This is a genomic window from Bdellovibrio bacteriovorus, from assembly GCF_041888015.1.
Classification (GTDB): Bacteria; Bdellovibrionota; Bdellovibrionia; order Bdellovibrionales; family Bdellovibrionaceae; genus Bdellovibrio.
Genome location: NZ_CP168968.1, coordinates 1,537,063 through 2,459,808 on the forward strand (window position 1 = coordinate 1,537,063; position 922,746 = coordinate 2,459,808).

Annotated in this window: 860 protein-coding genes, 9 tRNA genes, 3 rRNA genes, 8 pseudogenes and 4 riboswitches (1 of these 884 only partly in view); of the genes and pseudogenes, 427 read left to right on the top strand and 453 right to left on the bottom strand. The window is 48.4% G+C overall.

Features of this window, described 5'->3' with window-relative positions:
• The 7 genes in view from ACES2G_RS07410 to ACES2G_RS07440 are tightly spaced (at most 2 nt apart) and all read left to right on the top strand, a layout consistent with a single transcriptional unit that may run on beyond the window.
• On the top strand, window positions 1-1,021 hold the 3' portion of the coding sequence (locus ACES2G_RS07410) for a glycosyltransferase family 2 protein (RefSeq protein ID WP_374001705.1). It extends 272 nt beyond the left edge of the window; 1,021 of the gene's 1,293 nt are visible here — the last part of the coding sequence; its start codon lies off the left edge, out of view; its stop codon occupies window positions 1,019-1,021.
• Complete coding sequence (locus ACES2G_RS07415; RefSeq protein ID WP_374001706.1) at window positions 1,011-2,600, top strand: class I SAM-dependent methyltransferase; 1,590 nt, start codon at window positions 1,011-1,013, stop codon at window positions 2,598-2,600. The genes ACES2G_RS07410 and ACES2G_RS07415 overlap by 11 nt, the downstream gene beginning before the upstream one ends.
• Window positions 2,600-3,661, top strand: a complete 1,062-nt coding sequence (locus ACES2G_RS07420; RefSeq protein ID WP_374001707.1) for a glycosyltransferase family 4 protein — start codon at window positions 2,600-2,602, stop codon at window positions 3,659-3,661. Before ACES2G_RS07415 ends, ACES2G_RS07420 begins: the two co-directional genes overlap by 1 nt.
• On the top strand, window positions 3,654-4,427 hold the full coding sequence (locus tag ACES2G_RS07425; RefSeq protein WP_374001709.1) for a glycosyltransferase family 2 protein: 774 nt from the start codon (window positions 3,654-3,656) through the stop codon (window positions 4,425-4,427). Before ACES2G_RS07420 ends, ACES2G_RS07425 begins: the two co-directional genes overlap by 8 nt.
• Window positions 4,424-5,251: a glycosyltransferase family 2 protein gene (locus ACES2G_RS07430; protein WP_374001710.1), complete on the top strand. Its 828-nt coding sequence runs from the start codon at window positions 4,424-4,426 to the stop codon at window positions 5,249-5,251. Before ACES2G_RS07425 ends, ACES2G_RS07430 begins: the two co-directional genes overlap by 4 nt.
• Complete coding sequence (locus ACES2G_RS07435; protein WP_374001711.1) at window positions 5,248-6,612, top strand: glycosyltransferase; 1,365 nt, start codon at window positions 5,248-5,250, stop codon at window positions 6,610-6,612. The genes ACES2G_RS07430 and ACES2G_RS07435 overlap by 4 nt, the downstream gene beginning before the upstream one ends.
• Before the next feature lie 2 nt (window positions 6,613-6,614).
• Window positions 6,615-7,703 carry a glycosyltransferase family 4 protein gene (locus tag ACES2G_RS07440; RefSeq protein ID WP_374001712.1) on the top strand — a complete coding sequence of 363 codons (1,089 nt, stop codon included), beginning with the start codon at window positions 6,615-6,617 and terminating at the stop codon, window positions 7,701-7,703.
• 14 nt (window positions 7,704-7,717) lie between these two features.
• Here the strand turns inward: ACES2G_RS07440 and ACES2G_RS07445 are convergent, their stop codons facing one another.
• Together ACES2G_RS07445 and ACES2G_RS07450 are read right to left on the bottom strand one after the other, a co-directional pair.
• Window positions 7,718-8,755: a glycosyltransferase gene (locus ACES2G_RS07445; protein WP_374001714.1), complete on the bottom strand. Its 1,038-nt coding sequence runs from the start codon at window positions 8,753-8,755 to the stop codon at window positions 7,718-7,720.
• Window positions 8,755-9,363 (bottom strand): histidine phosphatase family protein, encoded by a 609-nt coding sequence (locus ACES2G_RS07450; protein ID WP_374001715.1) that lies wholly within the window; start codon window positions 9,361-9,363, stop codon window positions 8,755-8,757. The genes ACES2G_RS07445 and ACES2G_RS07450 overlap by 1 nt, the downstream gene beginning before the upstream one ends.
• 120 nt (window positions 9,364-9,483) lie before the next feature.
• Here ACES2G_RS07450 and ACES2G_RS07455 point away from each other — a divergent pair, with 120 nt between their 5' ends.
• From ACES2G_RS07455 to ACES2G_RS07470, 4 genes are read left to right on the top strand one after another with little or no spacing between them, the layout of a single operon-like run.
• Window positions 9,484-10,977, top strand: coding sequence for a hypothetical protein (locus ACES2G_RS07455; protein ID WP_374001716.1), 1,494 nt, complete (start codon window positions 9,484-9,486; stop codon window positions 10,975-10,977).
• Window positions 10,967-12,205 (top strand): glycosyltransferase, encoded by a 1,239-nt coding sequence (locus ACES2G_RS07460; protein WP_374001717.1) that lies wholly within the window; start codon window positions 10,967-10,969, stop codon window positions 12,203-12,205. Before ACES2G_RS07455 ends, ACES2G_RS07460 begins: the two co-directional genes overlap by 11 nt.
• Window positions 12,199-13,584 carry an undecaprenyl-phosphate glucose phosphotransferase gene (locus ACES2G_RS07465; RefSeq protein ID WP_374001719.1) on the top strand — a complete coding sequence of 462 codons (1,386 nt, stop codon included), beginning with the start codon at window positions 12,199-12,201 and terminating at the stop codon, window positions 13,582-13,584. The genes ACES2G_RS07460 and ACES2G_RS07465 overlap by 7 nt, the downstream gene beginning before the upstream one ends.
• A gap of 15 nt (window positions 13,585-13,599) precedes the next feature.
• Window positions 13,600-14,307, top strand: coding sequence for an SAM-dependent methyltransferase (locus ACES2G_RS07470; RefSeq protein WP_374001720.1), 708 nt, complete (start codon window positions 13,600-13,602; stop codon window positions 14,305-14,307).
• A gap of 42 nt (window positions 14,308-14,349) precedes the next feature.
• Here ACES2G_RS07470 and rfbA (ACES2G_RS07475) read toward each other — a convergent pair whose 3' ends face one another.
• The 3 genes from rfbA (ACES2G_RS07475) to rfbD all read right to left on the bottom strand — a co-directional run bounded on the left by rfbA (ACES2G_RS07475) (window position 14,350) and on the right by rfbD (window position 17,151).
• A complete protein-coding gene (rfbA, locus tag ACES2G_RS07475; protein WP_374001721.1) occupies window positions 14,350-15,225 on the bottom strand; it encodes a glucose-1-phosphate thymidylyltransferase RfbA in 876 nt (291 codons plus the stop codon).
• Complete coding sequence (rfbB, locus tag ACES2G_RS07480; protein ID WP_374001722.1) at window positions 15,225-16,259, bottom strand: dTDP-glucose 4,6-dehydratase; 1,035 nt, start codon at window positions 16,257-16,259, stop codon at window positions 15,225-15,227. The genes rfbA (ACES2G_RS07475) and rfbB (ACES2G_RS07480) overlap by 1 nt, the downstream gene beginning before the upstream one ends.
• A 79-nt stretch (window positions 16,260-16,338) precedes the next feature.
• On the bottom strand, window positions 16,339-17,151 hold the full coding sequence (rfbD, locus tag ACES2G_RS07485) for a dTDP-4-dehydrorhamnose reductase (protein WP_374001723.1): 813 nt from the start codon (window positions 17,149-17,151) through the stop codon (window positions 16,339-16,341).
• A gap of 155 nt (window positions 17,152-17,306) precedes the next feature.
• On the opposite strand from rfbD, the gene galE (ACES2G_RS07490) reads away from it, so the two are divergent.
• From galE (ACES2G_RS07490) to ACES2G_RS07550, 13 genes are all read left to right on the top strand, one after another.
• Window positions 17,307-18,284 (top strand): UDP-glucose 4-epimerase GalE, encoded by a 978-nt coding sequence (gene galE / locus ACES2G_RS07490; RefSeq protein ID WP_374001724.1) that lies wholly within the window; start codon window positions 17,307-17,309, stop codon window positions 18,282-18,284.
• 7 nt (window positions 18,285-18,291) lie between these two features.
• A complete protein-coding gene (locus ACES2G_RS07495) occupies window positions 18,292-18,567 on the top strand; it encodes a hypothetical protein (RefSeq protein ID WP_374001725.1) in 276 nt (91 codons plus the stop codon).
• 26 nt (window positions 18,568-18,593) lie between these two features.
• The gene (locus tag ACES2G_RS07500) at window positions 18,594-19,160 is read left to right on the top strand and encodes a hypothetical protein (protein ID WP_374001726.1); all 567 of its coding nucleotides are present in this window, start codon (window positions 18,594-18,596) and stop codon (window positions 19,158-19,160) included.
• Window positions 19,161-19,388: 228 nt separating this feature from the next.
• On the top strand, window positions 19,389-19,721 hold the full coding sequence (locus ACES2G_RS07505; protein WP_374001727.1) for a hypothetical protein: 333 nt from the start codon (window positions 19,389-19,391) through the stop codon (window positions 19,719-19,721).
• A 10-nt stretch (window positions 19,722-19,731) separates the two neighbouring features.
• Window positions 19,732-20,142 (top strand): helix-turn-helix domain-containing protein, encoded by a 411-nt coding sequence (locus tag ACES2G_RS07510; protein ID WP_374001728.1) that lies wholly within the window; start codon window positions 19,732-19,734, stop codon window positions 20,140-20,142.
• Between the two features lie 129 nt (window positions 20,143-20,271).
• Window positions 20,272-21,249: a UDP-glucose 4-epimerase GalE gene (gene galE / locus ACES2G_RS07515; protein ID WP_374001729.1), complete on the top strand. Its 978-nt coding sequence runs from the start codon at window positions 20,272-20,274 to the stop codon at window positions 21,247-21,249.
• Window positions 21,250-21,622: 373 nt separating this feature from the next.
• Complete coding sequence (locus ACES2G_RS07520; protein WP_374001730.1) at window positions 21,623-21,943, top strand: hypothetical protein; 321 nt, start codon at window positions 21,623-21,625, stop codon at window positions 21,941-21,943.
• A gap of 231 nt (window positions 21,944-22,174) precedes the next feature.
• Window positions 22,175-22,399, top strand: coding sequence for a hypothetical protein (locus tag ACES2G_RS07525; RefSeq protein ID WP_347359020.1), 225 nt, complete (start codon window positions 22,175-22,177; stop codon window positions 22,397-22,399).
• The gene (locus tag ACES2G_RS07530; protein ID WP_347359021.1) at window positions 22,392-22,745 is read left to right on the top strand and encodes a type II toxin-antitoxin system PemK/MazF family toxin; all 354 of its coding nucleotides are present in this window, start codon (window positions 22,392-22,394) and stop codon (window positions 22,743-22,745) included. Before ACES2G_RS07525 ends, ACES2G_RS07530 begins: the two co-directional genes overlap by 8 nt.
• A 225-nt stretch (window positions 22,746-22,970) precedes the next feature.
• Window positions 22,971-23,300: a hypothetical protein gene (locus ACES2G_RS07535; RefSeq protein ID WP_347359022.1), complete on the top strand. Its 330-nt coding sequence runs from the start codon at window positions 22,971-22,973 to the stop codon at window positions 23,298-23,300.
• A gap of 165 nt (window positions 23,301-23,465) precedes the next feature.
• Window positions 23,466-23,690 carry a helix-turn-helix transcriptional regulator gene (locus ACES2G_RS07540; protein WP_347359023.1) on the top strand — a complete coding sequence of 75 codons (225 nt, stop codon included), beginning with the start codon at window positions 23,466-23,468 and terminating at the stop codon, window positions 23,688-23,690.
• Window positions 23,687-24,943: a type II toxin-antitoxin system HipA family toxin gene (locus ACES2G_RS07545; protein WP_374001731.1), complete on the top strand. Its 1,257-nt coding sequence runs from the start codon at window positions 23,687-23,689 to the stop codon at window positions 24,941-24,943. The genes ACES2G_RS07540 and ACES2G_RS07545 overlap by 4 nt, the downstream gene beginning before the upstream one ends.
• 437 nt (window positions 24,944-25,380) lie before the next feature.
• Window positions 25,381-25,962 (top strand): hypothetical protein, encoded by a 582-nt coding sequence (locus ACES2G_RS07550; RefSeq protein ID WP_347359025.1) that lies wholly within the window; start codon window positions 25,381-25,383, stop codon window positions 25,960-25,962.
• A gap of 49 nt (window positions 25,963-26,011) precedes the next feature.
• On the opposite strand, the gene ACES2G_RS07555 is transcribed toward ACES2G_RS07550, so the two are convergent.
• A complete protein-coding gene (locus ACES2G_RS07555; RefSeq protein ID WP_374001732.1) occupies window positions 26,012-27,286 on the bottom strand; it encodes a hypothetical protein in 1,275 nt (424 codons plus the stop codon).
• 337 nt (window positions 27,287-27,623) lie between these two features.
• Between ACES2G_RS07555 and ACES2G_RS07560 the strand changes: the two genes are divergently transcribed.
• From ACES2G_RS07560 to ACES2G_RS07570, 3 genes are all read left to right on the top strand, one after another.
• Complete coding sequence (locus tag ACES2G_RS07560; RefSeq protein WP_374001733.1) at window positions 27,624-28,889, top strand: hypothetical protein; 1,266 nt, start codon at window positions 27,624-27,626, stop codon at window positions 28,887-28,889.
• Between the two features lie 381 nt (window positions 28,890-29,270).
• Window positions 29,271-29,570, top strand: a complete 300-nt coding sequence (locus ACES2G_RS07565) for a type II toxin-antitoxin system Phd/YefM family antitoxin (protein WP_374001734.1) — start codon at window positions 29,271-29,273, stop codon at window positions 29,568-29,570.
• Entirely contained in the window at window positions 29,567-29,923 is a 357-nt protein-coding gene (locus ACES2G_RS07570; protein ID WP_374001735.1) for a hypothetical protein, read from the top strand. The genes ACES2G_RS07565 and ACES2G_RS07570 overlap by 4 nt, the downstream gene beginning before the upstream one ends.
• Window positions 29,924-29,975: 52 nt before the next feature.
• Here ACES2G_RS07570 and ACES2G_RS07575 read toward each other — a convergent pair whose 3' ends face one another.
• The gene (locus ACES2G_RS07575) at window positions 29,976-31,454 is read right to left on the bottom strand and encodes a nitronate monooxygenase (RefSeq protein WP_374001736.1); all 1,479 of its coding nucleotides are present in this window, start codon (window positions 31,452-31,454) and stop codon (window positions 29,976-29,978) included.
• Between the two features lie 221 nt (window positions 31,455-31,675).
• Here ACES2G_RS07575 and ACES2G_RS07580 point away from each other — a divergent pair, with 221 nt between their 5' ends.
• The gene (locus ACES2G_RS07580) at window positions 31,676-31,915 is read left to right on the top strand and encodes a toxin (protein WP_374001737.1); all 240 of its coding nucleotides are present in this window, start codon (window positions 31,676-31,678) and stop codon (window positions 31,913-31,915) included.
• Complete coding sequence (locus ACES2G_RS07585; RefSeq protein ID WP_374001738.1) at window positions 31,912-32,232, top strand: hypothetical protein; 321 nt, start codon at window positions 31,912-31,914, stop codon at window positions 32,230-32,232. The genes ACES2G_RS07580 and ACES2G_RS07585 overlap by 4 nt, the downstream gene beginning before the upstream one ends.
• On the opposite strand, the gene ACES2G_RS07590 is transcribed toward ACES2G_RS07585, so the two are convergent.
• The 3 genes from ACES2G_RS07590 to ACES2G_RS07600 all read right to left on the bottom strand — a co-directional run bounded on the left by ACES2G_RS07590 (window position 32,233) and on the right by ACES2G_RS07600 (window position 33,594).
• Window positions 32,233-32,688 (bottom strand): hypothetical protein, encoded by a 456-nt coding sequence (locus ACES2G_RS07590; protein ID WP_374001739.1) that lies wholly within the window; start codon window positions 32,686-32,688, stop codon window positions 32,233-32,235.
• A 119-nt stretch (window positions 32,689-32,807) separates the two neighbouring features.
• Window positions 32,808-32,960 (bottom strand): CopG family antitoxin, encoded by a 153-nt coding sequence (locus tag ACES2G_RS07595; RefSeq protein WP_347359034.1) that lies wholly within the window; start codon window positions 32,958-32,960, stop codon window positions 32,808-32,810.
• 208 nt (window positions 32,961-33,168) lie between these two features.
• Window positions 33,169-33,594, bottom strand: coding sequence for a PPC domain-containing DNA-binding protein (locus tag ACES2G_RS07600; RefSeq protein WP_347359035.1), 426 nt, complete (start codon window positions 33,592-33,594; stop codon window positions 33,169-33,171).
• Window positions 33,595-33,713: 119 nt separating this feature from the next.
• On the opposite strand from ACES2G_RS07600, the gene cysK reads away from it, so the two are divergent.
• Window positions 33,714-34,703 (top strand): cysteine synthase A, encoded by a 990-nt coding sequence (gene cysK / locus ACES2G_RS07605; RefSeq protein WP_374001740.1) that lies wholly within the window; start codon window positions 33,714-33,716, stop codon window positions 34,701-34,703.
• Between the two features lie 5 nt (window positions 34,704-34,708).
• Window positions 34,709-35,467 (top strand): endonuclease/exonuclease/phosphatase family protein, encoded by a 759-nt coding sequence (locus tag ACES2G_RS07610; protein ID WP_347359037.1) that lies wholly within the window; start codon window positions 34,709-34,711, stop codon window positions 35,465-35,467.
• A gap of 19 nt (window positions 35,468-35,486) precedes the next feature.
• Here the strand turns inward: ACES2G_RS07610 and ACES2G_RS07615 are convergent, their stop codons facing one another.
• From ACES2G_RS07615 to ACES2G_RS07625, 3 genes are all read right to left on the bottom strand, one after another.
• Window positions 35,487-36,695, bottom strand: a complete 1,209-nt coding sequence (locus tag ACES2G_RS07615) for a hypothetical protein (protein ID WP_374001741.1) — start codon at window positions 36,693-36,695, stop codon at window positions 35,487-35,489.
• A 162-nt stretch (window positions 36,696-36,857) separates the two neighbouring features.
• Window positions 36,858-37,379 carry a hypothetical protein gene (locus tag ACES2G_RS07620; protein ID WP_374001742.1) on the bottom strand — a complete coding sequence of 174 codons (522 nt, stop codon included), beginning with the start codon at window positions 37,377-37,379 and terminating at the stop codon, window positions 36,858-36,860.
• Window positions 37,376-38,032, bottom strand: coding sequence for a sigma-70 family RNA polymerase sigma factor (locus tag ACES2G_RS07625; RefSeq protein WP_347359040.1), 657 nt, complete (start codon window positions 38,030-38,032; stop codon window positions 37,376-37,378). Before ACES2G_RS07625 ends, ACES2G_RS07620 begins: the two co-directional genes overlap by 4 nt.
• 96 nt (window positions 38,033-38,128) lie before the next feature.
• On the opposite strand from ACES2G_RS07625, the gene ACES2G_RS07630 reads away from it, so the two are divergent.
• The gene (locus ACES2G_RS07630; RefSeq protein WP_374001743.1) at window positions 38,129-40,195 is read left to right on the top strand and encodes a sodium-translocating pyrophosphatase; all 2,067 of its coding nucleotides are present in this window, start codon (window positions 38,129-38,131) and stop codon (window positions 40,193-40,195) included.
• 177 nt (window positions 40,196-40,372) lie between these two features.
• On the top strand, window positions 40,373-40,903 hold the full coding sequence (locus ACES2G_RS07635; protein WP_374001744.1) for a hypothetical protein: 531 nt from the start codon (window positions 40,373-40,375) through the stop codon (window positions 40,901-40,903).
• On the opposite strand, the gene ACES2G_RS07640 is transcribed toward ACES2G_RS07635, so the two are convergent.
• Entirely contained in the window at window positions 40,900-41,172 is a 273-nt protein-coding gene (locus tag ACES2G_RS07640) for a TMEM165/GDT1 family protein (RefSeq protein WP_374001745.1), read from the bottom strand. The genes ACES2G_RS07635 and ACES2G_RS07640 overlap by 4 nt on opposite strands.
• 53 nt (window positions 41,173-41,225) lie before the next feature.
• Here ACES2G_RS07640 and ACES2G_RS07645 point away from each other — a divergent pair, with 53 nt between their 5' ends.
• The 3 genes from ACES2G_RS07645 to ACES2G_RS07655 all read left to right on the top strand — a co-directional run bounded on the left by ACES2G_RS07645 (window position 41,226) and on the right by ACES2G_RS07655 (window position 43,568).
• Window positions 41,226-41,822, top strand: coding sequence for an exopolysaccharide biosynthesis protein (locus ACES2G_RS07645; protein WP_374001746.1), 597 nt, complete (start codon window positions 41,226-41,228; stop codon window positions 41,820-41,822).
• Between the two features lie 100 nt (window positions 41,823-41,922).
• A complete protein-coding gene (locus ACES2G_RS07650) occupies window positions 41,923-42,300 on the top strand; it encodes a cysteine rich repeat-containing protein (protein ID WP_374001747.1) in 378 nt (125 codons plus the stop codon).
• 8 nt (window positions 42,301-42,308) lie between these two features.
• The gene (locus ACES2G_RS07655) at window positions 42,309-43,568 is read left to right on the top strand and encodes an MFS transporter (RefSeq protein ID WP_374001748.1); all 1,260 of its coding nucleotides are present in this window, start codon (window positions 42,309-42,311) and stop codon (window positions 43,566-43,568) included.
• Here the strand turns inward: ACES2G_RS07655 and tsaA (ACES2G_RS07660) are convergent.
• From tsaA (ACES2G_RS07660) to ACES2G_RS07675, 4 genes are read right to left on the bottom strand one after another with little or no spacing between them, the layout of a single operon-like run.
• Window positions 43,540-44,316 (bottom strand): tRNA (N6-threonylcarbamoyladenosine(37)-N6)-methyltransferase TrmO, encoded by a 777-nt coding sequence (tsaA, locus tag ACES2G_RS07660; RefSeq protein WP_374001749.1) that lies wholly within the window; start codon window positions 44,314-44,316, stop codon window positions 43,540-43,542. The genes ACES2G_RS07655 and tsaA (ACES2G_RS07660) overlap by 29 nt on opposite strands.
• Window positions 44,301-45,080: an RNA methyltransferase gene (locus ACES2G_RS07665; protein WP_374001750.1), complete on the bottom strand. Its 780-nt coding sequence runs from the start codon at window positions 45,078-45,080 to the stop codon at window positions 44,301-44,303. Before ACES2G_RS07665 ends, tsaA (ACES2G_RS07660) begins: the two co-directional genes overlap by 16 nt.
• On the bottom strand, window positions 45,080-47,140 hold the full coding sequence (gene metG, locus ACES2G_RS07670) for a methionine--tRNA ligase (RefSeq protein ID WP_374001751.1): 2,061 nt from the start codon (window positions 47,138-47,140) through the stop codon (window positions 45,080-45,082). Before metG ends, ACES2G_RS07665 begins: the two co-directional genes overlap by 1 nt.
• Window positions 47,141-47,890: a carbonic anhydrase gene (locus ACES2G_RS07675; RefSeq protein ID WP_347359674.1), complete on the bottom strand. Its 750-nt coding sequence runs from the start codon at window positions 47,888-47,890 to the stop codon at window positions 47,141-47,143. It lies immediately after the preceding gene.
• A gap of 127 nt (window positions 47,891-48,017) precedes the next feature.
• Here ACES2G_RS07675 and ACES2G_RS07680 point away from each other — a divergent pair, with 127 nt between their 5' ends.
• Window positions 48,018-48,992, top strand: coding sequence for an aminotransferase class IV (locus ACES2G_RS07680; RefSeq protein ID WP_374001752.1), 975 nt, complete (start codon window positions 48,018-48,020; stop codon window positions 48,990-48,992).
• Here the strand turns inward: ACES2G_RS07680 and ACES2G_RS07685 are convergent.
• Together ACES2G_RS07685 and ACES2G_RS07690 are read right to left on the bottom strand one after the other, a co-directional pair.
• A complete protein-coding gene (locus ACES2G_RS07685; RefSeq protein ID WP_347359480.1) occupies window positions 48,989-50,032 on the bottom strand; it encodes a rod shape-determining protein in 1,044 nt (347 codons plus the stop codon). The genes ACES2G_RS07680 and ACES2G_RS07685 overlap by 4 nt on opposite strands.
• Window position 50,033: 1 nt before the next feature.
• Window positions 50,034-50,648, bottom strand: coding sequence for a hypothetical protein (locus ACES2G_RS07690; protein WP_347359481.1), 615 nt, complete (start codon window positions 50,646-50,648; stop codon window positions 50,034-50,036).
• 82 nt (window positions 50,649-50,730) lie between these two features.
• Between ACES2G_RS07690 and ACES2G_RS07695 the strand changes: the two genes are divergently transcribed.
• The 4 genes from ACES2G_RS07695 to ACES2G_RS07710 all read left to right on the top strand — a co-directional run bounded on the left by ACES2G_RS07695 (window position 50,731) and on the right by ACES2G_RS07710 (window position 54,775).
• Window positions 50,731-51,498, top strand: coding sequence for a glycosyltransferase family 2 protein (locus ACES2G_RS07695; RefSeq protein ID WP_347359482.1), 768 nt, complete (start codon window positions 50,731-50,733; stop codon window positions 51,496-51,498).
• Window positions 51,473-52,453, top strand: coding sequence for a hypothetical protein (locus tag ACES2G_RS07700; RefSeq protein ID WP_347359483.1), 981 nt, complete (start codon window positions 51,473-51,475; stop codon window positions 52,451-52,453). Before ACES2G_RS07695 ends, ACES2G_RS07700 begins: the two co-directional genes overlap by 26 nt.
• Window positions 52,454-52,536: 83 nt before the next feature.
• A tRNA-His gene (locus ACES2G_RS07705) sits at window positions 52,537-52,612 on the top strand.
• Between the two features lie 363 nt (window positions 52,613-52,975).
• Window positions 52,976-54,775, top strand: coding sequence for a methyl-accepting chemotaxis protein (locus tag ACES2G_RS07710; RefSeq protein ID WP_374001753.1), 1,800 nt, complete (start codon window positions 52,976-52,978; stop codon window positions 54,773-54,775).
• Between the two features lie 21 nt (window positions 54,776-54,796).
• Here the strand turns inward: ACES2G_RS07710 and ACES2G_RS07715 are convergent, their stop codons facing one another.
• From ACES2G_RS07715 to ACES2G_RS07730, 4 genes are all read right to left on the bottom strand, one after another.
• Complete coding sequence (locus tag ACES2G_RS07715) at window positions 54,797-58,411, bottom strand: hemagglutinin (RefSeq protein WP_374001754.1); 3,615 nt, start codon at window positions 58,409-58,411, stop codon at window positions 54,797-54,799.
• Between the two features lie 120 nt (window positions 58,412-58,531).
• Complete coding sequence (locus tag ACES2G_RS07720) at window positions 58,532-59,230, bottom strand: RluA family pseudouridine synthase (RefSeq protein WP_374001755.1); 699 nt, start codon at window positions 59,228-59,230, stop codon at window positions 58,532-58,534.
• A 113-nt stretch (window positions 59,231-59,343) separates the two neighbouring features.
• Entirely contained in the window at window positions 59,344-60,306 is a 963-nt protein-coding gene (locus tag ACES2G_RS07725) for a cysteine synthase A (protein ID WP_374001756.1), read from the bottom strand.
• Between the two features lie 69 nt (window positions 60,307-60,375).
• A complete protein-coding gene (locus tag ACES2G_RS07730; protein ID WP_374001757.1) occupies window positions 60,376-61,227 on the bottom strand; it encodes an SDR family oxidoreductase in 852 nt (283 codons plus the stop codon).
• A gap of 102 nt (window positions 61,228-61,329) precedes the next feature.
• Here ACES2G_RS07730 and ACES2G_RS07735 point away from each other — a divergent pair, with 102 nt between their 5' ends.
• Window positions 61,330-62,220 (top strand): LysR family transcriptional regulator, encoded by an 891-nt coding sequence (locus ACES2G_RS07735; protein WP_374001758.1) that lies wholly within the window; start codon window positions 61,330-61,332, stop codon window positions 62,218-62,220.
• Between the two features lie 60 nt (window positions 62,221-62,280).
• A complete protein-coding gene (locus ACES2G_RS07740) occupies window positions 62,281-63,084 on the top strand; it encodes a hypothetical protein (protein WP_374001759.1) in 804 nt (267 codons plus the stop codon).
• On the opposite strand, the gene ACES2G_RS07745 is transcribed toward ACES2G_RS07740, so the two are convergent.
• On the bottom strand, window positions 63,081-63,698 hold the full coding sequence (locus tag ACES2G_RS07745; RefSeq protein ID WP_374001760.1) for a hypothetical protein: 618 nt from the start codon (window positions 63,696-63,698) through the stop codon (window positions 63,081-63,083). The genes ACES2G_RS07740 and ACES2G_RS07745 overlap by 4 nt on opposite strands.
• Window positions 63,699-63,914: 216 nt before the next feature.
• On the opposite strand from ACES2G_RS07745, the gene ACES2G_RS07750 reads away from it, so the two are divergent.
• Window positions 63,915-64,679 carry a DUF4423 domain-containing protein gene (locus ACES2G_RS07750; RefSeq protein WP_374001761.1) on the top strand — a complete coding sequence of 255 codons (765 nt, stop codon included), beginning with the start codon at window positions 63,915-63,917 and terminating at the stop codon, window positions 64,677-64,679.
• A 9-nt stretch (window positions 64,680-64,688) separates the two neighbouring features.
• Window positions 64,689-65,804 (top strand): hypothetical protein, encoded by a 1,116-nt coding sequence (locus tag ACES2G_RS07755; RefSeq protein ID WP_374001762.1) that lies wholly within the window; start codon window positions 64,689-64,691, stop codon window positions 65,802-65,804.
• 39 nt (window positions 65,805-65,843) lie between these two features.
• On the opposite strand, the gene ACES2G_RS07760 is transcribed toward ACES2G_RS07755, so the two are convergent.
• A complete protein-coding gene (locus ACES2G_RS07760; RefSeq protein ID WP_374001763.1) occupies window positions 65,844-66,311 on the bottom strand; it encodes a hypothetical protein in 468 nt (155 codons plus the stop codon).
• A gap of 1,050 nt (window positions 66,312-67,361) precedes the next feature.
• Between ACES2G_RS07760 and ACES2G_RS07765 the strand changes: the two genes are divergently transcribed.
• The 5 genes from ACES2G_RS07765 (at window position 67,362) to ACES2G_RS07785 (ending at window position 73,589) form a co-directional block, all read left to right on the top strand.
• Window positions 67,362-68,875: ribosomal RNA gene (locus ACES2G_RS07765) — 16S ribosomal RNA — on the top strand.
• 143 nt (window positions 68,876-69,018) lie between these two features.
• Window positions 69,019-69,095: transfer RNA gene (locus ACES2G_RS07770), tRNA-Ile, on the top strand.
• Between the two features lie 111 nt (window positions 69,096-69,206).
• Window positions 69,207-72,147, top strand: a 23S ribosomal RNA gene (locus ACES2G_RS07775).
• A 251-nt stretch (window positions 72,148-72,398) separates the two neighbouring features.
• Window positions 72,399-72,515, top strand: a 5S ribosomal RNA gene (gene rrf, locus ACES2G_RS07780).
• The 16S, 23S and 5S rRNA genes sit together here with 1 tRNA gene alongside, the layout of an rRNA operon.
• Window positions 72,516-73,166: 651 nt before the next feature.
• A complete protein-coding gene (locus tag ACES2G_RS07785) occupies window positions 73,167-73,589 on the top strand; it encodes a multidrug efflux SMR transporter (protein WP_347359362.1) in 423 nt (140 codons plus the stop codon).
• A gap of 73 nt (window positions 73,590-73,662) precedes the next feature.
• On the opposite strand, the gene ACES2G_RS07790 is transcribed toward ACES2G_RS07785, so the two are convergent.
• On the bottom strand, window positions 73,663-74,271 hold the full coding sequence (locus ACES2G_RS07790) for an NAD(P)H-dependent oxidoreductase (RefSeq protein WP_347359363.1): 609 nt from the start codon (window positions 74,269-74,271) through the stop codon (window positions 73,663-73,665).
• Window positions 74,272-74,457: 186 nt separating this feature from the next.
• Here ACES2G_RS07790 and kdpA point away from each other — a divergent pair, with 186 nt between their 5' ends.
• Genes kdpA through ACES2G_RS07815 form a run of 5 tightly spaced genes read left to right on the top strand, consistent with a single transcriptional unit; the run spans window position 74,458 to window position 82,119 of the window.
• Window positions 74,458-76,149, top strand: a complete 1,692-nt coding sequence (gene kdpA / locus ACES2G_RS07795; RefSeq protein WP_374001764.1) for a potassium-transporting ATPase subunit KdpA — start codon at window positions 74,458-74,460, stop codon at window positions 76,147-76,149.
• A 9-nt stretch (window positions 76,150-76,158) separates the two neighbouring features.
• Window positions 76,159-78,210: a potassium-transporting ATPase subunit KdpB gene (gene kdpB / locus ACES2G_RS07800; protein WP_374001765.1), complete on the top strand. Its 2,052-nt coding sequence runs from the start codon at window positions 76,159-76,161 to the stop codon at window positions 78,208-78,210.
• A 2-nt stretch (window positions 78,211-78,212) separates the two neighbouring features.
• Window positions 78,213-78,752: a potassium-transporting ATPase subunit KdpC gene (gene kdpC, locus ACES2G_RS07805; RefSeq protein ID WP_347359366.1), complete on the top strand. Its 540-nt coding sequence runs from the start codon at window positions 78,213-78,215 to the stop codon at window positions 78,750-78,752.
• Window positions 78,749-81,427, top strand: coding sequence for an ATP-binding protein (locus ACES2G_RS07810; protein ID WP_374001766.1), 2,679 nt, complete (start codon window positions 78,749-78,751; stop codon window positions 81,425-81,427). The genes kdpC and ACES2G_RS07810 overlap by 4 nt, the downstream gene beginning before the upstream one ends.
• 2 nt (window positions 81,428-81,429) lie before the next feature.
• Window positions 81,430-82,119 carry a response regulator gene (locus ACES2G_RS07815; RefSeq protein ID WP_347359368.1) on the top strand — a complete coding sequence of 230 codons (690 nt, stop codon included), beginning with the start codon at window positions 81,430-81,432 and terminating at the stop codon, window positions 82,117-82,119.
• Window positions 82,120-82,148: 29 nt separating this feature from the next.
• Here ACES2G_RS07815 and ACES2G_RS07820 read toward each other — a convergent pair whose 3' ends face one another.
• Entirely contained in the window at window positions 82,149-82,790 is a 642-nt protein-coding gene (locus tag ACES2G_RS07820; protein ID WP_347359369.1) for a chalcone isomerase family protein, read from the bottom strand.
• 114 nt (window positions 82,791-82,904) lie between these two features.
• Here ACES2G_RS07820 and ACES2G_RS07825 point away from each other — a divergent pair, with 114 nt between their 5' ends.
• On the top strand, window positions 82,905-84,287 hold the full coding sequence (locus ACES2G_RS07825; RefSeq protein WP_347359370.1) for an HD domain-containing phosphohydrolase: 1,383 nt from the start codon (window positions 82,905-82,907) through the stop codon (window positions 84,285-84,287).
• Here ACES2G_RS07825 and ACES2G_RS07830 read toward each other — a convergent pair.
• Complete coding sequence (locus ACES2G_RS07830; protein WP_347359371.1) at window positions 84,284-84,916, bottom strand: L,D-transpeptidase family protein; 633 nt, start codon at window positions 84,914-84,916, stop codon at window positions 84,284-84,286. The genes ACES2G_RS07825 and ACES2G_RS07830 overlap by 4 nt on opposite strands.
• Before the next feature lie 158 nt (window positions 84,917-85,074).
• On the opposite strand from ACES2G_RS07830, the gene ACES2G_RS07835 reads away from it, so the two are divergent.
• From ACES2G_RS07835 to ACES2G_RS07870, 8 genes are all read left to right on the top strand, one after another.
• Window positions 85,075-85,563 carry an organic solvent tolerance protein gene (locus ACES2G_RS07835; RefSeq protein ID WP_374001767.1) on the top strand — a complete coding sequence of 163 codons (489 nt, stop codon included), beginning with the start codon at window positions 85,075-85,077 and terminating at the stop codon, window positions 85,561-85,563.
• A 21-nt stretch (window positions 85,564-85,584) separates the two neighbouring features.
• Window positions 85,585-85,962: a RidA family protein gene (locus ACES2G_RS07840; protein WP_347359099.1), complete on the top strand. Its 378-nt coding sequence runs from the start codon at window positions 85,585-85,587 to the stop codon at window positions 85,960-85,962.
• Window positions 85,949-86,524 carry a YdcF family protein gene (locus ACES2G_RS07845; protein WP_347359100.1) on the top strand — a complete coding sequence of 192 codons (576 nt, stop codon included), beginning with the start codon at window positions 85,949-85,951 and terminating at the stop codon, window positions 86,522-86,524. The genes ACES2G_RS07840 and ACES2G_RS07845 overlap by 14 nt, the downstream gene beginning before the upstream one ends.
• Window positions 86,525-86,596: 72 nt before the next feature.
• Window positions 86,597-87,421, top strand: coding sequence for an ABC transporter permease (locus tag ACES2G_RS07850; protein ID WP_347359101.1), 825 nt, complete (start codon window positions 86,597-86,599; stop codon window positions 87,419-87,421).
• Window positions 87,421-88,131: a cell division ATP-binding protein FtsE gene (locus ACES2G_RS07855; RefSeq protein WP_374001768.1), complete on the top strand. Its 711-nt coding sequence runs from the start codon at window positions 87,421-87,423 to the stop codon at window positions 88,129-88,131. The genes ACES2G_RS07850 and ACES2G_RS07855 overlap by 1 nt, the downstream gene beginning before the upstream one ends.
• Window positions 88,128-89,078, top strand: a complete 951-nt coding sequence (locus ACES2G_RS07860) for an MlaD family protein (RefSeq protein ID WP_374001769.1) — start codon at window positions 88,128-88,130, stop codon at window positions 89,076-89,078. Before ACES2G_RS07855 ends, ACES2G_RS07860 begins: the two co-directional genes overlap by 4 nt.
• A 220-nt stretch (window positions 89,079-89,298) precedes the next feature.
• Entirely contained in the window at window positions 89,299-90,024 is a 726-nt protein-coding gene (locus tag ACES2G_RS07865; protein WP_347359104.1) for a transporter substrate-binding domain-containing protein, read from the top strand.
• A gap of 41 nt (window positions 90,025-90,065) precedes the next feature.
• Window positions 90,066-91,316 carry an FtsX-like permease family protein gene (locus tag ACES2G_RS07870; RefSeq protein WP_347359105.1) on the top strand — a complete coding sequence of 417 codons (1,251 nt, stop codon included), beginning with the start codon at window positions 90,066-90,068 and terminating at the stop codon, window positions 91,314-91,316.
• A gap of 12 nt (window positions 91,317-91,328) precedes the next feature.
• Here the strand turns inward: ACES2G_RS07870 and ACES2G_RS07875 are convergent, their stop codons facing one another.
• The 3 genes from ACES2G_RS07875 to ACES2G_RS07885 are packed head-to-tail and all read right to left on the bottom strand — an operon-like array spanning window position 91,329 to window position 95,413.
• Window positions 91,329-92,150: a 2,3,4,5-tetrahydropyridine-2,6-dicarboxylate N-succinyltransferase gene (locus ACES2G_RS07875; protein WP_347359106.1), complete on the bottom strand. Its 822-nt coding sequence runs from the start codon at window positions 92,148-92,150 to the stop codon at window positions 91,329-91,331.
• Window positions 92,151-92,174: 24 nt separating this feature from the next.
• Window positions 92,175-92,822 carry a succinylglutamate desuccinylase/aspartoacylase family protein gene (locus ACES2G_RS07880; RefSeq protein WP_347359107.1) on the bottom strand — a complete coding sequence of 216 codons (648 nt, stop codon included), beginning with the start codon at window positions 92,820-92,822 and terminating at the stop codon, window positions 92,175-92,177.
• A 35-nt stretch (window positions 92,823-92,857) separates the two neighbouring features.
• Entirely contained in the window at window positions 92,858-95,413 is a 2,556-nt protein-coding gene (locus tag ACES2G_RS07885; protein WP_374001770.1) for a LamG domain-containing protein, read from the bottom strand.
• A gap of 197 nt (window positions 95,414-95,610) precedes the next feature.
• Between ACES2G_RS07885 and lysA the strand changes: the two genes are divergently transcribed.
• Window positions 95,611-96,750, top strand: a complete 1,140-nt coding sequence (gene lysA / locus ACES2G_RS07890; protein WP_374001771.1) for a diaminopimelate decarboxylase — start codon at window positions 95,611-95,613, stop codon at window positions 96,748-96,750.
• A gap of 10 nt (window positions 96,751-96,760) precedes the next feature.
• Here lysA and murI read toward each other — a convergent pair whose 3' ends face one another.
• From murI to ACES2G_RS07905, 3 genes are read right to left on the bottom strand one after another with little or no spacing between them, the layout of a single operon-like run.
• Window positions 96,761-97,567, bottom strand: coding sequence for a glutamate racemase (gene murI / locus ACES2G_RS07895; RefSeq protein WP_374001772.1), 807 nt, complete (start codon window positions 97,565-97,567; stop codon window positions 96,761-96,763).
• A 4-nt stretch (window positions 97,568-97,571) separates the two neighbouring features.
• Window positions 97,572-98,621: a guanosine monophosphate reductase gene (locus ACES2G_RS07900; RefSeq protein WP_347359111.1), complete on the bottom strand. Its 1,050-nt coding sequence runs from the start codon at window positions 98,619-98,621 to the stop codon at window positions 97,572-97,574.
• Window positions 98,605-99,285, bottom strand: coding sequence for a hypothetical protein (locus ACES2G_RS07905; protein WP_347359112.1), 681 nt, complete (start codon window positions 99,283-99,285; stop codon window positions 98,605-98,607). Before ACES2G_RS07905 ends, ACES2G_RS07900 begins: the two co-directional genes overlap by 17 nt.
• A 104-nt stretch (window positions 99,286-99,389) precedes the next feature.
• Between ACES2G_RS07905 and ACES2G_RS07910 the strand changes: the two genes are divergently transcribed.
• A complete protein-coding gene (locus ACES2G_RS07910; RefSeq protein ID WP_347359113.1) occupies window positions 99,390-100,271 on the top strand; it encodes an SDR family oxidoreductase in 882 nt (293 codons plus the stop codon).
• Here ACES2G_RS07910 and ACES2G_RS07915 read toward each other — a convergent pair.
• The 3 genes from ACES2G_RS07915 to ACES2G_RS07925 form a co-directional block, all read right to left on the bottom strand.
• Entirely contained in the window at window positions 100,263-100,520 is a 258-nt protein-coding gene (locus ACES2G_RS07915; protein WP_347359114.1) for a hypothetical protein, read from the bottom strand. The genes ACES2G_RS07910 and ACES2G_RS07915 overlap by 9 nt on opposite strands.
• A gap of 90 nt (window positions 100,521-100,610) precedes the next feature.
• Complete coding sequence (locus ACES2G_RS07920) at window positions 100,611-101,039, bottom strand: SRPBCC domain-containing protein (protein ID WP_347359115.1); 429 nt, start codon at window positions 101,037-101,039, stop codon at window positions 100,611-100,613.
• A gap of 9 nt (window positions 101,040-101,048) precedes the next feature.
• Window positions 101,049-102,011 carry a hypothetical protein gene (locus tag ACES2G_RS07925; protein WP_347359116.1) on the bottom strand — a complete coding sequence of 321 codons (963 nt, stop codon included), beginning with the start codon at window positions 102,009-102,011 and terminating at the stop codon, window positions 101,049-101,051.
• 206 nt (window positions 102,012-102,217) lie between these two features.
• On the opposite strand from ACES2G_RS07925, the gene ACES2G_RS07930 reads away from it, so the two are divergent.
• Together ACES2G_RS07930 and ACES2G_RS07935 are read left to right on the top strand one after the other, a co-directional pair.
• Entirely contained in the window at window positions 102,218-102,631 is a 414-nt protein-coding gene (locus tag ACES2G_RS07930) for a hypothetical protein (protein ID WP_347359117.1), read from the top strand.
• Between the two features lie 155 nt (window positions 102,632-102,786).
• Complete coding sequence (locus ACES2G_RS07935) at window positions 102,787-102,972, top strand: hypothetical protein (protein ID WP_347359118.1); 186 nt, start codon at window positions 102,787-102,789, stop codon at window positions 102,970-102,972.
• Window positions 102,973-102,994: 22 nt separating this feature from the next.
• Here the strand turns inward: ACES2G_RS07935 and ACES2G_RS07940 are convergent, their stop codons facing one another.
• Window positions 102,995-103,417: a hypothetical protein gene (locus ACES2G_RS07940; protein ID WP_347359119.1), complete on the bottom strand. Its 423-nt coding sequence runs from the start codon at window positions 103,415-103,417 to the stop codon at window positions 102,995-102,997.
• A 307-nt stretch (window positions 103,418-103,724) separates the two neighbouring features.
• Between ACES2G_RS07940 and ACES2G_RS07945 the strand changes: the two genes are divergently transcribed.
• A complete protein-coding gene (locus ACES2G_RS07945; RefSeq protein ID WP_347359120.1) occupies window positions 103,725-104,117 on the top strand; it encodes a hypothetical protein in 393 nt (130 codons plus the stop codon).
• An 89-nt stretch (window positions 104,118-104,206) separates the two neighbouring features.
• A tRNA-Leu gene (locus tag ACES2G_RS07950) sits at window positions 104,207-104,298 on the top strand.
• A gap of 58 nt (window positions 104,299-104,356) precedes the next feature.
• Here ACES2G_RS07950 and ACES2G_RS07955 read toward each other — a convergent pair.
• From ACES2G_RS07955 to ACES2G_RS07965, 3 genes are read right to left on the bottom strand one after another with little or no spacing between them, the layout of a single operon-like run.
• A complete protein-coding gene (locus ACES2G_RS07955) occupies window positions 104,357-104,665 on the bottom strand; it encodes a DUF2834 domain-containing protein (RefSeq protein ID WP_374001773.1) in 309 nt (102 codons plus the stop codon).
• 15 nt (window positions 104,666-104,680) lie between these two features.
• Window positions 104,681-105,367: an RluA family pseudouridine synthase gene (locus tag ACES2G_RS07960; protein WP_374001774.1), complete on the bottom strand. Its 687-nt coding sequence runs from the start codon at window positions 105,365-105,367 to the stop codon at window positions 104,681-104,683.
• Window positions 105,364-106,218, bottom strand: a complete 855-nt coding sequence (locus ACES2G_RS07965; protein WP_374001775.1) for an HNH endonuclease family protein — start codon at window positions 106,216-106,218, stop codon at window positions 105,364-105,366. Before ACES2G_RS07965 ends, ACES2G_RS07960 begins: the two co-directional genes overlap by 4 nt.
• A 349-nt stretch (window positions 106,219-106,567) precedes the next feature.
• Between ACES2G_RS07965 and ACES2G_RS07970 the strand changes: the two genes are divergently transcribed.
• From ACES2G_RS07970 to ACES2G_RS07980, 3 genes are all read left to right on the top strand, one after another.
• Window positions 106,568-106,753: a hypothetical protein gene (locus ACES2G_RS07970; RefSeq protein WP_347358818.1), complete on the top strand. Its 186-nt coding sequence runs from the start codon at window positions 106,568-106,570 to the stop codon at window positions 106,751-106,753.
• A 160-nt stretch (window positions 106,754-106,913) separates the two neighbouring features.
• Entirely contained in the window at window positions 106,914-108,362 is a 1,449-nt protein-coding gene (locus tag ACES2G_RS07975; RefSeq protein ID WP_347358819.1) for a TolC family protein, read from the top strand.
• A 2-nt stretch (window positions 108,363-108,364) separates the two neighbouring features.
• Window positions 108,365-111,466 carry an efflux RND transporter permease subunit gene (locus ACES2G_RS07980; RefSeq protein WP_347358820.1) on the top strand — a complete coding sequence of 1,034 codons (3,102 nt, stop codon included), beginning with the start codon at window positions 108,365-108,367 and terminating at the stop codon, window positions 111,464-111,466.
• Here ACES2G_RS07980 and ACES2G_RS07985 read toward each other — a convergent pair.
• Window positions 111,457-112,866, bottom strand: a complete 1,410-nt coding sequence (locus ACES2G_RS07985; protein WP_374001776.1) for a protein adenylyltransferase SelO family protein — start codon at window positions 112,864-112,866, stop codon at window positions 111,457-111,459. The two genes, ACES2G_RS07980 and ACES2G_RS07985, sit on opposite strands and share 10 nt — an antisense overlap.
• Before the next feature lie 101 nt (window positions 112,867-112,967).
• Here ACES2G_RS07985 and ACES2G_RS07990 point away from each other — a divergent pair, with 101 nt between their 5' ends.
• Together ACES2G_RS07990 and ACES2G_RS07995 are read left to right on the top strand one after the other, a co-directional pair.
• Window positions 112,968-113,450 (top strand): MerC domain-containing protein, encoded by a 483-nt coding sequence (locus ACES2G_RS07990; RefSeq protein ID WP_374001777.1) that lies wholly within the window; start codon window positions 112,968-112,970, stop codon window positions 113,448-113,450.
• 175 nt (window positions 113,451-113,625) lie between these two features.
• Window positions 113,626-114,012: a high-potential iron-sulfur protein gene (locus tag ACES2G_RS07995; protein ID WP_347358823.1), complete on the top strand. Its 387-nt coding sequence runs from the start codon at window positions 113,626-113,628 to the stop codon at window positions 114,010-114,012.
• Between the two features lie 79 nt (window positions 114,013-114,091).
• Here ACES2G_RS07995 and ACES2G_RS08000 read toward each other — a convergent pair whose 3' ends face one another.
• The gene (locus ACES2G_RS08000) at window positions 114,092-115,756 is read right to left on the bottom strand and encodes an AMP-binding protein (protein ID WP_347358824.1); all 1,665 of its coding nucleotides are present in this window, start codon (window positions 115,754-115,756) and stop codon (window positions 114,092-114,094) included.
• A gap of 114 nt (window positions 115,757-115,870) precedes the next feature.
• Here ACES2G_RS08000 and ACES2G_RS08005 point away from each other — a divergent pair, with 114 nt between their 5' ends.
• Both ACES2G_RS08005 and ACES2G_RS08010 read left to right on the top strand, forming a co-directional pair.
• Window positions 115,871-116,995, top strand: a complete 1,125-nt coding sequence (locus tag ACES2G_RS08005; RefSeq protein WP_374001778.1) for a hypothetical protein — start codon at window positions 115,871-115,873, stop codon at window positions 116,993-116,995.
• Window positions 116,985-117,455, top strand: a complete 471-nt coding sequence (locus tag ACES2G_RS08010; RefSeq protein ID WP_374001779.1) for a peroxiredoxin — start codon at window positions 116,985-116,987, stop codon at window positions 117,453-117,455. Before ACES2G_RS08005 ends, ACES2G_RS08010 begins: the two co-directional genes overlap by 11 nt.
• Before the next feature lie 22 nt (window positions 117,456-117,477).
• On the opposite strand, the gene ACES2G_RS08015 is transcribed toward ACES2G_RS08010, so the two are convergent.
• Both ACES2G_RS08015 and htpG read right to left on the bottom strand, forming a co-directional pair.
• Window positions 117,478-118,107 carry a hypothetical protein gene (locus tag ACES2G_RS08015; RefSeq protein WP_374001780.1) on the bottom strand — a complete coding sequence of 210 codons (630 nt, stop codon included), beginning with the start codon at window positions 118,105-118,107 and terminating at the stop codon, window positions 117,478-117,480.
• Between the two features lie 201 nt (window positions 118,108-118,308).
• Entirely contained in the window at window positions 118,309-120,186 is a 1,878-nt protein-coding gene (gene htpG / locus ACES2G_RS08020) for a molecular chaperone HtpG (RefSeq protein WP_374001781.1), read from the bottom strand.
• A 308-nt stretch (window positions 120,187-120,494) separates the two neighbouring features.
• Here htpG and thrS point away from each other — a divergent pair, with 308 nt between their 5' ends.
• A complete protein-coding gene (thrS, locus tag ACES2G_RS08025; RefSeq protein WP_374001782.1) occupies window positions 120,495-121,742 on the top strand; it encodes a threonine--tRNA ligase in 1,248 nt (415 codons plus the stop codon).
• A 13-nt stretch (window positions 121,743-121,755) separates the two neighbouring features.
• Here thrS and ACES2G_RS08030 read toward each other — a convergent pair whose 3' ends face one another.
• The 4 genes from ACES2G_RS08030 to ACES2G_RS08045 are packed head-to-tail and all read right to left on the bottom strand — an operon-like array spanning window position 121,756 to window position 125,404.
• On the bottom strand, window positions 121,756-122,835 hold the full coding sequence (locus tag ACES2G_RS08030) for a tryptophan 2,3-dioxygenase family protein (protein WP_374001783.1): 1,080 nt from the start codon (window positions 122,833-122,835) through the stop codon (window positions 121,756-121,758).
• Window positions 122,832-123,857 (bottom strand): low specificity L-threonine aldolase, encoded by a 1,026-nt coding sequence (locus ACES2G_RS08035; protein WP_374001784.1) that lies wholly within the window; start codon window positions 123,855-123,857, stop codon window positions 122,832-122,834. The genes ACES2G_RS08030 and ACES2G_RS08035 overlap by 4 nt, the downstream gene beginning before the upstream one ends.
• A 3-nt stretch (window positions 123,858-123,860) precedes the next feature.
• Entirely contained in the window at window positions 123,861-124,820 is a 960-nt protein-coding gene (locus ACES2G_RS08040) for a formimidoylglutamase (RefSeq protein WP_374001785.1), read from the bottom strand.
• Entirely contained in the window at window positions 124,820-125,404 is a 585-nt protein-coding gene (locus ACES2G_RS08045) for a hypothetical protein (RefSeq protein ID WP_347358833.1), read from the bottom strand. Before ACES2G_RS08045 ends, ACES2G_RS08040 begins: the two co-directional genes overlap by 1 nt.
• A 165-nt stretch (window positions 125,405-125,569) precedes the next feature.
• Between ACES2G_RS08045 and ACES2G_RS08050 the strand changes: the two genes are divergently transcribed.
• Together ACES2G_RS08050 and ACES2G_RS08055 are read left to right on the top strand one after the other, a co-directional pair.
• The gene (locus ACES2G_RS08050) at window positions 125,570-126,418 is read left to right on the top strand and encodes a hypothetical protein (RefSeq protein ID WP_347358834.1); all 849 of its coding nucleotides are present in this window, start codon (window positions 125,570-125,572) and stop codon (window positions 126,416-126,418) included.
• A gap of 19 nt (window positions 126,419-126,437) precedes the next feature.
• Window positions 126,438-126,977, top strand: coding sequence for a hypothetical protein (locus ACES2G_RS08055; RefSeq protein WP_347358835.1), 540 nt, complete (start codon window positions 126,438-126,440; stop codon window positions 126,975-126,977).
• A 50-nt stretch (window positions 126,978-127,027) separates the two neighbouring features.
• On the opposite strand, the gene ACES2G_RS08060 is transcribed toward ACES2G_RS08055, so the two are convergent.
• Window positions 127,028-128,347, bottom strand: a complete 1,320-nt coding sequence (locus tag ACES2G_RS08060) for a chloride channel protein (protein ID WP_347358836.1) — start codon at window positions 128,345-128,347, stop codon at window positions 127,028-127,030.
• 53 nt (window positions 128,348-128,400) lie between these two features.
• Window positions 128,401-129,327: an HD domain-containing phosphohydrolase gene (locus ACES2G_RS08065; RefSeq protein ID WP_347358837.1), complete on the bottom strand. Its 927-nt coding sequence runs from the start codon at window positions 129,325-129,327 to the stop codon at window positions 128,401-128,403.
• A 68-nt stretch (window positions 129,328-129,395) separates the two neighbouring features.
• Here ACES2G_RS08065 and ACES2G_RS08070 point away from each other — a divergent pair, with 68 nt between their 5' ends.
• Window positions 129,396-129,878, top strand: a complete 483-nt coding sequence (locus ACES2G_RS08070) for a hypothetical protein (RefSeq protein WP_347358838.1) — start codon at window positions 129,396-129,398, stop codon at window positions 129,876-129,878.
• On the opposite strand, the gene queG is transcribed toward ACES2G_RS08070, so the two are convergent.
• On the bottom strand, window positions 129,875-130,924 hold the full coding sequence (queG, locus tag ACES2G_RS08075) for a tRNA epoxyqueuosine(34) reductase QueG (protein ID WP_374001786.1): 1,050 nt from the start codon (window positions 130,922-130,924) through the stop codon (window positions 129,875-129,877). The two genes, ACES2G_RS08070 and queG, sit on opposite strands and share 4 nt — an antisense overlap.
• Window positions 130,925-130,978: 54 nt before the next feature.
• Between queG and ACES2G_RS08080 the strand changes: the two genes are divergently transcribed.
• Together ACES2G_RS08080 and ACES2G_RS08085 are read left to right on the top strand one after the other, a co-directional pair.
• Entirely contained in the window at window positions 130,979-132,169 is a 1,191-nt protein-coding gene (locus tag ACES2G_RS08080) for a CCA tRNA nucleotidyltransferase (RefSeq protein WP_374001787.1), read from the top strand.
• Entirely contained in the window at window positions 132,136-132,768 is a 633-nt protein-coding gene (locus ACES2G_RS08085) for an RDD family protein (protein ID WP_374001788.1), read from the top strand. The genes ACES2G_RS08080 and ACES2G_RS08085 overlap by 34 nt, the downstream gene beginning before the upstream one ends.
• On the opposite strand, the gene ACES2G_RS08090 is transcribed toward ACES2G_RS08085, so the two are convergent.
• From ACES2G_RS08090 to ACES2G_RS08105, 4 genes are all read right to left on the bottom strand, one after another.
• Window positions 132,769-133,227 carry a DUF421 domain-containing protein gene (locus ACES2G_RS08090; RefSeq protein ID WP_374001789.1) on the bottom strand — a complete coding sequence of 153 codons (459 nt, stop codon included), beginning with the start codon at window positions 133,225-133,227 and terminating at the stop codon, window positions 132,769-132,771.
• Between the two features lie 62 nt (window positions 133,228-133,289).
• Complete coding sequence (locus tag ACES2G_RS08095; RefSeq protein ID WP_374001790.1) at window positions 133,290-134,681, bottom strand: HD-GYP domain-containing protein; 1,392 nt, start codon at window positions 134,679-134,681, stop codon at window positions 133,290-133,292.
• Window positions 134,678-135,181 carry a chemotaxis protein CheX gene (locus ACES2G_RS08100; RefSeq protein WP_347359352.1) on the bottom strand — a complete coding sequence of 168 codons (504 nt, stop codon included), beginning with the start codon at window positions 135,179-135,181 and terminating at the stop codon, window positions 134,678-134,680. The genes ACES2G_RS08095 and ACES2G_RS08100 overlap by 4 nt, the downstream gene beginning before the upstream one ends.
• Window positions 135,182-135,202: 21 nt before the next feature.
• Window positions 135,203-135,628, bottom strand: a complete 426-nt coding sequence (locus tag ACES2G_RS08105) for a response regulator (protein ID WP_347359353.1) — start codon at window positions 135,626-135,628, stop codon at window positions 135,203-135,205.
• 209 nt (window positions 135,629-135,837) lie between these two features.
• Here ACES2G_RS08105 and ACES2G_RS08110 point away from each other — a divergent pair, with 209 nt between their 5' ends.
• The 3 genes from ACES2G_RS08110 (at window position 135,838) to ACES2G_RS08120 (ending at window position 138,995) form a co-directional block, all read left to right on the top strand.
• Window positions 135,838-136,230: a LuxR C-terminal-related transcriptional regulator gene (locus ACES2G_RS08110; RefSeq protein ID WP_374001791.1), complete on the top strand. Its 393-nt coding sequence runs from the start codon at window positions 135,838-135,840 to the stop codon at window positions 136,228-136,230.
• Window positions 136,231-136,351: 121 nt separating this feature from the next.
• On the top strand, window positions 136,352-136,783 hold the full coding sequence (locus tag ACES2G_RS08115) for an acyl-CoA thioesterase (protein ID WP_374001890.1): 432 nt from the start codon (window positions 136,352-136,354) through the stop codon (window positions 136,781-136,783).
• A gap of 127 nt (window positions 136,784-136,910) precedes the next feature.
• Window positions 136,911-138,995, top strand: coding sequence for a response regulator (locus tag ACES2G_RS08120; protein ID WP_374001792.1), 2,085 nt, complete (start codon window positions 136,911-136,913; stop codon window positions 138,993-138,995).
• Between the two features lie 20 nt (window positions 138,996-139,015).
• On the opposite strand, the gene ACES2G_RS08125 is transcribed toward ACES2G_RS08120, so the two are convergent.
• The 5 genes from ACES2G_RS08125 to ACES2G_RS08145 all read right to left on the bottom strand — a co-directional run bounded on the left by ACES2G_RS08125 (window position 139,016) and on the right by ACES2G_RS08145 (window position 145,320).
• On the bottom strand, window positions 139,016-139,438 hold the full coding sequence (locus ACES2G_RS08125) for a hypothetical protein (protein ID WP_374001793.1): 423 nt from the start codon (window positions 139,436-139,438) through the stop codon (window positions 139,016-139,018).
• Window positions 139,426-140,556 carry a hypothetical protein gene (locus ACES2G_RS08130; RefSeq protein ID WP_374001794.1) on the bottom strand — a complete coding sequence of 377 codons (1,131 nt, stop codon included), beginning with the start codon at window positions 140,554-140,556 and terminating at the stop codon, window positions 139,426-139,428. Before ACES2G_RS08130 ends, ACES2G_RS08125 begins: the two co-directional genes overlap by 13 nt.
• A gap of 75 nt (window positions 140,557-140,631) precedes the next feature.
• Window positions 140,632-141,897 (bottom strand): GTPase HflX, encoded by a 1,266-nt coding sequence (gene hflX / locus ACES2G_RS08135; protein ID WP_347359358.1) that lies wholly within the window; start codon window positions 141,895-141,897, stop codon window positions 140,632-140,634.
• A gap of 47 nt (window positions 141,898-141,944) precedes the next feature.
• The gene (chrA, locus tag ACES2G_RS08140) at window positions 141,945-143,072 is read right to left on the bottom strand and encodes a chromate efflux transporter (RefSeq protein ID WP_374001795.1); all 1,128 of its coding nucleotides are present in this window, start codon (window positions 143,070-143,072) and stop codon (window positions 141,945-141,947) included.
• On the bottom strand, window positions 143,059-145,320 hold the full coding sequence (locus ACES2G_RS08145; RefSeq protein ID WP_374001891.1) for an NADP-dependent malic enzyme: 2,262 nt from the start codon (window positions 145,318-145,320) through the stop codon (window positions 143,059-143,061). The genes chrA and ACES2G_RS08145 overlap by 14 nt, the downstream gene beginning before the upstream one ends.
• Before the next feature lie 456 nt (window positions 145,321-145,776).
• Here ACES2G_RS08145 and ACES2G_RS08150 point away from each other — a divergent pair, with 456 nt between their 5' ends.
• Both ACES2G_RS08150 and ACES2G_RS08155 read left to right on the top strand, forming a co-directional pair.
• Window positions 145,777-147,120: an acetyl-CoA C-acyltransferase gene (locus tag ACES2G_RS08150; RefSeq protein WP_374001796.1), complete on the top strand. Its 1,344-nt coding sequence runs from the start codon at window positions 145,777-145,779 to the stop codon at window positions 147,118-147,120.
• Between the two features lie 242 nt (window positions 147,121-147,362).
• Entirely contained in the window at window positions 147,363-149,516 is a 2,154-nt protein-coding gene (locus ACES2G_RS08155; protein ID WP_374001797.1) for a 3-hydroxyacyl-CoA dehydrogenase NAD-binding domain-containing protein, read from the top strand.
• Window positions 149,517-149,571: 55 nt separating this feature from the next.
• Here ACES2G_RS08155 and ACES2G_RS08160 read toward each other — a convergent pair whose 3' ends face one another.
• Together ACES2G_RS08160 and ACES2G_RS08165 are read right to left on the bottom strand one after the other, a co-directional pair.
• Entirely contained in the window at window positions 149,572-149,775 is a 204-nt protein-coding gene (locus tag ACES2G_RS08160; protein WP_374001798.1) for a CPXCG motif-containing cysteine-rich protein, read from the bottom strand.
• A 75-nt stretch (window positions 149,776-149,850) separates the two neighbouring features.
• Window positions 149,851-151,212, bottom strand: a complete 1,362-nt coding sequence (locus ACES2G_RS08165) for a peptide MFS transporter (protein ID WP_374001799.1) — start codon at window positions 151,210-151,212, stop codon at window positions 149,851-149,853.
• Between the two features lie 122 nt (window positions 151,213-151,334).
• Between ACES2G_RS08165 and ACES2G_RS08170 the strand changes: the two genes are divergently transcribed.
• The 4 genes from ACES2G_RS08170 to ACES2G_RS08185 all read left to right on the top strand — a co-directional run bounded on the left by ACES2G_RS08170 (window position 151,335) and on the right by ACES2G_RS08185 (window position 156,764).
• On the top strand, window positions 151,335-154,004 hold the full coding sequence (locus tag ACES2G_RS08170; RefSeq protein ID WP_374001800.1) for a zinc-dependent metalloprotease: 2,670 nt from the start codon (window positions 151,335-151,337) through the stop codon (window positions 154,002-154,004).
• A gap of 202 nt (window positions 154,005-154,206) precedes the next feature.
• Window positions 154,207-154,881, top strand: a complete 675-nt coding sequence (locus ACES2G_RS08175; RefSeq protein WP_347358909.1) for a hypothetical protein — start codon at window positions 154,207-154,209, stop codon at window positions 154,879-154,881.
• Window positions 154,882-154,926: 45 nt separating this feature from the next.
• Window positions 154,927-156,024, top strand: a complete 1,098-nt coding sequence (locus ACES2G_RS08180) for a TIGR04552 family protein (RefSeq protein WP_347358908.1) — start codon at window positions 154,927-154,929, stop codon at window positions 156,022-156,024.
• 2 nt (window positions 156,025-156,026) lie between these two features.
• Window positions 156,027-156,764: a lysophospholipid acyltransferase family protein gene (locus ACES2G_RS08185; RefSeq protein WP_347358907.1), complete on the top strand. Its 738-nt coding sequence runs from the start codon at window positions 156,027-156,029 to the stop codon at window positions 156,762-156,764.
• 55 nt (window positions 156,765-156,819) lie between these two features.
• Here the strand turns inward: ACES2G_RS08185 and ACES2G_RS08190 are convergent, their stop codons facing one another.
• Window positions 156,820-158,193, bottom strand: coding sequence for an SH3 domain-containing protein (locus ACES2G_RS08190; RefSeq protein WP_347358906.1), 1,374 nt, complete (start codon window positions 158,191-158,193; stop codon window positions 156,820-156,822).
• 142 nt (window positions 158,194-158,335) lie between these two features.
• Here ACES2G_RS08190 and ACES2G_RS08195 point away from each other — a divergent pair, with 142 nt between their 5' ends.
• From ACES2G_RS08195 to icmF, 3 genes are read left to right on the top strand one after another with little or no spacing between them, the layout of a single operon-like run.
• Window positions 158,336-159,196 carry a 3-hydroxybutyryl-CoA dehydrogenase gene (locus ACES2G_RS08195; RefSeq protein WP_347358905.1) on the top strand — a complete coding sequence of 287 codons (861 nt, stop codon included), beginning with the start codon at window positions 158,336-158,338 and terminating at the stop codon, window positions 159,194-159,196.
• Window positions 159,197-159,217: 21 nt separating this feature from the next.
• On the top strand, window positions 159,218-160,015 hold the full coding sequence (locus ACES2G_RS08200; RefSeq protein WP_347358904.1) for an enoyl-CoA hydratase-related protein: 798 nt from the start codon (window positions 159,218-159,220) through the stop codon (window positions 160,013-160,015).
• 5 nt (window positions 160,016-160,020) lie between these two features.
• A complete protein-coding gene (gene icmF / locus ACES2G_RS08205) occupies window positions 160,021-163,263 on the top strand; it encodes a fused isobutyryl-CoA mutase/GTPase IcmF (protein WP_374001801.1) in 3,243 nt (1,080 codons plus the stop codon).
• 165 nt (window positions 163,264-163,428) lie between these two features.
• On the opposite strand, the gene ACES2G_RS08210 is transcribed toward icmF, so the two are convergent.
• The 3 genes from ACES2G_RS08210 to ACES2G_RS08220 all read right to left on the bottom strand — a co-directional run bounded on the left by ACES2G_RS08210 (window position 163,429) and on the right by ACES2G_RS08220 (window position 168,553).
• The gene (locus ACES2G_RS08210; protein WP_374001802.1) at window positions 163,429-164,931 is read right to left on the bottom strand and encodes an ATP-binding protein; all 1,503 of its coding nucleotides are present in this window, start codon (window positions 164,929-164,931) and stop codon (window positions 163,429-163,431) included.
• Between the two features lie 189 nt (window positions 164,932-165,120).
• Window positions 165,121-166,806 (bottom strand): hypothetical protein, encoded by a 1,686-nt coding sequence (locus ACES2G_RS08215; protein WP_374001803.1) that lies wholly within the window; start codon window positions 166,804-166,806, stop codon window positions 165,121-165,123.
• A 202-nt stretch (window positions 166,807-167,008) separates the two neighbouring features.
• A complete protein-coding gene (locus ACES2G_RS08220; RefSeq protein WP_347358900.1) occupies window positions 167,009-168,553 on the bottom strand; it encodes an FAD-dependent oxidoreductase in 1,545 nt (514 codons plus the stop codon).
• Between the two features lie 113 nt (window positions 168,554-168,666).
• Here ACES2G_RS08220 and asd point away from each other — a divergent pair, with 113 nt between their 5' ends.
• Entirely contained in the window at window positions 168,667-169,494 is an 828-nt protein-coding gene (gene asd, locus ACES2G_RS08225; protein WP_374001804.1) for an archaetidylserine decarboxylase, read from the top strand.
• 3 nt (window positions 169,495-169,497) lie between these two features.
• Here asd and queD read toward each other — a convergent pair whose 3' ends face one another.
• Window positions 169,498-169,857 (bottom strand): 6-carboxytetrahydropterin synthase QueD, encoded by a 360-nt coding sequence (queD, locus tag ACES2G_RS08230; protein ID WP_347358898.1) that lies wholly within the window; start codon window positions 169,855-169,857, stop codon window positions 169,498-169,500.
• Between the two features lie 29 nt (window positions 169,858-169,886).
• On the opposite strand from queD, the gene ACES2G_RS08235 reads away from it, so the two are divergent.
• Window positions 169,887-170,381, top strand: a complete 495-nt coding sequence (locus tag ACES2G_RS08235; protein WP_374001805.1) for a 6-pyruvoyl tetrahydropterin synthase family protein — start codon at window positions 169,887-169,889, stop codon at window positions 170,379-170,381.
• Here the strand turns inward: ACES2G_RS08235 and ACES2G_RS08240 are convergent.
• Complete coding sequence (locus tag ACES2G_RS08240) at window positions 170,371-171,429, bottom strand: hypothetical protein (protein WP_374001806.1); 1,059 nt, start codon at window positions 171,427-171,429, stop codon at window positions 170,371-170,373. The two genes, ACES2G_RS08235 and ACES2G_RS08240, sit on opposite strands and share 11 nt — an antisense overlap.
• A 189-nt stretch (window positions 171,430-171,618) precedes the next feature.
• Here ACES2G_RS08240 and ACES2G_RS08245 point away from each other — a divergent pair, with 189 nt between their 5' ends.
• Complete coding sequence (locus ACES2G_RS08245; protein ID WP_347358895.1) at window positions 171,619-171,849, top strand: FeoA family protein; 231 nt, start codon at window positions 171,619-171,621, stop codon at window positions 171,847-171,849.
• Complete coding sequence (locus tag ACES2G_RS08250; RefSeq protein WP_347358894.1) at window positions 171,825-173,741, top strand: ferrous iron transporter B; 1,917 nt, start codon at window positions 171,825-171,827, stop codon at window positions 173,739-173,741. The genes ACES2G_RS08245 and ACES2G_RS08250 overlap by 25 nt, the downstream gene beginning before the upstream one ends.
• A gap of 52 nt (window positions 173,742-173,793) precedes the next feature.
• On the opposite strand, the gene ACES2G_RS08255 is transcribed toward ACES2G_RS08250, so the two are convergent.
• The 6 genes from ACES2G_RS08255 to ACES2G_RS08280 are packed head-to-tail and all read right to left on the bottom strand — an operon-like array spanning window position 173,794 to window position 180,391.
• The gene (locus ACES2G_RS08255; protein ID WP_347358893.1) at window positions 173,794-174,624 is read right to left on the bottom strand and encodes a hypothetical protein; all 831 of its coding nucleotides are present in this window, start codon (window positions 174,622-174,624) and stop codon (window positions 173,794-173,796) included.
• 2 nt (window positions 174,625-174,626) lie between these two features.
• The gene (locus ACES2G_RS08260; protein ID WP_374001807.1) at window positions 174,627-175,787 is read right to left on the bottom strand and encodes a glycosyltransferase family 4 protein; all 1,161 of its coding nucleotides are present in this window, start codon (window positions 175,785-175,787) and stop codon (window positions 174,627-174,629) included.
• A complete protein-coding gene (gene rfbB, locus ACES2G_RS08265; protein WP_347359410.1) occupies window positions 175,775-176,761 on the bottom strand; it encodes a dTDP-glucose 4,6-dehydratase in 987 nt (328 codons plus the stop codon). The genes ACES2G_RS08260 and rfbB (ACES2G_RS08265) overlap by 13 nt, the downstream gene beginning before the upstream one ends.
• A complete protein-coding gene (gene rfbA, locus ACES2G_RS08270) occupies window positions 176,758-177,645 on the bottom strand; it encodes a glucose-1-phosphate thymidylyltransferase RfbA (protein ID WP_347359409.1) in 888 nt (295 codons plus the stop codon). The genes rfbB (ACES2G_RS08265) and rfbA (ACES2G_RS08270) overlap by 4 nt, the downstream gene beginning before the upstream one ends.
• Window positions 177,642-178,781 (bottom strand): dTDP-4-amino-4,6-dideoxygalactose transaminase, encoded by a 1,140-nt coding sequence (gene rffA, locus ACES2G_RS08275; RefSeq protein WP_347359408.1) that lies wholly within the window; start codon window positions 178,779-178,781, stop codon window positions 177,642-177,644. The genes rfbA (ACES2G_RS08270) and rffA overlap by 4 nt, the downstream gene beginning before the upstream one ends.
• A gap of 41 nt (window positions 178,782-178,822) precedes the next feature.
• Window positions 178,823-180,391, bottom strand: a complete 1,569-nt coding sequence (locus ACES2G_RS08280; RefSeq protein ID WP_374001808.1) for a methyl-accepting chemotaxis protein — start codon at window positions 180,389-180,391, stop codon at window positions 178,823-178,825.
• Between the two features lie 310 nt (window positions 180,392-180,701).
• On the opposite strand from ACES2G_RS08280, the gene ACES2G_RS08285 reads away from it, so the two are divergent.
• The 7 genes from ACES2G_RS08285 to ACES2G_RS08315 all read left to right on the top strand — a co-directional run bounded on the left by ACES2G_RS08285 (window position 180,702) and on the right by ACES2G_RS08315 (window position 186,110).
• On the top strand, window positions 180,702-181,427 hold the full coding sequence (locus ACES2G_RS08285; RefSeq protein WP_374001809.1) for a hypothetical protein: 726 nt from the start codon (window positions 180,702-180,704) through the stop codon (window positions 181,425-181,427).
• Window positions 181,414-181,599: a hypothetical protein gene (locus tag ACES2G_RS08290; RefSeq protein WP_374001810.1), complete on the top strand. Its 186-nt coding sequence runs from the start codon at window positions 181,414-181,416 to the stop codon at window positions 181,597-181,599. The genes ACES2G_RS08285 and ACES2G_RS08290 overlap by 14 nt, the downstream gene beginning before the upstream one ends.
• 117 nt (window positions 181,600-181,716) lie before the next feature.
• Entirely contained in the window at window positions 181,717-182,454 is a 738-nt protein-coding gene (locus tag ACES2G_RS08295) for an efflux RND transporter periplasmic adaptor subunit (RefSeq protein ID WP_347359405.1), read from the top strand.
• The gene (locus tag ACES2G_RS08300) at window positions 182,451-183,197 is read left to right on the top strand and encodes an ABC transporter ATP-binding protein (RefSeq protein ID WP_347359404.1); all 747 of its coding nucleotides are present in this window, start codon (window positions 182,451-182,453) and stop codon (window positions 183,195-183,197) included. The genes ACES2G_RS08295 and ACES2G_RS08300 overlap by 4 nt, the downstream gene beginning before the upstream one ends.
• Window positions 183,194-183,934 carry an ABC transporter ATP-binding protein gene (locus ACES2G_RS08305; protein WP_347359403.1) on the top strand — a complete coding sequence of 247 codons (741 nt, stop codon included), beginning with the start codon at window positions 183,194-183,196 and terminating at the stop codon, window positions 183,932-183,934. Before ACES2G_RS08300 ends, ACES2G_RS08305 begins: the two co-directional genes overlap by 4 nt.
• Window positions 183,931-185,037, top strand: a complete 1,107-nt coding sequence (locus tag ACES2G_RS08310) for an ABC transporter permease (protein WP_347359402.1) — start codon at window positions 183,931-183,933, stop codon at window positions 185,035-185,037. The genes ACES2G_RS08305 and ACES2G_RS08310 overlap by 4 nt, the downstream gene beginning before the upstream one ends.
• Window positions 185,034-186,110, top strand: a complete 1,077-nt coding sequence (locus ACES2G_RS08315) for an ABC transporter permease (protein ID WP_347359401.1) — start codon at window positions 185,034-185,036, stop codon at window positions 186,108-186,110. Before ACES2G_RS08310 ends, ACES2G_RS08315 begins: the two co-directional genes overlap by 4 nt.
• Here the strand turns inward: ACES2G_RS08315 and ACES2G_RS08320 are convergent.
• Window positions 186,107-186,550 (bottom strand): hypothetical protein, encoded by a 444-nt coding sequence (locus ACES2G_RS08320; protein ID WP_347359400.1) that lies wholly within the window; start codon window positions 186,548-186,550, stop codon window positions 186,107-186,109. The two genes, ACES2G_RS08315 and ACES2G_RS08320, sit on opposite strands and share 4 nt — an antisense overlap.
• A 306-nt stretch (window positions 186,551-186,856) precedes the next feature.
• Between ACES2G_RS08320 and ACES2G_RS08325 the strand changes: the two genes are divergently transcribed.
• Together ACES2G_RS08325 and ACES2G_RS08330 are read left to right on the top strand one after the other, a co-directional pair.
• Window positions 186,857-186,932: transfer RNA gene (locus ACES2G_RS08325), tRNA-Gly, on the top strand.
• A gap of 148 nt (window positions 186,933-187,080) precedes the next feature.
• The gene (locus ACES2G_RS08330) at window positions 187,081-188,805 is read left to right on the top strand and encodes an ATP-binding protein (RefSeq protein ID WP_374001811.1); all 1,725 of its coding nucleotides are present in this window, start codon (window positions 187,081-187,083) and stop codon (window positions 188,803-188,805) included.
• A gap of 36 nt (window positions 188,806-188,841) precedes the next feature.
• Here the strand turns inward: ACES2G_RS08330 and ACES2G_RS08335 are convergent, their stop codons facing one another.
• Complete coding sequence (locus tag ACES2G_RS08335) at window positions 188,842-189,645, bottom strand: TIGR02147 family protein (protein ID WP_347359628.1); 804 nt, start codon at window positions 189,643-189,645, stop codon at window positions 188,842-188,844.
• A gap of 329 nt (window positions 189,646-189,974) precedes the next feature.
• On the opposite strand from ACES2G_RS08335, the gene ACES2G_RS08340 reads away from it, so the two are divergent.
• From ACES2G_RS08340 to ACES2G_RS08360, 5 genes are all read left to right on the top strand, one after another.
• Window positions 189,975-191,441: an anion permease gene (locus tag ACES2G_RS08340; protein ID WP_374001812.1), complete on the top strand. Its 1,467-nt coding sequence runs from the start codon at window positions 189,975-189,977 to the stop codon at window positions 191,439-191,441.
• 106 nt (window positions 191,442-191,547) lie between these two features.
• Window positions 191,548-191,634 (top strand) — tRNA-Leu (locus tag ACES2G_RS08345).
• A gap of 220 nt (window positions 191,635-191,854) precedes the next feature.
• On the top strand, window positions 191,855-192,310 hold the full coding sequence (locus ACES2G_RS08350) for a GNAT family N-acetyltransferase (RefSeq protein ID WP_374001813.1): 456 nt from the start codon (window positions 191,855-191,857) through the stop codon (window positions 192,308-192,310).
• A gap of 263 nt (window positions 192,311-192,573) precedes the next feature.
• Window positions 192,574-192,900, top strand: a complete 327-nt coding sequence (locus ACES2G_RS08355; RefSeq protein ID WP_347359625.1) for a hypothetical protein — start codon at window positions 192,574-192,576, stop codon at window positions 192,898-192,900.
• Between the two features lie 12 nt (window positions 192,901-192,912).
• The gene (locus ACES2G_RS08360) at window positions 192,913-193,266 is read left to right on the top strand and encodes a DUF3703 domain-containing protein (RefSeq protein WP_374001814.1); all 354 of its coding nucleotides are present in this window, start codon (window positions 192,913-192,915) and stop codon (window positions 193,264-193,266) included.
• A gap of 3 nt (window positions 193,267-193,269) precedes the next feature.
• Here ACES2G_RS08360 and ACES2G_RS08365 read toward each other — a convergent pair whose 3' ends face one another.
• Window positions 193,270-194,007, bottom strand: coding sequence for a substrate-binding domain-containing protein (locus tag ACES2G_RS08365; protein ID WP_374001815.1), 738 nt, complete (start codon window positions 194,005-194,007; stop codon window positions 193,270-193,272).
• Window positions 194,008-194,114: 107 nt separating this feature from the next.
• Here ACES2G_RS08365 and dacB point away from each other — a divergent pair, with 107 nt between their 5' ends.
• From dacB to ACES2G_RS08390, 5 genes are all read left to right on the top strand, one after another.
• Window positions 194,115-195,548, top strand: coding sequence for a D-alanyl-D-alanine carboxypeptidase/D-alanyl-D-alanine-endopeptidase (gene dacB, locus ACES2G_RS08370; RefSeq protein ID WP_347357193.1), 1,434 nt, complete (start codon window positions 194,115-194,117; stop codon window positions 195,546-195,548).
• A 3-nt stretch (window positions 195,549-195,551) separates the two neighbouring features.
• Window positions 195,552-196,103, top strand: a complete 552-nt coding sequence (locus ACES2G_RS08375) for a dihydrofolate reductase family protein (protein ID WP_347357192.1) — start codon at window positions 195,552-195,554, stop codon at window positions 196,101-196,103.
• A gap of 42 nt (window positions 196,104-196,145) precedes the next feature.
• A complete protein-coding gene (locus tag ACES2G_RS08380) occupies window positions 196,146-196,490 on the top strand; it encodes an FKBP-type peptidyl-prolyl cis-trans isomerase (RefSeq protein ID WP_347357190.1) in 345 nt (114 codons plus the stop codon).
• A 2-nt stretch (window positions 196,491-196,492) separates the two neighbouring features.
• The gene (locus ACES2G_RS08385; protein WP_347357188.1) at window positions 196,493-196,801 is read left to right on the top strand and encodes a terminase small subunit; all 309 of its coding nucleotides are present in this window, start codon (window positions 196,493-196,495) and stop codon (window positions 196,799-196,801) included.
• A gap of 378 nt (window positions 196,802-197,179) precedes the next feature.
• Window positions 197,180-197,818, top strand: a complete 639-nt coding sequence (locus ACES2G_RS08390; RefSeq protein ID WP_347357187.1) for a carbonic anhydrase — start codon at window positions 197,180-197,182, stop codon at window positions 197,816-197,818.
• A gap of 28 nt (window positions 197,819-197,846) precedes the next feature.
• On the opposite strand, the gene ACES2G_RS08395 is transcribed toward ACES2G_RS08390, so the two are convergent.
• Window positions 197,847-198,224, bottom strand: coding sequence for a hypothetical protein (locus ACES2G_RS08395; protein ID WP_347357185.1), 378 nt, complete (start codon window positions 198,222-198,224; stop codon window positions 197,847-197,849).
• Window positions 198,225-198,377: 153 nt separating this feature from the next.
• Here ACES2G_RS08395 and ACES2G_RS08400 point away from each other — a divergent pair, with 153 nt between their 5' ends.
• The 3 genes from ACES2G_RS08400 (at window position 198,378) to ACES2G_RS08410 (ending at window position 199,969) form a co-directional block, all read left to right on the top strand.
• The gene (locus ACES2G_RS08400; protein WP_347357183.1) at window positions 198,378-198,725 is read left to right on the top strand and encodes an antibiotic biosynthesis monooxygenase; all 348 of its coding nucleotides are present in this window, start codon (window positions 198,378-198,380) and stop codon (window positions 198,723-198,725) included.
• Window positions 198,726-198,734: 9 nt separating this feature from the next.
• On the top strand, window positions 198,735-199,400 hold the full coding sequence (locus tag ACES2G_RS08405; protein WP_347357182.1) for a hypothetical protein: 666 nt from the start codon (window positions 198,735-198,737) through the stop codon (window positions 199,398-199,400).
• Window positions 199,401-199,501: 101 nt separating this feature from the next.
• Window positions 199,502-199,969: a DUF4442 domain-containing protein gene (locus ACES2G_RS08410; RefSeq protein ID WP_374001816.1), complete on the top strand. Its 468-nt coding sequence runs from the start codon at window positions 199,502-199,504 to the stop codon at window positions 199,967-199,969.
• On the opposite strand, the gene ACES2G_RS08415 is transcribed toward ACES2G_RS08410, so the two are convergent.
• Window positions 199,959-200,429, bottom strand: a complete 471-nt coding sequence (locus tag ACES2G_RS08415; RefSeq protein ID WP_374001817.1) for a nucleoside deaminase — start codon at window positions 200,427-200,429, stop codon at window positions 199,959-199,961. The two genes, ACES2G_RS08410 and ACES2G_RS08415, sit on opposite strands and share 11 nt — an antisense overlap.
• Before the next feature lie 151 nt (window positions 200,430-200,580).
• On the opposite strand from ACES2G_RS08415, the gene ACES2G_RS08420 reads away from it, so the two are divergent.
• Entirely contained in the window at window positions 200,581-201,897 is a 1,317-nt protein-coding gene (locus ACES2G_RS08420) for a TolC family protein (protein WP_374001818.1), read from the top strand.
• Window positions 201,898-202,047: 150 nt separating this feature from the next.
• On the opposite strand, the gene pgsA is transcribed toward ACES2G_RS08420, so the two are convergent.
• Window positions 202,048-202,611 (bottom strand): CDP-diacylglycerol--glycerol-3-phosphate 3-phosphatidyltransferase, encoded by a 564-nt coding sequence (gene pgsA / locus ACES2G_RS08425; protein WP_347357176.1) that lies wholly within the window; start codon window positions 202,609-202,611, stop codon window positions 202,048-202,050.
• A gap of 60 nt (window positions 202,612-202,671) precedes the next feature.
• On the opposite strand from pgsA, the gene ACES2G_RS08430 reads away from it, so the two are divergent.
• The 15 genes from ACES2G_RS08430 to tsaE all read left to right on the top strand — a co-directional run bounded on the left by ACES2G_RS08430 (window position 202,672) and on the right by tsaE (window position 214,322).
• Entirely contained in the window at window positions 202,672-203,094 is a 423-nt protein-coding gene (locus tag ACES2G_RS08430; protein WP_347357175.1) for an acyl-CoA thioesterase, read from the top strand.
• Complete coding sequence (gene glpX, locus ACES2G_RS08435) at window positions 203,073-204,038, top strand: class II fructose-bisphosphatase (protein ID WP_347357173.1); 966 nt, start codon at window positions 203,073-203,075, stop codon at window positions 204,036-204,038. The genes ACES2G_RS08430 and glpX overlap by 22 nt, the downstream gene beginning before the upstream one ends.
• A 2-nt stretch (window positions 204,039-204,040) precedes the next feature.
• Complete coding sequence (locus ACES2G_RS08440; RefSeq protein WP_374001819.1) at window positions 204,041-204,334, top strand: hypothetical protein; 294 nt, start codon at window positions 204,041-204,043, stop codon at window positions 204,332-204,334.
• A gap of 39 nt (window positions 204,335-204,373) precedes the next feature.
• Window positions 204,374-204,850, top strand: coding sequence for a hypothetical protein (locus tag ACES2G_RS08445; RefSeq protein WP_347357170.1), 477 nt, complete (start codon window positions 204,374-204,376; stop codon window positions 204,848-204,850).
• Window positions 204,851-204,925: 75 nt separating this feature from the next.
• The gene (locus ACES2G_RS08450) at window positions 204,926-205,357 is read left to right on the top strand and encodes an SRPBCC family protein (protein WP_347357168.1); all 432 of its coding nucleotides are present in this window, start codon (window positions 204,926-204,928) and stop codon (window positions 205,355-205,357) included.
• The gene (locus tag ACES2G_RS08455; RefSeq protein WP_347357167.1) at window positions 205,347-205,715 is read left to right on the top strand and encodes a hypothetical protein; all 369 of its coding nucleotides are present in this window, start codon (window positions 205,347-205,349) and stop codon (window positions 205,713-205,715) included. Before ACES2G_RS08450 ends, ACES2G_RS08455 begins: the two co-directional genes overlap by 11 nt.
• A gap of 61 nt (window positions 205,716-205,776) precedes the next feature.
• Window positions 205,777-206,007, top strand: a complete 231-nt coding sequence (locus ACES2G_RS08460; RefSeq protein WP_347357165.1) for a hypothetical protein — start codon at window positions 205,777-205,779, stop codon at window positions 206,005-206,007.
• Window positions 206,008-206,079: 72 nt separating this feature from the next.
• A complete protein-coding gene (locus ACES2G_RS08465) occupies window positions 206,080-207,429 on the top strand; it encodes an NAD-dependent succinate-semialdehyde dehydrogenase (RefSeq protein ID WP_347357164.1) in 1,350 nt (449 codons plus the stop codon).
• Entirely contained in the window at window positions 207,430-208,380 is a 951-nt protein-coding gene (tilS, locus tag ACES2G_RS08470) for a tRNA lysidine(34) synthetase TilS (protein ID WP_347357162.1), read from the top strand.
• A gap of 99 nt (window positions 208,381-208,479) precedes the next feature.
• Window positions 208,480-210,420, top strand: a complete 1,941-nt coding sequence (ftsH, locus tag ACES2G_RS08475; RefSeq protein WP_347357160.1) for an ATP-dependent zinc metalloprotease FtsH — start codon at window positions 208,480-208,482, stop codon at window positions 210,418-210,420.
• Window positions 210,421-210,498: 78 nt separating this feature from the next.
• Window positions 210,499-211,308 (top strand): diadenylate cyclase CdaA, encoded by an 810-nt coding sequence (cdaA, locus tag ACES2G_RS08480; RefSeq protein WP_347357159.1) that lies wholly within the window; start codon window positions 210,499-210,501, stop codon window positions 211,306-211,308.
• The gene (locus ACES2G_RS08485) at window positions 211,308-211,730 is read left to right on the top strand and encodes a CdaR family protein (RefSeq protein ID WP_347357157.1); all 423 of its coding nucleotides are present in this window, start codon (window positions 211,308-211,310) and stop codon (window positions 211,728-211,730) included. Before cdaA ends, ACES2G_RS08485 begins: the two co-directional genes overlap by 1 nt.
• A 1-nt stretch (window position 211,731) precedes the next feature.
• The gene (glmM, locus tag ACES2G_RS08490; RefSeq protein ID WP_347357196.1) at window positions 211,732-213,105 is read left to right on the top strand and encodes a phosphoglucosamine mutase; all 1,374 of its coding nucleotides are present in this window, start codon (window positions 211,732-211,734) and stop codon (window positions 213,103-213,105) included.
• 43 nt (window positions 213,106-213,148) lie between these two features.
• The gene (locus tag ACES2G_RS08495) at window positions 213,149-213,874 is read left to right on the top strand and encodes a pyridoxine 5'-phosphate synthase (protein WP_347357155.1); all 726 of its coding nucleotides are present in this window, start codon (window positions 213,149-213,151) and stop codon (window positions 213,872-213,874) included.
• 1 nt (window position 213,875) lies between these two features.
• Window positions 213,876-214,322: a tRNA (adenosine(37)-N6)-threonylcarbamoyltransferase complex ATPase subunit type 1 TsaE gene (gene tsaE, locus ACES2G_RS08500; RefSeq protein WP_347357153.1), complete on the top strand. Its 447-nt coding sequence runs from the start codon at window positions 213,876-213,878 to the stop codon at window positions 214,320-214,322.
• Here the strand turns inward: tsaE and ACES2G_RS08505 are convergent.
• The 4 genes from ACES2G_RS08505 to ACES2G_RS08520 all read right to left on the bottom strand — a co-directional run bounded on the left by ACES2G_RS08505 (window position 214,319) and on the right by ACES2G_RS08520 (window position 218,684).
• Entirely contained in the window at window positions 214,319-214,969 is a 651-nt protein-coding gene (locus tag ACES2G_RS08505) for a thermonuclease family protein (RefSeq protein ID WP_374001820.1), read from the bottom strand. The genes tsaE and ACES2G_RS08505 overlap by 4 nt on opposite strands.
• 90 nt (window positions 214,970-215,059) lie before the next feature.
• A complete protein-coding gene (locus tag ACES2G_RS08510) occupies window positions 215,060-215,560 on the bottom strand; it encodes a hypothetical protein (protein WP_347357149.1) in 501 nt (166 codons plus the stop codon).
• Entirely contained in the window at window positions 215,557-217,245 is a 1,689-nt protein-coding gene (locus ACES2G_RS08515; RefSeq protein ID WP_347357148.1) for a protein-arginine deiminase family protein, read from the bottom strand. Before ACES2G_RS08515 ends, ACES2G_RS08510 begins: the two co-directional genes overlap by 4 nt.
• A 2-nt stretch (window positions 217,246-217,247) precedes the next feature.
• Window positions 217,248-218,684 carry a hypothetical protein gene (locus tag ACES2G_RS08520; protein ID WP_347357195.1) on the bottom strand — a complete coding sequence of 479 codons (1,437 nt, stop codon included), beginning with the start codon at window positions 218,682-218,684 and terminating at the stop codon, window positions 217,248-217,250.
• A gap of 187 nt (window positions 218,685-218,871) precedes the next feature.
• Between ACES2G_RS08520 and ACES2G_RS08525 the strand changes: the two genes are divergently transcribed.
• The 7 genes from ACES2G_RS08525 to ACES2G_RS08555 are packed head-to-tail and all read left to right on the top strand — an operon-like array spanning window position 218,872 to window position 226,797.
• Window positions 218,872-220,077: a cysteine desulfurase family protein gene (locus tag ACES2G_RS08525; RefSeq protein WP_347357146.1), complete on the top strand. Its 1,206-nt coding sequence runs from the start codon at window positions 218,872-218,874 to the stop codon at window positions 220,075-220,077.
• Window positions 220,070-221,152: a tRNA 2-thiouridine(34) synthase MnmA gene (gene mnmA, locus ACES2G_RS08530; protein ID WP_347357144.1), complete on the top strand. Its 1,083-nt coding sequence runs from the start codon at window positions 220,070-220,072 to the stop codon at window positions 221,150-221,152. The genes ACES2G_RS08525 and mnmA overlap by 8 nt, the downstream gene beginning before the upstream one ends.
• Window positions 221,149-222,480, top strand: coding sequence for a tRNA (N(6)-L-threonylcarbamoyladenosine(37)-C(2))-methylthiotransferase MtaB (gene mtaB, locus ACES2G_RS08535; RefSeq protein ID WP_374001821.1), 1,332 nt, complete (start codon window positions 221,149-221,151; stop codon window positions 222,478-222,480). The genes mnmA and mtaB overlap by 4 nt, the downstream gene beginning before the upstream one ends.
• Window positions 222,477-223,181: a ribonuclease III gene (rnc, locus tag ACES2G_RS08540; protein WP_347357142.1), complete on the top strand. Its 705-nt coding sequence runs from the start codon at window positions 222,477-222,479 to the stop codon at window positions 223,179-223,181. Before mtaB ends, rnc begins: the two co-directional genes overlap by 4 nt.
• Before the next feature lies 1 nt (window position 223,182).
• On the top strand, window positions 223,183-224,094 hold the full coding sequence (era, locus tag ACES2G_RS08545) for a GTPase Era (RefSeq protein WP_347357141.1): 912 nt from the start codon (window positions 223,183-223,185) through the stop codon (window positions 224,092-224,094).
• Complete coding sequence (der, locus tag ACES2G_RS08550) at window positions 224,072-225,424, top strand: ribosome biogenesis GTPase Der (protein WP_347357140.1); 1,353 nt, start codon at window positions 224,072-224,074, stop codon at window positions 225,422-225,424. Before era ends, der begins: the two co-directional genes overlap by 23 nt.
• Window positions 225,424-226,797, top strand: a complete 1,374-nt coding sequence (locus ACES2G_RS08555; protein WP_374001822.1) for a sodium-dependent transporter — start codon at window positions 225,424-225,426, stop codon at window positions 226,795-226,797. Before der ends, ACES2G_RS08555 begins: the two co-directional genes overlap by 1 nt.
• A gap of 57 nt (window positions 226,798-226,854) precedes the next feature.
• Here ACES2G_RS08555 and ACES2G_RS08560 read toward each other — a convergent pair whose 3' ends face one another.
• Together ACES2G_RS08560 and ACES2G_RS08565 are read right to left on the bottom strand one after the other, a co-directional pair.
• A complete protein-coding gene (locus ACES2G_RS08560) occupies window positions 226,855-227,628 on the bottom strand; it encodes an outer membrane beta-barrel protein (RefSeq protein WP_347357136.1) in 774 nt (257 codons plus the stop codon).
• Window positions 227,629-227,740: 112 nt separating this feature from the next.
• Window positions 227,741-228,301, bottom strand: coding sequence for a glutathione peroxidase (locus ACES2G_RS08565; protein WP_347357135.1), 561 nt, complete (start codon window positions 228,299-228,301; stop codon window positions 227,741-227,743).
• A gap of 172 nt (window positions 228,302-228,473) precedes the next feature.
• Between ACES2G_RS08565 and ACES2G_RS08570 the strand changes: the two genes are divergently transcribed.
• From ACES2G_RS08570 to ACES2G_RS08605, 8 genes are all read left to right on the top strand, one after another.
• A complete protein-coding gene (locus ACES2G_RS08570) occupies window positions 228,474-229,778 on the top strand; it encodes a hypothetical protein (protein WP_347357134.1) in 1,305 nt (434 codons plus the stop codon).
• Window positions 229,775-231,058 (top strand): adenylosuccinate lyase, encoded by a 1,284-nt coding sequence (gene purB, locus ACES2G_RS08575; RefSeq protein WP_374001823.1) that lies wholly within the window; start codon window positions 229,775-229,777, stop codon window positions 231,056-231,058. The genes ACES2G_RS08570 and purB overlap by 4 nt, the downstream gene beginning before the upstream one ends.
• 3 nt (window positions 231,059-231,061) lie before the next feature.
• Entirely contained in the window at window positions 231,062-232,000 is a 939-nt protein-coding gene (locus ACES2G_RS08580) for an LD-carboxypeptidase (protein WP_347357131.1), read from the top strand.
• Window positions 232,000-233,061, top strand: a complete 1,062-nt coding sequence (locus tag ACES2G_RS08585; protein ID WP_374001824.1) for a serine hydrolase domain-containing protein — start codon at window positions 232,000-232,002, stop codon at window positions 233,059-233,061. The genes ACES2G_RS08580 and ACES2G_RS08585 overlap by 1 nt, the downstream gene beginning before the upstream one ends.
• A gap of 1 nt (window position 233,062) precedes the next feature.
• Window positions 233,063-234,472: a UDP-N-acetylmuramate:L-alanyl-gamma-D-glutamyl-meso-diaminopimelate ligase gene (gene mpl / locus ACES2G_RS08590; protein WP_347357128.1), complete on the top strand. Its 1,410-nt coding sequence runs from the start codon at window positions 233,063-233,065 to the stop codon at window positions 234,470-234,472.
• 621 nt (window positions 234,473-235,093) lie between these two features.
• Entirely contained in the window at window positions 235,094-237,592 is a 2,499-nt protein-coding gene (gene mutS, locus ACES2G_RS08595; RefSeq protein ID WP_347357126.1) for a DNA mismatch repair protein MutS, read from the top strand.
• A 61-nt stretch (window positions 237,593-237,653) separates the two neighbouring features.
• Window positions 237,654-239,948, top strand: coding sequence for an ACT domain-containing protein (locus tag ACES2G_RS08600; protein ID WP_347357124.1), 2,295 nt, complete (start codon window positions 237,654-237,656; stop codon window positions 239,946-239,948).
• Between the two features lie 80 nt (window positions 239,949-240,028).
• Window positions 240,029-241,477, top strand: coding sequence for a methyl-accepting chemotaxis protein (locus tag ACES2G_RS08605; protein WP_347357123.1), 1,449 nt, complete (start codon window positions 240,029-240,031; stop codon window positions 241,475-241,477).
• 52 nt (window positions 241,478-241,529) lie between these two features.
• On the opposite strand, the gene ACES2G_RS08610 is transcribed toward ACES2G_RS08605, so the two are convergent.
• A complete protein-coding gene (locus tag ACES2G_RS08610; RefSeq protein WP_347357122.1) occupies window positions 241,530-241,724 on the bottom strand; it encodes a hypothetical protein in 195 nt (64 codons plus the stop codon).
• 101 nt (window positions 241,725-241,825) lie between these two features.
• Window positions 241,826-242,089, bottom strand: coding sequence for a hypothetical protein (locus ACES2G_RS08615; protein WP_347357120.1), 264 nt, complete (start codon window positions 242,087-242,089; stop codon window positions 241,826-241,828).
• Window positions 242,090-242,339: 250 nt separating this feature from the next.
• On the opposite strand from ACES2G_RS08615, the gene ACES2G_RS08620 reads away from it, so the two are divergent.
• The 5 genes from ACES2G_RS08620 (at window position 242,340) to ACES2G_RS08640 (ending at window position 245,901) form a co-directional block, all read left to right on the top strand.
• Window positions 242,340-242,810, top strand: coding sequence for a hypothetical protein (locus ACES2G_RS08620; protein ID WP_347357118.1), 471 nt, complete (start codon window positions 242,340-242,342; stop codon window positions 242,808-242,810).
• An 81-nt stretch (window positions 242,811-242,891) separates the two neighbouring features.
• A complete protein-coding gene (locus ACES2G_RS08625) occupies window positions 242,892-243,695 on the top strand; it encodes a phosphatase domain-containing protein (RefSeq protein WP_347357116.1) in 804 nt (267 codons plus the stop codon).
• A gap of 9 nt (window positions 243,696-243,704) precedes the next feature.
• A complete protein-coding gene (locus ACES2G_RS08630) occupies window positions 243,705-244,517 on the top strand; it encodes a hypothetical protein (RefSeq protein WP_347357114.1) in 813 nt (270 codons plus the stop codon).
• A 7-nt stretch (window positions 244,518-244,524) separates the two neighbouring features.
• Window positions 244,525-244,959, top strand: a complete 435-nt coding sequence (locus tag ACES2G_RS08635; protein WP_374001825.1) for a SufE family protein — start codon at window positions 244,525-244,527, stop codon at window positions 244,957-244,959.
• Between the two features lie 72 nt (window positions 244,960-245,031).
• Window positions 245,032-245,901, top strand: a complete 870-nt coding sequence (locus ACES2G_RS08640; RefSeq protein WP_347357111.1) for a serine protease — start codon at window positions 245,032-245,034, stop codon at window positions 245,899-245,901.
• A 65-nt stretch (window positions 245,902-245,966) separates the two neighbouring features.
• Here the strand turns inward: ACES2G_RS08640 and ACES2G_RS08645 are convergent, their stop codons facing one another.
• Together ACES2G_RS08645 and ACES2G_RS08650 are read right to left on the bottom strand one after the other, a co-directional pair.
• Window positions 245,967-246,287 carry a hypothetical protein gene (locus ACES2G_RS08645; RefSeq protein WP_374001826.1) on the bottom strand — a complete coding sequence of 107 codons (321 nt, stop codon included), beginning with the start codon at window positions 246,285-246,287 and terminating at the stop codon, window positions 245,967-245,969.
• 172 nt (window positions 246,288-246,459) lie between these two features.
• Window positions 246,460-247,158 (bottom strand): YebC/PmpR family DNA-binding transcriptional regulator, encoded by a 699-nt coding sequence (locus ACES2G_RS08650; RefSeq protein ID WP_347357107.1) that lies wholly within the window; start codon window positions 247,156-247,158, stop codon window positions 246,460-246,462.
• A gap of 85 nt (window positions 247,159-247,243) precedes the next feature.
• Here ACES2G_RS08650 and ACES2G_RS08655 point away from each other — a divergent pair, with 85 nt between their 5' ends.
• Complete coding sequence (locus tag ACES2G_RS08655) at window positions 247,244-248,029, top strand: DUF455 family protein (protein WP_374001827.1); 786 nt, start codon at window positions 247,244-247,246, stop codon at window positions 248,027-248,029.
• 85 nt (window positions 248,030-248,114) lie between these two features.
• Entirely contained in the window at window positions 248,115-248,930 is an 816-nt protein-coding gene (locus tag ACES2G_RS08660) for a hypothetical protein (RefSeq protein ID WP_374001828.1), read from the top strand.
• 10 nt (window positions 248,931-248,940) lie between these two features.
• On the opposite strand, the gene ACES2G_RS08665 is transcribed toward ACES2G_RS08660, so the two are convergent.
• The 6 genes from ACES2G_RS08665 to ACES2G_RS08690 form a co-directional block, all read right to left on the bottom strand.
• Window positions 248,941-249,678 (bottom strand): pseudouridine synthase, encoded by a 738-nt coding sequence (locus ACES2G_RS08665; RefSeq protein WP_347357103.1) that lies wholly within the window; start codon window positions 249,676-249,678, stop codon window positions 248,941-248,943.
• Entirely contained in the window at window positions 249,675-250,064 is a 390-nt protein-coding gene (locus tag ACES2G_RS08670; RefSeq protein WP_347357101.1) for a 6-carboxytetrahydropterin synthase, read from the bottom strand. The genes ACES2G_RS08665 and ACES2G_RS08670 overlap by 4 nt, the downstream gene beginning before the upstream one ends.
• The gene (locus tag ACES2G_RS08675) at window positions 250,061-250,804 is read right to left on the bottom strand and encodes an SDR family oxidoreductase (protein WP_347357099.1); all 744 of its coding nucleotides are present in this window, start codon (window positions 250,802-250,804) and stop codon (window positions 250,061-250,063) included. Before ACES2G_RS08675 ends, ACES2G_RS08670 begins: the two co-directional genes overlap by 4 nt.
• Window positions 250,805-251,024: 220 nt before the next feature.
• Window positions 251,025-251,246 carry a hypothetical protein gene (locus tag ACES2G_RS08680; protein ID WP_347357097.1) on the bottom strand — a complete coding sequence of 74 codons (222 nt, stop codon included), beginning with the start codon at window positions 251,244-251,246 and terminating at the stop codon, window positions 251,025-251,027.
• 181 nt (window positions 251,247-251,427) lie between these two features.
• A complete protein-coding gene (locus ACES2G_RS08685) occupies window positions 251,428-252,624 on the bottom strand; it encodes an EAL domain-containing protein (RefSeq protein ID WP_347357095.1) in 1,197 nt (398 codons plus the stop codon).
• A 20-nt stretch (window positions 252,625-252,644) separates the two neighbouring features.
• Window positions 252,645-254,099, bottom strand: a complete 1,455-nt coding sequence (locus ACES2G_RS08690; protein WP_347357093.1) for a peptide ABC transporter substrate-binding protein — start codon at window positions 254,097-254,099, stop codon at window positions 252,645-252,647.
• Between the two features lie 127 nt (window positions 254,100-254,226).
• On the opposite strand from ACES2G_RS08690, the gene ACES2G_RS08695 reads away from it, so the two are divergent.
• Window positions 254,227-255,177 carry a PDZ domain-containing protein gene (locus ACES2G_RS08695; RefSeq protein ID WP_374001829.1) on the top strand — a complete coding sequence of 317 codons (951 nt, stop codon included), beginning with the start codon at window positions 254,227-254,229 and terminating at the stop codon, window positions 255,175-255,177.
• Here ACES2G_RS08695 and ACES2G_RS08700 read toward each other — a convergent pair whose 3' ends face one another.
• Together ACES2G_RS08700 and ACES2G_RS08705 are read right to left on the bottom strand one after the other, a co-directional pair.
• On the bottom strand, window positions 255,178-255,618 hold the full coding sequence (locus ACES2G_RS08700; RefSeq protein ID WP_374001830.1) for a hypothetical protein: 441 nt from the start codon (window positions 255,616-255,618) through the stop codon (window positions 255,178-255,180).
• Window positions 255,619-255,795: 177 nt separating this feature from the next.
• On the bottom strand, window positions 255,796-256,962 hold the full coding sequence (locus ACES2G_RS08705; RefSeq protein WP_347357089.1) for an acyl-CoA dehydrogenase: 1,167 nt from the start codon (window positions 256,960-256,962) through the stop codon (window positions 255,796-255,798).
• 331 nt (window positions 256,963-257,293) lie between these two features.
• Between ACES2G_RS08705 and ACES2G_RS08710 the strand changes: the two genes are divergently transcribed.
• The 8 genes from ACES2G_RS08710 to ACES2G_RS08745 all read left to right on the top strand — a co-directional run bounded on the left by ACES2G_RS08710 (window position 257,294) and on the right by ACES2G_RS08745 (window position 265,123).
• The gene (locus ACES2G_RS08710) at window positions 257,294-257,956 is read left to right on the top strand and encodes a site-2 protease family protein (RefSeq protein ID WP_347357088.1); all 663 of its coding nucleotides are present in this window, start codon (window positions 257,294-257,296) and stop codon (window positions 257,954-257,956) included.
• A 111-nt stretch (window positions 257,957-258,067) separates the two neighbouring features.
• Window positions 258,068-259,072, top strand: a complete 1,005-nt coding sequence (locus tag ACES2G_RS08715; protein WP_347357087.1) for a segregation/condensation protein A — start codon at window positions 258,068-258,070, stop codon at window positions 259,070-259,072.
• Window positions 259,073-259,081: 9 nt separating this feature from the next.
• Window positions 259,082-260,527: an SMC-Scp complex subunit ScpB gene (gene scpB, locus ACES2G_RS08720; RefSeq protein WP_374001831.1), complete on the top strand. Its 1,446-nt coding sequence runs from the start codon at window positions 259,082-259,084 to the stop codon at window positions 260,525-260,527.
• Window positions 260,502-261,080: a hypothetical protein gene (locus ACES2G_RS08725; protein ID WP_347357083.1), complete on the top strand. Its 579-nt coding sequence runs from the start codon at window positions 260,502-260,504 to the stop codon at window positions 261,078-261,080. Before scpB ends, ACES2G_RS08725 begins: the two co-directional genes overlap by 26 nt.
• The gene (locus ACES2G_RS08730; protein WP_347357081.1) at window positions 261,077-261,997 is read left to right on the top strand and encodes an HTTM domain-containing protein; all 921 of its coding nucleotides are present in this window, start codon (window positions 261,077-261,079) and stop codon (window positions 261,995-261,997) included. The genes ACES2G_RS08725 and ACES2G_RS08730 overlap by 4 nt, the downstream gene beginning before the upstream one ends.
• A 123-nt stretch (window positions 261,998-262,120) precedes the next feature.
• Entirely contained in the window at window positions 262,121-262,609 is a 489-nt protein-coding gene (locus tag ACES2G_RS08735; protein WP_347357079.1) for a hypothetical protein, read from the top strand.
• A gap of 163 nt (window positions 262,610-262,772) precedes the next feature.
• Entirely contained in the window at window positions 262,773-264,107 is a 1,335-nt protein-coding gene (locus ACES2G_RS08740; RefSeq protein WP_374001832.1) for a hypothetical protein, read from the top strand.
• Complete coding sequence (locus ACES2G_RS08745) at window positions 264,083-265,123, top strand: alpha/beta hydrolase (protein WP_374001833.1); 1,041 nt, start codon at window positions 264,083-264,085, stop codon at window positions 265,121-265,123. Before ACES2G_RS08740 ends, ACES2G_RS08745 begins: the two co-directional genes overlap by 25 nt.
• On the opposite strand, the gene ACES2G_RS08750 is transcribed toward ACES2G_RS08745, so the two are convergent.
• Window positions 265,120-265,848 (bottom strand): patatin-like phospholipase family protein, encoded by a 729-nt coding sequence (locus ACES2G_RS08750; RefSeq protein ID WP_374001834.1) that lies wholly within the window; start codon window positions 265,846-265,848, stop codon window positions 265,120-265,122. The two genes, ACES2G_RS08745 and ACES2G_RS08750, sit on opposite strands and share 4 nt — an antisense overlap.
• Window positions 265,849-266,015: 167 nt before the next feature.
• On the opposite strand from ACES2G_RS08750, the gene ACES2G_RS08755 reads away from it, so the two are divergent.
• Window positions 266,016-267,980 (top strand): hypothetical protein, encoded by a 1,965-nt coding sequence (locus ACES2G_RS08755; RefSeq protein WP_374001835.1) that lies wholly within the window; start codon window positions 266,016-266,018, stop codon window positions 267,978-267,980.
• Window positions 267,981-268,006: 26 nt separating this feature from the next.
• Here ACES2G_RS08755 and ACES2G_RS08760 read toward each other — a convergent pair whose 3' ends face one another.
• From ACES2G_RS08760 to ACES2G_RS08775, 4 genes are all read right to left on the bottom strand, one after another.
• On the bottom strand, window positions 268,007-268,927 hold the full coding sequence (locus ACES2G_RS08760) for a hypothetical protein (RefSeq protein WP_347356448.1): 921 nt from the start codon (window positions 268,925-268,927) through the stop codon (window positions 268,007-268,009).
• Between the two features lie 51 nt (window positions 268,928-268,978).
• Window positions 268,979-269,977, bottom strand: a complete 999-nt coding sequence (locus ACES2G_RS08765; protein ID WP_374001836.1) for a ribonucleotide-diphosphate reductase subunit beta — start codon at window positions 269,975-269,977, stop codon at window positions 268,979-268,981.
• Between the two features lie 134 nt (window positions 269,978-270,111).
• The gene (locus ACES2G_RS08770; protein ID WP_374001837.1) at window positions 270,112-272,517 is read right to left on the bottom strand and encodes a ribonucleoside-diphosphate reductase subunit alpha; all 2,406 of its coding nucleotides are present in this window, start codon (window positions 272,515-272,517) and stop codon (window positions 270,112-270,114) included.
• A gap of 490 nt (window positions 272,518-273,007) precedes the next feature.
• Window positions 273,008-274,015, bottom strand: coding sequence for a TIGR01212 family radical SAM protein (locus tag ACES2G_RS08775; RefSeq protein ID WP_347356441.1), 1,008 nt, complete (start codon window positions 274,013-274,015; stop codon window positions 273,008-273,010).
• Window positions 274,016-274,054: 39 nt separating this feature from the next.
• On the opposite strand from ACES2G_RS08775, the gene ACES2G_RS08780 reads away from it, so the two are divergent.
• Complete coding sequence (locus ACES2G_RS08780; RefSeq protein ID WP_347356439.1) at window positions 274,055-274,810, top strand: MnmC family methyltransferase; 756 nt, start codon at window positions 274,055-274,057, stop codon at window positions 274,808-274,810.
• A 91-nt stretch (window positions 274,811-274,901) separates the two neighbouring features.
• Window positions 274,902-275,588 (top strand): transporter substrate-binding domain-containing protein, encoded by a 687-nt coding sequence (locus ACES2G_RS08785; RefSeq protein WP_347356437.1) that lies wholly within the window; start codon window positions 274,902-274,904, stop codon window positions 275,586-275,588.
• 1 nt (window position 275,589) lies between these two features.
• Here the strand turns inward: ACES2G_RS08785 and ACES2G_RS08790 are convergent, their stop codons facing one another.
• From ACES2G_RS08790 to ACES2G_RS08800, 3 genes are read right to left on the bottom strand one after another with little or no spacing between them, the layout of a single operon-like run.
• Entirely contained in the window at window positions 275,590-277,575 is a 1,986-nt protein-coding gene (locus tag ACES2G_RS08790) for a C45 family autoproteolytic acyltransferase/hydolase (RefSeq protein WP_374001838.1), read from the bottom strand.
• A complete protein-coding gene (locus tag ACES2G_RS08795) occupies window positions 277,572-278,144 on the bottom strand; it encodes a LysE family transporter (RefSeq protein WP_347356434.1) in 573 nt (190 codons plus the stop codon). The genes ACES2G_RS08790 and ACES2G_RS08795 overlap by 4 nt, the downstream gene beginning before the upstream one ends.
• Window positions 278,141-279,661, bottom strand: coding sequence for a GH3 auxin-responsive promoter family protein (locus ACES2G_RS08800; RefSeq protein WP_347356432.1), 1,521 nt, complete (start codon window positions 279,659-279,661; stop codon window positions 278,141-278,143). The genes ACES2G_RS08795 and ACES2G_RS08800 overlap by 4 nt, the downstream gene beginning before the upstream one ends.
• Window positions 279,662-279,805: 144 nt before the next feature.
• On the opposite strand from ACES2G_RS08800, the gene ACES2G_RS08805 reads away from it, so the two are divergent.
• Window positions 279,806-280,315: a TetR/AcrR family transcriptional regulator gene (locus ACES2G_RS08805; protein ID WP_347356430.1), complete on the top strand. Its 510-nt coding sequence runs from the start codon at window positions 279,806-279,808 to the stop codon at window positions 280,313-280,315.
• Here the strand turns inward: ACES2G_RS08805 and ACES2G_RS08810 are convergent.
• Window positions 280,312-283,353, bottom strand: coding sequence for an outer membrane lipoprotein-sorting protein (locus tag ACES2G_RS08810; RefSeq protein WP_347356428.1), 3,042 nt, complete (start codon window positions 283,351-283,353; stop codon window positions 280,312-280,314). The two genes, ACES2G_RS08805 and ACES2G_RS08810, sit on opposite strands and share 4 nt — an antisense overlap.
• A 252-nt stretch (window positions 283,354-283,605) precedes the next feature.
• Here ACES2G_RS08810 and ACES2G_RS08815 point away from each other — a divergent pair, with 252 nt between their 5' ends.
• On the top strand, window positions 283,606-284,961 hold the full coding sequence (locus ACES2G_RS08815; RefSeq protein WP_374001839.1) for a hypothetical protein: 1,356 nt from the start codon (window positions 283,606-283,608) through the stop codon (window positions 284,959-284,961).
• Here the strand turns inward: ACES2G_RS08815 and ACES2G_RS08820 are convergent.
• Together ACES2G_RS08820 and ACES2G_RS08825 are read right to left on the bottom strand one after the other, a co-directional pair.
• Complete coding sequence (locus tag ACES2G_RS08820; protein WP_347356424.1) at window positions 284,958-286,262, bottom strand: hypothetical protein; 1,305 nt, start codon at window positions 286,260-286,262, stop codon at window positions 284,958-284,960. The genes ACES2G_RS08815 and ACES2G_RS08820 overlap by 4 nt on opposite strands.
• Window positions 286,263-286,341: 79 nt before the next feature.
• On the bottom strand, window positions 286,342-287,025 hold the full coding sequence (locus ACES2G_RS08825) for a PilZ domain-containing protein (RefSeq protein ID WP_347356422.1): 684 nt from the start codon (window positions 287,023-287,025) through the stop codon (window positions 286,342-286,344).
• A gap of 70 nt (window positions 287,026-287,095) precedes the next feature.
• On the opposite strand from ACES2G_RS08825, the gene ACES2G_RS08830 reads away from it, so the two are divergent.
• Both ACES2G_RS08830 and ACES2G_RS08835 read left to right on the top strand, forming a co-directional pair.
• The gene (locus ACES2G_RS08830) at window positions 287,096-287,677 is read left to right on the top strand and encodes an NAD(P)H-dependent oxidoreductase (protein WP_347356420.1); all 582 of its coding nucleotides are present in this window, start codon (window positions 287,096-287,098) and stop codon (window positions 287,675-287,677) included.
• 235 nt (window positions 287,678-287,912) lie between these two features.
• Window positions 287,913-289,820 (top strand): potassium transporter Kup, encoded by a 1,908-nt coding sequence (locus tag ACES2G_RS08835; protein WP_347356419.1) that lies wholly within the window; start codon window positions 287,913-287,915, stop codon window positions 289,818-289,820.
• Here the strand turns inward: ACES2G_RS08835 and ACES2G_RS08840 are convergent.
• Window positions 289,817-290,956, bottom strand: coding sequence for a patatin-like phospholipase family protein (locus tag ACES2G_RS08840; protein ID WP_347356418.1), 1,140 nt, complete (start codon window positions 290,954-290,956; stop codon window positions 289,817-289,819). The genes ACES2G_RS08835 and ACES2G_RS08840 overlap by 4 nt on opposite strands.
• A gap of 396 nt (window positions 290,957-291,352) precedes the next feature.
• Between ACES2G_RS08840 and ACES2G_RS08845 the strand changes: the two genes are divergently transcribed.
• Window positions 291,353-291,943, top strand: coding sequence for a YceI family protein (locus tag ACES2G_RS08845; protein WP_374001840.1), 591 nt, complete (start codon window positions 291,353-291,355; stop codon window positions 291,941-291,943).
• 222 nt (window positions 291,944-292,165) lie between these two features.
• Window positions 292,166-292,771 (top strand): hypothetical protein, encoded by a 606-nt coding sequence (locus ACES2G_RS08850; RefSeq protein WP_347356414.1) that lies wholly within the window; start codon window positions 292,166-292,168, stop codon window positions 292,769-292,771.
• Window positions 292,772-292,790: 19 nt separating this feature from the next.
• On the opposite strand, the gene ACES2G_RS08855 is transcribed toward ACES2G_RS08850, so the two are convergent.
• Complete coding sequence (locus ACES2G_RS08855; RefSeq protein WP_347356413.1) at window positions 292,791-293,087, bottom strand: hypothetical protein; 297 nt, start codon at window positions 293,085-293,087, stop codon at window positions 292,791-292,793.
• 413 nt (window positions 293,088-293,500) lie between these two features.
• On the opposite strand from ACES2G_RS08855, the gene ACES2G_RS08860 reads away from it, so the two are divergent.
• Window positions 293,501-294,472 carry a hypothetical protein gene (locus ACES2G_RS08860; protein WP_347356411.1) on the top strand — a complete coding sequence of 324 codons (972 nt, stop codon included), beginning with the start codon at window positions 293,501-293,503 and terminating at the stop codon, window positions 294,470-294,472.
• Between the two features lie 121 nt (window positions 294,473-294,593).
• Here the strand turns inward: ACES2G_RS08860 and ACES2G_RS08865 are convergent, their stop codons facing one another.
• The 10 genes from ACES2G_RS08865 to ACES2G_RS08910 all read right to left on the bottom strand — a co-directional run bounded on the left by ACES2G_RS08865 (window position 294,594) and on the right by ACES2G_RS08910 (window position 302,457).
• The gene (locus ACES2G_RS08865) at window positions 294,594-295,118 is read right to left on the bottom strand and encodes a M23 family metallopeptidase (protein ID WP_347356410.1); all 525 of its coding nucleotides are present in this window, start codon (window positions 295,116-295,118) and stop codon (window positions 294,594-294,596) included.
• Window positions 295,119-295,346: 228 nt separating this feature from the next.
• A complete protein-coding gene (glyA, locus tag ACES2G_RS08870) occupies window positions 295,347-296,594 on the bottom strand; it encodes a serine hydroxymethyltransferase (protein WP_374001841.1) in 1,248 nt (415 codons plus the stop codon).
• Between the two features lie 108 nt (window positions 296,595-296,702).
• Window positions 296,703-297,179 carry an RpiB/LacA/LacB family sugar-phosphate isomerase gene (locus tag ACES2G_RS08875; protein ID WP_347356407.1) on the bottom strand — a complete coding sequence of 159 codons (477 nt, stop codon included), beginning with the start codon at window positions 297,177-297,179 and terminating at the stop codon, window positions 296,703-296,705.
• A gap of 3 nt (window positions 297,180-297,182) precedes the next feature.
• Window positions 297,183-298,454, bottom strand: a complete 1,272-nt coding sequence (gene fabF, locus ACES2G_RS08880) for a beta-ketoacyl-ACP synthase II (RefSeq protein ID WP_374001842.1) — start codon at window positions 298,452-298,454, stop codon at window positions 297,183-297,185.
• A 6-nt stretch (window positions 298,455-298,460) separates the two neighbouring features.
• Window positions 298,461-298,697, bottom strand: a complete 237-nt coding sequence (gene acpP / locus ACES2G_RS08885; protein ID WP_041871683.1) for an acyl carrier protein — start codon at window positions 298,695-298,697, stop codon at window positions 298,461-298,463.
• 114 nt (window positions 298,698-298,811) lie between these two features.
• Window positions 298,812-299,561, bottom strand: a complete 750-nt coding sequence (gene fabG, locus ACES2G_RS08890; protein WP_374001843.1) for a 3-oxoacyl-[acyl-carrier-protein] reductase — start codon at window positions 299,559-299,561, stop codon at window positions 298,812-298,814.
• Between the two features lie 80 nt (window positions 299,562-299,641).
• The gene (fabD, locus tag ACES2G_RS08895) at window positions 299,642-300,616 is read right to left on the bottom strand and encodes an ACP S-malonyltransferase (protein ID WP_374001844.1); all 975 of its coding nucleotides are present in this window, start codon (window positions 300,614-300,616) and stop codon (window positions 299,642-299,644) included.
• A 3-nt stretch (window positions 300,617-300,619) separates the two neighbouring features.
• A complete protein-coding gene (locus tag ACES2G_RS08900; protein WP_347356400.1) occupies window positions 300,620-301,615 on the bottom strand; it encodes a beta-ketoacyl-ACP synthase III in 996 nt (331 codons plus the stop codon).
• A gap of 29 nt (window positions 301,616-301,644) precedes the next feature.
• The gene (rpmF, locus tag ACES2G_RS08905; protein WP_262552089.1) at window positions 301,645-301,830 is read right to left on the bottom strand and encodes a 50S ribosomal protein L32; all 186 of its coding nucleotides are present in this window, start codon (window positions 301,828-301,830) and stop codon (window positions 301,645-301,647) included.
• Between the two features lie 72 nt (window positions 301,831-301,902).
• Entirely contained in the window at window positions 301,903-302,457 is a 555-nt protein-coding gene (locus ACES2G_RS08910; RefSeq protein WP_374001845.1) for a DUF177 domain-containing protein, read from the bottom strand.
• Between the two features lie 154 nt (window positions 302,458-302,611).
• Between ACES2G_RS08910 and ACES2G_RS08915 the strand changes: the two genes are divergently transcribed.
• Entirely contained in the window at window positions 302,612-303,475 is an 864-nt protein-coding gene (locus ACES2G_RS08915; protein ID WP_374001846.1) for an alpha/beta fold hydrolase, read from the top strand.
• Between the two features lie 35 nt (window positions 303,476-303,510).
• Here ACES2G_RS08915 and ACES2G_RS08920 read toward each other — a convergent pair whose 3' ends face one another.
• On the bottom strand, window positions 303,511-303,771 hold the full coding sequence (locus tag ACES2G_RS08920; protein WP_347356394.1) for a metal-sensing transcriptional repressor: 261 nt from the start codon (window positions 303,769-303,771) through the stop codon (window positions 303,511-303,513).
• A gap of 41 nt (window positions 303,772-303,812) precedes the next feature.
• Here ACES2G_RS08920 and ACES2G_RS08925 point away from each other — a divergent pair, with 41 nt between their 5' ends.
• From ACES2G_RS08925 to ACES2G_RS08935, 3 genes are all read left to right on the top strand, one after another.
• Entirely contained in the window at window positions 303,813-305,123 is a 1,311-nt protein-coding gene (locus tag ACES2G_RS08925) for an ABC transporter substrate-binding protein (RefSeq protein ID WP_374001848.1), read from the top strand.
• An 86-nt stretch (window positions 305,124-305,209) separates the two neighbouring features.
• On the top strand, window positions 305,210-307,921 hold the full coding sequence (locus ACES2G_RS08930; RefSeq protein WP_374001849.1) for a WD40/YVTN/BNR-like repeat-containing protein: 2,712 nt from the start codon (window positions 305,210-305,212) through the stop codon (window positions 307,919-307,921).
• Window position 307,922: 1 nt separating this feature from the next.
• Window positions 307,923-311,783 (top strand): RCC1 domain-containing protein, encoded by a 3,861-nt coding sequence (locus tag ACES2G_RS08935; RefSeq protein WP_374001850.1) that lies wholly within the window; start codon window positions 307,923-307,925, stop codon window positions 311,781-311,783.
• Window positions 311,784-311,813: 30 nt separating this feature from the next.
• Here the strand turns inward: ACES2G_RS08935 and ACES2G_RS08940 are convergent, their stop codons facing one another.
• The 4 genes from ACES2G_RS08940 to ACES2G_RS08955 are packed head-to-tail and all read right to left on the bottom strand — an operon-like array spanning window position 311,814 to window position 314,880.
• On the bottom strand, window positions 311,814-312,743 hold the full coding sequence (locus ACES2G_RS08940) for an ABC transporter substrate-binding protein (protein ID WP_374001851.1): 930 nt from the start codon (window positions 312,741-312,743) through the stop codon (window positions 311,814-311,816).
• A gap of 9 nt (window positions 312,744-312,752) precedes the next feature.
• Window positions 312,753-313,508, bottom strand: coding sequence for an ABC transporter permease (locus ACES2G_RS08945; protein ID WP_374001852.1), 756 nt, complete (start codon window positions 313,506-313,508; stop codon window positions 312,753-312,755).
• Window positions 313,505-314,257 (bottom strand): ABC transporter ATP-binding protein, encoded by a 753-nt coding sequence (locus ACES2G_RS08950; protein ID WP_374001853.1) that lies wholly within the window; start codon window positions 314,255-314,257, stop codon window positions 313,505-313,507. The genes ACES2G_RS08945 and ACES2G_RS08950 overlap by 4 nt, the downstream gene beginning before the upstream one ends.
• Window positions 314,257-314,880: a 2OG-Fe(II) oxygenase family protein gene (locus ACES2G_RS08955; RefSeq protein ID WP_347356385.1), complete on the bottom strand. Its 624-nt coding sequence runs from the start codon at window positions 314,878-314,880 to the stop codon at window positions 314,257-314,259. Before ACES2G_RS08955 ends, ACES2G_RS08950 begins: the two co-directional genes overlap by 1 nt.
• Before the next feature lie 184 nt (window positions 314,881-315,064).
• Here ACES2G_RS08955 and ACES2G_RS08960 point away from each other — a divergent pair, with 184 nt between their 5' ends.
• Complete coding sequence (locus ACES2G_RS08960; RefSeq protein WP_347356383.1) at window positions 315,065-315,400, top strand: hypothetical protein; 336 nt, start codon at window positions 315,065-315,067, stop codon at window positions 315,398-315,400.
• On the opposite strand, the gene ACES2G_RS08965 is transcribed toward ACES2G_RS08960, so the two are convergent.
• The gene (locus ACES2G_RS08965; protein WP_262552077.1) at window positions 315,401-315,934 is read right to left on the bottom strand and encodes a site-specific integrase; all 534 of its coding nucleotides are present in this window, start codon (window positions 315,932-315,934) and stop codon (window positions 315,401-315,403) included.
• A 381-nt stretch (window positions 315,935-316,315) separates the two neighbouring features.
• Between ACES2G_RS08965 and ACES2G_RS08970 the strand changes: the two genes are divergently transcribed.
• The 6 genes from ACES2G_RS08970 (at window position 316,316) to ACES2G_RS08995 (ending at window position 322,417) form a co-directional block, all read left to right on the top strand.
• Window positions 316,316-316,906 (top strand): hypothetical protein, encoded by a 591-nt coding sequence (locus tag ACES2G_RS08970; protein ID WP_374001854.1) that lies wholly within the window; start codon window positions 316,316-316,318, stop codon window positions 316,904-316,906.
• A complete protein-coding gene (argS, locus tag ACES2G_RS08975) occupies window positions 316,903-318,681 on the top strand; it encodes an arginine--tRNA ligase (protein ID WP_374001855.1) in 1,779 nt (592 codons plus the stop codon). Before ACES2G_RS08970 ends, argS begins: the two co-directional genes overlap by 4 nt.
• Window positions 318,682-318,793: 112 nt before the next feature.
• Window positions 318,794-319,924, top strand: a complete 1,131-nt coding sequence (locus ACES2G_RS08980; RefSeq protein ID WP_347356377.1) for a Glu/Leu/Phe/Val dehydrogenase — start codon at window positions 318,794-318,796, stop codon at window positions 319,922-319,924.
• A gap of 128 nt (window positions 319,925-320,052) precedes the next feature.
• Window positions 320,053-320,859 (top strand): tol-pal system YbgF family protein, encoded by an 807-nt coding sequence (locus ACES2G_RS08985; protein WP_374001856.1) that lies wholly within the window; start codon window positions 320,053-320,055, stop codon window positions 320,857-320,859.
• Window positions 320,860-320,878: 19 nt separating this feature from the next.
• The gene (locus ACES2G_RS08990; RefSeq protein ID WP_347356374.1) at window positions 320,879-322,027 is read left to right on the top strand and encodes a PQQ-binding-like beta-propeller repeat protein; all 1,149 of its coding nucleotides are present in this window, start codon (window positions 320,879-320,881) and stop codon (window positions 322,025-322,027) included.
• A gap of 9 nt (window positions 322,028-322,036) precedes the next feature.
• A complete protein-coding gene (locus ACES2G_RS08995) occupies window positions 322,037-322,417 on the top strand; it encodes a hypothetical protein (RefSeq protein WP_347356373.1) in 381 nt (126 codons plus the stop codon).
• Here ACES2G_RS08995 and ACES2G_RS09000 read toward each other — a convergent pair.
• The 3 genes from ACES2G_RS09000 to ACES2G_RS09010 all read right to left on the bottom strand — a co-directional run bounded on the left by ACES2G_RS09000 (window position 322,395) and on the right by ACES2G_RS09010 (window position 326,834).
• Window positions 322,395-324,707 (bottom strand): Fic family protein, encoded by a 2,313-nt coding sequence (locus ACES2G_RS09000; RefSeq protein WP_347356372.1) that lies wholly within the window; start codon window positions 324,705-324,707, stop codon window positions 322,395-322,397. The two genes, ACES2G_RS08995 and ACES2G_RS09000, sit on opposite strands and share 23 nt — an antisense overlap.
• Window positions 324,708-324,884: 177 nt before the next feature.
• Window positions 324,885-326,054, bottom strand: a complete 1,170-nt coding sequence (locus ACES2G_RS09005; RefSeq protein WP_374001858.1) for an aminotransferase class V-fold PLP-dependent enzyme — start codon at window positions 326,052-326,054, stop codon at window positions 324,885-324,887.
• A gap of 3 nt (window positions 326,055-326,057) precedes the next feature.
• Entirely contained in the window at window positions 326,058-326,834 is a 777-nt protein-coding gene (locus ACES2G_RS09010; RefSeq protein ID WP_347356369.1) for an NADAR family protein, read from the bottom strand.
• 137 nt (window positions 326,835-326,971) lie between these two features.
• Between ACES2G_RS09010 and ACES2G_RS09015 the strand changes: the two genes are divergently transcribed.
• Window positions 326,972-328,330: an MBL fold metallo-hydrolase RNA specificity domain-containing protein gene (locus ACES2G_RS09015; RefSeq protein WP_374001859.1), complete on the top strand. Its 1,359-nt coding sequence runs from the start codon at window positions 326,972-326,974 to the stop codon at window positions 328,328-328,330.
• 105 nt (window positions 328,331-328,435) lie between these two features.
• On the opposite strand, the gene ACES2G_RS09020 is transcribed toward ACES2G_RS09015, so the two are convergent.
• From ACES2G_RS09020 to ACES2G_RS09055, 8 genes are all read right to left on the bottom strand, one after another.
• A complete protein-coding gene (locus ACES2G_RS09020) occupies window positions 328,436-328,909 on the bottom strand; it encodes a hypothetical protein (RefSeq protein ID WP_374001860.1) in 474 nt (157 codons plus the stop codon).
• 115 nt (window positions 328,910-329,024) lie between these two features.
• Window positions 329,025-329,738: a substrate-binding periplasmic protein gene (locus tag ACES2G_RS09025; protein ID WP_374001861.1), complete on the bottom strand. Its 714-nt coding sequence runs from the start codon at window positions 329,736-329,738 to the stop codon at window positions 329,025-329,027.
• Window positions 329,739-329,769: 31 nt separating this feature from the next.
• Complete coding sequence (locus ACES2G_RS09030) at window positions 329,770-330,459, bottom strand: YjjG family noncanonical pyrimidine nucleotidase (protein ID WP_374001862.1); 690 nt, start codon at window positions 330,457-330,459, stop codon at window positions 329,770-329,772.
• A gap of 32 nt (window positions 330,460-330,491) precedes the next feature.
• Window positions 330,492-331,313: a D-alanyl-D-alanine carboxypeptidase family protein gene (locus ACES2G_RS09035; RefSeq protein WP_374001863.1), complete on the bottom strand. Its 822-nt coding sequence runs from the start codon at window positions 331,311-331,313 to the stop codon at window positions 330,492-330,494.
• 64 nt (window positions 331,314-331,377) lie between these two features.
• Window positions 331,378-332,343, bottom strand: a complete 966-nt coding sequence (locus tag ACES2G_RS09040; protein ID WP_347356360.1) for a phosphotransferase — start codon at window positions 332,341-332,343, stop codon at window positions 331,378-331,380.
• Between the two features lie 120 nt (window positions 332,344-332,463).
• Window positions 332,464-332,775 (bottom strand): KH domain-containing protein, encoded by a 312-nt coding sequence (locus ACES2G_RS09045; protein ID WP_347356358.1) that lies wholly within the window; start codon window positions 332,773-332,775, stop codon window positions 332,464-332,466.
• 5 nt (window positions 332,776-332,780) lie between these two features.
• A complete protein-coding gene (locus ACES2G_RS09050; RefSeq protein ID WP_347356356.1) occupies window positions 332,781-333,665 on the bottom strand; it encodes an alpha/beta hydrolase in 885 nt (294 codons plus the stop codon).
• Between the two features lie 50 nt (window positions 333,666-333,715).
• Window positions 333,716-334,114 carry a hypothetical protein gene (locus ACES2G_RS09055; RefSeq protein ID WP_347356354.1) on the bottom strand — a complete coding sequence of 133 codons (399 nt, stop codon included), beginning with the start codon at window positions 334,112-334,114 and terminating at the stop codon, window positions 333,716-333,718.
• A 149-nt stretch (window positions 334,115-334,263) separates the two neighbouring features.
• Here ACES2G_RS09055 and ACES2G_RS09060 point away from each other — a divergent pair, with 149 nt between their 5' ends.
• Window positions 334,264-334,965: a hypothetical protein gene (locus ACES2G_RS09060; protein WP_347356351.1), complete on the top strand. Its 702-nt coding sequence runs from the start codon at window positions 334,264-334,266 to the stop codon at window positions 334,963-334,965.
• A 79-nt stretch (window positions 334,966-335,044) separates the two neighbouring features.
• Here ACES2G_RS09060 and ACES2G_RS09065 read toward each other — a convergent pair whose 3' ends face one another.
• Entirely contained in the window at window positions 335,045-337,963 is a 2,919-nt protein-coding gene (locus ACES2G_RS09065) for a M28 family peptidase (RefSeq protein ID WP_374001864.1), read from the bottom strand.
• Between the two features lie 62 nt (window positions 337,964-338,025).
• On the opposite strand from ACES2G_RS09065, the gene ACES2G_RS09070 reads away from it, so the two are divergent.
• Window positions 338,026-338,664 (top strand): hypothetical protein, encoded by a 639-nt coding sequence (locus ACES2G_RS09070; protein WP_374001865.1) that lies wholly within the window; start codon window positions 338,026-338,028, stop codon window positions 338,662-338,664.
• On the opposite strand, the gene ACES2G_RS09075 is transcribed toward ACES2G_RS09070, so the two are convergent.
• Window positions 338,661-339,101 (bottom strand): hypothetical protein, encoded by a 441-nt coding sequence (locus ACES2G_RS09075; protein ID WP_347356346.1) that lies wholly within the window; start codon window positions 339,099-339,101, stop codon window positions 338,661-338,663. The two genes, ACES2G_RS09070 and ACES2G_RS09075, sit on opposite strands and share 4 nt — an antisense overlap.
• Before the next feature lie 64 nt (window positions 339,102-339,165).
• Between ACES2G_RS09075 and ACES2G_RS09080 the strand changes: the two genes are divergently transcribed.
• Complete coding sequence (locus tag ACES2G_RS09080) at window positions 339,166-340,332, top strand: RNA methyltransferase (RefSeq protein ID WP_374001867.1); 1,167 nt, start codon at window positions 339,166-339,168, stop codon at window positions 340,330-340,332.
• Here ACES2G_RS09080 and ACES2G_RS09085 read toward each other — a convergent pair.
• The 3 genes from ACES2G_RS09085 to ACES2G_RS09095 all read right to left on the bottom strand — a co-directional run bounded on the left by ACES2G_RS09085 (window position 340,309) and on the right by ACES2G_RS09095 (window position 343,598).
• On the bottom strand, window positions 340,309-340,947 hold the full coding sequence (locus ACES2G_RS09085) for an RDD family protein (protein ID WP_374001869.1): 639 nt from the start codon (window positions 340,945-340,947) through the stop codon (window positions 340,309-340,311). The two genes, ACES2G_RS09080 and ACES2G_RS09085, sit on opposite strands and share 24 nt — an antisense overlap.
• 14 nt (window positions 340,948-340,961) lie before the next feature.
• Entirely contained in the window at window positions 340,962-342,794 is a 1,833-nt protein-coding gene (locus ACES2G_RS09090) for a hypothetical protein (RefSeq protein ID WP_374001870.1), read from the bottom strand.
• Window positions 342,795-342,857: 63 nt separating this feature from the next.
• A complete protein-coding gene (locus tag ACES2G_RS09095) occupies window positions 342,858-343,598 on the bottom strand; it encodes a PilZ domain-containing protein (RefSeq protein WP_374001871.1) in 741 nt (246 codons plus the stop codon).
• Window positions 343,599-343,819: 221 nt separating this feature from the next.
• Between ACES2G_RS09095 and ACES2G_RS09100 the strand changes: the two genes are divergently transcribed.
• A complete protein-coding gene (locus tag ACES2G_RS09100) occupies window positions 343,820-344,227 on the top strand; it encodes a hypothetical protein (protein ID WP_374001872.1) in 408 nt (135 codons plus the stop codon).
• An 83-nt stretch (window positions 344,228-344,310) separates the two neighbouring features.
• On the opposite strand, the gene ACES2G_RS09105 is transcribed toward ACES2G_RS09100, so the two are convergent.
• Window positions 344,311-345,018 carry a murein L,D-transpeptidase family protein gene (locus ACES2G_RS09105; protein WP_374001874.1) on the bottom strand — a complete coding sequence of 236 codons (708 nt, stop codon included), beginning with the start codon at window positions 345,016-345,018 and terminating at the stop codon, window positions 344,311-344,313.
• Window positions 345,019-345,328: 310 nt separating this feature from the next.
• Between ACES2G_RS09105 and ACES2G_RS09110 the strand changes: the two genes are divergently transcribed.
• Window positions 345,329-345,811, top strand: coding sequence for a hypothetical protein (locus tag ACES2G_RS09110; protein WP_374001875.1), 483 nt, complete (start codon window positions 345,329-345,331; stop codon window positions 345,809-345,811).
• A gap of 80 nt (window positions 345,812-345,891) precedes the next feature.
• Here the strand turns inward: ACES2G_RS09110 and ACES2G_RS09115 are convergent, their stop codons facing one another.
• A complete protein-coding gene (locus ACES2G_RS09115) occupies window positions 345,892-347,469 on the bottom strand; it encodes a hypothetical protein (RefSeq protein WP_374001876.1) in 1,578 nt (525 codons plus the stop codon).
• 110 nt (window positions 347,470-347,579) lie between these two features.
• On the opposite strand from ACES2G_RS09115, the gene ACES2G_RS09120 reads away from it, so the two are divergent.
• Window positions 347,580-348,644, top strand: coding sequence for a mechanosensitive ion channel family protein (locus tag ACES2G_RS09120; RefSeq protein ID WP_347356330.1), 1,065 nt, complete (start codon window positions 347,580-347,582; stop codon window positions 348,642-348,644).
• Window positions 348,619-349,401, top strand: coding sequence for a tRNA 2-thiocytidine(32) synthetase TtcA (gene ttcA / locus ACES2G_RS09125; protein ID WP_347356328.1), 783 nt, complete (start codon window positions 348,619-348,621; stop codon window positions 349,399-349,401). Before ACES2G_RS09120 ends, ttcA begins: the two co-directional genes overlap by 26 nt.
• Here the strand turns inward: ttcA and ACES2G_RS09130 are convergent.
• On the bottom strand, window positions 349,398-350,009 hold the full coding sequence (locus ACES2G_RS09130; RefSeq protein WP_373999986.1) for a glutathione S-transferase family protein: 612 nt from the start codon (window positions 350,007-350,009) through the stop codon (window positions 349,398-349,400). The two genes, ttcA and ACES2G_RS09130, sit on opposite strands and share 4 nt — an antisense overlap.
• A 121-nt stretch (window positions 350,010-350,130) precedes the next feature.
• Here ACES2G_RS09130 and ACES2G_RS09135 point away from each other — a divergent pair.
• Window positions 350,131-350,206, top strand: a tRNA-Val gene (locus ACES2G_RS09135).
• A gap of 40 nt (window positions 350,207-350,246) precedes the next feature.
• Here ACES2G_RS09135 and ACES2G_RS09140 read toward each other — a convergent pair.
• The 4 genes from ACES2G_RS09140 to ACES2G_RS09155 all read right to left on the bottom strand — a co-directional run bounded on the left by ACES2G_RS09140 (window position 350,247) and on the right by ACES2G_RS09155 (window position 353,580).
• Window positions 350,247-350,798: an N-acetyltransferase family protein gene (locus tag ACES2G_RS09140; RefSeq protein WP_373999987.1), complete on the bottom strand. Its 552-nt coding sequence runs from the start codon at window positions 350,796-350,798 to the stop codon at window positions 350,247-350,249.
• Window positions 350,799-350,926: 128 nt separating this feature from the next.
• A complete protein-coding gene (locus ACES2G_RS09145; protein ID WP_347356322.1) occupies window positions 350,927-351,328 on the bottom strand; it encodes a hypothetical protein in 402 nt (133 codons plus the stop codon).
• A gap of 137 nt (window positions 351,329-351,465) precedes the next feature.
• Window positions 351,466-352,293, bottom strand: coding sequence for an alpha/beta hydrolase (locus ACES2G_RS09150; RefSeq protein ID WP_373999988.1), 828 nt, complete (start codon window positions 352,291-352,293; stop codon window positions 351,466-351,468).
• 3 nt (window positions 352,294-352,296) lie between these two features.
• Window positions 352,297-353,580, bottom strand: coding sequence for an acetyl-CoA C-acetyltransferase (locus ACES2G_RS09155; RefSeq protein WP_373999989.1), 1,284 nt, complete (start codon window positions 353,578-353,580; stop codon window positions 352,297-352,299).
• Between the two features lie 82 nt (window positions 353,581-353,662).
• On the opposite strand from ACES2G_RS09155, the gene ACES2G_RS09160 reads away from it, so the two are divergent.
• From ACES2G_RS09160 to ACES2G_RS09175, 4 genes are all read left to right on the top strand, one after another.
• Window positions 353,663-354,223 carry a TetR/AcrR family transcriptional regulator gene (locus ACES2G_RS09160; protein ID WP_347356316.1) on the top strand — a complete coding sequence of 187 codons (561 nt, stop codon included), beginning with the start codon at window positions 353,663-353,665 and terminating at the stop codon, window positions 354,221-354,223.
• Between the two features lie 196 nt (window positions 354,224-354,419).
• Window positions 354,420-356,318, top strand: a complete 1,899-nt coding sequence (locus tag ACES2G_RS09165) for a DUF4105 domain-containing protein (RefSeq protein WP_373999990.1) — start codon at window positions 354,420-354,422, stop codon at window positions 356,316-356,318.
• Window positions 356,318-356,707, top strand: a complete 390-nt coding sequence (locus ACES2G_RS09170; RefSeq protein WP_373999991.1) for a hypothetical protein — start codon at window positions 356,318-356,320, stop codon at window positions 356,705-356,707. The genes ACES2G_RS09165 and ACES2G_RS09170 overlap by 1 nt, the downstream gene beginning before the upstream one ends.
• 127 nt (window positions 356,708-356,834) lie before the next feature.
• Window positions 356,835-357,845: an LLM class flavin-dependent oxidoreductase gene (locus tag ACES2G_RS09175; protein WP_373999992.1), complete on the top strand. Its 1,011-nt coding sequence runs from the start codon at window positions 356,835-356,837 to the stop codon at window positions 357,843-357,845.
• Here ACES2G_RS09175 and ACES2G_RS09180 read toward each other — a convergent pair.
• From ACES2G_RS09180 to miaB, 12 genes are all read right to left on the bottom strand, one after another.
• On the bottom strand, window positions 357,842-359,506 hold the full coding sequence (locus ACES2G_RS09180; protein WP_347356309.1) for a substrate-binding domain-containing protein: 1,665 nt from the start codon (window positions 359,504-359,506) through the stop codon (window positions 357,842-357,844). The genes ACES2G_RS09175 and ACES2G_RS09180 overlap by 4 nt on opposite strands.
• 213 nt (window positions 359,507-359,719) lie before the next feature.
• Window positions 359,720-360,646, bottom strand: coding sequence for a hypothetical protein (locus tag ACES2G_RS09185; RefSeq protein WP_347356307.1), 927 nt, complete (start codon window positions 360,644-360,646; stop codon window positions 359,720-359,722).
• A 13-nt stretch (window positions 360,647-360,659) separates the two neighbouring features.
• Complete coding sequence (locus ACES2G_RS09190; RefSeq protein ID WP_347356305.1) at window positions 360,660-361,835, bottom strand: hypothetical protein; 1,176 nt, start codon at window positions 361,833-361,835, stop codon at window positions 360,660-360,662.
• 2 nt (window positions 361,836-361,837) lie between these two features.
• Complete coding sequence (gene dnaE, locus ACES2G_RS09195; RefSeq protein ID WP_347356303.1) at window positions 361,838-365,377, bottom strand: DNA polymerase III subunit alpha; 3,540 nt, start codon at window positions 365,375-365,377, stop codon at window positions 361,838-361,840.
• A 71-nt stretch (window positions 365,378-365,448) separates the two neighbouring features.
• Window positions 365,449-366,417 (bottom strand): hypothetical protein, encoded by a 969-nt coding sequence (locus ACES2G_RS09200; protein WP_373999993.1) that lies wholly within the window; start codon window positions 366,415-366,417, stop codon window positions 365,449-365,451.
• 138 nt (window positions 366,418-366,555) lie between these two features.
• On the bottom strand, window positions 366,556-368,076 hold the full coding sequence (guaA, locus tag ACES2G_RS09205; protein WP_373999994.1) for a glutamine-hydrolyzing GMP synthase: 1,521 nt from the start codon (window positions 368,074-368,076) through the stop codon (window positions 366,556-366,558).
• Window positions 368,077-368,079: 3 nt separating this feature from the next.
• Complete coding sequence (gene guaB / locus ACES2G_RS09210) at window positions 368,080-369,543, bottom strand: IMP dehydrogenase (RefSeq protein ID WP_373999995.1); 1,464 nt, start codon at window positions 369,541-369,543, stop codon at window positions 368,080-368,082.
• 77 nt (window positions 369,544-369,620) lie between these two features.
• On the bottom strand, window positions 369,621-370,133 hold the full coding sequence (locus ACES2G_RS09215; RefSeq protein WP_347356296.1) for a gamma carbonic anhydrase family protein: 513 nt from the start codon (window positions 370,131-370,133) through the stop codon (window positions 369,621-369,623).
• Between the two features lie 51 nt (window positions 370,134-370,184).
• The gene (locus ACES2G_RS09220; RefSeq protein ID WP_347356294.1) at window positions 370,185-371,360 is read right to left on the bottom strand and encodes a patatin-like phospholipase family protein; all 1,176 of its coding nucleotides are present in this window, start codon (window positions 371,358-371,360) and stop codon (window positions 370,185-370,187) included.
• A 57-nt stretch (window positions 371,361-371,417) separates the two neighbouring features.
• Entirely contained in the window at window positions 371,418-373,655 is a 2,238-nt protein-coding gene (locus ACES2G_RS09225; protein ID WP_373999996.1) for a cation:proton antiporter, read from the bottom strand.
• A gap of 18 nt (window positions 373,656-373,673) precedes the next feature.
• Window positions 373,674-374,231, bottom strand: coding sequence for a hypothetical protein (locus ACES2G_RS09230; RefSeq protein WP_373999997.1), 558 nt, complete (start codon window positions 374,229-374,231; stop codon window positions 373,674-373,676).
• A 3-nt stretch (window positions 374,232-374,234) separates the two neighbouring features.
• A complete protein-coding gene (miaB, locus tag ACES2G_RS09235; RefSeq protein ID WP_373999998.1) occupies window positions 374,235-375,596 on the bottom strand; it encodes a tRNA (N6-isopentenyl adenosine(37)-C2)-methylthiotransferase MiaB in 1,362 nt (453 codons plus the stop codon).
• Window positions 375,597-375,686: 90 nt separating this feature from the next.
• Between miaB and ACES2G_RS09240 the strand changes: the two genes are divergently transcribed.
• The gene (locus tag ACES2G_RS09240; RefSeq protein WP_373999999.1) at window positions 375,687-376,313 is read left to right on the top strand and encodes a hypothetical protein; all 627 of its coding nucleotides are present in this window, start codon (window positions 375,687-375,689) and stop codon (window positions 376,311-376,313) included.
• Window positions 376,314-376,415: 102 nt separating this feature from the next.
• A complete protein-coding gene (locus tag ACES2G_RS09245) occupies window positions 376,416-377,177 on the top strand; it encodes a transporter substrate-binding domain-containing protein (RefSeq protein WP_347356286.1) in 762 nt (253 codons plus the stop codon).
• A gap of 65 nt (window positions 377,178-377,242) precedes the next feature.
• On the opposite strand, the gene ACES2G_RS09250 is transcribed toward ACES2G_RS09245, so the two are convergent.
• From ACES2G_RS09250 to ACES2G_RS09260, 3 genes are all read right to left on the bottom strand, one after another.
• The gene (locus ACES2G_RS09250; protein WP_347356284.1) at window positions 377,243-377,722 is read right to left on the bottom strand and encodes a hypothetical protein; all 480 of its coding nucleotides are present in this window, start codon (window positions 377,720-377,722) and stop codon (window positions 377,243-377,245) included.
• Window positions 377,715-377,812, bottom strand: a riboswitch (purine riboswitch). Its footprint overlaps the gene before it by 8 nt.
• Before the next feature lie 267 nt (window positions 377,813-378,079).
• Window positions 378,080-378,976, bottom strand: coding sequence for a hypothetical protein (locus tag ACES2G_RS09255; protein WP_347356283.1), 897 nt, complete (start codon window positions 378,974-378,976; stop codon window positions 378,080-378,082).
• Window positions 378,977-379,041: 65 nt separating this feature from the next.
• The gene (locus ACES2G_RS09260) at window positions 379,042-380,022 is read right to left on the bottom strand and encodes a hypothetical protein (protein WP_374000000.1); all 981 of its coding nucleotides are present in this window, start codon (window positions 380,020-380,022) and stop codon (window positions 379,042-379,044) included.
• Window positions 380,023-380,143: 121 nt separating this feature from the next.
• On the opposite strand from ACES2G_RS09260, the gene ACES2G_RS09265 reads away from it, so the two are divergent.
• From ACES2G_RS09265 to ACES2G_RS09285, 5 genes are all read left to right on the top strand, one after another.
• Entirely contained in the window at window positions 380,144-381,319 is a 1,176-nt protein-coding gene (locus tag ACES2G_RS09265; protein ID WP_374000001.1) for an acetyl-CoA C-acyltransferase, read from the top strand.
• A gap of 2 nt (window positions 381,320-381,321) precedes the next feature.
• Entirely contained in the window at window positions 381,322-382,020 is a 699-nt protein-coding gene (locus ACES2G_RS09270) for a CoA transferase subunit A (RefSeq protein ID WP_347356278.1), read from the top strand.
• 8 nt (window positions 382,021-382,028) lie between these two features.
• Window positions 382,029-382,685, top strand: a complete 657-nt coding sequence (locus tag ACES2G_RS09275; protein WP_347356276.1) for a CoA transferase subunit B — start codon at window positions 382,029-382,031, stop codon at window positions 382,683-382,685.
• 165 nt (window positions 382,686-382,850) lie between these two features.
• Window positions 382,851-383,162 (top strand): cyclic nucleotide-binding domain-containing protein, encoded by a 312-nt coding sequence (locus ACES2G_RS09280; RefSeq protein ID WP_374000002.1) that lies wholly within the window; start codon window positions 382,851-382,853, stop codon window positions 383,160-383,162.
• The gene (locus tag ACES2G_RS09285) at window positions 383,113-383,835 is read left to right on the top strand and encodes a porin (RefSeq protein ID WP_374000003.1); all 723 of its coding nucleotides are present in this window, start codon (window positions 383,113-383,115) and stop codon (window positions 383,833-383,835) included. Before ACES2G_RS09280 ends, ACES2G_RS09285 begins: the two co-directional genes overlap by 50 nt.
• A gap of 63 nt (window positions 383,836-383,898) precedes the next feature.
• Here ACES2G_RS09285 and pyk read toward each other — a convergent pair whose 3' ends face one another.
• The 5 genes from pyk to ACES2G_RS09310 form a co-directional block, all read right to left on the bottom strand.
• Complete coding sequence (pyk, locus tag ACES2G_RS09290; RefSeq protein ID WP_374000004.1) at window positions 383,899-385,296, bottom strand: pyruvate kinase; 1,398 nt, start codon at window positions 385,294-385,296, stop codon at window positions 383,899-383,901.
• 94 nt (window positions 385,297-385,390) lie between these two features.
• A complete protein-coding gene (locus tag ACES2G_RS09295) occupies window positions 385,391-387,067 on the bottom strand; it encodes a hypothetical protein (RefSeq protein ID WP_374000005.1) in 1,677 nt (558 codons plus the stop codon).
• Between the two features lie 86 nt (window positions 387,068-387,153).
• Window positions 387,154-387,891, bottom strand: a complete 738-nt coding sequence (locus ACES2G_RS09300; RefSeq protein ID WP_374000006.1) for a hypothetical protein — start codon at window positions 387,889-387,891, stop codon at window positions 387,154-387,156.
• Between the two features lie 2 nt (window positions 387,892-387,893).
• The gene (locus tag ACES2G_RS09305; protein WP_347356267.1) at window positions 387,894-388,568 is read right to left on the bottom strand and encodes an outer membrane protein assembly factor BamD; all 675 of its coding nucleotides are present in this window, start codon (window positions 388,566-388,568) and stop codon (window positions 387,894-387,896) included.
• A 41-nt stretch (window positions 388,569-388,609) separates the two neighbouring features.
• Window positions 388,610-389,323, bottom strand: coding sequence for a hypothetical protein (locus tag ACES2G_RS09310; RefSeq protein WP_347356266.1), 714 nt, complete (start codon window positions 389,321-389,323; stop codon window positions 388,610-388,612).
• A gap of 174 nt (window positions 389,324-389,497) precedes the next feature.
• On the opposite strand from ACES2G_RS09310, the gene ACES2G_RS09315 reads away from it, so the two are divergent.
• Window positions 389,498-389,770 carry an HU family DNA-binding protein gene (locus tag ACES2G_RS09315; protein WP_347356264.1) on the top strand — a complete coding sequence of 91 codons (273 nt, stop codon included), beginning with the start codon at window positions 389,498-389,500 and terminating at the stop codon, window positions 389,768-389,770.
• Here the strand turns inward: ACES2G_RS09315 and ACES2G_RS09320 are convergent.
• Window positions 389,763-390,173 (bottom strand): GYF domain-containing protein, encoded by a 411-nt coding sequence (locus tag ACES2G_RS09320; RefSeq protein ID WP_347356262.1) that lies wholly within the window; start codon window positions 390,171-390,173, stop codon window positions 389,763-389,765. The genes ACES2G_RS09315 and ACES2G_RS09320 overlap by 8 nt on opposite strands.
• The gene (locus tag ACES2G_RS09325) at window positions 390,170-391,798 is read right to left on the bottom strand and encodes a ChaN family lipoprotein (protein WP_374000007.1); all 1,629 of its coding nucleotides are present in this window, start codon (window positions 391,796-391,798) and stop codon (window positions 390,170-390,172) included. The genes ACES2G_RS09320 and ACES2G_RS09325 overlap by 4 nt, the downstream gene beginning before the upstream one ends.
• An 81-nt stretch (window positions 391,799-391,879) precedes the next feature.
• On the opposite strand from ACES2G_RS09325, the gene ACES2G_RS09330 reads away from it, so the two are divergent.
• Window positions 391,880-393,085: a DsbA family protein gene (locus ACES2G_RS09330; RefSeq protein ID WP_347356259.1), complete on the top strand. Its 1,206-nt coding sequence runs from the start codon at window positions 391,880-391,882 to the stop codon at window positions 393,083-393,085.
• 75 nt (window positions 393,086-393,160) lie between these two features.
• Here ACES2G_RS09330 and ACES2G_RS09335 read toward each other — a convergent pair whose 3' ends face one another.
• Window positions 393,161-393,751, bottom strand: coding sequence for a hypothetical protein (locus tag ACES2G_RS09335; RefSeq protein WP_374000008.1), 591 nt, complete (start codon window positions 393,749-393,751; stop codon window positions 393,161-393,163).
• 142 nt (window positions 393,752-393,893) lie between these two features.
• On the opposite strand from ACES2G_RS09335, the gene ACES2G_RS09340 reads away from it, so the two are divergent.
• Window positions 393,894-395,024, top strand: a complete 1,131-nt coding sequence (locus ACES2G_RS09340) for a hypothetical protein (RefSeq protein WP_374000009.1) — start codon at window positions 393,894-393,896, stop codon at window positions 395,022-395,024.
• On the opposite strand, the gene ACES2G_RS09345 is transcribed toward ACES2G_RS09340, so the two are convergent.
• Window positions 395,021-395,347 carry an STAS domain-containing protein gene (locus ACES2G_RS09345; protein WP_347356254.1) on the bottom strand — a complete coding sequence of 109 codons (327 nt, stop codon included), beginning with the start codon at window positions 395,345-395,347 and terminating at the stop codon, window positions 395,021-395,023. The genes ACES2G_RS09340 and ACES2G_RS09345 overlap by 4 nt on opposite strands.
• A 123-nt stretch (window positions 395,348-395,470) precedes the next feature.
• Between ACES2G_RS09345 and ACES2G_RS09350 the strand changes: the two genes are divergently transcribed.
• Window positions 395,471-397,879 (top strand): putative LPS assembly protein LptD, encoded by a 2,409-nt coding sequence (locus tag ACES2G_RS09350; RefSeq protein ID WP_347356253.1) that lies wholly within the window; start codon window positions 395,471-395,473, stop codon window positions 397,877-397,879.
• Here ACES2G_RS09350 and ACES2G_RS09355 read toward each other — a convergent pair.
• The 10 genes from ACES2G_RS09355 to ffh form a co-directional block, all read right to left on the bottom strand.
• Complete coding sequence (locus ACES2G_RS09355; RefSeq protein WP_347356252.1) at window positions 397,876-398,214, bottom strand: hypothetical protein; 339 nt, start codon at window positions 398,212-398,214, stop codon at window positions 397,876-397,878. The two genes, ACES2G_RS09350 and ACES2G_RS09355, sit on opposite strands and share 4 nt — an antisense overlap.
• Window positions 398,215-398,246: 32 nt before the next feature.
• Complete coding sequence (locus tag ACES2G_RS09360; protein ID WP_374000010.1) at window positions 398,247-398,492, bottom strand: hypothetical protein; 246 nt, start codon at window positions 398,490-398,492, stop codon at window positions 398,247-398,249.
• 106 nt (window positions 398,493-398,598) lie between these two features.
• The gene (locus ACES2G_RS09365; RefSeq protein ID WP_374000011.1) at window positions 398,599-399,219 is read right to left on the bottom strand and encodes a ribonuclease HII; all 621 of its coding nucleotides are present in this window, start codon (window positions 399,217-399,219) and stop codon (window positions 398,599-398,601) included.
• A gap of 241 nt (window positions 399,220-399,460) precedes the next feature.
• Window positions 399,461-399,832 carry a 50S ribosomal protein L19 gene (rplS, locus tag ACES2G_RS09370; RefSeq protein WP_374000012.1) on the bottom strand — a complete coding sequence of 124 codons (372 nt, stop codon included), beginning with the start codon at window positions 399,830-399,832 and terminating at the stop codon, window positions 399,461-399,463.
• Between the two features lie 48 nt (window positions 399,833-399,880).
• Window positions 399,881-400,480, bottom strand: coding sequence for an RNA methyltransferase (locus ACES2G_RS09375; RefSeq protein ID WP_347356248.1), 600 nt, complete (start codon window positions 400,478-400,480; stop codon window positions 399,881-399,883).
• Window positions 400,458-401,285, bottom strand: a complete 828-nt coding sequence (trmD, locus tag ACES2G_RS09380; RefSeq protein ID WP_347356246.1) for a tRNA (guanosine(37)-N1)-methyltransferase TrmD — start codon at window positions 401,283-401,285, stop codon at window positions 400,458-400,460. The genes ACES2G_RS09375 and trmD overlap by 23 nt, the downstream gene beginning before the upstream one ends.
• Window positions 401,278-401,799 carry a ribosome maturation factor RimM gene (gene rimM, locus ACES2G_RS09385; protein ID WP_374000013.1) on the bottom strand — a complete coding sequence of 174 codons (522 nt, stop codon included), beginning with the start codon at window positions 401,797-401,799 and terminating at the stop codon, window positions 401,278-401,280. Before rimM ends, trmD begins: the two co-directional genes overlap by 8 nt.
• A gap of 79 nt (window positions 401,800-401,878) precedes the next feature.
• Entirely contained in the window at window positions 401,879-402,118 is a 240-nt protein-coding gene (locus ACES2G_RS09390) for a KH domain-containing protein (protein WP_038446499.1), read from the bottom strand.
• A gap of 63 nt (window positions 402,119-402,181) precedes the next feature.
• Window positions 402,182-402,430: a 30S ribosomal protein S16 gene (gene rpsP / locus ACES2G_RS09395; RefSeq protein ID WP_041875524.1), complete on the bottom strand. Its 249-nt coding sequence runs from the start codon at window positions 402,428-402,430 to the stop codon at window positions 402,182-402,184.
• A gap of 68 nt (window positions 402,431-402,498) precedes the next feature.
• The gene (ffh, locus tag ACES2G_RS09400) at window positions 402,499-403,830 is read right to left on the bottom strand and encodes a signal recognition particle protein (RefSeq protein WP_347356242.1); all 1,332 of its coding nucleotides are present in this window, start codon (window positions 403,828-403,830) and stop codon (window positions 402,499-402,501) included.
• Between the two features lie 144 nt (window positions 403,831-403,974).
• Here ffh and ACES2G_RS09405 point away from each other — a divergent pair, with 144 nt between their 5' ends.
• Window positions 403,975-404,247, top strand: a complete 273-nt coding sequence (locus ACES2G_RS09405; RefSeq protein WP_374000014.1) for a hypothetical protein — start codon at window positions 403,975-403,977, stop codon at window positions 404,245-404,247.
• A 251-nt stretch (window positions 404,248-404,498) separates the two neighbouring features.
• On the top strand, window positions 404,499-404,741 hold the full coding sequence (locus ACES2G_RS09410) for a hypothetical protein (protein ID WP_347359229.1): 243 nt from the start codon (window positions 404,499-404,501) through the stop codon (window positions 404,739-404,741).
• Window positions 404,742-404,780: 39 nt separating this feature from the next.
• On the opposite strand, the gene ACES2G_RS09415 is transcribed toward ACES2G_RS09410, so the two are convergent.
• The 4 genes and pseudogenes from ACES2G_RS09415 to ACES2G_RS09430 all read right to left on the bottom strand — a co-directional run bounded on the left by ACES2G_RS09415 (window position 404,781) and on the right by ACES2G_RS09430 (window position 408,880).
• Window positions 404,781-405,554 carry an ABC transporter permease gene (locus tag ACES2G_RS09415; protein ID WP_347359228.1) on the bottom strand — a complete coding sequence of 258 codons (774 nt, stop codon included), beginning with the start codon at window positions 405,552-405,554 and terminating at the stop codon, window positions 404,781-404,783.
• A complete protein-coding gene (locus ACES2G_RS09420) occupies window positions 405,551-406,468 on the bottom strand; it encodes an ABC transporter ATP-binding protein (protein WP_347359227.1) in 918 nt (305 codons plus the stop codon). Before ACES2G_RS09420 ends, ACES2G_RS09415 begins: the two co-directional genes overlap by 4 nt.
• A gap of 115 nt (window positions 406,469-406,583) precedes the next feature.
• Window positions 406,584-408,190, bottom strand: a pseudogene (locus tag ACES2G_RS09425) (peptide chain release factor 3).
• A gap of 72 nt (window positions 408,191-408,262) precedes the next feature.
• On the bottom strand, window positions 408,263-408,880 hold the full coding sequence (locus tag ACES2G_RS09430; RefSeq protein ID WP_374000015.1) for a hypothetical protein: 618 nt from the start codon (window positions 408,878-408,880) through the stop codon (window positions 408,263-408,265).
• Window positions 408,881-409,035: 155 nt separating this feature from the next.
• Here ACES2G_RS09430 and ACES2G_RS09435 point away from each other — a divergent pair, with 155 nt between their 5' ends.
• From ACES2G_RS09435 to ACES2G_RS09445, 3 genes are all read left to right on the top strand, one after another.
• Window positions 409,036-410,085, top strand: a complete 1,050-nt coding sequence (locus tag ACES2G_RS09435; RefSeq protein ID WP_374001892.1) for a rhodanese-related sulfurtransferase — start codon at window positions 409,036-409,038, stop codon at window positions 410,083-410,085.
• Between the two features lie 12 nt (window positions 410,086-410,097).
• Complete coding sequence (locus ACES2G_RS09440; protein ID WP_374000016.1) at window positions 410,098-410,373, top strand: hypothetical protein; 276 nt, start codon at window positions 410,098-410,100, stop codon at window positions 410,371-410,373.
• A gap of 97 nt (window positions 410,374-410,470) precedes the next feature.
• Window positions 410,471-411,088 carry a hypothetical protein gene (locus ACES2G_RS09445; protein ID WP_374000017.1) on the top strand — a complete coding sequence of 206 codons (618 nt, stop codon included), beginning with the start codon at window positions 410,471-410,473 and terminating at the stop codon, window positions 411,086-411,088.
• 71 nt (window positions 411,089-411,159) lie between these two features.
• Here the strand turns inward: ACES2G_RS09445 and ACES2G_RS09450 are convergent, their stop codons facing one another.
• Together ACES2G_RS09450 and ACES2G_RS09455 are read right to left on the bottom strand one after the other, a co-directional pair.
• Complete coding sequence (locus ACES2G_RS09450; RefSeq protein WP_374000018.1) at window positions 411,160-413,109, bottom strand: methionine--tRNA ligase; 1,950 nt, start codon at window positions 413,107-413,109, stop codon at window positions 411,160-411,162.
• A 136-nt stretch (window positions 413,110-413,245) separates the two neighbouring features.
• The gene (locus tag ACES2G_RS09455; protein ID WP_374000019.1) at window positions 413,246-414,361 is read right to left on the bottom strand and encodes a calcium:proton antiporter; all 1,116 of its coding nucleotides are present in this window, start codon (window positions 414,359-414,361) and stop codon (window positions 413,246-413,248) included.
• 108 nt (window positions 414,362-414,469) lie between these two features.
• Here ACES2G_RS09455 and ACES2G_RS09460 point away from each other — a divergent pair, with 108 nt between their 5' ends.
• The 4 genes and pseudogenes from ACES2G_RS09460 to ACES2G_RS09475 form a co-directional block, all read left to right on the top strand.
• Window positions 414,470-414,976 carry a recombinase family protein gene (locus tag ACES2G_RS09460; RefSeq protein ID WP_374000020.1) on the top strand — a complete coding sequence of 169 codons (507 nt, stop codon included), beginning with the start codon at window positions 414,470-414,472 and terminating at the stop codon, window positions 414,974-414,976.
• A 1,099-nt stretch (window positions 414,977-416,075) separates the two neighbouring features.
• On the top strand, window positions 416,076-417,041 hold the full coding sequence (locus tag ACES2G_RS09465; protein ID WP_374000021.1) for a TniQ family protein: 966 nt from the start codon (window positions 416,076-416,078) through the stop codon (window positions 417,039-417,041).
• Window positions 417,042-417,354: 313 nt separating this feature from the next.
• Window positions 417,355-418,194, top strand: a complete 840-nt coding sequence (gene sul1, locus ACES2G_RS09470) for a sulfonamide-resistant dihydropteroate synthase Sul1 (protein WP_000259031.1) — start codon at window positions 417,355-417,357, stop codon at window positions 418,192-418,194.
• 127 nt (window positions 418,195-418,321) lie between these two features.
• Window positions 418,322-418,621: pseudogene (locus ACES2G_RS09475) on the top strand (GNAT family N-acetyltransferase); the annotation flags it as partial.
• A 183-nt stretch (window positions 418,622-418,804) separates the two neighbouring features.
• Here ACES2G_RS09475 and ACES2G_RS09480 read toward each other — a convergent pair.
• A pseudogene (locus ACES2G_RS09480) lies at window positions 418,805-419,209 on the bottom strand (LysR family transcriptional regulator); the annotation flags it as partial.
• 21 nt (window positions 419,210-419,230) lie between these two features.
• The gene (gene tet(G), locus ACES2G_RS09485; protein WP_043619026.1) at window positions 419,231-420,406 is read right to left on the bottom strand and encodes a tetracycline efflux MFS transporter Tet(G); all 1,176 of its coding nucleotides are present in this window, start codon (window positions 420,404-420,406) and stop codon (window positions 419,231-419,233) included.
• 105 nt (window positions 420,407-420,511) lie between these two features.
• Here tet(G) and tetR point away from each other — a divergent pair, with 105 nt between their 5' ends.
• On the top strand, window positions 420,512-421,138 hold the full coding sequence (gene tetR, locus ACES2G_RS09490; protein ID WP_043619023.1) for a tetracycline resistance transcriptional repressor TetR: 627 nt from the start codon (window positions 420,512-420,514) through the stop codon (window positions 421,136-421,138).
• A gap of 235 nt (window positions 421,139-421,373) precedes the next feature.
• Here the strand turns inward: tetR and ACES2G_RS09495 are convergent, their stop codons facing one another.
• The 5 genes from ACES2G_RS09495 to cml all read right to left on the bottom strand — a co-directional run bounded on the left by ACES2G_RS09495 (window position 421,374) and on the right by cml (window position 425,842).
• Window positions 421,374-421,922, bottom strand: a complete 549-nt coding sequence (locus ACES2G_RS09495) for a TetR/AcrR family transcriptional regulator (RefSeq protein WP_374000022.1) — start codon at window positions 421,920-421,922, stop codon at window positions 421,374-421,376.
• 227 nt (window positions 421,923-422,149) lie between these two features.
• Window positions 422,150-422,722, bottom strand: coding sequence for a transposase (locus ACES2G_RS09500; protein WP_374000023.1), 573 nt, complete (start codon window positions 422,720-422,722; stop codon window positions 422,150-422,152).
• Between the two features lie 242 nt (window positions 422,723-422,964).
• Window positions 422,965-423,840 carry a macrolide 2'-phosphotransferase gene (locus ACES2G_RS09505; RefSeq protein ID WP_374000024.1) on the bottom strand — a complete coding sequence of 292 codons (876 nt, stop codon included), beginning with the start codon at window positions 423,838-423,840 and terminating at the stop codon, window positions 422,965-422,967.
• 478 nt (window positions 423,841-424,318) lie between these two features.
• Entirely contained in the window at window positions 424,319-424,525 is a 207-nt protein-coding gene (locus ACES2G_RS09510) for a hypothetical protein (RefSeq protein WP_374000025.1), read from the bottom strand.
• Between the two features lie 117 nt (window positions 424,526-424,642).
• Window positions 424,643-425,842: a CmlA/FloR family chloramphenicol efflux MFS transporter gene (gene cml, locus ACES2G_RS09515; RefSeq protein ID WP_374000026.1), complete on the bottom strand. Its 1,200-nt coding sequence runs from the start codon at window positions 425,840-425,842 to the stop codon at window positions 424,643-424,645.
• A 718-nt stretch (window positions 425,843-426,560) separates the two neighbouring features.
• Here cml and ACES2G_RS09520 point away from each other — a divergent pair.
• Window positions 426,561-427,346, top strand: a complete 786-nt coding sequence (locus ACES2G_RS09520; RefSeq protein WP_374000027.1) for an aminoglycoside 6-adenylyltransferase — start codon at window positions 426,561-426,563, stop codon at window positions 427,344-427,346.
• A 408-nt stretch (window positions 427,347-427,754) separates the two neighbouring features.
• Here the strand turns inward: ACES2G_RS09520 and ACES2G_RS09525 are convergent, their stop codons facing one another.
• The gene (locus ACES2G_RS09525) at window positions 427,755-429,143 is read right to left on the bottom strand and encodes a transposase (RefSeq protein WP_374000028.1); all 1,389 of its coding nucleotides are present in this window, start codon (window positions 429,141-429,143) and stop codon (window positions 427,755-427,757) included.
• Between the two features lie 411 nt (window positions 429,144-429,554).
• Here ACES2G_RS09525 and ACES2G_RS09530 point away from each other — a divergent pair, with 411 nt between their 5' ends.
• On the top strand, window positions 429,555-430,100 hold the full coding sequence (locus ACES2G_RS09530; protein WP_374000029.1) for an aminoglycoside adenylyltransferase family protein: 546 nt from the start codon (window positions 429,555-429,557) through the stop codon (window positions 430,098-430,100).
• Window positions 430,101-430,113: 13 nt separating this feature from the next.
• A complete protein-coding gene (locus tag ACES2G_RS09535; protein WP_374000030.1) occupies window positions 430,114-430,452 on the top strand; it encodes an aminoglycoside adenylyltransferase domain-containing protein in 339 nt (112 codons plus the stop codon).
• A gap of 83 nt (window positions 430,453-430,535) precedes the next feature.
• Here the strand turns inward: ACES2G_RS09535 and ACES2G_RS09540 are convergent, their stop codons facing one another.
• From ACES2G_RS09540 to ACES2G_RS09560, 5 genes are read right to left on the bottom strand one after another with little or no spacing between them, the layout of a single operon-like run.
• Window positions 430,536-431,255: a recombinase family protein gene (locus ACES2G_RS09540; RefSeq protein WP_374000031.1), complete on the bottom strand. Its 720-nt coding sequence runs from the start codon at window positions 431,253-431,255 to the stop codon at window positions 430,536-430,538.
• 50 nt (window positions 431,256-431,305) lie between these two features.
• Window positions 431,306-431,833 carry an isoprenylcysteine carboxylmethyltransferase family protein gene (locus ACES2G_RS09545; protein ID WP_374000032.1) on the bottom strand — a complete coding sequence of 176 codons (528 nt, stop codon included), beginning with the start codon at window positions 431,831-431,833 and terminating at the stop codon, window positions 431,306-431,308.
• 1 nt (window position 431,834) lies between these two features.
• Entirely contained in the window at window positions 431,835-432,191 is a 357-nt protein-coding gene (locus ACES2G_RS09550; protein WP_374000033.1) for a hypothetical protein, read from the bottom strand.
• Between the two features lie 10 nt (window positions 432,192-432,201).
• A complete protein-coding gene (locus tag ACES2G_RS09555; protein WP_374000034.1) occupies window positions 432,202-432,978 on the bottom strand; it encodes an alpha/beta fold hydrolase in 777 nt (258 codons plus the stop codon).
• The gene (locus tag ACES2G_RS09560) at window positions 432,975-434,342 is read right to left on the bottom strand and encodes a sigma-54-dependent transcriptional regulator (RefSeq protein WP_374000035.1); all 1,368 of its coding nucleotides are present in this window, start codon (window positions 434,340-434,342) and stop codon (window positions 432,975-432,977) included. Before ACES2G_RS09560 ends, ACES2G_RS09555 begins: the two co-directional genes overlap by 4 nt.
• Before the next feature lie 176 nt (window positions 434,343-434,518).
• Here ACES2G_RS09560 and ACES2G_RS09565 point away from each other — a divergent pair, with 176 nt between their 5' ends.
• The 8 genes from ACES2G_RS09565 (at window position 434,519) to ACES2G_RS09600 (ending at window position 439,179) form a co-directional block, all read left to right on the top strand.
• Complete coding sequence (locus ACES2G_RS09565) at window positions 434,519-434,902, top strand: hypothetical protein (RefSeq protein WP_374000036.1); 384 nt, start codon at window positions 434,519-434,521, stop codon at window positions 434,900-434,902.
• Between the two features lie 16 nt (window positions 434,903-434,918).
• Window positions 434,919-435,362 carry a hypothetical protein gene (locus ACES2G_RS09570; protein WP_374000037.1) on the top strand — a complete coding sequence of 148 codons (444 nt, stop codon included), beginning with the start codon at window positions 434,919-434,921 and terminating at the stop codon, window positions 435,360-435,362.
• Window positions 435,362-436,111 (top strand): hypothetical protein, encoded by a 750-nt coding sequence (locus ACES2G_RS09575; protein ID WP_374000038.1) that lies wholly within the window; start codon window positions 435,362-435,364, stop codon window positions 436,109-436,111. The genes ACES2G_RS09570 and ACES2G_RS09575 overlap by 1 nt, the downstream gene beginning before the upstream one ends.
• A 232-nt stretch (window positions 436,112-436,343) precedes the next feature.
• Window positions 436,344-436,757: a hypothetical protein gene (locus tag ACES2G_RS09580; protein ID WP_374000039.1), complete on the top strand. Its 414-nt coding sequence runs from the start codon at window positions 436,344-436,346 to the stop codon at window positions 436,755-436,757.
• A gap of 49 nt (window positions 436,758-436,806) precedes the next feature.
• Entirely contained in the window at window positions 436,807-436,989 is a 183-nt protein-coding gene (locus tag ACES2G_RS09585) for a hypothetical protein (protein ID WP_374000040.1), read from the top strand.
• Complete coding sequence (locus tag ACES2G_RS09590) at window positions 436,986-437,210, top strand: helix-turn-helix domain-containing protein (RefSeq protein WP_374000041.1); 225 nt, start codon at window positions 436,986-436,988, stop codon at window positions 437,208-437,210. The genes ACES2G_RS09585 and ACES2G_RS09590 overlap by 4 nt, the downstream gene beginning before the upstream one ends.
• 24 nt (window positions 437,211-437,234) lie before the next feature.
• Window positions 437,235-437,438, top strand: a complete 204-nt coding sequence (locus tag ACES2G_RS09595; RefSeq protein ID WP_374000042.1) for a hypothetical protein — start codon at window positions 437,235-437,237, stop codon at window positions 437,436-437,438.
• Window positions 437,428-439,179, top strand: coding sequence for a recombinase family protein (locus tag ACES2G_RS09600; RefSeq protein ID WP_374000043.1), 1,752 nt, complete (start codon window positions 437,428-437,430; stop codon window positions 439,177-439,179). The genes ACES2G_RS09595 and ACES2G_RS09600 overlap by 11 nt, the downstream gene beginning before the upstream one ends.
• Here ACES2G_RS09600 and ACES2G_RS09605 read toward each other — a convergent pair.
• Window positions 439,158-439,234 (bottom strand) — tRNA-Met (locus ACES2G_RS09605). The two genes, ACES2G_RS09600 and ACES2G_RS09605, sit on opposite strands and share 22 nt — an antisense overlap.
• 136 nt (window positions 439,235-439,370) lie before the next feature.
• On the opposite strand from ACES2G_RS09605, the gene ACES2G_RS09610 reads away from it, so the two are divergent.
• Complete coding sequence (locus ACES2G_RS09610) at window positions 439,371-440,258, top strand: hypothetical protein (RefSeq protein WP_374000044.1); 888 nt, start codon at window positions 439,371-439,373, stop codon at window positions 440,256-440,258.
• Between the two features lie 12 nt (window positions 440,259-440,270).
• On the top strand, window positions 440,271-440,774 hold the full coding sequence (locus ACES2G_RS09615; RefSeq protein ID WP_374000045.1) for a hypothetical protein: 504 nt from the start codon (window positions 440,271-440,273) through the stop codon (window positions 440,772-440,774).
• 3 nt (window positions 440,775-440,777) lie between these two features.
• On the opposite strand, the gene ACES2G_RS09620 is transcribed toward ACES2G_RS09615, so the two are convergent.
• Window positions 440,778-441,443 (bottom strand): hypothetical protein, encoded by a 666-nt coding sequence (locus tag ACES2G_RS09620; RefSeq protein ID WP_374000046.1) that lies wholly within the window; start codon window positions 441,441-441,443, stop codon window positions 440,778-440,780.
• A gap of 68 nt (window positions 441,444-441,511) precedes the next feature.
• Here ACES2G_RS09620 and ACES2G_RS09625 point away from each other — a divergent pair, with 68 nt between their 5' ends.
• Window positions 441,512-441,718 carry a SlyX family protein gene (locus ACES2G_RS09625; RefSeq protein ID WP_347358867.1) on the top strand — a complete coding sequence of 69 codons (207 nt, stop codon included), beginning with the start codon at window positions 441,512-441,514 and terminating at the stop codon, window positions 441,716-441,718.
• Here the strand turns inward: ACES2G_RS09625 and ACES2G_RS09630 are convergent.
• Window positions 441,715-442,467, bottom strand: coding sequence for a YoaK family protein (locus ACES2G_RS09630; protein ID WP_347358868.1), 753 nt, complete (start codon window positions 442,465-442,467; stop codon window positions 441,715-441,717). The genes ACES2G_RS09625 and ACES2G_RS09630 overlap by 4 nt on opposite strands.
• Window positions 442,468-442,500: 33 nt before the next feature.
• Window positions 442,501-442,998 (bottom strand): transposase, encoded by a 498-nt coding sequence (locus tag ACES2G_RS09635; protein ID WP_347358869.1) that lies wholly within the window; start codon window positions 442,996-442,998, stop codon window positions 442,501-442,503.
• A gap of 165 nt (window positions 442,999-443,163) precedes the next feature.
• Here ACES2G_RS09635 and ACES2G_RS09640 point away from each other — a divergent pair, with 165 nt between their 5' ends.
• The 4 genes from ACES2G_RS09640 to lon all read left to right on the top strand — a co-directional run bounded on the left by ACES2G_RS09640 (window position 443,164) and on the right by lon (window position 448,341).
• Window positions 443,164-444,051: a 3'-5' exonuclease gene (locus tag ACES2G_RS09640; RefSeq protein ID WP_374000047.1), complete on the top strand. Its 888-nt coding sequence runs from the start codon at window positions 443,164-443,166 to the stop codon at window positions 444,049-444,051.
• Window positions 444,052-444,155: 104 nt separating this feature from the next.
• Complete coding sequence (locus ACES2G_RS09645) at window positions 444,156-445,493, top strand: ATP-binding protein (protein ID WP_374000048.1); 1,338 nt, start codon at window positions 444,156-444,158, stop codon at window positions 445,491-445,493.
• Window positions 445,490-445,897 (top strand): response regulator, encoded by a 408-nt coding sequence (locus ACES2G_RS09650; RefSeq protein WP_374000049.1) that lies wholly within the window; start codon window positions 445,490-445,492, stop codon window positions 445,895-445,897. Before ACES2G_RS09645 ends, ACES2G_RS09650 begins: the two co-directional genes overlap by 4 nt.
• 62 nt (window positions 445,898-445,959) lie before the next feature.
• A complete protein-coding gene (gene lon, locus ACES2G_RS09655) occupies window positions 445,960-448,341 on the top strand; it encodes an endopeptidase La (protein WP_374000050.1) in 2,382 nt (793 codons plus the stop codon).
• On the opposite strand, the gene ACES2G_RS09660 is transcribed toward lon, so the two are convergent.
• On the bottom strand, window positions 448,316-450,106 hold the full coding sequence (locus ACES2G_RS09660) for an SLC13 family permease (protein WP_374000051.1): 1,791 nt from the start codon (window positions 450,104-450,106) through the stop codon (window positions 448,316-448,318). The genes lon and ACES2G_RS09660 overlap by 26 nt on opposite strands.
• A 337-nt stretch (window positions 450,107-450,443) precedes the next feature.
• Between ACES2G_RS09660 and ACES2G_RS09665 the strand changes: the two genes are divergently transcribed.
• Genes ACES2G_RS09665 through ACES2G_RS09680 form a run of 4 tightly spaced genes read left to right on the top strand, consistent with a single transcriptional unit; the run spans window position 450,444 to window position 453,305 of the window.
• Window positions 450,444-451,106 carry a PilZ domain-containing protein gene (locus tag ACES2G_RS09665; protein WP_374000052.1) on the top strand — a complete coding sequence of 221 codons (663 nt, stop codon included), beginning with the start codon at window positions 450,444-450,446 and terminating at the stop codon, window positions 451,104-451,106.
• 55 nt (window positions 451,107-451,161) lie between these two features.
• A complete protein-coding gene (locus ACES2G_RS09670; RefSeq protein ID WP_374000053.1) occupies window positions 451,162-451,494 on the top strand; it encodes a hypothetical protein in 333 nt (110 codons plus the stop codon).
• Window positions 451,495-451,499: 5 nt separating this feature from the next.
• The gene (locus tag ACES2G_RS09675) at window positions 451,500-452,270 is read left to right on the top strand and encodes a nitroreductase family protein (protein WP_374000054.1); all 771 of its coding nucleotides are present in this window, start codon (window positions 451,500-451,502) and stop codon (window positions 452,268-452,270) included.
• A gap of 6 nt (window positions 452,271-452,276) precedes the next feature.
• Window positions 452,277-453,305: an AI-2E family transporter gene (locus tag ACES2G_RS09680; protein WP_374000055.1), complete on the top strand. Its 1,029-nt coding sequence runs from the start codon at window positions 452,277-452,279 to the stop codon at window positions 453,303-453,305.
• A 61-nt stretch (window positions 453,306-453,366) separates the two neighbouring features.
• Here the strand turns inward: ACES2G_RS09680 and ACES2G_RS09685 are convergent.
• Window positions 453,367-454,984: pseudogene (locus tag ACES2G_RS09685) on the bottom strand (fumarate hydratase).
• A 477-nt stretch (window positions 454,985-455,461) separates the two neighbouring features.
• Between ACES2G_RS09685 and ACES2G_RS09690 the strand changes: the two are divergent.
• Both ACES2G_RS09690 and ACES2G_RS09695 read left to right on the top strand, forming a co-directional pair.
• Complete coding sequence (locus ACES2G_RS09690; RefSeq protein WP_347358879.1) at window positions 455,462-457,012, top strand: MFS transporter; 1,551 nt, start codon at window positions 455,462-455,464, stop codon at window positions 457,010-457,012.
• Window positions 457,013-457,167: 155 nt separating this feature from the next.
• Window positions 457,168-458,139, top strand: a complete 972-nt coding sequence (locus tag ACES2G_RS09695; protein WP_374000056.1) for a universal stress protein — start codon at window positions 457,168-457,170, stop codon at window positions 458,137-458,139.
• A 3-nt stretch (window positions 458,140-458,142) separates the two neighbouring features.
• Here ACES2G_RS09695 and ACES2G_RS09700 read toward each other — a convergent pair whose 3' ends face one another.
• Complete coding sequence (locus ACES2G_RS09700) at window positions 458,143-458,658, bottom strand: helix-turn-helix transcriptional regulator (RefSeq protein WP_347358881.1); 516 nt, start codon at window positions 458,656-458,658, stop codon at window positions 458,143-458,145.
• A 589-nt stretch (window positions 458,659-459,247) separates the two neighbouring features.
• Here ACES2G_RS09700 and ACES2G_RS09705 point away from each other — a divergent pair.
• Entirely contained in the window at window positions 459,248-459,874 is a 627-nt protein-coding gene (locus ACES2G_RS09705; RefSeq protein WP_347358882.1) for a TetR/AcrR family transcriptional regulator, read from the top strand.
• Window positions 459,875-459,934: 60 nt separating this feature from the next.
• Window positions 459,935-460,933: a nitronate monooxygenase gene (locus ACES2G_RS09710; protein ID WP_347358883.1), complete on the top strand. Its 999-nt coding sequence runs from the start codon at window positions 459,935-459,937 to the stop codon at window positions 460,931-460,933.
• Here ACES2G_RS09710 and ACES2G_RS09715 read toward each other — a convergent pair.
• Window positions 460,919-461,404, bottom strand: coding sequence for a DUF4442 domain-containing protein (locus ACES2G_RS09715; RefSeq protein ID WP_347358884.1), 486 nt, complete (start codon window positions 461,402-461,404; stop codon window positions 460,919-460,921). The two genes, ACES2G_RS09710 and ACES2G_RS09715, sit on opposite strands and share 15 nt — an antisense overlap.
• 232 nt (window positions 461,405-461,636) lie before the next feature.
• Here ACES2G_RS09715 and ACES2G_RS09720 point away from each other — a divergent pair, with 232 nt between their 5' ends.
• A complete protein-coding gene (locus tag ACES2G_RS09720; protein ID WP_347358885.1) occupies window positions 461,637-461,849 on the top strand; it encodes a hypothetical protein in 213 nt (70 codons plus the stop codon).
• Between the two features lie 10 nt (window positions 461,850-461,859).
• Here ACES2G_RS09720 and ACES2G_RS09725 read toward each other — a convergent pair whose 3' ends face one another.
• From ACES2G_RS09725 to ACES2G_RS09735, 3 genes are read right to left on the bottom strand one after another with little or no spacing between them, the layout of a single operon-like run.
• Window positions 461,860-462,243 (bottom strand): DUF1634 domain-containing protein, encoded by a 384-nt coding sequence (locus ACES2G_RS09725; protein ID WP_347358886.1) that lies wholly within the window; start codon window positions 462,241-462,243, stop codon window positions 461,860-461,862.
• Window positions 462,240-463,055, bottom strand: a complete 816-nt coding sequence (locus tag ACES2G_RS09730; RefSeq protein ID WP_347358887.1) for a sulfite exporter TauE/SafE family protein — start codon at window positions 463,053-463,055, stop codon at window positions 462,240-462,242. The genes ACES2G_RS09725 and ACES2G_RS09730 overlap by 4 nt, the downstream gene beginning before the upstream one ends.
• Before the next feature lie 18 nt (window positions 463,056-463,073).
• Window positions 463,074-463,463, bottom strand: a complete 390-nt coding sequence (locus tag ACES2G_RS09735) for a hypothetical protein (RefSeq protein WP_347358888.1) — start codon at window positions 463,461-463,463, stop codon at window positions 463,074-463,076.
• 52 nt (window positions 463,464-463,515) lie between these two features.
• On the opposite strand from ACES2G_RS09735, the gene ACES2G_RS09740 reads away from it, so the two are divergent.
• Window positions 463,516-464,751, top strand: coding sequence for an MFS transporter (locus ACES2G_RS09740; RefSeq protein ID WP_347358889.1), 1,236 nt, complete (start codon window positions 463,516-463,518; stop codon window positions 464,749-464,751).
• Here the strand turns inward: ACES2G_RS09740 and arfB are convergent.
• Window positions 464,748-465,152: an alternative ribosome rescue aminoacyl-tRNA hydrolase ArfB gene (arfB, locus tag ACES2G_RS09745; protein WP_347358890.1), complete on the bottom strand. Its 405-nt coding sequence runs from the start codon at window positions 465,150-465,152 to the stop codon at window positions 464,748-464,750. The two genes, ACES2G_RS09740 and arfB, sit on opposite strands and share 4 nt — an antisense overlap.
• Entirely contained in the window at window positions 465,149-465,613 is a 465-nt protein-coding gene (locus tag ACES2G_RS09750) for an OsmC family protein (protein WP_374000057.1), read from the bottom strand. The genes arfB and ACES2G_RS09750 overlap by 4 nt, the downstream gene beginning before the upstream one ends.
• A 131-nt stretch (window positions 465,614-465,744) precedes the next feature.
• Between ACES2G_RS09750 and ACES2G_RS09755 the strand changes: the two genes are divergently transcribed.
• Together ACES2G_RS09755 and ACES2G_RS09760 are read left to right on the top strand one after the other, a co-directional pair.
• Window positions 465,745-467,328, top strand: coding sequence for an Rnase Y domain-containing protein (locus ACES2G_RS09755; protein ID WP_374000058.1), 1,584 nt, complete (start codon window positions 465,745-465,747; stop codon window positions 467,326-467,328).
• A gap of 171 nt (window positions 467,329-467,499) precedes the next feature.
• On the top strand, window positions 467,500-467,925 hold the full coding sequence (locus tag ACES2G_RS09760; RefSeq protein ID WP_262551933.1) for a response regulator: 426 nt from the start codon (window positions 467,500-467,502) through the stop codon (window positions 467,923-467,925).
• A gap of 70 nt (window positions 467,926-467,995) precedes the next feature.
• On the opposite strand, the gene ACES2G_RS09765 is transcribed toward ACES2G_RS09760, so the two are convergent.
• Window positions 467,996-468,571: a hypothetical protein gene (locus ACES2G_RS09765; protein ID WP_347356575.1), complete on the bottom strand. Its 576-nt coding sequence runs from the start codon at window positions 468,569-468,571 to the stop codon at window positions 467,996-467,998.
• Window positions 468,564-468,661: riboswitch (purine riboswitch) on the bottom strand. (Overlaps the previous gene by 8 nt.)
• 202 nt (window positions 468,662-468,863) lie before the next feature.
• Between ACES2G_RS09765 and ACES2G_RS09770 the strand changes: the two genes are divergently transcribed.
• Entirely contained in the window at window positions 468,864-469,898 is a 1,035-nt protein-coding gene (locus tag ACES2G_RS09770; RefSeq protein WP_347356577.1) for a hemolysin family protein, read from the top strand.
• On the opposite strand, the gene ACES2G_RS09775 is transcribed toward ACES2G_RS09770, so the two are convergent.
• Together ACES2G_RS09775 and ACES2G_RS09780 are read right to left on the bottom strand one after the other, a co-directional pair.
• Entirely contained in the window at window positions 469,895-471,142 is a 1,248-nt protein-coding gene (locus ACES2G_RS09775; RefSeq protein WP_347356578.1) for a HAMP domain-containing sensor histidine kinase, read from the bottom strand. The two genes, ACES2G_RS09770 and ACES2G_RS09775, sit on opposite strands and share 4 nt — an antisense overlap.
• 94 nt (window positions 471,143-471,236) lie before the next feature.
• The gene (locus ACES2G_RS09780) at window positions 471,237-471,866 is read right to left on the bottom strand and encodes a response regulator transcription factor (protein ID WP_347356580.1); all 630 of its coding nucleotides are present in this window, start codon (window positions 471,864-471,866) and stop codon (window positions 471,237-471,239) included.
• Between the two features lie 8 nt (window positions 471,867-471,874).
• Between ACES2G_RS09780 and ACES2G_RS09785 the strand changes: the two genes are divergently transcribed.
• A complete protein-coding gene (locus ACES2G_RS09785) occupies window positions 471,875-472,234 on the top strand; it encodes a hypothetical protein (protein ID WP_347356582.1) in 360 nt (119 codons plus the stop codon).
• Between the two features lie 91 nt (window positions 472,235-472,325).
• Here ACES2G_RS09785 and ACES2G_RS09790 read toward each other — a convergent pair whose 3' ends face one another.
• The 5 genes from ACES2G_RS09790 to mutM all read right to left on the bottom strand — a co-directional run bounded on the left by ACES2G_RS09790 (window position 472,326) and on the right by mutM (window position 478,662).
• On the bottom strand, window positions 472,326-473,555 hold the full coding sequence (locus ACES2G_RS09790; RefSeq protein ID WP_374000059.1) for a chloride channel protein: 1,230 nt from the start codon (window positions 473,553-473,555) through the stop codon (window positions 472,326-472,328).
• Complete coding sequence (locus tag ACES2G_RS09795; RefSeq protein WP_347356586.1) at window positions 473,555-474,700, bottom strand: DUF2252 family protein; 1,146 nt, start codon at window positions 474,698-474,700, stop codon at window positions 473,555-473,557. Before ACES2G_RS09795 ends, ACES2G_RS09790 begins: the two co-directional genes overlap by 1 nt.
• A gap of 124 nt (window positions 474,701-474,824) precedes the next feature.
• Window positions 474,825-477,275 carry an acyl-CoA dehydrogenase gene (locus ACES2G_RS09800; RefSeq protein WP_347356588.1) on the bottom strand — a complete coding sequence of 817 codons (2,451 nt, stop codon included), beginning with the start codon at window positions 477,273-477,275 and terminating at the stop codon, window positions 474,825-474,827.
• A gap of 224 nt (window positions 477,276-477,499) precedes the next feature.
• The gene (locus tag ACES2G_RS09805; protein ID WP_347356590.1) at window positions 477,500-477,712 is read right to left on the bottom strand and encodes an acylneuraminate cytidylyltransferase; all 213 of its coding nucleotides are present in this window, start codon (window positions 477,710-477,712) and stop codon (window positions 477,500-477,502) included.
• A 137-nt stretch (window positions 477,713-477,849) separates the two neighbouring features.
• Window positions 477,850-478,662, bottom strand: a complete 813-nt coding sequence (gene mutM, locus ACES2G_RS09810; RefSeq protein WP_347356592.1) for a bifunctional DNA-formamidopyrimidine glycosylase/DNA-(apurinic or apyrimidinic site) lyase — start codon at window positions 478,660-478,662, stop codon at window positions 477,850-477,852.
• A gap of 255 nt (window positions 478,663-478,917) precedes the next feature.
• Between mutM and ACES2G_RS09815 the strand changes: the two genes are divergently transcribed.
• The 6 genes from ACES2G_RS09815 (at window position 478,918) to ACES2G_RS09840 (ending at window position 484,150) form a co-directional block, all read left to right on the top strand.
• A complete protein-coding gene (locus ACES2G_RS09815; RefSeq protein WP_374000060.1) occupies window positions 478,918-479,805 on the top strand; it encodes a hypothetical protein in 888 nt (295 codons plus the stop codon).
• Window positions 479,805-480,428 carry a hypothetical protein gene (locus ACES2G_RS09820; RefSeq protein WP_347356595.1) on the top strand — a complete coding sequence of 208 codons (624 nt, stop codon included), beginning with the start codon at window positions 479,805-479,807 and terminating at the stop codon, window positions 480,426-480,428. The genes ACES2G_RS09815 and ACES2G_RS09820 overlap by 1 nt, the downstream gene beginning before the upstream one ends.
• On the top strand, window positions 480,425-481,831 hold the full coding sequence (locus ACES2G_RS09825) for a pre-toxin TG domain-containing protein (protein WP_347356596.1): 1,407 nt from the start codon (window positions 480,425-480,427) through the stop codon (window positions 481,829-481,831). The genes ACES2G_RS09820 and ACES2G_RS09825 overlap by 4 nt, the downstream gene beginning before the upstream one ends.
• Window positions 481,828-482,217: a hypothetical protein gene (locus ACES2G_RS09830; protein ID WP_347356597.1), complete on the top strand. Its 390-nt coding sequence runs from the start codon at window positions 481,828-481,830 to the stop codon at window positions 482,215-482,217. The genes ACES2G_RS09825 and ACES2G_RS09830 overlap by 4 nt, the downstream gene beginning before the upstream one ends.
• Window positions 482,218-482,369: 152 nt before the next feature.
• Window positions 482,370-483,014 carry a hypothetical protein gene (locus ACES2G_RS09835; RefSeq protein WP_347356599.1) on the top strand — a complete coding sequence of 215 codons (645 nt, stop codon included), beginning with the start codon at window positions 482,370-482,372 and terminating at the stop codon, window positions 483,012-483,014.
• Window positions 483,011-484,150 carry a hypothetical protein gene (locus ACES2G_RS09840; protein ID WP_374000061.1) on the top strand — a complete coding sequence of 380 codons (1,140 nt, stop codon included), beginning with the start codon at window positions 483,011-483,013 and terminating at the stop codon, window positions 484,148-484,150. The genes ACES2G_RS09835 and ACES2G_RS09840 overlap by 4 nt, the downstream gene beginning before the upstream one ends.
• On the opposite strand, the gene ACES2G_RS09845 is transcribed toward ACES2G_RS09840, so the two are convergent.
• Window positions 484,122-485,837, bottom strand: coding sequence for an ATP-binding protein (locus ACES2G_RS09845; protein ID WP_374000062.1), 1,716 nt, complete (start codon window positions 485,835-485,837; stop codon window positions 484,122-484,124). The two genes, ACES2G_RS09840 and ACES2G_RS09845, sit on opposite strands and share 29 nt — an antisense overlap.
• 95 nt (window positions 485,838-485,932) lie before the next feature.
• On the opposite strand from ACES2G_RS09845, the gene ACES2G_RS09850 reads away from it, so the two are divergent.
• Complete coding sequence (locus ACES2G_RS09850; RefSeq protein WP_347356602.1) at window positions 485,933-486,643, top strand: VC0807 family protein; 711 nt, start codon at window positions 485,933-485,935, stop codon at window positions 486,641-486,643.
• Here ACES2G_RS09850 and ACES2G_RS09855 read toward each other — a convergent pair.
• Window positions 486,640-487,377, bottom strand: coding sequence for a hypothetical protein (locus tag ACES2G_RS09855; protein ID WP_347356603.1), 738 nt, complete (start codon window positions 487,375-487,377; stop codon window positions 486,640-486,642). The two genes, ACES2G_RS09850 and ACES2G_RS09855, sit on opposite strands and share 4 nt — an antisense overlap.
• A 108-nt stretch (window positions 487,378-487,485) precedes the next feature.
• Here ACES2G_RS09855 and sohB point away from each other — a divergent pair, with 108 nt between their 5' ends.
• Genes sohB through ACES2G_RS09885 form a run of 6 tightly spaced genes read left to right on the top strand, consistent with a single transcriptional unit; the run spans window position 487,486 to window position 494,429 of the window.
• On the top strand, window positions 487,486-488,505 hold the full coding sequence (gene sohB, locus ACES2G_RS09860) for a protease SohB (RefSeq protein WP_347356605.1): 1,020 nt from the start codon (window positions 487,486-487,488) through the stop codon (window positions 488,503-488,505).
• Window positions 488,506-488,518: 13 nt separating this feature from the next.
• Complete coding sequence (locus ACES2G_RS09865; RefSeq protein ID WP_347356607.1) at window positions 488,519-489,487, top strand: ABC transporter ATP-binding protein; 969 nt, start codon at window positions 488,519-488,521, stop codon at window positions 489,485-489,487.
• 17 nt (window positions 489,488-489,504) lie between these two features.
• Window positions 489,505-490,482, top strand: coding sequence for a dipeptide ABC transporter ATP-binding protein (locus ACES2G_RS09870; protein ID WP_347356608.1), 978 nt, complete (start codon window positions 489,505-489,507; stop codon window positions 490,480-490,482).
• 30 nt (window positions 490,483-490,512) lie between these two features.
• On the top strand, window positions 490,513-492,204 hold the full coding sequence (locus ACES2G_RS09875) for a peptide ABC transporter substrate-binding protein (RefSeq protein WP_347356610.1): 1,692 nt from the start codon (window positions 490,513-490,515) through the stop codon (window positions 492,202-492,204).
• Between the two features lie 26 nt (window positions 492,205-492,230).
• Window positions 492,231-493,202, top strand: a complete 972-nt coding sequence (locus ACES2G_RS09880; protein WP_347356611.1) for an ABC transporter permease — start codon at window positions 492,231-492,233, stop codon at window positions 493,200-493,202.
• Window positions 493,203-493,214: 12 nt separating this feature from the next.
• Complete coding sequence (locus tag ACES2G_RS09885) at window positions 493,215-494,429, top strand: ABC transporter permease (RefSeq protein ID WP_347356613.1); 1,215 nt, start codon at window positions 493,215-493,217, stop codon at window positions 494,427-494,429.
• Here ACES2G_RS09885 and ACES2G_RS09890 read toward each other — a convergent pair.
• Window positions 494,401-495,246, bottom strand: coding sequence for a TIGR02285 family protein (locus ACES2G_RS09890; protein WP_374001894.1), 846 nt, complete (start codon window positions 495,244-495,246; stop codon window positions 494,401-494,403). The genes ACES2G_RS09885 and ACES2G_RS09890 overlap by 29 nt on opposite strands.
• Window positions 495,247-495,540: 294 nt before the next feature.
• On the opposite strand from ACES2G_RS09890, the gene ACES2G_RS09895 reads away from it, so the two are divergent.
• Both ACES2G_RS09895 and ACES2G_RS09900 read left to right on the top strand, forming a co-directional pair.
• The gene (locus ACES2G_RS09895) at window positions 495,541-496,020 is read left to right on the top strand and encodes a hypothetical protein (protein WP_347356615.1); all 480 of its coding nucleotides are present in this window, start codon (window positions 495,541-495,543) and stop codon (window positions 496,018-496,020) included.
• A gap of 74 nt (window positions 496,021-496,094) precedes the next feature.
• Window positions 496,095-496,334: a twin-arginine translocase TatA/TatE family subunit gene (locus tag ACES2G_RS09900; RefSeq protein WP_347356616.1), complete on the top strand. Its 240-nt coding sequence runs from the start codon at window positions 496,095-496,097 to the stop codon at window positions 496,332-496,334.
• Between the two features lie 82 nt (window positions 496,335-496,416).
• Here the strand turns inward: ACES2G_RS09900 and ACES2G_RS09905 are convergent, their stop codons facing one another.
• Genes ACES2G_RS09905 through greA form a run of 3 tightly spaced genes read right to left on the bottom strand, consistent with a single transcriptional unit; the run spans window position 496,417 to window position 499,684 of the window.
• Window positions 496,417-497,211 carry a glycerophosphodiester phosphodiesterase gene (locus ACES2G_RS09905; RefSeq protein ID WP_347356618.1) on the bottom strand — a complete coding sequence of 265 codons (795 nt, stop codon included), beginning with the start codon at window positions 497,209-497,211 and terminating at the stop codon, window positions 496,417-496,419.
• Window positions 497,208-499,157, bottom strand: coding sequence for a hypothetical protein (locus ACES2G_RS09910; protein WP_374000063.1), 1,950 nt, complete (start codon window positions 499,155-499,157; stop codon window positions 497,208-497,210). The genes ACES2G_RS09905 and ACES2G_RS09910 overlap by 4 nt, the downstream gene beginning before the upstream one ends.
• 38 nt (window positions 499,158-499,195) lie before the next feature.
• The gene (greA, locus tag ACES2G_RS09915; protein ID WP_347356621.1) at window positions 499,196-499,684 is read right to left on the bottom strand and encodes a transcription elongation factor GreA; all 489 of its coding nucleotides are present in this window, start codon (window positions 499,682-499,684) and stop codon (window positions 499,196-499,198) included.
• Between the two features lie 128 nt (window positions 499,685-499,812).
• Here greA and ACES2G_RS09920 point away from each other — a divergent pair, with 128 nt between their 5' ends.
• A complete protein-coding gene (locus ACES2G_RS09920; protein ID WP_347356623.1) occupies window positions 499,813-500,073 on the top strand; it encodes a (2Fe-2S)-binding protein in 261 nt (86 codons plus the stop codon).
• A gap of 3 nt (window positions 500,074-500,076) precedes the next feature.
• On the opposite strand, the gene ACES2G_RS09925 is transcribed toward ACES2G_RS09920, so the two are convergent.
• Window positions 500,077-500,514 carry a bacterioferritin-associated ferredoxin gene (locus tag ACES2G_RS09925; RefSeq protein WP_374000064.1) on the bottom strand — a complete coding sequence of 146 codons (438 nt, stop codon included), beginning with the start codon at window positions 500,512-500,514 and terminating at the stop codon, window positions 500,077-500,079.
• 125 nt (window positions 500,515-500,639) lie between these two features.
• Here ACES2G_RS09925 and gloB point away from each other — a divergent pair, with 125 nt between their 5' ends.
• Window positions 500,640-501,395, top strand: a complete 756-nt coding sequence (gene gloB / locus ACES2G_RS09930; RefSeq protein ID WP_374000065.1) for a hydroxyacylglutathione hydrolase — start codon at window positions 500,640-500,642, stop codon at window positions 501,393-501,395.
• A gap of 13 nt (window positions 501,396-501,408) precedes the next feature.
• On the opposite strand, the gene ACES2G_RS09935 is transcribed toward gloB, so the two are convergent.
• Both ACES2G_RS09935 and ACES2G_RS09940 read right to left on the bottom strand, forming a co-directional pair.
• Window positions 501,409-502,773 (bottom strand): TIGR01777 family oxidoreductase, encoded by a 1,365-nt coding sequence (locus tag ACES2G_RS09935; protein ID WP_374000066.1) that lies wholly within the window; start codon window positions 502,771-502,773, stop codon window positions 501,409-501,411.
• Between the two features lie 8 nt (window positions 502,774-502,781).
• Complete coding sequence (locus tag ACES2G_RS09940) at window positions 502,782-504,089, bottom strand: deoxyribodipyrimidine photo-lyase (protein WP_374000067.1); 1,308 nt, start codon at window positions 504,087-504,089, stop codon at window positions 502,782-502,784.
• 48 nt (window positions 504,090-504,137) lie between these two features.
• Here ACES2G_RS09940 and ACES2G_RS09945 point away from each other — a divergent pair, with 48 nt between their 5' ends.
• Entirely contained in the window at window positions 504,138-505,538 is a 1,401-nt protein-coding gene (locus ACES2G_RS09945) for an ABC1 kinase family protein (protein ID WP_374000068.1), read from the top strand.
• A gap of 4 nt (window positions 505,539-505,542) precedes the next feature.
• Window positions 505,543-506,034 carry a TlpA disulfide reductase family protein gene (locus tag ACES2G_RS09950; RefSeq protein ID WP_347356632.1) on the top strand — a complete coding sequence of 164 codons (492 nt, stop codon included), beginning with the start codon at window positions 505,543-505,545 and terminating at the stop codon, window positions 506,032-506,034.
• A 3-nt stretch (window positions 506,035-506,037) separates the two neighbouring features.
• On the opposite strand, the gene ACES2G_RS09955 is transcribed toward ACES2G_RS09950, so the two are convergent.
• From ACES2G_RS09955 to ACES2G_RS09975, 5 genes are all read right to left on the bottom strand, one after another.
• Window positions 506,038-507,279 carry an EF-hand domain-containing protein gene (locus ACES2G_RS09955; protein WP_347356634.1) on the bottom strand — a complete coding sequence of 414 codons (1,242 nt, stop codon included), beginning with the start codon at window positions 507,277-507,279 and terminating at the stop codon, window positions 506,038-506,040.
• A gap of 21 nt (window positions 507,280-507,300) precedes the next feature.
• Window positions 507,301-508,329 carry a hypothetical protein gene (locus tag ACES2G_RS09960; protein WP_347356636.1) on the bottom strand — a complete coding sequence of 343 codons (1,029 nt, stop codon included), beginning with the start codon at window positions 508,327-508,329 and terminating at the stop codon, window positions 507,301-507,303.
• On the bottom strand, window positions 508,326-508,790 hold the full coding sequence (locus ACES2G_RS09965; protein ID WP_347356637.1) for a type II secretion system protein: 465 nt from the start codon (window positions 508,788-508,790) through the stop codon (window positions 508,326-508,328). Before ACES2G_RS09965 ends, ACES2G_RS09960 begins: the two co-directional genes overlap by 4 nt.
• Window positions 508,787-511,711 (bottom strand): hypothetical protein, encoded by a 2,925-nt coding sequence (locus ACES2G_RS09970; RefSeq protein WP_347356638.1) that lies wholly within the window; start codon window positions 511,709-511,711, stop codon window positions 508,787-508,789. The genes ACES2G_RS09965 and ACES2G_RS09970 overlap by 4 nt, the downstream gene beginning before the upstream one ends.
• Window positions 511,712-511,953: 242 nt before the next feature.
• A complete protein-coding gene (locus ACES2G_RS09975; RefSeq protein WP_347356640.1) occupies window positions 511,954-512,886 on the bottom strand; it encodes a cation diffusion facilitator family transporter in 933 nt (310 codons plus the stop codon).
• A 169-nt stretch (window positions 512,887-513,055) separates the two neighbouring features.
• Here ACES2G_RS09975 and ACES2G_RS09980 point away from each other — a divergent pair, with 169 nt between their 5' ends.
• Window positions 513,056-513,883 (top strand): heme A synthase, encoded by an 828-nt coding sequence (locus tag ACES2G_RS09980; RefSeq protein WP_374000069.1) that lies wholly within the window; start codon window positions 513,056-513,058, stop codon window positions 513,881-513,883.
• Window positions 513,884-513,889: 6 nt separating this feature from the next.
• On the opposite strand, the gene ACES2G_RS09985 is transcribed toward ACES2G_RS09980, so the two are convergent.
• Window positions 513,890-514,507, bottom strand: coding sequence for an LON peptidase substrate-binding domain-containing protein (locus tag ACES2G_RS09985; protein WP_347356642.1), 618 nt, complete (start codon window positions 514,505-514,507; stop codon window positions 513,890-513,892).
• Window positions 514,508-514,564: 57 nt separating this feature from the next.
• Between ACES2G_RS09985 and ACES2G_RS09990 the strand changes: the two genes are divergently transcribed.
• Window positions 514,565-514,975, top strand: coding sequence for a thiol-disulfide oxidoreductase DCC family protein (locus ACES2G_RS09990; protein ID WP_347356644.1), 411 nt, complete (start codon window positions 514,565-514,567; stop codon window positions 514,973-514,975).
• Here the strand turns inward: ACES2G_RS09990 and ACES2G_RS09995 are convergent.
• Window positions 514,972-515,388, bottom strand: a complete 417-nt coding sequence (locus ACES2G_RS09995) for a (deoxy)nucleoside triphosphate pyrophosphohydrolase (RefSeq protein WP_374000070.1) — start codon at window positions 515,386-515,388, stop codon at window positions 514,972-514,974. The genes ACES2G_RS09990 and ACES2G_RS09995 overlap by 4 nt on opposite strands.
• 174 nt (window positions 515,389-515,562) lie before the next feature.
• On the opposite strand from ACES2G_RS09995, the gene ACES2G_RS10000 reads away from it, so the two are divergent.
• From ACES2G_RS10000 to ACES2G_RS10010, 3 genes are read left to right on the top strand one after another with little or no spacing between them, the layout of a single operon-like run.
• Window positions 515,563-517,170: a Na/Pi cotransporter family protein gene (locus ACES2G_RS10000; protein WP_374000071.1), complete on the top strand. Its 1,608-nt coding sequence runs from the start codon at window positions 515,563-515,565 to the stop codon at window positions 517,168-517,170.
• On the top strand, window positions 517,167-517,514 hold the full coding sequence (locus ACES2G_RS10005) for a DMT family protein (protein ID WP_374000072.1): 348 nt from the start codon (window positions 517,167-517,169) through the stop codon (window positions 517,512-517,514). The genes ACES2G_RS10000 and ACES2G_RS10005 overlap by 4 nt, the downstream gene beginning before the upstream one ends.
• Window positions 517,515-517,559: 45 nt before the next feature.
• Complete coding sequence (locus tag ACES2G_RS10010) at window positions 517,560-519,149, top strand: hypothetical protein (protein WP_347356647.1); 1,590 nt, start codon at window positions 517,560-517,562, stop codon at window positions 519,147-519,149.
• Here the strand turns inward: ACES2G_RS10010 and ACES2G_RS10015 are convergent.
• Window positions 519,146-521,323, bottom strand: a complete 2,178-nt coding sequence (locus ACES2G_RS10015) for a heavy metal translocating P-type ATPase (protein ID WP_374000073.1) — start codon at window positions 521,321-521,323, stop codon at window positions 519,146-519,148. The two genes, ACES2G_RS10010 and ACES2G_RS10015, sit on opposite strands and share 4 nt — an antisense overlap.
• Window positions 521,324-521,332: 9 nt before the next feature.
• Entirely contained in the window at window positions 521,333-521,524 is a 192-nt protein-coding gene (locus ACES2G_RS10020) for a metal-sensitive transcriptional regulator (protein WP_374001895.1), read from the bottom strand.
• A gap of 226 nt (window positions 521,525-521,750) precedes the next feature.
• Between ACES2G_RS10020 and ACES2G_RS10025 the strand changes: the two genes are divergently transcribed.
• From ACES2G_RS10025 to ACES2G_RS10040, 4 genes are read left to right on the top strand one after another with little or no spacing between them, the layout of a single operon-like run.
• Window positions 521,751-524,876, top strand: coding sequence for an efflux RND transporter permease subunit (locus ACES2G_RS10025; RefSeq protein WP_347356652.1), 3,126 nt, complete (start codon window positions 521,751-521,753; stop codon window positions 524,874-524,876).
• The gene (locus ACES2G_RS10030) at window positions 524,873-525,271 is read left to right on the top strand and encodes a hypothetical protein (protein ID WP_347356654.1); all 399 of its coding nucleotides are present in this window, start codon (window positions 524,873-524,875) and stop codon (window positions 525,269-525,271) included. The genes ACES2G_RS10025 and ACES2G_RS10030 overlap by 4 nt, the downstream gene beginning before the upstream one ends.
• A gap of 9 nt (window positions 525,272-525,280) precedes the next feature.
• A complete protein-coding gene (locus ACES2G_RS10035; RefSeq protein ID WP_347356656.1) occupies window positions 525,281-526,507 on the top strand; it encodes a TolC family protein in 1,227 nt (408 codons plus the stop codon).
• 10 nt (window positions 526,508-526,517) lie between these two features.
• Window positions 526,518-526,937, top strand: a complete 420-nt coding sequence (locus ACES2G_RS10040; RefSeq protein ID WP_347356657.1) for a hypothetical protein — start codon at window positions 526,518-526,520, stop codon at window positions 526,935-526,937.
• Here the strand turns inward: ACES2G_RS10040 and ACES2G_RS10045 are convergent.
• From ACES2G_RS10045 to queA, 8 genes are all read right to left on the bottom strand, one after another.
• Window positions 526,934-527,503 carry a DUF366 family protein gene (locus tag ACES2G_RS10045; protein WP_347356659.1) on the bottom strand — a complete coding sequence of 190 codons (570 nt, stop codon included), beginning with the start codon at window positions 527,501-527,503 and terminating at the stop codon, window positions 526,934-526,936. The genes ACES2G_RS10040 and ACES2G_RS10045 overlap by 4 nt on opposite strands.
• A complete protein-coding gene (queC, locus tag ACES2G_RS10050) occupies window positions 527,503-528,201 on the bottom strand; it encodes a 7-cyano-7-deazaguanine synthase QueC (RefSeq protein ID WP_374000074.1) in 699 nt (232 codons plus the stop codon). The genes ACES2G_RS10045 and queC overlap by 1 nt, the downstream gene beginning before the upstream one ends.
• Window positions 528,198-529,925 (bottom strand): single-stranded-DNA-specific exonuclease RecJ, encoded by a 1,728-nt coding sequence (gene recJ / locus ACES2G_RS10055; protein ID WP_347356663.1) that lies wholly within the window; start codon window positions 529,923-529,925, stop codon window positions 528,198-528,200. Before recJ ends, queC begins: the two co-directional genes overlap by 4 nt.
• A 9-nt stretch (window positions 529,926-529,934) precedes the next feature.
• A complete protein-coding gene (gene secF / locus ACES2G_RS10060; protein ID WP_374000075.1) occupies window positions 529,935-530,873 on the bottom strand; it encodes a protein translocase subunit SecF in 939 nt (312 codons plus the stop codon).
• A gap of 9 nt (window positions 530,874-530,882) precedes the next feature.
• Window positions 530,883-532,577 (bottom strand): protein translocase subunit SecD, encoded by a 1,695-nt coding sequence (secD, locus tag ACES2G_RS10065; protein ID WP_374000076.1) that lies wholly within the window; start codon window positions 532,575-532,577, stop codon window positions 530,883-530,885.
• Window positions 532,577-532,921, bottom strand: a complete 345-nt coding sequence (gene yajC / locus ACES2G_RS10070; RefSeq protein ID WP_347356666.1) for a preprotein translocase subunit YajC — start codon at window positions 532,919-532,921, stop codon at window positions 532,577-532,579. The genes secD and yajC overlap by 1 nt, the downstream gene beginning before the upstream one ends.
• Before the next feature lie 200 nt (window positions 532,922-533,121).
• Entirely contained in the window at window positions 533,122-534,294 is a 1,173-nt protein-coding gene (tgt, locus tag ACES2G_RS10075; RefSeq protein WP_374000077.1) for a tRNA guanosine(34) transglycosylase Tgt, read from the bottom strand.
• A 17-nt stretch (window positions 534,295-534,311) separates the two neighbouring features.
• Window positions 534,312-535,352 (bottom strand): tRNA preQ1(34) S-adenosylmethionine ribosyltransferase-isomerase QueA, encoded by a 1,041-nt coding sequence (gene queA, locus ACES2G_RS10080; RefSeq protein ID WP_347356671.1) that lies wholly within the window; start codon window positions 535,350-535,352, stop codon window positions 534,312-534,314.
• Window positions 535,353-535,433: 81 nt separating this feature from the next.
• Here queA and ACES2G_RS10085 point away from each other — a divergent pair, with 81 nt between their 5' ends.
• Together ACES2G_RS10085 and ACES2G_RS10090 are read left to right on the top strand one after the other, a co-directional pair.
• Window positions 535,434-536,282: an EamA family transporter gene (locus tag ACES2G_RS10085; RefSeq protein ID WP_374000078.1), complete on the top strand. Its 849-nt coding sequence runs from the start codon at window positions 535,434-535,436 to the stop codon at window positions 536,280-536,282.
• A 69-nt stretch (window positions 536,283-536,351) separates the two neighbouring features.
• Entirely contained in the window at window positions 536,352-536,774 is a 423-nt protein-coding gene (locus ACES2G_RS10090; protein ID WP_347356674.1) for a hypothetical protein, read from the top strand.
• A 54-nt stretch (window positions 536,775-536,828) separates the two neighbouring features.
• Here the strand turns inward: ACES2G_RS10090 and ACES2G_RS10095 are convergent, their stop codons facing one another.
• Window positions 536,829-538,331, bottom strand: coding sequence for an FMN-binding glutamate synthase family protein (locus ACES2G_RS10095; RefSeq protein WP_347356676.1), 1,503 nt, complete (start codon window positions 538,329-538,331; stop codon window positions 536,829-536,831).
• 221 nt (window positions 538,332-538,552) lie between these two features.
• Between ACES2G_RS10095 and ACES2G_RS10100 the strand changes: the two genes are divergently transcribed.
• From ACES2G_RS10100 to ACES2G_RS10130, 7 genes are all read left to right on the top strand, one after another.
• Window positions 538,553-538,726, top strand: a complete 174-nt coding sequence (locus tag ACES2G_RS10100) for a hypothetical protein (protein WP_374000079.1) — start codon at window positions 538,553-538,555, stop codon at window positions 538,724-538,726.
• 78 nt (window positions 538,727-538,804) lie between these two features.
• Window positions 538,805-539,659 carry a YihY/virulence factor BrkB family protein gene (locus ACES2G_RS10105; RefSeq protein ID WP_374000080.1) on the top strand — a complete coding sequence of 285 codons (855 nt, stop codon included), beginning with the start codon at window positions 538,805-538,807 and terminating at the stop codon, window positions 539,657-539,659.
• The gene (locus tag ACES2G_RS10110) at window positions 539,637-541,244 is read left to right on the top strand and encodes an FAD-dependent oxidoreductase (protein ID WP_374000081.1); all 1,608 of its coding nucleotides are present in this window, start codon (window positions 539,637-539,639) and stop codon (window positions 541,242-541,244) included. Before ACES2G_RS10105 ends, ACES2G_RS10110 begins: the two co-directional genes overlap by 23 nt.
• On the top strand, window positions 541,210-541,644 hold the full coding sequence (locus ACES2G_RS10115; protein WP_374000082.1) for a BON domain-containing protein: 435 nt from the start codon (window positions 541,210-541,212) through the stop codon (window positions 541,642-541,644). The genes ACES2G_RS10110 and ACES2G_RS10115 overlap by 35 nt, the downstream gene beginning before the upstream one ends.
• Before the next feature lie 116 nt (window positions 541,645-541,760).
• A complete protein-coding gene (locus ACES2G_RS10120; protein WP_374000083.1) occupies window positions 541,761-541,982 on the top strand; it encodes a hypothetical protein in 222 nt (73 codons plus the stop codon).
• Window positions 541,983-542,004: 22 nt separating this feature from the next.
• Window positions 542,005-542,274: a hypothetical protein gene (locus ACES2G_RS10125; protein WP_374000084.1), complete on the top strand. Its 270-nt coding sequence runs from the start codon at window positions 542,005-542,007 to the stop codon at window positions 542,272-542,274.
• A 217-nt stretch (window positions 542,275-542,491) separates the two neighbouring features.
• Entirely contained in the window at window positions 542,492-543,610 is a 1,119-nt protein-coding gene (locus tag ACES2G_RS10130; RefSeq protein ID WP_347356686.1) for an aminotransferase class I/II-fold pyridoxal phosphate-dependent enzyme, read from the top strand.
• On the opposite strand, the gene ligD is transcribed toward ACES2G_RS10130, so the two are convergent.
• Together ligD and ACES2G_RS10140 are read right to left on the bottom strand one after the other, a co-directional pair.
• Window positions 543,607-545,901, bottom strand: a complete 2,295-nt coding sequence (ligD, locus tag ACES2G_RS10135) for a DNA ligase D (protein WP_374000085.1) — start codon at window positions 545,899-545,901, stop codon at window positions 543,607-543,609. The genes ACES2G_RS10130 and ligD overlap by 4 nt on opposite strands.
• Before the next feature lie 2 nt (window positions 545,902-545,903).
• Window positions 545,904-546,731, bottom strand: coding sequence for a Ku protein (locus tag ACES2G_RS10140; RefSeq protein WP_374000086.1), 828 nt, complete (start codon window positions 546,729-546,731; stop codon window positions 545,904-545,906).
• A gap of 183 nt (window positions 546,732-546,914) precedes the next feature.
• Between ACES2G_RS10140 and kdsA the strand changes: the two genes are divergently transcribed.
• Complete coding sequence (gene kdsA / locus ACES2G_RS10145; protein ID WP_374000087.1) at window positions 546,915-547,769, top strand: 3-deoxy-8-phosphooctulonate synthase; 855 nt, start codon at window positions 546,915-546,917, stop codon at window positions 547,767-547,769.
• A 57-nt stretch (window positions 547,770-547,826) separates the two neighbouring features.
• On the opposite strand, the gene ACES2G_RS10150 is transcribed toward kdsA, so the two are convergent.
• The 3 genes from ACES2G_RS10150 to ileS form a co-directional block, all read right to left on the bottom strand.
• On the bottom strand, window positions 547,827-548,711 hold the full coding sequence (locus ACES2G_RS10150) for a serine protease (protein ID WP_347356690.1): 885 nt from the start codon (window positions 548,709-548,711) through the stop codon (window positions 547,827-547,829).
• 105 nt (window positions 548,712-548,816) lie between these two features.
• On the bottom strand, window positions 548,817-549,563 hold the full coding sequence (gene tsaA, locus ACES2G_RS10155) for a tRNA (N6-threonylcarbamoyladenosine(37)-N6)-methyltransferase TrmO (RefSeq protein ID WP_374000088.1): 747 nt from the start codon (window positions 549,561-549,563) through the stop codon (window positions 548,817-548,819).
• A complete protein-coding gene (gene ileS, locus ACES2G_RS10160) occupies window positions 549,560-552,736 on the bottom strand; it encodes an isoleucine--tRNA ligase (protein ID WP_347356694.1) in 3,177 nt (1,058 codons plus the stop codon). The genes tsaA (ACES2G_RS10155) and ileS overlap by 4 nt, the downstream gene beginning before the upstream one ends.
• 244 nt (window positions 552,737-552,980) lie before the next feature.
• Between ileS and ACES2G_RS10165 the strand changes: the two genes are divergently transcribed.
• The 3 genes from ACES2G_RS10165 (at window position 552,981) to ACES2G_RS10175 (ending at window position 555,089) form a co-directional block, all read left to right on the top strand.
• The gene (locus ACES2G_RS10165) at window positions 552,981-553,703 is read left to right on the top strand and encodes a hypothetical protein (RefSeq protein ID WP_374000089.1); all 723 of its coding nucleotides are present in this window, start codon (window positions 552,981-552,983) and stop codon (window positions 553,701-553,703) included.
• A 152-nt stretch (window positions 553,704-553,855) separates the two neighbouring features.
• Window positions 553,856-554,332, top strand: coding sequence for a VOC family protein (locus tag ACES2G_RS10170; protein ID WP_347356697.1), 477 nt, complete (start codon window positions 553,856-553,858; stop codon window positions 554,330-554,332).
• 166 nt (window positions 554,333-554,498) lie between these two features.
• The gene (locus ACES2G_RS10175; RefSeq protein ID WP_347356698.1) at window positions 554,499-555,089 is read left to right on the top strand and encodes a hypothetical protein; all 591 of its coding nucleotides are present in this window, start codon (window positions 554,499-554,501) and stop codon (window positions 555,087-555,089) included.
• A 23-nt stretch (window positions 555,090-555,112) separates the two neighbouring features.
• On the opposite strand, the gene ACES2G_RS10180 is transcribed toward ACES2G_RS10175, so the two are convergent.
• Window positions 555,113-555,988, bottom strand: coding sequence for a LysR family transcriptional regulator (locus tag ACES2G_RS10180; RefSeq protein ID WP_374000090.1), 876 nt, complete (start codon window positions 555,986-555,988; stop codon window positions 555,113-555,115).
• 65 nt (window positions 555,989-556,053) lie between these two features.
• Here ACES2G_RS10180 and ACES2G_RS10185 point away from each other — a divergent pair, with 65 nt between their 5' ends.
• On the top strand, window positions 556,054-557,223 hold the full coding sequence (locus ACES2G_RS10185; protein ID WP_347356702.1) for a VOC family protein: 1,170 nt from the start codon (window positions 556,054-556,056) through the stop codon (window positions 557,221-557,223).
• 118 nt (window positions 557,224-557,341) lie between these two features.
• On the opposite strand, the gene ACES2G_RS10190 is transcribed toward ACES2G_RS10185, so the two are convergent.
• Entirely contained in the window at window positions 557,342-558,205 is an 864-nt protein-coding gene (locus tag ACES2G_RS10190) for a hypothetical protein (protein WP_347356703.1), read from the bottom strand.
• Between the two features lie 324 nt (window positions 558,206-558,529).
• Between ACES2G_RS10190 and ACES2G_RS10195 the strand changes: the two genes are divergently transcribed.
• Window positions 558,530-558,991, top strand: a complete 462-nt coding sequence (locus tag ACES2G_RS10195) for an ASCH domain-containing protein (protein WP_374000091.1) — start codon at window positions 558,530-558,532, stop codon at window positions 558,989-558,991.
• A gap of 25 nt (window positions 558,992-559,016) precedes the next feature.
• Here the strand turns inward: ACES2G_RS10195 and ACES2G_RS10200 are convergent.
• Window positions 559,017-559,099 (bottom strand) — tRNA-Leu (locus tag ACES2G_RS10200).
• Between the two features lie 562 nt (window positions 559,100-559,661).
• Between ACES2G_RS10200 and ACES2G_RS10205 the strand changes: the two genes are divergently transcribed.
• From ACES2G_RS10205 to ACES2G_RS10220, 4 genes are all read left to right on the top strand, one after another.
• Window positions 559,662-560,798 carry a YbdK family carboxylate-amine ligase gene (locus tag ACES2G_RS10205; protein ID WP_347359019.1) on the top strand — a complete coding sequence of 379 codons (1,137 nt, stop codon included), beginning with the start codon at window positions 559,662-559,664 and terminating at the stop codon, window positions 560,796-560,798.
• Between the two features lie 140 nt (window positions 560,799-560,938).
• Window positions 560,939-562,012 carry a hypothetical protein gene (locus ACES2G_RS10210; RefSeq protein ID WP_347359018.1) on the top strand — a complete coding sequence of 358 codons (1,074 nt, stop codon included), beginning with the start codon at window positions 560,939-560,941 and terminating at the stop codon, window positions 562,010-562,012.
• Between the two features lie 3 nt (window positions 562,013-562,015).
• Entirely contained in the window at window positions 562,016-563,038 is a 1,023-nt protein-coding gene (locus tag ACES2G_RS10215; RefSeq protein WP_374000092.1) for a gamma-glutamyl-gamma-aminobutyrate hydrolase family protein, read from the top strand.
• Between the two features lie 83 nt (window positions 563,039-563,121).
• Window positions 563,122-564,525, top strand: a complete 1,404-nt coding sequence (locus ACES2G_RS10220; protein WP_374000093.1) for an aldehyde dehydrogenase family protein — start codon at window positions 563,122-563,124, stop codon at window positions 564,523-564,525.
• Here ACES2G_RS10220 and ACES2G_RS10225 read toward each other — a convergent pair.
• The 5 genes from ACES2G_RS10225 to ACES2G_RS10245 all read right to left on the bottom strand — a co-directional run bounded on the left by ACES2G_RS10225 (window position 564,522) and on the right by ACES2G_RS10245 (window position 571,685).
• Window positions 564,522-566,738 carry a cation:proton antiporter gene (locus ACES2G_RS10225; RefSeq protein ID WP_374000094.1) on the bottom strand — a complete coding sequence of 739 codons (2,217 nt, stop codon included), beginning with the start codon at window positions 566,736-566,738 and terminating at the stop codon, window positions 564,522-564,524. The genes ACES2G_RS10220 and ACES2G_RS10225 overlap by 4 nt on opposite strands.
• Before the next feature lie 178 nt (window positions 566,739-566,916).
• A complete protein-coding gene (locus ACES2G_RS10230) occupies window positions 566,917-567,594 on the bottom strand; it encodes a PA domain-containing protein (RefSeq protein ID WP_374000095.1) in 678 nt (225 codons plus the stop codon).
• The gene (locus tag ACES2G_RS10235; RefSeq protein ID WP_374000096.1) at window positions 567,585-568,532 is read right to left on the bottom strand and encodes a S8 family serine peptidase; all 948 of its coding nucleotides are present in this window, start codon (window positions 568,530-568,532) and stop codon (window positions 567,585-567,587) included. The genes ACES2G_RS10230 and ACES2G_RS10235 overlap by 10 nt, the downstream gene beginning before the upstream one ends.
• A 334-nt stretch (window positions 568,533-568,866) precedes the next feature.
• Entirely contained in the window at window positions 568,867-569,595 is a 729-nt protein-coding gene (locus tag ACES2G_RS10240) for a glycosyltransferase (RefSeq protein WP_347359013.1), read from the bottom strand.
• Window positions 569,595-571,685 carry a site-specific recombinase gene (locus ACES2G_RS10245; RefSeq protein WP_347359012.1) on the bottom strand — a complete coding sequence of 697 codons (2,091 nt, stop codon included), beginning with the start codon at window positions 571,683-571,685 and terminating at the stop codon, window positions 569,595-569,597. Before ACES2G_RS10245 ends, ACES2G_RS10240 begins: the two co-directional genes overlap by 1 nt.
• 138 nt (window positions 571,686-571,823) lie before the next feature.
• Between ACES2G_RS10245 and ACES2G_RS10250 the strand changes: the two genes are divergently transcribed.
• The 3 genes from ACES2G_RS10250 to ACES2G_RS10260 are packed head-to-tail and all read left to right on the top strand — an operon-like array spanning window position 571,824 to window position 573,705.
• The gene (locus ACES2G_RS10250; protein ID WP_347359011.1) at window positions 571,824-572,381 is read left to right on the top strand and encodes a thioredoxin-like domain-containing protein; all 558 of its coding nucleotides are present in this window, start codon (window positions 571,824-571,826) and stop codon (window positions 572,379-572,381) included.
• Window positions 572,378-572,806, top strand: a complete 429-nt coding sequence (locus ACES2G_RS10255) for a FixH family protein (protein ID WP_347359010.1) — start codon at window positions 572,378-572,380, stop codon at window positions 572,804-572,806. Before ACES2G_RS10250 ends, ACES2G_RS10255 begins: the two co-directional genes overlap by 4 nt.
• Window positions 572,803-573,705, top strand: a complete 903-nt coding sequence (locus tag ACES2G_RS10260) for a serine protease spb1 (RefSeq protein WP_347359009.1) — start codon at window positions 572,803-572,805, stop codon at window positions 573,703-573,705. Before ACES2G_RS10255 ends, ACES2G_RS10260 begins: the two co-directional genes overlap by 4 nt.
• Before the next feature lie 10 nt (window positions 573,706-573,715).
• Here ACES2G_RS10260 and ACES2G_RS10265 read toward each other — a convergent pair whose 3' ends face one another.
• The gene (locus tag ACES2G_RS10265) at window positions 573,716-574,045 is read right to left on the bottom strand and encodes a KH domain-containing protein (RefSeq protein ID WP_347359008.1); all 330 of its coding nucleotides are present in this window, start codon (window positions 574,043-574,045) and stop codon (window positions 573,716-573,718) included.
• Window positions 574,046-574,223: 178 nt separating this feature from the next.
• On the opposite strand from ACES2G_RS10265, the gene ACES2G_RS10270 reads away from it, so the two are divergent.
• Complete coding sequence (locus ACES2G_RS10270) at window positions 574,224-574,790, top strand: HutD family protein (protein ID WP_347359007.1); 567 nt, start codon at window positions 574,224-574,226, stop codon at window positions 574,788-574,790.
• A gap of 41 nt (window positions 574,791-574,831) precedes the next feature.
• Here ACES2G_RS10270 and ACES2G_RS10275 read toward each other — a convergent pair whose 3' ends face one another.
• The 8 genes from ACES2G_RS10275 to ACES2G_RS10310 form a co-directional block, all read right to left on the bottom strand.
• Window positions 574,832-575,155: a monovalent cation/H(+) antiporter subunit G gene (locus ACES2G_RS10275; protein WP_347359006.1), complete on the bottom strand. Its 324-nt coding sequence runs from the start codon at window positions 575,153-575,155 to the stop codon at window positions 574,832-574,834.
• Window positions 575,155-575,409, bottom strand: a complete 255-nt coding sequence (locus ACES2G_RS10280; RefSeq protein WP_347359005.1) for a monovalent cation/H+ antiporter complex subunit F — start codon at window positions 575,407-575,409, stop codon at window positions 575,155-575,157. Before ACES2G_RS10280 ends, ACES2G_RS10275 begins: the two co-directional genes overlap by 1 nt.
• Complete coding sequence (locus ACES2G_RS10285; protein WP_347359004.1) at window positions 575,406-575,750, bottom strand: Na+/H+ antiporter subunit E; 345 nt, start codon at window positions 575,748-575,750, stop codon at window positions 575,406-575,408. The genes ACES2G_RS10280 and ACES2G_RS10285 overlap by 4 nt, the downstream gene beginning before the upstream one ends.
• Window positions 575,747-577,207: a complex I subunit 5 family protein gene (locus ACES2G_RS10290; RefSeq protein WP_374000097.1), complete on the bottom strand. Its 1,461-nt coding sequence runs from the start codon at window positions 577,205-577,207 to the stop codon at window positions 575,747-575,749. Before ACES2G_RS10290 ends, ACES2G_RS10285 begins: the two co-directional genes overlap by 4 nt.
• On the bottom strand, window positions 577,204-577,500 hold the full coding sequence (locus ACES2G_RS10295; RefSeq protein ID WP_347359002.1) for an NADH-quinone oxidoreductase subunit K: 297 nt from the start codon (window positions 577,498-577,500) through the stop codon (window positions 577,204-577,206). Before ACES2G_RS10295 ends, ACES2G_RS10290 begins: the two co-directional genes overlap by 4 nt.
• Window positions 577,497-580,115 carry a hydrogen gas-evolving membrane-bound hydrogenase subunit E gene (gene mbhE / locus ACES2G_RS10300; RefSeq protein ID WP_374000098.1) on the bottom strand — a complete coding sequence of 873 codons (2,619 nt, stop codon included), beginning with the start codon at window positions 580,113-580,115 and terminating at the stop codon, window positions 577,497-577,499. Before mbhE ends, ACES2G_RS10295 begins: the two co-directional genes overlap by 4 nt.
• 146 nt (window positions 580,116-580,261) lie before the next feature.
• Complete coding sequence (locus ACES2G_RS10305; RefSeq protein WP_374000099.1) at window positions 580,262-580,567, bottom strand: hypothetical protein; 306 nt, start codon at window positions 580,565-580,567, stop codon at window positions 580,262-580,264.
• A gap of 2 nt (window positions 580,568-580,569) precedes the next feature.
• Entirely contained in the window at window positions 580,570-582,144 is a 1,575-nt protein-coding gene (locus ACES2G_RS10310) for a murein L,D-transpeptidase (protein ID WP_374000100.1), read from the bottom strand.
• Between the two features lie 225 nt (window positions 582,145-582,369).
• On the opposite strand from ACES2G_RS10310, the gene ACES2G_RS10315 reads away from it, so the two are divergent.
• The gene (locus tag ACES2G_RS10315) at window positions 582,370-583,224 is read left to right on the top strand and encodes a trypsin-like serine protease (protein WP_374000101.1); all 855 of its coding nucleotides are present in this window, start codon (window positions 582,370-582,372) and stop codon (window positions 583,222-583,224) included.
• A 54-nt stretch (window positions 583,225-583,278) separates the two neighbouring features.
• On the opposite strand, the gene ACES2G_RS10320 is transcribed toward ACES2G_RS10315, so the two are convergent.
• The 12 genes from ACES2G_RS10320 to ACES2G_RS10375 all read right to left on the bottom strand — a co-directional run bounded on the left by ACES2G_RS10320 (window position 583,279) and on the right by ACES2G_RS10375 (window position 593,212).
• A complete protein-coding gene (locus tag ACES2G_RS10320; protein ID WP_374000102.1) occupies window positions 583,279-583,884 on the bottom strand; it encodes an outer membrane beta-barrel protein in 606 nt (201 codons plus the stop codon).
• A gap of 302 nt (window positions 583,885-584,186) precedes the next feature.
• Window positions 584,187-584,260, bottom strand: a tRNA-Cys gene (locus ACES2G_RS10325).
• Between the two features lie 60 nt (window positions 584,261-584,320).
• Window positions 584,321-584,587 (bottom strand): BrnA antitoxin family protein, encoded by a 267-nt coding sequence (locus ACES2G_RS10330; RefSeq protein ID WP_374000103.1) that lies wholly within the window; start codon window positions 584,585-584,587, stop codon window positions 584,321-584,323.
• The gene (locus ACES2G_RS10335) at window positions 584,568-584,828 is read right to left on the bottom strand and encodes a hypothetical protein (protein WP_374000104.1); all 261 of its coding nucleotides are present in this window, start codon (window positions 584,826-584,828) and stop codon (window positions 584,568-584,570) included. Before ACES2G_RS10335 ends, ACES2G_RS10330 begins: the two co-directional genes overlap by 20 nt.
• Before the next feature lie 48 nt (window positions 584,829-584,876).
• Complete coding sequence (locus ACES2G_RS10340) at window positions 584,877-586,328, bottom strand: ATP-binding protein (protein WP_347357818.1); 1,452 nt, start codon at window positions 586,326-586,328, stop codon at window positions 584,877-584,879.
• Between the two features lie 87 nt (window positions 586,329-586,415).
• A complete protein-coding gene (locus tag ACES2G_RS10345) occupies window positions 586,416-587,294 on the bottom strand; it encodes a site-specific tyrosine recombinase (RefSeq protein ID WP_347357817.1) in 879 nt (292 codons plus the stop codon).
• 92 nt (window positions 587,295-587,386) lie between these two features.
• Complete coding sequence (locus tag ACES2G_RS10350) at window positions 587,387-588,013, bottom strand: hypothetical protein (protein WP_347357816.1); 627 nt, start codon at window positions 588,011-588,013, stop codon at window positions 587,387-587,389.
• A gap of 104 nt (window positions 588,014-588,117) precedes the next feature.
• Window positions 588,118-588,888, bottom strand: coding sequence for a hypothetical protein (locus tag ACES2G_RS10355; RefSeq protein ID WP_347357815.1), 771 nt, complete (start codon window positions 588,886-588,888; stop codon window positions 588,118-588,120).
• 528 nt (window positions 588,889-589,416) lie between these two features.
• Window positions 589,417-590,580 (bottom strand): SpoIID/LytB domain-containing protein, encoded by a 1,164-nt coding sequence (locus tag ACES2G_RS10360; protein ID WP_347357814.1) that lies wholly within the window; start codon window positions 590,578-590,580, stop codon window positions 589,417-589,419.
• Window positions 590,581-590,677: 97 nt separating this feature from the next.
• Entirely contained in the window at window positions 590,678-591,430 is a 753-nt protein-coding gene (locus ACES2G_RS10365) for a slipin family protein (RefSeq protein WP_347357813.1), read from the bottom strand.
• A 10-nt stretch (window positions 591,431-591,440) separates the two neighbouring features.
• A complete protein-coding gene (locus tag ACES2G_RS10370) occupies window positions 591,441-592,715 on the bottom strand; it encodes a nodulation protein NfeD (RefSeq protein ID WP_347357812.1) in 1,275 nt (424 codons plus the stop codon).
• Window positions 592,712-593,212: a hypothetical protein gene (locus ACES2G_RS10375; RefSeq protein ID WP_347357811.1), complete on the bottom strand. Its 501-nt coding sequence runs from the start codon at window positions 593,210-593,212 to the stop codon at window positions 592,712-592,714. Before ACES2G_RS10375 ends, ACES2G_RS10370 begins: the two co-directional genes overlap by 4 nt.
• A gap of 157 nt (window positions 593,213-593,369) precedes the next feature.
• On the opposite strand from ACES2G_RS10375, the gene ACES2G_RS10380 reads away from it, so the two are divergent.
• Window positions 593,370-593,576: a hypothetical protein gene (locus tag ACES2G_RS10380; RefSeq protein WP_347357810.1), complete on the top strand. Its 207-nt coding sequence runs from the start codon at window positions 593,370-593,372 to the stop codon at window positions 593,574-593,576.
• Between the two features lie 21 nt (window positions 593,577-593,597).
• Here the strand turns inward: ACES2G_RS10380 and ACES2G_RS10385 are convergent, their stop codons facing one another.
• From ACES2G_RS10385 to uvrB, 8 genes and pseudogenes are all read right to left on the bottom strand, one after another.
• Window positions 593,598-594,656, bottom strand: a complete 1,059-nt coding sequence (locus ACES2G_RS10385; RefSeq protein ID WP_374000105.1) for a hypothetical protein — start codon at window positions 594,654-594,656, stop codon at window positions 593,598-593,600.
• Between the two features lie 153 nt (window positions 594,657-594,809).
• Entirely contained in the window at window positions 594,810-596,009 is a 1,200-nt protein-coding gene (locus ACES2G_RS10390; protein WP_374000106.1) for an MFS transporter, read from the bottom strand.
• Window positions 596,010-596,053: 44 nt separating this feature from the next.
• Window positions 596,054-597,478 carry a GMC family oxidoreductase N-terminal domain-containing protein gene (locus tag ACES2G_RS10395; protein WP_374001896.1) on the bottom strand — a complete coding sequence of 475 codons (1,425 nt, stop codon included), beginning with the start codon at window positions 597,476-597,478 and terminating at the stop codon, window positions 596,054-596,056.
• Window positions 597,479-597,589: 111 nt separating this feature from the next.
• Window positions 597,590-597,670 (bottom strand): annotated as a pseudogene (locus ACES2G_RS10400) (hypothetical protein); the annotation flags it as partial.
• The gene (locus ACES2G_RS10405) at window positions 597,671-598,627 is read right to left on the bottom strand and encodes an alpha/beta hydrolase (RefSeq protein WP_374000107.1); all 957 of its coding nucleotides are present in this window, start codon (window positions 598,625-598,627) and stop codon (window positions 597,671-597,673) included. It abuts the pseudogene before it with no gap.
• 47 nt (window positions 598,628-598,674) lie between these two features.
• Complete coding sequence (murJ, locus tag ACES2G_RS10410; protein WP_374000108.1) at window positions 598,675-600,237, bottom strand: murein biosynthesis integral membrane protein MurJ; 1,563 nt, start codon at window positions 600,235-600,237, stop codon at window positions 598,675-598,677.
• Window positions 600,234-602,132 carry an excinuclease ABC subunit UvrC gene (gene uvrC / locus ACES2G_RS10415; protein WP_347357804.1) on the bottom strand — a complete coding sequence of 633 codons (1,899 nt, stop codon included), beginning with the start codon at window positions 602,130-602,132 and terminating at the stop codon, window positions 600,234-600,236. The genes murJ and uvrC overlap by 4 nt, the downstream gene beginning before the upstream one ends.
• Complete coding sequence (uvrB, locus tag ACES2G_RS10420) at window positions 602,119-604,194, bottom strand: excinuclease ABC subunit UvrB (protein ID WP_374000109.1); 2,076 nt, start codon at window positions 604,192-604,194, stop codon at window positions 602,119-602,121. The genes uvrC and uvrB overlap by 14 nt, the downstream gene beginning before the upstream one ends.
• A gap of 122 nt (window positions 604,195-604,316) precedes the next feature.
• Between uvrB and ACES2G_RS10425 the strand changes: the two genes are divergently transcribed.
• From ACES2G_RS10425 to ACES2G_RS10435, 3 genes are all read left to right on the top strand, one after another.
• Window positions 604,317-606,620 (top strand): penicillin acylase family protein, encoded by a 2,304-nt coding sequence (locus ACES2G_RS10425; protein ID WP_374000110.1) that lies wholly within the window; start codon window positions 604,317-604,319, stop codon window positions 606,618-606,620.
• Window positions 606,621-606,678: 58 nt separating this feature from the next.
• Window positions 606,679-607,197, top strand: a complete 519-nt coding sequence (locus ACES2G_RS10430; protein ID WP_347357801.1) for a DUF3617 domain-containing protein — start codon at window positions 606,679-606,681, stop codon at window positions 607,195-607,197.
• Window positions 607,198-607,264: 67 nt separating this feature from the next.
• Window positions 607,265-607,759, top strand: coding sequence for a hypothetical protein (locus ACES2G_RS10435; protein WP_347357800.1), 495 nt, complete (start codon window positions 607,265-607,267; stop codon window positions 607,757-607,759).
• 22 nt (window positions 607,760-607,781) lie between these two features.
• Here ACES2G_RS10435 and ACES2G_RS10440 read toward each other — a convergent pair whose 3' ends face one another.
• The 10 genes from ACES2G_RS10440 to recG all read right to left on the bottom strand — a co-directional run bounded on the left by ACES2G_RS10440 (window position 607,782) and on the right by recG (window position 623,046).
• Window positions 607,782-608,342 carry a pentapeptide repeat-containing protein gene (locus ACES2G_RS10440; RefSeq protein WP_347357799.1) on the bottom strand — a complete coding sequence of 187 codons (561 nt, stop codon included), beginning with the start codon at window positions 608,340-608,342 and terminating at the stop codon, window positions 607,782-607,784.
• 309 nt (window positions 608,343-608,651) lie between these two features.
• Window positions 608,652-610,103 (bottom strand): cysteine--tRNA ligase, encoded by a 1,452-nt coding sequence (gene cysS / locus ACES2G_RS10445; protein ID WP_374000111.1) that lies wholly within the window; start codon window positions 610,101-610,103, stop codon window positions 608,652-608,654.
• Between the two features lie 10 nt (window positions 610,104-610,113).
• Window positions 610,114-611,595, bottom strand: a complete 1,482-nt coding sequence (gene gltX, locus ACES2G_RS10450; RefSeq protein WP_374000112.1) for a glutamate--tRNA ligase — start codon at window positions 611,593-611,595, stop codon at window positions 610,114-610,116.
• 92 nt (window positions 611,596-611,687) lie between these two features.
• Window positions 611,688-612,182 (bottom strand): CarD family transcriptional regulator, encoded by a 495-nt coding sequence (locus tag ACES2G_RS10455; protein ID WP_374000113.1) that lies wholly within the window; start codon window positions 612,180-612,182, stop codon window positions 611,688-611,690.
• Window positions 612,183-612,415: 233 nt separating this feature from the next.
• Window positions 612,416-614,545: a S8 family serine peptidase gene (locus ACES2G_RS10460; RefSeq protein WP_374000114.1), complete on the bottom strand. Its 2,130-nt coding sequence runs from the start codon at window positions 614,543-614,545 to the stop codon at window positions 612,416-612,418.
• A gap of 81 nt (window positions 614,546-614,626) precedes the next feature.
• Complete coding sequence (locus ACES2G_RS10465; RefSeq protein WP_347357794.1) at window positions 614,627-615,028, bottom strand: hypothetical protein; 402 nt, start codon at window positions 615,026-615,028, stop codon at window positions 614,627-614,629.
• A 64-nt stretch (window positions 615,029-615,092) separates the two neighbouring features.
• A complete protein-coding gene (locus ACES2G_RS10470; protein ID WP_374000115.1) occupies window positions 615,093-616,883 on the bottom strand; it encodes a WD40/YVTN/BNR-like repeat-containing protein in 1,791 nt (596 codons plus the stop codon).
• The gene (locus tag ACES2G_RS10475; protein WP_374000116.1) at window positions 616,829-617,509 is read right to left on the bottom strand and encodes a hypothetical protein; all 681 of its coding nucleotides are present in this window, start codon (window positions 617,507-617,509) and stop codon (window positions 616,829-616,831) included. Before ACES2G_RS10475 ends, ACES2G_RS10470 begins: the two co-directional genes overlap by 55 nt.
• Window positions 617,510-617,678: 169 nt before the next feature.
• Window positions 617,679-620,876 (bottom strand): hypothetical protein, encoded by a 3,198-nt coding sequence (locus ACES2G_RS10480; RefSeq protein WP_347357791.1) that lies wholly within the window; start codon window positions 620,874-620,876, stop codon window positions 617,679-617,681.
• A gap of 82 nt (window positions 620,877-620,958) precedes the next feature.
• The gene (gene recG / locus ACES2G_RS10485) at window positions 620,959-623,046 is read right to left on the bottom strand and encodes an ATP-dependent DNA helicase RecG (protein ID WP_347357790.1); all 2,088 of its coding nucleotides are present in this window, start codon (window positions 623,044-623,046) and stop codon (window positions 620,959-620,961) included.
• A 188-nt stretch (window positions 623,047-623,234) separates the two neighbouring features.
• On the opposite strand from recG, the gene ACES2G_RS10490 reads away from it, so the two are divergent.
• The 3 genes from ACES2G_RS10490 to ACES2G_RS10500 all read left to right on the top strand — a co-directional run bounded on the left by ACES2G_RS10490 (window position 623,235) and on the right by ACES2G_RS10500 (window position 625,416).
• The gene (locus ACES2G_RS10490; protein ID WP_347357789.1) at window positions 623,235-624,179 is read left to right on the top strand and encodes an HD-GYP domain-containing protein; all 945 of its coding nucleotides are present in this window, start codon (window positions 623,235-623,237) and stop codon (window positions 624,177-624,179) included.
• Complete coding sequence (locus ACES2G_RS10495) at window positions 624,180-624,569, top strand: hypothetical protein (protein WP_347357788.1); 390 nt, start codon at window positions 624,180-624,182, stop codon at window positions 624,567-624,569.
• 112 nt (window positions 624,570-624,681) lie between these two features.
• Complete coding sequence (locus ACES2G_RS10500) at window positions 624,682-625,416, top strand: hypothetical protein (RefSeq protein ID WP_374000117.1); 735 nt, start codon at window positions 624,682-624,684, stop codon at window positions 625,414-625,416.
• 2 nt (window positions 625,417-625,418) lie between these two features.
• Here the strand turns inward: ACES2G_RS10500 and ACES2G_RS10505 are convergent, their stop codons facing one another.
• From ACES2G_RS10505 to ACES2G_RS10525, 5 genes are all read right to left on the bottom strand, one after another.
• Entirely contained in the window at window positions 625,419-626,228 is an 810-nt protein-coding gene (locus tag ACES2G_RS10505) for a trypsin-like serine protease (RefSeq protein ID WP_374000118.1), read from the bottom strand.
• A gap of 135 nt (window positions 626,229-626,363) precedes the next feature.
• On the bottom strand, window positions 626,364-626,864 hold the full coding sequence (locus ACES2G_RS10510; protein ID WP_374000119.1) for a hypothetical protein: 501 nt from the start codon (window positions 626,862-626,864) through the stop codon (window positions 626,364-626,366).
• Entirely contained in the window at window positions 626,855-627,604 is a 750-nt protein-coding gene (locus tag ACES2G_RS10515; protein WP_374000120.1) for a ParA family protein, read from the bottom strand. Before ACES2G_RS10515 ends, ACES2G_RS10510 begins: the two co-directional genes overlap by 10 nt.
• Window positions 627,605-627,716: 112 nt before the next feature.
• Entirely contained in the window at window positions 627,717-629,036 is a 1,320-nt protein-coding gene (locus ACES2G_RS10520) for an alkaline phosphatase D family protein (protein WP_374000121.1), read from the bottom strand.
• A 129-nt stretch (window positions 629,037-629,165) separates the two neighbouring features.
• On the bottom strand, window positions 629,166-631,121 hold the full coding sequence (locus tag ACES2G_RS10525) for a TonB-dependent receptor domain-containing protein (protein ID WP_374000122.1): 1,956 nt from the start codon (window positions 631,119-631,121) through the stop codon (window positions 629,166-629,168).
• A 217-nt stretch (window positions 631,122-631,338) separates the two neighbouring features.
• On the opposite strand from ACES2G_RS10525, the gene ACES2G_RS10530 reads away from it, so the two are divergent.
• Genes ACES2G_RS10530 through ACES2G_RS10540 form a run of 3 tightly spaced genes read left to right on the top strand, consistent with a single transcriptional unit; the run spans window position 631,339 to window position 634,913 of the window.
• Window positions 631,339-631,818 (top strand): hypothetical protein, encoded by a 480-nt coding sequence (locus ACES2G_RS10530; RefSeq protein ID WP_347357781.1) that lies wholly within the window; start codon window positions 631,339-631,341, stop codon window positions 631,816-631,818.
• Between the two features lies 1 nt (window position 631,819).
• The gene (locus tag ACES2G_RS10535; RefSeq protein WP_347357780.1) at window positions 631,820-632,716 is read left to right on the top strand and encodes a S1 family peptidase; all 897 of its coding nucleotides are present in this window, start codon (window positions 631,820-631,822) and stop codon (window positions 632,714-632,716) included.
• A 55-nt stretch (window positions 632,717-632,771) separates the two neighbouring features.
• A complete protein-coding gene (locus ACES2G_RS10540; protein WP_374000123.1) occupies window positions 632,772-634,913 on the top strand; it encodes an ATP-binding protein in 2,142 nt (713 codons plus the stop codon).
• On the opposite strand, the gene ACES2G_RS10545 is transcribed toward ACES2G_RS10540, so the two are convergent.
• From ACES2G_RS10545 to ACES2G_RS10560, 4 genes are all read right to left on the bottom strand, one after another.
• A complete protein-coding gene (locus ACES2G_RS10545; protein WP_374000124.1) occupies window positions 634,847-635,299 on the bottom strand; it encodes a YiiD C-terminal domain-containing protein in 453 nt (150 codons plus the stop codon). The genes ACES2G_RS10540 and ACES2G_RS10545 overlap by 67 nt on opposite strands.
• On the bottom strand, window positions 635,290-636,138 hold the full coding sequence (locus ACES2G_RS10550) for a sulfurtransferase (RefSeq protein ID WP_374000125.1): 849 nt from the start codon (window positions 636,136-636,138) through the stop codon (window positions 635,290-635,292). Before ACES2G_RS10550 ends, ACES2G_RS10545 begins: the two co-directional genes overlap by 10 nt.
• Before the next feature lie 179 nt (window positions 636,139-636,317).
• A complete protein-coding gene (gene lysS, locus ACES2G_RS10555; protein ID WP_374000126.1) occupies window positions 636,318-637,796 on the bottom strand; it encodes a lysine--tRNA ligase in 1,479 nt (492 codons plus the stop codon).
• Window positions 637,793-638,716 carry a class I fructose-bisphosphate aldolase gene (locus tag ACES2G_RS10560; protein ID WP_374000127.1) on the bottom strand — a complete coding sequence of 308 codons (924 nt, stop codon included), beginning with the start codon at window positions 638,714-638,716 and terminating at the stop codon, window positions 637,793-637,795. Before ACES2G_RS10560 ends, lysS begins: the two co-directional genes overlap by 4 nt.
• A 179-nt stretch (window positions 638,717-638,895) precedes the next feature.
• Between ACES2G_RS10560 and ACES2G_RS10565 the strand changes: the two genes are divergently transcribed.
• Together ACES2G_RS10565 and ACES2G_RS10570 are read left to right on the top strand one after the other, a co-directional pair.
• Window positions 638,896-639,456, top strand: a complete 561-nt coding sequence (locus ACES2G_RS10565) for a NifU family protein (RefSeq protein WP_347359416.1) — start codon at window positions 638,896-638,898, stop codon at window positions 639,454-639,456.
• Window positions 639,443-640,786: an MATE family efflux transporter gene (locus ACES2G_RS10570; RefSeq protein ID WP_347359415.1), complete on the top strand. Its 1,344-nt coding sequence runs from the start codon at window positions 639,443-639,445 to the stop codon at window positions 640,784-640,786. Before ACES2G_RS10565 ends, ACES2G_RS10570 begins: the two co-directional genes overlap by 14 nt.
• Here ACES2G_RS10570 and ACES2G_RS10575 read toward each other — a convergent pair.
• The 4 genes from ACES2G_RS10575 to ACES2G_RS10590 form a co-directional block, all read right to left on the bottom strand.
• Window positions 640,783-643,572: a hypothetical protein gene (locus tag ACES2G_RS10575; RefSeq protein WP_374000128.1), complete on the bottom strand. Its 2,790-nt coding sequence runs from the start codon at window positions 643,570-643,572 to the stop codon at window positions 640,783-640,785. The two genes, ACES2G_RS10570 and ACES2G_RS10575, sit on opposite strands and share 4 nt — an antisense overlap.
• A gap of 122 nt (window positions 643,573-643,694) precedes the next feature.
• Window positions 643,695-645,059, bottom strand: coding sequence for an MFS transporter (locus tag ACES2G_RS10580; RefSeq protein WP_347359413.1), 1,365 nt, complete (start codon window positions 645,057-645,059; stop codon window positions 643,695-643,697).
• Between the two features lie 105 nt (window positions 645,060-645,164).
• Window positions 645,165-647,276 (bottom strand): AarF/ABC1/UbiB kinase family protein, encoded by a 2,112-nt coding sequence (locus tag ACES2G_RS10585; RefSeq protein WP_374000129.1) that lies wholly within the window; start codon window positions 647,274-647,276, stop codon window positions 645,165-645,167.
• 59 nt (window positions 647,277-647,335) lie between these two features.
• Window positions 647,336-648,127: an MOSC domain-containing protein gene (locus tag ACES2G_RS10590; RefSeq protein WP_374000130.1), complete on the bottom strand. Its 792-nt coding sequence runs from the start codon at window positions 648,125-648,127 to the stop codon at window positions 647,336-647,338.
• 158 nt (window positions 648,128-648,285) lie between these two features.
• Here ACES2G_RS10590 and ACES2G_RS10595 point away from each other — a divergent pair, with 158 nt between their 5' ends.
• Window positions 648,286-648,618 (top strand): DUF4242 domain-containing protein, encoded by a 333-nt coding sequence (locus tag ACES2G_RS10595; RefSeq protein WP_374000131.1) that lies wholly within the window; start codon window positions 648,286-648,288, stop codon window positions 648,616-648,618.
• A 69-nt stretch (window positions 648,619-648,687) separates the two neighbouring features.
• On the opposite strand, the pseudogene ACES2G_RS10600 reads toward ACES2G_RS10595, so the two are convergent.
• Both ACES2G_RS10600 and ACES2G_RS10605 read right to left on the bottom strand, forming a co-directional pair.
• A pseudogene (locus tag ACES2G_RS10600) lies at window positions 648,688-649,658 on the bottom strand (deoxyhypusine synthase family protein).
• A 212-nt stretch (window positions 649,659-649,870) separates the two neighbouring features.
• Window positions 649,871-650,923, bottom strand: a complete 1,053-nt coding sequence (locus ACES2G_RS10605) for a class I SAM-dependent methyltransferase (protein ID WP_374000132.1) — start codon at window positions 650,921-650,923, stop codon at window positions 649,871-649,873.
• Window positions 650,924-651,052: 129 nt separating this feature from the next.
• Between ACES2G_RS10605 and ACES2G_RS10610 the strand changes: the two genes are divergently transcribed.
• Together ACES2G_RS10610 and ACES2G_RS10615 are read left to right on the top strand one after the other, a co-directional pair.
• Window positions 651,053-651,895: a hypothetical protein gene (locus ACES2G_RS10610; RefSeq protein WP_374000133.1), complete on the top strand. Its 843-nt coding sequence runs from the start codon at window positions 651,053-651,055 to the stop codon at window positions 651,893-651,895.
• A 139-nt stretch (window positions 651,896-652,034) separates the two neighbouring features.
• Window positions 652,035-652,808 (top strand): hypothetical protein, encoded by a 774-nt coding sequence (locus ACES2G_RS10615; protein WP_374000134.1) that lies wholly within the window; start codon window positions 652,035-652,037, stop codon window positions 652,806-652,808.
• Window positions 652,809-652,819: 11 nt separating this feature from the next.
• On the opposite strand, the gene ACES2G_RS10620 is transcribed toward ACES2G_RS10615, so the two are convergent.
• Genes ACES2G_RS10620 through ACES2G_RS10630 form a run of 3 tightly spaced genes read right to left on the bottom strand, consistent with a single transcriptional unit; the run spans window position 652,820 to window position 654,607 of the window.
• The gene (locus ACES2G_RS10620) at window positions 652,820-652,969 is read right to left on the bottom strand and encodes a hypothetical protein (RefSeq protein ID WP_374000135.1); all 150 of its coding nucleotides are present in this window, start codon (window positions 652,967-652,969) and stop codon (window positions 652,820-652,822) included.
• Window positions 652,966-653,823, bottom strand: a complete 858-nt coding sequence (locus tag ACES2G_RS10625; RefSeq protein ID WP_374000136.1) for a ThiF family adenylyltransferase — start codon at window positions 653,821-653,823, stop codon at window positions 652,966-652,968. The genes ACES2G_RS10620 and ACES2G_RS10625 overlap by 4 nt, the downstream gene beginning before the upstream one ends.
• Window positions 653,804-654,607 (bottom strand): TatD family hydrolase, encoded by an 804-nt coding sequence (locus ACES2G_RS10630; protein WP_374000137.1) that lies wholly within the window; start codon window positions 654,605-654,607, stop codon window positions 653,804-653,806. Before ACES2G_RS10630 ends, ACES2G_RS10625 begins: the two co-directional genes overlap by 20 nt.
• Window positions 654,608-654,686: 79 nt before the next feature.
• Between ACES2G_RS10630 and ACES2G_RS10635 the strand changes: the two genes are divergently transcribed.
• On the top strand, window positions 654,687-655,742 hold the full coding sequence (locus ACES2G_RS10635; RefSeq protein ID WP_374000138.1) for a hypothetical protein: 1,056 nt from the start codon (window positions 654,687-654,689) through the stop codon (window positions 655,740-655,742).
• Between the two features lie 162 nt (window positions 655,743-655,904).
• On the opposite strand, the gene ACES2G_RS10640 is transcribed toward ACES2G_RS10635, so the two are convergent.
• Entirely contained in the window at window positions 655,905-656,576 is a 672-nt protein-coding gene (locus tag ACES2G_RS10640; RefSeq protein ID WP_374000139.1) for a DedA family protein, read from the bottom strand.
• A 98-nt stretch (window positions 656,577-656,674) separates the two neighbouring features.
• On the opposite strand from ACES2G_RS10640, the gene ACES2G_RS10645 reads away from it, so the two are divergent.
• A complete protein-coding gene (locus tag ACES2G_RS10645) occupies window positions 656,675-657,526 on the top strand; it encodes an RluA family pseudouridine synthase (protein ID WP_374000140.1) in 852 nt (283 codons plus the stop codon).
• A gap of 1 nt (window position 657,527) precedes the next feature.
• Here ACES2G_RS10645 and ACES2G_RS10650 read toward each other — a convergent pair whose 3' ends face one another.
• Window positions 657,528-658,451: a hypothetical protein gene (locus ACES2G_RS10650; protein ID WP_347357490.1), complete on the bottom strand. Its 924-nt coding sequence runs from the start codon at window positions 658,449-658,451 to the stop codon at window positions 657,528-657,530.
• Window positions 658,452-658,598: 147 nt separating this feature from the next.
• Between ACES2G_RS10650 and ACES2G_RS10655 the strand changes: the two genes are divergently transcribed.
• The 3 genes from ACES2G_RS10655 to ACES2G_RS10665 all read left to right on the top strand — a co-directional run bounded on the left by ACES2G_RS10655 (window position 658,599) and on the right by ACES2G_RS10665 (window position 660,475).
• Window positions 658,599-659,783, top strand: a complete 1,185-nt coding sequence (locus ACES2G_RS10655) for an endonuclease/exonuclease/phosphatase family protein (RefSeq protein WP_347357489.1) — start codon at window positions 658,599-658,601, stop codon at window positions 659,781-659,783.
• 151 nt (window positions 659,784-659,934) lie between these two features.
• Entirely contained in the window at window positions 659,935-660,240 is a 306-nt protein-coding gene (locus ACES2G_RS10660; RefSeq protein WP_374000141.1) for a BrnT family toxin, read from the top strand.
• Window positions 660,224-660,475 carry a hypothetical protein gene (locus ACES2G_RS10665; protein ID WP_347357487.1) on the top strand — a complete coding sequence of 84 codons (252 nt, stop codon included), beginning with the start codon at window positions 660,224-660,226 and terminating at the stop codon, window positions 660,473-660,475. The genes ACES2G_RS10660 and ACES2G_RS10665 overlap by 17 nt, the downstream gene beginning before the upstream one ends.
• Before the next feature lie 67 nt (window positions 660,476-660,542).
• Here ACES2G_RS10665 and ACES2G_RS10670 read toward each other — a convergent pair whose 3' ends face one another.
• The 6 genes from ACES2G_RS10670 to ACES2G_RS10695 form a co-directional block, all read right to left on the bottom strand.
• A complete protein-coding gene (locus ACES2G_RS10670) occupies window positions 660,543-660,776 on the bottom strand; it encodes a hypothetical protein (RefSeq protein ID WP_347357486.1) in 234 nt (77 codons plus the stop codon).
• A gap of 196 nt (window positions 660,777-660,972) precedes the next feature.
• Complete coding sequence (locus tag ACES2G_RS10675; protein ID WP_374000142.1) at window positions 660,973-661,923, bottom strand: hypothetical protein; 951 nt, start codon at window positions 661,921-661,923, stop codon at window positions 660,973-660,975.
• Between the two features lie 83 nt (window positions 661,924-662,006).
• Entirely contained in the window at window positions 662,007-663,191 is a 1,185-nt protein-coding gene (locus ACES2G_RS10680; RefSeq protein WP_347357484.1) for an RNA methyltransferase, read from the bottom strand.
• Window positions 663,192-663,419: 228 nt separating this feature from the next.
• Window positions 663,420-664,487: a hypothetical protein gene (locus tag ACES2G_RS10685; RefSeq protein WP_347357483.1), complete on the bottom strand. Its 1,068-nt coding sequence runs from the start codon at window positions 664,485-664,487 to the stop codon at window positions 663,420-663,422.
• A gap of 15 nt (window positions 664,488-664,502) precedes the next feature.
• On the bottom strand, window positions 664,503-666,857 hold the full coding sequence (locus ACES2G_RS10690; RefSeq protein WP_374000143.1) for a hypothetical protein: 2,355 nt from the start codon (window positions 666,855-666,857) through the stop codon (window positions 664,503-664,505).
• Window positions 666,847-668,106, bottom strand: a complete 1,260-nt coding sequence (locus ACES2G_RS10695; protein WP_347357481.1) for a hypothetical protein — start codon at window positions 668,104-668,106, stop codon at window positions 666,847-666,849. Before ACES2G_RS10695 ends, ACES2G_RS10690 begins: the two co-directional genes overlap by 11 nt.
• Window positions 668,107-668,337: 231 nt before the next feature.
• Between ACES2G_RS10695 and ACES2G_RS10700 the strand changes: the two genes are divergently transcribed.
• From ACES2G_RS10700 to ACES2G_RS10730, 7 genes are all read left to right on the top strand, one after another.
• Window positions 668,338-669,384, top strand: coding sequence for a glycosyltransferase family 9 protein (locus ACES2G_RS10700; RefSeq protein ID WP_347357480.1), 1,047 nt, complete (start codon window positions 668,338-668,340; stop codon window positions 669,382-669,384).
• Window positions 669,381-670,679 (top strand): 3-deoxy-D-manno-octulosonic acid transferase, encoded by a 1,299-nt coding sequence (locus tag ACES2G_RS10705; protein WP_374000144.1) that lies wholly within the window; start codon window positions 669,381-669,383, stop codon window positions 670,677-670,679. Before ACES2G_RS10700 ends, ACES2G_RS10705 begins: the two co-directional genes overlap by 4 nt.
• 107 nt (window positions 670,680-670,786) lie before the next feature.
• Window positions 670,787-672,115, top strand: a complete 1,329-nt coding sequence (locus ACES2G_RS10710) for a chloride channel protein (protein WP_374000145.1) — start codon at window positions 670,787-670,789, stop codon at window positions 672,113-672,115.
• Window positions 672,112-672,483, top strand: coding sequence for a hypothetical protein (locus ACES2G_RS10715; protein ID WP_347357477.1), 372 nt, complete (start codon window positions 672,112-672,114; stop codon window positions 672,481-672,483). The genes ACES2G_RS10710 and ACES2G_RS10715 overlap by 4 nt, the downstream gene beginning before the upstream one ends.
• 81 nt (window positions 672,484-672,564) lie before the next feature.
• Window positions 672,565-673,035 (top strand): hypothetical protein, encoded by a 471-nt coding sequence (locus ACES2G_RS10720; RefSeq protein ID WP_347357476.1) that lies wholly within the window; start codon window positions 672,565-672,567, stop codon window positions 673,033-673,035.
• A gap of 149 nt (window positions 673,036-673,184) precedes the next feature.
• The gene (locus tag ACES2G_RS10725) at window positions 673,185-674,318 is read left to right on the top strand and encodes a hypothetical protein (RefSeq protein WP_374000147.1); all 1,134 of its coding nucleotides are present in this window, start codon (window positions 673,185-673,187) and stop codon (window positions 674,316-674,318) included.
• A complete protein-coding gene (locus tag ACES2G_RS10730) occupies window positions 674,305-677,607 on the top strand; it encodes a hypothetical protein (protein WP_374000148.1) in 3,303 nt (1,100 codons plus the stop codon). The genes ACES2G_RS10725 and ACES2G_RS10730 overlap by 14 nt, the downstream gene beginning before the upstream one ends.
• Window positions 677,608-677,641: 34 nt before the next feature.
• Here ACES2G_RS10730 and ACES2G_RS10735 read toward each other — a convergent pair whose 3' ends face one another.
• Both ACES2G_RS10735 and ACES2G_RS10740 read right to left on the bottom strand, forming a co-directional pair.
• The gene (locus tag ACES2G_RS10735; protein WP_374000149.1) at window positions 677,642-678,745 is read right to left on the bottom strand and encodes an alkaline phosphatase D family protein; all 1,104 of its coding nucleotides are present in this window, start codon (window positions 678,743-678,745) and stop codon (window positions 677,642-677,644) included.
• Between the two features lie 76 nt (window positions 678,746-678,821).
• Window positions 678,822-679,565 (bottom strand): helical backbone metal receptor, encoded by a 744-nt coding sequence (locus tag ACES2G_RS10740; RefSeq protein WP_374000150.1) that lies wholly within the window; start codon window positions 679,563-679,565, stop codon window positions 678,822-678,824.
• Window positions 679,566-679,726: 161 nt separating this feature from the next.
• Here ACES2G_RS10740 and ACES2G_RS10745 point away from each other — a divergent pair, with 161 nt between their 5' ends.
• Both ACES2G_RS10745 and ACES2G_RS10750 read left to right on the top strand, forming a co-directional pair.
• On the top strand, window positions 679,727-681,019 hold the full coding sequence (locus ACES2G_RS10745) for a hypothetical protein (RefSeq protein ID WP_347357467.1): 1,293 nt from the start codon (window positions 679,727-679,729) through the stop codon (window positions 681,017-681,019).
• Window positions 681,020-681,021: 2 nt separating this feature from the next.
• Window positions 681,022-681,864: an MBL fold metallo-hydrolase gene (locus ACES2G_RS10750; RefSeq protein ID WP_374000151.1), complete on the top strand. Its 843-nt coding sequence runs from the start codon at window positions 681,022-681,024 to the stop codon at window positions 681,862-681,864.
• 3 nt (window positions 681,865-681,867) lie between these two features.
• Here the strand turns inward: ACES2G_RS10750 and ACES2G_RS10755 are convergent, their stop codons facing one another.
• The gene (locus tag ACES2G_RS10755) at window positions 681,868-682,584 is read right to left on the bottom strand and encodes a hypothetical protein (protein ID WP_374000152.1); all 717 of its coding nucleotides are present in this window, start codon (window positions 682,582-682,584) and stop codon (window positions 681,868-681,870) included.
• 67 nt (window positions 682,585-682,651) lie between these two features.
• Between ACES2G_RS10755 and ACES2G_RS10760 the strand changes: the two genes are divergently transcribed.
• The 4 genes from ACES2G_RS10760 to ACES2G_RS10775 are packed head-to-tail and all read left to right on the top strand — an operon-like array spanning window position 682,652 to window position 686,976.
• Window positions 682,652-683,794: a phosphatidylserine/phosphatidylglycerophosphate/cardiolipin synthase family protein gene (locus ACES2G_RS10760; protein WP_374000153.1), complete on the top strand. Its 1,143-nt coding sequence runs from the start codon at window positions 682,652-682,654 to the stop codon at window positions 683,792-683,794.
• A gap of 50 nt (window positions 683,795-683,844) precedes the next feature.
• Window positions 683,845-684,450: an ATP-binding protein gene (locus ACES2G_RS10765; RefSeq protein ID WP_347357459.1), complete on the top strand. Its 606-nt coding sequence runs from the start codon at window positions 683,845-683,847 to the stop codon at window positions 684,448-684,450.
• Window positions 684,450-686,228: a hypothetical protein gene (locus tag ACES2G_RS10770; RefSeq protein WP_374000154.1), complete on the top strand. Its 1,779-nt coding sequence runs from the start codon at window positions 684,450-684,452 to the stop codon at window positions 686,226-686,228. The genes ACES2G_RS10765 and ACES2G_RS10770 overlap by 1 nt, the downstream gene beginning before the upstream one ends.
• Before the next feature lie 4 nt (window positions 686,229-686,232).
• Window positions 686,233-686,976, top strand: coding sequence for an SGNH/GDSL hydrolase family protein (locus ACES2G_RS10775; protein ID WP_374001897.1), 744 nt, complete (start codon window positions 686,233-686,235; stop codon window positions 686,974-686,976).
• Window positions 686,977-686,979: 3 nt separating this feature from the next.
• On the opposite strand, the gene ACES2G_RS10780 is transcribed toward ACES2G_RS10775, so the two are convergent.
• The 5 genes from ACES2G_RS10780 to ACES2G_RS10800 form a co-directional block, all read right to left on the bottom strand.
• Entirely contained in the window at window positions 686,980-687,699 is a 720-nt protein-coding gene (locus ACES2G_RS10780; RefSeq protein WP_347357453.1) for a hypothetical protein, read from the bottom strand.
• Window positions 687,696-690,437, bottom strand: a complete 2,742-nt coding sequence (locus ACES2G_RS10785; protein ID WP_347357451.1) for a PKD domain-containing protein — start codon at window positions 690,435-690,437, stop codon at window positions 687,696-687,698. Before ACES2G_RS10785 ends, ACES2G_RS10780 begins: the two co-directional genes overlap by 4 nt.
• A gap of 245 nt (window positions 690,438-690,682) precedes the next feature.
• Window positions 690,683-692,611, bottom strand: coding sequence for a response regulator (locus tag ACES2G_RS10790; RefSeq protein ID WP_347357449.1), 1,929 nt, complete (start codon window positions 692,609-692,611; stop codon window positions 690,683-690,685).
• Between the two features lie 104 nt (window positions 692,612-692,715).
• Window positions 692,716-693,186 carry a hypothetical protein gene (locus tag ACES2G_RS10795; protein ID WP_347357447.1) on the bottom strand — a complete coding sequence of 157 codons (471 nt, stop codon included), beginning with the start codon at window positions 693,184-693,186 and terminating at the stop codon, window positions 692,716-692,718.
• Between the two features lie 31 nt (window positions 693,187-693,217).
• Entirely contained in the window at window positions 693,218-694,978 is a 1,761-nt protein-coding gene (locus ACES2G_RS10800) for a SpoIIE family protein phosphatase (RefSeq protein ID WP_374000155.1), read from the bottom strand.
• 187 nt (window positions 694,979-695,165) lie between these two features.
• Between ACES2G_RS10800 and ACES2G_RS10805 the strand changes: the two genes are divergently transcribed.
• The 3 genes from ACES2G_RS10805 to ACES2G_RS10815 all read left to right on the top strand — a co-directional run bounded on the left by ACES2G_RS10805 (window position 695,166) and on the right by ACES2G_RS10815 (window position 700,037).
• A complete protein-coding gene (locus tag ACES2G_RS10805) occupies window positions 695,166-697,337 on the top strand; it encodes a FecR domain-containing protein (protein ID WP_374000156.1) in 2,172 nt (723 codons plus the stop codon).
• Window positions 697,334-699,283, top strand: coding sequence for an ATP-binding protein (locus ACES2G_RS10810; protein ID WP_374000157.1), 1,950 nt, complete (start codon window positions 697,334-697,336; stop codon window positions 699,281-699,283). Before ACES2G_RS10805 ends, ACES2G_RS10810 begins: the two co-directional genes overlap by 4 nt.
• 172 nt (window positions 699,284-699,455) lie before the next feature.
• Window positions 699,456-700,037, top strand: a complete 582-nt coding sequence (locus ACES2G_RS10815; RefSeq protein ID WP_374000158.1) for a superoxide dismutase — start codon at window positions 699,456-699,458, stop codon at window positions 700,035-700,037.
• Here the strand turns inward: ACES2G_RS10815 and ACES2G_RS10820 are convergent.
• The 3 genes from ACES2G_RS10820 to ACES2G_RS10830 all read right to left on the bottom strand — a co-directional run bounded on the left by ACES2G_RS10820 (window position 700,034) and on the right by ACES2G_RS10830 (window position 702,023).
• On the bottom strand, window positions 700,034-700,603 hold the full coding sequence (locus ACES2G_RS10820) for an XRE family transcriptional regulator (RefSeq protein ID WP_347357437.1): 570 nt from the start codon (window positions 700,601-700,603) through the stop codon (window positions 700,034-700,036). The two genes, ACES2G_RS10815 and ACES2G_RS10820, sit on opposite strands and share 4 nt — an antisense overlap.
• A 75-nt stretch (window positions 700,604-700,678) precedes the next feature.
• Window positions 700,679-701,083, bottom strand: a complete 405-nt coding sequence (locus ACES2G_RS10825; RefSeq protein ID WP_347357435.1) for a response regulator — start codon at window positions 701,081-701,083, stop codon at window positions 700,679-700,681.
• Window positions 701,084-701,144: 61 nt separating this feature from the next.
• Window positions 701,145-702,023 carry a ChaN family lipoprotein gene (locus tag ACES2G_RS10830; protein ID WP_374000159.1) on the bottom strand — a complete coding sequence of 293 codons (879 nt, stop codon included), beginning with the start codon at window positions 702,021-702,023 and terminating at the stop codon, window positions 701,145-701,147.
• A gap of 137 nt (window positions 702,024-702,160) precedes the next feature.
• Here ACES2G_RS10830 and rpmG point away from each other — a divergent pair, with 137 nt between their 5' ends.
• From rpmG to ACES2G_RS10845, 3 genes are read left to right on the top strand one after another with little or no spacing between them, the layout of a single operon-like run.
• Window positions 702,161-702,340, top strand: coding sequence for a 50S ribosomal protein L33 (gene rpmG, locus ACES2G_RS10835; RefSeq protein WP_041873421.1), 180 nt, complete (start codon window positions 702,161-702,163; stop codon window positions 702,338-702,340).
• Window positions 702,340-702,876, top strand: coding sequence for a dCTP deaminase (gene dcd, locus ACES2G_RS10840; RefSeq protein WP_374000160.1), 537 nt, complete (start codon window positions 702,340-702,342; stop codon window positions 702,874-702,876). Before rpmG ends, dcd begins: the two co-directional genes overlap by 1 nt.
• The gene (locus ACES2G_RS10845) at window positions 702,858-703,490 is read left to right on the top strand and encodes a hypothetical protein (RefSeq protein ID WP_347357429.1); all 633 of its coding nucleotides are present in this window, start codon (window positions 702,858-702,860) and stop codon (window positions 703,488-703,490) included. Before dcd ends, ACES2G_RS10845 begins: the two co-directional genes overlap by 19 nt.
• 78 nt (window positions 703,491-703,568) lie before the next feature.
• Here ACES2G_RS10845 and ACES2G_RS10850 read toward each other — a convergent pair whose 3' ends face one another.
• The 4 genes from ACES2G_RS10850 to ACES2G_RS10865 form a co-directional block, all read right to left on the bottom strand.
• Window positions 703,569-706,613, bottom strand: coding sequence for a hypothetical protein (locus ACES2G_RS10850; RefSeq protein ID WP_374000161.1), 3,045 nt, complete (start codon window positions 706,611-706,613; stop codon window positions 703,569-703,571).
• The gene (locus tag ACES2G_RS10855) at window positions 706,603-708,036 is read right to left on the bottom strand and encodes a transposase (RefSeq protein ID WP_374000162.1); all 1,434 of its coding nucleotides are present in this window, start codon (window positions 708,034-708,036) and stop codon (window positions 706,603-706,605) included. The genes ACES2G_RS10850 and ACES2G_RS10855 overlap by 11 nt, the downstream gene beginning before the upstream one ends.
• A 168-nt stretch (window positions 708,037-708,204) precedes the next feature.
• On the bottom strand, window positions 708,205-708,945 hold the full coding sequence (locus ACES2G_RS10860; protein ID WP_347357423.1) for an alpha/beta hydrolase: 741 nt from the start codon (window positions 708,943-708,945) through the stop codon (window positions 708,205-708,207).
• A complete protein-coding gene (locus ACES2G_RS10865) occupies window positions 708,932-709,948 on the bottom strand; it encodes a DUF2817 domain-containing protein (RefSeq protein ID WP_347357421.1) in 1,017 nt (338 codons plus the stop codon). Before ACES2G_RS10865 ends, ACES2G_RS10860 begins: the two co-directional genes overlap by 14 nt.
• A 130-nt stretch (window positions 709,949-710,078) precedes the next feature.
• Between ACES2G_RS10865 and ACES2G_RS10870 the strand changes: the two genes are divergently transcribed.
• A complete protein-coding gene (locus ACES2G_RS10870; RefSeq protein ID WP_347357419.1) occupies window positions 710,079-710,879 on the top strand; it encodes a DUF1338 domain-containing protein in 801 nt (266 codons plus the stop codon).
• Window positions 710,880-710,916: 37 nt separating this feature from the next.
• On the opposite strand, the gene ACES2G_RS10875 is transcribed toward ACES2G_RS10870, so the two are convergent.
• Window positions 710,917-711,564 (bottom strand): HD-GYP domain-containing protein, encoded by a 648-nt coding sequence (locus ACES2G_RS10875; protein WP_347359184.1) that lies wholly within the window; start codon window positions 711,562-711,564, stop codon window positions 710,917-710,919.
• 162 nt (window positions 711,565-711,726) lie between these two features.
• On the opposite strand from ACES2G_RS10875, the gene ACES2G_RS10880 reads away from it, so the two are divergent.
• Complete coding sequence (locus ACES2G_RS10880; protein WP_347359183.1) at window positions 711,727-712,389, top strand: hypothetical protein; 663 nt, start codon at window positions 711,727-711,729, stop codon at window positions 712,387-712,389.
• 6 nt (window positions 712,390-712,395) lie between these two features.
• Here the strand turns inward: ACES2G_RS10880 and ACES2G_RS10885 are convergent, their stop codons facing one another.
• Complete coding sequence (locus ACES2G_RS10885; protein ID WP_374000163.1) at window positions 712,396-714,399, bottom strand: DUF3943 domain-containing protein; 2,004 nt, start codon at window positions 714,397-714,399, stop codon at window positions 712,396-712,398.
• Window positions 714,400-714,665: 266 nt separating this feature from the next.
• Between ACES2G_RS10885 and ACES2G_RS10890 the strand changes: the two genes are divergently transcribed.
• Window positions 714,666-715,058: a hypothetical protein gene (locus ACES2G_RS10890; RefSeq protein ID WP_374000164.1), complete on the top strand. Its 393-nt coding sequence runs from the start codon at window positions 714,666-714,668 to the stop codon at window positions 715,056-715,058.
• Window positions 715,059-715,114: 56 nt separating this feature from the next.
• Window positions 715,115-715,840 (top strand): rhomboid family intramembrane serine protease, encoded by a 726-nt coding sequence (locus tag ACES2G_RS10895; RefSeq protein ID WP_347359180.1) that lies wholly within the window; start codon window positions 715,115-715,117, stop codon window positions 715,838-715,840.
• Between the two features lie 64 nt (window positions 715,841-715,904).
• Here the strand turns inward: ACES2G_RS10895 and ACES2G_RS10900 are convergent, their stop codons facing one another.
• The 8 genes from ACES2G_RS10900 to ACES2G_RS10935 all read right to left on the bottom strand — a co-directional run bounded on the left by ACES2G_RS10900 (window position 715,905) and on the right by ACES2G_RS10935 (window position 728,976).
• Window positions 715,905-716,810 carry a hypothetical protein gene (locus ACES2G_RS10900; RefSeq protein ID WP_347359179.1) on the bottom strand — a complete coding sequence of 302 codons (906 nt, stop codon included), beginning with the start codon at window positions 716,808-716,810 and terminating at the stop codon, window positions 715,905-715,907.
• 56 nt (window positions 716,811-716,866) lie between these two features.
• A complete protein-coding gene (locus tag ACES2G_RS10905; RefSeq protein ID WP_347359178.1) occupies window positions 716,867-719,959 on the bottom strand; it encodes a S8 family serine peptidase in 3,093 nt (1,030 codons plus the stop codon).
• Window positions 719,956-723,318, bottom strand: coding sequence for a hypothetical protein (locus tag ACES2G_RS10910; RefSeq protein ID WP_374000165.1), 3,363 nt, complete (start codon window positions 723,316-723,318; stop codon window positions 719,956-719,958). The genes ACES2G_RS10905 and ACES2G_RS10910 overlap by 4 nt, the downstream gene beginning before the upstream one ends.
• A 226-nt stretch (window positions 723,319-723,544) precedes the next feature.
• A complete protein-coding gene (locus tag ACES2G_RS10915) occupies window positions 723,545-724,615 on the bottom strand; it encodes a hypothetical protein (protein ID WP_347359176.1) in 1,071 nt (356 codons plus the stop codon).
• Between the two features lie 120 nt (window positions 724,616-724,735).
• Entirely contained in the window at window positions 724,736-725,467 is a 732-nt protein-coding gene (locus tag ACES2G_RS10920; RefSeq protein ID WP_374000166.1) for a phosphatase PAP2 family protein, read from the bottom strand.
• 14 nt (window positions 725,468-725,481) lie between these two features.
• Complete coding sequence (locus tag ACES2G_RS10925; RefSeq protein ID WP_347359174.1) at window positions 725,482-726,141, bottom strand: hypothetical protein; 660 nt, start codon at window positions 726,139-726,141, stop codon at window positions 725,482-725,484.
• A gap of 1 nt (window position 726,142) precedes the next feature.
• Window positions 726,143-726,772 (bottom strand): DUF3943 domain-containing protein, encoded by a 630-nt coding sequence (locus tag ACES2G_RS10930; protein WP_347359173.1) that lies wholly within the window; start codon window positions 726,770-726,772, stop codon window positions 726,143-726,145.
• Window positions 726,773-726,897: 125 nt separating this feature from the next.
• Window positions 726,898-728,976, bottom strand: coding sequence for a hypothetical protein (locus ACES2G_RS10935; protein WP_374000167.1), 2,079 nt, complete (start codon window positions 728,974-728,976; stop codon window positions 726,898-726,900).
• A gap of 119 nt (window positions 728,977-729,095) precedes the next feature.
• On the opposite strand from ACES2G_RS10935, the gene ACES2G_RS10940 reads away from it, so the two are divergent.
• Both ACES2G_RS10940 and ACES2G_RS10945 read left to right on the top strand, forming a co-directional pair.
• Window positions 729,096-729,818 carry an FAD-binding oxidoreductase gene (locus tag ACES2G_RS10940; protein WP_347359245.1) on the top strand — a complete coding sequence of 241 codons (723 nt, stop codon included), beginning with the start codon at window positions 729,096-729,098 and terminating at the stop codon, window positions 729,816-729,818.
• Window positions 729,811-730,689, top strand: a complete 879-nt coding sequence (locus ACES2G_RS10945; protein ID WP_347359244.1) for a DMT family transporter — start codon at window positions 729,811-729,813, stop codon at window positions 730,687-730,689. The genes ACES2G_RS10940 and ACES2G_RS10945 overlap by 8 nt, the downstream gene beginning before the upstream one ends.
• 39 nt (window positions 730,690-730,728) lie before the next feature.
• Here the strand turns inward: ACES2G_RS10945 and ACES2G_RS10950 are convergent, their stop codons facing one another.
• The 5 genes from ACES2G_RS10950 to folE2 all read right to left on the bottom strand — a co-directional run bounded on the left by ACES2G_RS10950 (window position 730,729) and on the right by folE2 (window position 737,657).
• Window positions 730,729-731,760 carry a DUF475 domain-containing protein gene (locus ACES2G_RS10950; RefSeq protein WP_347359243.1) on the bottom strand — a complete coding sequence of 344 codons (1,032 nt, stop codon included), beginning with the start codon at window positions 731,758-731,760 and terminating at the stop codon, window positions 730,729-730,731.
• A gap of 79 nt (window positions 731,761-731,839) precedes the next feature.
• Window positions 731,840-734,440 carry an excinuclease ABC subunit UvrA gene (gene uvrA / locus ACES2G_RS10955; RefSeq protein WP_374000168.1) on the bottom strand — a complete coding sequence of 867 codons (2,601 nt, stop codon included), beginning with the start codon at window positions 734,438-734,440 and terminating at the stop codon, window positions 731,840-731,842.
• A gap of 180 nt (window positions 734,441-734,620) precedes the next feature.
• Window positions 734,621-735,916: a hypothetical protein gene (locus ACES2G_RS10960; RefSeq protein ID WP_374000169.1), complete on the bottom strand. Its 1,296-nt coding sequence runs from the start codon at window positions 735,914-735,916 to the stop codon at window positions 734,621-734,623.
• 230 nt (window positions 735,917-736,146) lie between these two features.
• The gene (locus tag ACES2G_RS10965; RefSeq protein WP_347359240.1) at window positions 736,147-736,644 is read right to left on the bottom strand and encodes a Fur family transcriptional regulator; all 498 of its coding nucleotides are present in this window, start codon (window positions 736,642-736,644) and stop codon (window positions 736,147-736,149) included.
• A 98-nt stretch (window positions 736,645-736,742) separates the two neighbouring features.
• Window positions 736,743-737,657: a GTP cyclohydrolase FolE2 gene (gene folE2 / locus ACES2G_RS10970; RefSeq protein WP_347359239.1), complete on the bottom strand. Its 915-nt coding sequence runs from the start codon at window positions 737,655-737,657 to the stop codon at window positions 736,743-736,745.
• 150 nt (window positions 737,658-737,807) lie between these two features.
• On the opposite strand from folE2, the gene ACES2G_RS10975 reads away from it, so the two are divergent.
• The 3 genes from ACES2G_RS10975 to ACES2G_RS10985 are packed head-to-tail and all read left to right on the top strand — an operon-like array spanning window position 737,808 to window position 739,488.
• Window positions 737,808-738,377: a nucleoside triphosphate pyrophosphatase gene (locus ACES2G_RS10975; protein WP_347359238.1), complete on the top strand. Its 570-nt coding sequence runs from the start codon at window positions 737,808-737,810 to the stop codon at window positions 738,375-738,377.
• Window positions 738,374-738,778, top strand: a complete 405-nt coding sequence (locus ACES2G_RS10980; protein ID WP_347359237.1) for a cytidine deaminase — start codon at window positions 738,374-738,376, stop codon at window positions 738,776-738,778. The genes ACES2G_RS10975 and ACES2G_RS10980 overlap by 4 nt, the downstream gene beginning before the upstream one ends.
• A gap of 20 nt (window positions 738,779-738,798) precedes the next feature.
• Complete coding sequence (locus tag ACES2G_RS10985) at window positions 738,799-739,488, top strand: substrate-binding periplasmic protein (protein WP_374000170.1); 690 nt, start codon at window positions 738,799-738,801, stop codon at window positions 739,486-739,488.
• Here the strand turns inward: ACES2G_RS10985 and ACES2G_RS10990 are convergent.
• On the bottom strand, window positions 739,485-740,564 hold the full coding sequence (locus ACES2G_RS10990) for an endonuclease/exonuclease/phosphatase family protein (protein ID WP_374000172.1): 1,080 nt from the start codon (window positions 740,562-740,564) through the stop codon (window positions 739,485-739,487). The two genes, ACES2G_RS10985 and ACES2G_RS10990, sit on opposite strands and share 4 nt — an antisense overlap.
• A 230-nt stretch (window positions 740,565-740,794) precedes the next feature.
• Between ACES2G_RS10990 and ACES2G_RS10995 the strand changes: the two genes are divergently transcribed.
• Window positions 740,795-741,442, top strand: a complete 648-nt coding sequence (locus ACES2G_RS10995) for a hypothetical protein (protein WP_347359234.1) — start codon at window positions 740,795-740,797, stop codon at window positions 741,440-741,442.
• Here the strand turns inward: ACES2G_RS10995 and ACES2G_RS11000 are convergent.
• Together ACES2G_RS11000 and ACES2G_RS11005 are read right to left on the bottom strand one after the other, a co-directional pair.
• On the bottom strand, window positions 741,357-741,980 hold the full coding sequence (locus tag ACES2G_RS11000; RefSeq protein WP_374000173.1) for a hypothetical protein: 624 nt from the start codon (window positions 741,978-741,980) through the stop codon (window positions 741,357-741,359). The two genes, ACES2G_RS10995 and ACES2G_RS11000, sit on opposite strands and share 86 nt — an antisense overlap.
• On the bottom strand, window positions 741,980-743,020 hold the full coding sequence (locus tag ACES2G_RS11005; RefSeq protein WP_374000174.1) for a SurA N-terminal domain-containing protein: 1,041 nt from the start codon (window positions 743,018-743,020) through the stop codon (window positions 741,980-741,982). Before ACES2G_RS11005 ends, ACES2G_RS11000 begins: the two co-directional genes overlap by 1 nt.
• Window positions 743,021-743,197: 177 nt before the next feature.
• On the opposite strand from ACES2G_RS11005, the gene mreC reads away from it, so the two are divergent.
• The 6 genes from mreC (at window position 743,198) to ACES2G_RS11035 (ending at window position 749,650) form a co-directional block, all read left to right on the top strand.
• A complete protein-coding gene (gene mreC / locus ACES2G_RS11010) occupies window positions 743,198-744,163 on the top strand; it encodes a rod shape-determining protein MreC (protein ID WP_374000175.1) in 966 nt (321 codons plus the stop codon).
• The gene (locus ACES2G_RS11015) at window positions 744,160-744,696 is read left to right on the top strand and encodes a hypothetical protein (RefSeq protein ID WP_374000176.1); all 537 of its coding nucleotides are present in this window, start codon (window positions 744,160-744,162) and stop codon (window positions 744,694-744,696) included. Before mreC ends, ACES2G_RS11015 begins: the two co-directional genes overlap by 4 nt.
• Window positions 744,693-746,681: a penicillin-binding protein 2 gene (gene mrdA, locus ACES2G_RS11020; RefSeq protein WP_374000177.1), complete on the top strand. Its 1,989-nt coding sequence runs from the start codon at window positions 744,693-744,695 to the stop codon at window positions 746,679-746,681. Before ACES2G_RS11015 ends, mrdA begins: the two co-directional genes overlap by 4 nt.
• A gap of 2 nt (window positions 746,682-746,683) precedes the next feature.
• Window positions 746,684-747,808, top strand: coding sequence for a rod shape-determining protein RodA (rodA, locus tag ACES2G_RS11025; RefSeq protein WP_347358328.1), 1,125 nt, complete (start codon window positions 746,684-746,686; stop codon window positions 747,806-747,808).
• A gap of 314 nt (window positions 747,809-748,122) precedes the next feature.
• Window positions 748,123-748,845: a lytic transglycosylase domain-containing protein gene (locus ACES2G_RS11030; RefSeq protein WP_347358327.1), complete on the top strand. Its 723-nt coding sequence runs from the start codon at window positions 748,123-748,125 to the stop codon at window positions 748,843-748,845.
• Window positions 748,846-749,092: 247 nt separating this feature from the next.
• Window positions 749,093-749,650, top strand: a complete 558-nt coding sequence (locus ACES2G_RS11035) for a hypothetical protein (RefSeq protein WP_347358326.1) — start codon at window positions 749,093-749,095, stop codon at window positions 749,648-749,650.
• A 57-nt stretch (window positions 749,651-749,707) separates the two neighbouring features.
• Here the strand turns inward: ACES2G_RS11035 and ACES2G_RS11040 are convergent, their stop codons facing one another.
• From ACES2G_RS11040 to ACES2G_RS11065, 6 genes are all read right to left on the bottom strand, one after another.
• Window positions 749,708-751,942 carry a hypothetical protein gene (locus tag ACES2G_RS11040; protein WP_347358325.1) on the bottom strand — a complete coding sequence of 745 codons (2,235 nt, stop codon included), beginning with the start codon at window positions 751,940-751,942 and terminating at the stop codon, window positions 749,708-749,710.
• 673 nt (window positions 751,943-752,615) lie between these two features.
• Window positions 752,616-753,257, bottom strand: a complete 642-nt coding sequence (locus ACES2G_RS11045) for an iron-containing redox enzyme family protein (RefSeq protein WP_347358324.1) — start codon at window positions 753,255-753,257, stop codon at window positions 752,616-752,618.
• Between the two features lie 20 nt (window positions 753,258-753,277).
• Window positions 753,278-753,964 (bottom strand): hypothetical protein, encoded by a 687-nt coding sequence (locus ACES2G_RS11050; RefSeq protein ID WP_347358323.1) that lies wholly within the window; start codon window positions 753,962-753,964, stop codon window positions 753,278-753,280.
• Window positions 753,965-754,072: 108 nt separating this feature from the next.
• Window positions 754,073-754,744: a hypothetical protein gene (locus ACES2G_RS11055; protein ID WP_374000178.1), complete on the bottom strand. Its 672-nt coding sequence runs from the start codon at window positions 754,742-754,744 to the stop codon at window positions 754,073-754,075.
• Window positions 754,745-754,953: 209 nt separating this feature from the next.
• Entirely contained in the window at window positions 754,954-755,280 is a 327-nt protein-coding gene (gene trxA / locus ACES2G_RS11060) for a thioredoxin (protein WP_262551650.1), read from the bottom strand.
• Between the two features lie 68 nt (window positions 755,281-755,348).
• Complete coding sequence (locus ACES2G_RS11065; protein ID WP_347358321.1) at window positions 755,349-756,383, bottom strand: hypothetical protein; 1,035 nt, start codon at window positions 756,381-756,383, stop codon at window positions 755,349-755,351.
• Window positions 756,384-756,496: 113 nt separating this feature from the next.
• On the opposite strand from ACES2G_RS11065, the gene lptF reads away from it, so the two are divergent.
• Window positions 756,497-757,600: an LPS export ABC transporter permease LptF gene (gene lptF / locus ACES2G_RS11070; protein ID WP_347358320.1), complete on the top strand. Its 1,104-nt coding sequence runs from the start codon at window positions 756,497-756,499 to the stop codon at window positions 757,598-757,600.
• Between the two features lie 202 nt (window positions 757,601-757,802).
• Here the strand turns inward: lptF and ACES2G_RS11075 are convergent, their stop codons facing one another.
• From ACES2G_RS11075 to ACES2G_RS11085, 3 genes are read right to left on the bottom strand one after another with little or no spacing between them, the layout of a single operon-like run.
• The gene (locus ACES2G_RS11075; protein WP_347358319.1) at window positions 757,803-758,729 is read right to left on the bottom strand and encodes a DNA-processing protein DprA; all 927 of its coding nucleotides are present in this window, start codon (window positions 758,727-758,729) and stop codon (window positions 757,803-757,805) included.
• A gap of 42 nt (window positions 758,730-758,771) precedes the next feature.
• Window positions 758,772-760,400, bottom strand: coding sequence for a LysM peptidoglycan-binding domain-containing protein (locus tag ACES2G_RS11080; protein WP_374000180.1), 1,629 nt, complete (start codon window positions 760,398-760,400; stop codon window positions 758,772-758,774).
• 46 nt (window positions 760,401-760,446) lie between these two features.
• A complete protein-coding gene (locus ACES2G_RS11085) occupies window positions 760,447-760,974 on the bottom strand; it encodes a tetratricopeptide repeat protein (protein ID WP_347358317.1) in 528 nt (175 codons plus the stop codon).
• Between the two features lie 498 nt (window positions 760,975-761,472).
• On the opposite strand from ACES2G_RS11085, the gene ACES2G_RS11090 reads away from it, so the two are divergent.
• Window positions 761,473-762,192: a ComEC/Rec2 family competence protein gene (locus ACES2G_RS11090; RefSeq protein ID WP_374000182.1), complete on the top strand. Its 720-nt coding sequence runs from the start codon at window positions 761,473-761,475 to the stop codon at window positions 762,190-762,192.
• A complete protein-coding gene (locus ACES2G_RS11095; protein ID WP_374000183.1) occupies window positions 762,189-762,920 on the top strand; it encodes a ComEC/Rec2 family competence protein in 732 nt (243 codons plus the stop codon). Before ACES2G_RS11090 ends, ACES2G_RS11095 begins: the two co-directional genes overlap by 4 nt.
• An 87-nt stretch (window positions 762,921-763,007) precedes the next feature.
• Here ACES2G_RS11095 and ald read toward each other — a convergent pair whose 3' ends face one another.
• Complete coding sequence (ald, locus tag ACES2G_RS11100) at window positions 763,008-764,114, bottom strand: alanine dehydrogenase (protein ID WP_374000184.1); 1,107 nt, start codon at window positions 764,112-764,114, stop codon at window positions 763,008-763,010.
• Between the two features lie 253 nt (window positions 764,115-764,367).
• Here ald and ACES2G_RS11105 point away from each other — a divergent pair, with 253 nt between their 5' ends.
• Window positions 764,368-766,020: a hypothetical protein gene (locus tag ACES2G_RS11105; RefSeq protein ID WP_374000185.1), complete on the top strand. Its 1,653-nt coding sequence runs from the start codon at window positions 764,368-764,370 to the stop codon at window positions 766,018-766,020.
• 58 nt (window positions 766,021-766,078) lie between these two features.
• On the opposite strand, the gene ACES2G_RS11110 is transcribed toward ACES2G_RS11105, so the two are convergent.
• From ACES2G_RS11110 to ruvC, 7 genes are all read right to left on the bottom strand, one after another.
• The gene (locus ACES2G_RS11110; RefSeq protein WP_347358312.1) at window positions 766,079-766,819 is read right to left on the bottom strand and encodes a hypothetical protein; all 741 of its coding nucleotides are present in this window, start codon (window positions 766,817-766,819) and stop codon (window positions 766,079-766,081) included.
• A gap of 97 nt (window positions 766,820-766,916) precedes the next feature.
• On the bottom strand, window positions 766,917-768,425 hold the full coding sequence (locus ACES2G_RS11115; protein WP_374000186.1) for a hypothetical protein: 1,509 nt from the start codon (window positions 768,423-768,425) through the stop codon (window positions 766,917-766,919).
• A gap of 108 nt (window positions 768,426-768,533) precedes the next feature.
• Window positions 768,534-769,442 carry a UDP-3-O-acyl-N-acetylglucosamine deacetylase gene (gene lpxC, locus ACES2G_RS11120; protein ID WP_347358310.1) on the bottom strand — a complete coding sequence of 303 codons (909 nt, stop codon included), beginning with the start codon at window positions 769,440-769,442 and terminating at the stop codon, window positions 768,534-768,536.
• Window positions 769,443-769,466: 24 nt separating this feature from the next.
• Complete coding sequence (locus tag ACES2G_RS11125; RefSeq protein WP_347358309.1) at window positions 769,467-770,468, bottom strand: asparaginase; 1,002 nt, start codon at window positions 770,466-770,468, stop codon at window positions 769,467-769,469.
• Window positions 770,469-770,701: 233 nt separating this feature from the next.
• Window positions 770,702-771,691: a Holliday junction branch migration DNA helicase RuvB gene (ruvB, locus tag ACES2G_RS11130; RefSeq protein WP_347358308.1), complete on the bottom strand. Its 990-nt coding sequence runs from the start codon at window positions 771,689-771,691 to the stop codon at window positions 770,702-770,704.
• Window positions 771,688-772,275 (bottom strand): Holliday junction branch migration protein RuvA, encoded by a 588-nt coding sequence (gene ruvA / locus ACES2G_RS11135; RefSeq protein ID WP_347358307.1) that lies wholly within the window; start codon window positions 772,273-772,275, stop codon window positions 771,688-771,690. The genes ruvB and ruvA overlap by 4 nt, the downstream gene beginning before the upstream one ends.
• Window positions 772,272-772,772, bottom strand: a complete 501-nt coding sequence (ruvC, locus tag ACES2G_RS11140) for a crossover junction endodeoxyribonuclease RuvC (protein ID WP_347358306.1) — start codon at window positions 772,770-772,772, stop codon at window positions 772,272-772,274. The genes ruvA and ruvC overlap by 4 nt, the downstream gene beginning before the upstream one ends.
• 77 nt (window positions 772,773-772,849) lie before the next feature.
• Between ruvC and ACES2G_RS11145 the strand changes: the two genes are divergently transcribed.
• From ACES2G_RS11145 to ACES2G_RS11165, 5 genes are all read left to right on the top strand, one after another.
• The gene (locus ACES2G_RS11145; RefSeq protein ID WP_374000187.1) at window positions 772,850-773,677 is read left to right on the top strand and encodes a tetratricopeptide repeat protein; all 828 of its coding nucleotides are present in this window, start codon (window positions 772,850-772,852) and stop codon (window positions 773,675-773,677) included.
• A gap of 142 nt (window positions 773,678-773,819) precedes the next feature.
• Entirely contained in the window at window positions 773,820-774,386 is a 567-nt protein-coding gene (gene efp / locus ACES2G_RS11150) for an elongation factor P (protein ID WP_374000189.1), read from the top strand.
• Window positions 774,387-774,462: 76 nt separating this feature from the next.
• Complete coding sequence (locus tag ACES2G_RS11155; protein ID WP_347358303.1) at window positions 774,463-775,518, top strand: hypothetical protein; 1,056 nt, start codon at window positions 774,463-774,465, stop codon at window positions 775,516-775,518.
• The gene (locus ACES2G_RS11160; RefSeq protein ID WP_347358302.1) at window positions 775,515-779,486 is read left to right on the top strand and encodes a translocation/assembly module TamB; all 3,972 of its coding nucleotides are present in this window, start codon (window positions 775,515-775,517) and stop codon (window positions 779,484-779,486) included. The genes ACES2G_RS11155 and ACES2G_RS11160 overlap by 4 nt, the downstream gene beginning before the upstream one ends.
• A complete protein-coding gene (locus ACES2G_RS11165; protein ID WP_347358301.1) occupies window positions 779,483-782,284 on the top strand; it encodes a POTRA domain-containing protein in 2,802 nt (933 codons plus the stop codon). Before ACES2G_RS11160 ends, ACES2G_RS11165 begins: the two co-directional genes overlap by 4 nt.
• On the opposite strand, the gene ACES2G_RS11170 is transcribed toward ACES2G_RS11165, so the two are convergent.
• Window positions 782,281-782,934 (bottom strand): hypothetical protein, encoded by a 654-nt coding sequence (locus ACES2G_RS11170; protein WP_347358300.1) that lies wholly within the window; start codon window positions 782,932-782,934, stop codon window positions 782,281-782,283. The two genes, ACES2G_RS11165 and ACES2G_RS11170, sit on opposite strands and share 4 nt — an antisense overlap.
• A gap of 106 nt (window positions 782,935-783,040) precedes the next feature.
• Window positions 783,041-783,319 (bottom strand): helix-turn-helix domain-containing protein, encoded by a 279-nt coding sequence (locus ACES2G_RS11175; protein ID WP_262551616.1) that lies wholly within the window; start codon window positions 783,317-783,319, stop codon window positions 783,041-783,043.
• A 208-nt stretch (window positions 783,320-783,527) separates the two neighbouring features.
• On the opposite strand from ACES2G_RS11175, the gene ACES2G_RS11180 reads away from it, so the two are divergent.
• The 5 genes from ACES2G_RS11180 to ACES2G_RS11200 all read left to right on the top strand — a co-directional run bounded on the left by ACES2G_RS11180 (window position 783,528) and on the right by ACES2G_RS11200 (window position 789,645).
• Window positions 783,528-784,301 (top strand): acyl-ACP thioesterase domain-containing protein, encoded by a 774-nt coding sequence (locus ACES2G_RS11180; RefSeq protein ID WP_347358299.1) that lies wholly within the window; start codon window positions 783,528-783,530, stop codon window positions 784,299-784,301.
• Window positions 784,298-784,831, top strand: a complete 534-nt coding sequence (locus tag ACES2G_RS11185) for a DOMON-like domain-containing protein (protein ID WP_347358298.1) — start codon at window positions 784,298-784,300, stop codon at window positions 784,829-784,831. The genes ACES2G_RS11180 and ACES2G_RS11185 overlap by 4 nt, the downstream gene beginning before the upstream one ends.
• A 97-nt stretch (window positions 784,832-784,928) precedes the next feature.
• Window positions 784,929-786,437 (top strand): MmgE/PrpD family protein, encoded by a 1,509-nt coding sequence (locus tag ACES2G_RS11190; RefSeq protein ID WP_374000190.1) that lies wholly within the window; start codon window positions 784,929-784,931, stop codon window positions 786,435-786,437.
• 277 nt (window positions 786,438-786,714) lie between these two features.
• On the top strand, window positions 786,715-787,614 hold the full coding sequence (prpB, locus tag ACES2G_RS11195; RefSeq protein ID WP_374000191.1) for a methylisocitrate lyase: 900 nt from the start codon (window positions 786,715-786,717) through the stop codon (window positions 787,612-787,614).
• Window positions 787,615-787,830: 216 nt separating this feature from the next.
• Window positions 787,831-789,645: a methyl-accepting chemotaxis protein gene (locus tag ACES2G_RS11200; protein WP_374000192.1), complete on the top strand. Its 1,815-nt coding sequence runs from the start codon at window positions 787,831-787,833 to the stop codon at window positions 789,643-789,645.
• On the opposite strand, the gene ACES2G_RS11205 is transcribed toward ACES2G_RS11200, so the two are convergent.
• Window positions 789,642-791,447, bottom strand: a complete 1,806-nt coding sequence (locus ACES2G_RS11205) for a methyl-accepting chemotaxis protein (protein WP_374000193.1) — start codon at window positions 791,445-791,447, stop codon at window positions 789,642-789,644. The genes ACES2G_RS11200 and ACES2G_RS11205 overlap by 4 nt on opposite strands.
• A 132-nt stretch (window positions 791,448-791,579) precedes the next feature.
• Window positions 791,580-791,915: a quaternary ammonium compound efflux SMR transporter SugE gene (gene sugE / locus ACES2G_RS11210; RefSeq protein WP_347359497.1), complete on the bottom strand. Its 336-nt coding sequence runs from the start codon at window positions 791,913-791,915 to the stop codon at window positions 791,580-791,582.
• A gap of 23 nt (window positions 791,916-791,938) precedes the next feature.
• A riboswitch (guanidine-III (ykkC-III) riboswitch) is annotated at window positions 791,939-792,008 on the bottom strand.
• A 167-nt stretch (window positions 792,009-792,175) separates the two neighbouring features.
• On the opposite strand from sugE, the gene ACES2G_RS11215 reads away from it, so the two are divergent.
• The 3 genes from ACES2G_RS11215 (at window position 792,176) to ACES2G_RS11225 (ending at window position 796,275) form a co-directional block, all read left to right on the top strand.
• A complete protein-coding gene (locus ACES2G_RS11215; protein WP_347359496.1) occupies window positions 792,176-793,195 on the top strand; it encodes a lipoate--protein ligase in 1,020 nt (339 codons plus the stop codon).
• Window positions 793,196-793,402: 207 nt separating this feature from the next.
• Window positions 793,403-794,548, top strand: coding sequence for a metallophosphoesterase (locus tag ACES2G_RS11220; RefSeq protein WP_374000194.1), 1,146 nt, complete (start codon window positions 793,403-793,405; stop codon window positions 794,546-794,548).
• Window positions 794,549-794,625: 77 nt separating this feature from the next.
• A complete protein-coding gene (locus tag ACES2G_RS11225) occupies window positions 794,626-796,275 on the top strand; it encodes a hypothetical protein (protein ID WP_374000195.1) in 1,650 nt (549 codons plus the stop codon).
• On the opposite strand, the gene ACES2G_RS11230 is transcribed toward ACES2G_RS11225, so the two are convergent.
• The gene (locus ACES2G_RS11230; protein WP_347359493.1) at window positions 796,272-796,640 is read right to left on the bottom strand and encodes a DUF1304 domain-containing protein; all 369 of its coding nucleotides are present in this window, start codon (window positions 796,638-796,640) and stop codon (window positions 796,272-796,274) included. The genes ACES2G_RS11225 and ACES2G_RS11230 overlap by 4 nt on opposite strands.
• A gap of 175 nt (window positions 796,641-796,815) precedes the next feature.
• On the opposite strand from ACES2G_RS11230, the gene ACES2G_RS11235 reads away from it, so the two are divergent.
• On the top strand, window positions 796,816-797,982 hold the full coding sequence (locus ACES2G_RS11235; protein ID WP_374000196.1) for a bifunctional 2-methylcitrate synthase/citrate synthase: 1,167 nt from the start codon (window positions 796,816-796,818) through the stop codon (window positions 797,980-797,982).
• A gap of 63 nt (window positions 797,983-798,045) precedes the next feature.
• Here the strand turns inward: ACES2G_RS11235 and ACES2G_RS11240 are convergent, their stop codons facing one another.
• Window positions 798,046-798,522, bottom strand: coding sequence for a hypothetical protein (locus ACES2G_RS11240; RefSeq protein WP_374000197.1), 477 nt, complete (start codon window positions 798,520-798,522; stop codon window positions 798,046-798,048).
• 222 nt (window positions 798,523-798,744) lie between these two features.
• Between ACES2G_RS11240 and ACES2G_RS11245 the strand changes: the two genes are divergently transcribed.
• Complete coding sequence (locus ACES2G_RS11245) at window positions 798,745-799,824, top strand: alkaline phosphatase D family protein (RefSeq protein WP_374000198.1); 1,080 nt, start codon at window positions 798,745-798,747, stop codon at window positions 799,822-799,824.
• Here the strand turns inward: ACES2G_RS11245 and ACES2G_RS11250 are convergent, their stop codons facing one another.
• From ACES2G_RS11250 to ACES2G_RS11345, 20 genes are all read right to left on the bottom strand, one after another.
• Window positions 799,825-800,403, bottom strand: a complete 579-nt coding sequence (locus ACES2G_RS11250; RefSeq protein ID WP_347357565.1) for an alpha/beta hydrolase — start codon at window positions 800,401-800,403, stop codon at window positions 799,825-799,827.
• Window positions 800,404-800,537: 134 nt separating this feature from the next.
• On the bottom strand, window positions 800,538-800,918 hold the full coding sequence (locus tag ACES2G_RS11255) for a group III truncated hemoglobin (RefSeq protein ID WP_347357564.1): 381 nt from the start codon (window positions 800,916-800,918) through the stop codon (window positions 800,538-800,540).
• Window positions 800,919-800,977: 59 nt separating this feature from the next.
• Entirely contained in the window at window positions 800,978-802,051 is a 1,074-nt protein-coding gene (locus tag ACES2G_RS11260) for a HesA/MoeB/ThiF family protein (protein WP_347357563.1), read from the bottom strand.
• Window positions 802,051-802,356, bottom strand: coding sequence for a hypothetical protein (locus ACES2G_RS11265; protein WP_347357562.1), 306 nt, complete (start codon window positions 802,354-802,356; stop codon window positions 802,051-802,053). Before ACES2G_RS11265 ends, ACES2G_RS11260 begins: the two co-directional genes overlap by 1 nt.
• On the bottom strand, window positions 802,353-802,913 hold the full coding sequence (locus ACES2G_RS11270) for a molybdenum cofactor guanylyltransferase (RefSeq protein WP_347357561.1): 561 nt from the start codon (window positions 802,911-802,913) through the stop codon (window positions 802,353-802,355). Before ACES2G_RS11270 ends, ACES2G_RS11265 begins: the two co-directional genes overlap by 4 nt.
• Complete coding sequence (locus ACES2G_RS11275; RefSeq protein ID WP_347357560.1) at window positions 802,906-803,343, bottom strand: molybdenum cofactor biosynthesis protein MoaE; 438 nt, start codon at window positions 803,341-803,343, stop codon at window positions 802,906-802,908. Before ACES2G_RS11275 ends, ACES2G_RS11270 begins: the two co-directional genes overlap by 8 nt.
• Window positions 803,344-803,346: 3 nt before the next feature.
• Window positions 803,347-803,601: a hypothetical protein gene (locus ACES2G_RS11280; protein ID WP_347357559.1), complete on the bottom strand. Its 255-nt coding sequence runs from the start codon at window positions 803,599-803,601 to the stop codon at window positions 803,347-803,349.
• Window positions 803,598-804,854 carry a molybdopterin molybdotransferase MoeA gene (locus ACES2G_RS11285; protein ID WP_374000200.1) on the bottom strand — a complete coding sequence of 419 codons (1,257 nt, stop codon included), beginning with the start codon at window positions 804,852-804,854 and terminating at the stop codon, window positions 803,598-803,600. Before ACES2G_RS11285 ends, ACES2G_RS11280 begins: the two co-directional genes overlap by 4 nt.
• Window positions 804,823-805,824: a bifunctional molybdenum cofactor biosynthesis protein MoaC/MoaB gene (gene moaCB, locus ACES2G_RS11290; protein ID WP_347357557.1), complete on the bottom strand. Its 1,002-nt coding sequence runs from the start codon at window positions 805,822-805,824 to the stop codon at window positions 804,823-804,825. Before moaCB ends, ACES2G_RS11285 begins: the two co-directional genes overlap by 32 nt.
• A 1-nt stretch (window position 805,825) precedes the next feature.
• Complete coding sequence (gene moaA / locus ACES2G_RS11295; protein ID WP_347357556.1) at window positions 805,826-806,803, bottom strand: GTP 3',8-cyclase MoaA; 978 nt, start codon at window positions 806,801-806,803, stop codon at window positions 805,826-805,828.
• Window positions 806,792-806,908: riboswitch (molybdenum cofactor riboswitch) on the bottom strand. Its footprint overlaps the gene before it by 12 nt.
• A complete protein-coding gene (locus ACES2G_RS11300) occupies window positions 806,903-807,580 on the bottom strand; it encodes a molecular chaperone TorD family protein (RefSeq protein ID WP_347357555.1) in 678 nt (225 codons plus the stop codon). It overlaps the preceding riboswitch by 6 nt.
• Before the next feature lies 1 nt (window position 807,581).
• Window positions 807,582-808,430: an ethylbenzene dehydrogenase-related protein gene (locus ACES2G_RS11305; RefSeq protein WP_347357554.1), complete on the bottom strand. Its 849-nt coding sequence runs from the start codon at window positions 808,428-808,430 to the stop codon at window positions 807,582-807,584.
• Between the two features lie 10 nt (window positions 808,431-808,440).
• Complete coding sequence (locus ACES2G_RS11310; protein WP_347357553.1) at window positions 808,441-809,571, bottom strand: 4Fe-4S dicluster domain-containing protein; 1,131 nt, start codon at window positions 809,569-809,571, stop codon at window positions 808,441-808,443.
• A gap of 3 nt (window positions 809,572-809,574) precedes the next feature.
• Window positions 809,575-813,048 carry a molybdopterin-dependent oxidoreductase gene (locus tag ACES2G_RS11315; RefSeq protein WP_374000201.1) on the bottom strand — a complete coding sequence of 1,158 codons (3,474 nt, stop codon included), beginning with the start codon at window positions 813,046-813,048 and terminating at the stop codon, window positions 809,575-809,577.
• A gap of 22 nt (window positions 813,049-813,070) precedes the next feature.
• Window positions 813,071-813,844: a hypothetical protein gene (locus tag ACES2G_RS11320; protein WP_374000202.1), complete on the bottom strand. Its 774-nt coding sequence runs from the start codon at window positions 813,842-813,844 to the stop codon at window positions 813,071-813,073.
• A 165-nt stretch (window positions 813,845-814,009) separates the two neighbouring features.
• Window positions 814,010-814,759, bottom strand: coding sequence for a Crp/Fnr family transcriptional regulator (locus ACES2G_RS11325; RefSeq protein ID WP_374000203.1), 750 nt, complete (start codon window positions 814,757-814,759; stop codon window positions 814,010-814,012).
• The gene (locus tag ACES2G_RS11330; RefSeq protein ID WP_347357549.1) at window positions 814,756-815,484 is read right to left on the bottom strand and encodes an ATP-binding cassette domain-containing protein; all 729 of its coding nucleotides are present in this window, start codon (window positions 815,482-815,484) and stop codon (window positions 814,756-814,758) included. The genes ACES2G_RS11325 and ACES2G_RS11330 overlap by 4 nt, the downstream gene beginning before the upstream one ends.
• Entirely contained in the window at window positions 815,472-816,140 is a 669-nt protein-coding gene (gene modB / locus ACES2G_RS11335; RefSeq protein WP_347357548.1) for a molybdate ABC transporter permease subunit, read from the bottom strand. Before modB ends, ACES2G_RS11330 begins: the two co-directional genes overlap by 13 nt.
• 8 nt (window positions 816,141-816,148) lie before the next feature.
• Complete coding sequence (gene modA / locus ACES2G_RS11340; RefSeq protein WP_347357547.1) at window positions 816,149-816,880, bottom strand: molybdate ABC transporter substrate-binding protein; 732 nt, start codon at window positions 816,878-816,880, stop codon at window positions 816,149-816,151.
• Window positions 816,881-816,996: 116 nt separating this feature from the next.
• Window positions 816,997-817,959 (bottom strand): LysR substrate-binding domain-containing protein, encoded by a 963-nt coding sequence (locus ACES2G_RS11345; protein ID WP_347357546.1) that lies wholly within the window; start codon window positions 817,957-817,959, stop codon window positions 816,997-816,999.
• Window positions 817,960-818,109: 150 nt separating this feature from the next.
• On the opposite strand from ACES2G_RS11345, the gene ahpC reads away from it, so the two are divergent.
• The 3 genes from ahpC (at window position 818,110) to ACES2G_RS11360 (ending at window position 822,555) form a co-directional block, all read left to right on the top strand.
• Entirely contained in the window at window positions 818,110-818,676 is a 567-nt protein-coding gene (gene ahpC / locus ACES2G_RS11350; protein ID WP_347357545.1) for an alkyl hydroperoxide reductase subunit C, read from the top strand.
• Window positions 818,677-818,864: 188 nt separating this feature from the next.
• A complete protein-coding gene (gene ahpF, locus ACES2G_RS11355; protein ID WP_347357544.1) occupies window positions 818,865-820,427 on the top strand; it encodes an alkyl hydroperoxide reductase subunit F in 1,563 nt (520 codons plus the stop codon).
• Window positions 820,428-820,575: 148 nt separating this feature from the next.
• Window positions 820,576-822,555: an alpha/beta fold hydrolase gene (locus ACES2G_RS11360; protein ID WP_374000204.1), complete on the top strand. Its 1,980-nt coding sequence runs from the start codon at window positions 820,576-820,578 to the stop codon at window positions 822,553-822,555.
• 42 nt (window positions 822,556-822,597) lie between these two features.
• On the opposite strand, the gene ACES2G_RS11365 is transcribed toward ACES2G_RS11360, so the two are convergent.
• On the bottom strand, window positions 822,598-822,954 hold the full coding sequence (locus ACES2G_RS11365) for a VOC family protein (RefSeq protein WP_374000205.1): 357 nt from the start codon (window positions 822,952-822,954) through the stop codon (window positions 822,598-822,600).
• Window positions 822,955-822,980: 26 nt separating this feature from the next.
• Here ACES2G_RS11365 and pepN point away from each other — a divergent pair, with 26 nt between their 5' ends.
• Window positions 822,981-825,602 (top strand): aminopeptidase N, encoded by a 2,622-nt coding sequence (pepN, locus tag ACES2G_RS11370; RefSeq protein WP_374000206.1) that lies wholly within the window; start codon window positions 822,981-822,983, stop codon window positions 825,600-825,602.
• Between the two features lie 77 nt (window positions 825,603-825,679).
• On the opposite strand, the gene folE is transcribed toward pepN, so the two are convergent.
• Both folE and ACES2G_RS11380 read right to left on the bottom strand, forming a co-directional pair.
• On the bottom strand, window positions 825,680-826,402 hold the full coding sequence (gene folE / locus ACES2G_RS11375) for a GTP cyclohydrolase I FolE (RefSeq protein ID WP_347357541.1): 723 nt from the start codon (window positions 826,400-826,402) through the stop codon (window positions 825,680-825,682).
• Between the two features lie 62 nt (window positions 826,403-826,464).
• Entirely contained in the window at window positions 826,465-827,139 is a 675-nt protein-coding gene (locus ACES2G_RS11380; RefSeq protein ID WP_347357540.1) for a PilZ domain-containing protein, read from the bottom strand.
• A gap of 79 nt (window positions 827,140-827,218) precedes the next feature.
• Here ACES2G_RS11380 and ACES2G_RS11385 point away from each other — a divergent pair, with 79 nt between their 5' ends.
• Window positions 827,219-828,382 carry a hypothetical protein gene (locus ACES2G_RS11385; RefSeq protein ID WP_347357539.1) on the top strand — a complete coding sequence of 388 codons (1,164 nt, stop codon included), beginning with the start codon at window positions 827,219-827,221 and terminating at the stop codon, window positions 828,380-828,382.
• Between the two features lie 8 nt (window positions 828,383-828,390).
• Window positions 828,391-829,023, top strand: coding sequence for a hypothetical protein (locus tag ACES2G_RS11390; RefSeq protein WP_347357538.1), 633 nt, complete (start codon window positions 828,391-828,393; stop codon window positions 829,021-829,023).
• Here the strand turns inward: ACES2G_RS11390 and ACES2G_RS11395 are convergent.
• From ACES2G_RS11395 to ACES2G_RS11420, 6 genes are all read right to left on the bottom strand, one after another.
• Window positions 829,020-829,502: a YceI family protein gene (locus ACES2G_RS11395; RefSeq protein ID WP_374000207.1), complete on the bottom strand. Its 483-nt coding sequence runs from the start codon at window positions 829,500-829,502 to the stop codon at window positions 829,020-829,022. The genes ACES2G_RS11390 and ACES2G_RS11395 overlap by 4 nt on opposite strands.
• 53 nt (window positions 829,503-829,555) lie before the next feature.
• Window positions 829,556-830,566 carry a cytochrome c gene (locus ACES2G_RS11400; protein WP_347357536.1) on the bottom strand — a complete coding sequence of 337 codons (1,011 nt, stop codon included), beginning with the start codon at window positions 830,564-830,566 and terminating at the stop codon, window positions 829,556-829,558.
• Window positions 830,567-830,655: 89 nt separating this feature from the next.
• Entirely contained in the window at window positions 830,656-831,921 is a 1,266-nt protein-coding gene (locus ACES2G_RS11405) for a hypothetical protein (protein ID WP_347357535.1), read from the bottom strand.
• A gap of 10 nt (window positions 831,922-831,931) precedes the next feature.
• Complete coding sequence (locus ACES2G_RS11410) at window positions 831,932-833,347, bottom strand: hypothetical protein (RefSeq protein WP_374000208.1); 1,416 nt, start codon at window positions 833,345-833,347, stop codon at window positions 831,932-831,934.
• A 32-nt stretch (window positions 833,348-833,379) separates the two neighbouring features.
• Complete coding sequence (locus ACES2G_RS11415) at window positions 833,380-834,057, bottom strand: hypothetical protein (RefSeq protein ID WP_347357533.1); 678 nt, start codon at window positions 834,055-834,057, stop codon at window positions 833,380-833,382.
• A gap of 3 nt (window positions 834,058-834,060) precedes the next feature.
• Complete coding sequence (locus ACES2G_RS11420; protein ID WP_347357532.1) at window positions 834,061-835,923, bottom strand: hypothetical protein; 1,863 nt, start codon at window positions 835,921-835,923, stop codon at window positions 834,061-834,063.
• Window positions 835,924-836,321: 398 nt separating this feature from the next.
• Here ACES2G_RS11420 and ACES2G_RS11425 point away from each other — a divergent pair, with 398 nt between their 5' ends.
• Both ACES2G_RS11425 and ACES2G_RS11430 read left to right on the top strand, forming a co-directional pair.
• Window positions 836,322-837,170: a hypothetical protein gene (locus ACES2G_RS11425; protein ID WP_347357531.1), complete on the top strand. Its 849-nt coding sequence runs from the start codon at window positions 836,322-836,324 to the stop codon at window positions 837,168-837,170.
• A gap of 21 nt (window positions 837,171-837,191) precedes the next feature.
• Window positions 837,192-838,850, top strand: coding sequence for a BNR-4 repeat-containing protein (locus tag ACES2G_RS11430; RefSeq protein ID WP_347357530.1), 1,659 nt, complete (start codon window positions 837,192-837,194; stop codon window positions 838,848-838,850).
• A gap of 51 nt (window positions 838,851-838,901) precedes the next feature.
• Here the strand turns inward: ACES2G_RS11430 and ACES2G_RS11435 are convergent, their stop codons facing one another.
• Window positions 838,902-839,708, bottom strand: coding sequence for a serine protease (locus tag ACES2G_RS11435; protein WP_347357529.1), 807 nt, complete (start codon window positions 839,706-839,708; stop codon window positions 838,902-838,904).
• 258 nt (window positions 839,709-839,966) lie between these two features.
• Between ACES2G_RS11435 and ACES2G_RS11440 the strand changes: the two genes are divergently transcribed.
• The gene (locus ACES2G_RS11440) at window positions 839,967-841,682 is read left to right on the top strand and encodes a DUF2785 domain-containing protein (RefSeq protein WP_347357528.1); all 1,716 of its coding nucleotides are present in this window, start codon (window positions 839,967-839,969) and stop codon (window positions 841,680-841,682) included.
• Between the two features lies 1 nt (window position 841,683).
• Window positions 841,684-842,199, top strand: coding sequence for a hypothetical protein (locus ACES2G_RS11445; RefSeq protein ID WP_347357527.1), 516 nt, complete (start codon window positions 841,684-841,686; stop codon window positions 842,197-842,199).
• 64 nt (window positions 842,200-842,263) lie between these two features.
• On the opposite strand, the gene ACES2G_RS11450 is transcribed toward ACES2G_RS11445, so the two are convergent.
• A complete protein-coding gene (locus tag ACES2G_RS11450; RefSeq protein ID WP_374000209.1) occupies window positions 842,264-843,769 on the bottom strand; it encodes an FAD-dependent oxidoreductase in 1,506 nt (501 codons plus the stop codon).
• Window positions 843,770-843,801: 32 nt separating this feature from the next.
• Here ACES2G_RS11450 and ACES2G_RS11455 point away from each other — a divergent pair, with 32 nt between their 5' ends.
• From ACES2G_RS11455 to ACES2G_RS11475, 5 genes are all read left to right on the top strand, one after another.
• The gene (locus ACES2G_RS11455) at window positions 843,802-844,431 is read left to right on the top strand and encodes a 2OG-Fe(II) oxygenase (protein WP_347357525.1); all 630 of its coding nucleotides are present in this window, start codon (window positions 843,802-843,804) and stop codon (window positions 844,429-844,431) included.
• Complete coding sequence (locus ACES2G_RS11460) at window positions 844,428-846,209, top strand: ABC transporter ATP-binding protein (RefSeq protein ID WP_347357524.1); 1,782 nt, start codon at window positions 844,428-844,430, stop codon at window positions 846,207-846,209. The genes ACES2G_RS11455 and ACES2G_RS11460 overlap by 4 nt, the downstream gene beginning before the upstream one ends.
• Entirely contained in the window at window positions 846,202-848,064 is a 1,863-nt protein-coding gene (locus tag ACES2G_RS11465; protein WP_347357523.1) for an ABC transporter transmembrane domain-containing protein, read from the top strand. The genes ACES2G_RS11460 and ACES2G_RS11465 overlap by 8 nt, the downstream gene beginning before the upstream one ends.
• Window positions 848,065-848,142: 78 nt before the next feature.
• Window positions 848,143-849,486 (top strand): magnesium transporter, encoded by a 1,344-nt coding sequence (mgtE, locus tag ACES2G_RS11470; RefSeq protein WP_347357522.1) that lies wholly within the window; start codon window positions 848,143-848,145, stop codon window positions 849,484-849,486.
• A 12-nt stretch (window positions 849,487-849,498) separates the two neighbouring features.
• On the top strand, window positions 849,499-850,413 hold the full coding sequence (locus tag ACES2G_RS11475) for a hypothetical protein (protein ID WP_347357521.1): 915 nt from the start codon (window positions 849,499-849,501) through the stop codon (window positions 850,411-850,413).
• Between the two features lie 25 nt (window positions 850,414-850,438).
• Here the strand turns inward: ACES2G_RS11475 and ACES2G_RS11480 are convergent, their stop codons facing one another.
• Window positions 850,439-850,762: a hypothetical protein gene (locus ACES2G_RS11480; protein ID WP_347357520.1), complete on the bottom strand. Its 324-nt coding sequence runs from the start codon at window positions 850,760-850,762 to the stop codon at window positions 850,439-850,441.
• A gap of 174 nt (window positions 850,763-850,936) precedes the next feature.
• Window positions 850,937-852,796: a S8 family serine peptidase gene (locus ACES2G_RS11485; RefSeq protein WP_374000210.1), complete on the bottom strand. Its 1,860-nt coding sequence runs from the start codon at window positions 852,794-852,796 to the stop codon at window positions 850,937-850,939.
• Window positions 852,797-852,966: 170 nt separating this feature from the next.
• Between ACES2G_RS11485 and ACES2G_RS11490 the strand changes: the two genes are divergently transcribed.
• Window positions 852,967-853,578: a DUF502 domain-containing protein gene (locus ACES2G_RS11490; protein WP_262551554.1), complete on the top strand. Its 612-nt coding sequence runs from the start codon at window positions 852,967-852,969 to the stop codon at window positions 853,576-853,578.
• The gene (locus tag ACES2G_RS11495; RefSeq protein ID WP_374000211.1) at window positions 853,578-854,984 is read left to right on the top strand and encodes a hypothetical protein; all 1,407 of its coding nucleotides are present in this window, start codon (window positions 853,578-853,580) and stop codon (window positions 854,982-854,984) included. The genes ACES2G_RS11490 and ACES2G_RS11495 overlap by 1 nt, the downstream gene beginning before the upstream one ends.
• 36 nt (window positions 854,985-855,020) lie before the next feature.
• Here the strand turns inward: ACES2G_RS11495 and ACES2G_RS11500 are convergent, their stop codons facing one another.
• The 5 genes from ACES2G_RS11500 to ACES2G_RS11520 all read right to left on the bottom strand — a co-directional run bounded on the left by ACES2G_RS11500 (window position 855,021) and on the right by ACES2G_RS11520 (window position 863,093).
• A complete protein-coding gene (locus ACES2G_RS11500) occupies window positions 855,021-855,962 on the bottom strand; it encodes a YeiH family protein (protein ID WP_374000212.1) in 942 nt (313 codons plus the stop codon).
• A gap of 106 nt (window positions 855,963-856,068) precedes the next feature.
• Window positions 856,069-856,614 (bottom strand): hypothetical protein, encoded by a 546-nt coding sequence (locus tag ACES2G_RS11505; protein ID WP_374000213.1) that lies wholly within the window; start codon window positions 856,612-856,614, stop codon window positions 856,069-856,071.
• Window positions 856,615-856,710: 96 nt separating this feature from the next.
• On the bottom strand, window positions 856,711-861,291 hold the full coding sequence (locus ACES2G_RS11510; RefSeq protein ID WP_374000214.1) for an Ig-like domain-containing protein: 4,581 nt from the start codon (window positions 861,289-861,291) through the stop codon (window positions 856,711-856,713).
• A 256-nt stretch (window positions 861,292-861,547) separates the two neighbouring features.
• The gene (locus ACES2G_RS11515; protein WP_374000215.1) at window positions 861,548-862,171 is read right to left on the bottom strand and encodes a hypothetical protein; all 624 of its coding nucleotides are present in this window, start codon (window positions 862,169-862,171) and stop codon (window positions 861,548-861,550) included.
• Window positions 862,062-863,093, bottom strand: a complete 1,032-nt coding sequence (locus ACES2G_RS11520; RefSeq protein ID WP_374000216.1) for a hypothetical protein — start codon at window positions 863,091-863,093, stop codon at window positions 862,062-862,064. The genes ACES2G_RS11515 and ACES2G_RS11520 overlap by 110 nt, the downstream gene beginning before the upstream one ends.
• 185 nt (window positions 863,094-863,278) lie before the next feature.
• Here ACES2G_RS11520 and ACES2G_RS11525 point away from each other — a divergent pair, with 185 nt between their 5' ends.
• The 4 genes from ACES2G_RS11525 to ACES2G_RS11540 all read left to right on the top strand — a co-directional run bounded on the left by ACES2G_RS11525 (window position 863,279) and on the right by ACES2G_RS11540 (window position 865,701).
• Window positions 863,279-864,247, top strand: a complete 969-nt coding sequence (locus ACES2G_RS11525) for an endonuclease/exonuclease/phosphatase family protein (RefSeq protein ID WP_374000217.1) — start codon at window positions 863,279-863,281, stop codon at window positions 864,245-864,247.
• Window positions 864,248-864,346: 99 nt separating this feature from the next.
• Window positions 864,347-864,736, top strand: coding sequence for a Co2+/Mg2+ efflux protein ApaG (gene apaG / locus ACES2G_RS11530; protein ID WP_374000218.1), 390 nt, complete (start codon window positions 864,347-864,349; stop codon window positions 864,734-864,736).
• A gap of 115 nt (window positions 864,737-864,851) precedes the next feature.
• Window positions 864,852-865,160 (top strand): hypothetical protein, encoded by a 309-nt coding sequence (locus ACES2G_RS11535; protein ID WP_374000219.1) that lies wholly within the window; start codon window positions 864,852-864,854, stop codon window positions 865,158-865,160.
• Entirely contained in the window at window positions 865,132-865,701 is a 570-nt protein-coding gene (locus ACES2G_RS11540) for a GNAT family N-acetyltransferase (protein WP_374000220.1), read from the top strand. Before ACES2G_RS11535 ends, ACES2G_RS11540 begins: the two co-directional genes overlap by 29 nt.
• On the opposite strand, the pseudogene pdxH reads toward ACES2G_RS11540, so the two are convergent.
• The 5 genes and pseudogenes from pdxH to ACES2G_RS11565 all read right to left on the bottom strand — a co-directional run bounded on the left by pdxH (window position 865,698) and on the right by ACES2G_RS11565 (window position 869,548).
• Window positions 865,698-866,287, bottom strand: a pseudogene (gene pdxH, locus ACES2G_RS11545) (pyridoxamine 5'-phosphate oxidase). The gene ACES2G_RS11540 and the pseudogene pdxH sit on opposite strands and share 4 nt — an antisense overlap.
• The gene (locus ACES2G_RS11550; protein ID WP_374000221.1) at window positions 866,287-866,982 is read right to left on the bottom strand and encodes an FKBP-type peptidyl-prolyl cis-trans isomerase; all 696 of its coding nucleotides are present in this window, start codon (window positions 866,980-866,982) and stop codon (window positions 866,287-866,289) included. The pseudogene pdxH and the gene ACES2G_RS11550 overlap by 1 nt, the downstream one beginning before the upstream one ends.
• Window positions 866,983-867,112: 130 nt before the next feature.
• Entirely contained in the window at window positions 867,113-868,261 is a 1,149-nt protein-coding gene (mnmH, locus tag ACES2G_RS11555; protein WP_374000223.1) for a tRNA 2-selenouridine(34) synthase MnmH, read from the bottom strand.
• On the bottom strand, window positions 868,251-869,303 hold the full coding sequence (gene selD, locus ACES2G_RS11560) for a selenide, water dikinase SelD (RefSeq protein WP_347359056.1): 1,053 nt from the start codon (window positions 869,301-869,303) through the stop codon (window positions 868,251-868,253). Before selD ends, mnmH begins: the two co-directional genes overlap by 11 nt.
• Window positions 869,300-869,548: a twin-arginine translocase TatA/TatE family subunit gene (locus ACES2G_RS11565; protein WP_347359055.1), complete on the bottom strand. Its 249-nt coding sequence runs from the start codon at window positions 869,546-869,548 to the stop codon at window positions 869,300-869,302. The genes selD and ACES2G_RS11565 overlap by 4 nt, the downstream gene beginning before the upstream one ends.
• Window positions 869,549-869,640: 92 nt before the next feature.
• Here ACES2G_RS11565 and ACES2G_RS11570 point away from each other — a divergent pair, with 92 nt between their 5' ends.
• The 5 genes from ACES2G_RS11570 to ACES2G_RS11590 all read left to right on the top strand — a co-directional run bounded on the left by ACES2G_RS11570 (window position 869,641) and on the right by ACES2G_RS11590 (window position 874,600).
• Complete coding sequence (locus ACES2G_RS11570) at window positions 869,641-870,042, top strand: hypothetical protein (RefSeq protein ID WP_347359054.1); 402 nt, start codon at window positions 869,641-869,643, stop codon at window positions 870,040-870,042.
• Between the two features lie 35 nt (window positions 870,043-870,077).
• Entirely contained in the window at window positions 870,078-872,195 is a 2,118-nt protein-coding gene (locus tag ACES2G_RS11575) for a sulfatase-like hydrolase/transferase (protein ID WP_347359053.1), read from the top strand.
• Window positions 872,176-872,862 carry a response regulator transcription factor gene (locus ACES2G_RS11580; protein WP_347359052.1) on the top strand — a complete coding sequence of 229 codons (687 nt, stop codon included), beginning with the start codon at window positions 872,176-872,178 and terminating at the stop codon, window positions 872,860-872,862. The genes ACES2G_RS11575 and ACES2G_RS11580 overlap by 20 nt, the downstream gene beginning before the upstream one ends.
• The gene (locus ACES2G_RS11585) at window positions 872,840-874,297 is read left to right on the top strand and encodes a sensor histidine kinase (protein WP_374000224.1); all 1,458 of its coding nucleotides are present in this window, start codon (window positions 872,840-872,842) and stop codon (window positions 874,295-874,297) included. Before ACES2G_RS11580 ends, ACES2G_RS11585 begins: the two co-directional genes overlap by 23 nt.
• Before the next feature lie 87 nt (window positions 874,298-874,384).
• Window positions 874,385-874,600 (top strand): hypothetical protein, encoded by a 216-nt coding sequence (locus tag ACES2G_RS11590; RefSeq protein WP_262555890.1) that lies wholly within the window; start codon window positions 874,385-874,387, stop codon window positions 874,598-874,600.
• 75 nt (window positions 874,601-874,675) lie between these two features.
• Here the strand turns inward: ACES2G_RS11590 and ACES2G_RS11595 are convergent, their stop codons facing one another.
• The 9 genes from ACES2G_RS11595 to ACES2G_RS11635 form a co-directional block, all read right to left on the bottom strand.
• Window positions 874,676-876,139: a fibrinogen-like YCDxxxxGGGW domain-containing protein gene (locus ACES2G_RS11595; RefSeq protein WP_374000226.1), complete on the bottom strand. Its 1,464-nt coding sequence runs from the start codon at window positions 876,137-876,139 to the stop codon at window positions 874,676-874,678.
• Window positions 876,140-876,159: 20 nt separating this feature from the next.
• On the bottom strand, window positions 876,160-877,581 hold the full coding sequence (locus tag ACES2G_RS11600) for a fibrinogen-like YCDxxxxGGGW domain-containing protein (protein ID WP_374000227.1): 1,422 nt from the start codon (window positions 877,579-877,581) through the stop codon (window positions 876,160-876,162).
• 4 nt (window positions 877,582-877,585) lie between these two features.
• Window positions 877,586-881,734 carry a tail fiber domain-containing protein gene (locus ACES2G_RS11605; protein WP_374000229.1) on the bottom strand — a complete coding sequence of 1,383 codons (4,149 nt, stop codon included), beginning with the start codon at window positions 881,732-881,734 and terminating at the stop codon, window positions 877,586-877,588.
• 155 nt (window positions 881,735-881,889) lie between these two features.
• Window positions 881,890-885,576 carry an ABC transporter transmembrane domain-containing protein gene (locus ACES2G_RS11610; RefSeq protein WP_374000230.1) on the bottom strand — a complete coding sequence of 1,229 codons (3,687 nt, stop codon included), beginning with the start codon at window positions 885,574-885,576 and terminating at the stop codon, window positions 881,890-881,892.
• 300 nt (window positions 885,577-885,876) lie between these two features.
• Window positions 885,877-887,166, bottom strand: coding sequence for a putative Na+/H+ antiporter (locus tag ACES2G_RS11615; protein ID WP_374000231.1), 1,290 nt, complete (start codon window positions 887,164-887,166; stop codon window positions 885,877-885,879).
• An 84-nt stretch (window positions 887,167-887,250) separates the two neighbouring features.
• Window positions 887,251-887,547, bottom strand: a complete 297-nt coding sequence (locus ACES2G_RS11620) for a hypothetical protein (protein WP_374000232.1) — start codon at window positions 887,545-887,547, stop codon at window positions 887,251-887,253.
• A complete protein-coding gene (locus ACES2G_RS11625) occupies window positions 887,544-888,281 on the bottom strand; it encodes a hypothetical protein (protein ID WP_374000233.1) in 738 nt (245 codons plus the stop codon). The genes ACES2G_RS11620 and ACES2G_RS11625 overlap by 4 nt, the downstream gene beginning before the upstream one ends.
• Before the next feature lie 66 nt (window positions 888,282-888,347).
• Window positions 888,348-889,199: an HNH endonuclease family protein gene (locus tag ACES2G_RS11630; protein WP_374000234.1), complete on the bottom strand. Its 852-nt coding sequence runs from the start codon at window positions 889,197-889,199 to the stop codon at window positions 888,348-888,350.
• A 139-nt stretch (window positions 889,200-889,338) separates the two neighbouring features.
• The gene (locus tag ACES2G_RS11635) at window positions 889,339-890,103 is read right to left on the bottom strand and encodes a hypothetical protein (protein ID WP_347358707.1); all 765 of its coding nucleotides are present in this window, start codon (window positions 890,101-890,103) and stop codon (window positions 889,339-889,341) included.
• Between the two features lie 189 nt (window positions 890,104-890,292).
• Between ACES2G_RS11635 and ACES2G_RS11640 the strand changes: the two genes are divergently transcribed.
• Together ACES2G_RS11640 and ACES2G_RS11645 are read left to right on the top strand one after the other, a co-directional pair.
• A complete protein-coding gene (locus tag ACES2G_RS11640; protein WP_347358706.1) occupies window positions 890,293-891,309 on the top strand; it encodes a hypothetical protein in 1,017 nt (338 codons plus the stop codon).
• An 11-nt stretch (window positions 891,310-891,320) separates the two neighbouring features.
• Window positions 891,321-892,025 carry a Crp/Fnr family transcriptional regulator gene (locus ACES2G_RS11645; protein ID WP_347358705.1) on the top strand — a complete coding sequence of 235 codons (705 nt, stop codon included), beginning with the start codon at window positions 891,321-891,323 and terminating at the stop codon, window positions 892,023-892,025.
• 34 nt (window positions 892,026-892,059) lie between these two features.
• On the opposite strand, the gene ACES2G_RS11650 is transcribed toward ACES2G_RS11645, so the two are convergent.
• Window positions 892,060-893,334 (bottom strand): acetyl-CoA hydrolase/transferase C-terminal domain-containing protein, encoded by a 1,275-nt coding sequence (locus ACES2G_RS11650; RefSeq protein ID WP_347358704.1) that lies wholly within the window; start codon window positions 893,332-893,334, stop codon window positions 892,060-892,062.
• A gap of 106 nt (window positions 893,335-893,440) precedes the next feature.
• On the opposite strand from ACES2G_RS11650, the gene ACES2G_RS11655 reads away from it, so the two are divergent.
• The 3 genes from ACES2G_RS11655 to nrdD all read left to right on the top strand — a co-directional run bounded on the left by ACES2G_RS11655 (window position 893,441) and on the right by nrdD (window position 896,544).
• Window positions 893,441-894,085, top strand: coding sequence for a Crp/Fnr family transcriptional regulator (locus tag ACES2G_RS11655; RefSeq protein ID WP_347358703.1), 645 nt, complete (start codon window positions 893,441-893,443; stop codon window positions 894,083-894,085).
• 96 nt (window positions 894,086-894,181) lie between these two features.
• Window positions 894,182-894,649 (top strand): anaerobic ribonucleoside-triphosphate reductase activating protein, encoded by a 468-nt coding sequence (nrdG, locus tag ACES2G_RS11660; RefSeq protein WP_347358702.1) that lies wholly within the window; start codon window positions 894,182-894,184, stop codon window positions 894,647-894,649.
• Complete coding sequence (nrdD, locus tag ACES2G_RS11665; RefSeq protein ID WP_347358701.1) at window positions 894,646-896,544, top strand: anaerobic ribonucleoside-triphosphate reductase; 1,899 nt, start codon at window positions 894,646-894,648, stop codon at window positions 896,542-896,544. Before nrdG ends, nrdD begins: the two co-directional genes overlap by 4 nt.
• Here nrdD and ACES2G_RS11670 read toward each other — a convergent pair.
• The 8 genes and pseudogenes from ACES2G_RS11670 to ACES2G_RS11705 all read right to left on the bottom strand — a co-directional run.
• A pseudogene (locus tag ACES2G_RS11670) lies at window positions 896,486-897,550 on the bottom strand (NnrS family protein); the annotation flags it as partial. The gene nrdD and the pseudogene ACES2G_RS11670 overlap by 59 nt on opposite strands.
• Before the next feature lie 102 nt (window positions 897,551-897,652).
• Window positions 897,653-897,790 (bottom strand): hypothetical protein, encoded by a 138-nt coding sequence (locus ACES2G_RS11675; protein WP_374000235.1) that lies wholly within the window; start codon window positions 897,788-897,790, stop codon window positions 897,653-897,655.
• 111 nt (window positions 897,791-897,901) lie between these two features.
• A complete protein-coding gene (locus ACES2G_RS11680; protein ID WP_374000236.1) occupies window positions 897,902-899,353 on the bottom strand; it encodes a methyl-accepting chemotaxis protein in 1,452 nt (483 codons plus the stop codon).
• Window positions 899,354-899,409: 56 nt separating this feature from the next.
• On the bottom strand, window positions 899,410-900,024 hold the full coding sequence (locus ACES2G_RS11685) for a hypothetical protein (RefSeq protein WP_374000237.1): 615 nt from the start codon (window positions 900,022-900,024) through the stop codon (window positions 899,410-899,412).
• A 120-nt stretch (window positions 900,025-900,144) separates the two neighbouring features.
• Window positions 900,145-901,971: a nitric oxide reductase activation protein NorD gene (locus tag ACES2G_RS11690; protein WP_374000238.1), complete on the bottom strand. Its 1,827-nt coding sequence runs from the start codon at window positions 901,969-901,971 to the stop codon at window positions 900,145-900,147.
• A 4-nt stretch (window positions 901,972-901,975) separates the two neighbouring features.
• Entirely contained in the window at window positions 901,976-902,746 is a 771-nt protein-coding gene (locus tag ACES2G_RS11695; RefSeq protein WP_347358696.1) for a CbbQ/NirQ/NorQ/GpvN family protein, read from the bottom strand.
• The gene (locus ACES2G_RS11700; RefSeq protein ID WP_374000240.1) at window positions 902,746-904,071 is read right to left on the bottom strand and encodes a cbb3-type cytochrome c oxidase subunit I; all 1,326 of its coding nucleotides are present in this window, start codon (window positions 904,069-904,071) and stop codon (window positions 902,746-902,748) included. Before ACES2G_RS11700 ends, ACES2G_RS11695 begins: the two co-directional genes overlap by 1 nt.
• Window positions 904,072-904,078: 7 nt before the next feature.
• Window positions 904,079-904,762, bottom strand: a complete 684-nt coding sequence (locus tag ACES2G_RS11705) for a c-type cytochrome (protein ID WP_347358694.1) — start codon at window positions 904,760-904,762, stop codon at window positions 904,079-904,081.
• A 158-nt stretch (window positions 904,763-904,920) separates the two neighbouring features.
• On the opposite strand from ACES2G_RS11705, the gene ACES2G_RS11710 reads away from it, so the two are divergent.
• The gene (locus ACES2G_RS11710) at window positions 904,921-905,649 is read left to right on the top strand and encodes a Crp/Fnr family transcriptional regulator (protein ID WP_347358693.1); all 729 of its coding nucleotides are present in this window, start codon (window positions 904,921-904,923) and stop codon (window positions 905,647-905,649) included.
• Window positions 905,591-906,106, top strand: coding sequence for a hypothetical protein (locus ACES2G_RS11715; RefSeq protein WP_347358692.1), 516 nt, complete (start codon window positions 905,591-905,593; stop codon window positions 906,104-906,106). The genes ACES2G_RS11710 and ACES2G_RS11715 overlap by 59 nt, the downstream gene beginning before the upstream one ends.
• Before the next feature lie 57 nt (window positions 906,107-906,163).
• Here ACES2G_RS11715 and ACES2G_RS11720 read toward each other — a convergent pair whose 3' ends face one another.
• The 4 genes from ACES2G_RS11720 to nirK form a co-directional block, all read right to left on the bottom strand.
• A complete protein-coding gene (locus ACES2G_RS11720) occupies window positions 906,164-906,421 on the bottom strand; it encodes a DUF2249 domain-containing protein (protein WP_347358691.1) in 258 nt (85 codons plus the stop codon).
• A 65-nt stretch (window positions 906,422-906,486) separates the two neighbouring features.
• Window positions 906,487-907,101 carry an SCO family protein gene (locus ACES2G_RS11725; RefSeq protein WP_374000241.1) on the bottom strand — a complete coding sequence of 205 codons (615 nt, stop codon included), beginning with the start codon at window positions 907,099-907,101 and terminating at the stop codon, window positions 906,487-906,489.
• Window positions 907,102-907,116: 15 nt separating this feature from the next.
• Window positions 907,117-907,866 (bottom strand): formylglycine-generating enzyme family protein, encoded by a 750-nt coding sequence (locus ACES2G_RS11730; protein ID WP_374000242.1) that lies wholly within the window; start codon window positions 907,864-907,866, stop codon window positions 907,117-907,119.
• 30 nt (window positions 907,867-907,896) lie between these two features.
• Window positions 907,897-909,312, bottom strand: a complete 1,416-nt coding sequence (gene nirK / locus ACES2G_RS11735) for a copper-containing nitrite reductase (RefSeq protein WP_347358688.1) — start codon at window positions 909,310-909,312, stop codon at window positions 907,897-907,899.
• 324 nt (window positions 909,313-909,636) lie between these two features.
• Here nirK and ACES2G_RS11740 point away from each other — a divergent pair, with 324 nt between their 5' ends.
• From ACES2G_RS11740 to ACES2G_RS11785, 10 genes are all read left to right on the top strand, one after another.
• Complete coding sequence (locus tag ACES2G_RS11740; protein WP_374000243.1) at window positions 909,637-911,973, top strand: heavy metal translocating P-type ATPase; 2,337 nt, start codon at window positions 909,637-909,639, stop codon at window positions 911,971-911,973.
• Window positions 911,970-912,125: a cbb3-type cytochrome oxidase assembly protein CcoS gene (ccoS, locus tag ACES2G_RS11745; protein ID WP_347358686.1), complete on the top strand. Its 156-nt coding sequence runs from the start codon at window positions 911,970-911,972 to the stop codon at window positions 912,123-912,125. Before ACES2G_RS11740 ends, ccoS begins: the two co-directional genes overlap by 4 nt.
• Window positions 912,122-914,245 carry a cytochrome-c oxidase, cbb3-type subunit I gene (ccoN, locus tag ACES2G_RS11750; RefSeq protein ID WP_347358685.1) on the top strand — a complete coding sequence of 708 codons (2,124 nt, stop codon included), beginning with the start codon at window positions 912,122-912,124 and terminating at the stop codon, window positions 914,243-914,245. Before ccoS ends, ccoN begins: the two co-directional genes overlap by 4 nt.
• Window positions 914,242-914,406 (top strand): CcoQ/FixQ family Cbb3-type cytochrome c oxidase assembly chaperone, encoded by a 165-nt coding sequence (locus ACES2G_RS11755; RefSeq protein ID WP_347358684.1) that lies wholly within the window; start codon window positions 914,242-914,244, stop codon window positions 914,404-914,406. The genes ccoN and ACES2G_RS11755 overlap by 4 nt, the downstream gene beginning before the upstream one ends.
• Window position 914,407: 1 nt before the next feature.
• Window positions 914,408-914,968 carry a cbb3-type cytochrome c oxidase N-terminal domain-containing protein gene (locus tag ACES2G_RS11760; protein ID WP_347358683.1) on the top strand — a complete coding sequence of 187 codons (561 nt, stop codon included), beginning with the start codon at window positions 914,408-914,410 and terminating at the stop codon, window positions 914,966-914,968.
• Between the two features lie 4 nt (window positions 914,969-914,972).
• Complete coding sequence (gene ccoG, locus ACES2G_RS11765) at window positions 914,973-916,379, top strand: cytochrome c oxidase accessory protein CcoG (RefSeq protein WP_374000245.1); 1,407 nt, start codon at window positions 914,973-914,975, stop codon at window positions 916,377-916,379.
• Window positions 916,376-917,017 (top strand): sulfite exporter TauE/SafE family protein, encoded by a 642-nt coding sequence (locus ACES2G_RS11770; RefSeq protein WP_374000246.1) that lies wholly within the window; start codon window positions 916,376-916,378, stop codon window positions 917,015-917,017. The genes ccoG and ACES2G_RS11770 overlap by 4 nt, the downstream gene beginning before the upstream one ends.
• A gap of 32 nt (window positions 917,018-917,049) precedes the next feature.
• Window positions 917,050-917,763, top strand: a complete 714-nt coding sequence (locus ACES2G_RS11775; protein WP_374000247.1) for a hypothetical protein — start codon at window positions 917,050-917,052, stop codon at window positions 917,761-917,763.
• Window positions 917,764-917,953: 190 nt separating this feature from the next.
• On the top strand, window positions 917,954-919,279 hold the full coding sequence (locus ACES2G_RS11780; RefSeq protein WP_374000248.1) for an OmpA family protein: 1,326 nt from the start codon (window positions 917,954-917,956) through the stop codon (window positions 919,277-919,279).
• A gap of 10 nt (window positions 919,280-919,289) precedes the next feature.
• Entirely contained in the window at window positions 919,290-919,613 is a 324-nt protein-coding gene (locus ACES2G_RS11785) for a transcriptional regulator (protein WP_347359348.1), read from the top strand.
• A gap of 31 nt (window positions 919,614-919,644) precedes the next feature.
• On the opposite strand, the gene ACES2G_RS11790 is transcribed toward ACES2G_RS11785, so the two are convergent.
• Window positions 919,645-920,322 (bottom strand): protein-L-isoaspartate O-methyltransferase, encoded by a 678-nt coding sequence (locus ACES2G_RS11790; protein WP_374000249.1) that lies wholly within the window; start codon window positions 920,320-920,322, stop codon window positions 919,645-919,647.
• On the opposite strand from ACES2G_RS11790, the gene ACES2G_RS11795 reads away from it, so the two are divergent.
• The 3 genes from ACES2G_RS11795 to ACES2G_RS11805 all read left to right on the top strand — a co-directional run bounded on the left by ACES2G_RS11795 (window position 920,321) and on the right by ACES2G_RS11805 (window position 922,722).
• Complete coding sequence (locus tag ACES2G_RS11795) at window positions 920,321-921,322, top strand: hydrogen peroxide-inducible genes activator (protein ID WP_347359346.1); 1,002 nt, start codon at window positions 920,321-920,323, stop codon at window positions 921,320-921,322. The genes ACES2G_RS11790 and ACES2G_RS11795 overlap by 2 nt on opposite strands.
• A gap of 127 nt (window positions 921,323-921,449) precedes the next feature.
• The gene (locus tag ACES2G_RS11800) at window positions 921,450-921,956 is read left to right on the top strand and encodes a DNA starvation/stationary phase protection protein (RefSeq protein ID WP_347359345.1); all 507 of its coding nucleotides are present in this window, start codon (window positions 921,450-921,452) and stop codon (window positions 921,954-921,956) included.
• A 25-nt stretch (window positions 921,957-921,981) separates the two neighbouring features.
• Window positions 921,982-922,722 (top strand): ZIP family metal transporter, encoded by a 741-nt coding sequence (locus ACES2G_RS11805; RefSeq protein WP_347359344.1) that lies wholly within the window; start codon window positions 921,982-921,984, stop codon window positions 922,720-922,722.
• Window positions 922,723-922,746: the final 24 nt, after the last annotated feature.

Below are 922,746 nucleotides of genomic sequence, written 5' to 3' on the forward strand. Positions count from 1 at the left end.
GCTAAGAGTTGCGTTTAGTGATTTCGCACTTTTCTTTTTTCGGGGAACAATTGTTAATGATTCAGAGGAAATTGTTAAAGTTTTCCAGGCGCATAGACTTCCATACGGATTGATCGGGGAGCGAGAGGTACATGGGGGAGCGTGTCCAGTCATAACGGGTGGGTGGATTCAGCCGGAGGTTGTGGCTAGCGATTTAAAAGTAGCGGCGATTATGCATGTTTATAATGAAGAAGATATTATAGTAGAAAGTATTTCCCACTTATTGAAGAATGAAGTGGATGTTTTTGTTTTTGATAATTGGTCTGATGATGGAACCTACGAGAAGGTTACCGAATTATCAACTCAAAATCCTCGTGTAAAAATTAGCAGATTTCCTGTTTCTCGAGGGACAGATATTTATAATTGGAAGGAGCAACTTGAGAAGACAGAGAGGGTTGCTTCTGAACTTGGATATGATTGGTATATTCACTACGACGCTGATGAAATTAGAGTGCCTTTTTGGGGGAATATTTCTTTGAGAAATGCTATTGCCTTGGTTGATAGCAAGGGGTTCAATGCAATTGACTTCACAGTGATTGATTTTGTGTTCTTGGAGCAACAGAACTATGAAAGCGGTTCGTTCGAAGAGGATCTGAATAGCTTTAGATTCGGGAAGCGTCCGGGACATTTTAAACAGATTAAAGCTTGGAAAAGCCTTGGCGGTGTGCCGTTGGATATTTCCTCTACGGGAGGCCATGAGGCAATATTTAATGGGCGGCGAGTTTTTCCATATAAATTCTTGATGAAACATTATCCTCTCAGATCTCGAGAGCAGGCTGAAAAGAAGGTTTTTAGGGACAGAAAGCCTCGCTTTGCAAAAGAACAGAAGTTATATGGGTGGCATGGTCACTATGAGCATCTCAAGGTTGCTGAGGATATTAAATTTGACCATTTGGAAGTGGATGTTTGGTGCGGGCAAAATGCTTTTTACAGGAAGTATTTAATTGAAGGTCTTACTGGAGTCGGAATAAATGAAATCTAAAGAGATTCAATATAGTGATGGGGATATAGAAAGCGACATCATCCATGCGATTAGAACTGCAGGTGATGTTCGGGCGGGAGTTGATATCGCTGAAGAACGCCATGCTTTGTGGCCTTTTGAGTATCATTTAAGTGAGTCTAGAGCCAATCTTCTACGGCATGTGTGTTTCTCTGGAAAGAAAGTTTTGGAGGTTGGCGGAGGAATGGGAGCAATATCTAGACAGATAGCTGAAAGTTGTGACCATCTGCAAATCGTTGAGGGAACTGCCCGGAGAGTTTCGGGAATAGAGGCGCGCCTTCGTGATTTGAGTAATTATTCGATATTCTGTGGGAATTTTTCTGATTTTAATGCAACTGAAAAGTATGATGTGGTTGTTGTGATAGGGGTGTTGGAGTATGCCGATGTATATATCGAAGCTGCCGGTGGGCAGTCTGCATATGAAACATTTTTGGCTAAAGCTCGGTCTTTGCTGACTGATCAGGGAGTCCTAATCCTAGCCATTGAGAACCGTTTAGGGATGAAGTACTTTTCAGGAGCTGGTGAGGATCATACGGGCAAGGTTTTCGATGGTATATCTGGATATAAAACGGGTAAATCAGTTAGAACCTTTGCCAAAAAAGAGCTTTGCAGTCTTTTGGATCAAGTGGGTTTTTCTTCATGGGTCTTTCAGTATCCTTACCCTGATTATAAGCTGCCAAACACTATTGTGGCGGAGTCTCTTGAAGAGGTACATCCTCAGTTGTTTGCAAATTTGATTTCACAGGGAAATAGTCGAGACTATTGTGGAACACATCATATGTATTTTCACGAAGGATTAGCTAACTCAAGTTTGGAGAAAACGGGTCTGCTTGGGCAATTTGCCAATTCATTTTTAGTATTTGCCAGTATGGAGCAGGGAGCTATTGAAAGGGTTTTGGACATGTCGGTGGTGGCCCATCACTACTCGAAAGGTAGAAGGAACCCGACAAGAACATCATTTTTTCTATCTCCAGAAAAAAATGTCTTTGTTGCAAAACAGTTGCTGAGGGATGTGTCTGTTGAGGTTGATTATGGGGAAATAATTTGGCGTGGAAGCAAACAAGAGAAGGTTGTCGAAGGCGTTAGTCTATTCAATTTAATCAGGCGCATGATCGCCTTTAGAGAATTTCCTGAGTTGGAGAACGAGATGCGCCGGTACCTCGCTTGGGCTGGCGATACCTTTGGTAAAAGTGGCAAGCTTGGAGGGGAGGCGTGGGACTGTATCCCTCAGAATATACTTATTGCTAATGGAGAATATGTATTCTTCGATCGGGAATGGTTCTTAAAAGAGCTATTCGATCCTCAGTATTTGCTGATTCGATTTTGCTTAACGCTAGATGAATACTTTGTAGATATTCTTCGTTCTGAATATAGAACCTTGTTAGAGTTCTGTGCCAAAATTATGGGACACGCTATTGCCTCTGAGGATCTGAGAAGGATGCTGGAAATGGAGCACGGTTTACAGGTGAAACTTGCGAAGTTGGACAATCGTTTTCTATCCGCTCAGGACAGGCTAAATTTTTTTGAGTCATCTACACAGTTGTGCGAGAGAATGTCTTAATGAAGATGATCATGGATTGTTCAACATCATCTAGCTGGACGGGCCCTCTTGTGGGAATACCTCGGGTAGAGGTTGAGCTACTTCATCACCTTTCACAAAAATGTCAGGTAAAGCCTGTTGTTTATGATGGATCATCAAGTATGTGGAATTGGGATGCAGAGGATTTGATTGTGTCCTTTGGTGCTACCTGGAATTATCAGGGTTGGTTAGATGTAGTTGAAACAATAAAAAAGAACAAAATGGGCCGGTACGTCCATTTGATACACGACTTGATTCCCATAAAATTCCCATATCTCTATGAGCCGAGATTTGACCTAAACTTTGCTAATTGGTTATGTAGGACTGTCAAGGCAGCAGATTTGTTGCTTTGTCCATCGGAGTCAACTCGTAGAGATCTTTGTGAGTTTATAAATGAAAATAACCTCAACAGGGTGAGAATTGAAACTATTAGATTAGGTGATGTAGGTTTTAGTAATCCTAAAGATAGTATCGCGACAGCCGGTCTTAGTGGTGAGAAGTACTTCCTTATGGTAGGGACTCTAGAGCAGAGGAAAAATCATCAGGTTATCTTTGATGCTATTCGTATTCTGGAAAAAAGACACTTGCTGGCTGATTTCTATTTGGTGGTGGTAGGTCGTGAGGGGTGGTTACCTAATAACCTCACGCAGCAGTTGAAGGAGGATGAGATTCTCAAGCGGAGAGTGCGTTATTTTTCCAATCTTAATGACTTGGATATGAAGAGAGTAGTTCAGGAGGCAAGCTTCTCTGTTTTTCCATCAATTTATGAGGGCTGGGGGTTGCCAGTTGCTGAAAGCCTAGCGCTTGGTGTTCCTGTTATTGCTGCTAACAATTCCAGCTTGTTAGAAATCGCGCCTAACTTAACGACTCATGTTGATTCTTATAATGCAATGGCATGGGCGGATGCTATTGCACAATGGATACAGAATCCTGGGGTGTTGAATGAAAAGAGAAATGCCGTGGAGCTAACTTATATAGCTACTCCATGGGAAAGAACTGCCGATCGTATATATGAGCTAATGAGAGAGGTAATTCGTGGTTAGTATATGTATTCCGACCTATGAGAATGTTGTTTTTTTAAAAAGAGCCCTGGACTCCGCCGTCGTTCAGGAGGGGGTAGAGTTCGAGATAGTGATCTCTGACGACTCTAGAACTACGGAAGTGGAGCAGCTAGTCAAGCAATATAGTTTTCCGATAAGGTACTTTAGAAATGAAAAGCCTATAGGGTCTCCGGGAAATTGGAATGCCGCTGTCGACAGGGCGGAAAGCGATATTATTCATCTCCTGCATCACGACGATGCATATTACTCTCACGATTCCCTTCAGAGAATGCTGTCTCCGATTAAAAACGGGAAGAAAATTACATTTTCTGAGTGCCTGTGGTCACCGTATCAAAAAATCAATTGCTATCGGCGTGGGGCAACCGTCGATACTTTTGCACGTCTCAAGCAAGGATTTCTAGGGGATCTTTTTGCGGTCAACTTTTTATCCGTTCCGTCGACGATGCTGTATAGAAGAGATCAGAGCGTTCGTTATGATGAGTCTTTTATAAATATGGTCGATGTTGATTTTTATCTTACCATGATTCGAGAGAATGGTGTTGAGGCTGTGGAGATGGTCGAAGGACCGTGTGTCGTGGTGAATATCGAGTCTGATTTCCAGGTTACGAATTCTCTTGTTAGTGAAAAACTGAAAAGAGAAGAGTGGGCGCGTTTTTATCAGAAATGGAGCCCATTTTTAATAGAAATAGGGGCAGATCCAGAGCAGCTTTATCAGAAAGCGCTAATTCATCAGGGGTTAACAAAATGAGGATATCAACAGTTATTCCGGTGTACAAGAACATCGACTTCCTATTGCCCGCGGTTCGTTCTGTATTTACATCAAACAAGTATGATCATCAGGTCATTATTGTAGATGATGGCAACGAAGCGCATACTGCAAAGAAGATTGAAAACTATAAAAATATTCCTGGTGTCGAAATTGTTCGGCTGGAAAAGAATCTGGGTCTTGCAAATGCTCGTAACGCAGGTTTGCGCCATGCTGATGGAAATTATGTAAGATTCCTCGATGGTGATGACGAGTTCACGTGGGGCGGACTAGAACGGCAGTTGGAATGCATGGCTAAGGATAAAACGGATATTGTTGTTGGCCGTTTTAAGTTGGTAGATCGATTTAATGAAAAAAGCTGGAATATCGAAGGAAATAATACGGATCCTTTAAATTTGGATGAAGCGTATAAGTCTTTTCTTTTCTTTTGGGAACGAGGCCTTTCGATACCTATACATTCTGCATTATTTAAGCGCGAGGCCATAATAGGTTTAGGAAATAGCGCTTTTCCCACTGGGTTCCGTGCAAAAGAAGATTGGATATTTTGGTGCAATTTAGCGAGGAGCGGCGCTAAATTTTCTTTAATTTCCGATGATACAGCTTTGTATCGACAACACGGTGGTAATATGTGTGTTTCTGATCCTTACGGAATGGCGCGGTCTTTTTTAGAGGCTGCAATGCATTTGCATTTGCATTTGGATGATCCATCGGATTTGCGAAGTCAGTTTATGACGTCATCGTTAGATCATTTTTTCCGATTTTATATTAGGGTTATTGAGAATAGAGTGGAGCAAAAGAATAAGTGAATAAGGGAAATCTTTCTTGTCAAGAAATTGAGTTTGTTCTTGAGAGATTTAGTCGAATCGGTGAAATAGATCTGAAGTTGCTACGAGCTTCTCTTGAACGTATAAATCAAAGTACAAATGTTTATATTCTGCGTTCCTTCTATCAGTCTTTGTTCTTTACACGTTCGTTGCCTATAAAGTCTGAGCGAAGGCCAGGCGAGCGCTTGAAGATCGTTTTTGCGACGGCAATCTTTCCTTCCGTTCGGCACGGGGGGGGGCTGCGGTTATTTGACTTAATTATCGATCTAAGCAAGGAACACGATGTTTTCTTGTTTAGCATCTACTCTAACAATAGTGACATAGATAGCTTGAGAGCTTTGGAAGGTGCTGGTGTAAGGGTAAATATTACGGACGATACTAATTTTACTCCTGAGACGTTGCTTAGTCTTATCAGAAATCAGTTGGGTTATGTTGAGCAGGAGCAGATCGATGTTTTACAACTCGAATTTCCGGATTCCTTGCGCTTTTTGTATGATGAGCGTCTTAGGTGGCATAGTAAGATGATATCTTACACTTTGATGGAGTCAGTATCGCGCCGGTGTTATATCGATCTTAAGAATCTCTATGCTGGCGGATATAGCGCTAAAGAATTTGATCTAGCTTTTCTTGAGTTTTTGCGTGAAGGACAAAGAGAAGCGGAAGCATCAAAGTATTGTGATTTAAATATTTTTGTAACTGCGCATGATCGAGAATTTAACGAAGTTTTTTTTGGAGCGAACACCAGATCAGAGGTTGTTCCAACATGGCTATCTAGTTCTCAGATCGAGATGATTGAATCTTCGGTAGACAAGAATAGCGTTTTATTTTTAGCATCATTTCAACATCAACCTAATATCGATGGAGTTCGTTGGTATTTGAAGAATATTCATGCAGAGGTACAAAAAACGCATCCCGACTACAGGCTAATTCTTGTTGGGAATGGGCCGATCTTTGAAGCGGTTAAGGGTTTCGAAGATATGGAAGGGATAGAGGTTGTTGGGTGGGTTGACAAAATCTCACCTTGGATTGCAAAGGCAAAAGTTTGTATATCGCCTATTGTATCGGGAGCGGGAATTCGTGGGAAGGTCATACAATATACGGCATTTGGGCGTCCGGTTGTGTCTACTAAGTTAGGTGCAGAAGGACTTGAAGAGCTTGAGAAATGTTCTAATTTTCGGGTGGCAAGTAATGTTAGTGAGTTTATTGACGGAGTTGTGAGTTTTCTTTCGGCTCCGGATGAGCCGGGAGATGCTCTCGTGTTGAGTCGAGTTACTCAAAAGCTATTTGGTTTAAGTGCTGGAAAAGAGAAGATTTTGAACGCATATAGAACGGGGCTTTATTAGTTATGTTGGAAAGAATTCTTTTTGACTGTACTACCTTGTTTTTTCATAAGGGGCCTCCAGTAGGTATCTCTCGGGTTATTGAAAGCTACTTCAGTATTTGGAGAGCTTCTTCTTTTGTCGAAAATGTGGTGTTTCTGCAAGAGGAGTCGGCATTTTATTTCATTGGATCGGACTTTTCGCTCAAAGAGAAAGTTTCTTTTAAGGAAAATGATATTCTCGTCAATATGGGGTGTGCTTGGGACTATGTTGGGTTAAATGATGTAATTAGGAAGTTAAAGCAAAGTAATGGCCTGAAATTTATACAGTTGGTTCACGATGTAATTCCGTTCAAGTACCCTTATTATATCCAGTCAGAAGCATGCGATAACTATACTCGGTGGTTTGTGGATATGTTGTCCGTTTGTGATGGGGTTTTGACAATTTCCAAGTCCACGGAACGTGATTTGAGAAATCTGTGTGCGTCTGCTGGTATCGATATGCCACGTAGTGAGGTGATTAGATATGGAGATGGACTTATTCTGAGTGTGGAAGATATATGTCAGAGGTCACCACCATTTGCTTTATCGGTGGGAACCTTAGAGTATCGAAAGAATCAGATACTGTTGGTAAATGTTTGGAGAAAGTTAATTCAATCTGGTTTGGAGGGCTTACCAGAGCTCATTCTGGCGGGTAAAGATGGATGGATGAATCAAAACATCGTCAGAATTATTTCAACGGACAAGACTCTTAATGGTAAGATAAAAGTAGTGGAAAATTCCTCTGATGATTTACTAGGTGCTCTGTACTCAAGTTGCGAATTCACACTGTATCCCTCTTTATATGAGGGATGGGGCTTGCCGATTTCAGAAAGCCTTTGTTTTGGAAAAATTTGCCTTGCATCTGATACATCTAGTATGATTGAGGTTGCCCCAGGGTTTGTTGTTCATCTTGACCCTTTTGATATAGATGCTTGGACTCAACAGATTTCTCGGCTTATTTTGGACCGCGAATATAGGGCGCGACTGCAGAGTAAAGTTGAACAATATGTTCCTGCCTTGTGGGACAAGTCGGCACAATTGGTTATAGAGAAAATAAAAGCTATTGCGCACTAGTCAAAGCTGGAATTTTAATTCTGAATTATGGAAAGCCAAGCTTCTGAAGACTGTTTAACATGATGATTGGCGCGGATATCGTCAAACGCGTTCTTAGTAATTCGCTCGCGAAGTTTTTTGTCTTTGGAGATCTCTACTAATGCATTTTGCCAGCTTTCAAGGTCATTCTTAACAAGAATGCCCGTTTCTTTGTCGGAAATAACTTCCTCGTAAATGGGCGTTCTTGAGTAGATTCCTGCAATTTTAAGCGCTCCGTATTCTAAATATTTTATTGGAGATTTACAGGAGTTAAAGAGCAGAGAATCGCTATCCTCTACACCCCCTAGAGGGGTAACGGCAACGCTATACCCATTTTCGGCTAAGATCTTTTTATGCTCAAACCATGAGACGTTCCCGAGGTCATTGAAGCGTGAGAACCCTTCTAGCTCATCATTTGGATCAGAGATTATGTCGAAATCGATAGATGGATTCTGATCTAGGAATGAGTTCATTAATTTGAAAAAGTCATTTTTAAAGCTGTGGACCTTGATAAGATCAGCATTAGTGAAAATAATTCTTAAATTATCAGGTTTAGATTTCAGGTGTTTGTTATGTCTCTCAACATTTATTCCGTTGGGCGCAAGTTCCGTTGAAATATCGAAATAGTTATCGATCTGCGTTTTTAAGAACCGAGTTGCTGTGGTGACGATTGAAGCGATTTGAGTGTGCTTGCGAATGGAAGAAATTCTTTGGCTGATTTGTGTGCCTCCACTATACGATGGGAATGCGGGTAGAAAATCATCAATGTCATAAATGACTTTTTTTCCCATGCCGATGGCTTGTTCGCTTAATTTCAGAGAAATATTACTAGTATGCTTGGAAAAAACTAGGACGTCGAAGTCAATTGCGTTTAAGTCTAAAAAGTTTTCGTCGATGACATTTAAACTGATTTTATTATTCATTGCGAGATACTCGAAGGGCTCGAGTAGTCGAGCATAAACGCTACGAGATGGAATTGCTTTCTCAGCAACATTCGTGTTTCTTTGGGCTACGATAACTTTTGTTTGGCGCATTAGGGACTCGTTTTGTTTACATATTTAATAGTAGATATACATTTTTCAGGGCAGTACTGAATTTTAGTTAGACTGCAGTTGTCTATCATAAAGCTGGGATAGTGTCGCAGAGGTATTTGCAAGAAGTAATGTAAAAAGCAGTTTACCGTTCCGCCATGCCCAAATATCAGGATATCGCTGTTAGGTTCGAGAGGTAGGGAAAGAAGGACGGTCTCAATCCATTTTTTCATTCTGAAATAGAGATCCTGTATCGACTCGCCATCTGGATAATTCAAATCGCTATGCAACCCTTGATGACTATACCGTGCGTCTTTTTTATGGAGTTCGTCAAAGGTAAGGGCGCTATAACTGCCCGTATGAGTTTCCTTTAACGCATCCACTAATTCGATCTTGTCGTTCTGGATAGCTATTTTACAGGTATCTATAGCTCTCTGAAGTGGTGAACAGAAGATGTGTGTCGGCTTTATGTTCTGTTGTATTAGTAGTTCTCGTAGGGCATTGGCTTGCTCTGTGCCGCGGCGGGTTAGTTGCGTTTCTAACTGACCACAGACGAGTCCCTTTACGTTTGCATCAGTTTCGCCATGTCGAACTAAGACGATATTAATCATTCAGCTTTATTTTCCTTTGTGATTAGGAGCACAAGATATACCCCTGGTAGCGCTGAGACAAGGTGGAAGGATAAGGTGTAGTTGTTGCTGTGCCTGGTCATATAGTGACCGAAGCGCGTGGTGCTTTTAGATTTTAAAACTAATAGTTTTTCAGGGAATAGGATCATGGTGAGTCCGATAAAATTTGTCGATCAAACAGACAGTCACAGAAGGTACCTTTTCGACATGGGTCTTGTCAGATCAGGTTTTCAACTAAACACAAGTGCTTCTGCAGATAAGAAGCGGATTATTTTAGGTGCCGACCTTGTAGAGGATCAGTATGGATTTACAAAGGGAAGTATTACGAGGCCTATCGAGAGTTTGGGGATTCTGTACAAAGAGCATCCATTGGTTTCATGGGGAGCATCTTTTAGGATGCGTTATTTTCAGCGGTACGATTTTTTATGTGAGTGGAATAACTTGGGGTATGGACGAATTGAAGTTGATTCTGACTCACCATTTTCGTGCAATACTATGTATATGGTGGGTGATGGTGCTGAGGTCATTGCCGAGGTTGTAGATGTTACCACTGGAGAGAAAATTTGTGATTACGCTGCAGTTATAAGATCTGGCGATTCAATAGTTTTATGGTTCAATCGTGATGCCGGGCCTGTCGACGGGTATGATTGGGTAGTCATTGAAAACTTTCTTTCTAAATACCACAATGACATTTATGGTGGCTATCCTTTCGTATCCGAAGTGCCTTATGCATGTGAAGGCGCCGTTACAATGAGGATTGATTGTGATGAGGCTATTGGGTCAGGAAGAGCACTGCACAGGTTATATAGGGCCTATGATATGCCTTTTTCAATGGCTATAAAAACGGATCAAACAATATCCGAGAATGATAGGCTTCTGATTAGTGAAGTTTTGATAGGTGGCGGCGCTGTTGTGGGGCATTCACATACACATACACCTGACTGGGGCGGGAGCGCTCAGGCTGCTAGTTGGGAAGTTGTGAATTCACGGAAGGTTTTAGGAGAATTAGGTGTTTTAGGGATAAATGATGATTATGTTGTCTCTCCTTTTCATCAGAACTCTACCGAAAGTATAGTTGGTTTATGTGCAGCAGGAGTGCGGGGATTCGTTGGTGGAATCATTTGTAACGATCCTCAGTTTCTGCTAGCTCGAGCAGGAGTTGTGCCATTTGTAAAAGGGATAATTTCACACTCGCAGCAGTGTATGTTTCATGGTGATACCTATCACCGAGATGGCAACTCTATCGAAGGTTATAGGTCTGCCTTTCGTCAAGCCTTAGAAACAAATACTTTCTTTGGATACTTGGATCATCCCTTCTCTAACTATTTGTATGGGTGGATCAGCGAGGAAGAGCGTTTGGGGGCGCACGAAGAGTTCCTAAAATTCATGGATGAATTTCCGAATATCTGGCGTGCGAACTTGGTTGATGCTCTAAGATTTTTAGAAATGAAATCAACTGTTAAGATAGTCATGAATGGTGATGGATTTGCGGCTACTTTGCCTTTGAATGATCGTTTCCTGGGGCTGCCGTCAGTTGCTGTAGTATACGGTGACAAACAGTATGAATTGAAAATGGGAGATACCGTTGTCTTCTAAAAATAACTCATATCTGCAACAATATGATTCTGTAGTTATCTTCTCTACAGCAGATTGGGATAATCCCTTTTGGACTAACAAACAGCACATGGCCTGCAAGCTCGCTGATGCCGGGTTTAAGGTTCTTTATATTGAATCCCTGGGGTTGCGAAAGCTGACGGTTAAAAAAAATGATCTTGGAAGGATCGGCCGCCGGCTTATTCGTTTTTTCAAAGGAGCAAAAAAGGTTCGTAATAATATTTGGGTCTATTCTCCGATTGTTTTGCCGTTGCACGGAGTGAAAGCGGTTGAAAATCTGAATCAATCAATTTTGAGAATGATTGTAATATTTTATAGAATGCGTTTGGGGTTAAAAAAGACAATTGGATGGACTTATAATCCTCTGGTTGTAGGACTGTTAAAGCAGTTGAATTTCAGGGCGGTCGTCTACCACAGCGTCGATGATCTCTCTGCAGCTCCTCGATTGCCAAAGGAGGAAATCGAGAGGGCTGAGCGTGAACTTTTAGAGTATGCAACAATAGTATTCGTCACTAGCAAAACTTTGAAGGAAAAGTATGCTCGGTGGACGAGTCGTCAAGTGGTGTATCATCCAAATGTTGCAGATTATGAGCACTTTAGTCGAGCAAGAGATATTGCTCTGGATTGTCCCGCAGATCTAGCGGCTTTCAAAGGACCGAAGATAGGGTTTGTCGGAGCGATCAGCGGGTATAAAGTAGATTTCGATATGCTTGCGGAGGCGGCCCGTAAAAGGCCTGACCTAAACTGGATACTAATAGGTAAGGTGGGAGAAGGGGATCCCGAGACTGATATTTCGAGACTGTCCATGCCCAATATTCATTTAATAGGTCCCCGCAATTATTCAGAGTTGCCAGCCTATTTAAAGTATTTTGATGTAGTTATTATTCCCAGTCCTCTTAACGACTATACCCGTGCCATGTTTCCCATGAAGTTCTTTGAATATCTAGCTGCGGGAAAAGTGGTGATTTCGACAGATCTTCCGTCTTTAAGTGATTTTGGTGATGCTTTTCTGAAGGCTCATACTGCAGATGAAATGCTGCTCCAGATTGATAAGGTTTTGTCCGGAGATGTGTTTTTTGATGTTAGGATGGAAGAGGTCGCGCAGGAACATACCTGGAATAAAAGGCTTGAAAAGATGATGTTAGAAATTGAGCGGTCCACGGCGGAAAGCCGTTCAGAAAAATCGATAGGTGAAGGTTCTGTATGTTGAGATCTAACGAAAAGGCCGTTGCCTATCTTCAGAAAGGGATCGACTTTTTTATTTCCATTAGTTTGTGGTGTTTCGTTTACTACATTCGATTCGAGCATTTTTCTGATGCACAAGAAGGGCTATGGAATGAGTTCTTACGCGCTGGGATAGTAATGGCATCGGCCACGGTATTTATTTTTTATAGGAAGGGACTGTATAGATCTTTCAGATTAAGACCTTTATATGACGAGGTTGTTGCGTCACTTAAGGCAAATTGTCTTGCGAATTTGGTAGTGGTCGCTTTCTTGTATTTAGTCTTTGACGACCGACTTTCTCGGGCTGTGCTGGTGGGTTATTTTTTTGCATCATCAGTGACCTATGTACTATTCCGAGTTTTTTTGCGACACCTTCTTCGAAGATTACGTCGGGATGGAAAGAACATGAGACATGTTTTGTTGATTGGGAATGGCGCAGCTATCGAAAGATATGTGAGAAATGTAAAGTCCTATAGTGAAGCGGGAATTGGTTTTAAGGGATGGGTTGATTCGGGAGGGCTTGCGGAGAAGTACAGTATCAAAAGCCTTACTTTTTCTGAAATTGAAGACAACGAACGTTTACGACCTGATAGTTTTGTTTGTGGTTACGAAGGAGATGAGGTTTCAAAGTTAGACGGTATTTTGCGCAAAATTTATAACGATGTAGTTCCTATTATTGTTTTGCCTGATCTAAAATATGCTGTAGTAGGACACGATATTGACAGTATAGCTGGAGTTCCTGCTTTTGTTTTAAACGAGCCTAAATTTTCCTTTTTTGACATTTTTGCTAAAAGAATATTCGATATTCTGGCTTCAGGTGTGGGCTTATTATTGCTGAGTCCATTGTTATTTGTTCTTGGCATCCTAGTGAAGGTTTCGTCTCCGGGGCCTGTTTTTTATGGACAGGAAAGAATTGGCTTAGATGGGCATAGATTCAGGATGTGGAAGTTTCGATCTATGAGAATGGATACAGCTTCGGGTGGGGGGTCGTCTATTCCCGGATGGACAGTTAAAAATGATCCGCGAAGAACTAAAATTGGCACATTTATACGTGGGACTTCAATCGATGAGCTTCCGCAATTATGGAATGTTTTTATTGGTGACATGAGCCTTGTTGGACCTCGCCCTGAACAGCCATTTTTTGTTGAGAAGTTTAAGAATGAGATTCCTGCTTATATGCTGAGGCACAAAATGAAGGCTGGAATTACCGGTTGGGCGCAGGTTAACGGATGGCGTGGTGATACGAGCCTTCACAAAAGAATTGAGTGTGATCTTTATTACATTAGAAACTGGTCATTGCTGCTAGATATGGAGATTCTTCTTCGTACAGTATTGGTTGTATATGGTGACAAGAATGCTTATTAGGAATGGGAGATTTTTGTGTTAAGGAAGCTATTTCCTCGAAAGCTGCTAACCCTTGTGCGTTTTTACACCATATTTAATGCCCAGTTTGGGCATAGTAGAGTTGAGAACGGATTTTGTGTAGATGGAGATGGAAATCCGATACCGTGGATTACATATCCTTGCATTGAGTTTTTGAATAATTTGGATCTGGCTAAGTGTCGTGTTTTTGAGTTTGGTTCAGGGGCTTCAACTTTATATTGGGCCCGCCGTGTTCATAGCGTTGTTTCTGTGGAGCGGGATCTTTCGTGGTATGAAAAAGTTCTGTCGTCTATACCCAGTAATTGCCAAATTCATCACTGCGGTGATGAGATGCTTTATCCGTCCGTAATTAATAAATGTAGTGAAGAATTTGATATTATTGTGATTGACGGAGCAGTCCGTTACCCGTCTGTGTTGGAAGCAATCAAGAAGATATCTGTAGATGGAATTATAATATTGGACAATACTGAATGGTATCCAAATGCCGCCATGTTGTTGCGAGAGTTGGGATATGTTCAAATTGATTTTTGTGGGTTCCCTCCTATAAATGCATTCACGTCATGTACATCTATATTCTATAAGACTAATAAGTTAATTTCTAATAGAATTAAACAAGATAGGTGGAAGCCAATTGGAGCAAGATATCTTATTGCTCATGATGATAAGCCGATGTCAGAGATAGATGCTGCTACACTGGTAAGGTAGTTCAGATTACAGCGGATACTCTGGGTATCCGCTGTTTAGGATCTAATATAGCTTCCCGTTTACTAATCTTTCCAAGTAATTTTTGTAAGATGACGTAGGATAAGATTCGATAATTTTTGCCAGCTTGTTTTTGTCGTAAAAGCCCTTTTGGTATGCGATTTCTTCAAGGCAGGCCACCTTAAGACCTTGTCGTTCTTCCATAGTCTGAACAAATGTGGACGATGAAATTAGTGATTCAGGAGTGCCAGTGTCAAGCCAGGCTACGCCGCGACCAAGCCGTTCTACAGATAATGATCCTTCTTCTAAGTAGAGCTTGTTGAGATCTGAAATCTCGAGCTCGCCACGAGGAGAGGGTTTTAGTGTCTTTGCCTTTTGTACCACAGTATTGTCGTAGAAATACAAGCCTGTAACAGCCCAATTGGACTTCGGGACTTTTGGTTTTTCTTCAATGCTTAATGCCTTGCCATTGATATCAAACTCTACAACACCATATCGCTCTGGATCGTGAACATGGTACGCGAAGACGCGAGCTCCTTTTTCAATCTTTGCGGCGGAAGAGAGCTGTTGGGGCATGCTTTGTCCATAAAAAAGATTATCGCCCAAAATTAAGCAAGCCGGGTTGTTTTGAATGAAGCTCTCCCCAATCAAAAATGCTTGGGAAATGCCTTCTGGCTTTTCTTGGACTGCGTAATCTATCGTGATGCCAAAGTTTGCCCCGTCACCAAGTAAGTCTTGAATGAGTGGAATATCGCGAGGTGTGCTGATGATGAGGATATCTTTCACGCCCCCAAGCATCAATGTAGACAATGGATAATAGATTGTGGGTTTGTCATATACAGGGAGAAGCTGCTTAGAAACGCATTTTGTAGTTGGAAATAAACGGGTGCCATTGCCTCCCGCAAGAATGATGCCTTTCATTATATGCTTCCTTTTTTCTTTAAGACGTTACTGGACCAGTCGGTATTAGTAAGATACCAGCTAACAGTGGCTTGTAGGCCTTCTTCAAAGCTTTTATACTTCCGTTCAAATCCAAGGGCTGCTTGCGCTTTGCTGTCATCGATGGCGTATCTCCAGTCGTGACCAGCCCTGTCCTGCACAAACGATATTAGATTTGAATAGCTCTGGCCATTTGGTCTGGGAGCAGCCTCATCAAGGGTTAGGCAGATAGCACGAACCACATCTATGTTGCGCCTTTCGGAGTTTCCGCCAAAACAGTAAGTTTCTCCGGGAGTCCCTCGGGTCAATGCTAGATAGACCCCCGCAGCATGATCTTCTACGTGGATCCAGTCTCTAATATTCCCGCCATTACCATAAACAGGTAAGTTTTCTTCTTTAAGGGCTTTGGTAATCATAACTGGAATTAGCTTTTCCGGATACTGTCTCGGGCCATAATTGTTTGAGCAGTTGGTCGTAATTGTCGGAAGATTATAAGTGTGGAACCAAGATCGAACCAAGTGGTCAGCGGCGGCTTTGGATGCGGAATAGGGAGAATTGGGACGATAAGGCAGTTCTTCGTGGAATTTACCGGAGTCTCCTAGAGTTCCATAAACTTCGTCGGTGGAGATTTGCAGATATCTAAATTGCTTCTTTTGGTTTTCTGAAAGCGTGCTCCAGTAGGATCTGCTGTTTTCCAAAAGAACAAAAGTGCCAATAATATTTGTATCGATAAATTCGCGAGGTGAATGAATTGAATTATCTACGTGAGACTCTGCCGCAAAATTAACTACGGCGCTAATCGGATACTTTTTAAAAACTGACGCAACAAAATTGCTGTCAGCAATATCACCATGTTCAAAGTGAAGGTTCTGGTTGTTAATCAATCCTTCAAGATTTTTGAGATGGCCAGCATAAGTTAGCTTGTCGATGACGACAATCTGTTGTGAGTTAGCGATAGCATGTCTGACAAAGGCGCTTCCAATAAAGCCTGCTGCGCCAGTGACTAATATCTTCATAGTTGCATCCTATTTTTACGCAAGAAAGAAAAAGAGATATTAATCGCTCCAAGATGTCTGTCAAGGCGAGAGATGGTTTTTAAGTAAACAAATGTTTAGAGTATTTGCTTCCCAGGCGAGAGTTCTTTGGTCGTTTAGCCGGCGTGGGGAACTGCTCTGATGAAATGGGTGTTAGTGATTTGAGAGCTAACTTTTGTCCATCGCTGCGTGCGTTGTTTATTACCTTTACTGCGAAGTCATACCAAGTTTGATACTCTTCGAAACAGAGATGGTATATTCCCGGAGAGGCGAGCTCGCACTTCGACTGTAAACTCTTGACAAGGTTCGCAGTGGCTTTTGCGACATCTAGTGCATCCGTTGGGGCACCCCACTGATCGTTGACTATGCTCAGTTGCTCTCTTTCTTTTGCTAGGCGTAAGATGGTTTTTGGGAAGTTGTTGCCCCAAGGACTGTAAACCCAAGATATTCTAAAAATATACGCTTTGCATCCTGATTGTAGAATAGCTTCTTCACCTTTCAGCTTGGTCGTTCCGTACCAATTTATTGGGTTCGGCAATGCATCTTCAGTCCAAGGTTCGTGACCATCACCTTGAAATACGTAGTCGGTTGAATAATGTATTAAGCAGGCGTCGTTTTTTCTGCACCAAGAGGCAATAATGCCTGGAGTGGTGGCATTAATCTGAAGGGAAGAGTCCTTTTCACACTCAGCTTTGTCGACAGATGTGTAAGCGCTAGCATTAATAATAACTTTCGGCTTTATTTCTTCTAACTGCTGGATGACTGATTCAGGATTAAGGAAATTTGCAATATCACTTCCAAGGAAGGAAGCCTGGGGCAAGTGGTGCGAGAGGGCTGTCGCAACTTGACCATTTTTTCCAAAAACTAAAAGCATGAAGTTACTCCCTCTGAGATTTCGTAGGATAGACAATAGCAAGTGTGAGTGATGGAAGTCCTGTTTTTTCTCGCCAAACTTGGTGCGTCAAGTGTCGTTGTCGACGAACCGTATGAAGTCAATATAGGATTGAAGGTGGTAATGGGGATAATGCTATGAGAGTGCTAGTTACAGGTGGGGCGGGATATATCGGCTCTCACACCGTGAGTGTGTTACTGAGGTCTGGGTATCAGGTTGTTGTTTTTGACAATATGACTACGGGTTTTAGAGCGGCAATAGGTGCTGGGGTTGAATTTGTTAATGGAGATGTCCGCAGCGTTTCCGACCTCGGGAATGTGCTTCAAAAATATTCGATAGACGCTGTAGTTCACTTCGCGGCGAAGCTGGTAGTGCCAGAATCTATTGTTCAGCCTGTGGAATACTATCAAAACAATACGGCGGGAGTATTGTCATTGTTGCAGGCATGTATTGCAAATGGCGTCAGAAAGATTGTGTTTTCATCCACTGCTGCCGTATATGGGGATGCCCTTGCCAGTGGGATGGTTACGGAAAACTTACAGGCTAAGCCGCTAAATCCATATGGATTTTCTAAGTTGATGAGCGAGCAGATTTTGCGGGACTGTGAAGAACCGCATGGCATCCGCTCCGTCTGTCTCCGCTACTTCAACGTCGCAGGTGCCGCCGAAGACGGTAAAAACGGCCAGCGCACCGCCAACGCCACGCATCTGATCAAAGTGGCCAGCCAAGCCGCCTGCGGCAAGCGAGCTTCTGTCGGGATTTTCGGAACAGACTACCCAACTCCAGACGGTACCGGTGTTCGCGATTATATCCATGTTGAAGACTTAGCAGACCTGCATGTCCTGGCGTTGAATTACCTCAACGAAGGCGGTAAATCCGAAATCTTCAACTGCGGCTACGGCCATGGTTTCTCGGTCAGGGAAGTCATCGACACTGTTAAAAAAGTCAGTGGAGTGGACTTCAAAGTCGAAGAACAGCCAAGACGAGCAGGGGACGCTGCCACCTTGGTTGCGGACTCTTCAAAAGTACGCAAGGCCTTCAATTGGACACCCAAGCGAGACAATCTTGAGCTGATTTGTCAAACAGCTTATGAGTGGGAGCGTTCTTTAGGATAATAGGGTTATGCCCAATTGGAATATCCTAAACCAACGCTCAACAGAGGACATTTTTCATAAAATTCAACAGATTGCTGCCGTAAGAGGGAGTAAGACAAACATTCCCTTGCGAGAGGCGATTTCCGCAGCATCTGATGGTTTTGTCGGACATACAGATACTTTTACATTGTCGAAACATACAGAAGATCAGCAGCTCTGGGGTGGTTTCCGTTTGCGCCCTTATAAGGCTGACAATGATGTCACCTGGCTGAACACATCGGAGCCAACCCAAACCCTCCGTTAGGGCGCCTGAACTATGCAGGCGTCCCTATGCTGTACCTGAGTCTTGCTCCGCAAACTTGTTTTTATGAGTGCGATGCAAAGGCTGGGGATCAATTTTGGATGGGGTACTTTGAGCATCTAGATCATCATCCATTGAAGGAAGTGCGCTTCAAAATGGTTGGTCTTATTGATGAGCTTCCTGGGCTTATACGTCATACGACTCCAGAGAAAAGAATGGTTCCCCCGGAGCTTCAGTTTTCCTCGCAGGGGCGCCTTAGTAACGAGATTATTCATAGTTATATTTGCAAAATGTTGACCTGCCATCAGGCTCAGGACGCAGACATTTATAAATTAACTAATCTCATCGGAGAATACTTTTTGAATGATCCGAGCTATGTGGGGGCTTCAAAACAGATTCAGGCTCTCTCGTATCTGTCGGTAAAGCGAGGGGCGCAGCATCTGAACATTGCCATGAGCCCTGAGGTGGCGGCTCGGCATTGTTCCGCGACTGCAGTATACCTTGTGAAAGTGAATTCTATTTCTGAGGATAGTGTTTCTTATAAAATTTTGAGAAAAAGCCAATGTATTCAGGAAGACGGTGGGGTTGTTTGGTGAGAGAAAAAAGGTACGCCGTACCTTTTTGCAGCCCGCTGCCGCCAATAGTATTTACATAAAATTTACACATTAAACATTTGCTTGTGTTACTGGCTCTTGATATATCGATTTCGATAGGACGCTTATGTAAGATCAAATATATTAGACTTAAATGGGTTATATTATAGCTATGGTTAATATATTGACTATTTCGAGGGGGTCACATATAATGAATTCAAGGATGCGTTCATGGCTAATACTCTAATAGAGAAAGTTAGTTCCATGGAAGGTCAGATAGAAATTGAAATCTGGTCAGACGATCTTCAGCATGCAATTGTTGGCCACCCTGAAGTGACTATTGAAAAAGTAAAAGAAGCTTTGAAAGATCCATCAAAAGTCATTCAAAGTAAAAGCTCTGCGAATGTATGCCTCTTTTACTCTGTAGAGATCAAGATCAGTGAAACAGAAGATTTGTATTTTTGTGTAGTTGTTGCGGTTACTGGATCTGGTAAAGGAAAATTAGTTACTGCCTATGATGCAGACTTTATGAAAACCGGAACAGAATTGTACTCAAAAAAGTAGGGAGATAAATATGAATCTTAAATACTTGTCCGAAAATGAACTCATGTACATCTACTTTGAAAGTAACGTTCCAAATACTCAAACTTGTACTGGTCATGAAGGCATTTATAAATTTGTGGCCAAGGCCGACAAAAATAAGATCGTTGGTTATGAAGTTGAAAATGTTTCTGATAATTTAAATTACGTTTTGACGAAGCTAAATCTTAATAGCAAGCAAAAGCTAGCTATTTGCCTCTACTTTCTTCGTGAACGCCAAGGAAAGACTCAGGAGCAAGTTGCAGAGTCTCTCGATATTTCTCTCAGTAAATATAAAAGCCTAGAGAAAGCGGATCACAATATCAACTTTGATACTTTGGAAAGTATATTTGAGACTTTTCCTAATGAGCCGATTCTCGAGACTGTTTTTCATAAAGCAGGGTAGGTGAGTTAGATTAATTGGGGAGCAATAAGAAATTGTTGCATGGTCAAGCTGTCGAGGCATTCCTGCCTGGAAGCACATGGTCAATACTAGGACTTTTGCGTAGCTTCAGACAGTGGTATCGTGGCCACCATGAAAGTCCTAGTCACCGGCGGTGCCGGATACATCGGTTCTCACACAGCACAAGCACTTATGAACGCAGGTCATCAGGTCATTATCTTTGATAATATTTCGACCGGCTTTAGCGAAGCCATTCCGATGGGAGCTGAGTTTGTTCAAGGCGATGTCCGCAATCGTGACCTTCTTGTTGATGTTCTAAAGAAGTATTCAGTCGAAGCGGTTATCCAATTTGCAGCCAAGCTGATTGTGCCGGAGTCCATCGAAAAACCGATAGACTACTACGAAAACAATACGATGGGGGTCTTGGCCCTGGCTCAGGCTTGTGTCGAGACTAATGTTAAAAAAGTCGTCTTCTCATCAACTGCGGCAGTTTATGGTGATGCGACAGTTGATGGACTTATTGCAGAAGAAGCCCCGAAAGCACCTTTGAATCCCTACGGCTCCTCCAAACTCATGAGCGAACAAATCCTCCGCGACTGCGAAGCTCCGTATGGTATGCGATCTGTCTGTCTACGTTACTTCAACGTCGCAGGTGCGGCCGAAAATGGTCAGAACGGCCAAAGAACAAAAAATGCCACGCACCTGATTAAAGTCTCCAGCGAAGCCGCCTGCGGCAAACGCGCCTCCGTGGGAATCTTCGGTACCGACTATCCAACTCCAGACGGTACAGGTGTTCGCGACTACATCCACGTCGAAGACCTCGCAGACCTGCACGTCCTGGCACTGCAATACCTGAACGAAGGCGGAAAGTCCGAGATCTTCAACTGCGGCTACGGCCATGGCTTTTCAGTTAAGGAAGTAATCAACACAGTAAAAAAAGTCAGTGGAGTGGACTTCAAGGTCGAAGAACAACCAAGACGAGCAGGGGACGCAGCCACTTTGGTGGCAGATTCATCAAAAGTGCGCAAAGCCTTTAACTGGACACCAAAGCGAGACAATCTCGAACTGATTTGTAGAACCGCCTACGAGTGGGAAAAGAAGTTGTCTTAACTAAGGTGGCCGGTCCTCGATAAAACGGTCTTGATTTACATATAATTTACATATACATTCTTGTGGCTTTTGAGGGCCAGATGGCATTCTTATGCCATCTGGGGTTGTTTTTGAATTGATCTGGATTATTTCATGTTATTTATTTTTATCAAATGTAATATATATGATACAATAGTCGGGTGGCTTAATGTCGTTTAAAGACACTTTTACTGCTGAGGTTCCGACTGAGGTCATAGAGGACGCTGCCTATACAGAATGGGAGAGTGATCTTGACGGCTCACTTCTACCAAGAGTTCTGGCTGCGCGTGATATGATCGAGAGCGAAGGAATTGTCACCAATGTGAAGGATAGCTAAGTCAGATTGAGGTGAAGTATGCGCAGTGTTGCATTTGAATTGAATGAGGAAAAAACGAATACTGACAAGCGCCGGGCGGGCATTAAAGAAAAGCTCGGGCAGCCGCAGTTCGTTCTTGAGCAGATGGCGCAGTATTTAAAAGACGGGGATGTAGCATCTATCACTGATTTGATAGCATCTTATATTTCAAATTCTCCGAAGTATAAGAATCAAGAGCAATTCTCCACTGCCATCGGAACTACTCGCCAAACACTTCATCGTATGCTTTCTCATAGCGATACGGTCTCTATAAAGGTGTTCTTTAGGGCAATTGAGCAAATTCACTCTGACAGTAAGTAGGGCTACGTCTTAATAAGATTGGTATGCGAACCATGATATCTGTCACAAGTATTGTGCTGTCTGGGCCTGAGTGTCTCTGTTTGGGATTATTTATAAAAACACAGTAAATACTTATACTTATAATTAAGTATTGCTGATTATTGTTTTTAGGTATACAATTATGTATATAGATATGTATGTATTTGAGTTTATAAAGTGAGATGCCGATACGTATATAGAGGTGAGGTAGCCATGCAAGTCGGAAAATTAAAAGACGAGAACAGTAAAATGCTGGAGAGTCATGAGCGTTATGGATTTAGCAATAAGACTAAGATGATGGATTATGCTTTGGATCTATTACGTGATCGAGTGAAAAAGGAGCAACGACGAGCTGCGCGCGAAGAGATGTTGAATCTATATGTGAAGTCATCGCCAGAGAATTATTTTGCAGGAATTGATGGGGATGACTTTGAGTAGCTATTCGGTAGGAGAAGTTGTTTTAGTGGATCTTGATCCAACTAAGGGGCATGAGCAGAAGAAGACCAGGCCTTGTATGGTAATAAATGTTCATCCTAGGCTGGCACTTATTACTGTGTTTCCTATTACCGATTCCAGTGGGAAATCCGGAAAAGTTTTTGTCGAAATCAAAGATGTTAAGTCTGCAGGGCTTCATAAAACGTCTGTTATAGATACCTACCAAATTAGGACTCTTTCGGTGGATAGAATCATCCAAAAAATGGGCTCAGTATCTGAAAATGAAATTTTCGAATGCAGGAAGAGTCTCGCGCTAATTTACGAGATCGATGAAGATCATTTGAATTAATGTCAATGGGACATTAAGCACATCTTTGAAGAAACGAATTAGACGAAAAAGTGGTATGTCGGGATTTCCGACGCACCACTCACCAAGCTGGTGACCACATCTTCAAAAAAGTTTCTGGTCAAAAGAACCCTTATTTTTGACCAAATAATATTAAAAACAATAGCTATTTTTGACCAATTTTTGAGGTTCGCAGGGTTCAGAGATCCATTCTGCAGACCTATCAGGATGATTTTTCCGAATACGCAAAGCATAGTCAGGTTGATAGAGTTAGAAGAGTTTTTAACTTTGTGCCTGGGCACCGAAGTGGATTTTGTTATATCCAAACAAGAAGTGATTCTGCCTGTTGAAGTTAAGTCAGATGTTTCGGGGAAGATGAAATCTTTAACTGTATTTATGGCGGAACGAAGAAAATTGCCTCGTGCATTGCGAATCAGCTTGTTGCCTTATGGGAGTGAGCTCGTTGAGGCAAGTATTGCGGGTATGGATACCCCAGCCGTATTCGAGTTGCTGGCAGTTCCTCTATATTTGATTAATCGAGTTTATGAACTGGCATAATGCGGGGCCTTGGCTCGGCCCCGTGGCCCACTTATGTTGCCTCCGAGCAACTTTCCTCCCTAAGTCCTGTTTATTTCGCTAAAAAGTTGCCTCAAGACAACTTTTAATGGACTTTGCCGTAAAGCCCCATAAAATGTTTACTGTAGGCAACTTTTTGGAGGCTAAGTGGAATATACGCGTATTACAAGCTCATCTCAACTCGCGGATGAAGTTCGAAAGGTTCGTAAAGAGCAGGGGATTACAAGCGAAAAGCTTGGTCAGTACGCGGATCTTTCCCGTTATGCGGTTTTGAATTTCGAGAATCAAAAGTCAGACATTAAGCTTTCTACACTTCTTAAAATACTGAAGCTTTGCAATATCGAGATCTACATCAAGGTAAAAAGAAAATGAAAAAGCCCTTGAATGTCTTTTATAGAAAACTGCATGTCGGAGTTCTGCAAAAAAAAGAAGATGATACTCTAGGATTTACTTACTCTGCGACTTGGCTTGGAAATAATGAAAAATTCGCGCTATCTCCAGCATTGCCTTTGCAAGAAGAGCAGTTCAACAATCGCCTTACTAAGTCATATTTTGATAACCTTCTTCCTGAAGGGGAAACACTAAAAACATTTGAACAGATTCTTAAAAAGAGCTTCGAAGATCCCTATCAAATTTTGGAAAGCTATGGACTTGATTGTGCTGGGGCTCTTGAAATAACGCCTTTTGAGGTTCCTCCGGATATTGCTAAAAAAGGGGATCTGGAAAAGATCTCTTTTGATGAGATTGATCAAGTTATCGAAAATAAAGACAGCCTATACGTGCACAGTCTTGTTAAGCACAAAGGAAGATTTTCATTGGCAGGGGCTCAGGATAAGATCCCTGTGATCGTTCAAGATGATGAGATTTTTCTCCCTACTGATGCCAGACCAACGACCCATATTTTGAAGCCCCCATCCCGAATTTCAGGCGTGTTAAATTCAGTACAAAATGAATACCTTTGTATGCGCCTTGCACAATTGTGCAAACTGAATGTTCCGGCAGTTAAATTGGTGGGCAAGGAGCATTTATTGTTCTTGGTTGAACGCTACGATCGAACCCTAGTAAAGGGACAGGTTGAAAGACTGCACCAGTTTGATCTATGCCAAGCCCAAGGTTATCCATCTGCCGAAAAGTACGAGGAGGATGGTGGTCCTAGTTTTGCTCAAAATTATAAGACAATCGAGAAAGTTTCTGACGATAAGATAAATGATTTGGAAGCTGCGCTGAAGTGGTTGGCCTTTAACCTTTTAATTGGAAATAATGATTCTCATTCCAAGAACCTGTCATTCTTGTATGTTGATGGGGAAACTCGATTAGCTCCGATGTATGATCTTCTTAGTACAAGCATTTATAAAAACATGTCGTCTGATTTTGCCTTTTCAATCGGTGGGCAGCGGGACTCTTCTAGGATGAAGAAAAAGAATTTCGAGATGCTGGCAGAAGATCTCGGCTTCGAAAAGAAGAAAGATATTTTCCTGAAGGTGATGACTTCTATGGTGTTCTTGATACAGCAGCAGGTCGAAGTTCTATGGGGCGAGATTTCGGGTGATGACAGATTCAAACATATTCAAAAGGACTTAAGGGCCGAGATTCAAAGTCGTGTGAATCTCTATAAAAATCTTTAGCTGGAAGTGGGTGTGTCTTATGTAAGGCTTTGGCGAAGAGAACCCTTATTTTTGGCCAAGTGAAGCTAAAAACAATAGCTACTTTTGACCGAAAATAGAACGTCTGTGCTTAAAAGGTACCTCTTTGGCAACCCACTGCGGCCGGGTTAATTTACATAAAATTTACATATTAAATATTTGCTTGTTTTGCGAGCTCTTGATATATCGATGCCGATATCCATGGGTATGTATGGAGGCTGATTTTAGGCAAAAAAAACCCCAGGCTTCGATCACCTATATTTCAAGGGAGAGGAACTTCCTGGGGACTACCTAAGCAATATCGGTCTTTTGGGAGTTAAATGCAAGGCCAATTAAAAACAGCACGTCTCATTTCGCGAATTTCTAGAGAAAGATTAAGTGGTTACGGGTACTTGGAGGGACAGCCATTAGATTTAGTTATGGCAAAGTACCTTTGGAATTGCGCTTTGTCAGAGTCTCTATATGAATCCCTGCATTGGTTAGAAATTGCCCTGAGAAATAACATCCATTCTGCGGCCACCAGCACATGGGGTAGCTCATGGCTTACCAATGGCCAACTGTTAAGTCCTGAGCAACACATGGTGGATGAGGCAATTGAGCGTCTTCAGCGTGAAGGGAAGAGCTTTAATCCTGAAGATATTATGGCGGCACTAAACTTCGGATTTTGGACGTCATTGTTTCGAAAAGATTATGAACAAAAACTGAGGCCTCTGTTGCCAAAGATGTTTCCCTATGTAACTCCGTCCTCGGACCGAACACGAAAAAATATTTCTGATAGATTGAATACAGTTAGGAAATTTCGTAATCGAGTTTTTCATTTTGAGCCGATCATAAATTATAAGGCGGATGTGCGTTACGGAGAAATTCGTCAAACAATTGAATGGATCGCCCCAGAGTTGATTCCATTTTTGGAACTTAACTGTGGGTTTTCTTCTGAGTTTGCAAAGGGAAATACCCACTACCTGCCTGCTGTGAAAGGAATTTTAGACTTTATGGAGTAGGCCTTAGAGGGCGCCACTGGCACCCTCTTTCTTTATAAACCCGTGATGGCTACTGCTCCGGCGCCAAACTCACAGAAGTGAAGTTCAACCCCGCAAGATTCGCAAACCAAACATCGCCATCCAAATACTTATCCGCAGCTGTTGTCTGGGACTTAAACGTTGAGCCCGGCAGGAAGAAAGCCAAAGTGCCTGTGCCTTTTGTGATTCCCGGATTGCCAGCACAAGCATTTGCAGCCGGATCCGCGTCCAGAGCAAAACAGCTTGCTGTTCCCGCAGAAAGGTTCGCCGCTTCCACCACGTTCGCACGGACGGCATCCGAAGCACTGTACTGAATTCCCGTCAGTCCAGTTCCGGAAGTCATAGATCCCTTGATCGTGCTAAGGCTTGAATAGAAGGTGCCACCGTTGTCATAGATATCAGAAATTGCCCCCTCAATAGATTCAGGGATGATTTCACTGGTGCCATCTAAAAGATCCAGCATCACACGATAGTGACGGCTCCACCCGCAAGAACCACCGCCACAGCCGACAGCATCGATACGATCAAAGCGACCTTCATAGGCAAACCGTTTGTTGGCTTCATCCAACTTTACAGAATAGACGTCTTCATCATTGGCAACACCTTGGCCGTTGTTGGAAACAGCCAGCTCTGTGATGCCGTCAGACACTTTTACTTTCGCTCGGTAATACATGTCGCCGATTTCCAGCACCAGGGAGCTGTCGTAGTATTCCCCAGAAAGGGTCGAGGCCGTGACGTTCACGTTCATCGAACAGCTTGATTGTCCCTCGCAAGGTCCATCAGAAAGTTGTCCGGCCTGGAAGCAGCCATTGCCTTCAGATAACGTCACATCAATAGTGCGTTGAACGCCGTCCCATTGCATACCTTGTTTTTCCAGTGAACAGCTGAGGTTACCGAAAAGACCAAAGGCCCCTTGCAAGCTATCCGGAGACCCCGTGTCTTTGGCGATAAAACAGAAAAACTTCATGCCAGTGTAAGCGTGATCTGACGAGGACATCTTACATTCTGAAGATCCCGGATCCCAGCTTCCGCCGGCGTTCGTGCATGCTGTGCTATCGGCGGTCACTGGTTGGAACAAGGGCTCGCCGTGAACACCGCATTTGGTATCAATGCCGTTCATTGTATGAATGCTGGCGATAGAAGCGCCGTTCATGGCGGCATTCATGTTCGTGCCAACCTCTGAAATTTTTGAACTCAGAGAAGCCACGACGCTCGAGGGTTTTGTTGCTGAAACCGTCGTCGTCGAGCCGTCATCAGCCCCGCCACCCGAGGAACACCCTGCCATCAATAGTCCAGTCAATGCCATTAATACCTTTGTAGAATACTTCACCGAAAAGCTCCTTGATTTAGTCATTACGTCCAGAACAGACGTGAATCTATCGGTGGGGGGCGGAACTCAATGAGGGGTTTTTACGACTTGTAATCCTATTGCGAGTCTATTCAAGATTACTGTCTCATCTTAGATAGGCACATTTGAAATCGCTTGCATTGCAAGCTCCCGAAGTGTTGACGCAAGAGCAAGTGTCTCATTTTCCCTCCGGAAGTCCTGAGGTTTTTGTCAAATAACCGAAACTCGTTTTGCGTCGGGTTTAAGTTCTTTAGCGTAAAAGGGAGTGCAAACAGAAAAATGAGGAGAAACTTCAATGAAGAGCATTGCAAAAGGTTTTATGGGCACCGGATTTTTAGTACTACTGGCTGGTTGTAGCGGTGGTGGGGGCGGGGGCGGTTCCAGCTCTGGTGTCGCAGGGAAGGCGAGAATTGGGCAAATTGGTTCAACTTCGGTGAACCTGATGGCTGCGCCTAAGTGGGGCGATGTCAAGGCGAGTACAGGTAAATACTCCTGGGCCAAAATGGAAGGTATGAAAATTCAGCTCCTATCAATCGCGGGGAATTCTTCGACGGGCTCGAACAATTTTAAAACTTTCGAAACACCTAAAACATTGGAACTAGGTGGTGACACTGCGGTCATCAAGTTCGAAGAAGATATTGCTGTCCCGGAAGGTACTTATTCCGATGCGGGAATTAGATTCAAGAACGATGTTCAATTGAAAGCCTTCTGCCGAACAGCGAACGGTTGCTATTACACGACAGCCAGCGGGGTCAAGAAGGTTGCGACCGCAAGTTGCGGTGATGCCGTCGATCTTTCTAACGACTATGGGTACTATGCAGTAGGAAAAATGCTTCCAGATCCGCACTATGGTAACGAGATTATGGAGTACAACAAGCTGACCTACAGTGTTGCTGCCGGACAGACGCCATATCTGAATCTTTTGGTGGACACATCCTATACGGTCACTTGTGCCGATGAAACGGCTTTGCTTGATGATGCTACCGATGCTGGTAAAATGCCGCCGTTTAATTGGGGTATGTCGACAGGTAATTTCAGTGACTACTATAAAGGACAAACGGGGAACTTTGCATTCAGCTATGTTCCACTGTTCACTTATCTTTCAACAACAGCTGACGAGGCCCTGCCAATTGGCGAGACTTATGCTACGTCTGCTCAAAGCGCCGATGTCCCCGACGCAAGTGAAACCTTTGACATGGTGAACTCACTGATTACAACGATTGCGTTTGACGCCAATGGCGAGGTGATCGCGGCTCGTAGTCGAAATTTGACCCACAAAGATGGTACTACGCTGAATCAGGGATGGTCCGGATTTAAAAAGACCGGTTCTGCCTATGAGATGATGAGTGGAGAACACTATGCCGGTTCCATCGGGGACTATTCTGATGCCCGCTGGCTTCAAGATCGCAAGATCACAGGTTTTGAGAGATCCGCCGATTTCACGTCACGACAAACTATCAATGTCACTAATGGTCCAGACTGTGGCAAAAATCTGAATGGCCATAATTTGAGTTGTTTAAGCTCAGACATCCCAAGTTATTGGAAGCGTATCAAAAGATAGGTCTTGAAAAAGGTGCCTTGGGTGATTTTCGCCAAGGCACTTTGCTCAGGCTTTGGGGTATGCTGAAGATCGATTTATACAATTGGCATTGCAAGACCAACTGATGCATGCGGGTCTTAAATATAAAGTGCAGGTGTCTTAAGGGAGCATTTCGCTCCCTTGCTTTTTAAACTAACGCGGACTCTAAAGACTTCGAATTCTTCAAGAGGTTGACTTGCGTTAAATTTACATATAATTTACATATATGTTCTGTGTCGGCTATTTCGGTATGTATATAATATTACTTATTAAAATAATGATCTTTAATTTGGCGCTTAGTGGGGGAGTGTAGAGATCTTGATAAAAATGTACATTTATTGTACTTTTTTATCAGGAGGATTTATGGAATCTACTGGTGGAACTGAGTTTAGAGCTAATTTGAAAGAGTGGCTTGATGTGGCAGACACTGAAGTTGTGAAGGTAAATCGTCCTGGTGGAAAATCAGTGGTGATTTTGAATGCCGAAACTTATGAAAATCTTATGCTTGAGTTGGCGGAGCTTCGAGGTGTTCATAGAGGTTTACTGGCCGCAGCCGAGGGGCGGGTTGTTCGCGGAGCTGAGGTCGGGAAGATCCTTTCGGAAACTATGGGTAAGGCAAAGGCGTCAGCAAGAGCTAAATATAAGAAGGACGTTGCTGGTTGAAAGTTCCTCCGTATACTGAAATTCTAACGGATTCATTTAGTGAGGATTTTGCACTCATTGTTGCTTACATTATTGAGTCGAATATTAGTGCGAATTATGACATTGAGTTCGCAATTGGAAAAACCGAGCAGTTTGAACGTGAAGTGAAGGACTTAATTAAGGATCTCACTTTATTTCCGGAGCAGGGTGTGATTTACGAAAAATCGTCTGTTCGTGGAAAGCCCATCTATGACGGTCGTTATTCTGTTAGATGGGTTGTTAACCACAATGGTCGAGAGATAAGTTTGATTGCCATACATGACAACGAAAGACCCAAAGATCTTCGTTATAAGAATGCCAAATCTGATACTTAATTAAATATAAAGTGCAGGTGTCTTAAGGGAGCATTTCGCTCCCTTTTTGTTTTTAATTTAACGCAGATTCTAGCGGGCCTGAGGTCTTCATTGAGTGATCAAGATCCAACAAGTAAGAGATCACGTCCTTCGCACTGTAAGAAGTTTTTCCGTCAGTTAACATCCGCGTGACATTGTTCAAGTCATCACCCGCCGTCAGCAAAGAAATCTCTTCCTGACCACCGGCTTGGATCTGCCCCATACCCACGTCCGCCATCAAAGCATTGCAAAGACATTTGCGGCCGACGGTGTCTTCAAGCAAGCCACCTTTTTTAACATAGTCATTCACCGGCTCTGCAGGACAACGCTGACCAATGCTGCCGTCTTCTTTTTGATACGCATGACGAAGGTAACCCAAGTCACAAATACGTTTGCGGCTGGCATAGATGGATTCTTCAGAAATGGTCCCTGGCAAACGAGCTGCTTTAAACGGGAACCCCGTTGGTGAAGAACGAGGATCTGTAAAGATCCAACCACCTTCCGGAGCTTTTTCAGTTAGAATGGTTTTCAGAGCATTTTCTTTCAGCTCTTGTTTCACGCCGGATTCTTCAGAGAAAGCAAACAGCGTTCCCACTTGAACTCCGTGAGCCCCCATCGCACGAACTTCCTGCAATTTTTCTGGAGTGGCATAGTAACCTGCCATCCAGAACGGAAGCTCCAGTGCCGCCATTTCTTTTAAGCACACTTCGTCGCGCTCGCCATAAATAGGCTCGCCCTTGTCATTTAGCTTCATCGGTCCACGTGGGGGCGCATTGTGACCGCCCGCCAAAGGACCTTCGACGATAAAGCCATCCACACGGCCCGTGGATTTCTTTTTCAGATTCGCGGCCAGGATCGCAGAAGAAACAATCGGGAAGAAATATGGACGCTTCAGCGGCTCTAGAACTGTGTCTTCCATGACCTCTTGAGGATCAAAGAAAGTCATAACGTCTTCAGCAGCGCCTGCCACCGGAACTTTCAAGCCGGCTTTTTGGTTTTGGCTAAGCAAATCCAAAGCCCCTGGGATTTCACGAGGAATTCCGGCACCCATGATAACGTAATCAACGCCCGCAAGCAGGCCGCCATAAAGACAGGCCAGATTCGGCAGAACCACTTTTTCCAAAAGGTTTAAGCCTACAACGCCGTTGTGTCCTTCGCGTGCCAGCCAAACTTCCACGAAGCTGGCGGCAACGGTCAGTTGCAGAAGAAATTTCGGTGATTCGACAGAGAACATCGGAGGACGTTTGTAAGCCTGATGTGGTGGACGCCCACCTTCGATGAAATAGGTATCCAGAATTTTCTGAGCAATGTTTTGAGAAGGGAAGGCCTTTAGGGCGCGACGGCAATCGCCCGCTAGGTCCCCGTCCTGAAGACGGCGAACCAGCACCGAGTTAATAGCAGTTCCAGAAACCACGCCCAACTGACCTGTTTGAGAAACTGTTTTTGCCAAACGCCAGTCAGAAACTGCGATCCCCATGCCACCTTGAATTACGATCGGATGATTGTATTGCATCCGAGCAATCTATTGGCCCCCGAATTAAGTCGCAAATAAAAATAATCTGTTTATAGCATTTCTAATGCTCTGGGTTATTGGTTTTGAGGTCGCAATTCGGATAGGGCAATGGCCCTACGCTCTTGTGTAGAGGGCTTGCATCTCAGTGCGTAATTTGCATATCCCCGCAGAATCACTCAGCTATAAAAGTATGGCTATTTGCCATACAATAGGTATAATATATGAAGCGTATTAATGCGGACAAGAACCGCAAAATTCAACGTGAAAGAGGGCATTCTATTGAGGAGGTCGTCACGGGAGGAGTTTTGCTGGATGTTCGAGCGAACCCCAAATATCCAAAGCAGTTCGTGGAAATCTATTTTTTAAAAGACTATGTCTGGGCAGTGGTTACCGCGGAAGATCCAGAGAGATATATTACGATGTATAAAAGTCGTAAGCTGAAAAAGGAATACGGCCTATGAGAAAAAAGAAAATTCCGTCACAGAAAGAGCTGGAACAAAACTTTTCGAAGTGGAAAAGCGTTGGCGGCGACAAGATGGCAGCGGTAGCCGCCCGAAATGAAGCCCTAAAAGTTGAGAAAGAGAAGAAGGAAGCAAAATTCACAGCGCGCTTGACTGTGGCTGACTTTGAGGGCTTCAAAGCCGTCGCCGAGCAGAAGGGCATTCCCTATCAAACTTTGTTGGGCTTTGTTATTCATGGTTACGTGCAGGGGCGTCTTGTGGATGTCGAGGAGATAAGAAAAGTGTTTCCAGCGATGAAATTGAAAAAAGAAGCATAGCTAGAACCTAATTCTAATCCCAATTCCTGCGTCCAAATCCACGTCAGTGTCTGGCGCGACATCTAAAGCCAGCGAAAGCTCGCCGAAGAACTCAAGGTTGGGATTATTGATCTTATAGACCAACCCCAATGGAGCCCGGGGGCCGATGGCTATGTCCCCATCGTGTTTGCCACTGTTTATCGAAATCAATCGAACACCCAAGCCATAATACATCTCAATCGGACCGCTGCGTTCGACAGAAAAGACTCTTGCGCGGTCCCACAAATAAGTTCCATGCACATGAAGTCCTGAATGATGACCTGTGGAATAGGCGATGGCGCCTTCCACGGAGTGTTGCCCGTCAAGGCTTGTTCGTCCTGAAAAGCCCGTCGGGTCGCCGAGCACCACGCCTAGGGCGCTTTCGGCTTGTGCGCTGTTGGTTATCATCAGTGATAGAGCAAGCATCGATGCTGTCATGTACTTCTTCATGAAGTCCTCCGCTGGGGTTTATTATCCCGAAGCCCACAGGGAATTCCAATGAAAACACCGAAATGTTTCAAGCTGAATAGGGTGTCTAGAACTTTAACAAAAAAAGCCTACTTTTCCAGAAGCCCTTTACGAAGATACTCAATCATAAGTGATTGATATTTTTTGCCGTCCGCTTTGGCTTTTAACTTGAGACTTCTTAAAATATTTTCCGGAACCCGCAGGCTGATGGCTACTGTGGGTTCGTCAATTTGGGAAGACATCACTCGCATGTCCTCAAGAAATCTTAGGGCGGATTCAGGAGAAATTTTCTGCGACTTTTCTTTTGATGAGGCTTTACTCTTTTTCACGCAACTTGGCCTTTATATTTTCGATGTCGATCAGATCTTGGGGGCGCTGTATATACATGTATATACAATTGCAACACTAAAGGAGTTACTCTCTCAAAATGAGAATTTTGTCATTTCGGGGCTAGCTTCGCTTCTGAATCAGCAGTTCCTTATATCCTGTGTGGCCGTCGTTTTCTCTCTGGAATGTCAGGTCACGATTTTCCAGCAGCATGATCTCGGCTGTTGTATAAATCTCTGACCCATCCATTAAATGCCCACCGACGACTTTACCTTCAAAGTCGCTGATAGAAATATGCAGATGCGCGGCCGTGCTGTTGACAGTTCCGCTTAAGGAGACGATCTCAAAAGGGCCTTGAAACTCGACAACATCCTTGCCATTGGACAGGCGCAGGTGGGCCTTGTTCAGGCTCCCGACAGCGCTGACCACGCAGGCCGCATGCAGGTGATGCAACTGGCAATAGTAAATAAGCTCTTTTTTAAGGTCCTGCCCGGGTCTCAAACGGAAACAATAGCTGGTTACGGAGCTGGAAAAAGGTTCAGTTGCCATAGCGGGCCCCCATATTAACGAAATGAAAACAAACTTTTATAAACTTCAACTTTGTCAGGCTGTCTGATGGGAGTATCATAGAAGGGTAGCTCGTAACTTCCATTCAAGACAGGCACCTTATGAGAATATATTCTGATATCACAAAAACCGTTGGTCAAACCCCCTTGATTGAAATGCAAAGAATTGGAAAGGGTTTGCCCGGTAAACTCTTGTTGAAGCTTGAATTCTTTAATCCTTTGGGTTCGGTGAAGGATCGCATCGGCCTTGCCATGATCGAGGACGCTGAACGCAGCGGGAAGTTGAAATCCGGAATGACCATTATTGAGCCTACCAGCGGGAACACCGGTATTGCGTTGGCCTTTGTGGCAGCAGCAAAAGGTTATGAGATCACTTTAGTCATGCCTGAAACCATGTCGCAAGAGCGTCGTACACTCCTGCTGTTGCTGGGAGCCAAAATCGTCCTGACGCCAGGGCCTTTGGGAATGAAGGGCGCTATTGCCAAATCCATGGAGTTACTGGAAAAAACACCGAACTCTTGGACTGCGGGGCAATTTGATAATCCGGCCAATCCAGCGATTCATAAAGAAACCACGGGGCCGGAAATTTGGAACGACACTGATGGCAAAGTGGATATGGTCATCAGTGGGGTGGGTACCTCTGGAACGATCACGGGTGTGGGCGCGTTCTTGAAATCCAAAAAACCAAGTGTGAAAATGATCGCGGTTGAGCCTGTGGAAAGTCCGGTGCTTTCAGGCGGAAAGCCGGGGCCGCATAAAATTCAAGGCCTGGGGGCGGGGTTCGTTCCTAGTGTTATGGATCGAAGTGTTGTTGATGGAATCGAGCAGGTATCTTCAGAAGAATCCATTAAGCTGGCTCGCGAGGTTATTAAGGCTGAAGGTATTCCGGTGGGAATTTCCTCTGGTGCGGCGATCGCTGCAGGTCTTCGTCAGGCTGCCAAAGAAGAAAATCGTGGCAAGAATATCGTTGTGATCATCCCAAGCTATAGCGAACGTTATCTGTCGACATTGCTGGCTGAACAAGAGCGCCAAGAGGCGCAAGGCCTGCAGGTTTCGGCAGTGGATGAAACTTATTTGAACAAGGTGAAGTAAAAGAGATGGTGCCCTTTGTAGTTCCAGCGAAAGAAAAAGTTCTGTTGAAGATCGGTGAAGGGATGACCCTTCCGGTAACCTCTTCGCAGTTTGATATCTTCGTGTGGAATGTTTATAAAGGGCAGCGTGCGGCTTTGTTTGAAAATGATTTCAAACGACTGGGGCAGAATAAGGATTTTATCTTCCTGCAAGAAGCTTTGCTGGATCAAAAGATGCCGCAGATTTGGAGGAATGATTTTTCCTCTTACGAATGGCATCTGGCGCAGAGCTTTCACTACAAGAAAGACCTTTCCAGCACAGGCGTGGCGATTGGCTCACGGCTTACGCCGCAGTCGGTGGATTTTATCCGCTCGAAAACTCGGGAGCTATTCTGGCTGACGCCCAAACTGACTCTTTTCAGTGAATATCAATTCGGCGATAAGAAGGCTCTTTTTGTCTGTACCCATGTTTTGAATTTTGTGACCCTGAATGCGTTCACGGCATCGTTGTACGAAATCGCCTCTCGTATTTCGCTGTTTGATGGGCCGATTGTGCTGGCCGGGGATTTCAACACTTGGAACTTCAAGCGCTATATGATTATGAAAAGCATCTTCCGGGACTTGGGACTGGAACATCTGGATCTGGAAGATGATGGACGTATTTTGAAGTTGGACCATGTCTTTGTGCGCGGTTTTGAAGTTCTAAAGGCCAAAGTTCACCATACCGTGATGAGCTCTGATCACTTCCCTTTGGAAATCAGTCTGAAGGTTCCCGGTTCTTTTTAGGGTCTACGGTGCGTTAGGCCTATTCTATTTCATAGCGAGAAAAATTGCTGACATTGGTGATGACATCATCAAGCAGGCCCGCTTTGCCGTCTTGGCCTGATTTGCCATCGGGACCAGTGGCTCCTTGAGGGCCAGCGAAGGCATTGCGGCATTTGTTAAATGGATTGTCGCCGGGAGCTCCGCCTGGACCGCCGGGTCCCCCTTTGCCGCCAGCGCCACCGCGACCACCTAGGCCGCGACGTTGCCCGACTTCAAGTTTGAACTGGGTATGGTCGTCGATAATGGCGGTCAGGACGCCACTGTTGCCACCGGTGCTGCCACTTTCACCTTGCTGTCCTAGAGATCCGGGAGTTCCCTGTTCTCCATTGGTGGGGTTGGAGGTGCAATCGATTTGGGAGGCGCCTCGGCAAGGGCGTCCGTCATCGTTGACGCAATACTCGGTGAAGTCTTTGATAGCGCCATCGCGACCTTTTTTGCCAGCTTTTCCAGGGGCGCCATTAGCGCCTGCTTTGCCGTCGATACCATTGAAACCAACCATCGCCACACGCAGGTGACCGACAGCTTTTTGGGCTTTGATTTTAATATCTGAACCTTTTAGGAACTCAATGCCAGTTGCGATGCTTTTAGGATTTGTCGTAAGGATGTGAGCTTCACGTGGATGCATACGAGATGTGTTCTGATCAATGGGTGAGCCAATGATAATCTTTTTTGCTGACAGTGTTAGGTTGAAACCATTTGTGATAATTCGCCCCGCATCTAGGAAGTACATGCGATTCGCAGTAAGAAGAGAATCTTGATCAAGATGTTTTTCTTGGCGGATTAAGAGGTCTTTTGGTGAAGTCAGTTCTGCTGAAAAAGCCGAACTTTCTCCACCCAGTTTGTTAAGGGCTACTAGATGGACTACAACTTTAGTGTCGTACATGGTCGCTGTAGAATAGCGGTTTGTTTTGACTATTTGGTACGGCTGACCATCCAAACTCACTTTCATCGCCGGAACATCTGCAGGCCACGATATTTCTAGCTGATAAAGACCGGGCTCTTCGTCCTCTAAGAACGTGATTTTGACATTTTGATCATTCAACTCGCCGGTGAAGGAAACCTTTTCGATAGTTTCAATCACGTCAGTGTTTGTAGTGGCCGAGCTCGGCCCTTTGCCGTCGTCTTTTTTAAACGCACAAGCACCTAAAAGTAAGCACAGTATAAATATGGGAGCTACTTTTAAAGTCACAGCGACCTCGCTAGGAAAGTTCGGTGTGTTTATACAACGGAGTGACCTAAATAAGCGACTGTCAGGATTTTAGACAGGCAGATATTTCACTGCTGTCTAAGAGTTCAGGGGGGGATAAAGTGGGGATTCAAGCTCGAAGCTCCTCTTAAGACAGGCGAGGGCTTAGATGCTCTTCAGGAAGGCCCTGAAGCTGCGTTTACTGACAGTCATCAGTTCAGCCCCAATGGACGCCCCGAATAGCCACAAGACCGCACTTTCCCAAGTGACTTCGTGACTGATGGCCGAGAAGACCCCTAAAGAAATCAAGGCCACGCTGGCGATACTCAGCACACGTGTGCGCACAAGCACCAGCCATTCTTCGCGGTTTAAGAAGAAACGGGCCAGTAAGAAGGTCAGCGCCAGATAGTACGCGCCACACAGCGAATGACAGAACAAGGGGCTGACATCCATAAAGGTGTGCATCAGATCGTGGCCGGTGTTAAAAAGCGTCAAACCAAATTGCGAGCACGAAGCCATGGTCAAGGCCGTTCCGACAGCGTGAGCAAATCCCAGCTTCGTAGCGACTTTCCACGCTGACGGCAGTTCTTGCGCCAAGGTGACATTGATTTTATTCAAGACAAACGAGGAGCCCGCAGGGGAGCGATCTTCAGTAAATGACTGGAAGTCTTTTTTTAGATCTGTCATTTCGATGCTCCTTTCGCTTTATGTCCTCGCAGAAATTTCAAGCTGCGTGAAACAATCTGGCGGACGTTGCTTTCCGATTCCTTCAGCAGGGCTGCAATTTCATCATACTCCATCTCGTCCAGATAACGGAGTTTCATGACTTCTTGTTCCCGGGGCTTGAGGTCCTTCAATAAGGCCGCTGCCTCTTGGCTGTCCTCTATATTAGGAGAGGGGGCGGCCGTTTGTGACAGGGATTCTTCCCATTCGAGGAAATCTTTAATTTCACGATTTCTATAGTCTTTTAGCTCACTTCGGGTGATCACATAGAGCCAGGCCAGGGCCGAGTGCTTGGGGTCATAGAGGTGTTTTTTGCGATAAAGCTGCAGAAAGACGATCTGAAGTAGATCCTCAGCACGCTCCTGAGGCAGGCGGCGTTTAAGCGCGTAGCTTAGAACACGGCCCGAGTGTCTTAAATAGAGGATGTCCAAGGCTTTGCGTTCGCCCTCAGAGAGTTTAATTAATAGATCCTCGTCACTCAATTCGTTCATCTGTCCTGAAGGTACGCCGTCCTTTTTTGGAAAGCAATGCATCGTTAAAAGGAGAGATGAGCTTCTTTTAAAAATGATTTTGCCCAAGTATTGAGCAAAACAGCCTCTAATGCGGCGCGAATTCATTTGGTACGGGCCCCTCCTAGATTGACTCGGTGTAATGAGACGGGGTAACTCTAAGCCTTCGTAATTAAAACGAGAAATCATAAACGGAGTGCAACAATGTTTAGTGAATCTTTACTGATTTCTCCTGCGATTGCAGGGGTCGTTGGTTTGATCGTTGCTTTGGCTCTGTACCTTCGCGTGAAGGCACAACCAGCGGGCAATGAGACAATGAATCGTATCGCGACTTACGTTCGCGAAGGTTCTATGGCTTTCCTTGTGCGTGAGTACAAGGTTCTTTTCGTCTACGCAATCGTCGTAGGCGCAGCTCTTTGGTTCGCCTTGGGCGGAATCGCAGCGGGATCTTTCATCCTGGGCGCATTCTTGTCTTTGCTTGCGGGCTTCTTCGGTATGAAGGCGGCAACTTATGCCAACGTTCGTACCTCTCAAGCCGCAGCTGGCGGTTCTAAAGCGGCAGCTTTGCTAGTTGCTTTGGACGGTGGCGCTGTAATGGGTCTTTCCGTTGCAGGTCTTGGTTTGATCGGTCTTGGTGGTTTGTATGTTTGCTTCCAGGGTGATGCTCACCTTGGCACAATCCTTCACTCCTTTGCAGTGGGTGCTTCCTCTATCGCTCTATTTGCGCGTATCGGTGGTGGTATCTACACGAAAGCGGCAGACGTTGGTGCCGACATCGCTGGTAAAGTTGTAGAGAACATCCCTGAAGACGACCCTCGTAATCCTGGTGTAATTGCTGACAACGTTGGTGACAACGTCGGTGACGTTGCTGGTATGGGCGCAGACATCTATGAGTCCATGGTTGCTGCGATCGTATCTGCTATGGCGATTGCTTTGACAATCCCTGCAGAAGGTTTGTCTGCTTTGATGACGGGTGCGGATGCTGAGACTGTGCGTATTGCCGGTGTTGCATTGCCAATCTTGTTGTCCACTTTGGGTTTGGTTATTTCTATCATCGTGATCTTTGCCGCTCGCGCGTTCAAAAACGGCAAGCCTGCAACTGTATTGCGTAATGCTTTGATCTTCCCTCCAATTCTTTTGACTATCGCTGCTTACATCATTCTTCCGATGTTCGGTATCAGCCAGACTGTGACTGTGGCTTTGGCTGCGGGTGCGTTCGGTGGTGCTTTGATCGGTTTGATCACTGAGTACTACACAGCGGCTCGTCCAATCCGTCTGGTTGCTGAAGCAGCTTTGACTGGTGCGGGTACTGGTGTGATCCGTGGTTTGGCAGTGGGTATGGAATCCACAGCGATTCCAATGATCATCGTAGTTGTTGCTGCTTACGTTGCTGACCAAGCTTTGGGTCTATACGGTATCGCAATGGCGGCAGTAGGTATGTTGGCTGGTACAGCAGTTGTTATGACTGTTGATGCTTACGGTCCTATCGCTGACAACGCGGGTGGTATCTCTGAAATGTCAGGTCTTGGTAAAAACGTTCGTGACATCACTGACGAATTGGATGCAGTTGGTAACACAACAGCAGCTATCGGTAAGGGTTTCGCGATCGGTTCTGCGATCTTGACAGTTCTTGCTCTTTTCTCTGCATTCAACATGGAAGTAAACCATGTGCGTGAAAAAGCAGGTCTTGCAAAAATGTCTTTGGATCTGACTTCTTCCGGCGTTCTGATCGGTATCTTGTTGGGCTCTATCCTTCCATTCCTGGTTGGTGCGACAACAATGACTGCGGTTGGTAAAGCGGCTCAGAAAATCGTTCAAGAGATCGCTCGTCAATTCAAAGAAATCCCAGGTCTTCGTGAAGGTAAAGCGGAACCACAACCAGCTAAGATCGTGGACATTGCAACTCAGGCTGCATTGTTTGAAATGATCCTGCCAGGTATGATCGCGATCCTTGCTCCAGTGGCAGTTGGTTTCTTGTTGGGGCCTCAGGCTTTGGCAGGTCTTCTTGCTGGTGGTTTGGCTGTCGGTGCAACTATGTCCTTGTTCATGGCGAACGCGGGTGGTGCATGGGATAACGCTAAGAAATTCATCGAAAAAGGCGGCCTTCCAGGTCATCCAAAAGGTTCTGACGCTCACAAAGCAGCGGTCGTTGGTGACACTGTCGGTGACCCGTTCAAAGATACTTCCGGTCCTGGCGTTGCGATCTTGATCAAAGTTATGTCTGTCGTATCTTTGTTGATCGCTCAACTAATCGCTACTATTGGTGGCTAGTCGGCTCCGGCCGAGGAGGCTGAAGGTGCCGTCAGGCACCACAAGCTGGACTTCATTCGGAAATTCAAAACCCCACAGTCGAACAACTGTGGGGTTTTTCTTTTTTGTCCACAGGACTTGGGGCTATTCTTGCTTCAAGTGTGTGACAGTTATTCTGTCTGACCTTATAAACAAAATATGCATAAGCTCACTCTTGCACTTTCCGGAAGCATTTTTGTTTTTGCACTTTCATCCTGCGGAGGCATCGGTACTTATATTGGCCCCGAGCAGGAGCTTAAAGTAATTCCTCAAGACATGTTTTATCAGACGACAGGCAACTGCTTACAAGGTGATCTGGAGTTCATTCGTCTGCAGGCGGGTGGGATCAAGCTTTGGACAGATCCTTCGGCTATCTTGATGGCCCAGCAAGAGTTGTATCTGCATCAGGATCTCAGTTTTGATATTCGCTATCGCGAGTTTGATGTGTCCGGTGTGACATTCGATAAAAGAATGCACTCGAAAGTGGCGCTAGATCCAGCAACCGGATCAGTCAGTTTGCCTGGCTTAGGGGCCGGAAAAGTCATTGAAGAAAATGGCCGGAAATATCTGGAAGTGAATTTTAAACACAGTGTGAACTCACCAGAACTGGTGGGGAAAACAGCTCGATTCAGAATATCAAAATCAGATATTGGACTCGATACGGATCGAGTCCAATATTGTGGTTACTAGGCTTTTGCTGCCAAAACCCAGATTCCGACCAGAATAAACAAGCTCCCAGAGACATATTTCATAATTTGGGGGCTTAACATAGCTCCCAAGAACTTTCCAAAGATCACACCCAAAGCCCCGGCAAGCCCCAAAGCCAATACCACGGCAACCATCACTGTCATGGTGGACTTGGTTTGTGAAGATGCGGCAAGAGCAGCAAATTGGGTCTTGTCTCCCATTTCAGCCAAGAATATCGTGATAAAGGTGCTCGCAAAAATCTTCCAGTCCATGTGGGTCCTTTTCGGTAATAATGAAAACCTAGTGATAAGAGCTTAGGTGAGGGATGGCAAGTTTGAAAAGTCGATTTATTTCAGCCATGGATCTTTTGCAGGAGGAGGCTTCCAAAGGAGACCTCACTTTGCGAAGAGTCTTCGACTTGCTTGGGGAAGAGGGGCATGCCGTTCTGGTATTGTTCTTGTGTTTGCCTTTTATGCAGCCGATTCCCATTCCTGGACTTTCGACCCCTCTGGGATTTTTGATTTCTTTGGTGGCGATATTCTTGTTTCGACAAAAAGCCCCGTGGTTACCTAAGAAGTTTGAGAATCTTAAAATCTCAGCGGACGTGGTGATCAAGGTTTCTGAAGTGGCCGAGAAGATATGGACCTATGTGTCTCGCATTGTGAAAGAGCGCCTGACGCTGCTTCACGACTTCTGGGCGTTTCGATTGGTCAATTTGGTGGTCTTTATCGGCAATGCGATTTTGCTGTCCTTACCGCTTCCCATTCCTTTTTCCAACACAGTGCCAGCAATTGGCATTATTTTGTGCGCTATCGGGCACATGGAAAAAGACGGAGTTTTTATCCTTTTCAGCTACCTGTGGTGTCTTATTGTTGCAAGCTTCTTTGCAACGCTGGCCATGGGCGCGATTCACTTCGTTTAATCCCACCTAGGTCCAGATGTCGCAGAATGGACCATAGGACCTCAAGCTCTTTGTCTCTGGATTCCCGCTGCTGTTACCATCTAACTAGTGGGGGTACATAATGGGAAAATGGATCGTTGTTACTGTGATGTTCTGTTTTGGATTGGTGTCACATGCCGAAGAAGGTCATTCCAATGCATGCGCAAAAGACCGCGAAACACTGTGTGGAAATATTGAACCTGGTGAAGGTCGCATCATGAAGTGTATGCGCGACAACAAGGATAAACTATCTGCTGAGTGCAAAGCACAACACGAAAAAATGAAGTCGCACATGAAAGGTGTCAAAGAAGCCTGTCATGATGACGTTGAGAAAATCTGTGGCGATGTGAAGGCTGGCAAAGGTCGCATGATCAAGTGCATGCACGAAAATAAAGACAAACTTTCCGAAGGCTGCAAGGCCGAAATGGAAACTGGTAAAAAAATGAGAAAGGGTCACTAGATTAACCCATGCGCGAACGAAGCCTAAGGCTCAGTCTTTTTGATGCCTTTTTATGTTCACTGATGATTGGAGCTGGTGAGACGTACTTGCCAGCTTATTCTTTATCCATTGGCATGGGTGAAATCTTTGCTGGGATTCTTTCGACCTTGCCGATCGTCAGTGGCGCATTCTTGCAGTTGATCACTCCGCGTGGACTTCAGCGCATTCGTTCGCATAAAAACTGGGTGGTGGCTTCCGCGACCTTGCAGGCCTTGACGTTCTTGCCATTGATTTATTTCTCGGCGACCAAGGCTCCGAATTTTTGGATGCTGTTTTTGATTTTATCATTGTATTGGGGATCTGGATTTGCGGCGGGACCGGCCTGGAATTATTGGATGGGTCGACTGGTGCAAGTGGAAGAGGGCAGTCGCTATTTCGCCAAGCGTGCCCGGGTTTCCCAAATCGGTATTTTATTGGGATTGATCGGTGGGGGCGTAGCCTTACACAACAATGTTGAGATCGGTCCATTTTCATCGGTCTTCACGATGCTCTTCGTATTTGCTTTTGGTTGTCGCCTGTTGTCGTCGTTTATTCTGTCGTCACAGTACTTCGATCCGAACTGGAATAAAGAACCTAAGCTGGGCTTTCGCGCCTCGTGGAAGGTCTTCTGGGCGAACTCCAGCAAACGGCAGTTTTTCTTCTACCTGGCTCCCTTTCAGGCAGCGGTCTTTGTTTCGTCACCTTTTGTGACACCTTATATGCTGGCGCAGGTGAAGATGAACTACGGTTCTTATATGACTGCGATCGGGATTCTTTTTGTCGGAAAGATCCTGACGCTGACCTTGATAGATCGCTTTCGTCAGAATGCTTCAGGCTTTAGCTTGTTGGTGTTTGGGGCGGGGGCCATTGTGCCATTGCCCGCGATGTGGGCCGTAAGTTCTGATCCTTATTTTGTGTGCTTCTTACAGTTCATCAGCGGCATGGCCTGGGCGTTCGTGGAAGTGGGGCTGTCCTTGATCTTCTTTAAAGATTTAAAGCAGGAAGAAAAAGTACCGATGCTCACGGTGTACAATCTTTTAAATTCCATGGCGATCATTTTGGGAACTTATGTGGGCGGCAAGGTGTTGTGGGTGCTGGGTGAAAAAGTCAGCAGCTATTATGCCGTTTTCATTTTGGGAAGTTTTGCCAGAGCAGCGGGGTTCTATCCACTTTATCGCTACGTGAAAACGCAGCTGTGGGGGGCTTCCACTGAAAACACCCCTATCGATTCGACGGAAAAAGCTTCTTAAATTCGCGATGCAGGGACTTGTCCTGATAGGTGTCTTCGGTGGACGCCAGGTCTTGTTCGGAATAGCCCGAAAAGATTTTCACGATATTGATGTGGTTTCCTTGAATTTCAAAATAGGCACGCCAAGTTCGATAGGCGATCACAAATCCTGCGCCATCGGGCTTCACACGTTTTTTTCGAGAGTTGTCCGGTTCAAATTCCAACTGATGTTGCAAAAAACCACGAAGCTGGTGAAGTTGTTTTTGCTCCAGCCATTCCAACTCCTGCTTTGCTTCGGTGGCATAGTCCACAGTGAATTTTTCCGCGTTCTTAAGCCACTCAGGTTCAACCCCGGGGAAGGAATCGGCATAGGCCACATAAGGCTTGATGTCCAGTATGGGACTGCCATCCAGAAGGTCCGCGCCTTCAACATAGATCTTTAGCTTTTCAATGGATTTGACCTTCACGCAACTGATGCCCACAGGATTGGGGCGGTAAGGGGATCGGGTCGCGAAAACGCCCAGCTTCTTTTGGCTTCCGCGCGGAGGCAGCACCATCGGGTTCCAGTGATCATTATGGTGGAACAAAAACACCACCCAGATGCGTTCGCAGCCTTCTAGTCCCGTCAGGGCTTGTTCAAAGTTGTGACCGGACTGCAGTTCAATATATCCAGACGAATGAAAATCATCCGGCTGTCTGCCAGCTTCATAGGGGTGTACTTGCGGACTGTGAAAAGTGCCAATCGTGGAAAGCTCTATCTTTGACGCCATTGTCTTATCCATTCAAAGCCAGCTACGGCAGCGGTCACGCCTACGTTCAATGAATTCTTGCGCCCTCGCAGTGGAATGATACGCACTTCATCAATGACCTTTAGGATTTCCGGATCAAGACCAAAGCGTTCATTCCCCAGCACGAAGGCCGTGGGTTCGGCTTCAAAGGCTTCGTAAAGATCAGTCGCACTGGCAGCCGTTTCCAGAGCGACGATGCGATAACCTTCATCTTTAAGTTCTTCCAGGCATTCAAGAAGCTTCGGGGCTTCTTCCCAGGTCAGATATTCTTGTGTCCCCATGGCTGTCTTTTCAACCTTCCATTGGGTCGGAAGGGGCGTGTAACCGCAAAGATAGATCTTTTCAGCGCCCAGGCATTCGGCAGTTCTGAAAATGGAACCCACATTGAAGGCCGACCGGATATTATCCAGAACAAAAACGAGCGGAATTTTTTCCTGCGGAGTTTCAGCCTTATCATTTTCGATGACCAGGAACTCATCATCCTGAAGATTTTTATGCAGCAGTCGTTCAAAGGGGATGGCGTAACTGACAAAATGTTTCAGCGTCATGCCGCCGACCAGATGCTTTTCCAAAGAGGCAAGTCGTGTCACATCTGGATTTTCTGAAGAAATCAGATTTGCGATCTTGCTTTTTAGATCTTTAAGAGGAGCTTCCGCAAAAGAAAAATCCCCCGAGGATTTTTCCAGCTTCAGGAAAAGCTGATGAATCTCTTCGAGGGATTTTCTGTCCTGAGCTGAAAGGCTCATTATTTCACTCTCTGGCCGACCTGAGCGCCTTCATCTGCTGACAGGACAAACAAGTCACTGCCACCAGTTCCCGCTGCCAGGATCATGCCTTCAGACATACCAAATTTCATTTTACGAGGTTTCAGATTCACGCAAACCAAGACCTTGCGGCCCACCATCTGTTCCGCCTTATAAGCGGCTTTGATGCCGGAAATGATCTGACGAATTTGACCTTCACCGATATCAACTTTAAGTCTAAGAAGCTTGTCGGCCTCTTTGATCTCTTCGGCTTCAATGATCTGACCAATACGCAGATCCACTTTGTCAAAATCAGCGAATTCAATTTCCGCGGGACGTGCATCAGCAGGTGCTGCGGCCGCAGGGGCAGCTGCTTTCGGCGCTGCTGTGGATGCGGCTTTTTTTGCGGCCTGAAGCTCTTCATTGATCTTCTTGCCTTCTTCGATCATGGCTTTGACCTTGTCAGCTTCAATACGAGTCGCCAAGTGTTCATAGTCATTGATCGGACAGTTGATCAGAACTTTATTCAAGTCAGACCACTGGTAAGTGGATTCGTTTAGAAGTTTCGCCACTTTGTCGCTGTAATAAGGCAGAACTGGTTTCAAATAGATCGCAAGCAAGCGGAACATATTCAAAGTCGTTGTGATGACTTGTTTGGTTCCGGCTGGATCCGTATCGATTGTTTTCCAAGGCGCCTTTTCATCGAAGTACTTGTTGGCATCATCAGCCAATCCACGGATTTCAGTCAGTGCTTTGGCGAAGTCACGAGCTTCATAATGAGCGGCAATAGTTTCTGCCGTTTTCTGTGCGTGCTCGATCAGCTTTTTGCCCTCGGTATCGGGCTCGCTCATCACTCCGTCCATTTTCTTTTTCAACATCTGGCCACCACGGGAGCCCAGATTTGTGATTTTACCCACAAGCTCGGAATTCACACGGCCAGTGAAGTCTTCCAAATTCAAATCGATGTCATCCACAGAACTGTTCAGTTTTGTGGAATAGTAATAGCGCAGGTATTCCGGATTCAGATGATTCAAGTAAGTTCTTGCGGCGATGAAGGTCCCTTTGGACTTGGACATTTTTTCGCCATTGACCATCAAGTGGCCGTGAACAAAGACCTGATTCGGAGAACGGAACTCTGCCGCCTTCAAGAAAGCCGGCCAGAAGATTGTATGGAAGCGGGCAATGTCTTTGCCAATGAAATGATAGATTTCACGGCTCGGGTCCTGCCAGATGTCTTTCAACGTCTTGCCCTGATTTTTTGCCCACTGTTCAGTCGTGGACATGTACCCCATCGGAGCATCCACCCAAACATAGAAGAATTTTTTATTGTTCGTGCCCGGAATCGCAAAGCCAAAGTAAGGCTCATCTCTGGAAATATCCAGATCCTTCAGATCTTCATTGAACCATTCCAGCATCTTTTTAGAGATCTCGCTGGAGCAGTGTTTAGGGATCCATTCTTCAAGGTAAGCTTTAAAGTCGTTCAGTTTAAAGAAGATACTGTCAGAGTCCTTCAACACCGGAGTGTTTCCACACATGGAGCAGTGAACTTCTTTCATGTCGCTCGGGGAGTAAGTCGATCCGCACACATCACAGGAATCGCCGTATTGTTCTTTCGCGCCGCACTTAGGACACGTGCCCTTCACGAAGCGGTCTGGAAGGAACATCTTATCGTGATTACAGTAAAGCTGCTGGATGGTCTGAGTGCGCGTGTGGTTGCCTTCTTGCATCTTCTTATAGAAAAATTCGCACAGAAGACGGTTTTCTTCCGAGTTCGTGGAGCCAAAATGCGAGAACTGAACTTGGAAGTCTGCAAAATCCTGAGTGTGCTCTTTATAGCTTTGTGCAATCAAAGCTTCCGGAGTGATCTTCATTTCGCGGGCTTTGACCATGATCGGAGTTCCGTGAGTGTCATCAGCGCAGATGAACACGCACTCATTGCCTCTCATGTTCTGAAAGCGGGCCCAGAAGTCGGCCTGAAGATATTCCACAAGGTGACCCAGGTGGATGTATCCATTCGCGTAGGGAAGAGCACAGGTGATCAGAATCTTACGTTTGTCGTTCATTTATCGAAACTCCACATTTCCAGCTTCTAGATTATAGACAGCCTTAACAACCTTTACCTCACCCGAGGCCACAGCGTCACGCAGGATTGCAGAGCGTTCTAGCAGATCATTGCCCAGGCCTTCAGCGGCCATCAGGTCTCCACAAGAGTCAGATCCCAGCACCACCACCAGATTGGTGCCCAATGTGCCTACAGAATATTCAAGGCTTTCCTGGACGTTCTTGTCCAGGATCAGCTCACCAGTGCGAACAACATAAATTTCACCCAGTTTTTGGTCAAAAATGATTTCCGGGGACACGCGGGAATCGCTGCAGGTAAAGACCGCCGCATGGGGGCGCTGCAAAGTGGCAACCCGGCGACGGTCTTTGGCGGAAGCGCCATCGCTGCGGAAGGTTCCTTTGACGAAACGGGTGTTTCCATTTTTCAGCCAGCCCAGGGATTTTTCTGCCGGGACGGGGCCGGCTTCGCGAGGAGTTTTACCATGAGTCTCATGAATGTGTTGAGCCGCAGCGGCAACAGCCTCTTTCACTTCGGAGGCATGGGCTTGTGCTTCAACATCATCACCAACCTGAACCGGAGTCATTTCTTTTGCGCCGCCGGTGCTTGTTGCTTGAGCCGGAGCTTCCTTCACGTTGCCTTTGGCATCTTTCAGATAAACTTTGGTCTCTTGATTCGGGGAGCGGTCGCGAGTGAACGAGGCACACGCCGTCAGATTCAGAGCTAAGAGGGAAATTAGAAGATAGTTTTGCATTCGAAGTCCTCCGTAAGCTCTTATTGTCAGGACCTCCATTGAGTTAGGTCAAATTAAAAACAAAAAAACTACCGCTGCCACAGCCAAGAATCTAGAATGGGAAAATCATCTCGAAAGCGAGGGTCTTATGACATTGCCGATTCTTTCCCCCAGTGAAGTTCAAAAGCAGCTTTTACAGCGCCAGTACGCCGCTCAAGGGACTTATCTTGCGATGTACAGCTCTTGGCTTGGCGGTATTGTAAAAGACCCAGGACTGATGATGGTGCCTGTTGATGATCATCTGGTTCATCGTGGGGATGGAGTTTTTGAGGCGATTAAGGTTGTCGACGGGCAGGTTTTCCTGATGCAGGAACATCTGGAGCGCTTGGAAGCCTCGGCCGGTCAGATTGGTTTATCCTTGCCGCATTCCTTGCCTGAAATGAAAGATATTATTTTGGAGACCACAAAAGTTTCCGGAGCGCGCTTTGCAGTTTTGAGACTCTATATTTCCCGTGGTCCGGGATACTTTAGCACAAATCCTTACGATTCAATCAGTTCGCAGATGTATCTGATTGTGACTTCGTTCACGCCCTTTACGGATGAAAAATACCTTAAAGGCGTCAAAGTCGGTCGCAGTCAGGTTGCGCCGAAAGACCCGTGGCTGGCCCGAATCAAGACATGCAACTATCTTCCCAATGTCATGATGAAAAAAGAAAGTGTGGATCGCAAGATTGATTTCACCATCGGGATTGACGGACAGGGCTTTATCACTGAAGGCAGTACAGAGAATATCGTGTTGATAGATAAGGAAAAAAATCTGCTTCGCCCCAAGCTTCGTCAGATCTTGAAGGGCACAACAATGATGCGCACTTTTGATCTGGCTGAAGGTCTTCTGGGTGAAGGACTTTTGAATTCAATTCAGGAAAAGGACCTGACGGAACAAGATATTCTTTCTGCTTCCGAAGCCATGATGATCGGTACGACCTTGGACGTCTTGCCCGTGGTGGAATACGAAGGTCAGCAAATCGGAGCTGGTCAGCAGGGGCCCGCAGCGTTTCGTCTGTTGCAGTTGTTGCGTGAAGATATGAAAAAGGGGCCGAAGACGACCCCTGTGATGTACTAAACTTCCAGTTGAATCTTATCCAGCAGTTCTGGATCGCTCAGGACTGCTTCGCCGCCCTTGGCAATCGCTGTCAGCGGGCTTTCGGCCACACGAACCTGCAAGCGCACTTCGTTTTGAATACGCAGATCAAAGTCACGAATCAAGGCGCCACCGCCAGCCAGGGTGATACCTCTTTCAATGATATCAGACACCAACTCCGGCGGAGTGTGCTCCAGGGCTTTGTGAATACCATTGATGATCTCTTGAATACAGCCATTCATGGCAAGACCCACGTCTTCGGAGCTGACCTCCATCGAGCGGTTCATGCCTGTGTCGGTATCGCGACCTGAAACCGTCACGCTGCGAATATCTTTTTTCGGAACGGCAGTGCCGATCGTAATCTTGAGATATTCCGCAGTCGTTTCAGAGATATTCAGTTTTTTGTACTTTTTGAAGTAGTCGATAATGGCGTCATCCAGGCGGTGTCCACCTACGCGAACAGCTTCGCAGTAAACGATATCAGCCAGAGCGATCACCGCGACCTCTGTGGTGCCACCACCGATGTCGATGATCATGTTGCCTTCAGCGGATTTGACATTCAGGCCAGATCCAATGGCAGCGGCCATGGGTTCGTCGATCAGGAAGACTTCTTTAGCGCCGGCAGCTTTACAAGAATCAATAACGGCTCTTTTTTCCACTTCCGTCACGCCATAAGGCAGGGAAACGACCACGCGTGGGCGGGAAAAGGCACTTTTGACTCCGGGCTGACTTAAGAAGTGCTTCAACATGACTTCAGAAGTTTCAAAGTCAGCGATCACTCCATCACGGATAGGTTTTTGTGCGAAGATATTGCCGGGGTTGTTTGCCAATTTTTCTTTGGCGTCAGAGCCCACGGCAATTACACGTTTTTTACCTGGGCTTGTCTGTTGATAGGCAATCAATGAGGGTTCATTGAGGATGATCCCTTTTCCACGAGCTGCGATCAATGTATTGGCTGTTCCCAAATCTACGTAAAGATCTGCAGCAGTACCGGAATCGTCCTTAAAGAACCATGACAACATATTACTTACCGAATCCTTTGTGGCTTTCAAATGGGAAGGTGATGAATAAAGAAATGTAAGAGTAGGATTTATTCAAATCCACTCCCAGTTCCGCGCCCAGATTAACCTCGTTCCAGTCAACATAGTGGAATTCCGTTCCAATGGCGATGTTGCTGGCAACGATATTTTCTTCTTTTGTGTTCAGGAATGTGAACGGAACAGCAACGTAGGGCACAGTCAGGCCGTAGTCGGTGTCAACGCGTTTGGAGACAAGTGGAGCCACTTGCAACTGCAGCAGGTTTTCGTCCTCGTCGCGAGCGAGTCCTGCGCCGACACGGAAACCCATGGCAGGTTGATTGTCCACGTCAGGAATTGGAATCCATTTCACGCTGGCGAAAGCATTGAAGTCCACGGCCCCAGCCCCCATGCTGATGCGAGCGCTGGTGGAATCGTTGATCGCCGTATCCAGGAATACGTTGAAGTTTGCTCCGCCGCCCTTGTTAGTCAGGATTTGGGGTTCCGCGCCCAACTGGTACTTGCCCGGAGTCAGAACTTCCCCGGATTCCGCGATGCTCAAGTAAGCATGCGCTTGCGAAGACAAAAACAGAGCAAAAACGAAGTATTTAGCAAATTTCATGAATAAAAACCTTTCGACTCAAAAAATCGTATCGACTCGCGAATCGTTTGACAAGACTTTGATCCAAAGAGACTCTGAATAGGTGATAAAACTGCCGATTTCTCTCGTGATCATTACTTTGAATGAAGAAGCTCACATTGAGCGCTGCATTCGCTCCGTCCCTTTTGCTGACGATGTTGTGGTGGTGGATAGCTTTTCGACGGATCGCACTGTTGAGATTGCCCAAAAATGTGGCGCCCGGGTTTTCCAGGAAAAGTGGAAGGGTTTTGGCCCCCAGAAGGCTTTTGCCACGGCTCAGGCTAAAAATGACTGGGTCTTGTCTTTGGACGCTGATGAGGCCTTGAGCCCTGAGTTGGCCGAAGAGCTTTGTCAGAAGTTTGCGTCATTGGATCGTGAGGCGGGGTATTTGTTCCCGCGCAAGTCCTATCATTTGGGACGTTGGATCACTCACGGCGGGTGGTACCCGGATTATCAGCTTCGTTTGTTCAATAAAGCCCAGTCCCAGTGGAATGCGGCGGATGTTCATGAAAAGGTTGAAGTGAAAAGAAAGCTCAAAGTGGCGCACGACCTGCATCATTGGGTTTTCGATAGTCTGAGTGATCAAGTGGTCACAAATGACCGCTATTCAACTTTGGGGGCCAAGCAGTTGATGGCCTCTGGGAAGAAGTTTTCTTACTTTAAGTTTTTCACGAAACCTGTTTCCAAGTTTATTGAAACCTATATTGTTAAGCGTGGTTTTATGGATGGGATTCCAGGTTTTATTATTGCCGTGGGCGCGTCGTATTCCATATTCCTGAAGTTCGCCAAAATGTGGGAGGCCGAACGTGTTCAGAAGAAATCCAACAGTTAAAGCTCTTTCTTATATTCTGATCTTGGTGGTCTTTGCCTTAAAGGCGGGGGCGTCTGCACCTAAGTATCCTGCGGTGCGGGAAGTTCGTGGGGCTGTTTGGTTGACGGGTAAGGACGGTAAGCGTCTGTCTTTGCGAAAGCCGGTTGTTTTACGGGAAAAGGCCGTTCTGGAAACCTCATTGGATGGGGAAGTTAAAGTGCAGCTTGATGAAAAGCGATCCTTCACCTTGCTGGGTGCGGGCGAGCTGACTATGCCGGTTATTTCCTGGGAAAGTGGAGAAGCTCCTGTGGTGATTTTGAAGACGGGGCAGTTGCACTGGCAGCAAAAGCTGTCGGACAAAGCGGCTTACAACGTTGCTGTGCGTTCGGACCTTTTTGAGTTCATAGCTCCTGCAGGTGATTACGTTTTAAGTATTGACCCGTCAAGGGCTGTGGCCGGGGTGAGGATGTTTGAAGGCTCGATGGAGTTTTCGGCCCTTAACGGAGAAGAGAGCGCCAAAGTGCAAAGTGGGCAGCAGGTCAGCTTCCAGGGGGTTCTGGAGGGTGGAGAGATCACCTATGATATTCTGCTAAAGGGAAAGAAGATTCCAAGAGGTCGTCTGACGGCGGTGACTCCGTTGGACCTGAAGGAACTGGCTAAGGCCGGTGAAGCGGAAAAGCTTCGTCAGAAAAAGGAAAAGCTGGAAAGAGAGCGTTTGGCCAAAGCCAAGGCCCTGTCGGTCAGAGAGGGGGCTATTTGCCAGCATCCCTCAGGGCGTTTCAACGAGTGCTCATGGACCTGTTTGAATAACCCTAAAAAAGAGAAAAAGGCCTGTTTAGTGGCTCAAGCAGGGGTGTCCTGCATCCGCCATCGCTGTAATGCCAACGGGGAATGGGCCGAAGAAACGGTGCTGGATGCCGAAAAAGGTGGCAGCACCTGTAAGGCGCAGGTTGTCGTAGGCCCTTGTGATTATTAGGACTTTTTAAAATCCTGATCCCGGGGCCATTTTCTTGCTTGCACTTTGTTCGGCAAGGCCCTATAAAAGATCTTCCTTTTGTGGTGGGTATAGCTCAGTTGGTAGAGCATCGGATTGTGATTCCGAGTGTCGCGGGTTCAAGCCCCGTTACTCACCCCAATTTTCTTCTCTTTTTATCCCTCAAAATTTAGACCCTACGATTTGGTTTTACTCAATGAACGGGGCCGTCACAGCTTCTGCTAAAAGCAATCTCCTAACTCGCGCTCTAAAATCTCTATTCGCCGCACCTTTCCTAAAGGCCTAACAACTTCTTCTTGGACCTATAGCTACACTCGGCTTGCACAACTCAGAATAAAAATCTCCACATGATCCCCATCATCCTTTCTCTCTATTGCAGTGAGACCAAGATACGAATTTGCCGTTGTCAAGATTGTGTCAAAAATAGGGAGATCCTAGCATCGGTGAATAGAAGCTCTCGGGTCTACGCATTTATCGTAGCAGATCTACTCTGCCAGAGGTTGTATGCGCTTAAGTTTGAAGTGGAAAATTATTGGTTTGGTGGGGTTGCCGTTAGTGACCTCTTGCATCTACGGAGCTTTATATCTTTTGGGGGATTGGCGCATTCTCAGGCAGGCCAACGAGTTGGTTGAAAATGGAAAATTTATCGAGGTCAATTCAGACCTTATTCACGAGATTCAGATTGAGCGGGCGCAAACGGCGCTTTATCTGGGCGGAAAAATCACGGTGTCTCAGTTGGAAGAACAGCATCAACGTGTTCTCGATAAGTGGAATGCTGTCGCCAGCCAACTTCACAAGGTTCAAGTTGAAAACACAGCAGCCCGCATTTTTGCAGACGTTCAAAGGGATCTCGCGAAGTTCAGAGACCAAGTGCGCTCAAAGTCAATAGAGCCACCAGATGCGACCCGGCAAATCACGAGCCTGATTGCTCAACTTATTCAGACGGATATTCTGGTTGCTTCAGATGAAACTCTGAATGGTATGGAAATGAGTCTTCTTAGTTTGGCGATGTTAGAGATGGGTAAGGAATACGGAGGACGGCTGCGTGCCGGTATGTTGAATGTTTTATCCTCCAATCAATCTCTTTCCGCTCAGCAAGTTTCACAGTTAGAAAGCTTGCGCTCAGGGATTCATGTCAATCTCGACTCACCGGCCATGATGATTTCCCCAAAGGCCAAGGAGCAACTGCATGCCTTTAAGCAGTCTGCAGAGTGGGGGTTAGTGCAGGAACTTTATGCCAAGGTTGTAAATAAAGCGACAGAAGGGAACTATAATGAAGACCCTCAGAAGTTTTACCAAATGATAACCAAGGCCTTGAACTCACTGGGAAGCATTGTGAAATTTGAGGTTCATCAGGTTGATAGTCAAATTCAGACGCTGCATACGCAGATGCTCCGCTCTTTTGGGTTTACTTTAGCGGTTATCATGGTGCTTTTGGTTGCGGTTGTGATTCTTGCTGTGATCATGATTCGCAGTCTTACCAAGGCATTGCAACAGACGGTGGGCAGTTTGGCAGAGTCGGCCGAAACCATTTCATCTGGAAGTCAGCAGTTGACGTCGGCCAGTCAGCAAGTCGCCAGCGGCGCCGTGGAGTCCGCCAGCTCGTTGGAAGAGGTAGTGGCTTCGCTGGAAGAACTAAATAGTATTGTCGCCCAGAACTCTCAGCGCGCCAAGCATGCTGCAGAATTGTCCAAAGAAGGACGACGGGTGGCCGAGAGTGGAAAGACGGAGATTGAACTATTGATGGCGGCAATGAGTGAAATCGCGCAAAGCTCCAAACGAATCGAAGAGATCATTAACGTCATTGATGATATCGCATTTCAGACAAACCTTCTGGCTCTCAATGCGGCGGTGGAAGCCGCTCGTGCCGGAGAGCAGGGGAAAGGCTTTGCGGTTGTCGCAGAGGCTGTCCGCTCTCTGGCGCAAAGAAGCGCTGTCGCCGCTAAGGATGTCGCCGGGCTCATTCAAGACAGCGCGGTGAAGGTGGGGGAAGGAACAGCAAGGGCCGACTCCAGCGGCGGAGTTCTGACTAAGATTCTTGTGACGGTCGGAAATGTCTCGCAGTTAAATACGGAAATTGCTCATGCCAGCGAAGAGCAGGCGACGGGGCTCAGTCAAATCAGCAAAGCCATTAATGAGCTCGATTCGGCCACTCAACAAAATGCCTCGGCCGCAGAAGAGGTCTCGGCATTTTCTGATCAGATGAGCCACCAGGCGGTGGGAATACATGATTTGGTAAAGGCTTTATCGAGTCTGGTCGAGGGGGATGAGGAAGTGCCTCCGGCTTCGGATATACCGGCTTGATCAGTCGCAACCGAGAGTCAGCTATAGCGGCGTAGCCAACAGTTCCGTCCGCAAGACCCGCTTTTTACTCGTATCCAGCAACAACAACCCGAGAGGAGTCACTTCCAAATTAATCGATCGATAGGTGAGAAGCTCAGAAGGAAGCACCCAACCTTGCGTGGAAATCTCCACGAAGCCTTGATTGGGATGAGCCGCCCACACCTGAGCTGTTTGACCTAAGGTCGTACTGTTGGCGGTCACAAAGTAGCTCCATCCCGTGGTCTTGTCATACACAGCGTGAGTCCACTTGGTGATGTTCGGCTTGCCCGGTAAAGTCAGGAAGTTCACCAGATCATAAATCTTAGGATCCGCAGCTTCCGTAGCCACCGTGATCTTACGCAGTCGCCAGCCATCAAAGACCAGTAGATCTCCATCGGCATTGGCTTGCATGCCATAGATGTCACTCAAGTAAGCGCCCCACGAAGCCTGACCATGATCTGTGCCGACATAGTTCGCAGGCCCGGTGCCTCCGGCCACAGGCTTGATTTTTCCGGTGGAACTGTCGGATTCAAAAATCCACAGATCAGTCTCATCCAACAACCCCGAAGATCCATAGAAATAGAGCTTCCCATTTGGTAGGAAAGTTCCCAGCTTGCGGGTCGCACGCAGATTGTAACTTGTCCCAGAGGCATTGAATGAACCCACATTAGAAGCCGGGTAGTCCGAAGCGGCCGGAGTGGCCTGGTAGTAATAAGGTCCAACAGTAAGGCTGTATTCCAAAGTGTTGTTATCCCAAGTGGTCATATTGTATGAACTCCACAAATTGGCCGGAGTCCCTGCAATCTGCGAGAAGGCCGCAATACCCGTCGAAGACACCGTCAGTGAGGCATAGGCCGAGCTGTTTCCGGCAGTGCCATGGAAACCCGTCGCAATCTTATCAATGGCTTCTGATCCCGGAGTCGACGTATCCACATGCAGACGTCTTAAGTGGCGCGGACCGCGAATATAAAGATACTGGGTGGTGGGCTCGTAGCTAAAGCTGGAAATCTGTGTGAAAGCAGTTTTAGAAGGATCTGTGCCGTTACCAAAAGTGAAGAAAGGCTGTCCCGCCACCAAGGAATTCCCGAAGGTCCCTTGATCATCCACAACTTTGAACAGCTCGTTGGTGGTGGACGAGAAGGCATAAATAAAATCCTTGGCCGCCCCCAGATAATAGATAGTGGACATGTTTTTATAGTGCTTGTCCAGGTTGAAACTCACAGACCATGTTTCGCTGGAAAGATCAAAGTAAGCAAGCTTGTTGCCCTCATACTGAGTTCTCAGGCAGTAGATTTTATCCGACTGCGAGGCCACCTGTGTGCAGCGATTAAAGAATGAGCCCCACGAATTATCCGTCATAGCGTCTTTGGCGATTTTATATTTGCCATAAGCACCCTGGTGTTGCAGCTCGATAGTTTTGCCATTGACCTGAATCCAGATCTTTTGCAAATCAGGTCGCATCAGCGTCAAATAAAGATCCGAAGTCGGGCAAGGAATCGGGGAGGCATCCGCCATCGTATCCACGGCCCCCAAAGTGCCACAAAGTCCCGGAGTTCCCAGAAGAAGAACAGGATTTTTCCCTGCAGAGTTGACATCAATCATCCAAAAGGCTTCGTCCGAGAAGTAAATCAAATGCCCTGTTTTCACATAACGAAGGGCTGCAGTTTGTTCCTTATTCAGCACGGCGCTGTTGTATTTCAGTGTCGGAAGCTGCTTGCTCCAAAGAATGGTTTTATCAGAAATACGGATGCGCGCCATCGCCGAACAGATATGGCTAAACACCAACATCTGATCGGACTCATCAATGTCGAGAATGCTCGGACTGTTGAACTTTCCATTGGCGAAGTCACATGTCTGCGAATACGGGTCCCCCATCCAGGTGGACACCAATCCGGTTTCAGGATTGACGGTCGAAATGCTGTTAAATTTAGTGAAGTACAAACGATTCTGTGAATCTGCGAACATGCCATACTGACCCGTGGCTGTGTTTGCGGTTAAATCTGCAGCATTGATATGAACACCGTTGTTCAAATTCCCAGGCTCGCCAATCAGCACTGACCACTTGGAGTTCACGGCATTGGAAATCGCACTGGTAACAACTCCAGCCTCAGATGTACAAGTCACCAGAATTTTCAGGGGAGTGGTCGACGAAACAGTCTGCCCGGTCGGAGTCGTTGCGGGCATCACCCACGAATAGTTTCCCGTGGTCGCACTGAGATTGTTGGGAAGATTTTCGGCAATCAAATGGAAGCTCACGCCATCATCGACAGTGTATTGCAAAGACTTGATCGGATTTGTCGCCAACTGAATAGGCCCCGCGCCCGGAGAGCAGGACCAGGCAATAGTCACAGGACTGGCCGGAGCATAAGTTTGCCCACCGACCGGAGAAGTCAGATACACCAATGGAGGATTTCCCAGATCCAAAGTCACTGTTGTTGAAAGACTGTTGCTGACCGTTCCCGCAGCATTGCGCACTTGAGCATAAATGGTCTTAGTGCCGCCAGGATTCTTCAGGGTAACGGTTCCTGCAGCAGCATAAGGCACCCAGGTCGCGTCAGCAAAATTAGCCAGCTCTGAAAATCTCATTCCCGTGATCGCCGCAAAAGAAGAAGAGGCGGCAAGTTGAGTCGTCGTATAAGCAAAACCAATTGTCGCGGCACCATTGGCAATCGTGAATGAAGCCAGAGTCACCACGCCGGAATCCACAATCCAGTTATAAACTAGCGGAATGCTAATATTCCCGACGGTGTCAGAGGCTTTAATAGTGAAGCTGTGAGGTCCTTGCGAAAGAGAACTGAAGGAAATGCCACTGCTGCAATCTGCAAAACTTCCAGAGTCCAATTTGCATTGGTAAGAATCGAAGGCCGCGCCCCCAGTTTCTGTATGAGTGAAGCTGAAGGTGGCCGTGGTATCCGTGGTTGCAGCGGAGGGTTTGGCTGTCAACTGCACCGTGGGCGCGGTTAAGTCCACCACCCAAGTATAGCTGTATTCGGCAGAGGTATTTCCAGCCGTGTCCACAGCTCTAATTTTGTATGTGTGTGTATCTTCGGAAAGGCTCACGAGTGGAACCAATGCGGCACAGCTGGTAAACGGTGCCGTCGGTTGAGCCAGCGTGGTGTGTTGGCATTGATAGCCCGCAATCTGGGAAGTGGCATCTGTGGCTTCGAAATTAAACGTCGCCGAAGTGGAATTGTTTAAAGATGTCGGCGTCTGGGTTACGGTAAGAACAGGAATGTCTGTATCCACAGTCCAAGTTGTCACGGATTGGCGAGAAGTATTGGTTTTAGTGTCCGTCGCCAGAACTTTGAAAGTATGCAGGCCCGAGCTAAGGCTGGAAAAAACCTGAGGACTGGTGCAGTCATACCACTCCTGTTCATCCAAAGAGCATCTGTAAGCAATCGGCGCTGAGGAGTTGGCCTTGAATTCAAAAACAGCATTCGTATCAGAAGTAAATGTAACAGGCTTGGCAGTAAAAATAGGAAGGGATGAGTCTGACTCGGACAGTTCCACTTGCATTGTACAAGCCGACAGCCCCAGATAAAAAGGCAGGGCAAAAGCTAGAAATGCTTTGCGCAGAAGCCATGTTACGTTCCGGATAGAATCACCGTCATTAACCATATGAAGACTTATCGGAACATCACGGTTTTTTTACAGATTTTTATCCGCTAAAAGTGCGATTAGTGTTCCACGTACGAGTGAAGACTCGTCTCAGGCCGGGACAGATTTGCGAGAATTCCATCAGTAGTCGTAACTGATTAAAGATTTAAAATGAGCTGGTACAGCTGCTTTAAATTTTAAGCGTGTCTTGCTGTGAGGATGAGTTAATTCCAATTCCGCAGAATGTAAACAGAGATTCTTATACGAAGTGTTCCCCTGGCCATATTTGGGATCACCTACAATGGGATGCCCTTCTTCTGAGAGGTGAACACGGATCTGGTTTTTCTTTCCCGTCAAAAGATTGATTTTCAGAAGAGAAAACTTGTCCGTCTCCTTCAGCACTTCGTACTCAGTGATCGCAAGCTTGCCTTCGCTGGAGTCCGAACTTGAGTGCACCACATAGTCTTCATCTTCACTCAGATAACTTTGAATGACTCCGGATTTCTTTTTCATCACACCATGGACAATGGCGTAATAGGTTTTCACATTGTCTTTCCAGTTGTCTTTTATAAACTGCTGGGCCTTTTCAGATTTGGCGAAAACCAAGACTCCAGAGGTGGCCTGATCCAGACGGTGAATCACATAGACGCATTTATTGGATCGCGGATTTCCCTTACGCACGAACTGGTTCAAAAGATTGTGAACAGTGTTTTCCCGCTCCCACTTGGCAGCGACCGTCAGAATACCCGGAGCTTTATTGCCGACAATAATATCCAGATCCTCATGCAGGATTTCAAAACCTTTCGGTTGATATTTCTTGGGAATTTTCTTTGTCGCCAATGGAAGTCCTTTTGTACGCTAAGTCGTAACATAATCCTTCTTTTGACAGCAAAAGTCACTAACTTCCGAAGGTCGCTAGTACGCAATAGCCCGTTAATACTAAACAGGATCTGTCAGATAGACTCTATTTTCTGAGGAATCAGATTCTTTTCCTTTAAGAAAGTGTCGTTGAAAATCTTAGAGGTATAGCGAAGAGCCGAGTCACAAAGCACTGTCGCAATAACCAGATTTTTACCTTTGTTGGCCAAAGCATACTTGTAAGCGGCATAGACATTCAGGGCGGCAGAGGTTCCAACCAGAAGTCCATCATGCTGGGCCAGATGATAAAGCATCGAAATCATCTCTCCATCATTCACCTGAACCGCATCGTCAATTTGCGCCTCCTTGAAGTTTGCAGTCAGGCGCATGATACCGATCCCCTCGGTGATCGAAGAACCAGTGGATTTGATTTCTCCTGTTGTCAGATACGAATACAAGCCCGATCCCATCGGGTCCACCAGTCGAATGTGGATATTGGGATTTTTCTCTTTCAAGAATCGAGAAACTCCTGCGATGGTTCCGCCAGTTCCGGCTGCTGCTGCAAAGGCAGTCACTTTACCTTCGGTCTGGTTCCAAATTTCAGGACCGGTGGTCTTATAGTGGCTTTGAAAGTTCGCCGTGTTTTCAAACTGATTCGCCCAAAAAGCCCCGCGTTCTTCAGCGATACGGCGAGCCGTATGATAAAAGTGATTTTGATCCGCAAACGGGCAGGGTGCGACCGTGATCAGCTCAACCCCCAGCGCATTCAGTGTTTGATATTTCTCTGCCGCCTGGTTGTTCGGCATGACGATCACGGATTTATATCCACGTTGCGCGGCTAAAGTGGCAAGACCAATTCCGGTATTCCCAGCGGTCCCTTCGACAATGGTGCCACCTGGTTTTAACAATCCATCGCGTTCAGCCTGTTCAATAATTCCATGGGCCGCGCGATCCTTCACGCTTCCGCCGACATTCAGGAATTCGGCCTTACCGTAAATATCGCAGCCAGTGATTTCAGACAAAGAATGAATTTTTAAAAGGGGAGTTTGATACAGCATGAGTTGAGCTTATGCGATTGAAGCCCCAAGAGGGGAGGAAATTCCCCTCTTGCCATTAGGTGTTGAAGGCTATTTAAGAAATGCCGCCAAAGTCGTGACCATCGGCGTGGTTTTTCTTCCGATAAGTTGGCTGAGCTGATGAGACTCATCGAAAAGACCCCCTTGAGCGGCGGCAGCATCGGATTGCGCCAGAACGCCCGCAAAGCCCTCAGGCAATCCGACTTTCACCAAAACAGCTTTGTAATCATTCTCTGGCAGATCGTTATATTTCACTTCTTTGCCGGATTGTTTAGAGATCTCTGTAGCAAGCTCACTCAGTGAATAACTTGTATCCCCGGCCAGTTCATAAACAGGTTGAGGATCTTTCATCGTCAGCACTTGTGCTGCGGCTTCGGCATAGTCTTCGCGAGAGGCTGAGGAAATACGTCCTTCCTTGGTAGAGCCAAACACAGCACCATGCTCGACGGCAGATTTTACAGTTCCGACATAGTTCTCGGTGTACCAGCCGTTACGAAGCAGGGAATAACGAATGCGGCTGTCTTTGATAAGCTTTTCAGTTTCCTTATGTTCCTGCGCCAGAATCAAAGAGGACGTGTCAGCATGTAGAATACTGGTATAGGCCAGCAGTTCCAGCTTGCCATATTTTTTCGCTGCATCGATCACGTTTTTATGTTGCTGTACGCGAGTCCCGACTTCGCTGCCCGAAATAAGAAGCAGCTTGGTGATGCCTTCAAAAGCCGTCGGCCAAGAGGACGCATCATTGTAGTCGGCTTTGCGAATTTGAATGCCCAATGATTTTAGATTTTCAGCTTTGGCAGGGTTGCGAACCGCAGCCACGATCTGATTTGCCGGGACTTTTTTAAGTAAGGACTGAATGACGAGTTGACCCAATTGGCCAGTGGCACCTGTAACGAGAATCATAAAAACTCCTTTTCTAGTGTTTTAAATCGCTATCAGTATAGTTTCTTATTTCGATCCGATAAATAGCTTTAATAGCAATAGAATGTTTCATATAATGAAACAATGGACAGATTAACGGCAATAAATGTGTTTATAGAGGTCGCCAAGACTGGAAGCTTCACCAAGGCTGCGGACAATCTCAATATGTCGCGCCCGATGGTCAGCCGCTATATCAGTGTGCTGGAGGATTGGGTCGGCATCGGACTTTTGCAAAGATCCACCCGCAATGTGGCCCTGACTCCCAGTGGAGAAGCCTATCTTGCGAAGTGCCAGCAGATCCAGGACATTGCCTTCGATATCGAGGTCCGTTCTCGATCGACCGCCAGTAAACCCAGCGGTGCCATTCGGGTTGCGTCCAGCGTGTCGTTCGCCACAGCTCAATACAAAGAACTCTTTGCGCCGTTTCTGGAAAAGTATCCGCAGGTGTCTATTGATCTGGTGGTGACAGATCGCCAGGTGAACCTGATTGAATCCAAAGTGGATTTTGCAATTCGCATCACCAACAATCTGGATCCGGGCATTGTTTCCAAACAACTGGGAATCTGTCATTCCTGTCTGGTGGCGGCTCCAGAGTATCTCAAGAAAAACGGAACTCCAAAAAAAATTGAAGAACTGCGTAAGCACATCTTAGTGGCTCATGATCACTTTAAAAGCACCCGCCTGATCATGCGTAAAGACGATCGTCAGGAAGAGCTGACATTCAACAGTCCTTTTAGCTCAAATGAAACTTTGGTTCTTTTAGAGGCCGCAAAGGAAGGGCTGGGGATCACCATGCTGCCTCGTCATCTGGTGCAGGAAGAACTAAAGAAGAAGGCGCTGATTCAGGTGTTGCCGGACTGGAGCCTGCCGGAGCTGGGACTTCATATTGTATTCACGAACCGTAAAGTAATTGCTCCACAGGTGCGGCTGTTCATCGACTTCCTTTCCGAGCGCGCGCGAAAACAGGTTTGGTAAAATTCAGTTGAACCCAAGCTGATTGCCTGTCAGAGTTTTCTTGTGAAAGAGGTAAATTGAATGAAGTCAGTCATGCTTGCAGCCGGTTTGTTGTTGATTGGAGCTTCCAGTTTTGCAGAGGAAGCCGTGAAAGATAACTCCTTCCTGATTGAAGAAGCCTACAATCAAGATCCGGGAGTTGTGCAGTTTATTCAGGCGTATCAGTACATGGACCCCGTGCATGAGTGGGGCTATTCATTCACCAACGAAATCCCGATGGGCGGTCAAACGCATCAGTTTTCATATGTGATTCCGGTGATGAAAACTCATGATGCTGCCGGAGATGATCAAACTCAGATTGGTGATGTGCTGTTGAACTATCGCTATCAACTTTTGAACACGGATTTAATTGCCATAGCTCCCAGACTGTCTTTGATCGCGCCGACAGGGGACTATAAAAAAGGCTTTGGTAACGGCGTGGTCGGTGTCCAATTCAACCAGTCCGTCTCTATTAACATCAATGACCGTTGGACAAATCACTGGAATGCGGGATTTACTTTCACTCCGGATGCCAAGAACGATCTGGGGCAGACCGCTTCGATCTTTGGTTATAACTTCGGCACGAGCGTGGTTTACAATGTGACTCCCAAAACCAATTTGCTTTGCGAGTTTGTTGTGAATAACAACGAAGTTGTGACCGGTCAGGATCAAAAGGGTTCCGAGACAACTTACTATATCGTCCCTGGTATTCGTTCTGCTTTCCAAGTAACAGAAGATACAGAAGTGGTGCCGGGCATCGGCGCGCTATTGGGGCTAGGCCCTTCGGCGGTGGAGCACGAGCGCGGTGTCTTCCTGTATCTTTCTATTGAATCCAAATTGTTCTAGTAAATTTCGATGGCTCGGGAAACGCTGATTTCCCGGGGCACTTGCTTGGTCAGCTTGATATTTACAAATGAAACCGTGTCTTCTTTCTGAGTTCCGTATTTGCGAGTGCTGACGTACTTGTAGGAAAGAAGATCCTTGGCCGACTTGTCCGGAGACCCCAGTTTCTTCTCCAGACGATCACGACTCATCATCAAGCTGGTTTTATCCGCAAAAGCCGTTGAGCGCAGAACCTCTTTGGAAGGGGAGCAGTGACGGCTGTATTTGTACGGAGTTCCAGCCCGGATCAAGCGGATGGCGGTGACGATTCCTTCGGGACCGCCAGCCTCGCCGGATTCAAACGCCAGAAGAGTTTTGTCGGCCCCTCGATAGCAGACCCCCCGGACAAGATTGCCAGCTTGACCCTCTTGAAAAACATAAGCGGGTCCTAAAGAAGTTTGGACACTTTGAAGATTGGCTATACCGATGGCGTGCCCCAGAACAGTTTGAGCACCCAATGAAATTTCCTTGTTGTTCCCCAGAAAGCCAAAGGTGGACTCTTCATTGGGAGAGGTCGTGACGCAACCCACAGTTGCTAAAGTAGAAAATAGAATTAGAATTTTTTTGAAAAATGCCATCTTGCTTTCTCCTAGGGGTATTATGTTCTCGGGAGAGGCGGGGATAGTCCATCAAAAAAATCCCGAGAACTTCTTTGTTATGCGAATTAAATTATAGCCCTGCAATATTCAGAGGCGTGATGTTGCAAAATATCTAAGGCGCAACACTCAAGGCCGAATAAAAACATAATTTGCTTGATCATGCCTCGGTGGGTCTATAATCCTTCGCTTCTATTTATGACAGAAATTCAGGAACTTCCGTATTTTGCCAAAAAGCTCCATGAGCTGTTCGAGGTCAAAAGAGCCAAGAATAGACGGTATTCCCTTAGGTCCTTTGCCAAGTTTTTATCAATGAATCCGGGGACGCTTTCGGCCATTATGAAGGGCAAGCGCATGGTTCCTTTGCAGGATGCTGCCAGCGTGATGTTGAAGCTGGAACTGGCTCCCGATGAACAGGAAGAGTTTCTTTTAAGTCTGGGCGTTAATAAGCCACCTGCGACCTCGGCCTATAAACTGGATGCAAGCAAATACGCGATTCTTTTTGACGAGTGGGAGTACTTTGTCATTTTGGCCGTTTTCCGCTTGCCCGATTTTGAAAGCTCCGCCACTTGGATTGCGCAGAAGACCGGGATCGCGAAGGCACGCGTGGAAGTTTGTCTCCAAAATCTGGAAGAACTGGATGTAATCGAGCGTCCGAAAGAAGGTGTCTGGAAACGCCAGCATCAAAGTCTGTACTCTTCGCATGATATTTCCTCCAAGTCTTTGCAAAAGGCGCATTTGAATACATTGGATATGGCCAAAGAAAGACTGCCGTTGATTCCTGTTGAAGAGCGGGATTATTCCTTTGTGACGGTGGCTTTGGATGAAAAGCGTTTTAAGAAGTTAAAAAAATTAGTTCTGAAATTCCGTGATGAAGTCTTTGAGCTTGATGAGCAATCTCAGGGTGGGGATCTTTATCGCGTGGCTTTGCAGTGCTTCCCCATCTTAAACAAGCACGAATAGGAGTCTGGCATGTTGTCTATCTTAAGCCTTATTCTTTTTTCTTCTCTGACTTTTGCCGGTGGTGATTGGGTCGGTAATGGTGGAAATGTTCTGGAATGTGCCTCCTCAGAAAAGGTTCAGCTTTTGGACTATTACGAAGGCGAGCAGCAGCGACAGATTTCTGTCAACTTGGGACCGGGAGCCACTTATCGGGAAAGGGTGCTTTTTGCGCTGGATCGTCTTAAGAGCGTCAACCCCACGCGCGCAACTCGATATAAGCAATGGTTTGCGACTTTTGCTGAAGAAACACAGTGGTTCTCTCAAGGAAAGTTTTTACCGATCCGCGATTCCGGCGCCGTGATTATTCCGGTAGAATGTGAAATCCGCCAGATCGCCATTCAGCGCCCGGAAGATTTGATTATGCCGGGGGATAAGCGCTATCTGGTGGATCTGCGTTTGTGGAATCGGCTCTCTGAGCAGGACAAGGCGGGTTTGGTTTTGCACGAGTTGATTTATCGCGAGGGAATCGAAAATGGGCAGTCTTCTTCTCCGCGGGTGCGCTATTTCAATCAGATCCTAAGCTCATCGGAAATTTCGACCTACAACAGCCTGCAGCTTCTGAAACTGGTAAAGCAAGTAGGCTTTGGCGTGACGGACTACTACGGTTGGGCCGTGAATTTAAGGCAGGCCACTTATCACGATAACGGCACTTTAAGAGGCGCTCTGGGGGTGGGAGGATTCTGGCAATCTGTCAGTCTGAAAAACCGTTGGATCGGTTTTTATGAAAACGGAAGCCTCGCTCATTTCTCTATTGATTCTTTAGAGCCTGTTTCTGTGAGTGTATTCGGCCAGGAAGTCACCTTGCAGGGTGAAGGCTCGTCGGCGGTACTTTCGCGGATTTCATTCTATGAAGATGGAACTGTTGAGTCCATGCCTGTCAAAGGCTCTATGCAAATCAATTTGCAGGGGCAAAGCGTGCGGGTGGCCAATACCTCTGGCGGTATTTCATTCTGGCCCGACGGCAGTCTGCGAGAGGGAACTTTGCTGGATGTCTGGCACTACGGCGAAGAAAGACAGGCCGTTCAAGGAGCTGTTGAGCTGGATGAAAAAGGCCATCTGATTCGCCGGGCCTTTCCGTTATTCTAAAGATCACCCGTAGGCCGAGTGATCTTTAGGTGAAAAGACTTAGTGCGGATAAACTTGCGCTTTTCCATCTTCCGTCATGATCACAATCACGGTGTAAGAACCGCCATCCACCGGAACATTCAAAAGGAACTGGCGCTCTCTGAAATAAAGCTGATCGTTGTAAAATTCCAAAGTCGCTTGGTAAGTGGAGGAATCAATGCGCACCATTCTAGGTTGTGCGGTGATGGCGTTTTCACCATTTAGGTCCCTCAGGCTTGGCTTATAGAATGTGTTAGATGCCGCAGGAACGATCTTTCCATTGATGCAGTCCGCTTCCACCAGGAGCAAGATAACTTGAGTCGTGATGGCTTTTTTAATGACCAGTTGTACGGTCGGAACCAAAAGCTCAGAACGATTTGCCTGTTTTTCACAACGATATTTCAAAAGCTCAGGAGCATCCAGTTTAACGGTTTGGGCCTGGCTGATAGCCGCAGTCATAATAAGAGCAAGAGACAATAGAATACGCATATTTCCTCCAAAAGGTTTTGACGTGGGGATAACCAAAATTGGAGCGGGCATAAAGACAAAACGAAAAAGAGCTGTAGTTCTTGTTGCCGAACGACTTCAGATGCAACACCGCTGCGGCCCTCAGAGGATCTGGCAGGTTAGACTATTTTCAGTCTGTTTTCTTGGAGCTAAACTTTGACCTTCTTTGAATAGTTTCCATGAGGGGAAGTTTATTCTGAGTTGTATTCTGACAAGCATATTATTTGAAAGGGCATCAATCGTCTTGCACGAACTTGATCGTGCTTTGATAACTCACGATGTGCACAATTTCTTCCCTTGAAGCAGAATTCAAACTTATGGTTGCTGCTGCCTGAGCAATGGCCTGATTCTTCAGTGAGAAGGGACGGGAGGGAGGGGTAGTCATAGATCCCTTGAGTTTTCGGCAGGCGGGGAAAGGGTGGGGAAAATGGAGAAGATGCTGGTAAAAGCACGAAAAAGGGCTTCGAACGGGTGGTTTTTATATAGAAATGAGGAAGGCTCTTTAAAATCTAAATATGAAATATACTTTTGGGGTGGGTGATTTCGCTGCTTTTTTGAGCAAAAACGCTGTTTTGCACGGTAAGTGGGCAAAAATAGTGCGTTTTGCCGTTATTATTTGCACAAATAATTCTTGCAAGATGGTCCGAATGGGCCTATAAATCGAGACCTCATCGCCGCTTCTGTTTGAAAGCAAACAAATACAGCCGCTCGATTAATTGATTTGTATTCAATTAAGTGATGCGCTCGTTTTAGTGGTTTTGAGTTTAAATATTTTTTCGAAAAAGTTCTTTTTGAAAATTTTCGAAAAAATGTTTGAAAGGGTGTTGACAAGGACTTCGGTCTTCGATAAAACACTCACCTCGCCGCCAAGAAACATTAACGGCGAGTAAGAATTTCGCTCTTTGAAAACTGAATAGCTAGATAAAATAGATTTTTGGGCTCTTTGAATACCGAGTAATTGGTATTCACAATTTCAAAAAATATTCGAACAAACAACAGCGTAAAAGTTGGTGTTTGCTTCTAACAGAATTTAAACTGGAGAGTTTGATTCTGGCTCAGAACAAACGCTGGCGGCGTGCCTAATACATGCAAGTCGAACGGGGATAGCTTTCGGGTGAATACTAGTGGCGCACGGGTGAGTAACGCGTGGATAATCTGCCTTAGAGTGGGGGATAACTAGTCGAAAGATTAGCTAATACCGCATAAGACCACAAGAACTGAGGTTCAAGGGGTCAAAGGTTTTTCGCTTCAAGATGAGTCCGCGTAAGATTAGCTAGTTGGTGAGGTAATGGCTCACCAAGGCGACGATCTTTAACTGGTCTGAGAGGATGATCAGTCACACTGGAACTGAGACACGGTCCAGACTCCTACGGGAGGCAGCAGTAGGGAATATTGCACAATGGAGGAAACTCTGATGCAGCGACGCCGCGTGAGTGATGAAGGCCTTCGGGTCGTAAAGCTCTGTCGCAGGGGAATAACACAATGAATGTACCCTGTAAGAAAGGATCGGCTAACTTCGTGCCAGCAGCCGCGGTAAGACGAGGGATCCTAGCGTTGTTCGGAATTATTGGGCGTAAAGCGGATGTAGGTGGCTTTGTAAGTCAGATGTGAAAGCCCAGGGCTCAACCCTGGAAGTGCATTTGATACTGCGAAGCTTGAGTGTCGGAGAGGTTACTAGAATTGTTGGTGTAGTGGTGAAATACGTAGATATCAACAGGAATACCGGTGGCGAAGGCGGGTAACTGGCTAGACACTGACACTCAGACCCGAAAGCGTGGGGATCAAACAGGATTAGATACCCTGGTAGTCCACGCCGTAAACGATGGATACTTGTTGTTGGAGGTATTGACCCCTTCAGTGACGAAGCTAACGCGTTAAGTATCCCGCCTGGGGAGTACGGTCGCAAGATTAAAACTCAAAGAAATTGACGGGGGCCCGCACAAGCGGTGGAGCATGTGGTTTAATTCGATGCAACGCGAAGAACCTTACCTAGGCTTGACATGTACTGGAAGACTGGCGGAAACGTCGTCGCCCGCAAGGGTCGGTACACAGGTGCTGCATGGCTGTCGTCAGCTCGTGTCGTGAGATGTTGGGTTAAGTCCCGCAACGAGCGCAACCCCTGCATTTAGTTGCCAGCATTCAGTTGGGCACTCTAGATGGACTGCCGGTGTTAAACCGGAGGAAGGTGGGGATGACGTCAAGTCCTCATGGCCCTTATGCCTAGGGCTACACACGTGCTACAATGGTAGTCACAGAGCGAAGCTAAGCCGCAAGGTAGAGCAAATCGCTTAAAAGCTATCTAAGTTCAGATTGATCTCTGCAACTCGAGATCATGAAGTTGGAATCGCTAGTAATCGCGGATCAGAATGCCGCGGTGAATACGTTCCCGGGCCTTGTACACACCGCCCGTCACACCATGAAAGTTGGCTGTACCAGAAGTCGCTGCGCTAACCGCAAGGAGGCAGGCGCCCAAGGTATGGTCGATGATTGGGGTGAAGTCGTAACAAGGTAGCCGTAGGGGAACCTGCGGCTGGATCACCTCCTTTCTAAGGATTATCCGGTCAATCTTCATCAAGACTTGTTCTTGATAAGTTAAAATGGCCCAATCTTAGGTCAACTTACTCTTCCCGAGTAAGTGAGTCCCAAAAATCTTATCTAGCTGTTTAGTTTTGAAAGAGTGAAGCCTAACGGGCCTGTAGCTCAGTTGGTTAGAGCACACGCTTGATAAGCGTGGGGTCGGAAGTTCGAGTCTTCCCTGGCCCACCAAGTTCTACTAAGTTGAATGCGGTGAAGTTAGAGTTTTACATGAACATTTTTCGTTCTTTGACAATTGAATAGATTGATTTAGTTGATTTTTAGCGAGGTTAGTTCCATTTTTTTTAAGCTACAAAGGGCTTACGGTGGATGCCTTGGCACTAAGAAGCGATGAAGGACGTGGTAAGCTGCGATAAGCTTCGGGGAGTGGCACACACACTTTGATCCGGAGATTTCCGAATGGGGAAACCCACCATTTTATGGTATCATTCACTGAATACATAGGTGTCTGAAGCGAACGAGGGGAAGTGAAACATCTCAGTACCCTCAGGAAGAGAAATCAATTCCGAGATTACCCCAGTAGTGGCGAGCGAACGGGTAACAGCCTAAACCTTTTTCATTTATTTGAAGGAGGGGTCGTGGGACCGCGATGTGGGACCGGAGAAGTTAGAGTAACAGTCTGGAAAGTCTGGCGAAACAGGGTGATAGCCCCGTACTCGAAAACTTCGAAGGCCCTAGCGGCATCCCGAGTACCACAAGACACGTGAAATCTTGTGGGAATCTGTGAGGACCACCTCATAAGGCTAAATATTCCTTAGTGACCGATAGTGAACAAGTACCGTGAGGGAAAGGTGAAAAGAACCCCGAGAGGGGAGTGAAATAGAACCTGAAACCGTAAGTCTACAAGCAGTTAGAGCCCTTTATATGGGCGATAGCGTACCTTTTGCATAATGAGTCAGCGAGTTATGTTTGCATGCGAGGTTAAGCCGTTGCAGGTGGAGCCGTAGCGAAAGCGAGTCTGAATAGGGCGATTTAGTATGCAGGCATAGACCCGAAACCCGGTGATCTAATCATGGACAGGTTGAAGCGAGGGTAACACCTCGTGGAGGACCGAACAAGTTGAGGTTGAAAACTCTTTTGATGATCTGTGATTAGGGGTGAAAGGCCAATCAAACTGGGTGATAGCTGGTTCTCCCCGAAATATATTTAGGTATAGCGTCAGGTAAAAAATATCATGGAGGTAGAGCACTGAATGGGCTAGGGGTCTTTACCGGATTACCAAACCCAAATAAACTCCGAATGCCATAGATATGTTCCTTGGCAGGCAGACTCAGGGTGATAAGGTCATGAGTCGAGAGGGAAAGAGCCCAGACCAACAGCTAAGGTCCCTAAATGCACGCTCAGTGGAGAACGTTGTGGAGTTACTTTGACAACTAGGAGGTTGGCTTAGAAGCAGCAATCCTTTAAAGAAAGCGTAATAGCTCACTAGTCTAGTGACTCTGCGCGGAAGATACAACGGGGCTAAGCGTGTTACCGAAGCTTTGGATTAAGATATTTTATATTTTAGTGGTAGGGGAGCGTTCTAGTGTAGGATGAAGGTTGACCGGTAGGACAGCTGGACGAACTAGAAGTGATCATGCTGACATAAGTAGCGTTGAACTCGGGTGAAAAACCCGGGCGCCGAAAACTCAAGGATTCCTGGGCAAGGATAATCCTCCCAGGGTTAGTCGAGACCTAAGATGAGGCCAAGTGGCGTAGTCGATGGCAAAACGGTTAATATTCCGTTACCTAATAAATCGCGCTTAAGGAATGACGGTGTAGGATATCACAGCCTCTTATTGGATTGAGGTGTAAGCATGTAGGAGGATCAGTAGGCAAATCCGCTGGTCGTAACTCTGAGGTGTGAATGCGAGGGACTTGTCCCGGAAGTGTGAAAAGCCATGCATCCAAGAAAAGTTTCGTAAGTTTAGATTTGTTAGCTCGTACCGTAAACCGACTCAGGTGAGTGGGGTGAATATCCTAAGGCGATGGGGTGAATTTTGGTCAAGGAACTCGGCAACTTAACACCGTAACTTCGGGAAAAGGTGTGCCTGAGAGAGTGTAAGGACTTGCTCCCCAAGCTTTTTCAGGTCGCAGAGAAATGGGAGTAGCGACTGTTTATCAAAAACACAGGTATGTGCAAAGTCACAAGACGAAGTATACATACTGACGCCTGCCCGGTGCTGGAAGGTTAAGAGGATTTGTTAGCGTAAGCGAAGCAGAGAATCGAAGCCCCAGTAAACGGCGGCCGTAACTATAACGGTCCTAAGGTAGCGAAATTCCTTGTCGGGTAAGTTCCGACCTGCACGAATGGCGTAACGACTTCTCCGGTGTCTCGACCAAATGCCTCGCGAAATTGAATTCTCGGTGAAAATGCCGAGTACCCGCAGAAAGACGGAAAGACCCCGTGAACCTTTACTGTAGCTTGGCAGTGATTTTAGAGTTGGCATGTGTAGGATAGGTGGGAGACTTTGAAGCAGGGGCGCTAGCTCTTGTGGAGTCAACCTTGAAATACCACCCTTGGCAACTTTGAAATCTAACCTGCTCCTCTTTACGAGGAGAGGGACACTGTCTGGTGGGCAGTTTGACTGGGGCGGTCGCCTCCCAAAAAGTAACGGAGGCGCGCGATGGTCCCCTCAGCCTGATTGGAAACCAGGCGTCGAGTGCATTGGCATAAGGGGGCTTGACTGCGAGACCTACAAGTCGAGCAGGTGCGAAAGCAGGCCAAAGTGATCCGGTGGTCCCGCGTGGAAGGGCCATCGCTCAACGGATAAAAGGTACTCCGGGGATAACAGGCTTATTCCATCCAAGAGTCCATATCGACGATGGAGTTTGGCACCTCGATGTCGGCTCATCACATCCTGGGGCTGGAGCAGGTCCCAAGGGTTTAGCTGTTCGCTAATTAAAGTGGTACGCGAGCTGGGTTCAGAACGTCGTGAGACAGTTTGGTCCTTATCTTCTGTGGGCGTATGAGATTTGAGTAGACCTGTCCTTAGTACGAGAGGACCGGGATGGACGAACCTCTGGTGTTTCTGTTGTCGCGCCAGCGGCAATGCAGAGTAGCTATGTTCGGAATTGATAACCGCTGAAAGCATCTAAGCGGGAAGCAAACTGCGAGATTAGATCTCACTGGGGCTTCGGCCCCCTAAAGACTCCTCGGAGACTACGAGGTTGATAGGCGGAAGGTGTAAGTGTGGTAACACATTCAGCTGATCCGTACTAATAGGTCGTGAGGCTTTATTAAATTTTTCTTCTCAGGCTTCGGCTTGACGAAGATTTCGTCTCAGAGACTTCTTTTAAGGAACGAGAGACTAGCTCTCTGAATAAGTAAGAGAGTGATTGATGGGACTAACCGTTAATCGCTAAAAATCAATTAAATCAATCATTCAGTTGTCTGAATAAGAATAGTAACTTCTCCATTTGTATTGGAAGTAAGTTGCACAAAGAACGAAGGTTAGTGTAAGAAGCTAACCACTTTGACTTAATAAACGCTTTGCTGGTGTTTATAGCAGAGGGGCCACACCTGATCCCATTCCGAACTCAGAAGTTAAGTCCTCTTGCGGCGATGGTATTGCATTGGTGACAATGTGGGAGAGTAGCACGACGCCAGCTCTTTTTTACTCGAACCCGATTTACGAAAGTAAGTCGGGTTTTTTTTTGCCCGAAATTTGCTGGTAGATAGAAAAAGACCGCGCAGTAACGCGATCTTTTGTTTTATGCTAACGCCTCTTTAAAGATGTCGCTTGGCCTTGGTGGCAGTTCAATATGCCCGAAGTTTGTCTGTAGGCTCCTGTCTGAAATTCCTTGGCAGAATCGACTCAATCAGATTCAAAATCTCTGTGATCGGTGAGTCTTTTTGTCTGTCGACAGTGTTTGGGCGGGCAGAGGCTCAGATCTTTTCTTCCATTTTCAAATCAATCGGAGACATTTCTTCTTCTCTTAGAGACCTTTTTTTGTATCAAAAAGAGATCTTCGATAAACTTTTTATTATTTAATCAAACAAAATTAGGACTAAAAATATTCGCTGTGTCTCATGATTAAGTGCTTGATTAGACTGGTAATTCTCACTGAGGTCGAGTCATGAGAGCTTTTTTGAAAGAGCTGTGGTATTCTAGTTATATCAAATACAGGAAGCTTTTCCTGTTCGCTTTTTAAGTCTTTTTTTCGACTGGTTCAAAAAAAGATCTCTCGGGGATTCACCCGAGCACGGGAAAACAAAATTGAATAGACAAAAGAAAGGGTCGAGATGCGACAGGGTGTCTTATGGCATACGTGTATCTTGCAGCAGCAATTATCTTTGAGGTTTTTGGAACGATCACAATGAAGTACTCAGAGGGGTTTACAAAGGTGCTCCCATCCGTGCTGACCGTAGCATGTCATGGAATCTGCTTTATAAGCCTCACTGTAGCCTTAAAATATCTTCCAGTCAGTAACGTCTATGCCATCTGGGCAGGCGTGGGAACCGCTCTTATGGCGTTCCTGGGGCTTATTATCTTCAATGAGCCTTTGCCATTGCATAAAGTATTGGCGACATCGTTAATTATTCTCGGTGTGGTCATGTTGAATATTGGTGATGGTAAAAAAGCGGAAGAGCAGGTCGCGAAGGCGGAAGCTCCAAGCATGAAAGTCATTCCCGCTGCGGTGGTGCCGACGGTTCATGTCGAGCCTCCTCGCAATGCGGGCTGAGATTTTATAGTAACCTTAAATTAATGCTGTCTGTTGTTTAAAGGAGAGGAATGAGCCTCTCCTTTTTATTTTTCTATTTTGATTTTTGCAGATTTTCTTCTACGAATTCACTTAAAGCTTCAAAAGGGGTTTCCTTGCGAGATGCGTAGTGAATGAAATCCATCAGCAAAGTCTTCAGGCGCTCATCTTGTTTTGGATCGATGAGCTGGTCTTTGTCGTCATAGGCGGAATCTGCCTTCGCCAGACCGAAATAGTCCGGATATAAAAAAGTTCCCAGGATGTGGAATGGTGTTCTTGCGTGGATATTACCACGAATGCCACCTAAAGCTCCTGGCGAGGCGCCAATCAATAGAATCTGCTTCTTGGCGATGGGAAGTGGCTTTATGCGGGAAACCCAATCCAGCGCGTTTTTAAGTGTGCCGGGAATACTGCCGTTGTACTCGGGGCTGGAAATAATGATGGCGTCAGCAGTTTGGATTTTCTGCGCTAGCTTTTGCACGCCCTCGGGGATGCCTTTGGATGTCTCGAGGTCTCCATCATACATCGGCATTGGGAAATCGTTAAACTCGCACAAGTCCACTTCGCAGAATGGCAGGCTGCGAATATGTTCTGCTGCAATGCGGATGAGTTTTTTATTGTAGGAACCCTGGCGCAGGGAGGCTGCAAAAAGGAACACTTTCATCTTCAGCTCCAGTTCTTCTTATCTTCACATCCCTTAAAAACAAGGGCATCTGTTTAGATCCTCTATTTCAAAATACATTTTCATTTTTTTAAACATATTTTTACTTTTTCTTTACGCTCGTTGGCTCCCTTTTTATGCGGTCTTGATGCCCTAAGCCTTACATTGGAACAATAAAGGAAAAGAACTATGGGCTTCGGCTTTGCGGATTTACTTCAAATTGTTTTGGCTTTGGGTGTGGTGACTGTCGCCACGCCTGTCTTGGGTGGCTATATGGCGCGGGTTTTTCAAGGAGAACGAACCTGGGTCACACCTCTTTTACGTCCCTTGGAGGGCTTCATTTACAAGCTTTCAGGGGTTCTTGAGAATGAGGAAATGACTTGGCGGCGATACGCCTGGTCCCTGCTTTGCTTTAATGTTCTAGGTCTGGGATTTCTGATGGCTTTGCAGATGTTTCAGGCGCTGCTTCCTTTGAATCCTGAAGGGCTGGGAAATCTGACTTGGCATCTGGCATTTAATACAGCAGTGAGTTTTGTAACCAATACCAATTGGCAGTCTTATTCTGGCGAGAGCACGATGAGCTATCTGACTCAGATGTTGGGGTTGGGAGTACAGAACTTTGTCAGTGCCGCCACAGGGTTCGCGGTCTTTCTGGCTTTCACTCGGGGAATGGCCCGAAAGCAGATGAGCACCTTGGGTAATTTCTGGGTCGATTTGACTCGTTCGACAGTCTATGTGCTGCTTCCCGCAGCCTTGATTCTGGCGATCTGTCTGGTGGGGCAAGGGGTTGTTCAGAATTTTTCTGAATACCAGAAAGTTGTCACGCTCGAGGGGGCAGAGCAGGCACTGCCTCAAGGGCCAGCGGCCTCGCAAATTGCAATCAAACAACTGGGCTCAAACGGTGGCGGGTTCTTTGGTGTGAATAGCGCCCATCCGTATGAAAACCCCACGCCGTTCAGCAATTTTTTGCAGATGATTTCTCTGATACTTTTGGCCTCCGGATGCACCTATGCATTTGGAGTGATGGTGAATGCAAAGAAACAGGGGTGGGTGCTTTTTGCGACGATGATGTCCATTCTGATTTTGATGCTCAGTGTGTCTTTGTCGTCTGAATATGGTTCCAACCCCGTCATTGGGCAGGCCGCCTTGATGGAAGGAAAAGAGACGCGCTTTGGTGTGACTAACAGTGTTCTTTGGTCTGTTTTGACGACGTCCGCGTCTAACGGTTCTGTGAATTCCATGCATGGTTCGTTGTCACCTTTGTCCGGTGGCGTGGCGATGGTGAATATGATGCTCGGAGAAGTGATCTTTGGTGGCGTCGGAGCTGGGATGTACGGCATGCTTTTGTTTGCTTTGTTGAGCGTGTTTATTTCCGGTCTGATGGTGGGGCGAACTCCGGAGTATCTGGGTAAGAAAATTGAGGCCCGGGAGATGATCTGGGTTGTTGTTGGAGTTCTGGCTCCTTGTGCAACGATTTTAACATTCAGTGCTTGTGCGTTGATTGTTCCGGCAGGTGTTGCGGGTATGGCACATCAAGGGCCTCATGGTTTGAGTGAAGCTCTTTATGCCTTCACTTCGGCGGCCGGAAATAACGGAAGTGCCTTTGCCAGTTTGTCGGTCAATGCCCCTTTTTATAATGTCATGCTTGCGTTGGCGATGTTGATCGGACGCTTTGCTATCATCTTCCCGGTGTTGGCTGTCGCGGGCAGTTTGGTGCAGAAGAATGTGGCCCCGTTGTCGTTAGGAACCTTCAGGACAGACACAGTGCTGTTTGCTTTTGTTTTAGCGATGGTAATTTTGGTGGTGGGTGCTTTGACCTTTTTCCCAGTGCTTTCGTTGGGACCCGTTCTGGAACATTTGTTGATGATGAGAGGACACTAGGGAGTTGATATGAGTACTGTAAAAGAAGCTTTGAAAAGCAGCTTTGTAAAGATGGACCCGCGGGTTCAAGCCAAAAAACCGGTGATGTTGGTGACCTGGTTGGGAGCTTTGTTGGTGACTGTCATCTGTGTCCTTCATGTCGTTCAGGGGCAGAGTTTTGGTTTTGAATTGCAGTTGGCCTTGTGGTTGTGGTTCACAGTCTTGTTTGCGAACTTTTCTGAGGCTTTGGCGGAAGGGCGGGGGAAAGCGCAGGCCGAAGCCATGAAGAAGACCCGAGCGCAGACGGTGGCCAGAAGACTTGAGAATGGCAAGGAACAGACAGTGCCTTCGCAGAGTTTGAATAAAGGAGATGTTGTCCTTTGTGAAACAGGTGACATCATTCCCGGAGATGGTGAAATCATCGAAGGCATTGCCATCGTGGACGAATCGGCGATTACAGGTGAGTCGGCTCCGGTGGTGCGAGAAGCTGGTGGGGACCGCAGTGCTGTCACCGGAGGCACTCGTGTTATCAGTGATCGTATCCTGGTGAAAATCACGGCCACCTCCGGCAACAGCTTCCTGGATCGCATGATCAATCTGGTCGAGGGGGCGAAGCGCCAGAAAACACCTAACGAAATTGCTCTGGGTATTTTGTTGATCTCATTGACGGTGATTTTGATCTTGTCTGTGGTGACGTTGAAAGTGTTTGCGGACTTCTCGGCAAAAAGTGCGGGGCAGGATCTTTCAAATGTCGTCAGTATTCCGGTTTTGAGTGCTTTGATCGTGTGTCTGATCCCGACCACCATTGGCGGGTTGCTGAGTGCAATTGGAATCAGTGGGATGGATCGCCTGATTCGCAAGAATGTCATCGCGAAAAGCGGCCGGGCTGTGGAAGCTGCCGGTGATATTGATGTTTTGATGCTGGATAAAACCGGCACAATCACTTTGGGTAATCGCATGGCCACGGAATTCGTGGCGGCTCCGGGCATCTCTGTGAATCATTTGGCCGAGGTGTCTCAGTTGGCCTCGATGAGCGATGAAACTCCGGAAGGGCGATCCATCGTGGTGCTGGCCAAGGAGTTGTATGCTTTGCGCGCACAAAGTTTTCACCCGCAGCAAGCACACTTTGTTCCTTTTTCTGCGCACACGCGAATGAGTGGTGTTGATATTGAGGGAAACCCCAAGAGAGAGCTAAGAAAAGGGGCGGCGGATTCCATTCGAAAATATATTGAAAGCAAGGGCGGGAAGTTTCCTTCAGAGGTTCAATCCGCTGTGGATTCCATCGCCAAAAAAGGTGGAACACCCTTGGTCGTTTGTGAGGATGAAAAAGTTCTTGGTGTGATTTATCTGAAAGACGTGGTTAAAGGTGGTATCAAAGAACGATTCGCCGAGCTTCGAAAAATGGGTATTCGCACGGTGATGGTCACCGGAGACAATGAGTTGACTGCCGCCGCAATTGCTGCGGAAGCTGGCGTGGATGATTATATGGCTCAGGCGACTCCGGAAATGAAGTTGATGCGTATTCGTCAGGAGCAAAGTCAGGGGCGCTTGGTGGCCATGACGGGGGATGGAACCAACGATGCGCCAGCCCTGGCGCAGGCGGATGTCGGGGTTGCCATGAATACCGGAACTCAGGCCGCACGCGAAGCCGGGAATATGGTGGATCTGGATTCAAATCCGACAAAACTGATTGAAATTGTCGAGGCGGGTAAGCAACTTTTGATGACTCGAGGGGCGCTGACAACCTTCAGTATCTCTAACGATATCGCAAAATACTTTGCCATCATTCCGGCTATGTTTGGGGGGCTTTATGCGGTTGGCTCTGTCAAAGGACCTTTGCAGGCGTTGAATGTCATGCAGCTTTCTTCTCCGCAAAGTGCCGTTCTGAGTGCGGTGATCTTTAATGCATTGATCATTGTGGCGCTGATTCCGTTGGCGTTGAAAGGGGTTCCTTACCGGGCATTGGGGGCAAATCTGATTTTGCGCACGAATATTTTGATTTATGGCGTAGGCGGAATTCTGGTTCCGTTTGTCGGGATCAAGCTGATTGATATGGTTATCGTAAACCTTGGGATGGTCTAGTTATGAAAGACATCGTTGTTTCTTTAAGAATTTTTATTGTGCTGAGTGTACTCACCGGGGTCATCTACCCCTTGGCGGTGACAGCCATTGGGGAAGGGCTTTTTCCTTATCAAGCCCGCGGTTCAATTCTTTATGTGGATGGCAAGGCCGTCGGTTCTGAGCTGATTGCGCAAAAGTTTGTAAGTGATAAATACTTCTGGCCAAGACCATCAGCGGCGGACTATGCGACCGTGCCTTCAGGGGCTTCAAATGCGGGGCCCATCAGTGAAGGTTTGCAAAAGGCCGTAGCGGAGCGCCGCGAGCAGGGGGCAGAGGCCGAAATGCTGTTTACTTCAGGCAGCGGTTTGGACCCGCATATCTCTCCAGAAACGGCCCGCCTTCAGATGCGACGCATTGTTGGGGCTCGACAGTTATCGCCAGCTCAGACAGCGCTGGTTGAGCGCTTGATTCAGGAGTATATTGAGAATCGTCAAGGAGGTATCCTCGGCGAGGCAAGAGTCAATGTATTGAAGTTGAATCTCGCCTTGGATAAACGACTATGAGTGATGATAATCGCCCGAACCCCGACAGAATTCTTGAGCGCATCAAGAAGGAAGAAGAAAAGAAAGAGCGCGGTCACTTTCGCGTTTTCTTTGGGATGAGTCCCGGGGTTGGGAAGACCTATGCCATGTTAAAGGCGGCGGTTGAGCAGGTCAGTCAGGGGGCAGATCTGGTTGTGGGAGTTGTTGAAACCCACGGGCGCCGTGAAACCGAAGAGCTTCTTTCGGGTCTTAAAATTGTTCCTTTAAAACAAACTCGTTATCGTGAAACTGTTTTGCAAGAGATGGATCTTGATGCCATTTTGCAGATGCGACCGCAGATCGTGCTGGTGGATGAACTGGCTCACACCAATGCACCGGGTTCCCGTCATCCGAAACGCTATCAAGATGTGATCGAGTTGCTGGATGCGGGAATCAATGTTTATTCGACACTGAATGTGCAGCATTTGGAAAGTCGCGCCGATCTTGTTCAACAGATCACCGGAGTCAGAGTGCAAGAACGCATTCCGGATTCGGTGCTGGATATGGCCAATCAGATGGAACTGATAGACATTACTGCGCAAGGGTTGTTGAAGCGGATGCGTGAAGGAAAAGTCTATCAGGGTGATCGGGCGGTTTGTGCGGAAGAGAATTTTTTCCGGGAACCGCATCTGATGGCCTTGCGTGAACTGGCTTTGCGCTATACGGCCGAAAGGGTGGATCAGGATCTGCAGGATCAGATGATTGTGCAGCAGATTCCCGGCCCGTGGCAGACGCAGGAGCGTTTGTTAGTGGCAGTCAGCCACAGTCCTTTTGCCGGAAGACTTATCCGAGCCACCAGACGCATGGCCTATAGTTTGGAAGCTCCTTGGCTGGCTGTGCATGTGGATACGGGGGACAAACTTTCGGCAGATGATCAGAGTGTTTTGGCTCGTCATTTGTCTTTGGCCCGCGAGTTAGGGGCCGAGGTTCTTTCAATCCGCAGCTCCAGTTTGGCGGAAGCTCTTCATCAGATATCTCATGAGCGCAATGTCACCCAGATTGTAATGGGAAGACCGCAGCGCCGTTGGTGGGATCTTTTTCAGGGGCAGGGATCGCTGTTGGATCAATTGGTTCGGAAAAGCAGCGCTGTGGATGTTCATATCATCCGGCAGGAAGAGCAGATTTCCCGATGGAGTTGGCGATCCTGGCGTGTGCCTGGGTTTGATGCCGCAGGAACTGCTTACTGGAACTCTTTCTGGTTTGTGATGGCCATCACGTTTCTAAGTCGTCTGCTGCTTCCGTGGATTGGCTATCGGGCCGTGGGCTTTGTCTTTCTGATTGCGATGATGTTTGTGGGTCTTGTGACGACGCAAGGGCCGATTCTTTTTTCAGCAGTTTTGAGCGCGTTAATCTGGAATTACTTTTTTATTCCTCCGGTGATGACCTTTGCGATCAATGCCCCGGAAGACTTTATGATGTGTCTGGCTTATTTCCTGGTGGCTTTGCTTAGCGGTGTTCTGGCCGCCCGTATTCGGGCGCGGGATCGTGATCTGGAAGGGCGGGAGCGTCGAACCAGGGCTTTGTATGAGCTGGTTCGCGAGTATTCTTTGGCGCTCAGTCCTTTTGATATTTGTCTTGCGACCTCGCAGAGTCTTGAAAAGCTTTTAAGAGGAAAAGTAAAAATAGTTTTAACGGAAACCAGCGGCGGTCTAAGTCGTAGGCCATTTAATGAAGCCAAGTTGGATGACAAGGATTTCGCCTTGGCATCGTGGTCTTTTGAAAATGGTAAAACGGCAGGCTGGCGCACGGAAACATTGTCCGAGTCCCGCTGTATGAGTCTGCCGCTGAAAGCCGTGGACCAAACTGCGGGCGTACTTCTGTTTTATCCGAAAGAAAAATGGGTCTTGAATCTGGATCAGCAGAATTTTTTGGAGAATGTCTGCGCGCAAGCCGGAATGGCGTTGGACCGGATGCGTTTGCAAAAGAAGTCAGAACAGATGAAAGTGCTGGAGGCCTCAGAAAGTCTTCATCAGGCTTTGTTGAACTCTGTTTCTCATGAATTGCGCACACCTTTGACTGCGATTATTGGGTCAGCTTCAGCAGCGCTGGATGAAAAGGTTTCTGAGAATAAGCCGGTACGTGATCAACTGGCCTTGGATATTATGGATTCCTCACTGCGCTTGAATCAGGTTGTTGAAAACCTGCTGGACATGTCTCGAGTGAATTCTGGAGCTCTTCGCCTTAAAAAAGACTGGATTGATCTTGAGGATCTGCTGAATACATTGCCCGGGAAGATGGGACGTCTGGCGGCTCATCATAAGATAGTTGTGCTAAGTTCAGGTTCCTGTCTGGTGCAGGTCGATGAGAAAATATTTGAGCATGTTCTGTTCAATCTGGTCAGCAATGCCCTTCGTTATGCCCCGCCAGGGTCTCAGGTCACCTTGCAATTGGATCGAGATGAAGAGAATAAAGTCCGCTTGCATGTTTTGGATCAGGGGCCGGGAATTCCCGCGTCTTATTTGAAGCAGATTTTTGAAGCCTTTTTCCGGGTTCCAGGCAGCAGTACTGGAGGCGTGGGATTGGGTCTTGCCATTGTAAAGTCTTTGGTGGAGGCTCATGGCGGACGGGTTTACGCAAACAACAGAACAGATCAGTCGGGAGCTGATTTTGTTGTCGAGATCCCTTACGAAAAACCTCCGCTTGAACTTGAGGAGTGACGATGAGAGAAGGCCAGAAGAAAATTTTGATCGTGGATGATGAGGCCTCTATTCGTAAGCTTTTGCGGGTGAGCTTGGAAGCCAATGGCTATACCGTGATCGAGGCGGCAAGCGGAGCTGAGGGGTTGGCCAGTGCGGCATCGGAAAAGCCGGATTTGATTTTACTGGATCTGGGGCTGCCGGATATGACCGGGATGAAAGTGCTTCAGGAGATTCGTTCCTGGTCAAAAGTGGCCATTATTGTTTTGACGGTGATGGATGCTGACAGTGATAAGGTCGCAGCCCTTGACGGGGGAGGCGATGACTATATCACCAAGCCCTTCAGTGTTCCTGAATTGCTGGTGCGAATTCGTGTGGCACTTCGGCATTCATATAAAAATGAACCGGAGAATTCAGAGATCACCAATGGGCCTGTGATGATGGATATGGCGGGTCATACCGTCACGGTCCACGGCGTGCGAGTCAAGTTAACTGTGACAGAGTTCAATATCTTAAAGGTTCTGATTAAGAATAAAGGAAAAGTTGTGACCCATCGGATGCTTCTGAATGAAGTTTGGGGGCCCAATGCGGTGGAGCACACACACTATCTCAGAGTCTATGTTGGCGGGCTTCGTAAGAAGTTGCATCAGGAGGGAACTCCGGAGCTTATCGTGACCGAGGCTGGAGTTGGTTACAGAATGACAGATTTTTAAGGCAGGCTAAAAGCCTGCCTTGGTCAAAATTACTTTTTCAGGATAGATTTTTTCAAAGAGGCGACGCCATCATCAGATGGTTTACCCAGCCAGATCGCAAATACTTTTTCGATGAAGCCTGCAGGGCCTTTGATTTCGGAAACATTGCCGGCAGTGGTTTCATAGAATACAGACTCAGATCCATCTTTCAGTTTTGCACCTAAAATCGTCAATGCTTTACCGTCTTTGGCTTCACCACCTTTGGAGACTGAATCCAGGAACTGTTTTACAGCGGCATCCTCAAGATTTACGTTGTTGGCTTTAAGGGCTTCCTTGAAGGATTTTTGAACATTGTCAGCGTCCACATCACGCAAGAAGTGAAGTTGAATGGCCACAGCCTTTTGATCTTTCAAAGATCCCAGGGCTTCTGCATCTGTTTTCTTGAACGTTTCAAGATTGCTGACGTAAAGCTGGCCGACGTAAACCTTGACGTTTACAAACACAACTTTCTTCGCGCGCAAGCCAGCGCCAACAGAGGTCAGCTTTACAGGTTCATTTTCAATCTGGGATGTTGCCGCCGTTGAAAGTGCGACCTTTTCAACTTTTTCCCCGTGTCCTTCTGGGGTCAGAAGTGCGGCAGAGGCGTGTACGGACAAAAGAACGGTGGCAAGTCCTGCGATAAGGTGCTTCATGATGATCCTTTCTCGATATGGTCCAGATAGGATTGGTTGGAGGGGGGAAATTGTCAACCCGTAAAAGTTTTGTTGGCAGGGGAATATCCCTGCATTAAGCTTTCTGAATACGCGATGTTAGACACCAAAATGCCACACCCAATGTTCAGACAAAAGCTAGAGCTTCTGATCCTTTCCCGGGATGAACGTATTTTGAATCGGGCGAAGCAGATTGTTTCCCGCTATTTCCTGACGTTTCAGCATATTCCTTTTCATGAGTTACCTCAAAGAGCCACTGGAGATTTGGTTCGGGCACAGTTAATTTTGGTTGAGCAGGAAGATGCGGAGTCCTTGCAGAGTTTTGCGATACGGGTTGATCAGGTTTTGCATACTTTTCCGCGCTCGCGTGTTGTAACGATAATGTCGCCTTCGCTATCCAAAGAAAACTTGGCCGGGACTGCCAATAGTCGAGTCACGCCATTGTCACAGGCCGAATATTTCCAGACGCTTAAGTTTGAGTATTTATGTCTGCACCGCTGTCGCGCTCAGTACTTTGATATCAAAATCAGTGATCTCTTTCCGATGACGACCTTGAGCTTTCCAGTCTTCATTCGTATGCCCTTGAATCAGCGTTATGTGGCTGTGACTCATTCAAACTCGGTCTTGTCTGATGATCGCTATCAAAGGGTCTCAGCGGCAACCGAAATTTATATTCAGAAAAAGGACAGTGACAAATACGCCCAGTATGTTGTGAGCTATTATGACACTTCTGGAAAAGGCATGCGAATGCGGGCGCGAGCACAGTTCCTGGCATTGTATCAGGCGTCCTTGCAGCTCAATGAGATCTTACTTTTTGACTTCAAATCCTCATCTCAAGAGGATTTTGTAAAGGCTTATGAGACTTTGTTGGGCGCCGGCGAAGAGCTTTTGAAGTTGTTAGAAAGTGAAGAGGTCCTTTGGGATATTTTCCGTGAGGCTGCCAGTGGTGACTTCTATCAGCTGTGGCGTGCTCCGTGGATAGCTGCTTATGGAGCCCTTATTGCCAAACGCAGCGGTCAGGGAGACCCTCTGGTCACCTTGATGTCGGGCCTGCTGACGGATGTGGGGTTGTTTGATGTGGAAGAAAAACTCAGTCGGCAGTATTTGCTGGGCGATGGCGGGAAGCTGGGTGACAGCTCCGAATTGTCACAGGGCTTTGGATATCATCCAGTGCTTTCTCTGAATCGCTGTCTGGCAAAAGGCGTTCCGGTCAGCGAAGCCGTGAAGGCGGTCATGGTTTGCACTCATGAACGTTTTGATGGGAAGGGGTTTCCCAATCAAGTTCCAGCAGACAAGCTTCCGATAGAAGCCCAGATTCTTTTGTTCGCCGAAAAAATAGATCAGGCGGTTTTAACCACGATGAAAGAAACCGGTGTGGGTTTCCGTTTTCTTAAAGAAAAACTATGGGAACAGGAGAACCAGAAAATGGACTCTTTTTCCTCGGAGTTTCTGGCTTCGATAGCTGATTCCCTGATTTAAGGGCAGATTTCAATCATTCCGCCCAGAGGCATACGGGCAAAGATCTCTTCAATTTCAGCATTGGTGACAGCCATACACCCCTTAGTCCAATCGCGGGGATGGCGGATGAACTTGCGCTTCACCCAACTGTTGGGAAGTCCATGGATCATGATGGCATCACCGGGATCTTTAATGCCGCTTTTAAAGGCATCATCCTTGTCTTTGCGATTCGGATAGTTGATGCCAAGGCTTAAGTGATACTCACTTTTTAGGTTCTTCACCTCAAAGATATAGCGACCTTCCGGGGTTTTTTCGTCGCCTTCCTTCTTTTTGTGGCCTGTTGGGTTTCCCCCAAGGGCCATCGTGTAAGTCGCAAGGATTTGTTCCTGACGCATCAAGTGAATAAGGCGGCGCTTCTTGTCCACCAGAATAAAGTCGGCTTCTGCATCAATCGCGGGGCGTACCCAGCGAGCTTTGGCGGCAAATTCGCCGGTGCGCGGGCAAAAACTGGGAAGTTGAGCTTCTTCAAGGCCGATTTCCAGCATTCCTTTTTCTTCGGGGCTCAGGGCCACCCAATGGTCGCCGTACACCACTGCACGGGCTTCAGAAAGAGCAAAGAAGGAAATAAGTACGCAGCACAATAGTTTCATGCCATCCCTTTCCCATGAAAGACATATTGGCGCAAGGGGCGGGTGCTTTTTTGGGGCTCTCCTTTGACACCCTTTGTAAGAAGTAAAATCCTTTGCTCCTACCCCTGCTTTTGCCTTTAATAAAAGGGCTAAAAAATCGCAAAACAGAGGAGAGAAAAGTGCTTAAAAAAATGGCGTTGGCCTTGTGCTTGATGACAGTAGGATTCACCGTTCAAGGTCAGGCGAAAGAGTTGACCAACCGTTTGGGTGTGGGAGTGAAAACTCATTCCGCATTGAACCTGCCACAGTTGGCTGCGACTTATTACTTCGCACCTGACATGGCTTTGGCGGGGGGCCTGGGTGTTGATACGCAAAAAGATTATTCCAAGTTTGCATTCAATGCCGGTATTCGCCGTGTGGTCTTCAAAGAGGACAACATGAATTTCTATATGGGCGGATCTGTGGGTGTGTTGAATGAAGAAACCAACGGGGACAAACAATCTGGCTTTGAGCTGAATGCTTTGTTCGGTGGCGAATTCTTCTTTACGGGTCTTGATTCATTGGCCTTCACCTTTGAAGGTGGCGTGGGTGTTGTTTCCATGGACAACGTGCGTTTCAGAACTATCGCGGACAGCCCGTTCAGCGCGGGAATCATTTTCTATTTCTAATAAACTCGTAAGGAGAGATACATGAAAAAAGTAATTCAAACTGACAATGCCCCTAAAGCGGTTGGTCCTTATTCCCAGGCTGTGCAGATGGGTGATTTTTTGTTCTGTTCAGGTCAGATTGCGATCAACCCTCAGACGGGTGAAGTTTTCACTGGAGACATCAAAACTCAAACTGAAATGGTTCTAAAAAACGTTGAAGCGGTTTTGGCTGCGGCTGGCATGAAGTACAGCAACATCGTGAAAAGCACGATTTTCCTGACCAGCATGGCGGACTTCGCCGTTGTGAATGAGACTTATGCTAAAGCGTTTACTGAGGCTCCTCCGGCGCGTTCTACCGTGGCTGTGGCGGCTTTGCCTAAGGGCGTGAACGTGGAGATCGAAGTCATTGCGCATCGCTAAGTCCCTGTTGAAATCACGCTCTTTCTGGGCACTGCTTCTGTTAAGCGGAGTGGTGCTCTATCGCTTTGTGGACGAGTATCACAAGGTGCAGGGCGAGAAAATTCAATCATGGACGAAGACTCCCACAGCCGACTGTGCCGTTGTTTTAACCGGCGGTGCAGGGCGGGTGCGGGAGGGGTTTGATCTTCTGGCAAATCAGAATGTCAAAAAGTTAGTAATCTCGGGTGTGTATTCCAATGCGCGATTGCGTGAAATCATGCCGGTGTGGCCGTTCTATGGAAGCTTAAGTGAAAATGACGTGGTCCTGGATCGTCGATCCGAAACCACTTACGGTAATGCCCAACAAAGCCTTCCTATCGTCGAGGCATTGAAGTGCCGGGATGTTCTGCTGGTGACCTCGCGACTGCACATGTATCGCTCTTATCAGACGTTCCGGGCGACCTTCCCGGAGAACATCTATATCGAAAAGCACGCCATTATCGGGGGACGTTTTGAGTCCTCTATCTGGGAGTCGGGGTTTGAGGCTCTGAAATCCTTCTTTTACTCTCTCTGGGCCTACTAAAACCAGACCTTCGGCTGAATATCCTTTTCCTGTTTTGATCCGATAAGCCAGTAGAGAAATCGAGGGTGGATCATGACTTCTTTACTGGCGCACATTGACTCGCTAGGAAGATCAGTAACAAAAAATGTGGAGTACACGGCGCGTGTTCTCCTGATGGTCTATCTTTCTCTTCGTGCCACGATTTTGGATCGTGCTCAGGGCTTCCGACAGATCATTGGCGTTATTTCCGCACAAATCTATTTCACCGGCTGGCAGGCATTGCCGTTGGTTTCTGTGCTGGCATTGGGCACGGGCTCAATCATTCTTTTGCAATCTGTTTCGAATTTGTCCATGTTGGGTGGAACCCAGATGATCGGGAATTTTCTGATCGTGATGATCGTGCGTGAGGCCGGGCCTCTGCTGGTGGCGTTGGTGGTCATCGCACGATCGGGGACGGCAGTCGCCTCGGAAGTTGGGAATATGCGCGCCAATCGCGAAATCGAGGCGTTGGAAAGCATGGGGATCAACCCTCTGAGTTTCATTGTTTTCCCGCGGGTTCTGGGTGGAATCATCAGTGTCCTGGGGCTGGCATTTTATTTCAATTTCATTGCTTTGATTGGCGGCTTCCTGGTGACTCGTTTCATTCAGGATCTGCCCCTGGCGTTTTATACGGATTCTTTGATGCGAGCTTTTGCCAAAGAGGACGTGCTTATTTTCCTTTTAAAAAACGGTTTCAGCGGAATGATTATCTTTGTGGTGTGTTGCTATCAGGGCTTGTCCGTGAAGCGCAGTCCGCATGAGGTGCCGCAGGTGACGACACAGGCGGTGGTGAACAGCATCATCTTCGTGGTCGTCTTTAATCTTATGGTCACAGCTTTGTTTTATCTAAATCAACTTCGCAGTTTAGGGGTGGTCTGATGAAAATCGAAAATCTTAAATTTGAAGGCGTGTCTTTTACTCATGAAGGGCAAGAGCCTATAGTACAAAATGTGGAATTCGATTTTCCCATGAATGAAATTTTATGGGTGAAAGCTGAAGAGGGTGCAGGGAAAAGTTCTTTACTGCAAATTCTGGCGGGCTTACAGATCCCTCAGTCCGGCAAATATCTGATTAACGGCGAGAACGTCGTGGATATGTCCTTTGAAGAATTTTTGCCGTATCGCCTGAAAATTGGTTACTCCTTTGATTACGGTGGTTTGATCAACAACCGTACATTGTATGACAACCTGATGCTGCCGCTTTTGTATCATAAGGTTTTGACGCCGGAAGAATCCAAGGCTCGCGTGGATGAAATGATCAGGGAATTCGGCATCGAGAAATTTGCCCAGGAAAGACCGGCGCATGTGCCGGGGCGTATCCGCAAGCTGACTTGCTTGATGCGTGCAGTGGTGATGCGTCCGGAAGTGTTGTTGCTGGATGATCCAAGTGTAGGCCTGGGGCAGGACAGCGTTTATGTTTTTGCCGATCACGTTCATCGTCTGCGTAAAGAAGGCGTGCTGAAGCACGTCTTCATCAGCTCTTACGATGAAAAGTTTATGAACCTTTTCAATTATCAGATCATTCATCTGGATGAAGGGCAGCTTTACTTCCAAGCTGTGGACCCTGAGAAAAGAGTTGTTCATCTATGAAAGTAAAATTCAATAAGTTTGAAAGAGTAGCTGGCCTGTTCGTGATGCTGGCCATCAGTGGGGTGATCCTCACAGGGGTGAGTGCTGCGATCAAGCAGGGGTGGTTTGAACCCAAGGTGCGCTACACGACAACTTTTGAAAACGCCGACGGAATCCATCAGGGCACGCTGGTACAGATGGCCGGTTTGCGCGCGGGGGAAGTGGAAACGGTGGAGCTGGAAAGCGACAACCGTATTCGTGTGAGTTTCTATGTTTTGGGCAAGTTTCAAAATCGCGTGCGTGAAAACAGCACGGTTCAGTTGATTCGCCCCTTCATTATCGGAGAGAGAGTTTTAGAGCTGACTGTCGGTGCAGAGGAATACGATGTAATTCCTGATCAGAGTGCCATTAAGTCCCTGGAGACTGTGGATTTGATGACTTTGATGAGCGGTAAGCATCTGAATTCTTATTTGAGCAAACTGGGTGGCATCCTGGAAAGTGTGCAGGTCCTGGTGGATGCCTTTGCTGACAAGAGTCGTGCAGAGAGTCTGGTTCGTGTGATCGACCGTATGGACCCGCTGGTGAAAAATCTTAATACGATGTCCATAGAAGTGATCAAACTTTCCAAGCAGGCAACCCATGACGATGGGGTGCAAAAACTGGTGGGGAACCTTGCTGTGACAACTCGGGAGATCAATAAAATTCTGCCGGAGTTGAATGAAGCCAATCCTGCCATGGCCAAAGACCTTGCTGTTATGACTCAGAATCTTGCAGTCATGACGCGTGCGTTGGGACCTGCGGTAAAAGAGGTCGAGGGCGAGCTGCCAGGGGCTAGTGTGCGTCTGGTGCAAGCTCTAAATGAGACAGTCGTGGTTTTGAAAGCCATGCAGAAAAGTTTCTTCATGCGCAGTAGCGTGAAGGAAGTCAAAGAAGAAGAGTTAGATCGCGTTCCGGCGAGTCAGAAATAGCGATGCGTCCCGATCTGGGGCGCATTACACATTATCAAATTAAATTTATTACTCTTCAGCAATGATCCTGAATGCACGATAAGTCTTTTGCTCGTCTGAGCAAGGGGAATGGTGGATCATGCGAGTGTTCTATCAAGTGTCGATGCGTTTATTTATTCAATTAGTTGCTGTGCTGTGCGTGGGCCCTTCCGTCTGGGCCGGGAGTGAGAAGGCCCTTGCTGTGGCATTTGGGAAGGCTCGTCCCCCGTATGCTTATTCCGAAAAAGGGACTATTCGGGGTATTGAAGTCGATCTGGTCCGGGAGGCCTTGGGGCGCATGGGGTATCAAGTTAAGCCTCAGGCTTTATCCTCCTACCGAATCGAAGCCGAAACCAAGCATGGAAACAATTTTGATGTGGTTGTTGGGGTGCCGTTGGCCTTGGATGGAGCTCGCTATTACTCCAAACCCTTTGTCAGCTATGAAAATGTCGTACTGGCATTTAAATCCAAAAAGATTTCGGTCAAGTCAGTCAAAGATCTCAAAAATCTTCGCGTGGGAGTTTGGGCCAATGCTCGACACGATCTGGGAAAGGATTTTGCGCGGCATTTTCCTCCGCTAAGTTCAGGAAAACCGCCAGCGAACTATATTGAGTTCGCCAAACAGGATGAACAGTTCAAGGCTCTCTGGAGTGATAAGATCGATGTGCTGATTATGGATCGGTCCATCTTTGGGTGGTTCCGCGAGACGATGGCAACACAGGTCGATGTGTTGCGTGAGGTGGAGGTCTTCCCGATTTTTGAAGAGCCCAATCTGTCCTGCGTGGCCTTTCTTGATCAAAAAATGCGCAATGCATTTGACCATGAAATAGAGAAGATGCGGGAAAGTGGCGAATACGAGCGGATTGTGCGAGGTTATGTCGGTGAAAAGATTGCCGCCATGTTTAAAACCAACGGAAAAACTCACTAACAAGCTTGTGTGCAGCTTCCTGACCGCCTTATGATTCTAGGATGCTGGTTGGGCATCTATTCCGTCATTTTATCTTTTCCAAACGAGCCGGGGCTCTGGTGCGCCGTATTGCCTGGCTTTCAATGGTGGGAATCTCTATCAGTGTGACGGCGTTTCTGGTTGTTTTATTTGTCATGAATGGCATGAACGGCAGTATTCGTCAGCGCATCCTGGGGCTGGAACCGCATCTTTATGTTCAAGTCGCTGGGGTGGGAACTTCGCAAGGACTTGAAAGTCATCCGGTCTTTCAGCGACTTAAAGAAAATCCTGAAAATCGCGCCTACGTTTATGAATCCATGGATGTGATCATTCGCAGTCAGGATGGTCAGTTCCGTGGCGGGATAGCTCGTGGTGTGACACGTGAAAGTCTTGAGCACTTTATCGAGCAGTTGCAAAAGGTCGATCGCAAAGGTGAGGATCGCAGTTCGCCGGCCTACTTCTGGGACCCGGAGGATGTTCCTAGCAAGGGGGAAGTCGTCGTTGGTGTTGATCTGGCGCAGTCCCTGGGGGTATTTGAAGGTGATTATCTGACGGTCGTGTCCCCATCGGGTTTGTTGTTGCCTCCGGGGGAAACACCCAAGTTTGAACGTGTGCGTATCAAACGTATTGTGACAACCAGTCTTCCAGATCTGGACAGTCAGTATATTTATTACCAGCGCGGTGAGGCGCTGAATGCATTAACCACTGAGGGAATGCGTAAAAGTGGTATCGAAGTTTGGTTGCCCAATGAAAAAGATGTTTTGTCGGTTCGGGATGACCTGGCAAAATTCGAAGGCGTCAGCGTTGAGACCTGGATGGATCGCAACTCGGCCTTGTTGTATGCCCTTAAGTTGGAAAAACTGACCATTGGAATCTTTTTGGGGCTGGCGGGGATGATTGCGGCAAGTTCAATTATGAGTGTGCTGGCGTTGCTGCTGTCCCAGAAAAAGCGCGATATTGCAATTTTGCGCGCCATTGGTTTTTCGGCTCGTCAGACGGTGATGACGTTTACACAAATCGGGTTCTTCCTGGCATTTATCGGTGTCGTGACCGGGACGATTTTGGGAACAGGCATTAGCTTGTACATTCAATACAATCCGATCAAGTTTTTGCCTTCAGATATTTACTATGACTCTTCCATCCCGGCACTGGTGGATTTCTGGCTGGTGTTTGGTGTTTTGTTGGTCAGTGCCCTGATTGCATGGTGGGGATCTTATATTCCCGCAAGAACGGCTGCAGAAGTGCAGCCGTCCGATGCTTTGCGAATGAGATAAGCTTTTAAAAAACTAAACGCTGACCTGATGGTCGCGAAGAGCATCAGTCAGGGATGTTTTTAGATCCGTGCTGGCTTTGCGTTTACCAATGATCAAAGCGCATGGCACACCATAGTTGCCAGCCGCAAATTCTTTCATCTGAGTTCCTGGGATCACGACAGAGTTCGCAGGAACGCGTCCTTTGTATTCCACCGGTGCAGATCCAGTGACATCAATGATTTTTGTGCTGGCAGTGATAGTTACGCCGGCGCCCAGAACGGCCCCTTCTTCAATCACAGCGCCTTCAACCACGATGCAGCGGCTGCCGATGAAGGCATTGTCTTCAACAATCACCGGAGATGCCTGAATAGGCTCCAAAACCCCGCCGATACCCACGCCGCCGGAAAGGTGAACGTTTTTACCGATCTGTGCGCAAGAACCAACCGTAGCCCAAGTGTCCACCATTGTGCCGGAACCAACATAGGCGCCGATGTTCACATAAGAAGGCATCAGGATCGCGCCTCTTTCGATGAAGCAGCCTTTGCGAGCCACTGCCGGTGGAACAACGCGAACGCCATCTTCTTCGCTCCATTGTTTTACTGGAATTTTGTCATAGAATGCCAAATCGCCTGCAGACATGGCATCCATTTTCTGAATGCGGAAATAGAGCAGGATGGCTTTTTTGATCCACTCATTGGTGATCCATTTGCCGTCTTGCTTTTGACATACACGCAGGCGACCTGCATCCAGGCCTTCGATAGTTTCAAAGACGGCTTTCAGTTCCTGAGTGCTCAGTTGATCAACGCTTTTTCCACCTTGAACATCAGCAAAAATCTGGGTGACTTCTTGTTGCATGGGATCTCTCTTTCTCTTTAAAAACTATTCCAAAACTTTCAGGGATTCCAAAATCGCCGGGACATGAATCTCGATGATCTTTTCGGCGGACAGGCCTCGTTCGATTTCGTAAGTCAGGGTTGGGCAGTTTCTTTCCAGACCTGAATAAGTTCCCAGGCAGCCCGGAGTTGGGTATCCGATATCGTCATCAATTTTATAGCCTGTGAGAGTTGCTAAAACTTCGGCAACCTTGCGGCAGTCACCATTCACGTTCAAGACCGGATGCCAGGAATGCAGGGAAAGAACGTAGATTGGTTTTTTCTGATCCAGATACGTCATCAGTCCGTGATTTTCTTTTTCGCTGCCAGCGAACGGACCGGGATGATAGCGTGGCGTTTTCACTTCCGGGGACCAGTCTTTGGTGGGCAGGTTGCGATTCAGATCCACGCCATTGCCGTTGCCGCGGGTTTTGAAGATGACGCCTTCAAGATTGAACTGCGGGACCAGAGTCATATTCAGTTTGTAGGGGAAAGCCTGCATAAAGTGTTTCAACAGTTCTTGGGCAGCAATGACGCCTTCGACTTCATCACCATGAACGCCACCCAGGATCAGAACTTCAGGGCCGTTGTTATCGAAGTGATAGGCCGGCACCGGGAGGCCTTTGGAAGTGTAAGTAAAAATAGAAGTTTTCATAGCAAGCCGTCCTTTTGGCCCACTATCTTAACATCCTAGTTGCAGGTTACGTCAAAACGATTCTTCTGCGTTTGGCAATGGGTCTTTATCTGTGCGTCGCTGAGGGCCTTATTGTATACGCGCAGAATTGCGAACTTGCCATTAAAACGACGGCGCATGTCGACGTCGGCAGGAATGCCAATATAGGCGTCGGAAGCCTCTGATAACACATCAGCATCGGATTGGGGCATTCCAGCGATATCGCGCATATAGTTAACCACTTTAGAGCTTGTCATAGCCCCATTCACATAGGCCTTCAATGTTGATGTGGTTTTGTCGAAACTGACGGCAATATGATACCAAGTGTTGGCGTTCAGAGAGAGTCCGCCGGAAATTGTATCTGTGTATCCATAACTATTGACCATGAATGCATCCACGGTGTTGTTGGGTCCCAGTCTGAGTCCCATCCCATGAGATGCTTTGTTGGGCACATCGTAGAAGGCTTTTTCATAGACAGTTTTAAAGAGGGGATGACGTACGTCGTCAGCAGAGTAGGCATTGTCGACGCCTTTAGCGTTGCCTGGTTGCAGCCAGGCTTCGATGGTCCAATTCGCACCAGCGGAAAGATTCGGATTTGAGGAAATCTGAATATAGTCATCGCTACCGTCGAAAGCGATATGAGAACGGGACGGAGTCGCGGTGTTGTAACCGGAAGACGGGGTGCCGTCAAAGCCGCCGAAGGTTTTACTGAAGCTGGTGGGGCCGAGATCTGCCAAGGTGACTACTGATGCGGACGTCGGTGGCATCATCCCTTGATGTGTATTGGCGATATCCCAATGTAAGAGCAGATCTGACTTCTTTATCTGACCGACCTTGTAGCTGCGATAGCGATCAGCGGTGTTGGCAAAATCATTGAAAATTTCCTCGGGTGTTGATTTTGTAAATCCGGCGATCTCAGAAAGCTTTCCTGCAAAGGGATAGAAAACCTCTGCACGCGGGGCTAGGCGCAATGGGGATAAGAACGAATTAGTGCTGGGAAGGTTTTCAGCGCAGACCTGGCGTCCATTGACGAATGTTTTCAGTGTTCCGGTTCCATCGAGATTGTCGATAACCTGCGAAGTCACAAAGGTCCACGCATCTGTTGCTGGGGTCAGGTCGTAACATGAAACCTCAGAACCGCCATCCTTGTAGGTGCTGGCGATCACATTGAACCAATGACGACTTTGCAGGTAGCCGTTGCCATGATTGATTTGCATGGCAGCCTTGCTGTCAGCATTATCTCTTTTAAACCAATAAGAAAGACGAATATCTTTTGTGCTTCCCAGATTGCTGATGGGAAGTGGTAAACCGAGGTCATCGTGAAGGGCATTGAAGTGCAAGGCACTCATTTGCGAGTCGGTATCCGTTCCCCAAGGAGCTACTTCGTTGAGTCCCACTAAATCCACTTCGTCGCTGTTCAGTAGATTCGGCCAAGGGGAGGTTTTGTTGTCATCAATGCTGGCCGGAGCACGGGCCTGCAAGACCTCATGGGTGTCTATGTTTTTTCGCACCGAGAACTGCGGGTCATAAAGAAAAAGTCCGTGAGACTCTGTCCAAGAGGGGCGGATCTGAACATAAGCCGTCTTTTTCGCGAACCCAGCGTGAAGTTCTGAGGCTTCGAAATGAAGGAACCAGCTTACGATGTCAGACATCGCGGGAGTCCAGCTGAGGGTGCCATCAGATCCGACGGCGCCTAAGGAATGACAGTCTTGAACTGCTGGCAGCGGAGAAGGTGTTGCAATTCTTTGGAAGTTGCATGACCAGAAAAGGGGGCCTAGTTGTGCTGAATTAGTGGCCGTCACTTTGAGTGCGCTGTCGGCACCGGGAGGTTTGATCGTCGCCGGAATGACACTGAGCAGAGGCAGCACGAAGGAAGGTGGAGTCACTTTATCCAGGCGAAGAAGAGAGACGGCATGAATATCCACGGAGGCATCTTCGGAATAAAACCCGATGGAGCCTTTCTGGGCATAGAGTTTCTGTGGAAAGGCATCTGTTTCAGTGAAGGAGTAAAAAAGGGTTCCATCCCGATGCACGGTGAATTTTCCGTTTTGTCTGCGAAACTTGAAAGAGTGCTTGCTGCCGATAGGGGTCTTTCCTGTGGGATCAGTGTTTAAAAATTTTTGCCCCAGTTCGCCGTGCGCAAGGCCCAGTTCTGAGCCGGATGATGGTTTTGAGATAAAGTAGTTGGTCGTTTTTTCGGTGATGGACCCCTGATGGTTAAAGAACAGCCAGAAGACCTCCCAATCGTTGGCGGCGCTGTTTTGGCGCAATTGTTGGGTGACGGTCAGGTCCACGCTTAGTTCAAAGTCCATGACCGGGGTGTCGAGCGTCTGCTTCAAAAAAACTAAAGCGGCATGAGTTTCGTCCGCGGATGTTGAGGCTTTGGGGGTCAGGGTCATCTTTGAATTGTCGAAGGTGACCTGTCCTTCGCCGTCATAGGCAACGACAAAGTTATCCGAGACTATTGGAATAGCAACGGGCGGAGCTTCTTTTGAGGGAAGTTCGATTGTACTGGACAGCACTCCGCAGCCAGCGAGACTTAAAGAGAACAGAAGTACGAGCCAGATTCTCATGAGTATAAGAACGGCCTTTTTTATAGGCCTCTGAAGGCGTTCGGGACGGATCTCGAAAATTTAATGAATCGTCCTGTCTCAACTCGATACGCGAGGGATCATAAGTTTTCATGACAAACGTTATTGAATAAGTCATCATTACGAAACCAACGAGGTTTTACTTGGAATATATCAATAACGAGCTCTGCCTAGGTCCCATGAAGAAGCCCTTGATGCCTCTGGTAATGAACTATATGCGACCTATCTATGTTTATGATCTGGACTTTATAGCTCAAAGATTTCAAGCCATGGCAAAAGCCCTTAAAAATGTTCGTTTGTTTTATGCGATGAAGGCGAACTCAAATCCAGGGGTTTTAAGTAAGCTCAAATCCCTGGGGGCGGGAGCTGATGTCGTCTCTTTGGGGGAAATCAAGCGCGCCCTGGAATGTGGTTTTCAACCGCAGGATATCGTTTATAGCGGGGTTGGTAAGACAAAGTTTGAAATCAGTGAAGCTTTGAAACTGGGTATTTATCAGATCAACGTTGAAAGTCTGCCAGAGCTGGAGCGCATCGGAAAACTGGCACGTGAAATGGGAAAAAAAGCACAGGTAGCTTTGCGTCTGAATCCGGATGTGGATATTAAAACCCATCCGTACATCGCAACCGGGCTTAAGGATAACAAGTTCGGAATGGAGCTGTCTTTGATTCCGGCATTGATATCCTGTCTGAAAAATTATGCAGACTCTATTTCGTTGGTGGGTGTGAGTTTGCACTTGGGGTCACAGATGCTGGAGTTTTCCGGCTATGAAGAGGCTCTGCAAAAACTTAAAAAAGTCTATCTGGATCTGAAAAAAGATTTTCCGGAATTAAAGAAGTTTGATTTTGGTGGTGGCTTGGGGATCTTTTATGATCGCGTGGATCTGGCGCTGGAAGAATCATTGCTGCAGCAGTATGCGAAGATCACCCTTGAAACATTGAGTGATTTGAACTGTGAACTGCAGTCAGAGCCGGGTCGCTGGCTGGTGGCTCATTGTGGGGCTTTGATCACTCAGGTTCAGTACATCAAGGAAACTTCGGCAAAGACATTTGTGATTGTAGATGCTGGAATGAACCATCTGATTCGCCCATCCTTGTATGAAGCCAGCCACCGTATTGAGCCGTTATTGAAGGGGACATCCGCTATGGTTGCAGATGTGGTCGGTCCGATTTGTGAGTCCTCTGATTTCTTTGCGAAAGATCGTTCTTTGACGACGGTGAAAGAAGGCGACTTCCTGGCGGTGATGGATTCCGGAGCTTACGGATATTCCATGGCCAGTGTTTATAATCTTCAAGAGCTTCCTCTGGAAATTTGTATCTAGTACTGCCTTCTTAGACGTCAACAACCGCAAAGGAGTCCGCTTTGGCGGGCTTCAAAATTCTTTGTGCCATTTCGGTGAAGTGTGCGGAGGAATCTGTGGTCATGATATTGATCTGGCGGATTTCGCCACTTTGGTTTTTACCCAAACGTCCACTTTGCATATCACGGGACAACCAGCGGGCGATCGCTTCCCCGGAGTCCACCAGTTCGATGGAACTTCCGGTAACCCTTGCAATGGAATTTTTCAAAATAGGATAATGAGTGCAGCCCAGAATCAGGGTGTCGATATGCTGCTGCATCAGGGGCGTCAAATAACGGAAGACAATCAAGTTGGTTACAGGATCTGAATCCCAGCCTTCTTCCGCCAAGGGAACAAACAGCGGGCAGGCCTGGTCGAAGACCTGAGCCGAAGGATCAATGGCATGAATTTTATTGGTATAAGCCTGGCTGTTGACGGTGGCTCTGGTGGCCAGAACCCCGATGCGTTTGCCGCTGGAAAGTTCCAGAGCTCGTTGTGAACCCGGTTCGATCACGTTGTAAACAGGAATGCCGTCGATTTCTTTTTCTGACACCTGGCTGGAGGCGGTGTTGCAGGCAATGACGATGGCTTTCACGTTTTGTTTTTTCAAAAACTGAATGATTTGTTCAGAGTATTTGCGGATCGTTTGTGGGGACTTCGAACCATAGGGCAGGCGAGCCGTGTCTCCGACATAGAGAAAGCTCTCGTGAGGAAATTGCAACGCCAGTTCCTTCAGAACTGTCAGTCCGCCAATTCCTGAGTCAAAGACACCTATGGGTCGAGAATCCAGATCCGCCATCTTCTTAGTTTTTCACTCCATGTGCGCGAGATTCAGAAATACCATTGGAAGACATTTCCATAAAGAGGGCTTTGTCTTTAATTTCAGCAATGCTGGTGGCATTGATGTAGCTCATACCACTGCGAATGCCGCCAGTGACTTCCAGGATGACGTCTTTCACGTGTCCCTTCACACTGACTTGAGTGGATTCGCCCTCTGGAGCCATGCCTTCAGGAACGCCACCGCGCCAAGAGTCTTGAGCAGAACGGGAAGCCATACCACGATATTGCTTTTTGCCATTTTTGATTTCGCCCGGAGTTTCAATCGTACCGGAAAGCATGCTTCCCAGCATCACGGTGCTTGCGCCCGCAGCGAAAGCTTTGACCATGTCACCAGAAGTGCGGATGCCGCCATCAGCGATCACAGGCACGCCATAAGATTCCCCGATCTCAGCACACAGAGCAATGGCCGTCAGTTGTGGGACACCACAACCTGTGATGATACGAGTTGTACACATCGAGCCGGGACCGATGCCCACTTTGATCGCATCAGCACCAGCTTCGATCAAATCGCGAGCGGCATCCGGAGTGGCCATGTTCCCCGCGATCAGATCCACTTGCGGGTATTGGTCTTTCAACCACTTCATGGTTTCCATCATCTGTACGGAGTGGCCGTGAGCGATGTCGATCGTAATGACATTCACTCCGGCATCGACCAGAGCTTTGGCTCGCGTTTTAAATTCTTCCCCAACACCAACGCTTCCAGAAATCACTTTCACGCCATGTTCTTTCAAACGACGCGCTTGTTCGGCTTGTTCTTCGATGGAAAGGAAGCGGTGAAGAATACCCAAGCCGCCCAGTTGGTTCATGGCAAAAGCCATATCATATTCAGTCACCATATCCATGTTGGCGCTGACAATCGGTGTTTCGATAGAGAAGTTTTTGGTGATTTTTGAAGTCAGGCGCGGATCACGGCGTGATCTTACATCAGAGCGGGCCGGAATGATCAGCACGTCATCGAAAGTAAGTCCCTTGCCTCTGTTTTTGATGTCTTTCCAGTTAAACATGAGCGTCATGTCGCTTTACCTCACTTCTAAAAATATTAAACAAGATATGAGTCGAGAACAAAAGCAGATAGGCATCCAAAGCCGACAAGAACAGGCTTTGTACCGGAGTTTTCCAGATCAGGCGATAGGCATCAAACAAAGTCGTCAGCAGGCCCGGGATCAGAAGGTGAAATAAAATCAGGATGGCGATAATTTTAAACCAATGGCGACGTACCACAAGAGCTGAGCCCTTCAGCGCGTCCAGGCGCCCTTCGTCGTAATCTTTGGAGGACGTCACCACAAAAGGCACCATGGTGTACTGAATGTACTTCCAGACCCCAGGAAGGATAAACAACAAAGACCACAACAAGGTCTTGCCCCAGGATCTCAGGGTTTCAATATACATTTGGTTTAGATAGCGGGCCCAGAAGTCCTGCAGGCTTTTTTGCAGGTTTTCAAGGTTGGCAAAGGCAAACAAAGTCACACTGATCAAGAGAACAGGGAAGAAAATGCTGCTCAGGATCGAGAAGAATCCATAGTAAATCACTTGAGCTTGCACTCCCAATGGGTCGCGCAGGGCATTTTCCATCTTCAGATTTAAGTATTGATCTATGTTGTTCGACAGGACAACCAGGGCGAACAGGGGCAAGAAAACTTTTTTAAAGACCTTCAGGTTCTCGGCAAAAAAATTCACTTAAGTATTTAGAGCCCTAAAGGGTGGGGGAGTCAAGCGGACTCTTGCCAAGAAACACATCGGCTTAGCTCTGGGACTTGGCATAATAAGGGTTGGAGGCACTTATGGAACTGCGAATAATGGTCACGGGGGCCACCGGAACCATAGGAAGCGAATTATTGAAGATCCTGACCCGTCAGGGTGTTGAGGCCGTGGCGGTCAGTCGGTCTTTGGAGCGCCTGCCGTCCGGAGTGAGGGGGATGCAACTGCCCCTTGAGAACCGTTATCTTTTAGAGCAAGCCTTAAGGAATGTGGATATTCTGGTTTTCATTCAGCCCTTGTGTGAAAAAATGCTGGAACAAGCTCAAAACGTCATCGCGGCGGCCCGCGCTTCGGGGGTGCAGTTCATTCTGAAGGTGTCAGGTTTAGGGGCCTCTCCGGTGTCTCAGTACTTGTTTCAGCGGATTCAGGGGGAAACGGATGAGCTGTTGATGGAAAGTGGGCTGCGGTATTCAGTCCTTCGCCCGAATATCTTTATGCAGTGTTTTTTAAAGATGCACCATGAAGCCCTGATGCAGGGAATTCTGTATTTGCCGCAAGGAGAGGGGCGCACCAGCTTTGTGGATGCTCGTGATGTGGCCGAAGGGGCGGCGCAGATTCTGCGTGATCCGTGGCGATTTAATAAACAAATTCTAGAACTGACCGGAGAACGAGCTCTTTCCAATGCGGAAGCGGTGTCCTTGATCGCACATTATTCTCGAAGAAGATTGGCCTATGTGCCGGTGACAGAGGAGGCCGGACTGCGACTGCTTAACAAAAATGGGGAAAGTGAATGGATGAAGCAGGCTTTGATGAGTCTGCATCGAGCGACGCGTGATGGAGTGGTGGCGGAAGTGGCGTCGGGATTGTCGCAGCTTCTGGGGCGGGAGCCCCGCAGCTTTGAAACGTTCTGTGAGGATATGAAGCAGGAGTGGATGTTACCCCTGCCTCAGGAAAATCTATTCTGACCAAAGCTCGCGAACGTCAAGGATGTTGCATTTGGAATCAACAAGAACTTCGTGAGCAGCATCACCACCGTGGTAGTTCGTGCGGACATAGTAAGTTCTGTCGCCATTTTCCAGAGTTTTTTGGAACTCTGCCTGGCGAGTTTGATATCCCTGAGCACGGAAATAGTTTTCGATTTTGCCAGAGCAAGAAATGCTGGCAAAGCTTGTGGAGGACAAAAGGGCTGTAAGGGCAAACACCAAAGTCTTCATATCAAATCCTTGTTAAGGTTCTGCGCCTGATATACCGACCTGCCGAGGCATTTACCAGTCAAGATTGTGTTTGGAAAACCTTTTAAGCGCTTAGTCGTCCAAGTAAGATTTCAACTCTTTGAGGTGGTAACTCCAACCCAGCTTGAAATCCTTCATGGCAGCCTTTTTAAGAGGTTCTGGCAGCGTTTCCCAGCCTGAGTGAGTCAAAGTGAGGATTCTTTCCTTACCTGTATCTTCGATTTTTAGGGAACACTCTGTTGTGGCTTCTTTGGGCCACGTCTTTTCTTTCCAAGTGAAGGTGATGAATTGCTCTTTCTTCAGCTTAAGGACTTTGCCGGAGGCCAACTGGCGTTTTCCGGTGTCATCTTCCCAGGGCTCTTTGAACGCGCCACCCACTTTAGGTTCCAGGACGACATCTTCGCTCCACCAGTTTGCCAGTTCGCCTCTGTCGGTCAGGGCATTCCAGATCCATCCGGCGCTGGCTTTGAGTTTGATGGACATTTCAATGCTGTCTTTCATAGTGGGCTCCTAGGGGAATTGAACGGCGGCTTTGCATTGATCTTCTGACAAAAATTCCTGATTGGCAAAGATCTTGGTTTTTAAGAACAAATACTTTTCTTTTTGTTTGGCCAACAGGTCACGGCCTTTGAAGCGATAAGCCACAACAGATTCAGCGAAATCTTCCGAAGGGTTGACCGTGCCATACTCCGAAACTGCTTTTTCTGGTTTTTCCAGAACGTAATCCTTATAACTGCGGCCATCAACGGTCTTTTGCACTTCCTTCCAGCCTGCGATACTGAGCCATTCTGCGGAAGTGTCCAGTCTTTGGCGGTAAGCCAGCGTATGTCCCAGTTCATGCAGGAAGGTCTGTTGACGTTCGCCAAACGGAAGCTCATTCCAGCGATCGAAGATTTCCATGCTGGCGTTGGCAATGATGTTTTCACCAAAGCTGTAACGTTGACCCCGGGTGAAATGAATCAGGCGTTTGTTATAGGTCACTGGATAAAGATGCAGGGGATAGTCCTGCAGGGCTTGCAGGATCTCGTTCAGCTCACTGGCATACCATGCTGACGCTTTGCTGGTGCGCAGGTGAGACCCGTTGAAACCGAAAGTTTTTAGTAAGAACAGAAGTTGTACGCCTTCGGTTTCGCCATAGATCTCTTTCATGGCGCAGAGAACTTGGGTGCAGGAACTGGAAAAACGCAGTTCGGGTTTGCCTCGCAGGCTTAGGTCGTAGATATGCAGATCGGAGAAGAGTTGCAACAAGGAGCTGTTTTCGTTTTTAAAGGAAATGCCATGAAGAATCTTGGACTGAGAAGTGCCCGCAACTTTTTTAAGGGAGGCTTCCATAAATTCGGCTGTCGGCGGTCGTTGGGACTTGCAGGGAGCCTGCAGAACCTCTTCCGCGCTGGCCGCCCACCAGGGAAGCTCCTCCGTCGCCCAGGAGTTCAGACTCCAAAGTATCAAAAATGCCGATAGATAAAGCCGCATGTGTGATTCCCCTTCAGCTTGGCAGGGTCTTAACATCGGTCGCAGGGAGAGGCAAAAAGTCCATCCAAAGAAGGGGAGAAAAGAGTTGAATAAAAGATTCTCTGAAAAAAATTCAGAAGCCTGAGGCCCTTCGCAGAACGAGGGGCTTTTTAATGGCGTCGTTCGTCAATTTGCAATAGGACTAGGGCCTATTGGAGAACTCTTAAATGAAAAAGCTGATGATTGTGTTGTTGGTATTGCTTTCCCAGGTTTCTGTGGCTCAGGCAGCGCGCCAGAATTTGTGTCGTGTCTGGTATTCCTTTGATATCTTTCAAACTTATTTGCATCTTTCTGTTGATGCTCAAGAATCCCTGTTGATCATGGATCGTCATATCCCTTACGGCATCCGCCCTTATGGTTATGAAATTACGAAGGCCGTTTGTGACAAGAACCAAACCGCGGTCCAGGTTTTTGCCAAGTCGGTTCTGGGCGAAACCATTTTGTTGAACTTCCAGGCTCAAGGTGAGTCCGAGGTTCAAGCAGGAACAGTGAGCTATTTGAATGAAGAGGGTGCTCCGGTAAGCTCTAAAACTTGGGAGTGCTCGGCCCAGGCAATGAAGGATCTGTGCGCAGCTCTTTGATTCCTCATTTAACAGCACGTTAATTTCTTATAAACCCTGGGGAACCCCGGGGTTTTTTTATCTGCTCAGAAGCATAGCGAAGCTGTGCTGTTGCTAATAAAGAGGTCTTCTGCAGCAAAGGGGCGTATACTGAAAGCGTGAACAAGGAGGTTCTTATGCCACGTGGATCGAAAGAAAAATACACTCCTAAGCAAAAGCGGATGGCTCACCATATTGAGGAAAGCGCGAAGAAGCAGGGATACTCCGCTAAGCGAGCGGCGCAGATCGGTTGGGCCACGGTGAATAAGGAAACCGGAGGAGCTGGTAAGAAAGTGAAGAGCACACGTCGCAAGGCGCACTAATAATCTGGACCTGCGGTTGTGTTTAGGATGGAGAGCTCTCAAGCTTGTAAAGCTGTTTGAGGACCTTCGCCTCAATGGTGACGACTGCCAGGACGACCAGAATTTCGGCAGATAAGATGGCTTGTCCCCAGATTGTAATGCCGGGATAGGTAAGAAGAAGAACCCCCGAGAGGATGCAGTAGCCGGAGTTGGCTCCAATAACAGTGTTCAACATCCAGCGGGCAGTTTTTTTTGGCAGGAAATAACAACTCAAAGAAAAGATGGCATAGATAAAAGGAAAAAGAGCCAGGCAGTATAGAATAGAACGAGGTAAGCCCAGCTGTTCATAAAAAATGGGAAGAAGCAGGCCTGTGAACAGAAGGCTGAGGATGGCTCCGATGCCATCGAAGAGAAAAACTGTTTTAGTTGTCAAAAAGCTGCTGATTTTGCTAACTGAATTTTTCAATGCGATCTCCATCAACTATGGTACGAGGAGAGAAAGAGTTTCATGTACTGAAAGTATCTTGTTTCCGTTTCCTTGAGTAGCGAATACCGCTCTTGTCACCGGCGATCAAGGACCTGAGCCAGAAGCGTTCACCAGCACAGCTCAGTGCTGGAGGTTTGGCTCCTTGAGTCACGGGTCTTTTCGTGCAAGGCCATCGCTTCTTGCACCGGAATTGCTTATACAGTGGAGATTAACTGGGATAAGTTTGTAACTCTTAGAATTTTACAGGAAATTGCGTTACTGCTCGCCTCGAGTATGGAGAATTGCTTTGCTTTCAAAAAGAAGACTCGGTTTTTTATGGTTACTGCCTTTGCTGCTATTAAATGCTTGTGCCATTTTCCATACTGCTTCTAAAGCAGAGCTTGAATCACAGAATTTGATCGGTGAATGGCATTCGGCATCGGGATCTCGGCTGAATATCTATTGCTCCGGTGCACTTTCATACGAAATCAATCGATACACTCCTTTTCTGGGCGAGACAAAAAGTAGCTGTAGTGCCTGCTCTGTAAAGGAGATTCAGCCTGATCAGTTGATTCTTGGGCCTGTCGACGGCACATTCAAAATTTCACGTTGGCCTTATCGTGATGGCGATACCATAAAAATGGTGGCTGAAGGGGATACTTGGCTTAGGGAATCCACTAAAGCTTGCCAGCGGGATTGATTGTTATGCCTGTTTCTTATTCATGGTAAGAAAGCGTTGAAGCAACTATTGACGTTTGTTGGTAGAAATGATTGAGTTGTTCTTCGCGTGCCCCGGTGGCGAAACTGGTAGACGCACAGGACTTAAAATCCTGGGCTTCGTTTAAACGGGCGTGCCGGTTCAATTCCGGCCCGGGGCACCATTCCTTCTCTCTTGCGCTTCAGACAGTCCTCGCTCTTGTTAATGACCGATAAATTTAGTTAGATTTGTGGTTCGATGCTATTCTTTTGCCTTCGTGTTGACGCTAATGACAAACCTACGAGAAAATTGGCGACGAGAACCATCCACCAACCGTTGACATTGTTCTTCCTGGAATCAAAGAACGACCATAAAAGGAACGCCATTGACGAGATGATCAGGTCGACTGCAAAAAATCTGGATATACTGTTTGCAAACAGAAGCTCTACAAAAAGAGACGTATTTGCTCCATGTTCCATAAAGAACGGAACGAGGTAGTAGAATGGGACGGCCGTCCCCAAAACAGCAATGAGAATCCATATTTTTCGCATAGGGCACCATTCTTTTTATTGTTGAGTTAGAGTCTTTATAAATGCCTGCATATCCTCAGGAACTGCACACTCTATACGCACTTGTTGCTGAGTAAACGGATGCACGAACACCAAAGAATGTGCATGCAGCATCAGTCTAGGAGCTTTGGGTTCTTTCGGTGCTTGGTAGATATCATCCCCAAAAATTCCCATGCCTCGATCTGCCAGATGGACACGGATCTGGTGCATACGTCCTGTCAGGGGTTGGGCTTGCACCAGAAGAGCGGTCGGAAAGACCTCTAGTTTTTTAAATAGTGTATGGGCTTTGTCGCCGCCAGAGTTCACCCGCACCATTTTCATTTTCTTCAGTTTTGCATCCCGCATTTCGGCCAGATGGTTTTCGACCTCCCAGGCGTCGGCGGCTTTTTGCGTCCGCTTGGTCAGGCACAGATAGGTCTTTTGAATGCGGTGCAGTTTGAATAGATCCGCCAGGGGTTCGTTGGCGTCCTTGGTTTTGGCAAAGATCATCACGCCCGAAGTGTCGCGATCCAAGCGGTGATGCAAGGCCAGATAGAAGTCCTTGCCGCGTTCCTGTTGCAACTGCTGTTTTAAAGCGGTGAAGAAGTCCGGGCGGCTTTTGTCGACCGTCGGTTGAGAGGGAAGGCCCGCAGGCTTGGCTGCGGCTAGGAAGTAGTCGTCCTCAAAGAGAATCTCAAAGCTCATCGCTTATTGATCATGCAGAAATCAAGATTGGCGTTGATGAATTCACGCTGTTTCTCAAGTTCTGTTTTCGTGAAGCGGAAGTCAGAAACCTTACAGCCGTAGTTGTTTACGACTTCATGAATGGCCTGAACTTCGTCCATGGTCATGTTCAGTTTCCAGATCAGTTTCACCGCCAACCAGTCGCGGATATATTGGCAGCGGTAAGGAAGATTGCTTGGCAAGTAGCGGTCTGGGGCGCGATCCCCTTTAGACATATTCTGGCTGGCATCAGACGAAACGAGGTGGTTTTTGTAGCCCATATAATTGGCGTACAAGCAGCGTGTTTTATAGTCCCACTGCCAAGCACCAGATAGGTAAGCATTTTTTAGTGGAACCATGTGATCGATTTGGATTTCGCGGGCAACAACGACTTCTTTACCAGCGTATGGGTCGTTCCAGTGGCCGGATTCTACCACGCACTGTTTGCTACCTCTGTAGGTCACATCGGTGTTGGAGTCGCGAACCAGAACTTTTGCACGGGTGTTCATGCAGGTGTCATCCGTCGGGTCATTGATCCAACGGCCAAAGTGCAGTTTACGCATGTATTTTTCTTCAGGAGCTGGTGGAGCTTCTTCGTGCAGAGTCCACTTTAAAAGATTCACGACAAGCTTTTTAACCGCTTGGATGAACTGGGACGGGCCAAGTTCTGGTGAGTACTCCACAAAAGAGTATTCATTTCGGCGGGTTGTATCTGCTTCTAGGTTTTCTTCATCGACGGTGAAAAATTCTTGAGCGGGTGCGGGAGCAGCGGTGGCGGCGAAAGAGTGCGTTGCCACGACAGTGACCATAAACATGGCCACAAGCAAACTCATTCTATTCCCTTTAATCATTTTAAAGAGTGTCATTCTCGGGTCCCCCTCCGCGAATTGGACCCATTAAGCCCCAGAACGTGGGCAGTTTCAACAAAACAATTCGTCAGGATTTGGTTCGATCTGTATGCCGTGCATTAAGTTCCTAAAGAGACGTCAAAATGCCGTAACTTTGCGCAATTTTAATGGTTTTTGGCTTTCTCACTGCAGAAAAATTATAGCACTGAGACGTGGAATGGCACCCCGCGCAGGTTCAATGAGGCTAGTTCAAGGGGGCTGTTCCGGGGTTTTCTTGCGAAGAAGCAGGTGGTGTCGTTAAGCTGAAGGCTCAGTATAAAGAGGAGTGCATCTAATGAAAATGCTTTTGCTTACATCTGTTTTGGTATTTGGTTTGGCAGCGTGTTCCCACAAAGCGCACAAACATGAGAACTGTGGTTGTGGCGGCGCCAAGGCTGAAAAGTCCGAGTGCTCTGGTAAAGAGTGCGGCATGAAGAAAGAAAGCTGCGGGGACTGCAAAGAATCTTCCGAATCTAAATAGTCGGCAGATCCAAGATAGGTCGTTCGAAAAGGCTCAAGGAAAATCCTTGGGCCTTTCTTTATTTATGCACCCCCGTTGCCTCCGAATAATCCGTTGCTTTGAATAGGGCCCTAAATTACTTTTTGGTTGTTATACTTCCATATCAGAAGGGATTTTAGACATGAAAAAGGGCGCCCTTTTCGGACTCTTGGTGTTGGCGTGGCATCCTCAGGTCTTCTCTATAGATCTTCAGGAATATCTTAAAGTCGTTATTGAAAAAAATAAAACTGTCCAGGCTTTCGAAGTTTCCAAGGAAGCTGCAGAGGATCGCAAAACCGCCGGTGACATCGAGCTGGTTCCGGTATTCACAGCGGGGTTGAGTTATCTTAACGACAAAAGCCCCTTAGGGCAGTTTGCGCAGTTGGGTGGAACTCAGACCACGGCGAAGGATCTGAAGCTGGGACTGATGAAACGTTTTTCGACAGGAACAGATGTCAGTGTTTCTGCCAATGCCAGTGAAGTCGACAATGATGGGGCTTTGTTGAATCCGGCTTTTTCAAGATTTGCCTATGGCAGCTTGGGTGTGGGTCTGAGTCAGTCCTTGTGGAAGGATTCATTTGGAAATGCCACACGCCTTCGTTGGGAGCGTCAGGATGCGGTGACCGCCGCGGAAGTTGGCAAGTATGACCTGCAAAAGAAATTGTTGTTGGTCGATGCCGAAGCGGCGTACTGGGATTACGTCTATCAAAATGAAAATCTGCGCATTGGCAGGGCTTCGTTGGAACGGGCTCGTCGTATCGAATCCTGGACGCGTCGTCGTGTGAATGACGGCATCAGTGATCGCGCGGACTTGCTTTCTGCTCAGGCATTGGTGTCTGCGCGCCAGTTGCAATTGATCTCAGCGGAAGATGACATGGCCGGGGCAAAAAGAAAAATCCGGGATTACATGGAACTGAGAGATTCGGAAACCATTCCAGAGATCACGGGGAATATTTCCCAAACGCGCACCTTGAATTCCCTGGTTGATGGCAAAAGTGGTCGTGTGGTGGCGCTGGATGCTTATCTGGCATCCTTAAATTCCAAGGCGATGTCTTTGGTGGCGAGAGAAACTGAAGATGGTTATCGTCCGGATCTGGTTTTGTCAGGGGCTTATAACACCAATAACTTCCAACCGGATAAGGCCATGCCGGACGCCACTGCCAAATGGACGGATACGAATCTTCCAACCTGGAAAGTGGGTTTGAATCTGGTGTACATGTTCGACACGGACGTGAAGGGCTCAGCACAGTCGGCGGCTCGTAAAGATGCGCTGGCCGCGAAGCTGCAAAGTGAAAGAAAGATGCTCGACAGTGAAAGCGCGTGGATTGAAATCAACCGTCGTTATTCTGAGATGAGCAAACGCATCGAAGCGGCAAATCAGATCGCCCGATTGCAGTCGGATGCGGCGAAAGCGCAGGCGGACTTGTTTAATAAAGGCCGTTCGATCACTGCCAATGTAATCAATGCCGAAGAAGATGCTGCCGATGCAGAGTTAAATTTGACCAAGCTTAAGTCTGAACAAAGAAAGATGGAAGCCCAGGCACGCCTTTTTGTGGCTGTGGATGAAGGCAAAAGCGGGGAAGGGAACTAGTTATGAACTTACCGAGTCTGTCGATTCGAAGACCGATTTTTATCTCCTGTATCGTGATTCTGATGCTGATTCTGGGCGCGTTTTCTTTGCGCAAGATGCCCGTGGATATGTTTCCGGACGTGACCTTCCCGGTTCTGTTTGTGCAGGTGACTTATCCGGGGGCGTCGCCGCTGGATCTGGAAAAGCAGGTTTCAAAACTGATTGAAGATGAAGTCGGAAGTATTTCCGGTCTTAAAACCCTGACTTCGAACAATCTGGATGGGGTGGCGATCATCGTGGTCGAGTTCCAGTTGGGAACAGATATCAAAGAAGTCGAACAAGAGGTGCGTAACCGTATTGGCAACATCCGTCGGGATTTGCCGGCGGATATTTATGAGCCCGTAATTCGTCGCTTTGATCCGGCCGATCAGCCGATTGTGACTTTGGCAGTGACTTCTGATTTGCCCGAAGGCGCTGCTTATGACCTTGCCAACGAAACCATCAAGCCGCGTTTTGAGCGAATCAAGGACGTTGGACAGGTGGACATCTTTGGGGGGCGCAAGCAGGAAATCCACGTTCTTGTTGATAAGAACAGGCTGCAGGATCGTAAGATTTCCATGTTGCAGGTGTCACAGCGTGTGATCGACACGTCCAAGGATATTCCCATTGGTAAGATTGAAAACCATAAAGACGAAACCACCCTGCGTACGAACGGGGAGTTTGAATCCCTGAAGCAGATCGAGGACGTGAACGTCAACTTCGTGGGTTCGGACAAGGCCATCCTAATTAAGGATGTGGGTCGTGTCGTGAAAAGTCTTGAAGATCAGAAAACCATGGGCCGCATTCGCGGAGAGCGCGCGTTGTTGATGAATATCTATAAACAGCGTGGGGCCAATACTGTGGCAGTATCGGAAGCTGTGAAAAAGAACATCGAAAAGGTCAATGCCATGCTGAAAGAAAAAGGCATGAAGGGATCTGTGACGATGGTTCGCGATACGTCTCGTCCGATTCAGTTGAATGTATATGATGTGAAAGAATCCATCATTATCGGTATCATCCTGTGCGTGATCGTGGTGTTCTTCTTCCTGGGGTCAGCCCGTTCGACCTTCATCACGGCGATGGCGCTTCCGAACTCGCTTCTGGGTGGTTTTGTGATCATGTATGCGATGGGCTTTACCATCAATCTGATGACCTTGCTGGCTTTGTCGCTGGCGGTGGGGTTGCTGATCGATGATGCCATCGTGGTGCGGGAAAATATTTTCCGCCATCTGGAAATGGGTAAAAAACCTAAAGACGCCGCTTTGGATGGAACCAAGGAAGTGGCCATGGCCGTTGTTGCAACAACATTGGTTGTAATTGCGGTGTTTGGTCCAATCTCTTTCCTGCAAGGTATTGTGGGGCAGTTCTTCAAGCAGTTTGGTTTGACTGTCGTCTTTACAATGTTGATTTCGTTGTTTGATGCGTTCACCGTGGCGCCAATGCTGTCTGCGTACATGGCACACCCGAATGAGCACGTCAAAGGCGATGGCATCGTGGGCCGTATGCTGGCGGGCTTTGACCGCTTCCAGACCTGGCTTGAAAACTGGTATGAAAAGGCACTGAGATTCACGCTGGGGAATCCGAAAAAGGTTCTGGCGGGTGGGGCTGTGATCTTTGTGATGTCCATGGGGACTTTGGCATTTATTCCGGCCACCTTCCTGCCGTCTCCGGATAATGGAGAGTTCATGGTGAATATCGAGTTGCCGGTGGGTTCTTCTTTGATGGCGACCAGCAAATTCACAGAAAAGGTAGAGGCCTTGTTTGATAAGGACTCGGCCGTGGATATGATTATGACGATTGTTGGGAATACGAACAACGAGTCCAACAAGAGCTCTATCTTCATTCGCCTGGTTGAAAGAAAACATCGAAGCATGAATACCACAGACTATAAGGAGTCTTTGCGTAAGAAGCTTCCACAGTTTGCGGCGGAAGCGACGGTGTCGTTGGGTGACATTGATGCGGTGAACTCGGGTCAAAAACCTTTGAACGTCAATATTCAAGGTGAGGATCTGGAGCAGTTAAACCAGTACGCGACCAAGCTGGTCGAACGCTTCAAGAAAATTCCGGGTCTGGTGGATGTGGATACCAACTTCCGTTCCGGAAAACCGGAATTCCATGTGGTGTTTGATCGTGCGAAATCCGAAGCCTTGGGGGTTTCCACAGTCACTGCCGGGGCGGAGCTTCGTAATCGTACGGAAGGAAATGAACAGGCGATTTACCGTGAAGGTGGGATCGACTATAAAATCCGCGTGCGCTTTGAGGAAATGTACCGGGATCTGCGCACACAGTTTGCTTCCACATCTGTTCCGAATGCGAACTACAACATGATTCCGCTTTCACGAGTGGCACAAGGAGAAAACGCATCGGGATTCTCGCAGATCAACCGCCAGAATAAAGGTCGTTATATCCAGATTTCCGGAAATCTTGCCAAGGGTGGGGCACTGGGAACAATTTCTGCAGAGATTGAAAAAATCATTAAGAATGAAATCCAACCTCCGGCAGGAATTGATTATAGCTTCCAGGGGCAGGCCGATGACTTTAAAGAGCTGATTGAAAACATGTTGCTGGCAATCTTCCTGGGGGTCACGTTCATCTATCTGGTTCTGGCTAGCTTGTATGAAAGCTTTATCACTCCATTTACGATCTTGCTGGCTTTGCCGCTGGCGATGACCGGGGCGTTCCTGGCACTTTTGATTTTTGGTAAGACGATTGATATCTTCTCGCTGATCGGGATAGTGCTGCTCTTAGGGGTGGTGGCGAAGAACTCGATCTTGTTGGTGGATTATACAAACCATCTGATTCACGAAGGCATGGCTCGTAACGAAGCCATCATCAAAGCCTGCCGCACGCGTTTGCGCCCGATTCTGATGACGTCTTTGGCGTTGATCGCGGGTATGATTCCAATCGCGATTGGTCTGAATGAAGCTTCGGCGATGAGAACATCCATGGGTGTGGCCATCATCGGTGGTTTGATCAGTTCAACTTTGTTGACACTTTTGATCGTGCCAGCGGCATTTGGTTTCGTTGAAGACTTCAAGGCCTGGTTCCGTGCGAAACTGGCCCGCATCACCGGCTATCAGCCGTAAAGTCCCCGGAAGCTTCGGATTTGCTGAAGCTTCCTTTCAAACGGAGCCCAGTCGTCATTTTCGGCGACGGGCTTCCACAGTGCTTCCAATTCATCAATAATCAAAGAGCAAGCCGTGCCCGTTTGCAGGTAGGGATGTTGTGCCCTCAACGTGTCAGCGACTTCAAAGTAAGACAGGGAATCGCGTAGTTTTTTGAAGGACTCTTTCTGGTAAAGCTCTTTCTGGGGGGATCGCGACAGGCGTTCTTCAATGGCGCCGGAATGCAGATCATACAGCGTCTGTTCAAACAGTCCTTTTTCCTGATCCAGGAACTGGAAAAGATGAGTCACCAATTCGGCATTCAGATCATAAATTGCAGCGCCTTCTTCCAACGGGTTGTGCAGATTTAATCGCAATAGAAGTCTTCGCTGAACCTCGAAGTTGAATGCATCACCATAGTCCTCAAGGATTTCTTCAACTGGCAGATTTGGGAAAGCGACTTTCAGTGCGGCTCCCAGTTGATGCAGATTCCACAATACGGCAGTGGGCTGGCGTCCGAAGCAGTAAAGGCCGGTCTGATCAAAATAAGCGGCCGTAAATGCCGAATCATAGGCGGGCAGGAAACGGTAAGGGCCATAGTCAAAACTTTCACCCGTGATATTCATGTTGTCCGTATTTAGAACTCCATGAACAAAGCCCGCCATCATCCAGGCGGCCACGGTTTTGGCTGAAGCATAGCACACTTCACGCAGGAAAGCGGTGGCTTGTTCTGTGTCAGCAAGGCTCCCGAGAGATGGGTAGAAATACTTTACGCAGTACTGCAGGAGCTTTTTGATATTCTGTGGCTGATCCAAGAAGGCCAGACGTTGAAAGGTTCCAAAGCGGATATGGCTGTGACTGAGTCGTACTAAGACTCCTGCGCGGGTCGGTGAGGGTTCGTCATGTCTTTGCAGGCTTTCGCCAGTTTCAAAGACAGAGAATGTTTTGCTGGTGTTGACGCCATAAGATTGCAGGAGTTCTGTGGCCAGAATTTCCCGGAAGGCTCCTTTTAAAGTGAGTCGCCCATCGCCACCGCGCGAATAAGGAGTGCGCCCACTGCCCTTGGTCCCCAGATCTAAAAGGCGAGATCCCGCCTGAAGCTGCGCAAAAAGAAACCCACGTCCATCCCCCAGATCCGGGTTGTAACTGCGAAACTGGTGGCCATGGTATCGCAATGCCAAGGGCGCTTTGATGTTCTGAGGCAGGCTTTCAAGCTTCCAAAAATGATTTTGCCATTGCTCAGGCGTGAGATGGCCCAGGCCGACGGATTCGGCGGCATCCTGGTTGCGATAGCGCAAAATAGCCTGAGGAAACTGGGCAGGCGGCACTTCGTCGTAAAAATCAGGGCCAAGCTCATAAATAGGAGGTACAAAGGATGTCATGACCCCTTATCTTCTTTTCCATCCTCAAACGCAAGAGGGTCTATTCTAGTTGACAGTGACTTGCATTTAGGAGAAAACCAACTCACCAAAGGCGGTCTTGCGTGGACGAACAAACTCTTACCCAACCCTCATCAGCTCATCAACATTCCTGCTGCGAAGTGGATCATACTCAGCACGAGGAGTTCGCTGAAAAAACGGAGAATTGGGATCGCGTGGGAATCTTCCTGTCTTCCTTGTGTGCAATTCACTGCCTGGCGACTCCACTTCTGGTGTTGTTGCTTCCTGTTATGGGAGAGTTTTTCCATTCGGAGTGGGTGCATCTGACGATGGCGGTGGTTATCTTGCCTGTGGGGCTTTTTGCCTTCTGGTCGGGGTATAAACACCACAAGCAGACGCGTGTCTTTGCGTTGGGTGTATTAGGTCTTTTGATGGTGGCTGGGGCCTCTGTTTTGCCTCATGAGTGGGTGGAAGTGATGGAGCATGACGTGGTGACGATCGCCGGCAGTATTCTGCTAATTACTGCCCATATTCTAAATCGCCGCGCCTGCCTATGTCATAAGCACGAGCCGGCTCGCCCAAAGTAGTATATCGAACGCCAGTCAATGCAACTTTTTGTGGCAGGGGATGTGGCATTCTGCTGCGATTTTAATATGTTAGCATTAAATATTATGCGCCATCGCATGCTTTTTCATGTTTTCCAATTGAAAACCAAGTGAAAAGTAGTAGTGTTTAGTAGAAAACTAAATGATGGAGGCATCTATGATCGAAACTAAAATGAACCGTCGCGGTTTCTTCTCAACTCTTGCAAAGATCACTGGCGTTGCTGTGGTTGCACCAGCGGCTTTGTCTGCTGTTTTCTCTTCCACGGCTGAAGCTCAGAAAAAGCGTGGTGGCGCTCCGGCAGCGGGTGGCGCAGCGGCTGGTGGTATGCCAATGGTTGATCCAAACGACTCTGTGGCAAAAGCTGTAAAATACGTTGAGGACTTCAAAAAAGCTCCAGAAGCCAAAGGCAACGACTGTATGGGTTGCGGTTTCTACGCTAAAAAAGAAATGCGTAACGGTAAAGAAGTTGGCACTTGCACTATCTTCGCAGGTAAATTGGTTTACGGCCAAGGCTGGTGTGCTTCCTGGAATAAAAAAGCGTAGTCGTTTTTTTCATTCTGACGAAATAAAAAACCCTGATAAGAATTCTTATCAGGGTTTTTTATTTCAGTCTGTTCACTTATTATTTTTGATTGTCGCGTAAAGCACGGCGCAGGATTTTTCCGACGTTTGTTTTCGGAAGCTCAGTGCGGAACTCAACCAGACGAGGCACTTTGTAGTTCGTCAAGCTCTTGCGTGCATGCGCGATCACGTCTTCCGCTGTCAGGTTCGGATCTTTTTTTACCACCACCGCTTTAACGATTTCTCCGGAGTGTTCATCAGTAACACCGATGGCCGCCACCTCCAAAACCCCTGGGTGGGACGCGATAGCTTCTTCCACTTCGTTGGGATAAACGTTGAAGCCGGAAACCAGGATCATGTCTTTTTTGCGATCCACGATCTTAAAGAACCCATCAGCATCGGCTATGGCGATGTCGCCGGTTTTTAGCCATCCGTCGTTGAGGACTAGTGCGGTTTCATCCGGGCGATTCCAGTAACCCGCCATCACCTGAGGACCACGGCAGACCAGTTCGCCCGGTTCGCCCAAAGCAACCTCTTTACCGTCGTCGTCGACCAGCATGATGTCCGTGCTTGGGAACGGCAAACCAATGCTGCCCACGCGGTCTGTGCCATCAATCGGGTTGCAGGACACAACCGGAGAAGCTTCGGTTAGGCCATAACCTTCCACGATCACGGATTTTGTCAGCTCCATCCATTTTTCGGCCACCGGCTTTTGTAAAGTCATCGCGCCTGCGACACTGACTTTCACGCGGCTGAAATCAATGGTTGTGAATTCCGGATTGTTCATCAAAGCATTGAACAATGTATTTACACCCGCCATGAGGGTGAATGGCGTTTTCTTAAGTTCTTTGATAAATCCAGGAATGTCCCTTGGATTTGTGATCAGAACGTTTTCACTTCCATAGCGCAGCAGGCCCAGGCAGTTCAGCGTCAGTGCGAAGATGTGATACATCGGCAAGGCAGCAATAGCGACCTCTTCACCTTCACGCAGTTTTGGCGTCATCCAGTCGCAGATCTGCAGCATGTTTGCCATAACATTTCTGTGGGTCAGCATGGCACCCTTGGCCACGCCGGTAGTGCCCCCGGTGTACTGAAGGAAGGCGATGTCTTCCTGATTGGTTGGAACTTTCGAAGATGGCTTCATGGCCCCCAGTTCCAGTGCCTGACGGAACGAGTAGGCTTGAGGAATGCTGTAGGCTGGAACCATTTTTTTGATATAGCGAACAACAGAGTTTACCAAAATTCTTTTTGGTGTCGGGAAGAGGTCTGCGATTTCGGTGACAACAACGCTTTCGATGTCAGTGTCTTTGATGATCTCTTGCAGAAGGTGAGCATAGTTGGCCAGAATGACAATGGCTTTGGCGCCAGAGTCTTTGAACTGGTGACGCATTTCCTTTGCCGTGTACAGCGGGTTTGTATTTACGACTATCAGTCCTGAGCGCAAGGCCGCGAAAGCAACGATCGGGAATTGCAAAAGGTTTGGCATCTGAATAGCGATACGATCGCCTTTTTTCAGTTTCAGTTCATTTTGCAGGAAAGACGCAAACAGATCCACCTTCTTGTCCAGATCTGAGAAGGTGAGACTGACTCCCATGCTGGTGAAGGCTTTTTTGGAGTTGAATTTGCGGATGGCTTCTTCATAGACATCCACCAAGGAGCCGTAACGTGTCAGATCCACCTCGTGGGCAACGCCTTTTGGGTAGTTCTTGAGCCAAATTCTTTCCATGGAGACCTCCTGCTAAAGTTGCATCAATTTGATTCTCTGAAAGTTTAGAGTAAAGATTCAAGAGAGGTAAAGTAAATTCTTGTTTTCACAGGGCCTATTTGCAAAACTGGTGATATGAAACTTCGCCGTCTGTTTTTTGTTGCTGTGCTGCTTCTGACCTCCTGTTTCGGAAAGAAAGAGGAAACGTCAGCGCCTGCGCTTCAGAAAACCGTCAAAGTGCTTACTCCGAAGGCAGAAGAAGCTGCGAATAAAGATAAAAGTCTGGAATGGATGGTGCGCTATCTGGCTGAGGCGGATGGTATTCACCGTGAAGCTTGGTGGGTTTTGACCGCGGCGCGCCCTCCCATTGGCAAATCTCCTTTTGGAAAAGCGCAAAGAGCTTTGTTGTCTTCACAAAACATCAAGCTGACGAACAAGTCTTTGTTCCGGTGCGATCGCTATTTAGTGAAGCGCGATATTCTGGGTTTGGTAGGGTATCCACAAAAAGGCGATATCTTTGAAAAGTGCAGTGAAAAGTCTGAGGCCAAACGTCTTGCCAGTTTTGATGTTCCCAAAGAAGGCGAGCTGAATATCGTCTTCTATCCAGACCATCTTCAGGAGGTTTTGGGTTTGGGCGCAGGGATCTTGAACAAGCAGATTCAGTGCTCGTTGCGCGGTAAAGAAAAACTGGAAAGCCTGAATTGCAAGGACTGGGCGCAGGATCGAACGAAAGAGCAAATGATTCGTCTGGATGTGTATGACTATCAGAAGTCCGGAAAGAATTTGATCAAACTGCGCGGGAAAGTGTATGAAAATCTGACCGACATTCGCAAGATCGAAGCGGACGTTCCGATGGAAGGCAAGATCACGGTTTTGGAAACCGAGTTGTATGCACCAGAAGCGCCGCCCGTGGTGGCAACGCCAACCCCTGCCGTTGTTCCGACAAAGCCGGGGGGGAGCCGGCCGTTGGAGCCCGTCAGTGGTGGCAATCCTAATTTAGGCATGCCACCGTCGCGGGATCTTCCGGGTGGTGTTGATCCGGATGTGATGTTGCAGCGAGAGCAGCAAGGGCAGCCACAGGGGGTTGAGTCCGTACCTGTAGAACCGGGCGCTGATGGCTGGCCGGAAGGAGAAGCCCCGCCACAAGAGCAACATCATCAGGAAGGCGACGTAGACCCGTCCATGATTGTTCCTGAACCGATTCCACAACCGATACCACAGCAAATTGAACCAGTAGAAGGAGCCCCGCATGGCCGCTAAAATTGAAATGGGTAAGAAAGTTCCTAATTTTAAAATTCCGTCCTCCAGTGGAGAAACTTTGAGTCTGTCCAGTCTGAAGGGGAAAAAAGTGGTGTTGTACTTCTATCCGAAAGACAGCACTCCGGGCTGCACCACAGAAGGCATTGAGTTCAATGAACTGTTGCCGCAATTTAAAAAACAAAATGCGGTGATTTTTGGTGTTTCTCGCGACAGTTTGAAGTCCCATGATAAATTTATCTGCAAGTACGACTTTAAGTTTGAGCTTTTATCCGACGAGGAAGAAGAGCTTTGCCAATTGTTTGATGTGATCAAAGAAAAGAACATGTACGGCAAAAAAGTCATGGGTATTGAGCGCAGCACCTTCGTTATTGATGAAGATCAAAAGCTGGTGGGAGAGTTTCGCAAGATCAAAGCTCAGGGGCATGCAGCCGAGATGCTTCAGTTTGTGAAAGACCTCTAGCTTTCTGCAAGAGCGAGCAGGGCTACCAGCCAAGACCGATCGAAAAGACCATACAGCTAAGATCGTATTTGGAGTTAAAGAGTGTGGCGCCCTCGCTCTTATAAAGAACTTCTGAATTGAAGTTCCACTTGTTGTTGTTGGCACTGGTCAGAATCCACTCAGAGCCGATTCCGGCAGCATACCCCGTTGAGAATGACTGGTCGCTGCGATGAATATTCTGCAGCTCCACGGTTTTTCCTAAGGCCACGAAATTGTACCCCAAGACACCGCCACCGGAAAAATAGACATTGAAGCCTCTTTTTTTTCGTTCGATCACAAAGAGCTGAAGACCCGCCTCTGCGGTGGAGTTGTAGTATTTGAAGGAACTGGAAACTTCGGCGGTGCCATCCAGAAAAGTTTGAGTTCCCGTCATGCTTCCGACCTTGAAGCCGAAATAAGGAATCAAACGTTTGCCATCCATAAAAACGGTGATTCCGGCGCCCAGGCCGGTGGCTGTTTCGGCAAAGGACTTACCCGGTTCGCCAGAATAGATGCTTTGATAGGCGCTGAATCTTGTGCTGGGAAAAAGGCCACTCTGATTCGCTTCACAGTCTTTCGACGCTGCGAAAAATGCGCAAAATAGTGTGAAGTAATAAAAATAAGATCTCAGCATTAGTATGAAGATCGGATGGTGTTAAGGAAAGTTAACCGTCCGCGGGCTTCTTCTATACAAAGGCCCCACATCCTTTGCTATCTCTTAATCTTTCTTTGTTGGAAATTACAGCGCCGAAATGGAGGGGTCGAAAGATATCACCCGTTTGGTGTGTGTCGAAGGTAAAAAAAAGCTCCCCGGATCGGGGAGCTTTTGGGGTGTTTAGTGCTTGGTGCTGTCAGCCGCCTGAACCATCAGTTCTGCGATCTGTTGCGAGAACTTCACTGGATCAGGCAGGTTGGAGCCTTCTGTCAGCAAGGCCTGTGCATAAAGAATCTCGGCCCACTTGGTCTGCTGATCCGGAGAGGCCTTCAGCATTTTTTCAAAGACCGGGTGGTTGGGGTTGATCTCCATAATGCGTTTGATGCTTTGACCTGCATATTCTTTACCCATCTGAGACATCAACTTCTGCATGTGCGCCGATGGGGCTGCAGAAGATGCCACCAAGCATGCAGGTGTGTTGGTCAGACGCTCGGAAAGGACCACGTCTTTGACGTTATTTTCCAACGTCTTTTTCATGGATTCCAAAACCGGCTTCAAAGTAACTTCGGCCTGTTTCTTTTCCTCTTCCTTCTTTTGCTTTTCTTCAGCGGTGTCTAGGTCCAGACCTTCACGCATGATGGATTGCAATTTTTTGCCTTTGAATTCATTCATGGCATCAACAACCCATTCATCGACAGGGTCCACCAACAACAGAACCTCGAAACCTTTTTCTTTCAGTTTTTCAAGGTAAGGGCTGTTGGACACCTGAGACAAAGAATCCCCTGTGATGTAGAAGATCTCTTTTTGGTTTTCTTTCATGCGCGCCACATATTCATCCAAAGTCGTCATTTTATCTGACGAAGTGGAGTGGAACAAAAGCAGATCCTGAAGCTTTTCCTTGTTAGGAGCATCGGATGGGATGCCTTCTTTCAAAGTAGCGCCGAACTCTGTCCAGAAGTCTTCATAGGCACTGCGCTCTTTCGTCAAAAGATCCTTCAGGGTGGCAATTGCTTTGGTTGTCACATTCTTGCGAATCTGCGTGACCTGGCGGTCTTGTTGCAAAAGCTCGCGAGACACATTCAGGGATAAATCACTGCTGTCCACCAGGCCTTTTACAAAGCGCAGGTACGGTGGCAGAAGATCCTTGCAATCCGCCATGATGAACACGCGTTTGATGTAAAGGCTCAAACCGTATTCCATGTCGCGCATGTTGTAGTTCCAAGGTTTTTTACCCGGAACATACAGCAAGGCATTGAACTCCATCGTGCCTTCGGCTTTGTAGTGAACGGTGCGCAAAGGCTCGTTCCAGTCTTGCGTCAAGTGCTGATAGAAGTCTTTGTATTCTTCTTTGGAAATTTCGGAAGGGGACTTCAGCCAGATGGCTTTTTGCGAGTTCAGAGTCTCGTCTTCTTTTTCTCCCATCATTTTGATCGGATGAGCAATGAAGTCGGAGTATTTTTTTACCAGGGATTTTAGAACCCACTTGTCGGTGAAATCCTGAACTTCGTCTTCTTCCTTGAAGGACTTCATATGCAACGTGATGGTCGTGCCTGTTCCTTCCGGGCGTGGAACAGAGTCTAGAGAGTAGGTGCCATCCCCTTGAGATTCCCACACTGTACCATCATTGGAGCCAGCTTTTTGGGTGTGCAGGGTCACACGATCTGCCACCATGAAAGCAGAATAGAAGCCCACACCGAACTGACCGATCAGTTCCGGTTTGGTTTTCATTTCGGCATTCATTTGCATGAAGGCTTTAGCGCCAGAGCGGGCGATCGTGCCGATAAATTCGGTCACTTCCTCTTGGGTCATGCCGATACCGTTATCGATGATTTTCAGTGTCTTGGTTTCGCTGTTAGGCTCCAGACGGATTTGTGGCTGCCAGTTTTCAGGCAACAGGGACGGGTGAGTCAAAGAGTTGAATTTGAGTTTGTCGATAGCATCAGACGCGTTGGACAGAAGTTCGCGGAGGAAGATCTCTTTGTGTGAGTACAAAGAGTGGATCACAATATCCAGAAGCTGTTTGATTTCTGCATTAAAATTTTGCACCTGCTTGGCCATATAAACTCCTTCAAAAGGCTTAAACACCCTCTAATTGTGAGTCTTCGCGGGGATTTGGCAAGGTCGGGGTGGTCAAAAACTTATGGCAGCTCTAAAAATTACTAATTGGTCGTTCGTGGATGCCTTGTGTTAGTCTGATTTTATGCGTTTTAGCCAATCGGCCAACCTTATTCTAGCTCTCACCATCACCACCCCGTAGGGGTCACAGCTTTATTTTTGCGGCCCCGTCGGGGTTCGCTCAGAAAACCAATGTCATTTTCATAAATTTTTATATCTGCCCAAAATGCTGGCAGAGGAGTTGTTTTATTATGTCTTCTGTTAAAAACGGACAGGCCGGGGTGAGCCATGTCCAAAAAGATCATCGAGAGCTAAATCATGAACTGAATTACTTCCAAGTGGACGAAGCCATCGGCGCAGGATTGCCTTTGTGGCTTCCGGCCGGCGTGGTGATTCGTGACGAGCTGGAAAAATTAATGCGCGAACTGGAGTTCCTGGCAGGTTACGAGCGTGTGGTCAGTCCTCATATCGCCAAAGAGGATTTGTATTTTCAGTCCGGTCATCTGCCTTATTATGAAGAGTCCATGTATCCCGCCATCGATCTTGAAAGTGTGCGCTATCGTTTGCGCCCGATGTGCTGTCCGCATCATCACAGAATTTTTTCCTCCAAATTGCGCAGCTATCGCGATTTGCCGCTGCGTTTGGCTGAATACGGCCAGGTCTATCGCTATGAGGGGTCGGGGGCGCTTTCCGGTCTGATGCGGGTGCGGGGGCTTTGTCAGAATGATGCTCATTTGTATGTGCGTGAATCGCAGGTGAAGGCCGAGATCCTGAAGGTTCTGCAAATGTATCAGAAGGCCTATCAGATTTTAGGTATCAAAAAATATCGCCTGCGACTTTCCAAGTGGGATCGCAGTGGGGATAAGTATGTTTCGATGCCGGAAAAGTGGGAGTGGGCGGAAAATATTTTGCGCGAAGTTTTGATCGAAAGCGGATTGCCGTTTGAAGAAGAAGCCGGGGAGGCCGCCTTCTATGGACCGAAGATCGATATTCAAATTGAGTCGGTGCAAGGCAAAGAGGAAAGCGCCTCCACTGTTCAGCTGGACTTCATCAGTGCAGAACGCTTTGACTTGTCCTTCATCAATGAAGCGGGCGAAAAGGAGCGGCCGGTGATCTTACATCGGGCACCGCTGGGTTCGCATGAGCGCATGGTGGCCCTGTTGGTGGAGCTTTATCAAGGGGCGCTGCCATTGTGGCTTTCGCCGGAGCAGGTGGTGATTGTGCCGTTGGCGGACCGGCATGTGGCAGCGGCAGAAGAAGTCCGCAGCATGTTACATAATGCTTTCTTGCGCGTGCGGGTTGATGAGCGCGTGGAATCGCTGCAACGAAAGCTGGCCGAAGCGTGGCAAAGCAAGGCTTGTTATGTCGTTGTGATTGGCGACCGCGAGGTCGATGAAGGCATGATCAGCGTCCAACGCCGAGGCGACCCCTCTCGGCAGAAGATGGCGGGAGGGGATTTGCGGGAACTCTTGCAAAAGGAAGTCAGCTCCCGGTGGTAAAAGGTGCCTTTTCCTAGTAATGGAAGCTCATGCGGTCGGCGATGGATTTTGGTAGAGGCGGAACCTGAGACCTTGGGATTAGGAAGGTGGTCAGGTTGAAGAAGTCGCCAAAAATTTTATGCTTTCCGGTGGCATCGGCAAGGTACTTGTGACCACTGGAGCCACCTGTGCCGATCTTTTGGCCTAGCATGCGCATCGCCATCAAAGCGTGGCGATAGCGCCATGTGGTCATGGTTTCATCAATATCCAAAAGAGCGCGGATGATTCTGAATGGTGTTTGCAGGATCGGCTGATCGCGGTGCAGTTGAATCAGTAAGGCGGCATGCATGGCCTTGTGGCTCAGACGGAACTGACCTTCGGCGCGCAGCTTTTCAAAAGCCTTTTCGTCAAACAGGGCGTCGAAGCTTTTCAATGTTTGCTCCAGACCCTCGACAGTTTTCTTTTTAATTTCTTCGGTCAGTTGTGGATTCTTATTTACCGTGTTGATGTCGTCCTGGAACATTTTGCCCACAGCTTCTTTGTAGGACTCCCAGAAGTTGAAGTTTTCACCTTGCAGGAATGGAGTTCTTTCTAGCCATTTTTCCACGCAATCATGCAGGGACGGCTGATTCATAATCTCCAGCATCTCGGTCTGCTGGGATTCGCTTAAAGATTTATAGAAAGGGGATTGGTTATAAGCCAGACGGTCCCCCATGCGCAGGCCCAGCTTCGTTTCAATCAAACGCCATTGGAAACTCTGAAAGCCTGATGCGGGATAAAGCATGTCACGGAAATCCAGGAAATCCAGCGGCGTCATGGTTTCCAGGACATCAATCTGACCGATGATCAGCTTCAGAATACTGACAATGCGCTCTAAGCGTGCGCTGGCCATTCCCATTTCCGCTTCCGCCACGACAGGCTTTTGGAATGTTGAAAGGGCAGAGTTCAATTCGAAAATAATTTGCTTGAACCACAACTCATAAGTCTGGTGGACAATGATAAAAAGCAATTCGTCGTGAGCGGGTTTTCCGTACTCAACACTTTTCGGGTGTTGCGCATCAAGCAACGGGTCCAGACCAAGATAAGAATGATAGTGCACCGGTGGGTATTTCATTGGGAAAGCTCCTTCAGTAGTTGAACAAAGCCATCAATGTCCTGCTTTTGGGTGTCCCATGAGGTCATCCAACGGCATTCAAAAGTGGTTTCGTCCCAGACATAGAAAAAATAATGTTCACGCAGTTTCTTCACCCAGTGACTGGGGATTGTCGCAAAGACCGCGTTGCTTTGCGGAACCTCCCGCACACGGACGCCGGGAATGTTCTTACAGGATTCGTAAAGATACAAAGCCATTTCGTAAGAGTGACCTGCGATATCCTGCCACAGATTGTTTTTGAAATACGCCTCAAACTGGCAGGCAATAAAACGAGTCTTTGATGGCAGCTGCGCTGATTGTTTGCGAATGTACTTAAAATCCGCCGCCAGTTCTTTATTCAGAATCACGACGGCTTCACCCATCATCAGGCCGTTCTTGGTGCCACCGAAAGAAACAATATCTACGCCCAAGTCGGTCGTGATTTCTTTAAAGTTTTTTTTCAGGAAGAAGGCGGCATTGGAAAGGCGGGCACCATCAATATGCACATACAGCTTGCGAGCCTTCGCCCATTGAATAAGGTCTTTCAGCTCCTGCACAGAGTAGGTCGTGCCCAGCTCTGTCGGTTGGGTCAGGCTTAAGACTTGAGTTTGGGAATAGTGCTGATCTCCGCGACGGATGAAGGCCTTTTCCAAAGTTTCAATCTGAAGTTTTCCATTCACGGAAGGTAGTGGTAAAAGTTTGCAGCCCGCCATATATTCCGGCGCGCCACACTCATCCACATGAATATGGGCAACATCAGAGCAGAACACGGACTGGTGGGGTTTTGCTAAAGCTCTTAAAGCGGTCACGTTCGCAGCGGTGCCATTAAAGACAAAGAACACCTGAGCATCCGGTCCGAATTGTTTTTTGAACTCGCCAACGGCTGCTTCGGTCCATTCGTCAGTCCCGTAAGCGGGAGCATGTTCGGTATTCGCAGTCAGCAATGACTCCAGAATGCGAGGATGGATACCTGCGTGGTTGTCGCTGCCAAAACCGCGTTTCATAAGCTAGCTCTTCTTTAGATTTTCAAAAATAAAATTGTGTGCAAGCAAGGCAGCCAATTTGCTGGTGCGGTTGTCTTGATCTAACGGCGGGGAGACTTCGTAAATACCAATTCCGCGCACGTCGAAGTTTTCAATCATCCATAGATAGCTTTGCAGGAATTCTTTCGTGAAAAGACCCGTTGTCCAGGACTGACTGCAGCCCGGAGCTTCGCTGGAGGTAAATGCATCAATATCAATGCTAAGGAAGACTTTCTTTTTTTCTTTGCCCTTAAGATACGACTGTAAAATGTCCTGTAAACCGCGTTCGTTCACATCATCCAGGGTGAAGACTTCCGCGCCGTGATCTTTTGCCCACTTGATATGAGCCTGGCTGTTGCATTGGTTCTGGATGCCCACTTCGGCGAAATCAACGTGTCCCTGGAATTCAGAAAGCACGCGGTGGAAAGGGGTGCCGGAATTAAAGCCCTTGTCTGTCGGGCGCACGTCCATATGAGCATCAAAGTTGATCAGAACGGCGTCGTCATTGAAAACATCCAGGAAGCCGGCACCATCGCAATAACCATAGTCATGACCGCCACCCAAAGAAATCCAACGCTTTCCTGATTGGGCCAGGGTGCGAGTCGTTTCGCGTGCGCGTTCGTGACGTTCGGCCAAAGGTTTTTCTTTGTCGATCAGATCACCCAGATCCAGAATCTGCGGCAGACGGGTGCTTTGCAGATGCGGAGTCATTTTATAAAGGTAAGTGCGGATCTCACGAGGGGCTACTTGCGCGCCCACACGGCCACCGTTCAGGCCAATGCCCTCATCGTCAGGAAAGCCGATAATCGCGAAGTCGAAATTGTATTCTGGAAGTTTGCTTAGGTCGCCTTTAGCAAGGAGCTGGACGCATTCACCGAGACGCGGATCCTCTTTGTCGTTTTTGGTGAAAAGAAGATGTTTGTCGATGGAATGTAGCCAGCTCATTATTTCAGGTCGCCCCACTTACTTAGGTGAAGAGTCCGAGTCACGTTGCCCGTTTCGGAATCATAGATTTTCATCGTAGCACGTGATTTGTTGAAGCGGATAGTGGCAAAGGTGGTGGACGTTGCGTCAGACAAGAACAGCACCCAGTCTTTACCTGTAGAAGGTGTGACGCTGTAACGGTACGTGATCGGATCAACGATCGTGTAATCCTGTCCTTTTTGGAAATCTTTGATGCTGATTGGATAGAAGCTCAAAGAGTTGAAATCACGAACAGTCAGAAGGCCATCCGTGCTGTGCCAGTAGCCCAGCATCTTTTTCAAACCGACATAATCCACGCTTTCGATGTACGCCACACAGTTGTCGGTATCCAGGACACCGGAAGCTGTAACCGAGTCACCTGTGGAAAGGCGGCGAATGCTGGATTCGGCCTCTGGAGATTTGGATTCAATCAGGAAACGAACACAAGCAGAATCAGCTCTCAGGTAGCTGCCCGTAATGTCGCGTTCAATCGTGCCCAAAAGAGGGCGCGCTGAAAAGGCGGCAGATCCTGAAATCAGAATGAGGACGAAAAGCAGAATTCTCATGCCCCACCTTTTTTCATGGGAGAATATCCCGGTCAATAGTATTCCGACTCCATTTTTTGACGACGCGAGTCAGTTGCCGAAATATGCAGCATTTATAGCGAAACAACTGAGTAAAACTCGACATTTCTTGCTCGTTGGCCATGTGCTCTTCTAGGATTGAAATAAATGACCCACGAGAACCAAAACTGTCACTTGTTTTTTCCCTGGAATGGGGGCCTTCCGCCCCAGGATGTTGTCGTTCTGCGCGACGTGGAAATTGTTGGAGTGGGGGCTTTACGCCGTCATCAATTGGAAGTCTTAAAGAAGTCCAAAAAGCTGATCGTGCAAACCCACGAACCGCAGATTCCGGATCAGGTGCGGGCTATCTATGATGCCGAGTTGTTGCGTACGCTGGAATGGCTTCGCCCATTCAAAGTGGAGGCGGGGCAGGCCCTTGAGTTTCAGGCAGAGCAGTGGAGATTGTTCGAGCTGCTTTTCCCAAAAACACGCGAATCTTTAGGAGTTGCGGCGGATCGTTTGCGCAATGAATATCTGCAAAACATGGAGTGGAGCAGTTGGCTTTTGCAGGATCACTGGCGCTATTTTGTGGGGTTTCTTCGTCAGAAGTTCCCGGGTCAGGCGGATATTCTGGAGCTGGCTCACTGGGAATGGGTGCAGGCGTGGATTGAGATTCAGCCCTTCGATGGAGAAAGTGTTGCGGAGCCAGGAGTTCTATCGTTGAACCCCAGTTTGCAAATTGTGACTTTGTCGAGGGCAAACCCGGTTTTAAAGCGAGACAAAGGTATGTATGCATTTGTCTATAATTCTGTGAATTCCAGTGTGGGAGAAAGACCACTGGACCTGATCGAAGCACTATTCATCGACTTATTACAAGAGGATAGGAAGTATTCAAAAAAGCAACTTCTTGAAATGGCCTCCTTAAGCCTGAAAGCCACACCAGCCCTATCATCCGAAGAATTAGAAAAAAAGTTTTTATCACTCGTGGCTGACGATATACTCAAAGACGTTCCTTAAACTCAAAATAGGAGTCTGAATGAGTAAAAAGATTTTTGCCCTGGTCGCTGTTATGACGACAAGCCTCTGTGCAGGGATTTCTCAAGCGGCGACAGCCAGCGGCGTGATGGTGACGGCAAATGCCTTTATGTACAACACCACGGTGGAGGTCACGCCGGGCACTAAAAGTGAAGCCAAGTCCAGCATCTATGATATCAAGCTGGGTTACCTCAGCGGCAGTGGTCTTTATCTGGGGGGAATCTATACAGTCAGAAACTCGGAAGAGGATACTGACAGTACGGATGGTAACGCCATGGGGGCGTCCATTGGGTATGTGGGTTCCAGTGGCTTTTACGTGAAAGGTCATTATCTGGCCAGTGCGGAACTGGGTGACAACAAGGAAGGCACAGGTATTCAGGGGGATTTTGGTTATCTGACCAACATCACCGGCGCCTTGGTTGTGGGCGTGGAGCTCACTTATCGTTCAATTGAATACAAAAAGAACGACACCGCGCCGGGTATGGAAAAACTAAAACAGGATGAACTGTTTCCGATGTTAACAGTGGGCTTTGTGTTCTAGTCTAAACGCGCTGAAAATAAAGAAGAATAAAGGGCCTCTTGGGAGGCCCTTTATTTTTTGTGCTGGTGCAGGAAGTCCTCTTTGACCAGCTCATAAAAGGATCTTTTGTGGAAAACTCGGGCTGCTCCCACAGCAATGGCGGCACTGACCATCATAGGGAAGAGGGCTGAGTGGCGGTCGGTCATTTCAAAGATCAGAATAAATGCTGTGAAAGGGGTTTGCATAAAGCCCGACAGGAATGAAATCATGCAGGTCAGGATTAGAAGATGATGATTGTGAGGCCAGACGATCTGTGCGATGAAAGAGCCCATCACGGCACCAATTGTCAGTGATGGGGCGAAAAGGCCGCCCGCAGCACCCGCCAGGGCCATCAGCAAAGGGCCGACCATGCGCACCAGAATATCCTGCGCATTCGCGGAACCATCACGGAAAAGTAAATCCAGGATCAGAGTTTTCCCGCCCCCAATGGAGTGGTTGCTGATGAAATAGATGCACAGCCAGAAAATAAAGCCGCAACTGATGTTCAGAACGCTGAGCTTCGTAAATGAAGTCATGGATTTTCTTTTTTGATGGATGGAAAACAGCACAGAACCAAAGCTGGCACCGGCAATTCCTGTCAACGCTGAGGTGATGATCACCCAAAGATATGTTTCCCAACTGATGGACTCAATGCTTGGGAAGCCCAGATAAAGATAGCTGCCTTGAAAGGTCTGCACCAAAAGCCCTGTGGTGATGACGGACCAGATGACGTAAGTTTTAAAGTTATTGAAGTAGTCCCGGCTGAGTTCTTCCAGAGCATAGGCGATACCACCCAACGGAGTGTTAAAGGCGGCCGCAAGTCCCGAAGCACCACCTGCAAGAATAAATGAGCGCATGGAAATTTGCTGGATCCATTTGGTGGATTTTTCACCGATGCGATAGAAGAGGCCAGAGGCAATTTGCAGTGTGGGGCCTTCCTGTCCCACCGCTCCGCCACCCAAGACGCAGGCGATAGAGGCAATGATCTTCATCAGAATAGTGCGAATGCCAATCAAAGAGCGAATCAGGGGCTTGTCAGAAGCCGGGTCAAGTTCGTTGGCAATCAGCATTTGCGGAATACCGCTACCTCCGGCTTGTTTGGAAAAGCGATAGGGTAAAAACCAACTCAGATAAATCAGCGTGAGGGTTGAAACAAGAGAAATGCTCCAGTGCAGATGTTCAACGACTTTAAGTGCCACCTCTTCGCTCCAGAAGAAGGCTTGTGAGTAAAGCAGTGAAGTGATTGCGGCAACCAGGCTGGCAATAAGAAAAGGCACCAGGCGCAGGGTATCCTGATACTCGAATCTATTGGCGATATTTTGCCAGTGCTGGCGCAAAGAAGCAAAGGTCATGTTTAACCCTTACTCCCGTTGATGGCTGATGAAAACCTTTTTCTGGTAAAAAGTTACAGTCCTTTGAGAATATCATTCAGAAATTGCAAATGATTCAGCGGATGTTTTCCAACGTGTTCGATCATCATCTTCTTTGCCGCTTCATTTTTGGGAACGCCTTCAAAGGTGATCAGGCGATCCATCGCATTGGCAGAGGACACCAGGACGGCTAGTGGATCCATCTCTTTTTCGCGCATGCCTTTGGGGCCAGAGCCATTGATGGTTTCTTCGTGCTGGCCGATGATGTTGATGACTGTTTGATCAAAGTGCTTTTTGTCCTGAACTTTCTGCGCGCCTTCTTCGGGGTGTTTTTTCCAAACGGCGGTGTCTGCGGCAGACATTTGCGCCAAGGGCTGACTCAGATTCAGGGAAGAGTTGTGGTGTCCATAGTCATGCAGTAAAGCTCCCAAGGTCAGCAGTTGGGTTTTCTTGGGATCGGTGATGCCTAGCTTTTGGGCAAGCGCTATCGACAAGGTAGCCACCGTCACACCATGGTGAGAGATGGTCTTGTCGGTATTGTCGATATTCAACACGGCCGACATGGCTTGAGCATTGGTCAGCAGGAAGTTCACGTATTTGCCGGCGGCATCCTTGGCGTCATTGTAGGTCGCCACGTTGTCCGGATTTTCGAAAACCTCTTCGGTGTTGCTTTGCTGTGAACCCTGAATGATATCAGCGCGAGTTTGAATGTCCTTGTTGCCGGTGCCATCATAGGCGGTCTCGATATTTCTTTGCAGGTAACTGCGATAATTGTTTTCTTCGTCGGTCAGGATGTACATCTTGCGCAGTTTTTTGTCCTTAAGACGTTTTAAGCGGTCTCCTTCAAAGCTATCACCACGACGAAGGTAGAGGACCATTTTGTCATTGATCTTCACATAGGCATTGAAGTCGATTTTTTGATCACCGCGCAGAGTGCTCACACGAATAGAAACATAATCCATTGCCTGGGTATCCTTCGATTGTTATCGTTAATAGAATGGCGATTGATAAAGAAATTGTAGAAGATTTTGTGTCCGAGTCAAAGTCCTTGATTGAGGAGCTCATAGAGCTTCTCGAAAGTATTGAAGGTGACTTTTCGCAGGTGCAGAAATTGGCCGAATACGGCAACAATGTCGATCGTATTATGGGGGGAGCCAAGAGTCTGGCTTTGATGGCTCCTGCGGATCATGCGCTGCATATGATTGCGGACTATGCGGCGATCTGCAAGGCTGTGGGATATAAAGCGTCGCAGATTCAGGGGAATGAGCAGTTCTTTGATATTTGTGTGGCTCTTTTATTAGATGCAACAGAAACCTTGGAAACACTGTTGGGGCGCATTCATCAGGAAGGTCGTTTGCTGCGCGAAACCATTCCGCAGGCCTTTATCGAACGCTTACGCTGGGTTTCCAGTCAGTTCAGCGAGTCCGTCAGTGCCAGTGTTGGAACGGGTGTGGCGCCGGCAAAAATGAATCAATCCGAAATTGATGATCTTTTGAAAAAACTCGGTCTTTAATTTGAGATCCTGCGCAAAGCCCATTGAGCCAGTTCACCTAATTTTTCATGTTCCAACAGAGCTTCCACCTCCGGACGAAGCTCTTTCAGTCCGCGGTTGGCGCAGACCAATAGGGCATTGCGCTTTAAGCCGAAGGAACCAGCGCGGGCCAGTGGGGTTCCTAAAAAGTCCTTGCCGATTTTCTTTCCTGAGGCGCTTAAGATATAACGAAGGTCTTCGATGAGAAGGCTTTCTTCCGTGCTGGAAAGCGCCAGCGACTTTTCTATCGACAGCTGACCTTTAAAAACTTTTTGATTCCATGGGCAGACGGTTTGACAAAGATCACACCCGAAGAACCAATCTCCGATGGCTTCTCGCAGGTTTTCGGGGGGGACTTGGCGGGACTCGATCGTCAGATAGGAGATGCATTTGCGGGCATCCATCTTACGCGGTTCAATCAAGGCTCCAGTCGGACAGATATCCAGACAGCGCGTGCAGGTGCCGCAGAAGTCCGGTAAAGGGGCGATCTCTGTATTCAACTTCAGCGACGTATAGATTTCGCCAATAAAAAACAAGCTGCCTTTTTTTGGATGGATCAGGCAGGTGTTTTTTCCGACCCACCCCAGGCCAGCGCGTTTGGCGAGATCACGTTCCAGCACCGGGCTGCTGTCGGTGAAAGCCAGGAACTCTTCGTCGGGGAACTGAGCTTGCAGTTGGGTGCACAGTTCCTTCATGCGATCCTTGAACCAGAAATGATAGTCCATGCCCTGGGCATACAGGCTGACCCGGGCCTGTTTTAAAGGGAACTCGGATTTTTTCTCAGGGTGGGGGAAATAGCTCATGGCAAATACCAAAGCACTTTGAGCCCGGGGCCACTTGCTTTGCGGATTTTCTTTGATCGGAGCATGTTCTGCCAGATAAGCCATGTCTCCGTGAAGACCTTCCTGCAGCCATTCTTTGTAGAATTCAAAACTCAGGGGTTTGCTCAATGGCGTAATGCCGAAATGGGAAACCCCCAGTTCGGTCAAAGTTCCATCGATCAGACTTTTCATCTCCTGTGGCGTCACGAACAAACTCTTTCTTTCGGGCCGGTCTTTTTCTACACTGTCAGGGTGAACTCAGTGCAAAAGCTTATTCATTCTCACCCTCATTGGTCGGCAGTGGAGTCAATCTACCACACTCTGCAAGCTCATGGCTACAAAGCCTTTTTAGCGGGGGGCTGTGTGCGGGATGCCCTTCTGGGGCTTCAGGCTAATGATTTGGATGTGGCGACAGATGCGAACCCGGATCAAATTGAGTCCTTGTTTAAAAAAACCGTCAATGTCGGTAAAAGCTTCGGGGTGATGCGGGTTCTTGTGGATGGCGCGGATATCGAAGTGGCCACGTTCCGCAATGATGGCACTTATCTGGATGGGCGACGTCCTGAATCTGTTGTTTTCTCCACCCCGCAAGAAGACGCACAAAGACGGGACTTCACTGTGAATGCCCTGATGTATGATCTATCCACCGAACAAGTTCTGGATTATGTCGGCGGACAGGCAGACTTGCAGGCGGGTATTTTGCGCACGGTCGGGGATTCCGAACGGCGCTTTCTGGAGGATCATTTACGTCTGCTGCGAGCGGCCCGCTTTGCGGCCCAACTGAACTTTGTAATTGAAGACGAAAGCTTTCAGGCGATGACCCGCATGGCAACCCTTGTCACAAAAGTCAGTGGCGAGCGCATTCGTGATGAAATGAACAAACTTTTGAAAGCTCAGGCCGTTCCTCGGGGCCTTGAGGCGATGGCACAGTCGGGACTGATGCGGGAGCTATTCCCATTTCGTTTGCGCGACAATTCCTGGAAGACCAGCCCGCTGGTTGAAGAAGCCTGGCAGGCCTTGGCTTTATTTGTTCGCAAGGCTGATTCTGTGGAAATGGAAAAAACGCTGGATCGCTTAAGACTGTCCAGTCGTGAAAGAAGATGTATCGAAGATTCGTGGGCCGTGTGGCAGGATGCCCTCGCCCTTTTAAATCTGAGTATGGGAAAGAAACTGCAAAAGATGGCCCGGGATGGGGTGGCTTTTGCCCTGCGTATTCTGCTTGAGGAATCCCCTGAGAATTCTCAGATTCAAGAGCTGTTTGTCCAATGGGACTCGTGGCAGAATCTGTTGCCGCGACCTTTCTTAAATGGCGAGGACGTAAAGGGCTTGCTGACGGGAAAGGCGATCGGAGATTGTCTGGATCAAGCCTTTGAGTTGCAGCTTGAAAGAGGTTTGCAAAGCCGGGATGAGGCCTTGCAATGGTTAAAGAAGTATCTGAAGAAAGAATCATGATGACAGAGGCACACGTTCCCAGCACATGGAGAAGGCTTTTCGCGTACAGCATTGATCAAATGGTGGTTTTGCCATTTTACCTGCCGTTTATCGGTGTTTTTCTCCGCTTGTTTTTCACGGATGATGAGGTGTTAGTCAGCTTGAATCAATTGCTGGTGCTTTATCTGATTCCGGCGGTTTATGAGTGTGTGTTTTTGGTTCTGATGCAGGCAACCCCCGGGAAATGGCTGATGGGTTTAAAGGTGGTGCCTTCCAGAAACTATGATGAAAAGCTGCACTGGTCTCAGTGTTTGCTGCGACCTCTGGTGGGGCGGTTGAGTTTCTTCTTTTCGGCGGCCGTTTATTCTGTCGCTTTCTTCCGCTACGACCGTACCCACCTTTGTGACTGGGTTGCGGAAACGCGTGTGGTGCAGGGAACTCCACGTCCGCACAAAGCTCAGATTCGCTGGATCTTGGGGACCGTCGTGCTTTTGCTGTACGTTTATGAAGGGATGGTTTCGGCAAAAATGGTTCTGAATTCCATCGACTGGCAGGAACGTCAGGCGGATCTACGCGAAGTCTTTGATCTGCAAGATTACGTGGACGTCAATTTCGAATAGTTATCGCAGAACACTGATTTTTCCGTTTGTTTCAAGCACGGCTTTTTTCACGACAGAGGGATCTTCAAGTCCATTTTGTCTTAGCGAGGACAGCAGTTCCTCTTGGGTGATAAATTCACTTTTGCAGATGTTTTCGTTGATATGGCCGTCCTTGATGATCGTTTTGGGGCTGCCGTCCAAGAGCCGCTCCATTTTTCTGGAATGATACATGATCAGATCCACGCTGCGGTTCATTGCCACGAAAGTTGCGACCGATATCAGGGCCGCAGGCACCGAGTTGTCACCGCCAGTTATGGCGGAGCTGACGGATTCGCTGAGAATCAGCAGCAGGACCAGATCAAAAGGGCCCATTTCTGCAATTTGTTTGTGTCCAAAGAAACGCAAAAGTACAAACACCGCTGCGTAAATGATCACTGAACGTAAAATGTATTCCCACCATGGAAAACTTAGAGTCCACATGGGCTGACTTTAAGCAGATTTTTAATCTTGAACAAGAGGGAGCAGGATGTCTTATCACAGACTTAGGCGGCTGACGGCTTCCACTTTTTGAACAGGGATGTTGTCAGGAGTAAATCCACTTCGCCCGTGCCACTCAGGGCGGCATCGCGCAGGTCGGCAACCGCTTGATTGGCTGTTTTGGCCCGATGATTTTCCTGCAAGGCGGTCATTTCATGGAAACGATAAGCAAAGCCCAAAAGTTTGCCTAGTTCCGAAATGTCGCTGCCGGGAAGTTTTTTGGGGAAGCCTTTGCCATTGCTGCTTTCTCGATGTTGTCCGATAGCTTCGGCAATATCCAAAGGCAATGGCACTTTCTTGGCTTTAACCATATTGACTGAGCGTTCCGGGTAAAGATGATACTCGGATTTTTCCTCGTCGCTGTATTCACTCAAAGGCTTGCAGCCAACACTGGCGGGGAGTTTTGCCAGGCCGATATTATGCAGCAGTCCTGCAATAGCCGCGGACTCTCGTTTTTCTGCGGACCACCCCAGCAACTGGGCAAAATAAGCGGCATAGGCAGAAAGACAGATGCAGTCGTGGTAAAGCGTGCGGTTATTGCCCGAGAATCGGGAGATCTCGTCAAAAATTTCATCCGGGGTCAGATCCTTCGTCAGTTCAAAGTCAGCCACGATGGATTTGCACTTGTCCAGAATCTCTTTTCCTTCAGAATAGTCCGTGGTCGAACCACTCAGGAATTGCGCCATGATCTGATAGATCACTTTTTTAGAGCGATGGAATTTTTCCGTCATTGAGATTGGAAACGGCACATTGCGCATGCTCATGACTGTGCGGGCGTACTCAAAGAACTGAGTCATTTGAGTCTTCTTGATATACATCTGCTGGCGCAGGGTCTTGAACTTGTCCAGATGCTTTTGATCGACAACATCCCCGGCCTTTCGCATTAGAACCGAGCGGTGATTGGCGGGCAGGTGCACGTAGACGTCAAAGTTGATCTGTGTGTCGGCATCCATATCGCGCAAATCCACTGGCATCAGGGCCGTGATCGGGATCTGGTCGCCCTCCATGTTGATGGGGGCCAACTGCAGAACCATGTCAGAAATGAATTCGCGGTCGAAGTTGATGTGCATGATCTGATCTGCGCCGTTTTTCTTCAGAACTTCAAAATCCAGCGGAGCCAGGGAAGAATGCAGAACAATCACCGGACAGTCCGGGAAGTTCATTTTTGTGGATTGAATCCATTCGCTGGTCAGATTGGTCCCGTCCTGGCCGTCAACCAGGGCCAGAATAGGATTGAAGCCGTCAGAATTGCCGTAATCCAGAGCTTCGTCGATAGAGTGGAAGTGCTTAAGGCGGTATGGATAGTAACCCTTCAGGACAGCGGTGATGGCTTCCCAGAAGGAGTCGCGGGGACTCCCGATGAGAACATCAACCGTCTTGCCTGAAGCGGAACTCATTGTTGTACCGATATCTCTACATAGAATGTGGAGCCATTAGTCAGATTGAAGGGAATCACCAGAGTGGCGCCTTTGTCAGAGTGGGTGATTTTGAAGTCGCCGGAGATGACAGTGGGGATGGCCATTTCGAAGTTATAGCCAAGCTGGTTCAGCGTTGTTTTTGCGGAACCGTAGATCATATTGGTCATTTCACCGACAGCGTCAGAAACATCGCCATTGATAGCAGTGTATTTCTCGCCCAGCATGTTTTCCAGAATATGGAAGATGCTGTCTTTGCCATAGGAAATCAGCAAAGTGCCTTTCAGTGGTGGAGCCACCATGCCGACCATACCGGCAATTTCCCCTTTGAGCACAAACTGCGGCTCGATAAAGGGTTTTCCTGGTGTGGCGTCTGTTTGCGCCATGTTTTTCAGGGTTTTAAGAACGCCATCAACGAAAGCGTTGATCAGTCGTTTATCGAAAAGGGGATTAAGAGCCTCTACTTTGGGTGCAGCAGACATTGAATTCTCCTGGATAAAGGCTTAGGAAGCTTTTGCCTGGGTTGAAGGGTTGTGTTTAGCCCAAACGCGCTCCATCTTGGCTTTCAAAGTTGCCGAGTTGAAGGGTTTAACGACATAGTCAGACACGCCAGCTTTGGCGGCCTCAAGAATATGCTTTTGTTCCGACTCTGCTGTCACCAGCATGAAAGGAACAGACTTAGTACGGGGATCCGCTTTGCAGGACTTCAAAAGGTCGATGCCCTGCATCCCGGGCATATTCCAGTCCGAAATAATGAAGCCGTAAGGCTGTCCCGCATCATGAGCGGCCTGGATCATTGGCAGGGCGGTTTTGCCGTCATCAGCCTCCTCAACATTGGTGTAGCCCAGCTCATTTAGCACTTTTTTAATGATTTTTCGCATAGTTGCGAAGTCATCAACGACCAAAAACTTTGTATTTGTGGGAAACATAATATCTCCTGAAAAGGTAAAAGCATGTAAAATCCTCATGCTTATCGGTCTAGTTTTTTAAAACTAGAGTCCAAACCTATTGCGAATTCCAGTTTTTGTTGTCAGACTTTATTACAGGTGGTCGTGCTACTTTTGGACATGAGTCCTGGGTGGCGTAAAAGGTTTAGACGGATTTAAAAACTAAAAACAATTAGCGGGAGGGAGCAAGGATGCTCAGAGATGTCCTGATTCAAAAAGGTCTTTCAAATAGAGAGGCAGAAGTTGCTGAACTTGTGTCTAAAGGCTTGTCCAACAAGGAAGTTGCGAACCAGCTTTTTGTAACTGAGAAAACAGTTAAATTTCACCTCACAAACATCTACAAAAAAATGAATGTGAAGTCTCGTGCACAGTTGATCGTATGGTGCTTGCCTCACCTTGGCTTTGTTGAAAGCGAAGTACGCGCTGAAAACAACAACCAAAGTGCAGCTGCTGCGACTGCATTCAATAACAACGCAACTCAAACGATCCCAGCTGGATCTGCGACTGTTGCAGGTACAACAACTCTTCCAGGTAGCGGTTTGAACCGTGGTGGTAACTCCGATATCGGTATGGGCGGCATCTAATCTTTATTGATTAGATTAGTTCTAAGGCGCAGGATGTGGAGACACAGACCTGCGCTTTGTTTTTTTTGAAAGGGGCTGCATCTTGGCTGACGCTAAACCCGTATCCCAATCTCAAGTGGTGATGACTCAATTGGTTCTTCCTTCCCATACCAACTCTTTGGGAAGTGTCTTCGGCGGAACGATCATGTCCTGGATCGATATCTGCGCCGCTATCTGCTCGCAACGACACTGTAATAAAGAAACTGTCACGGCCAGTATCGACCGATTGGATTTTGTTGCTCCGGTTTACAAGGGCTGGGTGGTGAATCTGAAGGCCAGCGTGAATTACACGTCTCGAACTTCCATGGAAGTCGGAGTGAGAGTCGATGCTGAAAATCCCAAGACGGGTGAATCCTTCCATACAGCTTCTGCCTATCTGACTTTTGTAGCATTAGGATCTATGGGAAAACCGACAGCGGTGCCGGCATTGGTTCTGGAATCTGATGACGACAAACGCCGCTATGAGCAGGCGAAAAAACGTCGTGAGATCCGTCTGCAGAATAAGAGCAGATAGTTTTTCAAAACCAGATTTTTTGCAGTTTTTCATCTCGTTGTTGAGATACAATCCGAACACTCATCACAGTGCTGGCGTATATTTAAAAATGCTTTTAAATGTTCTGGCCCTAAGGTAGAAAGAGACCGTGGGGTTTGAAAATCAGGTAAATCCATTCGGGGAATTCGCAAAGACCAGTCAAATGGTTCAGGCCACGCTGAGCTTTGATTGGGCTGGCACAGAGCTAGGCCCCATCGAAAATTGGGATTCTGGTCTCATCAATTCATTGCGCATTCTTTTCAGTTGTCCCATTGGGATGTACTGCACCTGGGGCCCTCAACGAAGAGTCTTCTATAATGATCCCTACATCCCAATCTTAAAACATCGTCATCCACGCGCCCTGGGCTCGGCCCTTCATGATGTTTGGCCCGAAGTTTGGGATCAAGTGCATGCTATTGTCAGCAAAGTGGAAGCCGGAGGATACGTTTTAGAATCCGACGTGCAATTTGACATCGAGGTCGATGGCAAGCCTCAGGGAAATTATTATACTTACGGGAACTCTCCGCTGTTTAATGCTGAAGGAAAAATTTCGGGAATGCTTTGTACGATTCTTGATACGACAACGTCGGTGATCAGGAATCGTGCTGCCGAAGAAAGTTTGGCCCGCTCCAACCAGGAGGTCCGAGCCGAGCGCAGAAAGTTGCGTTCTATTCTTGAAAAGGCCCCTATTGCCATGGCTGTTTTGGAAGGGCCTGAACACCGTTTCGCTTTGACGAACAGTCTTTACCGTGAGCTCTTTCTGGGGGGCGACGATGTCGGCGGGCGAAGAGTGAAAGATGTTTTTCCCAAGATGGAAGAACTCGGGTTGATGGTGCAGCTGGAAGAAACTTTCCGCACAGGGAAAATCTTCGAAGCGCAAAATTTCGAAATTCATGATCATCGTGCGGATGGTGTTGAAATTTCGTTCTTTGTCGATTTTGTCTTTCAACCCATTTACGATTTGAATGATCAAATTGAAGGGCTTGTCCTTGCTCTTAACAATGTCACAAGTCGGGTGATGGCCGAGCGAGCTCTTCAGTCAGCAAAAAGCGCAGCCGAAAATGCCAACCACGCAAAGTCGGCATTTTTGGCAAATATGTCCCACGAAATCCGCACTCCTTTGGGGGTTATTCTCGGCTTTTCGGAAATAATCGGAACTCAGGATCTGGATTCAGCAGAAAGAGAAAAGTATCTCGAGATCATTCATCGCAATGGTCTGTCTCTTACGCGTATTATTGATGATATTCTGGATTTGTCCAAAATCGAGGCGGGCAAATTTGAAATCGAGAAGTCACCCGTCAGACTTAAAAAACTGCTTCAGGAAGTCCTGACTATGTTTTTCGATCTCGCTGCCCGAAAAAGTATTTACCTGAATTATGATCTGACCGAAATCGCTGACTTGGTTGTTGTTTCGGATGCAGTGCGAATCCGCCAGGTGTTGGTAAATCTCATAGGTAATGCGGTTAAATTTACTTCGGAAGGTTCCGTGAAAGTTTTTTGCCGGGCCGAGCAGGTAAGTGGAACACGCAAGAAAGTCACTTTTACCATTGAAGATACAGGCATCGGTATGACGCAGGAACAGTCAGATAGATTGTTCCAGCCATTCACGCAGGCGGATATCACTTCGACCCGCCGTTTTGGCGGTACGGGTCTGGGGCTGGCTCTTTCAAGAAATCTGGCTCATGCCCTCGGGGGTGATGTCAGAATTGTTCGATGCGAGCCTCAGGGGGGCTGTATCTTTGAATTTACTTTTCAGGCTGAGGATGCCAACCATGTCGCAGCGACAAGCTCTGCCGAGGGGCGGGTTGCAGAAACGCAAAGTCCCTTTGCCGGTTTCAAGGTGCTGGCCGTTGATGATTCGCCGGACAACCGTGAGCTTATTAAAAAAATTCTGAGTAAGTCCGGGCTTGAAGTCATTGAAGCTGAAAGTGGTGAAGAGGCTCTGAGTCAGTCTCTAAATCAGCATTATGATCTTGTCTTGATGGATATTCAGATGCCCGGGTTGGATGGGTATGGCACTTTGTCTGAGCTTCGTAAGAGTGGATTTAAAGGGCCGATCATCGCTTTAACAGCCCACGCGATGAAAGAAGACAGGGAGCGCGCTTTTGCTGCGGGATTTGCGGACCATCTGACAAAACCCATTGATTCAAAGACTCTTCTGCATGTCCTTCAATCTCATCTTAAGCCGGCGTAAGGCTGAGATGTAAAAACAATCTATTTGCAAAGAAGTTCGATCCAGCGAAGGGTCTCTTTGGCGTCGGCAGTCAGTTCAGTACCTTCTTGTTTACCCAGATTGTTGCTTGAGCGCACGGCTTGAGCCGCCTGTTCGCAGCGAGTCTCGTCCTTCTTTTTTTCGGAAGCCAGATCAAATGCCGGATCCAGAGTGTAAAGGAAGCGGGAGATCTCTTTCTCCTTTTCGCCGCCGCTATCGGGATTTTCTTTTTCGTATTGATCCAGAGTCTTTTCAAGCGACGCTTTAAGTTTTTCCAGTAAAAGCACGCGTTTGTTTTTGTCGGTCTCTTTTTCGGCCTTGCTCATCAGGATCTGGGATTCTTTACTGAAGTCGGCACGCACTTTCAGTCCTGCCAAAGATGGCTGAATAAAGAGCAGGGTGCAGGTCAGGGCTATTGCACGCATGCGTCCCCCTTCAAAGCACTTTTGCCGTGCTTGTCTTTCTGGTCTGGTTGCAGGATATCCAAAAGCTCTTCCATCTTCTTTTCCGTTGATTTTAGATATGCGCTGGCGCCCTCGATCTTGGATCGGGCTTCGCCCGGAGCGGTGGTGTTACTAAAGCGCAGTTGGCGAACCAAAGATTTGGCGCCCTCGGGACCATCCGGGCCGTAAGCGTGTAAAGTCAGGTAGTTTAAAACCTCGGCGTTGTTAGCAAGTTTGCTGGCGCGTTTTTCCAGGGCTGGTTTGATGACCTTGTCGCGTACATGAACATAATAGCCCATGCCGTAAATCAGACTGCGAGCCAACCCCTGATCTGGAGAGACCCAAGTGCAGTAGTTTTTGGTCGCACCTCCATGTGGAGGCGGGGTTTTTAAATCATTTTTAAGAATTTCCTTAAAGGCGGCACAAGCGGGGTTTTTGCTGTTCATCAGGTCTTCCAGAACATAAGAGGCGTTACCTTTGATGAACTTTCCATTTTTGGTGTAGCCAGCGATATCTTTGACCGGATCTGAAATTAGCTGTCCGATGCCGACGCCACCTGGGTAGGCGATGTAGAAATTAAAAGCTGTTTCATTGTTGATTTTTTTAAGAATGATTCGCGGATCAATGGGCATACGTCCATCAGAAATACAGGCCGTGGCTTTGTTGATCGCAAAGTGCAGAAAGTCGACGGTCGTTTGATTCAGGCAAGGAGCTGAGCTTCCAGAGTTGGAGAACTTTTTGGGCTGTCCATTCAGGCAGCTATAGCCATTATTGCCGGGCTCGCGTTGCAAAGAGGCTTCAATGCAGGCTTTCTTGATCTGGGGGATATTGGAGTTTGAAAGAGTGGCAGCCAGGCTGGCCATGGTTCCCTTGACGGCTTTAGTGCCAGAGGAGCCAGGAGGGTCGCAAGCCGGGTTTTTCTTTTCTGTCTGGAAGGCTGTATAGAGAGCATCTTTGGATTTAAGGAGCGCACGGTTGATGTCTTGATTGGTCAGCTCGCGAGTCCCGTCTTTGTCATTCACGCATATCGAGCCCGCGCCGAACGCTGTTGCGGCTCCGCAAAAAATGCTGAAGATAAGAAGAATTGCCCACTGTCTCACGTGGGGCTTTATCGGTAAAATTATGGAAAAGAATGAATTAAAAATGAAAAACCCCAGGATGAAAGTCCTGGAGCTTTATTTTACCAGATACTCTTTCCAGCGGTTTAGCAATGAAGGGGTGAGCTGGGTGTAGCAGACGGTCCCTTCGGTGGCGGTTTCTTTGCGCAGGATCTGCGCTTCGCGGCCCAAGTCGAAAATCTTGTATTCTTCAGATCTTGGGAAGTAAAGCTGCACATCTTGTTGCATCTCGCTCACGGTCTGAGCCATCAGTTTTTTCAACTGTTCCATGCCTTGGCCATTCAGGGCGCTGACGAATACGCGCGGATAGGCTTTGACTCTAAATTGTCTTTCTAAAGGTGCGATATCACTTTTGTTGAAGACATGGATGATTTTCTTGTCCTGCCAGTTGAATTCCTTAATGAGTTCTTCCACCACTTCAATTTGTCTCTCCATGTTGGGTGAAGATAGATCCACCACATGCAGCAGAACATCGGCCTCGGAAGACTCTTCAAGTGTTGCTTTAAAAGCTTCAATCAGTTGGGTTGGCAGCTTGCGGATGAATCCAACGGTGTCGGTGACAACTGCCGGCGGTCCATCAGGCAGAAAGATCTTGCGTGTTGTTGGGTCCAGGGTGGCAAAGACTTGGTTCTTTGTCATGACCTGAGCACCTGTCAGGCGGTTCAGAATAGAGCTCTTTCCGGAGTTGGTGTAACCGATCAGGGCAAAAGACGGGATCTCGTGACGGCGACGAGATTGCCTGTGTTGTGCACGGTTTTGGCGCACACTTTCAAGTTTCTTTTTAATAAGTGCCACGCGCTCGCGAATACGACGGCGGTCATTCTCCAGAGCTGTTTCCCCCGGACCGCGCGTGCCGATACCGCCCCCTTGACGAGACAAAGATTCCAACCAGGCGCCGACGTTGCGAGGCATCTGATCCAGCAGCTGTGCAAGCTCCACTTGAAGTTTTCCTTCAAAGGTCTGCGCGCGCTGGGCGAAGATATCCAAAATCAATTGATTGCGGTCGATAACCCGGGCTTTAACAATTTGCTGCAAGTTTCGCTGTTGAACCCCGGAAAGCTGATGGTCCATCACCACAATTGTAGCTCCGCTGTCGCGGACCATCTCGGCCACTTCCTCGACCTTGCCGGTTCCGATCAGTGTCGCGGGATTCCACTGCGGCAGAACTTGAATAATAGAGCCCACGATCTCGCCGCCAGCGGCAGAAACCAGCTCCTCAAGTTCCAGCAGATTTTCTTTGATTTCAGTAAGGGGCTCGGTCTTCAGACCGACACCAATGACGATTGCTCTATCCTGGTCTTTGACATGGGCTTGATTATTCAATCAGGAAAACCCTCCCTTAGTCTTAATTTTAGCACGGTCGTACAGGCTCACAAAGTTAAATTTTGTCCTAACAAAGAAACGATTCCGCCCCCGATGATCAGCGCCGCACTGGGGATGCGCCGAGCCAGCAGAAGCAAGCTTACCAGGAACAAGGTCCAGCTCACAACTCCGGTCAAAGAGGCTGTCGCCAATGAGATGAAGACCGAAATTAAAAGGCCCACCGAAACGGCCACGACACCTTGTAGGAAGCGCTGAAGGGCTGCAGAGCCCTCGAGTTGGCGATGGAGAATAATGCTTAAAGCGACAAACAAAAACGCGGGCAGAAAGATACCCAGCGTTGCGGCGCACGCACCCAGGGGGCCTTGCACCAGGTAGCCCACAAACGTTGCGGTGGTGAAGACGGGGCCGGGGGTGAATTGTCCAACAGCCACAGCATCCAATAATTGAGCTTGGGTGATCCAGCTGCGTTTTTCCAAAAGTTCGGTTTGTAAAAAACTGAGCAAGACATAGCCGCTGCCAAAAAGGACTGAGCCGATCTTGAAGAATACCCAAAAAAGTGGAGCCAGATTCCACAGGCGTTTTTCGGGATGAAGAATCACCCACGCCAGAATACCCCCGGCGAAAAGCAGAGGAATTTCCGAAACGCCCCTTTGATGAAGGCCTATCGTTAATCCAGCGGCAGTCCCTGTAAAGAGATGGCTGGTGGAGAGGGGGCTTTTGAACTGAAAAAGTTCCTGATAGGATTTTTTGTCAAAAAGACTTAAAAAAAATCTGCCCAGAGCTTGCAGGATGATGGCCAGAATGACAGCCTTAGCGCCCAGTAAAAAGGACTCGATTTCAGGCAGTTTTGCGTAAAGACTATAGAAGTAGGCCAGAGTCAGAACGATAAAAAAAGCAGGCAGGATAAAACAGGCTCCGGCAATCCAGAAGCCCTTCCAGCCTGCGCGCCGATAGCCAATATGAATTGCCAGTTCTGTTGAATTGGGGCCGGGAATCAGATTGGCCAGGGCGAGCAGTTTTAAAAACTCATCGCGGCTGATCCATTGGCGACGATGGACACATTCTTCTTCCATCATCGAGATATGCGCTGCGGGGCCACCAAAGGATGTGGCCCCCAGCTTAAGAAAAAGTCTTGCCAGCTCTGTTGCAGAGCCGGACTGACTATTTCTTTTCACGGTTTTTCAGAACCTCTTTGATGAACTGAGCTTCCAAGGCTGTGAATACCACGGAGTTCACGATGCCATCCACTGTGGTTGTTCTTTGCATCACGTTGGCAGATCTGCGAATGCCTGTCAGGAATGGTCCGATCACTTCCACTTTGCCGATCTGTTGGATCAGTTTGTAAGTGATGTTGGCTGATTCCAGATTTGGGAAGACCAGCACGTTCGCGCCACCCTTAAGGCCCGAGAACGGGAACAGTCTTTCCATGATCTCTGGATTCACTGCGGTATCAGCCTGCATGTCACCTTCGACCATCAGGTCCGGGCGTATATCGCGAAGGATCTCTGCAGCGCGCTTCATTTTCTTCGGTGTGCCGTCCGCACCGCTGAAGTTAGAGTAGCTCAGCATGGCTACGCGAGGCTGAATGCCAAAGTACTCTACGATGCGTGCCGCTTGCAAAGCAATCTGGGCACACTGTTCAGCCGATGGATTGAAGTTCACAGTCGTGTCAGCCAGGACAAGGAACTTGTCTTCCAAAAGAACAAAGTTCAGGCCGGCAGGGACGCCATCTTTGTAAGTTCCAATCGACTGCAGAATCGGGCGAACCGCATCTGCATAATTGATGGAAGAACCACTGACCATACCATCGGCATCCCCCATGCGAACCATCATGGCTGCAAAGTGATTCGGATCGGCCATCAGACGTTCAGCTTCGCTCAGGTTTACGCCTTTGCGTTGTCGGAAGGAATAAAGCTTCTCAACGTAAGAGTAATACTTTGGATAAGAAGACGGGTGAATGATCGTGACATCTTTCAGCAGTGGAATATCCAAAGCATTGATTTTTTCTTTCACGCGCTCTGGGTAACCAAGCAGGATGGGTTGGCAGATTCTTTCTTCAACCAAAGTGGCCAAGGCCTTAAGAACCTTGGTGCTGGTGCCTTCCGGGAAGACGATGCGTGGCAGTTCGCCGCCATTAGCATCAGAATTCTGGTGCACACGGTTGATTGCAGAGCGAATGAAGACCTTGGATGGGCCTTGCAAAGCCTCCAATGTCTCGCGATAAGAATCCCAATCCTCAATTGCACGAGTCGCCACGCCAGACTTCATTGCAGCTTTCGCCACTTCCGGAGCCACTCGCAAAAGCACACGCGTATCAAATGGTTTTGGGATCAGATAATCACGACCGAACTTAAAGCTCTTGCCGCCGTAAGTGGCAGAAACCTTGTCTGGCACATCTTCGCGCGCCAGTTTTGCCAAGGCATGTACGGCTGCGATTTTCATTTCTTCGTTGATCTGAGTGGAGCGTGTATCCAAGGCGCCACGGAAGATGGACGGGAAGCCCAGAACGTTGTTCACCTGATTCGGATAGTCCGAACGGCCGGTGGCAATAATGGCATCCGGACGAGCCGCGCGGGCTTTATCTGGAGTGATTTCCGGCTCTGGGTTGGCCATGGCAAAGATGATAGGGTCTTTGGCCATATCTTTCAGCATTTCTGGCGTCAGGGCGCCGGCCACAGAAAGACCGACAAAGACGTCAGCGCCACGCAAAGCTTCAGAAAGCGTGCGCACTTCAGTTTCCGCAGCAAAGAATTCTTTGTATTTGTTCATGCCCACGGTGCGGCCTTTGTAGATCACACCTTGAGAGTCACACATAATAATGTTTTCACGACGTGCGCCCAAAGCGATGAAAATGCGTGCGCAGGAATTTGCAGAAGCTCCCGCACCATTCACGACGATACGGATGTCTTCCATTTTGCGGTTGGTGATCGCGCAGGCATTCATAAGGGCCGCGCCGGAAACAATCGCGGTCCCGTGCTGATCATCGTGGAAGACGGGGATGTTCATTTCTTTTTTCAGGCGCTCTTCGATTTCAAAACACTCAGGCGCCTTGATGTCTTCCAGATTGATACCACCGAAGGTTGGTTCCAGAACACGAACGGCGTTACAGAAAACATCAACATCTGTCGCGGCTACTTCGATATCGAAAACATCAATGCCGGCAAATTGTTTGAACAGAATGCCCTTGCCTTCCATCACCGGTTTCCCAGCAGCAGGTCCGATGTTTCCCAAGCCCAGAACGGCGGTCCCGTTAGAGATAACCGCCACCAGATTCCCTTTGGCTGTATAGTCGTAAACTTTGGACGGATCTTTGGCGATGGCCTTACAAGGAGCCGCCACGCCCGGAGAGTACGCCAAGGAAAGATCTTTTTCCGTTGCGCAAGGTTTGGAGGAAATGACTTCAATTTTTCCCGGCTTACCCATCTGGTGATAGGCCAAAGCTTCTTGATCGAAGTTCGTCGTTCCGGTTTTTGTATCGTTTTTCGTTTCCAAGGATGCTCCTTTTTCTTGCCCCTTTTCGGGGCAGTTGCCAGACTTCCGCAGAGAGGGATTTTACGACCCATTTCAATGGGTTAGAGGGAGTCCAGTTACAAGTGCCTTTACTCTACCGAGGGGTGATAGGTGGGTCAATGAATGGGCGGATTGGCGCAGCGAGCCTTGTTCGTAAAAAAATCTTTCAGAGCGAAAAGTGCTCGCTTTTAGAGCAGAATTTCTAGTTCTGACCGAAAAGCCCGCATTGGCGCGCATTTCCTGTTCCTAGACCAAGAGTCCTGAAGAGGCTGCTTTGGCATCCGACCCAGATGGGGTGCTTTTACTATTTGGTGGAACTGCCGAAAAGACATATCATTTTAATGGTTTATACAACTAAGGAGTCAGTTAATGAAATCACCACGCGATGTTGTTCTTGTAGAAGGTTTGCGTACGCCTTTCACAAAGGCAGGGACAAAGCTTAAGAAAGTTCACCCGGCAGAACTGGGTAAGGTTGCTCTGAAACAAGTGATTGCTCAGACGAATTTGGATGTGAATCTTGTCGATGAAGTGATCATCGGTAACACTGGAAATCCTCCTGATGCTGTGAATATTTCCCGCGTGGTGGCGTTGAATGCCGGTATTCCTCTGAAAACTTCTGCTTACACTGTGCACCGTAATTGTGCATCGGCTTTGGAGTCCATCTCCAATGGTTATGAAAAAATCAAATCCGGAACAATGGATGTGATTATCGCGGGGGGGACTGAGAATATGTCCCAGATGCCGACACTGCCTCCGAAAAAGTTCCAGGAAATCTACGAAAAACTTTTTGCAGCCAAAGGCCCGAAACAAGCTTTGCCGCTGTTGTGGTCTTTGTTTAAAGCTGACGTGAAACAGATCAAAGCTTTGTTGTCCGGGAATATGCGTGATGAATACTTCCCGGTGATTTCTGTGATGATGGGTCTGACGGATCCTTTCGTCGGCATCAATATGGGGCAGACAGCAGAGATCCTTGCCAAAGAATGGGGTCTTTCTCGTGAGACTCAAGACAAGTTCGCTCTGCGCTCGCACCAACTGGCTTCCAATGCCATGAAAGAGGGGCGCATGCGTGAAGAGATCGCTCCGGTTTATCTGGCTCCTGAATATAAAGAAGTCATCAGTGATGACGTCGGTCCTCGTGACACTCAAACGATGGAGGCGCTGGCGAAATTGAGACCGTTCTTTGATAAGGCCACAGGTTCTATCACGGCGGGGAACTCTTGCCCGATCACAGATGGTGCTGCGATGGTATTGATGATGTCCCGTGAAAAAGCCGAAGCCCTGGGGTACAAGCCGCTGGCGACAATCCGTTCTTATGGATTTGCCGGCCTTGAGCCAGAGCGCATGGGACTGGGGCCTGTGTACTCTTCTCCGGTGGCATTGAAGCGTGCTGGTTTGACGATGAAAGATATCGGCCTGGTGGAGCTGAATGAAGCCTTCGCGGCACAAGTTCTTTCCTGCCAAAAGGCATTTGATTCTGACAAATTTGCCCAGGAAAAACTGGGATTGTCTTCCAAAATTGGTGAAATCCGTGATGATATTTTGAATGTCAACGGTGGTGCGATTGCGTTGGGTCACCCGGTGGGTGCAACCGGAACTCGTATCGTTCTGACTTTGGCCAAAGAAATGAAACGCAGAAATACACAGTTTGGTCTTGCGACATTGTGTATCGGTGGTGGTCAAGGCGGATCTATGATCCTTGAGAACGAGGGTTAGTTAAGAAACTCTCGGGCCGAAGCCCTAGCGACAGAGCCCGGCTCTGCGCTCGCAGCTTCGGACAGTCCTCGCGGACGCCATCCCTTTGGGATGAGCTGCTGTGGAACTTGCTTCGAGCCCAGATCCGGGCTCTGTCGCTAGGGCTTCGGGAGAGGTTCTTTGTGGGCGGTTTTAAGGATTGTATAGTTGGTATGTTAAAGAAAAAGAATGTTTTAGATTTTGCAACTTAGGAGTTTTCATGAATGTCTATTCAGGAAAGTATCAAAATTGTTCCTCAAGGTGAGGTTGCTGTTGTTGAGTTTGATCTGGTTGGGGAGAAGGTTAATAAGTTCTCTACGCCGGTGATGATGCGCCTTAAGGAAGTTGTGGAGGAGTTGAAGAAGTCCTCTTACAAGGCGGTTATTTTTAAATCCAATAAGCCCAAGATCTTTATTGCGGGTGCGGATATTGAAGAAATCAAAAGCATGACCAAGGCGGAAGAGTTCGAAGCTGCTGTAAAAGGTGGTCAGGAAGTTATCAGCATGGTGGAAGATCTGCCGATGCCTACCATTGCGGCTGTGAACGGTGCTTGTATGGGGGGTGGTTGTGAGTTCATTTTGGCTTGTGACTATCGTATTGCTTCCGAGGATTCTTCCACGAAGATTGGTCTGCCGGAAATTCAATTGGGGATTTTGCCGGGCTTTGGTGGTTGTGTTCGTATGCCTCGCGTGATTGGTTTGCAGGCGGCTTTGGATATTATTCTTGCCGGTAAGTCTGTGAATGCCAAAAAGGCCCTGAAAATCGGCTTGGTGGACAAGATGGTTCACGCGAACCTGCTGGAGTCCTTCTCTTTGAAATGGGCGAAAGAAATTATCGCTGACGGTGGTAAAAAGCGTCGTAAAAAATTCGAAGCTAAAGGCGCTGTTAACAGCATTCTTGAAAGTGCTTTGGGTCGTGGAATTGTCTTTAAAAAAGCTCGTGAAGGCGTTTTGAAGGCGACGAAAGGTCATTATCCGGCACCACTTCAGGCGTTGGAAGTGATTCAGAAAACTTACGGCATGTCGGACCGTGAGGCGGCTTTACGTATTGAGCGTGAAGGCTTCTGTAAATTGGGTGTGACGGATATTTCTAAAAATCTGATCCACGTTTTCTATTTGACCGAGATGGTGAAAAAACAAAATGGTGTTCCGGGCGTGGATGTGAAACCTCGTGATGTCAAAGGCCTGGGTGTTCTGGGTGCGGGCACGATGGGGGGCGGTATTGCTTATGTGGCCGCTGATAAAGGTATCCAAGTTCGTATGAAGGATTTGAACACCGATGCTTTGGGTAAAGGCTTGAAGCACGCCAGTGATCTCTGGATGAAACTGGTGAAAAGAAAATCCATCGACAAATATCAGTTCCAGCAAAAAATGGACATGGTGTCTGTGACGACGGATTATTCCGGATTCAAAAATCTGGATGTGGTGGTGGAAGCCATCGTGGAAGATATGGGTATCAAGCAAAAAGTGATCGGTGAGTGTGCCGGCCAAATGCGCCCTGATGCGATCATCGCGACCAATACTAGTTCCCTTTCTGTGACAGAGATGGCTAAAGGTCATCCACGTCCTGAATATTTCGCGGGGATGCACTTCTTCAATCCGGTGAACAAAATGCCGTTGATTGAGGTCATTCGTGGCGAGAAAACTTCCGACGAAACAATTGCGACGATTTACGAATTGTCTAAAAAAATGGGCAAAATGCCGGTGGTTGTGAAAGACGGTCCGGGATTCTTGGTAAACCGTTTGCTTCTGCCTTACATGGGTGAAGCGGCGTTCTTGCTTCAGGAAGGCATGAACATCGAATTCGTCGATAAGGTTTACGTAAAAGAATTCGGTATGCCGATGGGTCCGTTCGAGCTGATGGACGAAGTTGGTTTGGACGTGTGCTTGAAGGTTCTTAAGATCTTCAAAAAAGCCTTCGGTGAGCGTATCGAGCTGGCGCCATGTATGGAAGCTTTGGGTAATTCCGGTCGTCTGGGGCGTAAGAATGGCAAAGGTTTCTACACTTACACTGAAGACGGAAAACGCGGTGCTGTCGATCAGACAGTTTATGCGGCGTTGGGTTTGGGGCAGCCAAGCAATCCGTATGATTCCAAAGAGTGTATCGAGCGTGGCGTCTTTGCCATGGTCAATGAATGTTCTTTGGCGTTGATCGAAGATCGTATTGTGGAAACTCCGCATGAAGTGGATCTGGCTATGATTATGGGGACAGGCTTCCCGCCGTTCCGCGGTGGTTTGATGAAGTACACTGACAGTGTGGGAACTCAATACGTGGCAGATCAGTTGGCTATGTATGCTTCCAGCCGTAAAGCGGCTCGCCTGAAGCCAGCAACACCGCTGACCAACATGGCAAAATCCAACAGCAAGTTCTATAAATAAAGATCGTCACTGGATGCAAAATGAAGCCGGACTCTTAAAGTAGAGTCCGGTTTTTTTATATGGGCATTTCATCATACCCACTGCCGCGACCAACATTGAGCTTGAAGCGGAACTGAGACTCGTCCCAGTGCGCATGCAAAGCGATGGGATGGCAGCAGACTTCGCAGTCGTAAACGAACTCCTGATCTTCGCCATCTTCGCGATAGATCGTCATCCAGAACTTCTCCCTGCAATAGGGGCAGATGACTTTATAATCCATAAAACCTCCTGAAGTCCTCATCCTTATTGTCCTAGGCTGACAGCGGACTTCAAGCGGCTTTGTGTAAATACAGAGCTAGACTTCCTTCCCTAAGGCCTGAGTCAGGAATTTATGACACATAAAGAACAAGATGGCTGGAATCAGACTGAGGCCCGCCAAAAGCAGGAAGAAGTGATCCTTGCCCATCTGTTCATAGTACATACCGATATAGCCTGCCACGTAGTTTCCAAAGAAGGCGGCCAGGAACCAAACGCCCATCATCATAGACACGATTTTAGCTGGAGAGACCTTGGTCACCAACGACAGCCCAATCGGAGAAATATACAGTTCCGCCATGGTCAGCAGGAACGTGGAGCCAAAGAGCCATAGGACCGACCCTTTGCCTGTGCCAACAGTCTGTGCGGCGATATACATCACGCAGAGGGCAACGGCGCCAATGGCGCAACCCAAAGCCATCTTGGTGACTGTGGACGGGGCGTTTTTATGTCGCGCCTGCCAAGCCCACACGCGATCCAGCAGCGGTGCAAATAAAACAATCACAATCGGATTGAAGGACTGATACCAGGTGGAGGGAATTTCCCAGCCGAAGAAGACCCAGTCGGTATTCTGATCAGACCACAGTTGCAAGGTGTTACCTTGTTGCTCGTAAACACCCCAGAAGAAGATCGTCACCATGCATAGGAAAGTCAGAGCCCAGGTGCGAGTCCATTCCTCTTTGCTCAAAGGTTTGTGAGCGGCAGCTTCCACTTCTTTAACTGACTTCTGGTGCTCAGTTTCCGGCAGATGTTTTCCGCCAAAGTGATAGATCACCATTGATAAAAGCATTCCAACGCCCGCAGCTCCGAAGCCCCAGTGCCAGCCCACTTTTTGCCCTAAAGTTCCGCAGATCAAAGGGGAAAGAATCGCACCGAGGTTGATACCCATATAGAAGATCGTGTAAGCGCCATCGCGACGGGCATCGCCTTGCGCATACAGACCGCCGACTTGCGTGGAAATATTCGGCTTAAAGAATCCGTTACCCACAATCAGGAACAGGAGTGCCGGGAAGAACATACTTTCCACGGCCATCAGGAAATGGCCGATAGCCATCAGGAAGCCCCCGATATAGACCGAGCGGCGTTGTCCGATGAAGCGATCGGCAATAAGTCCTCCGAAGAAGGGTGTAAAATAAACAAAGCCGGTATAGAGCCCATAGATCTGCGAGGACATGGCCTGATGTGAAAGGGGGCCAAAGAAGTACTCTTGGATGGCTTTGATTGTTTCATACCCCCAAACAGTTTTGCCCTCTTGAGCCTGTATGAAAAGGTATTGAGTCATATAGAGCACTAGAAGAACGCGCATCCCGTAGTATGAGAATCTTTCCCACATTTCAGTGAAAAACAGTGTAAAAAGTCCTCGTGGGTGGCCAAAGAAACTCTTCTCAGCAGTGGCGCTCATTCAGGGTCCTCATTGTCTATGTTATGAACATTGCAAATTATCTTTTTTTCAGATGCCTTTTGATCTTGGCAATAGTTTGGCATAAAAGCACTCAAATTCTTGTGTCCGTGGGAGGGTCCTTCATGACATTTAATAAGCGCATCCTGATTGCCAGCGCCTTGATTTCAACTTTGACCATCACTGCTTGTACGAAGACGGAAAAGGAAATCATCCGTGAAAAACAGGCTCCCGAAAATGCCATGAAATCCTTCAGTCAGCCGACTGTTGAAGATCTGTGTGACAAAGCTTCCTGCATCAAAATTCAAAAAGATTCCTTGGGGAAGGTCTTCCTGCTGATTGCGTCCGGCATCACTTCCGGCTCAACGCCTCAATGGTATGATCTAAAACCTCTGGTAGTGAGCTTTGAAAAATCCGGTAAGAAAGTGGCGCTGATTGGCGAAAACTACAACAGCATCTACGAAGAAATCCGCACCGTAAACCTGATCCAGAGCTTCGATGTGATTGCAGAGGATGAAAACTCTGTGACCTTCGATTGGGGTCAAGGCTTGAAGACTTTTGTCCTTCAGCGTTCTTATGACGTGGATGCTCCTCGTGGGAATGTGGATTTGACCGAGAGTTCTTTGACCTCCTTGCCGGTGATTGATTCCTTTGTTACGGGCATCAAGTATGATGAAAAGAACATCGAGCTTAACCAGCTTTCCAAAGTTCGCAGCGATGTTATGCGCATGGCTTCAGACAAGAGTCTGAATGGCGAGGCGCGCGAAGAAACTATCAATATGAATATTCAGATTCGTGCTTATAATCTGGGTGATAACTTTAAAAAGAAAGAATACGACCAGTCCCGCCGTGTCGGTTTCTTTGTCACAAAAGTGGCCAAGTCCGGACTGAGCAAAGAGATGACAAACCTCATCACGAAGTGGGATCTTTCTTCGGAAAAAGGCCCGATTGTCGTGCGTATTTCTGATGCGGTTCCGGCTGATTACGAGCAGTCCGTTATTGAAGGCGCGATGTACTGGAACAAAGTGTTCGGTCGTGATGTGATTCAGGTGGAAACTAAAGTTCCGGCTCACTCGGCCCCTAAAGATCGTACAATCATGGTGCGTTGGATTCCTTGGTTGGATTCCGGTGCCGCCTACGCCATCGGTCAGTCTGATCCTTTGACGGGCGAACTTTTGCGCGCTCAGGTCTTTATGCCATCTGTCTTCACACGCGTGGGCTCCGCAGACTTGGTTAAGTTGAACGGGGATATCCCGGTGGTGGCGGCTGGTGCTGTGGCGTGTGATCTGTCTCAGTCTTTATTGGCACTAAATAAGTTGGCCCGTGAAGCCAGCGATTCTCAGCGTCTGCGCTTGGCGCAAGACAGTGTGCGCTCAACCGTGGCGCACGAATTGGGTCATGCTTTGGGGCTTCGTCATAACTTTGCGGGTTCTTCCTCTGCAAAGGTTTCCACGGCCGAGATCTATGAATCCGCAAAGACCTATCTGAAGGATCTGACTCATCAGGGTCTTGAGACCACCACCAGCATCATGGACTATGTCAGCGGCATTGATGATGTTCTGATGTCAGCGCGTTTGAAGCAGGCTCCATTATCTTATGATAAGATGGCGATGGACTGGGCTTATTCGGAAAACGATACGGCTTTGGATGAAAAGGTCTCTCGCTATTGCACGGATGACGACATCGCTGTGGCAAACTCTCAAGGTCTGCAGATTTATGGTTGTGAACGTTTCGATGCCGGTAACAATCCACTGCAAAGAAAATATCTGGATGGCATTGATGAACGCGATGGTTTGGTCAAGGTCTTGTTCGCCTCTATTATGGGTCGCCTGCTTCCGGGGGATCAGCCGGACGTAGTGAACAACCTGGATGTTATTTTGAAAGACACAGTGAAATGGTCTAAGGCCAATATTGACCTGTCTTTTGTTGCTCAGGCCCTGTTTGACAGCACGAAGAATGGTGCTCCAGCGGCATCCTTTGCCTCTTTGACTGGGGTGAAGAGCGGCCAGGTTATTTACGCCCGTTTTGGGATGGATCAGACCTTCAAAGCGGATCGTCAGCGTTCTTTGCAGGCAGCTGGCGGCTATGCCGCGCTCTTGAATGGTATTTTGCGTGATGAACAGGGTCAGATTAATATTCACTGGCTGGATCGTCAGATTGAGGCGTTGAAAAACAGCACTTATCTGGCGTCTGGTAAGACGCTGGCAGGTCGCGAGTATACTTTGACCCAGGATGAACAGCGCAAGATTCTGCGCTTCATGGAGTCCCTGAAAACAGCCAATGACAAGGTTCTGCTCAGTGCTGCAGCTTCGATTCTGCCGCGTTTGAATGAAAAAGTAGAGGACGAGGCTGGTAAAGAAGCCTTTGTGACTTCGTTGTTGGCTGAAAATGTTCTGACTGATGCCGACGTGGAATCTTTAACTCAGTTGTATCTGGACCTGGCTTCTGCAATGACCGGCACGGTGGCTGTGCGAGTTGGTAACGGATTGGCGAAGCAGGTGACGTTGCCATATCACTATTTGAATGGCGAAGAAAAAGCAGTCTTTGCGAAGCTGTTGTCTTCAAAAGGTCTGCGCTTTAATATGACTTTGAAAGTGGCTCAGGCCAAGGCCGAGCAAGAGAATAAAATCAATGAGCTTTTGGCTGAAATTGACCCTTCCTTGAATATCGTCACAGAGGCTGAACCGTCCACATTGGCATTGCGCCTGTTGCAGACAGGAGTGGTGGATTCCGCAGCGGCAGCGTGGCTGAAGGCGGAAATCACGGTGCTGGGTGCGTTGAAAGCCGTTCAGTAGTTCCTTCGTCTCAAAATGAGATCACCTCAAGGCATGGTTCCATGGACCATGCCTTTGTTGTTTAAAGTTTAGTCGAGTGAGTCCCAGAAGTGGCTCTGGGGGCATTTTTGTTCCAGCGTGAAACAGCGGAACAGGGTCAGCTCGAATATAAGCTTGGCATGCTTGGTCCGGCTCTTGCCTTAGTGATAGTCAGGAGGCGATTATGACAAACTCTTTCTTTAAAAACAAAATGCTGGGTGTTCTGCTTTTAGCGGCTCTTTCCCTCAGTGCATGTGCCAAGAAAGATGGAAGCGCCATCCGAGTCGCAGGCCGCGGAGCTGCCACAGGCGGGGTATCACAAGGTGGTACAGCCAACCCGACAACTCCTAACGGTTCATGCAACACAAGCGCAGCGGGTAAGATCTTCGATCCCTATGCGGCGGCTACTTTTGAACAGCAAGTTAAAAGCTTTGTTTCCGCCACTTTGGACCCGCAAAACCTGGGTTCCATCAGCGGTAACATCTATGATAAAACAGGAATCGACCTTTTTGCGACATTCCGCTTCGACAGCACAGGAAACATTGTGGCTGGCAGCTCGAATGTGACTATCAAGATCTTCGATTCTTACGCAAAGCAAGTTTATAACGGCCAAGTTATTGAGCCGTATGTGGTTCAGTTCAATGCTGCTTCTGAAGGCATGATTGATCGCAATACGCGTCAATTCCAGGTCAAATTCAGAGATGGCTATGGTGAGATCATTTTCCAAGGTTCTTATGACAACAGTATCGCACAAGGGACTGTTTACTATCAGAACTATACAGCGGTGAGTGGTTATTCTCCTGCCAGTGGGACTCTGGGCTCCTTCCGCATCTACTCTTGCTCTTTGATCACGCAATAAGCGGCGCGTCTTGCCTCGCCCCCTGTCGAGTTTGAAGATAGGGGGATGCCTCAACGTTTCATTTTCGATTCATCCATACTGGACTCCGTTGTCGGAGGACATTCAGCCATTGATATTCCAAGGTTGAATATTCATTCTCTCGAGGCTGCCAGTTCCTTTTTGTTAAGCTATGGCTTTGATTTGACCCGTCAGGAAGACGTGGAAAAGCTTTGGTATTACCATCGCCGCGCCCTGGTTTTGATGCTGGAAAAGCTGGGCTTTCAGGAAACTGAGCTGCCCGAAGTTTTCCGTGACCACAAACAATTGGGCGATATTCGCCAGTTGCTGATCTATGCAAGCTCTCAAAACCCGCAAGAACAGACCCTGCAGCGCTGGGCGTGCGCCATCATTCGCTGTATGCACGTCTTTGTTCATGCGGAAAACGACCTGTTCAGCTCTTTTGCCGAGGAAATTCAGTCCCAGATCCTGACGCCGTTTCAGGATTGCATCCTGCACGATGGCAACACCCATCGCACCTTTCTGAAAAGCCCGTCGGACCATCTGGATCCGATCGAGCTTTTGGGGTTTGAGGTGAAGCCGTTCAAGACGTCATCCAGCACTGTGATCAAACTTCTGGCCAAACCGGATGCTTTGGCGATGAAGATTTTTGATAAGCTGGGTGTCCGTTTTGTGACTCGCAGTTTGTTTGATACGTTCCAGGTGGTGCGTTTTCTGGTGAAGGAAGATGTGATCAGCTTTCCGCATATCATGCCGGATCAGAGCTCGAACAATCTGTATCCTGTCAGCCTGTTCATGAAGGTGTGTGATGACCTTTCCCATCGTCTGGATACGCTGGATGAAAAAAGCATTCAAGAGGCCTTTGACCTGAAACTTCAGGAAGAGGGCGACAACGTGAAGTTCCTGCGCAAAGAGAATTTCTTCTCGGGCGAGGATTATCGTTTTATTAAATTTATTTCCCGTAAGTTGATTCATATCAAACCTCAAGGCGGCAAAGAAGCCTTCAGCTTCTTCTATCCATTTGAGGTGCAGATTATGGATCAGGCTGCTCACGAACGTATCTTGTCGGGCCCGTCGGAACATCAGGCCTATAAAGAGCGTCAACGTACTGCTGCCCGTAAACGTCTTTTCCCGGATCCGAGCTGACTATGTTTTTAAAGTTGTTGTCTTACCCTCGTTCATTGATCGGCGTGGTTCTGCTTCCTATCCATACGGTATTTTGTGCAGGATCTTTGGTGATTGTGAATATCCTCTTTAACAATCGCAAATTGGAAGACCATATTGTGGAATTCTGGACGCGCAACTGCTGCCGTATGTTCGGTGTGAAGGTGGTTGTGAAGGGTCTTGAAAATCGTCCTGACGGTGGTTTTTTGTATGTCTTCAATCACACCAGTTTCTTTGATATTTTTGCCATGAACGGGTGGTTGGGAAGTTTCCGTTTCGGAGCTAAAATTGAACTGTTTAAGATTCCTGTTTTCGGCGCCGGAATGAGACGCGCTGGCATCTTGCCGATTGCCCGCAATCGTCGTGATGAGGTCTTTAAGGTCTATCAGGCCGCGGAAGCCCGCATTCGTGCCGGAGAACGTTTTGCATTGGCTCCAGAGGGGACTCGACAAGAAAGCGAGATCCTGGGGTCTTTCAAATCGGGTCCGTTTATCTTTGCTATCAATGCCAAGGCGCCGATTGTGCCGGTCATTGTTAAGGGGGCGGCGGCCATTATGCCCAAAGGCTCTTTCCTGCCGAATTGGGGCGTGTGGAGTCGCACGATCACGCTGGAGGTTTTGCCTCCGATCAGTCCGGAAGGGTATTCTTTGGATCAGCGTCCGGTCCTGCAGGACAAGGTTCGCAAAGTCATGGAACCTTACTTCGCAATGGACAATTTCTAAGAGGTCTTCGATGAAAATCTTTGGGAAGTTTTGGAACTAAGCTCTTGTGAAGAGCTTAGTTGCGAACGACATTCCAGGTATTGCCTTCCAGCGAGCTGCGCAGTTTTACGCGAGTGCTGCCAGTGTCCACCTGAATTTGAATTTGCGAATTGGGTAAAGATTCAATCTGCGTCAGGCGCAGGATTTTGGGATTTCTGTGGTAGGCCGACTCAATCGCTTGCGCCAGCTTGTCCCAGCGAATGAAGGGCTCAAAGCTTTTGCCTTGATTGGTGCTTTTGAATGAGCCCACGAACCACACGCCGCTTGGGTGAATGCTGACCGGGTAGTTCTGTTTTCCAAATTGCGGAATTGCGGTCCAGGTCAAGCCATCGTCTGTGCGGTAAACGCCTTCCGAGGAAACCAGGCCACGAACGGACGTTTTGCTTTCAAAGGCGATAGAGTAAATTTCACGTTTCAGCAGTGTATCTGTCAGAATATTTGAAACAGTTTCCGTCTTTGCCACCGGTAGTATCAGATCGGTTTTCTTCCACCAGACTTCGCCATGACCATCAACGCGGCTGACTCCCCAGATATGCGCTTCAGGTTTTTGAATCTCTACACGCGCACGAAGAGGCGGGCCGTAAGACGCGGAATCCGGGCGCACGATAATGCCACGCAGGGGGCTGGTGACATAACCCAGGATTTCGCTCATCGGAACGTTTTCACCTTTTTTGGTCAGCACTTTGTTGTTGTTGCGGAAAGCCACCGTGACCCAGTTTTTCTTTGGATGATAAGCCAAAGAAGCAAAGTCTGCACGATTCACGAAATGAGTGATATCGACATAGCCGATATGGTTCTTATAGCGAATGCGCAGGAAACCATCGTTGGCCAATAAAGGTGTCACTCGTTGCAGTCGCGGCAGGGTGGTCAGAACCTTGCTGTCGCTGGAGGGTTGGGAGCGGATATAGGTGTCGATCAGATTTACGTACACACCCGTGTCGTCGTGACGTGAGGTCAGGTGTTGCAAAGCCACCCAGCCTTCAGAGTTGGTTTTTTTATCGCGCACACGGGCCCAATAGTCGTCGCATTCCAGAATCTCCAGTGTGTGTTTTCCAGGCACACCTTTGACGATGGAGGCATCGCTGCGATTCAGACTCAGAAGGTTGATCGGGTAGCGCGTATCGACAAAGCGGGATACCTGAATGTCACGCAGAATACGATCCCCCGCTATGGTGTACTCTTTGTGATCCCAGGCGACCTTGAAAGAGGCATCCATTTCAGAGCGAAGCAGAGACTTCTCCAAGGAGCTTCGACTCACCTGGCCAGAGGGAAAAGCGCTGTTTTTATTGCGATAAAAGGACACGGCAGACGAGGCGTCCGTGGCTAAAGCCGCAAAAGTGCTGGAGGAGACAAAAAGAATCGACAGGGACAGGCTTAAGGCTGAACGCATTCCTTTATTGTGAGGGTTTTGGGGAGTCGCTCTCAAGGCCAGAAGTTTCGTGGGGCTAGTTTTAGAAGTTTTGACCTATAGACCAAAGTAAAGTACGAACTTGGGGTTGGTTTTTGTTTTTATAACGCGGAGTGAGGTTTTTATGGATATCAAAACTATTGGTGTTGTTGGTGCGGGACAAATGGGTAACGGGATTACTCAGGTGGCTGCGCAGTTTGGTTTCAATGTTGTTATGATGGACGTCAGTGGTGCGGCTTTGGAAAAAGGCATCGCAACGATCTCTGGCAGCTGTGATCGCTTGATTAAAAAAAATGCGATGACTGAAGCCGACAAAACAGCCCTCTTGGGTCGCATTAAAACTGTTCAAGAAACAGCTGGCCTTAAGGATTGCGATATCGTGATCGAAGCAGCGACAGAAAACATTGATTTGAAACTTAAAATCTTCAAAGACCTGGATGCGACAGTAAAACCAGATGCATTATTGGTGTCCAACACATCTTCTATCTCTATCACCAAGATTGCTGGCGTGACAAAGCGTCCGGACAAAGTAGCTGGCATGCACTTCATGAATCCAGTGCCTTTGATGAAGTTGGTGGAAGGCATTCGTGGTTTGCAAACCTCTGATGAGACTTTCAAAACTGTGAAAGCTTTGGCAGAAAAAATGGACAAAGTTTTCGTTGAGTCTGTGAAAGATATGCCGGGCTTTATCGTCAACCGTATCCTGATGCCGATGATTAACGAAGCTGTTTACACACTTCACGAAGGCATTGCTTCCGTGGACGCTATCGACAACGCGATGAAGTTGGGAACCAACCAGCCAATGGGTCCTTTGACTTTGGCGGACTTCATCGGTTTGGATACGTGCCTTGCGATCATGAACGTGTTGCATGACGGTCTGGGTGATTCCAAGTACCGCCCATGTCCACTGTTGGTGAAATACGTTGAAGCAGGCTGGTTGGGTCGCAAAACAGGTCGTGGTTTCTACGACTATTCTGCGAAGTAAATTTTAACTAAGGACGGAATAATGGATTTCTCATTTAGCACAATTAAACTTGAACAAAAAAGCAATGCTGTTTGGCTTCTGACGATTCATCGTCCGGATTCTCTGAATGCATTGAACTCCACGGTTTTGAACGAAATGGGCGAAGCTCTTCGTCAAATCGGCGAGATGGATTATTCCGATGCGCGCGCGCTGATCATCACAGGTAGCGGCGAAAAGGCCTTCGTGGCAGGTGCGGATATCAAAGAAATCAATGCGTTGGACGAAGAAAAAGCTCTGGCCTTCGCAGAACGTGGTCAAAGCATTTTCCATGAGCTGACTTTGTTGAAAATTCCCGTCATTGCGGCCGTGAACGGCTTTGCTTTGGGTGGTGGTTGTGAGCTCGCTTTGGGTTGTGATTTTATCTATGCCTCTGAAAATGCCAAATTCGGCTTGCCGGAAGTTTCCTTGGGATTGATTCCGGGCTTTGGTGGGACTGTGCGTATGGCTCGTGCCATCGGCCAGCGCCGCGCTCGTGAGCTAACCTATACAGGCGGCATGATCACAGCGGCTGAAGCTCAGACCATGGGCCTGGTGAATAAAGTCGTTCCACAAGCTGAATTGATGAACACAGTCATGAAAACTGTGGAAGCTATTTTGGTGAAAGCTCCGATTGCGGTGGGTTCTGCAAAGTACTCCATCAATCAGGCTTGGGACATGGACGTTGAAGAAGCTCAGAAGAACGAAGCAAGAATCTTTGCGGAACTCTTCTCTTCTGAAGATGTTAAAGAAGGCACAGGCGCCTTCATCGAGAAACGTAAAGCTGAATTTAAAGGTCGATAAGACACATGGCATACACACCGAAGAATCCGATCCGTATCGTCACTGCAGCCGCCTTGTTTGACGGCCACGACGCTAGTATCAACATTATGCGCAGAATCCTTCAGGATTTGGGCGCGGAAGTCATTCACTTGGGGCACAACCGCTCTGTGAGTGATGTTGTGAAGGCCGTCCTTCAAGAGGGCGCTCAGGGCGTCTGCATCAGCTCCTATCAAGGGGGCCACATGGAGTACTTCAAGTACATGAAGGATCTTCTGGATGAGGCCGGTGCTGGTTACGTCCGTATTTACGGCGGTGGTGGCGGTGTGATCGTCCACGACGAGAAAAAAGAGCTTGAGGCCTATGGCATCGCTCAAATCTTCCACCCGGACGACGGTCGTCGTTTGGGTCTGGAAGGCATGATCCAGATGATCGTTGAAGGTTGTGACTTCGACATTCTGGCAAAGCAAAAAGAATTTAAAACCAAAAAGAATATCTTCAAAGGTGACACCGTTCCTTCTGTGGAACTGGGCGTGGCTTTAACGGCGATCGAAAATGGTCATCAGGATTATTCTTTGAACAACTTCGGTCTAGAGTCCTTCAAAGCCAAAGACCGCCAGCCGCTGGTTCTGGGTATCACTGGAACGGGGGGCGCGGGTAAATCTTCTTTGATCGATGAAATGGTTCAGCGTTATTTGAACGCGTATCCGAACAAGAAAATCGCCGTGGTGTGCGTGGATCCGTCCAAACGTAAAACCGGTGGATCTTTGTTGGGCGACCGCATTCGTATGAACTCTTTGTCCCGCAATCACGTTTACATGCGCTCTGTCGCATCCCGTGGCTCGGGTCGTGAAATTGCCTCTTCTTTGCCGGATATTTTGAAATTCATCCGTCAATTGGATTTTGATTTTATCATTGCGGAAACTTCGGGGATCGGTCAGGGGAATATGGCGATCACAGAAGTCAGTGATATGTCCATGTATGTGATGACGTCTGACTTCGGGGCGCAGTCGCAGCTTGAAAAAATCGATATGATCGACTTCGCGGACCTGGTGGCGGTGAATAAAGCCGACCGCCGCGGGGCTTTGGATGCTCTTCGTGATGTGACCAAACAGTACAAACGCTCGCGCAAAATCTTTGATGAAAAGGTGCAGGTGCCGGTGTTCCTGACTCAGGCATCTCAGTTCAATGACGGCGGCGTGAATAAGTTGTTCTTTAAACTGGCTGATCTTTTGAACGAAAAACAATCAGGCCAGTGGGTGATTGACAGCAAGTACAAGGAAAATATCCTGTCTGCGGAAGAGCACGTGATCATCCCGGCGGATCGTCAGAACTATCTGGCCGAGATCACTTCCACAATTCATAAATATAAAAAACGCACAGAAACTTTGGCGGAAAAAGCGTCCCAATTGGGGGGCTTGCAAAAGATCGCTCCGTTGCTGGGAGCCACTGCTGAAACTGTGAAAAAGGTCGAGACCGATTTGTCTGCGGACTTTACTCAGGAAGAAATCGATCAGCTTAAAAACTTTGATGGCTTGATCGAAACTTATTCCGGGGACGAGTTGGTGTTTAAGGTTCGTGATAAAGAACTTCGCCAGCCGTTGGTGCGCGAGTCCTTGTCTGGAACAAAGATCCGCCGTGTGGTGGTTCCAAAGTTCAAGGACTGGGGCGATCGCTTCCGTTATTTGAAACTTGAAAACGTTCCGGGTGAATTCCCATACACCGCGGGTGTGTTCCAGTTAAAGCGTGCCGATGAAGATCCAAAGCGCATGTTCGCAGGCGAAGGCACGCCGGAAAGAACCAATCGTCGTTTCCATTACCTTACCAAGGGCGAAACGGCTCATCGTCTTTCCACGGCTTTTGACTCTGTGACCTTGTATGGTCAGGATCCTGATCAGCGTCCGGACATCTTCGGTAAAGTCGGTGAGTCCGGCGTTAGCATTTGTACTTTGAACGATATGAAAAAGCTCTATGCGGGCTTTGATCTGATCAATCCCAATACGTCGGTGAGTATGACCATCAATGGTCCGGCTCCGATGATCCTGGCATTCTATTTCAACACGGCTGTTGATCAGCAGGTGGAAAAGAAAGAAAAAGAACTGGGTCGCAAGCTGACTCAGGATGAATGGACGGATCTGGCTGTTTGGACGCTTCAACAGGTTCGTGGAACGGTTCAAGCTGACATTCTTAAGGAAGACCAGGGGCAAAATACTTGTATCTTCTCTATCAACTTCGCCTTGAAGATGATGGGCGATATTCAGGAATACTTTGTTAAGAGCAAAATCCGTAACTTCTATTCTGTGAGTATCTCGGGCTACCATATTGCCGAAGCGGGTGCGAATCCGATTTCTCAATTGGCGTTCACGCTTTCGAATGGTTTCACATTTGTTGAATACTATTTGGCGCGTGGCTTGAAAGTCGACGACTTTGCTCCGAATCTCTCTTTCTTCTTCAGTAACGGTCTGGATCCGGAATACTCTGTTCTGGGTCGTGTGGCCCGCCGTATTTGGGCGGTGGCGATGCGTGACCTGTATAAGGGCAATGATCGTTCTCAGAAGTTGAAGTATCATATTCAGACTTCCGGGCGTTCTTTGCATGCTCAGGAAATTGACTTCAATGATATCAGAACGACTTTGCAGGCTTTGATTGCTCTTTACGACAACTGCAACAGCTTGCACACCAATGCCTATGATGAGGCGATCACCACACCAACGGAAGAATCCGTTCGTCGTGCGATGGCGATTCAGTTGATCATCAACCGTGAATTCGGCATGACCATGAATGAAAACCCAATGCAGGGCTCGTTCTTCATTGATGAGCTGACAGATCTGGTGGAAGAAGCCGTCTTGAACGAATTTAAGAAAATCAACGAGCGTGGCGGTGTTTTGGGTGCGATGGAGACTCAATACCAGCGTTCCAAGATCCAGGAAGAGTCTTTGTACTATGAAAGACTTAAGCACGATGGAACTTTGCCGATCATCGGCGTGAATACGTTCATCGACCCAAAAACAATGGCGGCGGACTATATTCCACCAAAAATCGAGCTGGCACGTGCTTCTTACGAAGAAAAGAACGCGCAGTTGGATAACGTTCACAAGTTCCAGGACGGGCATGGCACCCAAGGCGAAAAAGAATTGCAGAACCTGAAGAATACAGTTCTAAACGGTGGCAACATCTTCGCAGCCCTGATGACAGCCGCAAGATACTGCAGCTTGTATCAAATGACTCAGGCGTTGTACGAAGTAGGCGGCCAATACCGCCGAAACCTCTAGTCGGTTGTTGAAAAAGGCTCATTCGACTGCGTTGTCGGGGGCCTTCTTTCACTCCGACGCGCTTGGAGCACGCCTGCGTTGCAGAAAACCCCCTCCGCCTTGCGCCTGAACCTTTTTGAACAACCTTGGGTAAAACCTCAAAAGGTGCCTGGTTGTTTTTTCTGGCTATGTGGCGTTAGAGATTGGGAGTCTGATGGTGAGTCGGGCTCCCTTTGTTTTTTCGGCTTCTTGGATATTTTCTAAGGCGACAGATCCGTTGTGAAGATCGGCGATGGCTTTCATGATTACTGAGCCTAGACCCAGTGAAAAGTGACCGTCTTTGGTGATTTTTCTGCCGCGGAATTCGCGACGCTGGCCGAAGCTTTTTATGGATTCGGCGTCAGCGCCGTTTCCGTCATCAACGATCTCGACAATCAAATCATATTCTTTTTGTTGAACAGTGATATCCACTTCTCCTTGAGCGTAACGGGCGGCATTGTCCAGACCGTTGCGAAGCAGCCTTAAAATCAAGTGACTGTCCCCAAGCACCACAGCCGACGGTGGGGCCGAGCTGTTAAGGTTCCAGTTCAGGTTGCGCTGATTACTTTGGCGATAGCGGACTTCTTGCGACAGAATATCCTGCACTTGAATTTTTTCGGTGCTGGCCTTGAAGTGAGGCTCGTCCAGCGAGGCAATCGTCATGAGCTGTTCGATCAGGTCCTTGAAGTAGTCGATTTCTCGAATCAGAATGCTGAATAGCTCGTTGCGCTCGGATTCCGAAATCCTGTTGTAGTGAATCTGCAAAGTTTCAAAAGAAGTTTTAAGGCTGGTCAGCGGAGTGCGCAGATCATGTCCCATTTCCTGAAGCAATTGTTTGCGGGTTCTTTCGGTTGCGTGAATGCGACCCACCAGCTTTTCAATTTCTTCAGCCATACGGTTAAAGTCCAGCATCAGCTCGCCGAATTCATCCAGACGATGAATTTCGAAGCGGGCCTTCAGGTCGCCTTCTTCCAGACGACGCAACACCGAGTGTGCTTCGGCGGATTTTTTGCGCATATAGAAGAACACAGAAGCCATCGCCAGAATCAGCGCAATGACAATCATTGAGGCCGTTAAAAGGGCCTGAGTCAGAATCAGGCCTCCTAAGATTGGGCGCGGTGGTTCTTTCACGACCAGATAAGTCGGGTTTTCCGTATCGAGCTTTAAGATCATATATACGGTACCCAGACGGAAGAAGTTTTCCACACTCTCAACCTGTTTGGTGACTTTGGGATGTGGCAGTTGCTCCCACGCAACGGGTAGCAAGGGGATGCGTTTGGCAATCAAAACGGCGCCTTTATCGTCGACAATCCAGGTTTCGAAATCCAGAGGTGGCGGGGGGCGGAAGCCTTCTTTTGGGTGAGGCCGTGGCATTGGTGGCGGCGGGGCCATCATAGCTCCGGGAGGCGGCATCGGGGGGCGGAAGTCACGGTCACGACGTAAAAGATCTTTCTGCTTTTTGATATCTTCAAGGGAAAGACCTTGCAGGCGTTGTTCCAAGGATTCGGCATAAAAACGAAGGAAGTCGTCGCGGAAGCGAGCACCTTGAATGGACATAAAACGATGCATGAATAAAAGAGAAACCGCACTCAAAGCCAGAGCAATGGTCAGACTGAAAAGAGAAATCTTGATGAGAGCTTTTTTATTCATGGATGAGCACCTTTAAGCAGTATCGGATAAAATTCCGTTCCGCTCACCATAAATTTAAAGCCAGAATTGTTGAGACTTTGTGGAAGCGCCCCGACTGCGAGGGAAAGTCTCATAATGAGAGGCTGTTTGCGAAATTAAAACGGCCCCGTTCCTATAGGTGGAGGAACGGGGCCGTAACCTTCAGGACCGTTAGAAGGTTTTATTCACGATAAATTGAACTTTTTGGCCACCCAAGTATTGGGCACTGTCACGACGAACCACAAGGTCCATGTACAGTTTTGTGGAAGGCGACGGGTTCAGGTTGATCGCTTTCAAAGCGATACCCAGTTCCTCACCCGCCAATGCGATAGCTTCGCGAGTGAAGTTTTTCTCTCCCAACCACTCAATCTTGCCATTGGACAGTTTTTTCCAGACGACCAGTTTGTACTGAGATTGAACTTCTTCCATCGCCGGAGTTTGATCGCGGATGATCACCACGCGATCGGCGCCCGCACCTTCAATGCGCAGGATTTGTACCTGAGACGCATTTTTCAGGTTTTGGACTTCGTCCTGATCCAGCTCTTTCTTTTCGTAAAGAGCGGTCTGCTCAAAGCTCAATGCGCCGGAAGCAACGTTGACACCGTGGCGTTCCACGCGCAACTGGATGCTGTACTGACCTTCACGGGCCAGTCCGGGAGTAGCGATGGTCACAATCTTGGCGGCGGTATTTTCCGCACGCTGTTCGAAGACCACGGCTTGGCTTTGTTGGTCACGAATCACCACTGTGTAAACAGAGGTCACACGTGCAGAACCGATTGTTTCTTTGAAAGTAATCTGACCTTGTCCTTTGTTGAACTGAAGCTTTAGGTCGGTCACCGTCGCAGTACCCGCATTGGCTTCATTCCACTTCGGAGTTGTTTTTACCACGAAGACTTTTTCGCGACCCTCTTGTTTGGACTCTGCAACAACATAAGTGAAGATGTCAGACTGGATAGTCATTTGAACTTCAGGTTTTGCCTCGGTGCCACTCAGAACAAGTTTGATTTGCTCAGATTCACCAGCCAACAAAGCTGCTTCCTGCGGGAAGATCACAGACACTGGTTGAGTGAACTGATGATCAAACACTTCACGGTACTTCGTTACGCAGCAACGTGTTTCTTCACGGTACTTCGTGACAGTGCGTGTGCGAGCTTCAGAACGATATTTAGTGACCGTGCGAGTTCTTGTCTCTTGACGGTATTTGGTCACAGTGCGAGTGCGCAGCTCTTGTCTGTAGTGGGTTTCATCGCGGTAGCGGGTTACCGGACGGGTTTTGCGAACGCGTTCGTTGCTGCATTCGCGATCAGTATAAGGAACTTGGCGGCAGCTTGGAACGTCACGGCAGACACGAGGTCCTTCAGTGCACTCGTTGCGCGTTTTGCAAATACGTTCACCGTGGGCATTGGTGCCACACTCTGTGATCGGTTGGCAGGTACGGCCACCTGGCTCGCAAAGACGTTCATTGGAACACTCTTGGCGATATTTGGTGACGTTGCGACATTGATATTCAGTGTCCCAGTACTCTTCATAGTCGGTGTAAGCCACGCGTTCAGTGTAAGGAACATTTTCGTAATATGTTTCCGTGGTCTGATAAGGAATATCAACGGTGTAGGTTTCTTCTGCTTGATAGGGAACATCGACATAGTAAGTTTCTTCGGCTTGATAAGGAACTTGCTCTGTATAGTTGGCTTGATAAGGCTCTTGCTTATACACATTGGCAGAAAGTTCGCCTCTTACTGTATTTGCAGATTGAGCGGTGCGCGTCAGAGTCGTTTGCTTGGTCTCTTGCGGAGCCGCAAACGCCGAGGCTCCGATCATCAGAGTCACAATGACTCCGATTAGTGGTTTTAATGTCATGAATCCCCCTTCATTTTTGACGAAGAGGGACTTTTGCAAGCACCAAGCCAAGACAAAAGGTGCCTGGTTGTTTTTTCTGGCTACAACGCATCAGAAGGAATGTTGGGCAATAAAAAAGCCCACAGTTCAAGTTCTGTGGGCTTTTCAGTATGTTATCTAGGGGGCTGCTGCGCCATAGCCAGAAAAAACAACCAGGCACCTTTTAGAGTTGGGCGATGATCTTTTCTGCGATGCGAACACCGTCGCAGGCGGCGGAGGTGATACCACCGGCATAACCGGCGCCTTCGCCTGCGGGGTAAAGGCCTTTGTGGGAAACGCTTTCCAGGGTTTCATCGTCACGGGTGACGCGAATAGGGCAGCTTGTACGGGATTCAACGCCGTAAACTTGGGCGTCTTCGACCAGGAAGCCCTTCATGCTGCTTTGGAATTTTTCAAAGCCTTCGCGCAGACGATCGCGCATGTTTTTCGGCAGAAGTTCATCCAAGCGAATGTTCAAAGCCCCTGACGGTGAGGATCCGGCACGCAAAGCACGGGGACCTGTTTTGCTGTTGGTTCCGTAAAGGAAATCCAAAAGATTTTGCGCAGGAAGCTCGCGGGTGCCTCCGGCATCAACAACGGCATTATAGGCACGCGTTTCCAAATCACGGCGCATTTTCATTCCGCCAAAGATGTCGTCGCCGAAGTTCTTGTCGTGATCAATGCTGACCACGATGGCGGCATTGGCGAAAGGCGAGTTACGGTTGTAGTTACTCATCCCATTGCAGACGATGCCGTCGGCTTCAGTCCCAGAAGACAGAACGTAACCACCCGGGCACATGCAGAAAGAATAAACCCCGATGCCGGATTTGTTGTCGTGATGAGCCAGCTTGTAGTTGGCAGCACCCAGCTTGGGATGCTCAGAGAATTGGCGGTATTGGATTTTGTTGATGGACGCCTGAGAATGCTCTACACGCAGGCCCATCGCAAAGGATTTGCCGTCCAGCTTTACACCAATATCACGCAAGTGATTGATCATGTCTTCGGCAGAGTGCCCTGTGGCCATAACCACATGAGGGGAGCGGAATTCGGTGCCATGCTCGGTGCGCACGCCGATGACTTGTTTGCCTTCTAATAAGACCTCAGTGACTTGTGTATTGAAGTGAATTTCGCAACCATTGGCGCGCAGGAATTCGCGCAGCTTCGGAATCACGCGACGAATACGGTCAGATCCCACGTGGGGATTGGACAGCCATTGGATTTCTTCCGGAGCTCCGAACTGCACCAGACGGTTCATCACATAAGGAATGTGCGGGGATTTAATACGTGTGATCAGTTTTCCGTCAGAGTAAAGTCCCGCGCCGCCTTCACCAAAGCACACGTTATTGCGCGGATCAAGTTTACCATAGCGCCAGTATTGATTAATGCCCTTAATGCGTTCGCCGCTATCAGAGCCACGCTCAAATAATACGCAAGGAACACCCCGTTCAACAAAACGCAGAGCCGCGAATAGTCCAGCAGGGCCAGTTCCCACGATCAGAGGTTTTTCCTTGGGATTTTCAATGTGTTCCATTTTGAATTCAGGCAAAGAAAGTGTTTCGCCTTTGTCAGCCACTTCAACCGTGTAAACGAAGTGAGGGGAGTGCGAGCGGCGTGCATCGACGCTTTGGCGCAAAATACGATACGGGCCGTGTTCAGGCATCATCCATTGCAGTTTTTCTTCGAGGTCTTGATCAATAGGGATTTCTAGATTCTGGATAATCTTGGACATGACGCTTGGACTCCGGGTCCCTGTTAAGGACCAAAATGGTGTTTAATTGAGAACCATCATACTTGAAAGTCCTTTAGGTGACAAAGGGGTCTGTCTCAGATATAAAGATTTCTATGTCTGCAATTACAAGAATTCTTCCAAAACGTCGTCTAAGCCGCTGGGTCGGTTACTTCATGCACTGGCAGGGGCCCTCTTTGTGGGCTCGTTTGTCTATCCGCGGTTTTGCGTGGCTTTATAACATCGATTTGAACGAAGCTGAAAAGGCTTATAACGAATACCCTTCCATTGGCGAGTTCTTCGTCCGTCGTCTGAAGTCGGGCATTCGTCCTGTGGGCAGCTCTTGGGCGGTTCATCCCGCTGACAGTAAAATCACTCAGGCCGCTCCGATTGACGATGGCACCCTGATTCAGGCCAAAGGGCACACCTACAAATTGAGCGAATTCACTCAGGATCCGGATTGTTCCAAAAAATGGGCTGGTGGCTTCTTTATGACCTACTATCTGTGCCCGACGGATTATCACCGCGTGCATTCTCCGGTGGACGGTCAGATCACTGATGTTCGCTATATGCCGGGCGAGCTATGGCCTGTGAACGAATGGAGCACCAGCAATGTGCCGAATTTGTTCTCTGTGAATGAACGTGTGTTGGTTGAGATTCAAACGGATTTGGGACCTGTTGGGGTCGTCTTTGTCGGCGCTACCAATGTGGGCCATATTGTGCTGAGTTTTGATGAAAAAATCCGCGGCAATCAAAAGGGCCCGCACATCTTCCAGCATAAACAGTACTCACCAGAAATTCCGGTTCACAAAGGTTCTGAATTGGGGATGTTCCGTATGGGTTCTACCGTGGTGATGTTGTATCCACCAAGTTTCCGCCAGAAGTTTGAAAAGAACTTGAATCTGGGGCCGGCTGTTCGTGTGAACGCCAGCCTGATTTCCTAGGGTTTAAGCGGGGTAGGAACACTCTGTCAGGGGTGTTTCTGCCACAGTGACTTTTGTCAAAGTCGGCAGCACCACACGGGCGTTGTCGTAAAGCCATTTTGCCAGCAGCTCCGAAGTGGGGTTTTCCAGTCCTGGCACTTCATTCAAGACACGATGATCAATCTGTTCCAAAAGAGGCTTCATCGCCGCCTGAATTTCATTATAGTCAATCACCCAGCCAATTTTAGGGTCTAAGTCACCCACCAAAGTGAGCACCAGCTTAAAGCTGTGCCCATGCATACGAGAGCAAGGGTGGCTTGCGGGAAGGTGAGGCAGGAATCGAGCGGATTCAATTTGAAAATGCTGCTTGAGTTCGAATTTCATGCTAATACTATAGTCATTCCGAGGTGAGTATGTCCACGACCACGTTGCATTTGGCGAAGCAAAATTTTAAGTTTTCTGCCGCGCATTTTTTGATTTTTGACGAAACGCACGCTGAGCGTCTGCATGGTCACAATTATCAGGTGAAAGTGGATATTAAAACTCCCTCCGAAGAAGAGTTGCACTCGGATGGCTACTTCCTGGATTTCAATGTTTTTAAGAAATACATCAAAGCCCGTCTGGATCAGTGGGACGAAATCGTCTTGCTTCCGGAAAATCAAAAGGACATGAAATTCAAAAAGACGGCAAAGTCCCTGGAAGTCACCTTTCGTGATCGCTTCTATGTGTTTCCTTTGAATGAAGTGACTTTGTTGCCGGTGACCAACACCAGCGTTGAACAGCTCTCCCGCTTATTGGCGGAAGAGTTCTATGCGGAATTTAAGCAGTACGGAGTTAAAAGTGTGCGCGTGTATGTTGAGGAAACCCGCGGACAGGGGGCTTCCACTATAGCGCCGACTAAGGCTTAAGTTTTCCCGAAGCGACTTCTTCGGCTGAAATTTCCTTTACTACACGATAACGCCAGAAACAGATGCGACCACCTTCATTGAGTTTTTGCATCAGGCGTTCTTCCGTCAGATCCGGGCTGCCATCGCAGTCGATATGAGCAAAATCTGCAAAAGCATCAATACGATTCACTGACCACGAGTAGGGCGCTTTGTCGCGCGATAAGAAGGAGCGATTAAAGCCACCGTGACCCAGTTCAATGCCCGCCACGACGATTTTTTCCAAGGCAGGGTTGCGAATTTGTTCCCGAGCTGTGGCAATAAGTTCTGGCTTATCCAAGGCAATGACGAAGGCTTCTTCGGGGCGTGCATCGCGGGTGGATACCAGGAAGTAAGTTTTAGAGGTGTCCAGCGCCAAAGTGACTGGCTTCATGGCGATGGCTGGACTGACTTGTTCCGAGCTTCCGCTGTCATAGCTGAGGATGGAATGCAGGCGTTCTTGCCCCTGGATTTCAATACGGGCGATGTCTTGACCTAAAGACCACTTGAAAGTTTCTGTATCATAATAGTTTTTCAGCTGGACCTTACGATTTCCAATCTCAGCCCCCAGTCGGTTGTAGGCCTTGAGGTGAACGGAGTTAGACTTCAAGTAAAGGTTCATTATATGCAGCTTTACGGTTTGAACCGAGGACGGCAGCCAGTGAGTGACCTCGGGCGATGTCGTATCGTTTAAAGGAGTGCTGAAAGAATCAGCGCAAACACTGGTGACTTGCACGATATTGCTGTCCCAGGCCTTGATAGAAAAGCCTTTTTGTTCTGGTAAAAACTCGGTGCCGCGAATTTTTATTTCAGATTTAGGATCCAGATCATGGTGGAGCTCATCGATTTCGTGGTTGTATCTCACCTGAGTCCAGACTCTTTGCGGTTCCGAGGATTTATTCTTCACAAAGATGGTAAGGTTTTCCGGAGAGCAAAGAGCGGGAGAGTAGAATAACTGCGAAGCTGCCGCCGGAAGGTGGGTCAGAAGGATCAAGCTGCCAATACCGATAGAAGTCTTAATACTAAAATCCATATAGACTTCGGATCGGCTTTGGCCTTGGGAACTTAATCCAAGGTCCTAAAAACAGGACTTAAGGTAAGGTAATTTGAGGGTCTTTAAGAACCATTTTCATTTGGTTTTCAACGCCTAAGGGGTGGGTTAAAGGACTTCCCTTTGAGCCGGCAAGCTCTTAACACAGAAGCCATAGAGACAGAGGAAAGTATGAAGTTACACGATACTGCGATCAAAACCGGGCAACAGGTCGAGATCACTGGTTTTACCGGTGAAGACATTTTGCGTGAACGCTTGCATGAGATGGGCCTCAGAGTCGGCTCGTTGATCACGGTCTTGGGGAAAGCTCCTTTCGGAGGTCCTCTGTTGATTCGCTTTAATACCAGCTTTCTGGCCCTGAGAAGTGAGGAAGCCGCATGCGCTCAAGTGATGTTGAAGTAACAGTTGAAGAAAAATGCATTGCTCTGGTCGGAGCTCCGAACTCTGGCAAGACGACACTTTACAATTGGCTGACAGGCTCTCGCTTTAAAACAGTGAACTATCCAGGCGCAACGGTAGAGTTTTCTATCGGACATCTGGCTTCGCACTTGGGTGAAGGTCTGATGGCTATGGATACGCCGGGAACCTACAGCCTGCATCCCAAGTCGGCTGACGAGTGGGTGACTCTGCGCTCGATTTATGAAAATCCCAAAGTTGAAAAAATCGACGGCATCGTTGTCGTGGTGGATGGAACACAGATTTCCCGCCATTTGCAGTTGGTCATGCAGCTGAAGGAAACCGGCTTCCCGATGATGGTGGTGATCACCATGTCGGATTTGCTTCGCCGCGAAGGTGTGGAAGTTGATTTGGCTTACCTTAGTCAGACCTTTGGTTGTCCGGTGCTGCCATTTGACGGACTGTTGGCTGGAGGCCTGCGTGAGATCGTGGCTGCGGCTCAGAAGCTGGGGTCGTCAAAAACTCCGGCACGTCCTGTGCCTTGGGGTTTTGAGTTGCAGGAACAAAAACTGAAAGAGTGTGAACGTATCGCTCAAGAGGCCTTGCGACACAAGACCGATCATGCACAAGAACGTTTGAACCGTATTGTGGCAACCACGGAAAAACTGGATCGCTTCCTTTTGCACCCGGTTTTTGGTTTTGTATTTTTCATTCTGATCATGGGCGGCCTGTTTGCCAGTGTCTTCTGGTTGGCGACACCTTTCATGGATACGATTGATGGTTGGTTCTCAGCTTTGGGTGAACAAGTGGCGACAATGGGGCCGGGCACTTTGTGGGCGGACTTCCTGGCCAACGGCGTGGTGGCAAGCTTTGCCGCGTTTATGGTTTTCGTTCCTCAGATCTTCATTCTGTTTATCGCTATTGGTCTTTTGGAAAGCACGGGTTATCTGGCGCGCGCCGCTACTTTGATTGATCGACCGTTTTCCGCATTGGGTATGAGTGGTCGTTCGTTTGTTCCGTTGCTGTCAGGTTTTGCCTGTGCAGTTCCGGCGATCATTGCGACCAGAAATATTCCCTCAACCAAGGATCGACTGATTACGGCCTTTGTGGTGCCGTTGATGAGCTGCTCGGCGCGTTTGCCGGTCTATGCTTTGTGTATCGCGTTCTTGTTCCACGGCCAGTCGGCTCTTTATGCAGGTTTGGCGATGGCAGCACTTTATTTGGGTTCTATCATTGTGGGTGCGATTGCTGCCGGAGTTGTAAGTAAATTTATTCCACGTAAAGAGCCGTCCTTCTTTATGATGGAGCTTCCGATCTATCGTCGTCCGAAAGTGCGCGTCCTGCTTCGTCAGGCATGGACCAGAACGCTGTCCTATGTGAAGCGTGCAGGTCCGATCATCTTTACGTTTGCGGTGATTATCTGGGTGGGAACGACCTTCCCGAACTATCAGACCGAAGATGCCCATCAAAAGTTGGAAGACAGTTATGTCGGGCAGATGGGTAAATTCATCGAGCCAGTGGTGGCTCCAATGGGTGTGGACTGGCGCGTGGGTGTTGGTCTGATCTCGGCATTTGCGGCGCGTGAGGTGTTTGTGTCTTCGATGGCTGTGACGTTTAATATCACAGATACGGACGAGGATACGCAGCAGCAGGCCTTGTTGACTCAGATGAGTACAGCGACGAATTCTGCCGGAGAAAAAATCTTTACGGTCAGCTCAGTGATAGGTCTGATGATTTTCTTCCTGATTGCTTTGCAGTGTATGTCCACAGTCGGGGTGCAGATTCGCGAATCCGGTTCGTGGAAGTTTGCGATCATGCAGTTGGTGGTCTTTAACGTTGGGGCGTACCTGATTGTTGTGGCCGTGGTTCAGGGGCTGCGAGTTCTAGGAGTCCCTTAATATAGTTCCTAAGCGTCCCGAGAAAAGGGACGCTTTATCGCATTGGCGAGTTCTATTTAAGTACAAATTCTGGATAGTTCTGCAGGTGACTGCGCAGATAGTCCGGGCAGTCTGCCAAAGGGTCCACAATCTTCGTTTTAATTCCCGTTCCAAAAAGATCGCCACCGGAAGAAATCAACTCGCGAATTCTTTCCGGGGATCTGTTGTTCTCGGTGTTGTGTTCCTGATGAGAGTACGCTTCCAGTTTCTGAAGAACGCGATCGACTCCGCCCAGCCAGCTATAGTGCCAGCCCCCGTTTTCGATAAAACTGCGTTTGGTTTTCTTCTGATTGCGGGATGTGCGCAGATCCTCAAAGTTTGTGAAGTCCTTGTAGTGAACCGCAATGCTGCCGTGCCAAGGCATATAACCATCAGCACAGTACTCGATAGGCTCGTTATAATCGTAAACAAAGCAGTTCACATAATAATAGAACATCTTCTGACGGAAGACCTTCAAGTGCGGCAAAGACTTGGCCTTTTCAATAGCTTCTTTACGGGGAATTTCATCCACATCCGACAGCAAAATCAAATCATCAGGTTTGCAGTCAGTCAGACCTTTGCTGACAAAGTCCCTTTGGTTGCGCTCAAAGTCCCAGGTTTTAGTGGGGCGAAAGCGGGTAAAGAACGTAGGGTACTTATCAACAACGATGTGACGGATCTTAGGCAGGAATTTGGCAAATCTTTCTTTGTTCTTTTCAAAGATAAGTTCTTTCGGTTTGTTTTGAAAAGACCGGCTGGCTTCGACCAAAACAAAAACATCAACGACATCGTTGAGTTCGTTCAAACGGATTTCCAGAAGATCCAATTCATTGAAGAATGAAAAGCAATCATAGACTTTAGCCACGACTAATTCCTTCCCAGCTCATCATACAAGGCCAGGGTTTTTTTAAGAGTTTCGGTCCAAGAGTGTTGTGTCAGGGTCCAAGTCCGGGCTTTGGCACCTTGTTGTGCAACCTGATCGGGGTTTTGGATATAAAAGCGCAAAGCCTCGCTCAGGCTTTCAGCGCTGCGGGGCTCAGTTAAAAAGCCGCGCTCATTTTTTCCGACTTGTTCTGTGGTGCCTCCGGCATCGGTGCCGATGACAGGTTTTTCCATCAGCATCGAATCCAGGACACTCAGTGAATAGGTTTCGTTGTAGGACGCCAGGATAAAGACATCCAGAATATCAATATAAGGGATAAAATTCTTCTGAAACGGCACGCGATGCAGATGGCCTTTCAGGCGGGGCTCAGCAGCCTTCTTAGTGATCCACTCGGCCAGTTCAACGGACTGGGTTTCATAGGTCAGGTGTCCGTCGGGATTTCTGCCAAGAATCGTCGGGTCGCCGACAATCACCATATGAATCTTTTTAATTTCGTCATCGCTGAGATAGTCCAAAGCTTCAACCAGTTCACGCACCCCTTTGCCCGCATCAATGCGACAAAGAGTTCCGAAGACGAGGTCCTTTGCTCCAAACCCCATCTTGGCACGCAGTTGTTCGCGCTGCTCGGGGTGAGTCTGGTATTCCTCGGTTTTACGCCCATAGCGCATCAGGCGCAGTTTCTCCGGTGCAATAGGAAAATTCTTGCGGGCTTCGCTCAAAACCCATTCCGAAGAACTGCAAAGAGCATCGACTTTTGAAAAAATCCAGCGATGCACCAGATCCTTCTTGGGAAGAGCATTCATATACAGATTGTAGATATGTTTGGGGTGAGCTGAATTCCAGCGCGACAAGACACAAGCCCACATATCTATGCGAGTGTGCGAGTGCAGGTGAGTGATCTGGTGCTCGCGGCTGATTTTTCTTATCCAGAACGCGGCTTTCAGTTTCGAGATCTTTTTTTCAGGGAAGGTGATCAGTTCTACCTTCGTGTGGCGAAGCTCTTCAGAGACACGGGAGTGCGCAGAACAAAACACACGTTGATTGACGCCGGCTTCTGCGAGCTTTTGAATCAGCTCCGCCGTGTAGATTTCCAGCCCCCCCCAAGAGAGAGACTGGATTGAGTGCAGAACTTTTACTTCGCCCATAGGTTTTTGAAGTATTCGATGGTTTTAGCCAGACCTTCTTCTTCAAAGCGCACTGTGGGGTTCCAATTCAATTCGCGCTGGGATTTCGAGTAATCAATGGCATAGCGGAAGTCGTGACCTTTGCGATCTGTCACGAAGTTGAGCAGAGACTCGGGCTTACCAAGATGTTTTAGAATCATCTTGGCAACATCCAGGTTTTGTCGTTCTGAGTTGCCGCCAAGATTGTACACTTCGCCAGCTTTACCTTTAGTGAAAGCCAGCCAGACGCCCTCATTATGATCATCCACATAGATCCAGTCGCGGATGTTCATGCCCGTGCCATAGATCGGCAGCTTTTCATCAGCCAACGCGCGTTTGATCATCAAGGGGATGAACTTTTCTTCAACCTGCAGCGGACCATAGTTGTTCGAACAACGTGTGATCACCACTGGCAGTTTATAGGTTTCAAAGAAGGCACGACACATCAGATCCGCACTGGCCTTGGAAGCGCTGTATGGGCTGTTGGGTGCAATGGGTGTGCTTTCCGTAAACGCCGGATCTTCCATGGTCAGAGTGCCATAGACTTCATCAGTGGAAACCTGCAGATAGCGGAAGCTTGGGTTCTTTTCAAAAGCGCTTAAGCTTTCTTTCAAAAGATTCAAAGTTCCCAAAACGTTGGTTTCAACAAAGATGTTCGGGTTTTCAATGGAGCGGTCCACATGGGATTCGGCTGCAAAATTCAGGACTCCAGAGAATTGATACTTTACAAACAAGTCGTGCATTTTTTGAGTGTCACGAATGTCAGCTTGTACGAAAGTCAGATTGCTGTGGTTTTGCAGTTCTGCTTCGATGTTGGAAAGGCGGCCGGCATAAGTCAGAGCATCCACGATCACAAAGTCGTATTCGGCTTTGATAGAATCACGGCAGGCCACGGTTTTTACAAAGTTAGATCCAATAAAACCGGCACAACCGGTCAGCATGACAGTCTTTTTCATAGTTCCTCAGAAATAATTTTTTCCAGATAGCTGCGATATGAACACTTCGGCAGTTCCATGGTGATGGTCTGAAGCTGTTGCAGGGTGATGAACTGCATACGATAGGCAACTTCTTCCAGACAGGCCACTTTCATACCCTGACGTTCTTCGATCGCCCCGATAAAGGAAGCGGCATCCAGCAAGGAACGGGGAGTTCCCGTATCCAGCCATGCAAGGCCCCGGTACATCATCTCAACGCCCAAAGTGTCTTCGTTGTGATAAGCCAGAATCAGATCGACGATTTCTGTTTCGCCACGCGGGGAGGGCTTGAGGGCCTTGGCCCGTTTAGCAACAGTGTTATCGAAAAGATAAAGTCCCGGAATCGCATATTGAGATTTTGGGGCCTTCGGCTTTTCTTCGATGGATTTTACTTTTTTGGTGTTCTTGTCGAATTCAACCACGCCATAAGCGGATGGATCTGCCACATAATAGGCAAACACACGGCCATTCAAGCCGCCCGCTTTTGCTTTTTGTGCTGCAATCGCATCGCGGAAGAAGGTCAGGTCGCCATAGAACAGATTATCACCCAACATCAAACAGACGTCATCGTTGCCGATGAACTCTTCGCCCAGAACAAAAGCTTCTGGCAGGCCATTAGGCTTTTCCTGAATTTTGTACGACAACTTGATTCCGAATTGAGATCCATCACCCAAAAGGCGTTTGAACAAAGGTTGATCATCCGGAGTTGTGATCAATAAAATATCTTTGATCCCACCCAGCATCAGAATGCTCAGCGGGTAGTAAATCATGGGTTTGTCGTAAACAGACTGAAGCTGCTTCGTCATCACCCGGGTCATAGGGTAAAGGCGGGAACCGGCGCCGCCGGCAAGGATAATGCCCTTCATCGTGTCTCCTTAAAGAAATTGTGAACTTCGTTTAAAACAGTCTGTAGATCTTCTGCAGACAGATCTGCAAACATGGGCAGACGTAAAAGGCGGGCGGCCTGATCGTCAGTGACGGCAATCGAGCCCGCCACACGGCCGAACTTCAATCCCGCAGGGGCGGAATGCAATGGCACATAATGGAACGTTGATTGGATACCGCGTTCCTTCAAATAGGACCACAGATCCTGACGAAGCTGTATTGTCGGCAGTAGCATATAGAAAATATGCGCATTCGCCTGAGCTTCCGGTGGAATGGTCATGCGTTGCAGTTTTCCGGCTTTTTCCAGATCCGCCAGATTTTGATAGTACTTATTCCAAATCGCCAGGCGTTTTGCAGTGATCTTTTCACCTTCTTCCAGTTGCGCATAAAGAAACGCAGCGGACAGTTCTGAAAGCAGATAGGACGATCCTTTATCCTGCCAGGTGTATTTATCGACTTGGCCGTTAAGGAACTGCTGGCGGTTGGTCCCCTTATCGCGAACGATTTCGGCGCGAGCCACCAGGCGGGGATCGTTGATGGTCAGTGCACCACCTTCACCGCACACGATGTTTTTGGTTTCATGGAAGCTGAAGGCCGCCATGTGTCCCCAAGCCCCCAGGTTTTTCCCTTTGTAGGAAGCAAAGATTCCTTGAGCGGCATCTTCGACGACCCAGATATTGTGCTTGTTCGCCAGGTCCATGATGCGATCCATTTCACAGCCGACACCGGCATAGTGAACAGGCATGATCACTTTGGTTTTTGGTGTGATGGCTTTTTCAATGGCATCAACGTCAATGTTCATGGTTTTAGGGTCCACATCGACAAATATCGGTGTGGCTCCGTACAGAGCAACGACGTTGGCGGTGGAAGTGAAAGTGAAGGAAGGCAGAATGACTTCGTCCCCCGGAGAAAGATCAGCCAGTACCATCGCCATTTCCAAAGCGGAGGTGCACGACGGGGTGATCACGGTCATCAGAGTCGGGATATTTTTATTAAACCACTCAGCACATTTTTTATTGAATTGACCTTCGCCGCTGAGTTTTTTAGCGGCGATGGCTTGAGAAATATATTTTTCCTCATTCGAGCTTCGGGGCGGGATATTAAAGGGTATTTTCATGCTCCCACATACTAGCTGAATGCCGTAGGGGGAGCAAATCTTTAAAAGCCGTCGGTGGTTCCTACTTTGCCGCGTCCTTCGTCTTCATCGAACGGAATAACGGCGCTGCTCTGTGGCTTTTTTTCCACTTTCGGAGCTGCCGCTTTTACGGGCTGTTTAGCCTTGGTCGGGAATGGAATAACCTTCTTCGTTGCGGAAGCGGTGGGGGCCTTGGCCTTTGCTGGAGCTTTCGCCACAGCTTTTGGTGTCTCAATAGCCTGCTGAGCCCCGACAATTACTTCGTTCAAGTTTACAACCATGGATTGCATCTGTTGAGTCTGGGCACTGATTTCCTCAGAAGACGCTGCAATTTCCTCGGAAGAAGCGGCATTGGCCTGAGAGCCCTGATCCAATTGATTCATGGCCTTAGAGATCTGTTGGATTCCCGTGGTTTGCTCAGAGCTTGCCGCAGAGATTTCGTTATTCAGATCGGACACTTTTTTAACTGAATTTACAATCGTGTTCAGCACATCCCCAGAGCGGTCGGCGATCTGAGAGCCGCGATCCACTTTTTCAACACTGTCTTTGATCAGGGTGTTGATGTCTTTCGCAGCAGACGCGGAGCGTTGCGCCAGAGCACGAACGGCCTCGGCCACCACGGCAAAACCTTTTCCTTGTTCGCCGGCACGGGCGGCCTCAACGGCAGCATTCAAGGCCAGCAAGTTGGTCTGGAAGGCGATGTCGTCGATCACGCTGATGATTTCTTCGATCTTTTTGGAAGATTGGGAAATATCGTTCATGGACGTGATCAAAAGTTGAATTTCAGACTGACCTTGTTCTGCGGCGTCTTTGGAAGACAAAGAAAGAGCCGCAGCTTGTTTTGCATTGTCAGAGTTCATTTGCACCATGGAAGACATTTCTTCCAAAGAAGCCACGGTTTCTTCAAGAGACGCGGCCGCTTCGGTGGAAGACTGCGACAAAGTCTGACCTGCTGCTGTCAACTGAGTGATAGCACCGGAGACCTGGTGGCCGGCTTCAGAAAGACCCGTAGCGATAGAGCCCACGGTATTGGAAACGCGGTAAGCAATCCACATCAAGATGCCAAAGACCAAGAAAGAACAGAATGCCGAAATCAGCCACAGAAGCTGGATTTCGTGAGTACGCTGTTCTTGTTGAAGTTTGTCGTTGGCAGCGGAAAGGTCGCGGTAGAGCTTCATGTTGGCAGCAATCATATCTTGATAGGCGATGGCTTTCACATGCCATTCGCCACCATTCATGGCGGTATGGACCTGTTTATTAGCTTCCGGGGTGTTGGATTCCAGCAGATAGATCATCTGGTCCGTCAAAGCATAGAAGGCTTTTTGAATTTCTTGAGTCTTGGCGTAGTTCTTTGACTCTTCAGGAGTAAAGGTCGTTTTGGCGTAAACCTCTTCGAATTTTTTAAACTCATCAAAGGCGCTACGTGCTTTTTTGATAAAGCCTTCGCGGGACTTTTGATCTTCATCATTGGCAAGGGCTGCCCAGATAAAGTAGCCCACACGTGCGCGTTGCATGCCGATTTGTCCAAGAGCATCCATGTTTGGAACGACATTGACGTAGGCGTCAGTTAACATTCCACCCAGATTATTCATCGACTTCCAGGCAATCCCAGTTAGAGCCGCAAAGGCGATAACAGGAAGGATTGCTGAAAAAAAGTAGACGTCCGCGCAGACCGCGGAACCAAGTTGTCAGGACATTCATGAGTCGGCTCCTTAAATCATGGAAAAGCTATTGATCCTTTCTTTTCGACAGATGTATTGCGGATCTTTAATTAAAGATGAGTGTTGTAATATTCAAGCTGGACCAAGGTGTGGTGCATCATAACATGTTTAAAATATTTGAGTTTGTCCGCATCATGTTGATACGATTTTTCTTACGTCTAGACTCAAGGAGGGGAAAGTCATGACAAATACGACACTACGTCGTGCGTTAGCCGTTGTTGCATTGGTTGCAACTGTAGGCTTCACGAACCAAACAGCTACCAAAGAAGTAAGTGAAATGTGTGCTGGTTTCGTACCAGAAAACAACCTGAACATCCCAGTAGGTCTTTTCACTGTGGGTGGTATCACCGAACAACAATTTAACCAAGTGATCGACCGTATGGAAAAGCTTTACACTAAAGATGTGGAAGCGATGGGTGATCGTTTGAAAATCAACCGTCTTTGGAATGACGGAACTGTGAATGCATCTGCTCAAAGATCAGGCAATACACAGGTTGTAAATATGTACGGCGGTTTGGCTCGTCACCCTGCGACAACTATCGAAGGTTTCGCATTGGTTATTTGCCATGAATACGGTCACCACAATGGTGGCGCTCCTAAAATGCAAAGCTGGTTCGGTGGTGCATGGGCGACAAATGAAGGTGGCTCTGACTATTTCGCAGGTTTGAAATGTCTTCGTCGCTTCTTTGCTGAAGACGACAATGCAGCGATCCTGAAAGATCTTGAGTTGGATCCAGTTGCTGAGGCAGCTTGTACGGCTCAGTTCCCAGAAGAACAAGACCGTCTTATCTGCTTGAGAACTTCTTTGGCGGGTCAATCTGTAGCAAATCTTTTCCAAGCTTTGCGTAAAGAAACAACTCCACCAACATTCGGTACTCCGGATAAAAAAAGAAGTGACTCGCACTGATGACAGACACCCTGCGACTCAGTGCCGTTTGGACACTTACTTTGCGGGCAGCTTGTGTGTTGCTAAAGAAAACGAAAAGCTAAGCAACTCTGACTACAAAGCAGGTTCTTGCTACACTCCACGCGATGCTGTGGGTGCGCGTCCACGCTGTTGGTTTGCTCCAAGCAACTAATTGCCGGGACTGCCATAAGTAATGCTGCAAAAAGCCGGGGTTTCCCGGCTTTTTGTTTTTCCTCAGCCTTAGTCGTATCAAATATGCCTTTCTCGTCCTTGGGGCTAGTCTTTAAGGATGTCCAAAAAGAAGATTCTGCCTCTGGTCCTCATTGTGGTGGTTTTACTTCTGGCTTATCTGGCCAAAATCTTTCTTTTCAAGAGCTCCTTTTCTTATGTCGGAACTGTGGAAGTCACGAAAGTGGATATTCCCGCGCGGGTGTCTTCGGTGATTGCAAGCTTTCCAGTGAAAGAAGGCCAGGTGGTACAAAGGGATCAGATGCTGGTGGAGCTGGCCTGTGAGGAGATCAAGCTCAGTTTTGATCTTGCCAAAAAAAGTTTTGATCGAGCATCGCAGCTTTATCGCGGTGGCAGTATTGCGCAGGAAAACTATGATCAGATTAAAAATAAAAAAGACGATATAGAAACCCGCAAAAGCTGGTGTACGGTACTGGCCCCGCTCAAGGGAACTGTACTGACCACTTACTTTGAGCCTGGTGAAATGGTCGTCCCCGGATCCAAGCTCTTGACCATTGGTGATCTTGAAGAGGTGTATGCCTACTTTTATCTGCCTCATGATGAAATTGCATCGCTGAAGATGGAGCAAAAGATCGAAGCTCTGTTGCCGGAGATGAAAGATCGTAAGTTTTCCGGAATCATTTCTTATATCAATCCGGAGGCTGAATTCACTCCGAAGAATGTGCAGACCCGGGAGGAGCGAACCCGTCTGGTCTATGCGGTGAAAGTCCGCTTCAGTAATCCCGAGGGGGTTCTTAAGCCCGGCATGACCCTGGAGTGGTCAGCGGAGGCACCATGAGCTCAGGCACGGTGTCCTTGCGGGTGCAAGGAGTTTTCAAAAAGCTTCGCCACACGCAGGCCCTGAAGGGGCTCAGTATGACCTTCGATGCGGGGCTGATTCATGGGATCATCGGTCCGGAAGGCGCCGGAAAGACGACGTTTCTGCGACATCTGATGGGCCTTCTTCGCCCGGATCAGGGAAAGATATCTTACCTCCGCAATCAGCAGGAGGTGGCTTTGGCTGAACTAAGACCCAGTATCGCCTATATGCCACAAACACAAAGTCTTTATCCGGAGCTGAGCATTCATGAACATCTGGAGTTCTTTCGCACACTTTATCAGATTTCGGATCAGGAATATCTTGAACGGCGAAAGAAGCTTTTGCAGATGGCGCGTCTTGAAGAATTCACCGACCGTCTGGCTTCGCAGCTTTCCGGGGGGATGTACAAAAAACTGGGATTGATCTGCTCCTTGTTGGCGTCCCCCTTGGTGCTGCTTTTGGATGAGCCCACCAATGGCGTGGACCCTTTAAGTCGGCGCGACTTCTGGGGGCTGCTTTATGACCTGCAAAAGACCGAGAACGTACTGATATTGGTAACGACCTCTTATCTGGATGAGGCCTTGAAGTGTCAGCAGGTGCATTTGCTTTTCGATGGCAAGACTTTACTGGAAGGCGAGCCCAGGGTTTTGTTGCAGCAGCAGAATTGCAAAAGCTTTGACGAGGTCTTTCTGCAATACGACGCTTTGGAGGAAACCCCATGAATGCGGTTGAGGTTTCAGGGCTGTCAGTGCAGTTCGGTGATTTTTTTGCGGTCAGGGATATCTCATTTACGGTGGCGACGGGCGAGGTCTTTGGTTTTTTAGGGGCCAATGGCGCGGGGAAGACCACGACGATCCGGGTTTTGTGTGGCTTGCTGCTACCATCTCATGGAGAGGCCAGAGTGTGTGGTCTGGATGTGTTGACCCGGTCCTTCGAGGTGAAGAAAAAGGTCGGCTATATGTCCCAGAAGTTCACGCTGTATGATGATATGACCGTGAAAGAAAATCTGGAGTTCACTTCTTCATTGCGCAAGATGGATTCGCAAAAATTTCGCCAGCAAAAAGAAAAACTGCTGACGATGATCCGCTTTAAGACCTCGGAAGATGTTCTGGTCAAGGATCTGCCCGGAGGGATCAAACAACAAGTCAGTCTGGTGTCGGCAGTCCTGCACGATCCTGAAATCGTGTTTTTGGATGAACCCACGGCAGGCGTCAGTCCCGCCTTTCGCCAGCGCTTTTGGAATCTGATCCGGGAGCTGGCCCGAGAGGGAAAGACCGTCTTTGTGACAACTCACTATATGGATGAAGCCGAGCAGTGTGGGCGTATTGCTCTGATGCGTTCGGGGGAATTGATTGCGCTGGATTCGCCGTTGGGTCTAAAGCAAAAAAGCTTTCCCGATAAAGATCCCAGCGAGGTTACTCTGGAAGAAGTCTTCATCGAACAGGTGGAGGGGCGATGAGACTGCGCTCGGTCTGGGCTGTGGCCAAGAAGGAAGTGTTTCATATCGTGCGTGATCCCTTTACGCTGGCTCTGGCGTTGGGAATGCCTGTGATCATGGTGGTTTTTTTTGGATATGCGATTGAATTTAACATGAATCACATTTCGCTTGCGGTGTTTGACAGCAGCAAGACACAGAATTCGCGGCAGTTGCAGCAAGCCTTCGTCAGTTCGAACTATTTTCAATCTTTGTATGTGCGAAGTCCGGCCGAGGCTCAACAGGCATTGGATGAAGGCCGGGCTCATGCCGCTTTATTGATTCCCCCGCAGTATGCACAGGATCTAAAACCTCACAGCACTACGTCTGTGCAGATCTTGATTGATGGGACGGATAATTCTTCCGCGGGCTCCATTTTAGGTTATCTTGGGGGGATTCAAAGACAAATTCTAAAAGCAGAGTTCGGAGATTTTAAGGAGCCGATAGAGGTTCAGCCGCGATTTCTTTTTAATTCGGAATTGAACAGTCGTTGGTTTGTGGTGCCGGGGTTGGCGGCAGCTCTTATCGCCATCTTATCCATTTTATTGACCGCTTTGACGGTGGCCCGGGAATGGGAGAACGGTTCGATGGAACTGCTTCTTTCAACCCCGGTCCGGCCCGTGGAAATCATTCTGGGAAAGCTCCTGCCGTATTCCGTGATGGGGATGGTGGCGGTGTTCTTTGTTTTTATTATTTCACAGATTGTTTTTGCTGTGCCATTTCGCGGAAGTTTTTTAATTTATTTACTATGCTGTGTGATCTTTCTTTCGACCTATCTGGCTCAGGGGTTGTTGATTTCCGTCGTGACCCGCAAGCAACAGTTGAGCATGCAGATGGCGATGTTATCGGGACTGCTGCCGACGATTTTACTGTCTGGATTTATTTTTCCCGTCGAACATATGCCGGATTTCTTTTACTACCTAACAATGCTGCTGCCTGCGCGGTGGTTTATTGAGATCAGTCGTGATTTGTTTTTAAAGGGGGCAGGGTTTCAGAATATCCTTCCCAGTTTTTCTGCGTTGTGCGGGCTTTTTACTTTGATGCTGGTTCTGGCAACCAGAAAATTTAAGCGGGATGTAGAACCATGAAAACCCTGTTGGGCTTTATCCGTAAAGAATTTCGTCAAACATTGCGTGACCCTCGCATGCGGATCCTGCTTTTTCTGGCCCCTTGTGTACAGTTGACCATCTTCGGGGTGGCTCTTTCGACAGAGACAAAAAATATCCGCCTAAGTGTTGTTGGGGCGCCGAGCGACACTGCTTTGCACGAAATTCATCGCAAAGCCCTGGCTTCGGGATGGTTTATACCGGCCAAGGTTTCTTCGTCGGATCCCTTTATGCAAATTCAGAACAATGAAGCGGATGCTGTGATGGTGGCTTCATCGGAAGGTTTGGATCGTACTTTGGGACGTCAGCGGGGAAAGTTACAGCTTCTGATTGATGCCACCAATGTCACCCGGGCGCAGGGGATTGAAAGATATTTTTTAAGCATTGTGCATTCTCTTTATGCCTTTGATCCGCCTTTGGAGTTTGATGTGCGGGTGCTTTACAACCCAGCGATGCGAACGGCTTTGTTTTTGGTTCCCGGAGTCATGAGTATGCTGGTGTGTTTGATTACGATCCTGCTGACCAGCATGTCGATCACCAAAGAAAAAGAAATGGGAACATTTGAGACTTTGATCTCTGCCCCGGTAAAACCGGAGGAGGTCATTCTAGGAAAGACCATTCCGTTTGTGCTTCTGGGGATGAGCAATATTCCTTTGATCCTGGGGGTGGCCATGACTCTTTTCGGAATGCCTCTGCGGGGAAGTTTATGGCTTTTGTTGTTGTCAGCATTTGTGTTTGTCTGCTGCACGGTTGGTATCGGGTTGTTTATTTCAACCGTCGCCAAAACCCAGCAGCAGTCCATGATGGGCGGATTTCTCTATCTGTTCCCGTCAGTGCTGCTATCGGGAATGGTGTTTCCCGTCGAGAACATGCCCTGGGTATTGCGGGTGTTTTCCTATGTGAATCCACTGACGTATTTTATCGAACTTCTGCGCAACATAATGCTTAAAGGCGGAGACATGCGCTTGATCCTGTTTAATGTCCTGATTCTGCTGGCAATGGCTTTGTTGGCGATAACAGCCAGTTGGCGTCGCTTTAGAACCACCTTGTCCTAGTGAATTTTCTCCAGATCCACTTCGATCACATCCAGAGTCTTTGTGACATCCGAGCGCAGGTGAATGGAAAGATGATGCAGACCATTTCTAAGTTTGCGAAGCATGACCACTTGGCCACTATGGCGGCCTTCGTTGCTAAAGATGGCAAAGGCATCGCCTTTTTCGCAATAGCGGGCCGTGGGTTGATCTCTAAGGTTCGCAGGCAGGGTCAGCGTCAGGGTGCTTTGTCCGCCCGAACTATCGCCCAAGAAAGTGATAGCGGTAATGTAGGGCGAGCTTTGCAAAGTCACTTGTGAAAACTGGCAGACCGAGTTGTAGGGTGTGGCCCCCAGGTTTTCGCAGCTCAGGACCTGGTAGGTGCCTTGAAGCTGAGAAAACAAATCGGCTTGCGCTGAACTGGCAAATATTGTGGCAAAAACAATTCCCCAAAGTATTTTCATGAGGTCTCCTTAAACTAAAACCAGTTCATGGAGCCAAATGGGTAACGAGTCATGTTTTAATCGCTTAACCTAGATGACGATTATGTAGGCATTACTGGGGGTTCGTAAGAACAGGTGGCGGAGTCGGAGGTTTTTGTTTTTGATGTTGCCCCCAAATATAGCCTGCAAAATAAGCAGAACAGCCTATGAGAGCAAAAATCATCCATTTTTTGATGCGTCCGTACAATAAAGTCTTCATTTTTTTGATTTTTACCCGTTGACAATAGGGTGAGGCAACTGTAATTTTGGTTCTCTCGAAACGACACTGCGGGAGTAGCTCAGTTGATAGAGCGATGCCTTGCCAAGGCATAGGTCGCGGGTTTGAGCCCCGTCTCCCGCTCCAAATTTTCTACCAAGAAGATTTTAAGAGCAAAAATTCAAAACCCCTGATGAGAAATTATCAGGGGTTTTTCTTTTTAAAAATCCCATAAAACTCCATTGATTGACTATCGCGAATAGGATTCGGAAACTTAATTCTTTCGGAGCTGCTTTTGGAAGATTCTGTTTTTAATGCTCAGATATTGATGATGCTGTACTTCTGCGGGGCCATGCTATGTGTGTTCTTTGCCGGGGCTTGTCTGGAGTATCGTCAGAACATCGCTGTAAAGATCTATATGGCTATCATGGCGATGTACGCCGGGTGGCTGGTTATGAACCTGTTGATGGTCTTTAGCTCGACGGTAGAAACCAAAGAGGTCTTTGGCCGTTTACGGTTCATTTTTATTACTCCGCTGCCAGCACTTTGGATCTGGTTTGCCAAAGAGCTTTTTCGCGAACCACAGAAGTCCCCCGCCACCCAGGGGATCGGTTGGTTCTTTATTTTTCCCGTCATTATTGCCGGGGCCTGCCTTCTTCCGCAGACCCATCAGCTGATCATGACCGATGTTCAGCCTTTTGAATCTTTCGGGATTTCCGCTATTCGCTGGAAGTTGGGATGGCTGGGGCAGCTGCATATTCTTTATTCCTACGTTTTGCTGGTCTTTATTATTGTGCTTTGCACGCGCGGAGTTCGCAGGGCCGGGCGCAATAAAATTTTCTATTCGCGGTTGATGATTTTTTCTCTGTCGTTGTTTGTCGTTGCAGATGTGTCAGGGATTTTATTTTTACCTCGCTTTAGATTCCTGGGGATGCCAATTTTGACCCAGATTGTTTCGGCCTTTGCGTTTTATTATATTCTGCGCAGACAGCAGGTGGTGCAAAGACTGTCCCAGCGCAGTCATCGCCTGTTTGAAGCGCTGCCCACACCGGTGTTATTGGTGGATACGGAACAGCGTGTGGCTTTATTTAACACTCGCGCGGCAGAACTTTTCAATCTTTCGATTTCCAGTGTTGGTGGGTTGTTGAAAGAAATTTTGCCTTCGTCCATGGCTGGTGATTTTCCTGCTTTAAGCCAGGACCCGGTCGAGGTCTCCTTAGAGCTTCGTACAGGCAAGGATTCCGCCACGATGTCGGGTCGTTTTTTTGAGGTGACTTGCCAGCCTTTGGCGGAAGCTTTGCCGACCGAGCCGGGGCATTTGATTGTTTTTAACGAAGTCACGGATTTGAAAGTCAGTACTCAGGTGAACCAGCGTTTGATGTCTTTGTTGTCGCACGATCTGTTGGGGAATTTGTCGGGGATGTCTTTGTTGGTGGCTCATCGCCGCCAGCAGGATTGGGATCTGCTGGCAGATACGGCCCGGTCTTCAATGGATCTGGTACGTAATATCCTGCTTTGGACCGCGACGAAGGGGGACTTCTATGAAGTTTCCAAGGAACCTGTAAAAATAGCGGATCTTATCAAGGCTTCAGTCAGCCAGGTAAAGCCCGCGCTGAGTGAAAAAGATCTGACCGTCAGTGGAAACTCTTTGCGGGATGAAGCTTTGGTGAACGTGGATTTGAAAATGTTCGAGGCGATTTTAAGAAACCTCGTCAGTAATTCCATCAAACATTCGCCGAAGGGATCTGTGATTGAGGTTTCTTCGGAAGTTCGAGATGGCGAGGTTTATTTAAGTGTTATTGATCAGGGGCCGGGATTTGATTCTGAAAGAATGCAAAAGATTCTGGCACATACGGGCAGCAAGCCATCTGGCGAGACAACATCGGCGGCTGGGTATGGCATCGGTCTGTTCCTGGTGAATCAGTTCTTACGACTGCATCATGGTCGGTTGGAATTTTCGTCAGGGAAATCTTGGGGCGGGAAGGTGACTGTGGTCTTTCCCATTGAGCAAGGAAAATAAAGAAAAAGGCGTGGTTTAGAGCCACGCCTTTTGTTTTTAGTGAGGTTGTAAATCAGTCATCTCAAAGAAGCTGGTCGAAAGGGCGAACAATGAGTCTTTGTCTTCGCAGTTTTGCAGATCCTGCATCAGTTCCAGACGGAACTGGCGGATCTTCTGAGCCACTTCTTTTGCCTTGTCACGATTGGTGGGAACCATCGTGCACCCCATGTCCCAACGGCGTTTGTTTTCAGCGCTCATTGCTTCCACAGCCTTGGTCTGCATTTGCATGAAATAACTGCGAGCCGCTTCGGAGGAACCACCGTAAGTGGAAGAGTATTTGCCATCATCGGCAACCCAGCGACCTTCCGGAGTTTTCATAACAAGCTTCAGGGATTCCAGGCGTTCCAATGCCTTTTCAACCATATCCTGAGTCAAGCCCAGGCGCTGTGCGATGTTTTCAATGGAAGGGTCAAAGTCTTTCAGCAAAAGAATCTGTGTGATGGCGGTGTGATACCAATCTGAAATCACAGCGAATTGTTCTTCGCCGATTTTTCCGAAAGCTTCTTCGCGGGCTCGTACTCGTTGCGCGGCCATTTCGCGCAGAACTGCGCTGCGGGCGTGTTCAGATAACGCCAGATCCACAAAGAATTCCTGTTCGGAAGGGGACAGATTCAGCTTGGAGGCTAAGTTCACCGCACGGCTTTCAGAAAGGCCAACCTTGCCATTCAGAATTTCGGAAAGGCGCGAACAAGGCACTTCCAGATCCCGGGAAAAGGCGCGAAGTGAATAGGAAGGATTCTTGCGCTGGCGGCGTTCAAGTTCCTTAAGAATATAGTCTCTATAGTGGTGCTTCTTCGTCATATCGATGCTCCCTAATGAGTGGCTCTTATATATCTGATTTTTGCGAAGTCATCTAGGGGGCGAAGTCCGAGTTTGCATTTTGTTCCGGGTTATTCCATGACATTCCGGTTTTGGAACCCGTCGTGAATCTCGATACTTAAGAAATATATGCAAGCGAGGCTCAGGAACGAGATGAGGGCCGTTTAAATGCGATATGAGCCCTTTTGGGGGGCTTGGAGGCGCTCGGTGAACTTCTTCAAATGTGTAATACTGGGTGGCTTTGCTTTCTGATTTCCGACACCACTTTTGGTAAAGATTGCAGTGTTATTTTCTTCATCGGATATTAAGGCATGAAGTTACCCCATGTGAAAGTCATCCCTGCCGTTGCGGCTTTTTTTGCCACAGGTCTGTTCTGGTTCGTAATCGCTCCGCCGGAAGGGGTGGACATCAATGCCTGGCGCCTGCTGGGAATCTTCGTTGGCACCATTGTAGCGATCATTGGCAAAGCCTTGCCAATTGGCGGGGCTGCGATGATCGGTATTCTGTTGGTAGGTATCACGCAGGTGACCAGTCCGGGGAATCCATCCAAGGCCATGGCGGATGCTTTAAGTGGATATTCCAACACACTGATCTGGTTGATTGGTATTTCATTCTTTATTTCCCGAGCGTTCATTAAGACAGGCCTTGGATCGCGTGTGGCGTATCATTTTGTGCGCGCCATCGGTAAAAAAACCTTGGGTATCAGCTATGGTCTTTCTTTTGCGGAACTGGTGCTGTCACCCGTGATGCCAAGTAATACGGCCCGTGGTGGTGGGGTGCTTTATCCCATCAATCGTTCCATTTCAGAATCGATGGGGTCACTGCCTGATGAAGCTAGTCGATTGAAGGTCGGAGCTTTTCTGACTTTGGTGGCCTATCAAATTAACGTGATCACCTCGGCGATGTTTGTGACGGCGACGGCGCCGAATCCGCTGGTAACGGCCGGCATTCGCGATATTGCGAATATTGACGTATCCTGGGGGCAGTGGGCTTTGGCGGCGTTTGTGCCGGGCTTGCTGGCGATTCTGATTGTGCCGTGGGCACTTTATAAGCTTTATCCTCCGCAGATCAAGGAAACCCCGGATGCTGCTGGTTATGCGAAAAAGAAATTGGATGAATTGGGACCCTTAAGGCTGGATGAAAAGATTCTGATTGGGGTCTTTTTCCTGCTGTTGTTTATTTGGGCGGGTGGGCCTGAGCTGTTGTCTGAAGATCCGCTGTTTCAGGTGGATGCGACGGCAGGTGCGTTTGTCGGCTTGGGAGTTCTATTATTCAGTGGTGTTCTGACCTGGGATGATCTTTTAAAGGAAAAAGGCGCTTGGGATACGGTTACTTGGTTTTCGTCCCTGGTGATGATGGCGACCTTCCTGAATAAGTTGGGTGTTGTTGGCTGGTTCTCTAAAACGGTGGAATCGTCGATTTCGCACTGGGGGTTGGGCTGGGTTGAGGCGGCTGCGGTCCTGGTTCTGCTTTATGTGTTTATCCATTACTTCTTCGCAAGTAACACGGCCCATATCTCGGCTTTATTTGCTTCCTTCTTTGGGGTCGGTGTGGCTTTGGGGGCTCCGCCGCTGATGTTTGGTCTGTTCCTGGGGTTTGCATCGTCATTGTGTGCGTCGCTTACGCACTACGGGACAGGATCTGCGCCGGTGTTGTTCGGTTCGGGCTATGTCAGCATGGGAGAGTGGTGGAAGTGGGGCTTTGTCGTGACTCTGCTGAATCTTCTGATCTTCGCCGTGGGTTGTGCCATTTGGTGGAAGGTTTTGGGGTATTGGTAAGGCGGGGGAGCCTATAATCTAGGCATCTGCAAAATCCTTTTATGACCGTCTGCGAAAATGGTTCTAAGTTGCGAAAAAATAGTTCAAGATTGATTTTCCATTCGATGCGCGGGTGGTGGAATTGGTAGACACGCAGGTCTCAGAAGCCTGTGGGAGAAATCCTGTGGGGGTTCAAGTCCCCCCTCGCGCACCAAATCCCAAGCTATTCGAACACCCATGTGTCGGTAGTTGAGGGAAGGCGAAAGGTCATCTTAGGATGGCCTTTCTTCGTTTCTGAGCCGGTTATCCTTGTCCTCTAGTTTCTATACAGGTGCGATACGATCTCGTATTATTTTACTATGACTGTTGATAATTTTAAATTACTCACCCCCAGATTAGAGCTAAGGCCGCATCGATTTGACGACGTCGATTTCATGATGGAGTTGAATTTAGATCCTGAAGTCACTCGCTATGTCCCTGACGGACCGTTCGAACACGTAAGTAAGGCCATGGGATTAATTGAAAGCTTAAGAGCGCAGTTCGCAGAGCGAAAAATCGGACGATTTCTGGTTATTGAAAAGGCAACGGGAAGAAAACTTGGTTGGTGCGGGCTCAAGTGGATCGAAGAAACTAAAGAGATAGATTTAGGCTATCGCTTCTTGAGATCAAGCTGGGGCAAAGGCTTCGCATTAGAAGCGGCCCAAGCGTGTCTTAGCTATGGCTTCAACACTCTAAATTTTGAAAAAATTACGGCCCAGATAATGCCGACGAATAAGGCTTCGATAGCTCTTGCAAAAAAGCTCGGAATGAAAGAAGCGTATCGAGTGATAGAAGACGATGTTGAATTTATCGGTTTCGAAATTCAGTCTTCTAAAATTAGCACGCTATAATCTCTAAATTTCGATAAACAACCGGGAACCTAAGCTAGGTTTTATTCACATACTGCCGTGAAGGTAGCTCCAGCAAGATCGTCTGCTTTTACGGTTTCAGTACTAGAGCCTCGGCCATCCCACACAATCACCACTTGATTGTTGCTGCCTGTCCAGGTCGCTTAGGCCGTTGTTCCGCGACCTCATAAAAATGGCTTTTAACCGGTTTGTAGTTGAAGTCGAAAAGATTTTCATATGGAATGGTTTGTAAGGATAGGTGAGATATGAAGAGAGTCTTGATCGTTGCTTCAGTTTTGGCTTTTCATTTTTCAGTTTTGGCGGATGAAGCCAATGTTAAGGTTCCCGTGCCAGAGGGCTTTGGAACCATGGAAATGGAAGGGATGCCTAGTGAAGTTTCACAAAAATCCAAGGTGAAATTTTCCTCAAGCTGTACGGATATCACTGGGCGCACGATCAAACAAGGAGACGCTGGCTACGAGACCTGCCTAAGTGACGTGAAGCTAAAGTCCGTGAATCAAAAACAATCTGACAACAAAAATTCGACCAACCCGGGTCCGCAGATGAATATGAACTTTAGCGTGGGCGATTAGGTAGGGCGTGGCATGTCTCCGAAAGTCAAAATTCATTTTGAAAGTGAACTGGCTCAAGCGTTGGATTTTATAAGATCAAAGGATCTTGAGTCCGCATGGACAGCGTTGGCGCAAGCACATATCCTGGGTCAGTTCGATGCAATTCCTCACTTGCGAGTTCACTGGCATATGTTCCGCTTGGGACTTCTTTCTCTCAATGTGCAAGAGATCGCGGGGCAAATCCCTCGAATGATCTTGGCGATCCCGGGCTCAATTACGGGGAAGGCTCCCAAGGGCAATACCGGACTTTCTAATGTGGGAATCTTTCAGCCGATGGATGTGCCCGAAGATTTACAAATGATTTTGCAGCAAGGCTCTAAGGGGTAAGGTCTAGAACCAGCCTTCTTTCTCAAAGAGCTTGCGGCATTCCTTGGATTTTATGAAATCCACAAACTGAATGGCCGCCTCTTTTTGTTTCGTATTTTTCGCCAGTGCAGTCCCCATGGATCTATAGATCGTCAGATTTTTCTCGGTGGGAATGATCTGCGCACTTTCTGGATTTCTCGTTCCCCAGATATTAAAGACCAACCACGCATCAATGCTTGGATCTTCCTTCCATCTTTTTTCTGCCTCACCCGTGTTCTTGGCGGCAAAGACAATATTGCTGCGGAACTTATTCAAAGCCTCGGCACTTTTTAATCCCCCGACGATATCTTCCCACATGCCGACCTGGCCCGCACCATTGACCACGATGACTTTCATTTTCTTATCCACCAGATCTTTGATGCCACGAATTTTAAGTGGATTTTTTGGACGAACTAAAATGGCAGATGGGCGTAGATAGTGGGTCTGAATACTCGTGGTATCCAGGCTGGAAATTTTCTCTGCAAAAGAATCCATCATGTTTTCAGAGCCTGAATAAAATAAATCTGCAGTCTCGGATTGTGCCTGCCATTTTTCTAGTGGCCCTGCGGTGATCTGTACTTTCACGGAATTGGATTTTTCATAGGCAGCAGCGCAGGCTTTCATCGCCGGAGTCGGGCCACCGGGACCATAAACTTGCAATGAGGTTTCAGCATGAGCGCTAGAGAAAGAAAGAAGAATGGCGGTGGGAAAAGCAGCAAACATTGAAACCTCCTGATGGGTCTATCCTCTGTGAAATGAAGGAAACTCGCAAAGGAAAAATATGGCAGAACAGGGTTGTGTGATTGCACAGGGGTGCGTATCCTTAGAATATGTTCTGGCGAAATATTTTTTCTTTCTTCGGTGCGTTGTCTATTTCCTCCTTGGTGTGGGCGGCGGATTATAGCTCTGAGATTGCTCACTCTGCGCAGAAACACCGTATTTCTCTTTCTGATCTATCAGCACTGATCGTCACTGCTGACAAAACACCCAAGACCTTGGTCGACATAAATTCAGATCAGCGCATGAGTTTGGCCTCGGTTTCAAAAGTCATCACTTCAATGGGTGTTTTAAGTAATTTCGGATCGAAAGAGCGCTTTGAGACCACGCTTAAACTGGCGAATTCTCCAAAGGGTGCAATCTACAAAGGGGATTTGTATCTGGTTGGTGGGGGTGATCCGTCCTTCGGTGTTGCCGGGATGATGGACCTTGCAGCCAAGATTCAGCAGAAGAAAATCAAAAAGATTCAAGGTGACCTTGTTGTGGATGAATCTCTTTTTGAACAGGTTCGCTATGATAGTCGGGATTACGATCGGGTGGATGCTCTTCATGATGCACGCATTGGTGCGATGAGCTTTCATTGGAATTCTTTTAAGGTGCTGGTGCGACCTGGGGCGGTTGGCAAGAATGCAAAACTGCAAATGATTCCTGCCAATGACTATATCAAAATCGTAGGTCATATTAAAACCGTCAAGGGTTCTGCCAATGGCGTGATCGCAGAGAGAAGAAAGCTTTCTTCAGGACAAGAGGTTTTATACGTTAAGGGGACGCTGGGGCGCGGATACGCCGAATATGAGTTTGAAAAAAATGTCTCTAACCCTGCGAAGTGGTCTGGACAGGCATTGAAGTATTATCTCAAACAAAAAGGAATTCAGGTGACGGGGCAGGTCAAGGTGGGAAAAGCTCCGGCGCAAATCATCACGGTGGCCACTCATTCAGGACGGACGATTGCGGATCTGTTGGCGGATCTGAATAAGGAGTCCAACAACGTTGTCGCTGAAATGCTGGCAACTCAGATTGCAATTAAACACAATCGCAAGGCTTCTGTTTCTGAAGGTGTTGAGATTATCAATCAACAACTGCAAGGTATGAATCTTCCGAAAGGAAGTATCACCTTCCTAAATCCTGCGGGATTAAATCATGGCAATCGTACCTCTTCGCGGAATATGTTAAAAATCCTGTCGAGTGTAGTGTCTGACGAAAAGTTAAGACCTGTGTTCATGGATTCGTTGCCAATATCCGGAGTCGATGGGACTCTTAAAAAGCGGGGCCTGGCCTCTAAAAGTATCGAATGGGTGAAAGCCAAAACCGGATACATGAAAAATGTAATCACGATGGTAGGGCGAGTTAAAGGTTCGGACGGGCGTATCTTCAATTTCAGTTTTATGTATAATGGTTCTGGTTCAGAACAGGCTGTGATGCGTTTTTACGATGAGCTTTTGGTGAATGTGGTGGAAAAGGAACTGCAAGCCTACCAAGGAACATAGAATATGAAAACAATCTATTACGGTGCCACAAGTTTGAACGGATTTATTGCGGATCAAAATAATTCTTTAGATTGGCTTTTTCAATTCGATGGCGGATCCGGGGCGCCGGACTTTGAATCCTTCATTCGCGATGTCGGAGCGATTGCGATGGGCTCCACGACTTATATGTGGTTGTATGATCATCTGCTTAAGAAAGATAAACCCGAGGCGTGGCCTTATAAAATTCCTTCCTGGGTTTTCACGACTCGCAACTTGCCACTTTTTCCAGACGCTGATGTTCGTTTTGTAAAAGGGGATGTGAAGCCTGTTTGCGAAGAAATGAAATCAGTGGCCGCTGGCAAAAATATCTGGATCGTCGGTGGCGGAGAGTTGGCAGCGAAGTTTTACGACCAAGGATGTTTGAACGAGATAATCTTAAACGTAGCCCCCGTGACCTTGTCGGGAGGGGCTCCCTTGTTCCCGCGCACCATGCATCCCCCCATGAAGCTGAAAGCCATTTTGGATCGAACACCATTTGTAGAGCTTCATTACGAAGTTCCCGCCCCGAAATCCTGACTTCTTTTGACTGGGATGCAAGTTCACAGTAGGCTCCCAGTCATGAATAAAAATGAGCTTGTGATTACTGATACTGTTGTTGGAACTGGTATTGAAGTCGTAAAGGGCGCTCTGGTTATTTGTAACTATGAGGGGCGTCTTGAGGATGGAACCAAATTTGATTCCTCTTACGATCACGGCAGGCCTTTTCAGTTTGTGATTGGTGCCGGTCGGGTTATCAAAGGTTGGGATATGGGTTTGATGGGCATGAAAGAAGGTGGCAAGCGCACCTTGTTTGTTCCATCACACTTGGCCTATGGGGATCGTCAAAAGGGGCCGCATATCGCGCCTCACTCGAATTTGATCTTCGATGTTGAAATGATCGAAGTACGTCCGCGTGAAAGCTAATCATGAGAATCAGGCAGGTCGGTTTTTCTTCAAGACTAAAAGCGCATCGCAAGCTTCTGACGTTGGAAACTTTGAAGTTCATTGTTGAGTATCTCAAGGATGGCAATGCCCGGATGGCGGCGTTTCGATCTGGGGTTCCGGAAAACTATGCCTCTAAGCAGGGGCAGTGGCTAAAAAAGCATCCCATTGTTCTGGCCGCGATGGAGGCTGAGGTCGATGAACGTGATATGATGAAGCTGGAAAAGTCCCTGGCGGAAATCGAGCGACATATGGAATCTTGTAAAGAGATCCTGGGGTTACAGGACTTTTGAAGTTGTGGAGTGTCTAGACTTTAGACATGATAATGCCTTAAGTATGCATTTGGTGCATATCTGGATTCCATAAATGGCCTCACTGTTGTCGCTGGGTTTCTGTTATTGTGTGTTCATGAAGCAATAACAGAAAAAGGAGGCTTCTATGATGGAATTTCTTTCATCCCTAAAAGTAAAATTGTTCGGTGAATCAGCAGACCTTGAGACGCAAAACTCAACTCTTCTGTCCTGTTTAGCTCATCTCGAATAGGTGACGCTGAGCAGGGGCTAATGCCCCTCTTTTTTTGCATTTTTTCCTTCCCAGACGTGTATTTATCCTTTTCATGATCCTCCTGCGGTGGTACAGAAATAAAAATCACCTTAAAGTTAGGATCGCCAGTGAAAAAAGAAATCCTCAAGATGTATGCCGGCTTCCGCCGATTTCACGACCGCTTTTTTAACGAAGAGTCTTCAGTCTATAATCGTTTGGCCAGCAGCGGTCAGAGTCCGAAGACTTTGATGATCGCCTGCAGTGATTCTCGTGTCGATCCTGCAATCTTGTTCTCTTCTTCTCCCGGGGATATTTTCTGCATCCGTAACGTCGCCAACCTGGTTCCACCGTTTGAATCCTCTGTTGGTTTCCACGGGGTGAGTTCGGCGATTGAGTTTGCCGTGGTGAATCTGAAAGTCGAAAACATTGTGGTTTTGGGGCACCGTCAGTGCGGTGGTATCCGTTCCTTGTTCCAAACTGAAAATGTCAAAAAGAATGGCTTTGTGGCGCAATGGATGACCATTGCCAGTGATGCACGAGAAAAAGTTTTAAGCCGCACGCCTCATGCTGATATGGATACTCTGTGCAAAGAATGTGAAAAAGAATCCATCGTGATTTCCTTGCAGAATCTTCGCACATTCCCATTTGTGGAAGAGGCTGTTCAAAATCGCGGCCTGCAGCTTTTGGGTGTTTACTTTGACTTGGAAAGTGGACAGTTGTGGTATTACGATGAACCCACACATGCATTTGCAGAGCTGAATCTCTGAAAACAAGGCGCCGAGGGCGCCTTGTTTGTTACTTGGACTTTTCCTTCTTACACGTCGGATGCACGGCCTGTCCTGACCAGACTCCATCTTTACAAGTGATCGTATCTGAAATGCAGATATCATCCGCAGGGACAACCGCCTGAAGGTATCCAGTGGCCTTGCCGCCATCAGGGATGGTGCCTAGTGGAGTGTCGCAGCTTTTACCCTCGACAATAGCAGGAGTGTTCTTTGCCGGTGTCAGCTCGATCGCATTCGGAGCCGGGGTGCCACCGTAAGTGGTGGTGCCGCCTCCCGGTGGTGGGGAAGCTTTGGGCAGACTGGCTTCTGCTTCTTCGGTCGTGACTTTGGGCTGACTTGAGCAGCCTGCGATTAAAATCAGGGCGGGAATCATCAATAGTCTTTTCATGTCTTTTATTGTGAAACAAAAGATGGCCATTTAACAAGTAAGAACTGGGTTCAGGGGCTAGGCAGGGGGAAATACCTATGAAAGATAGCAGGGTTTGGATTCTTGGTTTGGCCGTCACGTCCTGATGATTTGTACTATGCTCAGGAGGTCGTCATGGTTCATTGTGCACTCTTGGTGCGGCTTGAGGCAAAGCCCGGTAAAGAAGCTGAGGTGGAAAAATTTTTGCGCGATGGTTTGGCTCTGGTCGAAGAAGAGCCGGAAACGACGGCTTGGTTTGCTTTGCGTTTGAACTCTCATGAATTTGGAATCTTTGATGCCTTTCCGGATGAGTCCGGGCGTAAGGCCCATCTTGCAGGAAAGGTGGCCGAGGCCTTATTTGCGAAATCACCCGACCTTTTTGCCCGAGAGCCTCTGGTTGAACAGATAGATGTTATCGCCGACAAATTGCCGGGCTCTGGAAAAAATGCGCGAGAGCTTCCGCCGGAAGCGTATGCACCATAGGGGGAATCGATGAGCCGTGGATTTTTTCTTTCGATATGTCTGGGTGTCTCACTTTTTACTTTCCAATTGTTCGCGGCCACCCCGAAAGAGGCGGATCTGGTTTTAGACCAAGCCCAGCAAAAGGTTTTGGTACTGGTGGATCGAATGTTGAGTTCGGGAGAGATCACTGAGCTGGATAAGCTTTTGCTGATTTCAGATCTTGCGGGATACAAGACGGCCTATAAAGCCTATGCCAATGCCGCGGCACAAACCCATACCTATTTGAAAAACAAAAAACAGCGTGAAGATCATTATGCCAATAAGATCTTATACATTTCGACTCGGCTAGAGAATCTGGCGGCTCATCATGTGGGTCGTATCGAGGACTTGACCGAGGAGGTCACTGATTTTGTCCCAGCGGATCGTAAGTGCGGTGTCCCTGTGGATCTTCCTTGTGTTGCCTTGGAAGTTGAGCAGCGCATGGATATTATCTATGCCAATATCAATCGTCGCAGTTCCAAGGTTCGAGCGAAATTTAAGAATGTCGCGGATCAGGGGCTTCATGCGGCAGAGCTTTATGCCAGGATATTGGCCTCTTTGCGCACCGATGGGGGTGCTCTGTATCCAGCAGAATATATCTATGATAAGGACCGGGTTGTGATGAGCGTAAAGCAAGAGATCGAAGAAGGATACTAGTAAGGCTTGCAAACTACCTGTTGAAGTCGAAGCTGTTATAAATTAGCTGACAAAGATCAAGGAGCTTCCATAGAATTCTCTGTAAGGGGAGAGTTCGTTCTATGATGCGTCCTTGGGTGATCAAGTTTATGAGCTTCTGGCCGCCGTTTGTCGGGGCGGGTGTGCGTGTAAAAAAAGTGGCGCCCAATTTCGACTATATTGATGTTGAAATGAAACTACGTTTTTGGAATGCCAACTATGTAGGAACTCACTTCGGTGGCTCTCTGTATTCGATGACAGATCCCTTTATCATGCTGATTCTGATTCAAAAGCTGGGGCGCGAATATATTGTCTGGGATAAAGCTGCGACGATTCGTTTTAAAAAGCCTGGTAAAGGACGCATTCGTGCGCGCTTTGCGGTGACAGAGGCTGAGTTGACATCCATCAAAGAGCAAGCAGCCGATGATTACAAGGTCGAGCCTGTCTTTGTGGTGCAGATTTTTGACGAGCAAAATGAGGTTGTGGCTGAGGTGGACAAGGTTTTGTATATTCGCCGCAAAGATAAAACCAAAGAGTCCTCTAGGTCTTAGTCTTTCTTTTCCATCCGCCGTAAAGGCGATCTAAAGCCCCGGTTAAAGAGTGTTGCTGAATGTTGATGCTCTGTAGTCCCAGGGGCTTTTGCATTTCTTCATAGATCTTGGCTGTGGAAAGTCCATACGGTTCCCCATCCGCATTTGAAAGTACGAAATAAACTTCCTTGATGCCGGTCATGTGCATGGCACTCAGGCACATCGGGCAGGGTTGTCCGCTGGCATAAATCACGCATCCATCCAAGCGGGGCGACTGCAATACTTGGCTGGCAGAACGCATGGCAGACAGCTCAGCGTGCGCAGTGGGGTCCATGGTGCTCAGGATCTCATTAACCCCCGTGGCAATCACCTCGCCGTCTTTGACTAAAACAGCTCCAAAAGGCCGTCCATGATGCTCTTGCAAGTTTTCTGCAGCCAGGTTGACAGCCATTTCTAAAAAACGAATCTGCGACGAGGTCATCGGAAGTCCTTTACTGGTGTGCGTGACAAGAATTTATTTTCCAATTCTTTTTGTGGTTTGGCCAGCTCTTAGGATCTTTTTTGTTCTTAGGCATCTCCTGACTAAGGCTTGTTTGACTCTGGGGTGATGGTGAAGAAAGATGATGTGGCTTATGGGTGCAGTTAATATCGGCAGAATTCTTGTTGTTGGTTCTTTGCTTGCTTCATCAAGCATCGCCTTGGCGGCGGGGTTTCGCTTGGAAGAGGCCTTGAAAGAAGCGATGTCTCACTCGCCCAAAGTGCAAAGGTCCGAATCTCAATATCGCGAAACCAGTTGGAAGAAAACGGAAAGCTATTCCGGCTTTCTGCCGACCTTATCCGCTCAGGCCAGCTATCTCTTCGATAAAAAATATGTCCTGATGGATGTGGATCTGGCCGGGTCACCCTTGTCGATTCCTCAGGTAGTGCCCACGACCAACGCATACATTACGGCTCAATGGTCCATCTTTGACGGTTTCTCCAGCACGAACAGATATCTCAGTGCGGATGCCTTTAAGGAATCTGCCAGGAACGACTTTGATTGGACTCAGTTTCAGGTGCAGCGTGAAGTCACGGTGTTGTTCTATAAGGCCTTGGCGGCCAAGGAGCTGAAATCCGTGGCCGAGCAAAATGTGCGTGCTTTGGAAGATCACTTGAAAGATGTCCGCCTGTTTAAAAAGGTCGGTTCTTCCACGAACTACGATGTGCTGCGTGTGGAGGTCCAAGTGAGCGAAGCGCAATCCGAACTTCTCAATGCCGCAGATAATGTCGAGCTCAGTCGTGGTCGTTTGAGTGAGGCCTTGGGTATGGATAAAGACGTTTCCGACGTGGATGGGGTTTTGCCAAGATTAAAACCGGAGCTGGTGGCGAGGCTTGAAAAATTTGAAGCTTCCGAGCGCAAGGATTTGCAGGCTCTTCGTCAAAAGGCGGAAGGCTTTGCACATCAAGAGGACTCTGCCGAAAAATACTGGGTGCCGCGGATCGCATTAGTGGGGCAATATCAATACTACAACAATCGCAATGACCGCTTTGATGATTATGACGACTTCAGGGATGCCTATCAGTTTGGCGTGACTTTGAATTGGAATCTATTTGACGGGATGACGTCTATTTCCAAGTCGAAACAAAGCATTGAACAGAAATATCAGGCCGAAAAGACTTTGCGCCAGTCAGAGCTTAAAGCTCAGCGCGATTTTGATCTCTGGAAGAAAAAATATCTTTATTACTGTGCTGTTTATGAAGCGCGGCTCAGTGACGTGCAAAAGTCTGAAGAAAGTGTTCGCTTGGCCCGTGAAGGACAGCGTGTAGGGGCTCGTACTAATACGGACGTGTTAGATGCGGAGGCAGAGTTGTTCAGAGCCCGGGCGGGCGTCGTGAATGCTCAGATCGGAGCCATCGAGGCTATTGTGAATTTGGAAATGAGCACAGGGCAGCAGTTGGTTCAGTTTTAGCGAAGGGCGGAAATAATACTCGCACTGGCGTATTGGATCGGACTTTGCGGCTTCCCAGAAGATAGCTTCACGAAGCTGCATAGAAGCAGCGCCAGGAAGATAAAGAACCAATTGCTGGGAGTGTATTGCATCAACATACGCGTCCGTTAGTTAGTCGGCTTTGCGACTCTTAAGATAACCTAAATAGTACTCAATACCGCTGGTTATACTCAAAATGACGCTGACCCACAAGACCCCGTAGCCGATTTTGTCCAAATAGGGCACGATCGGGTCCATATTTCCAATAATTACAATGGGAATGGCCACCATCTGCATGGCCGTTTTCCATTTTCCGGCCGGTTTGGCCGCAATAATGATTTGATCTGCCGCAGCAACAGAGCGGATGCCCCCGATAAAGTTGTCTCGAGCCAGAATAATGATCACCATCCAGGCGTCGATTTTGCCTTGAGCCAAAAGCATGGCCAGGACGCTAGTGACCAGGATTTTATCAGCAATCGGGTCCATGAATTTGCCGAAATTGCTAACGGCATTGTATTTACGGGCATAGTAGCCGTCGTAGTAATCAGTGATGGAAGCCAGAATAAAGCAGCAGGCCGCAGCGATATTCCACGGCATCGTGTTCGGCCACATGAGTGCCACAATAACAGGCACAAAAAACACTCGGCTCAGAGTGATTCTGGTTGCAAGATTCTTCTGAAACTCTGTAACGGCCACAAGCTCTCCATTCCGTAGAATTGCTAGACTTAAGGTAGCAATTTAGACTAGAAATAATCAATGTTTATTCATCGTCATAAAGTGCAGTTTTACGAAACAGACCTGATGGGAATTGTTCACCACAGCAATTATCTTCGGTTTTACGAAGAAGCTCGGGTCGCGTGGGCGCATTCCAAGGGTTTATTGGATTACCAAAAACCTGGGTCGGCCAGTCATTTTGCAGTTTATGAGACGCAGGTAAAACATGTGAAACCGACATTCTTTGGTGATGATCTGGAGATCGAGGTTCAGGCCCGCACGGAAGGCAATCGACTGGTGTTCCAGTATCGTCTGCGTGGCCGTGCTGGTGAGGTGTGTTCGGTGGCAAAGACCATCCACGTCCCACTGGGGTTGGATTTGAAATTATTAAGACTTCCGGCAGATATGAAAGCCATTGTGAATAACGAACTGGAGAAAGAACCATGGACAGAAACCTGGCTTTAGAATTCGTACGTGTAACCGAAGCAGCCGCTCTGGCTTCCGCTCGTTGGGTGGGACGTGGTGAAGAAAAACCCGCTGATGCCGCCGCCGTGGATGCGATGAGAAAAGCTTTCGACATCATCCGCATGGATGGCACTGTGGTGATCGGGGAAGGTGAGCGTGACGAAGCGCCGATGCTTTATATCGGTGAAAAAGTCGGTGACACCTCGGGTGGCGATGCTCCGGCATTGGATATCGCTTTGGATCCACTGGAAGGTACGACTATTTGTGCAACAGGTGGAGTGGGCTCCATCTCTGTGATTGCCGTGGCGGAAAGAGGTAAGTTCCTGCATGCTCCGGACACCTACATGGACAAAATCGCCTGCGGTCCGGCGGCCAAAGGTTCCATCGACATCGATAAATCCGCGACGGAAAACATTCATGCTGTTGCCAAGGCTTTGGATAAAGCGGTGAATGATCTGACCGTCGTGATTTTGAACCGCCCACGTCATGAGGCTTTGATTGCGGAAGTGCGCCGAACGGGTGCGCGCATTCACTTGATCGGGGACGGGGATGTGTCAGCCGCTGTCGGGGCTGCATGGCCGGATTCTGGCATTGATCTTTTGATGGGCATTGGTGGAGCGCCCGAAGGTGTTATCTCTGCGGCCGCAATGCAGTGTCTGGGGGGCGACTTCCAGGGGCGTCTGAAATTCAGAAACGACGAGGAGCGTGCGCGCGCGACTCGCATGGGTATCAAAGATCTGGATAAGAAGTTTACTGTGGATGAATTGGCGTCTGGCTCTGTGATGTTTGTGGCAACAGGTGTGACAGATGGTCCTTTCTTAAAAGGTGTTCGCTTCCTTCCTGATGGAAAAGCCAAAAGTCATTCCGTGGTGATGCGCTCTCAAACCGGAACCATCCGTACGATTGAAGCTTTCCACGATCTGTCCCGCAAGCCGAGCAAGTAGACATGGCGACAACGCTTCACTGTTTTAACTGCAACAAAGAGCTGACGTTCCAGGGGAACGTCGGCCGTCGTGACGAGTGTCCTCAGTGTCGCTCGGATGTGCATGTTTGTAAAAACTGTGAACATTACGATCCGAAGGTTTACAACGAATGCCGTGAAACTCAGGCTGATGTTGTGCGCGAAAAGGATCGTGCGAATTTCTGTGATTACTTCACGCCTCGCAAAGGGGCGAACTCAGCTGAAGACAAGAAAGCGGCCTTAAGAGCAGCGGCGGAAGCGCTATTTAAGAAAAAATAAGCTTGAGTTCAGATTGCAGGTCGTCTTAGGCTTTTTCTTATGAAAAAAAGCTTCCTTCTTATCTTGATCTCTTTGCTTCTTCCTTGGACTGTATTGGCGGATGCCCGTTGGGACTTGTTGACGTCCAAAGTGACCACTGAAGGTTTTCAGCAGGATACCGGTTACGGCATTTATTCCACTTTAACAGCAATAACTCAGATAGATGATCGTGGCTCCCATCAGGCGGACTATATTAGTGGTGTGGGTGGGTTTGACCAAAACGACGTCTTTGTTGCGGGGCGATTTGAGCTGGTTTCCGAACAATGGATGAAAGATGCCAATGGCAACTGGGATGTGGATCAGTGGCTGTTCCGGGTTTCTGTCGAGGGTGAATTGGACTGGGGAGCGCGGTACCGATTGGTTGAAACGGAGCGTGGGAATGTGATTTCTCATGATGCCATTCCCGTGACAGCGGGCGAGTTGGCGCAGGCTCTGGAGCGGCAGTTGCAGCAGTGGTACCGAAGGACGCAACCTTAGTCGATGTAACATAATTGTTATTGTGGTCTAGGCCCGCGTTGACTCGTTGTAAACATATAGTCACACTAAAGGCCTATGGCAAAAGCATCCACAACAGAAGTTTTTAATTGTACTGTCGAGCAATTCTTTAAAATCATTTCTGACTACGAAAAATATCATGAGTTCCTGCCAGAAGTTAAAAAATGCACTGTGCTTAAAACAGAAGGCAATCGCAAACTGGTAGAATACAACGTGTCTGTGATTAAGAGTTTCAAGTATTCTTTGTGGATGACAGAAACAGCCCCCAAAGGCATCACCTGGGATTTTGCGTCAGGCGACGTCTTTAAGACCTCAGTGGGTTCCTGGAAGCTGGAAGACGAAGCTGGTAAAACGCGTGCGACGTATTCTGTGGAAGCGACTTTCAGTATGTTTGTTCCGGGTCCGATTGCCAATGCCTTGGTCAGTGTGAATTTGCCCAATATGATCAGCAGCTATCACAAGCGAGTGAAACAACTTTATGGCAACTGATGGAAGTAAAAAAGATGACAAGGACCCATCCGGGGATCTGAAAGGTCTTCTGGGCGACACGGTGAAGAAGGTCTTCACCGCAGGTGTCAGCGCGGCTTTTATGACCGAAGAAAGCCTGCGTGCCTATGTCTCTGAACTGAAGCTTCCCAAAGAGGCCTTGAACATGCTGCTTCAGGGGGCCAACAAATCCAAAGAAGAAGTCACTCAAAGAGTGACTAAGGAAATTGTTGGAATCATTCAAAAAATTGATTTCGTTAAAGAGGCCTCTAAGTTTGCGGAAACGCATAAGTTTAAGATCACTGCTGAAATCGATATTATCAAAAAAGACAACGGCGACTCTTCCGAGGAAAAGTCCTAAGCCTCATTCCTAGACCTAAGGCGATCTCAAGTTGAGACAGTTTCTTGCCGAAGAGATTGGCATGGAACAACTTCTATTAAGCCTTATTTCTGTGACTTTATTTTGCGCTTGCTGCCATCAGTTTATCAGAACGGTCTTAAGGCCTATTCCTGTTCTGGCAGCCGAGCGTGCTTATGCCAGGGGCGCTATGCAGCTTGGCAAGTTCTATAAGTCCCTTGCGTGGGGAACGATGACAATGGCTTTCTTAGGGGGCCTTGTGGTTTCCTTTAAGGAAGTGTTCTTCGCTTTGTAAGATCTCATCCGACGCGCCGAGAGAGGCGCGCGCCTTGTAAGTGTGGCAACCTTAAATCTTTCGGAGGTTGTCATGAGCAGTTTTCAAACCGTGAACCCCGCAACAGGGGATGTGCTTAAATCCTATCAACATCTTTCTTGGGTTGAATCAGAAAAACAAATCGAACAAGCGGCCAGGGATTTTCAAGTTTGGCGCAAGGTTTCCTTTCAAGATCGCGCGGAAACTTTAAACAAACTGGCGACGTCACTGCGGGCGCACAAAAATGATCTTGCTCAGATGATGAATCAAGAAATGGGAAAGTTGATTGCAGAGGGTAAGGCGGAAGTTGAAAAGTGCGCGGTGACTTGCGAGTACTACGCCAAAGAATCTGAGAGCATGCTTAAAAATCAAGTGGCTCCGTCTTCCCCGTATGCGCATGCCGAAGTCAGCTTTCAGCCTTTGGGTGTAGTTTTCAGTGTGATGCCCTGGAATTTTCCGCTGTGGCAGGTCTTAAGATTTGCGGCCCCGGCCTTGATGGCAGGCAATGTGATTCTTCTAAAGCACGCTGACCTGACGGCGGGAACGGCAGAGTTGATTGGGAAGATTTTTAACGATCTGACACCGAACTATAAGCTTTTGCGCAATCTTCAGGTGAATCACGAAGTGGCTGCACAGATCATTGGGCATCCGGCAGTTCATGGGGTGACTTTCACTGGAAGCAGTCAGGGTGGGAAGGCCGTGGCTGTTGAAGCGGCAAAAAATTTGAAAAAGATCGTTTTGGAACTGGGGGGCAGTGATGCTTATCTGGTCTTGGCTGATGCCGATGTTGAGATGGCGGCAAAGGCTTGTGCCAAAGCGCGCTTGGTGAATTGTGGGCAGAGCTGTGTGGCTGGGAAGCGCTTCATCGTGCATGAAAAGGTGGCCAAAGATTTCTTGCATCACTTTGCCAATGAAATGAAAGTGGCAGAGCTGGCGCCATTGGCATCAGTGAAGTTTCAAAAAACCATTGTGAACCAAGTGGAAAAGTTAAAAAGTTGGGGCGGTAAAGTGGTTCTTGGTGGATCTGCACCTCAAGGTCCAGGAGCTTTTTACCCGGCCACGGTCGTGGTTTTTGAGCAGGACAATCTTGAAGTTCACAAGGAAGAGGTTTTCGGTCCGGTGGCTTCCGTCTTTATCGCCAAAGATGAAAAGTCGGCCTTGGAAATTGCCAACTCGTCACCGTTTGGATTGGGTGGGGGCATTTTTACCAAGAACACGCAAAAAGGCAAAGAGCTGATTGAAAAAGAGTTGCAGGCCGGATTTGTCGTAGTGAATGATTATGTGAAATCCGATGCGCGCATTCCTTTTGGCGGAGTTAAAGAATCCGGTTATGGGCGAGAGCTGGGGCGCTTCGGGATCATGGAATTTGTGAATATTAAAACAGTGGCTGTCGCAGGAGTTTAGGTGAAGCTGACAAGAGCAAAGCAGGATCTGGATCATCATGTTTGGAAACTGATCAAGCTGCATGGTTTGCAGGATAAAAAGATTCTGGTGGCGTTGTCTGGCGGGACGGATTCGGTGGCGCTCTTGCGGGTTTTGACCAAGGTTCATAAAAAGGATCTTTTGGGTGTTTGTTATTTCCATCATGGCGAAGACTCCAACCAGGAGTACCGCAAGGAAGCTCAGGTGTTTTGCGAAAAGCTGTGCAAAAAACTGGCAGTGGAGTTTTTCCCCTTGAAGGCTTCTCAGTTGGCCAAGTCTGAGGCCGAGTATCGCGACCTGCGTTATGAAGCTGTAGAGCGTCTGAAGAAAGAGCAGGGGTTCGATATTGTTGCAGCCGGGCATCATCGTGATGACCTCTTGGAAACTCGACTGATTCGTTTGATCCGTGGCACGGGGGCGCAAGGTTTTACCGCGATGCATGTTTTGCGGGATGGATTGTTCCGGCCGTTTTTGGATATTTCCAAGAGGGAGCTTAAAAAGTACCTTCGGGAAGAGAAACTGCGAAGCTTTGAAGACCCAACCAATCAGTCTCTGGACCCTTTGCGTAACTGGCTGCGTGAAGAGTGGTTAAAAGCTCTCGAAAAGCGCTCCAGAGGCTCGATGGCGGCGTTGTCGCGGTCCTTGGAGACGATAGCGCAGGAGATTGAAACCCGCCCATGGGGAGACCTTTTGAGCCAAAATGAGGCTTATAAGTCACAGGGCTTGCAGAGAGCTTTTTACCTCACATTGAGTCCTTTTGAGCAAAAAAGATTGCTGGCCCAGTACCTTTTTTCTCTCGGGAAAAAAGATTTTTCGCAATCTCATCTCGAAGAAATTCAAAAGCGCCTGGACAAGTCACAAAAAGTGATCACATTCAAAGTCGCTGGTTGCCAATGGGAAGTTAACGCAGAGCAAATCAAGGTCCAGTCCTGATTTGAGAGGACTCATTTCTCACTCTAAAGTTTCTTTTTTTGAGATGGTAATCATGCTACCCTTGAGGGGTAATTAGACCTTCGACTGAAAGGAACTGAAATGCGATCAACCCAGAAAACGCTGGCTCTATGGTTCTTCCTGATCATCATGGCTGTGTTTTTATTCCAAGCCTATGAGAGCAAGCATCAAAAAGCGATTGCGGACTTCAATTTCTCCAAGTTCACTGAGGCTGTAAAGGCCGGAGAAGTGGCAACTGTCACCTTCCGTCAGGACACCAGTGAAATTGTTGGTGAGATGAAGTCTGATTTTGAAAAGAAATATAACGGAACTCACTTTGCCATCATCGGTAACACTCAAGATGAAGGGTATAAGTTCCTGCAGCAGCACGGAATCACTCCGAACTATGAGCGTGCTGACAACGGCGGCTTCTTCCAGTCTTTGATTGTGAACTGGTTGCCATTGATTCTGATTGTGGCGATGTTCTTGTTCATCATGCGCCAGATTCAAGTGGGTGGCGGCAAGGCCATGTCATTTGGCAAGTCTCGTGCGCGTCTTCTGACAGAGCATAAAAACCGCGTGACCTTCAAAGAAGTCGCGGGTGTGGATGAAGCCAAAGAAGATCTGCAAGAAATCGTCAGCTTCCTGAAAGATCCGAAAAAATACACAAAACTCGGCGGACGTATCCCGAAAGGGGTTCTGTTGGTTGGTTCTCCAGGGACTGGTAAGACTTTGCTTGCCCGCGCGGTGGCGGGTGAAGCGGGTGTGCCGTTCTTCACGATCTCTGGTTCTGACTTCGTTGAGATGTTCGTCGGTGTCGGTGCCAGCCGTGTTCGTGACTTGTTCGAACAAGGTAAAAAGAATGCTCCGTGCCTGATCTTTATTGATGAGATCGATGCGGTTGGACGCCACCGTGGTGCTGGTATGGGTGGTGGTCACGATGAACGTGAGCAAACTCTGAATCAGTTGCTTGTGGAGATGGATGGTTTTGAATCTTCTGAAGGTGTGATCATGATCGCAGCGACAAATCGTCCGGACGTTCTGGATCCCGCGCTTCTTCGTCCGGGTCGTTTCGACCGTCGTGTGATCGTGAATAAGCCAGACCTGAAGGGTCGCGAGCAAATCCTTGCGGTTCATATGCGTAAGACTCCATTGGGTCCGGATGTGGATGCTTCTAAAATTGCTCGCGGTACTCCGGGCTTCTCAGGGGCGGATTTGGAAAACCTGGTGAATGAAGCAGCCCTGGTGGCAGCTCGTTCAGATAAGAAGTATCTGGATATGGAAGACTTCGAAAAAGCCAAGGATAAAGTCACAATGGGTGCTGAAAGACGCTCTATGGTGATTTCTGATGAAGATAAAAAGGTCACAGCCTACCATGAGGCAGGCCACACGTTGGTGGGTAAAAAATTAACTGGTTTGGATCCAATCCACAAAGTGACAATCATTCCTCGCGGTATGGCTTTGGGCGTGACTCAGACCTTGCCGGAAAAAGAAAGCGTGTCTTTGTCCAAGTCCAAAGCTGAAAACATGATTGCTTTCCTGTTCGGTGGTCGTGCGGCTGAAGAATTGATCTTTAAGGATATTACTACCGGTGCTGGTAATGATATCGAACGTGCCACTGAGATCGCCCGCCGTATGGTGTGCGAATGGGGTATGAGCAAGCTGGGGCCTTTGGCTTATGAAACTCGCGATAATCCGGTGTTCATGGGTATGAATTATGGCAACAAGCAGAAAGAATACTCTGAAGCAAAAGCCGAAGAGATCGACACTGAAGTTGAAAAGATCATCAAACATGGTTACGACATTTCCATCCAGATCTTGCGTGATCATCAAGATGCGCTGGAGCGTTTGACTCAAGCGTTGCTTGAGTACGAAACCATCGACGGTCATGAGGTGGATATGTTGGTGAATGGCGCGGCTGTTGCGGAGATTGAAAAATACCGTAACACCAAAAAAGACGCCAACGCGGCGATCATGAGTGCCGCGGAGAAAAAAGGATCTTCCGGCGATCCGGTGGGCAACACGGGACCGGTTACGATCTAAGAAATTCTGAATACTGAGCCTGCCGACGTTTTTAGTCGGCAGGTGTTTTTAACGACAACCAGTTATAAAGGCATCTTGATGTTGCAGCAATTCATCGACAACCTTGTCTTTATCGTCCAGCACCTGCGTGTGCAGGATGCAATCGACATGCTTCTGGTGTGGATGGTGGTTTATCGTATCCTGGTCCTGATCAAGCGAACAGGGACTATCCAGATGCTTTCAGGGTTGGGGGTTTTGGCCATTGGCTACATTCTCAGCATTTGGCTGGAGCTTTTTACCTTCAACTGGATTCTGGAAAAATTCTTCTCTAATTTATTTGTGATTGTGGTGGTCTTGTTCCAAGGGGAGATTCGTCGGGCCTTGGCACATATCGGAAGCAATCCTTTCTTCAGTGATGCCTCCACGATTCAGGAAACCCAGGTCATTGAAGAGATCGCCAAAGGGATTATTCTGACAGCGCAAAAAGGTTTCGGGGCGCTGGTGGTGGTCGAACGGGAAATCGTGATCGACTATCATATCGAATTCGGAACTGAAATGGACTCTAAAGTCTCGGCCGAGCTTTTGGCCTCCATCTTCCATCCGGAAAGTCCGATGCATGATGGGGCCGTGTTGATTCGTAATGGTAAAATTCATTCTGCCGGCTGTTTCCTGCCGCTTAGTAAAAACCCTGCCTTGGATAAGAATCTGGGGACCCGTCACCGTGCCGCAATTGGATTGACGGAAGAAACTGATGCTTTGGTCTTTGTTGTTTCCGAAGAAAATAAATCCATCGGTATTGTTCAAGGGGGCCACTTGAGTCCTAACGTCGAACTCGGTGATATTCGTAAAGCCTTGTATGAAACCTTCGGTCTTAAATACAAAGCCTTCTCTCAGCAAGGGGAGGTCTGATGAAGCGCCGTTGGTCGAATGTTATTACCGAAAATTTCAGTTATAAAGTTGTCGCTTTATTTATCTCTTTGATTCTATGGCTGACTATTTTGGGACGCCGGGATTTCGTATTAAGTAAAAATATCGACGTGGAGCTGATTACTGCGCCGGGCACTCATGTGGTGGCGCAAACGACTGATCATATTAAGGTCAAGGTGTCTGGCCCGCGTTCTTCGTTGAAAAAGTTTTTGGAAAGCTCATTGTCGCAGAATATCACATTGGATATTTCTCAGCGTGGTGAGGGCGTGGTGAATGTGGATATTCCACTGAACAAGATCGATGTTCCAATAGGGGTTCGCATCTTGGGTGTCCGTCCTAATCAAATTCAAGCTGAAGTATTGTCTATAAAGGAAAAGCCTCGTGACGAACAAAAAGGCCAATAAAGTGGAAAAGAAAACAAGACTCTTTGGTACAGATGGTATTCGGGGCACTGCCAATCAGTGGCCGATGACTCCGGACATGGTTGTAAAGATCGGTCAGGCCATCGGTTATCTGCTGCGCAAGGAAGTCGAGCATATGCCAGGTGCAGTTCGTAAGGTCGTAATCGGCAAAGACACACGTCTGTCTGGTTATATGATTGAACAGGCTCTGGCTTCCGGTTTGAACTCGATGGGTATTTTTGTTCAATTGGTAGGCCCTTTGCCAACACCGGGAATTGGATATCTGACTCGCACCATGCGTGCTGCCGCTGGTATCGTGATCTCGGCATCGCACAACCCATTTCATGATAACGGAATCAAAGTGTTTGGTTCTGATGGTTTTAAAATCTCTGAGGACATGGAACGCGAGATTGAACGTCTGGTTCTGGAAGAAGATCTGACACCACTATTGCCGCCGAGCAAAGAGATCGGCCGCACTCGTCGTATCGAAGATTCCCAGGGTCGTTATATTGTTTATGTGAAGGGCACTTTCCCTCTGGAGTACACTCTGGACGGTATGCGCATTGTGCTGGATACGGCCAATGGGGCTTCTTACAAGGTGGCACCGTCCGTCTTTCAAGAGTTGGGCGCGGAAGTGATTTTGCTGGGTGATGATCCAAATGGTATTAACATCAACGATAAGGTCGGCGCCCTTTATCCACAAAAATTGGCAGAAGCCGTTTTGCAATACCGCGCCGATGTCGGCATCAGTCTGGATGGAGATGCGGATCGCGTGATCATGGTGGATGAAAAAGGCGAGATCGTAAACGGCGACCGTATTCTGGCTATCTGTGCTCTGCATATGAAAGAGCGTGGGCTGTTGAAAGGCGACACTTTGGTGGCGACCCAGATGTCGAACTTCGGTCTTGAAAAACGCATGAATGAAGCTGGCATCAAGCTTGTTAAAACGGGCGTGGGTGACAAGTACGTCGTCGAAGAAATGCGCAAAAACGGTTACAACCTTGGTGGTGAGCAATCCGGGCATATTATCTTCCTGGATCACACGACCACGGGGGACGGCTGTATCGCGGCTTTAAGTGTGCTGGCCGTAATGAAGCAAACAGGCAAGAAGATGAGCGATTTGAATCACGTCTTTGAAGACGTGCCACAAATCCTGATCAATTGCCGGGTGAAGCGTCGTGCAGAGCTGCACGAGCTTGCCGGATACAATGATATGATTCACGCCGTTGAAAAGAAACTGGCGGGGAATGGTCGTGTCTTTGTGCGCTTCTCTGGAACAGAGCCTGTGATTCGGGTTCTGGTGGAAGGCTCTGATAAAACTCAAATCACTCAGTTTGCGGAAGAGATCGCCTCCTTCCTGGAAAAAGAACTGTCTTAAGAAGAAAAAGGGGGATGATCCAGCCGGATCATCCTGAAGAATTATGAAAAATAAAATTCGTCTTGGTGTGAATGTGGACCACGTAGCAACGCTTCGTCAGGTGCGTGGAGGAACAACGGCTTATCCTAATTTGTTGGATATGGTGAAGAAATCTGTCAAAGGCGGGGCCGAGCAGATCACGATCCATCTTCGTGAAGATCGTCGTCACATCCAGTTAGAGGACTTGAAAGTTCTTTCCAAGCAATGCCCGGTGCCTTTGAACCTGGAAATGGCTGCGACATCGCAGATGGTTTCTTTTGCCAAGAAGTACCGTCCGGACTGGGTTTGTTTTGTACCTGAAAAAAGAGCTGAGCTGACCACGGAAGGTGGTCTGGATGTGAAGCGAGGTATGAAGAAGATGCTTCCGATGGTGGAAAAGCTTCAGCGTATCGGGATTGAGATCTCCATGTTTATCGAACCGTCTATTGAGCAGGTGGAAGCTTCCTATGAAGCAGGTGCTGACGCTGTTGAGTTTCATACCGGTAAATGGGTGATGCTTAAAGGAGCGAAAAAGAACGCGGAATGGAAGCGTTTGTGTGATGCGGCCGAGTGGGCTCATTATCTGGGGATGAATGTTCATGCTGGGCACGGTCTGGATTATGAACACTCCAAGCTTATCAATAAGTTGCCGCATCTTCAGGAAGTGAATATTGGACATTCTTTGGTATGTTACGCGCTAGAGCACGGCATGGAAGAATCTGTTCGTAAGATGAGAAAAATCTTAAAGTAACATGTCCACCATTTTGAATTCCCAAAGAATTGTGAAAAACCTCGAGGAACTCAAAGCTTTTTGGCAAGAGTTCCTTCCGCATCTGAATGATCGCTGTATTTTGCTTATGAGCGGTGATGTGGGGGCGGGCAAGACCACATCCGTGCAGATGATGGCTGCGACTTTGGGAATGCGTGATGTTCAGTCTCCGTCTTTCGCCATTCATCTGCGCTATGAAAACGCCGAGGGTAAAGCCATGGACCACCTGGATCTGTATCGTCTGAAAGACGATGACGATCTGGAAAGCTCAGGATTCTGGGATTTGTTTGCACAAAAGAATTCTTTGATTGTGATCGAGTGGGCGAACCGTCTGGACTTCGATTACCTGCCACTGAACTGGCAAAGAATCGAAGTCGTCTTTGAGAAGCTCTCTGAAACCGAGAGAAAAATCACCACACGCCTGGTTTAGTTGTAACCGTTTTGGTAGGCCATCTCATAATTCGGGAAGAAGACTCTTTTCCATACCGGAACTTTATTGATCTCTTCCGGTGGTAGAATCTTTTTTAATTCCAGATCGCCGACAGGATTTCTGCCGACCTGTTTTTGTACTTTCATGCGGAATTGGTAGGGCTCTTGAGTGTCGCGATAATCATTTGAAAAGACACCGCGGCGCTTGTCATAGGCTTCCTTGGAGGCGCGGCTGTAATCGCTGACAATGCGTTTTTCAAAGGGATAGATAAAGTAGATCATGCCCCAGCCGTTTTTCAACATTTCCAGATTCAGATCTTTGTTGCCAACCAGAAGTCGCCCCAGAATTCGGCCGTGCTTGTCGACCTGACTGTCGTCGCTGAGTGTGATGATGCCATCTGCAGGGATCTGGGATCTTAAAAAGTCCCGGGCAGAAATGGCAACTTCTCCTTGTGTTTCTTTCATGAAGTCAACTTCGGGTGTATCCACGCCCATCAGTCGAACTTTGTAGCGCAGAGTGGGGTCATCGGCACCGACGGCCGTCAGTGTGTCGCCGTCATGCACGCTGATAACTTTGATGCGCGTGCCTTGGGCCCAGAGAAGAGAAGGAAACAAAAGGACTATGAAGACATAGGACAGGTATTTCATGACCTATGGAAGTAATCGGTTTTCCAGCGGATTTCAAGCCGGGGATCGAAAGAGCGTATTAATTTCCCGCTTTGCAAGGCTTAAGAGCCTTTATCGTGTCCCTGCTGCGGTTTTGCTTGAGGTCGTGGGTGTCGGATGAAATTTATTGCCGATACCGTGGGACTTAAGGTTGTTCACGACTTCTTTGCACTGAGAACGATTTCCACGATGACGCCAGGAGAGCTGCGCACCCCCTGTGGAGCCCGGTTGGGCATCAATATGAAGCTCGAAGCGGCGACGCAGATTGCGATTAAACGATTTTTCAGGAGGTGAGCAGGCTTCGGGAGTCATCAGGAAGATGACCTTGGCAATACGGCCTCGGGAGGCGTCCTGAACACTTTCCACGGCAAGAGGACATGTGACGGTTTCAGTTGCCGACTGGATGGTCAGATTCGCATGATCCAGGTCCTGAATATCAATTCCGGCGGAAAGCTTTTGTCCCTGCAACCACTTGTCCTGCACTTGACAGGAATACATCAGTTTTTTGGACTGAGCTTCTGCTGCCGAAAAACTTAAGAAGGCAAGGCTGGTCAGTATCATCAGTCGAATCATTTCTGGTCTCCTTGCGGTCGGCAATAGCGCATGGCATGGCTGGAGCAATGCAGATTCCCATTGAGCGTATGAGCAAAATGGGTGTCGATATAGTCTGTTTTAAGCCCTAGGTCCTTGATGGATTTGTCGATATCTGCTTTGAAGGCCGGATTAACCGGCTCTGGCAAAATGAATGTATTTTCCACAATCTCGCCGTTGGTGGGATTTGGAAAAACGGAGTCTGCAGTTCCCATGGCATAAGTGGGAGGATTGGTGTCGTAGTCCATATCGCCCAGGAACAAGTCGGGCAGGTCCACAGTTTTGGGGTTGCACTGCGGATAAGATTTTTTTAATTTTGCCAGCAGATCTTGTTTGAATTGTTGAGTCGCTTTTTCCACGGACTCATTGAATTCTTTCATCTCGAAGTCGTCTTCAAACATCTTAGCCAGATCTTTATTGGTCATGTTGTAGCAATCCTTCAGAACTGAAGTGTCGCTTTCTGATTTAAGAATGCCGGCTTGTCGCAGTAGAGCCCGCTGGCGATTCAGACGATCAATACGGGCCTGGCGACGACTGTCATCGCCCCGATCCATTGGTGGATCTGAAATGCCTTCATTATTGAGATCTTCCAGATATCTTTCCATACGCAAAGACTCCGCATCCTTTTGGGAGGCGATAAAGCTTCCGGCAGAAACGGGCGGCAAAATGATATCAAACAGGAATTTGGAAACCCCGCGCATTCGCTTTTCTTTGCTGTTACCAGGTTTGGTGCCACGCTTTTCCAGCGCTTTAGTATAGGCAAATTCGCTGCAAACGCGGTTGTACGGCGCCTGCCTCAGGCGAATCATGATTTCATCAGGTGACAGGTGGGAAAAATCAAAGGCCCGGCCTTGTGGGTTTTTCTTCAGCAGCTCCAAACCTTTTTTAGGGCTGGCAAAGGCCAGGCTGAAGTCACAAGGGGCTTGCTGTGAAGGATCTTTCAGGGTTTTGAAAAACTCATCAGTGTGGCCGACATTTAAAAAATCTGAAGGAGTTTTTACGGCGGCAGCGGGATTCTCGCAGGTGACTTTCGCATATTTATCCCATTCGTTGCCTTCGAAGTGATCGGATCCAACCAGACAAAGTCCGTTGACGGCTTCGATATTTCCACCACTATGTCCGGATTTGTATTGATCATTGGTCAGTTGTTTTCCGGCGCTGATCGAGCAATCTGCGCTGGACTTTTTGACCAGATCATTAAAGGCATTGCCATGACGGCCATACCCTTGAACTTCACGCAAGACGGGCTTTCCAGTTTTGCTGTCGAAGAAGCTTTCAAAGTAATCCTGTTGCCAATTCCAACGATGACGTGTTTGAACCCGGCTCAGACCCGCAATCCAACGTTGCGCTGTGGCTTCGTCTGGAGCCTGTTTTTTGATTTCACGGACAACGTCAGACCAAGTTTCGTCAGTGACATGCAGGAAGAACTGCGGGGCTTTGGATGGCTGGGCTTTTAGAACTTTGGTGACGTATTCTTTAACGTAGCGGGAACCGCCTGCATCATCCGACACCGTGGCTGCCATGATCGGATAGTTTTCCGATAGCAGTTTGCTGCCGCTGTTTGGGCAAGCGGGGACATCGGGGCTCATCGGGTTGTGTTGGCTGCAAGAATTAGGGTTTGCTTGGGCGAGTGTTACGTTCAAGAGAAGATGCAGAAGAAGCATCATAGTTACGCCGCCTGCAGACCCTTAATGAAGTCGTTGGAAAGTTTTTCTGCCAAATTGAGGGAAACTTTATTGTAAGCTGACTTTTCCGCAAAGCCCATCAGCATGCCCACCAGTTTTTCGTTGATGACAATCGGTGCGATGGTGACATGGTCAGGGATGCGCCCCTGATTCCAACCTTCGAAGAACTTTTCGTTGGTTTCGTTCAGGGAAATATAGCCGTGATAAGGCTTCTGTGTGGATGCTACAATACTGAAAATACTTGGTATTTGCAGAGGGAAGCGCATGGACGTGTCCTTCATGCCTTTGAAGTTTTCATCCCAGGCAAAGGCAATCATCTGCGTTTCTTGTTCGTCCAAGGTCAGAATCATGGATTTTTCAAAATGCGCTTTCATTTCACTCAAGACAAGTTTGACCTTTTCATTGAGAGCCGCTGCATTTTTCTTTTTAATTTTGTCCAAAGCGAAATGGCCGGTGGCTACGGGATTGATCGTAGGCTTGGCAACTCCCGCAGGACGAGGAGTGATAGGAATAGGTTTATTGCTGAAGCTGTCTTCGAATGGAGGTGGCAAATCAGATTTTGGTGGCGGTGGCGGCGTGGCTCTTTTAGGAGCCGAGCTGTCTTGTTTTGCCACAGGTTCAATCGCCACAGCCGGGATCTCTTCGATCACAGGTGTTGCAGCAGCAGCCGGAGCTGTCGGCAACGGCATGATCGTCGTTTTCAGTTCGCTCTCGGGGATTTCAAGCGCCAATTCACCTTCCGCAGATGGAGCCGTCTCAGCGACTGAAGACTCTGCAGGTGTTGGAGCCAAAGCTTCCAGGCGAATCACTGTCGGGCCGTCAAAGAGACCGTCGAGCTTTTCTTCCGGAGTGCCTTCGACAGAAAGTTCATCGCCAGAAAGAGGTTCAAAGTTTGGAGAGGAGCCTTCGGGTGCGACACCCAAATCATCAAACGAGAAGCTGTCAGAGCTTTGCTTTTTTGGAGTGCTTAGGGAAAGGTCAATGCCTTCTGGCGCTGATTCAGCAGCAGGGGCGGCTTGTCTTTCCGGGTGCAGTTGTTTCCAGACTTGTTCCAGGTTTTCATAAGTCGCCAGAACCAGAATGCTGGACGGGAAAGAAGGAAAATCCTGCGGCGGCTGAAGACATGCTACGATGAGGGATCCATCCCACTCCGCCACAGGCAGACACTCCGCAGACCACGGATAATGGGTCGCCCACTTCGCGAACATTTCCTGGGACACGGGAGTTTCTGTAAAAAATCGTGACTGAAGCAAAGGAAGTCTATGGTGAGTCATGGCCCATTGAAGATAGGCTTCCGAGCTGAGGCGTTGCTCGCAGATAGCGTAGCCCAGAAGGCTCAAAGGCGATCCGCTTTGTTCAAAGGCTTCGGTAAGTCCTTGAAGTTGCTCTTTAAAATGTTCAAACCACAGGTGATGACTCATCACTGTGTTTATCGGAATTCCTTAAGAAAACCTGAGTAAAAACTGAGGCCTAGTCCAGTTGAGCCCCCGGGGAGGGTATTTTGGGGTGTAGAATTTTCCCGAAATGTTAACGCAGTGGACACCCGGAATTGGCAAATTATCTTAGAGGTTCTCAATACTTAAGAACTGTGATAGGTTCCGTGCGCTTATGATATCAACCAAAGTCCTTCACTATTTTGATCACAATGCCACGACCCCCGTGTGTGCAGAAGTTCTGGCTGCTTTGCCAGAGCTTGCGCAGGCCTGGGGGAATCCAAGTTCTATCCACTGGAGCGGCCGTCAGCCGAAGAATATTCTGCGTGATGCCCGTAAAGCCATGGCGGATGCCATCGGTGCTCATCCTTTGGAAATCATTTTTACTTCCGGCGGCAGTGAAGCGAACAACACCGTTTTGAAGGGGCTGTTTGATTATTACCAGACGGCCCAGTTCTTAACTCCCGAACAGCGCGGCCGTACTCACTTCATGTGTTCTGCTGTAGAGCATCCCAGCGTGATGAAGACCATGGAGCATCTGAAATCTCTCGGCGCTCGGGTGGATTTTATTCCCGTGAATCGTCAGGGGCAGATTGACTTGAAGTTCTATGAAGAACATCTCAGCGAAGAAACGGCACTGGTGTCGGTGATGTTTGCCAACAACGAAACGGGCACCTTGTTCCCGATCAAGCAGATGGCCGAGATGGCTCATAAAAAAGGCGCGCTCTTTCATACCGATGCCGTGCAGGCTTTTGGTAAAGTACCGGTGAACTTGCATGACCTGAATGTGGATTTTGCCTCGTTCTCGGGTCACAAGTTTTATTCTGTGAAAGGCACCGGGGTTCTTTATTCTAAGAAGGGCTCGAACGTCAGCTCGTTGATTCACGGTGGTGGTCAGGAAAGACATCGTCGTGGTGGCACCGAAAACACTTTGGGTATTGGATGCCTTGGTGTGGTTGCAAAACGCGCCTCAATGATTGAAGAAAAGTCCCGTGCCATAGAGGTTTTGCGTGATCACATGGAAGCCCGCATTTTGGCCGAAATCACCGATGTGACGATCACAGCGGTGGAAAGTGTACGTCTGTCGAATACCAGCTCCTTGATTTTGAAAGGCGCTGATGGGGAAACGATGCTGATGTCTTTGGATATCAAAGGCTTTGCGGTGTCCACGGGGGCGGCATGTTCTTCTGGAAATCCTGAGCCCAGTCCGGTTCTTTTGGCTATGGGTCTGACTCGCGGGGAAGCGCAGAACAGTCTGCGTGTCAGTCTGGGGTGGGAAAGCACACTCGGTGAAGTGGATTTGTTTGTAGATACATTGAAAACAGTGGTGGATCGCTTGCGATCACTGAACGACGACGAAGGAGATTCTTGTCATGTCTAAAGGGAGAGTCCTTGTTGCTATGAGCGGAGGCGTGGACAGTTCCGCCGCGGCTGCGCTCTTGGTCGAACAGGGGTATGAGGTTATTGGGGCAACAATGCAAGTCTGGGATTATTCCAGTTGCGACATCGAGGAAGGTAACGGCACTTGCTGTTCCAGTATCGACGTGGATGACGCCCGTTCTGTGGCGGACCGTTTGGGGATTCCGTTTTACGTGATTAACTGCGAGGCCAAGTTCCGTGCGGCCGTGATTGATCCTTTCTTGAAAGCTTATCTGGAAGGGCAGACGCCGCTTCCTTGTGTGAACTGCAATACCTATTTGAAATTTGATCATCTGGTTAAAAAGATGAAAGAGCTCGAGTGTGATTACATCGCCACAGGCCACTATGCCAAGATCGTGACTGACGAAAATGGCAAGTCATCGATCCACACCTCCACCGACGATTGGAAAGATCAGACGTATTTCCTATTCACGATTGATCCTGAACTGGTTCCGAAATTATTGTTCCCGGTCGGGGACATGAAAAAGCCGGAAGTGCGTGCTTACTCTGAAAGCCGTGGTCTGGTGACTGCTCGTAAAAAGGATTCTCAAGGGATCTGCTTTGTGGGCGGACAAGGGTATCAGAACTTCATCAAAGGCCAAGTGAAGCCGGAAATCCTGGCATCCAAAAAAGGTCTTTTGAAGCGCTACCCGAATGGCGAAGTGATGGCTCCGCATGACGGGATTCATAACTTCACTTATGGTCAAAGCAAAGGCTTGGGCATGGATCACCATGAGAAGCTTTTTGTAATTAAAATTGATGCCACTGACAACACTGTCTGGGTTGGTGACGAGCAGTATCTTTTCGCCAATGAAGTTGAAGTAGTGGATCCAAAGCTTCTGGATGAAATTCAGGACGGCGAGACCATGAACGTGAAGATCCGCTATCAGCACAAGGGATCTGAAGCGCAGGTCCATAAAACGGCCCAGGGTTTTAAATTGAAATTCTCTGAACCGCAAAGAGCAGTGACTCCTGGCCAGGCGGCGGTCTTCTATCGCGACAAGCAGCTGGTGGGAGGCGGATGGATCACTCTATGAAGTATCAGGTCCACACTTTCGGTTGTAAGGTGAACACTTACGATGCGGGCCTTATCCAGAAAAATCTAAACGCCAGCGGTTTTGCTCCAATTGTTTCCGGAGAGAAAAACGCCCGTATTCACGTTCTGAATACCTGTGCGGTGACTGCGGAAGCCACGAAAGAGGCAGTTCGCTATATCCGCCGTTTGAAGGTGAAAGATCCCTTCTGCACGGTGGTGGTCACGGGGTGTGCGGCTCAGGTGGATACCGGGTCGTTTTCAAGTCTTCCGGGTGCGGATCTGATTGTGGCAAATTCTCACAAAGGTTCTTTGCCGGATCTTTTGAATAAACACTTCCGTGGTGAACTGACTGAAAAAGTATTTAAATCCAACATCTTCAAAAAAGAAGATCTGGAGGCTGGCGGTGGTATTGAAAAAGAACACACGCGCACGTTCCTGAAAATTCAGGACGGCTGCAACAGCTTCTGCACGTATTGCATTATTCCTTATGCCCGGGGTAAGAGCCGCTCAATCCCGGTGGCGGACCTGGTGAATCGCATCAACGATCTTTACGCTCAAGGTTCACGCGAAGTTGTTTTAACCGGCGTGCATATCGGTGATTACGAAGACAAGGTTGGCGACAAGGCCTATGTAATGGAAGATCTTCTTGAGAATCTTCTGGCGAAAACCAAAGTTCCAAGATTTCGCTTGGCAAGTTTGGAGCCGGTCGAGGTTTCGGACCGCCTGTTGGATCTGTATCAGGACTCTCGCCTGTGCCCACACTTCCATATGAGCATTCAAAGTGCGAATACAGATGTGTTGTTCCAGATGAAACGTAAATATACGCAGGCCGACGTGCAAAAATCTCTGCACGCGATTGCGGATCGGGTTCCGGGCAGTTTTGTGGGGATGGATGTCATTACAGGCTTCCCGACGGAAACGGAAGAGCAGTTCCAGGACACTTACGATTGTTTGAAGAATCTGCCTTGGACCAAGCTTCATGTCTTCCCTTACAGTGAACGTCAGGGGACGCGTGCGGCGGCGATGGATGTCTCTGTATATCCGCACGTTCGTGCGGAGCGTGCGGCTCGACTGCGCGATCTGAGTATTGCTCGCTATGCCGAACAAGCTCAGCTTCAGATCGGAACAACTAAGAAAGTTCTGGTCTTGAAAAATGCCGCTAAGGGCGGGCAAGGTTTAAGTCACGACTACTGGCCAGTGGATATTTCCGGAGCTGAAAGCTTCCTGAATCACTGGGCGGGCCAGGAAGTGGAAGTTAAAATCACAGGATATGATCATTCCAACAAACAGCACATGGAAGGACATCTGATTGGTGAGGTCCTTACATGAACGAACAATTTCGTAAGAGTCTTGAAGAACGCCTGGGGTATCAGTTTAAAAACCAGGCGCTGTTGGAACGCGCTTTGACTCACAAAAGTTTCGCCAATGAGCTGCGTAATTGTGTTGAACACAATGAAAAGCTGGAATTCCTGGGCGACGCTGTTTTGGATCTGGTCGTGGGTGAATTCCTTTATGAAAAATTCCCGACAGACACGGAAGGTGGACTGTCGAAAAAAAGGGCCAGCATCGTCAATGAGGAAGTTCTTTCCGAACTGGCGCTGGAGATGGGCTTGAACAAGCTGATGCAATTGGGAAAAGGTGAAGCGCAAACAGGTGGCGCACAAAAGCCACGGCTGATCGCCTCGTCCTTTGAAGCTATTGTTGGCGCGCTGTATCTGGATGGTGGCTTCACTGTAGCACGCAGTTTTATCCGTCAGGAATTTGTTCCGTTGGCGGATCGGGTGTGTCGTCATGAGGACTTCGAGCGGGATTATAAAACCCGTTTGCAGGAGCTGGTTCAGAAGTCCTCGAAAGAAACGCCAAAGTACGAGGTTCTGGCGGAAGAAGGACCTCCGCATGACCGGGAGTTCCTGGTTTGTGTAAAAGTAAAAGAAGATGTCTGGGCTCAAGGGCGGGGTCGCAGTAAGAAAAATGCCGAACAAATGGCAGCAAAGAACGCTCTTGAGATGAAATACAAGGAGACGAATTAGAATGAGTTACAAAGCCGGATTTTTAGGTCTGATTGGACAACCGAACGCAGGGAAGAGCACATTGATGAACTTCCTGGTGGACGAGAAGGTTTCCATCGTCTCTGCAAAGCCCCAAACAACACGCCGTCGTATTCTGGGTATCTGGAGTACGGACAAAGGACAGATCATCTTCGTTGATGCTCCGGGATTGATCCGCGCTGATGAAGGTCTGAATGGATTCCTGGCTCAGGAAGCTAAAGACGTTATCGGAAGCTCTGATGCCTTGTTGGCGGTTTTGTCTGTGGATGAAGAGCGTCCCGAGGACGCAGAAAAAGTGATCGAAATGGTTTCCAAAAGCGGCAAACCATGGATTGCAGTTATCACGAAAACAGATATTGAAGATAAAGCCCATCGCGCGATGATCCTTCGCAAGATGGTTGAGACTGCGGGTGGCAAAGCCTTCTCCGTATCGGTGAAAGATTCCAAGGACGATCAGGAAGAGCGCGAAGCACTTTTGATCGAGTTCATGGAGCTTCTGCCGGAATCCCCAGCTCCATTGTACGATACAGAACTTTATACCAATGAAAATGTGCGTGAAATGGTTTCTGAAATCATCCGTGAAAGATGTTTCGATGCTCTTCATCACGAAGTGCCTTACTCGATCGCAGTGCGTGTTGTGAAGTTCGAGGAAGAGGCCAAGCCGGTTCCCAAGATCTACGCTGAAATCGTGGTGGGTAAAGAGAGCCACAAAGCGATGGTTATCGGAAAAGGTGCGGCCATGATTAAACAAATCGGCATGGAAGCACGTAAAGAAATTGAAAAACTGATGGGAGAGAAAGTCTTCCTGGACCTGAATGTGGCGAGCAAGCCTGAATGGTTCTCCAATAAACGCATGATGAAGGAGCTGGGCTATGTCGTTGAATCAAAGGACTGAGTTTTCACCCAAGGTGGCGATCATCGGTCGCCCGAACGTAGGCAAGTCAACGCTGTTTAATATTATTACTGACACACGCAAGGCCGTGGTGAAAAACCAGGCGGGAGTGACTCGCGATATTATCATTGAGCCCGTGGATATCTGGGGTAAGCAATTTGATTTGATTGATACCGGCGGTATTACCGAAGCCGGTGATATTTTCTCTAAATTGATCAGGGAACAGGTGACCGAGTTCCTGCACTCTGTGGATCTGATCGTGGCGGTGATGGATGGACGTGCCGGGCTGGTGCCGGAAGATCGCGACATCATCCGTGTTGCCAAGCAGACCGGGAAGCCGTTCCTGCTGGTGATCAATAAGGTGGATCGTGATGCTGAAGCGGATATGGCCAAAGCGGACTTCTATGAGTTCGGCGTGGATATCATTTCTGCCTCTTTTGAACAGCGTCGTGGTGTTGCCGATGTTTTGGAATGGATCACCAAACAAATCCCTGAAAATCCAGGGACGGTTAAAGAGGGTATCAATATTGCCATCGTGGGTAAGCCCAATGTTGGTAAGAGCTCTTTGTGTAATGCGATCCTGGGCGTGAATCGTATGATCGTTTCCGATGTTGCGGGAACAACGATTGACTCCGTGGATTCTCCATTCATCTATAACGGAAAGAAGTACACCCTGGTGGATACAGCCGGTTTGCGCCGCTCTGCCAAGCGTGAAGAGGATCTTGAGATCATTTCTGCCTTCAAATCTCAGGAAGCAATTCGCCGCGCGGATCTGATCTTGTTGGTTGTCGATGGAACAATCGGACCGACAGACCAGGATGCCCGTATCATGCAGTCCATTCTGGAAGATCACAAAGGTGTGATCGTGGTCGCGAACAAGTCGGACTTGGGTGGTAAAGAGGTTCCGGAATATCGCAAGACCTTCCGTGAACAAGTTGAACGTGTGTTCCACTTCTTTACCGATGTGAATGTTGTTTTCACCAGTGCCAAAACTCAGTACGGTCTGGAAGAAATGTTCGAGATGATCGAGCGAGTGGCTGATCAGATGACGATGCGTATTCCAACAGCTGAGCTGAATGACTTCTTCTTTGAGACAATTCGTAAAGCTCCGGCTCCGGTTTGGGGTACGACGAACGTGAAGTTCTACTATTTGACTCAGACTTATCAAAGACCACCGGCATTTATCGCTTTTGCCAACCATCCAGATGGTGTGACGAATTCTTATCGTCGCTTCTTGATTAAGAATATCAAGGACCGTTGGGATTTGCACGGGATGCCGATTCGTATCTTCTGTATGAAATCACGCCGTGGCGGCAGTGGTGGCGGAGAGTAATGGCAACTAAGCGCGGCTCCTGGAAAACACGCTATGGATTTTACCTTTTGGCCGTGGGCTCAGCCTGCGGTCTGGGCAATCTTTGGCGCTTCCCTTACGTGGTAGGGGAAAACGGGGGCGGTGCCTTTATTTTGCTTTATGGTTTCATGGCTTTGGCGATCGGGGCTCCGCTTTTGATTGCTGAGCTGATGTTGGGAAAAGGCACGCGTCGCTCCGTGATCGTGGCCACCCAGCAGATGGGGCAAAAATCCGGAGTGCGTTCTTTGCGCTGGGTCGGGCGTTTGGCGGTTTTAGTCAGTGTCGTTGTTTTGTCTTATTATTCGGTGATCAGCGGATGGGTTCTGCACTTCCTGACGCAGTTTTTGATTTCACTGTTTTCCTCTACAGACCAGGTTGTTGATAAAACGAATCTGGCAGCTTTGATGTCCAATGGCTGGTTGCAACTGATGCTGGCCAGTGCGCACATCCTGATCACCGTAGTGGTGGTTGTGAAAGGTGTGCAGCAGGGGTTAGAGCGTTGGATCGGGTACACGATGCCGCTCTTTGTGGCGTTAGTGGCAATTCTGGTAATGAGATCCTTCTCGCTGCCATCGACTCCGGAAGTTTTGCGCTTCCTGTTCTATCCTGATTTTTCCAAACTGACTTGGTCGTCTTTGAATCATGCCTTGGGGCATGTGTTCTTCACTTTGTCTGTGGGGTTTGGAACGATGGTGACCTTCGGGTCCTATATGCGTGAAGAAGACCATATTCCTACCGCTGGATTCCGGGTGACGATTGTGGATACGATTATTTCCATGATCGCGGTGGTGATGATTTTCCCCGTGGCATTCCAGGCGTCCAATGTTCCCCTGACAGATCCGGCGTTGATGTTCGAGGTTTTACCTAAATATCTTTTGGGCATTCCCGGTGGCGTGTTGTTTGGATTGGCTTTCTTTGTCTGTTTGTATATGGCAGCTCTAAATGCCAGCATTGGTCTTCTGGAAGTGGTTGTTTCCAACTGGGTGGATGCGCAAAAGGAAATGGAGCGTGGCAAGGCTACGTGGTATTCCGGAGCTATTGCGTTGCTGTTGACGGTTCTTCCGGCGCTGTCGAGTTCGATATTTAAAGATATTCGTGTGGGCGGGCGTTCGTTGATCGAGAATCTGGATTCTTTGTTGATTAATTGGTTGTTGCCCGTGGTCGCATTGGGGATCTTGATTGCTTTCAATATGGGAATTTCTGAGAAGGAAAAAGAGCTGGGTTTTGTCGATAAGGACAAGTTCGTCAGTTATTCCATGTATCCGCACTGGATGTTCGTCTTACAATGGGCGGGGCCGATTGTGATCGTGCTGGGGCTTTTGCTGCAAATTGTGGGTGTTTTTGCCTTGGATTGATGGGAAATAAAAAAGGGACCGCAAGAGTCCCTTTTTTATTTCTATTTTGATTCAGAATTAGAAGTTCATCCCCAAAATCACCAGGAAGTTATAGAAGTCCCCGGCCAGATTCTTTTCCAGCTTTTCAGTGCCATCGACGTAATTTTTGTTCTCATCACTGAAGTTCACATAGTGATAAGTTCCCTGCAGGCCCAGGTACGCTTTTTTACGCATCAAAGGGATCTCCAGACCCGCACCGATATCAAAACCCATCGTGGAATCACGGCTAAAGCCATCAAGGCCCGCAATTGTATAAGTGCGATAGAACTGCCCCAGGCCGCCCAGGATGTACGGATTCAGATCCGCCAGGCCGCGAGTCACGTTTTGAGTGTTCATGTAATACTTCAAGTCGAAGTTCACAGCCGTGATCGAAACGTTCCCTTCATAAGGGTCGGTCTTGTTAAGAACTTTGAATCGCACAGCGTGGTCACCAGTTTGGAAACCCAAAGACATGGCCAGACGCAGATCAAAGAAATAAGTCAGGAAAATACCGAATGTCGGAGCAGATGAATAAGCATCAGCAAAGTTGCCGGTGAAACCACGCATACCACCAGCAAGGCCAATGGTGAAGAAGCGTCCGTTGCGGAAGAAGTTGATATCGGCTTCTTCGTCAGATTCTTCTTCAAATTCGCTATAGTCAGTAAATGGATCGTAGGCTTCATCCACATCAACTTGAGAAAGCAAGTATGTTTTTTGATCAGACTGAGCCAGTGATTTTTGGGGCATGGCCATCGCCATGGAAAAAAGAGCTGCAAGAAGGCTGTATGTACGTAATCGAGCTGTGGTTTTCACAAGATCCCCCTCTTGATATTATCGAATCAAAACGGGGAAAACTTCAAAGTAAAGTATCAAAAGGAAGTCCAGATATCGCAGTTTGTCTCAGTCTGAAACATCTGACGAAGCACTACAGCGGCTCGTTCAGGGCTTTTTCGATAGCCTTGGTGATACTGTCAGAGGAAGGTTTGGTGATGGAACTCCAGCGCTCGATGACCAAACCCTTGCGATTGACCAGGAACTTTTCAAAATTCCATGCGACATCTTTGAACAGAATTCCCGGCTTCTGGGTTGTCAGGAATTGATAAACCGGCTGCTTGTCTTTGCCGGTGACCGGGGCTTTATCAAACAGCGGGAAAGTCACTCCGAACTCTTTTTCCGCAAAGGTTTGAACTTCCTCATTGGAGCCTTTTTCCTGTTTGAAGTCATTGGATGGGAAGGCCAAGACCACGAAGCCGCGGCTTGCATATTTTTTGTACATTTCTTCCAGTTCTTTGAGCTGCGGTGTGAAGCCACATTGCGAAGCGGTGTTTACCACAAGGACGACTTTTCCTCGATAAGTCGAGAAATTCACCTTCTTCCCGCTGAGGGAATTGGCAGAAAGATCAAAGAAGTTGGTCGGGGTGGAAGAATCATTGGCCCACACCAAATGAGAGCAAAAAATGAGGCTAAGGAGAGTTAAAAGACGCATGAGTTCCTCCTGATGAGCGTATTCTAGGTCTGCTCTTTGGAAATCACAAGAAAAAGCCCGGCCGTCACTTTGGATGCGGTGCGCACCTTTGACTTTATCAATTCGTGATTTTCTAATCATTAAGAGCCTTTAGGATTCAATTTCACTTCAAAAACAGGAGACATTTGCGGCGATGGAACTTGGCAGTCCCGTTATCCTTATTTCAGCTTTTGGTCGTGGTCATTGGTTGGCTGCAGCTTTGGCGAAAGAGGGAATTAAAACAACTCTTGTTGATGTATCAACCAAATTGGGAGTGTGGCCGTCGGAAGACGTGGAAGGCCCCTTTGGTTTTTTCCGTAACGAACGCATTTCAGAATCTCAATCAGAAAGAATGTATTCGGATGATCCGTTTGATGAAGTATCAAATGGATTTACACTGTGGTTGAAGGAAGGTCCTTTTGAATTCAAGGGCCCGGTCACAAAGTATAAAATCGATCAGTCCAATTTGTCGTCGCACGTGAAAGAACATCTGATTGGCGGCACTGGCGATAAAGCTGCGAAGAGCCTGTACAAAAATCTTGATGCTCTTGATTTTGATGCAAGCTGGATTTTACATCTGGCGCATCAGTGGTCCGGGACAACATACACTTCCAATGCCAAGGGCGCGCGCCTTGGGGTGCCGACGCCGTTGTCTTCTTCGTTCCTGGTGCGACAGGCGACTCGCAATGGTCTGGAAAAATCCTTAAGCTGGCTGACCAGTAAAGGGGTGGATGTCATTCGTCCGCATCAGATCATGGACGTGTCTTTCGGCGGTGGAAAGTCCATCACCGGTCTTGAACTTTCCGGTGAAAAACAAGGTCTGTTCCGTCTGGAACAAATTGTCTGGATGTTGACCAGCGAAGAAACCTACTTCCTGAATGAACGCCTGGGTAAATACTTCTTCCCGGAAGGGGCGTTGGAACCGGAGTGGTGTTGGGTGCGGTACCGTGTGGGGCTTCAGGCCTGCTTTGAGCGGGACCGGCTGCCTCTGCACACGGTGGTGATTGATGATGTGGATTCTCCATGGACTCATGAAAACATGATGGTGCTGCAAAGAACATCTTTGCCTGAGCAGTTTGATGTCTGGATGAGAATTCCCACCGTGCAAAGATTTAACAAGGATTATCTGACTGTTCGCAGTGAGCGCATGAAGAATCATCTGAAAGAGCGCATGTCTTTGGCTGAGCCGCAGATCCTGAGCTTCCCGCAAGAGTATTATTATACCTATGCGCAGTTAGGGGCTTCACGCTTCCCGGTCTTTGGGGAAAAACAGGGCGCTCGACGTGGGCGCAGTTCTTACGGGAACCTGCACTTGGATGGTCCTGAAGTGTGGCCGAACTATAATTGGGGATCTTACTTTGACAATCATGAATCCATCCAGAGTCGCATCGTCAACTGGTGGAAGGAAAAACTGCTCAAAGAGCAAAAAGAGAAGAAGCGAAAGGAACAGAACTCGTGATTGAAAGATACACTCGCCCAGAAATGGGCCTTCTTTGGGATGCGGATCATAAGTTCGGTAAGATGATGGAAGTTGAAATCGCTGTGGCACAAGTCCAGGCACAACTTGGCATCATTCCTAAGGGCGCGGCGAAGACCATCGCACAAAAGGCCCGCTTCAATGTGAAAAGAATTTCTGAGATCGAACGTGAAACCAAACACGACGTCATCGCCTTTGTTTCCAACCTGGCGGAAAATGTGGGGCCTCAGGGGAAATTCATTCATTACGGCCTGACTTCTTCTGATGTTCTGGATACTGCTTTCAGTCTTCAGGTTCGTGAAGCGGGGGCTGTGCTGATGAAATCGGTGGATGGTTTGGAAAAGTCCTTGAAGACTTTGGTGAGCCGTCATGCGGAAACTCTGTGTGCCGGTCGTACTCACGGGATGTTTGCAGAGCCCACGACCTTTGGATTTAAAATGGCCGGATTCCTGGCTGAAACTCAGCGCAATAAAAAACGTCTGAAGGCCGCTTTGGATAACATGATGATCTGCAAGCTCAGTGGAGCTGTGGGGACCTATTCTAGTCAGGCGCCTAAAATTGAAAATCTAGTGGCGAAAAAACTGAAATTGAAAACTGAAACGATTGCCACCCAGGTGATTCCTCGGGACCGTCATGCCGAGATTCTTTCGGCACTGGCTATTTTCGGAACGGGATTGGAACGCTTGGCGGTAGAGCTGCGCCATTTGCAGCGCAGTGATGTGGCTGAAGTGACGGAAGGTTTCACTAAAGGGCAAAAGGGTTCGTCGGCGATGCCGCACAAAAAGAATCCTATCAGTGCGGAAAATATCACGGGTCTTTCCCGCTTGCTTCGTGGATACGCGATTGCAGGTATGGAAAACGTGGCCCTGTGGCACGAGCGCGACATCAGTCACTCTTCAGTCGAGCGTGTGGTCTTTCCGGATGCATTCATCGTCGCGGACTATGCTTGTCATCGCATGACGATTCTGTTGGATGGCCTGGATGTGAACAAGAAGCGCATGATGGACAATATTGAAAGTTCGCAAGGTCAGATCTTCAGTTCGCATGTTTTGTTGGCGCTGATTCAAAAAGGCATGATCCGCGAAGAAGCCTATGCGCTGGTACAGCGCCTGTGTCACTCTTTGGCTTATGGCGAGCACTTGAAGGATAAACTTCTGGTTGATGACCAGATTAGCAAACTTTTGAAGCCTAAAGAGATCGACGAGATCTTCACAGGTAAAAAACATAAAAAAGCCATCAAAGATATTATCAAGCGGGTGTAGCACATGGCAGGCAGTTGGAAGTTTTTAAAAGAAAATGATGTTATTGATGTGGTGGCTCCGGGCTATCCATCAAAGCCTCATGAAGTTGATGGTGCCCGTGATTTTTTGCTGAAATGGAAACTGCAGCCTCGAATTCCGAAAGGGATTGTTAAGCCTCATTTCCTGCATGCTCATGAAGATGAGGCGCGCTGGGATTTTTTAAAGGCCGCGATTGAGGCCAAAGATTCTCAAGTGATCTGGTGTTTGCGTGGTGGCTATGGCAGTAATCGCCTGCTTCCATATCTGGCAAAACTCAAAAAGCCAAAGGCGCCCAAATTGCTTATTGGGATCAGTGATATTTCTTCCTTGCACACATTTGTGACTCAGGAATGGGGCTGGTCCACCTTGCATGCGCCGTTGTTGGATCGTTTGGGGCGCAATATGGTTTCTGCCAAACATGAAAAAGAAATTCATGACATTTTGTTTGGCAAAACCACGCAAATTGAATTTAAAAAGCTCAAACCCCTGAATCAGGCGGCGCGCGAAGCAAAAACAGTCAAGTCGTGCATCACGGGGGGCAATTTGACAGTGTTACAGTCGACCCTGGGAACCCCGTGGCAGATCAATGCCGACAAGAAGCTGCTGTTTGTCGAGGATATCGGAGAGCGCGGTTACCGCGTGGATCGCATGTTCGAGCAGTTCCGGCAGGCAGGGATCTTTAAAAAGTGTCAGGGCCTGATCTTGGGTGATTTCTTCGGTGGTGAAGAGCCCGGCGGGACTGGCGAAGATAAAACAAACAAAGTCTTTAAACGTTGGGCCGAGGATCTGGAGATCCCGCTCTTTAAAGGGCTTGAAGCTGGGCACGCTCCTGTGCAGCGCCCAGTTCCTTTTAACACATCCTGTGAATTGACCGTCGATAAAGGTCGTGTCTTGTTGCAGATTCAAACCGGAGGACGTCCGTAATGAAATATTCTATCTTGGAAAAAAACCTGATCTCGCAACTGGAAGACCGCATCCGTGATACGACCCCGGGGGTGATGGTAAGAGCTTATCAGGGCGGTCGTATTATCTGTGATGTGGCGGTGGGTAATACCTATGCTTACTACGATCTGGCCAGCCTGACGAAGGTGATATTCACCACGCAGGCCATGTTGCAGGCCTTTGAAAGTGGTAAATGGAATTTTGAAACCAAAGTCAGCGATCTGCTGCCATGGTTCCAGCACAAAGAAACAAGAATCACGGAGCTTCTGACTCACAGTTCGGGTCTGCCGTGGTGGTTGCCGCTGTATCAGGAAATCAACACGGCTTTGCCGCGGGAAAAACGTCGTGAACAACTGCAGTCGATCTTGCAGGGATTGAAAATTGAAAAACAGGAAACGGCTGTTTATTCGGACGTGGGCTTCCTGGTTTTGGGTTATGTCCTTGAAAAACTTTATGACAAGCCTTTGGATGATGTCTGGACAGATATCAAAAATAAATTCTATCTGGGAACGACGCTGGAGTTCCACCCGAACAATCAGGTGACTAACAAGCTGTCCCTGTATGCACCGACGGAAGAATGTCCGGTGCGCCGCAAACTGGTGCAGGGTGAGGTTCATGATCTGAACGCCTGGGCTCTGGGAGGTGTTTCCACTCATGCCGGTTTGTTCGGAAGTATTGATGACGTGGGTTGGTTCTCATTACACTTGCGTTCCCACCTTTTGGGTATTGCCCGTTATTCTATTCGTCAGAAGACGGCCCAGCTTTTTGCCAAGCGGGCTTTGCCGGAGGGCCACGGGGACTGGGCGATGGGTTATATGATGCCGACGCCGGGGGCAGCAAGTTGTGGAACTTATTTCTCTTTGGATTCCATTGGTCACACGGGCTTCACCGGGACGTCAGCCTGGTATGATCCGAAGATGGATTTGAGTGTGTGCATTCTTTCCAACCGCGTTCTTTACGGAGCTGACAACAAAGCCTTTGGCAAACTCCGTCCGGAAATTCATAATTGGATTGTTGAAAACTACAGAAGAAGTGGACTTTAAAATGAATATCAAACCAGGCAGTCACATTCACTTGATGGGTATTTGCGGAACCGCGATGGCTTCGATGGCCGGTCTTTTGAAGGACCGCGGTTTTAAAATTACAGGCAGTGATTCAAATCCCTATCCTCCGATGTCCACACAGTTGGAAAGTCTGGGCATCAATATCATGAAGGGCTATAAGGCGGAAAACCTGCATCCTAAGCCGGACTTTGTGATCGTCGGCAACGTGATTTCCGCCAACAACGAGGAAGCTCAGGAACTGACGAAGCTGGGGATTCCTTATACTTCTTTGCCAAAAGCCATGGGCGAGTTCATCATTGAAAACCGTGAAAGTGTTGTGATCTCCGGAACTCACGGAAAAACCACCACCACATCCATGATGGCTTGGGTGGCAGAAAATTCGGGAGTAAAACCGGGCTTTTTGATTGGTGGAATTCCAAAAAACTTCTCTCAGTCATTTAAGAATCCGGAAGGCAATTATTTCATCATCGAGGGTGACGAGTACGACACGGCCTTCTTCGATAAAGTTCCAAAGTTTATTCACTATCGTCCCAAACACGTGATTCTGACTTCGGTGGAGTTCGACCATGCGGACATCTATAAAGATTTGGATGATGTGAAAAAATCTTTTGCCCGTTTGATGCATTTGATTCCGGAAGAAGGCACGTTGCTGGCTTGTTCTGAAGACGCCAATGTGATGGAGCTTCGCAAGCTGGCTAAATGCAAAAATTCATTCACTTACGGCTTTGGCGCAGAGGCGGACTACCGTGCGAAGATCATGTTCCAGAATGCGAACGGTCTGGGGTTTGAAGTGCATCACAAAGGTGAAATCCTGGGGCCTTATGCCATGCAGATCACAGGCGAATACAATGTTTTGAATGCGACTGCGGTTGTGGCTATGTCCAAAATACTGGGCTTCTCTGAAAACCGTATTCAAATTGCTCTGGAGTCTTTTGAGGGCGTGAAGCGTCGCCAGGAAATTCTGGGCGAGCCGAATGGCATTTTGGTCATCGAAGACTTCGCTCATCATCCTACAGCGGTGCGTGAGACGGTGAAAGGCATTCAGAAGAAATATCCAGGCCGCAAGGTCTTCTCGGTGTTTGAGCCAAGAAGTGCGACCTCTCGTCGTAAGGTCTTCCAGAAAGATTACGTAGAGGCCTTCAAAGGCTCCCACGAGGTCTTGTTGGCGAAGGCGTTTGATCAGACCAAGATTGATGAAGAGAATCGTTTCTCGACTCATGAATTGGTGGATGATTTGAAAAAGTCCCAAGTTGCAGCTGCTGATTTCGATACTGCCGACGATATCGTGACCGCTTTGAAATCCAAAGCCCACACTGGCGATGTTATTCTGATCATGAGCAATGGCGGCTTCGACGGAATCTACACCAAACTAATGAAAGCCTTGGAATAAAAGGTACCTGCTCACTTTTGCAGGAGCGTCGCGACATTTTCTCGCGGCGCTTTTTTAATATGGATTTAGTAGTAACTCTCTCGGACGTCCCGTCCGCCGATCGGTCGCAACATCGAAGACCCCCTTGCGTAAGCTCTGCTTTATAACCTCTGTATCATAAGAGTTGGGGGGCGTTGATCCATCTCAAAGTTTGGTCGCAAGACTCAAAAAGAATTTCGTCCGGGTAAAGAGGAAAGTGCAGGCGCCCTTTTCCAAGGGTCAGAATCTCAATTCCATAGGACATCGAGATAAAGAAAAGGTAATCCTCCATTAAGCCCCAGACCTCTTGTCTTGGGATGGGAAAGTTCTCTCGATTTCGCGAACGAGCGGTGATGTGGTAGGGGAGTTCATTTGACGGAGGTACGACTTTTCTAGGCATGTCCTTGAATTGTGCAACTCTTAGGCAGCACAGAAACGTCAATAAATCCCTGATCCAGAGGAGTTTAAAATCGAATTTCGGAGCAGTGCTTCTGCAAAAGTGAGCAGGTACCTTTTGGGGATGTGCGTCAATGGAGGTTTTAGGGTGAAATAGGGCCGAGGTTTCGTTAATTTTTTTGGCCTATGTCGAATCTTACTCCACTTATGAAACAGTTCTGGGACATCAAATCTGTCCACCAAGATAAAATCCTTCTTTTCCGTATGGGGGATTTCTTTGAAATGTTCTTTGATGATGCCGTCAAAGCCGCTCCGGTTTTGGGAATTGCGCTGACTCAAAGAAATAAAAAGTCCCAAGATGAAACGCCGATGTGCGGAGTGCCTCATCACTCCATCGCAGGACCCATCAACAAACTTCTTGCGCACGGCTTTAAGGTCGCCATCTGTGATCAGTTGGAAGATCCCAAACTGGCCAAGGGCATTGTAAAGCGTGGCGTGACCCGCGTTCTGACGCCGGGAATGGTTTATGACTCCGACACTTTGGACGGAACAAAACCGCACTATCTGGCCAGTCTTGATGCCGAGTCTTTGAGTTTCCTGGATACCACCACGGGCGAAGCATTCTTCTTCCGCTCTAAAAAAACGACAGAGCTGCTGCGCTTCCTGCAGATTCTTCCGGTGGCTGAAATTGTTATCAGTAAAGAGGACGAATCACTTCTGACCGGTCTGGATGGAATTCTGATCAGTCATCATGAAGATATCGCTGATGCTCTTCATCCGCTTCTGAAAAACGAAGCGCCGATGTCTGCGGCACGTCTGGTTTCTTATGTCAGCAATATGTCTGGCGGGGACTCTCTGGCGACGTTGTCGCCGTTTGAACTGCGTGATCTTGAGCATCGCCTGGAACTGACAGCCACCACGCAACGTCATTTGGAAATCTTCTCCACTTACAAGGGTGAAGGCCTGGGCAGTTTGTTCCATGCCATCAATCGCACTCAGACATCGGCGGGCAGCCGTTTGCTTCGCCAGTGGTTGAGCTTTCCTCTGAGGGATCAAAACGCCATTGAGCAGCGTCTGACCAATGTGGAGTTCTGGAGAAGTCATGTTCTGGAACTAAAACGTGTGCGCCAGATTCTGGGACAGATGGGTGATATCGAACGCCGTTTGGGTAAGATCTCCCAGCCTCAGTGCAATGGCCGGGATCTTCTGGCTTTGGCTGGAAGTGTTCACGCGGGGATCAGTTCTTTGGAAGTCCTGGTTCATGCCACTGGCGGGACTGCGAATTTTGAATCTTTGCGCGAGCTGGCCTATAAAATTGAACGCACGCTGGTTGAAGATCCTCCGTTGACGACCAAACAGGGTTATTTGATTCGTAACGGGGTTTCTGCAGAGCTGGATGAGCTGATTGAGCTATCCACCAATGCGCAGGCCATGGTGTCTCGTATGGAGGCCGAGGAAAAAGAAAAAACCGGCATTTCCAGTTTGAAGATTCGCTATAACAACGTCTTTGGTTATTACATCGAGATCACAAATTCTCACAAAGACAAAGCTCCGGCAAATTATCAGCGCAAACAGACCCTGACCAATGCAGAACGCTACTGCACGGATGAACTGGTTGAGCTTGAAAGAAAGGTTTTGAGCGCCAACACCAAGCGTGCGGATTTGGAATTTGAATTCTTCGAAGCTCTTCGTAAAGAGATCCTGTCTCAGTGTCCTGCCTTGTTGGGCCTGGCGCATGAGTGCAGCGAAGTGGATGTGGTTTCAAGCCTTGCCTGGTTGAGTCTTGAAGAAAAGTACGTCCGTCCAAGCTTCTCGGCTGACGGGTCTTTGAAAATGAAGGCCAGCCGCCATCCGGTGGTTGAACAAACCGTGAAGAAGAACTTTGTCGCCAACGACATCGAGCTTCGTCAGCACTCTTGTTTGTTGTTAACAGGACCGAATATGGCCGGTAAATCCACATTGATGCGTCAGGTGGCTTTGATTGCCATCTTGGCCCAGATGGGTTCCTTCGTGCCTTGTGATGAGGCTCAGTTGCCAATCTTTGATGCGATCTTCACCCGTATTGGGGCGAGTGATCAGTTGTCTGAAGGTCTTTCCACATTCATGGTCGAGATGACAGAAACGTCCGCCATGCTTAAGAATGCTACCAAAGATTCTTTGGTGATTCTGGACGAAGTCGGGCGCGGAACCAGTACGTTTGATGGAATGTGCCTGGCGCAATCCATTTTGGAACATCTTTTGAGCGATGTGAAAGCTTTGACCTTCTTTGCCACTCATTACCATGAGCTGACTTCTTTGGATCAAAGCTTTGGCCAGATCACCAATGCCCATATGACCGTGGCAGAACGAAACGGCGAAATCCGCTTCTTGCACACTTTAGTAAAAGGCCCGGCCTTGAAATCCTACGGGGTTCAGGTGGCAGAGCTGGCAGGTTTGCCGCCGACGGTCACTCGTCGTGCGAAAGGTTTGCTGAGAGACATTGAATCCAAACGTGTTCAGGCTTCCAGCCAGTTGTCTTTGTTGGACTCGCTATCGGTGGAAGTTGAGGTTCCGGCATTGGATATGGATCTTCCTGAGGCGACTCAGATCTCAGAAAGTTTGAAGAATCTTCTGGATGAAGTGGAAAAATACCCGCTGATGCAAATGAGCCCGTTAGAAGCGATGAACCAAATCGCCAAATGGAAAGAGCTGGTAGCTAAAGTCTGAAGTTGAGTCTTGTTTTCGCGAGGGCTTGGGTTACCATATTTCTATGGCGCAGAAGTCTTTTTTGAATTCGGAACAATGGAATCAAGCTCAGGAGGTGTTGGTGCCTCCTTTGATGACACCTGACGGAGATGTTCGTCAGGTGTTTTGTTTTTCGGCTGAGAACGTATCCCTGTGGTTGGGGGATCGGCTGGAAGAGCTTTTTAAGTCCCGCCCTGAATGGAAAGAATGCCATCCTATCATTATTGGCTCTTGGGCTCGTGGCGAACTTTGTCCTAAATCTGATATCGACGTCTTGTTCTGTGGGAATGAGGAAAAAGTTCGCCTGTTTGTGGATGCCGTTCAAGAACAAGGCCTGAAGCTGCGCTACCGAATGCCGCAGAATCCGACGGACTGGACCGAGAACGTTGAAGCCTTTGATATTCTTGCCTTACTTAAAGCCCGGCCGTGGACACCGGAGGCAGCACAAAAACTCTTTGAACAGCAAAAGCGTATCTGGAGTAAAAAGAATCAGTTCCGCCGGGGGCTGTTACGAGCTGTTAAAGAGGAACGAAAGAACCGCGAAAAGCGCTATGACTCTATCACCAACTATTTGGAACCGAATATCAAGTTTGGTCCAGGGGGCTTGCGGGATCTTGAGCAAGGACTGCAGATCTATGAACTGTTTGCAGAAAAATTCACCAACCCGGGGCATGCGCTCAATGTGTTGCAGTACTATCGCAGTTATTTCCTGAGTTTAAGGCAAAAGCTTCACCTGGAAGGTCACGGAGATATTTTATCCGGCGCCGTGCAATTTGATATGTCCCAGTGGATGGGCTTTAAGTCGCATAAGGATTTTATGCGCGACTTGCAGCGTGGGTTGTCCCGCGTGCATTTTTATTCGGACTGGATTGTCGAAGTTGCTGAAGCCTCTGAAAAAGACCTGAAGAAAATCGAAAATCAATCCTTCCGTAAGTTCGAGGATTTTTTAACTACGTTACATAAGAGTTCCCGTGTCTTGGTTCAGAAGAAAGTGCGTGAGAATCTGGACACCTTGTTGCCGGATGCTGGTGTGAAGGCAACGGCCAAGCGTCGGGGACAGGTGTTGAATAAAATTCTGAATGTGAAAATGTCGGACGAGCTTTTAGTCAGTGTGTTTCGCTCTCGCCTGATCGATAAACTTGTTCCTGAAATCAGGCGTTTGGTGGGGTATGTTCAACATGATCAGTACCATCGATTCACTGCGGATTCGCACATTATGCAGGCCTGCCGCGAGGTAAAGCGGGTTTATAAGAAACCCGCCGAGTTGGGACCTTTAAAGTTTATCGCCAAAGAACTGAAGTCAGAAGACTGGCGTATTCTTAGCTGGTCCTGTTTGTATCATGATCTGGCCAAGGGGATGGAAAGCCCAGAGCATCATTCCGACTTGGGAGTGACCATCACCGAGCGTGATTTTAAGTCCTATGGATTCAGCAAGGCCTTCACCACAGAAGTAAAGTGGATGGTGCAAAATCACCTGGAGCTTTCACAAGCTGCTTTCCGTAAAGATCCGAAAGATCCCAAAGTCTGGCAGGAGCTGCGCGATAAGGGAGTCAGCGGCGCGCGTCTGTTGCGACTGGCTTTGTTTACGGCCATTGATATTCGCGCGACCAATCCCGAGGCGTGGAATGAGTGGAAAGCCAAACTTTTAAAGGACTTGGTGCAAAGTCTTCAATCAAAGCGTGCGCAGAATTACTTCGATTTTGAAGCCTTAAAGAAAAGCAAGAAGCTGCAAGTGGATGCGCAAGTGGTGGAAGAACTGGGGCTTCAGTTGCTTGAAAGTGTTTCTTTAAAAGATCTGGTGATGGATTTGAAAAAAGCGGAAAGCAGCGAAAGTTCACTAAAACCGCTGGTGCTGAAAACGCGCAAAGGGGATTTGTGGATTCGTTTCCATCATAAAGAGGATCGTCAGGGCTTGCTCAGTGACTACGTTGGGCAGCTCTATTCGTTGGGGTTGGGAATTCGCCATGCCTCCATTCAGACTCTGCCCAAGGTCGGAGTTTATGACTGGTTCCAGGTCAGCAGTTCCCGTCCTGTGACCGCTTTGATCAAGATACTTGAAAACAGTTCAACGCAAAGCAAGCCCATTCCGAATGTGAAGTTTGATTCCATTCAGGTGGTCAGCGCGGATGAAAAGGAATGGGTGGTCAGTTTTAAAGCCGCTGATCAGGCGGGTTTATTGGCCTCTGCAGCCCGAGCATTGAGTGATCTTGGGGTGAGTATCAAGTCGGCCCGGGTGCACACCTGGGGGCGGCAAGTGGACGATATTTTCGTTGTGAAAGCTCAAGGTGAGCCAGAGCAAATCGTGAGTGCTCTTCAGGATAGATTTCACTCGACCTGATCCCCATCATGATGTCAGCACATTTCTAAAAAGTAATAATTCATACTCACCGATAGGCGGGATGTTGCATGAGGTGAGGTATGAAGATTCTGAAAAGTCTGAATGGCAGATTGTTGCTGCTTTCGGCGGTTCCAGTAGTAGGGTTGATTTTGACATCCGTGGTGGCTTTGCGGGGAATTCAGAATCTGGATGAGGTTATTCGGGGGCTGAGCCTAAAGCGGATTCCGATCACGCAGATGATCGGGGATGCAAGAATTCATTCCAACGCCATCTCCAGGTTATTATGGCAGGAGATCTCGGTTCATGGCATGAGTCAACAGAAGCTCACCGTGCCGGCTTTGGATAAAAGATTTGTGGAAATGGATCACACAATTCAAGAGCTGCAGGCCATCGGCCTTGTCGCTGAAAACCAAAAAAATCTGAAAGATTTTGTGCAAGTGTGGAGAGTTCTGGAAAAGGACTACCGCACAATTTTGTCCCGTGTGGGAAAAGACGAGGACAGTCGGCTGATTAAAGAAATGGCCGGGACTGTTGAAAAGGCCAACGAGATGACAGAGATTCTGCTGCGCATGGGGACGGTGCTGAAAGAGGCTAATAAGAAGTCCATCGCAGATGCGGAAGGTGCGCGCGAAAAAGTTTTGTTCATGATGTGGTTGTTTGCGGGACTTTTTGCAACGGGCAGTTTGATTTTTGGGGGGCTGTTAAGCCGTGCTTTGAATAAGAATTTTGAAAGACTGTCTGCAACCTTGAATGAGTCCGGATCACATGTCGAGGCCGCGGCTGCGGAGATGTCGAAGTCCAGTCAGGCTCTTTCCAGTGCGACGGTTCAGGAGGCGGCTTCTTTGGAGGAGACCGTGGCGTCTTTGGAGGAGATCAACAGTCAGGTGAAATTGACCTCCAATCGCGCTGAGATGGCTCGGGATCTGAGTGCTTCAGCCATGCGTTTTTCGAAAGAGGGCGAATCGCAGTTGCAAGAGCTTTTAAGCTCCATCACTGAGATTGAAGTCAGCTCCCGGCAGATTCAGGAAATTGTGGGCATCATCGATGACATTGCCTTTCAAACAAACCTGCTGGCGTTAAATGCTGCGGTGGAGGCGGCCCGGGCGGGAGAACAGGGGCGAGGGTTTGCGGTCGTGGCGGAAGCCGTTCGTGGGCTTTCCCAGCGCAGTGCCACCTCGGCCCGTGAGATTGCACAGTTGATTTCCCAAAGTGCCGAAAAAACCGGACAAGGGGCGCGCCTGGCCAGTAGCAGCCATAAAGTCATGGGGCAGGTTTTTGAGGCTATCGAGAAACTGGCGACTGTGAATTCGGAAATCGCAGTGACATCGCGAGAGCAGGCGCAAGGGTTGGCGCAGATATCCACAGCCACCACACAACTGGATTCAGCGACTCAGGCCAACGCTGCCGCGGCGGAAGAGACCTCGGCTGCAGCTGAGGATCTGAATACGCAAAGTAAAGAACTGCGTCGGCTTGTGGAGATGCTGAATTTGCTGGTGCGCGGGGAAGAATCGAAAACAATGGCAGGTTGAAATAAAAAACCCAGCTTCGCGGCTGGGTTTTGTTTTTTTACTGGCAGAGAGGTTAGTTGCTCTTCTTTTTCGCCGCACCGGAGATGCCGGTGTGATTGCGCCAGTTGTACTCAGGGTGAGTCTTTGTGCGGTTGTGCCACAATTCCCAGGTTTTTTTAGGAAGTTTGTGAGAGACCTGACCTTTTTCATCAAAGATATCTGGATCTTTACCAACTAGAAATTGACCGATGGATTTAAGAATTCCCATTATAGAACCGCTCCTTAGATTGCTTGTTCAATATAAGCGACCTCAGAGCTCACGGCAAGACGCCAGCTGCCTTTTGCAGAAGCGCTGCGTCTTTGGTCGTATTAGGAGCGTGGGTTTGCGCAGATGTCGATGATATCCAAACCACGGTCTTCGGAAACTTTACCTGCACCTTTGTAGAAGCTGAAGCACTGTTGAGCCGCTTGTTCGTAGGCTTCTTCATAACTGCCTGCGGATTTTTTAAGCTCTAGGCTTTGGCCTGCCAGTTTGTATTTGAAGGTGTATTCTTTAGAAGCGACATCACGGCTGCTCCAAGCAAAGGAAGTGCAAGAAAAAGCCAGAATTGCGATAGTGATGATTGTCTTCATAAGTCCCCCTGTGATCAGGTTTGTTTCGTTACTTTTACATAGAGCAAGCAACAGGCCAGCCCATGCCACGAAAACGGTGGTTTTTGACTTTGTAAGGTATTGAAAATACAGAGAAAAACCATCTCAAGATGGGGCGTCTCAAAGAGGTATGCAGGAAATCGACAGGTGACATGAAGGGGAATGCGGTTGATAAACTTTTAGACACTGCTTAAGCTTGAAAAGAACTCAAAAAACAACAAGGACGTGTCTGGTGAGAATTCTTCTTTTTTCATTGATGATGTTTTCGGTTTCCATTTCTTTTGCTGGGACTCGTGGGCAGTTTGTGGGAATGCAGTTTATCGTGAATATAGCCTCTGTAATGTACGATGGCTCTAACGACAGCTCCCCTCAGATTCTTTTTGAGGCGATGGATCGTCCCGAGCAAGACTCTATGATTGGCCGTGGAAAGGTCCTGGAAGCACCTCAGAAAGTGCTTAATTTCATTTGCGCTCGCAAAGGTGAAAACAATTATCAGTGTTCTATTTACATCCACAATTCGGCCTTGGCTCGTATTGCTCCCGGGAAGGCTTACTTTGATGCTCGGGGCGAGCAGGCGCGGGCCTTGTTTGAGCAGTTCCATACTGAAAATGGGCGTTTTTCCTACAAGGATGGCGATGGAGTTTTTCAGATCGAAGCGACGCCTGAGCGCTTTGTCATGAAATTCGACGCCCAGGGCGTTTAATTAATACAAGGTTTATGGAAAAGGCCCTATGCCGAGGGCCTAATATGTTATAAAACCTCCTGCCAAGAGGAGGTTTGACTGATGAAAACATGGATTGCTTTTGTTTTGCTTCTGCTCAGCGTTTCGGGTGAGGCAAAAACTCTTTTGGTCAGCGATATCGACGATACAATCAAATTGGCTCACGTGAAGGATTTGTCCGAAGCGGCTCGCTATGCGTTTGATTCCGAAAGCCGTTTTTTGGGGATGAGTGAGCTTTACCAGATGATCGATCAGGATCAGCCGGATCTGGAAATCGTTTATCTGTCCCGCGCTCCGAACTGGTTGATGGGACGCACGCACCGCAAGTTTCTGGTGAATGGCGGCTTCCCGGAAGGTCAGTATATCAATCGCACCAATTATGATTCCGAGGTTCATAAGCTCTACTCCTTGAGAGATGTGATGAACCGCGTGCGTCCGGATACCGTAGTCTTCCTGGGGGACAACGGTGAACAGGATGCCGAAGTTTACCAGCAGATTTCTGAAGAATTCTCTGGCAAGGGTATCCGCTTTCATCAGTTTATCCGCGTGGTGTATTCCAAGACTTCCTTTATGATTGTGGATTCAAAACTTCAGGCCGGTCAGGTGGGATTTGTCACGCCCATCGAGGTGGCCGTTGAGCTGGAAAAGGCTGGGGTACTCAAGACGTCCTCGGTGGATATCCTGATGGATGCATTGCTGCCGGAGATTCTGATTCAGAAGAACTATACGGCGGAGGGTGTGGTGGCGTTCCCGTATTTTGTGAACTGCCGTGACTTTGTCTGGAAGTGGGATGCGGATGTTGTGCGCTTTGCTCCTTTAAAAGATTTGAAGCAACGTCTGGTTGAACGCTGTAAGATCCGTCCTTAAGGTTAATTCATGTTATTGAAGTATCAACTTCCCCGCATTTATGAAAACATTCTGCCGCGAGAGATTCTGCAGTTCTCTCCGGAAGAAAAAAAAGCCACTTGTGATACCTGTGCGATGGCTCGTCCACGCAACAAGGCCAAGATTCACTATCGCGAGGATCTGAAGTGCTGCACATTCCATCCATTCTTGGCCAACTATCTGGTCGGGGCGACATTCCTGGATGAATCTTCGACCGAGGCCCATCGTATTCTGCGCGATAAAATGGCTCGCCGGGAATATGCTTTGCCGATCGGGATGGTGGCACCGGTTAAATATCAGGTTGAGTTCAATAACCGCGAAGAGGGTGACTTCGGCCAGCGTGAAGACTGGTTGTGCCCGTACTACAATAAACAAACTCAAAACTGCAATGTATGGCGCAACCGCGGGGTGGTTTGTACGACCTTCTTCTGCAAAAGTTCCTATGGCAAGATGGGTCTGAAATTCTGGGAAAAGTTCAGTAATTATCTCTGGTATGTCGAACTGGCCCTCTTGGAAGAGGCTCTGGCTATGCTGGATTTCTCCCCGCGCCAGGTTATGACTTTACTTGATTATCACAACCGTTTTGATGGTACCGCCGCCGAGAAAAAGTCCTGGGTTATGCCAGAAAAAACATCGCGTGAGCTGTGGAACGGGTATTATGAAGATCAAGAGGGCTTTTACAAAAAGAGCTTTGAGATTGTGGCTAATTTGGATAAAAAGGCCTTCCACGAACTAATTGGTGAACAAGGACAGTCTCTGGAAGAGGATCTGTTCGCGATCCTGCCAAAACTGAAAAGCGAATAAGGCTAAGATGAGCATTCAAGACAAACAAAACAAAGTGATCGCAGATTTCTCCGCTATTTCTCAGTGGGAGGATCGCTATAAGAAGATCATCGATCTGGGGAAGCGCTTGCCGGAAATGCCTGAGTCTTTGAAGACCGAGCAGAACATGGTGAAGGGGTGCCAGTCTCAGGTCTGGTTGTCAGCCAGCTTGAATGAGCAGGGACAGATGATTCTTCAGGGTGACAGTGATGCTTTGATTGTGAAGGGTCTTGTCGGACTTGTTTTGAGTGTTTATTCCGAGGTGACACCGGCGGAAGTTTTAGCAACGCCACCTGAGTTTTTGAAAGCTTTGGGCTTTGAAGGAAATCTGTCTCCAAGCCGTGCTAACGGTCTTCACTCGATGTTGAAGCAGATCAAACTCTATGCGACGGCATTCGATTATTTGTTAAAAACAAAAAAATAGTTTGTTTTTCCCTGTATTTTTACACAGACTTGTAAGGGTGGATGACCAAGAGGGTCGTTCGGAGGGGAAATCGTGAAAAGGAATTCATTCGTCGCGGCGCTTTCTGTCGCGGTTGCAGCTACGTTTTCAGTTGGATTTGTCAATATCACTCCCAAAGTCATTTATGGTGAAGATAATCGCGTGGACGTATACCAAGTTCAGCGTTCTGATATTCGTGAAATCGCGGACTCTACAGTTGCGTTGATTCCCAAAAGTTCTTTGGTTCCGGGCGCTGAGGGTAAAATTAAAATTCATGCTAAGACCTATGGCAGCCAGATGAATCTGTGCTCTTCTGAGCCTTTCTTTGATCAGCCGGCGGCAGCGAACTGTTCAGGATCTCTGGTGGGTGAAGACCTGATCGCGACGGCGGGTCACTGTATCAGCAGCTCGGACTGTGCAAAATATGCTTTCGTCTTTGGTTTCCGTATGATTGATGAAAGAAGAGCTCCGCTGTCTGTGGCTGAAGACGACGTTTATTCCTGTAAAGAAATCGTGGCTCGCGAGTACACTCGTGAACAGGATTATGCTTTGGTTCGTTTGGATCGCCCGGTTCGTGGTCACCGTGTTCTGACTCTGCAAACAACGCCCGTTCAAGCTGGTGATGACATCTACGTAGTGGGTCATCCATCCGGGCTTCCAACAAAGATTGCTGATGGTGCAAAAGTGCGCTCTCAAAATGGTGCTTACTTCCAGGCGAATCTGGACACTTACGGTGGCAACTCCGGCTCTGCAGTCTTCAATGCAAGAACCAATGAAGTTGTGGGGATTTTGGTTCGTGGAGCTCAAGACTTCGCTTATGACCGTGTTAACAAATGCACAGTCAGCAATCGTTGTTCCGATGAAGGTTGCCGTGGTGAGGATGTGACGAACATCTCTTACATCGTCAAAGCTTTGCAGCAGTAATTTCCTTTAAAAGAAGACAATAGAAAAACCCACAGCTCAAACTGTGGGTTTTTTATTTTCAGCACCTATTGGAAGCGCAAAGGTCTTCCGGGGTCCGGGACGTTTGAGGGAGCCAGAGGATTTCGTTTGATGGCGCCTTCTTCCGGACAACTTTGATTGGTGCTTTCCAGTCTGGCCATGTCTGACAGTTTATCCCGGGCAGCTTCGCCAGGACAGGGGAGAAGAGGTGACTCTTGCTGAGTGGAAGCAGGCGTTCGTTTCAGTTCCTCGAAGGTAACAGAACTACTGCCTGTGGTGTCCTTGGTTTCGGACTGATAGGGGGCTCCTTCAGTCAGATGGGGAACTATCAGTAAGGCGGCCAGAACCCATAAAGCCTTGTGTCTCATAACGGCCTCCTTTGTTGAAGGACTCCTTTTGAAACGGGGGCATTTGCAGTTTATTGTAGCATGACTTCCAAGACTTACGAAGATGTGTGCTGGCACTGGATCAGCGGGGGTCAAAATAAAAGAGGAGACTGCAAGTCTCCTCTTTTAAAGGCGTATTAAATTAAAATATTTTTTAGATTGTGGCGTGAACGCGGTGAGTGTCGTCCATGTCGTCAAGGTAGTTCAGGAACTCCTCGACGTCTTTCTTTTGTTCGTCAGAAAGCTCAGTGATGTTCTTGGCTTTGTAGGACAATTCACCTTTGGTGATCTTCCAGCCACGTTTAGTCAAGGCTTCGCGAACAGCATCCAGATCGTCTGCGGAAGTAAAGAACTCGTAAGTTCCCTCGTCGGCATAAACTTCATTGGCACCCGCTTCGATCGCTTCTTCATCTGGATCGAAAGAGCCGTCTTTGCTGCCTTCAATCAGACCCACGCGTTCAAACATCCATGCCACAGATCCTGATTCGCCCATATTGCCTTCGTGAGATTTGAAAGCATGGCGCATATCCGGAGCTGTTCTGTGTTTGTTGTCGGTTTGGCATTCCACGATCACGCCGACACCGTGAGGGCCGTAGCCTTCATAAGTCAGCTCTTCAATGATTTTTCCATCATCCAAAAGGCCAGCACCTTTTTTGATTGCGCGGTCGATGGTGTCGTTCGGGCAGGAAACTTTTTTCGCAGCATCAATTGCCATACGAAGACGAGCATTCGCATTGGGATCAGGGCCACCAGCCTTTGCAGCAACAGCGATCTCGCGCGCAAGTTTGGTGAATATTTGGCCTTTTTGTTGAGCTTTCTCAACTTTACCGGCGGTTTTCCATGATTTACCCATATGTCTCCTTCTTCGCCTTGGGAGTTATTATTGCACCAAATCAGGAAATATTTGGCAACAATGGGAGCGGGATGTAAAAGGGGCTATGTTCAGTTTTTCAGTTCCTGATGTCTGGGAAAAAATAGACACGATCGAGCAAGCATGTGAGGCCTCTTTTAAATTAAAGCAGCCGTGGACGGATATTCCTGAAGACCCGGCCCGTGACGTTTTGTTGCTGCATCCCAAAGAACACCCTCCAAAGAAGGGATTTGCCACGCCGGAGGGGCAAGCCCGTATGCTTCATGATTTGGCCAGCATTGAACTTCAGGCCATGGAGCTGGGGGTTCGTACCCTGGTGGAGTTCCCGAATGCCCCGGAGGGGTTTAGAGAAGAACTTGTTGCGGTCACGGTGAGCGAAGCCCAACATTTACGCATGTGCCTGGAAGGTATCGAGGCTTTGGGATATAAATGGGGGGATTGGCCTGTTCATTCCGCTTTGTGGCGGGCCGTCAGTTCTGAAGACACTTTATTGGATCGAATTTTGATTGTGCACCGCTATCTGGAAGGCAGCGGCCTGGATGCCGGGGATACGCTGATTCGTCGTTTGGAAGGTACTGCCGGTAAGGATACGATCCAGAAAATCGTGAAGCAGATCAACTTTGAAGAAATCGGGCATGTGAATTTCGGTTCAGTTTGGTATCGCGAAATCTGTCGTCAGAATAAGATCGATGCCACCGTGGATTTTCCAGAACGCATGAAGTCTTTGCGCATTCGCCTGCCTAAACGGGTCGAGCCTGTCAATCGGGTTTTGCGAACTAAAGCGGGCTTTTCTGAAGAAGAAATTAAGTACTACGAAGACCTTCGTTTGGACTTCCTGAATCGTAAGTCCTAAAGCTTAACAAGGCTGTGTCTCGTTTTGAGGCGCGGCCTCTTTTTTGTGATCGTTCATTTTCTTTTCTGAAAACCGATAGGTATTTATGCCGATGCGTTTTTTTCTGCTAATTCCTTTTCTTATTTTGGGGGCTTTTAAGGCTTCCGCCCAGACCTTGGTGACTCCGGAAGAAGCACAAAGTATCTTTCAAAAAATTCAGACCTTGTATGTTCCGGTGGTAAAAGCAGCCGGTGGTGAGTTTCATTTGGTGGTGCACTGGGAAAGAACCACGGTCGGTGGCAGTGCCAATCGCGATGAATTAAAAAAGTATGTCGTCGGTGTGGACGGAGGCTTGCTGCTGTCTTCACGATTGAGTTCGGATTCGCTGAAAATGGTTCTATGTCACGAGGCGGGGCATTTATTCGGTGGGCAGCCGCTGCGTCCGGCCCCGATGGAATGGGAAGGGCCGCTGGACGAAAGTGGTCTGAGTCTGCTTTCAGCTGAGGGGCAGGCGGATTATTATGCCTCTTCAGTGTGTTTCCGCCGTCTGGTGGATGGGGAAAATCACCGGGAATTTTTAAAAGGCCGAAAGATTCCACAACAGCTTGTTCAGCAGTGTGCAGCCGTTTGGGGCGCGCGCACACCAGCGTCGTTTCTTTGTTTAAGAACGGCTTTGGCGGGGTTGGATTTTTTGAATCTGGTCAAAGAGTTTCCGATTTCCTTAAGTGACAAGGACGAGACGGTGGTGGATAAAACGATTAACGGGGAGTATCCTTCACGACAATGCCGACTGGATACTTTGACCGCCGGGGCTCTTTGTCGGGCGGAAGCCCCTCTGGACTTTGTCAGAAAAGACAAGTCGGCAGAGGGGTGTGCACGGGGAACTGGCGCTCGTCCTGCATGTTGGCATAAGACGCCTTAAGATTTTCTGATCAATCCAGGCTTTCATCGTCTTCCAGGAAGCGCCATTGGCCTTCCGGAAGTTTTCCCAGTCGGATATTACCGATACGCACACGTTTGAGTCCTGTGACCTTCAAACCCACCAATTCACACATACGACGAATCTGGCGTTTTTTTCCTTCCTGCAGGATAAAACGCAGTTGGTCTTCATTCAGCCATTCCACTTTGGCGGGTTTTAGTTTCTTTCCATCCAATGAAAGACCGTGATTTAAGAGTTTCAATTTGTCCGGGGGAAGCTTGCCTTCCACACGCACGATATATTCTTTTTCTAATTTGGATTCTTCGCCGATGATGCGTTTGGCGATACGACCATCCTGGGTGAAGAGCAGCAAACCTTGGGAATCAATATCCAGGCGCCCGGCGACGGCCAGGCCCTTGAAGTGCTCTTCTTTCAGGCGCAATTTGGAGTCGCCAAATTGGTTTTGAGCCGTGATCAGCTTGATCGCCGGCTGATAGGGAGGCTCGGGCTGGGAGGAAACGTAACCGATGGGTTTATTCAAAAGAATCGTTGCCAGACGTTTTTGCTGTTTCAGCGCCTGAGCTTCCAGCGTGATGCTGACCTTGGGGTCCACCTTGGTTCCCAACTGACTGATCACTTCACCGTTCACGCGAACCAGACCGCGGGAGATGTAATCATCCGCTTCACGGCGTGAACAGATTCCACGTTCAGCCATCAGTTTGGAAAGGCGTACTTTATTGTCGTCACTCATAAGCGGATCTCCGTCCAGATCGTATCCATTTCATAAAGGCGAAGGTAAGAAAGGCTTTCGGCTTTGACCTGCTCTTTAAGTTTATTCAGAAAATACAAAGCGATATTTTCTGTGGTTGGGATGGTGTTTTTAAACTCTGGAATCACAAAGTTCAAGTGCTCATGATCCAGTTTGCCGGTGAGTTGGGCTAAAATCCCCTGTAATTGGGACTTTTCCTGTTCCCAGTGGTTCGGGGACACATGAAAGCCCACTTCCAGAGTGTAATTATGCCCATGTCCGTACTGCGTGTAGCAGCGGCCAAACTCGGTTTGATTCTTTTTATCATCCCATTGGGACTGCTGATAGAAATGCGCAGCGCTGAAGGGGCTTTTTAAAGTTAAAATCACAGATTGATTCCGCCATCCACGGATAAAATCGCTCCCGTTGTCCAGGCAGACTGATCAGAGCCCAGGAAATATGCAGCTTTGGCGATATCCTCGGGCTGACCAATGCGCCCTAGTGGTTGCAGAGTTTTCATCTGCTCGACGATCTCGTTTTTCTTTTCCGCAGGCAGTCCGTGGAAGCTGTGAATAGGGGTGTCCACAATGCCCGGGCATACACAGTTAGCGCGGATCTTGTGAGGTCCGCCCTCCAAGGCCAAGCTTTGTGTCCAGTTGATCAAGGCCGCTTTCACGGCCGCATACGAAGAGGTCGGTCCTTGTGGGCGCAACCCCAAAGTGGAGGCGATGTTCACGATGCTTCCGCCACCTTGTTCTTTGAAGTAAGGGAAGAACGCGCGCACAACCCGCAATGGTCCCAGCATGTTCACTTCAAACTGACGGCGCCAGATTTCATCACTGCCGTCTTCGGTGTTATGGGCTTCATAGATGCCAGCATTGTTCACAACACATTCCACGCGATGAATTTTTGCCCCCAGGACTTCGCCCAGGCGTTTATTTAAAGCCGCTTCATCGGAAAGGTCACAGGATACAATCGAGGCGCCGCTACGGCATTTCAGGGCCACGTCCTGAAGGCGTTCTTTGTTGCGTCCCATCAGATAGACGAAGTATCCATTTTTTGAAAATTCGGTGGCGATGGCGGCTCCGATGCCACTGCTGGCTCCGGTGATTAGGGCGGCTTTTTTCACTGTGTGGACTCCCGTTTTTTTGAACTGGACTTATGGTAGCAAAGGAGGGGGCCGATGAGAAGTTATGTCCTTGCGCGAAGCGTTTTCTATCGGAATAAAGTTCTTTTTCGTCGGTCTGATGATCTTCGGCGCCTTTCTTATCCAAATCCCCTAGTTTTGCCAAATAAAAAAGCCGGGTGGGAAACCCGGCTTTACGGAAGAATTCGAAATAGGAACGGCGTTAAGCCACTTTTTTGGCTGCCGTGTAGTGGTAATACTTTTTGTCAAAGTCCGGTGCCTTCATGCCTTCTTTAGTGATCAGGCCGGCTTTAAACCAGTCGAAGTGTTCGGCGCAGAAACCTGCTTTTTCAGACTTCTTTTTGCAGCCTTCGCCGCAGCAGCGGGATGATTCAAGGGAAACAACGTTGTTTGGAATCTGTTTTGAAAAATTTTTGTCAGCCATCGAGTGACCTCCAGATGAAATCTTAAGCTGGTTAATTGTCTTAAGACATAAGACTTATCGGCGAAGGTCTAATGGACTTTAGAAAATCTTCTCAGATCTGGAAGATCTCAAATTGAGACAAAAACAAGATAGCCAGGCAAAGCTGGCTATCTATGGGATTGGATTGGTGAAGTTTGAAGACTTAGATCAGTTTCAGGAAGCGGCCCAGGTCAACGGGTTTCGAGAACAAATAACCCTGACCATAGCGCGCGCCCAAGGTTTCCAGAACCAGGGCTTCCTCGTGGTGTTCGATACCTTCAGCGATGACTTCGATATCCATGGCATGCGCCAAGTGGATGATAGAGCTGACAACGGCTTTGGATTTTGGATCGCTAAGGATTTTCATCACGAAAGAGCGGTCAATTTTCAGGAAGCTGATAGGCATCTGAGTCAGATACTGCAAGCCCGAGAATCCAGTTCCGAAGTCATCAATGGAGATCGCATAACCCAGGCTGCGGCACTGGTTTAAAGCATCCAGAGCAATCGCCCCGTCCATCATGATTCTTTCAGTTATCTCCAGTTTGATATTCTGGGTTTGCAGATCATGTTTTTCACGCAGATCTTCCAGATTGTTCACAAAGTCTGAATGTGTGAACTGGCGGCCAGAGATGTTGATGCTCATCATGAAATCGTCGGACATTTTTTCTTTTTTATTCAGGCGCAGTTGATCCTGAATGGTGCGCAGATCCTTTAGTGCCTGATTGATAATCCAGTGGCCAATCGGGATCACCATCGAAGAGTTTTCGATAATATCAATGAACAGATTCGGCGAAACCAATCCATGTTGTGGAGAGTTCCAGCGCAACAAAGCCTCGCAGCCCGTGATCGTTTTGGTTTTTAGATTTACAATCGGCTGATAAAAAAGTTCAAATTCCTTGTTTTGGAAGGCTTGGAAGATCTGATTTTCAAGTTTGATTTGATCCAGGGCGCTTTGGGTGCCGTCGGCCCCGGCACCGGAGTTGTCGATCTCGACTTCGGACATTCGGGCTGGCGCCCCCATGTTTTTGCGGCGAAGTCGTTTTAGCAGGACACGCATCAAAAGCTGAACGACTTTATCCGCCGTGGAAACTCGCTCCAGAACCTGTTGCTTGGTGACAATGGCCAGGCGAACATCTTCCAGGGCTCGAACCGAAGCGGAGCGGTTCTGGTTGTCGATCAAAGCCATTTCGCCGAAGATTTCACCTTCACCCAGGATCGTCAGGGGGATTTCCTCTTTGTCCTTGGTAAGGAAGATAAGAACCCGGCCCTTTTCGATAATATAGGCGCAGTCGCCCTCATCGCCTTCACTGAAAATAATCTGATCTTTGTGGATATCGACGGACTGAGTTGCTGCATTCATAGATGTTTATCATAGGGTCTTTAGTGCAGGTTCGACAAGTCCAGCTGATTCATTTGATTGATTTTCCAGCCCGTAAATTCCGCCTTTGCCAGCATCGAGAAATGGATGGCGCCCAGAGGAATCCACAGATGCCTTTTCATCAGGAAGTCCATTCCGGTCTGGCACCATTTCTTTTGTTCGGAAGGCTTGGTGGCCTGGGCAAGTGAGGACAAAATTCGGTCGTACTCCGGGTCTTTCAGGCGGAAGTAGTTCTCTGGGTTGTCGGGGGCAAAGGTTTCCAGTGCGGCCAAGCAGGTCGGGCGGTCCGGTGAAACTCCTTTACGGAACAGGGCCGGAGGGGAATTTTGCAGAATCTGCAAGTACACTTTGTTCTCTTTGGCTTCAAGATGGGTTTTTAATCCGGCATTTTTCATCCACTGATTCTGCATCCATTCCGTGGCTCGCTTGTGGTCTTCGCCGCCAAGACTGGAGAACATAAACGTATAAGTGCTACTGGAAAGATCCTTTTGCATCTTCTTCAGGTCAAAGTCGTAACAAGGGGCTTTTTCGGGGAACCAGGAATCCGGAACTCCCACACAGCCGGGGCGCCCCTCGGAAGAAAAGATCTTCTGCAGTTCCACGTAGTTCAAAGAATAGATGAAAGCTTTGCGCAGGTCTTCACGGTCTTTCAGCTCAGGCCCAAACCCGACATAATCCAGTCGGGTGACCGGAATCCAATGAAAGTCCGGACGTTTCTTGTGGCTGGGGATAAACAGAGTCGGCAGTCGGCGTAGGAACTGCAATTCGTTTTTTTCATAAAGCTGCAAGGCCACGGTGTCTTCTTCGACGAACAGGAACTCCACTTGCGGTCGGGAAGCGTGGCCTCCTTGATAGATGCCATTGGGGGCAAGAACAATCTTCTGTCCTTTTTTCCATTCAGCCAGTTTGTACGGGCCAGAGTATGCCGAAAGATCGCTCTTGGTCGGAGCCAGCAGAAAACTTGCCAGATTATACTCAAAATCCGGATCAGCTTCCTGGAATTCAAAACGCAAAGTCAGCGCATCAGGAGCAGTGATACCCAAAGAATCCATCTTGGCTTTGCCACTGTAAATATCCCGGGCATTTTTAATTTTGAACAACAGGTCCGCTCTCGGAGCTGCTATTTTGGGGTCCAGAATCTTTTTATAGGTGCGCAGGAAGTCTTCAGCGGTCAAAGGTGAATTGTCACTCCATCTCAAGTTTGATTTGAGTTTGCAGGTCAGAACCTTCTTTTTGTCGCGCGAGCATTTGCTGCCCAAGTCAGGCACGAGCCCCGCTTTGTCGTCAAAGGTGAAGATATTGCGATAAAGATTTCCCAGCAGATAGCTGGAGGCGGAGGTCTTTTGTTTGTTCGGGTCCAGACTGCCGGGCTCGGTGGCTAAATGCAGACGAAAGACTTTGTTGGAAGCAAAAGCCAAAGTGGGAACTGTCAGAAGAAGTGCAAGGATGATTTTCATGCTCTTGATCTTAGCTTAGAGGGGGTGTTAATTGAAGCGGGAAAACGTCCTGATGGCGGGGTTTTGATTCCAAATTTCTTGCCGGTGCTAATGGGGCCACTCAGAATGGAGTTCTTGAGAGGGTTCTATGTTGAAGCTCGTTGTATCCTTGATGTTGATTCTGTCTGTGGTGGGGTGCCGATCGGCCGCTGTTAAAACTGAAGAGGAAATGCCCAGTATTGAAGGTGTCATTCCCAGTGGTGGGACTTGGACGGAAGGTGTGTTTGTGTCTGGCTGGAATGCCTATGTTGAACTGGACAATAAGTCTCAAGGGCAGCTTGAAAAGAGTCTGCTGCTGGAGCTGAAGCAGAAAGCCGAAAGTCAGCTGCGGGCGCTGGGGTTTAAGCTTGCCTCTCAAAAGGTCGCTGCGAATGTCTGGATTCGGGTAAGTTATTCTGACGTCAGCTTTGCGACCGCGTTTCCGTTTGAGAATGTCGGCTCTGTTCCGAGCGAGTCAAGAATTCTCGAAGCAGCGAATGAAGCTCCTCAAGCTGCGAAAAGAAACGTGCAAGTTTTGTTGGATGGAAAGTTTTATTCTTTGCAGTCAGAGAGAAATGAAAAAGTCGGCGATTACTATTTAACTGTATATGCGCAGAATTACGGTGAACGTCCGCAGGATATTTATTGGATGCGCCAGCGCGGGCTTGCGGGAACAGAGGTGTTCCATCAGGCGATTCAAAGCGCCACAGATCGTTGGATTGCAGGTTTGAGTTTCTTAAAAGACCGGGTGCGGGAGCAAAAGCAAGCTGGCCCTCCTGGTTGCATTCCACGGCTTGGGTTTGCCGTGGAGCCGGTTTCAATTAAAGGGCAACTGCAATATCTTGTGACTGCGGTGGAAAAAACTTCTCCGGCTCAGAGGGCCGGAGTAAGGGTGGGTGACTTTGTATTGGAAGTGGATTCCCATTCGTATGGGGAGTTTGCCAAGAAGCCCGAGTTCAATCGGGCTGCCTATAAGGATCTTAAGAAAGTCCCCGTGAAGCTGCTGCGCGGAGAAAAAGAAATCCTTTCGCAGATTCAGGCTCAAATGGTTTGCAAGTAGTTACAGATTCAATGGCAAAGGCAGGCGTAACAGAGTGTTGATCTGGGCTTCTGCCAAGGCCGGTGAGCTTTCTACGGTGAGTGACACCGGGCTGTTGTTGGCGTATCCGGAAATGCGAATGATGTCGTTTTCTTTTGTGGTCTCCAGGCTGACCGGAGCTCCGCGAGCAAAGCCTTTGATAGTGCGACCTTCAGCTGATTGGACGATATTCAAAGACACACGCTGTCCATAGGCGTATCCCGAGATCACACTGCCTTCGTCAGACTTAAGAACTTCCAAGGACAGAGGCTGGCCGTCAGCGTGACCGGAAAGTTTGGTCATGGATTTGCCTTCATTCAGGTTAAGTGAAATCGACTGGTTGTTGGCGTGACCAGATACGCTAGCTGCTTGTGATGAAAGAGCGATCAGGAACAATGCGGGAGCGAGAATTGAAAATTTCATAATAGATCTCCTGGAACATGATTTTTTGAGATTCTAGGTCGGTATCTGGAGCTTTTGCAAATTTGAAGTTAGTAAGGTCAGCACGAGGTGTTTCAAAATTGCATTGTTGCAACAGAAAATAAAAAAGCTGGGAGGTTTTGCCTCGCCAGCTTTTTTGTTTGAACCAGAGGGTTTGGACTATTTATCCAATTCCATTTTTGCAATCGTTTGCAATTGCATATTGGTTGTACCTTCGTAGATCTGACCGATCTTAGCGTCACGCCAGAATTTCTCAACCGGGTATTCTTTTGTGAAGCCGTTACCACCGAACAAGTCGATCGCTTTGGACGTGATTTTCTCTGCCGCGCGGGAAGAGTAAAGCTTCGCCATCGCAGCCGCTTCGATGAAATCTTGGCCAGCGTCTTTCAAACGAGCCGCATTGTAAACCATCAAACGAGCGGCTTCCAATTCGGTACGCATTTCTGCCAACTGGAACTGAACGCCCTGGAAGTGAGCGATTGGTTTTCCGAACTGCTCACGGCCTTTTACGTACCCAAGAGCTGCTTCGTAAGCACCTTGAGCGATACCGATCATTTGCGCGCCGATACCGATACGGCCTTCATTCAGTGTTTCAATCGCGATCTTGTAGCCTTTGCCGACTTCGCCCAAAACGTTTTCTTTTGGAACTTCGCAGTTTTCAAACAGCAATTCACAAGTGGAAGACGCGCGGATACCCAATTTGTCTTCTTTTTTACCAACGGTGAACCCTTTGAAGCCACGCTCAACGATGAACGCTGTGATGCCTTTGTAGCCTTTTTCCGGAGCCATATTTGCAAACACGATAAAGATATTAGCTTCGTTACCGTTCGTGATCCAAAGTTTGGAACCGTTCAGAACCCATTTGTCACCTTTGTCTTCTGCTTTCAATTTCAAGGCAAAAGCGTCAGAACCGGAAGAGGATTCAGAAAGAGCGTAAGCGCCCACGGATTTGGAAGCCATTTGGCCCAGGTATTTTTCTTTCTGAGCTTCAGTACCCCATTTTAGGAAGGCATTTGTTGTCAGGGTGTTTTGGACGTCCACAAGAACAGAAACAGAACCGTCAACGCGGCCGATTTCTTCAACAGCCAAGCAAGCCATGAAGAATGTAGAACCAGCGCCGCCCCATTTTTCAGGAGTCTCGATACCCATCAAACCCATTTCGAAAAGTTTCGTCAGGATCTCTGGATTCATGGCTGCTTTTTCGTCCATGTGAGTAACGTGAGGCTTGATTTCAGATTCTGCAAAAGATCTTACCGCATCACGGAAAGCCAATTCGTCTTCAGAAAGTGTGGTTAGAGCGGGGCGAGCGTTTAGAACATCAGACATTAAATTTCCCTTCGATCGGAAACCACCAGCCAGAGGCTCCTAACTTAGATCTGCCCCTGCGAACAGTCCTCGCGGACGTGGTCCTGTTGGGACCTACTGCTGCGGAACTTGGTGCCGACCTAAGTTAGGAGCCTCTGGCTGGTGGTTTCAGTTCTTGTTAAAACGTGTATGAAAAGCGGAATGACCGTATCTGTTTTGGGTGATGAATTCAAGATTTTGAGAGGACAAGAGGCCTACTCTTAACAAGCTGTGTTAGACTGATTGCACTTTAAATGTGCAAGTGTTTCGCCACACTAGACAAGGGTCTAGGTGTGTTTTAGCGTGAGGGTCTATGGATTTGATGGAAATTGGTGCCAAGATTGGCGTTTACTTTATTCCTTTTCTTTTTGCACTGTGCTTTCACGAGTTTGCGCACGGGTGGGTGGCGCGTCTTCGTGGGGATAACACGGCAGAGCAAATGGGCCGTCTGACGATGAACCCTTTGGCGCACATGGACATGATTGGAACCTTTATTCTGCCTTTGGCGGCGATCATCTTCTCATCGCCGATTTTCTTTGGTTGGGCGAAACCGGTGCCGGTGAATTCGCGCAATTTGAAGAACCCCCGGGTGGATATGTTCTGGATTGCTTTGGCGGGGCCACTTTCTAACATCCTGCTAGCGTGTGTCGGGGCTTTTGTGATTGCTCTGGTCGCGAAGTACTACTCTTTCGGTATGTATACCAAAGGGGCGGTGACCATTCTGCAAACGTTTATTGTGACCAATATGTTCCTAGCCTTCTTCAACCTTTTGCCGGTGCATCCTCTGGATGGTGGCAAGGTGCTGGCGCGCTTCCTGCCTGCCAGTCTGAATTATAAGCTGGAACAAAATGAACACATCACCAGTATGGTGCTGATGGTGCTGGTTTTAACAGGTGTCCTGCGTTTCTTGGTGGGCCCGGTTATTTGGAGTTCCGAACGCCTGATCGGTCTTGCGATGGGTGGAGTGGGAATCTAAAAAAAGAAGTTGTTGAATAATCCCAGACGGCTTGATTGAATTGTCGCCGCCTGGTGTGTGGAACGAATGAAGAACGTTCTGAAATGAAATTGGTAGAGGGGACCATCTTTCATGAGTATTACAGTACAGTTGCCTAAATTCGAGGGACCTCTAGGGCTGCTTCTTTACCTTATCCGTAAAGAGGAAATGGACATCATGGACATCAAAGTCCATGAGATCACCAAGCAATACCTTGATTATATCAAATTGATGAAAGAGCTGGATTTGGAAGTGGCGGGAGAGTTCGTGGCGATGGCTGCGACCCTGATCCAGATCAAATCCCGCATGCTTTTGCCTCAGTACGATGAAAATGGCGAAATCGTTGAAGCCGAAGATCCACGTAAAGAACTGGTTCAAAAACTTCTTGAGTATCAAAAGTACCAAGAGGCGGCGAAGCTGCTTTATGAACGCCCTCTTGTGGGTCGTGACGTGTGGCTGCGTGGCACACGCGAGTCTCTGGATGAAAAAGAAGAAGAAATCATCCTGGAAGACAACGCTTTGTTCTCTTTGATCGCCAGTTACCGCAAAATGCTTCGTTCAGTGAAAAAGAAAATTCACCAGGTGACGGCAAAGGCCCAGTCTATCTCCAGCCGCGTGTTGGAAATCAAGGATCGTCTGATCGTGGGGCAAAAAACCACCTTGATGGATCTGGTGACGGCGACAGAAGATCGTGCTCGTCAGGCTTTGATCACGTTCCTGTCCTTGCTGGAACTGGGTAAAATGGGCTTTGTGGGTCTTTACCAGACAGAAGCTTATTCTGACATCTGGGTGGATACGAAAAAAACAATCGAAACAGATGTGTTGAGCCGTGTGGAAGAATACGACTCTATGGGCGCCGATGCAGTGGCTGCCAAAATGATGGAAGTTTCTAAAAAAATCGAAACTGACGAAGAGTTCCTTCTGGCCGATGAAGAAGATCTGTTGGAAGAAAACAGTCAGATCCAAATGGAATTGGGTGCTGGTCTTGCAGAAGGCACAGAGCTGGTTGATGGCTCTGGTGTTGATGATATCGCCACGGACGACGAAATCTTGGCTGCAGAAAATGAATTGTTTAAAGACGACGTGACGGAAGTGTAAGAGGGGACCATGTCTGAAGAAAAAGACGAATTGTTGAACGATGAAGTAAATCACTCTGAAGATTCTGAAATGGTGGATGCGGAAGCATCTTCTGACGAGCTTGCTGCTGGCGACGTGGATACTGAAGCCTCTTTGTTCCTGCAAGAGGAAGAAGAGTCTGAAGGTTTCCTTCCGGAAGTGAGCGATGATGAAGTGGTTGAAATGGAAGCAACTTCCGAAGACGAAGTTTCCGTGGATGGCACAGAGCTTGATGGCTTTGATTCTGCTGAAATCGAAGAAGTGGAATTCGTTGAGGAGGAACGCCTTGAAAGCATCGTGGAAAGCGTTCTTTTCGCCTCTGATCGTCCGGTAAGTCTGGCCTCCCTGAAATTGCTTTTCAAAGGCACTAATATCCGTGGCGATAAGATCCGTAGAGCTTTGGATCAATTGGCTGTGGAATACGCAGGCGGCCGTCGTGGTGTTACTTTGGAAGAAGTGCCGGGTGGCTACCAGTTGCGTACTAAAATCGACAATATGGAATTCCTGAAGCGCACTTTGAAAGCTCGTCAATTCAAGCTTTCTGGTCCAGCTTTTGAAGTTCTTTCTATCGTGGCTTACAAACAACCTACAGTTAAAGTGGAGGTTGATGAAATCCGTGGCGTTGAGTCCGGACACTTGTTGCGCGCTCTGATGGAAAAGAATCTGGTTTGCTTCGAGGGTAAGTCTGAATTGCCAGGTCGTCCTATGCAATACGGAACCACTAAGAAGTTCCTTGAAATCTTCGGCCTAAGAAGCTTGAAAGAACTTCCGACCTTGTCTCAGATCGACGAGTTGCTGCCTGAAGGTATCGACGAACAACAAGCTGAAGAAAAACCAACTTTGGCGATGATCACGGATTCTTTGTCCGAGACCTTTATTGGCTCTTACTCTCAAGGAGAAGAAGAGTTGATGAAGATTCAAGAACAACTTGAAGATATTGCAACAACCAGCAACTTCTTCGAGGAAGAAAAACGCCGTCAGGCGGAAAAACGGGATCAGGAACGTGCTCAGAACATTCGTGATGCTTTGGCCTTCGGTGAACCTGTGTCCACTCGTGATCAAAACTGGCTGACCAAGTACGATGAGGCTTTGGCAGCAGGAACAAGTTTGGTGGCTTTGGCCGCTGAAAAGAAAGCGGCGGCCTTCGCTAAGAAGCCAATGGCTTCCATGGAAGAGGGTGGCGCTGGTGAAGAGATCTCTGCAGAAGGATCTGAAGAGACAGCTATGGAAGCTTCTGAAGATATGGAATCCACCGGTGGGGATGATTCCGAACTGGAAGACGCTATCGTAGCATTTGAGAGTGACGAAGATCAGGATGAAGCTTCAGACGACCAATTGTTCGCTGACTCTGACGATGAATCTTCTGATGAAGACGAGGAGTTGCCTTTCCTAGGCGAGGCGGACGATATTGATGAAGAAGGTGAAGCTTCTGTTTAAAGCTCTTTTGAGCTTGTGGATTGTCTATAATATCTTTGTGATGTTGGTTATGCCCAATGTAGGAGCCTACTTTGGGCGGGTCACCGCGAACGTGGTGACCCCTTATGCCAACACTGTCGGTTTGAACGCGGGTTGGAATTTCTTTTCTCCAGAGCCCGCGCATCCGATGTATCTGAAATACACCGTTTATTACCCCGAAGCTGAGATCCAAGAAGGCGAGAGTTCATCCGAAGAGCGCGAGCCTGTGGAAGGTTTTTTCCCTGTTCAGAATGACAAGCGCAATGTCCCTAATATCACCCATAAACGTGAATGGGCTTTGATGCGCTATATGGTTTTGGATGCCAAAAGATTGCGCCTGCTCATGGGGCCTTGGCTGTGTCGCCAGTATCCGGGAGCAGCTTCCATTGCTATGGAGCATGTGATTGAGACCATTCCGTTTCTGGATCAGGCTGTGCGCTTTCAGGATGAGAGTGTGAAGGATCTTTCCAAAGAAGTTCAGTCCGTGCGTGAAACCGTTTCTTGTCAGGGCGGAATGGACGAGGAGAGCTTATGATGAAAAAACTCTGGGCTCAATGGGATGAATTCTGGTTTGCTCCGCAAAGTCTTCTGGGGCTGGCGTACATGCGTATCATGCTGTGCGGAACCTTGCTGTATATGAATATTACGCGATTCTACAATCTGGAGTTTTATACAGACTCCAGTTGGATTCCTCGTGTTCGTGCTTTGGAAGTCATGCCAGAGCTGGGTCGTCCGCTGTTTATGTGGATGTTCTGGCCGGACTCCATAAATTTTGCCATGAATCTGGTGCTGGTGGTTTTTCTGGCTTTGCTGACACTGGGGATTGGTGGACGCTGGCTGATGTGGATCACCTGGATCATCAATGCGGGCTTCCTGCAGAGAAACTACGCTGTGAATTTTGGGGCTGATATTATCGGCGCCTTGTTCCTGTTCTATATGTCTTTCACACAGTCCTGCGAACGGCTAAGTCTTAAAAATGTGCTTCTGGGGAAAACGCAGTTCCATCAGTCGGATGTATTAAGTTCGGCGATGATTCGCATGATGCAGGTTCAGATCAGTGTGATTTATGCCTATACAGGATGGGAAAAGCTAAAGGGTGGAAGCTGGTGGGATGGGACCGCTCTTTGGAGCGTTTTGGCAAATCCGCAGATGACCACTATGGACTTTTCATTCCTGCGCCACTTCCCGTGGGTGATTCCGGTGATCGGTTATGTGACGATCCTGTTTGAAATCTATTTCCCGGCGATGGTGGTTTGGCACCGCACCCGTTACTTGTGTTTGTTGTTGGGGTTGTCCTTCCATGCTGGTATCGGGATCTTTATGGGCTTGATGCCGTTTGCGACAGTGATGGTCTCAACTTACTTCCTCTTCCTGGATCCGCAGTTGCTCGAGGCGGTCTTGGCAAAAGCTCGCGCGGTTCTTCATCGTCCAAAGGCGACTCAGGCGGCCTAAGTCTCATTTCAAAACAGACTCTTCCCTAAAAATGAACAGATCCCTGTCTCTATATGAGATAGGGGTTATGCCAATGGTTTAGTTTGCCGATGAGGATAGGTATCCTAGTGGAGTGAGGGATTTATGAGATCTTCGTTGCGATATTTAGCAGGACTTTCCGGTCTTTGTTTACTGGTGACGGCTTGTCAGCCGATCCAGGGAGATTCTCTTTTGACCGACAGACGGGATGAATCCAGCACACATAATATCAATAAAGATCCCAAATCCGATGAACTGACTTTGAAGATGTCTGCTCCCACATTGAATATGACAAGTGCTGATACCAAGGCTGAAATCACGGGTGACTGTTACGTGTCCACCTATCCATCGCATGCCATCATCGTTTTGAACGGCAGTAATCCTTTGCCAGTGACGGATCTTCATCCGAACACTCCGCTTGGGTCGGGTTACGGGACTTGCAGGAACGGAAGATTTAATATCATGGTGAATATTACTTCATTGGCTTCGCCAGCCAGTCATAATTTGCAGGTTATTCTGCAAGCGCGTGATGCTGATAATAACGTCGTGATAAACACTGCTCTGGGTGCTCCTTTCTTCACCCTGAGCAAGTAGTCGATATCATATCGATTGCACGACAAAATACGCCCCCATTCCAATCGTTATACAGCTTCTTAAGGCCATCCCTCTTTAAGGTCTCTTTTGGCTTGATGTGGTGATAATAATCTCATACTGAGACAGTCGCTTTCTTGGCCTCGGGATTGCATTTCTTAGTGGTATGAAACAGATTCTTTTGGTCCTGATGGGTTTTGTTGTCTTTATAGTTTCTCCTGCTTATGCAGAAGCTCCTGAGTATTTTGAAAAGATGAATCAGTTCGCCCGGCTGACTGAACATCAAATCACATCCTTTGAAAGCTATGTCCAGGAAGCACAGAAGATTTCCCCCGAAGTACGAGGACAGCTCAGTCACTCCCTTAAGCTTCAGCAAAAAGCCCTTTGGGGCGAGGTGGATAGGCTGAAGGATCTTTATGAAAAAAGTTTTGTCTCGAAAACGGCAACGAAGGAAGATCGCAAAGCCCTGGTGTATCACGAATCGAATCTGTCTATTGCGATTCATCGTCAGTTGGTACTGCTGCATGATTTCCTCAGTGAGGTCTCTCCGAAAAATGCGGAACAGAAGCTCTTGTCCTTAATGCGTAAAATGGACGCGATTTCTCTGGATCTGCAGAGCGGAAAATCCATCTCTGTTCCGCCGGGAATGGGCTTGAATCAGGTATTTCAGTCCGGTCAAAAGGTGGCCTCTTCAGTCTGTAAACTTCTTGTCGGATTCTGCACTCGAAAATCGCTTTCGGGCCTGATGGATTCCCTGGATGAAGGAAATTTCATTCGCTCAAAGCAGTATGAACTTGTTGGGGTTGAGGAAATGAAAAAATCTTTCCGTCCCAATGAAAAATCAGTTTTCATTCTTATCGGAAACCACGATCAGCCTTTGATGGATATCGCTCTGGCCCGCAAGGTGTCTTTGGCTTTGGGCAGTGATCATCATGTGACGATGACCAGAAAGTCCGTTTATCCGATTCCGCCGCCAGTGACCGCCGGTGACGTGGTCTTTGTTGTGGATAATGATCCTAAATCCAACCCGGTGCAGGAAAGTCTGGATATTCTTTCGAAGAACATTCTGGAGAAATCCCATAACCGTGTCAGTCTGGCGGTTTATCCTGAGGGAATGCTTCCTTATACAGGCGGACAAATGCCGATGACGGTTAAAGAGGGCGCTTTTGTGATCGCTCGTAAGATGGCTCATCAACTGTCCCAGCAGGGGGTGTCTGTGTATCTTGTTCGTATGAAGACGAATATCATTGAGCACCTGACCTCGGCGGACGCGACCCCAGCTCGAGTGATGATGGAGTCCATTGAACGTGTACCGGAAACAGCTATTGATCGCAGTCGCCCTGATGAATGGATTGAAAGAAACCGCCTTCAGGCCGAGAACTCATTTAATTCCCATCGCGGCAAAACACAAATCGATATTTTTAACTTAGACAAAGTGCCTTACTCCAAAATACCATTAAGTATTGAGATAAGAGCATGTTCGAAAGTATTTGTCCTGTAGTTCATATTATAGCCCTGTGTTGGTGTTTCCTCCTTTTTGCCCCGGCGAAGGCCATTCGTTGGGGATGGCTTTGGTATGCGCAGATCCTTGCCACAGAGTGGGGATTTGCAACGGTTCTTTTGGCGATCGTGCTGGAGTTCATAGATCCTTATGCCGTCTGGTTTATGGGGGCGGCGTTTTATTATATCCAATCTCGGTCTTATCATTTTTATTCTGGCGATATTTCTTTGCCCGCGTTTTCGAGAATGCAAAAGTTGAATCAGGTGTTTGATGGCATCTGGCCTTTTCGGATATCCCCAAAGGGGGAGTCTTATCGGCTGCCTGCAGAGGATCTGAGTCACCTTAAGTTCTTTCCATCTTCCATAGGAAGGGTCTGTATCCACATTCACGGCGGTGCCTGGATTCACGGGAAGGCCGATCAGTTGACGTATCTGGCGGATGTTCTAAAGTATCACGACTACGAAATGCTTTCGGTAAATTACAAAAAGCATCCTGAATACCTGTTGCCAGAGATTATGGCATCTGTGGAGGAGACCTTTAAAAGAATTTGTACGGCCTATGGGCCGGAACAAAAGTTCCTGCTCTATGGACGTTCTGCCGGAGGCCACTTGGCTTTGATGCTGGCGGCAAAGTTTCCGGAGCAAGTGCAGGCGGTGGTGGCTCTTTATCCGGTGACAGATTTTCCTTCGCTGGAAGAAGCGGCCACTGACACGGATATTCTAAAAACCAAAAGCTGGATTCGGAATCTGTTTTTGGGAAAAGAAAATCTAAAAGCCGCGATGAGCCCTGTGCAAATCTGCACAGCCAAAATGCCCCGAACTTTGCTTGTTCATGGCAGCAACGATCCCGTTGTGAATATCCAGCAGAGTGATTTACTGTATAGCACGCTTCATGAACTGAAGGTCCCGGTCAGTTATTTAAGATTCAGCAAAGGCACCCACGGTTTTGATGGTTTGTCCGAAGGGCTTTCTATGCAGACTTTCAAAAAAATTCTTTCCAAGTTTATAATGAACTAGATTTTTTCTTCCAGCCATTGCTGTGTTTGGCGATGGAAAAGTTCCAGAACATCTTTTCCCTTGTCCAAACTTTCCGGTCCCATTTTGTGAGGGCTGGGTCTTTTGAAGAAGAAAGGATTCTTGTGAAGCTTCGCATAGAAGTACTTGTCTTCAATACGACTGACAAGGCCTTGAGCATGCAGGTAGTGAATGACCGGTGTCAGTGAGCTTGATTGCACGCCCTGGACTCCGGCACGATCGCGAATGCCACCGTCCCAGAAGTACTCACCCTCAATCTGAACCGGGTGAAAGAGCACCGGCACCGCCGCAGAAGCCCGGCAAGCGGGAGCGATAAGTCCGCTTGTAAACACCTTGGTTTTTTGTTTGTTGATATTAAAGGCCGAGATATGAAGTGGAATATGAGTGTCAGTAAAGTTGCTGACACAGTATTGCCCCAGAAGCTCTTCAATTTTTTGGCCTTTTAAAAAACCCCAGCCCCAAGCCGGATCCCAGAAGTCACTTTTTCTAATGCTTAAAAAAATTTCTTTTAATTCCGAGGCGGAGCGGCCGCTGGCCAATCCAGCTGCAACCAGGGCACCGGCGCTGCTGCCGCTAAGTGAGGCGGGCTTCAATCCTTTGTCTTCAAGCGCCAGGGCAAAGCCAACATGGGCGAAATAGCCAAAGAATCCCGAGGACAGGCTGAGTGAAAAGGGTTGTTCAGCAAGAAGGTCTGTGCGGGTTTTCATGAGCCTAATATCCTTTGTTCTGAGAGGCAGGTCAATATCCGTGTCCCAAGCGATGAAAAGCCCCAGTGACGATTTTGGCGGGCTGTTTAATTTTTTGTCGGCCTTCAGGGTCATTAGAGAGCCTATTTATCTTAATGTAGGCATCCTAATTGAAACATTTATAAACTATGAAAGAAACTAAACGCTTCCTTAACAATATGAAGTGGTCCGGCCCCTTAACGGCTCTTTTGATTGCAGCGGCAATCCCCTCGATCTCTCAGGCAGAGGCCGGGCAGTGCGGAGCTGTGTTTCAGATTGAGACACAGGCTCAGGAAGCAAAGCGCGAAGTCGTAAAACTTGTCAATAGCAAGGAGAAAGCTCAGACTCTGCGCGAGCAGCTGGAGACAAACTACAAAGCCAGAAATGAAGTGCTGGCAAAACGTTATCCTCAGTTGGAGTATATCTTTAAAGATCCGGAAGCTTTTGTTCAAACCATGAAACAACGTTTCGAGGCGCAGAAGCGCATTACCCCCGAGGACCCTCGTCTGTTTGACTTCCCCGAGGCGGCCACAACGATGAAAGACATCCGGGCTGACCTGGAGGCGTTCCGTCAGGAAGTCGCCGTAGATCTTCGTTCCAGCAAAGACACCTTCCGCAACCGTCTGGCGCATACTTTTTTGGGTCGTCGGTCCAGCAAGGTGGAAACACTTTCCAAAACTCTTTCATACATTCATAAATTGCAAAGAGATTTGGATGTGATGATTGAATCCAATCACTATCCGTATCGTGATACGGTCTATACTTTGTATTACTACTCTCGTATTCGCGGTATTTTCCAATTTAAAGACTTAAGCACTTACTATCAGGTTGCCAAGTACATCGATATGTCGATGCACGGGTATCGTCGTCTTAATATTGATGCTGAACTGAATCTGTACAAAGCAAAGGAAAGTCCGATCATTCAAGTCCGCAGTGGTAAAATCGCCCATGAATTCCGTGTGGCCGAGGTTCCCTTCCGTGAATCCTTTGAAAGACTGGACACACTGGACTTTGTTATCATTCCTTCGACACATGCCTTGGGCTCTTCCGCGTTTATGCATGTTTTGCCTCACAAGATCCATTTCCTGGGTGCGACCAATACACCGGTTCCAGCGGACGGATTTAATCGACCAGGCGGTTTGTTCTGGATGCATGATGTTCGCCACGAGGCGGATCGTTTTATGAAAATGACCTCTTATCGCAAGGCCAACAACATGACCGCAAAGCAAGAGGAAACCATGGCTTTGTTAAGTCAGCAGTGGCAGGCGGATTTCCTGAAGTTGAAAAACTCCATCACGGATCCAGAGCTTAAAGCCTCGGTTGAGCACTATCACTTCTACACGCATCATGATGTGGGTGTGCCTTTGGTTCCAAGTATGTTCCTGAGTCACCACAAGGATGGCATGGCGGTTTATTACGCTTTCTTGTTCCATAAGCGCAATGCGGGTCAGGAAATTGGATTTAAAAACTGGTTTGCGAACACTCGTAAAACTCAAGAGATCCTGACAAAGTTCTGGCAGGAAAGACTGCCTTTAGAACAGCAGCTTTTGCGTAAAGAACCGGTGCACATTACTAAATGGGAAGATTGGTTCCCTATGACCTATAAGCTGGATAAGTCTCAGGTCTCAGTTCTGAATAGAGCAGTGGAGTCCGGCTCCTTGGTGCGCCTGCAAACAGACATGGCGGGTGTTGATGGGGCTCTTTCCAAAGTGATCTATAGCAAAGACGGTGCACCTATCTTTGTGCAGTTCTCGGGAGCAGCTCGTCTGTTGGATCGCGCGTCTCAGGAGCTTCCTGGCCAGGGAGTTTCCGTGCATTCTCAAGGATACTCTTCACCGATCGGAGCCATCAAGCAGATGACGGCTGATGGTATCGTTAAGTCTGAATTCTCGCAAATTCGCGAAAATCAGATGGTTGAGATTCAGTATGAGTCCGGCATCATCGTCAAAGGTCAAATGAAAGGCCTGACTCGCGATGAAAGTGGCGCAGTGAATGTTGTGACTTTCAAAACCGCGGAAGCGGTTTATGGTGAGCAGATGCTTTATAAACCTGAATGGGGCAGTTTCGATCTGATGATCGGAAGCAAAATCCAGTCTTTTGAATTTCTGAATTAAAAGCAGAAGGCGCTCGTTTCCGGGCGCTAAAGAATAAAGTTAAAATCGTTTTTAAGCTTAAGAGGCGCTTCCTGGTCTTTGGTTTCCAGGATCAGGGTGTCCTTCAATTTCAAATCGCGGATAAACTCCGCCCGACGGTGCAAAGGGATCTCTTTGGCAGTGACTGTGGAAAAAGCTGAATTGAACGGGGTTTTCAGTAAGCTTTTTTCCTGATGCTCGGTGGAGGTCAGTGTATCCAGAATCTCCGACGCCAGTTCTTTTTGGGTGGAGTTGGCCGGGATTGCAGCCCCCCAGATCAAAAGAGCACTTAAAAAAGGATGAGATCCTTCTTTGAACTCGCGATTCAATGGTGTTTCTACCGCACCTTCGTCACTGGTTTTGGACAGTTGATCAAGTTGCAAAGTCAAAATTCTTTTTTGCGCCACTTGCTCCCAGATTCCTTGATCCTTCCAGACCTGGAAATGCTTTAGTAACAAGTCCTCATCAGCCAGCAAAAACAAAAAACTTTCCTTTTTGTTTTTCAGGAAATCCATGAAGGTTTCATCCAGAGGGGTGTCGATTCCAGTCTTGATCCAGTAAAAAGGCAGGAAGTAAAAATCCTCGGGGTTTTTGCTTTTTACAAAATCCGAAGACACTCGTTGTAACAGTTCGCCACGGGCTCCGGCGGTGTTGGTCAGAAGGTTTTGGTGTGCCAAGGTGTTGGCCCAATAAGAGGGTAAGAAGATCAAATCGGCAGAAGGGCTGGCAACCACATTGGCCAGCATGGATTCCCAGTCACGAGTCACGGTCACAGAGAAGCGAACATGAAGTTCCTCTTCCAGCTCCTGGCGCAGACTTTCGGGAAATAGAATTTCGTCAGTGGTCAAAACCTGAACTTTGCGTGGACTGACAAAGTAGGCTCTAGAAATGCCTTGGGGCAGGACTCCGTGTAGAAATCCCACCCCCATGCAGATTAGAAAAAAGAATATCCAAAGAATGTTGCTTTTCACGCAACTCGATTAAAACGCTTCGTCGAAGGCAACGGCGCCAGATACGCCTGTTTGGTAGGCGGAAACGCGTCTTTCGAAGAAGTTTGCAAGTTCTTGCATGTCCTGAAGTTCCATGAAGATGAACGGATTTTTCACGTTGTAGCGTGGAGCAATGTTCAAGCTTTCAAGGCGTTGATCAGCGCAGTACTCAAGATATTGTCTCATGTCTTTAGCAGACAAACCAGCAACACCCAGGTTTAGCACGTCGTGAGCAAATTCCATCTCGCATTCGATAGCGTCTTCAAGCATTTGTACAACCATGTCTTCCATTTGATGGTTGAACAATTCTGGTTCTTCTTTACGAGCTGTTTTAACAACTTCGATCGCGAAAGCCATGTGCATGGATTCATCACGGAAGACCCAGTTGGTGCCAGACGCCAAACCAGCCAAAAGACCTTTGGAGCGCAGGAAGTAAACGTATGCAAACGCTGCATAGAAGAACAAACCTTCAACGCAAGTTGCGAAGCAGATCAAATTCATCAGGAAGCGACGACGATCTTCGATCGTTTTCAGCTCATGCAGTTCGTTGATGGAATCAATCCATTTGTAGCAGAAGTCCGCTTTCTTTTTAATGGAAGGGATGTTTTCAACCGCAGCGAAAGCTTCGGCGCGCTCATCTGGATTTGGAATGTAGTTATCCAAAAGTGTCAGATAGAACTGAACGTGCAAAGCCTCTTCGTAAAGTTGACGGGACAAGTACATGCGGCCCTCTGGAGAGTTCACGTGCTTGTAAAGGTTCAACACCAGGTTGTTACCCACGATAGAGTCACCTGTTGCAAAGAAAGCCACCAAACGACGGATCAGATGTTTTTCTGATTCAGTCATTTTGGAGTGCAGGTCCACAAGGTCTGTAGAGAAATCAACTTCATCCACAGTCCATGTGTTTTTGATCCCGTTTTTGTACATTTCGTAGAAAACAGGGTATTTCATCGGACGTAAAGTAAGGTCAAAACCAGGATTTAGAATCATAAAAATCTCCAAAAAAAAGTACGCGCTTAAAAGCGCTGGTTCAGAGGCCCGCTTTCGCGGACCTCTCTCCGCGGCTACCGCCGCTGATTCAGCTTCGGGGGCTCAATCCCCCTCAGCACTCCGCGGGCGAGCCGCTACTGACAAGCTTCGCAGGCTTCTGGGTTTTCCAGGGAGCATGCGATCACTTCAGCGTCAGAGTAAGACTTCTTGGCTTCCTGAGCAGGAGCTGCATCCATCATGCTTTCAGAAGCAGTTGGATTTACAGAGTTGCTGGAAGCTTTCACAGTCGTTTTTGCGATTTTAGTCGCAGGACGAGAGCGAAGGTAATAAGTCGTCTTCACACCTTTTTTCCATGCATACATGTACATAGAAGAAACTTTACCGATAGTCGGGCTTTCCATGAACAAGTTCAAAGATTGAGCTTGGTCGATGTAAGCGCCACGGTCTGCAGCCATATCAACCAAAGACTTCATCGGGATTTCCCAGACAGTGCGGTACAATTCCTTGATTTGTGGAGGAATCATAGCCACGTCCTGGATGGAACCGTCCTGAAGTTTGATTTCGTTACGAACGTCTTCAGTCCAGATACCCATCGCTTTCAAGTCACTCACTAGGTACTTGTTGATCTGCATGAACTCACCAGAAAGTGTTTCACGTTTGAACAAGTTGGATACTTGTGGCTCGATCGCTTCGTAGCAACCCACGATGGAAGCGATAGTTGCTGTTGGAGCAATCGCGATCATCAAAGAGTTTCTCAAGCCGTGCTTTTTGATTTTCTCTTTCAACTTCTCAAAACGCTCTGGTTGAGAAGGTGTCACGCCCCAAAGGTCGTATTGCAACAAACCTTTAGCTGCTTTGGTCTGCTCGTAAGCGCCGTGAGGGCCCAGTTGCTCAGCCAATTCACAGGAAGTAACCAATGCATTGTAATAGATCTCTTCCTGGATTCTAGCAGAAAGATCACGAGCCGCTGCAGAGTCAAACGGAAGCTTCATAAGGAACAAAGCATCCTGAAGACCCATTACGCCCAAGCCAACTGGACGCCATTTGTGGTTGGAGTCCTGAGCTGTTGTGATCGGGTAGAAGTTGATATCAACAACGCGGTCCAGGTATTTCACAGCTGTGCGAACAGAGCGAGCCAGTTTTTCGAAGTTGAACTGACCGTTTTCCACGTGGCGAGACAGGTTCACAGAACCCAGGTTGCACACCGCAGTTTCTTTGTCAGAGGTCACTTCAAGGATCTCTGTGCACAGGTTGGAAAGGTGGATCACATTTCCAGCTTCGCCAGTCTGATTGGCTTTCAAGTTCGCATGGTCTTTGAAAGTCATCCAGCCGTTACCAGTCTGAGCCAATGTTTTCATCATACGGCTGTACAGATCGCGAGCTTTGATTTGTTTGATATAAAGTTTCTTTTCTTCGGCTTCAGCGAAGGCTTTTTCGAACTCTTCACCGTAAGTGTCCACGAAGTGAGGAACTACTTTCGGGTCGAACAAAGACCACATGGCATCAGCTTCAACACGTTTCATGAACAAGTCTGGAACCCAGTTTGCCAGGTTCAGATTGTGCGCGCGTTTGGCTTCGTCACCCGTGTTGTCGCGAAGTTCAAGAAACTCTTCGATGTCCCCGTGCCATGTTTCAAGATAAACGCAGGCAGCACCTTTACGTTTTCCACCTTGGTTTACAGCTGCAACGGAAGAGTCCATTGTTTTCAACCAAGGAATGATACCGTTAGAGTGACCGTTTGTTCCTTTGATCAAAGAACCACGGGAGCGAACGCGGGAGTAAGCCACACCGATACCGCCGGCGAATTTGGACAGAAGGGCGATGTCCGTGTATTTCTGATAGATGGCAGTCAAGTCATCGCTTGGAGAATCCAAAAGATAGCAAGAAGACATCTGCGGACGCATAGTTCCGGAGTTGAACAAAGTCGGGGTGGACGGCATGTAGTCGTGAGAGGAGATCAAACGGTAGAACTCAACTGCTTCTTCCACGGACTGTGCCAGACCGCAAGCCACACGCATGAAGAAGTATTGAGGAGTCTCAAACACCTGACGTGAAGTTGGGTTTTTCAAAAGGTAACGATCATAAACAGTTCTCAAACCGAAGTATTCGAAACGGTCTGTTCTGTATGGCTCGATTGCCGCGCAAAGAGCTGCTTTGTTGGCTTCAACGAATTTATAAGTGCTCTCAGCAAGAAGACCTGCCTGGAAGCCGAAGCTTACAGAGTCTGCGAAAGATTGAATCTTCTGAGAACGAACTTCTTCGTCAATATAGGTGGAAAGAAGGCGAGCCGCCAGGCGGGAATACTCTGGCTCTTCACCGATCAGCAAAGACGCTGTCTGGATACAAAGATTATCCAATTCTTTGGTGGAAGCGCCATCGTAAAGACCGCTGATGGCCTTGGTGGCAACACGCAAAGGATCCACCTGAGTCAATCCTTGGCAATTCTTGGTTACGCGCTCAACGATTTTCGTTACGTCCACTGGCTCCAGTGTGCCATCGCGCTTTTTAACTCTCATGATGTGAGCTGTTGTTTCCAACATGGCTGTATCCCCTCTGCCCAGTTCCGTTTGGGCAAAAAAATCCCGCCCCAAGATCTTCACCCCTCGCAAAGACTTAGGTCTGGTTAGTGCATATATAAGTTGTGTGGTAATTTAGTGAGAACGAAGTTGCTAATCCTTAGCTGTTTCCCTTGAATCCCCCTTAGTTCGCCTTTCGGCTTGCCACTATATCTAGTGGTCTCTAATTGGTGACATATCCATATGCCGGGTATCTCTCTCAATTCCGATCTTGTAATTCTTTCGGGAAGGTTTCAAGCACATTTTTAAAAATAACGCCGATTTTTCTGTGACGTTGCCCATCAAATAAGCAGAAAAACACTTCCCCTTGACTCAATCTGTCTGCACTCAAAACTAGCAAGAGGATGTAATTCTACGTCGTAAAACTTTAGTCCAGGCTTAAAACCCATGTTTTGGGGTAATAAAGCTGAAATTTTCCTGTACTGATCTTACAGAATCTTAAATTGCGCGGAAACTAAGCACGAACTGCGTCTGATCGTTGCGATTTTTCGAACAAACGCTTTTGCAAAGCGACCTCAGTTTCGTTCGAAGCGTGAAAGTTCTGGGATTGATAGGCGCCGTGGCTGCGCAAAACATCAATAATGTGTTGGTGTGTGCCCATTTTGTTCTTCGTCCACTCTGGTGCGACCAATTCATCCCAGCGCGATGAATAAGCGGCCAGGCGGTGCAAAGCCAGGCGCGGGGAAAGGTGCTGCAGGAACAGCTCTACACGACGAGTGTAGGTCTCCCTGTCGATCGGAGAGAATTCGCCCTTGTGATACATCTCCTCCAGAGGAGTGCTTTTCAGAACATGCAGGTTGTGCAATTTCACGTTGGTGATCGGCAGGTCGTTGCAGATCTTTGCGGTTTCAATAATCTGTTCATCAGTTTCCGTGGGGCTTCCGAAGATCAGATGAATGCCCAGATCCACTTTCGTGCTTTCCGCAATTTTGTGAATGGCCGCGATGGAGTCTTCCGCAGAATGCCCGCGGCGCATGAATTCCAGCTGGTCATTGAAGAAACTCTGCACGCCCAGTTCGACGGCGACAAAAGATTTTTCGTGATACTCCTGCCATAGATCCAAAACCGACTTGGACAGGCAATCCGGGCGGGTGCCCACCGTAAAGCCTTTGACCCAGGGATAAGACAGCGCCACATCAAAGTTGTTACGAAGAGCGGATACTTTAGTGAAAGTATTGGTATAAGCCTGGAAGTAAATCAGGAAAGCTTTGGCGTTGTACTTCTTGCTGATATGGGCGTGGTACTTTTCGATCTGCGTGCGCAGTTCCATGGAAAGGCTTTCTGCGTTGGCGGCAGAGCCCCAAACGTCACAAAAAACGCAGGTCTGCATGCCTTTTAAGCCACGGCGGTTTGGGCAGTCGTCCACGACAGACACCGGCACCTTATAAACCTTTTCGCCAAAGAGTTTATTGTAGTGCTCACTGATAGTATGATAGGGAAGCCCTAACCAGCCTTTTTCCATAGGCACTTTTACAGTTTTCTTCTGCGGGAAGTCAATCAAATGAAGTCATGGGTCGATATTGGATTTGAAATTGAAATTACGGGCGACGGAAGTCCCAGTCTGCGTCTGTTGCAGTCGGTAGATGCAACTAAGGATCGCGGAGAATCCATGCATCACTCAGGAGGAGCTTGTTCTGAGACGTTGATGATTTATGGCGAACCCATCAAGTCCGTCTGTGAAAAGATTTATAAGCCTCACTTTTTGGTGGTGGGTTTGGGATTGGGTTACATTGAGCTGGTAATTGCCCGTGAAGCGCTGCTGGCCGGAAAAGAGCCTGAAGAGGTTGGACTGATCACCAGCTATGAAAGTGTGCCGGAATTGCGCGAATTCTTCTTTGGCTGGCTGGGGGACCAAAAAGAATCTCTTCATGAGGAAATTTGGACAACCTATGATCAGGTCCTGGAGCATGTGATTCGTGGAACTGAACTATCGCCTGGGATGCTAAAGTCTTTCTTAAGAAAGCATTTTAAAAATGTGTCTGACATTCAATCCGCTTTGAACGCAGACGTGGTCTTGCCATCAAAATACCACTGCATTCTTTATGATGCCTTCAGCTCTAAAACTTCCCCGTATTTGTGGGAGGAGGAATTTCTGAATCGCATTCTGAAAACCGGCACTTTTGAAAGCAGCTTGTTGTCAACTTATGCCTGCAAAGGGACTTTGAAGAGAGCCCTGAAAGAGCAAGGCTTTGAGGTGATTTTGCGGGAGGGCTTTCAAGGAAAGAGAAACTCAACACTGGGCTTGAAGAACATCTAAAAATTGTAACGAAGTCCTGACTTAAAGACCTTGCTAAAAATCATCAATAAATCTTTACTTAGTTATGTCTTTAATTCGGAACGTTGCTGCTATGTTGCTTTTTCCTGTCCTGGTTTTTGCAAAACCCTTGGTGCTGGCCACGTTCACAATTCCCCTGATGGTGGAAAGCCCGGAAAAAGGGCTGTTCATTTCCTTAACCCGCGAGATCGCCAAGCGTAACAGTCGCACGGTAGATATTGTGGTACTGCCAACCGGAAAAACACTGCTGGAGTTCAGTAATGGCAAAGTGGATGGAATTTTTCCGGCTTTGGATGTCTATGTGCCCAAGTCTTCCGCGAAATCCACTCCGTTCTATCGTAAGGTGGATTATGCCTTTTATCGCAAGTCATCCCCTTTACGCAGTATCAAGGATCTGGAAGGAAAAAGGGTGGGTCTGACTTTCCGTTATCCCTATGGAAAAGATCTGATCACGAATAAAAAAATAAAATTTGAATATGCTTCTGATGATATTCAGAACATGCACAAGTTGGGTCAGGGTTTGATAGATGCCTTTGTGGTCGAAGAAAGATCCGGATTGAAGGCTCTGCAACTCAGTGGTGAACGCAATATTGATTTTGATAAAACCCAGCCCCTGTCTGAACAAGTCGTTTTCTACGCCTTTCAGGACAGTGAAGAGGGACGAAAACTGGCCGAGATTTTTTCAAAAACCATTGAGGCGATGAAAAAAGATGGCAGCCTCGATCGGGTCCTGACCGAGGCTGCGCATATCCAGCCTTAGATTATTCTACTGTTCCCAGGCGGATCTCGGCATCAAGGACAATGTATAATTGTGCCTCTTCGCCCAAGCTCCACTGTAAATCGTAAAGTTCACTTTGACGCGGATATTTTTGAATCAAGGCAGTCAGAAGCATGCGGGCTTCGCTGCGGTAAAGCTGCTGGGTCGCACGAGACTGACGAGCTTGCGGCTTCAAGGTTTCCGCCCGGAATCTCCACAGATCCAGTTGGAAAGCTTCGTAAGGATGCAAGCTGTCACCCAGGCGTCCGGCAATCTCAGAAAGTTTTTCCTGGGCTTCGGAAAGATCCTGAAAGGCAGCGTCACGCTGTCCGGACAGAATGTTTTTGGCTGCACGCAGAACTTTGATACGAGCCCACATAAACTCATACGGGAATTCATACACATCGCTTTGAGTCGCCGTCAGGGAAGCTGTTTCCAAAAGTCCCAAAGTGCGATCAATGCCAGAGATAGTTTTATGATCCTGTTCGTTGCTCAAGTAAGCTTGAACATAATATTTCATGGAATCATACCAAGCCGGTTTCGTCGGATCTTCCCAGGCTTTGGTGGTCCCTAGAATTTGCACAGGGGCTTGCTGGTCCGGTCCTAAAAGACGGAAGCCGACAAAGTGGGAGCGATTGGTAGGATAGGTTTCAGCGACACTCATCCACCATTCCTGACGCCCTGGCAGCATCACGTGAGTGGCTGCGGTATAAAGCTTGGTCGTGGTGCGACCGAAGCTGCGCGGACCCACAAGTTCATCCGTGTGGCCACTGAGACGGTTGATAACCCATTGGGCATCGATCTGGCCAAAATCTTCACCTAAAGTGCGTTCGACGTGAGCAAGACGGGCGCGGGTTTCCAGTGTTTTGTTTAGGCTGTACTCATAACCTTCCTCGCTGGTCTTGCCACCCAGGAAGTGATTGCTCTGACCTAGGAACTTCTTCTGAGTGCGACGGGCAACAACAACGGTGTCACCGCTAAGTTCAATGGAAGCGGATTCATCGGTCTTGGAGTCAGAAATAAAGAAAGTCCAGGCACCAAATCCTTTGCGCGTCTGAATCATGGCAATGGCTTCATTCAGTGTGCGGGCTTTCATCAGGACAGAATGCAGAAGGTAAGGGGCGATATCGGAAGAGCCGCCGTCATAGCTGATACGAGTGCCTTCGGTTTGCAATTCGTGCAGACTGACAGAAAGGCCATAGTTGTTGAAGCCACTGATGCCACCGGCATAATGAAGGCCGGCAGAGCCAATCCCCACCGAAGTCATTCCGTTTTTCTGGCGATTGATCACGATCACCTGTTCAGGCTCATAGAAACCCAAAAGCCCGGTGTCGAAGTTGCGACCGTGAATAAGAGCTCCATCCCTGGAGCTGTTCGCAGATGCACTAATCCCTGTGCAGCCCATTTTGATGGAACGAAGTCCTTGCGCCAGTTTTTTAAACGGTTTTGCAAGGGTGTTGCCAATAAAATAGGGCGCACAAGAGGCAAAGACTTTTAAAGCGCCTTTGCGCGGGTTTTCGTCAAGCTGGCGCTGCATGGAATCAGCAAAGATGGAAAACTCCACCATGTAATTGCTTTCTTCAAAATGCTTCCAGTCCACGGGGCTGCCGGCGGCCTGAAGGCCACGGTACAGATTTTTTAAACCATCTTTAAATTCATCAGAAACGCTGGAGCGGTAGTTGTTGATCACACACTTTCTGATCAACTCGATCTTTTCACGGCTGGATTGATCCAGCTCTGAAAAAGCTCTTTCGGTGCGAACCTGGACTCCTTTAAGGACTCCGGATTCAATTTCCTTTCTCAGAAAGTAGCCGTGATAATAAGCGGTTTCAGCAAAGCCACCCTGCAGATCCAGAACATGCACAGACTTTCTTGTTCCCGGAGCCTGACAGATGAAGTGTTTTTGACCTTTGAGTTCATTCTTTAATACGCAATCAGCAAAAGCCCCTGCGGGAAGGAAAAAGGCCAGAAGAAGAGCGATCTTTTTCATAAAATCTCCAGAGAAAGATAAATCGAAAATCCCAAGAAACCACAAGCTGCGACAATTTCAATTTTTCGCAGGAATTTCTTTAAAGGACCGTGAAGCTGTTTTAGCCCCCACAAAAGCCCCAGGAAGCTCAAAACAAAAGTTAGAATATAGACGCCGACACCCATCCACAGGGCGGCGCTTTTTTCTTCGGTCAGTTGCACGAACAGACCGGCATAGATCAAAACCAGATGAAAGTTGCTTAAAGTCAGCAGCAGACTTTTGCTGAACCCCTGGGCTGGAACTTCCAGGTTTTGCGGGTTCGGCTTACTTAAAAGAACCTTCACCGAATACAGCAGCAAAACTGTCGCGGTCAGGGCTGTCAGCAGATTCTTCAGCCAGGATTCATGAAACAGCGGGCTTTGCAATAAGGCCATCGCGAGCACAATGTAGGTCAGATCGCCCACCAGAAAGCCTGCAATCGACGACCACGGCCATTGGCGACGGGACACCAGGCTGCGAATGATGCTGAAGCTGGCAGGTCCAAGGGCAAAGGCTGAAAGAAACCCGACGGTGATCATCCAAAGAATCATTGAACAGTCCCAGTTTGTTCCAAATGAAGGCTCATGAAATTCAGGTATTCTTCAGCTGTTTCAAAAGTGGTTTTCATTTTGAACTGACCACGGCTGCGATTTTTTTCGAAATATTTTTGCAGGTAATCAGCGTTCATCAGATGAACTTGAGCAGGACCCAAAACTCCCACTTCGCGACAATCATGATAATCGCCATTCTGTTTTTGCATTTCTTTGTCCAAAGCCGCAGCAAGAACTTCTGGATTCACATCCGTTTTTGCCGGGACGAATAAAGTCCAAAGGTAGGAGGCTTTTCCATCTTTCATTTGTGGCGACAGGAAGAAGTGTCTTAGATCCACATTGGTGGCATTTTTAGCATTCAGATAGCAGTCCAGGATCTCGTCATCGCTGACTTTTTCCGCTGCCAGATTCATTCCTGTGCTTTTACGGCCCACGAATTCGAAGACCAGATCGTCATTGTGAAGCTCAAAGCTGATCACGTCTTTCATGGAATAATGAATCATGCCGTTCGGGGTGCCAATGTTGATATAATAAGGAATGCCCATTTCAATTTCGTGCAGGCCCAAATTCTTTTTAGGTCCTTCCACCGGAGTGAAGGAATAAAGCAGATCCGGATTCAGGAAATATCTTTGACGGCCATTTTGATATTTTTCATAAGGCAGACCAATGGCAGCCTCGGTGGCAGCATACAAACCGTAATAGTTCAGTTCGTGACCCACCAGGCGGTCAATACGTTCCTTGTATTGTTTGATCGGAGTCGCGGCATAGACGAAAACCTTCAAATTAGGCCAGATTTCGTTGATGGTCTTTTTACCGGTCTTCTGCAAAACCGCCTCAAAGATACTGATAATATAAGTTGGGATTCCGCTCACCACTTGAATGTCCTGCTGGATGGATTCGGAAACCAGCATTTCAATCTTTTTGTCCCAGTTGGAAATCGCTAATACCTCCCGGCAAGGGAAGGTGTTTTTAGCCAAAGCCTTTGGAACACGGGTGCTCAGAATCCCGGAAATGTAACCAAATTTAAAGCCGTTTTGAGAGTACAGATAAGGATCTGAACCGAAAGTCAAACGGCCGACTTTCAGGAAATTGATCTCAGGCTCCAGCGTGCTCAGTTTACTCGCAACGCGTTTCTGAGATTTGACGAACATGCGAATCATGCGCTCATTATAAGGAACGCGCTTGGAGTCTTTGCCGGAAGTCCCGGAGGACAGGCCGAAGTATTCCACTTTGTCTTTGAAAAGGATGTCATTGTGACCCGCTGCAATCATGTCCACATAAGGAGCGTATTCGTCGTATCCATATACAGGTACATGATTTACGAACTCTTCATAGGATTGGATGTGGGAAAGGCGCAGGTCCTTATAAAGGCGGGTGCCAGCAAGGCCACGTTTAAGGCTGGCGAAATTCTTCTCTTGCTTAGTGAGAAGGTCTTGATGCGTGACGGTCATTCTTTGACCGTAGGTCTTCAGATACTTTTGGCCCAGAGACTGAACAACATGATTCACTGCGAACATAAAAAAACTCCTTCTTTGGAATGGAGGCAATTTATTTCGGTTTAGAGCCCTTGTCGCTTTCTGGCGTTGACAGGATTTGGCCTAATCTGTCGAATATGAGGCCTTCCATTGACAGATTTCGGTCTTTTTTGTCAAAATTACCAAATGGCAACTCAATCGAAGGAAGAAATCTATTTCGCGGTTTGTAATGCGATCCTGAAAATGGAGGTCGCCAAGGGACATCTGGCATGGACTCTGTCGGATATTTCCCGGGAATCCAATGTCACCCGGTCCTTGATTTACTACTATTTTGGTAAGGAAAAGGATGTGGTCCTGGAAGAGGCCTACAAGTTCGTTATTTCCCATGTCTTTAATATCGAACGGACGAAATCAGTCGGTATTCGCGATCGCCTGCGTGCGATTTTAAAAGACGTCAAGAACATGCCTTATTTGTTTGTCCTGTATTATCTGGAAAAAAATGCCGGAACCCGTTTCGGCAAAATGATTCACGAGGCCGAAGCATTGCTTTTAAAGGCCATGAAGCATGAGTTTCCAAATCTTCAGGACAGGCAGCTTCTGGAGATCTACTTAAAGGAACTTGGAGCGATTGCCTTTCAGCTTCCGCCCGAGCAAGTGGACACCTTATTTGAGGACTATATCAAGAAGCCGACTTAATCCTCGGCCAGAGCTTTGGGAGTAAAGCGGGTGGCCGTCAGTCCCTGGTCCAATTTGACCTGGGTGAGTATAATGATGGTGCCTCTTTTGTTCTGAACATTCTTAATACTGATTTTAGAGGCACGCATTTTCGTTCCGCCGACATTTTTGTATCCGGTAAAATCCAGCACCTTTAAAAGCTTCCCCTGTTTGTCGAAACATTCCACCTTCACCGGAACAAAGTCGGTTGCGGAAACATAGCTGACAATCTTGGAATAGCTGCTGGAAGTTTTGGCAACATCGGATTCAATCAGCAGGTACTTCTTTCCTTTGATATCAAGTTCTTTCTTAACGGTGCTTTGCGCACTTTGATCGCGATTGAAGTCAAAGTCTTCAGTGCTCAGCTCGGATCCCAAAATTCCGCCTTGGCCGGATTCTCCGGTCAGTCGGCGGGTCTGTTTGGTGGAGGGCAGGTAAATCCATTTGTCTTCCTGTTCACCCTTCAGAGTTGCCAGCAGAGCGGTGCCTTTTAGATCCTGGGGTTTTTGCATACGGACCAGAAGGTAGTGTTCTTTCTTTTGCGGGCTGAAACGCCAGATCTTCATTTCGCGGTCTTTGCTGGAACCGTCCGCTTCGATGATTTTCATTTTCACTACAAACTGCTCATCGCGTGAGCGCAGCCGTTGTCCCATTTCTTCGCCGACCTTTTCGGCGGTGGGAAGTTGGGCCTGCGTGCGGGTCGGAGTCAGGGTGATCATGAGGGCAAAGAAGATCATTGCGGCTGTGGCCATGGTTTTCTCCTTCCTCCACGGTACAGGGGCCAGGAGCCAAGGGCAACTTTTCAGCATAGTTGGAAGAAGAATCAAATCACCCACCAGTCCAGCGAGCATTGACAAAAGCATATAGAAACCAAAGATCCTGTTCATTGCAAAATAGGAAGCCAGGAAGACTGAGAAACCGGCCAGAAGGACCAGTGTTGAAATCAGGCAGGGGTTGCCTTCGCGCCACAAGGTTTTTTCAATTTCCAGCTCCTTGCTTTTTGAGTTCTTCTGCAAAGCGCGCAGGCGTTCCAGCAGATAAACCGTATTAGTAAATGCCAGTCCCAAAGCGATAGAGAAGATGATGGCAATACTTGGCTTGATGGGAGTTTCTGAGATAGCCAAAAAGCCCAGTAAAGCTGCGGGAGGGACCAGGTTCGGGATGCAAGCGACCAATGCCCAGCGCACAGAGCGGAAGACCAGGATCAGAACCACGGCGATAGCCAGCATTGAGTGCCAGAAGCCAAAGATCAGTTGTTTGGACAGATCATTGTTCAAGTGATGAATCGTGGACCCCATGCCGGTGATTTCCACGTGCATTTGCGGGAAGGTGGCTGTGGCTTTATCTTTAATAGTTTGCACCAGTGATTGCAGCTGATTGGACGGAAGATCGAAAGTTCGCACGGAAATACGGGTGTTTGAGGAGTCCGTATTCAGGAAGTTTTTCAAAGGGCTGTTGCTTGAAAGGGAATACAGAAAGAAAATCTCTGCAGTCTGTGATCTGCTGGCTGGCAAACGTGTGTGATGGATATTGGCTGCGGCCACCAGATCCGGCAGGCCGACAACGCTGCCGACTCCTTGAGTCTTGCGAATGTCTTCCAGAAGTTGATCCAGTTGTGCCAGAAGTACGGGATCATTCCAGGTGTCTGCGGGGCCTTTGACTTCGATATCCAGCGGGATCATACCGCCGAGTTCACGGTCAATTGTTTCTGTGGACAGGCGAACCTGATGGTTTTGTGGAAGATCATCAAAAAGGCGTGCGGACCACGACAGGCTTTGGCCTTTAAATGCCAGTGCCGAGCTGACTAAAATAATCAGAAAAGCCCAGATCCCTGACCTGCGGAAAAGATACAACCCCCAACGCGCTTTGGCCCAGGCCCAGTCGCGGGCTTTCGGGCCCGGAAGGAAATACAGTAGTGGGAACAACGTCAGCGTCAGCACGATCCAACCGATGACAATGGCTCCGGCGGCGGTCAGGCCGTAGTCGCGAATCAAAGGAACTTTCGTCGCCAGCAAACTTAAAAAGCCAATCATCGTGGTGGTGGAAGCGAAAAAATTCGGGCCGAGTATAACTTTAAACGTATAGACGACGAGTTCTTGATGAGAAAGGTGCGGCTGATTCTTCTGCTCTTCGGAATATCTTAGTAAAGTATGGATAATCAACGAAACAACATCCACGGTGGTCAAAATAGGAATCGTTGTGGAAAGAACAGAAAACGGATAGCCCGCCAGCGCCATCACGGCCAGAACAACGATGTTGGCGCAGACAATGACAATGAAGGAAATAATCAAAGGCGACCAGTTGGCGAAAATCAGAGTCAGAACCAGGAAGCATGCGATAAAGCCCAGAACGACAAAATTACGAAGTTCGGTTTGCAGCAAGACGCCCACGTCCGTCTGTACTGCCGGAGTCCCGCCGATTTCCACATGGGCAAAGGGAACAGAGGCAGCCGCGGTGACGGCAAGGTTCTGGCGCAAAGTCAGAAGTTCTTGTGTGTGCAGAGGTTTGATATTGATGATCACCGAGGCGGTCTTGGCATCCTGGGATATCAAGGTCGGAGATATCAGGGGATTTTTAAGAGTCTCTTCCTGCCATTTTTCTTCCGGAAGATTTTTCAGTAAAGGTCCGACACTCAATCCCTCGTCACTGTTGATGGCTCCTTGGACGGTGGCCAGGCTTAAGGTGTTCTTGACTCCGGGATAGTTCACCAGCAGGGCGGTCAGAGACTCCAGAGAGCGGATTTTGTCTTTGTTAAACCAGGTTTCTGATTCAGCATTTATTTTTGCTGTGATGATGAATGGCTGTGAGTCTGACAACTGAAAGAGTTGTTTGGTGTGATCATCTCGTTCCAGCAGAGGGTTATCCTTGGGAAGGAACTGTTTTAAACTGTACTGCGTTTGTAAACGGGGAAGCGCGAATAGACCAAGGATGGTGACCAGGAAAACAAAAAGAAGAGTGGAAATGCAGAGAGTTTTGACGGAAAATTGGGAAAAAAGTTTGGCGATTTTCGTATTCTTCATTGAACTGTCTTCTTTCGATTCTGCTGGTAAAAGTTCCTTTAGATTTTTCAGTTGTAGCCGTAACTTAAGAACATGATGACTGTCGAGATGAGGAAACGAAGTTCTATGATGACAAGAAAACTATCGGTCGCGCTACTCACATTCTTAACATCTGTACCTGCATTTTCTGCAGCGGTTGTGGAATCAGAGTTCGAGTTGAAACTACCTAGACAATTTCAACAAAGTTTAATTGAAGAAAAGTGGAAAAGCCTCATGACTAAAAAGTTTCAGGCGAATTGGCTATTTCCTGATCAGCGCATTGTCAGTCAGGAGATTCCGGTGGATATCAAGGGTCTTTCATTACAATTGAAAACCCAGCTTCAAAAACCCGCACTGGGGTCTAGCGAAAGTACTTTGGAGCTGACCTCCAAAGATCTCTCAGCGCAACTGCATATTGCTGAAGTGTCCGTGGATCACATCATAGAAAAGAATGTGGGCGGTATTATAGGACGCTTCCGTGTTCAGGCTTCCTGTAAGGATATTGTTCTGAATCTGAAACACAACGAAGGTCATTTCAAGGTTGTGGTCACGCCCCGGGTCTCGGGAACGCAGGCGGGTGCCCTTGTGAATTCCGTGGATCTGGCTTGGAATCCAGGAAGTTGGGCATATAGTCGCGAATTTTTGTGTGCCGGAGCGGAAGGCTTCGATGCTATCTTGCGTGCAGAGGTCGAGAAAATTGCCAATGACTCGGCCAGCTTCGTGACTCCCCAGAAAGATCTTTTGAAAAAATATGTGCAGGATTATCTGCAGAATGTGACACTTGATTTCTCAGCTCCCCGTAAGCTGGTGGTCGCGCGACCTGATATTGATGTCACAATGAAAGTGCAGGAGTTTACGGATCTGGGAAATGCGGGTCTTCGTGCCAAAGGTATTTTCGAGATCGCCTTCACTCGCATCGAGGGGGCTGATCGGACAGTTCTGAAGCTGGATGGAGAGTCTGATGTGCAGGCGTCTGAAATGGCTTCTTTGCGGCTGCCAAAAGACTTTATTAAAGTGGTTTTGGCTGAAGCGTATCGCGCGAACACCTGGCTGCATCAACTTTCCTCAAGTCAGCTTCCGGGTTTCTCCACGGTGATGAACTCGCGCTTTGTGCAGTTCTTTATCTGGCCGGAGCTGATGAAATATTCAAAGTCTGCCAAGTTTAATTTTGATGTGTATTCGAACAAGGATGTCGAGATTTCTGGCAAAGGTCTGCAGTATCAAGTGAAGAGCCAGATGTATGCGCGAATGCAGGCGCCAAAATCAGGCAGCTATATTCCGTTTATGAATTTTTCGTTGCCATTTACTTCGAAGGTCGAGGTGAAGTTAAACAATGGAAAAGCACAGGCGAAGTTTGTAAACCCCACTCTGGGGATGTCGGCTTCTTATGACGCCTCTTATGTGTCCCGCTACAGTCCATCCAAACGCTTTTCCGCTTCCACGATTCGGGATCGTATTATCGATGGACTGTGGGGGCAGACCGTGAGTATGAGTCTGCCTAAGGTTCCGGTGGCAGAAGGGTTGAGCCTTCAGGTCAAAAAACTTCTGACCACGGACTCTGCGGATCTGGTTTTGCAGATGGCTCCTTAGAACGAGCGGCTTAGAGAGAGAGCATAGGAATTATTTTTGCTGTACACACCCAAAGGAGTGTCACTGGAGCCCTGAATAAAGCTCGCGGTGGCACTCACAACCCAGGCATCGCGAAAGCGTCGGCTGAGACTGTATTCCTGATAGAGGCTTCCGCGAATACTGTCATAAAGCCCCATAAAGTTGGCACTCCAGACCTCTTTCCAGCTTAAGCGGCCGCCGCCCATATAGGCGCTGCGAAAGATTTCCGAGATGGAAAGATTTGAATCGTTCTTTTTTTCTGTGTTCAGGAAAGAATACTGCAGAATCGCAATAAGCATTCCGCTGTCTCCAAGCGTAAATGTCTTCTCCAGGCCCAAAACATTTTCGTTGGTCCATTTCTGCAGGTTTGGATTGTCTTCCAAGGTCTCTGTATAACTGCCGACCGCTTTAAAGAGAAAATTCATCTGATTGCTGACAAATGAGATCCCGGCCTGGCGGATGCGGTAATTGTAGCTGTTTAAGATCACATCAGGATCAACCCGGATGATGGTCTTCGGGGAAACCTGCACGATATCGCCTTTAACCTCGGGGACAATCAAAGGAAAGCCTGAGGCTCCCTCAAAGGCACTGAAAGAAAAATCAATAACCTCTCCCCGGCGTTGCAGACGAAGGGCATAGTTGTTTTCAGCAGAATCCCCCAGGTTCTTCCGCGAGCGAGAATGATAGCGAAGGTTTTCAGGAAGCAGTAGCACCAGGTCATTTCCTGCAGTCTGGGGCAGGAAGACTTCTCGTGGCATCCAGCGACTGTGATCACCCGGCAAAAGAGACCCTTGGTTTTGGGGAATAAAAATCATTTCATAGTCCCAGTTTCCCAGGGTTTGCGAATACACAACAGATAAAAGCCCCAGCTTCCGACTGTGCAAAGGATCGAAGTACTGGCGAGGATTGACGATGTCCAGGGGGTTGTAGCCGTCGGTCACTCCCCAGGAAAAGAGATTGTATCCCCCTTGCAGGGAAAAGCTTTCACGCTGATAACGCACAAAGGTTTCTCCGGGATCAAAGAAGCTTTGCTCTTCAGAGGATTTATTGTCGGGATTAGCGATGAACACAGGCTTGAAAGTGAATCTGATGGAATCCAGATACTTCCAGCGATAGATAGGAATGAGCTCCAGTCGATAAAGGGCGTCATTGGTGTCTTCTCCGTAAGATTCCGGAAAAATGACGGCATCGATCTTACTGTCAAGGTGAAGACTCCATTCGGTCTTCCGGGCTCCGGCAGAGACCGCCGACGAAAGCAGGATCAATGAAGAAAGAAAAAACACAAGAAGTGGCATTCTTAAGAGCACAGCATAGTTGCATCAAAATCGCCATATCAGGACCGATGTTAGATTGCAGAAAGGCTTAAACCGTGGCGAATTTGCGAACGTACTCGATGATAGAGCTTTTGAATTCTTCTGGGAGTCCGACAAAGCGCAAGCCTGCGTATCCGTCGTTACCGACATAGACGACTTCACAGGTCGTGTTGATTGTCACAAAAAGATTCGGGCTGGTCAGAGTTCCTTTAAAGCGTTCTCCGATTTGCAGATTCTGGGCATCATTCACTCCCAGACCCCCTTCGCTGATTGAAATGACCCGGCAACTGAATTCGCCTTTGGGGCTTTCACAAGCCAGCGTGCCGACCATGGGAACACGCGGGTGCGAACGACGGCTGATCCCCAGATCATCAACAATTCGTGGGACGGAGTAGATTTCCTTCCAGACCTTGGAATTGTCGGTGCAGATATCCACGGCGGAGTAGTCACGGAGTTTTTTTAAGTAAGTAATCAGATCCGAATACTTCATGGCAGGCTGTTCTTTGCCTTCCACGCGGAGTTGCCAAAGGCCGGGAGGTTCATTCTGAGCCACGGCGATCTGGTGCTGATCTTTCAGGGACTGGCGCCATTTTAGCGGGGTCATCCATTCAGATTGGCCGCGCCCCCAAATCTGGGCTTCTTGCGTGTTGGTCAGGCGGGATTCGATCTCTTCATGATCAAAGGGACCGGTGACCTGTCCTTCGCTAAGAATAAACCAGTTTTTTGGATTCACGGTGATGCTCCTCGGCTTGCGTTGTTTTATTACAGCGAAAGGTATATGACTTTGTCTAGGAGAATTACTCATGAAATATATCATCGCCGGCACTGATCGCCCGGATTCAAACACGCTGAAAGTATCCAAAATCATCCAGGCTATCTATAAGGACCTGAATGAAGATGTAGAGATCATGGATCTGCGTGAAATCAAGCAGCATCTGCATGACGATGTTCAGTACGGAAAGCCGACAGAGGCGTTGAAACCCTATCTGGAAAAAGTTCTGGCCGCTGAGGGGTTGATTGTCGTGTGTCCTGAGTACAATGGCTCTATGCCGGGCATTTTGAAGTACTTCATCGATCACTTGAAGTTCCCAGAGTCCTTTGAATATCGTCCTGTGTGCTTCGTTGGGTTGGGCGCTATGTTTGGGGCCCTTCGCCCGGTGGAGCATCTGCAGGGTGTATTTGGGTACCGCAATGCCTTTATCTTCCCAGAGCGCGTTTTCATGATGAATGTCTTTAAGATTATTAATGCTGAAGGACAGCTTACGGATGAATTGATGAAGTCCTTGCTGGTGAAGCAGGCTCAAGGGTTCCAGAAGTTTGCTCAAGCCTTGAAAGCTTACGGGCTGGATGCAAATTCGTTTATTGAGAAAAAGAAGTCGACGTAGGTCGGCGGCTAGTCACCAAGCGGTCCTGAATGCGGCCCTCAAAATAGACCAATCCTAGGATTAAGAGGGCTGCCAGAAACCATTTCGATCGAAGAAGTGTATTCCGTATCATCCTTTAATGATGGCAAAGAGCTTAATTTAAAGGCAACTGAAGTTCCTGTAATACAGCGTCCCTGCGTCATTTTTTCATTGGGGGTGCTGACAAGTGGGGTCTTCTTATCTAGACTAAGTGCTTGTGGAAAATTCAGGTCATCAAAATAAAAATGCCAATATCTTAATGCTCTCTTTGGGTGCCCTCGGGGTGGTCTTTGGAGACATTGGAACAAGTCCACTTTATGCCATGAGAGAATGTTTTGGAGAATACGGTCTTGCGCCGACTCCTGAAAATGTCATCGGTATTCTGTCTTTGATTTTCTGGACGCTGGTTCTTGCGATCTGTATCAAATACATGGCTTTCGTTATGAGAGCAGACAACAAAGGTGAAGGTGGAATCCTGTCTTTGATGGCTCTGGCGGTGCGCAGTCAGCATGCTAAAGATATTTCGCGTCGGCGCTGGGTGATGACGATCATCGGTCTGTTCGGTGCGGCTTTGCTTTATGGTGATGGAATGATCACTCCGGCCATTTCGGTTCTGTCTGCGATGGAAGGTCTGACTTTGGTGGCACCACAGTTCAGCCCTTATATTATTCCTCTGACAGTCTTTGTGATGAATGCTCTTTTCCTTATGCAGAAATATGGAACGGGTCGCATTGGAGTCATCTTCGGCCCAATTCTGCTGGTTTGGTTTACCGTGCTGGGGCTTTTGGGTATTCGTGGAATGGCGGAAAATCTGCACATCTTCGAAGCGCTGCTTCCTCATCATGGTATTGAGTTCATGATCAATAACGGCGTCGCCGGATTCCTGGTGTTGGGGTCCGTTTTCCTGGTCGTGACCGGGGGCGAAGCCTTGTATGCGGATATGGGGCACTTTGGAAAAAGACCCATTCGTCTGGCGTGGTTCTTCGTGGCGTTACCCGCTTTGGTTCTGAACTATTTTGGTCAGGGTGCTTTGCTGCTGAATAATCCAGAGGCCGTTTCCAATCCATTCTATATGCTAGCACCCAAGTGGGCGCTGTTGCCGATGGTGATCCTTTCGACCATGGCCACAGTGATTGCATCCCAAGCCCTGATCACCGGTGTGTTTTCAATCACTCGTCAGGCGATTCAGCTGGGGTTCTGTCCGCGTGTGAATATCATCCATACATCCAGTCAGGAAATTGGACAGATCTATATCCCGATCGTGAACTGGTCTTTGTTCATTGGCGTGATCTGGCTGGTGCTGACGTTTAAAACATCCAGCAATCTGGCTGCGGCCTACGGTATTGCCGTAACTGGGGCGACGACGATCACAACCATTCTGGCATTTGAGGTGGCTCGTCAAAAATGGAAATGGAGTCTTTTGAAGGCCTCGGCCATCTTTGGATCTTTCCTGGTGATGGACTTGGCGTTCTTTGGTGCGAATCTGCATAAGATTCCACATGGAGGCTGGGTGCCGTTGGTCATTGGTGCTGTGATTTATCTGTTGATGACGACTTGGCAAAAGGGGCGTCAGATTCTGTTCCGTCGTTTGAAAGAGCGTTCGATGCCGATTGAGGACTTCTGTCAGAAGCTTCTGCGAGAGCCGCCTTTGCGCGCGCCGGGCACGGCCATTTACATGGCAGGGGACCCATGGGGGGTGCCTGCGCCACTGTTGCACAATCTGAAGCACAATAAGGTTTTGCATCAGCGTGTGGCGATTTTGACTATTCAGACAAAAGAAGTTCCGTTTGTTTCCAAGCGTGATCGCATTTCCATTCAAGAGGTGATTCCCAATATCTATCGCATCATTGCGAACTATGGATTTATGGAAATTCCGAAGATGAAGCACATTTTGGAAGCTTGCCGTCAGCGCGATATCAACTTCAATGTCAATGAAACCACCTTTGTTCTGGGGCGTGAAACCATCATTGCAGAAAAAGGTCCAAATCGTCCGGGCGAGGGCGGTATGGCTCATTGGCGTGAACGCCTGTTTGCGATTATGTCCAAGAATGCCCAAAGGCCAACGGCCTTCTTCCGTATTCCGCCGAATCAGGTGATCGAAGTGGGAATTCAGGTCGAAATTTAGGGCTCCAAGAGCAGACGAAGAATCTGCTCTTTTTCCCGCATGCCATCTTCATACCCGATTTCCAAAAGTCGTTCTGAATAGGATTTCTCAAACAGCAGGAAGCTGGCAATCTCGCTGGCTTCATGAAGAGTTCCCAAACCACGCAAAAGATAACGAATCATCGGAGGCAGGGATTGGGTTTTGTCCGAGGCGATTTCTGAAAGATCACGGGAAGGCGAAATCCACAGGTGCTCAATTTTCCGCACCGAGATGAGTCCCAGTTCTTTTTCTGTCAGTTTGGACAGATTGGAGTTGATGCGATCCAGGCGTTCAATATCCACTTCCAAACCATCCATCATCACCGCATTAAGCATAACACTGAGAACTCGGGCCACCGATGGTGGTTCGGTGGTGTTAACCTTTTGAGAGGCGTAACAGACGTCCTGTCTTTTGCGCACACCAATTGCCAATAACTTGGTAGCTCCCAGGTAAATCGCCGGAGCACACGGGGAATGATTCCGAATGCAGCCATCACCAAAGAAGCGACCATCGACCGTGACTGGCGGGAATAAAAGAGGAATGGCAGCTGAGGCCAGAATGTGTTCCGTGGAGAGCGGGCTCTTGATTCCAACTTTACGAATGCGCCTCCACAGCGGCATATTTTCCTCCCCCTGCACGAAGCTGACGGTGGAGGTGGTGAAATAGTCCAAGGCGGTGACAGAGACGGCCCGAAATTTTTTCTTGTCGATGTTTTTTTGAATATTCTCAAAGTTACAGTTCTCAGCGATAAGTTTGCGCAGCGGAGTTGTTTCTAAAAGGGAGCGATGCGGGGAGGAGTTCTTAAGGCCTCCCAGTGACAGAGCCAGCAGCCAATGCAGGCCGCCTTTAGAAAGTGAAAGTGGATCGGTGATGAAAACCTGTTCAGAGGATATCTGACGCCACAGTTCTGTCAGGCGGCGGGTGCCTTCATCAAACTGATCATAACTGGCGGTTGTCAGAAAGGCCGTATTGATGGCGCCAGCGCTGATGCCTGTATAGAGCTGAAAAGGGTTGACGATGCCTTCTTGTCGGCAGATATCCGCAATAGCGTTTAAGACCCCCACTTGAAAGGCGCCTCGTGCTCCACCACCAGAAAGAACCAGCCCCAGAGATGACATGAGATAATTCCTCTTTTTCGTAGGATAGAATGAAAGGGGGGCGATTATAAGACTTTTTCTGGACTTGAAGGAAAATACAGAAGAGAGATACTGAGCATGAACGAGGTCACAGTAATCTTTTTCGGTTACTGATCCCATTGAAGGGAAACCTGCCTCGTAAAAGGGAGTCCGAGCGACTCCCTTCTTATTTGCGCAGAGCTTACACCTAGCGCATCTAAATAGCCTCAAGGCTCATTGTTTTTTCATTTTGTTTTCAACTTTATTTGCCCTTGGTCCGGTGTTCCAGATCTTGGTGTTAATATTCTTTTCTGTGTTGATCTCTGTTACATTTTGCGGGAAAGTCTTGATGGTTGACAGTGATGTTAAACAACGGGAATTGCGAAGGAGAAAAGTGCAATGTTTAAAACTGTTTTTGTTGCGTTGATTATGGTGGCAGCTGTTCAAGTACAAGCAGCTGATGTTTATAAAATTGATACCAAGGCAAGCTCTGTAGCTTGGAAGGGTACAAAGAAAATGGGCGATGCACACAATGGTGGCATCTCTGTTAAAGAAGGCGCTGTGACTGTTGAGAAAGGTCAGCTGACTGCGGGTAACGTAGTTGTTGATATGACAACGATCACAAATGCAGATGTGAAAGATGCTGGCTACAACAAGAAACTTGTTGGTCACTTGTCCACTGAAGATTTCTTCAATGCAGGTAAATTCCCAACATCCACTTTCAAAATCACTTCTGTAGCTCCATCTAAAACCAAGGGTGAAGTTTTGGTTAAAGGTGAGTTCACAATGATCGGCGCGACTCATCCTATTGAGTTCCCTGCAAAAGTGACTGTTGAGAAAGGTGTTGCAACTGGTGAAGCGGTTGTAAAAATCGACCGTACTAAATGGGGCTTGAAATATGGCTCTGGCAACTTCTTCAAAGAACTTGCTGGTGACAAAATCATCAACGACGAATTCGAACTTACTTTGAAGCTTGTAGCTAAAAAATAAGTCTGACTGTTCAGATGAAAATACGAAGGCATCCTCACCACGAGGGTGCCTTTTTTATTTGTCTAGTAAGTGCGCAAAGTCAGGCTAAAAATGTTCCAATGATGATTGTGTTTTGATGTGAGACACGTTTCAGGATGAGATTCGCCAGAAGAAACAATGCTTTGCAGGCGTGAGGGATTGGTCAGTTTTTTGCATTTTTCAAAGTTAAGCAAGGAGCTGACTATGCAAAAAACTAATATCTTTCTTTCCCTTTTGTTGATGGGATCTTTGGCGCTGACAGCGTGTGCAAAGAAAGATTCTGAATTTGCAGCTCGCTATGCAAAGAATCGTATGGGCGCTACGGTGGTTGACGGAGTGAAAACCCAGCAGGCGGCAGAGCAAGCCGCCGAACAAGGACTTGAAGCAGACATCGTGGGTGTAAAACGTTATTGGACTCCGGAAGGTCAGCCAGGTCCGCGCGTGGTGATGGCAACAATCCTGATTAACAATACAGAGTTCCCGGTGAAGAGTCATCACTATGACACTGAGACAGTCAGTGGAAGCGTCACGGTGAACGGATACAATGTCAGCTATGAAGCCATGTGCGGTGATTCCAGCTGCAATCCTTATTATGCTTCAATGAAAGTTTACAGCAATGGCCGACTGGTGATTCAAGAGGGCATTCGTATTTACTTCGAGCGTACCAATGCAGCCCACACAGACCTTTATCAATGGCTGTCCCCAGGACAAGAACTTCCATTCATGGGTTCAGACATTCAAGACACGCGTGGCATCGTGGGATATCTGAATCAATACGGGGCCAACAGCGGGTCGGGCGTTATTCAGTAATCACTTTGTTTGAAATAAACTATGGAACACGAGAGGAAGAGTTCCCCATGGATCTCTTCCTTTTTTCTTTCTGGATCTGTTCGTTCAAAAGTTCGGAAAGCAGACCGTGTCTGGCTTTGACCTGATAGTCGATCTTCACCAAAGCAGTTGCGAGATTGTTAAAAAGCCGCTCCACTTCGGAGTCTGTTTCCAGTCGACCTTCCTCTTCTTTAATTTCTTCAATTAATCGATCAATTATAAAGAGAGCTCCGTTTAACGAAACTCCGATTTCGTGAAGGAAGGCTCTTTCGCGATCGAGTTCCGCAGGTTCGGCCATAAAAACCTCCTCATATAAGTATTTAAATACGAGGTGTTTTCGGCAACTTGTAGGTTTGCAGGGGCAGTTTGCCCCTGCAGAAACTTCAGGGCGCCATGTCATTAGAACAAGATGAAAATTTAATGAAACACGGTGACACCACTCGAAATTGACTTATTTGGCCTCAGATCGAATTAGATGGGGTCTTGTAGACAGTTTTTTTAGATATCCGTCAAGAATTGCTATTGCCGCATGACCAAAGTCGTGGCACCTTACTTGCTTTAAAGGCTACGTGGCTCCAATTTGGGACCATTTTGGCCCTTTTCGGCACCAGGGATATTCCGGGGACCGAATTAGTTGAAGAAGATTTTAAGTCGTAAAGACGGAAATAAATTAAGAAACATAATTAACCATTATCGAAAGGGATAAAAACAGTGAAAACACAAATTTTGATGTCACTGATTTTGGCAGCTTCCATGACTTCTGTTGCTCAAGCAGAAGAGCAAAGCTCAAACACAAGCACAGTAAAAGTGTCTGATGTTCAGGCTAAAGATGAACAAGTAAAAGACTTGGATCAAGAGATCACGAACGCGAAAATGCGCGCTGAATCTGGTTCCAAATCCAAATGGTCTATGAGTGCTGACCTGACTTTGAATGGTGGTAACTTGGTAGAGCCATTCGGCGCAGTTCGCCCGAACTATTCTGGTGAAGCAGCTCTTGACGGCAGATCCAACATCTCTGGTGAGATCGGTGTTTCTTACCGTGTAAACCCAAACAACCGTGTTAGCTTGTCTACTGGCGTGTCTATCCTGACTCCATTCCAGAGCCGTGGCGAAGACATGTTGAAAATGGCTAAAGACGGTGGTGCTTCTGATATCTCCACTCCATCTATCACTTGGGGTAACACTCAACGTATCGGTGGCACTCAGAACTCTTTCTCTGTTGGCTACAGCCACACAACTAAAGAATTCTACACTGACGTGATCAAATCCGTTGGTGACTTGAGCTTGAGCCACGTTGTTATCTTCGATATCGCGGGTTCTAACTGGCAGCCAGGTTTCTCTACATCTGCTTACTACAGCATGTACAGCGACTCTGCTCAAAACTTCGACGTTATCGGTAACGATGACAGACGTTCTGACTACGGTATCGGTTTCTATCCGTTCGTAGAGTATGCGTTCAACGACACATTCTCTTTCCGTACAGTATTCCGTCCTTTCACTTACAGCCACATGAGATCTGATGATGCTGGTACTTTCGAAACTAGCATGTACACTCAGTCTCTTGGTTTGGGTATCGCGGTTACTCGTGACATCTACTTGTATCCAAACATGCAATTTGCTCCAGAGAACCTGAAGCCAGAATTGACAAACGTAGGTCTTTCTACGACTTTGAACGTATTCTAATTATTGGTTAGAAATTACGAACGAAGAAAAAGGCAGCCAATTGGCTGCCTTTTTTATTTCCCAGAACGCAAAAAAAAGACCGCTTTGCGGCGGCCTTTGTAAGTTCTTATTAAAGCTGTTTTTAAAGTTTTGCGGTGGCGGCTTGTGGCAGCAGAGGAAGTGGATCGATAGGTCCGCGGTCTTTGCGAATTTCGAAGTGCAAATGCACCCCAGTGGCGCGTCCTGTGCGGCCCATGGCTCCAACGACTTCTCCTTGGCGGACCTTTTGCCCTTCGGCCACCAGGATTTTATCAAAGTGGGCATAAAGCGTTGCCCATCCGTTGCCAGACTCGACTAGAACCATCTTTCCGTACCCACGGAACTCACGGCCTGCATAGATCACAGTGCCTGCTTGAGCAGCCAAAATAGGTGTGCCTTTGGGGGCGGCCAAGTCGATGCCCAAATGGGGGCGGCGTTTATTGGGTAAGAATCCACGGGTCATGCGTGCGCGATCCACCGGCCAATCGAAAGTCAGGGACTGTTGTTCGATCATGGGGTTGTGGTCAGAGGCGGTGCCGCGGGGATGTTTGCTGTTTGGAGCAAAGTACTCGCGTGATAGGGGTGTGTGAAAGGTCGAGCAAGAGCCTAATGCTCCCACCGTAACCATGCATCCTGCATATTTAACTAGCTGCTTCCATCCTGGTGTCATGCTTTGATTATACTTGATAAGCCCTTGGATCCAAAGATTTTTTTGACCAATGACTAGTTTTGGCGCACAGAAAAGCCGTGCTTTTTCGACAGGATGCCATTTTTGTAAGCGACGATGGTAAAGGTACGGACTTACTTATGGTAGCGCACATGCACAACCATAAGTAAGTCCGTACCTCGAGGATATTTAGTAGATTGGGAAGTGCTTACATAGTTGTTTTACTTCTTCGTGGATGCGATTTTTCATGTCGACATTGTCAGCGTTATTCAACACTTGAGAAATCCACTTCGCAATTTGCTTCATTTCAGCAGTGCCCATGCCTCTTGTAGTCAAAGCCGGAGTTCCAATACGAACACCACTTGTGACAAACGGAGATCTCTTTTCGTTTGGCACTGTGTTTTTATTCACTGTAATACCAGCTTCATCCAAAGAGTTCTCGGCAATTTTGCCGGTGATTTCACGATCACTCAGGTCAATCAAGATCAGGTGATTGTCTGTTCCACCAGTGACCAATTGGAATCCTTCAGAGAGCAAAGCCTCAGCTAGGACTTGAGCATTTGTGATAACCTGCTCAGAATACTTTTTGAATTCCGGTTTCAAAGCTTCGCCAAAGGCCACGGCTTTACCGGCAATCACGTGCTCCAAAGGGCCCCCTTGGATGCCTGGGAAAATACGGGAGTTCATAATTTTAGCTTTTTCTTCTGAGTTCGTCAGAATCATACCGCCGCGAGGTCCACGCAAAGTTTTGTGTGTTGTGGTGGTGATATAATCCGCGTAAGGAACCGGAGACGGGTGATGACCTGTTGCCACCAGACCTGCGAAGTGCGCCATGTCCACCAGCAATTGTGCGCCCACTTCGTCGGCGATTTCCTTAAACTTAGCAAAGTCCAAAGTGCGCGGGTAAGCGCTGTACCCTGCGATGATCAGCTTTGGTTGAACCTCTTTGGCAGTTGCGCGAATAGTGTCGTAATTGATACGGCCGGTTTCAGAGTCCAGTTTGTAAGAAGCGGCTTTGAATAACATACCGCTGAAGTTTACCGGAGATCCGTGGGTCAAGTGTCCACCGTGAGAAAGATCCATACCCAGGATGGTGTCGCCGGATTTACAAGCCGCCAGATAGACACCCATGTTGGCTTGAGATCCGGAGTGGGGCTGAACGTTGGCATACTGAACACCGAAAAGCTTTTTGGCTCTTTCGATTGCCAGAGATTCAACCGTATCTACATTCACGCAACCGCCATAATAGCGTTTTCCCGGATAACCTTCGGCATATTTGTTTGTGAGGATAGAGCCTTGAGCTTCCATCACGGCCTTGGAGGTGTAGTTTTCAGAAGCAATCATTTCCAAACCAAATTGCTGGCGTTCAGATTCTTTGTTGATTGCGGCCAAAACTTCCGGATCGACTTGGGCCAAAGACAGAGATGTAGAATGCATAAAGACTCCTTGAGCTCATAGGCTCACGTAACGGATATCCTTCAAGAACTGAAAGAAGGGTAAATCAATCTCTAAAATTATGACTCGAATAGATGAATTTTAAAAGTCTCAACAACCAGTGTCGGTTGCAAGCTTGTCCACACGCTGTTGGTGACGTCCCCCTGCAAAGGAAGTGGAAAGGAATGTTTTGATCATCTTCACCGCATCGTCGGGTGAGGAGAAGCGGGCACTCAAACAAAGAATGTTGGCGTTATTATGTTCCCTTGAGAGTCGGGCAATATCGTCATTCCAGCATAAAGCGGCGCGAATGTGGGAATACTTATTCGCACGAATAGCCATTCCTTGACCTGAGCCACAGATCAGAAGCCCCAGGGCTGGACCTTGTTTGGAATCCACGATGTTGTTCTTCTTGTTTTCAAGATCTACTTTAACAATCTCACGACTGACCTGATCGGCATAATCCGGGTAGTCGACAGAGTCAGCACTGTGAGTACCGACATCTTTCCATTGAATGTCCGGAAGAGCTGCCATCACTTTAAGTTTTAAATCCAACCCGGCGTGATCACAGCCAACATAGACAAGCATGTTTTATCCTTCGTACTTCGAGAAGATCATGGAAGCATTGGTTCCACCGAAACCAAAGCTGTTGTTGATGACGTGATTGATTGTGCCCTTACGTGCTTCGTGAGGAACATAATCCAAATCACAGTCTTCACTTGGGTTTTCCAAGTTGATCGTTGGCGGAGCCACCTGATCACGAATTGCCATCACACAGAAGGCAGATTCAATAGCGCCAGCAGCACCCAACGCGTGACCCATCATGGACTTGGTGCTGGAAACCCAGACCTTTTTCGCATGATCGCCTAGAAGGCGTTTGATCGCGGCAGTCTCAAGGCCATCACCCACAGGTGTGCTTGTGCCGTGAGCGTTGATGTAGCTGATTTCTTCAGCTTTCAGGCCAGAGTCTTTCAATGCCATGGACATCGCCGCATAACCGCCCGCACCTTCCGGAGCCGGGGAGGTCATGTGGTAAGCATCGGAGGAAACTCCGTAGCCTGTGATTTCACAAAGAATATTGGCACCACGTTTAAGTGCGTGCTCCAGGGATTCCAGGCAAAGCACCGCGGCACCTTCAGCCAGGACAAATCCGTCGCGGTCTTTATCCCAAGGACGGCTGGCTTTTTCAGGAGCGTCGTTGCGAGTGGAAAGAGCTCTCATGGAGGCAAAGCCCCCGACAGCCAGACCACAGATTGTGCTCTCTGCTCCGCCCGCAAGCATCACATCAGTCACGCCGTCACGAATATAACGAACAGCATCCCCGATAGAGTGAACACCTGAAGCGCAGGCAGAAGTCACAGAGTAGTTAGGACCTTTCAGGCCCATTGCGATCGTCACCTGACCCGCGGCCAGGTTCGTGATCACAGAAGGGATGAAGAACGGACTGATACGGCCCGGACCTCTTTCCTTCATTTTGATGGCGGTTTCTTCGATGTTCGAAAGACCACCGATACCGACACCAATAATCACTCCCGTTTGATTTTTCACGTCTTCGGTCAGTTCCAGCTTGGCCATTTCCACGGCCATTTTGGAAGCTGCGATCGAGTAGTGAATGAACTCGTCCATCTTCTTTTGCTCTTTTTTCTCGATGTATTGGTCTGCATTGAAACCTTTTACTTCGCCGGCAAAAGTCACATCAAAGCCTGTCGTGTCGAACTTGGTGATCTTGGCGATGCCAGATTGTCCACGTTTCGCGGCTGACCAGCTCTCCTCAATGGTATTACCAAGGGGAGTGACTGCGCCCACTCCGGTGACGACAACTCTTCTTTGTGGTTTTGATGGACGTTCAAATCGGGAGTTCATAATAAATTAAGCTTTTCCTTTTTTCTCAAGGTAAGAAGCTACGTCTTGAACAGTCTTAAGCTTTTCAGCGTCTTCGTCTGGAATTTCAAGATCGAATTCTTCTTCCATTGCCATCACAAGTTCAACGATATCAAGGCTGTCAGCGCCAAGATCGTCGATGAAAGAAGCTTCAGGCTTAACTTTATCTGGATCTACGCCTAATTGTTCAACGATGATGTCTTTAACCTTTGGATGAATAGCCATTTGTCCTCCTAATATGCGTTCAATATTACTTATATTACAAGTCTAGTCTAGTGCATTAGCTCTATCATGTCGCTCGTAGGCGAGATGATTTTATTCGCGAGTGATCTCGCGAATTTAGTTCATATGCATACCACCGTTCACATCCAATGTGTGACCGGTGATATATTTGGATTCGTCGCTGAGCAAGAAACGAACGGCCTGAGCAACGTCGTTGCCTTCGCCGATTTTTGCCAGAGGAATCCTTTCCATCATTTTTGTTTTCACGTCTTCAGAAAGAACTTCCGTCATTTCTGTACCGATGAAGCCAGGTGCCACGTTGTTCACGCGCACGTTGCGGGACGCCAGTTCCAATGCCACAGACTTCGCGAAAGCAATAGTACCTGCTTTGGAAGCGGCATAGTTGGCCTGCCCTGCATTGCCAGTTTCACCGATGATGGAAGTGATATTAACGATGGAGCCTTTGCGTGCTTTCATCATAGGTTTGGTGAAAGCTTTGGTTACCAGGAACGTTCCGCGAAGGTTCGTATTGATAACAGAGTCGAAGTCTTCGGACTTCATGCGCAGCAAAAGTTGGTCTTTCGTGATGCCGGCATTGTTCACAACGCCATCCACGTCCGCCCATTTTTCAAGGATATGATCCACCGCCGAGTTTACAGACTCTTCGTTGGCAATATCCATTTTGATATAGAAGTGACCTTCACCGGGAAGGGTGTGAGCAACTTGTTGTGCTGATTCTTCGCGGGAGGAATAAGTGAAGGCCACTTGTGCGCCTTCTTCCGCAAGAAGTTTTACAATAGCAGCGCCGATTCCGCGGCTGCCGCCAGTGACAACAATTTTCTTTCCTTGAAGCGATTTTCCGCTCATGTGCAAAATCCTTTTAAGCAGTAACCTGTGTTGTTTTCAGAGCACACTTTGGCCGAACTCAGAGTAAATCTCAAGAAAATTTAATGACTCGTAGCTTTCAGGGAATCTTCAATAATTTTCACATCTTCCATGGAAGTTGTGGTCATCACTTTGAAGAAATCCGCGTCGATCTTTTTCAGCAAGCCCTGAAGTACTTTGCCAGCGCCGCACTCGATGATTTGAGAGTGACCCATGCCTTTAAGAACTTCCATGCTTTGAGTCCAGCGCACCGGTGCGGAAACCTGACGAATCAGATTTTCACGAAGTGCAGGTCCTTCGACTTCGGCTTTGGCGTGGAAGTTTTGAATGATCGGGAACAAGGCGGTTTTAAATTCCATCGCGGTCAGAACTTCTCTCATCTTGTCTTCGGCAGGTTTCATCATTTCACAATGGAAAGGTGCTGAAACAGAGAGAGGAATCAACTTGGCTCTTTTTGGAGCTTCGGCGAAAATCACTTCCGGCTTGAAGTTGTCTTTGAGCCAGTTGATCGCAGCCTGTGAGCCGGAAATAACAATTTGCCCAGGGGAGTTGAAGTTCGCTGCAGACAACGGACCTGCTCCGGAGTTTTTCACAACGTAACTGCAAAGAGTTTCAATTTGATCCGGCTCAAGCCCCAGAACAGCGACCATCCCGCCTTTACCCACAGGAACCGCAGATTGCATGGCCTGGCCGCGAGTTTTCACCGCGCGCATGGACTCGTCAAAACGAGTCACGCCCGCTGCCACCAAGGCCGCATATTCGCCGATAGAGTGACCTGCGCCGGCAACAGCCTTGATGCCGAAATCTTTGGTCAGAACTCTTTGAGTCGCGGTGGAGACCAAAAGCAAAGCAGGTTGAGTGTTTTCAGTCAGTGCCAGGTCGGCTTCAGAGCCTTCAAAGCACAGTTTTTTCATATCGATTTTAAGAGCCTCAGAGCCTTCTTCGAAGGTTTCCTGAGCGATCTTGAAGTTTTCAAACAAAAAACGGCCCATGCCAGGTTGCTGGCTGCCTTGTCCTGGGAATACAAATGTAAACATGTCTTAGTACCTCAAAAGAATACTGCCGGATGTGAGACCTGCGCCGAATGCGGTCAGCAGAATCGTCTGGCCTCTTTGGACTTTTCCGTTTTTCACGGCCCAGTCAAATGCAAGAGGGATGGATGCGGCAGATGTGTTTCCAGTTTCCTGAAGATAAACAATCACGCGTTCCATTGGGAATTTGAATTGATCAGCCACAGCCTCGATAATGCGCTTGTTGGCTTGGTGAGGAATAATCCAGTCAACTTGATCTGGACTTACCTTATTGTGCTCCAGAGCTTCCTGGCAGCACATGGCCATCGTGCGAACCGCGTTCTTAAAGATTTCGCGGCCTTTCATGGTCATAAAGTGAAGGCCTTTGTCGATAGCTTCGTGAGATTGAGGGATTTTGCTTCCGCCCGCAGGAAGGATCAAAAGATCCGCCAGATTGCCATCTGCATGCAGGTGAGTGCTCTCGATGACATTCTTTTCGCCTTCAGCTGCACGAGAAAGAACCCACGCTCCGGCTCCATCTCCGAAAAGAATGCAGGTTTCGCGGTCTTTATAGTTCATGTAGCGGGAAAGGACTTCAGCGCCGATGACGAGAATGTTCTTGTACATTCCTGTGCGGATGAATTGATCAGCGATACTGACGCCGTAAAGGAAGCCGGAGCAAGCGGCGTTCAAATCCACTGCCATGATATTTTTCGCCCCGAGTTTAGCCTGAACAAAACATGCGGTTGACGGCATTTGATGGTCACCAGTGACGGTGCCCACCAAAATCATATCAATATCTTCGACTTTAAGATTGGCATCTTCCAGAGCACGCTGAGCGGCAATGACACAAAGATCAGAAGTGGCCTGATCTTCAGAGGCTATATGGCGGCGCTCGATCCCGGTTCTTTCAACGATCCACTGATCGTTTGTTTCTACCATCTTTTCCAGATCCGTATTTGAAAGGATCTTTTCTGGTAGATAGGAGCCTATCCCTGAAACTCGAGATCGATACATTCCTGCCATGGAGTCAACCTATTCTGTTATAGCGCGAATTACTTCGCAGCGCTGATTTGTTTGCCTTTGTAGTACAAAGCGCCATCAGCACCTTTGGATGCGCGGTGAGGACGAACTAGCTCACCAGTCTTTTTTTCAACAGCTACTGCTGGAGAAGTAAGACCATCGTGAGAGCGGCGCATGTCACGCTTAGAGCGGGATGTTTTTTTCTTAGGAGTTGGCATTTCAAACCTCTTATTGAATCAGTTCTAATTGAAGCACGTTAATTTAACCAAAGAATGATAAAAATCAACAATTTAATTAAGTTTTAAGTTCTTTAAGGCCGCAAAAGGGCTCTGTGGCTTTTCGACGGGCAATTCTTCGTCGTAGCTAAAGAGCTGACCTTCCTCAGGAATTCTGCAATCTGAGGGTTTTCCATCTACTGTTTCTGGACATGCTGGATTAAAAGGCGCAGCAAGAGCTACCACTTCATGCAAGTACTCGCCCATATCAAATACCATGTTTTCGTACTCAGAAACCTCAGGTCCGCCTTCAGGCAGATCGCTGACGTGATTGACCTTGGAATACTTCCCGTTGCGAGGTTGACCTTGTTTAGGGATCAGGATCTCGTGGAATTTCTCACTTACTGGGAAATCAATGTCATTGCCGCAGCGAGAGCAGACTTCCGGAGACTTGGTGGTAATACGGCCCGTCAGCTCGTAATCCTTGGAGTTGAGCGGTTTAATAAAAAACTCAGCTTCGTAAGGATTTTTACCCACGATGTCAGCCAGAACCGCATTGGCTTCGCCTGATTTTGTAGTCCAGACGTAGGATCGGCCCTCTTCAGGCACCTCAGTTAGTTTGATTTTCATAGAAACTCCTCGGTTCTGCCATGGGAAAAAAGGGGCAGGGAACAGAAGGTTTTAGTGAATTTGAAGCGCTTGGTCAAGGACTGTTTTCGTCTAGGGGGTCTTGTGGTGGCCCATAGAGGGAGTAGTCTCAGGCTGGAAGCCGAAAGGGGGTCTTATGGCAACCTTAAGAGTCAACGGTCATGAGTACTATTATGAAGACCATGGGCCCAAGAATGCCCCCTGCATCGTGCTGAGTCCTCTGTTATATACAGACACCACCGTCTTTGAACCCCTGATCCGAATCCTGGAGGATGACTATCGAGTCATTTGCTACGACCACCGGGGTTTGGGTAGAAGTGTTGGACCTTCCATGAATAATCTGGAAAACAGCGCCAAAGATGTGGCTGCCTTTATTGAGCAGCTGAATGTAGGACCCTGTCACTTTGTAGGTAACTGTCTTGGAGCCTTTGTTGGATTGCAGCTTGCTGTTCATCGCTCTGATCTATTGAAAAGCTGTACTTTGATGGGAGCCACCGCTGAGGCCGACAGCGCTGAAACCATCAAGCAGATGGACGGCTTTGTCGCTAAAGCGAAGAAAGAAGGCATGAAAGCCAACGTGAAGGATTTTTCTGAAATGTGGTTTGGTTCCACATTCAAAGGCACGAAGGATCCTGTGCAGGTCAGTCGTCGGGAAAAATGGATCAGTCACGTCAGTCGCTTGAAACCCGAAGAAATTGATGCGGCCACGCAGATCTTCCATCGCAAAGATGTCACAAAAGATCTTTCGAAAGTTCGTTGTGCCACTTTGATTCTGGCCGGTGATGAGGATGCTCCGGCAAGTTTGGAATCCTATCGTCGTCTGGCCAAAGGCATCACAGGTGCGGAATATAAAACCATCCATCATGCGGGATATGCTCTGGTTATTGAGCAACCTGAAGAAGTTGCCGAAGCGGTTCGCAACTTTGTCGGCAAGGTAGAACGTCAGTGGGCTCGCCAGCGCAAACAGGCTCCGCGTGATATCAACGCAAGACCTCTGTGAATGACAAAGCTCAGTCCCCTTGGGGGCTGAGCTTTTTATATGTACTTGGTGATCTCTTTGATTTCGTCCAGATCCAGATCTTTGTGATTACCATCCAGGCAGTGTTCGATGTGATCGTGAATGTAAACGCTCTTGGCGGCCGAGATGGCTTTGGCCACGGCGTGAAGCTGTCTGGCGACGTCCACGCATTCGCGTTCGTCTTCGATCATCTTGATCACGGTTTCAAGATGCCCCTTGGCGCGCTTCAGTCTTTTTGAAACATCCTCGTGACTTGCGTGTTGCTTTTTATGTGACATGATTCTAGTATCCCCTCCCGGGGGATAGGATGTCAAGGTTCATGGATAGGGTGTTTAAAGTTGAAACTCAACTTCTTCTCGGAAGACTGCTGACGCGATCGGGAGATCAGGCTTGGGACTTTGTGGTTCCCTTTGCATTACTGAGTGTCTTTCCAGGGAAACTTCAGATCGCCGCTTTGTACTATCTTATAATGAAAATCGGGACTTTTCTTGTGACCCCTTGGATTGGCAAGTGGATGGATTCCCAGCAGCGCAGTCATATTGTCAGAGTGGGCATCTGGATCCAGTTTGCTGCTGTCTTGGGCGGGATGGGCTGCTTCTATGTTTTGAACGATGCTGTGCATGGGCCAGGAGCTATTGCTGGGCCGACGGCGGTCATTCCGCTTTTTGGTTTCTTGGTGTCTTTTGGAGTTCTAGCCTCCCTGGGGTCATTAATAACGGATATTTCAGTGGGGAATGATCTGGCTCCGGCACTGATTTCTCCTGATAAGCTGACTCACTTTAATAGCTGGTTGCGAAGAATCGATTTGGGCAGCGAGGTTGGGGCCCCGATCGTGGCAGGGGGGCTGTTTGCCGTTCACTCTACTCAAGTTCCGATGGCTGGTTTGTTTTTGGTGGCCGTGTGGAATCTAGTTTCTTTTGTTCCGGAATACTTCCTTTTGCAAAACGTGATTCAAAAGTCAGGCCTGCACTTTCGAAATATTAATGCAACTAAGAGTTGGAAGGAGCTTTTTCACTTCAATGTGAAAGAATCCGTTTCCAATCCCATATTCTTACTGATTTTAAGTTACTCACTTTTGTGGCTTTCAGTGCTAAGTCCTCACGGTGTTTTATTGACGGGGTATTTGAAGGACAGAATGTCTTTGCCTGAAGTGGAGATTGGTATCTTCCGTGGGTTGGGTGCGGTTTTTGGTTTGATCTCGACTTGGACGTTCCCTTATTTAGTTGGAAAATACGGCTTGATTCCAAGTTCCAGATGGCATCTGGGATTTCAAGGACTGACTTTGACTGCGGGGATCGTTGCCTTTGCTGCCGGTTCTTCAGTATCGGTGTATGTCTTCCTGGGGTGCATCCTTCTTTCCCGTGTGGGGCTTTATGGTTTCTCCAACGGAGAGTTCGAATTGAGACAGCGACTTATTCCTGAAGGACAGCGGGGTGAATTAAACTCGTTGAGTTCATTAACAACTACTTTGGCGACATTGATTCTTTTTGGTACAGGTAGTTTTCTTCCCAATACGGACGATTTTAAATATCTGGTCTATGGCTCCGGGGTCGCTGTTCTGGCTGCAAATATAGTGTTTTTAAGGTGGGCCGCCGCTCGGAATTCTGAAGCTATGCCTGGTGTGGTATAGTCTTTGCTGATTCGACCGAAACAGAGTTTTCTGAAGATGTAGAATTAGTAATATAGGCCGACTCAGATTATTCCGATTAATCTTACATGAACGTATTCGGAATCGTGTCTATGGTGCTTTTGATGGTTTTTCTGTCGGGATGCTCTCTCGAGGCCCGACTTTCCGAAATGAGCGGAATCGCAGGAAAACCCGGGACCCTAGTTCCGGCATCGCAATTCCAGGTGATCGGAGAAAACGACCCAGATCGCGACGATCTTTTGAAAGCCTCTGTTCACGCCAACTTTGAATGGGCCGGGGATAACAATCAAAAGTACAGAGTCAGAATTATGCAAGCCAACGGTGCTGTCGAGCACTGTGCGCCTGTGATCGTCACTGGCGTGTCGATGGATCTTCCAAACTGCAACTTTTCAGATCAGCACTACTACAAAGCAGAAATTGTTCCTGTCGACGACGCTTTGAATCCGCTGTGGACATTTTCGCGGCTGTTTGAGTTTCTGGTATTGAAGTTGAGACTGAACTTCAGATCTCTGGATCTGCTTACCGGAGAGTCTTTGTATTTTGCCGTGGCAGACGGTGTTCCCAGTTACAGCTTTGCTGACGGCGGATCGGGTTACTTAAATACCACAAACCTCAACTATAAAGTTCCGTTAGCTGCTCCTGATGCGCAGGATACGGTGACAGTGACTGATGCCAACGGGACTCAGGATCAGGCGAAGATTTCGGTGCGTGGATTCAAACAGACAAACTTTCAGGTGAAGTCACTGCCTATAGCCGCATCTTACGCGATCGGAAAAGATGTGACCAGAACGGCCAGCGGAGTTTTGCTTGCCATTACCATGGCGGAGTCTGCCATATGGATGGATACCTGGATCACTTTTCGCAGCACTGACAACGGCAGGACTTGGAATAAATCCGACATTTTTATTTGGCGGTATGATGAAGAGACCTACGGGCACTCGATCGCCGCATCCCCGGATGGTTCCGCCTACGCTTGTGGCACAGAAGGAACCTCCAGCAGTTATGATTGGGCGGTGAGAAAAACAACTGATGACGGTTTGACCTGGTCCACCGTTCATAAGTTGGCGGGGGCGTATGCCTGTTACGGTATCGCGGTAAACTCGAGCGGCAAAGTTTATACGATCGGCGAGGGAGTGGCCAGCACATGGGAAGTCTATGAAAGCGGTGATGGCGGCTCAACATTCAATAAGATAGACAGCAATGCCGGTACAGGCTATCTCGTGGAGGTTGATCCCTCTGGAAATCTTTTGACCGTGGGAAAGGTTGGCGGAAATCTGGCAATTCGCAGGGGCGTTTATAGCGGAGGCACCTGGGGGTGGACTGATGTGAGTGTTCCGGCCGTCACGATAGCCTCACGATTTTGGGAATCATTCCTTCAAATGACGTTCAAGTCCGCCACTGAGTTTTATCTGGTGGGAACATTTGCCAATCAGATGAGAGTTCTAAAAACTACGGATGCAGGTCTGACTTGGACGGAAGAGTACGCGACGGGTGTCAGTGGATATGGTCAAGGGATCGCGCTGGCTTCTGATAATGACACATTGGTGATCTCGGGCTATTCAGGCGACAAGGTCGAGGCTCATAGACGAGTCGCAGGAGTTTGGTCCAAGGTCCCTGACGTGAACTTGCCCTGCGGGGGATGTAACAAAGAGGGCGGGCCATTGATGACCCTTCCTAGCGGAGATATAGTGGGATTTTTCTATGACACTGCCGAGATAAGTCTAGGGTGGACATCCTATTCCACAAATAAAGGACTTTCCTGGGCATCGCCGCAAAAACTTTTGTGGGGTCAACCCTACGATGTGGCCCCACTGTTCATTGCGAAAAAACGAAATGGCGATATTTGGTTCGCGACCGAATCCGCCAATGACAGTTGGCAGTGGGGGAACTCTCTTCATTTGAGCACCAACAGTGGAAGCCAATGGCAGAAGATCGCTGAATCCTTCCCTGCGGTCTGGACTGACATGTTGAGCTTCTCTCATGCGGCCAGGGATTCTGATGGCAACTATTTCTATGCCACCTCAGCGCCTGCAGAAAAGCTCTACGCCTCCCTGGATGCTGGTGCCACCTGGTTGGAAAGAAGTGTCGCCGCCTTGAACTCCGCTGCTGTGAAAATCACCTATTTGGATACATCCTATGACGATAGTCTGGTTATGGTGGTTTCTTCGGCAACAGAGGCGCAAATCAGAGTCAGTGCGAATCAGGGACTTTCCTGGACTGATAAAAAACTTTTCCCTATTACTGCGGGTGCCACAAACTTCGTATTTCACGATCTCTACTTCCATAATGAGCAGAATATTTTTTTAGCTGGAGAGGAAGTGCGCGGTGGAGTTTCTTACTATGTAATTTATAAAACAGACCAAAGCTTCTCGACATGGCTTTTGGTTAAGGAGGCTTTGGTGACCTCCTTGAATAAAGTGGCATTAAAGCAAGGCGCTGACGGATTCATTTATGCTTCGTTGAACTCCACCATATTTAAAAGTTCTGATGACGGAGGAGTCTGGCAAGCCACCCCGGGAACCTGGCCGTCTTTTCTGGATTATGCTGTTAATAGCAAAGGCCGAGCTTTTATCATGAGCTCCACTTATGAAGTCATGACTTATAGTTCCTATTCAAATTCACTATTCGTGGTGCAAAAGCCCAACGACACCCCTCGCTGGGAGTTTGAGGCGCAGCCCTATATGCTATTAATCAACAACAAGGTGAATTTTCCGGTCGTTTACCCTGATGAGCAAAAGGGTTCACAATTATTTATGAGAGAACTTCCGGAGGCGAACTAATATGAAGCATCTGATTGTGTTCTTCAGTTTCATTGTGATGGTCTCCGTCCTGGTATCTTGTACTCCAGCCCTGGAGGAGCTTCCTGCGTTAAGCGATGTCGGGACTGTCGTTGAAAGTCCTGATCAGCCTCCCTCTGTGCCTGCGGCTGAGATCGGTTTACAACAGGCGCAGTTTTTAGAAAATCTTCAAAATCAGAACAGTAGCAATTATCAACCGACCCTGGTTTTGGACTTTGAGAGCTCTAACTCCTCAAAACCGATTAAAATCTTTATTGATTCTCGGTGCAGTCTGAAAGTTCATGAAGGTCTTTTGAGTGCGACGGGTGATATAAGTGCGCAGTTGACCTTAGCCAGTGATGGACGTTCTGACGGAGTGCTGAGTTTTTATGTGCAGGTTGGAGATTCGGCATGTGGCGACCTGGGGTTGCAGTACACTCTTGATACAAGACCCCCAGTCAATCTGCAATCTTTGGCGATATCAGGCGTTGCTCTGGGGGGATATACCAATCAAACCAGCTTGACCCTGCAGGCCGGAACAACTTTATTTGAAGAGAATACGGAGCTCTCAGTTTTCTTTGATTCCGCCTGCGCAACATCGTTCGGGCAAGCAAGTATTAGCGCAGGTCAGGCAAGTATAGCCGGGGTTACTTTTGCAGGGGCCGGGGTCGACGATGGGGTAAAGTTTGTCTATTACAAACAAAGGGACGTCGCCGGAAATCAGAGTCCCTGCATTCCCTCCTACTACTTCTTTACGTTGGATACGATAGCGCCAGTCAACCCCGTCGGAGCCTGGATGTTGAAAGGTAATCCCGTATCTCTTCCAACCCACAGTTGCCTTATGAATACTTATACCACGGTGACTAAGGGGTGTTCCACATCTCCAAAACTCGTTGGTACGGGGGTTACTTCAGAGACCTCGGGAACCTTGGAGGTTTTCGTTGATTCACTGTGCTCGACACGGAGAGGATCTGCAGAAATTACTGGATCTTCTGTGACTGTGAATAATCTGAATTTCAAAAAAGACGGCAGTGAAGACGGTACGATATCTTTTTATATTAAGCAGAGGGATCTGGCAGGCAATCAGTCAGCCTGCGTGCCCGCAGGAACGGCGTCGTACTTGTTAAATACTTCCGAATTTGTCCCTGTATTTGACGGTCCTCCGACGGATACTGTCGTGGGGCCGTTTATGATCACGGGTTCTTTCAATCGGCTAGCTGGAACAAATTTCTTTGATAAACTAGCGACATCGAAAGACTTAAGTATTGTAAATGGCACCGCGCGCATAACTGCCGCCCAAAATAGCTTCTGGATATTTGTGACCCCTACCACGCCCGGTGAAGTTCGGGTGGAATTAGCGCCTAATCTCATTCACGATGAGTTTTATAATGGGAACTCATCGACAACTGTTATCGTTCGGAATTATCAGCCACCCATTGAGATCGACTTCGAAAAAGAGGTGGGGCTGGTTTCAGAGAAATCCGGCACCTATCAGTTGAAAGTTCGCGCGCAGAGCCCGGTCATTCACAACGTTGAAGTGTTCTATGATATTCTGGCCAACTCTGTGGCGACATCTTCCCATCATGGATTGGTAGGTGGAAGCGTTATAATCAATGCCGGTCAATCTGAAGCCACGATTTCGATTCCTGTCTATGATTCCTCAGATGCATTCAACCGAAGACTTTTGCTTGGTATTACGAAACTGGCAAGCTCATCACCAGTCAACTATAGAGTTGGGAAAAACCCTTCCTTCGAGTTGAATATCCAGGATGACGAAACCAAAGCGGGTTGGAGTGATTTGGCTACGGGGGGGAGTTTATCCAATGGTGCATGGGTTTGTGGCTTGAAGGCGGATGGAACCACAAGTTGCTTTGGTTTGGGAGCTATGGGCGTTTTGGCAAATGGTTCCACGGCAAGTTCTTTAGTTCCTTCGGTCATCGGAGGCTATTTCTTCAAAAAGATTTCGTCTGGTGTTGGTTTGACCTGTGGACTCACCACTTTGGATGATTTGTATTGTTGGGGGGCGAACTCAGCTGGAGTCATCGTGCCTTCAGGAAGTTCTTACTACTCATCTCCCCAGGCTGTGGATGCCGGGGAAAAGTATATAGATGTTAGCATCGGTGCGGATCATATCTGTGGTGTCACGCAAGCCCAGCGTCTGAAGTGCTGGGGAAGTGATGCTTCGGGGAAGCTGGGCAATGGCTCAGGTGGAACATCAGGTGTGCCTGGATTTGTGGATTCCTCGTGGACGTTTGTGAGTGCTGCCGCCAGCTCTCTATATACTTGCGGCATGACGGTGACCGGAATCACCTCCTGCTGGGGAAATAGCTGGAATCTGGAGCTGCTTGTGAATAGTTCCAGTGGGCATATTCAATCCCCTGCAGGGATGCCTGTTGACCCTTTGACCAAGATCGATGCGGGGAGTGGATTCTTCTGTGGCCTTAAGTCAGGTGGCGAGCTGATCTGCTGGGGGAATTCGCTTAATTATCACTTTGGGAATGAAACTGCCTATTCGGGAAACATCAAGCCGCAACGATTGTTTGAGTCGTTGCTGTTTAAAGACGTCCAACTAGCAGGTGATCGTGCATGCGCAATCACCTCCGAGGATAAGCTGTATTGCTGGGGCGGCAGTTATAAAGAACCTCGCTATATAGCGGAAGGAGTCCGCGTTAAAAAGGTCGTTCTAAGTGAAGCTGGAAGCTGTGCGATGACTCTGGATAATAATTGGATTTGTTGGGGTCCTGTCTCCATGGGGGCGAGTGCGAGCCAAGTTTCTTATTTGAGCAAGTCTTACTCTTTAACTCCGACGCAGGTAGAAACCAGCGTGGAGAAGATTTTAAACCAAAGATGTTACAAGACAATCTCTGGAGTAGAGAAGTGCTGGGGAGCCGTCAACACCCACTTTAACTTTAATCAGAACAGAAGTGTTGCCGCAGAAAAGTCGGCCCTTCTTAAGAACACGGCATTTAATTTTGATACGACAAGCTACGGGTGCCAAATTAACGATGCTGGAAATGTGGAGTGCTGGGGAACGACCGCTGACGGGCAAATGGGTATTGGTTATTCCAGTACGTCCAGTAAAATCAGCTATCCTCTGTTGGTGGATCGAGGGGTTGTCTATTCAAAGATTGCTTCTTCTTCCAATCGTTTTAATTGTGGCGTTACTAATGACGGTAAAATGAAGTGCTGGGGAAACAACTCGAATGGACAGCTAGGAAATGGCAATCGAGTCTCTTCAATTATGCCCGTACATGTTGATACTTCAACGACGTATAAAGACGTCGTAGTATCTCAAGAAACGACCTGTGGTTTGACAGTGCCGGGAAAGATCCGCTGTTGGGGATACAACAGCTCCGGTGGTGTGGGGGTGAATTCGACGACGTCGTACTTCACGAGCGCTCAAGAAGTGTTGGGGACCTATAAACGGGTTTTTGCGACGAACGCCAGCCAGCATATTTGTGCTATTGACGATGTCGATAAACTCATGTGCTGGGGGGCTAATACACAGTCGCAAGTTAAAGGCGGCGTGGGATCACCGGTCAGAGCGCCAATCGACGTCATGCCCGGAACGACTTTTAAAACCGCCAGTGTCGGATTGTTTCATACATGCGCAATCAGCATGGCGGATGATCTTTACTGCTGGGGATATAACTTCGATGGTCAATTGGGAGATGGAAGTCAAAGCAACCGGACCACTCCGACTTTGATTGATTCAGGTACAAAGTACAAAGAGGTTGCGGCCGTCGAAGCGGGCACTTGCGGCATAACGACCAGCAACGTGCTGAAGTGTTGGGGAAGAAATTGGGATGGTTCTTTGCCCATGGGAATTAACTACAATTATCTTTATATGTTAGACCATCAATAAGGAGACAGCCCGCGATATTTGGCGGGATCTCTACTTTACGTAGAGATCAGATGCTTTCGGAGTGGTTTTGATCAACTTCAATTTCTTCAGTTGTCCTGCCAAAGTATTCCAGCGCTCATCGCTCATGCTTCCCAGCGCCACGCCCGCCGGCTCAATCAGGGGTTTTTGAATTTCCGCCGCCTTATTGAAGGTCTCAAGATCAAAGGCTTTGTTTAATTTTGCCATATGTTCGTTGGTGGATTTAGGATCTTTTTGATATGCCACCCAACCAGCGCGGGTGCCATCCAGAATCTTCTGTACAAGTTCGGGTTTGTTTTTTAGAACTTGCTCTGTTGTTGCCAAAACCACCAGGTAAGGGTTGAATCCTTCATCGGCAATCAGGAAGGGCTTCACCTTCGCACCAGATTTTTCAGCAGTCAAAGGCTCGGTCGTGATGAATCCCTGCTGCGAGAAGGTTTTGTCATTCACAAAATTGGCCACGCCCCCCAGATAAGGGACCACACGAACTTTGGGTTTTCCGAACTTTTGCACTAAGTACTGATAATAGGGAAGGCCCGACTGCATGGATAGAAAGCCTTCACTGATAAAGACATCTTTAAGAGTCTTAAAGTTTCTTTCTGCATGAGTCATTACGATGTAAGGAGAAACTTGATAAACCGCAAACAGCGCTTTGACTTTATTCAGCTTGTTTCGGTCTTGTGAGATAATCAGCTCATCTGCACTGACGATGGCAAAGTCCACTTTGCCATTGGCGAGCATTTGCACTGTGGGTGTGCCAGAGCCCCCTTCTAAAATCTTCACATCCAGCCCTTGAGCTTTGTAGAACCCTTTCAAAGAGGCGGCATAGAATCCACCGAACTCGGGCTCAGCCTTCCAGTTTAAGGCAATTTCCACCGGCGTGTCGGCAGCCTGAACTGCAAAAGAAAACAAAAAAGCTCCAAGAGCGATCCAAGACTTCATAAGCATCTCCTATTCCTGAGACAGAGTGGCCAAGGGGCGTTTATTTAAGATGATCCGATTGAGTAAAGCCATGGCGCCAATAAAGAGCAATCCCATAAGTGACAGCAGCAACAGTGCGCCAAATACGATATCCACACGCTGTTGTGTGCGAGCAGAGTCAATCATGGCTCCCAAACCGCCGCCGGCGACAAACTCTCCGGCAATAGCCCCAATGATGGACAAACCGGCGGAAATCTTAAAGCCCGAATAGATGTAGCTATAGGCATGAGGCAGCTTCAGCTTCCACAGCGTTTGCAGTGGTGTGGCTTGATAGATGCGAAACAAGTCCCGCTGGGATTGACTGGAGCTTTCAAGTCCCATCAGGGTGTTGGCGATGATCGGAAAGATGGAGACTATGAAGCTGGAGGCAATAACCGTCGGCGAGCCAAAACCAAAGTAAATAACCAGCAGGGGCGCAATGGCGATGATCGGTACGGTCTGAAAGAAGATCGCAAAAGGTAAAATGGCTCTCTTTAAAATCTCAGACAAAGAAAATACAAATGCGACCAGGCTTCCGATAGTAATACTTAAAAGCAATCCTGCCAAAACATTCAAAAGCGTTTCTTTGAATGCCACAGTGAAATCGCCGCGCATTTCGGCCAGACTTTGCAAAACCATGGAAGGGGAGGGAAGCAGCGTCTCACTCACCCACCCGCCACGCACAATCAGCTCAAGACCAAGGGTGAGGAGGACAAAACTGATCAATGCCGGCACAAAGCGTTTCATGCGCGCAGCCTTTCTGAAAGGCCTTCCACGATTTTGTTGAAGGCTTCCGTGGTACGCAGGCTTTCTTCTCTGGTTGCTGGCAGCGCAAGTTTTTGGTCCAAGACCACGCGCGCGCCGACTCCTTTAAGCATGATGATTCTTTCTGACAAAAAGGTGGATTCAAATAAGGAGTGTGTAACGAAAACCACCGTCATCCGTTCTTTCTGCCAGAGAGAGTGCAGTTCGCGCTGCATTTCAAAGCGTGTGCTTTCATCCAGAGCGGCGAAGGGTTCGTCCATTAAAAGCAGACGTGGTGAATTTACAAGCGCTCGTGCCAGGGAAACACGCATTTTCATGCCACCCGAGAGTTGATGCGGGAAGAGATCCTGAGACTCATCCAGGTGAACTTTTTTAAGGGACTCCACGATGCGTTTATCTTGTTTATCGGCGGGAAGTTTTTTGAGCTGGTCATTCAGTTCAAAAGGCAGCCGCACATTTTCGTAGACGGTTCGCCAGGCCAGCAAGTTGGGGTCCTGAAAAACAAAGCTGAAGTTGAGTTCTTTTTCCGAGGTCTTTTTTAGCGTTCCTGCCGAAGGGGTTTCAAGACCCGCAATCAATCTTAGAAGCGTTGACTTTCCGCAACCTGATGGTCCTACGATAGAAACAAAAGAACCCGCTTCGATGTTGAGGTTCAGATTCTCAATCACCCTTTTGTCGGCGAATTCCTTGTGTAAGTTTTCTATCTGGATTCCGACAGCTTCAGGCATCATTAGACCCAATCATAGTTAAAGCTGATACTGATGCGTTCTTTGTCGGCAGCATTCTGAGGAACTTCGTGTCGGGTCCAGGATTCAAAGAGCACTACATGCCCCTCTTGGGGGGCCAGTGAGTAATAGCGCTGATTATGAGTCTTTGCGTCGTGCTTGCGTGGTGGTGAGGCCATAAAGGACTCCATGCGAGGATCTTCAAACTTCAGTGCCGAGCAGTTCTTGGGAGTTTGTACATAATAAGTCCCGCTGATCACAGATAAGGGATGGATGTGCATGGTGTGAATCACATCCGTCGGCATGATGTTCACCCAGCAGGAAGTCATCTGCAGTTCGCGAGCATTGATGTCCATCTCAAGATGTTTGGAAAATTTGCGGACGTGTTTATCCAGCATTTTTTGCAAGTCACCGAACGTGGAGGAAAACTGATGAAGCTGGCTCATGGATCCGTAAGAAGTGTAGCCGCCCTTATAGTTTTTTTGAGACCAAAGCTGACCTTCCTCGTCGATCTCAGCGATCTTCAGGGATTCGGCTTTAAGTTCTTTGTTTAATTTAGCAATGCCCGGGGCGGTTTTTCCAGCCAGGGGTGCATAGTACACGAAGGTGGGGAAAAGGGCTTTTATCATTCTGAGACACCTATTAAATATACTTTTCACCATAGGGCTAATTCTGTTTCATTACAAGAATTGATAACTACTTCTTAGACAGTTGTAAGCGACTTTGCCGGGGTTTTGCGGTCTAAAGCAATTTAAGGGGGCGTGGGGTGGCATCAGCCTTGCTTTAGTTAAAGGTATCCAGCAAGGAGTAAGTATGAAGAAGCAAGTAGTAATCGCAGTTATGACCCTGATCCCAGCAATCAGTTTTGCTAAGATCTCGGATTTTAATGCTTTGATCAGTGAAAACACCAAAGCACAAAGTGAACTTCATCATACTGTTCAGGACAATCTTGAGGCGACTCGCGACAAGGTGGCAGCTCAACAGCAAATGCGTGAGCGCATTGTTGTGGTTGAAAACTCCGGCACTTCCTACAATGCTCCAACCAGAAAAGATCTGTTGGCGTTTAAAAAGGAAAAATCCAACTATCGTGCTTCTGAAGAAAAGCAGTTTGACCGCTTGGCGACTGAAATTCGCAGTATCGATGAATAACTAAAGAATCAGTTTACGTAACTCTTGCTGAGAATAAACGTAATCCGCATAAACCATGGTGTTGGCGATATTTCGATGTCCCAACGCCACCTGGACCAGTCTTAAATCCTTCGTCTTCTGATAAAGCTCAATCGCAAAAGTGTGCCTTAAAGAGTGGAACTTCTTTGGGACGGGGCGATACAATTCCCAGATCTGAAACAGTCGATTGTATGAAATCGGAAAAACCGAGGTTCCGCCTTGCTGTTCGGCGAAGCGATGAAGCCTTTCGAAAAAGGCCGAATGAACCGGAATTTCCCGATCATTGGAGTTCTTTAAACCCCGGATAAAGATGCTTTCATCGTAGGGGTTCAGATCTGACCTTTGAATATTTAAAACTTCTTGGGCGCGGGCTCCAGTTCGCAAAGCCGTCCAAATCATCAAACAGTTGCGTGGGTCCTTGTCTTGAAAATCTGTGAGGATTTTTCGCAAACGTTCCGATTCGGGTGCGAGAAGATATTTGTTCTTGTTGAGTTGATACCGAGGTGCCGAAGCCATGATTCATCATTCAAAATGAAGAGGGGCTTTGACAAGGGGTATTCATGACGCCACGCATTCAAAGTGCTGATAGGTATAAATATTTTGTTTAGTCGAGTCTAGGTTTGATTAGATGCAACGCATCAACAGTGCGGCACCAAATATTCATGCAAATAAATATCAATAATTACAATAACTTAGCACTGTGGAATACAGCTATAAGCTTTAGTCTATTTTGAAAAAGGGTATGCTGGGCTATGCCTTGATGGATTCTTTTGTGGTTTCAACAACTTAGCTTGACCTTCCAAAATCACTTCTGGAATTATATCTGTATTATACAACGTCTTTTGTTGTGAAAAACAATATAAATATTGTGAATTACAACAGTCCAGAGGGGTTTAAATGGAAAAGGATCTCCAGGGGCTGGTCGAGGACCCGCTTCAAAAGGCCACTTTAAACGAGAGCTTTATCGAGGATGAAATAGGCCCTCGTTCAAAGACCTCTCTGCGCATGCATTACGAGGCTCAGGTTCAAGTCATCCAGCATCAGATCGGGGATTTGGAGAAAATCCGCGCTGATTTGGGGCTTTCTCAGCGCAAGATGGCGCAACTTCTTTTGGTCGACCCTTCCAGTTGGACTCGTTGGGTGAAGCAGGGGGATGAGGCTCCCCCGCATATTTGGCGGGCTTTGCAGTGGTATTTGACCCTGCGTGAAAAGATCCCGGGTCTGACGCCGAACTATTTCCTGGGGTCCAGTCCTCAGGTGCTGCATCAGCAGGCTCTTCAAGAGCTGGGCTTGGAACGTCAAACCCGCAAAGAAGAGATTGAAAAGCTGTCTTTAGATCTGCAAGGAGTGTTTTTAGAACGCGATCGCCTGCAAACAGAGCTTCAAGTCTTGAAAAAAGACCTGAAATTCCACAGAAATACCAGTATAGTTGTCCTTCTTGTTTCACTCGCCTGGGCGGGCGTCTTTTTCTTCTGGAAAGGTCTATGATTAAACACGACTCCATTCGATTACTTGCGACGAACTTACTTAAAACTGCGATTGGTCGCGCTTATCCAGGTACCGATGTTTCTGCTCTTGAGGATGACATCTATAAGTCTCTGGTGAATCCTCCAAAATCCGAATTGGGAGATCTGGCGTTTGGATGCTTTATTCTGGCTAAAAACCTGAAAGCAGCTCCCCCGCAAGTGGCGGCGGCTGTCGCGGCTGAGCTGATGGGAACTTCGGGAACTCAGGAATCCAAAGGCGCTTTGACGGCTGTTGCGGCTGGTCCTTATATTAATATGCGCTTTAGCGAGCAAACTCACGGCGAACAGGTTTTATCCACCATTCTGGATAATTCTTTCTTTAAAAAGCCGTTGGTGGAAAAATCCCCAAAAACCATGATCGAGTATTCCCAGCCGAACACGCATAAAGAACTTCATGTGGGTCATATGCGCAATCTTTGTCTGGGCGATGCGATCGTTCGTATGCTTCGTTATAGCGGACGCGAGATCGTTTCTTCGACCTTCCCGGGCGACATGGGTACGCACGTGGCGAAGTGTCTTTGGTATATGAAAAAGCACAATCAAGAACCCGTACCTGCCACCGAAAAAGGTGAATGGCTGGGTCGCATGTATTCCAAGGCTAATTTGTTGTTGGAAGATCAAAACGGCACGCCTCAGGAAGATATCAATCGCCAGGAACTGACAGCGATTTTACATCAGCTGGAAGGTAAGACCGGGCCATACTATGATCTATGGCTGGAGACCCGCGAATGGTCTATCGAACTGATGAAGAAGGTCTATGCCTGGGCGGACGTCACGTTTGATGAATGGTACTTTGAATCTGAAATGGATTCTCCGTCGGCGGCGTGGGTGAAACAACTTTACGCTGAAGGCAAACTTGAGATGTCTCAAGGCGCTATTGGTAAGGATCTGGAGTCTGAAAAGCTCGGCTTCTGCATGCTTTTGAAGTCCGACGGCACCGGTCTTTATGCCACGAAAGATTTGTTGTTGGCCAAACACAAGTTTGAAGATGTGAAGATTGAAAAAAGCGTTTATGTCGTCGACATGCGCCAGGCTTTGCACTTTAAGCAAGTCTTCCGTGTGCTGGAAATTTTGGGCTTTGAGCAGGCTAAAAACTGCTTCCACCTTCAGTACAACTATGTCGAGCTTCCGGATGGTGCGATGAGTTCCCGTAAAGGCAATATCGTGCCATTGCGTGAGCTGGTTCACCGCATGGAAGACCACGTGAAGACGACTTATCTGAGTCGTTATAAAGGTGAATGGTCCGAGGCGGATGTGGAAAAGATCGCCGGCCAGGTGGCCAAGGGTGCAATTTTCTATGGCATGCTTCGTATGGATACGAACAAGAAGATCGTCTTTGATATGAATGAATGGTTGAAGCTGGACGGGGAGTCCGGACCATTTGTGCAGTATTCTTATGCACGTATCTCCAGTTTGGGGCGCAAGTTCCCGCGCACTGAAGGCGCGACTATCGACTGGAGCCGTCTGACTCACGCCTCTGAAAGGCAGTTGATGCAGTCCTTGGGGGGCTTCAATACAGCGATCGCGGCGGCGGCAGAAAACTTCAAGCCTTCTGCGATTTGTACCTATTTGTATGACTTGGCAAAGAGCTTCAATGTCTTTTATCACGAGTGTCCGATCGGCACCGAGCAGGACGTGACCACTCGTGAAGCTCGTCTGGCTTTGAGTAACGCTGTTGGTTTGGTATTGAAGAACGGTTTGAACGTTCTGGGGATGCCTGCACCTGAAAAAATGTAGTTTAATTGATAATATAGGCCTCTGAATGAAAATGCGGAGGCCTCACCTTATACCCCGCATTAACGCTAGTCTTTTTACTCAATTGGACCCATGATCGTCCGGCAATTCAAAAATGAAGGAGCCTACATTGGGAACTTTTGAGATTATCTCTAAGCATGGTGATCATGAGCAGGTTGTTTTCTGTAACGACCCTCATGTTGGTTTGAAAGCGATTATCGCTATTCACAACACGGCTTTGGGGCCTGCACTTGGCGGCACCCGTATGTGGAATTATAAGAACGAAGACGAGGCTCTTGTTGACGTTCTTCGTTTATCCAAAGGCATGACTTATAAAGCAGCGGCTTCCGGCCTGAACTTGGGTGGCGGTAAAGCTGTTATCATTGGCGATCCTAAAACTCAAAAATCTGAAGGCTTGTTCCGTGCATTCGGTCAATTCGTAAACTCTTTGAATGGTAAATACATCACGGCTGAAGACGTCGGTACGTCTGTTCAGGACATGGAGCACATCTATATGGAGACTCCTTGGGTGACTGGCATCCCTAAGGACTTCGGTGGTTCTGGTGATCCATCTCCCTACACTGCGCACGGTGTTTTGATGGGTATCAAGGCTTCTGCGAAAGAAAAATTTGGTACCGATTCTTTGAAGGGCATGAAAATCGCCGTTCAAGGTCTGGGTAACGTAGGATCTAATTTGGTGAAGTATCTGGTTGAAGAAGGCGCGGTGATCACTGTGGCTGATATCGACATGAACCGCACTAAAAGCATTGCAGACAAGTTCGGTGCTAAGGCTGTTAGTTCTGACGACATTTTGTTCGTTGAGTGCGATATCCTGGCTCCTTGTGCTTTGGGTGCAATTGTTAACGATCAGTCCATCACGAAGTTCAAAACTAAAGTCATTGCTGGTGGCGCGAACAACATTCTTGCTGAAGCTCGTCACGGTGACCAATTGAAAGAATTGGGCATCCTTTACGCTCCGGATTACGTTATCAACGCAGGTGGCTTGATGAACGTCTTCGTTGAGCTTGAAGGTTATTCTCCGGATCGTGCTTTTGAAAAAACCAAGCGTGTTTACGACAACATGCTTAAGGTTTACGAAATTGCAAAACGTGACAATATCGGTACCCACACTGCTGCGGACCGCTTGGCTGAAGAGCGTATCAACACAATTGGTCGCCTGAAACAGCGTCACCCAGGTAAATCTTCTCGCGCGTTCACAACGCTTCGCGAAGTTCATAATCGCTAGTTCGGCGATAGCCAGAGGGGTCGAAAGGCCCCTTTTTTTATGCGCCGAGTGATTGACAACCCCTCTCGACCAAAGAACAATCTTTCCTCGTAAATACTTATTTTAATTAGCCGTTTCAGCGAGGAAGAATGAGCACGAAGATTTCTAAAGACGATTTGAAGTCCCCAGATCAGGTTACACAAACTTTGAGAAAAGGTTTCGTATGGACTACGGGCCATTCCAAACTTGTGATCTCAGCCGTGGCTGTCTTTGTGGTTGTGGGAGCTGGTATGTCTCTTATGAGCTATCTTTCCAACAAGAAAGAGACGGAACAGCAAGAAAAATACTTCGTTCTGGAAAAAGCCTATACTGAGAAAAAACGTGGCTTTGAAGAAGCGGCTCGTGCTGAAGTTATCAATGCTCAAAGCAAAGATAAAAAGAATGTTCCAGCATTTGATCCATCTAAAAAAGCTTCTGGCGATCTTCAGAAGGACTATGGAACTGTTATTGCTGGACTTGAATCCTTCATCAATGAAGCTCCTAAGACAAAAGCCGCTCAAATGGCTGCGTTGAATCTGAGCGAAATCTACATCAACTACAAAAAATCCGACGAGGCGTCTGCGGCTTTGGCGAAAGTCGAGGCCGGTTTGTCCAAAGGTGACATGTTGACGGGTCTTGTATTGATGCAAATCGGGAATGTTTTGGCAGACAAGGGTGATTGCAAAGGCGCTGTTGAAAAATGGCAGACGCTTGTCGATTCTAAAGGTTTGGCATTTGCTCACGACGAAGCAAAACTTCGTATGGGTCTGTGCTTTGAGTCTATGAACGACCTGGCTAAGGCAGAAGCAATTTACACCGAAGTTGCACAAAAAGAAGATCTGAACACTACGGACTTCGCCGCTTCCAAAGAAGCACAAAAATATCTTCGTCTTTTGAAAGCGAAGAAAAACCTTTAGTCCTTATTGAGGGATATCAATGAAGATTGTCCTGCTTGGCGCTCTTTTGATGACTTTGGTTGGGTGCTCCACTCTGAACTCCGGTTTGGAAAAATGGAGCTCCCTGAACAACAGCAAGCGTGAATATGAAGTCAAAACCGCCTGGGTTCGTCGCACTACCGAAAAAGACAATCTGGGATTCCGTAAAATCAATCGCATGACTCCGGTTTTGGCCGGGGATCTGATCATCCAGGGTAATGGTATGGACGGCATCGTGGCTTACAACCGCGATAACGGCCAAGAACGCTGGAGACTTCCTATCACCAATGGCGCTGAACCCAGTGCCACACTGATTCGCGACCGTCTTTTTGTCGGGGCGAGCGATGGAAACTTCTACTCTATCGAAGCCAGCACCGGAATGGTTCAGTGGACCTTCGCGACCAAGTCTGAAAATCTGGCGGCTCCGCTTTTGGACGAAGGGATCGTTTACTTCCTGGCTGGCAATAGCGTGTTCTATGCGTTGGATGCAGCAACAGGGCGTCAGCTTTGGTTGTATTCCCGCCAGGACACTTCTCAGTTCTCGATTCGTGGCGGCAGTCAGGCTGCTTTGAATAACGGTATTCTTTATGTTGGCTTCTCTGACGGCTCCTTGGTCGCTTTGAATGCGAAAACGGGATCTGCGGTTTGGGAAGTTCAATTGAATCGCAATAAACGTTTCCGTGATATTGATGCGACCCCTGTGGTGGATGGCAATCAGATCTATGTGGCGGGTTATGATGATAAGCTCTTCTGTATTTCTGCAGACAAAGGTGAAGTCCTTTGGCGTGTCGATGGTGGCGGTTACAGTGCTGTGACCATCGTCGGGGAGAAGTTGTATTACCCGACAACCAACAGCGAAGTCGTTGCTTTGAAGAAAAGCAATGGTGATAAAATTTGGTCCTATAAGCTGAAAGAAGGCATTGCCACACAGATTAAGTCCTACAAAGGGGTCTTGGTTTTTGGTGAATCTCAGGGCTTCTTGCGCTTTATGGATGCGAACTCCGGGGCTGTGATCGGTGGCTTTGAACCAGGTCGCGGAATCCTGTCATCGCCTCAGGTGGATGAGAAAAATGGCCGGGTTTACTTCATCTCGGGTGAAGCAAATCTATGGGCTATGGATGCTGGATGGATTAGAACCCCTTACTTTTAGGAGTAAGCTATGAAGAAGTTCCTTGTACTGTTGCCTGTCTTGGCGTTGTTGGTGGGGTGCACTCACGGCAACTGCCGAACTCAAAAAGATGCTAAAAAGAACGCCGCTGCCAGCGAGGTGATTGTGGAAAAGTCCAAATCGACGGATCGTGTGAAGGTGTTTAAATACGATGGCTCTTTGCAATGTGGTCAGGGAAAGCAAGTTCCTGTGGCTGAAATGCAAAAAGACCTGAAGGGCATTCAGGTCTTTTCAGCTTCCAATCAGAACGATGGGATGATGCGTATTCAGTTGTGTGGTTCGCCAACAGGCAACGCCAATGTTTACGAGATCGATCGTAAGGACTTGGACGCTGCCCTTAAGCTAGGCTTTAAGGAGTGGCTGGCCGAATAAACAGGCGCTCCTTGATTTTCTCTGTTGGTAGAGGGCCTTCTCCTGGGACATAACGGCCCTCGATCACCATAATTTCATTCGGTCTTTCTACATTTCTTAGCAATGTCTCCATGACTTTTCCTGTGGCATCCAGTCTTTGGATCAGCATCACCGCGTCTGGATCAGTCGCACCGATACCCATTACTTCAGCCTGACGGCCATATGTGTAAGCAAAGTCATTGTCGAAGGCTTTCAATCGACCCAAATCAACGTCTTTCATGGCACGGTAAGAGGCCACGTTGATACGTGATTTCAACTGAGCCTGAAGCGCTGGATCCATGTGTTTACCGTACTCACCAACAACCATCGCACCCATGGCGAAGGCTTTACCAACCACTTCACGTTTGGACGTGGAGTAGCCGTAAGAGATTCCGTACTTAGGACCACTTCTGTGATGATCGATGGCCATTTCAATCATATCGCCGTTCAGGGTTTCCTTGTTATACAGAGCGAAGTCCTGCTTGATGGCCTCCAGTAAAGGAGTGCCATTACGGATCGTTCTAAGAACACTGTTGGAAGCCAAGTGAGTCGCTGGCTTCTTGAAGTATTCCAGCAATTCCTGACGGGTTGGTTCCTTCACTTTGTTGGAAAGACCACGCCATACCAACATGTCTTTGTCATACCAGCGGTTGATTTTAGCATCCCACTGGGATTTGGAGCTGGAGCGAACTACACCGAAGCTGTCGATGAAGTCCGGCTCAACCAAACGAACACCGATTTCACGTTCGCCGTCTTTTTCATGGACGAAGCGAACCGTTTTGGATTTATAGTATTCCACAAACATATCAGACAGGCGGGACATCGCACGCAGGCGATCGTTCAGGATTTCTTGTTTCAACTGTGGATGTGTCTGCACCAAAGTCTTCAAGAAAGCACCGAACTGGTCACTATTCAGTTTGGTCTGCGCATAGTTTTCAACTTCTTTCGCAGAACCCTGCTTTTTCAAGGAGATATTCACCATCTCAGGCAGGCCTGGGTACAAAAGCTCTGGAGAGTACTCAACTGTCAGGCCGTTTTTGATACGGAAAGTGATATCTGCCTGAAGTTGGGCGCTGTTAACAACACCTTTGTGAACATATTCACGCCATTCTTTTTGAGAAACCTGAACATCCAGGAAAGGGTCCACTAGGCGTACTGGAGGAAGACCTTCTTTAGTCAGAAGATAGTTCATCACCAAACGAGTCGTGCGACCGTTGCCATTAAGAACCGGGTGGATTGCCACCAGATCGCGCTGCAAGTCTGCCACGATGTCGATATAGCGTTGTTCATTGATGCCAGTGCGGATTTCACCCAGTTCCGCGCGTTCTTTGTTGAAGCGTGCAAAGCGTTCTTCAACCAAAGCCTTGGTGAAGGCTTGTTCTAGAGCCGTTGGGCCCTGGCCTCTAAAGCTTGTACCGCTCTGAGCGCGGTACTCCATGATTTCTTTATATACAGTCGGGTGGGAGTCTTTGATGATATCCACCGTGGCTTGTTTTGGAGTTGTGACATAAGGATAGTGGATGCGGCCACTGATCAAAGTCGTGTCGCCTGTCTCCATAACCATGTCTTTGTGTTTGCCCCAGATCTTGATGTTTCTCCATACGTTTTCATTCAAGTTGCTGCGGTCGTGAGCGCCCTCTTCGAAGGAAAGGTAAGGATTTTCCTTAACAACTTCCACCTCTTTAGGCTTCATTTTGAATTCGCCGGCAACGTTACCCATCCAGTGACCGTTGCGCCATACACCCAATTGATGAGCTTGAATTCCTTCAACTCCATCCATCATGATGCGCTTGTGGATCTCGGTCAGAAGCTCGGCCGTGACTGGTGGTTTTTCTGTTCTTAGATATTTGTCGCGGGCATTGATGAAGCCGTTAAACGGAGCACCTTCCGTCAGCTCGCCGCGGTCATACATTTTAGTGAAATCCAAAGGCTTGTTGGTGCCTTCCAGGAAGTTCGGAAGAATTTGTTTGGCTGTGTGAGTGTAGTCAAAGAACTCCACCGCAGCCAGCAAGTGCTCGACTTCAGCCTGTCTTTTAGGGGAAAGAAGTTTCAGAGTGCTCCAAAGTTCCGCTTTAACCTCTTTATAGGCTAAAAGCTCTTTGGGAGTCGGCATTTGTTTGCCTTCGGATCTTAAGCCGAAATCAACGCCACGGGCTTTAATCTGTGGATCTGCGAACACGTATTCGCACATCGGGGCTGCATGAGCAGGACTCAAGAAAGCCAGGGTCATCCAAAAAGACAAGAACAAATGCGTCACTTTATGCCAAGACATAAGCAAACTCCTCTTCTTCAGGAACTTACTAAAGCAACGCCCGTGCTCAGTAATGTGCAATATAAAGGATCTAGAAGGCGGGGAGAGCAGGACTCCCCGTCTCAGAATGAGAAAAGCGCAATTTGCGTAAGCAGCCGATCAGATTTTAGACAAGCACGGGGAGTCTGTTTTTCAGAGCTAGCGATGGCTCTTAAGAATCCGAACAGCTTCTGTGAGCTCTACTTGAGTATTGTGAATGTGTGGAGTCAGACGCAGAATCTGAGCACCTGGCAAGCGTGGCAGTCCCACTTGCAAAGGGGTCTCTTTTAAGAAAATCCCTTGGAATTGCGCTTTGGAAAACTCACTGCTGTTGTAACATAAAAAAGCAGAGTTGTAGTTTTTTGCCAGCACGGAAACTCCCGCAACATCCAAAGAGTTTTTCAAATAAGTCATTCTCATTTGAATCTGTTGGCGAATCACTTCCGGCCTGTGCAGATCCCAGTACGCCAAAGCCGATTCCAAACCGTAGTACGAAGAGAAACTTTGCGAATGTGACCACAGCATGCGAGATGCAAATTCTCCAGAGTGGCCAAAACTTGCCATATTTGGCGGTGGATTTTCTGAGGTGGTCCATGATCCGTATTGAGGATTCATCGATCTTTGATGATCCGGGTGAACCCAGCCAAAGGCCGTTCCTTTTGGGCCCATAAACCACTTATGAAGATTCCCGGCATAATAATCCACCTCGGCCAGATCCTGGGTGAAATCCAGATTCAGCAGTCCCGGGGCATGAGCCCCATCAACCACCAGTAAAACGCCCTTTTCCCGCAAAGCCCGAGCCAGCTTTCCCAGAGGAACAATCAGGCCATTGCCGGTGAAAATATGACTGATTAAAAGCATTCTTGTTTTAGGTGAAATCGTTTTTAGAATGACTTCAATCACAGCCTCATCATCAGAACACTCATAAAGCGCGCTTAAATCCTCTGTGCGCAAAGATAACCCATCGCGCTGGCACTTGTGCTTCAGGATGTTGACGATGGCTCCGTACTCAAATGTGTTCGTCAGAATTTCGGAATTGGCGGGGAGTTGAAGCCCCATGATAATTTCATTCAAAGCCAAGGTGACATTGGGGCGCAGAAAAAGATCCTGAGGTCGGGATTTGAGAAACTGTCCCAGACCCTGTTGAATCTTCCACAGGCGGCCCCAGGCATCGCCATAGCCGGATGAGGTGTTTCGTTCAAAATTCTCCAGTTCAGCCTTCTGTTGATCAATCACGATCGAAGGACTTAGTCCCAAAGTGCCGTTGTTTAAATTAATAAACGTAGTGTCTTTGTACTTGGAAAAATCCTGGGAAAAACTTTGAAACATAATCTAGTAGTTACGAGCTTTGCAGGTTTTCAAAGACAGATCTTCGCTGGTTTCCAGAGACAACTGACCCTGTTTGACCATTTCGCGAATATCCATCCACAGCAAATAATAATGCCATTCACGAGGAGATCTTTCGGAAACCCCGTGATCTGGAAGCAGCTTCAGGTCTTTGGTAGCCAGAACCACTTCCAGAACTCTGGGATTCTGACGAAGTTTTTCAGTCAAAGCTTCAAAGATCAATTGATAGTGTTCCTGAGGTTCTTTTGTTGCAAAAGGAATCACTTTGCCTTCGAAGGTCACCCAGTTGGCTTCGTTTTTTTCCATCAGGAAGTTTGCATAGCCACCAGCACTTTTCGCCGCATAGCCATTCATCTGGGAAACTTGTTCGCGCGTGTATTTCCAGTTCTTCGCCCATTTCCAGCGAGGATCATTTTCTGTTTCTGGATATTTCATCATCTGCCAGAAAGCTTCCACCGTCGGATAACAAACACCATGGAATACAAAGGGCGTTTCCGTGAAGTTTGAAAGCAGACCCAGCTCATTGCGTTTACTCAGGACAACTTCTTTGTAACCAGCGTCTTGCGGAAGAATTTCCCAGGACTTGGCTTCTTCGCGTGGAACTTCCTTCCACCAATGAGCCGGGAAATCATTCTTCCAGGAATCATCGGTTTGATTTGCGGGCGTAATAGGGGTTTGGGGAACTACGGCCGAGTTCGGCTTTGTACAACCCATCACCAGGACTGTTGGAAGCAATAATAACGAGATCCAGAATGCTTTCATGATTTCCCCCTCAAAAAAGACCGTCCAGAGACTAGCGAACCTTGCGCTGGAATACAATTCTGACCGCATGCATTAATGGTCAAAATACGGTTAGTTTAGGGGGTATTCTATACAGAGTTCGGCGGAGGATTGTTTATATGGAAATCGGCTTTTTTGGTGCGGCGGGAACTGTTACAGGATCCAAGTTTTTAGTCCATGATGATGGCACCCGAATTTTGCTTGATTGCGGTATGTTTCAGGGCTTTAAAGAACTCCGCGAACTCAACTGGGAAGACTTTCCGATTGATCCCAAGGATCTTCAGGCTGTTGTTCTGACTCATGCGCACTTGGACCATAGTGGAGCTTTGCCGTTGTTGGTAAAGCGGGGATTTAAAGGCACTATTTATTGCACGCAGCCGACTTTGGAACTCACTGAAATCATCTTGTTGGATTCCGCAAAGATTCAGGAAGAAGATGCTGAATACGCTAATAAAAAAGGCTTTTCCAAACACACTCCGGCGCTGGCTTTGTATACGACCGAAGACGTTCAAAAAACCTTGCCGATGTTAAAAGCCGTGGCTTTGCATGAAGAATTCCAGATTGGCACATTGAAGATTTGTCTTTATGGCAGCGGACATATTTTAGGAGCTTCATCCGCATGGATTTCCAACGGCGAAAAAAGTATCTATTTTTCCGGCGATTTAGGGCGAAATAATGATCCTTTAATGCCACCGCCAGAGCCTCCTCAAGAAGCCGATTATATCGTGATGGAATCCACCTATGGAGATCGCGATCATTCACCCATGAGTTCTAAAGAGATCCTTAAACAATGCATTTTAGATGTGGCGAAATCACGGGGAGTCTTACTGATTCCAAGTTTCGCTGTCGGGCGAGCACAGAATCTGTTGTTTGAAATCACAGAATTAAAAAGAGACGGGGAGATCCCCGCTCAAATCCCCGTTTATTTCAACTCCCCTATGGGTCATGAAGTTGCCAAGCTATATGAAGAATTCCCGCACTTCCATCGTCTAGGTCCGGGGCAATTTGCTGAAGTCATGTCTGAAATCCATTCCGTTAAAACCGCCGAAGATTCAAAGGCTTTAAACGATGATAAATCCGGGCCTAAAATCATCATTGCAGCCAGCGGAATGCTGACTGGCGGCCGAGTTTTACATCACTTAAAAGCTTTCGGACCGGATTCACGAAATGTGTTGTTATTGGCAGGCTTTCAAAGCCCGGGAACTCGTGGACACAGCTTATTAAACGGCGCCAAAGAGATTAAAATCCATGGTCTTTATGTGGATATAAACTGCAAAGTCGTCCCATCGGATTCGTTTTCAGCCCATGCAGATCGCACAGATCTGATGAATTGGTTAAAACAGGCACCCAAAAAGCCCACCAAAGTGTTCCTAGTGCATGGAGAAAGCACGGCTGCAGACGAGCTTCGTAAACGCATCGATAAAGAGCTAAAATGGAACGTTTCAGTGCCTAGAATGAACCAGATTATAAGTACTTAGAGGCCTTTCTTCGGAAAAAGCCCTACAGGTATTGTTACATAATATAACTTATCAGAAGATTATATACCCAAGCCCCGCCATGCCTGGGTATTAAAATTTGCTATCTTAATAGCACTGATCTTCACCATAACTTAAGCATGTTCCTGAACTGCCTCGGACATTACAAACCTCATGGCAACTGACGTTGTTTCCACAATAGTCTGAACCATAAGACAAACAGGAGCCGCTTGAACCTCGCACATTGCATTTTTCAACGCAGGTGGCGTTTTCTCCGCAATAATCCGATCCATAAGACAAACAGGAACCGCTTGAACCGCGTACGTTGCACTTTGGTACACAGGTGGAAGGTTCTGGTCTGTCATCATCACAATGACGATCTCTGGAGTTTGTGTTTAAAGTGCTAAAATAGTTGAAGCCTTGAGATTTTTCTTTCTTCAGCTCACGAATGGTTTTTAAAAGTCGCGCCTGATTTTCCTGAGCTGCTCTGTAAACATCATTGGTCAAAACATCCGCCTTCGCCTTAGATTGAAAGCCGATAAGAACCAGCGATAAAGCCACAATAAATTTTCCTAGTGTCATATTTCCCCCTTTTTTAGCACAGGCACGATAGAGCAAGCTCTGTACCACCGTGTTTTGGGGTCAATGTGATTTTGGAAAGAGCGGGGACAGCGACAACCACTCTCCCCGTTTTCTTTTATTCTTCCACGTACTTTTTGTAGATTGCCTGAAAGGCCTTTTGAGAATCCAATTTACCCAAGGAACCATTGAAAGAATCGCGCAACTTTGCGTCCCGGAAGGCCACTGAATAGAGAGAATCACCGAACAAAGTATGCTTTTCGATCTCTGGCCATGATTTCTTGGTATCCGTGGATTCGATGTTTTTCTGATTAATTTTTAAAGTTCGCTCTTCACAAATGATAACATCAACTCGATCGGCAAAGAGCATTTTGAGCTGTCGTTTCTGATCCGCATACTCTTCATAGTTGGGATTTTTTGCTACGGCTTTATCAAAATCAGACCCGAAGAAATGGCGTGCATTCTGAAAGGCAATCACCCGATGCCTGGATAAGTCGTTTAATGTCTTAAGCTGGATCTTTCGGCCTTTCAACGTCCAGGCAAAATTCTTAAACGTGATATAGGGTGCAGAAAGATGGAATTTGGGCATATTCGTGATCGTCGCCATGGCATCTACCCGCCCCAGTTCCAGACTTCTTACAGAGCGTGCTGGTGGCTGGAACACCGGTGTCATCTCATATCCCATATCCAAAAAGACTTTACGGAGAATCTCCACTTCCAGGCCGGTTTCAGTGGCCCTAATGACATAGGGTGGTTTGTCCAACGAAAAAGCCACTCGAATTGGTGGCAAAGCCCAACTGACAGAGGACATCATGAAAATAGAAACGACCAACAACGTCTTCAGCCTGAAGTTCCTTTTTAGGTTATCTTTTTAGAAGACTTTGAATTTCCGAGAGATGCGAAATTTCATAATCTGCTTTGAATGAAAAATTATGTTTCGTCTTTTCCGGGTTAAACCAGCAGCTTCGTAAACCGAAATTCTGGGCTCCCAAAATATCTGTTTCCATTCGATCGCCAATAACCACCGCCGACTCTTTATGGAATTTCTTAGCCATTTTAGCACTGTGCTCAAAGAACCGAATGTCCGGCTTGGCATAGCCACATTCCTCAGAAACGCTGGTAAAGCTGATATATGGCGCCAGCTTTGAATTTTCGATGCGTTTCATTTGCACAGCATGCATACCATTGGTGATAATCCCGATCTCACCGCGTTCAGCCAGCCACTTGCAGATTTCTTCGGCGTGATCCATCAACACCACGGTTTCAGGTAGGGCCTCAAGGTAGTGATCACTGGCTTTGTGCGGATCAATTTCAATGCCGAAATTTTCAAAGATACGGCGAAATCTTTCTACTTTGAGATGTTCTTTGGAAGTCTTTGCTTCCTCAAACAAAGCCCACAAACGGCGGTTTTCAATCTGATATTGATGATAAAGTTCATCCAGACGATCCCGCACCCCCAAGCTTTGCAAAACCGCCGCAAAACATCGGCGCTCGGATTCTTTAAAATCCAAAAGGGTATCATCCAGATCAAACAAAAACAGATCGTATGCCATAAAATCAGAATAGACGTTTCCAATCTAAAGACCTAGTCCAGTTCCGGAGTGATCCCAAGTCCTTTCCGAATAAGCTGAAGCCCTGCTTTAGTTCTTTTTTCATTGGAAGGGGAGCCCAAGACAATGGCAATCACCCTCTCCCCGCCTGCTGAAAAAGTCTTTTTTGCACTGACCATCACACACCAACCAGCCGCTTTGATATGCCCGGTTTTCATACCATCCACAGCTAAAGAGCGGCCCAAAAGCTCATTGGTGTTCTTCTTGCGGAAGGAGTTGTAAGTCATTTCAGGCAAAGAAGAATATTCAAAATACTCCGGGTATTGCTGACTGATCGCTTTCGCCAGCAGCATCAGATCTTTGGCTGTAGAATAATGGCCAGGCGTAAATAAGCCCGTCGGATTTACAAAAGAGCTTTGCTTCATCCCAATTTCCTTGGCCGCACGATTCATCATCTGTACAAAGTTCTTAGGACTTCCCCCGACATAGTCAGCCAGAGCTAATGCCGCATCGTTGGCCGACATAACAATCAGCCCCTTAAGAAGATCCCTGATACTGACCCGATTGCCGGGTTTTAAATACATCTGCGATTCTTCCTGCCGGGTTTGCAAAACCAGACTGGGAACCACAATAAGGCTTCTTGGACTCAAACGCTGTTCTTTGATTTCTTTAAGCACCACGTACGCAGTCAGGACCTTCGTTAAAGAAGCCGGAGAAGAAACTTTATCCGCTTGGTGCTCACTCAGAATTTCGCCGGAAACAGAGTTAAAAAGAATCCACGAATGAGCCTCAATATTCTGCGCAAACGACTCAAGATGACTTAGAAAAAACAGAAGGAACAAGCCTGCCGCTTTCATAAGAACCTCGCGGCTCTAGTCTATCACAGAATGACAACTCGAGTTTCTTGGCACAAAGAAGCTGCTAAAGACCAAGTTTGGACCACAGGGCGTGGAAAGGCACAAAGGGCACTTCGGGAATAAAAACACGGGCGCGTTCATTGTTGTTAAAGTAAATTTCTTCCTGAGCCCAGACATAGTGATCGCTGTGACAACCCCAGGCTCTGGCCCCATCTTCCAGCTCGTCGGATTTTAACGGGTTCAGGTCCAGATAGGCCTTAAGAAAGACCCGGGTCATTTCCGGCTGCAGATCAAACATGTAGGAAGCCACACGCACAACTTCAAAAGCTCTTGGCATAAAGACAGCCTGATCCCAATCAATCACACCGCAGACAGTTTCTTTTTGGAAAAATAAATTCCCTTGATGATAATCCCCATGCAGGACCTGCGCAGGGTATTTGGGAACATAAAGATGTTCACAAACAGGATTTTGCATCCATTCTTTTTGGGCCTGCAGTCTTTGCAATACCCATTTGTCAGCATCTGTTAAAGAAGGTCTGGACTGAATTGCTGTTTCAATGCGCTGCAAACGATCCACCCACTCGGCTTTATCCCAGCTCAAGGAATACTTGCGGTATCCCACATCTGGCAGTGGTTCCAGGACTTTATGCAATTGAGCTAACATTCTTCCTGCAGCTTGCGCATGCAAAGTTGTCAGCTGAGATTTCGCTATCTGCTTCCCAGGAGATTCAAAATAAAGAGCCCCAAACTTCCCCTCATGCTCTATCAAAGAAGACCCATAGCGCGATGGCAGAGTTTGCACGGCAGGAAGATTATGGGCCGCCACATACTCAAGCAGGGTGTGTTCGCGTTCAACACGCGCCCGCTCGCTGGTTTTATACAAACGTAAATAGAAATTTCCCAGACTGGCTTGAATACGATAGACCTGATTGACCGCTCCATTGAGTATTTCCTCAACAGAAGATATGCCCCCTAAGGGCCAGTACTCCAAAATGGATTGCAATCTTTCATGGTCCACTGAATTTTTCATCGCTGCTTCAAGAATACATGCGGCGCGAGACAAAATCCAAGTGGAATTAAACTCTTATCGTTGATTATTGAGACCTAAACCCAAGTCCATCGTCCGGACTTACTGGATCCGTAACGGGCGTTAAACGGGTATTTCAACTATAGAACGAATGCCCGTGCGCGCTGTCATCGCATGAACGACGGCCCGCAAGCCCATGATGGTCTTGCCTTGTGTTCCGATAACCTGCCCTAAGTTCTCTTTTGCACAGTTCACCCGATACACAGTGGTTTTAGGACCGACATAGGTACTCACTGTCACTGTGTCGGGATGGTCGACAAGAAGTTTTACGATATGCTCGACCAGCTGGCGAATTTCCTCCCGGTATTGTTCCGGATCAATATCAGCCCCTTTGATCTTACGTTCTTCATACTTAAAGGCTTCGATGTCATTCATAGAACCTAATCCCCCATGATGAAATTAGCTGTGCCAATCCTTTTAAAATTACAATGTCCGCCCGGCACCGGAACCCACCTGAACAGGAAGGAAAAAGCGCTGGCTCTTTGTGTAAACAACTTAGACCCTTCCTGAAACCCATATCCATCACTCATGCCAATAGAAACATAAAAGCGGGGTTTTTGACTTGAGGAATAGTTTTTCATCAGCCTCAAGGGATCGTGATTGTCCCAATCCTTTTTATCAACAAACACCGACCGTGATATCCGCAGCATCTTATCAACCAGACTGCGCCGAGCTCCGGTCCGTTCAATATAGTCGTCAATCTCCTGATCACTCGCATAAGGCCCCACGGTGGTAATGGCCGGACAAAGCAATGCGACCCGCGAGAACATACCGGGCTTCTTCAGAGCCAGCTCGGCTCCGTTAAATCCCCCCATAGATTGACCAATGATGTGCCTTCGTCCACCTTGCAATCCGCCTATTTTCTTTTCAAGAAACGGCATCACCACTTTGGTAAAGTATGTAATTAAGGGATAGCGTTTATTATCCACCATCAGCCACTGCGACCCAAAAGACACCGAGACAATCCTTGGTCTGTATCCCCGCAAGGTCCACCAATCCTGAATCATCTTGGTGCCCAAACATTGGCGGTGCCAGGTTTTCTCTGACCCTCCCAATCCATGAAAGAAGTAGATAATATCGCTATGGTTGGCCGTATCCGGGTCACGATAGCAATATTTAAACTGCCCCCCTTGAAGCTCTTCCGAGCCACAAATGAAACGGCTTCTTTCCGTTTCGGGCATGTCTTCTTCATACAAAAGATCGTCAGTCGCGTAAGCTGTCAGAGAAACGTACAGAAGGAGAAAAGCCAATGTAAGACTTTTCATAAAACCCCCTCTACACTTGTAAACGAGGTTCTCTTGGTGATTTGGAAAAATCAATTTGCAATATCGAAATCTTCGCGAACTCTGTGTTTAGACACGAGCACTTGTTCGCCCGTATTCAGACAGCGAAGATAAAAATGATTGTAACCTCTGTTGGTCACCACAAAACGGCGTGGACTTTGCGGAGAGATTTTTTTGGACAGGACAGATCCCACATCCAGGTTTTCATACTTGCTTAAAAGCTTGCTGCCAACCTGAGTTCGCAACAGGTGGAGCGAAATGGCTCCAGCACCCAACAAGACCGCGACCACTCCTGCCAAAAGCCAATGAACTTTCTGATCCATCAGCCAGGTAAAAGACACCGGAGCCAGAACTGACAGCAGCACCAAGCCGCCAGTATAGAGTCTTTCTTGTCGTTGGTATTTTTTGAACTCTTCCACAAATGAAGACATGAACGGAATCCTCGCTCCTAAAGAGACTCTTATAGAAACACGATCGGTTAGTGCCAATCGAGTCCAGATTTGGTTATTTTCCTTGCCGCTCTGCCTCCCAAGCTGACAGCCTATTTTGACTGGGTTCTGCTATTTACAACGAGGTGCACATGAAACTACCTGGATTCATCTTATTCGTATCGGCCCTTTGGACTTTGAATGCTTCCGCTCAAGATCAGACAGCGGTCTGTCAGGAAACTGTTGAGAGACGAGGCAGTATTCAAATGCAGGTGATCCCATCTGCGGATGGCGACAATTGTTTTATTTCTGTTCATAATCGCAAAGCGGAAGGTTTGTTGTACCGCGATTATCTTTTCACCGCGGATGGAGAGCTGATGATTTTCAACTCTTTTGGTCCCGGTGACGAGTCTCAAACCACCGGAGCCCGCGAGTTCTTTATGTTCCCTCGCGTTCAAATCGCCCCGACTTATGAATGGAATGACGAAACCCGCCGCCTGATCATCACAACTGTGAACGGCAACAAGGCCTATTTCGATTATGAAGACGCCGAACTGGTGGAAATGAGCGGAGCAAATATCAAACGTGCCAGCTCCATTGTTCCCGGCAATCGCGGCGGCATCGAGATTTTGAACTATCAAGGTCTGCTGCTGGATGGTGGATTTAAGATGGGATCAGCTCCAACTGGAAACTCCCGCGCCAACTCCACCTTCACGGATCGCACCGGGAAAACGTGCAAAGTTCAGAATTACGAGCTTTTCAAATACACTTCTGACGGTGATGTGATCTTTAAACACTCCGACAAAGGTCTGCAAAGTCTTTTAAAAAGCCGCTGCCCGCAACTGACTTTCTAAATCCTGACAAAATCCAAACATAAAAAAAGACCTGAAGAATTCCTTCAGGTCTTTTTGTTTTTTCAGTCTTTTAAAAGACTTACTCTTTTAACTTCGGAGTGATCTTAAGCTCCAACAGCTTTCCATCGCGAAGGACTTTCATCACTGTTTCCTGATTCGGCTTCACGGATTGCAAGGTATAAACATAGTCGTACAGGTTCTCAATCTTTGTCCCACCGAACTCTGTGATAATATCTTTATCTTTCACGCCCGCTTTTTCTGCAGGACTGTCCTTGGAGGCGCCGGAAATTCGGACCCCTTTGACACCTTCCTGGGAATAATCCGGGATCGTCCCCAAATAAACACGGAAACTGCGCCCCTCAAGTCGATTTTGCGCACTGGCCACCTTCACATATTTCACCATCGGCAGCTTTGTATCTACCAAGAGATCTGCCAATCCACGAACCGCCGTAAGGACTCGCGCCACGCCGTCATAGTTGATCAAGTCAGGCACATCGCGCGGACTGTGGTATTCAGCGTGCGATCCCGTAAAGAAGTTCGCCGTTGGAATTCCAGCCATATAGAAGGCCAATGAATCCGTCGGCAAATAGGGGTCCTCTTGAACAATCATCGGAACCGCAGTGCGAACACCCACTTCTTCGGCCAAACGAGTCCAGTTATCCGCAGATCCCAATCCCTGAACAAAGACGCGATCCTTGAAGCGACCGATCATATCCATGTTGATATATGCAGCCACATTATGTTGCGCAGCTTTTTTTGTGAAGTGCGATGACCCCAGATTTCCCAGCTCTTCACCGGACCAAACTGCAAAGTAAATATTTTTTTGAAGCTTGTGCGGAGATGTTTTCTTTAACTGCGCATAATAATGAGCCAATTCCATCACGCCAGCCACACCGGAAGCATTATCATCGGCACCTACATGGGACTGCCCAATCTCGGCCCCCTTTGCCAGACTGCTGCCAAACTGACCGTGACCAAGATGGTCGCCATGAGCGCCAATCATGACAGCTGAACTTGCGCCTGTGACCGGAAGCTTTGCCACCACATTAATGCCTTGGGCTTTTTGGAACTGCAAATTCACACGCGCTTTGATGTACGCTGATGGGATCGCAAACCCTTCTAACATTTCGCCCTTATCCAACTTCATCTGCAAAGAAATCAGATCTTTACCGGCATAACGAAGCATCGCCGACGCCGCATCAGTGGATAGACGAACCACTCCCAGCGTGCTTTCAGACAATGAACCTTCAAACTTCAATTTCCCAAACTTCTCAGGCAAACCACTTTCCGGACCATTGGTGACCAAAATCCCCAAGGCACCTTCGTTTTTTGCCACCGTGACCTTGTGCTGCAAGCGTGAATACAAGTTCAGATAGTGACGGCGCTGGGGAGTGATGTTTGATGGAAGATCCGTAAAGACCAACACCCATTTCCCCTTCACATCCAGACCTTTGTAGGAATCATATTCAGGCTCTTTATCGCTGGCTGGAGCTTTGATTCCGTATCCGGCAAAAACAATCGGAGCTTCTTTGAAATCTCCGGTCTTAGAGAAGGACACGGGCTCAAAATCCTTGGAAACCACATAGTTCTTCTTATAAGAACCCACAACTTCAAGTGCATTATCAGGTCCCAGACTCACACCTGAAGTAAACTCGAAGGTTTCAAAGAAAGATCCTTGAGGCCCCACACCCACAAGCCCCCATGACTTAAAGGCTTGTGCGATCTTTTCAGTGTAAATCTTTTCTTCGCCAGTACCGGTGCCGCGCCCCTGCAATTCAGGAGAGGACAGATAGTAAACCCACTTTTTGATATCTTCGACTTTCACTTCCGGAGTCAGTGAACCCACCATCGGGTCTTGCGCAGACAAACCCAAAAGCTTACGAGCCTGGGCATCGTCCCATTTCGCAATAAAGATCTGAGAGTCCCCTTTTTCATTTCGATGAGTCCAGGACAGACTATTGCCATCCGGAGTAAATACCGGCAAACCATCAAAGCCTTCATCGAAGGTCACACGCACGGGTTCCTTCTTGCCGGCGGTATCCACGATGAAAAGTTCAAAGTTGGAATACCCCAGGATGCTGGAGCCAAAGATAATATAATCCCCTGATGGATGGAAATACGGCGCCCAAGACATGGACTTCAACTGAGTCACCTGCGTCTGATTGCTGCCATCCACATTCATCGTGAAGATTTCAGCCGTAGACCCATTCGGAGAGAATCTGCGCCAAGTGATCTTCTTTCCATCTGCACTGAAGAATGGACCGCCATCATAGCCTTTGGAATCGGTCAGGCGCTTCACCTGAGTTCCATCAGCCTTCATGATGTAAATATCCATCATGTAAGACGGGTCCTGCTCAAATAACTTTTTATCTTCGCCTTCCAGTTTTTCGGTGTAGCCAGCACGGTTGGATGCAAAGGCAATCCACTGACCATCAGGAGAATAAGACCCTTCCGCATCATAGCCTTTTTCTTTCGTCAGGCGCTGAATGTTTTTACCCTGAAGATCTGAGCTAAAGATGTCATAGCTATCATCAAAGCTCCAGGAATAGCGGGCCTTCACAGCCTTCTTGCGATTGTTGAATTCTTCCTGAGCTTTTTTATCCGTCTGCGGATCAAGATGGGTCGACGAGTATAAAACCTTTTTCATGGACGGATGAATCCAGCCACAAGTGGTTTTGCCTTTCCCCGGTGACACCAGGGTTGTTTCCCCAGAAATCAGATCCAGAATGTACATCTGATAAAAAGGATTGCCGGAGTGTCTTTCACTTTGAAAGATCATCTTCTTTCCATCCGGACTGAAATAACCCTCTCCTGACTTAGGTCCCGTGAAGGTGATCTGACGGGGTTCTGTAACAAGAGTGTTGGCTTCATTCACGAAGGCCCCTGCTGACTTAGCCGGAGTCTCAGAATTGGATTTTGCCGGTTTAGTATCCTTCACCTGGCAGGAAATTAGCGAGAAAATGCAGGCACTTGTAAGAAGAACTTTCACTTTTTTCATAGTCTGTGTAGGCTAAAAGGAGGCCCACCTTAAGTCAACTCAACCGAAGGAAAAGAGAAATCATGATGCGTGCGTTTCACTTGGTTATCATCTCGCTTTCGCTGACTGCCTGCGCCAGCAAATCACCTTACGCCCTTTCCTCGCTGCGGTACTCTAACGAGGACCTGAAGCCGAAAGCCACCCGTGGCATCGCCTCGGTTTCTCATGATAAGTCCAAGCCGAAAAGTTATCTTTCTCTGGATCTGCCTTACGCCGCCTTTGAAAAGCTGCGCCTGGAGGTGGAAAAGAACCAACACGTGACTTTGCAGCATCGCGGAGAAGCGCATATCACCGTGGTAAATCCTGTTGAGTTCACCAAACTGAAAAAGAAAATTTCCATGAACGAAATCTCGGCGCTGGCGGAGCGCATGGAGCTGACAAAGGCCCCCTATCATCTGCTTTGCGTGGGTAAAGGGGCTGTAAAGGACGACAGTACTTATTATGCTGTCGTTGAGTCGGATCGCCTTTTTCAAATTCGCAAAGCCATCCACATGCTTTACACCTCAAAAGGCGGAAAAGCTGAAGATTTCAGCCCAGAACAATACTATCCACATGTGACGTTAGGATTTACCAAAAAGGATCTTCACTTTGAAGATGGTGTGATCAAGGACGCAAGCTCTTGTATTTACTCCTTGCGCCCTGAAGAACAAAAAAAGAATTAGTACGTTTTAGAAAGTGCCTTATCCAAGCCTTGGTTGTCATCCGCACCAGGGCCCATCCACAAAGTGGTTTCTTCGATCAAAGAATGATCGGCAAATCTGCAAAGATTGAAGGTCTGACCTTCGCTGTCTTTAGCCTGAACAACTTCTGCATCAAATGACCCACAAACCCCGCCGCGAGCCGAAGAGGCATTGCGCCCTTTATAAGCCGCCAAGGCTTCTGTCGTTCCTGTTTTTGCTTTAAACATAAACAAGGCTTCCGCACCTAGAGCCGCATTGCCAAAGAAGCACATGGAGTACTCCTCAGAACCGGCTTTCAAGACCCAGAATTGGCCTTCTTCAATACGGCAAGTACGCATCCAAGGGTTGCTGGCTACCGCGAATGTCGCAGTTCCGGCGAAGATCAACATGATGCCAGTAAGCAATAAAACTCTCACCATTCCCCCTAAGTTTTGCTAAGATGAGGTTTTGATATAACAGCAATCCGGCCGGGGCAAGCATTCAATGCCAAACTTCCACAAATTCGAAACCTTTGACAAAGACCTCCTGGTGAAATGTCCCTACTCCCAGGACTGTGGCGGCTGTCAGCGGCTTGAGATCCCCTATGGCGCTCAAATCGAAGAAAAAAAGGCCGAACTTTTAAACTTATTTAAGGGGGCAAACCTTCCTCTTCCCAACTCTATCAAGGCTCTTTCCGCCGGCGCCTCCCACTTGCGGGATCGTTTGGATTTCAGCCTTCAGGACGGGCGCTTGGGCCTATACCGTAAAGATCGCCACGAAGTCCTGGATATCGATATCTGCGCTCAGTTGTCCCCGGAACTGCAATTATGGCTGACTGAGTTTCGCCAGATCCAGTGGCCCTTTCTAAAAGGTTCTTTCCGCCTGCGCGTCAGCCCGGAAGGCCGCCGGGGAGTTTGGATCGACCTTGCCAACATCGACGTCAAAGCCCTTTTGGACGAGCAAAATATCCTAAAGAAGTTGCAGACCCTGGCATTCGTGGAAATCGGTCAGCGCCGTAAAGTTCCGGTTTGGAACGGATCTGAATTTAAGCTGCGCGACCCCGAACACCATGTCTGGTTTCAGTCCTGGGTGGGGGAAGTTCCTGTCAGTCTATATTGCCAAGTGGCGAGCTTCACGCAGCCCAGCCACAAAGCCAATAAAATCATTTGTGACGTCATCGCCTCCTGGGTGCAAAAGGCCCCTTCGTCGCGAGTGATTGAGTTTGGCTCTGGCATTGGAAACCTGACTTTCCCGGCTCTTTCGCAAGCCGACAGTCTGCTGGCTTGCGAGATCGACGAACTGTCGCTGCAGGGATTGGAGCATTCGCTCAATCATCTTCCGCCCAGTCTTGGGCATCTGAAAAACCGCGTGCAGATTTATCGTGGTGATTTTCAAAAGAAACTGACACAGAATTTTTCTGAGTTTGATGTGATTCTGGCAAATCCGCCACGCTCGGGTCTTATGAACTTCCTGAATCCTTTGCAGGAGCTATCGTTGGCGCAACGACCGGAATACTTTATTTACATGTCCTGTTTTCCCGAATCCATGAGCCGGGATCTGGTGAAACTAAACGAGTACGGATACGAACTGCAGGAGATCTATATCCTGGATCAGTTCCCGCAAACATCGCACTATGAGGTTTTGACCTTACTTCAAAGAAAACAGACGTAGTCCTGAAAGCGCTCCGGCCAAATCTTTTCCTGCTAGAACAGAAAGAAGTGGCAAAGTCACCACTCCCGTAATCAGAATCAAGGTGCTGCGCAAAGCGACCTTGAAAATATAGCTGATATGCAGGCGTTCATGAGGCTGCCCCAGGCGCAGATCACAAGCCCACTCACCGATGGTTGATCCCATCAGGCTGCGAATGGTGATCGAATAGAACCACGCAAACACCACGAAGACTTCAGCAAAGAACATCATCTGATGATGACTGTGGGATAAGCCCTTTATTACATGTCCTATGGAAGTATTCACCACCATTGAGAACATCAGCATAAAGACACAGCTCAAAGCGATCAAAATCAAACCATCAATGAAAGAGGCCAGCCAGGACCACAAAGCCAGGCGTGCGCCCTTACGACGTGACGGCCCACCGTGAAACCCTGTTCCCTGTTCAAAGCTCAATCCCTGACGGTCTTTAAAAAGACCGTTCACACGCGAAGGAGTTGGCGCCACAGGACCTCGACGACGAGGAACAACAGGCCCCCTTAACGGCACAGGGGCTTCCCTTTTTTGGGGAGCCCGCTGTGGAGGAATGATTTTATCTTGATACTTGTCGATATTCATTCGGTTTTGATTCCTTAACGAACCCCGCCCGCGCGGATGGAACCGTCATTCAGGCTTCCGCCTTCGGATTCCGGAGTCGGAGGCGGCGTTACCACCACCGGCACACAGACATTGTTCACCAGTTGATTCGGAGCCGGGCATGGAGCCGTTGGAGGCGGATCCACTGGAGCCGGAGTCACCGTTGTTGTCGTCGTTGCTGTTGGAGCAGGCGGCGCTACTGGTGGAACATATTCATTTGTATTTTCTTTGGACTTGGATTTGTTCTTGCTGAACAACCACCAGAAGGCACCCAAAGCCAACAAGCCCACACCCACTGGAATGATCCAGTTTTTGTTACGGCACCAGAAACCACAGCTGTCTTCAGCACCTTGGCTCACTTCTGTTTTACCGCCTGGCAAGTCACCTTCGCCACCAGTTTCAATCACAACACAAGTTGGTTGAGAACTGCCTTCTTCCGGTTCAGACTCTTTTGTACCCTCAGGGCATACGCAGCCTTTACCATCGGCACCTGTCGTGGAGCCTGGTTTCTGAGTGGAACAATCGCCAGCCACTGGCCCTGGAGGAGGCAATGGTTCCGGAGCCACAACAAAGGACTGCAACGAGAATGCACGAGTTTTAATTTCGTTACACGCAGACACCTGGTCTTCACGTTGTTTTTGGATATCTTTCAACGGAGCCTGATCACACGCGCCCACGGCGTTCTGAATAAAGGATTCCAGGTCACCCAGATATTTGGAGATCTGATCATACTGTTCCTGGGAAATCTTACCTTCTTCGTTCAGAACCAAATTGATGTCCTGGCCGTTCTTCTTCAGGTAGGATTCGATGATACGTTTTTTATCTTCGCCTTCAGACTTTACATCACCACGACGAAGTGGGGATTTCTGGTTACATACGCGAGTCGCATACTTCACATCAGAACGGCTCACACAGTGAGGAGCGCCAGCCCCATCAAAGCCATAAACCATCGGATTACAAGACACCGCATTGCCAGAGCACATTGCGCCCATGCCCTTCATCTGTCTGCTTAGATCCTCGGCACCACTCTTGGAGCCACCGCAGGAGCCATTTTCGCCGTAAGTGGATTTATAACCCGCTACGATACATGGCTTGCCTGTCAGGCTGGATGCGGCGTAAGCTTCTTCACCGAAGAAGGTCTGATACACCCATTCATACTTGTTGTTGATTTCATTCATGGCCTGAGCGCCATAGATCACCTGATAAACTCTTTGCGCAGCATCCATCGCGCCACGGATACGCACAAAGTATTCAGCTCTTTGACGTGGAGTCAGTTGGTTGAATTCTTTGTATGTCAGACGCAGATTTTTGCTCAAAGGTTTTTGCTTGCCGGTTTTCAAAGCTTTGGCCACAACCGGATCCAACTTCGCCATCTTGCCGGCGATTTTGTTGAAGCTGTTGTAGTTCATAAGTTCTTTACGGCCGAAGGAAACACCATTTACTTTCAAAGGATTTTCTTCATCACCGGTGAAAGTCAAAGTCGTCGTTTGGCCCGCATGAGTCAGCGTCAAACGCACTTGTTCTTTCCCGTCAGATCCTTTGTAGCTGGAAGCTTCCACCGCAGGCATCATTTCATGGCGATTTAGCGCCACCCACTGATCCATCTGACCGCGCAGTTTTTGCGGATAGACGTGACGAACCATTCTGTAGAATTCACCCACAGTCATCTTCTTCGTCGTCAGCCCTGTTTCCTTAAGATACTGGTTGATCAGTTTTCTCTGATCCTGAGCCGCCGCGCCTTGCGCTACAGGAGCCATACACATCGTAAACGCCGATGCACATGCAGCAACACTCTTCATCAATGACTTCGGTTTAAACATCCATCTCATAACGACCTCATGCTTTTGAGTCTTTTCGGTACACATTCTAAATTACTTAACAAGAACCCGGACTTAACCTTGCTTTTCCGGAAGTGTCTCAATCCGAGACTTCAACCAGTCCTGCAAATAGGTCCGATTCCTCCCCGTAAGGTCCTTAAACTTCAGGCGAAGTACATTATCGCGGTATTCCACGACTCGACTTTTGACCTTGATGTTTCGAACCTCAGGAAAAATCACATCCACAAAACGCAGATCCTGCGAACTGTCCAAATCTCTTTGTAGACGAACCCGGGCTCCGCTTAAGGAAACCGACTCTGTGACCCCGCTAAAGATATCCTGAGCAACCACATCCACGGGTGTTCTGAATTCATAGCGAGCCGCCGCCTGAAAGATCCATTGTGCCCGGCGGTCCAAATAGGGAAAACGGAAATAGAAAGCCAGAAGCAGAAAGAACGCCGTAATCAGGCAAGAAATAAATAGCTGCCCGTGAATCAAAGCGCCACTTTGTTCAAACTCTCCATTACCCCAGCGATACAAATTAATAAACAGCACCAACATCAAAGTACCAATTGCCAATGACCAGGTGGCTTTATGAGGACGAAGTAACAAGATCCCCGTCAGAAGCAAAAGCCCCAACCACAGCCAATCCAATGATGTGACGGAACTTAAAGCCAAAGCCCACTGTTGAGGATGCTGCCAACCGACAGCGCCGCCACCCCAAAGACTCAAGAGGATATTTCCCACGGGAGCAAGAATAAAAAGAATCGCCAATAGGTAGATGCCCGTTGGTCTTTTTAATTGCTCGCCTTCCATGAAACCTCCAAAGGTATGTTAAACTAAAGCAACTTGACCGGGAATCATCTCTTGAGGTCTCTAGACCTTAGTTATGAACACAAAAGCTTTAATTCCCATACTATCTGCCGCCCTTCTTGCTACTCTTCTGAGTCCCAATGCCGGAGCCACATCCAGCAGGGTGATTTCCGACTCTTTAGTCGAGAATCTGGGGCTCAGCCCGAGCTTCTGACATTCTGGACATGGTCCGGGGAAGTCGTCCCTATCTGACAACGTATCTGAAGCGGATTGAAGAATCTCCCGTCACCGATTTCAAAGTCTTCACACAGAAGGATTCCACCTGGAGAAACACCTCCCCTCTATGGTCCGCCATGCAGTATGGGTATACGCAGAATTTGGGAGCCGGAAAGTCCCTGTATCGTTCATGGAAAGGCGACATTGAACACTATCAAAAAGAACGCTTCCATGAATTTGCCAAAAACTTAAAACTGGTGATCGGCGATGATGCTCGAAGTGCAAAGAAAAATCGCAACACCCGCGATCAGATTCTGACGAATCTGGAAACCCATCGAATGACCTTGTTGGTTCTGCGTCCCACACGAATGAGCCAGCATGTTGTGATCGCAGCCTGCTTGAGACAGCATTGGTGAAGCACTATAAAACTCAATGTCTTTAAAAGCAAAACCCCCGGATTTCTCCAGGGGTTTTCGGTGTTTTTTTTAAATTTCAACTTTTACTGAGCCTTGCCTGGAATGTTGATATCTTTCAATTCGGGCTCTTGCTTAGCAATGTCTTCAGCCATTTTAAGAGGGTTCGAGGTCGCACCTCGTTCGCGAGCGGGGCAGATTTCCACTTCCGCTTTAACTGGAACCAAGGCGAACAACTCTTCGATCTCCTTATTCGTCACCGCAATACAACCGCGAGTCCAGTTAATGATAGGATGAGCTAGGCCCACAAGTGTTTGCGACGTTTCATCGTTGGGAAGACCATGGATCATAATGTCGCCCCCCGGGCTCAGCTCCTGACCTGTTTTTTTTGACAGCTCTTTGGTGTGCGCAACATCCTCTTGATTTGGGTAAGAGATATGCAGGGCGCGGTGATATTCACTTTGTTTTTTCTTAAAGTCGACAATGTACTTTCCTTCGGGAGTCTTGTTATCGCCTTCTTTGACTTTATCACCATACGGGGAGCGCCCTAGCGCCACGGAGTAGGCTCTTAGCAGAGTGTCTCCATTGAACAAATAAAGCCTCTTACCTTCTTTGGACACCACAATGCGGTTTCCCGAGATCTTCTTTTTCTGCAGATCTGCCACGCTTTCATTGGACAAGTCCACCAACGCCGAGTCTTCGCCAATATAGTCGATGTTTTTACAGTCGTATTTATCCGCCCACGCGGTTTGCGCCAAGCCCAACAAAGTTGCGATCAATACCAAACGTTTCATGAAGACCTCACATCCTCGATAATTTATTCCACAGGCTCCAATCAGCAACTTTAGGGCCGCCCCCGAAAAGCGCTAAAATCCAAGGCACCTGTCCAAGATTTCGACAGCAGCCTATTTTGGGCCTTCAAAGCCTTCCTGCTGCCCCTGTGGCGCCATTCGCTTTTTCGCGGCGAATCTGCCCTAAAGCCAGAGCTATGTCCTGAATTTATCAGCCTGAGTTGAAAGTGCTACTCCACAGGCGAAAATGTTTTGAAAATAGAGGTCGCAAGAGATGGAAAAAGGGGGACGTGTGCATCGAGGATTTAAACTAATGGTTTTCGCTTTTCTTTGTGCGCCGCTATCTGGGTTTGCTAAAGGGGTTGTCTGCCAACCGAATCGCTACAGCACTCACTGGATGGTGTCCGTTCAGGATAAAGAGGTTGTTTTAAAGATCCTGAATCCCATGGGTTATGCCTTCATGCCGCAAATGGAGTCTGTGAGCGAAAGCTCAGTGCCTTTTCTAAAATTACAAAGCCAGGATTTGCGAGGCTTGGGTGATTTTTTTGAATATCGTTGGCCAAGACAAAGCTGCACCGTTTCTGAAAAAGATCCGAGTCTTGTCCGTTGCGAAGGGAAAGTTTTCGCACTGCAAACTGACAATAAAATTCCCTCCTTGGGGTTTACAACGGCGCGCGTGAGTGAAGATTCTTTAAGTGGGCAACAAGAATACCACCGTGTTCGCGCTATCTTTGAAAAGGAAAATATCTATTTTGTGACAGTTCCGACGGCTGTTGAGTATTGCCGGGTTTTTTGACCAAACCCGAGGTCCAATAAAAAAGGCTCTTCCCGTCCGGGAGAGCCTTCATTCAATTTACCCTTTAAAACCAACTGATCCTAACGACGCAGAGAAGAGCAGCTTTGGATGCAGGATTCTCGGGCCATTTTCACCCGTGGAGCCATACACTCAGAGGTCCCCCTGTGACGGATTACTGACAAAGTCCCCAGATTCGGCGTGTAGGTCTTGTTATTCACTTTCGCCAGACACGCATAGTAAGCGTACTTTTCCATGCCTGTTTGCATTTTTGAGCTAGTTGGCAGATACACGCGCGCATCGAAGAAGTTAATGCCCACCCCACCTTTACTTGGGGAACTTTGTGCAACAGTAAAGTCAAACCCTGAAGATTTCACCTTAGAACAATCACTTTCAGTTTTCGCATTGCGGATACCAAAAGGATCGGAGCCTGCTTTGTCGATAATCAGAACGTGACCATAAACCGCCACGATGTCTCCCGCTTTCAACGAGGTCGCCGGAGTCACAGAGATCTTGCTCAAACAAGTCAGACCATTATCCTGAGGCTCCACATAAGAACTGGAACCCCACGCCCAAGAGTCCGATGCTTTCAAAGCACGGCCCGCTTTCAAACGCAAACCTGCCGTAGCCATGGAGGTATAGACGTAACCGGAGCAGTCAATACCCAGAACCTTTGTACCATCGCCGTTATTTTTAAACATATCAATCGGTGAATCCGCAGCCGTGGTGCCATAAGGCTTCCCACCGTAGTCATAAATCAAAGGATTGGATTTAACGTTAAAGCAACCTTCACCATAGCTGGTCACGCTCTTCACGTAAGGATGCGTGCTTTGTACCTGAGACAAGCTGGCAATTTCACGCTTGCTGCCCACACCATCTGAGTGTTTGCCCGTGATCTTGATCCCCTGTAAATCCGGCGTCTGAGCATCCATATCTGGCAGGCTGACACTTTGGCACGTCTGGTATGTTGTTGCAAAAGCCCAACGAGCCCCGAAGACTGCCAAGGATTCCCCGGCGTTCACAGCCTGAGCTTTATGGTAGACATAGTCACGGCTGACTTCTGTCGGTGGCTCTTCCACGACATTGCTGCCTTGACCATCACCGCCTTCATCAGGAGTGGATGGGTTACCGGAAGAGGCATTGTCATTGCTATTATTACCGCTGTCGCCTGACGGACAATTCAGATCAAAGGTTTCAATAGTTTTATTCAAACGGGTGAAGTCCCCGCGAACTTTATCCTGCATGTAGGAGCGGAACACTGTCGAGCGGTCCCCAACGTCGATTGCCGACAAAAGCATCAAAAGCTGCTCGGGTGTTTCCACGCGCTCGCCTTTGGGAGCTTCTTCCAACAAAGATACCACCAATTTTTCAAGATCGGCATTCAAGCGTTCTTGATCTTCCTTGCTCATTTGAGGGTTTTCGTCCGCCAGCTTTTGCACCTGGTCGCGCAGAGCCTGTTTCAAAGCCTCTGCAGAGGGCATTTCTTTTTGCGCAATGAGATGCTCTTTCAAGCCATCCCAAAGCTTCATTTCCAGCTTGGAGTCCTTGCAGGCAATGTCATTTGTAACATTGGAAGCAATATTGTTCATAGCCTCATAACCCTGAGGGGCGCAGGCCGTCATCATCATCCCTAATAGAAGTGTCATTCCGTAGTTTTTCATACGGAACTTATCGGCTGGGTGTCCTCGACAGATTATGGTCAGGAAGAATTTTAGACTCGACTAGACTAAAAAATAGTCACTATAATCAGAGTTCAAGAGGACACAAAAACATGGCAGAAAAGTTTATCAAAATTCAGGCACTCTACGGACTTCTGGAACTTGAGCCTTTTATACTTTTAGGCTGTCTTATTGCCATCACCTGGGTGTTTTATAAGTTCTTCCTGAAGGAAGCTTCCGACGAACGCCACCGCAGTATCCGCAATCACTTCCGCACTTTACTGCGCCACTACATTATTCTGGCCTTTCTATTTTTGACCTTCATCTTCCTGCAGACTTCAGAACCACAACTGGGGCGCCTGGGTAAGTTTATGCCCTATATTGCCTTCCTCACCTTCTTGTGGGGCAATATCGTCTTTGTTAAGACATCCCGTCTGATCGTCCTGCAGTATCTGTTTTTAGGTTCCATGAAGCACGGTGTTCCCCTGCTTCTGGTGAACATTTTCTCGCTGATTCTTTCTATCGTTTTGTTGTTCTGGGGCATCACCCACGTCTTTGGTTTAGAGTTGGGACCTTTGCTGGCCACATCCGCAGCCGCCTCCGTCATTCTGGGTTTGGCTTTGCAGGACACGCTGGGAAATCTGTTTGCCGGAATCTCGTTACAGCTGGATCGCAACTTTGAAATTGGTGACTGGTTGGAAATTACGAGCGGTATTCAGAAAGCCACGGGTCAGGTACGAGAGATCACTTGGCGCTCCACCACGCTGGTGGGTTTTTCTGACGAACTGATCACATTCCCCAACCGCTTTATGGCCAATGCGCAGATTTCCAATTTCTCGCCGCCAGAAAATCCCATTGTCCGCCGCCAGATCTTCCGCCTGGCTTACGGAGAAAACATTGAACTGGCCAAGCAGACTCTGGAACGCACGGTCGCTGGCATTGGTGAAATTAGAGGCATCCCGGCTCCGTGGGCCTATGTCAGTGATGCCAATGAAAATTGGGTGGAGCTGAAAATTATCTACTTTATTGATAATTACGGTTCTCAGTTCAATATCGGCGACAAGGTCTATGTGCGCGGTATCGAGGCGTTGAAGGGTCAGGGCTTGAAATTAGCTCGACAAGTCATTGAGCTATCGGATAAAACTGCGGGCCATGACAACACAACCAGTCAACTTTGAACATCCCTTAGCGATTAAAATCCGCAAGCAGATCGTGCAGGCGCTGAACGACTTCAACATGATTGAAGACGGCGACAAAATCATGGTCTGCGTTTCTGGTGGCAAGGATTCCAGCGTTCTTTTGGCTCTTTTGACCGAGATCCAAAGACGCTCTGAGCGTAAATTTCAAATTGAAGCTGGCATTCTGGATCAAAAACAACCAGGATTCGATGCCACTCAGTTCAAGCTGTGGGTGGAAAGCCTGGGCGTGAAGTTGCATGTCATTGAAAAAGACACCTATTCAATTGTGAAAGAAAAAGTTCAGGGTGGGACCTTCTGTTCTTTGTGCTCGCGTCTGCGCCGAGCGATTCTTTATGATTTTGCCCATAACAATGACTTTACCAAACTGGCTTTGGGGCATCACCGCGATGATGTCGTTCATACAGCTTTATTGAACTTGTTCTACGTGGGAACGACGGCCAGTATGCCGCCCAAACTGAAATCCGATGACGAACGCAATATTCTTCTGCGTCCCCTGTGCTATGTTTCCGAAAGAGACATCGAAGAGCTGGCTGCGGCCTGGGCCTTCCCGGTAATTCCGTGCAACCTGTGTGGATCTCAGGACGGACTTAAACGTCAGCGCGTGAAGCGTCTGGTTCGGGATCTTGAAAAAGAAATCCCGAACATCTATGCATCTATTCAGACAGCGATGTCGAATGTGAAGCCCAGTCAGTTGATGGATCAAGAACTCTGGGACTTCAAAAATCTGAAAACTTAAACCATGGCCTTTTGAATGGCTGGGCGGTCTGCCAAGCGTGCTGCCCAGGCCTTGATCCCCTTTTTATCCTCGAACCATTTTGGCTGACCGTGAATAAAGCCCGCAATCCATGGGTAGGTGGCAATGTCGGCAATGGTGTATTCAGATCCCGCCAGATAGTCACTGTCAGTGAGCTGAATTTCCATAACACTCAAGAGCCTTAGAGCCTCTTTTTCAAAACGCTCAATAAACCCCGGGTTGTGCGGTTTTAGAGTGTGCAAACCATAATAGTAATTTCCAAAGATAGGTCCGATGGCTGACATCTGGAACATCACCCATTGCATGGCATGAGTCTTTTCGGTCAGATTTTTTCCTATAAATTTTCCGTACTTTTCGGCCAGATAAAACAGGATCGCGCCACTTTCAAAAACAGTGGTCTTACCTTCAGGACCTTCCGTGTCCACGATCGTGGGGATTTTTCCATTCGGATTCATCGCCAGGAACTCAGGGCGCTTTTGTTCAAGATCTTTCAAATTGATTTTGTGTTCGTTGTACTTAAGCCCCAATTCTTCAAGCATGATTGCGACTTTTCGGCCATTCGGAGTGGAGGCGGTATAAAATTCGATCATTCGGGTCTCCTTTGCGGACTGAACCCCAGAGCATAGGCCCATATTTCAGAAAACGGGACCCTTGACCATGCGCATCCTTGATTGCCGCATCCGCACAATTCAGATAGATTTTTTGAATCGTGCGGATATAGCGTAGTTGGTAGCGCGCTTCCTTGACATGGAAGAGGTCACTGGTTCAAGTCCAGTTATTCGCACCATTTTTTTCTCTTCTTTTTTATTGGCTCTCTTACTCAGCGACTAAACTTCCAAATACATTGTCAGATTATCAGAGACTTCCCCCGACGGCAGAATAAAAGCGTTTGGAAATACCCCCGCTTTTTTGAAGCCCAGTTTCTCATAAAGCTTCAACGCCGAGTGGTTATTCAACATCACATCCAGTTCGATGATCTGAATTCCAGCAAAGCTCTTCATGTTATCCAGCAAAACTTCCATCAGCTTTTGCCCCAAACCACAGCCCCGGAACTCGCTCAGAATAGAAATGCCCAAGCCTGCTCGATGCCGCCGCTTCACATCCTTGTAACTGCGCCCATCACACAAACCAATCATGCGTCCCTCGCTAAAGACAGCCAAAATTACTGCCGCATCACTGGCAGCACTTTCCTGGAACCATTTGATTTGCCCATCCACAGTCTTTTGTCTGACACTTTCAGGAGTCATAAGAATATAGGGGCTCTCAGCCGAAAGAACGAGCATCATATCCAAAGTTGCCTGAGCCTCGTCTTCACGTGGCGTTCTGATTTCAAACTGCAGATTGTTCTTAGATATAAATGTGACTGATGACTGTATCATTGATGACCTCTTGACTGCTTTTAAGTTTACACCAGCAAAAGCAGCCAGGTCATATCCAATATAATTATCCATGATATAAGGAAGACTCCAGTTCCAGAACGGAACTGGAGAATTTGAAAGAAATGAAACTATTTGCAGGAGACCTGGAAAACCACATTCTGTGCAGCGAACAGAACATCATAACGATCTTCTTGAGAGTTATAATTCATCGTTAGACGACCGGCATTCAGATAAGCTCCACCAAAAACAGCTTCCAGGTCGCTGACAGAGACAATCGCATCAACCTGTCCCGCAGCCAACTTCTTGGACAAAAGACCTTCCGAGAAATGAGAGTTCACGTAAGTCGTCGAAGTTTCTCCATCCATTGCATAGACGATAACGGATAATTTTTCCTGGCCGTTATCTAAAGACTCCACCTTGATGTCCATGTCAGCAATATCACCCATACGACAGATCAGGGTCTTGCTGCTGGCATTGGCAGCTACAGACATCAAACTCATCACAACCAGGATCAGGGCCTTTTTCATCATAAAGTCTCCGTTTCAAATGATAAACGCGACTACAATAAACCAGCCTCTGGGGGTTCTCCGAATTATTTGATTTTAAGGTGTCACGACTGTGTAAGAACTGCCTAAGGTGTAAAGGAACTCAACACTCCGAATGCAGGCTATTTCGAAATAAACTCGGCGACTTTACCAGTGACAACCGCGTCTTTCAGGATACGCCGATGCCCCAATCCTTGAGTCGCCAAAAGTTCCGCCTGAGGCCAGGCTTCCTGTATCTCTAAAGCGGCTTTATAACGAACCTCTTTGTCGCCCTCATCGTGAACAACAAGAACAGGAATATTCAACTCGCTGCCGATACGCCCGACGTTCATTTCTGAAGCCGGCATTCCGACCTTCATCTCCAAACTGCGCAAAAAGTGTCTTTGCGATAGCGAGGTTAAGCCGATGAATTTCAGATAATTGTTCACCACGATCTCATAGCGCGAAGGCCCCGCCACCAGCACCAGCTTTTCTGCCTTCATTCCTCTGCGAACAGCCAACACAGAGCATCCCGCGCCAAAGGAATGAGCCACCACAGCTTTAAACGGCCCCAAAGCCTGCTGGGCCTCAATCATAAAGCGGGCATAGTCCCCAACATTGGTTCGGATCCCTTCCGAAGCCCCATGAGCTGGTCCATCCACCGCAACAACGCGGAAGCCTTTTTCAACCAAGGGTTGCGCAAAAGCCCCCATCTGAGTTCCCCGCCCACTCCAGCCATGCACAAGCAAGACTATGGGGCGATCAGATTGCCCCCATGTGTAGGCGGCAATTCCCCCAGGTAAAGTCATTTTCTGTGACGACTGATAGAACCCCTCTTCAGAAGGCGGACGTGGCACTCGGGACGGAGTTAAGAATAAATCCTCCGCCCACAAAGCCGTTTGGTGTGGCAGTACCAAGGAAAGATACCGCCATGAACCGATCCACATTTTCTGCATCAGGGACATTTTCATAAATTACGGTCTTTCAACAATGGCTGTGACACCCATCCCACCTGCTGTACAGATGGAGATCAGACCACGGCCCGAGCCTTTTTCAACAAGCATTTTCGCCAAACTTGCCAGAATTCTTCCGCCCGTCGCCGCAAAAGGATGTCCTAAAGCCAAGCTTCCACCTTTGACATTCATCTTGGTGCGATCAATCGAACCCAAAGCCTTTTCTTCACCCAGTTTGCGACAGTATTCATCCGATTCCCACGCTTTGAGTGTGCAAAGAACCTGACCGGCAAAGGCCTCGTGAATTTCATAGAAATCAAAATCCTGAAGTTTCAGATTATTTCTTTTCAACATGCGAGCGACGGCATGCGCTGGCGCCATCAAAAGCCCTTCGCCATTGACATAGTCCACGGCCGCATATTCCGCGTCCACCAAATAGGCCAACACAGGCAGATCATGCTTTTTCGCAAAGTCTTCGCTGCCCAAAAGAACTGCCGAAGCCCCATCCGTCAAAGGCGTGCTATTTCCCGCTGTTAAAGTTCCTGTGCCGCTGAAATCAAATGCCGGTTTTAGTTTCGCCAGTTTCTCTATGGTTGTATCAGCACGGACAAAGGTATCCTTAGCAAGACCTTTAAAATCAAATACCAGATCTTTATAGAATCCTGCCTCATAAGCCTTCGCTGCATTTTGATGACTGTGATATGCCAGTTCATCCTGAGCTTCACGACTGATCATCCAGTCTTTCACCATCATCTCGCAATGCTGTCCCATTGAGAGTCCTGTGCGTGGCTCCTGCACATTGGGGAAGCGGGGTTTTAGGTAGCTCAGTTTTAATTCAGAGAATTTCTTCAAACGCGCTGACAGGGATTTTTCCTTCTGTGCTTCCATCATGATCCAGGAAAACTCATGCGGCAAAACACCCGCGATATCACTGTTGGTGTCCGTCCCGCCTGCAATCCCGCTTTCAATCTGACCGGCTGCGATCTTCAAAGCAATCTGAGCGGCTGTTTCCAGACCCGTACCACAAGCTCTTTGCACATCATATCCCGGAGTGTGTGGGTCCAGCCCTGCCCCTAACAAGGATTCACGGGACAAGTTCCAGTCAGAGGCGTTTTTCATCACCGCCCCCAAGGCCACATCCCCCAGACGCGCTCCGCGAAGATTGGTCTTATCCACCAGATTTTTCAGGGTAGCTGTCATCAGTTCCCGATTGGACGTGCGGGAATAGTTCGTAAAGGATTTTGTAAAGGGCGTACGAGATCCTGCCAGAATTGCCACGGGTCGAAGTGTCTTATTGCGAGTCATATCTACCTTTCCTTTTTTCTTGCTACCTACCTACCGATAGGTAGATAATAAAACGAAGTCAAATGCAAAGCAAGGACTGAGAATGGACACAAGAACACGCGCCCTGGACCTCGCCCGTCATTACCTGCAAACCCTTGGTTTTAATGGGTTTAGCTTTCAAACGGTAGCTGACGCTCTGGGTATTCGTAAAGCGAGTCTTCATTACTATTTTGCATCAAAAGAAGATCTGGGCATGGCCCTGATTCAGGATTATCGCACGCACTATGAAAACTGGGCCCGAAAAAATGCCTCACTGCCCGCCCTGGAAAAACTGGAACTGCTTTTTGTGATGTTTAATAAGATTGCCACAGATGAACACAAAATCTGCCCCGTGGGAGTTCTGACCGCAGACTTCAACAGCCTTTCCAAGCCGCTCAAGAAAAAGATTTTGGAGTTTCATCTGGGACAGCGTGCCTGGCTTATCCGAACTTTCAAAGAGGGCATCGAACAAAAAACTTTGCGTAAAGATCTGGATATCGAAGCCACCGCCGAACTGTTTCTGTCGAGCATTCAAGGCGGACTTCTTATGGCTCGATTGCGCAACGACCCCAAGGTCTTTAAAGATCTGTGCAAGAATTTGCTAAAGAATATCTCTGCACCGTAACGTCGCAGAACATTTCACACAGCTCATAGTTTCTCGAATTTTTCTGGATCTTAACTCCCTATTCTCAATTTTTCCTGCTAGGACTCCACTGGCATCAGGCTTGCTTTAAAGACTCCGTTCAATCTTTTTGGAGTCATTGTGCAACCACGAAGAATGCCGTCGTGACGACGTTTTTCGTAGCGGGAAGAGTGTGATTATGAAATACAGCTCTATATTGGTTTTTATCGGCTCAGTTCTTTCTTTTAGCTCTGGCGGGGCTGCGTCACTAAAGCCGGTCTCTGAGGTCAATACGACACTGATCCGCGAATTTCTTGCAAAAACAGAAATGCGCTTGCCACCGCAAGTTCTTAAATTCGTGGGGTCACAAAACATCGCATTCAAGGACATGAAAGGATTCCCTGACTCTTTATGCTCCAAAGATGTGGACTATAAAGAGCTGGTTAAAACGGACTTCTTAAGACTTCGCAAGCGCATCTATTTAAACAAATCCTTCCTGCCTTATTTGAATGGCTCGAACAAAAACTCCTTGTGCAGCAATCAAAGCATGCAGGATCTGGCAGCCAAAGCTCTGATCTTCCAAATCGCCCGCCTTTATGACACGTCTAACGAACACTGGGACAACTCTGCCGACAAGCAGGAAATTTCCAGTTGCGATTTCCAGTACCGCGAACAGCGTAGCGGCATGTCCACGATTTGTGATTACTATCTGAACAGCTCTTATCGGGTTTCCGGATCCCCTTCTTATAAAAATCTGTCGGACTATAAGGGCAATCGCATTCGCAGTAAAAACGAACTTTCACTTCGCCTTGGCAACACACACGAACTGGATTCTCCAGACGAACATTTTGCGTATAACTTTACCCAGTTCCTGACGGACCCGAGCTATCGCTGCCGTAAGCCTTCTTTCCACACTTTCTTCCAAAGACTTTCCAACTTTACCGCCTTCAGCGATACTTCCTGCGCCCCGGTCAGTCACTTGTACACAAGTACCGGGGGATGGAAAATCGATGTGGACCCTAAAAAAGTTTACGAAGTCCATTTCCTGTTCGCCTCAAAGGGTGAAGAACTGATGAGCCGCTGGGGACATTCGATGCTGCGCCTGGTGGTCTGCGCCCCGACCCGCAAAACGGTCGGACCTGAATGCTTGGCCGACGTGGCCTTCCACGTGGTGCTGAGCTATCGTGCCAATGTGGATGACGTGATCGTCAATTACTGGGATGGACTGACCGGGAAATATCCGTCTCAGATTATGACTTTCTCAATGAATGAAGTCGTGGATGAATACACCCGTGGACAGTGGCGCGATCTAATCAGCTTGCCGCTCAAGCTGAACGATTATGAAAAGAAGATTCTGGTTGAAAATGCATTGGAACACTATTGGTCCTATGCCGGGGACTATAAGTTCTTAAGCAACAACTGTGCTTCTGAAACGGATCAACTGATGCGAGCGGCGCTGCCTAAGTCTCATCCCTATCAGGACACCTATGCAGCCAGTCCGAAGAAGGTTTATAGCAATCTTTCCCTTTATAAGTTGATTGATGTGTCTCTGCTGAAAGATGAAAAAGAAGCCCGACGGAAAAGCTACTTTTTCCCAAGTCAGAAAGAGTCCCTGGACAAAGCATTCAATCACTTGAAGCATTATTATAGGGGCTATCGTGATGTGACAGAGTGGGCGCAATACTCCCGTGCTGCAGACCGTACACGCATCTATGAAAAACTGGAATCCTTTGAAGATATTGGCAACGCTTATATTCTGGAAAAGTACGCAAATCTGACTCAGCAAATCGCTCAGGGAAAACTGATCAGCCGCCTTCTGCAGGGTGAAAACCGGGAGGCAGAATTCAATCAAGTGATTGCCGGCATCAACCAAAGCGCACAGAAGCGCCTGCCTTGGTATCTGGCGCAAGGTGGTTACGGTATCCCCGTGGCCTCGGAAGTGGTTTCTGACGAAGAAGCCCAGAACCGCCTGGAGGAAGCCATCAAGTGGGGCTCGTCCTACAAACAACTTATTTTAAGAAAGTTCCCTGACATTGATCAGGAACTAACGACTATCAAATCAAACCTAGAACTACTAACTAACCGCAGGAGGTTTTAATGAAAAAACTAGTACTGGTAGCTTTGTTGATCGCAGGCATTGGCATGGAGTCCGCAATGGCACGTCCACACCACAGACCTGAACACAGACCGGGCCATGGTGGCCACAGAAATGGCGACTTCGGTGATGGCGTCCTTGCCGGACTTTTGCTGTCCACAGCGTCTTTGTTCATGAGTGATATCACAGCCAATCATTCCCAAGCTGTGTACTTACACGCCGATCAGGATGCCGCAACCTATCTGGCTGAAGGTGGCGAACCCACTCCAGCTTTGGCGCAGGCTATGAACTATGAACGCGACTTCCTGGCGCGCGCTGAAGTTCAAGGTTCTGACAGCCTTTCTGACCAAGAAGTGGCTTACCTTGTTATGAGAAGAGCAGAGAGTCTTTAGGACTTTCTGCTTCAGATCACTTAGAGGGGACTTAATCATAGGTCCCCTTTTTTTTATCCAAACCCGAGGCCTCTTTGCATTCCACTATCTGTTTGGCGTTCCTGAAAAATGGGTCTATAATGTGCCTATGACAGATACAAAACAATTCTCCGACATCAAAATCTCTGTTTTAGATCTTGCACCTATTGCACAAGGAAAGACCATCGCTGATTCTTTTCGCAACACCTTGGATCTGGCTCAACATGCAGAAAAATGGGGTTACAACCGTTACTGGATGGCGGAACATCACAATCTTGATGGCATTGCCAGCTCTGCCACGTCCGTTTTAATCGGCTATGTCGCCGGCGGAACGAAAAGCATCCGTGTCGGTTCTGGTGGCGTGATGCTGCCCAATCATGCCCCTCTGGTTATTGCAGAACAATTTGGAACGCTGGGCACTCTCTATCCTGATCGTATTGATTTGGGCCTGGGGCGAGCCCCCGGGACAGATCGCCTGACCATGCACGCTTTACGTCGCGACATGAGTGGTGGAGGAAACAACTTCCCCGATGATGTGCGAGAACTCATGGACTATCTGGCCCCATCAGCAGGACATGAACGTGTACGAGCCATTCCTGGCGCGGGAGTCGATGTGCCCGTGTGGCTCTTGGGTTCAAGTCTTTACAGTGCTCAACTAGCAGCGGTCATGGGACTTCCCTATTCTTTTGCCGGGCATTTTGCTCCGGAACAAATGATGGAAGCGATACATGTGTATCGCTCGGGCTTTCAGGCCTCAAGATATTTGAAAAAGCCTTATGTCATGATTGGTCTGCAAGTGGTCGCTGCTGATTCTCAGGTTGAAGCCGAACTGCTGGCAACCACACTGTATCAACGCTTTCTCGGAATCATCCGCAACCAGCGGGTCAATCTGCTGCCACCCACCGATAACATGGATGCGGTCTGGAGACCCGGTGAAAAAGAGCTGGTTCTGGGGAAACTTAGCAATGCGATCATCGGCGACAAGGATCGCGTGCGACAGGGGTTGCTGGATTTTATCAACACGACTCAGGCTGATGAACTGATGATTCTTTCAGATATGTATGAACATCGCGATCGCCTGCATTCCTTTGAATTGATCTCGGAGATTCATAAAGGCTAATCGTGCGCCAAGAGGTGCCAGTCCTTCAGACTGTAGCGCCCCAGAATTTTTTCAAGTTCCCCGGTGCTTCTGGCGCGCAGAAACCAGTTGTTCAGATGCTGGGGGACAGAGCCAAATTCAGGTTCTTTGGGAATACTGACCATGACCAAAGAACTAAACCCCGCCACTGAGGTGGGAATCAGCTTTAAACTGACCCCCGCTTTACGCCCCATCGAATAACTGAGAAGGTTATAGTCCCCTAACGCCAGATCCACCCGTCGATCCGTCAGCATCTTAACCATGCGATCCACGACATCAGAACCGGTCAACTTGATCACTTTACTGGAACGACTTGCAGATAAAAAATCCGGTCCCTCGCCACTGCCGACATCCGCAAAAACCACTTTGCGTGACACGAGCTCGTCTGCATCAATCAGGGATTCTTTGAAGTTGCCCGGAACCAACGCACCTAAATAACTCATCCCCAGCGAGGGACCGACAATACGAATATCCGGCAGATAACGAACCAAATAAGACGGCACAATAACATAGTTGAATTTGCGCGCCTGCAAACTGGCCACCGCACGAGTGTTCGAAATGCTTTCTATCTGCAGAATAAATCCTTGCTCTAACGACACTTCTTTTAAAATGTCGTATATATAGCCACCCCACACGCCGGGACCTTTTTCACAAAGATAGGGACAAAGCGGGGCCGCCCCAATCTTCACAATCAAACGATTCAAAGAACTGCGAGATCCCGCAGATTTTTTTACCACAACGGACTTCGGGGAAATCTGCAGAGCTTTCTGCACTGAAGTCGGTCGTCCCATCCAACCTGGATAGTCTTTAAATGTTTGCAAGGTCACTGGAAAGGTCGGAACCAGAACTTTAGGGGCAATCCGGCTTTTTTGCAGGTAGGAGATCAATGCCCGAGCCGTTTCTCGTCCTAATTCCGCACAGAACTGAGCAGAGTCAATAATCGTCAAACGTTTGTTTTTGATATTCTCAACAGACTCAGGATCACCATCAAAGGTTGCATGCTTGATCTCAGTGCGTTTTTTTTCCCAAAGATATTTCACAATGGAAATGCCGCCGCCGTCATTCACGGTCAGGATCAGATCAACACTTCCTTTATCCGGAAAATCCTTCAGGAACTGTCTGGCTGCAACATCACCAGAACTCGGGTCAACAGCCTCATATCTTTTAAGGACTTTAAAATTGCGATCATGAGATCTTAACGCATCAAAAAAACCATCAACCCGATCCATTGTCGAAGAAACCCGCGGATATTCGAACACTACGACACGGATCATCTTCCCTTTTTCAAAGGTCTTGTCTATATAGTCGCCGTTATCCCGGCCACCTTGATAGTTATCACTGGAAAGAAAAGAAGCCAGGTTCCCATTTACGATGTACTGATCATAGGCAATAACGGGAATACCTTTGATGTTGGCCTGCTGAAGACCCCTGGCCAGGGCTGAGTTGTCAGTAGGTTGAATCACAATCACATGGGGGTTGCCTTTTAAAGCCTCGTCCATCTGTAAAGTCTGATTCAAAACTCCGCGACGACCTTCTCCGGCCACATAACTTTGCAAATTTATTTTATCAGCACCTAAAGAATTGAATTTCTGAACTTCTTCTTCAAATCCCTTGCGCATGGCCACTTGGCCCTCAATTTTCATGCTCCAATATAAAACTGGAACATTCCACGTAGTTGCTGCAACTGAAGACTGAAGGAAAAGAATAACTGAAAGAAAGGCAAAAAAATGGATTCCCACGGAATGGATTATACCCAAGTAGAACGCCGACTCCAAACAAGCAATCCAGGATTACTATCTGTTAATCTTCAATCAGCGTTCCACATTTTTCCAGGAATAATTTAGGAACAGAATAATTTAATACAACTCAACACGATCATTTTCCCGGAAACCTGAACCTGAGTGAATCACGGCAATAGCTCCGTCGTTACCAAAATAACTGATCACTTCCAAAGTCCCCTTCAAGCGCCCGGGAACACGGCCAATATGACCGCCACTTTCAGGGTCATAGATGTCGTCTCCATCCTCGGTGACCTTCAATAAATCCCCCACCTGGATACCAGAAATCCTGCCGACGTTCAGGTATATACGATCCCCGTTAATTGCCGCAACACGACCTTCCCAGGTAACCTTATCCAAAGACGCCAAAACTTGCGGAGTAAAATCCAGGAAGGCATCTTTCACGATCACTGTGATCATCTCAGGGTTGTTCGCCAGAAACTTATCTGTCTCTACACGCTCCCCAACACGCACACCTTGTTCCTCAACAGTGACAGTCTTAATCGTATTAAAAACTTCACGCCCCGCACGTCCGGTTACAACACGAACTTGCGCCACAACCTCAAAAGCCGTTGTCAGATGACGAACAACCCCGACGTTGTCTGCTTTGCGTTTAATGCGAATGTCGATGATCTTTCCTTCAAGAACAGTACTTACACCCAAGACTTGAGCCTCTTTGGCAATATCCTGAAGTTTGTACTGACCATTTTGAATATTCTTGGCCAGATCTATTTTCAACTCACGACTGTCCAAAGCAATCACTTCACCCGTGCGGTTTAAATCCGCGATGAAGGCGCTACGAGCCTGATCACGTAACTCCTGAGGTCTTTTATCCCCTGCATCCAAAAAAGGAAGAACCATAATGCGCTTACGAGGTGCCGAATCATCACGGCGGGCCTCATAGTTCACATCTTTGATTTCACGACGCATGGTCGGATTGGTGCGATCCAAAGTCGTGCAGGCACCCAAACAAAGTACAACAACTGCCAACAATAAACTCTTCACAACCAACTCCTTCTTACTGTGCCCACTTCAAAACGATTTCATTTTGTCCCTCAGAAACCCGGGACAATTTTTTACCGTCTAAATCCAAAGTTTCAAGCTTGCCGATCAATTCTGCAGCAGGAATGGACGTATCCAATTCAAAGCTGACAGAATCAGCACTGACCAAGCGTTCGCGGATGTTCTTCACTTGAGTCAACTGGGAACGGATTTTTTCCTTCACACCTTCCCATACCGGAAGTGCCTGGCGTCCTTTGATCGTCAAACGAATCACCGAGGTCCCAACCGATCCACGCTGCCAGGCTTCCATAACCTGAGCGGCCAGATCATTGGCAGTTCCTTCCAGAACCTCACGCAATTTCTTATCCACAGCGCTTTCAAAAGAACCGCTGTCCGTATCAAAACGACGGGACACATCCGCAATGGCCCGGCCATTGCTGACCTGAATGGCCGTCAAACGAAGCTCAATGCGATAGTTCTTGCGCTCACCCTTGGTCAAATTCACCTGACCATCCACAATCACCGGGGCATTGAAGTACTGAGCGAAAAACTGGGCGTCTTCACCACCAACTTTTTCATTTTGGAAGTCCGCAGGCACATTGGCAGCAAGTCCGGCTTCAATAGGTTTCACCAGATAGAAATTGTTTTTCTGGAAAGCTCCACGCAAAGCCTCTTCCAGCAGTCGGCCCTCTTTCAACAAGAATCCGGCCGGGTTTTTATCCAAAGACAACCACCAGCGATAACTGCGGCCTTCCACGCGGTCCTGCCAACTGATCATCGGAAGCACCACCGGGGCAGCATCGTTTTCATTCAACAAGGAATTATCCTGCAACATTTGCTTAAGGTCTTTCAAAGAAACCTTCATTGCCACAGACATTTTATATTCTTCCCCGGCCTGAGTCAGAGCTGTTGGCTTGGTGAAGGGAATATAACGGGCGGAATTTCTGATAATCTTATTTTGAATCAAAGATTTGTTTTTAAGAAAGCGGTCGTTACCGATCAGCTCCTGAATAATCTCCTCAGAGACCTTCTGAAAAGCCTCGTCCTGAATCACCCGTTTTGCGACCTGAGGGTTGGTTTCCTTGGAAACACCCGAATAGGTTCTATCAACCAATTCCGCCTGTTGTGCCTTTGCGCCGAAGCCCAAAGCGAAGATCATACCTGCTGCTGCCACTACACCTGCTAAACGCATTCCTAGCTCCTCAATTCGATAAAGTCTGTTCTTCCAAACAAGGAATGAACACCTTCAAAGAATTCATTATTCACACTGATTCCCTGAGCTTCTTCCATCTCCATCAAAACGCGGCGATTGAGCTCGGCCATCTCGATTTCCAGACTGACGGAAGTCGTCCCAGGGAACTCCTTCATCAAAGACTGCAATCTTGAATAGTCATCAGGATCTATCTTATCCAATCTTAAAACCATTCGCTTGGTTTTTTTAAGAATATCTTCCAATGGGGACACAGTATCGACCATAATTTTTGCGTTCCCGTCTTCCACTTCCAGACCACCACCGACCAGGACGGGTCGTTCTTCGCGCAATTGCGCTTCAAAGCGGGCATAAGAATCAGGGAAAATCACCAACTCACAGCTTCCCGTCAGGTCCTCGACCTTGCCGAAAGCCATACGCGTCCCTTTTTTCGTGATCAGCTCACGCAACTCGGTAATAAGACCTGCCACCACGACACGTTTTTTGCCCGCATCACGGTTTTTCCAGTCTTTCTTAGCCGCCTTAAGAGCTTCCGCCTCCGGACTTCCCGGGGCCGGCATCTGCGCTGGCAAGTCGATCACTTTACAGGTTGTCCAAAGCTCTGAAAGAGTGTCAAAACCCTTCAACGGGTGGTCACTCAGATAAAAGCCCAAAACTTCTTTTTCATAAGTCAAAGAAGCCGTACGAGCCCATGGCTTCACATCTTCCAAAGTCACTTTAGTCTCGGTGGATGGCCCCAGATCAAACAACGAGGATTGCCCCATCTCACGATCTTTCTGCAGACCAATGGCTCGATCCAGATACTTCTGATAGCCGGCAATTAATTGCGCACGATGGGCACCGAAACCATCAAAGGCACCAGCTTTAATCAGACATTCGATCACCTTCTTATTCACACGACGAGTGTCGATGGAATTAAAGAACTCATCCAGCGAGGTGAACTTTTTATCTGGCAGATTGTTGCGGGCCTCAATGATGGCCTCGACCGCATTCTGACCAACACCTTTGATCGCACCCAGACCGAAGTAGATCTCATCACCATGAACGTCGAATAAATAATCCGAGTAATTCACGCTTGGCGAGCGCACCGTCAATCCGCGCTTCGTGGCATCCTTGGAATATTTTACGATCTTGTCCGTATCAGAAAGCTCGGTACTGAGAAGAGCTGCGAAGAATTCTGCCGGATAGTGACACTTCAACCAGGCCGTCTGCAATGTAACAACAGAATAAGCAGCCGCGTGGGATTTATTGAATCCGTAGTCGGCAAACTTATACATCAGATCAAACAGATCATTGGAACGCTGTTTATCATGCCCGCGTTCAATCGCCCCCTTCATGAAGCGTTCGCGGTGCTGATCCATTTCCTCTTTAATCTTCTTACCCATCGCACGACGAAGCATATCCGCTTCACCCAGAGAATATCCGGCAATGCGCGAGGCAATACCCATAACCTGTTCCTGATAGACCATGATCCCGTAGGTCTCAGACAGAACCTCACGAGTGTCTTCCAAAAGATATTCCACCGGCGCTTTACCGTGCTTGCGATCGGTAAAGTCCGGAATGTTCGCCATCGGACCGGGACGGTACAGCGACGTGATCGCGGTGATATCGGCAAATGATGACGGGCGGATTTTACGGGTGGCATCCGTGATGCCCTCACCCTCGAACTGGAACACCCCGGCAGTATCTCCGCGGGACATCATCTCGAAGGTCGCCTGATCGTTCATTGGAATCATCTGCGACAGGATTTTTTTGTCGCGATTTTTCACAATCAGCTTCAATGCGTGATTGATGTGAGTCAGGGTCTTCAGACCCAGGAAGTCGAATTTGATCAAACCGATTTTCTCGGCGTGCTTCATGTCGTACTGAACGACCTGCTCACCGTCTGCACCCTTGTACAATGGAGCATGACGAACCAACTGGCCATCGGCGATGATAACCCCCGCGGCGTGGATACCGGCATGGCGAACCATCCCCTCCACACGTTGAGCCAGATCCATCAGGGTATTGACCGTCGGATTCATCTCCATCATTTCACCGATACGAGGCTCCATTTCCATGGACTCTTTCAGGTTGATGCCGAGTTTTTCCGGAATCAGCTTCGTCACGGCATCAACTTCCGGGAAGGTCATTCCCAGAACGCGTCCCACGTCTTTGATGGCGGCACGGGCTTGTAGCTTTCCATAGGTGATGATCTGGGAAACAGATTCCTGACCATACTTGCGGGTCACATACTGAATCACTTCCTGACGACGATCCTGACAGAAGTCGATATCGAAATCGGGCATCGAAATACGCTCTGGATTCAAGAAACGCTCGAACAGCAGGAAGTTTGGCAACGGATCCAAATCCGTAATACGCAAAACATAGGCGACCAAGGAGCCAGCACCGGAACCCCGCCCTGGGCCCACCGGAATGTCGTTGGTTTTGGCCCAGTTGATGAAGTCTTGAACGATCAGGAAGTAACCGTTAAAGCCCATGCGATCAATAATACCCAGCTCATATTCCAAACGTTTGTCGTAATCCGGAATTTTATCTTCAGGCACCATCTCGCCACGTGCGGCGGCTTCTTCAAAGCGCACCAACAGGCCGGCTTTGGCTTTGCGGGCGATGTCTTCCTTCAGTGACAATCCATCATCCGTCGGGAATGTCGGCAGGTGATAGATCGGTTTTCCCTGGTCATCTTTCAGTTTAAATTTAACATCACAGCGTTCAGCAATTTCCAAAGTGTTAGAAATCGCTTCAGGGATATCCGCAAAAAGTTCCTGCATTTGCTCAGGCTTTTTCAGATAGAACTCGTCCGTCCCCAGACGGAATCGGGATTCATCACTCAGGGTTTTATTCGATCCGATACAGATCAAAACTTCCTGAGCCATCTGATCGTCCTGGGTCATATAGTGAACATCGTTAGAGGCCACGACCGGAACTCCAACGATTTTGGAAGCTTCTTGCAGGAACGGATTAATACGATCCCACTCTGAAACTCCCGTACGACACATTTCCAGATACAAGCGGTCGTTGAAGATTTCCTTCAACTGGCGGATCTTGGCCAAAGCAGCATCAGGACCTTCACGCAAGAAAGCCTCAGCCACTTCGCCGCGCAAACCGCCGGTCAAACAGATCAGATTTTCGTTGTACTGCTGGATCACCTCGTAATCGATACGAGGCTTCCAATAGAAGCCCTCTTGATAGCCGATGGACGAGAGTTTACAAAGATTGCGATAGCCGTCGTTGTTTTGCGCCAACAAAACCAAGCGTCGAGGGCCGGAGTTGACTTGATCACGATCCTGTTTTTTCTCTAAGCGTGAACCCGGAGCAAGATAAGCATCCAGTCCCAAGATTGGTTTTACGTTGTTATCCTTACAGGCGAAGAAAAATTCAACAGCACCGAACATGTTGCCGTTGTCTGTAAGAGCCACCGCAGGCATCTGCATCGCCGCTGCTTTTTTAGCAATGGCTTTAACCCGGCAAGCGGCTTCCAAAAGGGAATATTCTGAATGGACGTGTAAATGAACAAAAGACATGACAATTTCATATCTTAGCCCCCTTTTTGATTCAATAAAAGGGGGTATTCCAAGGCAACTTTCACACTGCGTTACATTGTTCTGAGCTGTACGATTGGATGAACAGAAACTCCCTCAGGAATTTGTGCCGAATTCAGGTCTAATCGGTCGTTTTTCACAGGAATTTTGATGACTTTCTGACCTAGACCCGCATCCACAACGATCTTTAAAAGCACCCCGGAAATCTGAGTCGGATTGCTTGCGCCGTCGATATTCCACAGGGTCGCCTGATCCTCTCGGAACTCGATCTTATCACTATTCGGAGCCGCCGGATCTTTTTCCAAGTGAGCCTCTAAAACACTGGCGGCATAACCTTCCTGAACTTCCATATCCACCTGAATTTTCTGGCGCAGCATTTCGTTGGCATACTTGATCAGCAACGTCGCCTGCTTGCCCGCAACAGGGTCCACAAAATCACGGTCACGTGTGCTGTCCTGAGAGATCACACCAATATAGCGAACTGCCAAAGGCGAGTTAGGAACTTCCAAAGAAAACGGCTGAGTCACCTTAAAGCGACCATTGAAGTCATTAAACGACAACAACAAGCGACCTGTTTCCAAATTGAACAGGCGATAGCCCGTCATTTCCGCGCAACACCCTGCCTGCCCCGACACCAGCACTGGATAGCTGTCGTGCACATTCAACTCGGTCACAGTCTCGGTCTTACCCCAAAGCACCTGCTGCAGACGATCCCCTTTACGAACACTCCAGGAGATACTGCCGGAAATGCCCTCCGCATCCAGATACTGCTCTGTGGTCTTCGCGCTGGACACCAAGAACAACTCATCCCCACCCTCCTCGGTGAAACGACGGTACGTCTGATAATCCTGAGAAGCGCGCTGAATAACCCGCATGCCTTCTTCGGTCTGCTTCAGTTTAAAGCTGGAAATCCCCGAGCTTTCAAAAAGAATCTGTCCTGCCGCAGCCAATGCCGCCACACAGGAAAGAACAATGAACAATGTAATACCTTTAGAGATTTTTTGAAGTGCTTTTGTTTTCATTCCGACGAGGCTAACAAACCCCCTCTAACAAAAGCAGTTACAGAACAATCATTAAAAACATAAAAGGTACCTGCTCACTTTTGCAGAAGCGTCGCGCTGAATGCACTGCTTCTGCAAAAGTGAGCAGGTACCTTTTGGTTATTCCCACTCGATTGTGCCGGGGGGTTTGCTGGTTACGTCGTAGACGACTCGGTTGACGCCTTTGACTTTGTTGGTGATCAGGTTGGAAACTTCGCGCAAGAATTGGAATTCAAACGGATACCAATCTGCGGTCATCCCATCACTGGAGGTCACCGCACGCAAAGCCAGTACATGATCATAAGTTCGAGAGTCCCCTTGAACACCCACTGTTTTCACGGGCAGCAGGACGCAAAATGCCTGCCAGATTTTCTCATAAAGTCCACGACGACGAAGTTCTGAAATATAAACCTCATCTGCGTCTTGAAGTATCTTCAGTTTTTCCTTTGTCACTTCACCTAACACTCGAATAGCCAAACCCGGTCCCGGGAAAGGATGTCGCCACAACATCTCTGAAGGCAAGCCCAACTGCACCCCCAATGCCCGCACCTCGTCCTTGAACAACTCACGCACAGGCTCCACAAGCCCCAGCTTCATTTTCTCTGGCAAGCCGCCGACATTGTGATGCGATTTAATGGTCACGCTGCCACCGACAGATGAAACACTCTCAATCACGTCCGGATACAACGTTCCTTGCGCCAACCACTTAATTGGCAGACTGTGATCGTAACTCTTGTCAAAAACCTCAATGAAAACACGTCCGATCGTTTTGCGCTTATCCTCTGGATCTTCCTTGCCTTTTAGTTGCGACAGGAATTCCTCAGATGCATCCACGCCCTTCACATTCAAGCCAATGCGATGATAGGATTCCAGCACACTTTCAAATTCGTTTTTACGAAGCAGTCCGTTATCCACAAAGACACAGTGAACTCGCTCTGGTCCCAACGCCTTTGTCAGCAGCGTCGCCACCACCGTGGAATCCACGCCCCCGCTTAAGCCAACAAGAACATGATCTGTCGGCCCCACTTTTTCCTGAGCTTCCTTGATCAAAATATCTTTGATGTGAGGAGCATCCCAATCTGATGGAGCTTTACACATGCCCGATGCAAAATGCTTCAAAAGATCCAAGCCATGCTCCGTATGGGCCACCTCGGGATGAAATTGAACTGCCAAAACATCCGGCCCCTGCATCGCTGCAGGATGATTACCATCAGACATTCCGATAATGGAAAAACCTTCCGGAACCTTTTCGACCACGTCGCCGTGGCTCATCCAAACCTTCTGCTTCTGCGGGACACCCGGGATTGGACTAGACCATGTTACATAATTTAATCCGTATTCACGATGTTCAGCTTTCGTAACCTTCCCGCCCAGTTGATGAGTCAAAAGCTGCATTCCATAACAAACCCCCATCACAGGACTTATGTTACGAAGCTCGGCGACATCTCGTTGCGGAGAACCTTTTTCATAAACCGAGTTGGGACCGCCGCTCAAAATAATTCCATAAGGATTTTTTTTGCGAATCTCGTCGGTGGGATATTCGAAAGAATGAATCTCTGAATAAAAACCCAGTTCGCGCAAACGGCGGGCAATAAGTTGTGTGAACTGGGAACCAAAATCAAGGATAACAAAACCACGCATATCTTAAGACTCGCTTCTGTAGTTAGGAGCTTCTTTGGTGATGCTGACATCATGAACGTGTGATTCACGCAAGCCCATGGCCGAGATCTGCACAAACTTCGCTTTGCTTTGCAACTCATCGATATTGCGTGCGCCCACGTAACCCATGCCGGATTTCAGACCGCCCACCAATTGATGGATGACCCCGGAAGCAGAACCTTTGTAGGCCACTTTTCCTTCGATTCCTTCCGGAACCAGCTTGTCATTTTCTTCTACATCCATCTGACCATAACGATCTTTAGAACCCTTGGACATTGCACCCAAGCTGCCCATTCCACGATAGACCTTGTAAGTACGACCCTGGAACAAAATAGTTTCACCCGGAGATTCTTCCGCACCGGCCAGCAGATTCCCGATCATCACCGAGTTGGCACCCAACGCCAAGGCCTTGGTGATATCGCCCGAGAACTTGATACCGCCATCTGCGATAATGGTTTTGTTACGCGCACGCGCCACCTTGGCGCACTCAACAACTGCAGAAATTTGCGGCATCCCCACACCGGCCACGACGCGTGTGGTACAGATACTTCCTGGACCCACACCGACTTTGACGACCTCAGCACCCGCATCCAGCAAGGCTTGCGTGCCATCAGCGGTCACCACGTTGCCTGCAACGACAATGACATCTTTATGCTTTTGGGAAATATACTTCACCATCTCAATAACATTTTTGGAATGTCCGTGCGCCGTATCCACACACAACACATCCACATCCGCCGCGACCAGGGCCTCAACGCGATCGCGAGAATCTGCTCCCACTCCCACCGCAGCACCCACAAACAGACGGCCATGTTCATCCTTGGTGGCCTGGGGATAGTTTTTGGCTTTCTCAATATCCTTGATCGTGATCAGGCCTTTGAGTTTTCCTTTCGCATCCACCACCGGCAGTTTTTCGATGCGGTGTTTTTGCAAAATCTTTTTTGCTTCATCCAAAGTGGTTCCCATTTTCGCTGTAACCAGATTTTCTTTGGTCATCAAGTTGCGAATGGGCTGATTGAAATTTTCTTCAAAGCGCAAATCACGATTGGTCAAAATCCCCACCAACTCGCCATTCACCGTCACGGGAACCCCGCTGATGGAATACTTTTCCATCAAGGTTACCGCTTCCTCGACAAGATGATCCGGCCCCAAAGTGATCGGGTCCATGATCATTCCACTTTCGTATTTTTTAACTTTTTCGACTTCCAAAGCCTGCTTGTCGATATCCAGATTTTTATGAATGATCCCCAGACCACCATGTTGAGCCATCACACGCGCAATACGATTTTCAGTCACCGTATCCATCGCCGCAGAGATAATAGGCGTATTGAGGTATTTACCACGCGCAAACATCGAGCGCGGCACCACATCCGTGGGGGTGATCTCAGAATATTGGGGAAGAAGAAGAATATCGTCAAACGTCAGTGCGTAAGGGACTTCACGATCCATAACAAAGCTCCTAGAGGCAGGTTTTTGTTATTTTGAGCGGAAATCCCCTTCAGTTCAAGCAAAACCAAGACAATAATTTATTCGTACCAGGACTTATAAAGCAGATAGTTGTCGGCGGATTTTTCCAGCAAGGCGACCTCTTCGTCAGTCAGAGACCTTTTCACTTTTCCAGGACGCCCCACAACCAGACTGCGTGGAGGAATTTCAGTGCCTTCGACCAACAGAGTGCCAGCGCCAATCAAACAATGCGCACCGACCTTGCAGCCATCCATCACAATAGACCCCATACCGACCAGCGTGCCTCGACCAATTTCACAGCCGTGCAGCATCACCAAATGCCCAATAGTCACGCGATCATGAAGCGTTGTGCCCCACTTGCCGTAAGTGCCATGCACGACGCTGCCATCTTGAACGTTGACCTCTTTACCAATTCGAATGGGCATCACATCGCCACGAACCACCACGTTGTACCAGATGGAAGATCCTTCGCCGATTTCCACATCACTGATAATGCGTGCATTGTCGGCGATAAAGACTTTTTCTGCAATCACCGGGGACTTGCCGCGGGCGCGTATTAATTCACTGCTCATAGATACCTCGACCTTAAGGCTAAGGGCTTCGGACTTGGGAGGCAACTTGTACTATGCGGATCTTGACGTTTTCCTGACAGAACCTTGGTTATTCTGCGTCAGAAACTCTGTAATACGGTCTTGCTCTTTCATCCCATCCGAAAACCCGATTTCAATCAGCTGACGACAATAGTGCGGCGTAAACATCAGATAGCTGAACATTTCACTGGATTCATCCAAAGATCCCGGCCCTCGCAGAATATAACGAATGATCCGGGGAAGTTCGTTTTCCCTCTTCTGCGCCAACTCCGAAAAATCAATCGAAGGCGCAATCCATAAAGCTTCCACCTTACGCAGAGAGACTCGTTCTCTTTCCTCTGGTGACAGCTCGCGCAGGCTTTCATTGACCTGATGAATTCTTTGGATGTCCGCCTCCAGACCATCCATCATCACCGCGTTCATCAATACATTGGCCACTCGGGCCACCGTAGGAATCCCCGAACTGCCTTTGTTATGATAGCTGTAAAACGTATCCTGACGACGACGAACTCCGATGGCGATCACACGGTCCGCTCCCAAATAAATCGCCGGACCACACGGGGACTGATTGCGGATGCAACCATCACCATAATAACGCCCCTGAATTTGAATGGGTGGAAATAATAAAGGAATCGCTGAAGAGGCCATGACATGCTCCACACCCAAAATCGCTCTCTCACTTCGATGCATGCCACGCTCCCAAGGCTGCAAATCGGGCCACCCCTGAAAGAACGTCACTGTCGAAATACTGTCATAGTCCAAGGCCGAAACTGAAACAGCATGCAGTTCCCCGACATTGATCTTTTTTTGAACTTCTTGAAACCTACAGGACTCTGAAAGGAAATTATTCAAAGGATGAGTGCTTAGCAATGACCGCAAAGCGGTGGTGTCTTTACCTCGGCTCCCCAATGAAAGCTCGGTCATCCACTGCAATCCTCCACGCGAAAGAGCCATCAGATCCGCATAGAAGACATTATCACTGTCGATTTTACTCCACAGATTGACCAGATTTTTGCTGCTCTGAACGAAGCTCGCAGGATGAGCGGCCAGCAATGCGACATTGATCGCACCGGCGCTGACACCAGAATACACCTGAAAGGGATTGTCGATTTTAAGGCGCGAACAGATATGAGCTATCGCAGCCAGAACACCGGCCTGATAAGCTCCTCGGGCACCACCACCAGATAAGACAAGGCCCAGAGTTGGCATAGCCCCTCCTGCCAAAATTTTAAAAAGCAGAAGAGGCCCGAAGCAACGAAAAGTGGTTTAAACTGTCACCTGACTCTGTTTTTTATCAGAAACCAACCAGATTAGATCACCTTCATGCAACACAAAGCTGGCGCGTGGTCCTAAAATACGCTGAGGACCTCGTTCAATACCAACAACCATGCCGTGATAAGCTTCCCGAATTCCGCTGTCACGAATAGTCTTGTCTTTACACTTGGACGCCTCATTCACCACAAATGAAGACAGGCGGTAATCAGCCTGGCGAGCCAGCGCATCAGGACTCTGATGTGCGACCTTTTCCTGCTCCAGGAAGGTATGGAAGCTTTGCAGCTCTTCTTCACTACCAAAGCAGATCAGCTTATCGTAAGGCCACAACACGAACTCACCATCCGGTGCAAAATAACGTTTGGATCCACGATAAACAGCGGCAACGTTGACACCGTATTTTTCCTTGAACGACAGGCTGCGCAGATTCTGCCCCGCTAACACAGACTCTGCACTAAGATCGTAAGTCCCCAAACTTGCGTCCCAGGGAAGGAAGTTCTTGGCGACCTCGGAAGACACCAGTTCTTTACGCTCTTTTTCAGTCAGATTCTTCAGGAAGTTCTTTTCAATAAACTGATACAGGCGACGAACCCAGAACTGTCCCGCCAAAGCGGCAATCGCAATTATAGCCACAATCAGACCCAAAGCCATTTTCAGGGTCACAAACTGAATAACCACGGCGTGCAACAGCACAATCGCCAACACCACACGCCCCACAAAAATCCCAAACTGCAGGCCACGCAACTTTTCCAGTTCTTCAAATTCGCGCTGAGCCTTCAGGGAAGGAGCACTCATCACGATACCCCAGAAGAACGGCGCCATCAGGGCCAGACAGATAAACAGGGAAACACCAACGGCCCATGGGCTTTCCTCCAAATAACGTTGCACTTCCACATTCAAAAGAGCTTTGTAGGCACCGAGGATAGCAATGACCATCACCGTATTCAGCAGAACTTTGACTCCGTAGGTTTTCAGAATCAATGAACCCACGGTGTTTGAGCCCTCTCTGTTGAACGAGGCCTGGTAGCGATCCAACATTTTTTTGATACCTTCAGGAAGCTTGCCTTCCACCCAACGATATAAGGGTTCTGCCACCTTGGTCAGATAAGGCGTCGTGAAGGTTGTCACCGCAGAAACAGCAATCGCCAGCGGATAAAGAAAATCACTGGTCACTTTCAATGTCACACCCAAAGACGCGATGATGAATGAAAACTCCCCGATCTGCGCCAGACTCATTCCGGCCTGGAAAGATTTTTTACGGCTTTGACCGGAAAGAATCGCACCCAAGAATGTACTGATAAACTTACCGACAATCGTCACCAATGTCACCAGAATCACCAAATCCCAACGCTCGATTAAAATTGTTGGATCGATCATCATCCCCACGGAAACAAAGAAGATCGCGGCAAAAAGATTCTTCACCGGAGTCAGGACGTGCTCCATCTTGTGACCTTCAGGAGTTTCGGCCAGCAGGGACCCCATCACGAAAGCCCCCAGTGCCGGGGAAAAACCCACTCCCGCGGCAATCATCACCATCATAAAACACAGTCCGATAGAGACCAAAAGCAGGGTTTCATCCTCAAGAAGATTGCGGATTTTTCTTAAGAAGATCGGAATCAGGAAAATACCGACCACAAACCAAAGAGCGATATAGAACAGCAGACGCAGACCGGAGAATGCCAGCTCAGAACCGGAAACAGCTCCCGAACCGGCAATGGCCGCGAGCAACACCAAAAGCAAAATAGCCACGATATCTTCAACAACAAGAATACCAAAGACCAGCTCGACGAACTTCTGCCCCTTCATCCCCAACTCGTGGAAGGCGCGCACGATGATCGTCGTTGAGGACATCGAAAGAATCGCTCCAAAGAACAAACTGTCAATGTTGTTCCAGCCCAACATCCGCCCAACCAGATAACCAAATCCGATCATAAAGATAATTTCAAAAACAGCGGTGAAGGCCGCAGACCCACCCACTTTGAAGAGCTTCTTGAAGCTGAACTCTAAACCTAAGCTGAACAAAAGAAAGATAACACCGATCTCGGACCAGACCTGAATACTGGCCTTATCAATAACAGTCGGAAGAAAGGGAACATGCGGACTGACCAGGAAGCCCGCAATCAAATAACCTAAAACCTGAGGTTGGCCGAGCTTTTTAAACAGCAGCGTCGAAAGCGCTGCAATTATCAGAATAAAACCAAGATCCGTAATTAAATGAGGTAGATGATGCATGCCTCATAGTTACAAAAACTAGTTCAAATATCCAGAGCCTTTGTCCATCAAACCAAAATTTTGCAACTTTTGTGCAGCGCCCTCAGTCTCAGCATTCATCACGCGAGAGCGGCCAATAAAGCTTTTTGTCGCAAACAAAGGCACTTGCAAATACAAACACAAAGACATGGCCTCATCCGCACGCAACTTCACTGAGTTCGTCTGAGGATGACCGCTGATGTAAAGACGCAGATATTGATGGGCTCCTTTGATTTCCACAAAGACCGCCTGTTTGATCTCAATCCCCAAAGAGCTCAAAAGCACTCCGGTGAATTTATGCGGAGATGATTCCAGAATCATGCGATTGCTTTGCGAAAGTGCCACACCAGCATCAATGGCGCTGACCGCAACCGGCAACGTGTACTGATGCCCTTCATCTTTGAAAAGCAAAAAAGGACGTGCTGCATCCGTGGTCACAGAAAGACCATAAGGGAACAACTGCACCAATTCATTTTGATGGAAGGTCTCTTCTTCCTGGCTTTCGTTGGCAAAGACGATCTGCGCGTTGAAATTCTCAAAATCCAAAACTTCTTTCATGACTTAAACCATCTCTCCTCTAAATACCGCGGGGAAGGCTTTCGTGATTTTTACATCGACCGTTTTACCGATCAAATCCGCCGCTCCCAAAAAATGCACCAACTTATTCCCGGTGCTGCGTCCTTGAATTTTTCCGTGATCCCGATCCACATTCTCGACCAGGACCTTCATCGTCGTTCCTTCGTATCTTTTCACCGATTCAAAAGCCATGGCCTCATGCACATCAAACAGACGGTTCAAACGCTCATTCTTCACGTCTTCCGCGACCTGATCTTCGAACTTCGCCGCCTTCGTAAACGGACGCGGCGAATAGGCAAAAGCAAAGATCGTTTCAAAGCCGACTTCCGTTACCATGTTCAAGGTGTCTTGAAAATCTTCTTCTGTTTCCCCAGGGAAGCCGACAATGATATCTGTTGAAAAACAAACATCCGGAAGGCCCTTTTTGATCATGGTTATGCGATCTAAATACTCTTCACGAGTGTAGTTGCGATTCATGCGCTCCAGAACCTTGGTGCTTCCCGCCTGGAACGGCAAATGGATGTATTCCATAATCTTATTGGAATGCTCCGCCATCACATCCACCAGCTTCTGATTAAAGTCCTTTGGATGAGAGGTGGTGTAACGAATGCGTTCAACGTCGGTTTCTTTAGCAACCAGGGCCAGCAGATCCGCAAAGTCGATGCCTTCATCGCCCTTGTAGGAATTCACATTCTGCCCCAAAAGCGTGACCTCTTTCACCCCGCGTTTTACAAGATGACGAATGTCCGTCAGGATGTGCTGAACCGGACGGGATTTTTCACGCCCGCGGGTATAGGGAACGACACAGAAGGTGCAGAAATTATCGCAGCCTTTGGTGATGTTCACATAAGTAGCCACGCCGGGATTTCGTACCAGAGTTTCAATATGATAAGGCGTGCGATGTTGGAAGCGGGAATTCACCAGCTTCTTTTCACCCGCAAAAGACTGCGCCACAAGTTGCGGCAAGTTGTCGATCTGATCTGTTCCAAAAACAAAATCAATCATGGGCTGGGTCTTGATCAGATTTTCTTTTTCCTGCTGCCCCACGCAGCCACCGACACCGATTTTCAAATTCGGATTTTTGCGTTTCATGTACTTGTAAGTACCGACCTCGGAATAAACTTTATGCACCGGTTTTTCACGCACACTGCAGGAATTGATAATGATCAAAGAGGCTTCTTTAGGATCGCGGACTGGAACAAAATTCTGCATCTCCAAAAGCGCATACATTCGTTCCGTATCATTCACGTTCATCTGACAGCCATAGGTAGAAATATAGACACCTCGGCCCATGCCAATGTCGGTATTTTCATCAACGGTTTCAGGATTTTGAGTGATGTTGTCCACGAGTTCTTACCTCTTGTGTCATCAAAAGAGTTGAGTTATAGAGGAGCGTCTTAGAAATGTCAAAAAATGAAGTTCGACGGAGATCTGCTCATGAACCCAAGACTGAAAAGCTCAAAAAAATGGACCGCCTTTCCTAAAGAGTACTCAGAACAAATTTTGGGAGTTTTCAAAGAAAACTTTGCCCAATATCTTGGCAATGCAGAGTTGATTATCGAAGGTCGCATCTATCAAGAAGAAATTGCGCTGCGCGTTGGTTATCTGGAAGAAGGCCGCTTGGCTCAGGCGAATTTTGAAGTTTCCATGAACTATTCTCAGGAACAGCAAGATGCCATCACACGCATTCATAACTGCGTGGATGCCGCCGCCAGCATGATGGTGGAATATCTGGAAAACGACGGAGAAGTCGATTTCCCTTACACTTGGAAGGAAGTTCCGTTCCAAGGCAAAAAAATCTATCTGCGCTTCTCAACTGAAAACTCTTCTTTGGAAGCTGAGGCCAACAAACTTTTGGGTTTGAATGAAGATGACATGCTTCACGACGAAGAAGAAGTGGATGAAGATGCCTTGAGCCGCGCCGAACAAAGCGAAGAACTTTCCCCACCACGTGACGATGAAGACTACGCTGAAGGCGACTCCACCGACGAGGATGAGGACGGCTCTGACGACAACAAGGGCCCCAAAATGTTCAGCGGAAAGCCTAAGAAGTCTTTGCACTAAATGATTTCCAAGTTCCTTCGGAACAGAATAATAGAACTTTAATAAACAAAGTTCTTTTTCCCTTGGTTCATTCAAGCGAACGAGAGATAATGAGGATCTATCATGATTCGAATTGCTCTCGTTCTAACACTCACTTTCACAGCTCTCTGTGTTCGCGCCACCACCATCATCATCAATGGCGAGGATGACTGGGCTCCCTATTCTTCTGCATCACCGGACTATAAAGATGTGATCGGACTTGCTCCGGACATCATCAAGGCAGCCTTCAAATCACAGGGTGTTCGAGTTATCACCCGCCCAGTTCCTTTTGCCCGCTGTCTGCATGAGGTTGAAGAAGGCAAAGCTCTAGCCTGCTTTGACACTGTCATCAGTATTGAAACCGAAGGTAAATATATTTTCCATTCTACACCGCTTTTTGAGGCCGACATGGTCGTGTATGGCGCTCCGAATGAAAGCAAGCGCCCCATGACCTTCAAAGATCTGGAAGGCAAGGTCGTAGGCACCACCAATGGATACACTTACCCCACAGAGTTTTTGCAAAATAAACGCATCACCCATTCACCAGGGCCCACAGAAAAATCTCAATTGGAAAAATTAGCCAGCGGACGCGTTCACTATGCCGTACTTTGGGGATTAACGGCGTCTTATCTTCTGCAGGAAAACCCTTCTTTAAGCAGCAAGGTGAAACCCCTGGGAGTCATTTCTCGCAAGGGGCTTTATCTTAGCTTTTCAAAGAAGTACAAAGACGGCGCCAAATATGCGGGCATTCTGGAAAAGGGACTGCAGACGATTCTCAGCAACGGCACCTATGCGCGCATCACTGGAAAATTCAACGCCATTCACGTTGAAAATCCCAAACCCTAAAAACAAAAATGCCCATGCCTTCGTCAGACATGGGCGCCCCTCGACAGAGAGAATATTCTTGTGAATTAAAGAGCTCTTACGCGAGCTTCAATCGTCGGAACTTCATCCAGGTGATGCTTGGCTTGGATGATGATTTCAACCGCATCTTTCTGCCTCAAACGGCCTGCTGCCATTTTTTCGCAGATCAAAGCTTCTAACTTATCTGTGATTTCATAAACACTTTCGTGCTGTGGCCACAAATTCCTGGAATCATTGCTGCCACCCGCACAAAGTGGGATGTAGTGATCAATCTTGAAAGCCTGGCGCTTCATAGTGCGAGTTCTGTAACCGATTTGATCGTATTTTTGGAAGATAGCTGCTTTTTGAGATGTGGACACATCACGTTCACAGTATTTGATTTTTTCAGGATAACGGTATTCATCAGGACGGTTACAAAGAGCACCCGGAGTCAATGCATCATCCGGCCCTTTAGGAAACGCCTCATAAGCATGAGACAGGGTTGCAAAGAACAAAACCACAACAAACAAAGCTGCGCGCTTAAACATATCCGCTCCAAATAGACTGCCCTTTACGGTGGCAGGTAGAAACGTCAGACCCTATCTCCGACTTATATTTGAGTAACCGCGGTTAGTAGTAATGTTGAGATTTCCCATTTGCAATAAAATTTACAGCCTATAACGCATCAAACCAAACCCAAAAACCAAAAAAAAAGACCCACCCTCATCAGGCAGGTCTTTATAATTTTCCTTAAATTCATCCCCAAAACCGGGAATAAGGCCGTTCAAAAGGGTTCAGCCGCAAGGCGGAGGCCCCTTTCCGAAACGGAGGCGTGCTCCAAGCACGTCGGAGTGAAGAAAAGGGGCCGACAACGCAGTCGGATGAGCCCTTTTCAACGGCCGACCCTAGTATTCGTCGTCTTCGACGCCGGAACCGGATCCTTCGCCCATCCCACGCACTTCTTCGATAAACGCGCTATTATCCTCTTCAAACTCATTATCCACTGCTGATTCGTCGATCTCCAGCTCTTGGATAGCGGCCAGGAAGTCTTTTTCCGTGCGCAAATCGCGACGGATCATTTCCAGGAACTTATCTGGGTAACGGGAAGTCAATTCTTCCACGTAACGCTCAAGTTTGCCGTCCTGAAGGATCTTCTTACGAACTTGGATCTTCTTCCAGAACATCAAGTAGTGATAACGGCAGTAAGCATCTACGATCGCGATTTGGTCGCAATCACGGGCGCGACAATAGCGGCGACCCTCTGCGTCAGTCAGAACGACTTCCTCGTCGCTCTTCACTTTCTCTTCAGCAACCCACTCCTCATCAACTTCGACTTCCTCTTCGGATTCTTCGACAGCTTTGAGTTCTTCCTCGTACTCACCGATTTCATCGCCCATCATGTCGTCATCGGCAATAAAATCGTCTTCCAGCTCTTCTTCGTCCTTCTCCTTCTTCGCTTTGCCTTTTTTAGGGGCTTTCGCCTCTTTTTTAGGCGCCGCTTTTTCAGGAGCAGGCTGTGGAGTGGCCTTTTTTTCCAGCTTCTTGGCTTCGACCTTGGTTTCTTTAACCTCTTTGGTCTCTTTGGCAGCCTTTACCGGAGCCTTCGCAGGCTTTACTTCCGGTTTTTTCTTCGCCTCAGGCTTTTTAGCTACCTTTACAGGAGCTTTATCAGCCTTCTTTTTCACAACGGCTTTTGGAGCCGGCTTTTTGGGAGCTGGCTTAGCCGCGGCTTTTGCGGGCGATTTTTTAGCTGGTTTTGCAGCAGCCTTGGCTGCGGGCTTCTTTTTTACGATTTTTGCCATAGTTCTACCTAGATAGTGCTTTAGAGATCATTCCATCTGTCAGACATTTGAGAAAAGCTGTCAACTCATTTCACTGAAATAGTGCCTTCTTGACTGCGCACAAAAATGCTTCCTCTCGGCGCGTCGCCACGCAAACGGCCACGCGCCGTTTTCTCAGCACTCAGCTTCGTCACACGCACTTCTGCCGGGACAACAATTTCACCTTCGACCGTCATCAAGTTCAAGCTCGCCCCCGAACCTGGCGGAGTCTGAATACTCACGCGGCCCGACTTGGATTTCACATCCACTTCGGAATCCAAAGCCATTCCTATTGTCACAGCGCCATCTTGATTCTGACCTTCGATGCGCCCCTGGAACCCCTGGATATTCAAACTCCCTTTGCCACTTTCAAACTGGATCGTTCCGTTGCTTTGATTGATCTTCGCCGTGGACTGCTGCGCCGATACAGTCAGGAACCCGCGCACTTTTTCAACATTCATCTGACCAGAAAAAAGCGACGCATCAACATCTCCCTGGATGTTTTTCAAAGTCATGGAACCAGAGTAGGAATCCGCGCTAACCTTGCCCAAATGATCCGCCACAGAGACATCACCTTTTTGCACATAGACTTGCAAAGATCCTGCGCCGTTCAAAGATGACACGCGCCCTTGAGTCAGGCTCACTTTCAGATCTTTGTTCCATTTCTGAGCAACCACGGACCCACCGCGCAATTGAACATCTGCAGGAAGCGCCGGGCCGATAATCTCAATTTTTTTCATTTGTGAGGCGGCCTTGGGCAAGATGTTTAGCCAGGTTCTTTTGCCGTCGTATTCATTCATACGGACTTCAATGATATTATTTTTCTTTTCGACAATGAAAAGGCCTTCCCCACTGGATTGCTCCACCCCGGATACACGCAACGCAGTGCCAGGCTGTCCCACCATCTGAACCTGCGCCTCCAGACCTTTCAGGACCAAGCGATCACCTTCAGATACGGGAACTTCGAATGTAGCTGCCATCAGTGGCTGAAAAACGAGGTGGACAAGAATGAAACTAATCGCTGACATGCGTTGACTCCTTACATTTGACTCTGTCTTTAAAATATAAAAAAGTATCCGGGCATTTACAATAATTTGCAAGGGGCCCCGGCCCGTCAAGAAAGCTTGAACTAAAGCTAAAGAGGTAAAAATGGAAAATGTCGTAATTGTGAGCAGCGTAAGAACTCCCGTAGCCTCCTTTCAAGGTGGTTTTGCTTCCGTACCAGCACCCAAACTAGGCGCTGTAGCTATCAAAGAAGCCATCACTCGCGCGGGCGTTTCTGCTGATGAAATTGACGAATGCATCATGGGCGAAGTTTTGACTGCCGGCGTAGGCCAGGCTCCAGCTCGTCAAGCGGCTCTTTTTGCTGGACTTAAAAACTCCACTCCGTGCATGACCATCAACAAGGTTTGCGGTTCTGGCTTGAAATCTGTCATGCTGGCGGCGGATTCCATCGCTTTGGGTCACACTAAAATTGCTGTTGCTGGTGGTCAGGAAAACATGACTTTGGCACCGCACTTGCTTGAAAACTCCCGCTCTGGCTACCGCATGGGGCCAACGCAAATGACAGACTCTATGATCAAAGATGGTCTTTGGGATCCGTACAGCAATTTCCACATGGGAAGTGCGGCAGAGATCTGCGTAAAAGAACATAACTTCACTCGTGAAGAACAAGACGCGTTTGCTATTGATTCCTACAAAAAAGCTCAGGATGCATGGGCTAAAAATCTGTTCAAAAACGAAATCGCTCCAGTCACAGTTGAAGGACGCAAAGGCGCTGTCACTGTTGACAAAGACGAAGAGCCGTTCAACACGAACTTCGACAAGATCCCAGGTTTGAAACCTGCGTTCGACAAAGCGGGCACAATCACGGCGGCCAATGCTTCCAAAATCAACGACGGTGCCGCTGCACACGTTTTGATGTCTGAATCCGAAGCGAAAAAACGTGGCATCAAGCCTTTGGCAAAAGTAGTTGCTCACGGCACTTTCGCTCATGATCCAAAATACTTCACAACAGCTCCAGTGGGCGCGATCAAAGGTGCCTTGGCAAAAGCCAATCTGAAAGTCGGTGATATTGATCTTTGGGAGATCAATGAAGCCTTTGCGGTTGTCACTCAAGTTGCGATGAAAGAGCTTGAAATCCCGGCTGCCAAAGTCAACGTTCACGGTGGCGCTGTGGCTATCGGTCACCCGATCGGAGCTTCAGGCGCTCGCATCCTGACAACTTTGGTTCACGCCCTGCACACACACAACAAACGCTATGGTTTGGCGACTTTGTGCATTGGTGGCGGCGAAGCGGTGGCTTTGATCATCGAGAAGGCTTAGTCATGAGCAAAAAAGTTTTTAAAGACGCCAAGAGTGCGCTCTTTGACGTCAAAGACAATATGACTCTTGTTTTGGGCGGGTTCGGTCTTTGCGGAATTCCGGAAAACTGCATCACCGTTCTAAACGAAATGGGTGTGAAAAACCTGACCTGCGTTTCCAATAACGCAGGTGTGGATGATTTCGGCCTGGGTCTGCTTTTGCAAAAACGTCAGATCAAAAAAATGATTTCTTCCTACGTCGGTGAAAACGCTCTGTTTGAAAAGCTTTATATGAGCGGCGAACTTGAGCTGGAATTCTGCCCACAAGGAACTTTGGCAGAACGCATCCGCGCGGGTGGCGCCGGCATTGCCGGATTCTACACTCCAACAGGAGTGGGCACCCTGGTGGCGGAAGGCAAAGAAATTAAAAACTTCGACGGCCGCGACTATGTTCTGGAAAGAGGCATCGTGGGTGACTTTGCACTTGTGAAAGCCTGGAAGGGCGACAAGTTCGGAAATCTGATCTTCCGCAAAACAGCGCGCAACTTCAACCCTATGGCAGCAACGGCTGGAAAAATCACCGTGGTGGAAGTTGAAGAACTGGTTGAAATCGGCGAATTGGATCCGGACCAGATTCACACTCCGGGCGTTTATGTTCAGCGTATCTTCCAGGGTACGAACTATCAAAAACGCATTGAACAAAAAACGATTGCCAAAGGTTAGGAAGATTTATGCCATTAACAAGAGAGCAAATTGCACAACGTATCGCTCAAGAAGTTGAAGATGGTTACTGCGTAAATTTGGGAATCGGAATTCCTACACTGGTTGCCAACTACATCCCGAAAGACAAATTCGTTATGTTACAAAGCGAAAACGGTCTTTTGGGCATGGGACCTTTCCCAAAAGAAGCTGACGTTGATGCAGATCTTATCAACGCAGGGAAACAAACTGTGACCGCTTTGCCGGGCGCAAGTTTCTTTTCCAGTGCTGACAGCTTTGCCATGATCCGTGGCGGCCACGTGGATCTGACTGTTTTGGGTGCGATGGAGGTTGATGAAACCGGCAGCATCGCCAACTGGATGGTTCCAGGCAAAATGGTCAAAGGCATGGGCGGCGCGATGGACCTGGTGGCAGGTGCCCGCAATGTGATCGTGGCCATGCAACACACGGACAAGGAAGGAAATTCCAAACTGCGCAGCAAGTGCACACTTCCTTTAACGGGCGTAAAATGCATCAAGAAAATCGTCAGCGATTTCGGCGTGATCGAGATCACACCTGATGGATTTGTTTTGAAAGAATACGCCCCGGATCTAACTCCAGAAAAAGTTCTGGCAGCCACAGAGGGCAAAATGAAAATTGCTCCCGACTGCAAAGCCATGACATTCTAGTTCACATAAAAAAGGTACGGCCTTACTTATGGTACTGCATCTGCCTTAGACGCAGGTATGCTACCAAAAGTAAGGCCGCACCTACGTCGTAAGTCCAGCCTCGCATTGCCCTGCCTTAAAATCCCATAGATAATAAATATTCACGTACTTGCGAGTGGGGTTTTCGTGGCAGAGGCAAAAAAAGTAGCAAAAGACACCTATCTATTCCGAGATGGGGATGCTCCCGATGCGATGTACATCGTTAAGACTGGCGGCTTTGCCATCACCAAAAGCAAAGGCAACACTGAAGTTGTTATCGCGGAAATCCAGCCCGGCGCCATGGTCGGTGAAATGGCCTTGTTTGATAAAAAAACCCCGCAGCGCCAATGTCAAAGCCACCAAGGATTCCGAGGTCATCGCACTTCCCTACGATTCCTTGAACAAGCAGATGGATCAATTGCCCGTGTGGGTTCGTGCGATCATGAAAACGCTGAATGAAAAGCTGCGCGATGCGAATCAGAAAATCCGTCTTCTGGAAAATACCAATCCCGATGAAGAGCGTTTCCCGCCACACATCGTGAATAAATACATTTCCATTCTGAATCTGGTCGGAAACAAGTATGGCAAATCCGAAGACGGCGGCGCTTTGAGTTTTTCCTCCGTCCTGATTCGCAACTACACTATTCAGATCTTCCAGGAGGCCACGAATAAAATGCAAAGCGTGGTGAACGCTTTGAGTGATCTTGGCTATCTGACGCAGGAAGATCGTGGGGATGGAACGCAGAAGATCAGCAATCTGAAACCTCAGGAATTGTTTTCTTTCGTAGACTGGTACAATGAATGGTTGTTCAAACAGGACAAAGACCGACTTCCAGCCCTGTCTGAACAGGAAGTGACCATCCTCAATGGCATTCTGCTTTTCGCCCGTCGCGTAGAGCCAAATCACAAAGGTCTTTATAAGGTGGATCTGACTGACGTGCAAAATGAATCCATGAAAGAGCTGGGACAACTTATCCGTGCGGATGATGTGAACTCTTTGATCGAAAAGAAATATCTGACAGAAAAGATCATGGATGAAAAAGGCGTCTATATCATGGTGGAACTGCCTTACGTGGAGCCACTGGCGCGCAACTGGACAATCGTAAACAATCTCAAGCGCAAACTGCGCTAAAACAAAAAAGCCAGGAACCTTTCGGAACCTGGCTTTTTTTTTATTCTTACTTTTCAAAATACCCTATTCAATTTCCGGGATTTCCTGACAACGCAGCGGAAGCTTTTCATTGGCCAGCTTCACCACATCCTCACCACCCACGGTATGAACATAGATAGAGTTGGTTTTTGCTCCACAAGCAATAGGCTGACCCAAAGTCAAAATCACACGATCACCGGTTTTACCCAGGCCGTGAGAAACCAACAACAGATCCACTTCACGCAGAATATCTTCCATGGTCTTATACGGCTTAATAGCATGAGTTTGAATCCCCCAGCCAAGCTCCATACCATTTAAAACATCCAGATGCTGAGTCACAGAAATAATGCGCGCCTTTGGACGGAAGGCTGAAATGATATTGGCAGTCTTACCCGACGTTGTCAGACAGATGATTGCCGTGGCATTCAACTTCAAAGCACTCAAGGAAGCACTGGCCGCAATCGCAGCAGGGGTACTCAAGAATTCATTTTCCAATGAAATCTTATAGTATTCTTCCTCGTTGCGCTCAACTTCGGTGATGATTTCGTGCATGGTACGGATACAACGGAAAGGATACTTCCCACTGGCTGATTCTGCGGACAACATCAGCGCATCAGAACCATCCAAAACGGCATTAGCCACATCGGTGATTTCCGCACGGGTTGGACGAGGATTTTCAACCATGCTGTCCAACATCTGAGTCGCCGTAATAACTGGCTTCCCCAAGAGATTGCACACCTGGATAATACGCTTTTGATAACCTGGCAAACGGCTTTGCCCTACTTCCACGGCCAAATCTCCGCGTGCCACCATTACGGCGTCACTAAGGCGACAGATCTCTTCCAAGTTCTCGATAGCTTCCACCATCTCGATTTTGGCAACAATTTTTGCTGTGCAGTTTTTAGCTTCAATTCTTTCGCGCAACTGGCGAATATCGCGTGCGTGGCGAACAAAGCTCAAGGCGATATAATCAACCTTGTTTTCAAGGCCGAATTCAAGATCCTCAATATCTTTCGGAGTCATACATTCCACCGGCAGATTAACCCCCGGCAGATTCATTCCTTTGCGGTCTTTTAAAATCCCGCCATAAATAACTTCCACATCCAGCTCTTCACCGCGAACCTGCAGAACCTTGATCTCCATCAAACCGTCATCCAACAGGATGCGAGTCCCCGGAACACAGGCCAACGGAAGCTCTTTAAAGTCTGATGGAATCAATCCCGACTTTCCCATAACAGCCGCCGTGGTTACAACCAGACGATCCCCGGGTTTAATTTCAATGGATCCGTTTTCAAATTTTCCAACGCGAATCTTAGGTCCCTGCAAATCCTGCAGAATCGCCACGGGAGCCTGAAGTTCCTGAGACAGCTTACGCAAGGACTTAACTACTTTAAGATGGTCTTCATGACTGCCGTGGGAAAAGTTAAGGCGAGCCACATTCATGCCCGCCTTAATTGCTTTTTCCAGATTTTTTCGTCACGAGTCGCCGGCCCGATAGTGGCCACAATTTTTGCACGACGATCTGCTAACATGGAATCTACGCCTTCCTGCTGTATGAATTCATTTTCACAGACAAGTTTTGCATATCTTCCTGATGACGTCTATTCATTCTATCAAGTTGATCCTGATGCGACTCATTCAACTGTGCAATCTTGGCCTCGTACCTCATCTGCAAAGACTCTTTTTCCATCTTGCCGGCCTTTTCCTGTTCTCCGGTTCGTGTCGAATGCAGATTCTCCAAGCGTTTTACGTCACGCGCCTGACTATCCTGAAGAGCCGCAATGCGATCTTCATAGCGCTTCACCGTCTCCTCCAGCCTGGAGTTAAAAGTTGCCTCCATCGTCCTGAAGCGCTCCGTCATATTTTTATTCAAAGCCGCATGGTCCGCAGAGTTCTTTTCCCGAACCACATCTATACGATCCTGGTAGTTGGATTTCATCACATCCAACGAGTCCGTATAGTAACGCTCCATCTGGGCTTGATTCTTATTAGTCAAATCAATGACCTTACTAACCCGAGACTCCGCATTGTTCGCAACCTGCGTCACCTGATCTTTATGCTGAAGAATCATATTTTCACGATCTTCACGATGGCGGGTGTTCATAATGTTGACCTGAGATTTGTTCTCACGGTCCGCATTACGCAAAAGCTTCTGATTCTCGTTCAAAACACGACCGATGCGCTCGTCATTGATTTCTTTCATCTGATCCACAGCACCTTCACGCTGTTCTTCAGACAAAACCAGACGCTGTTCATAGGCTTGAGTCAGATTGCGGCGTTCAATACCACGCAATCTTTCGTTCTTGGAAATTTCATTATTAAGACGACCATTCAGACGCTGAATCTGACTGTCACGAGAACGAATCTGACTGTTGATACGACCATTTACAGAATCCCGGAAATCCTGATTCTGAGAATCCATCTGCGCGGACTTATTATCCAGTGCATTTTCATACTTACCACGAATCGACTCACGCTCCTGATCCATGATTGTCTGTTTAATATCCAGATTTTCGCCGTACTCCTGCTTGCTGTTGACGACATAATCGCCATACTTCTGAGACCAACGGGCATTATCCGCTTCACGTTGACGCTCGCTCTGCTTCAGACGAGCCTCATAGGATTTACGCATTTCTTTAACATTGCGGTCTTTCGCCCGCAATGTTTCGTCGTGACTGCTCAACAGGACATCGCGCTCCTTTTCATGAGCCTCATTCAAGCGACGTGTGTTGTTATGAATAGCTTCCTGAGATTTCTGACGATTTTCCTGAATGGCCTCAGCAAAGCGCTCGTCGCGGCCGGAAATTTCACTATTCATCTGCCCAACCAGGTTCTGTTTCTGAGCCTCGTTGATTTCTTTTTGTTTCTTTATCGTGCCTTCGTAACTCGTCCGCTGCTGCTCGCGAGCATTGTAGGAATCCTCCATCTTATTGCGAAGTGAATCACGATAAGTCTGACGGACTTCATCAATCTTTTTGCTATTTTCGTAATCACGCTGATTCAGCGTTTCGCGATTACGATCCTTGAGATCGGAGATACGACCTTCATATTCATCAGTAATATTCTTGATTTCGTCGTGATGACGCTGCTCCAAACGCTTGATTTCTGCGTTCTTTCGCTTGGCATTTTCGCTTTCACGATTCTCATACTCTTCCCGAGTTTGACGAATCTTTTCGTCCTGGCGTGCACGATCCGATGATGAAATAGAAGACATCCTATCCTCCCAGACCTCAGATTAACATGAGGACCAGGCAGAAACTGCAACTGACATGGATCGTAAATTAAAATCAGGACCTTGATCTAGCGTTCAAACACACGCTGACGATAGAGTTCTTTGACTTTGCGGTCTTCGGCCGCTTTGCGCTGCCGATGGGCTTCAGCCGCCTGTTCTTTTGCATTTATGGAGGCAATTTCACGCTCGGTCAGATGCTGATACAGACGACTGCTCTTTTGCACCAGATCACCCCAGTTTTCGCGATAATGACGGACCTCTTTAACAAAGGCGGCCTTGTCACCACGATACAGCGAATTCCACAGAACCAGATGCTCTTTCATATTGATCGGCTCAATCATACCATAGTCGGATTTACCCTGGGAATTCAGCGCAGAAATCCACACTTCAAACCCCTCGGGAATATCCAAGACCTTCCCGTCCCGCAACGTGACTTTCAAAGAAGCCGACATATTGCGCACCAGCACCTGAGATTCTTTTTGCAATATCCAGTATTCACCAAAACCGGCTTTGAAAGAGGCAAATAGAGTTTCCACTTCCAACCCCTGACCATCTTCCACCCACAAAGCGCCCTTCACCAGACGCCATTGCTGAGAACTTGCCATCACCAGGGCCGAACCGCTGGAGGCATGAAGCTTTTGTTCACCTTTTTCAAAATGAAATGCACTTCCAGTCACTTGCAAAGCGCAATTCGAAGCTTCTTTAAGACAAGCCGACGGCTGCTCGATCACGTCGCCCGCAGCGCGCACTCGAATCTCCATCTGAAAGGCCATCAAAAAGATAAGAACCCGAACGATTTTCTTCATGACTATTCAACACTTTGCGCAAGCTTGCGAGCCTGCTTCTGCAAGTTTTCGTTTTTGAAGTTTTTAGAAACAGTCTTATAGATTTCAGCCGCCTCTTCGGTCTGGCTGTTCATTTCGCTGATCTGCCCCATACGCAGAAGGATAAAACCCGTCAGATCGTGCTGGGGATATTGAGTCACCATCTCGTCGATCTGCCCCAAACTGCTGCGATAGTCCTTCTTCAGGAAGTAACTTTCAGCAATAAAGAAGCGGGCTTCCACGTTATGCTGGGACAATGGATAAGTCTCAATCAGTTTGTTAAATTCCCGAATAGCGCGGTCATACTCCTGACTATTAAAGTAACGCTTGCCCTTTTCATACAGAGCCCCGGAAAGATCCAATGAATCCGCACTCGCCGGCGCACGCACTACAGCCGCCAGGTTCTTAAGTTCATACTTTGCTTGAAGTTTTTTATTATCCGGCAGGACCTGCGCGACTGTTTGCTGGAAGTCCTTTAACTGATAACTCAGAAGAGAGTTGTTAAATCTTTCTTTTTCCACCTGTTTCTGCAAAGATGCCAGGCGCATTTCATACTCTTCATGACCATTGAAGTGCCCGACAAGGATGGCATATCCGCCCATCAATCCCACCGTCAGGCACAAACAAAAAACAACGAATAAAGAGTTCTGATTTTTCATGTCTCACTTATCGGCAAAAACCGATAAAAATTGAGACTGTCCTATTTTGAGACGGACTTCTGGTCCTTGGTATAAACCACTTCCGCGTCCAGATCTTTCCACTTGCCGTTTTGCATCTGCTTCGGAGCCACACGCCCCTTCATAAGGCGCAGGTGCTTATCAGCTTGGGAGTACCACAAATAAATAGGATCCACCAACGCCGCAATCACAAAGCTTGTGGGTTTCATACGCAGCTCCATCCACTTTTCCCCGTCTTTTTCAATCTCGCCGCGTTTTTGCAAAGTAAACCCGACAGTTTCAAGGCGATCCCAAACCGCAAAGCGCACATCCAGAGCTTTGCCTTGATTCAGCTGATCCCAGTTCTTGGCAACAAAGGCATTAAAATTGGAGGTGCTCAAAACAAAACCGCTGACTTTTTCTTCGGATGATTTTTTCTTGCCACGACCTTCGTATTCAAAAAAGATCTTCCCATTTTCAACACGGAATCGCCCCACTTCACCGGTTTGATTTTGTTGGATTTCGTAACTTTGAACATCAGCATCTTTTATATGACCCGTTTCTGTGACCGCCACTTTTCCATCAAGATCCCGATACTGCGCCTGAGTCCGAAAAGCGCCGCCCTCAGCGGGCGCCACAGCAATATCCAATGTAAAGAGTTTTTTCTGCTGATTAGATTTCAAATCATAAAGATTGGCGCTCAATGTTTGCTGCGCAAAACCAAACACCGGAAACAATAAAGTCACTAGAAGCATCATAAAAACCCCCAACGAAGGTCTATAGTATCCAATGAATTTTCAAAAATAAAAAGGATGACACTTAACAGGATGAATTTTACCGCATCACATCCTGGACCTGTCCGGCTCATTTCCCTTGACCATTTTTTCTGTGAATCTTAGGTTAATTTCCTTCGAGACAAGGATTGAAACGCAATGAATAAAGCTCAATTGGTGGAACTGGTCGCTGAAAAAACAAAGACAACCAAAACGCAATCCGAACAGATTCTCGATGCCACTCTGGAAGCCATCCAAGAGGCCCTGAAAGACGGCGAAGAAGTCAAACTTGTCGGCTTCGGCACTTTCACCCGCACATCCCGCAAAGCTCGTCAGGGACGCAATCCCAAAACTGGCGAAACGGTGAAAATTCCCAGCGCTTACATCCCTAAATTCAAACCCGGCAAAGACCTCAAAGACGCTCTTAACTAACAAACTCAGGGCGATCCTGAATTTTACACCAGCCGCTCAAACCAGTTTTCCACACATAGTTCTGCAGGGAAATTCGCTGCTCGCTTACCGATGTCTTGATATCTCGCACAGAATACGGCCCTTCCTGAACCAGTGTCTTCCCATCTTCGGAAGACACCAACAGAACCCACTCTTTTTCATCCGTTGCCACATCCGCTCCGGGGATAAACTTCTGAGTCGCCGGAAAAAGTGTCATTTCAAAAACACTCCACTCGTAAGCAGGCCGCCACTCGCCTGATTGCTCATGGCAGACTAAATCCTGCGGCCCGACCTCACCTTTGTAAATTCTCAGACGCATTTCCTCCAGAGACAGCGGCCCCTGTGGCTTCAGATTTTTGTTGTAGTACCAAGAGTCTTTTTTCATAACTTTTCCTTCTTACTCAGAAACGGAGCCGGCAAAGATTCAATCACTTCCAACACTTCATAATAAACGACATCAAAATGAGGGCTTCCCAAAGGCTTCCTTAAAAAGCTTGCCAGGGTTGTCGATTGCACAAGCTTCTTGCGATACCCACCAAACAATCTTTCCCCCATCATCCCACCAAGTAAAGCTGCGGCCATCACATAGCTCCACTTCTTTCTGGGGCGCGCCTGCAGGCGATGCCCTGGAACTCCAGTGATCACCATCAATTCATGCATTTTTTGAGCTAATGCCAACTGCAAGGCCTCTTTCCCAATATCTGAAGGCCCCCGAACCGCCAGACTTGCTTTGATATCTGCGACCGTATCAGCTTTACGCTTGTGATTGATCATTTTCGAACCAAAGTAGGCCACGGCTTCCTTCCAGATCAAACGCAAAAAGTCTGCTGGCACATCCGTGTAAAGCTGTTTTTCCCCACTGATTTGCGCGTGCACAAAGTGCATGGCCAACGACGCCGCATGATTCACGGTCCCACGCGCCAGATAAGCCGCGCCGATCTCTGGCAGATAAAACGAGCTTTCGTCAGCAATCAGCATTTCGATCCAGCGAAGTTTTTTGGCATCATAGTACTCCCGCACCTGACTCCAGAAAGCGCTATCACGCGCCGTATAGACAGAAAGCCCCGAAGCCGAAACCTCAACCCCCAGCTCGTCGGCGATAATTTTCACATAGCGACCCACGTGATCCGTGTAATCCAGAAGATCGTCGTCGTCGTCATCATCATCTAACAAACCCAAGTCATAGGTTTGTTCCAGATACATCAAGTAATTCTGCCACTTCACCCAGGGCGGGACACTCATCAGACAGAAAATATTCCTCGACAACCTGACAAGATCCGCAGAGGACTCAAGCTCCCTATTTAAAAGCTGGAAATAGATCTTTTCTGAATTCTGAAAAACCCGCAGAATCTTTTTCGCAAAAGACGGCCCCAAAATCCTGATCACCTCTGCCGGGATATGTTCCCCCGCCAGGTGCAAATCCCCATAAATCATAACCACTAAAGAATCCGGAGAGGCTTTTACAAGTTCGGCAATCTTCCGACCCGCAAAAACATCCCGAGATTTTAATGTAGCTGCATTGCGTTTTTTATAACTGCGGTTGATCCCATGGACAGGCACCTTGTGCTTCTGTGCCCACCGCAACAAAGGGCGATAGTGTTCCCAGGGGAATCCCCACTTCGTCTGCCACTGCGTGGCCTTAAGGAAGTCTTTTTCCGACATCTTGCCGGACAGATATTTATCAATCTTGTCCTGATCGGCGGCTTCAAAGAACTCTACGGCCAAAATGACTTTGCGATTTGCGGGCATATTCCGCAGGATTCGCGCCTGCGCTTTTTGAGACTGATGGAGGGCATGAAAGTCCCCAATCATCACCACTTGAGATTCCGCCATTTGCTCCCAAAGGGCCTCTTTATTGGAAACAGTCCATTTTTTCGAAAATTCTTTTTCGTAAACCTTATGATAACGCATCAACTCTGGCGTATCTTGCCCCAAACGATGGCGAACCTGCTTTTCCATTTGCAAGTAAAGGTCTTTTCTTATGCGAATCCATTTTTGTAAGTCGTTCAAGCTGTCTTCCTTGATAGCACTGCAAAGATTTTTACATAATTTCCATTGATTTCAAACACGAATCTAAGATTCAATGAAGGCATGAAAAACACAGCCAGCAAAAACACAGCCCTGCTTCTTGCAATGATCGTCACCCTGATCGGTGCCGGAGTGCATATTTACCTGACTCTTCATTACTATGACGTGAAGTTTGGTCTTTCCGGCGGCGAATCCTTCTGCAATATCAATGAAGTCCTTAATTGTGATGCTGTCAGCGCCAGCAAGTTTTCATCTCTCCTTGGCGTCCCTATCGCCCTTTGGGGAGTCATGACAAATCTGGTTCTCTTCTACTTCTTGGCTGTGACTCGCTTCAATATGGTTGAAGACAACGAGCGCACATCCCGTTATGCCCTTCTGCTTTCGGGAGGAACGGTTCTGGCTTCCATCGTCATGGGAACTATTTCTTTGACTGCGATGAGCAACCTTTGCCTCTTCTGTATGGCTGCTTACGTTCTATCCGTCTTGGGCTTCCTTTTCACTTGGCTTGGAGCCAGTGACGTTTCTGCCAAAAATATCAGCAACGACATCAAGGACATTTTCGTTTCCGAAAAGTGGGTCCTGGGATTCCTGCTGGCGGTCCCAGCTTTCTCTTTCCTTGCAAATATTATGTACCTTGAAAGCCATGGCCTTTCAGATATCGAAAAAATGGCTAAAGAGCGCGTGGCCTACTGGCAAGTGGCACCTCAACAAAACTTCGACCTGACAACAGGGCTGAGCATGCAAAAAGGTACGGGCGAGCCGGTAATGACAATTGTGGAATTCGCTGACTTCCGCTGCTCTCACTGCAAACATGCCGCTCCAGTTCTGCACAGCTTTGTTAAAAACCACCCGGATGTGCGTTTGATCTATAAGCCATTCCCTCTGGATGGAACATGCAACGAAGCCATCAAAGGCGGCGGAGATGGCATCTCTTGCGGCTTGGCGGCAGCGGCTCTGTGCTCTGAAAAGCTGGCTCAAAAAGGCTGGGAAGCTCATGATTATATCTTCGAAAATCAGGATGAGATTATCCGCACGATGAATCTGGATAAAAACCTGGAATCCATCGCTACAAAGACAGGCATCAAGCTGGATGACTTGAAAGCTTGCATTAAAGGCACTGAAATTCCTGAAATCGTAAGAAAGAACGCCAAAGAAGGCGAAGTGGCACAAATTCAAGGAACACCTGCCATCTTCATCAACGGCAAAGTTCTGAACGGCGCCCAATCCATCCCGGTACTGGAAGCCGCCTACAAAACTCTAAAAAAATAAGCGCAAGGAGAAAGGCGTACTACTAGTACGCCGCCGACGCAGCAACGCAGTTAAAAATGAATATTCCGGTGTGTGCTAGAATCCTATAGCTTCGGCCAAGAAATTGGCTAGCTTTCCAAAGCCGTCGTCGAAGACCAGAACACTGGTCTTCGCAAGGCCATTGACGATATCCATCCAGAACGCCAGGATGATCACGGCCAGACTGGCAAACCACGCTGCCTTCACGACGTAAATGGTCGAACGAACATCCTGCACGCGCAGGTCACTTTGAATTTTCTCAACAACCTTCAAGACATACTGCAATTCGCGGAAGTGTTCTTTGAATTTCTCCCGCAACTCCTGCTGCTTGGCCCGCGTCAGTGAGTTGATTCCCGGAAAACTTCTTTTCGCTTTAATTGCGTAAATCAAATCGATGGAATGATTAATGAAACGTGTGATCTTGGATTTGAAATTCGGATATTCAGAAGGTTTTTCCAGGAAGTCTTTTAACTCATCAATAGCCCGGTCATAGCACTCATCCAAAACCCAAGTCAGAATGTTGTAGCGCAACGAATCCGGACGCCCAAGATCCGCCTTATCAACGCTCATATCGAAGAAGGCACCTTCTTCCTTCTTCTTTATTTCTTCAACAACGGCGGTAGAGTCTTTAAGCGCTGGTACTGACATATTCTATCTTTTCGGCAGTTTAGCTCCGATATTGAGCCCTTTTACTATTACTTTGGTCCAGTCTTGGTGGGTTGATTTGACTAAAGTCGAATCATTCTGAGAAAATGGACCAAGGGCGACCTAGACTTCATGGAGGAGGGCTATGGAAACCGATTTCCAGACCGCGAAATTAGGACATTTAGACTTTGACTCAACACGAGAGCAACAATCTGTGGGCCAGATTCCTTTGCCTGACGAGATGCCTCGTCAGAATGATTTCAGCCATCTCCCCAAAGAGATTCTGAAATCATCCACTGTTGAAAATTTGATCTCACAAAACGAAGATCTGATGGCTCGTCTCAAAGTGACGTTGCGCCGCCTTTCTTTGTTAGAAACGGAAAATCAGCGCTTCAGCGAAGAGGCCAACAAGGCCCGCCTGTCTCAATCCTCTGTCACAGATCAGATTCTGGTCTGGAGAGAAAAAGACAACATCTGGCGCCAGAAGGTCGATCAACTTGAACGTGAAAAAGAAGTTCAAGGTGAAAAAGTCCGCGCCCTGACTGAAAAAGTCCGTAATATGACAACGGAACTGGCTCGGCACGCGAAGTACCATGAGCGCATCAAAACGCAGGTGAAGCCTTATATCTCTCAACTGAAAGAATATTCCCGCACTCAGGATCTGCGCTTGCAGGAACTTGAGGGGGACTATGCTCACAAAGAAGCTCTGTTGCGCGACCTTCGCCACCAGATCATCGAAGTGACTAAAAATTCCCGCTATCAAGTTGAAGCTTCCGAGAAAAAAGCTCAGGAAATGGTTCAATTCTACGAAGAGCAGATTGAACGCATGAACAAAGAGCTGGCGATGCTGCATCAGACTCAAGAGGAACTTGAAGTTAAGTCTATAAAGCTTCACTCTGCCCTGGAACGTCAGGATTCTTTGGAAAACGAAGTTGTGACACTTCGCCGCACCAAAGAAGAAATCAAAGACCGTCTGGAAAAAGAGATCGAGCGCCAGCAAGAGCGCATCAGCGAGCTTTCCCGTCAGAATCAAAAACTGGGTGTTGAGCATGCAGATCTGCAAATCCGCGTGGTCGAAGATCAGGAAAAGATTCAAAAGCTGGAAAAAGACAGCTATCAGACTCAGGAACAACTGGAAAGTCTGCGCTACATGTGGACTGCGAAGAACGAGGAAAACGAAAAGCTCAAGGTTGCTGCGGCCGCTTTAGAGCGCCTGAACCTTGAGCTAAGTCAGAAACTAAACGAATTGCGCAAACAGGACGGGCCCACTGCTTAAAAGCTTTGCAGGGCCCCTTCGATGCTTTCATGAACTTCTAAACTAGAACATTCAGAAAACGAGAAAAGACGTTGGAAATCCGGGGTCAAACCCGCGATTTTCACGCTCATTTGTCTATCCACATTCAAATCATTCAAGATTCCAAAGAAAGACTGAATCCCAGAGGACCCCACAAAGTGCAGGTTTTTCATGCAAAACACGACTTTTCTATCAGAAAAGTTTTGTAGACAGGCCTTCTTAAAGGATTGTGTTTTTTCAATCTCAATACGACCACTCAAAGACACAACAGTGATATCACCGTCGAGCAGGAGTTTGACTTCCATGTGTAAACCTCTTGGATTAAGTTATGTGCCTTATCTTAACGGTCGGAATTCATGACATTTTGAGTCCAAAAAGAGGCCAGTTTCACCTCGACAAAGGCCCTAATCCATCCCTAGAATACTTTGGTGCTTCATCGCTGGATCGTCTTGATTTCATTCTTATTCCTGTCTGTGCTGACAGAGTCTCCCCTGTGGGCCGCAGAGCCTACAGCGAAGATCCATGGCATGATGATCAATGCTGATCACATGTTCCGCGACAACGAAAAAGAACTGGTAGACCTGGAAGGCAATATCCAACTGATCTATCAAGGCCAGCACATCAAAGCAGACAAAGCGCGCGTTTCACTGCGTTCCCGTCAAGTGGAGCTTTATGGCAACGTGGAAATCATGGATGCCAAGAACACCATCGCGGGTGATCAGATCTTCCTGGATTATGAAAACAACACCGGCCTGATCTACAACGGCTATGTGCAATCCGGCCCGGTCAGCTTCTCGGGCGAACTCTTGCAAAAAACTGGCGAATCCGAATTCATCGTCAGCTCTGCGGACTACACCGCCTGCACGAATTGCCCGGCAACGTGGAGTTTTTCAGGCTCTACCATTCGCGCCGAACTGGGAGGCTATGCTTATATCAAGAATGCGGTTTTGCGCCTTGGCCCCGTCCCCTTCTTCTGGTTGCCGTACCTGATTGTCCCACTCAAGAGCGACCGCCAATCCGGCCTACTGACACCCGGGTTTGAACTTTCCGACAAGGGGGGGGTTGCAATCTCCCAACCATACTTCTGGGCGATTTCACGCAGCACAGACGCCACCATTGAACTGAAAGATTACACCAAGCGAGGCCTTAAAGGATTGGTGGAATATCGCTACTTGCTAAGCGAAAACTCCAGCGGCACATTGAACTTCGGAACCATCTTCGACAAGGCCTTTGCCGAAGATGATCGCCTGAATCTTTATCGTACTCCCGATGAAAAAGATGATCCTTTGGAACGTTGGTTCCTGCGCTATGACCACTACTATGAAATGCCAGATGGGATGATTCACCGGGCTCAGCTAAACCTGGCCAGTGACCTGCAATACCCCAAGGACTTCCCCAACGAAACGATGAACCATGGTGACTCCGCCATGGAAAACCGCATGTCGTTCACGAAGAACACTTTGGATCAGCACTATAGCGTGGACACCTCCTACTATGTGAACATGCTTCAGGGAAACCCCCTGTCTGGAAATGAAGATGCCGTTCACCGTATTCCCGAACTGCGCTTCTCACAGACTCAGGAAAATATCGGCGACACGAATTTCATTTATTCCGTGAATGTGTCCTATGTGAACTTCACGCGCTCAGGCCAGGCCTATGACGATATGACTGAACAGGTGGTCGGCGGCAATAAACTGCGCTTCCCCAAAAACACCTGTAATGATCCAAAATGGCAAGACAACCCTACTTGCAAAAGAATCTATGATGGCTCTTTCGATCCGTCCGTGGATCAGATTCGTACAGGGCAACGTCTGGATGTCATGCCCGCCCTTTATTATCCGATCAAGTTCGGCGACGGCTTGGATGTCATTCCAGTTATCAGTTATCGTGAAACTCATTACGGTTTTAACGTCGACGAAGACCAATACCTTGCCCGCCGCTATGTCCGCACCGAGCTCGGAGCCCGCACCAACCTGAGCCGCATTTATGGTGACACCGTTAATTCGAAAGCCACCCGCTATAAGCACGAAATCATCCCTGAGATCGTCTATTCCCGACTGCCGTGGGTTTCCCAAGATGACAGTCCTTTCTTTGGCAGAGGCTCCATCTCCGATGCACCTTATACGGCTCGTGACAGTATCACGGATCTGGATATCGCCAGCGATTACGGCGTGCAGTTTGACTATTATGACCGGGTTTACGATCGCAACCTTATGACGTTGGCTTTGATCAACAAAATCACCGAAAAACGCTGGATCGGTGATCGTCCTGAGTACCGCCAGGTCGGCTACTTAAAGTTGGCCCAATCCTACGATGGAACCCAGGAAAACAAAGTCGGGGTGAAAGAGCCCTGGTCTGACGTAACCGCCACCTTGGACATGCGTTTGGACCGTTTCCAGACTTATTCCATCTTCAACTATTTCCCCTATCAGAACGTGACTAACGCGTCTTCGCGCGTGCGCTTGCTGAATGATATGGGTCAGTTCTTTCAGGTGCAGTTGACTCGACAATATAAGATCACTCCAGGACAAGGCGTAAATACCAGCGATCGTCAGGAAGATTATACGTTCTCTGCAGGTTTCACTTCGCGCTTCATCAACTTGATGGGGAAATTCGTGTATGACGCCAACTGGGCGGAATCCACAACTCAGGACAAGGTAAAGTCCTGGGCCTATATTGCTCAATTCAAACCGCCGGGCGATTGCATGATGATCACTTTCATCCATGACCAGGTCACAGGTGGCGATACGAACTTCAAGCTGAATTTTGAATTTACATTCGACGGAAATCCAAAACCTGCTCTGCCGCCAGAGGCTCTGGATTCTTACGGTTTCTAGAAATCGAAAATAGTTTTTGTGATGCGAACGCCTTCAACCTGGCCTTCTTTAAAAGTCGGGACGATGGCGAAGTCTGGCTGTTGATAGGTCGCGGGTTGTTTGTTCATTACGTAAAGACCGTAACCGATTCCCGCATACAACCCCAAGGAAGCACCACGAGCCACATTGTTCCAGCTTTCACTGGGTTTATCCTCAGCAGCCAGACTGACAACCCCTAAAGCTGCACCGCCAATCACTCCCCAACCACAGGTTGCCAGAAAATTTCGCAAGGACTGAGCTTGAGCACTTTGAGTTTGAACCATCAGCAGAAACAGAACTGTCAGGATTTTCTTCATACATCATTGTCCCCTGAAAACTGCAGTTTGAGTCAACCACTGATATCCTCAAAGACTGTGATCTCCCCTTCTTTCGTGACAAAGGCCCAGTGAACTTCCACCAACATATCCCAACGAGCCGCCAGGAACTGCAACGCCCGCAACAAGCGCGCTTTCTGCCTCTGTGAAATTCGAAACGACTGGAATGCTGAAAGGTTTGCGGTCTTCACTTCAACCATCAGCAGATGCCCCTGAGGCGTGCGAAACAACAGATCCACTTCGGCAAACGGCGTCTTCACCCGTTGCCCCAGAAGAGTATAATTTTTCTGCTGATAATACTTCAGAACGTGATTTTCAGACTGCAGTCCCCGCTCATGCGCCCAATGGCAAGGACTTGCTGCAGGATTAGCGGACGTATTCTTTGACTCCCGCAAAGGAGCGGCGGTGTGCAATGCACGGTCCGTGCGTAACGATGCTTTGCTTGTGGACTGGTGTGGAATAACCTTTGTGAATTTCGAAGCCATAGTGCGGATACTGCGCCCCCAGATCTTTCATCAGTCGATCTCGAGTTACTTTCGCCACAATGGAAGCTGCAGAAATCGGAGCCACACGCAGATCCCCCTTAACGACCGTGGTCTGTTCAAAACCACGCAAGTCTGGAATCTTTTTATTTCCGTCCACCAACACATGGCCACTTTTCACGCCCAGTTTTTCAACCGCTCTTTTCATCGCCAGCAATGAAGCATTCAAAATATTCAACTCGTCGATTTCCTCCACCGTTGCGAAGCCGATGCCTACGTGGTGTTCCTGCAAAATCAACTCAGCCATTTCATCCCGACGTTTTTCGGATATCAGCTTCGAATCAGTGACCATATCACTGAGTGCTTCTGATTTAAAAATCACTGCCGCTGCGTAAACAGGCCCCGCCAAACAACCACGCCCCACCTCATCCACACCAATCACAGGATTGGGAGAAAATGTGCGCCAGTCGATTTTCGGAAATTCAATTTTTTCTTTTTTAGCCAAGCTGTGCCTCGATGTAAGGCCCACGATCATAAAGAGAAAGACCAGAAAAGGTCACTGAGTACTTCATTAGGTAAGTTTTTTCCGCGTTGCTTCGTCGTCGCAGTACGATGTACGACTTCCTCCTCGCGCCTTGAAATAACTTACCCAATAAAGCACTGAGATTGAAGCGCGTCAGAAAGCAAAAAACCCGGAGTCGTTAAACTCCAGGTTTTTGTTTTTAAAGCTTTTAAAATCGCAAAAACTATTCTGCTTTGGAAGTAACCAATTCAGATTCAATTTTCGCAGCTTTACCTTTAAGGTCACGAAGGTAGTAAAGTCTTGAACGACGTACTTTACCCATGTTTACGATCTCAACTTTATCCAAAGCTGGAGATGCAAACGGGAAAGTTCTTTCAACGCCAACACCAGCAGAGATTTTACGAACTGTGAAAGACTTCGCAGCACCAGATCCTTGGATCTTAGTTACGATACCTTTGTAAAGCTGAACACGCTCTTTCTCACCCTCTTTTACTTTAACGAATACGTTAACAGTATCACCAGAGTTGAAGGACTGAATGTTTTTGTTAGCAGCTTTAACACTAACGCGACGAACGAGGTTTGTTTCTTTAGCCATTGCTTAATCCTTATAGCAGTCAATTTTCACAAAAAGTAAAACAAGGGTCTACCATGGACCCATGACACGGTCAAGACAGATACTTACGGCAGATCTTACGGAAAGATGCCTATAATCTTTGGGGGGAGCACCCCTAATGCTCTCCAGAACCCCCGAGGAGGATCTGATGAGATCTTCTGTCAAACCGAAGCCTGTTCCAAATAGCATAAAAACTGGCTTTTTGGCCACATGCATTTCATTGCGCAGCTCAGCAAAGCTGTACTTATGCTTCGCCCACTCTGTACGGGCTGTCGTAGCGATTGTCAGAGCCTCTGGCACGTTCCAGTCAGCCATCGCTTTTTCGACGCTCTCAACGGCCATAACGTTGCCTAGGGCCGTCTTTCTCATCGGGTTGAACTTCGCCCCCTGCCCGGTTCGCCAGTGATCCAAAACCCGATCCACGAACATGAGCTGCTCCTGCATCGGGTGAATGATGTAATATTTCTCCACTCCATAGACCGTCGCCGCCCGGGCGATATCATGAATATCGAAATTGGTCACATTGGTGGCGACAGTTTTTTGCAAACGATCCCGCACTGGATAGTGAACCAGACCAATTGCCAAGCGGGGCACATACGGCGTTTCTTCAGCCATGGAAGTCTTCCTCATTCAACCCCTCCAAACCCAAAACTTTGCGGTCCTGAGGGGACAGTTGCTGCCAGAACTTCAAGAGTTCCTTCAAGGGTTCGGCAGTCTTCTTCTTCTTCAGAGCGTGATACTTTTCACGTTCCACTTTAAGATATTCTTTAAATAAATCCGGACGCTTTTTCAGGGTCACCAAGGCCGAAACCTTTTCTTTCCATTCGGCGATCAACTTATGGTTTCCACTAAGCAAAGCTTCGGGAACTTCTTGATCTAAACACTGACGCGGCCTGGTGTAGTTCGGATGCTCAAGCAATCCTTGAGAGAAACTATCCTGATCTGCAGAGTCCGCATGCCCCAAAACACCCGGGATAAACCTAGAAAGCGCATCAATCACAACCAAGGCCCCCAGTTCGCCACCGGAAAGCACATAATCCCCGATAGAGATCTCTTCATCCACATAGTTATTGATGATTCTTTGATCGATCCCACCATATCGCCCACAGATCAGAACCAGATGTTCCGCCTGGGAAAGCTGTCGTGCTTTTTCATCAGTTAAAACAGAGCCCTGAGGGGAAAGATAGATCACCCTGGAAGTATTATGTTTCACCTTTTGCAGGCTTTTCTCCAAAGTTTCTGAAAGCATGATCATGCCGTCTCCGCCGCCAAAAGGACGATCATCAACGGTCTTATGCTTGTCAGTGGCAAACTCGCGCGGCGTATGGGCCTGAACAGAGAGCAAATCACCCTTTAAAGCCTGACCTAAAACGCCGTGGGTAACGGCGCCTTCAATCATCTCAGGAAAAAGCGTGATCACATCTATTTTAAGCATTTTCCAGATCGAGCAAACCTTCAGGAATATCCATCACTACTGCCTGGTGTTTGAAATCAATTTTCTTGATGAATTGATCCACGAATGGAATTTCAGCTTTTTTGCCATTCGCTGTCTCAACCACCAACAAGTCCTGAACGCCATTGGAGGAGAATCCAACGATTTCACCCAACACAGTTTGTTCCGGGTTTTTCAGTTTGAAGTTTTTGATTTCTTCCAAATAGATAGTCTCGCCCGGCTTGGACACCAGAAGTTCGTCATCAATATAGAACTCCATGTGCTCCAGGCCTTCCGCCATCGTACGATCCGTCACTTCACTGGCCTTAACAATCAGACCTTTTTTGAAGGGCTTCGTGCGCTCGACCGTGAAAGGGCGGATCTCATCAGAATCTTTCGCCTTCAGACCAAAGGTCTTCATGCGCTTTGCCCAAGCGATCTCTCCAGAAAAAACAAGAACATAAAGGTCACCTTTAAGTCCATGAGCTTCGCGAATTTTACCAACCAGTTTCATCATGCATCTCCAGAAAAAAGAAGGGGTTACCTAGCTGGCAACCCCTTCCATGAGAATTATCTCTAAATTTTATCGAACTAAATTATTCAACGATATCCAAATGATAACGTTTGTTCAACTTTGTACCAGCTGCGCGGATGATAGTTCTCATTGCCGCAGCAGTTTTACCTTGCTTACCGATCACTTTACCAAGGTCTTCTTTATCAACCTTCAAAGCAAGAAGTGTGGTTTGCTGCCCAGGGATTTCATCAACTTCGACATTCTCAGGTTTATCCACTAGGGACTTCGCCATGAATTCAACGAGGTCTTTCAAGCTATCCATATTTACCCCCAACAGATAGTACCTACCTGGTAGTTTAACAAAACCAAGTAGGAAGCCAACAACTTATTTAGCTTGAGCCAATTTGATCACGTGTTTTACGCGATCTGTAGGCTGAGCACCTTTTTTGATCCACTCTTCAACTTTAGCTAGATCAAGCTCAACTTTTTTATCGTTACCTTTTGGAGTTGGGATGTAAGTTCCAAGAATATCAAGGAATTTACCAGTAACATAACGACGAGAATCCGCCACAGTGATGCGGTATTTAGGGTCATGCTTAGCGCCCATACGAGCCAAACGAATTACAACTGCCATTTCTAAACCTCATGTATCAAAAACAGTAAGACCAAGTGTGTACTTGGTTCATGGTTAAATATCAAGCCCTAAAATGGAAACTTCATTCCGCCTCGACCCATACCCATTTTCATAAGCCCACCCATCATCTTTTTAGCGTCCTCAAACTGCTTTATTAGCTTGTTCACGTCTTGAACCTGAGTTCCGCTCCCTTGAGCGATCCTCATGCGACGCGACGCATTTAAAATCTTATGGTTTTGCCGTTCCTGGATAGTCATCGAGCGAATGATCGCTTCAATTTTCTTCATTTCTGCATCCGGAGGGGTCATGTTTTTAAGCTGTTTGCTCATCTCCCCCATGCCCGGTAAAAATTTCAAAATACTTTCAAAGCCGCCCATCTTTTTGAGCTGCTGGATCTGAGTCAGGAAGTCTTCCAGCGTGAACTCGTTCTTCATCAGCTTTTTCGCCGAATCCCGAGCCGCTTTTTCATCGATCACTTCCTGCGCTTTCTCGACCAAAGAAAGCACATCCCCCATGTCCAAAATACGTCCCGCAAGACGATCCGGATGGAAGACTTCCAAGGCGGAGACTTTTTCACCCACACCCAGGAACTTAATAGGAATCCCTGTCACTTCGCGAATGGACAAGGCCGCCCCGCCACGCGCATCCCCGTCCACCTTGGTCAACACCAGGCCCGTCAGGTTTAAACGCTTGTGGAAGCCCTCTGCGACGTTCACGGACTGCTGACCTAGCATCGCGTCCGCCACCAGAAGGATTTCCTGCGGCGTCCAGATTTCCTTCAAACGACCCAACTCACCCATCAGGTCTTCGTCAATTTGCAGGCGGCCTGCCGTATCGACAATGACCACTTCGACCATATTGTCGCGGGCCCATTGTTTGGCTTTTTCCAGAATCTCTTCCGGCTTCATGCCTACTTGGGTTGGGAAAGTTGGGATATTGTTTTGCTTACCCAAAGTCTGCAACTGATCAATCGCCGCTGGACGATAAATATCAGCAGGAACCAGACCTGGCTTTTTGTTCAACTTCTGGCGGATATACAAAGACAATTTCGCAGCAGATGTGGTTTTACCCGCCCCCTGCAAGCCCACCAGGAAGATCACGCTTGGGTTTTCACGCACGTTGATATCAACCGCACCGCCACCCAGGACATTGACCAGCTCTTCATGAACAATTTTAACGAACATCTGACCCGGATTGACGTTGGTCAGAACTTCTTGCCCCAGAGCTTTTTCTTTTACTTTGTCGATGAAGGTTTTTACGACCTTGAAGTTCACGTCAGCTTCAAGAAGGCTCAGACGGATTTCCTTGATCACTTCCTCAATATTGGCCTCGCTGATCTTGTGCTGACCGCGGACCTTCTTAAGGCTTGTCATGATTTTATCTGATAAATTCTCAAACATGTGAAACTCCTGAAGGATCTTCTTTACCCCATCCCCATCGGAATGACAAAGAGGCAGGGACTGAGAATAATATACTCCGGCGGCGCGTCAAGCCATTCTTTCTCAACACTTTCCCGGTATGAGGACTCACAAAGGGGCACTTTTATGAAAAAATTTGTACTTGTTTCTGTACTAGGGGCTGCGACTGTTGCATCTGCGCAGACAGGATTAAGAACATCTCACCCTACCACAATGGAAGGCTTGAGAGACGCTCGCAAACAAATGGAAGTCCAAACTGAAAATACAATTCTGGAAAAAATCGAAGCTCAACGTCTTGAAGACGAAAGAAGACGTTACAAGCAATTTGAATCCCTGAACTTCAGCGTGGTAAACGACGGAACGCAAACTTCCGCGAATCCAGCGCCGGCTTCTTTCTAATTTCCCGTACACAATCCAGAAACCGGCGGCATCTTCCGCCGGCACCCGAATTCCATCACTGTCGGTCCATTTTCCAAGACCGCAGAATGACCTTTTCTTTGTTCTGAGAAAAAGCCTTCCAAGATCAATTGTACTGCATCTGACATCGCCCGAGCAGGCCCCGTATTTTGCTTTAAGGTTTCGCAAACACCAAACCTAGAGCTGGCCACGCAAAAAAAATTCGCCATCTCATCTGTAAAGGAGACTTTGCAATGAAAGCCTTTCTGCAAAAAAATACTGAGTTGCCCAATCAAGTTTTCGTTATTGCCATTGCCATCAACGCGCTTGCTCCGGCTCCAGCGAAAGATTACGCCTTTATTTTAGTTCTTTTGGCCTTTGCGGACTCTTATCTGCGTCCCCAAGACGGCCCCAAGAACAGATACTCGGCGGGAGCTTCCTATGCCTTGCAGATTCTATGGGCTATCGGCTTTTTATGGAGCCTGTTTGTAAAATAAAAGGCGAAAGCCCTGATAAGAACAACAGGGCCGTTATTTTTACCAGCGCTGGAAGGAGCCTTTTTTCAGGCTGAATTTGGCAACGGCGAAGAATACCCCGAAACCGATCATAGAAATGATCGCGGCGGTCCAGACATTCACATCGCTAACACCCAAAATGCCATAGCGAAGACCATTGATCAGATACAACAAAGGATTGGCTTTGGACACCGCCTGCCAGAAAGGATGCAGGTGTTCGATAGATAAAAACACCCCACCCAAATAGGTCAACGGCAACAAAATGAATGCGGAAAAGGCCGAGAGTTGATCAAAGGTTGTGGCCCAGAAGGCAATACTGATACCGATCATACCGAAGATCAAACCGGCCATTACGACGAAGAACAAAGTCGTCAGCGGATGCGCGATCATCAGCCACTCACCTTGCTGATAGTACATAAAGAGCGCGCCCACCGTATAGGTGATCAACGCCACAATCGTTCCACGTACCAAGGACGCCAGACTCATCGCCCAAATAATTTCCTGGTCCGTTATCGGCGCTACACGCAGATCCTCCAGATCTCCAGAAAACTTTGAAGACACCACCGACGATGAAGAGTTCTGAAAGGCATTGTTAATCAACCCCATCATCATCAAGCCCGGAATCAGAAAGCTTAAATAGCTAACCCCCTGATGGGCCTGCATTTGCTCGCCCAAAGAAACCCCAAAGATCAACAGATACAGGAACGAGGAGATAAACGGAGTGATCACCGTTTGCACGATGACCTTCAAAAAACGCGCGATCTCACGCTGAAAAATCGTAATAAATCCGGTCATAGCGGCACCTGGACATCTTTCTTACTGACAAGCTTGAGGAAGGCCTCTTCCAGATTACCCTCTTCGATATGAATATCCTGAATCAAAGCCGTGGGAATCGCGACCTCATTCAGGAATTCCCCTAAGGTCTTATTCTGGGGAACGATGAACAGATACTCCTTACCAACAACCTCATGCAGGTACTCGGACTGGAGTGGATGTCTTTCCGTAAGAATCACGCGGATCTTTTTAAGTGTGTACTGGCGAATGATGGCTTTGGTATTACCCAGCTCCACCAGACTGCCCAGATTGATAATTCCAACGCGGTCACAAAGCTCTTGAGCTTCTTCAAGATAGTGAGTGGTCAGAAGAATCGACATTCCGTCATTGCGAAGCTCTTCCACAAAGCGCCACAGATCTTCGCGCAGGCGAATATCCACACCCGCAGTGGGCTCGTCCAATAAAAGCAGCTTTGGGTTATGAACCAGAGCCTTGGCGATCATCAGACGGCGCTTCATCCCGCCGGAAAGCTGTTTTACTTTTTTGTGCCGATGCTCAAACAGCGATAGCTTTTCCAAAAGGAAATGAATGCGCTCTTTGTTGTTGCGAAGTCCGTAGTAGCCGGAATGGAAAGTCAGAATTTCTTCTACATCAAAAAAGCCTGAAGTGATGACTTCTTGATGAACCACCCCGATCTGACGTTTCGTAAACAGAGGGTCCTTCTGAACATCCACGCCGAAAACCTGCACGGAACCAGATGTGGGTTTTTCCAGAGTGGTAATGGTTGAAATGATCGTGGTCTTGCCGGCGCCATTCGGCCCCAGAAGGCCGAAGATCTCGCCCGGGTTTACGGTGAAGGAAACCCCCTTCACCGCTTCGACCGTACCGCCTTTATAGGCTTTGCGCAGATTGGAAATTTCTAATGGTAAAATCATAGTTGTTACTCCAGCTTCCGCGACTTCCGTCGCTACAGCACTGTGGCTGCCGCCCGACTTCCGTCGCTACAGCACTGTGGCTGTCGCCCGACTCCCGTCGCTACAGCACTGTCCGCTAGCGGGCGCGACTGATGCTTGTGCAGAACTCCACTGTTGGATTTTCGCGCTTCAGCCAGTTCAAGTCCCATTCCTGATTCACAAGCACAACCGGATTGTCCTGCAGGTCGCGGTACATATTTGCCCCGCCCTTAAGATCAGAAACAGCTTTGCCATCCTCGGTGCGCGGCCAGCGGGCCACGCCATATGGCAAACGACTTAGCTTCACTTCCAAATTGTATTCATCCAGTAAACGACGCAACAACACTTCAAACTGAAGTTCACCGACCGCGCCAATAATCGGGTCCTGTGGACCAATCAAGGGATCAATGAACAACTGAATCGCCCCCTCTTCCGACAAGTGATTCAAGGCTTCGTTCATTTTCTGACGTTTCAAAGCATCACGAACAGAAAGCTTGCCGAACAATTCAGGGGCAAACTTCGGAATATCTTCAAAATGCACTTTGCCAGAGGCATACACGCAGTCACCAATTGCAAAGTTGCCGGTATCGCCAACTCCGACGATGTCACCCGCATACGCGTCATCCACGGTTTCTTTGTCCGCCGCAATAAATTGGCTGGCATAGGACAAACGCAGTTCTTTGTCATGACGGGAATGTTTTACTTTCATGCCGCGTTCAAATTTGCCGGAACAAATACGAATGAACGCAATACGATCGCGGTGACGCTTATCCATGTTGGCTTGGATTTTAAATACAAAGCCTGTGAAGTTCGCATCACAAGGATCCATGTCTTTATCGTCTTTCGTGTGACGAGGTTGCGGCCCCGGAGCGTACTTGGTGAAGAACTGAAGGAAGGTATCCACCCCGAAGTTTTGTTTGGCAGAACCAAACGTCACCGGCGAAATTGTGCCATTCAGGAATTCATTCACATCAAATGGCGGAAGAGCACCTTCGATCAAATTCAGCTCTTCCAGAACCTGATCAGCAGATTCCTTATCCAGATAGTCGTAAAGAATCTGATCGTCTTTACCTAGTTCAAACGGAATGATTTTATAATCTTCCACTTCTTCACGGCGTTGATCGTAGACCCAGATTTCCTTGGTCAGACGATTGTAAATACCGCGGAAGCGCTGGCCGATACCCAAAGGCCAGGTCACAGGGTAACACTGCATATTCAAAGTTTTTTCGACCTCGTCGATCAATGTCAGAGGATCTTTACCTTCACGATCGAGTTTGTTGACGAATGTGAAAATAGGAATTTTGCGCAGACGGCAGACTTCGTAAAGTTTCTTCGTACGCTCCTCCACACCCTTGGCAACGTCGATCAGCATGCACGCAGAATCCACCGCCATCAAAACGCGGTAAGTATCTTCAGAGAAGTCTTTATGCCCCGGAGTATCGAGAAGGTTCACACGCAAGCCATCGAAGTCGAAAGTCATCACAGAAGATGTGATGGAGATCCCTTTTCACGCTCCATCGCCATCCAGTCGGACGTCACCGCTTTGGAGCCCTGCTTACCCTTAACTTCCCCGGTTTCGTGAATCACTCCACCGTGGTAAAGCAGCTTTTCGGTCAAGGTCGTCTTTCCGGCATCCGGGTGCGAGATAATAGCGAACGTGCGACGACGTTGAATTTCTTTTTGAATCTGCGGAGTTGCGAGCATTTGGATCTTCCTTAGTGAAAAGATCTTTTTACGGGGAAAACCCCGGTCTTACAAGCGAATGCTGCGCCGCAATTACAATCCTGGTTTCAAATAAGCTTCCATCACATAGCCGACCGTGACTGACGGCGACTCTTTGCGACTGGCCGTCACCTGAAGGCCTAATTTATCAGCACCGTGATAGAACAAATTCCCAATGGGCTGCCCCTCTGACACCGGGAAGCTCAAAGAAATACGGCCCTCATAGCTACGCACGACAAAATACAAGTTCACTTTTTTCTTCATCAAGCGAACTGTGTCTTTCAAAAGCCACTCCTGTGTGCTGGAACCGTTGTGACTTAGCACCGGAGGCTCTTCGCCCGGATAAAACTCCACATCCACGGTTCGCATCAGGTTGGCCAAAGGGGTGCGCAGCTCTTCCAAAGGAGCATTGGGTTTTTCGGACTTGATACAACGAGCAACCTGAGGATTTTTACGACCACAGGAATGCCCCTCTTTGCGAAGCTGCTTTACTCTTGCCTTGCCTTCGGCTGCCGTATCAGGAACGTCCTCCACTCGACGAATCAAGGTCACGATGAAATCATCCTGATAGTTATACAGGCCCTCTAAACGCGGAACTGGCATCGTCTCTTCGGCCTGTGCCGAAAAAGCCGTCAAAGAGATTGCCACTAAGGAAAAAACCAAGAATTTCATACAAATTACCCCTCGTATTTAAGGCTAACTGGGTCAGGACTCTTGCCTCAAGAGAAAAAAGCCCCTATAACAGCCCCCAATACTTTTTAACTCCCCTTGGTTTGGAGCCAAGACAACTACCAAGAAATTGGTGGCGGATAATGGAAGGTGACACCATGATTGATGCGTCGAACTATTATGTTACGGCTTACTATAGATTTACAAAACTGGCAGATCTGCCAGCCATCCAAAAAGCTCTTGAAGACAAAGCTGAAGAATTGAATGTGAAGGGTCTAATCATCCTGGGCGAAGAGGGTTTTAACTCGACTTGCGCGGCCTCTTCCGTGGAATCTTTCGAGGCTTGGAAGAGCTTTATTCGTGAGTTTTTCAATTCTCCGGATCAGTTCTTCAAAGACTCCGAATCCAGCAAATCTCCGTTCCGTCGTTTCAAAGTTAAAGTTCGCAGCGAGATCGTCACTACAGGTATTCCTGGCGTGATGCCACCAGAAGGTGTGAATCACCATCTATCCCCGACCGAGTGGAACCGCGTGATGAAGGAAGAATCTGACTATGTCATGATCGACACGCGCAATTGGTATGAATACAAAATCGGCACCTTTAAAGGCGCTTTGAATCCGAACATCGAAAAATTCACGGAGTTCCCTCAGTACATCGAGGCGCAAGGCATTCCTAAAGACAAAAAGATGCTGATCTTCTGCACTGGCGGCATCCGCTGTGAAAAAGGCATTCTGGAGCTGCAAGACAAGGGCTACGACAATGTCTTCCAACTGGATGGCGGCATCCTGAACTATATGAAAGAGTATCCGAACGACCAGTTCGAAGGCGAATGCTTCGTCTTCGACCATCGAGTGGCCGTGGATCAGGATCTGAAACCCACCACAAAGTTTGGCCTGTGCCCTCATTGCGGCCAGCCTTCTACCATCAAAGTTGAGTGCAAACGCTGTGATGCTCACGAGCTGATCTGCGAAGACTGCATCAAGGTTGAATACGCCAAGGACACCTGCTCGAAGAACTGCGCCTATCAGCTTGAAAAACATCCGGCGCGCAAAGGTAAAAAACAAATGGTCCCATTTGAGATCGAAAAGATGGCCGCGGAAGGAAAAGATCTTTCCGAGCTTCCCCAGATCCGTGTGACCCGCACCAAATATATTTCTATGAACCCCAGAGGCGAAGCTGAAACCGTCTCTGAGAAAAAGAATCCCTAGAAAGGACCTCGTATGAAAAAAGCTTTTGCGGTATTTGCTCTTGTATTCTCCGCTCAATCCCTGTCCTATGCATTGACTTGCCAATCTGAAGCGGCGAAAGCAGCTTATGATCACCACCTGTACATTCACGGTGATGAGTCTTTGATTTCCCTGAATGTTGCGGGCTCTGTTGTGCAAGATGGCTCCGCCTACTATCGTGTCGAGATCAAGGATCTTGAATCTCAACGCCTGACAGAAACTTGGGTTAAAGTAGAACCCAACACTTGCAAAGTTTTGGGCGTTAACTAGCCCAAGATTGGGATCTAAGCCTGAAAGCGGGACGCCTTAGTCCCGCTTTTTTTATTTCCAAAGACTTCCGGACGAGAAATGCTTAACCTATAAGCATATGAGAAAATCCGTCTTTGTCGTTGTCAGTTTAGTATGTTTAAGTTTCCCCGCTTTGGCCTCTCAAGAATTAAAAAATCTGATTGCGTGCCACGAGGCTCTGGATGGAAAGGCCGATATTCGCTCGACGAAGCTGAGCTTGGAATCGGCCACCCCGTTTATGTTGGTCACCAAGCAAAAACTCTATTTCTATACAGATACGTCCGCTGGAGTTTTACCCAACAAGTACGCCGACAAGTCGCTGATCGTGCAACTCACAGAAAAACAAAAGCCCTTCTATCGCCTGATTCAGTTCCAAAAAAATGGAGATGTCGGGAATGTGTCCTTTCAGGATGTGACCTCCCAGCAAAAATCCGCCAGCGAAACTCCTAAAGCTCAGCTCGATGAAGGTTCCCTGAAAGTTCTTAAGAGAGAACTGGTGCGCCAAATGAACAGTGTGACCGCCGAATATCAAAATAAATATGATCCGGCAGGCACCATTGAATCCCTCAATACCTGCCGTAAGGTGGAATCGCCGGAAATGCAAAAAAGCATCGACAAGCAAGTCGCTTTCTATGAAAAGCTGCTTAAGAAAAAAGGCTCTTTGGGCGGATACAAGAAATCGCCCGGAGTAAAATAGAGATTCCCAAAAGCAAAAAAGCCCGGTTGCGTACCGGGCTTTTTTTATTCTTACACAAAACATTCTAAAGGTTATTCAGCCTCAATGTTGCCGTCGTCTTTGACTGCGGGGAAATAAACACCCTTGGCTCCGATTGCGTGGCCAGCAGGAATGCCTGTGCCCAGTTCCTCAGCGCGCAACACACTTTCTGGCAGATTCAAAGATTTACGAAGCTCGTTCACTGTTTCCGGAACAAATGGCGCCAGCATAATCATCAGATTCTTCAATACATAGAAACAGGTGAAAAGAGCATCTTTTCTTTCTGCTTCTGGCGCACGGTCATCGTGCGGTTTGTATTGCGTGAATAGCGAGTTGATTTGTCGCGCGTAGTTTTCAATCTGACCCAGCAAAATTGCATAGTCGCCTTTTTGCATAGAGCGCAGATACATCTGCACAAGTTTCACAGTTTCAGCTTCCGCTTTACCGATCAATTTACCTTCAGGTACTTTGCCGCCAAACTTAGAATTGCAGGCAGAAATTGGCTTTTCAAATGCCGCATTCATAGGTCCGGCCAGGAATTTGTTGCGTTCTGCAAAGTGTTCAAAATCAAAATTCGACGCCTTCACCGGCAAACTTAAAAGTGCCAAGAAGTAGCGAACCTGATCCGGAGAATAACCCATCTCGATCAACTGATCCCCGGTATAGAAATTCCCCTTGGATTTGCTCATCTTTTCGCCGTTCACCATCAAGTGATAACAGCTAAGGATTTCCGTCATTTGCAGATCCCCTTTTTGAGGAAGCTGCTGAGGATTTTGTTTATGACCCAACCACATCGAACCCTGCATGATCACATAGAAGAAGACGTTGTCCTGCCCCAGGAACTGCACCACGGTGGCTTCCGGATCACACCAGAAGTCTTTGTATTGTTCAGGCTTGCGACCGGACTGCGCCAAGGCCACTTGCGTGAACACGATAGGCGCAATCAGGGAGTCTGGCCAAACATACAAGGTCTTCCCCTTCATTTCCGGATCCAGCTCTGCCGGAACTGGAATCCCCCAGGAAACGTCACGGGTGATCGGACGATAACCCCACCTGTCAGTCATCGCAGACGGAATCCCCGCCGCTTCCAAAGTGGCCTGCGCTTGCGCCAGATCCGCCTTGGAACCAAACAGACATTCGACTTTTTTCCCTGCGACATAACGGGATTTATGTTTTGGCAAAGTCTCTTTGATTTCTTTATACGTGGCTTCAAACTGATTTTCGAAACGACAACCGATCAGAACTGTGTTGCTCACTTCCTGAACAACGGCAGAACGCCAAGCTTTTTGTTTCGTGTCGATCCAAGCTTTCAACGGATCAGCCACTTTCCACATATCCAACCACCAGTGAGCTGTATCCTTAAGTTCAGGCTTGGCATCACTGAGCTGGCTGCGTGGATCTTGCAAAGTGCTTGGATCAAACTGAGTACCGCAAGCATCACATTCATCGGAATAAGCTTCGGTATTGCCGCAATTCGGGCACGTGCCGCGCACAAAACGGTCTTGCAGGAAGCGATTCATCTTTGAATCATACCACTGCTTGGTGATGCGTTTTTCCAGCATTCCGTTTTCAAACAAGCGGCGCAGGAAGTCCTGAGAATACTGTTCATGCAAAGGATACGTTTCCGGGCGAGATGTGCCCGTGAAAACATCTGTCTGAACAGAATATTTCTTCAAAGTTTCTTTTTGTTTTTCATGAATGGTGTCGATGAACTCGCGGATGGTTTTCCCCGCTTGCACCGCCGCCACTTCACTGGTTGAGCCGTGATCGTCATTGCCATTCACAAACAGAACATTCTCCGCACCGATCAACATGCGCATCCAGCGCGCATAAATGTCTGCTGGTACGTGGGCCCCGGCAAGATGTCCCAGATGCAACGGGCCATTCGCATACGGCATGCCCGCCGTCACCACAACCTTCTTCGGCTTCTTGAACATGTTAAGAACGGATTTAACGTCTGTTGGAGGAGAGAATTTATTTTCTGGTTTTGATCCTGGCTGCATTTTAACCCCTAAAGACTTTAATTTATCGAAAATCAAAGAACGATGCAATCGCAGCCTGCCCCCTTAAGGGAAAATAGGACGCCGAAGGCTGCTGGCGCACCATATCAACAGCCTCTGTCAAAATCTGGATTCTTACTTATGGGATAAACGACATCACAAAATACGTCAGCAGGATCACCCCATGAACCGCCCCTTGCAACAAAGTGGCTTTTCCCGTTCCCAAAGTGATCATTCCCGCCATAAAGGTCATGATCATAAAGACCATATCCTTATTGCTAAGACCCAACATCAGAGATTGATTGGTCAGCAAACAGAAGACAATCACAGTTGGAATCGTCAGCGCAATACTGGCAATCCCGGACCCCAACGCCAGATTCAGGCTGGTTTGCAGTCTATTTGCGCGAGCCGCATTGATGGCCGCCCAAGTTTCCGGAAGAAGAACAATACCCGCGATCAAAAGCCCCACCACTGACTTCGGTGCCCCGAGATAATCCACACCTTGCTCAATCAGAGGGGAAATCATCTTTGCCAGACCAATCACCGCCACCAGACTCACACTTAAAGAGATGAAACTCAGCCAGGCATCTGCGATAGAGATCTCATGAGTAGCCTCGATCGGGGCAATATCACTGGCCTTGTCGACCGCCTCAAAGTAGGCCTTATGAGTTGTTGTCTGAAAGAAAATAAATAGAAGATACAACAGCACACAAATCGCGCCGATGAATATCATTTGTGGAGTATTATACGTTCCTACAGAAGTTGTTGTCGTATAGTTGGGAAGCACAAACACCAAAAGGGCCAGGGTCATCAACACGACCATCAAGCTTTTTGAGCCCTGAACCTGGAACTCCTGCTCTTTGTACTTCAGTCCACCCAATATCAGACACAAGGACACCATTCCATTGGTGATAATCATCACAGCTGCAAACACCGTATCGCGAGCCAACACAGAGGCTTCCGAGCCTCCTGTGGATTGATTCATCAACGAAACAATCAAGCCTACCTCGATAATGGTCACACACAATGCCAAAACCAAAGTTCCCAGTCCCTCACCGATTTTGTGGGCAATAACTTCCGCATGGTGAACTGAGGACATGACCGCAACCCCCAAAAAAATGGCTGCCGTGATGGATACCCACAAATTTCCTTCTGCAAAGAAGCTGGACATCAAAAAGACCAACAGACTTAAAGAGGAAATTAAATGCTGGGGCTCCAGTCCTTTTCGAACAAATTGGGCGGCACTCATGATCATGTATATTTCCTCCTTGCGAATGTGGCTTTAAGCCTTAGAGTGAAATGACAGTCTTGAGCAAGCTTGAAATAAAAAAAATTACACAGGGATAAAAATGGAAAAGGCCCGATGGTTTACCATCGAGCCTTTATTGGTTGCGCTCATGGACCAATAAACCACCAAGCCCAACCTCACGATATTATTGACATTTCTCTCCTTGTAAAACAAGTAGTTTCACAAAAAACAGCCGAATTATATGAAAAAGGCTACTCGACAAGCGCGATTGCCAGACAGCTAGGTATCGGGAAAACGACCGTAAACAGCCATCTCACTGCGTCTAATGTGGAATTGAGAAGCCACTCCAACAACCAACTCCGTAATAATAAAAAGCACAAAACAAGAAGTATTAAAACCGCTCCTTATGGCTTCTGTTTGGTCGATGGACTTCTTCACAAAGACCCAAAAGAACAATCAACACTGAAACTTATTTTGAAGTGGGCTGAACAAGGCAAAAGCCATTGTGAAATTGCTCGTAAACTGAATGAACAAAAATTAAAACCAAGACACGCCTTAAAATGGAGCCAACCAACGGTCGGCTATATCATCAAAAGACACAACGACAAACAGGAGAACTAAGTGAACAGCTTAATTAAAATTGCAGTTGTATTAGCCTTTGCCGCTGTTACTAGTGGCAATCTACCAAAAATCTTGATCCAAGTTCGCAAGGCTCAGATGCAATTGATAATGGAATCGAAAGCCTCGAAGTGGCCAAAGGCGATGACATTGCCAAGTAGGTAGCGAAAATCAGCCGAAGAAAATCAACGGCTGAATTTTATTAATCAATTATTTGTTTAAATGAGCACGATGTAGACTAAAATCTAGAGATTTTGTTCTTAATCACACCCTCTAGGATTTTGTCGCGTTCACTGGGAGAAAGATACTTCCTATCCTCCTTCAACTTATCAATATGCCGAACTTGTATTTTTTTATCAAGAACTGATGCATCCAGATCCTTATCAAAAGTAGTAACCGTAAAGTCTTGGGCAAAAATATTGAAACAAAACAGGATAAGCAGGACATGCATACGATGACTCCGATTGAACAGTACTTAAGTCCTATCGGAATTAAAGATGAAGTCTTTAATGAAATAAAAAGGGCCTAACAAGTAGGCCCTTATGTAAATATTTAGGAAGGATTTAACCAGCTTTAGTAAACTTAATAACTTTAACCAGACAAGCTTCTGCAGCTTCCTGAACTCTTAGACCGTCATCTAATGGAAGAAGTTCAACAGACTGTTTAGTAATTATACAAAAGCTAAAGCGATGGAACTTTCTGTTGATCAAGTTGCTCACGATTTCGTAAATGCTAAATAAGTTTTTTATCCCCTTAGCTTAAATTTCATTAAGGGGATAAAACTTTGTTCTTTCCAAGCCGATCTAGTTTTAGAACTTACCGAAAGTATAGCCTGAATTAGCCCTCGATTTTACATCTTGGAACCATGGCCCCCCCCTTTTTTAGGAAAAGGATGACCTTCGGTCTCTCTATTTAAAGGAAATCTTCACGCCTTTTTGTCGGATTCGGCTGAAATTTACGGGACGGTCTTATTTAGCCATCCGCTCAGAGAAAGAGCGCATTGATCTTCCGCTGCTGCGCTCGCTGAACCATGTGAGGCCATCGGTTCGGCGGCAGCGGGAGGACGTCCTCCTCAGAGCCGCCTCGCTGCCGCCGCTCTGAGATGTCGGACCTGCGTCTGTGGCCTTGGCGTCCCCGCCCGCAGGCCGACGAACTGCTCTCTAGTTGGCTGCGGCGGATCGCGCTCGGCAACTCCGCCAAGCTGCATAGCTTTTGTCACGCCGTCTGGCCCGGGCTGCAGATCTGGAATCGCGACATCGACGGGCTGGCGCCGCCTCGGCTCATGGAGGGGCTGGTCGCGCATACCGGGGTCGATGCGCAGGTCGCGGAGTTGACGACCTTCCGGCCCTGGGTCGGCACGTTGTTCGAAGAGGTCCGGGTCACGGGGGCGACCCAGTGGCTGCTGCCCGTGGGCATTCATCACCGCACCCGCCGGCGGCCGGGCCAGCAGTGGTGCCCCCTCTGCCTGACCGAGGACGCCGAGCCCTACTATCGGCGTCGCTGGCGCCTGGCGATCGCCAGCACCTGTCCTCGCCACGGCTTGGTGCTGGCCGACAGCTGCCATGACTGCGGCGCGCCCGCGGTCCCTCATCGGGGCGCCGATCCCTGGTGCCACATCTGCACCGCCGATCGGCGCAACCACCCGGTGATGGCGGCCGAGAGCCAGGCGCTACAGTTCGAGTTTCGGCTCAGCGAAATGCTCGCGCCCGACGTCGTCCCGCGGACCGACTTGGAGGCCATTCACCCGCTGGCCTATTTCGGCCTGGTTCGTCAGGTGATGACCGTGCTCAGCGGCGGCGAGCGGTCGCAGGGTCTGCGCGACGAGGTCGCGCGCAGTTGGGGCGGTGATCCCGCGCCCTACGCCGCCAAGCAGATCGAGACCGCTTCGGCCGCTGATCGACATCGACTATCAGGCCTCACCGCCCGGGCGATGCGCGGGTGGCCGTGGCTGTTTGTGGGCCACTGCGCCGACGCCCGGGTCTGGAAGTCCTGGGCGTTTGCGGACCGGCGCTATGGCCGATCACCGTTCGCCTATGCCGATCCAGTGATCCGTTACCTGACGCCCTGACGGCGGTCGCCTGTTCGTCGCTGGGTGTTGGATGCGTTGCCGCTGCGCCACGGTGAGTCTTCATTAACGCGACGCCTTTCATCATGAATCTCAAACAGTTGCGACGCTACTCTCGCGCGGGCTTTTTGCTACCAAATTGGCGTTTATGTTTGCCATAGTCGGCCGTTCATGCGACATTTCTTCATATAAGGTTGCCCGGAAGCCATTATCGGTTGCCGGGCTTTTCGACTCGAAGGACCGCATCATGACCAAGCCCATGCTCCAGCCGAGTTTTGTCGCCGGTCCGTTGGACGACGCTGCGGAGGCCGACGCCATGGTGACGGTGTTCGGCATTCTGAATCTCACCGAGGACTCCTTCTTCGATGAGAGCCGGCGGCTAGACCCCGCCGGCGCTGTCACCGCGGCGATCGAAATGCTGCGAGTCGGATCAGACGTCGTGGATGTCGGACCGGCCGCCAGCCATCCGGACGCGAGGCCTGTATCGCCGGCCGATGAGATCAGACGTATTGCGCCGCTCTTAGACGCCCTGTCCGATCAGATGCACCGTGTTTCAATCGACAGCTTCCAACCGGAAACCCAGCGCTATGCGCTCAAGCGCGGCGTGGGCTACCTGAACGATATCCAAGGATTTCCTGACCCTGCGCTCTATCCCGATATTGCTGAGGCGGACTGCAGGCTGGTGGTTATGCACTCAGCGCAGCGGGATGGCATCGCCACCCGCACCGGTCACCTTCGACCCGAAGACGCGCTCGACGAGATTGTGCGGTTCTTCGAGGCGCGGGTTTCCGCCTTGCGACGGAGCGGGGTCGCTGCCGACCGGCTCATCCTCGATCCGGGGATGGGATTTTTCTTGAGCCCCGCACCGGAAACATCGCTGCACGTGCTGTCGAACCTTCAAAAGCTGAAGTCGGCGTTGGGGCTTCCGCTATTGGTCTCGGTGTCGCGGAAATCCTTCTTGGGCGCCACCGTTGGCCTTCCTGTAAAGGATCTGGGTCCAGCGAGCCTTGCGGCGGAACTTCACGCGATCGGCAATGGCGCTGACTACGTCCGCACCCACGCGCCTGGAGATCTGCGAAGCGCAATCACCTTCTCGGAAACCCTCGCGAAATTTCGCAGTCGCGACGCCAGAGACCGAGGGTTAGATCATGCCTAGCATTCACCTTCCGGCCGCCCGCTAGCGGACCCTGGTCAGGTTCCGCGAAGGTGGGCGCAGACATGCTGGGCTCGTCAGGATCAAACTGCACTATGAGGCGGCGGTTCATACCGCGCCAGGGGAGCGAATGGACAGCGAGGAGCCTCCGAACGTTCGGGTCGCCTGCTCGGGTGATATCGACGAGGTTGTGCGGCTGATGCACGACGCTGCGGCGTGGATGTCCGCCAAGGGAACGCCCGCCTGGGACGTCGCGCGGATCGACCGGACATTCGCGGAGACCTTCGTCCTGAGATCCGAGCTCCTAGTCGCGAGTTGCAGCGACGGCATCGTCGGCTGTTGCACCTTGTCGGCCGAGGATCCCGAGTTTTGGCCCGACGCCCTCAAGGGGGAGGCCGCATATCTGCACAAGCTCGCGGTGCGACGGACACTGGATGCTCTCCAGATCGAACGAGGGCGACAGAAGATTGATCGCCAAGGTACTGCCCAAGCTACCGCACATTTCCATCGGATGGTTGTGCCGATCCAGATCGAACCTTCCGAACACACCGATGCGCCGCAGCGTGCATCCCGATCCCAGCGCCGTCGCGATGCCACGCACCCGCCTGCCATCGCGGAATTGCGCGATCAGTTCGGCAAGAAAGCTGCGCGGCATCAGAGCATGGATACCGACGCGCAGTCGGCCGCACTCTCCCGACGCCGCCATACCAGCAGTCTTCACCGCATGGTCGAGTTGATCGACGCCGGCGGCGACCCGCTCGACAAAGAGGCGCCCGGCCTCGGTAAGGCGGACGCCTCTGGTATTGCGCTCGAACAGAAGGATGCCGAGGTCTTGCTCCAGCGCCTTGATCCTCGCGCTGACGTTGGACTGGCTGGTGCCGAGCGCCTGAGCGGCGCGGTAGAAGCTGAGATGTTCGGCGACGGCAAGCGTCTGGATCAACGATGCAAGTGGAATGCGCCCCAAACTAAGTTGATGGCTTGGCGGATTTAACCTGCTCTTTTTCTTCAGCCTGCCCATGCCTATCCGCTACGATCTCAATCACGACGAAGTGGCGAAAGGCCTGCGGAGCATTGGCAAGCACATTACATAAAGAAACGCACCGACAATCCAAACCCAACCGTTCCATGCTCCGGCGGTGGCAGAATAGAGTGCCGTAAAGCCAAGCGGTCCCGCGATGGCGCTTAAATTGGTGAGGCTCGTAAGCGTTCCCTGCAAGGCTCCCTGCTTGTTGTTGCTGACATTATTCGAAAGCATTGCCTGCAAGGCCGGCATGCCGACACCCCCGGCGGCAAGCAGCAACAGAACCGGAAACACCATCCATCCCTGCGTGACAAAAGCCAGAAGAATGAAGCCAGTCGCATCCGCGGCCATGCCAAACAGCAGCGTGCGCCGTTCTCCAAGTCGGCTTGAAAGAGGGCCGGTAACAAACGCTTGAAAAATCGCATGTGTTGCTCCAAACGCCGCGAGCGACAAGCCGACGGTCGTGGTGTTCCACTGAAAACGATCCTCACCATATATGACCCATAGGGCCGCCGGCACTTGGCCAATCAGTTGAATAATGAAGAAAACTGCGAAAAGCGCAGTTAGCCCACGCAACGCATCGTCCAGCCGGAACAGAACCAATGGTTCGATGTGAACCGACTTTCCGGTCTTGCCATGACCGCGACGAGTCTCCCTGAGGAAAATGCAGGCAAGCAGGAACGCGATCCCGTTGAGAAGGGCAGCGGCGACAAACGGAGCATGAGCAGAAATACCGCCGAGCATACCACCAAGAGCTGGCCCGGCAATCATGCCCGTACCATAGCAGGCCCCCATGTAGCCGAACCACCGTGCGCGCGAACCTTCCCCCGTCGAATCGGCAATGGTTGAAGCAGCTACGGCTCCGGTTGCTCCCGTGACGCCGGAGACGAGTCGGCCGATATAAAGCACCCACAGGACCGGCGCAGATGCCATGATCGTGTAATCGACTGCGGCTCCCGCGAGAGAAGCCAGAAGCACCGGACGCCGACCGTAAGCATCCGAAAGTTGTCCAAGCAGGGGCGCGAAGACGACCTGCACCAACGCATAGAGCGACAGCAAGGCACCATAGTGACCAGCGACCTGCTCCGTCGGCACAAGCTCGCGCAGAAGCGCTGGAAGGACCGGCATGATGAGGCCGAGACCCATGGCGTCGAGACCCACGATCAGCAGGGCAATGATGGCAGAGCTGTGCACCTGAAACTCCAGTGCCGCTCAAGCGCGAGCGACTTTATCATCGATAAGTATATGGACATAGTACTTATCGGTGATAAATTGTCAAGCGTTGACGAAGGAGCATGAATGACCAAACTGGACAAGGGCACCGTGATCGCGACGGCGCTGGAACTGCTGAACGAGGTTGGCATGGACAACCTGACGACGCGAAAGCTCGCTGAACGCCTCAAGGTTCAGCAGCCAGCGCTTTACTGGCATTTCCAAAACAAGCGTGCGCTGCTTGACGCACTGGCCGAGGCGATGCTGACGGAACGCCACACTCGGTCCCTACCCAAGGAAAACGAGGACTGGCGGGTGTACCTGAAAGAAAACGCCCTGAGTTTCAGAATGGCGTTGCTCTCTTATCGCGACGGCGCGCGTATCCATGCGGGAACTCGACCGACAGAACCGAATTTTGGCACCGCCGAGGCACAAATACGCTTTCTCTGCACGGCGGGCTTTAGTCCGAAGCATGCCGTTTGGACGCTTTTGGCGGTCAGCAACTATGTAGTCGGTTCCGTTCTCGAACAGCAGGCATCTGATGCCGATGAGAGAATTTCGGACAGGTCAGATGTATCCGAGCAAGCACCATCGTCCTTCCTACACGGTCTGTTTCACGAGTTGGAAACAGACAGCATGGATGCTGCGTTCAACTTTGGACTCGACAGCCTCATCGCCGGTTTCGAGCGGCTGCGTTCATGTACAACAAATTAGGATCAAGACCTACTAATTTGGGTTGAGGCATGACTCACGGTCTCGCTTGATGGAGGGAGCCGATGACCGGAACCAACACGCTGGCCACATACTTTATTTCGCGAAAGCAAGAGCGTGCAACCAGGTGAAAATGCCAAGCGAACAGCAATGCCTGCCTCGGGAGAGTAGCGACGGCAATTGCGTGCAATAAGGCTTCTGACGTAAGCTCAGCATCTTCCCCTAGTCTAGCATCATATTAGCTTGGTGATGGACTTCTCAGATAGCCGATGATCAGCCTGCGGCACTGGCCGATCAGCCCATCGGCGCCGACCCTGACGGGATGCCGCTGGATCGCCCGGTGCGCGACCGTTTCCAGCACCGTCTCGATCATGGCGGCCGCATCCGCAAGGTCGAGATCGGGCGAGATTTCCTGCCGATGTCGCTCCAGTTCCGTCTCGATCACCTTCGCCATCCCCCGGCTGATGGCGCGCGTCTTTTCCTCGCGGCCGATGCGCGGTGCGAGATCGTTCAACGCGCGATGCATTTCCGGCTCATGCGGATGGGAAACGAGCGCGAACCCGATCATCGCATCCACGGTATCCACCAGCGTCTTCCCTGGCCGCGCCCGGACCATCGCGGTGAAGCGCGCGAGGACCTCGTCGCTGTAGTGATCGACGACGGCGGCCGCGAGCCCCTGCTTGTTGGGGAAATACTGGTAGAGCGAACCGATGCTCACGCCGGCGCGCTCCGCGACCCGCGCCGTCGTGAGGTTCACGAACCCCTGCTCCGCGTATAGGAAGTTCAAACGCCCTTTTCGGGCAGTCTGCTGGGTAGGCGGCGGTCGCGCAAGCCCCGTTTTGGGCACGGATCGGACGTCTGTGAGTGGGATTTCGGCATCGCGGGGCCACGCAGCGGCGTTGTCAGCAGCCATGCTTCGCTGATTCCCGACAGCGGGCCGAGCGCCGCCCTGCGGATCGTGGCCGCATCGGCTCGGATTCCGGTTTCGCCGTCGGCTGTGCAGCCGGCAGATCGTCACGCGGCTTGCACTGGCGGTGCGCGCGCTGCGGGCCTGTAGTGCGCTTCTTCCCGCGCGCCCTGCTTCACGAAGTGGCCAAGGATGGCGCGGATGGCGGCAGGTTCCTCGATGCTGGCGACGATCCGCACGGTGCCACCGCAGTGGACGCAGGCGGTGACGTCGATGGAAAAGACCCGCTTGAGGCGTTGCGCCCAGCTCATCGAACGGCGCTTCTCCTCGGGGCTGCGCGGCGCGTCGTTCGCGCTTGCGTCCGCCGGCTCCACAGCGGCGTCATGCCGCCTGCCGCGCCCCGATGGCGTCAACTGTGCGCGCAGGGCGGCGTTCGGGGCAAACACCCCGTGGAAGCGGGTCAGGTGGGCGCGCGGTGGCGGGACCAGCGCCGCCAGCTTGGCGATGAAATCCACCGGATCCCATTCCACATGCGTGGTGCCATTGCGCCACGGGGTCTTGAGCTGGTAACGCACCCTGCCCTGGAGCGCTATCGACAGCCGCTTCTCGCTGATCGCCGGGCGCGTGATGTAGCGGCACAGCTTTTCCAGCTTGTGGCTTTCGTGTGCTTCGGCCGCCACGCCGGCATGCAGTGAGAAGCCGCCGACCTTGCCGGCTTCGCCCTCCAGCGAACCGGCGTCACCGGGCAGCGTTTGCAGCGTGACGACCTTGCAGCCAGCGTCGCGGCCGGTGGCGGAGATGATTTTAATAATATTAAAAATCCATTTTCAACAATTATATCATATACTTAAGCCATTACAAAATTATCTGGATGACAAAAGTAGCACACTTCATTATTAAATTTTTTATTCCCAAACTATGCTTAACTATTCAGTTGCTCTTTCGCCGCCTGTATATGGTTATCATCTTTTGTTTTGAGAGCAAACACTCCAAACTTGAGCGGAGCGGCTAAAGTTCGTTGAATTATATGCTCTTTCATTCTCGGCCAAGTTCTTCCGCCCAATTTTTCATAGGCCAATAAAGTCTTATCTAATTGGATTTCACCCAATCCAATGTACTGACCTGCAAAGTCAATGGATGAGTCTCCAATTTGCATTTCACTCCAGTCTATAATTCCCGTTATCCGCTCTTCGGAATTAACTAAAGTGTGGCCTGCATATAAATCTCCGTGGATAATGGTAGAAAAAGATGGCCAGTAAGTATCGTCATCAATCCAAGTTCTCCATTTTTCTTCTAAATGATTAGACAGACCTAGTTGAGTTTTAACCAAATCAATTTCATCCAAAAGTTCTTTTCTAATCTTCTCGGGTGTTCTTAGTGGCAAGCCAAAATCATGAGCCTCTTGGGTAAGTTGATGTAGTTCGTATAAAACTAAGCCCAGTGATTGAGAGTATTTATAAGATTCTAAATCCACATTCCAAATAAACTCTTGGGTGGCTGGATTTACTTCTAATGCAGGTTTATCAGTCAATAGTGGATAAGCAATTAGTTCTGGATTCACAACCTTCCAATCTGGAACATCAAAACTGACTTTAGATTTTAAAAAATTGAGATGGCCCTGCTCTTTTTGAATCTGAGAAAAAATATTTTTCCTACGAGGAACTCTCAAAATCCATTTTTTGCCATCAACACTTTCGCCAATAGAAGTTTGGAAATCCAATCCAAGTTCATTGGTGCTGATAATCTTTTGTATCGGAATACCATATTTAAAAGCCAAACTTAAAATTACATTTTCCATATATTTCCCAGATTTTCTGTCTCTCTATAAATACTATATTATAGTAATATGATACTATATTAGACATGATTCACAACCAAAGACTTTCCTTAACGGGTTTTTTTCCGTCCATTATTTTCCCACTCTATCCGCTCTTGTTCCTTGATTAGTGGATAAGCCTTTATCCACACACTCAAAAAATCCACGGCCAGAATAAGAACAAATACACCGCACAGAGTTAAGAATTGTTCCCCCGTTATTGAACGGCCTAAAAGCCCCAGAACGGGGCTTAAAAAAATCACGGACAAAAACAAAAACCACGACCGCATAACAAAGCGGTAGAAAAAATAAAAGCGGTCATCATTATCAGGACGGAAATTATTTAAAAGCACTGGCAACCTCGCCAATTCCCCACAAAAGCCCCACGACCATTAAGGTCAATGGGGTAGGGATTAGGATAAGGACGAGAACGGAAATCAAGAAACAACAAAAAACCAAATCAATAAAATGAGTTATTTGTAATACCAAGTTCTGGCACATTTCTGTTTTTTGGAAGTACATCTGCATCAAACATAATAAAATCCAGCGAGAAGTGAATGAAAGGCGCCGGAATAACATCCCGGATGTTTTTACATAAAGTTGTTTTCCCTGCACTAGAAGCACCATTGAGTAAAATAATACTTCCGTCGTGATTTAAAGCATCCATGTCGTATTCCTTATTGGTTCACGTCTTTTATAAATCTACCTGCTTTTTATATCGATATCAAACTTCAGTCACAGAACCAGGCACTCGAAACCTGGATAGCTCCGAGTGCCTGGTTTTTCATATGGATTTTCTCATTAAATATTCCACGCCCATTAACATAAAAGTACACACCGGTAATACAGAGGTAAACGCGATGAGGGGCCAGGCGCTATCTCCAGGCAAAAGTAAGGTTACTGCGGTTCCTACTACAGATACAATCAGACTTTGAAGACAATAATAAAAAGCCACAGCTGTTCCCGCCATATGCGGGAACTCTTCAAGTGCACCGTTTGCGGTAACGGAAACAATAAAGATCATTCCAACAGCGATCACCCACATAGGCAAAACAAAAGAGGCGATAGAAAGATCCATCAAGTTATTACATCCGGTAAGGATAATTGATCCCATGAGGATTATTATGAGTCCCCTGATGAGACTCCCCTTTGTTCCCCACTTTGTGACGAAAGATTTGGCAAAATGTGAAACTACAATCATGACGATTGCGACCGAAGCAAATACAAAACTGAAATGCATTTGAGACAGTCCAACTTTTTCCATCAAAACCCTGGGCGCTGTAGAAAAGAAAACAAAAAAAGACCCCATTGCTGTACTAAAACCTAATGTATAAATCCAAAAGGACATACTTTTAAAAATCACTGGTACCGAGATATTTTCCTTCGTCACAGACGAAGGCTTCGTTTCACGCCATCGAAGTAGAGCATGGATAAACGCCATCAAACCAATTCCTCCAAGGAAAATAAATATCATTCTCCAGCCATATAGATAGGCAAGGATGGCTCCCAAGATTGGTCCTAGAGCTGGAACAAAAGCAAGCATTGAACTAAAGAGACTATATATGACATTTCCTTCCGGTTTATCTGCATAGACATCTCTGACTGTAGCGAAGGTTGCCACAAGAGCAGCTGAAGAACCCAATGCCTGAAAAACTCGTGCTCCTAAAAAAAGATAACCATTGCTCGTGAAAACTAGAACGAAGGAGGAAATTGTGAAAAGCAAAGCACCTATTAGCACCACTTTTCTGCGCCCGGTACGATCAGACAAAGGACCAAAGAATAACTGCCCCAGTCCAAGTGTGACCATATAGAGACTAAGAGTTAGCTGGATCACTGATGGTGATGTGTTAAGAGCTTCCGGCATTTTCGGGATAGCTGGGAGGTAAACGTCCATAGCAAGAGAAGCTAAAAGATCAAAAGGCGCCATTAACAATAGGGCCGAAGAAAGAGAATAATTCCAGTCATTAGACAATTTGCCTGACATAAGAACTCCTAAAAAAAGGAATAAACTTCGCCGGCGATATTTCCGAGAACAATGCCTGTGGGATTATCGCCGCAACAATAGAGAATATTGCTGCGGCTTACTTATCTGAGGAGGGATCACTATTCATAATTAATATAGCGTAACACCATTCCTGATTGTTTTCAAGCACTGGTAAAGTTTAAAACCAACTCTCAAACAAGTATAGCCTGAATTAGCCCTCGATTTTACATCTTGGAACCATGGCCCCCCCCTTTTTTAGGAAAAGGATGACCTTCGGTCTCTCTATTTAAAGGAAATCTTCACGCCTTTTTGTCGGATTCGGCTGAAATTTACGGGACGGTCTTATTTAAGGAAAGAGATGAAGGGATTCAGAGATTTAATTTCTTAGGTTGCTTATGATATTTGGGCCAGAAAACATCCTAAGAATTTAGGGAAGGTTTCTGGTGGAGAGAACCTGTCGCGGGGTTTATTAAACCCTCCACCAGTTTTTATATTCTACCAAATACTGAAATCCAAGCAAGTTCAAAAAAAACACATAAGATTCAGCTGCTTAAGTTGCTGAAATCCCAGCGGTTTGATTATATTTAGGGTTAAGCATATAATGAATTTCTATCCTTGAAATAAACCACTTGAAAGGGGACTCCTAGAATGTGTGCAGTAACTAATAAGTAATCATAAATTTTGTCTATTGATTATTAACTACAATTTTTGAGGTCTTATGAGACAGTTGGCCATGATTAGTCAGGTGAAGGAATCTTCTTTGCTTGATCCTAACATCCGTTCAGTTTTTATGTATGGTTCTTTTATCAAAGGTGAAGGAGACAAATATTCCGACATCGAGTTCTATATTTTTTTAACTGATACAGAAAATTTTGATGAGAAACATTGGGTTGCTCAATTGGGTAAAGTCGATTTGTTCTTTAAAAATGAGTTTGGTACTAAAGTTGCGATCTATGATGACTTGATTCGTGCCGAGTTTCATTTTCTTGATATTAAAGAAATAGGAATTATCAAAAGCTGGGAGGGATTAGTTTCTTTTGAACTCAAAGATAAAATGATTCAGGTCGATAAAGATGGATTATTGAAGAATACACTAGATTCTATTTCCGTTATTTCACCAACAAGAAATTCTAAAGAATCAATTGAGTGGTTAGCACAGTCCTTAGTGAACTCTCTGGTATACACATCACATTTGATTGGAAGAAAAGAGTGGGCCCATGCACATATGACATTCTCATATATTCAAAAATTTACTTTATGGTTAATGAGGGTAGAAGCCTTAGCATTTGATCATTGGGAGAGTCCTTCTAAGAGTATCGAAAAAGATATTCCTAAGAAGATGTATGAGAAATATGAAAAAGTTTGTCCAGCTCTCGATCCGGAAGCGGTAACTGCCAGCTTTAGAAGCTCTGTCGAAATTGCAGGAGAATTATTCTTGAATCTCGAAGTTAATCAAGAGATTACTTTGATGTTAGAGAAAATCCGTAGAAGGATAGATTACTGATTTATTGCTTAATAATAAAAAAGCCCCGTGGGTTAAACGGGGCTTAATATAATTTCACTCATTGCTGAGATCATTACCAAAATAATGGGGTCGTGTTCGTAAGCGGACACACTCATTTATAGAGCAGTATTTCTGCCCCAGCGAAAAAAGTAATTGACCTTCTTAGTGTAAAAAATCCAATGAGTCGCTACTGAGTCTATAATTACTATGAAAGTATAGCCTGAATTAGCCCTCGATTTTACATCTTGGAACCATGGCCCCCCCCTTTTTTAGGAAAAGGATGACCTTCGGTCTCTCTATTTAAAGGAAATCTTCACGCCTTTTTGTCGGATTCGGCTGAAATTTACGGGACGGTCTTATTTAAGACCGAAATTAGGCGCACCCCTGCCCTTGCTCAACTAATTTTGCTTAAAAATCGCCCACTGCTTGATCAAAGTAGTCTGCCTCAGGAGGTGCTCTCGGAGACCTGATAATCACTTCATTTGCCGGCTGGCCAAGATGATTCAATATTTTTTGGCAGATATTCTGGGAAGTTATCGTGGCTACCAAAGTTAGCTTGGTGCCACAGTGATCACAATTACTAACTTCATATTTAAAAACGTATTTTAACAATTCGCTCCATGGCGTGCGGTAAACTTTCTTCTTGGTCTTCACTTTCTTAGGACACGCCAAACTCGTTATTTTAGATCTCTTCTTATGACGGGCCCCAAAAACTCCAATATAGCGAATAAGGTTTTGTCTCGGTGGCGGTATAAGAGCAATAATCCTTTTGATGAATTGATCTGGAGTGAATTGCAGATGAGTTGTCCCGTCGGAGTAAGGTGTTTTTAGCTGTAGCCTTACTTTTCCAGATGCCTCATAAGTAATCCTCTCTTTTGCAATGGGACCTCGCAGAATGTAGCGACAAAGTCTCTCCAATTCGGCCCGTTGATGTGCCAAGATTTTTACATTCGCATGCAGACTGAACCCATCATCGTAGGAGCAACGCTTCCCTACAAATTCTCTGAATGGCGGGTCCCAGACCTTGCCGATCTTAAGTGGGAGCTGAAAATTCTCATCTCGGTTTTGTACACTCTGGGCCTGAAAGTCGGATTGATCGTTATAGTCATTTTCAACTTGCTCAAATTTTTCCAGTAGTCTCATTAAGCGTTTCTTCAATGTGCCATTGAGTTGAACGACTTCTTCATGCGTTGGAACAATTTCAAAAAAGACTTCATCGCCAAAATTATTTTCATAGAATACTCCATCGATATAGATCGTATGGAAATGCACGTTTAGATTAAGTGCTCCTCCAAAACGCTGAACGACTGTAATCGCTCCAGCTTTGGGATTTTTCAGATTGTGGATTCTGGCCTTGTATTCATAATGGCGACTAAGTGTCCGGTGAAAAATCGCCAAGGCCTTTCTTAAGAAATCAGGATTTCGCGCGAGCAAAAATCTATGAACATAGGGCATGCTTAATACCCATTGCCTTGTCGGTACTTCCGGAATCACTTCTTCAATTAAATGTTTAGCCGTATCCGACATGCGTCTGCCAGTGCAACTCGGACAAAGCGTTCTCCCTTTGCAGCTAAAGGCAACAAGCTTATCTTTTTGACATAAGGAGCAGTGAAACCTTGCCATGCCGAAGGCGAGGTTTCCGCATCGTAGGTATTTTTTGAATTCTCTCTCCAAGTGATATGGGAGATGGACTCCAATATTTTCTTTATTGAAAAAAACTTGGCGGTAATTTTCTCGAATCAAAGAATGAAGGTCAGAACTGTATGGGTCGCGGGCAATGTACATTCCGCGGTACATGCAAGAAACTGTGACTGATTAAATTTTACTAAATGATTAACATCATTTGCCTGAACGAAAAGTGCCAAAAGAATATACCGTTTGTGAGAGAAGTTTTTACCTTATGGCATTGAATGAGGATAAAGAAAGAAGTCGGCCACGTGTTGAAACTTTGCCTTCAGACATTGACATCACCGTCTATAACTGACGACTCAAAACGAATGGTTCCCAAAGGCCTTTTGATCACTTGGTCTTCGCTAATCGATCCACGCTTAAGCTAACTGCTTGAAAACCCCAAAAACGAGCCTTTGTCATCGAAAGCGAAGACTTCATATAAAGAGGGCACCCCGGAACCATTTCCTTATTGACCGCCGATCTAGAGCTGGGATATGTAGTTAGGAATTTTATTTGCATCCCCTTCTGCGAGACACTATGACTTCCGAGATCCCCGCATCCATCCAAAAACAAGTCGATGAAGCTGCTTCAATTATTCGGAAGCATCTCGGACGACACCTGATAGCTACTTATCTATATGGATCTGCTCTTGATGGAGGCCTGAAACCTGAGAGCGATATCGACCTATTCGTTGTCGTCAATAACTCGCTGTCAGAATCTAATCGCAAGCAGCTCATGACTGAAATGCTGTCAGTTTCTTCATATCCTGCTGCACATGGCATTCGACCTATTGAAGTCACGGTCGTCGATGCTCGAACTCTTAAACCTTGGGTTTACCCACCAAAACGGGAGCTTCAACTCGGAGAATGGCTCCGTAAGGACATCGAATCTGGCTCATTCGAATCTCCAAAAGCTGATCCGGACCTGGCGATCCTGATCACCAAGATTAGAAAGTCCAGCATCGCTCTTCACGGCCCATCTGCGATGGAAATCTTCGACGAGGTTCCGGAGGCGGACCTCAAAAAGGCTTTGCTAAGTACCCTCCAGCAATGGCAGTCAGTAAACGAGCTCCGGGGGGGATGAGCGAACCATCGCCTTGGCGATCGCTCGCATTTGGTTTACGGCCTTGACCGGGACCATTACTTCGAAGGACAAGGCCGCAGAATGGCTCATTCCGCAGGTGCCGATACATCATGCCAAGCTCCTCACTGAAGCCCGCAATGGATATCTAGGAATAGCGCCTGATCGTCTCGCCGAGAAGCACCAGGAATTACTCAACTTTGTCACGTATGCTCAAAGCAAACTCGAAAAAAACTCTAAGCGGCGATACGGCGAAGCGGCTCTAATTTATATTGCCGATCAGTACGAGAGCATGAGCCTTAAAACTTCAAACGTCGATATTCTCAAACTTTTCCCATCAAAATCATCCGAATAATGACACTAGGATTGTTCACAAGCAACGAGTCGAAATGTAAAAATAAAAGAAGCGGCCATTTTAAAAGATGCCCGCTTCCAATTTTATTCAGCAAGCTCTAAATGTAAATCCGAAATGTTAAGATCAAAAACTTGACCTAGATGAACGTCGCTGGTCGGCAGTTTTTCGACAACTGTAGGGTTATCTAAAACAACATTGATTTCCTTTTTCTTGGCTTCAGCTTTCATGGCCCTCATTTCTGCGCCAACTGCACCTGTTGAGCATTTTGCAATTTTTGCGATATCTCTAAATGTCATCCCACTAGCCCTTAACTTGCGAATCAAATCACTATCGCGAGTTTTCAGTCTACCGATACGAATTCCTTTTGCCTTTGCGTTTGCAAGCCCATTTCTGACCCTTTCCGCAATTAAATCTCTTTCTAGCTGGGCCACAGCCCCCAAGATTGTGAAGACGGCTGACCCTAAAGGTGTATTTGTATCAATGGATTCAGTTATTGAAACAAAGCCTACATTAATTTTTTTAAATTCTTCAAGAGCCCTAAGCAAGTGAGTTACAGATCGAGCGTATCGACTGAAAGAATAAACAATGACCTTTCCAATAAAGCCATCACGAACATCTTTCATCATCCGATCTAGTGCTGGTCGAGATTGTTTTACACCTGACTGGTTCTCGTCTTCATAAATTACACAATCAGTGATGTTATTTCTTGTGCAATAATCTCGCAATGCTCGGACCTGAGCTTCAAGCCCAGTTGCTTGATTGCCTGTACTGACTCTGCAATACAAGGCTACTTTTTTTGACATACTTGCTCCTTTTGAATATTTAGAACAAAAGGTCGCGCAGAAAATCATTTTCACGAATTTAGAATTTTGATCTCAATTTTAGATCGAATAAAATATAAGATCATCGAAACTACACAAATAGATAAATTTAACGGATTCAAAATAACCAAACCCATCTCCGAAATTGCATACCCCAAATACATCGGATGTTTGATGTAGCGATAGATGCCGGATCGAACAAGGCCACGGTTAGCTGGCGAGATACCAATTGAAGTCCCAAGTTCAATCGTAGCAAGGACAACGATTAAAAAACCAATAATAGCCAATAGATCGGAAGCTAAGAATAGCGCCTTTGATGAAACTGTAGAACCGAAATACAAAAGTGGCATTGCTGAAGAAGCATAAGCTAAAATCGTTAAAGTTCTAGGGCCCTTTGAATGAGCAGGCTTCCTTTTGAAAAAGAAATAACCTGCGGCAAAATCCCTCAAGACCAAAAGCAAGAAAAAGATGAGTTGGGTTTGTTGCCAGCGATAAAACGCCACAATCCCAAACCCAACCATCATCGCTGATCCGAAATATTTGCCGTTGTCCTTAGTCACATTAAATTCCTGGCTCGCCACGACTGCGAAGAGATTGGAACTCTGGCTGCTTGATTACTTTAATTAATGCGTCCTCAGCACCAATAGCTTGCAAGTAACGAAGTACCTGATGAGCAATAGCTTCATTGAGCTGCTCTTGGTTCGTAATCTGAGGAAACTCTTCACTTAGTGCCGTATAGGCAAAGGGAATAACTTCACCTGTAGCTGTAACTTCTTTTCTTAGTTCGATTAGCTTAGACATTCTGTGCTCTTCAACTTCTACAGAAAAGAACCCAGTCTCATCTGCATAAGCTCTGATCGTTTGAACAGTAGCACCTATCGCTAAAGCCAAAGCTAGTATCTGTATTGTCTTCTTCATAAAATCCCCCTTATCCTTGCAATAATTTTGTTTCAATTATCTTAGCAACCATCACTGGTTGATCTATCGTTACGAAATGGCTTGCGTCTTCGATTTGATTAAAATCGAATTTTCCTAGATGAGAATCCTTTTCTAAAATACTAACTGGCAATAACTTATCATCTGTACCAGCTATAAAAACTTTTTTACTTCCAATCTGTGCTAACGAAGAAAGTATCGGTTCTTTATCAAGAACATCAGAGCGATTATCCTTAAAGTATCTTGCAGACACTTTATCGTTTTGAAGAATCTCTTTACCTTTCGGGGTCTTAAAATAAAGCTCTCCATACTCGGAAAGCCATTTTGAAAAAGACGCATCATCTTGATTTGTAGACCATTCAATTTCAGCATCAGAAAGAGTAGATGTCTTATTGAAATTGTAATTATCGTTAGCTGCTGAAAGGGCTTCTTTAGTAAATGGCGTCGAAATGCAAACAAGACCAGAAACGACTTCGCGAATAAGTAATTCCGCAGCTAAAAAACCACCGAAAGAATGACCGAGAGAAAACTTTTCTCCTGATTCATCAACAACGACATCAGCTAAAGCAGAAGCTATTTCCGCGAAAGATTTTTTGCCTGTATAAGCAGAATCGTTTGTTCCTTGAATATCAACATACATAAGTTCAAAACTTCGTTTTAAAAGATCAAGGTCTCGAAGGGTATTTGAACTTAAGCCCGGCCCACCTGCGACAATAAAAAGCTTTGGTGCATTTTGCTTTTCTGATTGTACTCTTGTTAATTTAATCATGTGAGTACCTCAAAGCGATTTCTAAAGGCTTGAGCACTTTGCGTATTATTCAGTTTAAACTCTTTTATCCAGCGATATAGCGTTGCCTCACTTATACCAAGACTCACAGCAGCCTTTCTTTTATTACCATTAAACTCATTCAGAGTTTTGATTACTTCTTCTTTGCGTGCATTTGACTCAACAACCTCTGCTCTAGTGACGGTCACCTCATGAGGTGACCGGCCATACCCAATTGCTTCAGCAACAACAGCTTTATCAATTGACGTTTTTGTCGAAAGTACAATAATTCGTTCAATGACATTTCTTAATTCACGAATATTACCTTGCCACTGATAAGAAAGAAGCTCGGCTTCTCCATCAGAGGTTAAATGAAATCTGTCACCATCACGAGACAGATCATTGATAAATAAATTTGCGTAAAAAATAATGTCTTCAGGTCGCTCTCTTAATGATGGCAATTTCAATACAAAGGTATTTAATCGCTGAAGGAGATCGAGTCTGAATGTTCCATCTGCAACTTGCTTATTCAAATCCCTATTCGTTGCTGCTATAAAGCGAACATTTATCTTTTTGGTTCTATTTGAGCCTAGAGCTTGAACTTCTTTTTCTTGAATAACTCTAAGAAGTTTAGCTTGAACCGAAGCAGAACATTCACCAATTTCATCTAAAAAGAATAGTCCATTGTGAGCAGTCTCAATAAGACCTGCCTTGTTTGCGACAGCACCAGTAAAAGCTCCGCGCTCGTGTCCAAATAGAATGCTTTCAGCCATTTCTTTTGGGACACATCCCATGTTTGCAGTAACGGCCTTCATTTTTAAATTGAGAGCTATATGCTGGGCCAAGAACTCTTTACCTGTTCCAGTTTCACCCAAAATTAAAATGGGAGCTTCAGAATTACTTCTGATGATCGTGTCTACTTGTCGCAAAACGTTTTTTACAGCTTCTGATTGAGTTAGGTATTTAATCTGAGCTTGGGCTTTGCTAGCAACCCTTAACTGAGTTGCGCTAGTAAGAGATTTCAAAAGAGCTTGAAAGTATCCATCATCTTTTACAATAAATTGAAAATGCTTCCTTCTTGTAGCTTCAACGATACGTCGAGTGCTGGTATCACCACTTAGAACTATTAGGAATGTTCCAGCGGATTGTTTATTCATAAAATCTAAAAGATGAATGCCGTCATGTTCTTGGCCTTCAAAGTTCAAATCAATAACCGCAGCATCAAAGTCGCTATCTGCAACTAATTTCTTTGCTTTTTCAACACTATTAGCAGTCGTGACTTCAAAACTTGAGCGAAGACTTAAATTCAAAGTTTGCAAAATTTCAGAATCGTCATCGCAAATAAGAATTTTTGGTTTTAAATTCATATAACCCCCAAACGAATCTCAAAGCTTGAGCCACCAAGATCGCTTTTTCTATAAATGAGCTTTCCACCATGGGAACGAACAATATGATTTGTCGATGAAAGACCGAAAGCTTGTCTATTAGCTTTGCCTGATTGACCTCGTCCTTGAAGGTAAACAGGAACCTTCGTTTCATCCATATGCGTGGGAATGATCCTGATTCGGCTGAGTATTTCTCTAAGGTCATCGGAACGCTCACCTCTACTAAATTTACAGAACGCCAGTCCAAGACATTATTTGGGGTGAATAAAAGTGGCGAGATGTCGGTTCGTGATGTCGAGGAATTCACGATTCACCCCAATGTCTTCAAAAAAGATTTAGGTGTGGGTGAAGCTATTATGATTGTGCCGCATGAACGTGGGGCAAAAACAGTGAGGATTAAATTTAGTAAAACAGATGATCTTGAACCAGAAGTCATGCCACAGATTGCAAAAACTATAATGCCGCTGCTTGAAGAAATGGAATTGAAACCTAAAAAAAATCAATCAGACAAAGCAAATAATGCTCTTGAAAACGCCGCTTAAAAAGTTAGGAGAATGCATGGGAAAACAAAAAAATAAATTAATTTTAATCTTGAGCCTATCAATCTTGTTGCTACAGACAGGTTGCTCATCAATGGGAAAATCAATGGGTCTCGGTGGGACGATTGGCACAGGAACTGGAGCTGCATTGGGTGGGATTGTTGACCCTGGAAAAAACGGACAATATCGCACTCGCAATGTCATCATCGGTGCTGGTGTGGGTGCTATTGCAGGAACACTCGCAGCAGCTTCAATCCATGATAACAATGAACGCGACAAGGAGCTTGCTTATCTAAAAGGACAAGAGGCCCAAAGAAAATCGTCTAAAGGACAATCTGTCCCATCACTACAACAACCCAAAGTTGAAGCTGTTTGGGTTGAAAGCAAAGTTGTTGGCAACCGTTACATCGAAGGTCACTTTGAGTACATCATCACAGAGCCTACACGCTGGGAGGCTCCTTAATGAAATATACTCACGGTCGCAGGCTTTCAAAAAATACTGTTGAGGCCGTGAGGTTTGTTGCAAAGGTTGGGGCCATGAGCCGTGAAACTTGGTACGAATTGTTTGCTCAAGGAACTCTCCGCTGGCGACAAATGCAACTTCAACATTTGATTGATCGAAGAATTTTTAAGCGACATACCAGCAAGCACGGACACAATGCTGTTGTGATTGACACTTTCGGAGTTGAGCTTATCAAAGAAATGAAGTGGCAACACGTTCACTCTATCTATCCACACTTCATCGAACATGATGAAACTGTAGGAGCTGGACTTTGGAAATTAGAAAAAGCTGGCATCTGCCAAAAATGGATAACTGAAAGTGAAATGAAGATTCAGAAGTCTGCCAGCTTTAGGTTGGAAGTTAAGGAAGGTGGTTTTAAATATCCAGATGCCGTGTTCAAGCTCCAAGGAAATCTCAATACTCCAATTGTGGCGGTTGAATATGAAAGAACAGCAAAGACTAACTGGCGATATAACAAAGCTATACGCGCCTACAGTGAAGCGTACGATTTTGGTTTTGTCTTCTTCGTTGTTGAAAACCAGGCCATTGAAAAGACCATTCAAAGGGCCATGAAATACATTGGGGATGGAAGACTGAATTCACGAATCGGTTTTATCAGTATTGAGGATTGGAAAACGAATCCCGCAAGCGCAGAACTCCGAGGCCTCAAGATGTGCCAGAGTTTAAAGGAACTCGCCTCGAAAATTTGAAATGAGAAGCCTTCGTCAAAGCCTACACATGGCGAAGGCTTCTCTGATTAACTGATGAGAGAATATCTATCAAAAAGATAAAGAATAACAAGAATTTCCCCACCGCCACCTCGTTCTTAACGTCCCTTGGTCGCTGTTGACCCCTCCCACCCAACGAGTTGAGAGGAAGGGGTCAACAGCTAGGTACTAAACAGAGGTGGCGGTGGGGAAATAAAAAATAAAGGTAAGAGATATGGATAATAATAATAATAATAATAATAATATAAATACAAATACGGGAACAGAGAGAGAACTAGATCGTACTAATCAAACAGTCAGTGCCAAGTTACAAAGAATTGTGGTTTCTAATGAGTCATTGGCCGCACTGAAGGCCATCATTGATAAAGTGAATGATGGCTTCAATGGCGGCAAGGTCAACCAGACTGAAATCGCAAACTGGATAATCTTGCGTTTTCAGTCTGAGCTAGATGAATCTCAAATCAAAGAGATTCGGGCTGAGCACTTCGACGAAGTGGCCATGCTCGAAAACATTTTAAAACAAGCAAAAGAGTCTGGAAAAGTTCCTACGGATTTCAAAGTCTTACTGCAAAAACAAATCGGACTCGATGAGTCACCAAAGAAAAAGTCCTCACGAGCCTTGACTTGATTATATCATCAATGATGATATAATCAAAATAGTAACTCTTGAGGAAGTAATGAACGGAAAGAATTGGAAATCAAAAAAGAAACAGTGGGACGACTTAGTTAAGCCCGAAACAAAGGCGAAAGCAGCCAAGGCCGCTGCTCTTAAAAACAAAGGAAAATCTGTTAGTCAGATCGCCGACGAATTGGATTTAAGCATATCCAGAATTTATGAGCTGCTAAGGACTAAATCGTGAAAGGTATAGAAGTAAGAGAGATTCGGGAAAAGCTAGGATTAAATCGAGAACAGTTTGCTGATCTTCTATGTCTTTCGGGCTATCAAGCAATGATGAACATAGAAACAGATTTTCGCAAACCAAGTAAGCTCACTGTTCGCGTTCTTCGATTTCTTGATGACCAACCAAAAAAGAAAGCTTTGGAATTTATTGATAATTTTAATGGATATGAAACTGAGTAAATTATCAAATCATAGGAAATATTTTTGGAAATCAAAAAGTCAAAGTCTGCACAAGCGGCAGCACAAGATTTTTTGAGCATCGAAATGATTGGGGTTGAGCTGGATTCAGATTCTGCAAAAAGAACGAAAGAATCCGCACAAAAAATTTTAGGGATGATGTTTGCCTCTCTACATAAGAAAGGTCGCCCCTCCAAACATCACAGTGAGGAAATAAAGTATGGCATTTAATATTGGATTATATATTCGAGTTAGTACTGAAGAGCAGGCCCTTCGCATGGAAGGGTCACTTGAAAGTCAGAAGCACAGACTTTGTGGCTATGTTGATATTAAAAATATGCAACAACAAAACTGGGGTGTTGTTATTGATGAGTACATTGATGATGGGTTCTCCGCAAAGGACACCAATCGTCCCGCTCTTCAAAAGCTCATCAAAGACTTAAAGAAAGGAAGAATCAATACAGTTCTTGTGACAGACCTATCACGTCTTTCAAGAAGCATTAGAGACTTCTGTGTATTGATTGATTTCTTTAAAGAAACAAAAACTCAATTTTTATCACTCAAAGAGCAATTCGACACGACCACCGCCGCTGGTGAGATGATGCTCTTTAATATGATTAATCTAGCCCAATTCGAGCGCAGGCAGATTTCAGAAAGAGTTACTTTAAATTTTCACTCACGAGCTTTGCGTGGGTTAAGAAATGGCGGCTCAACAATCCTTGGATATAAAGTCGATCCGACCAACAAATCTACTTTGGCTGTAAATGAAGAGGAAGTCTCATTGGTTGAAAAAGTATTTAGAACATACATTGAAGAGCGATCAACTTTTGCAACCGCAACAAGACTCCGTGAGGAAAATGTTCCATTCAAGGGAGCTAATGGTGAAACGTGGAATACGCAGACTGTAAAAAATATTCTCAACAATCACAGCTATATTGGCATGAGGGAGGTCAACAAAGGTAACAAGTCGAAAGATCAAAGTGAATTGAAAACTTTTGAGCAATACCAAATCGTAACGGCTTCTTGGCCTGCAATAATTGACGAGGTAACATTTAACCTTGTTCAGAGTATGCTTTCAGACAATGCAAAGAATGAAAGACTTAGATTGAAAAATGCCAAAGCAAGAACCTTTCTTTTTACTGGGCTTGCAAGTTGCGGCGAATGTGGTCGTCCACTTGTAGGATCGACAGGTCACGGACAAAAAAGAGATATTCGTTATTATGTCCATAGACCCATTGAAGGAAAAACTGTTAGCTGCTCAATTAAAAGATATAGAGCTGATGAAATTGAGTCCGCACTAGAAAACCATCTATTGAAAGTTATCAATCAAGCTGGTTACTTGGATGGTGTTGAAAAATCTGTTAGTGCTTCCATTCTTTCGGACAAAGAGTCCGTTGTTACACAAAAGAATTCTTCATCAAAGGCACTTGGCCAAATTGATAGTGACATAAAGAGCTTGGTTCGTTTGCAAATGCAAACCGACAATATGGAACTTCAGAATCTCTATTCAGGACAAATTATCGAATTACAAGAGCAACGAAAGAAAGAACGTGAAACCTTAGATCGCTGTGAGTTGCTTTTAGCAGACATTATAGACCCAAAGAAATTTGTGAATGGACTTCAAGAAGGCTTGAAGCGGTTGCAATTGGCGTGGACCAAGGCAAATCCGAAAATGAGAAAGGCTTTGCTACGAGTTGTTGTTGATAAGCTGATTTTTAAAGAAGGTCAGGCTCAAGTTTTTTATCGTCAGATCAATCAAGGGTCTGACGATGGGAAATCAAAAAATAAGGTAGTGAATCTATCGGAAAAACGAGAATCCACGAAAATGAACGTAAAACACCAATCCCAAGCTTCAGTAGAAGCCAGTGGCGATGCGTTTCATATGTCTTTGGAATTATTTAGAAAGTCATCCCATAATCCAATGGACCAAGGGTGGTATATTGGAAAAAATGGTTGCGGGGGCAGGATTTGAACCTACGGCCTTCGGGTTATGAGCCCGACGAGCTACCAGACTGCTCCACCCCGCGACAAGTGAGATGTGACTATATGCCTCTCTGACCTGTGGGTCAACCCCTCATTATTAATAAATGTAATATAGCACCACGTATCATTGCTCAGGGACTCGATATGTGATTCAGTTCTTCTGTATTACAGGAGACATTCATGAAGTGGAAGAATACTCTTAAAATCCTCTCTATCAGCTTGGCACTTTGTCTTGTTGTTTTAACAGGCATCGGACTTTGGGGACTATCCAGACTTCCCTCGGCATATCAAATTAAGAATGCTTTAGTTCCGCCTACAGTCAGCAAAGCTGCTGAAGAAAACGGCTCAACTTCAGAGGACACAACAGCAATTTCTTCAGGCAAAATGGCCTTGCAAGTCTTGCGAGATGATTTTGCAAAGACGGATCGCCCCCTTTCCGAGGGCTGCAAATATCTGACAAAGGCCTCTGAAAGCACCTTCTTAAAAGACCCTAACAACGCCACCTTCAGATTCTTCATCACCAGCCTTTACAATAACCATGATCCCTTGGTGGAAACAGCAGCTCCTGTGTTCCGCTATCTCTTCCGCCTGCCAGGAATGGACACCGTGGTTCCCGCAGTCTTGCAGTCCACGGAAACAGAGCAAGGCCTCTTCCAAAAAGCACAGTTTTACTATTATCTTTATCAAGCCGGAGATCACCTGAGCCGCAACCCCGAAGAACTCGATGAGATTCTGCAAAAAAGCTACAACCTGCACAGTCTAGCTAAAGCAGTTTCTCAAAAAACGGAACTTGCCAACGACTCTGAAACCCAAGTTCTCTGTGACGAGTTGGAAAAAGAACTGAATTTGCAAGAACCTTTCGATGCTGACAAAGCGGCAGAAAGAATGACTCGGTTCTTTGCCAATAAAAATATCGACATCAAAGCCTTGAACTATGATCCTCAGTACAGATCGAAAACTCAGATCCAACTGTCCGGCAGCAAAATTGGTGTGCAGGACACGTGGGTAGCCAAACTTTTCGCCAAAGACATCGAAGAGCGCGAAAAAAGAAGAAAGAAAACTCACTAAGAGGTTTATTCCATGAAGACACTGTTGTTTGTTTCAATCCTTGCTTTGATTGGATGTCAGACAAACAACACTGTGGCCAGCATAGAGGCTCTTAACAAAAAAGAATTGCGTGGATATTTCACCCAAAATCTTCAAACTCTTGCCTGGAGTTCCAAAGCCCGCTCTCGCGCATTGGGAGGCATGCGGGCGCCACCCGCGCCTGTGAAAGTGCAGATTCTGGACACTCGCGAACCTAAAATCTCTTTAGCGGATAACTGGCAGCAAGAAAAACGCTTAAAATCCACCATCACCCCTTTGTATTGGAAAGAGCTGATGGATGAAGATCAACAACCTCGCCCCGACATTCGAAGCAAACTCAAGGCGGCAGGCCTGCAAAAATATGAACTGCTGCTGATTCTTTCTGACACAGCGGCACGTGCCCGACGACTGGCCGAGATCACTTTTCAGGCGGGCTATGCAAAGACAAAATATTACGATGCCTCGTATGTGGGAATTGCCGATATTTTTGCAGAATGATTTTTACTGATTTTTTAAAGAACCTGCCGCCTGCTCACCGGGGAAACGAACTTCAATAAGCTGATCGTCTTTTAAGTTAAATACCACACCCAACCAGGCACGTACAAATTCCTGGACAGATTTTCGCGCCTGTTCGCGGACCAGAGCTCTATTCTCAATAGAGCGATCCACTAACAGCCCGGACAGATCTTGTGCCAGCTTTTGCAGCGACTCTTTTTCATTGCGCAGGATGCTGCCTTTTTCAATTCCCAACTTCATTCCCGCAATATCCACCGCTGGCTTGCTGCTGGTTAAATCTGGAATATGGACAATCAAAGTCGCCTGGTCTTTCTCAAAACGCCAGCCCGCTGTCAGATTCACAAAATAATTATACTCCACAGGAATTTCGGCCTTGATGACAATCGACGGCAGATCAAACCACAGGGCCTTGGCGTGAGAAGTGCGCTCAAACACCTCGGTCTGCTGAAGCTTGGCGACGTACAGGCTTTGTTTGCCGGTGATCTTGGTGGCATAAGCATAAAAGCGGTCCGTGACCTCTTCAGTAAACAGATCCGGCATCCCCGACAAAGAGGCGCGATATGTGGTCACCAGCCTCTGGGCAATCATCAAAATCACCACAAAAACAGCCAAAGCAGGAAGAGTTTTCAGTATCAGTATCCACTTGCGCATATCAATTTATCGGCTGAAATTGACGTCTTTGCAAGTCTAGGGTATGAAACGCCCTATACGAGGACACTATGGACGACCAACGCCTAATCACGATTGAAACCAAACTGGCTCATCAGGAACATCAACTGGAAGAACTGAGTCAGGTCATCTACCAGCAACAGCAGACCATAGATAAATTAGAAGTTCTGCTGCAAGGCCTTACCAGCAGACTCAAAGAAGCTTTAGGCGATGGCGGAGACGAAATTCGCGGCAACGAAAAGCCACCGCATTACTAAATTTTCCGCGACGGAACCAAAACCTGGAAGTAGTACATTGTCCAAAAAAGCACTCCAGAGGTCACAACCGGAATCACAAAGCCTCCGTGCCCGAGCAAACTGAAGGCAAAACCTCCGATAACAGATCCCAAGCCGAAGAATCCGATGATCCCCAAGCGCATCAGATTGGCTTTCAGCTCTCCATCAAAGGCTATTTCCTTTTCCAGCTTGCGATAATTCAGAAGACGACTTAGACCAATCCCCAGATCGGTCGTGATCCCCGTCAAGTGAGTCGTGCGAATCACTGAGCGCGACACCGTCGTAATTGTCCCATTTTGAATACCACAGATCAGACACAGCAAAATCAACAGCGTGTAGTCACGAGATTGCCTTAGCGGCTCTCCAAACGTTCCAAAATATCCAAGCAGGCCACCTGCCGCCACCAGAACTGTCAGGAAGAAGATCATTCCGAAGCTGATATAGTATTTTGGTTTTTTATGAAGCTTCAAGCGCACATCCACCAGCAAACCGCTGATCATGGCGCCAAACAAAAAGAACAAAGGAACGGCCAGCATCCCCAAAGCCATCTCAAAATCAAACTGACTGACCTCATGTCCGAAGAAAGTGGCAAATCCCGTCACGTGAGAAACGAAGCGGTGACAGGCCATGAAACCACCGATATTTAAGATTCCGGCCTGCATCGCCATCAGCATCCAAATGCAGATATTACTTCTTGTATAGTGGGAAATGGATTCATTTCCGTAAAGCATGACTGGCCACCTGGTGGTAACACCACCTTAGATCTAAATTCCTTTATCTGACACCTGATACACAGACAGCTCCGGAGGTGTCACCCCCTGCTGCTTCATCGTCTGAGGATCACGCAACTCAATACGAACAGAGTTAAATCCATGACGATCAATAAAACGAATCACCGTTTCATCTCCGTTTTCACTGGCGCCGGACACAAAAAGATTCATATCAAACAACGGACGAATCGCGCGCAGACGCAAAACTCCGTCGGCAATATCCCAAGTCCCCTGTCCATCCCCTAGCTTGTCCACTTGATAGTAGAATTTACCATTGGCAAAAAGCGCCATGCGCATTGGATACTCAGCTCCGGTCTGCAACAGCTTCAGTTGATCGAGCTTTTCAGCGGCGGCACTCTCATTTTCGGAAGAATTCACAAAGCGTCCATAAAAGGCTGCTTCCCGCTTATTAGCAGTCATCGTGGACATGGGCGAACACGCCGTCACAAAAAGAGCCATGGAGACAACAGCAACAAAGACAGCCTTGAACATAGATGCAAAATCCTCTTAGAATATTGATTTAAGACTACAACTTAAAATTCATAAGTCAAATCAAGAGGATGACTTCAAGGCCTCAGCCCAGCGCAAAGCGCCGCGCATTGACGATCCCCCGTCCAGCTTTCTAAGATGGCGAACGATTTCTAAGGAGTTCTCACGATGGCATTTCGCTGGATTGGCAAATCAGAAGACGGAAAAACAGTCACCCTTCGCCGCTTGGAAGACTGCAAACTAAATACTCCCGCTTACGCCACCACAACGTGGGTTCGCGACAATGCCGATATCATCCGCTTTGGCGCTATTCTGGATGTTGAAACCACCGGGCTAAACCAGACAGAAGATCAGATCATTGAGATCGGCATCCGTCAGTTTATCTTCAATAAGAACTCAGGCGAAGTTTTGGCTGTGACCAAGTCTTATTCCAGCTTCCAAGACCCGGGCCGCCCTATCTCTGCGGAAATTCAAGACCTGACTGGAATCACCGACGAAATGGTGGCGGGTAAACAGATCGACTGGACCGAAGTGGACAAACTGCTGGGAGAATCCCAGCTGGTGATCGCTCACAACGCGAAATTCGATCGCCCGTTCATTGAGCGCAAATCCAAAACCTCTGCCGACAAAGTCTGGGCTTGTTCTTATAAGCAAATCGATTGGTCCGCCAAAGGATTTTCCAGCACCAAGCTGGAGCTTTTGAATATCTATCATGGCTTCTTTACGGATTCCCATCGCGCTATCAACGATGTGGATGCTTTGCTTTATCTGTTAAGCCTTGAAGAGGAAAAATCCAACAAGCCCTACCTGCTGGAGCTTATCACCAATGCCCGCCGCTTGATGACTCAAGTGATTGCCACCGCAGCTCCGTTCGAAGCCAAAGATCATTTAAAAACCCGCGGGTACAATTGGGACAGTATCAATCGTTTCTGGCATAAAGTCATTTTCAAGGACGAAGTCCCTCACGAAACCAAATGGCTGGAAGAAACCGTGTATGTCGGACCCTTCGGCGGCATGATCCGCGACATCGCGCTGGTGGATGCGTTTAAAAACTGACTCAAAATTTCCTAGACTGTATCGGTGACTTTTGACATAGCAATGTCTCTGAAAGATCTTTCTCTTGCTGGCGTGATAGACTAGAGATTGGCTGGAGGCAGCCTATGGAAGTCAATACGATGCAATCGTTAGAGCTCATCAAAGACATTTACAATGTCGACCAGCTTCTTTCAGGAAAGTCCTACATTCAGGAACTTGTGCATCGGTTGGCAAAAGCCTTGAACGTCAAATACGTCATGGTTGGCCACGCCATAGAGCCGGAACAAACAAGCATTCAGACTGATTTTCTCTGGGCCGGAGACGGCTTTATCCCCAACGTCATCTATGACTTGGCGGGCTCTCCCTGCACCCATGTGATCTGCGGCACCCGCGTTAACTGCTACAATTCACATGTTCGACTGGCTTTCCCCAAAGACAAAATGCTGCAGGATATGAACATCGAATCCTATATCGGCGCGCCATTTCTGCACACCGATGGCGGACTGATTGGACTTTTGGTGATTATGGATGAACATCCATTCAAAAATCCCACCATGCTTTCCTCTGTTGTCGAGTTTTTTGCCGCTCGCATTGGGACGGAGTACCGACGTCTCGCCGCAGAGGAATCTTTGTTGCGCATCAAAGACAGTCTGGAGATGTTGGCTCGAGAACGAACTTCCGAACTGCAGCAAGCCTTCGCTTCTCTCCAACAAACCCAAAAGCAATTGATATCTCAAGAGAAGCTTGCCACCATCGGGCGCATCACATTCGGCATTGCCCATGAACTGAAAAATCCCCTGAACATCATCATCAACGCTTCAGAGATTCTACAAACCGAGGAGCTGGATCAGGATTCCTTCACAAAAGCCGCCGAGATGATTCAACAGCACAGCCTGCGCGCCAACGACATTATTACCAGTATGCTGAGACAGGCCCGCCAAGAGCCCGACCAACAAGCAGAATGGACTAATCTTTCTTCCGTGCTTGATCGTGCTCTGGATATGTATCTTCGCTCCATCACGGACTCAGAGCTGCGCTCCCGACTTCTAAAAAATATTCTGGTCACCCCGAATATCAAAGCCTTTCTCTGGGATGTTCCAGGCATTGAACGTGTTTTTATTAACATTGTGGACAATGCCCTTTATGCCCTTGCCGCAAAAATGCGCCAGAACGGGACTGCATACACTCCAGAGATTCATGTTTCGCTCACACAAGAACCCGGCTTCTGCAGAATTAAAGTACGGGACAACGGCATCGGCATCCCTTTGAAACACCTTCCCAATGTTTGTGATGAGTTCTACACCACCAAACCTGCTGGCGAAGGAACCGGACTAGGACTTTGGATTGCCAAACAGAATGTCGAAAAAAATCGAGGTACTTTTAACATCACCAGCGAGGAAGGATTCTTCACAGAGGCGACCATTGACTTTCCCAACTCTGCGGAGCTGGAGGTGCGACCATGATGGCGCATGAACCTTTAAACGTCGTGGTCGTTGACGATGAAGCCAGCGTTGGGGTTCTGTGCGAGCTGCGTTTTCGAAAATCCATCCAAAAAGGCGACGTGCATTTTCATTTCTTTGAAAATGCCCAATCGTGTTTACGCTATCTGGAATCTTCAGAAAGAACACCGGGCTCCGAAGTTTTGTTGACTGACATTAATATGCCGGAAATTTCTGGCTATGACCTTTTGAAGAAAGTGAAACAACAATTTCCTGGTATAGACGTCTATATGATGAGCGCTTATGATGACGACCTGAGCATAAGTAAATCGCTAAATCTTGGCGCGAACGGCTACTTCACCAAGCCAGTAAACTATAAAGAACTCGCATCCCGTATCGAAGAAGATTATGGCGTTCACCTGACTTGACGAATCTCAGATCGACCCCATGTTTAGGGAAGCCCCTCTTTTAGGGGAGAAATGAGGTACACGTGTCTTACGTCTCTGGCTTCGTCCCAGTGATCCCTCTGAAGAATTCCGTGCTGTTTCCTGACATCAGCATGCCTTTACGGATTGGACGAGAAAAAAGTATTTCAGCGTTACAAAAAGCGCTGCGAGACAACCATTGGGTTGTTCTCTTAACCCAAAAAGATCCCAACGCGTCGGTGAATGGCATTGAAGATCTTTATCAAATCGGAACCTTGGCAAAAGTAGAGTCCTTCCGCATGGATGAAGACGGAAGCTATAATATTTTTGTTAAAGCCCATCAGCGTGTTCGCGTGGTGCAAAATCAGGAAAGCGAAGGTCATCTGGAAGTGCAAACTGAGTCTATGGAAGACTCTGACAGACTTGACAAGAAAACCGAAGAAGCCCTTCTGGCAAGTTTGCGTCAACTCAGCGATGATCTGTTGGATTTATTGCCCGGAAACACAAGGCAAATCCGTGAGATGATTGCTGAAATTGAAGACCTCTCCACACTTGTAAATATGTGTGCCGCTTATGCGGATATCAGCCTTCAGGACAAACAGGAGGTTTTGGAAATCACCTCCTTAAAAGACCGTGCCTTGAAACTTCTGGACCGCCTGCAGTCCCTGAAGGAACGTCTGAAAATTCAGCGTGGCATCCGCGATAAATTGCAGGAAAGCTTCCAGCAGAATCAAAAAGAAAGTATTCTGCGCGAACAGATGCGCGTGATCCGCGAAGAGCTTGGTGACAACGACGGAGAGGACCTTTTTGTTAAATTCAAAGAGAAGATCGAAAAATCCGGAATGCCCGCCGAAGCCATGGATCTGGCTCGCAATCAATTGAAGCGTCTGGAGACTTCAAACTCAGCGTCTCCGGAATATCAGATGATTCGCACGCATCTGGAGCTGATGACTTCTCTTCCATGGAATCAATCTTCTGCACAACAGGAGATTGATCTGGAGGCCGCAGAACGCATTCTGAATGAAGATCACTATGGTCTGGATAAGATCAAGAAAAGAATCCTGCAACACCTGGCGGTCATGAAGCTGAGAAAGTCCCATCAAGGTTCTATTCTTTTGTTCATTGGACCTCCGGGGGTAGGTAAAACTTCCCTGGGTAAAAGTATTGCGCGCGCCTTGGGTAAAAAGTATGCTCGCGTTGCCTTGGGTGGCGTCCGTGATGATGCGGAAATCCGGGGGCACCGCCGAACCTACATTGGAGCACTGCCTGGTCGAATTATTTCAGCGATCAAGAAAGCCGGAGAAAACGATCCGGTCTTTATTCTGGATGAGATCGACAAACTGACCCGTGGCTTTGGCGGAGATCCTGCCAGCGCCATGCTGGAAGTCCTGGACCCGGAACAAAACAACAGCTTCCAGGATCACTATCTGGATACGCCGTTTGATCTGTCCAAGGTGTTCTTTATCGCCACTGCGAACTCACTGGAAGGAATTCCGCTTCCACTGCTGGATCGTATGGAGGTGATTGACCTCAGCGGTTACACCATTGATGAAAAGCGCCAGATTGCGCGCAATCATCTGTGGCCGAAGCAACTCGCCGAACACGGACTGGATAAAGCTCAGCTGAGCATTACAGATGAGGCCCTGACAAAACTGCTGACGCATTACACTCGGGAAGCCGGCGTGCGGGATCTACAAAGAAAGATCGCCACGATCTGTAAACATATGAGTCTCAAGATCATCAAGGCCGCGACTTTGCCATTGCTGGTGGAAGAAAAAGATCTGGAAGATATCTTCGGCGCAGAACGATTCTCTGCCGATATGATCGGAAGCTTGCTGCCACCGGGCGTGGTGACAGGTCTTGCGTGGACTCCTGTGGGTGGCGACATCCTGTTTATTGAGTCCGCACAGATGCCAGGTCAAGGTCAGTTGCTATTGACGGGACAACTGGGTGAAGTGATGCAGGAGTCTGCGAAGATCGCATTAAGCCTTTTGAAATCCCGTTTGCCGATTTTAAATCCGCTTCTGGACTTCAGCAAAAAGGATATCCATGTCCATGTGCCAGCAGGAGCCATCCCGAAAGATGGCCCCTCTGCCGGAGTGACAATGTTGACTTCGATTGCGTCACTGCTGCTGAATAAACCAGTCGACCCGAAACTGGCCATGACCGGAGAGATCTCTTTAAGAGGAAGCGTTCTTCCCGTGGGAGGCATTAAAGAAAAGGTTATCGCCGCTCACCGCGCTGGAGTTCAAGAAGTCCTGCTGTGCCGAAGAAATGAAAAGGATCTTAGGGAGATACCGGAGGACATTCGCAAAGATCTGCGTTTCCATTTTGTGGAGGACGTCAACGAAGTCCTGAAGCTCACCCTGGGAGTGGATCTGCCAAGATGGGATCAGCCTCAACAACTGCCCCCACCGCCGCTTAGCTCCACAGACGCAGGGACATAAAGCTGGTAAGCACAGCAATAAGCGCAGTCAGGGGAAGACCGATTTTCAGAAAATCAATAAATCGGTAGTTCCCTGGCCCAAGAATCAATAGGTTCCCGTGATGACCGATCGGAGTCAAGAAAGACGCAACGGCTCCGACGGTCACACACACCACGGCCGCTGTTGGCGAAACCTCGGTTGTCTTTGCAAAAGCCACCGCAATAGGCGCAATCAGCACGGTTGTTGCGGAATCAGAAAGTATCTGGGTCAACAATCCTGCAGCAACAAAGAAGGTTAATAAAATTGCCCAAGGATCCCAGTGCGCAATCAACAAAGACAGATTCCTAGCAAACAAGGCCGCAAGACCGGTCTTTTCCATAGCCAGCCCCAAGGGAATGACCCCGGCGATCATCACAAATATCTTCACCTCGATAGCCTCATAGGCACTGCGCAAAGATACACACTTCGTCAGAACCATCGTCACCGCCCCTGCCAAAAACGCGATATGCGGAGGTAACGTTTCAGTCGCCGCTACAAATACAGAGATCAACATGATAAGACCTGCCGTCTTGGCTTTGATTCTTTTCTTTGGGCGAACCTGCAGGGGAAACAGCAACAGAAAATCGCTATTCTGATGGACCTCATCCAACTGGGCCTCATACCCCCAAAGAATTATCAGATCCCCCTCCTTAAGTCTCACTTGCGAAATCTCATGATAAATCCAACCATCTCTTCGCCAAAGGGCAATCACTAAAACCCCCAACGTCCGAAGGAAATCTATCTCTCCAATAGTTTTACCAACAAATGGAGACTGAGGGGCAATTAACCCCTGAACAATCACAGGCTCTTCCGCTTCTTTAACCGAACTGCCACTTTGCACCTCTTCCCCATATTTCTTTACCGAGCGCAATGCCAACCCCATTTTTTCATCCACTGACAGCAATTCATCCGGAGACGTTTTGACCAAAAGAATGTCGTGTTCCTGCAGCTTTACTTCCGCATCCAATGTGGAAATGCGATTTCCATAGCGCTTCAAACCCACAATCACGAAACGCTTCAGATTTTCTTTCTGAAAATCCGCAATCCCCAATCCCAGCCATTTTGATCTTTCAGTGACAATCAACTCGGTAAAAACTTCGTCGATCCTGAATTTCTCATCATGCCGATCCCGGCCCGATGTTTTCGGCAACACCCAAAGCATCAGCAAAATAAAAACAATCCCCGTCCCCACCAATGTTGCCCCCAGTGGAGTCACATCAAAAAGACGCAACCCCGGCTCTCCGGATCTTTTAAGAATGCTATTCGCCAATAAAAAAGCCGGCGCTCCGATCAAGGTCATCGTCGTCCCTAAAGAGGCTGCTGTCGCCATAGGAATCAACAGTCGCGACGAGGGCATATCGTGCTCACGACACAGGCGCATCACGATCGGAAGCATCATCGCAGTTATCATCAAATGATGGGTGAATGCTGATAGCAAGGCCACCGTCGCCATCACCAGAAGATTGGCTACCCACTGATTCTTTCCTGCAAATTTCCCCACCGCATTGCCAATAGCGTCCGTCAGCCCTGTCGCCGTCAACCCCGAAGAAAGAACAAAAACTGCCACCACAATCAGCGCAGGCTCACTGGCAAATCCGGAAAATGCTTCTTTGGGGTCCAGCACCCGAGTTATGGCCAAAGACAATATGATCAGAATTCCGATCATATCGACACTGAGTTTTTCACTGATAAAGAGATATAAAGCGCCCGCTAAAATAATCAGAAAAATGAACTGATTTAATTCCATACAACTTATTATGAGTTCACCTTGACCGAGAGCCAAATTTCATCTCGGCAAAATTCATCTCCTATTTTGTGATCACCAACACAACGACATCTGAGGAGATTGCAGACCCTACTTATGATAGGCGAACTTTCCTATGGCTTCCGACATCTTTCCCGCAAATCGAGGCGCCCCTTGCCCCCCCATTAAGGAGTCCCAATATGAGAGATTCAAGCTAACACCGTTATAAATCTCTAGACACCTGTTCAAGATTTTCCAGCCCCAGAACAGTTTAAAGCTGTTCTGGGCTGGCCGACTGTTTGCTTTAGAGACAGAAAAGCAATTAACAGGGGGCTTTCGCATGAATACACAAGTCTTTATCACTGGTCAGAGTCGCATTCCCATGACACTTAAAAAGGATCCGACGCTGACCTGCACACTGATAGAAAATCCTTACGACCTGCGTTCAGCACTAGGCAGTGACGAGAGTGATAAAATCGTTGTCGTCTTCCTACCCTTCCTGGAAGTGCGCCATTTTGACCTCTATAGCTTCCTTCAAAAAAGCATCAAAAATGTGAAGATCTTCTTTGTCGTCAATGAACTTTCCAGCAACATGAAGATCCGCTTAAAACACAACAACGACTTTGTCGTCCTATGGAAGACCGAGGAAAACAATCTTCCCAAAGATATCCATGCCTATCTGGATGGCAGACAGCTTGAGCTGCGTCAGGACAAACGCGAGACCCAGGACACACGTGCCATGCTTAGCCCGTCAATGCTGCCATTGGGCGTGGAAAACAGAGGATTTCAACCGATTCTAGGGGGCTCATTTGAAAACATATCGCTTAACGGTTCTTGCCTTAAGATTAAGGCTCCGTTTTATACGAAGAAGGACTTTATCAACCTCACTTACCAAAACAAACAAGGCGAATACGTCTCTGTAGAAGGGCAAGTCCGCTGGTCCAAATGGAACGAGACCGAGCAGTCGCAAGAACTCGGCGTGCAGTTCCTGACACAGGCCTGAAACATATTGCCTCCCCCTCTAAACTGTGCGTTGATTGAGAGGCGGAGGCTTCTTTATGAAAAATCTTATACTGCTTTCATTGACCATTTTTGTTTCTCAATCTTTTGCACAGGCAAAAACCATCACCGTGAATGGCCGTGGTTCCGTGAACTCATATTGCAATACCAACAGCGGCAGCTTTTGCTTTAATGACATCAAAAGAAGATCTGAAAGTGATGCTGAACGCGATGCCCGCTGGACATGCGAAATGACTCATCGTGGACGTTCTTTGACTTACACGATCTTTAAGAACACCTTTTGTTCTCCGAACTATCTGCCACCCAATCACGATGGCACCTGGGTAAACTGCCGTACAGATGCACGCATGCAGTGCGAGGTCCAAAACTAATTTCTATGTCAGACAATAATATTTTCAGCAAAGCTCCGAACATCATGCACACTGAGCCTGCCATCGAGTGCAACTTTGAAGAATTCAAGAAAGTGGTTGAAAGCCGACGTTCTGTCCGCAATTACACTCAGGAATCCATCCCTGACGAAGTCGTTCAGGAATGCCTGCGCCTTGGATTGCTGGCGCCGAACTCGTCCAACCTGCAACCTTGGGAGTTCTATTGGGTTCGATCCGAAGACAAACTTAAAAAGCTGAAGGCCTTTTGCCTGAATCAACCTGCCGCACGAACCGCACCGACATTGATTGCCTGTGTAGCCCGTCCCGATCTATGGAAACGCGGTCAACGCATTAATCAAGAGTACTTCGCCAATCGCCATGACACTCCAAAAAGTGTGCATGCCTATTACAACAAGCTCGTGCCTTTTGTGTATGGAAACGGTCCTTTGCATATTTTGGCCCCGTTTAAAACTCTGGCTGTCGTGATGCTGGGTCTTTTCAAAGTAATCCCCCGCGGCCCCTTTGGTCGCTCTGGAAATCTCTTGTGGGCCACCAAAACCACCGCTTTAGCTTGTGAAAATCTGATGTTGGCCTTCAGAGCTGCAGGCTACGACAGTTGCCCGATGGAGGGCTTCGATGAGGTTCGCGTAAAAGATCTTTTGGATCTGCCATCTGAGGCTGCTGTGACAATGATCATCAGCGCCGGAAAAAGATCCCCACAAGGAGTTTACAGCGAGCGTATCCGCGGGGCTCAAGACATGTTTATCAAGAAGGTATAGGCTAGTATGACTGCTTTTACGAAAAACCAATGGGTGAATCTGATTCTGCTTTTGCTTCTAGTCGGAGCCTTTGCCTTTATCAACCTACCGTTTCTGATGCCATTGATTCTTGCTGGTATTTTCGCCTTGGGATTGAATGATTTTATTGAAAAACTCAGTAAAAAACGCTGGGGTCGTAAAACCTGGACACTGATCACCCTGTTCGTGGGACTGTCTTTACTTTGGATCCCGCTGGGCCTGGCCATCTACCGCATTATTGTCTATATCAGCAAACCCCAAAATATTGAAACAGACAAGATTGTCGCTCAGGTTCACAACCTCAAAGACTACACACTGAATGGTCTGCAAAAGTTATCAGACTGGACGGGAACAGATCTGGCTGGCCCCGCCCGTGAAGTGATGGAAAACATCCTGCAAAAAGTCGGAGGCGGATTGTTACAACACTCCACCGATCTTCTGGGGCAACTTCCTTCAATTCTTCTGCTAAGTTTTGTCTTCGTCATTGCCCTGATGGTTCTATTGATGAAGTCTTCAGAGATTCGCGAGCTGACTTTAAAATACACACCGCTAAAACCCGGTGCGACAGAGCCTCTGATTGAGATATGCAAGAAGAGCTGCTCGGTCACATTGTTTTCAACCCTGGTGATCGGTCTGATTCAGGCTTGCGTGATCGGACTGGGCAGTCTGGTCTTTGGCGAAGGGGATTTCTGGCTGGTAGTCACCGTCACCTTCTTTGTTTCCTTTATTCCGGTGATTGGCGCGGCGCCTGTGGGCTATCTGCTAAGTCTTCTGGCTTTTATCGGCGATCGCACTGGATCTGCGATTGGACTTTTCATCATCGCCACTATTGCAGGCAGCATCGACAATATTCTAAAACCCTTCATGGTGGGCGGAGAGCAAAAGATATCCCCCGTCATTGGCTTTACCTGCGTGGTTGGGGCGATCATAATGATGGGTCTTCCGGGGCTGATTATCGGCCCGGTTATTATGAATCTTTTTGTGGGAATTTCGCCCTTACTTATGAAGGATCTTTAAAAAGAACGCGAGATCTTGAAAGCAAAAAGCCTCTCAATGCGAGAGGCTTTTTTTTTATTTTCTACAGGCGACGAATGACCGATTTAAAGAAGTCATTTCCTTTATCATCCACGATGATAAAGGCCGGGAAGTCTTTCACCTCGATCTTCCATACTGACTCCATTCCTAATTCCGGGAAATCCAACACTTCCACCTTGGTAATACACTCTTTACCCAAGCGCGCCGCTGGCCCCCCCAATAGATCCCAGATAGAATCCACCGTATTGCTGACAGGCTTCTGTCACCTGCGGGCTGCGATTACCCTTACCCAACATAATCATAGAACCACCCAGGCTTTGGAATGTGCCCACATAAGGGTCCATACGCTCACTGGTCGTCGGACCGAAGGATCCTGAAGCATAACCTTTTGGCGTCTTCGCCGGACCTGCGTAATAAACCGCGTATTGCTTGAAGTACTCTGGCACACCTTCACCGCGATCCACCTTTTCTTTCAGCTTCGCATGCGCAATATCGCGGGCTACGATCATTGGACCGTTCAGCATCACGCGTGTTGCTACTTTCTGCGCGGAAAGAACTTTCAAGGTTTCCGCCATCGGTTTATTCAAATCAATTTCAATCGCTTCCGCACCAGCATCCTGCAGGTGATTTGGCAGATACTGTTCCGGATGAAGCTCCAGTTGTTCCAGGAAAATACCATCGCGGGTGATCTTGCCTTTGATGTTTCGATCAGCAGAACAGCTGACGCCCACGCCAATCGGACAGCTGGCCCCGTGACGCGGCAAACGAATCACACGCACATCGTGCACGAAGTATTTACCGCCGAACTGCGCCCCGATACCGGTTTCGCGAGCCCATTGCTCGACTTGTTTTTCCATTTCCAGGTCACGATAAGCACGGCCACCTTCGCTGCCGGAAGTTGGCAGGCCATCCAGATACCCTGCGGAAGCATATTTAACGATCTTCAGAGTTTCTTCTGCGGAAGTTCCGCCAACGCAGAATGCCAGATGGTAGGGAGGACACGCGGCCGTCCCCAAAGAGTTCAAAGTTTCGCGCACGAACTTTTCAAAACCTTCCGGATTCAGAACCGCCTTGGTCTTTTGATAAAGATAAGATTTATTTGCACTACCGCCCCCTTTAGCCAGGAACAGGAAGTTATACTCTTCACCTTGCTCAGAATAGATATCAATCTGCGCGGGTAAATTGCTGCCCGTGTTTTTTTCTTCAAAGAAAGAAAGCGGAGCCATCTGAGAAAAGCGCAGGTTCCTTTTTTGATAGGTGTTGTAAATCCCTTTGGACAAGAATTCCTTGTCGTCAGCGCCAGTGAACACACGCTCACCTTTTTTACCCACCACGATGGCTGTCCCCGTGTCCTGACAGGATGGGAACTCCATTTGCGCGGCAATCACGGCATTGCGAAGCAAATCCACCGCCACGAAACGATCATTGGGGGATGCTTCGGGGTCTTGAAGGATTTTTTCCAACTTTTCCAGATGTTTGGGACGCAATAGATGGGACACATCACTCAGAGCTTCCTGAGCTAATAACTCCAAAGCTTCCGGTTCAACCACCAGAACTTCACGGTCTCCCATTTTTTCCACGCGCACATGGTCGGAAGAGATCTTTTTGTATTGAGTTGTATCTTTTTGCTTTTCGTATAGGGGGAAATATTTAAATGACATGCAAATGAAAGTAGCATCGCGTCGTGTTCGCGCGCAAGCCTCGGTAAGCTGTGTTAGGTGGGCTGTTTGATGGGACTTTGTGAGCCGCGATTGCGGCGGTTTTGGGACCGGGTCTCTCTTCGCTGGAGAGTGGTCAAGGACCTACCGAGGTTAGAAGGGATCTTTTCGATGTCTCCTTCTGAAACCCAACATATCGCCCTGGACCTATAAGCACAAAGTCATAATTTTTAGGTTCTCCATAAGTTTTGCTTATGCATAACTTCAGGCTCCAAATAAACAAGTCCTCGAGCGAAAATCGTGAAGTTTTTGCAGCGTACCAGAGAGGACGGCCGCAGAAAAAATACCGAAGCCCCGCCAGAGCACGGCTTTGCTGCATCCTAACAGAATCTTAAAATAACTTCGGCAGAAACTCGGGCTGTTTAGATTGCCAAGTGCTCATTTTTCCTTTAGCTTCCTCGAAATTTTACCGGAGGTTCCATGGCTTTACTACTCGTCAGCGCCTGTCTGTTCGCGGTTATTTTCTTGTACTTCAAGAATAATCCGCTGGGACACTCACGCAAGTTCATGATTCGTCGTTTCGTTAACTGGTTCCCTCTAGGTATGACATATGCGTTCCTTTACATGGGACGATACAATCTGAACGTTTCCAAAAACGCCCTGGGCGATATGATGACCAAAGAACAGTTTGGCCTTATCTTCGCCGCCGGGACAATCACCTACGGACTTTCCTTCCTTCTCAATGGCCCGATCGTTGATAAAATCGGCGGCAAACGTGGGATCATCATCGCAGCTCTGGGCTCCTCCATCATGAATCTTTTGATGGCGGGCGCGACCTATCTGTACATGATGGGGACATTGAAAACCAACATCGTCGTGGCGTACTCAGTTCTGTTCGCGCTGAACATGTTCTTCCAGTCCTACGGCGCGGTTTCCATCATCAAAGTCAAAGCTTACTGGTTCCACGTTCGTGAACGCGGTGTCTTCGGTGCGATCTTTGGTACCTTGATTTCCTTCGGTGTTTACTTCGCATTTGACTGGGGTCAGGCGATTGTTGAAGCTTCCAAACTGAACCTGGGCCACGAGCCAACAGCGTTCCAGGGCTTTATCCGTCACATCTTTGCGATCGACACAGGCGTGACCAATGCGACTTGGTTGGTATTTGCCATCCCAGCGTTCCTGCTTCTGTGCTGGGCTTTGATCGACTTCGTTCTTTTGAAAGACTCCCCTGCTGAAGCCAACTTCGGTGACTTCGATACAGCGGATGCTTCTTCTGACTATGACGATGCAAACGTAAAAATCACTATCGGCTTCATGCTGAAAAAGATCTTCACAAATCCAGTGATGATCACTATCGCCCTGGTGGACTTCACTTCTGGAGTTCTGCGCAACGGTATCATGCAATGGTACCTGGTCTTTGCTCACGAAATGAAAGATAAAGATGCTGTCTTCTTTGAAGGCTCTCAGTTCTTCATTAAAAACTGGGGTCTGTTGCTGTGCATGACCGGTATCTTCGGTGGCTTCATGGCCGGCATTATCTCTGACCGCCTGTTCCAGTCCCGTCGCGGGCCTCCAGCAGCGATCAACAACTTCATCATGATTCTTCTTTTGATCGTGATGGCGTTCAACCTGATGAGCAACCCGACCGTTGTGGGTATCGCAGCGATCATGATCACCCTGACTGTTATCGGCGTTCACTCTTTGATGTCCGGAACAGCAGCAGCTGACTTCGGTGGTAAGAAAATGACAGCCACAGCATCCGGCATCGTGGATGGTTGCGTTTACTTGGGAAGCGGTATCCAGTCTTTGGCCATCGGTTATCTTTCCCACAAGAGCTGGTCTTACTGGCCGTTGTTCCTGATCCCGTTTGCAATCATGGGTCTTCTTCTTTCCTTGCGCATGTGGAATGAACTTCCAAAGGCGACGAAGAAATACATCGAAGAAATCGAGAAAGCCGAAGAAAAAGCGCAAAAACGTGGCACAACAACAGCCATGTCCTCCTCTTCTTCCGACCCTGCGACTTCCACTTAGTCTGCAGATTCACACAAGCTTCAAAAAGCCCGCCATCTGGTGGGCTTTTTTCGTTTTAAAGGCCTCCCAAAGCCCCATGTTTCCCAACAAGAACCCCTGTCATACCCTTGCCGCCTCCCCACCCCACAGAGGCAAAATAAGAGCTGGGAGGTTCTATGAGAATCATCTGGGCTTTGGATGCATTTGAGGACAACAAAGAACTCAACCAAAAAATGGCGGACTATCTGACACAGATCCATAAGACCACCATGGCTGAGATCGAGCCCCTGTACCTGCTACGGGAAAATGAGATCGTTCTTCCCACCTACGAAGTCCCCGCCTGGGTGACTGATCATTCTAAAACAGCCGAATCACTTTTCCGCGAAGTTCTGACCGACTACAATCTGCCCTTCCTGAAAGATCCCAAGGTTATTCCTCACGCCTCCCAATCCCACGCAGGAGCCGCAGAAACCCTGTCTCACTATGCTGCCCGCACTGAAGCCGATCTGATTGTTGTGGGCAGCCACGGACGCCACGGGCTGCAGCGCTTTATCCTGGGAAGCTTTGCCGAAAGCCTGCTATTGCAAAGCGAAGTCCCGGTCTGTCTCATCGGTCCCCACACCGCCCACACCCAGGGCCCGAAGAACATTCTTTTCCCCACAGAGTTCGGAGAACATTCCAAAGACAACTTCCGCCATACCCTGGAGCTGGCAAAAAAACTTCGTGCTGGTATCACTTTACTGCACGCAATCCCACGACCGATTGAAAGTCTGTTTGAGATGGACACCCGTCCCCGTGTTTACAACTACAAAGGCAAAATGCTGTCCTTGGAGCAAATCGTCGAGCTCACCATAGAATCGCAGTCCCATCGCGCACAGTACTGGGTCAGTTGGGCTGAGAAAGAAGGCGTTACCGCCCAGTTTATTATCGACAGCTCTTTCAAAGCGGTTGATGAGCTGATTTTGGATGCAGTTGAAAAGACCGATGTGGATCTGATTGTCATGGAGGCACAAAGCGGCCCTTTAAGTGCGGCTTTGCTGGGAAGTTATACGCGCAATGTAGTTCGAAAAGCCAACTGTCCTGTCTATGTTCTAACCCGTCGGTTTTACGATAAACAAGAGGACCGATTCACCGAACCGGCCCCATAATCATCAGCCGCGTACCTGAGATGGTCGCATGGAAGCTGGCAATTTTTTGTAGATATTGTTCAAATGAGTTTTCAATGTGGCTTTAGAGATAAACAATTTCTCAGAGATCGAAGCATTGGTCATGCCCTGCAAAACCATTTGCATGATTCTGATTTCACTCTTGGTCAAACCACGCTCGCGGAAGTAAGCTTCCTGCTTTTGGAATTTTTCTTCGCTTTCATCCAACGGATACAACATCGTTGTGATCTTATCACCATCATTGACGATCAAAGCATCCACCTTGTGACCTTCAATCTCGGTGGCCTTGAAAAGCTTCATCCCTTCAGAAATAGCAGAGCATTCTTCAATCGTGCGGTACAACGTCATGCAAGTTTTCGTGCACTGCTGTCCCATCATATTTCCACAGGTGCGGATGCTGTTATCGTTCTGGAATAGCACGCGTTTTTCCTGATCTTTCACGCACAAACCCAGCTTCGTTCCCAGATTGGCAAAGTGTTCTAAATTTCTCTGTTCATCCATAGCATCCCCTGTTCTTGCCTTGATTGTGCAAAAAAAGCCGACGGCAATCTATGACCGCAATCATAAGTACGACAAAAAACTCACTTATCTAGAAACATACAAATGTTCGCAATCCCAAGTACTTAGGTAGCTTAATAGACCTGTTTAAAATGTGAGGAGATAGCCCTCAATGAGCATTTCGCGATGCGATGGACGACATGTTTACACCCGCGGTTTTGCCCGCCAGAAATCACGATTTGCTTATTTAATAAGCTTATTATCAAGTTCCATTTTAAATTTTATCTCTTAAATAATTAGCAAGTCCTTAGCAAAAAGCGATTTTACTTACAGGTTTTCTACATAAACACTATGATTTTCTCTGATTTATACTGAATTTTGATTGCCATAGAGTAATGATTCTATCTTTTAGGCGTAACGAACCAGAATAAGACGATGGTTTGGATTTTATGTTAAGATTTTGTAAAGACGTACTCCCCCAGAGGACTTGGGTATTATATTTTGATACTTAAGGAACCAGTATTGAATTACAGTCCCCGATGACCGAATATGAACACGAGCCAAGTTTGCAAACCTCATAAAGGAGGAAACTATGGGTGCAGCTCCACAAACTCACACAAACGCTGACAAGAAGTACATGCTTAAGATCCCCGTTCAAAAACGCTCTAAAGAAACGGTGGCAAGCATTGTTGAATCCTGCGCAAGACTTCTGGTCCAAGAGCCCTATCACGCTATCACTACCGATAAAATTGCCGAAATGGCCGGCGTGAGCATTGGTTCTCTCTACCAGTTCTTTGCCAACAAAGAAGCAATCGTCGCTGCGGTGATTGACGATCTTCTGCAAAAGGACCTGGCATATATTGAAGAAAAACTGGCTCATCTTCAATCGCCGGATCTGGATGCGAAGATTCATGCTTTCATCGACATCGGCTTTACGCGATTCCACGACAATCGCCCGCTAAGAACGGCACTTCAAGGCGTTCAAGGCATGCTGGACTACTGGGAAACACGCCGTGTGTTCTTTGAACACTACCAAAAAGCGGTCCTTGCCCACATGTCGACCTATTCAGGTCGCGATCGCGAGATGATGGCCCTGTTCGTGGTTTCTTGCTTCAACAACATTCTGCAGTTGGGACTTTTGGGTCCTCAGTCTCCAGAGCACGAAGAAGCAATCAAAAAAGAAGTCTTCACTCTATTCAGCAGATATCTGAAACCTTAAAAAAGACTTGCGTCCTTTAAGCCTCCTCGTATCCTTAATCAAGGCGAGGAGGCTTTTTTTATGCTTAAAAAGATCAGAACCAGTTTTACCGAATCCATGGGAATTGATTTCCCCATAATTGCCGCGCCCATGTTTCTGGTCAGCAATACCGACATTGTTGTTGAAGCCAGCGAAGCTGGTGGCATCGGCACATTCCCTGCTTTGAATTACCGCCCCATCGAACAATACGCCGAGGCTTTGAAAAACATCAAAAGTCGCACCAAGAAACCTATCGGCGTGAATGTCATCGTGAACAAAAGCAACACTCGCCAGACACAAGACATCAAGGTCGCTCTGGATCATGGCGTGGATCTGTTTATCACATCCCTGGGCAGCCCCAAGTCTGTCATTCAGGATGCCCACAAGAATGGCGCAAAAGTTCTTTGTGATGTCACCAACCTGGAACACGCCTTAAAAGTGCAGGATCTGGGCGCTGACGGCGTGATTGCCGTGGGCGCAGGCGCTGGCGGTCATGCTGGCCCGATTTCTCCGTTGGTTTTAATTCCGTGGCTAAAAACTGAATTGCAAATTCCCATCATTGCAGCCGGAGGAATCGCCCACGGCTCCATGATCGCAGCCTGCATGGCCTTAGGCGCCTCCGGAGTCAGCGTGGGCACCCGCTTTATCGCCAGCCGCGAAGCGCAGGTGGATGCTTCCTACAAAGAAGCTATCGTAAAATCCACCCCAGAAGACATTGTCATGACCACGCGAGTGTCTGGGACTCCCGCTGCTGTTATCAACACCCCTTATGTGCAGAAGCTGGGTACAGAACTTCCCTGGGCCATGAAGGTTCTTAAAGACAACAAAATGACCAAGAAATATATGGTGCCGCTGATTCACCTGATGGGAATGAAATCCCTGGAGGAAGCTGCCAGTAAGCCCACCTGGAAAACCGTCTGGACAGCCGGTCAATCCGTGGGCCTGGTCGATGACATCCTGAGTGTTCGCGAGATTTACGCCAAACTCATCAACGAATACGATGAGAGCGTAAAAAACCTTTCCACCTTAGGACTTCAATGATCGGTTGCGCACAGAAAGAGTGAGCTCGTAAGTCATTACGGGCTCGGTCTCACTGACCGAAGGAACAACAGCGTAGCCCTTCATTTTTCTTTCAATGCGGTCTGGGTTGGTTTTCGCCTCTTCAATCAAAGACTTCACCATCTCCACTTCGTCACATATAAAATGAACATCACCTGCGGCCCGTTTCAAGTACTGCGCCGTAAAGTCTTTGAAAACAAAATCGATCTTCAATTTGCTTTCAGCGATGGCCGCCACCGCCGCTGCGGCAATAGAAAGCTCCGCCCCAATTCCCAATGCACCAAAGTACATGGAGTTCAGGTGATTTTTCGTGCGATACCCCAGAGGAATCTTCAACACGAATCTTTTGTCGCCCGCCTCAACCACACGAGGACTTACAAACAACACCAGAGGAATTTTCATTAAACCGTAAAGATGAACGAACAATGTGAATTTGAGATTTTTTGTATTCATATTTAAATCTTAGGACTGCAGACCAGAGATGGACCAGCACTTTTACCTGGCACCTCGACCTTTTGACAAAACGCGAAAGAAGGCGTGTACTGAAATCAAACAGGATGTCCGTGAATAGTTCCCATCTCTCCCACTCTCATCCCCTCCTCCTCACAGACGCCTGCCCTTTTCCTTGACCCCTTGACACTGCCCTTCAAAGGAGAGGATATAAGTGTAAGGGGTCTTTTACTTCATGGAACCAACGCCGACAAAAACGAAATTCTTGGATCGCTGGACACCGCAAGTTTTGCGTGAGGCCAAACAGGTCTTTCGCGAAGGCGGCCTCAAAGGTGTCATCCGTCGTTATGGCTGGAAATTCTTTGCAGTGTTTTTTGCGTATTATCTAATTCGAGATGTCACCATCTACATTCTGATTCCCTGGTACGTCGCCAAGAATCTAATGTAGTGCTGGCAGGTTAGAGATCAATTCCCAGCAGGAAGCTTCCGACCAAAGCAAAGAAAACGGCAAATGCCATCACAGCCAGCCCTTTATCTTTCTGCTTAATAAATAATACTCCGGTCATAAGCACCCGAAGCAAAGGCAGACAAACCAACGTCACCAATCCGAACAAGGAAATCAGCAGCGCGCGATCATTCATCACCAAGGCCCAATGAATATTTTCAACCAATGGCCGAGGCTCATAACTTGTAAAGGTTTGTAGATTATCCCCGTCACGGAACCACATCCACAACCAGCCCACCAACAGGAAAATTCCAGAGAAAAGAACTCCGCCTCGCAGGATCTGACTGATAATCAGTTCCAATTCATGAAGGGACTCTTTTTGAGGCTCTGTCTTCATTTCAACCCCTTAATGATCATTTGGATGGAAACAATACTTAGAACCACTACAAAAATCTGACGAATACGAACAGCAGGTATTTTCACCATGGCCTTCGCTCCGGCAAAAGAACCAATAATAATCCCCACAGCCACTGGAGCCGCAATCTCAGGACGAATATCTCCACGCAAAAGATATGCTCCCGCACTGGCTGAAGCTGTCACGCCGATCATAAAATTGGAAGTCGCCGAAGACACCTTGATCGGCAACTTCATGGCTCCATCCATTGCCAGAACTTTGAAGATCCCACTGCCGATCCCCAAAAGCGCTGACATCACTCCCGCACCAAACATGGCAAAAAGCCCCAGCGGAACGTTCTGCACTTTATATGGAATCATACGATGATCCTGCTCTGGATATTCGCCATCAAGTTTTAACTTTTCAGCCCATGGATGATTGACGGTGGAAATATGCTCTCCGCGCTTGCGCAACATCATCACTGCAGAAAAGAACAGGAAGCCACCAAACAACAAGAATAAAAACTGTGCTTTAATATAAGACGAGATCAGAAAACCTACGATAGCCCCACTGACCGTGCCCACTTCCAAAAATACAGCCAGACGAAGATTGGTCAAAGAGTCTTTAAGATAACTGGCAGCGGCCCCTGAGGAGGTTGCCACAATAGAGATCAAACTTGCCGCGATCGCGTACCGGATGTCGATATGATAGACCAACGTTAATACTGGCACGACAATAATCCCGCCACCGAGCCCCAGAAGGGCTCCCAGAAAACCGGCAGCGACAGACGTAAGCAGCAGCAATATTTCAGGCATCAGACGAACGAACTCCCTTTACTGGGCACACTCATACAAACGCACCAGTCGTGCACCAAAGAAAGTGTCCTTCTTGGTAAATTGCCAAGGTGGGTATGGAAGGAAAACCGCTTCTGCACACTGCCCCGGCTGCGCCACCGCCCACTGACGATCTTCAGAAGACGCCGTGTAGATTTCACCTGTTTTGGTGTCCTTAATGCCGATCGCAAAAGAGAACACTTGAGATGTGATATTGCCTTCAGCACGCGTCAACAAAGCCACTGGGATTTCCACACGCTCAACGCTTGTGATCTGCCCCACAACAGTCTTGGAGAAAATGACGCTGTAATTCGCCAGAACCACCCACAGAAGAACACCTACAATCAACAGAACCAGAACAAACTTCGTAAACTTCCAAATTGTTGCCATATCCAAGGCTTATCGGTAAGTTTGAAACACGTCAACAAAAAGGACCCTCACCGTGTTTTCCAAACAAGAAAAAGTTCTTCTCGCCATACTGGCATCCATTCAGTTCAGTTCTATCGTGGACTTCATGATCATGATGCCACTGGGACCACAGTTGATGCGAATGTTCTCAATCAACCCGCACCAATTCGGACTCCTCGTGTCATCATACACATTCTTTGCTGGATTGAGCGGCTTTGCAGCTTCCTTCTTTCTGGACAAGTTTGACCGTAAAACAAGTCTACTCTTTTTCTTTGTCGGTTTTGCACTGGGAACCATCGCCTGTGGTCTGGCGCCAACTTACGAACTACTGCTCTTTGCCCGCGGACTGACAGGAGTCTTCGGTGGCGTTCTAGGATCTTTGGTTCTTTCCATCGTCAGCGACGCGATCACCTATGAACGTCGGGGAAGCGCCATGGGAGTGATCATGACATCGTTCTCGATGGCCTCTATTCTGGGAGTTCCGTTCAGCTTATTTCTGGCCAACGAATACAACTGGCACGCTCCGTTCATTTTCCTGGGTGGAACATCTCTGCTTCTATGCGGAGTCATCTGGCTGAAGATCCCCTCTATGCGCAAACATCTGGAAGGCGTTCAAAACAAGGAACCTCTTTGGAATACACTGACCCGCATTGGCAAAAATAAGAACCAACGCCGAGCCCTGTACTTCATGTCTTCAGTTATGTTTGGACACTTTGCCATCATCCCATTCCTATCCCCGTCTCTGGTTGCCAATGCAGGTTTGACTGAAGCCCAATTGCCATTGATGTACATGATTGGCGGAGCCTTTACGATTTTCTCGTCGCCATTCATTGGACGCCTGGCAGACCGCTTTGGTAAACATCACGTCTTCCTGTGGGGGGCTCTGGTGACCCTGATCCCTTATGCGGTGATCACAAATCTGGGAAAATCCCCCTTGTGGGTTGTCTTGGGTATTTGCGCTTTCTTCTTTGTGGTCTCAGGGGGCCGCATGATCCCTGCAACCGCCTTGGTTTCAGGCACAGCCCGCCCACAGAATCGCGGAAGCTTTATGAGTATTGTCAGCTGCGTGCAGCAGTTATCTTCAGCTGTTTCCAGCTATATCGCAGGCCTGATTGTAACCACTGGGGCTGATGGAAAACTGGAGCATTATCCGATTGTGGGCTACATCGCCATTGCTTTTACGTTTGTGGCCATATTCCTGTCCCGACGAATTGAAGCCATCGAAGGTGGGCCCGAGACAGAGGCTCATTTGGCTGAGCCTGTCGTTTAGTCTTTGATCTTTTGTCGAAGCGTTTTGGTTTCTGCATGCTTGCGCTTGCTGTCCAGACGCTTGCGCACCGAACCTCGTGTCGGCTTGGTCGCCACCCGTTTTTTGGGAACGAACAAGGCCTTTCGCAAAATTGCATGCAGGCGCGCAATACATTCTGAACGATTTTGATCCTGATCCCGGTGCACATCGCTGCGAATCACCAGATCTCCCTCTTCCGTCAGCTGACCTGCCAACTTCTGCAGCAGGCGCATTTTCAGATCCTCGGAAAGAACTTGAGACGCAAACAAATTCCACCGCAGAATCGCCGCCGAATTCGTGCGGTTCACATTCTGACCACCCGGCCCGCGCGAGCGTGCATAGGTAAAGTCCAGCTCTGCAAAAGGAATCTGGATAGAAATCATTCCGAAGCACTTTCAAACTGAGACTGACCTTCACCGATCTGCAGATCGTTCAGGTACACCTGATAACGAATCGGGGATGCCTTGACGATCATGGCACTGACACCGCAATACTTGGTCATGGACAGATTCACAGCCTTCATCGCCTGCTCGGGCTTAACATCCGGACCTTGAAGGCGGAATTGTAACTCGACCGTCGTGAAGATAGAGGGATGTCCTTCGGTGGTGTCCGTTTCTGCATTCACATCGCAGGACTGAAGATTGACTCTCATTTTTTTCAGAATAGAAACCACGTCCATCCCGGTACAGCCACAGATGCCAGCCAAAACCAGTTCTTTCGGACTTGGCCCTTGGTCCTTACCGCCAAAATCACTTTTTGCGTCCATAGGAACCTTGTGGTCGCGTATCTGCGACTCAAAGCCCATATCTCCCATCCACTTCGTTTGACACGCCATATGACCCATTCTGCCTCCTTAATCATCACTGAAAGTGAGCCTACCGCCCATAACGCCAGAAGTAAAGAGCCCCCGGGGGGACGGAAAATTTGCTTTGCGCACCTTGAGAGAGTTAGAATAACGAGGTTAGGAGTACCCTTATGATTGCAATGATTGCTACAGCCATAATTGGAATTGTCGCCGGTGGTGGTTTGGGCTGGGCCTTGCACAAGTTTCTAAGAGCGCGCACGTTGCGCCTGGCCCGTGAAGAAGCCCAAGACATTATCGATGAAGCCCAAGAAGCCGTTGAGCTTCGCAACCTGGAAGAAAAAGAACGCATCCAGGAAATTGAAATGGAACTTTGGACAAAAGTGGAACCTGAAATGCTCAAGGCGGAAGGCCGCATTGAGGATCTTCAGGAGGTGGCTAATGAAAATAAAGCCAAAGCGGATTCCATTGTTCAGGAAGAAAAAAAGAAACTGCAGGAACGCGAAGCTGACGTCAAAACTCAGGAACAGGCCCTGCGCGGTCTGGAAACTGATCTGAACAAGTCCAAAGAAACGCAAAAAGGTCTGAATCAGGACTTGGTCGCCAAATTGACCGAGCGCCTGGGAACCTCGGCGGAAGAATTCAAAACCCAGCTGAAAAATCAGATGGAAGAGGAAACTCGTCGTCGTGCTGCACGCATCGCTCAGGAAACTGAGGCTGACGCCAAAGAGCACGCCGAAACGGAAGCCAAACGAGTTCTAAGTCTGATCATCGACCGTTTCGCTCGCCCGTACTGCGCAGAACGCGGCATTGGTGCTGTGAATTTCCCGGATGCGCACATCCGCAAACTTTTCTGCGATCCTGCCGGCAACAATATCAAAGCCGTTCAGGATTCCTGCGGTTGTGACATTATCGTGGAAGACGGTATGGAGATGGTCGGCGTGGCCGGCTTCGACCCTGTTCGCCGCGAACTGACTCGTCGTACTTTGGAGCGCATCTTCAAAGAAAAGAAGAATATCAATCCGGACTTCATCAAGAAAATCGCCGAGAACCAGAAAAAAGAACTTTTCAAAAACATCAAACATGATGGCGATTCTTTGGCAAAAGAACTGAAGCTGGATGGCCTGAACGCCGAGATCCGTCAGATGATGGGTTCTTTGCGCTATCGCTACTCTTTCACTCAGAACCAATACTTCCACTGCGGTGAAGTGGGTTGGCTGGCGGGCCTTATGGCTGCCGAGCTGGGCTTGGATATTAAGAAAGCCCGTCGAGTTGGTATGCTTCACGATATTGGTAAATCCATGGACCACACTGTTGAGGGTGGTCACGCCGTGATCGGCGCTGAGTTTATCGCAGCTCGTGGTGAGGCTCCAGATGTGGTTCATGCCGTCAAAGCCCATCACTTTGACGAACAGCCATCAACCGATCACGCCTTCTTAGTCATTGCGGCCGATGCAGTTTCCGGGGCTCGCCCTGGCGCACGTCGTTCTACCATTGAGTCTTACAATCAGAAAGTTTCTGAACTTCAGGACATTGCCCGCAGCTTCCCTGGGGTTACAGACTGTTTCGTTTTAAGCGGTGGACGCGAGTGCCGTGTTATGGTGAATGGCAAGAAAGTGGATGACACTCAAGCCATGGACCTTTCCCGTAAAATCGCAGCCCGTATTGAGGAAGAGTGCAACTATCCAGGATCCATTAAAGTGGTCGTGGTGCGCGAAATCCTTGTCATAGAACAGACCAGAAAAGAGCTTGCGTAACTCAAACGCGAGCTCTGTCTGCATTTCAGCAGACCTTCCATTAAAATCCCTTCATGGTAGCTCTTTTAGAAGATTCTCAGATCTACATCGGTTCAAATATTCGAAGTAGGAGCTGCCGCAAAATCGTCCCAATCTGCAATTGCCGCTCCCCGATAAACAGGGAGAATTCTCATGGTACTAGAAACAAATCTCGAAAAACAACGCACACCTCGCGTTCTAGTGATCGATGACAGCTTGGATTCCGTGAAGCTTATGTCCCACATCCTTGATCACTACAAATGCGATGTCACGATGGCTTTCGATGGTCAAGATTCCATTCCCCTTCTTGCGAATAGACACTTTGATTTGGTGATTTTGGACTGGCAAATGCCACAAATGGGTGGTCGCGATACGCTACTGCTGATGGATCGACTTCTGACGGAAAGAAAGGTCCACAAGATTCGTAAGCCAATTCCCGTGGTGATTTACACAGGACATAGCGAAGAAGAGCTGGATTTGCCCTTGGTGAGAAACTTCACCTATATGGGGTTTATCAACAAACGCCAGGCGTTCAGCTCCATGATGAGATCATTTAATTTTATTTTGCGTTCTATCTAAGAAATTTTGGGAACGCATGCAAAAGGGGCTTTCGGGCAGGATGTCCGAAAGTCCCCGAACTAATCAGTGCTTACGGCTTTGCGCAGACGCCCTGACTTTGACAGCGAAGCATATCAGAACGGTGCTGATGCATCTCTTTCAAAGTATAAGCCAACTCAACGTCAAACCCCTGGGATGCAGAGCCTTTCTGCGCAATAGAGAAGAACTCTTCAACCTCTTCAAACAGATCGCGGCCAAAAACTTCGTGGCTAGATGTGGAACGGAAATACAAAGGCTTGCTGGAGTTGTTGTACTTCATGAAGCGCGCTCTTTGATCCATGGCCTTTTGCAATCCGCCGCGGATGTCTTTCCAGCATTTTACTTCTGCGATCTTGATCACTTTATTCTGGCGAAGATCCACGATCACGATATCCAGCTCTCCGATAGTGCGAGTGCCATCACCATAAGCAATGCCGACTTCAACCTTGTACTGAGGGGCCGGAAACTCTTTTTGCATATCCAGACGAGCCACTTCCTCACAGATGGCACCGGAATCTTCATAGCTGCGAGGAATGCTTTTTAGCTCTTCAAAGTCTTGGGCCCAGTCCGCAAATGCAGAGGAAGAAGCAAGAAGAAGCAAGGACGTTAAAAGGACGAACTTTTTCATGATTAATCTCCATAGTCAGACATTTACGGCGTCCGGTAGAAACGCGACCCCATATCGGCCACTTATACGGTTTATATTGGGATCTTTAATGCCCTAGACGTGACACAAAAGGCAAACAGAATGTCCTCAAGGTTTTCGACGCATCGCATACGCAATCTCCCTTGAAGATTGGCTGCACTGCCCCTTTCCGGAGTACCTAACCGTACTGTAGATTAAATCTCTATGGACCCAGACCCTTACCCGAAAACGTTATCTCTACCCCCGATGTGCTCCCCTTTCCGTGGAGCGTCCCATGACTGAGTTTATTGTTGTTGCGGCCTGTTTGTTTGTAAACATGCTGCTTTCCGGATCGGAAATGGCCTTTGTTACGGTCAACCGCCAACAACTCAAACGACTTGCACCGACGAATAAAAACGCCCGTCGCTTGCTGCGCCTTAAAGAGAATCCTGAAAGAACTCTGTCTGTTATTCAGATTGGTATCACTTTGGTTGGTGCAATTGCTGCCGCTGTCGGCGGTGCCGGCGCCGAAGAAGCCCTCAGCCCATGGCTGATGAGCGCCTTTAAAGTTTCCGAGCAGTCCGCGGAAGCGATTGCCATCGCTATGGTAGTACTACCCATCTCTTACCTGAGCGTCGTGGTGGGCGAACTTGTTCCCAAAACGCTGGCTCTGCGCAACCCGCTGTCCATTGCTCTGTGGACTTCACAAGGACTCTATATCGGTGAAAAGCTGCTTTCTCCAGCAGTGACCGTGCTGGAGTTGTCCACCAATGTTGTTCTGAAGCTTTTCACATTTGGTCAACCTCATCCCGGACAAAAAGAAGCGCACATTGAATTTGAGGATCTGCCCCAGCAAACCAAACAATATGTGGTGAACCTGGTCAGCGCTGATAAAAAAATGGCTCGGGAAATCATGCTGCCCTGGAAAGACGTGATCTTCGTGCGCAAGTCTGATTCTTTAGAGGACGTTGAAACGATCATCATGAACTCTCGCCACACTCGCCTGCCCGTTCTGGATGCCGACGGCGAGATTGTCGGCCTGATCAACACTAAAGAATTTCTGACCGCGCGCCGCTATGGGGAATCAGAATGGCAAAATCTGATTCGTCCGATCCTGCGCTTTAAGTCCTTTGAGCCCTTGTTCCGAATTCTTTTGAAAATGCAGGAACAAAAGTCTCATATGGCAATCATCTATGATCAGACCAACCCTTCAGGCTTGGTCACCATGGAAGATATCTTTGAAGAGATCATTGGTGATGTCTTTGACGAAGACGACGATGGTCTTATGAAGAAAATACTGGCATCGAAATCACGCCGTCGCCCCATCTAGCTTTCAAATTCAGGGAACTTGAGAATCGCGCAAGTTCCCTGAGCTGTGGATTGCAACTCAAAACTCCACGCATATAGCACCACTACGGACTGCACCCAGGCCAGCCCCAGACCAGAACCTTTTTCTTTTCCAGAACGATGCGGCCCACGATTAAAAGGCGTGCCCAGTCGCTCAACCACCTCCGCGGGCATCCCATCACCCTGATCCTGAATCTTGATCGAAGAATTTGTGACTTTGATTTCCACAGAACCCGTGGTGTGTCTCAATGCATTGACCACCAGATTTTCAATTACCTGTTCCAAATGCAGTGGATTTGCCAAGATTTGAAAATCGGCAGCCGCATGAATCTGCAAACGCTCTGGAAAGGCACGCTGAATAGAACTGCACACGTCCTGCACCACAACAGAAGCTTTCAGCACGTGCAGATTTCCGGGTTTTTCGGTATTGGCCAGATCAGCCCAATCCAAGAAGTTTGTGATCGTGCGCGAGACCCGATCCAGTTGCCGCTGCACCTCCTGGTATTCCTCTGGGGCCCAACGATATTTCTCCTGCAGTTTTTCCACTTCGCGATTTAACAGTGTCAAAGGTGTTTTAATCTCGTGGACCATCTGAAACGTCCATGACTTAGTGAATTTGTTATTCAGATTCACTCGTCGAACCAGATGCGAAATACCTTCCACCAGATTCTTAAACTCATCCTGCCTTTGCGGTCCTCTGGTCGGAGCCAGCATTCGCGCCGGAACGTCCGGGATATCTTTTTTACTGGCCAGCATCTCGACAGCCTCACGCAAGAAACCTTCCAGATCCCGCACGGGTGAAAATAATTGTGCCGACAAGAACCAGGTCATGATCAACACCAGCACGACAATGGAAGCCACCAGCACCACCGAACGACTGGTCAATGTGGACCAGAAAATAAAGTTGGAATCCGTAATCACACCCACCTGCAATGTGCGATTGGGAAACTTCGGAAGGCTTAAATTCAGAACCCGAATCAGGCGCCCCTCCTGCTCAATAGTCACCCATTTTGGAGACCGGGGAATGCTGAGTTCCAGCAAGCCGACATTATCTGTCTGAAACAGGACTTCATCCTTGGTGTTCCTCACAACAAAGAACTTACCAACACGGTCTGGCCCCAGCTCTTCAGAAATCATCGCATTGGCGACCTTATAGTCGTAGGTCTTCAAATCCGACAGTTCGGAATCCACAATCGCTGTGGCGGTTTCACGAATCTGATCATCCAAAAAGAATAATCTTTCGCTTTGATAAAAATAAGCCAGCAAGAATGTGATACACAAACTGGTAAAAACCAAAGTTAACAAGGACAGTAGAAAAAACTTAAGCCTCAAGCCAGTACCCCACGTTACGAGCGTTTTTAATTTCTGATCCGGAACGATGGATTTCAAGCTTACGACGTAAGTTATTCACTGTGGCTTCCACCACCTTGGACTCAACATCGCCTTTGGTATTCCAGATTTTTTCCAACAAAACTTCCTTGGGGAAAACTTTGCCAGGATGATTGGCAAAAAGAGAAAGAAGGGAAAATTCTTTCTGGGACAAGTTCATGATCTCTCCCTGAACTTCCACCTGCCGCGTAGCCATATTGATTTCCAACTTTCCCACCTTCAGCAAATCAGAAGATGAGACCAACGTCGACCTGCGCCCCAAGGCCTTGATGCGCGCCACCAGCTCAGAGCTGGAATACGGCTTGGCCACATAGTCATCAGCCCCCAAATCCAAAAGTCGTGCTTTTTCATTGCTAGTGTCAATCGCGGACAGAACCAGGATTTTGGTGTCGATGAACTGCCTCTTTATTCTTTCAACGAAATTGGCAGAATCCTGCCCTGCAATAATTCGATCCAGCACAACAATCTGCGGATAAAAGGACTTGGCTTCCAAAACACCCTGCAGCTCGGAAATAGCCTGCACCCATTTCACCGTCCAGCCGTTGGATTCAAACGTGATCATGAGGCGCTTTGAGATTTCGTCGTCATCTTCCAGTAAAAGAATATTCATGGACCTACTATAGCCGGAACAAACGTAAGTCTCAATATGGGTATTTTTCGAGGTTAAAAGCTTTTTTATTTTCAAATATTGTGGCTTTGCAGGCTTTTGCTAGGCTCCTTCAAAAGGAGTCTTTAATGAAGTTTCAATGGATTGCACTTTCAGCCCTGGCTTTGTCTTTCACTTTCACATCCCCTGTTTTTGCAGGTGGCAAAGTTTCTAAAAAGGAAATGAAAGCGTTTCAACAGTCTTGCAAAAGCGAAAACCCAAATGCGAGCAAAAAAGAAATTCGCAAGTGTGTAAAAGAAAAAGCGAAAGCTGCTAAAGCTTAACGCCGAACAAAACTCGACTAGAAGTGTGTGGTGAATTTCCCTTCATATATACTTCGGAACGCCTGGGGCCCTTGATCCCCGGGCGTTTTTTTTATCTTTTGAAGACTCGTAAAAGCTGATCTTTTTTGGAACGAACGATCTTCTGGTTTTTATATATCCCCAGATGTCCCGTCATAAAGTAAGCTGACCAGCAGGCCAATAGCGCATAGGGCGCAATCTGCCATCCGAACAATTCGCAGGCCATGACCGCGCAGGCAATGGGAGTATTCGCCGCAGCTCCAAAAACAGCCGCAAACCCCAACGCAGCCAATAAAGGGATTCCCAAAGGCAAAACAGCGGCCAGCGCACTTCCCAGGCTGGTTCCTACAAACACCAAAGGAATAAACTCGCCCCCTTTAAATCCAGATCCAATCGTCAGCCCCGTAAAAAGAGTTTTTAAAATAGGGTCAAACCAAGACAGCGACTGGTGAAAGGCCTCTTGAATCACCGGAATCCCAAGCCCCGCGTACCGATCACTGCCTTGCCACCAAAACAAAAGAACTAAAACCATTCCCCCGAAAAAGGGGCGCCAGACCGGGTTCTTCACAAATCTTTTTTGCATAGACTCCACCAAGTGGGTAAAGCGCATAAAGATATTTGCAGCAAGTCCAAAGCACATTCCGGCCACCAACACCCAGGCAAAGGACATTGCACTATAAGACACCTCCGTCACAGACGGAAAAATAGAATGTGGCGCCCCCAACCAACGGCAGAAATAGTAGGCCACAAAAGAGGCCACCAAACATTCCCACAAAGCAAACAGCCTTAGCCGTCCTACCTGAATCACTTCCAGACCAAACAGAGCTCCCGCCCACGGCGCGCCAATCGCCGCACTGAACCCCGCTCCCGCCCCGGCAATCAGCAGTATCTTTCGATCTTCTTTACTGACCGGAAAAAGACGCGACAACTGATCCGCCAAAGAAGAACCCATCTGCACTGCCGTACCTTCGCGTCCGGCCGATCCCCCAAACAAATGCGTCAGAATAGTCCCGAGCAAAATCATCGGCGCCATTCTTAAAGGGATGATATGCTGTGGATCATGAATCTGCTCTAAAATCAGCCCTGTGCCTTTTTCAACCGAACGACCATAAAGATGATAAAAGATCCCCAAAACAAGACCTGCCACTGGCAAAAACCAGATCAACTGGGGATAAGCCTCACGCAGACGAGTCGCCCGATCCAGAGTATAGAGAAAAACAGCCGCTGCGGCCCCCGCCATCAGTCCGACCGTGGCACTTAAAGCAATCCGCTGCAAAAGGTCTTTTACACTTCGCGGACTCATTATTTTAACTGTTCCATGGATTTGCGATAACGCTCAACGACCAAGGGAGTGCTTACCGCGATCCACTTTTCCACACCGGGAATTCCATTCTTGGCAAATTGTCTATGGTGCTCGGCTAGAAGTCCCGTTTGCACACGCATCACGGATTCAAGTTCCTTCTTGGAAAGCTCTGTAATATCCAAAGAAGACTTCACCCGGCTGCGCACCAGGAAAGAATGATTCCGGACAAAGATCACATCATACATCTCTGGACTCTGGTGCCAGATATATTTCTTCACCTTCTCCATACGCTCTGTGGAATTCCAGGAAGGCTGCTCCCAAATCCCATAAGCTGTTCCTGCCTTGGCGTTCTCTTTCATCTCCAGAATATCCCGCTGCTGGCCTTTTTGAGTCAGTAACCAATACCTGCGAAGACCACCACTCCCACCTGTGGCCCGATGGATCTCAACTGCATCCAACAGCTCCACTCCTGCAAAGGTCGGCAACGCCTTTAGTTCCTGCAACAGGAATTTCTTGTCTGCTTCTGGCATGAATACATAGTCTGAAGAACCTTTAAATAAATTCCCCTGCACGTACTTGCGCAGAATCTTGTCCTGCTTCTTTTTTAAACTGGGAATCAGATCTTTCTCAAGATGCGCTGCCGACTTCTGACCGGAAAGAACTTCACTGTATTCCCTGGCCATTTTCTCGGACAGACTTGCATCACGAAATGCCAGATCCAACGATGTAAAGTAACGAAGAATATCAAACTCAATCGGACAGACACCACTGTCATCCAGATCATTGAACACATAAAGCGTTTTTCCCGAGAAGTTCATAAAGCCGAAATTTTCCGGGTGCGCATCCCCCAGACACAACACCAGATTGGAGGAAGAGACATTCTGGGATAAATCCTGATAAAACGTATTCACAAAAGAACGGAAGAACATCAGATCCTTCTCAAGTGCCCCTTGCAGCTTTTCCTGAAAAGACTTATCCGAAAGATGGCTATAGGTCTGGCGAAACTCTGCCAGGGATATCAGATCGTCCTTGAATGAGATATTCACCAGACTGGCATCAACAGATTTCGCAGGTTTGCGCACCACCAAAAAATCCGAAGAAAGCAGCCATGCATTGGGCTTGGCGCTCTTCTTGGCCCAAGACATATCCGACACAAGCCCCAGACAGAGAAAAACACTAACGGTAAATATTCTTTTCATGAGGTCAGCATAAAACAAAACCCCCAAGAAATCTTGGGGGTTTTCATATTTTTCAGAATTTTAAATCTGATTATGAGTGACGGGACATGTATTCTTCTTGAGAGAAGTCGTCCACCAGGATCGCGTCGTAACGAACAGCATCAGCCTCTTGGATCAGCTTCAACTCATCCTGACTGATAACGTTCTTCTCACGAGCTTCATCCAGCAACAGATGAACCTTTTTCTTAGGAAGAACACCTTCACGAATTGCTTTTTTAACTTTCTTTTCTGCCGCCTCCGCTTTGTTCACAACTGCAAAAGCGTGCTCCAGACGACCGATGGCTTCATTGCGATCTGTTGGCAGATAGATACCATCAGACAGACGCTCACGAATACCGCCTTCTTTCAACATTGCGGACGCAATACCATGAGACCAGCCGTCAGATGCCTGAGAACCGATGGAATTGATACGAGACCAAGCGCCGATCCAGCCTTTGAAGAACCAACGAAGACCCGGGATTTTCAGGTTGTCGAAGATACCATCGAAGCCTGTTTGGATATTCGCCATGCAACGTTTCAGATTGTAGTGTGCAAAAGCCAGATCTTCTTCACGACGACCTTCAGCCTCGAAACGACGAAGAAGAGCTGTTGCCATGTACATGTTCGCCAGAATATCCGCAAAACGACCTGTGATTTTTTGTTTGGCCTTCAACTGACCACCCAAAACACCCATTGCCACGTCAGACAACAAAGCAAACGTTGCAGAAGTCCAAGCCAGACGACGAGTGTAAACTTTCATCTGAGGATGAACATTCGGAGTGGAAGCCAGGAACCCACGAGAGCAGGACAACAAAACCGCGCGACAAGTATTTCTGACAACGTGACCGATGTGACCCCAGAAAGCTTTATCGAAGCCTTTCAAGTCACCCGCTTCTGCCGTTTTCACTTCAGCATACGCAAATGGATGGGCACGAAGAGCCCCTTGACCGAAGATCATCAAAGTACGAGTCAGGATATTTGCACCTTCAACCGTGATACCGATCGGAGTGGCGATGTAGATTTCAGCAAGAACGTTGCGAGGTCCCATAGAGATACCCGCACCACCCATGATGTCCATCGCATCATTGATCACATGACGGCCCATTTCAGTGGCATAGTATTTCTGCATCGCTGTGATAACGCCCGGCTTAATACCTTTATCAATCGCACCCAGGCAATATCTTCTCATCGCTTCCAGCTGGTAAGCAGCGGCACCGATACGAGCCAATGGCTCTTCAACACCCTCGAAACGACCAATGGACATACCGAACTGACGACGAACCAAAGAATGAGCAGAAACCACTCGTGCAGCCAATTTCGTGCCGCCGGTGGCTTGAGCTGGCAAGGAGATACCACGACCTGCTGCCAAACACTCCATCAACATCAACCAGCCCTTACCGGCATTGGCAACACCACCGATGATCGCGTCTTCCGCGTTCACGATAACGTCTTTACCTTGAGTTGGACAATTGTAGAATGGAATACCCAATGGATCATGACGACGACCCAGAACAACTCCTGGAGTTGAAGACGGGATCAGCGCACAGGTAATACCCACGTCTTCACCTTTACCCAAAAGATTTTCAGGGTCACGAAGACGGAATGCCAGACCAATCGTTGTAGAGATCGCAGCCAGTGTGATCCAACGCTTATTCCAGTTCAATTTAACTTGGAGCTTACCATCCGGACCTTTGAACAAGATCCCCGTGGAAGTGATGGAGCCCGCATCCGAACCCGCCGTTGGCTCAGTCAAACCGAAGCAAGGAATTTCCTCACCAGTTGCCAAGCGCGGAAGATATCTGTTTTTTTGCTCATCAGTTCCGTAGTGGGCCAACAACTCTGCAGGACCCAAGGAATTCGGAACCATCACAGTGATCGCTGTGGACAGGGAACGAGAAGAAATTTTCATGATCACTTCAGAGTGCGCCAGCGCGGAGAATCCAAGACCGCCGTACTCTTTAGGGATGATCATGCCCAGGAACTTTTCTTTCTTGATGATATCCCAAGCTTCTTTAGGGATGTCTTTGTCTTTATGGATTTTCCAGTGATCCAGAACTGCACACAGTCTGTTGACCGGGCCATCCATGAAAGCTTGTTCTTCCGCAGTCAATTGCGGATAGGCTTCATTCAGAAGGTTGTCAAAATTCGGGTTGCCAGAGAAAAGGTCTTTTTCGATCCAAACAGCACCGGCATCCAATGCCGCTTTTTCCGTATCAGAGATTTTTGGCAGGAACTGCATCTTCTTCATGAAGGCAAGAAGACCTGACGTTACCAACGCAGCTCGCAGCGGCGTGATAAGGAAGATGATCGCCAGCACAGCATACGCTGCCAACAACCAAACCGGCGCACCAAAGCCCGCCAGAATGGCAGCCAAGGCAATCGCCCACACGATCAGAGGGCTGCTGAAGAAGCCCACAAACAACAGAAGAACGACAGAGCCCAATACCCAAAGGCCCGTGTAGCTCTCCAAAAACATTCCATAGAATGAGCTGATAGAATCCACGATGAATCTCCTTTTATTGAAATACTCAATAATTAGAACCTTTAATGTGAGCATGCGCAAGTGATTCAGGCCTGATATCTATATGTAAGCAGAATATGAGGGGAAATATAAAAGACGCTTCGGCGACAGAAGGAAAAACTGTCGAATGTGCACCCGGAGGTGGAAATAAAAAAAGCCCTCTTTCGAGGGCTTCAATAAACTTAAGTACTAAGTCCTAAGACTAATTACTTAGTTTCGCCAGCTGGAGCTGCTTCTGTAGCTGCAGGTGCTGCTTCAGTAGCTGCTGGAGTGCCTTCAGCAGGAGCTGCTTCAGTAGCAGTTGCTTCTGCAGCAGGAGCTGTTTCAGCAGGAGCTGCTGTCTCAGGTTGATTTTTAGAGCAAGTAAAACCAGTTGTGAAAGATAGTGCAAGCAAAGCTGCTACTACGATTGCTTTCATTGTTGATCCCTTCGTTAATTTATTGCGGACCATGCTAACGTGATTGCCAGCAGCGGATCTGCATTTTTGTTTCAAAACTCGACTAAGGCCTAAATTACACAAAAACCGACCCTCTTAGCAATCGAAATTTTGCAAAATTATTTTTGGCAATGCGAACACCAGAACGTGTTTCGCCCACCGAGAACTTTCGACTTTACCTGTTGCCCGCAAGTCACACAAGGCTCTCCATCGCGACCGTAAACCCGAAACGTCGTCTGAAAATAGCCGCTTTCTCCAGTGGCTTGAGCAAAATCGCTAATGGAAGACCCACCCGCTTTGATTGACTGAGATAAAATTTTTTTAATCTCAGAGACCAAAGACGATGCTTTCTCTAAAGACAATTTCTTAGCTGCCAGCGAGGGCTTAATCCCGGCAGCAAACAGGGCTTCACTGGCATAGATATTCCCCACACCCACCACCACCTTCTGATCCATCAGAGCGACCTTCAAGGCAACCTCCTTGCCTCGCAGACTTTCCCAAAGGACCGCCCCGGTAAACTTCCTATCCAGCGGTTCAGGCCCTAACCCCGCAAGTTTAGGATGTTCCAAAGGATTCTGAACAAAGTCAAAACAGCCAAAACGGCGTGGGTCCCGATACGCCAAACGCAAGCCGCCAGAGAAATGCAGATATATATGATCATGAAGTCGTTCATCACCAGCAACAGCCACCCGCCAGGTGCCGGTCATCCCTAGATGCGACAACATCGCCCCTTTGGGGGTCCACAGCAGGAGGTATTTTGCCCGACGCTCCACAGAAGTGAGTGGCTCACCCACCAATGTGCTTATTTTTTTAGCAGGAATAGGCTCGCGCAAGTCCGGACGCTTCAACTCCACTTTTTCCAGGATAGGCTGTTCTTTTAAGATACTTTCCAGTCCGCGGCGGACAACTTCAACTTCGGGAAGTTCGGGCATGGTTCACCTCTTTGCCGGACTAAGCCTATCATATTCTGGCCAAATCCCCCACCCCCACGACCTTGGAAGTTCTAAGCTTTAAGACTTCTTCCAAGAAAACGGACTGAAAATCCGCCCCCCGGACAGTCAGAAAAAACCATAAGTGCCTATTTTTACGAACTTTTTCAAAAGCCCCCACGAACCACAAAGGTCGGCACCGGCCTTGCGATAAGGGTTCGCCAATAGCACACCCCACAAAAGGAAAGGTCCTTAATTATGAAAAAAGCCCTTATTGCCAGCTTCGCCGTTCTTCTTTCTACCCACACCGCCTTCGCCTGGAGCATCAGCATCGGTGGCACCACCATCAAAGGTGACGATCCCCAAATCGTCAAAGACGCGGAAAAAACTGTTAAACATGCCGCCAACCAGGTCGCCAACGGAGTTCGTGACGTCTTTGCCGTGGTCGGCAACGCCACAGGCCTGACGGATGTGATCGAGTCCAATACCGAAACCTTCACCACTATGGGACGTGGTTATGCGTGCATGGCCACATTCTGCTACAGCGAAGAACTTAGAAAAAAACAACTGGAAGAAGCAGAAGCCGAAGCCCAAAGAGAATACGACCGCTACGCGACAGAGAAAGTTCAGGAGTATGAAAGCTCCAGCAAACAAGAACGCCGCGAAGCCGCTCTGAATGCCTGGAAGATGGCTGAAAGTCGCTACAATATTCTGAACGAAAGATACAAATTAAGTCATTCAGAGCTGGAAGTCCTGCGCGCCTTCATGATGGGTGTTTCCAAAGAGGTCGATTTCAGACAAAAGCTGGTGGATAACAAAGTCACCGGACGTCCGCTAAAAAACCGCGACATGGTTCCAGCTTCCACTGAGTTCGTAAAAAACTACAAACAAGACTACAAAGGCGCGCTGAAAAAACTCAATGAGGACATCGCAATACTCAGTCAAACAACCCAGCGCAGTCATGCGCAATTGATGGCGGAATTCCTGCGTATCGTTGAGCTTGATGTTCTGGCCGATATGGCAAAAACCGTGGTTGCGCAAATCGAGAGCCTGCATAAAGAGTTTCAAACTTTACAACTGTCTTTTGTGGATGCCGCTGCTGACGCCCAAGCCGCCCGTCAGGCTTACGAGCAGGAGCAATACTAATGAAAACCGTGAGCGTATTTCTGCTAACTATCCTTTTTACAAATATGGCTCACGCCATTGGGGATTTTGAACGCGGCATTTTATTCTTTTCCAATGCCTACTCTTTTGGGACGATGCTGCCGGACATTGAAGGCCGCATCGCCGTTAAAAAGCTGGAATACGAAAAGAAAAAAGTCGAATTCAAGCAACAACTGGAAAAAAACCGTCAGGAGCTGCGCAAGCAGTTCCTGCAAACTGAAAAATCCCGACAACTGGAATTCCGGTCCTTTCTAGTGGAACAACAGCAATTGGTTCAAAACAAAAACGCCTCTTTCCATGAAACCGTGACACTGGTGCAGGAGCTTTTCCAAGGCATCGTATCCAAAGAAGACCTGGCTGCAGAAATAGAAATTCGCCGCACTCAAAACCCCGACTTCGCCGCTGACTGGGAGGCTCTGCTTAAAGACGCCCAAATACACATCTCGACAGAGCAACTGAGTGTCGAAGAGACAGAGCACCTGCTCTTCACTGCTCTGGATCTGCAGTCCGGCCTGGAAACGATGATTAGAAACATCCAACTGCAAATTGAAACTGTGGATTTGGATCTGCAACTGCTGGAACAAAAACTAGGAACTTTGCCATGAAACGCCTGATCTGCTTCTTCTTGTCCTTAGCCATTCCGTTGCAAAGTTTTGCTGCGCATGTGGCCCCTTACACTGTGATTGATATCGCAGAGGTCGTCGACACCCCCCTGCAGATGACATTCACCATTCCCGGGGGTGCCGCAGACACTTATGAATTTCAAAAAATGTATTATCTCTATGATGCCGGTCGCTATTACACCGCCATCTACCAGGGGAAAGATGACAACGGTAAAACTCGCTGGAGCAATGTCAATCGCAGCGCCCCTCCTGAAATGGTCGTTCCCGGCGATGATGCCACTCCTGTTCAAACAGTTGGTAAGGACGAGCCGCACCGTCATTCCGGTGGTGGCGGCAGTGCGCATGATAGCGCCATGGGATCAGCTATTCAGACCGGCATTGCTCAGGCCATCTATAAAGGCCTGATCTTCACTCCGGAATTTGAAGCGGAAATGACAAGACTGACTCAGGAGATTTCAGCCAATCAGGAAGAGACCTATAAAAACTATGAGGCGATCCGCAGTTCGTTGGCCCAATCTCAGACCAAGTTTGAACTGGCCCTTGGGGATTTTCAAAAGTCACTGTCAGAAAATGCTCTGCCGCCGACGGGCTTTCAGTACTCTTCACCAGATCCGGCTTTGGTACGTGAACTGCAAAACATTGAGGCTGTCTTGCGCTCTGTGCGCACCAGTGATCCTGCCCGCCGTGAATCCCGGGACTGGGGTCTTCGCCTGGTTCGTCAGTCCGATCAAGCGTCCACTCTAGGAGATACTGAATCGGCGGAAGCTTTCAGAAAGTATTCGGAAGTCTTTGCTGATCTGGCCATCGGCCTGGATCCGATCACGGGTCCCTTGCGCGACGTGTACGAGGCCTTCACTGGAAAAAATCTAGTGACCGGGGAAGGCCTGGATAGCTTTGACCGCACCTTTGCGGTGATGGGCGCCTTGAGTTTCGGTTTTGGATCCAAAATTGGAAAAGGCCTTAAGATCTTTAACAAAATTAAAAATCTGGATTTCGTGCGCGCGGTTGCGAAGACCGAAGCGGTGGTTCATCATATCGAGCGCAATGTTCCGCAAAGTCGCGCGGCCTATGATCGCTACATTCGTGACCTTAGAAAATCAATGGAACGCCCGGCGATCAAAGATCCCGAACTACGATCATTTGTGAATGAACGCTATTGGAAAGATGCCTCCACCGTTGGCAATGGCAGCACCGCTGCGGCCATTCGTGTGGAACGCATTGAAAATCTTCCCGTCAAAGGGCGATACCACACCCAAAAAGGACAAAACAGCCTTGTCCATTTTGAAAAATGGCTGAAGAATAATCCCGAGGCCGCAGCGAGTGATCGGGCGGCGGTTGAAAATATGATTCTGGAACTTCGCGATGCTCTGGAGGGCCATTTATGAAAACTGATAAAGAATGGGTCGAACTGATTCTATCCCGCATGAAAAAAGGCCAGGAGCCTCTGCAGCTTTTGATGGACAAAGCCGTGCAAGACCAAAGCGACATGCCAGAGCGGCTGTGGGTGTACTATGCGCTGAGCATTCTGATGAGGCATCCCGAGCAAACCCGCTGGGATCTGCTGATGGCAGAAATGGAAGCGCTGATTCAAGACGAATCCCAAGGGGACTTGTGCGAAATCGTTTACCAGGAAGTGCTGGAAACTTTCGCCAATGCCATTTCCAATCAAAGCTTTGATCATCATTGGATCACAGCCCATATCGGCCCCCTGTCCCGGGACTATATCCAAGCCTATGACAAATTCATGGGTGGCAAGACGCCGGGATTCTAAAATCCTGTCCGAATTCCAAGACTGAGGACACTCCGCCGCCCTTGGTCTTTTATCTAAATATCTGTATTTATTAAGTTTTAACCACACACTACAAACTCCTCCTTTGTGTCCGGGCCTTGCAATAAGGCCCGGACATCACAAAGGAGCTTTCCATGAACAAATATCTTATTTCCCTTTTCTGTCTGACCCTGGCCGCTTGTGGCCCGACGCCTGAAGAAATCGACGACATCAAAAAATCCCACTCCGGAACGCACATGGGGTTCTCGGGCCTCGTGACGATTCTGTACACAGAGCAGGAACAAAAACCACTGCAACTTCCCGCACAGATCTCTGTCGAGTTTGAAAAAGAATCTGAGCTGGGCAAACACTTGTTGCTGTTCAATTCCCCTTCCCGTCTTCACTCACTCAGCCCCAACGAAGACTTTGTTTCAGTGGGTTGCAATGAAAGCACCGATATCGAACAGCTTCCCGCCGATCTCAAAGTGGATATTCTTAAAGTCTGCGGTCGCCATCAGCTTTCACACCTCACTATGAACATCACTGCCAATGTGATCATTTTGGACTCTGCGAATTTGGAATTTATTCCGACGCGATCCGAGCGGGAACACAATCGTATCGAAATCGTTGCAAAAAATTTCTGGCTGGAGGGGGAAAATAAAATCACCCTTCAAGGAGCCAAAATTCCCGGTGGCCGTGCGTTGGCTCCAAATTTGAGTCTGGATGTCGGAACTGTCACAGGACAGGGACACCTGAATGTGCTTTCCAAAGCCAATATTTTTTCTGTGAGTATCAAATGAAAAAACTTTTTGCAGGGCTGATGGCCCTGCTTATTTCCGCTCAGGCCTCGGCCGCAGAAAACTCAGTTCTGCAATCTGTCCTGGAGGCCATGACCAAACAGTATCTGGAAAGCTATGTCCGCTCCGCCGTCATCAAAGAGCTGGAAGAGTATGCCGGAAAAATACTGGCGCAGGATCTTTCCGGAAGTGTTTCCACGGTACTAGCAGTCGTTAATCTGGTGGACAACGTGAAACAGTACGACGAGGCCGCATCCGAAAGTCAGCGTTACCAGGCCTTTTCTCAAGCCGTTGCCAACGCCGTAACTTTGATTCCCGCTGTGGGACCTGCCATTGGGGCCCTTGTGCAGTTGGGCGTGATGGCTCAGGGCATGAGTGCTGCCTTGATTTCAAAAACCTATGCTCTGGAAACCGCCAAACTGATCACCGAGATCACGGCCATTGAAAAAACCACTTCCGAAATGATTCTGGCAGAATACAAAAAAGAAGAGGCCGTGTTTACGACACTGATCGCGCGGTCCGAGGCCCTGACAGCTTTAATCAAGCAAAACTCTGCCCTGATCAAATCGCAGTGCTATAGTTCCGATGATATTCAGGTTCCCAATCCCAAAGAATGTCTAAAAAGCGCGCTGCTGCATAAAAATCTGCTCTACACACAAATACAAACCATGAACCGCATTGTGAATTTTCAAGGCCGTTTTATCATCACGGCCACCGGAGTTTCTCCGGAAATGCGGGAAAGTATGAAACAAATCCTTGCTGTGGCAGAGGAAGGATTTAAAAAAATTCACGGCGTGGTTCAGCAAAACATTCAATCCCTCAACGAAGACCAAATCGTTGCCTTGCGAATCAAAGCCTCCAGCCGGGCGCGTTTTTATCGCTGCGAAAGACTGATCACGAAAGAACTTTCAGGTCTTTTACAGGCCCGCGTGGAGATGGAATCCGACAGCGTGGATGCTATACTTGCGGAAATATCTTTACAGGAAAGTCAGCAAAACCTGACGGAACTGACCGAGCAGACCTGCCAGGATATTTTGCACCAAATGGACCCGGAACTTTTGCGTATTCTGAAAGAGTCCCTTGATTTTTCTATTGAGAGCCCACCCCCATTTATGTACGCACCAACAATGGCAACTTGACCACGACCCGGGTTCCGGCAGGAGTATTGGCTTCAAAACTCAATATGCCATCCATTTGCTGCACGAAGTCCCGTGTGAACTTCAAGCCCACGCCAAAACCATCTGCCGAGGAAATAGACTTATTGGAATCCAGAAGCCGCGCCAGCAGATCCGAAGATATTCCCGCCCCCTCATCCTGAATCATCAAAACAGCAAAGGCCCCTTCCGTTCGGGCGGCTATTAAAACCTGCGCGCCTTCCGGACTAAACTTAATTGCATTGGACAGTAGATTGCGGATGATCGCATCCACCACAAGCGCTGTTCCCCAAAGCCAAACCTCCTGCTCTGGTAGCTGAACTCCCAGATCCACATTTCGCTGCAACGTCTGCGGCACAAGATGGCGAACAACGGCTTTGATACGAGCACTCAATTCCAACCCGCCCTTATTTTCCTCTTCATGGCTCCAAGTCAGAATATTTCGCAAAAGTTCCAGCGAAACCCCGTGGGCCTCATGAACCTTCCCCAAGGGCGACTGGGATCTTTCAGACTCTGTTCCGGGCATCTGCCGGACAACATCTTTAAGCAGCATCTGCGTCCCTACCAGCGCTCCGGTCAGATCATGCGCCAGCACCGTTTGAACTCGCTTATTAAAGCGGTGCATTCTCAGAATTTCTTCATTCAAGTCACGCAGAACTTTATTGCTTTCCTCCAACTCAGTCACATCATTGAGCTGAAGAATCTGCGCGCGGTTTTCACCATGCTGAGAGTCCAGGGTGTGTTTTAAAACCTGATAGTTAAAACCTTCGACCTGATACTTTCCGTTACCAGCCAAAATTTCCGCCAAGACTGGAATATCTTGTGCCGGACGCCCACGCCACCGTCTTTGCAAACCCAGGACTTTTTCTGCCGCCGTGTTCCCACCCCAATATTCATTGCGCGTGTTCAGAATCACAACCGGGCCCGGCAGGCCTTCGAACACTCTTTGCTGTGCCAAAGACGTGATTTCAAAAACATCGACCCGACTGGCTGCATAGTGAATGCCGATGATAAAAGGCCATAAGCCCATCACCTTCAACTGACGCCACGGAAGATCCGACGAGGTCATAAGGATACCGATTTCCAAAATCACCGGCCACAAACTTACCGCCACCAGTGCTGTGGCGTACTTGCGACGAGAACCACGCAGAACAATGGCCGCATAGACACTGATGGCAAAAGCCATGATCACGCACAGGGCACTGTACACAAAGGTGGCGCGAATCACAGGCCCTCGACTGAACCCTACCAGTCCGCCCAGGTTCGGGATCTCATGAAAGTCACTGTAAAATAACGGGGCCAATCCCGGAACACCCATCATAGCTGCCGCATTGACAACAATAACAACGACGGGGAACAGGAATATCCAATGCCAGAAGCGACGAAGTCTTGCGGAAAGGTCCGGCAAGAACAAAGCGGCGGCAAGCAAGACCCAAGCCGGGAACATCAACGGCAGAACCAGCGTCCGTAAATGCGTCATAAACATCTTAAACTGCATGTCATCGACAGCCATAATGCTGATCAAAGAAAATGCCCACAGGGCATAACCCGCCTCGATAACAAAAACCAACCGGTGCAGATAGGAGCGCCGGTAGGACCAACTCCCCACCGCATACAAGGCACTGACAAGAAAGCTGATCGCAGTAGAAAGATATATTAAAATCAAAGGCATTTAGAAATTGTCCCTGCTCCTTGAATGAAGAGCAACGCTTCTTTGTGCGCAGCGCCGACTTGCCTTTTTATCAGAAGCCGACAAGGATGCTATGCATGTCAAAACAGGAACCACCTAAAGAGAACGGCCTTTTAAATATCATTTTCAACATCGTACTGCCTGTCTTGATTTTAAATAAATTAAGCAAATTCATTGGCCCATTCTGGGCCCTGATTCTGGCTCTGGCTTTCCCCTTGGGATATGGCGCTTACGATCTGATCAAAAGAAAGAAATTCAACGCCTTTTCAGCCCTGGGACTTCTCAATGTTCTTTTAACTGGAGGCTTGGCGTTGCTGGGCTTGAGTGGTTTCTGGTTCGCTGTCAAGGAAGCCGCCTTCCCTGCGTTGGTGGGGCTATTTGTGGTGGGCTCCGCCTTTACGAAAAAACCCTTCATTGAAACTCTGTTCCTGAATCCGGCTTTGATGAAAGTGGATCTGCTGGAAGAACGCCTGAAAGAAAACGGCAAACAAAAAGAATTCCATGACCACATGAAAAAGGCCACAATTTGGCTGTCGCTGTCATTCGTATTCAGCGCCATCTGCAACTTCGTTCTGGCCCGCCAGATTTTCACTGAAATTGATCCGACATTGACAGCGGATGTTCAATCCACCGTCCTGAATGAACAGATCGCAAAAATGACCACCTGGTCTATGGCCATCATCATGGTTCCATCCATGATCTTTCTGCTGGGAATCTTCTGGTATCTGATGAGAGGTATTAAGCAGCACTCCGGCCTAAGCACCGAAGAACTTCTTAAAGAAAACTAAAAGTCCGTTCCGCCCTCAAATGGCGGAGGAGGTGGTGGCGGTGGGAAATCCCCGTCTCCTCCAAAGCCGCCGCCAAAGTCATCACTAAATGGTGGAGGAGGCGGTGGCGGTGGAATATCGCCACCAAAATCATCGACGTTAGGTGCAGGAACATAGCCGCCATCCCCCCCGAAATCATCAAAGGTCGGTGGTGGCGGGAAAGAAGATCCCCCACCATAAGATGGTGATGACGAACCCGAAGAACTGGAACTGCCGGGACTGGATTTTCCGTATTTAGGCTTGGCCCCATACATCGCACGCTTGCGGTAATCGTAGCGAGGGCGATCCTCCAAAAGACCCAACTCCTGAGCCTCCGTAGGAAGATTTCCTCCGCGGGTGACAACCTCTTGTTTGTTTTTTTTCTCTATATATTTAAGACGCTCCTGTTCATAAGCGTCATCGAACTTTTCCTTAGCAACCGCATCAGCCTTAGCTTCAGGGCCCTCTTCCGACATTTTCTCTGCCGTTTTCGTTTTCTTATATTCGTTCAAAGCACGGTCTTTTTGATTTTCCCATTGCTCTTCCTCCTCCAAATACGCTCTTTCTCCCTGCTGACGGGCTTTTTCAAAGCGATCCTGAGAATTTTGATGCTGAGCAAAACCTTTAAGACGCGTCTCTTCAACACCCTCACCATAGGCGGTGGAGCTTAAAAGGAGTAAAACCAAAAGAAAGGTCTGACGAGCTGAAGAGTTCATTCCAGCCGCCAGTCTATCAGGGTCCCCGCTTTTTTTGAGCAAACAAAAAAGATGCTCGACCTTTGGCTAAATCATGAATAACGTACACCTTTGTCTCTAAGGAGTACTATGGACGCATTGCAGAGCATCGGGGTTTTCGCAGCACAGACATTTCTGATTCTATTCGCCATCCTGGCGGTGATTCTGGTGATTGCTTTGCTTGCCGCCAAAGCCAGCCACAAATCTGAAATCCAGATCGAGCTTCTGCACAAGCGCTATAAAAACTTCCGCCACATGTTAAAAGCTCACACGGTCACCAAATCCGAACGTAAAGAGCTTAAGAAAAAGTTGAAGGAAGAACGCAAAGCCCTTGAATCCAAAACCAGCGATGGTGACAAAAAAATCTTTGTGATCGACTTCGAAGGCGATGTGAAGGCTTCCGCTGTTGAAAACCTGCGCGAGGAAGTCACTGCCGTTTTGACTTTGGCTACACCTCAGGATGAAGTCGTTGTCCGCGTGGAAAGTCCCGGCGGCGTGGTTCATGGCTACGGTCTGGCGGCGTCTCAGTTACTGCGTATTCGCGAAAAGAACATTCCTTTGACAGTTTGCGTGGATAAAGTAGCTGCCAGTGGTGGTTACCTGATGTCCGTGACTGCCAACAAAATCCTGTGCGCTCCGTTTGCCATCGTGGGCTCTATCGGGGTTGTCGCTCAACTTCCTAACCTTCACCGCCTGCTGAAAAAGCACGATGTGGACTACAAGGAATATACTGCTGGTGAATTCAAGAGAACTGTCAGCCTTTTGGGTGAAGTCACTGAAAAAGGTGAAGAAAAATTCAAACAACAGCTTGAAGACACGCACACACTATTTAAAAGCTTTGTCGGTCGCTTCCGTCCCCAATTGAACCTGCCTGAAGTTGCCACTGGCGAATACTGGTATGGCGAGCAAGCTTTGGGTAAAGGCCTGGTGGATGAAATCCGCACCAGCGACGACTACCTTTTGACCCTGTCTGAAAAACACCAGGTGGTTAAAGTAAAATTTGAACATCACGAAAGCCTGAGCGACAAACTGACTGGCGTACTAGGCAAAGCCTTGCGTAAAGGCGCCTTGTCTGCCATCGAAGAACTAGAAGCAAGACGCTTTCTTTAAGAGGACTTAAGCAGTGTCAATTCAACCATTACTTGAAGTAAAAAACCTCGAAACTACTTTCAGCACCAAGGCCGGCCCGGTCCGTGCGGTGAATAATGTCAGCTACGATATCTTCAAAGGACAGACTTTGGGTATCGTGGGCGAATCCGGCTGTGGCAAATCTGTCACATCTTATTCCCTGATGCGTTTGATTGAACATCCGGGACGCGTGACCGGGGGGCAGGTTCTTTTGAACGGCCGTGATATCCTGAAAATTTCTGAGACAGACATGGCGGAAGTTCGTGGCGGCGAAATGGCCATGATCTTCCAGGAACCCATGACGGCCCTGAATCCTGTTTTGACCATCGGCTTCCAGATGGACGAGCAGATCATGAAGCACAAAAAGTGCGGCCCAAAGGAATCCAAAGAACGCGCCATCGAAATGCTTCGCTTGGTCGGCATCCCATCCCCGGAAGAGCGCTACACCTCATACCCTCACCAACTTTCTGGGGGGATGAGACAAAGAGCCATGATTGCCATGGCCCTTTCTTGCGACCCCACTTTCTTGATTGCGGACGAACCAACAACAGCTTTGGACGTAACGATCCAGGCTCAGATTTTGGAGCTCATCCAAAATCTGCAGGAAAAGCTCAACATGACAGTTCAATTCATCACCCACGATCTGGGCGTGATCTCTGAGATCTCAGACCGCGTAATGGTGATGTACGGTGGTCAAACCTGTGAACAGGCTGACACGTCTGAATTGTTCCTGAACCCAAGTCATCCTTACACCGCGGCCCTGATCGCGTCCCGCCCTAAGTTTGGCGAACGTGTTCAACGTCTGACGACAATTGAAGGCAGCGTTCCAGCTCCGTTTGAACTTCCCAAAGGATGCCCGTTCGTGAATCGCTGCTCTCGCGTGAAGAGCGAATGTGCCGGCACCAAACCGCCTTTGATTGAAATCAGACCAGGTCACAAAGTGGCTTGCTTTAATCCTCTTTAATATTGGGAATTCAGACGATGGATAATATCATTCTTGAAGCCAAAAATATTAAGAAGCATTTCCCAATTAAAAAAGGGCTTTTGCTGCGCGAAGTGGCCAGCGTCAAGGCCGTTGATGATGTGTCTTTAGTGGTACATAAAGGAGAAACGCTGGGTCTTGTCGGCGAATCCGGCTGTGGAAAATCCACACTGGGTCGCACTTTGATTCGTCTTTACGAGCCCACCGCAGGGGACATCAACTTTGATGGCCAGGACTTCCTGAAACTCAAAGGCGAAGAGCTGCGTAAAAAACGCAAAAACATGCAGATGATCTTCCAGGACCCCTATGCGTCTTTAGATCCGCGCATGACCGTGGGCCAGATTATCCGCCAACCTATGGACATTCATAACTCCGGAAGCGCTGCTGAACGCGATCAGCGCGTGCTTGAGCTGATCGAGCTGGTTGGGTTACGCAAAGCTCACGTGAATCGTTACCCGCATGAATTTTCTGGCGGTCAACGTCAGCGCATCAGTATCGCACGTGCGATTGCCCTGAACCCAGAACTGATTATCTGCGACGAGCCCGTGAGCGCCCTGGACGTTTCCATCCAGGCTCAGATTCTGAATCTGTTAAAAGACCTTCAGGAAAAATTGAAACTGACTTACGTCTTCATTTCTCACGACCTTTCCGTGATTGAGCACACCTGTGATCGTATTGCCGTTATGTATTTGGGAAAGATCGTTGAGATCGCCAGCCGTGACGAGCTGTTCAAGAATCCGCAACATCCCTACACTCAGGCTTTGATCGGCGCCATCCCGCGCGTGGGTCAGGGTAAAAAGAAAATGAAGAAGTCATTGGGGGGCGAAGTTCCAAGCCCGATCAATCCTCCTTCCGGCTGCACCTTCCATCCGCGTTGTCCTTATAAAATGGACATCTGTTCACAGAAAACGCCGGTTCTGGAAGGCACTGGAACTCATAAAAAATCCTGCTGGCTGGAAAAAGCCCCGCAGGTTTAGGTTTTGTTTTTAATCAACAAGGAGAAAGTAATGTTGAAGAAATTTGCCAAAGGACTGTGTCTGGTTGCGGGTTTAGGCCTCAGCATTCAGGCCGTTGCAGCACCGACGAATGCCGAACTTAAAATCGGTATTTCTCAAGAATTCGAAACAATGAATCCTTTAATTATGTCCATGTCGGCTTCTGCTTACATGTACCGCATGGTGGGCCGTTCTCTGGTGGTTTTGACTCCAGAAGGCAAATGGGTCACTCAACTTGCCAAAGAAATCCCGTCTTTGGAAAAAGGCACTGCGAAGATCATCGAAGAAGGCGGCAAGAAGAAGATTGTTGCTAACTGGGAGATCATCGAGAGCGCTAAATGGGGCGATGGCAAACCAGTTATCTGCCAGGACTTCATCACATCTCACACTATCGCAACCAGCCCGACTGTGAGCGTGGGTGAGAAAGAACAGTGGACTCAAGTGGAAAAGATCGACATCGATCCTAAAAATCCAAAGAAGTGCACTTTCAAATACGAAAAAGCCAAATGGGATTTCTTCACTCTGGCGCAATTCTTCCCGGTTCCAACTCATTTGGAAAAACCTGTCTTTGACAAGTACTCCAAACAAAAAGAAGGCTACGAGAAGAACTCCAACTACGTTCGTAACCCGACCAACCCAGGTCTTTACAATGGTCCTTATGTGATCAGCGACGTAAAATTGGGTTCTCACGTGACATTTGCACCAAATCCAAATTTTTACGGCAAACAACCTAATATCAAAAAAGTGATTGTTAAGTTGATCCCGAACACCGGCACCATGGAAGCCAATCTGCGTTCTGGCACGATTGACATGATTTCCACTTTGGGTCTGGACCTGGATCAAGCCTTGGCGTTCGATAAAAAAGCCAAAGCTGAAAAACTGGCTTTCGACACCCACTTTGTGCCGTCTGTGACTTACGAGCACATTGATCTTCGTTTGGACAACCCCATCCTGAAGGATGTAAACGTTCGTAAAGCGTTGTTGTATTCCATCAACCGCGAAGACCTGGTAAAAGCCTTGTTTGAAAACAAACAACAAGTGGCTTTGCACAACGTATCCCCAAAAGATCCTTGGTTCACGGCGGATCCAAAAATCATCACTGTTTACCGTTATTCCAAACGTGAAGCAGGAAAACTCTTGGATGCTGCTGGCTGGACAATGGGTAAAGATGGCTACCGTTATAAAGACGGCAAGAAGCTTTCCGTGGTTTTCCAAACAACTGCGGGTAACAAAACTCGTGAGTTGGTTCAGGTTTACCTGCAAAACCAATGGAAACAAGCTGGTATCGAAGTTCTAATCAAGAATGAACCGGCACGTGTTTTCTTCGGCGACACTATGTCTAAGAGAAAATTCGACGGCTTGGCTTTGTTTGCCTGGGTTTCTTCTCCGGAAAACAGTCCGCGTTCTACAGTTTATTCCAAGGCTATCCCAAACAACAGCAACGGCTGGTCTGGACAGAATTATCATGGCTGGACAAACGCCACTGTTGATAAAAACCTGGAGGCTTTGGATCTGGAGTTCAACGCAAAAAAACGTGCGGACCTGGTTCACGAAATCCTGAAGCTTTACACTGCGGAAGTACCGGTATTGCCTCTTTACTACCGCTCAGACATTTCTGTAACTCCTAAAAATCTTAAGAATTACAAAATGGCTGGCCACCAGTTCTACGAAACTAACAATATCGAAGACTGGAATTTGAACTAGATCCTGGATTCCTGGAGGACCCTGTTATGACGACATTTATCACCCGCCGCATTTTGCAGACACTTGCTGTGATAGTGATCCTATCCTACGTGTGTTTCTATTTGATGAGCTTAATGCCCGGTGATCCGGTGGACATGATGGTGGCCTCCAACCCCAAGATCACGGCTGAGGACGTAGCCCGTTTGAAGTCCCTATATGGACTGGATCAACCCGTTTACAAGCGTTATGCAAGCTGGATGGGCTCCATTCTTCAGGGAGATCTGGGCTACAGCCGTACCTATCGTGTTCCAGTTCAGGAACTGATGGGTCCTCGTCTTTGGAATACTTTCCTACTTTCTGCTATTTCTTTGATTCTTTCTATCGCCATTGCTGTCCCACTGGGGGTCCTGTCGGCACTCAAGCCCGGCAGTCGAACTGACTATGTGGTGAATCTGTTCTCGTTCGGGGGGATCTCCATTCCTTCGTTCTGGCTGGCGATTGTTTTGATTATTCTCTTTGCCGTAAAGTTCCCTCTTCTGCCCGCAGGAGGAACTCAAACCATTGGCGCTGAAAACATGGGTTTCTGGGCGGACCTTAAAGACCGCTCCATCTATCTGATTCTTCCGGTGTTGAGCTTGTCGATCCAGCAGATCGGCCGATTCTCCCGTTACACCCGCTCCACCATGCTCGAGGCCATGCGCAATGACTTTATCCGTACGGCGCGCGCCAAAGGTCTTTCCCGCTCCACGGTGATCTGGCAGCACGGTTTCCGGAATGCATTGATTCCTCTGATTACCATTCTGGCATTGAGCTTCTCTGGTTTATTCTCGGGAGCCATCCTGACTGAAACTGTCTTTGCTTACCAAGGCGTTGGAAAGCTGGTTTATGATTCCATCATCGGCAATGACTACAATGTGGCGATGATTTCATTTGTAATCTCTGTAAGTATGGTTCTGCTAATGAACCTGGTTGCAGATATTCTTTACGGTTTTGCGGATCCACGCATCTCTTACCAATAGGATCTGTTGCATATGAGCGAAATGACAATGAACGAAGTTGAAATCGAAACCAATCAACTGTCCTCCAAAGATCGTGCAGAGCTGGAAAAAGCTCAACCGATGTGGAAAATGGTCCTGACTCAGTTTATGGATCATAAGCTGGCGGTAACAGGTGCTGTGATCATCACTATATTTATGTTGATCGCCATTTTCGCAGGGACCATCCAAAGCATCACGGACATTGATCCGGATGCGCAAAACGTGGGGAATCGCTATCTGGCTCCGCTCACCACGGCTCAGGTGGGGCAGGACGTTCGCGAAACTGAGATTGAAAGATTCATCACCGAAAATCCTGAAGCCGCTGATGCTGTTCAAAAAGCTCTAGTGACAAAAGAGATCGTGGCTGTTGCTGAAGCCGACGCAATCTATGAGTTGGGCGCCAAAGAAACCACGGAAGCTATCTCTGCTTTGCAATCTTTGTCTTTAAAGGAAGCCGCCGGACTGATCTCGTTGTTTAAATCCTTTGAGACCTTCCATCTATTCGGCACCGATGAACTGGGACGCGATGTTTTCATCCGTCTGGTCTATGGAACCCGTGTTTCCATGGGTGTTGGTGTCCTTGTGGCAATTGCTTCGGCATTGATCGGCCTTTTGATTGGCAGTATCGCGGGCTTCTATGGCGGCCTTGTAGATACAGTTCTAATGCGTGTGACGGATGCTTTGTTATCCCTGCCTCACATTCCAGTTCTGATTGTCATTGCGGCAATTGATATGTCCAAGATTCCTTGGCTGAAAGCGATCATCAGCACATCCAATGAAAGTATCTTTAAGATGATTATCATCTTGTGCTTGTTCTCGTGGATGTCAGTGGCTCGTCTGGTACGCGGAAGTATCTTGTCCATTCGTGAACGCGAGTTCGTTTTGGCGGCGCGCACTTTAGGCGCCAAAGACAGCACCATCATTGTGCGCCATATGTTCCCGAACGTAATTGCACCGATGCTAGTGGCCATTACACTGGGTGTGGGTGAATCTATTTTGTTTGAAGCTGCCTTGAGCTTCCTGGGCCTGGGCATCATGCCTCCAACACCAAGCTGGGGGAATATGCTGAACAATGCCCAAGAGCTAATTTATCAGGCTCCGTTCCTGGCAATTCTGCCCGGCTTGTTGATCTTCCTGACCACAGTCAGCTTCAACTATCTTGGGGACGGCTTGCAGGATGCTATTGATCCGAAGGCAATTCGCCGCTAGAAGCTTTTTCAGGGACCGTAGTCCACGGTCCCTTGGCTCTTTTCTGATAAAATTCATCTAGAATTTTTCGGCTGTTTTTCAAGGTCTCACCATCCAGCCACGACTCCACCGCACTTTGATATTCCTTGGTTCCAGCCAGACTCTGTAAAACCTGATCGGCCTTTAGAACCACATTCCGGCCCCATTCATTTTTAGTGCAAGCCAGATAAAAGACCACCGCTGATGACGACTCTTTCATGCCTTTGATCAACAATGGTTTAGCAGGGTAGTTCTTTTCATTAAAAGCCCGGACTACAGATTCATATTCGATGGTATAATCATAACGACCTTTTGCAATCATCTGAAGCAAAGCCATATACCCCTCACTGGTGTTTTTTATGAAGACCGGGGTCCTCTTCTCCGCCTGTTTCAGTATCTGATCGATTTCCTCTCCATAAGAACGATCCCGAACGAAAACGCCTTTCCATTTTTTTTGATTCAACAAAGTCTTCAGAGATGGCTCCTGCGGAAGCCCCATTATAAAGTCAGAATGTGCGGTCACCACCATATAACGATGAGGCACCTGATATGAAAAGGCTGTGAAGTAAGCCCACGATTCTCTCTCGGGAGTTTTTAAAGCGGCTCCCGAGCAGACATTTCTCTTTTGCTTCCACAGTTCCAGGGTGCGCGGCATATCCGCATACAGATCCGTGAACTGATAGCGCACCATGCGTTCCTCCAAGGCTTTTTTCAGGCGATCCATGCGCCCCCTCTGAGTATTGGGGCCCTTCAGAATATAAAATGGCTCCCAGTCGGTAACCGCCCAGGGCACAGGCACCCGATTCGCCTCAGAACTTACACTCAATGGCTCTGCTCGAAGATCGGTGCAGCAACACAAAAGGCATAAAAGCATCACTCTTGAATTCATCACAGTGGCACCCTTTACCTTCAATTTACTCCTGTTGCTGACCATCCCCCACTATGTAATTTGCCGTTTATCCCAACTAAGGGAGCCGACAAAAGGCTGTTCAAGGCTGTAAAAAACACAAGGCCCCCCAGGCCAAACCCTATTAGAGGGCACTCCGGGACGGCACAGATCTTGTTATATGTGAGTCTGTTAAATGGGGTTGATATGAAAACGATATTATCTTTCTTCGCTACAGTCTTCTTCTCACTTTCTGCCTTGCCGCAAACTTCTGCGGAGCTGACTTGCCGCGCTCAAGCCAAAGAGGCCGCTTTGCAGACGTACTCCTCCTGCATCACAGAAGCTCGTAATAGTCAGGTGGATGAAATCCGAAAAAATTATCAAAAGGAGCTCTCTGACCTAAAGGCCAAATACGACCATGAGCTTAAAAAGATGGGTTCTGGAGCTTCCAAAAAGGCCCGCACTGCTCCTACAGCAAAGGTTCAAAAGGCCCCTGTTGCTACCAAAGGGATCGCCAAACAGCTTCCTGCCAAGGCGCCTGTAGCCTCTGACGACGCAATGCCGGTTCAAACCATCTCAGAAGGAACTAAGGTTGTTGCGGTAGGTACTGAGGAAAGCTCTGATGCCTTGGAAAAAGAGGCCTCCGATGCCGACCAGGTGGAAATTATCGAAATGCCGGTAGAATAACTCTAGACAGGCGTTGATTTTCCTCCCAGACAGGTCTAAAAAGTGTACACTTTAAGACATTCGGGAGGACCCCCATGGGTGAGTTTAGCCTTACACACATTCTTCTTCTTGCTGTTATCTTTTTGATCTTTTTCGGCCCAAGTCGTTTGCCTCAATTAGGCCAATCTATGGGTAAAGCCATCCGCGGGTTCAAACAAGGTTTGAACGAGATCGACGTTGATGCCAAAGACATCCACGACAACCAGCAAGTGTCCCACCAAAATAAACAAAACGTGGGTCAGACACAAAAACAAAACGAAACACATAATTCTTAATTGAGTTTTGACGTTCGTCTTTGAAGCCTTCACGGAGCTAAGCTTTTACTTAGAACCATGAAGGCTTTGGTGTTTTTTAGAATTATGAATCTACTTTTGCCACAGAGTCAGAAATAATACTGAATGCTCCGGCTTGGAGATAATCTCGCGCCTGAACAGGATCATTCACCGTCCACAGCGCGACTGGCACCTGACGCTTTTTCCAGTGCTGAACCTCCTCGGGCTTTACATAGCTTTGATCCAGATGGAGTGCATGAACGCCGATGTAGGGCGCCAACCACATCTGACGAAGGTAGATCTTATTTTCAGGCTCATCCTCTTGGGTCGCCAATAAAGCTCGTGGCACTGAGGGAAGCAACTGTCCCATCCGCCACACCGACAAAGGATTAAAGCTGGACAAAATCACGCGGGATTCGCAAGCGTGTTTGCGAATCAATGCTGCCACTGATTTCTCCAAAGTCCCATTCCAGATCCGATTGGATTTGATTTCGATATTGATAAAGCGTGGGACATCCGGCGAAGTAAGAACCTCTTCCAGAGTACAAACCTGAGCCCAGGCCTTGAGATTTTCCACTGTAGTACGAGCCACAAGATCTTTGTGCTGCCCGCCCAAACGCTGCAGATCCGCATCGTGGAACACCACGGGAATTCCTTCAACCGAAAGACGCACATCAAGTTCAAACATTTCAAACCCGCGAGCTTTTGCTGACTCAAAGGCAGCCAAAGTGTTTTCCTGTGCTCCCGCTTTCCAATAGCCGCGATGTGCCTGCAGAGGCGGCGGTCGCAAAGCGGTCTGAGGCCACGGCAAGGCCTTCCAGGTTTTATGGCGATAAACAAGCCCCACCAAGAAGAGCGCGCTCAGGATCAGTGCTGTCATTTTTCTTCCACGAACACAGGCTGTTCACGACTTCCCTGTATCTGCCAGCGACGCTGAATTCTGCCATCTTTCACTGTCACAGCGCCCTTCAACTGAGCGTTGTCATCCCAGGCCCCATCAGTCATCAGGCGGCCGGTTTTACCAACCTGCCCATGGAAGTGCTTCCATGAAAGATGCTGGAAGTTATCAGACTGCATAACACCACTGACAGACTGCAAAGACAGATCTCCGGATTTCCACCACGAGTTCAGCGTCACCTGTTTTAAGACCTGCGCTGTCGGAGAGAGCGGACTCACTTTCATGGATTGAATTTGGGTGTTCAACACCACCTCATCACGGACCCAGTCGAAGTTGGCTTTGGTCTTTCCAAAACTGACCCCTTCCACATCCATAGAATGCAAACGAACAAGACCTTTCAAAAGCTGAACCTTGCCCTCTTTCAAACGCAAATCCCCATCCATACTAAGCAGGCCAATACTTCCACCATGGGTCATCAGCTTTTGTACGGGCAATGCCAAAGACAGTTCATCAATATGGGACTTCACTTCCAGTTCTTTAAAATCCCTGTCCGCACGGAAGCGCACATCGCCAACGAAGACACCGCCTCTGGGTTCCACTCGCTTGATTTGGAAAGTCCATAAATCCTTTTCCAGATTCACGTCGCCAGTCATGGTTTCAATCACCTGAAGCTCACGCTGACCTTTGTTTGAAAATACAAACTCCAGCCCCGTATGCTCGCCCGTCATGCGCATTTTTTGATCCGAAATTATTTCGGCCCGCCCAGAGAAAGTCCCCAGATTTCCCAAGATCCCGGTTTCCTTCGGGCGATTCAGCAACACCATTAGTTTTTCAACATCGAGTTTTTTTACATCGATGCGGATAGGGTCGTATTTCAGAGGCTCTAAAGAGGAGATGTTGATTCTTTCAACATACATTTCCCCCAAATCCCCTTCCATTTTCAAATCACGCACTTCCAAAGGGGAAGTACGTATCTCATCCAGCGGTGCTGAGAAACGGGCCTTGGTGGACAGCCACACCTGGCGGCCGTTGAGCTCCTTGGAAGCCAGATCATACTTCTGCAAAATAGCCAGAATCTGACTGAGAGGAATATGTTTCAGGTCGGTTTCCATCGCCAGCAGTTGATCACCCAAATTATAATTGGCAATCACACTGTAGTGCCCCTCACGCCAATTCCCGAAAAAGTGCGCCTGCACGGTCGCATCTGGAGATTCCTTGTACTGCAGATACAGGTTTGCATGAGACAAATAGTCTCCAACCTGACGATCTTTCAGCAGATGGCTTTTGGCAGTGACCTCGATAACCTTAGGTTCAAAAGACTTCACCTTCACCGCGAAGTTCATCAGTTCGGTGGAATATTGAGGATGTTTTTCAGAAGAAATGCGCAAAGTGCGAATGAACACACCGCGAATGTCATTGCGATATTTATTACTTTGCTCTGACGGAGACAACGTCACTGCAGGACGCGAAGTCGGAACCGCCTTTACTTGTTCAGACTCTTCCGGAGAACAATGAGTGGGGTCCGAACGCAGAGTCAATGCCATGGTGTTGGCTTCAATCGTGCGCACAGGAGCCCCTCCGCGCAACAGACTCATGATCGAAAGAGGAAGGCGAAGCTCGTCAATTTCCATCACGGGCGAACCCCAGCATGCTTCTGTCGCTTCCATTTTTACGTTGGAAATGATCACTGCAAAACGTGGCAGGATGCCGTTGTTTAAGCTAAGTTGAGCGGAGGAAAAACTGACTTTGACGTCTTTGTGAATATGGCTGGCTGCTTTTTCGATGCGTGCGGCGATTCGCGAAGGCGACAGCAGGGATTTGGTGGTGTACCCAAGAAAAAAAGCCATGATTAAACCAATCAACAGAATGGTCATTCCCGGCTGTTCAGCAATAAGATGTCGATCGGATAAACGTCTGCGCGAGTCCATGTCTCATTCTCACAGGAAGGACATGGACCGACAAGAGATTACTTATATTCGAAAGAGATGACTTCGAATTCTTTATCGCCCTTCGGGCTTTGTACGGTTACAGAGTCGCTGTCTTTTTTGCCGATCAGCGCGCGCGCCAACGGAGACAGAATGGAGATCATGCCTTTTTTAACATCTGCTTCATCCACGCCTACGATTTGGTACGCGAACTCTTCCTCAGTTTCAGTATCAACGATCTTTACGAAAGCACCAAATACGATGCGATCTGCTTTGATCGCAGAGGTGTCGATAACGTCAGCGCCGGCAAGTTTGCCCTGAATTTCAGCAATACGACCTTCGATCATCGCCTGACGCTCTTTAGCAGCTTCGTATTCTGCATTCTCAGAGATATCCCCTTGAGCACGAGCTTCCTCAATGGCCAAGATCACAGAAGGCCTTTCCTCCAACAACAACTTCTTAAGCTCAGCATCAAGCAAAGCTTTTCCGCGGATAGTCATAGGAAGTTTATCAAGAGTACCATTAGCCATTTCAGCTCCAGTGTTAGAAGGACACATGTTGTACCGGATTCTTGGGCTCTTTTCAATGTATCTATGACGCTTAGCAATACTAGGGATCTCGGGTACCTTTTTCAGATGCGGGGCATTACAATTGATTCATGGGCGCCAAAAAGAAAACCGAAATCATTTGCCGATGCAACAATGTCAGTCGTGAGACCATTGAGCAGGCCATCCGTGATGGCGCGACCACTCTGAATGATATTTTCGATACCACTTCCGCAGGGGTAGGCCCCTGTGGTGGGTCCTGCCGCAGGAAATTAGGCCCCCTGCTGGAGCATTACCTAAAGACCGGCACCTTCCCCGAGAAAATTGTCGAGGATCTGACCGGCAAAGCTCCCCCACCCAAGAAGGATGAATAAGTTTTAAGCTGTTTTTTTACCTAGACGGAAATCGATGATCTTTTGCACTTCCGGACGACAAGTGCCGCAATTGGTGCTGGCATTCGTCTGACGACTGACCACATCCGTAGTGTGAGCCCCGGCGATAATCGCCTGGTCCACAGTGTGTGCCGCCACAGAACGACAATGACAAAGCTCTTCTTCGCCATAAGGAAAAACCCATTCCCCACGCAGCTTCAAAATCATTTCCCGCAATAGCAAACTGGAGTGATCCTGCGCTTCTGGCAGCGGCCACTTTTTCAGATCAGCACCGAAATGCTTTCTCATCGTCTGCATCATATCCATAAACTGCGAGCAACCCATGATTGAAACTTTCTCAACGGCACCGGGCGCCTGAGGGTCATCCCCCTGGCATTGCACTTCAATAAAATCCCGTCCGTCCAACTCAACTTTAATCTTCATATAAACGTCTATGATATAAGATTTTGCGCTGGCCCCCAAGACCAGTTATGCAGGAACTCAAAACACACCTTGGTCTTGTCGCAGGCCTTCGAAGCTGGGACACTGTCCCTGACAGGGGGATATCTATGAATAAAAACCAATATGTCGAACTTCTTCCCATCTTTGAGGATAACTATGTCTTTGTTTTGGTGGACAGAGCCTCAAGCTCGGCCCTTGTTGTTGACCCGGGAGAAAGTTCTGCCGCCATAGACTTTCTGACTTCGCACGACCTGAAACTTAAAGGCATTCTTCTGACTCATCATCACCCAGATCACATTGGCGGAGTTCAGGAGCTGAAAGCACGCTTCTCGTGCCCGGTTTATGCGCCTTTAAAAAACAAGACTCAAATTCCCTTTGCGGATCACTATGTGCAAGAAGCCGATTCTATCCACCTTGCGCCGTTTTCTTTTCAAATCATGGAGCTGCCCGGTCATACTCTGGGGCATGTTGCTTATTGGGAGCCCCAGCACCAGTGGCTTTTCTCTGGCGATGTCCTGTTCGGATTGGGATGCGGGCGACTGTTCGAAGGCAGCTTTGCCCAAGCCTATACCAGCCTGCAACGAATCAAGAATCTGCCGCCAGAGAGCTTAGTTTTCTGCACCCACGAATACACCGAGCGCAACCTCCAGTTTTGCCGCATCCTTTCTTCAGAAGACAACACGCCCCTTCTTGGCAATGCCGAGGCCCTGGATCAATACGCCAGCGATCTTCGCACTAAACGAAGCCAACAACGGCCCAGTGTGCCATTGGTCTTGTCGACTGAAATATCTACAAACCCATTTCTGATGGCGCAGGACGAAGAGCAGTTCCGCTATCTGCGTGAACTGCGCAACCGCCAGTAAAATTTCGACGAAATCAGATGTGACTGTGAAAGCTTTCTGAAGCGATAAATTTACGACGAAACGCAAAGATATTTTCCACGTCTTTTCGGACAAAATGACTGGCCATCAGCCACCCCAGATACCCCATCGGCATACGATAGCGCACTCGATCCACTAAAAGAGTTCCCCCACAAAACGGACGGAATTCATGCGTGTGATGCCATAGTCGATAGGGACCTTTGAGTTGATTGTCCACGAACTTGAATGGCGGTTGCCACTCATCAATTTCCGTCTTCCACTTGGCAGGCACACCATGGATCTTCAGGCGATAGTCAATCCTGGTTCCTTGGCCGATCTCCGGCGTCGACATATTTTCAATTTCAAAATTCAAGGTAGGAGGCGTGATCTTTTCAAGATTGTGCGCTTCTTTAAAAAACGGGAAAAGCTTTTCTGGAGGGACTGACACAAACTGCTCGGCAACAAAAACTTCCTCGCCCTGTTTAAAGGGCGCGCAAATTTCACCTAACGCCTCTTTCAGCTCGTCATAGTGAAACTTATACCCCCACTCCCGGGATTTATCTGCACAACCTCGATTGGATGTCACCAGCACCTGAGCCAACTCTCCAAAAAGCAGATTCAATGCGAACATCGGAATTGCCGGTCCCAAACGAGACCCGACAGCATAAGCCAGGGATTCTGAGAATTCACGATTGGTCACCGGAAACGGCGCCACCCCATTCATCGGCCCATGAGCCTGAGGATTTTCCAGAGCCAAAAGAAACAAACCTACAATGTCTTTGAGGTGAATCCAGCTCATCCACTGTTCACCATTGCCAAGAACTCCTCCCACCCCACTGCGGAACGGGAAAAGCATCTGATCCAAGGCTCCACCCTGGCGAGCGAGAACCACGCCGGTCCGAACGAAGACCGTGCGCCCTGGGGCCCTGGCCGCCGCAGCTTCCCACTCTTTACAAAGCTTGGCCAGGAAATCCTGCCCGGCAACTCCGTCTTCAGTCAGCACCTCGGCTCCGCTATTGCCGTAAAAACCAATCGCCGAACCCGACACCAACACCTTCAGGTTTTTTGGTAAAGACTGCACCAGGTTTTTAGTGGCGGTCACTCGTGAGTCATAAATCTTTTTCTTTTTCTCTTCCGTCCAGCGACTGCCGGCAATAGGCTCACCCATCAGATTTATTGCCGCCTCAATGTTTTCAAGACGAGAGTCCATCAAAGGAGAATGACTCAGGTCCCCCTCGATAACCTGACATGGGAATGGCAATAATTCTTTGGCTTTCTTTTCATTGCGACTGACTACAAAAAGGTCATGCCCTTTTTCCGCAAGAACTTTTCCAATCTCTCGTCCAATCAAACCCGTGGCTCCGGTTATCAGAATGCGCATGTCGTCCCCTATTTTTTTAAAACTTTCGTGAACGCCTGCAGGCAACGCCCCCGGGCTTCGTTGTGATCCACCATCGGTTCCGGATATTCATCAGTTTCCCACTCTGGAACCCACTTCTTCACATACTCCCCTTTTGGATCAAACTTGTCCAGCTGGGCTGATGGATTGAAAATACGGAAGTAAGGAGCTGCATCACAGCCTGAGCCCGCAGCCCATTGCCAGTTGCCATTATTCGCGGCCAGATCATAATCCAAAAGTTTTTTGGCAAAATACCTTTCACCTTCCCGCCAGTGAATCAGCAGGTGCTTACACAGAAAGCTGGCCACCACCATTCGCACTCGATTGTGCATATAACCAGTGGCATTCAATTCTCGCATGCCCGCATCCACCAAGGGGTATCCGGTATTTCCCTCGCACCAGCGCTGAAAATCCTTGGGCGCTCGACGCCAGGCAATTTTATCGTATTCCGGACGGAAGCTTTGAGTTTCAACTTGTGGATAATGCCATAAGATCTGCATAAAGAAGTCGCGCCAAATAAGTTCGCTCAACCAGACTTCGGAATATTTCATTCCTTCCCGAGCCAGTTCTCGCACACTGACTGTCCCAAAACGCAAATGCAATCCCAAGTGGGAAGTTCCTTTGCCGTTCGCAGGAAAGTCCCGTTCTTTGGCATAAGACTTCAGCATTTTGGTGGAAAGATCCAGAGCAGGAAACTCCAGCTTGCTTCTAACAAATCCCAGCTCTTGCAATTTCAACATCGGCTCGCCCTTGCGAACTTTCAGATAGCTGCTTTCGTACAGATCGTTGGGATAGGACTTCAGGTAAAATCCATTCAAGTGTTTTAAAACTTTGTTTTTATAGGGCGTAAAGACGGTATAGGGCTTCCCGCTGTCCGTAAGAATCTCGTCCTTTTCAAACAGGGTTTGATCCTTGAAGGTTCTAAAATCAATCTTCTGCCGTCGGGCCCAGGTCGCGATTTTCTCATCTCGTTTTCGGGCGACAGGCTCATAATCGTGGTTCGTGTAGATGGCCTGCACGGAAAAGCGATCGGCCAGCTCCTGCAAGACCTCCAAAGGATTCCCATGGCGCACCAACAAATCCGAAGATTTCTTCTGTAACTGTTCCTTCAGTTCGGACACAGTGTCATAAATAAAGGTCACACGAGCGTCAGTGGTGTCTTCGAGCTTACTCAGAATCTCTGTGTCGAATATAAAGAGGGGGAGCACGTCTTGATGCTCTTTAAGGGCATGATAGAGACCTGCATTATCATCAAGACGAAGATCCCTGCGGAACCAAAACAATGTGATTTTTGACATAACAATAAAAGTTTAACATTTCAGAGACTTAAGGTAAATTAGCAACCTATGGACGACAAAAAGTCTGCCAAAAAACAAAATAAACAGATCGACAAGATCAAGTCCTCTGTTTTTTCCCGCAGTCTTTCCTTGGCGAAACTCACGCTTCAGGCCGGGGCCTCTATTGCGCAACATGGTGTTACAACTGCCCTAAAAAACAAAGAGAGCAAAGAAGAAACCTGGAAGCAGCTTCTGCAAAATCAAGCCCTGAACATCAGCTCAGAACTGGGCGAACTTAAAGGCAGCCTGATGAAGGCCGGCCAGATGCTTTCCATGTATGGAGAGCACTTTCTTCCGCCAGAAGCCAATCAGCTTTTGAAGTCGCTGCAACACGACTCGCCGCCTCTTTCATGGGAGGCTATTGAACCGAGTCTGATTAAGAATCTTCCACCCGAAAAAAGAGAGCTTTTGGAAATCGAGAAAGAGGCCTTGGCTTCAGCCTCGATGGGGCAAGTCCACCGGGCCCGTATCAAAGCGACTGGCGAAAGCATTGTTCTGAAAATCCAGTATCCCAATGTGGATCGGGCCATCGACAGTGATTTGCGGGCGATTCGTACGTTGCTGAGCACATTGAAGCTTCTCCCTAAAGACTTCAACATGGACCCGATCTTTGCGGAAGTTCGCGAAATGCTGGTTCAGGAAACCGACTATGAGCTGGAAGCACAACTGACCGAGCAGTTCCATGAACGCTTGGCGGGTGACTCCCGTTATGTGGTCCCTAAAGTTCTGCGCGAGTTCTCGGGCCCCAAAATCCTGGCGACCTCCTTTGAGCGCGGCCTGCGCGCCGATGATACGTTAATTCAAAGTCTGCCCCAGGAGCGCCGCAATCGGCTGGCGTTGAACTTTCTGGATCTCTATTTCAAGGAGGTTTTTGAATGGGGTGTCGTTCAAACCGACCCTCACGCGGGGAACTATCGTATTCGCATTGATCCTCAAGGTCGGGACCAACTGGTTCTTTTTGATTTTGGAGCCACACGCGCTTATGACCTGGCTTTCCTGACTCCTTACCGTCGTATGGTGAAAGGGTCCCTGCTAAATGATCGCGATCTTTTCCTGCAGGCTGCGCACGACCTGCGCTTTATTCGCGACAACGATGATCCGGAACTGAAAAAACTTTTTGAAGAGTTCTGCTTTGAAACTGTCGAGCCTTTTATCGAGTATTCTGATCCGCGCAACAGCGCCGGCCAGATTGATGTTGATGGCACGTATGACTGGAAGAACACGACTTTGCCACAAAGACTTTCCAAAAAAGTCTTCCAGATTATCCGCGGTTTCCACTTCAGATCTCCTCCACGAGAGATGATTTTTCTGGATCGAAAAACCGGCGGGGTCTTTATCTTTCTGTCCGTTTTACGGGCCAAAATTCGCGGACGTGATCTGTTACTGAAATACACTGAGAGGATATCATAGCTTTATGAAAACATTCATCCTGACTGTTTCTTTACTTCTGGGCGGCATTCCGGTTTTTGCTAAGAACGCTGTGCCTGCTATTGAATTTAAAAAACTGCCTGCAGTTAAACTGAACACCCACAGCCTTTCAGGCATCAAGGATCTGCAAGGAAAAGTTGTTCTGGTGGACTTCTGGGCATCCTGGTGCAGCCCGTGCAAAGAAGCCCTGCCCCACTACAACAAGCTTTACGAGAAATACAAAGATAAGGGGCTGGTGGTTATTGGAATCAACGAAGACGATGACATCGCGGAACGGGATGCATTTCTAAAAAGCATGCCGATTCAATTTCCACTTTTCTTTGATCAGGATAAGTCGGCAGTCGGAGATTTTCAGGTGAAGGCACTTCCCACCTTGTACGTCTTTGACAAAAAACTAAAGCCTGTGGCCATGCATCGGGGGTTTGATGCCAAGGACACACAGGCTTTGGAAAAACAGATTCAGGAACTTCTAAAGTGATTCCTACTTCTGGCTGAGGCGCATTTCCACGGGCGCCAGCCAGATATCCACGATCTGACCTTTTTTAATTTTGCCTTTTTCCTTAAACCAGAAATCAGCAGTTTCACGACCTTCCGCGTGAGGTCCCAGCGGCGTCACAATGTTCTCTTTGTATTTCAAAGAGATCTTAACGATGCGCTTATGAAGCTTTTCAACTTCTTCTTTCTGGGAAATACCGTCACCGTTTTTGTCGTTCCAGATCACCAGCTTTTTGAAGTCCTTATCACGGTGATCAATCACCCCATCACGGTTGGTATCCATCTTTTTCAAGACCTCAAAACCATTCTGGGCATGAGCATTGTCACCGAAGAGTTCATCCTTCTTGTCGATCAGGCCCGACTTATCGCGATCCAGAGCCACGAACCAACCTGGGGAACCCGCATCCGGCCAATGTGTTTTGCCAAACGGATTCAAAGGGAAATTGCTGGTGTTTTTAAACTCTGGACGTCCATCGTCGAAGAACACCATCAGTGGAGACCAATAACCACCGCAGAACCCGGTTTCACCTGGGAAAGCGATATTAATTTCCACATTGGATTTGTCCGAGGACACTGAGATCCCGCCAAATGAAGCCGAGACAGGCCCGGATTTACCCATGTAGTCACCACAAGGATATGTCGGGGTATAAGAAGAATAGCCATAGCCACCGTAAACAGCGCCGCCATTGCAGCTCTGAACTGTCTGACTGAAGCTGTAGCTTTTCAAATAAACATCTTCGTTCGGAGGAATAGTGATATTCCCTGCCGCATCGACCGTCACTCCTGTCGGAATCGGAGTATTCAGGATCACGGAGTTACCGAAGATCGCAGCCTTACCGCCGTTGGGAATGGAATAGTTAGACGCAGCGATCTCTTGAATCTTACCGGACATCGCCATTCCTTCAGGGCGAACCACCAGCGCCGGGTAGCTGACCGAGATTGGATAGTCTTTGCCACCGATAGCCACAACCAGATTTGCATTCACAATAGCACTGGCCGCCAACGGATTCCCCACCCCGCGCAGATTGGTCCCGAAGCAAGAGTTATTGATTTTGACAACAGTCGAGGTCTTCCCCGAACGTGTCACCATCCCGGATGCTGGTGCGGAAGTCACAGTATCACCGGAGCTCACGCTGTTCACGGCCATGGGGAAATCTTTATCAGCTGCCTGCACAGATAAACTTAGCGCAGAGATTGCCAGAATCCCCCAGAAATTTACGTACCTCATAATCCCCCCTCACTCCCCGGACTACAGACCTGCGGTCTGCTGTCCCTGGTTTTCTTTTTTCTTCGCCTTATTAACTTTGAAATAAATCATGCGCTTTAGAACCGAATCGCGCTTTAACTGTAAAGACTCCACTCGATCCGCCAACAACATTGGCGGGGACCAGCGTCCACCTTCATAGGTTTGCTTGTATAAAAATGATGGCGTTCCTGTAAGAGTCTCGTCTTTCTGCGGCTCTACGTAATAGCGGATCATGCGCACCGGGCGCAGACGAACAATAGCCTGCCCACCACCAATAGAAGGTGCACGTCGCAAGAACGTATCCACACTATCCATCAAAACATTTGTCTGCGGATTGCGCATATCAATCATCTCGCGAATAGTCGAATCGTTCACAACGGCATCGCCATTAATCAGCCCGACATAGACCGGGCTGCGAGGTGCTACCTTCATATCCACAGCTCCGGATGCATCTACTGGACGCAAGCGTGCTGGCGTGTCCAGCATCAACATTCGACCATTTGTCCAGAACTCAGGATTCGATGCTTGGTACAAATTAGAGACCCAACGATTTCTATTCAGCCCCTGGAACTGCAAAGTTGCCGGGGTATTAAAGTCATCCGGCGCTTTTCCAACCTCATAAGCTGCCACCGGATCATAATTGGCAAGAGGGCCTGCCTTTAAATCCTGGACCAGCACCACCATTTCCTTACGCGTACTGCCCGCCCCTAAACCAAGTTGAATATTTCTATCCAACTTTCCGGGTACACTGTTCGCAGGAAGATCCGGATAGTAGTCAAAGAATAGAAGCTTATTATCGTCCCGCAAGGTCAGGTTATTGTAAGAAGGATCAATGCCGTTGAAATCCATAAACAGGATTCGCTCCGCCAAGTTGGTGTCGATGGAATCTTCAAGTTGATCCTTCAGCTTCAACTGATCCTTGGTTACAAAGAGCTGAGTCGAAACCATAATGGTTGTCAACATGGCCACCAGCCCGACCCCGATCATCATTTCTATGGCGGTCACACCGCGATTGTTATTAAATTTAATCATTTTGCACTCACCACGAAAATATAGTCACGGAAAGCTTCGTTCTTTTCTTTCCATGAGGTATGAGTCATCCGCAAAGTCACCTTATACAAACCACGATAGTTTTCATAAGGCTGAATCGTAAAACCGTATCTCCCGGCACAAGCATCACACTCTTCCTTCGGAACTGAGATCCCGTTGTCCCAAGCCATCGGTAAAGACTCTGGCGCCAGCGCCGAGGAAGCTCCTTCTTTATAGTCAAAATTGACCTGATAGTTCTCGACCCCAGATTTGATATTCTCGGCAATATCATTAATCTGCTTATCCGTGGAGGACAACTCGATGGTACTTCGCGTGGTATTTCGCAACGACACCATACCACTGGTGAAAGCAAAGCCGACGATGACAATCAGCCCAAACCCTACCAGGGCTTCAACCAACGTCTGACCTCGATTGTTCGTGATCACTCCTGTCATTTTTCTCATAGACCTGCCTCCCGCGACTGCTCAACAACGAAGAAGCGGACCAAACGGCGCTTACAGGTTGTATTTGAAGCATTCGGCATCAAACCACAATCAGGATCCACGGACGTCCACTGGAACGGGTCGGCTTTCGCCCGCAAACTGATGGTATTGCAACCCCGACGGTCAGCAACCTCCTGCACCGATGGAATCGGATGCCAGATGGGCTCTGCACTTTCATCATTACAGTTCTTGCCTGAGAACGATTTAAGAATGTTGGCAGCACGAAGTTCGCGCGTTGCCTGTGGATGATAGATCGCACTCCAGACGATACCGGACTTCAAAGCGGTAGGATGTATTTTCATACTGCCGACGATAAAGGTCCCGATAATTCTCAATGGCGAGTTACGGGCTTCAATTATCAACTCATCACAAGTATAGAACCCAGTCACAAAGCTGGAATTCGCCTTGATCGTACACTTACCCACGATAGAGCGAACATTAAAGACAGCATTGCTTCTGTTGGCGTTATCGAAAACGATCTCGTTCAGAATAGGGTCAGTACCCAATTTTGATGAGGACAAACCAGCAAAGTTCCAGGAACTGCGAGTTCCCGCTGCAAAACTCACGTCCCAACCTGCACTTCCGAAAGACTGAGATGGCTGGGAGTTACGAGCGCTTTCACACTGTTCATCCAGAGAATCGAAATCAACATCACTTTCTTTAAAATCCAGAACTGCCGATGAATTCGCCGTTTTCGAAACTCGGTTCGGAGGCTCAATCTGCGTGCGATTGGAGGCTACCTTAAAGTTCAGATAGCGCACAAGGTCCCCGTTTCCTCCGTCATTCGACACCGGCTTACTGTTATAGAAAGTATTATCATAAGCCTGGATACGCACCACTGGATCAACATAGTTTCCGTTAGCATCAATGAGGCTTTTTACGTTGGAGAATTTCACATTGAGGCTCAAACGGTCACTCTGCAAACGCCCCGACAGACTATAAACAGGGTCAACATCGATAACCACTGTTGGAGGGTTCGCCACCAAGGTCTCATAGGCATTCTTTTCAGAACGGGCTTTATCGTAGGCGGAAGAAGCCGTATCAATTTTAGTTTGCTGATTGGGCAAAGTCGTATTGTTGTAGGTCTTAATAATCCCCTTCAACTCTACGATTTCCTTTTCAAGACTATCGATCTTTTTCGGGTCTTGATAGCTAATAGTCGTTGAAGAGCCCGAGCCGGATCCAGAATCCGTCACAGAGGTTTCCGCATCCACGGTTTTTTCTACCGTCGTCCCACTTGAGCTCGTACCCGTACCCGAGGTTTCCGTGCTTGCCGGAGCTTTCGTCGGTTTAATCGGCTTACTCTCTTCCGCTGCCAAGGCCGTTTCTGCTGTTTTCAAGTCGGCACGATAGCCATCCAATTCAGACTGATACGCATCGTAAGCTTTCAAAGCCTGATCATAAACTTTTTTAGTATCAGTGACTGCTGCGATAAATTTATTGTAGTATTCTTGGGATCCGACCGGAGCCTTCATAGTCAACTTACCATCTCTGTCCAATTGACCCTCAACAGCTCTGTTACCCAAGATCAAAGACACTTTCACAACACCATCCGCTTTCTTTGCGTCGGCTGTTGCGGTCCCATTACCCCAGTTAAAATACTCAATGGTGGAAGCATTATCCTGTCGAACAAATTTATTACCATCCGACAAAGCCATGCGGTAATCAAAGTTATTGGTCCATTGTGAATCCAGACGACCTGTCAATTCCGATTCATAAAGCATATCTTTCGACGCAAGCTTGATTCCGCGATCAATACATTTTTTCATAAAGCTAGGGTCCGGAGGATTTCCTGTCATAAGCTTTGCAAAATAAGAAAGCCCCAGGTCCAAACCACCATCGTTCTCGATACCCTTCAGGAATCCGCCGAAGGTACGCGCATCAGACCAGAAACGGTCCAGATTGCCACCTGAAGAACGTGGCGAATACATCTTATTATTCGAGTAAACCCATCCGTTGCCCAGATAGACCCGATCCGCAAAGGTCACAGGACTGTAGCGAATCGTATCAGGCGAAGCCTTTTCTGAGGCATCATCCACGGGCAGATGGATATTGCGATTCACGAAGACCGGACTTTGAAACACCAATCCCTGACTACCCGACAGTTCAGCACGATTACTGAAGACATGAAGGGCCGCATCTCCTCGCGGTACGCCATAGTCCCAGGACTTATCCAAATGCAGGTCATTCGGCACCAACAGTGCGAACGACCCTACTTCGCGAGGATAGATCACAACCGACGACGACAGAACCAGAGGTATCGACCCGACTCGGATCGGCTCGGTGGCTTTTGGACCGGTTTTTAAGGCCACAGTAATACGCATATAAACTTCACGACCGGAGCGCGGAAGATATGGACTGTCATCGCGCTTCAAAGTTACCGAAACACCATCCACTTTCACCACAGCACCGTCTGTTTTCACATCCTTCAGTGAACTCAGAACCGGAAACAGGGGATGGCTGGCGGTAACGGCATTAACCTGCACATAGCGATTGATCTGCGGCAGACGGATATTGTTTTTATCAACAGGTCCCACCTTCGTGCCGTTGGCAATCAGCTGACGAATGAAGTTTTCCTGCTCTACCGACATAATCAGGCGTTCAACGCTTCCCTGGTGAGCCAGGTTGCATTGATCCACCGGGCTATTAAGAAGAAGATTATCATCAGTGAAGCAATATTTCTGACGAACACCAAAGATCACATAATCCAATGTACTGTTCATAGCAAAGCGAAGCTTTACCATGTTATTGGTTTTCACAACCTGCTGCTTCTGCCCAATGACGTAGCTAGTAAGGAAGTAAAACGACGTACTCATCACAGCAGTGGCTGCCAGAATTTGCAAAAGGACATTACCCTTCGAATTACGTACCGCATTTACCATAAATGATTCCTTATTTTTTCCTAGACTACTTATCGGCAAATACCCGGGATTTTTAAGTTATCCGACGCTGCATATTGAATTTGAAATGTTCAACGTTTCGAGATGAAACGACAAAATAGGACCCCCAGAGCCTGTTCGATCTGAGCGTTCCATTTTTAGAAATAAAAAATCACGGCTCGAAAAGAGACGTGATTCATCATGAGACAGTAATTAAGTTTACTTGCAGATTTAAACCAGGGTACTTAGTGATGTTCCGGATCCACACACTGAGATCCGGAAATCTCAGTTTCGATAGTCGCTTCGACAATGCCAAAATCTTTCACCAGCTTTTTGATCTGAACTTTGATTTTTTCAATCTCAGCAAGCCCCACATCTGGAGAAAGCACAACGTGTCCGGTGAAAACATGGCGTTCCCCATCCAAAGACCACAAGTGGCCGTGATGCACACCCTCAACCTTCTCAACTTTCAGAAGTGCCGCCTCAACATCCTCAACCTTGACTTGACTGGGTGATGCCATCAAAAACACCTTCATCGCCTCGCGAAGGTTGCGAACAACATTGTACAGAATCCAGCAAGCCAGCGCGATCGCCATACCAGCGTCAAGCTGAGGCACATCGAAGAATTTCATCACAATGGCCCCAACCAGAACCATCACCCATCCCAGAACATCCTCGATCATATGCCACATCAGCATCTTTTCATTCAGCGAAGTTCCCTGGGACACACGGTACGCAGCAAAGCCATTCACACTCACACCCAGAATAGCCAACAGGATCATGCCGTCGGCATGCGGCTGCTGAGGTGCAAAGAGTCTGGGCACCGCCTCAATCAAAATAAAGATGGACCCCACCACAAGAATCATTCCGGTAATCACCGCACCCAAAGTGGAAAAACGTCGATAGCCATAAGAGAAATGTCCATCACTCTGCTTGTGCGATATTTTCTCTAAAATGATCGCCAGCAACATCGCCACGGCATCACCGAAATCATGAAGGGCGTCGCTGAGAATTGCCACGCTGTTCGTCCAAAGTCCCCCGATCAGCTCGATCACAGCAAAACTCAAGTTCAATACCAGGGCAAAACTCATTCTGCCAACAACGGCGCCATGAGAATGATGGTGGTGATGACCGTGGCTGTGGGAATGATGATGATGAGCACTTTTGGAATCAGACATAGCTCATTTAACGCCCTTCAGACCGTTGAAGTCAATGCCACCCCTCTATAGATTTGACCGATCCCAAGGCCCGTGTTAATTCCAAAAGCCTATGACACGCTCTCAATACAAGAAATTTGCATTTAGCCTTCTTATATACACTGTCCTCGTCATTCTTTGGGGGGCATGGGTGCGTATTTCTCACTCCGGAGATGGTTGCGGCGACACCTGGCCCCTGTGCCATGGACGCCTGATTCCAGAGGCCGAGCGTGGCAAGACTTGGGTTGAATACGGTCATCGCCTGATGTCAGGCATCTATGGTCTGGTTGTGATTTACTTCTGGTGGGTGGCTCGCAAAATCTATCAACCCGGACACTTCGCCCGCAAAGCCGCTCTGGCAACATTGATATTCACCATCACCGAAGCTCTGCTGGGTGCGAAGCTGGTTCTTTTTAAACTGGTGACCACCAACGACACTCCTTATCGCGCCTTTGTGATGGCCCTGCATCAAGTGAATTCTTTCATGCTGACGGGCGCAGTCGCTCTGGTGGCAGTCGCGGCTCTCTCTCAGGCCGAAACACAACAACCGTCTTCTTCCAAGCAAGTCTATCGCTTCTTCCCTTGGATCATTGTTGTCATCGGCATCACGGGAGCCTGGGCCTCCCTTTCCAACTCCCTTTTCCCGACAGAGAATCTGTGGGACGGCTTTATGGCCGACTTTTCCAGCGATTCGCACTTTCTGATTCGCATCCGGGGCTTGCACCCGGTACTGGCTTTACTTGGCGGAGGTGGACTGGCGCTTTACTTCTGGCTTAAGGCTCAGACAGCGGAATTGCAGGTCATCCAAAAACGATCCCTGCAAATGAGTCTGCTGCTGATTTTCGGAATTATGTTCGGCATTGGAACTTTGCTTTTGCACGCCCCAGTGTGGATGAAGATCGTGCACCTAGCACTCGCCCACAGCATCTGGGTCGTGATGCTACAGTGGGTCTATTTCGCCCGCACCACCAAAAACTAAGGCTGTTCAAGTTGTGAGTTCGTTGGATTCCATCAGGCGATGCAGGAAGTGAACCTTTTCGTTAAGGTCATCATACTCTAAAACCATCTGCTGCAAGTCGTAATCGCGCACCAGGTAGGAAGCAAAGCTTCCTACAATTTCCTCTGGGTGAGTCAGGTTTCGCATAAAAATATCCCGTTGCGCGGGATCAGGAATATGGGTCTGAATCCAACGAGTCAGGATTTTATGCAAAGAATTCAGTTCCGAACGAAGACCTGGCTCCAGCACGGTCTTTTCAGGAATAATCTGTCCCTCACACACCATATAGGGCGTACCCCGATCCAAGACCTTGCCCAGCCGTAACTTGCCTTGCCCCTGAATAAAGACCAAAAGAGTTCCATTCAGTCGTTCTTCAATGATTTGGACATAGCCGTAACCAGCCACCTCGCGCACGAAAGGCACCTTCTCACCCGGGCGAACCGGGACCACTTTGGAGGGGTCTTCAATATAACCAACAGCCACAGGTGTCTGGGTCGCAACAGCTTCTTTGATCATGGAGAGATAACGAGGCTCAAAGATATTCAAAGGCTTCGTTGTTCTTGGGAATAATGTCACGTTGACAAGTGGAAAAAGAAATACTTCCATGTGAACAAGACTCCTCGGCTTGATAATCTATTATAAGGACTGTAGGCTGTAATTGCTATGGAAAAGGTAGAGCTCACAAAGCGAAATGTGGTCTTTTTTGATGGCGTCTGCCATCTTTGTAACGGTTTTGTCGATGCCGTGATCACTCGCGACCAAAAGCATACGTTCTTATTTGCCCCACTCCAAGGGAGCACTGCTATTGACCTTCTTCCCCCTGAGGATCGCTCTAAACTTGATACAGTGATCTACTTTGAGGCAGGAAAACTGCACCACCGTTCTGCTGCTATTTTAAAAATTCTCACCAACTTGGGTGGAATCTATAAACTCTTCGCATTGGCTTGGGTGATCCCTGGACCTCTACGTGACTTCCTTTATAAAATAGTCGCAAAAAATCGTTATGCCTGGTTCGGCGAGCGCGAGTTCTGTCGCCTCCCTACCTCCTCGGAAAGATCCTATCTGCTTCCCTAAAGAAGACCGCGAAGTTTGGCCACAAAAGGCCGATCGGCAGCGGAAAGCTCCTCGACCTGAACTTCATCCAGGGTCTGCCACTTGAAGGCATCATGTTCTGTCAGTTGTAACTCTTCATCCCCACGCACCAGCGCCCGATAGACGCGCAAACGGATCAACTTGGTTGGGTAAGCATAGTCTTCCTCCCCAACAAGCTCCTTCACCCGGATAGACAGGGACAGTTCTTCCTGGATCTCTCGAATCAAGGCCTGCTCTGGTGACTCTGACGGCTCGACCTTTCCCCCTGGAAACTCCCAAAAACCCGCCCCGGACTGATCAGGCCCTCTTCGAACCACCAAAATCCGACCTGCGGGATCTCCGTCTCGCTGAATGACTGCCGCCACCACAAGGGTGGGCTCCTGCTTTCTGGTCATGAGTATTCCTTCTGTAGGACTTAAGTATATAGCTGCATTTTGAGTTTTTTAAAGAATTGTTTTAATCTAAGAAGGTTCACGCACAGTATTGGGGCTTCCTAATTTCAGACAGTGTTGTTAGAGTAAGAGCTTTTGGAGCCCCTACAGCTCACACGACTTACGGAAATACGCAGCATGATCGATTCGGGCAATTCATATTTTATACTTCTGATCAGCGGGGTCGCCTTATTCCTTTACGGAATGACCATGGCCTCCTCCTCGCTGGAAAAAATCATGGCCGGAAAAATCACCGGTCTTTTAAATCATCTTTCTCAAAGTAAATTCCTCGCCATCCTGACCGGAGTGGTCTTGACAACACTGATGCAAAGCTCTGGCGCCGTCACCACGATGCTGGTGGGCTTGGGTTCTGCCCGCGTGGTGAATCTGCGCCAGGTGATGGGCGTAATTATCGGTACGGCGGTCGGCACCACCTTGACGGTGCAATTGATCTCTTTGGATCTGACCCAATACGCGCTGCCGGTCTTTGCGATCGCGTTTGCATTCTATTTCAAGGCCAAAAAGACGATCTTCAAAAATCTGTCTTTGGTCTTCATGGGCTTTGGATTGCTGTTCTTCGGAATGAAGCTGATCTCCATTTCATCTCATCACTTCGCAGAAAATCCGATGATGACCGAGATCTTCCAAAATGTTCGTGATAATCCCGGTTACTCATTGCTGATCTCGGTCGTGTTCTGTGCCTTCGTGCAAAGTAGCGCCGTGACCATCGGTCTTGCGATGAGTTTGGCAATGGTAAAAGCGATTACTTTCTATGATGCGATGTTGTGGGTGTATGGCGCCAATATCGGCACCACTTCTGTAGCCCTGATCGCTGCGGCTGGCGGAAATTACATCGGTCGCCAGGTGGCTTGGGCGCACTTCTTTTACAAAACCATCAGCGTGGTGATCTTCTATCCGTTCACTCAGATCTTTATTGATTTCATGCTGACCTTCGACACGACCATTGCGCGCTCTATCGCCAATGCTCATCTGATCTTCAATGTTCTGTCCTCGATCATCTTCTTCCCGTTCATCAACAAAGGGGCAGAACTGATTGAAAAGATGTTCCCAAAAGCGGCTTCCGAGGAGTTCGGCACCGAGTTTGTGAATATGAACAACTACCAAAGCTCTGCTTTGGCCGTTTCTTATGCCAACCGCGAAATCATGAGAACTGCCGACATTGTTCTGGGCATGATCAAAGATTCCATTCGTCTGTTTGAAACGAATGACCCCAAAGACTTTGACTCCATCAAAGATCGCGACAACAAAGTGGACTTCCTGTATCGGGAAACCAAAATGTTCCTGCTGGATCATGCCAATAAGTCCACCACGGTCGTACATCAAAACGTCATGAGCATGATTATGTTCCTGAGCGATCTTGAGCGCGCCGCCGATGCCATCGACATCAATATTCTGGCCCTGGCAATCAAGAAGAACGCCTTGAAGCTTGAGTTCTCAGACGAAGGCTGGACGGAAATCCGTCAGATGCATGAGCAGGTTGTCAAAGTGGCATCCATGGCTATCAATGCCTATCAAAATAGAGATTTGGCCGAAGCTGCCATCCAACTGAAGCGGGACCTTGCAAAGACAGAGATTTCATTACGCGAAAACCACATCAGCCGCCTGAACAGAGGTTTGAATACCTCAATCAATACCAGCTCCATTCATTTGGACCTGCTTAGTGAGTATCGTCGTATCGCCAGCCTTCTTTGCAACCACGCCTATAATCAGAGGTCTCAGTCATGATGAATAATGCTTACGCCCCTCTTGGTCTTTTGTTTATCTCCAATGTTTTCATGACATTTGCCTGGTACGGGCACTTAAAAACACTGAAGTCCTCGGCATTGTGGCTGGTTATTCTTATCAGCTGGGGGGTGGCATTTTTTGAGTATGTCTTTCAGGTTCCAGCCAATCGCTTGGGTTCCAACTACTACTCCCTGCCACAATTGAAAATCATCCAAGAGGTCATTACGATGGTGGTGTTCGCGGGGTTCTCCGTTCTCTATATGAAACAATCCTTGAAGCTGGACTACCTGTGGGCGGGGCTGTGCTTGATCGGGGCCGTTTATTTTATATTTCGGTCACCTTAAAAAACTGCTTCCCCTTTTTGGCTCATTTCAGGATATAATAAAAGTATGAAGTTCATTTATATCCTGGAAGATGATGAACGCACCCAGAAAGATCTATTTGAAACTCTAAAAAATATAGATCCAAAGCTTGCTATTCGCTTTTTTCACAGCCTGGCCGAATTCCATGAGTGGTTAAAAATTTCTGTCTCAGAAGGGGCCATGGCATTGGCAACTGGGGGCAAACCCTATAGAGAAGACACTGGCCCACCGATAGAACCATCGAGTTCTCATGAACTGCGTCTGGTTATTGCCAAGAATGAGTTCATGGGAATTCAAAATATCGGCCTTATCAAGCGTGCCCGCGACTTCTTCCTGCGCAAGAAAATGTGCTCTGCCCAAGAACCTACCGCCTTAATTCTGACCGCCTTTGACAGTCCCGATTTCGATATCAGCCTGGCCGAAGAACGCATTATTAACAACGTCATCTTTAAGCCCTTCGACAAGCTGATTCTTAGACAGCACCTGGAGTACGCTCTGACCGGCCATCATCCGGTCACCTCTACCGCAGTTGCTTCCATGCAGATCAATTCAACCATCGAAATGCTGAAGGAAGTCAGTTTGAATAGCATTTCCGAAGTCGGATTCACAACCGTGAACAATCACGCCATCCGCATTGGCGCCTTGACCAAGTACTATAGCGATTCATTCACCACAGACAGTAAAAAGTCCTTACTTGCCTATTGCCATTCCTGCAAAGAACTCGGGCCTGAGCAGTATCTTTGCGAATTTCTGTTCTTTGGCGCCGACAATCAGCAAGTCAGCCAGATCCGCCGCAATATCTTACAAAATAAAAGCCACACCACAGAGGCCATCCAACAGTCATCGGATCTAAGAAAACGCATCCTGATTATGGATGAAGACGTTCCGCTTTCTCTGGACCAAAAAACCTTCCTAAGCGAACGGTTTTCCAACTCCGAGGTCTATACTTACTCGAACTATGGACAACTCTTGGCGGACCTTGCAGATAAGGACACTCCAAATCGTCAGATGCTGCCTGTCGAGTTTGACATCATCTTCACCAACTATGAGCTGTTCGAGATCGAAAAACAAAAGAAGTGGGAACAACTGCAGCAATACCTTAAGGACCGCTGCAAAGCCCACCAGACCGAAATGACCGTGCCCCCAGAGCTGTACTTCATCAGCAAAAAACGTCTGCAGATTGATGAAGTAAAAAGCCTATCCTCCTGGGTTAAGGAAATCTTCTTCACTCCTTTGGATAAAACTTATATCAGTAAAAAACTTTTAAAAACTCATGCTGACCTGGGTAACAAAGCTGAGGTTGCGATTGCACACCAGAAGGACAACAATCCACTTAAGGTCGCCAACCCGGTTGAAATAACCCAAATCTCTGAAGCCGGATTGATATTGAAATATTATCGCCAAATGAGCATCGGGGCCTTCCGGGAATTCATCCTATGGCGCCCAGAAGAGCTGGAAACACCGGAAATTATTGGCACCGTGAATTACACCGAAAAGGACAAAGGGGGCGGCGATCACTACCTGAACCACTTTGTCTTCTTCGGCATGAAAGACTACTACTTAAAACATATCCGCCTGTGGCTGCGGGAAGCCTACATTAAGAATAAATCCTCTTAAAGTTTCTTACGCTTCAACAACAACGAGTTACTAACCACAGACACCGAGCTCATGGCCATCGCAGCACCTGCGATCACCGGATTGAGCATTCCCAAAGATGCCAGCGGAATTCCCAGCACGTTATAGATAAAGGCAAAGAACAAGTTCTGGCGAATCTTTTTAAGCGTCAAATGAGACAACTCAATCGCATGCGCCACCGACATCAGATCATTCTTCATCAGTGTGACATCGGCTGTCTCAATGGCAATATCAGTACCAGAGGACATTGAGAAACTGACATCCGCCATCGCCAGGGCTGGAGCATCGTTGATGCCGTCTCCGACCATCGCCACACGCTTTTTCTGACGCTTCAAAGTTACAATTACATTGGCCTTGTCAGCAGGTTTCACACTGTGCTTAAAATCGGTGATTCCAGCCTGACGGGAGATCTCGCGAGCCGTGCCCTCGTTATCCCCGGTCAACATCATCACCTTCACACCGCGTTTTTGAATTTCGGCAATTGCCGCCTTGGAGCTTTCACGAATGCGATCCGCAACCGCAATATACCCCAGAACTCGCTCGTCATCGGCCAGAGCCATCAAGGTCTGTCCTTTGCTTTCCAGCTCAGTCAGCAGTTTTTGATCCAGAGAAAATGGAGCTGCCACCCAGTTGGTTTTCCCCAGCTTCAAATTGCGGTTTTCAATGCGCCCTTCAACTCCCTGACCGACCACGTTGTTGAAGTTCTGAACGGTCACCAACTCAAGCTTCTCTTTTTTAGCCTCTTCAACAATGGCATGAGCCAGCGGATGCGAAGACCCCATTTCGAGACTGGCGGCCCAGCGCAGAACTTGGGCTCTGTCCTGACCGGAGGTCACATGAACCTCAGTCACCACAGGTTTTCCTTCTGTGATGGTGCCAGTCTTATCCAGAACCAGAATGTCAATTTTTTCAGCCAATTCCAAAGCTTTGGCATCACGGAATAAAACCCCGGCCTGAGCCCCCTTGCCGATCCCCACAACCACCGCTGTCGGCGTCGCAAGCCCCAAAGCACAAGGACACGCAATCACCAGAACCGAAACGGACGATATAAAGGCCGCCGTCAGGTCTCCGCCCCACAGCCAGATCCCCACAAAGGTCAGGATACTGATCACAACAACGACCGGGACAAAGATGCCGGAAATTTTATCCGCCAGACGTTGAATTGGAGCTTTCGATCCCTGTGCCGTTGTCACAATTTTAATGATTTGCGCCAACTGAGTTTTCGCCCCCACGCCTGTGGCTTTAACTCGCAAACTTCCATCCTGATTCAATGTTGCCGCATAGACCCGATCATCCACGATTTTCTGAACGGGCAGACTTTCCCCAGTGAGCATGGATTCATCCACCATTGAAACACCCTCAACCACCAAACCGTCCACAGGAATGGATTCGCCACTCTTGACGATGACGATATCACCAGCGACCAGATCCGAAATTTCGATCTGAACCACCTGACCATCCCGCTCTACAAACGCCAGCTTGGGTTGCAAACGCAAAAGTCCTTCCACCGCTTCCGAGGTTTTTCCCTTGGCCCGACTCTCCATCAGCTTCCCCAGAAGAATCAACGTAATGATGGCCGTGCTGGCCTCAAAATAAACGTGATGGTGATGCCAGTTCAGGAATGTGATCACAGCACTCAGGCCATAAGCCATCGAGGTGCCCAATGCGACCAGGACATCCATATTAGCGCTTCCGGATTTTAAAGAAAAATAAGATCCACGATAGAAGCGCCAGCCGATCCAGAACTGCACCGGGGTCGCCAGAGCCCACTGCAACCAGCGCGGCATGATCTCGTGATAACCTGAGAACATCGCAATCATCTCAACAATGAACGGAGCTGTCAGAATAACTGAAATAACAAAAAGACGAAGCTCTTTGCGATACTCCGCTGCCGCTTCCTCTTTGGCTTTTTGTGTATCCACTTCTGAATTGACCTCGAATGCCTGATACCCCAGCTCTTGAATCGTCTTAATCAGATTTTCAATCTTCAACGGGCTGTCACCGAAGTCCACATGAGCTTTTTCCGTAGCAAAGTTCACAGAGGCTTTCACCCCAGGAAGAGCATTCAGGCTCTTTTCAATTTTACCGGCGCAGTTTACACAGGACATGCCAATAAGTTGCAACTCGGTGGATTCCTGAACAATTTCTTTTTCCATAACAACCTACTACTTACTGACGAGATTCATGATCTCGTCGATTTTCTTTGCCACTTCTTTTTCGTCTCGGGACTTGATAGCCGTTTTGACGCAACCATGCACATGAGTCTTCATAATCTCATTTTCCACTGCCTGCAGGGCCTTTGCTGCGGCCCGAATCTGAAAAACGATATCAGGACAATAGCGGCGTTCTTCAATCATCTTCTGCACACCATCCAACTGACCACGAACGCGATTCAGACGCTTTAAGTGTTCACTGTGATCTGGATGCTGGGGGGGAATCTTTTTTCATGACACACCTCGATTTCGATTCCAGTATATACCCCCCCTGGGGTATGTATTTCAAGGGGGTTGTCCTAAAAATATTTTTCCTCATTTTGTCACAAACCCCGAAACCGCCCCCTAGTACGCCGTAGCAAGAGGATTTATGCTGGATAGAATTATTAAGTATTCCCTGACTCATCGTCTCATTGTGGTCGCCTTGGCGGCCCTGGCTATTGCTTATGGTGGCTGGGCTCTGGTCCACTTGCCAGTCGATGTGTTCCCTGATTTGAATCGACCGACAGTTAACATCATGACCGAAGCCCATGGTCTGGCTCCGGAAGAGGTCGAAACCCTGGTGACCTTCCCCTTAGAAACCGCGCTCAATGGGCTGCCTGGAGTCGAACGGGTCCGATCCTCCTCAGGAGTGGGCTTAAGTGTTATTTATGTGGAGTTCGCGTGGGATACTGATATCTACCGCAACCGTCAGATGGTTCAGGAAAAGATCGCCCTGGCCAAGGAAAAGTTGCCTAAGAACCTCTCCCCGGTTTTGGGTCCTATTTCTTCCATCATGGGTGAGATTCAATTCGTCGGACTAAGTTCTCCAGACAATAAAGTTTCTGGAATGGAACTGCGAACCTTGGCCGATTGGACCCTGCGTCCGCGTCTTATGAGCATTCCAGGTGTTTCGCAAGTGATCGCCATTGGCGGTGGCGTTCGCCAATTCCAGATTCTGATTTCTGCAGAAAAGATTCAAAAGCTGCAACTGACCATGGATGAAATCGAACACAACTTGTCCGACGTCAGCGTGAACTCAACCGGGGGCTTCATTGATCTGGAAGGTCAGGAATTCCTGATCCGCAATATCGGCGGAGTTAAAGAAAAAGAAGAAATCATGAACTCGGTCGTCGGCATGCATTTGGGCCGCCCGGTTCTGGTAAAAGAAATTGCGGAAGTTGTTGAAGGCCCCCAAACCAAACGCGGTGATGGCAGCATCAACGGCAAACCCGGCGTTATCCTCAGCGTGCAAAAACAGCCCGGCGCCAGCACCCTGGACCTGACCGAGAAAGTTGACGAAGCCCTGAAGCAGTTCCAGGCTTCACTTCCTGCTGGCGTCGAACTGCAGCCCAACTTATTCAAACAATCCCTGTTCATTGAAAACGCCATCGACAATGTAAAGATGGCCTTGCGTGACGGTGTTTTACTGGTCTTAGTGGTCCTGTTCCTTTTCTTGATGAACTTCAGAACCACCGCCATCACCATGACAGCAATTCCGCTTTCCTTTGTTCTGACAGCGATTGTCTTTAAAATATTCGGTCTTTCTGTTAACACCATGACCTTAGGTGGTTTGGCCATCGCCATTGGTGAATTGGTGGATGATGCCATTGTCGACGTTGAAAACGTCTATCGCCGCTTGCGTGAAAACAAGACCCTGCCCAATCCTCGCAATTCCTTAGTGGTCATTTACGAGGCCTCCTCCGAGGTGCGTAACTCAATCGTTATTGCCACTTTGATTGTGGTGCTGGTCTTTGTCCCTCTATTCAGCATGAGTGGTATCGAAGGGCGTTTATTTGTTCCGCTCGGAATTTCTTATATCGTGTCTTTGTTGGCCTCCATGGTGGTTTCTTTGACCGTCACCCCGGCCCTTTGTTCCTACTTCCTTTCCAAAGGGGAGCTGCTTGAACATAAAGATGGCGCCATTGTTCGCTTCTTAAAAAAGCATCAGGCCCGCCTTTTGGAAAAGACTTTGGAGCGTCCAAAGCCAATTCTTATTTTCTCTTCACTTCTTCTCGTGGCTGCCTTGGCCCTATCAGCAATCCTTGGCCGAGACTTCCTGCCTCACTTCAACGAAGGCTCGGCGATGATCACTGTCGTTGCCAAGCCCGGCATTTCCCTTGATGAATCCAACAAACTTGGATCTCAGGCCGAACTGATCATCCTGAAAACTCCGGAAGTCATGACTGTCTCCCGCCGCACGGGTCGCGCCGAGCTGGATGAACATGCTGAAGGCGTTAACACTTCCGAAATCGAAGTGGATTTCAAAGAAGAAGGCCGCCCGCGCGGCGCAGTTCTGGAAGAGATTCGTAAAAATCTGGAAGTGATCCCGGATGTCGGCATCAATATTGGTCAGCCGATCTCCCATCGTCTGGATCACCTGCTTTCCGGCGTGCGCGCCCAGATCGCCATCAAAGTTTTTGGACCGGAGCTACCAACCTTGAGAGCTAAAGGCGCTGAAGTCTATCAGGCCATCAAAGATGTTCCCGGACTGGTGGATTTACAGGTTGAACAGCAAGTTTTGATTCCTCAGGTAAAAATCCATTTGATGCGTGAAGAAGCGTCCCGCTATGGCATCACCGTCGGGGATCTGGCTCAACTTCTGGAAAAAGCCCTACAAGGTGAAGTTGTCGGACAGATTCTTGAGGGCCATAAGACCGTTGACGTCTTTATGCGTTTTGATGACAAGTCCCGCACAGATTTGGAGCTGATCAAAAAGACGCCGGTAAAAATCATGCCTGATGGCAGTCGCATCACTGTGGAAAAGGTCGCTGACGTCTATGAATCAACTGGACCCAACATCATTCAAAGGGAAAATGCGCAACGACGCATTGTTGTTCAGGCAAACTCGGCAGACCGATCTTTGGATGCCATCATGGCCGATATCAAAAAGAACATCGATGAAAAGGTGAAGCTTCCGCCAGGATATTATGTGGTTTATGGCGGACAATTTGAAAGCCAACAGCAGGCTTCGCAATTGATGGTTCTGTTGGGCGCTCTGTCCATTATCACCATCTTCCTGATTCTGTTTGCGCACTTTAAATCCACGTTCATTTCCATTCAGATCATGCTGAATATCCCGATGGCCTTTATCGGCGGGATCTTTGCCATCTATCTCACAGGCGGAACCTTAAGTATCGCCAGCCTTGTGGCCTTTATCACCTTGTGTGGTATCGCTTCCCGCAACGGGATCATGATGCTGTCACACTATCTGCACCTGATGAAGCACGAAGGGGAATCTTTTACCAAAGCCATGGTTATCCGAGGATCTTTGGAGCGCCTGGTTCCGGTTCTAATGACCGCCTTGACCGCGATTCTGGGACTTTTGCCTTTGGCAATGTCACCGGATGCTCCGGGCCGCGAGATCCTGCATCCTGTCGCCATCGTAATCGTGGGCGGTTTGCTAAGCAGCACCCTGCTTGACATGTACGTCACACCGGCGATCTTCTATCACTTTGGTAAGAAGTCCGCTTTGAAATCCATTGAAGAAAGCAATAAAGAAGGAGTCCTTTTATGAAACTAACATCCTTGGCAGCCGCGTTGGTTCTGTCTCTATTTACATCCTTGTCCCTAGCCCACGAAGGTCACGATCAAGTTCCCGGCAACCTGAAGGCTATGCATGGTGGTATTCCTAAAGCTGGCAAGCTGATGAATATGGAAATGCTGGCGATTGAAAATAAAGTGCAATTTTTCCCGCGTGCTCACGAAGATGAAACTCTGGATGTATCCAAAGTTAAAATCAGCGGCACCGCGAAGTCGCCCAAAGGAAAATCACAAACTCTGAAATTCACCAAAGAAGAGAACACTTTCAATACGGAAGTGGACTTGCAAGGTTCTCACCGTGTGAATCTGGAGATCAAAGCTGAATACGAAGGCAAAACAGACACCTTCAAATTCTTGGTTGAAAAATAAGGAGTTCCCATGTCTTTCCGGTCCTGGGCTTTCGCAAGTCTATTGATTTCCTTCTCGGCCGTGGCACAAACCTCGCCGGGCCTTTCTCAGCTGCAAAAACAGCTCGCAGAAAGCAACAACGAGCTGCGCGCAAGCCAAGCCAAAATGGAAGCACAAAAAGCTCAGGCCCAAAGCACCTGGGGAGCTCTTTTGCCAGAGCTTTCCGCCTCCGCAGGTTACGCCAAAGAAAAGACCTTGCATGACAATGATGACGGCTATGTTGGCTACCTCAATGGAAGCTGGAATATCTTCCGTGGTGGACAGGACTGGCAGAATCGCAAGATCTCTCAAGGTGAATACACTATCGCAGAACTGGATCACGACATCACTTCTCGCCGCCTGCATCGCGAGCTGGGTGAGGCTTATTACAAAGCCTTGCTGAACAGCCAGTTTATTTCTTTTGATACGGAAAAATTGCAGTTCCTAAAAAATCAGCGGGCCATGGCGGCAAAAAAGATTAACGCCGGCCTGACTTCCAATGTGGATGCCATCGAACTGGATCTGGAGGAAAGCACTCTTTCCGCAGAAATCGAAGCCCACAAAACGGATTTGCAGATCTCTTTGGATGAGCTAAAAACGCTAGTCAATTCCCAGGACCCAGTGGCAGTTTCGCCAAAAGAAGCTTTCCCGCGCCTGAGCAAGTCCGACTTCAATGTGGCAGACCTTTCCCGCAATCCAAGTATTATGAAACAGAACTCTTTGGAGGAAGGTGCACGTCTGCGTCGACGCCAGGCTGTGGCCGACTTCTTGCCGACGGTGGATTTGAACGCCCAATACGGGCGAATCATTCCGCAGTATGATGATCCTTTGCAGGGAAATGAATCCCGCCTTTCTCTTTTGATGACATGGAAATTCTTCTCGGGCTTTGAGTCCTGGAATAAATCCAAAGCAGCCAACTCACTGGAAAAATCCGAAGCCTTTACCAAGTCCAATCTTGCACAACAACTGCAAACTCAAGTGCACAGCCTCAGCAACAAGGCTTCCGAGCTTTTGCAACTGCAACAGCTGCTTGAAAAACGTCAGGTGCTGACTCAGAAATACTATGACCTGACTTTGTCCGAGTATCGCCGTGGAGTGAAAAACTCTTCGGATCTGGCCAGCGCCACCAACAGTCTTTTTGACAACAAAACCCGCCTGATCGAAGTCCAGAAAGAACTGGCTGTTTTAAAACTTAAATTTGATGAACTGACTAAGTAAGGAGTCTGCAATGAAACTATTGGCAACACTAATAATGCTTCCAGCCCTATCCTGGGCCCATGGCGAAGACAAACCAGGTCCTCACGGTGGTCACATCCAAATGCCAGGGGCTTTTCATACTGAGTTGATAGTTGGTAAAGACCAGAGCGCGCACATTTATCTCTTGGATATGAACTTCGAGAATCCCACGGCTCAAAATTCCGAAATCAAAGTCACAGCTAAAAACAAAAAGGCCGAAGTGAAATACACTTGCAGCGTGATGGACGGAAACCACTTCCACTGCATCCCAGACGGCAAAGTCCCAGCCAAAACAACTTTGATTGTCCAAGCGACAAGAGAAAAAGCCGTTGGCAACGAAGCTGTTTACAAACTTCCGCTAAAACCTTTCAAAGAAGGCAGCAAAAAATCCGAAGGCCACGATCATCACTAAGGAACTGGTCGGACTTTTTGGGTGGCGGTGACTATGGAGATGAATTCTTTTTTAAAATGAGTCATCAGGTCTTCCGCCACTCGGCGTGGATCTAGCTGCAGATCCTCGAAACACAAAGTTTCAACCGGAGTTCCCTTATTAGTGACATTCATGGCGAAGTGAACCATCACAGACACCGGGGACTTTGTGGCAATACTGATACTCAGTTTTTTCTCTCCCAGATAAATGTCATCACCAGAACGATGCAGTTCTTTTCCGGTCAGCAGGCCTTTTCCATGATCCTGTACATAGTCTTTCGCAATCGCTGCGAAAAGTCTTTGCAACGAAACTCCTGAGAACAAATCGCGATCAAAGACCTCGATGATAAAATGTAGCATTTCATCACCCTGAATAACCGCATTGGCCAGCAGATCTTCACCATCCACCATGTGACTGAATGGGATCGAACACGGTCCCACCCAGGAAACAATCGAAGGCCCCAGCACTCCATGGTCCAAATACGCAAACAAGGAGTGCAACTGAGATCCATCGTAAGCAAATTTCTTTTCAATGAAATGGGTTTCCACTAGGGCTCCTTAAAAAGATGTTTCACATCAATATTGGCAGAAGCAAAGGCTCGTTTGGAGCGCAGGCAGGATTCACACTGCCCACACCATTGATCCCCCGAAAAGTAGCAAGGCCAAATCAGATCCCACGGAACTTTCAACCCTTGCCCCAGACGAACAATCGCAGGCTTTGTCAGATGAGCGGTATAACACCCCACCGTCACATGATTGGAGGTGGAATAACGAAGAGCCTTGGTCGCCTGTTCCAAAAATTCACGGGAATTATCCGGGAAAGTCGCAGCTTCTTCAGCATTAAACCCTGGAATAACCGCATCTGCCCCCATAGCTTCCGCATAGGCCGCCGCAATGTTCAAGAAAATCCCATTGCGGTTTGGCACCCACACGGACTTCGCCGTTTCTTCCGATTTTTTCTGATCATCGATTGAAACAGCGGCACCTGTCGGGACCTCCTGGCTTTCCACCAGCAACGACGACTTATTGAAATCCTTAAACCACGGCAGTTCGACAACCTTATGAGGAATCCCCAAATGCTTGGCCAGTTTTGCCGAGCATTCAATTTCCTTTTGTGCAGCCCTTTGGCCATAATTAAAGGTCAAAGCCAAAACGACTTCATGATGATGCTTGATAGCCTCGTAGACATTCACCGTCGAGTCCAACCCCGCCGACAAAAGTACTACGACCTTTTTTGTCTTTTTCATGTCGCTGCCTTTAAATCACGAATAAGAATCTGTACTGTTTTTTGTCCCGCAAAATAGTTCCACTGAAGCTCTCCCAAAATATGGTAGAAGCCCGGAACCACGGTCAAAGAAGCCAATTGTCTTGGGGTCGGCGTGAACAGCAGAGCTTCCGCAGAAGTTCCCCCATCCGCATCCGCGATCTTCAAGCGAAGATGACCACCCTTAAGTTCACGTTTTGATAAAACCTGAATATTGGTAAAATGAATCAACGGAATCGCAAAGCCTGCGCCGAAAGGACCCACGAAGTCATACCACTTCATCAATCCTTCGCTGACCTCACTTAAACCCGCCTCGACATCATAAAAAATCTCTAAAGGCTTTGGTTTTTCACGCAGATCCGCGAAGTGATCCGCAAGCTTTCCGATAAAGCCAGAAACACGGGACTCTGCCACCTCAAACCCGGCCGCCGCCGAATGTCCCCCGAAACGACTTAAAAGCTCTTGTGCCGAAGACATAGCTTGAACCAAACAAGCTTCCTGGCCTTGTGGCAGTCTGGCACTGCCGACGATCATGCCGTCATCACCGACTGAACCGACAAAAGCTGGCTTGTTATAAACTTGCGTCAGCTTGGTTGCGATCAAGCCCAGCACCCCACGATGGAAGTTCTTAGATGCCACAAACACGAAGTCCTGATGAGGCCACACTTTAAGTATTTCTTGAGCTTCCGCCTCTGCGTCGCCTTGAAGCTGAACTCGCGTGGAGTTGTTCTTCATAACTTGTCGAACCATATCACGGGCCTGGCTAGGATCGTCCAACAAGAATATATCGATGGGAAGAATGCCGGATTCCATACGAGAAAGAGCATTCAATTTCGGAGCGAAACGAATTGCCACATCCTGACTGGTTAAAGGACGATTCACCAAATCCAACTCTTCAAGCAACGCTCGAAGTCCGGCGCGCTTGGTTTCCGCAAGCTTTACCAACCCATGCTTTACCAGAACGCGATTATCATCCACCAACGGCACCATGTCCGTCAGAGTACCAATGGTAAAGTAATCCAAGACTTCTTTTAAATCCCAATTATTTTTAGGCAGTTGCGGATGATCGTGGAAGTAACGTTTCAAGCCACGCACCAGATAAAAGGCAACACCCGCTCCACACAAATAACCCAAACCCGAAGGGCAATCCCCTTGATTCGGATTTACAACCACAAAGGCATTGGGAATGGTATCCGCTGGCAAGTGATGATCCGTCAGGATGACATCGACGCCCAGCTCATTGGCTTTATCAATCGCCGCGTGAGCAGTAATCCCGACATCCACGGTGATAATAAGACTGACTCCCTGCTTTTGCAGTTCTTCCACCGCATGAGCATGAAAACCATAACCTTCAGCCAGGCGCTTTGGCTGGTAGTGCAAAACATCAGGGAAACCCAAGGCCAGCATACCGGTCTTAAGCAACGCCAACCCGGATGTTCCATCCAGGTCAAAGTCAGCGTAGATACAGATTTTTTCTTTATTGAGATAGGCATGCCCCAGACGCTCAAGAGCTTGAGACATCCCCTTTAAGACAAGAGGATCTTTCAAATCAACGAGCTTGGGAAAAAGAAGTTTATCAACTTCCGACGAGGACGCGAACCCTCGCGCCGCAAGAACCTTTCCAATGAGTTCAGGCCATTGCCCTTCGATTTTCGAAGGGTTCTGAACCTCGTTCTCTGATTCTCGCAGCGTCCATAAAGGGTTCATCAAAATCCCTTAAGCAGCTTTGGCTTTTTTGAACTGGAATTTATCCATCAAAAGAACGAAAGGAGCTGCTACATAGATAGAGGAATACGTACCGAAGAAGATACCCACACAGATAGAGAAGGCAATGTCTTCAACCGTTCCATCAGCAAAGATATACAGGCACAACGCGGAAATGAAAGTCGTTCCGGAAGTGATCAAAGTACGCACCAACATCTCGTTGATAGACTTATTAATAACGAACTTGAAGCCCTTGTCGTGGCTTCTGCTGTCAATCTCACGAATACGGTCAAACACGACGATGGTATCATTCAGAGAGAAACCAATCAGTGTCATGATCGCAGCCAAGATAGATACGTTCACTTCTTTACCCACCAATACAAAGATCGCCAAAGTGATCACCGCATCGTGGAACAAACAAAGAACTGCGCCCGGAGCAAACTTGTAATCAAAACGAAGCGCCACGTAGATCAAAATCACCAGCAAGCAATAGAATACCGCCAGCAAACCATTACGCTTCAACTCCGCACCGACCTGAGGTCCGACTGTATCGATACGACGGATGTCCGGATTGGACGCTACAAATTTCTCGGTGATGAGACCGCGAACTTTTGTAAGGTCTGCATTCAGGATTTCATTTGTTTCCTTGTCCGTTTTACCTTCACGGCCCTGGAAACGGATGATGAATTCATCCCCTTCACCGAAGGACTGAACACCCACTTCACCCAGATCCAAGCCCGCGACAGAGTCACGAACCTGATCAATAGTCACACCCTGGTCAAACTTAACCTGGATCTCGGTACCACCTTTAAAGTCAATACCATAGCTGATTCCGTGAACCGCCAGATAAATCAAAGAAGCGACCACCAGGATCAATGAGACCCCACCGAAGAACCAAGCCTTACCTACGAAATCAAAACGGCCAAAAGATTCTGTTTTATTGTTAGCCATATTCACCTACTAAACCGACAACTTCTTGAAGTTGAATTTATTCACCAAGGTATCCACGATCACTTTAGACACGAACACGTTCGCGAACATGGAAGTGACGATACCGATCAACAATGTCACAGCGAAACCACGTACTGGACCTGTACCGAAGTACAAAAGAACCACAGCTGTTGCCGCCGTTGTCACGTTGGCATCGATGATCGCAGACATTGCCCGGTGATAGCCCTCTTGAACGGCAACCTTGATACTGTGCCCAAGTCGCAGTTCTTCCCGGATTCGTTCATTAATCAGCACGTTGGCGTCAACCGCAAAGCCGACAGTCAAAGCGATACCCGCAATACCCGGCAACGTCAGAGTCGCACCAAAAGTGGTCAACAAGGCGAAGATACCCAGAATGTTCAAGCCCAACGCAAAGGATGCCACAACACCCATGGATTTGTAGTAAAGTATCATGAAGATCACGATGATCGCCGCACCCACGTATGAGCCCAATTTTGCCTTGTTAATGGCATCAGCACCCAAAGTCGGACCCACGCGGCGTTCTTCAAGCTGCTCCAAAGAAGCAGGCAAAGCACCGGCACGAAGAGATGTGGAGATCATTTTAGCTTCGTCCATCATCCCGTTACGGTCACGACCACCACCCAAAGTGATAACCGCAGAACCGCCGGAAATACGATCACGCACGCTTGGTGCGGATTTAACGATCTTATCCAAAACGATAGCCATTTGCTTACCGACGTTGTTACCAGTCAGATCAGCAAATTTCGCAGCACCTGCAGTATTGAACTGCAAGGACACTTGCGGAGAACCATACTGGTCATAACCCACAAACGCGTCATCCAAAGCGCCACCGCCCAGATCTGTGTCTGTTCTTAGCAGATAAGGAATTGCGCCCGCATCGATGGTTGTCGCGTTAGGAGCTTTTTCAAAGTACACAACCGTTTTTTCCGGAAGTTTGCCTTTCAAAGCCTCATTCACGCGAGTCACGTAATCAGAGTACTTGGTGTTTTCCATAGTAAAGTTGCCGGCTTTTTCAGCCTCTGCAACCAGCACCTGAAGCTGTTGAGAGTTCATTTCGGAGGACACGATCATGAAATCAAGTTTCGCAGTTGTATTGATCAACTGCTTGGCTTTTTCCGCATCAGCCATCCCCGGAAGCTGGATCAAGATACGATTCGCGCCTTGTTGAGAGATGGAAGGCTCTGCCACCCCGAACTCATCAATACGGTTACGAATTGTTTCGATAGACTGCTGAATAACGCGGTTTTTATAGTCATTCAAGTAGCTGTCGAAGTAACGAGCCGTTACACCTGTGTCTGTTGTACCCACCACTTGCAATACCGTGGAATACTTATCAGCCAGGAACTTTTCGACTTTGGCCTTGTCCGCCGCATTGGCCACGACGATCTCTACAGATCCTGTTTCCGGCTTCTCAGATTTTACATCTGCGAAAGGAATAGTCTCTTTAGTCATTTCAGACTTCATGGACGCGATCAAACGAGTTGTGGATTCTCTCACCACCCCATCAACATCGACACCCATAACCAGGTGCAAACCACCCTGAATATCCAAACCATAGTTCAATTTTTGCTTAGATGGCCACCAGGACATTTTGTCCATGTTCACCAAGTTAGGAAGTACCCACACGATAGATGCGGCCACACCCAGCACTGCTACAAATGTTCTCCAGCGAAGACCTTCCATTATTTCTTTTCCTCTTGAGTTGCTGCTTTCTGAGATGTCGCGATTTGGCTGCGAAGCATTTTAACTTTCACGCCGTCTGCAATTTCCAAAGTCACGAACTGTTCAGTGATACCTTCTACACGACCCAAGATGCCGGAAGAAGTGACAACTTCGTCACCTCTTTTAACTTCATTCAAGAACTTCTGATGTTCTTTCTGACGCTTGGACTGAGGACGAATGATAAGGAAGTAGAAGATTACGAAGATAAAGATAAACGGCACAAACATTTCAAAGGCTGAGGGCTGACCGCCGCCAGAAGCTGCTGTTTGGGCATGAGCTGTGGATACTAGAAGTCCGTATAACATTGATTCCTCCATAAACTTTCATTTCAAGCTGACGTTAAAATTCAGCATTATTCTTGGGAAGAATCAATAGTTTAGTGGAAAGTCGCTCAAAAAGGTTCGGATGCAAGGCGGAGGGACTTCCCACAGCGCAGGCGTGCTCCAAGCACGTCGAAGCGAGGACAAGGCCCGACAACGCAGCAGGCGAGCCTTTTTCAGCGAGTTTACGAATCCTTCTTTGCGAAGCGTGTCAAACAGAAGTCACGATACTCTGCCCAACGTCCTTCTGCGATAGCCTCACGCGCTTTTTCCATCACCTTCATATAGAAATGAATATTGTGAATGGTATTCAGACGAGAACCCAGGATCTCCCCGCTCATGAACATGTGACGCAAGTAAGACTTGGTATAGTTCTTACACGTGTAGCAATCACATTCTGGATCCAGCGCTGAAGGATCTTCCTTGTACTCACTGCGCTTGATACTGACCTTCCCATTCCAGGTGTAGATCGTCCCATTGCGTGCCACTCTTGTAGGCATGACGCAGTCAAACATATCAATACCCGAATCAATAGCCATAATCAGATCCGTTGGAGTCCCCACGCCCATCAGGTAACGCGGCTTATTAGCCGGCATCTTTGGTGCTACTTCAGGCAACAAGGCGTGCATCAGGTGCATTGGCTCCCCGACGCTGAACCCACCCAAGGCATAGCCCGGCAAGTCCACAGAACAGATCTGCTCCATGCTCTTTAGACGGTGCTTCAGACTCAAACCACCCTGAACAATCCCGAACAGCAAACTTTCTTTGCGAGTCATTGCAGCTTTAGAGCGCAACAACCAGCGATAAGTCAAAGCCATGGACTTTTCGATCTCTTCATCCGTCGCCGGATACTTCAAACATTCATCAAAGGCCATGATGATATCAGAGCCCAGATCCATTTGGATTTCCATGCTCTTTTCCGGAGAGATAAAGTGCTTTGCCCCATCAAGGTGAGAACGGAATTCCACACCCTCTTCGGTCATATTGCGAAGCTGAGACAAGGAAAACACCTGGAAGCCGCCGGAGTCCGTCAGGATCGGGCCATGCCAGTTCATAAACTTATGCAATCCTCCCATGCGCGCGATGGTCTTTTCACCAGGACGCAAGTGCAAGTGGTAGGTGTTGCCCAAAACGACCTGCGTGCCGCATTCTTTCAGCTCCTCCGGAGTCATCGCCTTCACCGTGGCTTTGGTTCCCACCGCCATAAACACCGGCGTTTGCACCGGACCGTGAGCCGTCATCAAAGTCGCACGACGGGCGTTCCCCTCGGTCGCGTGAACCTTGAATTCACCAAGACTCATTGCTGCATCTGTCGGAGTGCTGTTTGCACCCACGCTTGTCTTACTTCCATCCAACATAACTTCATCCTTCATCATTATTTCCAAACTTTATCGACCGACGGTGAAGTCCATACCGTCAAATCGCCATAGGAAAAGAGCCGGAACTTTCGCTCAATGGCCCATTGATAGCAAGCTTTTACTCTTTCCAAGGAGGCAAATCCCGCCACCAGCGCCACCAACGTGGACTGCGGCTGATGGAAGTTCGTCAGAAGACCATCCACCACCTTGAACTCATATCCGGGTTGAATCAAAAGCTTCGTAAAACCTTTGTATCCTTCACTTGTCGCAGATCCCAGAAGCCCTAACGCCGCACTTTCCAAAGATCTTGTTGTGGTGGTCCCCAAAGACCAGATGTGACGACCCTGCGCCTTCGCTTTTTGTACGACGTTCCAGGTCTCGTTACTGACCTCAACATATTCTTCATGCATATCATGATCGTTCAGATCTTCAGCGGTGACTGGCAAGAAGGTTCCCAGCCCCACATGCAAGGTGACTTCCACCACCTGCACACCGCGATCGCGCAACCCCTGAATGTCGCTTTGAGAAAAATGCAAACTGGCCGTGGGTGCGGCAAAACTGCCCGGAGTTTTATTCCAAGCCGTTTGATACCAGGATTCATCCGCATCCACCGTGTGGCGCTGTTCGCGGGCTTTTTGAATGTACGGAGGCAGCGGCAATTCCGCGACCTTCTGAAAATACTCTTCGCTGACTTCCTGACTTAAAGCGACCTTTTGCGGGCGGCCTTTCTCCAGCAAAGTCATTTGCACACCCAAGGGAAGCTCCAGACTTGCGCCAACTTTAAACTTTTTGGAAGGGAATAAAACCTCCCAGTCGGTCGCGTTGAGTTGTTTTAGAAACAAAATCTCAACATCACCCGAAAACACACGGCGCTTGAGCACCCGGGTGTTGTTCACCACCAACACATCTCCGGCCGGAATGCGCACCAAAAGATCCTGAATTGAGATCTCTTCAGGTTCGCCTGCACCGGCTGCCACCCACATCACGCGAGACGGTCTTTGCGGAGCCGTGGCAATCAGCTCTTCTGGAAAAGTGAAGTCCAAATCCGTTAATTTCATAGGTGGCCGTGATACCATAGTCTGGCGCACCACGGCAGTTTTTTCTGGCACTTTTCCATGGATTGGAGCTAAAACAGCCCTATGACTCTTGGACCCTTGTTGCTTTTACTCTCTGCCCTGCTTCACGCCGCCTGGAATGCCCTGGCCAAAGCTTCTAAAGACAAGGAAAGCTTTCTTTTCCTCACAATCCTTCTCAGTGGGATCTTAACTGCTTCAACCATGGTGATTTCCGGGCAAAAGTTCATTTTCCCAGGCCCGCAAATTTTTGGAATCGCCGTGCTCTCGGGACTTTTTGAGGGCCTTTATTTTCTGACCCTATCCAAGGCCTTGCGCGCTTCGGGCTTGGGAAAGTCCTATGCTATTATGCGCGGCGGAGCCATGGTTTTGGTATGGGCCTATTCCAGTTTGTTACTGGGCGAGCACGCAAGTCATATCCAAATCATGGGAGCTATTTTGGTTCTAGCCGGAATTCTGGCCATCAACTTCAAAGACCTGCTTCAAAGTGGAATAGCCAGCCTTAAAGCCGACATCTGGTCCTTCTTAAGCGCGCTCTTTATCGCAGGCTACCACCTTTGTTATCACGAAGCCTTAAGCCAGGAGGCCGAACCCATGCCGCTGTTCCTGGTTGCCATGGTGGTCTCTTTGCCGTTCCTGCTTTTCGGAATCCGCTCTGAGCCTTTAAAGCGCGTTTCCGGCACACTCAAAACACACCCCTACCGCGTGCTGATAACGGGGACATTCGCCACTTCTTCTTTTTTGATTTTCCTGTACGGCTTAAGAATCTCTGCGCCGGGTTTTGCTATCTCCCTGCGAAACTCCTCGATTTTCTTTGCGGTGATGTTTTCCTTCTTCCTGAAAGAATCCCTAAGCCGGATGCAATTGATTGGCGCCTGCACAATTGGCCTGGGTGCACTGCTGCTAAGCCTGTGATTTATTCTGGACTGCACAGCATTTTGGATATTTCCTACAATCGATGCTGTTCAACATAAAGGAAATATTATGAATCATACATATCTTCGTTTGGGACTTGCTTCTATGGCCACTCTTTTCGTCGCTGCTTGTGCGCACCATCCCGATGTTCGTGCCAGCGCTGATGGCATCCATCGTGTGGTGATTGCCACTGACGACAAAGAAGAAGGTTCTCGCGAAGCCATTCGCCAGGCCAACAGCTTCTGCAAAGAACGCAACATGACAGCTGCTTTCGTAAATGAGAACTCTCAGTACCAGGGCGACCTTGACGAAAAAGATTATAAAATGGCGAAAAAAGCCAGCACCGCTGCGAAGATTTTGGGCGGCACCACTTATGTTATGGGTGGAAAAAATGAATCCAATGTCGGCGGCATCGTCGGACTGGGCGGCGCCGTGGCTGATGGTGTTTTAGGTAAAGGCTATAACGTCGAAATGAAGTTCAAGTGCATGTAAGACCCACAGGTCTTTAAAACAAAAAAGGAGAAGCTTGACGCTTCTCCTTTTTTTTTACCCTTCACTGCCCGGGTAAATTTCCGCATAAGTGCGGATTCGATCCTCTTCCACACGTTTATGCAACAAACTGCGATCCAAGTCAGAATGTTTCGCAACCCCCATGGCTCCGATCATATGGGCCACGGTTTCCAAAGTTTCCTGGTGGAAATTCTTCACACGGACACGCTTGGTCGGAATATGAAGCCCTTTGACCAAGGCTGGATCTTGAGTCGCAACACCGGTTGGACACTTATTGTTATTGCAACGAAGTGCCTGAATACAGCCTAGCGCCAACAGCATCGAACGAGCGGCATAGGTCACATCCGCACCAATACAAAGCAACTTGATGATATCAAATGCCGTCGTGATTTTACCGGTGGCAATAACTTTGATTTTGCCCTTCAGACCCGCTTTTTTCAGCGTATCCACGACAATCACCAAAGCATCCATACCCGGCATCCCGATATAGTTGGTGAATTCCAAAGGCGCCGCTCCCGTTCCGCCTTCAGCGCCATCAACGACGATAAAGTCAGGATAACTCTTCTTCTCAACCATCAGGTTAACCAGCTCTTGGAACTCATGACGATGCCCCAAACAGAACTTGATCCCGACAGGCTTGCCACCTGAAAGCTCACGCAACTGAGTCACAAAATCCAACATCCCCTGACTGTCAGAGAATGCTTTGTGTCCCGGAGGAGAGATCACGTCTTTCCCCAACGGCACGTTACGAATATCAGCAATTTCCTGAGTGACCTTTTTACCTGAAAGCATCCCCCCGTGACCCGGCTTGGCCCCTTGAGACAGCTTCAGCTCAATCATCTTTACTTGAGGATGAGCGGAGTTTTTTCTGAAAAGTTCCGGATCAAAAGCCCCATCATGGGTACGGCAACCAAAATAACCCGTTCCGATCTGCCAGATCAAATCCCCACCCGGTTCCAAGTGATAAGGGGAAATCCCCCCTTCGCCTGTATTATGGGCAAAGTTTCCATCCTTAGCGCCGCCATTCAAAGCCAAAATACTGGCTTTAGAAAGAGAGCCAAAGCTCATTGCGGAAATATTCAGCAATGACATGGAGTAAGGCTGTTTACAAAGATCCCCACCGATCGTCACACGCAGTTCTTTGCGATCCACGTGTTTTGGATAAAGGGAGTGCGTGACGAATTCATAGCCTTGCTCGTACACGTTGTGCTGAGTTCCAAACGGAACCGTATCGAGAACCTTCTTAGCACGCTGATACACCACGGAACGCTGTTCACGACTGAACGGTTTACCATCGGTATTAGATTCGATAAAATACTGATTTATTTCAGGTCGAATGGATTCCAGAATATAACGGAAATGACCAAACACAGGGAAGTTGGATTTGATCGCATGGCGTTTTTGAATAATGTCGCGGAAGCCCAAAAGGAAGAACGGAATAAAGAAACACAGCGAATACAGCCCTGGCGGCCAATACAAATAAAACACCATGTTTATAATCAAGCAGACCACAAAGGCCGTATAAAACTCTCTTCTCATCTCAGTTCCTCTAAAAACCCTGTTTGCCGACAATTATCGACTCGATCAAACAGCGAATCTAGTCCAACTGGACTTAAAAGGCAAAAGAGAAAAACCCGGGGCGTCCCGGGTCCTGTTCGGTTAGAACGTCAGAGGAAAGCTCATACTTAACACCCCCCTTATAAAAATGTTGTTAGCGACTTCCCAAGGGGAGATCTTTGAAGACCCCAGGAGGTTTTACTATGGACACCCCTAAAACACCGGAAAAGAAGCCACCTCGCCCACCCCAAACACAACCGACAGAACCCCCTGTTGAAGAACCTTCCCAACCCGAACCCGTGCCGGAAATCGAACCCAATATACCGCCCGAAGATCCGACTCAGGACCCGGGAACTCCCCCGCAGCCCGAAGGCTAGAAAAGACGCTGTTTTTATGCAAAGACTTTTACCTTTCACCTACGTTTGAAGGACTCAATAATAAGAGTGAGGTCTTTCATGACGAAAGTTCGAAACTTCGTAGTCACCTTTGCAGATCGATTTACCGAATGCCACACCATGACCTGGGCGGCGTCGGTAGCGTTCTATACCTGTTTTTCACTCGCACCTTTGATAATGATTTCTTTGACTCTGGTGGCCAACATCGGCTTGGAACTGCAGCAGGCCTTTCTGCGCGAGGTGAATAACCTTGTCGGTCCGGTAGCGGCCGAAGCTGTGCAGGCCATCGTTCAAAATGCCAAAGAAAGAACGGACCTTATTTCCATGGCGGGAGTTGTGGGCTCTGTCACCCTGATCCTTTCCGCGGGATTGATCTTTGGCGAAATGCGCTCGGCCCTGACGGTGATTATGGGGAACAAAGAACAGCCGGAAGATCTCAGCATCCTGAAGGCCACCCTGGCCTATCTTAAAAACCGCCTTTTCCACATTGGGCTGGCGTTCGGTTTTATCTTCGCCATGATGGTGTCCCTGATTGTCTCAACAGTGCTGACAACCATTGTGCGTATCGGGCTGATAGACAATGGCGAAGGGGCCTTCCTTCTGAATATCGCTATCTCGCTGGTCTTGTACATTGTGTTGTTCACCGGCATCTTTCATTTTCTTCCGGTGCCTCGTTTCCCGCTGCGAGCTGCAACATTTGCCGGTCTAATCACAGCTCTATTATTTGTCATCGGCAAGGAACTGGTGGGCTTGTATCTGGGCAGCAGTTCTATCACCTCTTCCTATGGTGCAGCTGGCTCCATCGTCGTTCTGCTGGCCTGGGTTTATTATTCAACACTGATTGTTTTTATTGGCGGACACACGATCTATGTATGGCGAAAGGAGATCTCCCATGCAGTTGCATCACCAAATTAATCCTTCCTACTGGCAATCACACCCCTTGCCGCCTTTGCCTCAACTGCGCAAGGATTGTTCAACCGATGTCTGCATTGTCGGTGCTGGGATCACCGGCCTGACCACAGCCTATCTGCTATTAAAGAACGGATTCAAGGTCGTGCTTTTAGAGCGGGACACCTTAGGCAACAACGAAACCGCCCGCACCAGCGGTCACCTTTCCAATATTCTGGATGAAGGCTTGGCCCACCTTATAGATTCGCTCGGTGAAGACGCTGCGAAAAAAGCTGTGGCCAGCCACTCCGACGCCATCGATCTGATCGAAAAGATCATTCAGGAAGAACATATCTCCTGCGACTTTAAAAGACTGGACGGGTATCTCTATCTCAGCCCTGAAACCAACAAAGATTATCTCAAACAGGAAGGCCAGGCGGCCCATAAGCTGGGGTTGCGTGACGTGGAATTGCAAGTCTCGCCCACTCACTTTTCAGATTTCGGTCCGGCTTTGCGCTTTTCCCAGCAAGCCCGCATCGACAGTCAAAAATATCTTTTGGGTTTGCTTCAGGCCATTCAAAAAATGGGTGGCGAAGTCTATACGGAATCTCCGGCCGTCGAATTCAAGGACACCCCCCTGACTTACGCCAAAACAACAGCGGGATATTGCGTCTATGCAAAAAAAATAGTCGTTGCCACCAATGTCCCCGTTAACGACCGACTTCAGATCCACAACAAGGAAAAGGCTTTCCGCAGCTATGTGATTGGAATCGAAGTCCCCAGCGACAGCTTCCCCGACATTCTGATGTGGGACACCTCTAAACCTTATCACTACATTCGTAAAGTACCGGATATCCACGAGGGCATGGACCTTCTGCTCATTGGCGGCGAAGATCACCGGGTCGGACAGGAGGATCATCCGGAAAGCAAGTTTGAAACCCTGCACGATTGGGCTCTTTTTAACTTAGGCATCTCCGGGCCTATCGCCTTTAAATGGTCCGGGCAGATCATTGAACCTCTGGATGGCCTGGCTTATATCGGAAAGAATCCGGGGGACCGAAACACCTATATCGCCTGCGGTGATTCAGGCCACGGCCTGACCCACGGAGCACTAAGCGCCATGATTCTGCGCGATCTGATTCAGGAAACTCCAAACGAATGGACCGACATCTATTCCCCTTCACGCTTCCGCATGCGCAGTCTGGGTAAAGCCCTGCGGGACAATATGAATGCCCTGGTTCAATACAAAGATCGAATTCATTTGCGCCAGGAATTAAAATTCAGCACCAGCCAACCCGGCGAAGGACGCCTGCTGCATCAGGGGCCAAAAACTTTTGCCATCTACACCGACCTGCAGAATAGAACCTATACGATGAACGCAGTCTGCCCGCATCTGGGAGGCATCGTTCACTGGAATGCTGCGGAAAAAACCTGGGACTGCCCCTGCCATGGCTCACGCTTCAGCTGCACCGGTGAAGTACTTAACGGCCCGGCCATCTCTAGCCTGAAAAGCACCGTTCTGAAATCTTCCTCAAAACCCGAAGCTTCGGAAACCACGACCGAAGAAAGGACAGACTATGAAGACCGCAAAGAAAGTGACTCCTCGATTTAAAAACAAGCGCCCAACGCAGGAAAAAAGTGTTCACTGCTACAACGACATGGATTCACAAAAAGAACTTCGTTCCAGTGAGCTTGATGTCGCCCGACTGCAACAGGAAAAACCTGGCTGCGCCGAAAGCTATCGCCCGGCCTTTGACGATGCGCGATTTGTCTCCACCTCTTCCAAGGATGAAGAAAAAAGTGACCGGCTTATTGAAAACGAGCTGCATGATAAACTGAATCTTGAAATTGAAATTAACACCGCTGATGTCGAAGTCATGGTGGTCAACGGCGAAGTCACTTTGCGAGGAGAGGTCCAATCGCGAAAAATGAAACGCTTCCTCGAAGAACAAGTCGCCCGGTGCGCCGGGGTTAAAGACATTCACAACGACCTGCACTTCAAACGAAAGTAGAGACCGGGACCTACCAAGGTCCTATCTGTTTTGTGGTCTCTAACAACTTCAAAAGCAAGACATAGGCTTTACCCTTTGACAGAGCGACAATGAGACCAAATAAAAAGGAGGACCCCATGGCCAACTATCGTGAAAATGTGCCCACTTATATTGGCACACCCAAACAAAGAAGCCCCTCTTCTGAAGTGCCTTCGACCATTCAATCCCGTGCAACGTCACTGTTTAATAGCGGCAAAGACTACGCCATTCAGCATCCCTATCAAGTGATTCTGGGAGCCGTGGGCATTGCCGGCATTGGGGCTCTGACTGCCTATCTGGTGAACAAGGCCAGACACTAACAAACAACTCAAAGGGGGCGATATGAAACTCACCATGATCATTCTTACTGCGGGTCTGTTGCTGCCTCTAAGCAGCCTTCAGGCACAACCCCGAGGTCCACATGAACGGCGTCCCGCCGGTCCTCCTCCACGCACGTCTCAAAATACTTTATTGGAGGGACAAAACGACATCGAACGCCGCCAGGAAAGAATCCTCAGGGAGCACCGCAGACAGATGAACGAACAACGACAACGCGAAGAACAAATGCGACGGGACATGCAAATCATGCCCGATGGTCGCACTTGGGATTAAGAGCGGCCTAAAGCACTCGTCACCGCGAGTGCTTTTGCCCAGAAGACCAGAATCCAGCTCGAATCATAAAATGTGTTGCTAGAAAGCACCACAGAGTCCGTAAAAAAAGATACAGTCTTTGGATGCACGGCAAACAAATATTCCGCGTAGTTGCAACTTGCCATGACCTATTGGATAATTTCCTCATCGACTAAACACTTTCTTCGAGAGAGATATTATGAGCATCCAACAAGTTCCATTTATCACACTGAATCGTTTCGAGCCTGGTTTCCGCGATGAGTTCCTGAGCGGCGTTGCAAATCTTTTCGATAAAACCCAATTCGTGGGCGGCCCTATTGTTGGCGAGATGGAAGCCAACCTAGCCACTTACACAAAATCCAAACATGCTATCGGCTGTGCCAACGGAACAGACGCCATTCAGATTGCTTTGCGCGCTGTTGGCGTTGATAAAAACGACAAGGTTCTTGTTCCTGATATGACTTTCTGGGCGACTTTTGAAGCCGTTGTCAACGTAGGCGCAAATCCTGTGACTGTGGATGTGAACCGCGAAACATGCCACTGGGATCTTGCCACATTCAAACAGGCGGTTGAACAATTCAAACCTAAAGCAGCGGTGATGGTTCACCTTTACGGCTGGGCTTCCGCGGATACTCTGGAAATCCGCAAATTTGCAAAGGACGCTGGCGTTCTTCTGATCGAGGACGGCGCTCAGTGCTTTGGCACTGAAATCGACGGCCAGTCCATCTTGGGCTCGGCTTTGATCTCCACCACTAGCTTCTATCCAGCAAAAGTTCTGGGTGCTTCTGGTGATGCGGGCGCGATCTTCACGTCCAATGACGAATACGCAAAAAACTGTCGCACACTGATTAATCACGGCAGAACCGATCACTACTCTCACGGCATGATTGGTTGGAATTCCCGCATTGGGGCTTATGAATCCCTGTTCCTGAACATGTCTTTAAAGCACATTGATGCTCGCATCCAGAGCCGCATGAACGCCGTCAAATTCTACGAAGAATCCCTCAAAGGACTTCCATTGAAACCGGCTCGTGCAACTTCAAAAGTAAAAGAAAACGGTTACTGCGCAGTTGCCATGATCGAGCCTTCTTTGCGTGGATCTTTGATTGATTCCCTGAAGAAAGCCAATGTTGGCTACGGCACTATCTATCCAGGGGCGATGAGCCATCAGTCCGGTTCTGCAGGTCACCTGGCCGGCAAGATCGACAACGGCAATGCTCACCATATCTCTCAAGCAGTTTTGAACCTTCCGTGCTTTGCTTATATCACACAGGAAGAACTTCAGTACGTTTGCGACACTGTTAAGAAGCACTTCTAAACAGGCAAAATCGGGGCCCGGGCAAAGTAATTTGCCCAAGGGTCCCTTCCGCTTCTCAAAAGCTGCAAAGCTTTCTTCAGACTTACCGAATCCCCGCCAGAATATTTTCCCAACTGAGTCCAAGCCACTGGCCAGGCCACAGAGCTTTTATCTCGTGCCCGAAGTGAATAAGGCAAAACACTGGTGGAACCTTTTGAATTACGAAAATAGTCTATAAAAATTTTTCCTGGACGAATTCTTTTGGTCATCTTGGCAACAAATCTGTCGGGGAAACGCTGCTCCCAATTAATGGCCAGATGCTGGGTAAAACGCTTCACTTCGTCCCAACTGGGGCCAGACTTAAAAGGTACGTGGATATGCAACCCCTTACCGCCACTTAGCTTCACAAAACTTTGCAGTCCCAACGCCTCCAGGTCTTTCTTGATCAGCAAGGCTGCCGATATCATCTCTTTCCACTCAACCCCCTCACCAGGATCCAGATCCAGAACAAACTGATCCGGCTTTGCAGGCGCTTCCGCACGACTGTTGCGGGCATGAATTTCATACGCTCCCATTTGCACAAGTTCCAGCAGCCCCCGCGCATCGCGCACATACAAGGCCGAATCCTTTTCAAAAACAGCCACCGCATCCGCTCTTGCATGCAGGTGTTTTTGAAAGAAGCACTTCCCCGCTGCTCCATCAGGACAGCGAAGCAATGCCAACAAGCGATTTTCAATGTAAGGCTGCAATCGTTCCGCCATCGCAATATAGTATTCCGCCACCTGAAGTTTTGTGATTTGCTCTGCAGGATAAAGGATTTTATCGGGATTCGTCAGCAACAGTGAATCTGATGTCACCTCCGGGGCGGGTTTGTCATTTCTTAGCTCGACAAAGACAGGCGCACGCAAATGCGCACCTTTAGTCCAATTCGCGAAACTCACTTCTGCCAGCAGCTTAGGCTTTACCCATACCGCCTCTTTCTTCGGCGGATCCCCCGCCTGAAACGGACTCTGCACGCTCTTGATTTTGACCATTTGCCGTAATAGCGAATCAATTCTTTTTTGATCAAATCCAGTTCCAACCTTGCCTACAAAACGCAACAAGCCTTTTTCATACACCCCCAACAGCAAAGCTCCAAAATCCTGGCGATGCCCTTTTCCCGGAACATATCCTCCGATCACAAACTCCTGTCGATGCAGGAACTTGCTTTTCACCCACTCACCCTTACGACCCGAGACATAAGTGCTCTCGAGTTTTTTTGAGATCACGCCTTCCAATCCTTGCGTCTGAAGTTTTCTCCAGTGTTGCGATGGAAGTTTCTTTATTTCCCGGCTAAGGCGAATTCCTCCACGCTGACCTTTCAGGATTTGCTTAAGCCTGCGACGGCGCTCTTTCAAAGGAAGATCACGCAGATCTTCGCCATTGAGATTTAAAAGATCAAAAATGATATACGTCAGTTTTTGAGAAGGATCTGATTCGAAATAGTTTTGCAGATCCTGAAAATGACTGCGCCCTTTTGCATCCAACACGACCACTTCCCCGTCAAACACGGCAGACTGCACAGCAAGTTCGTTCAAATCTTGAACCACCGAAGAAAGCTTTCCCGCCCAGTCGTGCCCCGCGCGAGTGTAAAGCCTCACCTTCCGTCCCTCGACATGGGCTTGAATGCGATATCCGTCCCACTTCACCTCGTGCAACCATTCAGATCCACGAGGCGGCTCATCCACCAGCAACGCCAGCATGGGTTTCACAAAATTGAAGTTTTTTTTATTGTGCGCTCTGCGTGCAGTGATTTTTGCACCAATCACTGAAGCCTCGTCTCCGGCACGCGCGAAAGAGTCTTCTCTTTTTACCAAAAGCCATTGGGGACTTTTCCCATCAAAGCGTGTTCGGATCAAATCCCAATTTCCCTTGAGGCGATGTCCTTTGAGTTCAAACTCCAAGTGGCCCTTCTTAAAACCCGCCACCGGAGATGACTTCGGAATCCAAACCCCCGAGTCCCAGATATACACCTCACCAGCACCGTATTCGCCCTTGGGAATACGACCCTCGAAGTGCCCATAGTCCAAAGGATGATCTTCAACCTGCACCGCCAGACGCTTCAGATGCGGATCCAAAGAAGGTCCCTTGGGGACCGCCCAGCTTTTTAGGACTCCCTCCCACTCCAGGCGAAAATCGTAATGCAAATGAGAAGCATGATGCTCTTGCACGACAAACATCAAAGACGACACCGGCTTTTTCCTGCGCTTCTTATGCGAAGGTTCGGGCGTTTTGCGAAAGTCCCGCTTTTGTCCATAAGTCCTCAGCGACATAACTAAGCTCGCAGCCGGGTTTTACGTTTGGTTTTCTTGCGCGCCTGCAGACTTTTTTGCAGAAGCGGCATCAGGTCGATGACATTGTCAGTGGCTTCAATTTTTTCAGCCTTGGCCTCAAGAACTTTGTGGCCTTTGCCCCCGCGCACTTTACGTTGAATGGTCTTCATCACATCCTGATAGTAGGTATCGCGGTACTGATCCGGATTCCACTTGGAAGTCATCCCATCCACAAGGTCCTCAGCCATCTTGAGCTCTTTGGGGCTGTAAGAGCGTTTCTTCACACTCGCATTTAGAAAATGCATCTGTTTTTCGTTTTTCACCTCGTGGGAAAAACGTAAAAGCTCCAAGACCAGATAGGGCCCCCGGGCCATCACTAGTGCCAAATGCTGTTTGATTCGGATCACCAGCTTGGCAACGGCCACTTTTTTAGTTTCCTCCAAAGCATCCCGTAAAAGAAAATATCCTTTTTCCGCGCCCTTCTGAGGAGCCAGATAGTATGGTCGATCAAAGAACATAGGGTCCACCTCATCCAGAAGAACAAAGTCCTCAATGTCGATGGTCTGCGTGGCTTTTATATTAGCTTTCTTTAACTCAGCCTCAGTAAGGATCACATAGCGCCCTGATTGGTATTCGTACCCTTTGACAATGCGGTCACTGGGCACTTCCTGGCCAGTTTTTGCGCTGACCTTCATGTACTTAATCCGTGACATGTCCTTCTTGTCGAGCAAAGAAAAATGAACCTCTTTTTCGCTCTGCGCGCTTTGCAAGGTGACGGGAATATTTAAAAGACCGAAACTAATAGAGCCCTTCCAAATACTCGCGGCCATGATGACCTCCTCACTTTAGAAGAAACCATCCCCGGCCCATTGAAAAGGCGCCATTGCCCTTTTTGCCAAGAAGCGCCGTCCCCTTCCCAAGGCCCAGTGGCGCTACACATGACAGGCTTTAAAAATCCATGTCAAAACCCGCAGAACGATGTTATCCTTTCTGGCATTGAAACGGATGGTCTTATGCAAAATAAAACAGTCAAAATCGGAAATATCGAGGTCGCCAACAACAAGCCTTTCGTGCTTTTTGCCGGACTGAACGTTCTGGAATCCCGCGACTTAGCCATGCAGGTCTGCGAGCACTTTGTGAAAGTAACGGACAAGCTGAAGATCCCTTATGTTTTCAAATCCTCTTTTGATAAAGCCAATCGCTCTTCCATTCATTCCTATCGCGGACCAGGCATGGAAGAAGGTCTTAAGATTTTTGCTGAACTTAAAAAAACATTCGGTGTGCAGGTCATTACAGATGTCCACGAAATCCATCAGGCCAAACCTGTTGCCGAAGTTGTGGATGTGATCCAGCTTCCAGCCTTCCTGGCTCGCCAGACTGATCTGGTCGAGGCGATGGCGCGTACCGGGGCTGTTATCAACGTCAAGAAGCCCCAGTTCCTGAGCCCCGGCCAAATGGGAAATATCGTTGAAAAGATCGAAGAGTGCGGCAATGACAAGATCATTCTTTGTGATCGTGGCACCAACTTCGGTTATGACAATCTGGTTGTCGATATGCTGGGCTTTAATATCATGAAAAAGGTCTCCAAGGGCAGTCCGGTGATTTTGGATGCAACCCATGCATTGCAATGCCGTGATCCATTTGGCTCTGCTTCCGGCGGTCGCCGCGGACAGGTGGCTGAACTTTCCCGCGCAGGCCTGGCAGTCGGGATTGCTGGCTTGTTCATCGAAAGCCATCCAGATCCGGATAAAGCCAAATGTGACGGCCCTTCCGCGTTGCCACTTTCCAAGGTGGAACCATTCCTGCAACAGATGAAAGCACTGGATGAGCTGGTGAAATCGTTCCCGGAACTGAATACTGAATCTTAAAAAACAAAAAGCCCCGGCAAACGGGGCTTTTTCGTATCAGCTTAAAGGCTTTGAATCCTAAAGACTTTTGGCTCTTTTTAAAGCTTTGATGATAAATGAAATATCGGTGACATCTTCCCCACGACAGTCATCGTCCTGACAACGATAACTCATGTTGCAAGATCTCGTGCTGTCGTAATCAAAATCCATTTCACCGCGCACTAAAATACCCACAACTTCATTTGTTCGCGCATTGAACACCGCAGAGCCCGAATTGCCGCCATAGGTGTCCAAATTCGCTGTGAAATAACCTTTCGACACTGAACGCACAGTCGCTCCATCTGCCACCTTTGTCGGCAATCCCGCAGGGTGACCAATCACGAACAACTCATCCCCTGGCTGCACAGGCTGCTGCTGCAATCGAACCGGCGGCCTATTCAGAACCGGACGATCCAGGCGAATCAGGGCGTAATCCTGCTTGGATGAGTACTCACGATACACCAGCTCTTTGCAGGCATAGACATCGTCATACATAGACGTTAATGGTGCCGTGGCGGCATCTGTCATACGGTAACCGAAAACGTAAAGATAGTTCTGGCAATCAGCCGTGTTTTTCACGCAGTGACCAGCTGTTGCAATCAGATCAGCCCCCACCAAAGACCCTGAACAATTCGCCGAAGTCGGCTGCTCAAAAAAGGCTTCGTCGGAACACAACTCACGCTCCCAACCATACTTGGTGGGCTTGTGAGCAAAACCATCTTTGCCGTTATTATAAAGATCTTGCTTGGGAATCAGCGCCAGCGTGGAATCGGCCAAAGTGCGAATGTCTTCACGTTGCACTTGATAGACATCCACGCGATTGTCTTCACCGTAAATAACTTTTGGAGTAACAGACACAAATCCCACAGACAAGGTGGCAGCAAAAGCGACTGACAAAGCCGCGACGAATGAATTCCTTTTCATTACGCTTCCTTTGGTTTCCTTCATGGAAACTTCTTGTTTTAATTTTGCAGGGAAAGATTTTTGATTTCAAACACTGATATTAAAGAGGTCCAGCTCTTTAACGTGTTACTTCATATCCAAAACATCATAAACCACGAAGCCCGCTTCGGTGATTTCATACTTTACGTCGTTACCCAGAATTTCAATTCCAAAGCGCAAACCCCAGGATTTTTCCTCTGTGGCAGGCGATTGTCGTTTTTGAAATGCCGGGCGCGGATCAAGCTCCATCACCTCAATGATCAACGCCTTTAAGTTCTTGCTTCCGCCCGGATCGCGCTGACTAATTTCCGTTTCGGCTTTTTCAGAGAACATCACCGGGTATCTTGGAATCGGCTCTGACGCCCACCCCGCCCCCGCCTCTGGAATGGAATCCGCATAGGCTATATATGGCTTGATATCCAAAACCGGCGTTCCATCAATCAAGTCGACACCGCCAACGTGGATTTCAGGTCCCCCTGCGGCCTCAAGATCAATTTTTTCAATAGTGACTGCTGACAGACCAATCGGATTCGGCCGATGCGGAGAACGCGAAGCCAGCACGCCGACTTTGCGATTTCCCCCTAAACGTGGCGGCCGAATGCTGGGCTTCCAGCTTTTACCGCCGTGATCATGAAAAACAAAAACGATCCAAAGATGGGTGAACTCTTCAAGACTGCGCAGCGAGGTTTTCAAATCCGGATCAGGGTGAAGTTTAATCACCCCTTTCGCCGTAGAAGCCAATCCTGGCTGGCGCGGAACCCCGAATCTGTCACGAAACGGCGTCTTCACCAGACCGATGGCTGAAAACTCGAAAACCTCACCCCACTTGTTCATGAGCGCGGAAGATTGGTCACGCCGATTTTGATCACCTGACCATCAATATCCGAAGTCTCGGTGTGTTTACCGGTAGGCTCTGCCGCCAGATTGATGATGTTCAGATTCTTCGTCAAAGTTTCAGAAGTGATCATTTCTTTATGAGCTTCCAAAGCCTCTAACAAGACCCCCGCACAAGCGATATCCAACGTGATCTTGTCATCCATTTGGAAGTCCGCTGTTTTACGCGCAACTTGAATCTTACGCATGATCTCACGAGCCAAACCTTCACGTTCCTGCTCTGGAGTCACTGTCGGATCCACCTCGATGGACACGATCTGATGCACAGAAAGATTCGCGTTATCGCCTTTTGGAGCACGACGGATTTCAACGTCGGAAAGCTGAATCTCTTCACCTTCCACAACCACGATCTCACCGTTTTCAAGCTTCAACAGACTTTCCAAAGACAATTTCTGAATGCCTGCCCCTACAGCCTTCATCTTAGGCCCCAGACGCTTCCCCAAAACCGGGAAGTTTGCCTTGGCCGTGACCTGAACAAACTGGTCTTCATTGGCATTATAGACAACTTTACGGAAGTTCAGCTCGTCCACGAAGAACGGTTCAAACTTCTTCAAAGTTTCCAGCAGCTCAGCACTTCTGTGGATGATCTTAACTTCATTCAGCGGAATCTTGGCTTTCACACCGATCTTTTCACGGTGATTACGGCCCAAGGTCACCAAGGTATCCATGGCCTTCACCGCCTCTTCCAACTCAGGACGAAGCATGGAAAGATCCGCCTCAGGGAAACTTTCCAGGTGAACAGAATCCTTCTTGTTCGGAAGAACCTGTGCCAGATTTTTATATGTCACTTCGGCCATAAATGGCGCAAATGGAGCCATCAGGCGGGACAATGTTGTCAGGACCTCATGCAAAGTTTCATAAGCATAACGTTTTGTTTCCGGCATACCTTCTTGCCAGAACAAACTGCGGTTGAAACGGATGTAGGTGTTCGTCAAATCTTCGATGAATTGAAGCAAGTGAGGAACCACGTTGTACAAACGATACGCATCCATCTCTTTGTGAGTGTTGGCAATCAAAGCGTTCAGTCGGGACAAAACCCACTGGTCAAGAATGTTTGGTGATTTCTTTGCATCCCCTTTGGGAACGAAGCCATCGATATTGGCATAGTTTGCAAAGAAGGAATATGAATTCCACCATCTCAGCAAGATCTTACGAACGATGTCGTACACACCTTTTTCAGAGAATTTTAGCTCCTGAGCCTTCACCACCGGAGAGTCAATCAAATACAGGCGAAGCGCATCGGCCCCGTGTTGATTCAGAACCTCCATAGGATCCGGGTAGTTCTTAAGGCTCTTGGACATCTTACGACCATCTTCAGCCAAGACCAAACCGTTCACTACGACATTTTTAAATGGTGCCTGATTGAACAGGGCTGTTCCAATGATCGACAATGTATAGAACCAACCACGAGTCTGATCCAGACCTTCCGCGATGAAGTCGGCCGGGAAGGCTTTTTTGAAATCTTCCACAGAAGTTTCCGGATAACCCCATTGCGCGTATGGCATGGAGCCGGACTCAAACCAGCAATCCAAAACGCCATCGACACGTTTTAACGGGGATTTGCCCGTTGGCGACGGGATGGTGATCTGATCCACAAACTCAATATGCAAATCATCGATCTTCTGACCGGAAAGTTTCTCCAGCTCAGCGCGAGAACCCACACAGATCATTTCACCTTCAGTATTTCTCCAGATCGGCAGTGGTGTTCCCCAGAAACGATTGCGCGAGATCGCCCAGTCACGGGCACCTTCCAACCAATTACCGAAACGACCATCACGAAGATGATCCGGTACCCACGAAGTCTGCTTGTTGTTGGCGATCAATTCTTCCTTGATCTTTTCAACAGCCACAAACCACGAAGAAACAGCACGATAGATCAGTGGAGTATCCGAACGATAACAGAACGGATAACTATGCTGGATCGTGTCCTGCTTAAACAGGCTGCCACGTTTTTTCAAATCAGCGATGATGTCTTTATCAGCATCTTTCACGCGCTTCCCAACATAGTCAGGAACTTCCGCAGTAAACATGCCGTCGTCATCCACTGGATTCACCATCGGGATGCCCGCTTTCGCACAGGCGTAGTAATCGTCTTCACCAAAAGCCGGTGCCATATGCACCACACCCGTACCACTTTCAGTGGTCACGTGGTCAGATGAAATAATGCGGAAAGCACCCTTGTCCGCGCGATCAGCGAAGTACGGCAGAAGGGGCTCGTAAGTCAGACCCACAAGTTCTTTGCCCTTCATCATCTGAAGAACTTCCACTTCCTCGTCCGCTTTTTTGAAGATGGACGACAGCAGCGCCTGAGCCAGGATCAATTTGCGACCCGTGGCTTTTTCAAGAACCTTCACATAATCGATATCAAGGCCTACTGCCAAAGCCAGATTGGATGGCAGTGTCCAAGGCGTGGTCGTCCAGGCCATGATCGCCGTGTCTGGCTGATTAATCAGCTTAAACATCACCGTGATCGCAGGATCCTGAACCATCTTGTAGTTCTGATTGGCTTCAAAGTTGGAAAGCGATGTTGAGATCCCTACAGAATAAGGAACCACTTTATAACCTTCGTAGATCAGACCTTTATTAAACAACTGTTGGAACACCCACCAGACGGACTGCATGAAGGAAACGTCCATAGTGAAGTATGGATTTTCCATATCCACCCAACGGCCCACTCTGCGCACCGTTGTTTTCCACTCTGTGGAATAACGTTTTACGATAGAACGGCAAGCGTCGTTGTAGTTCGCTACACCCATTTTCAAAACGTCTTTACGACTTTCAATTTTGTGAGTCTTGTTGATCTCATATTCCACTGGCAAACCATGACAGTCCCAACCAAAACGACGAGGAACTGTATAACCCTTCATTGTCCAGTAGCGTGGAACGACGTCTTTCAACACGCCTGCAAGCAAGTGACCATAGTGCGGAAGACCGGTCGCAAAGGGAGGACCATCATAGAAGCTGTAAGTCTTCTTGCCTTGTGGATCTAAAGACCTGGCAAAAATCTTTTCCTGATCCCAAAAATCCAAAATTGATTCTTCCTGCTTCGCGAGCTGGACATCAGGTTTTACGGAGGAATAGGGATTGTTGCGGGTGTTGTTTGCATTTGTCATAGGTCCTTAATAACTATCAGCTTTTTAAGGAACTTGCACGTCTAGAAGACCCCTTTCCTGCCCTTCCTTTGCATTTTGGCATTGCGTCAAGGGGGCCTCCCCCTTCCGCCAGAGGAAAAGTCACCTTTCACCCTTATCTGTGACACTACAGGGAGCCCTGTCTAGAGAGTAAACAGAACTCCTTTCCCCTTGTGGCAGTTAATCCGCTTTAGTCTCTGGAATACTTTCTGCACCCCTGCTACCGATGGCAAAAGTCCTATTCCTAATAACCCTTTTCTTAAGTGCAACAGGCTGGAGCAAATCCACACCCGTCACCTATAATGAGTTACGTCCACGCCTGCTTCTTCAGGCGAAGGCGGATCTCTATGAGGTCGAGGCTTATCCTGAAATCGCCATGCCCCCAAAAGGTTCGGCGGTGGACCTGAGCTTTACTGAATACAATCAGCCGAAGATTCGCAAAGGGCATTTCTATCGTATCAGCTACCTTCGCTCCTACGACGTTTATGGTTTAAAAGACTCTAAAAAAGTGGATACGGTCTACTCCCTTTCCCTTATTGAGCTTGGCCAGAGTCTGCAGCCCACCGGTGTTAAGTTTGATGTGGGTGCCAAGGCCGACCCTGAAACTGTGGTTGGCAATTTTATTCAAATCCCGGATCAACTTTCTTCAAGTCCTACTCTGCAAACAGGCCGCGCCCAAGTTGGCGACCATATTGTAAACTCCTCTGCCGTGCGACTGGGAGGCCTGCAGGTGGCTGCATACAACAAGTTTGAAGTTGTCAGTATTCGCAAGGAATACATCCCCTTCACACTGGCTTATAACTACATCCTAAGTCTGCGTGAGGTCCGATCCAAAAAAATGTATGAGCTCAAAGCACCCGGCCTGCAAAAGCTCCCGGTATGGGCCCTCGTCGTTGCTCCTGGCAACGAGCGTGTTATTAAGTTTCCAGGTGGAGAACTACACTACTAAACCCATGCCTCTCGTCTGATTGTGCCGCTTCACAAACAACCGGGGCCGGCACTTTTGTTTCGCACAATAAACCCATTTACTTGGTGCCCCCCGTCTCCCCGCTCTCTAAAATAAACTCCAACAGCAAAACAGCCCGACTGGAGAATATGAATATGGCGGAACTAGTTACCTGCGTTTGGTTTGACCATGGAGAAGCCGGCAAAGCTGCAAACTTCTATGCAAAAACATTCCCCGACAGCAGCGTCGGACGCGTGAATAAAGCCCCGAGCGATTTCCCCGGAGGCAAAGCCGATGCCGAACTCACCGTTGAGTTTACAGTGCTGGGACGCAAGTTTGTCGGTCTTAATGGCGGCCCCTTGTTCAAACCCAACGAGTCTGTCAGTTTCATGGTTCTGACTGAAACCCAGGAAGAAACGGATCAGTACTGGAATGCCATCGTCCACAACGGTGGTGCGGAAAGCGAGTGCGGTTGGTGCAAGGATCGCTGGGGCTTTTCCTGGCAGATCACACCAAGAATACTGCTCGAACTGACCACCAGTTCAGATCCCATCAAGGCCAAGCGAGCCTTTGATGCAATGATGACGATGAAAAAGATTGATATCGCCGCACTCAAAGCCGCCGCCCTTTAATACATAGACTGAACATAAAGCGCGGACGCCGCAATCCGCCCGCGCGATCAGTCGCTCCCCATCGAAGATACTGAGGGAGCAGAAATGTTCATGTGCAACGACGTCATCGGTCGATACTTATAGACATGACAAGTCACCTCCCTTACGAAATTCTATGGAGGTAATCATGAAAGTCGTACTTCTTTTCTCATTGATAGCTTTCGCGCTGACGACTCACGCCGAGGATTCATTTTTCATTGGCGATCCTTTGAGCTTAAAACAAGAAGCCTACAGTGTCGTATCGAGCAAATTTCCCGACGCGGAACTATGGCTTATTCAAAATTATTCACGGGAACAGTGGGCCCAGGGCTGCTCTCAATTTGGCTGGATCTATCTCTTTATCGGCTCTGAAAATGGTTTGGAAAAAGATGTTCGCATCAAATTTGACCATGCCAGACAAGCAGACGGAACCTGCAAATACACGGCAAGAAAAGAATTTGAAGTCGAACCCAGCCAAGTCGTGGGGATTCAGAGACTGGAACTAGCTAAGGTTCACACTGAATACCAGGAAGCTCAGGCTACCGCTGAAAAAACTCTCAACGTTCCTTTCAAGATTTGGTGGGCCAAACTGATAACCCCTTTACATCCCGCCGCGAATGGCCGGGTGTTTTGGAACTTCAAGGGTCCCGTAGAATGCAACAAAGGGGCTGAAATCAGCATCGACGCCTCAACGGGTCAGTTTGAAAAAGCCTTTTCCACCTTACCAAGCTGCCCGTAAACCACTTGGGCTGTGAAAGAAGCTTACGGCCGCCGGCTGGCTAAGATATCTCGGGCAAATTCCAGGACCTGACTTTGAGGTCGGGCTTTGAGGCTGTGCAAGTAAATCCCATAGGGACAATCAAACCACGCTGCTTTCAACACTCGAAAAGAACCCGCCTTCCAATTGCTCACTAAAATATCAGGCAGCAGTCCCACGCCCAAACCTCTTTGCACCTGCTGCGCAATCACTTCCCAACTGCTGATCTCAAACAAAGTGGGAAGAGTCTTGCCGAATTGTTTTCTATATCCCGCTCTTAGCTTTTCCGTCTCAAAACGTGGTTCGGTCAAAATAAAGGACTTCGACTCTATTCTTTTGTCGCTGTCACTTTTTGACGTGCTCTCGACCAGAAGAAACTGTCCTTTCTTCACAACTGTTTGCTTCAGCGTGGCCAAGCTTTGACTGCCAATGGTCATCCCCAGATCAACTGAGCCACTGGCGACCGCCTCAATAATCTCGTTCGTTGTTCCAAAACGAACCTGAACAGTCGAAAGAGGGAACTTCCTTTTTATTTCCTGCAAAAGTGGATTCAGGTACGCCGTCGATAGCGTCCGCGAAAGGCCTATCTTGATTACCACCGTCTCTTCCGCCGGGAGCTTCAAACTTAAGGTCTCAAACTCAGAAGCCGCAGCTAGAAGGACTTTCGCCTGCTCCACCACAACATAGCCAGCTTCGGTCACCTTAAAGGACTTTTTTCGATGATCAAGAAGCGGGGTTCCCAAATGCTTTTCAAGAGCCGAAATAGCCCGGCTAATTGCCGGATGAGTGACTAAATTCTTTTGAGCGGCCCCGCTAATGCTGCCAAGAGCGACAGCATCCACAAAATACTTAAGATGATAGAGATTTGGATATGTAATCATATATCACATTTTAAGTAATTTTTATGTAATTTACAATTACTTATAGGGATGCCAAAACAGCCCCCATGAATGCAATAAAATTTAACTTCGATGATTTTAAGGGCGCTGGCGAGGCGTTTATGAAGACCCTGTGTGCAAAATTGGCCGACGTGGGCATACCTGCCAGGTCCCTCCAAAGCGATCACCTTTGCTTCAGAGTCGGAACTTTGGAAGAATATATCTTTTATAAGTCCGCCCTTTCCAGTCACGGTACAATCTTAACCGAAGTCCCTGTGAACGGAAGACCCATATCCACATTCCGACTGAACTCACCTTTTCAAACAGAGAGCCACGAAATTCCCCTCGTGGAACTCCCTTCCCCCAAACCGGGGACCTCCTACCCTACCGGCTTTGAGCATGCTGAGTTTGTGGTCAAAGAATGCTTCACGTCTTTTCGTTCGAAGTATCCAAATCTCGATTTCATCGAGGCTGGCAATCAAGCCCTTAATCCTGAGCTTTGCCTGAAGCTTGGCCCGGGAATGCAAGCCAAGTTCCATCATCTTTCACTTGAGCGCGTCATCGAACTTGAAGAGGCCAAGATTAAAGACATTATCTTTGATTTTGACGGCACTCTGATCAAATCTCGAGAAAACATTTATGAGATCAATCGAATTGTCTTCTCTCACGCTTTGGGCCGAGACGTGCCACTGCAAGAATCGATTGAGAAATTTCACCCCGAATTTTCAAGACTGTTCGAGGCCTTTGCAATCACCTGCCCTGACAAGCAAAGCGAAGCCCTTTCAAGCTGGGGCCTGGTCGCATCGCGGTTTTCGTATGAACTATTTGACGGAGTTGTAGAGACCCTGGACGGATTGAAAAATCGTGGCTTCCGCCTGCACTTATGGACAGCAAGGGATGAACATTCGGCTCGAAAGATTTTACAAGAACACCGCCTCGAAGAATACTTTTCAACACTGAGCTTCGCTACGGCCATTGACTCAAAACCTCATGCAAACAGCCTTCGTTTTGATTGGCGGCTTGCTGACAAAAACCAAGTCATCATCATTGGCGACAGCACTTCCGATATAATAGGAGCCAAAAACATAGCCGCCATCAGCGGAGCCGCATTGTGGGACCCCTACTCAAAAAGGAGCTCTCTCGTAGCGACAGGCGCCGATCTCTTTTTTGACAAAGTAACCGACTTTAAAGACTGGATTGTGAAATCTACGCAGGAAGAGCACAGATTGTCACCGTAAAGTCCGTATGCGGGCCAGACTGCCCTAAAACGAAATTGTCTAAAAAATAAAACCCGCTGTCTTTTTTAAGGCAGCGGGTTTTTCTTTCTGAGGAAAGCAAGTCCGAAGGTTCTTTGATTTACTGAGGAATACAATCCAAGTTCAGATCAAAACTAAGCGCCTCGGGAAGAGGCTGATCTAGAATGAATTTATGCGTCTTCAGATCAGTGCAAGAGCGGTTGGGTTTGGAGGGCTTAGTCTCCGTGTAAACTGTGGCCCAGCCTCCAAGCTCCACCATTTTGACTGTAGAAGGCAGACTCATAAACTTTCTGGCGTAACCAACCGAAGCCTTGAGGTTTTCTTCCGGAAGAGAGTATGCATTGTTCAAACTGGGCTCCCATTCAAAATGGTGTGCCTTAGACCCATATATTGCGACAGGCGAATAAGTAAAAATTGTCTGTGGGAAGGGAGTTCCCAGAGAGGCCTTATTGAGGTTCAACTCGATTGCTGGAGTCATCACAAGAGTCAAATTGGCATTTAGAAACTTCTTAATCGTGGCTAAGGAGAGACTTTCTAAAGTTGAACCGGAATTGGAGATGTACTTACCGTAGTACAACGAACTGTTGGTTAAGTATCTATCCACAATTTGCAGATCATTACTAAGTTCATCGGTGATCGCCTTGTTTTTTACTCCAATGTTCACCGTCCAGCATTCATCTTGAGACCACTTCGCGTCCCCACCAAACGGTTTATCCAGGAAGACCTGACCGTCCCGATTGATATTCAGTAGGATTGCTTTTTTATCGACTTCACTGCTTGCATTGCCACAGCGAGTTCCCTGAAGCTTGCTGCTTTTTCCATAGGTAATAAGCACATAGCCCTGGTAGGAAGGATCCTGCACCAGATTTTTGAACTGAGCAATTTTCCCGGGTTTTAAATATTCCGCCTGGGCTGAAATAGAAATGAAGAATCCCGCCGCTAAAATAAGTCCTAAGCTTTTCATGAGTCCCCCGTCATGTCATTTGAAGAACATTCTTCGTTTGTGCGGCAGAACCGTAACTGGCACGTGAAAGCGAAGTCAAATTTTACACAGAAAGCCATGTTCTTTGAGTGTCCCCATAAAGTTGCGAAAAAAATGGGACACTTTTTGAATGGGCAAAGCAGCAACAGCTTGGCAAGATCGAGTAAATGCTTCGAAATGCTGGCGCAAAGGACTGATGTGCGCCTGAGGTCTTTGGGATCAGAAAGCCAATGCGAACCTATTCGTTTTAAGTATTAGAGGCATTAGTTTTGTTGTCAGTGTAATTACAAATTGCAATAGTGAGCTATGACCTTAAAAGATTCAGTAAAGCAAATGTGGATAGCGTATCATTCATCGCTTGGTCTGGCAGCTCCAGGTGAACCAATAGCAGATCTATTCTGTGACAACGAAAAAGATGCGAATGAACTGGCCGATCTTGTTAATAAAGGTATCAAGAGAGCAACTGCCAGCGCTCTTTGGTTTTTTGAAAAAACAGGAAGTAAAATACCGAAGTCAGGTGAAATTTTTGTTGTAACGGATTGGGCTGGTAATGCCGTTTGTATTGTAAAAACAATTAAAGTTTCAATTATACCATTTAATGAGATAACTGAAGAGCATGCCTATATTGAAGGTGAAGGAGATCGTTCTCTTGCTTATTGGCGCCGGGTTCACATTATATTTTATAATAATCAGTTTGAAAAAATAGGGCTCAATTTTAACGAGTCGATGCCAATAGTATTCGAGGAATTCGAAAGAGTATTTCCGTAGTTGTAATCAGCTTTTTTATCAAAAATGGTGCGCCGGGGGGGACTTGAACCCCCACGCTCGCGCATACGCCCCTCAAACGTACGTGTCTACCAATTCCACCACCGGCGCGCACCTATAAGAAAATCTAATAGAGGGAAGAAATAATTAATCATTTTCACCCCTCAGAGTCAATAGAATGCACTTAGACCCGGGGTCAGCACCTAGACCTTTTCGTGCCCACATTTTTAGCAAAATTCTTTAACCCGAATATCACCTACCCCTGTCATACCAATAAGAGCACGGACGCTCTTACTAACGGAACAAGAGGACGCTAGGATGGCACCTCGAAGATCCGAGGCCAAGGAAGGCCGAATAAAGTAAAAGGAGAGAACATGACAGACTTACATGACGTAGCAATGTTCTGCCTCTTCTACTCGGGAGTTGTGATGTACGCTCTCTGGATAACGGTGGCAAGAAGCCCCGCCCGAGTTGAGGCAAGAAAACGAAATTACTAAAATTTGATTTGGGCGACTCAGTGAAGGTTTGGTGGTTCCCTTCACACGAGTCCGGGGGGCCGATAAGGCCCCCCCATTTTATTTTTAAATGCTATTTGAGCGCAGCAAGTCATGAAAATCCGACATTTTCACCATTAAAATTTGCCCCACTGGTCATAACTCCCTATGGTGATTTTATGACTAATAAGCCTCAACCCATTCCGTTTGGAAAATCCGACTTATTCTCGCTGGGTGTCGAAGTTGAGCTTCAAATTATACACCCGCAAACTCGCAACCTTTATCCCATCTCTCCGGACATTCTGGAAGAATGGTCGCTGCAAAGCCCTCACCTGAAACCCGAGATCTTCCAGAGCATGCTGGAAATCGACACACCGATCTGCAAAAACGTTCAGGAAGTTGAGCAGGAACTACTGCTGACCAGCCGCGAACTGCTGCGCATCTGCAAAAAACACAACGCCCGCCTGGCGTCCAATGGTACTCACCCGTTCGCGCAATGGCATGATCGTCTTTTTTACCCATCAGATCGCTATGAGTATCTGATTGAACGCAATCAACACATTGCCCGGCGCTTGATGATCTACGGCCTGCATGTGCATCTGGGTATGAAAAATGGCGACCACTGCATCGCCATGATGAACGAATTCCTTTATTACCTGCCTCACATGCTGGCGATGTCAGCAAGCTCTCCCTTCTGGACTGGGCGCGAGACAGGCCTGGCTTCATCACGTATCACCGTCTTTGAGGCGCACCCAGCTGGGGGAACTCCGTGCCGAGTTGAAAACTGGGCCGACTTCGAAACGATTGTGCAGAAGTTAACCCGCAGTAAATCCATCGGGAGCTTCAAGGATATCTGGTGGGACATTCGTCCAAGCCCTAATTATGGCACCCTGGAAATCCGCATCTGTGACGGTGTTCCGGGCATTCTTCAGACCACCCACCTGGTCGCATTTATTCATTTGCTGGCAAGACATATCCAGAAACGTCTGGACATGGGCTACCGCCGTCAGACTCCCGATGACTGGATGATCCGCGAAAATAAATGGCGTGCCTCTCGTCACGGACTGGATTGCGAAGTGCTGATTGATAATGACGGCATGACGAAAAATCTGCGTGAAGATATCAACGATCTTCTCGTCGCGATGAAAGACGATGCCACGGAAATGGGTTATACAGAGTACCTGAAGGACCTTGAGAAAGACCTGCAGAATCCCAGCTATGAAATCCAACGCCAGCTCTATGAGAAAACAGGCGCCCTGGAGGACGTGGTTGACTCACTTTGCGACACTTTCGAAAAGGATCTCGAACTCACCTAATGGCGTGGGCCTTGCTTTTATAAAGCCATATGCAGGGCCCATTTGTCAGATTCTCTATAACGCTTCTTAAGACCGCTCTTGTCACTTTTGTGATCAGTGTGATGCCGTTCAGGGCCTCTGCAGAAAACTTTGACAGCTGTATGGCTCACTCTCTGACGACCTCGTTCCCGCGCATTGCAGAAGGGGAAAAGTCGCAGCTTTTCGTTAAATGCACCACAGAGAAGGCCGCACCTCAACCAGGACAGGCCCGCCCTCGCTATAGCACTGGCGAAATCAAGGCTCTGAGCCAGGCTTTTTCCGCTATCACCGATTGCCTTGAAATTGATCCGCAGTGGCTCTTCCCAAAGTTGATGATGGAAAGTGGATTCCATACTCTGATTCAAAATCCCAACGGAGACGCTGGTATCGGGCAACTGACCGGCAAAGCCATCGCTGATGTGGATCAGGTTCTGCCGACCTATAAAACCATGATCTATCAAAGTTCACGCAAATCCTGCCAATGGCTGAAGGCTCGTACCCAAGCCCGCACAAACTTCTGGAAGCCCCTGCTGAACGAAAGCAAATGCACTTTGATGAACAAGACTTCAAACCCTTTGCGCAATTTGCTGTATGCCGGAATCTTCCACAAACTGAATGAAAAATATGTCGCCGCAGAGTTTGAAAAACGCGGTATTCCGGCCCTTTTGAAGGAAGCCGGCTATCTCTACAATGATCACACGCAAATCAAACGCGTACTAGTGACCTTGGGCTATAATACCGGCGGAGCGGTGGCCGTTAAAAATCTGGAGCAGTTCCTTTTTAGCCGCGTCGACTTCATCCGTCGCAAAAGCCAGGAATTTAATCTGCAACTTTTAGGCAGCCTCGGTTCTGCCGATCGTGCCGCAGCTTTGTCCTATGTGTCCCCTAAAGATTTTGATTTTAAAAAAGGTCTGAAGGACTTCCAGAATCATAAAAAGAATCTGAAAGAACAACTGCAACAGCAGAACCGTCAGTTGACGGACAAACAGGTGGACATTGCGGTTTCAAGGCTGCTTAGAAATGTTTCCGCCTCCCTTTACACCTTCCCTGAATGGCTGCAAGTCTGGCAAAGCCACGGCGGTCCGGGCTATGTTTCCAGCTTAGCCCAAACATCAGTGCAACTTGAAAAGAAATTCGGACGTGCCTGTTCAAACTCTGACAACTATCGGGTGATTGAATCCGCGGAAAGGCAATAACACATGAAAAAATCTTTTTTCCTGTCAATGCTTGCAACATTCATCTTCCACACTGCCGGAGCCAGCACTGAGCTGGTTCGCCTGTATGAATGGTCTCCGGGAAACACGCTGGCTCCCCTGATTCTGCCCGTAAAAACAGGCGAAACACCAGAACAGGCCGCACAAAGATATTTACAGAATCTGGATCGCAATCCTGAATTGATGGAGCTTTTCGAAGGCCGTTTGCCCCAAGTTCGCATGTCCGGCTTTAAGCCTTTGGAGGAAAGCAACCGCGAGGCACGCGCGCTTTTAATTGCCAACCTGCCAAAAGACTACACTCGCAATTCGCAACGTGTGGAGAACTTCCAGAAGATTTTCGCTAAAGGAAAACACAGTTCTTACATTCTGCCGATCAACGCCAATCTGGGGCTTTCGCAAAGTGAAACCCGCGATCTGCTGACCCAGATTTCAGAAAAATTTCCTTTCATGGTGGCGATGGGTGGAGATGACGTCGAACCCTCCACTTACAAGAAACAAAACACTCATTCCCGCAACACCATTCCCGCTCGCGATTTGTTTGAGATCGAACTGATCAAGTCTTATGTTACCCGCGAAAAAGGCTTCCTGCTGGGGGTCTGCCGCGGCTCGCAGATTTCATCTGTGGCGTTGGGCTATAAACTGATTCAGGATGTTCCCTTCCATGTCGGCACCGAAGTCAGCCACGGTAATGACTGGCACGAGATCGAACTGAAGCCGACCAAAAACAACATCCTGGCATCTTTACTGGGGCAAGGTCAGACCAGGATGACGGTGAATTCCCTGCATCATCAGTCCGTAGTATTCAAAGAAGGCGGCCCCTTGCAACTGGCAGCCCATGGCCATGATGGCGTCACCGAAGCCACTGAGTTTAAAAATGGCCGAGGCTTGCTGTTACAATTCCATCCCGAACTTATGAATAACGAGTTGGGGTCCAAGATCCTGTGGCGCGTGCTTAAACAAAAGAACGTGGTTATGCCGGGCCGCTGTGGGAAGGTCTTCTCTTTCTAGGACCTGGAAACGTCCCTAGAGGTTTTCTGAGCCATTGCCAACATAAACATTGCCTCCTTTTCACAGTGTTCTAACATAGGGCTATGTTGGAACAGATCTTTCTTCATCAAAAGCAGTTCGCACTGAAGCTTCGCAGTGAATCCATTGAGACCCGCATCCAAAGCCTGGATGCGCTGGAAAAGGCCATCGAAAGCCATCAGGCTGACATCATCGATTCCCTGAAAAAAGACTTCAACAAACCTGAAGCTGAAACTTTGCTTTCTGAAATTTATCCGGTTCTAAAGGAACTCCATTTTACTCGCAAAAACCTTAAAAAATGGTCCCGCCCCCGCAAGGTAAAAACACCCCTGACCTTGTGTGGCAGTCAAAGTTTTATCCAGTCGGAAGCCCGTGGCGTCTGCCTTTTGGTTGGCCCCTGGAACTATCCCTTCCAACTGGTCTTTCTGCCTTTGATTTCCGCCATTGCGGCAGGAAACTGCGCCATCGTGAAACCGTCCGAACTGACTCGGCATACAAGTTCTGTGATCAAGAAAATTGCTGAAGCTGCTTTTTCCACTGAACACGTCTTTGTAGCGGAAGGTGGTGCGGAAACAACTCAGGAACTTTTGAAGTTCCCATTTGATCATATCTTCTTCACAGGCAGCACCCGTGTGGGAAAAATCATCATGGAAGCAGCCGCCAAACACCTTAGCAGCGTGACTCTGGAACTGGGTGGAAAGTCTCCAACCATCATTGATGCCACTGCCGATCTGCCGTTGGCCGCCGAAAAAGTCGCCTGGGCTAAATTCATCAATGCAGGACAGACCTGCGTGGCTCCGGATTATTTGTTCGTGCATGAAACAGTGGCTTCCGCATTCAGGAAACATCTTATCAATGCCATTCAGAGCTTTTACGGCTCCACACATGAACAGATCCAAGGCAGTCCGGATCTGGCGCGTATGGTATCTTTAAATCACACTCAACGCCTGAAAGACCTGATTGATGATGCCGTTTCCAAAAAAGCGGAAATCTCTTTCGGAGGTCTTTGTCTGCCGGAAAAGCATTACTGCAGTCCCACTTTATTGGAAAAAGTCGACCCTCATGCTTTGGTGATGCAAGAGGAAATCTTTGGCCCCATTCTTCCCATGATGACGTTTAAAGAGATCTCGGAAGTTATTCATTTCATCAATGAACGCCCTAAACCTTTGGCTTTGTATTTCTACTCTCACAGTCAGATGAACACCGAAAGAATTCTGAAAGAAACCAGTTCGGGTGGTCTGGTCTTTAATGATTCTGTGATCCATTTCGTGAATCCCCACCTGCCGTTTGGTGGCGTGAATCACAGCGGGCTGGGACACTATCACGGCCTGCATGGCTTCCAGGCCTTTTCACACGCCAAGGCCGTCCTTAAACAATCCTTCTTTGGAAAGATGCTTAAGATTATGTACCCGCCTTATACAAACTTTAAAATGGCGGCACTAAAGAAACTATTGCACTGGCGTCTTTAGTTCAGTTCCAGAATCTTATCGCGATCACCAACGATCCATAGAATGTCTCCACGACATAATGTTTCGCTGGAGTCTGGATTTAATATACGGCCCCCTTCGCGCTCAATGCCCACAACAAGACCGTGGGTCATTTCACGCAGGCCGCATTCCCGAATAGTTTTATTCAAGAACGGAGATTTTTCCGTCAGCAGGTACTGCTCAAGACTGTATTCCGCCTCGGCATCAGCCGACTGCACAGGCAACTCGGCCTCGACAAAACCTTTAAACTGAATCAACTGGGCATCGGTCCCAATCACGAAAACGTGATCGTGCGGCATCAAACATTCCGTCCGCCCTGGAGCGGTTACCCGCCTACGGCCCCGCTCAATCAAAGCAATCGTCACTCCGTACTTTTCTCTTATAGAAAGTTGATGCAAGGGAACTCCCACATAAGGAGCCTCCGGAGGAATCTGGAATTCAGTAATATGCGCATCCCATGGCGCCAGTGCCCGGTCGTTTTTTCGGGCATGATTTTTTTGAACCTCGTCGTTGAGGTTTGTCAGGAATCGGCGTTCAAACCACAGATAGATATCCTGAAGCTTTTGCGACAGGACGTATCCAACAACGACAACCATCCAAAGGGTGATCGCGATGGCCCACATAAGCGGCACAAACTGCGCGACCATGGCCCCCAAGAGCCCCACTGCCAACATGATCCGAGACACCAGGAAGACATAGTTATGACTGCCCTTCCCCTGCCCGACCATCAAAGCTTCAAACTGCTTGGTGCGTCCGAAGGCCAGCGCCCATAAAAACGGCGCGCTGAGAATCAGAGTCGCACTTAAAGTGATAAACTTTGCCGGACCTTCAGCAATCTGACGTTCCAAAAGAAACGGCAAGAATACGCGGGCCATGGTCAGAAAGACCGCAACAACAACAACTGCATTCAAAAGAACTTTCAGAATATAAGCGCGAACCTGATCCCGCCATTCCCTGTTCGCTGCCATGGAAAACGAGATCACACTGTAGCTGTCCAAAGACTGAATCACTTTTGGAGGCAGGACCTTTTCCAGCCAACCATAAACCTTTTCAGCAGAGCGAGCCATGTAAGGCGTCGTAAAGGCCGTCATCACAGAAACTGCCACAGCAATCGGATAGATCTTTTCACTGATCACTTTAAGACTTAGCCCCAAAGTGGCAATAATGAACGAAAACTCCCCGATCTGCGCCAGACTCATTCCCGACTGAACAGAGGACTTCAACGTCTGTCCGGATAAGACCGACCCTAAAGTGACACTTAAGGTTTTACCCACAACCACGACTGCAGACAGCAGCAGAACTTCTTTCCAGTAAGTGGAAATAATCACCGGATCAATCAACATCCCAACAGAAATAAAGAACACGGCCGAGAAAAGATTTTTGATCGGCGCAATCAGATGGTGAATGCGCTCACCTTCAATGGTTTCCGCAAGGATAGATCCGGTGATGAAGGCCCCTAATGCGGAAGAAAACCCAACATTGCTGGCAAAGACCACCATCATCAGGCAAAGCCCGACGGCCACGACCAAAACAGTTTCTTCAGACAACAACTTTTGCGTCCGCTTTAAGAAACTTGGTAACAGGAAGATCCCGGCCACAAACCAGATCGACAGGAAGAAGGCCAACTTCAAAACGGCCCCTAACATCTCGCCCCCCGAGAAGTCCCGGGTCAAGGCCACCGTGGTCAGCAAAACCATCAAAAGAACGGCCACAAGATCTTCGATGACCAGAACCCCGAAGACCATGCCGACGAATTTCATATTTTTGAAACCCAGCTCTTCCACCGTGCGGATAATAATGGACGTCGAAGAAATGGATAAGATCCCCCCCAGGAACAAACTGTCCATCGTGGACCAGCCCAAAATCTGACCGGTTGTGTATCCGAATAAAATCATCAGCGAGACTTCAAATAAAGCCGTAAAGCTGGCCGATCCCCCCACGCGAAGCAGCTTTTTAAAGCTGAACTCCAAACCCAATGCAAAAAGAAGGAAGATCACCCCGATCTCGGCCCACAGATTGATGCTTGCGACCCCAATAACAGTCGGGAAAATGGAAGTTTTAGGCCCCACCAGAAAACCTGCGACCAAGTATCCAAGAACAATAGGTTGATTAAGTCTTTTAAAAAGAAGAGTGACTAAGCCCGCTGTTCCAAGGATCAGGGCAAGGTCATGAATCATGGCGGGTAAATGCTGCATACATTAACTATGCGCCTACTTCCCACCAAAAGGTACCTGCTTACTTTTGCAGAAGCAGTGCGTTGGCGCGGCGTTTCTGCAAAAGTAAGCAGGTACCTTTTTCGGGTGTGGCTCCAAAACAAAACGGCCTCCTGTTTCCAGGAAGCCGTTTCTTTTAAGTCACATTTTTTCGAGCGAATTACTTCGCGTCGATGGCAGCTTGAACAGCCGCTTCTGCATTTACGATACCAGCGCCAAGCTCGTTAGCAGAGTTTGGAGAAAGTGGCGTTGCAGTACGCTTCAAGATTTCTTTTACTTGAGCGCCAGTCAAAGCTTTGTTCGCAGCTTTCATCAAAGCAACCACACCAGATACGTGAGGAGTCGCCATGGAAGTACCGTCGAACGCAGAGTAGTCAGTTGCTACAGTTTGCAGAGTCGCAGTTACTTGTTTGCCCGTGCCGATAACACGCAACAACTCTTGACCAACAGTTTGTTCAATCATGAACACGCCGATTGGAAGAACAGAACCATCATCAGTCAAAGCACCTTGGATCAAACCAGGAGCGTTGTTGTAGATGATCGCGCCCGCTGCACCCGCTTTGATAGCGTTTTCAACTTTTTCAGAGAAGTTGATTTCGCCACGAGAGATCAAAGCGTATTTGCCTTTAACATCCACTTTCGCGAAGTCTTCAACTTTACCCAAACCAGCTGGAACCAATACGTTCGTCTCTGGAGTCAAAATTTCTTTCGCGCCTTGGAATGTAGAAGAAGCTACTTTTACATCTTTCTGACCGTTAGAAACCGCAACAGAAGACTCACGACCTGTGCCCATTGGTACGGAAGAAACAACCGCAACACCCGGAGCAACTACAGCCAATTCTGGACCGTATTGAGAGAAGTCAGCTTTTTCAAGCTGCTGTCAACTGCACCAACTGCGATAACAGTTGGAAGAGCCGCTGGGTAAGAAACACGGTTAGTACCGTTGTTACCAGAAGCTGCTACAACAGTGATACCTGCACGGTCAGCTGCTGCTACTGCGTTTCTTTCAGCCGGAGTGGACCAAGCACCACCCAAAGACATGGAGATCACATCCACTTTTTCCTGGATACCCCAGTTGATACCTTGAGCGATCGCTACGTTAGAGCAACCTTGCTCAGAGCACACGCGACCTGCAAGGATCTTAGCTTTTGGAGCAACACCAGTGAAACCAGTTTTATCCAAAGCACCTGCGATTGTACCAGCTACGTGGGTACCGTGACCAACGTGGTCAGTGTAATCAGAACCATCACTTGCGTCAGTGAAGTCTTTACCTGCTTCGAAGTTAGCTTTCAAAGATGGGTGAGCTGCATCGATACCAGTGTCCAAAACTAGAACACGTGCACCGAAACCGCGCTTAGCTTTAGACCAAGCTTCAGTCGCTTTAACTGCATGGATACCCCATGGAGTTTTTTGACCCAATTTTTGGGATTGTTGTCTTTGACCCAGGAAACCTTTAACTGGAGCTGGTGCATCGTGGAAGATTTCCTTCTCAACGTATGCCACTGCAGGATTTGCTTTCAGTTTTTCAACTTGAGCATCGCTGGAAGTGTTAACAATAAGTGTATTCAAGTTAGCAAGACTGTCTTCCAATTGACCTACAGCTTGAGACTGAACACCCAAGTCGATCCCTTTAGCTGCATAAGACCCCTTCATCTTATAAGCCATGTGGGCTTTGTTGAAAGACGCTTGGTCCTTCATGATCACGAGTACGCGCTCTGCTTGAGCTGATGTCGCGAACAACACCGAAACGATGAGTGCAAACACGTTGAGTTTCATTAAAATCCCCCCATATCCATGGACTTCAACTATTGAAGTCCTCTATGGGTAGGCACTTCATTTCAGCTTGAAAGATTTATCAAGTACTCTTTTGGAACCACTTGCACTTTTTTTTCGAGCCGAAAAAGTGAAAAAATCTGTCATGGCACCCGTAGTTCCAAAGTGGAACCCCAGTTCAATTTTAGGACCACAGCAGCCTTTACTATTAGTTTAGCTTATAGATGCCATCATTTATTTGCAGATGAGCTGCCTAATATTAAATCAGAGTAAATGACTCGTAGCGCCGTCATTTTTTTGCTCCTGAGCAGTTATTGAGCATAAAAGCAGAAAAGACTTATCTGATGTTCCGCAAATTTCGGCGCATTTTCCGTACGGCAAAAAGCATTTCCAAGCTGTCTCGCACGATGTGAACGCGCGAAGAGTCCTTGTGCTGCCAGCGAATCGGCACTTCCAGCACCTTTCTGCGAAATCTCTCCGTGTAAAGAATCAACTCCACATCCCAGGCAAATCGTTCTACCGACAAATGAGGCAGAATTTTCTGACGAAAGCCTTCGTCATTGCGAACAAACTTAAAACCACATTGCGTGTCTTTATAAGGCAGTCCCACAAACAAGCGCAGGATCTTATTAAAGGTCTTCCCCATTGTCTGACGAAGCCAATGTTGCCGAACCTCGATCTGACTTTGCGGCAGGGCTCGCGAACCCATGATCAAATCCGCCTGATCCATAAATGTCTGGAACTTTCGCAGCTCTTCCCACGGCGTCGCCATATCCGCATCCGCCACCAACACCCACGGCGCCCGAGCCTCAATCAGACCTTTTTTTACTGCGGCGCCTTTGCCTCTGTTTTCAGAAAATCCGAGAACTTTCAGCAAACTCCAGTCTTGAGAGATCTCTTCCACCACACGTCGTGTGTCATCACCAGAACCATCGTCCACCACCAGTACTTCAACAACATTCACAGGCAGGGCTTCGGTCAGACAAAGACTCTTCAAAGCCTGCAAGGTTTCCGGCAGGCGAAGAGCTTCATTATAAGCGGGAATAACAACAGAAATATCCATCATCAGTGACCGTGGCCTCCACTGGATGATTTGGGAACATTTGCCCCGACCGGAAGGAAGAAGCTAAGAGGGCTTGAGAAGAAACGTTTCACCACCGCCTGACGAATCGCTTTTCGTTGCGGAGGCTGAACCCCACGGGCCTTGATTGCCACCCATAAAGCCAGACCAAAACTGATCAGAACGTTGAAGGCTCCGATAAAGAAGATACCAATCGCAGATCTCCAGAAATCCCACGTCTTCATGAAATCAAGCCCCAGAACCGGCAATGCGCCCCCCAAAGTTCCGGACGATAAGGTCACGTGGCGAACATCCAAGGGAATACCCATGAATTTCAAAATCTCAGGTGTCATACCCAGCATGACCCCCAAAGAGATATTCCCCGCCAAACCTGAAATATTGTTCTCAAAGAAGACGGCAATGCGGCGAGCCCCAGGTTTGCCAAAAACAGCTCTGAGAGTCGGACTGCGGGACAGGGTTTTACGCAGAGAATTCAAAGCAAACCAGTTATCACTCCAACCGGAAACCAAACTGGACAGCCATAATAAGACTCCGGTGAAGCCCGCATAAAAGACTGCGGGCCCCAGAATATCCACGGACTTAAAGGCATACTGCGCCTTTTCCACCGACATCAGATGACCGCCAAAAAGAAGATTGAAAATAGCATCAATCAGAATCACACAAGGAACCACAAACATCACGTTACCGGCAATAGCCGCCACCTGAGATCTGATCAGATGAGTGATATCCGTCACCAGTTCATTCATCCCCTTCTCACTGTCCACATCCTGCATCTTGGCCGCCAAAGCCGGAGCCGTCATCGCCGGCTGCTTGGTGCCCAGAGTGAATCCCGCAAGGTGGATCGCCACGAAGCTCAGCGAATAATTCAAAGAGGCCAGGAACCCCTCCATAAAGCCCGAAAGCCCCAGTGCCAGAATTCCGATTTTGAGATAAACCGTCAATGCCGTCAGAGCTCCGCCGCCACCGGCTGCCTGAAGCATGCGTCGATACTCGTCTTTGGTGCGCGTAATGTAATGCTCACCCGTTTCCGCCGCACGCTCGACCACTTTGCGCGCCAGCAAGGAAATGTTCTGGGACAACAAGGAAGAAATACTGCGCAGATCCTGATTTTCCTCAACCAGCTTGGACAGGAAACTTGTCACCTTCTTGGCGTCCAGGCGCTCATTCAAAAGAATTTCAAGCAGACTGTCGATACGCTGCAAATAGGTTCGCAAGCGTGCCATCTGGAAGACCAGATCCACGCTGACTCCGTACTCGTCCAGATGCTTGTGGACCTGCGCCAGCTCCCGACGACACTCCCACACGATCATGCGGAAGCGGGAAGCCTTTTCCAGCGTCAGGTTGCGATCACCGGTATGATAGGCATTCACGAACTCTTCCAGACCTCGTACCAGCGCAAAGAATGCAGAATCACGGAAGTTCGGTTTATCCAAACGATAGCGAATGGCCGGCCCCAAGCCAATGGCCCGGACCTGAATCACCAGATATACCAACGCATCTTCCAGATCGATATTAAAGCGGTTCCAATCCTGCTCATCGCTGCCCACTTCGTAGTGGAAAAGTTCAACCAGCTTATCAAATGTCACATTGTCGATGGAAGAAATCCAAAGAGGGTCTTCTTTCTCAGGAAACAAAGCCCAGAATAAATATCCCAACTCATGATCTAACGGTGGTGTCGGAAGAACTTTCATCATCAAACGATCCGATAGTTCACTCCACAAACCCAACTCGCGCGGAAGTCCGGTTTCAGTGTAAAGCTCCAGACCACTGACCTCACGAACCACGGTTCGCAAAATTATGGCGACTTCTTTTTTCCAGCTTGGGTTGCGATCCAGAACCATCAAAAGATAACGCAAGCGCGCCACTGGCAGACGCCCGGTTTCTTTTTCGATATGGGCGTCCACCGCCCCTTCATAGCGGACCCATTGCAGCAAGCGCACCAACCACTGCAGACGATCCTCAAGCTGCTTCTGTTCCTGAGCCGAGCCCAACAGGACATCCAGGTCACTATGAACCTGGCCACTTTTCTTGTATTGAACGAACCGATTTCTGAACTCTCTAAGTTTTCTAAACATGTAAAAAGTTTATAGAAATCCATTAAAAAATGGCACGATCGATTCCATTTAAAACGCAACGCGCAATCAGATAAACCGCCCCAGTCCCGCAACTTTTTGTGGCATATATCCGCGGATTCCTCTGTGTTAAAAAACCTCATGAGCAAAATTCTAGTTTCCATTTTTCTAAGCCTGATCGCCCTCAACGCCTCTTCTGCGGAGAAGTTCACGGCACTCACAGGGAAGAATGTCCTCACCGAAGAAGCTCAGGAACTCCCTTTTGCTTCCTCCCCTGCCACCGTCGCAATTTTCATGTCCGCGAAGTGCCCCTGCTCTGCCAGCCATGAAGGACTTTTGAAAGAGCTCAGTCAGCAGTTCAAGAATTTCAACTTCGTGGCGATCCATTCCAATGCGGATGAAGACGCTGAAACGACAAAAGCTCACTTCCAGCAATCACAGCTGTCTTTCCCCGTGATTGCCGATGCCCGCAGTCACTGGGCCGATAAGTTGGGGGCTCTTAAGACCCCACATGTATATGTTTTTAATTCCTCCGGCGAGATCGTTTATCAAGGTGGGGTCACCGACAGTCATGTTGGCCCCTCTGCGAAAAAACATTTCCTGAAGGAAGTGCTTGAAGATCTTCAAGCTGGCAAAACGCCCCGCCATAAAGAAGGGCGTGCCCTTGGTTGTTATATTCAAAGAGCGGAGAACTCATGAAAAAACTAGTTCCATTGATCCTTTTGTTCAGTCTGTCTGCGTGCGCGCAACCTCACTATATTTCTGCAAACGATCTGCGTGAACCGCAAGGATCGCAATCCGAAGATACTTGTTCATTGAAATTCACCAAGGCCGGCATTTGCGCCGAAATGCAGTGGCTGAAGGCTCCCAGCAGTTCAGACTATTCTGAATTCACATTGAAATTTAATTCTCCACAAATCACCGCGGCAAACTTGTCTGTGGTTTTGTGGATGCCATCCATGGGACACGGATCTGCCCCGGTCAAAATTGAAGACTTAGGCCAGGGTCAGTTCCGTGTTTACAACGTGTACTTCGTCATGCCTGGTGAATGGGAAGTGCGTGTGAATCTGAAGAACCAATCTGCGACTGTGGATCAAGTCTTTGTTCCATTGATGGTACCATGATTAAAGCATTGTCTCTTTTCATCGTTGTTTCCTGGGGCGCAATAGCCCAGGCAGCAAGCTGCTGCGGGGGAAGTTTTTCTTTTCCCGCATTGATTCTGGGGGATGATAAGGCGCAGGTGACCTCCACCTATTCCTATTCTGAAATCACCGATGATGTCCTCAGCAGCGGCCAATGGATGAAACGAGACGATGGCAATCAGTCCCAGACCCTGAAAGTTGAAGGCGCCCTTCTGCTGGCTGACTCCTGGCAAGCCGGGATCTCTGTGCCCGTGATTTCCAAAAAAGATCAAAGTCACAGCGCTACTTCCGGTGTTGGCGATCTCTCTCTGTATCTGGGTCATGAAACCTTTCCGGAACTGCAGTACTCACGCTGGAAGCCCCGGGGAGTGACTTTTTTGCAGGTAACATTGCCGACAGCCCCCTCCATCTACGATGAAGACGCCACCAATTCTAACAAAATCCGCGGACGTGGTTTTACTTCGTTAGGCGCCGGCTTGGCTTTAGTTAAAACCTGGCGCGTGTGGGATGCCAATTTCAGCTCCGAGATTCACAAATCTTTTGAACGCTCTGCCGAAGGCGCTGCCTATAATGGCAAAGCCACCGTGACTCCCGGCTGGGGAACAACACAAACTCTCGGTGTTGGCTGGAACAAAGGGGACCTGCGCTTGGGCAGCAATGTTTCTTTTCTGTATGAGGACGCCATTCAAATTCGCGGCGACACTCATTCCACAGGTCAAAACCAAAAACATTTTACTTGGGGTTTTTCGGGAAGCTATATGCTTTCCCAAGAATCAGCGCTGACGGTGGGCTACAGTGATCAGAGTCTACTGGGCAATCCCGTCAACTCAACCCTGTCGAACACCTTCAGCCTCAGCTACCAACAACGCTGGCAGCGCTAGAAACTATTTATTATACGTCTACGCAGAAGTATGGAATTTCAACAATGGCACGGATGCCCTTGCGAGCCAGTGTAGCCGCCATCACGGAGCGCACACCTGTGATGTTCTTGCCTTTGGCACCGATAATTTGCCCCAGGCATTTTTGATCGCATTCAACTTTGTAAACTGTCGTCTTATCGCCGACCTCAAAGCTGACTTCGATTGTCTCAGGAAAGTCGACCATGCCTTTTAACAAGGTCTCAAGAAGTTGCCGCCCATGCTCGCGGTCTTGACCTTGATCCGGACTTGTTCTTACTTCGGGTCTCTTCTTGATCACTTTAAGCTCTTTCACTGCTGACATACTTAGCTTCTCCAGTAAGTCTTTTGATACTAAACATTTCGGCGCTGTAATGAACTAGCTAAAGTGCAAAACCAAACTTTTGGTTTATTTATTTTAAGTTTTATTTTGAGATTTTATCGGCTTACCATCGTATTGCAGCTATTTCTATTTGGAGCTCATTTTTTCCAAAGGAGCGCTCATGTTGAGAGTCATCAAATCTTCAGAGTTTGTATCCATGCCATGGAAAAATGGACTGGGCATGACGGATCAAATTGATCTGCTTCCAGGCCAGGACGTGCCTTATCTGTGGCGTCTGAGTTCAGCCCGTGTCGAGGCGGAAAGTCCATTTTCCCTCTTCCCTGGTTATGAACGTTTGCTGGCTGTATTCCAAGGCGAAGGCTTGCTTCTGAATGAACGCCCACTGCTGCGACATATGCCGACAGCTTTTGCGGGCGAAGAAAACATCAACTGCAAACTGCTGGCAGGCCCGGTACGGGATCTGGGTTTGATCTATCACCGTGACAGCTTCCTCGCAACGATGGTCCATGAACATGTCCCTGCGGGGGACGAACTGACTGTGCAGGCAGTCGCTCAAACCACGTTCTTTTTTGTTTCGCGCGGAACACTGACCACAGAACATATCACCGTCTCAAGCGGAGATGTTCTGAAAGTGGAAGACAGCATCTCTTTACAAATAAAAAACAACGGAGCAGAACCGCTGGATTTCCTGCAAGTCTCCATCACCCCCCGCCAAAAAACCCACTAACCCCCTCTTCGCCGGTCGGTACGCAGTCAGGTGGGTCTTTTTCACCGACCGTCGGTTTCGAAATCGTTTCTTTGGGTCTGCAGAGGATACTTCCTGGCCGTGCGTAAACGCAACCGACTGAGCAAATGGGATGATACCGGAATTCCCATAAACAGAACCAAAGCCGCCAAGACCAGAAGGACTGTCAAAGAGATCCTCTGAAAATGCAAAGCCGCCGCCAGACAAAAAATCACACTACCCAACGTCGAGGCTTTAGAGACCGCTGCCATACGAGTCAACGTGTCCGGTAATTTCAAACTGCCCACCGATGCCAGCAGAATCAACAAACAGCCGATCAAAAGCAGGGACATCACAAGTACACTCATCAGGGTTCCTTTCGTCTTTCCAGATAAAACGCCATGATGGCATTAGAGATAAAAGACATCGGGGCCAAGACCAACACCAGCGTCACCACATCCGCATTGTTATTATAAATGGCATACAAGGCGGCCGCCGCCACCAGGATGTTATTCAAAAGATCAAAGGTCATGATCCGGTCTGTCCAGTCCGGCCCCCGCAGACACCGAAGCATTGAAAAGACAGAAGCCAAAGCTAAAAGGGCCACCAAAACCACGATCATGGTGCCACCTCAATTTCGCCAAAGATCATCTGCAACTTTCGCTCAAAGCGCTGCTTCAAATGACTTACCGACTGATCCGGATCTTCGGTATGAAAGAAATGAACGTACATCAGCTTCTTCTCGCGGGACATTTCCACGATCATCGAACCCGGCACCAAAAAAATAATCAACGATAAAATCCAAAGACCCCATTCACTTTCAATATCAATCTTCATGCGCACAATCGCAGGTTTCAATTTGCGGTTCGGCCTAAAGATCCACGAGGCCACATGAATGACCGCGATCACAAAGTCGAACATAAACTTCAAAAGCACTTCAAAGCTTAAGATCATCCTTTTCATGGAGCTCCCTTACCAGGTAAAAGTTCCTGGGCCACTTTTTCTGCTGCCAACCTCACTTGTGGATACCCCAGTCCGATAGCCAAAATGCTGATATTTAAAATCACCAATGGCACCACCAGCCAGCGAACCCGGGCTGAATCCTTTTCAGGCAAATCCCGCGGAGCCCTTTTCCAGAAGACTCCATTCCAGATCTTCAACATCGACATCAACGTGAACAAACTCACCCCCAGGCACAGCAAAACCCCAGCCCAGCGTTGCTCCCCCAGAGCCGCCTGCAACGTCAGCACCTTGGCCCAAAAACCTGAAAACGGTGGCACACCAATCAAAGACAAAGCCGACATCGCGAACAGCCCTGCCAGCCACGGCCGAGCCGCCCAAAGTCCCCCGGACTCTGAAACCATGCTGGTACCACCAACTTTTTCCATATATGCGACCGACAAAAACAAATTGGTCTTCACCATCATGTGATGCAAAAGATAAAAAACACAGGCCACAATACCCGCCTGACCACCTAAAGACAGACCCAGCAGAATGTATCCCATCTGCGAAGTTCCGTGAAATGCCAGAATACCTTTCATGTTATCTCGCGACAGGGCACCCAAAACTCCCAATACCATCGAAGCCAAAGCCAAACCATACATGACTGGCAAAAGCTTGGTGCTGTCCCCAAAAGCAACGACCGGACTTAGAATACGTAACAAGGAATAAAGGCCCACCTTCGTCAGAAAACCAGAAAACACCGCTGCCACCGGAGTCAACGTCACCGGATAAGAAGCCGGCAACCAGAAGAAGAACGGAAACACAGCCGCTTTCACCAAGAATGCAAGCACCAAAAATGACAACCCCATGATCATCGACAGACTTTGCCCATGAAGTTGCTGCTGTTGAATAATGTCGCTCAGATCCAAACTGCCGACGGAGGCATAGACAAACGAGATCCCAAATAAAAATGCCACCGACGACAGTATACTGATCACTGCGTACTTGAAACTTCCCGTTGCCGAAGTGCGATGGCGACTTAAAGCCACCAAGAAAAAGGAAGCCGCTAACAACACCTCAAACCAAACATACAGATTAAATAAATCTCCTGTGGCAAAAGATCCGTAAACACCCATCATCAAAAAATGATACAGCGAATAGATGCCAAGAATCTCCCACCGACGCCCTAACAGGGACTGCATCGCCCATTGACCGCAGAAAGCCACCAAAGCACTTCCCGCTATCATCAAGGCCCCCAGCATTCCAACGTCGAAAGAAATTCCAAATGGAGCCGGCCAGTTTCCAATTTGCATCCGCTGCGGCCCCTGCTCCCACACGGTGATCAGAATCCACACAGCAATCATCAGACTCAAGGCCGTTCCCAGCAAAGACACCGCCCGGAGTCCCACTGAATGGCGACGCAGCAGCAATGTGATCAAAGCAAACACAAAGGAGATCAGCACCGGAGCTGCAATCATTCTGTCTCCTCCGGCAGGAAATCAGCATCGCGCGATTTGGACATCTTCAATCCGCGGCTGGCCAATGCCAACAACACGGCTGTCATTCCCAAGCCAATCACGATGGCAGTCAGAATCAATGCCTGCGGCAACGGATCAGGGCTCGCCGCCTCTCCGCTCTTCAAGATAAATAAATTCACACCGTGCCCCAGAACACTCAACCCCAGAATGATCTGCAACCAATCCCGGGATAACAGCAGCCAGACTCCGGCAGCGACAAGGGCGGCAATGCTTAAAGACAAAAAATCAATCACACGTCCCTCCGGAAAAACGACAAGAACAGGCTTGTGCCCATACCCAGGACCAAAAGATAAACTCCCAAATCAAAGATCAATGGGGTTCCCATCCATGCCACACGGTCCGACCACTGCGCCTTAAACAGCGCTTCGCTCTGCAAAGTCGGAAAGATGGCAGCACTAAAGGCAAATGCCAGGCCTAAGATCATCCAAGTCATAGGTTTAAATACCAGCCAGCGGCGCATCCACACTTCCCCCATAACCAATGCGGCAAAAGCGTAAGAGATCGCCAAAAGCAGGCCCCCAATAAACCCTCCTCCGGGAGCATTGTGACCGCGAAAAAGCACCATCAATGAAATCAAAGCAAAGAGCGGAGCGAAAACTTTCATCGAAGTCGACAGGATCGCGGATTCCTTAAATGTCATTGCCAGCTTCTGCTTGCGCAGGAACAAGAAATGAATACCTATGGCAACAATCCCCAGAACAGTGATTTCACCAAACGTATCCAAAGCGCGGAAGTCCACCAAAATAACATTCACCACGTTCAAGCCTTTTCCCAAAGGCAGAGCATTTTCATTAAAGAACTCTGCCACTCGGGAGGCGTTCTTACCCTCACGTAAAAGCGCACACAAAAGCAGTGTTCCCAGAAATGCCGCAGCGGTGATAACTGTGCGCACAATTTTATAGAACCAGCTAAAACCCGACGGATTGGTGCGCAGGAAAACCAAGCTCAGCGTCAGCACCAGAACCGATAACGCCTCGACCGCCATCTGGGTCATCGCCAAGTCCGTGGCGCCCGCGCTCAGATAGAACAAGCTGACTCCAAACCCCAGAACCCCAAGACCGATAATTTTCATTAAAGGCCTGGCGCTAAGAAGCATCGGCATCAACCCCATCAGGACAATCACAAAAGGAATCATCTGCAGGTACGACAGCCCCTGAGGCTGAAAGGCAAAAATTTCCGCCGGTGGTGGAACCCACAAAGAAAACCCCAGAAAAGAAGGTACCAGCAGCCACAAAATATAATAACTTAATCGTCCGTTTTGCAGACGATCCATCAGCTTTTTGGAAAGACTTCCGACGATCCCCACCCGTGGCGATGGCTTTAAGAGCCTCTTCAGCCACATTGCCACTTTGGTCATGGTTCCTGAATAGCGAAGAGCCAGAAAGGTCCCAGACATCAACGACACCACACTCAGCACCAAGGCCAGATTCACTCCGGTCCACATCTCAAGATTCAAATCCACAGGTTGCAATACAATCGACGAAACCACCGGACTTAGGAAATACTTGTTGATATCATCCAAAAAGAACCCGGAAATCCAACCCGCAGAAGCCAACAACAACGGCGGTAACCACATGCTGGGAGGTGCTTCCTTCAAACGACGACTGTCCGTGGGGCGACGGAAAATCAATAGGATCAAACGATATCCCACAACGATGGACAAGATACTGGCCCCAAGCAATGCTACAACCAACAAAGACGCCGACCCCTCAAGCTGCAAAGCGGATTTTAACAGATACTCTTTCCCCAGGAACCCCATGCTGAAAGGCAGACCCATCATAGAACCCAAAGCCATAAGAAAAGCCAATGATGTCACCGGCATTCTTCGAATGAGTCCCGAAACATGCTCCATGCTCCGTCCGCCAAGCTGCTTATCAATATTACCTACGCATAGGAACAGGCTGGCCTTGTAAAAGGAGTGTGCCAGCACATAAGAAAAAAAGGCTTTCCATGAATAAGACACATGCAATCCCACCAGGATGCACATGCCCCCCAATGAACTCACTGTCGTCCACGCAAAAAGCTGCTTCAGATCATTCTTCGTCAAAGACACGATCATGCCCCAGATCAAAGTAACAGCCCCGACAAGACTCAGGATAAATATCCAATCCACATTCAATTCAAAGATCGGACTAAAGCGTGCAAGCAAAAAAACGCCCAACTTCACCATCGTGGCCGAATGCAAAAAGGCACTCGCTGGGGTCGGAGCCACCATTGCTCCTGGCAACCAAAAATGAAATGGGAACTGTGCCGACTTGATCATGGCCGCCAGCAATATCATCAACATCAACAGGTTGTTGTCCTGCATCAGCTTTCTTTTGTCGTAAAGAATCTCCAGCAAGGAGTGACTGCCAGACACTTGGGCCATAATCAACAAGGCCAGCAATAAACAAAGGCCCCCGGCCACATTCACGATCAACGCTTGGGTTGCACCTTTGCGCACCTCAAAGTCTGTAAATTTAAAGCCGATCAAAAGAAACGAGCAGATTCCCGTGGCTTCCCAGAAACCATAAAACACAAAGATATTATCTGCCCACAGAACACCCAGCATGGAACCGGTGAAGGCAAAGAATAATGGAAAGAATCTCTTTTTTTCGTGGGATTTAAAATACGTCCCCGCATAGATACAAACACACAGCCCGATTACCGCCACAATACTGGCAAAGAAGTCACTCAGGCCATCTCGAGGAAATGGCCAGGACTGCTGTATAAATGGTTTTAGACTTTCATTAAGAGCGCCAAGAAAAGGCAGAGCAAACAAGACTCGCCACAGCGCTGGAGGCAAGTTCAATAACAACCGAGAAGTCAGAGCTAGAATAAAGAACAGTACAACCCAGTACATCAACATATGGCACCACTTGAAGGTTGAGGTGAAGCAACATGGAAGTCGCCATAATCGTTTTCAAGCCTCAAGTGTCGTCTGTTAAGGGACTGAGATCAACCAAGTATTTCGCTTTTACGCGATAGGCAGAAACAAGTGTTTCTGCCCTCTGACTATAACATCACGTCAATAATATGATTGCTGCCATTGACCTTCAATTTCAAAGGCACGCGGCTTTCCTGACTCTCAACCAAAACCTGCAGTTTGGCTTCGGGGAAGCTCATCAAGTTTTTAATGATCAAAAGCTTTTGAACACCTGAAACCTTGACCATTGCCTCATTTTCAATGGCTTCAACATGCTCCACCACACCAGTCACAAAGAACTGAGAAGCTGCTCCTGTGCTAGCAGATGCCACTGCGGTTGCAGAGAAGGAACCCATGAATACACAAAGACTTAGAGTTAAAAGATACTTTCCCATAGTTACCGTCCCAATCCTTTCACTTGTGATAAAATCAACTGATTATGCCCATACACATCTTCAACAAAACGAATAACACCATCCGAGTTCATTTGTGAAGTTACAGGTACCAAATAAACCGGCATCGGATCTTTCAGATCCACTCGCGTTTCGCGATCCACGATCTGACCCTCTTTAACAACGAAGTTTTCAATCTGCGGGCGAGACCATTGCGTACCAGCAAGCAAGTACTCCGCCAGATCCAGCGGCTTTTCCAAGCGAACACAACCGGAACTGCGCAGGCGCTGAGCTTCACCAAACAGGTCTCTCTGATTGGTGTCATGCAGATAGATCGCGTAAGGATTGGTCATCATGAACTTCACCACACCCAAGGCATTGTTATAGCTTGGTTTCTGACGGATATAGAAGTTCACGCTGGAAGACTTGATCGACTTCCAGTCAATCGTGGTCGGATCAATGGTTCTTGTAAAGTCCGAAGTAAAGACTTCAAATCTGTTGTCATTGAAATACTTACGAATGCCCTTGGCATCAAGCTTCTTCAGAATTTCAACCTTGTCATTCAAAAACACCGTCGGAGGAATCGTCCACGTCGGGTTCATCACCAGATACGTGATGCGGTCACGCATCGTTGGGGTTTTTCTTTCAGAGGTTCCATTAATAGACTTAAAACTCATGGAAACATTGTTCTTTTTGTCGATCATCATGAAATGTGAAAACGCCGTATTCACAAAGATATGACGATCTTCCAAAGATTGCGGCAACCAACGCAGTTGTTCCATGTCTGCCTGAAGCTGGCGAAGGCGATCCACAAGCGACACACCAAAGAACTTCCACGTCCGGCCGCCTGGTGAAATCACCCCATCCGGTTTCATTTTCAAGTTCAACTGAATATCATTGATGGCAATCAGCATATCCTGATCGAAAGTATCATTCATACTGTCAATGCGATAACCCAGAAGGCGCAAACGCTCTTTAAGCTTGATGATCACCGGATCTTTGCGGCCCAAGGACAACGCCTTCTTGGCTGGAGTGATACTTTCCCACTGCCCCGTATGCAGCAACGGATAAAGTCTCTGCAAAGCAGTTCTCAAAGATTGATAAACTGGAATCTGAGGCGCCAGCTTTTCGATCACAGAGCGAGCATTCCCCTGACTACTTAACACAACCGCACGTAATTGTTCTGGCGTCAGAAAGTCTTTCTTTTTCAACTTGATATCGGAAGCCAGACCCACCGGATTCACACTGCCACCGTGCACGTCACGCAGGGCTTTTACGTACATCGCCAAAATCTGGCGATGATCAAAGTCCGACTCCAAAGTTCCACGCAGGAAAGACTGTTCAAACTCCTCGCCCCAATAAGCCGAAGGATTCAAGCCATGCTCCCATGCACCCAGCAGAGCATCACGGATTGAAGCCGCATTTAAGCCGTCAACAGCCATCAGATAATCGATCGAGCTTTGACCTTGAACCACCGCCGCCATACCGGGGCGAGGTGGCACCTGAGCTTTCGCCGTCGAAGCTCCTGCCAAGATCAAGGCTGTGATCGCAAATAACAAACGAACAGGTTGCGTATCCATCAATTCACCTCGTCGGCGAATGCAAATACAAGATCCTTGCCAGTATTTACATCAACAGGCTTTGGCTTAGGGGCCTTTTTGGGAAATAACTTCACTTAAGACCGTCACCCGGTGACATTTTTAGCCAGGCTAAACCCGCCAACAAGCCTATAGCTCACCTCGTGGTCACTTCCTTAGGCACAAGTATCGCATCTCCAGAAAAGGGCTCTGGAGCCCAGAAAAATTATGAAAAGACTATTAGTGTTGCTCTCACTTCTGCTGATCAATTGCCAGGAAAGCCCACAAAGCTTGAATGACGGCCCGGAATTGAACTTATCCGATTCCCAAGGGGTTATCGGAGGCACGATCACGCCTCCTGCCAACAGGCTGTCCCAGATGGTCGTCAGCATTCGCACCTACTACAACACCCGAACTGAATTTATCAACGGTCAGTCTGTGGAAATGAACGACGTGTTTCAGTGCACCGGAATTCCCCTGAGTCGCCAACTGATTCTGACCGCCGCGCACTGCCTGATGACCCCTGAAAAGTATCTGCGCACGGTGGAATATAAAAATAAAGACGGAAAACACCTAGCCTTTGCCGAAGACAGCTTTGTGACCCACGAACTTTATAAAAGTGGCGATCAGGATTATGACTTTGGGGTCTTAAAGCTTAAAAAACAGCTTCCAGAAGATATCGTAATAACCCCGTTACTGGATGTATCTGTGGGATCATTGCAAAGTATTCTTGCGGCGGGATATGGTCGCACCAATGGTGTGTGGGCGGACGTCTCCGGAGATGGTGGAAATAGACTGCGTTCGGTAAAACTTCAGATCGCTGAATATTCCAAATCTGAAAACCGATTCCGCGTTGATCAAACCCAAGGGCAAGGCATTTGCCAGGGTGACTCTGGCGGCCCGGCGTTTGCCAAAATTAATGGCCGCGACTATGTCGTTGGAATCGCCTCCAAGACCACACGCAACTCCAACGAACCTGCTGATAACCATACGGTCCGTTGTAACGCCCAAAGCATCTATATCAACGTGCAAAAACAGTTTGGCGAGATCGTCAAGTTGGTTCGCCATATTCAGAGCAGGTGACGTTCAAGACAGTCGCCAGGGGGTTAGCCTCAGCGACCGTCAGTGATTCAAATACTATTTACCGGAAAGATCAAATGGGAAGCTCAAAGACAAACTCACGGCGGAAGAGTCAAACTTAGAGAAAATCGTAGAAATATCACCCTCCATGCCACCGGACTCAAACTTATCAAACTTAGGTATGATATATTCCAGGTTTATAGAAAGCTTGTTCAGAGCCTTGTACCCAGCGCCCACTTTCAACATTGTTCCAGTAAAATCCGTTTCCCCGCTGTCATCTTTCACCGTGCTCTTTGCAGAGAATCCGTAACCGCCCCAGAAACGGAAGCGATTCACGTCATACCCGATCACCGCGCCAGCGATACTTTTACTGTAGGTCGAAGACGAGGAGCCCGCCTGACTGCTTTCCGAATCACCACTTCCCAGAGTATATTCACCTGCCAACCACAATCCCTGATTGAAGCGATACCCAAGACGAGCTCCGTAATTGAAACCCTTGTTGGTAACCGTAAAACCCGTTCCGGCTGTGGGTTCGGCTTCGATTTTTTCCTGATCATAACCAACAAACGGCTCAACCAAAACGCCTGCCTGACTTTGCCAACTTATCAACATGCCGACGACCAAAGTCCCCAGTCCGCCAAATACTTTTACTAATTTATTCATAAAAACCTCCAGATTGTTTGCTTCGATTCTCGAGCTCAATCGGTCCACCTTAGACCGACGTCATTTCAGGAAACACTTCGTCTCCTTTCCTTTATTACTTTAGGAAAGAAAAATGTGAGAGCATGAGAGGTAAAAAACAACTCGCGCCTCAACTCAAGAAACAAGCCTTATTCCAACAATGTAGTCTGATAAATAAACAACTGATTTTGAGACAAAATATCTCTGCACAAACTTTGCAACATATGCGAGGCTAGTTTGAAACAGCCGCAAAAACGAAAAAACCCGCATAAAGCGGGTTTAATTGGAGGTGACGAGCGGATTTGAACCGCTGTAGCAGCTTTTGCAGAGCTGAGCCTAACCCCTCGGCCACATCACCGTCGAAGGAAGATTGAAATTAATCTTTCCCCCCTTTTCTGTCAACGCCAAACATGACACCTTAACGTCTCTTTATAAATCCTCGCTTTAGAAGCGCCTCTTCAATTTTATCCATATCTGGAGGCTCTGCGCCAAACAGACTGTCCCTCAGAAGACGGTTCATCAAAGTCTGGTATTTAGTACTCTCTCTCACAGCCCGCTTCTTAAGAGCATCCAATACGTCACCATCCACCATTGCGGTGACCCTGACTTTGACGTTCTCAGGAGAAAACTCTCCTTCATCTATTTCGACACTGCCGTAGGTAATTTTAGCTTTCTGTGATTTCATACCAATCCCTCAACAAAATACTTCTGTAAGGCTCCAGCTCCTTAAGCAAAACTCTGACAGCTCTTTCGCTAAAGCCAGAACATTCCATCACTGAAAAATCCAACAGATTCAGCTTCAGATGAGCCTCATAGGACGATGGCTTTCCTTTGTATATCTCCACATGCGGAAAACCATGGTCTTTATAATAGATCCATACAGAAACCCCACCGCGAATGGACTCAAGGTACTTTATTCGCGGCATACATACTCACATAATACATATAATATGCATATTAATCCAGATTGCATTTTAACATCCCAGCCGTTTTAGGGCCTCAAACGGCAGGTGGGTGATCTTCAACGCCTCTTCCACATGCAAGGGATGCAGCTTTTCGGCCTTCATCAGATCAGCAAGACTTCTTGCGACTCGAAGCGTCGCAAGCTCGCGACGGCGTGAGGATAGCTCTTTTGGGAAAAGTTCTCGCATATAGAAGCTGGGCAGGTCCTGAGTCAGCTCTTCCCAATTCCAACGGGCTGCGACCTTACGGAAACGCGCATCTTTATCGGCCATGGCCTGACGGAACTGCCGGGCGTCTTCTAGTTCCTGCAACAGACTTTGCCCAGCCACGGTGCCGCCCTCTTCCCGCTTACGAGTAAAGAACGTCACTTGGAAACGATCCACCAAGGGGCCAGACAATCGCTCCATATAGGACTGACACTTCTTGATCGAACGTCCGCAGATCACTCGCGAATTCGGCACCCAATCACCACAGGGACATAAGTTCGTGGTGGCAATCACCAGAGCTTCCGCCGGATGTTCTTCCACGTAACGCCCTCGACGAATGCGAATCCGGAAGTCTTCCATCGGTTCTCGCAACGCCTCCTGGGCCCGCGTGTGAAACTCCAACAATTCATCAAGCACCATCATTCCCTTATGAGCCCGTGTGATATCGCCCTTAAAAGGAGGAACACCCCCACCAATCAAGCCGAGGGGACTCGTTGAGTGATGGGGATGCACCATAGGACGCCAGCTTAACGGAGCCTCGCTGCCGCCCTTATTATTCTGTCTGATTTCATGCATTTCTTTTTGTGTTGGCGCCTGCAAAAGTGAATGAAGGCTTTTGGCAATCGTACTTTTTCCTGAGCCCGCAGGCCCGGCCAGTAAAACGGAGTGCTCACCCAACGCCACCAGCTTTAATAGCTTTGCCTGCCGCTCAGGAAACTCCAGATCAAGACCGAAAGACGGACGCTCAACCACATATTCCCGTGGGGACAGGGGCACAATCTCGGGCTGACTGACATCTTTTAACTCCTGCAAACGCCATCTTGTGAACGGAGCCTTATTATCCAGCCCTGTCCCGGTCCAAACTTGCAAAGTCTCTTCAGGATCGAAGTCCTCCATCAAGTCCTCAGGCTCAAAGACTTCCCCACCCAAAGAAAGCTCACCGTACACAAAAGCCTCTTCTCCGTCGGGCTTGGGGATCTGTTCTGTTTCCCACAAAATCCCCAAAGCGACAGCCAGCTCCAGACCTCGAGAGGTTTTCTTTAAATGCGAAGGCCGCAGGTTCACCAAAATCTGCTGCGCTTTCGGAAACTCAAAACCTTGATTGCGAATGGCGCTTTTGATCCGGTGAATACTTTCTTTGATCGCCTGATCCGGAAGCCCTAAGAATTGAATCTGTGGCAGCCCCGCGACGAAACTCAGTTCCACCTCAACAGGCACCAAACGATCTTGATTACGAATAAGAGATTTGATTTTCATAGTGACGGGCACAAAGCAAAAAGGGTCCCGTCATCCAAGGGCAATAAAAAAGGCCTTCACTGGGAAGGCCTCTCGAGTTCCGGACGATTATTTATCCGCGTCCACCATCTGCGACAGCGGATGATGTTCTTCGATGGTTTTGGTCATCGTATTAGTGGTCACATTGGTATAAATCTGTGTTGTCTGAATGCTCGCATGCCCCAACAACATCTGGATGGAGCGCAAGTCGGCCCCGCTTTCCAGCAAGGCAGTGGCGCAACCATGACGGAATCTGTGCGGATTCACTGGCTCCTCGAAACCTGCTCGCGCAGACCACGCCGCCAGCCATCTCCACACGTCCACCCGTGAAGGTCTGTGCCCACGGTCATTGATCAGGATAGACGGACCATTTTCTTTCATCAGGGAAGGACGATGCTCTTTCAGATAAGCCGTCAGATTTTCGGTCAGTTTTTCTGTCAAAGGCACCAGACGCTCTTTATTACCCTTACCCAGAACCTTGATCCAACGATCCGTCTGGTTGAAGTCCACCACGTTCAAAGAAATCAATTCAGAAACACGGCAACCCAAACCATACAGGAACAACAAAGTCAGTTGATTACGAGCCGTTTTAACCGGGTCGTTGACCTCTGCTGCATCAAAAAGCTGCTGGAACTCTTGCGGAGTCAGAACCTTTGGCAGACCCACTTTGACTTTCGGTGGACGAAGCTCACGCAGCTCCGGGCACTTCATTCCGCGAGTTTCACAGAACTTGAAATAGGTGCGCAAAGAAGAGATCACACGCGCCTGAGAGCGAGTAGAGAGATTCTGCTTTTTCATGAATTCGTAAAAACCAGGCACTGTTTTATTGTTTTTACGGTACTCGACATAAAGTTCCAGGTCGCGGCGATAAGCCATCACCGTATTCTGGGAGCGTCCTCGTACATTTTGCAGTTCATCAAAGAAGTCGATCCAAAGAGGTAGTTCCATATCCCCATTAGACCCAGACTTTCATCCAAGAGCAAGAAATAAAAAACCCCAGGATAAACCCGGGGCTTGGTGATTCAACTTGAAAACAGAGACTAGTTGAAGATTTCGTTAAAGTTAGAGGAACAAACGACTCCGTTGACTTTTAAGATAGACACCTTGGAATAAAGCCGCAGCTCACCTGAGCCGTTGCTCAATTGTCCACCCGACATTGTAGACAGAGGAGACTCAATTCGCATTTCTAAAGTCGCAGGTCCTTGCGCAATAATTACCGGCATCACGAAATCGCCGCCCGCATATCCCATGCTGCCCACCGATTGTGTGGACACATTATATCGTCCCACAGGCACAGAGCATTGGGGAGAGTAAAGATCCTGTCCTGGCACCACAAAATCCAAGAAGCCTTGGACAGCAACCGGGCCGGAGTATGTTCTATAAATTTCTCCAGATCCGCTCAACTGCACATTTGTCGACTGGGCAATTATACTCATATTAGAAAAAACAATGTCTTTTCTGTAATTCTCGGATTTATAGACCCCGAGAACCGTCGGCGAATTTATTCCACCACAAGTCTGCTGCAAACAGTTCGGCCCCACAACCGTGGTTCCGCCGCCGCCGCCCTTTCCGCAAGCCGCCAAAGCCAATACCATTCCCAGCGCTGCGAAAGCTCGTGTGAAACTCATTGCTGGAAAACTTAAAGTTTTTTTGTTAAGTCTTTCCATATTCTCTCTCCTGTTTTTCCGGTTTAAAATCTCTCTTTATTAAAATCTAAATCTACTTCAGCTTCCGCGCCCGTAGGTGCTCCAGCACTGTCGGCAGGGGCCGACTATTTAAACGCTGCGGATACTACCAAGCCCGAGAATGTTCCAAGCTTTCTGTAACCGTCTGCTGGGTATGGACTTGTTTTGTTCATTACAGCAGAAGCGCGGCAGTTGTATGGACCAGAGCGGATGTACCAGCATTTTCTGTATGGAGACTGCTGTACATAAGACTGACCAAAGTTCTTGTAGTAAACCGAGCCAGACACTGTACTGGAACCCTGACCATCACCTTGGTTTACAACTTTATCGATAACCACAACAATCGCACCGTACTGATCCTGGAAGAAGCCGTTGAAGACTGTCTTACCGTTGTAAGTGAACCATCTGTTGTATTCAGCTTCCAACATATTGTTGTCCTGCAAGCCGCTCATCTTTGCGTTAGTGCCCAGACCAGAATCAAAACTACCTGTGTATGTGTAACCAGTATCCACATAAGACAGCTTCACAGTGCCACCGTAGCGGTTGCTGCCTACGTTTTCCAAATCAATCGTCAACTTATAGTTGCTTGGATTGTTCAGCGGACGAATACCTACATAAGAGTTCATCTCAGCGAAAGACACTGGTACGAAATCAACCACGTTACCACCAGATGTAGAGCCTGAAGAAGTTCCGCCTCCATCTGGAGCTACAGGAGCTTCGCCACCAACACCGCCATCATAAATAGGCTGATTCGTATTATTAGATCCAGTCTGGAACTGATTGCTCTTACCGCAACCTACGCCCATCAAAGAGAACGCCGCCAGCAGGAAGATCAGTTTAGAGTTGAATGTTTTCATATCAGCCTCACTTAAAAGGTCCGGTTGATTGATGGACCTCTCACAGAGACTCTATTGCGACGCCTGTGCCAACGTGCCAACCTCCGAAAAATCACCACAACTACATGATATAACTAGGGATATTCACCCATCCCGGAGTGATACAAATTCACCGGAGCGTCTAATGTCTGTGGAGGGTGCGCAAAAGGGGCACCACTGTCACATCTTGATATGCACAAAACTTCGACGAAAAAACGAAAATTTAAGATTTTTCCTCATCTTACCGAAATGGGATGTATCAATTTTGAAAAAGGATTTTACGATGACAGTCACAGCGACAAATGCATTGATTCTGGGTGCGGTTTTCATGTTCGCAGCCCGCGTTTTCCTGGCTTTCTAATTTTGAGGCCTTGAAATTTTTCCTGAAAGAGACTCTCTTGCGGAGCTCTTTTTCTTTCTATCTCTCCTGCAAAGTCTCTCAGCCCACCTTCTTCGGTTGAATTGTAATTTCCAAACCAACAGACGATAGCCATTTTGCTTAAACGATACTTACTGAAGTTTCGCCAGCGGATAATAGTGATTCAGGATTTGTTTGTAGGTGTACCCCTTTTGCCCCAGTGAGCGGCTGCCCCACTGACAAAGGCCAACACCGTGCCCGAAACCACGGCCCTGGAAAAGAAATTCTTCACCTTGTTTTTTCATCTCAAACAAAGCGCTGCGCAGATCCTGGAATCCCAAAGACTGACGGAAGTCATTGGCGGACAAAACTTTTTCGGGGCTGCCGTTAAACGCCAAGCGCACGGACTTAACCCGCTGATCCAGTGGATTTCTTTCGAACTCAATACTTTCAAAATCAGCCACACGCAGACGTTTTTTCAGATCTTCTTTGCTTAAAGTCAGCTTCCATTGTCCACGCGGATTCGTGGGGCATGAACTATCCACCACGATCCCCGTGTTGACTCCGTAGTTCCAGACATTTTTGGATGTGGTCGTCTTGCCCCCACAGTCAGAATGATAAAAGGCTTTCAGAACACGACTTTTCGGGCCCCACAATTTAAGGCCTTTGGTCTCTTCCACGGCCTGCATGGCCTTTTGAATCAAAGGACTTGTGCGGTCCTCAGCCACCACATGGCGGAAGACCTGATCCAGAACACTGCTTTCCAGATGATAGGCTTTGTCTTTGCGTTCATTGATCACGGCCAAGGCATAAGATCTTGCCGCCACCGCCTGCGCTTTTAGTGTTTCCAGCGGCCAGGACAACGGCATTTCGCTGGCAAGAACTCCAACCACATATTCATCCAGGGGCATCACACCCACGACATCGACCATCCCGGCATTCATACTTAGCAGCACCCGCGACGGCAGTGCTTGCGAACCAATGCGGATGTTGTGACCTTGGATCAAAAGATACTTGTCAGTGAAAAGGTGCTCGTTGGCTTTGTTGTTCGTGCGCAAGGCCCAGATTTTTTTTCCATCTTTTTGCAGAACACGCACTTCAGCCTGCGCATCTTGAGGCAAGGCCACAGGGCGGAAGTTCTGGGACAAATTCTGAAAACGCAGCCCCAACCCGGTGAGTTGGATTTTGGAGGAAAGAGATTTCAGTCGAACTCGCACCAACGGAGTCGTCGTTTCTGAAACCACACTGGAGTGAGCGTCAGATACAAAGCTGACGAAGACCAAGATGAAAGTCAAAGATGCCCATACTAGCTTCACTGCCAAACTCCGTCCGTAGAGTTTTGAAAATAAAAAAGGGACAAAGCATCCGGCTTTGTCCCCTTTATTTAACCAACAATGGTCCAGCGATAAAAGTCTAGTTTTCCTTTTTCGCCATCTCCATGAACGGTTTAATGATGTCCAGCGGCATAGGGAACAGGATCGTATTGGTTTTATCCCCCGCGATCTCAGTCAAAGCCTGCAAATACGCCAACTGCAAAGCCGATGGAGAACCCGCCAAAGTGTTAGAGGCCTCCTGAAGCTTCTGAGCACGCTGAACCTCCCCATCGGCAGAAATAACTTTAGCACGACGTTCACGCTCAGCTTCCGCTTCACGCGCCATCGCTCTTTGCATTTCTTTAGGAAGATCGATCTGCTTCACTTCAACCATGGTGACTTTGATACCCCAGGATTCCGTCGCCTTGTCCAGAATCACCTGCAAAGCGGCGTTGATCTTATCACGGTGCTCAAGCACATCATCCAGATAGTATTGCCCCATCACAGAACGCAAAGTTGTTTGCGCCAACTGACTGGTGGCGAAATAGTAGTCTTCAATTTTAGTGATCGCCTCCATCGGAGAAACCACTTTAAAGTAAACAACCGCATTCACCTGCATGGATACGTTGTCCTTCGTGATAACATCCTGAGGCTGCACATCCATAGTGATAGTACGGGTGTCGAGCTTGATCATACGCTCGACAAAAGGAATCAATAAAATCAAACCAGGTCCACGCACACCCACAGCTTTACCCAGGCGCAGGACAACACCACGCTCCCAGTCGTTCAAAATTTTGATCATCGAGCTGCCGACGATACCGCCGATCACAATCAGGCCAATTAAAAATTCCATTTCTCTCTCCTTATTTAATTTTCTTTACATTTAAAGTCAGACCCTGACGTCCAGTGACGTGCACACGGTCCTTCACTTGCAGCGGATCTTCAGAAACAAAATTCCAGATCTCGCCAATAATCTCCACCTGACCGCGATGACCGTTGCCCTCAACCGTCATCACCACGCCGTCAGTACTTTGCATCTGCGCATCGGCATCCTTGGTTTTTAAGCGAATGGTTTTCAATGCCAGATAACCAATCCCCAGGAAGACAATCCCCAGAACACCCACAACAGAAATAATCAAAGATAGCGGCAGGCTATAGCCTGTTGTCTGCGCATCAAACAAGAATACACTCCCCACGAAAACAGCAATCAAACCACCAATTCCCAAAGCTCCAAAACTTGGGATGAACATCTCTGCAATCAGGAAGGCAATCCCCAAAAGGATCAAGGCCAAACCACCCCACGTGACATCCAGCTTATGGAACGCCACCATGGAAAGCACCAAGCCAATCCCACCGATAACACCCGGAGCAATCAAGCCCGGATGCGTGATTTCCACATACAACAAGGCCAGACTTCCCATGAATAACAAGTAAGCAAACTCAGGATCTGCGACAAAGCTTAAAACTTTATAGCGCAAGTCCGGAGCAAACTCCTGCAGATCATGAACAGCCACAATGGAAGGTTCTTTCTTTTCACCAATAAGCACCTTACGCCCCTGGGCCTTTTCCAGGAAATCAAGCTCGGAGGTTGCCAGAATATCCAACGCCCCCTCCTGATGCGCCACTTCGCTACTTAAGGATTTGGCTTCGGTGATAATCTCTTTGGAAAACTTCAGACTGCGCCCACGAAGTTTTGTGACTCCTTCCATCCAACTCACAGTATCGTTGATCAGTTTTTTGCGCAGATCTTCAGGTGTTTCACCCCCTGAACCTAAGATAGGTGTTGCCGCGCCAATGTTGGTCGCCGTCAGGCCGCCGTTCACATGACACGCTTGCAGAATGATCGCGCCCGCACTGCCAGCGTGACCACCCCGCGGAGCAATCAGACACAGGTAAGGCACAGGGGAGGCCAAGATGCGCTCGACAATCAGGCGCGTGCTTTGCAAACTGCCGCCCGGCGTATTGATACGCAAATACAAAGAACTGCATTTATTTTCCACCGATCGGCGCTCAGCCCGTTCCAAATAATCCGAGGTGGAGGCAGAAATGGCCTCGTTGATAGTGATCGAGGTGGTGCAATCAGCCTGCGCAGCTGCCCCGACAAAGAAAGCCATGAACAGCAGCATCAGGAACTTCATACTCCCAACTCCTTCATCACTTTTTGCAGATCATTCCAAACCACTTTTTTAGCACCCGGATCTTCCAGCAGATAAGCCGGACTGTAAGTTTCAATCCATTTACCGGGACCTTTGAAAATCAACTCGCCAATGTCTTTAGGGAAAGAACTATAGACCACAACCACTTTGCTTTCGCAGACCTTGGCCAGCTCGGACGGCAGTTGCGAACGATCATCCACAGTGCAATCCAGCTCCAGCACCTGCAGATTGCGAAGTTTCATGGCCGCTTTCATCTTTGCCGCCAGATCCTGAACCTCAGGCAAAAACAGACTTTCTTTTTTTTGAGTCAGGATATTTAAGAACACCAGTTCATAGTGACGCAGCTCCGACGGGTTGAAGGGCCCACCAGAGGTGAAAAACCTTGTCTTGATCGCTTCACTTTCTGAAGCCTGATCTTGAGAGAGCATGACATTTTGAAGACCAAGGACGTCTTGAAGATACTGGATGTAGTCTTTCATGGCGCCGATTGTATCTGGACCTAGATCTAGAGACTATAAAAACCGGCCTTAATGCACTGCCTAAACCCTATGTCATGGTGCATTTTCGTCTCAAGTTGAAACAAGTTTTACCGATAAGAAAGATATCGTAGCACAGACGGCCTTTAAGGAGGTTCCCATGGAAGTTTTCAGATTCAATATCATCCCTACTGAAGAGTTCACAAAACGCGAATCTTTCCGTCAGGCGATCAACAACTGCGAACAATGCGGGACTGCTTTGGAGTTCAGCTATAAGCAAATGACCGAACACGCCGTGCTTTCTGAAGAAGCTTCCTGTCCTTGCTGTGAACAAAAAAAGGAAGCTCGTCATCATCGCATTCACTAAGAAATGACTTCTAAAGACTGACTAATTTTTCCACTGAAAATAAGCCATTTCATACACAAACTGAAGCATGCGCTCGTAAAGATAAAGTGACTCAGACATGCGCGCCGAACCACCGCTGGCACTCATATAAGACAAACCATGGGCGTAAGCCGCAATTGCCTCAAGCCCCGCTGCCATAGCCTTCGGATGCATTCCCTGTAACTCTCGGGCTCTTTTTTCACATTGTCTCTGAATACAATTCAGATGATCTGCCATCGAATTCGTCGATGCACATTTGGTTTCGGAATAATTGGAAAAGCCGCTCGTCACCGGGAAGTAGTCCTCGGTCTCCTGAGCCATCATCCGCATCAGCAAATAGGACATCATATCCAGCTGATATTTCTCACAAGAACTCAACTGACGCCCGCCTCTTTGGCAGATATAAGCAGAATACTTCACCCATTCGTTTTTGAAGGTTTCCATGGAGGCAATCACCTCTTGAGCGACTTCCGGTTCGCCACTAAAATGAGCGCGCATAAACACTGGAATTTGCTGATTCACTCTTTGGAAAAAGTCCCGGCTGTCTTGCAAAGACTCACTCTTAGGTGGCGGGATTTGAGTCTTAGGCGCTTGTTCTTTCGGAGGTGCCTCAGGAATTGGCGGCCCCTTAGGACGCGTAGGTGGAACCGGAGGTTTACCATCATTTTCTTTCGCCGTCTTCAACTGGCGGCAAGAACTATCAGCGGCACAGTCTTCAGCAGAGATCTGATATCCGCCCACTTCAGCATAGCCCTCGTACTGAACCTGTCCCTGGGTGGTCATTCGAGCATAATAGAATTCATTCGCCAGCGAACCACCATCAAGATTCAGGAATACTTCCAGTTTGGTGTCCTTGAATCCTTCCGCAGCCAAATCAAAGCGGTACCAGCCGAACCCGGCCGCTGCACCAGAAACACACGTCCCGCTCCAAGCCGCCTGTGCAGGAGCTTTCCAAGGCAGGTCCGGATGAAAAACGGAACACCCTTCCACGGTCCGAACCGAAGAATTCCCAAAAGCCACACAAGCCACAAATAACAGCAGAAAAACAGCACATCTTTTCATCAGAACCTCAAAAGTTTTCATTAAACAGGCAGAGGTTGATAAAGGATCAATACAAATAAGCCAAGCAAATTTGTAAGATCCAAAAGGTCTGTCATTTTTGTAATCTTGAAGCTCTTTAAGAATGAAAAATTTGACCGGAATTACCGCAGATTTCTAGTTTTTTCCCGGAACAAGCTCTTTAAGGCCTTTGTAAAATCCAATCAGCGACAACCCTGTCGCAGCGACGATCAATGCCAAAGAGGTCGAACCAATTCTAGCAACCGCCCCCCATGTGATTGCTCCAAGCGCCATCCCCGCATAGAACACCGCCATAAAGACCCCCAGCATAGTGGCCTTCAGCTGAGAAGCGCCCGTGATCTGGCGGGAACTCATGTTCATCAGGGTCGATAGTACCAACCACCCGATCCCCGCAAAGAACATCGCTGCACACACATAAAGATATCCCGGCGCCAGGCCCAACAACAAAATGCCCACAGCGTAAATCACATAGGATCCGGCCAAAGACTTTTGCGTTCGGTGAGGCTGCATGATTTTTTCAGATAAAATCGCACTGATACAAGCACCCAACCCCAGGAAACCCAGCAAAGAGCCATATTGCAACGATGACAACTGCATCTCAATACGGCCTCGGGTCGGATACAACGCCCACAAGGAGGAGGCAAAGAAGGTGACACAGAAAATCTCAACCCATAATTTCATGTTGTGCAAAGACAGCAGCGGCTTCCAATCCGACTCGGCAATTTTGATATTCTTTTTCTCGGTCAGATTTTCTTTTACTGGCCATTTCCAGAAAAACAGAATCAATCCCAAAAAAGAAAAGCTGTTCACCAGAAAGGCGGCGCTCGGACCAAAGCCACTCAGAATCCCGCCACCTAACGTGGGCCCCAGGACTCGCGTAATATTAATACCCATGTAGTAAACCAGAACGGCCTGCGCCTGCATCGGTGTCGGTACCAAATCAGTCAGCACCGACTGGAACGCTGGATTTGTCAGCGCAAACCCAATTCCCATCACCAAGGACAACCCCAGCAGACTGACCTCGGTCACCTTTTCCTGCCAGACCAAATAAGCCAACAAGCCTGCCGCACTGAACATCAGGCCCTGCGCAAACAGCAGCACCTTGCGCCGATGCCCCAAATCAGAAACATAACCCGAGGGGATACTGAGGAACAACACTGGCAAACTGCCCGTGAACGACAGCAAGGATACAATCAATGGCGACATCGACAAATGTGTCATCACCCAGCTTGCCGCCACATCCTGGATCCAAGTACCTAGATTTGATAAGAATGCACAGATCCAAAAGGACCTATAAATGGAGATTTTTAACGGAGACCAAACAGATTCATTCATAGAGAACTTTCGCCATCCTTAATCTGCAAAACAACTCAACCTCGCTAGATAATATTGCAGCGACGTTCAAATTCAGAATTGGTCATACCGGACGCCAATGGGAACTGCGTCGCAAATCTCTCTGCAAGGGCGCTGATGGTAAGACTTGGATTGACACCCAAATTAGAGGGGATAACACTGCCATCACAAACATAGAGGCCGGGATAGCTTTGAAGCTCGTGCCATTGATTTATGACCGAGTCCACACCGATGTCTGATAAAGAACAGCCTCCAAGCATGTGTGCTGTTGCCGGCGTTCCCATAACCACCTCAGAAACAACATTCTGCGGAACTCCACCCACTATTTTTGCAAGCAAAGTCGAAGCCTTCTGCGCAATTGGCATATAGCTAGGAACATTCTGCCCCTTCAAGTCCGTCGTTAAATGCTTTTGAAAAAGTCGCATCCAAGTACGTCTCCACTTTATTTCAAGTGTCTGGTCTATGGACTTCATAACCAAAAGGATAATCCCCTTTTTTGACCAATCAGAAAAAAAGTAAATCTTTATAAAAGTCGGCGCCTTAAAAACTAAGTTACACAACATCTTTATTGGGCGAACAACGCGATTTCCCGGGCCCGTCAGGGGAACTGCTAAAAACTTCATCGCGTCGGACCCGGCTGGATAGCGCACCGGCTCGATCTTTGTGTCCTTATCTGGATGTATTGCAGAACCGATTGCAATACCCACCGAAAGATCTTCATGCGTCCCTGTTTGCGTGGCACCACACAGGCTTTCACCATTTGTTCGTACCATCTTACCAAGCTTTTCTGAAATCTTGCTAAGATGACCGTAAGAATACTTGTTTTTAAAAAGAATCTCTAACGTTCCCAACACACCGGCCGCGAAAATAACCCTATCTGCAGTAAAAACAGTTTTTTCCGAAAAAATCCTATCTGTTCGTTTCGCAGTAACTTTGTAGCGCCCCCCTTCGGGAAGAACCTGATCTACATGCAATGAATCTAAAATCTTCGCGCCCCACTTTTCCGCAAAGTATAAATAGTTTTTATCCAATGTGTTCTTAGCTCCCACACGGCAGCCCACCATACAGGCTCCACAGGCATTGCAGCCCGTCCGCGCAGGGCCTTCCCCTGCGAAGTAGGGGTCAGGAACTGTTTCACCTGGAGTTCCAAAATACACTCCGACCTCAGTCAAGTGATAGGTGTCTGCAATTCCAAGCTCATGCCCCAACTTTTGAAGATATTTATCAGAGATACTTTCGAAACGATTCACCGTAACACCCAGAATCTTTTTTGCTTTTTCATAGCCGGGTGCCAATTCATCTTTCCAATTCACCCCTTTTGGCCACTGCAAAAAAACTTCGTCTTGAGGCTTCATCAACGTATTTGCATATACCAAACTGCCTCCGCCAACCCCAACACCATGCAGCGCCATAACGCCTTTTAAAAAAGTAATCTGTTGAATTCCAAACAACCGTAACGAGGGCGCCCACAGAAACTTCCTTAGGTTCCAGTTGGTTTTCGCAAAATCCGACGGCGCATATCTGCGACCTTTTTCCAGGACTGCCACCTTGTAGCCTTTTTGGGCCAATCTTAATGCGGAAACGGAACCACCAAAACCCGAGCCGATAATAATAAAATCAAAGTTGTTTTCCATGCTTGCCATTTAATTACTTTCAATAAAATGAAGCGTATCTTTGGCGACGGCCTGTGCTGAAGCACTTACACTGCTAACCATCAGATGATGCGGAATGGACGAAGGTAGCGCCACTAGTTGCCTCTTATTAAAAACTCGTGTCATGTATTCCGAGTTACTAAAGTTCAACACCCGATCGCCATGCGCCAGAAATAGCATCAACGGCGAAGCTATTGATCGAAGATTCTTTACCTGCAAATCTTGAAGTTCATGGCCTAACTCAAAAACTTGGTTTGCCGCAGCCAGAGGTATGTCTTGTAAATATGCCTCCGGCTCTTTAAGCAACACCACAAGATCTGGATGTTTTGAAAGCTTATACATGGTCTTGACCGACACCCCAACAGGGATATCACCAGTTAAAGATCCCAATATCTTCAAAAAGAACGAATTAGGATCGTAGAAAGGAGAATAAAGCGTTACCGAGAATTTTTTTGCCAACTCAGGATGATCATACAAAAACCGATGAATCAACAACCCACCTGTGGAAAAACCAACCAAGTGAACTTTGTCATAACATGATGCCAGTTGCAGCAATCTGCGCCTGGTATGATCCAACCACTGCTGACGATTAAATTGATTTGCAATCAAAGCAGTGCCGCCAAAACCAGGAATTGTGTCGCTAAACACATCGTAGCCAGCCCTAAACGCCAACTCCCCAATCATGCGCATTTCCGCCGGGCTTCCCATAAAGCCGTGCAACGTGTACACGGCCTCAGTGCTTGAATTTCGAGTCTGAACTGAGGCACTGGGAAAATTATCATCCAAAATATCTATTGTGGGATCAATTTCTTCGTAGATGCGCTTTAGGTCATGTCTTTGCACATCCCACTGAGCTTGAATTTTATTTGAACACTCAGCCGTGGAGCCCCGCGCCCATAAGTTACTGTACGCCAAGAGAAAAAATATAAAAACAAAAGTACGCGCCATGGTTAATTCTCGCTGGAAAACCAACCTGGATCAAGGGCGAATATCCACTAACGAATACGGCGCAGAATTTTCTGCAAAAGACTGTGAGCCTGTTCGACTTTGAACATATACCCCAGGAGGAAATAAAGAACTCCATAAATTCCAAGTGCAATCACCGCACGAATGATCACATGCACCGCTGGGTCGACAAGAAGACGCACCACAACTGCACCCGCCCCAGCCCCAACCAAGGCCATAAACCAAACCTTACCTTGGAAGATCAAAGGCAGACCGGTTTTGCCGATTTTTTTATTCAACGCCTGTCGCAGCAGATAGAACTCAATCCATCCGGCCGTTCCGGCCGCCACCGTTAAGCCCACCGTACCCCATTGCTTATCAAAACCCAAAGCCTCAGGCAGATAGAAACCGCCCAATACACCCAATACCGTCGCGAAGATCACGCGCACAATCGCGAACTGCAAAGGGGTTCTTGTGTCTTTCAAAGAATAAAACGTTGAGGAATACAAGCGCCCCAGCGTGGAAGCCAGAAGTCCCACGGTATACCCGACCAAGACCAGCCATACATAGCGAGTGTTTTCGGCCTGAAATTGTCCCGTCTGAAACACAGCTCCGACAATCAGGTCCCCCAAAATCAGAAAACCCACGACGGACGGAATAATAAAGAAGGCAATTTGCTGCAAGCCCCGATTCAGACGACCTTGCAGATAATGCCGAATATCCTCGTCACTGCCCGTGGCCTGGGACATTGCCGGAAGCTCGGCCGCAGAAACACTCATGCCAAAAAGGCTGACCGGCAGAAGATACAAGGTCTGCGCGTAAGCTAAAGCCGAAACCGCCCCGGTCGGAAGCAAGCTGGCCAAGACGTTATCAATATAAGCACTGATCTGCACCACACCACGGGAGAAAACCACGGGCACAAAGTTGCGAACCACCGTGCGTACCGAGGACAGTTGCAAATTCAATGAAGGAGAAATTTTTTTCCCCAAACGAAGGGCCGAGGGCAGCTGAATAAAGAACTGCAGGAAACTTCCCGCAACAAGCCCCCAGGCCACTGTGACCGCCAGATCAAACTGTCCCTGCTTACCGCCCCATAAAACCAATGCCGCAATGATCGACAGGTTCCAGATCACCGGAGCGACATAGGAAAGGAAGAAGCGACGGTGGGAGTTCAAAATCCCCAAACACCACGCCGACATCACCAGGAATCCCGTTCCCGGGAAAAGGATCTGAACAATTTGAATGGTCAAAGTGCGTTTTTCACCGGTGAATCCAGGTGCGATCAAGTCAATCAGGAAGGGCGTTGCAAACACACCGCCTAAAACCAGAAACGATGTCAGCAAAAACAGCAGGCTGCCAACAACTGACGCGACCTTAGCCGCTTCTTCATCATGTTTTTTTGCTAAAAGCTGAGCATAGACCGGAATGAAACTGGCGGAAAGAACGCCCTCACCAAAAAGATTTTGCAGAAAATTGGGAATCTTTAAGGCGGCCTTAAAAGCGTCCCCGGCGTCGGAGTTCCCGAAAAAGTGGGCAAACACCCGTTCACGGACCAAGCCCGCAATACGGCTTAAAAATATCCCCAGTCCCACTAAGAGCGCATGACTCTTCACTCTTCAACCTCAGTTTCTTCTTCTTCGCCTTCATTGAGCTGAAGCAAAATACGTTCTGCCAAAACTCGATTGAACGTTTTCAGCTTCGCGATTTCTTCAGGATCGGCCATTTTAATTTCATCAATAGACTGGAATCGAGTCAAAAGAAGTTTCTTTCTTTTTTCCCCCAGCCCCACAACGTAATCCAGTTCACTTTCCAGCGACGTACCTTCGCGCAACTTACGGTGATAAGTGATCGCAAAACGATGGGCCTCATCCCGAATGCCCGCCAAAATATACAGAGCCTCAGCATTGTGTTTGAAAATCACCGGATTGGATCGGCCCGGCAGGAAGAAGCGTTCTTCCGTGGACTCGACTTCCTGCTTCTGGAAATCACTTTCCGTACGGGCTTTTGCCAACCCCACCACCGGAATGTCTTTGCGCCCGATTTCTTCCAAAATCTTCATCGCCTGCGCCAGTTGCCCCTTACCCCCGTCGATCACAATCAACTGTGGATCTTCGTATTCAGTGTGCTTAAAACGGCGATTCAAGACTTCATACATAGAAGCAAAGTCGTTGATCCCCTGAACTGTTCTGATTTTATAGCGACGATAGTGCTCTTTTGCAGGAACACCATCTTCAAAGACCACTTGGGAAGCAACGGTTTCAGCACCTTGGAAGGTCGAAATGTCGTAACACTCAATGCGGCGCGGGCGCTCTGATAGACCAAAGCGTTCTTTGATCTCGTCCAGGCCTCGCAATTTTTCTTCGGATTTGGAAACGTACTTCAGGAAGTGCGACTTGGCATTGTCATGGGCCATTTCAACCAGATTGCGCCCTCGTTCATCCGTGGCAAACCTCACCACTGTCTTGCTGCCCGAACGTTCTTTAAGCACTTCTTCCATCAATTTGGTCAGGTCGTTGCCAATATCCAACGGCAAAAGAACTTCGTCTGGGATGAAGTTATCGTCATAGTACTGATTCAGGAAGTCCACCAACCATTCGCGTGGGTCTTCAACAGCATCATTCGGATCAAAGTGCGGCAGATAATGCGATCTAGTTCCGATCACCCGGCCGGCCCGCACGTGGACGGTTTCAATAAGGCATCCGCGCTCGTCCCCAAAGAAGCCCACGGCATCCTGATCTTTTTCCGAGGTGTCGTTGATGACGGCTTGTTTTTGCAGAATCGCCTTGATGGACTCCACGGAGTCCCGCAGTCTGGCAGCGACTTCAAACTTTTCCTCATCGGCAGCTGCTCGCATTTTTTCAGTCATGGCTTTGACCACTTTGCGGTTTTGGCCTTTTAAAAACAACTTCGCCCCTTCGACTTCGCCACGATAGTCGTCTTTGTTGATGTACTCCACACATGGAGCCGTACAACGACCGATCTGATAAGTCATGCAAGGACGTTTGCGGGTTTTAAAAACCGCATCCGTACAGTCACGGATCTTGAAGGTTCTATTTAGAAAGCGAATAGTTCCCTGTACCGCCAGACCCGAAGTGTAAGGACCAAAGTAAAGAGAGCCGTCTTTCTTCACCTTTCGCGCCAGATAAAGACGTGGAAATTCATCGCCCCAGCTAAGGCGGATATAAGGATAAGCCTTATCATCCCGCAGGCGGATATTGTACTTCGGACGATGTTTTTTAATTAGCGAGGCTTCAAGCAGGAAGGCTTCCACTTCCGTCTTAGTCAGAATGTACTCAACCTCGTTGATATTCGAAACCAGAAGTCGGGTTTTTGGAGAATGATCCTTGCTGTCGGTGAAGTAACTGCGAACACGGCTGCGAAGGTTCTTGGCTTTACCGACATAGATGATCTTGTCGGCGGTGTTTTTCATAAGATAAACACCACTCTGCGTGGGGAATTCCTTCACCTTATCGCGAACCTCTTCAAACCGAGAGCTACTTGAGGCCATCCTTGACGACCTCCGCGCTTTCAGACTCTACTTCGCCACTGCGAACATTCAGTTCAACAATCTGCAGACGTTTAATTTCGTCCCGGATCTTGGCGGCTTCTTCAAATTCCAGATTTGCTGAAAGCTCTTTCATGCGCACACGCAGCTTTTCAATTTCCTGCTGAATTTTATCCGGCTGTTGCGCAAACTTATTCATAATAGCTGCGGACTTGGTTTCCCCCGCCAACGGCGTCGAAACGGTTCCGTCAAACAGCTCACCCAGACCGTCTTTGATTTTCTTTTTGACCGATTGTGGCGTGATCCCATGAACCTCATTGTATTCAGCCTGAATACGACGACGACGCTCGGTCTCGTTGATCGCCTTTTGCATACTTTCAGTGACTATATCCCCGTACAAGATCACCCGGCCGTTCAAATTACGAGCGGCGCGACCAATCGTCTGCACCAGGGACCTTTCTGAGCGCAAGAAGCCCTCTTTATCGGCGTCGGTGATTCCGACCAAGCTGACCTCCGGAATATCCAATCCCTCTCTCAGCAAGTTGATCCCGACCAAAACGTCAAAGACTCCCAAACGCAAATCACGCAGGATCTCCATACGTTCCATGGTGTCAATTTCACTGTGCAGGTACTTCACTTTAATGCCCAGATTTTCATAATACTCTGTCAGATCTTCTGCCGAACGCTTGGTCAGTGTGGTGATCAGAACACGCTCTTGCTTTTTCACGCGGTCTCGGATTTCTTTAAGCAAGTCATCCACCTGATGTTTGACCGGTCGAACTTCAACGACAGGATCAATCAGGCCCGTCGGACGGATGATCTGTTCAACGATCACGCCTTCTGACTTTTGCAGTTCATACACACCTGGGGTCGCCGATACATAGACGACCTTATCCATCATCTTTTCAAATTCCTGAAAGTTCAAAGGACGGTTGTCCAAAGCCGAAGGCAAACGGAATCCGTGTTCAACCAGATTCATCTTGCGCGCCCGGTCCCCCCGATACATGCCCCCGATCTGAGGAATGGTGACGTGGGACTCATCCACAAAGGTCACAAAATCCTTCGGGAAGTATTCCAGCAGTGTTGGAGGTGGCTCGCCCGGCCCTCGACCCGTCATGTGACGAGAGTAGTTTTCAATCCCCTGACAGAAGCCCATCTGTTCCATCATTTCGATGTCATAATAAGTTCTTTGCTCCAAACGCTGGGCTTCCAGAAGCTTCATTTCCTGATTGAGCTGCACCAGTCGATCACGCAGCTCGTCCTGAATGGTTTTAATCGCCCGTTTCAAACTGTCATCACTGGTGACGTGGTGGCTTCCCGGATAAATACCGATCTGATCTATCTCTTCGAGCACCTGTCCCGTCAAAGGATCAACCCACGAAAGACGTTCGATAAAGTCCCCAAAGAATTCAACCCGCACTGCGCGTTCTTCCTCGTAAGGAGGGAAGATCTCAACATTATCTCCGCGCACACGCACGGTTCCACGCGAGAAGTCCACATTATTTCTTTGATACTGAATGCGAATCAATTCCCGCAACAAATGATCCCGTTTCATCTCGGTATTGGAAACAATCTGGATCATCATGCCTTCATAGGCCTCCGGGGAACCCAAACCATAAATACAAGACACAGAGCTGACGATGATCACGTCCCGGCGATCAAACAAGGATCTTGTGGCCGAGTGGCGCATGCGATCGATCTGCTCATTGATGGCCGAATCTTTTTCGATGTAGGTATCGGTGGAAGGAATATAGGCTTCCGGCTGGTAGTAATCATAGTAACTCACAAAGTACTCTACGGCGTTGTGAGGAAATAGTTCTTTAAACTCTGCATACAACTGGGCGGCCAGAGTTTTATTCGGTGCCAGCACCAGAGCGGGCTGATTCAAGTTGGCAATCGTGTGTGCCATGGTGAAGGTTTTTCCAGACCCGGTCACCCCTAGTAAAGTCTGATGTTTAAGACCTGCAGAAAAGTTCTCAGCAATCTGCTCAATGGCTTTTGGCTGATCACCAGAAGGTTTGAATTCGGACACCAATTGGAAGTTCTTTTTATAGGATGAGCCCATCCCTCCAAGAATAGCACGCCCCCTAAAAAGTACCCGCACTTTTTTACCCCTAGCCCCGCGTTATATGCGAGGTGGCATTAAAGGTCCTTGCCTGAGTGCCGCCGCCAGTTGAGAGTTCTGGAATGAAAATATTCAAGCGAAGCCTTCTCGTATTTACTGTATTGGTTTTAGTCCTGGCTGTGGGCAGCTATTTCTTTATGCAAAAGTCCTTGCCGCCAATGGAAGGAAAACTCGCGCTCTCGGGCCTTAAATCTCCGGTCTCTGTCATTCGCGATCAATACGGAATTCCTCATATCAAAGCCACGACCAAAGTGGACGCCCTGCGGGCCCTAGGGTTTGTCATGGCCAGCGAACGGTTGTTTCAGATGGAGCTTTCCCGTCGCATGACTCAAGGAACTTTAAGTGAAGTCTTTGGTGATCTGGCCTTAAAAAGTGACAAGCTCTATCGCAGCCTGATGCTTAGACGGGCTGTTGAGCGCATGATTGAAAAGGAAAAACAAGAAGGCCGCTTTGATCAAAAAATGTGGGATGAAATGCAGGCTTACTTTGATGGTGTCAACGAGTACATCAAAACCCAGCCGCTTCCCTACGACCTGCAAATTGTCGGGATCAAACCTGAACCTTTCACCCCTTGGGATGCCTATATCATGACCGGCCACATGGCCTACAGCTTTGGCATTGCCCTGAAGGCAGACCCTTTGATGACTGAATTTGCAAAACAATTACCGGAAGAAGCCTTTCAGGCTTTGCGCAACGACCCTTTGAAGGCTCCCCTTAAAATTTCCTCCTGGTCTGAAATGGTGGCTCCTTTTGTTCTGCCGACAGAAGACCTTTTTGCCGGAAGCTTTGAAGGCAGCAACGCCTGGCTGATCTCTTCTGAGCGCTCGCAGTCCGGAAAAAGTCTTTTCGCCAATGACCCGCATATTGGCTTTTCTCACCCGGCAACATGGGTGGAAGCCCATCTGCAAACTCCGGACTTTGAGCTTTATGGGCACTATCTTCCACTGGTTCCCTTCGCCGTCCTAGGACACAACCGCCATCATGCCTGGGGTTTCACCATGTCACTGGCTGACGATATGGATCTGTATGCTGAAACTCTGAACAAAGAAAAAAAGACCGTTGTCTTTGCCGGCAAAGAAGTCCCCTATCAAGAATGGACCGAGGTCATTAAAATCAAGGGCGAAAGCGACCTGACCTTGAATATGATTGAAACCCCCCACGGCCCGATCATGGATGAAACTCTGGAACGCAAAGATTTAGCACTAAAGTGGGCCTATCACCGTCCTGAAAACAATCCCATGAAAGCGCTCTATGAGATGGCCGAATCCCACGATCTCGCAGCCTTTGAAAAGGCCTTGCAATATGGCACAGCTCCGGGGCTGAACGTGATGTATGCCGACGCCGACAACATCGCGTGGTGGATCTTTGGCGACATCGCCGTGAAACAGAATCCCAATTCAGATATGATCCTGGATGGCGCGTCCGGTAAGGATGAATACATCCGCACCTTGCCCTGGCAGGAAAAACCCCATCAGGTCAACCCACCATCGGGCATTATTGTCACCGCCAACTCTCGCCCCCAAGGTTTGGACTCTTTGATTCGCGGCGACTGGCAGTCGGATGACCGCTTTCAAACTCTGACTCGCGCCTTGAACGAAAAAGACCTGTGGAGTGTCGAAGACGTCAAAGCACTGCAAACTGAAAACTACAACTACCAGACACGTGCGTTGCTGGATAAACTTCTGGAGAATTTGCAACTGGACGAAGCCAGCAAGCAGCGCTTTGACAAAGAGCTGACGGCACTAAAATCCTGGAATCTTCATTCTGAAATTGATTCCACCGAAGCCAGTCTTTATCACCAGTGGAACAATGAGATTGTTCTGCTGCTACTTGAAAAAATGCCCGCAGAGCAAAAAGCCACTTATCTGACCACGCCTTATGCATGGGCGTTCTATGAGCGCACTCTTTTGGATGACCAGTCCCCTTGGTGGAAAGAGAGCGATAAATCGAAAATCATTTCTACGACCTTCCTAAGCGCCATCGAAAAGGTTCGCAATGTCCCATGGGGCGATCTTCACACCGTGGAGTACACCCATCCCCTGGGTCGCAGCTTCCCACTGAATAAGATCTTCAATATCGGCCCCCACCCGATGCCGGGCGCCTATAATGAGATTAACAACAACAAAATGCGTGGCTTGGGTGGTGACTTCAAAGTCGTTGCAGGCCCATCCACTCGCCGTGTGATTGATTTTGCGCAGCCACAGACAAGCTGGGGTATTAATCCGATTGGAGTTTCTGGACACATTTTGTCACCCTTCTACAAAGATCAGGTGCAAATGTTTCTGGATGGAAAATACCGTCCTCAGCACATGAGTGACGACGGCATCCAAAAGAGCACCCGTTATGAAATGACGTTGGTACCTTGACTGGGGAGCCTCATCTACGCGTAAAATAGGCTAAACAAATTTGACTTGGAGTTTCCCTATGCGATATCTACTTTTTGCAACAGCTCTTCTGACAACCGTCTCTTCGGCCCAGGCTTTCGATATCAAACCGGGTCTGTGGGAAGCCAAGATGACTTTGACTTTGGACGGAAAGACTTTTGATCCCATGGCTGAAATGAATAAAGCTCTGGCGCAAGTTCCCCCTGAGCAACGCAAACAAATGGAAGAAATGATGGCTAAATCCGGCTCTCATATGCCCATCACAAAAGATGGCTATCGTATATGCTATACAGCGGACATGCTTAAAAATCCAAGCTCAGTGATGGATGCCACCAAATCCTGCAAAACAAAAATCACGACTCAAACTGCGAAGAAGATCTCGGGCACTTTTGACTGCCCAAAAGAAGACGCCAAAGGCACTTTCGACTGGACTGCCAAGTCCGACACTCAATATGAAGGCGTGATGACTGGCAAAACCAGCAAAGGCAAAGACACTGTCATTCGCTATGAGGGCAAGTTTGTGTCCGTCGATTGCGGTAAAGTGAAGCCTGTAAAATAGCACCTCGACCTCGATTTTCTTAGAGCTTCCTTGGGTCCCATGCAAGATGGGTCAAAAGGAGGCTCTTATGTTTTTGGCAAAGACTCTTTTTGCCGCCGTAACTTTCCTTTCTGCCCTGCAGACCTGGGCATACCCCAATGTCGGCGACAAGGTTTCCTGGACAGGCGAAATCACGACCCAAAAAGGCGATACATTGGCCGTAAAAATCACCAAAGAAATTCTTTCCCGGGACTACAAAAACAGTCTATGGAAGGTGCGCGTGGATGCTTCTATCGGAGACGATCACAGCAGCCACATCATTGAAACCCCGGACATGTACACACCAGAAAGCTACAAGAAGATCATTGGGGATTGCGTAAAAAATGGCGGCTTTTTGGAAAAACTGAATGCTCCGGCTGGAACCTATGACACTTGCAAGATAAGCACGACCCTGGCCGATGGAACTCTGATCGAACGTTGGTGGGGTAACATTCCCTTTGGCGTCGTCAGCAAAAGCACCCGAGACTCGGGGAAACTTCCCATTTCCAAGCCAGATTTAGATTCTATCATTGCGGGACTTTAAATACCTCCCGCGGAGCGATGGACTACATCTCCACTTTGGCACCCAAGGCCTCGACTAACACCAGAACTTCCGGAAATGAAAACGCTGCGTCTTTGATTTTCGAAAACTTGGGGTCAATGAAATATCCCCGTGCAGATCGAAAGTCCGCTTTTTCAAGATTGGCATTTACAAAAGATGTCCCGGACAACGTCGCCCCTGAAAAGCTTGCTTTGGCCAGATTCGCACCAGAAAAATCAGCCTCGCGGATCACGCTATGATCGAATTTCAATCCGCGAAGATCGACAGACTGAAAGCAGGCGTAATCCAGCTTGCAGCCGAAAAAAGAATAGTCGCCCCCCTTACGAACCTCGGTCCAATTGGTCCCCATCAAGTTGCAGTCTTCAAAAACAACTTCACGGAAAACAACATTCAACAGTGAAGAATTGGCTAAATTGCAGCTCACGAATTTACAATCTATGAAAATGGAGCTTTTCAGATTCAATTCGCTAAAGTTAATCTTATTAAACTCATAACCCGAGATCTCGCTTCGCTCTTCATTAAAGACGGTAGAAATATTATCTTCAGAAATTACAGTATGTTTCATCCATGCCTCCCGAAGAAAACTTAGCAGCTAAAGAATCTCTGGCCATGCTTTTTTTTGATCGCAAGTATTCCGGTATACAAACACACCCGTTAACGCGAAAGAGTCCTCCCTGACGACTCGCAGGAAGTCCCGGATTCTCCAGCAAATCACTTTTTCAGACCCGGGTATTGATGCCCGAACGTTGAGGATTTTTAAACCCAAAGAACACCCCTTGGCATTCGCATAAAGGGCGAAAAATTAACTTCACCGGACCATCTTATTAACGCCAAGCAAAAAGAAAAAGCCCTCTTGCGAGGGCTTTTTAGAAATCTATTTTGTCACTTCCCAGAAACTGCCTTCCGGCGTGTCGCTGACGGAAATCCCCAGCGCCGTAATCTTCGCACGAAGCTCATCGGACTTCGCGAAGTCTTTTGCCGCCCGAGCCTCCCCGCGCTCTGCCACCAAGGCATCCACAGCAGATCTTTCCAGATTCATTTTTTTCAGCAACATATCATCCAGTTTGATCAGGAATTCGTGAGCTGGTTCCTGGAACAAACTCATTGTGGACCCCATTTTACGAACGAAATTGCGGAAGGCCAAGGCCTTACCCTGAATCGCCGGATTGGCTTTCATACCGCGACGAACCTGGGCATTGAACTGACGAACCACTTCGAACATCGCCGCAAAAGCGTCCGGCGTTCCAAAGTCGTGATTCAAAGACTCTTCCACCTTCTTCCAAGCATCCAGAGTGATCTTGGCGAACGCGGCATCTTCCTGAGTCACTTCTGCCGTCAGATAAGATTCAGCCATGGAAAGCGCTGAATACACACGAGACAAACCGCCTACGGCACGTTCAACAGCTTCATCACCGAAGTCACTCAAGGTGCGATAGTGCGCAGACAGGATCATCCACTTGTAGATCTCGGCATTGTACATCTCCAGGAATTCTCGCATGGTCACGATGTTCCCCAAAGACTTGGACATTTTCTGCCCGCCGAAGTTCAGCATGTTATTGTGCATCCAGTATTTCACGAAAGCCTTGCCAGTGCAGCCTTCACTTTGCGCAATTTCATTTTCATGGTGCGGGAAGATCAAGTCCATTCCCCCACCGTGAATGTCGATCTGATCGCCGAACAGATTTTTAATCATCGCCGAGCACTCAATGTGCCATCCCGGACGCCCCGGTCCCCATGGGGATGGCCAGGACACTTCACCCGGCTTTGCGGCTTTCCAAAGGGCAAAGTCCATGGGATTTCTTTTCTTTTCATCGACTTCAACCCGAGCACCTGCCATTAGGTCATCCGTGTTGCGACCGCTCAGTTTTCCATAGTCCTTAAAGGATTCGATGGAATAAAGAACGTCCCCTTGCGCCTCATAAGCTTTCTTCTGAGTCACCAGACTTTCCACCATGGAGCGAATATCATCCATGTGTTCCGTCACCTTCGGGTTCATATCGTGGGGACGGAGCCCCAGCATCGAAAAATCTTTTTTGTATTCGGCAATGTATTTTTCCGACAGCTCGGTCGGAGTCATTCCTAACTCATGGGCGCGGTTGATGATCTTATCATCCACGTCCGTGAAGTTCAGCGCATAGGTCACCTTGTAACCTAAATGCTCCAACCAGTTACGAACCATATTGAAGACCACCGGCCCGCGGAAGTTTCCGACGTGAAGGAAGTTATAAACCGTCGGACCACACACATACATTTTCACCTGACCTGCGGTCAGCGGTACGAATTCTTCAAGCTGTTTACTTTGTGAGTTGTGGATCTTCAAAGACATTTCAGTTCACCTATGCTTTTGCCAGTGCTTGCTCTGCGCGAGACACCAACGATGATTTTTTCATCAAAGGAACCAGAGTTTTTAGCTCTGCACCATGAGGCTTCCCGATCACGGCCACACGAATTGGCATGAACAGGTGTTTACCTTTGGCGCCGGTCTGGTTTTTCACTTCGTCCTGCAACTTCAGGAATTCTTCTTCCGTCATATAGTCGGAAGGATGAGCCTGAACCAGATTTTTCCAGGAAGCTAAAACCGCTTTCGTAGGTTCCCACTTCAAGGTCTCTTCGGCCTCGGGAAGGATGACGTAAGCCTTGTCGTTGAGCGGGCGATACAGTTCAATCGCATCAGCCAAAGTTTCCATGTAGGGCTTGAACAAATCCAAGGACTTGCCTTGCCATGCCGGATCCTGTGGAAGCTCCATGTGCTCGCGCGCCAGGAATGGCTGAATTGCTTTCCAAAGATCTGCATTCGGAAGCGCACGCAAGTGCATCGTGTGCATCCATTTGAATTTCACACGATCAAAGATCGCACCAGATGGATTCAAACGGGAGATATCAAAGACCTGCTTCATGTCTTCCACGGACAAAAGCTCGCGCCCCTGAGGATCTGACCAACCCAACAAGGCGATGAAATTCAATACCGCACTTGCCAGATAACCTTCGTCTTTCAACTGACCACAAGCCACAGCACCTTTACGTTTGGAAAGCTTTTGGCGGTCTTCATCCAGAATCAAAGCCATATGACCAAACTCTGGAACGGCCCAATTCATAGCCTCATAGATCATCAATTGGCGCAAAGTGTTCGGCAGATGTTCTTCCGCACGGAAGACATGCGTGATCTTCATCAAGTGGTCATCCACCACACAGCAGAAGTTGTAAACAGGCATGCCGTCAGAACGAAGCAAAACAAAGTCCCCTACCATGTCGGATGGGAACTTCACTTCGCCACGAACCAAGTCAGTGAAGATATAGTCTTTTTCAAGACCTTTGGTTTTATAACGAACCACTGCTTTGTCGCCAGTTTTCAGTCTTTCCAGCGCTTTTTCCAAAGGCCAGTCCTGATACGGGGACTGCAAATGTGCAAAGCTACCGTTGGCTTTGGCTTCTTCTTTTTGTTTTTCAATTTCTGCTTCGGTCATGAAGCAGTAGTAGGCCTTGCCGTCTTTCAAAAGTTTGTCGGCAATCTCTTTGTAGATACCCAAACGTTCACTTTGACGATAAGGACCATTTGGGCCGACATCTTTCAACGTCACCGGATCAACGCCCTCATCCCACATCAAACCCAACCAAACCAGGTCGTCCACGACACCACGCAAAGATTCTTGAGTGGAACGGGCCTCATCCGTGTCTTCGATACGCAGAATGAATTCACCGCCGTTTTTCTTAGCATAAAGGTAGTTGTAAAGAGCGGTACGCGCACCACCCACGTGCAAATAACCCGTTGGGGATGGAGCAAAACGAACACGAGGATGCGAAGAGATTTTTGAGGACATAAGAAACTCCAAAGCTGGGAAAGGCCTTAAAAAACAAAAAGGGCCTGGTCGTTAAACCAAGCCCTGAATTTATTATGTTTTTTGGAAATCGTCTAGCCAGTAATACCGAAGATGGCCTTAACTTCTTCCTCTTTGAAAAGCTCTTCTTGGCTGGTCGCCAAAGTGAGTTCTTTTAGAAGAAGTGTACGCGCAGAGTCCAACATTTTGCGCTCACCGAAGGAAAGCTCTTTGTCCGCTTTTAGAAGGAACAAATCGCGTAAAACTTCAGCAATCTCAAACACGGAACCTGTTTTGATCTTTTCCATGTACTCGCGGTAACGGCGGTTCCAGGTCTGATTGTCGATCTTGATGTCTTTTTCTTTAAGGATTCCAACAACTCTGGAAGCTTCTGATTTGGAAATGATCGGACGAAGACCCGCGGACTTCACATTCGTCGTTGGGATCATGATCTTCAAACCTGTATCTACCAACTGCATGTTGTAGAACGTGGTTTTAGCTCCCAGCATTTCCTTGGTTTCAATAGAAACCACTTTAACAACGCCATAGCCTGGATAAACTGCATTATCGCCGACATCAAACGTCTGCATTCACGAACCTCCCCAAGGATAAAAGGGACACATCCATCGGCCTAGACCTTTGGACAGACTTACAACCTCGACAGTTCTATCAAATTTGACACGAGTTATCAAACGAGAGCGGTGCATTGGAAAGAATTTCAGAGTGTTTATCAAACTTTATACACTTCTGCCAAACGACAAAAGGCCCGGCTGCAACCGAGCCTTTTATCAGTATTTTCATATAGTTATGAAGCTATATTCGACTACTTTGCCGTATACACTAGAGCATAAGCTTGAGCACCATTTTTGCCCTGAGGAACCTTATTGCCCTTAACTGTCAGCTTGTAGGCACCCGCTGCCAAGCCAGATTTTTCGATCATCTCAAGATTGTTGATGTGATCGTTCATGCTCAGAGTTTGACCATTTGGCAAAGTCAGAACCAGATCCAAGTCGTTCACCAACGCCTGAGCCGCATTCGCAGAGCCCGGAGCATCCGTCCACACAAGGTTTGCATAAAGGCTACCTGGGTTCGCCAATGTGAATTCGTAAGTCACCTCAGCACCTTGAGCAACACCTTGGCGGTTGTCGATGAAGACCGTACCTGCACCCAAGTTTGCGATATTGGAAACATCCACACGACCATACCCTTCATCAGAGTTTGGACGACGAGTCAAAATCTCCTGCCCACGAGATGCACCCACTTCACCGTACTGGCCTGGGAACATGTCCACCGCCGTGTGAAGCATAGTCGCTTTCATCAACGCCGCAGATGGAGTCGCAATGCCGATTTTTTCAACAAGCACCTGACGCGCAATCGCCGCAGCCCCTGCCGTCAAAGGTGTCGCCATAGAAGTACCACCGGACCAGACATAGTCTTTGTTGTAAGCACCCCACAATGGAGAAGCGTCTTTTTCCTGAGAGAATACGCTCAAGATATTTGTGCCCGGAGCCACGATGTCTGGCTTCGTACGACCATCTTGAGTCGGCCCACGAGAAGAGAACATCGCAATACCATCACCCTTATCAGAAATATAAGAGCTGTAGATCGGCTCTGCTGGCCATTCATCTTTGGCTGCACGAAGTTGCTTAATAGGAACTTGGATACCACCGGAAGCCGTGACATTTTCAGAAGCGCCCACAGTCAGGACGTTCTTCGCTGTGCCTGGAGAAGCCATGGAGTTCGCATCAATGCGACCGTCTTTGTTCTTATCCGCACCGCTGTTACCAGCCGCGAACAAGATCAACATGTCTGGATTTGCGTAAGACCATTCATCCACCTGAATCGCGAAGTTGTCATAAGCACCGAAAGTACGCGCGCCACCCCAAGAGTTCGTGTGGATACGAGCGCCATCGGCGAATGCTTTTTCAAACAAATCACCCAGTTTGGATGGAACACTCAAGTTCTTCATCATCGGAGACCACATGCCCTCAGCCACCATGTTAGCCTCGTAAGCTCCACCTTTCAGCAGACCTTTGGAAGCTGTTCCGCGGCCCATCACTGATCCGGCAACGTGAGTTCCGTGACCCATCGGATCAGACCAGGATTTAGACCACAAACCAAATGGGTAACCAGAGATCACACCACCTGCGAAATCCTGATGGATCGCGCCTACGTTGCCAGAATCCAAACCTGTATCCGCCATGGAAACAGTCTGACCACGACCTGTGTAGCCCATCGCCCATGCCGTATCGAAATTCATCAAACGCGTACCAGACTCATCACCTTTTAGATCTGTATAATCACCCGCCGCTGCGACAGAAACGTCATCAGCCAGATCCTGATCCATCGCAAAGTGGAAGGATTCAATCACTGGAGCCGGCTGCACGTGCTCAACACCGGTCAAAGTCGCCACTGCCGGAACAAGTCCGCGAGGAATCAAAGCAGTGATATGCTTTCCATCAACAACTTGAATAGATACTTTAACATCCATTTTTTCAATTTTGGATGCGACAACTTCCACTTCATTGGCTTTGAACGTGTTCACCAACACGGCCACCATAGCGTCTTTATTAAAGACACTGGCCGGAGCGAAGTCTTTGCTGACTTTATATGTATTAGCGTACTTCACCACCGCCTGAACACCAGCGTGGGAGTTTTTGAATTTCATCAAATCAGAATAAGCACCACGAACCACCAAAGCATCGTCCGGAAGGTAACCGAAGATCTCGAACTGAGCTTTCAAGGCTGACTTGTCTTTTTCAGTGACAGCTTTTTTAAACTGCACGATGTACTCAGTCGCACGGACTTCCATCGCCCAAGTGGCAGCATAACTGCTAGAAAGTTTATTTGTATCAACAGCCCCGGAATTGAGTTTCAAAACCGTGCCCGCTTGCGCTGCGCTGACAGAAAGAACCACAGTCGAAACTGCAAGACCCTTCACAAGATGTTTCATAATACCCCCTCTGAACTCAAAATCAGATCACGACCGAAGTCCAGTCGCAAGGGGTACTTAGTATATTGATGCGGCGGGTGATTAAAGTTGGTGAGCCATCACTGCTAACGACAGATTTCCAGCAGTGCGCCCTTTGGAATTCATGCCAAATTCCATTTCCTGATTTTCAGGAGCAAACACCTGAGCTCGTTCCGTCAGTTTCTGCTGACCACGCACACGCTTGGTCACAGTCACATCCAGGTACAATCCGTCTTTTTTGTTCACTTGGGATTTACGGGCGAAAACTTCAACCAGAGTTTCATTCTGTCCGTCATCAGAAATCTCGCTAACGAAACTTTTTTTGCCGGATTTTGCAACCGTATTAACAGAAATAGGAGCCGAACCCTTCAAACCGACGCGCATATTCACCTTGTATGCCGGTGCTGCCGCCCAAGAGTTCAATGAAAAGAAAAATGTTGCCGTAACTAAGCTGAAAATCTTCATAAGATCACATCCTTGTGGTCTGTAAAAAGCATGACAAACAAAAATCGCAGATGCAACAGTTAAATCACTTCGTATCGATCACCCTTAGGACTGTTCGCGCTCCAAGGTACGCATCATTATAGGTGTAGTTCAGCAAAACCTCTGAACTCCCCAGGGTAATAAATTTTTCTTCCACCAATTCGGTTTCATACTCACCACCGGCATCTCCGGCCTGCACTCGCTGCTTCAGACTTTCAATGACCACCCAGTCTCCTGGATTCGCACCGGCCGTCACCACCGCATAGTCATGGGCAGGGTCCGAAATCATGAAATAAGCTTGCCCGCCCACCCAACTCACATCAAACGCACCGGCAGGAGCAGAGCCGACAGAACTCCACGTCAGTCCATGATCCGATGAACTGAAGAAGCCCGCCCCGTCATAAATCCAAATATCTCCTGACGGATTTATTCTGAAAGTAAATTTTAAAGACCAATAATTTATATTCCCAGGCCCACGCAAAACCTCGGACCAAGTCGCCCCTCCGTCCGAAGAACGATAGACGACCAGAGCTCCGTTCGAGCCCACCCGCTCCATCATCAGGATATAGATATTTCCCACACTGTCGACAGACAGTTGTTTTGCCCGAATCTCCGTCACCCCACCCGGCAACGCAAAGGTCTTTAACAGATTCCACGAAGCCCCATCTGAGGTCTTTCTGAAAAACACATTGGAGCCATCATCCGAAGTCATATAGGTTTCGGAGGTTTTATTGGTCGCTAAATTCACCCATCCACCACCATTGGCAGCAGAGTAAACGTCCGCCCAGGAAATGCCATCGACAGAACGTCGCACGATTCTATTGCCATCCCGTTCGCCCGCAGCATAGAGGGCTCCATCATGCCCCTGAATCAGGTCATCCACGTTTTGATAGCCACTGGATACAAATCGGTCTGAATCCTGCCAGGTGACGCCATTGTCAGAGCTTTTGGAAATCAGCCAAGGCCATTTGCCGTCCATATCTCCGGTATCAATGATGGCAAACAATTCTGTGGGTGAAGTACGAATGACTTTTTCCATGGTACTCCAAAACGCCCATTGAAACCGAACCTCGCCCACAAGGCTCCAGGTCGCACCGGCATCGGCAGAGTAAGCCACCGATGACTGATATCCTTTGTCGTTGTATGAGAAAGCCAAGACTTTGTTGTTGGAAGGATGGGCCACCACAGTCAACCCATAGGGGTCCTTGCTATTCCCGAGCAAGGCATCCAGGTCCACAGGGGTCCATGTCACACCATCCGCAGAGGTAACCACTTTCCAATCGTTGGGAGTTGAGCTGCGACTACCTCCCGCGGCGATAAGTGCTCCGGATGATGTCACGACCAGCCCCTGCAAATGACTCAGCCCCGAATACGCCTGCGCCCAGGTCACACCACCGTCCGTAGTTTTATAAATCTTCCCGCCACTGGCCTCACAGGAATAGTATGCCGTATTGTCATCAACAACCCGCAGATTCCCCCGCAATTCATAATCACCATAATTCGTCACTGCGGGAAGTGTTGTTGCCGGGGTCCAACCCCAGGCTCCTGCATTAAAAGTTCCCTTCAAGAAGTACATTCTGTTCGCAGCCCCAGACCGTCCCATGACAAACAGACTTCCCGACGGAGAGCCCCCCACCTGATAGGCTACAATCTCGTTACCTCCCGCCACTGGAGCGTTCTGGTATATTGTCTGCCACGTGAGTCCATCATCCTTACTTTCGCGAATGACCCAGCCCCGGTTCGCGAAAGCACCTGCATAACCGACGGCATAAATAAATCCAGTTACAGGCGAGACCGCGACATCATAACAAACATGGTCCTCTCCGGCTGTTTCCACCAGGAATCCGAAGTGACCCAGGTGGAACCTCCGTTTGTAGATTTTCGAATGAACCAAACCGAATTAGGGTCTTGAGCTGTGCTGTCGTAAGAGTACCCATAGCCACAGGTAAAAACCGTATTTCCTTTAGCCGCAATTGCTAAAGGATGAGACTCTCCATAATAGTGAATACCCATAAATTGATCGACCCGGCTCCAGCTTACGCCATCATCCGTACTGCGAAAGGTAGCCCAGCGTTCTCCGGAATTATCACTGGCGGTAGCGGTTGCCAGCACCGCACCAGACCCCAACCAAACTGCATCTGTAATATAGTTTTGATCTTGCGCCGACTGAGGCATTTCGACTCGGCGAAACTCGCGAAAGCCTTTGCGATGAACTGTCACTGCGAACTTCTTCCCAACACTGTCTGTGATTTCCAGAACCTCGGCAGTCACCTGCGCATTTGGGGGAACCGTATAAAGACCCGTTGTTGTATCAAGATATCCTGATGTCGAAGCACTATAAATATATGGCGGAGTTCCACCTACAGGCTCAATGGCTTTGGAAGATCCCACATCTATAGTTAAAGAGACGGCAATCCGCCCATCTTCACCACCCACGCCCGTGGATAACTGATCTTTAATCAAAGACGCATCCAAAGAGCAGCCAAGACAGAGTAGAGTACCAAACGCTAACAAAATCCGAGACGTACTAGAATATTGACGAAGCATATTCTAATTTATCGGTGTTTTTGAGTGCCTATTTAAGAGGCCAAAACAGTAAATACTCGTAATCTAATATCTCAGAATGAGACACCTAATCTGCGAATAACACTCCCGTGGAGTTCCCACCCAAACCAGCATCTCCCCAAGTAACAACTGTGCCATTGTCCTTAAGAGCGGCAAAGGCTCCTTCAGTGGCATAGACAGCCTTCACCCCCGAGGCCACTTTAGAAGCATTTGCTCCGGAGCTGCCCCCGTAGGCACTGTCGCCCCAAGTGATCACGGCACCATTTGATTTCAATGCAGCAAAAGCGCGCGCCGAAGATACGACCTCTTTGACATAGCTCAACGAAGAGCTGACGGATGATACGTCAGCTCCAGCAGCATTGTCGCCTGCCGTCTGTATCGAGCCATTATCCAGCAGGAATGCTGTGGCGGCCACGTTTGTAAAGGCACGTATGAAGCGATTTGAAAAACTCGTATTAAGAGTCGCGCTGCCAGCACCCGTGGCGTTTTCACCCCAGCTCACCACACTGCCGTCGGCCTTGTTGGCAAAGAAGCCTTTCCCAGTTGAGGTCACCCTTAAAACATTCGACGCTAAGGAGGCAGCCACTGAAGAACTATCCCCACCAAAAAGAGAATCCCCCCACGAAACAACAGCCCCCAGAGGCTTCACGACGGCAAAAGCTCTGTCTGATGGAATCACACTGACGATGCCACTGGCCAATGATGCGAAGACAGAAGAAGAATTCCCGCCAGCAGAAGCATCACCCCACGTGACAAGACTGCCGTCATCCTGCAAAGCTGCGAATGCTCTTTTGTTGGAATAAATTTGGACCGTTTTTGACGACAACGCCCCAAGAACTGCGGCACCATCCCCACCCGCACCCGCATCACCCCAAGTAACAACACTTCCGTTATCTTTTAATGCAGCAAAGGCCGTATCAGTGGAATAAATCCGCACAACACCTGTTAACTGAGCTGCGACCGATAAACTGTCGCCCCCTGAGGATGAATGCCCCCAGGTCACAACAGTACCATTCGCTTTTAAGGCCGCAAAACTTCGACTATTCGAATAGATGGTCTTAACTCCTGAAGCCAGCAATGCACTTGCCGCCCCCACATCCCCACCATAATCACTGGCTCCCCATGAAACAACAGAGCCATTGGATTTAAGAGCCGCAAAAGCTCGCTCTGTCGAGAAAAGATCTTTCACCCCTGCTGCGACCGAAGCACTTGAGAAGTTGGCGATATCGCCTCCCCAACTCACCACCGAGCCATCAGTTCTTAAAGCAGCAAAGGCTTTTTTAGAGGCAATAACTTTTTTCGTCGACTTATAAGGACCATTGAGTGAAGAAGATATCGTGCTGGTATCGGCATCCAATCCCCAGGACACTAGAGTTCCGTCGTCTTTTAAAACATTAAAAGTCCCGTAGTTAGAGGTTAGCTTTACGACTCCGGACCCAAGGGAGGATATCACAGTCGATGCATCTCCTCCATAAGAAGCTGAGCCAGACGCCACCACTGAACCATCGGACTTGAGAACGGCATAGCCGCCGCTGGTCGTGGCATTAAATGCAATACCATCAGCCGCCGTGCGCTCTGTCACCACCCCCGAGCCATTGATGGTGTAGATAGCTCCGTTGGTTTTATAAGCAACGACCCCACCTCGCACCACTTCAATGTCAGAAACGCCTGAAGCCAATTCCGGTGGTGCTGCTGAAAATGGAGTATATCCGCCCCAGACAAAAACAGCCCCGCTAGAACTTAACGTTACAAAAATACTTCCCGTACAAGCAATTTTGCGATTTTTTGCTAGTTGAGCAAGGAACGCTGACGGATCACCTCCGGCAGTGGCCATACCCCAGGAAATCACCGAACCGTCTGCTTTACGTCCGGCAAAGGCCCCTCCATTGTTAGCACAAAGCAACTCAATCACTCCCGGCGGAGCCACTGCACTACCACCATAACTAGCCGAACCCCAGTGATAGATAGAGCCATCTACACGCATCGCCGACCAGGAGTTTCTCATCCCCGCCGCCGCAATAACTCCAGAGCCCGGAGTCGTAACAGCACCTGGGGCGGAACCCTCACTAGAGTATCCTCCCCAAACCACAGCAGTTCCATTGGCCCTCAGGGCCAGAACACTCTCCCTTGCCGCCATAAGTTTATAGACTCCACTGTTCGCTGCGGTTGCTGAAGCCGGAGGATTTCCTCCCGACCACACGTATCCCCAGCCAAACACGGTCCCATCGCTTTTAAGACCAGAGAAAGCCTCATCGTTGGATACCATAGAGACAATATGCTGAGCCGAGGTGACACTTGAAACCGCTCTTGAACTTCCCCAGTTCACCAGAGTTCCATTTGTCTTCAGCACAGTGAATGCATCCTCATAAGCGGCCCCAAGAACCGTACTAATGCCTGATTTCACCGCATTCTGCGTCGCCGAATCCATATTCGTTACAGCAGTGCTATACCCCCAAGGAACAAAAGAGCCATCCCCAAGTAAAACTCCTGAAGTTCGTCTCGTGTTGAAAATATCAGCGACTTTATAAACCTTCACCGGAACGACAACGGAGCGCGCGTCCGCGCTGCTATTTCCCGCGGCATCTTCGTAAGTAACCTCAACGTTAATATTTCCCGACCCAGCGCCTGACAAATCAAGGTCGGCACTCCAGACCCCAGCGCTGCACTGAGTGGCACTATTCACTGGATGGTTAAACTGAATATCCGTCCCAGTGCCATCACAAATGCCACTGACAACAAAGCTGCTATTATTTGCAACCGTGCTTCCGGCGGCTGGAGCAGTGATTTCAAGAGCAGGAGCAATATTATCCACGGCAATCAAAAAAGGTGAAGCCGTTTGAACACTCGATTTTCCGTCATTGCTTCTTGCAACCCCGGGGGCGATGCCAACACTCAATGCCCCATCGCCCGTGCAGTTATACAGCTCGACGTAATAATCCCCCTCCGAATCATCAAAATAGACCTCGCAAGTCGCAGAGCTTCCGCTTACAACAATGTCGGACTGGTCAATCTCAATGATATCTGCATTTTCAAACTGCAACTCGAACCAAACGTAATTGTCATAATTCAAGCTGAGCCGCGAAGGCGAAGTAAAGGTGACGATAGGAGCCCCAGGCACAGCGTCCCCATGATCGGGGTTCACACCGTCCAAAAACTGAGAAGCGGACTCTTGAACCAGTGATGCGTCCAAAGAGCATCCTACTGAAAACAAGACCACCATAGCCAGAATCAAAATGCGAAACGTTCTAGAAATTACCAGAGCCATGCCTCACTTATCGGTGTTTCGCTCGGTCTTTTTAAGAGATCAAAACAGTAAATACTCGCAATTCAGTCTTAGAGTGAGACAATTAAGCGATTCCCGCCAATGCTGCCGGGCCATGCTCGCGCAGAAGCTCTTCTTTCAAGCCCTGATTCTCGAGATAGGATAATTTTGGATCCTTCCTTAAAACCTCGAAGGCAGCTTCGCGGGCCTCCTGCAAGATAGCCATATCACGCACCAGATTGGCCAATTTAAATCCAGAAAGGCCGGATTGTTTGGTACCCATGAATTCGCCGGGGCCGCGCATTTCAAGATCGAATTCGGCAATTTTGAAACCGTCGGAAGTTTTCTCCATCATCTCGGTGCGCTGCTTGCCCTCTTCTGAAACGGCATAACCCATGATCAGAATACAGAAACTTTTATGTTCACCCCGTCCAACACGTCCTCGTAATTGGTGAAGCTGAGACAGACCAAAGCGCTCCGCATGTTCAATGATCATGATATTGGCATTCGGCACATCCACGCCGACTTCGATCACCGTCGTGGATACCAAAACCTGAATTTCCTGACGACGGAACTGGTCCATGACCTGATCCTTTTCGTCCGGCTTCATTTTTCCATGCAACAACCCAAACTTCACCTGCGGATACAATGTTTTGAGCTTTTCATACTCCGACACGGCATCCTTAAGATCGATCTTTTCACTTTCCTCCACCAGAGGATAAACGATATAGGCCTGTCTGCCTTTTTGCAGTTGTTCCAGCATGAACTGCAGCGCCTGCGGACGCTTGCTTTCAAAAGTCGCACGAGTTTGAATCGGACTGCGGCCGGCCGGCATCTCGTCGATGATAGAAACATCCAAATCACCATACACCGTCATCGCCAAAGTTCTTGGAATCGGTGTTGCTGTCATTACCAGGAAATGTGGAGAGTTGCCTTTGTTCTTTAAGACTCCGCGCTGTTCAACCCCGAAGCGATGCTGCTCGTCGATGATAACCAAACCCAAATTGCTAAACTGCACGTCATCCTCGATCAAGGCATGAGTGCCAATAACCAGGTCAATCTCACCTGCGTGCAGAGCCGCTAAAAGCTGCTTCTTTTCAGAAGCTTTCGTCTTACCAACCAACATCCCCAGACGAATTCCCAAAGGTTCAAGGACCTTTTTTGCGTTCTTAAAATGCTGCTCGGCCAGAATTTCTGTCGGCGCCATCAAGCAGGACTGATAACCGCTTTCCGCAACGTACAGTGCCGCCATGAAGCTGACCAAAGTTTTCCCGCTTCCCACATCCCCTTGAACCATTCGGTGCATGGGATGGCCGCGCTCCAGATCTTTTTTGATTTCGGTAAAGACACGTTTTTGCGCTCCGGTCATTTCAAATGGCAAAGCCTGTGCCAGCGTCTTTAGCTTTTCCCCGCTGTTTTTGATTTGCGGTGCGCCCTCTTTTTGAAAACCTGCTTTTTTTGAAGCCAGATAAAGCTCCAGCCAGAAGAACTCATCAAAGATGATTCTTTTTTGTGCCGCCGTCTTAAATTCAGCGTACTCTTTGGCATTATTCGGATTTGGGAAGTGAATATCCTTCAGAGCATCCTTGCGGGGAATCAGATTGTACTTTTCACGCATCCACTTGGGTAAAGCTTCTTCCGGCCATTCCTCAATCTGTGCAAACGCCGAACGCACCAGCTTCATGATCTTCGCCGTCGCAAGACCTTCGATCTCAGTGTAAAGCGGAATCAAAGCGTCCTGGGTTTCCTCGTCCGGCTCAACGTCTTTAATATCGGGATGATGGAACTCGATACGCCCCCGGTATTCAGTTACTTTGCCAACAACACGAACCTCAGTAAAAGGCTTAAAGCGTTCAAAGTAACCTTTGTAGGGAACACGGAAGTATTTGCAGTGAATTTGTCCAGAGGCATCCCGCAGAACCACATCATACATTTTGCGAGCAGAGCGGCCCATATTAATGCTATGAACCGCCACAACAGTGGCTTTGATACTGACAATGTCATCCGGACGAAGGCTGGCGATATTACGAGCAGCACGTTGATCTTCGTATGCACGAGGATAAAACTCAAAAAGATCCGCCAGGGTTTTTAGCCCCTTACGAGAAAACAGGTCCCCCAGTTTGGGACCCACTCCTTTTAAATATTGAATCTCTGTCGTTAATCGCAGTGCCATGGCTTCCGATTATTTCTGATTCCTATGACAAGTCAATGAATGCCATGGATATGAAAACGGTCGTTTTCGGTCTCCGATTGGCACGTTGTGAGAGAGTCTCAATCACCCTTATTCCGGACCAAAGACCATGGCTGTTGTTTATTGCGGATTTAGTTCCATCACCCCTCGTTCCGTGGCAGAATTTTTCTATGGATTCAACGACTTACTTTCGCATCCGTCTAAGCACGATACGCCCTGATAAAGTCACTTCTTTTGATATTTTCATCTATGTGGATGGCAAACATATCCTGTACCTCCGGGCTGGAGACAGACTGGGCTCTGGCAAAATCAAAACTCTGCACAACCGTGATACGGGGGATTCGTTTTTTGTGCGCCTGGAAGACAAGCAGATCTATCGTGACTGGGTGAAAGAGGAAATGAATTCCGATCTTCTGAACCCATTCGACAAAGCCAAAATCCTGCGTGAATCTTCTGTGGCTTTGATGGAAGACCTTTTTGAAAATCCGGATGTCAATCGTGCCTTGGATGAATCCCGTCCGATCATCACCGACTTTATTGAATTGATGGAAAATGCGCCGGAAGCCATGGGCTTTATGATCTCTTTATCCGGACATGACTTCTATACTTACAATCATTCTTTGGATGTCAGCATCTATTCCCTGGGCTTGGGAAAAGCTCTGGGGTACGACGCAAAAACCCTGGAAGAACTGGGTGTCGGGGCTCTTTTCCACGATATCGGAAAACGCAATGTCAGCCTGGATATTCTGTGCAAAAAAGGCGGTCTCAGTGATGCCGAGTGGGAGCAGATGAAAATGCATCCACAGTATGGCCTGGTCATCCTGAATAATCATCCCAACATCAGTGATGAGATTAAAGCCGCTTGCTTTGAGCACCATGAATCCTGGGCAGGTAACGGTTATCCGCAACAGTTGGTCGCCGAAGAAATCCACCCGTTTGCGCGTATCGTGGCCATCACAGACACCTATGATGCGATGACCACACAAAGATCTTACAACGTGCCGATGACTCCGGTGGATGCCGTGACGATGATGAAAGAAAAGCTGGCGGGCCGCTATGATCCCGACATGCTTAAAGCCATGTATTCAGTACTTTTCAAAATAAAGGTCGCCTAGATGAAGCTTCTTGTGAATTCCGTGTTCCTGATTGCCAGCATTCCCCTGATTGCCCTTGCCCTGGAACCCACCAACCCTGCGGGACTTTGCGATCGCTTTACCGGCGAAAAAGACATCGCCACTTGCCAACAAAAGACAGAAAAAGAAAATGCCGATTGGTATGCCACCACGGTGTGCAACCTGCAACAGGATGACAAGGCCTTCTGGGCGTGCTGGGACAGCATCCAGGGACAAAGCTTTGTGCCACAGGCCTTGGAAAAGTGCGGAGAAGAGCAAGACATGAGCGACTCTCAAAGACAGGCTTGCCTGAATTCATCCAAGACCAGCCGCAAACCCGCTTCCTCTGAAAACGCAGCAGGCTTCCAACCTCTGAAAGTAAAGGGCAAATAGGCCCTTTACTTCGCTAGGGCTTCTGACCATCCCCTGGACATTCCTGTATTTTATACTTCGCCACTAAATCGCTTCCCCCTGCCTTCGATTTTTTGATAAAACATCGCCCATTATGAAAAAGAACCTTTTGTCAGTATTGGTTGTGGGACTTTCTTTGGCGGGCTGTAGCTATCCTATGGAAGAGCTGGGCCTGTTCAAGAACAGTGGCACAGAGCTGAGCTTTGCCAAGGCTTTCCAAAACAAAGAGCTGTCCTTTGAGATCGTAAAACAGACATCCCTACGCACGTGTCTGGAGTGTCATGCCTCTGGCGCTAGAGCTATGGGCACGGCGACTCAGGTTCTTGCGCAAAAGGCTGAAATTCTGGATGTGATCCAATCTGGCGCAATGCCACCACGCTCTGGCGGATACAGCCCTCTGAGCTCGTGTGAAAAGCAGATTCTGGAAACCTGGCTGGAGGATCAACTGCACAACCGCGTTTCCACACAAAAGGTGGGTGATCTGTCGGCCTGCGCTGGTGCGGAGGCTCCGAAAGAAAAAGTCAAAACAGACCTCAAGAAGCTTGAGCTGAGTTACACCAATCTGAAAAAAGAGATTCTGCAACCAAAGTGCATGGTCTGCCATACTGCCGAAACTGCCAAACGCACAGTTTTAGATGAAGTCGAAAATCTGCATGACCGCAACCTTTTGGCGGAAACAGCCGAAGACAGCATCCTTTATCAAGTGACCGTCCCAGGTATGAACAAACGCTTTATGCCTCCGCAAAGAGGCAAGACAATTCTTCCACCTTTGACTGCGGAAGAACTGGATTACATGAAACGCTGGATTGAAGCTGGCGCCCCGAAGTAGTTTTAACGAATAGACATCAGGATCTTGGAGGTGTCCTTGATCCAGGGCATGTAGGCGTCCACGCGGGAATAGATCGAGAACTTGTCACACTTCGGACTGATAAGCATGACGGCAGCATCCCCGCGACTGGCGACCCCGGCAAGATACAACTGACCATTCTTTTCAACATACGCAGGTCCGCCCGAGTCCCCACTGCACACGCCCTTTTTCAGGGACTGGTTCAGCATCAACTCAGACTTGGCATAACGAGCCTGACCTAATTTTAGTTTTGTTGTGCGAAGAACACCGGCACCTTTTTTAACAGCCAAAGCCCAGTTTAAACCATAGCCCGCAACCACGACCTCGCCGCCGTCTTTAAGGCTGCCAAAGTCTTCCAAAATCTTGGCTGGCTGATACCCCGCAGGCAGATAAGTCCCACGAATACGCACCAAGGCAATGTCTGCTGTGTCCGTCTTGCGATTGCGATCATAGTCTTCATGTCGCAAAGCTTTGATCGCGTATTGGGAGTTGTAGGCATTCATGTTTTTGATGTCGTTGGTGAAGAACACCATCAGCCCCATAGAGCCCGGAGTCACACAGTGGGCGGCCGTAAGAACCAGCTCTTTTGAAATCAAAGTCCCCGTGCAAAGAGATCCCGTGGCCTCATCATAAAGGCCCACCGTGGAAGTCATCACGGCACTGCCAAGCTCCACCTTATCGCCACCGACCACGCCGGATAAAGAATCGCCATCCAGAACTTCCGCTGTATTTTGCTGAGCACAGGCCGCCAGCATTGCCGCCGCCATCAATGTCACAGAGAGCTTTTTGAACATGACATACCTCTTGATTTTGAAGACTTAGTTTTACCAAAATTTCAGAGGGAATTGGGAAAAAATATACAAGGTGACGTTTATTGTTCGCTGTCTGAAAGTTCGTCAGCCCGCAGGTGGGCTATTGCGTTTATGGGACTATTCCAACTCGCCCAGCAGGAACTTCATCTGCTGGTAATCTTGTGCCGCCACCAAGGAACCTTGGGATTTTACAGAAGCGGTCTTTTTGATTTCGGTGGATTTGGACTTTTTCGGTTCGGTTTTTTTAGCTTTTGGTGCCGCCGCTGCCGTTGCCGTTGCCGCCGCGACAGGAGCCCATTTCTCAGAAATGACGACCCCTGTGACCGACATCTTCTCAACAGAAGAACACAGCTCCGCTCCGGCAGAAACCAGGATGAATCTGTATTTGATCTCTTCATTCTGGCTCAACCAAAGCTCCGCACAATAGCGCACGGACTTCTTCGTTGAGATCAGCTTCAGCGCATGCTTTTGCACAAAGCCGAAGCTGTCTGTCACTTCGATGTAAAGAGCTTCCCCGGCTGCCAGACTTGCCTCCAACAGTTCCACGTTGGTGATAACTTTATCACCAACGGGCTGAGTTGAGTCTAAGAACAAGGGATTGTGTTTTTTCAAGCCCACATTTCCTGAGCCAGATTTGCCAACGCCAAACCAGCAGGATTTTTTGGAGAAAACTCGTTCACTGGCAAATGCTTGTGATGCGCTTCTTCGACCGCGATGGATTCCGGAATGTAATTGTTAAAGACCGGGATCGTGTAGTTCGTGCGAAGGTCGCTGATGACTTTTTCAACAATACGACGGTTGCGGTATTTGGAAATAATAATACCACGCACATTGATGTGATGCCCCAGGCCGGTTTTGATGTTTTTCAAAGTATCCAGAATCAGATCAATGCCCTTCAAAGAGAAGTACTCTGGACAGATCGGAATCACAATATCCTTGGAGGCAATCAATGCATTCACCGTCAAAAGTCCCAAAGACGGAGAACAGTCGATCACAACGATGTCGTATTCTTCTTTGATTTCCGCAAGAGCTCTTTTCAGGATGCTTTCGCGGCCAAACTTAGAGGAAAGAATGATTTCGATACCGCTCAGCATAATTTCTGAAGGAATCACATCAATGCCGAAGGACGGAGAGTGAACTACGGCACTTTGAGCTTCCACTTCGCCGGTAATGACGTCGTAAATGGTATCTTCGAAATCTTCGTCACCGAAGATCGCACGTGTGGCGGAAGATTGCGGGTCCAAGTCGATCAGAAGAACTTTCTTGCCTTCCTTAGCCCATTGAGATGCCACATTGATCGCGGTAGTGGTCTTTGCCACGCCACCTTTTTGATTGATGAATGATACTACGCTGCCCATGCACTATTCCCTTCGTGGAATGATAGATATTCAATACGTAAGTCTAGCTATTTTTAGCAATATGGGAAGCGTGATCTCAAATCACGACGCACGCAGAAAAAAAGAAGAGGTTCTATGTTCGTCGAATGGTTCCTCTGTGACTGATAAGTCTTTGCCCTCGGCGCCCCAGACAGTAGCTGTCTGTTTTCAATCCGCCGTTTAAAACTTCAGACTTCATGATCATAAAATTATGTTTCCACGTATGCACTTCTCGCCGAGGATTGCGCATGTACCAACTGGTCGGATAATTCAGGCTGTGCATGGCGCTGGAGGTGAATTCATACGTCCGATACCCCAGAAGCTCGGGCTCGATTCGCAGAACTTCACTAAAGTGCACATCGCCAGACGCAAACACCACAGGGGCCTCGGTCTTGCGCAATTTACCTGTAAGATCCGCCAGATTTCTCATGTATTCTTTTTGAAAGGATTCATTTCCCACATAGGACGAAAAATACTGACTGCCGTTCATCAACCATGATGGTTTGCTATTTTCCTTTAAGCTTGCCAACAACCATTCTTGTTGGGCGCTTCCCCACATCATCCCGCCACTATGGGGATCATCACGGAAAAAGCGGTCGTCCATCAAAAAGAACCGCTGCCCAAATCCGGTCAGCACAGATCCAACCCCATGCCCCTTTTGATATCCGGCCACGGGCATGGAACCGAAAAAGCATTCGAATATCCGTTGGGATTGCGTCTTTAAAGAATAATATTTATTCTGATTGTTTTCGCCGTAATCGTGATCATCCCAAGTGGCTAAGGTCGGGATCAGGCGAGGTTGTCTGAAGTGCGCCAAGGTCATGCGGGTTTCGCAGTGCCTACGCCAAAGGTCCCTTTCGCTGCCGTCACTGCCTAAGTCCACATAACAAGAATCCCCCAGGACAAAGACCATCTCGGGCAGCTCGGCGAACAAATGATCCCACATATTGCTGTTCTGATGGTGATAGAAGTCGCAGGAACAACTGATGATCGCAAAACGCAGGTTCTTTTTTCGATTCAGTGGCAGACTTTTAAAAATCCTTTCGTCCAATACAGTGCCACTGTCCTTGTCGATCACCTGCAAATGATAAAGCCGATCCGCCTGCAGTTTTTCCACAATCAACTTATCAATGCCGTACCAGGAATCCTTGCGATGTTCTTCGTCCCATTTTCTGACCGGCAAATCCTTACCTTGGACATCCTTCACCCGATAAGCATAGGGATTCTTGCCTTCTGTCAGCACGGTGAACTGAGCTGAAATTTCGTTGGTCATATTCTGACAAAGGGGTATGACCCCGGAATAAAGATCGGACTGGTACTCATTACCAGCCACAGCAAGCCCCGCCGGGAAACTTGTGTATATCAGCATGGATTTGGTGGCATTTCCCAAGAACTCGCGCCGTGACGTGCTCATCGCACTATCATCGCGGCAAACATCACACCTTGGGCAGATGCTTGTCTAAAAAACAGAAACGGCAGAATCGTAAACTTCTGCCGTTCGTCGGACTCTGTTGGCAGTCAAGCCAATAGGAAATGGAATCCCCTAGAACAAATAACTCGCCGTCAAGCGCACATCGCGACCCGGTTCAAAGATCGGATTCACCGCTCCTTGAACTTGGTAAGGCGTTCCCTGCGCCACATACTTTTTGTCAAAGATGTTCAGCACAGAAATCCCCACACGAGTTCTTTCATTCGGCATCCAGCTTACGGCGATGTCGTGAACATCGTAACCCGGTTGTTCAACAGCTCCCGATGGCACATCGGTCAACTTCATTGTCACAAGGCTGTCCCAGGTCAAAAGAACATTGTACTGGCTAAGCTTGTAGTCGACTCCAAACACGAAACGATCCCCGAATGCACTGCCTTTGGTGGAAACAGCATAGCCCAATGGTTCACTGCCGAATTCGGATTTGTTATGGGAATACCCCCCACGGATCACATAATCACCAGCTTCGTAGTTCGCATTCAGATTGACCCCTTGGAATTTCAAATCCTCTGCAGCGTTCGAGCGAGTCATAATCCCCGTCGTGCGATTGGTGCTGACTTGGATCACATCGCGCAGAACAGTTTGATAGATAGCAGTATTGACCGTCAGCCCCAGCACCTGAGCTGTCACCCCCAGTTCAGACGTGTCAGCGGTTGTGCCTTTCAGATTGCCAACCGGAGCCACACCTTTCACACTGCTCATCACAAAAGCTTCCATCGGAGTCGCCCCCTTAAAGGCTTGAGACCAGGACGCATAGGCCGACCACACCGGATTAAACTGATAACCCACGCGCGCGTTCGGACTGAGATGGTGAGAATTAAGCATTTCACTGGCAACATCTTCCAGATCATAGTTGTCGTAACGAAGACCCGCCGTCAGAGTCCACGCAGGTGCTGGACGGTAAACCCCTTGAGTGAACAAACCAAAGATGCGACCGGTTTCAGATTCAGTGCCGGTTGCACGATGCCCCTCGGAACGGTCCACGTTATAGTCCGTTCCCACCGTGACCGAGTTCAAAGAACCCAGATCCATTTTATTGGAAATCTGTCCGCCGAAGCTTTGAGCTTCCGCTTCAGATTTGGCCGTGGTTGTTTCCTGACTCATCTTGGTTGATGTCGTATAGACTTCAGATCGCAAATTCACCCAAGGGGTCGCCGGATTGTAAGTGTGTTGCAAAGTATAGGTCTGATTACCGAACTCCTGATCGTTCGGCGGGTTGAATGGCAAATCACCAAAATGATTGCGCAGGGAACGACGAGCATTGTCTTCACGAACGTTGGCCGACAAGGTCAGCTTTTGCTCGTTGCTGGGAGTAAATACAATTTTACCCAGACCACTTTTTGGTTTACCAGCAGTGTAAGCAACGCCATCACCTTCACCTGCGTGATAGTTACCGGATTCAGCGAAATTCCCATAAAGAAGGAAGCTGACTTTATCCAAGGGCTTGCCAAAAAAACCAAGGCTCGCCCCTTTTTCATCAGCATTCGTTGCATAGCGAGCCTTCACTAAAGCCCCGTAACGCTGCCCCGGCAGCAAAAGATCTTCGGCGTCTTTGGTTTCAAAGCGGACTGCCCCGCCCAAAGCTCCCGGTCCGGAAAGCGCATTGCCTGTTCCGGCATCCACATCAATTTTTTTGAGCAATTCTGTATCAACACTTAAGCGGCCTTGGTGATGGAATAGGTAACCACTTTGGCGGGCGCCATCGACAGTGATGTTCAATTGAGTATCCTCGATACCGCGAACATAAACTTTTTGGGCGTTTTTCTGCCCACCACCCACCATCACTTCTGAAACCCCCTTCAAGGATTCCTTGATATCTTCGGCTTGCGTTTGTTCAATTCTTTCCGCGCGCAAGGTGGTGCGGGTTTTAAGCTCCTGATCGTCTTTAATAACCACGGCATCCAGCTCAGATGAAGCGGGTTCTTCACTCGCGGCCTCTTGAGCCCAGGCCATCCCGGACAGACTTAAAGCAAATACAAGAGTAAGGCTCTTAAAAGCCATTGTTGTTTTCATTCGTAAAACTCCTCGATAATAGGTTTTCTTTAGTGGCTAAATACCCCCACTGACAAGGATTCACCGGTCGATCTGGAAGAATGAAAAAGAACAGAAATCCAAGGGAAAACAAGATGATAAAGCGAGCGCCTGTCAGATAATGGACACCCTTGGAAAGTTTTGCCTTTCGCTGACTGAATTCCCCGGATTATCTGCTTTTTTGTTAAATTGGCGCCTTATGAAAACTGCCTTTTCTGCTTTAATTTTGTTGATAGCCTTTGCAACCTCCAGCGCCTTTGCCAAGGGGCTACCCGCCTGCTTTGATCGCAAGGACCGTATCGACTTCAATGAAAGCCAAGTCCTTGCCTGGAAAGAGTTCACCGAAAACAAATTTCTGGCCCGAGCCTTTGTGCGCGGGATTGCAGTGCGCCTGATTGAAGATCGTCAAAAGCACATTCACATCGAAGTGGATCTGGACAAAGACATGAACACCACCGACGACCGAGTGGAGATCATCTACAACACCAAATTCGGCACCCTGCCTGACTTCCGTTACGGTGATGAAGTCATTGCCTGCGGAGATTTTATTAAAGATACATATTCCCCCGTTGGAGCCGTTATTCACTGGCTGCATCTGAATCCGAAAAAAGGTCCCCACGAAGATGGTTTTATTGCCATCAATGGACAGGTGGCGGGTTTAAGCCCGGAAAAGAAATAATATGAAGAGGACTATCAAGGTCTCTTTACTGCTTTCTTTCAGCTTGTGGGGGTGTACTCCAAAGACCGCCCCTTCAATGGTCGATAGTACCAAGTCTGCTGCTGTGATTTATAAAGGCGACAGTCGTCAGGAAATCTCAACGCAAAATCCTTCCGAAGCCACGGTTGCCAAAGCCATCGCTGTCATGTTCAGTCCCGACAAGCTGAAAAACCTTTCCCCGTCTCGATACACACTTAAAACCTATCGCCTTTCTGAAGGCTATCCGCTTTGTCCAAACGAGCGATTTTTAGAGCAGCCCCTGCTGGGTCACTGTACAGCCAGCTTGATTGCTCCGAATAAAGTCCTGACGGCTGCTCATTGCATGGATTCTAAAAATAGCTGTGACGAAGCACGCTTGATCTTTGGATGGAACAAGGACAAGGCTGCCACACTTGAGGTTTCTGAATCTGAAATCTACAAATGCAAAAGTATCCTGAAAATGGAGCAAACCCTTAAAGGTATCGACTATAGCATCATCGAACTGGATCGCCCCGTCACGGGTGTCACGCCTTTGATTGTGGCGAAAAACACAGACGCTTTGGTTCCGGGAACAAAGCTGCTAAGCCTGTCTTATCCCTTGGGTCTTCCGCTAAAGAAAGACATGGCCGTCGTACTTTCAAATGACAAAGCTCGCACGAATTTCAAGGTGGAAGTGGACACATTCAAGGGCAGCTCGGGGTCCCCGTTATTAAATGCTCAAGGCGAGATTGTCGGAATCCTATCTACTGGAATGGACGATATTCTAGAAGACGATATCTACCGCGTTCAGCGTGAAGGCGGCTGCATTAACTTTAACACCTGCGCAACGGGCACTTGCTTCGGCGAAACTTTCTTTAAAGTTGACCGCATTGACCTTTAACATTTTCTGCGCTCCGTTTTAGCCTCCTCCTTAGAAATACCTCTAAAATAGAACCATGAAAGAGAAGCATTTGCCCGGGTGGACGTGGTTCGTCCCGTTTTTCATTTTACTTGCAGGCACTCTTTTGAGCCTCTCCTTCAAATCCACGAATGGAGTCTATTGGATCTATTTTCCAGTTAATCTAGGTGTGGTCATGGCGCTTTGGTGGGGCCCCCGGGTCCTTGCCGCTGTCTTTGTCAACGCACTGATTGCGGTGACTTTGTTTAATCTTCCCAATAAGGCCCTTTATCCCATATACGCACTACCCGAAACACTGGAAGTCCTTTTTTCGTGGATTCTGGTGCGCGAGCGCTTTAAAGATTCTCGGGGCTGGAAGCCCAGCCCTAAAAATATCAGTCTTTACTTTGTCTATGGTCTTTTCATTCCGTCGATCATCTGCTCGATTGCCATTCAGGGCATTTTCACACTAAGCGGCTTCCAGGACAGATCTTTGTTCTTCTGGAATGCACTGACCACTTCTGTCGGAGACCTTTTAGGCGCTGTCTTCATCAGTATTCCGGCACTGATTCTGGTTTCCCCGTGGCTTAGTCATAGGCATCTGTCGTTGTTTCCTTTTAAATCTCTGCCGCCCCTACATTGGGATCGCCTGGTAAAAAGAGAAAAAGTGACCTTTGCCATCATCCTTAGTTCGATGTTCATCCTGGCCGTCGCCACAGACTTGCCCAAGATTTGGTATATCTATGGCATCGTGATGCTGGCATCAGCAGCTTGGTATGGGCTTTACGCAGCGTTGTCAGTAAACACCTTCGTAGTTTTCCTGACGGTGATTCTGCCCAAGGTTCTTAATCTGCCCTGGTCATCAACGCTGACAGAAATACAGAACCCCGCAACCCTGCTGACATTGTGTTTTTGCTCATTGATCACGGGATCGGCAGTCACAACCTTGACCGGAAAAATTCATGAACTCAGCGAAACCGAAGGACAACTGAAAGCCGCCAAAGAACAAGCCGAAGAAGCCAGCAGAGCGAAATCTGAATTTCTGGCGCGAATGAGTCACGAAATCCGCACCCCGCTAAATTCGGTTCTGGGGATGCTGGAGCTTTTGCGTGAAACCCAGCTTTCCAAAGATCAGGAACGCTATTTGACTTTATTCAGTCACGCCGGGGAAAACCTGAAAGCCCTGATCAACGACCTTTTGGATTTTTCAAAAATCGAAGCCAAAGCCCTGACCGTCGAGGATGTCAGTTACAACATTCACAGCACCGTTCGCAGCGTCTTTGAAATCCTGCAAATCAAGGCCGAAGAAAAAGGTCTGCATTTTGAGCTGTTCCTTTCCAAAGAAGTCCCGCCCCTGCAATGGGGCGATCCCACACGCTTGCGACAAGTGCTGTTTAACCTGATCGGCAACGCTTTGAAGTTCACCAATGAAGGCTCCGTCACGGTCAAGGTCGATCTGACCAAAGACAGCACGGAAAAGCTTCTTATCGAAGTTCAAGACACCGGCATTGGCATCCCTCGTGACAAACAGTCCAAACTTTTTTCACCATTTTTTCAAGGCGATCCCACGATCACACGCAAGTACGGCGGCACCGGCCTAGGACTGGTCATTTCAAAAAATCTGGTCGAGATCATGGGTGGCAGCATGGAGATGAAAAGTCTTGCCGGACGCGGGACCACCTTCCGCATCACTCTGCCCCATCGTCCGGACTTTTCCAGCAATATCGAAAAACAGAACAAACCTTCACAGGTATGGACGCAGATTAAAACCGGACAACGCTTTCGCATCCTGCTGGTGGATGATTCCGAAGACAATCGGGTCCTGATGATTCACTATCTAAAAAGTCTGCCCTTTGACTGCGATGAAGCCGTGAACGGACAAGAGGCCGTGGATAAATTTAAAGAGAAAAAATACGATCTGGTCTTTATGGACATGCAAATGCCGATTATGACGGGCTATAAAGCCACGGAAATGATCCGCCACTATGAGGCAGAGAAAAAACTGCCACACACACCCATCATTGCCCTGACTGCCACAGCGGTTGTTGAGGACCTGCAAAGAGCTCTGACCAGTGGCTGTGATTCGTATGCAGTGAAACCTGTCAAGAAGGCCGAGATTCTAGATATTCTGGCTCACAATTTAACGACAAAATCACCCAGCAAAGAAGCTTTCAAGGAACCACCTTCACCCAGTATCTGAGTGCGGATCATGCCACGGACACGGCCCGTGGCATTTAAAGTCTTATAAAAGTCTTCTTGTTCTTGAGCTGATCTGAATTCACTGACCACTTCAAAATCCGTATCCACGGGGCGCAGATACTGGATCTCGCCCTTGGCAATCACGATGTTTTCCGTGGGAATTTGATGAGCCTTGAGCCCCGCCAACGCCAAAGCATAGGCGGCCAGGACCCCGCTAGCATAAAGACTGCCCCCAAAGGCCGTCCCCTTGTGATTGCGGTTTTTCTCTAAGGACACCTTAAAGCGAACACGCGAAGCACTGATTTCCGCGACAGTGATGCCAAGATGCTCATACAAGGCAATCTTGTCCTGAAGAATGGCAATCAGCTCCTGCGGGTTTACTTCCATTGCTCGTAGCCTCCGGCATAGTTGGTGGCCTTCTTGTATCCCAGATAATTCAAAGCATACACCACAGCCCCGGAACGTACACCGTGATTGCTAAGAACCAAGATACGGCTGTCTTTGGCAATATTCTTCTCATAAAGAAGACGTTCGATTTTCTTCTCTGGCAGACCTTTAGCGCCAAAGAACTCGCGCCATTCGATATTGATCACAGGTGCTTTTACAGATTTTTCCATGGAAAGGTTGCGAAGTGCAAATTCCTGGCTGGAGCGCACATCCAAAACTACCACCGGCTTCAAATCCTGAGAAATGTCGAACTTGAAGGTCTTAAGATCCACCGTAAGTCCTTCAGCCACTTCCGGCTTCCAGTAAGGCTTATTCTTCACTGCAGGCACTTCACGATTGGGATTGGTATTCATCTCGCGATAGGACGTATGCAAAAGCGTATAGACGTTTTTTACACCCAGAACTTTCAGAGTCCAGGCGATGCGCCCTTCTTCACCTGTCCCTTGAGCACCTTTGCCTAACACCACAATCGGCGTTTCAGGATCTACACCCACCAAAGACAAACGCCTTGCCAAAGCAAACAGGTCCGGCTGCAACAACCCACGAGCGCGCGGATTCTGTTGAGAGAAGTCCTCCCAGCGAACATTGACAGAACCCGGCACGTGCGCCAAATTGAATTCAAACGCTGATCTTGCATCCAGAATCACTGGATTTTGCGTCATCAAGCGTTCAGCCGTGACGTTTTCACCCATCAAAGGTTCTTCAACGATCACCTTCGTCGGCTTCACCTGACAGGCCGTCAGACCCACAATCGTCAAAAGGAAAAGGAACTTTTTCATACACACCCTCTTAAAGCACAAAGGGAGCTTCACGCTCCCCTAAAGACAAAACCAAGGTCGATCAAAATGGTTCAGGTGCAAGGCGGAGGATTCCATCCGAAACGCAGGCGTACTCAAAGTACGCCGAAGAGAAGGAGGGAGTCCGACAACGCAGCAGATGAGCCGTTTTCATCGGCCGACTATTTTGTGATTCTCATCGTCGGGAAGAAGATGATATCGCGAATGCTTGGACGGTCGGTCAGAAGCATCACGATACGCTCCATACCGATACCCACACCACCTGTTGGCGGCATACCAGCGTCGATCGCCAACAAGAAGTCTTCATCCATTGGATGAGCTTCTTCGTCTTTGGCACGATTGGCTTCCTGCTCTTTCAAGCGCGCCAACTGATCTTCTGGATCATTCAGCTCGGAGTAAGCATTGCCGATTTCCATACAAGCCGCAAACGGCTCAAAACGCTCTACCAGACGGTTGTCGCGACGGTGAATCTTCGTCAATGGAGAAATCTCCACGGGATGATCCATCACGAACGTCGGCTGCCACAAATGCTGTTCAGCTGTCAGTTCGAACAACTCCATGATCATTTCGCCGCGCTTGCCGGGTTCATCAATATCCCCGCCATTCTTGCGAATAGCCTGGAAGATTTCATCATCAGAAGCCTTATCCGGATCAATCCCTGCGTATTCTTTCACGCCGTCATGAACTGTCAGACGTCTCCATGGCGGAGTGAAGTCGATTTCTTTACCTTGATAAGACACTTTCATGCTGCCAGTGATTTTCAAAGCCAAAGAAGAAATCAATTCTTCGAACTGTTTCATCTGATAGTTGTAATCCGTATAAGCTTCGTAGAACTCAAGCAAAGCGAACTCAGGATTGTGAGTGCGGTCGATACCTTCGTTACGGAAGTTTTTGCTGATCTCGTAAACTTTTTCAAAACCACCCACGATCAGGCGCTTCAAGTAAAGCTCCGGGGAAATTCTCATGTAAAGCTTCATATCCAAAGCTTTGTGGTGAGTTGTAAACGGCGTCGCCGCTGCACCACCATAAACTGGCTGCAACGTCGGTGTTTCAACTTCCATAAAACCGCGATCATCCAGGAAGCGACGAACTTCTTTAATGATCTTGGAGCGAGTTTCAAACACTTTGCGAGAATCCGCATCTGTCATCAAATCCAAGTGTCTGTGACGATACTTGATCTCGATATCCTGAACCCCGTGGAATTTTTCCGGCAATGGCTCGATGGTTTTCGTCAGGATCTGGAAGCTCTTCACGTAGATGGAGAACTCACCTTTTTGAGATTTGAAGACATACCCGTCAACCCCGACGATATCGCCCAAGTCCACCAGTTCGAACGCCGCGCGGTCTTGTTCAGAAAGCTCTTCCACTTTCACGTACACTTGCACCGTGCCGGTCTGATCCTGGATATTGAAGAAGGACGCCTTACCCATCATACGCAAAGTCATCAAACGACCCGCAATACGGTAAGAAAATTCCGGCTTCTTTTCACCCGCCTGCAAGGTCGCCGCGTGCTCTGCGACGACTTCAGAAATCTTCACCTTGTTTTCAAAGACGTAGGGATACGGGTTGATACCTTTCTCGCGAAGGGCATGAAGTTTTTTGCGTTTCTCCGCTCTTAGCGGATTTTCATTAATACTCATAGTTTTTTACCTGCGAAAGCTTCCATTACGTTGTGCAATAGCTCCAACGCTTCTTTCTTAGGACGTTGGAAAGCATTACGGCCCATGATGGAACCAAAAGCGCCACCTTGTGCCAGCTCGCCAACTTCTTTCAAAAGGTCCTCTGTGCTTTTCGCTTCACCACCAGAGAAGATCACGATGCGTTTTCCTGCAAAGCAAGATTGAACAATGTGACGAGTGCGATCCACCTGGGAAGTCACTTTGATACCTTGTTCTTGGTAAACTTTCGCAGCAGCCGCTTGTTCAATGTGAGCAGTGGACGGTTTTACTTTGATGATGTGCGCGCCCAATTGAGCCGCGATGTGAGCTGCGTATGCAACCACGTCAATCGCCGTTTCACCTTCTTTGGAGATCTGCTCACCACGAGGGTAAGACCAGATCACCACAACCAGACCCGCTTCTTTCGCCGCGCGCGCTGCTTGAGCGATTTCTTCGTACTGTTGTTTGCGGTCTGCAGAACCTGGATAGATTGTGAAACCAATACCCACGCAACCCAGTCTCAAAGCATCGTCCACGTAAGACGTCAAAGCAGAGATAGGTGCTTTATTGGAGTAAAGAGAATCAGAATTGTTGATTTTAAGAATCAAAGGAATTTCACCCGCATAGTCACGAGCAATGGCTTCAATCGCACCCAGTGGAGCCGCGTAAGCATTGCAACCAGATTCAATCGCAAGTTCTACGTGGTACGCCGGGTCGTAACCATCTGGATTTTTCGCGAAAGAGCGAGCCGGGCCATGTTCAAACCCCTGATCCACTGGCAAAATAACGAGCTTTCCAGTCCCCTTCAGCTTACCGTGATTCATCATGCGCGCCAGGTTCGTCAAAACTCCTGGGTTGTCAGCTCCGTACCAGTTCAAAATCTCTCTAACTCTTGGCGTCATCTAGATCTCCTATAACCTATGAAGAAAACTCAAATTCACGAGCCTCTTGTCTACTGGACTCGCATTAGCGGGGTAAATTTATTGAGTTTTCTGGATATAATCAAGCGCGTCTCGTGGATTAACACGCTTGGCAGAAAACACCCTGTGGTATAATGTTCCTTGTCCCTAAAGAGGTCTGTATGAGTGCAAACGCAAAAAGCCAGGTTAGTTTTGAATCCACCCCAAATCCAGCAACGATGAAGTTCCTGCTTCACCGCAAGGTAACGGACGAGGGCTTCGACTGCCCAACCGTTCAAGAGGCCGACCGCTCCCCATTGGCTGCTAAGATCTTTGGCTTCCCGTGGACCAGCTCTGTTTACGTCGGCCCTGACTTTATCACCGTCACCAAGCAGGACTGGGTGGACTGGGAGCTTTTGGCACACCCTTTAAGTGGCCTGATTCAAGAACACCTGGATCGCGATGAGCCTATTGTCGTTTCTTTCATCCAAACCGAAGAGAACGATGAAAACGACAGCCCGATGGTTCGCAACATCAAATCCGTTCTGAATCGCGAAATCCGCCCGGTAGTGGCATTGGATGGCGGCGATATCGTTTTCCACAAGTATGAAAACAGCGTTCTTTATATTCACATGAAAGGCGCTTGCTCCGGCTGTCCAAGTTCCACGATCACCCTGAAAGAGGGTATCGAAACTCGCATGAGAGAACTTTTCCCGGAGATTTCAGAAGTTGTCTCAGTCTAAATTTGTTCACGAAAGTAAGCTTCTTGCCAAACTTTCAGGTCCTATCGTCGTCGGTCAAGTCGGCCAAAACCTGATCACTTTGGCAGACACCATTATGGTGGGCGCCCTGGGCTCTGTCGCTTTGGGGGCTTCCGCCTTTGCTGGCAGTGTCTTTATTGTCTTCCTGCTTTTTGGGTTGGGAATGCTGGCTCCGATCACGGCCCTTTTTGCGCGTATGCAGGGGCAGGAAAACTATCCTTATGGTGGCGTACTGCTTCGCCACAGCGTGGCCGTGGCTGCAGGACTGAGTGCGGTGATGATTGCCAGCTTGTATGCCCTTTTGCCGAACTTGAAGATCTTCGGACAAACCCCCGAAGTTCTGAAAATGGGGGCCGCTTTTTTTGAAATCACAATCTGGTCGGTCTTCCCAAGCTTGCTCTATCAATCCTACAAACAGTTCACGGACGGCATTGGCAAAACCAAAGTAGCCATGTCTGTGATGATCTTCGGCGTCGTCTTCAATATTGCCGGAAATTATGTCCTGATCAATGGCTACTACGGATTCCCTAAATTGGGTCTGAATGGTGCGGCCTATGCAACATTGTTTGCTCGCACACTGATGGCTCTTATCATGGTGGTTTACGTTCATGTTCATCCTCACTTTAAAAAGTATCTTGCAGAACGCTGGACTCACCGCTTCGACCATCATCTTTTAAAAAGCATCATCCGTCTGGGTATCCCTAACGGCATGACTTACATCTTTGAGGTCGGCGCATTTTCTTCCGCAGCCGTGATGATGGGATGGTTTGGCGCAACCCCTTTGGCAGCCCACCAAATCACCATCAGTCTGGCCAGTACCAGCTTCCTGATCACTTTGGGGATCGGCATCGCTGGCACTATTCGCGTGGGCTACGAACTGGGTCGCGGCGACTATCCATCCGCACGTTTTGCCGGCTTCACCGCTATCAAGCTGGGCGCGGCTTACATGGGGCTTTGCGCCTTGGGCTTTTTCTTCCTGCGTGAATGGTTCCCGACTTTCTATGTGAAGGATGTAGACGTCATCGCCTGGGCGGCAAAATTCTTTATTATTGTAGCCATCTTTCAAATCTTTGATGGTGTTCAGGCTGTGGCCATCGGCGCACTTCGCGGTATGAGCGATACCCAGTGGCCCAGCATCATTGCCTTCTTCGCCTATTGGGTGATGGGTCTGCCTGCAGGCTATATGCTAGCCTTCCATCTAGGTGTGGGGCCCGTGGGAATTTGGATTGGCCTATTGATGGGATTGATCTTTGCTTCAATACTGCTGACGTGGAGATTCCACATCCTCAGCAAAAGATTTCTAAAATCTTAAGGGTGATAAACGCAGCGGAAGCCGCCGTTGGTCAGAGTCGCAGTTACATCTGTCGCTCGCTTGGCAGCAAAAATACCGGCAGAGTTTCCGTCATAGGCTGCGCCCCCACGCCAGATCGTATTCACCCCTACAGTTGCAAAGTCGATCTTACCAAAACCACAATAATCAGGGCTGCTGATGCCTGTACAAGTCAGCGTCGTTCCATACTTGGTATCCAACTGATAAGCCGTCTGAGTGGCCGCATACAGCCAGTTTGCATCGGCATAGGTCACCGAATCCGAATCCTTAATGACCTCAGCGGCGTTACCTGCAAAATCCCAAATCGCCTGATCGTAAGGAAGATAGTGCATCCGACGAAGAGCATTGCTGGTACACAGAGTCCCTGTGTTCGGAGCACATGAATCACCCACATTGGCCGCCGTCGGCGACGAGGATTGACTGTCTCCACGATGTAAAAGGCCAGACCCCATAGTGCCCGTTGTCCAGTTCGCGCCCTGGCGAGCAATAAGATCCGCGATCACATTCCATTCTTTATTGGAGATCAGATCGTAGCCAGCCCCTTTCCCGGTACAGGCACCGGTTGCACTCATCATGCTCATTGGCGAAGGAATGTTGGCAGCAATAAAGCGAGGAACCCCACTGACCATCTTGGCTTCAAACTGCCCCACACAGAACGGTGTAACATCAGTGAATTCCGGGTTATGAATATAGACAAACTCACTTGGACAGGAAAATGCTGTAAACGTTGTTTCCGCCACTGTGCTTACGTTATTCAGGGGATCGCGCGCCCGAAGCTGATATTTGTATGTCCCGCCGGAGTTCATGGTCGCATTAAAGAAGAACCCCTGATTGATCAGTCCCCACGGCATCACTTCTGCGCTATTTGCCGTATTCACGATGCGAGCTTCAATCGTCAAAAGATCTGGGTCTGCTGGCACAGTAAAGTTGATCGCGGCAGTCCGGTTTAAATAAGTCGTCGCCGTGGTCGTCAGACTGTGTGGCGGATTGGGCGGCAAAGCATCGACTTTAACATTGGAGGCTTTCAAGGCACTGGGATTGGAACCGGTTTCCGCCGGCAAAGTCAGGTCAGCAACGACAACCGAATTATACTTGTCCACGATACAACCCGTACAGTTTCCAAGAGTTGACCCTGTCATAGCCAGAATCGCTACATAGTCTCCGTTTTGCACACTCAATGAAAAACCAAGAGCCTTGTTCGACCCACTGACCGAGGTCTGATTGACGGATCGCCCCACATTCAACGCCAAGGAAGGCGTTCCCGTCTTGGTGATTTCGCGATCAAACTCAACCCAGATTGTTATCGTATTACCCAGGCCATAGGCGCCGTTAGGTGTTTGCGCATAGACTTTGATGATCTTCGGCACAGGGAAGGCCGTCGTGAATTTGAAACCTGTGTTACTTGCTGATGTCATATTGCCATGAGCGTCCTTGGCCTGAGCATAAATCCGATAGGAGGTATTCTGCGCCAATACGCACGATGAAAAGTTTGTAGCCCCTGAAGCGGATTCTTTTCGTAGCGGACAGGCCGTGGTCACACCGTCGTCGGACTTCACAATAATCTCATACTCAACAGCATCTGCCGCCGCTGAATAATAAATCATCGGCCCACCTTCAGTCAGTTGATTGTCGATCACCGTGTCGGCTCCGGAAAGTGAGCGAATACCTGAGATCGTGAAGGACCCAGGACCCACGGTGTCTTTCGTAATTATCGTTTCATTTGAATCAATGACATTGCCAGCCGCATCTTTGTGTTCGACTTGCAAAGCCGTATCGCCTTCGGAAGCCACAAGAACTTCCCCTTGGAATTTATTATCCGCAGAACAAAACACTTCAACAATACCAAGGCCATTGGTTTTAATTCTGACCATCTGTTGTGGCTCCGAACAGGTTCCACTGACTGTGACTGTATCCTTACCGGCAAAGTCACTGGCCACGAACACGGTCCCCGCTGCCGGGGCTAGAAGCTCAACTGTCGGTGGAACTACATCGACCTTCACAGTTTTTTTGATTTCTGAATACGTGCGATACGCACCACTCTTCGAGTGGGTTACGCGCACATCGGTCCCGGCCACTAAAGCAGGACCCGAGTAAGAAGTGATTACAGAGAAACCCTTATTAGAATCACAGTTCACCGGAATTGGAGCCCCTGCGAAAGGACCGGAAATAGTCACAACACCATCGGTGACACCACAAGTCCCTGAGATCTTATACTGTCCGCCCCCGGAATGACTGAGGTTGATGTCTCCCGCCTCGGTAATACTGACTTCCGGAGCTTTGAATTTCACTGTCAGAGTGCGATAGAAGACATGGGTTTCGCCTTCAAGATTCTTGACGTACCAGCGAATTTTGAAATCCTGACCAATATCCCCCGGTTTACTAGGGGCTTGATAAGGAGCAATATGCTCCAAAGGCAATTCTAGTTTGGCCTCGCCAGCAGAGGCGCAATTGAATTCTGTCCCAGAAGCAAGTTCAGTGACATTTCGCCACTGTCCTGTTTGCGGATTTTCGACTTCGATTTCATCAATCGCCTTGTCACAGGTGATGTCGACAGAAACGGAATCTCCACCTTCAGAAGCAAGCTCTCCGCCATTTTCCGTGTTGCCGATGACGAATTCACCTTTGTGACCTTTTGTGGTGCTGTTCAGAAAAGCCATCTGCAGATCGCGCTCGGTACAAGCGCTTAACAACAGCACAAATGTGAACAGAGGAATAAATCCCCCCAAAACTGACAAAAGTTTCTTAAGTCCCCATCTGCACATGTGCATAGTGAACTTATCGGCTAAATCCTGGTCATGTTTAGTTTCAGACTGAGACTTTCGGCAGGATATAATTCATTGTAATATGAATGGGGAACACATCGTTCCCCATTTGAGTTCTCATTACGATACTAGTGCCACCGCACATTGCGGTCTTCGCGAATATACAGGCTTCCGATCACAAAAGTCATCAACGCCACCCCGATGGGATAAATCAAACCGGCAAAATGATTCCCCGTCGCTGCCACAATTGCCGTCCCAATAAAAGGCACCAATCCCCCAAAAACTCCGTTCCCAATATGATAAGGTAACGACATGGACGTATAGCGAATTTGGGTCGGGAAAAGTTCAACCAGGAAAGCTGCGATCGGCCCGTAGACCATAGTCACAAAAAGAACCTGAACAAAAACCAACACCGTCAGCATCACAACATTTGGATTCACAGCTGCCGCCAGAGGTTCTGCCGGATTCCATCCCGAATAAGTTTCCATCGCTTTATAGATTGGATAATAGCAAAGAGCTGCGATCAAACAGCCAGCCATCATAATTCTTTTGCGGCCGATACGATCTGACAAAGCCCCAAACACCACGAAAAACGGTGTTGCAAACAACAAAGCCACAGCGATGATCTGATTGGCGACCACGAAATCGACCTTTAAAACGGTCTGCAAATAATAAAGAGCATAGAACTGCCCGGTGTACCACACCACCCCTTGTCCCGCCGTCGCCCCAAAGAGCGCCAAAATCACCAGACGGCGATTTTCCGGATGCAGAAAACTGTCGCGCAACGGACTTGTTGACCCCTTACCTTCCGCTTTCATTTGCTTAAAGACCGGGGATTCCTCCATCTTTCTGCGAATCAGATAGGACACCAAGACCAAAACCACTGACAGAAGAAATGGAACTCGCCATCCCCAGTTGCTGAATGCCTCTTCTCCCAGACCCAACCGGGTTGCCAGAATAACCCCTAAAGAAACAAACAACCCCAGGGTCGCCGTCGTTTGAATATAACTGGTATAATATCCACGTTTGCCATCAGGACTGTGCTCGGCCACATAGGTCGCAGCCCCACCGTACTCGCCCCCAAGAGCCAGCCCCTGCAAAAGCCTTAGCAACAGCAACAGAATCGGCGCCATGATTCCAATACTTTCATACCCCGGCAGCAAACCGATGGCCGTCGTCGCCAAGCCCATAATCAGTAACGTCACCATAAAGGCATACTTACGCCCAACAACATCACCCACGCGACCAAACACCAACGCTCCGAAAGGACGGACAATAAATCCCGTGGCAAAGGTGGCCAATGTACTAAGCAGCGCCACAGTTTCATGTCCTTTGGGGAAAAACTGCGAGGAAATAATGGTCGCCAAACTTCCAAAAATATAGAAGTCATACCACTCAATCAAAGTCCCGGCACTTGAGGCTCCGATCACTTTCCAAATTTTACTTTTTTCGGAATTGGCAACACCCGTTGCCTGGGCTGCGGTGGCTGTCATAGGTCCCCTCCTGATTTAACTCATTTTGATCAGGAGGTTTCACCAACAACAAACAAATTTGAACACGATTTCAAAGACTTAATTTGCCCATGTCACAAGACAATCTTAGTTAAAGACCATTTCGCAGCGAACAGCCTGAACCTTCACCGCCACCTCAGGAACCTTAAAGCCCAAAGTCTTTTTGGCTTCAGCCCAGCCAAGTTTGATCAGATCCTTGTGAGACATCTTTTCCTCAAGCACCAACGCACGATAGACGACCTGGGGATTTTGTTTGGCCATATTTTTCATCAGCTCAGTGACCGTCAGGTTACTGCCCGCATCCGCCAGCAGCTTGTTCACGATCACCAAACCACGGTTCAGGCTGACAAATTCATAAGGCAGGCGCACCCCTAAATCCATGGCAAAGGCGGTCCACTTTTCCATACTCAACGACTCATCATAGCCGATACGAATGTTATGCATCTTCGCAGCGATCAATTGATGGAAATAGGATTCTGTAATCGTATTCTTGCTTTTATCACTGAGCTTCCAGAAGGCTCGTGCGACCATCTCTTCATTTAATAACTCTGTCCCGGCACCCAACAGCATAACCTGTCTTTGCATTTCCTTGGAAATCACGCCGCCCATTCCGTAATCCAGGATATTCACGACGATCTTCGGTTCCGTCACCTGAATCATGAAGTTTCCTTGGTGCAAATCAGAATGATAGAATCCACCACCAAACATCACTTCATGCGACCAAATGCGGGCCATTTCCTCGACAATCAACTTTTTCATATCAGGAGCAATGTCCTTATAAGGAGCAATCTCTTTATCAAGCTTTTTGCCGATCACCAGTTCCTGCACCATCAGGTCCGAACCTTTTGGACCTTCATAAATCTTTGGAACATGAAAATGCAGCTCGTTCTTATATTGAGCGGACTTCAGGAAAGACGCCTTTTCGTAGCGGGTTGACGCAAGCTTTTGGCGAAGCACCGTATCGGCCTGGTTTAACTCCGCCACCACCGTGTCTGTGATGTCCTGAACAACCGGGCTGAGCTTTGGGGCTCCTGTTTTACGGAATTCCTCGTTGGAATCAAGGATCTGTGCAACCTCTTGAAGGATACGTTTATCCTCCTCCACGCGAGCACCAATGCCTGGCTTAATAAAGCGCACCACTACATCATGGCGTTGACCATCAATCATCACTTTGGCCCGATGAACCTGCGCCATCGTTCCCACACCCAGCGGTTTTCTTTCAAAATAAGTGAAATCAAATTTATTGTTTTTACCCTTCAGGATCTTTTCAACCTGCTCCCACGCCACCGGGCGGACTGAGTTTTCCAATCCCTTGAACACTTCCAACATTTCCGGGCCCAAGTCTGCTTGCCGAGCAACCACCTGCAAAAGCTTCTGCAACTGAGGTCCACTGTTTTGCACCATCAGTTCAAACTTCTTCATCTCCGGGATATGCAAATCCCCACCAAGATATGAAGACACAATCAGCTTTTTGGAAGCCGGACTTAAACGCGCAAAGTATTCTGTAAACATTGTCTGCAGGAAGATCTTCATTGTGGCATCCTGCTGAGCTGCCAAGTTGGACTGGGCGATCTTTTCACCGACGTGATCCAGTTCCGCCATCTTGGTGCTTAACAATCCCTCACTGGCCTGCATAAGGGTTTTTCCCATCTCCAGACGCCCGGACTCTGTCTGCAGAACCGCCTGTGCCTGAGCCACCAACTGTTCTGGATTCAGATTCTTTAAATCGCCATCCATCATTTTCAACAGCTCGGCCTGCTTCCACTCTTGATAAAGATCGATTTGTTTTTGAACCCGAACCGAGCTGGACGTGAAAACCCGCATCGGCTTTGGACCGCGAGCTTCGATGGATTCCAGATCCAGCGCCAGACTGTGGGTGCTTGGCCAAGCACCTTTATAAAGGTTCAAGAACTCTTTAAAGTTGCGGACCTCGACTGTTTGGACCGGCATATTATAGGTGGCTTTCAGATAGTTTGAAGCCCGCTTTAAGATAGCGTCCTTGGCCTCGGGTGTCTCACCATGAGACAGAAGCGCATAACTCAACGCCAGACGCTCTTCAAAAGACAGGTGCAGCCCTGCTTTCTCTGGCGAAGTCGCCTGAGCCCAGGAACTGATAACAAGCACGAATATTAATAGAAAACCAAAATAGCGTGACATGACCAGCAGACCTGCAGGGACTGCGCCCGGGGCTCTGGCCATTTTAGTTGAATTGACTGCGTAAGGACTGAACAGCGCGCAAGAACTGTCAGTTCCGAGATCTACTCCAGAACCTCGACAGCATCGCCTTTACGAATAATACCAGTATTTTCCGGAATCCACAGAGTTCCAAAGAATACATCCTTACCATCACGACGATAGCCCGCCAATGTTTTCAAAGGCTCCGCTCCAGCTCTTTCGCCGCTCAGTTGATCAATGGTTGTGATCGTGCAGCGACTGCAACGCTTTGGTTGTGAGAAAATCACTGCCCCCACACGGATTCTTTTCCATTGCTCTTCTTCAAAGGGCTGCTCTCCGGAATAGATCAAATTACCACGGAAACGATCCACGCCGACTGGTTCTGCCAAGCGCGAGTTAAGGTCTTCCAGGCTTTTAAGGTTGATCAGTTGAACCGGGCGCCCGTCGGCAAAACGAACCTCTGGCTTCCATTCCATTGAGTGCGAACGCACCCGACGTTGTGAAAAAGGAGCGTAACGGACCAGACGCAGGTTCACGCCCAGGTACTGAGACAGAGCTTGAGAATATAAATCCGGTTCCAGGGCCGCATCGACCGTGTCATTCCAGATTTGCACTTTCACCTGACGCTGAAAGGAGTTCTTCGTCGATATTTTAAAGAACATTTTTTGAAAACCGACGGTCAAAGCGGTGTCATCATAAAAGACCTCCACCGTCGCCAACTTTGGAAGTGTTCTTTGCGTGACGAACTTCCCGGCTTCATCCACAAGCATCCACTGACGATCCCCCACCGGACCTTCATGATTGATGGTCATCTGATTTATTTTTTGAGCACGTGCGGACTTGATAGGATAAATGCAAAGTTCTTCGATTTTCATGGGCACTATGCTTTCCCGTACCAGGGACGAAATCAAGTAATGACTGATTACGTCGCTGCACACAGGCTGGTGATCCTGTGTTCATATACATTGAAAGAACAATACCTAAAACACCAAATGAGGTGAAAGATAATTCAAATCTTATCAAGGGTGGAACTATGCCTAAGTATGTCATCGAAAGAAAGGTGCCCGGAGTGGGTCACAGCACACAGGAAGAAATGGAAAAAATGGCGCAAGTTTCAAATGATGCTCTCAGAAAACTAGGCGGCGAGGTTCAGTGGCTGGAAAGCTTTGTGACTGACGATTCAATCTTCTGCATTTATGTGGCACCAAACGAAGAAGCCGTAAAAAAACACGCTCAAATGGCAGGTTTTCCTGCGGACCGAATACTCAAGGTCGAAACTGTCATGGATCCGGCCTTCAGCGAACCGTCGATACCAGCCAGCATGGCAAGTAAAGACAAAAAATACGACAAAAGCATCCGACAGTAACAACTCAGCAAATGAAAAGGGCTCCATTTCTGGAGCCCTTTTAACGAACCTATATGTAATATTCCGCTACTACATGCCTAGTACGTAAGCAAAGATCAGAGGCGCACAGATGGTCGCATCGGATTCAACGATGTAGCTTGGAGTCGATGGGGCCAATTTACCCCAAGTGATTTTCTCGTTCGGGATCGCACCAGAGTACGAACCGTAAGAAGTTGTGGAATCAGAGATCTGAGCGAAGTAGCTCCACAAAGGAACATCTTCGTGGCCCAAATCCTGTTCAAGCATTGGAACCACGCAAATTGGGAAGTCACCAGCGATACCACCACCGATTTGGAAGAAGCCCACTGGAGCTTTTTAGAAGCGCCCATGTACCACTCTGCCCAAGTCTTCATGTACTCGATACCACCTTTAACAGTCGTGGATTTCTTGATGTCGCCTTTAATGCAGTGACCAGCAAAGATGTTACCCAAAGTCGAGTCTTCCCAACCCGGAACAACCATTGGAAGGTTCTTTTCAGCCGCAGCCAACAACCAAGAGTTTTTTGGATCGATTTGGTAGTACTGATTCAATTTGCCGGAAAGAAGGATTTTGTACATGAACTCATGCGGGAAGTAAGATTCACCTTTAGAGTCCGCCTCCTGCCAGTACTCAAGAACGACGTTCTCGATACGACGGATGGCTTCTTCTTCAGGGATGCACGTGTCAGTAACACGGTTCAAGTGCTTTTCTAGAAGCTTTTGTTCATCAGCCGGAGTCAAATCACGGTAGTTTGGAATACGCTCGTAGTGATTGTGAGCAACCAAGTTGAATACGTCTTCTTCAAGGTTCGCACCTGTGCAAGAGATCGCGTGAACTTTACCTTGGCGGATCATTTCAGCCAAAGAAAGACCCAGTTCTGCTGTAGACATGGCACCTGCCAATGTCACAAGCATCTGGCCACCGTTATCCATGTGAAGTTTGTAGCCTTTAGCAGCATCTTTCAATGCAGCGGCGTTGAAATGACGGTAGTGATGTTCGATAAACTGAGTAATAGGACCCATGATTTCTCCTTGTTATTAATAAAAGCTGAAAAGCTTCAAGGAGGAACTGCGTCCCCGTTTAAAGATTTCTAGCTTTCATCAAGTGCAATGGAAACTACCAGAAAAGATCGAAAACTCAAGCACAGAATGACTTTTGAAAAAGAACACCCTTCCCAGAAAAATCCAATCCTTTAAAGCCCTTATCCCGCCTCCCCGAATCGCAAAATCCCACACTACTCTGCGGGTTTACGAGCCAACAAGGCCTTGGCAAAAAAGCCCTGATCCTTCAGTAAATCCTCAAAGCCTGCCGCAGCAAGAAGGCCTTCCATCGGATTTTGCGTGTAGTTCTTGTAAAAAGGCTCGTGAAAATCTACCGGAAACTGCTCCAGGGCCCATTCAAAATCCTTCGTGTCTTCTTTTTGAAGTGAATCCACCAGTCCATAACATCCGCCAGCCTTCAACACACGATACCCTTCAGCAATCGCCTTGCGGCGGATTTCGTGAGGCAATTCATGAAACAGGAAGCAAGAATAAACCAAATCAAACCTTCCATCCTGAAAAGGCAGCTCTTCTGCCGCCCCTTGCACAAAATCCAGCCGATCGAAGTCATGCAAATTATCCTGTGCCTTCTTCAGGTAGGGGTAACTCAAGTCCAAAACCGTGACCTTAGCTTTGGGATAAGCCATCTTCATAAATCGCGTCAGCCGGCCGGTTCCGGCCCCCACTTCCAAAAAGTGCAGCCCCGTGCCGTCTCCGGGCAATTTTTCTTTAGCCAGCGGGATCACCAACCGGCGCATGGCATCGGCGGATCCCGAGAAAAGAATTTCGACCTGGTGCTCGTACAAATCCGCAGATTCCTTGGTCAGATAGCCGCCGGTTTGAAAATGAAAATTGCGTTGATAGTATTCAGGAAGATCCTTCAAAAAACTTTCGGCCTCTTCGTTGAAATCGCGGGAGTCCTTGCCCAAGCGCCTTTTTGAAATCGCATAGCCGTCATAGATAATGCGTGGATAGCGCAGAAAATGCTGTGCCACTTTTTCTGGTTTAAGAACATCAACGGGGTAATGCCCTTTGGCGATGTTCTCGCTATCCTTCTTTAACAGATTAAAAAGCTCCGTGTAAGCCGCCCGCATCTTCTGTGGCTCCAGGGCATGATGGGATTTACGACGTCCGGTGGTGATGAACTCAAAGAAAGGCAGAGACAACTGTTGAGCGGCGAAACTGGCCGACCTCGCCAAAGAATACCCCAGGGTGATTTTATCCTGATAAGGAATCTTGATCTTCATAGGCCACCTCCACTCTTCAATTCTACTGCCGCTTTGAAAGAAAACTCAAGTGGTGTCACTTCGACTTGGCACATCCTTTGTAATGACCAGAAACGCTCCTGAAAGGGAGTGTTTTCGGGAGGGGAATCCATGAATCTAAAAACCACTGCTTTAACTTTAGGAATTTTATCACAACTCTGTAGCCCGCTGACTTGGGCCGCTGATGATGCGAAGGTTTCGCGCAGCCTGGAAGAGGTCACCATTGCCAAAGAACAAACTCAGCTTGTAATGAGGCAGGTCATTTCCAATGAACAAAAAGAACGCCTTCGCTATGTCTCTGACCGCCTGACTAGCGCCGAAGAACTTCTTCGCCAGGCCTTAAATGGTGGTGGCGGCAACAATCCCCGCCCTCCTCAATATCCAAGCTCCGTTGAACTTTATCATTCTGACAGCTGCTCAGGAAACCTGATCGCCCGTGTGAATGCCTACACATCCTGCCAAAGCTTTTCACAAGCTCAGGCCACTTGGGGAGTTAAAATTGACGGCCAATGCCTAAATATCGACGATATGCCGACCGTTCAAGCTTGTGAGGCCTTCAAAGTTGGCAACTCACCAGCCTCTGTAAGTATTCACCATTCCGATTCTTGCAGCGGACAGGAAATCGCTCTGATCTCACCAGAAACCCAGTGCAGCGGCCTTGAAACAACCGGGACTGCGGCATGGGGAATCAAAGTAGGAGGCCAGTGCATCAACATCACCGACACGGCTCCTGCCAAAGCTTGCGAAGCCTTCAAAAGCGCACGCAGCCCCCAAGCCGTGAAGATCTATCATTCCGATAGCTGCAGCGGAAACCTGACGGCTGTGGTGGACTACACCACACGCTGTGAAAATTTGCGCGGGCTTCCCGATGCCTGGGGTGTCGAGATCAACGGTCGCTGCGAAAACATCAGCGACGTCGACATCGTCCAAGCCTGCGAAAGATTCAAACTCTAGTGAAATTTGGGCCCACCTTGAATTCACAAACGTTTCAAGTTGGGCCATTCCCATGCGAAGAAAAAACACATTTTTCAAAATTTTAAAGGCTTTATTAAGGAGGATCCACTAGAAAACCGAAAAGTTATTCGGAGGCCCCATGAAGACTTTGTACGTTTTGTTCTGCCTAGTCCCTTTGGTATTTTCAACGGGCTGTGCTCTGCAAGCTCAGCTAACCCCTGCTGAAGCCAACTCCGCTGAAGGTGACACAAATCTTGGTTCTTCACAAAGTGGATTCACCGCTGTTTTCAAAGCCAACAACACCCATTTACTGGGCGTTTATGATGAGAATACAACTGCGGCTACTATCAGCGGTTCCTGTAAACCCGGCGATCTCATCACAATTCTTAGCGGGGAAGATCTTATTAAAAACAAGTCCGTCTTCTGCTCGAGCGACGGAACCTGGTCCGCCATTGTGAACCTCAGCAACTATCCGGGATACAGCACGATCGATGCTAATGCTATCACAGCCAGCACCCGTGGCAGCACAAACGCTTCCGCAAGCGTTCTCTTTACTTACTCCCCCACGGCTCTTCCCAGTCTTGGAGCCGGAACCGATATCTCCACTTATGGTGGCAAAACAACGCTATCATTCGTCGTGGGTGGACAAGCCGGCACGATAGGTCTGTCCAACAGCATTTCTCACATCGGTCTGACCCAGAAAAGGCAATATAAATATCGTATTGAAATCTATCGTTCGGGATCTTCGCTTTTGAATCTGGGAGAATTGACAGAGCTGTCAACACGGATAGAAATCACATCACCCTACACATGGCAAAATGGCGACACCATCAAGGTGACGCCATTTGATTCTTCCGGAGACCAGCCGAGTATCAGCATTTCAATCCCGGATCCACAGGGTGTTGCCGCTTAAAAAAGGTAAACTTAACTGTTCGTCGAGGCCGCAGCCACAGAAGCTGCCGCTTTTCTTTTGGCTTTACCTTCTTTGTACCAATGCCAGAAAGTCGCTCCGACAAAGATAAAGCTAAAAAGAATAATAAACGCTAATAAAGTGAACCAGGCAAAGACGATCATTTCTTTTCTGCCTCTCCCCATACTTGCGCATGGATTTCTTGAACAATGTGGGAAGCCAGATGCAGGCCGAATGCCCCCGTAACAAAGCTTGCCGTCCCCCAGATCACGTTACGGCTGTCACAGTTGTGCAGATCGTTCTGACCTTTCGGGCACACGCATTTGAAACCCTGGCCGTGGTCGTAATTCAGCTCTACCGGCTGAATCGGAGTTTCGTCAGAGAAGAAGCATGGAATGCCAAAGTTCTTTTCAGGGAAATCAAACTTCTGACGCAGAATCTTACGCACCTGAGACGCCATCGGATCCCCGTGGGTCGCGGACAGATCCGCTTTTTTAATGCGTAATGGATCCATCTTCGCAGCCGTTCCACCCGTGGTGACAACTTTGATTCCGCGTGCGCGGCAAGTTGCCAGCAAGTGAGTTTTCGCCGTCAAATTGTCGATCGCATCCACGATATAGTCCGGCTTGTGCGCCAACATCGCTTCAGAGTTTGTTTCGTTGTAAAATTCCGGAATCACATTCACGGTGTTCTGTGGATTGATCTTACGCAGACGCTCGCCCATAACTTCGGCTTTTTTCTTACCGACCAAACCTTGCAAAGCATGCATCTGGCGGTTGGCGTTGGTAATACAGATTTCATCGAAATCCACGACAGTCAGCTTACCCACTCCAGAACGCGCCAAAGATTCCGCAGCCCATGAGCCCACGCCGCCCAAACCAATCACCATGACATGAGTATTAAACAGACGCTTCATCACTTCATCACCCACTAAACGACCCATACGGTCGAAGCGGCGGTGAAGCACGTACTCCGTTTCTGGTGGTTGAGGCAGATTGTCAGTTTGTGTGGTTTCCATAAAGTCTCCGAAAGTTTGCAGTAGTGATATCTAATATTTCCATAGGATCAAGGGATTTTAGCTCCCCTATAGTTCTTGCCACCTCCCAGATGCTTTCTGGAGGATTTAAGCCGCCTTTATAGGCAGGTGGAGCCTGATCCGGGCTGTCGCTTTCAATTAAAAGCTGTTCCAGCGGTATTTCCCGCACTGCTTGGTGCAACTTTTGGTTGTCCGGGCGACATACCGGCCCCCCAACAGACAGGAAAAGCCCCCGTTTCAAGAACTCCAGAGCTTTGCCGGCACTGCCATTAAAAGAATGCACCATGCCTTTTTGCTTTGGAAGGCCCCAGACGTCCATAATTCGCAAGCTTTCCTCGTGCGCCTGCACCAGATGCAGCACCAGTGGCTTCCCGGTCATGTGCCCCAATTCCAACTGTTGCTCAAATACGTCAATCTGTCGTTCCCGGGAATCCTTCATGATGTGAGGTCGGAAATCCAATCCCAGCTCCCCCAAGCCTTGCGCTTGCGGCAACAGCCCCGCCAATGCATCCAGAGCGGCTTCGCACTCGTCGTCGTCATGATCTACAACCCAGTAAGGGTGCAGGCCAAAACACAATCCGATGTGAGTGGGATATCTCTTTTTCAGCTCGATCTGTCGGGCCCAATCCTCAGGCCCCACGCCCCCTTGCATAAAGAAGGCAATCCCGCGTGTGCGAGCACTTTCAATCACTTCATCAACTTGACCGTCCCAACGTGAGTCAGCCAGGTGTCCGTGGGCATCGACCCAACATCCAAATCCAACCATAGGTCCAGGTTATATCGTGAAATCCCAGACTCGAACAAGGGCGAAGTTCCACCGATATATGAACGGTATAGGAGTATGTATGAAGCATAAATTACGCCTGGGTTTTGACGTTACTATGGAAAAGGGTGCCACTTGGAAGCCTCTCAAAGTGCAATTCTGGAATCAGGAAGCTGCTTATGAGAAATTCAAGGCTTCGGAGCCCTTCAAGTACATGTCAGATGCTTTGGTGGGTTTGTCATTGATCAAACTCAATCACTACATCAAAAGCCCGGTGGCAACTCCCCATCTGGATTACAACTTTGCGACGGAAGCTTGGAAAGGCTTGGACCCGCACACAGAGTTGTACGACAGATCTTCTCCTCGCGTGCGCGCTTTACAATCCCACATTGCCGTTGTGAACCCAGAAATTTGTGCTGAATTTGAAAATCACTTCACCGAGCACTTTGAAACTGCTTTGAAGCCCTGGGGCGTTGATTTAACGGCCTTGTGGCCACTGCTCGACAGCTTCTCTTGGTTTGAAAACAAAATGGGTCAGCCTTTGATGTACAACTTTGGCCTGAATTTCTCTAAGCCCTTCGTGGACAAACTTCAGTATTTGTATTCCTTCCTTTATAACCTGCGCAGCCTGGTGGCGGTAGACCACAATGCTCATGTGGAAGATCCTTCCCACGAGGGTGTTAAAGTCGATGCAATCACAGACTATTTGCCGCGTGCTGAGTACGTCGTGAATGATGCTTTGTTGTACTGGAACTTTAAAAAGTTCTCTCAGCCGTTCAGCGGTCCTAAAACTCCGGACACACGCGTAGACAATTTGTTTGTGAACCCGATGGAAAAGGCCTTCCAAAAGTACTCCCACAATGCCTGCCATTTGGTGAATAACCTGCCAAGCAACTTCATCAACTCCTTGAATCCCATGGAACTGGAAGAAGCCTTCTATCTGGTGCAAATGGATTGGCTGTTGGGCTCCCCGGCTGGTTTGCTGTTCAAAATCCGCGAAGAGATCTTTGCTCTGCAAAGTGGTTACGAAAAGATCTTCTGGAAAGATGTGGAACCGAAGTTCCACTCAAAACCTGTAAGCCTGCACTTGTGCTGCGAAATCACACCAGAGGTCGTTTACGGCGAAAGTGCTGCCTAATCAGATTGCTTAAATATAGGAACAAAAAAGCCCAGCTTCGCGCTGGGCTTTTTTGTTTCTAGTACGCTGTAACATTCATTTTATACAAGGCGCGGCCGACGAAGGCGTACTCCCAGTACGTCGAGGAGGTCGTAACGCAGTAGAAATGAATGTTACAGTGTGCTAGCGGCTGGCGGCTTTGGCGATCCAACGCTCGCGGATCTTTTTGATGACGAAATACACCAACAGAACAGCGATGATTCCGAAAACCACCAGCTTGAACTGACGAAGATACTTCAAGATAGGCTCCCCGTAGTGCGCCAACAGATAAATCTGCGTCGGCACACTGATCAATGCGGCAATACCGTCGATCACCAGGAACTTCCATACAGGGTATCTCAACATCCCGCAAGCCAGATGACCTGGGAAACGGAGACCTGGCGTGAAACGGAAAATTCCGCACGCATAGGCGCCGTATTTATGAGTCCACTCTTCCACACGTTTCATCATGTGCTCTGGGAAGAATTTATGAACACGCGGATGATACAGAAGCTTTCGCCCGAAAACCCGTCCTATAAAATAAATTAAGGTGTCACTGGCAACAACGGCGGTGAATGCAATAATCGAAGCGGTGTGAACATTAATAACAGGGGCCCCCTCAAAGGGCGGCGGGAAATGTGCAGGATGCGCCCCCATAAAGGCCAAGATACCGACACTGATCAGTGTCACTTCCTCAGGCAGCGGGAAACCAACGGCAGACAATGCCATCATCGCAATCAGTCCGGCGTAAACCATGCCCGGCTGATAGGCGAACTGAGACATCCATTGAAATATTGGCTCGTTAGCAAACTCCAAACTGCATTCTCCTGAGGTCCTTACTATGAATTAAACAGTCCCACTTGAACACCATTACCACACCGTGCTATGTGTCTTTCTCACAAGAAGATTTAAGTATGCAGAGTGCCAGAGGATTTGAATACGGAGTCAGACATATTTTAAGCCCTCAGTCTGGTGGGCTTTGTGATGTATTATTAGGCAATCTGGAACTAGATCGCGATCAAATCCTGTTTCTGCTTCAGCTCGGCGCGATCTATCACAATCATCAGCGAGTTACGGAGAATTCCTCGGTTTCAACTGGTGACTATATTAGGGTCCATACAAAGCCCCGACGCTTTCCCGCAAATGATGGACATTGGTCCTCGCGTATCATTTTCCAAAACGAACACTTTGTCGTCGTGAACAAAATCTCGGGCCTGCCCGTTCATGCCAGTGTCGATAATCTGCACGAAAATCTGCAATCCTATCTGCAACAAACCCTGAAGCATCCTGTTTATGTCACGCACCGCCTGGACGTGCCCACTCGAGGCTTGATTGTGTATGCGAAAACCCCTGAATTCCAAACCGAGTTCAATAAGCTCTTGATCCAACGAGAAATGCACAAGATCTATCGCGCTCGCGTGCAAGGACAGAATCTGACCACGGGACCGCTTCGTCATTATATGGAGCCTTCTCCACGTGCACCTAAGGTGGTCAGCAAAGAAGTCCAGCAGAAGTGGCAGGAATGTCTTCTTGAGATTCTTGATTTTTCTAAACTGGAAAACAATCAGGGACTGGCAAAGATTAAACTGCACACCGGGCGCACCCATCAGATTCGCGCACAGTTAGGGGCTGAAGGACATCCTATCGTCGGTGATTTTGCGTATGGAGCAGAAAAGCTGTGGGATGAAGAGCGGATCGAGCTTGAGGCCTGCGAGCTGGCATTTACCAACCCGCTCACAGGTGAATCTCACGAATTTAAAATCTAAACTAGAACAAGAAGGCGTTGGTCATCAGGAAGTACTGAGTGTTCTCTGGCTGACCGAAAGCGATATCTTTACCGCGATATGAATTTAGGATCGTCGTATTTGTTGCACCCACCAGGAAGTTCAAACCACGCATTGGCGGACGGATAGCGAAAGCCACTTGGTAAAATGCTTTCGTCACGTGACGGGCTTCCAACTGCTCCACTGCAGAGGAATGATACCAGTCTTCTTCCAGGCCGATACGCGGCTTGAAAGAGAAGTACTTGTTAATGTCAGCCGCGATCTCCAGATATTGTTCCAAAGAAGCTTGTTTGTTGGTCTGACGTGGGTCTGTCACATAGTTGCCATCCGGGAACTGTGGAATATCGTTGTTGAAGCTGGCTGTGCGGCTCTGCCAGAAGAAGTCAGGCTTGATACCGTAAGAGATGTAAGAGAAACGACCGATGGAATAATCGAAGAACATTTCCAAACGCAATTTTGCAATCATCCCGGAGTTTTCAGCGTACTTGCTTGTCGGTAGATACAATTTCGCGTTACCCGCCAAATCCACATCACCAATATAGCCCAAGTCATAGTTGGCATAAGCGATGTGAATGTCGGACAACTGAGCTTCTTGTTTTACTTGGTCGCCGTAAGCATTCTGACCGGCGGTATTGAATGTGAACGGAACACGCAGGGAAACTTTTTGGTCAGCGTTAATTTTGTAGTTGGCGCTGAGGTAAGTGTAAGAATCCTGAGAGCGGCCATCGGTCTGCTTTTTACCTGGTTTCATGTTGGATTGGGAAGCCACCGAGAACAGTGTGAAGTTCCAGTTTCTGCGCAGAGAATCTCCGACTGACATCACCATGCTTTCTTCACGCTCTTGAGCTAAAGCGACGGTTCCAATACAAGAGAAAACAAGGGATAGGGCCAGGGCCTTTTTCAGCATGAACGCTCCTCAGTGACAAAATTCGGGTGAAATATGCCATATCGCACCACGTTACACAAGGGCCAAAATTTAGACGGCGTGAGTCTCAATGAATTCCTAAAACTCTTTCAACTTGAGTCCCCCTCCCCCATCCCTTACAACTGAGGCATGAAAAAATTACTGCAACTTAAGAACCTGACCCTTGCCCTTCTTTTGTCCCTGCTTGTCGGCTGTGCCGTCACCTTTAAAAAGGCGGAGTTTAGTCTTCCTCCAAAAGCCGCTGACGAGATCGCTGTGATGTCTTTCAACGTCGAGAACTTGTTCGACACGACTCACGATGCGGATCGCAATGACTATACCTATATGCCTTTGTCTGCGAAGCAGGACCCTGCCGTTCGCCAAGCCTGCAAAGATAATAATGACAGCGGCTATCGTCTTTCTGAGTGTCTTTCCACTGACTGGAGCGAGACTCAGCTTGATAAGAAGTTGCAAAACCTTTCCAAAGTTGTTCTGGGTGTGGACGGCAACGGTCCGGATGTCTTGATGTTGATCGAAGTTGAGAATGAAAACGTACTGAACATCTGGAACAAAAAGTATCTGCAAAAAGCCAACTACGGCACCGTGGTACTGATCGAGGGCCCAGATAAACGCGGTATCGACGTCGGTTTGATGTCTCGTCTGCCAGTTGTGGGCAAACCAGTTCTGCACAAAATCCCTTGGAAACCTAAGAACGATGAAGACAAAAAATGGATGGAAGCATCCCGTGGTGTTCTGGAAGTGACTTTGAAAGCTCCAAACGGAGACCCTATCACATTCCTGACTGCCCACTTCCCATCCCAGGCCAATCCCACTTACTGGCGTCAACAGGCGGCTGAATTTGTCGCTCAATTGATCAAGGACAAAGGCCCTAACACCATGGTGATCGCCGGTGGCGATTTGAACATCACTCACGACGAAGAAGACAAAGAAAAGATCTTTGCGAATACATTCTCTCCGGTCGGTGCAGTTTCCCACTTCGTGGGTTGCAAAGAATGTCCGGGCACTCACAATTATCGCAAATCCTGGTCTTTCCTGGATGCCCATATTTATTCCAAAGCTTTGTTGGCTGACGGAACTGGCAGCTACAAAATGGAGCCAGGCACGATCGATGTGATTCGTTACGATGACGTTCACCTGAAAAAAGGCAAATACCCACTACGTTGGGACTATGACCGCATGATCGGGGTGGCCGATCACTTCCCTCTTTATGTACGTTTAAAACAGCGTGGCGAGGCGAAGACGCCGGTGAAGGATGAAGCTCCTGCCAAGGATGCGAAGCCTGCTAAAGACGCTAAGAAGACGAAAAAGAAATAAGCTTTAAAAGCACCAAATAAAAAAGCCGCGAGAGATCGCGGCTTTTTTCGTTTCTGCCGAATCACGCCCTCTATTAGACTCCAAATCCAACCTATTGCCGTTCAGCCACCCTACCAATCTTGCAAGCTCTTCTATTGAAAAAGTATATACAATGTATTACAATAAGGAGGTTGCTTTGGAGTTCGAGTGGAACTCATCCAAAGACAAAGTCAATTTCAGAAAGCATGGCATTTGGTTCGACGAAGCCAAAACCTGCTGGGCGGACTTACACTCATTGGAGTTCTTCGATGAACCTCACAGTGAGCAGGAAGAGCGATATTTGAAGCTGGGGTTTTCCCTTAAAGGACGCCTGCTCATCACGGTCTTTTGTGAACGCAAGGACGGAATTACAATCCGTCTAATCTCTTCACGAAAAGCCACCGACAAGGAGAAAAGATTTTATGAAGAAAGATTATGATCTTAAAAATCTAAAGCAGAAGAAAAGTCGAACCACTTCCAAAGAGGACGTGAGCAAAACGCTGATCAGTCTGCGGATAAACACCAATGATCTGGTCGATATTAAGTCGGAGGCCGAACGTCTGGGCATCCCCTATCAAACCCTGATGGGAAGCATCTTACATCGCTATATTACAGGAGAGCTGCTGGACAAAAAAGGCGCTGAGATACTCAAGATGATCAAAGATGTGTCTTAAAATAAGAAGCTGCGAGAGATCGCGGCTTCTTATCGTTATTAATTTTGACGAACTAATCAGAAGGAAACTACTTCCAACGAACGATGCTATCTAATTCCTTTATAGCATCGTTGACTGCGACCTGCAAATTCACCGGAAGAGTGTTGATATCAAGTCCTTTCAAGACGACCTGCGCATCACCAATCAGCTCTCCTCCTGTGGCAGCCCCTTCAATAGCTTCTTTGAGAGACAGTGCATTTTCTGACAGTCCAGCCTGCTCCAAAAGATCCACTAACACGTAAAGGTTCTTAATGTGCTGCATACATCTCCTTATAGAAAGTCATGTCTGTCCAAATAAGCCTCCTTTGGATAACCACTTCAAGACCTCGTCCAAAAAAAGAAGCAACACACTCGACTCCACAGCCATTCTTTCTCCACATTATCCGAAATCCGCCCTTCAAAACAAAAAAGCCGCGATCTCTCGCGGCTTTTTTTGTGTCTTCTTTTTAAAGTGCTAACTAGTAGATCAGCAGCAAAGAAAGATCGATAGTTGGGCGGGAACCACAAGCTGCGTAGGTAGACTTGAAGCTTGATTGAGTCACTTCAATGCCTTCAGAAGTGGAGATCATGTTTTTAGGGGTTTTACCTTTCAACGCTGACTCAAAAATCGCCACATTGCAAAGCCCTTGAAGTTCAACAGTCATCTTATTGGCTTTCAAGGTTGTTGACCAAGGCTTGCCGTTTTCCTTCATATAATCCAACTTCGCATCCAACTTAAGAGCAGAAGCTTTTCCAGCCAGAAGCTCGTCCAAAGACACTTCCAGTTTTTCAGAGAATTCATACTGCTCACGAGTCGCAGCATTCTTCAAACGACCGTTGATAACACCTTTTGCTGTGATGCTGACTTTCAGAACTCCGCCTTCATTCAGCGCTTCAACAACCGCTTCGTCCTCGTTCATGTTCACAAAAGTCTTTTCAAGATTCTTCTGATCCAAAGAGGCGCGGGATTTTGTGGAAACAGCCTTCACTGTCGCAACCTGTCCATCCACGTAAGTCACGTCGATCTTCCAAGTTTTGCTAAGTGTGTTGCTGAATTCACCTTTGCTTGTGGTGTAGTTCGTAACCACCTTGTCCGCCACCAAAGTCACAGAGTCACTGCCATCATCACGTTTCTTCACATCGGCTTTATAAACAGACTTGTGAACATCCTGAGAATCCAAAGCGTAGCGAAGAACTTCCAGGGCCTCGAGCTGTTTACCAACGACAAGCGTGGTGCTCGCAAAAGAACCAAACTGGAATTTGAATCCGGTCTGACCTGGCTTGGAAGCTTTACCGCTCTTACGGTTGTTCTGAGCAATAATACGATCGCGGGTGGCTTTGTCAGTGATGGCTTCGTCCTTCGGCGTACAAGCTGTCGTCAGAAGGGCAGAACTCAAAAATACGGTGGAAAGTAATTTGGCTGTTTTCATGGAAAAGGAATGTAGCCGGAATCCTGCCAAACTTCCAGAGGGACCATTCACTGTGCCGTAAATTCTAACCATTTCCTGAAAATTTACAGGCGTGTCAAAATAGTAAACAGGCAGCGCAGGCCACCGTTATTGACCCTAACCTCTTTAAATAGCTTATAGCCCGCCGGGACCACCGAAAGACGCTCTTTTTCCGGATACAAAACCCCTAGCTTTTGTGGCTTATGACGCAGGCAGAGTTCCCGAACAAGGGCCTTCAAGCCCCCCTGCTCAGCCACCGGAAGCCTTTCCCCATAAGGAGGGTTGACCACCAGCCACACCGGGCCGTCCTCGGAGGTTTCCAGCTTCAGGGCATCTCCGTGGATAAACTTATGTGGGGCCGGTGCAAATCCTGCTCTTTGAACCACCTTCATTTGGCGTTCGACCTCGGCAAAGTTCTTCTCTGCCGCCGGGATCATATCTGCGTCGATGTCATAGCCAATATAGGATTTAAAAGGCACACGCACAGGCAAAGTGTAATTCAAAGCAAAGCTCGCAGACGCAAAAAGCTTCGGCGCCCGCTTCCATTTTTTAAAGGCATAATCACGCGCGAACTGCCCGGCCCACAGTGCACGAGCTTCCGCCAAGAAAGTGCCAGAACCCATCATCGGGTCAAGAAGAGCAATCCCCGCCAACTCTGCTGGAGTCGTGTTGCCGATCATTTCTTCCAATAAAAAGGCTGCGATGGTTTCCCGAAGCGGAGCCTCGCCCTTTAGAACCGACCATCCACGTTTATGTAAGTGCTCGCCAGTGGAATCCAAACTGATCGTACAAAGGTCATCGTCCATACGAATATAAATACTCGCACAGGACTCGGGTCCCATTTGGCCTTTGAAGATTTCTGTCAGCGCTGCTTCGGCACTTTCCTGCAGGCGCTTTTCGTTGTTCAGGCGACTTTTCTGCGCAGCCACTTCCCAGGTCACATTCGCATGCGGCAGGAAATCCAGCCAAGGCAGGCTTTTAAACTTTTGATAGAACTTCGGAAGATCTTTCGCTTTGAAAGAAGTCATTCGCAGCAACACACGATTGGCGGTCTTTAAGAAGAAATTCAACTGCAAGCCCGTGAAAAGCTCGGCCTCAAACTCCAGCCCGCCCTCAAGCACGGCGACCTCAGGAAATGGCAGTGTATGAGGCTTGGCATCCTTACCCAAAAGATACGGCCAGATTTCTTTCATCTCTGCCAAAGCCCGTTTTTCAAAATCCAAAGGTGTCGCAACAAAAAACTTATTCAAGAGGTACCTGCTTACTTCTGCCGAAGAGCCACAAAAAGAATCGGCGTTCCTTTTTGTAACACACCATAGCCAGAAAAAACAACCAGGCACCTTTTAGGTATTTTTTTCTGAGTGCAGCCAAGGTCCCAGATGCAAGGCGGAGGAGACCCGCGCAGCGCAGGCGTGCTAACTGCACGTCGAAGCGAGCAGGTCGAACGACAACGCAGTCAGATGGGGCCTTGGATGCGCTCAGAATCTCCAGTAGGCGTCGAAGAGGATGTAGTATCCATCTTCCGGAGCAAACTTGACAGAGGTGATATTGGTGGAGTTCAGGGATAAACTGAAATGGAACTGATCCCAGATTTTAACGTAGCTGAGATAGCCCCCGACCGCTTTGGATTCGAAGTTATAACTCGGGCCCAGCAGCACGCGGTTCCAGTCATCAAGAATGAACTCATAACCGGTCTGGAAGGAGCTGGTTCCCAGGGATTTGATCGCCGTGGCGTTCTGGGCATCTTCAAAACTAAATAGCGCTACGGATAATAGCGTGTGCGAGATCACACTTTCTGACGAGATGGAATCCCAGTAGATATTCAAATTCAACGTCGATCGGGTCTCAGAGGGGATGCGCGCGAAGTTCAAACCAGCGGCAAAGTTGTTCGAGGCGGATTGATACACCCGCATCTTTCCCGTGGCATTGTAAGCACCCAACAAATCTGCCGGGATGATCGTGGAAACAGTCAACCACTCTTTCCAGCCATAGTTGACCTGACCAAACCAAGTGATTAGATACTCGCCTTCCCATAATGTTTCGGCCGTCTCGCCCACAGCAATACCTTGAGTGAACAAGGGCTTGTATTTGGAGGAGGTCTCTTTGGTGCCTTTTTTAATGATCAGGTCGGTGGTGCCTTTGTATTTGTGATTTTCTGAGCTCAGATCCAAGTGCATGATCTGATCGCCGATCTGGATGAAGTTCATGCGGGACTGGCGGAGTAATTCACATGTCAGCTCGTAAGTGCCGTCTTGCTTGTTTTCAATCCCCGTCACTTCGACAAAGCCCACAATTCCCACCGCTGGGGTTTGCGACTCGATGGCCACGATTTCACCGATAAACCAATCACTGGCGGTACTGATGACCCTCAGAGTTTTATTATCGACGAAGGAGTCAATACGGCCTCGCGCTTCGTATTGAAGCTTGGGCAGATCAGAGGCTGGCTCGCGAATAATGATCGGCACTTCCTCGTCCATGGACGAAAAGGCCTGTGCCGAAAAAGACACGAACAAAGCTGTGAAAACCGCAAGGGACCGCCAAAGCATGTCCCGAAGCCTAGCTTACTTTCCAGCCTTGTTCAATTGATCCTTCAATGTGCCAAAAAGACGGGCGATTTCCATGCGCTGGGCATCGTCAAGACCCCAGAGTTTACTGAACTGGAAGCCCAGAATGCCACCAGCCCCCGGGATTTCGCCATAGAACACCAGATGGGCAAAGCCCTCTTTGATCAGGAACTCAAAGGAGGTCGGGCTGACTTTCTTAAAGAACGACATAAAGCGTGGCGCCGAAGAATAAACCTCATCCAAGGAAAGTCCTTGGTTGTTGTCGGCATCATAGATCACCATCACGGTTTCGATATAATGCAGAATCGTAACCATGGTTCTGACGTTGGCCGTTTCAATCAGGCCCGGCTTCTGATTCGTTGTCACCGAAGCATTCAGAAGGAATGCAAAGAACTGATTCCACTGCGTGTCGTTCAAGCCGCGCACATAGTTCACCATACCTGGAAGGTTGTTGAAATAAACCCCGATATGCTTGCGCAACTGTGTTTTGAAGCAGGCCTCTTTCATATAGGCGAAACCAAAGACGTCCGTTTCAGCCACGTTACACTGAGCCAGCTCCATGTGCTTGGAAACCGCATTGGACGTGGAAAGACCGGCAGAGAATAAAATGCTCACGAACTCGAAGGTTTCCTTTTGATCCATGCCATTGTCACCGTTCCCGCTGAACGTGAAGAAGTTGGCTTCCAGGAAACTGCGTGAACCGGAATTGGCTGAGCGTGGATCAAAAGCCTTTAACAACAATCCTAATTCTTGGAAGTCCTCATACCACTGCACCAAACCTTTTTCGCTCATTGCTGCCTGATTCAAACGCCCCGACACACGATCGCCGTAGCCCAACAGCAGCATGCGCGACAAAGCCCGCATCAGATTGAACTTGGTCAAAGCTTTCCAACTTTGCTTTGCATCGCCAGAAGCAATCACCATGCGTCCGTCGGCATTAAAGCTCACCATACGAGGATTTTTTAGCAAATCCCCGAGGTCGAGCCATGAGTCCTGCAAAGCTTTCTGTTCAAACACATCCTCACTCAGACCCTTTTCGATAACCGTCATCTTATCGAATTTTTCATAGGATTGAATCAGTTGCTTCTGAGTGACACTGCCACCGAAGTCCTTAAATGGCAGGAAGTCGATAAAGCTTTGATGCAAGCGCCAGATATTCAGTTCACGCTGCACACTGAGCAAATGCTTTTTCTCCAGCCCCAAAAGACCACGGGAATCCTGCAGGCGCGCCGGGTCCAGGATCTTCATCAAGACCACTTTGTAGGTTTTGGTGATGGCTTTATAGTAGCTTTCCTGACGAGCTTGTTTTTGGACCTCATTCAAAGTCGCATCCACAGGCAAAAGAGATGGAAGCACCTGACGAATCAAGTTGTCGATGTCCTCAACCGGAATACGGCCCGCAGTCTTCATCTGATGCGAGTTCAGCAGCAGATCCAGGCCCTGCTTGATAAACTGACTGGTCTGACGCAATTTCGCGGGGTCGTTAAACTCCAGATCCCCGATTACATAGTAATATTTCAATGCCAATTCATAAAGATCCAGCAGCGTATCCAGACTTTCGCTCCACTGATAAAGTCCTGCGAAGTTGGCACGCTTCCCCATCAGCACAACTTTGACGGATTCTACCATCGGAACCCAACTGCTGTATTTCTGATAAGGAGCAAAAGGCTCCTGCCCTCGGATAAATTCCGCAAAACCACTTAAAGCCCGTTTGGCGTCCTCAAAGCTGTAATCGGATTTCGCGATCTGAGTTTTTTCCAGCAAGCGCTGCAAGGATTTACGCAACTGCCCGATGGCCGCTGAAATTTGCTCCCACTCGGCTTTATTTTCCAGGTTCTGATCCAGCAAAACCTTCACATGCGGAGACAACTGAATGGATTCATCGCGCAGCAACTGCAGAATTTCCACCAGACGCACGATTTCGTCTTTGGTGATATGCCCTGCCGAACCACCCAGAAGAGCTTTTTTGATTTTCATTAATTCGGCAGCAAATTCCGGGGAAACATTGTTCTTTTTCAGGAAGTATTTCCCGAAGAACTTACGCATTTCCTCGACCGTATAGGCATCCTGCAAAGAACCAAAGGTTTTTTTATTAAAGTACGTCAAAGCCTCGGTCATGCAGTTGAAGCCCTCTGTGATTTCAGAAGACTTGGCTTCACCGATAGAGAATTTTTCCAGATGCGATGGGATTTCCTGCAAACAGGCAAAGCGCTTGTCCGAAAACTCGATCACTTCAGGTTCGATTTTTTTGCCATTCAGGAACTCACTGCAGCCGACGGTGCCTGCCGATATTGAAACCGCCAACAAACAACCCAAAGATTTGCGCCATAACTTGAGAGCTTTAGAAGACATACGCGGCCCCCAACATCAGTCGGTCGTTATTCACAAACTGAGCAATTTCATTTTGATTGTCTTTATCTGCCGGGTCCGCTTTCACCAACTGGGCTTCACCGATAAAGGACCACAATCCCGACACACGGAATCTGGCACTGACACGAATCAAATCAAACTTATTCTTCTCAGAATGAGTATAGCTAAGCTTCGTCATCAGGCGTTTGGTTTTGCGGAAACTGAAGTTCCCCATCACTGACACCTGAGTGGCCTCCTGATAAGGATAGCGGGTCATCAAAGCGGCACGCTTGTCACTGGCAAGCTCGCCTTCTTCCTTCACTTGGCCACCGACGATATCAAGATGTTGCACGGCCACGCCAAAGGCCCCTGTCGCCCACTCAATAAATGGACTGACCAGAACGGCGTCTTCAAAGACGGGATGGGTCCATTTTTCCTCGAAGATGTCATCTTTGCTGGGCTTGTCATAAAGACCGCTCACGCCGAAGCGGAAACGTTCGTACTTGTAACTGATATCGCCACCCACCAAGGAGTGATAGAAGACCTGCGGCTGCAGATTCACAGCCCCTTTAAGTTCGGCGACATTCAGGTTGCCCTCATAGCCGACCGCCAGTTGGTTGGCCGGTTTATAAGTATAAGCCACCTGCCCACGCAGCCCTTGTGGATCACCAAAAGACAGCTTCAAACCAAAGGAGTTTTGCAAGACCACCTGGCTTTCACTGGGCTTTTCAAATTTATAGTCGATGGCCGTGGCTTCCTGCCAAATACGAATACTTTCTGGAGGGCGGCGGAACCACGGGTTGCCTTTTACGAAGGTCCCGTCCTCGATCTCAAAGCTCGGGCCCTGATCCGGGATGTACAGAGGAGATGCGAACAAAACCAGAGTATAATACGGTTTATCCACCTGCCAGAAAAGACCGGTCAAACCCTGATTTTCAGCATTTAAAGGATTCCACTTAAAGAGTGGTTCCCACACACCCAAGTCCCAGCGGGTGTCGAGTTCATTCCAGAGCATTTTCTTACGCCCCAGATAGAAGGTCTCGGTTTCGCTTTGGCGGCTTTGCACATAGAATTCAGAGATATTTAAATAATTTAAAAGCGGAGCTCCAATAGCGACCCCTCCGGCCACGTCCATTTTCAGACTGTCTTCAGAGAAAGGATCGGTTTTGATCTGGGCACCAACAAATTGATAGTTGGTCTTTTCGGCTGACTCAAACGTCGGGCTGATAAAGGAATCTGAGAATAAACGCATCTCGGTCTGCACCTGAGCAGATGCACACAACGGGGTCAAAAGCAGTGCTATCGACCCTATCCAAGATGCTAAATAGGCCCCCAAAACGGGGACTTGTTTGAAAGCCATGGGCCTCCTATCCTAGGACTTTTACTTCAATGCCCATGCCCGGCCAGATCGCCTATACGCGGAATCCTCTTAAAAGCTTTTAAACAAGTGACCTTTTTCGGCGCCTTTGCTAGTCTTAACCCCATGTTAGTACGGGACCCTAAAAATGCTAAATTTTTAATCATCCGCTTTTCCAGCTTCGGAGATGTCGTTCAAACCCTGAGCGTTCCTTCGGCTATTAAAGCTTCTTTCCCGGAAGCGGAGATTCACTGGATCACCCGTAAAGATATGGCCCCCTTACTGACGAGCCACCCCAACATTGATAAGATCTGGGCGTTCGATCGCAAAGAGGGCCTCAAAGGCCTGATTCACCTGTGTGTACAGATGCGCCGTGAAGGTTTCACGCATATCTATGATGCCCACAACAATATGCGTTCGCGCGTGATCACCTGGGTTTTGCGGCCTTTGGGAGTTTTGGGAGTCGGACCGAAATTCATTCGTCGCTCCATCCGCCGGTGGAAAAGATTTTTGCTTTTCAAATTCCGCATCAATACTTTTGAAATGCCCTTCTCAGGCCAGCGCGATTTGTTAGAGCCTCTTCAGCCATGGGGCATTTCCAAGTCGTCTCCTCCTGCACCGCAGATCTTTCCGAGTGAAGAAAGCCATAAAAAGGCCCAGGAAGCTCTGGGGCATTTTGCAGACTCTGTGGCACTGGCGCCCTCTGCCGCCTTCTTCCTGAAGCGCTGGCCGAAGGAATATTGGAAAGAGTTGATTCTGCTGAATCCCGATCAGCGTTTTGTATTACTGGGTGGCCCGGAAGATTCGTTCATTGAAGATATTCGCGATGTCGCTCCGGAAAGAGTTCTGAATCTGGCAGGCAAATGTTCTTTGCAAGTCAGCTCCAGCGTGGTGGCTTTATCTCGAGTGCTGATCAGTAACGACACCGGTCTGTTGCATGTGGCGGAACAACTGGGACAAAGAACGATTGCGCTGATGGGGCCGGCTCCGTTTGGTTTTCCATCACGATCCAGCACAAAAGTTCTGGAGATTGAGCTTCCCTGCCGCCCCTGCAGCAAGCATGGCCAAGGCCCTTGTGTGAACAAAGAAAGATACCATCAGTGCCTGGTGGACATCACTCCTGAACAGGTGACTCTAGAGCTGAAGCAGCTCTTAAGGACATCTCACCGATGAACACCCTGGTGTTTTTCCTTTATAAGTTCGCCATCGTGCCGCTGGCATTTATGCTGCTGCAACTGGTGCGTCCTTTTTTAAAGGGCAAGCTTCGCGAGATGATCGAAGACAAAAATACCGGGCTTTATCGCATCAAAATCAAAAACAGTGAAGTTGAGCTGGCAGCGGCCCGTCCGATCTGGATTCACGCGGCCAGCGGGGAAATCGAATACGCCCGCCCGGTGATTCGCGAACTGAAGAAGCAATATCCCTATTTGCCGATCATGGTGACTTATTCGTCCCCGTCCGCAAAAAAGATTCTGGAAAGCCTGCATGAGGTGGATCTGTGGTGTGCTCTTCCTTGGGACATTGATTTCCTGATGAAACGATTCATCAAAAAATGGAATCCACGCGTTTTGCTTTTCTCGCGCACAGATGTGTGGCCGGTTCTGGTGGAGGTCGCAAAAAAAGAACGCCTTACGGCAGCGCTTTTCTCGGCCACATTTGCGGATAATTCATCCCGCCTTAAGGGGCTGACTCGTTACTTGACGAAGTATTCCCTGGATCATCTGTCCGAGATCCACTGTGTGTCTGCTGAGGACATTCAGAATCTGGATGGTTTGAAGCTGCACGTTCCTTTGAAAGTCAGCGGTGACACCCGCTTTGATCAGGTCTTTCACCGACTGGAAAATCCAAAGGCGCTGAAAAGCAATCTGATGCCCAGCCTGGAAGATTTTATTTTCATCGCAGGATCGACCTGGCCCGAAGATGAATTGGTGCTGCTGCCTGCGCTGGAAAAGTTGCAAGGCATGTACCTGCGCACGATTCTGGCACCACACGAAACAACCGCCGGTCATCTGGAGCATTTGGAAAATCAGATTCGCGCGCTCGGCATGAAGTCTGTGCGCTATTCTCAAGCCGACGCTTGGAATGCCGGAGATATTCTGATTATTGATCAGGTCGGCATTCTGGCAGAGCTTTACACCTGGGCAGACATCGCCTTCATCGGTGGCTCTTTCAAAAAACAAGTTCACAGTGTGATGGAAGCTCTGGCTGCCGGACTGCCGGTGATGGTGGGCCCGTTCCATCGCAACAACCGTGAGGCGCTTTTCTATCAGAAAAAGAACTATTCTTCGGGTATGGTTGTACAAGTGGTTCACACCTCTGCTGACATTGCAGTTCTGCTGCAAAGAATGAAAAAGCAACAAGATCAGGTTCCTCATATTAAAGAAGAAATTCGCGCCGAGATCGGAAAGAATCGCCACTCCACTCAACGAGTGCTTTCCTCCATCGAAAAAGTTTTAAGTGAGTGCTAAGATCGAACTTCCCCGCTCACATTGACGCGGCGTTTCGATGCAAGGCCACATCCATTGACGACATTCATAACTAAAGAGACTCCTAAGACAACTGCATAGGAGCCCATGTGTCGTCTCAAGAACTCAGCCGTCGCCGTCGTATTCTTCTTATCTGTACTTTGAGTTGCGCGGTCGCAATCGCTAGCGTGGGCGTGGCGCACTTGCTTTTGCTGGCGATCAACTTCTGCACCAATCTGTTTTACTTTCAGACCTTCTCACTGCAAGAAAGCTCTCCAGCACAAAACACTTTGGGCTTTGCTGCCGTTCTGGTCCCGGCTTTGGGTGGGCTGATTGTCGGAATCATGGCCAGATACGGATCTGCCAGCATTCGCGGCCACGGCATCCCTGAAGCGATGGAAAACATTCTTCTGAAAGAAAGCCGCATCCCTCGCCGTATCACCTTCTTAAAGCCCCTCTCTTCCGCCATCGCCATTGGCTCGGGAGGTCCATTTGGTGCGGAAGGCCCGATTATTGCCACCGGCGGAGCTTTAGGATCGTGGCTGGGACAGATCGTTCCTGTCAGTCCCTATGAACGAAAAATCATTCTTGCCTCTGGCGCCGCCGCAGGCATGACTGCGATCTTCGGGACCCCGCTGGCCGCCGTACTCTTGGCTATTGAACTGCTACTTTTTGAATATCGTCCAAAATCTTTTGTGCCGGTCGCCTTGGCCACTGTGGTTGCCGCCACTTTACGAAATGTTTTTACTGATACGACTGCATTCTTTGTCATGCCGAATCTGGTAATGCCGGACATGCGCAGTCTGTTTGTCTATCTGGTCTTTGGAGCTCTGGCAGGTATTCTGGCAGTGGCTGTAACCAAGTCGATCTATTGGGTGGAGGATATGTTTGAGCACATTCCCGTGCACTGGATGTGGTGGCCCGCTTTAGGTGGCCTGACCGTCGGTCTTATCGGACTGGTGGAACCACGAGCTTTGGGAGTGGGCTATGACAATATTACGCTCAGCCTTGCCGGAAGTCTGACTGTCGGTGCCGCCTGCAGTATCTTCTTCTGGAAATTTTTGGCGTGGTCTTTAGCTTTGGGCAGCGGCACTTCCGGGGGGACACTGGCGCCGATTCTGACTTTGGGGTCCGCGTTTGGTTTTCTGACGGGCACTTTTTTAGCAGCCTATTTTCCGGAACTGCATACTGACACCAGCACCATGGCCCTGATTGGAATGGCGGCCTTGTTTGCGGGCTCTTCACGCGCCCTGCTGGCCTCGGTGCTCTTTGCTCTGGAAGGCACTAAACAGCCTGTGGGCCTTGTCCCCTTGCTGGGGTGTTGTTCTATCGCGTATCTTATATCCATGGTCACAATGAAAAATTCAATCATGACGGAAAAAATTGTCCGCCGCGGTTTGAAGGTTCCCCATGAATACTACGGAGGCACTCTTTCATGAGCACGACAAAAATTCAGGCCATCGCCAACAGCAACTTTGACAAAATCGAATACGGACTGGCAGAAATCCGCAACTTTTCCCCACGCGAGATTTTGCAAAAATCCATCAAACAACTGGTGATGTTTTGGGGGCTGGCCATCGTCAGCGTGTTGTTGCCGGTCGTGCATTTTATCCTGGTGCCTTTGTTCTTTGTGATGGGGGCCTATCTGGCCGTGCGGGCCAGGAAGTTCAAACAAGAAATTATTTCTGGAAGCGTGAACTGCCCGCAATGCAAACAGCCCGTCACAATTAAAAAATCCCCCTTCCTGGAAGAACACACAGAGATCTGTCAAAACTGCACCTCGGTGGTGAAGATTTCACTGCCGTAAAAAGGCACCTCTTTGGAAAATTCTTTCCTTGCGAAAGTTTCACGGGAACCATCCCCGGACGTTCTGTTATGGTCTTGCCTTATGCAAAAAATTTTCTTCCTTCTGATTCTAGGTTTCTCAAGTCTGGCGCAAGCCCAGGACCCGCTGTGCTATCAGCAGGAAAAAAATCCTTCCACCCATCAGGTTTTTCAAAGTGAAGATGAATACAACTCCGTTCGTGAAGCCTGGGCTCAACGCAACCCCGGAACAGGGAATCCATTTTCTTTGATCAAGGCCTACAAAATCTATAAGAATGAAAAAAGCAAAGCCGAACGCATGGGCACTGACAAACTGGCTCATTGCTATATGGGTTGCCGCATCTCTCAGGAAACCAGTTTTACCACGGCCGACTATGTGGGCTGGCTGAAGGAAGATCGCGATATCACTGACTGCAATGTGAAAACTCACTTTGACGAAGACGACTATGAAGCCACTCGTCGTGGAGCCCAATTCGGAGAATCCCAAAGAGACACACAAGGGTGTGAACAGGCCTGCAAACAGGTCTATCGCTAATTTTCCCCTCTTAAAATGAAAAAACCTCGCAGGTGACAATTGAGGGCACACTGTCGAAGGCCTTTCTATTAAGTCTTATATCTTTGAAATGGTCAGACCAAAACCGCGCACGGAACTTGAAATGATTCCCTGTAGGTAATGGGGTTGGCATGAGAAGAACTGCGATTTCAACACTTTGTCTCACTTTGATACTGACTGCGCAAACATGGGCGCAAGGTCAGATCAGCACTGTATTGCCTGAGACGAAAGAGCAAAGCCGCTTCTCTGCGGAATGGAGACTGCGCCTGCAGGGCTCTGACATCCACGACGAGCGCAGCCAGGCTAAGCTTGTGGATATCCGTACAGATATCAAAGCCAAGTACCTTCTTCACCGCACCTTGCAACTAGACATTCAACCTTCCCTGCGCCTGCAATCCGGTCAGACCCAATCTGTGGATGGCGCTGACAAAGCCGAAAACAAGATCCTTTTGAACCAAGCGGCAGCTCACTATCTGCCCGTCTCTGCTTTGCGCCTGTCGGCGGGAGCTTTAAATCAGCGCCATATGCACACCGACATTCTGGTTGATAGCATTGCCTTCCCCGCAGCCCGCATGGAGGGCTTGCTGAAGTTGGGTAATACCAAAACGACATTGGGTGTGGAAACAGCTATTCCAACTTCCACGTCTTTAAGCACAAACACCAAGGACCTTGAAGCAACACCGTCCCTGAATACTGCCTCCTTGAAGTTCCAATGGCAGGCGGCTCGCAATCTGTACTGGAAAGCTTCTGCAGGGTATTTCATTTACAACAACCTTCCTTCTGCAGTGGCGCAAAAATCCAATCTGCTGGGGAACGACGTGGAAAAGATCTCTGAAGCTCAATATGCCTTTATGTATAAATACGAGGGTATCGAAGCCTCCACTGAGATTGAATTCCCGGTATTCAGCCTTTTGGACCTCAAAGCTGGTGCTGAATATTTGCAGAATCAAAAAGCTCCTTCTGATCAAAACACAGCTACACGCTACTTCCTGGCTGCGGAAATTCACTTCAGCAAGGACTTGGACCTGGTCGTGGAAGGCAGCTATTTCTCTATCGCGCCAGAGTCTGCGGTGGCTTACTTCAACGCTTCCAGCTTTGAAACCAACCGCGTTGGTTACTCTGCGGAAAGCTATCTGGTATTTAAAAAAGAAGGCTTCAATGTCGGTATGAAATATACAGACGCGGAAGTCATGTTCCAACGTGAACCTCAATCTCGCGAAAAGACTTTGATGATTAAGCTGGAGACATCCTATGCAAATCTCTAAGACCGCCCTACTTAAAGCTCTTCTAGGTCTTTACGCCCTGTCTTTAGCGGGATGTAATCTGCCAGCACCACAGGAAAAAGAAAGCCTGGGCAACAGCGCTGCGACTTTCACGGCACAACCAATGGCAGACAAATCCAAAGCGTTGGAAGTTTCCGTGAACGGAAACTTCGCTTTGCCAAATTCCAAAGTTTTTAATCTTCAGGCATGTATCAAAGACGTCGCTTTCGACAAGATCGTCGCAGGCCACACTTTCATCGTTGAAGAGATGGAAAAACAAGTTACCACAGACAAGGCCGGTTGCTTGACTTGGGCCGAACGCGTCGGCTTCAACTTCCTGGCCGAATCTCAATACATCCGTATCGAAAGAACCATCAAAGGCACTGGCATGCACAGAGGCACTCAGAAAGTGGCCTTTGCGATCAACCCATGGTCTCATGGGGAAAGCCTGACCCCAGTTCTGAATCCTGACGATGGCAACAGCATCCCGCGCCTGGTGGACAACCAGGAACAAGGCAAGATGGCTTTGAAAGGTTTCTCCAATGATGGCAAAAGCGAAGCCCGCCGCCCTCTTTGGGTGGAAGATGGTCGTTTGTTCGTCACAGAACAAAAGATGACCACTGATGGCGTGACTTTGATCGTGGAAATGCGCCCGAATGTTTCCATCCAAATGACCAAAATGAATGGCGAAATGTTCCTGCGCCCTCTGACTGCAGGCTCTTTCAAAGCCAAAATGCAATTGATCCATATCTATCAGCACGACAACAAAGAAGTACGCCGCCTGATGACGGTTTCTGAAGCACAGGACATCAAGATGGAAAACGGTTCCTTGGCGATCAAGGCACCGATGCATCTTCCGGCTTTGCCAACACGTGGTCAGATCATGCTGGGCGTGAATCTGGAGCCGACAAATGGCCCCGAGGGCCTGATGTCCTTTGAAGGTCTTTATTTCCTGGGTGAATACGACCAGATCAAAGGTGCTTCCTTCCTGAAGATCAATACCATCGTGGCGCAAACCAAAGACTTTAAACTGTCCCAGTACGTGAACGCCCAGATGAATGAAGTGTCTCAAGTTAGCAAGAACGGCACCATGGATCAGGACACTTATCAGAAACCAAAAATCGAAGTTTCCCAGATGGAGTTCCGCTATATCCGCGTGGGTAAGGAAACAACCTCCACTCGCGAGATCGTGTATAACGTCCGTGCCTGTGTCAGAAATGGTCTGGACCAGAAAAACACCCGTGCTCACACCTTCACGGTCACCAAGTTCCGTCAGTCCGAAACTGAGGCCGCCCGCACTGTGACGTTGAAAACGGACAATAACTCCTGCTTGAACTGGGATGAAAGCATCACCTTCAACTATTTCGATTGTCAGCACTATCTCAAAGGTCAGGTACAGATCGAAAACAGCGACTTGGGTATGAATGAAAAATTCGACCTGATCGTCAACCCTTGGGAAGCTTCCAGCGCCGTGGCTCGTGACATGCGCTATGTCGATGCCACTGAAAAGCTGGTTCTAAGCTGCTCTCAAGAAAGCCGTCCGCGTTCGCAAGTGATGCTGGACAGCTTCACTTACAACACCTTGTCTTACAAATACTCTATTGACGATCAATTGAACCTGACAGTTACCAAAAAAGTTCAGTTCAAAATGGACCCACGCCTGCTGATCTACTCCAGCTTGTCCAACGGTCGTTCTGAAACTCAAAGACTGCGTGACGGTGTTTATCTGATGAAAATCGCCATCGTACAAAACCGCGATTACGATCAACAGAACACTTATGTGGCGTCTGCGGATCGCTTTGTCAACGTCATGAACGGTTTGATCAACACTGATATTACTTTCCAAACTCAGGACCTGAAATCTCTGGGGAACCGTAACAATATTCTGGTGGAAATTCATCCGGTGGACGAAACCAAAGTGATCGCCGACAAAGAAGAGATCCGCCTGAAGGATGCTTCCCAGTCCATGGACTCTGCAATTGAGACAGCTTCCACTTTGGAAAATCCGACCTATATCGGCCCTATCACTCTGAATATTGACGAATCCACTCGTCCGTTGAGAATTATGGACGCCTCTGCGATCAGCGCTTTCCTTTTAAAGGGTCAGGGCGAAAACAACACGTCTCAGAAGAACATCATTGCTCGCGTTGTAGCTGATGGCCTGAAAGTAAAAGCAGCTATCAAACAGAAGATCCAAGCTCGTGCGCAAAAAGAAATCTTTGCGAAGGAAAACAACCTGAATCTGATCAACCTGAATCAGGCTGATGCGTCCCGTCCCTTGTTGAAGGCCCTAGGCATCACTTCCACAATTACAGAGCGCCTGCAAATCACCAAGGCCGACCTGCAGGGCCTGTTGGCGACGGGAACTCTTTCCCCAGCCACAGCAGAAAAGCTTTGTGCTTTCTGGTCCACAGACTATCTGGGTAAAACGATGTTCGCCAGCAAAGGTGGCGCTGTCAGTGAAAACACGAAAACCGCTTTCGGTCTGGATTGTATGGGCATGACTCGCAAGAATCCGTCCAAGTTCTTCCACGTCGAAAAGCAAATGATCACCAAAGAAGTCGGTGGCATGCAGTACCTGAAAGGTCTGAATCAGGGGCTGTCTGTGGGCACAAGCTTCTCTTTGAGCGCTTCAACATCCAACTATTCCAGCCGCTCAACCAGCATCACGGCTAAAGTGGGTCTTTCCAAGAAGTTCCTGGATTTGGTCTCTTTGGGCGTGGATCTGGGTTACACCATGCAATGGGGTGTTTCTGAGAATAAAACCTCTGGGAATTCGATTTCCGTGAATGGTTCGACATCTATGACTGTACAGCAGAGCATCTTCAAAGTGCGTGTGAACAAACACGAACAGTGTGTGGTAGTTCGTATGAATCCGACTTTGTTCATCAAGGACAGCAAGTCCTGGTTCGGTCGCCGTGACTATGTCAATGTTCTGAATCACCGCCTGACGGACGAAGAAAAAGGACAAGCGGTCACTCGCGGTATCATGCTCTGTGAAGGTGTGGTCAGCAGCAAACCTGTTGATATCACCGAGAACTACTACCTGGTCGCTCAAGAGACTGGCTCCAGCCAAATGCAGGATTCCGGTGACGCACGCAACAGAAACTTCTTCCTGGCTTTGCGTTCCACTCAGGACTTCAACCGCTTTGTTCTGGCTATGAAAGGCAGCTTTGGAATGCCAACAGGTTCTGAGAAAGAAGAAGATCCTCAGACTCAAGCCACCAAAATGATGGAACAACTGTTCCAGATGCCAGCCCCGTCTTACCCGGGCATGCACCTGATGAAGTAATGAAAAAGCCCACTGAAAAGTGGGCTTTTTGTTTTTAAAGATTCAAGTTCAGAGATTCGATAGCCTGATTATTTTCATCCATCAGTTTCAGCTTCACAGCCTTCTTTTTCCAGTCCCACTCAATCAAACCAAAGTTAACGGCGGAAACCGCTTTACCCACATAATGGAAATCTTCTTCGCGATTTTCGGTTGCACCATTCAAAGGCCCTACCGTCATATCATACAAAGGACCGTAATCTTCCAACAGTTCAACCTTGGCCAAAGATCCAAAACCACGATTGCCACTGACAATCACAACCTTGTGAGCTTTGGTTGCACGCAAAGTATCAAAGAATTTTTGACGATCCAGCGGGAACAATCCCCAGCGTTCCCAGCCGCCCGAATTTGCTGCCATCTGCAGTGGCGACACAATCACGCGGTACTCGGCCTCTTTACGCAGTTCCGACTCCAGCCATGCCCATTGCCCTGGCCCCAGCAAAGAGTCCGACTTGTTCCAGTTCTTCTTAAACTCCCCATCCACGCCGGCATCCAACCACGGAGTCGCATAGAATCGCGTATCCAGCATAATAAACTGCACGCGTTTTCCAGGAGCACCCAGAATTACAGAATGCTCCACACCCTTGGCAGATGAGGGCTGAAGTTTACCGATGTATTTCCAGTAATCCAAAAAAGCCTGACGGTTTTCATTCTTACTTTGGAAACTGGAATCCCCATTACGAATTCCGAAATCCAACTCATCCCACACGGCCAGGAAAGGAACATTGTTGCGAAGGTCGCGATATTCCGAAATCTGATCCAATTTCTTGTATTGAGCTGACAGAGGTTTTTCATCGAAACGAACAGAGCTGACTGAATTTCCAGTGAACACCACGACATCCGGTTTGTTTGCTGCCACTTGAGACCAGAGCTTTTGTTCCTGATCCTGCAAAGCACAGCAGACGAAGGCCACACGGTGAACATCTTTAACCTGACGAAGATCTTTTTGTGGAAGCTCTGACTGATAGTTCGCCTCAGCCTGCATGCGCATCATCTTCAGCGTCAGGGATTCCGGTGCCTGACTTTTTTCAGCGCAAGAGGTTGTCAAAAGAGTCGTTAAAACAGCCAAAGAAAGACGAGATGCCCAAGACGACATTTCCATAACGTGCAGATCCTTCCACTAAAAATTCATTCCATGAAATCGTGAATTTTTATTGTATCTTAACAGCAAGATCTGTCTATGAATTCTTCGCGTAAGCTTCTTTTAGAAACTCCAAACTGCGGACGCCAAACCAGGAATAAGATTCCCCATTTACGACAGCCCCGTCGATATCCATGGCCTTCAAATCCAAGATTTTTTTTTGAAACGGAAATGGCTCAGAGGAAAATAAGGCGAAAGCGTCTTTAAAATCCTCGATTTCAATCACGGGATACTTGTCGCCCTCAGGAAAGCTGACCACTTTGGCACCTAGCTTTTCCAGAACCGAACCAATATAGGTTTCCCGACTGACCGTCATCCAGGGCTTTTTCCAGATCAGGTACAGAACTTCCTCATAGTTGCGGGAAGGCGGACGAACCCACTCTAAAAAACCCGGGATCTTTTGCATATCCCATTTCAACGGCGGAGCCTCGACAATATCCAAGGCTTCCACTGACATTTCTATCAGAGCCGGATTTTCGAAGTGCTCCCCCAGACGTGCCAGTTCTTTTTGCAATGTTGGCAATGAAGACACATGCGTTGCGAGGTAAGGAACCGGACACTCCTCGGCCATCTCGATCGGATTTTCCTCCTGATCCAGAATAACCAGATCCGGCTTCAAATCCATGACCAGATCCCAGGACACTTCCTTCGTGCCGCCAACAATAGGAATATTGGTGATCATTTTAGGTGGATGAATGCAAAAGCGCGTGCGGCCAACAACCTGCACCCCCGCTTTTAATAGTGTTTCGGTCCACGACGGAACCATACTTACAACTCGCACCGCATCCTCCTGAAGCACTTAATTTGTACCTCGGGGTCTTCGTTTTTACAAGGTGCGAGGACCAAGGCCTACTTGCCATCAGCTGCCGACGAAGCAACGCAGCTAAACTTGACCCATCCTGGGGGTCGGACAAGTATGTCTGCTTATATTGTGAGGTATTTATGACGCAACTGTTCCCTCTTCATGAAAAACCGGCTTTGAGCCCCTACAAAAAAGGCGATGTCCTTGTTTTGTTCGGCGAGCTTTTCACGCGCGGATACGCCAACGGTTTGGTTGAAGAAGCTGAACGCCGTGGCATGACAATCGTTCGCGCCACTGTGGGCCGCCGTGAAAAAGACGGAAGCCTGCGCCCTTTGACTGCTGAAGAATCTGCAAACATCCCGGCACCATTTATCAATATTCCCCTTGAAGCAGGCTTCGATATGGAGCCAGACTCCAAAGGTGTCACTCCCTGCGCCCAACTTGAAGGTATCAAAATTGGAGAATGGGACCAGGTCAACTTGAACTGGGCCTCTATTGAAGAGTCTCAGCAAAATGGCATTACCAGATTCAGAAAAAACACCGACCTATTCCTCAAAGAGCTGGAAAAACACATCCCGACAGGCGCCAATGTTCTGTTCGCGCACTTGATGGCCGGTGGCGTTCCACGCACCAAAATCCTGATGCCGATTCTAAATCGCGTTTGCAAAGGAACTGGCGATCGCCATATTTCCTCCAAGACCCTGATGGATTCACAAATCGGTCAGCTTTGCCTGACAAGCTTTAAGGAAGTGACTGCTGAAACCTTCCGCCATCTGGTTGAGCTTTCCACACCCCTTCGCCAAAAACTTGAAGCTCAAGGCGGCCACGTTTCTTACACGGCGTACGGCTATCACGGCACCGAAATCATGATCCGTGGCGAGTACAAATGGCAAACTTACACTTGCTACTTCCAAGGCTGGGCGAAAATGGCTTTGGAACAGCACTCTGAAAAATTCGCAAAACAGGGCATCAACTGCTGCGTTTACAACTGCCCGGAAATCCTGACGAACTCCAGCAACGTCTTCCAAGGTGTTGAAGTACCACTTTACCCTCTGCTTGCAGCTATTCAAAAAGACGCCGGAGACAAGAAACATGCTGAGCAGGTTTTGAACGCCTGCAAGGACCTTCTCAAAGATGATGTCACACTTGAACAAATCATCACACTGATCAACGACTATATGACCAGCGATTTGACTTTGGAGTTCTGTAAGTTTGAGCAGTGGCCTCAACATTCCCGCCTGGATCAAATGGAAACTATGCTGGCCTGCTCGGATAAGCTTTTCGACATGCACAAAGATTCCAAAAATCTGATCACGGCCATCTTGAGCGAAGTGGTCTTTAAGTCCTGTGGCTATGTCATGCTTCATGACTCTTGGAAGCCGAAGAATCCTGTTGCCTGGATCGGCCACGATATCGTGGCGCGCTGCATGTAGCTATGTCAGTTCAAGCCGGAGAGAGTTGGAATTATCAAAAGTATAAATTCCATGGCCTGTCGCTGTCGGGCATTCGCACAGCGATTGCCATGCCCGAACTCTCTTTGAGCTTTGATGTGGCTCAAGGCTATCCGTTTCTTTTAAACTTAAAGCAGTTCTTTATCTCTCACGGCCATCTAGATCATGCGGCTGGGATTCCTTACATCATCTCGCAAAAGGCAATGACCTCTCAGCCCCCAGGCAAGTTCTATATGCCGGGGTCTTTAGTGGAGCCCTTGGATCAGATCATGAAGATCTGGGAAAAGATCGAAGGCCATCAGTACAACTATGAATTCGTTCCCGTTCAGGCGGATGATGAGATTCCCCTGAACGCCCAGTGCTATATCAAGGTCTTCCCGACCACTCATCGCATCGAGTCCTATGGTTACACTCTGTTTGAGATCCATAAAAAACTGAAGAAAGAGTACTTGGGTTATACCCAGGAAGAAATCGTGGATCTGCGCCGCAAAGGCATTGAGGTCAATGAAACAACTCATATCCCAGTGGTCAGCTTTACAGGAGACACTCAAATTGAGTTCCTGGATTCCCGCCCGTGGATTCGCCATTCTAAAATCTTATTTTTGGAAGCCACTTATCTGGACGAGAAAAAAAGCATTGAACATGCGCGTACTTGGGGACACACCCACATTGACGAAATCGTCCCACGTCTGAAAGATATCGAGAGCGAACAGATTGTTTTAATTCATGCTTCCAGCAGATATTCGGACAGGGAGGCTTTACACCTCCTGAAACAAAAAATCCCGGCAGAATTCCGGGATCGTGTGGTCCTGTTTCCAGGACGCTAATTTTTAGAACAAATCACCCAAATCCAACCACAACTTGCGGGTTTTCATTTTCTTCATGCGGAAGTGTTCAACCCATTCAGAAGAAGAACGCTTCTGCCAATTACTGGCCAGATTCGCAGTAAAGATCAACGGGCTGTAACCTTGCCCCACCAAATCTCGTGGTGCGCGCAAAGCTGTTAGCATCTCCGGCCCATAGAATCCAATCACCGGGAACAAGCGGTCTCTTTCACCCAACTCACCAATGATTAAAGCTCCATGAATCTGCCCCAAGATCGTACGGCTCAATGGACTGGACGCCTCAGAGGCACGAGGTCCTCCGGCAGCACCAACAATCACCATGCCTGAATCTGCTTTTTTATTCAGAACATCCACCAGTTCTTTATTGGTGTCGTTGGCCTTCATGTTAAAATCAAAAAACACAAAGCTGGTACTGTCTGGCAAAGACTCCACGCGCTCTTGCAGGGACTCCATGTCCACATCGCCATTTTTTGTATAAGGCGTATAGTTCAGAATTTCACAGCCCTTGCAGGACTTCACAAAGTCAGCAAAAACAGGCTTTATCTTCAACTCAAAGTCTTCGGCCTTATTTTGTCCAAAATAGATCACGGTTGTTTTAGAAGAAGGAAGTGCCGCCTGAGCCCATGTTGCTCCGCAGAACCCCAAAGTCAAAAGACCACCCGCCAGAACTCTCTTCAGATTCTTTATGTTGCTTAATACCATAAAGTGAGTGTGCCCTTCCCCCCGCTTTGCTGTCGACTTTTTTAATAAATTATTGAACAATCGACATATGGAGTCATGGAGCCAATCTGAAATATTCTATAACGGTGACGACTACTTCCATAGTCTCATCCAAGATATAAGACAGGCTCGTCGTAGCGTCACCATTGAATCCTATATCTTTACAGAAGACAAACTGACCAAGACCATCCTTGCAGAATTGAAAAACGCCCGGGAGCGAGGTTGCACCGTCAAGCTGGTGGTGGATGGTTTTGGCTCCTATACATCCATTCCATTTCTGGATCGCTTCTGCACCGAAACCGGTCTGGAGCTGCGGGTTTTTCACCCACTCCCTTATCCTTTACTGTGGGCTCACCAATTTGTTCTGAAGTATTCCTTGCGAGGCTCTTTGCTGTTTCGCCGTGTGAATCGCCGAACCCATCGCAAAATTACAATCATCGATGAAACCCGTGCCTATCTTGGCAGTTTGAACTTCACGCAAGTCCACTGTGCAAGCTTTGTTGGCGATGAAGCTTGGCGTGACACCGGCGTTTGGGTGGAGGGTGCGCCTGTCAAACGCCTGGTACTGGCCTTCCAAATATCTTATCTGCGCACCTTCATGAAAGGCCTGCTCGGCTGGGTTGGCCGCTGGAAGCTGAACGAGGACCCGGCGCGGGAAGTCCTGCGCTTAAACACCACTCAGCGTCTGCGTCGCAAATTGTATCGCGACCTGCTTCGCCGCCTGACTCAGGCGCAGTCACGCATTTACCTGACCACGGCCTATTTTCTGCCACGAAGATCACTGCTACGGGCCCTGATGAAAGCCGCCCGCCGTGGAGTCGATGTGCAACTGCTGATTCCCGGAAAATCCGATGTCCCTTTGGTGAAATGGGCCGCATTCTATATAGTGCGTTTTTTATTGCAGCGACGAATTCCGATCTTTGAATATCAGAGGTCCATCCTGCATGCCAAAACCATGATTATCGATGACGAGGTCTTTATCGGCTCTTTCAATCTCAATCATCGCAGCATCCTGCATGATCTTGAGGTCGAAGCCATTCTGAATGACAGTCACAGCCTGCAGAGCATGCTCCAGCAATGGCAGCAGGATATCTCTCACTCTAAAGCCGTCTCAGAAAAAGACTTTTCCGCCCCATCCTGGTTTACAAGAATCCTTTACAAAATTGCCTTCAGGCTGCGTTACATGCTCTGAACCCGTTTTTTGTTTTGACCTCCTGCCGGGTTATTGAGGACCATAGAGAAATGGATTCATCAGTCAAAGTCGCGATCACCGGAGGCCCGTCAGGGGGAAAAACAACACTTATCGAAGCTCTCAAAAAAGAGCTCGGCCAACGCTGTGCTATCGTCCCTGAAGCTGCCAGTATTTTGTACCGCGGTGGTTTTCCCCGCTACAAAGATCCACAAACTGTGGTCCATGCCCAACGGGCCATTTATGCCACTCAGTTTGAACTGGAAGCGATGATTTCTTACGTCAGTCAGAAAAACCTGATTGTGTGCGACCGTGGTTCTCTGGACAGTGCCGCCTACTGGCCCAGCTCCGCACCGGTGGATTTCTTCACCGCTCTGAGCACCACCAAAGAAAAAGAGCTGGCGCGCTACGACTGGGTGATCCATCTCGACACGGCTTCAGCGGACTACTACGACGCCTCCAACCCCATTCGCACCGAAACCTTCCAGGAAGCCTGGGATCTGAATAGCCGTATCAAAGACGCATGGAGCGGACACCCCCGCCGTGTGGTTATCTCCCACAACGAAGATTTCCTGTCCAAGATGACAACTTCGCTGGCGGTGATCCGTGCGATCATGGCGCATAAAAGTGCGGAAGAAATTAAAAAGGAGCTTTTGTAATGAGATTGTTTTTGCTCTCTCTGCTTTGCCTGCTCTCTGTTTCCCCGTCATGGGCACAAACCCGCTCCGCCAAATTAAAGCCTCTTTATTTCCAGGCTGACAAAAACAACCTTCAGGTTTTGCCGCAGCGTTTTGAGTACACCTTAATGGACGAAGATCGCCTGAAGGTCGGTGATATTCTGATCGACACTACCGAGGTCACGTTCCAAATCGAACCCTCCCCGGCCAAAAAAGGCTCCTACCGCATCCGCTTCACCTGGCCTGCTGGCCTGATTAAAGAAGGCGAACTGGCGATCAAAAACAATTCCGGCAAAGCCATCTTCAATGCCGCCTTGAATAGAGACAACGTCAAGATCTCCGCGGAAAACACCACCAACGACGAAGAAGGTCTGCGCTCAGAAAAAGCGGACTTCGTTGTCGAAGAAGTGGAAACCAGTTTGGTCGATGACATGAAGTACCTGCCGTTCATGGTTTTCTGCATTTACCGTGAAAGCGAAGAAACGCGTTTGTACTTGTGTTCCAACGAACTGTACCTGAGCTCTCAACAAGGTCAGATGACGGTCAAAGCCCGTTCCAGCACTAAAAAACCAGCCCAGATTGAAATCAACGGCAAAGTCGTGGGCAACCAAGGGATCATTTACCTGAATGATCGCAGTGAAAATGTCGCCTTCCGTGCCGCCACCCGCAGTGGGGCCTTCCTTGAAATCGAAACACGCAAAAAGGATGTAGATTTCAAAGATGCAGTGGTTTCTGATGATGGCGAGCGCCTGATCCTGACAGCTTCGGGTGCGGAACCCGTGGACGAAAAGAAGGTCAAAAAAATCTCGGACACTGAATGGCAGATCTCATTGCCTAAATCCCGCCCGGTCTTGTTCCTGAAAGGTGACGGCGATATTCCGATGAGACAGGAATTCTACATCCGGGGGCAACTGCCTCGCGAAAAAAATCGCCCTTATCTTTCTGCCCGTTCAGCGGTACGCACTTATTCTTCTTCCTTGAGCTTTACAGGCATTGCACCCGCCGGAATCGCCGTCAAAGTTCCCGAGAGTGACAAGGAAGCTCGCCTGGAGATGTCGAAGAAAAATCAGTTCGTCTGGACTGTTCAGGACATCCCTGCGGGCGTAGAGAATCGCCGCTATCTGAACGTTTCGGCAGATGGACACAATTTTGTTGTCGGCAATGACGTCTTCCGCGGGCAGCCCTTCGGACTGGGCTTGGGCGGCCGTTATCAAACCCCCTCCGGGGTTGCCTATGGCACAGTGGAGTTCCAATGGTGGATTGAAAACTTCCTGTGGATCAATGCCGACTGGTCCCGTTTCCACTGGGGTCTGGCGATTGAACGTCAGCAGCAACTGATCGAAAAAGATGATTATGCAAAAGCGGACCTGACCACCGTAGAGCTTTTATGGCGCGCCCATGAGGGCTTTAATTTGGTTGATGCCTCTTGGGGACTGTCCGTGCCGCTTCAGATGATCCAAGGTGAAAGTGCCAGCGCCACAGCGTTTGGACTGGGTGCCTTTATGATCAACAAACCTCACCGTTGGTTACGCTCCATGATGGACTGGTCCGAGTTAAAGCTGCAGTACTACGCGGGTTCTTCCGGCAGTGATTTTAAAATCAAATCTGCTTACACTCTTAAAGCACAGGCTTATGTTCAACTCTCCAATGAGTGGTTCTGGCGCTACGGACTGGATCTGAATGATTACAAATTCGATCCCGCTGCCGCCAAGGAAGAAATGCAGATCGGCGTCGGCACAAGCTTGTTCTGGAAGTTTTAAAATGATGTCCCCAGTGAAAAGCTTTTTGATCCTTGGTCTTCTGTTCTTTAATACAGCGCAAGCAGCTCCGGAAAAGTCTCTGGACCGCGTCCTGCTGCTGGGTGACTCCCATGCCTATGGAAAATATGGCGAAGTTCTGGATGCTCACTTCCGCACCAGTGCCAAGCAAGTGACCTCTTATTCAAGCTGCGGATCATCTCCATCCACTTGGACGACCACGACGGCCAACTTCAAATCCACCAACTGTGGTTTCTGGAAAAAAAGTGCCGCTGATCGTGAAACCCGGGTGAAAAGCCACAAACTCCCCTCTTTCAATAGCGAACTAAGAAACCTGCGTCCCCAACTGACAGTCATCACTCTGGGCACCAACATTCTGGCAAGCCCTGGGAATATCTCTTCTGAGAAAAAACATATCGAAAGCATGATGAAGGCTATCCGCGCTCAGGGTTCTGAATGCGTGTGGGTCGGACCGCCAGATCTGGCAAAAGCACCCTTTAGCAAGAATCTGCAAAGTGGGGTGGAAACCATCAAGGCATTGGCAGAAAAAAATCAATGCCACTTTATCGATTCGACAAAACTGACTCAGTATCCGTCTGGAAAATCTGATGGGATTCATTATGGACCGAATGACTCGGCCAAATGGGGTCAGGCTGTTGTTGAAAAAATCAAAGGACTCAAATTGAAATCAGCTCAAGGGACACCATCACCTGCCGCGACCAAAACGGATACACCAGCAGGAGTTCGATAGGGATTACTGCTGTGATGCCTGCAGCATCGCGGATTCACCAAGATTGCTTTCCTGCTGCTTTTTGACGTTAACCCAAATTTTCTCGCTGACCGGCCCGGGCAAAAGACCGTTGATACTTCTTTCTGCCGACGGGTCCACGGCCGACCACTGATACAGTGCTTCGGCTTTGACTCCAGCCAGGACTTTTCGATCCATTTCATTCACTCCCGTATTTTCCACCGTCGGATCTGCCACGACATTCTTAAGAATTTCAATAGCCACCTGGCGCATATCTGTATTCAAGGATTCAAATATAAAATCCAGGGCCGAGTTCTGCATGGATTGAGATTGTTCATCCACGGGGGCTGTTTTGACCAAAGCTTCCAGACTGCGCAGGAAGTTTTCGTCCTTCAGCAAGCGGCGCTTTACCAGTTTATCCGGTTCCAGCAGAATGGCCTTTTTACCAAGATCCGCATACTTCTGCAGGTCATGTGTGTATTTATAGTCTTTCCAGAGCGCAGCGACCTCTGGGGCTACAGAGCTTGCCGCAGGAATTTGTATTGCTCCCGCGGCCACAGCTTGTTCTTTTTCATTTGCAATCGGATTTACTGCCGGCGCCTCTTCACGAACCGGAGTCATCTGGGACTCCGATTCATGAGACTTTTGTGATTTCAAGTACAGGCTCAAGCCGATACCAACACACGTCAGGGACACAGACAGGATAACCAGCGTTCTCATTCTCATTTGCCAAACACTCCGCGAGTCATGTTGTTACGGAAGATCGTTCTGTTCATCTCTTTCGCTCCGGCATTCTGGAAGAATGCGGAACCGTTCAGATAGCCATTGATCAGAACCACGTTCTTGTGAGGCGCATTGGACTGTACGAAGACATTGTACACCTTACCGAAGTAGCTGATCTCGTTGATGGACACGATCGGATCCAGAGTGCCGCCACTTTGCACAAGCGCTTCACCGACTTTGAACTCCTCGGCCACCTTCATAGAACCATCCTTGTCCAGGATCGGGTGATTCTTGGTCACACGCAACTCACGACCGGACTTCATTTTGAACACCAGAATCTCGTGATTTCCATCCACCAGCTCTGATACCCACTGGTCCACTTTTGTTTTCACAACCGCATTTTTATTCAAGGAATCTGCGGATTGCATAGTTCCAACATTGGCTGTCTGCTGAGTAAAGGCATCAATGAAGGACATGTATTTCAACTTCTTACTGACAACATCTTCAGCCAGGATCTGCTGTTCTGGTGTCGCACAAGAAGATACGCAGACCGTCGCCACATAAGCTGTTGCTGGCATTGTACAAGCGGCATTAGCCTTCTTCGGAGCAATCCAGGCTTTTTCAGGATTGTAAGCGCGATCCATAAAGGTCGCATACAGCTCCTGACCCGCAGATCCCAAACCGACTTTTTTGCCACCCACAGAAACTGTCACATCCGCAAAGCTTGCCAGGAATTCCTTGATCACCGGCAACTGATCCTGACACTTCACCATCCAGTCATAGCGACCTTTAGCTTCCGTGTTGCTCAAGCTGTCATGTGAACAACGACGCGCCACATAGTCACGGCAGTATTTCTCTTCAACCCAAGCACCAGGCACCGCCACTTCACTTTCCAACTGAACGGAATGGTCGATACAAGCAAATGTTTTTGTTGTCACGACCTCACGAGTTTTCACAATCACACCAATCTGATTGGCTGGACATTTGGAAGAACTGTTAGCTTCTTCCAAAGTGGTCGCAGAACTTTGACTGCGCACAGCCTCTGGATTGGCGTCACACAGACGCTCTTCCACTGGCATGACCTGGTCCGCACAACGAATGTTATCCACTTTCGTACCTTTATCGTCCACACAGATAAAGATGCGATTCTGTTTACCACCACAATCCGCCGTACAAGCTGTGAATTCTTCAGTTGAAACGTATTTATAGACCGGACATTTACCGGCTTCTGTCATGGTGCCTTGACGAGTATTTGAGCTCACGATGCTGCCGTCAGTACAAGTTTGGTCCGAAATCTCAGTATAGAGATCAAAGAACCCTTCTTCGCCGAAGGAACATTTCAATGGAACTTTCACTTCGCCAGTCACCACACCCGTTTTCACAGTGCCGTGAGAGCCAAAGTTACCGCAACCTTCATGACAAGTAACTTGCGTATGAGTCGCGGAACCGGATAAAACACCATTGTTACATGTACGAGTTTCACTGACGGAAGAACAAGAGTTCACCGGAGTGGAAGTGGAGTACATCACCTTGCTGCCACCATCCGGCAACAAGCTGCCATCCGGAAGTTGACAGGACTGTCCTTGGCATTCCCCTTCATTTGTCACTTCTTTGTTGCGGGAAACTTCAACCCAAGTCAGTTTTTCCACCACAAGTTTACATTCTTCCTTGATGCGCTCGCGATAAGAAACTGTCTTTTTACCATTCAGACCGCAGGCCACTTCTTCAGAAGAAAGCTCGCCCTGGGATTCACGGGTTGCCCCTTGTACCGTACAAGCCATCGGATCCACAGGAACTTCCGGTTCCGGATCAATAACAAGATCCTCGATCACGCGGATATCGTGGTCCAAGGTCACCCAAGGTTCCTGACTGGTACCCAAATAAAGAGTCGCCGTCACATGATAGTTCCCCACAGCCATATAAGCATGAGTCACCGATTGATTAGAGGCCGTGCCACCATCGCCAAAGTTCCAACGAACTGCACCCACCTTGTCAACCAGACAAGAAGGCAGGAAGACGTGCATTGCTGTTGAAACCTTCACCTTCGCCTCACTGGCGCCCGAGATTGCCAACTGCTCAACGCAAGAAGCCCCGTCCATATACATAAGAACATTCACCCGGTGATTCAGACTGCTGACTTTGCCGTCAGCTTGAGTCACAGTGACTTTCACTTGATAAGTGCCTTCATTGGAAAAGGCATGCTCCACTGCGTGAGAAGTCGCCGGAGCTGAACCGTCACCAAAGTCCCAGGACACTGTCTGCACCGTAACATCAGATGGCACAATCAATTCAAAACGAAGTGGATTATATACGAATCCCGCCTGCGGCCCTGCCACTTTCAGTTCTTCCTTAACAACCGTTGTGACCATAGAGGCCAGCTGCACACTGGAGGAAGAATCCGTGGTCTTTTCCTGAGCTGTCACCACATAGGTCCCGGCCCGTTTAAAGACTGAGGTCAATCCTGAAGAATTTGAACGAAGACTGTTGGCACCCGCGGCCTTCCAAGTGACGTTCTGACTATTGATGCAATTTCCAGCCTGATTTAAGGAGTAGTTAACCTGAGTACCGGCATCAGCCGCAGACTCGCCGACGATCACCAACTCATCCGAAGTTGATTTGGAAACTGTCCCTGCACAGTAGGAAGCGGCTTCCATCGTATCTGAACCTTCACCTAACGAATTTTTCTGACATCCTGCTAGAACCAGTAAACCCAGGGGCAGTAAGATTCTTCCGTAGTTCATCGGCGACTCCTTGCTTGCTTACCAATAATGTTGACAAGCACAAGCAGAAATCTCCATCCATTTAACACAATCGGGTCAATATGATTAAGTCGACTCCCTAACAGTTCGACACTTTAAAAAACACTTTTCAAATGTCCAATTTTTCGTAAAAAATTTGATCAATCCCCTCTGAGGAATCAGCTCTTGGCACAAAAACCCTCGAAGAGAAAAAAGCGATCAAAACGGTTCAGCCGAATGGGCCGTTTTCATCGCTTTTTGAAGAAACCCGATATGGCTTGCTTTAGGTCCATATTGAAGACATCCTGCTTTTTATTCTGAGAGCCCAGCATCGAGATCTCACGTCGCGCAGGAATAAAGGAAGGATCCAAGGCCACGCTCTTCTCGAAAGACTTGCGGGCAGCGACAACGTCGCCTTTGGTTTTATTGAATAGACCGATGACGAATGGGAAGAGCGGATCGTAACGTTCGTCAGGTGGAACCTGCAAAAGCTCCAGTTCCACTTCTTTAAGGACAAACTGCTTCTTGGCCATATCAACAGAGCCCAGCTTGGCCCAGGCGCTGTACAAGTGAAGCTGGTGCATTTGTGGATTGAGTGTCGCCACCTCACTCAATACTTCCAAAGCCTTGGCATATTGAGTGTATTGCAGGGCCTTCTTCACTTCTTCCATTAAAGAAGTGGCTTTCAATTTGGCTTCAGCTTCAGAACGTTGGCTGGCCTGACGGAACTGATCAATCTTATTACTGTCTTTGGAGGCATTAATTGCCTCTTCAGCCAGAGCGCGCACCTTGTGCCAGTAGGAATAGATCTCAGAAGAACTGTCGGAGGGTTCATCCCCCAACAGACTCATAAAGTCAGACAGAATGGATTCCGCAGATCCCCCACCAGTTCCCGTTTCCATGTAGGCCACGATCTCGTAGGAGTTCTTGTGTTCCAGCTCTGCGTGGATCTTACGAATAACCTTAAGCTGTTCTACCGGATTGGAGAACGCCGCACGCTGAGCAAAGACCACAAGTCCTTTGGTCAAAAGGAAATGAATGGCTTTATAAACCGCCACCTCGCTGTAGCCTTTGATTTCCAGAAGCTGAGTCAGCGTGATTTGATTGTTCAATTTGACTGTAAGACCTTCTAAAGACTTCACCAAAGACATGGTCAAAGCCGGATGGTCATCCCGGAAGGTCGGACTTTTCACAATGATATTACCCGCCCACATCACATAAAGGGACTTCAGCCAATTGACCGAGATCTTAGAGGCAATCCAGTCATGCAGATAATAGGATAAAGTATCAGCATCGATGCTGGGATTGCTCATCTCTACTTCCGCAGAGGCAAAGTTCACCCGGATCTTTTGATCCACAATCGTGCGTACCAGACGGATATTCATTTGTTCCATCAGGATTAAATCAAAGGCATGAGGACTTAGCTGATTGTTTTGAATCAGATAGTTCCCGATTTTACGGTTGTTCTTGTCGCGCAAGGCTTCCTGAACATCCTTCGGGGTTGCGTAGCCGCTTTGAATCAGCATCTCACCCAGGAAGGTGGTGCGATCATCCACGTCCACACCCACGATATTACCATTGCAGAAGGAAATACCGGAAACAGAACCGTCGGCGTTATAGATATTCAAGTAACCGCTGCTTTTGGTTTCCACCAAAAGAGAATACAAGAATGGCAGGTCAAAACCGCTGACTTCTTCAATGGACTCGATGACTTTGCGCTTCTGACGGTTGGTCACCGTTGGATTGGCAAACATCTGATAAAGCTTTTTCCGAGCGGTGGCTTCCTCACGACGAGGAGCCTCTTCCTTCTTCACGATTTTAAGCACCTGCTCCATATCGAAGGGCTTTTTCATGAAGGCCACAGCCTGAGTGCTTTGAGTGGCTTCCTGGATAAATGATTTATCCGTGTAAATACCACTCATCAAAACCACTTTGAATTTGGCGTTGGGATAGTTGGCGCGAGCCTGCTTGATAAAATCAAGGCCCGTCATCTGAGGCAGAAGGCAATCACAGAACAAGAATTCAAGATCGCTATTGCTAGCCAAAATCCCATTGGCTTCATCCGGCCGACTGGCGGCGAAGACGGAATGACCTGCACGGCTCAGAATCTCTTTCAAAGAGTTCCTGACCGTCTCGTCATCTTCCAAAATAAGGATTTTTGATTTTCCTTGCTCCACGTTTCCTTTTCGGCTCACTCTTAGGTTCAATTTAGAACAAAAAGCAAAAAGCGGGACTGTTGTTCAGTACCCGCCCTTAGAACTGGACTTTCGTCGACTGCTTTCTATTTTTTCAGGAACTTAAAGTACTTTGATTCAATGACATCCATCTCCATCTCGTTGCCTTCTTCATCCTTCACGGATGCAGGAGGGTTCACCCCACCCTCACTGAACTCTGTCCCATAACGGAACAGGACGTTCTTTTCAGAGCCGGAATCATCATTATAATAAGGGACAAAGAAAGAAGCCACTTTGCCTGTTGCAGGCAGAAATCCATCCACCATGTTGATCTGATCCACAATCACCTTGGGGCAATTGCTAAAACTGATCTGCGCCGGACCGGCAGTGCCCATCCATTTGATCCATTCACGGATACCGCAAGAGTTGATGCTTTTCAGTCCGCTCAGCTCCACTTCAATCTGTGGATTGCCGCCAAGGCCGAACTGAGAAAAATCAACATCCTCATCGATGGTTCCTGCCATTTGGACAGTCAGCTTATCGGCGGCTTTGTTCATTTTTACATCGAGTTTACCCATAATGTTCAATCTCCTCGTTCAGATACCAATTTTAACTAAGACCTTCATTTTTAACTACAAAAAACGTGACGTCATCGATTAAGGGCGCGCCTTGACGATGGGCTTGGAAGCTGTGAGCAAATCGTTCGACAGACTCGTTGACGCCCGGGAAATCCTTATTCGCCGCAATCAGAGCTTTAATAAATTCACGCTCGCCCCACGCCGCCTTTGCAGGATCCTGAATATCAGGAATTCCGTCCGTATAAAAGAAAACAAGATCCCCTGTTTCAACCTGAATGGTTGTCTGCTCATAAACCGAATCACGAGCCTGCCCCAATCTGGGATTATTCACTTCATTCAGAGGTATCAGATCTTTTTTCTTTAAGGCCCCCTCACCTTTCTTCATCAGGAACGGAGCTTCGTGCGAAGCATTGCAATAGGCCAGTTCTCCGGTTTCCAGATCGAAAGATGCCAGGAAGAACGTCATCATGATGCGCCCTTTGGAAACATCATAGATGGATCGATTCAGCAGCTCCAGCGCTTTGGCCGGAGTGATATTCAGTCTTTCAATGATCGTGGATGCCGATTTCGCCGCACTGGTGATCAACGCTGCTGGGGCCCCGTGCCCTGTCGCATCCCCGATCCACAGGAAGATCTTGTTGCCGATCTGACAGTAATGCCACCAGTCCCCACCGCACTCACTGGCCGGCTCATAGTAACCTGCAATTGCCAAAGGACCGATCTTGGCCTGCGTTTCCGGGAACAGGGTTTCCTGCACAGTTTTCGCGGTTTGCAACTCGGATTCCATACGCGCTTTTTCAGCGGTCTGATCCAGCAAACGCGACACTTCCGCCGCCATGATATTGAAATTATCAGCCAGACTTCCGACTTCGTCGTTGGACTTCACATCCACACGAATATTGAAATCCCCTTCGGCCACCTTCTTGGTCGCATCAAAAAGCTGGGTCAACGCCTGAGTAAGACCACTGGAGGCAAACAGGCTCAGGATCACCGTGACGGAAATCAGAAGTCCGAAGAAGATCAAAGATTTCCTGATCAAAATCTGAACCGCCCCCAGAGCTTTTTCTTTTTCCACGGTCGTTACAACGATCAGATCACCAAAGCCCGCTCGCGAGTATGAAACCAAAAGCTCTTTACCATCAGCTCCTTGGTCGGTTTCAGCTCCTTGAGCGATTTGTTTGTTGGCGTGGGCTAAGAACTGGGGACTGACGGTGCCTTGCAGCTTCTGTCCCGGAGTCCCATCCGGCCCAAACAGAATAGTTCCATCCGTCGAGATCAAATAAAGTTTCTGAGACATTGCCGCACGGAACATCTCGGAAGCCTCACTCATTTTAACAATGACCAAAAACACTGTATTGCGGGTGTTGGTTTCGTCACTGACTTTTTCCAGAATAAAAACACGATCATCACTGAAAGGAACCTTCACCACTCGACGGGAAGCTTCCACTTCCGCAAAGTAGGACGGCATCTGGCTTTGCAGCTGAGCCAGAACACCGGCGGTTTGATCAGGAACTTTTTCCAGAATCGCAGATTTTTCATAACTGCCTGTGGCCGATGGTTTGAAAACCACGAGTGCTTCCAGATTAAATTCATTCTGAAAAATGGATTCTCCGACAGAGGAAAACTTTTGCTGACTTAGATAATCCTGAAAGATCGGCTTGGTCGTTCCCAACACACCATTAAGCTGTGTCTTAATTTGAGCCGCCATGGTTCCTGACATTCTGCTGGAAGAATCAAAGACGTAGGCGATCTTGTCTTCTTCAAAGATTCGCAAAGCCAGGATTAAATACACAGTCAGTGTAATTAAAGGCAGTGAAGTGAGGAGCAAAAGAATTTTGTATCTTATTGATAATCCACGTTTTTTCACGAGTTCATTATGCCCTTTCACAAAGGGTCCGAAAACAAAATCTCATATAACTTAGCCCAAGGTCCGTAAATCTCTTGTCTTTTCCGACCGATAAGCTTTGAGCAGGAGTCTTATGTCGCGTTTTGGACGAACAGAAAAAATGATTTTCACCGGAGCCCTGCTTGTGCTCATGGTCTTCTCGTACTTCTTGTACGACGACTCATTGCTATTCCCAAAAGCCAACAACAGTGAATTAGAACTTATTGGTGCCGTGGCGATTTCACAAAACGACGTGCGCCGTAAAAATCTGGACACCTTCAGCTGGCTGCCCGCCTCCAGACAGGACAGTGTCTATCAGAACGACTCTATCTTCACGGGCGATCGTTCAGAAGCCACTATCCAACTTCAGGACGGAACACAAATTCGCATCGAACCGAATTCTTTAATCACACTGAACCTTAAAAACGGCCAGATGAATCTGGATCTGCGTTACGGTAACTTGACCGGGGAACTGGCTCAAGGTGCCTCCCTGACGATCACTTCCGGCCAAGAAGAATTCAAACTGGAAAGTACGCCAACGAACACCCAGGAAAAGCCTAAAATCAGATTCAACAAAGCCCACAGCGGCACGGTTGATTTAAAGCTGCTTTCCGGTGACATAAAATACATCGATAAGAAAAACCAAGCCGTCAAAGAATTGCCAAAAAACGCAGTTGTGGCGGTAAAAAAAGATGGCGACATCAAGCCTGTGGAAAAACCGCAGTTAGTGCTTAAAACCGCTGACAATATCAACTGGCTGCGTATCAATCCTGATGATCCACTGCCTTTTGAATGGTATGGCAAAGGCGATATCGCGCGCTATGAAATGGAAATCTCTCCAACGGAAGACTTCAGTTCCGTGGCCCTATCCAAAACCACCAATGAACAGCATGCTGCTGTGACGGAACCTTTGCAGCCAGGTCCTTACTTCTGGCGTGTAAAAACCTTTGATCGCAATGGCGAAGCAGGCATTACATCGGCTCCGCATCGCATGAACATCTCTCACTTGGCGGGACCGGAAATCACCACACCTTTGCCAGCCGCCCAAATCAATCTGGAACTGAAAGTCAAACCTCAGGAAGAACTTGCCACCAGCACGGAAGTTCAGTGGAAAGCTTCGGCTCAACTGAAAAACTTCACCTGGCAGATTTCTCAGGACCCGGAATTCCAAACTGTTCTGAAAGAAGGTCAAACGGCCACTTTGGCGGCACTGACTCCTCGCCTGTCCAGCGGAACTTACTGGGTGCGTGTTCAAGGTCAAACGGAAAACAAAAATCTTTCGCCTTGGTCTGAGCCCGTGTCCTTCACCCTGAATCTGGCCGCGCATAAAGAAGAGCGCCCAAATCGTCCGGTGCTTGTGACCAAGAAGGTGGACTTCAAGGCTCCGACAGGTCAGGACCGCAACCCGGCTTCACCGGAAGCTCCGAAGCTTGCGTGGAAACCTGTGCTGCAGGTGAAGGCTTATCAACTGCAAATTGCCAAAGATGTCAGCTTTGCCGAGACTGAAAAATACGAGATAACGCAAAACCAAGTGGCTTGGTCTCAGTTCAAACCAGGCAAGCACTATTACCGCGTCTTTGCCAAGGGCCTCAATGGCCTGCTCAGCGAACCCAGTGAGGTTGGCACCATCGACGTCAGCGTTGGTGGCCTGACTTTAAATCCATTAAAAACAATCAACGCTGTCGGCCAGGCTCCGGGACCAAAAGAAACCCCGATCAGCTGGAGCGACGTTCCGTTTGCCAAGTCCTATCTGGTTCAGGTGGATAAGTCGAAGGACTTCTCTCACCCACAACAGATGGAATATTCCACAAGCTCTGGTGCTTTGGTGCTGAACGATCCGGGCAACTATGCCGTGCGTGTGCAGGCCTTGGATGAAGCCAACAAACCTCTGACGGAGTTTTCAAATATCCAGGAAGTTCTTTACACCTTCCGCACGCCGTTGATTGCCCCGGCCCTGATGGAACCCTTCAACAATGCCTCGATCTTCCTGCAAACCGAGATGGAACCCTTCATCTGGCTGGAATGGAAAAAGGTCGAGGGTGCGACTTCTTATCGCATCGAGATTTCCGACAAGCCGGACTTCTCCCGCACGTTGATTTCCAAATCTTTGGCGGGCAATCGTTATTTGATTAAAGAAAAAGTTCCTCTCGGAAAAATCTACTGGCGCGTCCGTGCTGAAGCCAAAGGTGATGTTGAGCTTTCAGAATGGGCGGAAAAACGCGAGTTCACCCTTTATCACCAGAGAAATGAGACGTTCGTAAAATGAAGATTCAATACTCTCTTTTTGACACCCTTTTGGAGCCTGTTTTTGTTCTCAATGCAGAACAAAAGGTTGTCTATTGCAATGAAACAGCGGCCATTGTCGCCGGACTGTCCATCCGCAAGATCACAAAAGGGATGAAATTCAACGAACTCTTCCAATTCAGCGAGCCGATCGAAGCACTGGACAATTTGCTTTCTATTTGTGATGCCACTCCCTATAAGGAAGTGAACTTCAAAGCCCTGCATGCTGACGAGGGCAAGGTGCAAATCACTTTGCAGCCGATTTTTGATTCCATGGGTGATAAAAACTGGATTGTCTTTGTGCGTGACGTGACTTTGGAAGAACGTCTGCAAAAGAAGTACAGAGCCGAACTGGAGCAAAAAGAAGACGTCATCAAGGCCTTGGAAGATGCCAAGTCCCAGCTTGAAGATTACAGTAAAAATTTGGAACAAATGGTCGCGGATCGCACGCGTGAATTATCTCGCTTAAATCAGACCATGTCCGCCCTGCTGGACAGCTTGGGTCAGGGATTCTTTATCTTCAACTCTGACGGAAAGATTCTGGATGTTTCCTCCAAAGCCTGTGAAGCCACCGTGGAATGCAAACCCGATGGCCAACTGATCTGGGATGTATTAAAACTTCCAGAAAATAAAGTCGAAGGTTTCAAAAAATGGATGCAGACCCTGTTTATGGAGATGCTGCCATTTGAAGACCTGTCCTGTCTGGGCCCGGTCACCTACCCACACACCAAAGAACGCAATATCTCTTTGGAGTACCATCCTTTGCGCAGCAATGAAGGCGCAATGGAAGGCGTGGTTGTGGTCGCCTCCGACATCACTTCACTGGTCGAAGCTCAGAAACAAGCCGAGCGCGAAAAAGAACACGCCAAACTTATCATTCACATGATCAAGTCCAAGCGTGAAATTCATCGCTTCATTCAGGAAGCACAAGGCTTGCTGCTGCACATTCGTGAGGAAGTCAGCAAAGACGACGGTCCTTACAACACTGAAGAGCTTTTCCGCCATCTGCACACCCTGAAGGGTGGCGCAGCCCTGTTTTCAATCAAAGATGTCGCGGAAGCCTGTCATCAGGCCGAAGGGCTTTTGGCTGAACTGAACGAGTCGTGGACTTATCCGGGCTTCATTGCCCTGCGAGGCAAATGCTTCGAGGTCGACGAATACTTTGAAAAGTTCCTGAATCAAACCAAAGAAATTCTTGGCAGCTCTGGAGTTCCCGATGAACGCCAGATCGAGGTTGCCATCAGTAAACTGAATCACATTGCCCGCAAAGTCGGCAGTCTTCCCGGTGGAGGCGCCGTGGCTCAGGAACTGCTGCTGGAACTGGCGATGGAACCAGTGGCTCGTTTCATCGAACCTTATGGTGATGTCATGACCCATGTGGCGGGACAGATCGACAAGATGGTCTCTCCGCTAAAAATCACCAATGGCAATATCATGGTGATTCCGGAAATTTACAGCAGTCTGTTTGCGACCTTTGTGCATGCCTTCCGCAATGCCGTAGATCACGGGATCGAATTGCCGGACCTGCGCGTGGATCAAGGCAAACCTGCCGAGGGCCATGTGGAAGTTGCCTTCAATCTGGCGCACAACACCCAGGGAACTTACCTTTTGGTGCAAATCAAAGACGATGGTGGTGGCATCAATCCCGAGCGCATCCGTGAAAAGCTCACGCAAAAAGGCATGGATGTCGCCAAGGAAAGTGATCAGGAGATCATCCAACATATCTTCGACAGCCAGTTCTCGACACGAGACCAAGTCACAGACATCTCGGGCCGTGGTGTGGGTATGGATGCCATCAAAAAGGCCGCCGAAGACCTGCAAGGTCGCGTTTGGGTCGAATCCACTCTTGGCCAGGGCAGCACCCTGTTCGTGGAAATCCCTTACATCACCGAATTCCACAAAGAAAAATCCCTCAAACCCGCCGCCTAAAAAGGTGCCATGTTGTTTTTTCTGGCTACAGCGCAGAAAAATACGACAATATATCAGCAGCAGCGCCAATATACCGTCCTTTTGCCAATATAAGGACCGACATCTTCCCAGCGCACCGTCCCCGCCATATCCTGAGCTTGGATTTTCAACCTGAACAAGCAAGGAGACTCTTATGTCCTTTCAACTTCCTCCCCTTCCCTATGCCCAAGACGCTTTGGTTCCCCACATGTCGGCAGAGACTTTGGAATACCATCACGGCAAACATCACAAGACCTACGTGGACAACCTGAACAAACTTGTTCCCGGAACTGAGTTTGAAGGCAAGTCTTTGGAAGAGATCATCATGAAAAGTTCTGGAGGTGTTTTCAACAACGCCGCTCAGATCTGGAATCACACATTCTTCTGGAACTGCCTGTCCCCGCAAGGTGGTAGCGAACCCACTGGTGAATTGGCAGCGGCCTTGACCCGGGACTTCGGCTCTATCGAGAAGTTCAAAGAGCTGTTCGCTGACGCCTCTGTCAAACAATTCGGCTCTGGTTGGGGCTGGCTGGTAAAAAACTCTGCTGGCAAATTAGAAATCCTCAGCACGAGCAATGCTGAAACACCGATGACCAAAGGTCACAAAGCACTGTTAACATGTGATGTGTGGGAACATGCGTACTATATTGATTATCGCAACAGCCGCCCGAATTTCCTGGCTGCTTTCTGGAAGATCGTGAATTGGTCTTTCGTTGAAAAAAACTTCCGCGCTTAAAGCTTCGGTGTCAGCGTGACCACGCTCAGGCCGATCGCACGGCCTGAGCCGGTATTGACATAGTTGTGCGCCGAATCCCCAGGGAAAGCCAGAACATCCCCGGCTTTTAACGTAAAGCTCTCTCCACTAACCACGACGGTCAGCTCCCCCTGCACACAGTGCAGATACTCTTTCGTCCCTGCGGAATGCGGCACTCCCCCCAAACGCGCTCCCACTTCGAACTCCATACGATCAATGGCCATCCCGGGAATCGGGTCCGGCAAAAGTTTATAAACAACGACATTGCCTTTGGCTTTCTTCGTCGCCGGAATTTCATTTTTAGGAATCAGTTGGGTCTGAGATCTTGGCGTCGCCAGCAGTTCTTCAAAAGACACCTGCAAAGCTGAACAGACACTGGCCAGATTCACCAGCGAAGGATTCCCCATGCCGCTTTCCATATTTGCCAAAGTCGAACGCGGAATTCCTGCAAGCTTGGCAAGCGCCGCCTGAGTCAGGCCCCGCTTTTTACGAAGCTCTGTGGTTTGCGCCGCCAAATTCTTTGCCAAAACATCATAGGAAACAGTCATGGCTCAATGGTACGGACTTACTTTTGGTAGTGCAACAGCGTTAAACGCATTACCGCTACCAAAAGTACCTTTTAGTTATTTATTGTGTTTGGTGTAGGCACCTTTGAGTTTGTCTTCAAAGATTTTTGCAGAGAAGGGCTTCACGATATACTGAGAAACTCCGGCCAGGACCGCTTCGGTCACTTGATCGCGCTCGGATTCGGAAGTCAGAAGAACAAAGGGAAGATTGGCAAATTCTGCCGTCGCACGAACTTGTTTTAAAAGTTCCAGCCCCTTCATTTTCGGCATGTTCCAGTCCGAAATCACCAACTGAATCGCACTTCCCGCTGTATTATTCTGAAGAAGAAGCTTCAGCCCCTGTTCACCGTCTTCCGCTTCCTGAATATTTTTATAGCCCATAGCCTTGAGCGTGTTCTTAACCAGATCACGGATAGAAGGCATGTCGTCGATAACCAAGATGCGTGTTTCCAAGGGGAACATAGATGGAGTCTCCTCTACATCCCCCTATTCTAGAAAACCTCGGGTGAATCTCAAAGAATCTTTACAAGCCTGGACTTTTCGCCGGGGCCAACCACAGGATGTCGGCACGAGGGCCATCCACCTCTGACGGCTTGATCTCAGTGGCAATTTCGGACTCAGTCAGGTCCAGAGTATTGACCTGCGAGAACGTCAGGACCGGAAACTCCGGCCCGCGAGTGCGCAGACGATCCGGCAGACCGCCACCGAACTGCACATGGAAGTCACCAACCACGATCACCAGCACCTGATTTGGATGAGAACGCAAGAAATCCGTCGCCTGCCACGCCATAGTGTCGTCCCAAATGGACTGGGCAGCAAAGTAACGCTCACCCGCCTCGGGGCTTGGCAAATGCGGCATCATAGAAAGGAAGCGACGCTTGTAGGAATCTCGTCCCAAAGAAAACTGCGGAGGCAGCAACGCCATATCTTCTGGCGTCAATGCGGCAAGCCCCTGCTTGGAGACCTTCCCCGTTAAAGACCGAGGCGCATTCAAAGCGACGGTCGCCGCCCCTTGGGTCAGATCCGGAAAAACTGCCTGATCGCGGTAGAAGCTATAAGAAGGGCTGCCCCATTTGATCTGCTGAAGAAACTCCGGCTCGGATAATGTCCCCTGCCGATAGGCTTCCACGAGTGGCTGATCTGTATATGTAAAAAATTCCATTCCGACAGAGACAACAAGTCCCTGATCGCGCAGCGCCTGCATAATGGCGACCTGCTGAGTTTGATGTTCTGTGAATCCGTGATTTTCGCCGATGACTACGATAGAGCCTGGTCTGACATTTTGAACTGCCTCGGCCAGGGAGACCGGTTGAAGGCTGTTTCCGGCCAAAATGCCACTTGTTTGGGCATGAGCGCAGGCCAACATGAGCAAAGAACTAAAAAAAAGTCCAAAACCCTTCATGATTCTCCTCCTAGACACGAAATTGCCTGTTGAAGTTTCCTATTTCCTTTGATACCTTGAGCCCCTTTGAAAAGGTATTGTCATTTTTTCTATACAACGCATGGCAATACAAACGGTTCAATTTAAGGGGTACCGCAATGGCTAAAAAGTCAGGAAGAATCATCATCACTCTTGAGTGCACTGAAGCTCGCGCTGAAGGCAAACCTGTTTCTCGTTACACTACGACTAAGAACAAAACTAAGACTCCAAGCCGTCTTGAGAAGAAGAAATACAATCCAAATCTTAAGCGCCACACAGTTCACAGAGAAACTAAGTAATGATTCTTACGGATCAGCAGATTCTCGAGTGCATGGAACAAGGTTCAATCAAGGTTGAACCTTTCCGCCGGGAGTGCCTAGGTACGAACTCTTACGATGTTCACTTGGGTAAAACCTTGGCTGTGTACGAAGATAAAGTGCTGGACGCTAAGAAGCATAACCAGATTCGCACCTTCGAAGTCCCAGAAGAGGGCTTCGTGCTTATGCCGGACACTCTCTATTTGGGCGTGACTTTCGAGTACACTGAGACTCTGAAGCATGTCCCATTTTTAGAAGGTAAATCAAGCGTAGGTCGTCTCGGAATCGACATCCATGCCACAGCGGGCAAAGGTGATGTCGGTTTCTGCAACTATTGGACTCTGGAAATTTCCGTAAAACAGCCTGTGCGTGTTTATACTGGAATGCCGATCGGTCAGTTGATATACTTTGAAGTGAAAGGTGACATTTTAACTCCTTATAATGTCAAACCTTCCGCGAAGTATAACTCTAAACAACCGATACCGGTAGAGTCTATGATGTGGAAAAATCAATTCTAAAGTCTCTCTTTATATTAGTTGTTTTGGCTTCGGCAGGCTGTGCGCCTGGCGAAGTTGAATCTATTTCTGGTCTTGATAGCTACACGATCACAGGTGGCTCATTTTCTCAGGCCGACTCTACTGCCGTTCACGGCACGGGGTCTATCACGTTCACAAGCACTGTTCCAAATCTGAGCAGTCGCTCACTGGCCCTTAAAGCTTCCTTGAATAATATCACCTTGGGTACAGTCACTGCTGTGATGTATTCCAATAGCACGGTTTTACCGCCCTCTTCCGGGGTTATGGTGAAGTTTATCCGTAACGGTGCCAGTGTCGGCATGCAGATTGGCGTCAATGGTTCTGTTCAGACAGTCACTGGTGGAAATATCGGCTTTTTCTTCCCCACAGCCTTGGACGTCGTGATTGATGTTCACAATGTCGGCACCAAAACACGGGTTTACGTGTGGCGTCGGGATGTGACGATTTATTCTCCAGAAACCGCCGACATTGATTCCAACACCGACCTTTCAGGCCCTTTACCAACAGCTTTGGGCAATGGAACCATCAACGGCTTGATTCTGGAAAATGCCACCGTCACAGCTGCACAAGTGTCCACTTCCAAGGTTCTGGATTAATTAACAAAGATGCATCCGAAATAAAAAAGGCCCCGGTGAATCACCGAGGCCTTTTTTATTTTCTAATCGTACAATTTCTTACTGTTGAGGCTTCGGCATCACTTGCGGAGACTTCGCCACCTGCTCGGCAATATAACCCAGAATCTGCGCCAACTGCACACGGTCGGCCCAAACATCCCATTTTTCAGGTTTCCCCTTCCACTTCAACACAAAGCGGGCTTTTTCAGTCAGCGTCGTTGGCGGTTTTCCATAACGCAGAATAAACGTGAACACATCCAGCAGATCTTTTTCTTTGATCGAGCCGCTGTCCAACTGATCTTTAGCCAGCTCTTTCAACAACCCTTTAAACGCCGGGAAGGCCTTGATCGCTTCCGGAGTGGAAATAATGGCGTCTTTGTTTCGGTCAAAGCGGGCAAAGATCATCTCCACATACTGAATCACGTGTGGCGTCAGAGCGATATCTCCCATCATAGCCATGCTCTGATTGTTCGGAACATAGCCTGCCGCCATAAAGATGTTATTCATGTAATAAGCCCAGTCATCCGCACTGGCTGCCTTCATGAATCTCACATATTCTGGAGTCGCAGCCATAATATCAGCCATCACCGTTTTGTAAGCACTGCGCACACAGCTTAGACTCACACGGCTCTGGTCATTCACGACCTCACCCGGCTTAAAACACTTCTTCACCAGTTCTTCACGCAGCTCATAGTTGATGCCCACACCCGACCAGATCATTCCGATCAGATCCGTGATCTCGGCCTGAGATGCCAGGCTGTTGCCATCAGAATGAGGCACAAAGATATTTGCTTCACGGAAGCGCGAAGAGGCAAAGCTGACGTTCTTTGGATCCAACAAACCCATCTCAACAAAGATGGAGCGCAAGCTATTAAAGCCACCTTCAACCTCAGGCAAGGTCGCACCCTGATAAGTTTCAATGCGCTTCATATCTGTGGCAAAAGAACGAATCAGCAAACGGGCCACCGCCCTGTTGCGATTCAGATCCCGCAAGCTCTTATGCGTGTAAAGCTGTTCAAACTTATTCGAAATGATCACAAAGCCCTTATGATTCGTTGTCATGGGAACAGGGCTATCCACCGACAGCAGCAATTCCTTCATCGCAGCCAACAAAGGACCATTCGATGCATCCAAGGAGCGGCTTGTGCTCTTTAAGGCGTCCAGCAGATCTTTGCCACTGATGCCATCATCCGCTTTCCAGCCGTCAGCCATCTGCGCAAACATCAATTCAGCATCAAGCCAGATCTGCATTTCTTGACGGGCGACTTCCACGGACGTCAAAGTCAAAGCATCAGGCTGATGGCCCGCGATGCGCACTTCCGGCGGCGTCAGAATGTTATTCAAAACCACCTTCACCAGTTGGTCCGCAGATTGTTCATTGATCGCTTTCGGGATCAACTCCAGGCGAATCATGTGTTTCACAAGTTTGCCAAGCTCAACACGGCTGAATTGATTTTCCTTCTTCACCAAAAGAAGATCACGCAGGATATTCAAACTTTGATTGGCAAAAACTGACAGGTAACTCAAAATCAGTGGCTGCTGGAAGGACTGTTCTTTCAGGAAGTAGTCATAGTACAGATAATCGGAATATGCGCGCGCCGCAAAGCCCAGCAACACACTCCAGTTGGATTTGCGCAAAGACGAATCGTTTCCACCCAGCACGATGTTTTTCGCATCAATGATCAACGGCAGATACTCTTTCACCTTCCCGGTCAGGCTGCGCCCTTCTTGCGGAGGATAAAGGATCTCGATTTCACGCACGATATTGTACAGATCATTCAGATCATACGAGCCTTCAAACAGAACCCCGGCTTCACGCACTGTTGCTTCCAGGACGAATTGGGATTCCATATACAGCTTTTGCGATTCTTCCGGACCATACATATCCGGGTCCCACTCGCGACCATAAATGGAATAATAAGGCATGAATCGTTCAATCAACGTTTTGATACGGCTGACCTTCAGACGAGCCGTTTCAAAATCCGTGGTCGTCAATGAATCCACACTGCCGCCAAAGAACAGTTGTTTGAACTTCATGCCCTCAAAGACCAGACCGGAGGAAACACGGAATTCCGGCCACACGACTTCCAAAGTTTTCAGAAGCTCAAAGATCTCATCACGGGAAACCACGCCTTCTGGCTTTTCGGCCACCAGATCCTGGAAGACCGACAAAACGTCCTCGACCGTGCGAGCCAGATAGGAAAGACGATATCCCGTTCCTGTTTCCGGGACCGATTTAATAAAGTAATGATAGCGCAGGAACTGCACATAACCGCGCGCGCCCAGCAAACTGAAACGGCGCCATTCATTCGGAGTGATGGAATTTTCATCCCCACCGGCCAGAGCCTTTTTCACTTTTTTGATGATCGGCATATACTTGCTGATCACGTCAGGGAATTCCCAGGTTTCCCCGAAGAGCTGGGACATCTCGCGCATCAAGACAACAAAGTCCTGCAGGTAATAGCTCTGACCATTTTTTTCGATCAGCGACGCCAACGTGCGGGCCGCATCCTGAATCTCTTTATTGGCTTCCTCGAAGTAACGAACATCACGCTGCATGCTTGGGGTTTCTGAAACCTCCCAGCGCAAAGCAATGACTTTCATATAAGGATTCAGATTCACCGTGATTTCACGCAGACTTCGAATCAAAGAAATGGTTTTATCCAACTCTGCACGAGTCAAATAGTCACGACTGCCGCCCACGAACACCTGCTTCAGCTTCATGAACTCCACTTGCAGTGCCGGAGTGATCGTGATTTTTTCCTTCGGATCAAGGAAGTTTCTTTCCAGAAAAGTCGCCAGCTCCTGAGATGTATAGCGATCAGCATTGCTTCCGCGCACATAGCGTTTGAACTTTTCAACCGCGCTGCCAATACAGTCCCAAGTGGTCTCTAGCTCGTCGGTCTTTGCATCACCGACAATGAACGCCTTTACAACAGGCTTGGCATCACTCAAACACTGGGTGCCGCCGAACTCCTGAGCGTCCGGCGGAGGTGGTTCTTCACCGACTTTCGAGTCACAGGCAGCAAGTCCTGCCGTCAGGCTCAAAAGCAAAAGGGCCTTGGTCAGACCCGATGTTAAATTCGCGGAAATTTTAGAAAACATAAGTCATGCCCCCGTAGAACCGGTCGTTCGCACGGTATTGATTGAGGAAACCTGACGGATCATGATTTTCATCCTGAACCCCCAGCACGTCGCCTCCAACGACCAAAGCCCACTTTTGACTTGGATAATAAAGGAACTCCGTACTTAACAAAGAGCCCCGCTGATCATAGTCATATAAATATTTAAAACGAGTGACAAAAGGACGGCGGAAGAAGCTTGCCAACTGTCCTTCCACGCGGATCGACAGTGCATTGGTGAATTTCAAACGTTCATCGAACATCGTGAAGTCATCCGGTTTTCCATCAGAAAGAATATCCTGGATACCGCCACCTTCGATTTTCAGGTACTCCAATTGGAAGGCCAAGGTCTTGGTGAAAATATCAGACAATGAAAAATCCACGGCCGCCGCATAGGCTTTGATCGGCATCAGCTTCTGAATAGACCACTCCGGGTCCGGGCGCTTTTCCTTCGGATCATCCTCAAGGTAAGACAACGACGCTTTCACACGTCCCAAGGTATAACCAACATCCACCGATTTGATCAGGTGATGAGTCACATCCGGCGACACCGTCACATCCACTTTTTCCTCGGAAGCGGCCTTGAAGTTTTTGCGACGAAGAATCAATTCATTCACCGGCAAATAGCCACCACTGACCACAACCCAAGGCCCCTGCTCCTTATTGCCAAGGCGACCCATGATGGCCGCGCCGCCATTGTCGACCAATTTCGCGGTTTCAGGAATATCGAGTTGGTACTGAATCCTATTGATGTTGTTGTTGAAGTCGTAATTGCGCGAAGGAGCGCGATACCAACGACTGTCAGAAACCAAGCCGCCGCCCTCTTCACGGATATCCGGGCCCATGCTTGGAATGAACACGGGTGTGGCCATCCCCACGATTTCCCAGCCACTGGTGTTGTAATCAGCAAAGACACCTGTCAGACCTTGTTCTTCCGGACGAAGAGCATCAATAGCGAACTTCGGCTGCCACAGACCCAGTTGCCAGCGGCGATCCAGTTCACTCCAGTCCTTTTTCTTACGGCCGGCAAAAACCCGGAAGTTCTGCCCCTTGGAGGCCACATAGGCCTCGGCCACAACAAGATGAGACTGCCCCCGACTGAAGAAAGTTCCCCCAGAGAAATCCCCGGCAAAGTCAGCCCAGGAGGTCTCTTTAAGACCGGTCAGGCGTGCAGAAAGAAGTTGGCTGTAGGTCAATTGAGGCGATTCCGGAATGACAGACAGATATTGCATGCCTTCCATACGGATTTGACCATAAACGGTCGCAGGTTTTGACGTGGATGGAGGTGCATGGATAGAGCTCACCCCTGCGGCTTGAGGTAATTTCAAGCTCGTGGATTGGGCCATTGCCTTTGGGGCTGCCGCTGTACTCAAAAAAGCCGCGACAATATAGGTCCTTACTCTCACATCCGCCTCTGGATAAAAGTCTAGAGGATAGAAAATAAGAAAAGCCCTCTGGAGTCAACGGAGCCACGCGTTGATATGTCTCAAATCAAATATAGAGGACTTGGTGGTAAAAAAACCTCGATATGTTTGAAAAATCTACCCCTAAAAAAGTCCCTAAAAAAAGGCCTTTTAGAGTAACTGCTCGAGCAACCATTGCGGGTCGTCAATCGGCACATCGTGCCCTGCCCAGGGATGCATCTGGGCCTTCACCCCCCACTGCTCGGCAATTTTCAGCGTACACTTGTCCGATACCAAACGGTCCCCATGACTTCCCAGCAACTTCACGTCACCCGGAGGCTGTTCAGGAAAACGATATTGGGAGGCCGCCAATAGCTGGCGAAACACGTTGGTGGGATTCATAGGATACTTTTTCGAGTACTCAACCATCGCCGGCATTTCAGCTTCACGACGCTCTTGATTGTTCACAATCATACCCAGCACGGTTTGCTCCCACAGCTCGGCATTTTCCTGCTTTCCCAAAAGCTTCAATCCGCGCGGCACATTGGCCAGATAAAAGCGATGATAGAACGGTGAAAACCCTGCGGAGCTGGTACAAGTCAAAAAGGCCTTTTTAACTTCGTGGGGATATTCGCGCATCCATTCCACGGTGATCATGGAGCCCAAAGACACCGACAAAATCTGGAAGGACTCTCCATTTTTCACATAGCTGCAACGCGAACGCAAATCCTTGACGTAATCGGAGATGCGCAAAGGACTGCTTTCCAGATGACGAGTGCCGTTGCCCGGCAAATCCAAAAACTCAAAATGATCTTCAGGAAAATGTTTTTGAATGCTTTCCGCAAACGAACCCCAGTGCCCCACTCCGCGAGCAAGCCCGCGCAACAAAAGCCAGTTTCTACCTTTCGCCATACCAAAGCTCCTTTGCTTTCTGTTCAAGCTGCTGCACTTGCTGCGGCTCCGCCCCGGCCCAAGCTTGTGGCGAACTCAAGGCGCGAATCAAAAATTCCATCAGGGTGTTGTGTCGACGCAACGTGCGTTTGTGCCGATGTCCTTTGAGCGGATTGAACGGCCCTTCGGCACTGAAAATCTGCCACGGATTTTTCTTCACCCACAACCACGAGCCCATTTCCAGACACAATGGAACATAGACCTGCCCTTGTGCACGCCCCGCATGATTGTCATACAAGTAATCCCACAAGTCGCCGTGAGTTGTGTAGTTCTGTGCTTGCGGTTCAACACGATAGAAATGATGAGGATAGGTATGATCCAAAAGTTCTTTCAAAGCATAACACAGGTGCAGGTCCGGATACGGTTTCACTGTTTTGGCATAAGGGAACCACAGACGATCTTGCAGACCAAAACCTGAATGCAGATCCAAAGTGATGGCCAAGGGACTTTGTGCGATTTCTTTCTGAACCGTGTCCACCAGGGTTTGCGCTTCCAGTTGCATCGGCGCACCCAGCTCCCCCCGATACCAGGGAAGCTTATTGCTGTAACGATGTCCTCCCAGAAGAAACTGCGGATTATCTGCATCAACAGGAGCATTGCGCATCAAATCGACACCATTGGGATTGCAGCGGGTCTTGCGATGAATTCCGACGGGGTTGACGGTAGGAATAAAGAAAATGCGAATGTTCTGCAAGGTCTGCTGAATGGTGGTGTCCCATTGGGAAAGCTCTGCCAAAGAATTCATCAAAGCGACACAGACTTGTGCACCGATACGCTCCAGTCCATGCACCCCACCGACAAAACCCAACACCGGCGCCTTGGGGTCCTGACTGCCGAAACTGACTTTGTAGATGGGGAAACGCAGATCATCGAGCTGGCTGTAGGCCAGCACCTCGGCACGTCCGGTGGAACCCAAAGCTTCGATCTTTTTTTCAATTTGTTGGATCTCAGGCAACGTTGTCATTTTTTCCCCACAGAGGCCCTATTCTCAGTGATATTTTTCCCACCTCCAACGCTTAACGCTCGCAGCCATTGAAGGAGCGTTGCGCCTCTGTGCCAAGCGGAGTAATCTCGCAGCATACAGGAGAGAAGATATGATGAGTCTGGATACCCTATTGCAAAAAATGTGGGCTGATTATTGCCAACTAAACCCTGCTGCCAAACGCATTTATGACATTTTCACTGCAGAGGGTGAAACTGTGCTTAACGACCACATCGCGCTTCGCACCTTCAATCATCCTCGTCTGGGTCTGGAATCCCTGGCTAAGCACTTCAAAAAATTGGGCTACGTCGAAAAAGGCGAATACACGTTCGTGGAAAAAAAGCTCTACGCAAAACACTATGAGCACCCCAACATGGACAATCCAAAAATCTTCATCAGTGAACTGGAGCTGGAAAAGGTTTCTCCATTCGTTCGTGAGACGGTTAACAAGCTTGTTGCGGAAATTCCAGACTCTTTGATCGAAAGCGAAACCTTTGCCATGGCGGGACGCCCTTGGAAAATCAACTGGGATGTCTATGCTGCTTTGGCCAAGGAAAGTGAATATGCCAGCTGGGTTGCGGCCTATGGCTTCCGCCCGAATCATTTCACTGTGAACATCAACAAGCTTAAAAAATTCAGCGACATCACCGTCCTGAACAAGTTTATCCAGGACAAGGGCTACACCCTGAATAAGTCCGGTGGCGAAATCAAAGGCACTCCGGAAGACTTCCTGGAGCAAAGCTCCACGATGGCCTCTGAGATCCCGGTGAAGTTTGACGATGGCAGCACTCACAACATTCCAGGTTGTTACTATGAGTTTGCCAAGCGTTATCCTTTGGCCAACGGTCACCTGTATCAGGGCTTTGTCGCCAAATCCGCCGACAAGATCTTTGAAAGTACGAACAAACAATAAGAAACTAAAAAGCCCTCTTACGAGGGCTTTTTTCTTTTTAGGCAATTTTCTTAATTAAATACTGAAGGGTGTCCTGATCCGGCGCCTGATCCTTCCAGTGCCCGTGGGCCTGCAGGAAGATCTTCACAAGCTGCGGATCGAACTGCGTGCCGGAACAGCGTTTGAGTTCTTCATAGACCACTTCCATCGGCAGGCCTTTGCGATACGCACGTGTTTCTGACATGGCATCGCATGTATCCACCACCAGAATAATACGGGCAATCAACGGAATCTCATCACCATTCTTTTTATCAGGATAACCACGACCATCCACACGTTCATGGTGACCGCGAATGCCCGGCAAAATTTCCGCAAAGAAATCGTGCTGTGCCAGCGGTTTGATGATTTCCTCACTCAGAACCGGATGACATTTCATCAGTTCATATTCTTGGTCTGTCAGTTTGCCAGGCTTGGCAATGATTTCCTGTGGAACTCCGATCTTGCCAATATCATGGAAAAGACCTGCGAACTCCGCCAGTTTTTGTTGATACTCATTCAAACCGGCATCGCGTGCCAGCTTACGGGACATTTCGCCCACACGACAGCAATGCGCGTAGGTCAATGGGTCCACAATCTTCAACGACTGCATCAATGCTTGGGCAGCATCATACGCCCAAGTTGGAATGTTTCCCCAGGAAGAAGACATGGCACTCCCTTTGTTCCCCTGTTACCCTTCTTAATTCGGCCGAAACACAGGAATACTTAAACAGAAGAAACAGTAGAGTCTCATTCTGGGACAACTTCTCATTGACAGCCCCACTGGGGATTGGAAGACTTTAGCCTGGTACTTCGTCATGGAAAGGATAACATGAGAAAGTTCTTAATTCTGTGTGCTCTATTGGCTTTTTCGTCCTCGGCCTTCGCACAAAAAATCAAAGTTCGTAAAGTCAAAGGCAGCCAGGCCATTATTGATTTTTCTGGTGGAAGCCTGGCTCCAGGCCAGGTCTATGAGCTTGCTCCGGATGAATTCGGCGACACGACCATGAGCCAGTCGATGCGCAAATATCTGGTCTCTGTCAGCTTCAGTCTGATGAATACAAAATCAGATGCCGCCGGTGCCTCGAATGAAACTGACATCTCCATTTCCGGACGCTTTGGCTGGAACTTTGCTTCCTACGAATTTGGACCGCTGGGATCTTACTCTTCAGATGCAACCGGCAGCAATACCGCCACTACTTTAGCTGTGGGTGGCTGGGCTGACTACAATATGATTTCCAACACCCCTGGCGAAATTTTCGTCTATGGCCTGGGCGGCTTGGGGTCCTTTGGACAACATGACAACGGCGCGGGAGCAAAGAGTGATTTGATGACCGTCTTTGCCGGGCCTTTTGTAAAATGGTTCCCCACTGGCAGCAACGTCGGCTTCCGCATGGATGGCGGCTATATCTATCAGAAAAAATCCGGCGGCGTCGGGTCTGACACCACCGTTACCGGCCTGTCCCTGCAAGCCGGCCTGATCGGTTACTTCTAAAAACTATCAGAACAGATAGACCAGAGTTCCTGTGGTTCGCTGGTCTATTCCTCTGTCTGTCTTCCTGCCGTTGGCAGAACCTTCTCTTTGCACAATCTCGTGGGCCAGCTGGAAGCTCAAATTCTTGGTGATCTTAAAGCGAATATAAATTTTGTGGGCCACCAAAGAATCCCGGAAGTCCGCTGGATCCGCAGCATCAGCGCCACTGCGATGACGACTCTTCATGTCGTGAGCCGAAGACACCTGCGCCTCATATCCGGCCTTCATACGGCCCTTTTCAACTGACAAGGCCGCCAACGTCGTGGTGCCAAGCCCCCAATAATAGCCGCGCTTGCGGATGACTCCGTATTGATCGTTCAGATGGCCACCGTTGGACGCTTTGAAGTCGTTCAGAGCCCAAGCCTTCACCATCGCAAAGTCGCCATAGAAGCCGAATTCCGCCTGAACGTTATAACCCTTATAGTAAATATTCGCCCTGGCAGTCGCACCCAAAATGTTAATAGTTCCGTAGAAATCCTCGGTGTTGGATTTGGTCTCGCCACCACGATCCCGCCAAGTGCTGGCCGAGCCGACACCTAAAATCAGATCATAGCCCCGTAGTTGCCCTTGCGGATCCAAGTCCAATTTCTTTTCATGATAAGCGGCCATCACCACCTGAGCGATCACTTTGATATCGCCCGCACCATCGCCACCGCTTTTTTCCAAAATCGCTTTAACCAAGGCAGTGTCATAGACCAGTTTGGAACTGGTTCCCGGTTTTTGATAATCCTCGATATTCACCACATCCGCTTCAAGGCCCAAAACATACGATGTGTCCTTGCTGCCCTCGTAAGCTTTCTGACCCCGCTCCAGTCCCATGTACATGGAAATCTCAGACCAGCGAGGCTTCTTACAGTCTGGCTGGGAAGCATACTTGTCACCACGAGTGTGTTTGTCGATAAGATGATTCATCGCCAGTCCCGGATTGATGGTATAACCCACGGTCTTGGCCATCTTGCCGCCCTTTTGTAAAAGCGCACAGGATATCTGATAAGAGGCCTCACCGATCACATATCCTCCGATAGGAGTCAGGATCTGATCATTCAGGGAAAAGACCTCGTGGTACTCCATAAATTCCCACGCCGCGGAAGAGGCGAAGCCCACCAGGAAAGATTCTAAGGAATTAAATCCATTTGCCCGGGCCACCTGATAATACAAAACACCCGCATAGACGTGGCCATAGTTAGCGAACTTGTCGTTGTCGTCATATAAAATAGCTTCACCATTAAGTTTCTTTCTCAAACCATCGCGGAAGCCATAGTCAAAGTCCTGCCTGTTATAGACCAGATTTTTATAATAAACGGCCATCCCCGCCGAAAGCAGAACTCCCAGCTCTACACCGGTGCGCAGGTAATTTTTTTTGCGTTCGCTTTCACTCTCGTACAAAGAATAAGCCTGATTGACTGTCAGTTCCTGGCGCATTTGCTTGTCCACAAAAACGCCTTTCTTCTGATCGTATTCAACACGGTCAGATTCATGCACACCGTTCACCAGCAAGCCCGCTTTAAACGCCTCTTCATTGGAAACATAGAAGAAGAAATTAGCCAAAGCCTTGGCCATGGCCTCTTGCTTCTTATTTTTTTCCAGAAGATTTTCGCGGAAGTTCCAGCCCAGATTGATAAAGTCAGTTTGATGCAGGCGACTCCAGTTGGTGACATCCACCTTCACTTCGTCTTGGAAGGTGCGGGTGATACGCAAATGATAGCTAAACTGCCCCTGGGCAGTTTTCAGATAGGGATCGACAAAACTGGATGTATCAAATGATCGACAAGTCACATCCACGGCACTGTCGCTGGCCTGGTTGGCCAGAGCATGAACCAAAACACAGGTTTCTTTCTTCCACAGGCTGTGGGAGTTTTCCTTCAGGTCACCGACCGAAACCAGAATCTTTTTTGTGGGAGTAGCAGCTTTTGCTGCCACAGGCAGCGCTAGACACAAAAATGTCAGAGCCGTAATAAGACAGAACTTCATAGCCGTTCCTTTCACAAAAAGAATCAAAACCTAACAGAATGCAAAGGCTTCGCCAGAATATGAAGACCTCTTAAGCTTTATAAGCCGACTGAGGCTCCACCCCCGAGACAATGCCGAAATTTGCTATCCAATTCCCGACCCTTTTTGTCTGCTGTCAAAAAACTGCACACCTCAAACATGTTACTTTTCAGCTAAGGTCTCGGCACACTTTGCATAATTGTGCCAATCGGATAAGTGTACCTACATGGAATGTAAAAGGAGTAACCATGAAAACGATCCTTGCAGCAGCCCTGCTTTTGCTAAGCGCCTCGAACAGCTTTGCATCACAGAGCGAGACCGCCAAAAAGGCGACCGAAGTTTTACTGAATCAAGCCGCCTCGACATCGGTAAAGATTCAAGATGGTTCCAGTATTGTTGAAAAAAAGTTGTCTGCGGTTCTGGCCGAAGCCTTGATCTCCAGTGATGGTTCTTCCTCAATGACCTCCTCCTATTGCACGGGCAACAGCTATGATGGCACTGATGACTGCACCCTTTCCATCACCAGCAAAAATGCTGACGGAAAAACCCAGATCCTGACCGTGTCCTTTGAGACCTTCAGGGATAAGAAGGGTCTGCCAGATGCTTTGGTGACGGTCCCTTCCGTGTTCCTTTCCAAATAATTTACCCACCTTGACAGGGCCTCCAACGAACTCATCTTTGTTGCCGGAGGTCCTCTATGCAACCCACGCCCCCTTTGGCGAATTCCACCATGTTTTCGGTGGTTCGCCGTACTTGGCTCAGTCGCCGCCCCCGCTTCCGTGCCAGTCTGATTGCCGCCTGGTCGGTTTTTATTCTTATCGTCACGGCTGTGATCTATTGGAAGGACATTGCCGGAGCGGCCTCCCTGATGCCCGCCTCGGGTGAAAGTGTTTTACAAAAGCATGAATACTGGCGCCTTTGGTCCGCCCTTTTTGCCCACGCCGACCTAGGTCATTTGGCTTCCAATTCACTGGGCATATTTGTTCTGGGTTATCTGCTGACGGGATATTTCAGCCTATGGCTTTTCCCGACTGCGGCCTTGGCTGTTGGCGGCCTTACGAACCTGCTGACGTTGCTAAGTTATGAACCACAAACCCGATTGGTGGGAATTTCCGGCGTGGTTTACTGGATGGGTGGTGCGTGGCTGGTCTTGTATCTGCTGCTGGATCAACAGCGAAGTCTGACGCAAAGAATATTGCGGGCCCTGGGAGTCGCACTGGGGATATTTATGCCCGCCTCGGCCTTTGACCCGACCATCAGCTACCTCTGTCATTTCTATGGATTTATTCTGGGTCTGATCAGTGGAGGAATCTATTATGCCTTTAACCGAAAGACTTTCCTGAAGGCTCTTATTATTGAGCAGGTTGTTGAGGAATCCCCCTCCGAAGACAATCTCCCCGAGAAGGTTCCCCCACTTTCTTAGGCAAAAAAAAGAGGCTCCCACAATGGGAGCCTCTTTGAATATCTAAGCCATGTAAGCCCGACAATTACCAGTTGAAGCTGGATTCGTCGTAACCCCAGTTAGCAAGAGCTTTTTTGTACATGCCCTTCATGAACTTCTGAGCTTGGTGAGGTTTCAAACCCAACGCAGCAGCAGATCTGTTCGTCAAATCTTGCATGCCACCTTTGTCACCCAAGGAAAGATCTTTAGCAGCAGCCAAAGCGTCAGAGAACTGAACACCGAATACAGCTTTGAAAGTTTTGTCCATGTCTTTTTCAGAAGTAGTACCGCGTTCAGCAGCAGCTACTGCCCAAGAGTTCAATGCAGAAGCAACTGCAACTGCTTTGTCTTGTTTGAAGCCGTATTCTTTCATCAAACGATCAGAAGCCATTTTAACAAGCGCTTTGTTCGCGTCAGAATTCAAAGCAGCGAAGTTTGTATCTGAAGCAGAAGAAGCTGTTTTATCGTTGATAGCTTGACCGTAGTTAGATTCACCGGAGTTTGCATTGTACAATACGCCGTTTTTACCCAACCAGTAAGTACCGTTAGCGATATCTTCCCAGTAGAAACCAGTTGTACCAACACCGATAGTAGTACCACCAACATAACCAGCGAATTCGCTTACGTCAGCGTAGTACTGGAAACGACCCAAATCGTCATAAACCGCAGCATCACCGTTGCCATCGAATTTAACATACCAAAGATCGTCAGAACCGTAGCCACCTTTGTTGTAGTGTGGGTCGTTAGTAACTTTGATACGCTGACCAGTGGACTTCAAGAATGTACAACCAGGAGAAGCTTCCTGAGTTTGACATACGTCTCCGTAAACAGTTTCGTATGGGTAGTAGATCACTTGGCCGCCACCGCCGCCACCACCACCGCCTCCGCCACCGCAGGCAGCAAAGCCAGTAACAACAACAGTCGCCAGAATTCCACGCAATACATTTTTCATGATGGTTTCCCCCTTATAGGTTTTTAAAATTGCGATCCTTAAAAATCGTCTTTTGTTTAATATGTCAAGTTAACCCGTAGCAATTTATCGCCACAATAGTAGTCAAACGAGTGTGCCCCCTTGGCTCCATCAAACACAGGCGTTTCCAAAGGACGACAGCCTGTTCCTGACTTCAATCTCAAGCGAGCTGGTGACACCAGTTCAACCGCAGATCCATCCCTTGCAAAAACCGGTACCAACATTCTGACACCACGGCTGAGGCCCGAACCTTCTGTTGTAAATAGTGCAGGAATCTTCGTTGCTGCGTCGCGCGCATCCCGTAAAGTCAGCGGATAATAGGAATTAGACATAAATAGGTCAGGGAAGAACGTGTAACGCTCATAACTGCGGCTGATCACGCGTTGCGTATTCAGGTCATGATACTGAATTTCAGAGTTTGTCAGAACGAACGCGCCCTTGCGTTGAAGCCCTGAGTAAACCGCACGAACCCACAAAGCGGAGTCAAATTGGGACCGCTCGGCCTTCAACTGTTGGTCCACGAGGTCCCAATTTTTATTGTCGAACACGGACAAGCGCTGCTGACGATCCAAGCCTTCACTGAACCAGAAGCTGCCTGCAAATTCATCTTTTTGATAATCCAATGAGTGAACTCTATCGACGCGCGTATCTAAAATATTTCGGTACGTGTTCTGGTTGGCGAACAGATCCAGCTCCATAAAGTTCTCAACACGGCCATCAATCACTTCCGCGATCGCAAAGTTATAGAGGTAAGAAGGCTTGGCTTCTGTCCCCTGATTTTTTGCCAATAACACAGGAACACGGCCAGCCACCACTTGTTCACGGCGCGGTTCGATGACGTCAATGATCTTGTAGCCGTTGTGCTCTTCCAGGGACTTCAGCTCGTTCTTTTCATTAATATAGTAGAAGCGAGTCTGGGATCTTTCGATGTTATCCGGGTTTTCCCAACGATCCTTCAGGCTGCGCTTCTTAGCCGGGTCTTTACCCGCGCCCACCCACGCCGGACGTTTCGTACCGCCCACTTTTTGCCAGTACATCGCAAAAGGAATCTGCGCCACTTCGCTGGAGTATTTGAAACTATCCAGAAGCTTCATGGATTTATCAAAGAAGAAGAAGTTCATTGGTGATGGACCAGGTTCAGTCGCTTCACTGCGGTCTTCAAACACACCCAGGGCATATTCACTTTGACCATCATTGTTCAGATCCAGACGAACCAGGATCTGTGCACGCAGCTTTTCTTCAGCTTCCATGCGAATTTTCGTGCCGCCTACAACAGTATATGTATCAGACCCGTTGTTCGCAGCCACCCACAACTGCCAGTTTTTCTCATCCCCGGCCTGGACGAAGTAATGACGTTCTTCCGGATGGTTATCCAGATTCTCATCAATTGGCAGGAAGGACGTACGGGTTCTTGGCATTCCAGAAAGCTTGAAGGTGTTCACATCAGCACCCACGGCATCTGAATTGATCGGAACAATGATCTCGCTTTCCAGGACATAACGGCGAGCTTCCTGACCGGAAACACTGACGTCCACGGTCAAATCCAGTTCACTTGGAATACGGGACTTGGACGGATCGCTGTGATCCACGATGCTCATGAGCACCACGTACTTGCGCACTTCCCCCTGCTTCCAGACACCAGGGTAAGGAGCAGATTCTTGAACTGCTGTGATCCATGGGCGAGCCGCATCTGTGTGGGGCTTCAGGAACTGGGCATTCATTTTCACTTTGCCGATTTCCACGTCCTGCCATTTATTGACGAAGGACACCTCATAGCTCAGGTCTTTGCTTTTACGATCCCAAAGGATTTCAGGCTTTTCTTTATCAGCGGGAACGATCAACGGCTGTGCTGCCACTTTCAAGGAACGTTCTACGTCCATATTTCCAGCAACGGCAAATTTACGATAAATTTCCCTTTCCGGGCTCAAGGTTTGTCCATTCTGATGAGACCCGCCTTCCACTAAAGAAAGGTTACTTTTCACAGGACGGGCTCCCAAAACAAGTCGGGCATAAACATCTTTAGCCGGAACTCCGCGCGCCAACAGCTCTGCCACAGCAGCAGCCACATACGGTGACGCTTGGGATGTTCCAGAAAGGAATTCATAACCCAAAGTAGAACGGAAACGCACCGGACGCTTGCTTTCAGGGTACGTGCTCAGGATGTTCACACCTGGCGCAACGATATCAACACCAGAACCAAAATTTGAAAAGTGCGCAAACGCTCCATCCGGACCGGAAGCGCCAACACAAATCACGTTCGGATAAGCACATGGACGCAACAATGCCCGAGTGGAATCATTTCCTGCCGCAGCGACAATGATCACACCGCGCGCTTGCGCTTCCAGAATGACTTTTCTCATAAAGTCAGAGTCCGCAGCCTGAGGCCAGCCCATCGAGAAGTTGATGACCTGAGCACCAGAGCGCATCGCATAGATCACACCACGGCCAACCATATCACCCAAGCTTTCCTTGATGTGAGTACGGCCCTCTTCCAGCGGAGAGTCATAAATAGACAAAGGCTTCATCGGCTCGCTCGGCTGCACGCCGATCACCTGCACGGGCAGGATCGACACGTTTTCGCTTAATCCCCGCACGCCGATATTGTTATCCACTTCGGCCGCCACGATGCCAGCCACATGCGTTCCGTGACCTTGGTCGTCGCCAAAATCAGGACGACCCATGATGCCAGCAGCATTCACACCACCCAGCAAGCTCCAACCCTGACAATCCAGAGGATAGCCGTTCTTGTCCTGATCCACTTCAGGATTGTTCAAGTCCATCCATTTCTTTTCGCAAGTCACGCGGTCAGCGTCCTTCACGCAAGCTTCAAACTTGGCCAGCGCACGACATTCAGATTCATTGCGATGGATGACATTTTTCAGGTCCGGGTGACCTTTTTGAATGCCTGTATCCAAAACGGCGACGATCACTTTTTTGGATGCTTTCACAGGACTAGGCAGACGCACGTCTTCCTGGGCGCGAGCCGGGATTTTATATGTATGCAAAGGATCCAAGTCGATCATCTGGGACACGCCCTGATTGTTCAGACCCCATTGCATCGAAGAAAACGGATCGGCGGCCTGCACTTGTGCCACACTGAAAGATAACAATGCAAGAATCAAGTGTCTCATCGGAAGCTCCCCAAGCTCTTATCCAGTTCGATTGGAGAAACACGGGTTTTCGTCGCAAACATCTGGATCAGACCGTTGGCATATTCAATATGCTGTTTCGGATCACCCAAGGTGTTTGAGAAGTATTCAATATCCCCGTCCTCGTCACCCATACGGAAACCGTTGATGCGCACGAAGTAGATGTAATTTTCCTTACCCAGGAACTTCAGCAATTGCGGCAATGGGATTTCCTCTTCCAGGATATAGATCACATTGGTCATCCACTGAGTCTGAGCTTTCTTGTCTTTTGGATACGCCGCTGACAACTTCATCAGACGCTCCAACCAAGGAAGCATGCAATCAAAGTAAGTTCCATTCACCCACGTGCCCGTGTAGTTCATGGTTTTTTCTTTTTTGTGACGGTCTTGTTCTTCCTGACAGGCATCAACGAACTTACGTTCCCCCGCCTTGAAGTCACCGTTACCCAGAACCGTCAGCATGTCTTTATAGATCTCTTTGTCATGGGGACGAGCCTCACGACCCAGTTTTTCACTGATCTTCTGGAAGAAGCGCCCAATAAACTTGGCCTTCGGCACACTCTTGCCATCCTGATCCGGAGCCAATACCAGCTCTTTCAACTTATCCAACCCCGCAGGCAGAATCGAAAGATTCGCAGTAATGCGATAGAAATCCACCGCGGTCACGTTAGCGAAAGCCTCTGGTTCAATCAGGCGGTAGGACGCCACTGGAGAGTTTTTCAGTTCACCTTGAACTTCATCAATCAGTTTCATGAACTTCTTACGGTTCAAGTGCCAGCCACCCCAGACGTGCTGAACAACGCCCACGGATGGATACTGCTTGCCTGTGGTGGTGAGGTCTGCCTCGGTGTTGACAGTTCTCCAGTAAGCTTTACCGAACGGCGTATTGGCCGGATTCGGGTCATCACTGCGCGCCAGATCCACACGGCCTTTAGGTGCCCACTTATTTAGCAAACCCTCCACCCAGTCAAAGGCGAAGCCCAGAAGATCGCGACCTTTCAGTTCCCCACGTTTGTTAGAGAACAAAGTCACTTCTTCGTCTTTTGGATTCAGCTCAGGAGCTTCTTCACTGCGCGGGTAGCGGATTTTCAACAAATGGTCTTCGTTGAATGAGTTCACACGCATGGCAAAGAACTTGGAACGCACCTCGCGAGTTTTCAGATTGTGATCAATCTCGAACTTGCGGTGCTGGAATTTTGCGTACAACAATTCCGGATCGTTGCTCTTAAACAAGGCACGCAAAGCTGGTTTCAGGTTGTCGCGGGTTCTTTTGAAGTCCTGCACGAACTTCGCGTCAGAATTTTCTGAATCAATGTATTCCGCATACTCGGGATTGTAATCGATCACGAAGGCATCTGTATTCAGATCCGCCCACGTGGTGTTGGAACGAACACGCAGAATATTGATGAAGTAGTTCATATCCAAAGTCATTCCCAAAGCCTTGCTGGTTTGAGAACGCACATAGACCTGAACACCTTCTTTAGTGCGCATGAAGCTGGTCTGGCGCAGGATCGCGCGGCTGGCATCCACACCGACAGTAACAGTATTCAGGAAATTCAATGGAGAAATACCCATCAGGACATCCAAAGACGACGAGGTCTGAGCATAAGCCGACAACGCAATGGAATCTGTGATCGTGAAGACTTCGCCCTCACGCAGGTCGGCCAGGAACGCATCCAAGGGCTGACGAGTCGGAGCATCCGGTGTTGCCCCCTTAATTGGGTCTTTTTCATCCAAAACACTGGAAAGTTTCGTCATGAAACGTGGGATCAACATGTCTTTCCAGGAGACCTTGGTGCCTTCCTGAATGGACGTCAAAGGGCGCACGTGCGTATAGTCACGCATCACCATAATGTTGGCACCTGCCATTGGTGTGACTTTAGGAACTCCATCCAGAGTCATAAAGTAACCCAGACGTCCTGCCACACTGACGTTATCCACCAACTGGATCGGCGCAGAACTTCCGAAGTAAGTTCCCGTCGTCACATGGCGAGTGGCGCCAAGGTTGAACCCACCCACTGGACCACCCCAAGCTTCCACCTTTTGGTAAAGGGGTTCGTAAGGGCGTTGACGGATGTGTTCGATCACTCTTTGAGTCATCTCGTCGCGACGGTTTTGATACAGATCACCGACAGATAAAAGATCCAATTTTTCATTGATATGATTCAGCACAGTCCCGATAGCCGCGGATTTTGCGCGGATACCCATGTACCGTTCCAAATCCCCATCCTGGAACGGAGACTGACGATCCCCGTGGGCAAAACGCTGAGGGTAACCGGGAACGAATTCCTGAGTCACCTTCCCGTCTTTAACCAAACCGGAACGAGAGCTGATATTCAGATCCGGCTTTGGCCAGCCGGAAACATTCTTAAGATTGAAGAGCTCCAGGGCGTTGTGTGCGCGATGAACCAGTTTTGCCACGATCAGGTCTTCAAGTTCCTGCGGGTAAGCACCGGCGCGAACGATTTCAACGAAGTCATTATAGCGAAGTTCAGAAAGACGACGCACCAACCAGCGTACGTCCTCATAACTGGCTGCAGAGAAAGACTCTGCCGACGGGTGATTAATAATCACGTGACCGGAAAGCACGGAACCGAATTTCGCAGAGAAACGATTCACACTCTCTGGCAAGTCCACCAAAGAAAACGGCAGGATCAACGCACGGTAAGCGCGATAGCGAGAGTAACGCTGAACTGCGGGTAATTGATTTGGATTGTTTGGATCTGGAGCATAGCCCCACTGGATATCAAAATACTCGGCAACGGCTGGTTCCAGCATTGCATCGGCAAAGACCACAGAATGGTTTTGCGTATTGCTTTCAGTCACCCAGCCACGACTGTCAAAGTCAGAGATCATGGATTCCTGGGCATTCTTCAGGAAGGATTTCTTTTCTTCTTCAGACTTAAAGAACACACGCAGGTTGCGGTAGTATTTTGGTGACGGAACATAGTAGCCGAGCTTTCGAAGCAATGCCGCACGCATCAAAGTTGTATGGGTCAGACGGCTTAAGCTTAAACGATAGAACAAGTTTGGATTTTCGTTCGACTGAACGCGGGACATATAGGTGAATGGCAATGCGGCTTCTTCGGACAGGAACTGCACGCCATTGGCGCCCGTTGGATAGCTGCCCGGCACGTCCTCAACACCCGGATAGACACGGTTTTGCCACATCTTGTTTTCAGCAGGATTCAGAATACTCAGGTCTTGCCCCTGATTCGCCAACGCCGCGGCCTGCCCTACATCCAAAGCACTGCCGCTTTGACTGATAAGGTCCTGAGCAGGCTTCTTCACCGAGTTCAACGGCAATGAAACGCTCTCTGCACTCGCTATCGACAGTGCCATCAGGCATAACGCGCAGACTATGACTATTCTGAGGGACATGGCGTATCCTTTTTTAGTGGTGTCAAAGAGACCTTACAAAGATCCCCGTCACCGGTTGAGCAAATACCGCGCCAGAAAACGGCCATCGTTTTGAAACAATTACCCGTTCATTTGGACCTGAGTCGCAAAGACCGCAGGGGGCTGCGGTCTTTGTGAAGCATTTATAGCTTCGCTCAGTTTTTAATCATTAATCGACCCACACCAGCTTCGTGGTCATGCGCTTGAAGGTCTTACTGTCCACCCAGTAAGAACCCGTGTCTTTGTCACAGATAACACCTGGTTTGTAGTTGCAGCTTGTGCCCCAAGAGTTGCGCACCAAATAGTGACACTTGTTATTGATCACTTTGCGGCCCACGACGGAAGAGGCATGCCAGCCGCCGAAGATACCACCGACTCCGGTGATGTGTTTGGCGTTGTATTCAAAGCCCACAACTTTATTGTTGTTCAATTGACGGTTCAGTTTTGCGATCAAAGTTTGCTCCGAGTCGTAACTGTCGGAAATATGCTCGTCACCAGATCTGCTCTGACGACTTGTATCGCCGCCCGTGCGAACCTTCAAATTGCCAGACACGGCAACCTTGGAGGAACCACATCCGGAATCCATCAATTTAAACAACACATCCTCAAGACGAGAGCTTTTGGAATTGATAATGTAGCGTTTTACATCAATCACACTCAGCTTACCGAAGAAGTAGTCGAACAGATGATCGGCGCGCTTTTCACACATGCTGTCGCAGACTTCATTATTGCGAAGCTTTTCCATATATCTGACAAGGTCGCCCGTCCCGGCCATGGAAACATAGTTAGGCACCAGTTCGAAATTGAAAGAACCATTTTGAGGAAGTGCTTGAACACTGCAGGCATAACCGTTCTTTTTGATGTCCTTCAAGGCCCCGGCAATGAATCCGCCTTCAGCCACCGCGGTGTCCCCATTGAGAATGCTGCGGAAGAAACGACCTGCGCCCGTAATACGGCTGGTGTAATAAGAAGATGTATAAATAGCGGAAAGAGGAGTCCCCATCTTCTGACTCAAAATATCGTTAGCGGCATAACCATAACACCAACCGATATTTCCCTGATCGGAAGGGGTCATAAAGTACTTCTTCATTTGAGGCGACATATACTCGCGGACATCTCGTGGAGAGCAGGCCGCCAAGTCTTCAGCGTCTGTGGAGGTGGCATAACCCTTTTCGGGCATAAAAACCAATGCCGATGCAAAGGTGCATAAAAACAGAAGAGCTACCTTGATATATCTCATTCTCGACGTCCTTTCTTTTATGACGTCGAAGGCTAGAGCAATTCACAATCCAGGGTGTATGGGTGTTTAAATCCTGCTCAGGTGTCAAAGGCCTAAACAGGTGACTTTAAATGGTAGGCCTTAAAACTCCATATTAAAGGTCAGTAAAGTCGCGTCGCCTGAAACCATGGGTAAGATGGTATAGCTTTCTTTCCCGGGATATAGAGCACTGGCGCGGCCCCAGTATATCCCCAAGGCAGCACCGGCAACCACATCGGACAACCAGTGAATGTTCTCATTCACACGGGATAACGCCACGAAGCTTGCCGCCGCATAAGCTGGAATCCCCGCTTTGTATCCATAGGCATAAGCCAAAGAACTGGCTGTAGCAAAAGCAGAAGAAGCATGACCTGAAGGGAACGAGAGCTTGTTGCGCTTGCTGGGACGTTCTCGTCGCACCAAAGTCGCCATCGTGATATGGCTGACGGATGTTAACGCAATGGCCTTGCCATGACGAACTCCATTGGGCGTATCCAAGAATAGCTGAGTCACGGCAATCGCAATCCCCGGAGCCCCACTTCCCAACCAACCACCAAAGTCGGCAGTTCGATGTTCGAGCCAACGATCCGATTCAATCTGATTGTGATTAAAAACAGTCTGGTCATACTGGCGAGCCACAATCGTGGTAACGGCTCCGGTCAAAAAGACCATCCTTCCACCCTCATCAAATGAATTGACCACAGTGGGTTTAATCTCCTGCTCCCAAAAACCCGTGAAAGCATTGCTGTCACCAACAGGAGCCACCTCTTCCGCCAATCCGCAAGAACCAACCATCCCCAACAACATAAATAGAAAAACAGAAAATATTCTCACCGAAAAACTCCCACTTAGAATGCCAGGATTCCTATTGTCCAGGTGAAGCTGTAGATGTTGGAATTATCATCCATCTTCGTCGATGCCACCACTACCGGCACATCCCCGTCCATGCGCACTCCTTCTTCTTGTTCCAAAGCCTGAATTGAGAAGGACAACTCGGTAAACCAAATCTGCCCCTTGGTATTTTTCTTCAAAGCACCCCAGCCAAATCCGGCAACAGGTCCGTCAAAATGCAGACGACTGACATTGGGGTCAGAGATTTGATCCACTTGCCCGCCATTCAAGAACAACACCGTCGGGGCACGCCCAATAAAGAAGCGCGCATAAGGCGCCCCTAGATCCCACGGGGAAATACGCGGAACCTGACGACGCACCCCCAGGGTCAGCAAGGTGTCCCACAGCAAATAACTTCGAACCTGATTGAACTTAACATTGGCGCTCCACTCCAGCGCCCAGTTCGAATCCAGAACATAAAGCAGATCCGTTTTAATATTAAGTCCCAAACCGCCATCAACGCGTTCTTCACTGGCCGAATACACGGACGAGTTCACGCCACCACCGGCGAGCAAATGCAAACCTTTGCTCCAGTGATCGGGTTCAAATGGCTTGGCAGCAGGGGCCGAGAAGGAAATAAACAAGAGCGAGATACAAAGCAGAATCCCCTTTTTCATGCTAGTACCTCCATAAGACAGAAACACCCATCGTTTCGTCTTTGATCACAGGCGTGGCTGCCACATCACTCTGTGGCAACAGAGTGAATGGATTTAGCATGATCCCCACGGCGCGAACGAAAACCGATTCGCTGCTGCGGAAGTAAGTGCTAAGTCGCTCAAATCCCATCCCGACCAGAGTTCCGTAAATGGGTGTTTGGTAAATATCCTGAATGCTGGGTTTTTCTGTGTAGGTTTCCACGGCAAACTCGAAGGCCAAAGACGAAAGAAAGGTCCAAGTGAAGGCTTCTGTTTCTGTGTACCCACGATAGCGATAGAATAAATAATAGTATTGTCCCGACCACGCATGCTTAAACAGGTTGTAGTCAAAACTGTCTTTGTCAAAACCAGGATGGAATGGATAGTGGGTAAAGTTATCCCACGAGCCGTGATCGCGAATGGTTTCTTCCTGAGTCACCAAATATACCGCCCACTGAGTGGCATAGACTGCAGAAAAATTCAGTGTGTATTCCCACGTGCTGCGCTCTTTGACTGGGGCTTCCAAGGAGGAATCTCCCTCTTGGGCCTTCCCAACCTGAGGACTTAACACGATCAGCATCAATGACATGAACAGCTTGAACCACGACGGCATAGAAGTTAACTACGATGTTCGCGATAAGTAATCAAGCAATTACCTATGATTATGTATAGGCCCACGAATAAAAAAACGGAAGCACAAAGGCTTCCGTTTTCAATCTGATTTTGCATCTCAGGATCTTAGAAGTTAATCCCCAACCCGACTGTTCCATAGAACGTGTTCAGCTCTGCTTTCTGGTTCAGAGATGAGTCTTTGAAACTGTATCGTTTCATACCAAAGCCCGCTTCCCCGAAGTAACGCTCTGACCACAGAACCTTACCGTGGAAGTTCAAAGACATTGGCGCATTCAGCGTCACGTTTGAATCCATGGAGTTGATGTAGTAGATAAACTCCATGTCCACCCATTTCGGATAGCGCATGAATGGAACCAGGTTAAAGAAATCATCAAACACCTTCGGCATAGAACGCGCCCAGAACGCGCCCACGCCCAACATCGGTGCTTTCAACTTATCAAAAGTCACACTCTGATAAGACAACATGGCACCCACGGATTCATCACGTCCCCACAGGCCCGGAGTCGCACGGTATTTCAAATCCACGGTCATCACACTCAGTGGAGCCGTGTTCCCGGCAGAATCCACTTTCAACTGATTGAAGGATTGGAAGTACTTCGCACTCACACCCCAGCGCTGACGGGACATCCAGTAGTTGGTCCAACCAAACAGATCTTCAAACCACTGATTGTACGCCACTTCACCCATGATGATGAATTCACTCTTGGCCTGAACACCTGTGAAGCGTCCAGAAACCTCGCGCGGGTAACCTTTATAGATTTCATAGTAAGACTTGTACGTCTTGCCATCCATTTCCACTGTCAGATAAGAGCGATTGATCTGCCCTCTTTCCGTCGCACGGAAGTTCCATACAAAAGAAGCCGGATCTTTAGGATTTTCTTGCGCTGAGTTCTGATCACTGGTGATTTGCGCCACAGGCTGCTTACGCCCTTCCAGTTTGATGCCATCGATGTAAGTTCCGGTTGGAGCACGTTTGCTCAGGTAAACGCGAGACTGCGCACGAGGGATTTCAGACAGTTCAAATCTTTGCTTGAACACGCCCCCACCCTGACCCGGAAGATAGATTTTCGGATCTTCTTTTTTTACAGCTGCAGCCCAGAATTTACGAGGGTCCCCGATAGTTGATTCGAAGCCCAAAATCTTGGTCAAAGAACTGTACTGATCCGGATTCAGAATCACAGAGCGGCCGACAGGTCTGGTATCATAGCCCACGATACGCAAAGTGCCCGGCTTCTTGGTGTCTGAAATATCCATCAGCTCCAGCTTGTTCGGCAAAGTCACAAACTCATAAGACTCGCCCGTACCCAATTCCGCGAAGAAGGAACTTGGCATATCCGCAGCAACAGGTACTGATTTTTTCAGTGCCGCATCTTCGTTGTTCACAAGGACACGTGGAGTAACAGCATCCGAACGAACTTTCCCCATAACAACATTTTTGCCAGAGGACTTTGTTCCATAACGCTGAGAACACATTTTAGTCGAATTACGACCGTCCGTCTGAGTCACACAGAAACGGAAAGATTCTTTCTGACCCCAGAATGGAGCTTTGGTACTTTCCACATCAGTAATCGCAAATTGCGACCCAAAGATACCGGAACGGGTTACGTCTTTGGCGGCAACACCTTTTTCGACCAGAGCTTTTCTCCAGCCATCCAGTTGTTTTTGCCATTTTGCGCGATCTTCGGCTGTGAAAGAATAACTCCACAAAACCGTTCCCGTGCGAGAAATCATTTCGATGGTTCCGTGACTCATCAGTTTGTCCGGCCATCCCATCACCAAAGCGGCCTTACCCGCTTCACTGCCGCCCAGAACCTGGGACAACTGTGAATGAGTTTTCCCTAATGGCAACAAAGCAAAGAAGAAGTTCTTTTCATTGAACTGCAGATTTCCAATTTTTAGGTCTTTTCCACCCGACAGGTCGTATTCCAATTCCAATGGTGGCAAGATCACCCCATTGTCGATTTGGTCAAAATACAGGGCTTTATTAAAATCTCGCGTCGCTGCTGTTTTTAGCAAGGAGCGTTGAGGCGCCGGAACTTCTTCGGAAGCCTCTGCTGGCTCGGAGGCTTCGGAGGCCTGAGCTGCTGGAGCACTTTGCTGAGGTGTTCCCTCAGGCGTCTGTGCGTGTACAAGAGACGCAAAAGCCAATAAAACGATCAAAACCAGATGCTGCGCACTATTCACGGTTGTACCTCTCTGCTGAGCCTTAATTTTATTGAATACGAGGTTTTGTAACAAGCTAAAACGTTGGACTGTCTGGCTTTTTCGGATTATTAAGACCTCTCGAAATATGAAGGAGCCCTATGTCAGCCGCTCGTACGATCTATCACATGAGAGTCTCAGAGATCATCGACCACACCCCTACAGTCCGGGAACTGGTCCTGAAAACAGAGACTCCCAACGAATTTGGCTTCAAAGCCGGCCAATTCGTCATGCTTCACGTCCCTCAAGGGGAAGCTAAACCCGCTTTGCGTGCATATTCTATCGCATCCGATGACCGCACGAAGGACGGCTTCCGTCTTTTGTTCAAGTTCGTTGAAAACGGCTTGGCCTCGACTTTTGTTTGGCAATTGAAAGGTGGAGAGCTGTTGAACTTCACCGGCCCATTTGGAAAGGTGTTCTTCCAGGAACCACCGACAGAGCAGATTGTTTTCCTGAACACTGGCACAGGTCTGTCCCAGCACATCTGTTATCTGCTTTCCAAGAAAGAACAGTATCCAAATCTGCGCTATCGTATGCTGTTTGGCGTGCGCACCGAGAAGGACATGTACTATCAGAAAGAAATCGAAGTTCTGGAAAAAGAACTGCCTGATTTCAAATTTGAATTCGTGCTGAGCCGTCCCCAAGACGACTGGAAGGGTAAAAAAGGTTATGTTCAGAACTTTATTGCTGAATTTGACTATAAGAACATCCCGACCACGTTCTATCTGTGCGGCAATGGCGGCATGATCAAGGAAGTAAAGCATCAGCTTCTTGAAGTTGACGGTTTCGATAAAACAAAAATCTGGGCAGAGGCTTTTGACTAAAAATCGCGCTGCCTTAGAATTGATATTTGCCGGAGTCCTTTGGGGCTTCGGCTTTGTTGCCACTGTGTGGGCTTTGGAAGCCTTCACTCCCGTTGAAACCCTTTTCCTGCGCTTTGTAATTGCCGGAATTGTCGGAGAGATTCTTTATCTTATTGTCAGAGGACCCAACTTCACCAGCTTGCGCGAAGAACTGACCCGCGCCCTGCCTGCCGGACTCCTGTTAGGCGGAATGCTATTGCTGCAAACCATCGGCTTGAAATACACCACAGCCACGAAGAGCGGTTTTTTGACAGCCCTGTATGTGATTCTGGTGCCATTGTTCAATGCGTGGTTCTTCAAAACAGCCAGTTCCTGGCGTCAGTATATTTTGACCTTTTTAGCTTTAGTGGGAACTTTTATTCTGGTCGGTGGAAAGATCGACAACATCAACACCGGCGATCTATGGACCTTGGGATGTGCGGTGTTTGCGACGTTTCATATTATCTACATCGGGCGCATTTCCAACCGCGTGGGCAATGCCTTTCGCTTTAACAACTTCCAATCGTTGTGGTGCCTGCTGGCCTTGACGCCTCTTTTACTATCACAAGATCAAATGTTTGTGGGGACACCCACAGCCAAGCCCTGGCTGGGAATTCTGTGCCTGGGGCTGGGCTCCAGTATCATTGCCTTTTACCTGCAAATTCGGACTCAGAAGATTCTATCTGATTCCACCGCCAGCATGATCTTCTTACTGGAGTCTCCGTTTGCGGCGATGTTTGGATTCTTAATCTTGAACGAACGACTGTCCCCCCTACAGATTTCAGGCGCCGTCCTGATCATGGCAGCCTCAGTCCTGCAGATCCTCTGGGACCCCTCCAAAAAAGAAGCATAAAAAAAGGCCACTTTGAAAGTGGCCTTTTTCACCGACCGACTAATGAGAAGCTTGGATATCGCCTTTTTTCAGGGACCAAATGAAAGACGTCAGGATGATAATCCCGCCACTCAATCCCGTGAACCATTCAGGGATATGCAGGAACGGATCTGCCAGCATGATCATGGACAGCAAACCGATGGCATAAAAGGCCCCGTGCTCCAGGAAAGCAAACTTGGTCAAAGCTTCCTTTTCCACGAACATGATTGTCAGACTTCGCACGAAGAACGCTCCGATACTGAGACCGATCATGATAATGAACAAGTTGTGCGTGATCGCAAACGCTCCCACCACCCCGTCAAAGCTGAAGGACGCATCCAAAACTTCCAGATACAGGAACATTCCGGCGCTGGCTTTGTGCACATCATGCATTTGTTCATCAGAAGCTTCCAACCAAGAACCGATACCGTCCACGATCACATAAGTGATCAAACCGGCCATACCGGCCATCAAGAACGGCAAGGCTTCTTCTTTTTGCAGGAAGTTCGTGATCAAAATCAAAATGATCAAAGACAAACACACTTCGATCGCTTCGACTTTGCTGCCCAGATAACGAGTCGGTCGTTCGATGAACGGAATCCAATGCAGTTCTTTGCTGCCGTCATAGAAGTACTTCAGCGCCACCATCAAAAGGAACGTTCCACCGAACGCAGCCACCTGAAGATGAGCATCCAACATCATTTTCGCATAATCATCCGGCTTGGTCGCCGCGATCACCAAGGCTTCCCACGGATTCACATCCGCCATGAAGGTCACGATCAATAACGGGAAGACCAAACGCATACCGAAGACGGCAATGAGCATCCCCCAAGTCAGGAAGCGATGACGCCAGACCGGAGTCATTTCTTTAAGAACAACGGCGTTCACGATCGCATTATCGAAAGACAATGAGACTTCAAGAATCGCCAGAATAGTTGCAATGAAAAGAGCCTGAAGGCCCGCCGTCACCGTGCCGCCATAATAATGACCCACGAAATAAGACGCAATCAGACCGATGAATGTAAAAACAAAGGAACCTGTAAAGTATTTCATCCTGACAGATTTCCCCGATTCCGCCCTAAGAATCAAGGGCAGCCGCCTAAGACATGGCTTGTCAAAACAGAAGTGACTTCTATTTCAACAAGGGCTTCAGGAATTTGCCTGTTTCACTGGCAGCGACCTTGGCCACTTTTTCAGGAGTTCCGGTCGCGACGATATAACCGCCCCCTTTGCCTCCATCCGGTCCCAAATCAATAACATGGTCTGAGGTCTTCACGACCTCCATATTGTGCTCGATCACAAGAACGGTGTTCCCCTGATCTGCCAGTTCCTGAATCAGCTCCACAAGTTTGCGAACGTCATCAAAGTGCAAACCCGTGGTCGGTTCATCTAAGATGTACAAAGTCTTGCCAGTTCCGCGGCGGGACAGTTCTTTGGACAACTTCACGCGCTGGGCTTCTCCCCCGGATAGAGTCGTCGAACTTTGTCCCAACGTCATGTAATCCAAACCCACGCGGTGCAAAGTTTCAAGCTTGCGGTAAATCTGCGTGTGATTGCGGAAGAATTCCAACGCCTCGCCCACGCTCATTTCCAGGACATCGGCGATGGACTTATTTTTGTACTTTACATTCAAAGTCTCGCGGTTGTATCGACGTCCCTGACAAGTATCGCAAGTGACAAACACGTCGCTGAGGAAGTGCATTTCCATACGGATCTGACCATGGCCCATGCATGTTTCACAACGGCCGCCTTTGACGTTAAAGCTAAAGCGCCCCGGTTCATAACCACGCAGTTTGGAATCCGGCAAGTTCGCAAACAGATCACGAATCATCGGGAACAAGCCCACATAAGTCGCCGGAGTCGAACGTGGTGTTCGTCCGATGGGTTTTTGATTGATATCAATAACTTTATCGATGTGCTCAAGACCGTGGATTTTTTTATATGGCGATGGCTGAGCCAAGGCCTTATAAAAGTGCTGCGCCAAAATCTTATAAAGAGTGTCAATGATCAGCGTACTTTTTCCAGAGCCGGAAACACCCGTCACGGTCGTGAACGTCCCTAGCGGAATTTCCAGATCCACATCGTGCAGATTGTTCCCCGAAGCGCCGGTCAGTTTTAAAAGATGACCATTCCCCTTCCTGCGCTCTTTCGGCATGGGAATACGGATCTCACCGCTCAGGTATTTGCCCGTCAAAGAATTCGGGTTGGCCGCCAATTCATCGGGCGTGCCTTGAGCCATTTTTTCTCCACCCAAAATCCCGGCGCGTGGCCCCAAGTCCACAACAAAGTCCGCGTAGCGAATGGTGTCCTCATCATGCTCTACCAGCAAAATGGTGTTCCCGCGGTCCTTCAGCTCACCGATGATATCCAGCAACCGGTGATGGTCACGGGGATGCAGACCGATACTGGGTTCGTCCATCACATAAAGGCAACCAATCAAGGCTGACCCCACCTGCGTGGCCAGACGAATGCGCTGGGCCTCCCCGCCGGACAGGGTTCGCGACGGACGACTGAGTGAAAGATATCCCGTGCCCACGCGGATCAGATAATCCAAACGGGCCAGAATTTGTTTTACGATTTTTTCAGCGATCAGTTGGTCTTTGGCTTTCCATTCCAGCTCTGCGATCCAGTCACGCAGTTCAACGGCACCCAAATCGGACAATTCGGCAATGGTTTTTCCACCCAGACGAATATTCAAGGCCTCTTGCTTCAGACGACTGCCATGACAATCCGGGCAGTCGTTCAGAACCATTTCTTCCCCTTCGTCATCGTCCTCGTCGGAAGTTTTTTTACCTTTGTATTTGTAAACAACTTTGTCGAGTTTCTTCCCGCCGACTTCACCGTCAGAAAACTGCTCTTCTTCCTCTAGATCAATCGTGCCCAGGCCATTGCAGGTTGGGCAGGCGCCACGAGGATTATTGAAACTGAAAAGTCTTGGCTCGATTTCCGGGAAACTGAAACCACACTCTGGACACGCCGAATGCAAAGAGTAAGACACGCGCTCGCCATCCAGGGTTTCAATCATCACACGGCCATTGGCCATGGAAAGCGCGGTGTTGATGCTTTCTGCAAGACGCAGCTTCATGCTGTCTTTCAGAATCAACTGATCAATCACCAAATCGATATCATGGCTTTTGGTTTTGGCAAGTTTCGTGGCTTTATCCAGATCAATCATCTTGCCGTCGACTTTAGCTTTCACAAAACCTTTTTTCGCCCAGCGCTGGAACTCTGCTAAGAACTCCCCTTTTTTCCCTGAGGCCATGGGAGCCAGGACATAAAACTTGGTGCCCTGACTTTTCTTGAAGACTTCCTCAATGATCTGCTGAGGCGTCTGACTGGTCACCGGAATATGGTGAGTCGGACATTCGGGGATGCCAAGCTTTGCATAAAGCAGGCGCAGGTAATCGTAGATCTCGGTGACAGTTCCCACGGTTGAACGAGGATTGGTCCCGACCGATTTCTGATCAATTGCAATCGCCGGAGAAAGCCCGGTGATGGAATCCACTTCCGGTTTTTTAAGTTGTTCGAGGAAGTTTCGCGCATAGGCGGAAAGACTTTCCACATAACGTCTTTGCCCTTCGGCATAGACAGTGTCAAAAGCCAGCGAGGACTTCCCACTGCCACTCAATCCTGTAAACACAGTGATCTTGTTGCGAGGGATAGTGACACTCACATCCTTGAGGTTGTGCTCTTTTGCGCCCTTAACTACGATTCCATCTTCAGCATGCGACATAAGCCATCATTCTATGCCCACCCCCGAAAGAAGAAAAGGTGCCTGGTTGTTTTTTCTGGCTACAGCGCAGCAGTCCGTGAAAAAACACAAAGACCTCACGATAGCTTGCCCAGTGGGCTGTTTAATTAGCTTGGGACGTCGGCTGATGCATTGTAGCCAGAAAAAACAACCAGGCACCTTTTAAAGGCCGAAGCCGCATTTGGATTTTAGGTAGGTGTCGAAATCGGAATCTGAGAAGTACTTGAAGTGAGCGGCGGACGACTGCCGTTGGTCCGGCCAAAGATCTTTGGTGGAGACCTTGCATGTGCGGCCTTGTTTGGTGATCGTTGCCGTTCCGTTTTTCTGCAGGCGCGGTTCATCGCCGCGAGCATCCACACGCACCACGACGCCAGAACCACGGTATGTCACTTTTGGAGGGTCCAGCTTCGTGCCTCCGCCGGTGATGGGACCATCTTCGGTCATAACGCCGCCAATCACTTCACGTGTTTGAGCGTTGAAAGTTACGGTTTCACCCGTTGGCAAGGTCACGATTTGTTTATTTCCTTCAACACGGATATGCGGCAGAGTTTTGCGCGGAAACACCATCATGTAAGTTTCCTGAATCTGACTCAGCGTCGAGTTTGGCGAATCACTGATATAGAACCCCAAGTCCTGACGAGCCCCGCCTTCGTATTCAAAAGTCCAAATACGGTCGCGATTTTCAGCTTTGGTTGGAACTATGCGATTGGGACCGCGATTAAAAAGCTTGAACTTGCTTTCCGAGGTTGCTCCTTGATTCGTGCAGGAATCGTAAGTGCCCACAGTGCGACAGGTCACCGGAAGAACCCCAAAAGGATTCACGGTCCGCGTCGGCGTACGCAAAGTTGGAGCATCGGCAGACGATTTCCCAACGAACTGACTGATTTTCGGCACGACAGCATCCGACTGCTGCACGTCGCGGGAATAGAGTTTTGAAACTTCACAATCACGACAAGGCCCACCGGGCTGAACTTGCTCTTTAACAGCTCTGTTACCCTTTTCAATTTGGCGCGCCACCTCGGCAGCTTCTTCTTTCTTTTCTTTTTCGTCTGCACCAGCAGGAACTCTTAAAGCTTCCGTTTTGCGAGTCGTACGCACACGATCGGCTTTATCCACTTCCTTGGTGGTTTTATCCTGAGTCGCGGTCTGCTCGCTTTCATAAAGCTTCATACCGGGATTGGAAGGATTGTAATAGACCCAGGCCTTTTCACCCTTTTGTTTGCCATCAAGCACTTCAACACTCAGACCGTATTTTCCAGAACTGAATTTTTTGACTTCCTGAATTTTAGCTTTAGTACCCGGAGGCAAAACAAAGCGCACATTGCGCGTGGATTTTAGAAAGTTTGCTGAATAGCGGGCATTAAAGTAGCCTTCAAGCTCAACAAGCCCGCCACTGCTAATACCCAAAAAAAGAGGTGCGAGGATAATGACTCCCCACCTTTTTAAAGCCAACTTCATATAAGTCCTATCGGTCGTGCCAAAACAAGACTTAATGAATTCCCAAAGACATTCTCGATTTGTAGCAGATTAAAAGGATCGAACACTCCACTCAAACAAGACCAAGGACGGTCAAAAAGGCTCCAATGCGAGGCGGAGGGTTTTCTCCGCAACGGAGGCGTGCTCCAAGCACGTCGGAGAGAAGGAGAAGGCCCTTCAACGAAGTCAGTGGGGCCTTTTTCACCGTCCGACTAAAGGCTTTTAGCTTGGCAGGCGGGGCAGATGCCGTACAGCTCTAAAATATGATGAGTCAGTTTAAACCCAAACTGATTAGCGACTTTTTCCTGAAGACCTTCGATAGCTTTATTTTCAAATTCGCAGATCTTACCGCACTTCACACAAGTCAAATGGTCGTGGTGACCTTTGGGCGTCAGCTCATAGCGGGCTGGCAATCCACCCATGCGCACTTCCGTGACAAAAGCGCCTTCGGTCAGAGTGCGCAGGAAGCGATACACTGTCGCAAAACCAATATCCGGATGCTCTTTGCTCAGCTTCTCATAAAGCTCTTGAGCCGTGACGTGACGACGGCCCTCATGCAACGCCTTCAAAATCGCCATACGCTGGCTGGTAACCTTAAGATTCAAAGCACGAATGATGCGCTTTAGTTCCGACTCGTCAAACTCATCAGAGTGAACGATGATATCATCATCATGTTGGCGTGGAAGGAATGGCACAGAATCTTTACCCATAAATGGTCACCTCAGGTCCCTAGTTATAGGTGAGCCCACCATATAAGTCTACAGAATTAAGAATCATTATCAGTTGATTTGCGCTAGCCTTGCTAAAACTAAAAACTGCGTAGTTTCAAGCCCTTAGAAATGTGAGAAACCGCATTGTGGGGGTGCAGGCTTTCCACATGGCTGAACTCAGCCACATAGTCCAAAATCGCAAGTTTGGAATCCAAAGCATCCTTCACCCGGCGAGCAGCGTCTTCACAGAACATCAGGTTCTGACCATTGCGAAGAGCAAACTCCTGCTCGTCTTCACGTTTGACCGCACCCTGAACCGCCGTCTGCAAAGCTTCTTCGACCACGTCAATCAAGTCCCCGTACTGGAAATCAGGACCCACTTCCGCCTTCACGCGGGCAAAACTGCGCTGAGCGTGCGGCGTTGCCATAATCCCTTGCGGAGTTCCCAACCACGCATGCACAATATCAAAATCCAATGTCTGATCGGAAGAGAACTGCTGCTTGAATCCATCCTGAATCAACTGACGGGACAAAGCCGCAGAGGCAGGACAAGTGCTGGAATAAGTCACAATCACTTCAACAAAATAACTGACTTTGCCTTCTTCATTGAATGCCGACAAAACCACCGGATACGAGCGCCAAGCCTGATTGTTGCTTTTTAAGGCCTTACGAACCAGCGGAGCCTCAAACTGAACCTGAACCAGAGCGCGAGAGGAAAGATCTTCGTGAGTATGCAAAAACTCGGAAGTCACAGTGCCCAAAAGCCCCAGAGTCAACTCGGACTTGGTCATCATCTCCTGAGACAACAAGTACAGGCGGGACATGTGAATGCCACGAGAAGGTTTTTTATCCAGACTGACTTTGGCATCCACGCGTGCCGGGATACGATACTGGCCATCGGCCTGTTTCAGGATAACCGGAAGCTCGATCGCTCCCATCCCTACCCAATCGATGGGGGCAAATCGTTCGGCATGAGTTTCTTTGGCTACGTCAGGAAGAGTTTGTTTCGTCATAAGCTTATATCCAATTCCCCCTCTTCTTAGCGCAATTTCCTGCAAATGGCTCTCACTTTTACCATGGAGCGAAGCTTTTTCAGTCAGATGCACCGCAAGAGTGTGGCGAAAGTGATGCCGCTGCCTGCAAGAACGGATATATTGAGCCCTATGCCAAAAAAGCAACTGATCCTCGCAAGTACATCGAAATATCGCCAAGAGCTTCTTTCTCGTTTGGCTTACGCTTACACCGCCCAAGCTCCCCTTATCGACGAAGAAAAGGAAAAAGACCCGGCCCTGTCCCCACAGGCCTTGGCTGAAAAGCTGGCGGACCTGAAGGCGGCCAGTCTGAAAAGTGCTGATGCGGTTGTGATCGGCGGGGATCAATTGGTGTCCTTTGAAGGCCGCATTATCGGCAAAGCCCACACCACAGAAAAGGCCGTTGAACAGTTGCTCAGTATGCAGGGAAAAGCTCATGAGCTGATCACTGCGATCTGTATCTATGACGGTGAGAAAAAGATCCCCTACACCGACATCACGCGTATGCACATGAAGAAGATGTCGCGCGAGCAGATCGAAAAATATGTTGGTCTGGATAACCCCATCGACTGCGCCGGAAGTTATAAAATTGAAAAACACGGAATCATGCTGTTTGATAAAATCGAAAGCCAGGATTTCACCGCCATTCAAGGATTGCCCTTGATCGCACTGAACAAAATATTAGAGAATCTAGATCTATGAATGAAACACAGAAAAAACTTTTTGAAGCCGCCTGCCATGTTCAACGCAAAGCCCATGCTCCGTATTCGGATGCGCTGATTGGTGCCGCTGTTCTGATGGGTGATGGTCAGATCTTTACCGGCTGCAATGTGGAAAACGCGTCCTATGGTGGCACTGTTTGCGCCGAACGTGTTGCTATTTTCAAAGCCGTCAGCGAGGGCGCACAAAAATTGATCAAGGAAATTTTGGTTGTCAGTGACGCTGAAAAACCTTGGCCACCATGTGGTTTTTGCCGTCAGGTGATTGCTGAGTTTGCTAACGAACACACAATTATTCATACCGCAAATCTTCAAGGTAAGGTGAAATCATTCCAGTTCCCGGAAATTTTCCCGGAAGCTTTCACTCCAAAACATCTTGATTAACTCGCGCAAGGGGAAAAGACATGCCACTGCTCTGGGTGATATTTCTTTTTTCCCCTTCTGCTGAAGCCCAAAAGATCCGCTTCGCCTCGGACCCCTATCCTCCCTTCATCTATGAGGAACGCGGGGTTCCCAAGGGAACTTCCCTGCCCCTGCTGGCGAAAATGCTGGGGGTCAAAGAGTCGGACCTGGATGTCAAAATCATCCCTTGGAAAAGGGCCTTAAAAGAGGCTGAAGATGGATCCGTGGATATCATCGGTCCGATGCAAGTGGACCCCAAGAAGACCTACCTGACCTACACCAAACAAGTGATCAAAACCGAGGAAGCCCTGTGGGCGCTGGCCAACAATCAGTACCTTTCACAAATGCACTGGCAAACCACTCAGGATCTGCGTCACTACAGTATTGGATATGTTCTGGGTTACGAGTACGGAGAGCCCCTGGGGAGCTATCTTAAGTTGCCTCATAGCAAGAAGGTGGAAGTCCAGAGTGTCACCCAAGGACTGCGTAAACTCCATTCCGGGGAAATTCAGCTCTTCGTTTGCAACACGGATGTTTTGACGTTCTATACCCAACAGGAAGGCATTCCTCTAAAAGCCTTCAAGCGCGTAGGACGCCCGATCATTGAAGATTTTGGTGTTTTTGGGATCTCGAAAAAATCCCGGCTGAGCCAGGACGTGCAAAAAATCAATTCGCGCGCCCCATCTCCTTAACGGAAGTTCACAAAATACTTATAGAACTCGCCGGACTTGTTCTGAAGTTGCGACTGAAGCTCTTTCAGAAGCTCCACATAAGACCTGAACTCAGGCTCTTCCTGTGCCGCCAAGACACGCTCGGCCTTCGCCAGATTCTGCAAAGCATAGGACTTGCGAAGTTCCAAACCCAGCTCGTTCGTGGAAGAACGTTTCGGGTCCACCGAGAATTGCACGCGCACACCATAGTGATCTGACAGTGGCTCACGGCGTGTCCCACGCATATTCACTTCACCGGACTCCACACGTAAGGTCGTGGAAGAATCGCCAATATTGGAATAGAAGATATAATCAAAGACCTGATCCGTCAGCATCCAGCCACGAGGATTGCCCGCGCAGTAAGTGCAGTAACCTTTTTTGGGGTATCCGCCCATGGCATCTTCCATGGCATCACGCGCACCCAAAGTTGCCAATACCAAAGCCCGCTCCAGACTGCCGACATTGGCGTTAAAATCGCCGGACAAAAGCATCTTCATATCCTGATGCTTCAGTCGCCACTTCAGGATATCCAATACTTGAGTCACCCGCACCGCCGGAGACGATGGATGCAAATGGGTATTGATAAAATAAAAATCCTCATCAATTCCGAAGAAGCCCGCTTTCACAACGTGAAAAGCCTTGCGCACATCCAATACTTCACGCACAGAATCCAGGACGCCACCTTCGTTGTTCACATCGAAAGCCTGCGTTTCTGTCCCTTTGATATCCCCCATGAATAAGGACATCACGCCAATACGGGCTTCGCGGTTTGGGGCGCTGATACTGTACTGTCTTTTAAGATTGTTTTCGATCAGATTGATTTGTGGTTCGTTCCAGACTTCCTGCAAGTGAACCACATCGCATTTGGGAATAGCCTGCAGCAGACCGGTCATGCGCTCGGTGCGACCTTCAATATCTTTGGCATAGATAGGACCATAGGCATTGAAGTTCTGCAGGCAGAAACGTGGCGGACGAGGATCTGGAGCCCAATAGCTTTCAGCAAAAGCCTGAGCCGACATCAATAAGGCGCTCCCCAGAATCCATGCTTTCAGTTTCATACGACACCCTCAAAAAATAGGTTGTGCTGCAATTAAAGGAATCCACGTATTTCAGAGCAAACCCAGTGCCTACCTAAAAATCACCAAGGCATAGCTCAGGCCACAGTCAGCGTCTAAAAGATCGACACCGGAACACTTTCCGCATCACACCCCAGGCATTGCGACTTGGTAATTGGAGTTCTCCAACGTGCTCAAATACAATTTTGACTGAAAGCCAAAGAGGTTCGAACGTGCCCGCTGTCCTGCAGGTGTTGCAGAAAAACGAGATTTCCGGCTTCTTCCCGGTGACCGAGGTCAATGTCACAGCGGACTTCCGCATGTCCAATGTTATGTATGTTACGCCCTGGTTTTTTGCTGAAAGAAAAGATCATCCAATTGTCTGGCAGGAAGCCAAAGATTTGACCGCCTATAAAATTGGAAACGTTATGGGTTACGATCTGGCCAAGATGGTCGCCCCTTTGCAAAAGAAGAAAAAGCTGCACATTGAAAATGCCTCCAGTGATGAACTCAATCTGCTGAAGCTGGCACGCAAACGTGTGGATCTGGCGTTTATTGATGCGACCATGTTTGAATATCTGACCCGCACCAGTCCCCGACTGCGCCCGTTCCAGAATCAGTTGCAGATCAATGCCAAAATCATTCATATGGACGAATACGCTGTGGCCTTCAAAAAAACTCCACGCAGCCTGAGGCATCTGGAGATCTTCAATAAAAGCATCACAAAAGAAAGCTTCACGCACTATGTGGAGCTCTATTTTAAGAACAACCTATCCCCCACAGACAAAGTATCGACTACAAAGTCAAAAGAATGTCCTGAGAACTTAGGCGAAGACGGATGTCCTCCAAGAGACATCCCGAAGCCAGAGTCATCCCTTTAAAAGGTATTAGCTTTTCCAATAACTCTTCCAAGCCCGAAGTGTTTTGCAAGGACTTCATAATTTTAAAACCTTCATGCTGAAGGTCCGCTTCGCAAGACGAGGGGCGAAGCCACGTCAAGCCCACGCGCACAAGCTCAAAACGCCCCGCCAAAGGCAGCAGCTCCAGATAGTGTGCATAAGTCCAGCGAACCCCGCTGAGAGTTTCGACCAGGCTCCAAGACAAACTCCAGCCGCGCTCTTCCCGCAAGACCAGGCTGCACAACTGTGCGCCTTGAGATGTCGCTTTGCCTGAAAGCGTGGCTCGGAAGTTTTCAAGTAGATCGTTTAAACTGGTGCATGGATTTTGCTCGGCTTGAGTTTTTAATTCGGCCAGCCAGCTATCGACGTGCATCAGGTTCACACTCATCCCTGAAAGAGGATCAATCTGCCCATCCTGACGGGCAAACCCTGCAGCCACATGAAATAAGAAACCCCGTCGTAAGGACGGGGTTTCTTGCAAGACGATTCGAATAGGAATCTCTCGTACGAATTGCAGCATTAGTTCAACTGCAACGCCTGAGTATTCATGGTCACGTGAGATTTGGAGCGGAACTGATTGATCCAAGCTTCAAACATACCGTCGCCACGACGTTTTTGAACCATTTCAACAGACATTGGTTCAAGCGCAGTTTTAACTTCTTCAATCTTGGTTTCTTTCAGCTTCAAAACGTACTTCGCATTGCCGTCACGAACCAAACGCTTCAAAAGAGGCTCGGTTTTAGTCAACTCGAAGACCGCCTCTGTCGCCACAGAGCTTGTGATCTTAGGGAATGTTTCAGAATCCAAACCAACAAGGCCGGTTTCTTCCCAAGTTGCTTTCAGTTCTTTCAACTGTGCGTTAACCGCAGCTTCGTCACCTTTAACCAAAGCTTCATCCAAAGCTTTGATCGCCGCTTCCGCTTTTTCTTTCGTCATAGCTTTGCTGGCAGCTTCGGAATCAATTTTCACGAAAGTCACGTTGATCTTAGAACCACGGATATCATGAAGCTTCTTAAGCTCCACCGCTGTTGGCTGGGTCACAAGCTCAAACAAAGAGCGCGTGCGCACATTAGCGATGTCCTTACGCACCTTATTTTCGAAATTGCCTGGGTTGGTGCGTGTGGACTCCAAGTAGCGGGAATAGAATTCTCTCTGGAATTGACCATTTTGCTGGAAGAACGGGATGTCCTTCACGATAAAGTCGCGAACTTCCGCGTCTGTCGCCAAAATGCCGTTCTTTTCAGCAGCCTGGGACACCAGTTCCATACGAACCAGATTTTCCAACGCCTGCTGACGCAAAAGTTGACGCTGAGAGCTAAAGTCCATCTGACTTCCAAACAGGTTTTGATAGTACTGTTGGATACGGTTTTCTTCATTTTGGAAGTCCGCCACAGAGATCAACGTGTTATTCACACGTGCTACGGAACCAACTCCTGCCCCCATCTGGCCGGGCATGCCGAAGAAGACAAAAACCATAATGATAGCTCCGAAAACCACCATCGCAGTGATGCTCTTTGTGGAGAGTTTTCTCTTCAACTTATCTGCCATACTGTCGCTCATAACTTCATCCTTCCTGAAACGAACTTCAAAAACGCCGATTCATTACCCAACTATTTTTATTTTTTTTCAAGGGGAAATTGTTGAATTCCCTGAAGCTTTTGACTAGCGTTGGAAATATTAGACAGGGACGCGCCCAAAAACCGTCCCCATCCATATTGCAACAAAGAGGAACCGGTTTTGAATTTCTTCAACTTTGATCTCAAGAAACTTGTGATGATAGGGATTGTTTTGGCTTTGCCGCTTATTTCTATCAACATGCAGCAGCGTCCGCAGGAATCCAACTGGTTGGCCAAACCCTTCAGCCTTCTTGGCAGTGTCGTGTCAGAGACCTTCTACGGATTTAGTTCCGGCGTCAAAGGCACCACGGCCATGTACCTTGACCTGATCAACATCAAAAAGCACAGCGAGCATTTGACCAGCACAAATAATGAGCTGCAAGCCCGTCTGGAGAAAATGAACGAGCTTTTGATCGAAAATGACCGCCTGCGCGGACTTTTGGCGTTCAAAGAACAAACCAAGATGTCCCTGACCGCAGCCCAAGTGATCGGACGCGATCTGGTGATTGACCACAATACCATCACCATCAACAAAGGAACTCAGGATGGCCTGAAGGCCGGCCAAGCCGTCATCACAACCGGCGGGGTTTTGGGTTACATCTTCAAGCCAGATACTTTTACCGCCCATGTCATGCTAATTACAGACCGCTATGCCGTAGTTGATGGGATCGTACAAAGAACCCGTGCCCACGGGATTGTCGAAGGCAAAAGCCAGTACAGCAGCACCTTGCAGTTGAAATACGTGGAAAGAACCGAAGATGTTCAGGAAGGTGACTTGGTTGTCACTGGTGGCTTGGACAATATCTTCCCGAAAGGTTTCCCGGTCGCCGTGGTTGAATCCGTGGAAAAGAAAACCTTCAGCGTGTCCTTGAAAGTGGATCTGCGCCCGGTCGTGGACCCTTACAAAGTGGAAGAAGTGTTTATCGTTCTGCAAGGCAACAACGAAGACTTTGGTGACAAGTTCGCTCCGAAAGCTGCGGAAAGCGCCGAGACTGGCGCGACGGCATCAGCGACTCCGACAGTTCCCGCCCCTGCAGCCAGCCCAACTCCAGCAGCCACACCAAAACCTCAGGAGAAGAGACAGTGAAAATCCGCTGGAACGTCCTTCTGAATTTTTTGGTTTTCTTTGCCGTGCTGATGCTTTTGGCCGGCTTCCAAACCACGTTCTGGTTTCAGCTTTTCGGGAATGTGCCTTCCCCACTGCTGTGGCTGAACCTGGTCGTGTATGTGATCCTTTATCGTAAACCGTTCCCGGCCATCTTCATGATTTACGCCATGGGCTTCATTTTGCTCACATTTACGGCCATGCCACTGAAGATGATGTGGATCAGTCTTATCATTCTCTTTACCTTGGTCTATGGAATCAAGACACGCGTCTTTTGGTCCGGCTCAGGATATTATACGATTATGTGTGCCTTCTCTGCTGTGGCTTATCACCTGATCTTTTTCTTTACTTCGATGGTGATAGAGAAGAACCCTGCAAGCTTTGAAATTGTAGATCGACTGGTACAAATTGTTCTGACTCCTTCGTTCGCGTTCCCGATGTACTGGCTGCTGGCCAAGATCGACAAGATCACACAGGACGAATTAATGCATGAGCCCGGAGGATTGGAGCTATGAGTACCTACGTCAGTAATCCGGACGAGGCAAAAGAGTATCAGAGCCGGTACAAGATCTTTTATATCGCCATCGGCTTTGCCCTGACCATCTTCACGATGCGTCTGTGGTATCTGCAGATCATTTCTGGTAATGAGCTGCGCGAGTTCTCGGAAAAAAACCGTATCAAGCAAAACAAAATCACTTCTCCGCGCGGACTGATGCTGGATCGTGATGGCAAAGTGCTGGTGGAAAATCTGCCGGGCTTTGAGGCCATCCTGTCCCCGCAATATATTGAGAGCCTTGATGAGCTGGCTAAAACCGTCGGTCCGGTGCTGAGCATGGAACCAGACAAAGTCATCTTGAAGGTTCAAAAAAGCCGCCGTCAAAACGGGCCGTTTGCACAAATCCGTCTGAAAGAAAATTTGAGCCGTGAAGAAGTCTTCCGCTTAAAGCGCATGCGCCTGGACACTCCGGGCCTGGAGATTCGTGAATCCATCGTGCGCTTCTATCCTTTGCGTGACAACGGGGCTCAGCTCTTTGGTTACGTGGGAGAGATCTCAAAACGTCAGTTGCCGCTTTTGAACGAACAATATAAAGGTGCCTTAAAGTTCGACCAGGGTGACATCATCGGGAAAAGCGGTCTGGAAGAAACACTGGAAAAAGACATCCGTGGTTCTGATGGCGTAAGCTTTATCCAGGTTGATGCCCACGGTCGTGAGGCCGTGACTCAAACTCCGAACATTTACGGTGAGCAAATCAAAGACATGATCCCGGTTCACGGGAACAATGCCATCCTGACCATCGATCGCGACATTCAGGAAGCGGCCTTCAAGTCCTTCATGAGTCTGAATCGCATCGGGGCGGTTGTGGCAATGAGAACCAACGGCGAGATTCTGGCCTGGGTCAGCACCCCGTCTTTTGATCCGAATGAGTTCTCTACTGGTATCTCGGCACAGACCTGGTCCAAGCTGATCAATGATCCGTTCAAACCTTTGCGTAACAAAGTCATCCAGGATCACAATGCTCCGGGTTCGACTTTCAAACCTTTGGTGGCGGTTCCGGCTTTGCAGGAAAAAGTGATCACACCAACCACGATTGTTTCTGCACCGGGTGTATTCTACTTCGGACGCCGTCCTTATCATGACCACTTAAAAGGCGGTCACGGTAACATCACTGTTTTTGACGCCTTGGAAAGATCTTCCAACGTGTTCTTCTATAAGATGGGTATCGCGTTGGGCGTCGATAAAATGTTCGACTATATCAGTCTGCTGGGTATCGGCCAAAAAACCGGTATTGAGCTTTCCCGTGAAGTGTCCGGCACCATGCCGAACTCCGCTTGGAAGAAAGCAACGGTGGGCGAAGAATGGCAGCCGGGGGAAAACCTTTCCACGGCGATTGGTCAGGGTTTCGTGAACGTCACACCTCTGTCCATGGCCATTGCTTACAACGCCATCGGTACAGAAGGAAAAGTTGTAAAACCCTTCCTGCTTAGAAAGATCATCGATCAAGACGGAAAAGTCCTGCGTGAAAACTTCCCGCAAGTGGTTCGCGATCTGCAACAGACCCAGCCTAACGGTGTGCATATTTCCCCGGAAACCTTTAAGACGGTTAAAGAGGGCATGAGACGCGTGGCCAACGGGGCTCGCGGAACCGCGAAGCACTGGAAAGTTCCAGGGGTTGAAATGGCCGGAAAAACCGGAACCGCACAGGTTATGGGATTCTCGGCCGATCAGATCTATGCAAAGTGTGAAAGCCGTCCGATTCATATGCGTCACCACGGTTGGTTCATTGCCTTCGCACCGGCTGACAATCCGGAAATCACCATCGCGGCTTTGGCCGAACACTCCTGCCACGGCAGCACCGGGGCCGCCCCGATTGTTCGTGACATTGTTCAGGCTTATTTCATGAAGTATCACCCTGAAGTGATCGAAGCAGCATTGAAAGCCAAGGGCGGCAAAAGAGCACAAGCTCCGGTGACTGCGCCAGAAACTGTTGAAGGAGAATAAGAGTGTTTACCTCTTTGCATGTTGAAGAAAGAACTCTCTTCAAAAAGTTAGATATTAATTTGATCATCGTCATTCTGGCGTTGAATGTGATTGGACTTATCAATCTGTGGAGTGCCACACACGGCCCCACAACCCAGGATGTGGCCTCGCTGTTCATCTCTCAAATCATGTGGCTGATTGTGGGCTGGACCGTCTTCCTGGTGGTGACAATCGTTGATTATTCCATTGTTATGAGAATCGCCCTCGCCGCTTACATCCTGAATCTGGGTGCGATTTTGTATGTGACCTTCTTCGGGAAGGTGGCCCTGGGGGCGCAGCGCTGGATTGATCTGGGCTTTTTCCGCTATCAGCCTTCTGAAACCATGAAATTGGCGTTGATTATGCTGATGGCAAAGATCCTTTCCACCCGCACCACATTTGGGCGCGGCATGGGCTTGAAAGAACTGGCCATGCCTTTGATTGCCCTGCTGATTCCTTTTGGTCTGGTCGTTGAACAGCCGGACTTGGGAACCGCCATGATGTTGGCAGCCATCGGTGGCTCCATGATGATCTTTGCCAAGATCAGAAAATCCATTCTGGCGACGATCATCGCCTTGGGTATTATCGCAATTCCGATCGCCTGGAAGTTCGTTCTGCACGATTATCAGAAAAACCGTGTTTTGACGTTCCTTTCCCCGACCAGCGATCCGCGCGGAACCGGATACAACAGTATTCAATCCAAGATTGCAGTGGGCTCGGGCCGCTTCTTCGGCAAAGGATTTATGAAAGGGACCCAGTCCCAGTTGGAATTCCTGCCGGAACGTCACACGGACTTTATTTATTCCGTGCTAAGTGAAGAGCACGGCTTTGTTGGTTCTATCGCCGTGATTGGTTTGTTCTGTTTCTTATTTATCACCGGAATCCGCATTGCCTCCAATGCTCGCGATAAATTCGGGGCCCTGCTGACGGTCGGAGTACTGTGTTACATCTTCTGGCATATGTTCGTGAATATCGGGATGGTTATCGGCTTGCTGCCGATCGTCGGGGTTCCGCTGCCACTGCTGTCCTACGGTGGATCAAGCATGCTGACCACCATGGCAGGCCTGGGTCTGATATCGAGTGTGGCGTACCGTCGCTATCTGTTCTAGAATCGTTTTTAGATACAATTCATCAAGCGCTGAGCCTGCAACTCAGCGCTTTTTTTATTCCCTCGATCAAGCCTTTTTATCCTTGGATTCATCACAAAACAGAGTGTCTTATCTCGAGTGTCTCAGAGTAAGAATTCATCCCATATCGACTAACCACTGATCAGACAGTGTTCATACATTGGTTGACACCCCCCTTGGTCAATTCAAATTCATCGCATCTGATACCTGCTTCATTCCAAGACCTGATTCATTCCACGCACTTAGCTTCTCGGCACGACCCTTGAACTATTCCTCTGTAACAGGAGGACGCGGATATGAAAACGAAACATCTCAAAATCGGAATCGCCTTTGTCACCGCTTCGCTCACGTCGGTTCTATTTAACAACTTCTCTTTCTCTAACTGGCACCACGAGGTACCAGCGATTGAGAGCGTGAACGAGGCTTCCCGCATCGCTCACGCGAAAGAACTGCTGGGTCGCGACTATAAAGGCAGCGACGCTCAGGCATTGGAAGGTCAAAAGGCTTTGAATGAAGTCATCTATAAAAAGGTGCAAAGCCAGCTTCCGGCTAAATTCAAATATCAAGCTCGCGCCATTGCCCGCACAGTTATTTCTGAAAGTGCAAAATATGAACTGGACCCGGTGTTTGTTCTGGCGGTGATCAAAACCGAAAGCAAGTTCAACCCTTTGGTTGTTGGTCGCCACGGTGAAATCGGTTTGATGCAAATCAAGCCTGACACTGCGGAATGGATTGCTAAAAAGTTCGATCTTCCCTGGAACGGCAAAAAGACTTTGCAAAGCCCGGGCGCCAACATCAAGATCGGCCTGGCCTATATGAACTATCTGCGCGACAAGTTCGACAACAAGGCGATGAAGTATGTCAGTGCCTACAACATGGGCCCAACGAACGTACGCCGCCTGCTGGCTAAAAATGTAAAGCCTGCGGAATACAACTCTCGCGTAATGAAAAACTACGGCGAGCTGTATGCGAAAATGAATGCCCAGGAACCAGGTCACCATCGCATCGCCGCTTTCTAACAAAATGGTCATAAAGAGTTTTAATCGGCCTCAGGGATCTCCTTGAGGCCATATTCTTTTGGGGTGTCCACTTCTTTGACAGGAGCCCAAAGCCGTCGCTCCCTCAGGATTTTATACATCGTTTTTATCTGTTCTCGATTTTAACCCATCACCGGTTTGGAATAGGATTCGCAAAGCAGTCCATCATAAGGAGATCGCAGGCTTTTTTGGAGATAGTTCCAAAAAGACTTTCGAACAAAACACTTTTATGAAAAAGACACTGGCGACACTACTTTCATTGATGATGTTGGGAAGCATTGCTCATGCGGCCCCTTACTATACCGGCATCGGCTGTAATGAGGCCGGTGACAGATGCACCTTCGGCAAACCGTCCAAACGCGTCTTACAGTGGTCCCGCAAAGGCACAACTCAGGAGTTGGGCGAACGCTGCGAAAAGTTCATTCAGAATATCGATACACGTAAAAAGGACATCGCTTCTAAGCGTGCTTTAGAGCTGGAATACAAGAAGTTCACATATAGCTGGTCCAGCGATATCGATGCCAATGGCCGTGCGCAGATCATCTGTAACGTTGAGCTGCACTCTGAACTGGAAAACGTAAAAATCGTAGGTTACAAAGTGAAAAGTCTTTTCTGGGTTTGTGAAAGCCAAGACAGCGCTGGCATCTGTAAGAACTACGCAAGTGATTGCGAACAGATCCGCCAAGAAGCATTGAAGGGCGAGAACGTTCTGGATGCGACAATCTACCGCGGAGGCTCTCTGCTTCAGGGCAATATCTGTGACATCGTCACTGCCACAGTAAAATAGCTCATACCAACGGAAACAAACCGCAGACGTCTGGGGCATCAAACCCTAGACGTCTTTTTACGGACCAACAGCGATGTTCGTAAACCACTTATTCATCAAGACAGGACGTTTCCAACTCAAAGAAACCGCTCCAGCCGCATATCCTCCAGAACAACGATACTTACCATCAGTCGTAATCCCACAGGAAGCCGATACAATCTGCGAATAAAGATGTCCTGAATCCACTACCGCATAGGCTCCGTTTCTGGTTCCGCATTTTAAAGTTCCAGCCGTTGTGATACCACAAACTTCATTATCCCAATAACCATTCTGTGGAGCCAAAACTTTTGCATACTGAACACCAGGATCTTGAACCGTAAATACAACGGGGTCCGCAGAGTAATTCCAATTATTATCCCAACACTTGATCTCACCACTTGTCGCAGAAACCCCGCAACCTCTTTGATAGTCACCTGAAATCTGGGTGTATGTGTCGGTGTTATCGACAACCGTTGGGCTTGGAAGGGAGTTATAGTAGTTGTCCCAACAAGACAGAACTCCCGCCGAACTCAGATAGCAGCCCTGACTTGGAGATCCCGTATAGTCTTTGATGGCTGCGCCCGAATACAGGTACTCAAAAGTTCCATCGCTTTTCCTACAGCGAATTTTTTGGTCTTGAGTAAAGCCACAGAACTCATAACTCCACCCGCCAGCTGAATTAAAGGCCGTGTACTTTTCCGCATCAATCTGCAAGTAGGAGCCCATCGTATTCAAAAGAACATAGCCATCCGAATTCAGAACATACAAATTGTTCAACATATCTTTGACACTATGACTGGTCAGATTTACCTGCTCCACAGGAGTTGATCTATAAAAACCCAGGATTGTGCCATCAAAACACTGAACCCGTCCGTCGGCTTGAATCGCACAAGTCGCTCCGGCAATATTGCGACGGACTTTCACCACATTCCCTAGGCCCTGCACTTCCGTTCGCAGCGTGCTGCTGGCGACAACATCCACACCTTTCCAGCCGCCCCAATTATAGTCTGATGTATTCCAGCAGAGCATTTCACCAGCTACCGTCACACCGCATGCCTTTTGATAGTTCCCGCCGGACCCCGTGGTGTAAATATGCTTGAAGTTGTAATTCAACTCCACCGAGGAGTTGTCACACTTCGCATTTCCATTGGCTTTGATGGCACATTGGCGATGGATACTTGTGTATGTGTTTCCGGCATCGAGCACGGTTGTAGTGCATCCGATATAGGTACAAATGAGCTTCCACTCGCCCGTGAAACTCAGGCCATAAGTGCTCCCTTGTCCATTGCCGGAAATATCTGAATACTGAACTCCAGCGTCGAAATCTTCAAACGCCCCCGGCGCACCAAATGTAGCTAATGAGGCACAGCGAAGAAGATTTCCCGTCGTGAGACCACAGATCTTGTTATACGACAAAACAACTTTTTTATAGGAAACCCCAGCATCGACCACCTGCATGGATCCAGAGACCTCGCACTTAAGCTCGTTTGTATCCGTAACTCCGCATAGGGCATACTCCGAATCAAAATCCAAATAGCTGACCGCGCCATCAACAACCGTCATCGTACGATCTGAACCGTTATTGCACTTAATCTTTTGGGTTGTCGTAAGCCCACAGAATGACTGATTGTCGCCATTCCCCTGCTGACTGTCTTCCAGCCTTATGTACTTCACGCCAGCATCAACTTCTGTCGGTATTGAATCAAATTGAGCGCCCGCACAGAAAAGACTGCCATCCCCCCAAAGGGCACAAGTGATCTGCGAGCCGATCACAAAAGCTTTATCAATGCTCGGATTAAATCCGCCGTCATCATCGCGCAAGAACAAACGCGCCTGATAGTGCTCGCCCAGAGTCACCATCGGACGATTTGTACCGACAAGATTAAGCTGCATCAAGCGCTCGATCTGTCCAATTCCATTATTGAGCACCTGAAAGCTCACAACTTTTGTCGTTTCATTGGGAGCAAAGGTCACCGAGCCCGCAGGGTTTAAGTCGGCGTCAAGCATATAAACATAATCGCCCGAAACGTAGTAACTGACATTGACGGCATAAGGTTTTGCTTCTGAAAGCTTCAGAGTAAAAGATTTTACTCCAACCGTTTCACTGACCCGTTCTTCAAACTCTTCGACCGTTACAAGTGCCGCCCCATCTGCACCGGCAGAACAACTTGCAAACGATGCCGAACCCGAAAGAACTCCATTAGAACAAAGCCGTGACTCCGAAACACTTGCGCAGGTTTCCCCGGCTAAAACCGCTGCACTCGTATAAGCCACGACACTCTGCCCATCTGGAATTATTTGATTGTCGAAAATGCAGGACAATTTCTTTGTCAACTTCACTGAAGTGCTCGCGTCTTTGCTGCCCGTTTTACTGACCCCGACCAGCTTAACTGTGATGATCTGCTCTGAGAGAGCGGAAAGATCTAAATTGATACTCCAAGCATCATCTATACACGGTGTATTCACGCTAAAAGAGGCCGTAGATATAACGACCTCGGAGAGGTCCTTACAAAGCCCCTGCATTAAAAAGGAATTCTGATTGGCGTCATTAACGATTCCGGAGTTATCAACCTTTTGCACAGATAAAGTTGCGCTTTTTTTTGATATCAATGTCGCGTCTATTCCACAACCAAGCAGTGTAAAGCATGTATATATCAATGCAGCTTTAAGAAGTTGCCCGCAGAACACGTTCCCTCCAGCCTCACTTTGGGTTACCTAACTTTTCGGTTAAGATTTGGATAAAGGAGAGTTTCAAAGCGATTCTGTATCATGTTTTCAAAAATGTAATGCAAACCTTCACAGCAAAGCGACCCAAAGTGAGACACCGTCTCAAGGAGCGTCCACAGAGATCTTCATGACAATAAAGAAGCTGTGACACCAATGAAAATGCCCCTGGCAATGTGCCAGAGGCATTTTTAACACTAGCCTGATTCTTACTTCCACCCGCCTAAGCCGCGTTACGGGCGCGACTGCGGCCATAAGCAACGCACTCATCCAGCATTTGAATATAGTACGTCAACGACTGGCGCAGATTGCTCAGAACCAATTGCTGCTGATCCGGTGGCAGATGGTTGATCTTTTCCATTGCCTCTTCAACGTGACCAATATCCTCTTCGGCGTGAACACGAAGGAAGTGAGCGGCTTTAGGACCAAAGCTTGCTTCAACTTTTTTCCCAATATCACCCCCGAAACGGGCGGCTAAAGCTTCCAACGCCAGAATGTAACCAAAGAACGCCATCGGAGAAGAGTGTTCAATATGATAATACTGAGTCTGATACATCGCCGATGCCGCCGCCATTTCCGGCCATTCAGACATTTTTCCACCCAGCCCCTTCATATCGTTGACCAGAAGCTTCTCATGGCCTTTTTCCTCGGTGGTATGGGCTAGGAAGCGCACATGGTAATCCTGAGCCGCCAAGGGCGTACGGGCGGCCGATAGCGCCAAAAGACGTGTGGAGTGACTGACAAAGTAATAAGTCTGTGCCACCCACGCGGAATAGCAAGCCCGGTCATGCCAAGGGAAACTGTCGATTTTGGTTTTGCATTCCTGCATCAGTTTATTAAGTTCATCCGAAACATTCATTTTCATAATGCCTTCTTTCGCAGCTCTTAGACTGCTTTCTTGTTGTATTTGGTTTCTTGATTCAAAAAAGGAATATGGCAGTTTTTCTCTGCCCAAAGACGATCTACCAGAGCCGCAGCCTTGGGATCTTCAAACGGTGTGATCTTCCCTTTCTGCGCCAGCAGAATTTCACACACATAGTTCATCTTCATCACGTCGCCAAAGAACTCAAGCCCACTATGGGCGGCCTTCCTGCGAACATGTAAGTCCTTACGACCCGTCCCAATCACCGCATCCCAACTGGAAACGTCCATCACCCGGCTGCCCAGCGCGATGATGATTTCTGACCAGTTTACGTCAGAGTTACGTGAACGGTATTCCGGCAACACCGTCAGATATTCCATACTCATTAAAGTGGTGATTCCGCGTGTACGAAAGCGGGCTAGAGTGACTTCGTCAAAAGCCTTCATGTAATGGTGATCCAAATGGGCCTTTGAGCGCAGATCGAACACGCTGTACAAATGAAAGCCCACAATTCTATCGTCTTTATCGCCGTCAGTGACACACACAATGATGTCATTGCGGTGAAAATCATCGGCGTTCAATGGCTCATTAACAGACCCCAAAACCTCACTGTAGACCGCACGCCAAGCCTCATAAATCTTGTTGCTGAGTACAGATGTTTCCGGGGTCAAATCTCTCGGATTAAATAAATGGTACTTGAAGTTCCCCATGCAGCTTCTCCTTGCATGGGGAATCCTTTCGGAGTCTCGGGGGTGAACTTAATGGTGTTTATCAAAGCAAAACGTTTGAATTTGAGAAGTTGAAATTATTTTGAGTTTTCAGTTTTGTAACATTTCAACTTTTTCGAGGACAATAACTGCGGCCACTTTTCTATTTCGATACAATGGACTCATACGACGGATTTCCATCGTCTGGCATAGCCTATCTGCCGAACGGATCTCCCGCAGGATATGCTTAGGAATATCCGGAGTGAAGGTTTCACGAACTTCCTCCGCAAACACCCTGCGCACTTCTTCGATGATCTTCGTGGTGATTTCTTCGTCTCTTTCAAAAAGAGCCCACCATTCATTTGTATGAAGCTCTTCCAATGTGTAGGAACAGAAATCAAAGAACGTGAAATTTCTGAACAACTGAATATGGTCCTCAGAATAAATCTCAACGATATCTTCGTTGCGCATATGATTGAACAACTCAGCGCGAGGAACCAGACCCAACCTTCGGAATGCACGCCAGGTGAACGACAGACTGTCGTTAATACGGTATCCTTCAGCTAACTGGGAATGACATAGCTCCTGGTAAAAGCGCAGAGTTTCAACAACACTCTTTTTACCCGTGGATGGCAAGCGGGAGAAAAACGGCAGACCTGGAAGATAGGGAACGATCTCTTTCCCCTCAGTTGCCAACATTCGACAAATATCTTCTGATATTACTTTGAACTCTTCGCTCAAAATTTCATCAAGATTGCCACTTACCAATGAATCTAACTGCATTACGCCCTCGACCAAACATCTCAAAATAATACAGCAAAATCATATTCAAGGTCCCAACCAATGTCCAATTCAAAGAATTTTTTGCCCCCTCGAATTAGCAATCCTTACAAACTCCTCATGTTACTAAACAAGAACTGCAGGAAATAAAAAAAGAGACCTCATCGAGGTCTCTTTCTAAATTTTCGCTTGTTGTTCTAAGCCCTGGGGAACTAAACGTTCTTGTTCAAAAACTCAAGAATAGCGTCTTTAGGGTGGTTACCAACCAATTGCCCCACTTCGCTGCCACCTTTGAACAACAACATCGCAGGAATACCGCGAATGCCATACTTACCAGGAACACTTGGGTTCTCATCCACGTTTACTTTTACGATCTTAACTTTAGCACCCAATTCTTGAGCCACTTCTTCCAATTTTGGAGCCAAAGCACGGCATGGTCCGCACCACTCAGCCCAGAAATCAACCAGGACCGGAGTTGTAGAGTTAAGAACTTCAGAGTCAAAAGATGTGTCGGTAACTGCCTTCGTAAATGTGCCCATGAATGGCCTCCATTATCTAAACTAAATGTGATCACGAAAACTCTATCGTCAAGACCGCTGAGGATCAATTACTTTTTAAAGAGGGCTTTTGTGAATTCCTGTCTTAACCTATCAATTTCACTGACATTTTCTTTATCCCACGTCTCTTCCAGGATCTTCTGGCGACGACGCGCTTCAACTCGGGTCACCGTGCTTTTCGGAGCGACCTTCACATCCTCAACCATTTTTGCATATTTATTCATCTTGTCGCGCAGGCTGCCTTCCGCCTTTTTGAGGCTTTCCAGCGCCCTTACGCTGACTTCTTCCAGGCTTTCTTCGGCGGGAGACGACTGTGTCGACAAAACTTCATCCACCACTTGAGGTGTTGCTTCTTCGATTCTTTCCACCTCGGACACTCCGCCACCGAACAGCTCGCGCTCAAAGGCTTTCATGTCCACATCAGGAAAAGCACTCTCAGAAGACTCTGTCGACACCTGCTCTGAGTCTGCGGACTGCATTCGATCGCCAAAACGGAAGGCGATCTTTTCACCCTGCTCTTCATCACTTAATGCCACATCTTCAGAATTCTCATGAACTCTTTCTGTGCGCAAAGAGGCGTCCTCTGAGGCTTCCTCAGGCGTGGTTCCCTTAACATAAATAGCTTCGCCCTCTGGGGAATACTTTCCAGAAACGGTTGTCGCTGTTTTTTGCGGGCTTTCCACGTGCATCGCTTTATTCAGGCGATCCAACAGCATTGCCTCGTCATGGCCCAACATACGACCAATCACCTGCACCAGCCGCAGCGGAGGCACAGGAGCCTCCAAAACCATATCAACGCGGATCTTGATCAAATCCTGCGGGTTGGGCTTGAAGTTCGCCGGAAAAATCAAAATCGCTTTTCCCTGCCAGCGGGTCATGTCCTTCAGGCGCTTTCCAACCCCTAAGGAACTGACCTTCCCCCCTTTACCCGCTCCAATAACAAGATCCGGATTGAACGCCAGCATCTGCTCTGCCACGGAATATTCGCTGGTCAGACCGATCACGTCAAAACCCACTTTTTTCAAAGTGCCTTCAACCGACATCAGGTCTGCATAGTCCTCATAAACCAAAAGAATCTTGTTCATATCACTATTGTCAGATAAGGAATCTAAAGGGTCAATAAGGCTTCTTCTGGACAATGGACGCGATGACGTCGTCCTTAGGGCAGTCTAGAATGGGAACAACACGGAGACCACTTTTGAGCATCTTTAACGGAAAAAAAGCCGCGCAGTACATCTTCTTTGAAATGCTTCCCAGTTTTATTTTGGGGCTTTTGGTATTTATCTCAATCATCCTCATGTTTCAGGTGCTACGCCTGACCGAGTTCGCCCTGGTCCACGGGGTGGCTCTTAAAACCATTGCCGAAATCATTGGCTATGTCGTGATCTCCATGCTTCCGATTCTGTTCCCTATGGCACTGTTATTTTCAGTCCTGCTGACCTATGGCCGCCTCAGCCAGGACTCAGAGATTGTCGCTATGAAAGCCAGCGGCCTTCCCATGGGAACTCTGCTGCTACCAGCCCTGATCCTGGCAACCTTGGTGGGCATCATCTCGGCCCAAATGTCCTTCAACATCGCCCCGTGGGGAAATCGCCAGTTTGAAGTTTTATACTCGCGCCTGGCCAATACAAAAGCGGCCGCCGTGATCAAAGAGGGCACCTTCTCTGAAGGGTTCTTTGATATGGTCATCTATGCCAACGAAGTGAACACCGACAAGGGACTGCTGAAGAAAGTCTTTATCTATGACGAAAAAAGCGGTGACGTTCCCCTGACTATCATCGCCAAGGCCGGAGAAATCGTTCCTGACCCGGACCGCCCCGGCCACGAAATCCTGCTTCGCCTGAACCAAGGTGAAATTCACCGTCAGGCCAAAACTCACACCAAAATCAGTTTTGACAACTATGACGTGCGCTTTTCTGAACCTTTGAATCTGGAAGAAAAAGCCAAGTCCCCGCCATCCCTGACTTTGCAGGAAGTGCGCAATCGCCTGAATGAAAAGATCGAGGACAAGGAGCTGCTGCGCACGCTGCAGACCGAGTATCATAAACGCTGGGCGATCTCTGCCCTGTGCATCGTGTTTGCGATGATCGGTGTGGGCTTGGGCACCACCACCAACCGCCGAGCAGCCAAAGCCGGTGGTATGATCCTGTGTATTGGTATTATCATTTTCTATTGGATTTTGTACGTCGCTGCAGAGGGAGCAGCTCGTAGTGGCGCATTGCCTGCGGCTTTCGCGATTTGGACGCCGAACGTGATCTTTGCATTTTTGGGTCTGGAAACTTTAAGAAGAAACTGGAACTAAGCTAGAACAGCTGTGCGGACTAAAAATAGAGCGATGCAGTAGCATCCTTACTACCACGGTCGTCCCTGACCACATCGCCCCTCCCTTAACTCAAATGGTAGGGGCAATATGCAGAGCTTGCAAAAGGTTTTTTCAGAAGCTTTCATTTTTTTCCTAAGCATTTTCATTACTTATGATACCCACTACAGGTAGCGCGATGACTCTAGAATGTCGCTACCCCTGCTGGGGACATTTGCGCACCAACATTTTCTTCGCCGAAAAACATGAACAAATCTTGAGCATCGCGGACCATCTGCGCACCGTCCAATAACAAATCCAATCCCCCCAGAAAATGCGGATCCAAAGGATGACCCGGCACCACCCACACCGGGCGCCCCAGCTGCACCGCTTGGGACGCAGTGATCAGAGTTCCACTGCGTCGGCGCGCCTCCACCAGCAAACTTGCCTGTCCCAAAGCTGCGATAAGACGATTGCGATGATGGAATAAATGTTTGTGCATTCTTTGGCGATAATCATATTCACTCAAAAAACAACCGCCCTGCTCGGTGACCAAGGCGATCCATTCTTGCAAAGACGACGGATAAATTTCCCCCAGACCAGACGGCAGAACGACAATAGTGGCACAGCCTTTTCGCAAGGCCACACTATGCGCCTTTTGATCTATTCCCCGAGCACCCCCACTGACGATACACGGCTGAACCTGCTCGCAAAAATTCGCCAGCTCTTTTTCCATCCACAACAATGAGTCCGCTGCGGGCTCACGGCTTCCCACCACCGACAAAGTCCTGTCATTCAACCACGCTGGCGCCCCGATATAACTTAAAGTCAAAGGAGGATCAGACATGCGATAACACATAGAGGGATAAAGGATCTCGCCATAGACAACAAACTGCACTCCCTGCAACTGCAGTTTCAGAGTTTCTTCACAGTGTTTTTTGAACAAAGAATGATTCTTGAGCAAGGCCTCATGCAGCTCCGGCCATTTCTCACGGACGGTCACCATGACTTCGGAAGCCTGCAAGCGGCCTTCACGTGCCAGCATAAGATATGACTGATGAATTTCATCTCGGGCCAGAGCATAGGCCGGATGGTTCTTAATAATTTGTGATAGAGAATAAAGGTCATTCATGCACAAAGGGCCCTGCAATCTGCAGAGCCCTTTGTGATGTCTTTAAAAGTCCAATTCAGAGTCTTCAGATCCGGCGTCCGGCGCCGGCGTTGCACTTGGCGTGTCGGCAGGCATGTCATCAAACTCTTTTTCAAAGTCCGAATCCACTTTGGCTGGTGTTTCCACCACCGGAGCCGCGTTCATCGCCTGAGTCATCGGTTTTCCTACGTAATCCCCGACCACCACATTGTCGGAAGCTTTCACCACATAACCTGTGGCAAAGTTTGCAGACACGCGCACAATTTTTACCGTACCGATCACTCGGTCATTCATCACGGCGCCGCTTTTTTTGTTGCGCACGCGCTCGTCAGCAAAAATGGCCAGTGACTGACCTTCCTGCAAACCTTGACCGGATCCACCATCCAGGAACACCAAAGTGCTGTTGCCAAAGATATTGCGCTTACGATCAAACTGACCTCCGATGATTCGAGCCCCGACTCCCGAGGTCAAACCCGCAGACGATGGATCAATCATCGGCAGACGGCCCGGCGTCAGCAAAGCCCCGACCTCTATCGGCTGCAGGGATTTCTTCACGATCGCACGATAGATGTTCTGCTGATCGTTTACTTTCTCAAGGACTTCAATCTGACCTTGCAACTCAACCATCTGACCTTCACGGTTTTTCACCTGAGGATCAGCCACTTTTGTCAGATTTTTCTGAGCCACAAACTCTTTGCTGGCAGAATCATCCAACTGCACATAAATGAACTGATATTCCCCCGCCGTTTTCATATCCATTTCGGTAGAGGTCACGCGTCCCACACCCGTGATCGGCGTGTCCGTCATATAGTATTCCAGAAACTCTGGCGCCGTCGGGAACTGATTCTTAGGCAGCTCCACCTGAAGTTCGACCTTGGCGTCTCTTAATACACCCATGCGATACTGAGGCAGACTGTTTGGCAAAGTCTTCAACAACGGGGCTCTTTTCTTCGGACGCGGAATATTAGCCCCCGCCACCGGCGCCTTGCCTGCATCTGTGGCAGTTACAGGAGCTGTCGCATCCTTTTCCACAGTCCCGGCTGCTGCAAGATCCAACGTCGGAGCTTCATCCGCCGTTCCCGGGAAGAATTGAATATTCATCAGCGGATCAATTTCGTGCGGGTTTGCCACCGCGCCATTATTCAAAGACCAAATTTTGGGCCAGAAGTTGGGATCACCAAAGAACGTGGTGGAGATGCCCCACAAGGTGTCACCCTTTTGAACCCGATACATTTCAGATTCACGTGCGCCTACCGCCTTTTCCCAAAGCTCCACAGACGTTGGCTGTTCATTATAGTTCTTATAGATACGGTGAAATTCAGCTTCCTGAGAATAATCAGGTTCAGATCCCACAGCCGCACTGGGTGCCGGAGCCGGGGAAGATTCCACCGTCTGAGATGGCGGAGGCGCCACTTCAACCGGAGTCCCTGGAGACACGTCTTCAAAGCTGTTTTCAGGTGCTGCCACTTCCGGAGCCGGAGGGGCTGGAGCTGCGGCCCCGTCCTCAGGGATTTCCTGGAACTCAGGCACCGTGGGTTCAACCACATCCTTTTGCTGGCTTTCCAGAACGTCCAAAGGATCGGACTCCCAGTTTGCATCCGGGGGATTGTCTTGGGCTTTTGCCACAAGCGCCGTCAGAATCAGTGCCATCATTAGAGAGAACTTCTTGTTCATCACTCTTGCATCCTTGCCGTGATAATTACTTCAGAACCTTCAACTCAGCGTCCGCGCGGAAAGACTCGGGGCTGCCTGGGTATTTAGAGCGCACTTCTGCAAGAGCTTTACGAGAAAATTCTGGCAGATTCATTTTTTTGTAAGTCATCGCCTTGGCATACTTGGCTGCGGCCACTTTATTGCTGCGAGGATACTGTTTTTCGATCTGAGAAAAGTACTTGATCGCCTGCGCGTAGTTGGAGTTATCCACCGCCATACGCCCCGCCAGGAACAAAGCATTGTCAGCGTAAGCACTTTGTGGGAAGCGGCCCAGAAGGCTTTGCAGACGGCTCTTTAAAGCGATTTCATCATTGCCGTCATAAGCGCTCACCATTTCAGCATACAGAGTGATGTCACTTTCTTTCGAAAGGTCTTTCCCCGTCAGCTCCACCAGCAAAGCTTCTTGAGCTACGTCGCGATTTTTTGCTTTGGAGCTTGCTTCCACTGTTTTTGCTGTGGACGCCAAAGGCAGGCTTAAAAGGACCGTTGCTGCTAATAGTCTAAGTTGCTTCATCTCTCGACACCTCGTGATCTTTCTCAAGTATGACACGCATTGAGAAGTGCAAACAAGCAGGAGTTATCCACATAAAATGTTGAGTTATTGTAATCCTAGACCTTAGACCTATTTGTTTTCAAGGGTTTCAGCGATTTGCTTGAATCATAAGCACATCTTAAACATCTAATTTTACTAAGATAAATCATATTAATGCCGTGTAATTATGCGCCTGAATTTCAGATCTTAAAATCCGACCCTCGAAGACGCACGGACCCAATGACAGACTATTTTAGAAATCCAGTGCGTTATGAAATTTGCTAAGTGCCTATAACCATGATCATTCTTGCCACCCTTGCTCTTTGCTTAAGCATCGCCTGCCCACCGGCTTTGCTGATAAACACATCACTGCTCTCTCAGAAATTTCAGCAAAAATGTGTTCAGATTCTACCGAGGAATTCACAGGAACAGCAGTCACTCTCCTCACTTCTCTGTGGAGAAAAAATCACAGAGTCAGAATTGCAGAAAAATCTGCAGCGAACTTCTCTGATTCACATCTTTGTTATTTCCGGTTCTCACCTGATTTTGCTTGATGAACTCTTAGGCATATTACGAATTCCACTCTTTGTAAGATTCATTGTTCTGGGACTCTACTCGCTCGCAGTAGGATGGCAGGCCCCGGCCGTTCGAGCCCTTTTAGGCCTTTTCACTCGCAGCTTTCTGCAACACTGGCGCTGGTCTTTCCCCGCGGATCTGACTGTCCTGATCACGGGGCTTCTGACACTGATATTATTTCCAGCTTGGTGGAATTCATTGTCGCTCGTGATGAGCTGGTGTGCCGCCCTGGCTTTGTGCTGGCCATCGCTGCTGCGAATTCGTGCTCCGGTCGTCCGGGTTTTTCTGGCGCAAATCTCGATTTTCTTATTTATGTGTGCTCCCCTGTGGGGACTGGGCAGCCTGCATCCATTGAGTTTGGTCTACAATCTGATTCTGGCGCCCGTGGTATCTTATGTTCTGCTGCCCTTGGCTTTTTTGACAGCCTTGGTGCCGCCACTGGCCAGCGTCTTTGATCAGGTCATGGCGTTCTTTAAAGACATGCTGAGCATAGTGGCCGAACCTATCGTCATCACCAAAGGAACACTGCCCAGGATCGAAATTTTGTGGCTGTGGATTTTATTCTGGCATGTATTCATGCACTTTCTGCGCTTGCGCCTTTGGCAAGGACGGGACTCGCGATGAATGTGTTGCTATTTTTTATTATCACTCTCAGCGCGACACCACTGCATGATTTCTTTGCTCGGTCGTACTTTGTGATTTGGAATGTGGGGCAAGGTCAATGGCTGACGCAAATCACAGCGGACCATTGTCAGCACTTTGACATGGGCGGCGAGTTCTTTCCCTGGAAAAAGCTGCACCAGGTCTGCGGCGACAAACCCAATGAAATCCATCTGTCCCACTGGGATTGGGATCATGTGGGCGCCCTTTCCAAACCAGCTCTTAAAAGATCTTTGCCACGGGTGTGCCTGGCCTTGGCTCCGCTGGGCAAGTCCTCGCGCTATAAGGAATCATTAGTCAGCAAACTTCCCCCCTGCGCGCTCGACAGAAAAGAAGTTCGCGTATGGACCCCTCAACAGAGGTCTAAAAAGGATAGCAATGCCCAAAGCCATATTGTCAGCCACCGTCAGATCCTGATTCCCGGGGATTCCACGGCGGCCGCCGAAAAAGTCTGGTGCCAAATTTCGTGGGTGCGCCCAAGCCGCATTTTAATTCTGGGCCATCATGGCAGCCGCACCAGCAGCTCAGAGGAGCTGCTGCAAGCCGTGCCAGACTTGAAATTGAGCGTGGCTTCGGCGCGCTGGGCCCGCTACAAACATCCCCATCCTCAGGTTCTGGCAAGACTGCGCCAGCATCAAGTCCCTGTCTTGCGCACCGAAGACTGGGGAAATATTTGGATTGAGGGCCCCTAAAGACGAGGGCGCTGAATCTGGAAACAAAAAAAAGCCCGCACTCTTTCCAGATGCGGGCTTTTTTTTATTTTAGATCAAATTAAGGAACTAAGCTTTGTAAGGCTTGTATTCCATGTGCAGATCACGAGCTACTGGCTCGTACACCACATGACCACCATAGACATTCAGACCTTTCAACAAAGCTGGAGATTTAGCCACGGCGTCTTCAACACCCATAGCTGCAATCATAGAGCCGTACTTCAAAGTCACGTTCGTCAATGCATAAGTGGAGGTTCTAGGAACCACGCCCGGCATGTTTGGAACGCAATAATGAATGACGCCATCAACTTCATAAGTTGGGTTGGTGTGAGAAGTTGGGCGGCAAGTTTCAATACAACCACCTTGGTCAACGGCAACATCCACAACCACCGAGCCCTTGCTCATGCTGGCAACCATTTCTTTGGAAACCAGAGTTGGTGCTTTATGACCCGTGATCAGAACACCACCGACCACCAGATCAGATTCTTTGACAGAGTCTTCGATGTTTTTCGCGTTCGAGAACAGCGTCATGCAACGACCTTGGAAGATATCATCCAGATACTCAAGACGTGCTGTGTTCACATCAAGGATCGTTACAGAAGCGCCAAGACCTACGGCCATTTTCGCGGCGTTCGTACCAACAACACCACCACCGATGATTGTTACTTTGCCAGGTTTAACCCCAGTAACACCGCCCATAAGGATGCCTTTACCACCGTGATCTTTTTGCAGGTAGAAAGCACCGATTTGAGTCGCCATACGACCGGCAACTTCAGACATTGGAGTCAACAATGGCAAAGAGCCGTTGTCCAGCTGGATCGTTTCGTAAGCAATCGCCTTTACTTTACGCTCGCAAAGTACTTTCGTCAGTTTCGCTTCAGCAGCCAGGTGAAGATAAGTGTAAAGGATTTGGTTTTCCTTCATCAATTCGTATTCGTCAGGAAGTGGTTCTTTCACTTTTTGGATCATGTCTGCTTTCGCGTACACTTCTTTTTTAGTGTCGATGATTTTCGCGCCCGCTTTTTCGTACTGTTCGTTGGTAATGCCAGAGCCCACGCCCGCATCTTTTTCAACGATCACAGTGTGACCTTCATTCACGTACTGACGAACACCCGCCTCAGTCAAACCCACGCGGTTTTCAGAAATTTTAATCTCCTTAGGAACACCGATAATCATGATCTTCTCCTGTCAGGCGCGAAGCACCTTCAATATTCAATTTTCAGGTTATGATACTCAGAAAATAACCAGATCGGTAACAAAATGAAAAGCCGTCGGGTTGTTTTTTCTGACTACGGCGCATCAGCCCCAGGGACATTTTTCGGCCCCTATCGGGGTGGAACAGGTACTTTCTACTGTCTAAAATCCTGACAGGGGAAATTCAGCGCGAAATCGTTTACTCTCCTCCAGATTTTAATAGCTGGAGAAAAATATGAAAATTGTTGGACGTCTATCGCTTATGCTCCTTCTTACCTCAGGAGCCTATGCCCAGAACAACGCCGCAGCAACTCAGTGGCGCATCACTCAACCCGCTTGGACAGAAGTCCATGAACAACAGTTCGGTCAATTCGTTGCCCGTCTGGGAGACGCCGTAGAGCGCCGCCAATGCGGTAAAGTCGACACCTGCCTGCAAAGCACTGCCAACATGTACTATGGAACCGACGCTGCCGGGTTGAAGTACTATGCTGACTGTGCGGATCTTCCTTATTATCTGCGCGGCTATTTTGCGTGGAAAAATGGACTGCCCTTCTCTGTATCCGCTGAGATCAAACCCAGCGTTTTAAATACCGAAAAAGTGAAGGACGTCCGCTACACCCCCCAAGGCAATATGGTGACAAAACGTTACGACGTTTTGACCAAGAACGGGATCTTCAAAAATACGTACCCCAACGCACTGGAAATCCTGAACAATATCGTTCCGGGCCTGACCTTCTCGGCGTCCCTGCGTATGGCGGGCAACGAAGATACAGAGCTTTTCACGGACTTCTATCCTACCCGCATCAGTCGTCAAGCCATCCGCCCGGGTACAGTTATCTATGATCCAAATGGACACGTTGCGATTATTTATAAGATTTCGGATGATGGACGCGTCTTCTATATTGATGCCCACCCGGACAATTCTTTGACGATGGGAATGTTCACGCCGAAATTCGTACGCAGCAATCCGAATCAGGGGGCAGGCTTCAAAAACTTCCGTCCTTTGACTTTGGTTGATGCCAAAGTGGATTCCTCTGGCGCTTATGCTGGCGGTAAAATCGTGGCGGCTCGCAATTCTGAATTGCCACTCTACGGCCAGGAACAGTTCTATGGCACTCATCCGGATTCTGCCGGCTGGAGCAAAGGCAAATTCATCTTCAACGGTCAACAGGTCAACTTCTATGACTATGTCCGCCTAAGCCTGACAGAAGGTGAAGCGCACATTGATCCGCTTAAAGACATGGCGCAACTGACCGATGATATCTGTGTCAGTTTGAAGGACCGTGTTGATGCGGTCGATACCGCCCGCACTTCCGGAGTTTCATTCAAAGCCCATCCGGAAAGACTGCCGGTGAATATCTTCGGCACCGAAGGTGAGTGGGAAAACTATGCAACCCCTTCTCGCGATGCCCGCTTGAAAGTGGCCTTCTTGGATCTTTTGACTTCCACGAAAGCCAACATCGAGCGCTACAAACGTCGCGATCCGGCGATCCGCTATAACGGTGGCAACCTGGCTCAGGACCTGTTCAACGTTTACGCGCAAAAAGCCCAGGCCTGCCAGTTCTCTTACACAACCTCCAGTGGTCGCACTGTGATGTTGAATCTTGAGGCCGCTCGTCAAAGATTGTTTGCGATGAGCTTTGACCCTTATCATTGTATCGAACTTCGTTGGGGAGCACGCATTTCTCAAGAGCTGGCATCCTGCCAGGACGATGCGAACAAGCGTCAATGGTACGAGCGCGAACAATGGTTGCGCAATCAGTGGGAACGTCGCTATGACGCTCGCATGGATTACTCTCTAAACGAATTGACCGGCCCGCTTCCAGGTGTCGGCATCGCGAATCCTCCGGACATCGACATCGTGGGATACTTGAAGTCCCAAAAATAGTTTTCCATAAAAAAAGGGCTCTGATTTCAGAGCCCTTTTTCGTTTATCCCCACAGAGTTTAGAAAGTTCGAGTTGTTTCGACACCGCACCGATTGTATCCGGTGATCGTCAGACTGCGAGAATTCCAATCCGACGGCCACGAGCCGGTCGCCAGGCAATCCACAGAGGTTCCGCCGAAGTTGCACTCCAAAGCCCCGACGCCCGCCCCATTATCAAAGACAATCAGAGCATCCGCCGCCGCTTTGCTTTCATCATAGATAAATGTCGGCACATAGGTACTGCGCACATCACACATTTCAGAAGCCATATCCGCAGAATAGTGGGAACCATAGGCCGACGCATCCACCTTAAGACCAAGACCCGTCGTATCCGCATAGGTGTTCGAGGCAATTTTCAAAATATACAAACGCATGTTCTTAACAGAAGCATAAGAAGATTTCACCGTCAGCGACACATACAAATAGCCATTCACCTCAGTGAATAAGCCGTAATAAGATGCCAGTGCATAATCATCTGAAGGCACAATCCACAGATAGTCTGCGGCATTGCTCATATAAGCAGGCTTGGTCAGCTTCAGCGTGATGCTTTGACCTGGAATCAAAGTCACCGGCGTGCCTGCGTTCGGGTAAGTCAGAATATTGGTGCTGGTACTGGAGCTGTCACCAGAGCTTGTGGTTCCATCGGTGGAGGTTGAAGCTGATTCGGTGGAGCTTGGCGCACAGTTTTGAAAAGTCAGCGTACACACAGTCAGAACAGCAAAGATAATAGCACTGCCCCAGATTTTATTTTTATTCTGCATACATCCCCCACCAGAAATACAGTTCTACCCTCATTGTGTTGGCTAAATGTTGAGAAAGCATGGAAAACCCATTCCATGTCTCACATCGACACAGCTCTTACATGCAGCCAAAGGAGCTTTCCAATAAGTTGAGCCCCTGATGCAGCGGAGCCAGATACTTGTGATTCTTAAGAACAAATTCCTGCTTCTCTTCGATCGTTCCCGAACAATATCCTACAAAGGAGTCCAAATAATCCCCTGTTTCAGGATCCAAAATGGCATAGGATTCCTTACCTGTATTCGGATTTTCGTAATAGGCCACCAGGTAGTTTCCATCACGTTCCAGCCCAGTGAGCTTAGACACGGGGATAGACCGGGCCGCCAGCTTCGCGCCCAAGTCTGTTTCAATCGCCATCGCCTTAGTCACCGTATCGACAGATTCGATCACTCGATCAGCCTCAGGAACAGTTTTATTGACGAAATAGATTTTCTTCTGCTGTTCGTTGGCAATAGTTAAAACATCAAAGCTGCCAACATCGCTGATGATCGTCTGACAGCCTCCATCAATGTCACAGGCGATAAAGTCCTGTGGCTCACCGAACACCCACGGAGTGTTGAAATAAACTCTGTTATTGGCGATATTAAAAGAGCCATTACTGGAGATGCTTAAATCCACCAAGCCGGAGCCGCTTCGATAAGCCTTCAAAGTGCCACTTACATCCAAGATCAAAGCCCCATCCATCACACCCTGCAAGCTAAACCAATCTGTCCCCGCAAAAAAACGGGTCAGTGATATTGCTGCCGGATTTGACACGTCAATGAACAGAATATTGTGCTCCTGAGTGGACGCCTTAAATGAAGTCATTACCAACACATCAGAGATTCTCTTCCATACATCTCCAACATTGGCCCCTTCGATCGCGGTCAGGTCCGAAGCTCCAATGGCAATCTTTCGGTAGGAATCATTCATATGTATATAAAGATCCACCAATTTACTGTCGGAACTGTCCGCCCGCGCGATCTTGCGAACCTCAATCAGATCCCGGGACTCATCCTGGGATCTGATCAATTCGATCTTAAACCGGTAATTGCTGTCATCGACATAACCAAGCTTCGACAACAAGGGAGTAATCACCTTGCTGTTCTTCGCTATCTGATAAGAAACGGGTTCATAATCAACATCCCTACAATGAAGATTGATCGACGACTTGTGAGGAAAGACTTTGCAATACTGCAACCCCGCAGGAAGATCCACATAGTGCTGAACCCCTTCAGCTTTGGCTGTCACGGTCCATAAAGACTTGTCAGCCCACGATGCCGGAGAAGATGGATTTTTTAGAACCATCACATAGCCCCGCCCCGCAAAGTCCGGATCTGCGGCAAACGCTTCTGCGTATCCCTCAATACTCGTCATGAAATCAAATTGGGTCTTATCTTTACTTAGGTAGATCTCAGAGATCTCGCTATTGTCGGCTTTGGCTCTAAAGTCCACGGACAGAACTTCCGTGATGATTTCATCTTCAGGAGCAAGGTTGCTTGATAAATCGCCCCCGCGCACAGACAAATCCAACGTGCATGCAGAAAGCATAAAAAAACACAGATAAAGTGCCAGAACATTCAGTTTCATAATATGAAATATCGGCAATTCTTTACTGGGCCTTAACAAGAAAGGGCCTTACATAAGGCCCTAAGTAGGTATTCAGTTCGATATGAACCTGGAAACAACGGATTTGTCTTAAACTGGGACAGTCCACCCGGTGTATCTTCGAACTTCTTCTGAAACATCCGCGCCCAGCTCGACATGGCGATAGCTGTTGGGGGAATCCCAGATCTTGCGCACAAGCTTGTTCATCACATCATGGCCGGCCTTATACAACACCACGTGCCCCATCAAAGGCATTTCCAAGGTCACCAGATCTCCCAGCGCATCCAAAGCCTTGTGTCGCACAAACTCATCGGCCCAACGCAGGCCATCCGGATTCACCACGGTTTCACCATCCAAAACCACGCAGTTGTCCAAGCTTCCGCCTTTGGCCAGTCCGCGAGACTTCAACGCCTCCACGTCTTTCATAAATCCAAAAGTACGAGCATTGGCAACATCGCGTCCGAAAGACTGTTCATTGATATCCAGATCAATTGTCTGTTTACCAATTGTTGGATTCGGGAAATCAATTGTGACCGTCAAACGCAAGCCATGATAAGGAACCACATAGGCGTGCTTGTCCCCTTCACTGAAATAAATCGGCTCTGTGATATAGCAGTACTTGCGTGGCTGATCTTGTTCGACAATACCCACGGCCAATAAAGCCTCAAGGAAAACTTTGGCACTGCCATCACCAATAGGAATTTCCGGCCCGTCCAATTCAATAAACAGATTATCAATACGAAGTGCAGAAAGAGCCGAAACGCAGTGCTCAATCGTCGCCACTGAAAACTCCGGACCGCCGATGGTGGTTTGATGCGAAGTGGCCTGTACATTGCGAGCAGTGACTTTCAACGAAGGACTGCCCGGCAAGTCTGTCCGGATAAAATAAACACCCGTATCAGCCGGCGCCGGACGGAAGGTAAGCGTACAAGGATCGCCAGAGTGAATCCCGATCCCCTGAACCATAGTCTTTTTACGAATCGTTTTCTGTAAGAACATCTTGTCTAGACTGTATCGTAACCGTCAGCCCTTCGCAATGCGGATTTGCCCGACCACATCGCCACGCCAGTTGGTGATGGTCGGCATCGTGTATTGCGAAAGAGCCTTAAATTCAACTTCCGTAAGCCCCCCAAGATTCAACAACAACGAAGCTGTTGCCACTTGAGCTGCACGGCCCGCACCGTCAGCGGCCTTCACGGCAAAGGCCACTTTCTTCTCGGGAAGAACTCCGCAAAAAACCCCTTCAGCTCCGCCTTTGATGACTGCTCGCCCCTGTGACTTTTCAATCACAGCTGTGGCAAAATTGTCACTGCCGGAAATGTAAAATGGCTGTGTTTTTACCGCATGCAGGATGCGCGCTGCCGAGGCCTTCCGCGCCGGAGCTTCCTTCGGATTGATGAACGTGGACATCCCCACCGCCATGGACTGCAACGGCACCGCATAAGTCGGAATGCCACAACCATCCACTCCGTAAGGAAGTTTGGCGTGATCCACTTTCATGGTTTCAGTCAGGATCTTACGCAATCTTTTCTGCGCATTGTGCTCGTACTTTTCATAGCCCGCAGGGTCTTCACCCAAATGCAAACAGGTGGTGATAATTCCAGAATGTTTTCCTGCACAGTTGTTACAGAACACCGTGGGCTTGTGATGATGTCGAATCATCTCGTGCGCACTTTCTTCGTGATAGGGTAAATGCGGTCCACAAACGAATTGAGATTCCTTCAACCCGGCTTTTTCCGCCCACTGAGCCAACGCTGCCAGATGTTCTTTTTCCCCACGATGAGATGAACATGCCAGGGCAATATGTTTGTCTTCAAGATTGAACTTATCTGCGGCACCAGATTCGATCAAAGGCAGAGCCTGCAACATCTTGATCGCACTTCGAGGCATGGTTAAAAACTGGGGATGCCCCCAATACTGGATCACACTACCCAGTTCATTCACGACTACAATCATCACTTGGTGAAGGCTTTCCACGACGGGCCCACGTAACACTTCAATGACCAACGGCTGTTTCGATGCCATATATTTTCTCCCCAAAAAGCAGACCAGGATTCTCAAAACAGCACGATTCCGAGAGAGAATACTGCAAAACATCGCCCGAATGTCATAGGCGAACCGCTGACTATTCTATCAGGATGCTGGGGGCCCCAACATAAAAACTTACAAAAGACTCAAAATACGACAAACGACAAAGCCGGCTTCACACCGGCTTTGCTAAGAAATCATGCTTTAAAAAATACTCCGGAGCCGGAAGCCTACTTATCTGCAAGCACCGAGTTTTTAGCAAACTCCGTGACCACACGACCACGCTGGGTTTTCTGAATGAAGCCTTCCTGAATCAAGAACGGTTCATACACCTCTTCCAACGTGTCACGCTCTTCACTCAAGGCCGCGGCAATCGTATCGATACCCACCGGACCACCGGCATATTTATCCTGGATCAAACTGAGAATACGGCGATCCATCAGGTCCAGACCATATTGATCCACACCTAATTGATTGAGCGCATAGACGGCGATATCCTTGGTAACAATACCGTTGCCTTTGACCTGCGCATAGTCACGCACACGCTTCAACAAACGATTCGCCACACGCGGAGTCCCGCGCGAACGTCGGGCCACTTCCTCGGCACCGGCTTCATCAATTTCCACCTTCAGGATTTCCGCTGAACGCATCAGGATCTGACGAAGAGCATCCTTATCATAGAACTGCAAACGCTCAACAATGCCGAAGCGATCGCGGAACGGAGGATTCAAAAGACCCGCACGCGTCGTCGCCCCCACCAATGTGAACGGCGCCAAAGTAAACTTCATCGAACGCGCGCCCAAGCCTTCACCTGTGACGATGTCGATGTAATAGTCTTCCATCGCGGTATAGAGATATTCTTCCACATGCCGACTGAGACGATGAATTTCATCAATGAACAAAACCGTGTGCGGTTTCAAAGAGGTCAAAATCGCCGCCAGATCCCCTTTTTTGTCGATCGCCGGAGCGGAGGTCATTTTAATTTCCGCGCCCATGTCGTTGGCAATGATTTTGGACAATGTGGTTTTACCCAAACCCGGAGGGCCTGCCAAAAGCACGTGATCCAAAGATTCTCCACGGTGCTTAGCTGCCGCCACAAACACTTTCAGCTTTTCTTTAACATCGTCCTGTCCGGGGAAATCCTCAAAGCGCTGCGGGCGCAGCTCGTTTTCCCATGACTTTTCACCTTCAACCGGATCACCTTCCAGAATACGACTCATGACAAGCCTCCGGATAAGGTCTGAAGGCCTTTACGAACACCGTCTTCAACACTGATATCCCCTGGCAAAGTGGAAACAAACTGATCCACCATCTGGGATTTATAACCCAGGTTCAACAATGCAGAGGTGATTTGTGTGTGTCCTTGGGATTTCTTCTTCACCGGGCCGGATTCCTCGATAGTCACCAGCTTGCCCTTTAAGGTCAGAATGATTTGTTCAGCGGTTTTTTTACCAACTTTAGGAAGACCAGACAGAGCTTTGGCATTCCCGGCCTCGATCATTTCATGAATTTGTGCCGGACGGCCGCCGGAAAGAATGCTCAAAGCCATCTTCGGACCGACACCGTTTACCTTCAACAGGGACAGAAACAGGTTTTTTTCTTCCTTGTCGTGGAACCCAAACAACTGCAAAGCGTCTTCGCGCACATGAGTGTGAATCCAAACGATGATTTCATTCCCCAAAAGGGTCTGCAAATCACCCAGTGTGTGAGCCGAAGCCAAAATTTCGTAACCAACCCCATGCACATCAATCAAAGCGGAGTCATTCATCACTTCAATAATTTTACCGCGCAGATATCCAATCATAAACTCACCGCTCTTTGCATAATCGCTTTTTTCTTTATTTCAAAGGCATGGTAACAGGCCATGGCCAAGGCGTCGGAGGCATCAATGCGGCTGATGGTTTTCAAGCTCAGCATCATCTTGAGGACCGCTTGAACGTCCTCTTTGGAGGCCCCGCCATTTCCAGTGACACCCTTTTTTACAGAACGCGTGGCATACTCCTGCACTTCCGCGCCGCCCAAACCGGCTTCATACATGATGACTCCGCGGGCATGACCTAATTTAAAGGCACTGTCGGCATTCTTGCCCAGGAAGATTTTTTCGATGACCACCTGTTGGGGTTTGTATTTTTCCATAACCTCGCGGAATGCGGACCCCAGCTCCTTCATACGCAGCGGGAATGCATCATCGCCGTCCATCACAATCACGCCGTGATTGATATGTTCAATCTTTCCGTTCTGAACACGGACGACACCAAAACCTGTAATGCGAGAACCGGGATCGACCCCAAGAATGATCAAAGAATGTTCCTTTTTTATATTTCCACTATGGCGTCGTAGATATTGCTTAGTCAATAAATCTGCTTTAGTATCAGTCTATGCCCAAAATTGAAGCAAGCACCATCGAAAAGTACCAGAGTCTCCTCGAGAAAGATCCGAATTCTCAGGTTTTCGCACCTCTGGCAGAAGCTTATCGAGAAATGGGAATGCTGCAAGAAGCCCGCAAAACGGTGACTTTGGGCGTTCAACGCCATCCGCTATTTGTTGGCGGCTTGGTCACTTTCGCTAAAGTGATGCGCGATCTGGGGGAACTTGGAAAAGCCCAGGAAGCCTTGAAAAAAGCCACCTCTCTGTCGGCAGAAAATATTCTCGCACATCAACTGACGGCTGAAGTTTATCTGGCTCAGAAAAATCCGAAAGATGCTTTAAAAGCCTTTAAAATGGTGCTGTTCCTGAATCCCAATTCCAAAAGCGCCCAAAAAGCCGTGCAGAAACTGGAATCCCTGACGGCAGATGAGTACGACGAAGACGTCTTTTCCATGACTAAACTTCCGGAAGTGAATCTTCATACAGCGCCCGTTTCCAATGAGCGCCCGCCTGATTTTGCCCCTGAAGAGGTCGTGATCCGCCCAACCCCGGTGACTACCAACAAGGCCTTGGAGCGCATGCTTTCCCTGATTGACGCCTTTATTGTGCGCAATGACTTGGAAAAAGCGCATGCTCTTTTAAAGGACACCCGCATTGAGTTTGGCGACCATCCGGAAATCCAACGCCGCATGAACACCCTTCAGGTACGTTATAATGATTCTGATGAGGCCATTCCGTTGAAGCCACTTCTACCCCGCGAACAGCTGATTCGCGAAAGGAAGCTGGAAGTCCTTGAGATGATGCTTCGCAAAATCGAAGACTACCGCGCCCAAGGTTGACCGCCTACGCCCCTTTAAGACATGATAGCCCTTCTTCAAGCTGTTGAAAAAGCCCCGCCCCTTTTACTGGCTGCCTAGCTGGTTTTGTGTTGCTGTGTCTTTTTGAAAAGCTTTGAGTCTTATTATTAGGAAGGATTTTGAAATGTACGAAACGTCGGACTTTAGAAAAGGTCTTAAAATCATGCTGGAAGGAAAACCCTACGTCATTGTAGATTTCCAACACGTCAAACCAGGCAAGGGGAATCAGTTCACCCGTACTAAACTTAGAAACATGCTGACTGGCCAAAACTTGGAATCCACTTTCAAGTCCGGTGAGAAATTCGAAGTTCCGAACGTGGAAAACAAAGAGATGTCTTTCCTTTACAAAGATGACTCTGGTTATAACTTCATGTCTCAAGAGACCTTCGAGCAAATCGCAATGTCTGAAGAGGACCTGGGTGAATCCAAGTACTATCTGACAGAAAACCTGAAAGTGGTTATCTTGTTCTACAACGAAAAAGCCGTTGCTTGTGACGTTCCAAAAGCTGTGAACCTGACTGTGGCTCAAACAGACCCAGGCATCAAAGGGGACCGTGTAACTGGCGCGACGAAGCCAGCTACTATGGAAACTGGCCTGACTGTAGGTGTTCCATTACACATCTCCGAAGGCGATGTTCTTCGTATTGACACCTCCACAGGTGAATACGTAGAGCGCGTCAGCCAAAAATAAGTAACGCTCAGTATTAAGTCTCCGCAACCACTCAATTTTATCGCAAAATAAATGAGTTAAGCTGCGGAGGCTTTTTTTGTCCACGTATATTGAGCTAGAAATTCAAAGTCTTCTCAGACACACCGAAGATCTCACTGGGGTTGCCACGCAACTTATCAGCAGTATCGAGTCTTCTCCAGATCACTTCACACTGGACAACATCAACGCCCTTTCTCGTTTCCTGATCCAGTCACGCCATGAACACATGTTGATCGAGTTTGTTCTTCGTCATATCGAAAACGAATCCTTCCACACACCCTGGCCTTACTTTCTTGAAGCTTTGAGTTCTTACTCCGACAAGCTGGAAGAAAAAGTCGTGCGCGCTTTGCAAGACGGTATCGAAGAGGACAATGCGCAATCTGAAGCCTCGCGCTCTCTGGCCTTGCGACAAACTTTGCAAACCTTGGGTGAATGGCGCAGCAACCGCAAATATAAAATTCACAAAGACTATCTGAACAACAAACGCTCTTTGCTGGAGCAACTTATCACATTGCGCACGCAGCAGTTGTACGAGCAGGAAAAATCCCTGCTGCAACGTCTGCAAAAACTTTATCCGGGCGACAGCGACATCCGCCGCGAAGTGAATGAACACAAACAACGCTATGCTTTGGAGATTCTGTCACGCCGAACTCCCCGCTCGCGCAAAGTCAACCTCAACACCGAAGAGTATTCCCCGCGCGATCCTGAAGTAGAACAGGCACTGCAGGTGCTGATGCAAAGTATGCATGAGCATGCCGAACAGCATCCGGACATGGCCTTTGATTTTGCCGTAGCCGCCTACATGCTGGAAAGTTTCGAGGATGCGCTGTCATTGCTTTCCTTCAGTGAAGAAACTGAATCTTTGATCTGGTTCCGCATGGAAGTCCTGCTGAAGTGCCGCCGCTTTGTTGAACTTCTGACCGACCTTGCGAAAATCGAGATTCTCTTTGCCCATGATCCGGAAACTTTCTTTGCCACAGCTTACTTGCGAGCGCAGGCAATGTGGGGCTTGGGACAAAAACACACAGCGATCGAAGTTCTTGAAGGCCTTCTCGCGGCCCGTCCTCACTACCGTGCAGCCAGCGCGTTGCTTAGTATTTGGAGCGGACAGTGAAGCGTGTCTTTTGGATTCTTATCACTCCACTGGCTGTGATCCTGGCGCTCTGGGCTTTGATGGCTCAGGTGTTTGCCCCAAAAATCGAAGCCTGGACGCTGGAAAAAATCCAAAGTTATTCCGCTGCAAATCTGCCGGTTAAAATTCGCGCCGAAAAACTTTCTCTGCGCTTCCTGCGCCCATCAGCCGCTCTTGAAGGTGTGACCATTGAAGGACAAGGTGAACTTGCCGAAGCTCTGCCCGCCATCAAGATCGGAAGCGTTCGTGCTTTTGTGGACCCATTCCATCTTCTGGGAGGCCGCCTGACTTTATCCGCTGTGGTTGTGGACTCTCCGCAAGCGCAGATCAATCTGGACCCTTTCCTGAAAGATGAGTCTCCGTCCAAAGAACTGCCGATGGATCAGATCTTTGCAATTCTGGAGCAATTGCCACTGCAAAGAATTTTCCTGCAGAACATCCAAACACAAGTAACCTCTAAGCAGCTGAAGCTGGATGTCATCGTACAAAGCGGCGATTTGCTGCTGACGAATATGGGCAAGAATCTGACGGCGAAAGCCAACTTGCCAGAGCTGCAAGTCAAGCTGACGGGCTTTGGGGATTTTGCAGGCTCTTTGGATACACATCTCTATCTGACCCGCCAATCTTTGAAAATCATCCAACTGGGTGTGCGTCTGGGACAATCCGAAGTTCTGGCGCGCGGTGAGCTGACAAACTTTGCACGCATCGCCATCAAGCCTTCCGGTGTCTTGGATCTGACAGGCAAAATAAACCTCAGCGATATTTACACCGAGATGAAACGCCTGCGCCCGGACATCAAACTTCCGGTGATTGGTGGCGAGCTGATCACCGAAGTGGACACCAAGTTCAACGGTTTTGATGACATCAAGGCCAACGCCGAAATTAACACCCGCTCTGTCACTTTGGAAAAGCTGGAGCTGGGCGATGCGCGTATTCAAGGTGAATATCACAACGGCGTCATTGGACTTTCAGAGATGGAAGTACACCACCCGGCGGGCGAAGCCACACTGACCAAATCCCAACTGCAACTGGATGGAAAGTACGGTTTCAAATCTTTGGTGACTGTTCACAATCTGGATCTTTACAAACTTTTCCAAAGTCTGGATCTGGCCAATATTCCGGTCGGACTGGAATTGGAAGGCCAGCTTCCTTGTGAAGGTCAGATTCGCCCCAGCTTCCAAGTGACTTGCTCCAATGCCTCTATCAGCGGAAAAAATCTTTGGGTTAAGACCGACATCAAACCCAAAACCCCGGATCTGGTGAACATTGATGCCATGTCCGCCAAGGGTCAGGTTCAAGTGACCCTGGATCAGGTTTCTTATGCGGCGGCTGTAACCATGGGCGACAGCAGCGGACGTTCTGACGGTGTGATTGATTTCCACAAGGGCTTTAAGATCAACTACAAGACCGACAAACTGGATCTTAAAAATGTGCGCAACCTGGCTCATTTAAAATTGGTTGGCACAACAAGCATCGAAGGTTCAACATCTGGCGACTCGCATTCTGCCATCTTTAACATGAAACTCAATGCGCGCAATTTCGTCTTTGAAGATTTCACGTTGGGAAATCTTCTGACCAATCTGCGCTACAGCAAAGGCATCTTGTTCTTTGAAGATATTGCCGGAGCGTTGAATCGCACCCAATATCTGGGCGAACTCGATGTAAATCTGAATAACGACACTCTGGAGGGTGACTTCAGCATCCCGACGGCAGAGCTAGGCGACGTGGCCACGGTCTTTGAAAAGATCTATAAATTCCCGCTTCCGGTCTCTGGCGTGGGGGCTGCGAAAGCCCGGGTTGATGGGCCTTTGAACTTCTGGAAGCTGAACTATAAACTGGAATCCGCCTTTAAAGATGTCACCATCGGTCCGGAAGGATTCAATCAGTTGCAGTTCAATGCTTCTGCGACAAACGGGAATATCAACGCTGACAAAGTGGTTCTGCAAAAAGCCAATTCCACTCTGACCCTGCAAGGTGGCATCAGCTCTGAACGCATCATGAATCTGTATGCGGATGGCAAGAACTGGCATCTGGAAGAATCCGACATCATCAGTAAGATCAACTCCAATATCACCGGCAATGTGAACTTTGCGGCGGAACTTAAAGACTCTGTCAACAACCCGCAGGTTCTGCTCAAGGGCGCGATCACCGACACTTTGTTTGAGGATCAGGAAATCCCCAACTCCAACTTCATCGCCAGAGTCAACCGCAACAGCCTGGGCGGACAGTTTACCTTCTTCGGCGATAAAGTTCGCGCCGACTTCCAGATCCCCATGGAAAAAGGCCGCTCTCCGCTGGTCTTGAAGATCAATACCAACAAATGGAACTATTCGACTGTTCTGGGATTGATCGGCGGTGCGAATCTGGCCAGCGAATACGATTCAACACTGACATCAATGGTGGACTTGCGTTCAGAACAAGGTGACATCCTAAAAGCCAGCGGCAAGATTCACATTGAGACCTTCAATCTGAAACGCGGCAATCTGAGCTTTACCAACAACGGTCCCATTGACATCACCGCAGACAATGGCTTGGTCAATATCCGCAACTTCACGCTGTCCGGCCCCAACCACCTGCTCCAGGTGCGAGGCTCCAATTTTTCTGCCGAAAAGCTGAATCTGGGAATTGCGGGTCACACCGATCTGCGCTTACTGCAAATCTTCACTCCTTTCCTGGAAGATATGGGTGGAACTGTGCATATCTCTTCCAATATTTCCGGAGCGCTCATGAAGCCGGAAATTCTGGGAAATGCCAATGCTCAGAACACCTTTATCAAAATCAAAGGATTCCCCCATCCGTTTGAACGCCTTTCCACCGAAGTGGTCTTTTCTCAAAACCGCATCCTGATCAATTCTATCAAAGGTCAAATCGCCGGGGGCACCCTGACCGGAGATGGCGGTATCATGATCAATGGAATCAAAGATATTCCCACCACCATTCGTGCTCACCTGGAAGGCGTGACCTTCAATGTTCCGGACAAAGTCCGCAGCAGTGGTAACGCGGACTTGCTATTCTCTGGCCGCTGGTTCCCCTTCACCTTGTCTGGCACGTTCCATGTTTCCAGTGCTCTGGTTGAAAAAGAATTCACAGAGGACGCGGGTACAGTCGCGGGCGTTCGCCAAAGTCAGTACTTGCCAAAGCGCCTGCGTGAAGGACAGTTCGAACCGATTCTGTTAGATCTGCAGGTTCTTTTGAATCGCAATATCGTGGTTAAGAACTCGTTGATTGATGGCTCTGTGACCGGACAATTGCAAGTCAAGGGAGCCCCCACAGATCCCGTACTGCTGGGTAAAATCAGCATGGAACGCAAATCCAAAATCATCTTTAAAGACAAAGTCTTTGATATTCAAAGTGGTGTGATTGACTTCAACGATCCGGATGAGATCAACCCGAATCTTTATATCTCGGCAATTTCGCGTATCAATGAATACGACATCACCCTGCTGGCGCAAGGGCCGTCGAAGAATCTGACGATCCATCTGAACAGCGTGCCGCCGTTGTCAGAGCAGGACATTATTTCCCTGATTGCCCTGGGGGTTACGTCCTCGGCGATGGATCAGAACCTGCAGTCCCGACAACAGGCCGAACAACTGGGCGTGGAAATTGGTGGCGCCGTTTTGGCAAAACCAATCAATAAACAACTGGAAAGCACGCTGGGGCTGAATCTGGCGGTGACTTCCCAGTACGATTCCACCCGCAATATCAGCGTGCCTAAAATCACCTTGAGCCGTCGCCTGTCAGAGAAAATGAAAGTTTCCGGCAGCCGTCCTGTGGGCGATACACAGTCTTATGACATCAAGCTTGAATACCTTCTGAACAGCAATATCACTGCGATCGGCTCATTTGAAAGTCGCGGATCGACAGAGGAAAGTACGAATGTTCAATCCACCTCAAAAGAGTCCCAAAGCATTTTCGGCTTGGATCTAGAGTTTAAGCGGGAGTTTAAATGATACCTTCGCGCCTGCGATCCCCTGCCGTATTACTGCTGATGACGCTGACCCTGGGATGGGGTTCCGCGTCCTGGGCTTTGAAGAAGCCCTTGAACATTTCCAATCTTCCGCAGGAACTTCAGGAAGAGTTGAGCAAAAGATTTCCCGACCTTCGCAAAGAGCGCCTGACCCAGGATCAAGTGGATGACGTCATTCGCCACTTGCAACTGAAACCGCAAATCAAACGCGTGCGGGTTCTGGATGATGGCAACAGCTCCCCTCTGCGTTTGGACTATGAACTGACCCGCCGGATTTCCAATGTCAAAGTTGTGGGAAATAAGAATTTTTCCACATCCGAAGCCGAAGGTCTTTTTGGTGTCAAATCCGGCGATGTCTTTGATCAGCAGACTCTGATTGAGGGCGGTGAAAAATTGCGCCAGGCTTATCGCGATCTGGGATACTACAATGCCGTGATCGACATTGAAATGCCGCCGGAAAGCGCGGACTCGGTCGGCGTCCTTGTGCGCGTGAATGAAAACAAACGCTCTTTGGTGCGCAATATTGTTCTGATCAGCCCCAACGAAGAGCTGAACAAAAAAATCATGAAGGAAATTGATGATTCCCTGAATGACCCTTACACCGACACCACTCTGGCGCAGATTCAGAAAGCAGCCCGGGAATATCTGACCAAAAACCGCTATATCCGGGCCGATCTGGTGGGCCCAACCACCGAGTTCAGTGAAGATGACAGCGAAGTCGTCCTGACGTACCGCCTGGAGAAAACCGATAAATACAACTTCGACTATCAAGGTGTCCGCTTCCTGGCAATCCGGGAAATTGAGAATGCTCTGGATCTGGATAACTATTATTCCGCCAGCCCCTCAATCGGAACCGAGCTGGCTCAGAAAATCCGCACCTATTATCTGGCCAAAGGCTATGCCCGTGCCGAAGTGAAGGTGGACGAATCGGAATCCCGCAAATTCCAAAGAAAAGTAACCTTTCATATTGATGAAGGTCCACGAGTCAAGATTCAGAAATACAATCTAACGGGGCGCTATAACAAGAAAGACAAATACTATATCAACTTTATCGAAGCTCACAGCTCTCGCACCGTGGAAAGTGGCTACTACAATAAAGAAGATATTGATACCGGTCTTAAAAATCTGATTCTGGAACTGCAGAATAACGGTTACCTGCAGGCTAAAATTCTGTCCACGCGCACGCAATACAACAAAGAACGAGACGCGGTCACAATCCATATCAATCTGGATGAAGGACCTTTGACGATTGTTGAATCAGTGACCTTTGAAGGAAACAGTTCTTTCGGTGAAGAGGAACTGCTGCGGGCCACTCGTCTGCGTGCCGGGCCTTTGCGCCTGACGCAGATTGAAGACTCCATCGCCCGCCTTAAGAGCTTCTATAAAGAGCGCGGCTATATCGAAATGCTGCTGCTGAATGAACGCGGTGACGTCGTGACGTATGACGAGACCAACACCAAGGCCAATCTGAACTTTAAAATCTTTGAAGGTCCGCAGGTCCGCGTGGCTTCGATCATTTTGGAAGGCAACACCTTCACCTCGGACTATGTTATCAATAAAGAGCTGGAATTCAAAAACGGTGATCTGCTGACACCATCAAATCTTGAAGAATCCGTGGCACGTCTGCAGCGTACAGGCTTCTTTGGCTCTGTGGAGATCCGCACTCTGGAGGAAAAAACCAACGTCGCCAACCGCACCGTCCTGGTCAAGGTGAGCGAACGCGATCCCGGGGTTTTCAACCTGGGTGCCGGTGCCACCAACGAACGAACGCTGACCTTGCGCGGATACACCGGCGTGGCTTATCGCAATCTTTGGGGTACCGGGCGCGGAGTTTCCCTGCGTCTTGAAGGAAACTACAACGTCGCCGACATCAAGTATCTGGAAAGCCGTGTGGTCCTTGGGTATCTGGAGCCATATATATTTGACTCTCGCGTGCGTGGTCGTATCAATCTCACCCGCTCCAGCACAGTCACAGACTTCGACATCAAACAGGTCTCCGACGTGCGTTCAACGACCTATTCTTTGGAGAAAGATTTTACCTCCCGTATTTTGGGTATCTGGGATGTCTGGTCCCTGGCAACCATCCGTGACTTCGGTTTAGATGATTCCTACCCTTACGATACTGTTGAGCAGAACATCGCCACCACCGGTCCGCAAGTGGATCTGGACTTCCGCGACAACCCGTTCAATCCGACCAAGGGGACCTTTACGCGCTGGAACGCCGAATACGCATCACCTGAAATCGGTGCCAGCCCCACAATTGAATACTGGCGCACCACTTTAAGTTTTACGCACTATTGGACTGTGGGACATCTTTCAAAGCAGCCTGTTGTCTGGGCCAATCAAGGACGTGCCGGATACATGAAAAATCTAAGTCATGGCGGCGGCGTGCCTTGGGATAAGAAAGGTTTCACGTTGGGGGGCCAATCCACCGTGCGTGGTTATGAGGCTGGAACTCAGGAAGTCTTCCCGAACCGTCAGGATCTGGGACTGGCCGATACAGATCCGACCTACTATCTGACTTCAGATTCCACCATGTATCTGATCAAGTCGGAACTGCGCTTCCCGGTATATGAAAGTTTAGGTGGAGCTATCTTCTATGACGGCGGCTCAGTGAAAATCGAGGACCTGAAGTTCACAGATCCTTATCGCGATTCGGCTGGCTTTGGAATTCGCTATAACACGCCCGTCGGTCCATTGAGCCTGGAGTGGGCTTGGAAGCTTGATGCCCGCCCGGGAGAAGAACCTTGGCGCTTCCATCTTTCCATCGGAACCTTCTAAAGGGACCAAGTACAGTCTGCCACGGCCATGATTCCATCCACATGGCCGTTTTTCTTTAAAGGTTCTAACTGCAGGTTCTGCATACGCACCTGCAGCCTTTCCAATGACAGTCTTTCTTTGATCACGTGAGCTTCCGGCACGATGATTGGCTTTTGGCTCTGATCCGCCAGCACAGCATTGGCCTCGCTCAAAATTCGCATCGTCATGGCCTCTTCACGATCATAAAGATGCACCCACTGACGACAATACAGATCCTCGATGGTGTAACTGGTGAACTCAAAAAAATTCAACGACCGGAAAAACTGAGTGTGTTTGGTGGAATAGAATTCAACCATTTTTGCAGGTTCTGCGCGCAAGTGCACCAAAGTATCAGGAAAGATTTTGTAGTCGTAGTATTCCAGCGCCGTCTCCACAAAAAAAGGCATGTCCTTCAAACGACGTCCCCGTGAATAAACCCGCTGACAAATTTCCAAATACTGTCGAAGAAGCTCGACAGCTCCTGCGCGCTCAACATCATTCAACTGCAAAAAAAATGGCAAGGACTCATGGTGATAGGGCCGAACAGCCCACCCCTCTTGCTCAATAAAAGTACACAGTTCCTCTGCAGATTTTTTAAAACTATGGGCCACAGATGGGGTCTTAGGAGTCATGATGCACCGCAAACCTGATATAAAACAATATATTATTTATACTTTTAACATAAAAAGAGCCCCGAAAGGAGCTCTTTTTTTCTTATTCCGGCAGTTTAAACCCGAATTAACGAGCTTTGCTGCTTGCAAATTTACGTCGCAAATCCTGAGTTACTTCATGGATTGTTGCATTCAACGTCACTTCAAACAAATCATCAGCAGAGACTTTATAAAGCTCTCCCAATTTTTTCAAAGCGTTGATTGGAGGATGAGATACGCCTCTTTCCCAGTTTGAAATAAACTGCGGAGTGGAGTATCCCAATTTGTCAGCCACGTCTCTTTGAGAAAGACCTGCAGACACACGTTTTTGCTTCAAGAAATCAGCTAGCATATTTTTTTGTCTCATGCGTTTCCACCTAACGATGATTTATTTATACATAACAAGGCGTTTGTGACAAGCCTTTGCTTTCAAAAATAATCTCATCAATATAAATACATTATAGCTTATTTGATCTAAATTACTTCCTGTTTTTTTGCAATTCCTAATCTTTTCTGCATTTAAGATATGAGTATTTTCTTGTTTTCTTACAGAACAGATATGAGAGGATGTGAGCATGCCAAACATTACCAACACCCCTTGGGTCGAGCACTTCCACATTACCAGTCTTTTAGTCAACCCCATGGGGCGCTTAGGACTTTATGGTTTATTGAATCTGCTCCAGGAAACAGCGTGGATGCACGCGGAAAATTTGGGCTTTGGCATGCAGGATATGGAAAAAGATGGTTTGTTCTGGGTGCTGACCCGTCAGACTTTAAGCATGCAACAGTGGCCACCTTTTGGTGAGGATATTCAGGTTCAAACCTGGCTTCGTCCGCCAGAAGGGGCTTTCGTCAGTCGGGAATTCACCGTCCTAAACCAACAAGGCCAGGAGATCGGCCTCTGCTCTACCAGTTGGCTGGCTTTGGATCGACAGAGTAAAAAAATACTTCCAGCCCAAAACCTGCGCCCGTGGGAAAGATTAACCAACTCACGATCCACTGGCCTGACCCCGGGAAAAATTCCGGTTCAGGGTACTTACGAAAAAATCGCCAAGTACCGAGTGCGCAATTCAGATCTTGATATCAACCAACATGTGAATAACACCAAGTACGCTCAGTGGATTTTGGATGCCGTGCCTTACGATCTTCACAAGACTCTTAAACTGAACAGTTATTCCGTCAACTTTTTATCCGAAACCCATCTCGGAGACGAGGTGGAAGTTCATCGCAGTTGCCAGGCGCCAACCCCAGAAACCTCCAGCGCCGGAACAACCAGTTATCAAGGCCTCAGAGTCGGAGACGGCAAAGTCCTCTTCACGGCAGAACTTGGATGGGAGAAGAATGCATGAAATCACTAAAGCCCTTTAATAAAACACCGCAAACAGAAAGCATCACACTCCAGGGCGAGATCACGCCACTGTCCAACAATCGTCTTCTGGTAAAGTTCAAACTCTCTGGGCAGTTAAACAAAATCCTTTGGCCCAAGCCCACAGCGCAGATCCATCGGGAGGACGGCCTGTGGAAGCATACATGTTTGGAAGCCTTTCTGGGAACAGGCGCCACGCCACGCTCCCCTTATCTTGAAGTCAACTGCGCTCCGAACGGAAACTGGAATGCTTACTCTTTTAGCAGCTATCGCGAAGGTATGATTCCATCCGCGGAAACCCGGGTCCGTCTTCAACACCATGAGCCGGAGCAACAGGAAGCTCTGTTTGAGATCGAAATCGACAGCAAAAAGCCGTTTGATTTCACCTGCCTTGGCCTGACCGCCGTGATCGAGTTCACAGATGGCTCGCTGAGCTACTGGTCCCTGTCCCATCCGGGCTCGGATCCCGATTTTCACAATAAGGACGGCTGGATCGCGCTTTCGACGCATTGAGCGAAGCTGTCCGCAGATATGCCGGTCCCTTGACCCTTTCTGGAGCCCAAGATAGCTTGGGCTGTTTCATTTTTCTAAATCCAGAAAGGACCTTCCCATGAAGAAACATACAGTTCGTGTGTACCCATCTAAAGAAAAGTTGGATCGTAAAGACCAACTGGCTTGGAAAATTGCAGAGATCGCTTCTGACAACGCACCGATCAAAGCTGACGTTGTAGACATGGTTATCAACCGTATCATCGACAATGCCTCTGTTGCTATCGCAGCTGCCAACCGCCGTCCGGTCGCTTCTGCTCGTGCAATGGCGATTGCTCACCCTCGCAATGGTGGTGCGACTGTATTCGGTATGCCGAATGATCAAAAATTTGACTGTGAATGGGCAACATGGGCGAACGGCACTGCGGTTCGTGAGTTGGATTTCCATGATACTTACCTGGCGGCTGACTACTCTCACCCTGGCGATAACATCCCAGCGATCTTGGCGGTGGCGCAACAAATGGGTAAAAACGGTAAAGAACTTCTAAAAGGTATCGTGACTGGTTACGAAGTTCACGTTGATCTAGTTAAAGCGATCTGCCTGCACATGCACAAAAAAGATCACATCGCGCACTTGTGCCCGGCTCAAGCAGCAGGTATCGGGACTTTGTTGTCTCTTCCAACTGAAACTATTTTCCAAGCGGTTCAACAAGCGGTTCACGTGTCCTTCACGACTCGTCAATCTCGCAAAGGTGAAATCTCTTCCTGGAAAGCTTACGCTCCGGCACACGCTGGTAAACTGGCTGTAGAAGCTGTTGACCGTGTTATGCGTGGCGAAGGTGCTCCATCCCCGATCTATGAAGGTGAAGACTCTGTTATCGCTTACATGCTTGATGGTAAAAACGGTAAATACGAAGTTCCACTTCCAGAAGTTGGCGAAGAAAAACGCGCCATCCTTGAGACCTACACGAAAGAACACTCTGCAGAGTATCAATCTCAAGCTTTGATCGACTTGGCTCGCAAAATGAAACCAATGATCAAAAACTTCGACGACATCAAAGACATCGTGATCCACACGTCTCACCACACTCACTACGTGATTGGTACTGGCGCAAACGATCCACAAAAAATGGATCCAAATGCATCTCGCGAAACTCTTGATCACTCGATCATGTACATCTTCGCAGTGGCTCTTCAAGACGGAACTTGGCACCACGTTAATTCGTACGCTCCAGAGCGCGCGAAACGCCCTGACACTGTGGCTTTGTGGCACAAGATTTCAACTATCGAAGACAAACAATGGACTGCTTGGTACCACGAGACAGATCCAGACAAAAAACGCTTCGGTGGCCGCGTAGAAATCACAATGAAAGACGGTTCTAAAATCGTTGACGAGCTTGGCGTAGCTGATGCTCACCCAGCAGGTGCTCGTCCATTCAAACGTGCAGACTACATCCGTAAGTTTGACACATTGACTGAAGGAATCATCACAAAAGCAGAACGCGATCGTTTCATCGGCCTTTGCGAAAATCTGGAAAACCTGACTGCAGAACAAGTTCAGCAGTTGAACGTTCAGATTCCAATCGAAAAGCTTGTGAACAACAAACGCGACAACAAAGGGATCTTCTAGAACGAAGGTCCGCTGGAGCTGAGGGGTTAGGGCTGTTCTTTCCGAGACACGGTCCTCCAGGCCTCGCGGAGGTCTCTCCAAGATCATCCCTAACCCCTCAGCTCCAGCTCATTGCTCTAGAAGATCACTTTGTTGAGCCCTTACTTGAGATAGCCTTGGATTGATTTGTGGTAGGATAGCTACTGAAACGGCGTTTGCCGGGATTGAGAGATAGGCACTCTAAAAACTTGGTGTGTTTAGCTCTGAATCGATGAACATATAGATTGATGAGGCTTGTATGTTGTTTCCAGAAATTACTGCTGCACAAAAACGTAAAAATTTCCGCGAAGCTTTGAAGTCTGGGAAGCTTTTGCAGTTTCCTGGTTCTTGGTCTCCACTGGTAAGCATGGGGATTGAGAAAGAGGGCTTTGATGGGGTTTATATCTCGGGATCTGTGCTTTCCAATGATCTTGGGTATCCTGATATTGGTCTGACTTCTTTGACGGAAGTGGCTCAGCGTGGTCGTCAGATTGCGCGCACAACCAAGCTTCCTACTATTATTGATATCGACACTGGTTTTGGTGAACCGATGTCTGCGACTCGCACGGTTCAGGAAATGATCGAAATGGGCCTGGCGGGTTGCCATATCGAAGATCAGGTAAATCCAAAACGCTGTGGTCATCTTGATGGCAAGTCTCTTGTGACTCGCGATGAGGCTTCCCGCAAAGTGGCGGCGGCGGCTCGTGGTAAAAAACTGGATGAAAATTTCCTTTTGATTGCTCGTACAGACGCTCGTGCTTCTGAAGGTTTGGATGCGGCGATTGATCGCGCGAAAGCCTACATCGATGCGGGTGCGGATTGCATCTTCACGGAAGCTTTAGAAAATGAAAAAGAATTTGAAGCTTTCCGTAAGGCTGTGAATGTTCCGTTACTGGCGAACATGACAGAATTTGGCAAAGGACGTCTGTTCACTTACGAAGAACTTTCCAACTTGGGTTACAACATCGTGATCTATCCTGTGACGACATTCCGTCTGGCGATGGGTGCAACGATTTCCGGTCTTAAAGAGATCAAAGCCAAAGGCACTCAGGAAGGTCTTTTGGACAAAATGCAGACTCGCAAAGACTTGTATGCGCTTTCTCGTTATGACGAGTACAACTCTTTCGACACCAGCATCTTCAACTTCACTTTGAAGTAAGAATGAAAAAGGGAGGCTCAAACCTCCCTTTTTTTATTGTTCCATCTGTTTCTACAAACAACAGATTCAAGAACTCCTCGCAATCTGCAACAAACTTGTCCTTGGGCTCAATAGCGCGGACACCTTCAACGACGGAATCAAGACGCAAATTCCGACCAGAGTCTTAATTGTTTTTTCGGCGAAGTCAGACTTCACAAACTCTTCTAAGATATTTCAATGAAGAAAGAGTTCTCACTACAGACCAAAATCGCCTTGCCCATTCTTACTATCACATTCATTGCTCTGGGACTTCTAACCTATTTTTCCGCTTCAAGAAGTTTTCAAACCGCACAAAGCGATGCTGAATTCAAAGTCAGTAAATCGGCCGAGTCCTTTGCCAATGCCTTTAAAGCCGAATTGGACACAAGCCTCATGGTGGCTCAGCAAGTGGAAGCCTATCTGGAGACCCTTCGCAAACAAGGCAGCAAACAACGATCAGACGTCAATGCAGTTTTAAAAACCATGTTGGAACAAGCGCCCTCTGTCTTTGGCGTATGGGCCACTTTTGAACCCAATGCCTTCGATGGACAAGACGCCCATTTCCTGGGACAGCCCGGCTATGAAAAAGTCGGTGGCTTTGGACCTTACTGGAATCGTTCTGGAGAAAATGGCTCTCTGGCTTGGGAAAATGACATCAACTATGACGGTGAATTCTATCTGGCACCGAAGAAAGCCGGACATCGCATTCTGACTGAGCCCTACTATGATGAAGTCAACGGCCAGAATCTGTTGATGACTTCCGCCGCTGCACCACTTTATGAAAATGGAAAAATGCAGGGCGTGGTCGGCGTCGACCTGCTGCTTTCCCAACTGGAAAAACAAATCGCGGCGGTAAAACCCTATGAGACCTCTGTGGGTTTCCTGATCTCAGACCAATTCAACTATGTCACCAATCCTCAGGCCAATCTTGTTGGCAAACCCGTCACACTGCCTTTCGCCCATGACGAATTCAAACAAGCCCTGAAAGAAGGCCGCCTGCTGCTGAAGTCCGGCACAGACTCGCACTCTGGCGAAGAAACTATGAGTATTCTGGTGCCCGTCGCAATCCCTTATTCAAAAGTTTTCTGGGGCGTTCTGATTTCCACACCTGTCAAAACAGTTTTGGCCAGTGCTTATTCCCTGCTGTGGAATCAGCTTCTGGTTTTCGTGATCTGTCTGCTGGTCATGGGGATCGCAGTGTTTGTGATCTCGCGCCGGATCTCGCAACGCTTCACCCGCTTAACGAACAGCCTGGATCAGGCGGAAAATGTGGTGACAGCGGCCATTGATCAACTCAGTCGTGCCGGGCAAAACCTGGCCCAGTCGGCCACCGAATCCGCCGCTTCCATTGAAGAAACCGTCGCCAGCCTTGAAGAGCTGACGTCGATGGTACAGATGAATGCGGGCAATGCCAAGGAAGCCGCCCGCCTGTCTTCAGACTCCAACCACAGCGCGGAACGCGGTAACACCGAGATGAGTGCTTTGGTGGGAGCTATGGATGAAATTTCCGGTTCTTCCAAAAAAATTGCAGAGATCAATGGGGTGATTGACGATCTGGCTTTCCAGACCAATCTGCTAGCCCTGAATGCATCTGTTGAAGCGGCGCGGGCTGGTGAACACGGTAAAGGATTTGCCGTTGTCGCTGAAGCCGTCAGAACTCTGGCCCAAAGATCCGCCTCTGCCGCCAAGGATATCAACGGCCTGATCAATGATTCCATCGAAAAAGTACAACGTGGCAGCCTGAAGGCCGAAAGCTCCAATTCCAATCTGAAGGAAATTGTCGAGTCTGTTCGCAAAGTCAGTCATCTGAACGTCGAAATCTCTTCCGCCAGTGACGAGCAATCCACGGGCATTCAACAGATCAGCAAAGCCATGAACTCTTTGGATCAGGCGATTCAAACCAACGCGGCTTCTGCGGAAGAAATTTCCGCCACGGTTCAGGAAATTCTGAACCAGGCCCATGTGATGAAGAATGTGGTGACAGAAATGAACTCGGTCGTTCACGGCAACTAGGCGGCGCTGAGCACCTTCACGGTCGAGTTCATCACTTCCGATTTTTCGCTGATATTAGCAGCGGCAGTCACGATTTCGCCCGCTTCAGAAGCATTGCGCTGAATGACTTGATCCAGTTGATTGATGGAAACATTGATTTGTTCAATCCCCGCGGACTGCTGCTGACTGGCTCCGGCGATTTCCTGATTCAGTGTCGCCACTTTGTCGATACTGGCTGACATCTGCTTCAACACCTCGCCATTTTCGCGAACCATCACAGTCCCCTGCTTAACCTGAGTCACACTGACAGAGATCAGCTGATTGATATCTTTCGCCGCCGACGCCGAACGCTGTGCCAAAGAACGCACAGCCTCAGCCACCACCGCGAAGCCCTTGCCATGCTCACCCGCCCGAGCGGCTTCAACAGACGCATTCAGGGCCAACAAATTGGTTTGGAAGGCAATATCATCAATAATGTTAATGATCTCTTCAATTTTCTGCGACGAAGATTCAATTGCCGCCATCGTCTGCACCAGTTCCAGAATTTTCGTTTCTCCGGTTTTCGCCAGCTTCGCAGATTCGCCGGAAAGTACGGCGGCATTCTGGGCATTGCCCGTATTCAGTCGCACCATGGACGTGATTTCCTCCAAAGAGGCCACCGTTTCCTCAATAGAAGCCGCTGCTCGCGTGGAGGCTTCGGCCAATTGACCACCCGTTGTGTTCAGATGCTGTAAGTCTTCAGAGATCCCCAGAGAGGACTCCGTCAGGCCCGAGGACAGCGTAGAGATTTTTTTCTCGGATCTTTTGGCACCCAAGTACACCACGGACATCAACAAAAGCAGACCCACCAAAGAAAAGCCCAATTGCCTCCACAAAGACGCATAGGCGGCCGCCAGAATTGTTTTTTCCGGAGTGCGAATCACTAATGTCCAATTCTGTTCAAGATCGTAAATCGGTACTGGCACCACTAAAACCATCTCTTTGCCGCGGGTGCTTTTCACTTCCAGGCTGCCAATCTCATGACGCTGAATCAATGCCTGCAGGTCCGCATCAGCCTGATAAGGCTGCATCACCGCCGTCTGATCAGGTCCTGCCACCACCATCATCTTATCTGAAATCAACAGGGATTGAGAATCAGCAAAGGGACGAACCTCTGTCACCAGATTTTTGATACTATCCAGACTGATATCAACTCCCACCAGCCCCTTGGCCTCGCCCTTTTGCACAATCGTATAAACCGCCGAGGTCATGACAAGCTCCTTGCCGTTGACCGTGTCCTTGTATGGTTCCACCAGCATGCTCTGCTTGCTTTGCATGGGCTGGAAGTACCAGTCTCCCAGATCCGGAGTTTCCTCGTTGAGCAAAGTTTTATAGACAATCTTATCGCCCTGGCGCACCCACCATGGATACACCCGGCCCGTTTTCTCGTGCATTTCAGAATTCATGTATTGAGTATCTTTGCCGTCATAGGCATTGGGCTCCCAAGCCGACCAGGTCGCCAAATACTGCGAATCACTGTTCAGAACCTCACGCAAAGTCAGATAGGCCCTGTTGCGATCCTGAAGATGATTCTGCACATCCATGGAAAGACTGCGCCCCACCACTTCGGCCTGAGAAAAAGCTTTATCCAGATAAGTTTTGATTTGCTGCGAATACGTTCTGCCCATTTCCAGAGTCAGTGTCTGCGCCGTTCGTTTGGCGTCCCTAAAGGAATCCTGAACGGAAAGCGCCGCAATCCCTCCCAGAACCAGGGTGCCGACCACGGCGATCGGCAAGGTTAATTGTTGAGTGAATGAAAGTCTTTTAAAGCCACGAAACAACATGCTAAAACTCCGGCGTTGTTTGAACCTTAACAGCTTCGGACAAAAGCCAAAGAACAGAGAGAGGACCTATGTCCAGATCCTCTCTCGTAGTAAAATGTTTCCAATATATACTCCCCCAATGGGGCGAGCTTTTTAGTGACCGCCGGCTGTGACTTTCAAGCCGATGATAGAGATCAACAAAAGACCTAGGAAGAACAGACGAGCCGGGGTTGCGGCCTCATTAAACAGAAAGATCCCCAAAATCGCCGCGCCTAAGGCACCGATGCCGACCCACACGCCATAAGCGGTTCCAATCGGCAACACGGTGGCCGCTCGAGCCAGCAAAAACATACTGCCTGCCAACGCCACAAGAGTTAAAAGACTGGGAACGAGTTTTGTGAAGCCTTCGGTGTATTTAAGGCCGATGGCCCAACCGACTTCAAGAAGACCTGCGATTGCCAAAATGATCCATGCTACTGTGTTAGACATACCAACACTCCTTTCGTTAGAAAAAAGCGTCGTCTTGTCCTGACCGGGTACGTCGCACATCGTCCGGGCACATCAGTCGCAGAACTGAAATACGGCTCCATTTAAGCGTAAAACCCGCAAAAAGTAAAGAAGGCCTTTTTATTCTTTCCCTCTCATTTTGCCCGGCAAAGTCCAGAGTTCCCGCCAATTCGCCCATGGACAAGCCCTCTTGTCCTATACTCTTTCTTGACCCGTCGTTCATGGCGGACTAGGTTGGGCCCATGCAAAAGCTTAAAGTGTTTCTTTCCGACAGTTTGAATCCGCATCTGAATCTTGCCACCGAAGAATGGATCTTCCACAATCTGGATCCATCTCAGCAGATTCTGTTCTTGTGGCGCAATGAAGAAACCGTCGTGATCGGTCGCAACCAAAACCCTTGGTCGGAATGCAACCTGGCCAAAATGAAGGAAGATAAAGTTCATCTGGCACGCAGAACCACCGGCGGCGGCGCGGTCTTCCATGATCTGGGTAACACCAACTTCACCTTTCTTTCTCCGAAAGAATCCTACAAACGTGAAAACAATGTTCAGGTGATCTTCAACGCACTTAAAAACTTTGGCATTCAAGGTGAAGCCTCTGGCCGCAATGATTTGCTGATCCCGTTTCATGATGGCCCTCGCAAATTCAGCGGAAGTGCTTATCGTGAAAAGAAAGACCGGGCCTTCCACCACGGCACTCTGTTGATGCATACGGATCTGGCCCGACTGGGGAATTATCTGACTCCGAACCCGAAGAAGCTTCAAGCCAAGGGGAAAGAATCCGTTCGCGCCCGTGTTGCCAATCTGAATGAGGTTGCTGCCTCGATCAACCACGACAACCTTGTTTCCCCCATGATCAAGGCCTTTGAAGATTTCTATGGTGCCAAGGCTGAAATTGAATCTTTGACGATGCAAAGTTTGCAGCAGATTCCAGAACTGAAGAGTCAATACGATCAACTCAGTTCCTGGGAGTGGCTGTACGGAAACACTCTGGAATTCAATCACAAAATGGATGACTATCTGTCTTTGGGTTTCTTTGACGTTCACTTCAAAGTGGAGGACGGTCAGATCAAGGATTTGAAGTTCTACACGGACTGTCTGTACCCGACAGTGATTGATGAAATCACCGAGGCTTTGCGCGACAAGCCCTACAAGGGCGAAACCGTCAACGCGGAGATGGCCGCGGTCATCGCCGCATATCCAGATCTGCAGGCGGGCCTCAGCGAACTGCGTGACTGGCTTTGCAAAAATATCGAAATCTAAACAAGAAGATCCTGACGGACTCACATCTTTCGTCAGGATCTGTCCTTCATCCTGTTTATTACAATCCCCCGAAGTTCTTTTTTAATTTTTCATAAACTGTCAAAAGCTCCAGCAAGAAATTCAACTTAGACCTGAGTCCATTTTACATACCCACTTTCTATATTAATTCGACTTAATGTTTTCGACCTTTGTTACGATACAAACTGTATGAAAACAAAAGCCACCGCCTCCTTACAAATCCTTGCGGCCTTTTTTCTCGTTTCTCAACTTGCCGCGTGTATGCCCCAAACCTCTGACATCCTGAGCACAGAACCGCCAGGCACGGACTCGGAAAACTCCTTCACCGATCCCGGCAACACTGAAGAGCCCTCAACACCCCCAGCACCGACAACACCACCAGATCAAAGTGGCGACTTCGAGGAAAGTGCAAAGTCTTTAAAGATCCACGCTTTTGCGGATATGAACATCGACACCAGCGGCACTTACACCAGCAGCACGATCTCGATTGTGAAGTCCATGATCTCCCGACAGCCTGCCGCTATTCTGGGCGTGGGTGACTATATCGACGGGGAAAAAAAGAGCCTTTCAGACAGCACCTACGTGAATATGTGGAATTCATTTTCCAAAAAAGTGCTTTCCTTGATGCGCACAGCGGGCCTGCCATTTTTGCCGACTCCGGGGAATCACGACGCCTACTACAGCCAGGAACGAAAGATCTATGACAGTTTCTGGAGCTCCAACAAGCCCAACGTGGAATACGTCGATGACGACAACTTCCCGTTCTATTATTCCTTCATCAAGGAAGACGTGTTCTTTGTCTCGTTGGATGACGCCAATTATTCCAAACTTTCCAACCGCACGGCTCAACTGAACTGGCTCAAGGAACAACTTTCTTCAGCTCGTGCTCAGGGAGCCCGCGCCCGTGTGGTCTATGGCCACATCCCGCTGTATTCGATCGTCAGCAGCAAAGCCAACAGCTCCACGGTCTATGAAAACGGCGTTCTGGCTGGTGAACGCAGAACCGGCGGATCTTTCACGCTGGAATCCATCCTGCTTTCACACAAGGTCGATCTGGTGATCTTTGGCCATTCTCACGGCTTCTACTCCGGACACTACACCTATCCGGACGGGAAAAAACTTCAGGTGGTGTCCATGCCTTGCGCCGGAAGTTCACCACGTTATTTGGTCGGCACCAGCATTAGAACTCCGCAAGGTTACGTGGAACTTGTTTTCTCGGAAACAAATCAACTGGCGATCCGCTATTACAATTCATCAGGTACTTTGCAAAGCCTGAGCTCGCTTCCCGCCTCTCTGACTTTGGATTCAAAGAATGGTGTGAAGTACGTCCGCTAAAGACCCTTGCAATAAAGTAACTTGGTTTTTGACAGTCTCGGAAATAGTCTCCGTTCACACAAAACGGAGACAGTTCCATGTTTGCCTCTCTAATTTCTTTTGTTCTTTTAAGCTCTAATGCCTATAGCTATCTGGACCCTCAATTTGAAAAACACGCTGTTAAAACCTACAACATTGAAGTGCCGGGCAAAGCCCTGCGTGAGAAATGTTATCTGCTGCAAAGATTCCCTGGCCTGGAAAACAAAATCAATAAAGACGAAGACAGCCTGTGCGCGATGAATCTGTATGCCTCTTATGGTGATCATCCCAAGCTGAAGACTTTCTATGGCTGCCCGAAAGTGAACAGCACCTCCGTGGCAGTGGAATACTATGAAGTCCCCGCAGGAATGAGCGAAGCCCAATTCCAAAAGACCATCTGTCCTCTGACCCGTTCAGAAAAGAAAAAGATGAAAGATCGTTTGGGATATCCGGATAAGGAGGCGAAGTTCAAGTTCGCAGCTCCGGGAGTTTCCGTGGGAAGTATTTTGGGATATTCCCGCCTGACTCAACTTTTCAAATCTGTCGATGTTCCGCCAAGTGTTCTGCGCACGGTGGATCTGGACACCGTCCTGAATCACTCCCTGGCCGGACGCTATCTGGGCTTGCAAATGGGAAACTCATATTTGAATCAATACTGGTACGATCAGATCGGCCACTTGGTTCGCGCCAAACACGGCAATGTGTCGCAACTGCCGGATGTCTATACCAAGCCTCCCTACGGCCTGGGTATTGTGCCGACTTCTTTTTATAAAGATGGCAAGCGCCGAGGACTGTCAGCCAATAGCACGGCCTACTGGACAACACGCATCCTGACTGAGGACAAGCAACAGGTCTTTGGAGTGCTGGCGGAGAACCCCAGCAATGAAGAATTGTATACAGAAGCTTTCGGCTTGAAAGGGGATAAAACCCGTATTGATCAGTTCCGCAACAGCAGTGTCTTCTGGCCGCTATTAAAAGATCCCCGCCCGATCTCGCAAGTTCTGGGTAGCACTGAACTGCCCAAAGCCGGTCAGAAAATGCTGGGTATGCAGGATTCTTCCGACATGCTGGTGATGGACTTCCTGCTGGATCAAGCTGATCGCATCGGAAACATCCACTACAAGCGCCGCCAGTTCTTCAAAACTGCACAGGGAAAAGTGGATGACATCTCGGACAAAAAATACAAAGAACTTCTGGCGAAGCCTGCGAATACTTTGACTCCAGCCGAAGTGGAAGTCCTTGGAGCCATCAAGCAAACCGGTGTTTCTTTGAAGGTCATGCTTTTAAAAGATAACGACGGCGGCTTTGACATGAACACCGCCAAGAAATATGCCCTGATTGCTGATGTCAAAAAAACATCCGCCACTTATGATAGCTGGAAGGACAATGCCGATCTGTTCCTGAATGCGACCATGGTGGTGAAACATTTCAGCCCTCAGACTTACAAAGGTGTGATGCGCTTGTATGGACAGGTCTTTGGAACGCCAGAAACTCAGGTTGCGATGGAAACCTACTTCCGCAATTCTTTGCAGTTCACGGCTCCAGAATACAAGATCTTCAAAAACAATTTGTTGAGTTTGTACCGCGCTCTTTACAAGAACTGCAAAAATGGAACTCTATTCCTGGATCTGGATCTGAAGGATTACTTCTCGAACAATCCGAATCCGGTGCTGACGACAACACCGGGCGTGTGTGAAGGGCAGTTCTAGATAAGGAAGGGTCCCAGGGCGATGGCAGCCGGTACGATCTGCACCAGCGCTGCCCGCCACAAGCGACGTGACGACAGAATCAGCACCAAGCCAGCGGCAATAATGGACACCAGGCCATAGATCACCAGCGTGGTTCCGGCAGCGCGGGTGACGTCCCCTGTTCGCAAATGCAGGCCGAGCAAAATCGCCACTGCCAAAAATAAGTTATAAAAGCCCTGATTAAAGGCCATCAGTTTGGTGGTCGCGGCTTCGGCTTCTGTGACGCCGAAAGTCTTATTGGTTCTTTTACGCCCCCAAAGCAGGCTTTCCAGAACAAAAATGTACACATGAATAAGTGCCGGAACGAGAGCGAATGATATTTCCATAGCCTCAGTGTGCGGAGCCCTCCACCCGCCGTCAACCCCGCCGCTGCGCAAAGTAGAGCCCCAGTACAACTCTTGACCGCTTTCAGTCGCCGCGCTAGTTTTGGTCGTTAATCATTAGCAATGTAACGCGATGAGTCTTTCAAAGACATCACGCAGTGATTTCGCCGGAGGAAAAATGGCTGAGTATATCAATCCAGATTATGTTCCAGAACCAGAAAAAATGAACGTTAAAAAGGGTCTTGATGGCGTTGTTATGGATACGTCTTCAGTATCTAAAGTAAACCCTCACACAAACTCTTTGATCTACCGTGGTTACCCAGTTCAAGACTTGGCTGAAAACTGCTCTTTCGAAGAAGTGGCTTTCTTGATGTACAATGGCGAGTTGCCAAATGCAGGTCAACTTGCTGAGTTCTCCAAAAAAGAACGCGCTTCCCGTGAGATCTCCACAACTTTGTTGAACGTGATCAAAGCTCTTCCACAAAAATGTCATCCAATGGATTCTATCCGCACGGCGGTTTCATTCTTGGGCGCTGAAGATGCACGTATCTGGGACGCATCCCCTGCAACAAACATGGACAAAGCCATGAACTTGCTTGCGAAAATCCCGACAATGGTTGCAGCGGACTACCGCTTCAAAAAAGGTTTGGATTTCATCCCACCTAAGTCTGATTTGTCCATCGCTGAAAACTTCTTCCACATGTGCTTCGGTAAAGTTCCACAAAAAGAAGTTGTGAAAGCTTTCGACGTTTCTTTGATCCTTTACGCTGAACACAGCTTCAACGCTTCCACTTTCACTGCACGTGTTGTGACTTCAACTCAATCTGACATCTACTCTGCAACTGTTGCAGGTATCGGTGCCCTGAAAGGTCCTTTGCACGGTGGCGCGAACGAAATGGTTATGCACATGATGAAAGAGATCGCTGATCCTGCGAAAGCAGAACAGTGGATGCTGGATGCTTTAGCTCAGAAGAAAAAAGTCATGGGCTTCGGTCACCGCGTTTACCGCTCTGGCGACTCTCGCGTTCCAACCATGAAAAAGTACGCTCAAGTGATGGCTGACGTGACTGGCGAACAAAAATGGATGCAGATGTACACGGCTTTGGAAAAAGTCATGGTTGATAAGAAAAAGATCTACCCGAATCTGGATTTCCCAGCGGGTCCTGCTTACTACATGATGGGCTTCGAGATCGACTTCTTCACACCGATCTTCGTTATGGCTCGTACAACAGGCTGGTCTGCTCACATCATGGAGCAAGCTGCTGACAACCGTATCATCCGTCCTCTTTCTGAGTACGTGGGTGCTGAACAGCGCAAAGTGACTCCAATCAGCGAGCGCAAATAGTTTTTAGCTTAAAGTTAAAACTAAAAAAGGGAGCCTTCCGGCTCCCTTTTTCATTCTGAGAACTTAATTATTAAAGGCAATCATCTTGGCGTCAAAATGCAGACGCTCCTGATTGTACTCGGCCAGAGCTTTTTCCGCCTGAGCGGCAAACTCACTGTCCTGAGCAGAGGCGTACTCCAAAGCCGTGCGGGTTGTATTTACCGCCAGCACATAGTCACTCTTACGCATTAGATTCTGAAAGTCGAACTCATACAGTTTCTTGAACTTGTTGCCAGAGGACCTGCGCATCTTCATCAAATTGGTCATTGAATTCAAATGTCCCAAAACACGCTGGGAATATTCGACCTTCACCAGATCCAGATCAATACCCTTCTGCCAGCGCTCCAGACGCCCCATAGAGGCCACTTCCAAATACCTTACGATCTGCTGATCCAACCCCTCTGCCGAGGTGTTAGCTCGCTTAAGCCCCAGGCGCACAGCCTGCTGCCGTTTTTCCTGCGCCATTCTTTGAACACCTGCGCCCTTTGTCGGCTGTCTCAATCTGAGATTCACCCGATCAAGTGAAGCTAATGAAAGCTCACCGCAAAAAATAGTCAGTGCCACAAAGAAAGTTGCCAGTATTCTGCCTAAGAGGATCGTTTTACTTGTCATACCTAAGAATCAATACAAGCTCCATGCCGTGGATAATTTTGAGACAAAAAGGGTTGCCAAAAGCGACTCGGTTGCATGAAATAAAAAATCTCAATTCCATCAGGAGACTCGATGACAAGATTCATATTGTTACTGGCATTACTGGTCACTGCTTGCGCGCAAAACCCCAAAGCTCCGGGGGCCGGCGGAACTCAGGTTTCCCAAGTTGCCACGACCTATATTTCCACTTTACCCTCTCGAGGCATTGATTACTCCGCAACTCTGCAGCGAATTGCGTTCAGTTCCTGCGCCAATCAGGATGAACCCCAACCCCTTTGGAAAACCATCAGCGCAACCCAACCGGATCTTTTCCTTTTCGCCGGTGACAATGTCTATGCCAGCAGTCCTTACCAGCAACCTATTGCCGAACAATACCGTAAGCTGGATCTGATTTCAGAGTACCGCTCTTTGCGTGAGAAGGTCCCTTTCATGGCAACATGGGACGATCACGATTTTGGAATGCGTGACGGCGGCAATGACTGGGCAGGAAAAGATGCGGCTCGCAAAGACTTTGTGAATTATTGGACTTACACCCGCAACAGCATGCCTCTGGAGCAAGGTGGGGTTTATCACAGCAAAATCATCGGTCCAAAAAAGCACATGGTTCAGGTGATCATGCTCGATACTCGCTATTATCGCAGTTCACTAAAAGAAAAAACCGGCTTTGAAGGCAAAGCCATGAATTACGAACCCAGCAACGAGGGCACGGTTCTGGGCGAGCATCAATGGGAATGGCTGGAAACACAGCTAAAGCGCCCGGCGGATGTGCGACTGATCGTCAGCAGCATTCAAGTTATCGCCGAAGATCCCCCGTTTGAAAAATGGGGAAATTTCCCGAAAGAACGTCAGCGTCTTTTTGATCTGATCAAAAAAACCAAAGCTAAAAATGTCGTTATCCTTAGTGGTGATCGTCATATGGCTTCCATTTCGAAAATGGATCTTCCAGGGTATGGCGCCCTTTATGATATCACGGGAAGCTCTATCAATCGCGCCAACAACTATAAGGATGCGGATCGCCACTATGTCGGTGCCGTTTATAATAAAGAAAACTTCGGACTGGCCGAAATCGACTGGAAACGAAAATCCATCAAAGTGGACATTCGCGATATGCAGAATGAAGTTGTCAACTCGGTCACTATCAAGCTCAAGTAGCTATTTGTCCGTCAGATTCCAATTTATATCAGGGCCATGCTCTTCACGATGACTGCTGAAGAGCGTGCGTGCCCAAAGAACGATTTCATCCACCGCTGTTTCCAGATGCGCCTCATCCACCACAATGCTGGGAATATCCAGTCTGGCGATCCGATTGCGCGTGTCATCCGTGGGGCTTTCCACAAAGATCAGACCTTTCAAAATGTCAGTCCGGCGACTGGCTTCGGCCAGAAACTCGCCTCCGACACTGACGCCGACACCAAAAATTCGATTCTTGTCGACCTCGCCATAGTCTTCCAGAAAATGCAAAGCAGCTAAAATGTCCTGCAGGCGCTTAAAGGGAGACTCCCAGGGTTGCGGGGCGGTTTCGTCATCACCAAAATAGTTGTGATCCATAATCAAAGTCACAAATCCCTGATGACTGACTTCCCGAGCCAGATAATCCACCACCTGCACGGTGGCGCCGGTCATGGCCCCTTCAAAAAGGCACCCGGCCATAACCTCGTCGGTCGTGTCAGGCAGATAAAGAGTTCCTTCAAGAAGACGACCTTGCGATGCAAAGTTCACTGTGAGTTTCATAAAGAACCTCCGCGGCTTTCTTCATTTAAGCACTCCCTGCAGAGTCCTCTAAATATCAGACGCGGGCTGTGCTGCAATACAAGCTCGCGGCAGATATCCACTGCACTTCTGCACAAGCTGATTGTCCAGCGAATCTAATCCAGACTGATAAGGTTCAAATTAATCATGAAGTTGCGGGCAATACGATAGGCCCGGTGCTTGGCTTCGTCAGCTTTCAGGCCCACGAAATGTTCGTCCACCGTTGCCACAAACAAACGCAGCCATTGTTCAAAATGGCCCTGCTGCAAGTTCAGCTTCATATGCGGAGGAAAAGGTCGTCCCCGATAGGAGTCCTCGCCCAAAAGAAGGTCTGCCCAGAAATTGTATAACTTAGGAAGATGCTCGTCCCAATCAACCTGGGCAACATCCGTAAAGATAGGTCCGATATACCCATCGGCGCGAACCTTGGAATAAAAGCCATCGACCAAAAGCTGGATGTCTTCGCGGGATTCAAGGGGTTTGCGTTTCCTGTCCATATTTGCTCATTTCTCAGAAATGTCACTATCTCAGCAGTTTACTACGCAAATTGAATCATTCATATAATTTTAATTTTCTCATTTTCTATCAGGCTGGCCAGCCCTCCCCGCAGAGAAAACGCCCTATATCCTTGCTCTCTTAGATTCATACAGTGCTGCAGGGACTTCACCCCCATGTTGCAATAGACGTATATCTCCTGATCTGGAGAAAGACCTTTAAGACATTCCAGCCCCCATTGTGCCTCTGGAAGATGATGCTTTTCATATTCCTCTTCAGAGCGGACATCCAAAAGAAGGGGCTTGGGATTGCTTTGAAAATAATCCTGCCACATTTTCTCGGGCAAAGTCTGACAGACATCCTCAATAAAGTCTTTGGAAAGACTCCGGACCTCTTTGGAGCACAGACACTCCGGGCGGGAAAACAACGATAACGTATGAAAATGCATGGATTTGAAGTCTGCGATCCAAAGCTTCCCTATAAGGGGGCGTAGACTCTCCTGATCATTTTTGGTGAACAAAATCCACTTCAAAGCTTCCAGTGCCTGCATGGAGCCCACCACCCCTGGCACCGCGCCGAAAACACCTTGCTCTGCACAGCTTCCGATTTGAGATTGAGGAGGATCCGGATAGAGACAACGGTAGCAAGGCCCTTGAGTTCCCTCAAACACCGCCACTTGCCCCTCAAATCGGCTGATGGAGCCATAGACTAAAGGTTTTCTCAAAACCAAAGAAACTTCATTCAATAAATACTTAGTCTTAAAGTTGTCTGTCCCATCCACAATAATATCGAAAGGAGAACAGATCTCCAGCGCATTTTCTCCGCTCAAACGCTCTTGAAAGGCAGCCAGCTTGATTTGCGGATTCAAAGCTGCAAGCCGGGCTTTGGCTAGGACCGCCTTTGACTTACCAATATCCTCTGTTGAAAACAAAATCTGTCTTTGCAGATTTGAGCTATCCACGACATCATCGTCGACAAACCCCAAAGTTCCCACTCCCGCCGCCGCCAAATACTGAAGACAAGGACTCCCCAGGCCTCCGGCTCCAACAACCAAGACTTTTGCCTCATGTAAAACACGCTGCCCTTCTTCGCCCACTTCAGGAAGCACCATCTGTCGAAGATAACGATTTTCCATTAACGTTTCTCCTCGGGAATAATATCCACATCCAAGCTAAATCGAACCCCCGCATCGCTCACATAGCTCCAATACGGATCCTTTTTTCTCGTGGGTTTTTGCAAAGACTCTTTCGCAATACATACCTGAACTTCAAAGCTCTCGATGCAATAAGAGTTGCAGTCAGATAAAACAATATTTACAGTCAGGTCATTCCTAAAACCCAATTGCATTTTCTGACGAACCTGCCCTGTCTCATTAAAAATCGCCCATTCCTTTTCACTGAGGCGAATCCGAATATCTCTGTCTTCCAAACGCAGATTCATTTTATAATCTCCTGCCATTCTTCGGGAGTATTGGCGTTATAAAGGACTTCTGGACAGGGACACCTTATTTCCTCCCCGCGAAGACGAGAAAATAAGCTCTTGAATGAACGAAGCCGAGACGGCATCAAGGGAGCACACAATTCATCCAGGCTCGCCTTCATCTTCCTTGACACCACAAGAGCGCACGGCAACTCCGAATCCGTAAATCGCACAAAATCCTGACCGGCGACCCTCGTCTTTAAAAGAACCATCAGACACTCAGCGGTCAATCGCGGCATATCCACGGGAACAACGACAACAATGTCTTCCTCTGGGAGGAGCTTAAGAACGCAACGCAGACCTTCCAAGGGGCCTCGTCCGGCAAATTCGTCTTCTGTGCAAACATAGCCATCGACCCGGCCACTGATCCATACTCTGGATGAATCCCCCGTGGCCGCAGCAAGAAGATTGACCATGGAGTCAATCAGTCGTCCCCCATTAAAGGGAAGCAAGGCCTTGCTTTGCCCCATTCGCGAAGACTTTCCCCCTGCCAAAACCAAACCCCAGATTTCACCCATTCAACGAGTTCCCCCGAAGCCAAGCCTGCGCTCCGCTGGCGTAGTGCTCTTTTTTCCAAATTGGAAGGCGCAATTTGACTTGTTCAATAATGTACCTGGAGGCCTCATAAGCCGCCACCCGGTGCGAAGACGCCACTCCAATAATAATACTGGTTTCTCCGACCCCCAAAGTCCCCACGCGATGAGAGACCAGAAGCCCCAAATCCGCACCCCATTTTTCGTGGCACTCTTCGCAAATCTTGCGAAGAACATTCTCCCCCAAAGAGTGGACTCCCTCGTACGTCACTGCCGTGACTTTTTGTCCTTCGTTGTGGTCACGCACATTGCCTAAGAACCAGATAATGGCTCCCTGAGTATTATTCTGCAGCAACTCCCAGCTTTTTGCCGGAGTCAAAACATCGTCAGTAATTTCACAATGAACAAATCCCATCCACTAACCTCCGCAAACGGGGGGCAAGACAAAGAGGACCCCTTGGCTGATGACTTCTTGGCTTTGCAAAACACGAGTATCCGTGGCCAAGGCCGAATCTTGAATCAATGCCCTTGACCTCTCAGGACAAAGAGCCTGACTGGTCAACCAGGCTTTCATTTCCTCTACTGTGATGGAATCCTTTTCCATCACAAACTCAAGTTGCTGAGTCGGAAAATAGTCTTTGACCTGTCCAAAAAGCTTTATGTCGATCTTCATAGAGTTCGTCCCTCCCATGGGTGCACTTCGACAGTTGTTCCCTCTGCCACCCGATCACCCTCCTCAGAAACAACGGCCCAGCAATTCGCCTCCAACAAGGAATGAAGCATATAGCTGCCTTGTCCCGGCAAAATCCGCACACGGGAAACTCCGTCGTTCTGTTCGATGCGAGCCTTAAAGAAGCTCCGCAACCCTTGAGGTTTTTTGATGGAACCAATAACCGGCAACTGAAGACTTTGCTCACATCCCTGTCCGCGAAGCGCTTTTAAATAGGACGTGACAAAGAAACTTGCACCAATCGCAGTAGAAACAGGATTTCCGGGAAGACCAAAAACAGCTGCGCCAGTCTTTTCATGCACTCCAAACAATAGAGGTTTCCCGGGACGAATCGCGACCTTATGAAACTCTGTTTTGACTCCCAATTTCTGCAACGAATTCGTGACATAGTCCCAGTTCCCCATGGAAACTCCACCTGTCGTCAATACCAGATCATAGTTTTCAGACATCAAGTGAGCGAACTTTTCACCAAATCCGGAGGCATTGTCTTCGCTTTGCTCAAACACGTCCACATCACATCCCAAAGAACAAAAATAGGACCGTAAAAATGGCGCCGAAGAATTTCTAACCTGCTCCACGGCAATATCCTGAGTTGCAAAAGGTACAATTTCCTTACCCGTTGAAATCACTCCCACTCTCAATTTTTTAAAAGCCGGAATCTCTGTATATCCCAAAGCTGCCAAAGCCATGACATCCTCATGACCCAACCGATGACCTCGCTTAAGTATCCTCGTTCCTTTGGTAAAATCGGAGCCTTGAGGACGGATGTTATTGCCCACTGGAACCGGGGCTTTGATGCGAATACTGGATACTCCACCGTCACAAAAGACTTCAACGTCTTCGACCTTAACGACAGCATCAAAATCACCTTCGGGAATGAGCGCCCCCGTCATGATACCGTAAACACCGCCTGCCGAGTTCTTCTGCAGGGGTAACGCATCACCGGCCGCGATATATCCCATCACTGGTAACAGACAAGGACTTTCGGCCGTTGCCAACAAAGTCACCTCCGACTTGACAGCAAATCCATCCATGGCGGAATTATCCTGCGCAGGCAGGTCTTCCCGAGAATATAAGTCTTCCGTCAGAATTCTGCCCACAGCCTGCAGCAAAGAAACTTTTTCCTCTTGAAGAGATCTCTTTCCGGCCGCGGCTTGAATTATTTCAATGGCTTTCTGGTAAGTGATCATGGACATGAACCCCTCCGTGATTTTTTCCTTGAGAGATATGAACGGCATGCGGCAAGAGGCTCTCAAGACTCTGCAATCCTTGCACAACAGCCTTAGCGCTACCAGGAAGACAGACCACCAGAGTTGCTCCCACAAGGACCGTCACAGAGCGACTTAGGTAAGACATGGGGGTGTGTTTAGCACCTGCGGCTCTTAGGAGTTCTCCGAATCCAGGAACTTCCCGGTCCGCAATTTCAAGCAAAGCTTCGGGCGTGTTGTCTCTTGGAGAAAGACCTGTTCCGCCAGTCAAAATCACCAATCCAACACCGCATTCCTTCCATTCCAATATTTTTCTTTTCATACTTTCTTTCTCGTCGGGAAGGACACAGTGCTCACGAACATGGGCGTTTCTATCTTTCAACCAGTTCACAATGATCGGACCGGATGCGTCCGTCGCCGATCCAGCAAAACAACGGTCCGACAAAGTCAACACCGCAGCGAAAACTCCCTCCAAAGAAGCTTTCACTCCACAAGAATCCACCTTGTGATCGCCTTTGGGCTCCCACACTCCCGACTTTCCGCCCTCTTTTCTGAGCAGGCGGATCTCACCGAGAGTCATCTCGGGTTCCACGATTTTTGTAAGATCGTAAATACAGAGCAAAGCTGCATTCACAGCACAAAGTGCTTCCATTTCAACGCCGGTCTTACCTTGGCACTTCACCTGCGCGGTCACTTCGATATATTCTTCAGAGGGCAGGCATCGAACCTTCACAGACTCCAAAAGCAAGGGGTGACAAAGCGGCAAAATCTGCGACGTATTTTTTGCCGCCATAATTCCCGCAACTTCCGCCAACGCCAAAACATCCCCTTTGGGCATGTCTTTATCGACAATTCGCTGAATGATCGCCGGTGGGATATATATCTTTCCCGACGCCAGAGCCATTCGCTCTGTCGTGTTTTTTTCCGAGACATCAATCATGTTATACGAGCTGGACACATTATCCTCCATAGGTCGAAAGAGTTCGCATATCGCCATAGTCGCCCTCATGCAAAGCGTGAGAAACAGGTTTTAATCGCAAAGTACTTTGTATAAACGAGACCAATTTTGGCAGATCCCCATCATTTTGAAGATAGGAGCGCAGAGAAACCTCGCCCTTACCAAACAAACACAAACGTAAATCCCCCCGAGCAGAGACCCGAAGGCGATTGCATTGAACACAAAAGTTTTTTGCGTAAGGAGAAATAAAGCCGATCTTTCCTTCAAAATCCGGGTGATGAAATTCCTGAGCTGGCCCTGATTCGGAGTCCCGAGAGCTTTCTTGCCACCCTTGCTGTTTTAGATCTTGAATGTAGACATCGGCACGGGTGTGATGTTTTTCAAAAAAATCCTTATTCTGCTCCGTGGGCATAAGTTCAATAAACCGCACAGTGATAGGACGATTTTTGATATAATCAAGAAACTGCGGAAACTCACTGTCATTTAAATCTTTCAGCAGAACGGCATTGATTTTGACTCTATGAAACCCCAAGGAAATCGCCTCATCAAGGCCCTGCTGAAGATTCAGGAACTCATCTTTCCCCGTAATCTCTTTAAACTTTTTCGAATTCATCGAATCCAAACTGAGGTTTAGCAACGAAAGGCCAGAATCTTTATAAACACGGATATTTTTCTTTAATCCAAATCCATTTGTCGTCATTCCCACTTGAAAACCGTTTGTCGCAGCCTCACGAATGATCTCCGGCAGGTCCTTGCGTAAAGTGGGTTCTCCCCCAGTCAGGCGCAGCTTTTTGAACGACAGATTTGAAAATGCACGCAACAGACGGGAAATTTCTGGCAACGACAACTCTTCAGTGCTCTGACATTTTTTATAGCCTTGCGGCAGACAGTAAGTGCATCGGAAGTTGCACACATCGGTGACCGATAGTCGCAGATAGCGAAACTGACGACCTTGCGGGTCGTTTAGTACAAGAGACATATTTCTCCTTTCCAAATACGGGAGGCTGCTTCGTTTCCCAAACAGCCCATTGGCTCCTGAACCATAGAGTTCTTTAGGTTCAAGAGCTCGGAGTCTTTTCTATTTACAAGTCGCCCCGCAGTTTGCGGTTTCTTCATTCTTTTGAGCTTCAATCCAGTCAGTTTTCTCGGGCTGGATGTTCAAACGTGCACACTCCGCATCCACCAGACCACTCACCCATTCATAAACTTCATTGTAATAGGGATTTTCCATGACCCCTGGGCGACGCCCAATGGCACACACAAAACGTCCCAGATGCGCCATCAAAAATTTCTTACGACCATCCAGGACAATCTCGGCGGCCTCTGTATTCACAGTTTCGGCAAAGTAGTTTTGTTTAATCAAAAGCAAAGAGTAAAACTCCAACTCAACGGAAACGTGATCCAAAATCTCTCGTCCCTGTCCTTCAGTTTCCAGCTCAAATCCGAAGGCCTTATAGAAACCGGCGATGTCCCCCAACTCCTGTCCCTTCGCCATGGCACGATGGCGACCATACTCGGTTTCGTAGGGAGAATTTACCGCCTGCCCTCGCTCAAAGATATCAATGTACAACGAACGTAGATCATCAGTGCTGCCTTCCTGGACAACTTGGGAGACCCTGCCCTTTAAACTTTCAGGCAGAATCACCGCCTCATCCTTCATCAGAAGAGTCGCATAATTCTCAAAATTTTGATCTGGATAAGAGGTCAACAGAGACGCCAAAACAAATGGCGCCGGATTAGTGTTATGTGTTTCCATATTAGGGCCCTTCCACTTTAAATGGAGTCCAGAACAAAGTCAGCGCCTTGCGTGAGCCCACTTCGTCTTTCCCTCCCTGCCATACTGCAAATGCCACAGAACTGTTTTTTCCTTCTTCCAAAACAGATCCTTTTTCTCTTTTTAAAGCTCGCGAAATCACCACTGTCCATTCGCCATTCTTCCATTCGCCCTTCGCGAAAGAATCGCTATCTTCGCGAACAGCAGAACTTCCAAAGCCTTCTGCCATAATTTCATCAACGGCTTTTTTAGCAAAGGACTGGGGATTGCCCGCCGCCATACCATGCATATAGGCTTCCTTCTGATCTTTGCTGGCCCCCTTCCACTTTCCGGCGTCTGGATAGTCCATGTGATATGTGTCCACTGCCAAATTTGGATAGATGTCTTTCACATCCTTTTTGCCATACACCTCATCGTATTGATATTGCGCGCGCCAATGAAACATGTGAACAGGGTTGCCCGGCTCCCCCATAATAACGGAAGGGAGATTTTCGTTGCTCTTCACCGGGAACTCCAATGCCACTGCGTCGGAAAACTGACCAAGCTTTCCAGCTTCAGACTTTTCCGTGTCTTTCCAGCGCAATCGGAAGGCGACATAGCTCCCGTTATGCAAAGCCTGCACCTTCAGTAAAGAGGTCTCGGGCTTTTCCGGTTTCGGCTTCATCATGGGTTGCGCCATCAAAGACAACTCCACCTCTGGGGCCTGAGACCAGTAGGCCGCATAAGGATCCAAAGCTTTGGTGAAGTCCTCTTTCACTTTCTTCACCGCGATGTCCGCGGCCTGCACAAGGCCGGGAACCATGAATATCAAAAAAACCAATTTGCGTTTCATGTCATTCTCCTTAAGGAGTGTTATTGCGAAGCGACTTCAGATTCGCATCGTAAGCAGTTCGTTCAATGAATGGCTCCGTCACCGGGACACGAACAACCTCATCCCCTTTTTCATCAAAGCCGTAAGCAATTCCATCCTTCACATCGAAGCTGTGCATGATGCGATCCGTACTTCCCATTAAAACCAACAAACCTTGAGTCACAGGATCGTCCTTCAACTTTTTGTAACGTTCGATAGCCTGATCTACATTGGGACCGAACATTTGAGTCAAATACGCTCGATCGGCATGAATCGGCGGAATGTAGTAGATGTTGGGCTCAAGGCCCAACTGTGGATAGTAAGGTAAGGCAATTTGCTGATCGTGGATCAGATAGTCAATCGGATTATTTTTCCGCATCTTCCATGGGGGATTCACAAAACCCATGATGCGGATTTTACCGATACAGTTTTGCACGCACATCGGTTGTAAACCTTGCTCAACTGCCGGGAAACAACCAATACACTTTTCACTCACGCGAGTGTGGGTGTTGTACATTGACTTTTTATAAGGACAAGCACGGACGCACTCGCCATACCCCTTACAGCGGGATTGATCAATCAACACAATACCATCTTCTTCACGCTTATAGATCGCCTTACGGGGGCACGACGCCAGACACGCAGGGTAAGTGCAATGCGCACAGGTGCGCGGCAGATAGAAGAACCATTTATCGTGAGGAAGCGTAATATGGTCCCCATGAGGCACATTACCGGCACAATCATCTTCGCCGACATTTGGATACATCCAGTCCTCATCTTTAGGATGAAAATGGGCTACCACTTCCGTCGGTTTCGCCGCCTCGAAAATGGTTTTTCCATAATAAGGTTCTTTGGCTTTCCAAGCCTGCTGGCCCAACTGCTCTAGAATCTTGACGTCCCATGCTAACGGATAGCTTCCGTATGGCTTCGTCTCAACGTTATTCCAGAACATGTACTCTTGCCCCTTACCACTCGTCCATGTGGTTTTGCAGGCCAAAGAGCACGTCTGACATGCGATACATTTATTCAAGTCAAAAATAATGGACCATTGCTTTTTAGGGCGACTTTCATTGTATGGATAGTCCATCTCTCTGTTAATCTGCCAATTCTTCACGCGCGCCATCAATTATCCCTTTCCCTTCATGAAACGGCCCTTGAGATACTCTTTCATGGCCTGATTCTCGTATGTCGGTCTGAAGCCCAAAGACGCCGGTCTCCAGCGCCCTTGCCCCCCAAGGCCACCACCTTCAGCTTTGGTGATTTTTACGAAGGCCTCACGAGGTGCTCCGACTGGACAGTGAATGTCCGAAGCAAAACCTTTTTCAAGTCCCTGACCGAACATCGTTTTGTGAACCAAAGTTTCAGTCATCAAAGTCGGGCGAAGCCAAGCGCGAGTCGCACTTTGGTGACTTCCCGAACGGTACATCGCCTGATAATTCGTCTCTGCAGATTTCGCCAATCCATCTGGTCGTGTCTCTTGCCCCTTCACGCTGCCGAAGGTTGCACCGTACATATTGTGCCATGTTCGGGCAATACCTCGCGGAGTGCCGGGATAATAGCGGGCCCGCAACATCAAGCGAGAAATCTTGTACTCTTCAGTTCCCTTTTTCCAATTACGATATGGACGATCCGAAGGATCCGCATCAATATAGACATAGTCGCCATCCTCGATACCCATCGCCTTCGCATCCAAAGGGTTAATATCCACGTACCCTTCCACGACTGCCGGCATCCGCTTGTCATGACGATAAACGTCTCCGAAAGGACCGAACCACACGGCATTCATGTCTGTATCCACAGGGGTCGTGTGTGCTCCATGACGATATTTTGGAGTATGATAAACGTGAGTATAAAGCTTCATTTTCAGTGGATGTTTGGACTGCACCAGTTCTTCCGCAGTTTTGACGACATTACGGACTTGGCGGGTTTCCACACTGGTGTCTGAATCACTTAGACCGTAATCCTTTGGAGCTTTCGGGCGAATAGCCTCATGCCCCTGGGCCACGATCACATTCGGCTCATACGGAGTCGAATCCACCGGTTCGCGATAGATCACCATATTCTCACCATGCTCGATAAACTCAGGTTCGTGTCGATAGAACTCCAAACGTCCTGACTTCGTATGCCATGGCATTTCTGATTTCGCCTGTTCGTAGGAAGAAACACGCGGGTACGTGCGATTGTTCATCAATGCCGGGATACCCTCTTTGGCCTTCTTCTCAAGATCATGGATGTTGTAACCCTTCAATGTGAAGGACGCATCGATGATGCGCTGTAGATATTCATGCGTGTCGTTGTCGTAAACGAACTTCCACATGTCGGTCATACGAGAATCGCCATTCACCTTTGCCAAGGACTTCGCGACACCCGCAATGATCTCGATATCCGCTTTGGTATCGAAAACACGTGGCATGGGGGTTTCTGGATAAAGCTGCAAGAACGGATTGGTACAAGATCCACACATGTCCGGATGCTTAAATTCGGCCCAAGAATCACAGGCGAAGACAATGTCCGCGTATTCACACGAGCCTGTCCACCACCAATCACTGTAGGCAATAAACTCGATCTTCGGCAGTGTATTATGAACGACGTCGTAATGCCACTTGACGTTCCCGATCACTGAGTTGGAGTTATTCAACCACATTGCTTTGGTTGGAACCGGCATGTGACCGCTTCCGGTAAAGAGCTTATCACCCACCCGCAGCGGACGATCCCCATAATTGTAATAGTGCAAAGATTCATAGTGAGAGTACTTGCCAACCTTCACTTTACCGCCTTTAGAAAGCTGCAAGTTGAATGGATCTTCAGCCGCGTAAACCGGTTCGCCCCCAATCAAAGCCGCCCGGTAATTTCCGGCATAACTGCCGACGTTCCCGCCAGGGAAGCCGACATTTCTTGTTAATGCCGCAACCAGGAAGATCGCGCGGTCCTTAAGATCCGCATTGAAGAACTGATTGGGGCCCATTCCACAGGCAAACAGAGTGTGCTCTTTGTTGGCTGCAATTTCTTTTGCCAAAGAAACAATGGCTTTGGCCGGAGCACCTGTGATCAACTCCACTTTTTCGGGAGTCATATTTTCGTTCAAGTATTCCTCGGTCAAGTTGAAGATCGAACGAACCTTGACAGTCTTACCATTCAAAAGCTTCACCGACCCACGGTAGCCAAGATCAGGCTCCACACCTTTAAAGTGCGTGCCATATTCATCGCGCGAAACTGCGCGAAGCCTTTTTGTTTTCCTGTCAAAGACCACCAGTGACTTAAAATCATCTTTCATGGACTCTGGTGCGAACTGATCTCTTTGTTCCGGTCCGGGTAGAGGCTTTTCTCCCTTTTTTAGGAACTTCATCGAATGTAAATCAGGCTCTTTGAAGTCTGCTATGAATTCTTCCGGGTGCAGAGGCTTCAAAGTATCCAACCGAACCAAGAATGGCAGATCGGTTTTGGTTTCAACAAACTCCTTATCGTAAATTTTTTTAGAAATAATTTGCTGTGCCAGTCCCAATGCAAACGCCGGGTCCGTCCCTGGGCGGATCACCACGACATCGTCAGCCTTTGAAGCTGTGGCACTGTACTCGACTGTAATCGCCACAGTTTTGGTCCCCTTCAGACGAGCCTCCGTCATCCAGTGTGAATCCGGCATCTTCGTTGTGATCCAGTTCATCCCCCAAACCAAAAGGAGCTTGGATCTTTCTGCTGCAAACAGGTCAAAGTCATTGGTCTGAGATCCCGTCACCATTGGATGGCCTGGCGGAAGATCCGTATGCCAGCTGTATGAATCCCAGCCCCGAGCTCCCACAGCCTTGGTGGAATCCACATTACGGATCTTTGAATCCATCAGTGCAAGCATGTTGGCGAACCGATAAAGACCAAAAATACGAGTCGCTCCCAGGAAGGCCATGCCTCCGCGCAATTTGATCGTTTGCGTCCCGGACTTCTCAAGGGCTTCAATCATCGCTGGGTCATAGCCCTGTTTATGAAGATAGTGTTCTCCCTGCTCGCCGGAATAATGTCGTGCGATGTTCTCAAACGCCTTTGCCGAGTAATCGTAGGCTTGTTGCCAATCCGCTCTGAGCCACTTGTCTTTACCACGCTGGAAATACTTCGCGTCCGGACTTCCCGTAACGGGGTCTCGCGGGAATCCCGCATCTGCCCACTCTTTGAATCCTCGACGAATCATTGGAGCCTTCACACGACGATCACCATAGAAGCGGCGAACCAATGCCAAACCTTTTTGACAGATACGCGGATCCCAACGATGGGACGACTGATTACCGTAAAGATCGGTTGCTTTTCCATAGCCGTAGCTGGGGCCAATACGAGTCACCACACCGTTTTTAACGTAAGCCTTCAGCAGACAGTTGTGCGTGTCATTCGGCGCACACAAAAACACGAAACTTGAATCATGGGCAAAAATATTACGATAAATTTTTTCCCAATCACGGTCCGGGTATTGCGCCAAGGGGTTTTCGATATTTTGGGGATTAAAGAAGCGCAAAGGGACTGCATTCGCCCAGCTGGACGCCGCTAAAAGCCCTCCTGACGCCGTCAACGCCTTCACAAAGGAACGTCGACTTATATGACCCTTCTTCTCTTCGCTCATTGATGATCCTCCAATTTCCCTTTCACGATTCAACTCCCAGAACCGCTCGAGGTGAAATGTCTTGTAGTTGTATATAGGGATGTTTAGTTTGAATTTTACTTAAAAGGGCTGAGGTGTAGATCGCGCCACTGCCGCAAGAGGTGCCCTTGGGAAAATGAAAATAAAGTGTGCCCGCACTGTAGCCCACAAACTCCACTTCCGTTTTCATACTCGTGGTAAATTGCTCTTTAATTTGTTCGAGATCCTCCACTAACATGGGAGGAATAGCTCCGTAACGAACTGACTTCCCTGGTGCCGGATTAGCCTCAACAAAAAGGACATCCACACAGGCACCGCCATCGACCCGTGAACACCCATGACGGGCACTGCGCTCTTCCTCGCCCAGTCCCATGACAAGTCCATCCAGAGCTTCGCGCCAATAAGTGCAAGCGAAATCCCGGGCTTCAGAGGCATACGAGCAAGCGCCCCGGGTCAATACCAGCGCATTGTTGCGGGACTCCCAAAGCCCCTGAAAGCAAGGGATTCCTGACTGCTGAACAAGAAGTTGAAAGTCCTGGATCTCAAATAAAAGTCCCTGATGCTGAGAAAAGCTCTGAGCCAGCTTTCGACTGTTCAAAAACACTGCACGAAGAACTTCATCTTTTTTCTCAGCGGGAGTGCTCCCCAAAAGATGCTCTTCCCGCAATGCCAAAGGAAGAACCCTGGTCATTCCACTCTGCTCTGGATTTTGCAGCACTTGCTCAATGGCACTAAGTCGTGCCTTTTGCCAACGATCATTAAAATCTTTTAAGTCCATGCCAATGATCTAAACAGAGACTGGAATCCAATACATGAAGGAAATCATGATCACGGCAAAGGCAGGAGTCGTGATTTATGTGAAAGCCAATTGAAAACAAGAAGATAGCTATACGGACTAATGTTCCCATCCCCTAGGGGGATAACAAAAATTTCCTGATATATATCAGCGTATACGATTTTGCCCTCGGGCCAAAACAACGTCGCCCAAGGCCAACTTGGGGACAACCTCAGAAATGATTTTTTCCAACGCTGCCTGATCCAGCACTTCAATATGCTTGTGACAAGTGGTGATCCAGCCATCTCGAGTCCATGCCGTCAGCAAACGAATCACTGTTTCTTCCTGAGTGACAATTTTTCGAGCCAGGTCCACTCTTGTTAAGGGGATGGCGATCCGCGCTCCACACGACAACGATGGCCTTTTCAAAGTGCGCAACAAAAAGTCTGCTAACTTCTGCGACACCATCAAGCGCGACATCTTTCGATCATGTACGATTTCATTAAAGCGTTGTGCGATCTGATTCTGCAGCAGATCACAAAAGTCCGAATGATTTGTGAGAAGTTCATTAAAGTCCGACAAGGGCACTGCTAAAACCGCACTGTCTTCATTCGCAACCGCCGAAAAAGGGTAGGTTGGCACTCGCAAAATAGAATGTATCATGCCGAAAAACTCGCCTCGTCCCGCGAAATCATAGATCACAATATCTTTTAGAGATTCACCATCTTGCAACTTGAAGGATCCGTAGAGCACAAAATAGACATTTTCCGCACCCTGATTACTGTGAAAAAGAAAGCAGCCCTTTGCAACATCAACATATCGGCAACGAGATGCCAGGACCTGAATTGCCGCATCGGACACGCTATAAAAGCTCTCTAAGGATTTGATCTTTTTAACGACATCAAAGCTTTCTCTCATAGATCTACACCGAATCTTCTTTGCAATTCCACCAAACTGGAAAAGCCCTCACGCAACACCCGATCTTTGGCAAAGATCTTTTCTGCGATCCCAAACTCCTGACAACGACCATTCTCCATCAGCAAAATATAGTCACCAATGCGAGAAGCCTCTAAAAGAGAATGAGTCACATAGATGGTGGGCACCCCAAACTCTGACTTCATCTTTTCTATAAAAGGCATGACATCGGCCTTACTCGCCATATCCAGAGCGCTCAGTGGCTCGTCCATTAGCAGCAGTGCGGGCGAGGACAACAGGGCCCGAGCCATCGCCACTCTTTGCTTCTCACCTCCGGAAAGCGAGGTGGAAGTTCGATCTAAAAGTTTTTTAAGGACAAAAACATCAATCACATGGTTCCACTCAAACAGTGACTGCTGTTTGCCCCCCATCCCCAAACGCAAGTTTCCTTCGACAGAAAGATGGGGAAAGAGATTTCCGTCCTGAAAAACAAATCCCAGATTTCTTTGATGAGTCGGAGTAAACCCCTGCCCGCCTAGCCAGTGTTTTTCCCCGAAGAACAACTCGCCACGAGGCTTTTCAAGCCCCGCAAGACATCTTAAAAATGTCGATTTTCCTGACCCCGAAGGCCCCATCACGATGGTCACAGCGGATCCTGGAAGATTGAAATCAATCTCCAAAGAAAATCCCGGATAACTTAAAGCAAACGATCCAACTATCGCGCCCACGGCCGCCCATCCCAGCGTTGAAAGGTATAAAGACTGACCATGATAACAAACGAAAATACCAACAGACCTGCGGCAAGAATATGAGCTTTGTCGTATTGAAGCATCTCCACATAATCATAAATAGCTGTGGATATCACCTTCGTTCGCCCCGGAATATTTCCGCCAATCATAAGAATGACCCCGAACTCGCCAAGAGTGTGCGCAAACACCAAGACAGCCGCAGCGATGTATCCCGGTTTTGCCAAGGGCAAGGCCACTTTCGAAAACCGCTGCCATGGACTCAACCCCAAAGTGGAGGCGACTTCCAATGGCCGCGACCCCATGGCTTCGAAACTATTCTGCAAAGGTTGAACGGCAAAGGGAAGACTGTAGATGATGGAACCAAACAACAAGCCAGAAAAAGTAAATGCCCGGGGGCCAAAATCTAGCTGATGCGTCCACATCCCGATCCAGCCATCAGGCGCCAATAAGATCAGAATATAAAAACCCAGCACAGTCGGTGGCAATACGATCGGCAAAGTCACAATTGCGGAAATGGGTATCTTCAGCCAGGAACGACTTCGCGCCAACCACCATGCCAGCGGGGTTGCCAAAACCACAAGACTCAGCGTCGTGAAAAGAGCTAATTTGAATGTGAGCAGAACGATCTCCAACATCACACGCCCTAGTTCCTTTCATATCCAAAGTCTTGAATAATACCTCGCGCTTTCTCGGACTTGAGAAACTCCAGAAATGCCTCTGCCGCTTTCTTTTCCTGACCGGCCTTCAGCAAAACCGCCTTCTGCCTTAACGGTCGGTAGAGGTTCTGAGGAACAATCCACAGACTGCCTTTGGCTGACTTCACCTGCGACAGACTGAGCATGCCAATCTCGGCATTGCCAGAAACAACAAACTGATGCGCCTGGGAAATACTGTCTCCATAAATCAACTTTTCTTCCAGCTTTTTCCAAAGACCCAAATTCTGTAAAGCCTCTTCGGCGGCAGCCCCGTAGGGCGCAAGTTTCGGAGAAGCAATCGAAAGGTGCTTGAAGTTCTTTGCGCTTAAAACCTCTCCCTGTGAATCAACAAAATTGCTTTTAGGGCTCCACAAAACGAGTTTTCCAATAGCATAGATAAAGTCGGTTTTACTTTGAGCAAAACCTGCGGACAAAAGTTTATCAGGATGCTCTTCATCGGCAGCTAAGAGAACCTCAAAAGGAGCACCGTTGACAATTTGAGTATAGAATTTGCCGGTCGAACCATAACTGGCAGAAACCGTATGGCCGGTGTCCCGCTTAAACTCGATGGCGATTTTTTCCATGGGAGAGGTGAAGTTTGCGGCCACGGCCACCAAAACCTCTTCGGCTCTGGCTGCCACGGGAAGTAGCATCAACGCGATCATAAAAAAAACATTCATTGCCTCTTCCTTCTCAGCGGATAATTAGGCTTCTTATCTCACCAGGCCTATCACACTTCAAGAGACAAATTTTCAACACCACTCCATCTGCGGGGTGGGTATTTTCGCCAGATCATCTAGGCAATAGGCAGAACATCCAAATCTTTAGGTCGGATACGTCGCAATTCATCTGGAATGGCTTTCAAAATCGCATCACCCAGGGCTTCAATCAGTTCACTCTTGTAGTGTTCACGACGATACACCAGTCCGATCTCTCGGGCCGGAATAGGTCTTTCAAACTGCACAATCTGACTGCGGTCCCCGATCTGCTCGGTCGCCAGATACGGCAGCAAGGTATAGCCACCATACAAATCCACCAGATTCTTTAAGGTTTCCAAACTGCCGCTTTCGAACTTATAACGTCGTCCGCCGACCCCTTTGTTCTTTTTCACAGAGCACAAATCCAGCACCTGATTGCGCAAACAATGACCTTCTTCCAACAGCCAAATATCTTCCATGCTCAAACTTTGATATTTGATCTTTTTCATGTGCGCGTACTCATGGTCTTTTTCACAGAGCACATAAAAGGGTTCATAATAAAGAGGATACTCAAACATCTTGGCCACCTGAGTGGGCGTTGCCAAAATCCCAACATCAATTTCGTCATCATCCAGAGCTTTTAAGATCTGCTCGGTCTGAAGTTCCTTGATATTTAAATCCACTTCCGGGAAAAGCTCTTCGCACATCGGCAGAAGTCGCGGCAACAGATACGGTGCCACAGTTGGAATGACACCAATCGCCAAAGATCCTTGTTTAGCTCCTTTAGTTTCCTGCTGAATAATGCTGCCAATTTTCTTGGCCTCAAACAGGACTGTCTGCATTTGAGAAATCAGTTTCTTACCCATTTGAGTCAAAAGAATCGGCTTTTTAGAGCGGTCGAAGATCACAATCCCCAGATCCTCTTCCAGCTTCTGTATTTGCATGCTGAGCGTGGGTTGAGTTACGAAGCAGGCCTGAGCCGCCTTGGCAAAATGTCCGTACTTATGGACAGCCATGACGTATTCCAACTGCGTCAGAGAAAAGTTCACTTTAGGGCCCATAAAGCCTCCCAGAGCCCATTATGCCGCAATAGACAAAATCTATCAATAGATACTTTTAATTGATTTCCTTAAAAGTGGTTGATCCCTTAGTCTCAAAGACGAAAGATGTCTGCTAGCAATTAACAAACACCATTATTCTAAGGAGAATAAATGCAAACTCTGATCAACACGCAAGTGCCAGAATTTAAAGTTCAAGCTTATCACCACAATGACTTTAAGACTGTGACTCACAACGATCTTAAAGGTAAATGGTCCATCTTCTTCTTCTACCCTGCGGATTTCACATTCGTATGCCCTACTGAGTTGGGTGATATGGCTGACAAATACGCTGATTTCCAAAAATTGGGCGTGGAAGTTTACGGTGTTTCCACAGACACTCACTTCACACACAAAGCATGGCATGATGCTTCTGAAACAATCAAAAAAATCAAGTACCCAATGCTTGCTGACCCAACCTTCCAATTGACTCGTCCTTTCGGCGTGCACATTGAAGAAGAAGGTCTTGCTTACCGCGGTACTTTCCTGGTGAACCCTGCTGGTAAAATCGTACTTGCAGAAGTTCAAGACAACGGTATCGGCCGTAACGCTGATGAGTTGTTCCGTAAAGTTCAAGCTGCTCAATACATCGCTGCAAATCCAGGCGAAGTGTGCCCAGCTAAATGGACTCCAGGCAAATCCACATTGAAACCAGGTTTGGACCTAGTAGGTAAAATCTAATTTAGATTCTACCCAGAAGCGAGTCCCCGCCGACGGCGGGGACAAGCCCACAAAGTCCCCAGCAAAACAGAAATTAGCTGAAAGCATCAAATGCAAGGCGGAAGGAGGAAGGCGTACTCCTCGTACGCCGACGACGACCAACGCAGTCAGTTGATGCTTTCAGGTAATTTCCCCCGAACGGAGGCAACATGTTAGATCAAAGTCTTAAAGAACAGCTTCAGTCTGTCTTCGCAGCTCTTGAAAACACCGTCGAACTTGTTTACGCAGACAGCTCTCATGAAGACAACAAAGAACTTGTCGAAATGCTGGAAGATGTTGCGAGCACTTCAGATAAGATTGTGGTTCGCAAAGGCAGCACAACCTCTCCGTCTCCATTGTTCCATATCGAGTACAGAGGAAAAGCAAACGGTATTTCTTTCAAAGGAATTCCCGGCGGTCATGAGTTCACCACCTTGATTCTGGCCATTCTGAACACTGACGGAAAAGGCAAGCCTTTGGACAGCGTGATTGCAGCTCGTGCAAAGCGCCTGAAAAAGAACATCACTATTCAGTCCTACATTTCTTTGACCTGTGAAAACTGCCCTGACGTGGTTCAGGCCATCAATCAGATTACACTGGCCCACGGAAGCATCAAGCACGAGATCATTGATGGTGGTTATGTGCAGGATGATGTTCAAAAATTGGGAATCCAAGGGGTTCCAAGCTTGGTGGCCAATTCAAAAATGTTCCACTCAGGCCGTATTCAACTGATGGATCTGATTGCCAAACTGGAAGCCACTTTTGGTGTGGATGAAAATGCAGCTCCGACTGAGCCTGTGAATGCTAACTTAGGTCACTTCGACGTCTTGGTCGTGGGTGGCGGCCCTGCGGGGGCTTCTGCTGCGATCTATACGGTTCGTAAGGGCTTGAGCACAGCGATGATCACTGAAAAAATCGGTGGTCAGGTGCAGGAAACCAAAGGAATCGAGAATCTGATCTCTGTAACCTACACAGAAGGCCCTCAACTGGCAGCACAACTGAATCAGCACGTGGCCAGCTATCCGATCAAAGTTTTTGAAAACCGTCGCGTGAAGAAAATTCTGACCGAAGGCAAAACTAAAACGATCGAGCTGGAAAGTGGCGAGCACATGACTGCAGATTCCATCATCATCACAACCGGTGCCAAATGGCGCGAACTGGGTGTGGAAGGTGAAAAAGAATATCTGGGTCGTGGCGTGGCCTACTGCCCTCACTGTGACGGTCCTTTCTATAAAGACAAAAAGGTCGCCGTTATCGGCGGAGGCAATTCGGGCGTTGAGGCAGCGATTGATTTGGCTGGCATCGTGCGCGAGGTTGTGGTCTTTGAATATAACGACCAACTGAAAGCCGATAAAATTTTGGTGGATAAGCTAAAATCCCTGCCGAATGCTTCCATCGTCACCAATGCGAAGACTGAAAAAGTCATCGGTGATGGCCAGAAGGTTCAGCAGATTCAGTATCTGGATCGCGGCTTGAACAAGACGGAAAAAATGGACTTGGACGGCATCTTTGTACAAATCGGTCTTGTGCCTAACAGCCAGTTCCTGAAAGAAACGATTGAATTGACTAAGTTCGGCGAAATCATCGTCGATGAAAAAGGTCGCACCTCGGCCAAAGGAATTTACGCTGCCGGCGACGTCACCACGACGCCGTACAAGCAGATCGTCATTGCCATGGGCGAAGGCGCCAAAGCCGCCCTGGCAGCTTTTGAAGACCGTATGTACCATTCTTAAGAACCAAGGGACGGACTTACTTTGGGCAGCTCAACTGCGTCTAACGCGTGCGTGCTACCCAAAGTAAGTCCGTACCTTTTCCCTCTCTGGCCTCTTGACTCCAATAGTGGCTGACCTACGATAAAGGTCCAAAACAGGAGTCCATTTAATGAAGACAGTATTGAAAATGCCTTTCTTGGCAGCTCTGGTTTTCGCCATGAGTGCCTGCCAATCTTTAAACAAAAAGGAAACTGTGAACGCCGAATATATTCCGCGTGAGGTTCTTTTTGGCAATCCAGATATCACGGGTATCAAAATCAGCCCCGATGGAAAATATGTGGCTTATCTTTCTGAGCACAAAGGTGTTTTGAACATCTGGGCTCAGGAATTTGGCAAGCCGGAAACAGCAAAACCTGTCACCCACGATACCAAACGCGGTATCTTCCGTTACAATTGGACTTACACACCCGGCACCTTGATCTTCAGTCAGGATACGGCCGGTGATGAAAACTATGGCCTGTACACTTTGAATGTGGCCACTGGCGACACCACCGAAATCACAAAACCTGGCAATGCCACGTCTCAGATTGCGGAAACCAGTCATCTTCGCCCGAATGAAGTTGTGATTATTTCCAACGAGGGCGATCCCAAGTTCTTCGATTATAAGATCCTGAATCTGACCACCAAAGCGACAACAGATCTGTTTACAAATACAGAGAACTTTGCTGGCATCCTGTTTGATAAAAACTTCCACCCGATTCTGGCCAGCAAATCCAATAAAGATGGCTCCGCCACACTTTTCCTATGGAATACAAAGACCAAGAAGTTTTCCAAGAAAAGTGTCATCCCATTTGAAGACAGCATGACGTCCTCGGCCGTGGACACGTCTCATGATGGCAGCAAAGTCTATCTGGTCGACAGCCGCAAGCGCGACAAAGCCGCTTTGGTGGAATGGGATCTGAAGTCTGATAAAATGAAAGTGCTGGCAGCGGATGACCGCTCTGACATCCAAAATCTGCAAATGCATCCACAAACCGGAAAGCTTTTGTGGGCGTCTTCCTATTATCTAAAACGCGACATCCAGTTCTTCGACAAAGACTTCCAAAAGCACTTTGAAAACATCGAGAAAAAGCTCAACACCGAAATCTCTGTGACTTCCATGAGCCTGGATGGAAATCAGTGGGTGTTATTTGCAGAATCCACAGACAAACCCGTGGCTTTCTACTTCTATGACGTCAAGACTCAGACCTTGAGCAAGCCGTTATACTACACCCAGGCCATGATTCCTTATGGAGATCGCCTAAGCCCGATGGAAGCCGTCGAAATCCCGTCCCGTGACGGATTCCAGCTGGTGTCCTATCTGACACAAGCTCGCAAACCAGCGGGCAAGTCCTTGGTTCTACTTGTTCACGGCGGCCCGTGGGGCCGGGATGACTATGGCTACAACCCATATCATCAATGGCTGGCAGATCGCGGATACAACGTATTGAGTGTCAACTTCCGTTCTTCGACAGGGTTTGGGAAGAAGTTCTTAAATGCCGGCGACAAACAATGGGGGCGCAAAATGCACGACGATCTGATTGATGCTGTCAACTGGGCGGTAAAAAACGGTTACGCCGATCCAAATCAGGTGGCCATCATGGGGGGCTCTTACGGTGGCTATGCCGCCTTGGCTGGCGTGACCTTCACACCGGATACTTTCGCAGCGGCGGTGGATATCGTCGGCCCTTCTAACTTGGAGACTTTGCTCAATACGGTCCCACCTTACTGGGAAAGCTTCCGTGCGAACCTGTACAAACGGGTCGGCGATCCGACAACAACCGCAGGCAAAAAACTTTTGAAAGAGCGCTCCCCGCTGACTCACGTGGATAAGATCAAAAAGCCGCTTTTGATTCTTCAAGGCGCAAACGATCCACGCGTGAAAAAAGCGGAAGCTGATCAGATCTACAATGCCATGGTCGCAAAAAAGATCCCGGTGGAATATGTTCTCTTCCCAGATGAAGGACATGGATTTGCCAAAGCCGCCAACAACATGGGGGCCAACGCGATCACCGAGGAGTTCCTGCAAAAGTATCTGAAAGGACGTCTGGAGCCGATCGAGGCTCAGGTTAAGGCCTCTTCAGCGCAGTTCATCACCACGCCTCAGTAGAGGCCCAAAGAAAAAGCCCCGGTTGTCCGGGGCTTTTTTGTTTTATAGTTCGCAAAGTTCGATGGAATGCCCGTCGGGGTCCAAGACAATGGCTTTCTTGCCATCAGGCATATCCGTGGGGTCTAAAATACACATCGCCCCAGGAACCTTCACAAGCTCCTGCACGGTTTTCTCCAGATCTGTGATCTTAAATCCCAACTGCAGACTCGGAATCTGAGATCTCTGCGGATTCTGGATATTATACAAAGAAAATTCGACGCCATTGTGAACGGCTCTATGGACTTCACTCCCCTTATCAACTTTTGACGCTGTAAATTGAAAGCCGATAATTCGATAAAAACCCAGCATGTCCTGTAGATGCGGGGTGTTTATTGTGATAGAAGTGAAAAGTAAACTCATCTGCCCATTATCCGAATCGAGGCCTTATGAAACAAGAGAAAATTTATCTGAAAGACTATAAAGCCCCCGCTTTTACGGTGGATTCTGTAAACCTCGACTTCAATCTAAATGAAGACTTTTGTCGAGTTGTGGCAAAAAGCCAGCTTCGCCGCACCGAAGCCGGGGCCGCCCTGCACCTGAATGGTGAGGATTTGAAGCTGATCAGCATCAAAATCAACGACAAAGCTCTGACTGCCGACCAATACCAGATCACGGCAGAGGAACTGATTGTTCCATCAGTTCCCGACAGCTTCACTTTAGAAATCGAAACCGAACTGCAGCCTCAGAACAACACGTCTTTGGAAGGCCTTTACAAATCCAACGGGATTTTCTGTACTCAGTGTGAGGCGCAAGGGTTCCGCAAAATCACGTTCTTCTTTGATCGTCCTGACGTGATGACTTCTTATTCTGTGACTATTGAAGCGGACAAACTGAAATATCCAGTTCTGCTTTCTAACGGCGATCGTATCAAAATTGAAGACCTGGGCAATGGCCGCCACAAAGCTTTCTGGAAAGATCCACACAAGAAGCCCTGCTACCTGTTTGCCTTGGTTGCTGGTGACCTGGGCGTGATTCGCGACACTTTCACCACCGTCAACGGCCGCAAGGTCAATCTGGAAGTCTATGCGGCTCACGGCAAACAAGAGCGCTGCTGGCACGCCATGGATTCTCTGAAAAAGTCCATGAAGTGGGACGAAGAGGTTTTCGGGCTTGAATACGATCTGAACGATTACATGATTGTGGCGATTGATGACTTCAATGCCGGTGCGATGGAAAACAAAGGCTTGAACATCTTCAACTCCCGTCTGGTACTGGCTGATTCCAATTCTGCCACGGACGTGGACTTCCACAGCATTGAATCTGTGGTCGCGCACGAATACTTCCACAACTGGACCGGCAACCGCGTGACATTGCGCGACTGGTTCCAATTGTCCCTGAAGGAAGGTTTGACCGTTTTCCGTGATCAGGAATTTTCTGCTGACATGACAGATCGTGGTGTTCAACGTATCGAGGACGTGGACGCTTTGCGCGCTGGTCAGTTCGCTGAAGACGCGGGTCCGAATGCTCACCCGGTTCGCCCGGAGTCGTGCATGGCCGTGGACAACTTCTTCACTATGACGATTTACGAAAAAGGTTCTGAAGTGATCCGCATGATGCAAAAAATCGTGGGTCGCAAAGGTTTCCGTAAAGGCATGGACGAGTACTTCCTGCGCCATGACGGTCAGGCTGTAACCACTGAAGATTTCGCTTCTGCTATTGCCACTCCGAACGGCAAGGACTTCACGCAGTTCCGTCGCTGGTATCATCAGGCCGGAACTCCGATTGTGGCGATCCAGGAAAGCTATGACGCCGCCAAGGGTGAGCTGAATGTCACTCTGGAACAAAGCTGTCCGGCAACTCCGGGCCAACCCCAGAAAGAGCCCTTCCATATTCCATTGATGATGGGTCTTTTGGATAAATCCGGCAGCGACCTGAAATTGGATTGTGACAAAATCACCGTGAACAGCGATGGCAAAAACCTGATCGAACTCAAAGAGCAAAAGGAAGTTTACACTTTCAAAGGCTTGAAGGATCGCCCGGTGCTGTCTGTTCTTCGCGAGTTCTCTGCCCCTATTAATTTGAAATGGGCCGCGTCTGAAGAAGATTTGTACTTCCTAATGGAAAAAGACACGGACTCTTTCAACCGTCGTGAGATGGCCCAGAAGATTTCTTTGCGCCTGTTGCACAAGTTGATCGCTCAGGCCCGCGCCAAGCAGGCTTTGACCGTAGAACCGCGCTTTGTAAAAGCCATCAGTGCTATCATCGCGGATGAGTCGATGGACCCGTCTTTCAAAGCCAAGATGTTGCAACTGCCAAGCTATGCGGTCCTGGCCCAGGAAGAAGCTGTGCTGGATGCAGAAGCTTTCTATCAAGCCCGTACAGCGCTTCGTCAGGCTATTGCCAAAGAAAACCGTGGTGCCTTGTTGAATATCTATCGCAAGTTCCACAACGTAGAGCCAAAAAGCCGAGACACCAAGGTCTTTGGCCACCGTTCTTTGAAAAATCAGGCGCTGGCATATTTGGCAGAACTGCATGATCCGGAAATCATGGAAGTTGTGAACAAACAATACTGGGAAGCTCAGAACATGACCGACCGTATGACGGCGATGATGATTCTGGCTGATTCCGAATCTGCCCACCGTGAAAAAGCTCTTCAGAACTTCTATGAGGACTGGAAGAACGACTCTGTGGTGCTGAACAAGTGGTTCACGGCGCAAGCGACAACCAACCGCAAGCAGGTTCTGGAAGACGTCAAAGCTTTGACGAAACATCCGGCGTTTAACATCACCAATCCGAACAACGTGTATTCGTTGCTTCGCGCCTTTGGGGCAAACCTGGTGCGCTTCAACGATCCAAACACCAACGCTTACGAGTTCTATGCGGATAAGATCCTTGAGATCGACACCAAGAACCCGCAAGTCGCGGCCCGTCTGTGTGCGGCTTTCAATTTTGTTCAGAAGTTGGAACCTGCCATGAAAGAAAAGGCGCTGACTCAGATCAAGCGCATGGTCGCTGTGGAGTCCTTGTCCAAAAACTCAAGAGAACTGCTACAATCAGCATTATCTTAAAAAAAAGGGAGGCCACAAGCCTCCCTTTTTTTCGCAACGCTTCTGCAAAAGTAAGCAGGTACCCTTTTCACCAGCCGCTAGTATTTTGTGCGGCAGTGTTGCAGGAACTCTTCGCGTGTTTCCATGCGGGTTTTAAAATGACCACGCAGATCCGCCGTTGATGTCGTACTGGAAGTATCTTCAATACCTCTCATCATCACACAGTAGTGTTTGGCATTGATATGAACCGCCACGTGCTCAGTTCCCAGAATATACTGCAAGCAGTCTGCAATTTGTTTTGTCAAACGCTCCTGAACCTGAGGACGTCTTGAGAAGTACTGCACAATACGGTTGATCTTGGAAAGACCGATGACTTTCTTATTGGGAATATAGGCCACTGTCGCAAAACCATCGATTGGCAGGAAGTGGTGTTCACAGAAAGACAGGCAGCCGATGCTTTGAACCACGATCATTTGATCATAGTTCATCTTATTTTCGATCACCGTCATTTTCGGGAATTTCTTCGGGTCCAATCCACCAAAGACTTCGTTCACGTACATTTTTGCGACTCGATGAGGCGTCTCACTCAGACTGTCGTCCCCCAGATCCAACCCCAAAGTTTGCATAATATCAGTGAATTTTTCAGTGATACGCGCGATCTTTTCTTCGTTTGTCAGACCATTGTGAACCATTGGTGTCGGACGCACATTATCCAGAATTTGCTTCACCGTCGGCGATACGTCAGAAAGCAAAGCTTCCTCTTTGATTTTGGCCTCTTTCTTGGATGTGTGCTTAGAAGTCTTCTTTGTTGTTTTCGCCATGCGATCCACCTTGTTGGAAAAGCCCACTTATGCCCTAAAAATGACAGAGACGAAAGAGGATTCTATGTTTTTTGCAGATTTTGACTGGAAAGCCACTGACGAAGCAGCTCTTTTTCATTGGAATTCAGGCCCGCAAAGTGAACTCGCAGGATGCCCCCGTGCATATCAATCACTTTACCGGAACATTGAATATCGTTAATTTCCGAAAGCTGAATCGAAACGGCCTGCCCTTTTTCATAGGTAGCCCCTTCGGGTACAGAAATTCGGGCTCCGGTATAGGACAAATCCACTGTCTGTGCTTCGGTCTTACCATCAAGCATCACAGAGGTCATCACCACATAGCGATCGCCCGTAGGTGCAAACCAATTCTGACGACGATCCAGATACGGATAGCGGAAGAAAGAAAACACCGTCACGACAATAAATACAACGATAAGACAATCCAACAGGCGCGCAGAGCTGACAATCGGATCAACGACACTGAGCTCCTGGACCAGGTGATACGACGTGTTCAAAACAAACGCTGCACACAACGCAATCCCGATGATCCATGAGGATTTATGACGAATCATCAACGTCACGCCAGCACCAAAAACGAAAATCCAACTTAGCCAATTCAGGATGGAAACGCCAGATCGCTGCATCATCATCAAATCCAACACGGGCGTGAGGATTAGCACGGCGGCAGCCATCTCAACAGTCCTAGGGCGTTCGAGTGTGGTGATTTTTGCTTCCATGGGAAACTTATCGGCCAGTATCCATGCCAGATATAGATTTTTATTGATTATCTCGTCTCCTCACTTAGAATTTCTCATTGTGAGACACATTAAATATCTTCTGGCAGTTTTCATCTTTGCAACAATCCTTCAGACCGAAACGGCAGAGGCCTACCCTGACTTTATCGGCTACTCTTATTCTTCATGTATTACCTGCCATTACAATGGTCTGGGCGGCGGTGCTCTGAACGACTACGGTCGTGCCCTGTTTGCCGGTGAAATCACCTCGCGTGCGGTCTTCCCGAAAAAAATGGAAGATGAAGAAATCTCAATGATGTCGGGTTTCTTGGGAACCAAACAGCTTCCCTGGTGGTTCCGTCCCGGCCTGAAATACCGTGGACTGTGGCTAAAAACATCCCCTGGTTCCAAAAACACCATCGAGAAGTTCTACAACATGCAGAACGACGTGAATGTGAACTTCTTCCTGGATAAAAAACAGACCTATGCCCTGATCAGCACCGTCGGCTATACAGGTCAGGAAGCCTATTACGGAAAAACCAACACCTGGTTCATGCGCGAATACTATCTGCGCTGGAAACAAAGCAACAACCTGTGGATCTATCTAGGTCAGATGGACAAAGCTTTCGGTATTCGCAATGTGGATCACTCGGCGGTGAATCGGAAAGTCATCACTCTAGGTCAGTTTGATCAGTCGCAAGGAGCTATTGCCCACTTCACTTATCCAGACTGGGATATCGCCCTCAATGCCTTCTTTGGGAATGCCGCTCAAGAAGACAATGCCAAACAAAAAGGTTTTTCCATCGCCGGTGAATATCAGGTTTATGAAAAATTCAAAGTGGGCGGATCTTTCCTGACCTCTGAAAGTGATCTGGAAAAATGGAAGCTGGCCGCATTCACCACGCGCATGGGTCTTTCCAAAGGGTCTGCAATCATGGCCGAAGTCGGCTTGAAAGAACGCACACCACAGATTGGTGTGACAGATCCAGAACTGGGAACTTATGCCCTCGTACAGACACTGGTCAGCCTGGAGCGCGGATACAATCTTCTTTCTGTCATTGAACACTCCAAAAGAACGATCACGGAATCATCCGATGAAAGTATGAAGTGGGCTGTGGGGGCTTTGATGTTCCCTCTGCCTCGCACGGAACTGCGCGTGATGGGTGTTAATAATAAGACCTACCCGTCTTCCGGCGGCGCAGAAGATCAATGGTCCCTGCAAGGTCAAGTGCACGTTTCCTACTAGGAGAACTCATGAAAAAAACACTTCTGCTTCTTCTCACAATGAGTTTACTGGCTCACACCGCTTACGCCCAGGAAGAGTCTGACGATTCCTCAAGCGAAACACCCGCGGCTGAAACCACAGCCAAAAAATCCCCGGGCACCCGTTCGCAAGAAAGCTGGGGCATCAGTCTTTCAACTGTGCAGTGGAATGAAACTTTGCGCGTGCAAGATGGCATCAACATGAGCCGCCAACCCGCCAACTACAACGCTATCATCGTCACGCTGATGAAAGAGATCACCTATTATCGCTGGGGCTGGAGTGCCGGAGTCTTTATCGGATCAGGCCGTGCCAATGGCGGAGTCGCCGGAGAAGGCTATCTGCAAGACAAGGTCGCTTTCACCACGTATGGAGCTTCCCCAAGAGGTTTCTATCGTTTTTCCGGGCGTATTAATGCAGGCATAACCCTGATGGGCATGTATAAGAATATCGACTGGCCCCGCGAAACTTCCACGCAAATTGTCGATGCCGGACGCAATCTTTACGTTGGCGGCCTTTTGGATCTGAATATTCGACTGTTTAAGAAGTGGGATTTTTATTCTGGCGTTGGCCCCCTCACTGAAGGGACCACGCTTTGGAAAATCGGTGCTAACTACCGATTTTAGGACTTAACTGGCACATTCACATTCAGAGTGATCTCGTCTTCAACGCCCACACCCATATAGTTGATGTCGCTGATACCGAAGTCACTCAGTTTAAGCTTGAATACAGCTTTCAGCACCTTGCCTTCAACTTTGTAAGTTCCTGCGATATCTTTTTCAACACCACGGATTTTAATCTTACCAGTCCCCTTGCCGCCTTTACCCGTGGCAGAAACCAAAACCGCTTCTGGAAATTTGCTGGTCTCCAGATACTTTTGTGTGTGCTTATCCCGCACTTCCACGCCGGTTTTCAGATTCTTCAGATTGACCACGATATTCTGAGCAGAGACTTCATCCCCTTTTACAATCGCTTCACCTTTAAGATCAGATGTCTTGCCTTTAAAATCCCCCATCGGATTCAAAACGACATCCACGACCACGCTTTGTGCCATCGCTGCGGTTGAAATCCCCATCATGACAATCAATGCTGTCAAAAATTTCATATGTAACCCCTCCACCCTTTTGGTGATTGTTGCTTCAACGTACTTTGTTGTTATTAATTTTCAATGCTGTTAATCCAGTCAGCCACCGCCTGCACTTCCGCCGCACTCAAAGTGCCATCGGTAGGCATGTTACCGCTTGAATTGACTGAATTTCCCTTCAGATAGGTATACAACTTCGAACCCGCCAGATTCTTTGCACGAACCAGGTCATTCGCCAAAGCCTTGGTCTCAGTCATATTTCGTAAATTCGACGAGTGCTGATGGCAAGTCACACATTTCGCATCCAACAAGGCCTTCACTGGAGCGAACTTAGGATTCACCGTAGTTCCGCCATCCTTGCCTTCGTTTGCCAGGCTTGGATCATAGACCACATTCTCAATCAGATTGTTGGTGGCAACATAGCGAGACATCACATTCAACTCGCTCTTGGTCAAAGCCTTGGCATCATCCACGTGACCGCCGTAAACGACATACTCATACATCTGCCCACCGACCGGCGCTGTTATCACACTTTTTGCTGTATAGGAGAAATCGTCCGGTATACCGACTTTTTGAATCTGCGCGACCTGAACCACTCCATTGATCAACAAAGAGATCTCCGTGGTTTTCAAACCGAAGCTGGCGGCAATTACCATTTTTTCACCTGCAGAAGGCAGATTGGCTTCGATGAAGGTGTAATTGGCAGCGTTGATAGCTGCATGAGTCGCACGGACCTTACCGTTGGCAATTGATATGAAGGCGTCTTCCTGATTGGCGCCAGAGGTCACTGATATCACCTTGCCAGTGACGGAGCGATCCACCGCCACAACAACAGAAATCTGATTGGCCATAAAAAGGGACTTGTTAACAAACGATGGATTGCCTGGTTTGGACCAGAATGACAGCTCTTCCGCACTGAGCAGCTTGGGCAGAGCCTTCTGATCCAACGCCGTTTGAGAATCAAACAAACCCTGTTCGTACAAAACCTGGTCCTGCAACGCAAAGTCACTGCAATTCTGGAAACCCAGAACCATTGCCAATACGGCAACACCTGCAAATGTCTTCTTGAATCCCCCAAGTTTCATTCTTACGCTCCCCACGAATACTTATCGGACACTTGGACCATCTCCAAAGCCGTTTTGTCTGATTTTCCCCTGTCTCAGACTGAAACAGCCTATTTTTCCGGCGCTCCTAGTTCAATCCACTTCTGAACAATCGCTCTCATTGATGAAGACATCAATCCCGAGCGTGGCATTGGAGCATTCGTATCGTTGATACGCTTTCCAATCTCTGCCGCCGCAACTTTGGACTTCGCATAGCTGCTCATGTCCAAGCCACCGCTTGCAGAGGCCCCGGTATGACAGCTCAAGCACTGAGTTTTAAAGATATTCAGCTTTGGATCGCTTCCTGTCAGATCAGCGTAAGTCACCTTTGCCGGAGCTTCATCCACTGGCACCACGACGTCAGATCCGATACCACATTCCGCAGTCGGCTCTGCCTTTTCAATCGAAGAGAACTGCAACGCAAACTTGTCCGTTGTCTTGGTTGTCGACTGGACCAATAGCTGAGCATTTCCAACCGGCGCCAGATTCAGATTCACATTCGGACAGACCACGGCATTGATGCTGCGATACACTGTTGCAGAATCAAAAAGTTTATTATTCACATAGACATACAGACCACGGACCCGATACTTCGCGGTCCCACTGGTCAAAGACATGGTCGGATTTTTAATCGCATAGCCGACTTCATTTCCACTCACTTTAGCGACTTGAGCTTCCACTGAAATTTTCAGCGGTAACAGAACGGCCTTGGCTGGCATATCGGCCGCCACATTCAAACGCCATTCAAGTTTTGTCCAAATAGCAGGCGTCGCCTTGCTATTGACGATCGCGGCGTTTTCTTTGTTGCCGGTGATGATAGACTCATCTTCCCCATCCACACCTTTACAACTTAAGAACGCGGTTTGAGCACTTTCCCAACCCTGCTTCAAACTGGAGATCGTACCGTTATGCGTAGATCCCGTGTATGGAGGATTATGGGTTTCACTGACTGCGTTGGAAGAAATCACCTGATAGCCCTTGTCTTTGAAAACCTGATAGGACATCAAAGAGTTCTTTGAAGCAAAGGCCGGCGCTTCGTGTTCACCATTATGGCAACCCGCACAGTTCTGCTTCAGGAACAGGTAATAGCCTGAACCAAACTTAGCATAAAGCTGATCTTCACACACATCCCCAGTGCTGCCACCGGAACCATCAAAATCATTTTCTGGCGGAGCTACCGTATCACCATTGCTGCTGCCTTGGCTGATAAGTTTCACCGACTGAGCGTCGATCTCAAAACCTTCCCCCAGGCTTTGCGCACAGTTTTGGAAGCTCACCACAAGAATGAGTCCTCCGGACAGCGCGCCCAACATCTTCAAGGCTTGAAGTTTCTTCATTCGCTTCCCCTTAAGCTACGTGAAGTTTAACAACTTTTTCCACGTCATCGGCTTGCAATGTCGCCGGTGCGAGTTGCTTGAACATCCCCATTTTATAATTCAAATTCAAATAATTCGCCAAAATCGCGGCCGCCACATAGTCAGGGCGTGATCCCACCAAAGTGGTGTTGTCCACTGACTGAGTTGTCATGTAGTGACCAATTTGATTCCCGCTGGAAGTAATCTTACCTGCCGGATCAAAGGCAATAATGAACTGCAAAGAAGACTGATAGTCACTGGACCAGATCGCCGTCGCAGATTCTGACACCTCAGAAACACACGAACCGTCGGTGGTGATCATTAAAAACAAGGGCTTCTTCATTTGATTGGCAAGTTCCAACATTCTGCCGATCTGAACTCCCGCTTCGAAGTCTTTCGTATCTGCCGCGGTTCTTACCCCTGGCGAGTGGTAGTCATAGCCAGACAGCGTAATACGTCCGTGAGCAATATTGCCATTCAGGGCGTTGTACACAATCCCTGCGGTGATCGCTGTTGCATTGTTTGCGGCGACATCGGGTGCTAGCTGATAGACGTTACGAACGATTGCATCTTTACGCGGATCCACACCACTGGCGCCGCCAGCTTTGATGATATCGGCCGACTTCACGCCCGCCTCCTGTAAAGCCAGCTTCAGTCCGTCGTCTTTGGAGTTCAAACGAGCAATCTGTGTCTGAGTCATTTTACCAATGAAAGAACTCAGAGTTCTTTTCTGGCTGGCATTCAAAACACCACCATCACGCAAAGTGCTTGAGTAATTCAAGGCCCCGAACATATTGTCCAGACTTGCCAGCTCCAGCATTGTATTTGGAGAAGTGAAAACCGGGCGAAGGTTCTCGGCTCCTGCGCCCTGATGCACACCCGGCAAAACTTTTCCGATCAACCCAGCTCTTTCCAAGGGTCCGGACAAATCATAGAAAGGACGTAGAGCCGCCTGTCCATTGGTGTCGTTTGCCGTATCAGTACACAATGCAACCAAACGCGCCTTCCCCAATGTTGCAGGCGAAGCCACGGATTTAATTCCCTGATGCAATCGTGAGCTGACTGCGAAATCGGCCCCCATCAGTTTCTCGATACCGAAGCCTGTCGTTCCCAAGCCCAGCTTATTGTAAGAAGGCAGAAGACTGCCGCCTTTGTCTTTGACAACGAAATTTCCATGAAGAGCCGCGCCACCACTCAGACCCAATGTTACAAATGGAACCATTGAGGATGGTTCGTCCGCCGCCTGAGCCCGACTGGTCATACCAAGAATAGAGGTCACAGCACCAGGCACCGCCACTTGCGCTGCAAAGGACAAAATTCCAGTTTCCAACAATTCCCGACGGGAAAGTTTAAGGCTGGAGACATCAGATTTGTTGTCCAGAACTTTTTTTAATTTATCGTTTTTCATCTTTCCCCCAAAAATCCCCTAAAGCCCAAATACTAAAGCATGTATGAATCAGGTACGGACAACATACCCGTGCAGATAAAGATCGCCAGCTTCTCTGACTCAACGGCCTTGGTCATCGCTGCAGAGTCCAACGTGCTGAAGTACTCATCCACCGCCTGAGAGATCAAAGACAGCTCTTCTTTCGATGGTGAGCGCATCCAAAAACGGTCCACCATGGAAATATAAGTGTTGATAGCCCCTAATTTTCCATAACTTGACGGCCCCTTGGCAAAATCCAGATACTTGAAGAGATCCTTAGTCCCCTTCTTCTCCTTCGCCACAGCCTGCTGGCAAACAACACCTGCCAAAGAGGTGATGGCAATGATCGCAGGCGAATTCACCATGGACAGATCATTCTGTGCGACCAAAAGATTTCGGCGGTAGTTGATCTCTGAATTAACCGCCGTCATGTTAATATCAGCTCGGGAAAGTCCCAAAAGAGACATCATGGACTCAAGTGTCTGTTTCGCATCCACTGGAGCGCCATCGATATCCGTCTGTGCTTTACTGCTGTTGTTGGAGGAGCTGCTTTCGCCTCCGCCCCCATTTACCGTAATTTCTTCCAGGCTGGCAAAATCAGCCTGCTTCGCACAGTTCTGAAAAGACGCCACCACAAACAAGAAAGAGAATGTCACACCAATCACAGCACCAATTTTATTTCTAGCTTTCATGGTTTACTCCGCTTTCACAACGCCACAAACAGGATCCAGGGCGACTTCGGTGTAAAGGTTTTTTAAGTTGTACCCGACTGCTTCAAAACGGTCCCCCAAACGAACCAGCGTCGAATACTGTGTCGAGTCCAACTTCTTCAAACAAACACTCTCATAGACACGTTTAGCCATACATTGACTGAAGCGACGCGAGTCAGAAAGCATTCGACCGAAGTCTTTCACCCCATTGCCACCAGCCGCAGCCGGACCACGCCAGCCAAAGAAGGCGGACTTACTGCCCAAGGTCGCGTTATTCACGAACTGGTCCCCAGTCACAATAAATCCATAAGGATAACTGCCTTTGTTCATTTTCAAAGACACACCGGTGTTGGAATCAAAATTATTTCTGGAGAAAAGACGACGCTGTCCGATGGCCTCAAGATAGGGCGTAACCAGATTGATATCTGCCGGACGACCTTTATTAATCAGCTTACCCAAAAGACGGGTTTTCTCATCATTGCCGACATTGGTTGCGGTCAGCCGTGCACCGTAAAACGCATAAAGCAAAGAAAGATCTTTCTTATTGTCCAAGTTACAGATCAGGAAACTATCCTGGCGCGTTTGATCCGTGCCAGCAGTGGCAGCCAGTCTATTCAGACAGTTTGCCGTGTATTCAGCGATATAGTTGGCTGCTTTATAATTGGCTTTAAGTGTCGCCAACAGAGTCTGATTGGCCGAAACAGAACGATAATCCGCCGCCAATGCCACTGCCACCGCTGGGTCACGGATGGTATTCAACGTACCCATAGTTGTTGTTCTTGCTTGATCCGCAGTTCTTCCCGTACTGATAAGATAATCCACGCGGGCCGTGAACCAAGTCGACTTCTCTTGACGGGTCACCAGATCCGGAAGGATGTCCTTTGTCGTGGGATCAATATAGTCCGTCTTGTACTTGCTGAAATCTTCCCCAATCTTATGGGTATTATAGAAATCCCCATTCATCTGAGAATAGATGCCTGTCGCTCCCCCATGATAGAAATTGACGTATTCCATCTTTGCAAATGCACCACGCATCCCATCCATCACGGAATGGCAGCTTTTACAGCTGGTTAGATACTTATTGTGATCCCCTGCGGGGAAGCGCTCAACGTCACGACCCACATACTGGTCCGATGCACTGGCATCAGCGGCTTCAGCCATAGAAACACAAAGAAACTGTTTCAACGAGAACTCTACCGCACGACGGTTGGTACCACCGCTCAGATTTCTTTCTGCAAATGTGCGCGTGGTGAAAACCCCGGCTGGCAAAGGATTATTGGCAAGACTCACAACATCCTTGCTGAAGTTGGCCTGAGCCATGATTGTATCCCAAGAGCTTGTCACCAGCTTCTGCTTACTGTTCAAAACCAAGGTGTTTTGATTCATCAAATCCAAATAGTTTGTTTCAACTGGCGTATAGTTAGACTGATTGTAATAGCGGGTTCTTTCATCTTTATCCGCTGCCACCCCGCGAACTTCATAGGAATAGTCCGACGTCAAAACTTCACGAAAGTCGCGATTGTCGCGAACCACCCCGACAATCAATGCCGAGAAGTCGTTAAATGGAACCTTCACAGATTCATCTTTATTTGAAAGACGCAGAGACAGGTTTTTCACCTGAGTATTCAAAAAATCCGGGGTTGTCGTGATGTAGTTGGCTGCACCACGGTCGTCGTTCTTAGAGATAAAATCAACAACCTTCTTCAGCTCCGGTTTTGTCGAAGACACTTTAACGCCCGTCATTCTCTCGTAGAGTCTTTTGGCCTTTAACATGTCTTTATCAGCTGCGTGCGCATTTGCCATAGACAATGCCGACGCAACTACAACCAGATATTTGTAGCCCCTCATACTCAATTCCCCCTGAGTGTTTACATTATCGTCTAATTCACTCCAAATTGTGATGCCCGCGCCAAAGAATTTTAACAACAACGCTTGGTCAAAAGCTTCGACAGCAGCTCACTCTGAGACACTTTTTTACTCTGCTAAAAGCTAAGTGCTTGATCTCTGGTCGCGCCCAGATTCAGAGTGAGACGCCCACTCGACCGCAGAGGTGGGTAAAAAGTGTTCCATCACCTTATGCAGAGACATTTTGCGCACGATTTTCGTTTCACTCTGAGACCTGCAAACCCTGCCTGCAAGAGTGCGCCGATAATTCTTGAGGTTTTTTCAGTAAATAGCGTCTTTCCGAAATTGGAAGACCAAGGATCTTGCCTTTAGTTCCAAGTTAAATTGTCGATAAGATCAATATGAGATTCTTGATTGCAACACTATTGATATCATCTTTGGTTTCACCAGCTTGGGCACTTAAAACAGTCGTTGTTAAGAATGACCGGGCATTGATTGACCTTGAAGGCGAAGACCTGCAAGTCGGAGACAAAGTCGGCGCCCGTGATGGCGACGGTAAGGCTCGTGCCCTTTTGGAAATCAAGCAAATCAAAAATGGCAAAGCCGTTGCCGCCATTCTTAAAGGTAAAATGAGTCAGGAATATTCTTTGAGTAAAATTGGGGGCAACAAAGCATCCGCTTCAGCTCCCACGACAAAGTCCTCTGCCGAAAAGTCTTCACGCAGTAAAACTGCGTGGGGTGTGACCGCAGGCTATGCCATGAATACCATGACCGTGAAACCAAGCCCCAGCTCTTCAGTTTCTCTGTCCGGCAGCAGTATCAATGCCTCCGGTTTCTATCAGATGAACCTGGATGGAAACATCAGCGCCCGCTTCTTGGGTGGCTATGAAACTTTGGTTGCTAAAGGCACATCCTCCAACGTCAGTTGTTCGGGTTCGGAGTGCTCCGTCGATATCAGCTATCTAGGGGTTGAAGCTCTGGTACGCTACTCATACCTTCGCAACGCCAAGTTTGACGCCTGGGTTGGTGGCGGATTGGGCTTCCTGTTTGCCATCAGCAAATCCAGTAACGTTCTGAACACCAGTAAGATCAGCACCAACCAAACCTTTGTGGGCTCTTTGGGGCTGGACTATCACCTTAGCAAAAAGAACTTTATCCCGGTGCAACTGGACTATGCCATGTACCCGGACAATAACACCTCCTCTGCAAACCAAATCATCCTTCGTGCGGGCTGGGGTATTAACTTCTAATTTCCATTCGGAGTTTTTGGGATGAATAAGGTTCTGTTCTTTCTTCTTTTGGCTTTCATTGCCACTTCTGCGTATTACAACAACAAAGAAGGAAGTTCGGAACTGGCATCCACGTCTCCCCGTCAATTCACACCTCTGCGCCTGCCTCTGTTACCTAAAACAGGGTTGAACAATTTTAACACGGCGGCAGAAGCGTACAATTATCAGGAAAGTCAGCACGAACGAGCCGCCTTTGAATGGAACCCGGGATACCCGGTGTACATTCCCACATTCGATAGTCAGAACCGAGCGTATCTGCGCAAGCATGACCGCAGTCAAACGACCGACCTGGGAAATGGTTTTGTTCGCTATGACAGCGGCAGTTGGACAAGCCTTCCCCTGAATCTGGAATCGCTGCAAGAGCTGGCGCCGGAAAACACTTTAGATGAACTTGCACGCGGTAACCGTCAGGATATTCTGTGGGACCCCAAAATGGCGGTCTTTGATCGTGATGACATCATGTACACGATCCTGCGCCTTAAATCCGGAACCCCCACTGAAAAAAGCTATGTCGTTCTGTATTCCAAGGACTATGGCCGAAACTGGAAAAGTCTGACCTTGCAGAAATCCGCAAACCTTCCGGAATGGTACGATCTTGAACGCCCCTATTCTTCGACAGCTCTGCAGGGGCCACCGGCATTTCTGTATTATCAAGCCACGGGAAAAGCTCCAGGCTATGAAAAAGGTTTTGAATACTGGCAAGGAACGACCGGAAAACTGACATTCCAGGCATCTCACTTTAACGATGATGGTGAACTGGTCACAGATCTGCCCGTGGTCTTAAGTGAAACGGCCCAGCCTATTGGCTATCGCAGCGGCAGCGCTGTAAAAATCCTGCGCTCCAAAGACAAGTACTTTATCACCTGGCTGGAAGCGACTCTGGATCACAAGCTGGAAAAGAACGAGCGAGGTCGCCCGACCAATACCAAGCCCGACAAACTTGGCAATCCGTACTCGGGAATCTGGATCGCGGAATACGACATCAAAACCAGAAATTTCAAAAAAACTGAGATCCTGAAAAGCTGGCCACTGAATGACAGCCACAATCAACCCGGCATCGTCCGCAGCCAAGATGGACGCCTGCATGTGATTGGCGGAGCTCATGGGGCTCATTTTGCCTACACCCACTCATTGCACGCAGATTCTATCAACCACTGGCAAGAGCCGATGTATGTGAACACCACTGACAGCGGGTATTCTGCAAACTTCAACATTCCCACCATCCAGGGAGGCAGTCAGACTTATGTGTCACTGGTGATTGATTCCAAAAACCGTCTGCACCTGGCTTACCGCCTGTGGGCTCATGACAAATCAATTTTTGATTTTGAGTATTTCGGAGCCCTAGCCTATCAGTCTGCGGATCTTGATGCCGCTGGAAAAAGCTGGAAGTGGTCCGAACCCAAGATTCTGGTTTATCCCAATGCCCAGGAGTACACACACTACTATCAGGTATTAACCTTGGACCGAAAGGATCAGCTTTATCTGGAATACTCCCAGATGCGCCCGTACGCCCCTTATTATTTCAAGGCGCCTAATGAAGAGCAGATCAACACTTCTCCCATGCTGAACTCGGCCCTGCTAAAATCTGAGGATGGCGGCAAAAACTGGTTCCTGGTGAATGACCAGGACTTTGCCAAATAAAAAAGGCGGCCTTGCAGCCGCCTTTTTCGTTTCAGATTTTTTTGAAATTCCTTATTTGATGGACATCAGCAATTCTGCTGTTTCCTGAATCCAAGGAACGTAAGCATCCACTCTTGTGAAGATAGACATGATGAAGCAGTCTGGAGTCAGTGGAATTGGAATAGAGTCACCACGGCTGGCAACACCCATCAGATAAAGCTTGCCGTTTTTCTCTACGTAAGCCGGACCACCGGAATCACCACTGCAGATCCCTTTTTTCAAGGACTGATCAATCATGATTTCAGTGCTGCCGTACAAAGGCTTTTTCACTTTCAGATCTGTTGTGCGCAAAGTGCCTGCACCCTTCTTGATCCCCCAAGCCCAGTTCAAACCGTAACCGGCAACCACGATGCGGGAACCTTTTTGCAGTTCATTGAATTCCTTATACAAAGGAGCTGGTGCATAACCGGCCGGAATCTCGCCTTCGAAACGAACCAATGCGATATCTGCGGTATCTTCAGTGCGCTCTGGATTGTAAAGCTTGTGTTGCACAGCTTTGATGGTTTTGCGAGACTTGGCTTTATCAAGGCCTTTCATCTCCTGACCGAAGAACACGATCAGTTCACTGGAGTTGGGGTCCACACAGTGTGCAGCCGTCAAAACCAACTGTGGAGCGATCAAAGTACCAGAGCACAAAGCTCCCACCTTTGCATCGTAAAGACCTACTGTGGAACGAGCCACAATACTGCCAGCGGAAACAACATCGCCGCCAATCACACCATTCTGAGACTCAGTGGCTTGTACCTGAGCAGAATTCTGCTGACCGCACGCTGCCAGCATTGCAGTAGCCATCATAGTCATCGTTATCTTTTTGAGCATGTATTACCCCTTTTGATTTTTCGATGACCCGTTTCTATCAAAGCCCGATAAAAAAAGGTGAACTAAGAACCCGCCCTGATCTTTTTTCCCGAACCTTCCCTATTTACATTGGCTGCCACAAAAGGGCCCCTGTATCAATTTTAGACACCCGACAATACTTCAAAGCCCAATATAAACGGTGCTGAGACTGTCTCAAAATGGACCCGCCTTTGCATCTAGGGGCATCGGACCATAGCCCCTAATAAAGAGGACTACAAAATGCCAAGTCGGTTACCTACATCCAAGATGCTGATCCCGCTTTTGCTGACCCTGCAAGCGATGACTGCCCATGCGGTCACCGATGCAAATCCGCAAATCGCCAACAAGCATCTGTTGAAAAATGCTGTACGTGTCCAGATCACCCAACGCGGTATGAAGTACTTCGACACCCGTCTTAGTGAAATCCTGGGCAACCTCGGGGTTAAGCTGGATGAAGGTTACTTCCCGGCAATGACCTATACATTTGAAAAGCCTTTAAAACCTGAAGACATCATGGCTTCCAATCCCGAAATGGTGAAGATGTACAATCAGGTGCGTGGCCTTCTGACTCAGTGGCTGGTCGGGTTCTCTATGAACGATCACCAACCACAAATCGAGATCGGTGAGTCCGGTTATCTTGCGCAGTTCTCCCGCTTTGGTTTGGTGACTGACGAGCGTCTGATGGACTCTTTGGGTAAACGCGATGGAGCTATTTTGGCCATCGAATTGGAAGTCAAAAAAATGACTTTGGCAACGAAGTCCGTGGTCGCCTGGGACATACAAAACGAATTCCTTGGCAAAATCGGCTTTGAAGACGTTTCTCTGGAAGCCGGTGATCAGGAAATCCCTTTGCGCATCCGCATTCCTTTCTATATCCGCATGAATGCCAATGGCACTCTGGATTTTGAAGCTTTGGAAATCGACAACAACTTCGATAAAACCTCTTTGGCTTTGCAGTACAAGAAGCTGTTGGTCCCAACTTTTGCCATTGAAGTGAACGGCAAAAAGTTCTATTTGAACAACGCCGAAATTGAAAAACTCTTTGCCGCCCAAGCTCCGATGATTCTGGAAAAGGTCCGTGAAAATATCGGTGAGTTCGCGCGCAAACAGTTGCCTGAAATGCTGAACCAAAAAGCCAAGGAATTCCTGCAAGGTCCTTTGGAGCAGGTTCAGGATATGGCAGCTCCGGGTCAGGAGCCTACTGATACCCGTCCGGCATTCAAATGGGGTTTGCAGCTTCAAAACATCAATCTTAAGAAGTCCTTGAACATTGATCTGACCACCTATGTGGAAGATCCCGTCAACAGCCGCAGTGCTCCTCTTAGCACGCACGCATCCCGCGGGGCGCCGTCCTTCAATGCTGTGCCTCAGGAAAACTATGATATCGGCTTGAGCGTGGACCGCTCCCTGATCAATCGCGTTTTGCAACTGGCGTTTGAGCGCAAAAACTTCGAGCAGATCAAACAAACCGATGGTTCCGTTTTGAAACTGGTGGCGACGCCGCTGATTGACTATGTAAAAACTCCAGCTGGTGTGGCTTTGAAGCCTACAGAAACCTTCGTCAAATTGAGAGTTTCCGTCGAAATCAAGCCTGGCTCGATGTTCCTGAAAAACATCATCGTGGTGGACTTCGATATCATTGCAAAACTGCGCCAGTTAGAGGATAAGAGCGGCATGCAACTGCTGTTGTACTCGATCGACACAGATTCCCTGTTCCTCGATGACAAGTACATCTCCATAGCTGGTAAGCTCTTTAAGGGCAAAGTCCGTGATGGTGTCAAAGACGAGTTGAAAAAACGCAGTGCTAATTGGAGTAAAACTGAAGAGTCTCTGCCTGGTGGTTTGCCTCTTCCTCCTCAGATTTTAGGAATTAAACTGGATATTAATCGCGTGATGATGGATGCCAACGGCCACCTGGTCATGTATCTGGATTACGCGAAAACAGGAGCGAAATAACATGCGATCCTTCAAACTTATCATCATCAATGCTTTGACTCTGATTATCGGTCTGGGTCTTATGAGCGGTTCGGTTTCTCAAAGAAGTGCGGAAGCTGCGCGTTTTGAGTCTATCCCGGCTCTGCAGGTCAACCGTCTGGGCAACTATCGCGGCCAATACCTGACAGTGCTTTATGCTGTTGGCTCCCGCCCGTTTATTTCCACGGACTCTTCCCAGATTTCCATATCTCAGGTGAAAGAGGCCCGCACAGTTTATATCTCTGCGGACGCTATGAGCCTGCCTTCTGTGCAAGTTGAAAAAGAAGGTTTCCGCCCTTCCTACAATATCGTGGTGTTTGTGGTTTCCCCACAAGCTAACTATAGCTGGGTGAATGCCGATGGGTCCGTCCCACAAGGCATGACTGCCACAGGCAACCGCCTGAGTTCTTTGATCAATGCGATCAATAAAACAGATGTGGACAGCTTCATCACTTCTCAGGGTGAAGCCAGTATCCTGCAAGTGAATCTGGTAAAATAATTTTTCTTTCCGGAGCGTATTTGAAAACAAAAAGGCGTCACTTGTGTGACGCCTTTTTTATTTTCTATCGCAAAATATCCACCGCTGCTCTTTGCCCACTTTCAATCGCCCCTTGCAGGGTTCCGGCAAATCGCAGGCTGGTGTGCTCTCCGGCAAAATGAAGATGTCCCGCCAACTCGGGCTCTGCTGCGGCTCCACGATACTTCATGTACTGCCCCGGCTTGAAGACGGCCATGGACCCCAACGACCACTTGCGCTGGCGCCAGTTGATCATCTGCTGAATCGAGCCGATACGCGCTGGCACTTCGCCATAGAATCGTTCCAGATCCTTACGGGCTTCGTCCGTGGCCGCAGCCCCGGCTTGCAAACCAGAACCCCCGCCTCTTTGCCAAGTCAGCAGCCCCTGTGTGCCCGGCTGCGAGCGCCCCGAATCCCATATTTTCTCGGAAATAAAATCTCCGGTGAAGTTGCCCAGATTCGCCGGTGTCGAAGCCACTTGATTGCGCCAGAACGGAGTTGCAAACCCGACAACGCCTTTGCTGTGAGTGGCGTATTCCTGATTACGAATGGCTTCCTTTTTCAATTCAGAAAACTCCAGACCCATCAGCCCTTTGACTTCGCGCAATTTTGAAAATGGCAGTGTGCAAATGACATTGCGAGCCCGGAAGGTTTCTTTTCCGTGAGGCCCCTGGAAAGTCAGCTTGAAGACTTCTTTTTCATACTCCACTTCCACCAAAGCCATGTTCATTTTCATGATGTGATCCGGAATAACGCCACCAGCCCGATCCGCCAGAACCTGCATCAATGAGGACAGTCCGCCTTCCATGCGATAGATCGTCGAGGAGCTTAGCAGCGAACTGCCTTCTGCATCCACCGTCGACAGAAAATGCAACGCCGACTGGTCCTTGGCATCCACACCAAAGCGGCTGACCGCCTGAACTTCAATGAGTTCCCGCCAGACCGGATCCACCTCGCTGGCCCAGGAATCCAACAGATCTTTCAATGACAGACTGTCATAGTAAGCGGAACGCTCAAACTGAAAGGCATTTTTGTAACTCAGCAAAACATCCTGATCGCGGTACAAATCCAACCGCACACGGCGCAATGGATTCTGCAGCGTCTTCATGCGCGGAATCAGATCTTTCACACGATATTGACGTCCCTGAAATGAAAACAAGTGAGCCTCAGCTCCGGCAGAAGTGCGGATTTCCCTAAGAGGCAGATTCAATTCTTTGGCCAAAGCGATCACATGAGAGTGAGAGCCGTCGATAAATTCCGCCCCCAGCTCTGCCACCGGGCCTTCTTCAGAAAACACTGAAACAGACTGAACGCGGCCCCCGACACGTGAGGATGCCTCAAAGATCCGGAATGGAACTTTGCGTTTTTTCAGTTCAAAGGCAGCCGACAATCCTGCCGCACCGGCCCCTAAAATAACCACCTCGTCGCGCAAATCCCGGGTGTCGCCCATAAAGAAGCGTTCGGTGCTGGCGCAGGCCCCTAAAGCCATTGCGCCGGAACCCAAAGCCGAGATTTTCAAAAACTCACGACGGGTAAAAGAACTTTTTGCCATTGCTCCCCTCACCTGAATAGAATGGCAACACTTTGGAACAGAATCAAATCAATCTCTTAAATCTGGATAGAATGTTGGAGTCTCTGGCCCAGAATAACTGGGCCACAGCAAACGACATTTTTCCCTCTGAATTCTGCCTGGCGCTCGCCCAAGAGTGTCATCGCCTGCACCACCAAGGAGAGCTGACCAAAGCCTCCATTGGGCATGCAGGCAGCAAAACCATCAACTCTGAAATTCGCAGCGATTTCACTCTGTGGCTGGAGGAAAACACCGCCTCGGAGCTGCAACAAAGCTTCCTCGATCAGATGGAGCTTCTAAAACAGACCCTCAATCAGTTCTTTTATTTAGGCCTCAAAAGATTTGAATCTCACTTTGCACTGTATCCTCCGGGCGGAGGTTATGATAAGCATATTGACAACCATCGCGGCTCGGGTGCGAGAAGAATAACCTTTGTTCTTTATCTCAACTCCGACTGGAAAAAGGGAGATGGTGGCGAACTCAGCTTGTATGAGCCTGAAAATGAAAATCAGCTTATCAAACAGATTGAACCTCGCCTTGGCACCTTTGTTTTATTCCGCAGCGAACTTTTCCCGCACCAAGTGGAGAAAAGTCATTCACACCGGCTTAGCTTGACCGGTTGGTTTAGGAACGATGCATCATGAAGTCTCTTTTTGCTGAAGTTGTTTTCACCCGCCCCTATGCCCGATTCACAGTTCTGGCGTGTTCTTTGATCGCGGCGGTACTGGGGTTGTTGGGACCCTTCTTTCAGAAAGAGTTCATCGATCAGCTGACAGGGGTTGAAAGTCGGCTTCATTTCTTCCAGTTTGATCACACACTGGCCTACGTCGTCGGCGCCTTTCTTTGTGTTCTGCTGGCTCAAGCATTCACTCAACTGACAAACTTTCTGAGCGTGCGCGAAGCGCTTTACATGCAAAAGATCTTTGCCAAAAGACTTTACGACAAAACCCTGCATTTGCAGGTGGACACGATGAGTGGCCGCCCCGTGGGCGAAATTGTATCTTTGTACGCCACTGACGTGCAGGGCGCCACTGTATTTCTGGATCAGACGCTCCCAGCTGGCGCCTCTATGCTGTTCCCGCTGATTCTGTCACCTTTTGCAATTTCCCTGCTTTTTGATGTTCCACTTTGGCCAACCATTCTTCTGATGCTGGCAATTTCATGTTTGAATACTTTCCTGGCGTTCCGTCAGTCCAAATTCTTTTTCAACTTCAAACAACTGGCAGCAGAGCGTATTGGCCTGGTGAATGAGTGGATTCAGAATATCCGCACCATCCGTATCTTGAGCTGGACCCAACACTTTGAAAAAAATATTTTCGCCAAGCGTATCGTGGAAACCCGCAATCGCGTTTCCATGGTGACCAATGGCCAAATGATGAACTCGATCTCAACCTCCATCACCTTCTTTCTGAATGCTGTGGCCCTGGCGACATTGGTGTTTTACTCCAAGCACCAACTGACCAGCGGTGAGCTTCTGGCTTTGCTATGGATTGTCGGGGTCTTTCTGACCCGTCCTTTCCGTCAGATGCCGTGGTTCTTCACCTTTGCCTTTGACTCATGGACTTCATTGCGTCGCCTGGAAGACTATTTCTCGACCAAAAACAACATGACCGAAGACAGCTCTGCCAGCCCTCAACTTCCACAAGGTCAGGAAGAATATGCACTGCAAGTTCGCGGTTTGAATCTGACCGTTTCCCAGCGTCGCATTCTGCGCAATGTTTCTTTGGACGTAAGACATGGAGAATTCGTGGCGGTCGTTGGCGAAGTGGGCGCGGGAAAATCCATGCTGCTGCTGTCTTTGCTGAAAGAAACCGGCGCGCGCTTTGACTTCTATCATCTGACAGGAAAAGACACTGAAAAGATTTCCGTGGACGAAGTCCGATCCCACTTTGCATATGTGCCGCAAGAGGGCTTTATCATGAACGCCACTTTACGCGAAAACGTGGCCTTCATCTATGACATCGAAGCCGAACGCGACCCCATGGTGGAAGAATCCTTGCGGTTGGCGCAGTTTGATCTCAGTACCGAGCGTGTTGAAAAAGGCCTGAACACCGAAATCGGCGAACGCGGCGTGAATCTTTCCGGAGGCCAAAGACAACGTGTCGGTCTGGCACGTGTTCACTATCACGAAGCTCCGATCATGCTGTTGGATGATTGTTTAAGTGCGGTTGATGTCGATACCGAACAAAAGCTGTTTGAACAGTTATTGCTGGGGGCCTGGGTGGATCGCACCCGCATTCTGGTGACTCACCGCCTGAGCGCTCTGAACCGCGTGGATCGTATCTTGTTCATGGAAGAAGGACAGATTATTGATTCCGGTACATTCGAGGAACTGCTGGCACGCAACGAAAAGTTCCGGGCCTACACCACCAGTGTTGCCAAAGAGGCCGCAGAGAAAAAAGCGGAGGCGACTCATGTCTAATGCACCGATCAAACCCAAATATCTTTCTGACGGCGACACGAAAAAAGATGGTGGCTACAACAAGACCATCTATGCCACTTTGAAATCCGCCTACCAACCCTTCCTGGCCCGTATCATTCTGTGCTTGTGCTTGGGTATTATCGGCCGCGGGTTGCTGCTGGCCAATACCAATATCATCGGGTACTGGGTGGATACGATCACCGGCAAAGAGAATATTCTGACAGGACTGACCCCGGGACAGATCATCGCCTTGCTTGCGGGCATGGCGCTGGTGGGTTTCATCATGACCCTGTCGTTCCGGGTGAGTTTTTCCCGCTTGTCGGCGCAGGCAATTTCGTCTTTTTATGATGAAGTGACCTTGCGCACGTCACGCCTGCCGATGAGTTTTTTTGATAACACTCCAGCAGGTCGGATTATCACGCGTTTTTCCAGTGACTATGGCAACGTCTTCCGTTTGTTCGGCGGTCCCTTGGCTGAATTTATCTCCATCATTTTCGACCTGACCATGATGGTGGCCCTGATCACTTTGGCCAACCCGATTTATCTGATCTTTGTCGTCTTTATCGCGGTCATGAACTATCTGGTTTACAAAATAAATCAGGAAAAACTGCGCACGGCCCGCCGGGAGCTTTCCGCCAGCCGATCCCCAAGCATCGCGCACTTTGCTGAAACCACTCAAGGTGCCAGCACGATCCGATCCTTCCGCCGTCAGCAATCCTTTGGCGAGCGCTTTGAACGCCTGGACCGTTATTTCCTGACACAGAAAATGAACACCACCAAAAGCCTTTTGAGTTTTTCCTTGCAGATGAACAGCCTGACCGCGTTTCTGCTTTTGATCACAGGTGTGTCGGCCTATTTCATGGTGGAAAAAGGCTGGGCCACAGTGGGCTCTGTCGGGGTGGCCTTTGCCTTCATCGCCCTTTCTGGAAATACAGTGCAGATGTTCTTTGAATGGTTGACACAATTTGAAGAGGCCATGATTGGTGTGGAGCGACTGGATCAATACATGCGCATGGACATCGAGCGCGGCTCGCTGCTGCCCTCCACCGCCGCCTTCGCAACAGGGCACCCGACTTATTCTGCTTCTGTGGAAAAGTATCTGGCGAACCGCCGTCTGACTGAAGAGCGCAATGCCTCGGTGCAGGTCCAAGATGTCTGGTTCCGCTATCGCGAAGATTTGCCCTGGGTCCTTAAGGGCGTTAACTTTGAGGTCAAAGCCGGAGAGCGTCTGGGGATCGTGGGGCGTACAGGGTCTGGAAAATCCAGTTTGATTCAGGCGCTGTTTTATCTTTATCCGATCGACAAAGGAAAGATTTCAATCAACACTCACCTGCCGAAGCTGTCAGAGCAGATGTCGGGCGTGGATCTGAGTTTGTATCGTAAGTCCATGGCCTTTATCGCGCAGGAACCAATCCTTTTCCAAGGAAGCCTGCGCTTTAATCTGGATATCGACGACCAGATTGCCGAGGAAAAACTTCTTTCTGTTTTGGAACAGGTCGGCTTGCGCGAGTGGGTTCTGGCTCAACCCGGCGGGCTAGATATGAGAATCGAAGAACGCGGCAAAAATCTGTCCTTGGGGGAGCGTCAACTGTTGTGTATGGCGCGCTGCCTGCTGCAACAAGCCCCGATAGTGATCATGGACGAAGCGACAAGCTCCGTAGACCCACAGTCTGAAGAAATCATGGTTCGCGCCACAGAAGAGTTCTTCTCTGACAGGACGCAGATTATCATCGCGCACCGCCTGTCCACGCTGGCAAAGTGTGATCGAATTTTATGGTTACAGAACGGCGAAATTGTCGCATTGGGACCGACCGAAGAAGTCCTTCCCCGCTTCAAAAACACCGAGTTAGTCTAAAGAATAAGTTTGCGCCGGCCGATATTAGAGGGTATTTCATCGGGAAATCGATATCCGTTTTTCAACTAGGTGGGGCCCATGGACAACAACGAAAACCACAGCCTTGACGAAGTCCAAAATCAAGACACGCTGATGTCTCTTTCGGATGGTTGGTCCGCCCTTAGTCCTGCTGAACGCCGCGAAAAATTCAAAGAACTTCCACGCACCGAAGCTGAAGAACTTTTTCTGAGCCTTAAAACCCACGACCAGGCCGAACTGATCGAAGAAGCCAGCCATCTTGAAAAAAGATCCTGGATTCGCCTGCTCGCGCCCGATGACGTGGCCGATTTAATTCAGGAAATGGGTCCGGACAGCCGCGAAGATATTCTGTCTCTACTTGATCCACAGACCAAACGTGAGGTCACCGCCCTGCTGGCCTATTCTGAAGACGCCGCCGGGGGCTTGATGAGTTCCCGCTTCGTGCGCCTGCGCCCAGACATGAGCGTGGATGAAGCCATCAGCTATATCCGCATTCAGGCCAAGACCCACGTTGAAACAATTTATTATGCTTACGTTCTGGACTCAGAACAAAAACTTCTGGGCGTGGTTTCCTTCCGTGAATTGTTCCAGTCTTCTCCAGAAAAGAAGATCGCCGAGATCATGCACACTGACGTTCTGAAAGTTCCGGTTGAAATGGACCAGGAGCAAATCGGTCGCATTTTCTCGCAACAAGATCTGATGGCCGTTCCGGTTGTCGATGAAAACGGGATCATGAAAGGTATCGTCACCTTCGATGACGTGGCGACAGCAATTCAGGAAGAAGCCACCGAAGATATCCATAAAATCGGGGGTGTTGAGTCCCTGGATGCGCCTTATTTAAAGATATCCATGCTGGAGATGTTAAAAAAGCGCGGCGGCTGGCTGATGATCCTCTTCCTGGGGGAAATGTTCACCGCCACAGCCATGGCCTTCTTTGAAGATGAGCTCTCCAAAGCTGTGGTTCTTTCCATGTTTATTCCTTTGATTATCAGCTCGGGTGGTAACTCGGGTTCTCAGGCCTCGACGTTGATTATTCGTGCCATTGCCTTGCGCGAGGTGCGTTTGCGTGACTGGTGGCGTGTTCTGGGGCGCGAGATCCTGACAGGAGCTTGCCTGGGGCTAGTGCTGGGTATGATCGGATTTATCCGTATCATGCTGTGGCCTAACCGTGAAAGCCTGTACACCGTTCACTATATGCAAGTTGGTATGACCGTCGCAGCCAGCGTCGTGGGCGTTGTCTTGTGGGGTACGATCTCGGGCTCTATGTTGCCATTCATTCTGAAGAAGGTCGGCTTTGACCCTGCCTCGGCTTCTGCTCCTGCAGTTGCCACACTGGTGGATGTGACAGGGCTTGTGATCTACTTCTCAGTGGCGTCCTTCTTCCTCAGCGGCATTTTGCTATAAGGTTTCATTGATATGAAGAAAAGTTCTCCTGTGCAGAAGTATCTGAAAAATATCTCTTTGCTTTTTGATCTTCCAATTTCAAAGAAATACAACTCAATGGTGCTGGAGGAGTCCCCTTTTGATGGCCAGCTTCTGAATGCCAGCAGCCTGTACCGCCAAAGCCGCAAACTGTATCGGTCACTGGAAGGAACTTATGCTGCGCGCGTGTGTTCAACCATGCGTTCTCTCAGCGCGCAGGATCTGTTTAAAGATCATATTGAATACAGTCCCATTTTAAGTGAAATGCTATGGTTTAAAGATCACTCGGCGGAGGTCGCTGATCCTGAAACAGCCGTGAAGTCCCTGCTGGCTTACAGCGAGATTTCCCTTTTTCACGAACAGAATCACCGCATTTTATGGCGTCTGTTACCCCCTGCCCCGAAAGAGCAGCGGGCTTTCTGTCGTTATTTGAATTTCGCGGAAAGTTTGGTCGTGACCTTAGATCTTGCCCTGGGAGACGAACTTGGAACCACTGTTTCCAACGCATTTGAACAAGTGCGTGCGATCTATCGCCCCGGCGGTGTGGACAAATGGTCCCAGCTTCCCAAAAAAGAATACCGCCAATATTTGCATGCCCTTCTGACCGCGACCTATCTGCTTTTGGAAATGGTCCATCCCGACGATATTGAGTCGGCTGTGAATTATATCGTCCCAGGCAATAAGCCTATGGCAAAGGCCGCCACGAAGCGTGCGCTGGAGCTGAGTGAACTTTTCACTCACAATACCAACCAACAATGGCAGCAGCGCTTCTGGAAGCAGGCACAAACAAGATTATCCTTGCTGCATAAAGGCTCCAAGACAGAACCTTGGTATCTGCCCGAAGACCCCCTGGATCTGGAGCACGAGTTCCAACTGGCAGACAGGGTCTTTGATATCTTCGGCCTTTAATCGCAGGAACTCGTTTCCTGTCAAATTAATTTACTTCATCGTAAGAGATCAAAAGGCAGCCCTTGGCTGCCACGCTGATAAGATAGGTCGCATCCCAGGTGTCGCCTTCATCATTGCTGCCACTCACAACCACTTTGTAATCAATTGAACTGTCGGCATTATTCACCGTGAAAGACGCGACGGAGCTTTCCCACTCATGTCCCTGAATGCCCGGCGTGTTTGCAGAGTAAACCCCTTCAGCAAAACCCGTTGCGAACATCTGGCACTTGGATACGTCCTTCGCAGTCACCGCTGCAAAACCAGTTGATGTCATCACCATCATCAATAAACCACACAAGACAGCTTTCATCGGCATCTCCTTTTGGAATTAACAACGGGCTCCTCTTACCAAGAAGGACTGCGGGGCTCCAAAACTATGTCTGGGGATGTAATTATTCTGTTCCGGCACATACGATGAAAATAAAATGGCCGTGAGTTTTTTAGTCTCACGGCCTCGGAATTTTAAGGATCTATCAATTTATCGTCAGGATTTGATCATCCCGGTGGTCCAATCGCGGATCATCGCCAAAGTTCCCTGTCGGGCATTGGCGAACTGAACCCCGTAAGACTTGTTGGCCTCGCACCAGACCACCTGTCCTTGGACCTCGATAATCTCGTGACCATCCGGACTTTGGATTCGCATTGTCACCAATCCGCCTTTTTCCAGAGCTTGATCTGTATTGAAGGACAGACCACCCTCGGAAATCGTATTCACGGCACCTACCAGCTCGCGATCGCCGACTTGAACACGGATCTCAGAACTCATTTTAAAGCGTTCAAACTTTCTGCGTGATTTCGGATCACGAACACGCAGCACTTGCCACAAGATCAATGGAATCATCAGAAGACCGACAACGACTCCCGCCGTGCCTCCGCCGGAAGAACCACCCGAGCCACTGCCCGGACCTTGCTTGATTACACTCTGAACCAAGCCGCAACCACCTGCGGCGGAAGCCCCGTCATCTGCTGGTGAACGATCTGCCGCCTTGTAAACCGGTTGCGAAGCCGCAGCCGTCGACATGTTTTGCGCAGCACTCGTCAAGGTCACAGCATCCACACGAGCTTTGGAGGACACCACACCTTCAAGGCTATACACCTGATCTGCCGAACTCATGACCAATTGTTTAACCTGATAGCCCGACAGGCCCGGAGCTTCGCGCATCGCCAGTGCTGCCATACCAGCAACCAAAGGAGCTGCCATACTGGTGCCGGACATCTTCATTGTCTTGTTACCAGGAACAGTACTTTCAATGTACTCTCCCGGGCTGCCAATGTGCACCGAGTAGCTTCCGTAATTCGAGAAACCCGAACGGTCATCCCAACGACTTGTCGAGGCCACTGCCAGATTGCTTGGTACATCGTAGCTGGCAGGATACATCGGACTGGAGTCGTTGTTACTGCCATAGTTGCCCGCCGCGGAAACCACCAATACGTGGCGATCATAAGCAAAAGCAATCGCATCCTGCAACGAACGGCTGTAGCCCGAACCGCCCCAGGAATTATTGATCACACGGGCCCCATTGTTGACCGCATAATAGATCGCACGAATGGCGTTGGCCGTGGAACCGGCACCGCCTTTAGCCAGAAACTTCAAAGGCATGACTTCGATTTTTGATTCGTCCAAAGGACGGGCAAAGATATTCAAGCCTGCGCCCACAACGATCCCGGCCACGTGAGTTCCGTGATCGTCATCGTCATAGAAGTTGGCCGTATTGCTGATAAAGTTCCAACCGTTGATGTCATCGACATAGCCGTTTTGGTCGTCGTCAACCCCAGGCACACCGTTAGCTTCAATTTCATTTCGCCAAAGAGCGCCTGTACCGCCCTGATTGACCGGTTTAAAAACATCATGATTCTTGTCCAGGCCCGTATCCACCACCGCAACAATAATCTTGCCGCTGGATGCAGAAAGAGGCTTCTGATAAGACCAAGACTCAGATACGCGGGTGTCTGCCGCAGATTGTGAATACATTGTGGGATTGCTGGAAGCGTAACCGGAAGCGATGGCGTCTTCATAGGAAAGACGTTCTACCGGCCCATTGGGTTCAATCTCGTTCTTTTCCAGAATATAGTTCGGTTCAATATATTCAACATCAGGATCGTTTTTGAGCTCTTCTACATCCGCCACGGCCTTCATAGAGATCTGGAAGACCCCCAGCCCTGGGAATGTGGACTTCAGATTGGCTTTTCCCTGCAGCTTGCTTTGTGCCAGCGCAGGCCCCCCTGAAGAAGCCTTAAACTTAATGAGATATTCGCCAGGGACAGCTTTAGGAGCTTCCTGAGCCCCTGCCGTCCAGCCAACCAAACTCACTGTCAGAAATAGAGATCTTAGAATCGGCGTCACCGGTTCTCCTTTTCCATTCAAAGAACTCTTCGGCCAGAAGTCGGGGTCGATTTAGACAAATTATTTTTTATTGTTCGTCTCACAGTGAGACAGCGTCAGAACTTGATGCGTTTTGACTTAGCTGATATCTATTTGTTGCCGATAGGTTTTAAAGGACAGGACATCTAGCTATGAAACAACTCCAGAAGATCTTCTTGCAGGGCCTCGTTACATTTTTACCGATTGCACTGACGATCTATATTATCTATGCCGGCGTCGCAATTGTGGACAGCTTCCTGGGCGATGCCCTTCGCCAGATTCTTCCGGTTTACATCCCAGGCCTGGGCTTCCTGATCACTATTGTTCTGATTCTTTTGCTGGGTCTTATGCTTAACAACCTTCTGGCAGGTGGTATTTTCCAAAAGCTGGAACAAAAGCTGACGAAAGTTCCCTTTATCAAAGCCATCTACAGTCCTTTGCGTGACTTGATGAATCTTTTCTCAAAAGGTGGCGGCCCGGGCGGCTTGCAAAAAGTTGTGCTGGTGGATTTGGGTGAAGGCGAAACCACCATTCGCGCCATGGGTTTGGTGACCCGTGAAAACTTCAAGGATGTTCCTGCCATTGAACAAAATGCCGGGGACCGTATCGCCGTTTACATTCCCATGAGTTATGGTTTAGGGGGCTTCACATTGATGGTTCCCCGTTCGCGCATCACACCTTTGGATATGCCGATTGAAAAAGCGATGAGCCTTGCCATCACCGGCTGGGTGAAGGCCGATAAAAATGAAGGTGAGACCAAATAATGTCCGACTCCATTGAAAACACCCTGAGCAAAGCCCGCAGAATCAACCAGGACATCAGTCGCTATGGTGTGTTTGCGGAAATTGGAGCCGGTCAGGAAGTGGCCCGTCACTTCTTTCAGGCGGGAAAAGCTTCTCAGACGATTGCCAAAACCATTTCCGCCTATGACATGATTGTCAGCGACGATATCTATGGCCGCGAAAAGAACGGCCGCTATGTCTGCGAATCGCGTCTGAATAAGATGCTGACTCACGAATACGATCTGCTGGTGGACCGACTGAGCCCCACTCGCGGTGCGCAGTCGCGCTTCTTTGCCATTGCCAATACAGTCGCGACAGCGTCTTCGGGCAGCAACAAACAATCCCACGGCTGGATGGGCGTGCGGTTTCAAAGTGAACCCGGCGGCCCGCCCAATGACATCGTTCTGCATGTGCGCATGCTGGACCGCCATCGCCTGCAACAGCAGGAAGCTTTGGGTATTTTAGGTGTCAATCTTTTGAATTGCGCCTTTTATCACCTTCCGGAAACAGAATCCTTTGTCACGCAGTTGGTGGATGGGCTTAAAGACGACCAGATCGTGATTGATGTGATCAAGTTCAGTGGTCCGAATGTACAGCACTTTGATGTGCGCCTGATGAATCTGGAGCTGGTTCGTCGTGGTTTGGCAGAGGCTATTTTGTTCTCTCCACAAAACGAGATCCTGAATATTTCCGACGCCGTTTATGGCAAGTCGCTGTTAATTCAGCGCGGAACCTTCCGTCCGGTTACAGTCACCCACCTGGATGTTCTGCAAAAAGGTTTGCAGCAGATCAAAGATGATGTATTGAAATCTGAAGGCAAAGAACTGGAAGTTCTGCCAATCATGGAACTAACCATGCACAACCTGACCGCCGACGGACATGTGAATGAAAAAGACTTCCTGGCACGCGTCGAAACCCTGACCAGTCAGGGACTGCATGTTTTGATTTCCAACTTCTTCCTGTTCTATGGGCTGAAGCGTTTTATCCGCCGTTACAACCCGCATTTTATGGCCTTGGTTGTCGGCGCCAGCCACCTGAACAAACTTTTTACGGAAGAACACTACGGCGATCTACAAGGTGGACTGTTAGAAGGCCTGGGAAAACTTCTGGAGCAAAAGACCAAGCTTTATATTTATCCGCATAAGACGCCGAACTTGTGCCTGACGGCGAAAAGCTTCTTCCCGTCCCCGCACCTACGTCATATTTATGCTCACTTTATCGAAAATCAGCAGATCGTGGATATTTCCGGCTGCGATGAAACCGGCGAATATCTGCACTCTATTGATGTGATGAAGATGATTGAAAAAGGCGACCCGCAATGGGAACAACTGGTTCCCGAAGGGGTCCGCGAACTGATCAAGAAACAAAAGCTTTTTGGCTTAAAATAACAAAGCCCCGGGGAACCGGGGCTTTGTCGCTTTTATTTAGTGAATCCATCCCAACAAGATAGCACCCAGAGTAGCACTGCCGACCAGCACCCACAGAATCACACCCTGCAGGAACGGTTTGATGCCGACACTCTTCACCGTTTCGCGTGTCAGACTGGCCCCGATCAGGAACAAGGTCACAACCAGCAAACGTTTGGAAATGGAGTTCACCACTTCCCCTGCGGGCTTTAATAACGGAATCCACGTCACGATGGCCGCGGCAATCAGGAACCCCAGAATAAACCAGGGGCGCTTGGCTTTGGCCTTTTCCCCTGTGGCACTTGAGTTTTTTGCATACACATAGCCGATAAGGAAGGCGACAGGCACAATCCACAGCGCACGCGCCAGCTTCACCGTCGTTCCCACTTGCAAAGCTTCAGCCCCATACTGCATGGAAGCTCCGACTACGGAACTGGTGTCGTGAATAGCCAGGGCACTCCACAGACCGAATTGATGTTCTGTCAAACCAAAGAAATGTCCCAACGGAGGGAACACAAACAAGGCCACGGCATTGAGTAAAAACACCGTCCCCAAAGCCACCGACACTTCGTGGTGCTTGGCGCGAATCACTGGCGACACGGCCGCAATGGCGCTGCCTCCGCAGATCGCGGTTCCAACAGAAATCAAAACCGACGTGTCTTTTTCAGTCTTAAGCAGACGCCCCAGCAAAATCCCCAGCCCCAAAGACAAAGAAATTCCCACAACGGTGTAACCCACCCCTTGCAAACCCACCCGTCCGATCACGTGCAGGTCCATACCAGCCCCCATCCCCATAACAGCGATGCCCAGCAAAGAGTGAGTGATTTTACGTGTGTGATCCAGATAGGGATTTCCGAAGGCCAAGGCCACAGCTACGCCTGCAAAAAGGGCCACGCCCGAAGAAACAAAAGGAGCCAAACTTACCAGTGCCACCAACGGAATCAGGATTCTCGCCAACATATTCAACCTCGCGAGTCCCTACTATGCGGCTATTTTGCAGAGGGTACAAACAAAAAGACACGCACCCATTGGCGCGTGTCTTTGCAAAAAAATATTTTAAAAAGTTTTAGAAAGTCTCGCAGCGAGGACTTGCCATGCAGTAAACGGCATTCACGGAGCTTCCGCAAGCACTGCGGGCCGCGAACTCCGCTTCGATCAATGAACGGCCTTCGCCTTTGAAAGTCTTATTGTAACCTGTATCAGTCAGCACACAAATGGCACCGCGAATGTTCGCGTCTTTCTGAGGATCACTGCACTTGGCCGTCGCATTACAGTAAACGCTGTTCACCGCTTTGCCACAGGCCTCGCGAGCGGCGGCTTCAGCTTCCAGTTTTATACGTCCCTTCCCCAGGAAGACTTTGTTATAGCCGGTATCTGTGACCATGCAGGCCACCTCCCGTGCGGGTTCCGGGAACGGTTGAGGGCGTTGGCCGTATTCCAGATTGGCCAGACGTTGATTGATTTGCGAAAGATTGCTTTCAAGCTGATAGACCCGGGTTTCCAGAATACGGATGCGTTCCTGAGAATTACGATCCTGTGCGCCCGCATTGTGCGCAAAGAAGAAACATGTTGCGGATAGCAGAAGAACCAAAGAATTTCTTATAGCAGACATCACGAAAACCCCCGAAGTTTGACTTCTTCGCCCCATCGAAGAAGCAAAAACTTCCAGAGCAATTTCAAGGCCAATTCTTTCAGTGTCAGAATGACTCTAAGGAAAGATCCATGTCGTAACGTCAACAGGGGTACCCCACATGCGGAAGACGCTATCGTTGGCCAAGCCGCCATAGCGATTGCTTCCCCAACATTTAAGAACCTGACTGGTCGTCACTCCACACATCGATACTCCCGGAGAACCCAGAGAAACATACGAATCACTGTCTGAGATCGCCTGAGGTGTGGTCGCCGCGACGTTATTATTTCCCAAGACTCCCGTCAGCACTCCATAAGGACTGTTCGTCCCCCAACACATCACGCGCTTATCAGAAGAGCGAATCGCACAACCCGCGTTGCCGCCAGCCATTACTGAATCAAACTTAGTCCCTGAAGCCACTAACTGAGGTGCATTGTAGTTGTTGGTGTTACCCAAGCCCAATCTGTAGTAATCTCCCTTACCCCAACAGTATAGATCCTGGTCTTCGCTGAGGGCGCAGGCAGAATCCCCGCCCAAGGAAATATCTATAAATTTTGTCCCATCCATCACTACTTGTGGCAGATTATAGCTATTCACGTTATTTCCCACTCCCACAGCACCGTAGTAATTATATCCCCAGCATTTAAGAGTGCCACCAACAGTAATCGCGCAGCTATTCCAGCCTGCAACAGATACTTTCTTATAAGCCACACCAGAGTCAATCACCACCGGAGTCGCATAACTCGACGTCGCAGACCCTGTACCCATGGAACCATTGGTGTTCGTTCCCCAACATTTTAGAACATCCGATGTCGTGATCCCGCAGGAATGCGAGCCCCCTGCTGAAACGGCCTTGTAAGTCACGGTCCCGTCCACTTTAAGCGGGCGGATATAATTTGCTCCATTGTTGATTTTACCCCAGCAATACAGGAAGCCCGTATCGCGGATTCCACAGCTGTGTGAACCGGAAGATGAAACGTCTGTATAGATGCGTCCCCGATCAATAACCACCGGTGATGTTCGTAAAATATTTGTGCCATCACCGATAGAGCGTGTTCTTGACGATGGGTCATATCCATCCCAACCTGCCCAGCACTTCAGCAAACCAGCCGAGGTGATTCCACATCCACCGCCGGCACCTGTGGACATACTGGAGTAGGTTTCTCCCAGATCTGAAACCGCAGGCACCAGACGAATGTGCCCCGCCGGATCAGCCATAAAGCCACGATTTAAATCTCCCCAGCATTTCACACGTCCGACAGAATTCACACCGCAAGTGGCGTTCCATCCCGCGCTCATCGAAGTGAAGGTGTCGCCGCCTAAAACCAGTTCCGGCTTATTGGTGGTGGTGCCGGTGATATAAACACCATTCCCCAATCCACCCAAAGAATTCCAGTTATAAGAGTTCGATCCCCAACAACGAAGACCTCCACCCGTTAATTTTCCGCAGACGTGCAAGGTCCCCACGGAAACATCGTCAAATTCATAACCGCCAAAGGTTGCGGTCGGCACCAGTCTTTCTGTGGTGGTGCCATCGCCTACCAGCCCATTGCCATTACTTCCCCAGCAATAGATAAATTTATCGTCCTTCAAAGCACATGTTGTTTTATTGACGTAGGACACAGCCTGAGCGCGCACCTTTACAAAACCCGTTCCGATCAACACCGGCAGAGTCTTTGCGGTCTGGGTTCCGTCACCCAATTGACCATTCAGATTTTGCCCCCAGCAATACAGTTCCTTATCCGTATTAATCGCACAGGCGTAGTCACTGCCGGTCGATACCTCGACAAAGTCCGCCGCCTGATCCAGCGTCAGGCCCGGCACTGTGCGAGTACCACCCGTGGTGCCGACACCCATTTGTCCGCCCCAATTTTTACCCCAGCAATAGACATCACCATTTTTAATTCCACAGGTAAAATCATCCCCGGCGGAAACCTGAGAATAGCCACTGTCCACCGTAAAGGGAAGTGAGCGGGAGGCCGTCAAACCATCACCCAGTTGAGACGATCCATTGCCACCCCAACATTTAACATCGCCATCCACAGTCAAACCGCAGACGTGGCGATATCCCAAAGAAATATCACTGTAAGTCGTTGTCGCATCCACATCCACGGGGAAATCCCGCACTTCCGTGGTTCCATCACCGACTTGGCCGTTACTGTTGGCTCCCCAGCATCTTAACTTGCCCGCTGAGGTCAGCACACAGCGGTTTTCATTGCTGACCACCACCTTTGCGGCTGTGGCCCGCGTGACATTATCAACATCCTGAATCAGCACACGGCTTTGATACTGATTCGAGAACGTGGCGGCCGGGGTGTTCGCATAGTATAAGTTTAACTGCGCGTACTTGTTTTCATTGGAACCGCCATTCGCAGACACCTGGAAAGGCAAATTAACACTGGTGGCACCTGCCGGAATATGCACAGAACCGGAAGCCGGAATATCGTGATCCATCCCTGACACCGCAGTTCCCAACGTGCGATAGAAAACGTCAACATCATAAGGTTTGGCGATGCTCAGATTCACAGTGATATTCTTCACAGCGCCGTCTGTTTCTTCAATCACCTGTTCCTTTTGAGCCAGGGAAATCGTCACAGGTGTATTGTCGTAATAAAATTCTGCCGTTGGAGACACCACTGTGTTCAGGTTTTCTGCCAGGTCATACACTGCGGAGGCTTTCAGAAAGACCGTCTTCACTCCCGTTGCTGGCGCCCCATTCGGGGTAAAAGTCATGGTATAAATAGCCCCACTGCCTGTAAATCCCGACAAGGTTCCGCCCGTAACAGTGAAATCCCCGGTTCCAGCTCCCGTCACAGGTTCACTGAACGTCACGGTCAAAGGAATTGGAGAGTCAAAATTGTAATAACCTGCATCAGCCACGATCACAGCGGTGGGTGGAGTTATATCATAATTATTAGAGAGGGTATTGGAAGCCTGGGATGTATTTCCGGCAGCATCCTGAGCCGCATGTTCGGGAAGAGTGACACTGAAAAGACCTTCTGCGGAAGGAGTCACGGTCAAGGTGTAGCTGCTGCCACTGCCGGTCAATGTCGCTGTGGCATTTACAAACACAAAATCTGACAACGTCACGCCCGTCACATTTTCACTGAACGTGGCGGTGACAGTCAGGGGTACGGTATTCGTGTAACCCCAGCCCCCGGCCAGCACCACCGTCGGACGAACGCTGTCAAAAAGAACAGTCAATGAAGAGGCTGTGTTGTCTTTTCCCGCACCGTCCGTAAAGCTTCCTGCCGCAATGGAGATCGTGACATTTCCCTGTGCGGCCGGAGTCACCTCCGCCGTCCAGTGGGTTCCATCCACACTGACAAAATTAGCCAGCGTGCCGTTAGTCACTGCCACATCCGAGGCCGTGAACCCACCGATGGCTTCACTGGCTTCAAACTCCACGGCGAAAGGAGAAGTTCCTGTCGTGGTTCCCTGTACGGACGTGATGGTCATACTGGGAGCAAACAGATCATAATACCAAGTCAAAGTATTGGAGGCCGCATTCCCATTGCCTGCCACATCCGTTTTCGCGGATGCTGGCAATTGCACACTCACAGCTCCCTCGTCGGTGGCTGTGACGGTGAAAGAATAACTGGTCCCGCCACCTGTCAGCCCCGTGATGGTTCCATTGGTGACCGTAAAGTCACTGGCCGATAGCGAGCTTGAGAAAATCTCACTGGACGTCAATGTTACAACCACACTGGCCTGAGTGGTCGGACTGGTCTCGGTTTTTGTGAGCGTCACCGTCGGGCCGGTTATATCATAAACACGATAAAGAACATTGGAGGCCAGAGAGGGATTCGATGATCCATCCACGGCGGCACTGTCTTTCACCTTAACGGAAAAAGTCCCAGGGGAAAGCGCCGTCAAGGTAAAGCTATAGCTGTCACCACTGCCGGAAAGACCGGACACCACCGCATTTGTCAGTTCTAAATCAGAAGCATCAAAACCCGTGACAGAAGCGCTGAACAATACCGTCACTGTGATATCCGTCGTATTCACAGACGACAGTGCCGTACTGCCTAAGGTGACCGTGGGGCGATTGCTGTTGAAGGCGACCGTCACATCATTGGAAACCAGATTTAAATTTCCAGCCAGATCGTGAACGCGATCCGCCTGATACACCAACCCCACCGTGGCACTGGAAGAACTGGGAACAACTTCCACAGTATAAACCTTCCCACTACCCGTCAGATTTGTGGCGGTTCCGTTGACGACCAAGAAATCACTTAAGTCCGGCACTTCCGCCAAATCTTCGTCAAAGATCACATCCACCAAGATTGGAGAAACATTGGTGGGATTCGCCCCCAGATATCCCAGCGTCACCTGAGGTGGGGTTCGGTCGCTGATAAAAGAAAGACTGTTAGAGGCTTTATTGGGAACTGCAGAAAAACGACCTTCACCTTTATCTTCCGGCAGAACGACCGTGACCGCTCCATCCGCAGTGGGAGTGATTTGCAACGTCCAGGTTTTCGCATCGACTTGTACTAAACTTGAAGGAGTTCCATTAGTGATTTCAAAATCACTGATTTCAAGCCCCAGAAGTTCTTCTGACAATTGAACAGAGACTTCCCACGAAGAGACACTGGAATGTGCTTGGATCACAGAGGTCAGAACCACCTGAGGAGGTGTCTGGGAAATTAAAGAAGCCAATTTTCCTTTGAGTTCGGCGGACAAAGTACAGCCCGATAAAAAGAACGCTAACAGTCCGAATAGGACCGTGGACTGGAGACTTAAAAAGGTGCCGTGGACGTGCCGAGATTTTGTCATTACTTACTTTACGGACAACCTTAAGGGCCCCTAAAGCTGATTCACGGAATGTGATGGTTTTTCTGCTCCAAAAAAGTGCAAAATCTCAGAACGGGAACAGAAGGCGCCCTCGTTATTCGAGGGCGCACCTGCTAAAAAACTACTTGGCAAGACGAGCGTTCAGGAACTCGATCAGACACTGGACCGGCTGGCCACTGCCACCACTGGAAAGCAAGGCCCCTTGCGCCTTATCCGTCCAGGCATAAACATCCAGATGCGCCCATTTTTTACCGCGCACGAATCTTTGCAGGAACAACGCTGCCGTGATGGCTCCGCCGAAACCGCCACCGGAGTTCTTACAGTCCGCAAATGGGGATGCCAGATCGCCCCAGTACTTTTCAAACAACGGCATACGCCAGTTTAAATCCCCGGCACGCTGACCGGCTTTGGTCAAGGCCGTCGCCAGTTCATCATCGTTTGAAAACAGACCGGCAATTTCAGCACCCAGGCCGACTTTGATAGCGCCCGTCAAGGTTGCCACGTCGATCACCACTTCTGCTTCATCGGCGGCTTTTTGCGTGCAGGCCACATCCAAAACATCCGCCAGAACCAAACGGCCTTCCGCATCGGTGTTGTCGATTTCCACTTTCATGCCGTTACGAGCCGTGATGACATCACTTGGACGGAATGATTTTCCGTCCACCGCATTTTCCGCCAGTGCCAGATAGAAATCCAAAGGACCCGGATAATTGCTGTCCGCCGCCCATTGTGCCAAAGCGATCACGCTGGCGGCCCCGCCCATGTCTTTTTTCATCAGGCGCATTGCCGAAGAAGGCTTGATATCCAACGCCCCCCGTGTCGAAAGTGATCCCTTTACCAACAAAGGCCACAGGTTTTAAAGACGACTTTTTCGTCGGACGGTATTTCAGGTGAACCATGCAAGGTCCATTTTCAGCCCCCTGGCCGACCGCTACATGCAGACCCATTTTTTCCTGAACCAGTTTTTTAGTGTCCCATACAGTCACTTTGGTGTTTTTCGGGAACCCCAAACGCTTGGTCGCCATTTCTGCGAAAGATTTTGGATTCAGATCATTCGGAGGCAGATTCACCATGTGACGAGCCACATTCACCGCGCGGGCACGAAGCATGGCCTCTTTCACAACAGCCTTGTCCCAAGCTCCCAAAGATTTCTTTGCTGCCACTTTTGGCAGATCCGCCAACTGTTTACCGTCAACAAATTGGCGGAAGCTGTAGGCCGCCATATCCATCCCCGTCAGGGCTCCCAAATCCTGAACACCTTCGGTGCCATGGAATTCGATTTGCACGGCTTTAAGTTGTTGAGCTTTGAACTGAGTCACCAGTGAGCCGAACTGATCGCGGGCCCAGGTATAAGCCGCTTCGTCGATCAAACCGTCATGTCCCACCGTGTTTTTTTTGCGCGGACGTAAAATCCAAACAGGCCCCTGAGCGCCGACGAAGGAAACCACTTCCTTCTCGCTTTGTTTCAAGGATTTCGCCTGCCACTCTAACGCGTGTTCTTGCACCAACGAAGAAAACTTCGCGGAATCATCCACACCCAGGAAATAAACGTATCCTGTGATCTCATTTTTTACTTTAAGTTCTTTACCGAAGTCGAAAGTTTCAATCCAGGATTGGAATTGAAGTTTGTTGGATGCCTTTGCTGCCGGAGCCGCTTTTTTTGCCACTGTATGCCTACCTTTTAAATAAGTGCGAAAGAAGCCCCTCGGATTCTACTCACATACGAAGCGATGCGGCAGAGTATGTTTTGAGGTGGCTTCTAGGGCGGTATGTTCCGTAAAATCATAATATGACGTGGACCGAGACCACAAACCTAAAATTTTGCTTACTCAATGCAGAGAACCTGTTTTTGATGTTTGATGGAACGCCATCCAAGGACGTCTTGAATCTGAAGGAAGCTCAATGGCAACGCCTGTCCACTTCCGTTTATGAAAATAAGCCTCTAAAAAAGACTCAGGAAATCGCCAAAGCCCTTAAAGACATCAATGCTGACATTGTCATGCTGTGTGAAGTGGGTGGTTTGGAGTCACTGAATAACTTCAACCTTCTCTTTATGGATGATGCCTATTCACCTTGTCTTATTGAGGGAAACTCGGAACGCAACATTGATGTCGGCTTTCTGATTCGCAAAGGCCTGCCGTTTTATTTCGATCTTCAATCCAACAAAAACCGCCTGATCAACTATCTCTATCCTCACGAACGCGACAGTCTGAACAACGGCTATCCGGTCAAGGGCGGCAAGATCACCACCAGCCATAAGTTTTCCAGAGACGTTGTTGAGCTGAAGCTTTTCAAGAACGATCAGGATAAACCTTTCATGATCATCCTTCTGACGCACCTGAAGTCCCGCTTGGATCCTGAGCGCATTGATCCCAATGGATTCGAACGCCGCCAAGCCGAGCTCAAAACCCTGCTGGATATTTACGAGGAACTGGAAAAGAACCACCCGCAGGTCCCTGTTGTGGTGGCTGGTGATTTCAATGGCAATGCCAGCTCCCAGGGTACTGATGAAGAGTTCAAAGATCTCTACAGTCGCACCCAGCTTCGGGATATCTTGGAAGCCGCAGGCTTATCTCTGGAAGATCGTGCCACTTTTTATCAGGTGCGCAATGGCTCCCGGGCTGATGGGCGACAAATTGATTTCGTTTTTGCTCCACCACTGCTGCAAGCCCTGGTCAAACCGGGCTCTTGCAAGGTGTATCGTTATAAGGATGAGTTCGGAATGGATCACGACATCCCACGAAACATGGATGCCAAACTCAATCTTCCATCGGACCACTATCCATTGGTTTTCGAATTGGAACAGTTGCCACTTCGGTAATATTGGCGTCCCCTTTTGCAACACACCGCACTCCAAAAAGGAACACCCCTCGTGCTTGCTCTTGCCGGAAATCAGGGAAAGATTTATTCTGAGGTCCTTATGAGCATGCAGAAAACATCAGTCCCGGATTTTCAGATCTCGGCAAAAGTCGTTTACGTCCCTTCAGAATCAAAGCCTGAAAAGGGTTATCACTTTTTTGCATACAAAATTTCGATCACAAATACCGGATCTTCCCCGGCGCAACTGATGAGCCGTCACTGGGTCATTACAGATGCTGCCGGAAACAAAGAAGAAGTCCGCGGCCCCGGGGTTGTTGGATTACAGCCCAAAATCCACCCAGGGCAAACCTTCGAATACGACAGTGCCTGCCCGCTGAACACCTCCACTGGCAGTATGCTGGGACGCTATTTCTTCGTGGCTGAGAATGGCGAAAGCTTCAGCGTGGAAGTCCCGGAATTCTACCTTGTGGCACCTTTGGCGCTGCATTAATTTCCCTCATAATCCCCTTATTTCTTCGGAACATTTTTAAGGTCCAGTTTTATGCTTTTCACTGGAGTTAAAACAAAGCTGTGCTAAACCCTGTGCCAGTTTACGGGAGGCTGTCATGGCATGGTTTAAAAGCTTGCGAGAACTCTTGGGTCTGGAAAAACCAGAAATGTGCCTGTGCATGGTAATTTCAGAACAAGAAGGCGCCGAGATTTGGGTGGAAGACCATAAGACCAATTATGTGACCCCAAAACTGGTTGCCATTAAAAAAGACCATCCGGTCAAGATCACAGTCAAGATGGTGGGACATGAAGAGCACACCTCTGTGGTGCGCAGCTCTCACAATTTGACCTATTTCTATTGCAACTTAAAACGCATCCCTCTTAGACTTGTCAGCAATGAAGTCTATAGATCTGCCTCTTTATAAAAAAACCGCCCGCCTGATCCTGCGCCCTTTGGAAGAAACTGATTATGAAAACTGGGTGCAGGCTTATTCCAGCATGAAACCGCCCCAAAATGAATGGGACGAAACCAACTGGGCGGACAGTGAGCTGACCAAGAAGAAATTCAAAGAGCTTCTAAAAAAAGAAAAACAGCAAAAAAATTCCGATCACTTTTATTCTTTCGGAATTTTCCTGAAGGACGATGGTCTTCTGATCGGCAACGTCAGCCTGATGGATATTTCCCGTGCGGTTTTTCAGAATGCGTACCTTGGCTACCGCATTTTCAATCCTTATTGGGGATATGGCTTTGCTCAAGAAGCAAGTCACGGAGCTTTGAATATCGCATTTAAAAAACTAAAGCTTCATCGCGTGGAAGCCGGCATTGCTCCCACCAATAAAAAATCCATCAAGGTCGCAAAGGCTTTGAAAATGCGTAAGGAAGGCGTTAGCAAACGTCGTCTGCTGGTGAATAAAAAGTGGATGGATATGGAAATCTACGCCATCACCAAAGAAGAATATAATTAAGGACTTCGCATCAGGCGGTTCCAGGAACCGTCTGCACCACGCTGATAGATATAGCGTTCGTGCAAGCGACCACCCAAGCCGAACCAGAATTCAATTTCAGTGGGAATGACTCTCCAGCCGCCCCAGTGTGGCGGACGTGGCACGACTTGACCGTCGAATTGCTTTTCGTATTCCTGAACTCGGCGGGACAGCCAGTCGATATCAGGAATCTCTGCACTTTGATGGCTGGCCCATGCGCCGACCTGACTTAGACGTGCACGCGTGGCGAAGTAAGCGTCGCTTTCAGCCCCAGAGATTTTTTCAGCCTTACCCGTAATGCGGATTTGTTGCCAGATAGCTGGCCAGTGGAAGTTGAGGCACACCATCGGATTGGCCTCGATATCGTGTCCTTTATGGGAATTGTAGTTGCCATAAAAAACAAAGCCCCCTGCGACACCTCTTTAAGATAGACGACGCGTACGGAGGGCACACCCTCTTCATCCACCGTCGCCACCGACATTGCGTTGGCTTCGGGGATTTGCTTAGCGACCGCCTCTTTCATCAGGCGGTCGAAATGCTGAAAAGGGTCTTTGTTAAAGTCGATCATTACTTCTTCTTCTTAGTATCTTGTTTAACGATGTCGATCAACTCAACGTCGAAAACAAGAACTGAGTTTGGTGGGATACCTGGACGACCAGATGGACCGTAAGCCAACTCAGGTGGGATGAAAAGTTTAGCTTTGCCGCCAACTTTCATCAATTGAAGAGCTTCTGTCCAACCTGGGATAACGCCACCAACTGGGAATTCAGCAGGTTGACCACGGTCGTAAGAAGAATCGAATTGTTCGCCGTTCGTCAAAGTTCCTTTGTAGTGAACTTTTACTACGTCTTCTTTCTTAGGAGATGCGCCAGTGCCTTCTTTTTCAACGATGTATTGAAGACCGGAAGCAGTTGTTTTCACGCCAGCAGCAGATTTGTTTTTCTCCAAGAATTCTTTACCAGCTTTAGCATTGCCTTCAGCCGCTTCTTGTTGTTTTTTCATCGCCATTTCTTGAAGCTTCATCATAGCTGCTTGCATGTCTTCTTTAGACATTTCGTTTTTACCAGCAGATGCATCTTTCAAAGCTTGCGCCAAAGCGTCAGCATCGAAATCGATGTTTTGTTGTTTCAAGTTGCCACCGATTTGTTGTCCGATAGCGTAGCTCGCTTTTTTCATATCAGTATCGAGCTTCACTTTCTTTTGGCAAGCTGTTGTGAATGCCATAGCAGCTACAACAAGACCACCAAGGACCAATTTATTCATGCTGTCTCCTCTTAAGGGGTTTTGTTTTTAAATACTAAAGGCTATATCTTGCGCCCGTTTCTTATATTTTCATATAGATAACGCACAGAGAAAATAAGGCCATCACCCGATGCGGCGACGCTCTGGGCGGTCATTTCCCGACAAGCTCCAGAAGGTATTTTTCGGCATCAGCAAGGTTTCCTTTAAAAAGAATATTCACCTGCCGGCGCTCCAAAGACCCCAGATAAAGAGGGTCGTAGTAATAAGAAAGCAGCTTTTCTATCCACACTTTGTTACTGGAAAGCTCCTGATGATTCAGATAGTCTTGCTGAGCCCTATCCAGGTCCGCGATTACTTCCTGACACCGCAAACCACCCAATTTACGATGGATGGTCATAACGGACCGGCGGTACTTTTCAAACACCTGCACAGCTTCGCTTCTTAGAATGTCTTCTTCTTCCTGACAGCGGGGCAAGGACTGAACACTCAACCCAATCGGAGTCTGCAAGACATAGTCCCCAAAAACATTCTCAACCCGAACGTGCATGGGTTCATCAATCCACACCACAGAAGACGCGCGCAGACGGATAAAGAAGGTTGCAGGCTGATAAATCCGACCGATCAGACGACTTTCATCCTCCACCACAGGTTTAATTCCGCCGACAATTTTGTCCTCAAGAAGCATCAGTTCTCGGGCCAACTGGTTTTCGTAGTCAATTTGCGTGGGCTGTTCCAAATCCATCGCACCGAAGGCCGAGCCGCGATGACGAGCCAAATGCTCCAGATCAATCACTGGATACTGATCTCGCAAGCGATGCAACAGATGAGTTTTCCCACTGCCCGTCGGCCCCGACAAAGCAATCATCTCATGGCGGACTGAAAACTCTTCGATTTGTTTCATCAGATAGGACCGAACAGCCTTGTAGCCCCCGGTGATCAACGGCACAGAAAGGCCAGCTTCCCGCAACCATTGCTGGGTGATCTGCGATCGTTTGCCTCCGCGGAAACAATACAAAATCGCCTGTGGGTGCTGTTCAAAAAAGGCCTTCCAGGCTTCCACCCGCTCCTCTTTGACAGCGCCTGAAACCAGTTCATGACCCAGCTTTACAGCTGCTTCCTGGCCTTCCCGCTTGTAGGTGCTCCCGACACTGGCACGCTCTTCATCATTCATGATGGGCATGTTCACAGCACCCGGCAAACTGCCCTGGTGAAATTCCACGGGAGCCCGCACATCCACAAACGGAATGTTCCGGGCAAAAAGTTCTTTGATTTGATCAGGTTTGATATTCTTAAGACTCAAAAATCACCGCTTTATCCTGCAGAGGCAAAACCTCTCCAATGATCTCAGCAGATTTAAACTTGGCACGCAAGGCCTGAACCATTTCCCCACTCACCGCTGCGGACACAGACAACAACAGCCCCCCGCTTGTCTGAGGGTCATGGGTCAAAAGTTTATGAAGGTCATCGACCTGGATAAAACTCACATCTTTTTCGGTGTACTGGGCGTTGGATCGGTGTGCTTTGGTCAGAAAGCCTTTTTCCAGGAAGGACAAGGCCTTGGCAAACCGAGGCAGCTTACCAACAGAAATACGCAGGCTGACTTCGCTCGCTTTTGCCAGTTGCATCGAGTGCCCGGACAGGCCAAAGCCCGTGATATCCGTTGCGGCATGAACCTCTTTTTGCAAATGCGGAGTCATATAGTCCACAGCATTATTGACTGTGGCCATGCTGACTAAAGCTTCCATGATGTCTTCTTCTTTGACTTCCTGGCGCTTTAATCCCGCCGTCAAAGTCCCGGTTCCCAGGGGCTTGGTCAGAATCAGATGATCCCCGGGACGTGCCCCGGCATTGGACCAAACATATTGCGGATTCACGAAGCCGGTCACAGACAAGCCGAACTTCAAGGTGTCATCATCAATGGAATGCCCACCAACAAAGTTGGCATCGGCTTCGGCGATTTTGTCGCTGGCCCCTTGCATGACATCAACAATGACTTCCGAAGGCATTGTCGCAATCGGAAACGCCAAAATCCCCATGGCCGTCTTGGGTTTTCCGCCCATGGCATACACATCGCTCAAAGCATTTGCCGCGGCAATTTCACCAAAAAGTTTCGGGGTGTCGACAATAGGAGTGAAGAAATCAAGAGTTTGAACGAGAGCGATCTCATCGTTCACTTTGTAAATCGCAGCATCGTCAAACAGCCCGCCATCAACCATTAAGGCTGGGTGGGCTGCAGGAAACTTCACCTGTTGCAAAATACTTCTAAGCTCGGAAGCGGCCACTTTCGCAGCACAGCCTCCCTTTTGCACAGTCTGAGTCAGAGCGATTTTGGAAGAGCTCATGACTGCTTGTGAGAGTCTTTTTTCTCTTCAGTCTGAGTCTGAGCCTGCTCATTCATCGGCTTTTGCTGATTCTGAGAGATCTGTTGTTTTGCTTCGCGCTCTTCGCTTGGGTCTTCATTCAGACCTTTTTTGAAGCCGCGAATGGATTCACCCAAAGAACGTCCCAAATTGGGAAGTTTGCTTGGCCCAAAAAGAAGCAAGGCGATACCGCCAATAAGAAGAATTTCAGTCCAACCCAAATTCATAAGGTCTCCTCGTTAGATGCCACAAACCCTAGCATAAGGCCTATTGCGCGGCAACAAAAGGAGGTGCATTATATTGAGAAAGGGGAAATACAATGCTGAGTTTCATCATGATTCTGTTTCTCACGGGTGATGCACAGGCCCAAAGTAAGAAGATCAACACCTCGATCTATGAGCAAGAGGCCGAATCCGAAAAGTCAGAGAGCTTTTCCGCCAAAGTACGCGTCGTGCGTGAAATCTCTGAAGAAGTTGAAGTCTTTTTTGATGGCGACAAGGCCAAGGGAGCCTACACTTTACCCCGCTCTTTGCCGCAATATGGCGCAACCTTGAAGCTGCTGGAAAAGTCCCGCAAACCCGGTGGCCCGCCGGTTTCCATCACCGCCGATGGTGAAAAACGGATTAAATCTGTTGAAGCCGCTCAAGGTGGCAAGGGTGGCGACTTCCAGCCCCCTGCAGACCCTAATCAAAAATGGGATTTCGGTACAATTCCAGATTGATCCTAAGCCCGGGAAGTGAGACTTTCACTTCCTCAATGAAAAACGTTCGTGCTCAATGGTTCAATCAGTCGTGGCTTTATCTTAAACGCATTCTGATCGTGAATGTCGTTTTCCTTTTCATTGGTTTCCTGTGGCGCTGGGCTTTTATGCTGACTTTCGGGGATTCCCGCGAGCTGTCCCAGCTTTCCGGGGATGTTTTTAAAGCCTTCATCCTGGGTTCACGCTTTGATGGCACCATCTTGTTTTATATCAATGCCATTCCCCTGCTGCTGTTGTTGGTGTTCAGTCTCTTCGCCTTCTGGAAGGGCTTTACCCCAGTCCTGAACCCCCTGTTTTCCCGTTTTTCGCGCTTTCTGATCCCGTACTACACCGTGATGCTTTTCATCGTGATGTTTTTTTCTGCAGTGGATTTCGGTTTTTACAGCTTCTATCAGGATCGCATCAACGTCTTGATCTTTGGATACTTTGAAGACGACACCTGGGCGCTGACAAAAACCATGTGGAGCAACTATCCGGTGATCTGGATCTTCCTGGGATTGGGCCTTTTCACCTATCTGCTGTGGAAAGGGCTTAAGATCAATTTCACTCAAGGGCGAGAGTGGCTCCCGTCCAGAGTGAAGACAATTTCGTACCCCGTTTTTGTTCTGTTCTTTTTTGTGCTGTTCGTCCTTAACGGCATCGGTGCCCGTGGTTCCTTGGCACTGTTCCCGTTAAGCGAAATGGACACCGGAATTTCCAAAAGCATTTTCGTCAATCACCTGAGCTTCAACGGTGTGCGCGCTTTGACCCGGGCGATTGAATTAAAATCCCAACAAAGCTCCAAGTGGGACAGCAACCTTCGTCATTACGGCTATGGTGAAAACTATCGCAAGGCCTTTGCGGACTTCTATCAAATTTCTGAAGATCAAGTTCCGGCAGATCCCCTGCAACTGATGAAAAAAGTGACTCCGAAAAATGTCTGGGCCGAAAAAACGCGCCCGCATGTTTTGCTTTTGGTGATGGAGTCCATGGGGGCGTACTGGTTTAACTACAATCAGCCGGAGTTCAATCTGCTTGGCGATTTTGAAAAACATCTTCAGCAAGACACCTACCTGACCCACTTCCTGTCCAGCACCAATGCCACAATCGGCAGTCTCAGCTGCCTGATGATTGGTTCGCCGCAAAGACCGATCAGCGAGTTCCTGACTGAAAGTAGTTACCTGCAGGTGCCTTTCCGCTCAAGCCCCGCAAGAGTGTTTAAACGTGCCGGTTACAAAGCCCGCTTCCTTTATGGTGGCAATCCCGGCTGGCGCGAGGTGAACAAGTTCGCCTTCCAACAGGGCTTCGATGCCGTAGATGGTGAAAATGAAATCGCCGAAGGCCTCGGCGGAATCAAGGAAAAGCATGACTGGGGCATCTATGATGAAGACCTTTTCGACTATGTGCTAAAGACCTTGTCTGAAGCCAAAGATCCGCAGTTCCTGCTGACCATGACCACCACAAACCATCCGCCGTATCAGTTGCCGAGCACTTACCAGGCCCCCTCCTTGAATGCACCGGCAGAACTCAAAAGCCGGTTGATTGGCGATGCTTCGTTGGCCGAAAAGCGTTTTAAGACATATCGCTATTCCTCGGACAAGCTGGCCGAATTCATGACCAAGCTGAAGAGTTCCCCGCTGAAAGATAAAGTGATCGTGGCCGTCACCGGAGATCACACCTTCTGGATTGTGAATTTCACCGAGCAGGAGCTGCTGCAAAAAGGCTCTGTGCCCTTCTATCTATACCTGCCAGACGCCATCAGAAAGAAAATGGCCCCTGAAGCCTTTGGCTCACAATCAGACATTCCCCCAACCCTGTACAATCTGGCCTTGTCAGAAACACCGTACTATTCGCTGGGCCGTGACCTATTTGACAAGACTGATGACTTCGCCGTCAATAACTCGGGCCTGATTGTGGATCGCACAGGCGGCGTCCTGACGTCCGGCAAAGCAGAAAATGATCAACCTCTGGATTGGGAAGGCAACTACCAACGCCTTGTTCGCGGCGAAAGCACCGAGCACAAAAAACAATTGGCCATGAAATACAAATCCTTGATGAGTATTCTGGATTATTATTTCATGAAGGAAAAACAAGATCAGAAAGGGCCCGTAGAACATGCGGATTCTAGTCGTTGAAGATCAAGTAAAGATGGCGAACTTCCTGAAGCAGGGCTTGAATGAGGTCGGCTATGCTGTTGATCTTGCCGAAAGCGGATCTGCGGCTGAATCCTATCTGGCCCAGGGCGATTATGATCTGGTGATTCTGGATGTGATGCTGCCGGATCAAAGTGGCATCGATACTGCCCGCCATATTCGCCGCGATGGGTTTGAAGGCCCCATCCTGATGCTGACCGCTCTTTCCACCACCAAAGACAAAGTTCACGGTCTTGACGCCGGGGCTGACGACTATCTGACGAAACCGTATTCTTTTGACGAACTTCACGCCCGCGTGCGCGCTCTTTTACGCCGTAAAACCCCGGCCAATGGAGGCAGCGCCACTAATATTTTAAAATATGCCGATCTGGAACTGGATCTGATTCAGCGCAAAGCCCGCAGAGCATCCCAGGATATTTCTTTGACCTCAAAAGAGTTCGCGCTGTTGGAATACTTCATGAGAAATCCCGAGCGTCCTTTGGGTCGTGTTTCCATCGCTGAACATGTTTGGGATATTCATTTTGATTCTGAAAGCAACGTGATTGATGTGTACATCAATCTGTTGCGCAAAAAAATCGATGCTCCTTTCCCAAAACGTCTGATTCACACTGTGGTGGGCACCGGCTATGTTCTTAAAGAAAATTCGTAATTTTCTTTCCAGTTTCAGTATTCGTCTGCGCCTGTCGTTGATCTTTGTTCTGATCTTCGGGACGACGACGGTGTTCTTTAATATGTTCCTGTTCCAAATGATGATTGATAATCTTCAGCAGGACTTTGACGATGCACTCTTTAACTACTGCGTGGACGTGTCCGACGGGATCGAGATCGGCATCAAAGGGGATTTAAGCTTCCCGCCGTTGCGACTGGATCATGGAAAGATTTTACCCTTCCCCTTGGGAACGGCGCTGATTCAGGTCCGCCATAGTTCGGGCGCGGTGCTGGCCCGGGTTGGAAACTTTGGCGAATTCAACCCACCTTACAAAAAGGACTTTGAACGGATCTGGAAAGGCGAAGAAGCCACCTATCGCACCATCGAGCATATTCGCAACATCCCGTCCGCCGAAGCAGATTCCTATCGCCTGATTTCGTTCCCCTTGGACAATGCCGCCAAACCGCAGTTGCTGTTGCAAATCGCTGTACCCATGACCCTGCTGGAAACACAGATCCAAAAACGACTGACCCTGATGCAGTTGGGTATTCCGATGGTTTTGATTGTCGCCACCTTTGGCGGCTTGTTTCTATCTGCGCGGGCCTTAAAGCCGGTGAACAACATCATTCACATCACCAAAGAGATCAAAGCCAGCGAGCTGTCCAAAAGAGTTCCGGTGCCTCACGCCAATGACGAGATCAAGCAACTGTCCCTGACCTTGAATGAAATGCTGGATCGTATTCAACAGGCGTTTATGAGCCAGGAACGCTTCGTCGCGGATGCTTCTCATCAGTTGCTGACTCCGCTAACCATCATACGGGGCGAGCTGGAACTGCTGCAAAAAACCGAACATCGTGATGTCGATCAGTTCATTAAAAGTGCTTTGCAGGAAGTGGACAGTCTTTCCAGCATCGTTCAGGAAATGCTGCTGCTAGCACGCGTGGATGCCGGGATTGGGGCCATGAATCTGCAGGACCTGAATTTTGACGAGTTGGTCTTCGGAGCTCTGGCTCGTTGTGAGAAACTGGCTAAATCCAAAAACATCAAACTGAAAGTCACCATCAACAATGAGCCCGGTGAAGACCACCGCCTGATTCGCGGGGACAATGATCTGCTGGAAAATCTCATCGTGAACATCGTGGAAAATGCCATCAAGTATTCACCCAATAACGAAGTGGTTTCCATCACGCTTCACCACACCACAGAGACCTCCGCACTGATTGTCGAAGACAACGGCCCCGGTATTCCCGTTGAACAACTGCCGCTGATTTTCGAGCGCTTCTCGCGCGGGTCTAATATGGAAACCCGGGTTAAGGGCTTTGGTCTGGGACTGGCGATTGCACAAAAAATCGCCATCCTCCACAACGCCCGCCTAAGTGCTGAAAATCACTCGGGGTCCGGCGCGAAATTTATGTTTGAAATTAAAAACATTTAATCTGTTTTTAATTAGGGTTTTAACCTCCTTTGTTAGGCTTTCTTTGTTCCGCAATTGAAGCTCACAAAGAACCATTAGGAGGTTACTATGAAATTTGCTTCTATCTTGATGTCTATCGCTTTTGCTGGTGTTGTTGCTCACGCTAACGAAACAGCTCCTGCTACAACAACTGCTCCAGCCGCTCCTGCTGCTGAAACTGCTAAAGTTGAGAAAAAAGCTGCTAAGAAAAAACACACTAAAGAAGCTGCTCCTGCAGCGGCTGCAGCTCCTGCTGCACCTGCAACAGCTCCTGCTGGTCACTAATTCCTGCTTCACCGCAAGAATGTGATAAAGGGAACCTTCGGGTTCCCTTTTTTTATTTCTGAATTTGGTATTGAATTATTTTACCCAAAGTTCCACACGAGGAACACCAATGACTCCCGCTCCGGTCACAGTTTCACATGCGGGAATCCCTGCCGGAGTTCCGTAACCTGCAGCCGCCATCATCCCCACCGCATAGAACCAATTCGAATGGCTGACCGACCCATCAGACAGTGCCATATTGGAAGCGCCATTGTATTCAAGTCCACCCCAGTAATTTGTCGTACATTCCACAGCCACCGCCGTGTAACCCGCAATCGGATCTGCGGTAAAGTTACTGGTTTGAGTCCACCAGTTGCGAAGTGTACTGCCTGAACCCGGCCAGTTGATTCTTAGCTCTAACTTTCCTGAACGATAAAAACCACCCACTCGTCCCATGATGGAATACCGGGCTGCCAACGGAGCGGAGGAGTTGTAGTTCAATGCCTCGGCCACACTGGCAAAGACCCCGTCAGAAAAGTTATGATTCAAAATGCGCGTCCAGCCGCCGCCATCCGTGGTCATATCACAATAGACCGGAACACTGCCGCCACCACCGGGGTTAATCATATAAAGACCTGAACCAATGGACGCCCCGCTATCAAGAATATGCTTACAGGAATTATAGGTTGCCACAGTATCGTCCTCTTTAATCCACAGATTCACTTCCGCGACGCCTGCCCCTGTGCCCAGCATCGAGCTTGCCGCCGGAATCCCCGCTGGAGTTCCATAGGCCACTGTTGAACCCACGGCATACCACCAATCCGTGAACTGTATTGAACCATCCAATAAAGACTGATTACTATTCGTCGGTCCGTGAGTTCCGTTCCCCAGTTCCAGCCCCCCCCAACGATCCGTGATCGCCGTTGCCATAATCGGTGTCCATCCGCTGACTACAACGTCACTAAGAGGATTCGTGGACTGCAACCAGATATTTTTTTGTGAATACCCGGGCCAGGTCTGTCGGAAGCGATATTTACCACCGGCGACAAAGTCAGGAATCTTGTTCAACACAGAATAAAGATTCCCGGTCGGAGCTGCCGTATTCTTGCTAAGCGCATCGGCAGTACTTGCAAAATATCCCCCGGCCGTATTGTGGCGAAAGATCCGGGTCCATCCCCCACCGTCTGTGGTCATGTCACAATAGGCTTGATAAGAGGCATTTCCCGTAAGTCCGTCTGAATCAATAGTATAAACGCCATCTGCCGGACTGCTTAAAGTTTCTTTGATTTCCTTGCAGGATTTTGGATAGCACTGGGTCGCGACAATAAAAGCAGGCTTACTGGCACCCGTAAACGCGGTCCATTCCGTGCTGGTTTTTGTGGGGACGAATAAGTCACTGGAGGCATGATTGTTCTGAATATTATAGCAAGACCCCTGCGCTCCATAAGGAAGATACAAACGCAGAGAGCTTCCCTTGGGAATGCGGTACCCGTCGCTGAGGGTGTTTATTCCCAGCAGAAACGGTGTCAGCAAAGATGTCCAAAGCAGTTTTCTTTTCACAAGCTGTTTCCTTCACATCTTTATCGTAAGAAGAACTTAAAGTTACACGAACCCTTGCCACTGTAGCAGACTTCCGTGGCTTTATACGCAGGCACAATCCCCTCGTTACCGGAATTAAATGCGATATTCAATGCATCGGAACTATCAAAGTGATCATTCGCAGTTTGCCCGGCACACCCGGCAGTACGACTGGTGTGGCGTAAATTACCGGTGCATTTCGTGGTGTTATAATTCCAGTTGCCTCCGGCCAGATCAATGATCGGGGCACCGCTATTATACGACGGCGATACAAACATCGCATCCGTGGTGTTGACTGCAATCGAAAAGGCTTCCGCGTTGATCGAGGATTGCTGATTCAAAATATGTCTTCCCGACAGGGCCAGATTATAAGTGTTCACAAAAAAGTCATTGGGCGTGCTTGCCGTCACAGAGCCATTGGAATAAGCCACCAGTGTCCAGCCTCCGCCGGAAGTCGTCATGTCACAGAAGACCTCATAAGGGGCTGTGGCACCGGCGCCATCAATGTCAATCGTATAAATCCCATCTCCTTTGGAAGCGCCCGCCGCCAGAATCGCTTTGCAGGATTGATAAACCGTGTGTGTATTATCCTCGCGAATCCACAGGTTCACTTCGGGAACCCCGTGACTGGAACCCAGAACATCTGATGCCGGAATTCCTGACGGAGTCGTACCCCAACTGGCGTAGGTTCCTACTCCATAATACCAGTTGCCATGATTGACCGATCCATCCAGAAACGCGGATGTGGAAGCCGGACCGTGAGTTCCATTAGACAACTCCAAACCGCTCCAATAGTTGGAATACCCTTGCACAAATTCAGATGCATATCCTGCCACATTCACATCCGCTGTGGGATTGGTTGTCTGGAACCAGATATTTTTAAGCGGTTCGCCCGGCCAGGTTAAACGGAAGTGATAACGATTGCCGGAAGTTTTAAAATTATCAATACGGTTTAAAATCGAATGCAAATTCGCCGTCGGTGTTGTGGCATTCTTAGTCAATGCATCGGCAGCATCAGCGAAATATCCGCCCGCGATATTATGACGGAACAGCCGCGTCCAGCCACCTCCATCGGTGGTCATATCACAATAGACTGGAAACGGCGAACTGCCCGTGGGGTCCACATAGTAAACGCCATCACCTTCAGAACCGTTGCTGTTAAGAATATCCAGGCACGAGGTGCAGCTTCCCAAGGTCACACTGGCTGGCAGGTTCGAGCGAAAAGAAGTCCATTCTGCCGCTGTTTTCGTCGGGACGAAAAAGTCCTTTGCGACGTTGGCATTAATCACTTTCTTACAGACATTGTGAGCGTTGATAGCTTTGGTTGTGGAACGATTCACCCTGTGCCCGGTGTCCTGGGTGTTCAACGCCAAAAGCAATGGCGCCGTGATCAGAATGAAAAAAATCTTCCCTAAATACCTCACAGGTTTATTTCCCCTTCAAAAGGGCCTGTTCCAAACGTTCCAAGCGCTGCTTCAGATCCTGGTTTTCTTTCTCAAGCTGCTGCATGCGAACCTCAGAGTTTTGCTGAACACTGGCCAGTCCGCGAGACACCGTGGCAATCTGGCTTTGACAAAGTTCTTTGTCCGCCAGGCGCTCGGCATGTTCCTGCTTAAGAGCTTCAACCAAAATGGCCGTGATATTGCCGTACTGAACTGATTTATAGCCAGAAACCTTGTCCGTCTTCACAAGATCCGGATACACAGCTTCGACTTCCTGTGCGATGAAACCGACGGTTTTTTCTTCGTTGTTCTTCCAAACGAAGTTCACCCCACGAAGTTTCAGAAGTTTTTCCAGGGCCTGAGGCAGGGTCACTACGTCTTTTTTCAGACGAGCGTCTGAGGTGTAAAGATAGGACGCGGCCTTGATATTGCCAGTGACTTCTAAAGCCTCGCTGGGTGCCGCATTGCCAATACCCACTTTTCCATCATAAGTGACCACCATGCGATCAACACTGTTGTGCTTAATTTCTAACAAGTTTGAAGTGTTGCCGGTCTTGCCATTCAAAACCAACAACCGACCCCCGAAGTTTCCATTTCCGATAGTCAGCATTGGCACTGTTGAGTTGGAATTTGTATCCATCGTGATTCGTCCCGCCCAGTCCACCGACATAATATCGGTCCCATCAGCTTTGGAGACTTTAAATGGAGCCTCTGACACCTTCTGACGAACGTGCAGAGTAGAGCCTGGGGCATTTGTCCCAACACCCAAGTAACCTGTGGCAGAGATTCTGACTTTTTCGACATTATTGGTATCAAAGATGATGGCTCCGTTGACACCGTTGCTGACGAACAGGTCATTGGATCCGCCGCTGCTATACCCCAGCGTTCCCATCCAACTGCCGTTGCGAAGCATATCTATCGAAGGGATTCCGGAGGCAACACTATCCAATTTTAGAGAAGCCACCGTCGTCGCATCTGCTTTGATCGTCAACATCCCGTCAGTCGTCGGGCTTTGACCAATGCCAATCCGGCCCGCGCTATCCACTGTCATTCTTGCGGCGCCATTCGTTTCCAAAATCAACGAGTTGGCGGAGTTGGTCCCCAAGGTGGCGTCCGCACCAAAGTTGTTTCCACCATTCACAAAGACATCCGTAAGTCCATACCCTGCAGCCGTTGTGGGATTTGTTCCCGCCGTCACACGACCATAGGCATCCGTCGTAACCGAACGATAAGTTCCTGCCGTGCCGACAGTTGGCAGATCTGCCGAGGCAATCGCACGGAACGCCGGAGCGCCCGCACCACCCGACGCCGGTCCCGCAAAGAATGAGTTCTGCGCCTGGTTGGCAAAGTTAGCCGCGGTCACAGAGATCGACTGACACAGGAACGTGTCGGTCGCGGCATTATAATACATCGTCTGAGAAGCTGAGCACGCCGTGCTGGCAAACACACCACCAAAAGGGGTGATCGTTGAACGCAAATCCCCCAGTTGCAGGAAGGACGGTGCATATTGGGTCGTGCCGTTATAGCGAAGCACCTGCCCTGCTGCCGTAGGCGCTGTGGCACTGACCGCCGTTCCTTGAACTTTGGTCACCGTGAACGCGCCCGCATTGGTCATGCTCACATCACCTGAAGGCGCCACAGCTGTGGCCACGCTGGATGCATTACCCACACGGATATTGCCCGGAGCCAGTGTCGCAGAAAGTTTATTATTGAAAGTCGTCCAGTCCGCAGAGGACAGATAGCCGTTCTGAGTCCCGTTAGCCACCTGAATGCCGATGTTCGGTGCGCTGGCTGTTCCGGAATTCACAATCGGAGACGTCACGGCCACACCGGAGGTCACAGCCGGAGTTGTCCATGATAAGTTGCCACTGGCATCCGTCATCAGAACTTGATTGGCACCGCCCACGGCGGCCGGGAACTTAAGAACATAAGAAGTCGTCACGGTCGTCGGAGCCTGCAAGGTCACCGTGTTAGAACCTGAATCACGCAACACCACAGATCCCGCGCTTATAGCGCCGGCGGCAAAATTACCGGAAACATCCCGTTTCACGATCGTGCTGGCCGTATTCAAATTTGTCGCGGCATTTGCCGCCAGTGTCGCCGTATTCACATTGGCCGCGGAAGAACCACCCACGGAATTCACCGTCGCACTGACAGCTCCGTTACCAGAGGCGGTCACATCCCCGGTTAAAGAAGTGATCGTCCCACCTGCCCCTGCCGAAGAAGCAATGGCCACCCAGGCCCCTGAGTTGTACTGATAGATAATCTTTGTGTCCGAAGCAAAATAGATCGCCCCTGCTGCCGGAGAAGCCGGTTTGGCCGCATCCGTGCCTGACTGAATACTTGGTGAACCTCCGGCATTGGAAACCAATGCGTCCGTGATTCCATAACCCGAAAGCGTGGTGGGTTTGCCGGAAGTGATTTTTGACCAATCCAGATTAGGAATGTCACCTGCCGCTAGTCCCGTCGCTGCCGTCACACGTCCTTTGGTGTCGTAAGTGATCTTAGTGCCCGTACCACCGGCACCAATCGCTGCCAACGTAGGACTTGGATAAGTGCCACTCAAATCCCCACCAGCGGCTCCGGAGGGAGCACGGGAATTTGTTAAACGAGTGTCATTGCCCAAGACCACTTCCGTGGCCGCAGCATCACCAGCCGCCGGGGCGTTTTTCACCGCCGCAGTTCCCAGCCCCAAGTTGGTTCGCGCCGTTGCTGCCGTCGCGGTCAATTCGCTCAGATTATTTGCGGGATTTAGCGGAGTGAAACCCAGAGCATTTTGTTTTCCGTTAAAGACAATCCAGTCACTGGCTGACAAATAACCGTCGGTGGAGTTATCCGCTTTGGTGATAGAAATCTGCGGTGTCGTTCCACCATTGGTAACAGACAAAGGTGCGGTGGCAGAAACATTCGTCACCGTACCGCCGGCATTACTGTCATTGGAAGGAACCCATTTCCCCGAGGCATTGAACTTCAACACCTGACCTGTGGTTGGCGCTGCTGTGAAGTCCAGATCATAGCCTTTGATTTTTTCAACCACCGTGGCACCTTGTGTGCCCGTGACATCCCCCACAAGACTTCCTGTGAAGTTGGCTGACACAGAAGCAGACCCCACCGCCAACGAGGTTTGATTGGCACAAGTCCAGCCTGTTCCGGCATTCCAGACCATCACCTGGCCCGCAGAACAATAGAACGGCTCCAGTGTATCACCCGTCGCAGAATCGGTTTTCACAAGACGGTTGATGCCCGGATTTGCAAAAAGTTTTGCCGTCGAAATCGCCTGATCGGCAATCTTTGCTGTGGTCACTGCATTGTCGGCCAAACCCGGATTAGGATAAGTGCCGGACAAAGCACCACCCGCGGTTCCTGACGGAGTCCGGGCATTCGTAAATCGCGCATCATCCCCGGCTGCCACTGTTCCTGAAGTTGTGCCGACATTCAAAGTGATCATAGGATTCACGGTGTCTGCTGAGACCGTCAAATACGGATTGCTTCCCGCGGAGGCAGTCACAGTTTTGACGGTGCCGCCGCTGGCTCCCGCCACGGCCGCACAACCAAATTCCTTGTTGATCGCATCCCAGGTCAGGAAGCTGCCTGAGTCACAACTCAAGTTTCCGTTCACTTCGGTTTTCATGACAAAGTCAGAAGCGACATTAGAGCCCAACTTCGCCGCGGAAGCCGCGAAACCAGAAAAAGGAACGGTGCGAATCTCACTGTCAGGTGAAATCGTGTTCCACTGAGCGCCATCATAGAAACGTACACGCAGGAAGCGGCCATCGGTCAGGCCTGGGTTGTAAGGAGAATTCCCATCACACACCAAAGGCAAAGCATTGTTGAACGCATCTAAAATGGTGAAACTCGGATTATTTCCCCCGGGATAGTTGTGCGCACTTCCGATTTTGACGTCGAAGACCCCGCCTGAATTCACCATGTTGACGTTATTGAGCTGCTCTCGATACAAAACGCAGGTCTTGTTCGGAGCCAAAACCGTAAACTCGAACGCGACAGCCGCATATTCCAGCGGTTGCCCGTTACTTTTGACGATACGGCCTTGATAGGTTAAGGCTGCAGGTGCCGCGTGGGCTGCCTCGAAGCCGAAAATGATAAGGAGTGCAGTAAACGTTCCTTTTAGTCCCATGTACTAAGTATCGGAACATTTTAATGGTTTTTTAATTACACTCCCCAAATGGAAGATAAAAAATCGCGTATTGTTACTGCCATCTCACTTATCCGTCTCAACTTGAGACTTCAAAAGTACCATGCAGGGATTTAGGTCCTGCATGGCCTTCTGATTTACACAAGACTTTCTTCAATTTCCTCTTTGGAAAACTCGGTGGGTCGGCGAATGGACTTCACCTCCCCGGCCAGAATTTCCACGATCTGATCACAGTCCTCGATTGTTCCCAGACGATGGGCGATGATCAACATCGTCACCCCGGCAAAAGAGGATCGTATCACCTTCTGCAACAACGCATCGGTTTGCACATCGACGCTGGCTGTGGCCTCATCCATCACAATCACTCGGGCCTTCGTCAAAAGAGCCCGGGCCAGACACAGCAGTTGGCGTTGCCCCTGGCTCAGATTTAAACCACCCTCTGAAACTTCGGAAGCCAGTCCCTTCGGCAAGCTGGAAACATATCCCCACATAGAGGCATGTTTCAAAGCGCCGATGACTTCCTCATCCGTGTACTCGTTATAACGATCCAAGTTGTTGCGGATCGTGCCCATGAACAAGGTCGGATCCTGCGGAATGATGGCCAGGCTTCGGCGCAACCTTTCCAACGGCACGCTGGCAATGTCCACTCCGTCAATCGCTATAAGCCCTTCTTCCGCTTCAATGAAGCGGAACAACGACTGGAAGAAGGTGCTTTTTCCCGAGCCCGTGCGACCGATAATACCCACGCGACTTCCCGCTTCGACCTTGAAAGTGATGCCCTTCAAAACCAACGGCAGATGGGACGCGTAACGCACTTTCAGATTCTGGACCACGATTTCTCCACGCTCTGGCCAGGTCGGACGCAAAGGTTCTGACGGAGCTTTCAGCACGGACTGCTCCGCCGGAAGATTTGAGAAGTACTTCAAGCGTTCAATCGAAGTCATACGCGACTCAATATCCGCAAACACTCGGACCCCCCAGTTCAGGAATCCCCAGAATGAAAGTGAATACAACGTCACCAGACCTGCCGTTCCCGCGTCCATCACCCCAGCATAAGCGGACAAGCTGACGCCAATCGTGGTGCTCATTGAAATCACCCCACCAATCAGCGGAATGCGTGATGAGAACCAGCGATTGATCAGGTAGTGGGCATGGAACATGCGATTGCTGTGCGCTAGCTTCGCATAGAAATTATCCATGAACCACGGAGCTTTATTAAAGCTGCGAATCACCACCAAGCCCTGTAAGCTTTCTTTGAAATGGGCATAACGAGGGGACCTGGCCACACTGTCAAAACGCTTCACTTCACGGGCCGGACGACGATAGTCTTTTTGCAGCACATAGTACAAAACCATCACTGGCAGAATCACCACGACCATCAAAGGCATCAAAGTCAGAATCAGTACCATGGACACAATCACCTGCAAGGCACAGTGAACAGCCGAATCGAAACTCCATTGCAAATACACATCCACCGATTCCACATCACGAGAGAACCGCTGGATGATACGCCCGACCGGCGTCGAATCAAAGAAGCGAACCGGCGACGACAAAACGCTTTTAAGCATCTTATCATGCATGTTCTTACCAGCCCGAATTCCACGATCCAGCCAGAACAAGTGATTCACCAACGAACCCACCAGAACAGCGACACCAATCAAACCATAAATTCCAATCGCGGTCAGAGCCACCCATTCATTCTGACGATCTGAGAAATAGGAAAGCCAAGCCTTTTGGGCCAATGGCAACAAAGTGGCGGCCACCGCACCCGCCAACAGCAATCCCAGGATCAACGGTTTGGTGTATTTCCCATCGCCCCCCAAAGAGCTGATGTAATCCCAATAAACCGAACCCTTCACGGCACCGACCTCGCGATCCTCGTCCTCAGTCACGCGCACATTTTTGGATTCTACGGCTTCCTGCAAATTAGAGATATCCTGCGCCATTTCGCTGGAGGTGACGGATTCGCCTTCACCTTGCGACTTGCCATGTTCTTTATAGAACTCTGCAAATGCCGGGTTCTGCAAAAGTTGCTCGTAAGTTCCCTGCCCCTGAATCTTGCCGTTCTGAATAAAGATCACCTGATCAAAGCTCGGCAAGAACTCAAGACGATGGGTCACCACGATACGTGTTGTGCCCTTCCAAGCGCCAAAAATCAGACGTTCACACAAAAGCTTTTCAGTTTCTGCATCCACCGCTGACAAAGGATCATCCAAAAGCACCACTTGCGGCTTACGCAAGAACGCGCGCGCCAAAGCCACACGCTGCTTTTGTCCCCCGGACAGATTGACACCTTTTTCGCCGATCTCTGTGCGCAAGCCCCCGGACCACTCTTTCAAGTCACGGCTTAAGCAGCTGTTATGTAAAGCCCGGCGCAAGTCTTCCTTGGAAACCTCTTCACCGAATTGCAAGTTTTCCAACAAAGAGCTGTTGATGATGTAGGCCTCTTGCGGAACATAGGCCATACGCGGACGGCCAGGCATTTCCGGAGTGAACTGCACCTGACCTTCACGAGGATACAGCTCCCCCAGAAGACTCATCAGCAACGAACTTTTCCCGGCACCCACAGGACCCACGACGGCCAAGGAACTTCCCGCTGGCACATTCAGATTCAAATCTGAAAGCACGTCCTGTGAATTCCCATCAAAGCGCAGGCTGACATTTTGCAACTGCACACCGACAGCGCTTCCGGCATCGGATCTTTCCTGAGTGGAAATCTCCACCTGATCTTCATTCAGGTACTCCAAAATACGTCGAGCCCCCACCATCGCGTTCGTCGCGCGGGAAATCAATCGGGACAAGTCCCCAAAAGGACCTTCCAACAAACCGAACAAGGAAATACAAGTGAAGATGATCGCGGCATCCAGTTTTTCACCACGCCAGGCATGGACCGCCAAGGCCACAAATAAAACCAGTGTCGAAACCGCCAGATACCCAAGACTTGAAATCACTTCGGCCCTGGCCAGGCGACGTCGACTGTTCAGTTCTTTTTCGCGCACTTCCGTGACTTCCCTGGAAACACTTTTTTCCCAGGCAAAGTACTTAACTACACGGATGGCATTCATCGCCTGAGTCATCAGGGTCACCCGATGATCCCGGTGCGCCATCATTTCTTCATCCAAACGAGTGAATTTTTTGGCAACATAGTTGGTCAATGGCGCCAGCGTGAAAAGCACCACCAAAGCGGCCAACGCAGACCAGCCAATATAATAGAAGAGCATGATCACCACGCCCACAATCAGGAAGGTCGCTGAAACAAAGTCGCCCAGAACCATGGCAAAGTCTGAAGCGTTCTCAGAGTCTGTGCTCATGTGATTGACGATATCGCCGACCTGATTCTTCTGACGGGCCTTCTGACTGAGCTTCAAGCTGTGACGGAACAACTTTTCATTCAAAATATTCGTCATCACCTGATAGGCCTTAAGCCCATTGAAGAAGTAATGCTGCATGCAAAGGCCGGACAGGAACCCGCATAACCCCAGCAACACCCCGTAAACAAGAGCCGTCGGCAAAGTTTCCTGGGTCACGCCTGCGGAAATAATGCCCACAAAGCGGTTCACCAGAACGGGTGATAACAAGGCCAGCATGGAAGCGGACAGATACCACAAATAAGAAGGTTGCGTGTACTTGCGCAGCGCCCGAATCATGGAGAACAACAGAGCCCTTGGGCTGCTCCACTGGATCTTGGCCAGATCAACCTGAACATGTTGTGGGTGCAGCTCTGCTGGCAGCGCCAAAAGATCACTTTCATCGATGTGCTTGGTCTTAGCCAGCTTCACCAGAGGAGTGACCTCGGCGAATAACAAACGTCGGAACAAATTCATAAAGAATCCATAACTGCTCTTTTTAAGAGCTTAAAAACTTAAGAGCGTAAAAACTAAAACTAATTTTTCAGAAGAATAAGATGCCTAAAGAGGTGTCTTAGAACTGTGACAGAAGAAGGCTTTGCATTGCATTCAACTTATTCATCGAATTAATGATAAAATTGATCATCATAATGTGCCTCCTCCCTTTTGTGAGATGATTCAGCGTAACCCGGAAAAAAGGGGCTTGTCTAGCCCCCTTCAAAAATAATTTAAAAAGAATCTTATTATAAAGCCCGAAGTACTATTTTGACGGACCTTTTACAGCAACCACAAACAACTGATAGCAACACCCGTAGGAACCAACGCCGCTATCAGCAGATTCAAAGGCTTGATCCCGCCCGGGAATTTATGACTCAAAATCGAATACCCCGCTGCATTGGGAGCATTGGCAATAATAGTCAAACCACCGCCAGCGATGGCACCGGCCACCAGAGCATATTTGCTGGGATCACTTAAACCTTCAACTTGCGATCCCAAATATGTCAAAGCGGCATTATCAGTAATGGCTGTCAATCCCACCGCTCCTTTAAAGAGCAGCAAGTCACTCATACTGCCCAGAAGCGGCGCCAGCCACCACTTTTGGAAGGCACCAAACTGAATGATCCCCCCTAGGAACATGGCAACTAACAAGCTTTCCTTCAAACGCAAAGTATCCTGATATCGCTGGGTCACCGCCGCCACACCCAAGAACAAAAGGAAGATACCCATAAAGGCATTTTGATAGTGAGCCGTCACTACGATCCCGGTCAGGAACAACAAATGCACCATTGTAACTGGGAATGGAATCGCCGCCTGAGCCCCCGCCAGACGGGTTTCAACTTCGCGTAAAGTGATACAACCATCTTTAAGTTCTTTGCGGAAGATCGCCAGCAACAAACAGGTATTGATAACCACGGCAATCGCACTTTTCCAACCAAAGTGCGTGAAGACAAACGCAAAATCCCAATTCCACTTCCCTGCCACCATTAAAATTGGCGGTGCCGCAAACGGCGTCAAAGCTCCACCAATAGAGATATTCACAAACAGCACTGCGATCAACGCATAGATCAGCTTGTTGGTTTCTTTCTGCAGCATGGAATTAAGCATAAATGCCGTAACTGTCATGGCTGCAGGCTCAGTGATAAAGCTACCACTTAAAGGCCCTAAAATCAGCACGACAAAAATATCCGTTAAAACAGCTGGCGTTTTAAAGATCTTTTGAATCAAAGAGCTGACGAACAAAATCCCCTTGCGTCCCGCCGCCAACACCGGGCGTGTGGAGCAAACCACCATAATGGCAAAAATAAAGAACGGTTCAATGAAGTTCAGGCCTGTTTGATACTCCATAGCGCTTTGCCAACCTTCAAGGCCGATAAAGATCGCCATAAACAAAGCCGCCCAAATCGCAAAGACCGCTTCAATTTCTCCAAGCAAATGTAAGACATTGCTCCATAAAGAGTCTTTGGGGAAGTGATGAGACCAGGCCAGAATTTTTCCCACCATAAATGTGTGAATGACGGCCAAAGCAAAGAGGATTGTTCCGATAAGTTCAACTGTTGTGTATGTCATACAAACATACTAAACAGACTCGAAAAGCTCTGCCAAACAGAACCGGAAATCATCATGTCGATTTTGCGTTGAGTCCACTAGCCGCTATTTCTTGACACAGGCGCCTTTGCGGCACACCTGGCCTGCCGAACACAGAATTTCTTTTTCGAGCACTTCTCCGTTTTGACAGGCGAACTCCAGCAGTTTTTGCGAATCCAGACAACGGTCAAACTCTTTGATCATTTGTGAATAACAACTGTCACCAAGACAATTGTCATCCCCCAACGAATAAACAATTTTTCCCGCGGTCTCGGGAATCAAGCCCTTGTCAGAGTCCTCACACACTTTTGCAAAGGCCATCGAGGAAACACAAAGAATTGCGACGACTAGAATTTTTCTCATGGTGCCACCTCACAACGGAAGGCTTTGGTCAAAGAGGCATTGGTTTTCCACTCACGATCTTTTTTCGGAGGCCCACATTGCACAGAAAGCTCCAGCACAACCGCACATTCCGCTTTACCCAGCTTTTCGGTTTTCATGCGAATGACTGAGGCATACGAACATGGCGACTGGCACTTGCGATCTTCCAGAAAGCTGCCGAATTCATTTTTACCCATTAAAGTTTCCTGGGCAAATGTGCTGGCTTTTTCCTGACAGGCCTTTTCATCCCCCACCAAGCGGAAGGCTTTTTGGAAAGATTTTTCCAGTTGCTTTACGCCATATTTGGAAGCCTCGCCCGCTGACACTTGTAAAACTGTATAAGAGGCCGGACAAGATGCGTCCGCCACCGTTGCCGTGGGCTCTGTCTTGATTTCCACCACAGGTGAGTTCACTTTGGAACAACCGCCGGGACATCCGCCCGGATCTTTCAGGAAAGCCTGCTGAAGACCATTGAGCTTTTCAAAAAGCCCCTTCATCTTGCTGGAAGCACCCAAAAGGCCATAAGTAATTTCCGGCATTTTTTCAGTTTTCGCCGGCACCTTCACCTGGCAATGGGCTTCATTCTTTTTATCAAGCTCCTGACAAAGGCTTTTTAAATCCTGCACCGTGGACTTGGAACTGGCACCGCAGGATTCCTGGGAATGCGCAGCTCCTGGGCCGAACACCAAAAATGTAAGAAGAAGAACTGTTTTCATGAGAATCTTATCGGCAAAACAGCTCCTGGAATTGAGGCAAAACAGGACCTATTTCCAGTCCTTTTTTTATTGGCACAGGGACAGATTGTCGGCGATGAACTGACGCTGCCCTGCCAACTCAGCCGCGCTATAGACGAACTGATTCACATCACAGTGATTTTCCTGAGCCAGCTCCAGTACGCGGTCTTTTTCTGGCGGCGTAAGTCCCAAGGTCCAGATCATTTTCACCTTCAACCACTGCACCAGATACTGGCAGCGATAGGCGGGATTCGGCGGCATATAACCTTCAGGAGTCTTGTCGCTTTTGGAGGCGTTTTCTTTGCCATACACCGCCAGCAGATGGAATTCATTCCCCAGGAAGTTACCATAAAGACAGCGTTTGGTTTTGTTCCATTTATAGGCGCCGCTGATATACGCGTTTTTCAAAGGGACGAAGTGGTCAATCTGAATGTCGCTGGCTCGTGTATAAGAACGATCACCATAAGGATCTTGCCACTTTCCGGCAGACACCGAGCATCCATTTGAAGAAAAATCCACCGTACCTTCAGAATCCCGAATCAACACCTTTGCACGAGTGTTGTAACAAACATCATCACGGCGATCATTCAGCCAGCCACCAAAATGCTTTGCGCGATTGTAGGGCTCCGTCACGTCGCCATAGTTTTCATTATGATGATCAAATTGCAAAAGCGAGTACAAACGGTTGCGAAGTTCATTGAAAAATTCTTCAGAATCAGAAAGCAGCTGGTGGGCTGCGGCCAAAGGATCAGAAAACGATGCTGACGGGTTTTGTAACGACTCCCCTTCCTTGACTGTGTAGTAGTCATCAAATCGGGGGTTGGCGATTTTATTTTCAGCCAGGGCCTGAGATTTTCCGAAAGTGGCCACCAACATCATCACAAGAAGCGATTTCTTCATGAAGTCTCCAAATCCTTTTAGAGCATCGTTGTTTTCTTATTAAAAAAAGAAATCTGCGTATTTGCAAAGAATAATTCGTGCGACCGCAAATAAAAACGGAATCTCAACAAAAAGGGCGAACAAACCCACCGCCAGCCTATCAATACACTGAAAAGTCAAAGTACATACTTTTTGGGAAGGCTTGGGTGTTCACCTCGCCATTATTTAAAAGAGCTCTGATGATTTCACATCTTTCAGGCTCCTTATCAAAGTTGCAGACCTTCAGTTCGTTTTTAAATTTTTGTAGATCGACCAGGGTTTCTTTGTCCGGCTGATAGGCCCAGGAATCAAACAGAGGAATACCATCAACGCTTCCCACCTGCTTCTCGGCCCGATGACAGGATCGGCAATTTGTGCCCGAGTTAAAAAGAACATTGCTGTAGGGCTTTCCTTTTGCAATCCGGTCCAGGATCGGAAACTCAATTTCAGCCTTGATAGATGTTGTTGCCGAAGTCTGATAGCTCAGCTCAAGAAAGTCCTTTCCCCGTCCCTCTGGCACGACGGACATGAAAAGTTTTTCGTTTAAAATAAAAATGCGTGGACTGCGATTGCCAACTGCAGGCTGGCCACTGATCTGACTGTTCGTCAGAGTGACATTCAAAGGACGCTCCAAGCTTTCCAAAAAGCAGCGCACCGTGACTGGCTTAGGCAATGAGTTCAGCAGGACAACAACGTCTTCAATTGTGGCGGGCTTTCCCGACACGCCCTGGGGAGCCGTGCATTTGGCGGAAGACTGCGAAATTGGCGCTGCAGAACTGGACACCGCAACAGTATCAAAAGTTGCAGCCGGAGAGCACCCCACACCCCACCAGGATGTCATCAATAAGGACAGAACAACGGCACTATGAGTCTTGGCAATGTTCATATCCCGTAGGGTATCAACCCACAAAATATCGAAGAAAGGTGGATATTTCAGTTTTTGACGTGGAGCTATAGGTTCGACATAAAAACGAAATTTTCCAATGGAGCGTCTTAACTTAAGACAATCACTCGGGGCGGCGGGCAAAGAGCAATTTGTTAGACTTCCGTGAAAGGATTGCCTACAACAGGGATTATGTTACGCGTCGGTCGATTCCGCCATCGCCTTCTGGATGATGGTTTTTTGAAAAATCAAAGTGCTCTGGCACACCAATGTCTGCAGCCGTTTCTGAATCTTTGGCGCAGCAATGCCTTGTCCGATACGGAAATCGCGGCCGTATATATTGCTGTTTTCTCGTTTTTGCGCCGACCTACTGATTTCCTTGGTGGCCCCCACAATCAGCCTTTGGCAGTTCCCACTCGCCAGTCCTCTTTCCGGGCACGCGACTTTTTGGATCTTCTGCGCCGCGAGCTTCCAGAAACGCTTTGCAACGTCAAATCCTTGCGTCGTTTTGATCACGACGGGGATTTTTTAACATACTTTTGTTCGCAAAGCTGGCGCTCCATTCCCCTGTCCGTGGCTCAGTCGCTGATGGCCTGGCAGGCCGGGAAATATCCTCTGCAGCTTCTTGACTATGTTCCCACCCCTTTTGAAGTTTTGTCGTTACAAACTCAGGGGCAGCGCTGCGTCTCGATGCTACAAACTCAAGATGAAATGCAGAATTTTGTCGAAGAAGGACGAGATGTTTTAGGGTTCATTGTGCACGACTTGATCCATGCAGATCATTTCTTTGCAGATCCAGCGAAAGCCGCCGCGCAGGTGCACTTCAGCCAGCGCCTGGCTGTCATCTTTGCCCTGCCAAAAATTCAAGAAATGTTGAAGGCAGATGCTGTTTTCAAGTCCGAGTTTGAGTACCTGATGTCGGATATGAACTCATTTCCTCTGCATTTGCTTAAAACGCTGAAAGCCGTCCTTTTGGGCTATTTCAAGCGCCGGGAGGGTTTGGACATGAAAAGCCCCCTGCCAGCTGTCGCAGAACAGGAGTTCCAGGATCTCTATGGGGCCAGCCTCAAGCCCTGGAATTTCCGTATGGACGCATTAAATGCAGCTCAGCGTCTCAATACGCCTCTGTTCGAAAGTCCAAATGACGAACATTTGCTACACCACGCTCTCTCAATAAACTTTCATGACGGCCCCGCAATTTTCTGCTAAGCTGGGGGTCTATGTCCTTGAAAAAAGATTGCGGTCAAACGCCAACAAGTCTCGACTCGTGCAAAAACTGCGAAACGCGTTTTGACAGTCTTCTGTGCTCGTCTCCAGACGTGTTGCTGATGATGGAAAAAGCTCGTGTTACCTGCCACTTTAAAAGTGGTCAGGTGATTTTCTATTCCGGCAACGATCCCCTGGGAATTTTCACCATCCAAAAAGGACTGGTGAAGTTGGAAGTCACTTCGCCTGCAGGCGCTGCACACACACTGCGTTTGATCGGTCCGGGCGGCACTTTGGGGTATCGCTCTTTGTTTGCCAGTGAGCCCTACCATGCCTCCGCCGTCGCGGTGGAGGACTGTGAACTTTGCTTTGTTCCCAAAGCAGAAATTATGAGTATCTTTAAAACTCACCCTGACCTGGCCATGAAACTGCTTTCGCACATCTCAAAAGATCTGCGTATGGCGGAAGAAAAATGGATGGGTCAGATGGACAAAGGTGCTTCTGAGCGCATTGCTGAGGCGCTGTTGTTCTTGCAAGAGCACTTCATCCATCAAAGCTGGACACGCCGGGAAATCGCGCAGTGGGCAGGAACCACGCCTGAAACCGTGATTCGCACCCTTTCACAGTTTGAAAAAGATGGCATCATCGATCAAACTGACGGGCGCAATATTCGCATTCTTTCCAAAGACAAATTGCGCGAACGCGCCGATATCCAGTAAGCGGCCTCCCGCCGCCTACTGCCAACTTTTCTTCTTAGACATCAAAAAGCATCGCATGGGCTTGACGGCTTAGCTCTTCACGCACTTCCGGAGCAGCAATCGCAATCAAGGCCTCGGCTCTTTCTTTCAGTGTTTTTCCAAACAATGGTGCCACACCGTATTCGGTCACCACGTAATGCACGTGGGCTCGGGTGGTCGTCACACCTGCACCTTGTTTCAACGTCGGAACAATCTTGGAAACACCCTTCTTAGAGCTGGATCGCAAAGCAATGATGGGCTTGCCTCCCGGGGACAAAGCGGCTCCCCTCATGAAGTCCATCTGCCCGCCAATACCTGAATAGATCCGACTGCCAATGGAGTCGGCACAGATCTGCCCGGTCAAATCCACTTCGATGGCACTGTTAATAGCGATCATCTTGGGGTTCTGGCGAATCACATGCGTATCATTCGTATAGCAGGCATCCATCATCATGACATCCGGGTTGTCATCGATAAAGTCATACACCTTGCGCGAACCAATCACGAAGCTGGAAACCACTTTCCCGGTCAGGCGCGGCTTCAGGCGGTTGGTGATGGCTCCGGCTTTGTATAAATCAATCAAGCCATCTGAAAACATCTCAGTATGAATGCCCAGATCACGATGACCATGCAAAGATCTTAAAGTGGCATCTGGAATGGCTCCAATTCCCATTTGCAAAGTAGCACCGTCTTCGATCAGACTTGCGACATTCCGACCGATTTGCAGCTCTATATCGCCGGGATTGGCTGGCGCCACAACGTGCAGCTCTTCATCCACCTGAACAACACAATCGATTTTATTGAACTCGAACTGGGATTCTCCGAAAGTGCGAGGCATGCGCGGGTTGACCTGGGCAATGATCTTCTTCGCCGTTCGTACCGCGGCAATGGAAACATCCACTGAAGGCCCCAAACTGCACATACCATGACGGTCCGGAGGAGACACCTGAATCAACGCCACATCCAAAGGTACAATACCGCGATAAAATAACTGCGGAACTTCGCTCAGAAAAATCGGTACGAAACTAGAGTTGATATTGGGCCGGGCCTTACGAAGATTGGCCCCGTTAAAGAAGCTATGAACCTCAAAGCTCTTCTCATATCCGGGAAGTGCGTAGGAACAATCCCCTTCCGTATGAATGGCATAGATCTTCACATTTTCAAGTTCCGGAGCCCGACGTACCAGCGCTTTTACCAATTGTTGCGGTGTTGCCGCCGCAGTATGAATAAATACATGCTGGCCTGACTGAACATCCCTGAGAGCTTCGTCTGCAGATACAAACTTAGGCACGAATTCCTCCGTATCATCTGGTTTGCATCCTATCCGTTTAGGTGGGTACATCAAGCTTTAACATGACGTCCGCCCTATTTCCTGCTAAATTGATAACGAGGTGAATATGAAAAAGAATCCCGTGGACAGCTGCCCAATCTGTTCCACCCAGGAAGAAAAAGTCACAGAACAAATTCTGGGTGTGATCCAAAAAAAATCCTATCCAAAAAACACGGTCATCTTTGAACAGGAAGAAGAAGCCAAGGGCCTTTACCTGATCATCAAGGGCACAGTGAAAATTTCAAAAATCTCCCCTACGGGCAAAGAGGTGGTCCTGGGCCTTCTCGGCCCTGGAAAAACATTTGGCGAAGGCAGCCTGCTGGGGCAGCCGAAACAAGCCGATACAGCTTCGGCTTCTGAAAACTGCGAAATCTTCTATCTTCCTAAAAAAGACCTGCAGGATATCCTGACCAAACATCCTCTTCTGTATCAGTCGGTGGTTTCGTCCTTGGTGCGCTGGATGGCGAATCTGAATCAGGTCATAGAAAATATCAGCAACCCATCCGCACAAGACCGTGTCTTGAATTATCTGGAACGCTTGCAGTCTGAACAACAAACTCCAGTGGTTCACCTGGAAGGCAAGAAGCACGAAGTGGCGTTGATGCTGGGACTGCGTCCCGAGACTTTTTCACGCACCTTGGCAGAACTGGAACAGCAGGACGTCATTAAAATGAATCACAAGCAGATTCAAATACTGAAATCCGTTCGATAACACTAGACCACTACCGCTAGTGATCTACATCATGCTTTTCACGGATTTGTAGTGTTCAAATAAAAGTTCTCGTTATCCTTTTATCAGGAGCGGGGCATGAACATCTACAAGTACGACATCGTTTTCCAGGAAGTTCCACATCACATTTCTTTGGCCCTTTATGTCTGCGGCTGCCCGCTTAAATGTCCGGGCTGCCATTCGCCAGAACTGTGGACCGAAAAAACTGGCACTCCACTGACCACCCCCCTCTTACAATCATTGATCGAAAAGTATCGTCACAGAATTTCCTGCCTGCTGTTTTTGGGCGGCGAATGGCATGAATCCGAGCTTTGCGAGTTCCTGCAACTGGGGCGGAGTCACGGCCTGAAGACGGCCCTTTACACCGGGTTGGAGAAAGTTCCACTTCGTCTGGAAGAAAATCTTGATTACCTGAAAACCGGCCCGTGGATTCAAGCCCGGGGTGGCCTGGCGTCACCCACGACCAATCAGATCTTCAAAGATCTGAACACTCAACAGATTCTAAACCACCTCTTTCAACACAACACAAAGGAGACCTCCCTATGATCCGACTTACACCGGAACAGATCCAGAAGAAGATTGAATTCGTTCAACAATATAAAGCCGCCTCGAATGCCGCCGAAGGTTCTAAGTTGGATGCCAATGCCAATGTCACATTGAAAAATATTGCGACCTTGGAAGCCGAGATCAATAAAGACATCAATATCCAGATCAACCGCACTTTGGTGACGAATAAGATTTCCGAACTCTTCGGCCCCGAGCTGGGCCAGGAATACGTGCGCCAGATTGAAAGCCATGAAATCTATGTTCATGACGAAACATCCCTGAAACCTTATTGCGCCTCCATTTCCATGTATCCTCTGTTGCTGCAAGGCCTGAAAGATCTGGGGGGCGAATCCCAAGCGCCGCAACATTTGGAAAGCTTCTGTGGCTGTTTCGTCAATCTGGTGTTTGCAATTTCCGCCCAGTTTGCCGGGGCTGTCGCCACGGTAGAATGGCTGATGTACTTTGATCATTTCGCCCGCAAAGACTATGGCGACGACTATCTGCAAACCCACACCCGCCTGATCAACAATCACCTGCAGCACGTGGTCTATGCCCTGAATCAGCCGGCAGCGGCGCGTGGTTATCAGTCCGTGTTCTGGAATATTTCGGCCTATGACGAATACTACTTCAAATCCCTTTTCGGAGACTTCGTTTTCCCTAGTGGCGATAAACCACAATGGGACAGCGTCAAAAAACTGCAGGCGCACTTTATGTCCTGGTTCAATGAAGAACGCAAGAAAGCCATCCTGACCTTCCCAGTCGTCACAGCCGCAATGCTGATTGATGACAAAGGTCCCCGCGACAACGACTTTGCCGCGATGTGTGCCAGCGAACTGAGTGAGGGCAACAGCTTCTTCATGTATATGAGTGACTCGGCGGACAGTCTGGCCAGTTGCTGTCGCCTGCGCAACGAAATCTCGGATAACACCTTCAGCTATTCCTTAGGTGCGGGCGGAGTTGCCACAGGTTCCATCAACGTCATTACCATCAATATGAACCGTCTGGTTCAGAAAAAAATGGACCTTTTGACCACTGTCGAAAAAGTTCAGAAATACCAGGTTGCCTATCGCAAACTCATGCAGGAATACTTTGAGGCCGGACTGCTCAGCGCCTATACCGCGGGATTTATTTCTCTGGAAAAGCAATTCTTGACCATTGGGATCAACGGCATGGTGGAAGCAGCGGAATATTCGGGCTTAAGCATCGCCAACGAGGCCCCTTACAAAGACTTCGTGCGCGAAAAGCTGAAAGTCATCTATGATGCCAACAAAGCCGCCCGCCAAAAATTTGGCTATATGTTCAACACCGAGTTTGTTCCGGCAGAAAATCTGGGCGTCAAAAATGCCCAGTGGGACCGCAAGGAAGGACTGTATGTTCCCCGCGACTGCTACAATTCCTATTTCTATATTGTGGAAAACGACGATGTGAACTCGCTGGACAAAATGGACCTGCATGGAAAAGAAATGATGCAGTATCTGGATGGCGGATCCGCTCTGCACCTGAATCTGGAAGAAAAGCTGAGCGCCGACGGATTCCTGAAACTGATTCGTGCTGCGGCCCTTTCCGGATGCAACTACTGGTGTGTGAATATCAAAATCACCATTTGCAATGACTGCGAACATATCGACAAAAGAACGCTATACAAATGCAGCAGTTGTAACAGCGCCGATGTGGATCATGCCACACGTGTGATCGGTTACCTGAAGCGCATTTCCGCCTTCAGTAAATCCCGCCAGATCGAAGCCGCCCAGCGTTTCTATCACCCTACGACTTCACACGGATCATCTTCGGCAGGAAAATCCAGCCCCAGATCAACAGCCCCAGAATCCATGTATAAGACGCATAGACCAGGTGAGACTGATAGATATGCGGAGCAAAGCCCGCTGACAACCTAGTCAGCCCGGCAAAGCCCATCAAAAGGGCTCCAAGGAACAACCCCTTGGAGCTCTTTTCCAGCTCCATATCGTGTTTGCCATGGGACAAACTCACGCGGGTGGCGATCATAAATGTCATCAGCCCTAATCCGGAAACCAAAATCACATGTAACAAATGAATGCGGAACTCCGGAACGATCACCGTCGCCCATTGTCCCAGTATAATCATCCACGCAGCCCCCAATAAGAACCAGCTTTGAAAAGCCTTGCGCTGAGGTTTGCGGTGAATCTTCCAAAAACAGAGCCCGATAAAAGTCATCACCAGCGCACGCAGCAAGAATCCACTGCGAGCATGCACTAATATTTCAACGACAAAACTTCCCAGGAACAACACGGCAAGCAGCGAAAACAAACCGATGCGAGATTTGGTTTTTTTGGCAGCCTCTGTCGGCAGTGGTGCCCATCCCAGCAATGCCGGAATCAAACGACTTCCCACCCCCATCACCAGACACAGAACATAAGCCTGAAGCAGAAAAGTGCGGGCCAAAGAATATAAATTTCCCGGAACATCCAAAGTCTGTCCCAACAGCAGAGTCACGCTGCCGAACAATCCTGCCGCCAATCCCACGCCGACAAACAGAAATGAATCCGGCGGATTGCTTTTGCGATTAAAGAAACGACGGAACATGTAAACCATCAGGAAAACAAACAGCGCCGTCACAACGGCATAGAAATAGGTCTTGCTCTGAGGCAGAAGGCTTGCGAACAAAGACAGGATTAAAACCATCGACAGGTTTTGTTCCCAACGGGCGGGTTCAAAGCTGGATGTGAACTTGGGGGCAGCGGTCATCAGAAAGCCCGCTACGAAACAAAGGAAAAATCCACCCGACATGATTTCAGGATGATGCAATCCCGGGTAAGATACCAGATTCCAGGGGAACAGAATCCACAGCAAAACGCCCCAGACTCCCATTACCCAGCCAGCTGGAAAGAAATAGCGATAAGCATCCATTGAAGTCGTACTCATATTAGGCCTCACTTTGCCCTTTTCAGGGTCACCATGAACCTAACATGTGTCAATAGATGGAGCCTTGATTCCAATCAAGAAAGGGGGCTCTCAACCCCCTTTTTAGCCTCCGGCGATCCACATCCCAACCATAGCGGCGCCACACATACCCATAGTCGCTCCGAAAATCCCGATACAGGCTCCGGACACCATAAGAGTTCCAATCGCCCCACTGACAACAATATGCTTCACTGTCTCCATAATCTCCTCGCTTTCATGCTGGAAGATTACGGTGTGCCCGGCTGGCAAAACATGATTCACATCAAGTCGTCACAGATTCCCGAACTCAATCTGCTTATTCAATGATCCCGGTCATGCCCCCAGAACCATCACGTTCAGCTCGACCGTCAGTTGTTGAGTGGTTTCAGCCAGCCCGCCGATCTCTCCGCTGGTGGCGGCAATCTCTTCAGCCGAAGCGGCATTACTTTGCGATGCCTGATCCAGTTGATTCATGGCTTTGCCAATCTGCTGGATACCCGCACTTTGTTCGGCGGATGCGGCTGCGATCTCGTTGTTTAAATCCGCAACTTTCTTGACGGACTCCACGATCCCCCCCAGCACCACGCCGCTATTGGAGGCAATCTTGCTGCCCCTTTCGATCTGCTCTACAGACGTGCCGATCAATACGGCAATGTCCTTTGCCGCCACGGCACTTCGCTGCGCCAGACTGCGCACGGCTTCGGCCACAACTGCAAAACCTTTTCCCTGCTCTCCGGCCCGGGCCGCTTCCACCGCCGCATTCAATGCCAGAAGATTCGTTTGGAAGGCGATATCATCAATCACTGAAATGATCTCTTCGATCTTTTTAGAGGATTGAGAGATCTCTGTCATAGATTGAATCAAGCCCCGGATTTCACTTTCACCAGCTTCAGCGGCACTGCGCGAAGACGCCGAAACAGCAGCTGCCTGTCTGGCATTATCAGAATTGACCTGCACCATGGAAGTCAGCTCTTCCAAAGAAGCGACAGTTTCCTCCAAAGACGCGGCCGCCTCTGTGGAAGACTGAGACAGCGTTGTCCCCGCCTCGCTGAGCTGGGCCACGGAAGATGTCACATTGCCGCTGGCACCGGAAAGACGATTGGCGATAGTGGAAATACCCGTCGCCATACGCGAAGAAATCACCAGAATAATTGCGATGATGATCAAACTGGCCGAAGTGTTGATGATTCCAGTCCACCAGTAAACACTGCTTTGCACCCGTTCGGACTCGTGTCCTTCTTCTTCAGCGCGTTTTTCATAGGTCTTGGAAATTGCAATATTGTTCTTACCAATTTCACTGCCGATTTTCCAGATCTCCCCAAGAAGAAGATTGCGGGCTTCCATCATTTCAGCCGCGCTGCCTTTATCAACAAGTGCGACCACTTTTTCCAGCATCCCCAGATAGTGATCCTTGTTTTCGGTGATATACTGACGACTTTTCTGCTCCGTCTCAGAGCGCGCCGGGAACTTGGAATAAAGCGCAAAGTTGGTTTTCCATTCGTCAATGGACTCCCGGGCAATGGTAAGACGTTCTTTTTTTAACGTGGGATCATCCACCGTCATCGCCACAAAGATATTGTAACCATATCTGTTACGAGCAATGATCAGGTGATTTAACGCCGTTGTAGCAGGAATGATCTCGTCGTGAGCGGCTTCTAAAAAACCTCCAACTCGACTGATGCCATCAAAGGCCACCCAGGAAGAAATCGAAAAACCGATTACTGGTAAAATGGCCACCGCCAAAAGTCTTCCACGAATTCCCTTAAACCAAGACCAAAAATGCACCACAAACCTCCTGATGTAGCGCTTTAGGTCGGCTCATTTCCGAGGGATCTTTAGGATTATCTCCCCCCACCCGGCTGGATAATCACCACCACTCCCCACGAATGTTCGGCAGGAGGCAACGCCGCCTCGACGTTCAGCTCGATATTCTGATCCCAACGCCAGTTCACGCCGGCCTTCCAGGCGTGATCCTCTTGCAGGTATCTTTCCGCAATCACATCCAAATGGGCCCCACTCCACCGTACACCTGCTATCAATTCCGAATGCGCATCTTGGACTTCGGTCGACTCCCAACTGAAACGACCATACGGGGTCCATCTTGGGTGAATATCAAAAGAAGCCTCACCGCACAGATGTATGGTCTCGTCTCCGGACTCCTGAAAATATCCAGGCGAAAAAGCGACATGAGTAAAATCCGAAGACCAGGCTGAAATACTGCCGATACCGGTCCGAACACGCGTTTCACTTCCAGCATGTATCTGAGTCACGTTCAATGAGGGATTCAGCCACGACGAAACACCATAGCCTATCAGTGCTCCTTGAGACACTTCTTCGATTTCGTGCTGTCGTTGAAGTTCAACCTGCGCTCCGCCTTCGGGGTAGGCTCCGGCCAGTCCCAGCGCCAATGCCTGCATAGATGTCATCAATAAAAAGAAAATAACGAACCACTTCATCGGAAAGCTCCTTAGCTTGTGGTTCTGCCATAAATCTATCTTGAAAATGAAACAACGAATTCGAGCTAAATCATCCTGTCTGAAAACCGGATGAAAGCGCCACCTGACGGGGATCATCCCCTAACGTCGCAAGCGAGCCAATGTTTGAATCAGACTTTCGGGCAAGCAGGTTGGATCAGATAAAATTTCGTAAGAATAAAACATCTGCGGGAAATAATGTTTAGCGGCCTTTTCAATAGCAAAAGCCTTGGTGCTGATCTGCAAAGTTTCAGCCTCCTGACAAGCTTTGCGCATATCCTCAATTCCATAACGACCTTCATAGCCATCATAGTCCGTGGGCTTTCCATCCGTCAGAATCAAAAGAACTTTCTGACGAGCTGAACACTGGCGCAACAAACTTGTCGCATGTCGTATGGCTGGCCCCAGACGCGTGTATCCACGAGGCACCACATTCTGGGCCCGGGCAAAATAACGATCCCAGCTTTCATCCTGTTTTTTTAAAAATTCAAAGGCACAGTGATGCCGGGTTTCTGAAAAAGTCCCCGCAACAATGGTGTTTTCCTGAGCTTGAGTCTGCAACAAGCCCCACAACCCCACCGACTCCATTTCAATATCCAGGACACGACGGTTGGCCACATAGGAATCTGTTGAAAGACTGAAATCCAGAAGGATCAAAATCTGCAGTTCGCGATGACGCAAGAACTGACTTTGATAAAGATGCCCTGTGGAAGACACCTTGTTGCGCAGATCACTGAGGTGACGAACATATGCATCCAGATCCACCTCGGTGCCATCCAACTGTCCGCCCCGCCATTTTCTTTGATTTCTCACTTCATCCAGTTGGCGTCGGCAGCGCTCGATCAAAGGACCTTGCTTTTCCAGCAGATCGGCTTTGAGTTTTCCCTCAAGCCCCAGTTCCGGTGTGCTCACCTTCAAGCGACAAAAATCTGGCAACAACTGTTTTCTTTTAAAATGCCATTCCGGATAAAAAAAGAACTCATCCCCTTTTTCCAGTTTATGTCCGGCAGTATCCCGCGCTGGCCCTTGGGCAGAATCAGACTTAAAGAAAGACTCCGCCTCTTCTCCAGACCGGGTCACGTGCCGGGGTTGAATCTCTTGCAAAGCATCGCTGTGCTCCTGCAATTGATCCGAGCCGTCGGCCACCCGACTGCCCCCCTGATACTCGTCCACCGTTTCCATTTTTTCAAAAGAGTGCGTCACCGGATTGTGCTCTTCTTTTTCCAGATCCACCTCTTCTTTTTCAAAGTGGGTCTGCATGGTCATTTCAGATTCTTTTTTTTGAGGTGATTTCGGCGGTGGCATTTTTTCGGGCAAAGATGCCGTGGTGTTAGACACAGAACTTAGTCCGCCCCATAACAGCCACAAGTCCTCGGGAAAAGGTTCATTGCGCTTCAGTTTGGCCGGGTCAAGTCCGGCACCGGTGACTGATTCCGCCGAGGATAGCAGGTGTATCATCTTGCGCGCTGGCCCTGTCTTAGGCATTTTCAGTCTTTCAAAAAAATCCTGCAACAGTCCTTGATGAAAATCCGGGAACGAGGGATACACTGCCGATATCTGGGAATGCAATGCTGATTTATTCTGGGCAAAATGCAAAGCCCGGGTGTAAGAATTTTTTCCCAACTCGGGCCAGTGAATTTTCAATTTTTGAGCTGCGGCCAGATAGAGCGCCTGATGGATGTATAAATCCCGATTGCGATGACGCTCTCCAAAGAAATGAATTGATTCTGGAAGATAAACCACCCGGCCCATCACGCCGGATTGCCGGGCTGCATGAATCTCTATCGTATCGTCAAAGAAAGGCTGCAGCACCAAAGCCAGGGCCTTGTCACAGTCCTGCAGGTGATAGCGGCAGGATTCCAGCTCATTTTCCTGGCGGCGCTTTTTCCAGCGCACTGCTGCTTCGTAAATCTTCTCTGTGATATCCATAGCTTTACAAACTCAGATGAATTAAATCTCGCAGTCCTTCCTGCACTTGATTGTCATCAGAAAGACACTGCCCTACACCAAAAAGACAAGCCTGCCGCAAAGGCAACCCGGACTTGAACAGACGCGCGGCATGAACCAGAAGTCTGGTTGATACGGTCTCTTTCAACTCCAGATGTCTTTGCCCGCGGATCTTATTTCCCACTTCAACCAGACGCTGACAGGTTTTTAGATCAACTTCGGTCACCCGATGCAGAATCTCAGTCTCCAACTCTGCTGCCGGATAAGACAGGCTTATTGTTACAAATCTTTGCCGTGTTGAAGGTTTAAGTTCCTTGAAACCTCTTTGGTAGCCGGGATTAAAACTGGCCACACACATGAAACCCGGTGGCGCCATCAGCTCCTCATTCGTGCGATCGACATAAAGTTCGCGGCGATGATCCGTTAACGGATGCAAGGCCACGATCACGTCTTCGCGCGCTTCGGCGACTTCGTCCAGATACAAGATGGCACCTTCACGGACCGCCCGTGTGACCGGACCATCCTGCCACACAGTTTCAGAACCCTTGATCAGGAAACGCCCCAAAAGATCCGCACTGCTAGTGTCTTCATTGCAGGCCACCTTCACCAAAGGACGTCCCAGCTTTTCAGCCATATAGGACACCAGCTGACTTTTCCCACACCCTGTCGGCCCTTTAATCAGAAGCGGCAGTTGTTGTTCAAAGCACTTGGTAAAGACGTCGACTTCATTGGCGACCTCCCGATAGTAGGTGCTCATTACTTCACCTCACCCACAGGTTTTCCGAAACGGATGAAGTTCCAAACATAGGCACCAATTCCAAGCGAGAACAGCGATGCCGCCAGAACCAAGCCCAGGAAGTGCACTTCCACTTCTTTTTGCACTGCCAGGAAGTCCATTCCCATTTTTCTTTCCAGATACACCTGCGCAATTCCCGCAATACCAAATGCCACAGTCATCGCGGTCATGCCGATATTGGATGTCCAGAAGGCAAAAACATTCATCGGGGAATCCTGCAGATTACGGCCCGTCAACTTAGGCATCGCATACGCGATCAAAGCCAACACCAGACACGCATAGGCACCCCAGAAGGCCATGTGACCGTGCATTGCTGTCACCAGAGTTCCGTGTGTCCAGATATTCACTTGCGGGAGTGTATGTGCAAAGCCCAAGAACCCGGCGCCGACGAAGGACAGGATAGCCGTTGCCATCGTCCAGGCCATCGCCATCTTGTTTTCCGGATTTTTGCCACCCTTACGTGCCATCACTACGGCATAGATCGCAAACCCCAAGAAGGCCAGCGGCTCTAAAGCACCGAACAGACCGCCCACCAACAACCAGTAGCGTGGTGTGCCGATGTAGTAGTAGTGATGTCCTGTTCCCAGGATACCAGAAAGGAATGTGAAACCGACGATGATATAAAGCCATTTTTCAATGATCTCACGATCCACACCTGTCATTTTAATCAACAGGAAGGACATGATCGCACCCATGATAAGTTCCCACACACCTTCAACCCAAAGATGCACGACCCACCAGCGCCAGTAAGAATCCATTGTCTGGTGATCCGTATTGATCATGCCCGGCAAATACAATAATGCCGCCATCAAAAGCCCCAGGAACAACACGATACTTGTTGTAGTATAACGGCGGCCTTTCCAGATGGTGCCGCCAATCAGGAAGATGAACAGCAGAACGTCAATCACCACCAGATAATCCAACGGACGAGGGATTTCCAGGAACTTGCGCCCTTCCCACCAATTCATGTGGAAACCAATAATCGCCACGACTCCCACGGTAACCAGTGCACCTAATTGAACATAGGCCAACTTCGGGAAAATCAATTCGCGTTCGGTTTCTTCAGGGATTATGTAATAGGCGGCGCCCATAAATCCTGTCAGTAACCACACCACCAAAAGATTGGTGTGCGTCGCCCGGGCCGCATTGAATGGAATGATGTCATGCAAGCCATCCATCCCCATGTGCGCAAAGCCCATGATAAAACCATAAATCAACTGCAGGGTAAACAGCAGCATGCAAGTGGCAAAAAACCAGTATGATATTCTTTGTGTTTGATATTTCATGATGTCCTCACTTCACCTGGGAAAGATATGCAACCAATTCCTGGATCTGTTCATCCGTTAATGGCAGCTTTGGCATTTTTGAATCGCTCTTAAGCGCGAATGGATCTTTCAACCAGCCGGTCAAAAACTCACTGTCACGACGATTTCCGATACCGTCCAAAGCCGGACCAACCGTTCCACCTGTGCCATTCATGGTGTGACATGCCACGCATACCTGACCATAAATCGCGGGCTGACTGGTCGCCAAATGAACATCCGTCGCACTGACCGGCTTGACTAGATCTGGTTTCGGCGGGAAGCCGTTAAGATCCATTGTGCCGATCCATTTTAAAAAAGCGGTCAGGTCATTGATCTCTTCATCGCTGAAGTGATAGTTCGTCATCTGGCGATCATTGGGATACATCGCCTGTGGGTCCCGCAGCATGGCCTTAATAAAGATCTCGCCGCGTCTTTCCCACACCTTCGTCAGTTCAGGTGCATAATAGGCACCTTCACCCAGAATGGTGTGACAACCCATGCAGTTATTGCGATCAAAAAGATGCTTGCCACGAATCACGTCAGGGGTCATTTCCGCCTGATTGGTTTGTTTTGGAATGCGTTTGAAGGTATCAATGGTCAGCAACACAAAGGCTGCCGAACAGAGAACCGTTCCGATCACGAAAAAGTTTTTTGCCTGTGATTTTGTTAACATGATGCTCCCGACCTGTAAGTAGTCTTTATCAGTTAGTTAACATCCAACTGAGGAAGCTTCTTTGATCCAAATCAAGAATCCCCTATTAAAAACACCTTTTTTTGATCCCGATCATATCAGCCGCAAATTTCCCCGGGCATTCTGGCTATGAGGTCACTATGTCGAACATCGTCAATATACTCAAAAAACAGGATTTCCTTCGCAAATTCAGCGAACGGGATCTGCGTGAAATTTCTCCCTATTTCGAACTGGTGCACACCATGACCCGTCAGGTTCTTTTCGAAAAAGGGCAGCCTATTGAGCATATTTATCTGGTCCTGTATGGCTCATTTAAAATTCAAGAAACCATTGATCGCGACACGATCAAAATCTTCAATTTCCTGAGCCGGGACGAGTTTCTGGGGGTCGCAATGGCGGGGCTGCCCAATCCTCGATACCCCACCTCCGCAATCTCCAACGAGGAGGGAACTTTGCTTAAGATCCCGGTGGGCTTTTTCTTCGATACTCTGATGCAGATCCCGGATCTGCGCCGCCGCGTCAGCCGTCAGATCTCAGAACGTTTTCTGGAGTTTCAGAACGATGTCTGCAAATCTCACAAGCTGGCCCCCTTGCGCATCGCGGATTTTTTGTTGCGCCTGCTGGATCGGCAGGGCCCTGATCAAACCTACATTCAGATCCCTCTGACCCGGGCGGATATTGCCGATCGCGTTGGCAGCCAAAGCGAGACAGTGATACGCATTTTAAGTCAATGGACCAAAAGTGGTTGGATACGAACTGAAGGCCGGCACATCGAAATTCTGGATCGACAAGCTCTTACGGAGGTGCAAGGTGAAAGACCTTCTAAAAAAATTGCGCGAGGAACATCAGCAAATCCTGAAAATGTTTGATGAAAAGGTCAGCATTCTGGACATCATTCACTTCGTTGAAGAGGTTCATCACCCCTTGGAAGAGCAAGAGCTTTTCCCTGCGGTTTCCCAGAACCCCCTGCTTTGTCAGGGAGGCCCCTTATGCACCTATTTCCGGGGACTGGAATTGGATCTGAATCCCCAACAGGCCTCTCGCGAATATCTTTGTCGACTTTACACAAAAGGATTCCCGAGGCCGCGCCCCTATGCGAGCTTCGACTGGCTGACCCCGCAAAATCCGCTGAGTCTTCCCATGGATGAACACGTCCTTGGACATGAAATTGCCGAAGCACTCAAACTGCTTTCTTTTCCCAAATATCAGACGGACTTTCCGGATGCCTTCGAGCGACTCAGTCGCGACTATGAAAAACTGCTCAGGCAGCATATTGCCAAGGAAGACCAGTGTCTTTTCATTCTGTGTGAACGCATTCTGCCCTGACAGGCATCAGAAATAAAAAAAGAGAGAACTGTGTTCTCTCTTTCCCAGATTGTTCCGTTATTCGCAAAAACCGCAGCAACCTTCTTTTTTCTTTTTGGTCAGGCGCAGCTTCCACACTTGCGGGCCCTTTTCCAAATACTCGTCCACGAACTGATTCGGACGGGATTCGCCAAACTGGCGCAGCAATGGAATGGGGTCATGGTTGTTTACAATAACAATGCTGTCCCCGCCTTCAAGATTGTCAAAGCTCTCAAAAATAAAAGAATGCCGGTTCCGGGGATCGATTTTCTGGGCTTCAATAACGAACTCTTTCATGAAAAGTTCCTCCTGTTGTTTGAAACCACTTTATGAAAAACAATCCCCTTTGGCCTTGATCCAGATCAAGGGATGAACTTTATCAAATCTTTCGGGTCTCCGCTTGCACCGACCTGACGACCGCTCGGCACACCTTCGGCATCAAGTACGGTGATTATGTAGGAGTGATCATAGTCCCCACCTTCAACCTTGCTGTACTTGATTCCCAAAACACTGGCAATTTCACGAGGCACCTTGTCAGACTTTGCAGTCAACAGGTCCCACTGACTGCTCAGGTTTCTTTTTTTGGCATAGGCCTTTAAAACTTCTGGCGTATCCTTTTCCGGATCAAAGCTGACCAGAACAAACCGCACATCTTTCTTGCCCATTTCAGCCAGCTTCTTTTCCACCTGTTGCATTTGCGCCAGAATCATCGGACATGTATAGGCACAACTAGTATAGGCCATGGAGATCACCACGGGCTTGCCACGCAGCTTTTCCAGCTTGATAGTTTTCCCTTCGGCATCCAACAGGACCGAATTTAAATTATAAATCGATTCATCACTCAACGGGGCCGTTTCAGCCTTTTTGGCCGCCGGTGCCGCATGATGCTGATGGTGATCTTCTTTCGCTCCTGCCTGCGAAACCACAGCCGCACAGGCTGCCATTGCAATGATCGAGGAAACTTTAAAAGACTTCATATCTACTCCTTATTCTTAGCGATTCTTAGCGCAGCGAAAGCCCAGATTCTGCACTGTGTATTTGGCTTGCAAACTGCTTCTAAATGCAAATCTCATAAATGCTGCGTAATCGGCTGGATCCGCAGCTCCCGAGGCTCCAGCACCGCAGAACAGATCCTTATCCAGACCGCCATCTGCGCGGGATTCCCCAGTCACCAGTGAAGTGTTGAAATCCTCCACCCATTCCCAGATCAATCCGTGCATGTCATGCACGCCCAGATTGTTAGGACTGCTTTTGTTAACATTGTTCAAAGGCCACTCGGCCCCACGCCCATACCATTCCAAAATCAAGGTCTTGATCTCAGTTTCGTTATTGATGGGTCTTAATGCGACATATTCCCACTCATTTGTGGAAGGCAGTCGTTGACCTTTCCAGGCGCAGTATTCGCGCGCGGCAAACCAGCTGACCCGCACCACCGGTGAGGCCGCCATAACTTTATCGCCAAACTTCAGGTCCGAGACCCAGTAATTCAGATAGCTTTTGTCAGCGAATAATTTTTTTACTTTGGATTTTTGCCATTCCGGATTCTGACGGACAAACTCCAGGAATTCAGCGTTCGTAACAGGATGACTGTCGATATAAAAGGAGGCGACCTTCAGATTCTTCTGGTTCAGTTTTGCCGGCATCTTAAACTCGCCGGCAGGAACCAGAATATCCTGGGCCGCCCATGTTGGTTCGGTGCAAAGGACGGCCGCCAAAAGTAAACACCTTATTAGACCGCCCATTTCACTTCTCCTTTGTACTTTCCTTAAGTCCTACTTCTTACCAGCAGCGCGAACTGCTTTAACGTCTTCTGGAGTCACAACCTTTTTGGAGTTACCCCACATGCTGTAAACATAAGTCAGCACGTTCGCCGCATCTTCATCAGACAGAATCTGAGCTGGCATGATGGAGTTGAACTCTTTGCCGTTAACTTTGATCGGACCTTCCAAACCATGGATCACTGCAGAAATGGACTTGTCCTTGTTGTTCAGGAAGTCTGATTTTGCCAGCGGAGGGAATGCGCCGGGCAATCCTTTACCATCGCTTTGGTGACATGCGAAGCAAGAGGATTCGTAGATGCGCTTACCACCAGCAAGCTTCTGTTCCAATGTCTTGGCTGGTATCTGCTTCGGAGCTTCAGCACCGATCTCCTGGATCACACCGCCTTCAGGCAGATAGATACCGTCTTTAGTTTTACCGGAATATACTTCGTGGTCTTCCTTGCCTTCCACTTTCAGCATACCAATCGCACCCTTATTGAAGGCACGGAAGATGGAGTGGTCAACCAGGATGAATGTCCCAGTAGTATCCAGCTTGAATTCCACAATCGCAGATCCACCAGCAGGAACCAGTGTTGTCTGCACGTTGTTATTGATAAGTTTTCCACCTTCAACGTAGACCTTATCAAAGATCTCACCGATCACGTGGAATGAAGACACCAGGTTCGGTCCGCCGTTACCAACAAACATACGAACTGTTTCACCAGTTTTGGCTTTCATCGCATTGTCGCCAACCAAAGAGCCGACACTGCCGTTGAAGACCACATAGTCTGCGTTTTCTTCAACTGCTTTTGTCATGCTGAATGGTTGCAAGCCTGGAGCACCGTATTTACCCTTAGTGTAGAACTCACTTTGGAATACATAGAATTCGCGATCCACTTTCGGCAGACCTTCTTTAGGTTCCACCAAAATCAAACCGTACATCCCGTTGGCAATATGCATCCCTACTGGCGCTGTCGCACAGTGGTAAACATACAAGCCCGGGTTCAACGCCTTGAAGTTGAAAGTCGAACTGTGTCCCGGAGCTGTGAAGGAGCCTTCCGCGCCCCCACCTTGACCAGTCACAGCATGAAGGTCAATATTGTGCGGCAGTTTGCTGGAAGGGTGATTGTGCAGATGGAATTCCACCTGATCCCCTTCGCGGATACGGATGAACTTACCAGGAACGCTGCCCCCGAAAGTCCAGAAAGTGTAATCAACACCATCCGCCAAACGCTTTTTAACTTCTTTTGTTTCCAGATTAACAATCACTTTCGTTGCGTGTTTACGAGTGATTTGTGGTGGTACATTGGGCGCATCAGTCAGCACTGCGACCTCTTCACCCTTGATTGAATCCGCCATCGCCATGCCCGGCGGCAGCATAGCTATCGTCGCCAGTAGCATTAGTCTCTTGTAGTTCCAGTATTTCATCTTTTCTCTCCTTGATGAATGCTTTCGCAACTTCATATTCAACAACTTCCACATTTAAAAACATGACGGCCATCAATAGCCTGCAAAATTATGCATTTTTCCGCATGACTTGGTCCACCATTATTTGTTTGTTTTAATAAAAACCTGCCAAAGTTGATCAGAATCAATGATGATTCATACGAATGCTCTATACACTAGGAAGATTGTAGAAATGGAATTTCCGCTCGGATTCCCTGAAAAAACGGGTCAAGCCGAACTATTGCAACATTTTATGGCACCCAAAGGCCTTGGCAAAGGTCTTTATAAGTGCTTTTTTGTGGGGACATGATGCCGATCATATTCACCCGCAAAGAGCGGGGGCATATTTTCTGTATAAACGGAGCTATTATGGACCCTAAATCCTTACAGGTATGTGCGTACTGTGGCACCTCGACTCAAGAGGCACGCTACTGCTGCAACGCTTGTGAGATCCTGGACCAGCAGGTTCGTCCTTTGCCTGTTTTGAGCGAGCAGGAAAACACCTACGGCTATCTGGATAAAGATGAGTTCCGTCGTTTATATCTGCACCCCCAGCAGGAAGACTTCAATTATCTGTTCTTTGCTGAGGGCCTGCACTGCTCTTCCTGTGTCCATCTGTTGGAAAAGCTGCCTCAGTTTTATGAAGGCATCGCCAACGCCCGCGTGAATTTTGGGCAGTCCACTGTCGCGGTTCAACTGGCCCCCGATGCTTCTTTGGCGCAAGCGGCCCACGTGATTGCCGAACTCGGCTATAAACCCACACCTTTGGCGGCCCAGGACAACCTGGCCGAGCGCTATAAAAAAGAAAACCGCGCCTTCCTGATGCGAATCGCTGTGGCCGGCTTCTGCGCCGGCAACACCATGCTTTTTGTTATCCCGGTTTATGCGGGCCTGGCGGGAACTTGGGCTACTGTTTTCAACTGGATCAGTTTTGCGCTCTTCCTGCCGATTCTGTTTTTCTCGGCGGTACCATTTTATCGTGGTGCCTGGAATTCTTTAAAATACAAAGTCATCAATGTCGATCTGCCGATTGCGATTGCAATGCTGTCTGGCTTTGCTCTTTCCACTTACAATCTGATCCGCGATGATGGCGCTATCTATTATGACAGCACTGCCAGCTTCATATTCTTTATTCTTTCCGCCCGCTATCTGCTAAAGCGTGTGCAGCAGAACTATCTGTCTCCGTCTCGCATGAAGTCGTTCTTCCAGACAGAAAAATATTTGCGTCTGAACGGCGAAGAATCTGAAACTATTCCCTGGAGCTCCGTCAAAACCGGCGACGTCCTGAAAATTCATCAAAACCAAACTTTGCCGGCGGACTGCGAGTTGATTTCAGACCAGGCCACCTTGGACATGTCCCTGTTTAACGGCGAATCCCTGCCCAAGGTCTTTTCTTCAGGCATGATTCTGTTCGCCGGGACACGCAGCCTGGATCACAATGTTCTGGTGCGCGTGGAAAGATCCTTCGCACAAAGCAAACTGGGTCTGCTGTTTGCGCAGCTGGATCAGGGCGCCCTGCAAAAAAGTCAGTTCATTGCGCTGACAGACAAGCTGGCGCAAAAACTGATCATGGTGGTCTTCTCTATCGCGATTCTGTTCTTCCTTATTTATATGAACGTGAACACCACCGAGGCCTTCAACCGCTCCTTGGCGTTGATCGTTTTGGCCTGCCCGTGTGCTTTGGCATTTGGTTCGCCACTGACTTTCGGTCTGGCATTGAAGAAAGCGCAAAAAAATGGTGTGCTGCTGAAAGACGCCACCACTTTGGAGCGCATCCTGAAAGTAAAAAACATCTTCTTTGATAAAACCGGCACACTGACTGAGGGCAGTCTCAGCCTGTCCCACTCGGAACCTCCCGTGATTTCCTCACGCACTCAAGGCATCATCCTGAGTCTGGAGGCCGCGTCTTATCATCCGATCGCCTTTGCCCTGCGCCACGCCTGGCCGTCAGCGCAACGCCCGGACAAAGTTGAATCCATTCAAGAGATCCTGGGTCACGGTGTGCGCGGCCGTATTGATGGCAAGAACTACGAAATCCGTCACCTTTCCGAAAGCACTCATGAAGACGAAACCGCGATTGAAGTTCTGGAAGATGGCAAAAGTCTTTGTCGCCTTTACTTCCTGGACGCTTTACGCGAGGCCTCCCCGTCCGCAGTGACCCGTTTGCAAAAACAGGGTTATCACTGTCATCTTCTTTCCGGCGATAAAAAATCCCGGGTGCACCAGGCGGCTTTGGCCTGCGGCATTTCCCGCGATAATGCTCACGGTGAACTTTTCCCTGAAGATAAAAAAGAGATTCTGGCGCTTTACAAGGACACCTGCATGATTGGCGATGGTGCCAATGACTCTTTAAGCCTGCAGGCTGCGGACGTGGGTATTGCCGTCAAAGGCAGTGTGGATCTGAGCCTGAACAGTGCTGATGTCTATTTCACTCGTGGTGGCCTGGCTCCTCTGTTTGACCTGTTCAATCTGGCTCATCAGACACGTCAGGTGCTGATCCGCAATCTGTCTATTTCCTTGATCTATAATTCTATCGGCGGAATCCTGGCGTTGACTGGATTCATCAATCCGATGATGGCGGCCATTCTTATGCCTATCAGTTCGATCATCATCATTCTGTCATCTCTGTGGGGTTTGCGATGAATATCATCCTGCTTATGATCCCGATGGCCTTGCTTTTGGGGGTTGGCTTTGTCTCCGCCTTCCTCTGGGCCACCTCCAAAGGTCAATTTGATGACCTTGAGACACCTGCACACCGAATTTTAAGTGAAGAAAACGAAAGGAAAAAATCGTGAACACAACTGGGAATCTCATCGAAAAAATTTATTACGATGACGATATCGTCAAAAAATTCACCCTCGCGACAATGATCTGGGCGGCTGCGGCCTTCCTGTTTGGTTTGGTGGCGGCATTGCAGCTGGCTTACTGGCCGATCAATGCGAATCTGGAATGGATTACCTTTGGACGACTTCGTCCGCTGCACACCAATGCGGCGATCTTTGCCTTTGCGGGGAATGCCATCTTCGCCGGGATCTATCATTCATCTCAGCGCCTGCTGAAAACCCGTATGTTCTCGGATCTTTTGTCACGCATCCACTTCTGGGGCTGGCAGTTGATCATTGTGTCTGCAGCCATCACCCTGCCTCTGGGTTATTCCCAGTCCAAAGAATACGCAGAGCTGGAATGGCCGATTGATATCGCTATCACCCTGATCTGGGTTGTCTTTGCTGTGAACTTCTTCGGAACTATCAAACAGCGCCGCGAAAAACACATGTATGTGGCGATCTGGTTCTATATTTCCACGATTATCACAGTCGCAACACTGCACATTGTGAACTCTATTGAGATTCCGGTGACCTTGTTCCAGTCCTATCCTGTGTATGCAGGTATTCAGGATGCCTTGGTTCAATGGTGGTACGGTCACAATGCCGTGGCGTTCTTCCTGACAACTCCGTTCCTGGGCTTGATGTACTACTACGTACCAAAAGCGGCGAACCGTCCGGTTTATTCTTACCGTCTAAGTATCGTGCATTTCTGGGCCTTGGTATTCATCTATATCTGGGCGGGTCCGCACCACTTGCTTTACACTTCCCTTCCTGAATGGGCGCAAACACTGGGCATGGTTTTCTCTGTCATGCTATGGGCGCCTTCCTGGGGTGGTATGATCAATGGTCTTTTGACTTTGAAAGGCTCTTGGCACTTGCTAAGAACTGAGCCTCTGATCAAGTTCTTCGTGGCGGCCTTGACCTTCTATGGTATGTCCACTTTCGAAGGACCACTTCTGTCCATCAAATCTGTATCCGCCTTGGGTCACTACACGGACTGGATCGTGGGCCACGTTCACTCTGGCGCCCTGGGTTGGAACGGAATGCTGTCCTTCGGTATGATTTACTATCTAGTTCCGCGCTTGTGGAGAACCGAGCTTTATTCCAAGAAGCTTTTGGAAAATCACTTCTGGCTGGCTTTGACCGGTGTGCTTCTTTACTACATCTCTATGGTTGTAGCGGGTATCACTCAAGGCTTGATGTGGCTGGCTGTCGATAAAGAGGGCGCTTTGGCTTACCCTGACTTTATCGAAACTGTCGTTCGCATCGTACCACTGTACTGGGTTCGTGCCTTGGGTGGTCTGTTGTTCCTGATTGGTTTCATCATGATGTGTTACAACATCTTCAAAACCATCAAGCTGGCTCCACAAAATCAGGAAGACTCTTCTGCCGAAGTTCAGCGCACTGGCTTCAACGAAGTGACCAAAGAAACTCACCGTAAACTGGAAGGTATGGGGTTCACGTTCTCTGTTCTGGCATTCCTGGCAATTGCTGTGGGATCTGTGATTGAGATCTACCCGACTCTGTCCCTGCATAAATATGTGAATCCGAATAATATCATAGATCCGTACACTCCACTGGAACTAGCAGGTCGTGATATCTACGTGAAGGAAGGCTGTTACGTCTGCCACTCACAACAGATTCGCCCGATTGCTGCGGAAGTTATGCGCTATGGACCGGCATCCACTGTGGAAGAATCCATGTATGATCGTCCTTTCCAATGGGGCTCCAAACGTACAGGTCCGGATCTTTCCCGTCTGGGGAAAAAGTATCCAAATCTATGGCACTATAGCCACATGATTGATCCACGCGCTGTGACTCCAAAAAGTATCATGCCAAACTATCCTTGGCTGGCCGAGAAGAAAACCGACTTCCTGGTTCTGCGCAAGAAAATGTCTGTCATGAAAAAGCTGGATGTTCCTTATGACGAAGACGTGATCGCCAACGCTGATATTCACGCGCAAAAACAGGCGCAGCAAATTGCTGCCGACCTGGAATCCAATGGCGCTCCGAAGGGTCTTGCTGATAAAGAGATCGTTGCGTTGATCGCTTACCTTCAGTCGCTGGGACAGAAAGGAAAAGTACAATGAAACAGGAAGCTTTGAAGTATTTCACAGACACGCACTTAACGGCGATGGGACTATTGATTTTCTTCCTGTTCTTTGTCGGCGTCCTATTCTGGGTTTACCGCAAATCGAGCAAGGAAATTTACTCTCACATGGAACAAATTCCATTGAAGGATGGAGAATAAAATGAGCAGCGACAACAAGGACAAATTCCACGAATACGACGGGATTATCGAACACGATAATCCCATGCCAACCTGGTGGCTGTGGACCTTCTTCCTGACCATCATCTTTGCGTTCCTCTATTATATTCACTATGAATTGGGTGGCGGACCAACGTTGCAGGATGAGCTCAAAGTGGCTATGCAGGAAATCGAGAAGACTCAAGCCTCTGCCTCTGCAACAACTCCGATGGAAACTGAGGAATCTTTGCAAGCCGCCTTCGAAAAGGACGGTCTGGTGGCTTTGGGAGCGGATCAGTACATGGCCAAATGTGCCTCTTGTCACGGTCCGGAGCTTCAAGGCTTGATCGGTCCTAATCTGACAGATAAATATTGGTTACACGGTAAAGCGACACGCATGGATATCGTAAAAGTTATTCGTGATGGGGTTCCAGAAAAAGGCATGCCGCCTTGGGGTCCTGTGATGAAAAAAGACGAGATCTATGCCGTAAGTGCATTTATTCTATCTAAGAAAGGCAGTAATCCCGCGGGTGCAAAAGAACCCCAAGGAGAGGCTGTAGAGTGATTTTATGGCAGGTCTGGATCCAAGCAAACTGACAAGTGTTGACGTTCACGGCGATCACATCAATATCATCCCCGCAGAAGTGCGGGGATTCTACCGAAAGCACCGGACTTGGACCCAGATCATTCTGCTGATCATTTTCCTGATCCTGCCCTGGACAACCTTGAATGGGCACCAGACTATTCTGATCGACATTCCCAAACGTGAATTTGCTCTGTTTGGAATTCTGTTTAAATCCCATGATGCTCCTCTGTTATTTTTTATTCTGGGCACTTTGACCCTGGGACTGGCCTTTGTCACTTCCATCTGGGGCCGCGTGTGGTGCGGTTGGGCCTGCCCCCAAACTGTTTTTATTGATGCCGTTTATCGCCGTATCGAACAATGGGTTGAAGGAAGTTATATTCAACGCCGCCAACTGCGTGATGGTCCGATGACCTTCACCAAATTCCGCAAAGTGGGACTGAAGTGGTTCTTATTCTTTGTAGTTTCCTCTTTGATCGCTCACAGCTTTATTGCTTATTTTGTTGGCGCCAAAGATCTTCTGGCCATGACTCAAGGCTCGCCTTCTGAGCACATGACCTATTTTATTCTGGTTCTATTCTTTACCGCTGTAATCCTGTTTGATTTTGGCTGGTTCCGCGAACAATTCTGTGTGATCATGTGCCCGTATGGACGTATTCAATCCGTCCTGCTGGATTCCAAATCCCTGGCGGTCGTGTATGACGTCAAACGCGGCGAACCGCGCAAAGGCACTGCCCCGGCTGGTGAAAAAGTGGGCGATTGCGTCGCCTGCAATCGCTGCGTGCAAGTCTGCCCGACCGGCATCGATATTCGCAATGGTCTGCAAATGGAATGCATTGCCTGCACCGCTTGCGTGGACGCCTGCGATGAAATCATGGAAAAAGTGAAAAAGCCCAAAGGCCTTATTCGCTATGACACCTTGGATGGCAGCAAGATCTCTTTAAAAAAACCTCGATCTATTCTTTATATTCTGGCTATCACCGGACTGATCGGCGGCCTGGCTTATGCCATTTCAACCCGCGAACCGGTGCATATTGCCGTCCTCAGAGGCGCGGGCCTTCCGTATTCGTATGTTAAAAATGTGGGTGGCCACGAAGCTCTGTTAAATCAATTCCGCCTGCATATTCAAAATCAGGGCGCTTTGCGAGCGCGCTATATCCTGACTCTGCCGCAGGAAATCCTGGACAAAGGCATCACATTGCAAGTGGCGGAAAACCCGATCAACTTGGCACCCGGAGAATCCCGAGAGTGGTACTTCTTTGTCAGAATTCCACCTGATGTTATGCCCGGCAATGGCCAGATCAAAACAGAGGTGCTGGTGCAAGATGAACTGGCTCTCGAAGAATTCAAAACAAAACGTGAACTGATTTTAGTTGGACCGAAAGCTCAATGACCTCTTCGGTGATTTTGGCCTTGGGCATTCTTTCTTCAAGTTTTTTCGGCAGCTGGCACTGCGCAGGTATGTGCGGTCCGGTGGCCACCTTGATGAGCGCCCGCCAAAGTCTGTTGAGTTACCATCTGGGCCGTTTGATCTCGTATGTTCTGCTCGGCACTTTGGCTGGCAGCTTGGGACAGTTTTTTTTGAACAGTGACTTCATCTTGCTGCGCTGGGTTTCTGCGGTCCTTTTGGCTTTGGTCCTGATTCTTTCCGGGGCCAATCTCGTGGCCCCAGCCTCTTTCCGCCAAAAAATAGCTGCTTGGAAAGGCGCTCACTCTCTCTTGGGAATCATCAAACGTCTGCAAGCCTTCCATATTGGCAAATCCGGCTTTGTCGTCGGGTTGCTGACAGCTCTTTTGCCTTGTGGCTGGCTTTACACATACGTCACGGCTGCTATTGCCACGCAAAGCCCCTGGGCTGGTGCTTTGACTTTGGCTTTGTTCTGGCTGGGTGGGCTTCCTGCCTTGAGTGCCGTCCCGATGATGGTGCGTAAAGGGATCCAACATGCGGGTCTGAAGCAGCAGCGAATCGCAGGTCTGGTTCTGATAACGGCTGGACTGTACTCGCTGGCGAGCTTTATGTTTTTGCATTGAAACTAAATCCGCTTTATCTCAAAATGTGGGTTATGACAAAATCCACACACATCGCAATTCTTTCCGTCCTTCTTTCAACAACAACTGCTTTTGCACAAGGTACTGAAACTGTACCCGCTGAAAAGCCCACACCTATTTCTGCGGAAGCTCCGGCGACTCAGGAAGAATCTGCAGAACCCGGCAAAACAGAATGGCCGCGCAGCTTGTGGGGTGTTTACGGTGGCCTGGGGATTCCCCATGTGCTTTCCGGTGGTATCGAATATCTGGATCAATCTCAAACCTGGTCCGTGGCTGTTGAAATCGGCGGCGGCGGTTACAAACCCAAAGATGAGGAAAACGACAAGGAAGAATTCAGCATCGGCAATCTGGAAGTGGCCGGACGCTATCACCCGACTGCGGGCTCTTTCTATCTGGCGGCAGCCTTGGGATCTCAAGGTGTCTCTGCCAAGAAAACTCTGACTGTCGGCGCAGAAAAAGCCGAGCCGGAAGTTAAAATATCCAGCACTTACGTTACTCCAAAAGTGGGCTGGTTCTGGCAATTCAATTCAGGTTTGAATTTCGGTGTGGAACTGGGCGCGCAGATTCCTCTGTCCAACAAAACAGAGATTGAAGATGGTACGACCAACACGACGGTGCTGAATGATCCTGAATATATCAAGGCCCGCCAGGATGCGGAAGATCTGGCCGATAAAGCCGGTAAAATGGTTCTGCCTCACGCCATGGTTCGTCTGGGTTACGCGTTCTAATTTATTTCTTTTCCTGTCGAGGGACACGAGGCTAGCCTCGCCCTCGATAGAGATCTCTTGCCCCTTTCCTGTTAAGTCACACCAAAACAAACACATCCTTCTGTTTTCCTTGTCTGCTTTCGCAGCCCGGGATTAGCGTTGAAAGACGATAAATAATAATATTTTCGTTTTTGCGACGAAGGAGGAGTTTATGGTTTTCCGGACTCAGAAGATTATTGCATCGTTGGCTCTGGCGGGTGTAGTCGCAGGCTGCGCAAGCACTCCACCAAATGTACAATCCATTTCATCCACAGCCAACCCCACCACCGAAATTGAAAAAACCGAGATGATGCTGAACGACGCCCGCAGCAAGCAGGTCGATGTCTTGTCACCGGAAAACTTCACTGACGCCTCCAAAGCCTTGCAGAAAGCCAAGGAGAAGAAAGAAAAAAACAAATCCAACGAAGATATTCTGGAGCAGGTCTCTTACTCTCGAGCTTGGCTGGAACAAGCCAATGCCAAGGCTGAGATCGCCAAGATGTCCGTGGGTAGTGATATCACAGATGCCCGCGAAGGTGCCATGAAGGCCGGGGCTCCAAAATTCTTCCCGAAAGAATGGGATAAGAATGGCAAAGAACTGGAAAAAATCACCCACGCGGCAGAGAAAGGCAACCTGAAGCCGTCTGACAAGCGCGGTGAAGATATCGTGAAACGCTATCGTGAACTGGAGCGCATGTCGGTCAGCCAGGCTTATCTGGGCACAGCCAAAGACAATCTTGATGTGGCTAAAAAAGATGGTGCAGATAAGAACGCCCCTAAATCTTACAGCATGGCTCTGATGAAGTATGAGAACGCAGAAAAGATGATCATGGCCGATCCCCGCAACACCAACGCCATTGCTCGCGCTTCTCAGGATGCCACCCGCGAATCGCAGCATCTGATGGATGTCACTCGCAAAGTAAATGCCGGGAATTCGGAAGACCTGGTGCTGATGGCCGAGCGTCAACAGCGGCAAATCTCGAATCTGCGCAGCGAATATTCCTCCACCGAACAGGAACTGCAACAGGTGCAAACCGAAGCCGAGCGCCGCCGTATGGAACTGGAAAAACAACAAGCTCTGCTAAACCGGGCCCAGGTTCTGCGCAGTCAACTAAAGCCCAACGAGGCTGAAGTCTTCACCGAAAATGGCAAGCTGATGGTACGCCTGAAAGGGCTGCAATTCCCAAGTGCCCAGTCCACGCTGGGTCCGAAGAATCAGGCTCTTCTGAATAAGGTTGAATCTGCACTACCGGGAGTCACTCCATCCAAAATCATTATCGAAGGACACACAGACAGCACCGGCAATCCGGCTGCCAATCAACTGCTATCTGAAAAACGTGCGCAGGCTGTAGAAAACTATCTGGTCTCTCGCGGCACTATTTCTGTCGATAAAGTGGAGGCGATCGGACGAGGCGATGCCGAGCCTGTCAGTGACAATAGCACTCAACATGGCCGCGCTCAGAACCGTCGTATTGATCTGGTCATTGAAACCGAGTAAGGAGGTGCCTATGGCATCAGACCTCAACGGCCCACGCTGGCAGGAACTAAAACGGGAGCTCATGCAAAGATGGCGTGAGCTCTCAGAGCACGACCTGGAAAACACCAAGGGGGACGCTCAATCCATTGTCGACCTGCTGGAACGCAAGGTCGGCATGGCGATCGAAGAGGCCAGCGAGCGATTTGAAGAAATCGCCTCGCACTATCATCTTTATGATGAACCCGAGGAAAAACCAGTGGCGCCAGAAAAAGAAAAACCGGAAAGGGTGATGGAGCTTAAACCCAAAAACCCCAATCCGAAAGATCGAAAACCCAAAGACGATTATACAGGCTGAGAGAGTCCCTGCTCACTCACCAAGGCTTGGTTCAGGGATGGGAATCCTTTGAATCAAGCCCCCCTTTCTGGCGGACCACAGAGACAAAAGAACAAGGCACTGAAGTCACCACATGAGGCTGCCCATTCAGTTTATGAATGAGTTCCAGCGTATCGTGTATGCCGGGCGTTTTACGCACAAAAACCATCCACCCGTCTTCTTTTAACTGTGTAAAAACTCTGAAGGGAAACTCGTGCGACCCGGCGGTGAATATCACGCGATCAAACGGAGCTTTATCCGGAGCTCCTTCAAAGCCATCTCCCGCCCGGACGATCACATTCGTCAGTTCCCGAAGCTGCAAAATTTCTGCGGCTCTTTGCGCTAGCTCAGGAATGACTTCAACGGAAACCACACGCCCCGTGGGCCCTACCAGAAAAGCCATCATAGCCGTATTCCACCCACTGCCCGTTCCCAGTTCGAAGACCTTCTGGCCTTCTGCCAACTTCAACAGATCCAGAATACGCAACACGAAACTGGGTTGCGAAATTGTTGATGTAAAAGGGGGCTGATTGTACAGAACCAAAGGATGATCCGCATAAGCTTCTTCCAATGTGTATTCTGGCACAAACAGATGGCGGGGATGTTGATAAAAGGCTTCAACCACTTTCTCTGACAGAGGAAGTGCCTTCAGCAAAACGCTCTTTTGATAGTACTCTAAAGAGTTGCCCATGATTAAGCTTGCAAGCTTTTTCACGGAACGGCAAGCTTGTATCATGACACTGACTCAACTCGAATATATTCTTGCCGTCGCCGACACAGGCAGCTTCAGCCACGCTGCCCGCCAATGTTTTGTCACTCAACCCACATTAAGCATGCAGATTCAAAAGTTGGAAGATGAGTTGGGTGTTATCTTGTTTGACCGAACGAAACAACCCATTCGGGCAACATCTGTGGGCGAGGAAGTTTTGCAACAAGCCCGCCTGGTCGTCAAAGGCTCTCAACACATCAAGGAAATCGTCGATGATGCCAAAGGTTCCCTGCGCGGAGAACTGCGCATCGGAATCATCCCGACACTGGCGCCCTATCTGCTGCCTCTTTTCCTCAAGCGCGTCAAGGAAGCTCACAGCGAACTGCATCTGACCTTCGAGGAACTGCAAACCGAGGTGATGGTTGAAAAAATCCGCAATCACAGTCTGGATCTGGGCATCGTCGTCACGCCGATTGATGATTTGAATATTGCCAATCATGTCTTGTTCTATGAACCCTTCAACGTCTATCTGTCCAAGGGACATTCCCTGCTGGCGCAAAAATACGTGGATGAAAAAGACCTGTCTTCTGACGATGTCCTGTTATTGAATGAAGGGCACTGTTTCCGCGAACAAAGCCTTTCTCTGTGCCGCAATAAAAAAGCGGCCCTGCCTGCGGACCGCAATTTCACCTTTGAAAGTGGCAGCTTGGAAACGCTGAAGAAACTGGTGGATCAGGGGGAAAGCTTCACCCTGCTTCCGTGGCTGGCCGCGATGGATGTCCAGGACAAAAAACGTCTGCGACCTTTCTCCGAGCCAGTTCCCACCCGCGAAGTCAGTCTGATTCACGGACCTCACTTTCAAAGGAAAGCTTTACTGAAAGCCCTTATTGAAAACATAAAGAGAAATCTGCCCGAAGGTGTGTCTGTAACCAAGACTAAAAACCTTCTGAAGGTAGATAACCCCCTAGGCTATCTCAAATAGTTTTCATCTATGTCTATGGACAGGCTATAGTTTTTATCTATATACCCCATAGAAAAAGAGAACTGTTCAAATATCCCCTGCGAAACTATCCTGTTATCAGGCAAGAGCAACTCGCAAGGAGGATATTATGAGATCACAATCTTCACATTCTATCGGCGAAAGCAAATCTGTCAGCAATTTGAAAGCTGTTGAAGCCAATACCGATTCCGTTGTCGAAACTTTGAAAAAATCGCTGGCGGAAGAATATTTACTGCAATTAAAAACCCAAAACTTCCACTGGAACGTGGAAGGCCCGCTATTCTTCTCTCTGCACAAGCTGTTTGAAGAACAGTACAACCAACTGGCGGATTTCGTGGATCGCACCGCTGAGGTTCTGCGTGCTTTGAAAACCAAAGCTCCAGGCAGCTTCAAGGAGTTCAAGGAACTTTCTTCTATCCAAGAGGCTCCGGACCGACTGAATGCCAATCAAATGATTGAAACCCTAAGTCAGGACCATACGAACATGGCCATCGCACTAAAATCACGCTTGGAAACCGCTGAAGATGCGGAAGAAACCAGTGCGGTAACGCTGTACGAAGACTTGATCGGCTTCCATGAAAAAGCCGCGTGGATGATTCGCAGTCACAGATCGTAATGAGGGACCATCAAAGGAGTTGAACATGGGCAGTGCATTGATGGGTTTACTTGCAGGCGGAATCACAGGGCTTTCAACCATGTTGGGAGCCCTTCCGATCCTGAAAGAGAAAACCACGGGCTGGAATCCTTGGCGCAGTCTGAATCTGGATTTCGCAATTGGGATGATGCTGGCTGCGGCTGCCTTCAATCTTATTGGTCCTGCCTATTCCAGTTCCCACAGTGCCTTCGGGGTGTCTCTTGCCCTGGCGCTCGGTGTGGCTTCCATCTATGGTCTCAGTCATCTGATCCATAGAGTGTCGCCCTCCGAATGGTCGGTTCACCGACGAGCCTGGCTCTTCGTAACGGCCATGATGCTGCACAATCTCCCTGAAGGTTTAGCTTCGGGAGCTGCGCTGAGCGCTGACTCTATCTCTCAAGCCAACGGCTGGACCGTGGTTGGCGCCATCGTCTTTCAAAACTTCCCGGAAGGCCTGGCGACAGCTGCTGCGTTCCTTTCCATTGGCATGTCCCGCAAAGTGTCCTTCTTTGGAGCCGTCCTAACGGGTGTCATGGAAGTTCTTGGCGGCACACTGGGAGGAGTTTTCACCTCCATCACATCATCATCCCTTCCCTACATTCTGGCCTTTGCCGGAGGCGCGATGATCAGTGTGACTCTGGAAGAGATTTTCGCAAAAATGAAAGAGACACAAATGCGATATCTTCTTCAAAAACACTTCGTCGCCGGAGCCTTGTCGGTAATCGTAATGAACTGGATTGTGAGTTAACTGACATTCGTCTCAGAACGAATC

Coding starts and splice junctions, on each gene's coding strand:
- ACES2G_RS08525 (WP_347357146.1), top strand. CDS start 218,872: ATGATATCAACCAAAGTCCTTCACTATTTTGATCACAATGCCACGACC.
- ACES2G_RS07415 (WP_374001706.1), top strand. CDS start 1,011: ATGAAATCTAAAGAGATTCAATATAGTGATGGGGATATAGAAAGCGAC.
- ACES2G_RS09705 (WP_347358882.1), top strand. CDS start 459,248: ATGGGTGCAGCTCCACAAACTCACACAAACGCTGACAAGAAGTACATG.
- ACES2G_RS08235 (WP_374001805.1), top strand. CDS start 169,887: ATGTCCACGACCACGTTGCATTTGGCGAAGCAAAATTTTAAGTTTTCT.
- ACES2G_RS08320 (WP_347359400.1), bottom strand. CDS start 186,550: ATGAAAATACTTTGGGGAATTGTTTTTGCCACAATATTTGCCAGTTCA.
- ACES2G_RS09870 (WP_347356608.1), top strand. CDS start 489,505: ATGGATAATATCATTCTTGAAGCCAAAAATATTAAGAAGCATTTCCCA.
- ACES2G_RS10035 (WP_347356656.1), top strand. CDS start 525,281: ATGTCTTTCCGGTCCTGGGCTTTCGCAAGTCTATTGATTTCCTTCTCG.
- ACES2G_RS09730 (WP_347358887.1), bottom strand. CDS start 463,055: ATGCCTGAAATATTGCTGCTGCTTACGTCTGTCGCTGCCGGTTTTCTG.
- ACES2G_RS07755 (WP_374001762.1), top strand. CDS start 64,689: ATGTTGTCTATCTTAAGCCTTATTCTTTTTTCTTCTCTGACTTTTGCC.
- ACES2G_RS10120 (WP_374000083.1), top strand. CDS start 541,761: ATGGCCAACTATCGTGAAAATGTGCCCACTTATATTGGCACACCCAAA.
- ACES2G_RS09190 (WP_347356305.1), bottom strand. CDS start 361,835: ATGCGTTTAGCAGGTGTAGTGGCAGCAGCAGGTATGATCTTCGCTTTG.
- ACES2G_RS10900 (WP_347359179.1), bottom strand. CDS start 716,810: ATGAAAAATGTATTGCGTGGAATTCTGGCGACTGTTGTTGTTACTGGC.
- gloB (WP_374000065.1), top strand. CDS start 500,640: ATGAATAAAAACCAATATGTCGAACTTCTTCCCATCTTTGAGGATAAC.
- ACES2G_RS09250 (WP_347356284.1), bottom strand. CDS start 377,722: ATGTTTAAGCGCGCAGCTTTGTTTGTTGTGGTTTTGTTCTTTGCAACC.
- ACES2G_RS10850 (WP_374000161.1), bottom strand. CDS start 706,613: ATGTTTTCTAAAATTTCCGCGAATTTAACATCGGGTCTGACCAAGGCC.
- glyA (WP_374001841.1), bottom strand. CDS start 296,594: ATGCATTCTACATCTCTGTCTTTGGCCCAAGTCGATCCGGAAGTTTTG.
- ACES2G_RS10560 (WP_374000127.1), bottom strand. CDS start 638,716: ATGACGCCAAGAGTTAGAGAGATTTTGAACTGGTACGGAGCTGACAAC.
- ACES2G_RS10885 (WP_374000163.1), bottom strand. CDS start 714,399: ATGAAGTTCTGTCTTATTACGGCTCTGACATTTTTGTGTCTAGCGCTG.
- ACES2G_RS09335 (WP_374000008.1), bottom strand. CDS start 393,751: ATGTCAGTACCAGCGCTTAAAGACTCTACCGCCGTTGTTGAAGAAATA.
- ACES2G_RS11790 (WP_374000249.1), bottom strand. CDS start 920,322: ATGGGCAACTCTTTAGAGTACTATCAAAAGAGCGTTTTGCTGAAGGCA.
- dacB (WP_347357193.1), top strand. CDS start 194,115: ATGTTCTGGCGAAATATTTTTTCTTTCTTCGGTGCGTTGTCTATTTCC.
- ACES2G_RS10940 (WP_347359245.1), top strand. CDS start 729,096: ATGTCAGCCGCTCGTACGATCTATCACATGAGAGTCTCAGAGATCATC.
- ACES2G_RS10375 (WP_347357811.1), bottom strand. CDS start 593,212: ATGAAAGACTACATCCAGTATCTTCAAGACGTCCTTGGTCTTCAAAAT.
- ACES2G_RS11265 (WP_347357562.1), bottom strand. CDS start 802,356: ATGAATCTGCGTTTGGAAGACAGAGATATTCGGATTCGCCTCAGTGAA.
- ACES2G_RS08715 (WP_347357087.1), top strand. CDS start 258,068: ATGAGTATTACAGTACAGTTGCCTAAATTCGAGGGACCTCTAGGGCTG.
- ACES2G_RS08185 (WP_347358907.1), top strand. CDS start 156,027: ATGTTTTTAAAGTTGTTGTCTTACCCTCGTTCATTGATCGGCGTGGTT.
- ACES2G_RS08635 (WP_374001825.1), top strand. CDS start 244,525: ATGAGCATTCAAGACAAACAAAACAAAGTGATCGCAGATTTCTCCGCT.
- ACES2G_RS10525 (WP_374000122.1), bottom strand. CDS start 631,121: ATGAAAACAACAATGGCTTTTAAGAGCCTTACTCTTGTATTTGCTTTA.
- ACES2G_RS07500 (WP_374001726.1), top strand. CDS start 18,594: ATGCTGTACCTGAGTCTTGCTCCGCAAACTTGTTTTTATGAGTGCGAT.
- ACES2G_RS11165 (WP_347358301.1), top strand. CDS start 779,483: ATGATACCTTCGCGCCTGCGATCCCCTGCCGTATTACTGCTGATGACG.
- ACES2G_RS09050 (WP_347356356.1), bottom strand. CDS start 333,665: ATGAAAAGTCTTACATTGGCTTTTCTCCTTCTGTACGTTTCTCTGACA.
- ACES2G_RS09920 (WP_347356623.1), top strand. CDS start 499,813: ATGGGCGCCAAAAAGAAAACCGAAATCATTTGCCGATGCAACAATGTC.
- ACES2G_RS10350 (WP_347357816.1), bottom strand. CDS start 588,013: ATGGAAAGACTTAACAAAAAAACTTTAAGTTTTCCAGCAATGAGTTTC.
- ACES2G_RS10140 (WP_374000086.1), bottom strand. CDS start 546,731: ATGGCCGCGAGTATTTGGAAGGGCTCTATTAGTTTCGGTCTTTTAAAT.
- ACES2G_RS09060 (WP_347356351.1), top strand. CDS start 334,264: ATGAAACTACCTGGATTCATCTTATTCGTATCGGCCCTTTGGACTTTG.
- ACES2G_RS10540 (WP_374000123.1), top strand. CDS start 632,772: ATGAAAGAGAAGCATTTGCCCGGGTGGACGTGGTTCGTCCCGTTTTTC.
- ACES2G_RS07590 (WP_374001739.1), bottom strand. CDS start 32,688: ATGACAGCATCGATGCTTGCTCTATCACTGATGATAACCAACAGCGCA.
- ACES2G_RS11005 (WP_374000174.1), bottom strand. CDS start 743,020: ATGAGCGACAGTATGGCAGATAAGTTGAAGAGAAAACTCTCCACAAAG.
- ACES2G_RS11610 (WP_374000230.1), bottom strand. CDS start 885,576: ATGAATTTGTTCCGACGTTTGTTATTCGCCGAGGTCACTCCTCTGGTG.
- ACES2G_RS08775 (WP_347356441.1), bottom strand. CDS start 274,015: ATGGAAAAAGGCTGGTTAGGGCTTCCCTATCATACTATCAGTGAGCAC.
- ACES2G_RS11550 (WP_374000221.1), bottom strand. CDS start 866,982: ATGAATAAATTGGTCCTTGGTGGTCTTGTTGTAGCTGCTATGGCATTC.
- ACES2G_RS09120 (WP_347356330.1), top strand. CDS start 347,580: ATGGCAGAAAAGTTTATCAAAATTCAGGCACTCTACGGACTTCTGGAA.
- ACES2G_RS10290 (WP_374000097.1), bottom strand. CDS start 577,207: ATGATTGCAGCTCCGGTGCTGATCTCCTTTGTGTTTGCTTTGATCACA.
- ACES2G_RS09090 (WP_374001870.1), bottom strand. CDS start 342,794: ATGAGATGGATGTTTAAACCGAAGTCATTGATGAAGAGTGTTGCTGCA.
- ACES2G_RS09375 (WP_347356248.1), bottom strand. CDS start 400,480: ATGAGGAAGACTTCCATGGCTGAAGAAACGCCGTATGTGCCCCGCTTG.
- queD (WP_347358898.1), bottom strand. CDS start 169,857: ATGAAATTCGAACTCAAGCAGCATTTTCAAATTGAATCCGCTCGATTC.
- ACES2G_RS11050 (WP_347358323.1), bottom strand. CDS start 753,964: ATGGGGAACTTCAAGTACCATTTATTTAATCCGAGAGATTTGACCCCG.
- ACES2G_RS11125 (WP_347358309.1), bottom strand. CDS start 770,468: ATGGCATCGAAACAGCCGTTGGTCATTGAAGTGTTACGTGGGCCCGTC.
- ACES2G_RS10095 (WP_347356676.1), bottom strand. CDS start 538,331: ATGAGAAGAGAGTTTTATACGGCCTTTGTGGTCTGCTTGATTATAAAC.
- ACES2G_RS11315 (WP_374000201.1), bottom strand. CDS start 813,048: ATGAGCGAAGAGAAGAAGGGTCATATAAGTCGACGTTCCTTTGTGAAG.
- ACES2G_RS10590 (WP_374000130.1), bottom strand. CDS start 648,127: ATGAAAATCGAAGAACTTTGCATTTATCCTATCAAGTCCGCACGTGCT.
- ACES2G_RS11580 (WP_347359052.1), top strand. CDS start 872,176: ATGCGGATTCTAGTCGTTGAAGATCAAGTAAAGATGGCGAACTTCCTG.
- ACES2G_RS09670 (WP_374000053.1), top strand. CDS start 451,162: ATGAAAAATCTTATACTGCTTTCATTGACCATTTTTGTTTCTCAATCT.
- ACES2G_RS08175 (WP_347358909.1), top strand. CDS start 154,207: ATGACAAACTCTTTCTTTAAAAACAAAATGCTGGGTGTTCTGCTTTTA.
- ACES2G_RS11320 (WP_374000202.1), bottom strand. CDS start 813,844: ATGGACTTAAAAGATTTTAATGATCGTTGGCAAAAGGCACGACTTAGT.
- ACES2G_RS07970 (WP_347358818.1), top strand. CDS start 106,568: ATGAAAATGCTTTTGCTTACATCTGTTTTGGTATTTGGTTTGGCAGCG.
- ACES2G_RS11075 (WP_347358319.1), bottom strand. CDS start 758,729: ATGAATGACCTTTATTCTCTATCACAAATTATTAAGAACCATCCGGCC.
- ACES2G_RS11080 (WP_374000180.1), bottom strand. CDS start 760,400: ATGATGGCACTGATTCTGACGGCGCTTGTGGCAAAAGCCCAAGACAAT.
- ACES2G_RS08220 (WP_347358900.1), bottom strand. CDS start 168,553: ATGTCCAAGATTATCCAGAATCTAGAAATCCCTATTGATCAAGACCTC.
- ACES2G_RS09000 (WP_347356372.1), bottom strand. CDS start 324,707: ATGTCTTGGCATAAAGTGACGCATTTGTTCTTGTCTTTTTGGATGACC.
- ACES2G_RS11635 (WP_347358707.1), bottom strand. CDS start 890,103: ATGAACATTGCCAAGACTCATAGTGCCGTTGTTCTGTCCTTATTGATG.
- ACES2G_RS11420 (WP_347357532.1), bottom strand. CDS start 835,923: ATGAGGGGCTACAAATATCTGGTTGTAGTTGCGTCGGCATTGTCTATG.
- ACES2G_RS11770 (WP_374000246.1), top strand. CDS start 916,376: ATGACCTCTTCGGTGATTTTGGCCTTGGGCATTCTTTCTTCAAGTTTT.
- ACES2G_RS09825 (WP_347356596.1), top strand. CDS start 480,425: ATGAAACGCCTGATCTGCTTCTTCTTGTCCTTAGCCATTCCGTTGCAA.
- ACES2G_RS10280 (WP_347359005.1), bottom strand. CDS start 575,409: ATGATCGTGGTTTTGGTGGCCCTTTTAGCTTTGGCTTCTGTCTTTTCA.
- ACES2G_RS08150 (WP_374001796.1), top strand. CDS start 145,777: ATGAAATCACCACGCGATGTTGTTCTTGTAGAAGGTTTGCGTACGCCT.
- ACES2G_RS09010 (WP_347356369.1), bottom strand. CDS start 326,834: ATGAAAGCATTCTGGATCTCGTTATTATTGCTTCCAACAGTCCTGGTG.
- ACES2G_RS09985 (WP_347356642.1), bottom strand. CDS start 514,507: ATGGAAGTATTTCTTTTTCCACTTGTCAACGTGACATTATTCCCAAGA.
- ACES2G_RS07665 (WP_374001750.1), bottom strand. CDS start 45,080: ATGAGCCTTTCAGCTCAGGACAGAAAATCCCTCGAAGAGATTCATCAG.
- ACES2G_RS09095 (WP_374001871.1), bottom strand. CDS start 343,598: ATGGAAGGCGAGCAATTAAAAAGACCAACGGGCATCTACCTATTGGCG.
- selD (WP_347359056.1), bottom strand. CDS start 869,303: ATGAGCTCTTCCAAAATCGCTCTGACTCAGACTGTGCAAAAGGGAGGC.
- ACES2G_RS10180 (WP_374000090.1), bottom strand. CDS start 555,988: ATGATTACATATCCAAATCTCTATCATCTTAAGTATTTTGTGGATGCT.
- ACES2G_RS10390 (WP_374000106.1), bottom strand. CDS start 596,009: ATGAATGAATCTGTTTGGTCTCCGTTAAAAATCTCCATTTATAGGTCC.
- ACES2G_RS08875 (WP_347356407.1), bottom strand. CDS start 297,179: ATGCTTGTCTATGTTGGCTGTGATCACGCCGGGTTGGATTTAAAACTT.
- ACES2G_RS09345 (WP_347356254.1), bottom strand. CDS start 395,347: ATGGAAGTCAAACTCCTGCTCGACGGTGATATCACTGTTGTGTCTTTG.
- ACES2G_RS07860 (WP_374001769.1), top strand. CDS start 88,128: ATGAAAGTAAAATTCAATAAGTTTGAAAGAGTAGCTGGCCTGTTCGTG.
- ACES2G_RS10100 (WP_374000079.1), top strand. CDS start 538,553: ATGGACACCCCTAAAACACCGGAAAAGAAGCCACCTCGCCCACCCCAA.
- cysS (WP_374000111.1), bottom strand. CDS start 610,103: ATGTCTTTGAAGATCCACAACTCACAAAGTAAACAGCTTGAAGAATTC.
- ACES2G_RS10170 (WP_347356697.1), top strand. CDS start 553,856: ATGGCGGAACTAGTTACCTGCGTTTGGTTTGACCATGGAGAAGCCGGC.
- ACES2G_RS10425 (WP_374000110.1), top strand. CDS start 604,317: ATGAAAATATTCAAGCGAAGCCTTCTCGTATTTACTGTATTGGTTTTA.
- ACES2G_RS11615 (WP_374000231.1), bottom strand. CDS start 887,166: ATGACATACACAACAGTTGAACTTATCGGAACAATCCTCTTTGCTTTG.
- secF (WP_374000075.1), bottom strand. CDS start 530,873: ATGGCTAACAATAAAACAGAATCTTTTGGCCGTTTTGATTTCGTAGGT.
- ACES2G_RS08190 (WP_347358906.1), bottom strand. CDS start 158,193: ATGCGTTCAGCCTTAAGCCTGTCCCTGTCGATTCTTTTTGTCTCCTCC.
- ACES2G_RS08305 (WP_347359403.1), top strand. CDS start 183,194: ATGAATGCGGTTGAGGTTTCAGGGCTGTCAGTGCAGTTCGGTGATTTT.
- ACES2G_RS11450 (WP_374000209.1), bottom strand. CDS start 843,769: ATGGCAAAAAGTTCTTTTACCCGTCGTGAGTTTTTGAAAATCTCGGCT.
- ACES2G_RS08050 (WP_347358834.1), top strand. CDS start 125,570: ATGACCCACGAGAACCAAAACTGTCACTTGTTTTTTCCCTGGAATGGG.
- ACES2G_RS11085 (WP_347358317.1), bottom strand. CDS start 760,974: ATGAAGCAACTTAGACTATTAGCAGCAACGGTCCTTTTAAGCCTGCCT.
- ACES2G_RS10720 (WP_347357476.1), top strand. CDS start 672,565: ATGCAAAAAATTTTCTTCCTTCTGATTCTAGGTTTCTCAAGTCTGGCG.
- uvrC (WP_347357804.1), bottom strand. CDS start 602,132: ATGGCCTCAAGTAGCTCTCGGTTTGAAGAGGTTCGCGATAAGGTGAAG.
- ACES2G_RS09445 (WP_374000017.1), top strand. CDS start 410,471: ATGAGAAAATCCGTCTTTGTCGTTGTCAGTTTAGTATGTTTAAGTTTC.
- ACES2G_RS08165 (WP_374001799.1), bottom strand. CDS start 151,212: ATGAGCGCCACTGCTGAGAAGAGTTTCTTTGGCCACCCACGAGGACTT.
- ACES2G_RS08795 (WP_347356434.1), bottom strand. CDS start 278,144: ATGATTCTTTGGATGATCACCGTCGGGTTTCTTTCAGCCTTTGCCCTT.
- ACES2G_RS09085 (WP_374001869.1), bottom strand. CDS start 340,947: ATGAATATCGACAAGTATCAAGATAAAATCATTCCTCCACAGCGGGCT.
- ACES2G_RS09215 (WP_347356296.1), bottom strand. CDS start 370,133: ATGAGCAGTGAATTAATACGCGCCCGCGGCAAGTCCCCGGTGATTGCA.
- ACES2G_RS08060 (WP_347358836.1), bottom strand. CDS start 128,347: ATGACCTTTGCTTCTTTGCGCCAGCACTGGCAAAATATCGCCAATAGA.
- ACES2G_RS09225 (WP_373999996.1), bottom strand. CDS start 373,655: ATGCATCATCTACCTCATTTAATTACGGATCTTGGTTTTATTCTGATA.
- ACES2G_RS07930 (WP_347359117.1), top strand. CDS start 102,218: ATGAAAAAGCTGATGATTGTGTTGTTGGTATTGCTTTCCCAGGTTTCT.
- tsaA (WP_374000088.1), bottom strand. CDS start 549,563: ATGAACAAGTGGGGTGAGGTTTTCGAGTTTTCAGCCATCGGTCTGGTG.
- galE (WP_374001729.1), top strand. CDS start 20,272: ATGAAAGTCCTAGTCACCGGCGGTGCCGGATACATCGGTTCTCACACA.
- ACES2G_RS07760 (WP_374001763.1), bottom strand. CDS start 66,311: ATGCGTATTCTATTGTCTCTTGCTCTTATTATGACTGCGGCTATCAGC.
- ACES2G_RS08700 (WP_374001830.1), bottom strand. CDS start 255,618: ATGAAATTTTCAATTCTCGCTCCCGCATTGTTCCTGATCGCTCTTTCA.
- ACES2G_RS07820 (WP_347359369.1), bottom strand. CDS start 82,790: ATGAAGCACCTTATCGCAGGACTTGCCACCGTTCTTTTGTCCGTACAC.
- ACES2G_RS09285 (WP_374000003.1), top strand. CDS start 383,113: ATGGATCAATTGCCCGTGTGGGTTCGTGCGATCATGAAAACGCTGAAT.
- ACES2G_RS07525 (WP_347359020.1), top strand. CDS start 22,175: ATGCAAGTCGGAAAATTAAAAGACGAGAACAGTAAAATGCTGGAGAGT.
- ACES2G_RS10315 (WP_374000101.1), top strand. CDS start 582,370: ATGAAAAGACTATTAGTGTTGCTCTCACTTCTGCTGATCAATTGCCAG.
- ACES2G_RS08155 (WP_374001797.1), top strand. CDS start 147,363: ATGTCTATTCAGGAAAGTATCAAAATTGTTCCTCAAGGTGAGGTTGCT.
- era (WP_347357141.1), top strand. CDS start 223,183: ATGAGTTACAAAGCCGGATTTTTAGGTCTGATTGGACAACCGAACGCA.
- ACES2G_RS08630 (WP_347357114.1), top strand. CDS start 243,705: ATGTTATTGAAGTATCAACTTCCCCGCATTTATGAAAACATTCTGCCG.
- ACES2G_RS07680 (WP_374001752.1), top strand. CDS start 48,018: ATGACATTGCCGATTCTTTCCCCCAGTGAAGTTCAAAAGCAGCTTTTA.
- ACES2G_RS08115 (WP_374001890.1), top strand. CDS start 136,352: ATGACTCAATTGGTTCTTCCTTCCCATACCAACTCTTTGGGAAGTGTC.
- rfbA (WP_347359409.1), bottom strand. CDS start 177,645: ATGAAGGGCATTATCCTTGCCGGCGGCGCCGGTTCCCGCCTTTACCCT.
- ACES2G_RS11360 (WP_374000204.1), top strand. CDS start 820,576: ATGAAGACAGTATTGAAAATGCCTTTCTTGGCAGCTCTGGTTTTCGCC.
- uvrA (WP_374000168.1), bottom strand. CDS start 734,440: ATGTCGCATGCTGAAGATGGAATCGTAGTTAAGGGCGCAAAAGAGCAC.
- efp (WP_374000189.1), top strand. CDS start 773,820: ATGTACGAAACGTCGGACTTTAGAAAAGGTCTTAAAATCATGCTGGAA.
- ACES2G_RS11145 (WP_374000187.1), top strand. CDS start 772,850: ATGCCCAAAATTGAAGCAAGCACCATCGAAAAGTACCAGAGTCTCCTC.
- ACES2G_RS09990 (WP_347356644.1), top strand. CDS start 514,565: ATGGAAAAGGTAGAGCTCACAAAGCGAAATGTGGTCTTTTTTGATGGC.
- apaG (WP_374000218.1), top strand. CDS start 864,347: ATGAGCATGCAGAAAACATCAGTCCCGGATTTTCAGATCTCGGCAAAA.
- ACES2G_RS09130 (WP_373999986.1), bottom strand. CDS start 350,009: ATGATCGAATTTTATACCGCCTCCACTCCGAATGGCCGAAAAGTCGCA.
- ACES2G_RS08350 (WP_374001813.1), top strand. CDS start 191,855: ATGATGGAGTTGAATTTAGATCCTGAAGTCACTCGCTATGTCCCTGAC.
- glpX (WP_347357173.1), top strand. CDS start 203,073: ATGGACAGAAACCTGGCTTTAGAATTCGTACGTGTAACCGAAGCAGCC.
- ACES2G_RS07840 (WP_347359099.1), top strand. CDS start 85,585: ATGAAAAAAGTAATTCAAACTGACAATGCCCCTAAAGCGGTTGGTCCT.
- ACES2G_RS09710 (WP_347358883.1), top strand. CDS start 459,935: ATGCTTAAAAAGATCAGAACCAGTTTTACCGAATCCATGGGAATTGAT.
- ACES2G_RS08040 (WP_374001785.1), bottom strand. CDS start 124,820: ATGAGCTGGCTACATTCCATCGACAAACATCTTCTTTTCACCAAAAAC.
- ACES2G_RS09160 (WP_347356316.1), top strand. CDS start 353,663: ATGGACACAAGAACACGCGCCCTGGACCTCGCCCGTCATTACCTGCAA.
- cdaA (WP_347357159.1), top strand. CDS start 210,499: ATGTTGCAGCAATTCATCGACAACCTTGTCTTTATCGTCCAGCACCTG.
- ACES2G_RS09390 (WP_038446499.1), bottom strand. CDS start 402,118: ATGGATAGCTTGAAAGACCTCGTTGAATTCATGGCGAAGTCCCTAGTG.
- ACES2G_RS10480 (WP_347357791.1), bottom strand. CDS start 620,876: ATGGCTCTGGTAATTTCTAGAACGTTTCGCATTTTGATTCTGGCTATG.
- ACES2G_RS08515 (WP_347357148.1), bottom strand. CDS start 217,245: ATGATGCTTCTTCTGCATCTTCTCTTGAACGTAACACTCGCCCAAGCA.
- ACES2G_RS10110 (WP_374000081.1), top strand. CDS start 539,637: ATGCAGTTGCATCACCAAATTAATCCTTCCTACTGGCAATCACACCCC.
- ACES2G_RS10225 (WP_374000094.1), bottom strand. CDS start 566,738: ATGCAGCATTTACCCGCCATGATTCATGACCTTGCCCTGATCCTTGGA.
- ACES2G_RS08755 (WP_374001835.1), top strand. CDS start 266,016: ATGAAAGAAACTAAACGCTTCCTTAACAATATGAAGTGGTCCGGCCCC.
- ACES2G_RS07965 (WP_374001775.1), bottom strand. CDS start 106,218: ATGAGTTTGCTTGTGGCCATGTTTATGGTCACTGTCGTGGCAACGCAC.
- ACES2G_RS10550 (WP_374000125.1), bottom strand. CDS start 636,138: ATGAAAAAGTTCCTTTTCCTTTTGACGATTGTGGGTCTGACGGCCTGT.
- ACES2G_RS09150 (WP_373999988.1), bottom strand. CDS start 352,293: ATGAAAATGTCCCTGATGCAGAAAATGTGGATCGGTTCATGGCGGTAT.
- ACES2G_RS11220 (WP_374000194.1), top strand. CDS start 793,403: ATGAAAACAAAAGCCACCGCCTCCTTACAAATCCTTGCGGCCTTTTTT.
- ACES2G_RS09955 (WP_347356634.1), bottom strand. CDS start 507,279: ATGAGGTACGTAAATTTCTGGGGGATTCTGGCAATCTCTGCGCTAAGT.
- ACES2G_RS10575 (WP_374000128.1), bottom strand. CDS start 643,572: ATGCACATGTGCAGATGGGGACTTAAGAAACTTTTGTCAGTTTTGGGG.
- ACES2G_RS11110 (WP_347358312.1), bottom strand. CDS start 766,819: ATGCAGAATAAAAATAAAATCTGGGGCAGTGCTATTATCTTTGCTGTT.
- ACES2G_RS08940 (WP_374001851.1), bottom strand. CDS start 312,743: ATGAAGTCTTGGATCGCTCTTGGAGCTTTTTTGTTTTCTTTTGCAGTT.
- ACES2G_RS10500 (WP_374000117.1), top strand. CDS start 624,682: ATGAAAAAGAACCTTTTGTCAGTATTGGTTGTGGGACTTTCTTTGGCG.
- ACES2G_RS08300 (WP_347359404.1), top strand. CDS start 182,451: ATGAGCTCAGGCACGGTGTCCTTGCGGGTGCAAGGAGTTTTCAAAAAG.
- ACES2G_RS10025 (WP_347356652.1), top strand. CDS start 521,751: ATGCTGGATAGAATTATTAAGTATTCCCTGACTCATCGTCTCATTGTG.
- ACES2G_RS07620 (WP_374001742.1), bottom strand. CDS start 37,379: ATGACAGATCTAAAAAAAGACTTCCAGTCATTTACTGAAGATCGCTCC.
- ACES2G_RS09620 (WP_374000046.1), bottom strand. CDS start 441,443: ATGCGCAAGTGGATACTGATACTGAAAACTCTTCCTGCTTTGGCTGTT.
- ACES2G_RS09245 (WP_347356286.1), top strand. CDS start 376,416: ATGATTCGAATTGCTCTCGTTCTAACACTCACTTTCACAGCTCTCTGT.
- ACES2G_RS10650 (WP_347357490.1), bottom strand. CDS start 658,451: ATGCTGAAAAAGGCCCTGGCCCTATCCCTTGTTTTCTCTTGTATTGGA.
- mutS (WP_347357126.1), top strand. CDS start 235,094: ATGAAACAGTTCTGGGACATCAAATCTGTCCACCAAGATAAAATCCTT.
- guaB (WP_373999995.1), bottom strand. CDS start 369,543: ATGGATCGTGAAGTCCCTTACGCACTGACGTTTGACGATATTCTTCTT.
- ACES2G_RS08915 (WP_374001846.1), top strand. CDS start 302,612: ATGGCAACCTTAAGAGTCAACGGTCATGAGTACTATTATGAAGACCAT.
- ACES2G_RS08625 (WP_347357116.1), top strand. CDS start 242,892: ATGAAAACATGGATTGCTTTTGTTTTGCTTCTGCTCAGCGTTTCGGGT.
- ACES2G_RS10990 (WP_374000172.1), bottom strand. CDS start 740,564: ATGAAACTGAAAGCATGGATTCTGGGGAGCGCCTTATTGATGTCGGCT.
- ACES2G_RS10620 (WP_374000135.1), bottom strand. CDS start 652,969: ATGATCGTCTTTGCCTGGTTCACTTTATTAGCGTTTATTATTCTTTTT.
- ACES2G_RS10385 (WP_374000105.1), bottom strand. CDS start 594,656: ATGAAAAGATGTGCTGTTTTTCTGCTGTTATTTGTGGCTTGTGTGGCT.
- ACES2G_RS07925 (WP_347359116.1), bottom strand. CDS start 102,011: ATGCGGCTTTATCTATCGGCATTTTTGATACTTTGGAGTCTGAACTCC.
- mpl (WP_347357128.1), top strand. CDS start 233,063: ATGAATATCAAACCAGGCAGTCACATTCACTTGATGGGTATTTGCGGA.
- ACES2G_RS11250 (WP_347357565.1), bottom strand. CDS start 800,403: ATGAAACTCACAGTGAACTTTGCATCGCAAGGTCGTCTTCTTGAAGGA.
- ACES2G_RS08800 (WP_347356432.1), bottom strand. CDS start 279,661: ATGTTCGCAGTGAATCATGTTGTTCAGTCTCTGGGCCAAAAGTATCTG.
- ACES2G_RS09760 (WP_262551933.1), top strand. CDS start 467,500: ATGGTACTAGAAACAAATCTCGAAAAACAACGCACACCTCGCGTTCTA.
- ACES2G_RS09555 (WP_374000034.1), bottom strand. CDS start 432,978: ATGATTAAATTAACAAGAGTACAATCAGAAAAGCAAAATGCACCAAAG.
- ACES2G_RS10905 (WP_347359178.1), bottom strand. CDS start 719,959: ATGAGACACTTGATTCTTGCATTGTTATCTTTCAGTGTGGCACAAGTG.
- ACES2G_RS09970 (WP_347356638.1), bottom strand. CDS start 511,711: ATGGTAAATGCGGTACGTAATTCGAAGGGTAATGTCCTTTTGCAAATT.
- uvrB (WP_374000109.1), bottom strand. CDS start 604,194: ATGGGCTCATCCTATAAAAAGAACTTCCAATTGGTGTCCGAATTCAAA.
- ACES2G_RS10775 (WP_374001897.1), top strand. CDS start 686,233: ATGTCCCCAGTGAAAAGCTTTTTGATCCTTGGTCTTCTGTTCTTTAAT.
- ACES2G_RS07870 (WP_347359105.1), top strand. CDS start 90,066: ATGCTGGTTGGGCATCTATTCCGTCATTTTATCTTTTCCAAACGAGCC.
- ACES2G_RS11525 (WP_374000217.1), top strand. CDS start 863,279: ATGTTTGATGGAACGCCATCCAAGGACGTCTTGAATCTGAAGGAAGCT.
- ACES2G_RS11780 (WP_374000248.1), top strand. CDS start 917,954: ATGGTTTTCCGGACTCAGAAGATTATTGCATCGTTGGCTCTGGCGGGT.
- ACES2G_RS08170 (WP_374001800.1), top strand. CDS start 151,335: ATGACATTTAATAAGCGCATCCTGATTGCCAGCGCCTTGATTTCAACT.
- mnmA (WP_347357144.1), top strand. CDS start 220,070: ATGTCTAAAGGGAGAGTCCTTGTTGCTATGAGCGGAGGCGTGGACAGT.
- ACES2G_RS10865 (WP_347357421.1), bottom strand. CDS start 709,948: ATGACAACGTTGCCTGAGATCCAACAAATTGAAAAAAAGATCGAAGCT.
- ACES2G_RS10925 (WP_347359174.1), bottom strand. CDS start 726,141: ATGAAAAAGGGGATTCTGCTTTGTATCTCGCTCTTGTTTATTTCCTTC.
- queA (WP_347356671.1), bottom strand. CDS start 535,352: ATGAAATTAACGGATTTGGACTTCACTTTTCCAGAAGAGCTGATTGCC.
- ACES2G_RS11805 (WP_347359344.1), top strand. CDS start 921,982: ATGGGCAGTGCATTGATGGGTTTACTTGCAGGCGGAATCACAGGGCTT.
- murI (WP_374001772.1), bottom strand. CDS start 97,567: ATGGCGGATCTGGATTCTCGACCCATAGGTGTCTTTGACTCAGGAATT.
- ACES2G_RS09735 (WP_347358888.1), bottom strand. CDS start 463,463: ATGGCAACAATTTGGAAGTTTACGAAGTTTGTTCTGGTTCTGTTGATT.
- ACES2G_RS10820 (WP_347357437.1), bottom strand. CDS start 700,603: ATGACTGTTTCCTATGATGTTTTGGCAAAGAATTTGGCGGCGCAAACC.
- ACES2G_RS09645 (WP_374000048.1), top strand. CDS start 444,156: ATGGAAGTCAATACGATGCAATCGTTAGAGCTCATCAAAGACATTTAC.
- ACES2G_RS08005 (WP_374001778.1), top strand. CDS start 115,871: ATGAAACTTCGCCGTCTGTTTTTTGTTGCTGTGCTGCTTCTGACCTCC.
- ACES2G_RS10430 (WP_347357801.1), top strand. CDS start 606,679: ATGCGATATCTACTTTTTGCAACAGCTCTTCTGACAACCGTCTCTTCG.
- ACES2G_RS07900 (WP_347359111.1), bottom strand. CDS start 98,621: ATGACGCTCATGTTTAACTGGAAAGACATCAAAAACAGAGGCAAGGGA.
- ACES2G_RS10015 (WP_374000073.1), bottom strand. CDS start 521,323: ATGGAAAAAGAAATTGTTCAGGAATCCACCGAGTTGCAACTTATTGGC.
- ACES2G_RS09935 (WP_374000066.1), bottom strand. CDS start 502,773: ATGCGCATTCTGATAACCGGAGCCACGGGTTTGATTGGACGAGAGATT.
- ACES2G_RS11045 (WP_347358324.1), bottom strand. CDS start 753,257: ATGAAAATGAATGTTTCGGATGAACTTAATAAACTGATGCAGGAATGC.
- ACES2G_RS09855 (WP_347356603.1), bottom strand. CDS start 487,377: ATGAACTCTTCAGCTCGTCAGACCTTTCTTTTGGTTTTACTCCTTTTA.
- ACES2G_RS08405 (WP_347357182.1), top strand. CDS start 198,735: ATGAGCCGTGGATTTTTTCTTTCGATATGTCTGGGTGTCTCACTTTTT.
- ACES2G_RS09585 (WP_374000040.1), top strand. CDS start 436,807: ATGAACGGAAAGAATTGGAAATCAAAAAAGAAACAGTGGGACGACTTA.
- ACES2G_RS10595 (WP_374000131.1), top strand. CDS start 648,286: ATGCCTAAGTATGTCATCGAAAGAAAGGTGCCCGGAGTGGGTCACAGC.
- ACES2G_RS11565 (WP_347359055.1), bottom strand. CDS start 869,548: ATGAATTTGGGTTGGACTGAAATTCTTCTTATTGGCGGTATCGCCTTG.
- ACES2G_RS08695 (WP_374001829.1), top strand. CDS start 254,227: ATGTTGAAGCTCGTTGTATCCTTGATGTTGATTCTGTCTGTGGTGGGG.
- mbhE (WP_374000098.1), bottom strand. CDS start 580,115: ATGTTGATGTACTGGGTTGTACTGTTCTTTATTCTAGCTCTGACTTCT.
- guaA (WP_373999994.1), bottom strand. CDS start 368,076: ATGCGTGGTTTTGTTATCCTTGATTTTGGTTCCCAGTTCACACAACTT.
- ffh (WP_347356242.1), bottom strand. CDS start 403,830: ATGTTTGAGAATTTATCAGATAAAATCATGACAAGCCTTAAGAAGGTC.
- ACES2G_RS07850 (WP_347359101.1), top strand. CDS start 86,597: ATGACTTCTTTACTGGCGCACATTGACTCGCTAGGAAGATCAGTAACA.
- ACES2G_RS07645 (WP_374001746.1), top strand. CDS start 41,226: ATGGCAAGTTTGAAAAGTCGATTTATTTCAGCCATGGATCTTTTGCAG.
- ACES2G_RS10890 (WP_374000164.1), top strand. CDS start 714,666: ATGAAAACGATCCTTGCAGCAGCCCTGCTTTTGCTAAGCGCCTCGAAC.
- ACES2G_RS09680 (WP_374000055.1), top strand. CDS start 452,277: ATGACTGCTTTTACGAAAAACCAATGGGTGAATCTGATTCTGCTTTTG.
- ACES2G_RS09845 (WP_374000062.1), bottom strand. CDS start 485,837: ATGCCTTTGATTTTAATATATCTTTCTACTGCGATCAGCTTTCTTGTC.
- rpmG (WP_041873421.1), top strand. CDS start 702,161: ATGGCTAAAAAGTCAGGAAGAATCATCATCACTCTTGAGTGCACTGAA.
- ACES2G_RS08385 (WP_347357188.1), top strand. CDS start 196,493: ATGAGAATCAGGCAGGTCGGTTTTTCTTCAAGACTAAAAGCGCATCGC.
- ACES2G_RS07445 (WP_374001714.1), bottom strand. CDS start 8,755: ATGCGCCAAACAAAAGTTATCGTAGCCCAAAGAAACACGAATGTTGCT.
- ACES2G_RS10455 (WP_374000113.1), bottom strand. CDS start 612,182: ATGCAGACGTTTGATGTCGGCGATAATGCAGTTTATCCAGGCTATGGC.
- ACES2G_RS07450 (WP_374001715.1), bottom strand. CDS start 9,363: ATGATTAATATCGTCTTAGTTCGACATGGCGAAACTGATGCAAACGTA.
- ACES2G_RS09030 (WP_374001862.1), bottom strand. CDS start 330,459: ATGGCATACGATCTGTTTTTGTTTGATCTGGATGATACCCTTTTGGAT.
- ACES2G_RS07430 (WP_374001710.1), top strand. CDS start 4,424: ATGAGGATATCAACAGTTATTCCGGTGTACAAGAACATCGACTTCCTA.
- ACES2G_RS10770 (WP_374000154.1), top strand. CDS start 684,450: ATGAGATTGTTTTTGCTCTCTCTGCTTTGCCTGCTCTCTGTTTCCCCG.
- ACES2G_RS10725 (WP_374000147.1), top strand. CDS start 673,185: ATGAGAAGAACTGCGATTTCAACACTTTGTCTCACTTTGATACTGACT.
- cysK (WP_374001740.1), top strand. CDS start 33,714: ATGAGAATATATTCTGATATCACAAAAACCGTTGGTCAAACCCCCTTG.
- queC (WP_374000074.1), bottom strand. CDS start 528,201: ATGAAAAAGACAAAAAAGGTCGTAGTACTTTTGTCGGCGGGGTTGGAC.
- ACES2G_RS10235 (WP_374000096.1), bottom strand. CDS start 568,532: ATGAAACTCAACGTGTTTGCACTCATCGTTTCGGTGTTGTTCGCGACA.
- ACES2G_RS10130 (WP_347356686.1), top strand. CDS start 542,492: ATGAGCATCCAACAAGTTCCATTTATCACACTGAATCGTTTCGAGCCT.
- ACES2G_RS10320 (WP_374000102.1), bottom strand. CDS start 583,884: ATGAATAAATTAGTAAAAGTATTTGGCGGACTGGGGACTTTGGTCGTC.
- ACES2G_RS11505 (WP_374000213.1), bottom strand. CDS start 856,614: ATGTCTGCTATAAGAAATTCTTTGGTTCTTCTGCTATCCGCAACATGT.
- folE2 (WP_347359239.1), bottom strand. CDS start 737,657: ATGACGAAACAAACTCTTCCTGACGTAGCCAAAGAAACTCATGCCGAA.
- ACES2G_RS08910 (WP_374001845.1), bottom strand. CDS start 302,457: ATGAAAATCAAACTAACTGAGGTGCCTGAAGAGGGCCGATCCTACGTC.
- ACES2G_RS10005 (WP_374000072.1), top strand. CDS start 517,167: ATGATGAATAATGCTTACGCCCCTCTTGGTCTTTTGTTTATCTCCAAT.
- ACES2G_RS10405 (WP_374000107.1), bottom strand. CDS start 598,627: ATGGCGCGTACTTTTGTTTTTATATTTTTTCTCTTGGCGTACAGTAAC.
- ACES2G_RS08085 (WP_374001788.1), top strand. CDS start 132,136: ATGGTTAAAGAAGTATCTGAAGAAAGAATCATGATGACAGAGGCACAC.
- rimM (WP_374000013.1), bottom strand. CDS start 401,799: ATGATGAAACTGGTTGGTAAAATTCGCGAAGCTCATGGACTTAAAGGT.
- ACES2G_RS10340 (WP_347357818.1), bottom strand. CDS start 586,328: ATGAAAATCAAATCTCTTATTCGTAATCAAGATCGTTTGGTGCCTGTT.
- tetR (WP_043619023.1), top strand. CDS start 420,512: ATGACCAAACTGGACAAGGGCACCGTGATCGCGACGGCGCTGGAACTG.
- ACES2G_RS11365 (WP_374000205.1), bottom strand. CDS start 822,954: ATGAGTTTACTTTTCACTTCTATCACAATAAACACCCCGCATCTACAG.
- ACES2G_RS08585 (WP_374001824.1), top strand. CDS start 232,000: ATGAAATATTCTATCTTGGAAAAAAACCTGATCTCGCAACTGGAAGAC.
- ACES2G_RS10860 (WP_347357423.1), bottom strand. CDS start 708,945: ATGGCGAAAGGTAGAAACTGGCTTTTGTTGCGCGGGCTTGCTCGCGGA.
- ACES2G_RS08950 (WP_374001853.1), bottom strand. CDS start 314,257: ATGATGCCTGAAGCTGTCGGAATCCAGATAGAAAACTTACACAAGGAA.
- ACES2G_RS10030 (WP_347356654.1), top strand. CDS start 524,873: ATGAAACTAACATCCTTGGCAGCCGCGTTGGTTCTGTCTCTATTTACA.
- ACES2G_RS09505 (WP_374000024.1), bottom strand. CDS start 423,840: ATGGAAAATGTAATTTTAAGTTTGGCTTTTAAATATGGTATTCCGATA.
- ACES2G_RS09265 (WP_374000001.1), top strand. CDS start 380,144: ATGGAAAATGTCGTAATTGTGAGCAGCGTAAGAACTCCCGTAGCCTCC.
- ACES2G_RS08465 (WP_347357164.1), top strand. CDS start 206,080: ATGAGCAGTTTTCAAACCGTGAACCCCGCAACAGGGGATGTGCTTAAA.
- ccoS (WP_347358686.1), top strand. CDS start 911,970: ATGAATATCATCCTGCTTATGATCCCGATGGCCTTGCTTTTGGGGGTT.
- ACES2G_RS11260 (WP_347357563.1), bottom strand. CDS start 802,051: ATGGAAAATCGTTATCTTCGACAGATGGTGCTTCCTGAAGTGGGCGAA.
- ACES2G_RS11425 (WP_347357531.1), top strand. CDS start 836,322: ATGAGATTCTTGATTGCAACACTATTGATATCATCTTTGGTTTCACCA.
- ACES2G_RS07730 (WP_374001757.1), bottom strand. CDS start 61,227: ATGATTCTCGTTACAGGTGCCACTGGCCAATTGGGTCAACTCGTCATT.
- ACES2G_RS08650 (WP_347357107.1), bottom strand. CDS start 247,158: ATGGGTAAATCATGGAAAACCGCCGGTAAAGTTGAGAAAGCTCAACAA.
- ACES2G_RS09520 (WP_374000027.1), top strand. CDS start 426,561: ATGAGACAGTTGGCCATGATTAGTCAGGTGAAGGAATCTTCTTTGCTT.
- ACES2G_RS10250 (WP_347359011.1), top strand. CDS start 571,824: ATGAGCAAAATTCTAGTTTCCATTTTTCTAAGCCTGATCGCCCTCAAC.
- ACES2G_RS10205 (WP_347359019.1), top strand. CDS start 559,662: ATGACTAATAAGCCTCAACCCATTCCGTTTGGAAAATCCGACTTATTC.
- ACES2G_RS09690 (WP_347358879.1), top strand. CDS start 455,462: ATGGCTTTACTACTCGTCAGCGCCTGTCTGTTCGCGGTTATTTTCTTG.
- ACES2G_RS08815 (WP_374001839.1), top strand. CDS start 283,606: ATGACTAAAAAGTTTCAGGCGAATTGGCTATTTCCTGATCAGCGCATT.
- ACES2G_RS07960 (WP_374001774.1), bottom strand. CDS start 105,367: ATGAGCTTTGAGATTCTCTTTGAGGACGACTACTTCCTAGCCGCAGCC.
- ACES2G_RS07520 (WP_374001730.1), top strand. CDS start 21,623: ATGCGCAGTGTTGCATTTGAATTGAATGAGGAAAAAACGAATACTGAC.
- ACES2G_RS11725 (WP_374000241.1), bottom strand. CDS start 907,101: ATGAAGTCTTTTAAAGTTTCCTCGATCATTGCAATGGCAGCCTGTGCG.
- ACES2G_RS10665 (WP_347357487.1), top strand. CDS start 660,224: ATGAAGAAAGATTATGATCTTAAAAATCTAAAGCAGAAGAAAAGTCGA.
- mtaB (WP_374001821.1), top strand. CDS start 221,149: ATGAAGTATCAGGTCCACACTTTCGGTTGTAAGGTGAACACTTACGAT.
- ACES2G_RS10245 (WP_347359012.1), bottom strand. CDS start 571,685: ATGTTTAGAAAACTTAGAGAGTTCAGAAATCGGTTCGTTCAATACAAG.
- ACES2G_RS09240 (WP_373999999.1), top strand. CDS start 375,687: ATGAACCCAAGACTGAAAAGCTCAAAAAAATGGACCGCCTTTCCTAAA.
- ACES2G_RS10490 (WP_347357789.1), top strand. CDS start 623,235: ATGGATTCAACGACTTACTTTCGCATCCGTCTAAGCACGATACGCCCT.
- ACES2G_RS11280 (WP_347357559.1), bottom strand. CDS start 803,601: ATGAAGATCGACATAAAGCTTTTTGGACAGGTCAAAGACTATTTTCCG.
- ACES2G_RS09755 (WP_374000058.1), top strand. CDS start 465,745: ATGATTGCAATGATTGCTACAGCCATAATTGGAATTGTCGCCGGTGGT.
- ACES2G_RS11310 (WP_347357553.1), bottom strand. CDS start 809,571: ATGGCGCGCGTGAAGAATTGGCAGATTAACAGAGAGATGGACTATCCA.
- ACES2G_RS08100 (WP_347359352.1), bottom strand. CDS start 135,181: ATGTCTGCTGCACCCAAAGTAGAGGCTCTTAATCCCCTTTTCGATAAA.
- ACES2G_RS07920 (WP_347359115.1), bottom strand. CDS start 101,039: ATGAAAGACAGCATTGAAATGTCCATCAAACTCAAAGCCAGCGCCGGA.
- ACES2G_RS10370 (WP_347357812.1), bottom strand. CDS start 592,715: ATGAAGTTCCTGATGCTGCTGTTCATGGCTTTCTTTGTCGGGGCAGCT.
- ACES2G_RS09895 (WP_347356615.1), top strand. CDS start 495,541: ATGAAAACGATATTATCTTTCTTCGCTACAGTCTTCTTCTCACTTTCT.
- ACES2G_RS11180 (WP_347358299.1), top strand. CDS start 783,528: ATGCCAAACATTACCAACACCCCTTGGGTCGAGCACTTCCACATTACC.
- ald (WP_374000184.1), bottom strand. CDS start 764,114: ATGATTATCGGTGTTCCTAAGGAGATTAAAATTTCTGAAAACCGCGTG.
- metG (WP_374001751.1), bottom strand. CDS start 47,140: ATGAACGACAAACGTAAGATTCTGATCACCTGTGCTCTTCCCTACGCG.
- ACES2G_RS09905 (WP_347356618.1), bottom strand. CDS start 497,211: ATGACAGCACTGATCCTGAGCGCGCTCTTCTTGGTGGGGCTTGTTTAT.
- ACES2G_RS10830 (WP_374000159.1), bottom strand. CDS start 702,023: ATGAAGGGTTTTGGACTTTTTTTTAGTTCTTTGCTCATGTTGGCCTGC.
- ACES2G_RS11380 (WP_347357540.1), bottom strand. CDS start 827,139: ATGGAAGCAAAAATCACCACACTCGAACGCCCTAGGACTGTTGAGATG.
- ACES2G_RS11440 (WP_347357528.1), top strand. CDS start 839,967: ATGCCAAGTCGGTTACCTACATCCAAGATGCTGATCCCGCTTTTGCTG.
- ACES2G_RS10545 (WP_374000124.1), bottom strand. CDS start 635,299: ATGGAAGTAAACCCGCAGGAGCTGATTGCCATTCTTCAGGACAAGATT.
- ahpF (WP_347357544.1), top strand. CDS start 818,865: ATGTTAGATCAAAGTCTTAAAGAACAGCTTCAGTCTGTCTTCGCAGCT.
- ACES2G_RS11800 (WP_347359345.1), top strand. CDS start 921,450: ATGAGATCACAATCTTCACATTCTATCGGCGAAAGCAAATCTGTCAGC.
- fabG (WP_374001843.1), bottom strand. CDS start 299,561: ATGAGCGGAAAATCGCTTCAAGGAAAGAAAATTGTTGTCACTGGCGGC.
- ACES2G_RS10185 (WP_347356702.1), top strand. CDS start 556,054: ATGAATGCAATAAAATTTAACTTCGATGATTTTAAGGGCGCTGGCGAG.
- ACES2G_RS07885 (WP_374001770.1), bottom strand. CDS start 95,413: ATGAGAATCTGGCTCGTACTTCTGTTCTCTTTAAGTCTCGCTGGCTGC.
- ACES2G_RS10915 (WP_347359176.1), bottom strand. CDS start 724,615: ATGAGATATATCAAGGTAGCTCTTCTGTTTTTATGCACCTTTGCATCG.
- lpxC (WP_347358310.1), bottom strand. CDS start 769,442: ATGTTCTTACAGAAAACGATTCGTAAAAAGACTATGGTTCAGGGGATC.
- modB (WP_347357548.1), bottom strand. CDS start 816,140: ATGTTGGAGATCGTTCTGCTCACATTCAAATTAGCTCTTTTCACGACG.
- ACES2G_RS09630 (WP_347358868.1), bottom strand. CDS start 442,467: ATGCTTTACGGAAATGAATCCATTTCCCACTATACAAGAAGTAATATC.
- ACES2G_RS09115 (WP_374001876.1), bottom strand. CDS start 347,469: ATGAAAAACTACGGAATGACACTTCTATTAGGGATGATGATGACGGCC.
- ACES2G_RS09660 (WP_374000051.1), bottom strand. CDS start 450,106: ATGGAATTAAATCAGTTCATTTTTCTGATTATTTTAGCGGGCGCTTTA.
- ACES2G_RS09055 (WP_347356354.1), bottom strand. CDS start 334,114: ATGTCTTCATTTGTGGAAGAGTTCAAAAAATACCAACGACAAGAAAGA.
- ACES2G_RS09815 (WP_374000060.1), top strand. CDS start 478,918: ATGAAAAAAGCCCTTATTGCCAGCTTCGCCGTTCTTCTTTCTACCCAC.
- ACES2G_RS09790 (WP_374000059.1), bottom strand. CDS start 473,555: ATGAGTCCGCGAAGTGTAAAAGACCTTTTGCAGCGGATTGCTTTAAGT.
- ACES2G_RS07635 (WP_374001744.1), top strand. CDS start 40,373: ATGCATAAGCTCACTCTTGCACTTTCCGGAAGCATTTTTGTTTTTGCA.
- ACES2G_RS07550 (WP_347359025.1), top strand. CDS start 25,381: ATGGCAAAGTACCTTTGGAATTGCGCTTTGTCAGAGTCTCTATATGAA.
- ACES2G_RS08740 (WP_374001832.1), top strand. CDS start 262,773: ATGAAACAGATTCTTTTGGTCCTGATGGGTTTTGTTGTCTTTATAGTT.
- ACES2G_RS08250 (WP_347358894.1), top strand. CDS start 171,825: ATGCGCTCAAGTGATGTTGAAGTAACAGTTGAAGAAAAATGCATTGCT.
- gltX (WP_374000112.1), bottom strand. CDS start 611,595: ATGTCCTCAAAAATCTCTTCGCATCCTCGTGTTCGTTTTGCTCCATCC.
- ACES2G_RS10700 (WP_347357480.1), top strand. CDS start 668,338: ATGTTAGTACGGGACCCTAAAAATGCTAAATTTTTAATCATCCGCTTT.
- ACES2G_RS09295 (WP_374000005.1), bottom strand. CDS start 387,067: ATGTCTTCTATTTCATCATCGGATCGTGCACGCCAGGACGAAAAGATT.
- ACES2G_RS08690 (WP_347357093.1), bottom strand. CDS start 254,099: ATGAAAATCATCCTTGCACTTCTTCTGACAGTTCCCACTTTGGCTTTT.
- ACES2G_RS09410 (WP_347359229.1), top strand. CDS start 404,499: ATGAAAGCCTTTCTGCAAAAAAATACTGAGTTGCCCAATCAAGTTTTC.
- ACES2G_RS07790 (WP_347359363.1), bottom strand. CDS start 74,271: ATGAAAGTGTTCCTTTTTGCAGCCTCCCTGCGCCAGGGTTCCTACAAT.
- ACES2G_RS07915 (WP_347359114.1), bottom strand. CDS start 100,520: ATGAAGACTTTGGTGTTTGCCCTTACAGCCCTTTTGTCCTCCACAAGC.
- ACES2G_RS11795 (WP_347359346.1), top strand. CDS start 920,321: ATGATTAAGCTTGCAAGCTTTTTCACGGAACGGCAAGCTTGTATCATG.
- ACES2G_RS09015 (WP_374001859.1), top strand. CDS start 326,972: ATGGAAATCGGCTTTTTTGGTGCGGCGGGAACTGTTACAGGATCCAAG.
- ACES2G_RS10255 (WP_347359010.1), top strand. CDS start 572,378: ATGAAAAAACTAGTTCCATTGATCCTTTTGTTCAGTCTGTCTGCGTGC.
- ACES2G_RS09600 (WP_374000043.1), top strand. CDS start 437,428: ATGGCATTTAATATTGGATTATATATTCGAGTTAGTACTGAAGAGCAG.
- ACES2G_RS09275 (WP_347356276.1), top strand. CDS start 382,029: ATGCCATTAACAAGAGAGCAAATTGCACAACGTATCGCTCAAGAAGTT.
- ACES2G_RS11585 (WP_374000224.1), top strand. CDS start 872,840: ATGTTCTTAAAGAAAATTCGTAATTTTCTTTCCAGTTTCAGTATTCGT.
- ACES2G_RS10090 (WP_347356674.1), top strand. CDS start 536,352: ATGAATCATACATATCTTCGTTTGGGACTTGCTTCTATGGCCACTCTT.
- ACES2G_RS11235 (WP_374000196.1), top strand. CDS start 796,816: ATGGCTGAGTATATCAATCCAGATTATGTTCCAGAACCAGAAAAAATG.
- secD (WP_374000076.1), bottom strand. CDS start 532,577: ATGGAAGGTCTTCGCTGGAGAACATTTGTAGCAGTGCTGGGTGTGGCC.
- ACES2G_RS10975 (WP_347359238.1), top strand. CDS start 737,808: ATGCCAAAAAAGCAACTGATCCTCGCAAGTACATCGAAATATCGCCAA.
- ACES2G_RS10365 (WP_347357813.1), bottom strand. CDS start 591,430: ATGGAATTTTTAATTGGCCTGATTGTGATCGGCGGTATCGTCGGCAGC.
- ACES2G_RS11390 (WP_347357538.1), top strand. CDS start 828,391: ATGAAAAAAACACTTCTGCTTCTTCTCACAATGAGTTTACTGGCTCAC.
- ACES2G_RS07440 (WP_374001712.1), top strand. CDS start 6,615: ATGTTGGAAAGAATTCTTTTTGACTGTACTACCTTGTTTTTTCATAAG.
- ACES2G_RS11190 (WP_374000190.1), top strand. CDS start 784,929: ATGAAGAAACATACAGTTCGTGTGTACCCATCTAAAGAAAAGTTGGAT.
- ACES2G_RS07510 (WP_374001728.1), top strand. CDS start 19,732: ATGAATCTTAAATACTTGTCCGAAAATGAACTCATGTACATCTACTTT.
- ACES2G_RS08965 (WP_262552077.1), bottom strand. CDS start 315,934: ATGGCTTCGGCACCTCGGTATCAACTCAACAAGAACAAATATCTTCTC.
- ACES2G_RS10505 (WP_374000118.1), bottom strand. CDS start 626,228: ATGTTCAAAAAGCTCTCTGTGACATTGATGGCGGCGGCAATGCTGGCG.
- ACES2G_RS09435 (WP_374001892.1), top strand. CDS start 409,036: ATGATTGATGCGTCGAACTATTATGTTACGGCTTACTATAGATTTACA.
- ACES2G_RS09880 (WP_347356611.1), top strand. CDS start 492,231: ATGACGACATTTATCACCCGCCGCATTTTGCAGACACTTGCTGTGATA.
- ACES2G_RS09070 (WP_374001865.1), top strand. CDS start 338,026: ATGATGCGTGCGTTTCACTTGGTTATCATCTCGCTTTCGCTGACTGCC.
- thrS (WP_374001782.1), top strand. CDS start 120,495: ATGTCTTCTGTTAAAAACGGACAGGCCGGGGTGAGCCATGTCCAAAAA.
- ACES2G_RS11205 (WP_374000193.1), bottom strand. CDS start 791,447: ATGTTGTTTCGTGGCTTTAAAAGACTTTCATTCACTCAACAATTAACC.
- ACES2G_RS07675 (WP_347359674.1), bottom strand. CDS start 47,890: ATGCAAAACTATCTTCTAATTTCCCTCTTAGCTCTGAATCTGACGGCG.
- ACES2G_RS09255 (WP_347356283.1), bottom strand. CDS start 378,976: ATGGCAAAAATCGTAAAAAAGAAGCCCGCAGCCAAGGCTGCTGCAAAA.
- ACES2G_RS08445 (WP_347357170.1), top strand. CDS start 204,374: ATGAAAAAAAGCTTCCTTCTTATCTTGATCTCTTTGCTTCTTCCTTGG.
- rplS (WP_374000012.1), bottom strand. CDS start 399,832: ATGGCTAAAGAAACAAACCTCGTTCGTCGCGTTAGTGTTAAAGCTGCT.
- dcd (WP_374000160.1), top strand. CDS start 702,340: ATGATTCTTACGGATCAGCAGATTCTCGAGTGCATGGAACAAGGTTCA.
- ACES2G_RS09550 (WP_374000033.1), bottom strand. CDS start 432,191: ATGAAGAAGACAATACAGATACTAGCTTTGGCTTTAGCGATAGGTGCT.
- ACES2G_RS09175 (WP_373999992.1), top strand. CDS start 356,835: ATGACAGATACAAAACAATTCTCCGACATCAAAATCTCTGTTTTAGAT.
- ACES2G_RS08035 (WP_374001784.1), bottom strand. CDS start 123,857: ATGAAACGCGGTTTTGGCAGCGACAACCACGCAGGTATCCATCCTCGC.
- ACES2G_RS10930 (WP_347359173.1), bottom strand. CDS start 726,772: ATGCCGTCGTGGTTCAAGCTGTTCATGTCATTGATGCTGATCGTGTTA.
- ileS (WP_347356694.1), bottom strand. CDS start 552,736: ATGACAAATGCAAACAACACCCGCAACAATCCCTATTCCTCCGTAAAA.
- ACES2G_RS10760 (WP_374000153.1), top strand. CDS start 682,652: ATGGAGTCATGGAGCCAATCTGAAATATTCTATAACGGTGACGACTAC.
- ACES2G_RS11605 (WP_374000229.1), bottom strand. CDS start 881,734: ATGGGACTAAAAGGAACGTTTACTGCACTCCTTATCATTTTCGGCTTC.
- trmD (WP_347356246.1), bottom strand. CDS start 401,285: ATGCTTAAAATAGATGTGATCACGCTTTTTCCTGAGATGATTGAAGGC.
- ACES2G_RS08430 (WP_347357175.1), top strand. CDS start 202,672: ATGTTTATTCATCGTCATAAAGTGCAGTTTTACGAAACAGACCTGATG.
- ACES2G_RS09180 (WP_347356309.1), bottom strand. CDS start 359,506: ATGAAAATTGAGGGCCAAGTGGCCATGCGCAAGGGATTTGAAGAAGAA.
- ACES2G_RS10660 (WP_374000141.1), top strand. CDS start 659,935: ATGTATTACAATAAGGAGGTTGCTTTGGAGTTCGAGTGGAACTCATCC.
- ACES2G_RS09805 (WP_347356590.1), bottom strand. CDS start 477,712: ATGAAAGCAATCGTAGTAGCAGCTTTGCTTGCACTATCTTTCACAACT.
- ACES2G_RS10785 (WP_347357451.1), bottom strand. CDS start 690,437: ATGAACTACGGAAGAATCTTACTGCCCCTGGGTTTACTGGTTCTAGCA.
- ACES2G_RS08785 (WP_347356437.1), top strand. CDS start 274,902: ATGTTGCTTTTTCCTGTCCTGGTTTTTGCAAAACCCTTGGTGCTGGCC.
- ACES2G_RS07715 (WP_374001754.1), bottom strand. CDS start 58,411: ATGGTTAATGACGGTGATTCTATCCGGAACGTAACATGGCTTCTGCGC.
- rfbB (WP_347359410.1), bottom strand. CDS start 176,761: ATGAAAAAGACTGTCATGCTGACCGGTTGTGCCGGTTTTATTGGATCT.
- ACES2G_RS09155 (WP_373999989.1), bottom strand. CDS start 353,580: ATGACTCGCAATAAGACACTTCGACCCGTGGCAATTCTGGCAGGATCT.
- tsaE (WP_347357153.1), top strand. CDS start 213,876: ATGTCCACCATTTTGAATTCCCAAAGAATTGTGAAAAACCTCGAGGAA.
- ACES2G_RS07815 (WP_347359368.1), top strand. CDS start 81,430: ATGAGAGAAGGCCAGAAGAAAATTTTGATCGTGGATGATGAGGCCTCT.
- ACES2G_RS07505 (WP_374001727.1), top strand. CDS start 19,389: ATGGCTAATACTCTAATAGAGAAAGTTAGTTCCATGGAAGGTCAGATA.
- ACES2G_RS08760 (WP_347356448.1), bottom strand. CDS start 268,927: ATGGGGGTGGGATTTCTACACGGAGTCCTGCCCCAAGGCATTTCTAGA.
- ACES2G_RS11435 (WP_347357529.1), bottom strand. CDS start 839,708: ATGCTCAAAAAGATAACGATGACTATGATGGCTACTGCAATGCTGGCA.
- asd (WP_374001804.1), top strand. CDS start 168,667: ATGTCTGCAATTACAAGAATTCTTCCAAAACGTCGTCTAAGCCGCTGG.
- ACES2G_RS09975 (WP_347356640.1), bottom strand. CDS start 512,886: ATGTCTGATTCCAAAAGTGCTCATCATCATCATTCCCACAGCCACGGT.
- ACES2G_RS08210 (WP_374001802.1), bottom strand. CDS start 164,931: ATGAATAAAAAAGCTCTCATCAAGATTTCTCTTTTCAGTCTGACCATT.
- kdpA (WP_374001764.1), top strand. CDS start 74,458: ATGGGCTTCGGCTTTGCGGATTTACTTCAAATTGTTTTGGCTTTGGGT.
- ACES2G_RS10000 (WP_374000071.1), top strand. CDS start 515,563: ATGATCGATTCGGGCAATTCATATTTTATACTTCTGATCAGCGGGGTC.
- ACES2G_RS11095 (WP_374000183.1), top strand. CDS start 762,189: ATGAATGTGTTGCTATTTTTTATTATCACTCTCAGCGCGACACCACTG.
- ACES2G_RS10150 (WP_347356690.1), bottom strand. CDS start 548,711: ATGAAAAGGAATTCATTCGTCGCGGCTTTGTCAGTCGCTTTTGCTGCC.
- ACES2G_RS08855 (WP_347356413.1), bottom strand. CDS start 293,087: ATGGCCGAACCTGCGGAACTCGATCGCGAAAGAGCCTTCCTTCACGAA.
- ACES2G_RS09405 (WP_374000014.1), top strand. CDS start 403,975: ATGAAAAAATTTGTACTTGTTTCTGTACTAGGGGCTGCGACTGTTGCA.
- ACES2G_RS08360 (WP_374001814.1), top strand. CDS start 192,913: ATGTCTCCGAAAGTCAAAATTCATTTTGAAAGTGAACTGGCTCAAGCG.
- ACES2G_RS07685 (WP_347359480.1), bottom strand. CDS start 50,032: ATGTTGTCATGGTTCTTTAAGGACGATTCCGGTACTGCTGCAGATCTT.
- trxA (WP_262551650.1), bottom strand. CDS start 755,280: ATGGGCACATTTACGAAGGCAGTTACCGACACATCTTTTGACTCTGAA.
- der (WP_347357140.1), top strand. CDS start 224,072: ATGTCGTTGAATCAAAGGACTGAGTTTTCACCCAAGGTGGCGATCATC.
- ACES2G_RS09460 (WP_374000020.1), top strand. CDS start 414,470: ATGGTTTACCATCGAGCCTTTATTGGTTGCGCTCATGGACCAATAAAC.
- ACES2G_RS09570 (WP_374000037.1), top strand. CDS start 434,919: ATGGGAAAACAAAAAAATAAATTAATTTTAATCTTGAGCCTATCAATC.
- kdpC (WP_347359366.1), top strand. CDS start 78,213: ATGAAAGACATCGTTGTTTCTTTAAGAATTTTTATTGTGCTGAGTGTA.
- ACES2G_RS10040 (WP_347356657.1), top strand. CDS start 526,518: ATGAAACTATTGGCAACACTAATAATGCTTCCAGCCCTATCCTGGGCC.
- ACES2G_RS08420 (WP_374001818.1), top strand. CDS start 200,581: ATGGGTGCAGTTAATATCGGCAGAATTCTTGTTGTTGGTTCTTTGCTT.
- ACES2G_RS10580 (WP_347359413.1), bottom strand. CDS start 645,059: ATGACAGCCACCGCAGCCCAGGCAACGGGTGTTGCCAATTCCGAAAAA.
- ACES2G_RS07855 (WP_374001768.1), top strand. CDS start 87,421: ATGAAAATCGAAAATCTTAAATTTGAAGGCGTGTCTTTTACTCATGAA.
- ACES2G_RS08450 (WP_347357168.1), top strand. CDS start 204,926: ATGGCAAAAGCATCCACAACAGAAGTTTTTAATTGTACTGTCGAGCAA.
- ACES2G_RS07875 (WP_347359106.1), bottom strand. CDS start 92,150: ATGCAACAAGAAGTCACCCAGATTTTTGCTGATGTTCAAGGTGGAAAA.
- sul1 (WP_000259031.1), top strand. CDS start 417,355: ATGGTGACGGTGTTCGGCATTCTGAATCTCACCGAGGACTCCTTCTTC.
- ACES2G_RS11710 (WP_347358693.1), top strand. CDS start 904,921: ATGTCGAACATCGTCAATATACTCAAAAAACAGGATTTCCTTCGCAAA.
- ACES2G_RS11620 (WP_374000232.1), bottom strand. CDS start 887,547: ATGAGAAAAATTCTAGTCGTCGCAATTCTTTGTGTTTCCTCGATGGCC.
- ACES2G_RS07725 (WP_374001756.1), bottom strand. CDS start 60,306: ATGCTGTATCAAACTCCCCTTTTAAAAATTCATTCTTTGTCTGAAATC.
- icmF (WP_374001801.1), top strand. CDS start 160,021: ATGGCATACACACCGAAGAATCCGATCCGTATCGTCACTGCAGCCGCC.
- nrdG (WP_347358702.1), top strand. CDS start 894,182: ATGAACATCTACAAGTACGACATCGTTTTCCAGGAAGTTCCACATCAC.
- ACES2G_RS07610 (WP_347359037.1), top strand. CDS start 34,709: ATGGTGCCCTTTGTAGTTCCAGCGAAAGAAAAAGTTCTGTTGAAGATC.
- ACES2G_RS09440 (WP_374000016.1), top strand. CDS start 410,098: ATGAAAAAAGCTTTTGCGGTATTTGCTCTTGTATTCTCCGCTCAATCC.
- ACES2G_RS09300 (WP_374000006.1), bottom strand. CDS start 387,891: ATGAAGAAAATCGTTCGGGTTCTTATCTTTTTGATGGCCTTTCAGATG.
- ACES2G_RS10085 (WP_374000078.1), top strand. CDS start 535,434: ATGACTCTTGGACCCTTGTTGCTTTTACTCTCTGCCCTGCTTCACGCC.
- ACES2G_RS10285 (WP_347359004.1), bottom strand. CDS start 575,750: ATGAAAAGGATGATCTTAAGCTTTGAAGTGCTTTTGAAGTTTATGTTC.
- mgtE (WP_347357522.1), top strand. CDS start 848,143: ATGGACAACAACGAAAACCACAGCCTTGACGAAGTCCAAAATCAAGAC.
- ACES2G_RS08310 (WP_347359402.1), top strand. CDS start 183,931: ATGAGACTGCGCTCGGTCTGGGCTGTGGCCAAGAAGGAAGTGTTTCAT.
- ACES2G_RS09230 (WP_373999997.1), bottom strand. CDS start 374,231: ATGAAAGAAGTTTTGGATTTTGAGAATTTCAACGCGCAGATCGTCTTT.
- ACES2G_RS11225 (WP_374000195.1), top strand. CDS start 794,626: ATGTTTGCCTCTCTAATTTCTTTTGTTCTTTTAAGCTCTAATGCCTAT.
- ccoG (WP_374000245.1), top strand. CDS start 914,973: ATGGCAGGTCTGGATCCAAGCAAACTGACAAGTGTTGACGTTCACGGC.
- ACES2G_RS11700 (WP_374000240.1), bottom strand. CDS start 904,071: ATGAAATATCAAACACAAAGAATATCATACTGGTTTTTTGCCACTTGC.
- ACES2G_RS08750 (WP_374001834.1), bottom strand. CDS start 265,848: ATGAAAACCCGCACAGACCTTCTTGCTGAACAACCCTTTTCACTCAGC.
- ACES2G_RS08660 (WP_374001828.1), top strand. CDS start 248,115: ATGCCGATGCGTTTTTTTCTGCTAATTCCTTTTCTTATTTTGGGGGCT.
- ACES2G_RS11255 (WP_347357564.1), bottom strand. CDS start 800,918: ATGGACAGGAAACGCAAACCCCTTGAATCCCGCGAAGACATCCAGCTT.
- ACES2G_RS10210 (WP_347359018.1), top strand. CDS start 560,939: ATGGCTCACTCTCTGACGACCTCGTTCCCGCGCATTGCAGAAGGGGAA.
- ACES2G_RS09415 (WP_347359228.1), bottom strand. CDS start 405,554: ATGACCGGATTTATTACGATTTTTCAGCGTGAGATCGCGCGTTTTTTG.
- ACES2G_RS10440 (WP_347357799.1), bottom strand. CDS start 608,342: ATGAAACATACTGTAATTTCTGAAGATAATATTTCTACCGTCTTTAAT.
- ligD (WP_374000085.1), bottom strand. CDS start 545,901: ATGTCGCTGAGGACTTATGGACAAAAGCGGGACTTTCGCAAAACGCCC.
- ACES2G_RS11475 (WP_347357521.1), top strand. CDS start 849,499: ATGAAGAAAAGTTCTCCTGTGCAGAAGTATCTGAAAAATATCTCTTTG.
- ACES2G_RS09835 (WP_347356599.1), top strand. CDS start 482,370: ATGAACAAATATCTTATTTCCCTTTTCTGTCTGACCCTGGCCGCTTGT.
- ACES2G_RS09110 (WP_374001875.1), top strand. CDS start 345,329: ATGGTTTTCGCTTTTCTTTGTGCGCCGCTATCTGGGTTTGCTAAAGGG.
- ACES2G_RS08995 (WP_347356373.1), top strand. CDS start 322,037: ATGAAGAAGTTCCTTGTACTGTTGCCTGTCTTGGCGTTGTTGGTGGGG.
- ACES2G_RS09170 (WP_373999991.1), top strand. CDS start 356,318: ATGAAAAAACTAGTACTGGTAGCTTTGTTGATCGCAGGCATTGGCATG.
- ACES2G_RS10635 (WP_374000138.1), top strand. CDS start 654,687: ATGAAGCATAAATTACGCCTGGGTTTTGACGTTACTATGGAAAAGGGT.
- ACES2G_RS11575 (WP_347359053.1), top strand. CDS start 870,078: ATGAAAAACGTTCGTGCTCAATGGTTCAATCAGTCGTGGCTTTATCTT.
- ACES2G_RS09450 (WP_374000018.1), bottom strand. CDS start 413,109: ATGCAGCCAGGATCAAAACCAGAAAATAAATTCTCTCCTCCAACAGAC.
- ACES2G_RS08055 (WP_347358835.1), top strand. CDS start 126,438: ATGAGTAAAAAGATTTTTGCCCTGGTCGCTGTTATGACGACAAGCCTC.
- ACES2G_RS11570 (WP_347359054.1), top strand. CDS start 869,641: ATGCTGAGTTTCATCATGATTCTGTTTCTCACGGGTGATGCACAGGCC.
- ACES2G_RS08065 (WP_347358837.1), bottom strand. CDS start 129,327: ATGGATTATGTTTCTATTCGTGTGAGCACTCTGCGCGGTGATCAAAAA.
- ACES2G_RS10880 (WP_347359183.1), top strand. CDS start 711,727: ATGAGAAAGTTCTTAATTCTGTGTGCTCTATTGGCTTTTTCGTCCTCG.
- ACES2G_RS09455 (WP_374000019.1), bottom strand. CDS start 414,361: ATGATCATGAGTGCCGCCCAATTTGTTCGAAAAGGACTGGAGCCCCAG.
- yajC (WP_347356666.1), bottom strand. CDS start 532,921: ATGTTATACGGACTTCTAGTATCCACAGCTCATGCCCAAACAGCAGCT.
- ACES2G_RS08520 (WP_347357195.1), bottom strand. CDS start 218,684: ATGAGTCATCACCTGTGGTTTGAACATTTTAAAGAGCAACTTCAAGGA.
- ACES2G_RS07545 (WP_374001731.1), top strand. CDS start 23,687: ATGAAAAAGCCCTTGAATGTCTTTTATAGAAAACTGCATGTCGGAGTT.
- rnc (WP_347357142.1), top strand. CDS start 222,477: ATGAACGAACAATTTCGTAAGAGTCTTGAAGAACGCCTGGGGTATCAG.
- ACES2G_RS10810 (WP_374000157.1), top strand. CDS start 697,334: ATGAAGATTCAATACTCTCTTTTTGACACCCTTTTGGAGCCTGTTTTT.
- ACES2G_RS09560 (WP_374000035.1), bottom strand. CDS start 434,342: ATGAATTTAAAACCAAAAATTCTTATTTGCGATGACGATTCTGAAATT.
- ACES2G_RS08015 (WP_374001780.1), bottom strand. CDS start 118,107: ATGCTGAGATCTTATTTTTATTACTTCACACTATTTTGCGCATTTTTC.
- ACES2G_RS11760 (WP_347358683.1), top strand. CDS start 914,408: ATGAGCAGCGACAACAAGGACAAATTCCACGAATACGACGGGATTATC.
- ACES2G_RS07825 (WP_347359370.1), top strand. CDS start 82,905: ATGTTAGACACCAAAATGCCACACCCAATGTTCAGACAAAAGCTAGAG.
- ACES2G_RS09040 (WP_347356360.1), bottom strand. CDS start 332,343: ATGAAAAATTCAGTGGACCATGAAAGATTGCAATCCATTTTGGAGTAC.
- ACES2G_RS10190 (WP_347356703.1), bottom strand. CDS start 558,205: ATGAAAAGCTTAGGACTTATTTTAGCGGCGGGATTCTTCATTTCTATT.
- ACES2G_RS10265 (WP_347359008.1), bottom strand. CDS start 574,045: ATGTCAGCAGTGAAAGAGCTTAAAGTGATCAAGAAGAGACCCGAAGTA.
- ACES2G_RS10780 (WP_347357453.1), bottom strand. CDS start 687,699: ATGAGAATGAGAACGCTGGTTATCCTGTCTGTGTCCCTGACGTGTGTT.
- ACES2G_RS10535 (WP_347357780.1), top strand. CDS start 631,820: ATGAAGAGGACTATCAAGGTCTCTTTACTGCTTTCTTTCAGCTTGTGG.
- ACES2G_RS08610 (WP_347357122.1), bottom strand. CDS start 241,724: ATGGGAATTCTTAAATCCATCGGTCAATTTCTAGTTGGTAAAGATCCA.
- ruvA (WP_347358307.1), bottom strand. CDS start 772,275: ATGATTGGATATCTGCGCGGTAAAATTATTGAAGTGATGAATGACTCC.
- ACES2G_RS09765 (WP_347356575.1), bottom strand. CDS start 468,571: ATGAAAAAGTTCGTCCTTTTAACGTCCTTGCTTCTTCTTGCTTCTTCC.
- ACES2G_RS09945 (WP_374000068.1), top strand. CDS start 504,138: ATGGACGACAAAAAGTCTGCCAAAAAACAAAATAAACAGATCGACAAG.
- ACES2G_RS11325 (WP_374000203.1), bottom strand. CDS start 814,759: ATGAGAGAAAGCTTTGATGTCGTTAAAAAGATCAAATCCTTAGAGAGC.
- ftsH (WP_347357160.1), top strand. CDS start 208,480: ATGCGATCAACCCAGAAAACGCTGGCTCTATGGTTCTTCCTGATCATC.
- ACES2G_RS08395 (WP_347357185.1), bottom strand. CDS start 198,224: ATGAAAAGACTATTGATGATTCCCGCCCTGATTTTAATCGCAGGCTGC.
- ACES2G_RS07580 (WP_374001737.1), top strand. CDS start 31,676: ATGAAGCGTATTAATGCGGACAAGAACCGCAAAATTCAACGTGAAAGA.
- ACES2G_RS10670 (WP_347357486.1), bottom strand. CDS start 660,776: ATGCAGCACATTAAGAACCTTTACGTGTTAGTGGATCTTTTGGAGCAG.
- ACES2G_RS09105 (WP_374001874.1), bottom strand. CDS start 345,018: ATGAAACGTTTGGTATTGATCGCAACTTTGTTGGGCTTGGCGCAAACC.
- ACES2G_RS07575 (WP_374001736.1), bottom strand. CDS start 31,454: ATGCAATACAATCATCCGATCGTAATTCAAGGTGGCATGGGGATCGCA.
- ACES2G_RS08735 (WP_347357079.1), top strand. CDS start 262,121: ATGAGATCTTCGTTGCGATATTTAGCAGGACTTTCCGGTCTTTGTTTA.
- ACES2G_RS09465 (WP_374000021.1), top strand. CDS start 416,076: ATGTCGGACCTGCGTCTGTGGCCTTGGCGTCCCCGCCCGCAGGCCGAC.
- ACES2G_RS08160 (WP_374001798.1), bottom strand. CDS start 149,775: ATGGATTATAAAGTCATCTGCCCCTATTGCAGGGAGAAGTTCTGGATG.
- ACES2G_RS08805 (WP_347356430.1), top strand. CDS start 279,806: ATGGCAACTCAATCGAAGGAAGAAATCTATTTCGCGGTTTGTAATGCG.
- ACES2G_RS08375 (WP_347357192.1), top strand. CDS start 195,552: ATGAAAACAATCTATTACGGTGCCACAAGTTTGAACGGATTTATTGCG.
- rfbD (WP_374001723.1), bottom strand. CDS start 17,151: ATGCTTTTAGTTTTTGGAAAAAATGGTCAAGTTGCGACAGCCCTCTCG.
- ACES2G_RS10530 (WP_347357781.1), top strand. CDS start 631,339: ATGAAAACTGCCTTTTCTGCTTTAATTTTGTTGATAGCCTTTGCAACC.
- ACES2G_RS08285 (WP_374001809.1), top strand. CDS start 180,702: ATGACAAATACGACACTACGTCGTGCGTTAGCCGTTGTTGCATTGGTT.
- ACES2G_RS10215 (WP_374000092.1), top strand. CDS start 562,016: ATGAAAAAATCTTTTTTCCTGTCAATGCTTGCAACATTCATCTTCCAC.
- kdsA (WP_374000087.1), top strand. CDS start 546,915: ATGCAAAATAAAACAGTCAAAATCGGAAATATCGAGGTCGCCAACAAC.
- tsaA (WP_374001749.1), bottom strand. CDS start 44,316: ATGGCGTCAAAGATAGAGCTTTCCACGATTGGCACTTTTCACAGTCCG.
- ACES2G_RS11230 (WP_347359493.1), bottom strand. CDS start 796,640: ATGGAAATATCATTCGCTCTCGTTCCGGCACTTATTCATGTGTACATT.
- ACES2G_RS08580 (WP_347357131.1), top strand. CDS start 231,062: ATGGCAGGCAGTTGGAAGTTTTTAAAAGAAAATGATGTTATTGATGTG.
- ACES2G_RS08105 (WP_347359353.1), bottom strand. CDS start 135,628: ATGTTTCCCACAAATACAAAGTTTTTGGTCGTTGATGACTTCGCAACT.
- ACES2G_RS08845 (WP_374001840.1), top strand. CDS start 291,353: ATGTTTAAAACTGTTTTTGTTGCGTTGATTATGGTGGCAGCTGTTCAA.
- ACES2G_RS10965 (WP_347359240.1), bottom strand. CDS start 736,644: ATGGGTAAAGATTCTGTGCCATTCCTTCCACGCCAACATGATGATGAT.
- ACES2G_RS09100 (WP_374001872.1), top strand. CDS start 343,820: ATGGTCCGGGGAAGTCGTCCCTATCTGACAACGTATCTGAAGCGGATT.
- ACES2G_RS09315 (WP_347356264.1), top strand. CDS start 389,498: ATGAATAAAGCTCAATTGGTGGAACTGGTCGCTGAAAAAACAAAGACA.
- rfbA (WP_374001721.1), bottom strand. CDS start 15,225: ATGAAAGGCATCATTCTTGCGGGAGGCAATGGCACCCGTTTATTTCCA.
- ACES2G_RS11175 (WP_262551616.1), bottom strand. CDS start 783,319: ATGAGACAAAAAAATATGCTAGCTGATTTCTTGAAGCAAAAACGTGTG.
- sugE (WP_347359497.1), bottom strand. CDS start 791,915: ATGTCTAACACAGTAGCATGGATCATTTTGGCAATCGCAGGTCTTCTT.
- ACES2G_RS11185 (WP_347358298.1), top strand. CDS start 784,298: ATGAAATCACTAAAGCCCTTTAATAAAACACCGCAAACAGAAAGCATC.
- ACES2G_RS11540 (WP_374000220.1), top strand. CDS start 865,132: ATGAAGTCTATAGATCTGCCTCTTTATAAAAAAACCGCCCGCCTGATC.
- ACES2G_RS10875 (WP_347359184.1), bottom strand. CDS start 711,564: ATGTCTTCTTCCTGGGGAAACATTCCAACTTGGGCGTATGATGCTGCC.
- ACES2G_RS10735 (WP_374000149.1), bottom strand. CDS start 678,745: ATGGAAATGTCGTCTTGGGCATCTCGTCTTTCTTTGGCTGTTTTAACG.
- ACES2G_RS07560 (WP_374001733.1), top strand. CDS start 27,624: ATGAAGAGCATTGCAAAAGGTTTTATGGGCACCGGATTTTTAGTACTA.
- ACES2G_RS07985 (WP_374001776.1), bottom strand. CDS start 112,866: ATGACATCCTTTGTACCTCCTATTTATGAGCTTGGCCCTGATTTTTAC.
- ttcA (WP_347356328.1), top strand. CDS start 348,619: ATGACAACACAACCAGTCAACTTTGAACATCCCTTAGCGATTAAAATC.
- ACES2G_RS09200 (WP_373999993.1), bottom strand. CDS start 366,417: ATGAAAACAAAAGCACTTCAAAAAATCTCTAAAGGTATTACATTGTTC.
- ACES2G_RS11630 (WP_374000234.1), bottom strand. CDS start 889,199: ATGAAGAAATCGCTTCTTGTGATGATGTTGGTGGCCACTTTCGGAAAA.
- cml (WP_374000026.1), bottom strand. CDS start 425,842: ATGTCAGGCAAATTGTCTAATGACTGGAATTATTCTCTTTCTTCGGCC.
- greA (WP_347356621.1), bottom strand. CDS start 499,684: ATGGCTAATGGTACTCTTGATAAACTTCCTATGACTATCCGCGGAAAA.
- ACES2G_RS09580 (WP_374000039.1), top strand. CDS start 436,344: ATGGATAATAATAATAATAATAATAATAATATAAATACAAATACGGGA.
- ACES2G_RS10125 (WP_374000084.1), top strand. CDS start 542,005: ATGAAACTCACCATGATCATTCTTACTGCGGGTCTGTTGCTGCCTCTA.
- ACES2G_RS09715 (WP_347358884.1), bottom strand. CDS start 461,404: ATGAATACAAAAAATCTCAAATTCACATTGTTCGTTCATCTTTACGGT.
- ACES2G_RS10275 (WP_347359006.1), bottom strand. CDS start 575,155: ATGAGTGTACTTGTGATGTCCCTGCTTTTGATCGGCTGTTTGTTGATT.
- ACES2G_RS10690 (WP_374000143.1), bottom strand. CDS start 666,857: ATGTCTTCTAAAGCTCTCAAGTTATGGCGCAAATCTTTGGGTTGTTTG.
- ACES2G_RS10695 (WP_347357481.1), bottom strand. CDS start 668,106: ATGCGTTTATTCTCAGATTCCTTTATCAGCCCGACGTTTGAGTCAGCC.
- ACES2G_RS07955 (WP_374001773.1), bottom strand. CDS start 104,665: ATGCGAAAAATATGGATTCTCATTGCTGTTTTGGGGACGGCCGTCCCA.
- ACES2G_RS10985 (WP_374000170.1), top strand. CDS start 738,799: ATGCCACTGCTCTGGGTGATATTTCTTTTTTCCCCTTCTGCTGAAGCC.
- ACES2G_RS09220 (WP_347356294.1), bottom strand. CDS start 371,360: ATGCCAACTCTGGGCCTTGTCTTATCTGGTGGTGGTGCCCGAGGAGCT.
- ACES2G_RS11465 (WP_347357523.1), top strand. CDS start 846,202: ATGTCTAATGCACCGATCAAACCCAAATATCTTTCTGACGGCGACACG.
- ACES2G_RS09850 (WP_347356602.1), top strand. CDS start 485,933: ATGTCAAAACAGGAACCACCTAAAGAGAACGGCCTTTTAAATATCATT.
- ACES2G_RS10605 (WP_374000132.1), bottom strand. CDS start 650,923: ATGAAGATCAAGATTCCTTATCAGGATAAAATCACCCTGGGGTATTCT.
- kdpB (WP_374001765.1), top strand. CDS start 76,159: ATGAGTACTGTAAAAGAAGCTTTGAAAAGCAGCTTTGTAAAGATGGAC.
- ACES2G_RS08110 (WP_374001791.1), top strand. CDS start 135,838: ATGCTCAGAGATGTCCTGATTCAAAAAGGTCTTTCAAATAGAGAGGCA.
- ACES2G_RS08485 (WP_347357157.1), top strand. CDS start 211,308: ATGAAGCGCCGTTGGTCGAATGTTATTACCGAAAATTTCAGTTATAAA.
- ACES2G_RS08945 (WP_374001852.1), bottom strand. CDS start 313,508: ATGAAACGCTTTGTGCCGGCATTGATCAGTTTTGTCCTCCTCACCCTT.
- fabD (WP_374001844.1), bottom strand. CDS start 300,616: ATGTTTACATTTGTATTCCCAGGACAAGGCAGCCAGCAACCTGGCATG.
- ACES2G_RS08495 (WP_347357155.1), top strand. CDS start 213,149: ATGAAAAATAAAATTCGTCTTGGTGTGAATGTGGACCACGTAGCAACG.
- ACES2G_RS08555 (WP_374001822.1), top strand. CDS start 225,424: ATGGCAACTAAGCGCGGCTCCTGGAAAACACGCTATGGATTTTACCTT.
- ACES2G_RS09260 (WP_374000000.1), bottom strand. CDS start 380,022: ATGTCAGCGATTAGTTTCATTCTTGTCCACCTCGTTTTTCAGCCACTG.
- ACES2G_RS09080 (WP_374001867.1), top strand. CDS start 339,166: ATGCCAAACTTCCACAAATTCGAAACCTTTGACAAAGACCTCCTGGTG.
- ACES2G_RS11285 (WP_374000200.1), bottom strand. CDS start 804,854: ATGTCCATGATCACTTACCAGAAAGCCATTGAAATAATTCAAGCCGCG.
- ACES2G_RS10630 (WP_374000137.1), bottom strand. CDS start 654,607: ATGGTTGGATTTGGATGTTGGGTCGATGCCCACGGACACCTGGCTGAC.
- ACES2G_RS08400 (WP_347357183.1), top strand. CDS start 198,378: ATGGTTCATTGTGCACTCTTGGTGCGGCTTGAGGCAAAGCCCGGTAAA.
- ACES2G_RS10165 (WP_374000089.1), top strand. CDS start 552,981: ATGGCAAAAGTCCTATTCCTAATAACCCTTTTCTTAAGTGCAACAGGC.
- ACES2G_RS09625 (WP_347358867.1), top strand. CDS start 441,512: ATGGACGACCAACGCCTAATCACGATTGAAACCAAACTGGCTCATCAG.
- ACES2G_RS11655 (WP_347358703.1), top strand. CDS start 893,441: ATGAAAAAGAATCCCGTGGACAGCTGCCCAATCTGTTCCACCCAGGAA.
- ACES2G_RS08840 (WP_347356418.1), bottom strand. CDS start 290,956: ATGTCATCTCTGGGGCTGGTTCTTTCTGGTGGTGGAGCACGAGGCGCC.
- ACES2G_RS11405 (WP_347357535.1), bottom strand. CDS start 831,921: ATGAAGAAACTTCAAGCCTTGAAGATGTTGGGCGCGCTGTCCGGAGGA.
- ACES2G_RS11305 (WP_347357554.1), bottom strand. CDS start 808,430: ATGAAACGCAAATTGGTTTTTTTGATATTCATGGTTCCCGGCCTTGTG.
- nirK (WP_347358688.1), bottom strand. CDS start 909,312: ATGAAATACTGGAACTACAAGAGACTAATGCTACTGGCGACGATAGCT.
- ACES2G_RS08410 (WP_374001816.1), top strand. CDS start 199,502: ATGATGCGTCCTTGGGTGATCAAGTTTATGAGCTTCTGGCCGCCGTTT.
- ACES2G_RS09165 (WP_373999990.1), top strand. CDS start 354,420: ATGAAATACAGCTCTATATTGGTTTTTATCGGCTCAGTTCTTTCTTTT.
- ACES2G_RS09075 (WP_347356346.1), bottom strand. CDS start 339,101: ATGGTGAGAGTTTTATTGCTTACTGGCATCATGTTGATCTTCGCCGGA.
- ACES2G_RS10645 (WP_374000140.1), top strand. CDS start 656,675: ATGCAGAGTGCCAGAGGATTTGAATACGGAGTCAGACATATTTTAAGC.
- ACES2G_RS08645 (WP_374001826.1), bottom strand. CDS start 246,287: ATGAGACACAAGGCTTTATGGGTTCTGGCCGCCTTACTGATAGTTCCC.
- ACES2G_RS08415 (WP_374001817.1), bottom strand. CDS start 200,429: ATGACCTCGTCGCAGATTCGTTTTTTAGAAATGGCTGTCAACCTGGCT.
- ACES2G_RS11640 (WP_347358706.1), top strand. CDS start 890,293: ATGTTACGCGTCGGTCGATTCCGCCATCGCCTTCTGGATGATGGTTTT.
- ACES2G_RS08335 (WP_347359628.1), bottom strand. CDS start 189,645: ATGACGAAGAAGCACCACTATAGAGACTATATTCTTAAGGAACTTGAA.
- ACES2G_RS09310 (WP_347356266.1), bottom strand. CDS start 389,323: ATGATGCTTCTAGTGACTTTATTGTTTCCGGTGTTTGGTTTTGCGCAG.
- ACES2G_RS09695 (WP_374000056.1), top strand. CDS start 457,168: ATGAGAATCATCTGGGCTTTGGATGCATTTGAGGACAACAAAGAACTC.
- ACES2G_RS08045 (WP_347358833.1), bottom strand. CDS start 125,404: ATGAGAATTCTGCTTTTCGTCCTCATTCTGATTTCAGGATCTGCCGCC.
- ACES2G_RS09610 (WP_374000044.1), top strand. CDS start 439,371: ATGAAGTGGAAGAATACTCTTAAAATCCTCTCTATCAGCTTGGCACTT.
- ACES2G_RS11685 (WP_374000237.1), bottom strand. CDS start 900,024: ATGAAGTGGTTCGTTATTTTCTTTTTATTGATGACATCTATGCAGGCA.
- ACES2G_RS10465 (WP_347357794.1), bottom strand. CDS start 615,028: ATGAAGATTTTCAGCTTAGTTACGGCAACATTTTTCTTTTCATTGAAC.
- ACES2G_RS10345 (WP_347357817.1), bottom strand. CDS start 587,294: ATGGAACTACCTCTTTGGATCGACTTCTTTGATGAACTGCAAAATGTA.
- nrdD (WP_347358701.1), top strand. CDS start 894,646: ATGATCCGACTTACACCGGAACAGATCCAGAAGAAGATTGAATTCGTT.
- ACES2G_RS09525 (WP_374000028.1), bottom strand. CDS start 429,143: ATGTACCGCGGAATGTACATTGCCCGCGACCCATACAGTTCTGACCTT.
- ACES2G_RS11200 (WP_374000192.1), top strand. CDS start 787,831: ATGAAGAAAGAGTTCTCACTACAGACCAAAATCGCCTTGCCCATTCTT.
- ACES2G_RS09650 (WP_374000049.1), top strand. CDS start 445,490: ATGATGGCGCATGAACCTTTAAACGTCGTGGTCGTTGACGATGAAGCC.
- ACES2G_RS10520 (WP_374000121.1), bottom strand. CDS start 629,036: ATGAGCACGTCACGGCGCGAGTTCTTGGGAAATGCCACCAAATCCATG.
- ACES2G_RS08665 (WP_347357103.1), bottom strand. CDS start 249,678: ATGAGTGACGACAATAAAGTACGCCTTTCCAAACTGATGGCTGAACGT.
- ACES2G_RS10825 (WP_347357435.1), bottom strand. CDS start 701,083: ATGTTCCCCTTGGAAACACGCATCTTGGTTATCGACGACATGCCTTCT.
- ACES2G_RS11410 (WP_374000208.1), bottom strand. CDS start 833,347: ATGAAAAACGATAAATTAAAAAAAGTTCTGGACAACAAATCTGATGTC.
- ACES2G_RS09140 (WP_373999987.1), bottom strand. CDS start 350,798: ATGATACAGTCATCAGTCACATTTATATCTAAGAACAATCTGCAGTTT.
- ACES2G_RS09910 (WP_374000063.1), bottom strand. CDS start 499,157: ATGGACTCGCGCAGACGTTTATCCGATCGACATCTTATTGCTGAACAG.
- ACES2G_RS11625 (WP_374000233.1), bottom strand. CDS start 888,281: ATGAAAACAGTTCTTCTTCTTACATTTTTGGTGTTCGGCCCAGGAGCT.
- ACES2G_RS07710 (WP_374001753.1), top strand. CDS start 52,976: ATGCGCTTAAGTTTGAAGTGGAAAATTATTGGTTTGGTGGGGTTGCCG.
- ACES2G_RS09675 (WP_374000054.1), top strand. CDS start 451,500: ATGTCAGACAATAATATTTTCAGCAAAGCTCCGAACATCATGCACACT.
- ACES2G_RS08460 (WP_347357165.1), top strand. CDS start 205,777: ATGGAACAACTTCTATTAAGCCTTATTTCTGTGACTTTATTTTGCGCT.
- ACES2G_RS08260 (WP_374001807.1), bottom strand. CDS start 175,787: ATGGGCGAAGTAAAAGTTCTGCACTCAATCCAGTCTCTCTCTTGGGGG.
- ACES2G_RS10435 (WP_347357800.1), top strand. CDS start 607,265: ATGTTTTTGGCAAAGACTCTTTTTGCCGCCGTAACTTTCCTTTCTGCC.
- ACES2G_RS11115 (WP_374000186.1), bottom strand. CDS start 768,425: ATGAAACTGAATGTTCTGGCACTTTATCTGTGTTTTTTTATGCTTTCT.
- ACES2G_RS11055 (WP_374000178.1), bottom strand. CDS start 754,744: ATGCAGTTAGATTCATTGGTAAGTGGCAATCTTGATGAAATTTTGAGC.
- ACES2G_RS09780 (WP_347356580.1), bottom strand. CDS start 471,866: ATGATCACGTTTGAATCCAACGGCTGGACGGTGAAATGGGTGCAGGCT.
- ACES2G_RS07745 (WP_374001760.1), bottom strand. CDS start 63,698: ATGGCATTTTTCAAAAAAATTCTAATTCTATTTTCTACTTTAGCAACT.
- ACES2G_RS09950 (WP_347356632.1), top strand. CDS start 505,543: ATGAAAACATTCATCCTGACTGTTTCTTTACTTCTGGGCGGCATTCCG.
- recJ (WP_347356663.1), bottom strand. CDS start 529,925: ATGAACCCTTTATGGACGCTGCGAGAATCAGAGAACGAGGTTCAGAAC.
- ACES2G_RS07810 (WP_374001766.1), top strand. CDS start 78,749: ATGAGTGATGATAATCGCCCGAACCCCGACAGAATTCTTGAGCGCATC.
- ACES2G_RS09305 (WP_347356267.1), bottom strand. CDS start 388,568: ATGAAAAATCAGAACTCTTTATTCGTTGTTTTTTGTTTGTGCCTGACG.
- ACES2G_RS08850 (WP_347356414.1), top strand. CDS start 292,166: ATGCAAAAAACTAATATCTTTCTTTCCCTTTTGTTGATGGGATCTTTG.
- ACES2G_RS08920 (WP_347356394.1), bottom strand. CDS start 303,771: ATGTCACATAAAAAGCAACACGCAAGTCACGAGGATGTTTCAAAAAGA.
- ACES2G_RS10460 (WP_374000114.1), bottom strand. CDS start 614,545: ATGAAACATCTTGTGAAGGGTCTTGCAGTTTCGACTGTGGTTCTTTCT.
- ACES2G_RS10655 (WP_347357489.1), top strand. CDS start 658,599: ATGAAAAAATTACTGCAACTTAAGAACCTGACCCTTGCCCTTCTTTTG.
- ACES2G_RS11460 (WP_347357524.1), top strand. CDS start 844,428: ATGAAGTCTCTTTTTGCTGAAGTTGTTTTCACCCGCCCCTATGCCCGA.
- ACES2G_RS08730 (WP_347357081.1), top strand. CDS start 261,077: ATGATGAAAAAACTCTGGGCTCAATGGGATGAATTCTGGTTTGCTCCG.
- ACES2G_RS10960 (WP_374000169.1), bottom strand. CDS start 735,916: ATGAAGTTGGCTTTAAAAAGGTGGGGAGTCATTATCCTCGCACCTCTT.
- ACES2G_RS08355 (WP_347359625.1), top strand. CDS start 192,574: ATGAAGAGAGTCTTGATCGTTGCTTCAGTTTTGGCTTTTCATTTTTCA.
- ACES2G_RS11490 (WP_262551554.1), top strand. CDS start 852,967: ATGAAACAACTCCAGAAGATCTTCTTGCAGGGCCTCGTTACATTTTTA.
- mutM (WP_347356592.1), bottom strand. CDS start 478,662: ATGCCCGAACTTCCCGAAGTTGAAGTTGTCCGCCGCGGACTGGAAAGT.
- ACES2G_RS10335 (WP_374000104.1), bottom strand. CDS start 584,828: ATGCCGCGAATAAAGTACCTTGAGTCCATTCGCGGTGGGGTTTCTGTA.
- ACES2G_RS08605 (WP_347357123.1), top strand. CDS start 240,029: ATGAAGATTCTGAAAAGTCTGAATGGCAGATTGTTGCTGCTTTCGGCG.
- ACES2G_RS07740 (WP_374001759.1), top strand. CDS start 62,281: ATGAAGTCAGTCATGCTTGCAGCCGGTTTGTTGTTGATTGGAGCTTCC.
- rfbB (WP_374001722.1), bottom strand. CDS start 16,259: ATGAAGATATTAGTCACTGGCGCAGCAGGCTTTATTGGAAGCGCCTTT.
- lysS (WP_374000126.1), bottom strand. CDS start 637,796: ATGAGTATTAATGAAAATCCGCTAAGAGCGGAGAAACGCAAAAAACTT.
- ACES2G_RS11535 (WP_374000219.1), top strand. CDS start 864,852: ATGGCATGGTTTAAAAGCTTGCGAGAACTCTTGGGTCTGGAAAAACCA.
- ACES2G_RS10240 (WP_347359013.1), bottom strand. CDS start 569,595: ATGATGGATATTTCTGTTGTTATTCCCGCTTATAATGAAGCTCTTCGC.
- ACES2G_RS09035 (WP_374001863.1), bottom strand. CDS start 331,313: ATGAAAGCGGCAGGCTTGTTCCTTCTGTTTTTTCTAAGTCATCTTGAG.
- ACES2G_RS10260 (WP_347359009.1), top strand. CDS start 572,803: ATGATTAAAGCATTGTCTCTTTTCATCGTTGTTTCCTGGGGCGCAATA.
- ACES2G_RS08095 (WP_374001790.1), bottom strand. CDS start 134,681: ATGAGTTCCGCTTCAGGCAAGACGGTTGATGTTCTCATCGGGAGTCCC.
- ACES2G_RS09270 (WP_347356278.1), top strand. CDS start 381,322: ATGAGCAAAAAAGTTTTTAAAGACGCCAAGAGTGCGCTCTTTGACGTC.
- ACES2G_RS09065 (WP_374001864.1), bottom strand. CDS start 337,963: ATGAAAAAAGTGAAAGTTCTTCTTACAAGTGCCTGCATTTTCTCGCTA.
- ACES2G_RS08680 (WP_347357097.1), bottom strand. CDS start 251,246: ATGGCTGACAAAAATTTTTCAAAACAGATTCCAAACAACGTTGTTTCC.
- ACES2G_RS11705 (WP_347358694.1), bottom strand. CDS start 904,762: ATGTTAACAAAATCACAGGCAAAAAACTTTTTCGTGATCGGAACGGTT.
- ACES2G_RS07640 (WP_374001745.1), bottom strand. CDS start 41,172: ATGGACTGGAAGATTTTTGCGAGCACCTTTATCACGATATTCTTGGCT.
- ACES2G_RS08245 (WP_347358895.1), top strand. CDS start 171,619: ATGAAGTTACACGATACTGCGATCAAAACCGGGCAACAGGTCGAGATC.
- ACES2G_RS10765 (WP_347357459.1), top strand. CDS start 683,845: ATGGATTCATCAGTCAAAGTCGCGATCACCGGAGGCCCGTCAGGGGGA.
- ACES2G_RS08240 (WP_374001806.1), bottom strand. CDS start 171,429: ATGGATTTTAGTATTAAGACTTCTATCGGTATTGGCAGCTTGATCCTT.
- ACES2G_RS11345 (WP_347357546.1), bottom strand. CDS start 817,959: ATGGGCCCTAAAGTGAACTTTTCTCTGACGCAGTTGGAATACGTCATG.
- ACES2G_RS08790 (WP_374001838.1), bottom strand. CDS start 277,575: ATGAAAAAGATCGCTCTTCTTCTGGCCTTTTTCCTTCCCGCAGGGGCT.
- ACES2G_RS11480 (WP_347357520.1), bottom strand. CDS start 850,762: ATGAAAGCTGTCTTGTGTGGTTTATTGATGATGGTGATGACATCAACT.
- ACES2G_RS09770 (WP_347356577.1), top strand. CDS start 468,864: ATGACTGAGTTTATTGTTGTTGCGGCCTGTTTGTTTGTAAACATGCTG.
- ACES2G_RS07980 (WP_347358820.1), top strand. CDS start 108,365: ATGAACTTACCGAGTCTGTCGATTCGAAGACCGATTTTTATCTCCTGT.
- modA (WP_347357547.1), bottom strand. CDS start 816,880: ATGAATGTTTTTTTTATGATCGCGTTGATGCTACTTCCCGTGGCAGCC.
- ACES2G_RS09005 (WP_374001858.1), bottom strand. CDS start 326,054: ATGTTTCAAAGTTTTTCCCAGGATTTTTCCAAGTACAAAGACACTACG.
- ACES2G_RS09795 (WP_347356586.1), bottom strand. CDS start 474,700: ATGTCTTGGGCCAAGAAGAGCGCCAAGCCCAATGCATGGCTGCTTTCT.
- ACES2G_RS08990 (WP_347356374.1), top strand. CDS start 320,879: ATGAAGATTGTCCTGCTTGGCGCTCTTTTGATGACTTTGGTTGGGTGC.
- fabF (WP_374001842.1), bottom strand. CDS start 298,454: ATGAACTCCCGATTTGAACGTCCATCAAAACCACAAAGAAGAGTTGTC.
- ACES2G_RS08830 (WP_347356420.1), top strand. CDS start 287,096: ATGAAATATATCATCGCCGGCACTGATCGCCCGGATTCAAACACGCTG.
- pepN (WP_374000206.1), top strand. CDS start 822,981: ATGAAACAAGAGAAAATTTATCTGAAAGACTATAAAGCCCCCGCTTTT.
- ACES2G_RS10175 (WP_347356698.1), top strand. CDS start 554,499: ATGAAAGTCGTACTTCTTTTCTCATTGATAGCTTTCGCGCTGACGACT.
- ACES2G_RS09045 (WP_347356358.1), bottom strand. CDS start 332,775: ATGAATGACATCGAAGCCTTTAAGTATGAAGAACGTAAGATCAAAGGG.
- ACES2G_RS08380 (WP_347357190.1), top strand. CDS start 196,146: ATGAATAAAAATGAGCTTGTGATTACTGATACTGTTGTTGGAACTGGT.
- scpB (WP_374001831.1), top strand. CDS start 259,082: ATGTCTGAAGAAAAAGACGAATTGTTGAACGATGAAGTAAATCACTCT.
- ACES2G_RS09900 (WP_347356616.1), top strand. CDS start 496,095: ATGGGTGAGTTTAGCCTTACACACATTCTTCTTCTTGCTGTTATCTTT.
- ACES2G_RS08565 (WP_347357135.1), bottom strand. CDS start 228,301: ATGCGTCTTTTAACTCTCCTTAGCCTCATTTTTTGCTCTCATTTGGTG.
- prpB (WP_374000191.1), top strand. CDS start 786,715: ATGTTGTTTCCAGAAATTACTGCTGCACAAAAACGTAAAAATTTCCGC.
- ACES2G_RS07600 (WP_347359035.1), bottom strand. CDS start 33,594: ATGGCAACTGAACCTTTTTCCAGCTCCGTAACCAGCTATTGTTTCCGT.
- ACES2G_RS07535 (WP_347359022.1), top strand. CDS start 22,971: ATGATTTTTCCGAATACGCAAAGCATAGTCAGGTTGATAGAGTTAGAA.
- ACES2G_RS08215 (WP_374001803.1), bottom strand. CDS start 166,806: ATGACATTAAAACCACTAATCGGAGTCATTGTGACTCTGATGATCGGA.
- ACES2G_RS10115 (WP_374000082.1), top strand. CDS start 541,210: ATGAAGACCGCAAAGAAAGTGACTCCTCGATTTAAAAACAAGCGCCCA.
- ACES2G_RS10380 (WP_347357810.1), top strand. CDS start 593,370: ATGGAAGTTTTCAGATTCAATATCATCCCTACTGAAGAGTTCACAAAA.
- ACES2G_RS07995 (WP_347358823.1), top strand. CDS start 113,626: ATGATCGAAACTAAAATGAACCGTCGCGGTTTCTTCTCAACTCTTGCA.
- ACES2G_RS08900 (WP_347356400.1), bottom strand. CDS start 301,615: ATGGCAGGAATGTATCGATCTCGAGTTTCAGGGATAGGCTCCTATCTA.
- ACES2G_RS10980 (WP_347359237.1), top strand. CDS start 738,374: ATGAATGAAACACAGAAAAAACTTTTTGAAGCCGCCTGCCATGTTCAA.
- ACES2G_RS07830 (WP_347359371.1), bottom strand. CDS start 84,916: ATGAAACTATTGTGCTGCGTACTTATTTCCTTCTTTGCTCTTTCTGAA.
- ACES2G_RS10715 (WP_347357477.1), top strand. CDS start 672,112: ATGAGCACGACAAAAATTCAGGCCATCGCCAACAGCAACTTTGACAAA.
- ACES2G_RS11775 (WP_374000247.1), top strand. CDS start 917,050: ATGACAAAATCCACACACATCGCAATTCTTTCCGTCCTTCTTTCAACA.
- ACES2G_RS10585 (WP_374000129.1), bottom strand. CDS start 647,276: ATGGCCAGAGCCCCGGGCGCAGTCCCTGCAGGTCTGCTGGTCATGTCA.
- rpsP (WP_041875524.1), bottom strand. CDS start 402,430: ATGGCAGTTGTAATTCGTTTGGCTCGTATGGGCGCTAAGCATGACCCT.
- ACES2G_RS09355 (WP_347356252.1), bottom strand. CDS start 398,214: ATGAAGAAAATCCTGACAGTTCTGTTTCTGCTGATGGTTCAAACTCAA.
- ACES2G_RS10330 (WP_374000103.1), bottom strand. CDS start 584,587: ATGAAATCACAGAAAGCTAAAATTACCTACGGCAGTGTCGAAATAGAT.
- ACES2G_RS08295 (WP_347359405.1), top strand. CDS start 181,717: ATGTCCAAAAAGAAGATTCTGCCTCTGGTCCTCATTGTGGTGGTTTTA.
- ACES2G_RS10895 (WP_347359180.1), top strand. CDS start 715,115: ATGCAACCCACGCCCCCTTTGGCGAATTCCACCATGTTTTCGGTGGTT.
- rpmF (WP_262552089.1), bottom strand. CDS start 301,830: ATGCCAACTCCTAAGAAAAAAACATCCCGCTCTAAGCGTGACATGCGC.
- ACES2G_RS09960 (WP_347356636.1), bottom strand. CDS start 508,329: ATGATTAAATTTAATAACAATCGCGGTGTGACCGCCATAGAAATGATG.
- ACES2G_RS10750 (WP_374000151.1), top strand. CDS start 681,022: ATGTCAGTTCAAGCCGGAGAGAGTTGGAATTATCAAAAGTATAAATTC.
- ACES2G_RS08985 (WP_374001856.1), top strand. CDS start 320,053: ATGAGCACGAAGATTTCTAAAGACGATTTGAAGTCCCCAGATCAGGTT.
- ACES2G_RS10610 (WP_374000133.1), top strand. CDS start 651,053: ATGAATCTAAAAACCACTGCTTTAACTTTAGGAATTTTATCACAACTC.
- ACES2G_RS07690 (WP_347359481.1), bottom strand. CDS start 50,648: ATGAAATTTGCTAAATACTTCGTTTTTGCTCTGTTTTTGTCTTCGCAA.
- arfB (WP_347358890.1), bottom strand. CDS start 465,152: ATGATTTCTATCCAGATTCCTTTTGCAGAGCTGGACTTTACCTATGCA.
- htpG (WP_374001781.1), bottom strand. CDS start 120,186: ATGGCCAAGCAGGTGCAAAATTTTAATGCAGAAATCAAACAGCTTCTG.
- ACES2G_RS09720 (WP_347358885.1), top strand. CDS start 461,637: ATGGAACCAACGCCGACAAAAACGAAATTCTTGGATCGCTGGACACCG.
- ACES2G_RS09640 (WP_374000047.1), top strand. CDS start 443,164: ATGGCATTTCGCTGGATTGGCAAATCAGAAGACGGAAAAACAGTCACC.
- ACES2G_RS10220 (WP_374000093.1), top strand. CDS start 563,122: ATGTTGGAACAGATCTTTCTTCATCAAAAGCAGTTCGCACTGAAGCTT.
- ACES2G_RS11270 (WP_347357561.1), bottom strand. CDS start 802,913: ATGGGTGAAATCTGGGGTTTGGTTTTGGCAGGGGGAAAGTCTTCGCGA.
- ACES2G_RS10675 (WP_374000142.1), bottom strand. CDS start 661,923: ATGAAAACAGCCAAATTACTTTCCACCGTATTTTTGAGTTCTGCCCTT.
- ACES2G_RS10795 (WP_347357447.1), bottom strand. CDS start 693,186: ATGGGTAAACTCGATGTAAAAATGAACAAAGCCGCCGATAAGCTGACT.
- ahpC (WP_347357545.1), top strand. CDS start 818,110: ATGCAAACTCTGATCAACACGCAAGTGCCAGAATTTAAAGTTCAAGCT.
- argS (WP_374001855.1), top strand. CDS start 316,903: ATGATTAAACACGACTCCATTCGATTACTTGCGACGAACTTACTTAAA.
- folE (WP_347357541.1), bottom strand. CDS start 826,402: ATGGCGAAAACAACAAAGAAGACTTCTAAGCACACATCCAAGAAAGAG.
- ACES2G_RS10950 (WP_347359243.1), bottom strand. CDS start 731,760: ATGAAATACTTTACAGGTTCCTTTGTTTTTACATTCATCGGTCTGATT.
- ACES2G_RS09700 (WP_347358881.1), bottom strand. CDS start 458,658: ATGGATGAACAGAGAAATTTAGAACACTTTGCCAATCTGGGAACGAAG.
- ACES2G_RS07655 (WP_374001748.1), top strand. CDS start 42,309: ATGCGCGAACGAAGCCTAAGGCTCAGTCTTTTTGATGCCTTTTTATGT.
- ACES2G_RS09940 (WP_374000067.1), bottom strand. CDS start 504,089: ATGTCAAAAATCACATTGTTTTGGTTCCGCAGGGATCTTCGTCTTGAT.
- ACES2G_RS10565 (WP_347359416.1), top strand. CDS start 638,896: ATGAGTGCAAACGCAAAAAGCCAGGTTAGTTTTGAATCCACCCCAAAT.
- ACES2G_RS08960 (WP_347356383.1), top strand. CDS start 315,065: ATGAAGAAGCAAGTAGTAATCGCAGTTATGACCCTGATCCCAGCAATC.
- ACES2G_RS08090 (WP_374001789.1), bottom strand. CDS start 133,227: ATGTGGACTCTAAGTTTTCCATGGTGGGAATACATTTTACGTTCAGTG.
- ACES2G_RS11445 (WP_347357527.1), top strand. CDS start 841,684: ATGCGATCCTTCAAACTTATCATCATCAATGCTTTGACTCTGATTATC.
- ACES2G_RS11035 (WP_347358326.1), top strand. CDS start 749,093: ATGAAAAAGACACTGGCGACACTACTTTCATTGATGATGTTGGGAAGC.
- ACES2G_RS08955 (WP_347356385.1), bottom strand. CDS start 314,880: ATGATAAAAGCCCTTTTCCCCACCTTCGTGTACTATGCACCCCTGGCT.
- ACES2G_RS07630 (WP_374001743.1), top strand. CDS start 38,129: ATGTTTAGTGAATCTTTACTGATTTCTCCTGCGATTGCAGGGGTCGTT.
- ACES2G_RS10270 (WP_347359007.1), top strand. CDS start 574,224: ATGTTGAGAGTCATCAAATCTTCAGAGTTTGTATCCATGCCATGGAAA.
- ACES2G_RS11785 (WP_347359348.1), top strand. CDS start 919,290: ATGGCATCAGACCTCAACGGCCCACGCTGGCAGGAACTAAAACGGGAG.
- ACES2G_RS11730 (WP_374000242.1), bottom strand. CDS start 907,866: ATGGGCGGTCTAATAAGGTGTTTACTTTTGGCGGCCGTCCTTTGCACC.
- ACES2G_RS08200 (WP_347358904.1), top strand. CDS start 159,218: ATGGATTTCTCATTTAGCACAATTAAACTTGAACAAAAAAGCAATGCT.
- tgt (WP_374000077.1), bottom strand. CDS start 534,294: ATGTTGGATGGAAGTAAGACAAGCGTGGGTGCAAACAGCACTCCGACA.
- ACES2G_RS08180 (WP_347358908.1), top strand. CDS start 154,927: ATGCCTCAACGTTTCATTTTCGATTCATCCATACTGGACTCCGTTGTC.
- ACES2G_RS11215 (WP_347359496.1), top strand. CDS start 792,176: ATGCAAAAGCTTAAAGTGTTTCTTTCCGACAGTTTGAATCCGCATCTG.
- ACES2G_RS11430 (WP_347357530.1), top strand. CDS start 837,192: ATGAATAAGGTTCTGTTCTTTCTTCTTTTGGCTTTCATTGCCACTTCT.
- ACES2G_RS09420 (WP_347359227.1), bottom strand. CDS start 406,468: ATGATTTTACCATTAGAAATTTCCAATCTGCGCAAAGCCTATAAAGGC.
- ACES2G_RS11245 (WP_374000198.1), top strand. CDS start 798,745: ATGACAAGATTCATATTGTTACTGGCATTACTGGTCACTGCTTGCGCG.
- ACES2G_RS08615 (WP_347357120.1), bottom strand. CDS start 242,089: ATGAAGACAATCATCACTATCGCAATTCTGGCTTTTTCTTGCACTTCC.
- ACES2G_RS11170 (WP_347358300.1), bottom strand. CDS start 782,934: ATGACTCCTAAGACCCCATCTGTGGCCCATAGTTTTAAAAAATCTGCA.
- ACES2G_RS09750 (WP_374000057.1), bottom strand. CDS start 465,613: ATGGGTCATATGGCGTGTCAAACGAAGTGGATGGGAGATATGGGCTTT.
- ACES2G_RS08365 (WP_374001815.1), bottom strand. CDS start 194,007: ATGTTTGCTGCTTTTCCCACCGCCATTCTTCTTTCTTTCTCTAGCGCT.
- ACES2G_RS07420 (WP_374001707.1), top strand. CDS start 2,600: ATGAAGATGATCATGGATTGTTCAACATCATCTAGCTGGACGGGCCCT.
- ACES2G_RS07975 (WP_347358819.1), top strand. CDS start 106,914: ATGAAAAAGGGCGCCCTTTTCGGACTCTTGGTGTTGGCGTGGCATCCT.
- ACES2G_RS10625 (WP_374000136.1), bottom strand. CDS start 653,823: ATGGAAACCACACAAACTGACAATCTGCCTCAACCACCAGAAACGGAG.
- pyk (WP_374000004.1), bottom strand. CDS start 385,296: ATGAATGTGGCTCGCCTTAACTTTTCCCACGGCAGTCATGAAGACCAT.
- ACES2G_RS10745 (WP_347357467.1), top strand. CDS start 679,727: ATGACGCAACTGTTCCCTCTTCATGAAAAACCGGCTTTGAGCCCCTAC.
- ACES2G_RS11065 (WP_347358321.1), bottom strand. CDS start 756,383: ATGAACAAGATTCTTTTGGTTTATGAGGACTATGCAGACCTGATGTCG.
- ACES2G_RS08195 (WP_347358905.1), top strand. CDS start 158,336: ATGGATATCAAAACTATTGGTGTTGTTGGTGCGGGACAAATGGGTAAC.
- ACES2G_RS09320 (WP_347356262.1), bottom strand. CDS start 390,173: ATGAAAAAAGACTCTTGGTACTACAACAAAAATCTGAAGCCACAGGGG.
- ACES2G_RS08705 (WP_347357089.1), bottom strand. CDS start 256,962: ATGTCTGATGTTCTAAACGCTCGCCCCGCTCTAACCACACTTTCTGAA.
- ACES2G_RS08770 (WP_374001837.1), bottom strand. CDS start 272,517: ATGTTGGAAACAACAGCTCACATCATGAGAGTTAAAAAGCGCGATGGC.
- ACES2G_RS07555 (WP_374001732.1), bottom strand. CDS start 27,286: ATGGCATTGACTGGACTATTGATGGCAGGGTGTTCCTCGGGTGGCGGG.
- ACES2G_RS09530 (WP_374000029.1), top strand. CDS start 429,555: ATGACTTCCGAGATCCCCGCATCCATCCAAAAACAAGTCGATGAAGCT.
- ACES2G_RS08010 (WP_374001779.1), top strand. CDS start 116,985: ATGGCCGCTAAAATTGAAATGGGTAAGAAAGTTCCTAATTTTAAAATT.
- ACES2G_RS11590 (WP_262555890.1), top strand. CDS start 874,385: ATGAAATTTGCTTCTATCTTGATGTCTATCGCTTTTGCTGGTGTTGTT.
- ACES2G_RS10310 (WP_374000100.1), bottom strand. CDS start 582,144: ATGGATACGCAACCTGTTCGTTTGTTATTTGCGATCACAGCCTTGATC.
- ACES2G_RS08745 (WP_374001833.1), top strand. CDS start 264,083: ATGTTCGAAAGTATTTGTCCTGTAGTTCATATTATAGCCCTGTGTTGG.
- ACES2G_RS11395 (WP_374000207.1), bottom strand. CDS start 829,502: ATGAAATTTTTGACAGCATTGATTGTCATGATGGGGATTTCAACCGCA.
- ACES2G_RS08315 (WP_347359401.1), top strand. CDS start 185,034: ATGAAAACCCTGTTGGGCTTTATCCGTAAAGAATTTCGTCAAACATTG.
- ACES2G_RS09925 (WP_374000064.1), bottom strand. CDS start 500,514: ATGAAGATTAAAGTTGAGTTGGACGGACGGGATTTTATTGAAGTGCAA.
- ACES2G_RS07465 (WP_374001719.1), top strand. CDS start 12,199: ATGTTGAGATCTAACGAAAAGGCCGTTGCCTATCTTCAGAAAGGGATC.
- ACES2G_RS07650 (WP_374001747.1), top strand. CDS start 41,923: ATGGGAAAATGGATCGTTGTTACTGTGATGTTCTGTTTTGGATTGGTG.
- ACES2G_RS10755 (WP_374000152.1), bottom strand. CDS start 682,584: ATGGTATTAAGCAACATAAAGAATCTGAAGAGAGTTCTGGCGGGTGGT.
- moaA (WP_347357556.1), bottom strand. CDS start 806,803: ATGTCTCTTGTACTAAACGACCCGCAAGGTCGTCAGTTTCGCTATCTG.
- ACES2G_RS11415 (WP_347357533.1), bottom strand. CDS start 834,057: ATGAAAGCTAGAAATAAAATTGGTGCTGTGATTGGTGTGACATTCTCT.
- ACES2G_RS10020 (WP_374001895.1), bottom strand. CDS start 521,524: ATGATTGAAGAACGCCGCTATTGTCCTGATATCGTTTTTCAGATTCGG.
- ACES2G_RS09340 (WP_374000009.1), top strand. CDS start 393,894: ATGGAAACCGATTTCCAGACCGCGAAATTAGGACATTTAGACTTTGAC.
- dnaE (WP_347356303.1), bottom strand. CDS start 365,377: ATGTCTTTTGTTCATTTACACGTCCATTCAGAATATTCCCTTTTGGAA.
- recG (WP_347357790.1), bottom strand. CDS start 623,046: ATGGCACTGCGATTAACGACAGAGATTCAATATTTAAAAGGAGTGGGT.
- ACES2G_RS08145 (WP_374001891.1), bottom strand. CDS start 145,320: ATGGGTAAGCCGGGAAAAATTGAAGTCATTTCCTCCAAACCTTGCGCA.
- ACES2G_RS09830 (WP_347356597.1), top strand. CDS start 481,828: ATGAAAACTGATAAAGAATGGGTCGAACTGATTCTATCCCGCATGAAA.
- ACES2G_RS08280 (WP_374001808.1), bottom strand. CDS start 180,391: ATGAATAATCTGGGTGGAATGTTAACTGACGCCTACGTCAATGTCGTT.
- ACES2G_RS10910 (WP_374000165.1), bottom strand. CDS start 723,318: ATGGCACTGTCGATAGCGAGTGCAGAGAGCGTTTCATTGCCGTTGAAC.
- ACES2G_RS11030 (WP_347358327.1), top strand. CDS start 748,123: ATGAAAACGAAACATCTCAAAATCGGAATCGCCTTTGTCACCGCTTCG.
- ACES2G_RS11675 (WP_374000235.1), bottom strand. CDS start 897,790: ATGGAGACAGTGAAGCATATTGTTGTCAGTGGGGCGATTGGAACTCTT.
- ACES2G_RS09430 (WP_374000015.1), bottom strand. CDS start 408,880: ATGAAATTCTTGGTTTTTTCCTTAGTGGCAATCTCTTTGACGGCTTTT.
- ACES2G_RS09330 (WP_347356259.1), top strand. CDS start 391,880: ATGAAAAACACAGCCAGCAAAAACACAGCCCTGCTTCTTGCAATGATC.
- ACES2G_RS09665 (WP_374000052.1), top strand. CDS start 450,444: ATGAATACACAAGTCTTTATCACTGGTCAGAGTCGCATTCCCATGACA.
- ACES2G_RS08810 (WP_347356428.1), bottom strand. CDS start 283,353: ATGAAGAATACGAAAATCGCCAAACTTTTTTCCCAATTTTCCGTCAAA.
- ACES2G_RS08980 (WP_347356377.1), top strand. CDS start 318,794: ATGAAGGAGCCTACATTGGGAACTTTTGAGATTATCTCTAAGCATGGT.
- rffA (WP_347359408.1), bottom strand. CDS start 178,781: ATGAAAATACCCTTTAATATCCCGCCCCGAAGCTCGAATGAGGAAAAA.
- ACES2G_RS08925 (WP_374001848.1), top strand. CDS start 303,813: ATGGATAGGGTGTTTAAAGTTGAAACTCAACTTCTTCTCGGAAGACTG.
- ACES2G_RS09575 (WP_374000038.1), top strand. CDS start 435,362: ATGAAATATACTCACGGTCGCAGGCTTTCAAAAAATACTGTTGAGGCC.
- ACES2G_RS10815 (WP_374000158.1), top strand. CDS start 699,456: ATGTCCTTTCAACTTCCTCCCCTTCCCTATGCCCAAGACGCTTTGGTT.
- ACES2G_RS10195 (WP_374000091.1), top strand. CDS start 558,530: ATGACCTTAAAAGATTCAGTAAAGCAAATGTGGATAGCGTATCATTCA.
- ACES2G_RS09635 (WP_347358869.1), bottom strand. CDS start 442,998: ATGTTCAAGGCTGTCTTTGTTGCTGTTGTCTCCATGGCTCTTTTTGTG.
- ACES2G_RS08000 (WP_347358824.1), bottom strand. CDS start 115,756: ATGGAAAGAATTTGGCTCAAGAACTACCCAAAAGGCGTTGCCCACGAG.
- ACES2G_RS08340 (WP_374001812.1), top strand. CDS start 189,975: ATGAAGTTACCCCATGTGAAAGTCATCCCTGCCGTTGCGGCTTTTTTT.
- ACES2G_RS11695 (WP_347358696.1), bottom strand. CDS start 902,746: ATGAGCACCTACTATCGGGAGGTCGCCAATGAAGTCGACGTCTTTACC.
- ACES2G_RS07880 (WP_347359107.1), bottom strand. CDS start 92,822: ATGAAAACTTCTATTTTTACTTACACTTCCAAAGGCCTCCCGGTGCCG.
- ACES2G_RS09510 (WP_374000025.1), bottom strand. CDS start 424,525: ATGGATGCTTTAAATCACGACGGAAGTATTATTTTACTCAATGGTGCT.
- mrdA (WP_374000177.1), top strand. CDS start 744,693: ATGAGTACCTACGTCAGTAATCCGGACGAGGCAAAAGAGTATCAGAGC.
- ACES2G_RS07910 (WP_347359113.1), top strand. CDS start 99,390: ATGGAACTGCGAATAATGGTCACGGGGGCCACCGGAACCATAGGAAGC.
- ACES2G_RS09020 (WP_374001860.1), bottom strand. CDS start 328,909: ATGACACTAGGAAAATTTATTGTGGCTTTATCGCTGGTTCTTATCGGC.
- ACES2G_RS09840 (WP_374000061.1), top strand. CDS start 483,011: ATGAAAAAACTTTTTGCAGGGCTGATGGCCCTGCTTATTTCCGCTCAG.
- ACES2G_RS09615 (WP_374000045.1), top strand. CDS start 440,271: ATGAAGACACTGTTGTTTGTTTCAATCCTTGCTTTGATTGGATGTCAG.
- ACES2G_RS10495 (WP_347357788.1), top strand. CDS start 624,180: ATGAAGCTTCTTGTGAATTCCGTGTTCCTGATTGCCAGCATTCCCCTG.
- ACES2G_RS10615 (WP_374000134.1), top strand. CDS start 652,035: ATGAAGACTTTGTACGTTTTGTTCTGCCTAGTCCCTTTGGTATTTTCA.
- ACES2G_RS09820 (WP_347356595.1), top strand. CDS start 479,805: ATGAAAACCGTGAGCGTATTTCTGCTAACTATCCTTTTTACAAATATG.
- ACES2G_RS08125 (WP_374001793.1), bottom strand. CDS start 139,438: ATGCGTGCAATAGCCCTGACCTGCACCCTGCTCTTTATTCAGCCATCT.
- ACES2G_RS08865 (WP_347356410.1), bottom strand. CDS start 295,118: ATGGTTACGGTGGGAGCATTAGGCTCTTGCTCGACCTTTCACACACCC.
- ACES2G_RS11105 (WP_374000185.1), top strand. CDS start 764,368: ATGAAAATTGTTGGACGTCTATCGCTTATGCTCCTTCTTACCTCAGGA.
- ACES2G_RS08780 (WP_347356439.1), top strand. CDS start 274,055: ATGAAGTCATGGGTCGATATTGGATTTGAAATTGAAATTACGGGCGAC.
- ACES2G_RS08030 (WP_374001783.1), bottom strand. CDS start 122,835: ATGAAATACCCACCGGTGCACTATCATTCTTATCTTGGTCTGGACCCG.
- ACES2G_RS11495 (WP_374000211.1), top strand. CDS start 853,578: ATGTCCGACTCCATTGAAAACACCCTGAGCAAAGCCCGCAGAATCAAC.
- ACES2G_RS08570 (WP_347357134.1), top strand. CDS start 228,474: ATGGAACTTGGCAGTCCCGTTATCCTTATTTCAGCTTTTGGTCGTGGT.
- ACES2G_RS08935 (WP_374001850.1), top strand. CDS start 307,923: ATGAAGCATCTGATTGTGTTCTTCAGTTTCATTGTGATGGTCTCCGTC.
- ACES2G_RS07935 (WP_347359118.1), top strand. CDS start 102,787: ATGCCACGTGGATCGAAAGAAAAATACACTCCTAAGCAAAAGCGGATG.
- ACES2G_RS09725 (WP_347358886.1), bottom strand. CDS start 462,243: ATGAAGACAGAGCCTCAAAAAGAGTCCCTTCATGAATTGGAACTGATT.
- ACES2G_RS07785 (WP_347359362.1), top strand. CDS start 73,167: ATGGCATACGTGTATCTTGCAGCAGCAATTATCTTTGAGGTTTTTGGA.
- ACES2G_RS11690 (WP_374000238.1), bottom strand. CDS start 901,971: ATGGATATCACAGAGAAGATTTACGAAGCAGCAGTGCGCTGGAAAAAG.
- ACES2G_RS11000 (WP_374000173.1), bottom strand. CDS start 741,980: ATGCTGCAATTCGTACGAGAGATTCCTATTCGAATCGTCTTGCAAGAA.
- ACES2G_RS11740 (WP_374000243.1), top strand. CDS start 909,637: ATGATGCCGATCATATTCACCCGCAAAGAGCGGGGGCATATTTTCTGT.
- ACES2G_RS07565 (WP_374001734.1), top strand. CDS start 29,271: ATGGAATCTACTGGTGGAACTGAGTTTAGAGCTAATTTGAAAGAGTGG.
- ACES2G_RS10305 (WP_374000099.1), bottom strand. CDS start 580,567: ATGGGAAAGTATCTTTTAACTCTAAGTCTTTGTGTATTCATGGGTTCC.
- ACES2G_RS07735 (WP_374001758.1), top strand. CDS start 61,330: ATGGACAGATTAACGGCAATAAATGTGTTTATAGAGGTCGCCAAGACT.
- ACES2G_RS11275 (WP_347357560.1), bottom strand. CDS start 803,343: ATGGGATTTGTTCATTGTGAAATTACTGACGATGTTTTGACTCCGGCA.
- ACES2G_RS10685 (WP_347357483.1), bottom strand. CDS start 664,487: ATGCTTTGGCGGTCCCTTGCGGTTTTCACAGCTTTGTTCGTGTCTTTT.
- ruvB (WP_347358308.1), bottom strand. CDS start 771,691: ATGAGTCGTATTCTGGAAGGTGATCCGGTTGAAGGTGAAAAGTCATGG.
- ACES2G_RS07750 (WP_374001761.1), top strand. CDS start 63,915: ATGACAGAAATTCAGGAACTTCCGTATTTTGCCAAAAAGCTCCATGAG.
- ACES2G_RS11500 (WP_374000212.1), bottom strand. CDS start 855,962: ATGTTGGCGAGAATCCTGATTCCGTTGGTGGCACTGGTAAGTTTGGCT.
- ACES2G_RS08455 (WP_347357167.1), top strand. CDS start 205,347: ATGGCAACTGATGGAAGTAAAAAAGATGACAAGGACCCATCCGGGGAT.
- ACES2G_RS08970 (WP_374001854.1), top strand. CDS start 316,316: ATGGAAAAGGATCTCCAGGGGCTGGTCGAGGACCCGCTTCAAAAGGCC.
- ACES2G_RS08655 (WP_374001827.1), top strand. CDS start 247,244: ATGTTCAGTTTTTCAGTTCCTGATGTCTGGGAAAAAATAGACACGATC.
- ACES2G_RS07595 (WP_347359034.1), bottom strand. CDS start 32,960: ATGTCTTCCCAAATTGACGAACCCACAGTAGCCATCAGCCTGCGGGTT.
- ACES2G_RS08725 (WP_347357083.1), top strand. CDS start 260,502: ATGAAGAAGGTGAAGCTTCTGTTTAAAGCTCTTTTGAGCTTGTGGATT.
- ACES2G_RS08510 (WP_347357149.1), bottom strand. CDS start 215,560: ATGATTCGACTGATGATACTGACCAGCCTTGCCTTCTTAAGTTTTTCG.
- ACES2G_RS11755 (WP_347358684.1), top strand. CDS start 914,242: ATGAAACAGGAAGCTTTGAAGTATTTCACAGACACGCACTTAACGGCG.
- galE (WP_374001724.1), top strand. CDS start 17,307: ATGAGAGTGCTAGTTACAGGTGGGGCGGGATATATCGGCTCTCACACC.
- ACES2G_RS09885 (WP_347356613.1), top strand. CDS start 493,215: ATGAGCGAAATGACAATGAACGAAGTTGAAATCGAAACCAATCAACTG.
- ACES2G_RS09540 (WP_374000031.1), bottom strand. CDS start 431,255: ATGTCAAAAAAAGTAGCCTTGTATTGCAGAGTCAGTACAGGCAATCAA.
- lysA (WP_374001771.1), top strand. CDS start 95,611: ATGAAGAAGCCCTTGATGCCTCTGGTAATGAACTATATGCGACCTATC.
- acpP (WP_041871683.1), bottom strand. CDS start 298,697: ATGGCTATTCATCCAAAGGTTAAAGACATCATCGTTGAACAATTAGGC.
- sohB (WP_347356605.1), top strand. CDS start 487,486: ATGGACGCATTGCAGAGCATCGGGGTTTTCGCAGCACAGACATTTCTG.
- ACES2G_RS09965 (WP_347356637.1), bottom strand. CDS start 508,790: ATGAGAAAAATGACAGGAGTGATCACGAACAATCGAGGTCAGACGTTG.
- ACES2G_RS11720 (WP_347358691.1), bottom strand. CDS start 906,421: ATGAAAGAGTTCGTTATTGAAGCCCAGAAAATCGATCCCCGGAACCGG.
- ACES2G_RS08685 (WP_347357095.1), bottom strand. CDS start 252,624: ATGAATGCAGCAACTCAGTCCGTCGATATCCACAAAGATCAGATTATT.
- ACES2G_RS09995 (WP_374000070.1), bottom strand. CDS start 515,388: ATGACCAGAAAGCAGGAGCCCACCCTTGTGGTGGCGGCAGTCATTCAG.
- ACES2G_RS10105 (WP_374000080.1), top strand. CDS start 538,805: ATGACGAAAGTTCGAAACTTCGTAGTCACCTTTGCAGATCGATTTACC.
- ACES2G_RS11645 (WP_347358705.1), top strand. CDS start 891,321: ATGTCCTTGAAAAAAGATTGCGGTCAAACGCCAACAAGTCTCGACTCG.
- ACES2G_RS10515 (WP_374000120.1), bottom strand. CDS start 627,604: ATGGGCAGCGTAGTATCATTCATCAATCAAAAAGGTGGCGTGGCAAAG.
- ACES2G_RS09145 (WP_347356322.1), bottom strand. CDS start 351,328: ATGATGAAAAAGGCCCTGATCCTGGTTGTGATGAGTTTGATGTCTGTA.
- ACES2G_RS08930 (WP_374001849.1), top strand. CDS start 305,210: ATGAACGTATTCGGAATCGTGTCTATGGTGCTTTTGATGGTTTTTCTG.
- ACES2G_RS09565 (WP_374000036.1), top strand. CDS start 434,519: ATGCGTGGGAATGATCCTGATTCGGCTGAGTATTTCTCTAAGGTCATC.
- ACES2G_RS10730 (WP_374000148.1), top strand. CDS start 674,305: ATGCAAATCTCTAAGACCGCCCTACTTAAAGCTCTTCTAGGTCTTTAC.
- ACES2G_RS08440 (WP_374001819.1), top strand. CDS start 204,041: ATGGCGACAACGCTTCACTGTTTTAACTGCAACAAAGAGCTGACGTTC.
- ACES2G_RS10805 (WP_374000156.1), top strand. CDS start 695,166: ATGTCGCGTTTTGGACGAACAGAAAAAATGATTTTCACCGGAGCCCTG.
- ACES2G_RS08710 (WP_347357088.1), top strand. CDS start 257,294: ATGGATTTGATGGAAATTGGTGCCAAGATTGGCGTTTACTTTATTCCT.
- ACES2G_RS07495 (WP_374001725.1), top strand. CDS start 18,292: ATGCCCAATTGGAATATCCTAAACCAACGCTCAACAGAGGACATTTTT.
- ACES2G_RS10010 (WP_347356647.1), top strand. CDS start 517,560: ATGAAGTTCATTTATATCCTGGAAGATGATGAACGCACCCAGAAAGAT.
- ACES2G_RS10870 (WP_347357419.1), top strand. CDS start 710,079: ATGATGAGTCTGGATACCCTATTGCAAAAAATGTGGGCTGATTATTGC.
- ACES2G_RS07585 (WP_374001738.1), top strand. CDS start 31,912: ATGAGAAAAAAGAAAATTCCGTCACAGAAAGAGCTGGAACAAAACTTT.
- ACES2G_RS08765 (WP_374001836.1), bottom strand. CDS start 269,977: ATGATTCTAAATCCTGGTTTTGACCTTACTTTACGTCCGATGAAATAC.
- ACES2G_RS11300 (WP_347357555.1), bottom strand. CDS start 807,580: ATGGAAACACATAACACTAATCCGGCGCCATTTGTTTTGGCGTCTCTG.
- ACES2G_RS10355 (WP_347357815.1), bottom strand. CDS start 588,888: ATGAAAACATTCAACTCTAAACTGATCTTCCTGCTGGCGGCGTTCTCT.
- ACES2G_RS08505 (WP_374001820.1), bottom strand. CDS start 214,969: ATGAAATACCTGTCCTATGTCTTCATAGTCCTTTTGTTTCCTTCTCTT.
- ACES2G_RS10705 (WP_374000144.1), top strand. CDS start 669,381: ATGAACACCCTGGTGTTTTTCCTTTATAAGTTCGCCATCGTGCCGCTG.
- ACES2G_RS09875 (WP_347356610.1), top strand. CDS start 490,513: ATGTTGAAGAAATTTGCCAAAGGACTGTGTCTGGTTGCGGGTTTAGGC.
- ACES2G_RS07625 (WP_347359040.1), bottom strand. CDS start 38,032: ATGAATTCGCGCCGCATTAGAGGCTGTTTTGCTCAATACTTGGGCAAA.
- ACES2G_RS11400 (WP_347357536.1), bottom strand. CDS start 830,566: ATGAAACTTGGGGGATTCAAGAAGACATTTGCAGGTGTTGCCGTATTG.